The sequence below is a fragment of the Streptomyces rubrogriseus genome (assembly GCF_027947575.1).
In the GTDB taxonomy this organism is placed as follows: domain Bacteria; phylum Actinomycetota; class Actinomycetes; order Streptomycetales; family Streptomycetaceae; genus Streptomyces; species Streptomyces rubrogriseus.
Genome location: NZ_CP116256.1, coordinates 3232843 through 4143607 on the forward strand (window position 1 = coordinate 3232843; position 910765 = coordinate 4143607).

A 910765-nucleotide genomic window follows, 5' to 3' on the forward strand; every position below is an offset into this window, starting at 1 on the left:
ACCGGCAACCCGCTGCCGCCGTACGGACGGCTCCTCCTCACCGCCTACCGGGGCCAGGCCGACGAGGCGGAGCGCCTGGCCGAGCGGCTCCGGGCCGACGGGCTCGCCCGCGGCGAGGGACAGGCGCTGAGCGCGGCCAACTTCTCCGAGGCGGTCCTGTACAACGGCCTGGGCCGCTTCACCGAGGCGGTGGCCAGCGGCCGACGCGAGCTGCCGTACACCCACGAACTGAACCTCGCGATGCGCACGCTGCTCGAACTGGTGGAAGCGGCCGCGCACACCGGTGAGCGCGCGCTCGCCGAGCAGGCACTCGAGCAGTTGGCCGACGTCACCCGGCCGGTGGGCACCAGCTACGCGCTGGCCGTACTGGCCATGGCCGAGGCGCAGCTCAGTGCGAAGGACGACGCCGAGAAGCTCTTCCTGGACGCGATCAAGCGCTTCGAGCACGAGCGGATCCCTATCTGGGTGGGGCGTTGCCGCCTGCTGTACGGCGAGGCGCTCAACCGCCAGGGGCGGTCCGACGAGGCGCGCGAACAGCTCCGCACCGCGCACCGGTTGCTGACAGCCTGCGGAGTGAACGGATTCGCCCAGCGCGCCGCGGATGAACTGCGCGCGAGCGGTGAGACCTTGCGGGCCCACCCCCGAGGGTCGGCGGCGCGGCTCACCGAGCAGGAACTGAACGTGGCGCGCCTGGCCCGCGAGGGGCTGACGAACCGGGAGATCGGTGCCCGCCTGTTCATCAGCGCGCACACCGTCGAGTACCACCTGCGCAAGGTCTTCGTGAAGCTCGGCATCAAGCGGCGCACCGAGCTGAAGCCCGCCCTCGCCGGACTCACCGCGACCGCGTCGAGCCCATGAACCTCCGGGCCCGGGCGCCGGACTCCTCCTCCGTTCCCGCACGCGGGCGACGGCCGGCGCCCCGCGCAGCCCACCGACGCCCGCCTGCTCACTGTCCGGCGGTCGGCGTTGCTACTTGCTGAGCCAGAGGTCGGGGCCGAACACCTCGTAGTGGATGGCCCTGGGGCTCAGCCCGTGGGCGAGCAGGTCGGTGCGGACGGCCTTCATGAAGGACAGCGGCCCGCACAGGAACGCGGTGGTGCCGGGGTCCGGGGACAGGACGGTGAGGTCCGCCCAGCCCTCGTTGACGTGGTCCGCCGACGCGTCCGGGTGGTTCGCGGTGTCCTCGTACCACAGGTGCAGCGAGGCGTTGGGCAGCCGCTCGACGAGAGCGGTGAGTTCCAGCCGGTGAGCGTGGTGGGCGGGGGAGCGGTCGGCGTGGACGACGGTCACCGGACGGTCGGGCGCCGAGGTGGCCAGATGCTCCAGCATGGCGAGCATGGGGGTGACACCGATGCCCGCGGAGGCCAGCAGGAGCGGACCGTCACCCTCGGGCAGCAGGAGGTCGCCGAAGGGAAGGGACACCCGCAGGACGTCACCGGGGCGGGCGTGGGTGTGCAGCCACGTGGAGACCTCCCCGTCCGGCACGTGCTCGTCCAGGGAGCGCTCGCGCTTCACGGTGAAGCGCCAGGTCCCGGCGCCGGGGGCGCTGGAGAGGCTGTACTGCCGTATCTGGTGTGCTCCGTCCGGCAGTTCGGCCCGCACGCTGACGTACTGGCCGGGGACGAAGGGGCGGGTGGGCGTGCCGTCGGCGGGGCGCAGGACGAAGGAGGCCGTGTCAGGGGTCTCCTCTTGGCGTCCGACGATCTCCATGTTCTGCCAGACGGAGCCGTCCTCGACGTCGGCCCGGGCGTAAAGACGCGCCTCCATGGCGATGAGGGCGTTCGCCATGAGCCAGTACACCTCGTCCCAGGCGGCCGCCACCGCCGGGGTCACGGCGTCGCCCAGCACCTCCGCGACGGCCGCAAGGAGGTGGCGTCCGACGAGGGTGTACTGGTCGGACGTGATGCCCAGGGACGCGTGCTTGTTCGCGATGCGGCCGAGTACGGCGTCGGGGCGCTCGTCCGGGTGTTTCACGAGTGCGGTCGCGAAGGCGGCGACGGCACCGGCCAGCGCCTCGCGCTGGACGCCGCTGGCCTGGTTCGCGCGGTTGAACAGGTCGCGCAGAAGTTCGGGCCGCTCCTCGAACATGCGGCGGTAGAACAGGTCGGTGATCGTGCCGAGGGAGGCTCCGACGGCGGGGAGCGTGTCGCGGACGATCAGGGCCGACTGACTGGAGAGCATGTCAACTCCAAACTGGGATCTCAGATGCTTGTTATCCGACGTGTCGCGGACCGGCTGTGCGGCCCGTCTTCTCAGTGAGAGACCGGACAGCGGCCGGACTTGTGACGCCTTGTCAGAAACCGGCCGCTGACGGACGACGGGAAAGCGGGAAGACCGGGCGCCGGAGCTACGAGTTCCGAGGCCCGCGGACGACTCCGTGGGCATGGAGGAACGCGAGGACGGAGGCGTCGAACCGTGCGGGCTGCTCGAGGTGCACGAGGTGTCCGGCCTCTTCCAGGACCGCCAACTCGGCTTTGTCCAAGCCCTCGTGCAGCAGGGTGGCCCATCGCGGCCCGCAGATGAAGTCGTGGCGGCCCGCCAGGACCAGGGCCGGTGGGGTGAGGAGGGGCAGTTCGTCCCGGACGTCGAAGGGGGACTCCTCCCCCAGGGAGGGGGCCGCGTACATGCGCAGAGTCCGACGAGCCGGCGCGAACTCGGCTTCTCTGCCCCAGTAGTCGTAGAGATAGGCCGGCATCAGTGTGCGCAGGACGGCGGTGGCGCCGTCGTCGTCCAGCAGGCCGAGACGCGTGGTGAGGGTGGCGGTGTAGTCCGCGACCTCCGGATGGTCCTCGACGTGGTTCTTCACGAACCGCTCCATGGCGGTGACTGCCGCAGACCAGAACTCCTCGTCCGCGACCGGTGAGGTGTCGTAGAGAACGAGGGCAGTGACCTGTGCGGGATGGTCGAGGGCGTACCGCTGGGCCACGAAACCACCGTGGGAGTGACCGAGCAGGGCGAACCGCGGCACGTTCAGGTGCTGGACCACGGCGTGCAGGAAGTGCGCGTACGTGGCCACCGTGTAGTCGCGCGGATCGGGGAGCCGACCGGAGTCGCCCGTGCCGACCGGTTCGACGTAGACCATGGTCAAGGAGTCCTCGAGACCGGGCATGCGCAGGTACTCCCAGCCGATGCCCGGCCCGCCCGAATGAGCGAGACACACGGGGCCCGAGCCTGCAACGTGGTAGCGCAGTTCGACGCGGGCGAGACCATGTGGAACGGTGATCGTGTGCGTGCCGGGAGACAGGGGGGCGGACGGATCTTCGGGTGTGCGCGGGAGAACCCCCGGCCGATGCATGTGCTTCACGTCGTCCCATGATCCGTGAGGGGCGACTACCTCGCAAGGCACAACACAACGAGTGATCACACTGTTATGCACTGCGTCGTGGTCGAGTGGTGCCTCGCTGTCCCCTCTCTCGCGAGCGAGAGATACGATGCTGTGACACGATCTGCCGCACGCCCGGGCGCCACCACGGTGGCCTCCCGCGAGGCGGTGGCCGCGGCGTCGTGGGCATGAGGCGGCACACCAATGGCTGGAGCACTCCATGGATGCGAAGGACGAGGCCGAGCGCGGCCTGACGGTCATTCAGGACTACCTGTACTGGGACTCCCACCGCCGAGCCGCTCACCGCCGCGCGGTGGAGTTCGCCGCACATGTGCCCGGACTCAGCGAAGAACAGAAGACCGACCTGGAGTGGTGGTACGTCGAGGAGCAGATCAGGGTCTCCCGCGCCATCGCCCATCACCTCACCGAGCAGATCACGACGGTGGAAGCGCGGCACACCAGACGCTACGCCCGGCTGCGCCGGATGTCCCGCGTGGCCCTGGCCGTGCTCGCGGCGACCGTGATCGTCCTGCTCGTCTCCCTCGTCCTGGTGGCGGCGGGCTGAGCGGCTCGGCCCCACCGCACCCGCCCGCTCACTCCGACGCCTCCAGGACGAGCAGCAGTTTGCGCAACGCGTCGACGACGACGCCCCGCTCCCGCGCGTCGAGCACGGACAGCAGCTCACGCTCCACAGCCAGGTGGCCCTCCAGCCGGCGGTCGAACTCCTCCCGCCCCTGCACCGTCAGACTGACCAGCGAGCGCCGCCGATCGTCGGGTGACGCGGTCCGGACGATCCAGCCGTCACGCTCCAGCCGGTTGAGGCGGCCGCTGAGACCGGCGGACGAGACCACGAGGTGCCGCATCAGTTGCCCCGGCGTCAGGGCGTGCCCGGGAGCCGCCCGGCGCAGGGTCTGCAGCAGATCGAAGTCCCCGACATTGGTGATGGTCCTGCCGGGCTGACGGCGCAGCCGCTCCTCGAACAGTTCCTCGGCCAGGCGAGCCGCGCGCAGCAGTCGCGCGACCACCTCGCTGGAGGAGACGTCCACGCTCGGTCGGTGTTCCGCCCACTGGCGCAGCACGGCATCCACACTGTCCCCACGATCCGGAAACGGTTCGACCGCGGACCGCGGCGCGGGCTCCTCCGCCGAGGGGGAGGGGTACGGAGACACGCACGGGTCGTTCACGACTACCAGTATGGAGCGACGGGTGCGGCTTTTCGTCCAGCCGGTGAGCCACTCGCTCTCACACCGTTATGGAGGACGACGGAGACGGCTACAACGGTGTCTTGGGAGCGTGTGAAAATGAGGTAGACTGTGCACAGTGTTCGCGGCGTTGGGTCGGACAACCCCACACACGGCGCCGGGAACGCTCCTCTGCCACTTAGAGCCTGGCAGGGGTACTGTGCCCCGGGCGCCCACCGATCCCCCGCGAGTCGGCGTCCGGGGCCGGTCTCGTTGGCCGGAGGGACGGCCGGGATCATCCGGCGCGGTAGAGACCTCGACCGCTGCGCCGGACCCGTGAGGTGCCGACGAGCCGGTCGAGCGTGCTGCGGACGGCGTTGATGCTGCCGCTGTCAGTGGCCCGTCCCAAGGCCACCGCCACGTCCCGGGCGCGTACGTCGGCGTCGCCGACCTGCGCGAAGTACTCCAGGATCTGTTCGGTCAGCCTGCCGTACGTGCGCTCCGTGCCGGCTCTCCTCCGGGTCGCGGCCCGCGCCGGACCTGTGACACGGCGCCGAGCAGCGCTGCCGGCGGTCTCGGGCGCGGCCTCGGAGGCGGTTGCCGCCGCGGGGGACGCCATGACGACTTCCAGAGCCCCCAGTGCCCGTTGCACGGTGTCGAGATGAGCGACGACGGCAGCCAGCTCCCTTTCCAGTGCCCGCCTCTGCAGCTCCAGACGGCTGAGATCGGCCTGCAGGCTCTCAGCCGTGACTTCGATGTCGCGTGTCGAGCGAGATGCCGGAACCATGTTTTCCTTCAAGGAGTGCTGGAACGTGGCCGTCGGAAGGATCCCAATGTCACCGTGATGAAGATGTGGTGGCGATTCGATGGAAGCCCACCCCGGCAATTGTTGCCACTGACACGTGGAAAGCGCAACGGGTGAGCGCACCTTGGGCACCGAGTCCCCCGGCGATGGCACCTTCCGGCCGCCTCCTCAGACGTGCCGGACCGCTCCGTGTCCGTCGGCGGGCGGCTGGGGGCGGTTCCACCCGCGCAGCTTGTCGGGGTTCAGGACGGCCCACACGTGTGTGACGCGCTGGTCGGAGATGTCGAAGCTGATGACGGCGGCGACCTGGTCGTGGTGGCGCACGACGATCGCGGTGCGACCGTTGGCCGCCTGGAGGTGGAGGACGGTGCGGGGGCGGGGGGCGAGGAGCGTGAGGAGGGTCCGGGCGACGTGCTGGTCGCCGTGCACCGGCCTGGTCAGAGCACGGATCTTGCCTCCGCCGTCGAAGAACGCGATGGCGCGCCGAGACAGCAGGGACACCAGAGGCCGCGCGTCGTTGAGTACGCAGGCCTGCCGGACGGCGCGGACGATTCGGTCGTGCTGGTCCGACGGGGTGGGACGCGCGCCGTCGGCACGCAGGCTGCGGCGGGCGCTCTCGGCCAGCTCGGCGCACTCGTGCGGGGTCCGCCCGACGATGTCGGCGACCGTCCGAGGGGGCATGGCGAAGACGTCGTTGAGCACGAAGGCAGCCCGTTCGGACGGGGAGAGGGCGTCCAGCGCGTTGAGCAGGACGTCGCTGACCTCCTCCGACAGAGCCCGGCAGGGCTCGATGCCGATGCCCCCGCCCGTCTCGCCCGATCCCGGCAGTCGGCGTGCGGGTGCGGACAGGCGCGCCAGACAGATGGCGCCCGTGCTCTTGGTCAGCCAGACACGCGGATCGCCGATGCCCGACCGCTCGGCGTCGGTCAGGCCGTACCACCGCCGATAGGTCTCGGTGACCGCTTCTTCGGCCGTCGGCCCGGTGCCCAGCATCCAGCGAGCCACGTCGATCAGATGCTGTCGCTCGTCCAGCAGCTCCGCGAGCGGTGTCGTGTCACCGGTCCCACCCATGAGGTGTCCTTCCTCTGCCGGCACCACAACGCCACCACCGCGGTCGGCTGGCCGTGCCCTCGGCAGAGCAGACCGCGCAAGCACGGATCATGTGACACCTGGAGACGGCGGCAGAGACGAAAGGTCGATTAAACCGTGTGACACCATGAGATGTCGCCGACCGCACGCGACCTCGCCCCGCCGACGAAAGGGTTCACCATGCCCGCGATCCTGATCCACGGAGTCCCCGACACCCACCATGTGTGGGACGGTGTGCGCCGTCATCTGACCAGATCCGACGTGGAAGCCTGGGACCTGCCCGGCTTCGGCGCCGAGCGCCCCGCCGGCTTCGGTTCCACCAAGGAGGAGTACGTCGACTGGCTCGTGCGGCGACTGGAGCGGGTCGGTGAGCCGGTGGACCTGGTCGGGCACGACTGGGGTTGCATCCTCACCCTCCGCGTCGCCTCCCTGCGTCCCGACCTCGTCCGTACCTGGGCCGGGGGCAACGGGCCGGTCAACGCCGGATACGTCTGGCATCCGCTGGCCAGGATCTGGCAGGACCGGGTCCAGGGAGACCGGTACATGGCCGAACTGCGTGCCGAGCCCTTCGCGGAGGAGGTGGCGGCCGGCTTCGAGGTACCCCTCCGTCTTGCCAGGGAGATGGCGAGCCGCGTGGACGAGCCGATGAAGGACGCGGTGCTCAGGCTGTACAGGTCGGCGCTCACCATGGGAGCGGAGTGGGAGCCGGAGCTGTCCGCGGTGTCTGCGCCGTGCGTCGTCTTCTGGGGAGCCCGGGATCCCGCCTGCCAGATCGAGTTCGGACGCCGGCTGGGTGACTCCCTGCACTCCAGTGAGGTGGTCGAGATGGACTGCAACCACTGGCCGGTGCTCCAGCGCCCGGCGGAGGTCGCGGAGATCCTGGAGAAGCACTGGAGCGCGCACGCCGCCGCCTGAGGTGCGGGCGGGCCCGCCAGGACCGGACCCGGTGCTGTCACACGGAGCGGTGCCGACCGGTCTTGAAGGGTGAAACCAAGAGAAACAGAGGACACCGTGCGTGAGATCCTGATCGTGGGCGGCGGTTACGCGGGCTTCTACACCGCGTGGGGCTTGGAGAAGAAGTTGCGGCGGGACGAAGCGCGGGTCACCGTCGTCGACCCGCGCCCCTACATGACGTACCAACCGTTCCTGCCCGAGGTGGTCGCCGGGTCGGTGGAGGCCCGTCATGCCGCGGTGTCACTCCGGCGGCACCTGCACCGCACCCGGCTGATCGCGGGTTCGGTCACCGAGGTCCGCAACAGCGCGCACACGGTGACGGTCCGGCCGGTGTCCGGGCCGGAGTTCGACCTCCACTACGACATCCTGGTGATGACCGCGGGAGCCGTCACACGCACCTTCCCGATCCCGGGACTGAGCGACCAGGCGTACGGGCTCAAACACGTCGAGGAGGCCGTGGCGATCCGCGACCGGCTGCTCACCTCCTTCGACCGCGCGGCGACCCTGCCCCACGGGCCCGAACGCCGTCGACTGCTCACCGCCACCGTCGTCGGTGGTGGCTTCTCCGGGGTCGAGGGCTTCGGCGAACTGCTGAGCCTGGCATCCGCGTTGCTCAAGCACTATCCCGAGATCGGGGCGGACGAACTCGCCTTCCACCTGGTCGAGGCACGGGGGCGCATCCTGCCCGAGGTCACCGACAAGCCGGGGGAGTGGGTGGTGCGCTCGCTGGAGAAGCGGGGTGCGCGGGTGCATCTGAACACCCAGCTCGTCTCCGCGAAGGACGGTCGTGTGGTCCTGTCGGACGGATCGGAGTACGACTCGGAGCTGCTCGTGTGGACGGCGGGCAACGCCGCCAACCCGGTCGTGCACAACCACACCGACCTCCCCGTCGACGCACGGGGTCTGCTGACGGTGCGCGCGGATCTCCGGGTCGGTACGGAGAGCGAGGAAGTGGCCGACGTGTGGGCGGCCGGTGACGACGCCTCCGTGCCCGATCTCGCCGCCGACCGGCCGGACGCCCGCACGGTGCCCAACGCCCAGCACGCCGTCCGTCAGGGCAAGCGGCTGGCGAAGAACATCCTGGCAACACTGCGCGGCCGGCCCACCAAGGAGTACGTGCACCACAGTCTCGGTGTGGTGGCCACCCTCGGGCTGGGCCGTGGCATCTTCCAGTACCGGCGTCTGGTCGTCAAGGGGTTCCCGGCCTGGCTGATGCACCGCGGCTACCACGTGTTGGCCGTACCGAGCTGGGAGCGCAAGGCACGGGTGTTCGCCGTCTGGGTGACCGCCGCCTTCTTCGGCCGCGACGTCATCTCCCTCGCCTCGGTCCAGCACCCGCGGGAGGCCTTCGTCTCCAGCGGCGACCCACGGCGGAGCGGGAAGTCCGCCGACGCCGACGCCGACGCGGACGCCGTCGCCGGATGAGCCCCCGCGGACCCCGGGGGCACGGCAGGTCGGCTCAGCGCTTGGCGGCGCGGTACAGACCGCGGCCCACCCGGCGGACACGGGACTGGCCGACCAGACGGTCGAGCGTGCTCCGGACCGCGTTGATGCTGCCGCTGTCGGTGTCGCGGCCCAGCGCGGACGCCACGTCCCTGGCACGGACGTCGGTGTTTCCGGCGTCCGCGAAGTAGGCCAGGATCTGTTCGGTCAGCTTGCCGTACGCCTTCGAGCCGTCGGCGTCACCGGAGACGGAGCCGTCCTCCGCACGGTCCGCGTCACCGGCACCGGCACCGTCCTCGACCTCGTCCGCGGACGGCACGGGTGCGGGCGCCGCCGTCGCAGGCACCTCCGCGACCACGTCCGCCGGACGGGCCGCCGGGGCCGGGGGAACGGACTCCGGCATGAGGGCTTGCAGAGCACTGAGGGCCCGTTGTACGGAGCCGAGGTGAGCGGTGACCGCGGCCAGTTCCCGCTCCAGTGCCTGCTTCTGGATCTCCAGCCGCGCCAGGTCCTCCTGGAGGCCCTCGGCGGTGATCTCGATGTTGCGAGCCTTGGGGGTCACGGAGACCATGCGTTCCTCTCGTTCTCACCCCTCGTTCTGGCGGGGCCGCCCGATGCGGGCTCCGTCACTCGGCCCGGCACCGGGGGCAGGATACCCGTACTGCCGGGAAACGGCTCACGTCGGGCGGCGAGCGAGGCGGACCGGCGACGCGACGAACACGATGTGCGTCGCGACGCGCCACCGGGCCCGCGCGTCCGCTGTGTCAGGCACGGCCCCGCTTCGACCGGTCGGGCCCGGTGCGGCTCGCCCGCTCCTCGGGCGGCTCGGGCGTCTCGCCGTCGGTGGGCCCGGTCGCCGGGCGCTGCAGTCGCCGCAGGGTCTCGGAGACCGCGTCGATGCGTGCGTCCACCGAGTCGATCGCCTCTCGGAGCAGGCTCAACCGCCCTTCGAGCAGGGCGGCCTCCGCCGCCAGTGACGCGGTGGCGGCGGCGGGATCGATCTGCCGGTCAGTGCTTCGGGACATCCCTGGTCCTTCCTCAGCTCGTGCCGTTCGGCTCGTGAACCGTCGACATCGCATTGACCGGACAGTGACGAGCGCTGTGACAGCCCTGGGCGAGGCCCGCGCGGCCGATGACGCAGGCTCTGCGGCACGCGACATGTGGGGCGTGCTGGTTCCTTCGGGAACCGGGTGTGTGAAAGGCCGCTACGGGTAGGAGGACCGCATGGCTTGCCCGTACGGCACAACACGCTGTATTCCCTGGACGTAACGTCGGGCGGTGTGACCGTGTGAAGGTGTGTGGTGTTGTGTGGGGAGGGGAATTCCGCGCAGTGCGGGACATGGATGCCGCCGTCGTGGTGCCGCGGGTAACGTGGCGATGCACGCGATGCGGAGACCGCATGCAGGAGGACGAGTCGTCACAAGGACGGGTCGTTCAGAAGGAGGAGACGGTATGGAGCCAGTGGTTGACACCATGCCGATCGGGGAGCTGCTCGACGAGCGGCGGCACCTGCTGGACGTCGCGCACTGGATGCTGGGCAGCGTCGCCGTCGCCGAGCACGTCACCGACGAGGCGTACCGGGAGTGGTACGCGCTCTCCGAGCACCAGCGGGACCGCATAGGCGCGCCGCGGGCCTGGCTGACCCGTGTCGTGGGCAGCATCTCCCTGGCACGGCTGGCCCTGTCCGAAGGGGAGGGGGGTCTACCGGGCTCCGTGGACATGGGTGGCCGTGGAGCGTCCGATCCGGCTCTGGAGGACACTCTCGGCGCGCTGTGGGCCGGGGCGTTGGACGCGCTCACACCCGCCGAGCGAGCGGCTCTCGTACTCAACGACGCCTTCGGCAGCGCGGGCGCCGAACCCGTGACCACCGCGGGACCGGCAGGCCGGGACCGGCCGGGACGGGCGGACATCGAACCGTTGGACAGAGCCCGGCACAGCCTCCGCGCCAGGGCCGCACGCCCCACGCCACCGCACGTCGAGGACGAACTGGTCGACGCCGTGCGGCAGGCGTGCGCCGACGAGGACGCGGACCGTCTGGCCACCCTGCTGGACCCCGACGCCGTCGCGTTCTACGACGGCGGAGGCAAGGTCCGCACACTGACACGGCCCGTCGTCGGCGGCCCACGGGTCGCCCGGAGTCTCCTGACCCTGCTGGCCCGGCACCCGCGCACCACTGTGCACACCCGTCCCGTCAACGGGCGTACGGGTCTCGTCGCACGCTACGACGGCCAGGTCGCCGCCGTGGTCTGCCTCGACCTGGCCGGCACACGCGTCGTACAGATATGGGTGGTCCTCAATCCCGACAAGTTGCGCTCCTGGAACCGCCCTCGCGCCTGACCCGCCCGTCCCGCGCCTCACACACCGCGTCCCTGGCCCGCTCAGACGCAGAGGGCGGACGCGGAACGGTGACGGGTGCGGGAGCCCAGGAAGGCGGCGATCTTGGCCGGGTTGAAGACCCACATCACCTGGTGAATGCCACGGGACGTGGCCGCGACCGTCATGAAGGTGGCGGGCCGGCCGTCCCGGTGGATCAGGATGCCGCCGCGGCCGTTGGCCTCGACCGGTTCGGCCTCGACCGTCGGCCAGAACCGCGGGTGCGCGGTGGACAGGTTCGCCACGCGGGCACGCCCCAGGACGGGCACCCGCGCCGCTCCCCGGATTCCGTTGCCGTCGGACAGACTGACCGCGTCCGGGGTGAGCAGTGCCTCCAGGCCTGCGACGTCACCCTGCCGGGCGGCGGCGACGAACGTCTGGAGCAGCGTCCGGTGCTCGGCGGCGTCGACGCTGTCCCGCTGGTCTTCGGTGAGGTGTTTGCGGGCCCGGCTCACGATCTTGCGGACGTTGACGGGGCTGAGACCCAGGATGCGCGCGATGTCGGGGTAGGCGTAGTCGAAGGCCTCCCGCAGGACGTAGGCGGCGCGCTCGGTCGGGGAGAGCCTCTGCAGCACCAGGAGCAGGGCGAGTTCCAGTGCCTCCGCCCGCTCGGCACCGACCTCGGGGTCGTTGCTGGTGTCGACGGGCTCCGGCAGCCACGGGCCGATGTAGGTCTCGCGGCGGACGCGGGCGGACTGGGCCACGTTGATGGCCAGCCGGGTGGTGGTGCTCGACAGGAACGCCACGGGGCTGATCACGAGGGTGCGGTCGGTGCGCTGCCAGCGCAGCCACACCTCCTGGACGACGTCCTCGGCCTCCACCGCGCTGCCCAGCACGCGGTAGGCGATGCCGAAGAGGCGGGGCCGGAGTTCGACGAAGACGGAAACGGCCTCGCTCAGGTCGCCTTCCACGGGGGACGCCTCTGGGTGCATGATCCCGGGTCTCCGTTTCTCTGTTGCCGGTGTGTGCGGAGGCGGTCGGACGACTCTTCGTCGTGACCGCCGGAGCGCTGGCCCGGCGTACTGAGGGATCGGCAGGGCGCGGTGCTCACCTTCGCTCCGGACGACCGGCGGCGCCGACGTTTCGTTACACCTTCGCGCGGGCTCTTTCTGCGGATCTTGCGGACCGGCGCACGGCCCTGCCCGGATGCGGTCTCGCCGCGCTGACACGCGGCACGGCGGGATGTCACATTCGCACCGACCGCCCGGTCTTCCAGAGAAAGCGATGCTGTGCGACCTGAATTACTCCCGCAATACCTTTGTTCGACGAGCCACCCCCGAACCGGTACCCGTTTTTCATACAGGAGACAATTCATGGACTGGCGTGTAAGGGGCCTCTGCTTGACCGAGGACCCCGATCTCTTCTTCCCGATCGGCGGTCTCAACAGTGGGCCGGCCGCGATACAGACGGATGAGGCGAAGGCGGTCTGCCGCCATTGCCCCGTCACCCGGCAGTGCCTGGCCTGGGCCGTCGATGTCGGGCCGGTCGAGGGGATCTGGGGAGGCACCACGGAAGGGGAGCGCCGCGCCCTGCGACGGCGCGCGGTGCGCGCGTCGCGTCCCACGGAGCGCGCCGCCTGAGCGGCCGGACGACGCGCGGGCGTCGCCCGGACACCGATGCGGGCGGGCGGGGACGGTCCACAGCCGGGACCACCACCGCCCACCCGCATCGGTGTCCCGTCAGGCCGCCGCCTCCTGCACTGTCCGTATGGCCGAGATGTCCAGGGTCAGCGTCACCTTGTCGCTGATGAGCACACCCCCCGTGTCGAGCGGTGTGTTCCAGGCCAGCCCCCAGTCCGAACGCCGCAGGGTGGCGGAGCCCGCGAAGCCGACTCGGTGGTTGCCGAAGGCGTCGTCACCGGCCCCGCCGAAGACGACGTCGATGTCCAGGGGCAGTTCGATGTCCTTGATGCGCAGGCTGCCCGCGAGGCGGAACTCGTCGTCGCCGAGCGGGACGATGCCGGTGGAGTGAAAGGTCATCAGGGGAAACGTCGCGGAGTCGAAGAAGTCTGGACCCGCGAGGTGGGCGTCGCGGTCCGCCGCGCCCGTGTCCAAGCTGTCGGTCTGGACGCTCACGTACGCCCTGGAACGGGACGGGGCGGAGCCGTCGAGCACGAGAAGACCTTCGAAGCGGTCGAACCGGCCGCGCACATTGGTGATCATGGCGTGCCGGACGGAGAAACCGATCGTGCTGTGGACCGGGTCGATGGTGTAGGCACCGGTCACGGCCGGGTGCGCACCGAGAGCCGGGGTGGTGGCGTTGTCGCGTTGAATCATGAGGGAGGGTCGGCTTTCTGTGACGAGAGGGGCCTGCCGCGCCGCGGTGCGGACGACAGGCCCCCCTGTGGTGGGTGCGGACCCCTCGCGCGGGATCCGCACCCGACGACTCAGCGCTGCTGCGCGAGCCAGTCGGCGAACCGGGTCTCGGCGATGTGCGCCTCCGGACCGGGGAGCAGCGTGGTCTCCTTCAGCTCCGCGCCGAAGTACCGGGCGTGCACGTCGGTCACGACCTGGCGCGGGTCCTTCTTGGCGGCCAGCCCCTTGCGGATCAGCTCGTCGAGCTGGAACTCCTCGGGGCCGGCGACCTCCACCACACCGCCCACGGGGGTGCCGACCGCGGTACGGCCGACGGCGGCGGCCACGTCGTCGGAGAAGATGGGCCGGATCTTGACCGGGGCCAGCCGGACGGTGTCGCCGTCGGTCGCCGACTCGGCGATGCCCTTCATGAACTCGAAGAACTGCGTGGCGTGCACGATCGAGTACGGGATGCCCGAGTCCTTGATCAGGCCCTCCTGCACCTGCTTGGCGCGGAAGTAGCCGCTCTCCTGGAGCCGCTCCGTGCCGACCACGGAGAGCGCCACATGGTGGGTCACACCGGCGTTCGCCTCCGCCTTGAGCAGGTTGGTGGTGGAGGTGCGGAAGAACTCCATGACGGCGTCGTCCGCGAAGGAGGGCGAGTTGGAGACGTCGATCACGACGGAGGCGCCGGTCAGGACCTCGGCCAGGCCCTCGCCCGTGAGCGTGTTGACACCGGTGTTGGGAGCGGCCGGCACGGCCTCGTGACCGTGTTCGTTGAGCTTGGCGACCAGCTTGGAACCGATCAGTCCGGTACCGCCGATGACTACGACCTTCATGTGAATATCCTTTCGAGATGTGCGGTGTCGTCTGCACCAGACAAGACCGAATGCTCACTCGCTCTGTGACAAGGCGAACGGCCTTTTCGGTGTTCTGGCTTTTCCGATGATCGGGAGACTGTTACTCGACGAGCTTTCCCTCGGTGGACACGTCCGCCATAAGAGAAGCGATCTCGGCCGGGACGTCGGGAATGTGCTCGTGGGTGATTCCGGTCGTCGGCGACCAGACCAGGTTGACGCGGAAGGCGGGGTCCATGTCGGGGAAGTCGCTGCGGTTGTGGCAACCACGGGTCTCCCGGCGCTCCAGTGCCGCTTCGAGGGTGGCGCGGGCCGCCAGGGCGGCCGACTTGAGGTCGAAGGCATGGGCGAGGTCCTGGAAACCGGCGATGTCGGGATGGACGCCGACGTTCTGCATGCGCTTCTCGATGGCGTCCAGCTCCGCCAGTCCGGTGCGCAGGCCCTCTTCGTCCCGGACCACGCCGGCGTGCTCGGTCATCGTGTTGCGGATCGCGCGCTGGAGCGCCCGGACGTTCTCGGGGCCGTCCGCGGCCAGCAGCTCGTCGACCTCGGCGCGCGCCTCGGCCACGGCGGTCGCGGAACGGGGCTGCGCGGTGAGGGACGCCGAGTAGGCCGCCGCGGCCCGGCCGGTGATACGGCCGTAGACGAGGAGTTCGATCAGGCTGTTGCCGCCGAGGCGGTTGGCGCCGTGCAGACCGCTGGCGGCCTCACCGATGGCGTACAGACCGCGGACGTCGGTGCTGTGGTCCTCGGGACGGACCCAGACGCCGCCCATCGAGTAGTGGGCCGTCGGGGCCACCTCGATGGGTTCACGGGTGATGTCGAGCATCTGCAGGTCGAGGAGCGTCTGGTAGACCCGGGGCAGCCGGTTCATGATCGTCTGGCGGGGCAGGTGGGAGACGTCGAGCCAGACCCCGCCGTTCGCGGTGCCCCGGCCCTCCTTGATCTCGGTGTACGAGGCGAGGGCCACCCGGTCGCGCGTGGACAGTTCCATGCGCTCGGGGTCGTAGCGGTTCATGTACCGCTCGCCGAGGGCGTTGCGCAGGATGCCGCCCTCACCGCGGGCGGCCTCGCTGACCAGGGTGCCCGCGGCGTTCTCCGGTTCGATGATGCCGGACGGGTGGAACTGCACCAGCTCGGGGTCGCGCAGCCGGGCCCCGGCCTCGACGGCAAGGCGGAAGGAGTCGCCGGTGTTCTCGTCCCGGCGCGACGAGGTGCGGCGCCAGATGCGCGTGTGCCCGCCGGCCGCGAGGATCACGGCGTCCGCGTGGACGAGGTGGCGGGTGCCGTTGGTCAGGTCGAAGCCGTAGGCCCCGAAGACGGCACCGTCGTGGACCAGCAGGCGCGTGATGTAGACGCTGTCGAGTACCGGGATGTCCAACTGGACCGCGCGCCGGATCAGGGTGCGCTGGATCTCCAGGCCGGTGTAGTCGCCGGCGAAGGCGGTACGGCGGAACTTGTGGGCACCGAAGAAGCGCTGCGAGATACGGCCGTCCCCTTCGCGGGCGAAGGCCATGCCGTACCGCTCCAGGTCGTCGATGCCCAGGGCCGCGCCCTGGGTGACGATCTCCGCCGTACGGGGGTCGCCGAGCAGATAGCTCTCCTTGAGGGTGTCCGCGGCGTGCTGCTGCCAGGAGTCCTCGGGGTCCATCGTGGCCAGGGCCGCGTTGATGCCACCGGCCGCCAGGGACGTGTGGGTGTCCTCCTTGGGACGCTTGCCGACGGCGATGACGTCGACGCCGGCCTCGGCCAGCTCGATCGCCGCCCGCAGGCCGGAACCGCCGGTACCGATCACCAGCACAGTGGTGGAAAGACGTTGTTCGGTGAGAGGCACGCTTGCTCCCGTCGCTCTGGGTGGTCACTGACTAGGACCACGTCGGGCGGCGGTTTGTGACATCGGCAGCGCGCGCGTGTCACAACATTCCGGGGTCCCCGGTCATCTGGACGAACCCGACGACCGTGCGACAAGGCGCCGGGCGATGTCCGACGGCCGAAGAGGAGAGGACGGATGACGTACGTCATCGCACAGCCCTGCGTCGACATCAAGGACCGGGCGTGTGTCACCGAATGCCCCGTGGACTGCATCCACGAGGGCGCGCGCACGCTCTACATCAACCCGGCCGAGTGCGTCGACTGCCATGCGTGCGAGCCCGTCTGCCCCGTGGAGGCGATCTTCCACGAGGACGATCTGCCACGGCACTGGGCGCACTACCTCGCCGTCAACGCGGAGTACTTCGACGAGGCGGCCGCCCCGGCGCGCGCACGGCGTGACGCGGCCGGCGATCACCCGGTGGTCGAGGCACTGCCCCCGCAGAGCGGGCCGCACAAGAAGGAGATCTCCTTCTTCACCGCACGCAAGGAGGAGGCGGCCGACGCGGATCTGTGGTTCCCCTCCTGAACGGCCGCCGCCACCGAGCGTGCCCGGTCAGGAGGCGAGGGTGATCGTGGTGGGTGTTCCACTCCACGCCATGCGCGCGTAGGGGCACAACGCGTCGGCCTTCCGGATCAACTCGTCGGCCGTCGCGGGATCGACGCCGGGCCACCGCACCACCAGGTCGACGCGGAGCAGATAACCGCCGTCCTCCGGGGCCCGGCCGAAGGCGACGGTCGCCACGACGGAGATCGTCGCGGGGTCCAGCGCCTCCTGCCGGGCCAGCAGGCTGAGCGCGCCGTGGAAGCAGGCGGCGAAACCGGCCGCGAAGAGCTGCTCGGGGTTGGTCCCCCGGCCGTCACCGCCCAGCTCGGCCGGCATCCGCAGGTCGAGGTCCAGGGCCCCGTCGGACGAGCGTGCGTGGCCGGAGGCCCGCCCGTGCGAGGCCGTGCCACCGTGGACGGTCACCGCGGTGGTGTAGATGGGCGAGAACTCCTCCCCGTCGAAATCCTTCTCGGTCGACAGGGTGGGCAACTTGATCCGCTCGGTCACGGCATGGCTCCGGTGTCGTCGTGGTACGCGGCCCCGGCAGACGTCCGGGACGACTGGATGACCGACGAGCGACCGTTGTTGTGACTCCTGCCCCGTCGGCGGCCGAGGACCCGCACCGCAGGTCAGTCCCGCAGGGAGGCCACGTAGGGCGCCAGTTTGGCCGGGTTCATCACCCACATGAGCCGGTCGATGCCGTCCGCCGAGATGTCGGCGGTCAGCAGGGCGACGGCCTTCTCGCCGGAGAGGACCAGGACGGCCGGCCGGCCGTTCGCCTCGACCCACCGGACCTGCGACTGCGGCCAGAAGCGCGGAGCGAAGGCCACGAGGTAGCGCGAGACGTGGGGCAGCCCGACGACCGGGATCCTCGACGCGCCGCGCATCCCGTTGCCGTCCGTGTAGCTGACGACGTCGGCGGTGAGCACGTCCTCCAGGCCCGACAGGTCGCCCGTCCGCGCCGCGGAGAGGAAGACCTCCAGCAGCCGTCGATGGGCTGTCGGGGTAACGGCCTCCTTGCGTTCGGCGGCCAGGTGCTTGCGGCCCCGGCTCACCAGTTGGCGGGTGTTGGCCTCGGTGGTCTCCAGGATCTCGGCGATTCGCCCGTAGGGGTAGTCGAACGCCTCCCGGAGCACGTAGGCGGTGCGCTCCACGGGGTTCAGCTTCTCCAGGAGCAGCAGGACGGCCATCTCCACTGCCTCGGCCCGCTCCGCGCCCAGGTGCGGATCCTGCGTGGTGTCGACGGGCTCGGGGAGCCAGGGCCCGACGTAGGACTCCCGGCGCACCCGCGCGGACTGGGCCACGTTGATCGCCAGCCTCGTGGCGACCGTGGTCAGGAAGGCGGCGGGCTCGTGCACCTTCGAACGGTCGGTGCTCTGCCACCGCAGCCAGGTCTCCTGCACGATGTCCTCGGCCTCCGCCGCACTGCCCAGGACCCGGTACGCGATACCGAAGAGCTGCGGGCGCGCCGAGAGGAAGTCCTTCGTCGCCTGGTCGAGGGTGCCGGGTGGGGCGCCAGCGTGCATGGAACATCCCTTCTGGCTTCGTGCACCCCATGCTACAAGCGGGCGCGGGCGGGCGCGTCGGCGGAGGGGCGCACGCGTGCGCATGGATCCCACGGGTGGCACACCGTGGCAACGGGTCACCGTCGGACACGCACTGTCGTCGCGGACCAGGCGTCCTGCCGTCCCGCCCGCTCCCGCGGACGTGCCCTGTCACGGATCGATCGCGCACCCGGTCAGGACAGCGAACCGCCAGGGACCAGAAGGGGCACACCGTGTCGGACAGGACGCCGGCTCTCGACGCCGTGCACGGCATGCTGACGCTGTTGTTCGCCGTAGTGGCCCTGCACGTGCTGTGGCACGCCGTCCGGTCACCGGGTGCGGGCCGCCGTGACCGTGTGGACCTCGTCCTGCACTGTGCCATGGCGGCGGCCATGGCGGCGATGCCCTGGAGTTACGGCCCGCCCCTGTCCGGCCGGGCCGCGACGGTGTTCTTCACCGCCGCCGCGCTGTGGTTCCTGCTGACCGCCCGTACGGCGGTGGTGTTCGCCGACCGGCTGACGTCCGCCGTCGGCATGGCGGCGATGGCCTGGATGTCGCGGCCCCCGTCCGGCGCCGTCCCGGTCTCCGCCTCGGCCGCCGCCCAGGAGACCGTGGCCGCCGCGGGCGTCCCGGCCGCGCACCACACCGCGGCCCACGGCCACGCCGCCGACGCCTCGACGACGGCGACCCTGGTCACCGCCGTACTGACGGTGTATCTCCTCGGCTGCGCCCTGCGGTCGTTGACGCGCCCCATGCCCGCGCTGCGGACCGCCACGGACCCCGCGCACCGCGCCGCCGCCACGAACCCGTACGGGCACGTGCGCGACGGCGCGATGGCGTTGGGGACGGCCGTGATGCTGCTGCTGCCCCACTGACCGCCGTCACTCGATCCCGACCACGGCCTTGCCGCGCATCAGGAAGTCCGACAGGTAGCCGTCGTGGGGCACACCCGGAGCCATCCAGTACGTCGGGTGGTCACCGGCGTACACGTTGGCGATGGAGGGTTCCGCCACCAGCGCGTCCAGCAGTGCGCGATCGCGGGAGAGGACCGAGAGCACGAGTGTCCCGCGCAGCGGGGCGATGCCGTCCGAGCGACTCCAGGGCGCCACCCACACACAGGGGAAGGGGAGTTCGGTCCCCACCTGCGGGGCACCGGCGTCGGCGACCTGATGGACGGCGGGCCGCAGGACGGCACTTCCGTCCCCGAGGTCGTCGACGACGCCGTCACCGCCGAGCCAGGCGCGGGTCCCCGCCGCCACCGACCTCAGGTACGAGTCGAGGGCCAGGGCCCGGTCCAGCGGGCACACCGGGAGAACCGCCCGGGTGTCCTGAGGCGGCAGACCGGGCAGTTGGGACAGGCGCGCCGCGAGGGCCTCCGCGAGCGGTGCCGGGTCGCCCTCGACGAGGACGGCGGTGGCGTTGACGCACGCGGTGCCGGCCTCGTCGGCGACGGAGGCGACGATCGTGTCCAGGTGCTCCCGCCAGTCCGTGTCCGCCGTGACGAGGATCTTCGTCCGGCCGGGCCCCTGGGGCAGCACGCGGGCGTCGTGGGCGTAGCGGGCGACGACCTCGTCACCGCCGTACACCACCGCACGGTCGGCGCCGCGGATCAGCGTCCGCGCGGTCCGGTGGTCCGTGGGCAGCAGCGCCAGCCGGTCCTGGCCGATGCCCGCCCGGTGCAGCGCGCCGACCAGGCGGTACGGGGTGAACGGCTCGCGCCGCGACGGCCGTACGGCCACGCGGTAGCCGAGGGCCAGCGCCTCCAGCCACAGCCGGTGGACCCCCGGATGATTGCCGGAGGCGTTGACGGCGAACACCTCGCCCCGGCGCGCCCACACGGCGTGCCCGGCCCCGAGGGAGGGGTCCGGGCGCTCCCGGACCGTGCCGCGCGGCCTGCCCTGCTCGGCGGAGGCACGGGCGCGGCCGACGAACCTCGCCGTGCCGCGTGTCGCGTCGCGCACCACGGTCAGCGGGGTACCGGAGGTGCGGCTGACCAGGTACTCGTACTCGCGCACGCCCATCCCGCCGACGGTGCCGGTGGCGAACTCCTCGGCGGCCGCCGCCAGTAGCGTGTCCAGGCCGTCCGCCGGGACCGGCCCCGCCTTGCGCAGCGCGGCCAGCGCCCGGTCGACGTACACCGGCGGCACCAGACTCAGCCGCGCCACCTCGGCACCGGACACGTCCGTCACGGTCTCCGGGACACGGGTGCGGTAGGGACCGCGGGGGCCCAGGGCGTCCAGGTACACCGGCTCGGCGACATCGGCGGCGGCCATCAGTACACGCCCTCGATCACGGTCTCGCCCCGCACCGTGGGCACCGGCGCCACGTCCGCGACGGCGTCGCCCGCGTGACCGCCCGCGGGCCGGACGCGCACGGCCGTGTCGCGCTCGGCGTTGTGGGGGATGAGCATCGACTTGCTGACATGGCTGACGATCACCCGGCCGCGCTCGCCGAACCCGACGCGTTCCCCGGTGGCGGGGTCGACGACCGACAGGAACACGTACGGTGACACCGGGTCGAAGACGCAGGGCTGCGAGACGTCGAGACCGGCGCGTTCGAGCAGCGCCGTGAGCATCATGGTGTTGCCGTACATGCCGATCAGCGGCACTTCGGGGAAGACCTCCGTGGCCAGCAGGTGACGGGTGTCGGGGTCCATGTGGGTGCCGCCCCAGACGATCGCCCGGACCGAACCGTTGATCCGTTCCAGGAGGTCGTCCTCGCGGGCGAAGCGCTCCAGCAGGGGCGTGGTGGCGGCCAGGACACCGATGTCCTGGGTCAGCAGGATCCGTCGGCACTGTTCGACGAGGTGGTCGGTGTAGGACTCGACCTCGTCGGCGCGGCCCGTGGCGATCAGCTTCCGCACCCACCGGGGGTCCATGTCGATGCTCAGTCCCGGGCCGCCGAGCGAGGCCGCCGCCCGTTGCAGCACGTCCCCCACCAGATGCGGACCGGTCGGCGCCACGGTCAGCCACTGGGCACCGACGGGCAGGTTGTGCTCCCGCAGGCGACTGTCGACCTGTGCGGTGCTGTGCCGCATCCAGTCGTCGAGCTGGACGACCCGCTTGGGCGCCCCGGTCGTCCCGCCGCTGTCGAAGACGTTGAGCAGCCGGGCGTCGCCGCCGTAACCCCGGGGGATCAGGTCCGCCACCGGGACCTGGCGCAGTTCGTCGCTCAGGTCGGGGAAGAGCGCGAGGTCGTCCACGCCCCTGACGTCCCGGCGCGGATCGAAGGCGAGCCGTTCGGCCCGGTCCAGCCAGTAGCGGGAGCCGGTCTCCGGGTCGAAGTGCCAGCGCACGGCGGCGCGCACGAACTCGTCCGGATCCACACCGTCGGACGGTCCGGCGTCCAGGACGGCGGGGGAGTCGTACTTCATGAGGGGTCCTTCCTCGACACGGGCACCGGCCCGTGCGGATGGCGGGTGTCGCGACGGCGGCGAGCGGCGTAGGAGGCCCGTGGGCGCCCGGTCATCGGCTGAACAGTTCGAAGGCGACGGCGGGAGCGCCGTCGAACCGTGCGCGGTGGACGCCGGTGCTCTCGCCCAGGAAGCGGCGCGCGTACGTCTCGGGGTCCTCCCCGGTGAGGGCTTCGAGGTAGGTCCGGTGCCGCAGCAGGGACTGGACGCCCTGTTCGAAGCCAGGCTCGGCGGACACGGCGTGGGACGGTGCCGGTGAGTTGGCGACGGCCACCCAGCGGACGCCGTTCCAGGGCGACAGCCGCTGTTCGGCCAGTTCCGGGAAGATCCAGCGGTTGCCCGCGTCCGCCGCCGCGTCCAGCACCGCGCGCCCCACCGCCACGTGGTCCGGGGTGTTCCACGCCCCGGCGGCCCACGTGTCCCGGTGGTTCAGGGTGATCACCAGTTCCGGCCGGTGACGCCGAACGGCGGCGGCGATGTCGCGACGCAGGGAGACGCCGTACTCGATCACACCGTCCCGGTGGTCGAGGAACTCCACCGTGCGGACACCGACCGCCGCGGCGGCGGCCCGCTGTTCCGCCTCCCGCAGAGGGCCGGCCCGCCCGGGATCCAGGGTGTCGACGCCGGCCTCACCGCGGGTGGCGAGCAGGTACGTGACCTCCCTGCCGTCGGCCACCCAGGAGGCCACGGCCGCCGAGCACCCGTACTCGAGGTCGTCGGGGTGGGCCACCACGGCCAGGGCCCGCCGCCAGTCGTCCGGCATCGGGCGCAGCGGCGCGGGAGCGCTGCCGGTCACGCCCGGTCTCCCGTCGGCCGCTCGTGCGGGGGGAGCAGGCTCTCCAGCGGGACCGAGGGGTCGGCGAGGGCGGCGACGTCCGTCTCCGCGCCGGACTCGATCAGGGCGCGGATCGTCCCGATGACGTCCCACAGGTTGACGCTCATCCCCGCCAGCACCCGGTCGCCGGACATCCAGAACGCCAGGAACCGCCGCTCCTCGCGCGACCCGCGGAAGACGACGCGGTCGTAGCCGCCCGGTTCGGCGTACCCGGTGTACTCCATGCCGAGGTCGTACTGGTCGGTGTAGAAGTACGGCAGCCGGTCGTACACCGCGTCCTGGCCGAGCATGCTCAGCGCGGCGGTACGGGGCTGGTGCAGCGCGTTGGCCCAGTGCTCCACGCGCAGGTGCCGGCCGAGCCGGGGGTGGTAGGCGTTGGCGACGTCGCCGGCGGCGTGGACACCGGCGGCGGAGGTCCGCAGACGGGCGTCCGTCACGATGCCGTTGCGCACGTCGAGGCCCGCCTCCTCGGCCAGGCGGACGTTGGGCGTGATGCCCACCCCCACGACCACGGCGTCCGCGGGCAGGTGGGTGCCGTCGGCGAGCCGGACCCCGTCGACGCGGCCCCCGGTGCCGGTGACGGCCTCGATCCGGGCGTGGGGACGCAGGTCCACACCGTGGTCCCGGTGCAGAACGGCGAAGACCTCGGCCGCCTCCCGGCCCAGGACCTTCAGCAGGGGCAGCTCACCGCGCTCCAGCACGGTCACCTCCGCGCCGGCAGCCCGGGCCGCCGCCGCCGTCTCCAGCCCGATCCAGCCGCCGCCGACCACCACGATCCGGGCGCCTTCGGTGAACGCCTCCTTGAGGCGCTCGCTGTCGCCCACGCGCCGCAGGTACAGCACGCCCTCCAGGTCCGCGCCCGGCACCGACAGGCGGCGCGGCGAGGAACCGGTGGCCAGCAGCAGACCGGCGTAGGGCACACGACGGCCGTCGTCCAGCGTCACCGCCCGGCCACGCGCGTCGACGGACGTCACGCTCGTGCCCAGGACCAGATCGACGTCGTGGTCCCGGTACCAGCTCTCGGGGTGCACGTGGATGGACTCGCGGTCCTCCTTGCCCAGCAGGTAGCCCTTGGACAGCGGTGGCCGGATGTACGGGCGTTCCCGCTCGTCCCCGATCACGAGAAGCGGCCCGTCGTGGCCGTGCTCGCGCAGTTCCTCCGCGGCCTTGCCGGCGGCCAGGCCGCCCCCGACGATCACGAACGTCTTCGCACGCGGCATGAGATACCAGTCCCAGTCTGTGAGGCGCACACGGACCGAGTGGTCCGGTCACCCTTCAGACCGGGCGACCACACGCGTTGTGACACCGTGGCACGGTCCCACCCGGCCCCTGCTCCGGTTCACCGGTGGGCCGGCCTCGTCACGGCCAGAACACGCGGGTCGCCGTGCCCCGGCAGCGGGGCGAAGCCGTGCCGTGCCAGGTCGTCAATGAGGCGCGTGCGCGAGGCGGGCCACATCCAGAACGACTCCGTGTGCTCCCGCAGCACATGCCGTCCGCCGCGCACCCAGTAGTCGACCCGTGTGCGGATGCGGTATCCCGCCGCGGACATCGTCATGCGTCCGCCGTACACGTGCGCGCCCACCCGCTGCTCCGGCAGGCGGCGCACGACGTCGCGAGGGGGCAGCAGGGCGGGCGGCGGCTCCAGGAGGAGCGTGCCCCCGGGGGCCAGGGCCGCGTGGATCGCGGGCCACAGCGCGTCCCGCGCGGCCGGGGAGAGACAGGCGACGGTGTTGTGGCACACGGCCACGTCCGCCGCCGCGTACAGCGCCGCCTCGTCCAGGGCGTACGGGTGCACGGTCACGCGCTCGCGCTGACGCGCGGGCAGGGTGGCGAGGCGGGTCAGCAGGGACGTGCGCATGGCTCGCGCCGGCTCCACCGCGTGCACGCCGACCGCGGACTCGGCCAGGCTCATCAGCGTGACCCGGCCGGTCCCGGCGCCGATGTCCAGCACACCGAGACGGGCCCGCGCGACGTGCCGACCGTAGAGGTCGTGGACGCGTGCCGCGTCCCGGTCGGCCTGAAGGATGTCGTAGAACTCGGCGGTGACGGCGTAGGAGTCCGGGTCCGGCCGGGACACCGGTGCTCCGGTGATGACGGGGTGCATGTCCAGCTAGACAGCGTGTGAGCCGGGCCTGTGACAGCGGGTGCCCCGCGGGAGCCCGCCCGACGCGTCCGAGGTGATGCCCGTCACGGGGGTTGGACTGTCACAAGTGCGTGGCACACGCAGTCAGTTCTCTGGTTCCGACCTCGCGGAACCCGGAGGGAAAGCAGAGCACGCCGTCATGACCGTGAGAACCCCGCAGGTATGGCTGCCCGCCCAGTTCGCCGATCTCACCGACCTGCCACCAGGACTGGAGTACGCCCGCTGGGACGGCCGTTCGGCCTACCCGTCGGACCCGGCGGAGGTGGAGTTCTACGTCCCGCCGCTGACCAAGGACATCGATGTCATCGGCAGGCCCCTGCCCCGCATGACACGTCTGCGTGCGGTGCAGGCCCTGAGTTCCGGCACGGACGAACTGCGCGCGGAGCTGGACCGGCTCCCTCACCCGGTCACCTTGTGCAACGCGGGCGCGGCCCCCGCTCCGAGCACGGCCGAACTGGCCCTGACCCTGATCCTCGCCTCGCTGCGGGGCATACCGGAGTCGGTCCGCGCCCAGGACGGCGGGGCGTGGAGACCGGAGGTCTTCCGGTCCCTGTACGGGCGGTCCGTGCTCATCGTCGGCCACGGCGCCGTCGGCTCCGCGCTGGAGGAGCTCCTGGTGCCCTTCGGATGCGCGGTGACCCGTGTCGCCGGCGCGGACCGGGACGCACCCCGGGGTCCCGTCCGCTCCGCCGCACACCTGCCCGGCCTCGTGGCCGACGCCGACGTCGTCGTGCTGTCCGTCCCGCTGACCCCGCAGACCCGCCGGCTCTTCGACGCGGGCATGCTGGCCCGCATGAAGGACGGCGCCCTGCTCGTCAACGTGGCACGCGGGGCCGTGGTCGACACCGACGCCCTGCTCAAGGAGACCCACGAGGGCCGGCTGCGGGCCGCGCTCGACGTGACCGACCCCGAGCCGCTCCCGCCGGGGCATCCGCTGCGGGAGACACCCGGCGTGCTGATCACGCCGCACGTCGGCGCGTTCACGTCTTCCCTGTGGCCCCGCCTGGAACAGCTCGTCCGGCACCAGTTGAGCCGTTTCGCCGCAGGTGAGGAGCTGGAGAACGTCGTGCCCCGCTGACGCCCGGCCCGGGACGGGAGCCGCGCCGGGCCGTCCCGTCGCCGTCCCGTCCGGGGCGCCGCCGCATGTCACACCCGCACCGACTCGCCGGTCATGCTGACGACAGCAGTACGCGAATCATGTCGAACAGCACAGCGTCGGACGAGTCGGATTCGTCGCGCCAAACGTGTGTCGGACGGACTTCCCGGCCGGGCGATTCGCGGGGGCGTCCCCCCACCCCCGCCACGGCCGCACGGTGGCCGGAAGCCCTCGCGCCGCGCCAGTGCCGCGGATCCACGGCCGAGCCCGCCACCGAGGCGCCGGTGAGCTGCGGGTGACGCAGAAACGAAGGGTGAAGAGATGGGCCACGACAGCCGGCCGGTGGAGCCGGAGCAGAAGCGCGCGGGGGAGAGGCTCGCCCGATGGGCGGACAGCCGGCTGGGCCGGCGCCCTGTCGCGCGCTCCGTCCGGCGCCTGGTCTTCCCCGACCACTGGTCGTTCATGCTCGGCGAGATCGCGCTCTACAGTTTCGTGATCCTGCTGATCACCGGTGTCTATCTGAGCCTCTACTTCCACCCCTCCTCCGACCTCGTGATCTACCAGGGCGACTACGCCCCGTTGCGCGGGCAGTTGGTGTCGGAGGCCTTCGACTCGACCCTGCACATATCCTTCGACGTCCGCGGCGGCCTGCTCGTCCGCCAGGCCCACCACTGGGCGGCCCTGGTCTTCGTCGCCGCCGTCCTCGCCCACATGCTGCGGGTCTTCTTCACCGGCGCGTTCCGCAAGCCGCGGGAGCTGAACTGGGTGCTGGGGTTCGGAGTGCTCGTCCTGGCGATGTTCGCGGGCCTGACCGGCTACGACCTGCCGGGGGACCTGCTGTCCGGCACCGGCCTCCAGGTCGTGAACGGCACGATCCTGTCGATCCCCGTCGTCGGGACCTATCTGTCGTTCTTCCTCTTCGGCGGTGAGTTCCCCGGCGACGACCTGATCGCCCGCTTCAACGCCCTGCACGTCCTGGTCATCCCCGCACTCATGGTCGTCCTCATCGTCGGCTACGTGGTCCTGGCCCTGCGCCACCGGCCCGCTCAGTACCCCGGACCCGGCCGTACCCGCGACAACGTCGTCGGCCTTCCGGCCAAGGTGTACGCCGTGAAGGCCGTCGGATACTTCTTCCTCGTGACCGGCGTGATCTTCTTCATGGCCGCCGTCGCCGAGATCAACCCCGTCTGGGACTACGGCCCCTTCCGTCCCGACCAGGTCTCCGCCGGATCCCAGCCCGACTGGTACATGGGCGTCGCCGACGGACTGCTGCGCGTCATGCCCGGCTGGGAGATCGACTTCTGGGGCCACACCCTGGCGCTGGACAACCTGCTGCCGCTGCTGGCCGGGACGCTGCTCTTCCTGGCCATGGGCGCCTATCCGTTCCTGGAGGCCTGGGTGACGGACGACGACAGCGAGCACCACCTGCTGGACCGTCCCCGCAACCGCCCGGTACGCACCGCCCTCGGCGTGGCCTGGCTCAGCGTCTACGCGGTGGCCCTGATCGGTGCCGCCAACGACATCATCGCCACCCGCCTGCACGTGTCCGTCAACGACGTGACCTGGGCCGTGCGCGTCGGCCTCTTCGTCGTCCCGGTCCTGGCCTTCGTCGTCACCAAGCGGGTGGCACTGGGACTGCAGCGCAGGGACCGCGACCTGGTGCTGCACGGCCGCGAGACCGGCGTCGTCAAGCGCCTGCCGCACGGTGAGTACGTCGAGGTGCACGAGCCCCTCGACCCGGCGCGACTGCACACGCTGACCTCGCACGAGCAGAACCGGCCCCTGGACGCCGTACCCCCGCGCGACGGGGACGGTGCCGTGGCCCGCAGCACACAGCGCCTGCGCACCGGGCTCAGCGGCTTCCTCTACGGCCCCGGCACGCAGGTCCCCAAGCCCACGGCGACCGAGCACGAGGAGATCACCGGTCGGCACGGGTCCTGAACCGCGAGGCGACGCACACGGGCGGAGACCATCTTCACACCATGTCACGCATTTGATGGGTCTCCGGTCTAAAAGGTGAAAAGGCGACACAACGTGCCGCACACACCGATCACGATCCCGCCCGAAAGGCATGCGACATGAACCGCACCTCCCGCACCAGCCGGACCCGTACGACGATGACCGTCCTGGCCGGCGCCGGTGTCGCCGCCGGCCTGCTCGTCACCACGATCGCCCCGGCCTCCGCCGACAAGCGTCCGGCCGACCGCGGCGACAAGCCCACCGTCGTCCTGGTCCACGGTGCGTTCGCCGACTCCACGAGCTGGAACGGCGTCATCGACAAGCTCCGGCACGACGGCTACCCGGTGGTCGCCGTCGCCAACCCGCTGCGCTCCCTGAGCGGCGACTCCGCCTACCTCGAGGACGTCCTGGCCGGCATCGAGGGACCCGTCGTCCTGGCCGGTCACTCCTACGGCGGTTCGGTGATCAGCAACGCCGCCACCGGCAACAAGAACGTCAAGGCGCTGGTCTACCTCGCCGCCTTCCTCCCCGAGAAGGGCGAGAGCGCGGTCGACCTGTCCGGGCGGTTCCCCGGCAGCACCCTCGGCGAGGCACTCCGCCCCGTGCCGGTGACGAACGCCGACGGTTCCCAGGGCACCGACCTCTACATCCGAAACGACAAGTTCCGCCACCAGTTCGCCGCCGACGTCTCCCGTAACAAGACCGACCTGATGGCCGTCACCCAGCGACCGGTCACCGAGGCGGCCCTGGCCGAGGGAGCGGGCGAACCGGCCTGGAAGACCATCCCCTCCTGGGTCCTGGTCGCCACCAAGGATCTCAACATCCCCGCCCAGGCCCAGGAGTTCATGGCCCGTCGGGCCGGTGCCCACACCACCGAGGTGCGATCGTCCCACGCGGTCAGCGTCTCGCAGCCCGGAAAGGTCACCGGCGTCATCGAGGACGCCGCCCGCTCGGTGCGCTGAGAGCGCACCCGTGATCGAAGGGCCGGTGGTTCGCCACCGGCCCTTTCCCGACCCCGCGCCGTGTGCGTGTCGCGCACCGGTTCCCGGCCGCCCAAGGACGGACTCATGCGCCGCGAACCGCGGATCATCCCGATAGGTCCCGGCCAACTCGCCCGCACCGTGGCGATGCACCGCCGCTGCTCCCCGCAGACCCTGTGGAGCCGCTACCACCGGGCGATGGCCGACCCCCGCACGTATGTGCCCACTCTGCTGTCCCGCCCAGGATCGGTACACCTGGCCGCGGTGGGCGCCACCGGACGCATCGTCGCCGTGGGCCACCTGATGCCGGATCGGACTGCCGCCGAGGCGGCGCTGCTGGTCGAGGACTCCTGGCAGGGCCGGGGACTCGGGACCCGACTGCTCCAGCACCTGGCCGAGCACGCGTGGACCGGCGGCTGGACGACGCTCTACGGCCTCTTCCTGGCCGGCGACGAGCGGATCGACGCCATGCTGCGGCACGCGCCGGTTCCTGTGCGGCGCACGGAGGAGGGCGGCGCCGTCACCGCACGGGTACAGGTCCACGACTTGACGGCCCACGCGTCCGTCCCCCGTCAGTGACGCGTACGGAAGAGCCGGTGCGGGCATCGCCCGCACCGGCTCTCCCCGTTCACGCAGCGGCGTCGGGATACAGATCGTCCTCGAACGCCGCCGACTCCAGGAGCGCCTTGACCGACGTCAGGTAGCGGGCCGCGTCCGCCCCGTCCACCAGCCGGTGGTCGTACGACAGCGACAGGTGCACCAGATCCCGGACGCCGATCACCTCCTCGTCACCGACGCGCACGACCCCCGGCCTCCTGACCGTGGCGCCCACGCCGAGGATCGCGGCCTGGTTCGGCGGCACGATGACGGTGTCGAACAGTGCGCCGCGCGAACCCGTGTTGGAGATCGTGAAGGTCGCACCCGACACGTCGTCCGGGGTCAGGTGACCACCGCGGGCCCGGTCGGCGAGGTCGTGGACGGCCCGGGCGAGCCCGGCGACGGTGAGGTCACCGGCCGCCTTGACGACCGGGGTCATCAGACCGGCCTCGGTGTCGACCGCGATCCCGATGTTCTCGGTGTCGAAGTAGGTGATGGTCCCCTCGTCCTCGTTGATCCGGGCGTTGACGACCGGATGCGCCTTCAGCGCCTGGGCGGCTGCCTTGACGAAGAAGGGCATGGGGGAGAGCTTGAGGCCCTCCCGGGCGAGGAACCCGTCCTTCGCCCGGTTCCGCAGACGCATCAGCCGGGTGACGTCGGCCTCGACCGTCGAGGTGAGCTGAGCCTGCTCCAGCAGTGCCTTCTTGAGGTTGTTGCCGATGGCCCGGCGGATACGGGTCATCGGAACAGTGCGGCCGCGGAGCGAGGACGCGTCCTCCGCCGGGGCGGCGCGCACCGGCGCGGGCGAGGGCGCGGGGGGAGCCGGAACGGCGGACGCGGCAGGCGGCACGAAAGACTCGGCCGGAGCCGGAGCCGGAGCCGGAGCCGGAGCCGGAGGGGGAGTGGGAGCCGGTGCCGGAGGGGGAGCCGGTGCCGCAGGCGCGGGCGGGGCCGCGGGGGTCGTGTCCGGCGCGCCGATGATGCCGAGGCCGGCACCGACCTCGACGGTGTCGTCCTCGGCGGCGAGGATCTCCAGCAGGACGCCGGCGGCGGGGGAGGGGATCTCGGTGTCCACCTTGTCGGTCGACACCTCCAGCAGGGGCTCGTCGGCCTCGACACGGTCACCGACCTGCTTCAGCCAGCGGGTCACGGTGCCCTCGGTGACGGACTCGCCGAGAGCCGGCAGGGTCACGGAAACGGTCATGATGACGTTCAACTCCTCACGGAACGACGGGGCGCCTGGCCCGGCCGGACCTGTCGTGCACGGCCCGCGTCGGACGACGCGGGCGGTAGGGGGCGCCTCGTACGGGGGTTCAGCGGTCGAGGCCGTACTGCGCGCGGGCCCGCGCGACGGTCTCCGGCGGGACCTGCCCCGCCCGGGCCAGACGGTCCAGTGCGGTCACCACGATCGACTCGGCGTCGACCCGGAAGTAGCGGCGCACGTCCTCACGGGTGTCGGACAGCCCGAAACCGTCGGTGCCCAGGGAGTAGTAGTCCTGCTCGACCCACTGGCCGATCTGGTCGGGCACCTGCCGCATCCAGTCGCTGACGGCCAGCACCGGCCCCGGCGCCCCGGCCAGGGCACGAGTGACGAACGGGGCGCGTTCCTCGCCCCGCGTCCGGGCGTCGTCGGCACGCATCGCGTCCCGGCGCAGCTCCGTCCAGGACGTCACCGACCACACGTCGGCGTGCACGCCCCAGTCGGAGGCGAGCAGTTCCTGCGCGCGCAGGACCCAGTGGATCGCCGTACCGGAGGCGAGCAGCTGGAGCCGGGGCCCGGCCGCGGGCGCTTCGGCGGTCCGGTACCGGTAGATGCCCCGGACGATGCCCTCCTCGATGCCGGGGACCGGCGGCATGGCGGGCTGGTGCTTGGGCTCGTTGTACACGGTCAGGTAGTAGAAGACGTCCTCGGGCCGCTCGCCGTACATGCGGCGCAGACCGTCCCGGACGATGACCGCGATCTCGTAGGCGAACGCCGGGTCGTAGCTGACGGCCGCCGGATTGGTGGCGGCGAGCAGGTGCGAGTGGCCGTCCCCGTGCTGCAGGCCCTCGCCGGTCATCGTCGTGCGTCCGGCGGTGCCGCCGACCACGAAGCCGCGGCCCATCTGGTCGCCCAGCGCCCAGAACTGGTCGCCGGTGCGCTGGAAACCGAACATGGCGTAGAAGATGTAAAAGGGGATCATGGGTTCGCCGTGCGTGGCGTACGACGTGGCTGCGGCGGCGAACTCGGCGACGGAACCGGCCTCGGTGATGCCCTCGATGAGCAGCTGCCCGGTCGTGCTCTCCAGGTAGTGGAGCAGTTGGTCCGCGTCGACCGGGTCGTAGGTCTGGCCCTGCGGCGAGTAGATGCCGGCGGTGGGGAACATCGACTCCATGCCGAAGGTGCGCGCCTCGTCGGGGACGATCGGCACCCAGCGGGCCCCGCTGCGCGGGTCGCGCATCAGGTCCTTGACCAGCCGGACCAGTGCCATCGTGGTGGCCATCTCCTGGTGGCCGGACCCCTTCGCCAGGTCCTCGAAGGGCTTGGCGGGCGGTTCCGGCAGCGGCTTGGCGACCACCCGGCGCACGGGCGCGGGCCCGCCCAGCGCGGCCCGGCGTTCGCGCAGGTATCGCACCTCGGGCGAGTCCTCCCCGGGATGCCAGAACGGGACCTGGTCGCCGGCGAGCGCGCTGTCGGGGATGGGCAGCTCCAGCAGGTCGCGCATGGCGCGGAACTGCTCCATGGTGAGCTTCTTCATCTGGTGGTTGGCGTTGCGCGACTCGAACGCCGGGCCCAGCGTGTGGCCCTTCACCGTCTGGGCGAGGACCACCGTCGGGGCGCCCCGGTGTTCCACGGCGGCCCGGTAGGCGGCGTACACCTTCAACGGCTCGTGTCCGCCCCGCGAGTTCTCGAACAGCTCGACCACCCGCGCGTCGCTCAGGGAGGCGGAGAGCGCCGACAGGGCGTCACCCGTGAAGAAGTGCTTGCGTATGTAGGCCGCGTCCCGCGCGGCGAGCGTCTGCATCTGGGCGTCGGGCACCTCGCCGAGGCGCCGTACCAGGTCGCCGGTGGTGTCCTGCCCCAGCAACGGGTCCCAGGCCTCGCCCCAGAGCGTCTTGACCACGTTCCAGCCCGCGCCCCGGAACCGTGCCTCCAGTTCCTGGACGATCTTCGAGTTGGACCGTACCGGGCCGTCCAGGCGCTGGAGATTGCAGTTGATGACGAAGGTCAGGTTGTCCAGGTTCTCGCGGGAGGCCAGGGTCAGGGCGGCCGTCGACTCCGGCTCGTCCATCTCCCCGTCGCCCAGGAACGCCCACACCCGTGACGCGGAGGTGTCCTTGATGCCGCGGGCGTGCAGATAGCGGTTGAACCGGGCCTGGTAGACGGCGCTGAGGGGGCCCAGTCCCATGGAGACCGTCGGGAACTCCCACAGCCACGGCAGCCGCCGGGGGTGCGGATAGGACGGAAGCCCGTGGCCGCCTGCCTCCCGGCGGAAGGCGTCCAGTTGGCTCTCGCTCAGCCGTCCCTCCAGGAAGACCCGGGCGTAGATGCCGGGGGAGGCGTGGCCCTGGACGAAGAGCTGGTCGCCGGAGCCGTCCCCGTCCTTGCCCCGGAAGAAGTGGTGGAAGCCGATCTCGTAGAGCCAGGCCGCCGAGGCGTAGGTGGAGATGTGGCCGCCCAGCCCGAGGCGCGCGCCGCGGGTGACCATCGCCGCCGCGTTCCACCGGTTGAGCGCGGTGATCCTGGACTCCATCTCCAGGTCACCGTCGAACTCCGGCTGCGCGGCGGCGGGAACGGTGTTGATGTAGTCCGAGTGCAGCAGCCCCGGCAGGGACATGCCCGTGCTCGCGGCGAACTCGTGCACCCGCCGCAGCAGGTACACCGCCCGTTCCGGCCCCGCGTTGCGCACGACGGCGTCGAGGGAGGCCCGCCACTCGGCGGTCTCCTCGCGGTCGCGGTCGGGCAGCTGGTCGAGCTCACTGATCGCAGGTGTTCCGGTGGGCCGGGAGGGTTCACTCATGGCAGCCTTCTTGTCACGGCGTGGGTGTCGGCGGCACCGGCCGCGGACACGGTGGTTGTCGCGGGGCGACAGGTCTGAGGGGAGACCCGGGCGACGGGCAGCGCCGCCCGGCGGGGTCAGCGGCTCTTGAGCCACTCGGTGAACGTGTGATGGGCCAGCCGGGCGTCCGGCCCGGGAAGCAGGGCCCGCTCCTCGAGCACCGCGCCGAAGAACGGGGCCCGCGCGTCGGCGATCACCGGGCCGGGCCGGCCGAGGAGAGCGAGTACGTCGGCCGTCATGTCCTCCAGCCGGAGCTCCTCCGGCCCGGCTGTCTCGACCACGCCGAACTGCGGCAGTCCCACCGCGACATGGGCGAGGAGCGCGGCGACGTCGTCGGCCGAGACGGGGCGCAGCAGCAGCGGCGGCACATGGACGCCGTCGGGCCGGGTACCGGCCGCGGCGGCGGCCTCCACGGACTCGTGGAACGGCGTGGCGCGCACCACGGAGTACGGCACGGTGGTGTGCCGGACCAGGTCCTCCTGCGCCGCCTTGGCCTGGAAGTAGCCCGCCCCGATCCGGTCGGAGCCCACCACCGAGAGCGCCACGTAGTGCTCGACGTTCGCCGCGGCGGCCGCCTGGAGGAGGTTGCCCGTCGCGGTGGTGAAGAACGCCGTGCCGGCCTGCTGACGCCGGGAGGGCGCGTCGGTGACGTCCACGATCACCTCGGCGCCGCGCAGCGCCCGGTCCAGGCCCTGGCCGGTGCTGACGTCGACTCCTTCCCCGCGCGACACCGGCACGACCTCCACCCCGTGGTCCCGGAGCCGCACGACGGTCCGGGAACCGATCAGTCCGGTGGCACCTGCAACGACGACTCTCATCTGCGTCTCCTCCGTCGGGGGCCGATGACCCCGCTGGGTGTCGAGGGCGGATCGTGGCGGATGCGGAGTGCCACCGTGCCCGTCTCTCCTAGACAGATCGCAGGTCCTTCGTGTGACACCGTGCGGGACGGCCGCCGCCGACCGCCGTGGCGCGGTGTCACAGACCCGCCCGGTACCCGGTCAGGAGGGCGAGCGGTCATCACGACCGGAGACGACCCCGTGACGGCGGACGACGTGCCGCCCGGTCACGGCGGAACCACGGAAGGTGCGACTCGATGTCGGAGAATGCACAGCACGCCCACCACGGACACGGAACCGGCGACGCGGACGGCCCGAGCTGGACCCGCGCGGCGAAGATGATCCAGGACGCCTCGCCGATCGTCGTCCCCGAGGGCGCCTCGGCGATGACCATCCACGTCGAGTGGGAGCCCGGCGACCCCGGCACTCCGCCGCACCGCCACTCCGGACCGGCGTTCGGTTACGTCATCAAGGGCGCCGTCCGCTTCGAACTGGAGGGTGAGCCCGAGCGTGTGGTCGAGGCCGGCGGCACCTTCTGGGAGCCGGGCGGCGACGCCATCCACTACCAGGACGGCAACGCGCTCAGCGACGAGAAGACGGAGTTCGTCGTCACGATGATGTGCGCGCCCGGCAAACCCATGCTCGAACTGGTCGACGAGGCGGAGCTGAAGGAGCGCGCCCACCTGCGCGCACCCCGGCCCACCGCCTGACCCTCGGCCGGGGCACTCACGACGGGGCCCCGCACCCGTGACACCGGCCAGGCCGGGAGGTCACGGATGCGGGGCCCCGTCGCTGTGCGGTGTCAATGGCTCCCGCTCCTACCCGTGCTCCTACTCCACGAAGTACGAGTCGTGCCGGTCGAAGAACGCGGCACGCTCCTCCTCGGAAGCGTGCCCCAGCCGGGAGACCTGCTCGAAGTACTCCTCGCGCGGGGCGCCCGGGGTGAACAGCAGCAGCATGTCGGCCGGTGCGTCGGAGTCGTTGCGGAAGGCGTGCAGCCCGCCCTGGGGGACGTGCAGGAAGTCACCCTTGCGGGCGTCGACCCACTGCACACCGTCGAACACGCGCACGGTCCCGTCCAGGATGAAGAAGGACTCCGAGATCCGCTTGTGGAAATGGGTCTTGGGGCCGCCCGCCCGGGGCCGCATCTCGACCCGGTACAGCCCGAACTCGCCCCGTGTGGTGGCCGTGGTGGCCAGATAGTGGGTGGCGTCCTTTCCGGTACCGCTCTCACCCAGGTTCGGCGGTGTGGTGGCCGGCCGGAAGACGGCGCTGACCTCGCCGTCCTCACCCCAGTACTTCTGCTCCGGGTACGGGTACGACATGTCTGGTTCCTTTCGTACGGCAAGCGCTGCGCGCGGCGCCGGTTGTCATTCGACGGCCTGATGATGGGCGAAGCGGGACACCAGCGGGGGTTCCGTCAGCCAGCCGTGGGTGTGCCCGTGCGCCGGACGAGGGGCGGTGGCGGGTCGGCGCAGCGTGCCGAAAGCGACCCCCGCGCCGACGGCGAGGAGGACCGCGCACAGCGGCATGGCGCGGCCGAACGAGGCGTCGAAGGCCGTGTCCGACCGGTAGGCCTCCGGGCCCATCCCGACCAGCAGCGGGAGTGCCGCGACGGACACCAGCCCCGCCGCCCGGGCCGCGGCGTTGTTGATGCCGCTGGCCAGTCCGGCGTTCGAGGCGTCCACCGAGGCGAGCAGGGTCACGGTCAGGGGGGCGACCATGACGACCATGCCGGCGCCCATCACCAGGAGGGCCGGGAGGATGTCCTGGATGTAGGACGCGCCCGGACCGACCCGCAGCATCAGCAGCATCCCCGCTCCGCACACCAGCGGGCCGACGGTGAGCGGGGCCCGTGGCCCCAGCCGCTGGGCGAGCATCCCGGCGTGGGACGAGAACAGCAGCATCAGCACGGTGTTCGGCAGCATCGCCGCTCCGGCGGCCAACGCCGAGTACCCGACGACGATCTGCAACTGCAGCGCGGTCAGGAAGAAGAACCCGCCCGTCCCCGCGTAGACGCACAGGGTGATGACGTTGACGGCGGTGAACTGCCGGGAGGAGAAGATCGCCGGCGGCATCATGGGGTCGGCGCTGCGTCGTTCGACGCGGAGGAACGCGGCCCCCGCGACGACACCGCCGACGGCCGCGGCAACGGCCACGGTCCCGCCGTCGCGCGCCTCCGTCAGCGCATAGGTGACCAGCGCCAGGGCCAGGGCTCCCAGGACGGCGCCGGGAACGTCGAAGCCGACCCCGCGCCGGGCCCCCGCGCCGGCCGTGGACACTGCTTCCTTGCGCGGTGCGCCCATGGACTCCGGAACATGGCGCAGGGCGACGGGGACGCACAGCAGCGCCGGGACGGCACTCAGTACGAAGGTCCAGCGCCAGCCGGGCCCGTCCACCAGCCACCCGCCCAGGAACGGGCCCAGAGCGGCGCCGATGCCGCCGAATCCGGACCACAGGCCGATCGCGCGCGGCCGGTCGTCCGGATGGAAGGAGGCCTCGATGATCGCCAGTGACCCGGGCGTGAGCAGCGCGCCCCCGACGCCCTGCAGGGCCCGGGCGGCGATGAGCGTGGTGGTGTCCGGGGCCATGGAGCACAGCAGGGAGGCGACCGCGAACCACACCAGGCCCAGCACGAAGACACGACGCCGCCCGAACCGGTCGCCCAGGGAACCGCCCAGCAGGATGAGCCCCGCCAGGGTCAGCATGTAGGCGTTCACCGTCCACTGGAGGACGCCGAGACCGGCGTCGAAGTCCTGGCCGATGCGCGGGAGCGCGATGTTGGTGACGGTCGAGCCGAGCAGCACGACGCCGGAGCCGAGGACGGTGGCCAGTAGCGTCCACCGCCCACGGGCGCCGGCGATGCGGAGGGGGGCGGTGCTCTCGGGAGCGGGGGAGCGGTTCATGTCGAGTCCTGTGGTGGCGTGGCCCGAGCGGTCCGTCGCCTGCTCGGGGGTCGGGGTGAGCAGGCGACGGACGGTACGCGTCCGGCCGAGCTGCCGCGCGGCCGGAAAGGCCGCGTCAGCCGAACATGCCGGGCTGGTAACCGCCCGCGGGCTGCTGGTTGATGACGTTGATGCGGTTGTAGGCGTTGATGACGGCGATCAGCGAGATCAGCGCGGCGAGCTGGTCCTCGTCGTAGTGCTTCGCGGCCTCGGCCCACACCTCGTCCGAGACACCGCCGGAGGCGTCCGCGAGGCGGGTCCCCTGCTCGGTCACCGCCAGGGCCGCGCGCTCGGCGTCCGAGAAGACCGTGGCCTCGCGCCACACGGCGACCAGGTTCAGTCGCTGCTGGTCCTCGCCCGCCGCGGCGGCGTCCTTGGTGTGCATGTCCGTGCAGAAGCCGCAGCCGTTGATCTGGCTGGCCCGGATCTTCACCAGCTCCTGGGTGGCGACCGGAAGAGCCGACTGGACCGCCGCTCCCGCCGAGTTCAGGTGCTTCATGACCTTGCCCGCGAGGGCGTTGCCGAAGTAGTTGATGCGCGCGTCCATGACGTATCTCCTCAAGGGTGGAACGGTTACGGACCATTGACCGGGTGTCCGCGCGTTCTGTGACAACCGGATCGGTCCCCGTGCGCGCGTCCTTCCGTCTCCCCGGCCCCGGAGTCCGCAGACCTGACACACCTCAGGGCACACCGTGTGAAGAGAAGCGCCTCGCGGGTCGCATTCGGTGTGGTCGCCGACCACGGGCGTAGCATCGAACGAGTGGACCAGGCCCGTCGGCCCGAGTCGGCGCCGCCCCCCCCCCCGGGCCCCGGGTACGGCGGGCGCACCATCCCCCAGCGAACTCCAAGGTGATCACCATGGCTACCGAGAGCGTCCTGCACCCGAGTCTCATCGTCCCGATCGGACACGTCGAGCCCGTTCCCCGCCGCATCCGGGGGATGGTCGGGGGCCGTGTCGCCTTCGACACCCGCCGCGCGCTGTACGTGTGGGAGTGGCAGGCGTATCCGCAGTTCAGCATCCCGATCGAGGACTTGGTGGAGGGCGCGCTCGACGACGACAAGCACACCGAGCAGCTCGGTGCCGGGCCCGCTCACCGACACACCCTGCGGGTCGGTCCGGAGGTCCGCGCGGGAGCGGCGTGGGTCTGGGGGGAGGGCTCCCCCGAAGCCCTGCGCGACACGGTGCGCTTCGAATGGGAGGCGCTGGACGCCTGGTTCGAGGAGGACGAGCCGGTCTTCGTCCATCCGCGCAGCCCGTACTCGCGCGTGGACGCGCTGCGTTCGCGCAGCACCGTCCGGGTCGAGGTGGACGGCGTCGTACTGGCGGAAGCCGCCGGCTGCGTGAAGCTGTTCGAGACCGGCCTGCCGACCCGCTACTACCTCGACCCCATGAACATCGACTGGACCCGGCTGCGGCACTCCGACACCGTGACCCGGTGCCCCTACAAGGGAACGACGAGCGACTACTGGTCGTTCGACGGCGGCACCGGCGCCCACGAGGACATCGCCTGGACCTACGACTTCCCGACCATCCACGCCAACCGCATCGCCGGACTGACCGCGTTCTACAACGAGCACGTCGATCTGTACGTCGACGGCTTCCTGCTGCCGAAGCCGGTGGATCCCACCCGGGTGGCCTCCGACTAACCGGAGCATGGTGCGGGCCCGACGCGTCACACATCGACTCCTCACACGGTCTCATGAGGTGGAAAGCCATCCAAAAGCCTCAACACCGCAAGGAGTGACCATGAGCGACCTCGTTCTCGAGCCCGCCGCGCAGGACTTCGCCAACGCCACCGCCAAGCCGCCGTTGCTGTACGAACTCGGTGTCGAGGGAGCCCGCAAGCTGCTCGACGACGTCCAGTCCGGTCCGGTGGAGAAGCCGGACGTGGACGAGACGTGGATCACCGTGCCCGCCGAGGTCGGTGACGTGCGGGTGCGCATCGTCAAGCCCGTCGGCACCACCGGTGTGCTGCCCGTCATCCTCTACGTGCACGGCGGCGGCTGGATCCTCGGAAACGCCGGGACCCACGACCGTCTCGTGCGGGAACTGGCCGTGGGCGCGGAGGCGGCCGCGGTCTTCGTCGAGTACGACCGCTCCCCGGAGGCGAAGTATCCCGTCGCCATCGAGCAGGCCTACGCCACCGCCCAGTGGGTCACCACCAAGGGCGCCGACGAGGGCCTGGACGGCTCCCGCATGGTCGTCGCCGGCGACTCCGTCGGCGGCAACATGAGCGCCGCCCTCACCCACCTGGCCAAGCGGCGCGGCGACGTGACCTTCCTGCACCAGTCCCTCTACTACCCCGTCACCGACGCCGGGCAGGACACGGAGAGCTACCGCGTCTTCGCGCACGGACCGCACCTGACCGCGAAGGCCATGGAGTGGTTCTGGAACGCCTACGCCCCCGATCCGGCGGAGCGGGACCAGATCACGGCCTCGCCGCTGCGCGCCACCCTGGAGGACCTCCAGGGCCTGCCTCCGGCGTTCGTCGTGGTCGACGAGAACGACGTGCTGCGCGACGAGGGCGAGGCCTACGCCCGCAAGCTGATCCAGGCCGGGGTGCCGACCACGAGCGTCCGCTACAACGCCAGCCTGCACGATTTCATGATGCTGAACCCGGTCCGCGGAACGCAGGCCTCCACCGCGGCGATCGAGCAGGCGGTCCACGTTCTGCGCAAGGCCCTCGGCACCGACTGATCCGGAAGGCCCACTCTCATGAGCGCACAGAAACCGACCATCGTCCTCGTGCACGGCGCGTTCGCGGACTCGTCCAGTTGGAACGGCGTGGTCGCCAGGCTCCGGTCGCGCGACTACCCGGTGGTGGCCGCGAGCAATCCGCTGCGCGGGCTGACCGAGGACAGCGCGTACGTCAGACAGCTCCTGGAGTCCATCGACGGGCCCGTGGTTCTCGCCGGGCACTCCTACGGCGGCTCGGTCATCAGCAACGCCGCGACGGGACTCGACCACGTCAAGGCTCTCGTGTTCGTCGCGGCGTTCCTGCCGGACGAGGGTGAGAGCGCGGTCGACCTGTCCGGCAGGTTCCCGGGCAGCACCCTCGGGGAGACGCTCCGCCCGGTGCCGGTCACGCTCCCCGACGGCGGCCGGGCCGCGGACCTCTACATCGAGCAGAGCAGGTTCCACCAGCAGTTCGCCGCCGACGTCCCGGAGGAGACCACGGCGGTCATGGCGGCCACCCAGCGGCCCGTGGCCGACGCCGCGTTGGCGGAGGGTGCCTCGGCGCCGGCGTGGAAGGACATTCCGTCCTGGGTCCTCGTCGCCTCCGAGGACCGCAACATCCCGGCCCAGGTGCAGACATACATGGCCGAGCGCGCGAAGGCCACGGTGGTGCACGTCACCGCTTCCCACGCGGTCAGCGTTTCGCGTCCGGGCGACGTCGCCCGGCTGATCAACGAGGCGGCGCAGGCGACCGGCTGAGCGGACGGTGGGCCGCCGCCCCTGGGAAGACCGGCGGCGGCCCACCGGCACCGCGCCCGCCGCGGCGCCGCGTCACGTCCCACCGGAGTGACACGGGAGTACCTCATGAACACGAGCAGGCAGGCCGCTCGCGGGCTGGCCGACCTACAGGCGTTTCTGTACCGGGAGGCACACCTCAGTGCCGCTCGTCGGCGGGTGTCGGCCTTCACCGCGAAGGCCGACGGGCTGACCCAGGGGCAGCGGGTGGACCTGGAGCGGTGGTATCTGGAGGAACAGAAGTACGTCGCCCGCATGGTGACCGAGCACATCGCGGAGCGCATCGGCGCGGCTGAGGCGGCGCACCGCCTCCGGTTCGGCCGCTGGCTGCGAGGCACGCTGATCGCCATGACCGCGATCGGCCTGACGATCTTCGTGTGCACGGCGGTCGTCGTGGGCTCGATGGCCTGATCGACCGACGCCGCACCGGGTCGTCGCAGGATCCGTAGCGGCGGCTTCCGGCCAGTGGGCCCCGGCCGGAACACGATGCCGGGAAGACGGGCACGCAGCAGAAGGCAGAGGGGGGCGCAGGCGGGGGCATCAGGACCCCGGATCCCGAGCGCCTGCGCGCGAGCCTCGGCGATCAGTTTGAGACAGGTCTACGGAAAGTGAAACGCCGGGGTATCGTGACAGCCGGGAGGCTGCCATGGTGAGGGACGGCGCACGGACCGAGCTCATCGGGCGGCAGGACGAGTGCAAGGTCCTCGACGACCTCCTCGCGCAGGCCAGAGCGGGCCGCAGCGGAGTGCTGGTAGTGCGCGGCGAGGCGGGCATCGGCAAGACCGAGCTGCTGAATCACCTGCTCGACCGGGCCACCGGGTGCCGCGTCGTCAGAGCGGTCGGCGTGCAGTCCGAGATGGAGCTCTCCTACGCCGGACTGCACCAGCTCTGCGCACCTCTGCTCTCCCACCTGGACGGTCTCCCCGAGCCGCAGCGCAATGCCCTGCGCACGGCCTTCGGAATGCAGGTCGGTGACGCTCCCGACCGGTTCCTGGTCGGCCTGGCCACGTTGAGCCTGCTCGCCACCGCCGGCGACGAGCCGTTGCTGTGCCTGGTCGACGACGCGCAGTGGCTGGACCGCGTCTCGGCCCAGACGCTGGAGTTCGTCGCCCGACGGCTGCTCGCCGAACCCGTCCTGATGGTCCTGGCCGTCCGCGAGTCCGGCTCCCGCGAAGTGCTCGCGGACCTTCCGGAGCTGGCCGTGCGCGGACTCGGCGAGCGCGATTCCCGCCGGCTCCTCGACTCGGTCGTCACCGGCCCGCTCGACCAGCGGGTACGCGACCGTATCGTCGCCGAGACGCGCGGCAACCCGCTGGCCCTGGTGGAGCTGCCGCGCGGCCTGACCCTCCTCGAGATGGCCGGAGGATTCGGCGTACCGGCGAGCCGTCCCCTGTCCAGTCAGATCGAGGCGGGTTTCCTCCGCCGCATCCGCACCCTCTCCGCGCAGGCGCAGCAGTTGCTGCTCATCGCCGCCACCGAACCGGTCGGTGATGTGTCCCTGCTGCGGAGCGCCGCCGAACGCCTCGGCATCGACGTGGAGCGCGCCGCGACCGAAGCCGAGGCGTCGGGTCTGATGACCCTCGGCACCTGGGTCCGCTTCCGCCACCCACTGGTGCGCTCCGCTGCGTACCGCGCCGTCGGTTTCGAGGAACGCCGGAGCGTGCACGCGGCCCTGGCCGAGTCCATCGACGCCACGCTCTATCCCGAACGCCGTGTCTGGCACCTCGCCAGTGCCGCGACGGGTCCGGACGAGAACGTCGCCGCCGAACTGGAGGGCTCCGCCGGGCGAGCGCACGCGCGCGGTGGTGTCGCCGCGGCCGCGGCCTTCCTGGACCGAGCCGCCGAGCTGACTCCCGATCCGGTGCGCCGCGGAGCCAGGGCACTGGCCGCGGCGGAGGCGAAGTACCAGGCGGGCGCCTTCGACACCGCGCGGGAGTTGGTCGACGCGGCGGAGCTGGGCCCGCTCGGCGAGGTCGGAGCCGGACGCGCGACCTTGCTGCGCGGGCAGATCATGTCGGCGGCCAAGAGCGCCAGCGCCGGACTGCCGCTGCTGCTCGAAGCGGCGAAGCGACTCCAGCCGTTCGACTCCGCACTCGCCGACCAGACGTACCGGGACGCCATCTACGCGGCCCTGACCGCGGGCCGACTGGCCACTGGCGGGGTCCGTGACGTCGCCGAGGCGGTGCTCAGCACGCCGGGCCACACCGGCACCGAGAGCCGGGAGACCCGTCTCCTGACCGGTCTCGCGCGGGTGGTGACCGAGGGTTACGCGGCGGGCGCGCCGGTAGTCCTGGACGCCGTGGCGGCGTTCCGGGAAGGGGAACTCCCCCGCGAGGAGGCCCTGGGCTGGCTGCCGTTCGCGTGCCGCATGGCGCACAACACCTGGGACTTCGCAGCCTGGTCCGAGCTGTCGGCGCGGTTGGTCGACCTGGCCCGCGCCAACGGAGCGCTCGCCGTGCTGCCCTCGGCCCTTCTGCTGCGCCTGTCGAACCGGGTGTTCGCCGGCGACCTGCGCGGGGCCGCCTCCCTGACCGTGGAGGCGAGCGCGATCGGCGAAGCCACGGGCAGCAGCGTCCTCGCCCACTACGGCACCCTCGTCCTGGAGCCCTTCAGAGGGCGGGAGCCGGCCACCCGGCAGGCGATCGAGACCCTGACCCAGGACCGCCTCCTGCGCGGGGAGGGCAAGGTGGCGACGGCCACCCAATGGGCCGCCGCCGTCCTCTACAACGGCCTGGGCAGGTACGAGGAGGCCTACGCCGCGGCCGAGCGGGGCTGTGAGAACCCGCAGGAGCTGGGTCTGTCCCTCCAGTCCCGGGTCGAACTCGTCGAAGCGGCCGTGCGCCTCGGGCGTACCGAGCGGGCCGCCGAGGCCGTACGCACGATCGAGGAGATGGCGCAGGTCAGCGGGACACCCTGGGCGCTCGGCACCTCCGCCGCCGTGCGTGCCCTGGTGAGCGAGGGAGAGACGGCCGACGCCCTGCACCGGGAGGCGATCGAGCGGCTCGACACGGCCGGGGTCCGAATGGACAGCGCCCGCGCACGGCTTCGGCACGGTGAGTGGCTGCGCCTGGAACGGCGCCGAGCGCAGGCGCGTACCCGGCTGAGCGAGGCACACGAGGTGCTCGACGCCGCCGGGGCGGAGGCGTTCGCGGAACGCGCCCGACGTGAGTTGCAGGCCGTCGGCGTCAAGGTGCGCGGTCGCGCCACGACCAAGACCGCGGTCCTCACCGCGAAGGAGGTCGAGATCGCCCGGCTCGTGCAGGGAGGTTTCACCAACCCGGAGATCGGCGCGCGGCTCTTCCTCAGCCCGCACACCGTCGAGTGGCATCTGCGCAAGGTCTTCGCGAAACTCGGTGTCTCTTCCCGCAAGGAGATCGACTCGGTGCGGTTGGAGGCGATGGCGACCGCGCCCTGACCCGCCCGACGAAGGCCCGCTCAGACGTGCGACGCCTCGGGCTCCGCCAGCAGGGCGGGCACAGTGACGATCTTCGCCTCCCGGGCCAGCAGGCGGTGGACCGGACAGCGCCCGGCAGCCGCCAGCAACTGCTCCCGCTGAGCGGGCTCCAGGTCGCCGGTCAGCCCGACGTTCTTGACGATGTCACCCTGCTTCCCGAACCGCACGGCCACGTCGATCCGCTCCAGTGGCCATTCGTGCCGGTCCGCCAGAGCCCGCACGGCCATGGATGTGCAGGACCCCAGCGCGGCCAGCAGCAGCTCGCCCGGGGTGGGGCCCTCGTCGGCGCCGACGGGCTCGGGCTCGTCGGCGGTCAGGTGGTGCGTGCCGATCGAGACGGAACGGGTGAGCCGTGCGCCTTCGGCGACGGTCACGATGCGCGTGATCATGGGTCTTCCTCTCGGCCGAGGTAGCGGGACCGGGGCGGGGTCCGACAGGTCCCTCCTCCGCAGTGACCGAGCGGCGCGGGCGTGTGTGACACGTCGGCCGGTGAGGGGGTGTCACAGACGGGGCGCGGCCGCCGGACGTTCGAGGCCCGTCTCGCATCCCTTCGGGCGGCCTGACCCCCGGTCAGGCGGTGCCGCTCACAGGACCGCGCTCAGGTGGCGCCGGGAGGTGATGCCCAACTTGGCGTACACCTTGCGCAGATGCCATTCGACGGTGTGCGGGCTCAGGAACAACTGGGCGCCGATCTCGGAGTTGGTGAGCCCGTCCCGGGCCAGCCGCGCGATCTGGCTCTCCTGAGGCGTGAGCGCCGCCACGGCGGCGGCGTCGCGGCGGGACACCGTTTCCCCGGTGGCCCGCAGTTCGCGGACGGCGCGTTCGGCGAACGCCTGCGCGCCGAACCGGGTGAACAGGGCGTGGGCCGTCCGCAACTGCGCACGGGCGTCGGCGCGGCGGCCCGCCCGCCGCAGCCACTCCCCGTACAGCAGCCGTGCCCGGGCCGTCTCCATGGCCACCTGGGTGCGGCCGAGTCGTTCGATCGCCGCCCGGTACAGCTCGTCGGCCTCCGTTCCGTCACTGAGCAGGGCGCGGCAGCGCAGCTGGACGCCCAGTGCCCAGTCCGTGGCGGCGGCGTCCGTGTCGCGGGTCAGCCGGACCAGTGCCGCCTCGGCCACGTCGAGCCGGCCGCTGCGCGCCCCGGACTCCACCAGCTCGACCAGGCCCCAGCCGGCCGCGACCAGGTCCTGCGGGTGCGCGCTCGCCCGACGGGCGGCGTCCAGCGCCTCCTCGTACCTGCCCAGGCCGTTGAGGAGCACGGCCTGCGCCCGCCACGCGATGGTCACCCCGATGCCCTCACCGCGGCCGACGGCCTCCTCCGTGCCGGCCTTGATCAACGGTGCGGCTTCGCTCTCGCGCCCCTGCCAGGCGGCGAGCGTCATCGTGCCGTACGGCGAGAAGCCGCTGCCGACCGCCTCCTGGACCCGGCCGGTCTCCGCGATGAGCAGCGCCGCCGCGTCCAGCTCACCGGCGGTCGTGTGGACGACCACCCGCGAATTGAGCGCCAGCGGCAACTCGGTCAGCGCCCCGACGGCACGGGCGGTGCGCACATGGCGGGTGACCAGTTCCGTCCAGCCCTCGTGGTCCCACATCTCGGCCGCCAGTGCCGAAGCCGCCCACGACCAGCGCAGTACCTCGTCGGGCTCGGCCTCCCGGCGGAACGCGCGTACCGCGTCGCGCGAGACGGTGACCGCGTCGCGATACCCGTCGAGGAAACGGGTGGTGAGGGCGTCCAGCAGCAGATCGGCGTTGCGCGGCGGTCCCGTGCGGGGCGGGGTCGTCCCGCGCGCGGCCGCCGCCACCTCGCGTACGTGCGCCTCGGACGCGAGGCGCCCGGCGAACATGGCGGCCGACAGGGTGTCCAGGAAGGTCTCGCGGGCCAGGTCCACATCGAGCGGGACCAGGTGTCGCGCGGTGGCCAGCAGCCTGGGGAGCGCTTCGTCCACGCGGCTGGAGGCGAAGGAGATGCGGGCCTCGACCAGATCGGCACGGGCCCGGCCGAGTTCGTCGAGTGTGCCGGCCCGTGCCAGCTCCAGCAGGTCGCGCGCGGCGGTGGGCGCACCGGCGCGCAGCTTCGCCTGAGCCGCGGCGAGGGCACGCGTGGCCTTGCGCCGCGGGTGCGGCGTCAGGGCGGCAGCGTGGGCGAGGAACGCGGCGGCCGCGGCGGTGCCGCCCCGTGCCCGCGCCCGTCCGGCCGACGACTCCAGCTCCGCGGCGATGGCCTCGTCCGGCCGGACCGTGGCCCGCGCGAGGTGCCAGGCACGCCGGTCGGGGTCGAGGCCGGGGTCCGTCGTCTCGGCCAGCACGCGGTGCACCTCCCGCAGCTCCGCCAGCCCGGCCGACCGGTAGACCGCGGAGCGCAGCAGCGGATGCCGGAAACGCACCAGAGTGCCGACGTCGAGCAGCCCCGCCGAAACCGCCGGTTCCACCGCGTCCGGATCGATGCCCAGTCGCTCGACGGCGCTCTTGAGCAGCGACACGTCACCGACCGGCTCGGCGGCGGCCGCCAGCAGCAGGCGCTGCGTCGGCTCCGGGAGCGCGCGGACCCGCGCGAGGTAGCTCCGCTCGATACGGCCGGTCACCCTTCCGGGACCGTGCGGAGCGGACCACTCGACCGCTTCCGCGTCGACACGGCCGTGGGGGAGTTCCAGCAGTGCGAGCGGGTTGCCGCGAGCCTCGGCGAGGACGCGGTCGCGGATCCGCTCGTCCATCGGGCCTTCGGCGCCCGCGTCCAGCAGCGCGCGGGCGTCGGTGTCGTTCAGCCCGCGCAGCGTCAGCTCGGGCAGGCCGGCCAGGTCGTCGCGTCCCCGCTGCTCACGGGTGGCGAAGATCAGAGCCAGCGGTTCGGCGAGCATCCTTCGCGCCACGAACGCCAGCGTCTGCGCGGAAACCCGGTCGAGCCACTGGGCGTCGTCCACGAGACAGAACAGCGGTCGCCGGGCGGCCACGTCGGTCAGCAGCCCGAGCACGGCCAGACCCACCAGGAACCTGTCCGGGGGCGGCCCCGCGCTCACCCCGAACGCCGTGGCCAGCGCTTTTGCCTGCGGCGGCGGGAGGGAGTCGGCGTGCCCGAGGAAGGGCGCGCACAACTGGTGCAGTCCCGCGAACGGAAGCTCCATCTCGGACTCGGCGCCCGCTCCCCGGGCGATCCGGTGCGTGGTGACACGTGCCGCAAGATGATCCAGGAGGGCGGACTTCCCGATGCCGGCGTCGCCGCGCAGGACCAGCACCGCGCTGCGGCCTGCCTCCACCTCCGAGACCAGCCCGTCCAGCACGTCGAACTCACGGCGTCGGCCTCGCAGCCGCTCCGGACCGTCCCCGCTCACGCAGCTCCCCACACGCGGTGAGCTTAACAACACGGCGTGCGGCCGGGGCAGGGGGCGGGCTGCCGCGGCCGTCTTCGGCGGCGGCTGTCACAGAACGGAGAGCCGTCTCATCAGAGGAGCAGAACGCTTTCCCGCCCACTCGCTTTCCCCGAGCCGAGAGGAGACGACCTCACATGCTGACCGCGATGGACCGTTCCAGCCCTTCGGGCTCCACCGGGACAGGAGCCCACGGGCGTGCGCAGCCCGGCAAGTGGCTGATCGGCGTGCCGTTCCGCTCCACCGCTTCCCGCGTGGTCTGGATGTACTACGTGGTGGGCGAGGCGGGTGACGTCTCCCGAGCGGTGCGCGTCGCCCTGGCGCGCGCCAACAGTACTCAGGAGAAGCAGGCGCGGGGCGGCGGGTCCGTCACGGCGGAGGGACTGGAGGTCCGCAGGATCACGCTGGACGCCCTCGGGCACACACGTCTGGACGGCGCCGGCGACCGGTCGGCCGCGCCCTCGTGGTGAGGGCCGGGAGCGTCGGACGGCGCCTCGCGCCGCATCCGCGACGTGCCACGGCAGTGCCACGCGCGCACGGTCCTGTGACCCGGATCATGGGTCCGGGAGGGCATGGATGTCCCGCGCCGCGCGGTGTTCGCTGGGCGACATGAACGAAAGCCCCAAGATGCCCTTCCCGACTCCTTCCCACTGGATCGACGGCCGTGCCGTCACCGGCTCCGGACCGTTGATCGACGTGGTGAACCCCGCCGACGAATCGGTCATCGCCCACCTGCACGAGGCCACCGCCGCCGACGTGGACATGGCTGTCGACGCCGCGGTAGCCGCCTTCCCCGGATGGGCCGCGACGCCCCCGCGGCACCGGGCGGACGTCATGCGACGCCTGGCCGAAGGACTGCAGAAGCGGAGCGAGGAACTGGCGGCCACCATCACCATGGAGATGGGCGCCCCCATCGCCTTCTCCCGGCAGGCGCAGGTCGGATTCCCGGTCGCGTCCACCCTGGCCGCGATCGCCGCGGCCGAGCGGTTCGAGTGGAGCGAGACGGTCGAGAACTCGCTCGTCGTCCGCGAACCCATCGGAGTGGTGGGCGCCATCACCCCGTGGAACTTCCCGCTGCAGCAGCTGGTGACGAAGGTGGTCCCGGCGATGCTGGCGGGCAACACTGTCGTCCTCAAGCCCTCGGAGCTGTCTCCCCTCAGCGCCCGGATGTTCGCGGAGATCGCCACGGAGGCCGGGCTGCCGAACGGTGTGTTCAACGTGGTGCAGGGAACCGGCCCGGTCGTCGGCGAGGCCATGTCCCGCCACCCGAGGATCGACATGATCTCCTTCACCGGATCCACCCGCGCCGGCAAGAGCGTCTCCAGCGCCGCCTCCGTCACGGTGAAGCGGGTCGCACTCGAACTGGGCGGCAAGGCCGCCCACGTCATCCTCCCCGAGGCCGACCTCGACTCGGCCGCCGCCCGCGGACTCGCCTTTGCCTGGGCCAACGCCGGCCAGGCCTGCGGCGCCTACGTGCGCATGCTCGTGCCCGAGGACCTTCAGGCGACCGTGGTCGACAAGCTCCGGACCGCCGCCCAGGAGTACGTGGTCGGTGATCCGGCAGCCGAGGCCACTCGGATCGGACCACTCGCCTCGGAGACCCAGCGCCGGCGCGTCGACGACTACATCCGGCGCGGCATCGCCGACGGTGCCACCCTCGTGACGGGCGGCCCCGGCCGACCCGAGGGGTTCGAGACCGGCGCCTACGTCAGGCCCACGATCTTCTCCGACGTCGCACCCGAGTCGGTCATCGCCCAGGAGGAGATCTTCGGCCCCGTCCTCGTCGTCATCCCCTACACCGACGACGAACACGCCGTCGAGATCGCCAACGGCACGGTCTACGGCCTCAACGCCGCGGTGACCGGCGACGAGGACCATGCCATGGCGATCGCCATGCGCCTGCGTGTCGGCCAGGTCGATGTCAACGGCGGCCAGCACAACTTCCAGGCACCGTTCGGCGGATACAAGCAGTCCGGCAACGGCCGGGAGATGGGCCGTGCGGGCCTCGAGGAGTTCCTGGAGACCAAGGCGATCACACGCTGACGCACCACGCCACCGTGCCCGTGCACAACACACCGTTCACTGGGAATGACGCACCCCGGACACGGCGTTCACGTTGTTGATCCACCGAAGGGACGACCATGGCAGACCGCGCGGCGCTGGCCGCTTTCCTGCGGGCACGCCGCGAGGCTCTGCAGCCCGAGGACGTCGGACTGCCTCGCGGCCGCCGCAGGCGTACCGGAGGACTGCGCCGGGAGGAGGTCGCGGCCCTGTGCGACATGTCGGTGGACTACTACAGCCGGCTGGAGCAGCCGCGGGGCCCGCACCCCTCGGAGCAGATGCTCACCGCGATGGCCCGCGGCCTGCGCCTGTCACTGGAGGAGCGCGATCTTCTCTTCCAGCTCGCCGGTCACGCCCTGCCGCGCCGTGCGCGACGCGGCGATCACGTCGCCCCCGGGATGATGCGCATCCTGGACCGGCTGGAGGACACTCCCGCCCAGGTGATGAACCACCTGGGCGAGACACTGAGCCAGACTCGTCCCGCGGTGGCCCTGCTGGGTGACCAGAGGGCCCACACGGGGCTGGCTCGCAGTGCTCACTACCGCTGGTTCACGGACCCCGCCGCCCGTCTGGTCCACCCCCCGAGCGATCACGCCGAGCAGAGCCGCCTCATGGTGGCCGACCTCCACAGCGCATACTCCCGCGACGGAGGCGACTCCGGCGCCGCCGCGCTCGTGGACGCGCTGGACCGGGAGAGTCCGGAGTTCGCCGGCCTGTGGCGGCAACGCCCCGTGCTGGGCCCGTACTGCGCCTCCAAGCGCTTCGTGCACCCAGAGGTCGGAACACTCGAACTGCACTGTCAGACGCTGATCGATCCCGACCACGGCCAGCGGCTCGTCGTCTACACCGCGACACCCGGGACGGAGAGCCACACCAGCCTCCGACTGCTGTCCCTGCTGCCGGTCCTGTAACGGTGCGGCTCCCACGCCTGCCGGGGGCCAGGCCCAGTCGAGGGCGTGCTCGTGGGCCAGGCGGCATGCGGTCGAACGCCGGAGGTCCGGCCGGGTGGCCGATGTCGACGACGAGGAGGGAGTGCCAGTCGCTGTCGGCGAAGAACTCCTTGTCGATCCCGGCCGGGTCGAAGCCGGCCATCGGACCCGCGGCCAGGCCGAGGGCACGGACGGCGAGGACGAAGTATCCGGCCTGAAGCGGTCCGTTGAACGAGGTGATGGCCTCGCGCCGGGCGGGCTCGCCCTCGAAGTACTCCTTCATCTCCGGGCGGATGGGCAGGACGTGCGGGAGGTGCTCGTGGAAGCGGTGGTACACAGCGAGGACCGCGACGACGGGCGCCGAGGCCGACTTCGGCCGGTTTCCCTCGTCGAGGTGCGGCAGCAGGCGCTGCTTGCCCTCGGCCGTACGGACGTACAGAACGCGCAGCGGCTGGGTGCTCGCGGCGGTCGGTTGCCCAGCGGGCGAGCTCCCAGATGCTGGTCGGGGTCGGCTTTCCGAGCTGTCCGCCGCCGGTCTCGCACATCGCGAGGTGGAGCCCGGCCCGCCCGTCACGGTGCGCTACCGCCTCACTCCGGACGGGACGGCTCTCATGCCCCTCCTCACCGAGCTGGCCGGAAGGGCGGCCCGGCACCTTCCGGGCACGCCGGCCGCCCGGCGCCGGGGGCGTGGTTGGACAGTCGCCGCCCGGGTCGACGAGAGGACCGACCGGCTTGCGGGGTCCTGTGTGACAACCTTGGCATCATCTCTCATGTGGAGTGTGTCACAAGGTCTGGACACAAGGTGTGCTCTGTGCTGCGGGTATTGTGAAAGGGATTTTTCCCGGCATTCGATGCGGGAGTTCGTCGTCCCCGGAGCACCTGAGGAGCCACGCGCATGAACGCCAGCCCGCTTCCGGACCTGGTCGGCCGGCACCGCGAGTGCGAGGCACTCGACGCTCTGCTGGTAGGCCTGCGTGGAGACGGGTCCCGGGTGCTGGTGATCCGCGGCGAAGCGGGCATCGGGAAAACGGTGCTTCTGGAGTACCTGGCCGCGCAGGCGTCACGGACGAAGGTCACCCGGGCGCAGGGCATAGAGGCGGACATGGAGCTGCCCTACGCGAGCCTGCACCAACTGTGCGCGCCGTTCCTCGACGAGCTGGACGACCTGCCGGCACCCCAACGGGAAGCCCTGCGCGTGGCGTTCGGCATGGCGGCCGGTGATCCGCCCGACCGCTTCCTGGTCGGCCTCGCCGTGCTCACGCTGCTCACCCGTGCCTCGGAGGCGCGGCCGGTACTCGTCCTGATCGACGACGCGCAGTGGCTGGACCAGATCTCCCTGCAGACGCTGGAGTTCGTCGCGAGGAGACTGCTCGCCGAGGCGGTCGCGATGGTGTTCGCGGTGCGCGACCCCGAAGGACAGGACGCACTGACCGGTCTGCCGGCCCTGCGCATCGGCGGCCTCGACGCCACCGCCGCCGGGGAGCTCCTGGAAACCGCCGTCGGCGGGCGACTGGAGAAGCGTATCCGGGACCGGTTCGTGGCCGAGATGCACGGCAATCCGCTCGCTCTGCTGGAGTTCTCCCGAGGCCGCAGTGCCGCCGAACTGGCTTACGGCCTGGACTCGTCCGGCCACCCGATCGTCCAGGGCCCGGTCGCGAGCCGGATCGAGCGGGACTTCGCCCAACGGCTCGGGTCGCTGCCGGAGGCGACGCGGACGCTGCTGCTGATCGCCGCGGCGGAACCGGTCGGTGACGCCCGGCTGCTCGCCCGCGCGGCCGCCATGCTCAAGATCACCCCCTTCGCCGCCCCGGCCAAGGTCGCCGGTCTGATCGAGTTGGGCGAGTCCATCCGGTTCCGGCACCCACTGGTCCGTTCAGCGGTCTACCACCAAGCGGCGCCCGAAGCGCGCCGGTCGGTGCACCGGGCCCTGGCCGCCGCCACGGATCCGGTCCTGGACCCCGACCGGCGCGCCTGGCACGCCGCCCAGGCCGCGGACGGACCGGACGAGGAGGTCGCCGCGGGACTGGAACGCGCGGCCGGCCGCGCCCGGCAACGCGGCGGGATCGCGGCCGAGGCGGTACTGCTCGAACGCGCGGCCGAGGTGACGCCGGACCGCCGGCCACGTGGGCGCCGCGCCCTGGCGGCAGCGGAGGCGCACTTCTCGGCCGCGGCGCCCGACCGGGCCACGGAGCTGGCCACAGTGGCCGAACTGTGCCCCCTGAGCCCGCTGGACCGCGCTCGCCTGGCGCGGCTGCGAGCCAGGATCCTCTTCGCCCGCAGCCGCAGCGACGAGGCGGCGCCCCTGCTCCTCGACGCGGCGGCGCAGTTCACCGCCGCCGGTTCGCCGCTGGCGCGGGAGACGTATCTGGAGGCGATCAGCGCCACCATCTTCGCGGGCCGCGTACACGGCCCGGCGGGAGCCCGCGCCGCCGCCATCGCCGCCCGCGCGTCCGGCGCACCCCCTTCCGGCTCCGGGGCCGCCGACCTGCTGCTGGACGGTGTGGCCGCGCTCCTCACGGACGGTTACGAGACCGGTGTGCCGGCGCTGCGCGGCGCCCTGGAACTGCTGGCCGGCGAAGAACTGCGCACACGGGAGGCCACCGTGCGCTGGCTCCTGCTCGTACCGGTGGCGCTGGAGGCGTTCATCCACTACGCCTGGGACCTGCACGCGTGGGACACCTTGTCCAATCGCGCGGTGCGCCTGGCCCGTGACATCGGCGCGCTCGGCGCACTGCCGCCGGCGCTCATCTACGCCGGTGGAGTGCACATCCACTACGGGGACTTCGCCGAGGCGGACAGGATGATCGACGAGGCCGACGCCCTGGCGGCCGCGACCGGTCACGCGCCGCACAAGTACGCCACGCTGGTCCTGGCCGCCTGGCGGGGCGAGGCGGACGTCGCCTCCGGGATCATCGAGGAGGCCAGGCGGCGGGCCGACCAGCGGGGCGAGGTGTCCCTGCTGGGCGCCATGGGCTACATCCAGGGAGTGCTGTACAACGGCCTGGCACGGTACGAGGAGGCCCTGGAGGCCGCGCGTACCGGCATCGAGCACGACGGGTTCAACTTCGTCGGTCTGTCACTGATCGAGCACATCGAGGCCGCCACCCGGTGCGGCGAACTGGACCAGGCCAGGTCCTCACTGGCCCGGCTGGTCGATCTCACCCGCGCGGCCGACTCCGGCTGGGCCGGCGGCGCCACAGCCCGAAGTCAGGCCCTGCTCGCCGACGGCGAGGAGGCCGACCGTCTGTACCGTGCGGCGATCGTGGAGTTCGAGCGCGGCGGCGTCACCGTGGAGGTGGCCCGTAGCCACCTGCTGTACGGCGAGTGGCTGCGCCGTACCCACCAGCGATCGCTGGCCCGCGAGCACCTGCGCAAGGCTCACGGGATGTTCGACGGCATGCGGGCGCACGCCTTCGCGGAGCGGGCCCGCCGCGAGCTGCTCGCCACCGGGGAGCACGTCAGGGTGCGGGAGGCCGCGGTGACCAGCGCGCTCACTCCGCAGGAGTCACAGGTGGCCACGCTCGCCGCCGACGGCATGACGAACGCGAAGATCGGCGCGGAGCTGTTCATCAGCCCGCACACCGTGGAGTGGCACCTGCGGAAGGTGTACACGAAGCTCGGGATCAATTCCCGCCGCGCGCTGCCCGGTGCCCTGGCGAGCGCCCCGCCCACGGACCGGGACGACGAGGGCCTGGTGCGTGCCGGCTGAGTCCGTAGCCCCTGGCCCCCGGGGCCCCACGGACTGGACTACGGACAACAAGGGCGCGATGGGGGGTGTCGCGCACGGAGGGTGGACCCATCGCCCCTGAAGGGGCGTCCGTTCACCCGAAGGAGTCCCGATGTCCGCGCCCAGTCCGGAGACCACCACGCCGGCCGGCACCCCGGCCGCCCGGCCTGCCGAGGGTGACCTGGACACCGCCCTCCACGTTTTCCTGGCCCAACGGAACCGACTGTTCCGCATCGCCTACCGGATCGTCGGGGACGCCGCGGGAGCCGAGGACGTGGTCCAGGAGGCGTGGGTGCGCTGGCAGCTCACCGACCGCGCGGAGGTCAAGAACCCGGTCGCGTTCCTGACCACTACCACGACCCGCCTGTCCATCAACGTCATCCAGTCGGGGCGGCGCCGGCACGAGACGCCGTCCGAACCGCGTTTCGCCGACCTCGGTGACCTTGCCTCGTCCGACGACCCCATGCTCTGCGCCGAGCGGACCGCGGCGATCGAGTCGGCCCTGGCGCTCCTCATGGCCAGGCTGACGCCGGACCGGCTGGCCGCCTACGTGCTGCGCAAGGGCTTCGACTACACCTACACGGAGCTCGCGAAGCTGCTGCGGATCAGTGCCCCGAACGCACGCGTGGTGGTCCACCGCGCCCAGGCCCGTCTCGACAGCGAGCGCGAGCGGCCGATCCCCACCGAGTCGCACCGCCGTCTCGTCACCGCGTTCCGGACCGCCGCCGACACCGGCGACCTCGACGGTCTCCTACGACTGCTCGTCCCCGAGGAGCGGGTGCGCCGCCTGGCGCCGCCGTCCCGCAGACCGGCCGGCCCGGCACACGTCCCGGCGCGTCAGGCCGCGTGACGGCGAGCGCGGAAGCGGGGCTCGTTCCGGGCGGGGCGGGTGGGTTCGCGCCACCGGATCCCGCCCGGCCCCCGTTGTCACATCCGAGACCCCCGTCTTGTCTCCCTTGTGCGGGCAAGCGGGTGCTGCTCACCTGCCGCGCCCTCACGCCGCGAGACCGCCCCGCACCGAGCAGTCGGACGCCGGGGACAGCAGGAGGGCCACCACCCATGAGCGACGATGCCAGGCTGATCACACAGTGGAACAGGCTGACCCGAGTCCATCGCCGGATCGAAGCCCGTATGGAGCGACACCTCCACCGGCAGCTCGGCCTGGGCGTGAGCGAGTTCTACGCCCTTCGCACCTTGAGCGAGGGGGTGGCGGCCGGTACGGGTCTGCTCTATCTGAGCGACCTGGCCAACGGGACGGGCCTGAGCCAGTCCGCCACCAGCCGCCTGGTCACACGCTTGCAGGAACGCGGCCTGATCACCACGCACACCGCGTCCAACGACCGCCGGAGCATCGAGATCGAACTCACCGCCGTCGCGCACGACGTGCTGCGGCTGGGCTCTCCCCTGCTGAGCCAGGCGGTCGAGGAGGTCGTGCGCCAGCTCCACGTCGAGGAGACGGACAAGGACCTGCTCCGCTACCTGCGGGGAGGGGTGAGCGAGGGTGCGGGCTCCCATGTTCGACAGGCGCCGAACGTTCGCTAGCATGGCCGTATGCCGAACCACCACGCGGCACCCGCGGACAGTGAGATCTCCCTGCCTCGCCTCCTCGGGGTGCTCAGCGATCCGACGCGGTTGGGAATCGTCCGGATCCTGTCCGACGGCGCCGAGAGAGGGTGGGGGCAGTTCAGTGCTCCCGTCGCCAAGTCCACGCTCAGTCATCACCTCAAGATGCTGCGTGAGGCGGGCGTGACCCAGACTCGTCAGGAGGGCACGCGCTGCTTCGTGAAGCTGCGAGGGGACGCCCTGGAGACCCGCTTCCCCGGCCTGCTGCCGGCACTGCTCTCCGCCGCCGGCACCGACCACGTCGGGGAACACGTCATCGAGCGGGACGAGCAGGCGTGACCGCGTAGAGCACTCCGTGCCGCACGGGAACCGCTCGAGCTGCGGCCAAGAATTGGCATGAACATGATTTTTGTTAGTCCGGGATGCGGGTCGCGCGTCACGGGTTGCCACTGTCTGGCCGCTGTCGCCTCCCCATTTGACTACCTCGTCGACACTGTCACATAGTGTTCTATGTACATCGAACATCGAACATCGAACAAGGAGTCTTCATGTCCCCGAACCAGTCCCATGAGACGTTCTCCGGGCGCGTCGTGATCGTCACCGGCGCGGGAACCGGCATCGGCCGAGCCACCGCCGTGGCCTTCGCCGAGTCGGGTGCGTACGTCCTCGGGGTGGGCCGCCGCGAGGCGCCCCTGAAGGAGACCGCCGCGGCCCACGCCAACATCGACGTCCTGGCCATCGACATCTGCGGCGACGATGCGCCCGCCACGGTGGTGGGAGCCGCCGTGGAGCGGTGGGGGCGCCTCGACCACCTGATCAACAACGCCGGTGCGACAGCGGTCATGCCGCTGGCGGAGGCCGACAAGCAGGCGATCGTCGATCTGCTGGCGCTCAACGTCGTCGCGCCCAGTCTTCTGGCTCGCGAAGCCCTGCCGCACCTGCGCCGGACCTCGGGGTCGATCATCAACCTCTCCAGCACCTACGGGCACCGCCCGATGGCTGGGGGTGCGCACTACTCGGCCAGCAAGGCCGCCATCGAGCAGATGACGCGGAGCTGGGCACTGGAGCTGGCCGACGAGGGTGTCCGTGTCAACTCGGTCGCTCCCGGCCCCACCCGCACCGACGTCATGCTGCACGCCGGTCTGACACCGGAGGCGGCCAACGACATGTACGCCTATGAGCGCGACCGCATCCCGACCCACCACATCGCGCACGCGGACGAGGTGGCTCACTGGATCCTCCGCATGGCGGACCCGGCCGGACGCCATGCGACCGGTCAGGTGATCACCGTCGACGGCGGCCTGGAACTTATCTGACGAGCGGCGCGTCGGGACGACTGGTACTGGCGGAAGTTGGCGAACACGGCCCCCATAGCTGGGGAGGCCGCACCGCCTTCCTGGATCCGCGCCGTGTCGACGTACCGGCCGCGCTGGTCGAGTCCACCATTGACGCTGTTCCCTTCACACCGTGATGTCGTCCCACTCAGTGTGAGCCATCGCCGACCGGTGCGTTTGCCGTGTCACACATCGGCCGCCCGTCCGGTCAAACGCTCAGCCGATCGCCGATGGACGCACCGACACCGTCCCGCGACTGCTCGCACGGTCCGGTCGGTGGCACAGGACCAGGAGGGTCACGTATGAAGGTCGTGGTGGTCGACGGTGGAGGCCTGATGGGCGTCGAGACCGCGCTCTGGGTCAGGGACCACGGACACGAGGTCGAACTCGTCCAGGCCCCTGGCGGCCCGCACGCGCCCACCTACGACGAGATCGCCGAGGCACTGCGGGGCAGTTCCGTGGTCGTCGACCTCGCCCATCAGCCGTCCGCCGACATCGGCACCCTCTCGGAGGATCACGGTCTGGTCGTGGACGAGGCGGCCCTCGTGGACTCCTGGGCCCGATCCACCGGTGAACTCCTCCGGGCCGGGGCCGCCGCCGGCGTCCGTCATCATGTGTGCCTCTCCGTCGTCGGCGTGGACCGTATCGGCGGTGAGGGTGTCTTCCGGGCGCTCAGGAACCGGGAGGTCATGGTCCGGCGGGCCGGGATCCCGTACTCCATCCTTCGCGCCACACAGACCTTCGATGCGGCGGAAGACATCGCGACGGCGGCCACCGAGGACTGGATCGTGTGGGTTCCACCCGCCGAGGTGCGCCCGGTCTCCCTCACCGACGTGGCGACGCTGCTGGCGCACACCGCCGTGACACGGCCTCTGAACGGAGTCCGTGAGATCGCGGGTCCCGAGCAGTTCCGGCTGGACGCGTTCGTGCGCACGGCCCTGATGACGGAGGCGGAGTACCGGCAGGTCCGTACTGACGCCCTCAGCCCCTTCTACGGCGCGCGGCTCCGGCCCCGGGACCTGCTGCCGGGCCCCGACGCCTTCATCACGCGCACCACCTACGGGGAATGGTTCGCCGGTCGGCCCGCGCCGGACACCACCTCCTGACCTCGACGACACGAACGGCACGAGAGAGAACCGCTGATGACGACCCTCAACCTCACACTGCTCGGCGCGTTCCGCGAGATCACGGCCGCCGAACTGCCTCCCGTCACCTCCGCCCACAGCGGTCGGCCCCTGCGCCGGTACGCCCTGCAACTGCACGTACCCGACGAGCGGCACCAGGAGCTGGACGCCGAACTCAAGGCGGCTGCCACGCCGGACGGAGACCACCTGCAGGGAAGCGACGCGGCGTGGCGCGTGTCGGAGGGCTGGACCGCATCCTCCCAGGGCCGCCGGCCCGAGATCTACGTCTACCGGATCGAGATCCAGGAGGTCGAGGTCCTGTATGCCGAAGCTCTCGAGGTCGAGGGACTGCGTGTCGTCCCGGGCATGTACAGGGAACGGGCCGACGAGGACACCATCACGGTGACGGTCGTCGCGGAGCTGAGCGGTGAGGACGACGAGCGCCTGGAGGAACTCCTCAGGAAGCCCGGTGCCTGGTACGACGTTACCCGCCGGGGCATCAGTGACACACCGGTGCGCATGCGCTTCGGACGCTGTGTGTGGCAGTGGACCGAGGAGGGGGGCCGACGTCACCTCCTGGAACTCGTCGGCGACGAGGGCGGCCCCGAAACGGCACCCTCTGCGCTGGACCTCGCGGCCCGGCCGCGGCTGGACCGGACCCTGGAACAGGTCGCGGCGCACGCCGACGCCCTGTCCCGGCTCCTTGAGGAACTGCGCGCCGGGGGAGTACTGAGCGAGGGCGCGGTCAAGGCCGTCGAAGCGGCCGCCGCCCCGCGCCCGTTGAGCCCGTGGGAGCAGCGGGAACTGTCCCGTACCGATCGACTGAGCGATTACTGGAGCTGAGTCCGTCCTTCGGGAGACTGGCGCCGATACACTCCGGGCAAAGCGGATCATTTATGTCACATCGGTCGGGTGAAGACGGTCTTTAGGGACGAGAGTTCGCCCATACCGCCCCGGCAGCGTTGCCGGTAGCCCGAGGAGTACACGTGTCCCGCACACAGGCAGGTAGTTCAGGAGCCGGGACGGCTCATCCCGATCATCTCGGGCACGTCATCTTCATCGCGGCGGCGGCCGCGATGGGCGGCTTCCTGTTCGGTTACGACAGTTCCGTGATCAACGGTGCGGTCGAGGCCATCCGGGACCGCTACGACGTCGGCTCCGCGGTGCTGGCCCAGGTCATCGCCGTGGCTCTGATCGGCTGCGCCATCGGTGCCGCGACCGCCGGCCGCATCGCCGACCGCATCGGCCGTATCCGGTGCATGCAGATCGCGGCGGTCCTGTTCACTGTCAGTGCCGTGGGCTCCGCGCTGCCCTTCGCGCTGTGGGACCTCGCCATGTGGCGTGTCATCGGCGGCTTCGCCATCGGCATGGCCTCGGTGATCGGTCCCGCCTACATCGCCGAGGTGTCCCCGCCCGCCTACCGCGGCCGGCTCGGCTCCTTCCAGCAGGCCGCGATCGTCATCGGCATCGCCGTCTCCCAGCTGGTCAACTGGGGTCTGCTGAACGCCGCCGCAGCGGCGACCAGCGCGGCGAGCTGATGGGCCTGGAGGCCTGGCAGGTCATGCTCGGCGTCATGGTGATCCCGGCCGTCCTGTACGGCCTGCTGTCCTTCGCCATCCCCGAGTCCCCCCGCTTCCTGATCTCGGTGGGCAAGCGCGAGCGCGCCAAGAAGATCCTCGAAGAGGTCGAGGGCAAGGACGTGGACTTCGACGCCCGCGTCACCGAGATCGAGCACGCCATGCACCGCGAGGAGAAGTCCTCCTTCAAGGACCTGCTGGGCGGCAGCTTCTTCTTCAAACCGATCGTCTGGATCGGTATCGGCCTGTCGGTCTTCCAGCAGTTCGTCGGCATCAACGTCGCGTTCTACTACTCCTCGACGCTGTGGCAGTCGGTCGGCGTCAACCCCGCCGACTCGTTCTTCTACTCGTTCACGACGTCGATCATCAACATCATCGGCACCGTGATCGCGATGATCTTCGTGGACCGCGTCGGCCGCAAGCCGCTCGCCCTGATCGGCTCCGTCGGCATGGTGGTCGGGCTGGCGCTGGAGGCCTGGGCCTTCTCCTTCGACCTGGTCGACGGCAAGCTCCCGGCCACCCAGGGCTGGGTCGCGCTGATCGCCGCCCACCTCTTCGTCCTCTTCTTCGCCCTGTCGTGGGGTGTGGTCGTGTGGGTCTTCCTCGGCGAGATGTTCCCCAACCGGATCCGTGCCGCCGCCCTGGGCGTGGCCGCCTCCGCGCAGTGGATCGCCAACTGGGCCATCACCGCGAGCTTCCCGTCACTGGCCGACTGGAACCTCTCCGGCACCTACGTGATCTACACGATCTTCGCCGCCCTCTCCATCCCCTTCGTGCTCAAGTTCGTGAAGGAGACCAAGGGCAAGGCCCTGGAGGAAATGGGCTGACACGGGCTGACCGGGAGGCCATTGGGCGCGCCACGGCGGCGGGCCCGCCGGCCTCCCGGCACGTCACGCCTCTTCGTCGACCCAGCTCATGAGCTTGCGCAGCTCCTTGCCGGTGGTCTCCAGGAGGTGCTCGGAGTCCTGCTTCTTGTACTCGTTGTACTTCTTCAGACCGCCGTGGTACTCGTCCATCCAGTTCTTGGCGAAGGTGCCGTCCTGGATCTCGGCGAGGACCTTCTTCATCTCGGCCTTGGTGGCGTCGGTGATGATCCGCGGGCCGGTGACGTAGTCGCCCCACTCGGCGGTCTCGGAGATCGACCAGCGCATCTTCTCCAGGCCGCCCTCGTACATGAGGTCCACGATCAGCTTCAGCTCGTGCAGGCACTCGAAGTAGGCGATCTCCGGCTGGTAGCCGGCCTCGGTCAGCGTCTCGAAGCCCGCCTTCACCAGCGCGGTGACACCGCCGGCGAGGACGGCCTGCTCACCGAACAGGTCGGTCTCGGTCTCCTCGGTGAACGTCGTCCTGATGACGCCGGCGCGGGTGCCGCCGATGCCCTTCGCGTAGGACAGGGCCAACTGCAGGCCCTGGCCGGTCGCGTCCTGCTCCACGGCCACGAGACAGGGGACGCCGCGGCCCTCCTCGTACTGACGGCGCACCAGGTGGCCCGGGCCCTTGGGGGCGACCATGCAGACGTCCACGCCGGCCGGGGGCTTGATGAAGCCGTAGCGGATGTTCAGGCCGTGGCCGAAGAACAGCGCGTCGCCGTCCTTCAGGTTGTCCTTGATGTCCTTCTCGTAGACGTCACCCTGGATGGGATCCGGGATGAGCACCATGATGACGTCGGCCTCGGCGGCGGCCTCGGACGGGCTCACCACGCGCAGGCCCTGCTCCTCGGCCTTGGCCTTGGACTTGGAGCCCTCGTGCAGCCCGACGCGCACGTCGACACCGGAGTCGCGCAGCGACAGGGCGTGGGCGTGGCCCTGGCTGCCGTACCCGATGACCGCGACCTTGCGGCCCTGGATGATGGACAGGTCGGCGTCGGCGTCGTAGAACAACTCAGCCATGAGGCACACCTTTCGGAGAACTCCCCGAGTGGGGACGGAGGAACAGGCCCGGACGGGTCCGGGCAACAGATTCGACCCACGGAGCGGGGCCGGGAGCCGTGGCGCGGCCGTCCGTCGGCCGACGAGAACGACACTATCTCACGTGCACAGTGCATCGAAGTGAACATGTGGCGTTCGCCAACAGTGTGGAATACCTGCGAAGTTCGGGGTCCGTGTCACAGGTGTCCGACTTCGCCGGTCAGAGCGACGACACCAAGGGAACGCCGCCCGTTCCGTCGGTTCCGCGATGCCCGGCGGCCGGTGTCTCTCCTTGCGCTACGAGACCGAAGTGAGCCCCCCATGTCCCAGGACCAGACCGACATGCTCGACAACGAATCGGCGACCGGCATCACGACGCTGGACGACCTGCGCAGGCACCTGCAGTGGGCCATCGAAGTCGAACACTCCACGTTGCCTCCGTATCTGACCGCCCTCTATTCCCTGGACGCGGAGCGGAACGCGGACGCCGTGCAGCTCATCGGTGGCGTCTTCGTCGAGGAGATGATCCACCTCGCGCTGGCAGCCAACCTGCTCAACGCGGTCGGTGGCCGCCCCGTCCTGGACGCGCCCCACATGCTGCCGCCCCATCCACGAACGATGCCGCACGCCGACCCGTCCATCGAGTTGTCCCTCCTGCCGTTCGGCCGGGAGGCGCTCAGACTGTTCCTGCGTCTGGAACAGCCCGCCCATCCCGGAGACCCGGCCGAGGGCGACCACTACGAGACGATCGGCCAGTTCTACGCCGCGATCGAGAGGGGCCTGCGGTACCTGTGCGCCGAACTGGGCGAGGACCAGGTATTCATCGGGGACCCGGCCCGTCAGGTCGCCGGCGGCCCGTTCGTCCACACGGCGGGGCACCTCGCTCCGGTCACCGACCTCGGCTCGGCGCTCGCAGCCCTCGACGAGATCGTCGAGCAGGGCGAGGGGGCCTCCCGTGCCGAGGTCTGGGACGGCGACAAGGACATGTTCCACCCCGGGAACCAGGCGGTCTCCCACTACTACCGTTTCCAGGAAATCGCCCTGGGCCGGCGTTACCGGACCGGTGACACGCCCGACTCCGGCCCCACCGGCGAGCCGGTGGCCCTGGACGAGGCCGGCATCCGTCCCGTACGGCCCAACCCGCGGCTCGCGGACCACCCCGAGGGCAGCGGGATCCGAGCCGCACAGGAGGCGTTCAACCAGACCTACTGCAAGATCCTTCAGATGCTGGAGCAGGCGTTCAACGGCAATCCGGCGATGCTGGGTATGTCCGTGGGCGCCATGTACGCACTCAAGGCACAGGCACAGGGTCTGATGGCCCTTGAGGACGAGGACGGCCAGGCCGCCGGTCCGACGTTCGAGTACGTGGCACCCGGGGACCGGTCCTAGCGCCGCAATCCCTCTCGGTACGGCCCGGATCGCCCCTACGGCTCCAGGTGCACGGCCCCTCCTGTTTCGAGGGCGACCCGCAGCGCGCCTCGGTGCCGAGGGGCGATCTCGCGCGGATCCGGCGACGCGGGCGGTTGACGCGGCCGACGGCGTCCAGCCGGTGGCGCGAGCACGGGCACGGCCAGCGCCCCCGCCTCCCCATGCCCTGGGCGAAAGCCGGCAGTTGGGCCACGCCCGTGCTGGTCCTGGCCCGCAGGCTCACCTTCGTCAGTGCGAGGGGGAACGTGCAGTTGGCGACACCCAGGACGAGCCACCGTCGGTCGACGGCCCCGGCCACCGCGCGTTACCTGGCACGGGCGCCGGGGCTACGGGTTCGGCACCTCCTGGAGGACCCAGCCGTTGCCGTCCGGGTCGGTGAAGTCCGCGTACGTGCAGTAGTTGCGGCGCTGAGGGTCGGGGCCGCTGATCCACTTCTCGCCCGTGCAGCGGTGGAAGATGTCGCTGGTGTCGTGATAGATCTCGCCCACCTCCACACCCCGGCCGACCAACTCGTCCCGGGCCTCGTAGATGTCCGAGACGATGAGGTGGAGGCCCTTGGACGACCCCGGGACGGCCAGGGTGACGCCGGTGCCGAAGAGGACCGAGCAGGGCGAACCGGGGGGTGTCATGTGGACGACCCGGTACGTCTCGTCCGTGACGTGGTCGGCGTCCAGGCGGAACCCGACCGCCTCGTAGAAGGCCTTCGCCCGGTCGACGTCGGAGACGGGCAGTACCAGGACTTCCAGTTTGAGATCCACTTGTCGTCACTCTCTTACGTTCACCGCGGAACGGTGCCATCGGATCAGGCGGCATACGCCCGCCCCATCGAGTGAGTGGTTTCCATCGGTCACCATCACACGGTGTCGCAGGATACCGCCCTGACCCGCGACACACGAACTGACGTGAGATGAGGCCGGCCGACCTCTTGACCAGCATGACACGGTGTCACATGTCGTCAACGTGCGCTGTCGTGTCGCCGACTCGACACGGGCCGCGATTCCGTTGCCGCGATCAGAAGGCGCAGTGGAGGAGATCGGTCCGAGGCGGTCGTGGACAGAGAGTCATCAGGTAGTCATTCGACTGATGACTGAACCGAACGCACCTCAACGGAAGAGGTCAGAGACAGGTAAAATCCGGAAGCGTGGCCGATATCAGAGCTGTGCAGCAGACGCTGAGCCCGATACGAAGAGGAACCGGACCGGCATCGGTGCTCACGGCATGATCGGCCGGGACAAGGAACTGGAGGCGCTGCACGGCCTGCTCTCGAGCACGGTGGCAGGCAAGGGCGATGCGCTGCTGGTCCGCGGAGACCCCGGGGTCGGCAAATCCTCTCTGCTGCGCACGTTCGGTTCTCATGCCTCGGACCAGGGGGTCAGAGTCCTTCGCACCTCCGGCGTCGAGACCGAACAGTGGCTGCCGTTCGCCGCGCTGCACCTGCTGCTTCAGCCGGTACTCGGCGGTGCCGAGACGTTGCCGGCCCCCTATCAGAAGGCTCTGGGCGGCGCCTTCGGGGCCAGTGACGGGGAACCCGAGATCTACCGGGTCGGGATGGCGGTACTCGAGCTGCTCGCCGACGCCGCCGACAGCCGGCCCGTCCTGCTGCTCGTCGATGATCTCCAATGGGTCGACTCGTCGAGCCGTGACGTGCTCGGATTCGTGGCCCGGCGTACCCGGGACCTCCCCATCCTCATGATCGGCGCGGCAAGAACCTCGTCACCGGGCACGTACAGCCTGGGGACTCACGCCGAACTCGTCCTGGGGCCCCTCTCCCCGGCCGCGTCGGCCGAACTGCTCGATGCCGACGCCCCGGGCCTTGCGGACGCGGTGCGCGCCCGCATCCTGCAGCGCGCCGCCGGCAATCCCCTCGCGCTCGTCGAACTGCCGAGGGCGGCGCAGGGCATGTCGCCCCGGCTCGACGATCTGCCTCTGACCCAGCGACTGGAGTCCGCGTTCGCCTCGCGTACCGACTCGCTCACCCGCGAGTGCCGGACCTTCCTCCTGGTCCTGGCAGCGGAGCCCACCGCACCACTGAACCAGCTCCTCGACGTGGCAAGTCGTCTCGCGGGCTCGGAAGTCTCCGTGTACGCCCTCCAGGAGGCCGTCGACGCCGGACTGGTGGTTCTGACCGGCCGCACACCCGAGTTCCGGCATCCCCTGATGCGCTCCGCGATCTACACACGGGCCACCGTCGCCGACCGGTTGTCCACCCACCGGGCTCTGGCCGAGACGCTGGACGGATCACCTGGGCGGCGCCTCGTCCACCTCGCCGCGGCCACGCTCGGTCCGGACGACGAACTGGCCGGACAACTGGAGCGCTTCGCCGACGACGCCCAGAAGCGAGGACAACTGGCCGCGGCCGTACCCGCCCTGCGCCAGGCAGGCGAGCTGGTGCACGACGCACGTCGCCAGACCGGCCTCCTGGTCCGTGCGGCCGAGCTGGCCAGCGAGATCAACGACCGTGTCCAGGCCCAGATCCTGCTGGACAGAGCCGACCTGGCGGAGTTGGGCCCCACGGAGCGGGCCCGCCTCATGCTGGTCTCCGACAAGGCCGCGTTCGAGCCGGACGAGCCGCAACGCCGTATTCAGGACATGATCGACGCGGCAGCGGGGGCGTTCGACGTCGGCAGTACGAACGTCGCGGAGAACCTGTTGTGGCGTGCTGCCGCCCGATGCTTCTTCCAGGACGGCGACGCGCGCGTGCGTGCTCAGGCAGCCGCCGAACTGGACCGGTGGAAGCCGGACCCGGACGCCCCTCACGTCCTGACGGTTCGGGCCTACACGGAGCCGTACCGCCATGGGACCGACCTGATCGCACGGCTCGAAAAGCTCGAGCCGGACCGAGAGGACGGCCGACTGCTGCACTATCTGGGCAGCGGTTCGATGGTCGTCGGTGACGCGGGCCGTGCCACTCGCTACCTGGCCCAGGCGGCTTCCGTGTGGCGGTCCCAGGGCCGTCTCGGGCTGCTCGCTCGATCCCTGGCGGGATCCTGGCCACGTCTGTACCTGGGGCAGCTGGCCCAGGCCCGGGAAGAGGCGGCGGAAGGGATCGCGCTCGCCGAGGAGACCGGGGAGTGGATCGTCTGGCTCGGCCTCAAGGCCACGTCGGCGCTCGCGGCGGTGCTGCGGGGAGAACGCGAAGCCGCAGCTCGGAGCGTCCGGGAGTTGAGGGCGCACAGCCTCTTCCCCGTCATGCCCTTCGCGAGCGTCATGGCGCAACAGGTCGACGGTCTCCTCGCCCTCTTCGACAGCCGTGCCGTGGAGGCGTACGACGTCCTCGCGCGTGCGTTCGACAAGACGGACCCGCACTACCACTCGACCAGTCGCTGGCTGCTCGTCCCGGACGTGGTGGACGCGGCCGCGGCCGCGGGCCGAACCGAACAGGTGCGAGAGCTGTTGGCCGAGCTGCCGGAACTGGCAGACCGGCTGCCCTCAGAAATGATGGTCGTGGCCCGGGCCTACGGCGCGGCGGTCCTCGCTCCGGACGACACCGCCGAGGAGCACTACGACTCCGCTCTCTCCACTCTGCCGGACACCTGGCCGCTGTCGCGTGCCCGCCTTCATCTGCAGCACGGCAGGCGACTGCGCCGACAGCGTCGGAACGTGGATGCGCGCAAGCCTCTGCGGCTCGCCCGCGACGAGTTCGACCGAGTCGGTGCGCAACCCTGGGCCGACATGGCCCGTGAGCAATTGCGGGCCGCGGGGGAGTCGGACGGACGTCGGCGTCCGAGCAAGGGCGAGAGTCTGACGGTCCAGGAACGGCAGATCGCCGAATTGGCCTCGCAGGGGCTGAGCAATCGGGAAATCGGCCAGCGGCTGTTCATCTCGCACCGGACGGTCGGAGCCCACCTGTACCGGATCTATCCACGCCTGGGCATCACCAGCCGGGGCAGGCTCTCCGCGGCGCTGGCAGCGCTCGGAGACGAGCAGCCGGCCTCGGGTTCAGCCGACTCCGCCGGATGACGGTGCGCGGCGAGCCGATGCCCTCTCGGACCCGCCCGCGCCCGGGTGACCTTCGAGGAAGGTCGCCCGACCGCGGGCGGGAGCGTTGCCCGGATGGGGACGACGCCGGAGGAGGAGGTCACGTCGTCGCTGACGGCGGCGACGTGCCGACGGTCAGACGCCGCCGTTCTCCCAGTGGTGCGTCGCCGTGGTCGCGGTGACACCGTTCGCGTAGACGAGTGCGACGCGGTGGTTGTACTGCACGGTGTACATCTTCTTCCCGCCGATGACGACCGCACCGCTGGACGGGAAGTAGTCGTCGGTGGCCGCGGCGTCCTGGGTGGCCACGTACGCCTGTCCGACCGGGATGGAGTACATGCTCAGCGGGGCCTGCGTGGAGGCGCCGAGACCGGCCGGATACTCGGCCCTGTCGGGATAGCTGGAGCCGTAGAGCGCCACCGGTGCGCTCCCCGCGGGCTTGATGATCTTCACTCCGTACCGGATACGGGTGTTGGTGCCGCCGGGGTTGTGGAACCAGACCTTCGCCCCGCTGAACCAGACGGCGGTCCAGTCGTCCTGCACCTCTGCCACCACGAACTGCTGACCGGCCTGTGCCGTGCTGCCCCAGTCGTTCACCCGGTTGGTACCCGCAGCGGCGCCGTGGATCGCCGGGTCGCCGAAGAGCGGGGCGGTCTCGCCCGGGGCGGTGCGCAGGTAGACGGAGTTGGACTGCTGCTGCCGTTCGGTGCAGGTGGGTGTCTGCCCGGTGGGGTCGTCGGAGGGGCACACCTGGAAGGTCTGCACGTTGTCCGTGAACGAGGGCGTGATCGCCACGACCTCGCCCGGTTGGGGCACCTCGGGCAGACCGCTGACCGGCGCCCCGAGCAGGCTCATGAAGTGGTTCCAGTCCCACGCGTAGCCGGGGTCCCAGTGCATTCCGGCGACCAGCGAGGAGTTGGGCCCGGCAACGTTGTCATGGCCGATGACATGCTGCCGGTCCAGCGGTACTCCGAAGCGCGCGGCCAGGTACTTCACCAGGTCGGCCGTGGCTTGGTACTGCGACTCCGTGTACCAGGCGGCGCCGTGAGCGGCGTAGCCCTCGTGCTCGATCCCGATGGAGTGCAGGTTGGTCGAGTAGTTTCCGGCGTGGAAGGCGATGTCCTTGGTCGGGACCATCTGGGTGACCGCACCGGCCGATGACATGACGTAATGGGTCGAGGCGGGGTTGGTGGGGTTGGCCAGCCCCGCGACGCCCGCGTCGTAGGTGGACTCCAGGTCGTGAATGACGATCGTGTCGACGCGGATGCCGTTCGTGGGCCGGTCGGCCACCTGGCGGCCGACGGGAGAGCCGGCGACGAAGGTGCAGTCGACCGTCGTGGGGCATTCGGTGGCAACCGCCGTAGGAGCCGTCCTGAGGTGCAGGGCGTCGATCTGCTGCCGCTCAGGGATGACCGAGGGGCTGGCGGCCAGGCGCAGGCGCTGGCCGTCCTGGGTCGTGGCGGAGGCACCGCTCCGCATCGTGCGGAAGACGCGGTCGGCGAAGCTCGCCGCTGCCTTCTCCTGCTTGGCCTGGCTGTAGCGGGCCACGGCCCCGTACCACTCGGCGGGGTCCGCGGGCGTACCGCCGACCAGTTCCCGCTCGTACGAGGCCAGCAGCGCGGCGCCGCCCCGGATGTTCGCGGCGTCGTCCTCGCGCAAGTCCCGCGTCGACAGGCCGGTCAGCTGCGCGGCCTGGTCCAGTGTGTGGAGGGCGGGGGCGGCGGCAAGGGTCTCGAGGTCGGCTCGGCCCGCGGCACCGGCACCGCCGCCGGCCAGCATGGCGGGGGTGACGTCGGTGAGATTCATCGGTCCGTAACCGCCGTCGGTGCTCGGCAGGCCGCCGTGTCCGTCCCACCCCGACTCCTGGTGGGACAGGGCGAGCAGGACGGCGGGCGGGACGTGGTATTCGTCCGCCGTGGTGAGCAGGGCCTGCTGGCGCTTCCGCGTGGCGTCGCTCGCCGTGTCGGCCTGGGCGGCGCCCGACATGGCCAACAGGCCACCGGCGACGAGTGCGCCCACCGTGACACCGACGGGCAGAATGGCTGCCCTTCGTGACTTGTGCAAGGTGATGCTCCTTGTGGAGAAGTAACGGGCATCGAGACGCGCCGAGAAGCGGCCGTGGCAGGCCGTTGGCGCAAGGCGACTCGATGCGAGGACGACTATAGGGCGAAGCTGGTTGTAGGTGCCACGAGTATCCGCGTGGTTCGACACGGTGTGTTGTGACAGTGATGTGAAGCGGGGCCGCGTCAGGAAGGATGGAACTCGACGACGACGCGGTAGCCGGCGGGCTCCGACGTGATGTGGAGTTCGGGGTCGTCGAACAGGCGCTTGAGCGCGGCGTGCCATTCCTGATTGCCCGTGGCCCTGTCGAGTCGGGTGCCCGAGGACCACTCGGCGACATGAACGAACCGCGTCTCCGGGGCGTCGGTCAGGGGGCGGTGCAGCCGAGACCGGATGAATCCGGGTTGCGTCGACATGATCCGGGCGTTCTCCTGGTACGCCTCGGTGAAGTAGTCGGCCTCCTCCGACGGCACGGTGTAGGTCTTGATGAGGACGACCGGATCGGCGGTGTGCGTCCTCGAGTTCAGTGAGTCGGTCATGCCCACTCGACAAGCGACGGCTCGCCCCTGTGACGAGTGGTCGAAATCCCCCAACAGTGGCTTATCGCGTCGAGGTGTCACAACCACTGCGCGCCACGTTCGAGACCATCGGCTTCGACGGAGTGTCCGGCCCGATCCGGAACTCGGCGCAGGAGCACTTCGGTCTGCAGCCCGAGCCGTTCGGTGTGCTTGTGGTACGTGAGGCGACTGGCATCTGGCGAACCGACGGGCGGCCGAGGGCCACCCGTGGTTTTCGGCCTTCCTGGCGAAGGCGACGAGACGACGCCGGATGACGGGCAGACGAAGAGTCATGGTGGACACACAACTTCGGCACAGGGAACGGACTCAGCAGGAATCCCGTGCGCGAGGAACCATGGCGATCTGGCGGTGGGCCAGGTGGGCGGCACTCCTCCTCGCCGTCGGCTGGGCGCTGAACTCGGTCGTCAAGCTGGTCGAGGGTGCGCAGGGACGCGAGCTGTGGTGGCCGTTGCTCAGTACCGTCATCTGGGCAGTGGTGACCGCGCACGGTTTCGCGACCTACCGTCGGATCAGGACCAGGACGCTGCCGGCCCTCAGCCGCCGGACAGCGGCCTGACCACTGCCCGGCACACGGCCGAGTCATGACTCAGGGGCGGGACCGCGCGCAGGTCTGTCCTCCGGTGCCCCACCGAGCTTCCGGGAACATGTCCCGACGCGCCGGTCGCTCGTCGGACGCGGTACTGAGCAACGCGCACCCGCGTTCAGCGGGGTCACGACCAGGATCTCGTCCGAGGAATCCCAGACACGTCGTTCGCCTTGCCGGAAGCGAGACGTACGTCGACCGCCCGGCGCGCATCGTGCGCATCGTGCGCTCGGTACCCGGCCGCATACTCCCCACGTCTGAGGGCTGATGCCACCACGGTGGCGACGGACGCCACCGGACCGGGATGCGCGTAGTGCGAGGCCGGGCGCAGGGCCAGTGCCAGGCTGACGAGCGAGAAGACTCCCTCGCCGAGGGGCGTGCCGCCCTGGGACAGGGTCATGTGCTGCGTGGTCGTACCGGTGTCGTCCTGGCTGAGGCCGGACTACACCGGTGACGCCGCGTCCTGGGTGTTCGGCTACTGGAACCGCTGACCGCCCCTCATACGCAGCATTCGTCGCAGTCGCAGTCGCAGTCGCAGTCGCAGTGGCAGTCGCAGCCGCGGCCGGCCCGGGGCGGGACTAGCGCTGCCCTTCGGCCCACTCGTCGAAGTGGGTCTCCGCGATGCGGGCGTCGGCGCCGGGGAGCAGATCCGACTCCTGGAGGGCCGCACCCCAGTAGAGACCGTTCGGGTCCGTCACGACCGTACGGGTGTCCGCCCGCACGGCGAGGCCCTTGCGGATGAAGTCCTCCAGCCGGAACACGTCGGGGCCCGCGACCTCGACCGTGCCGTTGACGGGTGAACCGACGGCCGTGCGGCCCACAGCCGCGGCCACGTCGCCCGAGAAGATGGGCTGGATCTTGATGGGGGCGACGGTCACGGTGTCACCCTCCGTCGCCGAGTCCGCCAGGGTCTTCGCGAACTCGAAGAACTGCGTGGCGTGCACGATCGAGTACGGAATCCCGGAGCCCTTGATCATCTCCTCCTGGGCCTGCTTGGCCTGGAAGTAGCCGCTCGCCTGAAGCCGGTCGGTCCCCACGACGGAGAGCGCCACGTGGTGGGCGACACCGGCCTCCGCCTCGGCCTTCAGGAGGTTGGTCGTCGACACGCGGAAGAACTCCTTGACCGCGTCGTCCGCGAACGACGGAGAGTTCGATACGTCGACGACGACCGAGGTTCCTCGCAGCACCTCCGCCAGGCCCTCGCCGGTCATCGTGTTGACGCCGGTGTTCGGGGAGGCCGGGACCGCCTCGTGCCCGTGCTCGCCGAGCCTGGCGACGACCTGCGAGCCGATGAGCCCGGTGCCGCCGATTACCACAACCTTCATCGGAACGCCTTTCGGAGGGTTCTCTCGGAGCGGCGCCCACGGCCGCGACCGAGCTTTATTCACCTAACCAATGACCGAACAGAGGCGCCACCTGTGACAGAGAGGACGAGGCAGGGAGGGGCGGGGTGCTTCCCCACAGCGACTCCTTCAACCTCCATGTGCGGGTTCCTCCACCGGGGAATGACTGCGGAATGACTGTCGACCCGCTCAGGTGGTCCGATCGCCTCCGGCGGCGGCGTAGGTTCGGCCGTGAAGTACCACGACGTCTGAACGAGGCCCTTGTTCGGCTGCTCGTCTCGGGAAGGAAACGTGGAAGTGAAGTGTGCCAAGAGGGATGAGGATGACAACACTGGGGACGAGTGGGGCCGTGTGCATACCTCCGTGTCACCCCATGGGCCACCCGCCGGACCCCACGGCCGGCCCGAGGACACCTTCGCCCGGCAGCGGCCGCGACTGCTCGGAATCGCGTACGGCATGCTCGGGAGCATCACGCAGGCCGAGGGCGTCGTGCGTCATGTCCGGCTGCGCTGGCAGGCCACCGACCACGCGCTGGTGGCCGATCCGCAGGCCTACCTGACCAGAGCCACCACCCGGTTGTCGATCAGACTCGCGCAGTCCGTGCGGTCGCGGCGCGAGTCCTACATCGGCCCCTGGCTGCCCGAGCCCCTGGACACCGGTGATGCCGCGGGGACCGGCGCCGTGCACTCGGAGTCGGTCGAGTTCGGTGTCCTGCTCATGCTGGAGCGGCTGGACCTCGCGGAACGAGCGGCCCTCGTGCTGCGGGACGGGCTGGCCTCCCCCTACCCCGAGATCGCCGCCGTCCTCGGCGTCGACGAGACCCGTGCCCGGCACCTGGTGCACACTGCGCGACAGCACCTCGCCACGGATCGCGGCGCGGATCCGGAACGCCGCGAGGACACCGCCGGCCGGCCGCGCGAGGACGACGACGCCGAGGACTACGAGGCCGCATGACCGGGCCGACGTCTTCTTCGTCCCCTCGGCGCGACCGCCGAGGGGACGAAGGCGTCGGCGCGGTCCTCCCGTGCGAGGGTGCGCGGCACGGTGAACGGGTCCGTCCGGGGGCCCGGCATCACCGATCCACACTGCTGTGACATGGTGTGTGGAAATATGAGTAGGGAGAGGGTGTTCGTCCATGGGCGGAGAATTCGCGGAACCGGAGCCCCAGATGGTTCTGTCCCCGCTGACCAGTGCGGCGATCTTCCTCGTCGTCACGATCGACAGCGGCGGGGAGGACACCGTCCGGGACCTGCTGTCGGACGTCGCCTCGCTGGAACGGGCCGTCGGGTTCCGCGCGCAGCCCGACGGCAGGCTGAGCTGTGTCACCGGCATCGGTTCCGAGGCCTGGGACCGCCTGTTCTCAGGGGCGCGTCCAGCCCTGCTGCACCCCTTCCGGGAACTGGACGGGCCGGTGCACCGGGCAGTCGCCACCCCCGGCGACCTGCTCTTCCACATCAGGGCCGCACGGCTGGACCTGTGCTTCGCACTCGCCACGGAGATCATGGGCCGTCTGCGCGGGGCGGTCACCCCTCAGGACGAGGTGCACGGCTTCAAGTACTTCGACGAACGCGACATGCTCGGTTTCGTCGACGGCACGGAGAACCCGACGGGAGCCGCAGCACGCAGGGCCGTCCTCGTCGGTGACGAGGATCCGGCCTTCGCGGGCGGGAGCTACGTCGTCGTGCAGAAGTACCTGCACGACCTCGACGCGTGGGAGGGGCTCTCCGTCGAGGCCCAGGAGCGGGCGATCGGCCGCCGCAAGACGACCGACGTGGAGCTGTCCGACGACGTCAAGCCCGCCGACTCGCACGTCGCTCTCACCAGCGTCACCGGTCCGGACGGCAGCGATCTGGAGATCCTGCGGGACAACATGCCCTTCGGATCGGTGGGCCGCGAGGAGTTCGGCACGTACTTCATCGGGTACGCCCGTACCCCCGAGGTGACGGAGACGATGCTGGAGCGGATGTTCCTGGGCACCGCGTCGGCACCGCACGACCGCATCCTGGACTTCTCCACCGCCGTCACCGGCTCACTGTTCTTCACACCGGCGGCGGACTTCCTGGAGGACCTTCCCGCTCGGCCCTGAGCACCGAGCGGCGCGGCGTGCCGCGGACGCCGTGACCAGGCGTACCCAGCCGCCGGTGAGCGCCGGCAAGGCCGGGCCCGGCACTTCGGTCCGGGAGCAGGAGTGCGTTCCAGGTCCGCCAGAACATGGTGTGCACGCATGTGACAGTGGGTCAAGCCAACGTGAACTTGGCCATTCGTTGTCGGGACTGCCGTGGTTTTCCCCTAACATTGGTTCCCCGATGGGTCGTTCGTGTGCCGATCGGGTGGATTCCGCCTGTCCGACGGGCAGTTCCGCCGACGGGCTGTCGATTCCGGACCTCTCCCACCTGGCCGGTGCGTCGAGCGCCGGGCCATCGAATCGAGTTCAGGAAGGCGGGGCGTCATGGCGACACCCGACGGAGGGCAGGGCGGTTTCAGGGGCTCGGACGGTGTCCTGTACAAAACGACACCCGAGGATCTGAAGGCCAAGGCCCTGGACATCCGCACGACCGAACAGATCGTGCAGGCGGAACTCGACGCCCTCAAGAGCTACGTGGTCGCGATGGAGGCGAACTGGCAGGGCGTCGCCTCGAACACCTTCCAGGAACTGATGAGGGAGTGGGACGTGTACGCGGCACAGCTCCAGAACGCGTTGCTCGCCATCGCGGGCGGCCTGGACTCCAGCGCCGACAACTACCTCGGCTCCGAGCACTCGAACCTGGCGAACCTCAACAACGTGTCACTTCCGAAGGCCAACCTGTCCTGATGCCGGCCTGCGTCCGCACGTCCGCTCGCTGCTCACACCCTCCGAGGAAGGAATCGCGATGCCCGATATCGAAAGTGTGCCGATCTACGTCGGCCAGGGCCTGGAGACCGCCGGCCAGGACATCAACGCCGCGGCCCAGCACATCATGGGCGAACTGCACGCCCTGAAGAGCCGGATCCAGTCGCTGATCGACACATGGAACGCGCAGTCGGCGACCGACTACCAACTGCGCATGCACGAGTGGGACATGGCCGCGGTGGGCCTCTTCGGCAGCGAGGAGGACGACGGTGTGCTCGGCGAGATCGCCCACGTCATGCGGGTGAACTGGGGCAACTACGTCGGTGCCGAGGAGGCCAACATCAGGACCTGGAACTCGGTGCACTGACCCCCGCCCCTCGACAGGCCCGCTACGTGTGACAAGGAAGACATCCAGTGGAGAATGAACGCTGTCACGTGACCGTGGTGGGCGCACGGCGGCGGGTCGATCTCGCGGTGCCCGCGGACGCGGCGATCGCCGAGTACACCCCGACCCTGCTCACGCTCGTGGGGCAGGTGGAGCTGGACGAGACGTTCCCCCCGGTGTGGTCGCTGGCCCTGCCCGGCGCCCCGCCCCTCGCACCCGAAGCCTCGCTGCGGGAGGCGGGCGTGGCGGACGGCGCCACGCTCTACCTGCGGGACGTGGCCGCGGGCGAGTTCGACGAACCCGTGGTCACCGACCTGGAGGAGTCCGTCGAGAGCACCCGCGACGGTGTCACCGCCTGGGGCCGACGGGTCCGCGCCTGCACCACGCTGGTCCTGGCCGTGCTGGGCCTCGTCGCGGCCTTCGTGGTACTGGCGCGGTCGGGTTCCGCGGACTCCTACCGTCCCGGCACCGGGGTCGGCGCTATGGTCGTGGCGTTCGCGCTGGCCCTGCTGGCCTGGCACTCCACCCGACAGGGCTGGTCGCTGCCACTGGGCCTGAGGCTGATCATGGCGTGCGCGGCCGTACCCCTGCTCGCCACGTCCGCGGCCTGCCTGCCGGTGGCGAGCGCGAGCCTTGCCGGCCTGCTCCTGGCCCTGAGCGTGGGTGCCTTGGTCGGAGCCCTCGCCGCGCTGCTGGCGGTCCGTCACGTCACGACGCTGATGGCCGTGGCGATCACCGGCATCACCCTGGTGCTGACCGCCGCCCTCACCCTTGGCCGTACCTCGCTGCTGGAGTCGGCGGCCGTGGTGTCCGCCACCACCATGGGCGTGCTCGCCGCCGCACCCAAGGCGGCCGGGCACTTCGCGGTGCTGGCGGGTCCGCGGGCGGGCGGCACGGACCTCTACGCCGACGAGGCGGACGTCCTGCGGCTGGTGAAGCGGGGGCAGCGCGTGCTCATCGGCACGAACGTCCTCGGCTCGGCCGTCGCAGCCGCGTGCCTGGTGGTCCTGGGCGCGGCGGACCACGCCTTCGCGGTCGCGCTCACCGCCTGCCTCGGCCTCGCGCTGATCCTGCGGGCGGGGCGGCTGACGATGGCGCCCGCCGTCGTCCCGATGGTGGCCGCCGGGACCCTCGGCCTGGCCGTGGCACTGGTCCGGGCCCCGGGCAACTTCGGGGCACCGCCGTGGACCGGGCCGGTCACCCTGCTGGGCGCGGCCGTGCTGGCGCTGGCGTTCGGCCTCGGCCGCGCGTTCCGCGCCGACGCGGACGAGGAGCGGCCGACCTGGATCGACACACTCGCCGGGCTCTTCCTGCTGGCCTCCGTACCGGTCGCGGTGGGCGTCTTCGGTGTCTACACCTCGCTGCTGCAGTCGGGGCAGACGCCGTGAGGGGCCCGGAGGCCGAGGCGGTGCGGCGGTGAGACGCAACGCCGTCAGGGTGGCGGACCGGGGCTGGGGCACGCATCGCACCGTCACCGCCGCCGTTCGCGCGGCCGACGAGGGCGCGGTGATCCACGTCCAGCCCGGGGACTATCGCGAATCGGTGGTGCTGGACCGCGACATCACCCTGATCGCCGAGAAGGGTCCGGGCACGGTGCGCGTCGTCGCCGTCCACGGACCCGCGATCACGGTGCGGGGCGGAACCTGCGAGCTGCGCGACCTCACGGTCGAGGGCACCAACGACCGCGAGCCCGCCGTGTTCGTCAGCGGCGGCCGGGCCGTCCTCGACCACTGCGCCGTCTCCGGCGGGCGCGTCGAGATCGGCCGCGGCAGCGCCGAACTGCGCACCTGCACCGTCGAGAACGCCGAGGACTCGGGTGTCCTCGTCACCGGCACGGCCCAAGTCGTGGCGGAGGACTGCGTGATCCGCTCCACGGCGGGGCACGGGCTGACGCTCAGTGATGCCGCCCGCGCGGAGGTACGGCGCACCACGGTCGAACGCGTCACCGGCTGCGGCATCGTGCTGACCGGCGAGTCGCAGGGCACCTTCGACGCCTGCACGGTCCGGCACGTCGGCGACGCCGGCCTGCTGGCTCAGACCCGGTCGCGCCCGCTCCTGCGGGACTGCCGGCTGCACGACATCGGGACGCAAGGCGTACGCGCCGCCGACGGCGCCGTCGCCGCGGCCGTCACCCCCGCCGCCGACGAGGGGGAGAACGCCGCAGCGGCAGAGCGCGGGGCGCCCCGCACCAGGCTGGAGACGTGCGAGATCTTCCGCACCGGCAGCGAGGGCGTCCTGGCGGGCGACGCGTCCCGGCTCCGGATGGACGACTGCCAGATACGGGAGACCGGGGGCGCCGGCGTCATCGCCGCGGGCACCGGACGCGTCGAGATGGACCACGTCCGCGTCGTCGACGTACCCGGCAGCGGCCTGGCCGTCGTGGAGGACGCGGAACTACGGGTGCGCGGCGGCACGGTGGCCCGGACCGGGGCCAACGGCGTGCACGCCACCGACCGGTGCACCGTACGGCTCACCGAGTGCGAGATCTCCACCACGGCCTACACGGCACTGCACATCGCCGGCAACGTCCGCGCCGAACTGCGCTCCTGCACCGTCCGCGACAGCGCCCAGCACGCCGTGCGTGTCGAGGGGGCGGCCGACCTCACCGCCGAGGACACGCGTATCGAACGAGCCCGGATGACGGGCGTGGACGTCAAGGACGCCGACGCCGTACTGCGCGGACTCGTCGTCGCCGACACGGAGACCGGCATCCGGCTGGACAGCCGGCACCGGCCGCTGCTGGCCGACTGCGAGGTGCTGCGGCCCGCCAGGACCGGCGTCGAGATCGCGGCGGGCACCGGCGCCCTGCTGGTGGGCGGCCGGATCGAGGGATCGGGATCGGCCGGCGTCTTCCTCGACGAGCGCAGTGAGGCATGGATCGAGGACCTCACCATCTCGGACACCCAGGGCAGTGGCCTGGTGATCTGGGCCGATGCCCGGCCCCGCGTCCGCTCGGTCACGATCGCGGGCACCACCAAGAACGGTGTGTACGCGGGCGACGGGTCCGGGGGCCTGCTGGAGGACTGCACGATCTCCGCCACCGGCTATCCGGCGGTGTACGTGGGGTCCAGGGCGGCCCCCCTCCTGCGCCGCTGCCTGGTGCGGGACACGGACGAGGACCTGTCCCAGGCCGACGACGCGGCGGCCCGCTTCGAGCAGTGCCGCACCAGCGGTGTCACGGCCTCCACCCTGCCCACGGCGGACGCGGGAGAGGCCGCCGGACCGGCCCTCGTGGCGGGCACCGCGGGCATACCCCCGACCGGCCCCGGCGCGGCGGTCACCGTCCGGGAAGGGACGGGCGAGGACCGGCTGCCGGAGCTGCTGGCCGAACTGGACGACCTGGTGGGCCTGGAGAGCGTCAAGCGCGAGGTGGAGTCCATGGCCAAGCTGATGCAGCTGGTCAAGCGGCGTCAGGAGGCGGGTCTGCAGCCGCCGCCGCTGAGCCGCCACCTGGTCTTCGCGGGGAACCCGGGCACGGGGAAGACGACCGTGGCGCGACTCTACGGCCGGCTGCTGGCCGCTCTCGGACTGCTGACCGACGGGCACCTGGTGGAGGCCGACCGCGGCGCCCTGGTGGGGGAGTACGTCGGCCACACCGCTCCCCGGACCACCGCCGTCTTCAAGCGGGCGCTGGGCGGCGTGCTGTTCATCGACGAGGCCTACTCCCTGGTGCCGGCCGGGCAGAGCACGGACTTCGGGCAGGAGGCGATCTCCACCCTGGTGAAGCTGATGGAGGACCACCGCGACGACGTGGTGGTGATCGCGGCCGGATACCCGCAGGACATGGAGCGCCTCATCGACTCCAACCCCGGCCTGGCCTCGCGCTTCACCCGGACCCTGCGCTTCGACGACTACTCGTCCCAGGACCTCGTGAGGATCGTGGAGCACCAGGCGGCGCTGCACGAGTACCGGATCGGCGACGACACCGCCGCGGCGCTGCTGGACCACTTCGGCTCGATCGCCCGGACCGAGCGCTTCGGCAACGGACGCACCGCCCGCCAGGTCTTCCAGCAGATGACCGAACAGCACGCCATGCGGGTGGCCGACCTGTCCGCCCCGGACGCCGACGACCTCACGGTGCTGCTGCCGGTCGACGTCCCCGCGGTGGTGTCCTGATGGCGGGCCGTGGCGTGTCCGCCCGACACACCGGTGCCGGGCGGCACACCGTGTGCTGCTCAGCTCGTCACGGGACCCGGAGGCTCCGGGAAGCGCGAGGCGCGGTCGAGACGGGAGTAGGACTGGCCGGAGCTGTTGATGAGCGCGACGTAGTTGCCCAGCAGCGCGAGGGCGTTGGCCTGCAGGGCCAGTGCCTTCTGCATGGCCGGGTTGATGTGGGCGGCGAACTCCTCACCGATCTCGGCGACGATGCGGGCGTCGTTGTCGTTGGTCTCCTGCACCGTCGGGCTCCAGCCGGTGCCTCCGGGTGTCGTGGGGCCGTACGAGCCCGAGGAGATGGCCGGCTTCGGCTTGGCCAGCGCCCAGAACTGCGAGTGCACGGCGGTGTCGACCCTGGCCCGCAGGGTCTCGTAGTTGCCGACCGCGTTGCGCCCCTGGGCCAGCAGGGTGGTCTCGGTCGCCCGGACGGTGGTCGCGTCGAACAGGATCGGGCCGCTGTCGGCCACTTCGGTCGCCGATTCGCCGCCCGACCCGCCGCTCGGGTCCTGGTTGAAGCTGGGCGGTGTCTCCCAGCCCACCGACATGCCGGGGACGAGGTGACCGAACTCCTTCCCCTTGTCCGGATCTTCGACGGCTCCGCCGCCCTCGCCGCCCGGGGCGGGTTCATTCTGGGGATCGGGCATTCTCTGCTCCCATGTGAGCTTCCGCCGGCGACAGACAGCCGGCGTTTCGGTCGGACGATGCCGACCCTCGCAATGTTGTCACACCGAACTCCGGCGGTGAAAGCGCCGGAGCCCAAGTCGGTAGGCCGCCCGGCTTCCGTGTGCCGTGGACGGCGGTCAAGGCTCAAGGAGTGTCAGTCATGTCAACACCGGCCGGAAACAACAGTGGTTCGGACGGCGAGGGGTCGGGCGGTCACGGCGGCGGGATGTCTCCGGAGGAGTTCCGGGTCGCGCTCGGTGAACTCAGGCGGGCGATCGGCGCCGTGCGCGGCGAGAGTGAGCACATCGCGGGACTGATCGGCCAGGTGGAGGCCCGATTCGAGGCGGCGCAGGCCCACTGGCAGAGCCCCGCGGCCTCGACCGCCGAGGTGATGACCAGTTGGTTCGCCAGGGCCTCGCACGATCTGGAGGAACTGCTGCGCGAGATGGCGCACCGCATGCAGACCGCCTACGACAACTACGCCTCCGCCGAGCAGGCCAACACCACCAACTCCGGAGGCTGACGATGCCCGAGAGCACGAACTACGACGCCGTCACGATAAAGATCGATCCGCCGGCACTCGGCACGGAGGGCACCACACTCGTGTCGCTCGCCGGCGAGATCGGTGAGTCGATCATGCGTGTGAACAACATCGCCGCCGGGCTGAGACTCGGCTGGGTCGCCCCGAGCGCCACGGAGGCCCAGGAGTTCGGCGACCGGTGGACGCGCGTGATGACCGAGATGTTCGGCCAGGAGGGCGGCCAACTCGGCGTCCTTCCCGCCATCGCCGGAGGAATACTCGGCGCGGCCGTGGGCTTCAGCCATCTGGAGAACGAACTGTGGTGGGCCTTCACCAACTTCTCCAACGAAATGGCTGTCCCGACCGGTGACGGCGGCGGGCCGTCGGACCACCTCGGACCCGAATTCCCCTTCACTCAGGACTTCCCGAACTAAATGACCAGGACAAGCTTCCACCGCCCGGCCAGGACGTTCCCGCCCTCGGTCCCGGAGCAGCAGGTATCGCTGGCCGCGCCTCCGCAGAAGGCCGCGCAGAACCAGGCGCAGACCTGGCTCTACATGCTGCTTCCGCTGCTCAGCAGCATCAGCATGGCCGCCTACATGGTCACCTTCGGGCGACCCTGGATGATCATGCTGGGCATCGGCTTCGTCGTCGTCTCCATCGGAGTGACGGTCGTCGTCAGGACCCAGACCAAGAACGCCGGCCGGCGCACCCAGTACCGGCAGCGCGACCGGTACGTCGAGTACCTCGGGGACATCCGGAACCAGGCCCGCGAGTCGGCGGCGGCGCAGCGCGCGGTCGGCGCCTTCGTCCACCCGAGCCCTCAGCGCCTGTGGGCGATCGCCACCACCGGACCGCGCCGGGTGTGGGAACGCAGGCCCGCCGACGCCGACTTCCTGAAGCTACGGCTCGGCATCGGCCGAGGCGCTCCCGCGATGCGCATCGCACTGAGCCGGCACAGCGACCCCACGACGGAACACGACCAGGACGCCCGCCGCCGGGCCGAGAAGCTGTCCCGCGACTTCGAGACGGTCGGACTCCAGCCCGCCTGGGTCGACCTCGCGGGCACCGGTGTCCTGAGCCTGCTCGGGCCCGAGGAGCGCACCGCCGAGCTGACCGGATCGCTGCTGCTGCAACTCGCCGTGCTGCACGCCCCCGACGACGTGCAGATCGCGGCCCTCGTCCGGGACGGGGGCCGCTCCTGGGCCTGGGCGAAGTGGCTGCCGCACGCCCGTCGGTCCGGCCGGGGTGAATCGGTCCCCATGATCGCGCTGAGCATGGACGGTCTCGCCGACATCCTCCAGTCCCACGTCGACCGGGTGCGTGAGGAGCGTGCCGAGCGGGCCGGCTCGCTCGGGATACGCCGCGAGGCCAGGACCGTACGGCATCTGGTGGTCGTCCTCGACGGCTTCCGGCCGGACGCGGACTGGGCCGGGCTGCCCCTGGTGTCCGACCTGCTGGCGGAGGCCGGCCCGGACAGCGGCCTGCACGTGGTGTGCGTGGTCGCCAAGGAGAGCGAGGAGCCCAGCCGGGTCGACGCCCGCGCCCGGGTGGACGCCGAGGGCGCTCTGACCCTGGAGACGCGTCACCCCGCGCTGGTCCAGACGGCCGAGGACGCGGTCGCCGACGTGTGCCCGCCGCCGCTCGGCGAGCAGACGGCCCGCGCGCTGGCCCCGCTGAGGCTGTCCGGCGAACAGGAACAGGTCCTCGCGCGAACCGTCGCCCTGCCCGAGATGCTGGGCGTGTCGGACCTCGGCGCGTTCGACCCCACCGCGCTGTGGCGCGAGCCCGACGACGAGGCGCTGCTGCGGCTGCCGATCGGCTTCACCGGCGACGGCTCCCCGCTGGTGCTGGACCTCAAGGAGTCCGCGCAGGGCGGCATCGGCCCGCACGGCCTGGTCGTCGGCGCCACCGGCTCCGGCAAGAGCGAACTGCTGCGCACGCTGGTGACGGGTCTGACCATGACCCACGCGCCCGAGCACCTCAGCTTCGTCCTGGTCGACTTCAAGGGCGGCGCCACCTTCGCCGGCGTGACCGAACTCCCGCACGTGGCAGGTCTGATCACCAACCTCGCCGACGACCTGGCCATGGTCGACCGGGTCCGCACCGCCCTCCAGGGCGAGCAGCAGCGCCGTCAGCGGATGCTGCGCGCGGCCGGCAACGTGGACTCGGTGCGCGAGTACCAGATCCTGCGGGCGAACGGCGGCACCGACGAGGACGGCAGGCCGCTGGAGCCGATGCCGTACCTGATGATCGTCGTCGACGAGTTCGGTGAACTCCTCACCCAGCGGCCCGACTTCATCGAACTGTTCGTGCAGATAGGACGAGTCGGCCGAAGCCTCGGCATGCACCTGCTGCTGGCCACCCAGCGGCTGGACGAGGGAAGGCTGCGCGGGCTGGAGTCGCATCTGTCGTACCGCGTGTGCCTGCGCACCTTCAGCGCCCAGGAGAGCCGGGCCGTGATCGGGACCACCGACGCCTACCGGCTGCCCTCGATCCCGGGCTCCGCCTACCTCAAGGTCGACGAGTCCGTCTACGAACGCTTCCGCGTCGCCCACATATCAGGTGTCCACGAGGAGGCCGACGCACACGTGACGCAGACCGGACCGCCCCCGGTGCCCGTCCCGTTCGGCCTGCGCACCGCCGAGGACGCCCAGGAGGAGGACGGCGACGAGGCCGAGCCCTCGGTCTCCCCGCCCCGCACGCTGCCGGGTCGGCGCACCGAGATGCAGGTCGTCGTCGAACAGGTGAAGGCGCACGGCAGCCCCGTGCACCAGGTGTGGCTGCCGCCCCTGCCCCCGGTGATCGAACTCGAATCGGTACTCGCCCCACTGGAGAGCGACGACGAGCGGGGACACCACTCCCTGCTGTGGCCCCAGGGCGGCGGACTCACCTTCCCGGTCGGCGTGGTGGACCTCCCGGCCCGTCAGGAACAGCGCGCCCTGCTCCTCGACCTGTCCGGCCAGCAGGGGCACCTCATCCTGGTCGGCGCACCCCAGTCCGGCAAGAGCACCCTGCTGCGCTCCCTCATGCTCAGCGCCATGCTCACCCACACCCCGGACGAACTCCAGTTCACGGGCATCGACTTCGGCGGTGGCAGTCTCATCGGTCTGGAGAACGCCCCCCACGTGTCGGGCATCACCACCCGGCACGACGAGGCACGCACCCGGCGCGCCCTCGCGGTGGTCCGCCGACTGGTCGACGAACGCGAACGGCTCTACCAGGAACTGCGCGTCGACTCCGCGGCGGACTTCCGCCGGCTCCGCGACGAGAAGGCCCTGCCCCCCGGGGTCAACGCCGCCGACGTCGTCCTCGTCGTGGACAACTGGAGCGCGTTGCGCGCCACCGTGGAGGAGGCCGAGGCGATCGTCCCCGACATCGCCGTACGCGGCCTCAACGTGGGCGTGCACCTGGTACTCACCGCCAACCGCTGGGCGGAGCTGCGGGCCAACCTGCGCGACACCATCACCGGACGCCTCGAGCTGCGGCTGGCCGAGCCCGCCGAGTCGGAGATCTCCCGGCCGCTGGCCAAGCAGTTGCGTGCCTTCGTCCCGGGGCGCGGCCTCGCGGCACCGGGCAGCTTCTTCCAGGCGGCGCTGCCCCGCCTGGACGGCGCCGCGTCCGTCGACAACCTGACCAAGGCACAGGAGACCGTGGTCGCGGATCTCGCCACGGCCTGGAAGGGCGCCGTGGCCCCGCCGTTGCGCGTGCTGGCCGACGTGGTGACGCCGAAGGACCTGGCGCAGGCCGTGGAAACCCTCCCCGGAGGTGCCGAGGCGCTGCCCGCGGGTGCCGTGCCGATCGGCATCGGGGAGTTCGACCTGGCCCCCGCGGTCATCGACCTGGAGACGCACGGGCCGCACTTCCTGGTCTACGGCGACCCCGGATCGGGCAAGACGTCGTTCCTCCGGTCCTGGATGCGGCAGACGGCCGCTCGCCGGTCGCCCTGGGACGTGCGGTTCATCGTCGTCGACTACCGGCGCGGACTGCTGGGCGCGGTGCCCGACGACTACATGGGGGCGGTCGCCGGCGACCCGGACACCGCCACCGCGTACCTCGGACAGGTGGTGGAGAAGCTGAAGGAGCGCATGCCGCCACCCGGCATCACCCCGCGCCGGCTCAAGGAACGCGACTGGTGGGCCGGCCCCGAGCTGTACCTGGTCGTGGACGACTACGACCTCGTCGCCCCCGCCGGGGCGGGCGGACGCGGGCCGCTGGCCGCGATCGGCGACTATGTGACCCAGGCCGCCGAGATCGGCTTCCACGTGGTGCTGGCCCGCCGCGGCGGCGGACTGTCCCGCTCCCTCTCCGACCCGGTCGGCGGACGCATCCGTGAACTGGGAGCCGACGGGCTGCTGCTGTCGGGCGACCCCCGCGAGGGGTCCGTCCTGCACGACCAGCGGGCCCGGCGCCTGCCACCCGGCCGCGGCCTCCTCGTCTCCCGCCGCACCGGTGCCGCCCTGCTGCAGACCGTCTACGACCCGGCCGACGACTAGCCGGTGCGCGGGGCCGACGGCTCCGCGCACCACCGAGACCGACACGCGAACCTCTTGACCGGACCGCGGTCTTCCGCCCCGGCCCCCGCTTGTGAGGACACACCATGCCAGTCCACTACGACGACGCGCACATCCGAGAACTCGGCCAACTGTGGATCTCCACCGGCGAGATGCTGCAGGAAGCCGTCGGGGTCATGGACGGCGCCGTGAGTTCCATGGCCGGAGGCTGGACGGGCAAGGCGGGCCACGCGGCGGAACTCGTCTGGAACGGTGTCGCCGACCACAACATCCGGCACGCGCTGCTGGAGGCGGGCACGGTGGCGGTCGAGATCGGGCAGGCGATCATCAACTACGCCGACGAGTTGCAGAAGGCCATCGACGAGATCAACCGCGCGGCCCTCATCGGAGCGCTGACCACGATCTTCGGCATGGTCCTCGGCGTCGCCTCGTTCGGCATCGGCGCCGTCCTGGCGCGGCTCACCTCGCTCGTGGGCCAACTGGTGCAGAGCATCGCCTCCAGCATCTCCCGGATCGCCGCCGCGGCCGCGAACGTCGGACGGGCGGCGGCGTTCACGGCGGACTCGGTGCTCAACGCGGGCGTGACCCTCGGCACCGACCTGTTCGCGGGATGGCTGGGCTCCAAGGCGGGGCACGGGCCCATGCACATCGACTGGGAGTCCGAGGGCATCAACATGGGCCTGGGCGTGTGGACGGGCTGGGGGATGGGCGGAGTCGACATCCTCAAGGGCCCGAACACCGCCGCGGGCGGCAAGGGCCTGCCGAACGTCTCCACCCCCGGCCCCGCCCCCAGCCCCAGCAAGGCGTCCAGCCTCTCCGTGCCGCACGCGGGCAACAACATCCCGAACGTCGGGCTGCCGCACGTGGGAGACCTCGCCCCCTTCCCGAACTCGGTCGTCCAGACCAACCACGCACCGCCCACCGGCGCCGGCGTCACCAACCCCGTAAGCGCCGCGCCCGGACCGAACGCCGGTGCACCCGGCACCACCACCCCGCTACCGGGCACCGTGCGCCCCGGGCAGGAGCGGCCGGGCACTCGGACCCCCGGCACGGCCCGGACGGACTCCCCGGCACCACACCCCCTCCCCGCCCCCTCCGCGGACCGGACCGCGGGCGGCGGACAGCCGCCCCACACCGTCCGGCCCGGTCAGGTCCACCCCGAGGGGACGTCCCCGGCGGTGTCGGGTCCGACGGCGCCGACCGCGGTGCGGCCGGGGGAGGTCCGTACCGACGGGAGCACGCCTGCCGTCACAGGACCGAACGCGCCGGTCACCCCGCGGCCGGGGGAGGTCCGTGGCGGCGGAAGCACGCCCGCCGCCACGGCACCGAACGCGCCGGTCACTCCCCGGCCGGGCAACCAGCTTCCCCACACCGCGGGCAACGACCTCGCCACCGGCAGCGGCACCCCGCCCGCCCCCGTACGCAGTAGTCCCTCCACCCCCCAGACGCCGCACGCCTTCCTGGACGGTCCGCGCAGCGCCGGCCTCCCGGACGCCCCGGGGGTCTCCCCGAGCCCGCACGGCGGCGCCGGAGCGGTGCGCGAGACCACCCCCGCGGGCCCCGGCGGCGTGCCACGCACGAACAGTCCCCGGGGCGAACAGAACACCCCCACCGCGACGTCACACGCCCCGGGCTCGGGGGAGACGACCCCGCGCAACACCGTCACCTCGCACCCGGGCAACCTCCAGGCCCCCCTCGCCGAGAGTGCCGCGGGCGGGGGCACCACGGTCCACGACGCACCCCAGGGAGCCCCGCACCGCGGCGCGCGTCCGGTCGAGCCCGGCCACGAGGCCGCCGCCGTGCCCGCGCGCCGCGACCCTGCCGCACAGGACACGCCCGGCCCCCAGAGTCCGCACACCCCCGCTCCCGACGGCGGCGCGACGCCCGAGCGGCAGTGGCACACCTATCGGCAGGAGCACAACGAGCGGACCCTGCCCGTCGTCGAGGCCGAGGCCCGGCTGGAGTTCCGCGGGGAGGAACTCACCGCCTCGTGGAACAAGGCGTACGACACGTTCGCCGACAACAACGTGTTCGGCGGTACGCGCGTCGCCCGGGACGGGCACCAGATGCGCAACGCCCACTGGCAATGGCGCCATGACATCACCCAGCAGTTCCGGGCCGAGGTCGAGAGCACGGGACGCGTCTCCTCCGAGGCGTTCGACCGCATCGTCCACGACGCCAAGGCGAGCGCCCACAACTACATCGTGCGCGCCGACCAGAAGGAGAGGTTCGCCGCTGTCGTCAAGGAACGGATCGACTCCTACAAGGCGAACCGGTTCGGTGACGGGGAACTGCTGCCGGACTTTCAGCACGCGCCCACGAAATCCGTCTTCGACAAGGACCTCAACCGATTCGTCAAGGACGACAGCAAGCTGTACGGCCACCCCGACGACGGCACCGCCGCGCCCGGCGACCCCTTCCGTGACCGGTCGCACGACTACAACGTGCTGGAGCAGTACTACCTCGCCAAGGAGGCCCAGCTCGACGGGATCCTCGACCGGTACCTGCACCACGGGGAGACCGGCGGGGAACTGCCCGCCCGCACGGGCCGTGAGATCGACACCCTCGTGGAGGGCGTGTTCGACGACATCGGGGCCATCGCATCCCGGGAACGGGACATCCGGACCGCGACCGGCGAGCAGTTCGACGACGTCGTCCGGTGGAACTCGCGGGGCCGCGACGCGCTGTCCGAGGACTTCGTGGCCAAGGTGCGCCAGGACTTCGAGTACGACCTGCGCACCGACCACGACCTCGTGTTCCGCCACGGCGACGGAGCCGGCGCCCGCGCGCTGTGGGACCTGAGGACGAGCCGGGCGATCGACGAACTCCCCGGCCGCATCGCCAAGGAGCACTTCGTCCGGGGCCGAGTGGCCGAGGAGACCGCCTTCGCGCAGAACCACCTGTCCCAGTTGGGCGAGGACTTCCTCGGGCGCTTCGGCGAGGGCGGCCGCGAGCGCGTGGTCGCCGAGTACCTCGACGCCGTACGGGCCACCGCCCAGCGGCACTTCGACGAGCGGCTGGACGGCCCGGCGAGGGCCGGGGAGACCGCCGCGGAGTGGTCCGGCGCCCGTGACGACCTGCGTACCTCGCTGCCCGACCGCATCCGGCACGAGGGCGACCTCCAGGCCGTCGTCGGCGAGGCCGCCCACGCCTTCCACGAGATCGCGGGCCACCCCGGCAGCACCGAGGCCTTCCCCCTGCACGAGGACACCCTCGGCAGGCTGGGCAACGACTTCCGCACGGAGCGCGCCACCCGGTACGACGAACTTTTCGCCCCCGAGGGGCACCGGACCTCGGCCTGGCTGTCGCACGAGTCGCGCGCCGAGGACGGCTTCCAGGCCCGCCTCGACGACCTGCGCGACGGCGACTTCATGCCCGAGCTGCGGAGCTGGTCCTACCCGGTCTTCCAGGACTGGCGCGCGGCTTCGGCCCCGTCCGGCGAGGGACACCCGGCCGCCCGCCCGGGCACCCCGGACCGGCCCGTCTCCATGGACGGCGACGCCGCCCCCGGGCACCGGACATCCACCCCCGCACACGACGCGGCCTCCGAGGCACCGGCTCCCGCGCCCTCGCGGACACCGGCGCCCCCGCGGCCGGACCCGGCCGCGCACACGCAGGTGTCCGCGCAGCCACAGACCGAGCCATCCGCACCCGTACACACGCGGCTGGAGGCGCAGGCCCCACCACGCACCCGGACCGAGCCGCCGACGCAGACCGACGCCGCCCCGCAACCACTCGGTACGCGGGACCAGGCAGCGCCGGCACAGGTCACCCTGGACCGGGATGCGGCCGGCGCGCCCGGAACCGCGGTCCGCACACCCGACGTGAGCGCCCACACCTCGGAGCGGCAGCACCGAGCGCAGCAGCCGGCGCAGGCATTGCGCCAGGACGAGCCACGGCCCTTGGACGAGGGCTTCGGCAGGCCGACGGCGGTCCCGCACCACGCGGTCCCGTCCGTCGACCCGGCCGAGCTGGCGAAGACCATCCGGGGCGTGCTGGCGGAGCGCGGCATCGAGGACCTCCCGTCGGGCCGGCTCCACCGGGCCCACGAGGATCTGCTGAACGTCGGCATCCTCACCCCGCGGTCGACGCTCGCCGAACGGGCTTCGGTCGTAGCGGAGTTCGTGACCGAAAGCGAGCGTCTGACCGAGGCGGTCAACGACGAGCTGGGTGCGAGGGCAGGCCGGCCGGTGACCTACGAGGAGGTCGGCGACGCGGCGTGGCAGCTGGCGTCGGAGACCGGCGAGGGGTTCACGTCCCTGTCGGTCCCCGCGCAGGTGGAGGCCATCGCCGACCACATCCTGGGTACGCCCCGGCAGGACCGGGCCGAGACCACGGCAGCGCGCACGGTGGACAAGGGCAAAGCCGTGGACCGCGGCCGGGACGCCGACCCGCAGGAGCGCACCGGGGAGCCGGTGGACGGCTTCGACCAGGACCGGGCCCTGCGCGAGCTGCAGGCGCAGGACCCACTGCTGCGCGACCTGACCCCGGGCGAACTGCGCGACGCCTTCCGCATCCAGGAGCACACCGATCCCGCCGTCGCCGGGGCGGAGCGGCTCACCCGTCTGCACCACCTGGGCCGGATCGGCCGCGAGCTGCACCTGCACGGTGTCGAAGCCGCCTGGGACCTGGCCGGACGGCTGTCCGAGCACGGCGACCGGACGGGCCTGTTCGGCGGCAGCTCCGAGCCGGCGGCGACCTCGACCGCCGGTCAGCCCGCAGATCCTCCGGGCACGACGCAGACCGCTGCGCAGGCGCACTTCGCACATCCGGAGGCGCACCTGAGCGCCGACCCCAAGTCGTTCCTCGGAACGCACGTGCTGTCCCTGGACATGAAGACCGGTCTCGAGACGCACGCCCCGGGTCTGGGACCGAAGGACCTGGACGACTTCATCAACGCCCTGTCGATTCTGCCGGGCCACGCGGGGCACCTGTCGGAGCACCGCTTCGTACTGTCCCAGCGGGGCGTGGACACCGCGGGGAAGGCGGTGTTCGCGCTGGCCCCGGCGGTCGAGTGGTACGTCGGGCACTACGGCACCGACCGCTTCTCCTTCCACGAGGACACGGTCCTGCCCGCCCCGAGACCCGAGGGCGAGTACGTGAACGCCGTCTTCGTGCCCTACCTGACGCGCGGCTCGGAGGACTACGCGGAGAACGTCGGTCACGCGGACGTCCTGGCACACCCCGGCCTGTCGGACCCCCGCCTGGTGCTGACGCCGACGATGAACGGCTGCGCCTACGCCGTCACGCCCTCGACGCGGGAGGGCCGGATCACGGTGTGGCACTACCAGTCCCCGGACACCAAGATGCCTGCCCCGGTGGTGTTCCGCAGGGAGCAGCGGCCGACGGACTGGTACGGCGCGGGCGAGTACTACGGCGGCGTCGCGGAAGGGGAGCTGTTCGAGGTCGCCAACGTGATGGCGTACGGCAGGGACGGCTGGGAGATCGTCAGCCAGGAGACCCACACGGGCGCGACGGACACCACGACGACCCTGGCCCGCGTCCGCAGCCGCGCGGTGCACACGGAACCGGGCCACGAGCTGACGTACACGAAGACCGCCTACCAGAGCCTGGTCCACAGCGAACTGCACGACTGGGACCTGCCGCAGGCGCTCCGCAACATCGAGGGCGTGCGACCCCAAGGCCCGGACACCCAGATGCTGCGCGCACTGCACGACCGTATCGCCGCGCACATCCAGGGCGAGATCGACCGGCTCGGCGCGCCCACGACGTTCGACGAACTGCGCGGCCTCGCGGACACGTTCTCGAACGGGCGGGCAGCGCTGAAGACCGACCTGGAGGAACAGGTCGCGCGCGCCGCCGCCGAGGCCGCCTCGTGGGCCACCACGGAGAAGACCAAGGCGGCGGTCACGACGCGACGCGACCACGCCGAACGGATGGTCGACCAGTTCGTCAACCGGCCCGGCCAGGACTGGATCGAACAGTTGCGCGGCGAGTCGGCCCCGGAGCACCCGCGGACGACGGCCGCGTCCTACCAGCGCAAGGCGCGCACAGAGCTGAACAGCGCCCTGTCCACTGTGAACATCGAGATCAACCGCGCCCTGGGCGCCAAGCCGCAGGGCACGGTGGCGAAGACCGTCTCCGACCTCGCGACCTCGGTGCGCGGGCAGATCGGGCGCGAGATCGACCGGCTGGGCCGGGCGCAGGACTTCACCGTCCTACGGGGTCTGGCCGACCGGTTCGCGGCGGAGCGCGGCGACCTGCGCCTCACCGGAGAGGCGGAATACCACGCCAGGACTCGCCTGGAGAAGGACCGCAAACAGGTCGAGAGGTTCCTCCCGCTGGTCCGCAGCATCCTCGACGCTCTGGTCACCCCCCGGCTGGAAGACTGGATCAAGGGCCTGCGTGAGGAGACCACCGCCGTGACCCGCGCCAGCGCCTGGCAACGGCTGCCGCACGACGAGCAGACGGAACTGGGCAGGCAGGTCCAGAACCGGCTGCCCCGGGGCGTCAGGGAGGACGCGTTCTTCGATCTCCGGGTCCGGGACGCCTACGACGGGCTGGACGACGCCGTCCGCAACGGGCCGCCGGCCGGTCGGGCGGACCGGATCGCCGACACCCTCTACGGCGGGCCCCGGAACCCCGACGTGGACGATCTCTTCGTCCACTCGGTCAACGACCTGCTCACCGGCATGGGCAGGGAAGGGGTGTCGGCCTGGCGAGTGCACCAGACCCACCGCAGCCTCGAAACCTCGCGTGGAACGGCCTTCTCGCGGGGCAACAGCGTCTTCCGCGCGGAAGCGGTCGCCAACCACCTCGCGGGTCTGCCCCACACCGCTCGTCCGGGAGGTTCGCGCGACGACTTCGAGCAGCAGCAGCCGCAGGAGCCGCGGACGGACTACACCAGGGTCGTCGGCAAGGGCAAGGGTGTCGCACAGGACCAGGTGGACGAGGACCCGGAGTTCGTCCAGGGCTCGGCGAGTTCGGGCCGCCTACTGGAGGCCGACCGGGAACGGGTGACCCTCGACCAGGCCCTGCGGGAGGCCTACGAGGACGAGCCCCTGCTGCACGGACTGCCGCTGGACGCGACGCGCGAGGCCTTCCGCATCAGGCAGTCCGAGGGACCCTGGGTCCCCGGCGTGCGGCAGCGGGAGCGACTTCGGGAACTGGCCGACATCGGCCGGGAGTTGCACCGCAACGGTCCCGAGGCAGCCCGTGAACTGGCCGCCCGGCTGGCCCGGGACGGCGGCCGGGCCGACACGGACCGGCGGGCCCCGGTGTCGCAGCAGCCGCCGCAGGCCGTCGGCCCGACGGCCACTGAGAATTTCCATGTCCCGGTCACCGTGTGGAGGTACGACCGTACGGCCCTGCCGCACACCCACACCGGGCAGCAGGGCAGTGGCCTGTGGCGGGACGTCCGCAACCCGTCCCGTACCGCCACCTCGGAGCAACTGGGGCTCGGGCCCGGCCACCGGGAGCACGGCGACCAGTTCGACGAGGTGACGGACCGCGCCTACGGCAGCGGAAACGTCAACATCACGACGCTCGGTGAGATCGCGGCGCCCGACCGCTGGGCCAACACGGTGCGCCGGGTGCTGCCCGACGCCAAGCGGCGGGTCGAACTGGCCCTGCGGGAGCTGCGCGCCACGGACGGCGCTCCCCGGGGGGCGCTGCTCGACGCGCTGACGAGCAGCTTCCCGCTGTTCCAGCGGACGACACCGCAGGAGGCCGCACCCCTCCTCGCCCACCTCACCGAGGTGCTGGAGCGGGTGGCCGCCGGGCTCGACTCCGGCACGGCGACCGTCACCCTGGTGGGCAGGACCTCGTACCACCTGGCCGCGGCGCTGGCGGAGAAGGCCGGCGCGGTGGGCTGGGTCGATCCCGCCGCCCGGGACGTGACCGGCCGTCTCCTGGACCCCCACCGGATGAAGCGCGACGAGATCGCACCAGTCTTCGCACGCAAGGGCCCCATTCACCTCACCAAGGCGAACGACAAGGACTGGGACCTGGCGTGGACCCTCGTCCACGAGGCCACGCACCGGTACGCCGGAACGGACGACTACCAGTACAGCAGCTACGAGATGGAGCGGGTCGAGGATGCTCTCGGCGCCCCCAGGCCGGAGAACAGGCAGGCCCGCGATCCGATGACCTACACCGGGGCGGACGAGTCGGTCCTCCCGGCGAAGCAGCACAACTGGTACGCCATGGGAAGGCGTTCGCTGATGAACGCCGACTCCTTCGCGCAGTTCGTCATGACCCTCACCGGGGAGCGGCACGCCGGACTCGGCCGGTGGTACGCCGGACCCGGCGTCTCCCGCGTGCTGGGTCTGGACGCGGACCTGGCCCAGCGGGTCAACCGGAGGCTGACACGGCTCGGGCACGAGCCCGTCGACGCCGAGCGGGCCGTCGAGGCATACCGGGAGCTGGGATCGGGCGGGGACGCCTTCGCGCACCTGGACTTCCGGGCGCGGGTGGAGAGGACCGCGCGGCACATCGCGGGACTGGGGAGCGACCTCAGGCCAGGTGGTGCCAAGACGGACGGGCACGGCGCGGTGGGCACCGCCTCGGCCGGGACCCCGGAACGCCTGCTCGGCTCCGCGCCGTTGGAGACCGTCCCCGAGGTGGACGAGACTCCGGACGCCGTCACCGAGACCCTCGCGGCCACGACCCGTCCCGCGACCATCGGCGTGGACCTGGAAGAGCGCCGGCCGCCGCGCCTCGACCGCGAGCTGCCGCCCGCGCCGACGACCACGGGCCCGGTGAGGTTCAGCGACGGCACCCGGCTGCCCGTTCAGATGGCCGAGGGCGTCGGCACCCGGCTGACGGAACTGCCGCCGGACGTCGTACGCCGCTCGTTCGCCTTCGGCCAGAGCAACCCCCGACTGCGCGGCATCGACCAGGTCGTGGCCGAACTGGGCCGGGAGCTGGCGACCCGGGAGAGTACCCGTCCCGCGCCGCCCAGGGGACAGAAGCAGGGCGCCCCCCTCCTGTTGGAGCAGGTGAGCCGCGCCCTGCGCGACGACACACGTGGGTTCTTCGGCGACGGCAAGACGTTCGGCTACCGGACGGCGAACGGCAGGACCCGCGTCCTGCGGGTCACCGCCCGGCCCTACGGCACCTGGGAACGGTTCACCTTCGGCTTCGCCAACCCGGTCAAGAACGACGTCATGCGCCGGTCGACCACGACCGGTGGACAGGTCAAGGCCAACGGCACCTCCTTCGGCCTGTCCCCGAGTGTGCCCCTCGGCCCTCTCAAGTCGTTCCTGTCACCGTGGGCCCGGCTGCACGCGCAGGTCAACTTCGGCAAGCAGGTGAAGTACAACCAGCAGCGCCAGGTGATCAACCAGACCGAATCCCGCGCCTCGGACACCTCGAACCTCCATGTCGACGACGTCTGGTACGAGTTCTCGGTCCAGGACCGGCGCGGCCGGCCCGTCGACCTGAACGGCGAGGCGATCACCGAAGGGGACCCGAACCGGCAGGCGGCCGGGTTCGGCTTCGCCGTGCGCGACGGCCTCACGGTGCGCATCCCCGACTCGATGACCAGCGGCGCACCGCCCGCGGGCGAGCTGCCGGAACGCATGACCATGACGGGCGAGGCCCGCTACCGGCTGGTGATCACCGAGGACTTCGGCCCCGTGGGCCACATCCACGACTGGGTGGTCGAGCAGGCCGGTGTGGGCCCGGGCACCGTGGCCGCGGAGCGGATCGGCGCGTTCTTCTCCAGCAGCGGCTTCCACGCGATGTCCCGCGCGCTGAACTCCGGCCCCGTGTTCACCCCGCCGCTCCTCGGCGGCACGCACGGCGCCGACCCGCTCGGCGCGTTCTCCGTGCGGGTCGAGTCCGGCGAAGCGGTCCTGATCAGCGAGACCAAGGCGGCGGAGCTGCGCGACATCACGCAGAGCACCTCGCGCAACGAACGGCAGGTCGGCAAGGTGCGGGCCGTCGACGTCGGCGCCGTGCTCGGTCCCGCCTTCCAGCTGTTCGAGCTGGGCGGCGGGGCGCTCAACCTGCGGGCGCAGGCGGGACTGACCGCCCGCTACGCCGCCGCGCGCAACCGCGGCACCGTCTCGGGCGGGACCGCCGCCCTGAAGATCGCCGGGCAGGCCAAGACCACCGACACCGGCCTGTACCTGGTGCACAAGAGGATCACGGTGACCGCCCCGCCGAACAAGCGGGCCGCGCCGCTCAGGTCCGGGCCGGGCGAGGGAGGCCGTCCCGGCAGGCTGCGCAAACACTCGCCGCGGAACTGGAGCGAGGAACCGGCCACCCGGGTCTTCGACACCTACGCCATCGAACGGATCACCCGCACCGAGGCGCGCCGGCTGGCGGGGCTGGACAAGACGCCCGAGCGGACGACGCCGGAACCCCCGGCGCCGCGCTACCTGACGGAGAACGATCCGGCGACGCTCGGCATGAGCCGGGTCGAGGAGTTCACGTTCACCGACGGAAGTGTCAGCAGGGTCGTCGACGGCAGAACGGTGACGTTCCCCGAACACTTCGCCGACGCCGTGCTCAAGGAGGTCGGCAGGGCCTATCCGGACCTGGTCGCCCCCCTGCGCGAGCTGAACCCGGACAACCCCCGCTGGCGCGGCGCCGACCACTTCAAGACGGTGCTCAACAACACCCTGGAGATCTACAACCAGCTCGCCCACCACAGCCTGGCCACGAACGTCGAGACGATGCTGACCACCGGGCTCCGCATCGACCTGGTGGAGTCGGCCCCGCTCTCCCGCGGCCACCGCTACGTGTGGATCGACGCCAAGCTGACCGGACGGCGCTACGAGGGGGACCAGCAGGACCTGCGGGTGCGCTTCAGCGCTCCCGGCACCGAGGTCGTCGGCGGCCAGCGCAGCGGTTCCCGCGGCGGCCAGGCGGGGGTGGAGGGCCTGCTCTCGCTGAGCGACACCACCCCCGGCGAAGTGGGCGGCGTCCTCCAGACGGGCACCCTCTCAGCCGGTGTACGCGCGGGTGGGCGCACCGAATCCGAGAGCGGTTACGGCATGTCCGCGGCCAACGAGCAGATGTCGTACAACACCGGCGGCTCCCACCTCTACAGCTACGACCTGCGCCTCGACGCCAAGCGCGGCGGTTACTCCCGTCCCCGCCGGTGGATGCGGGGCCTGGTGCTCCTCAACGTGCTGGGCACCCAGCCGTTCGTGTTCGGCGAGCCGGAGAGCCCCCTGTTCACCCCCCGGCCGGGCACGGAGGCGGCGGGTCTGGGCAGGGTGCTGCTGAGCGTGCCGGTCGAGCACACTCCGGCCGTCACGTCCGCCCCCACGGCACGGACCGCATCCGGCCCGCGGACACAGAACGTCCCCGCGACGCAGAACGTCCCCGAGACGGCGCCGGAGATGACCCGGCAAGAGGCCCTCGACCTGGCGTTGGGGACGGGCAGGGCGCTGGAGGACGCGGCCGGCCGGGAGGCCTCCGTGCTGGCACCGCATCCGCACCAGACGGTCTCCGTCACGTCCGGCCCCGAGGTGACGCGGGCACTGGAGACGACGCTCGACAAGGCCACCGGGCGTTCCTGGACGGCCGGCCGCAAGGGCGCCCCGGTCCACGACGCGGCGATCCAGCTCACCGACAGCAAGACGCTGCGGGCCAACCACGACCAGGCCGACACCCCCATGGGCTGGCGGGCACCGGAGCTGTGGGCGGCGGCACCGTACCTGAACCGTTCGACGTGGCTCGCCCACCGCACGACCGTCCTGCCGGGCCTGACCGCGCTGACCCGGGCGGAGACGATCAACTCCGACTCCGTCGTCGGCGGCACCCTTCAGGCGTCCGGCCGCAGCGCCCGCACCAGCACCCTGTTCCTCGGCGGCCAGCTGGGCTTCCGCCGGACCCACGACGCGGGAACGGGCGTCACCGGCACCTACGGCCTGCTCGTCAGCCCCTACCGGCGGGACCTGTCCGCGTCGCTCACGGTGCAGCGCTCCGCGGTGACCGAGGTCACCCGCAGGGACGGCGGCCGCCACGTCCTGGTGGCCGCCTCGCTCCTGCACGAGTTCGCGGCCGCCTCCGACCGGCTGGGCACCTGGGCGCACCGCGTCCCCCACCTGCCGACGTCCCTGGCCTCGGCCGCGGGGAGCAGGGTCGTGGTCCCCGACGGCCTCCTGGTCCATGTCCCCGAGAAGCACGCCCACCGGCTCGGAGCCCTCGAGGACGCCTTCGGTGACGTGCCCCTCTACAAGCAGCGTTCGTGGTCGCCGTTCCCCTGGCTGCGCGGGGCGTTCGGCGGCTGGCCGGTCAACCCGCTCAACACGGCGGCGGCACTGAAGCGGTTCGAGGAGCAACTGGCGCCGCTCGGGCTCACCACACAGGACCGGGAGCAACTGCGCCGGCTCGTCTCCGGACGCGTGATGCGGGCCATGGGCAAGGAGATGAGCGGCGGCACCGGCGCCTCCGTGCCCGCCCGCATCGGCCGCTGGGGTGCGGAGTGGGCCGAGACCTGGGTCGGCCACCGGCAGGTGCGGTTGCGGGCCCAGCTCGTGCCCGTGCCCACCACCCGCGACGACTTCGGCGGCCTCGGCCACGGTGTGGAGCTGGAAGAGGCCCGCCACGCCGTGGAGTCCGTCCAGCGCGCCGAGGGGCGCAGCACGGGCCGGACGATCGGCATGGCCGTGACCGAGGGCGCCCGCACCGGCGACACCTCGGTCCCCATGGCGGGGCCCTCCTACACCCAGACCGGCTCCTCGACACAGACCCGCGCGCAGACGCGGAGCGAGGGCACCGTCGACATCTCGACGGTCGCGATCTCGCAGGCCCACGGCGAGTACGCCACGCAGTACGAGCTGAGGCTCGACCTGGAGATCACGGACTCCGCAGCCGCCACCCCGAAACCGGCGCGGCACGGCGGCGCGGAGCGGGCACAGGAGGCGGCCGGCGACTGGTGGCGGGCGTGGGCGGGGCGGCGCAAGCACAGCATCTCCGTCCAGCAGAACGTAGGACAGCTCATCGAGCACCTGCCGATGAGCCTGATGCGCCCCGATCCGCGGCTCACCGAGGAGGAGGCCGCCGCAGCGTCGACAGCCGACCGCTTTGATCCACTGGCGCCGCCTGAGCTGGACGAGCACGCGCAACCTCACCGGGCCGAGCTGCCACGGGCGTTCGGCGCGGGCGGCTGGCACGACGTCGCGCACCCGGGCAGCGACCCGCGGACCAGACCGTTCGAGATGCCCGAGCAGGGCTTCTCCGTACGCGGCATCGTCGGGCTGGAGGGGCTTCACGCCGCCGGCACGCTGGCGCTGGGCGCCGCCTACGACGCGTCCCTGCCGGTGCCCGAACACGGCCCGCTCGGCCCCGACCTGCTGGCGCGGGCACGGAACACGCCCCTGACCCGGGCCGGGTCCGGACCGGCCCAGAGCCTGGAGGACGGCACGTCCAACGGCGCGCTGGCCGCGTTCTACGGGCACACGCTGACGCCCGACGGCTACCAGGTCGCCGGGCTCACCGACCGCGGCTTCTGGGGCGGCGCGGACGGCAGCCTCACCCTGTACTCCAAGCCGGACCTGTCCGGGGCGCGGCTGCTGACCGTCACGGACGGCGCGAAGTTCGAGCACGCCCACCGCAGCACGCACGGCGCGGGAGCGTCCGCCGACCGGGCGGGCGCGGCCGAGCACGTCCTGCACGCCGGTCCGACGACCACCTCCCCGGCACTCGGCACCAACCAGATGGGCAGCGGTTCGGGGGCTCAGGGGCTGGACTCGGCGACCTCGGGCCAGACCGCCGAACATCTCGCCTCCGTGAACACCAAGCCGGACAAGGCCCGGACGTTCCTGTTCGCCATCCCCACCACGTGGATGTCCGTCGCCCATGTGCGGCACCACGTCAAGGACAGCGCCCCGGCCCGGTTCGTCCGCAGTGCCTTCGGCAACCCGCAGCGGCTGCCGCAGGCCGTGGAGACCGAGGCCAAGGTGCTTGCCTGGGTGCGCGAGGACGTCGCCCGGCAGCTCGGCCTGATCGACGACACCCTCTTCCCGGCCGAGGTGTCCGCGTCCTGGGACGCGGTGGCCGACGCGGAGCAGGCCTGGATCACCGCCGACGAGGACTACTGGGAGCTGCGCCGCGGCGACGGCTTCGAGCGCGAGACGGCACTGATCGCCGCCGAACGCGCGGTGTCCGAACTCAACGGCGGCGAACCGCTGCCCGCTCCGTCCGTCGAGGACGCCCGCGCGGCCCTCGACGCCGCGGAACGGGAGGACGCGTTCGCCGAACCCGCTCACGACGGCTGGGCCGAGGTGCGCGACCGGCGGATCGAGCTGGCCCGGGCCCAGGTGGCCCGGGCGGTGGCGGATCAGCGGCTGAACGAGGTCAAGGAGGACCTGGAGGCACTCCGGGCCCACGCCGAGGGTCTGGCGATCACCTACGCCGAGGTACGCGAGGCCACCGACCGCCTGACGAACTGGCACCAGCTCAACGCCACCCCCCAGGGGCGCGTCCAGCTCCAGGACAGCCCGGCACCGCCCCGGGCGGTCTTCACGAGACACGCGGCCCCGGAACCGGCGAGCCGCAAGCCCTCGGCAGCCGTGCCGCAGGCCCCGGACACGCAGTCCCCGAAGGTGAGGGCTCAGGAAAGGGAGCCGTCCTCGGCGGCGGCGACCGGCGAACAGGAAGGCGAGACGCGGCCCGCGTACTCCGCCGCGCCCTGGCAGCGAGGGCAGGACGGCGGAGGATCGCTTCAGGACCGACGGTTCGACGCCGCGTCCGATCACCGCGGCCTCACGGCCACCGGGCCCGACGGCCGACGCGTGTTCTTCGACCTGCACCGGCCCGAGGGCGACGGCAACGGGTTCTACGCGGCAGTCCTCGCGGCCGGAGGAAGCCGGACCGGCGACCCCGCGCGCCTGGCCGCACAGGTCGCCCGCAGTTCGCACATCCCGGACGGTCTCGGCCTCGACCCGCGGGCCGTCTTCCACACCAGGGAGGTGGCCGCGGCACTGGACCGGGCCTTCCGGGACGAGCCGGGCCTGCGGGAGCGGATCCGTGAGCGGATGTCCGCCGACGGCGGGCGACTGCCACGGGCGCTGCGCTCGCGGCTGACCCCGCAGGAGATCCGGGGACTGGTCCGCCGGAACCTGCTCACGGCGCGGGGCTGGGACGCGGAGACGGCGGCCGCGGCCGCCGGGGCGACCGCACGGACCCTGGCCGTCGACCTGACCGTCGTCGAGGAGAACGGCACCCACACGTCGTATCCCGGAGCCGTCGACGGCACCGCCGGCCCCCTCCCCGAGGTGACCGTCTACCGAAGGGGCGACGCCTACCTCGCGGCAGTGCCGCGCACCGCCCCGACCGCCGTGACGGAAGCCACGGCCGGACGGCGGGCGCTCCGGCGGGTGCGCCTCGCGCGGGCCGCCGCCATGCGCGACACGCTCACCCGCAGCGCACCGGCCGAACGGCTCGACGCCATGGCGGAGTTCGCCACGGCGGCGCAGGGTCTGGCCGAGGCGTTCACCCGCAGGGCCGCCTTCCAGGAGCGGATCGACGGCGCCGGTTCGTCGGCCGACCCGCACTCCGCCGCCGCACCCGCACAGGTGCTGGACAGCGCCCTGACCCGGTTCGACGCGGCCGAGCGCCGCATGGAGGAGGTGGGACTGGGAGACCTCTCCGGCCGGGACGACCCCCTGCTCCCGGCAGAGCTGAGCGAGCTGCCGGCCCCGCGGTTCCTGGCCCTCATGGAGCGGGCCGGGCAGGTGCTGGGTTCGCCGGCCGTGGTGGTCGGTGCCGAGCGGGAGGCGCGGGAGGCGGCGGACACGTACCGCGCGGCGACCATCGCCGTCGCGGCCGAGCTGCTGCAGGGCGACGAGTCCTCGGCCCGCGCCCTCGCGGCGGACCTCTCCGAACAGCTGGGTACCAGCCGGGAGAGACTTCCCGGCGGTGCGGTCGTCGTCGGCGGCCACGACTTGACCGTGGAGTTCTGGGAGACGGCGCGAGATCTGCAGGAGGGCCTCGAACGGGACCTGGAGCAGCTCCGTGCCCAGCTCGACCGGCGGATCCAGGAGGCGAACGCCCCGAAGACGGGGCGATCGGTCCGGAGCCGGGTCTCGGGCTGGTTCGGCACGCGCTCCCGCCCCGTGGGGCCGGTCCTCGACGCGGCCGAGGAGATCGAGGAGATCCGCGACGAGATAGCCGCGCTCCCCGCCGACGTGCTGCGCGAGCAGCGCAAACATCTCGCCGATGTCGTCAGGCACATCGAGCGACGCCTGGAGAACGAGTACCGCCAACAGCTGTTCGACGAGAGGGAGTGGCAGGACTTCCGGGCCGACCGGGACCGGATCCGCAGGAGACTGTCGCGCCTGATCGTGGAGCCCACCGGGCACCGGGGCCACCACGATCTGCTGAGCAGGAGTGTCGGCGGGCACCCGGACTTCGGTGCGAAGCGGCAGGACATCAAGGTCGACACCTACTCCGACCTGGCCCTCGGGGTGATGGGGTGGATCGCGGCGAAGCCCAACCGGCACGCGGAGAAGGAACTCGCCCTCCGGGTGCAGTCCGAGGGACGGGTCGAACCCCTCCTGGACGTCTTGCTGACCCGCGTCCACACGCACGTCCGGGGCCTTCGCGACGGGCCGCGGATGCTCGCCGAGATGGAAGCGGGCGTCTCGCACGCCGACGGCACGCCACTGGGCGCCTACCTCAGGCACTTCGACAGGCGGAACCTGCCGGAGGAGCTGACGCACCTGGCGACGACGGTGGGTGACCGCGGTGGCATGGCGGGCGTCCTGCGCGACCCCGCGGCGTTCGGATTCCGCGACAAGATGATGGTCCTGCACGACCTCATGGAGTACTTCAAGGCGAGTTCCCACTACCCGAAGACCTACGGCAGCGGCCAGCTGCCCGAGGACACCCTGCACGACCAGCAGGCCACGGTACTCGTCGACGCGGCCGGCCGACGCACCCATTCCTCGGCGCACCGCGCGCAGAACGTCCTCGGGGACGGCACGCGGCATCCCTCGACGCGGGACGAGCACGCTCCGTCCACGGTCCTGGCGCGCGAGTTGCGTATTCCGGTGTGGGCGGGACAGTCCAACACCGCCATGCGGATGTTCAATCTGGCCCGATGGGCGGGGGCGTCCCGGCACGAGATCGCCGCGGAGGCGTGGGGCATCTTCGCCTTCTGGCGCCTGCACTACGACCACCGGGAGAGGCTCGCCTATCACACGCTCCACGAGACGATGGACGTCGCCTCGAACTTCGGTGTCCCCTACTCGCTGGCCGACCGTGCGGCCGGGCTCGCCGACGTGAGCGTCGAGGCGGCCCTGACGGAGATGGAAACCAAGGCCGCGGACCTGGCGTTGCTGGCCACACAGGTGGGCAGAGCCGTCCGCGTTCTCTCCGACCGAGAGGTGTCGGAACGGGTCGGGCAAGCGCTGGACGAACTGGATCCCGCCATACGGACCATGTCCAGCAGCGCTGCGGAGATCGAGCGGGGCGTGCGCACGCTGCGGCCCCGCGCCGCCGAGCGGCTCACCGGGCCCGACGTCCGGACCTTGACGGAGCTGCTGGACAACGAACGGACGGGCCTCGCCGCACTGAGGACCGTCGAGCGGCACGCCCCCGTCGTCACCACCGCCCTCCAGGGCGGTTCTCGCGAGCACGGCCTGGATCCGCGGGCCGAGGGCTGGGAGACCGGGCGTGGCATCACGCTCATGGCGCCGCGATTCGGGCTGCTGGAGCGGGAGCAGGAGCAGGCGCTCACCGGGCCCGCGCCACGCGGCGGCAAGACGACGGAGGAGTTCCGTACCTTCAGCCGTCCGTATCCGCACGCCTCACGGTCGTACCGGTACGAAGTGGGCACCGCGGGCACGCTGGTGCTGCCGGACGGTTCCGTACTCACGGGGGACTGGACGCGGTTCGGGGACGACTTCCTGCACGGGCAGGGGTTCGTGCTGCGGGGCGACCACGGCTGGATCGGCCGGGTCCTGAACCGGGACGAACTGCGGGCCGTGCTGCCGGCCGACCCGGCCCGGTACCGCCTGACGGCGGACGAATCGCGGATGTACCTCGTCCCCGTCGGGCAGCCGGGCCGCGTGGTCGTCCTGCCGTTGGCCGAGAATCACACCGCGACCGACGTACCGGTGGCCGAAGAGGGGACCGAGCCCGCCGACGCATCGGTGCTCACCCCGGAACCGGCGCTCACCCCGGAACCGGCGCTCACCGAGGAGGCGGCGAGCGTCGAGCAGGCCGATCTCCTGGACCCGGAGCGGTTCCGTCAGCAGACCACGCATCCGGCGGCGTCCGGCCTCCGGTCGCTGTCGCGGGTGGCGGATCTCGACCGGTTGCTGAACGAGTACGGGCGGATCGACGCCGACGACCACGCCCTTCGCGCGCGGGCGCTCGACCGGCTGGCGGACCGAGCCCGCGCCTACGCGACCACCACGAAGGACGAGACGCGCCGCCGGGTCGTCGGGCGACTCGCCGAGCAGGCCGGGGCCCGGGCCACCCGGTACCGGCGGCAGGCCGAACAGGCGTCCCCCGATCCCATGGACACGGCGTCCACCGGACCGCTCGGCTACCGCGAACGCATCGCGCTGGCCAAGCGGACGTGGCAGGGGCCGGTGACCGAGGAGGTGGCACGACTGGAACGACTGCTGCTGGAGGCGGGCCCCGGCTCACGCTCGCTCGTCCTGGGAGCGGTCCCCGGCGACCAGGTGTGGGCGATGAACATCATGGGCGAGATCCGCTGGTTGGAGCAGTCCACGGCTCAGGTGACCCGGGCGCCGCAGACTGCACAGGGCATCGTGCAGTCGATCGACCTCGATCCGCAGGCGCGGGTGATCAGGCCGGACCCTCGGCTGCTGGCCGCCGAGGCAGGCGGCGGAGCGGCCCGCTTCTGCGAACTGGTGCTGGGCGGGAACCTGAAGCACGTCGTCTGAGGAAAGGCCCCCGGCGCGAAAACGCCGGGGCCGCCCGGACCGTGGGAGGTCCAAGGTGGCCCCGGCGCCGTGGTGACGCGCTGCCGTGCGAGGTCGCGGCCGATCAGCCGGGGAAGTTCCCGAGCTGGGAGTCGAGTGACTTCAGCAGCGGCACGAAGTGCTCCTCGTGCCGCACCGCCAGCGCCCGCTGGGCCTCCCGTACGGCGGCCAGGACCAGGTCGGCCAGGCCCTGGGCGTTGTCCGGGGCGGCCACGGCCGGGGTGATCCGAAGGTCGGTGAGTACACCGTTGCTGTCGACCGTGGCCTTCACCACGCCGCCCCCTGCCGTGCCCTGCACGGTCACCGAGCTGAACTCCTCCTGGGCACGGGCCAGGTCCTGCTGGAGCTGCCGGGTGTTGTCGAGGAGTTTCTCAAGGCCGGGGCCGCCGTCGAGGTTCACGTCTGCGTTCCGATCGTGTAAGGGCCGGTTCGGGGATGGGGCGCTGGCCCGGCGTCGGGTCAGCGCTTGCTCCACTTCTGGTTGTCGGTGCCGTAGCAGGTCCAGAGCTGGAGTTTCGTGCCGTTGGCGGTGTGCTTGTCGGTGATGTCGACGCACTTGCCGATCGCGGTGTTCACCAGGTCGTGGGCCTTGTTCACCTTGAACTTCTGGGCCCAGCCGCCGTTGCACCGGGCGAGCTGGACGGGGGTGCCGCTGCCGTCGGAGGCGCCCGCCAGGTCCATGCAGAGGCCGTACATCCGAGCCGTGCCGTCGGAACGGAAGTCGACCTTCTGGGAGGAGCTGCCGTCACAGTCCCAGATCTGCAGGCGGGTGCCGTCCTTGGCGGCCGGCGCGGAGATGCAGCGACCGCTGTCGTGGCTGTATACGGAGACGCCCGGCGCCGCGTCCGACTGAACCCGCTGGGTGCTGTCCTGCGTGGTCGTGCCGGGCGAATCGCCCGAGGACGAACCACCGTTGGATGCGCCCGAGGCCGAACCCGGTCCGGAGGCGGGACCGGTGCCTGCCGGGGCCGACGGGGGGTGCGCGGCTCCCGGCGGGTCCGCGACGTCGCCACCGATGCCACCGGATTCCTTCGTGACCGGCAGGCCGTGGGAGCCGCCGCCCGAACCGCCGCCCGAACCGCCGGTGCCGGGCGCGACAGCCCTGCCACCATCCGACTTGCCCCGCGCCGAAGCGGTGTTGTGCGGTGCGCGAGCCGAGGCGGCCGGTGAGACGACGTCGGCCGCCGCGGTCTTCTTCTTGTCGGCCGAGTCGGACGAGTCCGACGGGAGGTTGGCGACGGCGAAGACGACCAGGACCGCTACCGCGGTGAGGGCGCCTGCGGCGACCAGCCACTTCCATGGCCGGGGGCGTGGGTTGGTGCCTTGTGAGGACTTCGTCGTGCGCCGGACGAACGCATCGGCGAAGCGCGAGGAGGCCCCGTCCAGGAGCGAAGGGTCCTGCGAGTTGGATTGGGGAGGCACTCAGTCTCCTGTGAACTCGGAAACCACGGAGCGGTCATGGAAAGATGATGAGCCGACTGTCGCAGCGTAGCTTAGCGTTCGAGCGCCGTACGACGCACACGGTGTGATGGTGTCTTCGGTCCCTCCCTGACCGGCGATCACAACAGTGTTCACCCAGTGTTGTGCCCGACGCCAAGCCGGCCCTGGACGCCCCGGCGACCTGACGGGCCTGGCGGCCCTCGTCTGGGTGTTCAACCCGGCCTTCGGACTGGCCCTGGTGCTGCCCGGCCTCGTGCCGCACTTCCTCACCGGCGGCGCGGCCGATGTCTACGGCAACGCCACCGGCGGACGCCGAGGCGCCGCGTTCGGCTCCCTTCTCAACGGTCTGCTGATCACGTTCCTGCCGGCGATCCTGCTCAAGGCGCTCGGCTCGTTCGGAGAGGCCAACACGACTTTCGGCGACGCCGACTTCGGCTGGTTCGGTGCCGTGCTCGGCAGCATCGGCAAGCTCGACGGAACCGTGGGTCTGATCGGCCTGCTGATCTTCGGTCTGCTCATCCTGGCCGGTGCCTGGATCATGCAGACGAAGGTCGTCGACCCTGGCTGGAATCCGGGCGGTGGCGTCACCGCAGCGCCCGCGGAAGCGGACACAGTCGTTCCCGCACAGGCGGCGGGGGTGGCGACGTACGCGACGATCACCCCGCCGCGCGGCGCTCCCACACCACCGCCCGCTCCCTGAGCGGTCGTTGGTGGACGCCCGTGGGCTGCGTGCCGTGTCGGCGTGGTGATCGGGGCACGGTCCGAGCTGCGCGGGCAGACTGCGTTGTCCGCGCAGCCTGCCCGCATCCGCCCCGCCCCGCCCAGGCCCTGAGGCCGACGGAACCGGCAGCGATGTCGAGACTCAGTAGTCCCAGACCGTCGGCACGAAGCGGAAGGCATTGCCGGCGGCCGCCACGTGGCAGACGGACGGGAACGGGAGATGGCTGGCCATCAGGTGCTCGCCGCTCGCCGCCATTTCATTCAGCAGACGCATCCGGACCCGTGCCGACTCCTCGGGGTCGTGTTCGAAACCGTTGTACCAGCCGGGCTGATCGAACCCGCACTGGAACACAGCGTCACCGGCGAAGGTCAGCCGCTCCCCACCCGACTCCAGACGGACGATGCTGTGACCGGGAGTGTGACCGCCGGTGCGCTCAACCAGAACTCCGGGCGCCACCTCGAACTCGGTCTCGAAGGGGTGCAACTGGCCGCGGTAGACATCCAGGAACCGCGCGGCGGTCGTTACGAGCGTCTCGGGCACCGGCGCCGGCATGGCGGTGCGGGAGAAGTCGGGCGCCTGCCAGAACTCGGCTTCGGCGGCGGCCAAGTGGACCCGGAGGTCCTTGCGCAGACGGCCCCTCAGGCCCTCGACGAGCAGTCCCCCGATGTGGTCCATGTGCAAGTGGGTGAGCACCACGTCGGTCACGGACGCGGGATCGATCCCGGCGGCGTCCAACCGCATCGCCAACTGCCCTGCCCGGGGGAAGCCCGGGAACTCCGTACCCAGCCCGGAGTCGATGAGGATGGTTCGGTCCCCACTGCGGACCACGGACACGTTCAGCGGGTAGTCGATCACCTCGGGCGGGAGGAAGTTGTCACGGAGCCAGGCCGACAGCTTGGCTTTGTCGGCATTGGTGGCCAGCGTCGCAGGGTTGATCGACAGCACCCCGTCGCTGAACACTGTTACATCGATGTCGCCGACCTTGAGCGCGTAGCGCGACGGAACTGCCTCGTCCCTCATTGCGTCCGGGCGTGCGACGTTGATCTGGTTCATGTGATCGTCCTTTGGCAAGCGTCGACAGAAGTCACGACGAAGTGACGAGGCCACTGCGGCCCTACTCTCTCCGTGACAGTTCAAGAGCAGCGCTTGTGACGGTCCTTCACACAACCCACACGATCGTGGGGAAGTCACCTCCGCGGCCTCGCATCGTGACCACGTGGTCGCCGTGAGTATGGCCGTCAGGGAACGGCACGGCCTCGGGGCGTGACAGGGTGACCAGTCGCTCAGACGTCCGGCGTCTCGGGTGAGTGCCGCGTGGACGGCCTTCGGGTACTGATCGACGTCGTCCACGGCGTGGAAGGCCGCCGGATACCCAGGCAGACCGCCGCCCGTGGTGGACCACGACGCCGTGGATGGCGGCCTCTGGTAGAACCGGGCGGTGGGCCCTCGGAGTCGCCCCGAAGACCCCTTCGTCCGACCACGGCCCGTCCGCTGCCCGGACTACACCCTGGAGCCCGCTTTGGCCTTGCGAACAGCTCACACCCGGCCCGTATCCCTTCTCCTGGCGACCGTGCTGGCGGCCTCGGCGCTCACCGGCTGCACGCTGATGGACCTCGCCCAGGACTGCGAGGGGACCGACGCCCGGGTCGAGGAGCTGGCGGCGCTCCACATCCTTGACTCCCGGCCCGACGGGGCCACCGTCGCCCGGGGCTTCGAAGAGGTCGACGCCGGTTGCTGGTCCGACAGCGGCGACGCCACGGTGTACGCCGAGCGGACATACGCCTTCCCCGGCACGCGGGCCGACGTGGCAGCGCATTACCGGACGGCCGCGCGACAGGACGGATGGAGCCCAGACCCCGACGCCGCGCCCGACGTCCTGAGCTTCGTGAAGAAGACCATGAACCTGCGGATCGTCTTCCTCACCGCCGAACTGCTCGCGGAGCTCGCGCAAGAGGGCCATGGAAGCCGCCCCGACCTCAGCACCGGTGCCGGTTACTCGATCAACGTCGACTCGTACGCATAGCGGCACCAAGGCGGGCTGCTGGACGTCGGCATCGAAGAGAGGGCCGCGGCCGAGCTTCAGGTCAGGCCCCAGGTCCGGGTTCCCCGACGAACGCCCCGACAAGTTCGCGGACGTACGCCTCGTCCGTGCCCGGAATCGAGAAGACCACCCGGAAGTAGAGCGGCGCGACGATTCGGTCCAGCACCTGCTCCAGGGACGGGGGCGGGGGTGTGTCGCCCCGCTCCCGTGCTGTGTCGAGTACCGGGCGGAAGCGCTCGCCGACCCTGCGCAGACACTCACGCAGTCCCTCGTGCCGATCGTCGACGTCCGGCGCGACCTCGGCGCGGAAGAACGCGATGCCGCCGGGCCGGGAGAGTTCGGCCAGCGTCCAGGCCGCCTGGTTCTCCAGGTCGGTGCGCAGGTCTCCGACGAGCGGGGGTGCGCCTGACTCGCCGCGGTGCTGGGCGACGTCGGCCAGGAGTGCGGCGAGTGTCCCCCAGCGCCGGTAGACGGTACTGGAGTTGACCCCCGCGCGCTCGGCCACGGCCGGGAGGGTCACCTGATCGGCGCCGCGTTCGGCAACCAGCGCGATCGCGGCGCCGTGTACGGCGGCACGAACGCGGGCGCTGCGGCCGCCGGGCCGCTTCGTCGGTGCGTCAGTGTTCACCCCTCCACTCTAAAGCAAAGAGTTGCGCGTTAAACGCCGGTGAGCCTACAGTCACGCTAAAGCGGAAGTCATCGCTTTAACGCTACGAAGGGAACACCATGTCCAGCAACGAAGCCGCCCTCGCCCTCGGGCGCACCTTCCATCAGGCCCTCGTCTCGGCCGACTGGAGCGGCATCCGAGCCCTGCTGCACGACGACGCCACCTGGTCCCTGCCCGGCGACAACGCCATCTCAGGCACGGCCGACGGCGCCGACGCGGTGGTGGAGCGCGCTCAGCAAATCGCCTCGTACGGCCTCGACTTCAAGCTGCTGCACCTCCTGGTCAGCAGGGAGAACCTGGCGCTCTCCCTGCACAACACGGCCCGCCGGGAGGATGCGGTCCTGGACGAACACCTGGCCACCGTCTGCCGGCTCCGCGACGGAAAGATCGCGAGTATCGAGACCTATCTCTCCGACGTACCCGGGATGAACGCCTTCTTCGTCTGACGACTCCCGGCCGGGGCTGGGACCCGAGTCGGGACGCGTCCCGCGAGTCGGGGCAGTCTTCAGTCAGTGGTTCGCGACGGTGGCGCGGTGCGTGGGCGATGCGCCCGGACGTCCACGGGGCGTCCATCGGGATCGCGAGCCGTCATCGTCCACTGTGTGGGAAGTGTCGTGATCGGGCCGACCGGCCACCCCGAATCCAGGATTCGATCGCGAACCTCGCACAGCCGCGCGTAGGTGCCCACGCGAAGCCCCCATCCCGCGTTGCCGAGCGGATCGAGGTCGGTGGTGGGGGCGGTATCGGTTTCGACGATCATCAGGTGGTCGTCCCCGCCGACGTCGACGACTGCGATCCGAGGATCGGAACCGGTCGCGGCGCGCTCGAACGCGAGCGCTGCTCCGAGCAGTTCCGTGTAGTACCCCACGAGCCGGTCGAGGTCGGCCGTGGCCAGCGTCAGATGGTTGATTCCCAAGAGATCCGCCATGGTGCGCCCACTGTAGTCCGGCCGCTGGGACCGGGGGCAGCCTGCTGCTCAGGGCAGGTGCACGATGACGTCGCCGACGCCGCGGCGGGTCCGTGAGGGGGCAGCGTCAGTCCTGAAGAGCCCGGGGAACAGCTGTCCGGGCACGCGGCTCGTTGTAGGCTGTCGGCACAGCCCTTGACCTGCAAGTACGCAGGCAGGGAGCCTACCTTTGGGAGTACCCCGATGTTCCGTACAATGTTCAAGTCCAAGATCCACCGCGCCACCGTCACCCAGGCCGACCTGCACTACGTCGGCTCGGTGACCATCGACGCCGACCTGCTGGACGCCGCCGATCTGCTGCCCGGTGAGCTGGTGCACATCGTGGACATCACCAACGGGGCCCGGCTGGAGACGTACGTCATCGAGGGGGAGCGCGGGTCCGGGGTGATCGGGATCAACGGGGCCGCGGCCCACCTCGTGCACCCCGGTGACCTGGTGATCCTCATCAGCTACGCCCAGGTCACCGACGCCGAGGCGCGGTCGCTGCGGCCCCGGGTCGTGCACGTGGACGGGGACAACCGTATCGTCGGCCTGGGCGCCGACGCGTCGGAGCCGGTACCGGGCTCGGACCAGGAACGCAGCCCTCAGGCCGTGTCGGCCTGACGTACCGGTGTACTGACCTGCTGACCCCGCGGGGACGAGGAGCGTGTGGCCGTGAGTGACATCGAGATCCGTGACGACCGGGCGGCGGGACGGCTGGAGGCGGTCGCGGCCGGAGAGGTCGTCGGGCGCGTCGAGTACTTCGTCCTGGAGGCTCCCGCGAGGGCCCTCGTCCCCGTCCACACGATCGTCGAACCGGCCCACGAGGGCCGGGGCATCGCCGGTTCCCTGGCGCGTGAGCTGTACGGAATCGCACGACGGGAGGGCGTCACCGTCGCCCCGCTGTGCCCGTACGTCGTGAAGTGGGCCGAGCGGCATCCGGACGAGGCGCCCGCCGCCGATCCGGAGCTGCTGCGCGCGGCGAAGGAGTGGCTCGTGGCACATCCCGGGCTGTTCTGACCCGGACGAGGTGAAGAGAAGCGGAGGGGACGGCGTGCTGGCGCTCCTGCACACCTCGGCCGTTCACGTTCCGGTCTTCGACGCGCTGCGTGACGCGGGCCATCCGGGCCTTGAACTGCGGCATCACGTCGACGCGGAGCTGCTGGAGCGGGCGCGGCGCGAAGGACCCGAGTCGGTGGCCGACGCCGTCGCCGCCGTGCTGAGGCGGGCGGTGGCGGAAGGGGCACGCGCCGTACTGTGCACCTGCTCGACCATCGGGGCTGTCGCCGAGGCGGCGGCCGCCGGGGCCGGCGTGCCGGTACTGCGCGTCGACCGGCCCATGGCCGCCGCTGCGGTGGCCGTCGGTCCGCGTGTCCTCGTCCTCGCCGCCCTGGAGAGCACGCTCGCGCCGACGGCGGCACTGATCGCGGAGGAGGCGCGCCGCGCGGACCGGCCCGTGGAGGTGCGGACCCGGCTGGTGGAGGGCGCCTGGTCGCGGTTCGAGGCCGGCGACGGCGAAGGCTACCTGCGCCGGGTTGCCGAGGCGGCCGACTCCGTGACCGGCGCCGACGTGATCGTCCTGGCCCAGGCGTCCATGGCACCCGCCAGGAAGTCGACGACGGCCCGCGTTCCCGTGCTGGCCAGTCCCGAGCCCGGGCTGGCCGCCGGGGCGGCGGCGGCACGCAGGGACCGGCCGAGCACGCTGGCCCACCCGGACGCCGGGGTTCCTACCGGCGAGTGAGTGAGGAGGCGGCCGTCGGGTAGGCGGGGGACAAGTCCACAGAGCCGACGTCGACCGACTGGCCGGAGGACAGCGCCATGACGAACCCGTATCCGGATCCCGTCCCGCCCGGGCCCACTCCAGGACCCTCTCCCGGTCCGGACCCGGAGCCCCCGCATCCGCACCCGGACCCGGCCTCACCACCGGCCCCCGGCCCGGAACCGACCCCTCCGCCGCCGCCCCCAGGTCCCGGGCCGCAACCCACGCCCCAGCCTCCGGGTCCCGGCCCGCAGCCGACCCCGCCGCCCCCGGCCCCGGCCCGCAGCCGCCGCCCGACCCGCCCGGTCCTCCCGGGCCCGCGCCGTCCCCGATCCCGCCGGGGCCCGAGCCCGCGCCCAACCCCGAACCTGGGCCGCCCCTCACCTGAGCGAGGGGGCGCCGCACGCCGGGGGAGGGCACGGGTGAAGGGGTGGGGCTACGCGGTGACCTCCGACCGGTCACCGCCCCACAGTGTGTGGAAGGCGCCGCCCCGGTCCGTCCTGCGGTACGTGTGCGCCCCGAAGAAGTCCCGCTGTCCCTGGGTCAGCGCGGCGGGCAGCCGCTCGGCGCGCAGCGCGTCGTAGTAGGCGAGGGCGGCGGCGAAGCCCGGCGTCGGCACGCCCTGCCGGGTCGCGGCGACCAGGACCTCGCGCCAGTCGTCCTGCGCGGCGGCGATCTCCTGGGCGAACGTCTCGTCCGACAGCAGGCTCGGCAGGTCCGGCCGGGCGTCGTAGGCGGCCCGGATGCGGTCCAGGAAGGCCGCCCGGATGATGCAGCCGCCGCGCCAGATCGCCGAGACGGCGCCGAGATCGATGTCCCAGTCGTACTCCTCGCTGCCCGCGGCGATCTCGTGGAAGCCCTGCGTGTACGACACGATCTTCGAGGCGTACAGCGCCTGCTCGACGCGGTCGGCGAAGGCGGCCGCCTCCGACTCGCCGAGCGGGGACGCCTTCGGGCCGGCCAGGCCGCGCGAGGCGTCACGCAGTGCCGCGTGCCCGGACAGGGAGCGCGCGAAGACGGCCTCCGCGATGCCCGACACCGGCACGCCCAGGTCCAGCGCGATCTGCACCGTCCAGCGGCCGGTGCCCTTCTGCTCCGCCTGGTCGACCACCACGTCCACGAACGGCTTGCCCGTCGCCCCGTCCACGTGCGACAGGACCTCCGCCGTGATCTCGATCAGGTACGAGTCCAGGCGGCCAGTGTTCCAGGTCCGGAAGATCTCCGCGATCTGCGCGGGGGAGTACCCGGCGACGTCGCGCAGCAGCTGGTACGCCTCGCCGATCAACTGCATGTCGGCGTACTCGATGCCGTTGTGCACCATCTTGACGAAGTGACCGGCGCCGTCGGGCCCGACGTGCGTCACGCAGGGCGCCTCGTCCGCCGCCTTCGCCGAGATCTTCTCCAGCATCGGGCCCAGGGACTCGTACGACTCCTTCGAGCCGCCCGGCATGATGCTGGGCCCGTGCAGCGCGCCCTCCTCGCCGCCCGAGATGCCGGTGCCCACGAAATGGATGCCCTGCTCGCGCAGTTCGCGCTCCCGGCGCCGGGTGTCCGCGAAGTGCGCGTTGCCCCCGTCGATGATCATGTCCCCGGGCTCGAGGAGCGGGGCGAACTCCCGGATCACCGCGTCGGTCGGGTCACCGGCCTTCACCATGATCACCAGGCGTCGCGGGCGCTCCAGCGCGGCCACGAACTCCTTGGCGGTCTCGGTCGCCACGAAATCGCCCTCGCTCCCGAACTCCTCCACCAGCGCGTGCGTGCGCGACGCGGTCCGGTTGTGCACAGCGACGGTGTAGCCGTTGCGGGCGAAGTTGCGGGCGAGGTTGCGGCCCATGACCGCGAGACCCGTGACGCCGATCTGCGCTGTAGTGCTCATTGGGTTGGCTCCTAGTGACCTTGGTGTCCGTGGTGCCCTGTGTAGGTGGTGCCGGTGCCCGCCAGTATCGCCGGTTTCGGCGCTCGACCATGCTGACGTGCCGGGACGCACGTCGCACTTTCTGCTTCCCGTTCTCCCCCGCGACCTCAGTACGGGCGGAAGGGGCCGGGTACCTCAGCGGGGGCGACCTCGCATCCGGCCAACGGCCGCTCCTTCCCGGCCACTCGGGGTGACCAACCGGCCGGTTGCCGTCTTGTCATGGCCTGTTCGCGGCGCTTACTTTTGCCCCTCCTGACGCAATGCCGAGGGGGACCTCCATGGTCGTACGCGGCCGGCACCGCCGGTACCAGCCGAACAGGATCAACCGCGCCTCACTGACCGTCACCGCGGGGGGCGCGGGACTGGCGCTCCCCCTCGTCGGCACCGGCACGGCCCACGCGGCCGACGTGGCGACCTGGGACAAGGTCGCCGCCTGCGAGTCCACCGACGACTGGGACATCAACACCGGCAACGGCTACTACGGCGGGCTGCAGTTCACCCAGTCCACCTGGGAGGCCTTCGGCGGCACGCGGTACGCCCCGCGGGCCGACCTGGCCACCAGGGAGCAGCAGATCGCCGTCGCCGAGAAGGTGCTGGACACGCAGGGGCCCGGCGCCTGGCCGGTGTGCTCGGAGCGGGCCGGACTGACCCGGGGCGGCGACCCGCCCGACATCCGGCCGGCCGGGTCCGCGGCGCCGGCGCAGAAGACGTCGGACTCGGTGAAGGACGTCCAGCCGCAGACCACCCCGCAGTCCCGGGCGGGCAAGGCCAGGATGTACACGGTGGTCACCGGCGACACCCTCTCCGGCATCGCCGACACCCACGAGGTACGCGGCGGCTGGCAGCGGCTTTACGAGGCCAACCGCAGCGCGATCGGCACCGACCCCGACCTGATCCTGCCCGGCCAGCGCCTGTCGCTCCGCGGGCAGGGGACCACCAAGGCACCCGGAACCGAGGCGGGAAGACGGCAGGACAAGCAGCAGCCGCAGCAGGACGAGCAGCAGCAGAAACAGCAGGACAAGCAGCAGAAGCAGCAGCGGAAAGAGCCGAAGCAACAGCCGAAGCAACAGCCGAAGGAACAGAAGCGGCAGGAGCAGAAGCAACAGGAGCAGCGGAAGGCGCCGAAGGAGTCGTCCTCCGACAGCGGCAAGGCCAAGGCGGCCGGCAAGGCCACCGCCCACCGAGCCGTCGTGGCCCCCGTCGACGCCGCCACCGGTACGCCCTACCACCAAACGGGCTCCTCCTGGTCCAAGGGCTACCACACCGGCGTCGACTTCCCCGTCCCCACCGGGACCTCCGTCAAGTCGGTCGCGGACGGGCGGGTGGTCAGCGCGGGGTGGGGCGGTTCGTACGGCTACCAGGTGGTGGTCCGGCACGGGGACGGCCGCTACTCCCAGTACGCGCACCTCTCGGCGATCTCCGTGAAGAGCGGACAGTCGGTGGGCGTCGGTCAGCGCCTCGGCCGCTCCGGCTCCACGGGCAACGTCACGGGCCCGCATCTGCACTTCGAGGTGCGGACGGGGCCCGGCTTCGGTTCGGACGTCGACCCGGTGGCGTACCTGCGGGCCGGCGGCGTCAGGATCTGATCCGGACCCGTTGGGGGCCGAGCACGGACGGGACGAACGGGCCGCCGTAGAAGGGGCCGTAGAAGAGCGTCGTGGCGTCGCCCTCCTCCGGTGTCCGGGCTTCGTACGCCTCTTCGGCGGGGGCGGTGTCCGGGACCGGCGGTGCCACCGGTGACGGCACGAAGACCTTGTCGGACAACCGGGCCACCTGCGGTACCGGTGACACCGCGCTCGTCGGTGCCACCGCGGTCGCCGGAGCCACCGGCTCCCGGACCGGGACGCCCTCGACCGGCCCGGCGGCCTGCACCAGCCCGGCCGACTGCGCCTGCGCCGGTCCGGGTGCCGAGGTCCCGAGCGCTGCCGCCCCGGCCGCCACAAGGGCCACCGTCTCCTCGGCCAGGGCCGTGGACTCCTCGGTACCTGCGCCCTCCCGCGCGATGCGCTCCGTCGTCAGCATGATCAGTCCACCGGCGGCCACCACACCGCAGCTCAGGGCGAGCACGGTGCCGGTCGTGCCGTAGCGGAACGTCTCGCCGAACATCGTGATGCCGACGACGGCGGCCACCACCGGGTTCACGACCGTCAGCGTGGCCAGTGGGGCGGCGAGACCGGCGCCCCGGTAGGAGGCCTGCGACAGCACCATGCCGGCCGTGGCGAGTACGCCGATCACGGCCAGCGACGGCAGATCACCGGCCGACACCCCGCCGTTCCAGTCGACCGCGACGGTCTTGGTGAAGACCGAGGACATTCCGAACGCTATGCCGGACGCGGTCGCCAGCAGGATGCTGCGGACCGCCGGGTGCCGGTGCGCGGCCCGGCCGGCGATCATCAGCGCGACGATCGCGCCACCGGTGACCAGCGCCGCCCCGACCCGCTGCGCCGTGTCCAGCGACTGCGCGTCGGAGGCACCGACCAGGGACAGCAGACCGGCGAGACCCACCGTGGCCATCAGGGCGCCCCGCCAGGCCGTCGCACCGGCCCTGCGGCCCACGAAGAGCGCCGCCATGGGCAGCGCGAAGACGATGGTGAGCGCTCCCAGCGGCTGCACCAGACTCAGCGGACCGAGCGCCAGGGCGACCACGTGCAGCAGACCGCCCAGGCCGTTGAGCGAGACCGCCGCCCACCAGGCGGGCCGGCGCACGGGAGCGAACTGGGCACCCGGGGACGACGCCGCGACCTGCTCCTGCACGATCGCCCCGCCCGCGTAGGCCACGGCGGAGACGAGCGACAGCAGCACGGACAACGCGAGGGCGCTCATCGGCTGCTCCTCTGCGTGAGGCGGGGGCGCTGGGCCCGGCGCGGCGAACGGTCGTCATCCATGGACAACACGATGCCGTCTCAGGGTCTTCCCGTCGTCGTCCCTGAGCATTCTTTGGGTCCTACTACCGATGGAGTACGACGGCGCCGCCGTCCTCCCCAGGGTGGGCGACTTCCGGCCCCGACCCCTGGCCCAGTCCCCTGAGGGCCCTGATACTACTGCTCTCCGTGGACCTCGACCCCGCCCTCTCCGCCCTCCGCCCGCTCGGCGGCTTCTCGGTCCTGCGCGTCTCGCGGACCGCGCCGTCACGGCGGCCCGCCGCCCTCGCGCCCCTCGCGGACGTCTACGCACCCGAGTACGGAGACGGGGCGCCGGACGTTCAGGTTCCGCTCGAATGCTCCGATCCGCTGGGCCGTCGTGTCCGCAGGGTCGCCACCGCGCTCGGCGCCCCCGAGGCCCGCGTCGCCGCCTCGGTGGCCCAGCAGGGACTCGCGGCCCGTCTGTGGTCGGTGACCCTGGGCTGCGCCGTCCTATACGGGCAGGTCCCGGATCTCGACCCCCGGCTGCTGCACTGGGACCCCGAGGCCACCGCTCCCGACGACCTGTGGCTCACCGAGGTGCGCGCCCGGCCGGGGGACGGCGTCACCGTCGCGGACGTCGTCCTCACCACCCACCTGGCCCCCCTCGCCGAGGCCGTGCACACCCGCTACGGCGTCGCGAGCGGACTGCTGCGCGGCAACGCGGCCTCCGCCCTGGCCGGCGCCGGCCGGGAACTGGAGGGCTGGGCCCGCCGACACGGCCGTACGGACACCGCCGCCCGCGCCCGGTCGCTCACCGCCGGCCTGCTGGCCCACCCCTTGCTCGCCGGCACCGGGGCGCTCACCGGCACGTCCTTCCGGCGCCGCAGCTGCTGCCTGTACTACCGGGTGCCGGGCGGGGGCGTCTGCGGCGACTGCTGCTTCCCGAGCCCGCCGGGCCCCGCCCGTCCGCCGCGTCCGCCCGGCCCTGCCCGTTCCCTGCGCCCGCCGGAGTCCGCCCGTTCCCTGCGCCAGCCCGAGCCCGCCCGCTCCCTGCGCCCGCCGGAGCCCGACAGCCTCACGCGCCCGCCGGAGCCCTGAGGGCCACCGCCCCCTCCGCGTCCTCCGCGCTCTTCCCCAGGCGCCCGCTCTGGGTGACCATGAGGGAACCAGCCGCCGAGACGGGAGGTTCCGGGTGCGCGTGGGACTGCTGACCCGAGAGTTCCCGCCGGACGTCTACGGCGGCGCCGGAGTCCACGTCGAGTTCCTCGCCCGGGAGCTCGCCCGCCTCGTCGACCTGGACGTGCACAGCTGGGGCGAGGGCCGGACCGACGGCGTGCTGCGCCACCGCCCCTGGTCCGCGCTCGACGGCGCCAACGACGCGCTGCGCACCTTCTCCGTGGACCTCGCCATGACCGCCGCCCTCGAAGGGCGCGAACTGGTGCACTCCCACACCTGGTACGCCAACCTCGGCGGCCACCTCGCCAAGCTCCTGCACGGCGTCCCGCACGTGGTGACCGCCCACTCCCTGGAGCCCCTGCGCCCCTGGAAGGCAGAGCAGCTCGGCGGGGGCTACGCCCTGTCCGGCTGGGCCGAGCGCACCGCGTTCGAGGCGGCCGACGCGGTGATCGCCGTCTCCGGCGCCATGCGCGAGGACATCCTCGGCTGCTACCCGGACCTCGACGCCTCCCGGGTCCACGTCGTGCACAACGGCATCGACACCCGGCTCTACCGGCCCGACCACGGTACCGACGTGCTGGACAGGGTCGGCCTGGACCGCTCCCGCCCGTACGTCCTGTTCGTCGGCCGCATCACCCGTCAGAAGGGCGTGCCGCACCTGCTGCGCGCGGTCCGGGACATCGACCCCGCCGCGCAGGTCGTGCTGTGCGCGGGCGCCCCGGACACCCCCGAGATCGACCAGGAGTTCCGGGACCTCTTCGCCGGGCTGAGCCGCGCCCGCGAGGGCGTGCACTGGATCCCGCGCATGCTGCCGCGCACGGAAGTGATCCAGCTCCTGACGCACGCCGCCGTCTTCGTCTGCCCCTCCGTCTACGAGCCCCTCGGCATCGTCAACCTGGAGGCGATGGCCTGCGGCACCCCGGTGGTGGCCTCCCGGGTGGGCGGCATCCCCGAGGTCGTGGCCGACGGCGTGACGGGGGTACTCGTCCCGAGGGAGGACGGTGCGGACGACGCCTTCGAGACGGGTCTCGCGCGCGCCGTGGACTCCGTCCTCGGCGATTCGGCGGCCGCCCGGCGGATGGGCGAGGCGGGCCGGCGGCGCGCGGTGGAGGAGTTCGGCTGGGACGCGGTCGCGCGCCGCACGGTCCGGCTCTACGAGGAGATCCTCAAGCGGGCTTGAGCCGCCCCGCCCGGGGCGGCCGAGGGTGAACGAGGGTGAGGGGAGCGGCCATGCGTCGTGGAGGTCCTTCGGTGCTCGGCATCGTGCTGGCGGGCGGAGAGGGCAAACGCCTGATGCCCCTGACCGCGGACCGCGCCAAACCCGCGGTCACCTTCGGCGGCACCTACCGCCTGGTCGACTTCGTGCTGTCCAACCTGGTCAACGGCGACATCCTGCGGATCTGTGTGCTCACGCAGTACAAGTCGCACTCCCTGGACCGGCACATCACCACCACCTGGCGGATGTCCAGCCTGCTCGGCAACTACGTCACACCCGTCCCCGCCCAGCAGCGCCTCGGCCCGCGCTGGTTCCTCGGCAGCGCCGACGCGATCCTGCAGTCCCTGAACCTGGTGCACGACGAACAGCCCGAGTACGTCGCGGTGTTCGGCGCCGACCACGTGTACCGGATGGACCCGCGCCAGATGCTCGCCCAGCACATCGAGTCCGGGGCGGGTGTCACGGTCGCCGGGATACGGGTCCCGCGCGCCGAGTCGCCGTCCTTCGGCGTGATCACGCCGGGCTCGGACGGGCAGACCGTCACCGGATTCCTGGAGAAGCCCGCCGATCCTCCCGGTCTGGCCGACGACCCCGGGTGCGTCTTCGCCTCGATGGGCAACTACGTCTTCACCACCAAGGCCCTCGTCGAGGCGCTGCAGCGGGACGCCGAGGACGAGAACTCCGTGCACGACATGGGCGGTTCGATCCTGCCCCAGCTCACCGACCGGGGCGAGGCCGCGCTGTACGACTTCAGCGCCAACCACGTCCCGGGGGAGACCACCCGCGACCAGGGGTACTGGCGGGACGTGGGCACGCTGGACGCCTACTACGACGCCCACATGGACCTGATCGCCGAGCGGCCCGCGTTCAACCTCTACAACCGGGACTGGCCGGTCTACACCCACTCCACGCAGCTCTCGCCGGCCCGCTTCAACGCCGGGGGCATCGCCAGCGAGTCGATCATCAGCGCGGGCTGCCTGATCCGCGGGCAGGTCACCCGGTCCGTGCTCTCCCCGGGGGTGCTGGTCGACCCGGGCGCGGTCGTGCAGGGCTCGGTGCTGCACGACAACGTGCACATCGGCCGGGGCGCGGTGGTGCGCGGGGCGGTCCTCGACAAGAACGTGCAGGTGCCGCCGGGCGCGACGATCGGCGTCAACCCGCAGCGGGACGGGGAGTTGTACACCGTCTCCAAGGGCGGCGTGATCGCGCTGGGCAAGGGGCAGCGGGTGCCGTGACGGACACCCGCCCGGACGGGCGAGGGGACGGACGACGGCTCCGGGCGCGCGTGGTGCGCGCGTTGAGCCCGGGGCCGTTGTCATGTCCCTGGACGCCAAGCGGAATCCGTGTTGTCATGCCTCTGCACCGCTGCCGTTACATCGATGTATGACATCGATGTCCTGAGCCATCAGCCACCACCCGTTCTCGAGGAGAGGGTCCGTGCGCACCAAACGACTCAGAGACAAACTCGCCCTGTTGCTGGCCGCCGCGCTCGGCGTCGCGGGACTCGCCGCCGTGCCGGCCGCCAACGCGGCCGACACCGACGACGCCGCGGAGATCCACGGCCTGAAGGGCGAGTACTACACCCAGTCCGCCCCTGGCGCCTTCGACTTCCACGAGCTCAAGGCCACCGGCTTCGACCCGCAGGTCGACTTCAACACCCTCGAACCGCGACTCGCCTTCGCCACCGGGCAGTCGGACGACGTGAGCGTCCGCTGGACCGGCAAGCTCGTCCCGGAGGAGACCGGCGCCCACACCTTCTCGATCATCGGCGACAACGGCTTCCGCCTCTGGGTCGGCGGACAGCTCGCCATCGACCACTGGGTCGACGACTGGGACCGCGAACAGACCGCCCAGCCCATCGAGCTGACGGCCGGCCAGTCCTACGACATCAAGCTGGAGTACTTCGAGCACTACGGCGGCTCCAACCTCCATCTGCGCTGGACCGAGCCCGGCGGCAGCAAGGAGGCGATCCCGCAGTCGGCGTTCCGCCTGCCCGACGGCTTCGACTACAACGGCGCGACGGCGACCACCGTCCAATCCACCGGCCGCACCCTCAAGCTCGACTTCGCGAGCCCCCTCGCCGCACCCCCGGCCGGTCTCACCGACCACCTCGAAGCGGTGATCGGCGGCGCCACGTGGCCGCTCGGCGAGACCAAGCTGGACCCCGCCGACCCGAGCACCCTGCTCGTCGCCCTCGACCAGCCCGTCGTCGGCAACAAGAACGGCGACGCGCCCGGCACCGCCGACGTCCGCTACGACGGCGAAGGCGGCCTCACCGACACCGAAGGCAACGTTGTCAACGCCTTCTGGAGCAGCGGTGGCAACGAGTCCACCTACGAGCTGCGCACCGACTGGGCCGACGAGGTCGGGCCGGACAACGCCCTGCCTGAGTACCCGCGCCCGCAGCTCACGCGCGACGACTGGCAGAACCTCAACGGCCGCTGGCAGTTCGCCGCCGCCGAGGCGGGCGAGCAGCCGCCGGTCGGCAAGAACCTCAAGGAGCGCATCCTCGTCCCGTACCCGGTGGAGTCCCAGCTCTCCGGCATCCAGCGGCACGAGGACCGCATGTGGTACCGCCGCACCTTCACCGTGCCCCGCGACTGGCACATCGGCTCCGCCCAGCGGCTGAAGCTGAACTTCGGCGCCGTCGACTGGCAGTCCGAGGTGTACGTCAACGGCACCAAGGTCGCCGACCACAAGGGCGGTTACGACAAGTTCAGCGCCGACGTCACCGACGCCCTCAAGCCCGGCCGCACCCAGGAGCTGATCGTCGGCGTCTACGACCCGACCGACGCCGCGAACGGCGAGAACCCGCCGCTCGGCAAGCAGCGCCTGGACCCGAGCGGCATCTGGTACACGCCCAGTTCCGGCATCTGGCAGACCGTCTGGATGGAGCCGGTCGCCCGGGACCACGTGGACTCCCTCAAGCTCACCCCGCACGTCGACGGCGCGGCGAGCACCCTCACAGTCGAGCCCAAGGGCGTGCGCGACGGCGTACGCGTCAGGGCCACGGCGTACGCCGGGCACCGCAAGGTCGCCACGGTCAGCGGCCGCACCGGTGAGCCGCTGACCCTGAAGATCCGCGACCCGCGCCTGTGGTCGCCCGACGACCCGTTCCTGTACGACCTGAAGGTCACCGTCGGACACGACCGGGTCGAGAGCTACTTCGGGATGCGCTCCATCGCCGTCGAGAAGGTCAACGGCGTCCCGCGCACCATGCTCAACGGGAAACCGACCTTCCTGATGGCCACCCTCGACCAGGGCTTCTGGCCCGACGGACTGCACACCGCGCCCACCGACGAGGCCCTCGCGTACGACCTCAGGCTGCACAAGCAGCTCGGCTTCAACTCGGTGCGCAAACACATCAAGGTCGAGCCCGACCGCTGGTTCTACTGGGCCGACAGGCTGGGCCTGATGGTGTGGCAGGACATGCCCGCGATGACCGCCGGGAAGAACCCGTCCACCGCAGCCCGCGCCGAGTACGAGCGGGAGATGAAGGAGATGATCGACGAACACGTCAGCCACCCGTCGATCGTCATGTGGGTCACCTTCAACGAGGGCTGGGGCCAGTACGACATCGGCCGCGTCGCCGCGCAGGCCAAGGCCTGGGACCCGACCCGGCTCGTCAACAACCAGTCGGGCCTGAACCTCGGGGCCGACGGCGGCGCCGGCGACATCATGGACGAGCACGGCTACCCGAGCCCCGCCCTGCCGCCCTCCCCGGACGGCGAACGCGCCCTGGTCACCGGCGAGTACGGCGGCCTCGGCCTCGCGGTGCCCGGACACGCCTGGTCCGTGCAGCAGTCGTACGTCGACGTCGACCCGCAGACGTACACGGACGACTACCTCACCAAGCTCGACGAGGTGCGGGCCCTGGTCTGCCGGGGCAGCAACGGCGCCGTCTACACCCAGATCTCGGACGTCGAGGGCGAGCTGAACGGCCTGACGACGTACGACCGCAAGGTGCTCAAGCCGGACGTCGAACGGGTCAGGGCCGCCCAGGAGGCACTCATCCACGACGCGTCCCGGCCGACCCCGGCGGGCTGCACCGCCTGATCACCCTCCCCCGAGGAACAACCGCACGACACAGCAGACCTTCCGGAGGTCACCGCACATGAGAGGCACCCGGCGTCTGCGGCTGTGCGTGGCCGGGGTGGTGGCAGCGTCCGCGCTGCTCACCGCCCCGGCGGCGCAGGCCGCCCCGACGGCCGACCAGAACCTGACCGACCTCGTCAACCCGTTCATCGGGACGGAGAACGAGGGCAACACCTACCCCGGCGCCGCCGTGCCCTTCGGCATGGTGCAGTTCTCGCCGGACACCGGCCACAACACCGGCTACGACCACTCCGACACCCGCATCCGCGGCTTCTCCCTGGTCCACCTCTCGGGTGTCGGCTGCGGTCTCGGCGGCGACCTGCCGGTGCTGCCGACCACCGGGGACGTCACCGAGACGGACTACGCGAAGTACGCCGCCTCCTTCAGCCACGAGGACGAGGAGGCGAGCCCCGGCTACTACCGGGTCGGCCTCGACTCCGGCGTCGAGGCGGAGCTGACCGCCACCGAGCGCACCGGGGTGCAGCGCTACACCTTCCCGGCCACCGACAAGGCCAACGTCCTGCTCAACGCCGGCCAGTCGCTGCACAAGAACATCTCCACCAAGGTCGAGGTCCTCGACAGCCGCACCGTGCGCACCGCGATCACCGGCAGCGGCTTCTGCCAGGACACGAAGCCGTACACCGTCTACACGATCACCCGCTTCGACCGGCCCTTCGCCTCCCACGGCACCTGGGACGACGGCACCGTGACCGCGGGCGCGAAGAGCGGCGGCGACGGCGCCTACGTCCGCTTCGACACCACGAAGGACCGCACCGTCGAGGCCACCACCGCGCTGTCCTACGTGGACGCGCGCGGCGCCGCGCTCAACCTGCGCGCCGAGGGCGGGCACTCCTTCGACTCCGTGCGCCGCGGTGCCGACCGCACCTGGGAGAAGCGGCTGGACGACGTCCGGGTCCGGGGCGGCGACGACACCCTGCGCCGCACCTTCTACTCGTCCCTGTACCGGTCCTTCCTGGCGCCGAACGTCGGCAGCGACGTCGACGGCCGCTACACCGGCTGGGACCAGGAGATCCACCGCGCCAAGGGCTTCACGTACTACCAGAACTGGTCCCTGTGGGACACCTACCGCACCCAGTCCCAGCTCCTCGCCCTGCTCGCACCCCGCGAGGCCCGGGACATGGCGATCTCCGTCATCAAGATCGACGAGGAGAGCGGCTGGCTGCCCAAGTGGGGCTACGGCACCGTCGAGACCAACATCATGACGGGCGACCCGGTGACCCCCTTCCTCACCAACGCCTACCAGCAGGGCCTGCTGCACGGCTGGGAGGAGAAGGCCTACCGGGCGCTGAGGAAGAACGCGGACGGTGTCCCGCCCGCCGATTCGCCGGCCGTCGGACGGGAGGCCAACCGCGAGTACCTCGCCGACGGCTTCGCGCCGTACGTCAAGGGCCGCCCGCACGCCAAGCCGGGCGACTCCGACTACGACCACGGGGCCTCCGCGACCCTGGAGTACGCCCTGTCCGACGCCATGCTCTCCCGCATGGCCCGCGACCTCGGCCACGACGCGGACGCGAAGCGGTACGCCGAGCGCGCCCAGAGCTACCGCAACGTCTTCGACCCCTCGACCGGCTTCTTCCGCGCCCGCGACGCCGAGGGCGCCTTCACCGGACCGGCCGACCCGGCGCAGAGCGAGGGCTTCCACGAGGGGACGTCCTGGCAGTACCAGTGGCTGGTGCCGCAGGACCTGCCCGGCATGATCGACCTCATCGGCGGGACCGAGGCCGCGAACGAGCGGCTCGACTCCTTCTTCGCCTACGACCAGCTCCTCGCCGACCCGGCGAAGACCGCCCGCGAGGTGTGGGTCAACGGGCCGTACGACTACTACAACGCCGACAAGTACAACCCGCAGAACGAACCCGACCTCATCGCCCCGTACACCTACCTGTCGACCGGGCAGCCCTGGAAGACGACCGACGTGGTGCACGCGGCGCTCACCCTGTTCACGGACACGCCGACCGGCATGACCGGAAACGACGACCTCGGGACCATGTCCGCCTGGAACGTCCTGTCCTCGATCGGGATCTTCCCGATCCAGCCCGGCTACGACACCTGGGGCCTGTCCACCCCGGTCTTCGACCGCGTCGACCTCACCCTCGACCGCCGCTACTACCCGCGCGGCGCCCTGACGATCACCGCGCCCGGCACCTCGGACACCGACCGGTACGTCCAGTCGGCCCGCACCGACGGCTCGGCCTACGCCCGGACGTGGCTGACGACGGACGCACTGCGCTCCGTGCGGTCGCTCGCCTTCACGGTCGGCCCGCAGCCGTCCGGGTGGGGTACCGGGGCAGAGGCGGTGCCGCCGCCGCTGACCTGAGCCGACGCGAGCACAGGCGCCCCATGAGTCATGGCAGTCCCGCCCCTGTCCAAAGGGGCGGGACTTTAATCTCCTGTTAACTGTGCGTAGCTTGATCGTACTTGACCGTAATCGTCGGAGAGCGATTGACTGCTTGTCCACCCGTTGTCCATCCATCGCCCATGCGTCGTCCTTGCGAGGCAAGCCCTTGACTCCCGATCCGCTCGCTCCCCTCGACCTGGCGTTCTGGAACATCGAGTCCGCCGAGCACCCCATGCACCTGGGCGCGCTCGGCGTCTTCGAGGCCGACTCGCCCACCGCGGGCGCGCTCGCGGCGGACCTGCTCGCGGCCCGTGCCCCCGCGGTCCCCGGACTGCGGATGAGGATCCGGGACACCTGGCAGCCGCCGCTGGCCCTGCGCCGGCCGTTCGCGTTCGGCGGCGCGATGCGCGAGCCCGACCCCCGCTTCGACCCGCTCGACCACGTGCGGCTGCACGCCCCGGCCACCGACTTCCACGCCCGGGCCGGACGCCTCATGGAGCGCCCCCTGGAGCGCGGACGGCCCCCGTGGGAGGCGCACGTACTGCCGGGCGCGGACGGCGGGTCCTTCGCCGTGCTGTTCAAGTTCCACCACGCCCTGGCCGACGGTCTGCGCGCCCTGACCCTGGCCGCGGGCGTCCTGGACCCGATGGACCTGCCGGCGCCCCGGCCCCGCCCCGAGCAGCCGCCGCGCGGACTCCTGCCGGACGTGCGCGCCCTGCCCGACCGGCTGCGCGGCGCCCTGTCCGACGCCGGGCGCGCCCTGGACATCGGCGCCGCCGCGGCACTGTCCACCCTCGACGTGCGTTCCTCGCCCGCGCTCACCGCCGCGTCCTCCGGGACCCGCCGGACCGCGGGGGTGTCCGTCGACCTCGACGACGTGCACCACGTCCGCAAGACCACCGGCGGCACCGTCAACGACGTACTGATCGCGGTCGTCGCGGGCGCCCTGCGCCGCTGGCTGGACGAACGCGGCGACGGCAGCGAGGGCGTCGCGCCCCGCGCCCTGATCCCCGTCTCCAAGCGCCGCCCGCGCAGCGCCCACCCACAGGGCAACCGGCTCTCCGGGTACCTGATGAGGCTTCCGGTCGGCGACCCCGACCCGCTCGCCCGCCTCGGCACGGTCCGCGCCGCCATGGACCGCAACAAGGACGCCGGGCCCGGACGCGGCGCCGGAGCCGTCGCCCTGCTCGCCGACCACGTCCCGGCGCTCGGCCACCGGCTCGGCGGACCACTGGTCTCCGGGGCCGCCCGGCTCTGGTTCGACCTCCTGGTCACCAGCGTCCCCCTGCCCAGCCTCGGACTGCGGCTGGGCGGCCACCCGCTCACCGAGGTCTATCCACTGGCCCCGCTGGCCCGCGGCCACTCCCTGGCGGTGGCCGTCTCGACGTACCGCGGACGGGTCCACTACGGCCTGCTGGCCGACGCGAAGGCGGTGCCGGACCTCGACCGGCTCGCCGTGGCGGTGGCCGAGGAGGTGGAGACGTTGCTCACGGCGTGCCGTTCCTGACCCCGGCGGGTTTGGATCCAGGCCGTGCGCTGAATAAAATCCGCTGTTCGACAGCGGTCGCCTCCCGGAGCGCCGCGACGGTGACCAGGGAACGGCAGCGGCGATGACGGTGACACAGGACGGTGCGGCGACCACGGACGAGGTGGCGGCGTCCGCGTACGGCCCCGGCATCGACCCCGAACGGCTGGCGCTCTGCCTCGACGTACTGAAGGAACTCGACGAGCTGGACGTCGACCACCCCGACGCGATCGCGGTCCGCCGGGCCACCTCGCACATCTACCGCACGGTCAAGCAGCGCCGCCGCCAGGAGCGCCGCGCCGCCAAGACCGCCCACGACAAGGCGGTCACCGAGGCCACCGCCACCGGGTCCGCCGAGCGCATCGACGACGAGACCGAGGGACTGCTGCCCTCCTCGCGCACCGAGCAGGGCACGATCGCCGGAATACTCCAGCGGCCCCGCTCCTGCTACATCTGCAAGCAGCGCTACACCGAGGTCGACTACTTCTACCACCAGCTCTGCCAGGACTGCGCCGCCGAGAACCGGGCCCGCCGCGACGCCCGCGCCGACCTCACCGGCAAGCGCGCGCTGCTCACCGGCGGCCGCGCCAAGATCGGCATGTACATCGCGCTCAGGCTGCTGCGCGACGGCGCGCACACCACGATCACCACCCGTTTCCCCAAGGACGCCATCCGCCGCTTCAAGGCGATGGACGACTCCGCGGACTGGCTGCACCGCCTGGAGGTCGTCGGCATCGACCTGCGCGACCCCGCCCAGGCCGTGGCCCTCGCCGAGCAGGTCACCGCGGAGGGCCCGCTCGACATCCTGATCAACAACGCCACCCAGACCGTGCGCCGCCTGCCCTCCGCGTACGCCGCGCTGGTCGAGGGCGAGAGCGCCCCGCTGCCCGCCGGTGAACTGCCCGCGCACCAGGTCATCGGGGCCTTCAACTCCGGTGCGGTGGACGGCCTGGCCGCGCTGCCGCTGGGCGCCTCGGGGCTCGACGCGCAGCAGGTGGCCGACCTCGCCCTGGTCGCCGGCAACGCCAGCGTGGTCCGGCACCGCGAGGGCACCGCCATCGACGCGGGCGGGCTGGTGCCCGACGTCGTCGACTCCAACACCTGGGTCCAGACCATCGAGCAGATCTCCCCGGTGGAACTGCTGGAGACCCAGCTGTGCAACTACACGTCGCCGTTCATCCTCATCAGCGCGCTGCGCGCGGCCATGGCCGACGCCGCGCGCAAGGCGCCCGCCGGGCGGGCCTACGTCGTCAACGTCTCGGCGATGGAGGGCGTGTTCGCCCGCGGCTACAAGGGCGCCGGTCACCCGAACACCAACGCGGCCAAGGCCGCCATGAACATGGTGACCCGGACCAGCGCCCAGGAGATGTTCGACACCGACCGGATCCTGATGACCTCCGTCGACACCGGCTGGATCACCGACGAGCGTCCTCACTACGACAAGCTGCGCCTGGCCGACGAGGGCTTCCACGCCCCGCTCGACCTGATCGACGGCGCCGCCCGCGTCTACGACCCCATCGTGCGCGGCGAGGCGGGCGAGGACCTGTACGGCGTCTTCCTCAAGGACTACGCGCCCGGCAAGTGGTGACCGGGCACTCCGGGCACTCCGGGTACTCCTCGCGCTCCGGGCGGCCGGGGCCGGCCGGTCCGCACCGGACGGTGCCTCAGTCGACCGCGCCCAGCCGCGAGTTCCGTGCCGCCGTCAGCTCCAGCACCGTGCGCCAGTCCTCCAGGACCCCGGCGTCGAAGACGGCGGTGCGCGCCTCCTCCTCGGCCTGACGCAGGCTGGCCAGGTCGTCGTCGTGGTCCCAGGCCTCCGGGTGGGCCTGGCGGCGCACCAGGCGGGCGACGCGGGCGCCGAGCAGCGGCCCTACCGCGGCGGCCGTCCTGGCGGCCGGGCTGCCGGGCCACAGCAGCCGTCCCACCGGCGAGACCAGCCCCGCGACCTGGAGCTCCTTGTCCGCCGGGCGGCGCCGACGCAGCAGCGCGGCCGTGCGCAGCGCGTGCCCGTGCGGATCCCCGGGCCCGCCGCCGGCCCCGTCGGCGGGCCGTTCGCCCCGGCAGGCGTACAGCAGGTCCATCAGCTCCTCGACACTGCGCAGTTCCATGCCTCGGTCCTCCCACGAGACAGCCGTTGCCGACGGGCAGCAGACCATGGCGAGCTTGCGCCGCAGCCAACGGCAACTTAACTGCCCGACCCGGCGCCGCCGACATTCGAAGGCGCGGACGCCGATGTAGGCCGAACGGGTGAGTTGCGCACCGTGCGGAAGTGGGGAAACCGGGGCAGACTCGGGTCAACTGCGCGCGGAGCGAAGGGCAATGGTTCTCCCATCTTTTGAGCCCCATAGAGCGCACCCCCGCTCATTTGGTTAACCTGGTCCGGACGGACGGCAGCACAGGGCACTACCCACACCCAGGTCCGTCATGGGACAAGCCGGTTCACAACGGCCTGCTTCCGCACGAGTTACCGGCGCCACCGCGTCCGAACTGCATTCGACCCACACCCGAGCGGGCGCCGGGTGCCGGACAGGAGACCGGCGTCGGCAGGCCCCGAGGGTGACCCGACACATAAGGAGTGCGCGGTGACACCGGAAACGACGACGACCCCAGAACAACGCACCGAGGAACGCACCGGGCGGGCCGGCCGCCGGCCCGGCGAGATCGGCAGCCTCGACGTGTGGGCGCGCTCCGCCCCCATCCGTCTCGCGGGCTACGAGGAGGACCTCGCCGAGCCGCACATCCTGCCGAGCGTGGACTGACCCGCCCGCCACCCACCGAGGCCGACGCACGCATGGGCGTGCCAGACTCACGCCCATGCTGATCAGGGAAGCCACCGCCGACGACTGGCCGCTCATCTGGCCCTTCTGGCACCGCATCGTCGCCGCCGGCGAGACCTACGCCTGGGACCCGGACACCTCCGAGGAGGACGCCCGGGCCCTGTGGACGAGCCCCGCCAAACGCGTCTACGTCGCCGAGGACGACGCCGGTGCCGTCGTCGCCTCCGCCTACCTCACCCCCAACTACGGCGGCCCCGCCGCCCGCATCGCCAACGCCGGCTTCATGGTCGACCCCGACCGGGCCGGACGCGGCACCGGCCGGGCCCTCGCCGAGTACGTCCTGGACGCCGCCAGGGCCGACGGATACCGGGGCATGGTCTTCAACGCCGTCGTCGAGACCAACCCGGCCGTCCGGCTGTGGACCTCCCTCGGCTTCACGATCCTCGGCACGGTCCCGGACGCCTTCGACCACCCGCGGGACGGGCGGGTCGGCCTGCACATCATGTACCGCGCCCTGTAGGCCCCGGTTCGGTCCAGCGGCGCGGTCCGTCGCCGGGGCCGCAGCGCCCCGATCCGCTCCGCCGGCTCCAGCAGCGCCGCCTCCGCACCCGGACGCCCCGCCGGCGGCGAGAGTACGGGCCCGCCGTCGCGTGACCGGGGTCCGACGGACGCCCTCGGGCGCGGGCCGTCAGATGGACTTCCGTACCGCTCCCGTGCTGTCCCGCTCGATCAGTCGTGGCACCGGCACCCGCACCGTCCGGGCCGGGCCGCCGTCGAGGAGGGCGGTCAGCTCCGTGGCCGCCGTGCGGCCGAACTCCACGCTGTCCCGGGACAGCGCGGACAGCCACGGCTTGACCATGCGGCACAGAGCCGAGTCCTCCCAGGCCACCACGGACACGTCCGCCGGTACCGAGAAGCCGAGTCCGGCCGCGGCGGCGACCCCGGCGACGGCCATCACGTCGTTGTCGTAGATCAGGGCGGTCGGGGGAGTGGGCGCCTCCAGGACGCGGCGGGTGACGGCCGCGCCCTCGGCGTCCGAGTAGTCGGTGGTCACCGACTCGACCTCGCCCAGACCGCGCCGCCCGGCCTCCGCGCGCAGGGCGCGGATACGGCGTTCGGTGTGCGCGAGGTCCGGCAGCCCGGCGATGTGCACGATCCGCCGGTGCCCGAGCGCGTACAACCCGTCCACCAGCGCGGCCATCGCACCCGCGTCGTCCGCCCACACCGTCGACAGCCCCGGATGACGCTCGTCCGGGGCCCCGCCGATGACCACGGCGGGCAGGCCGAGTTCGTCGAGCAGGTCCGGGCGTGGATCGTCGGTGCGCGGGTCCACCACGAGGACGCCGTCCACCCGGTGTTCGGCCCACCAGCGCCGGTACACCGCGCACTCGTCCGCGACGTCCTGCGCCACCTGGAACAACAGCCCCAGGTGCCGCTTCGCCAGCACCTCCTGGATGCCCGAGACCAGTTGCAGGAAGAAGGAGTCCACGCCGAGGGTGTGCGCGGGCCGCGCCAGCACGAAGCCGACCGTCGCCGCGCCCTCGCCGGACAGCGCGCGGGCCGCCGTACTGGGACGCCAGCCGAGCTGCTCGGCCACCCGGCGCACCCGGTCCCGGGTGATCTCGGAGACCCCCGGCCGGTCGTTCAGCGCGAACGACACCGCGCTCTCGGAGACCCCGGCCCGGCGCGCGATGTCCTTCATCGTCGGCCGGCGCGCGGCGGGCCGCTTGGCGGGCATGCGCGTTCCTTTCCTCGGTGCGAGCCGTGCGAGACTACTCAGCTTCTCAGCTAAAGCGCTTGAGTGTGAAGATCCTAAAGCGCATTAGTAGTTTCTGGCAAGACTCTTCCCGCACCGCTCTGACCTGGGCTAATGCTATGCAGTCTGCTTTAGTTGGCGTGAATCCATTGACTTTCCGCGGAATCGCCGTGCATGGTCGCTGGCATCCCACCGCCGACGTCCTCCAGGGAGACGTGTCACCGTGCCCACCTCGCGCAGAACATTCGCCGTCGCCGCCATCGCCGCCCTCGTCCTGCCGCTCAGCGCCTGCGGTTCCGGGGGCGACGGCGGTTCCTCGACCGACGCCTCGGGCAAGGTCGAGGGCGACATCACCTTCCAGACCTGGAACCTGCGGGCCAACTTCAAGGACTACTTCGAGGGTCTGATCGCCGACTTCGAGAAGAAGTACCCCGACACCCACGTCAAGTGGGTGGACCAGCCCGGCGAGGGGTACGCCGACAAGATCAGCGCCGACGCCGCCGGCGGCACCCTGCCCGACGTCGTCAACGTCTCCCCGGACCTGGTCGCGCCGCTCGCCAAGGCGGGCCTCGCCCTGGACCTGGACAAGGCCGCCGGCCAGTACGAGAAGGAGTACCTGGACGGCGCCTGGGCCAGCCACCGGATACCGGGCATGGACGGCACGTACGCCTTCCCCTGGTACCTCAACACCGGCCCCCTCTTCTACAACAAGTCCCTCTTCGAGAAGGCCGGACTCGACCCCGAGCAGCCGCCGAAGACGTACGACGAGGTCTTCGACGCTGCCCTGAAGATCGCCGACAAGACCGACGGCGACGTCGCCACCCTCGCCAACGTGCCCACCATCGAGGACTTCGGCCGCTACGGCGTCCCGCTCATGAACAAGGAGGGCACCGCCTTCGCGTTCAACGACGCCAAGGGCGTCCAGCTCCTCGCCCGCTACAAGGAGCTGTACGACGCCAAGGCCCTCGACCCGCAGGCGCTGACCGCCACCCCCGAGTCCTCCGGGAAGAAGTTCCTCACCGGAGCCGTCGCCATGAACCCGGGCAGCGCGCTGGACCTCGCCAACTTCAAGAAGCAGGCGCCGAACCTGTACGAGAACATCGGCATCACCGACCAGATCACCAGCACCGGCCACGTCAACATGTACGTGATGGGCCTGATGGTCAACGCGCAGAGCCAGCGCAAGCCCGCGGCGGTCGCCTTCGCGCACTACGTCACCGACGCGGCCCACCAGATGTCGTTCGCCAAGCAGGTCGCCATCTTCCCGAGCACCGCCGGTTCGCTGGACGACCCGTACTTCACCAAGGAGGACGGCACCGACGAGACCCGGGTGCGGATCGCCGCCGCCAAGTCGTTGAAGACGGCCGTCAACTACACGCCCGTGCTGTTCAGCGAGCAGATGAAGACCGAGCTGCGCAACGAGGTCGCCAAGGCGCTCCAGGGCAAGCAGAGCCCGAAGGAAGCCCTCGACAACGCTGTCAAGGCGTGCGACCGGCTCCTCCAGCAGCAGGGCTGAGGCATCATGGCGAGTCCCACCCTCACCACCGGCACACCGGACGCCCGCAAGGGCGGCGGCGCCCGGCGCGTGCGACGGCAATTGCCCGCCAGTCCCTGGCTGTTCGCCGCACCCGGTCTGCTGATCACCGGCGCGTTCATCCTGTACCCGTTCGTCTCCACGCTCGTCAACTCCCTCACCGACCGCCGCACGCTGGTCCCGGGCGAGTTCGTGGGCCTCGCCAACTTCCGCGAGCTGCTCCACGACGACATGTTCTGGATCGGCCTGCGCAACAGCTCCCTCTACGTCCTCGGGGTCGTCCCCGCGCTGGTCCTGCTGCCGTTGCTGCTCGCGCTGCTGGTGCAGAAGAACATCCCCGGCATCACCTTCTTCCGCTCGGCCTTCTACACCCCGGTCGTCGCCTCGATCGTCGTCGTCGGGCTGATCTGGGTCTGGCTCCTCGACGAGCGCGGCCTGGTCAACTCCCTGCTGGAGACGCTCGGTGCCAGTCCGGTCGGCTTCCTCAGCGACCAGTGGCTGATCCTGCTCAGCGCGATGGGCGTCACGGTCTGGAAGGGCCTCGGCTACTACATGATCATTTACCTGGCGGCGCTCGCCAACGTGCCGCGCGAGCTGCACGAGGCCGCCGCCGTGGACGGCGCGGGCGCGGTCCGCCGCTTCCTCACCGTCACGGTGCCCGCGGTCCGCTCCACCATGGTCCTGGTCGCGGCGCTCTCCTCGGTCGCCGCCTTCAAGGTCTTCTCCGAGGTGTACCTGATGGCGGGCCCCAGCGGCGGACCGGCCGGCGAGGACACCACCCTCGTGATGCTGGTCCAGCGCACCGGCACCGGCCTCACCGGCCGGGTCGGCTACGCCTCCGCCATCTCCGTCGTCGTCTTCGCCGTCACCGTCGTCCTGATGCTGCTCGTCCTGCGCGCCGACCGGAAGGAGGAGGCGTGAGCACCGCCGAGAAGACCCGGCCCGCCGAACGGACCCGGGCCGTCGACCGGGAACGCAAGCGCGAACCGCGCATCACCGACGAGCACGGCCGCCGGGTACGCGGCTGGGAACTGGCCCTGCGCTACCTTCTGCTGCTCGGCGTCCTCGCCCTGACCATCGGGCCGTTCCTGTGGCAGCTGTCGACCTCGCTCAAGGGCCCCACCGAGGACATCTTCAGCTCCCCGCCGAAGTTCCTCCCCTCCGACCCCACCCTGCACAACTACGAGCGGGTCGCCGACACCATCCCGGTGTGGGACTACGCCCTGAACTCCCTGAAGGTCGCCGCGGCCAACGTCGTCACCAACTGCGTCGGCGCCGCCCTCGCCGGCTACGCCCTGGCCCGCCTGCGCTACCGCGGCCGGCGCGTCGCCACCCTGGTGTTCATCCTGGCCATGCTCGTGCCGGTGGAGGGCATCATCATCGCCCAGTTCACCACCATGCGGGAGCTGGGCCTCAACAACACCCTGATCGGCGTGGTGCTCCCGGGCTGCGTCAGCGCCCTGAACGTGCTGCTGATGCGCAACGCCTTCCTCAACCTCCCCTACGAGATCGAGGAGGCCGCCTTCGTCGACGGCGCCAACGTCTGGCAGCGGTTCTACCGGATCGCGCTGCCCGCGGTGAAGGGCACCCTGGCCGTCGTCGCGATCTTCGCTTTCATGGGCGCCTGGGACGACTTCCTGTGGCCCCTGATCGTGCTGAGCGACCCGTCCAAGTTCACCCTGACCATCGGCCTGAACTACCTGCACGGCACCTTCGCCAACGACGAACGCCTCGTCGCCGCCGGCACGATCATCGCCGTGGCGCCGCTCATCGTCCTCTTCGCCTGCCTCCAGCGGTACTTCTTCCGCGGCGTGGGCGAGGGCGCCGTCAAGGGCTGAACCACCCGCTTCCCCCTCTCAAGGACACCGCATGCCTTCTGCCGTGCGCTTCGGCGTCAACTACACCCCGAGCGTGGGGTGGTTCCACCACTGGCTCGACTTCGACCTCGACTCCGTACGCGCCGACCTGGACTCCATCGCCGCGCTGGACGTGGACCACGTCCGCGTCTTCCCGCTGTGGCCGTACTTCCAGCCCAACCGCACCCTGATCCGCGAGCGCGCGGTCGAGCACCTGGTGGCGCTGGTCGACGCGGCCGGCGAACGCGGCCTCGACGTCAACGTGGACGGCCTCCAGGGCCATCTGAGCAGCTTCGACTACGTGCCGGCCTGGACCCGCACCTGGCACCGGCGCAATCTGTTCACCGACCCCGACGTCGTCGAGGGCCAGGCCGCCTACCTGCGCACCCTCGCCGCCGCGCTGGCCGACCGCGCCAACTTCCTCGGCATGACCCTCGGCAACGAGGTCAACCAGTTCTCCGCCGGACCCCACCCCGACCCGGACCGCGCCACCAGCGTCCAGATCGACGCCTGGCTGGAGCGGATGCTGGCCGCCTGCGAGGAGGGCGCCCCGGGCCGCATGCACCTGCACGCCGAGTACGACGCCACCTGGTACCAGGACGACCAGCCCTTCACCCCGGCCCAGGCCGCCCGGCAGGGCGCCGTCACGGCGGTGCACTCCTGGGTCTTCAACGGCACCGCCCAGCGCCACGGCCGCACCTCCGTGCCCAGCGAGCACCACGCCGCCTACCTGATCGAGCTGAGCAAGGCCTGGGCCGACGACCCGCACCGCCCGGTGTGGCTCCAGGAAGTCGGCGCCCCCGCACCCCTGGTCCCCGCCGAGCACGCCGCCGCCTTCACCGAGGCGACCGTCGAGAACGCCCTGGACTGCCCCGACCTGTGGGGCGTCACCTGGTGGTGCTCGCACGACGTGTCCCGGGCGCTGGCCGACTTCCCGGAACTGGAGTACGGGCTCGGGCTCCTCACCAACGACCGGCGTCCCAAGGACACGGCCCGGGTGCTGGCGAGCGCGGCACGCGCGGCCCGGGACGGAGCCCGCCCCGCCCCCGCCCCGCGCACCACGGCCCTCGCCGTTCCCGCCGACCCCGCCGCGCGGTCGGCCTGCGCCCCCGGCGGCGCCGTCTTCGACGCCTTCTTCCGGCTGGTCGCCGACGGCGCCCGTCCCACCACCGTCCTCGACACCCGCGCCGCCGACACCGGACACCTCGCGGCCCGCGGCATCACCGAGGTCGTCGTCCCCGACCAGGTGACCGCCCCGTGACCCCCGCCGCGCCCGGTACGACGAGCGCGCCGCACGATTCGAAGCGCGTCCCGCTGGGGAGCTGTACCTGACGTCGGCCCCCGCCACCGCCCGCCCAACCCCAGGCAATCACCCGCCCCCGACCCCGGAGCACCCGCATGCATGACGACCGCAGCCTGGTCGAAGCCCGCCTCAAGCGCGTCCTCGACGAGCGTGTCCGCCCCGCCCTCTACCCCGAGTCCGTACCGCTGGACGTGGCGGTCTGGAACGCGCCCGGCGAGCCCGTCCCGGTCGAGGAGGGACTCGCGGCCGAACCGCGGCCCATCGAGGTCGGCGCCCGCTGGGGCGCGCCCTGGGGCACCAGCTGGTTCCGCGTCACCGGCACCGTGCCGAAGGAGTGGGCCGGGAAGACCGTCGAGGCGATCCTCGACCTCGGCTTCGACGAGAACATGCCCGGCTTCCAGTGCGAGGGCCTGGTCTACCGCCCCGACGGCACCCCGGTGAAGGGCCTCAACCCGCGCAACCAGTGGGTGCGGATCGGCGCCCCCGTCGAGGGCGGCGAGGAGGTGCGCCTGCACGTCGAGGCGGCCTCCAACCCGGTCATCCTCGACTACCACCCCTTCGTGCCGACCCGGCTCGGCGACAAGGACACCGCGGGCAGCGAACCGCAGTACACCCTCACCCGCATGGACCTCGCCGTCCTCGACGAGACCGTGTGGAACCTGGTGCTCGACCTGGAGGTCCTCGGCGAGCTGATGGCCGAGCTGCCGGTCGAGTCGCCGCGCCGCTGGGAGATCCTGCGCGCCGTCGACAAGGCGCTGGACGCCATCGACCTCCAGGACGTGGGCGGCACGGCCGAGCAGGCCCGTTCCCGCCTCACCGGGGTGCTGGCCGCCCCCGCCGTCCCCTCCGCGCACCGCGTCAGCGCGGTCGGGCACGCGCACATCGACTCGGCGTGGCTGTGGCCGCTGCGCGAGACCGTGCGCAAGGTGGCCCGCACCACCTCCAACATGACCGCCCTCCTGGAGGACGAGCCGGACTTCGTCTTCGCCATGTCGCAGGCCCAGCAGTGGGCGTGGGTGCGCGACCACCGGCCCGAGGTGTGGGCGCGGGTCAAGAAGGCGGTGGCCGACGGGCGGTTCGTGCCGACCGGCGGCATGTGGGTGGAGTCGGACACCAACATGCCCGGCTCGGAGGCGATGGCCCGGCAGTTCGTGCACGGCAAGCGCTTCTTCCTCGACGAGTTCGGCGTCGAGAACGACGAGGCGTGGCTGCCGGACACCTTCGGCTTCGCGGCGGGCCTCCCGCAGATCATCAAGGCGGCCGGCGCCAAGTACCTGCTGACCCAGAAGATCTCCTGGTCCCAGACGAACAAGTTCCCGCACCACACCTTCCGCTGGGAGGGCATCGACGGCACCCGGATCTTCACCCACTTCCCGCCCGTCGACACCTACAACTGCTCGATGAAGGGCAGCGAGATCGCCCACGCGGCGAAGAACTTCAAGGACAAGGGCGTCGCCCGGCACTCCCTGGCCCCCACCGGCTGGGGCGACGGGGGCGGCGGCACCACCCGCGAGATGGTCGCCAAGGCGGCCCGGCTGCGGAACCTCGAAGGCTCGGCGACGGTCGAGTGGGAGACCCCGCACGCCTTCTTCGAGAAGGCCGAGGCCGAGAACCCCGCGCCGCCCGTCTGGGTCGGCGAGCTGTACCTCGAACTGCACCGCGCCACCCTCACCAGCCAGGCCAAGACCAAGCAGGGCAACCGGCGCAGCGAACACCTGCTGCGCGAGGCCGAGCTGTGGGCGGCGACGGCGGCCGTGCGTGCCGGGTTCCCCTACCCGTACGACGACCTGGACCGGATCTGGAAGACGGTCCTGCTGCACCAGTTCCACGACATCCTGCCCGGCTCATCCATCGCCTGGGTGCACCGCGAGGCCCGCGCCACCTACGACCGCGTCGCCGAGGAGCTGAACGGCATCATCGACGCCGCCCAGCGCGCCCTGGCCGGCGAGGGCGACACCCCGCTGGTCTTCAACTCCGCCCCGCACGCGCGGGCCGGGGTCCCGGCGGGCGCCGCCACGTCCCCCGCGACCGAGGGACGCACCGACCTGGGCCCCCGCCCCGGCGGCGGCCACGTCCTGGACAACGGCCTGCTGCGGGTCGAGATCGACGAGCGGGGCCTGGTGGTTTCGGCGTACGACCTCGCCGCCGACCGCGAGACGATCGCGCCGGGCGGGGCGGGCAACCTGCTCCAGCTGCACCCGGACTTCCCGAACATGTGGGACGCCTGGGACGTCGACGAGTTCTACCGCAACACGGTCACCGACCTCACCGACGCCGACGAGGTCGCCCCCGGCGACGACGGCGCCTCGGTGCGGATCGTCCGCTCCTTCGGCTCCTCCCGCGTCACCCAGGTGCTGACCCTGGCGCCGGGGGAGCGGCGTCTCGAGGTGGACACCGAGGTGGACTGGCACGAGACGGAGAAGTTCCTCAAGCTCGCCTTCCCGCTCGACGTGCACGCCGAACGGTACGCGTCGGAGACCCAGTTCGGGCACTTCCACCGGCCCACCCACACCAACACCAGCTGGGAGGCGGCCAAGTTCGAGGCCTGCAACCACCGCTTCGTCCACCTGGAGGAGCCCGGCTGGGGCGTCGCCGTCGTCAACGACTCGACGTACGGCCACGACGTCACCCGTACCGTCCGCGGTGAGGGCGACCAGGGTACGACCACCACCGTCCGGGTCTCCCTCCTGCGCGCCCCGCGCTTCCCGGACCCCGAGACCGACCAGGGCGTGCACCGCTTCCGGCACGCGCTGGTGCCCGGCGCGGGCATCGGCGACGCCGTGCGCGAGGGCTGGCGGATCAACCTGCCCGAGCGGCACGTCACCGGCGGCGCCGCGGAGGTCGCGCCGCTCGTCACGGTGGACCGGGACGCGGTCGTCGTCACGGCGGTCAAGCTCGCCGACGACGGCAGCGGCGACGTCGTGGTCCGCTTCCACGAGGCCCACGGCGGCCGGGCCCGCGCCACCCTCACCGCCGGGTTCGCGGTCGCGGACGTGCAGGTCACCGACCTGCTGGAGCGCCCCCTCGCGGACGTGGAGGCGCCCCGGCCGGACGGCGACCGGATCGCCGTACGCCTGCGTCCGTTCGAGCTGGTGACCCTGCGGCTGAAGCGCGGCTAGCGCCCTTGACGGGCCCGGCTCACCGGGGAGCGGTGAGCCGGGTCGGCGGCAGGTACTCCCGCACGTACGTCCGCTCCCAGCACGCGCCCGTCTCCCGCAGCTCCCGCCAGGTCGTGTACCGGTAGCGGAACAGCCGGGCCCGTACGAAGCGCGGCGGCGCGTCGGGCGGGAACGGGGAGCTGCGCAGCAGCCGCAGCGTGGCGCGGTCGTTCTCCAGCAGCCGTTCCACGAAGGTGCCGAACCACGGCCCGGCGTACGAGGGCGACAGCGCGGCGAACCACATCAGCCAGTCCAGACGCAGGTGGTACGGCGCGAACTGGCGCGGCCAGCGGTGCGGATCACCGGGTTTGCCCTTGAACTCGTACTCCCGCCAGTCGCCGTCCTTCCTGGCGACCTCGTCGGCGGTGCCCTCGATCACCACCTCGTAGCGGACCCGGCTGACGGAACCGAAGGCGCCGTAGGTGTTCACCAGGTGGAGCGAGTCGAAGGAGCGGTTCATCACCTGGCGGCGGGAGATCATGTTGCGCACCGGCCGGTGGCTCAGGAACACCAGCAGCGCCGCCACCGCCAGGACCACGGCCTCGTACCAGAGCGGCGCCGCGGCCACGGACGGGGCGTCGGCCGGGAAGCGGATCACCGACAGGGCCAGCACGATGGTGATCCAGTTGAGCCAGGAGAAGTTGCCCGAGAGCACCAGCCACAGCTGGGTGGCGATCATCAGCGCGGCGGCGGCCGTCGACACGGGGTGCGGGGCGAACAGGAGGAAGGGCACCACCAGCTGCGTGACGTGGTTCGCGGCGACCTCGACGCGGTGCAGGGGCCCAGGGAGGTGGTGGAAGAACCAGCTCAGCGGGCCCGGCATCGGCTGGGTCTCGTGGTGGTGGTCCAGGCAGGTCAGCTTCCGCCAGCACTCGTCGCCGCGCATCTTGATCAGCCCCGCCCCGAACTCCACCCGGAACAGCAGCCAGCGCAGCAGGAACAGCACCACGACCGGCGGCGCCACCTCCTCGTTGCCCAGGAACACGGCGACGAAGCCGGTCTCCAGGAGCAGCGACTCCCAGCCGAAGGAGTACCAGGTCTGTCCGACGTTGACGATCGAGAGGTACAGCGCCCACGGCACCAGCCACAGCAGCATCGCGCCCCACAGCGGCAGCAGCGAGTCCACCCCGGCCGCCAGCGCCGCCGACACCGCGCAGCCCGCCCAGGCGCAGCCCGCGAAGAGCCGGTCCGAGTAGCGCCACTGGAACAGGCTCGGCGCCCGCCGGAACGGCACCCGCTCGACGAAGCGGGGCACCGGTGTCAGACCGCGCTCGCCGAGCAGCGCGCGGAACTGAAGGGCGGCCGTCAGGAAGGCGACCAGGTAGACGACGGCCAGCGCCCGCTGGAAGACCAGCCGGGCCAGCCAGTAGTCGGGTGCGGTGAACCACTCCACGGCCGGGCTCCTCTCGTACCCGCTCCGTGTACCCCCGCCCCGGCCGGGGCCCCCTCCGGGCCTTTCGCCCTGTTTCCCCTGTCCGGCGACCAGGAGTCGAAGATTCCGACAAATCCTGGCAAGGTGGGGTCCATGTCTGATCGGGGAGCGAGCGCCCCGTCACTCCCGGACGACTGGCCCGCCCACCCGGACCCGATCCTGGCGCTCAACCGCATGGGCAGCTTCGACTGGGACCTGGACGCCGGGCTGTTCCACATGGACGCCCAGGCCCACGAGGTGTTCGACCTGCGCCCGGAGGAGTACGACGGGCGCCCCGAGTCGCTGTCGCTGCGCGTGCCCACGGCGGAGAGCCGCCGGATGGACACGATCGTCGCGCAGGCCATGAAGGACGGCAGCGAGAACTACGGCACCTACTTCCGGCTGCGCCGCCGCGACGGCACCCTGCGCTGGACCCACACCCAGGGCTACATCCGCCGGGACGAGACCGGCCGCCCCCGGCGGATCATCGGCATCGTCCGCGACGCCACCCAGGAGATGGCCGACATCGCGGCCAACCGCGAGCAGGCCGCACTGGACGAGGCCCGCCGGCGGCTCACCAACGTCGTCCAGCTCGCCACGGCCGCCCTCGCGCACGCCCGCACCGTGGACGACGTGATCGACGTGCTGCGCGACACCCACGGACTCACCCGGCTGGGCGCCACCAGCCTGGTGATGGGCCTGGTCGAGGCCGGCCGCATCCGGCTGGTCGCCGACGGCCCCGAGAACAGCTTCATCCCCGGGACCCGGGTCACCCGGATCGACGAGCCGTACCCGATGAGCGAGGCCGTACGGACCCTCAGCCCCCGCTTCATCGAGTCGCCGGAGGAGTTCGCCGAGCGCTACCCCCGGCTGTGGCAGGACATCACCCACCTCGACATCACCGCGGCCGCCTACCTGCCCCTGATCGCCCAGGCCCGGCCCATCGGCGCCATCGGGCTGCTCTACAGCGACCGGCACGGCTTCTCCCCGGAGGACCGCAACGTCCTGGTCGCGCTCGGCAGCGGCATCGCGCAGAGCCTCCAGCGGGCCATGCTCTACGAGCAGGAGATGGACCTCGCCGAGGGCCTCCAGCAGGCCATGCTGCCGCGCACCATCCCCAGCGTGCCCGGCTGCGACGTCGCCGTCCGCTACCGCGCGGCCTCCATCGGCGGCGCGCTCGGCCGGGACATCGGCGGCGACTGGTACGACCTGATCCCGCTGCCCGGCGGCCGCGTCGGCGCCGTGATCGGCGACGTCCAGGGCCACGACACGCACGCCGCCGCCGTCATGGGCCAGCTGCGCATCGTGCTGCGCGCCTACGCCGCCGAGGGCCACCCGCCGGCCACGGTCATGGCGCGGGCCTCCGTCTTCCTGCACGAGCTGGACACCGACCGCTTCGCGACCTGCCTGTACGCGGAGGCCGACCTGGGCACCGGAGTGGTCCAGGTGGTCCGTGCCGGACACATCGACCCGCTGCTGCGCTTCGGCGACGGCACCTGCCGCCTGGTGCGCGTCGAGGGCGGGCTGCCGCTCGGCCTGTCCGCCGAGTTCGGGCGTCTCGCCTACCCGGTGGCCACCCTGGAGCTGGACCCGGGCAACACCCTGCTGCTGTGCACCGACGGTCTGGTCGAGCAGCCCGGCGCCGACCTCGACGAGGGCATGGACGTCCTCACCGCGCTGATCACCTCCGGGCCGCAGGACGTGCGGGACCTGGCCGACCGGCTGATCGACGTGGTCGACGAGCGGCGCGGCGACGACGACGTCGCGCTGCTGGTGCTGCGCCGGCACGGCCTGGGCGCCCCGCGGACCTTCGGCCGGGTCCAGCAGCACGTCTCCCCGGGCGACCCGGAGGGCCTCACCGAGGCCCGGCACATGATCCGCGCCGCCGTCCGCTCCTGGGGAGCCAAGGCGCAGAGCGACGAGATCGAGCTGGTCGCCGACGAGCTGATGACCAACGCCCTCATGCACACCGAGGGCTCGGCCGTCGTCACCCTGCGGCTGCTCACCGGAACCGACCGGCGGCTGCGGGTCGAGGTCGAGGACTCCTCCAGCGCCCTGCCGCGCCGCCGGGAGGCCGGGGACGACGGGGTGTCCGGACGGGGGCTGCTCCTGGTCGACACGCTCGCCGACGAGTGGGGCGTGGAGGCGCGCGGCGGCGGCAAGGTCGTCTGGGCGGAGTTCGTGGTGGCGCACGGGGCGGGCTGAACCCGCTGGCGCCGGCGGTGGCCGGTGGCACTCTGGACGTATGCCAGAACTGCCCGAGGTCGAGGCGCTCCGCGACTTCCTGACCGAACACCTCACCGGCCGCGAGATCGTCCGGGTGCTGCCCGTGGCGATCAGCGTCCTGAAGACGTACGACCCCCCGCTCACGGCGCTGGAGGGGCACCGCGTGGCGGCCGTGCACCGGCACGGCAAGTTCCTCGACGTGGAGACCGCCGGCGGCCCGCACCTGGTGACCCATCTGGCCCGGGCCGGCTGGCTGCACTGGAAGGACAGCCTCCCCAGCGGCCTGCCCAAGCCCGGAAAGGGCCCGCTCGCGCTGCGGGTCGCCCTGGAGACCGGCGCCGGCTTCGACCTGACGGAGGCGGGCACGCAGAAGCGGCTCGCGGTCTACGTCGTGGCCGACCCGCGGCAGGTGCCGGGCGTGGCACGGCTCGGGCCCGACCCGCTCGCCGACGACTTCGACCCGGCCCGCTTCGCCGCCCTCCTGGAGGGTGAGCGGCGGCAGCTCAAGGGTGCCCTGCGCGACCAGAGCCTGATCGCGGGCGTGGGGAACGCGTACAGCGACGAGATCCTGCACGCCGCGAAGATGTCCCCGTTCAAACTGGCCGCCTCCCTGACCGCCGAGGAGACCGCCCGGCTGTACGCGGCCCTGCGCGGCACGCTCACCGAGGCCGTGGAACGCTCCCGGGGCATCGCCGCCGGCCGCCTGAAGGCCGAGAAGAAGAGCGGGCTGCGGGTCCACGGCCGCACCGGAGAGCCCTGTCCGGTGTGCGGCGACACCATCCGCGAGGTCTCCTTCAGCGACTCCTCGCTCCAGTACTGCCCGACCTGCCAGACCGGCGGCAAGCCGCTGGCGGACCGCAGGATGTCCCGATTGCTGAAGTAGTGGTGCCCGCCGGGGACGGCGGTCGCCGGGCGGCGGTCATCCGGCCGGCAGTGTCACCAGGTGCTCGCCGTCCGCCGTCCGCACCTCGTAGCGGTCGATCTGGCCGGGATGCAGGGCGGCCCCGCCGCGCATGGTGTGCGGCCGGGTGCCCTGCCCGGGGACCATCCAGCTGGTGATCGTCTGCTCGGACCCGTCGCGGCCCACGGCGACGAGCCGGCAGGAGCGCGGACCGCCCCCGTCCCTGACCTCGAGCCGCACGTCCGTGCCCCAGGTCTCGTCCTCGGCCGTGATCCGCGCCCACACCCCGGACCGGGCGTCGGTCGCGGTGACCGGTGCCGCCGCATCATCCTGGCTCGCGTACAGCACCGCGCCGGGCCCGGCCACGGCGCAGACGACGGCGGCGGCCACGGCGTACAGCACCCGCCGCCGGCCGGCCCGGCGGCGGGTGGTCACCTCGGACAGCAGCCGGTCGAGCAGCCGGGGTCCCGGCCTGGTCAGGGGGTGGACGATACGGGGTGTCGCCTGCCGGAACAGCATCAACTGGCGGGTCGCGGGACCGAATTCGGTCACCTGGGCCGCGCACCGGGGGCATTCCATGAGGTGGTCCTCGAAACGGAAGGCTTCCGCTTCGTCCAGCACGCCGAGCGCGTAGGCGCCGACGTCACGATGCCTTTCCAGGGACCTCATGCCGAATCCTCGTACCGTTGGGTGCGGGTGGGGTTACTCCTTGCTCCCACCCGTACGCACCCGACAGCCGAATCACTCAAGCCGCCCCACAATCGCAACCAAGGTGTTCGGAGCGGCCAGGGGCGTGGATTGGTCCGTCCCGCGGGAAAGTTCGTGAGGCCGGCCGGGGAGGCCGGAAGGGGCCGGCCGAGGAGGCCCGAGGGGGCCGGCCGGGGAGGCTAGAAGAGGTGGATGGCGAGGTGTCCCAGCGGCAGCCCGAGCTGCCAGGCGGGTGTCCACACCTTCGGTCCCTCGTCCTCCCCGGTCACCGGCGCACCCCCGGGCACCGCGTTCAGGTCCGGGGCGAGCAGTTCGGTGTCCTGGAGCCAGCGCCAGGCCGCCCGGGCCAGCTCCAGGTCCGGCGAGTGGCGTCCGGCGGCGACGGCGTCGGCCGTGACCTCGGCCAGCCGCCCGTGCACCCACTCGTGCCAGGGCTGGTCGTAGGCCGTCAGGGACAGCCAGGTCTCCAGGTGGGTGACGACCCGGATGCCGCTCAGTTCGTTCTGCGTGTCGGACAGGAAGACGGTGAGCGCCAGCGCGTCGCGTCCGGCGCGGAACTCGAAGGACGTCGGCGGCATCAGGTCGCCGGTCCGCAGCAGCTCGTCGGCGATGTACTCGGCGTACAACCACGCCATGGGAACGCTCAGTTCGCCCCCACCGGTGCCGTCCGTGCTCTCTTGACCTCTGTGCAGCATCCCTTCCTGCCTTCCTCCGGTGCGTGCGCGTCGCCCGACCCGGGTCATGGACCCCCGTCCGGAACACGGATGAGGACAGCCGACTGCTCAACCGGGGTCCTGGGCAAGGCGCTTTACGGAGGCTTGACCAAAGGGTCGGTTTCACCGCAGGTCGGCGGCGTATCCCGGTAGCACCCTGCGCATGGCGCGCAGCGCGTAGTACGCACGGGACTTCACGGTACCGGGTGGGATGCCGAGGGCGGCCGCGGCTTCCGCCACACTCGCCCCCTGGAAGTACACCAGCACCAGGACTTCACGGTGCTCCGGAGTGAGTGTCTTCACAGCCTCCCGCACATCGAGGGCGGCGGCGGCCCGTTCGGCGTGATCCGCGCAGACGCGCGCGTTCTCCAGCACGGCGTCGCCGACCTCCGGGGGGCGGGCCTGGCGGGCGCGGCGGGCGTCGATCGCGAGCCGCCGGGCCACGGTGAGCAGCCACGGCCGTACGGAGTCGAAGTCGTCGGCGCGCAGGGCCTCGGGATGCTGCCAGGCGCGGACCAGGGTCTCCTGCACCAGGTCCTCGGCGCGCTGCCGGTCGCCGTCGCTGAGCCGCAGCAGCAGCGCGAAGAGCGGCCGGCCGTGCTCGCGCTGCAGTGCGGCGAGCTCGTGCTCGGCGGTCGTCCCGTTCGCTGTGTCCGTGAGGGTGATTCCGGCCGTCATGGCCGTATGGCACCGCAGCGGACCGTGCGGGGACAGGGCGTACGCACGGGCGTGCGGCGGACGGTCGATCGCGTCGACGAACGGTTCGACGAACGGTCGGCGTGCGGCGGGTGTGTGGTCCGGGCACCCCGTTCGCGCACGCCGGACGGGCTAATGGGCGTGTCGGAGCCGCGTGTGACGAACCGAGCCTCTTTACCTGTTTGTAAGTAAATGTGACTTTTCATTGGTGTGTGCGACCCAGCGGAGTGAACGGATGATCACACGCAGCCGGCAGGTGGCCCTGGCCCTGACCGCCCTCCTCACCGCGGGCGCGGCCTGCCAGGCCCGCGACCACGAACCGCCGAAGCCGCCGGCGCCGGCCCCGTCCGCCGCGGACACCGGTGCCTTCACCCTGGTCGCCTCCGGAGACGTGCTCCCGCACGACTCGATCATCGAGCGGGCCCGCTTCGACGCCGGCGGCACCGGCTACGACTTCCGCCCCATGCTCGCCGGTGCCCGGCCCGTCGTCGCGCGGGCCGACCTCGCCCTGTGCCACATGGAGACCGTCTACGGCGCGAACGGCGACTACAGCGGCTACCCGCTCTTCAAGTCCCCGCCGGAGGTGGCCAAGGCGCTGGCCGCCACCGGCTACGACGGCTGCTCCACCGCCTCCAACCACAGCGTCGACGACGGCGCGGACGGCATCCGCCGCACCTTGGACGCCCTCGACCGGGCGGGCGTACGGCACGCCGGGACGGCGCGCACCGAGGCCGAGGCCGACATCGCGACGGTGCTGCGCGCGGGCCGGGCCCAGGTGGCCCACCTCGCCTACACCCTCCACACCAACGGCCACCCGCTGCCCGCGGACCAGCCCTGGGCGGTCGGTCTGATCGACGAGGCGCGCATCGTCGAGGACGCCCGGGCCGCTCGGAAGGCCGGCGCCGACGTCGTCGTCGTGTCGATGCACTGGGGCACCGAATGGCAGGACGAGCCCGACCAGGACCAGTTGGCGCTCGCCCGGAGCCTGACCGCGGCCCGCACCGGCGACCGCCCCGACATCGACCTGGTCCTCGGCACCCACGCCCATGTCCCGCAGGCCTACGAGAAGGTCAACGGCACCTGGGTGGTGTACGGCATGGGGGACCAGATCGCGGGCGAGATGGTCAACAACGAGGGCGTCCGGGATCCGCGCGGCAACCAGTCGGCCATCGGCCGCTTCACCTTCGCCCCGCCCGGCCGGGCCGGCGAACGCTGGAAGGTGACGAAGGCCGAGTTCGTGCCGCAGCTGTTCGACGTGGACGCCGGCCGGGTGGTGAACCTCAACCGGGCAATCGACGAGGGCGCCGACCTGCGCGCCGTGCGCGACCGCATCCGCGACGTGGTGCTCAGCCGGGGCGCCGCCGAGGACGGGCTCGTGATGGGGAGGTAGGTCAGGCGTCCGCCACGTGGTCCAGGGCCGTCAGCATGGCGTCGAGCACCCGCAGGCAGGTGGTGACGTCGGCGTCCGTGAGGTCCGAGCCGACTTCGCGGAGCAGTCGGTGCTCCCGGTCGAGGACCGCGTCGATCGTGTCCCGGCCCCGGGCGGTCAGCCGGATCAGCGAGGACCGGCGGTGCGCCGGGTTCGGGGTGCTCTCCACCAGGTCCTGGGCCGCGGCGTCGTTGACCATCCGCTGGACGAACTGACGGCTGATCGCCTGGGCCCGGCCCATCTGCGGCACGGTCATCGGCCCGCCGCGCCGCAGCATCGTGAGCACGGCGCGGACGCCCACGGACAGGCCGTCGCCGTCCAGGCCCTGCTCGACACCGCGCTGCGCGCGCCGGTAGAGGGGGCCGACCAGGTCGTACACCTCGGTGAGGCGCCGGGCGAGCGCGTCCGGGGGGAGGGGTGCGTCGATGTCGTTCACCCCGCCATCATGACACCCAGGTTGCCAAAGTCGACCTCACATGACACCTTGGTTGTCATGACTGCTGCTTCGGACCTCCGTTTCTTCACTTCCGCCGACGGCGACCTCGCCTACCGCGACACCGGAGCGGGAGACCCGGTCGTCCTGCTGCACTCCGGGTTCACCGACCACCGTGTGTTCGACGCCCAGATCCCGGCCCTGGCCCGCGAGTACCGAGTGATCGCCCCCGACGTGCGCGGACACGGCGCCTCGGCCAACGCGAGCAGGCCGTTCCGCTGGGCGGACGACCTCGCCGCGCTGCTCCGCCACCTCGACACCGGCCCCGCGGTACTCGTCGGCGTGTCCATGGGCGGGGCCATCGCCACCGACACGGTCCTCGAGTACCCGGAGCTGGTCCGTGCGGTGGTCGCCTGCGGGGCGTCCACCAGCGAGTTCGAGTACACCGACCCGTGGGTGCGCCAGGTGCAGGCCGACCAGGCCCGCGCCCTGGGCGCGGGCGACGTCGAGGGCTGGCTCGCGGCGTTCCTGCGCTTCGTGCCGGGGGAGCACCGCACCCTCGACGACGTCGACCCGGACGTGCTGCGCCTGGTGCGCGAGATGGCGCTCGGCACCCTCTCGAAGCACACGCCGGACGAGGTGAACCACCACGTGCCCCTGACCGGCACCTGGGCCCGGGTCCCCAAGATCGACGTCCCGGTCCTCGCGATCAACGGCGCCCTGGACGGGCCCGATCTGATCGCGGACGCGGAACGGCTCGCCCGTACGGTCCCGGACGGCCGCTCCATCCTCGTCGAGGGAGTCGCGCACTACCCGAACATGGAGCGGCCCGAGGTCTTCACGGACATCGTCGCCGCGTTCCTGCGCACCCTCTAGCGGCGGGCCAGCTCCGACTTCCGGTACGAGTACGCGAAGTAGATCACCAGGCCGACCACGAACCACACGGCGAACCGCACCCAGGTCTGCCACTGCAGGAACGTGATCAGCCAGATCGAGAAGACGATGCCCAGCGCCGGCACGAACGGCATCCACGGGGTACGGAAGGTGCGCGGCAGGTCAGGCTGCCGGTAGCGCAGCACGATCACCGCCGCGCACACCACCACGAACGCCAGCAGGATGCCGATGTTGGTCAGCTCTGCCGCCTCGCCGATCGGCAGGAACCCGGCGATCACCGCGGACGCCACCCCGACGATCCAGGTGACCCGCGTCGGCACGTGCCGCGTCGGGTGCGTCTTGGCGAACCACTTCGGCAGCAGCCCGTCGCGCGACATGGAGAACCACACCCGGGTCACGCCCAGCATGAAGGTGAACATCACCGTGAGGATGCCGATGATGGCGCCCACCGCGATGATGTCGGCCAGCGAGCTGAGCCCCACCGACTTGAACGCCGTCGAGAAGCCGCTCTCCGGGTCGATGTCCTTGTAGTTCTGCATGCCGGTCAGCACCAGACAGGCCGCCACGTACAGCACCATCGAGATGATCAGCGAGTAGATGATCGCCTTCGGCATGTGCCGCTGGGCGTCCTTCGACTCCTCGGCCGCCGTCGACATGGCGTCGTAGCCGAAGACCGCGAAGAACACCGTGGCCGCACCGGTGAACGCCCCGCCGACCCCGAACGGGAAGAACGGGTGGTAGTTCGAGCTGTTGATGTGGAAGACGCCCACCCCGATCACCAGCAGCACCACCAGCACCTTCAGCACGACCACGATCATCTCGAAGCGGGCCGCGTTCCTGATGCCCAGCGTCAGCAGGTACGCGATCAGCAGGCACAGCACGGCAGCGAACAGGTCGACCTTGTGCCCGTCCCCGGTGCCCGGCGCCCCCAGCATCCAGTTCGGCAGGTCGGCGCCCATCTCGCCGACCAGGAAGCTGAAGTAGCCCGAGATGCCGATCGCGACCACCGCCACGATCGCCGTGTACTCGAGGAGCAGGTCCCACCCGATGAACCAGCCCACCAGCTCGCCCAGGACCGCGTAGCCGTAGGTGTAGGCCGAGCCCGCCTTCGGGATCAGCCCGGCGAACTCCGCGTAGGACAGGGCGGCCGCGGCGCTCGCCACACCGGCGATGAGGAAGGAGATCAGGACCGCCGGGCCCGCCGTGCCGTTGGCGACCGTGCCGGCCAGCGTGAAGATCCCGGCCCCGATGATGCCGCCGACGCCGATCGCGGTCAGCTGCCACAGCCCCAGCGAGCGCACCAGGCCCCCGCCGCTCTCCGTCTCCTCGATGTGTTCGATGGGTTTGCGGCGGAGAACACCCTCACCCATGCGGAACCGGGCCATGCGCCTCACCTCTTCGTGAACGGCAAACGGCTGACGGTGGATCATGATGACGCAGACACGTCCGTGACGGAAGTCACGACGCACAGGGGTCCTCGGACACACACACCGACACCCTCTAGGGCACCACCGTCACCGGCCAGCGCCCCGCCTTCACCAGCCGCACCGCGACCGAGCCGACGAACCGGTGACCGGCCTGCTCGGAGGCGCCGACCACCACCGCGTCCGCCTTCAGCTCGTCGGCCGTCTGCCTCAGACCGCTGTACGGGTCGCCGCGGAACGTGTGGAACTCCCAGCGGATGTCGAATATCCCCTTCACCCGCTCGGTCGCCTCCCGGATCTGGGCCACCAGCTCCTCGGCGATCTCGTCGGTCGTCTCCGCCACCGACGCCCCGAGCGCCGCACCACCCGCAAGCACCGGCTGCACGTACACCACGGCGAGCAGGGCACCCTGCCGCCGGGCCATCCCACCGGCGTAGGCCGCGGCCCGCAGTGAGGAGTCGGAGCCGTCCACACCGACGACGATGACCTTCGGCCCGTCCGTGCCGCGTTCGAACTGATGGGAGTGCTGTTCCGTCACGCGGCGAGGTTATCGGAGACTTGGGTGATCTTGAGCCGGGCGGGTGGTTTCATGCCGCCGCACCGGTGTTGCTCAGGTGCGGCGTGCCGTGGCCGGGCGACTGATGAGTCATGAAGAAGGACCAGTTGCTCACCCGCCGCACCCTGCTCACCGGCGTCGCGGCCCTGGGCGCGGCCGGCGCCGGCGGCGCACTCGCGGCAGGCCTGGGACACGGCCCGTCCCGGCCGCCGGCCCCCGTACCCGCCCCTGGCCCCGTGCAGCGCAGCCCGCTCAAGCCCTCCGCCTACCGGCTCCAGCCGCTGACCGGATACGGCGCACCGCGTGCCGCGCCCGGCCGGCCCCCGGTGCGCAGCGAGCCGATCCTGCGCATGACGGGCCGGGGCCGCACCATGATGCTCACCTTCGACGACGGGCCCCACCCCGAGTACACCCCGCGGATCCTGGACACCCTGGCGAAGTACGAGGTGCGGGCGACGTTCTTCGTGTGCGGGGAGATGGCGGACTACAACCGGGACCTGCTGACGCGGATGGCCGACGAGGGACACGTGGTGGGCAACCACACCTGGTCCCACCCGCTGCTGACCAAACTCACCCGGCGGCGCATCCGCTCCGAGATGGAGCGTACGAGCGAGGTCGTCGAGCAGGCCTACGGGGAGGCGCCCCGCTGGTTCCGGGCCCCGTACGGAGCGTGGAACCGGGCCGCCTTCCAGCTCGGCGCGGACCTCGGCATGGAGCCGCTCGCCTGGACCGTGGACACCCTGGACTGGACGACACCCGGCACCGGCACCATCGTCGACCGGGTCGAGGAAGGCGCGGCCCCCGGTGTCGTGGTGCTCTCGCACGACGCCGGGGGCGACCGTTCGCAGAGTGTCCGTGCCCTGCGGCGCTATCTGCCCGAACTGCTCGACTCCGGCTACCACCTCACCGTCCCCCGACGGCGCCTGATCTGACCGCCGCCGGGCCCGCCCGGCCGGGGCACGCTCAGCGGACCTCGGCCAGGCGGGCGAAGGCGACCACGTTCCCGTCGTAGCCGTTCTGCTTGGTGAAACCGCCGCCGCAGGTGATGACCCGCAATTCGGGACTGCCCTTCGAGCCGTAGACCCGGTCGCCGGGGAAATTGTTCTTCTCGAACACTTCGATGCCGTAGATCTCGAAAACCGCCGTCTTTCCGTCCTGGCGGTGCACTTCCACCTTGTTTCCCTTTTTCAGGGCCCCGAGTCCGTAGAAGACGGCGGGGCCCTGCTGGTTGTCGACATGGCCGACCACGACCGCGGTGCCCTTCTCCCCCGGGGAGACCGCGCCGGTGAACCAGCCGGCCAGGTTCGGGTCCTCGGGCGGCGGCGCGTCGACCCAGCCGTCCGCGTCGAGACCGACCCCCATGACCGGGGCGTCGACCTGGATGGCGGGGATGGAGACCCGGTCGGGCACCGAGTACGCCAGCGGGGTCACCCCGGCCGCGGCGCCGTCGCCGGCCGCCGAGCGGGTGTCCGACGCCGCGGCCGACGCGGGCTGCGGGGGGCCCGCGTCGAATTCCCCGGAGCCGTTGCGGATGAGCGCGAGACCGGTCAGCAGAACAAGCGCTATCACGCCCCAGGGAGCGCGCTTCCTCCGCCGCTCCTCCTCTTCGGCCAACTCGGAGTCGTACATTCGCCATCCCCTCTCGACCCGGCCGTCGCCGGATCATCCGCGCATACGAGCACGCTAAGCGCCGTGCGGGGGACCGGCGACGGGGCGGCGGCGAACGGGTGGTGCGCGCGCCCTTGCGTGCGCCATCCGGGAGGCGACCGGCAAGATTTTCTGACGGGGCGTGACCTGCGGCGATATCCATGCGCGCGGTTTCGCTCCGGCAAGCCGCTCACCAGGACGGACCATTCCCGAAATGCGGCTGCGGGCAGGGCAACTGAGGGTCTTTCTGGGAGGCGCTTTCTCGCCGATCGACCGGGGACGGGACCCGGGGCGTCTTCCGCGGAGGATCACATGCGCAACACTCGTGCCCTCGCGGCAGCCGGCGCCGCCGTCGCTGTCCTCGGACTGGCCGCCCCCACGGCCACCGCGGGCGGCGACCACAACCAGCCGAGCAACATCGTCGCGCTGCCCAGCGTGATCGCCCGCGGCGGCCAGATGACCGTCACGGTCGACGGCTGCCCCCAGGGCGGCACCATGACCTCGGACGCCTTCCGGACCACCCACCTGACGCCGGTCAGGGGAGCCAACGAGACGTCCAAGGGCACCGCCACCATCAAGCAGGACGCCAGGCCGGGCTCGTACGACATCACCGTCAACTGCTCGGGCCGCCGGCTGACCCGGCCGGCCGCCTTCACCGTCATCGGCGGTGTCCGAGGCGGCCTCGGCGGCAGCAGCTCCAGCGGGGCGACCCCGACCGACATCGCGATCGGCGGCGGGCTCGTCGCCGCGGCCGTGGCCGGCGGCGGACTGTTCTGGATGCGCCGCCGGTCCGAGCGGCGGATCTGAACGCACGGCGCAGGACGGCAGCGGCACTTCGCCCCGGATCCGGTGGGATCCGGGGCGAAGTGCCGCTGCGCGATGCTGACGGGTCAGGCCCGGTCCTCGCCGGAACGGCGGCGCGAGAGGTGGTAGGCGGTGCCCACCGCGCCCGCGATGAGCGCCGCGCCGAGCCCGATCTGCTTCAGGTCGAACCCCGCGACGCTGCCGCCCTGCCCAGCGTGCACGCCCTTGTCGTGCCAGGGCTCGTCGGTCGGGTGGTGCGAGCCGCCGCCCGCGATCGTCAGGTCCACCGTGCCGGTCTTGTCCCGGCAGGCGAACGTCACCCGGTACACCGCCCCTCGCCGGGCGTCCCGGTCGACCCGCGCCGTGGCGGACGACTCGTCCCGGGGGATGGTGACCGTGTCGAACACCGGCGAGGTCACCGTGACCCGCCCCCGGCAGCCCGCCTCGGTACGGCCCACCCCCAGCGTGACCTGGCCGCCGGGTGCCACGGTGGCGGGGCTGACGGTGAAGCCGAACGTGTTCGAGCCCACGGCCCCGGCCGGTACGCAGGCGGAGAGGACGGCGGCGCCCAGCAGTGCGACCGAGGCGACGGGTATCGCGCGCATGGTGAATCCTCCGGATCCCCGAGGAGCGGCGGCGGACCTGTTCCGCTCGCGCCAGGAATGCACCTCGATGTCCGAAACGCTAGGAAGCCGTGCACGTCACCGCGATCGCAGTCGCGCGAATGGGGCAAGAGTGTGGGCCGCCCAGGGGACGGTGACGGCGTGTCGCCCGTCACCGTCCCCGCTGCCGTGTCAGTGCCGAGTCAGTCCCCGGCGCCGGGGAACAGGCTCAGGAACGGGTCGGTCGACGCCGAGACGCCCCTGCTGAAGGGGGCGTCGAAGTCCCAGATCAGGAAGAGCAGGAAGGCGATCAGCGCGGAGAACAGCCCCGCGAGGACCAGTTCGCGGGTGGTGCGCCGGATCTGCAGGGCGAAGACCATCCCGATGGTGATGACGGCGCCGGCGATCAGCCCGAACCACACCACCCCCGGCATGGTTGCCCCGGTCGACTGCGCACGGGCGTTGCGGGCCTGGTCCGCGATGGCCACCTGGTCCACGAGGGGCTGGTACGCCTGCGCCTCGAAGTCCGACCTCGGTTCGTAGTCCGTGACGTCCGCGCGTACCCGGTCGAGCAGCTCGGTGCCGCGGTCGGTCACCTCGCCGTGGTCGGCCATGGCCTTCCACTCGGTGGTGACGACGTGTCCGACATAGGCGTTGACATCCGCCCGGATGCGGTCACGGACGTCGGCCGGGTAGACCCGGGCACGTTCCGAGACCTCGTGCAGCGCGACGGCCTCCGTCTGCACGTCGGCCTCGGCGGCGCTGCGTGCCTCCCAGACACCGGCGATGGCCAGGCCCAGGACGATGGCGTACACCACGCCGATCCACATCGTCATGTACTCGATGACGTCCGGGGTCTCGGTGATGTCCTCGTCGTCGGACGCGGCGCGGTGCCGCAGGAGGGTGATGATGACCACCACGACACAGGCGGCCAGCATCGCGAGGGTGAGAACAAGCCATTCCGGCAAGGGATGCCTCCAGGATCAGCGCGCACGGAGCGCGGCGACGGCGACCACCGCGGGCACCGTGATGAGCAGGACGAAGACGAGCGGTGACGTGGTCCCGCGCGAGGAACGCTGCGGCGCCCGGGCGGCGCGGTGGCGCGGATAGTGCACCGGGCTGAGCGACGGACGGGGCGTGGGCGTGACCGAGGGTGCGGGCGCGGGTTCCGCGGGGCGGACCGGCGGCGGGGTGGGAGCGGGCGTCGGCGTCGGGCTCGGCTCAGGGGCGGGCCGCGGTGGAGCTAGGCCGCGGGGCGGGAGGCGGCGGCGGTTCGGGCTCCGGCGCCGGTGGCTTCGGCGGGGGCGGCTTCGGGGCGGGCGGAGGAGTGGGCTCGGGCGGGGGAGGCGTCGGTTCGGGGTCCGGCGGGGGTGTCGGCGTTGGTGTCGGTGTCGGTGTCGGCTTGGGGCAGGGCGGAAAGGTGGGCCAGGAGGCGCTCCCGGCGACCGCCACCGCGTCGGTGCCGTCCGGTCCGGTCGACGCGTACGCACACGCGTCGGCCCGGGCCACGCCGACCGGTATGCCGACGAGGGTGAACGTCAACGTCACCAGGGCCAACACCCGTCCGGCAGCGGCGGATCGGGTCGGTTCGGGTCCATGCACGACGCAGATCATGAAGCCTGGCGCACCGTCCCACGCCCGAGTGCCCGGTGATTGCCCCGAAGGAGGGACATGGCCCCACCAGGGGTTTGACGACGGCGGACCGGCCCGCGCCGGGGCCCGTAAACCTGTACGAGGCGCCGCGCGCCGGTGCCGGACGGGAAGAAATCCCGCGACCGGTTGAACACAACGGGCTTCCCCGTGCGTACCCAGTGTCGTGCGGCGGCCCAGCAGGGCGCCCCAACACCTTCGTGACGATCGGGGATTGACGATGAAGACCTCCTGGCGGAGCGCCTCACTCGTGGCGGGCGCCGCGGCGCTGCTGGCGCTGACGACGGCGTGCGGCCAGGACGGCGGCGGCCCCACCGGCAGCCAGAACGTGGGCGCCACGGCCGCCCCCGGCAACGTCGGCGACCTGGGCACCGGCGCCGGTGACGGAGTGGGCACCGGCGCGGGTGCCGGTGCCGGACAGGCCTCGGCGAGCGCGCCGGAGCCGGCGGGCAAGCTGTCCGTCTCGGCGAACGCCGAGATCGGCGATCTGGTGACCGACGGAGCGGGCCGCACCCTCTACCGCTTCGACGCCGACACCGCCCAGCCGCCCAAGACGACCTGCGAGAACGACTGCGCCACCAAGTGGCCGCCGGTCGCCGCGGACGACGCCCTCGCCGGCGAGGGCATCGACAAGGAGCTGCTCGGCGAGGTCACCCGTCCCGACGGCACCAAGCAGCTCACGATCGGCGGCTGGCCCGCGTACCGCTACGCCAAGGACACCGCCGCCGGGGACGTCAAGGGCCAGGGCGTCGGCAAGAAGTGGTACGCGCTGGCCGCCGACGGCAAGAAGGCCAAGGCCGAGCCGGCCGCCGGGCTGTCCACCCGCGAGGACCCGAAGCTCGGCGAGATCGTCGTCGACAAGAACGGCATGACCGTCTACCGCTTCATGAAGGACGAGGCCTGGCCGAAGCCGGTGTCGGCCTGCACCGGCGCCTGCCTGGCGAAATGGCCGGTCGTGGCGCCCGTCGAGGCGAACGACACCGAGGGCGTCGAGAAGAAGGGGCTGATGAGCTTCACCCGGCCCGACGGCGCCGCCCAGCAGACGATCGACTGCTGGCCCATCTACACCTTCGCCGGCGACAAGAAGGCCGGGGACACCAACGGTCAGGGCGTCGGCGGCACCTGGTACGCCGTCAAGCCCGACGGAAAACCGGTCGGCGCGCCGAAGAAGTAGCGACCTCCCGCCCGCCGCCCTTCGGCGTCCGACCAGCGGACCGTCCCCTCCGTGCCCAGCGGAGGGGACGGTCCCGTTCGTGCGCTTTGGCATGCCTTCGCCCACGGCACGTGCCCCGGGCAGTGACCGGGAACGGACGGTCAATTTCCGTTTGGGCTCGCCCCTTTGGCGGGCGATCAGTAGCCTCAGCTCGAACACCGGATCGCCTATGCCTTGGAGAGCTAGATGGAGCGTCCCGCCTGGGCCCCTCGCAGCATCGACATCTCGGTGCCCAGCGTGTCCCGGATCTACGACTTCTACCTGGGCGGTTCGCACAACTTCGAGGTGGACCGCGAAGCGGCCCGCAGGGCCATGGAGTTCATGCCGGGACTCCCCAAGATCATGCAGGCGAACCGGGCGTTCATGCGCCGGGCCGTGCGCTTCGCGGCCGGTGAGGGCATCGACCAGTTCCTCGACATCGGCTCCGGCATCCCGACCTTCGGGAACGTCCACGAGGTGGCCGGACGCAGCCGCCCCGGCGCCCGCGTGGTGTACGTGGACCACGACCCGGTGGCGGTCGCGCACAGCGAGGCCGTCCTGGCGGGCCACGACGACGCGGACGTCGTGGCCGGCGACCTGCTCAAGCCGCGGGAGATCCTGGCCAGTCCCCAGGTGGAGCGGCTGATCGACCTGAATCGGCCGGTCGCCCTGCTGCTGGTTGCCATACTGCACTTCGTGGAAGACGAGGACGACCCGTACGCTGCGGTGGCCGAGCTGAGCGACGCGCTCGCGCCCGGCAGTCTGCTCGTCCTCACGCACGCCTCGTACGAGGGCATCCCGCTGCCCGCCGAGCGGGCCGGGGGCGCGGTGGACGTGTACAAGGACATCCGCAATCCGCTGATCATGCGTTCGCGCGACGACATCGCGCGGTTCTTCGAGGGGTACGACATGGTGGAACCCGGACTGGTTCCGATGCCGCGCTGGAGGCCGGAGGGGGAGCCGGAGGAAGAGGACCCGTACGCGTTCTCCGGGTTCGCCGGCGTGGGGCGTACGGCGTGAGCGCCGAGCCGGACGGACCGGAGGACAGGCTGCGGCGGTTCGCGACGATCTGGAGCCGGGCCGTGTTCCCGGTGACCTCGACGTCGTCCACCCGGCCCGAGTTCGAGGCGGAACTGCTGCCGTTGGCCCGCCGGCTGAGCGACGTGCTGCGCGCCCGCGGCTTCGACGCGGAGGAGGCCAGGGCGGTCGGTGCCGCCCTCGTCGACGCGCACTGCACCGACCCCGACGCGCTCTCCCGGACGCTGGACTGCGTCGACGCCTACCTGGTGCTCTACTGCGGCGAGGACGGCGACCCGGAGGACCTGCGAGCCCGTTCGGCGCGGCTCCAGCACGCCATGGCGGCCGGGTTCGCCGGGGCACTGCGCGCCCGTACCCTCGCCGAGCAGGAGGCCATCGCGCAGGCCGCCCTGAAGGCGCAGGGAGTGGTGGCCGAGGCGCTGCACGCCAGCGAGGCCCGCTTTCGCGCGGTCTTCGAGGGCGCCGCCATAGGCATCGGCATCGCCGACCTGGACGGCAACGTCCTCCAGGTCAACGAGGCGTTGATGCGCATGTTCGGCATCGCCGACCCCACGCTGGGCGGGCGCCGGGCCACCGAGTGGACGCACCCCGACGACGCGCCGCAGACCTGGCGGCTCTACGACGAGCTGGTGCGCGGCGAGCGCGAGCACTACCACGTGGAGAAGGCCTTCTACCGGCCGGACGGCACCGTCCTGTGGACCAACCTCACCGTCTCCCTGCTGCGCGACGCCGACGGCACCCCGCAGTACCAGCTCGCGCTGATGGAGGACACCACCGAGCGGCGGCTGCTCAACCTGCGACTGCGCTACGAGGCCACCCACGACGCGCTCACCGGTCTGCCCAACCGCAGCTTCTTCTTCGAACGCCTGGAGAAGGCCCTGAACGCGGGCCCGGGCCAGCGCTTCGGCCTGTGCTACCTCGACCTCGACGGCTTCAAGACCGTCAACGACAGCCTCGGCCACGCGGCCGGCGACCGGCTGCTCGTGGAGGTCGCCGACCGCCTCCAGGCCTGCGCCACCGCGCCCGGCGAGATGGTGGCCCGGCTGGGCGGCGACGAGTTCGTGGCACTGACCACGGGCCCCGACACCCGGGACGGGGTCGACGAGCTGGCCGGCCGCATCATGAACGCGCTGCTCGCGCCGGTCAGCGTCGACGGCCGGGAACTGACCGTGCGCGGCAGCATCGGCATCGTCGAGGGCCCGGCGGGGGAGCGCAGCCCGGCCGAGGTGCTGCGCAGCGCCGACATCACCATGTACCGGGCCAAGTCGGCGGGGGGCAACCGCTTCGAGCTGGCCGACCCGGAGGCCGACGCCCGTGTCATCACCCGGCACGGGCTGACCACCGCGCTGCCCGCCGCCCTGGAGCGCGGCGAGTTCTTCATCGAGTACCAGCCCCTGGTCCACCTCGGTGACGGCAGCGTGCGCGGCGCCGAGGCGCTGGTGCGCTGGCTGCACCCGCAGCACGGGGTGCTCGGCCCCGACCGCTTCATCCCGCTCGCCGAGCACACGGGGCTGATCGTGCCGCTGGGCCGCTGGGTCCTGGAGCAGTCGGTGCGGCAGGCCCGCGTCTGGCGGGAGCGGTACGGCGAGAGCGGCGCCGCGGGCCCGCTGCGCATCAACGTCAACCTCTCGCCCTGCCAGCTCACCCATCCCGGCCTGGTCCAGGACACCGTCGAAATCCTGGAGCGGGCCGGAGTCACGCCCGACGCGCTGTGCCTGGAGGTCACCGAGTCGGCGCTGATCGGCGCCGACGACGACCTGCTGAAGCCGCTGCGCCGGCTGGCCGAGATGGGCGTCGACATCGCCCTGGACGACTTCGGCACCGGCTACTCCAACCTCGCCAACCTGCGCCGGCTGCCGGTGAGCGTCCTCAAGCTGGACCGCTCGTTCACGCAGAGCATGCAGCAGTTCCCGGCGGACCCCGTCGACCTGAAGATCGTCGAAGGGATCGTCGCCCTGGCCCACAGCCTGGACCTCGCGGTCACCGTGGAGGGCGTGGAGACCGGCGCCCAGGCCGAGCAGCTGCGCATACTGGGCTGCGACACGGCCCAGGGCTGGTACTACGCGCGCCCGGGGCCGCCGGAGCGGCTGCACGAACTGGCCCTGGTCGACGCCACGGGCTGAGCGGGGGCGGCGCCCGGCTCACGACCTGTGACGGCGGCTCGAACGGCGGGGTTGTGCGGGCCCGCCGCCCGGCTCAAGCCCCGTTACGGGCCGTTTCGGCGACCTCCGTGGCCGCGCGGACCAGGGCCGCGGTCGCCGTCGAGCGGGAATGCCGGGGCCAGGCGAGGGCCAGGACGACCGGCGGCGCGTCCGGGACCGGGCGGTAGACGACGCCGGGCCTCGGGTAGCGGGCGGTCACCGACACGGGCAGCAGGGTGACGACCTTGCCGAGGGAAACCGCGGTGAGCACCTGGGCCAGGTCGTCGTGGCCGCGCCGCGCCTCGTCGATGTGCCGCTCCACGCTGCCCGCGTCGAGGCCCAGGTCGGCCAGCTCCAGCCGGTCGCGGGCGGCGAGCGGGTGGCCCGCGGCGAGGACGGCGACGCGCGGTTCGGCGGCCACTGTCTCGGTGTCGAGGCCGGTGCCGTCGAACGGGGCGTGGACCAGGGCGACGTCCGCCTCGCCGGCGCGCAGCAGCCGCGGTTGCTCCTGCCACCCGCACAGCCGGACGGCGACCGGCACGGACCCGGGTTCCGACGCGTAGCGGGCGAGGATCGGCTCCAGCAGCCCCGCGTCCCCGTCGGCCTTCACGGCCAGCACCAGCTTCGGTCCCCCGGCCGCGCGCCGGGCCCGCCGCCCGGCGGCTTCCAGCGCGTCCAGCGCGACCCGCGCCTCGGCGAGCAGCACGTCCCCGGCCGGGGTCCGGGTGACACTGTGGGTGGTCCGCTCGAACAGGGCGACACCCAGCTCGGCCTCCAGCCGGCGGATCGCCCTGGACAGCGGTGGCGGGGAGATGCCCAGCCGCTCGGCGGCCCGCGCGAAGTTCAACTCCTCGGCGACCGCCACGAAGTAGCGCAGGGAACGCGACTCCATGTCCCGCCTCCCTCCGGTCCGCCCGGTATCGCCGCCCGGTATTGCCCTCAGGGTAACAAGCGGGACCCGATCGATCCTTCAGTTCCGGCCGCCCGGCGAACAGGATGGGAGAGCGCCCAAGAGCGAACGGCAGCAGGCTCCCCGCCCGGCGCGCACCCCTCTCTTCTCCCTCCCTGAACCGGAGTTGTGCTCGTGATCGTCATCACCACCCCGACCGGCGGAATCGGCCGGCAGGTCCTCGACAACGTCCTGGACGCCCTCGGCGCCCGGGACGACGGGACCGCCCTGCGCGTCGTCGCCCGCGATCCGGGCCGTCTCACCGACCGGGCCCGGGAGCGGGCCGAGGTGTTCCGGGGCTCGCACGCCGACCCCGAGGTCCTGGACGCGGCCTGTGAGGGCGCCGACCAGGTGTTCTGGCTGGTGCCGCCCGCGCCCGGCGCCGACAGCGTCGAGGGCCACTTCCGGGACTTCACGCTGCCGCTGTGCGAGGTGATCGCGCGGCGGGGTGTGGCACGGGTCGTGGCCGTGTCCAGCCTGGGGCGCGGTGTGGCGAAGGACGCCGGACCGATCTCCGCCTCGCTCGTCATGGACGACCGGATCGCCGCCACCGGCGTCCACTACCGGGCGCTGTGCCCGCCCTTCCTGATGGAGAACCTGCTCGGGCAGGCGGCCGCGCTGCGCGACACCGGCGAGTTCCGCATGGCGTACGCCGCCGACCGCGTCCTGCGCACCTGCGCCACCGCCGACATCGCCGCCACGGCCGCCCGGCTGCTCCTCGACGACTCCTGGACCGGCCGCGCCGACGTCCCGCTCGTCGGCCCCGACGAACTCACCCCGCAGGGCATGGCCGGGGTGCTGACCGACGTACTGGGCCGTCCGGTGCGGGTACGGGAGACCACCCCGGAGGCCTACAAGGCGTCCGCCCTGCGGTTCGGGGCGAGCGAGAGCGGGGCCCAGGGGCTGGCCGACATGGCCTCGGCGATGGACGCCCAGGGCTTCTACGGCGCGGCCGAGCCCAGCACCCCGGACACCGCGCCCACGAGCTTCCGCCGCTGGTGCGAAGAGGTCCTGCGGCCGGCCACGCTCGCCTGACGGCGGCTCCGGGCCACTGAACCGGCGCGGTCCCTCACCGCTCCAGCAGCATCCGCTGCAGCTCCCGAGCCGCCCGCGGCGGAGCCACGTCGCTGCGGTGGGCCAGGGCGATGGTCCGGTGCAGACCGGGCCGGGCCAGCGGGGTCACCCGCAGTCCGCGTCCGGAGCGGGCGGCCACCATCCGCGGGACGACCGCCATGCCGAGCCCGGCCCGCACGAAACCCAGCACCGCGTCCATCTCCCCGCCCTCCACGGCGAAGTCCGGCTCGAACCCGGCCGAGCGGCACGCGGCCACGGTCAGTTCCCGCAGGTCGTAGCCGTGCCGGAACATCACCAGACGCTCGCCCTCCAGGTCGGTGATGCGCACGGCACGGCGCCCGCCGCCCGGCCGGGGCGACTCCGGGGAGGACACCACCACCAGGTCCTCCCGCAGCAGCTCCACCGTGGTCAGCGCCGGTGAGGCGGTGGGCAGCGGCAGCACGACCAGGGCGAGGTCGAGCGCACCGCGCGCCAGCTCCCGCACCAGGTCGTGCGAACCGCCCTCCTCGATCAGCAACTGGATGCCGGGATAGCGGTCGTGGAAGGCGCGCAGCACGTCCGGGAGCAGGCCGGTGCACAGGCTCGGGGTGGCGCCCAGCCGGACCCGGCCGCGGCGCAGCTGGGCCAGCTCCAGCACCTCGTGCCGGGCGGTGTCCGCGTCCGCCAGGATGCGCCGGGCCAGCGGCAGCAGCGCCTCCCCGGCGTCGGTGAGCGTGATGTTCCCGCGCGCCCGCAGGAAGAGGTCGGCGCCCAGCTCCCGCTCCAGCGCCTTGATCTGCTGCGACAGCGAGGGCTGCGCCACGTGGACCACCTCGGCGGCCCGGGTGAAGTGCCGGGTCTCGGCGACCGCCACGAAGTACTGGAGCTGTTGCAACTGCATATCGCGAGCATACGCGGTCGATAGGCAGGCCCTATGGAATCCAGGCGTTCCATGTCTTGGACCGATGAGGCACCCGACCCGTAACGTCCTGTGACATGGCTCTGGCAACGCGGACGGACCGACGGCCGTCCATGGCGCGCACCGTGTGGGACTCGACCGTCGGCAAGAAGACAGTGATGGCGGTCAGCGGTCTCGTCATGCTGCTCTACCTGGTCGCCCACATGATCGGGAACCTGAAGATCTACTTCGGGGTCGAGGAGTTCAACCACTACGCCCACTGGCTGCGCACGGTCGGCGAGCCGTTCATGCACTACGAGTGGACGCTCTGGCTGATCCGTGTCGTGCTGGTGGTCGCCGTCGTCGCCCACGCCGTCTCCGCGTACCAGCTCAGCCGCCGCGACATCAAGGCGCGGCCCAGCAAGTACGTGCACAAGAAGGCCCGTTCCAGCTACGCGACGCGCACCATGCGCTGGGGCGGGATCATCCTCGGCCTGTTCATCGTCTGGCACCTCCTCGACCTGACCACCGGCACCGTGCACTCCGGCGGCTTCGAGACGGGCAAGCCCTACCAGAACGTCGTGGACACCTTCTCCACCTGGTACGGCAACGTCATCTACATCGTCGCGATGCTCGCCCTCGGCCTGCACATCCGGCACGGCTTCTGGAGCGCCGCCCAGACCCTCGGCGCCGGCAGCCGCACCCGCGACCGGGCCCTGAAGACGACCGCGAACGTCCTCGCGCTGCTGCTCACGATCGGCTTCGTCGCCGTACCCGTGGGCGTCATGACCGGAGTGGTGAGCTGACATGACTACCTACGCCGACTACACGACCGGCGAGCCGGTCGCCGACACCAAGGCCCCCGCCGGACCCGTCAACGAGCGCTGGGACACCCGCCGTTTCGAGGCGAAGCTGGTCAACCCCGCCAACCGGCGCGGGAAGACCGTCATCGTCGTCGGCACCGGCCTCGCGGGCGGCTCCGCCGGCGCGACGCTGGCCGAACAGGGCTACCACGTCGTCCAGTTCTGCTACCAGGACTCCCCGCGCCGGGCCCACTCCATCGCCGCGCAGGGCGGCATCAACGCCGCCAAGAACTACCGCAACGACGGCGACTCGATCCACCGCCTCTTCTACGACACCGTCAAGGGCGGCGACTTCCGCTCCCGCGAGTCCAACGTGCACCGGCTCGCGCAGATCTCGGTCGAGATCATCGACCAGTGCGTCGCGCAGGGCGTGCCCTTCGCCCGCGAGTACGGCGGACTGCTCGACACCCGCTCCTTCGGCGGCGTGCAGGTCTCCCGTACCTTCTACGCCCGCGGCCAGACGGGCCAGCAGCTGCTGCTCGGCGCCTACCAGGCGCTCAGCAGGCAGATCGCGGCCGGGAACATCGAGATGCACGCGCGCACCGAGATGCTCGACCTGATCGTCGTGGACGGCCGGGCCCGCGGCATCGTCGCCCGGGACCTGATCACCGGGAAGATCGACACCTACTACGCGGACGCCGTCGTCCTGGCCAGCGGCGGCTACGGCAACGTGTTCTACCTCTCCACCAACGCCATGAACTCCAACGCGACCGCCGTCTGGCGGGCGCACCGGCGCGGCGCCTACTTCGCCAACCCCTGCTTCACGCAGATCCACCCCACCTGCATCCCGCGCACCGGCGACCACCAGTCCAAGCTGACGCTGATGAGCGAGTCGCTGCGCAACGACGGCCGGATCTGGGTGCCCAAGGCCAAGGGCGACGACCGTCCCGCCAACAAGATCCCCGAGGACGAGCGCGACTACTACCTGGAGCGCATCTACCCGTCCTTCGGCAACCTCGTCCCGCGCGACATCGCCTCCCGCGCCGCGAAGAACGTCTGCGACGAGGGCAGGGGAGTGGGCCCCGGCGGCCAGGGCGTCTACCTGGACTTCGCCGACGCGATCAAGCGCATGGGCCGCAAGGCGGTCGAGGCCAAGTACGGCAACCTCTTCGACATGTACCAGCGGATCACCGACGAGGACCCGTACGAGGTACCGATGCGGATCTACCCCGCCGTGCACTACACGATGGGCGGCCTGTGGGTCGACTACGACCTCCAGACCACCGTGCCCGGCCTGTTCGCGATCGGCGAGGCCAACTTCTCCGACCACGGCGCCAACCGGCTCGGCGCCTCCGCGCTGATGCAGGGCCTGGCCGACGGCTACTTCGTACTGCCGGCCACCATCAACGACTACCTCGCCCGCAACCCGCTGGGGGACGACGTCGACGACGACCACCCGGTGGTGCAGGAGGTGCTGGCCGAGACCGAGGACCGGCTGAACCTGCTGCTGTCGGTGGACGGCGACCGCACCCCGGACTCCTTCCACCGGGAACTGGGCGAGCTGATGTGGGAGTTCTGCGGCATGGCCCGCACCGACTCCGGCCTGCGCAAGGCCCTGGAGCGCATCCCGCAGATCCGCGAGGAGTTCTGGCGGCGCATCAAGGTCCCCGGCACCGGCGAGGAGTTCAACCAGTCGCTGGAGAAGGCCAACCGCATCGTCGACTACCTGGAGCTCGCCGAGCTGATGTGCCTCGACGCGCTGCACCGCGCCGAGTCCTGCGGCGGCCACTTCCGCGAGGAGTCCCAGACCCCGGACGGCGAGGCGGCCCGCAGGGACGAGGAGTTCGGCTACGCCGCCGCCTGGGAGTTCACCGGCACCGGCGAGGCCCCCACCCTGCACAAGGAAGACCTGGTCTTCGAGTACGTCCACCCCACCCAGCGGAGCTACGCATGAAGCTCACCCTGCGCGTCTGGCGGCAGAAGAACGCCGACGCCGACGGCGCCATGTCCACATACCAGGTGGACGGAATCTCCAGCGACATGTCCTTCCTGGAGATGCTCGACACCCTCAACGAGGAGCTCATCCTCAAGGGCGAGGACCCCGTCGCCTTCGACCACGACTGCCGCGAGGGCATCTGCGGCGCCTGCTCGCTGGTCATCAACGGCGACGCCCACGGCCCCGAGCGCACCACCACCTGCCAACTGCACATGCGGTCCTTCAAGGACGGCGACACCATCGACATCGAGCCGTGGCGGGCCTCCGCCTTCCCGGTCGTCAAGGACCTCGTCGTCGACCGCTCGGCCTTCGACCGGATCATCCAGGCCGGCGGCTACATCACCGCGCCCACCGGTGCCGCGCCGGAGGCGCACGCCACGCCGGTGCCGAAGCCGGACGCCGACCTCGCCTTCGAGCACGCGGAGTGCATCGGCTGCGGCGCGTGCGTCGCCGCGTGCCCGAACGGCGCGGCGATGCTGTTCACGTCCGCGAAGGTGAACCACCTGAACGTCCTGCCGCAGGGCGCGCCCGAGCGGGAGACGCGGGTGCTGGACATGGTCGGGCAGATGGACGCGGAGGGCTTCGGCGGCTGCACGCTCACCGGCGAGTGCGCGACGGCCTGCCCCAAGGGCATCCCGCTGGTCTCCATCACCAGCATGAACAAGGAATGGCTGCGGGCCACGCGCAAGGTGGCCAAGAAGTAGCCCCCACGACGTTCGCCGACAGGTGCGGACGGACGGGGCCGGGAGAGGTGCTCCTCCCGGCCCCGTTTCGCTTGCGCGCGCCCGGCGTCCGGAAGGCGCGAGCGGGAGCCCGGCATTCAGGAAGCCCACATCCGCGCTCCCGGCAGTCGTCATGTGCAGTACAGCCGGCGTCGGAAGAACTGGGTCGGAGCCGTCCCCACGACCACCGTTCTCACGACCAGGAGAGCACCCATGACCGGCGTACTGACCGCTGACCGTCCCCCGAAGCCCGCCGCTCCCCGCCGCTACACCGTCACCCTCGCCCGCGACGAGGACGACGTGCGGGCCGCCCAGCGGCTGCGGCACGACGTGTTCGCCGGGGAGATGGGCGCGCTGCTGGCGAGCCCGCAACCCGGCTACGACGTCGACGCCTTCGACGCGTACTGCGACCACCTGCTCGTGCGCGAGGAGACGACCGGGCAGGTCGTCGGGACCTACCGGCTGCTGCCGCCGGAGCGCGCCGCGGTCGCCGGACGGCTGTACGCGGAGAGCGAGTTCGACCTCACCTCCCTGGACCCGATCCGGCCCTCCCTGGTCGAGGTCGGCCGGTCCTGTGTGCACCCCGACCACCGCGACGGCGCCGTCATCGGACTCGTCTGGGCCGGCATAGCCCGCTACATGACCGACCGCGGCCACGCCTGGCTGGCGGGTTGCTGTTCCCTCCCGCTCGCCGACGGCGGCGCCCTCGCCGCCGGAGCCTGGGACCGGGTGCGGACCAAGCACCTGGCGCCCGAGGAGTACCGGGTACGGCCGCTGCTGCCGTGGGTCCCCCGCCCGGCGGCGCCCGCCGCCCGCACCGAGCTGCCGGCGCTGCTGCGCGGCTACCTCCGGCTGGGCGCCTGGGTCTGCGGCGAGCCCGCGCACGACGTGGACTTCGGTGTCGCGGACCTGTACGTGCTGCTGCCGATGAACCGGGTCGACCCGCGCTACCTGCGGCACTTCCTCTCGCTGGCACCGGCCTGATGAGCGGCTGGCTGCCCCTGGCGCCCTGCACGCCCGCCGCGTGCGTGGAACGGACCCGGGCCGCGGCGGCCGTACCGCGCGCCGTGCTGCGCCTCACCGCGGTCGCCGTGCTGCTCCTCGCCGGGATCGCCGTCGTGCTGGCCCCCTCCGGCCTGCGGCGCAGGCTGCCCGCGGTCCTGGTGCGGCGCTGGTGCCGGTGGGTGGTGCGGGCCGCGGGGGTCCGGGTCCGCGTCACGGGAGCCGCCGTCCCCCGGGGCGGGCTGCTCCTCGTCGCCAACCACGTCTCCTGGCTCGACATTCCGCTGCTGGCCGCCGTACGCCCCGCGAGGATGCTGGCCAAGAGCGAGATCCGGCACTGGCCCGTGGCGGGCGGGCCGACGGGGCGCGCCGGGGTGCTGTTCATCGAACGGGACCGGCCGCGGGCCCTGCCGGGCACGGTCGACGCCGTCGCGCGGGCCCTGCGCGCGGGCGCCGCCGTGGCTGCCTTCCCCGAGGGCAGCACGTGGTGCGGACGGGCCCACGGACCCTTCCGCCGGGCGGTGTTCCAGGCCGCCCTGGACGCCGGGGTCCCGGTCCAGCCGGTCCGCATCCGCTACCGGGCCGGGGAGCGGGCGGTGAGCACGACGCCCGCGTTCGTCGGCGTGGACACGCTGCTCGCCTCCCTGTGGCGGGTGGCGTCGGCGCGCGGACTGACCGCCGAGGTGGAGGTGCGGCCCGTCGTACCGCCCGGCCGCCACCGCGACCGGCGTGCCCTCGCCCGGGCCACCGAGTACGCGGTCCACGGTGACCAGGGGAAAGCACCGTCGAAAAGTATGTGTGCTTTGTGAGGTTTGTGCCGTTTCCATACCGCTGGATGCGGACAACCGGAAGGCAGGCACTCGAAAGGAGGGTGATGGCAGATGATCACCCGTGAAGAGATCGCCAACGTCCTGGACCAACCGGTCTACGACGGTGACGGCAACAAGATCGGCGACGCGAAGCACGTCTTCTTCGACGACATGACCGGGCGCCCCGAGTGGGTGAGCGTCAAGACGGGCATGTTCGGCTCCACCGAGTCCTTCGTGCCCATCCGGGACGCCGCACTGGTGCAGGACCACCTCGAGGTTCCCTACGGCAAGGACCAGGTCAAGGGCGCGCCCTCTGTCGACGTCGACGCGGGCGGCCATCTGTCGGAGACCGAGGAGCACCGGCTCTACGACTACTACGGCATCAACTGGGACAGCGTGCTGTCCGAGGCCGAGCGCACCGACGACGACCGCTTCGCGACGGGACCGGGCACCGCCGGAGCCGCCGGAGCCGCCGGAACGGCTGGTGCCGCGGGACTGGCCGGTACGGCCGGTACGGCCGGTGCCGCGGGAACGGCGGGCGGCAGGACCGGACGCGAGGACGCCATGCGGCGCGAGGGCATGCGCGGCGACGAGGCCATGACCCGCTCCGAGGAGCAGATGCACATCGGCGTCGAACGCCACGAGTCCGGCCGGGCCAGGCTCCGCAAGTACGTGGTCACGGAAGAGGTCCAGCAGACCGTCCCGGTCACCCACGAGGAAGTGCGGGTGGTGCGCGAGCCCATCACGGACGCCAACCGTGACGAGGCCCTGGCCGGACCGGAGATCAGCGAGGCCGAGCACGAGGTCACGCTGCACGCGGAACGTCCCGTCGTGGAGACGGAGACGGTACCGGTGGAGCGGGTCCGGATGACCACGGAGGAGCTCACGGAGAACGAGACGGTGCGCGGCCAGGTCCGCAAGGAGCGCATCGAGGCCGAGACCGAGTCGTTCACCGAGGGTGAGACGAAGAACGCCCGGGACGACAAGCGGCGGGGCGGCAAGTGACCGTTTCCCGCGGTCGCGGGACCGGGCGCCGGTGAAGCGACTTCACCGGCGCTCCCCGCCGTCCAGGGCCCGGGCCAGATAGGGCGCCGTGGCACTTCCGCCTGCGCCCGCCACCTGGGCGGGCGTCCCCTCGGCGACGATCCGGCCGCCCGCGTCGCCGCCGCCCGGACCCAGGTCGATCACGTGGTCGGCGCCCGCGACGACACTCATGTCGTGCTCGACCACGACGACCGTGTGCCCGGCGTCGACGAGACCGTGCAACTGGCTCATGAGCACCTCGACATCGGCCGGGTGCAGACCGGTGGTCGGCTCGTCGAGGAGGTACAGGGTGTGCCCGCGGCGCCCCCGCTGAAGCTCGCTCGCGAGCTTGATGCGCTGCGCCTCCCCGCCGGACAGCTCCGTCGCCGGCTGGCCGAGCCGCAGATAGCCGAGACCGACGTCCAGCAGCGCGGCCAGGCTGCGGGCCACCGCCGGAGTGTCCGTGAAGAACTCCGCCGCGCCCTCCACCGTCAGGTCCAGCACCTCGGCGATGTTCCGCCCCCGGTACGCGACTTCCAGCGTCTCGGGGTTGTAGCGCGCCCCGCCGCAGTCCGGGCACGGCGCGTACGTACTCGGCAGGAACAGCAGCTCGACGCTGACGAAACCCTCGCCCTGGCAGGTCTCGCAGCGCCCGCCCGGGACGTTGAAGGAGAACCGGCCCACGCCGTAACCGCGCTCCCGCGCCCGGTCGGTGGCGGCGAAGACCTTGCGTACGACGTCGAACAGGCCGGTGTAGGTGGCCAGGTTGGAACGCGGGGTGCGGCCGATGGGCCGCTGGTCCACGGAGACCAGCCGGTCCACCCCCGGCAGGTCCTCGGTGATCTCGCCGACCAGCGTCGACTTGCCGGAGCCGGACACGCCCGTCACCGCGGTGAGCACACCGAGTGGGACCCGCACGCTCACCCCGCGCAGGTTGTGCCGGGTCACCGGACCGACCGTCACCGCGCCCCGCGGGATACGTACCTCGCGCACGGGCGCGGGGGAGCGGTCGAAGAGGTGACGGGCGGTGGCGGACTCCGCGACGCGGGCCAGTCCGTCGACCGGGCCGCTGTACAGCACCCGCCCGCCGTGCTCCCCGGACAGCGGACCGACGTCCACGATCCAGTCGGCGCCGCGCATCACACCCAGGTGGTGCTCCACCACGAACACCGAGTTGCCGGCCGCCTTCAGCCGTTCGAGCACCGTCAGGAGCGCCTCCGTGTCCGCCGGATGCAGTCCCGCCGAGGGCTCGTCCAGGACGTACACGACGCCGAACAGCCCGGAGCGCAGCTGGGTCGCCAGGCGCAGCCGCTGCAACTCGCCCGCCGACAGGGTGGGGGTCGGCCGGTCCAGGCTCAGATAGCCGAGCCCCAGCTCCACGACGGGCGCGATCCGGGAGGTGAGGTCCTCGGCCAGCACCCTGGCCGTCTCGCCCTCGGTCGGCAGCAGGCCGGGCAGCTCGGCGAGCGGCAGCGCGGCCAGCTCGGCGACGGTACGGCCGCCGACGGTCACCGCGAGCGCCTCGGCCCGCAGCCTGCCGCCGCCGCACACCGGGCAGGGCGCGCTGGTCAGGAAGCGCTCCGCCTTCGCCCGCAGCGTGGCGCTCTTCGAGTCCGCGAACGTCTTCAGCACGTAGCGCCGGGCGCTCATGTACGTGCCCTGGTACGGCCGCTGGATGCGGCCCGCGTCCCGCACCGGGTGGACCGTGACCACCGGCTGCTCGTCGGTGAACAGGATCCACTCCCGCGCCTCGGCGGGCAGCTCCCGCCAGGGCCGGTCCACGTCGTACCCGAGGGCGTCCAGGACGTCCCGCAGGTTCTTGCCCTGCCAGGCGCCCGGCCACGCGGCGATCGCACCGTCCCGGATCGACAGCGAGGGATCCGGGACCAGCAACTCCTCGGTCGTGCGGTGCACCCGGCCCAGCCCGTGGCACTCCGGGCAGGCCCCCGCCGCCGTGTTCGGCGAGAACGCGTCGGAGTCCAGCCGCTCGGCGCCCGGCGGGTACGTGCCGGCCCGGGAGAAGAGCATCCGCAGGGAGTTGGAGAGGTTGGTGACCGTCCCCACCGAGGAGCGGGACGTCGGCGTCGCCCGCCGCTGCTGGAGCGAGACGGCGGGCGGCAGCCCGGTGATACCGCCGACCTTGGGTGCGCCGACCTGGTGGATCAGCCGCCGGGCGTAGGGCGCGACCGACTCGAAGTAGCGCCGCTGCGCCTCCGCGTAGACCGTCCCGAAGGCCAGTGACGACTTCCCCGATCCGGAGACGCCCGTGAACACCGCCAGCACGTCCCGGGGGACGTCCACGTCGACGCCCTTGAGGTTGTGCTCGCGGGCGTCGCGCACGCGGACGTACGGGTCGTGGGGGCTGTGCATCGCGGCGGGCTCCGTACCGTGGGTGGGACAAACCCCGCGATTCTACGCCGGGGCGTCGAGCGGCCCGGTACCGGTGACCCGGGCGAGCCGCCGGTAGGAGTCGAGCAGCGCGGCACGGTCGTACGTGCTGGTGGTGACCAGCACCTCCTGCGCGCCCGTCTCCTTCACGAGCGTCTCCAGCTCGTCGGCGACCTGCTCCTCGGTGCCGGTGAGGTGGCCGGCGAGACCGGCCTCGTACAGGTCGCGCTCCTTGCCGGTCATGGTCCGGGCCTCGACCTGCTCGGCCGTCGGCAGCGGCGGGAAGGCGCCCCGCGTGCGGGCCTCGGCCATGGACCAGGCCTCCGGGACCAGGAGCCGCCGGGCCGCCTCGGGCGTGGCGGCCACCGCGACGGTGCCGGAGACGACGACGTACGGCTCCGCGCTCCACTCGGAGGGGCGGAACGCGGCGCGGTAGCGGTCGATGCCGCGGCGCATCCGGTCCCGGTCGCGCAGGTCCCCGATGACCATCGGCAGCCCAGCACGGGCGGCGACGGCCGCGCCCTCGCCCATCGCCAGCACGAACGGCGGTACGGTCAGCCCCTCCGCGGGGCGCGCGTGCACGCCCGTGGGCGAGGTCCCCCGGAACCAGCCGAGCAGCTCGGCCAGTTGCGCGTCGAAGTCCTCGGCGTCGTCCTTCTCCCGGCCCAGCGCCCTGCGGACGCCGTCGGTGAAGCCGACCGAGCGGCCGAGCCCCATGTCGATCCGGCCGGGGAAGAGCGACTCCAGCACGCCGAACTGCTCGGCGACCACCAGCGGCCGGTGGTTGGGCAGCATCACGCCCCCGGTGCCGACCCGGATACGGCTCGTGGCCCCGGCCACGGCGGCCGCGAGCACGGTCGGCGCCGAGCCGGCCACTCCGGGCACACCGTGGTGCTCCGCCACCCAGAACCGGTGGTAGCCGAGCCGCTCCGCCTCCCGGGCCAGCCGCACGGTGTCGCGCAGTGCCTCCCCGGCAGTGCGGCCCGCCCGGATGCGGGAGCGGTCGAGGACGGAGAAGCGGGTGCCGGCGAGTGCAGAGGTCACACCCTCTTCAACACCCGCACGCCGCACAGATTCCCGGCGACGGGCCCTAGGGTGGACGGGTGAGCGACAGCAGCAGGCCTCCGGTGGCCGTGTTCGACCTGGACAACACCCTCGCCGACACCGCGCACCGGCAGCGGTTCCTGGAGCGCAGGCCCCGTGACTGGGACGCCTTCTTCGCCGCAGCGCCGCACGATCCGCCGCTCGCGGAGGGCATCGCGCTGGTGCGGGAGAGCGCCGAGGAGTGCGAGATCGTCTACCTCACCGGACGGCCCGAGCGCTGCCGGCGCGACACGCTGGACTGGCTGGCCGCGCACGGCCTGCCGGACGGGGACGTGCACATGCGCGGCAACGCCGACCGCAGGCCCGCCCGGCGCACCAAGCTGGAGATCCTGCGGCGGCTCGCGCGGACCCGTGAGGTCCGGGTGCTGGTGGACGACGACGAGTTGGTCTGCGACGACGCCGAACGGGCCGGATTCCCCGTACTCCGGGCACGCTGGGCGGCCCGGTCGGCCGAGCTGCGCGTGGCGCAGGAGCGCGAGGGCCGCACCTGAGGGAGGTGGTCGCCGGAGGGGACTTCGGGGGCGTCAGTCGGACTCCTCCAGGCGGAAGCCGAGCTTGAGCCCGACCTGCCAGTGCGCGACCTGCCCGTCCTCGATCTGGCCGCGCACCTGCGTCACCTCGAACCAGTCCAGCTTGCGCAGGGTCTGCGAGGCGCGCGTGATGGCGTTGCGGACGGCCTGGTCGACGCCGTCGGGCGAGGTGCCGACGACCTCGGTGACCCGGTAGGTGTGGTTCGACATGCGGGGCTCCCTTCCACGGGGCAGCGGTGTGCCCTGCGTCACTCCACCGTGCCCCAAGACGGGACGGAGCGCGAGGCATCGGCCTTCGCGGTGGAAACCCTCCGGTACCTCCCCTTGACCTTTGTAATGGTCCATACCAAAATCCCAGACACCCGTTCGAGCCTCGGGCTCGTCCCCCACGTCGGGTCTCCCTTCGCGTGTGCAGGACACACCTGCCCGCGCCCTCTGTTCGTCAGTCAGAAGGACCCCTCGTGAGACGTCGCCTGCTCGCCCTTGTCTGTGTGTCCGCCACCGTGCTCAGCGGCTGCGGCCTGATCTCGCAGGACGGCGGGAGCGAGCGGCACACCGTCACCGTGTGGCTGATGAAGGACAGTGCCTCGCAGGACTTCCTGAAGCGGTTCACCGAGGGCTTCGAGGCCGACCACCCCGACCTCGACCTGGACATCCGCATCCAGGAGTGGACCGGGATCGGCGACAAGGTGCAGGCCGCGCTGAAGGCCGACGGCACGGACGGACCCGACGTCGTCGAGGTCGGCAACACCCAGGTCCCGCAGTACGCGGAGGGCGGCCGGCTGCAGGACCTGACCCTGGAGTCGATGCGCGACTGGGGCATCCGCGACTGGCTGCCGGGTCTCGCCGAACCGGGGCAGTGGATGTCCCAGCAGTTCGGCATCCCCTGGTACGCCGCCAACCGCGTCGTCATCTACCGCAAGGACCTCTTCGAGCAGGCCGGCATCAACGAGCCGCCCCGCACCCGCGAGGAGTGGCTCACCGCCACGGAGAAGCTCGACAAGAACGGCGACCAGGGCATCTACCTGGCCGGACAGGACTGGTACACGCTCTCCGGATTCATCTGGGACGAGGGCGGCGAACTCGCCACCCAGGACGGCGAGGGCGGCGTCTGGACGGGCGCGCTGGACTCCGCGGCGGCCCTGCGCGGCATGGACTTCTACCGCGAACTGCAGGCCCTGGGCGACGGCCCGGTCGACGCCGACGAGGAACACCCGCCGCAGGCCGGGGTCTTCGCGAAGGGACAGGTCGCGCAGATCATCGCGGTGCCGGGCCAGGCCCAGTCCATCCTGCGCGAGAACCCCGAACTCAAGGGCAGGATCGGCTTCTTCCCCGTGCCCGGCAAGAGCGCCGACAAGCCCGGCGCCGTCTTCACCGGCGGCTCCGACCTCGTCGTCCCGAAGAACACCGACCAGGAGGACGGCGCCCGTGCCGTGGTCGAGGCGCTGGTGAGCACCAAGTGGAACACCGACCTGGCCCGCACCATGAACTACGTCCCCAACAAGAAGTCGCTCGCCAAGGACGTCTCCGGCGAGGAGGGCATCGAGGCCATGGCGGCCGGCGCCGCACAGGGCCGGGCGACCCCCGGTACGCCCCGCTGGGGCGCGGTCGAGGCGGACAACCCGATCAAGGAGTACATGACGAACGTGCTCAAGGGGGCGAAGGCGAAGTCGGAGGCCCGCAAGGCCTCCGACCGCATCACCGAACTGCTGGACGTCAACACGCGCTGACCGACGGGTGCCGGGGCGCGGGCCGGCGCCCCGGACTCAGCGCGCCACGCTCAGCGACAGGGCGAAACGCTCCTCGCCGTCCGTCCACCAGTGGGCCAGGTCGAGACCGGCCGCCGCCAGCTCGGCCCGCACACCCTCGCGCCGGAACTTCGCGGACACCTCGGTGCGCAACTCCTCCCCGTCCGCGAAGTCCACGGCCAGGTCGAGCGCCTGGATCTTCACGGTCTGCGCGGTGCGCGAGCGCAGCCGCATCTCGATCCACTCCCGTTCGGCGTTCCACAGCGCCACGTGATCGAAGGCCGCGGGCGCGAAGTCGGCCTCCAGCTCGCGGTTCACCACGGACAGCACGTTCTTGTTGAACTCGGCCGTCACCCCGGCCGCGTCGTCGTAGGCGCGGACCAGCACCCCTTCGTCCTTGACCAGGTCCGTGCCCAGCAGCAGGGTGTCGCCCGGGGACAGCAGGGAGCGCACGGAGGCCAGGAACCCGGCGCGTTCCCCGGGCAGCAGGTTGCCGATGGTGCCGCCGAGGAACGCCACCAGCCGGGGGCCCGGCGTGTCGGGCAGCGTCAGCCCACCCGTGAAGTCGGCGATCAGCGCGTGCACCTGGAGGCCGGGACGCTCGGCGACGAGCGCCTGCCCGGCCTGGGTGAGGGCGCTCTCGCTCACGTCGACCGGCACGTAGCCGCGCAGCCCGTTCCGCCCGGTCAGCGCGTCCAGCAGCACCCGCGTCTTCTCCGAGGAGCCGGAGCCCAGCTCCACCAGCGTGCGCGCACCGGTCGCCGCCGCGATCTCCCCGGCCCGGTCGACGAGGATCTCCCGCTCGGCCCGGGTCGGGTAGTACTCGGGCAGCGCGGTGATCGCCTCGAACAGCTCGCTGCCCCGCGCGTCGTAGAACCACTTCGGCGGCAGCCACTTGGGCGTGCTCGTCAGGCCCGCCAGGACGTCGGCGCGCAGGGCGGCGTCCGTGGCGTCCTCGGGCAGCGTCCGGGTCAGACGGAACTGGCTCACGTGCGGGGCTCCTTCGCAGAGACGAAAGCGTCGGTCGGGCCGAGGGCGGGGGCGGCGGTCCCGCCCGGGTCCTTGAGCGGGGTCAGTCGCACGTCCGTGCGGCTCGCCGCCAGCAGGGTGCGGTCGGGGACCTCCTGCCAGTGGGGGTCGTCGTCGTACGGCTCGGAGGCGACGACCGTGCCGCCATCCGGGTGGGACAGGTACCACAGGGTGTCGCCCCAGGTGGTGGCGGTGACGGTGGAGCCGTTGGTGAGGAGCAGGTTGAGCCGGGAGGCCGGGGCCGCCGCGGCGACCTCCAGCACCGTCTCGGCCAGCGCCCGGCCCTCGTCGTCCCCGGCCCGCAGCCGGGCCAGGACCAGCGCCCACACGAGCGCCGAGTCGTTGCGCGCCTCCAGCGACAGCAGCTCCCCGGGCGGCAGCGTCGCGGCCACCGGAGCCAGCGACCCCGGCCAGCCCGCCACCGCGCCGTTGTGGCTGAACAGCCAGGTCCCCGCGGCGAACGGCGCTGCGGCCGCCTCCGCGTCGGCACCGGCCAGCGTCGCGTCCCGCACCGCCGCGAGCAGCGCGCCGGTCCGCACCACCCGGGCGAGGTCGGCGAAGGACTGGTCCGCCCAGATCGGGCCGGCCCGCCGGTACCGGGCGGGCACCGGATCGCCGTCGGCGTACCAGCCGACGCCGAACCCGTCGGCGTTGACCGTGCCGTACCGCTGGTGCCGCGGCGCCCACGACTGGCGGTACAGACCGTGCGGCGGCGTCACGAGGAGTTCCCCGAGCGGCTCCGCGGGGCCCACATAGGCAAGGTGACGGCACATCAGGCGGCCTCCGCCGACCGGGCGGTGCGGAACCCGGAGAAGATCTGCCGGCGGACCGGATAGTCCCAGTTGCGGAACGTGCCCCGGCAGGCCACCGCGTCCACGGCGAAGGAACCGCCGCGCAGCACCTTGTACTCGGGGCCGAAGAAGACCTCCGAGTACTCCTTGTACGGGAACGCCCGGAAGCCCGGGTACGGGGCGAAGTCGCTCGACGTCCACTCCCAGACGTCGCCGATCAACTGACGTACACCGAGCGGCGACTCACCGGCCGGATAGCTGCCCGCGGGTGCCGGGCGCAGGTGCCGCTGCCCCAGGTTGGCGTGCTCGGGGCCCGGGTCGGCGTCGCCCCAGGGATAGCGCATGACGCGGTCCCCGGCCGGGTCGTACCGCGCCGCCTTCTCCCACTCGGCCTCGGTGGGCAGCCGGCGTCCGGCCCAGCGGGCGTACGCGTCGGCCTCGTACCAGCACACGTGCAGCACCGGCTCGTCGGCCGGTACCGCCTCGGTCACCCCGAAGCGGCGCCGCAGCCACTGCCCGCCGTCCCGGCGCCAGAACAGCGGGGCGGTGACGGCGTGCCGGCGGATGTGGTCCCAGCCCTCGGGGGTCCACCAGCGTGGGTCGTCGTAGCCGCCGTCGTCGATGAACGCCCGGTAGGCGCCGTTGGTCACCGGGACGGTGTCGATGAAGTAGGGCGCCACCTCGCGCCGGTGCGCGGGGCGTTCGTTGTCCAGGGCCCACGGCTCGGTCGAGGTGCCCATGGCGAACGGGCCGCCCGGCACCAGGACTTCGGCCGGCCCGGTGAACAGCCCCGCCGGATCCGGGTCGGGCGCGGTCAGCGCCTGCGGCCCCTTGCGCAGCTGGTGCGTGATCAGCATGGTCTCGTCGTGCTGCTGCTCGTGCTGGGCGATCATCCCGAAGGCGAAGCCCGCCTCGGTCAGCCGCGTCCCGTCGAACGCGGTGGCCTCCAGCACGTCCAGGGCCCGCCCGCGCACGTCCGAGGCGTACCTGCGGGCCTCGGCGGGCGACAGCAGGGGCAGGCTCGGCCGCTCGGAGCGCGGATGCTCGAAGGCGTCGTACAGGCTGTCGATCTCCGGGCGTATCGCCTCCTGCCCGGCGACCGCGCGCAGCAGCCACTGCTCCTCCTGGTTGCCGATGTGCGCCAGGTCCCACACCAGCGGGGACATCAGCGGCGACACCTGGGCGGTCAGGTCGGGACCCTCCACGCAGCTGGTCAGCAGCGTGGTGCGCTCGCGGGCGGTGACCAGCGTGGTCAGGGCCCGCTCCCGCAGGGCCTCGGCGGTGGTGGTCGCAGGCGCGTCGGTGGGGTCGGTCATGAGCGGGTCTCCCTCCCGTGCGGGCCACGGTCCGCGCCGCCCGGCATGTCCAGCAGATCGTCGGCGGGGCAGCGGCCCCTCAGGACGTAGCGCTCCCGGTACGCGGCGACGGCGTCCGTCACCTCGGTGCCCGCGCCGAGCCGGGGCAGCGCGGCGAGTGCCGCGGTGAAACACGTGACGGCTGCCTCGCGCAGCTCGGGATCGGTGAGGGCGTCACGGGCCGCGTCCTCGTACAGCGGATTGTGCGGCGCGGCCAGGCCCAGGGTGCGCTCCGCCAGGGGCTTGACGGCCCGGTAGGCGGTCTCGGTGGCCTCGGGGTCGTCGAACAGCGCGGCGGTCACCGCCAGCGGCACGATCCAGCCGTCGTCCCCGGGCTGCGCGTCGATCATGCGCAGCTCCAGGTGGCCGCGCGGCCTGACCGGCGGGAAGAGCGTGGTGAGGTGGTAGTCGAGGTCCTCCCGGGTCGGCGGCCGGGGCACCAGCTCGCGGGTCCACTCCCGCAGCGTCAGGCCCTCCGGCACGTCCCAGGGGCCGCCGTCGCGGCGCACGCACATCACCGGGGCGTCCAGCACGTGCCGCGCCCAGGTGCCGCGCGGGTCGCTGTCCAGCGGGGGACCGCCCGCCCGCCCGGCGCCGATCTGCGTCCACCGCAGCTGCCGGGTGGACCGCCAGCCGGTGGGGCGCCCGCCGGACAGCGGGGAGTTGGCGAACGCGGCCAGCAGGACCGCGCCCAGGTGATGGGCCAGCCACCACCGGCGCACATGCCCCAGCGGCCCCGGCTCCTCGTGCCCGGCGTCCACGCACACCTGCACCGAGGCGGAGGAGCACATCATGAAGCGGCCACCGGGGCCGGTGCGGTCGAGACAGGACTCCATGGCGTCGTAGCGCGGCTGCCGCAGGTACCGGCGCGGCGCCTGCCAGGGATCGTGGCCGAGGCCGACCAGGGCGAGGCCGTCCTCGCGCAGCACGGCGCGGACGGCTTCCAGGTCGGCGGAGACGGCGCGGACGCACTCCGTCAGCGAGGCGGCGGGGAGCGAACTCAGCTCCAGCTGGCCGCCGGGTTCGACGGTCAGCGCCGACCTCAGGGGAACGGCCCGCAGCGCGGTGTAGACCGCACGGAGCCGTTCGGGTGACACGGGGAGCCGCGGCGCGCGCAGCTCGTGGACGAGCCATTCCACCTCGACGCCGAGGAGCCTGGGCGGACCGGTCTTGAAGCAGATGCCGCGGACCAGCGCCTCGACCTCGGCCTCACTGACCGCGGTACGTGGCCGGATACAGCCACCAACCGAATCGGACATGTCGGGATCCTCCTGAGATTCCACCATGCCGCCGGCCCCTCTGCGGTGGGCCGGGCCGGCACACTCGTCCCACCCAAGACCCTCGTGCCGCTCCGCACAAGGATGCATTTCGGGACGTTCCCGCTCGGTAATCTCCGCGATCCGCCCGTTTCCGAGGGCTTTCCACGTCGTTCGCCGATCGGGAAACTCCGTTGCACCGCACCCTCAGCATCACCCAGGATTCCCGCATGAGCACGACGGAGGAGACCGCGCCGCGCGCGGTCACGGCGTCCACGGGGGTGGCGCCGTGAGCGCGCGCCTGCGGGGCATCGCACAGCAGACGGAGCAGATCGTCGCGGCCGGGTCCTACCTCACGCCCGACGGGCGTGAGGTGCCCCTCGCGGCCGCGGTCGGGGCGGCCCGGGACGGGACGCGGATGTACGGGCCGGGACCCGTCGAGGTGACCGTTCCGGCCGGGGCGCGCACGGTCTTCGAGGTCACCGGCGAGAGCAGCCTGGAGGCCGCCCGGCGGCTCGGCGGCGACGTCGCCGTGCTCAACTTCGCCTCCGCGCGCAATCCCGGCGGCGGCTACCTCAACGGCGCCCAGGCCCAGGAGGAGGCCCTGTGCCGGGCCTCCGCCCTCTACACCTGCCTGCTGCGGGCGCGTGAGTTCTACAACCACCACCGCGCCCACCGCGACCCGTTCTACACGGACCGAGTCGTCCACTCGCCCGGCGTCCCCGTCTTCCGGGACGACCGGGGCCGCCTGCTGGACGAGCCGTTCACGGCCGGGTTCCTCACCTCCGCCGCGCCCAACGCGGGCGTGGTGCTGCGCACGGCCCCGGAGCGCGCCGCCGGCCTGCCCGCCGCCCTCACCGGGCGCGCCGAGCGGGTCCTCGAGACGGCCGCGGCCCACGGGCACCGGCGGCTGGTCCTCGGCGCCTGGGGGTGCGGCGTGTTCCGCAACGACCCCGCCCGGGTGGCGGGCGCGTTCCGGACACTGCTCGGGCCCGGCGGGCGGTTCGCCGGTGCCTTCGAACGGGTGGCCTTCGGCATCCTGGACCGCACCCCGGGCGCCACCGTCCGGGCGGCCTTCGAGCGTGCCTTCCCGGAGGGCGCGGGCCGTCCCGGTCAGCTCCAGCCGTAGCGCTCCCGCAGCCGCTGCCGCACGAGGTCGAAGCGCATCCGGTCCAGGGCGCACGCCTCGCGGCGCATCCCCGCGTCGTGCAGCCGCAGCACCCGGTCCACGTCGACCCAGGAGTCCCGTCCGGAGCGGTCCCAGGGCCCGCTGCCGATCGGCACCCACTCCCGGTCCCCGTCGTGCCGCCTGCTGGACAGCTGCACGGCCAGCACCGTCCCGGCCGCCTCCCGGGCCACCACGAGCACGGGCCGGTCCTTGCCGCGGCCGTCCGCCTCCTCGTAGGGCACCCACGTCCAGACGATCTCGCCGGGATCGGGATCGCCGTCGTGCGCGGGGGAGTACTCGGTCCGCACCCGGCCCACCTCCCGCGGGTCGGCCTCGGTGGTGGCGGCGGGTCCGTAACGGCCCGGGGCGGTCTCGCCGTTGCTGTCGATGTCGTCGGTGAAGGCGTTCACGGCCGTACCGTACGGGACGGGTCCGCGCGGACGCGCGGGGACCCGCGTCCGGTGGCAGGCTGGCCCCCGGGCCCGGCTCGCAGGAGCCAGGCCACCGGCGACACGAGACAGTACGAGTCAGAAGGCGACGTCATGACCGACCAGCTCACCGTGAGCGTCCTGGGCACCGGCATCATGGGTGCCGCGATGGCCCGCAACCTCGCCCGCGCCGGACACGCCGTCCGCGTCTGGAACCGCAGCCGCGACAAGGCCGAGCCGCTGGCCGCCGACGGCGCGCACGTCGCGGGCAGCCCGGACGAGGCCGTACGCGGCGCCGACGTAGTCCTCACGATGCTGTACGACGGCCCGGCCGCCCTCGACGTCATGCGGCGGGCCGAGCCCGGCCTGCGGCCCGGCACCGTGTGGGCGCAGTCCACCACCGCGGGCGTCGACGCGGTCGCCGACCTGGCCGCCTACGCCCACGAGCGGGGCCTGGTCTTCTTCGACGCCCCCGTCCTCGGCACCCGGCAGCCCGCCGAGGCCGGTCAGCTGCTGGTGCTGGCGGCGGGGCCGGGCGAGGCGCGGGAGACCGTCGCGCCCGTGTTCGACGCCGTCGGCTCGCGCACCGTGTGGACCGGCGAGGACGGCGCGGCCGGCAGCGCCACCCGGCTGAAACTGGTGGCCAACAGCTGGGTCCTCGCCGTCACCAACGCCGGCGGCGAGACCCTCTCGCTCGCCAAGGCGCTGGGCGTCGACCCGGACACCTTCTTCGACGCCATCGCCGGTGGTCCGCTCGACATGGGCTACCTGCGGGCCAAGGCCGGCCTGATCCGCGACGGCGCGCTGACGCCGGCCCAGTTCGCCGTCGCCACCGCCGAGAAGGACGCCCGCCTGATCGTCGAGGCCGGCGAGGCGAACGGCGTCCGGCTGGACCTCGCCGCGGCGGGTGCGGAACGCTTCGCCCGGGCCGCCGCCCAGGGACACGGCGACGAGGACATGGCGGCGGCCTACTTCGCCAGTTTCGAGGAGAAGGCGAGCGACTGAGCCCACCCGGGGTACCGGGTGCACGAGACACCCCGACACCGACACCGACACCGACACCGACACCGGCGACCGGACTCGGACCCGGTGCCGGACCACACCACACCGCGAGGAGTCCGCATGTCGAAGCCGCCGCTGCCGCCCGAGGCCGTCGAACTGCTGCGCCGCCCCAACCCCTGCGTCATGGCCACCCTCCGCAAGGACGGCGCCCCCGTCTCCACGCCCACCTGGTACGCGTGGGACGACGACGGCCGGGTGCTGATCAACCTCGACGCGGGCCGCGTGCGCCTGGGACACCTGCGCCGCGACCCGCGCGTCACCCTCACCGTCCTCTCGGGCGACGACTGGTACACCCACGTCACCCTCATCGGCCGCGTCGCCGAGATGCGCGACGACGAGGACCTCTCCGGCATCGACCGTCTCTCCCGGCACTACACCGGCAACCCGTACCCGAACCGGGAGCGTCCCCGGGTCAGCGCCTGGATCGAGGTGGAGCGCTGGCACGGCTGGGGGGAGCTGAAGGACAGTTCCCAGTCGGGCTGACGGCCGGCGCCTCCTGCCGTGCCGGGCGCCGGAACAGCGCGCCCGGCCACCAGAACCGGCGGCCCAGGTCGAGCGCGCTGCGCCATGGACTGGTCGGGCCCTCCAGCACACCGCGGGTGGTGCGGCATCCGGCGATGTCGGGTGTGTTCCACCGTGGTACGGCCGGGAGTTGCAGCTCCCGGCCGTACGTGTGCGGCGGTGTCCGGTGGCGGTGTCTACTCGATCTCGCGCATCATCTTCTCCATCGAGCCGACCGCGAGCCGGGTCTGGGTCAGCTCGTCGAGGGTCTGCCGCTGCTCCTCCACCGTGCGGCGCTGCAACTCCACCGTGTCCTCCAGGAGTCGCGCGTACCGCGTGGCCAGCTCCTTGTACTGCTCCTCGCGTGCCGCCAGCATCCGGGCCCGCCAGGTGGCGGCGACCTGCCGGACGATCACGATCATCAGGCCGAAGAACCCGGCCGCGCCCACGGCGCCGACCAGGACCCCCAGCTCCTCGGCCCCTGCGGCGAGAGTCACCACGTCCTCGTTCACTTCGCTTCCTCTTTCGCACTCCGGCCGGCGGTCCGGTCGGTCTCGGTGGTGTCGGTGAGCGTCGCGGCCGCCTGCGCGACGACCCGCGGGGTGAGTTCGTAGAAGAACGGGGTGACGTCGTAGTACTTCACCGTCTTGCCGTCCTCCGCGACCTCGAGCGTGCCGGCGACCAGGCCCGCGGCCTCCAGTCGCTGCAGGTGCATGTGCAGCAGCGGACGGCCCATGCCGATCAGGCGGGCCAGTGCGCTGACGTAGTTCCGGCTCTCCAGGAGCGCCGCGACGATCCGCATGCGGTGCGGATTGCCCAGCGCGGAGAGCACCTTGAGCAACTCGTCACCGGTCGGTGCCGGAGGTGGGGCCCCGGGCATCGCACCCCTTTCCGTCGTACCTGTCAGGAAACGCTGACAGGGGCCGGAGACACCTGTCAAAGATTCCTGACACATCTCAGGGGCGGATCAGGGGTGGGTCAGGGACGGCTCGGGGGTGGACGCGGGGGCGGGTCAGGGGCGTATGATCATCGTGCGGCATCGCGTGTCGGTCACCGTCCGGGTGAGGCATGGAGGAGCCGCGGAGCTGCCCGTGGAGGCATTGCCCCGTGTCAGTCGAGTTCAACCACACCATCGTTCTCTCCCAGGACAGGGAGAAGTCCGCCCACTTCCTCGCCTCGATCCTCGGTCTCGAGGTCGGCGAACCGGCCGGAATGTTTTTGCCCGTGACGACCGCCAACGGCGTCACCCTCGATTTCGCCACCGTCGACATCGACATCCCCGTGCAGCACTACGCGTTCCTCGTGTCCGAGGACGAGTTCGACGGCATCCTCGCCCGGCTCGTCGAGGGCCGGATCCCCATCCAGGCCGACCCGCCCGGCCGGCACCCGCGCCGGATCAACCGCAACGACGGCGGCCGGGGCGTGTACTTCAGCGACCCGTCCGGGCACGGCATGGAGGCCTTCACCCGCCCCTACGGCAGCGACCCGGCCTCGCCGCTGAACGGCGTCACCGAGGACGTGCCCGGGGCCTGCTGACCGGCGTCCCCGAGGCCGTCACCGGCCAACGGCCGGGACCGTTGTCAGACCCCCTCCGCATACTGGTGACCTCGAAGTGCCGGATGCGAGGGGGACTGGCCGTGCGGATGCGGACGGTGTACAGGGGTGAACTACCGGTCGTCCACGGGCGGTTCCACGTGGACAGCCGTCGAGAGCCGTGGGCGCCGGTGCCTTCGGAGGCCTGCGCCGGGCAGACCAACGGTCTGTGCGGCGCGGCCGTCCCGGGCTGCCTCTTCCTCTGCACCGGCCTGAGCAGCGGCAAGGTCGCCCTGACCGTCGAGGTGCACGGCACCGCGCCGCCCCTCGAGGACCGCTGGGAGGACGTGGTGGAGGCGTCCTTCCGCCCGCTGACCGCCTCGACCGCCGTCCTCCCCTGCGGTCGCGGCGCACTGTGCGCATGGGCCCTGCCGGCCGCCGACCACCGGGTGCGCTACTGCGGACGCGGCATGGACGGCGGCGCGGGGGCCGGGCCCGCAACGGCCCGGGACGCGGGACCGGTCGGCCAGTATCTGCTGCAGTTCTGGCCGGCGCCGCCGACCGCGGACCGGGTGGTCCGGCAGACCTCGCGCAGCGCCGCACACCAACACCGCTACGCGCGCGCCTTGGAGCGGCCCGTTCCGGGGGCGCGGACCGAGCGGGAGCGCGCCGAGATCCGGTCCTGGGGCGGCCGGCTGCCCAGCCTGCGGGTGCGGGAGGCCGGTGCCGACGCGCGCGGGCTCGTACCGCTGGACCGGGAGCTGCTCGACGCCGTCGACACGGCGTGCCGGGCCACCCAGCGCGGCCTCGCCCGCTGGGCCGCCCGCCGGGCCCTCACCGCCGCCGGACTGGACGGCGTCGACTGGATCGCGCCCGCGCTGGCCGCGCTGGACCGGGGCGAGCCCCTGCCGGCCCCGTTCGACGATCCCCGGCGGGCCTGGGACCGCTTCTTCACCGACGCCCGCACCGCTCTCACCGCGCCCGACCCGCCCGGCGCGGGCCAGGGCGCCCCGCTGTGCCGCGCCCTGGCCCTGCCCGCCCTGCGCGCCGCCGCGGACCCGGACCCCCTGCGCGCCGCGCTCGGCGCCCTCTTCGCCGCCGCGGTCACCCACGGCACCGACTACCCGGCCCTGTTCGCCGAGGCCCGCCGACGCTTCCCCGACCTGCGCGCGGACGCGTCGCCGCAGGCCTGAGGGGCGGGCGTCCGGTCTTCCTTCGGGTTCGGCGGGCTGGCCCGGGGCCGGGTGTCCCGACGGGGCACGTGTGGCGCACCGACTGTCGCACCGGGTCCGCCGGGCCCTCGGCGCCCTCGACCTGGGTGTGGACGGGCCGCCGGGGCGTGAGGGCCGGGGCGACTGATGGCTTTCGCGCTCGGCGCGCCGGCCCGGGGCCGGGCAGGGACGGGTGTCCCGACGGGGTCGCGTGCGCGCCCGGGGTGCGGGCCCGGTTCGCCGGGGCCCTCGGTTGCTTGCCCGGCCCGGGGTGCGGACGGGTCGGCGCGGGCGTGCGGGGCGGGGGTCCGACGGGCCTTCGCGTCCGGTCGGCTGGTTCGGGGCGGGGCGCGACGGGCGTTGCGCCCGGTGGGGGTGGCGCGTGGGCTGTCGCGTCCGGTTCGCCGGGGGGCTCTCGGCGGTCGCCCGGCCTGTGTCGGGGCGGCGCCGGACGTGGGCGTGACCGTGGGACCTCAGTCGTCGGCGGCGGGCCGGGACGGGGAGGGAGCCGACGGGTGGGGCTGTCGCGGCAGCAGCAGCGGGGTCGCCAGGAGCAGCACGCCCGCGAGCGCGACGGCCGTACGCGTCCCGGTCAGGCCGGCCAGCAGTCCCCACAGCGCGGTCAGCGCGGCGGTCGTCAGTTTCCCGCTGACCGTCCAGGCCGACAGCGTGCGCGCCACCCGGTCCGCGGGCGTCAGCTCCAGCCGCCGGGTGGCGTACACCGGGTTGTACACGCCCACGGACGCGATCAGTCCGAACTCGACGGCCATCACCAGCACCAGCCCCCCGGGCCCCGGGCCGACGAAGGCCAGCCCCACGGGCCAGCACACGCGCAGCACGCCGCTGGTCACCAGCACCCGGTGCTCCCCGAAGCGGGCCACGAGCGGTCCGGCCATGCGCGAGCCGACCAGCCCGCCGAGGCACGGCACGGCGAAGGCGAGCGCGTACTGCCAGGGGGCGAAACCCAGGTCGCCCAGCATGAGCACGGCCAGCAGCGGTGCCGTCGCCATGATCAGACCGTTGACCAGGACCGTGTTGAGGAACAGCGGACGCAGGGCCGGTGAGGCGAGCACGTACCGCCAGCCGTCCAGCAGGTCACCGGCGCGCAGCCGGTTCGCCGCCGCGCGCCGCGGGTACGGCTCCCCGCCCCCGATCGCACGAATGCCCAGCGCCGAGAGGAGATAGCTGACCGCGTCGGCCGCCACCGTCACCACCGGGCCGAAGAGCCCGATCGCGGCCCCGCCGATCGGCGGTCCGAGCATGGCCGCGGTCCAGGTCGTCGCCTCGAACCGGCCGTTGGCCCGCAGCAGGTCCGGCCCTCGTACCAGCGCCTTGAGACAGGAACCGGCCGCGGCCCTGAAAGTGATGTCGGCCGCGGCGACGACGACCGACACGACCAGCAGCTGGGCGAAGCCGAGCCGGCCGAGGGCGTACGCGAGCGGCACGCTCAGCAGTACCGCGCACCGCAGCAGGTCCGTCGCGATCATCACCGGCCGCTTGCGCCGGAACTCCACCCACGGCCCGAGCGGCACGGCCACCACCGCGCCCACCGCGAGGCCGACCGCAGAGAGCGCCGCCACCCGTGCCGGACCGGCGTCCAGCACCATGACCGCGATCAACGGAAAGGCGTCGAAGGCGAGCCGGGTGCCGAACGTGCTGACCGTGTACGCACCCCACAGCCATCCGAACCTCCGCCCCAACGACCCGCCGCCCACCACGTCCGACTCGACCACACCCGACTCCGTCACGCCCGACATCCAAGCGAGCCGGGGCCGGGCGGATCAAACAACCGGCCGGGCGGCACGAACAACCGATCGTTGTGCGCATGCCCCGAGGCGAGTGCCGCAAGTGCTACCGGGTGAGCAGCTCGCGCAGCGCCCCGGCGACCTCGTCCGGCGCCTCCTCCGCCATGAAGTGCCCGCACCCGACGGTCTCGTGCCGCAGGTCCGGGGCCCACGCCCGCCACAGCGCGGCGGCGTCGTAGCCGAGAGCGGCGCCCCAGTCCTGCTGGAGCACGGTCACCGGCATCCGGAGCCGGTTGCCGTTCTCCCGGTCCGCCCGGTCGTGGTCCACGTCGACGCCGGCCGAGGCCCGGTAGTCGGCCACGATGGACGGCACCGCCTCGCGGGACGCCTTCAGGTAGGCGGCGCGGACGTCGGCGGGCAGGGCGTCCGGGTCCCGGGTCCAGACGTCGAGGAAGTGACCGAAGAACGCGTCCGGCGCGGCGCCGATCAGCTGCTCCGGCAGCCCCGGCGGCTGTGCCATCAGATACAGGTGGAAGCCGACCGCCGCCGTCGTGCCGTGCAGGACGTCCCACATGTCCAGCGTCGGCAGCACGTCCAGCGCGGCCAGGTGCGTCACCGCGTCGGGGTGGTCGAGCCCGGCGCGCACCGCGACCAGCGCGCCCCGGTCGTGACCGGCCAGCGCGAACCGCTCGTGACCCAGCTCCCGGGCCAGGGCGACCACGTCGGCGGCCATGGCCCGCTTGGCGTACGCGGTGCCGTCCGGGTCGGCGGGCTTGTCGCTGGCGCCGTAGCCGCGCAGGTCGGGGCAGATGACCGTGTGGTCGGCCGCCAGGTCGGCGGCGACGTGCCGCCACATCAGGTGGGTCTGGGGGAAGCCGTGCAGCAGCACGACCGGGCTGCCCGTGCCGCCGACGGCCACGTGCAGGCCGACGCCGTCGGCGACCGTCACGCGTTCGCGGGTGAAGCCGGGAATGGCCGGTTCCACGGTGGTCCGGGTGGTCTGGGTGGTCATGGTGGTCAGCGCCTCTCTGTTCCTGCTCGTGTCACACGTCCTGGCGACGCCTTCGACACTGCCGCGCCCGAATCAGCAACCGATCAGCAGCCGGCCGGCGACCGATCAGCAGTCGGCCGGCGACCGGCCCGCACGCGTACCGTGGTGATCGCACACGCGGTGGCGGATCGGAGCGGACGGAACACGGACATGGAAGCGGTCACGTTCGGTGTGCTCGGAGCGGTCACCGCCCGGCGCGGCCCCGATGCCCTCGCCCTCAAGGGCCCCCGGCACCGGGCCGTGCTCGCCCGGCTGATCCTGGCCCGGCGGCGGGTCGTCCCCGTCGCCCGCCTGGTCGAGGACCTGTGGGACGCCCCGCCGCCGCGGGCCGTCGGAGCGGTGCGCACCTTCGTCGGCGACCTGCGCCGCGCCCTGGAACCCGACCGCCCGCCGCGCGCCCCGCCCGGCTGCTGGTCACCGAGGGACCGGGCTACGCCCTGCGCGCGGCGCCGGACACCGTGGACGCGTGGCGCTTCGAGGCCGCCGTCGCCGAGGCGGACCGGCTGCCGGCCGCTCAGGCCCCGAGCGGCTGCGGGCGGCGCTGGGGGAGTGGCGGGGACCCGCCTACGCCGAGTTCGGCGCGGCGGACTGGGCCCGCGGCGAACGCTCCCGGCTCACCGAGCTGCGGCTGCGCGCCGTCGAGCGGCGCGCGGAGCTGCTCGTGGAACTCGGGCGCGCCGCCGAGGCCGTCCCCGACCTGGACGCGCACCTCACCGAGCACCCCTGGCGCGAGGAGTCCTGGCGCCTGCTCGCGCTCGCCCTGTACCGGACCGGACGGCAGGCGGACGCCCTCGCCGTGCTGCGCCGGGCCCGCGCCCTGCTGGCCGGGCGGCTCGGCATCGACCCCGGCCCGCGGCTGCGCCGCCTGGAGGCCGGCATCCTCGCCCAGGACCCGGACCTGGACCCGCCCGGCGAACCGGCGGACGCGGCGGCCCGGCTGTGGGCCCGCGCGACCGAGGCGTACGACCGTACGGTCGCCGCCGGTTCCCGCGCCCGCCTGGAATCCACCGTCGGCCTGCTGCGGAGCCTCGCGGTCACCGGCGGCGGTGGCCTGGAGGCCGCCCGGGAGCACCGGATGACGGCGGTCCAGGCGGCTGAGGAGACGGGCGACGCGGAGCTGACGGCCCGGGTGATCGGCGCCTACGACGTCCCCGCCAACTGGACCCGCAGCGACGACCCCGCCCTGGCCAGGCGCCTCGTCGACGCCGCCGAGCGCACCCTCGCCGCCCTGCCCGAGGGCCCCGGCACCGAGGCGGCACGCTGCCGTCTGCTGGCCACGGTCGCCCTGGAGTCGCGGGGCGTGCGCTCCCCGCGAGGCCCGCGGGCCGCCGCCGAGGCCGAGGGCATCGCCCGCCGCCTGGACGACCCCGCCCTGCTCGCGTTCGCCCTCAACGGCGTCTTCATGCAGTCCTGCACCCGCGCCGGGCTGGCGCCGCGCCGGGACAGCGTCGGCGCCGAACTCGTCGCCCTCGGCGCCCGGCACGGCCTGGTCAACTACGAGGTGCTCGGCCGTCTGATCCGGCTCCAGGCCCGCTCGGCCCGCGCGGACTTCACGGCCTCCGACGAACACGCGGCGGCCGTGGACCGCCTCGCCGAACGGCATGAACGGCCCCTCGTGGCCGTCTTCACCGCCTGGTACCTGGCCCTGCGCCGGGCCGCCACCGCCGGCCCGTCCGCCGGTTCCCACGACCGCGCCGAGGCCGCCTACCGGTCGGCCGCCGCTCGGCTCGACGGCGCGGGGATGCCCGGCCTGGAACGCGGGCTCCTGCCGCTCGCCCTGCTCGGCCTGCGCCTGGCCCACGGCCGGCCCCCGGAGGTGGACCCGGGCGCGGACTGGGGACCGTACCGGCCCTGGGCCGAGCCCTTCGCCCTGCTGGCCGAGGGCCGCGGCACCGAGGCCCGAAGCGCCCTGCGGGCCCTGGCCGAACCGCCGCCCGACCTCCTCTACGAGGCGCTGTGCTGCGCCGAGGCCGCGCTCGCCCTCGCCCTCGACGACCGCCCGGCGCTGCGGCGGACCCACGACCGGCTGCTGCCCGCGTCCGGTGAACTCGCGGGCGCGGGCAGCGGGCTGCTCACCTTCGGGCCGGTCGACGGCTGGCTCGGTGCGATCCGCCGGGCCCTGGAGGCGGACCCAGGGCCTGTCTGACAGTTCCCGTCTGCCGCGCGACGCCATGCACGCCCTCTCGCCGCCCCGGGCCCCGGGCCGGGACGCTGACCGGGGTTGCCCCGGCCCGCGCCGGGTACCCGCCGACCATGAAGTGGCAGCAGGTCCAGGAGGGTCCGTCCGCGGTGTACGTGGTGGTGCTCGACCAGGGCGAGGACGCGGTCGCCGAGCTGACCGCCTTCGCCCGCGACCGGTCCCTGGGGGCCTCCCAGGTGACCGCCGTGGGCGCCTTCTCCCAGGCGGTCGTCGGCTGGTTCGACCGGCAGGCCAAGGACTACCGGCACATCCCGGTGCGGGAGCAGTGCGAGGTGCTGTCCCTGCTCGGGGACATCGCCGTCGCCGACGACGGACCCACCCCGCACCTGCACGCCGTACTGGGCCTGTCCGACGGCTCCACCCGCGGCGGCCACCTGCTGTCCGGCCGCGTCTGGCCGACGCTGGAGGTCGTCGTCCGGGACAGCCCGGCGGAGCTGGCCAAGACCCACCGCCCCGACATCGGCCTGGCCCTGATCGACCTCGGCTGAGCCCGGCGCCGCGGAACGGTTTACCGGCCCGGGTGCGGGCTACGCGGCCCGCAGGCAGTCCCGTACCGACACGTACCGACCCCGGGAGGCGTGAGATGACACGGCGGATCCGAGACGTGATGTCACCGGCCGCGGTGGCCGTCGAGCCCATGACGACGGTGGCCCGGGCGGCCCGGCTGATGCGCGAGGAGGACGTCGGCGACGTCCTGGTGACCTACGACTGCGACCTGTTCGGCGTCCTCACCGACCGCGACATCGTGCTGCGCAGCGTCGCCGACGGACGGGACCCCGACGCCACCACGGTCGGCGCGGTGTGCACGCCCCCGCCGGTCGTCACCCTCGAACCCGACGACACCACCGACCGCGCGGCCGAGCTGATGGCCCGCCACGCCGTGCGCCGGCTCCCGGTCGTCGAGCACGGCGGTGTCCCGGTCGGCGTGGTCACCCTGGGCGACCTCGCGGCCACCGACGACCCGCACTCCGCGCTCGCGGACATCAGCCGGGCCGCACCCGGCCACTGACACAGGGCCGTCATGAGCGAGCCGATCCACGCACGGAGCGCCCTGCGGCTGAGACTGCTGCTGTCGGCGGTCTTCGTGCCGCTGTTCCTCGCGGGCGCCGTGTTCTTCGGCGTGTGGGCCGCGGACACCGCCCCCGGCGACAGCCCCGGCCGCGGCATGCTCGTGGTCGTCGCCGTGGTGTGCGCGGCGCTCACCATGCTGGCGGCCGCCGACCTGCTGGTGGTGGTCCGCCGGCTGACCAGCGGACGCGGGCCCCGGAGCCCGTGATCCGGAAGGGGACGGAGGAGAACGACATGGCGCCCACGGCACGCACACCGACGGCACGCACCCGGGACGACCGCCGCGCCACCACCCGCACCGCGCGGCTGCGCACCCGCATCCCCGAACCCGACGAGGAACCCGACCTGCTCGGCCAGTACCTGACCCAGATCGGGGCCACCCCCCTGCTGACCGCCGAGGACGAGGTACGGCTCGCCACCCGTATCGAGGCGGGAGTGCGGGCCAGGGAGGAACTGGAGGCCGTCGACACCGGCGAGCCCGCCCCCACGCCCGGGCGGCGGCGCGCACTGGAGGAGACCGTCCACGACGGCCAGGAGGCCAAGGACCACATGGTGCGGGCCAACCTGCGGCTCGTGGTGTCGATGGCCAAGCGCCACGCCCACCGGGGGCTGCCCCTCCTCGACGTCATCCAGGAGGGCAACCTCGGACTGATCCGGGCGGTGGAGAAGTTCGACCACACCAAGGGCTTCAAGTTCTCCACGTACGCCACCTGGTGGATCCGCCAGGCCATCGAACGGGGCCTGGCCACCCACGCCCGCACGGTACGGCTGCCGGTCCACGTCGTGGAGCAGCTCCAGAAGCTGGCCAAGGTGGAACGGAAGCTCCGCGCGGGCCTCGACCGGGAGCCGACCACCGAGGAGGTCTCAGCCGAGAGCGGCATCGACGTGGACAAGGTCGTCTGGCTGCGCAGGGTGGGCCGGGACGCGGTCAGCCTGGACACCCCCGTGGACGAGACCGGCGACACGGTCGTCGGCGACCTCATCCCCGACACCGAGGTGCTGCGCGCCCCGGAGGTCGCCGAGTTCCAGGCGCTCGCGGCGGAGTTGCGGGAGGCCGTCGGCACCCTCGCACCCCGCGAGTCCCTGATCCTCAGCCTGCGCTACGGGCTGCACGACGGCCGCCCCCGCACCCTGCAACAGGTCGCCCAGCACGTGGGCCTCACCCGCGAACGCGTCCGCCAGCTGGAGAAGGAGTCCCTGGCCCACCTGCGCGCCCCCGAGAACCGGGAACGCCTCCTCGACTGGGCGAGCTGACCCGCACCAGAGCACCGGACCGGACCTAGTGCGGCTCCGTCCGCAGCCGGGCCCCCTGCCGGAGCAGTTCCCGCTGCACCAGCCGGTAGGGCAGGCCGCGGGGCCCGCTGCCGTGCCGTACGGTCAGCGCCGCGCACACCCCGGCCGCGTGACCGGTGGCCATGGCGATGGGCATCACCCGGTACGAGGAGTGCGCCACGTGCGTCCCTGAGATGCACCGCCCCGCCACCAGCAGCCGGTCGGTGTCCCGGGGCAGCAGACAGCGCAGCGGGATGTCGTAGAAACTGCCCCGCGGCACGCGCTTGAGGACGGTGCCGGAGCCGCGCGGGTTGTGGATGTCGACCGGATAGGCGCCGTGCGCGATCACGTCCGGGAAGGTGCGCGCCGCCAGGATGTCGTGACCGGTCAGCTGGTAGTCGCCGAGCACCCGCCGGCTCTCCCGCACGCCGATGTGGGTGCCGCTCTGCACCACGTACGACTGCTCGAACCCGGGCACGCGGGTGCGCAGGAAGCGGTCGATCTCCGCCAGTTGGTGCCGGGCCGTGTACTCGGCGCGGGTGAGGTCCCAGACGCTGGTGCCGAGGACCCGGTTCACCCGCGTGCTGTTGACGGCGACCTCGTGCGGGTGCGGGGTCGCGAAGAAGAGGATGTCCTCGCGCGGCAGCCGCAGTTCGCCGTTCTGCCTGGCCTCCTCGATCAGGTCCCACAGTCCGTGCACACCCCGCCACTGGTCCGGGTGCTCGCGCACGTACGCGGCGAAGTCCGGCCGGGCGAAGTCGGCGACGCGGAACATCAGCGTCATGGGCTGCACCAGCCCGTCCTCCTGCCGCCCGATCTCGTACGGCGCCCCGCAGGCCGCCGCCACGTCGCCGTCGCCCGTGCCGTCCACGACGACCCCGGCGTCGATCACCACCGGCCCCGACTTGGTCTCGAACACCACCCGCCGGCCCGAGCCGTCGTCCAGCGGCAGCGCGCCGGAGGCGAAGGAGTGGAACAGCATCCGCACCCCCGACTCGTCCGCCATCTCGAGCAGACAGAACTTGAACAGCTCCGGATCGAAGGGGACCGTGTACCCGGTCTTCGGGGAGGGCGGCAGACAGCCACCGCGCCCCATCAGCCGGTCGAGCAACTGCCACAGGACGCCCGCGACCACCGGCTCGCCCTCGCCGTGGTCGGTGGGCAGCAGCCGCGAGGTGTCCCCGGCCTCGGTGAACGCGGCCTGCTTGTGCTCGTTGTGGAACGACATCAGCGGCATCACCAGCGCCGCGGTCGCGTTGCCGCCGAGGAAGCCGTACCGCTCCACCAGCACGGTGTCGGCCCCGGCGTCGGCCGCGCCGACCGCGGCCGCGAAGCCGGCCGGGCCGCCGCCCACCACCAGGACGTCGCAGCGGCCCCCGAGCCGGGCCGGGCGGGGCGGCAGGGTGACGGTGCGGGACTCGTGGGGCTCTTCCAGGATCGGCATCGCTCACCCTCCGGTCAGGCGTTCAACGGCCGCGGCTCGGCGCGGTACGGGCCCGCACCCGCCGCGGGGACGCCACCCGGCCCGCGTGCGGCAGCGATCCCGTCGAGCAGGGCCCCGCACCGCTCGCAGGTCTCCCGCGCAGCCGCGGACAGCTCGCCCATCCGGTCCCGCAGGTCGTCCCGGCGCCGCGGGTACTCGTCCCACAGCCGGTCCACCTCCGCCAGCAGCAGCCCGGCCTGCTCCCGCGCCACCCCCACCAGCGCCGGGGCGCCGAGCCGGCGCGCGAAGTCGAAGACCTTGCCGGAGTACGGCAGCGGCAGCACCGGTACGCCGGTGAGCGCGGCGAAGATCACGAAGTGCAGGCGCATGCCCACGGCCACGTCGAGATGGCGCATGAAGCCGAGGACCTGTCCCGGGCTGTAGTCGCCGTGCAGGATGCGGCCCTGGTCCGGGGCGGTCATGTGGGACAGCACGGCGTGCGCGTGCCGTACGTCGTGCCGTTCCGTCGGCAGGAACACCACGCGCGCGTCCAGCCGGCGGACCAGGAAGTCCGCGACGTCGGCGAGCAGCGCGTGGTAGTCGCCCTCGTCGAGCTTCTCGGCGGCCCGCCCCGGCTCGCGCACCGACATCCCCACCAGCCGGGTGCCGGACGGGATGCCCTCGTCGCGCATCATCGCCTCGGTGAACGGCTCCGGGGCCAGCAGGAGCGCCGGGTCGGCGGTCACCGCGACCTCCCGCTCCAGGCCGACCTCCTCCAGCACCAGCCGCGACTCCTCGTCCCGCACGACGACGTCGTCCATCTCCGCCAGCACCGTGCGCACCGCGTCCCGGTCCTCGGGGTCCGTGAGCGGCCCGGCGCCGACGGCGTAGGCGAACGTGGGCACGTGCCGGGTCTGCGCGGCCCGCACCAGCCGCAGATAGCGCCGCGCCTCGCCGTCGTAGAGGATGCCGCCGCCGCCCAGTACCAGCAGGTCCAGGCCGGGCAGCACGTCGAGGACGTGGTTGCGGCTCACCCCCTCCCAGGCCACCACCTCGTCGGCGTCGGGGTGGTGGGCGCGGGTGTGCTCCGCGTTCCGGCTCAGCACGACGAGGTGCGCGTCCGGCCGCCGGGCGCGCAGACAGCCCAGCACACAGGTCAGGATCGCCTCGTCGCCGGTGTTGAAGCCGCCGTAGGAACCCAGCACGCCGATGCGCGGGCCCCGGCGGTCGGGGCGGGGAGGCGAGGGCCGAAGGGTCATCGGGGGCTCCCGTCACGTCGGAATCGGCCGGCGCGCGCCGTTTTCGGCGCGTGGAGCCGCGCACCGTGCCGGGTTGCCTGCGCCGCATCCCGGAAACACCCTGATCAAGGACCGTCCGTACGCGACCCGTACCGCACGAGGAGCACCGGTGAACGTCACCCTCAGCGTCTGGCTGCTGACCGTCGCGGGCCTGTGCGTCCTCGTCGCCGCCGACTTCTTCATCGGGCGCAAGCCGCACGACGTGTCCCTCCGGGAGGCCGGGATCTGGACGGCCGTCTGGGTGGTCCTGGCCTGCCTGTTCGGCGTGGGTCTGCTGGTGTACGGCGGCGGTGGGCCGGGCGGGGAGTTCTTCGCCGGGTACCTCACCGAGAAGTCGCTGAGCGTCGACAACCTCTTCGTCTTCGTCCTGATCATGGCGAAGTTCGCGGTGCCCTCGCAGTACCAGCAGCGGGTGCTGATGGTCGGCGTCCTGGTGGCGCTGGTGCTGCGGGCCGCCTTCATCGCGGCCGGCGCGGCGATCATCTCCGCCTTCTCCTGGGTCTTCTACGTCTTCGGCGCCTTCCTGATCTGGACCGCCTGGAAGCTCATCCAGGACGCCCGCAAGGACGGGCACGAGCAGGAGTACGAGGAGAACAAGCTGCTGAAGACGATCGAGCGCCGTTTCGGCGTCGCCGACCGCTACCACGGCACCCGGCTGTGGGTGGAGGAGAACGGCAGGCGGGTGATGACCCCGATGCTGGTCGTGATGCTCGCCATCGGGTTCACCGACATCCTCTTCGCCCTGGACTCCATCCCCGCCATCTACGGGCTGACCCAGGACCCGTACATCGTGTTCACGGCCAACGCGTTCGCCCTGATGGGCCTCAGGCAGCTGTACTTCCTCATCGGCGGTCTGCTGAAGAAGCTGGTGCACCTCTCCTACGGTCTGTCGGTCATCCTGGGCTTCATCGGCGTCAAGCTGGTGCTGCACGCCCTGCACGAGTCCGGCGTCCACGTGCCCGAGATCGGCATCCCCTTCTCGCTCGGGTTCATCGTGCTGGTCCTCGCGGTCACCACGGCGACCAGCCTGTGGGCCACACGGCGGCAGGAGCGGGCATGACGGTGGGCACCGGCGCGGGCTACTCCACCAGCTCCTGGGTGCCCAGGACCGTGAGCAGCGCGAGCCGCTCCGCGTCGGCGGTGTCCGGTTCGGCCGTGTAGACCATGATCCGCAGATCGCTGCCCGCCACACCGAGCACGTCGCAGTCCAGCACGACCGGCCCCACCCGCGGATGGTCGATGGTCTTGCGCGCCGCCTCGTGCCGGCCGACCGCGTCCGCCCGCCACAGTTCGGCGAACCGCTCGCTGCGGGCGCGCAACTCCGCGACCAGCCGGCCGAGCCGCCGGTCGGCGGGATAGCGGGCGGCGGTGGCCCGCAGGTCCGCGACGAGCGCCGACTCCAGGGACCGGCGTTCCCCCGGCGTGTACCGGGCCCGGCTGCCCGGCCCGACGAAGTTGCGCCACACGCCGTTGCGCTCCGGGCCGTGCCACCCGGACGGATCACCCATCAGCGCCGCGTAGGGCGGGTTGGCCAGCAGCAGCGTCCACATCGCGTCGTACACGGCCACCGGCGTGCCGGCCAGCCGGTCCAGGAGCCGGTGGACACTCGGCGGGATGTACGCGGGAACGGTCTCGGGGCCCGGCGGCGCCAGCCCGGCCAGCCGGAACAGATGCGCGCGCTCCTCGGCCGGCAGCCGCAGTGCCCGTACGAGGGCCTCGACGACCTGGGCCGACGGGTTGGCCGCCCGGCCCTGTTCGAGGCGGGTGACGTAGTCGACGGAGACGCCGGCCAGCAGGGCCAGCTCCTCGCGCCGCAGCCCCGCCGCCCGCCGGTGCCCGCCCGCGGGCAGCCCGGCCGCCTCGGGGGAGACCCGGTCCCTGCGCAGCCGCAGCGCCCGTCCGAACTCCGTAGCCGTCATGCTCCCAGTGAACACCGCGGACGTCCGGTCTTCCTGGTACCCGTGGTCCCAGGAAGACCGGACGCCTGGCTGCCCGTACCGGCGCGCCGCAGGCTTGGCCGCATGACGACCACACTGATCACCGGAGCCAACAAGGGCCTCGGCTTCGAGACGGCCCGCCGCCTCCTCGCCGCGGGCCACACCGTCTACGCCGCCGCCCGCGACCCCGAGCGCGGCCGCCGCGCCGCCGAGGAACTGGGCGCGCGGCCCCTCGTCCTCGACGTCACCGACGACGCCTCCGTCGCCGCCGCCGTGCGGACCGTGACGGCCGGCGGCGGCCTCGACGTACTGGTCAACAACGCCGGCATCGAGCAGCGCGGCGAGCACAACTCCGTGACCGGGGCCGAGGGCACGACCGCGGACCTGCTGCGCACCGTCTTCGAGACCAACGTCTTCGGCGTGGTGCGGGTGACCCACGCGTTCCTGCCGCTGCTGCGCCGCTCCGCCGCGCCCGTCGTGGTCAACGTGAGCAGCGGCCTGGCCTCCCTGACGGGGCTCACGTCGCCGGGGAGCCCGGGGTACGGCTACCCGGGCCTCGCCTACCCGGCGTCCAAGACCGCGGTCAACGCGCTGACCGTGCAGTACGCGAAGGCGTTCCCCAAGATGCGGATCAACGCGGTCGAGCCGGGCTTCACCGCGACCGACCTGAACGGCAACACCGGTACGCAGACCGTGGCCGAGGGCGCCGAGGTGATCGTCCGGATGGCCCGGCTGGGCCCGGACGGACCGACCGGAGGCTACTTCGACGCGGCGGGCCCGCTGGCCTGGTAGGCGCCGTAGGCACTGTGGTCGCCCCAGGGTGGCCCGGTGGCCCGGTCGCCCGGTCGGCGCGGGTGGTCAGCAGCCGGCGGGAGTGGGCCTGCCGCGCGAGACCACGCGGGTGCCGTGGCCGTCCACGACACGGGCCTGGAGCGAACCGCAGGCGCACCGGGTCCACAGGGTGCCGCCCGCCGCGGTGCCGTGCGCGGACAGCACCTGGAAGGGCTCGGCGCCGTCGGGCCACCCGCAGTGCGGGCAGACGAGACCGGTCGTGCTGGGCATGGCGACTCCTCGTGCGTCAGTGGTACGTCGGGATGCGGGTGTGGGCTTCGGTCCCACCGTGGCGCCACTGACAGGGTGCGGCCACGGATCCGTTCACGTCCAGGTTGACTTTACGGACTCCACCGTGAAGCGTGCACTTCATGATTGATCTGCGCAGGCTGCACGTGCTTCGGGCCGTCTCCCACTACGGCACCGTCACCGCGGCGGCCCGCGCCCTGCATTTCACCACCTCGGCCGCCTCCCAGCAGATCCGGCAGCTCGCCCGGGACCTGGGCGTCGACCTGCTGGAGCCGCAGGGGCGCGGGGTGCGGCTCACCGCCGCCGCGGAGAGCCTGCTGGAACACGCCGACGCGATCGAGGCCCGCTGGGACGAGGCCGAACAGGATCTGCGGGCCGGGGAGGGGGCCCCGGCCGGACCGCTGCGGGTGACGGGGTTCCCGGTGGCCGTCTCCGTCCTGCTGGCCCCGATGGCGGCCCGGCTGCGCGAGCGGCACCCCCGGCTGTCGGTGCGGATCCGGGAGGTCGAGGTGGCGGAGAGCTTCGACCTGCTCTTCGAGGGGGAGAGCGATCTGGCGGTGGTGGAGGCGACTCCGGTCAGCCCGCCTTCGGCCGACACGCGCTTCGAACAGCGGCCGCTCCTGGACGAGCCGTTCGACCTGGTCGTCCCCCTGGACCATCCGCTGGCCGGACGGGCGGAGGCCGACCTCGCCGACGTGGCCCACGAGCCCTGGATCGCGCCGCTGCCGCAGAGTCCCTGCCGGACGCACATGGTGGCGGCCTGCGGTGCCGCCGGGTTCACCCCCGACGTGGTCCATCTCGCGGTGGACTGGAACGTCACGGCCCACCTGGTCGCGCACGGGCTCGGCGTCGCGCTGGTGCCCCGGCTCGCCCGGCTCACCCCCGAGCTGCCGATCGTCCGCGTGCCCTGCGCCGGCCGGCCGCACCGCAAACTGCTGACCTGCACGCGCGGCGGTGGGCACCGTCGCGCGGCGGTCGCGGCGGCGCTGGAGGAGCTGCGCACGCTGGCCGCCGCCGCGGTGGACCGGCACACGGCGTGACACACGGCGGGACCGGAGCTCGGCCGAGCTCCGGTCCCGTACGACGTGCTCTCGCGCCGGTCAGGCGGCGATGGCCTCGTCCGCGTGGCCGTGCAGCCGGGCCACGACCTCGGTCAGCTGGGCGGCCACCTCGGCGTCGTCGGCCGGGTGGGTCTCGGCGAAGCGGGTCACCGAGCCGGGGATGGACAGCTTGATGTCCTCGATCACCTTGCCGCCGGCGATGCCCACGGCCTTGCGGGCCTCGTCCTGCGCCCACACGCCGCCGTACTGGCCGAAGGCGGTGCCGACCACGGCGACGGGCTTGCCGGTGAAGGCGCCGGCGCCGTACGGGCGGGACAGCCAGTCGATGGCGTTCTTCAGGACGGCCGGGATGGTGCCGTTGTACTCGGGCGAGAAGAGCAGGAAGGCCTGCGCGCCCTGGGCGGCCTCGCGCAGCTTCGCGGCGGCGGCCGGGACGCTGCCCTCGACGTCGATGTCCTCGTTGTAGAAGGGGATCTCGGCGAGCCCCTCGAACAGCTGCACCTCGGCGCCCTCCGGTGCGAACCTGACGGCCGCCTCGGCGAGCTGGCGGTTGTGCGAACCGGCGCGAAGGCTGCCGACGAGCGCAAGGATGCGGACAGACATGAGTACTCCCACTGCTGGAACACGTGTCGGCAGGCGTGCCGAAACACTGCGGTAACAAATCCGGACCGGGGTCCGTTTAATTTCTAACATCTCAAACGGACCGCGGTCCAGTTCTCTTCCCGATGCTTTACGCTGGCTTCATGTCCGCCGCCCCGCCGCCCTTCCCGCAGCCCCAGGAGAACGCCGGTCCGCCCGAGCTGCTGCAACTCGGCACCGGGACCGCCGAGGACGAGCCCTGCCTGCGCGCCGACGCCGCGCGCAACCGCGCCCGGCTCCTGGAGGCCGCCGAGCGGCTGGTGGCCGAGCACGGCGCGGGCGCCCTCACCATGGAGGCGGTGGCCGCCGCGGCCTGCGTGGGCAAGGGCACGGTCTTCCGCCGCTTCGGCGACCGCACCGGACTCCTCGCGGCACTGCTCGACCACTCGGAGCGCAAGTTCCAGGCCGCGCTCCTGAGCGGTCCGCCGCCGCTGGGCCCGGGCGCACCTCCGGTCGAGCGGCTGCGGGCCTTCGGCTGCGCGCTGCTGCGCCGCTCCATCGACGAACTGGACCTCCTCCTGGCCGGGGAACCCAGCGCCGAACGCCGCCACACCTTCCCGCCGCGCCGCTTCCTGCGCCACCATGTGGCCCTGCTGCTGCGGGAGGCCGTGCCGGACGCCGACAGCGAACTGCTCTCGCACACCCTCATGGCCTACCTCGACGCCGCCCTGATCCACCACCTCACCCGGCAGTGCGGGCTGCCCGCCGAACGCGTGCGGGAGGGCTGGCTCGACCTGGTCGCGCGGGTCACCCGCACCGAGGCCCCGGCCCCCGGGGCCGTGCCCCCGGCCGTCGCGCCGTCGGCCTGAACTGAGTACGCCGCGGACGGCGTTGCCCCGCCCGACGCCTCCCGTCCGGCTTCTGCCAGGATGCCGTACGTCATGGTGCAGATACCGAATCCACCGCCCTCCGACCCCTCCGCACCGCGCTCCGTGCCCACGAGCGCCGATGTGGCCCGGCTGGCCGGTGTGTCGCGCGCGACCGTCTCCTACGTCCTCAACAACACCGGCGCCGTACGGATCAGCGAACCCACCCGCCGCCGCGTCCGCGAGGCCGCCCGGGAACTGGGCTACGTCCCGCACGCCGCGGCCCGCTCACTGCGCGCCGGGCACAGCCGCATGGTCCTGATGCCGGCGCCGTCCTTCCCCGCCGGCCCGCTCTACAGCCGGTTCCTCAGCGAACTCCAGTGGGCGCTCGGCCGCCTCGACTACACCGTCGTCCAGTACGGCACCGTCGGCCTGCGCGGCGACGAGGCCGCCCGCGCCTGGGCCGAACTCCGCCCGGTCGCCGTCCTCGCACCCGGCTCCGACCTCGGCCCCCAGGGCGTGGAGGTCCTCAAACGCTCCGGCGCCCGGGCGATCGTCACCCTCGGTCCCGAAGCCGTCGACGGAGCGCACGCGCTGCTCACGGACCAGGCGGGCGTCGGCCGCGGCGCGACCCGCCACCTGTACGACCGCGGACGCCGCAGAATCGGGGTCGTCGTGCCCGCGGAAGGCGGCCTCGACGTCTTCTCGGCGCCGCGCCTCGCGGGCGCCCGCGAGGCCGTGTCCGGGACCGGCGCCACCGTCACCGAGCTGCCCCTCGCCTACGACGAAGGGGACGCCGCCCGCCTCGCGGCGCGCTGGCGCCCCCTGGGGCTCGACGCGGTGTTCGCGTACAACGACGAGTACGCGATGCTGCTGATGCGGGCCCTCCAGGACGAGGGCCTCGACATCCCCGGCCACGCCGCCGTGATCGGCGCCGACGACCTGATGCTGGGCCGGCTGCTGCGGCCCCGGCTGAGCACCGTCCACCTGGAACTGCCCGCCGGCCGCGACCTGGCCGCACTCGTCGACCGGGCGGTGCACGACCCCGGCGCCGCGCCCGAACGCCACAAGGTGCTGGGCGCCACGGTGGTGCACCGGGAGTCGAGCTGACCGGCGGCCGAACCGCCCGCTACTGGCCTTCCTGGCCGTCCTGCCCGGCCTGGGCCTGCTGCTCGGCGACCGCCTTGCGGACCTCGTCCATGTCCAGCTTCCGGGCCTGGCCGATCACGTCGGTGAGGGCCGCCTCCGGCAGCGCGCCCGGCTGTGCGAACACGGCCACCTGGTCCCGCACGATCATCAGCGTCGGGATCGAACTGATGCCGAAGGCCTGCGCCAGCTCGGGCTGCGCCTCGGTGTCCACCTTGCCGAACACCAGGTCCGGGTTGGCCTCCGCCGCCTTCTCGTAGACCGGCCCGAACTGCTTGCACGGACCGCACCACTCCGCCCAGAAGTCGATCAACACGAACTCGTTGTCCGTGACCGTCTGGTCGAAGTTCTCCTTGGTGAGTTCCACGGTGCTGGTCATGAGGTGATCCCTCTTCCTGGTTTCGGGGGAGAAGCCGTCGGCACAACACTGCCGACCTGGTGGGTATTCCGCGCACGTACCCATGTGGCCACGTGGCACACCACCCACCAGACTGACCCCATGACGCAATCGGATTCCCTCACGTACGACGTCGTCGTGATCGGCGCGGGCCCCGTCGGCGAGAACGTCGCCGACCGCACCCGGGCGGCCGGACTGTCCACCGCGATCGTGGAGAGCGAACTGGTCGGCGGCGAATGCTCCTACTGGGCGTGCATGCCCAGCAAGGCCCTGCTGCGCCCGGTCCTGGCCCGCGCGGACGCCCGCCGCCTGCCCGGCCTCGCCCAGGCGGTCCAGGAACCCCTCGACGCCGCGGCCGTCCTCGCCCGCCGGGACGAGTTCACCTCGCACTGGAAGGACGACGGCCAGGTCCAGTGGGTCGAGGGCATCGGCGCCGACCTGTACCGCGGACAGGGACGGCTCGCCGGACCGCGCACCGTGGAGGTGGCCGGTCCCGACGGCGCCCGCCGGACCCTGACCGCCCGGCACGCCGTCGCCGTCTGCACCGGCAGCGCCGCCGCCCTGCCCCCGCTGCCCGGACTCGCCGAGGTACGCCCCTGGACCAGCCGCGAGGCCACCAGCGCCGAGCGCGCGCCCGGCCGGCTGATCGTGGTCGGCGGCGGAGTCGTCGCCGTCGAGATGGCCACCGCCTGGCAGGCCCTCGGCTCCCGGGTGACGATGCTGGTCCGCGGCGACGGCGGCCTGCTCGCCCGCATGGAGCCGTTCGCCGGGGAACTGGTCGCCGAGGCGCTCACCGAGGCCGGCGTGGACATCCGCAGCGGCGTCTCCGTCGAGTCCGTCACCCGCGAGAACGGCACCGTCGTCGCCGTCACCGACACCGGCGACCGCCTGGAGGCCGACGAGATCCTCTTCGCCACCGGCCGGACGCCGCGCACCGGCGACATCGGACTGGACACCGTCGGCCTGAAGCCGGGTTCCTGGCTGCCGGTCGACGACAGCCTCCGCGTGGAGGGCAGCGACTGGCTCTACGCCGTCGGCGACGTCAACCACCGCGCCCTCCTCACCCACCAGGGCAAGTACCAGGCCCGCATCGCCGGTGCCGCCATCGCCGCCCGCGCCTCCGGGGTGCCGATCCTGGAGTCCGACCCCTGGGGCGCGCACGCCGCGACCGCCGACCACGACGCCGTGCCCCAGGTGGTGTTCACCGACCCCGAGGCCGCGTCCGTCGGCCTGACCCTGGCCGAGGCCGAGCAGGCGGGACACCGGGTCCGCGCCGTCGACGTCCCCATCGCGGTGGCCGGGTCGAGCCTGTACGGCGACGGCTACAAGGGCCGCGCCCGCATGGTGGTCGACCTGGAGGAGGAGATCGTCCGCGGCGTCACCTTCGTCGGCCCGGGCGTCGGCGAGATGATCCACTCCGCGACGATCGCCGTCGCCGGCCGGGTACCGATCAGCCGCCTGTGGCACGCGGTCCCGTCGTACCCGACGATCAGCGAGGTGTGGCTGAGGCTGCTGGAGACCTACCGGGACAACTGACGGTCCGGCCGGCCCGGCCCGGACCCGGCGAGCGGAGCAGCCCGGCCCGTGCGGGCGGGCGGTCAGGCCGCCGGGCCGGGCAGCTCGAATCCCAGCGCCGACGCCGCCCGCCGCGGCGTCGGCTGGGACCAGAGCTCCGCCATCGCCGCGTTCGAGGCCAGCGAGCGCGGCTCGGCCCGGTCCAGGTACAGCGTGCCGTCGAGGTGGTCCGTCTCGTGCTGCACGATCCGGGCCGGCCAGCCCGCGAACACCTCGTCCACCGCCCGGCCGTGCTCGTCCCGTGCCCGCAGCCGCACCTCGGCGTGGCGCGCCACCACCGCCTGCCAGCCCGGCACGCTCAGGCACCCCTCGAAGAACGCGGCCCGCCCGGCGCCGACCGGCTCGTACGACGGGTTCACCAGCACCCGGAACGGCTGCGGCACCCGCCCCCGCGCCACCCGCACCTCGTCCGGCACCGGCGCCGGGTCCTCGATCACCGCGACCCTCAGCCCCACCCCGACCTGCGGCGCGGCCAGGCCGACGCCGGGCGCCGCGTGCATGGTCAGCCGCAGTGCCTCGACGAACCGCTCGAAGATCGCGGGCGCCAACTGCCCGTCGTACGGCTCGGCCGCACGGCGCAGCACCGGATCCCCGGCCGCGACGATCGGCAACGGGCCGCCGACGGCGAGCAGTTCCTCGACCCGCTCGGCCAGCGGGGCACGATCACTCGGAGTTCCCATCGCGGTTCCCATCGCGTCAGGATGCCACGCCACGAGTCACCGCTCAGAGTTCCGCGAAGTCGCCCGCGAGGGCCGAGGCGATCCGCAACTGGGCGTCGGCCTCCTCCTGCCGACCCTGTCGTTCCAGGGTGCGGCCCAGCATCAGCCGGGCGTAGTGCTCGACGGGATCGCGCTCGACGACGACCCGCAGCTCGGCCTCCGCCCGCCGCAGCTGGGCCGAGTGGTAGTACGAGCGCGCCAGCAGCAGCCGGGGGCCGGTCTGCTCGGGCACCTGCGCGACCAGTCCGTCCAGGACGCGCGCCGCGGCGGCGTAGTCCTTGGCGTCGAAGAACATCCGCGCGCGCTCCCAGCGCTCCGCCGGCGTTCCGTGGTCGTAGTACGTCATGTCCACTGGAAACCTCCTTCGCGCCCTCCAACCACGCCACACGGTTGAACATTCCACTACTGGTGGAGGTGCCCGGTGGTGCGCGCGGGGACGCCGTCGCCCGCCACGGTGACGGCCCGCGGTCCGTCTGACGCGAAGGCCCCGCCGGGTCTAGGTTGGGCGGCATGAGCAACCTTGATCGCGAGGCCGTACCCAGTCTCTGCGGCGGCCGCGGCTTCGTGGTGACGGAGCCCGTACGGGAACTTCTCAGCCCTCGCAACGTCAAGCTCGGCGAGTCCACCGAGGTCCGCCGACTGCTGCCCAACCTGGGCCGGCGCATGGTCGGCGCCTGGTGCTTCGTCGACCACTACGGCCCCGACGACATCGCCGACGAGCCCGGCATGCAGGTGCCACCGCATCCGCACATGGGCCTGCAGACGGTGAGCTGGCTGCACGAGGGCGAGGTACTGCACCGCGACTCCACCGGCAGCCTGCAGACCATCCGCCCGCGCCAGCTGGGCCTGATGACCTCCGGCCGCGCGATCAGCCACTCGGAGGAGAGCCCGCGCCCGCACGCGCGCCTCCTGCACGGCGCGCAGCTGTGGGTGGCCCTCCCGGACGCGCACCGCCACACCGACCCGCGCTTCGAGTTCCACGCCGAGCTGCCCCGGGTCACCGCCCCGGGCCTGGCCGCCACCGTGCTCCTCGGCACCCTCGACACCGCCACCTCGCCCGGCACCACGTACACCCCGCTCGTCGGCGCCGACCTGGCCCTCACCGGCGGCACGGACGTACGCCTGCCGCTGGAACGGGACTTCGAGTACGCCGTACTGGCCATGAGCGGCGAGGCCCACGTCGACGGCGTGCCCCTGGTGCCGGGCTCGATGCTCTACCTCGGCTGCGGCCGCGACGGGTTGCCCCTGCGGGCCGACTCGGACGCGGGGCTGATGCTCCTGGGCGGCGAGCCGTTCGACGAGGAGCTGATCATGTTCTGGAACTGGATCGGACGGTCCCAGGAGGAGATCGAGCAGGCCCGCCGGGACTGGACGGAAGGCTCCCGGTTCGGGGAGGTGAAGGGCTACGACGGTGCTCCGCTGCCCGCACCGGAACTGCCGGCGGTGCCGTTGAAGCCGCGGGGCAGGCTGCGCTGACCCGGTAGACGGCCGAGTGGTGCGACGCCGGCACCGACCGGTCGGCGTCGCCGGCCGTCCCGCACCGGTCCTGGGTCCAGTAAACTGTCGGCGGGTGCTCTTCGGCAGCAGGAGCCTGCCCGACGCAGGGGGCGGGAAGACGGGAGCATCGTGTCGGTGGCACAACCATGGGGCATACGTGTGCCCTCGTCCGGCGGGAGTGACGACTCGGGGACATCCTGGCAATGGCGGGAGACCTCGGTTCTGCTGGTCGAGGACGACCCGGGGGATGCCCTGCTGGTGGAGGAACTCGTCGCCGACAGCACGGTGAAGATGGACCTGCGCTGGGTCCGTTCGATGGCCGAGGCACGCGAGGCGCTCGCGGTCCAGAGACCCGACTGCGTCCTCCTGGATCTGAACCTGCCGGACACCCAGGGCCTGGAAGCGGTGTCCGGCATTCGAGTCCACGCCGATCAGGTCGCCGTCGTCGTGCTCACCGGCCTCGCGGAGGAGGAGACAGGACTGGCGGCGGTCGCGGCCGGGGCCCAGGACTACCTCGTCAAGGGGCGTGTCGAGCCCGAGCTGTTCGGGCGGGCGGTGCGCTACGCGATCCAGCGCAAGCAGGCCGAGCAGGCGGCCGTGGCCCTGCAGGCGAGTCAGATGCAGGCTCAGGAGAACGCCCGGCTGGAGCGCGGCCTGCTGCCCCGCCCCCTGCTGCACGACGCCACGGTGGACGTCGTGACCCGCTACCGGCCCGGCCGCGCGCACGCACTGCTCGGCGGCGACCTGTACGACATCGTGCAGAGCACCGACGGCGCCGTACACGCGCTCATCGGCGACGTCTCCGGACACGGGCCCGACGAGGCGGCCCTCGGTGTCGCACTGCGCATCGCCTGGCGCACCCTCGTGCTCAGCGGCGTCACCGGCGCCGAACAGATAGCCCGGCTGGAGGAGATCCTGGTGGCCGAGCGCGGCGGACCGCAGGTCTTCGCCACGCTGACGAGCCTCACCAGACGACCGGGGGAACCGCATGTGCGGATGATCCGTGCCGGGCACCCCGGACTGCTGCTGCGCACCGGCGACCGAGTGGAGTGGGTGGAGGTCGACGGCGGTCCCGCGCTGGGCGTCGTACCCGATGCCGCGCGCTGGCCGGTGCAGGAACTGAAGGTGCCGCAGGACGCGGCCCTGGTGCTGTTCACCGACGGGCTCTTCGAGGGACACATCGGCCGTGGCAGGGAGCGGCTGGGCGAGGAAAGGCTGCTGCACATGGCGCGGGAGGTGGCGACCCTGCCCCCGGACGCCTTCGTCGACGAGCTGATCGAGCGGGCCGAATCACTTGCGGAGAGCCAGGGCGGCCTGGCCGACGACGTGGCCGTGCTGCACCTGCGCTGGAAATGAGACGGGCGAACGAGAACGGTGTCGGAGAACACGGTGGGTGAGGAGACGGGCGGTCGGCGCATGGGCCGGCGGCTGACGGTGCAGGGCTGGTTCCAGGTGGTCCTGGCGCTGATGGTGCTCATGGTGGTGGGCGGCAGCGTCGTGGGTGCCCGGCTGCTGGAGGAGACGTCGGACGTCACCGACCGGCTGACCGACCGCTTGCAGCCGGCTCAGACGGAGACGTACAGACTGCAGGCGGCGCTGATCAACCAGGAGACCGGGGCGCGCGGTTACGCCATCGCCGGCGACCGCCAGTTCCTCGCCCCCTACACGCAGGGCAAGGCGGAGGAGACCCGGGCGGCGGCGCGGCTGCGTGAGCTGATCGGGGACCAGCCCCGGCTGCTCGCGGACCTGGAGGCGGTGGAGCGCCAGGCGGCCGACTGGCGGCGCACCTACGCCGAGCCGCTCGTGGCCGACGTGTCCTCCGGCGAGCCCCGAACGTCCGTCCGGGCCACGGTTGAGCGGGGGAAGAAGGTCTTCGACGAGATCCGCGACGCCTGGGAGACCCAGAACGCGGACCTTGCCGAGGCCGTGGCGGACGGCAAGGAGGACCTCGCCGGGGCACGTACCGATCGCAACGTGATCCTCGGTGCCATGGTGGTGGTCTTCCTGCTGGCCGGTGGGGTTCTGGCCGTCCTCATCAAGGTGCTGGTGGACCGTCCCGTCCAGGCCCTCGGCGAAGCCTCCCGCCGGGTGAGCGACGGTGACTTCGACCATGTGATCCTCGGTGGCGGGCCGGCCGACCTCGCCGCGGTGGCGGACGCGGTCGAGGGCATGCGGCAGCGGATCGTCGCCGAGCTCGACGCCTCCCACCGCCAGCAGGAGGTACTCACCCGGCAGACCGCCGACCTGGACGCTCAGGCAGTGGAACTGCGCCGTTCCAACGCCGAACTGGAGCAGTTCGCCTACGTCGCCTCCCACGACCTGCAGGAACCGCTGCGCAAGGTGGCCTCCTTCTGCCAGCTGCTGGAGAAGCGGTACGGCGACGAACTCGACGACCGCGGCCGGCAGTACATCGACTTCGCCGTCGACGGGGCCAAGCGCATGCAGGTACTCATCAACGACCTGCTCACCTTCTCGCGGGTCGGGCGCCTCAACGACGCCCGGGTCGAAGTCGACCTCGACCAGGTCCTCACCAAGGCCCTGGCCAACCTGGACACGGCCATCACGGAGACCGGCGCACACGTCGAACGACCGGAGCGGCTCCCCAAGGTGGTCGGCGATCCGATGCTGCTGGGCATGGTCTGGCAGAACCTGGTCGGCAACGCCGTCAAGTTCCGGCACCCCGACCGCGTCCCGAAGGTCGGGATCACCTGCGAAGAGGACGCGGACAGCCCCGGTACCTGGCGACTGTGCGTCACCGACAACGGCATCGGCATTCCCGAGGAGTTCGCGGAGAAGGTCTTCGTCATCTTCCAGCGGCTGCACGGCCGGGACGCCTACGGCGGCACCGGCATCGGACTGGCCCTGTGCAAGAAGATCGTCGAACACCACGGCGGTCACATCCGGCTCGACACCGGCCACACCGGCGGCACTCGCATCTGCTTCACCCTGCCCTCCGGCGGCGGCACCGCCGACGGCACCGACTCCCACACCGAGGACAAGACCCTGTCATGACCACCTATGACGCCACCCCCATCGACGTGCTCCTCGTCGAGGACGACCCGGGCGACGAGCTGATGACCCGCGAGGCGTTCGAGGACAACAAGATCGGCAACACCCTGCACGTCGTGCGGGACGGCGAGGAAGCCCTCGACTTCCTCTACCGACGTGGCCGGCACGCCGAGGCCCCGCGGCCCGACCTCATCCTGCTCGACCTCAACCTGCCCAAGTACGACGGGCGTCAGGTGCTGGAGAAGATCAAGTCCGATCAGGATCTGAGCGACATCCCCGTCGTGGTGCTCACCACCTCGTCGGCCGAGGAGGACATTCTCCGCAGCTACAAGCTGCACGCGAACGCCTACGTCACCAAGCCCGTCGATCTGGACCAGTTCATCGCCGCGGTCCGCCAGATCGACGACTTCTTCGTGCAGGTGGTACGCCTGCCCCGGCGCCCGGCCTGACACGGCGGTTTGCCTGTACGGTCGCGATGAGTACCCTCGGTGCTGGTACTTGGGAAGGCAGGTACGCCCGCGTCGGCCGGTTGTCGAAGCCGCCGCGGAAGGAAGCCGACCCGCGTCCTGAGGAGTCACTCGATTGAGTCCGACCGGCTCAGACAGTTCGTCGCGTATTCCGGAGCATGTGACCTCGTCCGTGGGCGCGTCGTGGATGCGGGCGCCCTGCCCGGTACTGGTCGCCGACGCCGTCGGCGTCGTGGTGGAGGCCAACGCGCGGGCCGCGGCCCTGTTCCCGGAGCCACTGCGCGGAGCCCGCCTGGCGGATGTGGCGCCCTCCTGGCTCGCCGAGGCGCACCAGCGGGTCGTCCTCACCGGTGAGGACTCGACAGAGCCGGTGCGCGGCCGTCACGCGCAGTGGTCGCTGGAGGGACACGCGACCCTGGGACCGGACGGCACCGTGGTGTGGTGGCTTGCCGACGACACCGAACGGGCACGGACCCAGGCGGCGCTGCGCAGTGAACAGGAGCGCAACGCCTTCCTGACGGAGGCGTCGACCCAGATGCTGGCCTCGTTGAATCTCGACCGGTGCACGGAGCTGGCCGTGACGCTGGCTGCCGAACATCTGGCCGACGCGGCCGTCCTGGTCGCCCCCGCGGCCGGCAAACGCCATCCGCTGGCCATCGGATTCGACGGAAGCGTCTCGCACCGCTCGCTGCAGATGGACCCGTCGACGGTGCCCGGTCTGGCCGAGGCCCTGCAGGGCTTCCCGCCCGTGCCGTCGCGGTGGATCGATCCGGCGGTGCTGCCCGACTGGGCGGTTCCGGACGGTTTCACCGGCCCGGTCGGATCAGTGGTCGTCACTCCACTGCCCGGCCCCGGTTTCCCGGCCGGGGCGCTGATCCTGCTGCGTCGCAGCGGCCGTGACGCGTTCGGCCCCGCTGAGGAAACGTTCGCCCGGGTGTTCGCCGCCCGGGCGGGAGCAGCGCTGTCCGCTGCCCGCCTCTACCAGGGCCAGGCCGACGTCACCGCCACACTCATGGCCGACCTGCTGCCTCCCCTGCTGCGACAGGCACAGGGAGTGGAGTTCGCGGGCGGCTACCGCACGGCGAAGGACACCGAACGCGTCGGAGGGGACTTCTACGACGTGCATCCCGGAGCCGGACCCGACGACGAGATCCTCGCGGTACTGGGCGACGTGTGCGGCAAGGGCCTCGATGCCGCCGTCCTGACCGGCAAGATCCGCAATACGCTCCAGGCGCTGCTGCCGATGGCCGACGATCACCAGAAACTGCTGGCACTGCTCAACGGGGCCCTCATCAACAGCCGGCACACCCGCTTCGCAACCCTGGTCCTGGCCTCGGTGCTGCGGCAGGGCAGCCTCACCCGGCTACGGCTGACCAGCGCCGGCCACCCCGCGCCGTTGATCCTCCGGCGCGACGGCACGGTGCGGGAAGCGGCGACCTCGGGCACGCTGATCGGCGTACTGCCCGACATCAGGTCCACCACCGTCGAGGCCAGCCTGGCGCCGGGCGAAACGTGTCTGCTGTTCACCGACGGTGTCACCGAGGCGAAGGGCGGACCACTGGGCGAGGCGATGTTCGGCGAGGAGCGCCTGCGTGCCGCGCTCGGAGAGTGCGCCGGCCTGCCCGCCGAAGCCGTCGTCGAACGTGTCCAGATGCTCGTGTCCGAGTGGATCGACGACAACCGGCACGACGACATCGCCGTCATGGCGATCACCGCGCCCCACACCACGCATCTGGCAGCCGTGGACGGACACACCCCGGGCAGGTACACCGCGTGACCCCCTCTCCCATCACCCGCACGGACAGGACCGGCTTGCTGGAGCGAGCCCGCGAGAACCTGTGGCAGGCCGTGAGCCAGCGGGACGAGTACGCCGCCGGTCAGGTGGTCTTCGCCGCCCTGGACGCCGGAGCCGACGCCGAGGACGTCCTGCTGGAAGTCATCGCTCGGGTACAGGGAAGGGTCGGCGCCGAGTGGGCCGCCGACCGGTTCAGCGTCGCCCAGGAGCACGCGGCCACCGCCATCCACGACCGGATCATCGCCGCCATGGCCCACCGCACACCCGTCGCGGCCACCCCGGGCGGGACCAGCCTGGTGACGGTCGCCTGTGTGGACGGCGAGTGGCATGCCCTGCCGGCCCGGATACTGGCCGAGGTCCTGCGGCTGCACGGCCACCGGGTGGACTTCCTCGGCGCGCAGGTCCCCACCCCGCACCTGATCGCCCACCTGCACCAGACCGCTCCCACCGCGCTCGCGCTGTCCTCCTCCCTCGCCACCCGCCTGCCCAGCGCCCACGCGGCGATCACCGCAGCCCAGGCCACCGGCGTGCCCGTCATCGCCGGGGGCGCGGCCTTCGCCACCGACGGCCGGTACGCCCGTCGGCTCGGTGCCGACGCATGGGCCCCCGACGCCCGCACCGCCGCCACCCTCCTCGACCGCGGACTGTCCCGCCCGGACACCGGCGCGATGCGGCAGCCGCTGGAGGACCTGCCTCACCTGGCCGACCAGGAGTACACCATGGTCGTGCGTGCGAAACGCCGGCTGGTGAAGAACACCCTGGCCGGGCTGGAAGAGCGGCTGCCCGCCATGGGCGCCTACACAGACGCCCAGCGCGAACGCACGGCCGAAGACGTCGCTCACATCCTGGACTTCCTCGCCACCGCCCTCTACCTCGACGACACCCGCCTGTTCACCGGCTTCCTCGACTGGACCGGCGACATCCTGCGGGCCCGCGGGGTACCCGCGCGGGTACTCGACCCCGCTCTGGCCCTGCTCCAGGACGAACTGCGGGACTTCCCCCGCGCCCTCGCCCTGCTCACCCGGGGCCGCGCAGCGCTCGACGGCAGCTCGCACCCCCACACGATCCCCCGGCTCCGTGACGACGCATGACCACGCACTACGACGACAGCTTCGGCCTGACCACGACCTGGGACGACAACGGGAACGCCCGTATCCGCATCACGGGCGATCTCGACTGGGACACCGCGGAGGAACTCACCAGGACCGCGGCGGACTGCCTGCGCACCGAGCCCGCTCCCCGCCGGCTCCGCCTGGACTGCGAGCACCTGACCCTGTGCGACTCCCTGGGCCTGGCCTCCCTGCTGATGATCCATCGACACGCCACCGAAGTCGGCACCCGGCTGCACCTGACGAATCGTCCCGCGGCCCTCCAACGGCTGTTCGAGACGACCGGCACCAGTCACGTCTTCGGCGACGCCGCGTCCGACGCGCACGACACCGACCGAGGAAACGGCGGCGAGCAGGGCCACGCCGCCGCGGCACGCGCCCCCCGTCCGCCGGCGCAGCCGTGAAGAACCGACGTCGCGTCCCGCCACCCTGCCCGTCCCGCCTCGACGCCACGCTCCCGCACGGCCGGCGAGTGGCAGGCTCACCCCCGGTCTCCCCAACCGTCCGGCGCCCAAGGAGAATGGCGGTATGAGCGTCGAAGCCGAAGTCACCGTCACCGTGGTCGATGACGTGCGGATCGTTCGGGTCGTCGGAGAATTCGACGCCGAGGGGGCCGAAGCTCTGGCGCATGCTCTCGCCCTCCCCGCCGAGAGCAGCACCTCCGGCACCGTGGTGGACCTCGCCGAGGTGACCTTCGCCGACTCCTCGTTCCTGCACACGCTGCTCGCTGCCCGGTCCCGGCACCAGAAGTCCGGCATCCCCCTGGTACTCGCCGAAGTCACACCGCTTCTCCAGCGCTTGCTGGATCTGACCGACGTCGCCCGTGCCTTCACCGTGACGCAGACGGTTCCGACCGCCACGGAAACGGTCCACGCCCGCAAGTCCAGCTCTCGCCGACAGTGAACGGTGTACATCGCACGGCCCCGGGCAGCCGCGAACCAGGCTTCGCGGGCGAGCGGGATGAAAGGCGTATATGAACACCACGGACACCGAATACGGTCGGCTGCAGCCGCCCTTCAGCGCCGCGACCGCCCGTGCTCACGTCCGGGAGCTCTTGCTGGCCCGTGCCCCCGACACCCTGCCCGTGACCATCGACGACGTCCTGCTCGTGGTCACTGAACTGATCACCAATGCCCACCGGCACGGAGGTGGCCTGACCGCCTTCGACGCCTGCCTCAAGGACGACACCATCACCATCAGCGTCACCGACGCCTCACCGGACCTGCCCCGCGCCGTACCGCACAGCCGCCCCTTGGCCCCGGGGGGCTTCGGCTGGTCGCTGATACGCCGGCTCAGTCGCCACGTGGCGATAACGCCGGTGGCGACGGGAAAGACGATCGAGGCCGTCATCGACACCGGCACCCGCACCGGTCTGGCCGAAGAACGACGTCAACGGGGCCCTGCCGGCCTTCACTAGCATCGGCCGGGCGGGTCCCCCGGTGCCGGTGCTCGTTCACCGGGTGTCAGGATGGGGCGCCATGTCGGTCGGAGGGTTTCTGCGTGTGCTGCGGGCCGCGGTGTTCGCCGCCGTCTGCGTGGTGCTCGCCGCCCTCGGACACGTGCTGATGTCGGGGGAGGGGCTGCCCTGGTGGGTACTCCTCTGTGGCGCCTCGGCCGTCGGGGCCGTCGGCTGGGCCATCGGGGCCCACGAGCGGCGTCGCCGTACGGTGGCCGGTCTGACCGTCGCCGTGCAGGCCTGCCTGCACCTCGCCTTCACGCTCGCGCAGTCCGGCGGCCGGCCGGCTGCGGCACCGGACGCTACGCAGTCCCTGCGGCAGTGGGCCGACCAGTTCCTCTGCGGCCCGGTCCCGACACCCGCCCAGGCTGTCCGGGCCCATGACATCGCGGTAGCCGCGGGTTTGCGCCACCCGGAACACGCGGGCACCCACGGGGCCGACAGCCTGGCGTCGGTCGGCCACGGCGTGGCATCCATGGCCGGAACGGGCGGCATGCATGACATGACGCACATGGCCGGCATGTCCTCCTGGGGCATGCTGGGCGCCCACTTGCTGGCCGCTCTGCTGTGCGGACTGTGGCTGGCCCAGGGCGAGAGCGCGATCTTCAAGACGGTCCGCGCCTGCGCCGACCGTGCGTTCGTGCCATTGCGGCTGGTCCTGGCCGTGCTCTGCCCCCCTCCCGCTCCGCCCTCGCTCCGGCCGGCTCCGCGGCCGAGGTGGCGGCTGCGGCAGCTCCTGCTCGTCCACGTCCTCACCACCCGGGGCCCTCCCGGGGAGACCGCTGTCGTCTGACAGCCGGAACACCGCCACCGCCCTCCGCGCGGCCGCGGTCTCCCGTCCGCGCCACCGCGCGGCGGGACTCTCCCCCTCACCCGTGCCTCCGCCGACGGTCACCGTGCCGTGCCCGGCCGGTGTGCGCGGGACCCAGGAAGGACCCACAGGACCATGACCCCTGCTCTGCCCACCGTGACCGACGAGACGGTCACCGCCTGGGCGCTCGCCGCCGCCGCGGGCGACAGCGAGGCGGTCGACCGCCTCGTCCGGGCGCTGCAACGCGATGTGCGCCGCTACGTGGCGTACCTCGCCGACGACGTGCAGACGGCGGACGACCTGACCCAGGACACGTTCCTGCGCGCCCTCACGGCACTGCCCCGGTTCGAGGGGCGTTCCTCGGCGCGCGTGTGGCTGCTGTCGATCGCCCGCCGGGCCGTCGTCGACAGTCTGCGCCGCGCCGCGTGCCGGCCCCGGACGGCGTGCACCGAGGACTGGCAGGCCGCTGCCGAACGCGCCCAGCCGACCGGGCTTCCCGGCTTCGACGAGGGCATCGCGCTGTGGGAGCTGGTCGACTCCCTGCCCGGTGAGCGCCGTGAGGCGTTCGTCCTGACCCAGCTCCTGGGGCTGCCGTACGCCGAGGCCGCCGAATTGAGCCGGTGCCCGGTCGGCACGGTGCGTTCCCGGGTGTCCCGTGCCCGGACCGCCCTGGCCGAGTGGGCCGCGGACGAGGCCGTCACCCGCCACCCGGTGGAGCCGGCCGCGGCCTGACGACCGATCAGAGCTCTCCGGCCGATGCCCGGCGCCCTCGATGCAACGGGCATCGGCCGGAACTCCCGGTCGGCACCGAGCCGTTGCGCGACGGGCGTCACATTCGACTCGGGGAACTCGCGGTGGCCTCCCTCCGACTCCTCCTGCGAGCACCACTTCGGTGGGTCGACCGGGAGAGAAGAGAGACGCACATGTCGGAGAGCCCACCGCTGCCGGACACACCGGTGACGCCACCGGCGAGCGCGGCGGCCGAAGTCCTGCCGGCCCGGTCGGACGGAGCCACCAAGCCCCTGACGGCGACCGGTGACGGCAGCGGTACGACCTGGGGAAGTCTGCGTCCCCTGCTGCTGCGCCTGCACTTCTACGCCGGCGTGGTCATCGGCCCGTTCCTCCTCGTCGCCGCGGTGACCGGACTCGCCTACACGGCCACACCGCAGATCGAGTCGATCCTCTACGAGCACGAGCTGAAGGTGACGCCGCGGGGCTCGGCGGAACCGCTCGCCGAGCAGGTGGCCGCGGCCGAACGCGCCGTCCCGGACGGCACGCTGCTGTCGGTGACCAAGGGGGCCGGGCCCTCCGACTCCACCCGCGTCGCCTTCAGCAAGGACGGGCTGGCCGAGGGCTACACGCTGACCGCGTTCGTCGACCCGTACGACCACGAGGTACTGGGCACCCTGGAAACGTTCGGGCAGTGGCTGCCGGCGCGAGCGTGGCTCGACGACCTTCACCGGAACCTGCACCTGGGCGAGTTCGGCCGCAACTACAGCGAACTCGCCGCCAGCTGGCTGTGGGTGGAGGTGCTCGGCGGGCTGGCCCTGTGGGCGGGCACTCCGCGCAACCGGCGGCGGTTGCGGCGTCTGGCGGTGCCGGGCGGTGGTGCCAAGGGGCGGCGGCGCACGATGTCGTGGCACGGTGCGGTGGGACTGTGGGCCTCGATCGGCCTGCTCGGTCTGTCGGCGACCGGCCTGACCTGGTCCGCTCACGCGGGCGCGAGCATCGGAGAGGTCCAGGACGCGCTGGGCGGCTCCACACCCGCGGTGTCCACCGCGCTTCCCGCCGTCGGCAGCGGAAAGGAAGACGCCGGGAGAACGGACGTCGGCATCGACGCGGCGGTGGCCTCCGCGCAGGACGCAGGCCTGCGCGGCGTGCTGGTCGTCACCCCGCCCGCCGAGGCCGGAACCGTGTACGTCGTGAAGGAGAACACCCGTTCCTGGCCCGTACGGCAGGACTCGGTGGCGGTCGCCCCGGCCACCGGCGAGGTGACCCAGGCCCTGCGTTTCGACGACTTCCCCGTACTGGCCAAGCTGACGAGATGGGGCATCGACGCCCACATGGGTCTGCTCTTCGGCCTGGTCAACCAGATCCTCCTGGCGCTGCTCGCGACCGGGCTGATCGCGATGATCCTGTGGGGGTACCGCATGTGGTGGCTGCGCCGTCCGACCCGCAGCGAGGGTTTCGCTCTCGGCCGTGCGCCCGCGCGCGGCGCCTGGCGGCGGATACCGGGACGCCTCCTGGCCCCCGCCGTGGTGCTCGCCGCCGTCATCGGCTACTACCTGCCCCTGTTCGGGCTGCCGTTGCTGGTGTTCCTCGTCGTGGACGTGACGGTGGGCGTGGTGCGGCGCCGCGGGACGGGGGCCGCCGCGTGATCGCCGCGAGCGGACTCCGCTGGATTCTGACGCTGATGTTCGCCGCACCCGCCCTGTACGGGCTGTGGCAGCTGGTCCGGCCGACGACGGACGTCACCGGACGGGTGGGCCACCTGCTGCACGCCGCGATGGGTGTCCTCATGATCGCGATGGCCTGGCCGTGGGGCATGGACCTGGCCGTGGCACCCCAGGTGGTCCTGTTCACCGCGGGTGCGTTGTGGTTCGTCGCGGCCTCCTTCGTCCGGCCCGGTGAGCACTCCAGGGCCGGAGCGGTGAAGGCCGCCTGGCCGCACGCCCTCATGATGGGCGCCATGGCCTGGATGGTCGCGGCGATGGGGAGTTCGGGTGCGACGGCGGGTCACGGGGGCGGTACGGGCCACGGCGGGCACGAGGGCCACGCCGCCTCCGGAGCGGGTCTCGCCTCCATGAGCCTCACCGGCACGGGACCGAGCGTGGCGTCCGCCCTGCTCGCCGTGGCCCTGACCGCGATCGGCCTGGTCTGGCTCGCCCGGGCCCTCGACCTCGCCCGGGGGCAGGCACCGTTGCCCGGGGGCGGTCCGGCACCGGCGGGTACGGACACCACCGCAGCACTCGACCCGGCCTGCCACGCGGTGATGGCGCTGGGCATGGCGGTGATGTTCGCCCTGTTCGCGTAGGGGGTGGCCGGGCGGCGTCCCCGCGGGACTTGGCGGGCACCTGCGAGTACGGTCCCGGCCCACCCGCGGTCCCGCCCGGTGACAGGCGTCACTTTCATCCCGGGGAACTCACGTGCCGACGCGTCCGACTCCTGTACCGGTGCGGCTCGGTCCAGTGGAAGCCGTACGACGCGCGAGCCGATCGGGAGAGTCGACAGATGGCGCAGACACGGCAATCCGCTTCCCGTGCGCAGCCCGGCCCGGTGCACCGCATCGTGCCGCCTCCCGCCCTGTTCGGGTTCCTCGTGCTGCTGGCACTGGCGTTCGCCGCCTCCTACGCCGTCGGCAGGGGCGTCGGCCCCGTCGCCCCCGGCATGCACGGCCCCGGGATCACCCAGGACGGTCAAGGGGACGGCGGCACGGACACGGAAGACGACGACATGGGCGGCATGAACCACGGGGGCGGGCACTGATGGCCGGCGAACCGACGTCCGTACAGGAGGTGACCGACCTCGCTGTCGGCGGCATGACCTGCGCGGCCTGCGTGACGCGGGTGGAGCGGAAGCTGGCCAAGCTGGACGGCGTCAGCGCGAGCGTGAACCTGGCCACCGGGCGGGCCCGGGTGCACCATCCGCCCGAGGTGCTCCCGGAGCGGCTCGTCGCCGCCGTCGAACAGGCCGGATACACCGCCGCGCTGCCCCAGCCCGTCGAAGAGCGGCGCCGCGGGAGCGATGTCGACGCCGGGACGGAGGCACGGCGGGAACGCGACCGGCTGACGGTCACGGCCCTGCTCGCCGTCCCCGTGCTGGTCCTGTCCATGGTCCCCGACTGGCAGTTCCGCAACTGGCAGTGGCTGTGCTTCGTGCTCGCCGCGCCCGTCGTGGCCTGGGGAGCCTGGCCCTTCCACCGGCGGGCGGCGCGGGCACTGCGGCACTCGACGTCGACCATGGACACCCTGGTGTCGCTGGGTGTCGTGGCCTCCTTCGCCTGGTCCTCCTACGCCCTGTTCCTCGGCGGCGCCGGCGACCCGGACATGCGGATGCCCTTCAGCCTGGTGCCGACGGCGTCGGACGGCGTCGCCCACGTCTACCTGGAGGCGGCCGTCGGCGTCCCCCTGTTCGTCCTGGCGGGCCGGTACCTGGAGGCGCGGGCCCGCCGTGGCACCGGAGCGGCCCTGCGCTCACTGGCGGAGCTGGCCGTCAAGGAGGTCGCCGTACGCGACGGCACGGGCGGGCGTCGCATCCCGGTCGAGGACCTCCGGGTGGGGCAGGTCTTCGTCGTGCGGCCCGGAGAACGCGTGGCCACCGACGGCACGGTCGTCGAAGGCAGTTCGGCCGTCGATCTCTCCCTGGTCACCGGGGAGAGCGAACCGGCCGAGGTCGCTCCCGGCACGGCCGTGATCGCCGGCAGCGTGAACGTCGGCGGCCTGCTGGCGGTGCGGGCCACCGCGGTCGGCGCCGACACCCGACTTGCCCGCATCACCCACCTGGTCACCGAGGCGCAGGCGGGCAAGGCGCGGGCACAGCGCCTCGCCGACAGGGTCGCCGGCGTCTTCGTCCCGGTCGTGCTCACCCTGGCCGCCACCGTCCTCGGCTTCTGGCTCGGCGCCGGTGCCGCTCCCCAGGCGGCGATCACCGCGTCCGTGGCCGTCCTGGTCGTCGCCTGCCCCTGCGCCCTCGGCCTCGCCACCCCGACCGCCCTGATGGCAGCCACCGGCCGTGGCGCCCAACTGGGCGTCCTGGTCAGCGGTCCGCAGGCCCTGGAAGGACTGCGGCACATCGACGTCGTGGTCCTCGACAAGACCGGCACCCTGACCTCCGGACACATGAGCGTCGTCCGGGTCACGGCGATGCCCCGGGGCATCGGCGAGGAGCAGGCGGTCAGGCTGGCCGGTGCGGTCGAAGAGGGCTCCGAACACCCCTTGGGCCAAGCCGTCACGGCGTACGCCCGGCGCACCATGCCGAAGGGGACGCTGCCGGAGGTGACCGACTTCGCCGCTCTGCCGGGACGGGGCGTGCGGGGCAAGGTCGAAGGACGCCTCGTGGAGGTCACGGCTCCGGACGACGAGCTGCCCGTACCGCTCGACGAGGCGATGTCCGGCGCGGAGTCGGCCGCCCACACGCCCGTCGTGGTCCGCGTCGACGGGGTGACCGAGGCGCTCGTCGAGGTCGGCGACGTACTGCGGCCGGGCAGCTACCGGGCCGTGGACCGGCTGCGGCGCCTGGGCGTACGGCCGGTACTGGCCACCGGAGACCGGGAGGCATCCGCCCGCGCCGTCGCCACCGCCCTGCGCATCGACGACGTACACGCCCGCCGCACCCCCGAGGACAAGGCCCGGCTCGTCCGCGAACTACGAGAACAGGGCTACCGGGTCGCCGTCGTCGGAGACGGAGTCAACGACGCCGCGGCCCTGGCCGGAGCCGACCTCGGCATCGCGATGGGCACCGGCACCGACGTGGCGATCGGAGCCGCCGACGTCACCCTGGTCCGGGGAGACATCGACGCCCTCGCCGACGCCGTCCGTCTCTCCCGCAGCACGCTGGCCACCATCCGAGTCAACCTGCTGTGGGCCTTCGGATACAACGTCGTGACCGTGCCGCCGGCCATGGTCGGCCTGCTCAACCCGATGCTGGCCGCCGCGGTGATGTCCGTCAGCTCACTCCTCGTGGTCGGCAACAGCCTGCGGCTGCGTGCCTGGCAGCCGTCACGGGTCCGCAGCCGTTTGTCCGACTCGACCGCCCGCGGGGAGAGCCTTCGATGACACCCTCCGCCTGGACCCCCACGCCGCGCCGACTCGCGGACACGGCCCTGGCCGCCCTGGCACCGATCTGCGCCTGCGTGTTGGCCCTGGGCGCGCTCGCGGTCTGGACCGTTACGGGCAACGCCGGTACCCCCGCACGCATCGGTGTCACCGACGCACGGCTCTTCCTCCCGTCCCGAGGAGTTCCGGAGACGGCGGCGTTCTTCGAGATCATCAACACCGGGGGCGCCCAGGACCGGCTGGTCGGGGTGACTTCGTCCGACGTGCCTGGGGGCATCTCGCTCAGCAGTCACCGGATGACCGCCGGCGGGGCCGCTTACCGCCGGCCCACGGAGTCGCTCCCCGTCCCCGCCGAAGGCACCCTCGACATGTCGCCGCTCGGCAGCGATGTGACCGTCCCGGTCGCGGCACGCTGGGAGGCGGGCGATCTGGTGCCCTTCACCCTTCACTTCGAACACAGTGGGCGCATGGAGGTGCTGGCGGTGGTCGTCCGGCCGGGATCCTGACGACGCCGCCGGCGAGTTCCTCGCGGTCGTCAGCGGTCAACGCACCGCGCGGACTTGCGATCTCGACGAGGAACACCCGTGGGGGCAGCGCACCCGAAACGGCTGGTATTACTGGGGCATGCAGGAAGAGACCGCACGCTCCGCGATCGACATGTTCATCTCCGCGTTCAACGCCTCGGACGACAGCTATGTGACAGCCCTGCTCTCCCAGGCCCTGACCTCGGACGTGGTCTTCTGGGGACCGTTGGGTCGCAGCGAGGGAATCGCGGAGGTCGAGCGGTTCGTGCTGGACATCCGGCGCCACCCGGCGGGGCCCGGCACCATGGTGCGCTGTTCCGCGGTGGACATGCCTGACGAATGGGCCCGGTACCAGTGGGTCTTCACCACACCCGACGGAGGCCCCCGCCTAGCGGGAACGGACATCGTCCATCTGCGACGGAGCCTCATCGACCAGGTCATCGTCTTCGCGGGGGACATCGAGCGGGCCGCCTCCTGAGCCATCCCGTGGAAGCCCTCACGGCGCAGGGTGGCTGCGAGCCACGGCTCGAGGCGCACGCCGGCGCCGTCAGTGCACCGGGGGAGTGGTGCGACGGTGCCCGCGCGTGACGGGTGGTCGCCGGTTCAGTCCGCCACGATCGCCTGAACAGCGCGGCCGTAGTGGCGGGCCACCGTGTCGGTGTCGGCCGAGGCGAGGGGTTCGAGATGCGCCACGTACCGCATCATGGCGAGCCCGACGAGCTGTGTGGCGACCATGCTCGTCCGGAGCATCGCGTCCTCGCCCGTGATCACCCCGCCGAGTGCGCGCGCCAGGATGCCGGTCGCGGTCTCGCGCAGCCGGGCGGCGGCGGCACGGTGAATGGCGGCCGAGCGCACCATGGTCATGAGTGCCGGACGTGACGACACGTCGTCCCACACCGACAGATGGGCGCGCACCACGCGTTCCCCGACCCCGTCCAGTCCGCCCTGCGCCGCGGCGGTGATGGCCTCCTCGATCTTCCCCGGCAGTTCCAGCGCCTGGAGGAACAGGTTCTCCTTCGTGCCGTAGAAGTGGTGCACCAGCGACTGGTCCACCCCCGCCGTCTCCGCGATGCGGCGCAGGCTGGTCGCGTCGAAACCGCGCTCGGCGAAACAGACCCGTGCCGCTGCGAGGATCGCCTCCCGCGTAAGGGTCTCCCCGGGCCGCCTGCCCCCGGCGTGCTTCGTCGCCCGACCGGCCGCCCGACCGGCCGCCGGACCAGTCGCTGGACCGGCCGCCGCGGCCGTGCCCGCCGTGTCCCCGGCCTGCTCGCGGCCGGAACCAGCCACCTCACGCGTATCGCTGACGCTCTCCATGCCCCCCATCATGCCCGCTCCGAACTCCGCCCCTCGAAACTCATCACGTGATGAACTCATTGCCCGATGAGTTATATAGTGAAGTCGTCGGCGTCACCGAGCGTGCCCGGCCACCGGTGTCCGTTCCGCCTGCCCCGACCCACGGGCCGAGTCGGACGCCTCCCGCACTTCGTCCGCCGTTCCGCCCCTCTGCCGGGGCGGAGCACCTTTACGGAACGGTTGCCATGACTGCCAACCTCGACGCATCCACCACCTCACAGCCGAGTGGCAACACCCCGGAAGCCGGTCCGCCCGGTGGCCGGGGGCTCGTCGCGAAACTCGCCGCCATCGTCGTCGGCCTGACCGCCGCGATCACCCTCATGCTGTGCGCCTTCGGTCTGCCGTCCGCCAACGGCGGCCCCCACCACGCTCCGCTCGGCGTCACGGGCCCGCAGTCCGCGGTGGCCGCCGTGCAGAAGCAGCTCCCCGGCGACGACTGGGAGGTGACCGCGTACGGCGACTCCCGTGCCCTGGTCCGTGCCGTCGAGGAACGTGACGCCGTGGGCGGCCTCGCCTTCGACGGGGACGGCCTGACCGTCTACACGGCGACGGCGGGCGGCCAGATGATCAGCAACGCGATCAGCGGGCTCGGCACCGCGCTCGCCGAACAGCAGCACGTCTCCGCGACCGTCCACGACGTGGTGCCCTTCCCGAAGGACGACCCGCGGGGCACCGGACTCGCCTCCGCCGCGCTGCCGATGATCTTCGGCGGCATGCTGCCCGCCATCGCCCTGCTCCAGTTCTTCCCCGGCCACGCCAATCTGCGGACCCGTCTCGCCGGGGTCGTCGCCTTCGCGCTGGCCGGTGGAGCCGCCGTGACCGCCGTCCTCCAGTTCGGTATCGGCACCCTCGACGGCGACTACTGGGTCACATCCCTCGGTCTCGGGCTGGGCATGGCCGCGCTCGCCGTTCCGTTCCTCGGGCTGGAGTCGCTGCTCGGCTACGCCGGGTTCGGTGTGGGCTCCGTCGTGATGATGTTCCTCGGCAACCCGCTCTCCGGGCTCACCACCGGCCCGTACTGGCTGCCCGACGGCTGGTCCACGCTCGGTCAGCTCCTGCCGCCCGGCGCCTCCGGCAGCCTGCTGCGCGCCAACGCCTTCTACGACGGGACCGGCGCGGGCGGGCCGGCACTCGTCCTGGGCCTGTGGACCCTCGCCGGTGTCGCCCTCATGTTCGCCGCGGACCGTCGTCGCAACGGGAAGGCCGGAAGCAAGGCCGGCGACACTCCGGCGGCGGTGTGAGGGGAGTACAACCCTGAGTCGCCCTGGACGTCACCACCGTGACGCCCGAGCCGACTATGGCCACGCCCCGGCCCTCACCCCGCTCGTTCCCTTCACCAGGCGTCCGTGACGGCCGCCCACGACCAAGCCCGCACCCTCGCCACGACCTCCGCCGCACGAGGCGCGCCACCATGGGAAATACTCTGCGTATGAGCCCTCGCACTTCCCCGGTCAGCCCGCCGATCACGATACGGAGGGCCGTCGCGCGGGATGCCAAACGGCTCACTCGGCTCGTGCGCGGCTCAGGCGCCTACGCGGGCCAGTACGCGGCCGCGGTCGCGGGCTACCGGGTCGGGCCCGACTACATCGAAGCCCACCGTGTCTTCGTGGCCGTCGGTGCCGACGGCGCCGACGGCCAGGGAGGCCGGGTCCTCGGGTTCTACTCGCTCGTCCTCGCTCCACCGGAGCTCGACCTGCTGTTCGTCGCCGACGAAGCGCAGGGACGGGGTATCGGACGGCTGCTCGTCGCGCACATGCGGGCGGAGGCCCGAGCCGCCGGGCTCGACCGGGTCAGGGTCGTGTCGCATCTCCCCGCCGAGGGCTTCTACCACCGCGCCGGTGCGGTGCGGACCGGGACCGCTCTCGCGAGTCCGCCCGCGGTGCCCTGGGACCGTCCCGAATTCGAGTTCCGCGTCGCCCCGGAATGACCCCCGGCGCCTCCAACGCATCTACCGGCCCGTCGGCGGAGCGCACACGGGAGGGGCCGACCGGTCCGGCGGGTGAGCCGGGCCGGTCGGCCCCTGTCCGGCCGGTCAGTGGTGGCCGTGCGGACGCAGCCACTGCGGTCGGTGCGCGGCGGGGCGCCGGTGTCCGGCCGGCTCGGCCGCGTCGTTCGTGCTGCCCCGGCCTTCCAGCCGTCCGGCCATCGCATCGCGCTCGGCGGCGGCCTGCTCGGCGGTCTCACGGTCCCGGCGGCGCTTCTTGCCGCGGTGGCGTGCCAGGACGGTCCCGGCCAGGAGCATCCACATGCCCAGGCCGAAGATCAGTGTCAGGGCGATGCCGCCGAGAAACGCCCCGAGCGTACTGATCGTGAATGGCTCGCTCCCGAGCAGGGTCACGGTGTAGTCCGGACCGCCGGACAGGTTGTACGCGATCAGCAGGCCTGCGAAGGCGGCGGCGCCCGCCATGAGCAGGAGACCCAGCACCAGCATGTTCCTCACCTCGTCGCACGTGGATGTCCTCCACTCGGGTCACCATGAGGAATGGCGCAAAACGCACAACCTGGACATCGCCTCGGGTTCGTGCCGGAAACACCCCGTACGTAACGGGATGTCACCCCGGCCTCCGGCCAGGTGCGGCGGCGTCCTACCCTGGCCGTCGACTGCCGCTGCGGGCCGGCCGGCCCGTGCCCCCGATGCCCCGGAGTAGGAGACCAGTCTGTGGATCTGCGAGCTGCCCTGGCCGCACACCGCCTCGTCGCCATCGTGCGCGGAGACGACGCCGACGCCGCGCTGCGCACGGTGCTGACGCTGGCGGAGGAGGGCGTGGAACTCATCGAGGTGTCGTTGACCGGCAAGGACGCCCTCCGGGTCATAGAACGCGCCAGAGCGGCCCTCGGCCCCGACCGGCCCCTGGGCGCCGGGACGATCCTCGGCGCGGACGACGCGGTGGCCGCCCACCGGGCCGGCGCCGACTTCGCGGTCACGCCGGGGCTGGGGGAGGGGGTCACGGCGGCCCGCGAACGGGGCCTGCCCGTCCTGGCCGGTGTCATGACGCCCACCGACGTCATCACCGCGCGCGCCCTCGGCGCCACCGCGCTGAAGATCTTCCCGGCGGCCCAGGCGGGTGGACCCGCCTACGTGAAGGCGTTGCGCGGCCCCTTCCCGCACGAGACCCTCGTGCCCGTCGGCGGTGTCGACGAGGCGGCGGCCCGTGCCCATCTGGCGGCGGGTGCCACCGCGGTCGGGGTCGGCTCCCCGCTGATCGGTGACGCCGCCGACGGAGGCAGCCTCGACGGCCTCCGCACCCGGGCCCGCGCCTTCCGCGCCGCCGTACGGGAGACCCGTCCGTGACCGCCGCACGGCCCGCGCCCGAGGAGCACGACGACACCCCGGTACGCGGGCCCGGGGATGACGCGGCCGGTCCGGCCACGGGGCACTGGCGGCCGCCGCGGGGACCGGTGGTGTGTCTGGGGGAGACCATGGCGGCCATGGCCCCGGCCCCGTCGGACTCGCTGGACGACACCGAGTCCCTGCGCCTGTCGGTGGCGGGCGCCGAGTCGAACGTGGCCATGTACCTCGCGGACCTGGGCCTGCCCGTCTCCTGGCTCTCGGCACTCGGCGACGACGCGCTCGGCCGGCGGGTGCGGGCGGCCGTCGCGCGGGCGGGCGTGGACGTCTCCGGAGTGCGCACCGACCCGGCACGGCCGACCGGCCTGCTCCTGAAGGAGCCGGGCGCCGCCGGGACCCGCGTGCACTACTACCGCCGGGGTTCGGCGGCTTCGGCGCTCGGCCCCGACGTCCTGGACGACGAACGGTTCGGCGGGGCCGCCCTCCTCCACCTGACCGGGGTGACCCCGGCGCTTTCCCCGTCCTGCCGGGCCCTGGTGGAACGGGCACTGCGCACTCCGCCTGCGCGGCGCACCCACGCCGTCAGCTTCGACGTCAACCACCGCCCCGCGCTGTGGCCGCCGGACACGGCCGCCGAGGTGCTCCGGGACCTGGCCGACCGCGCCGACATCGCCTTCGTCGGCCTGGACGAGGCCCAGGACCTGTGGGGCGCCGGCCTGACCGCGCCGGACGTCCGCCGGCTGCTGAGCGGCCCGCGCGTCCTCGTCGTCAAGGACGGCGGGCGGAGCGCCACCGCGTTCACCGGGCAGGGCGCGTGCACCGTGCCCGCGCCGGCCACCGAGGTCGTGGAACCGGTGGGCGCGGGCGACGCGTTCGCCGCCGGATTCCTCGCCGGACTGTGGCGCGGTACGGACCTCACCCGGGCCCTGCGCCTGGGACACATCACCGCGGCGTCGGCGCTGAAGGTGGTGGGGGACCACGGGCCCCTGCCCGACGAGGACACCGTCGCGGCCATGCTGTCCCTCACCGAGCAGGACTGGTGCCGGGCACCGGTGTCGTAGGGCGTCAGCAGCACGCCCTGCTGGTGGCTCCGTCGACGACGAAACCGATCCCGATGCCGAGCATCCAGGTGTCCTTCGCCAGGGCCGTCCCGTCCTGCGTCGGGCGCAGGCTGCCCTCCTCGCGCATGCCCGGGGTGCGCAGGTACAGACCCACCAGCCCGGCCGAGAAGGCGGTCAGACCGATGCCCGCGACAGCCGTCGGCACGACCGGCAGGAGCAGCGCCGCACCGAGCGTGATCTCACCGGCGGAGAGCAGGCGCAGGAAGGTCGCCGGCCGCAGTCTGCCGAGGAACGGATAGGTGTTCTTCGCCATCCCGTGCATCATGGCGGCGGTCTGCTCATCGGCCCCCCGCTTGGCCAGGCCGGAATTGAGAATGAAGGCCCCGGTGGCGAGTCGCGGGGCGACGTGCCTGAGCTCGATGGGCAGACGCATGGGAACTCCTAGCGGCGATTCCTCGAAGACACGCCCAGGCTAGGACGGGCGCCCGACCCGCGCAGTGCGGGCGTCCGAGGCCTGCGCCGATCGGGTCACGGCGCCCCCGCCGCGTACGCCCGGGCCAGTACGACCGGATACTCCCGCCGCGGGACGACTCGGCGGCCGCCGACCGGCAGCGTGGGTGACGTGAAACTTGGCCGCCCCGCACGCAGGGCCTTTCTGGTCGTCCATGTCGTCGCCTCCGCCGCCTGGCTCGGGCTCACCCTCGGGCTGCTCGCGCTCGGCGTCACCGCGGCGACCGCCACCTCCCCGGTGGCGGTGGAGGCCGCCGTCCGCGGCATGCGGCTGTTCGCCGACCGGCTGCTGCTCCCCCTCGCCCTGCTCACCCTGGTGAGCGGACTGGTGCTGGCCCTGGGCACGCCGTGGGGCCTCGCCCGGCACCGGTGGGTGTACACCAAGTTCTGGCTGACCCTGGGCACAACCGTCGCCACGTTCTTCGCCCTGCGGCCCGGGGTGAACGCGGCGGTCGCCGCCGTGGCCGCCGGCCGGCCGCTGCCCGACGCGGGGGACGTGCTCTTCGGGCCGGCGGTCTCCCTGTCCGCCTACGTGTTCATGACGGTCCTCTCGCTCCTCAAGCCCTGGGGACTCACCCGCCGCGGCCGCCGGCTGCGCGAGCGGCCCTCGGCTGCACCGCTTCCGGGCGGTTCGTAGCATGAGGCCATGAACGGCACAGTCCCGGAGACCATGCGGGCGGCGTACATCGACGCCGTCGGACCGGCCGACGCCATCCGGTACGGAGAACTCGCCGTGCCGCCGGTGGGCCCCACGGACGTGCTCGTGCGGGTGGCGGCCGTCGCCGCCGACCCCGTGGACACCTTCGTACGGTCCGGTGCGTACGCCACACCGCTGCCGCTGCCCTTCGTCGTCGGCCGTGACCTGGTGGGCGAGGTCGCGGCGGCCGGGCCCGGCGCCGCCGGCCCCACCGTCGGGCAGCGGGTGTGGTGCAACAGCCTCGGGCACGCGGGCCGGCAGGGCTCCTTCGCCCAGTACGCGACGGTCGCCGCCGAACGCCTCTACCCGGCGCCGTCCGGCATCGACCCGGAGCACCTGGTGGCGGCCGCCCACCCGGCGGCCTCCGCCTGGCTCGCGCTGTTCCGGCACGGCCGGCTGCGGGCGGGGGAGACCGTGTACGTCGGGGGCGGCGCGGGGAACGTGGGCGGCGCCGCCGTCGCCCTGGCCTCCCGGGCCGGGGCCCGCGTGGTCGCCACGGCGCGTGCCGAGGACGCGGCGGCGGTCCGTGAGCTGGGCGCCGCCGAGGTCCTCGACCACCACGCGCCCGACCTCGGCGCCCGCGTGCGCGGGGCCGCCCCCGACGGCTACGACGTGCACCTGGACACGTCCGGGCACGGGGTGCTCGCCGACGCCGTGGACTCGCTGGCGCGGGGCGGGCGGCTGGTCGCGATGGTGGGACTGGGCGCCGGGCCGGCCGCGCTGTCCGTGGGCGGGCTCTACACGAAGGACGCGAGCATCGTCGGGTTCGCCATCAGCAACGCCACGACCGCCGACCTGGCCGAGGCGGCGCGGGGCGTCGTGGGCGTCCTCACCGACACCCCGTGGCGCCCGCGCATCGCCGACCGGCTGCCGCTGTCGATGACGGCCGAGGCCCACCGCAGGCTGGAGGCCGGCGAGGTACGGGGGCGTCTGGTCCTCAGGCCCTCCTGACCTCTTGATCGTCTTTCCGGCCGGCCCCGAGCGGTCCATGATGGGCATGTCGAAGGAAACCCGAGACCGAAGACCGGAACCCGAAACCCGTGACCAGAGCGTGGGGGTCCAGGAATGCGCCGTGAAGACCTGCCGGCACCTGAGTCGGGACTGCTGCTCACCCACTTCCTCACCGTGGCCGACGTGCCGCGCTCGCGTGCCTTCTACTCCGAGGTGCTCGGCGGCGAGGTCGTGCTCGCGGAGAACCCGTGCATCGTCAAGCTCGCGAACAGCTGGATCATCATGAACCCGGGCGGGGGACCGACGCCGGACAAACCCGACGTCACCCTGCGCCCGCCGGACGACCCCGGGGGGACGGCGACGAGCTTCCTCAACATCCGGGTGGCCGACATCGAGCGCTGCCACCGTGAGTGGAGCGCGCTCGGCGCCGAGTTCCTCACCCCGCCGATCGACCGGAAGGCCGAGCTGCGGTGCTACCTGCGCGACCCCGACGGATACCTGATCGAGGTCGGCCAGGCCACCGGGCTGCTGGAGGGCATCCTCGCCGATCCGCCCGCGGGCGGGGGCTGACCCCTCCTGCGGCTCCGGCAGGGCTGCTCAGGGCTGCGGACGGACGGTCAGCATCTGCTGGGCGTGACCCACGGGGCCGTCCAGGTCGTGCAGCACGGTGCTGGTGACGCCCTGACCGGTGGGCCCGAAGACGACGGTGGTGTCCAGGCCGGTCCAGCGCCCCCGCGGCGCGCGGTGCAGGTGCAGGGCCAGATCGACGTTCGGGAACATCCATTCCCGCGGCGACTGCCGCACCGCGATGCCGTTGGCCGTGTCGACCAGCGTGACGTAGGAGGCCAGCGGGCTCGCGCTCTCCCCGGCGACCAGGTCGAGGCCGGTGGAGACCCAGGCGGTGGTGCGACCGGGCCGGGGCGGGGCGAGCGGGCGCACGTCCAGGGAGGCGATGTATCCGCCGGGCCACTCGGTGTCCATCGGCCAGCGGGCCAGCGTGTCCGGCGACGCGAGCCGGTCGGCACCGCCGCCGGCGACGGCGCTCGTGTCCCCGTCGGCCAGCAGCCACGCCCTGGCCCGTGCCACCGACCGGTCCGCTATCAGCACGGTCGCCTCGACCAGCTCGATGGTGCGTCCCGGCCGGACGGTCTCCACCCGTATCTCGCACTCGTCGAGCGCCGGGCGGCCCAGGATGTCGAAGCTGATCCGGCTCAGTGACATGCCCGCACCGGCACGACCCGCCAGATGGCGGTCCACGGCGTGGACGATCAGACCCCCGAGCGGACTGAAGTGCTGCTCGTCCGCACTCCACGCGCCGCCCGCGTGCGGGGTGGGCTTGTAGCGGTGCTCGTCGATCCGCTCGTAGTAGCTGTCCGGGGTCGCTGTGCTGGTGTTCAACGGGCTGCTCCTGAAACGACGGCGGGGCCGCGACCAGGATAGTTCGGCGGCGAATCACCGCCCCGGCCGAGTGGGACGCCCCCGGCTGGGAACCCAGGTGGCCCGAATGCCGAAGGCGGGGGCGCGCAGGCGAAGGAGTACCACGATGGCGAAGAACCGCGACGACCGCGAGCGCCTGAAGAAGGGCGACAAGGTCACCTGGAGCAGCCACGGCTCCCGCACCGAGGGGGAGGTGGAGAAGAAGATCACCAAGCGTACCGAGGCGGCCGGCCGCACCGTGGACGCCTCCTCCGACGACCCGCAGTACCAGGTCCGCAGCGACAAGTCGGGCAGGTCGGCGGTGCACAAGCCGTCCGCGCTGAAGAAGAAGTGAGGCGCCATGGACGGCAACGAGCAGGACCGGACCCGGGACGACTTCCACGAACTGGTGAACATGACACCGGCCCGACTGGACCGGTGGCTCGACACCGACGAGTCGCGCGACGCCGGGCACCACCAGGACGGCGGGGAGTCCGTCGGACACGCCTCCGGACGCCGGATCGTCGAGATCCTGCACAAGAACAAGGGCGACCTCTCCGACGACGACTACGAGCACATGCGCAAGGTCGTCGGCTACGTCCGCCGCCACCTGGCCCAGCGCCCGTCGGGCGACGTCGAGGACACCCGGTGGCGGTACTCGCTCATGAACTGGGGCCACGACCCCCTGGCTCACCATGGATGACGACCCGCACCGGCGCCCCGAGGGAGTCAGCGACGAGACCGTCGAGGCCCTCGGGTCCCTGTCCAAGGCCCTGGAGACCACCGAGTGCGCCCGCGGCCACCTGTTCGCCTTCCACCAGCACACCGGCTCGGCGGACTTCGAACTCGACCGCGCCGTCGAGCTGCTGCGCGCCGCGGGGCACCCGGAGCTGGCGGAACGGGTGCGCACCGAGATCCTGGGCCGCAACGTGATCCCCGGCCACTGGACGTTCCAGATCGTCGACGCCTACGACCGGACGTACTACCAGCCGTTCCGGGACCTGGAGCGGGACGCGGTGGCGCGTCTCGCCGAGGGCCGCCGCCACCTGTACGAGGCGGAGCTGAAGGAGGTCCGCCGGACCCGGAACCACCCGGACCACACCTCCCGGCCGGACGGCCCCCGCGGCTGACCGTTCCCCCGCCCCGGCCCGGGGCTCAGTCGCGTCCGCGGGCCCGCTTGAAGCGGTCCAGGCCCTCGGAGAGGTCGACGATCGGGTCGGGGTAGGCGTCGTACGCGGCACGCTCCCCCGCCGGCAGCCGCCACGGCTCGTGCACGGAGCGGCCCGCCAGCCCGGCCAGCTCGGGCACCCAGCGCCGGACGTACGCCCCGTCGGGGTCGAACCGCCGCGCCTGCGTGGTCGGGTTGAGGACCCGGTGCGGCCGGGTGTCGGTACCGGTGCCCGCGGCCCACTGCCAGTTCAGCTGGTTGTTGGCCACGTCGCCGTCCGCGAGCAGCCCCAGGAAGTGCCGGGCGCCGACCCGCCAGTCCACGTACAGCGTCTTGGTGAGGAAACTGGCGACCAGCAGTCGGCCCCGGTTGTGCATCCACCCCTCGTGCCGCAGCTGGCGCATCGCGGCGTCCACGACCGGGTAGCCCGTGCGCCCGTCCCGCCACGCGGCGGCGTCCGCCTCGGCGGCCGCGCCGGTGCGCCAGCGGTCGTGCCGGGTGCGGTAGTCGGCGGCCGACGCGTGCGGGCGGGCGGCCAGCACCTGGTGGTGGAAGTCCCGCCAGGCCAGCTGCCGCACGAACGCCTCGGCTCCGGGGCCGCCCGCACGCCGGGCCCGGTGGACCAGCTCGACGGGGGAGAGGGCGCCCAGGTGCAGGTCGGGGGAGAGTCGGGAGGTGGCGTCGCCGGCCAGGTCGTCGTGGTGGTCCGCGTAGCCGGCGATGCCGCCGCGCAGCCACGCCGTCAGGCGCTTCCTGGCGTCCCGTTCCCCGCCGGTCGCCAGCCCGGGGGACAGCCCCGTCAGGTCCCCGCGGGCGGGCAGCGGCTCCGAGCCGACGCCGTCCGGGACCCGGACCCCCCGCGGGGCGGCCAGCGGCTCGCGGACGGCTCGCTCGCTCCAGCGCCGGAAGTACGGCGTGAAGACCGCGAAGTGGTCGGAGGAGGCCGGGGTGACGGATCCCGGGGCCAGCACGGTGGTCACGGCGTCGTGCACGTGCAGTCGGCAGCCCCGCGCCGACAGGGCGGACCGCAGGAGCTCCTCGCGCCGGTGCGCGTGCGCGCTGACGTCGGCCGCCAGGTGCACCTCGTCGGCCTCCGCCTCCCCGGCCACCGCGCACACCTCCTCGACCAGGTCGCCGGAGCGGACGACCAGCCGCCCGCCCCGGTCCCGCAGCCCGGCGTTCAGGTCCCGCAGACAGTCGGCGAGGAGGGCGAGCCGGTTGGGTGCGGCGAAACCGGCGGCGTCCACGGCCCGGTCGCGGACGAACAGCGGCACCACGGCATCGGAGCGGTCCAGGGCCGCGCGCAGCGGCGGATGGTCGTGCAGCCGCAGATCGCGGGTGAACAGGACGACCGACGTGGCCATGGCGCTCCTCGCGGGGGGTGTCGGGCGGGCGACGGTACCGGACCGGCGGTCCCCCGGCGCGGGGACGCGCTGACCACCGGCGCGCCCGGGCGGTGCGCCCGCCCGCGCCGCCCGGCCGGGCTCAGGATCCGGTGACGTCGGGTACCGGGCGCGGCGGTCCGGCGGCGCGGGCGGCGGCGCGGGCGATGTTGCGGGCCATGCCGCCGAAGACCACGGCGTGGAAGGGCCACACGCTCCACCAGTAGGCATGGCCCGCCAGCCCGTGCGGATGGAACAGCGCCCGCTGGCGGTACCGCGTCCGCCCGGCGTCGTCCGTCTCGGCGTACATCTCCAGCCAGGCGAGTCCCGGCAGCCGCATCTCGGCGCGCAGCCGCAGCAGCCGCCCGGGGACGATCTCCTCCACCCGCCAGAAGTCGAGCGAGTCGCCGACCCGCAGCCGCGCGGCGTCCCGGCGCCCCCGGCGCAGGCCCACCCCGCCCACCAGCCGGTCCAGCCAGCCCCGTACCGCCCAGGCCAGGGGGAAGGAGTACCAGCCGTGGTCGCCGCCGATGCCCTCCACGACCCGCCACAGCGCGTCCGGCGGCGCGTCGACGGTCAGCGCGCGGTCGTCGGTGTAGAGGCTGCCGCCGGCCCAGTCGGGGTCGGTGGGCAGCGGGTCGCTGGGCGCCCCCGGCACGGACGCGGACGACCAGCGGGTGGTGACCCGGGCCTCGCGCACCCGTTGCAGGGCCAGCCGCAGCGCGTCGTCGAAGCCGAGGGGGTAGCCCGGCGGCGGCGGCACGTACCGCACGATGTCGTTCTCGCCGCACACCACCTCGTGCCGCAGCGACTCGGTGAGCGGGCGCGCGATGGCCGCCGGGACCGGTGTGACCAGCCCGACCCAGTGGCTGGACAGCCCGGGGGACAGCATCGGCACCGGCAGGATCAGCCGTCTGGGCAGCTCGGCGACCCTGGCGTAGCGCTCCATCATCTCCCGGTAGGTCAGGATGTCCGGGCCGCCGACGTCGAAGGTCCGGGACACCTCGTCCGGCATGGTCGCGCTGCCCACCAGGGCGCGCAGCACGTCCCGCACGGCGACCGGCTGGATGCGCGTGTGGACCCAGCTGGGCGTGACCATGACCGGCAGCCGCTCGGTGAGGTAGCGCAGCATCTCGAAGGACGCCGACCCGGAGCCGATGACGACGGCCGCGCGCAGCACCGTCGTGGGCACGCCGGAGGCCAGCAGGATCCGGCCCACCTCGGCGCGGGAACGCAGGTGCGCAGACAGCTCGCCCTCCGGCACCCCGGCCGGGGTCAGACCGCCCAGGTAGACGATGCGCCGCACGCCCGCCGCCTTGGCCCGCGTGGCGAAGGTGCGCGCCGCCCGCCGGTCGGTGGCCTCGAAGTCGTCGCCGGTACCGAGTGCGTGCACCAGGTAGTAGGCGACGTCGACGCCCTCCATCGCCCGCGCCACCGAGTCGGCGTCGGTCACGTCGCCGTGCACCACCTCCGCCCGTCCTGCCCACGGGTGGTCGCGGAGCTTGTGCGGGGAGCGGGCCAGGCACCGCACCCGGTGTCCGGCGTCCAGCAGCTCGGGCACGAGACGCCCCCCGACGTATCCCGTCGCCCCGGTGACCAGACAGCGCGGGCCCGCCCCGCTGCCCGCCCCACTCGTCCGGTCGGGTCCTTCGTCTGCCTGGCTCATGCGGCTCCGTCGCTCGCGGGACAGTCGTCACCGTGACCCCTTCCCCCGAAGGGGACGGGGTTGACGCGTCCGGGCCCAGGTCGACCCTTCTATACGCTGATCACGTGGCGACAGCGAACCAGCGCGGACAGCACGCGCACGAGCGGGGGGCCGGATCCGGCCCCGAGGCGAGCGACCTGCACGTCCTCGCCGTCCAGCTGCGGCGGATGAACGGCGAGATCAACCGCGTCGTGCACGGTTTCGCCGGTGCCCACACGCTGCACGCCACCGACATCCAGGCCCTCGCGGCGATCCTGGACGCGCCCGAACCCATGACGCCGGGACGGCTGCGCCGGCACCTGGGGCTGACCTCGGGCGCGGTGACGGCGTGCGTGGACCGGCTGGAGCGCGCCGGACACGTGCGCCGGGTCCGGGAGAGCGCCGACCGCCGGGTCGTCCACCTGCACTACGTGCCCGAGGCCCGGGAGGCGGCCCGACGGTACTTCCGTCCGCTGGCCGACGCCGCCGTAGCCGCCCGCGCGCACTTCGACGACGGCGAACTGGCCGTCGTGGCCCGTTTCCTGGCGGCGTTGAACGAGGAGCTGAGCCAGGTGGCGTCGGACGACCGCTGAGCCGGCCGCCGCCCCGGCGGACGGCGGCGTGTCGCGGCGCCCGGCGCCCGAGGGCACCCGAAAATAACTCGATGATTGAGATTGTTTATGATCGAGCTGCATTTGGTGCCAGCGCCCCCCGAGATTTGGAGACCCGACACCGATGTCCACCCCTCCCACCCGTCCCGAAGTGCCCGACGCGCCCGTTGGCTCGTCCCGGTGCTGCTCCTCCTGGTCTGGCTCGTCGTCGGCGGAGCGCTCGGCCCCTACGCCGGCAAGCTCGGCGAGGTCGCCACCAACGACCAGGCCTCCTTCCTGCCCCGTAGCGCGGAGTCCACGCGGGTCGTCGACGCGCAGCAGGCCTTCCAGCAGGACGAGACGCTCCCCGTGATCGTCGTCTGGACCGCAGACGGCGACGGCGACGCCGCGGTCACCGCGCACCAGCAGGCCGCCACCCGCTCGGTCGCGGGCCTCGAAGGCGACCCGGGGATCGTCGGACCCGCGAGCCCCGCGCTGCCCTCGGAGGACGGCCGGGCACTCCAGGCCGTCGTCCAGGTCGAGCCGGACCTCGGCGAACGGCTCCCGGACGTGCTGGCGGACATCGGTGACGCCGCCGGGCAGGTCCCCGGCACCCAGGCGCAGCTCGCCGGGCCCGCGGCCTCCCAGGCCGACCTCTCCGACGCCTTCGCGGGCATCGACGGACTGCTGCTCGCCGTCGCGCTGATCACGGTCCTGGTGATCCTGCTGCTCGTCTACCGCAGCGTGCTGCTGCCCCTGGTCATCATCCTGAGCGCGGTCTTCGCACTGGCCCTGTCGTGCGCCATCGTCTACGCCCTGGCCGACCGCGACGTCGTACGCGTCGACGGACAGGTCCAGGGCATCCTCTCCATCCTGGTCATCGGCGCCGCCACCGACTACGCGCTGCTGCTCACCGCCCGCTTCCGCGAGGAGCTCGCCCGCCACCCGGACCGCTTCGGCGCCGTGCGCGCCGCGCTGCGCGACTCCTGGGGCGCCGTCGTCGCCAGTGCGGCCACCGTCGCGCTCGGCCTGCTGGCCCTGCTGCTCAGCGACCTGACCAACAACCGCGCGCTCGGGCCCGTCGGTGCCATCGGCATCGTCTGCTCGGTGCTGAGCACGCTCACCTTCCTGCCCGCCGTCCTGGTGCTGCTCGGCAAGGTCGCCTACTGGCCGGCCAAGCCGGTGCGGACCGGCGACCCGGAGGCCGGACACCGGCTGTGGCACCGTGTCGCGGCGCTCGTGGACCGCGCTCCGCGCCGCATCTGGGCCGTCTCACTGGCCGCGCTGCTCGCCTGCGCCGCCTTCGCACCGACCCTCAGCTCCAAGGGCGTCCCGCTCGACGAGATCTTCGTGAACGACACGCCCTCGGTCGCCGCCCAGCAGACCCTCGCCGAACACTTCCCCGGCGGTTCCGGCAACCCCGCCGTCGTCATCGCCGAGGCCGACCGCCTCGACCCGGTCCTCCGGGCCGCCCGCGCCACCGACGGCGTCGCCTCGGCCGCCCCGGTGACCGACTCCGGCCGACCCGGCGCCGGTACGCCCCTGGTGGTCGACGGACGCGTACGCGTCGACGCGACGCTCGAGGCGCCCGCCGACAGCGACGCCGCCAAGAGCACGGTGGTCCTGCTGCGGGCCGCCGTCCACGAGGTCTCCGGGGCGGACGCCCTCGTCGGCGGCTACACCGCCCAGCAGTACGACACCCAGGAGACCGCGGCCGAGGACCGCACCCTCATCGTGCCGGTGGTCCTCGCCATCATCCTGGTCATCCTGGTCCTGCTGCTGCGCTCCCTGCTGATGCCCGTGCTGCTGGTGGCGACGGTGGCGCTGAACTTCCTGGCCACCCTGGGCGTCTCGGCGCTCGTCTTCACCCATGTGTTCGGCTTCAGCGGCACCGACGCCTCCGTCCCGCTGTACGGCTTCGTCTTCCTCGTGGCCCTGGGAGTGGACTACAACATCTTCCTCATGTCCCGGGTGCGGGAGGAAGCGCTGCGCCACGGCGTGCGCGAGGGCATCCTGCGCGGGCTGACCGCCACCGGCGGCGTGATCACCTCGGCCGGCGTCGTCCTCGCCGCCACCTTCGCCGCGCTCGGGGTGATCCCGCTCGCCTTCCTGCTGCAGATCGCCTTCATCGTGGCCTTCGGCGTCCTGCTGGACACGCTGGTGGTGCGCTCCCTGCTGGTCCCGGCACTCGCCCGCGACATCGGCGCCGTCGCCTGGTGGCCCGGGCGGCTCGGACACCGGACCCGGGCGGGACGGGACTGAGCCGCCGCGCCCCGGCCGTCACGCCCGCGGACGCCGCTCCGACGGGCGCACGGTGCCGAGGAAGCGCCGTACGTCGATCTCGATGACGACCCGCTCCGGGTTCGCCCGGGGCTGCCGGTAGCGGGCCGCGTAGCGGGTCTCCGCGTCGCGGACCGCCCCGGCGTCGTCGCGCACGCGGGCCACGCCCTCCAGCGTGGACCAGCGCCGGCCGTCCACCTGGCCCACGGCGACGACCGCCCCGGCGGCCCGTCGCACGTTGCGCGCCTTCGCGGTGTCCCGGCTCGTGATCACCCGCGCCGTGCGGGTGGCGTGGTCGTACGTCACCCCGACCGGGACCAGGTGCGGCGTGCCGTCGGCCCGCCGCGTCGACAGGAAGCACACCCGGCGTTCCTGCCAGAACCTGACGAACTCGTCGTCCGCCTCGTGCTGTTCCCCGGCGTCCATCCACTCTCCTCGGCCGTGCCACGTGTGTCCCGTGCGCACCAGCATCACCCGGCGGGCCGTCCGGCCGCTCGGCGGGGTGCGTGCGGTCCGCCGACCCGCCGGTTGGCCGACCCGCCGGTTCTCCGGCGTGCCGGAGAGCGGTGTCAGGCGGCGTCGCGGTCGGAGGCCCGGCCCGCGCCGGTCCTGCGGTCCGCGCCGCTCCCGCCGCCCGGGAGGAGACGCAGATGCCTGCGCCGGGCGTGCCGGGGCGGGTCCGGATCACCGAACAGCCGGTCCTCCAGATACGTCATGGTGAACAGCAGCAGGCCCAGTGCGGGCAGCAGCAGGACGGCAACGGTGACCACGCCGGGGGACCCCTTCCGCCGAGGGACGACGCCGGGCGGGTGCCCCGACGGGCGCCGGTGAAAGCCGTCATGTTCGCGCGGCGGTTGGGTAGGCGGCTCCGACGACGGACAAGACGCCCCCGAGGAACGGAGCAGCCGAGCCGATGTCGCACACCTCCCCGCCCGCCGAACCGGCCACGAACCCGCAACTGGCGGGCTCGTGGTCGGACTGGGTCGGCGAGCACACCACGGCACTGATCGGGATACCGCTGCGCATCGTGCTCATCGTCGTGATCCTGCTCGTGCTGCGCGCGGTGGCCAAGCGGGCCATCACCCGGGTCGTCCAGCGGGTCCTGGAACCGTCGGCGGGCGAGGCCGAACGCAGCCGCCCCCGCAGGACGTCCCGCGGAGCCGCGGTTTTGCACCGCGACCGGTCCCGGGCGCGGCAACGCCGGGAACAGCGGGCCCGCACCATCGGCTCGGTGCTCAGCAGCGCCGTCACCATCGTGCTGTTCATGGTCGGCGTGGCCATGGTGCTCGACCAGGTCGGCATCGCACTCGGCCCGCTGCTGGCCAGCGCCGGGGTGGTCGGCCTGGCCATCGGTTTCGGCGCCCAGAGCCTGGTCGCGGACTACCTGTCCGGGCTGCTCATCATGGTCGAGGACCAGTACGGCGTGGGCGACTCGGTCGACCTCGGCGAGGCCGTCGGCGAGGTGGAGCACGTCGGCCTGCGCCTCACCCACGTCCGCGACCTCAACGGCGGCCTGTGGCACATCCGCAACGGCGAGATCCTGCGGGTCCGCAACGACAGCCAGGAGTGGGCCCGCGCCGTCCTGGACGTCGCCGTGTCCCACGACGCGAACCTCGACACCGTCTACCGCGTGCTGGAGGACACCGGCCGCGCGCTGCGCGAGGAGCCGGACTTCGCGGACGTCCTGCTGGAGGACCCGGCGGTGTGGGGCGTGCAGTCCCTGGACGCCGACGGCGTGCTGGTGCGCCTCGCCGTCAAGACGGTGCCGCTCCAGCAGTGGGGCGTCACCCGCGAACTGCGCCGCCGGGCCAAGGAGGCGCTGGACGACGCGGGCGTCGAGATCCCCTTCCCGCGCCGGGCGGTGTGGGTGCGCACCGACGGCGCCGGCGGCGACGCGGAGGCGCTCACGCGCTGACGGAGTCGCCCGGCGACGCGGTTTTGCCGTTCCGGCAAACATCTTTGGCGCCTCCCGACCGGGCGGGGCAGCCTGCACACGGGGTGCGCGGTCCTCGCGCGCCCCGCCGAGCCGACCACCGCGCCCGCCCCAGGAGGCACCATGACCGACATCCCCGCGCCGGCTCCCGCCGCGGAATTCTGGGAAGCCCGCTACCGCGACACCGGCCGCGTCTGGAGCGGCCGCCCCAACGAGCTGCTGGTCCAGGAGGCGGCCGAACTCACCCCCGGCACCGCGCTCGACCTCGGCTGCGGCGAGGGGGCGGACGCCGTGTGGCTGGCCTCGCGCGGCTGGCGGGTCACCGGCGCGGACATCTCCGCCACCGCCCTCGAACGCGCCGCCGGGCACGCCGCCGAGGCCGGGGTCGGCGACCGCGTCGCCTGGGAACGCCACGAGCTGGGACCCTCGTTCCCCGAGGGCTCCTTCGACCTGGTGAGCGCCCACTACCTGCAGTCCCCGGTCGCCCTCGACCAGCAGACGGTGCTGCGCGCCGCCGCGCGGGCCGTGGCAGCGGGCGGCACCCTGCTGGTCGTCATGCACGCCGGCTGGCCCTCCTGGCAGACCGAACCGCCGTTCGACGCTGTCTTCCCCACCCTGGACGGCGTCCTCGCCGAACTCGCCCTGCCCGAGGGGGAGTGGAGCGTCGAGACGCGTCGGACCGCTCGTCGGCCGAGCGTCTCGCCCGACGGTGTCGAGGGTTTCCGCGAGGACCACGTGTGGCGGCTGCGGCGGGCCTGAGGTCGTTGAACGAGTTACCTCCCGAGAATTTTGTGAAGAAAGGCATGTTCTGGGACTTATCGGACACCCTTGGAGGTGAAGGCCATTTGGCTACCAGAGGGAGATGGTGAAATGCCTTCCAAGGACAAGGTGCTCGAGGAAGTCACCCGCACCGAGAACATCGACATCGACGCGGCACTCGACCCCGCCGAGCCTGACGGAGTCTTCCGCGACAGTCGCGAGTGCGCCGCGCTCGCCCTGCAGTCGGGAGGCACCAGCCTCCTGCTCTCGCCGCCGACCCCGCGCCCGAAGAAGGGCTGACGGACCGACGGGAGAATGAGATGGAGCAGTCGAGCACATCGGCCCTCCTGCAGGGAACGGTGCTGGACCTCGCTTCAGACGTGGTCTCCGCTCTTCGGAGCGGAGACCACGTGCGAGCGGGCAGCACCCTGACGGGAGGCGGCGCCGGTGAGGGCGTCGCCCGTGCGGCGGTACGCGTCCTGGGCGCCGACGCCCTGTTGCCCAGCGTCCTGCTGCGCGTCCCGCCGGACCCGGGACAACTCGCCGTGTTCGAGGAGGCCGTGGCGGCGCATCCGCCGCGCGGCGACGCGGCCCCCACCGTCGTGTGGAGCCACTGGGCCATGACCCGTGCCCTGCGCCGCACCGAACAGCCTCTGACCGGCCCGCCCGTCGACGAGCCCGGCGCCGAACCCGACGCCCGCTGGCTCGAGGACGCCGGCTGGCAGTTCCTCACCCACCAACTCGCCGTCCTCGCGCCGCTCGCGCTGCCCGGCGAGGAGTGCGCCGTGACCCGCGTGGCGCGCGGCCGCCCCGTGGACGTGGCCCGTGGTTTCGTCCGCGCGGTACGCCGCCGCGACTGGCAGCAGGCGGCCGGAGCCGGGCGCTGGCTCACCCTTCTGGACGGGGTGCCGGACACCCTCGGTCTGGAAGCGGGACTGGACTTCGTACGCCTCATGGGCGGCTCCGACCCGCGGGTGGCCCTGCAACTGGAGGCGGCACGGCTGATGCCGGCCGGGGTCCTGCTGTGAGCGTCCCGGACGGGCGCGTCCGCGACGTCGAGGCGGCCGCACTGGACTGGGTGTGGACCCATCGCGACCGCTTCGCGCTCGGCGACGACGCGCTGGCGGCCGACGGCCAGGTCAACCGGACCTGGAAGCCCCTGGGCGAGCTCACCCAGGTCTGCGCCTCCGTCTCCCGGTGCACCCCGCCCGGGGACCCGCTGCACACCCGCGTGTCCGAACTGCTGGACTTCGCCTGGCAGCAGACCCACCGCGGTGAACTCTTCCCGCTCATGCAGACGCTGGAGCCCTTCGCCACCTACCCGCTGGAGGTCTACGCGGCCTTCGCCTCGGCCGGACTGCGGCACCCCGGCTACGAGGAGTCCGCCGCGGTGCTGGCCCGTACCCGCGGCTGGCGGCTGACCGAGCAGTACCCCACCCGCCGCCTCGGCGTCCTGGAGGCAGAGCGGCGCAGCGGCATCGACCCCCACGGGGACGTGCCGCGGGCGCTGGGGCGCACCTGGCTGGGCGGCCTCCCGGAACCCTGGACCTTCGAACGCGCGGCCGGTTACGCGCTCACCCACGTCGTCTTCCACCTCACCGACTGGGGACGGGCGGCCCGGGGCGTCCCGGCGGACCTGGCCGAGTACCTCCTGCACTGGCTGCCGCCCTGGCTCGACACCTGCCTGGACGCCCGGATGTGGGACCTGAGCTGCGAACTGCTCGCCGTCGCGGCGAGCCTGCCGCGCCCGCCGGAACCCGCCGTCCTGGAGGACGCCTGGCAGCGGGTCGCCGCCGCCCAGTCCGGCTCCGGCGCGATCCCCGAGGAGGGCGCCGCCCAGGACGCCGCCGGTGCGGACCCGGGACCGGACCCCTACGACTTCACCGACTGCTACCACTCCACCCTGATGGCCGCGTTCGCGGCGGCCCTCGCAACGGCAGCCACGACACGCCCGCCGGACGCGCGGCACGCGGCGCGTCACGCCGGACAAGGAGCGCCGGGATGACGGACACCCGCCTGATCCACCGCGTCGGAGCCGGTGCCCTGGAGTGGCTGTGGGCCCACCGGGACGGCTTCCGCCTCGAATCGGACGTGGACCCCGAGGTCGGCTTCCTGGAACGCTTCAAGCCGATCGGTGAACTCGCCCTCATCTGCACGGTGCTCTTCCGCGAGGGCGTCGCCGGATCCCGGCAGGCCCAGCTCGCACGCCAACTGCTCGACCACACCTGGCGCGAGATCCTGGACGGCGGTCGCATGCTGGTGCGCGGCCAGCGCGTCGAACCCTTCTCGCCCGTCCCCTTCGAGGTGTACCTGCCGTTCAAGGAGCTGGGCTACAGCCAGCCCGAGATCGAACGCGCCACGGTCCTCAACCACCGGCTGGACAGCTGGACGCGTTTCCCGGTGACCGCGACCCGGCGCCTGGGCCTGTCCGCCTTCCAGCGCCGCTTCGGCCTGACCGCACGACCGCCCGAGGCCGAACTGGTCGCCGCCACCTGGCTGGCCGGGACCCCCGAGCCGTGGACGGTCGAGGGCCACACCGCCTACGACATCACCCACACCGTCTTCCACCTCACCGACTGGGGCGAGAACCCCGGCGGCCTGCCGCCCGACGTCGCCGACTACCTCGCGACCTGGCTCCCGGTGTGGATCGACGACTGGCTGGACCTCCAGCGCTGGGACCTGCTCGGCGAACTCCTGGTCGTGGACGCCTGCCTGCCCCGGCCCACCCTCGACGAGGCCGCCTGGCGGGGCTTCGCCGCCGCACAGCAGCCCGACGGCGCCATGCCCGCCGTACGCACGATGCCCGAGGGCGACCCCGACACGGTGTTCGACGTGGTCTACCACCCGACGCTGGTCGCCGCCTTCGCCTCCCTGCTGGCCACCTCCCGCGCCCTCACCGAGCTGGCGCACTCCGCGTCGTGACGGGCCGTCGTACGCCCTGGCCGGGCGAACCCGCCACCGAGGAGCACGCGGAGTACCCCCCGCCGGAGCCCGGGCCGCCCGACGATGCCGCGCTGCGCGAGCGGCTGGCCGACGCCGTGGACGCCTCCGACGCACCCGACGTCGTCTTCGCCGTCTCCCGGCGCGGCCGGCGCACCCTGCACGGCGGCGGCACCGCCCCGCCGCCCGGCGTCCCCCGGGAGGACCTGCGCTACGAGATCGGGTCGGCGTCCAAGACGTTCACCGCGCTGCTGCTCATGCGCCTGATCCGGCGCGGCGTGCTCACCGGCGGCGAGGCGGCGGCCACCTGCCTGGACCCCGGCAGGAACGCCGGCCCGCACCCCGTGACCCTCGCGCACCTGATCACCCACACGTCGGGGCTGTCCGCGCTGCCCGCCGACTTCGTGCGCCGGGGACTGCCCGCCTGGCGCACCAACCCCTACGCCCGCTACCCCGCCGGGCGGCTGACCGACACTTTCCTGCACCACGCGCCCAGGCACCGTCCGGGAACCCGCTGGCACTACTCCAACTACGGCGTCTCCGTCCTCGGTCACGCGATCGCCGCGGCCACCGGCACCGCATGGGAGGACCTGATCACCGGGCAGGTGCTGCGCGCCCTCGGCCTCAGCGGAACGGCCCTGCGCGCGGAGGGACCCGAGACCGACGCCGTGGGACACCGCAAGGACGGCCGCACCCCCGTCCCGCCCTTCGACGCGGGCGGCTTCCAGGCGGCAGGAGCCGTCCGGTCCACCCCCGACGACCTGCTCACCTTCCTGGAGGCCCACCTGGACCCGGCCCGCTCACCGGCCGCCGGCGCGCTGCGCGCGGTGCGGGTGCCGGTGCTCCGGCGGGGCCTCGGGCACCGGCACGTGCACACGGTCGCGTGGTTCCGGCACCCCACGGACGGCGGGCCCATGTACTTCCACAGCGGCGCCACCCTGGGCCAGCAGGCGTTCCTGGGCTACAGGCCCGACACGGACACCGCCCTGGCCGCCGTGTGCACCCGGCGGTTCCGCGCCCGGGACCCGTTCATCGCCACGGCGTACGCGCTCCTCGCCGAGGGATAGCGCCGGTACACGGGTCGGCGCGGGGCCGCGTCGAGCGACCCCGCGCCGGGCGTACGGTCCGTCAGACCCGCTGCCACAGGGCCGGCGTGCTCGCCGGTGACCCGGCGCCCTGTGCCTGGTGGCCCTGCAGGCACCGGTACCGCACACCGTCGAAGGACACGGTGGTGCCGACCTCGTAGACCCGGCCCGCGGCCCAGGCGTCCGCCGCCGCGTTGTCCTGCGGCGCGGGTGTCCCGGTCGCGGCGGAGGTGGTCTTCAGGGTGAGGCCGAAGTCGCTGAGCAGCGGATTGACCGGCTGGTAGAACGTGGTCCCGCCGTTGGTGCAGTCCCCGGAGCCGCCGGACGTGGTGCCCTGCGCCTGGACGCCCGACACGAAGGGCCCGCCGGAGTCGCCGGGTTCGGCGCACACCGTCGTCTCGGTCAGCCCGTTCACGGTGCCCTCCGGGTAGGTGACACTCGTGTCGTGCTGCTGGATCGTGCCGCAGTGCCACCCCGTGGTCGAGCCGGAACGGCACACCGACGCGCCCACGAGCGCCTCCACCGACCCGGCGAGCTGGATCTTCTCGCCGTCCTGCGCCTTGACGTCCGGCGTCGCGGTCCAGTCGGAGTTGACGCCCACCCAGGCCATGTCCTTGCCGGGGAACGTGGAGGCCTGGAAGGTGCCCTGGTCGGCCTCGTTGTACCCGGTGGTGGTGGCGCCCGGGTCGCCGCAGTGCCCGGCCGTGGCGAAGCCCTGCTGGTCGTCCTTGGTGACGGAGAAGCCGATGGAGCAGCGGGCCTGGTCGTTGATGTAGAAGGCGTCGCCGCCGACCAGGTCCTCCAGCACGCGCGGCTGGTCCGACGAGACGCGGACGCCCACCTCCTCGCCCGGCACCCCGGCGGTCGTGAGGAAGGCGGTCGCGGCCGACGCGCTGGTGGCCTGGACCGTCACCCGGTTGGTCCGCACGTCGACGTACCAGACCGGCGTCTGCCGGGTCCGGGTGCGGACGGCGGCGGTGTCCAGCTTCTCCTTGACCGCGCGCAGTTCCGCGAGGTTCTTGCCGACGACGGCCGCCTTGGCGCCATGCGCCTCGATGGCGGCGGTGTCCGCGGCGTCGGTGGTGGCGACGGTCAGCTCGGCGGAGGTGGCCCCGCTCACCCAGGCCCCCGCGAAGCGGTCGCCCAGCGTGTTGCGCAGCATGCCCGCGCGGGTGCCCGCCTCCGCCTCGTTGACCAGCCGGGCCTCAGCCTGTCCGGGCGCCAGCTTCAGGTCGCGCTCCATGGCGCTCAGCATGCGCGCCGGCGCGGCGGCGGCGTCCGGCGTGCGGGCCACGGCGGGCCGCGGTCCGGGGACGGGCGGCGGTGCGGCCGACGCGGCCGAGGGGAGTGCGGTCAGGACCAGGGCGCCGAGCGCGGTGAGGGCTGCGCGGCGGCTGCGCGCGGCATGTCTGCCGACCATGCGATGTGCCTCCTTCGGACGCTGTGCGAGACAGCGGGGTTCGGTGGGCGACCGTGGATCACGGTGCGCCTGCGGCGAAGTCACAGGCATTGCCGCAGAGATCCGCGGCGAAGCCCGACCCCGGGCTGTTTCGCGCGATGGGGGACGCCGTGGGTGCCATGTGCAGTACGCGGGCACCCTCCCGCCGCGGCCGGGCCCGATCAGGCGGGCTTCAGCCCCGGCTCGCCCGCCTCGGTGACGAAGGAGGCGGCCGTGGTCACGGCGGCGCCGGGCGTGCTGATGGCGGCGACCGTCCTGAAGTCGAGGTGGGTGGCCTGCCGGCCGAGTTCGGCCCGGACGTAGCCGCGCTTGCCGTTGTAGAACTTCATGTGCGGGTTGGCCTGCATGTACAGGTCCCAGTTGGCGGGCTTCTCCACGCCGTCCCGGCCGCTGGCCACCGAGGTGCAGGTGACCTCGGTGCCGACGGTGGCGGACGCCGGGTCGTCGAAGTCCTCCTTGACGTCGAGGGCGTAGCCCACGTGCACGTCGCCGGTGAGGATCAGCCAGTTGTCGACCCCGGCGGCCTTCGCGCCGGCGACCACCCTTCCGCGCGAGGCGCGGTAGCCGTCCCAGGCGTCCATGGACAGCGCGGCGTCGGCGGTCACGTCGAACTTGCGCTGGGAGAAGCACACCTGCTGGGGCATCACGTTCCACAGCGCCGTCGAGCCCTTCCAGCCGTCGAGCAGCCACTGCTCCTGCTCGGCGCCCGTGATGGTGCGCGCCGGATCGTCCGACTCGGCCCCGGGGGCGTGCGGCCGGTCGTCGTAGGCCTGGTCGGAGCGGTACTGGCGGGTGTCCAGGATGTCGAACTGCGCCAGCGTGCCCCAGTGCAGCCGGCGGTACAGCCGGGCATCCGGGCCCTGCGGCAGCTGGGCGGCGCGCAGCGGCTGGTTCTCCCAGTACGCCCGGTACGCGGCGGCCCGGCGCAGCAGGAACTCCGACGGCGGGATGTCGTTCTCCGGGGTGCTGCCCGCGTAGTTGTTCTCGGTCTCGTGATCGTCCCAGGCGACGACGAACGGATGCCGGGCGTGCGCGGCCCGCAGATCCTCGTCGGTCTTGTAGAGCGAGTAGCGCAGCCGGTAGTCCGCGAGGGTCATCGTCTCGCGGTTGAAGACGTCGGGCAGTGTGACGTCGGTGTACCGGCGCTCCCCGCCCTCCGAGTTCACCGCGTACTCGTACAGGTAGTCGCCGAGGTGGAACACCACGTCCACGTCGTCCTGGGCGACGTGGCGGAGCACGGTGTAGTAGCCGTCCATGTAGGCCTGGCAGGCGACCGCCGCGAGCTTCAGCGACGAGGTGGCGCTGCCCGCCGCCGGGGCGGTGCGGGTGCGGCCCGCCGGGCTGAGCCAGGCACCGGCGCGGAAGCGGTAGTAGTAGACGGTCCCGGGCGTCAGGCCCTTCACGTCGACGTGGACGCTGTGGTTGTACTCGGCGTGGGCGTCGGCGGTGCCCCGGAACAGGACACCGGCGAAGTACTCGTCGAGGGCCACCTCCCACTCGACCGTGACCCGCTCCGTGCCCATCCCGCCGTCCTCCAGGAACGGCTCGGGGGCCAGCCTGGTCCACAGCAGCACCGAGTCCGGCAGCGGGTCGCCGGAGGCGACACCCAGGGTGAAGGGGTCCTTGCTGATCCGGGCGGTGCGTTCGGGTGCGGCGACCGCCCCGCGGGCCGGGAGGTTGGTGGAGAAGGCGAGCGCGGCGGCGGCCGCGGTCACGGTGAGGAAGCGCCTTCGGCCGAGGTGCCGGGCGGCGGCGCCCAGCACGGCGTCGTGGGGGGAGAAGGCGTGCTCGGCCAGTGCGCTGGGTCGGCCCGTGGGCGCCATCTGGTGTCCTCTCGTACAACGGGGCGATGCGCGGACCCCGCATGTTAAGCAGACAAAACGCCCTAAACCGGAAGGGCTTGCGGAGTGATCACACAGGAGGAGGTACGCGCGTGTGGGCGCGGCCCCTCCGGGCACCCGGGGGCCATGGCCAGGACACGGCGCTACGAGGTGGCGGCCTCCGGCCGCTGGTGGGACGAGGACGACGGCCGCTGGCTGCCGGCCGGCGAGGTGCACGCCCGCGAGCCGGGCAGGAACGAGACCGTGTGCGGCCTGTCCCTCCACCGCTCGCGGCTCTCCCGGTTCTCCGCGGTCGCCTGGACCGACGTGCTGCCCGAGTCCGGGGGCGCCGCCGACGCCGTCCGCCGGGTCTGCCCGCGCTGCGCCGCCGCGGTAGGCCGCCGGGGCGCGGACTCGCGGCCCGCCTGGCGGCGGGTCAACCCGCGCCCGTAGGGGCCGGACGAACCGTCCGGCCCCCGGGCCACGGGAGCGGCCGCCTACGACGGCAGCGGTGAGCGGCTCACCCGGATCTTGGACTGGCCGTGCGGCCGCTTCTCCCAGTCCTCCATGAACCGCGCGTGCAGGTTGTGCTGGGCGGCCAGGGTGAGCAGCGTGTCCGTGCGGTAGTAGAAGTCCTCGCGGAGCACCTGGTGCTCGGTGCCCTCCGTCCGGTCGAAGGTGAAGTCGAAGAACCCGGTGTCCGTCAGGACGCGCCCGACGTGTGCCAGGCACTCGTCGATGACGTTCAGCGGCGAGTGGGAGAAGACGCTGTGCGCGTGGACGACGTCGAAGTGGTCGTCGGGCAGGAACTCCAGCCGCAGGTCCCCGGTGATGGTCAGGTGGGGCAGCTTGGCCTGGAGTCCGCGCTCGGTCAGGGTCCTCTTGGCGGCGATCAGGATGTCCGGCGAGATGTCGACGCCGTAGTAGTGGCCGCTGTCGAGGTGGTCGATGAACCGCCAGCCGCCGCGCAGGTTGCCGCAGCCGATGTCGAGCATCCGGTGCCCGGGACGCAGTCCGTGTTCGACCAGGTAGTCGAACTGCATCTGCCCGAGCGCCAGCCAGCGGTCGTGCGTCCGGCTGCCGACCGCGGCCTCGGGACTGCGCCGGGCGTCGGAGGCCATCACCGCCCGGTAGTAACCGACGTGGTCGGGGTGCCTGACCCGCAGCCACGCGTCCCGGCCGGCCCGGCGGACGTAGGGGCCGACGCGCTCGGGGTGGCGCAGCGCGTACCCGACCTTGTGCGTGAGCGCGGCGCGGTCGCTGCGCAGCTTCTTCGGGGACTTGGCGTCCTTGGGCATCGGGGGAACGACCTCCGTACGAATGACTCGGACAAGGAGAGTGCCGGGGGGGGGAGTCGCGGGCCGTGTCGGGCTCGTGGTAGCGGGACACATACCCGCGCCGGCCCGCGCGCTCCCGCGGTTCTCCGGCCAGCGCTCTGGACTTTCGGTCCAGGTGCTGGACATGTAGTCTGAGGGCCCGGAGCCGAGCAAGGAGGCCCAGAAGATGCCCGAGCCCGCACTGGACGCCGAACGCGACGCCGTCCTCGCCGCGCTGCGCCCCGTCGTCGAGGGGATCGCCGCGACGTTCGGACCGGTCTGCGAGGCGGTGCTGCACGACTACCGGCGCCCCGAGCGCTCGGTCGTGGCCGTCGCCGGGGCGGTGACCGGGCGGACGGTGGGCGGGGCGATGAGCGAGATCGGCATGCGCGTGCTGGCCCGCGGCGACGAGGCGCACGACGAGCTGAACTACGTCACCCGCACGGCCGACGGCACCCTGCTCAAGTCCTCCACCATGGTGCTGCGCGACTCCACGGGCGCCGTGTTCGGAGCCCTGTGCGTCAACCTGGACGTCACCGCCGTCGACCGGGCCCACGCCCTCCTCGGCGCCCTCGCCGGGACCGCCCGCGCCCCCGCCCAAGTACCGGCGACCACCTTCGGCGACGACATCGACGCCGTGGTCGACGCCATCGTGGACGCCCACCCGCTGCGCCGCGACACCAGTTGGGCGGCGCTGGACCGGGACCGGCGGCTCCAGCTGTTCCGCGACCTCGACGGGCGCGGAGTCTTCGCCGTACGCCGCTCGGTCGAGCACGTCGCCACCCGGCTCGGCATCTCCCGCGCCTCCGCCTACCACTACCTCTCCCAGGCCCGCGCCGACACCGGCCCGGCCGCCGACACCCCCTGAGGACACCCGTGACGACCACCACCCCGCCGGTCACCCTCGACGACGTCCGCTCCGCCGCGGCCCGCATCAAGGGCGTCGCGCACCGCACCCCGGTGCTGCGCTCGCGCACCCTGGACGCCCTCGTCGGCGCCGAGGTCTTCCTCAAGTGCGAGAACCAGCAGCGGGTCGGCGCCTTCAAGTTCCGCGGCGCCTACAACGCGGCCTCCCGCCTCACCCCGGAGCAGCTGACCCGGGGCATCGCCGCCTACTCCTCGGGCAACCACGCCCAGGCGGTCGCCCTGGCCGCCCGTGAACTGGGCACGACCGCGGTGATCGTCATGCCCGAGGACGCGCCGCCCTCCAAGCGGGACGCCACCGCGGGCTACGGTGCCGAGATCGTCACCTACGACCGCTACACCGGCGACCGGGTGGCCGTCGCCGAAGCGCTGGCCGCCGACCGCGGGCTGACCCTGATCCCGCCCTACGAACACCCGCACGTCATCGCGGGCCAGGGCACCGCCGCCCTCGAACTGGTCGAGGAGACGGGGGAGCTGGACGCGCTGGTCGCCCCGGTCGGCGGCGGCGGACTGATCGCCGGGAGCGCCACCGCGGTCAAGGCCCTGCACCCCGGCACCCGGGTGATCGGCGTCGAGCCGGAGGCCGGGGACGACACCAGGCGCTCCCTGGCCGCGGGCCGGCGGGTCACCGTGCCGGTCCCGCGCACCATCGCCGACGGCCAGGCCCTGCCCACCCCCGGCGAGCTGACGTTCTCCCTCAACCGGCGCCTGCTCGACGGGATCGTGACGGTGTCCGACGACGAGATCCGGGACGCGATGCGGTTCGCCTTCGAACGGCTGAAGACCGTCCTCGAACCGAGCGGTGCCACTCCACTGGCCGCCCTCATGAACGGCCGGATCGACGCCCTGCCGCGCCGCGTCGGCGTGATCCTCTCCGGCGGCAACGTGGACGCCGCCCGATTCGCCGAACTCTGCGGCGCGCCCCGCTGAGCCGCGCGCGTCCCCCGGATGGCGCCGCCGAGTTGACAGGCGGACGATGGAGTGGTGGGGACAGGGAAAGGAGGAGCGTCATGCTGGAGGCAAAGACGCTCGACAAGCCGGACGAGCGGCGCGATTTCCCCCGCGGGCACATCGAGGCCGTGCACATGGAAGGGCTCGACTTCGCCGTCGCCACCTTCGAACCGGGCTGGCGCTGGTCGGAGTCCGTGGCGCCGATCGCGGGCACCGACAGCTGCATGATCCACCACAACTGCTACGTGGTCGAGGGACGTATGCACGTCCGCATGGACGACGGCACCGAGAGCGAGGTGGGCCCGGGCGACGTCTTCGTCTGCTCACCGGGCCACGACGCCTGGGTCGTGGGCGACGCACAGTGCGTCGTGTACGACTTCGCGGGCAGCATGGCCAAGGAGTACGCCAAGGCCGACTAGCGCGCCGGCCGGCAACGGGGGAGGGGGCGACCGCCACGGCGGTCGCCCTCCCCTGCGTCCTCCCCGCTCAGGCGGCCGGGGTCACCGCGCCCACCGCGGGGGTGCGCAGCACCCGCCGGGCCGTGCCCAGGCCCGTACCCAGCGTCACCGCCGCGGCCAGCGCCACCATCGCGAGCCACACCCCGAGGAACTGGTCCGGCAGCACCGCGTCGGTGCGGACCACAGTGAACGGCACCACACCGGCCAGCGCGGCCACCGTGCCGAAGAACACCCCCGTGACCGTGAGGATCACGCCCTCGGCGCCGACCACGCCCAGCACCTGCCCCGGCGTCGCCCCCGCCAGCCGCTGCTGACCGAACTCTCGCGAGCGGTACGTCGTCGCCGCGTACAGCGAGTTGACCAGCATCACGCAGACGAACACCGCGATGATGCCGACGACCGTGAGGTTCAGCGTCTCCAGGTTCTTGGCGTCGACCGACTTCACCAGACCGGAGGCCTCGACCGCGTCGCTCTCCACCGACTGCATCGTGAGCGTCGCCGTCGACACCGCGGTGAACAGGATCAGCGAGACCAGGATCCCGGCCAGGTGACTCGCCCGCTCACGCAGGTTGCGCACCGCCAGCCAGCCGCTCGCGCCGCTCAGCGGCAGCCGGTCGAGCACGCCCTTCAGCAGCCGCGGCGACAGCAGCGCGAAACCGACCGACAGCAGGATCGCCCCGTAGGCCGGCGCCGCCATCAGCATCTCGTCGGTCGCGGAGAACAGGAAGGTGGCACCGGCCGCCGAGGCACCGGTGACCAGCGCCGCACCGGCCAGGAACCGCTTCGCCCGGGTCCGCTCCCGGCCACCGCGGGTCAGGCGCCGCACCGCCAGGAACGCGGCGCCCGCGGACGCCAGCAGGGTGATGCCCACGCCGCTCAGCAACGCGACGGGGCCGAACGAGTAGTCCACCGACCGCGCCACCTGGCCGCTGTCCTGGAACATGTCCAGCAGTGCCCGGCCGCCGAGCATCGCCGGGCCGATCGCCAGCGCCGCGCCCACCAGCGCCACCGCCACCGCCTCGCCCACGACCATCCGCTTGATCTGCGCCGGGGTCGCCCCCGAGCAGCGCAGCAGGTCCAGTTCGGCGGTGCGCTGACGCACGTTGACGGTCAGCGTCGAGGCCACCGCGAAGAACACCAGCAGAGTCCCGTAGCCGCCGACGACCCCCGCCGCCGTGCCCAGCGTCTCCGAGCTGACCGGGTCGACGCCGTCCTGCCCGGCCGTGTCGTGCATCGAGTTGAACGTCATGATGATCGCCGCCCCCAGGAAGGCGGACAGCAGCGTCGCCAGGAACCGCCCAGGGCGGCGCCGGATCGACCGGAGAGCCAGTACGAACATCGCTCACACCCCCGCCGGCACGTCGTCGCCCAGGTGCGCGAGGCGCTCCGCGACCGCGTCCGGGCTCGGCGCGTCCATCCGCCCCGCCAGCCGTCCGTCGGCGAGGAAGACCACCGAGTCGGCGTACGAGGCGGCGACCGGGTCGTGCGTCACCATCACCACGGTCCGCCCGTGCACCCGGACCGCCTCCTGGAGCAGCAGCAGCACCTGCCGGGCGCTGCGCGTGTCCAGGGCGCCCGTCGGCTCGTCCGCGAAGATCACCCGCGGTTCGGTGACCAGCGCCCGCGCGATCGCCACCCGCTGCCGCTGACCGCCGGAGAGCTGGGCGGGGCGGTGGCCGAGCCGGTCCCCGAGACCGACCGACGTCAGGACCTCCCGCGCCCGCTTCCGGTCGACGCGCCGCCCGGCCAGCTTGAGCGGCAGCACCGTGTTCTGCGCGACGGTCAGCGTCTCCAGCAGGTTGTACTGCTGGAAGACGAACCCGACCCGGCCGCGCCGGAACTTCGTCAGCTCCGCCTCGCCGCCACCCGTCAGCTCCTTGCCGTCCACGCACACGATGCCGCTGTCCGGCCGGTCGAGGCCCGCCGCGCACTGCAGCAGCGTGGACTTGCCCGAACCGGACGGTCCCATCACCGCGGTGAACGTGCCGCGTCCCAGGCTCAGCGTCACCCCGTCCAGGGCGGTCACGGCGTTGTCCGCCGAGCCGTACGTCCGGGTCACCTTGACGAGCCGGAGGGCCTCGGAGGCGGGGCCCGGGTCGTGGTTGCCTCGTGCGCCGGAGCGAAACATCCTCATCACCTTCCGTGTGGCACGCCCTGTGCGGTGCCTCGTGGAAGACGCTACGGAGAGTGGGGCCGCACCACACTGGGTGCAGAGCCCGTATCGGGGGGTGTACTCAGCGACACCCCGGCAGCGCTACGAGCCGCTCAGCAACACCACCTCCAGGGTGCGTGGGCCGTGCACCCCCTCGACGCGGTCCAGCTCGATGTCACTCGTCGCGGAGGGACCGGAGATCCACGTCAACGGGCGGGCCGGGTCGAGGCGCTCGAGCGCCTCGGGCACCGACGACACGACCTGGCCGGGCACCCGCACGACGCAGACGTGGTGGTCGGGGACCAGGGTGATGCGCCGCCGTCCCTGGTCGGGGGAGCCGTCCAGGACGATCGTGCCGGTCTCGGCGACGGCGACGGCGCAGCCGGTCACCACGCTGTCGACCCGGTCGAGTTCCGGTGCCGTACTCGCCGCCGAGTCCTGGACGAGCGTCGCGTCCACGGCCCTCAGCCACCCCGTCGGCAGCCCCGGCGGAACCACCACGCTGCCCGAACCGTGCGCAGCCAGGAGCCGGGCCACCAGCTCGGGCAACTCCCCGTCCGTGCACCGGTGCACGAGGGCCCGGTAGTCCGCCAGGTTCTCGGCGAGCAGGTCCACCGTCCGAGCGACGGACCGCTGCCCGTGCTCGCGCAGATAGTCCCGGGCGACGGCCTCCTCGTAGGGCCGCGCGTCGTCCGGCACGTCCGCCAGGGCCCGGCGCACCCGGCCCAGAATGCGTTCCCTGCTGTTCACTTCGCTCCGTCCTTCCCGCCGCGCGTGCGCTGCCACCAGTCCCGGAACGGCTCCGCGGGCACCGCCGGCAGGTCCCGGGTGCCGCTCCACGCCCGGCCGGGACCGGGCAGCGTGCGCGGATGCAGGCGGCGGGTGCGCGACGCCAGGCGCTGCCCGGTCCGCAGCGCGCCCGGGTGCGTGAACGCCCACTGCGCCGCCCGCATCGCCGCCCGCTCGGCGGCGTGCCCCTTGGCCGGCTTCAGCACCACCCGGTTGCCGCCCCGGACGGCCGGCCCGCCCTGCACCACCCGCTCCCGCAGGTGCACCAGCACCTCGGGGATGTCGATGGCGACCGGGCACACCTCGTAGCAGGCGCCGCAGAGCGAGGACGCGTACGGCAGTGAGGCGTCGATCTCGCTTTTGGTGCCCCGCAGTTGCGGGCTGAGGATCGCACCGATCGGGCCCGGGTACACCGAGCCGTAGGCGTGACCGCCCGCCCGCTCGTAGACCGGGCACACGTTCAGGCAGGCCGAGCAGCGGATGCAGCGCAGCGCCTGGCGGCCGACCTCGTCGGCGAGCGTGTCGGTGCGGCCGTTGTCCAGCAGGACCAGGTGGAAGGTGCGGGGGCCGTCCTCACCGGTGGTGCCGGTCCACATGGACGTGTACGGGTTCATGCGCTCGGCCGTCGAGGAGCGGGGGAGGGTCTGCAGGAAGACCTCCAGGTCCTGCCACCTCGGCACGATCTTCTCGATGCCGACGACCGAGATCAGCGTCTCGGGCAGGGTCAGGCACATCCGCCCGTTGCCCTCCGACTCCACGACCACCAGCGTCCCGGTCTCGGCCACCACGAAGTTGGCGCCGGAGATGCCGACCTTGGCCCGCAGGAACTTCTCCCGCAGGTGCAGCCGGGCCGCCTCCGCCAGTTCGGCGGGCGTGTCCGTCAGCCCCTCGGGCGCGGGTCGGCCCCACTCGCTCATCTCGGAGCGGAAGATGTCCCGGATCTCGCCGCGGTTGCGGTGGATGGCGGGCACCAGGATGTGCGAGGGCCGGTCCTTGCCCAACTGCACGATCAGCTCGGCGAGATCCGTTTCGTAGGCGTGGATGCCCCGCGCCTCCAGGGCCTCGTTGAGGGCGATCTCCTGCGTCGCCATCGACTTGACCTTGACCACCTCCGACTCGCCGGTCTCCTCGACGAGTCGGGCGACGATCTCGTTGGCCTCGTCCGCGTCGGCGGCCCAGTGCACGGTGCCGCCGGCCGCCGTGACCGCCTCCTCCACCTGCACCAGGTACCGGTCGAGGTGGCGCAGCGTGTGGTCCTTGATCTGCTTCCCGGCCTCCCGCAGCGCCGCCCAGTCGTCCAGCTCAGCCACCGCGCGGGCCCGCTTGTCCCGGATGGTGTGGGTGGCGTGGCGCAGGTTGCCGCGCAGTGTCTCGTTGCCCACGGCCTGCCGGGCCGCGACGGGAAAGGCCGGCATGCCCACGAACGTCCCGCTCATACGGCCGCCTCCCCGGTGCTCGCCAGGATCTCCGCGATGTGCACCGGCCGCATGCCCGTGCGCAGCCGCGTCATGGTCCCGCCGATGTGCATCAGGCAGGAGTTGTCGGCCGCGCACAGCACGTCCGCGCCGGTCGACTCGGCGTTGCGCACCTTGTCCGCCCCCATCGCCGCCGACACGTCGGAGTTCTTCACGGCGAAGGTGCCGCCGAAGCCGCAGCACTCCTCGGCGCCCGGCAGCTCCACCAGCTCCAGCCCCTTCACCGCCTCCAGCAGCCGCCGCGGCCGGTCGCCGAGGCCCAGGCTCCGCAGGCCGTGGCAGGTCGGGTGGTACGTCACCGTGTGCGGGTAGTACGCCCCCACGTCGGTCACCCCGAGCACGTCCACCAGGAACTCCGTCAGCTCGTACGTCTTCGGCACCACCGGCGCCAGCACGGCCGCGAGCGTGTCCCCGCGCCCCTCCGCCCGCGCCCGCTCACCCATCCGCGGATACAGCTCCCGGACCATCGCGCCGCAGGAGCCCGAGGGCGTCACGATCGCGTCGTAGTCCGTGAAGACGTCCGCGAAGTGCCGGGCCAGCGGCTCGGCCTCGTGCCGGTAACCCGTGTTGTAGTGCGCCTGCCCGCAACACGTCTGGGCCATCGGGAAGTCGACCTCGACACCGAGTCTGGTCAGCAGCCGCACCACGGCACGGCCGGTCTCCGGATAGAGCGTGTCGTTGACGCAGGTCAGGAACAGAGCGACACGCATCGCGGCTCCTCGTGTTCGATCATCGGATGAATGATGAGTGCAGACTAGTCGGCCGATCCGGCGCTGGGGAGCCCCGGCTCACCGGTCGGCGAGTCGGGCCGCGGCCGCCCGCCAGCGCGCCGGGTCGCCGCGCGGTTCGTACCGGGTCAGCGACTGGGTGCGGGCCAGCAGCCGGCGCATCCCGGCGAGGTCGCCGACCAGGCCGTGGGCGCGGGCCTGCACCAGCACGTTGCCCAGCGCGGCGGCCTCCGTCGGCCCCGCCACCACCGGCAGCCCGCAGGCGTCGGCGGTCAGCTGGCACAGCAGCGCGTTGCGGGTGCCGCCGCCCACCACGTGCACGACGTCGACCGGATGCCCGGCGAGCCGCTGCGCCTCCTCGACGGCCGCGCGGTGGGCCAGCGCCAGCGAGTCGAGGATGCACCGGGTCACCTCGGCGGGCGTCTCGGGCACCGGCTGCCCCGTGGCGCGGCACGCCTCGGCGATCCGCTCCGGCATCCGCCCCGGCGCCAGGAACCCCGCGTCACCCGCGTCCACCACCGACCGCAGCGCCGGCACGCGGGCCGCCGCGAGCAGCAGCTCACCCAGGTCCGGGTCGCCCCAGGCCCGCACGCACTCCTGGAGCAGCCACAGCCCCATGATGTTGCGCAGGTAGCGGACCGTGCCGTCCAGCCCCAGCTCGTTGGTGAAGTTGGCGGCCCGGCTCTCCTCCGTCAGCACGGGAGCGGACAGTTCGAGCCCGGCCAGCGACCAGGTGCCGGTGCAGATGTAGGCGAACCGTTCGCCCGATGCCGGTACGGCGGCGACCGCGGAGGCGGTGTCGTGCGAACCGACGGCCGTCACCGGCACGGGCCCCGCCAGCCCCGTCTCCTCCAGCACCTCCGGCCGCAGCAGCCCCGCCGCGTCCCCGGGCCGGCGCAGCGGCGCGAACAGGCCGAGGTCGATGCCCAGCCGGTCCGCGACCTCCCGCGACCAGTCCCGGGTGCGGGGGTCGATCAGCTGGGTGGTGGAGGCGTTGGTCAGCTCCGTGCCCTGCTCGCCGGTCAGCCAGTAGGTCAGCAGGTCGGGGATGAGCAACAGCCGCCGGGCCGCCGCGAACTGGGCCGTGCCCCGGGCGGCGACGAGCTGGTACAGGGTGTTGAAGGGCGCGTACTGCAACCCGGTCGCCGCGTACAGCTCCCCGGCCGGCAGCGTGGCCCACACCTTCTCCGGGACGCCCTCGGTGCGGGCGTCGCGGTAGTGCACGGGGTTGCCGAGCAGCGCCCCGTCCGCGTCCAGCAGGCCGTGGTCGACGGCCCAGCTGTCCACGCCGACCGAGTCCACCGGGCCCGCCGCCCGCAGACCGTCCAGCACGCCGGCGTACAGCGCGAGGACGTCCCAGCGCAGCCCGTCGGGCGTACGGACCGGGCGGTTGCGGAAGCGGTGCGCCTCGGTCAGCTCCAGCCGGTCGGCGCCGACGCGGCCGACCATGACGCGCCCGCTGGACGCGCCGAGGTCGACCGCGGCGAACGCCTTGACGTCCACGGCGGTGCTCATCGCAGGAACGCGGCGGCGACGCCCGCGTCGACCGGGACGTGCAGACCCGTGGTGTGCGTCAGGTCGCCGCCGGTCAGCGCGAACACGGCGTTGGCGACGTGCTCGGGCAGCACCTCGCGCTTGAGCAGGGTCCGCTGCGCGTAGAACTCGCCCAGCTTCTCCTCCGGCACCCCGTACACGGCGGCGCGCTTGGCGCCCCAGCCGCCCGCGAAGATGCCGGAGCCCCGGACCACGCCGTCCGGGTTGACGCCGTTGACCCGGATGCCGTGCTCGCCCAGCTCGGCGGCGAGCAGGCGCACCTGGTGGGCCTGGTCGGCCTTGGTGGCGGAGTAGGCGATGTTGTTCGGGCCGGCGAACACGGCGTTCTTCGACGCGATGTAGACGATGTCGCCGCCCAGTTCCTGCGCGGTCATCACCCGGGCCGCCTCGCGGGAGACGAGGAAGGAGCCGCGGGCCATGATGTCGTGCTGGAGGTCCCAGTCCTTCGCGGACGTCTCCAGCAGCGGCTTGGAGATGGAGATCCCCGCGTTGTTGACCACCAGGTCGACTCCGCCGAAGGCGAGCACGGCTGCCTGGAACGCCTCGGCGATCTGCTCCTCGGAGGTGACGTCGACGGTCACGGCGACGGCCTTGTCGGCCCCGCCCAGCTCCTCGGCGACCGCCGCCGCGTTCTGGGCGTTCAGGTCGGCCACGACCACACAGGCGCCCTCGTCCACCAGCCGCCGCGCGATCGCCTTCCCGATCCCGCTGCCCGCGCCGGTCACGAGCGCGACCCGGGTGGCCAGCGGCTTGGGCCTCGGCATCCGTCGGAGCTTGGCCTCCTCCAGCGCCCAGTACTCGATGCGGAACTTCTCCGACTCCTCGATCGGCGCGTACGTCGACACCGCCTCGGCCCCGCGCATCACGTTGATCGCGTTGACGTAGAACTCGCCGGCCACCCGGGCGGTCTGCTTGTCCTTGCCGAAGCTGAACATGCCCACACCCGGCACCAGCACGATCGCCGGGTCCGCGCCGCGCATGGCGGGGGAGTCGGGCTCGGCGTGCCGCTCGTAGTAGGCGGCGTACTCCTCGCGGTAGGCCGCGTGCAGCTCCCCCAGCCGGGCGACGGCCTCGTCCAGCGGCGTCGTCGGAGGCAGGTCCAGGACCAGCGGGCGCACCTTCGTGCGCAGGAAGTGGTCCGGGCAGGAGGTGCCGAGCGCGGCGAGCCGCGGGTGCTCCGTCCGCGCGAGGAAGTCGAGGACCACGTCCGCGTCGGTGAAGTGCCCGACCTGCGGCCGGTCCTGCGAGGCCAGACCGCGCACGTACGGCGCGAGCGCGGCCGCCCGCTCCCGCCGCGCGTCCTCGGGCAGCGCCGCGTACCCGTCGATCACCGCGCCGAACGGCTCGGCCCTGCCGCGCTCGGCGAGGAAGGCCTCGGCGGTGCGGATGATGTGCAGCGAGTTGCGCTCGCACTCCTCGGAGGTGTCGCCCCAGGCGGTGATGCCGTGCCCGCCGAGCACACATCCGATCGCCTGCGGGTTGGCCTCCTTGACGGCCGCGATGTCCAGCCCGAGCTGGAAACCGGGCCGCCGCCACGGCACCCACACCACGGTGTCGCCGAAGCACTCGGCGGTCAGCTTCTCCCCGTCCGCCGCGCAGGCCAGCGCGATCCCGGAGTCGGGGTGGAGGTGGTCGACGTGCGCGGCCTCGACCAGCCCGTGCATCGCCGTGTCGATCGAGGGCGCGGCACCGCCCTTGCCGTGCAGGCAGTAGTCGAAGGCGGCGACCATCTCGTCCTCGCGCTCTACGCCCGGGTAGACGTCCTTGAGCGCCCGCATCCGGTCCAGCCGCAGCACGGCGAGCCCGGCGCCGGTGAGCGTCCCGAGGTCCCCGCCGGACCCCTTGACCCACATCAGCTCCACATCACCCCCGGTGACGGGATCGGTCGCGGTGCCCTTGGCGGACGCGTTGCCACCGGCGTAGTTGGTGTTGCGCGGATCGGCACCGAGCCGATGGGAACGGGCGAGGAGGGCAGAGGCTGAGGGGTGGATCCCCATGACTGGCAGTCCTTTTCAACGAGGGCGGAGAACAGCGCCCCTGCAAGGGGCGCGGGGAACTGCGCGACCAGCCACAACGGGCCCGCAGTCCGCGAAGAACACAAACCCGGCAGACGCCTACGGCCTAGGCCCCCCACCCCGCCTGCTGCCCACCAACCCGCTCGGCAACGACCTTCTCGCCCCAACCGGACGCCCGGTACGCCTTGAGGGGCTCGGGGTCCAGCCCCGACTCCTCCCGCACCTCCCGAAGCAGCGGACGCACATCCGTGTTGTACGCGTCCATCAACACCGCGTTTGCCTCCAGCACATCCCCCGAGGCCTGCGCGGCGGCCAGCGCCGAACCGTCGACCAGCAGCGCCTTCGCCGTGGCCTCCTGCACGTTCATCACCGACCGGATGATGGCCGGAATCTTCGCCTCGATGTTGTGGCACTGGTCGAGCATGAACGCCACGTCGGAGGTGAACCCGCCCCCGCGTACCACCTCGTACATGATCCGGAACAGCTGGAACGGGTCGGCGGCACCCACCATCAGGTCGTCGTCGGCGTAGAACCGCGAGTTGAAGTCGAACCCGCCGAGCTTCCCCTCCCGCAGCAGCGTCGCCACGATGAACTCGATGTTCGTGCCCGGCGCGTGGTGCCCCGTGTCGACCACGACCTGCGCCTTCTCGCCCAGCTTGAGACAGTGCGCGTACGCCGTGCCCCAGTCCGGCACGTCCGTCGTGTAGAACGCGGGCTCGAAGAGCTTGTACTCCAGGAGCATCCGCTGACCCTCGCCGAGCCGCTCGTACACCTCGGCCAGGCCCTCGGCCAGCCGGTCCTGCCGGGACCGGATGTCGTCCTGTCCCGGGTAGTTCGTGCCGTCGGCGAACCACAGCTTCAGGTCGCGCGAGCCGGTGGCGTCCATGATGTCGACGCACTCCAGCAGGTGGTCGACGGCCTTCCGGCGCACCGCCGCGTCGGGGTGGCAGATGCTGCCCAGCTTGTAGTCGTCGTCCTGGAAGGTGTTGGAGTTGATCGCACCGATCCGCACGCCCCGCTTCTCGGCGTGCGCCGCCAGCGCGGCGTAGTCCTCGACCCGGTCCCACGGGATGTGCAGGGCGACGGTCGGGGCCGCGCCGGTGAACTCGTGCACCTTCGCCGCGTCGTCCAGCTTCTCGAAGGGGTCGCGCGGGACACCGGCCTGGGCGAACACCTTGAAGCGGGTGCCCGAGTTGCCGTACGCCCACGACGGCGTCTCGACGGCCTGGGTCTTGAGCGCGGCTTTCACCGCGGCGAGCTCGGTCACTTCGGCGCTCCTGTGGCATCGGGTCGTGGCCTGCTGTGAGTACGACCATGTGTGAAACGATTCAGAACGCGAAGCTATGAGCCGCCCGAAGGGGTGTCAACCCTTCTGGTCACTCCAACTGTTCGTGACTCGGTCGTGACCTTCGGCTATCGAAAGTTTTTGGACCCGGAACCATTGACGTGACATACCCTCGCTGCCTAACGTCCCCGGCAACCGAGTTGAAACCTTTCACGACGCCGTGAGGGCCGTCCCGCCGGCGTCGTCGAGGAGCCCCCAATGACCCACCCGTCCGACACGGGTTCGGCCCCGGTTCTGGCGCTCAGGGACGTCTCCAAGTCCTTCGGCGCGGTCCGTGCGCTGCGGGACGTCTCCCTGGAGCTGTTCCCCGGCGAGGTGCACGCCCTCGCCGGTGAGAACGGCGCCGGAAAGTCGACCCTCATCAAGACGCTGGCCGGAGTGCACCGGCCGGACGCCGGCCACGTGCTGCTCGACGGCGCACCGGTCGTGTTCCACGGTCCCGGCGACGCCCGCGACGCCGGCATCGCCGTGATCTACCAGGAGCCCACCCTCTTTCCCGACCTCTCGATCGCCGAGAACATCTTCATGGGCCGCCAGCCGCGGCGCGCCCTCGGCCGCATCGACCACAAGGCGACCCACGACGCCACCGCCGCACTCATGCTGCGCCTCGGGGTCGAACTCGACCCCGACCGGCCCGCGCGCGGTCTGTCCATCGCGGACCAGCAGATCGTGGAGATCGCCAAGGCTCTCTCCTTCGACGCCCGCGTCCTGATCATGGACGAGCCGACCGCCGCCCTCACCGGCAGCGAGGTGGCCCGGCTCTTCGGCGTGGTGCGCACCCTGCGCGACCAGGGTGCCGCGGTGCTGTTCATCTCCCACCGGCTGGAGGAGATCTTCCACATCTGCGCGCGGGTCACCACCCTGCGCGACGGCGCCTGGATCGCCAGCGAGCCCCTGGAGGGCATGACCGAGGACGACCTGGTGCGCCGCATGGTCGGCCGCGACCTCGACGAGCTGTACCCCAAGCAGGAGGTCACCCCCGGCGAGAGGGCCCTCAGCGTGCGCAGGCTGACCCGCGAGGGCGTCTTCACCGACGTCTCCTTCGAGGTGCGGCGCGGCGAGATCGTGGCGCTGGCCGGACTGGTCGGCGCCGGACGCACCGAGGTCGCCCGCGCCGTCTTCGGCGTCGACCGCTGGGACGCGGGGGAGGTCGAGGTCGACGGCAAGCCGCTCGTCAACGGCGCCCCGTCCACCGCGATGGCCGCCGGTCTCGCGCTGGTCCCGGAGGACCGCCGCGCCCAGGGGCTGGTGATGGACATGTCCATCGAACGCAACATCGGGCTCACCGGCCTGCGGACGACCGTGAGGGCCGGCCTCGTGGACCGCGGCGCCGAGCGCAGCCGCTCCCTCGACTGGGCGGTCAAGCTCCAGGTCAAGTACGCCCGCATCGCCGACACCGTCGCCACCCTGTCCGGCGGCAACCAGCAGAAGGTCGTCCTCGCCAAGTGGCTGGCCACCGGCCCCAAGGTGCTGATCGTCGACGAACCCACCCGCGGCATCGACGTCGGCACCAAGGCGGAGGTGCACCGGCTGCTTTCGCAGCTCGCCGCCGACGGCGTGGCCGTCCTGATGATCTCCTCCGACCTGCCCGAGGTGCTCGGCATGGCCGACCGCGTCCTGGTGATGCACGAGGGCCGACTGACCGCCGAGATATCCCGCACCGACGCCACCGAGGAGACCGTGATGGCCGCAGCCACGGGGAGGGCCGCCGCATGACGGTCACCGCACCGGAGACGGCCCCCGCGGCCGACGTGCCGAAGGCCGGCGCCACCAGGCTGGTGGACCGCATCTTCAAGATGCGCGAACTGGCCATCCTGCTCGTCTTCCTGGTGATGATCGGCGTCACCCAGGCCGGCAACAGCGAGTTCCTGTCCGAGCAGGGCATCAAGGACCTCCTGCTGAACGCGACCATCCTGGTCCTGGTCGCCACCGGACAGTCCCTGGTCGTCATCACCCGCAACGTCGACCTGTCCGTCGGCTCCACCCTCGGCATCAGCGCCTTCGCCGCCGGCGTCTACCTCCAGGACGGCGGCAACCCCGTCGTCGCCGTGCTGCTCGCGGTGCTGATGGGTATCGGCTTCGGCCTCCTCAACGGCCTGCTGGTCAGCCTCGGCCAGGTGCCCGCCCTGGTCGTCACCCTCGGCACCCTCTACATCATCCGCGGCATCGACTCCATCTGGGTCGGCTCCCGGCAGATCACCGCGGCCGACCTGCCCGGCGGCTTCGTCGACTTCGGCTCCGGCGGCATCTCCGCCGTGCCCTGGCTGGCCATGATCGCCCTGGCGGTGCTCGTCGCCACGGCGTACTACCTCAAGCACTTCGGCAGCGGACGCGAGCTGTACGCCCTCGGCTCCAACCCGGAGGCCGCCCGGCTGGCCGGCATCCCGGTCCGCAAGCGGATCCTGGCCGCCTACACCTTCTGCGGCGCCCTCGCCGGACTCGCCGGCGCCCTGTACCTCGCCCGCTTCGGCAACGTCGACTCGGGCACCGGCAACGGCTACGAACTGACCGTCGTCAGCGCCGTGGTGGTCGGCGGCGTCGTCTTCACCGGCGGCTCCGGCAGCGTCTACGGTGCGGCCCTCGGCGCACTGCTGCTGACCTCGATCAACAGCGTGCTGCCCGCCCTCGGCGTCAGCTCCGTGTGGGTGCTGGCCATCAACGGCATCCTGCTCATCCTCGCCATCGCCGTCGACCGGATCGTCGCGCTGCGCGTGGCCAACGCCCTGAAGAAGAGGAACGCCCGCCATGGCTGACACCTCCCTGACGCGCGCCGTCCGCTGGGACACGGTCGTCGGTGCCCTGCTCGTGGTCGTCCTGCTGCTCTCCTTCGGCTTCGTCGACGGGTTCGGCAACGCCCTCAACCTGTCCTTCCTGATCGGCAACACCCTGCCGATCGCGCTCATCGCCCTGCCGATGACCCTGCTGGTCGTCTCCGGCGAGATCGACCTGTCGGTGGCCTCCACCGCGGGTCTGTCCGGCGCGGTGATGGGCGCCCTGTGGAACCAGGGCATGACCATCGAGACGATCATCCCGATCTGCCTGCTGCTCGGCGTGGTCTGCGGTCTGGTCAACGGCCTGCTGGTCACCCGCCTCGGCCTGCCCTCCCTCGCCGTCACCATCGGCACCATGGCCGCCTACCGGGGCATCGCGCAGATCGTGCTCGGCTCCGACGCGGTCACCGACTTCCCCTCGCAGTACCTGGACTTCGCGGCCGGACGCATCGACGGCACCTTCGTCCCGTACGCCTTCCTGCCGTTCCTCGTGCTGCTGGCCGTCGCCGTCGTCGCCCTGCACGCCATGCCGTTCGGCCGGTCGCTGTTCGCCATCGGCGCCAGCGAGGAGGCCGCGCGCTTCGCCGGCATCCGGGTCAAGCGGCAGAAGCTGATCCTGTTCACGCTGACCGGCCTGATGTCGTCCCTCACCGGCGTCTTCTGGGCCCTGCACTACGCCAGCGCCCGCTACGACAACGCCACCGGCCTCGAACTGTCCGTCGTCGCCGCCGTGCTCCTGGGCGGCATCGACTTCGACGGCGGCAAGGGCACGCTCGGCGGGGCGGTCGCGGGCGTGTTCCTGCTCGGCGCGCTGCAGAACGTGATGAGCCTCCAGGACGTCTCCGCCCAGTCCCAGATCGTCGTCACCGGCGTCCTGCTCGTCCTCTCCGTGCTCGGCCCCCGGGTCGCACGGCAGATCTCCCTAGCGAGGGCCGGACGCAGGGCGGCACCGGCGCCCCCGTCCAAGGCGCCCGCCCCCACCCCGTAACCCCGTCCACCCTCGTAAGGAACCCACCATGCGCAAGTCGTCCATCCGCCGTACCTGCGCGGCCCTCGCCGCCGTCACCTCCCTCGCCCTGGCGGCCACCGCCTGCGGCGGCACCACGAAGGAGGACGTCAAGGACGAGGGCGGCAAGGCCGCCGCCGCGGGCAAGGCCGACCCGAACGCCGCGACGAAGAAGGGGCTGACCGTCGGCTTCCTGCCCAAGCAGGTCAACAACCCCTACTTCACCGTCGCCGACAAGGGCGGCGAGAAGGCCCTCAAGGAGCTGGGCTCCAGCTACAAGGAGGTCGGCACCTCCAGCGGCACCGACACCGCCGGCCAGGTCTCCTACGTCAACACGCTCACCCAGCAGCAGGTCGACGCCATCGCCGTCTCCGCGCAGGACCCGGGCGCCCTGTGCACCGCGCTCAAGCAGGCGATGAAGAACGACATCAAGGTCGTCACCTACGACTCGGACACCAACCCCGAGTGCCGCAACGCCTTCATCTCCCAGGCGTCCGCCGACGACATCGGCCGCACCCAGGTGCAGCAGCTGGCCGAGCAGATCGGCAACAAGGGCGAGATCGCGATCCTGTCCGCCGCGCAGACCGCGACGAACCAGAACGCCTGGATCGAGATCATGAAGGACGAGCTGAAGGACCCGAAGTACAAGGACATCAAGCTGGTCAAGGTCGCCTACGGCGACGACGACGCCCAGAAGTCCTTCCAGCAGACCCAGGGCCTGCTCCAGGAGCACCCGAACCTGAAGGGGATCATCTCGCCGACCACCGTCGGCATCAAGGCCGCCGCCCAGTACCTGTCCGGCTCCAAGTACAAGGGCAAGGTCAAGCTGACCGGCCTCGGCACCCCCAACGACATGCGCAAGTACGTCAAGAACGGCACCGTCGAGGCGTTCGAGCTGTGGGACCCGGCCAAGCTCGGCGAACTGGCCGCGCGCACCGCCGTCGCCCTGTCCTCCGGGCAGATCACCGGCAAGGAGGGCGAGACCTTCAAGGCCGGTGCCATGGGCGAGTACACCATCGGCAAGAACGGTGTGATCGACCTCGGCAAGCCGACCGTGTTCACCGCCGACAACGTCGACCAGTTCGACTTCTAGTCACGAACGTACGGGAGCGGCAGTCCATGCAGCGCGTCTGTTTCCTGCTCAAGGTCCGGAGGGACCGCATCGCGGAGTACCGCGAACGCCACGCCGCCGTGTGGCCGGAGATGTGCGAGGCGCTCTCCGCCACCGGCTGGCACAACTACTCGCTCTTCCTGCGCGACGACGGCCTGCTCGTCGGCTACCTGGAGACCGAGGACTTCGCCGCCGCCCGGTCCGGCATGGAGGCCACCGAGGTCAACGCCCGCTGGCAGGCGGAGATGGGCCCGCTGTTCGAGTCCCTCGACGGGGAACGCCCCGACGAGGCGATGAAACCCCTCACCGAGGTGTTCCACCTCGCCTGACTCAGGCCCCGAGGGGGGCGGCCCGGGTACTGTGTGAAGGTCCCGCGGCCGCCCCCCACACCCACTTCGACCTCGGAGGTCCCTGCCCGATGGCCCATTCCGTGGGTATCAAGGACGTCGCCCGCGCCGCCGGAGTTTCCGTGGGCACGGTCTCCAACGTCATCAACCGCCCCGACACCGTCGCGACCGAGACCCGTGCGCGGGTGCTGTCCGCGATCGACCGGCTGGGCTACGTCCGCAGCGAGTCCGCGCGCCAGTTGCGCGCCGGACGCAGCCGCATCATGGGGCTGCTCGTCCTGGACATGGGCAACCCGTTCTTCGTCGACGTGGCCCGCGGTGCCGAGCGGGCGGCCCGGGAGGCCGGGCTCGGCGTGATGGTCTGCAACAGCGCGCAGAACCCGGGCGAGGAGGCCGAGTACCTCTCGCTCTTCGCCGAGCAGCGGGTCCGCGGCGTCCTGCTCACCCCCGCCGACGCCACCGGCCGCAACATCGAGGGCTTCCGGCGCCACAACATCCCCTTCGTCCTCGTCGACCGCGTCGCCGAGGGCACCACCGAGTGCTCGGTCTCCGTCGACGACGTCGCGGGCGGCGCGCTGGCCGTGCGCCACCTCGTGGACGCCGGGCACCGCTCCATCGCCTACGTCAGCGGCCCGCCCGGCCTCAACCAGGTCCGCGACCGCCGCACCGGTGCCCTCGCCGCGCTCGCCGAGGCCGGGCTCGGCCCCGACGCGCTGCGTGAACTGCCCACCGAGCGTCTCGACGTCGCCGCGGGCCGCGACGCCGGCGCCCGCCTGCTGGGCCTCGCCGAGCGGCCGACCGCCGTCTTCTGCGCCAACGACCTGCTCGCCCTCGGCGTCCTGCAGGCCATGTACGCCGCCGGGGTCGGCGTCCCCGACGACCTCGCGATCGTGGGCTACGACGACATCGAGTTCGCCGCCGCCGCGGCCGTCCCGCTCACCTCCGTGCGCCAGCCCGCCGTCACCATGGGCGCCATGGCCGCCGAGCTGCTCCTGGAGGAGACCGAGCTGGAGGGCACGGACCGGCCCCACCCGCACCGGCGGGTCGTCCTCCAGCCGGAGCTGGTGGTGCGGCGCTCCAGCCTCGCCGCACGCTGATCGGCCGTTCAGTAGGTCCTTCCGTACGATTTCATGATCCCGGGGGTCGGCGGCCCCAGGACGGTGTGCTGAACTGGGACGCGGCCGAAAGCATCGGCCGCCAGATCCGTCCGCCCCGGGAGACCCCTTGAGCGTCAGCTACCGCCAGCCAGGCGTCGTCCTCACCGACCGCCGTTTCACCGTGCCCCTCGATCACGCCGACCCCACCGGGGAGACGATCGAGCTGTACGCCCGCGAAGCCGTCGCGAGCGACAAGGCCGACAAGGACCTGCCCTGGCTGGTCTACCTCCAGGGTGGGCCGGGCTTCGGGGCGAACCGTTTCATCGGCCGGCCCGCGTGGTTCGGCCGCGCCCTGAAGGAGTACCGCGTCCTGCTCCTGGACCAGCGCGGCACCGGCGCCTCCACCCCGGCCAACCGCCAGACGCTCCCGCTGCGCGGCGGCCCCGCCGAGCAGGCCGACTACCTCACCCACTTCCGCGCCGACGCCATCGTCCGCGACTGCGAGGCCATCCGCCCCCAGGTCACCGGCGGAGCCCCCTGGACCGTCCTCGGCCAGAGCTTCGGCGGCTTCTGCACCGTCGCCTACCTGTCGCTGGCCCCCGAGGGCCTGAGCGCCGCGCTGATCACCGGCGGCCTGCCCTCCCTGGACGCCCACGCGGACGACGTCTACCGGGCCGCCTACCCCCGCATCGAGCGCAAGGTCGTCGCGCACTACGCCCGCTACCCGCAGGACGTCGAGCGCGCCCGCCGCATCGCCGACCACCTCCTGACCCACGACGTGGTCCTGCCGAACGGGTACCGCCTCACCGTGGAGGCCTTCCAGTCCCTCGGCATCATGCTGGGCGGCAGCGAGGGCAGCCACCGGCTGCACTACCTGCTGGAGGACGCCTTCGTCCGCACCCCGAACGGGCACGAGCTGTCCGACGCCTTCCAGGAGCAGGCGCAGGGCCTGCTCTCCTACGCGGCCAACCCGCTGTACGCCCTGGTCCACGAGGCCATCTACGGCCAGGACGCCCGGCCCACCGACTGGTCCGCCGAGCGGGTCCGCGCCGAGTTCCCGCGCTTCGACGCCGCGAAGGCCCTCGCGGGCGACGAACCCCTGCTGTTCACCGGCGAGTCCGTCCACCCCTGGATGTTCGACTGCGACCCGGCGCTGCGCCCGCTGCGCGAGACGGCCGAGCTGCTCGCCGCCCGCGGCGACTGGACCCCGCTGTACGACGCCGCCCGCCTCGCCGCCAACGAGGTGCCGGCCGCCGCGGCCGTCTACCACGACGACATGTACGTCGACACCGCCCACGCGCTGAGCACCGCCCGGACGATCCGGGGCCTGCGCACCTGGGTCACCGACGAGTTCGAGCACGACGGCGTGCGGGCCGGCGGCCCCCGCGTCCTGGACCGGCTGCTCGCGCTCGCCCGCGACGAGGCCTGAGCGGCGCCGGGCGCGACGTCCGGGTGGAATCTCCGGGTGGCATGCCGGTGGCGCGGGTTAGTGTGCGGGCATGACGGAGCCGACGATCACGCAACTGGAGCCCATGCCCGGCGACTGGCGCCGCGCCCTCGCCGTCGTGGCCCACCCGGACGATCTGGAGTACGGCTGCTCGGCGGCGATCGCGGCCTGGACCGACGAGGGCCGCGAGGTCGCCTACGTGCTCGCGACCAGGGGCGAGGCCGGCATCGACACGCTGGCGCCCGCCGAGTGCGCCCCGCTGCGTGAGCGGGAGCAGCGGGCGAGCGCCGCCGTCGTCGGGGTGAGCGAGGTGGAGTTCCTCAACCACCGGGACGGTGTCGTCGAATACGGCCCCGCGCTGCGCCGCGACATCGCCGCCGCGATCCGCCGTCACCGGCCCGAACTGGTCATCACCATGAACCACCGGGACACCTGGGGCGGCGTCGCCTGGAACACCCCGGACCACGTCGCCGTCGGCCGCGCCACGCTCGACGCGGCGGCCGACGCCGGCAACCGGTGGATCTTCCCGGAACTGACCGACCGGGGCCTGGAGCCCTGGAACGGGGTGCGCTGGGTCGCGGTCGCCGGTTCCTCCTCGCCCACCCACGCCGTGGACGCCACCCCCGGTCTGGAGCGTGCGGTGCGCTCGCTGCTCGAACACCGCACCTACATCGAGGTGCTGACCGAGGAGGACCCGGAGACGTACGTGCGCGGGTTCCTCACCGGCTTCGCCGAGGCCGCGGGGGAGCGGTTCGGCGGCAGGCCGGCGGTGACCTTCGAAGTCTTCGCCCGCTAGCGGCATGACGGGGGAGCAGGACATGCGGGGAGAGGGCGACATGGGGGGAGAACGGGACATGCGGGGAGAGGGCGGCACGGGAGGAGAACGGGACGTGCGGGGGGAGCGGGAGGCGCGGGGACAGCAGCGTCTCGCGGAGCGCTTCGAGGAGCACCGCGGGCAGCTCAAGGCGGTGGCCTACCGCATGCTCGGCTCCCTGGCCGAGGCGGAGGACGCCGTGCAGGAGGCCTGGCTGCGGCTCGACCGCTCGGAGGCGGACGGCATCGACAACCTCGGCGCCTGGCTGACCACCGTGACCGGCCGGATCTGCCTCGACCTGCTCCGCTCCCGCACCGCGCGCCGCGAGGAGCCGATGACCGAGGGCTTCGACGCCTTCGTGCCCGACCCCGTGCTGCGGGCCCTGCCCCGGGCGGACCCGGAGGCGGAGGCGCTGCACACCGACTCGGTGGGCATCGCCCTGCTGGTGGTGCTGGAGCGGCTGGAACCGGCCGAGCGGCTGGCGTTCGTCCTGCACGACATGTTCGCCGTGCCCTTCGACGACATCGCGCCGGTCGTCGAGCGCAGCCCGGCCGCCACCAGGCAGCTCGCCAGCCGGGCCCGGCGCCGGGTGCGCGACGCCACCCCCGCCGCCGAACCGGACCTCGGCCGTCAGCGCCGGGTGGTGGAGGCGTTCCTCGCCGCCAGCCGCGCCGGTGACTTCGAGGCGCTGGTGTCCGTCCTCCACCCGGACGTGGTGCTGCGGGCCGACGCGGGCGCGCTGGCCCGGGGCGTCGCGGCGTCCAAGGTGGTGCGCGGAGCGCGGACGGTCGCCACCGGGGCCTTCCACTTCCGCCACCTCGCCCCTCTCGCCCACGTCGTCCTGGTCAACGACGCGGTCGGCACCGTCGCCCTGTCCGACGGACGTCCCGTGTCGGTCACCTACGTCACCGTCGCCGACGGCCTCATCACGGGCCTGTACATCCTGTCCGACCCGGAGCGGCTGGCCGGGCTGGACGTGTCTGCGCTGGGGGCCTGACCGGCCGCGCGGGGTCGCCCGCGACCCCGCGCGGCGGCGGCCCGTATCCTCGGCGTCATGCGAGAACACACGGCGGACCGGACGGAGACGCGGGCCGGGGCGGAACTGCGCGGCGACTGCGCGAGCTGCTTCGGCCTGTGCTGCGCCGCCCTGCCGTTCGCCCGCTCGGCGGACTTCGCGATCGACAAGGACGCCGGAACGCCCTGCCCGAACCTCCGCACCGACCACCGCTGCGGCATCCACGCGACGCTGCGGGAGCGCGGCTTCACCGGCTGCACGGTCTACGACTGCTTCGGCGCGGGGCAACGGGTCTCGCAGCTCACCTTCGGCGGCCGGGACTGGCGCGCGGGCCCGCCGGAGCAGAGCCGCCGCATGTTCGACGTGTTCCCGGTCGTCCGCCAACTGCACGAGCTGCTCTGGTACCTGACCGAGGCGCTGACCCTGCCCGCCGCCCGCCCGGTCCACGCCGACCTGCGCGGTGCCCTCGCCGACACCGAACGCCTCGCCGGGGGGACCCCGCAGGAGCTGGCCGCCCTCGACGTGGCCGCACACCGGCAGCGGGTCAACGTGCTCCTGCTGCGCACCAGCGAACTGGTCCGGGCCGGCACCCGCGGCCGGAAGAAGAACCGTCGCAACGCCGACCTGATGGGCGCCCGTCTCAAGGGCGCCGACCTCGCGGGTGCCGATCTGCGCGGGGCCTACCTCATCGCCGCCGACCTCACCGGCGCCGACCTGCGGGGCGCCGACCTGATCGGTGCGGACCTGCGCGACGCCGACCTCACCGACGCGGACCTGACGGGCGCCTTCTTCCTGACCCAGCCGCAGGTCAACGCGGCCAGGGGCGGCCCCGGCACCAGGCTGCCGGACTCAGTCACCCGCCCGGTGCACTGGACAGCCGGGCGCTGAGACGGTGTCCCCGGCAACGTCGGCCGCGCCCGCTCCGCCCGCGTCGGCCGTGCGGCCACCGGGCGCCGGCACGGCCGCGGTCCGCCGGGCCAGGTGCAGGCGCAGTCCCTCCGGCATCAGGGTCAGCCGCTCGGTCACCCGCAGCCGGTAGCCGGGCTCCGGCCGCAGCTCGTAGCGGCGCAGCAGCAGCCCGAGGACCAGCGTGGCCTCGTGCAGCGCGAACTGCCGCCCGATGCACGCCCTCGCCCCGGTCCCGAACGGCTTGAACGTGTGCGGGGCGCGCGACCGTACGGCCTTCGCGTCGAAGCGGTCCGGGTCGAACCGCTCGGCGTCCGCTCCCCACACCTCGGGGTCGCGGTGCAGCATGCCCGTGAGCACCAGCGCCCAGGCCCCGCGGCGCATCGGGTGGGCGCCGCCGAGCACCGTGTCCTCGCGGGCCTCGCGCGCGAATCCCGGCGCGGTCGGCCACAGCCGCAGCGACTCGTCCAGCACCCGGCGCACGTAGCGCAGTTTGGCCACCTGCTCGTAGCCGGGTGCCTCGGTGTCGCCCCACACCCGGTCCACCTCGGCGCGGGCCCGGGCCGCGACGTCGGGGTGCTGGGCGAGGTAGTGCAGGGCGAAGGAGAGCGCGCCCGAGGTGGTCTCGTGACCGGCGACCAGGAAGGTGATGACCTGCCGGCGGACGTTCTCCGGCGACAGCCGCTCACCGGTCTCGGGATGGGCCGTCTCCAGCATCCGGTCGAGCAGGTCGCCGTCGCCGCTGCCGGTTCCGCCGCTTCCGCTGGTCGCGCCGCCCGTGCCGCCGTTCGCCCGGCGTTCACGGACGAGGTCGTCGACCGTGCGGTTGAGGTGGGCGATGTCGGCGGCGTTGCGGCGGCTCGCGTCGCGCAGCAGCCAGGGGGCGAGCGGCGCGGGCACCGTGTTGAGGCGCTGCGCGTAGCCGAGCGTGCCCACCATCGCGGTGACGAAGGGATGGAGGCGGGAGCGTTCGAAGGAGCCGAAGTCGTGGCCGAAACCGGTGCGCGCGATGGTCTCCAGCGTCAGCTTGGTCATGTCGCCGGGCACGTCCACCGCCCGGCCCGACTTCTCGGCCAGGTCCCAGTGGCCGGTGAGCCGCGCGGCCACGTCCAGCATCATCACGTGGTACCCGGCCATGGCCTCGCGGCTGAAGCCGGGCGCCAGCACGTCGTGCGCGAGCTGCCAGTTGGGCTCGTGGTTGTACGCCGTGAACAGCCCGTCCCCGGCCACCGGCCGCAGGTTGGCCACCCCCAGGCCCACGTGCTTGGCGAACCGCGCCTCGTCCGCCAGGTCGGCGGCCAGGGCCGCGCCCCACACGAACACGAACTCCTTGCCGAAGGCCCGCCGCCGGAATATCGGCCCCAGCCGCCGTGCGTACCGCAGCGAGTCCTGCATCGGGGTGCGCCTGCTCGCTCCCACCACGTCTCCGAGCAGGGGCAGCCGGTACGGGGGGTGCGGGATGCGGTGCAGTTCGGGCCAGCCCAGATCGGCGCTGCGGAAGCCCTTCGGCAGTCCGTCCCGGGCCGGTTCCCTCGCTGTCTGGGCCATGACGCGATCTCCCTTGACGCAGCGGCGTGTTGCACGAGCCGAGGCGAGCGTGTTGTACATGGATTCAATAACGCGTCCCAGTCTCGACCCGTTGTTGAACCCGCGTCAAGTAAGGTGCGGGGCATGGCCGCGAACCAGGGCGAGCGCATCCGCCGCCGGCTCAGCACGGGTGAGCGCCGGGAGCAGTTGCTCTCGGTGGGCGCGCGGCTGTTCTCGGAGAGCCCCTACGACGAGGTCTGGATCGAGCAGGTCGCCGAGATCGCCGGCGTCTCCCGCGGGCTGCTGTACCACTACTTCCCGAACAAACGGGACTTCTTCGCGGCGGTCGTCGAGCGCGAGAGCGAGCGCATGCTGCGGATGACGGCGGCCGTGCCCGGCGTCCCGGTCCGTGAGCAGCTCACCGCGGGCCTCGACGCCTACCTGGAGTACGTCCGGGCCCACGCGCACGGCTACCGCGCCTTCCACCGCGCCGACGCGGCGGGGGACCGCGCGGTGCGCCGCGTCTACCAGAAGGCGCTCGCCGCGCAGGAGCGGCAGATCCTCGCCGCCCTCGCCGCCGACCCGGAGTTCGGCCCGGCCTTCGAGGAACGCGGCGACGTGCGGCTCGCGGTGCGCGGCTGGCTGGCCTTCACCACCGCGGTGTGCCTGGAGTGGCTGCGGGATCCGGAGCCCGCCCGCGAGCAGGTGCGGGACCTGTGCGCAAGGGCACTGCTGGGAGCCATCGCGCCCTGACGGCGCCGGTCCGGATGTCGGTTCGAGGGGATGTCATGGTTGGCGCACTCCCCGATCTCCGCTAGGTTAGGTGAGCCTTACCTAATGAACTGTGAACGGAGGTTGGGATGGGTGACAGCCACACCTGGACGGCAGCGCCCGGCGCGGCGGAACAGGCCCGTTCCGTGCTCGCCGCCGCCTGGTCCTGTGCGGTGACCGCGGAGGGCGGCCGCGAGGAGTTCGTCGGCGCGCACACCGTGGCCGACGACGGCCGGGTGCTCCTGCGCGTGCCCGAGGACAGCGCGCTGCTCGCCGCGGCGGTGTGCGCGCCCCGCGGAGAGCCGTCCGGGGTGCTGGAGTTCGCCGACGTGGCGCCCGTCCCGGTGCGGGGCCGGATCAGGGCCCGGCTCTGGCTCGCCGGCTGGTTCGCCGTGACGGACGGGCACCTGGCCTTCCGGCCCACCCGGGTGGTGCTGCGGCGGCCGTCCGGCGCCGTGGTGGTCGACGTCGAGGAGTTCACCGCCGCGAAGCCCGATCCGCTGGCCCTGGCCGAGGCGCGGCTGCTGACCCATCTCGCCGACTGCCACGACGACGCCGTGCAGCGGCTGACCCGGCTCGTCGATCCGGACAGCCTGCACGGAGCGGTCCGGGTGCGGCCGCTCGCCGTCGACCGGCACGGGCTGACCCTGCGCGTCGAACGCGTCCGTGACCACGGCGACGTACGCCTGCCGTTCCACGCGCCCGCCGACGAGATCGCGCAGCTCACGGAGCGGGTGCACGTGCTCCTCGCGCAGGCGGCCGCCGTCTCCTGCCCGCGGGCCCTACAGCGGCAGCGCACAGACGGCGGCGGGTGAGGCGAAGGGCTCTCCCGTGCGCCGCAGTCCGCCGTCGCCGGCGCCCACCCGGAACGTGCTGACGGTGCCCGACCGCTGGTTGGCCGCGAACAGCAGCCGGCCGTCCGGGGAGAAGGCGATCTGCCGGGGGAAGACGCCGCCCACCGGCACGGTGCCGAGGAGCCGGAGCCGGGCACCCTCCGCCTCCACCGCGTACCGCGTGACGCTGTCGTGCCCCCGGTTGGCGAGGAAGGCGTACGCGCCGTCGGAGGTCACCAGGATCTGCGCCGGGTAGTTGGCGCCGGTCCCCGGGGCCGACGGCGCGCCGGTGGACTGGGGCTCGCCGACGGCCAGCCGTCCCGTCCGCGGATCGTACGCGCAGACCGCGACGGTGTTGTCGACCTCGTTGGCCACGTAGGCGTGGCGTCCGGCGGGGTGGAAGGCGAGGTGCCGGGGACCGGAGCCCGGCCGGGTCCGGGCCCGCGAGACCTCCACGAGGGTCCCCGCGCCCTCGTCCAGACGGTAGGTGTACACGGTGTCCGTGCCGAGGTCCACGGCGAGGACATGGGCCCCGTCCGGGGCGGTGACGACCTGGTGGGCGTGCGGACCCCGCTGTCCCGGGCCCGGCGGGGGAGTGGAGTGCGTGACCAGGCCGGTGCGTTCTCCCAGCGCGCCGGAGGCGTCGACCGGGTGTACGGCGACGCTTCCGGAGCCGTAGTTGGCGCTGAACAGCCAGCGCCCGCTGGGGTGCACCGACAGGTGGCAGGGCGCCGCGCCGCCGGTGCTCCGGCTGCCCAGCACCCTGCGGTCCGACAGCCGGACGGCGGTCACCGCCCCCTCCTCGCGCTCGTTCACCGCGTACACGGTCCGGCCGTCGGGATGCACCGCCAGGTACGAGGGGTCGTCGACCTCGGCGAGGAGGCCGCTCTTGGTGATCCGGCCAGTCGCGGGGTCGTACGCCGCGAGTCCGACGCCCCGGCCGCCGCCCTCGGCGGAGGTGTAGGTGCCGAGGAGGAGCGGGCGCCGGCCGGAGGACCCCCGCTCCCTGCCGGACGCACCGCCGCTCGCCCGGGGCGCGGTGGGCGCCGCGGCCGGCGCCTGCGTCTCCGCCGGGCCGCCGCACGCCGCCGCGGGAGTGCCGCCGCCGCGGCGGCGGTCCGGGCGAGGAGCCCGACCAGCCGCCGCCTGCTCCAGCCGACCCCGTCCATGCCGCCCTCCCGTACCCGTACCGGCCCTCGCGCCGCTACCAGTCCCCGTCCTGCACCGGCTTGCCCGGCGCGTCCCCCAGCGGGTGGACCTGGCCGGGCGCGGGCGGCTGCCAGGACTCGTGGTCGTCGCCGATCCAGTCCCCGACCGGCTTCACGTCCTGCAACGGCCCGGTGGGCGCGAGGTCGTGGGCGTCCTGGTCGTAGTAGTCGTACCAGGGCAGGCCGGCCCGGGTGTACGCGGCCCGGTCCACGGGGGACGGCGGCGGCGCCTCGCCGGTGATGCGGCGCCACTCGGGCGGCGTCACCAGGTGCACGAAGACCCGGCCCGCCGGACGCTCGGCCCAGTCCGTCGGCGGCCGCTGGTCGCGGTACACCTCCTGGCGCATGGAGCCGCCGACGCCGAGGCCCATGGCGGGCGCCGACCGGGGCCGGGCCGCACCGCCGTACGCCGGGGCCGCGCCCGGCGCGGCCGGTGCCGACGCCGGTGCCGGAGCGCCGAGTGCCCCGCCCGGACGGGCCGCCCTGCGGGCCGTTTCCGCACGGCGCCGCTCCTCCTCGCGCCAGCGGGCCAGCTCGGTGTCGTTGAGGGTGAACGCCTGCAACTGGACGCCTCCCCAGACCTCCTCGCCGGTGACCTGGCCCTCGACACTCGCCCCCATGCCGAGCGGCACCGCCACGAACTGACGGACCGTGCCGGTCCCGGAGTTGATGCCGTCCAGCCAGGGCTGGCGGGGAAGCACCACGTAGTTCTGCGGGTCCCGGGACAGCCGGTCGCTCCAGGGCCTGCCCGAGACCGCGCACACCTTGCCCACCCCCACCTGGAGCGCGGCGGGCTCCCGAGTGCCCGCGAAACTCAGCCACATGGCCTCCCGCAGGTACACCGGCAGCATCACGCCGCCCCGCGCCCGCCACTCCTCGGGCACACTGCCGGCGTAGTCGGCGACCCGGCGGACCGGGAACTCGCCGAGCCCGGGCGGCAGCGGATGCGTGCCCGTCTCGGGCAGCCGCAGGGTGCGTATGAAGCGGACCGTCGCCCCGCCCGGCAGCGACAGCCGGTTCCCGTCGATCCGCACACTGGTGTCGGTCATCCGAACGCCCCCTCATTCGCCGTTGACGCGCCTTCGCCGGCCGCGCGCGCCTCGTCCTTCCTCAAGAGGAACGCCGCGCGGCGGTGTCGCGGTTCCGCCCGCGCGGGCCGGCCCGCAGCCGGTCGCGCGTCCGGTCCCGCAGCCGGGTCAGCCGCGGCATGCGCTCACGCTGCTCACGCGTGTGGCGGTCCAGCTCCTCCAGGAGCCGGCGGGAGCGGTGCTCGGTGTCCATCTCGTCGATGATCCGGTTCACCTCGGCCAGCACCGCGCCGCGCAGCTGCCACTGGGTGGCGTCGCGCCGGACCTCCTCCAGCAGCAGGTCGGCCAGCCTGTCCCGGGTGGCCGCGGCCTGGCGCAGCTCGGTGGCCAGACGCTCCTCCGCGGACTCGGCGTTCTCGCTGGCGTTGCTGGTGACCAGCACCGAGAAGCTGACCACGGCGTCGGCGATCTCGGACAGCAACTGCTGGACGGCGGCGCCCGTCTCCGGCGCGAACAGGGGCTCCGGCTCGCGCTCCTTGGCGAGGTCGGTGAAGCTGCGCGCGAGGACCCGCATGACCACCGTGCAGATCTCCAGGGTGTCCAGGCCGGTACGGAGCACGACCCGGTGCAGCAGCCCCTCGCGCACCCGGGGATTGAACCGCAGGCTGTCCTCGGCCTGGCGCAGGTCCTCGTCCACCTCGCCGATGTCGTGGTCGAGCCGGCGGGCCTCGTGCAGCCGGGCCGCCGCCTCGTGGAAGGGCGTGCTCCCCGCCGCCTCCTCGCCCATCCGCAGCAGCAGTTGGCGCACCTGCCGGGCCAGTCCCACGACGGACTCGCCGGCCTGCTCCACCCACACCGGAGGCGCGAGGATCAGGTTGAAGACCAGACCGACGATCGCCCCGATCAGGGTCTCCACCACCCGGGCCCAGGCCAGGCTCCCGTGCGAGGTGACGCCGAGCACCAGCATCGCGCTGATCGCCACCTCGGCGGTGAACTCCTCGGCGCGCACCAGGTGCCCGACGCCCAGCGCCGCCACGATGATCAGGGCCAGGCTCCACCAGCTGAGCCCGACCAGCTGACTGAAGGCGATCGCGACCAGGACACCCGCGACCACGGCGTTCACCCGGCGGAAGCTCATCTTCAGCGTGGCGTACAGGGTGACCTGGACGACCAGCAGCGCGGTCAGGGGCGCGGTGAGCGGTGCCGCCGACTTGTCGGGGGTCAGCCGCACCGCGATGACATAGGCGATCGACGCCGCGGCGGCGGAGCGCAGGGCCTGTACGACCATGGGGTCCCGCAGCCACTTCACCCGCCGCAGAGCCGTCCTCGCGGCCTCAAGCACATCCCGCATCCTCGGGCTGTTCCCTTCCGCAGGCGCCTCGAACGTGTCCGATCAGGACGGTAGCCGGACGCGGGCGGCCGGACCCCCTCTCACGCGCCGGGCGCCGCCGGACGGGTCAGCCGGTCACCTTGGCGACGAACGCGGACAGATTGCCCAGCGTGCGGGCGACCTGTTCCTCCAGGGTGAGGCTCTCCTCGAAGCGGGCGCCGCTCTGCGACACCTTCTTGCCCCGCAGATACAGGGAACAGGCGAGATCGGTGCACATGTACAGGCCGACCGAGTTGCCCTCACGGCCGGCCGCTCCGGCCTTGCGTGCCGTCATCAGGGCCACGCCGCCCCGGGGATGGGTGGTCAGGCACAGCGCGCACATACTGCGCTGGAAGAAGCCGCTCCGGGCCGGCTGGAAGCGCAGCGCCACACCGGTGGGGCGCCCGTCGAGGTCGGCGACCAGATAGCTGCGGTCGGGCGCCCCGGGGTCCCGCCAGCCGAGGAAGTCGAGATCGTCCCAGGGGCGCTCGTCCAGGTCGCGGGGGACGGCCAGCCGCTTGGCCTCGCCCTTCGAGCAGTTGATGAAGGAGGTGCGGACGTCCTGCTCGTCGAGTGCTCTCACGGGAGCCTCCCCTGGATCGAAGGAACCTAGGATCTCTAGGTTTTCGCCTAGCGTAGATAGCCTACGGACGGAGTCGCCACCGGATTTCGGGGAGGCGAGTTCATAGCATGAATTAAGAGCAAAGGGAAGTCGCGTGCGGTCGTCCGGCGGAGGTATCTTGCAGACCGGGCACGGGTACGGGAGGAGCCACATGGCGGGGCGGAACGGGCGCACGGTGCGCGACCTCAGGAGGGCCAACCGTACGGCCGTGCTGCAACGGCTCTACTTCGACGGACCGCTCAGCCGCTTCGAGCTGGGTCCGGCGACCGGCCTCAGTTCGGGTTCCGTCAGCAACGTGGTCGCCGATCTCGTCGCCGACGGACTGGTGGAGGAGGCCGGCAGCGTCGACTCCGACGGCGGCAGGCCCCGCACCCTGCTGCGGGTGGCCCCCGCCAGCGGACACATGATCGGCGTGGACGTCGGCGAGACCCGGGTGCGGGTCGAGCTGTTCGACCTCACGCTCACCGAACTCGCCCGTGCCGAACGCCCGCTGGCCCCGCAACGGCACGACGTCGACGTCATCGTCGGACACGTCCGCGACGGCATCGCCGAGGTGCTGGCCACGACCGGACTGCCGCCCGAGCGGCTGCTCGGCGCCGGGATCGGCGTCCCCGGCATCGTCGAGCACACCGCCGACCGCGGTGCCGTGGTGCACGGCCAGACCATCGGCTGGGACGCGGTCCCGCTGGAGGCCCTGCTCCGCGCCGGCTCGCCACTGCCCGACACCGTCCCGTGCCTCATCGACAACGGCGCCAAGACCCTCGGCCAGGCCGAGATGTGGTTCGGCGCGGGCCGCGGTGCCCGCAACGCGGTCGTGGTCCTCTTCGGCTCCGGTGTCGGCGCCAGCCTGGTCACCCCCGAGGCCGAGCAGGGCCGGGCGGTCGAATGGGGGCACCTGACGGTCCGGGTCAGGGGGCGCCGCTGCCGCTGCGGAGCACTCGGCTGCCTGGAGGCGTACGCCGGTGCGGAGTCGCTGCTGGCCCGCTGGCGGGAGGAGGGCGGCCGGGTGCCCGAGGGCACCGACGAGGAGACCGCCCTCACCGCGATGCTCGCCGCCGCCTACCCGGCCGACGGCGCGGCGGCCGACCCGGTGGCGCTCGCCGTCCTGGAGGAGGCCGCCGAGTACCTGGGTGCGGGCCTGTCCGACCTGATCAACCTCTTCCAGCCGGAGCGCATCCTCATCGGCGGCTGGGCCGGCCTCCAGCTCGGTGCCCGTTTCCTGCCCGCCGTACGGCGCCACGCCGTGTCGTACGCGCTGCGCCATCCCGCCCGGAAGGTGACGGTCGACCTGGGGCGGCTCGGCCCGGACGCCGTCACCGTCGGCGCCGCGATCCTGCCCCTGGCCGACTTCTTCGCCCGCGGCGGCAGACGCCCCGAACCGGCCCCCGAGTACCCGGTCCCGGCCTGGCGGACGGCGCTCGAGGAGCGGGCGCCGCACTGAGGTTTCGCCGGTCGCCGCGGAGGTACCCGACGTCGCTCCGAGGCCGTCGGCCGCTCCGAGGGCCCTCGGACGACCCCGGGCGGCCTCGTGCGGCCCGGGGGCCAGGAGACCCACGGGAAGGGAGCGCGCCGTGTCCGACCACCGCCACGAAGGGCCGGGTGAGAACGGTGCCCCCGTCCCGCGCGACATGCCCGACCAGCAGGCCGGTGACCACGACGACCCGTGGGAGGCCGCCTCGCCCACCCGCGAGCAGAGCGAGCACCGGCAGGCCCCGGACGGCGAACGGCCCGAGGACGACGCGGAGAGCGCCGGTGACGCGGAGACGGGACCCGTGCCCGACGTACCCGACACCGACGAGGCGGGCACGGGCCGGCAGGGTGCACCGCACTCGGCCGCCGTGCACCCCGAGCACCCGGTGCCCGACGAGTCCTCCGGCTGAGGCCCGGCGGCCCCGGTGGACCCGGGGCGAGGTCGGCCGGGGGCCGGCCCGCGCGGCTCAGCCGACCTTGCGTCCGCGCATCGGCTCCGTGTCCGCCCCCGCGCCCTGCCGCAGTCCCCGCAGGAACTCCTCCAGCACCTCCGTCGCGGTGCGCGTCGCGCGCCAGCCCAGCTCCACCCGCGCCCGTGTGCAGTCCATGACCGGCAGCCGCAGCACCGCGTCGAACAGGTGCGGCGAGGCGGGCAGCAGCCGCATCCCCCACGCGGCCGCTATCGCCGAGCGGGCCGCGGCGCGCGGCAGGCGCACCGGACGCACCCCGAGCAGTTCGCCGAGCAGTTCGGCGTCCACCGGCGGCTCGGCCGCGAGATTGAACGCGCCCCGGGCGTCCGCGGACCGCACCGCCAGCCGGTAGGCCCGGGCCGCGTCGTCCGTGTGCAGGGCCTGTACCCGCAGACCGGGGACGTCCGGCAGGAACGGGAGCAGCTCCGGACGAGCCGCCGGTCCCGGCAGGAACCGGCCGCCGAAGATCCGGCGCTGCTCGCTGGCCGACTCCCGCTTGAAGAGGAAGGCCGGCCGCATCCGCACCACCCGGATCCCCGGGTGATCGCGTTCGAAGGTGTCCAGGGCCCGTTCCAGATAGGCCTTCTCCCGGCAGTACGCGGCGTCCGGCCAGCCGTGCGTCGGCCAGGACTCGTCCACCGCGTGGTTCTTCGGTCCCGGCGAGTACGCGCCGACCGACGAGGCGTGCACCAGCGCCGGCACCCCGGCCGCGGCCACCGCCTCGAACACCCGGATCGAGCCGAGCACGTTCGTGCGCCAGGTCGTCGCCGGGTCGTGCGTCGGCTGGAACGCCCAGGCCAGATGGACCACCGCGTCGGCGCCCGCGAAGTGGCCCGTCAGGTCGCTCTGCTCCGAGGCCAGGTCGACCGCGGCCCACTCCGTCTTCGCGGGCGACCAGTCGGGGATCCGCCGGGCCAGCCCCAGCACGGTCCCCACCTCCGGATCCTCGGAGAGAAGCCGCACCACGCTGGTACCCACGTTGCCCGTGGCGCCCGTGACCACGATCCTGCTGCCCGTTGCGCTGCTCACCCTGTGCTCCTCTCGGCCACCTGCCCGTGCGGAGAGCACCGGGTACCCGCGGCCGGGGAAGGGCACGCAAGGAGAAGCCCCGACCGCGACGGGGGAATCACGATCGGGGCGGTGCGAGGTGGATACGGACGGCGGTCGCCTCGCGGCGAAAGGCTCCACAGGGCTTCAGCCGAACGATCGTCCCTGTGGGCAATAGGTGGGGCCCGGGGACACTGTCCCGTCCGTACCCACGTCCTGTTCAACGGTGAACCACCGGCCGGTGTTCCACCGTCTGTCGTGGTTTGGGGTGATGTGTGTCACTGCTCGGTGGACTCACGGGGCTCGGGCACGATCTCGGCCCACAGGTTCTCCGCCTGCAGCAGCAGCGTGCCGAGCACCGCGGTCCGGGCGGCGCCCTGCCCGGCGTGCTCCCGCAGTCCCTCCTGGAGCCGCCGGTGCAGCTCCTCCATCGTCTCCTCGGTGGCCGTCGTCGGATCGGCCTCGGTCCGCTCGCCCGCCCACCGGCCCGCCTCGGTGTGACAGGCGTCGCCGATCAGCCGCAGCAGGCGCGCGTACAGGTCCAGGACCGGACCCTCGGGCGGTGCGGGCGTCCGGTGCTCGTCGGCCGCCACCGCCAGGGTCCGGGTCAGCGCGCCGAGGTTCCCGGTGACCCGGCTCCACCGCCGGTCCTCGTCCTCCGGCGGCACGACGGTGGGCCCGCGGTGCAGCCGCCGCAGCCGGCCCGAGGTCAGCCGCAGGCTCTCCCGGCTCCACGACCGGGCGGAGTACAGCGCCTCCAGCCGCCGCTCGAGCCGTGCCGCGTCACTGGACCAGCCGGCCGCGCTCTGCGCGTCCCACTGGGTCTCCCGCAGGTCGGCGGCGACGGAGTGCAGGAGGTCGCCCGCCTCCCGGGCCAGCGCCGCGAGGTTCTCCCGCACGTCCCGCAGGTGGATCGGCGGCAGTACCAGGGCGTTGACCGCCACGCCGATGACCGCCCCGAGCGCCGCCTGCCCCACCCGGTGGCCGACCGCGGCGGCCGACACCGCCGTGCCGGAGGCCAGGACGAACACCGCCGTGGTGGCCGCGTAGATGCCCTGGCCGCCGAACCGCGACCAGTTCGCCACCAGCATCAGCACCGGCAGCGACAGCACCAGCGCCCCCGTGTTGTCGTCCGTGATCGCCTGCGCCGCCGACGCCAGCACCGCGCCGGCGCAGATCGCCGCGAACTGCTGCCCGGCCTGCCGCACCGAGCTGTAGACGGTGGCCTGCACCAGGACCAGCGCCACCCAGGGGGCCATCAGCGCCATCGGGTCGCCCAGCCACACGCCCGCCACGGTCCAGGCGATCAGCGCCGCGCCCGCGGCCTTGAGCGACTGCACGACCAGGTCGCGCTCCCGCCCCGGCCCCCGCCAGGCGGCGCGGACGGCCCGTCCGACGGCACACGCCTCCCACCACACCGCGGCCGCGGGCCGCCGTCCCCGGAGTGCCTCCCGGAGGGTGTGTGTCACAGCGCTCATGCGGTGCCGGACGTGCGATCGAGCGGCCGACCCGTCTCGGTGCCCGGGCGGCGGGGCGGGCGAGGGGATCGCGGCGGGGACGTGCGGGGCAGGGACCGGTGCCTCATGCCAGCGGGCTCCCGTGCAGCGAGGCCAGCAGGTCGGCCGGATCGGCGTAGACCGCCTCCGCTCCCGCCTCCTCCAGGTCGGCGCGGGGCAGACCGCCGCACAGCACGCCCACGCACCGCACTCCGGCGCGGCTGCCCGCCTGCATGTCCCAGACGGTGTCGCCGACGAAGACGGCCCGCTCGGCCGGTACCCCGGCCAGCTCCAGGGCGTGCTCGACCGGCTCCGGGGCGGGCTTGCCCGCGTCCACGTCGTCGGCGCTCGCGGTGGCGTCGATCGCGTCGTCCGCGTCGATCGCGCGCCGCAGTGCGCCCAGCTCCGACCCGCCCGCCGAGGTGGCGAGCACCACCTTCCAGCCGTCCGCGGCCAGGCGGCGCAGCAGGTCCCCGGCGCCCGGCAGCGCCGGCAACCGGTCGAAGTACTGTCCGTACAGGGCCTTGTGCGCGGCGCTCAGCGCCGCGTCCTGCTCCTTGTCCCGGTCCTCGCCGAGCAGCCGGGCGACCAGGTCGCCCGAGGCCAGGCCCACGGCCCGGTGCACGGCGTGCATCGGCACCCGGTGCCCCGCCTGCCGGAACGCCTCCCACCAGGTGGTCACGTGCAGGTGATTGGTGTCGACGAGGGTCCCGTCGACGTCGAACACGGCCGCCCGTTCCATGCGCTGTCCCCTTCCCGGCCCCTTCAGCCCGTTGATCGGCGGGCGGGTACCACGTCAGCGGCCCGTCACTCCGGACGGCGTACGGCCCTCACGCGTCCAGGCCAGCAGCTCGCCCAGGGACCAGGTGGTGACCACGCGCTCCGGGGGCACCCCGCACTCCTCGGCCCGGGCGCACCCGTGGATCTGCCAGTCCAGCTGACCCGGCGCGTGCGCGTCGGTGTCGATCGAGAACAGCACGCCGGCCGCCACCGCACGGCGCAGCAGCCGCCGCGGCGGGTCCAGCCGCTCCGGGCGGCTGTTGATCTCCACGGCCGTGCCGGACTCCGCGCACGCGGCGAACACCTCGTCCGCGTCGAACGCCGACTCCGGGCGCCCCCGCCCGGTCAGCAGCCGGCCGGTGCAGTGCCCGAGCACGTCCGCGTGCGGATCGCGGACGGCGGTCACCATCCGGCGGGTCATCGAGCGGGCGTCCATCCGCAGCTTGGAGTGCACGGACACGACCACCACGTCGAGCCGCTCCAGCAGCTCCGGCTCCTGGTCGAGCGAGCCGTCGTCGAGGATGTCGCACTCGATGCCGGTCAGCAGCCGGAACGGGGCCCAGGTGGCGTTCAGCTCCGCCACCACGTCCAGTTGCTCGCGCAGCCGCGCCGGGGAGAGCCCGCGGGCCACCGTCAGCCGCGGGGAGTGGTCGGTCAGAGCCGCCCACTCGTGCCCGAGCGCGGCCGCGGTCCGGCCCATCTCCTCGATCGGGCTGCCGCCGTCGGACCAGTCCGAGTGCAGATGGCAGTCGCCGCGCAGCCGCTCCCGCAGCCGTTCACCGCCCCGGGCGAGCGGGGAGTCCGCCTCGTCCTCCAGCTTCGCCAGGTAGCCGGGCATCTGGCCGTCCAGCGCCTCGCGCGCCACCTGCGCCGTCTTGGGGCCGACCCCCTTCAGGGACTCCAGTGAACCCGCCCGCTCGCGCAGCTCGGCCAAGGACAGCCCACCGAGCACCCCCGCGGCGGTACGGAAGGCCCGGACACGGTACGTCGGTGCCTGGGCCCGCTCCAGGAGGAACGCGATCCGCTCCAGTGCCTCGACGGGGTCCATCGCCACCTCCTCGTGCGCCCTCGACCGCTCCCCACCGGACTCCACCGGCATGTCCAGGGTTCCCCAGGGCACCGGGACCCGCACCACGAGCCGGGCGGCCCACCCGTCCCGGACCGCCCGGGTCCTCGCTCGCGCGGGTTGCGGCCTACCCTCTAGGCATGACCGAGATCGACAGCCCGCACATCGGCAGTCCGCGGATCCTCGTGCTCGGGGTGCAGGCGGGCCCGCCCCCGTTCCGGATCGTGGAGATCGACGGCCAGGTGGTCGGTGAGGCCAAGGCCGTCACCGACGTCCTGGAGGCCGCCGCCGCGTTCGGCATCACGGTCCACGACCTGGACGACCCGGACGTGGTCCGCTGGGTGGGTGGGGACAAGTTCACCTGGAAGCCGCGCTAGGCGGAGCGCCCGCAGGAGCCCCCGCCCCCGCCCGGCGCCTCAGCCGACCGTCCACTTCTGGTTGGCGCCGCCCGTGCAGGTCCAGATCTGCAGCCGGGTGCCGTTGGCCGAGTTGTTGCCGGCGACGTCGAGGCACTTGTCGGCCTGGGGATTGACGATGTCGCGCGCGGCGGTGACGACCCAGCGCTGGGCGGCGCTGCCGTTGCAGTCCCACAGCTGGACGACCGTGCCGTCCGCCGTGCCGCCGGCGTTGACGTCCAGGCACTTGCCGAGCGCCCGGACCGTGCCGTCGGAGCCCACCGTCCACCGCTGGGCCGCCGTGCCGTTGCAGTCGTAGAGCTGTACGGGCGTGCCGTTGGCGGTGTTCGCCGCGGCGACGTCCACACACTTGCCGGCCAGGCCCCGGATCGCGCCGCCGGTGGGGGAGTCGCCCGTCGTCACCGACACGTGGTCGACGACGAGGGTCTGCGGGAAGACCGTGGAGCCGTCCGGGTCGCCGGGCCAGTAGCCGCCGACCGCCAGGTTCAGGATCAGGAAGTACGGCCTGTTGAACACCCACTGCTTCCCGCCCAGGTCGGCCGGGGTGCGCCGCTGGTAGACGGTGCCGTCCACCGACCAGGTGATGGAGTCGGGCGCCCAGTCGACGGCGAAGGTGTGGAAGGCGTCCGCGAAGGCCTGGCCGCCCGGCAGGGTGTATCCGGCGCCGATGCCGCCCGAGCCGGAGTAGCCGGGGCCGTGGAGGGTGCCGTGCACGGTGGACGGCTCGAAGCCGACGTTCTCCATGATGTCGATCTCGCCGGAGTCCGGCCAGTTCACCGGGGTGCCCAGCATCCAGAACGCGGGCCACATGCCCTGGCCGCGCGGCACCTTCATCCGTGCCTCGACGTGGCCGTACTGCGCCGTGAACTTCCCCGAGGTGTTGAGCCGGGCGGAGGTGTACTGGCAGGTGCCGTACCAGCACTGGTAGTTGGCCGGGTTCTCCTTGCGGGCGGTGACGACCAGGTGCCCCTGGCCGTCCAGGGCCGCGTTCTTGTTGCCGGAGGTGTAGTACTGCCGTTCGTGGTTGTTGACGTTGTCGCCGGTCTCGATCTGCCACTTCGAGGAGTCGACGGCCGCCCCGGCCGGGCCGTCGAAGGTGTCGGAGAAGGCCACGGCGGCCGCCGCGGAGGACGAGGCGGGCCCGGCGGCCCGGGAGGTTTCCGGGTCCGCCTGGGCGGGGCCGGTCACGAGGGAAGCGGCCAGCCCGGCGGACAGGGCGGCGGCGAGGAGGCATCTGCGGAGCAGGCGTGGGCGGGCCACGGCTCTCCCTTCCGTACGGCGCCTCGCGCGAAGGCGCCGACCGAGGTGGGGGGTTGGGGGTGACGCCTCTTTATTCAAGTAGTGAGATAAGGGTCGGTCAATACCTTGGTACGGACCGGATGACCCGGTCTCAGGTACGTCCCCCGCGCGCGTGCACCGTACGGCTCATGCGCCGGCCGAGGAGCAGGTATCCGATCAGCGCCCCAGCGGTGTTGAGGATGACGTCGTCGACGTCGAAGGCCCGCCCGGTGACCAGGACGCCCTGCGCGGACTCCACCAGCAGCATCACGACGGCGGTCAGCGCCAGCACGCGCAGCACCCCGCGCGTGCGCGGGGCGACGACCGGGACCAGGACGCCGAACGGCACGCCGAGCAGGATGTTCCCGCCGATCTGTTTGACCGCGTCGCGCAGGGCCGGCTGGTCCAGATAAGCCTTCAGCGAGCGGCCCGGATGCAGGTTGGTGTGCGTCAGGGCCTCGGACGCGGGGGAGGGCTGCAGGGTCAGCCGCGCCAGCACCACCGCGAACGCCACCATGAAGACGAACGCGCACGCCGTCGCCAGCAGCCGCAACGGCAGGGCGAGGGTGTGCCGTTCGGGACGGTCGCCGTCCCGCGGCTTGCCGGCGCGGGGGTGCGGCCGCGAACGTGGTCGTGGGACGGCGCGAGCCATGTCGGTCCTCCAGTCGTCAACTTCCCCGCGTGGTAGCGCGGTTACCCGCCGAACCGCCGAGGATGCCCGGCGAACCGCGCGCCCCCGCGCACAGCTGTCCGGTTTTCCCTCCCCCGGCCGGGGCACTCCGGCCGGGGGTGCCGCCGCGCGCCGCCGTCGGCCGCCGCTCGCACGGTGCTTGGATGACGGCGAAGCCGGAACAACAGTGACAAAAGGGGTGCTTGTGCGCAGCCGTAGGACACTCCTCGCCGCTGCCGAGGTGGCCGCGTGGTGGGTACCGCTCACCGCGCTCTGGCTGGTCCTCGTCAGCACCGTCGACCCCCTGGAACTGGCCGTGGGCGCGGGCGCCTCGGCCCTGACGGCGCTCGTCGCACGGGCCGCGCGGCGGGCGGTGACCGGCCCGTGAACGGCTGGCTCCTCGCCGCGGCCTTGGTGCTCGCCGCAGGAGTCGGAGCCACCCTGTGGGGGGTGGTGACCGGCCCCCTGCGCCGTCGCGCCGCCGCTCAGAACCTGTCCAGCGCGCTGGCCTGCCCCGCCCTCCTGCTGTTGGCCCAGGGCTACGAACGGCCCGCGTACGTCGACCTCGCCCTCGTGCTCGCCGTCCTCGGGCCGGTGGGCACACTCGTCTTCGCCCGGCTGCTCGCCGACGAACTGGCCGACGACCCGCCGCACGCCCGGGGCCCGACCCTCACGGCGGCGGTCCTCGGCGCCGCGGTCGTGGTGGCGGTGGGCGTGGCCACCGGACCGGGCAGGGCCCTGGTCAAGCTGCTGGTCGTCGGGGCACTGCTGGTCGGCGGCAACCTGGTCGCCTCCCGGGCGCTCGCGGGCGGGATGCAGGAGGGCCGCCGTGACTGAGGCCGTGATCGTCCTCGCGCTGCTGCTGGTCGCCGTGTCCGCCACGGCGGCGGTGGCGGTCCGCGACCCCGTGCGCCAGTCGCTGGTGCTGGCCGTCCTCGGCGTCGTCCTCGCCGTGCTGTTCACCGTGCTCCAGGCACCCGACGTCGCCCTGTCGCAGCTGGCGGTGGGCTCCGCCCTGACACCCCTGTTGCTGCTGCTGACGGTCCGCAAGGTGCGCCGGCGCGGGCAGCGCGGACACGAGGACGGCGGGCACGGCGACGGCGGGCACGGCGGCCACGGCGGCCACGGCGGCCCTGCCGGGCGGCGCGGACGGGAGAGCGGCCGGTGAGCCCCCGTACGCGGCTGTGGCTGGTGGCCGTGGGCGGCGCCGGTCTCGCCGCGCTCCTCGTGGCCGCCTGCCTCGACCTGCCCCGTTTCGGCGGCGACCGGCACCCCTACGGCGACCGGGCCGTCGAGGCGTCCCTGAGCCGGCACACCGCCAACACCGTCGCCTCCGTCACCTTCGACCAGCGGGCCTTCGACACGCTCGGCGAGATGAGCATCCTGTTCGCGGCGGTCCTCGGCTGCGTGGTCCTGCTGCGCCAGACCCGCGACGAGCACCGGGCCCGCCCCGAACCGGCCGCCGTCTCCCGGCCGGTGCGCCGCTACGCCCTGCTCGTGCTGCCGGTCGCCCTGCTGACCGGCCTCTACGTCGTCGCCCACGGCCAGGTCAGCCCCGGCGGCGGCTTCCAGGGCGGCGTGGTCGCCGCCACCGCCCTGCACCTGCTCTACCTGGGCGCCGACTACCGCGCCCTCGAACGCGTACGGCCCCTCGTCCCGTACGAAACGGGGGACGCGCTCGCCGCCTCCGCCTACCTCGTCACCGGCCTGGCCGCCCTGCTCGGCGGCTCCGCCTTCCTCGCCAACACACTGCTCCCGTACGGCACGTTCAACACGCTCGCCTCCGCCGGTACCGTCCCGCTGCTGAACGCCGCGATCGGCATGGAGGTCGCCTGCGCGGTCGTCGTCCTGCTCGCCGGGTTCCTGGACCAGGCCGTGGAGATCGTGGACGAGGGCGAGAACGCCCAGGCACACGACGACCCCGACCAGCGCGGAAAGTGAGAGCCCCATGTCCGAGCCGACGCACGTGCTGCCCTACCTGGTGGCCGCCTGGGTCTTCCTGGCCGGCTGCTACGGCCTGGCCACCAGCCGCGACCTGGTCCACGCCGTGGGCTGCCTCTCCGTGTGCCAGGCCGCCACCTACGTCCTGCTGCTGGCCGTCGGCTACCGAGACGGCGCCACCGCACCGGTCTTCTCCGACCTCGCACCCGGCTCCCGGCCGGTGGTCGACCCCGTGGTCCAGGCCCTCGCCCTCACCGATGTCGTCGTCGGCGCCACCGTCACCGCCCTCCTGCTGGCCCTGGTCGTCCAGGTCGCCAAGCGGCACGGCACGGTCGACCCCGACGAACTGAGCGAGCTGCGCGGCTGATGCACCACCTGCTGCCGCTCCTCGTCGCCCTCCCACTGCTGGGCGCCGCCCTGCTCGCCGCCTGCGGCCGGCTCGTCCCGCGCCCCGTCGCGGAGGGCGCCGCCTGCGCCGTCGCGGCCGGTACCGCGGTGCTCGCGGTCCTCCTGCTGACGCACTCCTCGCCGCCACTGACCGAGTGGGTGGGCGGCTGGGAGCCCGTGGCGGGACACAGCGTCGGCATCGCCCTGACGGGTGACGGCCCCGGACTCGGCACGGCCGCGCTGGTGTCCGTGCTGACCCTCGCCGCCCTCGCCTACTCCTGGCGCTCCTTCGACGAGCCGCCGCACGGCCACGCCGGGGCGTTTCCGGCGCTCGTGCTGGTCTTCCAGGCCGGCATGTGCGGCTTCGTGATCGCGGGCGACCTGTTCAACGCGTTCGTCTGGTTCGAGCTGATGAGCGTCGTCGCCTACGCCCTGACCGGCCACCGGGTCGAGGAGGCCAGGGCCGTGCAGGGCGCGCTGACCTTCGCCGTGGTCAACTCCCTGGGCGCCTACGCCCTGCTCATGGGCATCGCGCTGCTCTACGCCCGAACCGGCGAACTCGCCCTGGCCCGGATCGGCGGCGCGCTGGACGCCCACGGCCCGCCCGACGCGCTGGTGCTGACCGGCTTCGTCCTCGTGCTGACCGGCCTGTTGGTCAAGGCGGCCGCCGTCCCCTTCCACTTCTGGCTGCCGGACGCGCACGCGGTCGCTCCCACCCCGGTGTGCATGCTGCTGTCCGGCGTCATGGTCGAGCTGGGCGTCTTGGGCGTCTGGCGTGTCTACGACACCGTGTTCTCGGGCCCCGGCGGACTGCCCGCCACCGACGCGGAGCGGGTGCTGACCGTGCTGGGCGCGCTGACGGCGGCGCTCGGCGCGCTGATGTGCTGGCACCAGCGGCACATCAAACGGCTCCTCGCGTACTCGACGGTCGCGCACACCGGCCTGTTCCTGCTCGGCATCGGCACCCTCACGCCCGAGGGCGACGACGGCGTCGCGCTGTACGTCGTCGGGCACGCCGGGGTGAAGGCCGCGCTGTTCGCCTGCGCCGGGATCCTCCTCGACCGGTACGGCAGCGTCGACGAACACGTCCTGCACGGCCGCGCCCGTCCGCTGCGCGGCGTCGGCGCGATGGTCGTCGTCGGCGCGCTGGGCCTCGCGGGACTGCCGCCGTTCGGCACGGCGCTCGGCAAGTCCGTCACCGAGGAGGCGGTGGGCGGCCCGCTCACCGTGCTCTACGTCCTGGCGAGCGCGGTCACCGCGGCCGCCGTGCTACGGGTCGCGGCCCGGGTGTTCTGGGGCCTGGGCCCCGCACCCGAGGACGCCGGCGCAGGGGGCGGGGCCGACGCGTACGAGACGACCGGCGCGGGGGAGGAGCCGGAGACCCGCCGGCCGCTCGGCCGGGTGCCCGACACCATGACGGCCGTTCCCGCCCTCCTGCTGGCCGGGGCCCTCGCGGCCGGTGCGGTCCCCGGCTTCGGCACCGCGGTGGCCCGCGCCATGAGCGAGGCCACCTCGGCCGGTCTGGTCCACACCTCCGTGCACTGGACGCCCCTGGGCGTCGGCCTGGGACTCCTGTCGACCGTCCTGGCCGTGGTGCTGGCCGCCGTCGCCGTCGGCCGTCCCGGGCTGCTCGCCGTACCGGACTGGGTGCTGCCGCTGCGGCGGCTGCAGTCCGGGCACGTCGGCGACTACGTGGCGTGGCTGCTGGTCGGCACCGCCCTGCTGGGGGCACTGGCCTTCCCCGGCGTGCTGTCCGGGTGAGCCGGGCGTCACCCCGGGCCGACGCCTCCTAGGTCCCGTACGTCACCCGTACCTCCTCGAAGCCGAGGGAGGTCAGCAGCCCCCGGAGCATGGCGGTGGTGTTGCTCTCGGCCCGCGCCTTCAGCTCGCTGTCCTTCGCCGCGTCGCCGATGTGCCGGGCGGCGAGCTTCTGCACGGCCTGCTCGCCGTTCGGGTTGTCCGAGAACAGGTCGCCGAGCCGGTCGAGCAGCCCGCGCTGCTTGGAGACCGCGTAGGAACGGTCGGGGTCGAGCGCCGGTTCGCCCAGCGCGGCGTGCGGCAGCCGGAGCGTGGCCGAGGTCCGCGCGTCGTCGACCGTCACGTCCTCCTCGCCCACCTTGCCGAGGTCGACGAAGGCGTCGACGGTGCCGGCCCCGACGTACAGCGTGCGGGTGCCGCGGATCGCGTCGGGCAGGAACTTGGTGTCCTTCTCCAGGTCCACGACGACCTGGAAGTTGCCGGATGCGGCGTCGTACCGGCTGATGTCCTGGACGGACTTCAGCAGGGCGGGACCCGAACGGTCCCGGGTCTCGGAGCCGAACAGGTCCTTCAGCCCCGGTACGACACTCAGGCGCAGCCCCGCGAACAGCACGACGAGCACCAGCACCAGCGCGGTCAGCGCCTTCGCCCAGCCGGGCATGCGCCGTGCGGGCGTCTCGACGGGGCTCGTGGGCTTCCTGACGGGAGTCGTCATGGCGACGGCCCTCCTTCCTACTCACCCGAATGCCCGCCAACTCCCTTGCCAGGCCCAGAGTTTCCGGGCTTCAGCGGCCGGTCCCCGCAGGGGCGGGAGGACCAGACCGCCTCCCCGCGCGTCAGTCCCGGCAGCCGCAGCTCGGCCTCCCGCACCCGCCGGGCCGGCAGCTCGCCGGTGACGATCCAGGCCGGGTCGCCCCCCGTCGTTCCGGTGAAGTCCGCGCCCAGCGAGGCCAGCAGGGCGGTCACGGCGGCCAGCGTGTCCGCCGGGACCTCCGCCTCGAAGGCCTGGTACGGCTCGTGGAGCACGGTCCCAGCCCGGGCGAGGGCACGGCGCAGCACGAGCGGTGTCAGCCCGCGGAAGTCGGCGGCCGTGCTGAGCGGCGAGCTGAAGCCGGAGCGGACCAGCGTGACCCGGTAGTCGGTGACCGCCGCCCCGGTGAGCCCGGTCATCAGCGTGGCGTGGACGGTCTCCTCGACGGCCTGGTGGAAGGCCCGGGGGAGCGCGCCGAGCTCCGTCTCGTACCCGAAGGCCCCGCCGGAGCCGCGCGGACCGGGTTCGACGCGCAGCCCGATCGTCGCGAAGTACCGGGTGTGGTCGAGCCACGGCATCTCCTCCGCGGCCTCACCGGTGCCCGCCGGACGCTCCAGGAACCGGACGCGGCCCGGCGTGAACTCCGCCTCGATCCCGAAGTCCTCGGCCAGTGTCGCCGCGAGCACCTCCATCTGGACCTCGCCGTACAGGAGCAGGGCGGTGGCGCCGGACGCCGCCGGACGGGCGTGCAGCAGCGGATCCTGGTCGGCCAGCGCCAGCAGGGCGGAGCGCAGCGGCGCCGCCTGCTCCGGGTACCGGGCCCGGACCAGCGTCTGCAGGGTCGGTGGCGCGAACTGCGGTGCGCGGTCGGTCGGTCCGCCGAGCCGGTCGCCGACGCGCAGGCCCCCGGGGACGGTGAGCGCGGCGATGTTCCCGGCGGTGAGCGTGGCGTCGCCGCCGACGACGTCGAGGCGGGTCACCCGGCCGGAGACCTCGGTGGTCCGCCCGTCGGCCTCGCGCCGCAGGAAGGTGAGCCGCCGGCGCGGGTGCACCTCGCCGCCGTACAGCCTGAGGTACGCGGTGCGCTCGCCGGCGGGTCCGGGGCGCACGGCGAAGACCGTGCCGTGCGGTTCCGTGCCGCCAGATGTGCCGCCGGACGTGCTGCCGGACGTGTCCGGCGTGGTGGCCGGGACCAGGCCGAGCAGGCCCTCGACCAGCTCCGCGACGCCCTGTCCGCCGAGCGCCGAGCCGTGGTACAGCGGGTGGAACGAGCCGTCGGCGGTACGGGCGGCGAGGGCGCGGGCCACGTCCTGCCCGGTCGGTTCGGGGCCGTCGACCAGTGCGGCCAGGATCCCCGTGTCGACCTCGGCGAGCGCCTCCGCGGTCCGCCCGTCCGGCGGGCGGCGGGCGACCCGGGCGCGCGGGGTACCGGCGTCCGTCACCTCGGTCAGCGGCGCGACGTGCGGCGTCAGCAGGCGCCGGACGTCACCGAGCAGGCCGTCGGTGCGCGCGCCGGCCCGGTCGATCTTGTTGACGAACACGAGCGTGGGCAGCCGCAGCCGCCGCAGCGCGCGCATCAGGACGCGGGTCCGGGCCTGCACGCCCTCGACGGCGGACAGCAGCAGCACCGCGCCGTCGAGCACCTCCAGGGCCCGCTCGACCTCCGCGACGAAGTCGGAGTGTCCGGGGGTGTCGATCAGGTTGACGCGCGTGTCGCCGACGGTGAAGGCGGCGACGGCGGAGCGGATGGTGATGCCGCGGCGGCGCTCGATGCCGCCGTCGTCCGTACGGGTGTCGCCGGCGTCGACGCTGCCGAGCCGGTCGACGGCGCCGTGGTCGAACAGGAGCCGTTCGGTGAGGCTGGTCTTACCCGCGTCGACGTGGGCCAGAATGCCGATGTTCAGGGTGCGCATGCGTGGAGGAGTCCTCGGGAGCCGTGGGCCGGAAGGGGCGCTGGGGGAATCCGAGGAGTCGGCGCATGCGGGGGATCCTGACGTGAGGAGGGCGGTGGGAGTTCGGACGGCGCCATCATGGCCCGGGGTCCGGGGCGCGGCGCAACAGGATTTCCGTAAGCTGGGGATCCCGGCCGGACAGGATCACGCGAGGAGCGGTCCGTGCGAGACATCGCCGTGTTCAGCGGTAGTGCCCACCCCGACCTGGCCGAGGAGGTCTGCGCACAGCTGGGCGTGCCGCTCAGCCCCACCCGGGTCAGCCGGTTCGCCAACGACTGCCTCGAGGTGCAGCTGATGGCCAACTGCCGCGAGCGGGACGTGTTCCTCGTCCAGCCGCTGGTCACACCGGTCCAGGAGCACCTCGTCGAGCTGCTGATGATGTGCGACGCGGCCCGCGGGGCGTCGGCCGGCCGCATCACGGTGGTCATGCCGCACTACTCCTACGCCCGCTCCGACAAGAAGGACGCCCCGCGCATCTCGCTGGGCGGGCGCCTGGTCGCCGACCTGCTGGTGGCGGCGGGGGCGAGCCGGGTCCTCGCCATGACCCTGCACTCGCCCCAGGTGCACGGCTTCTTCTCCGTCCCGGTCGACCACCTGCACGCGCTGCGGGAACTGGCCGCGCACTTCCGGCAGTACGACCTCTCCCGGGCGACCGTCGTCTCGCCGGACCTGGGCAACGCCAAGGAGGCCGCGGCGTTCGCCCGGATGCTCGGCGCCCGGGTGGCGGCCGGCGCGAAGCAGCGGTACGCCGACGACCGGGTCAGCATCAGCTCGGTGATCGGGGACGTCGCGGGCCGGGACGTCATCGTGCTCGACGACGAGATCGCCAAGGGCAGCACGGTTCTGGAACTCCTCGACCGGCTCCGGGAGTCGGGCCCGCGCACCATCCGCCTCGCCTGTACGCACGGGCTGTTCGCGGCCGGTGCGCTGGGCCGCCTCAGCGAGCAGCCGGACGTGCTGGAGATCGTGTGCACCAACACCGTGCCGGTGCCGGCGGACGACCACACGGACAAGCTGCGGATCCTGTCCATCGCCCCGGCGCTCGCCGAGGCGGTGCGCCGCATCCACAACGGCGAGTCGGTCAGCGCCCTGTTCGACGCCCGGCCGGCCGGCTGACGCCGAGGGCCTCGTCCAGGGTCGGCCACGGCGGCAGCAGCCGCGCCAGGCCGGTGATCCGCAGCATCCGCAGGGTCAGCGCGTGGGTGCACACCAGGTGCACCTGCCCGCCCCCGTCGAGCACCTGGCTGCGGGCCCGGTACAGCAGGCGCAGCCCGGAGCAGTCGAAGAACTCGACGCCGCCGAGGTCCAGGACGACCCGGGCACCGGGACTGCCGGTCTCCCGGTCCAGGTAGGGGGCGATCTCCGCCGCCGAGGCGATGTCGATCTCGCCCCGGAACTCCAGCACCGTGTGTCCCCGGTGGTGGCGCACGCGTAGGTGCCGGGTGGGCGACGCGGATTCCTGCCGCACGAACCTTGCCTCCAGCCTGTCGCGGCCTTTCCGGCCTGCTTCCGGGGGCTCAACTACCCAGTCCGCTCGGAAAGTTACCCCGATCGAGCGAGTTTGAGCATGTTCGATTGACATATGTCACCGAAATCTCAGAGCCGTGCCCGATCGTCCGCCGGTCAGGGGGACGACCGCCCTTCCGCCGACCGCTCAGTCGACCTCGAGGACGAGCTTGCCCGTGGTGCGGCCGGTCTCGCCCAGCGCGTGCGCCCGCGCCGCCTCGGCCAGCGGAAACGTCTGCGCGATCGTGGCGCGCAACCGCCCCGCCCCGACCAGGCGGGCGATCTCCTCCATACCGGCCCGGTCGGCGTCGACCAGCATCCGCACCGCCCGCACACCCAGCCGGCCGGCCTCCTCGTAGAAGTCGTCCGACCCGACCGGCAGGATCGAGACCACCACCCCGCCCGGCCGCAGCACCCGCAGGGACCGCAGTGACGTGTCGCCGCCGATCGTGTCCAGGACGACGTCGACGTCCTTCACGGCCTCGGCGAAATCCGTCTCCCGGTAGTCCACGGTCTCGTCCGCCCCCAGGGAGCGGAGGAACTCGTGCTTGGCGGCGCTGGCCGTGCCGATCACCCGGGCGCCCCGAGCCTTGGCGATCTGCACCGCCACATGGCCCACACCGCCGGCCGCCGCGTGGACGAGCACCCGCTGCCCCGGCTGCACCTCCGCGCGCTCCACCAGGGCCTGCCACGCCGTCAGCGAGACCAGGGGCAGGGCTCCCGCCTGGACGTGGTCGATCCCGGACGGCTTGCGCGTGAAGGTGCGCGCCGGGGCGGTGACGTACTCGGCGTGGGAACCGTGGCCGAACGGATAGGACAGCATGCCGAAGACCTCGTCACCGGGCCGGAACGCGGCGACGCCGATCCCCACCGACTCCACCACGCCCGACACGTCCCAGCCCAGTACGAAGGGCGGTTCGCCGAGGAAGCCGCCGGTCGCCCGGTGCTTCCAGTCGGTCGGGTTCACCCCGGCGGCACGCACCCGTACCAGCACCTCGTTCGGGCGCGGCTCGGGGCGTTCGCGCCGTACTTCCTTCAGGACCTCGGGACCGCCGAGGACGTCCTGTCCGATGGCGCGCATGGTGTTCATCGAGACCTCGCAACTCGGGAGGGGGGAGAGGGGAGGGAGCGGAGGGAGGAAAGGGGACGGGACGGCACGGGTGGCGCGGTCCGTGACCGTACCGGCCGGGGGCCGTCCGCCGACTGTTTCCGCCCGGCCGGGATATCCGCAAGGTACAGGGCAGGGGGCAGGACGCCCGCGCCCGGAATCCTTCGGAGGAGACATGGCACTGGTCAACGCGGGCGTCGTGGTGCTCGACTGCGCCGAACCCGAGCGGCTCGCCGAGTTCTACAAGGGGCTGCTGGGCGCGGAGGAGAGCGACGTGAGCGCCAACCGGATCGAGATCGAGGGACCCCGCGGCTTCCGCATGGCCTTCCGGCGGGACGTGAACGCCACCCCGCCCAGCTGGCCGCGCCCGGAGAACTCCCTCCAGGTCCACCTGGACTTCGTGGTGGCGGACCTGGACGAGGCGGAGCGCGCGATCGTGGGGCTCGGCGGACGCCCGGTGGAGGCGAAGGACCCGGCCGGCCCGCACGAGGAGCGCGGTTTCTCCGACCCGGCCGGCCACTCCTTCACCCTCCGCCGGGCCCTCGCCCCGACGGCACCCAAGCAGGGCTAGACGCTGCCGGGCGGTGCGGGTCAGTCCCGGCCCTTCGCGGGGACCGGCCAGGAACCGGTCGAGCGTTCGATGGCCTTGGCGCCCGTACGGTCCACGGCGCTGCGCACCGCGGCGAAGATGGCGCCCTGGATCGCGGCGGCCAGCAGGATCTCGCCCCAGCCGCGGTCCGGGTCGAGGGCGTCGGGCGCGTCGTCCTCGTGACGGATCACCTTCCAGGTCTTCTGGAAGGTCATTCCGGCCAGCGTGCCGCCCAGCCAGCCGAGTGCGAACCCGACGGGCTTGTAGGCGAGGGGGAGCTTCTTCTTCTTTTTCTTCGCCGTCTTCGCCATGGGAATCTCCTTGCCTGGTGTGCGCTGAATGGTCGTACCGATCTCGGATCCCGGATCAGGGCCTGCCCCGCGCCGGCACCTCCTCCTCGGCCCGGGCCGGCCCCGGCGGGGTGCCCTCGCCGAACGGCCGCCCGCCCAGCTCCTGCCGGTGGTGGGGCGTGAGCCAGCCGGCCAGGTCCGGGCCCAGGGGCACGATGCCGGTCGGGTTGATGCCGGTGTGCACCCGGTAGTAGTGGCGCTTGATGTGGTCGAAGTCGACGGTGTCCCCGAATCCGGGCGTCTGGAACAGATCCCGGACGTACGCCCACAGCACGGGGTTCTCCGTCAGCTTCCAGCGGTTGCACTTGAAGTGGCCGTGGTAGACGGCGTCGAAGCGGACCAGCGTGGTGAACAGCCGGATGTCCGCCTCCGTGATCGTGTCCCCGACCAGGTAGCGCTGCCGTTCCAGCCGGGGCGTCAACTGCTCCAGCCGCCGGAACACACCGGTGCACGCCGCCTCGTACTCCTCCTGGCCGGTGGCGAAGCCCGCCCGGTACACACCGTTGTTGACGTCCTCGTAGACGCCCGCCATCACCTCGTCGATCTCGTCGCGCAGGGCCCGCGGGTACAGGTCGGGCGCGCCCGGCCGGTGCAGCGCGGTCCACTCGGTCGCGAGATCGAGAGTGATCTGCTGGTAGTCGTTGGTGACGAGCGCCCCGCTGGGCACGTCCACGATCGCCGGCACGCTCACCCCGCCCGGGTAGCCGGTCTCCCGCCGGTCGTAGGCCTCGCTGAGGTAGCGGATGCCGAGGACCGGGTCGCGGCCGTCCGGGTCCAGTGTGAACCGCCAGCTGCGGTCGTCCTGGACCGGGTCGGCGACCGCCAGGGACAGGGCGTCCTCCAGACCGAGCAGTCGCCGGGAGACCAGGGCCCGGCTCGCCCACGGACAGGCCCGGCTCACCACCAGGCGGTAGCGGCCGGCCTCCACCGGCCAGCCGTCCCGGCCGTCCGCCGTGATCCGGTCCGCGAAGTGGCTCCGGGACCGTTTGAACGCCTTCTTCCCGTAGCCGCTGTTCCCGGGCGTCCCGTCGTCACCGCTCATGCCCCTGCCTTCCTTCCCGCCGTCCGAGTCCGTCCGAGTCCGTGGGTCCGTGGGTCCGTGCGTTCGTTTCCTCGACCGGCCCCGCGTCCTCGAACCGGCCCCTTGTAGAGGCGTTCCCCGATTTCGCCGGTCGGCACTGGCGGCCACCCGCAAGGCGGGGTGTGATCCGCGCCGGCCGGGGCAGTCGGGGCTTCGTGAGTGGGACAGGTGGGGAAGAGAAGACGGACCGGAAGGCCGACCGCAGGACGCGCGTCACCGTGCTGGTGGCCCTGGCGGCCAACCTGGTGATCGCCGCCGCCAAGGCGGTCGGCGGATTCGTCGCGGGATCGCCCGCGCTGCTGTCGGAGGCGGCACACTCCGTCGCGGACAGCATGAACGAGATCTTCCTCCTCGCCGCCCTGCGCCGAAGCCGCCGCCCCGCCGACCGCAGGCACCCCTTCGGCTACGGCAAGGAACGGTTCTTCTGGTCGCTCCTCGCGGCCGTCGGCATCTTCGTCATGGGCGGGTGCTTCTCCTTCTTCCAGGGCGTCGAGGCCCTGCGCACCGGCGCCGACGAGAAACTCGGCGGCTACGTGGCCGGACTGATCGTGCTGGGCGTCGCCCTGCTCGCGGAGGGCGGTTCCCTGCTGCGGGCCCTGCACCAGGTGCGGGGCCAGGGCGGGCTCGCCGACGGGATGCGGGACCCGGCGCTGCGCACGGTCGTCGCCGAGGACGGCACCGCGGTGCTCGGCGTCTGCCTCGCCATGACCGGCATGGCGCTGCACATGGTCACCGGGCAGGTGGTGTGGGAGGCCTGCGCCTCGCTCGCCATCGGCGCGCTGCTCGTCTACGTGGCCTACCGGCTGGGCCGCGAGGCCCGCGACCAGCTGATCGGCGAGGCCGCCGACCCGGAGGCCAGCGGCCGGATCCGGGCACTGCTGCGCGCCCAGCCGGAGATCGACAGTGTCGAGGCGCTGTTCACCATGAAGACCGGCCTGGACTCGACCCTGGTGGCGGCCCGCGTCGATCTCGTGCCGGGCCTGGACAGCGAGCGGGTGGAGGAGGTCGCCGTACGCATCAAGAAGTCGATCGCGCGCACCGTCAGCGAGGCGGACCAGGTCTTCCTCGACGTCACGGACCGGCCCGCGCGGGAGGCGGCGGAAAGCCCCGCCGCGACGGGGGAACGCGGCGGGGCCTGAACGACGTGTTCCCGAAACCGCCCGGCCCATGCACGCCGGTCCGGGAAACTCCCGCACGCCCGGTTCAGCCCGCGTGGGACGGCTCCAAGACGAAGACGGGGATCTCCCGTTCCGTCTTCTTCTGGTAGTCGGCGTACGACGGATACGCCGCGACCGCGCGCTCCCACCACCGGGCCTTCTCCGCGCCGGTGACCTCACGCGCCGTCATGTCCTGCTTCACCGGACCGTCCTGGAGCTCCACCCGGGGATCGGCCTTCACGTTGAAGTACCAGACGGGGTGCTTGGGCGCCCCGCCCAGGGAGGCGACCACGGCATAGCGGCCCTCGTGCTCGACGCGCATCAGCGGCGTCTTGCGCAGCTTGCCGCTGCGCGCACCCCGGGTGGTCAGCACGATCACGGGCAGACCGGTGTCCATCAGCGTCGTGCCCTCGGTGCCGCCCGAGCTCTCGTACCGTTCGACCTGATCGCGCACCCACTGCGTCGGGCTGGGTTCGTACTCGCCGTCAAGAGGCATGTGCATCCGTCCCTGTTCGTCGTGATGTGAGGCCGGCGGACCGGCGCGTTCCAGTCCTTACCGCCTCCCGCCCCCGAACCCGTGCCGCTCGGCCAGTCACGGGGCGCGATCGGGGCCGCGGGAGGCCGCGATCGCGCCACGCGCGTCGCGGCGGAGACCGGCACGGGAGGGTCCTACCACCTCCGGAGGGTTGTTCCCCGGCCAGTCTGCCTCCGCCACCGATCTGGCCGAACTTGCCGTCGCCCCATAGGTGCCCCAGGCATCTAATGAAGATCGATCCGACGCACTCCTCGTCTGCGAGGTCTTCCATGACGGACACCGACACGACGACGAACACCGACACGACGACGAACACCCACCCGGCACCCCCCGTCGCCTTCCCCCAGGACCGGACCTGTCCCTACCACCCGCCCGCCGCCTACGACCCGCTGCGCGCCGCGCGTCCGCTGGCCCGGATCACGCTCTTCGACGGCCGCCCGGCCTGGCTGGTGACCGGGCACGCCGCCGCGCGCCGGCTGCTGGCCGACCAGCGCCTGTCGACCGACCGCACCCGCGACGGCTTCCCCGCCACGTCGCCGCGCCTGGCCGCCGTACGCGAGCGCAGGACCGCCCTGCTCGGCGTGGACGACCCCGAGCACCGCGCCCAGCGCAGGATGGTGCTCCCGGAGTTCACCCTGAAACGCGCCGCCGCACTGCGCCCCAGCATCCGGCGGATCGTCGGCGAACGGCTCGACGCGATGATCGCGCAGGGGTCGCCCGCCGACCTGGTGACGGCCTTCGCGCTGCCCGTGCCCTCGATGGTGATCTGCGCGCTGCTCGGTGTCCCCTACGCCGACCACGAGTTCTTCGAGGAACAGTCCCGCCGGCTGCTGCGCGGCCCGCTGCCCGCCGACACCAGGGACGCCCGCGACCGACTGGAGGCGTACCTGGGGGAGTTGGTCGACCGCAAGCGGCGGTCGCCCGGCGAGGGCCTGCTGGACGACCTGGTCCGGCGACAGGCGAGCGAGGGTGCGACCGACCGCGAGCAGCTGATCGCCTTCGCGGTGATCCTGCTGGTCGCGGGACACGAGACCACCGCCAACATGATCTCGCTGGGCACCTACACCCTCCTGACCAACCCCGGGCGGCTGGCCGAACTGCGGGCGGATCCCGCGCTGCTGCCCGGCGCCGTGGAGGAGCTGATGCGCGTCCTGTCGATCGCCGACGGGCTGCTGCGGATGGCCACCGAGGACATCGACGTGGACGGGCAGACCATCCGGGCCGGCGACGGGGTCGTCTTCTCCACCTCCGTCATCAACCGCGACGAGAGCGTCTACCCCGAACCGGACGCCCTCGACTGGCACCGCCCCGCCCGCCACCACGTCGCCTTCGGGTTCGGCATCCACCAGTGCCTCGGTCAGAACCTGGCCCGCGCCGAACTGGAGATCGCCCTGGAGAGCCTCTTCGACCGGCTGCCCACGCTGCGCCTGGCCGCCCCGGCGGACGAGATCCCCTTCAAGCCCGGCGACACGATCCAGGGGATGCTGGAACTCCCCGTGGCCTGGTAGGAGGCTCCCGGCATGCGTATCGACATCGACAAGGACATCTGCATCGGCGCGGGCCAGTGCGCCCTGACCGCCCCCGGCGTCTTCACCCAGGACGACGACGGCTACAGCACGCTCAGGCCCGGCCGGGAGGACGGCGGCGGCAGCGCGCTGGTCCGGGAGGCGGCCCGCGCCTGCCCCGTCGGCGCGATCACCGTCTCGGAGCGGGTCGGCTGACCCCGGCCGCGCCCAGCAGCACCCGTGCCGCCTCCCGTGCCTGACGCGCGGGCTCGGCATCGCCCGTCACGCCCGCCGTCACCATGGCGCCCTCCGCCAGCAGGAACAGCTGCCCGCCCAGCGCGGCGGGCAGCCCCGCGCCGGCCGCCAGAGCGTCGAGGAAGGCGCGGAACGCCGCCTTGTGCGCCCGCACCCGCTCCGCCACGGCGGGTGAGGCGGGGCCGAGTTCGCCGTAGGCGTTGATCCAGGCACAGCCGCGGAAACCGGGCTCCGCGAACCATCCGCCGAGCCAGTCGAAGACGGCCAGGAGGCGCGCGCCGGGCTCCTCGTGCCGGCCGACGTACTCGGCCAGCCGTCCACGCCAGCGCACGTCGCGCCGGTCCAGACAGGCCACGACGAGCTGTTCCTTGGCCGGGAAGAGCTGGTAGAGGCGCTTGAGCGACACGCCGGAGGCACCGCGGACCTCGTCCATGCCCACCGCCCGCACGCCCCGCGCGTAGAAGAGCTCCTCCGCCGCGTCCAGCGCCCGCTCCCGGGCGACCTCGCTGTCCATGGGGACCTCTTCCTTGACCGGAGAACGTGCGTTCTCCTACGGTAGCAGTCCGGTGGAGAACGCTCGTTCTCCACTGCTGCCCCTGGAGGTTGAGCCATGACGACGACCGACCGGCCGCCCTTGCCGCCGTTCACCCGGGAGACCGCCGAACGCAAGGTGCGGGCCGCCGAGGACGCCTGGAACACCCGCGACCCGCACAAGGTCGCCCTCGCCTACTCCGAGGACTCGGTCTGGCGCAACCGCGACGCCTTCTTCACCGGCCGCGCCGCCATCGTCGAGTTCCTGACCGCCAAGTGGGAGCGCGAGCGGCGGTACGCGCTGCGCAAGGACCTGTGGGCCTTCGACGGCAACCGCATCGCCGTCCGCTTCCAGTACGAGTCCCAGGACGCGGACGGCCAGTGGTGGCGCTCCTACGGCAACGAGCTGTGGGAGTTCGACGAGCACGGCCTGATGACCCGGCGCGAGGCGAGCATCAACGACGTGCCCATCGAGGAGGAGGACCGGCGCATCCTCGGCCCGAGGCCCGCCCAGTAGGGTTCCGGGATGAGCGATCGGGCTGGAAGCGGCGAGGCCGCACGACCTTTCCTCTACGTCGTCGTCTGCGCCGCGGGCGTGGCCGAAGGCGTGGTCGGGCTGATCGACGCGGCGCGGGGACGCGGCTGGGAGGTCGGGGTCATAGCGACACCGGTCGCCATGGGCGGCTTCTTCGACACGGACGCCGTCGAGGCGCGGACCGGTCGCCCGATCCGCTCGGCCTGGCGCACCCCCGGCGAGCCGCGGCCCTTCCCGGCGCCCGACGCCGTCGTGGTCGCTCCCGCCACCTTCAACACGATCAACAAGTGGGCCGCGGGCCTGGCCGACACGCTCGCCGTGGCCACCCTGTGCGAGGCGAGCGGCCTCGGCGTCCCCGTCGCCGTCCTGCCGTGCGTGGGCGAGGCGCTGGCCTCCCACCCCGCCTACCGGGAGAGCCTGGCCCGGCTGCGCGGGATGGGGGTGCGCTTCGGCGACCCGCACGCCGGGAACACCGGGGACGCGGCGCAGGGCGGCGGCCGTCCGGAGTTCGGCTGGGAACGGGCCCTCGACCTGGTCCAACGGCGCTGACCCGGCCGGGGCCGGGCCCGCGCGAAGACGTACGCTCGCCCTGGTAGCGATGATCGGCGATCGACAGGAGCAGCAACGATGCAGTACGTGAAGCTCGGTTCGACGGGTCTGGACGTGTCGCGGATCTGCCTGGGCTGCATGACCTACGGCGTGCCCGACCGCGGCACGCACCAGTGGACCCTCGACGAGGCGGCCTCGCGTCCGCTGATCCGGCAGGCGCTGGAGGCCGGCGTCACCTTCTTCGACACCGCCAACGTGTACTCCGACGGCACCAGCGAGGAGATCGTCGGCAAGGCGCTGGCCGACTTCGCCCGCCGCGACGACATCGTGCTCGCGACCAAGGTGAACGGCCGGATGCGGCCCGGACCGAACGGCGCCGGACTCTCCCGCAAGGCGGTCATGACCGAGATCGACCACAGCCTGCGGCGCCTGGGCACCGACTACGTCGACCTCTACCAGATCCACCGCTTCGACCCGCACACCCCGGTCGAGGAGACGATGGAGGCGCTGCACGACCTGGTCAAGGCGGGCAAGGTCCGCTACATCGGGGCCAGTTCGATGTACGCCTGGCAGTTCTCCAAGATGCAGTACACCGCCGAGCGGCACGGCTGGACGAAGTTCGTGTCCATGCAGAACCACTACAACCTGGTCTACCGCGAGGAGGAGCGCGAGATGCTGCCCCTCTGCGCGGACCAGGGCGTCGGCGTGCTGCCCTGGAGTCCGCTCGCCCGCGGCCGCCTCACCCGCGACTGGGACACCGCCACCGGGCGCAGCGCCACCGACGACTTCGGCAGCACCCTGTACCAGGAGGGCGACCGCGCCGTGGTGGAGGCGGTCACCCGCATCGCGGGGGAGCGCGGCGTCCCGCGCGCCCGGGTGGCCCTGGCCTGGCTGCTGCACCAGGACACGGTGACCGCGCCGATCGTCGGCGCCTCCCGGCCGGGCCACCTCGAGGACGCCGCGGCGGCGGTCGAACTCACGCTGAGCGACAAGGAGATCGAGGAGCTGGAGCGGCCCTACGCGCCGCACCCGATCGCCGGTCACTGAGCGGGGGACCGGCGGCGTCGGGCCACCGGTGCGGTGGCTCAGGGGCCGGTGCCCGCTTCCAGCGCGGTGACGGACACCGACGACTCGTCGCCGCCGACCGGGACCTCGCCGGCCGTCCACGTCACCTTGAGGGGCTCCCGCTCGTCCGGCGGGGTGACGAGCAGCGCCGCCGGGGTGGCCGTGCGCGCGCCGCTGATCTGCGGACTGGAGAAGGACAGCCCGGCCCACGCGCTCTTGCCCGGCGTCAGCGTGACCGTCCCGGGGGAGCCCGGCGCGCGCTCGGGGTCCGGGCCCAGCTGCTTGCCGGACGCGTCCACGAAGGCGGCGCCCGGATAGCCGTACACCGTGCAGGTGCGGTCGGAGGTGTTGGTCAGCACGACCGGGAAGTTGCGCTGGCCGGCCCCCGGGTCCACGCGGCCGACGGTGGCCCGCAGTTCGGCGGTGTGGCAGCGGCCGTCGGTGCGGGCCGAGGCGGAGGCCGAGCCCGCGGTGTCGGTGGGTGCGGTGCCGACCGTCGGTGAGGTGTCGCCGGCCGTCGGGGTGCCGCTGCCCGGGTCCGCGCCGGCCGTGCGGGCGGCCTCGCTGGGCCGCGGGGTCCCGCTCGACGTGGCGCCCTCGGTGCCGCACGCGGTCAACAGGCCGAGCAGCGCGACCCCGCTCGCGAGCAGGGCCGTCCGGCGCAGCGGCCGGGACGTGTCAGTCATCGTTTCTCCACACTCCCGTCGGACTCGCCCGCGGCCCCGGGGCGACCGGTACCGCAGGCCCCCGTAGTGCGAGTGTCCCGCGGTACGGCCCGGGAAACGAGGGGGCGCACTCCGCATCGGGGCGACGGGGTCACGCCTCGTCGTCGAGCAGCCCCAGCTCCGCCCAGATCGTCTTGCCCTCGGCCGTGTGCCGGCTGCCCCAGCGCTGGGTGAGCTGCGCCACCAGGAGCAGACCGCGCCCGCCCTCGTCCCAGGTCCTGGCCCGGCGCAGGTGCGGCGCGGTGTGGCTGGTGTCGGAGACCTCGCAGATCAGGGTGGCGGTGTCGTGGATCAGCCGGAGCCGGATCGGCGGGGAGCCGTACCGGATGGCGTTGGTGACCAGCTCGCTCACCACCAGCTCGGCGGTGAAGGTCGCCTCCAGCAGGTTCCAGTCGGAGAGCTGGTCGAGGACCTGCTTGCGCACCGGGGCCACCAGCGCCGGGTCGGCGGGGATGTCCCAGGTGGCGACCTGCCCGGCGGGCAGTCCCCGGGTCCGGGCCAGCAGCAGCGCCACGTCGTCGGCGGCACTGCCCGACGGGAGGAGGCGGTGCAGCACCCGGTCGCAGGCGGTGTCCAGGGAGTCGGCGGGGGCGGCCAGCGCCTCGCGCAGCAGCGCCTGGCCGGCGTCGGTGTCCCGGTCCCGGCTCTCGACCAGTCCGTCGGTGTACAGCGCCAGCACGGTGCCCTCGCGCAGCTCCAACTCGGCCGACTCGAACGGGAGCCCGCCCACGCCCAGCGGTGGCCCGGAGGGCAGCTCCACCTGCTCGGGCGGACCGTCCGGCGGGACCAGCACGGGCGCCGGGTGTCCGGCCCGGGCCATCGAGCAGCGCCGGGACACCGGGTCGTACACCACGTACAGACACGTCGCACCGACCTCGCCCGCCCGGTCGTCGCCCGACTCCTCGGACAGCCGGACGACCAGGTCGTCGAGGTGGGTGAGCAGCTCCTCGGGTGTCAGGTCGATGTCGGCGAGGGTGCGCACGGCGGTGCGCAGCCGGCCCATCGTGGCCGAGGCCGGGATGCCGTGGCCGACGACGTCCCCGACGACCATGGCGACCCGCATCCCGGACAGCGGAATGACGTCGAACCAGTCGCCGCCGACGCCCGAGCGGGCCGCGGGAAGGTAGCGGGAGGCCGCCTGCACCGCGGCGGTGGGCGGCAGCCACCGGGGGAGCAGACTGCGCTGGAGGGTCAGCGTGGCCTCGCGCTCGCGGGAGTAGCGGCGGGCGTTGTCGATGCAGACGGCGGCACGGGCGCTGACCTCCTCGGCCAGCAGCACGTCGTCGTGCGTGAACGGGTCGGGACGCCGGAACCGGGTGAAGACCGCGACGCCGAGGGTGGTGCCGCGGGCCTGAAGCGGCACCGACATCGTGGAGTGGATGCCGTACTCCTTCACCCGCCGCAGCCGGGCCGGGTCCCACTGGAGCCAGCGTTCCAGGTCGCCGTAGGCCTCCGAGGCCACGATCACCTGCCCCGAGAGCAGGCACTCGGCCTGGGGGGAGCCGGCCGGATAGACGTCCAGCTGCCCGGTCTCGGCCACCGCCTGCGAGCGGCCCTCGCTGATCGACCGGTGCGCGGTGCGGCGCAGCCCGACCGGAGGTTCCACCAGGGTGGCGGGCTCACCGCCGTGCTCGTGCGGGTCCAGCAGGTCGACGCTGACGAAGTCGGCCAGCGGCGGGACGCACACGTCCGCCAGCTCCTCGGCCGTACGGGTGACGTCGAGGGTGGTGCCGATGCGCACGCTGGCCTCGTTGACCAGTTGCAGCCGCTCCCGGGCGCGGTGCTGCTCCGTGAAGTCGTGGGCGCTGACACACACGCCGAGCACCCGGCCGTCGGCGTCGGTGAGTGGCGCGATACGGGCGTTCCACGCGTGGGCGCGGCTCTCGCCGACGGCCCGGAGACGGGCCTGCATGTCGTGCCGGCGGCCGGTGGCCAGCACGCGCCGCATCTGCCGTTCCAGCTCCGCGTTCTGCGGCCGGCCGCTGAAGTCGGTGGCCCGCAGCCCGCGCACGCGGTCGGGCGGGAGCCCCAGCAGCCGCGACATGGCGTCGTTGACCCCGCGCAGCAGGAGCCGCTCGTCGAAGATCATCATGGCGCAGGGGGACTGGGTCAGGGCAGCTCTGACCAGCGGGTCGTCCTCCGGCTCCGGGCCGGATTCCAGGGGGGTGGCCGCGAGCCACGTGGGCGGGGCGCCGTCCGCCGCGGGTCTGCGGTGCGCGAGCACCCACACCGACACGGTGTGCCCGTCGCGGTGCCGCAGGGCCAGGGTGCCGCTCCACTGTTCGTCGTCGTGTCCCGGTGGCGTGCCGTCGTGGTCGTCGGCGAGCAGGTCGGCGGCGGGGTGCCCCACCACCTCGGCGGCCGGGTGGCCGAGCAGGAGGCGGGCGCCCTCGTTCCACTCCCGCAAGGTGCCGGAGCCGTCGACGACGGCGCGGGCCGTGGCGGCATCGTCGAACGGGTTGACCGGACTCATCGTCGCCACTCCATTGCGCACACTCACGGTGATCAGCGCGTCACCTTGTTTCCAGCCTAGTGGGTTCGGGCGCGGCGCGGACCCGTACGCATCGGGCGCCCGGTGCCGGACCGCCCCGCGGGTCACCGGTCCGCTCCGGGCGGCGCAGGGCAGAAAGTGCTTTCCGTGGCCTTGACGGGCGCGTATGGCTCGACGTCAGAATCTGTTTGTTCACGATCGCTTGTGAGTACTTCTGAGTTCTGATGAGCCTCGACGATGAGTTCTGATGAGGGAGATCCGTCATGACGGTCACGCGCAGATCGGTTCTGATCGCCACCGCCGCCACACCCGCGGCCGGGATGGCGCTCGCCGCCCCGTCGGCGTGGGCCGCGGACGCGACCGGCGGCTCCGCGGGCCGCAGCACCCTCGCCCTGCGGGACGGCTGGCGCTTCCGGCTGGTCGACCCCGACGGGGCGGCCGAGGACGTCACGGACGCCGCCGATCCCGCCCACGACGACTCGGCGTGGCGCGAGGTCGCCGTCCCGCACGACTGGAGCATCGAGCAGACGCCCACCACGGAGCACGGCACCACCAGCGGCACCGGCTTCCTGCCGGGCGGTCTCGGCTGGTACCGCCTCGCCTTCACGCTGCCGCCCGCCCTCGCCGGAAAGCGGATCTCGGTCGAGTTCGACGGCGTGTACATGGACTCCCGCGTCCACTGCAACGGCCGGGAGGTCGGCCACCACCCCTACGGCTACACCGGTTTCGCCCTCGACCTCACCGACCTGGTGCACACCGACGGCCGGACCGAGAACGTCCTCGCGGTGCGGGTGCGCAACCAACTGCCGAGCAGCCGCTGGTACTCCGGCAGCGGCATCTACCGCGAGGCCCGACTGGTCGTCACCGAGCCGGTGCACGTACGCCGCTGGGGCACGTACGTCACCACGCCGCGGGTGGACGGGGAGAGCGCCGTCGTCCGGGTGCGGACGTCGGTGGTGAACGCCACGGGCACCGCGCGCGAGGTCGAGATCCGGTCGGTGGTGCGGGACGCGGACGGCCGCACCGTGGCCCGCACCGCCTCCACGGTGGACGTCACCGACGCGGCGTCCGAGACCCACGAACTCACCGTCGCCCGCCCGCGGCTGTGGGACTTCGCGAGCCCGCACCGCTACACCCTGCACACCGAACTGCGCGTGGGCGGCCGGACCGTCGACACGTACCGCACCCCGTTCGGCATCCGCACCTTCCACGTCGACCCCGAGGAGGGCTTCCACCTCAACGGCAGGTACGCCAAGATCAGGGGCGTCGACCTGCACCACGACCTCGGCGCGCTGGGCGCCGCCGTCAGCATCGACGCGATCCGCCGCCAGATGACCCTGATGAAGTCGATGGGCGTCAACGCCTTCCGCACCTCCCACAACCCGCCCTCGCCCGAGATGATCGAGGTCTGCGAGGAGATGGGCATCATCATGCTGGTGGAGGCCTTCGACTGCTGGCGCACCGGCAAGAACCGCTACGACTACGGCCGGTTCTTCGACGAGTGGTGCGAGCGGGACGCCACCGAGATGGTGCTCGCGGCCCGCAACTCGCCCGCCGTCGTCATGTGGTCCATCGGCAACGAGGTCCCCGACTCCACCGCCACCGCCGGACTCGCCATGGCCGACCGGATCATCGAGGCGATCCGCGCCGCCGACGACACCCGCCCGCTGATCATCGGCTCCGACAAATACCGCCGGCTGCCCGCCAAGGGCTCCGCGGCCGACCTGATGCTGGCCAAGCTGGACGGGCTCGGCCTCAACTACAACACCGCCAAGTCGGTGGACGACCTGCACGCGGTCTACCCGCACCTGTTCCTCTTCGAGTCCGAGTCGTCCTCCGAGACCTCCACCCGCGGCACCTACCAGGAGCCCGAACACCTGAACACCGGCGAGAACCACACCCCGGGCGGGCGGGCCACCTCGTCCTACGACAACAACCTCGCCTCCTGGACGATGAGCGGCGAGTACGGCCACAAGAAGGACCGGGACCGCAAGTGGTTCGCCGGGCAGTTCCTGTGGTCCGGCATCGACTACATCGGGGAGCCCACGCCGTACGACGTCTTCCCGGTGAAGGCGTCCTTCTTCGGCGCGGTCGACACGGCCGGCTTCCCGAAGGACATGTACCACCTGTTCCGCAGCCAGTGGACGGACGAGCCGATGGTCCACCTGCTGCCGACGACGTGGAACCACCGCGAGGGCGACACCGTCGAGGTCTGGGCCTACACCAACGTCGACACCGTCGAGCTGTACCTGAACGGCAAGTCGCTCGGCACCCGCCGCTTCGACACCAAGAAGACCGTCGACGGCCGGACCTACCTGGAGACCACCGAGGCCACCGGCGACGACAAGACCTTCACCGACGGCCCCTACCCGGGCAGCTACACCAGTCCGAACGGCAGCGCGGGCAAACTGCACCTGACCTGGACGGTGCCCTTCGAGGCAGGAGAGCTGAAGGCCGTCGCCCGGCGCGGCGGCAGGACGGTGGCCACCGACGTCCTGCGCACCGCCCGGGCGCCGCACGCCCTGCGCCTCACCCCGGACCGCGAGTCCGTCGACGCGGACGGCCGCTCCCTGGTCTTCGTGACCGCCGAGGTGGTCGACCGGCACGGCGTGGTGGTGCCGGGCGCCGAGCACCTGATCTCCTTCGACGTCGCGGGCGGCTCGCTCGCCGGGCTCGACAACGGCCGCCAGGAGAGCGCCGAGCGCTACCAGGCGAGCACCCGCACCGCCTTCCACGGCAAGGCGCTGGCGATCGTCCGGTCCGGCACCCGGCCGGGCACGGTACGTGTGACGGCGCGTGCGGACGGCCTGCGCACGGACACGGCGGCGGTGCGTGCCCGGCGGTCCCCGGACCCGGCGACCACGCCGGCCCCGGAGTTCCGCCCCGAGCACCCGGCGCCGGTGGAGCACCCGCACGCGGACGCGAGCTACTCGGGCAGGCCGGACACCCTCCCCGCCGCCGTGCTCGACGGCGAGCCGGCCACCGGCTGGTCCAACGGCTTCCACAAGGCGGCCACCGCCCTGCTGCCCGCCTTCGACGGGGCCCGCGCCGAGGACTGGATATCGGTCGACCACGGGCGCACGCGCACCTACGACCGGGTCGAGGTCTCCTTCACCGTGGACGACGGGCACAGCCTGCCCGCGACCGTCGCGGTGGACGTCTGGGACGGCCGTGCCTGGCGTGCGGCCACGGAGGTGCGGACCGAGTGGGCCACCGCCTCCGACGAGCCCACGGTCATCGGCTTCCGGCCGCTGCGCGGGTCCCGGATCCGTCTCACGCTGACCAGTCGTCACCCCGGCGAGGCGCGGGGAGCGGTCCGGGTCAGCCGCCTGGAGGCGCCCGCCGCCTGAAGCGCCGTACCACGGTCCGGACGGGAGCCGGTCGGAAAACCGGTCCCGTCCGGACCGTTGACGGCGTGTCATGTCTGCCACAAGCATGTCCTGCGACCGCATTTGGGAGCGCTCCCATTCCCGGCGAGCGCCACCTCCCCCGAGGAGCCCGGACGTGAAAAGACGCAGAACCGCGCTCGTCTCCCTGACGGCCCTGCTGGCGGCGGCCGTCACCGCGCTGCCCGCCGCCCCGGCTGGCGCCGAGGAGACCGAGCAGGTCAGGAACGGCACCTTCGACAACGGCACGGACTCCTGGTGGACGAGCAGCAACGTCACCGCCGCCGTGACCGACGGCCGGCTGTGCGCCGACGCCCCCGGCGGCACCACCAACCGCTGGGACGCGGCCCTCGGCCAGAACGACGTCACCCTGGTCGCGGGGGAGTCGTACGAGTTCTCCTTCACCGCCACCGGTACGCCCGCCGACCACGTGGTCCGGGCGATCGTCGGCCTTTCGGTGTCCCCGTACGACACCTACTTCGAGGTCAGCCCGCAGCTGAGCGTCTCGGGCAACACCTACTCGTACACCTTCACCTCGCCCGTCGACACCGCCCAGGGCCAGGTCGGCTTCCAGCTCGGCGGCACGCCCGACGCGTGGCGGTTCTGCGTGGACGACGTGTCCCTGCTGGGCGGCGTGGCACCGGAGCCGTACGTGCCGGACACCGGGCCGCGGGTGCGGGTGAACCAGGTCGCCTACCTGCCGTCGGGACCGAAGAACGCCACCCTCGTCACCGACGCGACCTCGCGCCTGCGCTGGCAGCTGAGGAACGACGCCGGACGGACCGTCGCCCACGGCTGGAGCGTGCCGCGCGGCGTCGACGCCTCCTCCGGACAGAACGTCCACTCGATCGACTTCGGCCGCTACCGGAAGCGCGGCGAGGGCTACACCCTGGTCGCCGACGGCGAGACCAGCCGCCCCTTCGACATCGGCACGGCCGCCTACGAGCGGCTGCGCCTGGACTCCGCGAAGTACTACTACACGCAGCGCAGCGGCGTCGCCATCAGCGACGAACTCCGCCCGGGCTACGGCCGCCCCGCCGGACACGTCGGCACGGCACCCAACCAGGGCGACACCGAGGTGCCCTGCCGGCCCGGTGTGTGCGACTACACCCTCGACGTCTCCGGGGGCTGGTACGACGCGGGCGACCACGGCAAGTACGTGGTCAACGGCGGCATCTCCACCTGGGAACTGCTCAGCACCTACGAGCGTTCGCTGCACGCCCGCACCGGGGAGCCGAGCAGGCTCGGCGACGGTTCGCTCGACATCCCCGAGAGCGGCAACCGGGTGCCGGACATCCTCGACGAGGCCCGCTGGGAACTGGACTTCCTGCTGAAGATGCAGGTGCCGCAGGGGCAGCCACTGGCCGGGATGGCGCACCACAAGATCCACGACGAGCAGTGGACCGGGCTGCCGCTGCTGCCGAGCGACGACCCGCAAAAGCGCGAACTGCACCCGCCGACCACCGCGGCGACCCTCAACCTGGCGGCGACGGCCGCGCAGGCCGCGCGCCTGTACCGCCCCTACGACCGGGAGTTCGCCGCGAAGGCGCTCGACGCGGCCCGCACCGCCTGGGCCGCCGCACTCGCCCACCCGGACCTGCTCGCCGACGAGAGCGACGGCATCGGCGGCGGCGCCTACCCCGACAACGAGGTCGCCGACGAGTTCTACTGGGCCGCGGCCGAGCTGTACCTGACGACGGGGGAGCGGGACTTCAAGGAGTACGTGCTGGACTCCCCGGTGCACACGGCCGACATCTTCGGCCCGATCGGCTTCGACTGGGCGCGCACCGCGGCCGCCGCCCGCCTCGACCTGGCGACCGTCCCCAGCCGCCTGCCCGGCCGGGACCACGTCCGCCGCTCCGTCGTCCGGGGCGCCGACGGCTACCTGGCCACGCTGCAGGCCCATCCGTACGGCATGCCCTACGCGCCCGTCGGCAACGTGTACGACTGGGGCTCCAGTCACCAGATCCTGAACAACGCGGTCGTCCTCGCCACCGCCTACGACATCACCGGCGGCTCCAAGTACCGTGACGGCGCCGTCCAGAGCATGGACTACATCCTCGGCCGCAACGCCCTGAACATGTCGTACGTCACCGGATACGGCGAGGTCAACGCGCACAACCAGCACAGCCGCTGGTACGCCCACCAGCTCGACCCCGCCCTGCCCGCGCCGCCCGACGGCACCCTGTCCGGCGGTCCGAACTCGAGCATCCAGGACCCCTACGCGCAGAGCAAACTCCAGGGCTGCGTCGGCCAGTTCTGCTTCATCGACGACATCCAGTCCTGGTCGACCAACGAGCACACGATCAACTGGAACGCCGCGCTGGCCCGGATGGCCTCCTTCGTGGCGGACCAGGGATGACCGGCTGACCCCTGCGCACCGCGCCCGAGGGCCGCGCCGCTTCCGCGGGAGAATGCGGAAAGCCGGTGCGGCCCTCTCGGCATGTCGGGGATCATGGCATGCCGGGGATTCTGACCTTCTTTCAAAGGCGGCCGATGTTGCCCGGTCGCCTTGTTGACCATGAGTGGTTTGTGCGAGAGTGAAGCACCCGTGCGGGGGGTAAAGGCCGGGTCTCGCACGCGCTTTGACGGACCGGGTCCGATTTCGCCATGGCGAATTCACGCCTCCCGTGCTCCGCCCAAGAGGTACACACCAATCCGTGGGTCCTTTTCGGCGATCGGAACTTCTGAGTCGCCTGCGCGTGGGAAGGAAACATCTCAGTGCCCACCCCCCACCCCCCTCGGCCCGCCTACCCGCCCTCCGGCGGCGATCCCGGGGAGTCCGACGAGTTGCTGGCCGCGCGGCTCCGCGACGGCCCGGAGACCGAGGCCGCCCGGATCGCCGCGCTGCTGATGGCCCGCCACTGGCAGCCGGCACACGACTACGCGACCATCTGCCTGGCCACCTCGGCCCAGGTCACCGCCATGGTCACCGCCGCGGCCTGGCACCGGGTGCTGGCCCGCCTCGCCGAGGGGGAGCCGGCCACCGCGCTGCGCCCCCGGCTGCTGGTGGCCGTGCGCGACACGGTCCGCCAGTGGTCCGGCGACGACGCGATATCCGGCGCCCTGCCGCAGTTGCTCAAACCCGCCGGGGGGCGGGGTATGCGGGCGGCGAAGTCGCTGACTCCGGAAAACCGCACGTTGGCGGCCCGGGCATTCGCCTCTCTTCCCGGACCGGCCCGTTGTTTGCTGTGGCACACGGAGGTCGAAGGAGAGTCCATAAGTGTCCCGGCCGGTCTGCTGGGCATGGACACCGACACCGCGTCGGCCACTCTCGAACAGGCGCGTGAGAAATTCCGCGAGGGATGTCTGCACGCCCACCGGCAGCTCGCGCCGAGCCAGGAGTGCCGCTTCCACAGCCGACTGCTCGACGTCCCGATTCGCCGGGGCGGTGCCCTGCTGCCGGACGTCCGCAAGCACCTGGCCGACTGCCGGCACTGCCGGCACGCGGCCGACCAACTCGGTCACTTCGAGCGGGAGTTGGGCACGCTGATCGCCGAGGCCGTGCTCGGCTGGGGCGCCCGGCGCTATCTCGACTCCCGTCCGGCGCGCGCGACGCTGGGTGTGCTGGCCAAGGGCGCCGCCCGGCACCGCGGCTCACGCACCGGGCTGCTGGCCCGGATCCCCGTGCCCGTGCGCCGGGTGCCGGGCCGCCCGCGCTCCGGCCGGTCGGTGCTGCGACAGCTCGGCGCCGCCTCCGCCGGGGTGTTGGCCGTCGTGCTCGTGGTGAGCGTGTGGTCCTACGACGGCGGTGGCGCCGATCCGGCCGCCTCCACCAGCGCGGTCGACGGCGACGGCGAGACGTCCGCGACGAGCCGTCCGAAACCGCCCGACGCGGCCGGGATGCCCACGTCGGCGGACCGCACGCGGCTGCGCAACGTCGCCGCCGGCCTGTGCCTCGACGTCCGGGGCGAGCCGAAGGCCGGGGCGGGCGCCCGGCTGGCGGAGTGCTCCGAGGCGGGGACCCAGCAGTGGACCTACGAGGACGACGGGCTGCTGCGCAGCGTCGCCGACCCGGGACTGTGTCTGGACTCGCGGGCGGACGCCGGAGTCGTCATTCTCGGTACCTGCGCCGACGAGGGAACCGAGCGGGGCGAGGACGTGCGCTACGAGCTGACGGGCGAGGGCGAACTGGTGCCGCGCGGGCAGAAACTGCTCGCGCTCGCCACCACTACCCGTGCCCCGGACGCCGACGTCGTCGTCAAGGTGCACGACGGCTCCGAGGACCAGCGCTGGCGCACCGACCCGGTGCCGACGGCGGAGGGCTCCCTGTCGATCGCCCGTACTGACGCCCCGGGAGCACGGGCGGTGGACCTGTCCGGCGGCTGAGCGGGACGGTGCGCCTCCGGTGTGCCCACGACGGCGCCGTCAGCGGTGTGCGGGACGGTGCCGCCGTCCCTCACACCGGGTCCTCCACCAGGTCCGCGGGCCCGGGCGTGGCCGGTGAGGCGTGCCCGGACAGGGCCAGGGTGAGGTCCAGTTCGGCGAGCAGGCAGCGGATCACGTGCTCGACGCCGGCCTGGCCGTCCAGGCCGAGCCCGTAGGCGTAGGGACGGCCCAGGAGCACCGCACGGGCGCCGAGCGCGAGCGCCTTGAAGACGTCGTCGCCGGTGCGGACACCGCTGTCGAACAGCACGGTCAGCCGGTCGCCCACCGCCTCCACCACGCGCGGCAGGGCGTCGGCCGCCGCGACCGAACCGGCCACCTGACGGCCCCCGTGGTTGGAGACGACCACGCCGTCCATCCCGGCGTCGGCGGCGAGCCGGGCGTCGTCCGGGTGCAGGACGCCCTTGAGGACGATCGGACCGTCCCAGTTCTCCCGCAGGAACGCCAGATCGGGCCAGGACTTGGCCGGATCGGAGAACATGCCGACGAAATGCATCACCGCCGCGTTCGGGTCCTCGTGCACCGGCTTGGCCAGCCCGGCCCGGAAGGCCGGATCCGAGAAGTAGTTGGCGGTGCCGACGCCGTGCAGGAACGGCAGGTACGCCTGGTCGAGGTCGCGCGGGCGCCAGGACAGCAGCGGCGTGTCCAGCGTGACGAACAGCGCCGTGTACCCGGCCGCCCGGGCCCGGTCCAGGAAGCTGCGCGCCACCTCGCGGTCCTTCGGCCAGTACAGCTGGAACCAGCGCTCGGCGTCGCCCATCGCCTCGGCGACCTCCTCCATGGGCGTGCTGGAGGCGGAGGAGAGGATGAACGGCACACCCTGGGCCGCGGCGGCCCGGGCGGCGGCGGGCTCCGCCTCCGGGTGCATGATCGACAGGACACCGACCGGCGCGAGCGCCAGCGGGGCGGGCAGGGCACGGCCCAGCACCTCGACACGCAGGTCGCGTTCGTGCACGTCCCGCAGCATGCGCGGCACGATCCGGCGTCTGGCCAGCGCCGCCCGGTTGGCCCGGGCGGTGCTGCCGTCGCCCGCGCTGCCCGCGACGTATCCGAAGGGGCCGGGCCCGAGGCGCCGCTCGGTGAGCTCCTCGAGCCGGGTCAGGTCGGTGGGCAGCCGCGGGACCGCGCCCGTCATGCCGTTCAGATAGATCTCGTACTGGAAATCCGCCCAGTGCTTCGGCATCCCAGGTCCGCCTCTCGTCGTCGAGCTCGCGCTGCCCGGCACCATACCCGCGGGTATGCCGGGGGTCGCGGTCAGGGTCGACGGGCCTGTTCCGGGGGTGTTTCAGGCCTATTGACGAAGGTGTGGATCACGCCATTCGGCCAGTTCTGTTCTCAATAATCGATCAAGAAACGCCCAGTTCCGGACTTGGAACGTTCTAATTTTGTGACTTCACGCCACTGATTCAATACGCAAGGTTACCGAAACCCATGGGGTCGAGATGAGTTTCGGTGCCGGACTCGGCAGACTCGCGCTCGCCGCTCCGGCACCGACCGGGCCGGACCGGCACCACCCTCGAAACGAGCGGAAGGATGCACACAATGCGGAACACCGCGCGCTGGGCAGCGACTCTGGGCCTGACGGCCACCGCCGTCTGCGGGCCCCTCGCCGGGGCCTCCCTCGCCTCCCCGGCCACCGCCCCCGCGTCGCTCTACGCCCCCTCGGCCCTGGTGCTGACCGTGGGGCACGGAGAGAGCGCTGCCACCGCCGCACCCCTGCGCGCGGTCACCCTGACCTGCGCCCCGACCGCCTCCGGCACCCACCCGGCGGCCGGCGCGGCCTGTGCCGAACTGCGCGCCGCGCACGGCGACCCGGGTGCCCTGGCCGCCGAGGACTCGGTGATGTGCACCCGGGAGTACGCCCCCGTGGTCGTCACCGTCGACGGCGTCTGGCAGGGCCGGCGCCTCTCCTACGAACGCACCTTCGCCAACGAGTGCGTGAAGAACGCGGGCAGCGCGAGCGTCTTCACGTTCTGAGGGACCGGGACCGCAGGGACCGTGCGGCGTGATCGGCTGCTCGCCACTGGGGAGTGCGAGCGCCGCCGTACGGGTTCCGCGGGCCCGCACCGGGGACGGCGGACGGAGTGGGGCCGTCCGCCGTCCTCCCGGTTCACGGGCACGGTCAGTCGTTCGCGGCCGGGCCGTCCGCGGGCTTGGCGGACCGGGCACGGTGGCTGGTGTCGCACCACGGATAGCGCCGGCTGCGCCGGCACGTGCACAGCGCCACCCGGAAGCGGTCCGAGGACACCGTCGTCCCGTCCTCCAGCTCCACCTCCACCGGACCTTCCACCAGCAGCGGCCCCCGGCGCTGCACCTTGATCCGACGCCGGGCGTCGGACGGGCGCGGGGGGTCAGACGGGGAGTTCGGCACGGACGACCACCAGCTCTTCCTCGTAGTCCGCCAGGGACAGCAGCCCGCGCTGCCGCAGCCAGCGCTCCCGGCCGCGCACCACGGGACCGAACGCGATCCGCCGCCGCCGGATCACTGCCGCCTTCAGCCCCGCCTCGCGCAGCAGCGCCTCGGTCCTCGCGGGGTCGCTGAGCGCCGACTGCACGAGCAGCAGCACCCCGCCGGGGCGCAGCAGCCGGGGCACTTCCAGGCAGATCCGGTCCAGGACCATGCGGCCGTCGTGGCCCGCGTCCCAGGCCCGCGCGGCACCACGCGGCCGGCGGCCGGTGGCCGGCGCCGGCACATACGGCGGATTGGCCAGCACCAGGTCGAACGACTCGCCGCGCACGGGGGTGAAGAGGTTGCCGCGCCGGACGCGGATCCGCAGCCCGGCCCGGGCCGCGTTGAGCCGCGCGGCGCACACCGCGCGCCACGACACGTCCACCGCGGTCACCCGGCCGCCCCGCCGGGCCGCCGCCAGGGCGAGGGCGCCCGAGCCGGTCCCCACGTCGAGCACGGCGGCGCCCGGCGGGAGCGACTCGTCGGACAGCGCCCCGGCCAGCAGGGCGGTGTCCTCCTGAGGGGCGTAGACGCCCGGTAGCACCATGAAATTCACGGATCCCACGTACCCCGGCCGTCACGGAATATGAGAAATTTCCCCGTGAACGCGGCTCGGGGCGGAAAGCGGCGTACGCAGCGACGACCGCCCCGCCCGCCAGTCGGCGAGCAGCCGGGCGCCGAGGCGCTCCTCGAGGTACCCGGTGGCGTCGATGCCGAACGCGACGTCCGCCGCCAGGTGCGGTTCCTGTTCCAGCAGGCCCTCGATCACCTCGTGCCGCACGATCTGCTCGTGTACCGCGTCGGCCTCGACGTGCTCGTCGTAGAAGTGCTCGGCGGCCGGACCGGCGCCCGTGCGGCGCATCGCCTCGGCGAGCCGCCGGGAACCGGGTGACGAGGTGATCTCCACCGCCGCGAAGTGCCCCACCAGCGCCCCGCGCAGCGACCGGTGCAGGCCGAACAGGGACATCATGTTCACCGTGGCCAGGCACTCGGCCGAGGCCGCGTCCAGATGTGCCCCGTACCTGGTGTCCAGGTCCAGGTCCGTCATCAGGTCGGCGAACAGGCGGGCGTGCACCCGGTCGGCGCGCCCGCCGCCGTACTCGTCGAACTCCACCGCCGCCATCGCCGCCTTCGCGCGGCCCCACAGCCGGGGCAGCACCCAGGCGTGCGGGTCGGCCTCCTTGAGGTGGTACAGCGAGCGCTGGGCGGCGTACTCGCGCAGCTGCCACAACTCGCCCTCGTCCCGCAGGAAGTGGCTGACCCCCTCGCCGTGGACGGGTTCGACGAGCAGCGCCCCGACCGCGTCCGCGACGCCGTCGTGAACCGGGGTGTCGGCCCGCAGGGCGGCCAGGAAGCGCCGTTCGAGAGCGGCCCGGACGCCCAGCAGGCCGGGGTCCCACTCGAGGTCGGGGCGGACACCCGCGAAACCCCGGTAGTGCAGCTCGTAGCACTGGTACAGGGCGAGCTGCAGGTCGTCGCCGTACACCGGTGCGGCGGCGACGGTGTCGGGGGAGGGCAGTGGGCCCGTGCCGAGCAGATGTGCGCCGACGGCCTCGGAGACCGGTCCCCGGGCCGTCGGCAGGCGTGGTTCTTCGCGGTCGTACTCCATGCGCCGCGAGTACCCGGCCGGCGCCGTGGCACCCCCGGCCGCGCGGAGCGGCGCGTCACTCGCCCTCGACGTCCTCCTGGGCGCCGGTGTTCGGGGAGGTGGCGTCCCCCGCCTCGCCCCGGTGCTCGCCCTCGTCGGACTCCGCGTCGCGGGGCCTGGCCTCCTCGATCTCGCGCAGAACCTCCTCGACCGCGGTCTCGGGCTGCTTGTGGTCGTGCTCGCCGTCCTGGGACACGGGGTCCTCCTTCTCGCTTCTCGTCGTACGGCTCCTGCTCGCGGTCGTTCAGTTCGACGCGGACGCCAGGCGCAGGGGCACCGGCGCCGGGGGAGCGGCCTCGTCGCTGCGGCGCACCACCTCGGCCCACCAGGCCGGCCCGTCCTCGATGTGGCGCAGCAGGACCCCCTCGCGGATCGCCCAGGGGCAGAGCGCCACCGCCTCGAGACCGGTCAGCTTCATCGCGGTGTGACCCACGACGGCGCCCGCCAGGCTCTGGGCCGCGCGCGGCGCCGAGATGCCTGGCAGCCGGGCCCGCTCGGCCGCGGACAGGGCGGCCAGCCGGCCCACCGCGTCCCCCAGGTCCGAGCAGCGCATCCGCCGCTCCGTGAAGGGGCCGTACCGGCCGGGCGGGGCGCCGCACAGCCGCCCGAGCTGCTGGAAGGTCCGCGAGGTGGCCACGGCGGTCCGCGGCCCCTCCCAGCGGATCCGCGCCGCCGCGTCCCGCAGCTGGTGGCGGACCCTGCGCCGCAGTGCCTTGACCTGCTCCGGCGAGGCCGGGTCCCGGCCGCCCGCCAGGAACTCGTGGGTCAGCCGGGCGGCCCCCAGCGGCAGCGAGGCCACGAAGCCGGGCAGCCGGCCGCGCCCGAACGCGACCTCCAGCGAGCCGCCGCCGATGTCGAGCAGGGCGAGCGGGCCGGACCGCCAGCCCATCCAGCGCCGGGCCGCGAGGAACGTCAGCTCCGCCTCCACCTCGCCCGGCAGGGTGCACAGCGGCACACCGGTGCGGGCCTGGACGGTGCGCAGCACCTCACGCCGGTTCGGCGCGGCGCGCACCACCGCGGTCGCGAAGGCCAGCGGCCCCGACGCCCCCCACCGGTCCGCGGTCCTGCTCGCTTCGGCGACCGCCCCGACGAGCCGCTCCACGGCCTCCTCCGGGACCGGTCCGCCCGGCCTGACCTGCTCCGACAGCCGCAGCCGCCACTTCGCGGTGTGCACCGGCAGCGGAACGCCGCCCTCGGCGTCCGCCACCATGAGCCGGACCGTGTTCGACCCCACATCCACCACGCTGGTACGCATGAGGGCAACAGGTACCCATTCGAGCGCCGATCAGGCCAGCTGCCGCCGCACCAGCTCGTGCAGCCGGCCGCCGGTGTCCGCCAGCAGCCGGGCGGGCGGGCCCTGCTGGGCGACCCGGCCGTCCTCCATCACGATCACGCGGTCGGCGTCCAGGACCGTGGACAGGCGGTGCGCGATCACGATCCGGGTGGCGTTCAGCGCCTTGGTGGACTCGATCACCGTGCGCTGCGTCTCGTTGTCCAGGGCGCTGGTCGCCTCGTCGAAGAAGAGGATGCGCGGCCGGCGGATCAGGGCCTGCGCGATCATCAGCCGCTGCCGCTGGCCCCCGGAGACCGCCCCGCTGCCCGACACGATGGTGTGCAGCCCCATCGGCATCCGCTCGATGTCCTCCGCGAGCCCCGCCATCCGGGCCGCCGCCATCGCCTCCTCGGGCGTGTACGCCTCGGTGCCGCAGATGACGTCCAGGATCGAGCCGGTGAAGGGCTGGGCGTGCTGGAGCACCACCCCGCACTGTCTGCGCACCGCCGACTGGTCCAGCGCGGCCAGGTCCTGACCGTCGTACAGGACGCTGCCCGACAGCGGACGGTCGAAGCCGATCAGCAGCCGCAGCAGGGTCGACTTGCCGCAGCCGCTGGGGCCGACGACCGCCACGAACTCGCCCGGCCGCACCTCGAAGGACACGTCGTCCAGGACCAGCGGCCCGTCGTCGGTGTACCGGAACGACAGCCGGCGCGCCTCGATCGCCCCCGACAGCGGCCCCGGCCGGGTGCTCGCCGTCCGCACCTCGGGCGTGGCGTCCAGGACCGGCCGGATCTCCTCGAACAGCGGCAGCGCCGCCACCCCCGACACGAACGCGCCGGTCAGCTGGGTGACCGAGGTCAGCAGCATCGTCACCGAGGCGTTGAAGGTGAGGAACTCCGCCGCCGACATCGAGCCCCGCGCCGGGCCGGCCAGCAGCATGAACATCAACAGGGTGCACAGCGGCAGGTACACCGCGCCGAGCACCGCGTTCAGGTTCTTGATCCGGCCCGCCCGCTGCTGCAGCTCCCGGCTGTGCGCGAACCGCTCCGCCCACGCCGCGTAGGCGTAGTTCTCGGCCGCCGCCACCCGCAGCTTCGGCAGCCCGCGCAGCGTCTGGAACGCCTGGTTGTTCAGCTTGTTGGTGAGTTTGACCAGCCGCCGCTGCCAGCGCACCTGCCACAGCCCGAGCCCGAGGAACACCCCGGCGACGACCACCAGCATGCCGATCGCCGCGAACGCCATCGGCACGCTGTACCAGAGCAGCAGACCGAGGTTCATCGCCCCGACGGTCACCGACTGGGCCACCGTCGGGCCGACCCCCGCGAGCAGCCTGCGGATCGCACTGATGCCCATGGCCGCGCTCGCCAGTTCGCCGGTGGAGCGCTCGGTGAAGAACTTCGTCGGCAGCCGCAGCAGGCGGTCCCACACGGCGGGCTGGAGGGTGGCCTCGATGCGGCCCTCCAGACGCAGGATGGTGAGGTTCTGAAGCAGCATGAAGGCCGCCGCGACGACGCTGCTCAGCATCACCGCGAGACACACCTGCACGATCAGCCCGGTCTGCGCCTTCGGCACGAACTCGCCGAGCACCCGGCCCGTCGCGATCGGCACCAGAGCGCCGAGCGCCACCGTCACCAGTCCGGCGAGCAGCAGGGACGTCAGGTCCCGGCGGGTGCCCGCCAGACAGAACCGCAACAGGCGCAGCGGACTGAGCCGCCGCTCCGGCAGCGGCCGGTAGAACATCACCGCGCGCGGCTCGAACTCCCCGGCGTTCGCCCGCTCCACCGGCGTCTCGCGACCGGTCGCCGGATGCACGGCCACATAGCCGCCGCGCCGCCACAGCAGTGCCACCGGCGCCCCCGACAGGGTGCGGTGCCCGACCAGCGGCCCCACGTCCTCCCGCCACCAGCGGTCCGCCAGCCGCACCGACCTGGTCCGCACCCGCGAGGCGAGCGCGATCCGCTCCACCGGGTCGAGCCGGTCGCTCTCGGTGCCGCCGGAGGCCGGCTCGGCGAGCGGAATCCCGGCGGCGCGGGCGACCAGCCCGCAGGCCGCGTACGTGGCGTCGGCGTCGGCGGCCGTGGTGCGCTGCGCCGAGCGCTTGCCGATGGAGGCCAGCAGCGTCCGGTCGGCCCGCGCGCGCACCGCCTCACCGGCCTTGATACCGGCCGCCGTGCGGGTCTCGTGGGTACGCTCCAACTGCTCGATCCACCGGTCCAGGGTGGTCAGCAGCCGGTACTGCTGGTCGACCATGCTCTGCCACAGCGCCGGGTCCATCAGCAGGTCGGCGGCCGCCTCCTCGCCGTACACCGCCCCGTACTGCACGCTGCCCGGCGGCACCTGCATCCAGAACACGTCGTCGTCCGTGGGCGCGCCGGCCCGCTCCGTGGCCATCGGCGCCTGGAAGAGGACGGTCAGGCCGCGCCCCACGCCGAGGGCCAGGGCGTACTCCAGCGGACTCGTCGTCGGCGGCACGTACTGGGGGTTTCCGTACGCGTCGTACGACCACGTCTGGGTGGGCGCCGGCTGGTACAGCTCGCGCAGTCCGATGCGGTGCACCACGCAGTCCCGCAGCGGGCGTGCCACCAGCGTGTGCTGCGGCCCGGCGACCGGTCCCAGCAGCACCGAGCCCGCCTCCAGGCGCCCCAGGTGGTGCCAGTGGCCCTGCTCCCCGGCGTCGACCGCGAACAGGTCCACCGCGCCGGACACCACGAGCCACAGCACCTGCGGCCCCTCCAGGTCGAGGCGGTTGAACCCGGCGCAGTCGACGCGGGTGCCCAGCGAGCCGAGCGCCCCCAGGACCAGGTCGCCCTGCCCCTCGTGCACGGTTGTCATCTCACCGCTCCCCGACCAGTGCCGCGTACGCGCCACCGCGCGCCAGCAGCTCCTCGTGCCGCCCGCGCTCCACGACCGTGCCGTGGTCGAGGACGACGATCTCGTCGCTGTCCCGCACCGTGCTGAGCCGGTGCGCGATCACCACGCAGGCGCAGCCGCGCCGGCGCAGGTTGTCCATCACCACCAGCTCGGTCTCCGCGTCCAGCGCGCTGGTCACCTCGTCCAGGACGAGGATGCTGGGCCGGCGCACCAGGGCCCGCGCGATCTCCAGGCGCTGGCGCTGCCCGCCGGAGAAGTTGCGGCCGTCCTGCTCCACCGGGCTGTGCAGCCCGCCCGGCCTGCGCCTCACCACGTCGTACAGCGCGGCGTCCTTGAGCGCCTCCACCACGGCGTCGTCGGGGATCGACGGATCCCACAGCGCCACGTTGTCCCGCACCGAGCCCTCGAACAGGAACACGTCCTGGTCGACGAAGGAGACGGAGGACGCCAGCGCCCCGCGCGGGATGTCGTCGAGCCGCTGCCCGTCGATGCGGATCACGCCGTCCCACGGCGCGTACAGGCCCGAGATCAGCCGCGACACCGTCGACTTGCCGCTGCCCGAACCGCCGACCAGGGCCACCTGCTGCCCCGGTCCCACGGTCAGGTCGAAACCGGTCAGCAGCGGCTTGTCGAGCGGGTTGTAGCCGAAGGAGACGTTCTGCAGCTCCACGTGCCCGCGCAGCCGGCGGGTGGAGTCACCGCCACCGGGGCGGTCGTAGAGCGGATCCGCCCGGAAGTTCTCCACGTCCTTGAGGCGGGCCACGTCGGCCGCGAAGTCCTGGATGCGGCCCGCGACACCGTTCAGCCGGGTCAGCGGCGCCGTGAAGCGGACCACCAGCGCCTGGAAGGCGACCAGCAGGCCGACCGAGATGTGGCCCTCGACCGCGCGCATGCCGCCGATCCACAGGATCAGCCCGCTGTTCAGCGTCGCCAGCGTCGGCGCGACCACGCCCAGCCAGGCACTGGGCACCCCGAGCCGCTGCTGCTCCTCCAGCGTGGTGGCGTGCTGGCCGGCCCACTTGCGGAAGTAGCCGTCCTCGCCGCCGGTCGCCTTCATCGTCTCGATCAGCTGGAGACCGGTGTAGGCGGTGTTGGTCAGCCGCGCCGTGTCCGCCCGCAGCTTCGCCGTACGGGTCGCGCGCAGCCGGATGACGATCCGCATCGCCAGGATGTTGAGCAGCGCCACACCGATGCCGACGAAGGTGAGCTGCGGGTCGTACGTGTACAGCAGCACGGCGTACAGGACGACCACGATCGCGTCCACGCCCGCCGCGGCGAGGTCGCGGGCCAGCGTCTCGGCGACCGCGTCGTTGGACTGGAGCCGCTGCACCAGGTCGGCGGGGCTGCGCTGGGAGAAGAAGGTCACCGGCAGCTGCAGCAGGTGCCGCAGGAAGCGGGCGCTGGAGAGGGTGGAGGAGATGATGCGCCCGTGCAGCAGGTTGGCCTGCTGGAGCCAGGTCAGCACCACCGTGAGCAGGACGCAGGTCCCCATCGACGCGAACAGCACGCCGAGCAGCGAGGTCTGCCCCCCGATGAGGAACATGTCGATGTAGGTGCGGCTGAGCGCGGGCACCGCCGCGCCGACCGCCACCAGGAGCAGGCTCGCCAGCACCGCGGCGGGCAGCGTGCCCGCGGTTCCGCGCAGCCGGGCGGGCATCGCGCCGAGCACACCGGGCTTGCGGCCGCCGCGGGTGAAGCCGTCACCGGGCTCCATGGTCAGCACGACACCGGTGAAGGACCCGTCGAAGTCCTCCAGGGACACGAACCTGCGTCCCTTGCCCGGGTCGTTGATGAACACCCCGCGCCGCCCGAACCGGCGGCCCACGCCGTCGTAGACGACGTAGTGGTTGAACTCCCAGAAGAGGATGGCCGGTGCCGTCACCTCGGCGAGGGCGGCCAGGTCCATCTGCATGCCCTTGGCGGTGAACCCGTAACTCCGCGCGGCCTTCAGCAGATTGCTCGCCCGGGACCCGTCGCGGGAGACACCGCAGGCGATCCGCAGCTCCTCCAGGGGGACATGGCGGCCGTAGTGTCCCAGCACCATGGCGAGGGAGGCGGCACCGCACTCCACGGCCTCCATCTGGAGCACCGTGGGCGTGCGGACGGTCCTCGCACGGCTCTTCGGCACGCTGCGCCTCGGCGGGGCGGCGCGGCGCCTGCCCCGGGTCTCCTGTGCGGTGCTCACGGCAGCAGCCAATCGACGGGACGCTGGTCGGCCAGCCGGATCGAGCCCGAGGCCAGGGTCATGGAGGTCAGTTCGAACGGCGGTCCGTCGGCCGAGGACCACTCGTAGCCGCTCTTCGTGGACTTCGAGGTCGCCAGCCGCACCGTCACGGCCACCGGCCTGCCGTCCTCGGTGAACTGCTCGCCGAGCGCGCTGTCCCCGAGGAACGCGCCGATCGTCTGCGCCGACTGGGCCGAGCGGTCCACGGACTTCACCTCCCCGTGCAGGACGCCGTACTGCTGCGTCGGCACCGACTGAACGGTCAGGTCGACCGAGGCGTGGGCGGGGATGGCGGCGGCGTTCTCCGCGGGGACGTACACGGTGGCGTAGAGCGGGTCGTCGGCGTGGGCGACCTTCTCGACGGACGCGACGTTCGCGCCGGTACCGATGATCTGCCCGACGGTGGCGGCGAGTGCGCTGACCCGGCCGGCGTCCACCGTGCGGACCACCGTCTCGCCCTTCGCGGTGCGGACCTTCAGCACCGGGGCGTCGGCGGCCAGCCGCTGCCCCGGACGGGCCAGGACCGCGGTGACCTGCCCGGAGACGGGGCTCTGCAGGAGGTAACTGCCCTGGCCGTGAGTGAGGACGGCGGGCGCGGACACCGTGGAGGTCACCGAGCCGCCCACCGCCCACACGGACGCGGCGGCCATGGCGACCAGCGTCACGGACAGCACCAGCCAGCCCTGGGGACGGGCGAAACGCACCGGGAGATCGAGCTCCTCCGGTGACTGGAGTTTTGCGAGGGCCTGTTGGCGGAACTGCACGGCTGACGTATCCAGGGCTCGGTGAGAACGGCCGGGGGTCGAGAACGGCCAGGGGTCGAGAACGGCCGGGGGACGAGAACGGCCGAAGGGAGAACGGCCGAAAAGTCCCGGAGCCTGGACGGCTCCGGGACTCAGCGACGCAAGGGCGCGATCAGAGACCGGCGACCAGGCCCGTGACCGGGGCCGTGTTCAGACCGGTGACACCCTCGACGGTGCCGACGGCGGTGTTGAGCAGGCCGGAGACCGGGGCGATGCCGTCCACCAGGCCGGTGACGGTGCCGACGGCGTTCACGTTCAGGCCGCCGGAGACGTTGTCGAGGTCGGCGTCGGAGATCTCGACGGTCTCAACCTGGGGGGTGGAGTTCATGATGGAACTTCCCTTCGTATAGCCATTTCACAAGGGGGGAGCGGCCCCCTCTGGGGACAGATGACGGCCGCGACCGCGGGCGCCGGGCGCCCTTTTCCGGAGCCCTCCGCGGCCCCCGCGGTGCGATGGATCAAAGCACGCGGCCGGTCCGGGCTTCCAATCAAACACCCCTCTCACCAGCACACTTGCGAGGTCTGCGGGCCCAAGCGTGCAGGGGCGCGCACGCCTTCGCGGCCACTTCTTCACACGGTGCGCGAGATCGGCTCGTGCGGCCCCTTGCCCCTGCCGAGGCGATTGGGACACTCCGGCCCCAAAGGCGTACGGGCCGCCGCGGGCTTGTGCAGATGCTCCAACGGGAGTGACCGGGTTGGGCATTCGATGTGCAGATTCGCTGAAGCAGTCATTCCGCTCCGTGATCGCGACGGTGCGTCGCACTCCGGATGCGGAGGGTGTCGATCGTGCGTGGCGCGAGGGTCCGGCTGAACACCCCGCCCGGCCCGTGCGTACCAACAGCCGTCCAGGCGCCCCCAACAGCTGCCGGACCGGCGGGCACCAACCCCGGTCCCAGGAGGTCGAGTAGGTTGAGTCACAAGCGAATCCCGAAGCGCAGGGCCGCGATGGCGGCGGGCGGTGTGGTGGCGCTCGGCGCGGCCGCGATCCTGCTGCCGAACGCCAACGCCTCGCAGGACGGCGGCTCCTCGGACCATGCCGCCGCGGCACCCAGGACCCTCAAGGCGGCGGACGCGTCGGATCTCGCCGCACGGCTCGCCGGCCTGCTCGGCGACACCTTCGCCGGCTCCTACTACGACTCCGGCGCCCGGCAACTGGTCGTCAACGTCGTCCCCGGCGACGACAACCAGGTGGTCGCGCAGGCCGAGCAGGCGGGTGCGAAGGTCCGCCAGGTCGACAACAGCATGGGCGAGCTGCGCAGCGGCGCTCAGACCCTCAAGGCCGAGGCCGGCATCCCCGGGACCGCGTGGGCGATCGACCCGCGCACCAACAAGATCCTGGTGACCGCCGACAGCACCGTCACCGGCGACCGGTGGGACCGGCTGGAGTCCACCGTCGACGGCCTCGGCTCCGGCATGGCGACGGTCAGGAAGTCCGCCGGCACCTTCAAGACCTTCGCGTCGGGCGGCGACGCGATCTTCGGCGGCGGAGCGCGCTGCTCACTCGGCTTCAACGTCACCGCGGGCGACGGCTCGCCCGCCTTCCTGACGGCCGGTCACTGCGGGGTGGCGGCCGACCAGTGGTCCGACGCACAGGGCGGACAGCCGATCGCCACCGTCGACCAGGCGGTCTTCCCCGGCCAGGGCGACTTCGCGCTCGTCAAATACGACGACCCGGCGACCGAGGCGCCGAGCGAGGTCAACCTCGGCGACCAGACCCTGCCGATCAGCGGGGCCGCCGAGGCGGCGGTCGGCCAGGAGGTCTTCCGCATGGGCAGTACGACCGGACTGGCCGACGGGCAGGTGCTCGGCCTGGACGCCACCGTCAACTACCCCGAGGGCACGGTCACCGGCCTCATACAGACCGACGTCTGCGCCGAGCCAGGCGACAGCGGCGGCTCCCTCTTCACGCGGGACGGCCTCGCGATCGGCCTGACCTCCGGCGGGAGCGGTGACTGCACGGTCGGCGGCGAGACCTTCTTCCAGCCGGTCACCACGGCCCTGGCGGCGGTCGGCGCCACCCTCGGGGGCGAGGACGGCGGCGCGGGTGCCGGAGACGCGAGCGGTGCTGGTGCCGGTGCCGGCGAGGAGGGTGACGCAGGAGGTGCGGGCGACGCGGGCGACGGCGGCGCCGGTGCGGGTGACGGGGGTGGCGCAGGTGACGCGGGTGAGACGGGTGACGGTGCGGCCGTCGGCGGTGGGGACGGCTCGGGGCTGACGGGCTGACGGGCCGACGGGCTGACGGGCTGACGGGCCGACGGGCTGAGGCCACGTCGGCTCGGCGCGGCCGGTCTGCGCCCCTGCCGCGCCGCCCGACGCTCCGGTTCCTGCCCCGCGGGCGGCGGCGCGTGTCCGCCACCTCATCCTGGCCGCCGGCAGGTCCCGGCCCGCACCCGTCCGGAGGCGCGAAGCGCCCGTCCGCGAGCCCCGGAGTGCTCCTGATCGCCGCTCCCCGGCCCGCAGGGGCTGCGCGGATGCCTCACAAGCGCTGTAATGGCGAGGTGGCCGGAGAGGACGCTGCGGAACGCGGACCGAGGACGCTGCGTGCCGAGGGCGCCCTGAACGCGATCGTGGCCGGACCGGTGCCGCAGGACCGGCTGCGCGGAATCCTGGAGCAGGCGCTGGTCTTCGCGGGCGCCTCCTTCGCCGCGCTCTACACGCCGGGCGACGACCGCGAGCTGCTCTGCCTGGTCGAGTCGGCCGGAGTGCCCCGCTCCCTGTACGGCGTACGCGACAGCTACCCCGCGTCCGGCGGCTCCCCGGTCGCCGACGCCCACCGGGCCGGCGAGGCGGTGTGGATCGGGCCGGAGGAGTTCGCCGGATCGGCGGAGTCACGGCACGTGCCGTCGAGCGGCTTCTCACTCGCCGTCCTGCCCGTGCGCGGGGACGGCGGCGGCTGCTTCCTCGCCCTGACCGAGCGCCCGGACGGGTTCGACGCCGACGACCGTACGTGCCTGGAGGTGATCGCCGAGGCGATGACCTGCCCCGCCCCGGCCGGGAGCGCCGACCGTGTCGAGGCCGGTGACCTCCAGCCGGACGCCTTCACCCTGGCCATGGACACCGGTCGGGCGGAGGTCGGCGACGACATCCTGCGGCTGTTCGGACTGGCCCCCGGGGAGTTCGACGGCAAGGTGGAGACGCTGCTCGGCCTCACCGTGCCGGAGGACCTGCCGTCGCTGATGTCGGTGACCGAGTCCGACCACATGACCATCGGCGAGCGCGAGCTGGAGTTCCGGGTGCTGCAGCCCACCGGCCCGCCGAAGTGGCTGCGGCTCAGCGGGCGCCTGCTGCCCGGCGGCGACGGCCGGCCGGCCCTCCTGGTCGGCACCGTCGCCGACGCCTCCACCCTGCGCCCGGACGTGACCGACGTCGCCCGCGTCCAGCGGCTGGCCGCCGCGCTCGCCACCGCCGGGACCGTGCGCGACGTGAGCCAGGCCGTCGTCGCCGCCCTGCGCAGACCGCTCAGGGCCGACCGCATCGCGCTGGCCGAGCTGGAGAACGACCGGCTCGTCGTCACCGTCCTGGACCCGCCGGACCCCGAGTCCTGGCCCGAACTGTGGCGCCTGGAGTGGCGCACCGAGTGGCCGGACGCCCCGGTACGGGCCATGCCCACCCTGGCCGCCGCGCTGCGCGAGGGACGCGCCCGGATCTGGCCCGCCGGCACCGGCGACCTGGAGCCCGCCCTCGCCGACGTCGGCCCCGGCGGCCTCGCCGTGCTGCCGCTGCCCGCCGGCGGACGCATGGCCGGGGCCTGCCTGATCGGCTGGGACGCCCCGCACGACTTCGGCCCCGACGAACGGGCCCTGCTCACCGCCTCCGCGGGCCTGGCCGGGCAGGCCCTGATGCGCGCCCATGCCTTCGACGCCGAGCACGAGCTGGTCGGCATGCTCCAGCGCCAGCTGCTGCCGCGCCGACTGCCCAAGCTGCCCGGCGCGGTCGCCGTCGCCCGCTACCTGCCCAGCACGGCGGGCCTGGAGCTGGGCGGCGACTGGTACGACGTGATCCCGCTGCCCGACCACCACGTCGCCCTCGTCATCGGCGACGTCCAGGGACACAGCGCCGGGGCGGCCACCCTCATGGGCCAGATGCGCACCGCCCTGCGCGCCTACGCCGTCGAAGGTCACCCGCCGGACGTCGTCGTCTCCCACGCCAACCGGCTGCTTACCGGCATGGAGACCGACCTCTTCGCCACCTGCGTCTACGTCGACCTCGACATGGAGGAGGGCTCCGCCTGGTGCGTGCGCGCGGGGCACCTGCCACCGGTGCTGCGCCACCCCGACGGCAGCACCGAGATCGCGGAGGTGGAGGGCGGCCCACCGCTCGGCGTGGTGACCCAGGCCGACTTCCCGATGAGCCCGCTGCGGCTGCGTCCCGGCACGCTGATCGCCCTCACCACGGACGGCCTCGTGGAGACGCCGGAGTCCGACATCGACGAGGGCATGGACCGGTTCGCGCACGCGCTGGCCGTCTCCGCCCCCGGCCACCTCGGACTCGTCGCCGACGCCCTGCTCGGCAACGCGCGCCGCAACGACGACGTGGCCCTGCTGCTGGTGCGCTACGACGGCATGGCCCTGCGCCCGCTGCGCGAGAGCTGGTCGGTGTGGCGGCTGCCGGAGGCCGTACGGCACGCCCGCCGCTTCACCCGGCGCACCCTGCGCACCTGGGGCGTACCGGACGACGACATCGACGGAGTGCTCCTGATCGTCTCCGAGCTGGTCACCAACGCCCTGGTGCACACCGACGGCAAGGTACGGCTCGACCTCACCCTGATCGGCGCACGGCTGCGCGTGGCCGTCGCCGACGCCTCGCCGCGCACGCCGGTCAAGCCGACCAGCATCGGCTGGGAGGCCACCGGCGGACGCGGCATCCTCCTGGTCGAGGCGATGTCGGCGACCTGGGGCACGCTGCCGGTCAGCGGGGGCAAGCAGGTGTGGAGCGAGATCCCGGTGGGCGGCGGCTGAGCCGCGCCGCCCGCACGGCCCCCGGGTTTCACGGGTCCCCGCGCGGGGACCCGCAGGGGCGAGCGCACCACAAGCGGAACCAGAAGGAAGATGATGCCCCGTGACCACGGACACCGGCGGCAAACCCGCCGTCCGTCGGCTGGAGACAGGATGGTCGAAGGCCCGCCGCCTGCGGAGCAGGGGCGTGATGCGCACCTGCGTACCCGCCGTGGAGGACGGCAGCGCCGTCCGCGCACCGCAATCGGGCCAGGAGTCGAACATCGTCCGGGGCGAGGACTGACCGAGCCCCGAGGGTGGTGACACCGCCCAGCGCGCCGGCCTCGGTGCCGGCGCGGTGCGCGTTTCGGGGCGGTCGCGGACCGCGAGGGGCGCGCCGGTAGCGTCAGGGGTCCCGCACCACCCGCACGAGGGCACGGAGCCCGCGACAAGGCACGGATCCGCTCATGAACATCCTGGTCACCGGCGCCGCCGGATTCATCGGCTCCCGGTACGTCCGCGGGCTCCTCGCCTCCGACGCGCCCGGCGCCCCGCGGGTCACCGTGCTGGACGCCCTCACCTACGCCGGATCCACCGCGAACCTCGAACTCGGCCACCCCCGGCTGGAGTTCGTGCACGGCGACATCCGCGACGCGGCGCTCGTGGACCGGCTGACGGCCGGGGCCGACCAGGTGGTGCACTTCGCCGCCGAGTCCCACGTGGACCGCTCCATCCACGCCGCCTCCGACTTCGTCCTGACCAACGTCGTCGGCACCCAGAACCTGCTGGACGCCGCCCTGCGCCACGGTGTGGGGCCCTTCGTGCACGTCTCCACCGACGAGGTCTACGGCTCCGTCGGCGTCGGCTCGGCGACCGAGGAGCACCCTCTGCGGCCGAGTTCTCCGTACTCCGCCTCGAAGGCGTCGGGCGACCTGCTGGCCCTCTCCTACCACCGCACCCACGGCCTCGACGTACGGGTGACCCGGTGCTCCAACAACTACGGCCCGCACCAGTTCCCCGAGAAGCTCGTGCCGCTGTTCGTCACCCGTCTCCTGGACGGCCACCGGGTCCCGCTGTACGGGGACGGCCGCAACGTCCGCGACTGGCTGCACGTCGACGACCACTGCCGGGGCGTCGACCTGGTCCGCACCCGTGGCAGGGCCGGCGAGGTCTACAACATCGGCGGCGGCACCGAGCTGAGCAACCGCGACCTCACCGGCCTGCTCCTGGACGCCTGCGGCGCGGGGCCGGACCGCATCGTGCACGTCGAGGACCGAAAGGGCCACGACCTGCGCTACTCGGTCGACTGGAGCAAGGCCCGCGAGGAGCTGGGCTACCGCCCCCACCGCGACTTCGCGACCGGGCTGGCCGAGACCGTCGCCTGGTACCGGGACAACCGGGCCTGGTGGGAGTCGCTCGAGCGGTGCGCCGACGCGGGCTGACGGGCCGCTTCCGTACGGGTCAGCCGTGCGTCTTGGCCAGCAGCTCCAGGATCTCCCGCGTGGTGCCCGTCTCGCCCAGGCGCGGGAAGATCCGCTCGACGCTGCCCCGGTGCGCCTCGGCACTCATGTCGCTCATCGCGTCGGTCGCGAGCGTGACGTGATAGCCGTGTTCGTGGGCGGCCCGGGCGGTGGACTCCACACCGATGCTGGTGGCGATACCGGTCAGCACGATCTGGGTGACACCGCGGCGGCGCAGCTGGACATCGAGGCCGGTGCCGTGGAAGGCGCCCCAGTTGCGCTTGGTGACGGTGAGGTCGCCGGGGTGCCCGGCCAGTTCGTCGACGACGACGTCCCAGCCCTCGGGCCGCGGCCCGCCGGCGCCCCCGGCCTCCGTGCGACCGGGCACGGCGTCCGCCCCGTCGGCGGCGAACGAGACCCGGACCAGCACCACGGGCAGGTCGCGGGCCCGGAAGGCTTCGGCCAGTTCGGCGCTCCGGGCCACGACCTCGGCGCCGGAGTACGGCTCGGTGGGCGCGGCGACGATACCGGCCTGGAGGTCGATCACGACGAGGGCGGTACGGGGGTCCAGGGCGGTGACGGTCATGGGGCGGTGCCTTTCGGATGGTTCTCACACGGTTCGGCCGCGATCGACCCCACCGTAAGTTCGACAGGTAAAACTGTCCAGCTAAGCCTGCACAGTTTTACCTGTCGATTAAGCTGGAACACGTGCGTCTGCTGATCACGTCCGACACCCACCTGCCCAAGCGCGCGAAAGAACTGCCGGCGCCGCTGCTGGCGGAGATTCCGCGCGCGGACGTCGTCCTGCACGCGGGGGACTGGGTCGACACGGCCACCCTCGACCTGCTGGAGAGCCGCAGCCGCAGACTCGTCGGCGTCCACGGAAACAACGACGGACCCGCGCTGCGTGCCCGGCTGCCCGAGGTGGCGTACGCGGACCTCGGCGGCCTGCGCTTCGGCGTCGTCCACGAGACGGGCGCCGCACCGGGGCGCGAGGCCCGCTGCGCCGCCCGCTTCCCCGGCCTGGACGTCCTGGTCTTCGGGCACAGCCACATCCCCTGGGACACCACCGCCGCCACCGGCCTGCGGCTGCTCAACCCGGGGTCGCCGACGGACCGGCGCCGTCAGCCGTACCACACCTACATGACCGCCACGGTCGCCGACGGCCGGCTGCGGGACGTCGAGCTGCACCGGCTGCCGCCGCGGTGAGCGGCGGCCCGCACCGGGACGGGCGGCACCCGTGAGGGCGCCGCCCGGTGCGGACCGGGCCGCTCCGTGTCGCGGGAAGCGGCCCGGGCGCTTCTTCTGGAGTGCGCTGTCACGGACCTCCTTCCGGGGCAGTGGTGTCGAGGGCATGCATGCCTCGTCCGTTGCCGGGCGACTACCCGGGACGGGCCGGCTCACACATGCGTGCGGGGACGCCCCGCCGGGCCCGGACCGCGTGGTGACTCAGTCGGCCGACGGCCCCGTCCAGTCCGCCGCCACCTGGCCGATGCGGACCCGCTGCGGGTGATCGCCGACGGGGACGGAGACCGACTTCTCGCCGGTGGCGAAGTCGATGGCCGTCACCTGGTCGGCGCCGCTCTCGGAGACCACGCAGTGCGTCCCGTCGCCGCTGACCGTGGCCCAGTAGGGCTTGGCCGCGGGCACCAGCGGGCCCTCCTTGAGGGTGTCGCGGTCCACGACCGTCGCGTAGTCGTCCATCGTGCCGGCGACGCAGATCCTGGCGCCGTCCGGGCTCATCGAGAGACCGTGGTGGCGCGAGTCGTTGACCCAGGTGGTGCGGTCCTCGCTGGTGGCGGGGTTCTTCGGCAGGGTCTTCGTCCGGGTGATCCGGTCCCCGGCGACGTCGTACTCGAAGAAGCCGTTGAAGAACGAGACCTGGAAGTACAGCTTGGACTCGTCGGGCGAGAAGACGGCGGGCCGCACCGCGTCCGAGTGGTCGCCGAGGCCGATCGCGTCGAGCCGCTCGCGCATGTCGACCACCCTGACCCGCTCGTACGTCCGTGCGTCCACGATCGTGATGCGCCGGTCGCCCTTCGTCCAGTCGAGCCAGGGGGCGTCGAGCGCGGTGTTCACCTCACCGATCGACATGTTCCAGATGTACCGGCCGTCGCGGGTGAAGATGTTCTCGTGCGGCTTGTCGCCCGTGCCGAACGAGCCGACCTGTTCACCCGTCCCGATGTCGAGGACGTGCACGGTGTTCGAGGTCGACGCCGAGACCGCGACCCGGGTGCCGTCGGGGGAGATCGCCATGTGGTCGGAGCGGTAACCCGAGACGGGGAAGCGCCAGTTGATGTCGCCGGTGGCGAGGTCGACGGAGACCACGTCGGCGAAGCTCGGCCGGGAGACGACCACCGAGGCACCGTCCGGCGTCGAGTACATGTCGTCGACGAGCTGGTCGTGTCCCTCGCCGACGCCGTTGCGGATGGCCTGGAAGTAGATCCACTTGATCGGATCGGCGTTGATCTCCGCCATCCGCTCCGCCTTGTCCGGGACGACGTCGATCCGGCCGATCCGCGCGAAGTCGCCGGTGGACCGGATGACGTCCGCGGTGCCGTCCCAGTTGTTGCCGACGAACATCACCTCGCGCAGGCCGGCGGGGGCGTCCGGAGCGGCCGAGGCCGTGGCGGCGGGGGTGGCGACGGTGAGGGCGAGGGCGGCGGCTACGGCGCCGAGGTGCCTGGTCGAGAAGGCGGGCATGGTGCTCTCCTCCGGCAGGGGGCGTGGTGGGGGCGCTGGAGCATGGGGTGCTGGCGCGCGGACGCGCGCAGTCTGAACACAGCCGCTTTCAGAGTGAACTTACTGCAAAGTAAGGAAGGGTCGCCCTTCTCCACAAGGTCCCGGACCCGACAAAATCGGCCGGAGGACGAGGAGTTGGCGCGAGGGAGGGGGCAGCGGGTGGCGGGCAGGCTCAGGGCGCCGACGGGCCGCTACGGCGGCAAGTCGGCCGCGCAGCGCCAGGCCGAGCGCCGCCGGCGCTTCCTCGACGCCGCGCTCCAGCTGTTCGGCGACAGCCCCGGCTACCGCGCCACGACCGTCGCGGCCCTCAGCGAGGCCGCAGGTCTGTCCACCCGCCAGTTCTACGAGGAGTTCCGCACCCTGGAGGACGTGCTCGCCGCGCTCCACCTCCAGGTCAACTCCTGGGCCGAGGAGGCCGTCCGCGCCGCGGCCGAGGGTGCCCGCGGCCTGCACCTCGCCGACCGCGCCGCCGTGATCTTCCGCGCCTACGCCGCCAACGTCACCGCCGATCCGCGCCGCGTCCGCATCACCTTCGTGGAGATCGTCGGCGTCAGCCCGCGCCTGGAGGAACAGCGGCTGGCCCGCCGGGCCCGCTGGGTCGACCTCATCTGTGCCGAGGCCCGGTCGGCCGCCGTACGCGGAGAGGCGGCGGCCCGTGACTACCGGCTCGCCGCCACCGCGTTCATCGGCGGCGTCAACGGCCTGCTGCACGACTACAGCGCGGGCTGGGTGGACGCGACCCTCGACGAGGTCGTCGACGAACTGGTCCACCAGCTCCTGGCCGTCCTGCGCCCGCCCGGCCCGTTCCCGGAGGGCTGACAGGCCCGCCCGTCGCCCGAACGCCGGCTACTCGTCCCAGGCCTGGATCATGGTCTGCTCGACGATCTCACCGTCCCGCAGCGACAGCATCGACTCCGCGAGCACCCGCACGCCGTCCGGGTAGGTGCACTCCTCGGAGAACGCGACCTGGTCGCCCTGGACCACACAGCGTGCCATCCGGTGGGTCATGTCGCGGCTGTAGACGTCGTCGAGCATCTCGGCGATCTCGTCCCGGCCGTGCAGGACCTTGGGGCGGCTGGGCTGGTCGTACCGGTCGACGATGCGGACCTCCGCGTCCCGCGCGTACAGCGACAACAGGGGTGCCGCCGTCTCTCCTTCGATGCCCCGGCGCAGCGCTTCGGTGTCGAAGCCGGGGCCTGCCGTGGTACCCATGACGACCTCCTTCGGACGTCGAGGGCCGCGACCCGGAGCCCGAACGGGCCGCCTCGGCCCTCTCCCTTCGAGCTTCCTCCGTCCGGGCGGCCACGGCAACGGTGACCGTGACACTGGTCCTCATGGGTGAGCGGCGCCGCCCGCCCGTGTCCACGCCGTGCCCGTCCGCGTTGCTCAGCACATGATCTCAACACGACGTATCGTCGCCGTCGTCGGGCTCGCCGCCGGTGTCACCGGCCTCGCCGCGCCGATGGCGAGCGCGGCCGGCGGGGGTCCGCTGGGCACGGAGAAGCTCAGCGTGACGAACACCCTCGACTCGCTCGCGGTCGGTGACATGCCCGCCGAGGACCGGGCCCGGATGCCGCTCCCGTCCCAGCAGTTGCACCGGCTCCAGGACCTCCAGCAACTGCAGCAGGTCACCGGCCTGGTCTCGCCCGTCTTCGGCGTGGTCCCCGCCCTGGGCTGACGCCCGCGTCAGCCACCGGTTGCCAGGAACTGGGTGGCCGCCAGCTCCGCGTACAGCGGATCGGCGGTCACCAGCTCCCGGTGCGTGCCGACCGCACGCACGCGCCCCGCGTCCATCACCACGATCCGGTCCGCCATCGTCACCGTGGACAGCCGGTGCGCGACCACCAGCACCGTGGTCGTCCGGGCCACGTCCGCCACGGTGTCGCGCAGCGCCGCCTCGTTGACCGCGTCCAGCTGCGAGGTGGCCTCGTCGAGCAGCAGCAGACGCGGCCGGCGCAACAGCGCACGGGCGATGGCCACCCGCTGGCGCTCGCCCCCGGACAGTTTCGTGCCCCGATGCCCGACGAGCGTCTCCAGCCCGTGCGGCAGCCGTTCGACCAGGCCGTCCAGGCGGGTCGTCTTCAGCACGGCGGCCAGGGTCGCCTCGTCCCCCTCCGGATTGCCCAGCAGCAGGTTGTCCCGCAGCGAACCGGACAGCACCGGGGCGTCCTGCTCCACATAGCCGATCGAGGCCCGCAGCGAGGACAGTTCCCAGTCCCCGAGGCTCCGGCCGTCCAGCGTGATCTCACCGGAGTCCGGGTCGTAGAACCGCTCCAGGAGGGAGAAGACGGTGGTCTTGCCCGCACCGGACGGACCGACGAACGCCGTCATCCCCCGGGCCGGCACCTCGAAGCTCACCCCGTGGTGGATGTACGGAAGATCGTCGGCATAGCGGAAGCGGACCTCGCGGAAGGAGACGGACGCCGGCGGCGCGCCCGTCGACGGCAGCGGGACCGGCCGGGCCTGCGGCTCCGCGGGCAGGCCCAGCGCGTCCTGGATCCGGCCCAGCGCCGCCCGGCCCGTCTGGTACTGCGTGATCGCGCCGACGACCTGCTGGATCGGGGACATCAGATAGAAGACGAACAGCAGGAACGCGACCAGGGTCCCCACGTCGATCGCTCCCGTCGCCACCCGCGCCCCGCCCACCGCGAGCACCGTGATGAAGGCGATCTGCATCGCGAGCCCCGCCGTGTGGCCCGCGGCGGCCGACCACTTGGCGGCCCGCACGCTCTGCCGCCAGGACTCCTCGGCGGCCTCGTGCAGCACCCGCTCCTCCCGGGGCTCGGCGCCCGACGCCTTCACGGTGCGCAGCGCGCCGAGGATCCGCTCCAGCGCGGCGCCCATCACGCCCACCGCGTCCTGCGCCTGCCGGCTCGCCCGGTTGATGCGCGGCACGATCAGCCCCAGCACCGTGCCCGCGCCCAGCACCACCGCCAGCGTCACCCCGAGGAGCACCGGATCGACGACGCCCATCATCACCAGCGTCGCCACCAGCGTCAGCCCACCGGTGCCGAGGCCGATGAGGGAGTCGGTGGTCACCTCGCGCAGCAGCGTCGTGTCGGAGGTGATCCGGGCCATCAGGTCACCGGGCTCGGTGCGGTCCACCGCCGCGATCCGCAGTCGCAGCAGGTACGACGACAGGGTGCGCCGCGCCCCGAGCACCACCGACTCCGCGGTGCGCCGCAGCACGTACGAACCCAGCGCGCCCAGCGCCGTGTTGGCGACCACCAGACCCGACATGGCGAGCAGCGCACCGGTGATGGCCCGGTCCTGCGCCAGGTCGTCGATCAGCTCCCGCGCCACCAGTGGCAGCAACAGCCCCGTGGCGCCGGTGAGCAGGGAGAGCAGCGCGCCCGCGAACAGGGCCGTGCGGTGCGGTCGTACGTAGGACAGGAGCAGCCGCCAGGCGGGCGTACCGGTCCCAGGCTGTGCGGTGGTCACGTCGCTCCTTCGGCACACGGACGGGGCACTCAGGCTACGTCGGCGCCGAACGCCACGACGCGCCGGTCCCGCGAGACCACCCGCACTCCGCGAACCGCCCTGTCACCTGCCCCTTTCCGATCACTTGCGCGTAGGGTCTGGGGGAACGCTGAACGGCCGAGGAAGGGGTCAGGACCATGGCGCAGGAAGTACGCGGCGTGATCGCGCCGGGCAAGGACGAGCCGGTGCGGATCGAGACGATCGTCGTGCCGGACCCCGGCCCGGGCGAGGCCGTCGTCAAGATCCAGGCCTGCGGGGTGTGCCACACCGACCTGCACTACAAGCAGGGCGGCATCAACGACGAGTTCCCGTTCCTGCTCGGCCACGAGGCCGCGGGCGTGGTCGAGTCGGTCGGCGCCGGGGTCACCGACGTGGCCCCCGGCGACTTCGTGATCCTCAACTGGCGCGCCGTGTGCGGCACCTGCCGGGCCTGTCTGCGCGGACGGCCCTGGTACTGCTTCGACACCCACAACGCCGAGCAGAGGATGACCCTCGCGTCGACCGGCCAGGAGCTGTCCCCGGCGCTCGGCATCGGCGCCTTCGCCGAGAAGACCCTGGTCGCCGCCGGACAGTGCACCAAGGTCGACCCGGCGGTCTCGGCCGAGGTGGCCGGGCTCCTCGGCTGCGGGGTGATGGCCGGCATCGGCGCCGCCATCAACACCGGCAACGTCGGCCGCGGTGACACCGTCGCCGTCATCGGCTGCGGCGGCGTCGGCGACGCGGCGATCGCCGGGTCGTACCTGGCGGGCGCGTCGAAGGTCATCGCCGTGGACATCGACGACCGCAAGCTGGAGACCGCCCGTTCCATGGGCGCCACCCACACCGTCAACTCCCGCGGGACCGACCCCGTCGAGGCGATCCGTGAACTGACCGGCGGCTTCGGCGCCGACGTCGTCATCGAGGCCGTCGGCCGCCCGGAGACCTACCGCCAGGCCTTCTACGCCCGCGACCTGGCCGGCACCGTCGTCCTGGTCGGCGTGCCCACTCCCGAGATGAAGCTGGAGCTGCCGCTGCTCGACGTGTTCGGCCGCGGCGGCTCGCTCAAGTCCTCCTGGTACGGCGACTGCCTGCCCTCCCGCGACTTCCCGATGCTCGTCGACCTCCACCTCCAGGGCCGCCTGGACCTCGGCAAGTTCGTCACCGAGACCATCCGCCTCGACGAGGTGGAGCAGGCCTTCGACCGGATGCACGCCGGTGACGTGCTGCGCTCGGTGGTGGTGCTCTGATGGCTCCCCGCATCGAACGCCTCGTCACCTCCGGGCAGTTCAGCCTCGACGGCGGCACCTGGGACGTCGACAACAACGTCTGGCTGGTCGGCGACGACCACGAGGTGGTGGTCATCGACGCCGCCCACGACGCCGACGCCATCGCCGAGGCCGTCGGGGACCGGCGGCTCACCGCCATCGTGTGCACCCACGCCCACAACGACCACGTGGGCGCCGCGCCCGCGCTCGCCGAGCGCACCGGCGCCACCGTCTGGCTGCACCGCGACGACCTGCCCCTGTGGCAACAGACCCACCCCGACCGCGCCCCGGACGCGTGGCTGACCGACGGCCTGGTCATCGAGGCCGCCGGCGCCGACCTGACCGTCCTGCACACCCCGGGCCACGCGCCCGGCGCGGTCTGCCTCTACGACCCCGGTCTCGGCACCGTGTTCACCGGCGACACCCTCTTCCAGGGCGGACCGGGCGCCACCGGCCGCTCCTACTCCCACTTCCCGACCATCATCGACTCGATCCGGGACAAGCTGCTGGTCCTCCCGCCCGAGACCGAGGTTCGCACCGGGCACGGCGACTCCACGACCATCGGCGCCGAGGCCCCGCACCTGGAGGAGTGGATCAAGCGCGGGCACTGACCTGGACGGCAGCCGCCGAGACCGCCCCGGCAAGTGCCCAAACGCGTAAACGCGGGGACACGCGGTAAAGGTGACAGAAGATGTCCGGCTTCCCGGGCACTCTCGAACACGACATCGCTAGTGCGGGACGTGTGGGAGAGGAACGGAAGCCGGACATGACAGGGTCATCGAAAGGTCCGCTGGCGGGCAGGGTCGCACTGGTCGCCGGGGCGACCCGCGGCGCCGGCCGGGGCATCGCCGTCGAACTGGGCGCGGCCGGCGCCACCGTCTACGTCACCGGCCGCAGCACCCGCGCCCGGCGCTCGGAGTACGACCGCCCCGAGACCATCGAGGACACCGCCGACCTGGTCACCGAGGCGGGCGGCCACGGCGTCGCCGTACCCGCCGACCACCTGGACCCGGCCCAGGTCGCCGCCGTCGTCGACCGGATCGCCAGCGAACAGGCCCGCCTCGACATCCTGGTCAACGACATCTGGGGCGGCGAGACCCTCTTCGAGTGGGACAGCCCCGTCTGGGAGCACGACCTCGACAACGGCCTCAGACTGCTGCGGCTCGCCGTCGAGACCCACGCCATCACCAGCCACCACGCGCTGCCGCTGCTGCTGCGCCGCCCCGGCGGACTGGTCGTCGAGGTCACCGACGGCACCGACGCCTACAACCGCGACCACTACCGCAACTCGTTCTTCTACGACCTCGCCAAGACGTCCGTCCTGCGGATGGCCTTCTCCCTCGGGCACGAGGTGGGACCGCGGGGCGCCACCGCCGTCGCGGTGACCCCCGGCTGGCTGCGTTCGGAGATCATGCTCGACCACTTCGGCGTGCGCGAGGAGAACTGGCGCGACGCCCTCGACCGCGTCCCGCACTTCGCCATCTCCGAGACGCCCCGCTACGTCGGCCGCGCCGTGACCGCCCTCGCCGCCGACCCCGGTGTGGCGCGCTTCAACGGACGGTCCTTCTCCAGCGGCTCGCTCGCCCAGGAGTACGGCTTCACCGACCTCGACGGCAGCCGCCCGGACGCCTGGCGCTATCTCGTGGAGGTCCAGGACGCGGACAAGCCCGCCGACGTCACGGGGTATCGCTGAGTGTCGGCAGGGGCATACGGGCGGAATGACCGGTGGGCAGGCCCAGGTCGGCCCGTACTGCGGTGTAGTAGTCCGCCCGCGCGACGCGTTGCCGTTCGAGCAGCTCCCGCCACGCCGGACCGTCGCGTACCAGCCGCTCCATGTCCATGAGGACGACGACCCAGGCCCGCGCCTTCTCCACGACCTGGGGGCTGCCCAGCAGGAGCAGCGCCTCCCAGTAGGGGTCGCGGGCCGCCGTGGCCTCGGCCATCGACACGTCGGCCTCCCGGGGCGGCAGCGGATGCGGGTGCGGATCCAGGCCGAGCGCGGACGCTCCCCGGTAGGTCAGGGTCACGGACGTCTTCACCGCCCGCGCGTAGTCCGCATACGCAGTGAACCGCCGCTCCTGCCAGTGGGCCTCCCGATCCCGCCGGAACCGGGCCCGGTCACTGCGGACCACGGCGAGATAGGAACCGAGCGCGCCGATGACGACGCCCATGAGCGCGGGGAGTTGCTGCACAAACGCGGACATGGCCGCACGCTATCTGCCGCTGTGATCGTCGCGGTACTACCGTCTGGCCCATGACGGAGACCAGGCGATTCACCGACCACGCGGCACTCGTGACGGGCGCGGCCCGGGGCATCGGCGCGGCCACCGTACGCCGGCTCGCCACGGAGGGAGCCCGGGTACTGCTGACCGACGTGGACCTCGCGGCGGCGCGGCGGACGGCGGCGGAACTGGCGGACGACGGGCTCGACGTGACCGCGTTCGCCTGCGACGTGAGCGACCGGGCGTCCGTCGAGGCGGCCGTCGCCCACGCCGTGGAAACCTTCGGCGGTCTGGACGTGCTGGTCAACAACGCCTTCGCCTGTACGCCGGACGCCCCGCTCTTCGAGGACGAACCGGACGACGTCTGGGCCCGCGACCTCGATGTCACCCTCACCGGCGCCCAACGCTGCTGCCGGGCCGCGCTGCCCCACCTCGCGGCCGCCGGGCGCGGCGCGATCGTGAGCATCGGCTCGGTCAACGGGGTCCAGGACTTCGGCAACCACGCCTACAGCGCGGCCAAGGCGGGTCTCGCCTCGCTGACCCGCACCCTCGCCGGACACGCGGGCCCGCGCGGCGTCCGCGTCAACCTCGTCACGCCGGGCACGGTGCGCACCACGGCCTGGGAGGGCCGGGACGAGGAACTGGCGGCGGTGCGGGGGCTGTATCCGCTGGGGCGGGTCGGCGAGCCAGAGGACGTCGCGGCGGCCGTCGCCTTCCTCGCCTCGCGCGACGCCGCCTGGATCACCGGGACCACCCTGGCCGTCGACGGCGGTCTGACCGCGGTCAACACCGGCTTCCGGCGGGCGATCGCGCGGGCGGAGGGCTCGGACTGACGCGTCCGTGCGGTCCGGTGCGGTCAGATGCGGTGCGGTCAGGTGCGGTCCGGTGGCGTTTGTCACGGTTGCGTCGCGGCGGCGGGCGGCACGCAACCAAAGCCGCCGGACGGCGGTCTAGCATGCCGGGATCGCACGAAGGCGAACTTCCGCCCAGCGCACCGCCTCGACGCGAAAGGCATGACCGACCATGGGGGACATACGCAGACGGGGAGCCGTCGCACTCGGGGTCACCGCACTGGTGGCACCGCTCACACTCGCGCTCACGGCGGCACCGGCCCAGGCCGCGAGCTGCACCGCGAAGGCGGGTCCGTACCAGAAGAAGGTGGAGAAGTTCCTCGGCCGCAAGGCCGACGGAAAGCAGTCCACCGCCGACTGCAAGGCGATCCGCGCCTTCCAGACCAAGCACGGCATCCAGCCCAACGCCGGCTACGCGGGCCCCGTCACCTGGGGAGTGATGGACCTGATGACGAAGCAGAAGGCCGTCGGAAAGAACCCGAACAAAGCCGGCAAGTGCCCCACCAACAAGGGCCGTATCGCCTGCGTGAACCTCAGCCTCCAGCTGAGCTGGATCCAGGACGGCAAGAAGCTGGTGTACGGGCCGGTGCCGGTCCGCACCGGGCGCAACGGCTACGAGACCCGCACCGGTCTGAAGAAGGTCTACTGGCGCAACATCGACCACGTCTCGACCATCTACCACGTGCCGATGCCCTACAGCCAGTTCTTCGACGGCGGCCAGGCCTTCCACTCCGTCGGCGTCAGCATGTGGAACCCGCCGGGCTCGCACGGCTGCGTCAACATGACCAAGACCGCCGCCAAGAAGTACTGGTCACTGCTGAAGAAGGGCGACGACGTCTACGTGTACGGCCGCAAGCCGGGCACCTGACGGACACCGGCGCCCGGCTCGCGCCGCGGCGCCTCACCGCCCGGGGGCGTCCCCGAAGTCCGGGATCTCCAGCCGGACCCCACCCTGCCGTGCGGAGTCGTGCGCGACGATGCCCGGCAGGGTGTAACGGGCGGCCACCCAGGCGTTCACGGGCGGCAGCGTCCGGGAGTTGACCGCGGTCACGAAGTCGTCCGCCAGGAAGTGGTGGCTGCCCTCGTGCCCGTTGTGCATCCGGTCGTAGGCCCGCGGCAGCCGCGCCCGGTCGTGCACCGGCGCCGAACCCGAGGTGAAGGCGGCCCGCAGCTCCGGCGCGATGTGCCGGAGCGACGGGTCGTCGGGGGACGTGGTGGGCTTGGGCTCCAGCAGTTCGCCGATGTCCGCCACTCCGGCCTTGTCCTGCCACAACGCCACCGTGGCCAGCTGCTCCATGCTCGCCTCCGTGCCGAAGAACCGGAAGCGCGACTCCCTGATGTGCGAGGGATAGCCGACCCGGCGGAACTCGTTCGTGCGGAACGACCCGCCGCCGGCCACCTCGAACAGCGCGGTCGCGTTGGACACGTCGTTGTCGAACCGGCTGACCGACCGGTCGAAGACCCCGTCTCCGCGCTCGTCGACCACGCCGATCGCCGAGACGCTGACCGCGTGCGTCCGCCAGGCGCCCAGCACCCCGCCCACCGAGTGCGTGGGGTACAGCAGCGGCGGATAGCTCGCGGTGGCCTTCCAGTCCGCGCCGCCGCTGTACCGGTACGCGTCGTAGAACCCGAGGTCCATGTCGTGGACGTAGTCACCCTCGGCGTAGAAGAGCCTGCCGAAGGCGCCCTCGGCGATCTTGTTGCGGGCGTGCACGGTCGCCGGGTGGTACTGGCTGGTCTCACCCATCATGTACGTCAGGCCGGTCGCGCCGACCGCGTCGATGATGTCCGCGATCTCCTGCGCGCTGATCGCCATGGGGACCGCCGAGTACACGTGTTTGCCCGCACCCAGCCCCTGGAGCACGAGCGGGCCGTGCGTCCAGCGCTGGGTGAAGATCGCGACGGCGTCGACCGCCCGGGACTCCAGCATCGCCTCGTAGTCCGGGAAGGTGCCGGCCAGGCCTTCGTCGGTGGCGAGCCGCTCGGCCCGCTCCGGCAGCAGGTCGGTGACGTACACGTCACGTACGCCCGGGTGCGCCCGGAACAGCCTGGCGAACTGCCCGGAGAACTGGCCGGCACCGACGATGCCGATGGAGAACGTCATGATGGCGTTGCCCTTCACTGTCGCAGGCGGCGGCTCGGACTCCATTTACTTTCACTGCGGAACAATCGTGCCGTCAAGGGGTGCGCGGACATGCATTTTCGTCCCGTGGGGCGGATCCTCCGGACGTAGAGTCGCCTTGTTATTTCCGATGCGGAAGAAAGTGGGGCTGCGAGCCCATGCCCACACGTCCCGAAAGCTGGCCGCCCCTGAGCCCCGGGGAACGCTCCGTGGCGATCGAGGTCCTCCTGCACGGCCCGCTCTCCCGCAGCGAGATCGCCCGGCGGCTCGGCCTCTCGCCCGGCAGTCTGACCCGGCTGACCAAACCGCTCATCGAGTCGCGGCTGCTGGTCGAGGTCCCGGAGGCGGGCGGCGGCCCGGCCGGGGTGCGGCAGGGGCGTCCGTCCCGGCCGCTTGACGTGGTCGCGGACTCCCAGCACTTCCTCGGCTTCAAGATCACTCAGGACATGGTGTACGGCGTCGTCACCACCCTCAGGAGCGAGATCGTCGCCCGCCACGACCGCGCGCTCGCCACCCACGACCCCGCCGAGGTCGCCGACCTGCTGGCCGGCATGACCGCCGAACTGTCCCGCGGCCGGCCCCGGGTCGCCGGGATCGGCATCGGCGTCGGCGGGCTCGTCGAGGACCGGGCCGTCGTCGGCGAGTCACCCTTCCTGGGCTGGCACGGGGTGCCGCTGGCCGCGCTGGTGGAGGAGCGCACCGGGCTGCCCGTCGTCGTCGAGAACGACACCGCCGCCTTCGTGGAGGCGGAGACCTGGTTCGGGGCGGGGCGCGGACTGGACCGCTTCGTCGTCCTCACCATCGGCGCCGGCATCGGGTACGGGCTGGTACTGGGCGGCAGGCGGGTGCCGTACGCCGGGGACGAGGACCGCGGCTTCGGGCGGCACTGGATCCTCGACCCGCACGGGCCGCTCACCCCCGACGGGCGGCGCGGCAGCGCCGTCTCCCTGCTGACCATCCCCAACATGCGCTACCAGGTGCGGGCCGCGACCGGCCACGACCGGACCTACGAGGAGATCCTCGCGTCCGCCGCCGCCAGGGAGCCCATGGCCGCCCGGGTCGTGGCGGAGGCCGGGCGGGCGCTGGGCACCCTGGTGGCGCAGATCGCCAACTTCGTGATGCCGCAGAAGATCCTGCTCGCGGGGGAGGGGGTCGGGCTGATGGAGGTGGCGGGCGACGCGGTGGCGGAGGCCGTCCGGGACAACCGGCATCCGCGGGCCGCGCCGGTCGGCCTGGAGACCCGGGTGTCCGACTTCCACGACTGGGCCCGGGGCGCGGCCGTGCCGGCGATCCAGGTGCTGGTGCTGGGTGCCGCGCCGGTGTGACCGGCTCCGAGCGGACGGGGCGATCGGGCGGGCTGAACGGGCGGGCTGAACGGTCGGGCTGAACGGTCGGGGTGAACGGTCGGGCCGTGTGCGGCAGAACACATCTGATGCGAACGAACTCGCCGGTAGGTCTTGACAGATGAGAGCATGGACGTGATCAGTAACACGGTCCGATATGTCCGCTTGGCTCGCGATTACTCACATCGTCTTCACGCCAGGCGCCGTATGCTTCACAGCATGTCCACCACTGTTGAACCCTCCTCCGAGCGATCGGCTGCCGAGGTCAACGAGGAGATCCGGGCCCTGTGGCTCCGGTCGGGCGGGACACTGAGCGTCGAGCAGCGCGCGGAGTACCAGCGGCTCGTCATGGAGTGGGCCAACGCGGCCCCGGAGTCCGTGAAGGCCGCCTGACCGGCGCCGCCCAGGACTCCTCACCGTCCCGGCCCTCCGGCAGCCCCGAGGGCCGAGCCTCGTACCGGCCCGGTCAGCTCCACGTCGCCGAGTACCGCCGCCGATAGGCCTTGCGGTCCTGCTCCTCGCGGATCCACCGCGTGGCCACCAGTGCCACCAGGCTGCCCGCGACCACCAGCAGGCCCGGTCCTATGTTCCGGCGGTCGGTGAGCCGGGCGAGCAGGGTCGAGCCGTCGACGCCCGCCCCGGGGGCCGACGCCCCCGCCCCGGAGGCGCCCGGCGCCCCGGTGCCCGGTGTCTGGCCGGCCGGTGCCGAGGTGCCCGCGGCGGCACCCTGCCGCCCCGGGACGATCAGCCGGACCCCGAGCGACGCCATGGCCTCCGGCAGCGGCTGGAAGAACGTGGTGCCGCCCCTGGCGCAGTCGCCACTGCCGCCCGACGTCACCCCGAGCGCGACGCCCTCGGAGAACATCGGCCCACCGCTGTCCCCGGGTTCGGCGCACACGTCGGTCTCGATCAGACCGGTGACCGTGCCCTCCGGGTAGTTGACCGTCGCGTCCAGTGCCGTCACCCGGCCGTCGCGCAGCCCGCTGGTGCTTCCGCTGCGGAACACCCGCTGTCCCACCGCCGGTTCGCCCGCCCCCGTGATCCGCACCCCCTTGCCGTCGCCGACCGCCACCACGTCGGCGCCGTCGCCCGCCTTGCCGTCGGCGTACTCCACCAGGGAGAAGTCGTCCCCGGGGAAGCTCCCGGCGACCGTCCTGCCGACCTGCCCGTCACCCGCGCGGTCGCCGAACCAGACGGAGCCCGTCGGGCCGCAGTGCCCGGCGGTCAGGATGAAGTCGCTCGTGCCGTCGGTCACGTTGAATCCCGCCGAGCAGCGGCCCGCCGTGGACAGGATCGGTTCCGCCCCGTTCAGGCGGGTGGTGAACGTGCCCTCCGTACGCTCCATGCGGACGAACCCGCCGATGCCCTCCGCGATTCCCGTCAGCCGGGACCAGTCCGACCCGGAGACCGTGCGGTCGCCCCGGACCACCACCTCGTTGGAGCGGTAGTCCGGCGCCCACGCCGTACCGGCCACCCGGGGCGCCGAGCCCAGCGTCGAGGCCGCCGACCTCAGCTCGGACATGCTGTGCCGCACCCGCTTCGCCGTCGCACCCGCCCGCCGCACCGCCTCGGCCGCGCGCTCGTCCGTCACCGCCACGACCGGCCGCCCGTCGGAGTCGACCCAGTGACCCGCCGTACGATCGGTGCCGAGCCGGGACACGAGGTCGGCGCCGGCGCCGGACGGGGTCTCGGCGAAGGTCCGCGGCGCGGCGGACGCGTCGGGCGGCTCGCTCGCCACGGCCCGGGTGACCATCGTCCCCCCGAGCAGCAGTCCGCCGACGGCCGCCAGTCGCGCCACTCGCCGGACGATGCGTCGTCGTGCGTGCCTCATGCCTGCGCTCCCGAACCCGACCGCGCGGCGTCGCCGCCGCGGGGGCCTCCGGACGTCGAGCACCCTCCTCCCTTACGGCGCCGGGAACCTCGGTGTTCACCGGGCCGGCGTCTTGTTCCCCGGCCCCGTCACCGCGTCCTATCTTGGCCCCATGACCAGCAACCCGTGGGACCAGGCCGGTGAACCGAACCCGCTGCGCGCACTCACGCCGGACCAGCTGCGCCGACGTACCAGCATGAAGTGGCGCACCCACCCGGCGGACGTACTGCCGCTGTGGGTGGCCGAGATGGACGTGCCGCTCGCCGGACCCGTCGTGCGTGCCGTCACCGACGCCATGGAACTCGGCGACACCGGCTACCCCGTCGGCACCGCCTACGCCGAGGCCCTCGCCGCCTTCGCCGCCAAGCGGTGGGGCTGGGACGACCTGACCGTGGAGCGGACGGCGATCGTGCCCGACGTGATGCTGGGCGTCGTGGAGATGCTCAAGCTCGTCACCGGGCCCGGCGACCCGGTGATCGTCAATCCGCCGGTGTACCCGCCGTTCTACCAGTTCGTCACCCACCTGGACCGGCGCGTCGTCGAGGCGCCGCTCGGTCCTGACCTGCGGATCGACTTCGGCGTGCTGGAGGATGCCTTCCGGCGGGCCGTCGCGGGCGGCGGCCGGGCGGCCTTCCTGTTGTGCAGCCCGCACAACCCCACCGGCACGGTCCACACCGCCGACGAACTGGCGGCCCTCGCCACCCTCGCGGAGCGGTACGGCGTCCGGGTGGTCGCCGACGAGATCCACGCCCCGGTCGTCACCGCCCCCGACGCGCGGTTCGTGCCCTACCTGAGCGTGCCCGGCGCCGAGCGCGGCCTCTCCCTGATGTCGGCGTCCAAGGGCTGGAACCTCGCCGGGCTCAAGGCGGCCCTGGCCGTCGCGGGCTCCGGAGCCCGAGCGGACCTGGCGCGGATGCCCGAGGAGGTCGGTCACGGGCCGAGCCACATCGGCGTCCTCGCCCACACCGCCGCCCTGCGCGACGGAACCGCCTGGCTGGACGCCGTGCTCGCCGGGCTCGACGAGAACCGGCGGCTGCTCACCGGCCTGCTCGCCGAGCGGCTGCCCGGCGTCGTGCACCGCGCCGGGGAGGCGACCTACCTCGCCTGGCTCGACTGCCGCGCCCTCGGCCTCGGTGACGAACCGGCCGACGTCTTCCTCGACCGGGGCCGGGTGGCCCTCAGCTCCGGCGTTCCCTTCGGCAGCGGCGGGGCGGGGCACGTGCGGCTCAACCTGGCCACCTCGCCGGAGCTGCTCACGGAGGCGGTGCGCAGGATGGCGGCCGCCCTGGAGTGAGGCGGGGCGGCGCCGGGGCGCCGGGGTGGCAGGCCTAGACTTCCGGAGCATGGACGACGACGCGTCACTGGCCCGGCTCGGCGCCGGCAAGTACCTGCTGGTCACCACGTACCGGAAGAACGGCACGCCGGTCGCCACCCCGGTGTGGGTGGTGCGGGACGGCGACGCGCTCGGCGTCTGGACCGTGGCCGACTCCTGGAAGGTCAAACGCGTGCGCAACCGCGCCGACGTCCTGGTCGGCCCCTGCGACGTGCGCGGCAGGCCGACCGGTGAGCAGGTCCCGGGCACGGCGGAGATCTGCGACGCGGCCACCACGGCCCGCTACCGGCGGCTGCTCGCCCGCAAGTACGGCGTCGTCGGCCGGCTCACCCTGCTCGGCAGCAGGCTGCGCCGCGGGCTCGACGGCACCCTGGGAATCCGCGTCACGCTCACGTCCGGGCCACCGGCAGGGAACTGACCCGCTCTCAGGTCCAGGCCCGGTACGGCTCGTCGACCAGCTGGAAGACCGGCTCGCCGCGCACCGGGTCCTTGGCCGTGGACAGCCGCACCCGGTCCCCGCTGTGTATGCCGATCAGCGGACCCATGACCCGGCCGCGCAGCACGAACCCCTCGGCCATCTCGATGAGGGAGACATTGCGTGCGGCCGGTGTGTTGCGGTGCACCACCGTGGCATGACGCACCGTCCCCGTGCCCTCGCTCCGCTCCGTCCGCAGCTCGCTGCCGCGACAGACCGGGCACAGCACCCGGTGGTACACGGCGGTGCCGCACCAGGTGCAGCGCTGGTAGAAGACGGCCTCGGTGTCCTGGCCCCGGTCCGCGGTCCTCGGGTCGAGCAGGCCCGTCGCGGGGCCGGCCGCCTGCTGAGCGACGTTTCCTGAGTGGTACACGCTGGTCAACTCCCTGCGCTCGGGCCGGAATCCCGCGTGCGCGGTCGCCGGGCACGCGGGTGCGCGGCTCACCGTGCCGCCGTGCACGCACCACAGCGTATGGCACTGAGTGTCACGCGTAAAGGCACTCGGTACCCTTGATTACGAGTGAATGGACGCGTGAGGCCGTCGTGTCCGGCGGTCAGTCGTGCGCGAACGCCGTCTCGATCTCCCGCAGCACCTGCCACAGCGGTGTGCCGCGACGCGCGGCCACGACCACCACGTCCTCGGGCGAGGTGCCGCGGGGCGGCACCGGGACGTCGCCGAACGCGGACTGTGCGTACGCCAGTGCGTGGTCCACCGCGGCGCCCGCGTCGTCGCGCCCGTCCGAACGCAGCCAGGACCGCAGGGCGTTGTTGTGGGCCGCGACCACCGCGGCCGCGATCACGTCGGCGCGCAGGCTGCCGTCCGGGCGTCCGCCCAGCCGCCCGCGCAGGTACTCGGCGAGGGCCCGCTCGTAGCGCCACACCACCGACAACTCGTAGGCGCGCAGGCCGGGGACCTTCTTGGTGAGGCGGTAGCGCTGCACGGAGAACGCCGGGTTCTCGGCGTACATGCCGAGGACCAGCCGGGCCGCGTCGCAGACCCGCCGCACCGGGTCGGTGTCCTCGGGCGAGCGGGCCAGGAACGCCTGCATGTCGGCCAGGCACCGTTCGTGGTCGGGGAAGACCACGTCCTCCTTGGACGGGAAGTACCGGAAGAAGGAACGCCGTCCGACGCCGGCGAGGGCAACGATGTCGTCCACGGTGGTCTGTTCGTACCCCCGCTCCAGGAACAGCCGGAACGCCGCCGCGACCAGTGCCTCCCGCATCGGCGGCCGGACCTCCGCCGCGTCCGTCCCGTCGCCGCGGCGGGGCGCCGCACTGCTGGTGCTCATGAGGGGGAACGTAGCAGCCCGCCGAGCCGCATGGCACTCAGTGCAGGAGGCAGAGGGAACTGAGTGCACCTGCCGCCCCACCGTTCCGGTCGCATACGATCACTTCCGATCAGCCCCGGAGGAGTCCCGCATGCCGTTCACCCGCTCCCGCATCCTGTACGTCACCGACCTGGCCTACGAGGCGCGCGGGCGGCGCTACTGCGACGAGGACATCTACCTGACCTCGCGGCTGCGCGAGGAGTTCGACCTGGCCCTGTGCCATCCCCGGGACGCCGCCGCGCTGCTGGACGCCTTCGACGCCGTCGTCGTCCGCAACAGCGGCCCCGTGCAGGGGTACGAGGCGGCCCACGAGTCCTTCCGCGAGCGCGCCACCGAGCGCGGGACGCGTGTCTACAACCAGCTCACCGGCCGGGCGGACATGGTCGGCAAGCAGTACCTGCTCGACCTCACCGCCGCGGGGTACCCCGTCATCCCCACCGTGGACCGTGCCGAGGACCTGCACCGGCTGCCCGTCGCGGACGAGTACGTCGTCAAGCCGAGGCTCGGCGCGGACTCGGCGGGTCTCGGGATCGTCCCGGCCGGCCGGGTGGCCGAGGCGCTGGACGGCGCCGGGGACCTCCTCGTCCAGCCGCGCGTCGACTTCGCCTACGAGGTCTCCTTCTACTTCGTCGACCACGACTACCAGTACGCCCTGTACGCGCCGCACCCCGACCGCCGCTGGCAGCTGGAGCCGTACGACGCCACCGTGGCCGACCTCGACTTCGCGCGGCGGTTCATCGAGTGGAACGGCATCGACCACGGCATCCAGCGCGTCGACGCCTGCCGCGCGCCCGGCGGGGAACTGCTGCTGGTCGAGCTGGAGGACCTCAACCCCTACCTGTCCCTGGACGCCCTCGGCGAACCGGCCCGCGACGCGTTCGTCACCGCCCTGCGCACGGCCCTGCGACGCCTGCTCGCCGACTGAGCCGCCCCGCGCGGCCCGGCAGCACCTAGCATGGCGGCCATGGACGTGTTCCTGGACCGGCTCGACCCGGACATGTGCGTCGTCACGGCCGCCGCGGACGGAGAACGGGCCGGCTGCCTGGTCGCCTTCTCCTCGCAGTGCTCGCTGAAGCCCGTGCGGTACGTCGTGTGGATCTCCGACGTCAACCGGACCTTCCGCGTCGCACGGTCCGCCGACGTCCTGGCGGTCCACCTGCTGGCCCGCGACCAGCGCGCGACGGCCGAACTGTTCGGCGGGCTGACCGGCGACGACGTCGACAAGTTCGACCGGGTCCGCTGGCGCGAGGCGTACGGAGGGGCCGCCGTGCTGGAGGACGCCGAGGCGTGGTTCGTCGGGCGGATCCTGGAGCGGATGCAGGGAGGCGACCACGTCGGTTTCGTCCTCGATCCGGTCGAGTGGGGCGGGCGCGAGCGGGCCGCCGGACCGCTGCTGCGGCTCGCCGACGCGCGCACCGTCCGGCCCGGGCATCCGGTGGACTGACGCGGCCCCGCCGTCGGCACCGGTCGGTGCCCGTCCGGCGTCCGTTCCGTGCCCGTTCAGCGTCCGGCCGTGCCCCGCTCGGCCAGCGCCTCGGTGACGGCCCGCACGCTGCGCGCGATGTGCTGCAACTGAAGGACCTCCGCCGCGTACAGCTTGATGGTGTGCTCGATGGCCGCCTCGTGCAGGCCGAGCCGGGGCAGGTCCGCCCGGGCCGTCTGCAGCGCGGTGCGGGCCACCCGGATCTCGTGCTGGACCTGGATCTGCGCGTGCCGGGCGAGCAGCACCGGGTGCCGGATCAGGGCCGGATAGCCGGCGTAGCGCGCCGGGACCAGCTCGCGCAGCCACCTGGTGGCCGAGCGTTCCCAGTCGTAGCTGCCGGGGGTCTTCACCTGGCAGGGCCAGTCCGGGCTGATGCGCGTGGTCGTCAGGGGCATGATCATCGCTTCCGGGTGTGCGGCGTCGACGGGGTGGGCGACGGGTGGGGGCGGCCCCGGTCCAGGGGACGACCGGGACCGCCGCGGGCGCTCGCGCAGGCGATGCCCGACCGGAACACCCGGTGCGCCGGAGCGGGTAGGAGTCGGCGGGCCGAGGTGTTCGCGGCAGGTGCGGACGCGCTCCGGGGCGGCCGGGTCGCGATCCGTGAGCAGTATTTATATATGCCAACCGCTTTGCAAGACGTATGAAAACATTCATGTCTGCTTTGACGGGGGACGGCCCCGTCTGCGCCGACCAATCGCCGGGCGGGACCGTCCCGGCTCAGTCCCGCAGGAAGAACTGGTGCTGGTCCGCGACCTGCTCGTACTCCTCCAGCCGCGCCTGCGTCCGCTCCGGATCGGCGTCGGTCATGGCCTGGAGCAGCGCCGCGCACATCACGCCCGGCGCGGCGTAGGAGTCGAAGACCAGGCGGGACCCGGTGCCGGTGGCGAAGGTGACGTCGGCCTCGTCCACGACGGGGCCGAGCGCCAGGTCGGTGATCAGCGCCACCTTCAGCCCGGCCCCGCGGGCCACGCGGACGGCGCCCAGGGTCTCGTGCGCGTGCCGGGGCATGGAGAAGGCCAGCACCCAGGTGCCGCCCGCCTCCCGGGACTGGAGCAGGGCGTCGTAGGCGACGGTGCCGCCCCGGGTCACCAGGCGCACGTCGGGATGGACCCGGCGGGCCGCGTAGGCGAAGTACTCGGCGAGCGAGACGGAGATGCGCAGCCCGAGCACGGTCAGCGGCGCCGAGGCGGCCAGCTTGCGGCCGACGTCGATCACCCGGTCCGCGTCGGCGAAGTCCCGCCGCAGATTTTCCAGGTTCTCGATCTCGGCGTCCACGGCCGCCTGGAGCTCGTTGCCCCGGTACTCCTCGGCCGCGGACCCGCCCCGGCCGCCCAGTGCGATCGCCTGGAGTTGCTCCCGCAACGCCGGGTAACCGCTGAATCCGACCGCAGAGGCGAACCGCGTCACGGACGGCTGGCTCACGCCCACCCGGTCGGCCAGGTCGGTGATCGAGAGGAACGCCGCCTCGGTGAGGTGCTCGATGAGGTACTGAGCGATGCGGCGCTGTCCCGGGGAGAGGCGGGGCCGGTCGAAGAGCGTCCTGAGCCGGGAGGTGGGGGAGATCTCCGACTCGGGGGCCGCGCGGCCCGAGGTGATGGCCGACGCCTGCGCACGTGCCTGCTGCGGCGATGGCACGGGTGCGCCTCCTTCGTCTCCCATGTCTCCCACGGAGGTCAACATAGCCCACCCCCGCCGCCCGACGACCGGACCGCCCGGACCGGTGACGGGACCGACCCGTCGGGGATAGCACCGCGTCGCACGGGAACCCGCCGTCACGGAAGGACCCGCAGACACGGACGAGGAGCCGACGTCATGACCGTCCCGGAAGAGAACCGGCCGAAGACCGACACCACCGACGACGTCCTCGGCCGGCGTCGGCGCGAGCGCGAGGAGGACGGACCCCGCCCGCCCGGCGGTACCGGCCGTACCCTGCGCGAGGCCCTCGAGGAGGCGCACGTCCGCCCCGACGACTTCGACGAGGAGTGACCGGGTCGGGGAGGAGTGGCCGGGCTACGGAGGCGTGACCTACTTACGCAGGGGTTGAGGGCGCGGGCCCCGGTGCGCCGGGCGGCGGGCCCGGGACCACGCCGTCAGGTACCACCAGGTCGGCCCGGTGCCGGGTGGCCGCGACCAGGTCGGCGTTGCGCTGATCGGGGCCGAGCGCCCACGCGGCCGCCTGTGCGGCGGACTTGCCGAAGCGCTCGTGCCGCGCCACGAGCCGCCTGACCCGCTCCGGTTCCGCAGGCCCGCAGAACCACACCTCGTCGAGCCGGGCCCGCACCCGCGCCCAGGCCCCGGTCTCCAGCAGCAGGTAGTTGCCCTCCGTCACGACCAGCCGGACGGAGGGCGGCACCGGTACGGCCCCGGCGATCGGCTGCTCCAGCTCCCGCTCGAAGCCCGGCGCGTACACGGTCTCGCCGTCCGGCTCCGCGCGCAGCCGGTCGAGCAGCGCCGCGTACCCGGCCGCGTCGAAGGTGTCCGGCGCCCCCTTGCGGTCCCGGCGGCCCAGCCGGTCCAGTTCAACGTCGGCGAGGTGGAACCCGTCCATCGGCACCTGCGCCACCCACGGCTCGCCGCCGCCGTTCAGCTCCCGCACCAGGTGCCCGGCGAGCGTCGACTTCCCGGCGCCGGGGCTGCCCGCGACACCCAGGATCGCGCGCCGCCCGTCCCGCGGCAGCCGGCGGGCACGGGCGAGCAGGTCGTCGAAAGTCAGCGGCACACCGGACAGTGTGTCACCTGATCGGACCCGCCCCGGCGGGGAACTGTGGGGGTATGACGACGCAGCTCGGACTCCCCGACGACATCCAGGCCTGCCTCTTCGACCTCGACGGGGTCGTCACCAGGACGGCGGTGGTGCACGCCGCCGCCTGGAAGGCGACCTTCGACGCCTTCCTGCGCGAGCGGGACGGCGCGGACTTCCGGCCGTTCACCGACTCCGACTACGACCAGTACGTCGACGGCCGCCCCCGCGCCGACGGCGTCCGCTCCTTCCTCGCCTCCCGCGGCGTCGAACTGCCCGAGGGCACCCCTGACGATCCGCCGGACGCGCTGACCGTCAACGGCGTCGGCAACCGCAAGAACGAACTCCTCCTGGAGAAGATCCGCACCGACGGCGTGGAACCCTACGAGGGCACGCTGCGCTACATCGACGCTGTCCGCGCCGCGGGTCTCGCCACCGCGATCGTCTCCTCGAGCGCCAACACCCGGGACGTACTGCGCTCCATCGACGCCGAGCGGCTGTTCGACGTGCGGATCGACGGCGTGGTGGCCAGGGAACGGAAACTGCCCGGCAAACCACACCCCGACACCTTCCTCGCCGCCGCCCGCGACCTCGGCGTCGAGGCCTCCCGCGCCGCCGTCTTCGAGGACGCGCTGGCCGGCATGGACGCGGGACGCTCCGGACACTTCGGCTACGTCGTCGGAGTCGACCGCGTCGGCCAGACCGACGCCCTCTACGCCCACGGCGCCGACCGCGTAGTCAAGGACCTCGCCGAGCTGGGGAGCCGCGCGTGATCACCAACCGGACGTACACCGTGGAGCCCTGGCGGGTGCGCGAGACCGCCCTCAACCTCGACCTCCTCGCACAGAGCGAGTCCGTCTTCGCGCTGTCCAACGGGCACGTCGGCTGGCGCGGCAACCTCGACGAGGGCGAACCGCACGGCCTGCCCGGCAGCTACCTCAACGGCGTCTACGAACTCCACCCGCTGCCCTACGCCGAAGCGGGCTACGGCTACCCCGAGTCGGGCCAGACCGTCATCAACGTCACCAACGGCAAGCTGCTGCGGCTGCTGGTCGACGACGAGCCCTTCGACCTGCGCTACGGACGGCTCGGCAAGCACGAACGCACCCTGGACCTCAGGCGCGGCGTGCTGGAGCGCAGCTGCGAGTGGACCTCCCCGGCCGGTACGACCGTCCGGGTGCGCTCCACCCGCCTGGTCTCGCTCACCCAGCGCGCCATCGCCGCGGTGGAGTACGAGGTAGAGCCCGTCGACACCCGCACCCGGATCGTCATCCAGTCCGAACTGGTCGCCAACGAGAGCCTGCCCTCCTCCGACGGCGACCCGAGGGCGGCCCAGGCGCTGCAGTCCCCGCTGGAACCGGAGGAGGACCTCGCCATCGGCTCCCGGCTGCGGCTGGTCCACCGCACCCGGCGCAGCGGCCTCAGGGTCGCCGTGGCCGCCGACCACGTCGTCGACGCGCCCGGGGAGATCACCACCAGCAGCGAGAGCAACACGGACGTGTCCCGCCTGACCATCACCTCCGTGCTGGACCCGGGACAGCGGCTGCGGGTGCAGAAGACCGTCGCCCACGGCTGGTCGGGCGCCCGCTCCCGGCCCGCGATGAGCGACCAGGTCGAGGCCGCGCTGGCCGCCGCCGCACACGGCGGCTGGGACGGCCTGGTGGCCGAACAACGGGACTACCTCGACGACTTCTGGGCCCGCGCGGACGTCGAGGTGCACGGCGACGAGGAGATCCAGCAGGCCGTCCGGTTCGCCCTGTTCCACGTGCTGCAGGCCGGCGCCCGCGCCGAGCAGCGGGCGATTCCGGCCAAGGGACTGACCGGTTCCGGCTACGACGGCCACGCCTTCTGGGACACCGAGATGTTCGTGCTGCCGCTCCTCACCTACACCGCGCCCAAGGCGGTCGCCGAGGCGCTGCGCTGGCGGCAGGCCACCCTGCCCGCCGCCCGCGACCGCGCCACCCAGCTCGGGCTGCGCGGCGCCGCCTTCCCGTGGCGGACCATCGACGGCTCGGAGGGCTCCGCGTACTGGCCGGCCGGCACCGCGGCCTTCCACGTGGCCGCCGACATCGCGCACGCCGCGGTGCGCTACACGGCGGCGACCGGAGACCTCGACTTCGAACGCGAGACCGCCCTGGAACTCCTGGTGGAGACGGCCCGGCTGTGGCGCTCGCTGGGCCACCACGACCACCACGGCGTCTTCCACATCGACGGCATCACCGGGCCGGACGAGTACAGCGCCGTCGTCGACGACAACACGTACACCAACCTCATGGCGCGCTCCAACCTGCTCGCCGCCGCCGACGTGTGCGAACGCCACCCGGAGGAGGCGACCCGGCTCGGCGTCGACGAAGAGGAGAGCGCCGCCTGGCGGGACGCGGCCGAGGCCGTGCACATCCCTTACAACGAGGAGATCGGCGTCCACGAGCAGCACGCCGGCTTCACCCGCCACCAGCGCTGGGACTTCGCGAACACCGGCGCCGACCAGTACCCGCTGATGCTGCACTTCCCGTACTTCGACGTCTACCGCAAACAGGTCGTCAAGCAGTCCGACCTGGTGCTCGCCATGTACACCTGCGGCAGCTGGTTCGACGCCCACTGCGACGAGGACCAGATGGCCGCGAACTTCGCCTACTACGAGCCGCTGACCGTGCGGGACTCCTCCCTGTCCGCCTGCTGCCAGGCGGTCGTCGCCGCGCAGACCGGCCACCTGCGCCTCGCCTACGACTACGCCACCGAGGCCGCCCTGATGGACCTCGCGGACCTGGAGCACAACACCCGCGACGGACTGCACATCGCCTCGCTGGCCGGTACGTGGATGGCGCTGGTCGCCGGATTCGGCGGCACCCGCCGGGACGGCGACAGCCTGCGCTTCACACCCCGGCTGCCCGAGAAGTTCAGCCGCCTCGCCTTCCGGCTCCAGTTCCGCGGCCGGTGCCTCCAGGTGGAGATCGGACCCGACCGGGCGTCGTACTCGCTGCTGGGCGGACCGCCCCTGACGATCCATCACCACGGGTCCGAGGTCCACGTGGACGGGGCCGAGCCCGTCACCCTCGGCATCTCCGCGCCGAAGTGGCGGCCCACGCCCGAACAGCCCCCGCACCGCCGCCCGGGCGTCACCGAGCGGCCGGTCCCGAACGACGGATGAGTCCGGGTGACTGGCCGAGTTCCGCCCTGCGTGTCGGTGGTCCGCGGGTTAGTTTGACCATGTTTTCCGGACTTCCGCGCTCCCGCGGTCCCCGGGCTCCAGCCACTGACGGCAGGAGGTGAGCGACGAGCGACCCCGCGACGAGCGGGGGTGAGGGGTGCACCATGGCCGACGGCGCGAACGCAACCCTCGCCGGCAGACGTGTACGCGGGGGCGGGGAGGCGGGGACTTCCGGCGCCCCCCGACGGCTGCGCGCCGCCGCCCCGGCCGCGGCGGTGGCCGCCGTCTTCACCCTCGCCCAACTGGTCCTCGTCCCCCCGACGATGGGCCTGGGCTGGGACGAGATCGTCTACGTCAGCCAGGTCACCACCCACCACCCCGCGGCCTTCTTCAGCGCGCCCCGCGCCCGCGGCGTCTCCCTGCTGGTGGCACCCGTGGCCTCCTGGTCGGCGTCCACCGAACTCCTGCGCGTCTACCTCGCCCTCCTCTCGGGACTGGGCCTGTACCTCGGCCTGCGTGCCTGGAAGGGCCTCTTTCCGGCCCGGGTCCTCGCCACGGCCGGCGCGTTCTTCGCCACCCTGTGGGTGACCCTCTTCTACGGTCCGCAGGCCATGCCCAACTACTGGGTCGCGATCGGCGCCCTGATCACCGTGGGCTGCTCCCTGCGCGCCCTGCGAGCCGGGCGGGGGCGCTCCGGCCGGGGCGCGCTGTGGGGGGTGGCGGCCGGGGCGGTGCTGATGGCACTGATGCGGCCCACGGACGCGGTCTGGGTGACCCTGCCCCTGCTCGCCCTCGTCCTCGTGCGCCGTCACTGGCCGCTGCTGCTCGCCCTGGCCGGCGGCCTGGCGGCCGGGGGAGCGGAGTGGGTGATCGAGGCCCAGGCCTGGTACGGCGGCCTCGGTGAGCGGCTGTCCCGGGCCTCCGAGATCCAGGGCGGCCTCGGCTGGAACATCGCCGTCGACGACCAGATGCGCAGCCTGGGCGGCCGTGGCCTGTGCCGGCCGTGCACCGGAGCGATGCCGCACCCGGTCGTCACCCTGTGGTGGCTGCTGCTCCCGGTCGTCGCCGTCCTCGGCGTGGCCGTCGCGGTCCGGGCCCGCCGCGCCACCGCGACGCTGGTCCCCTTCGCCTGCGCCGTGACGGCCGCGGTGCCGTACCTGTTCATGATCGGTTACGCGGCACCCCGCTTCCTGCAGCCGGCCTACGCCCTGCTCGCCGTACCGGTCGCCGACGCGCTGTGGCACCTGGCCGGGGCCGGGCGCGACCGGTGGCGGCCGGTGGCCGCGACCCTGGTCGCGCTCGTGGTCGCCGGTCACCTGGCGGTCCAGTTCTCGGTGCTCGCGGGCACCGTGGACCGCAACGTCGAGAGCCGCGAGGACTGGGCCCGCGTCGCCGGTGAACTGCACCGGCTCGGGGTCCGGCCGCCCTGCCTGCTCACCGGGCACGAGTCCATCCCGGTCGGCTACTACACGGGCTGCTCCTCCGGCTCCACCAGCGGCAACAACGAGAACACCACCGCCGCCGAGATCGTCGGCACCGCCCGGCGGATCCCGGTCGCCGCGATCACCGGACCCGGCGGCACCCCGCCCGGATACGCCCGCGACTGGACCCCGCACCGCATCGCCGACCTGGAGATCCGCGTCGCACCCCCGGGTTAGGGATCGCGTATCGGGAAACGCGAACCGGACAGCGAGAGCACGATCCGACGCGAGCGCGAGAGGAAGGCAGCGATGGGCACGGACCCCATGGCCGACGACGCCTACCAGCCCACCGGTGGCAACGAGGAGCAGGAGGACGCCGCGCCCCTCGACCTCCAGGACGCCCTCGACGAGCGGACCTACGACGACACGCTCGACGAGGGCTACTCCCCGCCGGAGAAGCCCCTGGGCGTGACCAAGCACGGCACCACGGCCGCCGAGCAGCACGACGGCGAGACCCTCGACGAACGGCTGGCCGAAGAGGTGCCCGACGTGTCCGCGCCCGACGGCGACGGCGTGGGCGACGAGCCCGACGGGGAGGGCGAACCGGTCGATCCGGAGGCGGGCACCGACCGCGCGGGCCGGCTCGTCGCCCCCGACGAGGGCGTGCGCACCGACACCACGAAGGAGACGGTGGCCGAGGACGTCGGCATCGACGGCGGAGCCGCAGGCGCCGAGGAGGCCGCCGTGCACGTGGTGGAGGACGAGACGGAGCTGCCGGAGACCTAGGGCGGCCCGGGGAGCCGCGCCGGAGCCCCGGCCGGGACGCACGCGTCCGGCCGGGGCTCCGGCGCGGTCACGGCAGCAGTTTGTCGAGGGCCGCGGGGCCCTCGTCGGCCAGCTTGCGCCTGGCCCACTCCAGGTTCTGCGGAGTGACGTCCCGGCCGGCCGCCAGGACCAGATCCTCCGGGGACACCTCGGTGCCGGTGCGGGTGTGGAGCAGGTCGTCCGGAGTGGCGCGGTCGTCGCCCGCGCGGGCTTCGGAGGGCCGGGAGGCGTCGGGCTGTGACGTCGACATGATCAGTGCTCCTCGAGTCCGGATCGCTGCTTCGGTGCCGTGCTGTTGTCGGTCCCGAATATCCCGATATCACCATTCAATGCGGAATCGGACCGCGCATCCGCAGGGCGGGAGTGCGGACCGCGGCCCGAGGTGCCGTCCGGGGTGTCCCGGCGTGTAATGAGCTCGATCGAGCGTTTCGCCCGGGTAGAAGGATCACGGCCATGGCACGCAGGCGGACCGGCGCCGGGGAACAGGGGAAGGCGGGAGCGGGCGGCCTGCGCCGATGGGGCCTACGGCGTCGTCGTGGCCGTCTTCCGGTGGGGCTGGGGCGGGCCCGCGCTCGGGGTGTCCGGCGCCGTGCCCATCGAGAGCTACGTCCCGATGATGATGTTCGCGATCATCTTCGGACTGAGCATGGACTACGAGATCTTCCTGCTCTCCCGGGTGCACGAGGCCTGGCGGCGCAGGGGGGACGCCAAGGGATCGGTGGCCCACGCCCTGGAGATCACCGCACGGGTCATCACCTGTGCGGCCCTGATCACGGTGAGCGTCTTCGCCGCCTTCGTCGTCAGCGACAGCATCGTGGTCAAGATGCTCGGCCTCGGCCTCGCCGTGAGCGTGCTCGTCGACGCCACCGTCGTCCGCCTGCTCCTGGTGCCGGCCGTGATGACGCTGCTGGGGCGGCACGCCTGGTGGACGCCGCGGTGGCTCGACCGGATCCTGCCGCACATCGACGCGGAGGGGGGCGGGGGAGGAGGAGCGGCGGGTCACTCGCCGGCCGGGGGCGAAGGGGTGAGCACCAGCATCGTCACGTCGTCCTGCACGTCCGGGCAGAAGGCTGCGAGGTCCGCCCAGACCAGGTCGGGGAGGGCGGCGGAATCCTCTCCCGCGAGGCCGCTCAGCCGCTGTGCCAGCGGGTAGAAGGCGCCGCTGCCGTCCCTCGCCTCGACCACCCCGTCGGAGGCGAGGAAGAGCCGGTCGCCGGGGCGCAGCGACACCGTGCACGCCTCGATCGCCCCGGCGTCCGCGAGCCCCAGCCCGAGCGGCGTCCACGGCGAGACCTCCAGCTCCGCGGCGTCCGCGCCGCGCAGCAGCAGGGGCGGCGGGTTCCCGCACACGACGACCCGCACCTCGAGCGCGTCGGCGGAGAACTCCAGCAGCGCGGCCGTCGCGAACAGCTCGGCGTGCCGTGCGTCCGCCGAGTCCACCAGCAGCCTGCGGTCCAGCCGCCCCGCCACCGACGCCAGGTCCGCCTGGTCCAGTACCGCCTCCCGGAACGCCCCCAGCAGGGAGGCGACCGTCGACACCGCCGACAGGCCGTGCCCCTGCACGTCGCCCATCACCGCCCGTACGCCGAAGGGACCGTCCCGCACGTCGAAGAAGTCGCCCCCGACCAGCGTCCCGCGCTGTGCCGCCCGGTACAGCCCCGCACAGCGCACCGCCCCCACCCGCTCGGGCAGCGGCGGCACGACGGCGTGCTGAGCGGCCTCGGCGACCGTGCGCTCCAGGCCCAGCTGGGCGTCGCGGCGACTGCGCACGAAGGACACGAAGACGCTGAGCACGGCGACGAAGACGATCGTCAGCAGGTCGGCGTCGCCCGGCCGGTCGAGCTGGAGGGCCGGGATGTGCAGCAGCGCGATCACCACACCGCCCAGCACGGCGGTGGCCAGCGGACCGTAGGACAGTACGGCGAGCGGCGGGATGGCGCCCAGCAGGAACCCGATCTCCAGCGGCTCGTCGCTGAGCAGCGTCGCCGCGCAGATCGCCGCGACGAGGGCCGGCGGCAGCACCCGTACCCAGCGGGGCGGCGGCGCCCCGCTCAGCCAGCTCCGCCGGTCCTCGCCCCGGCGCGGCGGGGCGGACACCTTTCGCACACCCCCACGCTCCTACGCCGCCGCGCCGTCCGCACGCGGAACGGGCGGGGGCGGACGATCCCCGGACGGCTCCTAGAAGGCGCCGAGGGTCAGCCGGATGCCGGTGGGGGCGGTGTCCTGGATGTAGGAGGCGAAGTCGGCCACGTCGTCGAAGGCGAAGCCGTACGCCCGGCCGTCCTCGGTGGCCGCGTGCACCGCCTTCGCGTAGTGGTTGGTCAGCGCGGTCCCGTAGAACGTCGCGGGGTCGGTGGTGGGCTGTTCGGCGGAGGAGACCAGCGTGGAGCGGTTGAAACCGGCGCCGAGGACCGCGGCGACGGGACCGGTCGTACCGTCGTTGGGGGCGGCGAGGTTGCCGTCGCAGAAGAGCACGTCCCGGGTGGACGGCTTGGCGAAGGACACCTGGGCGGGACCGTCGAAGGTCAGCCGGTCCCCGCGCACCCGGCCGGTGAAGGTCCCGGCGTTGGTGGTGATCCTCAGGTCCCTGCCGGTGTAGGTGCTCCACACCTCGTCGATGTACGGGGCGAGGTAGTCCTTGGGGAACAGACCGGCGTCAAGACCGTGGCCGGGGGCGATCACCCGGGTGTCGTCCACGACCAGCGGCGCGAACTCCTCCACCTTCCGCACCGCCTCGAACACGGCCGCCCGGCCACCCGGCCGCACGGTGCCGGTGGTCCGGTCGCCGGCACCGGTGAGCCGGATGGCCAGCGGCACGCTGAACATGTCGACCATGGTGGTGTTGCAGAACATCCCGGCGGCGTTGTAGGTGAACTCCGCGCAGTCGTGCAGCACCGCGTAGTTGGGGTCGGACTCGACCCAGCCCGCCGGGTACTGCAGCGCGGCGTTCCCCGCGCCGTCCGCGACGACCTTGAACTTCAGCTTCTCGCCCAGGGACACGTAGATCCGGCCGGAGAGGTGGGGCAGGTTCAGCCTGGTCTCGCCGCTGCCGGCGAGGCCGATCGCGTAGTCCGTGTAGCCGTCGGCGCCGTTGTCGGAGAGGGACACGGGGGCGACGGTGCCCTCGGGGGTGACCCGCACCTGGCGGCCGTCCACGTTGCCGACGACGTAGACGTGCACGTCGGCGTTGCCGAAGGAGCCGGTGTCGTTGACGATCGTCAGCGGCAGGGCGCCGGCGGCCCCGGCAGCGGGGGCCGAGCCGTCCGAGCCGATGCCCGCGAGGGCGTGCGGGGCGACGGCGGCGGCGACCGGTGCGGCCACGACCACCCCGCCGAGGGCGACGAGCAGCTTGCGGCGGGCGAGCGGACGCTGGTGACGAGGAGTCATGTGGGGGGTCTCCAGAGATCGGGGCCTGACAGAGCCTGAGAGCGCTCTCACGCGGTGCGGCGATGGTACGCAGCACGTCCGGCCCGGCCAACCGTCCGCGTCCGGCTCCAAACCCGTTGTCCCAGCTGGGACTTGGGGTGCGTGACGTCGGGCGGGGAACGCTTAACCGGTGTTTAAGGCGCGCTTAATCGGCCAACCGGCGGCGGGTGGCGTCGGCGGCCGGTCGCCGGTGCCGGATGACATGCTGGCCCCCACGGTGACGGGCGACGCGGGTACGGCGGAGGCGGCATGGGATTCGAGGGCGAGGTCTGGCACGTGCGCCGGGCGCCGGACCCGGGCCGGACGGCCGACGCGGAGTCCGGCGACATCGGGGAGATCCGGATCGACGAGGCCGACTTCCCCTGGCTGTCGGGCCGGTTCAGCGCGGGTCCGGCCTACGGCGCCGTCCGTGACCTGTTCGCCCGCGAACTCGCCCTCGCACAAGCGGACGACGCCGGGCACCGGGCCCGGTGGGAGGCGGTCCACGACGAGATCGAGCGGCGGGTGCGGCTGGTGTCGCCCGACGGACCGGTCGCCGAGTTCCTGCTGCACATCAAGGGCGACCGGGCCTGGTTCCGGTGGAGCGACGAACCGTCCGGGCGGGCGCGGACCGAGGGCTGACGGCGCTCATTCCCGGCCGGTCAGCAGCCCCTCGGCCTCGGCGAGGATCTCGGTGACCCGCAGCCCGAACGCGGCGTCGCACGGATGCGGGCGCCCGCCACCGGCGGCGGCGAGCAGCGCGTCCGCGGCCCGCCGCAGGGCCGGCACCGGACCCTCCGTGGTCTCCGGAAGCAGCGTCACCCCGGCCCGGCCGCGCAGCTCCACCGTGGCGCCCGCCGCGGCGGGCGGCGCCGTGAGGCTGAGCGTGAGCGTGCTGGACGCCCCGCCCGTGTGGTCGAGGACCAGATGGACGGTGTCGCCGGGACCCGGCGCGGCCGCCGCCACGCGCCGGGCGTCACCGAGCACCGGCAGCAGCACGGACAGGGCGTGCGGCCCCACGTCCCACAGGGCGCCCTTCTCCCGCCGCCACGGCGAGTCGGCGAACGGACTGTCCCCGTCGCCGAACACGGCGCCCAGCCACTGCGCCCGGGCCGTGAACCAGCCGTCCCCGGCCGCCTGTTCGCTGATCCACGCCTCGGTCTCGGGCTGGAACCGGGCGGTGAAGAAGACCACCGAGGCGACGTCCGCCGTCCGCACCGCCTCCACCACCGCCCGCCCCTGCGCCACCGTCGCCGCGAGCGGCTTGTCGAGCAGCAGATGGCACCCGGCCCGCGCCGCGCGGACCGCGAGGTCGGCCTGTACGGCCGGGGGCAGCGCGACGGCCACGGCCTCCACGTCGGCCAGCAGGGCGTCGACGTCGGCGTAGGCCCGGGTGCCGTGCCGCTTGGCCAGCTCCTCGGCGGCGTCCGGGCGGCGGCCCCACACCCCCGCGAAGTCCAGGTCGTCGTGCCCGGCCAGGGCGGGGGCGTGCGCCATGTCCGCCCAGGGGCCGGTGCCGAGCAGTCCGATGCGCATCCCGTCGCCTCTCCACGGTGCCGACCCGATGACGGGCGGCCGACGATCCTCCATGACGACCGGCGTGCGACAGCCCGGCCGACGCCGAGCGTGTCACACCCAAGGGGCGTGCGGACAGTGCGGAGGGCACCGGGGGCTGGGGGAGTCGTGCCGGGCCCCGCGCCTTCGCCGTGCCGGACCCCCGCGCCTTCGCCGTCCCGGGTCCGGCGTCCGCGCCCCCGGAGGCCGTACCACCGGAGTCGTACGAGACCGGTGAAATTGCCGATCCCCCGGCCCGTTCCGCCCCTCGACAGTGGCAACGCCAACCCATCGGCGAGGTCCGTCCGGCGGACGGCCCGGACGCGACCCCACGCGTTTCGGGCCGTGTGCGTCGCCGGGCCGGGCCGGTCGCCACGACCGAGAGGACACCCCCTCGTGCAGCAGAACCCCCACACCCACGCCGCCCCAGGTGCCGCGCGCCCCGTCCTGCGGGGCGTCCGGCGGCGGCTGGCCGGCGTGACGGCGGCCGTGGCCGCGGCCCTCGTGCTCGGCACCCTCACCGGCCCGGGAGCCCAGGCCGCCGACAACCCGTACGAGCGCGGCCCGGCGCCCACCGAGTCCAGCATCGAGGCCCTGCGCGGCCCCTACTCCGTGGCCGACACCAGCGTCTCCTCCCTCGCGGTCACCGGATTCGGCGGCGGCACCATCTACTACCCGACCAGCACCAGCGACGGCACGTTCGGCGCCGTCGTCATCGCGCCCGGGTTCACCGCGTACCAGTCGTCCATCGCCTGGCTCGGTCCGCGACTGGCCTCCCAGGGCTTCGTGGTCTTCACCATCGACACCAACACCACGCTGGACCAGCCCGACTCCCGCGGGCGGCAACTGCTGGCCGCCCTGGACTACCTGACCGGGCGCAGCTCCGTCCGCGACCGGATCGACAGCGCCCGACTCGGCGTCATGGGCCACTCCATGGGCGGCGGCGGCACCCTGGAGGCCGCCAAGTCCCGGCCGTCGCTCCAGGCGGCGATCCCCCTCACCCCCTGGAACCTGGACAAGAGCTGGCCGGAGGTCAGCACGCCGACGCTGGTCGTCGGGGCCGACGGCGACACGATCGCCCCTGTGGCCTCGCACGCCGAACCGTTCTACTCCGGCCTGCCCTCGTCGACCGACCGGGCCTATCTGGAGCTGAACAACGCGACCCACTTCTCGCCCAACACGTCCAACACGACGATCGCGAAGTACAGCATCTCCTGGCTCAAGCGGTTCATCGACGACGACACCCGCTACGAGCAGTTCCTGTGCCCGCTGCCGCGGCCGAGCCTGACGATCGAGGAGTACCGGGGCAACTGCCCGCACGGTTCCTGACACCCTCCGCTGTGCCGGCGCACGACCGGGACCGGTGCCCGTTGGGCGCCGGCACAGTGCACGTGCCGCTCACCCGGGCGCACAATCGCAGGTGACAGCGACGATGCCCGGACGGGCACGGGCGGATCGACGCCTTCCGTGCCGGGTTACGCGCGCGTAACCTCCCGGGAATGACCGGACAGACGACCGTACGTACGGCCGTGCGGGTCCACGGCCGGAGCGCGCAACGCAGGGCGCTGCGCGCGATGCTGGACGCGCTGCCCACCCACGGCGGGCGGCTCCTCCTGGCAGGCGAACCGGGACTCGGCCGGACCACTCTGCTCCAGTGGGCCGCCCGCTCCTTCCGGGCCGGTCCCGTACTCCACCTCGGTCCCGGCCCCGACGTGAACGCGCACCTCACCGCCGGGCAACTGCTCGACACCCTGCGGGCGGCGGCCGTCGCGGCGCCGGTACTCGTGTGTGTGGACGACGCCCACCGGTGGGATGCGCCGGCCCGGACCGCGCTCGCCCGTGCGGCGCGGCGCCTGTCCACCGCCGGCCGGGTCGGCCTGCTGCTCACCGTCGCCTCGGACCGTGCCGTCGGCCCGGAGTTCGCCCGGCTGCCCGTCGTGCACCTGGACCCGCTGGCACCGGCGAGGGCCGCCGCCCTGCTCGACGACGTGACCGACGGCGCCGCCGCACCGGCGGTCCGCGAGCAACTCCTGGCCGAGGCGGAGGGGAACCCGGCCCTGCTCGTCGCCCTCGTGCGCCGCCTGTCACCCGCCGAGCTGCGCGGACACCGGCCGCTGCCGAGCCCGCTGGCCGACGCGGGTGCCCTCGCCGAGGCCGCGGGCGGGGTGCCGACCGGACCGTCCGCCCAAGCGCGGGACCTGCTGCTGACGGTGGCGGCGGCCGGAGAGGCCTCGGACGGGTCGGACGCCGACGCGGGCCTGGTCCGCGACGCGCTGCGACGCCTGCGGCCGGCACCGGGACCCGGCCCGGGACCCGGCCTCGGTCCGGGCCCCGGCCTCGGTCTCGGTGCCGGTCCGGGCCCCGGCCTCGGTCTCGGCCTCGGTCCCGGTCTCGGCCCCGGTCCCGGTCCCGGCCTCGGCCTCGGCCTCGGTATCGATGCCGATCCGGATGCGGAGCCCCTGCCCGAGCAGCTCGTCCTGGCCGGTGACCGGCTCCGCTTCCGCAGCCCGCTGGTCCGTCGGACGGTGCACGCCACCGCCGCCGCGGACCGGCGTCGCGCCGTGCACCGCGCGCTGGCCGAGGCGCTGGACGGCGGCGGCCACCGGCTCACGGCGCTGTTGCACCGCTCATGGTCCCTGGGCGGTACGGCGCCCGCACCGGCGTCGGCGGACCGGCTGGCGGCGACGGCGGCCGACGGCGCGGTGCCCGCCTCGCACCGGCTGCGCGCGATCGCGTACGCCCGTGCCGCCGAGCTGACGGCCGACGGGGCGCGGCGGGCGGAGCGCTACACCGCCGCGGCCGAACAGGCCCTGCTCGCCGGGCGGCCCGAACGGGCGCGCCCCCTGCTCGCCGCGGCCCGTGACCGCGCCGCCCCCGACGCCGTACGGGGACGGGCCGAGCTGCTGCGCGGTGTGACGGAACTGAGGGACGGTCCGGTCGGTGACGCCCACCAGTCCCTGCTGCTGGCCGCGTCCCTGCTCGCCGCGGACGATCCGGCCGAGGCCGCGACCGCCGCACTGGCCGCCGCCGACGCGGCCTGGGCGGCGGGCGACCTGCCGGCGTGCCTGGCCACGCTCGCCCCCGAGCCCCGCTCCGCGCCGAGCACCCGTCCCACGGGCCCGCCGCAGCCCCTGGCCCCGCGGCCCGCACGGCCGCCGCCGTCGTACACGACCACCGCGTGGGGATGCGGGCGCTGCTCGAAGGACGGCTCGACCGGGCCGGGGCACCGCTCGGGCAGGTGGTCCGGCGGGGCAGGACCGGGGACCGGCCGGAGACGCTGCTGCGGTCGGCGGCGGCGGCCCTGCTGCTCGGGGACGTGGACGCGGCCCGCAGCGGCGGGGCCCGGGCGCTGGCCGCGGCCCGGCAGCTCGGCTCGGACGCGCTGGTCCCGCAGGCCCTGGAGTACCTCGCCTACGCCGAACTGCGCGCCGGGCGGCACCCGCAGGCCCGTACCCACGCGGAGGAGGGGCTGCGCACCGCCCTGCGGGCCGGGCAGCGCAACACGGCGGCCCACCACCGGGCGGTACTGGCGCTCGCCGCTTCGATCGAGGAGGAGCCGGACGCCGTCGCCCGGCACGTCACGGCCGCCCTGGACACGGCCCGGCGGCACGGGCTCGCCCAGGCGGCCACCCTCGCCCAGTGGGCGACGGCCCGCGCCGACCTCGGGCGGGGGCGCCCCTTCGACGCGGCCGACCGGCTCGGGCTCCTGGTCCTGCCCGGGCCGGGGCGGGGCCACTTCGCGGTGTGGCGGCTGGCCGTGCCCTGCTTCGTGGAGGCCGCCGTGCTCGCCGGCCGCGACGAGGACGCCCGCCGGGTCCTCACGGACTTCGCCGACTGGGCGGCGTTCGGCGCCGACCCGCAGGCCGCCGCCCAACTCGCCCGCTGCCACGCCCTCCTCGCCAACGCGGAGCACGCCGACGCCCTCTACCGCCGTGCCCTGGACCGGCACGACGAGGCGGGCGGCGACTTCGAGCGGGCCCGTACCGCGCTGCTGTACGGCAAGTGGCTGCGCCGGCGCCGCAGACCCCGTGAGGCCCGCGGCCGCCTCGGTGCCGCGCTGGCTAGGCTTCGAGCGCTGCGGCGCCGGCGTCTGGGCCGCGCAGGCACGCGACGAACTCCGCGCCCTCGGGGCGGCCCCGCGGGACCCCGGCACCGGAGCCGGAACACCGGCCCGCCTCGGCCGCCTGACCCCGCAGCAACTGCGCATCGCGCGGCAGGTCGCCGAGGGCGCCACCAATCGCGAGGTCGCGCTGACCCTCGCGGTGAGCACCCGCACCGTCGACTACCACCTCCGCAAGGTCTTCGCCGCCCTCGGCGTACGGTCCCGCCTGGAGCTGGCCCGGATGGTCGGGCAGGCCGAGCGGGCCGAGGAGGCGCAGGCGGCCCAGGACGCGCGCGGAGCCGGACACCAGGAAAAGACCGGTGCACAACCCTAGGGACCGACCGGACGGTATGCCATCCTTCGGGGCAGGACGAGTCAGGGGGCAGGCCCGGCGCGGCGGGACGGCCCGTCGCGGGAAGGCGCCTCCGCAAGCCCTGCCCCGGGGAGGACCGCGATGCAGCACGCCGTACGGTCACGAGCAGCGATCCGCACCGGGCTGACGCCCGTTCCACGCCCGCGGACACCCGGAGTCACGTCGTTGATCGACGCCGACGCCCTGCGTGTCCTGCACCGGGCCGCCCGCGCCCTGCTCGACGACCTGCCCGACCTGACCGACCGGCTGATGGCGCTGCTGCGGGAGCAGGAGCCCGCCTACCGGGCCGCCCTCACCCAGGACCCCACCGCCACCTGGCAGGAGGCCCACCGCTCCCTGCGGCACAGCGTGGCCTCGCTGCTCGACCCGCGCGGCGCCCGGGACGCGGCCCGCCGCTGCTCCTGGCGGATCGGCGCCGCCCGCGCGGAGCAGGGACTCCCGCTGGACGCCCTGCTGCACGCCTTCCGCCTGGGCGGCTCGCTGGTGTGGCAGCGGCTGGTCGAGGAGACCTCCAGGGCCGCCCCGGAGGACGTGCGGCTCCTCGTGCACGTGGCCGCGGACGTGTGGAACTTCGTCGACGAGCACTGCACCCTCGTCGCGGACGCCTACCGGCAGACCGAGTGGCAGATCGGCCGCCGCCGCGAGAACCGGGTCCGGCAGCTGGCCGCCGGCCTGCTCGACGGCACCGGTCGCATCGCCGACCTGCCCGAGGCCGCCCGGGCCCTCGGCCTCCCGGAGCACGGCCGGTACGTCGTCGTCGCCGTCGCCGGCGGGCCACCGGCCCGGCCCGACGCCGCCCGCGCCGCCGTACCGCCCGGGAGCCGGGTCCACTGGCACGCCGGGGCGGAGGCCGACTACGGCATCGTCTCGCTCGGCGACCAGGACGGGCTCCCGGAACCGCACCGGCCGGAGGCCGCGCAGGACGTCCCCGCCCCCGTCCCGGTCCCCGGCCTCCGGATCGGTGTCGGCAGCCCGGTCGACGGACTCGCCGCCGTCGGGGACGCCCGTCGGCTCGCGGACACGGCCCTGACCATCTGCCCCCCGGCCGGGGGCACCGTACGACTGGCCGACCAGCTCCCCGCCGCCCTGGTCGTCTCCAGCCCCGAGCTGGGCCGGGCCCTCGCCGAGAAGGTGCTCGGCCCCCTGCTCCGCCTGGAGTCCGCCGACCGCGAGGTGCTCCTCGACACCCTCACCACCTGGCTCGACTGCGACGGTTCCGCCCAGCGCGCCGGCGAACGCCTCTACTGCCACCGCAACACGGTCCTCAACCGCCTCCGCCGCTGCGAGCAGCTCACCGGCCGGTCCCTGGCCCGCCCGGCCGACCTGGTCGAGTTCAGCCTGGCCCTGACGGCGCGACGCGTCCTGCCCGACTGAGGCACCCGGCGACCGACGCCTGAACCGACCGCAGCCACCGCCCGACTCAGGTACCGCGGCCCGGCGGCGTCGCCCCCGTCGTCCGGATCCGCCCTGCCCCCGTCCGGTACGCGGCGCTCGGCTGCCCCGGGCCGTTGCCGCGGCAGACGGTCTCCCGGCGTTCCCGCACCGCCCCCGGCTCCAGTGCCGCAGCCGGGCGGCGGTGTCCCCGGCCGTTCGGGGCCGCCCCGCGAGGCCTGCTTCTGGGCATCCGCACAGACTCTGCGCCCGCGGACTGGGACCCCGCAGCGACCCTGCCGGACCACCCTGTACGGCCCCCGGGGTCCGTGCTGTCGTGAGCTCCCCCCTTCACCCGTCACCGTGCCGTTCCGGCCCGGTCCCAAGGAGCCGCGATGCCCGCAGCACCACCGGACGGCGCGCCCGCGCTGCACGTCGAGAGCCTCGACGTCACGTACGGGCGCGCACTGTCCGCCCTCCGCTCCGTGTCCCTGACCGTCCCGCACGGCGCCGTCGTCGCCCTGCTCGGAGCCAACGGCGCCGGCAAGACGACGCTGCTGCGGGCCGTCTCGGGCACCCTGCGCCTGCACCGCGGCGCGATCACGGCCGGCCGGGTCCGCTACGGCGACACGGTCCTGGACGGCCGGGACCCGGTCGCCGCCGTACGCGCCGGAGTCGTCCAGGTGCCCGAGGGCAGGCGGGTGTTCGCCGGACTCACCGTCGACGAGAACCTCCGGGCCGGCGGGCTCGGCCTGAACCGTCGCGCCCCCGCCCAGGTCCGCGAGGCCAGGGAGCGCGTCTTCACCCTGTTCCCGAGGCTCGCCGAGCGCACCCGCCAGGCCGCCGGTCTGCTGTCCGGCGGGGAACAGCAGATGCTCGCCATCGGCCGGGCCCTGATGGCCGCGCCCCGCCTGCTCCTGCTCGACGAGCCCTCGCTCGGGCTCGCCCCGATGATGGTCGACCGCATCGCCGAGGTCGTCCGCGAGATCAACGCCCAGGGCACCGCCGTCCTCCTCGTCGAACAGAACGCCGGCATGGCCCTGTCGCTCGCCGAGCACGCCCACGTCCTGGAGGTCGGCGAGGTCCGGCTGTCCGGCGCCGCCGCCGACCTCGCGCGGACGGACGCCGTACGCCGCCTCTACCTCGGCGAGACCACCGAGGGCGCCGACGGCAAGGGGGCCGCGTGACCGCCTCCGCCGCCGCACCGCCCGCACTCGACGTGCGGGGCGTGACCGTGCGCTTCGCCGGTCTCCTCGCCCTCGACGACGTCTCCTTCACCGTCGCCCCCGGCACCGTGCACGCCGTCATCGGCCCCAACGGCGCCGGCAAGTCCACCTGCTTCAACGTCCTGTCGGGCCTGTACCGGCCCACCGCGGGCACCGTACGGCTCGGCGCCGCCGAACTGACCCGGCTCGCCCCGCACCGGATCGCCGCCCTGGGCGTCGCCCGCACCTTCCAGAACATCGTCACCACCCAGGGCACCGTCGCCGACAACCTGATGCTCGGCCGGCACGCCCTGTCCCGCGCCGGTTTCACCGCCAGCGCCCTGCGTCTGCCGCGCGCCCGGCGCGAACAGCGCGCCCATCTCGCCAAGGCCCGCGAGATCGCCGAACTCACCGGCCTCGGCGCCCACTTCGACTCACCCGTCGCGCTGCTGTCGTACGGCGACCGCAAACGCGTGGAACTCGCCCGCGCCCTGTGTCTGGAGCCCCGTGTCCTGCTGCTCGACGAACCCGTGGCCGGCATGAACGCCGCCGAACGCACCCGCATGACCGCAGTCGTCCGGGAGATCCGTGCCGAACTCGGCCTGTCCGTCGTGCTGGTCGAGCACGACATGGGCCTGGTCATGCGGCTCGCCGACGAGGTGACCGTCCTCGACTTCGGCCGGGTCGTCGCGCACGGCACCCCCGACGAGGTCCGCCGCGACCCCGAGGTGCTCCGCGCCTACCTCGGCACCGCCACGACGGGGGAGGACGCGGCATGACCGGCTTCCTGGACAGTCTGCTGGGCGGCCTCGCCCTGGGCTCCGTGTACGCCCTGATCGCCCTCGGCTTCGTCACCATCTTCAAGGCCTCCGGAGTCCTGAGCTTCACCCACGGCTCGCTGCTGCTGCTCGGCGGGTACCTCGTCGCCGTCCTCCACGACGACATCGGCTTCGCCGGAGCGCTGGCCGTCGCGGTGCTCGTGACGGCGGCCGTGGCCGGGGCGCTGGACCGGCTGGTGCTGCAACGCGTCGGCGGGACCGACCCGCACGCCGCCCACGTCCAGACCATCGTCACCATCGGCGTCGACATCGTCCTGGTCACCGACCTCGCCCGGCGCATCGGCGGCGACCTGCTGCCGCTCGGCGACCCCTGGGGCTCCGCCGTGACCGACCTCGGTCCGGTGACCGTGGCCGACAGCCGCATCGCCGCGATCCTGGTCTCCGCCGTCGCCATCGGCGGCGCCTTCGCCCTCTTCCGGTACACCCCCTGGGGCCTGTCGCTGCGCGCGGCGGCCGAGGACCGGGAGGCCGCCGCCCTCATGGGCGTACGGCTCACCCGCGTACGCACCGCCGCCTGGTGCCTGGCCGGCGCCCTCGCCGCCCTCGCCGCCGTCTTCCTGGTCGCCTTCCCGGCGCCCGGCCTCGAACGCACCACCGGGCAGATCGCGCTGAAGGCCTTCCCGGCCGCCATCCTCGGCGGCATGACCTCCCCGGTCGGCGCCCTGGTCGGCAGCATGCTGATCGGCCTCACCGAGGCGTTCGTCGCCGGTTACCAGTCCGACCTGCACGTCCTCGGCGAGGGCTTCGGCGACGTCGCGCCGTACGCCGTGATGGTGCTGGTCCTGCTGGTGCGTCCGGCCGGACTCTTCGCGGCGAAGGGAGCGGCCCGTGTCTGACCCGCGCCCCCTCCTCCTCAAGCGCGGCCCGCTGCTGCTGACCGCACTGCTCCTGTGCGCCCTGCCCTTCTACCTGGACGCCTTCTGGCTGCGCATCGGCCTGTTCTCCATGGCCGCGGCCATCGGCGCCGTCGGACTCGGTCTGCTCAGCGGCACCGCCGGGCAACTCTCCCTCGGGCACGCCTTCTTCCTGGCCGTCGGCGCCTACGGCTACGTCTGGCTGGCGGGCGAGCCCGGCCCCGGGCTGCCGCCCGCCGTCGCCGCCGTCCTCGCCGTCCTGCTCGCCGGGGCCGCGGGCGGGCTGTTCAGCCCCGTCGCCGGACGCGTGAAGGGCATCTACCTCGGCGTCGCCACCCTCGCCCTGGTCTTCCTCGGCCACCACGTCCTGCTCACCGCGGACTCCGTCACCGGCGGCTTCAACGGCCGCTCCGTGCCGCCGCTGGAACTGGGCGGCTTCACTTTCGCCGAGTCGGGCCCCGAACTCACCGTCCTGGGCGTGCCGTTCGGCGCCGAGGAAAGGCTCTGGTACCTGGGCCTGGCCCTGTTCGCCGTCACCTGGTTCACCGCGCGCGGACTGCTGCGCGGACGGCCCGGACGCGCCCTGACGGCGGTGCGCGACAGCGAGACCGCGGCCTCCGTGATGGGGGTGCACGTGGCCCGGTACCGCTCGGCCGCGTTCGTCGTCTCGTCGATGTACGCGGGCCTCGCCGGCGTCCTGCTCGCCCTCTCCTTCCGCCGCGTGGTGCCCGACTACTTCTCCCTCGCCCTCTCCGTCGACTACCTCGCCATGATCGTCATCGGCGGTCTCGGCTCGGTGGCCGGAGCCACCGCCGGAGCCGTCTTCGTCACCGCGCTGCCCCTGCTGATGACCCGCTACGCCGACCAGCTGCCCCTGGTCGCGGCGCCCGGGTCCGGCGGCGGCTCGATCGGCCCGACCGAGGCGTCCCGCTACCTCTACGGCGCGGCGATCGTCGTGATCCTCCTCTACGCCCCCGACGGCCTGCACGGACTGGCCCGCCGCATCCGCGCCCGCCTGCGCCGCCGTGCGCCCGTCACCGGCCCACCCGGCACCGGCCCCGCGTCCGGACCCGACCCCGACGCCCCTTCCGGCACCACAGGCACCACCGGCACCACCGGCACCGACGACACCTCCGCACGAGCCAAGGAGCACACCCCGTGAACGTCAAGCACCCCAGGCCCCGCACCACCCGGACCGCCGCCCTGGCCGCGGCCCTGGCCGCCGTGCTGCTCGCGGGCACCGCCTGCAGCTCCAAGGCCGACGGCGGGAGCACCGACGACGCCGCCGACGGCGTCAAGTCCGGCCCCGGAGTCAGCGAGAAGAGCATCAGACTCGGCGCCCTGACCGACCTCACCGGCCCCTACGCCACCCTGGGCAAGAGCATCGTGCAGGCCCAGCAGATGTGGGCCGACGAGACCAACGCCGCGGGCGGCATCTGCGGACGCAAGGTCGAGATCGTGGTCAAGGACCACGGCTACGACGTGCAGAAGGCGGTCACCGCCTACGCCGACATCGCCCCCGATGTCGTGGCGCTGCCCCAGGTCATCGGCTCCCCGGTGGTCGCCGCCCTGCTCGACGACATCGAGCGCGACCACATGCTGACCTTCCCGCAGGCCTGGGCGGCCTCCCTGCTCGGCCGGGACTCCGTCCAGGTCCTCGGCACCACCTACGACCTCGACATGATCGCCGCCGTCGACTTCCTCACCCGTACCAAGAAGCTCGCCAAGGGCGACACCATCGGCCACGTCTACTTCGAGGGGGACTACGGCGCCAACGCGCTGGAGGGCTCCGAGTGGGCCGCCGAACAGGCGGGGATGAAGGTCGCCGGGCAGAAGATCAAAGCCACGGACACCGACCTGACCGCGCAGGTGTCCGCCCTGAGCAAGGCCGGGGTGAAGGCGATCCTGATCAGCGCGGGCCCCGCCCAGACCGCCTCCCTGGCCGGCGTGGCCGCCGCCCGCGGTCTGCAGGTGCCGATCGTCAGCAGCGCGCCCGGCTACGCGCCGCAGCTGCTGAAGACGCCCGCGGCGCCGGCGCTGGAAGCCATGGTGCACGTGGTGAGTGCCGCGCCGGCGGTCAGCTCCGACCTGCCGGGCGTCAAGAAGATGGTCGCCTCCTACCAGAAGGCGTACCCGGGCGAGCCGGTCGACTCGGGGGTGCTCTCCGGATACAACGCCGCCCAACTGACCGGAGCCGACCTGAAGAAGGCCTGCGAGGGCGGCAGCCTCACCCGGCAGGACGTGGTCAAGGCGCACCGCTCGCAGAAGAACGCCGACACCGGCCTCGGCACCCCGCAGAACTTCACCTACGTGACCGCGCCGGCCAGCCGGTCGACGTACGTGCTGAAGCCCGACGCCAAGGCGCTCGGCGGCCTGGTCGGTGTGGAGGAGGCCCACAAGGCGCCCGAAGTGGACGCGTACCTGGCCGGTCGCGGCTGACCCGATCGAGTGGCCGTCAACTGGACCGGATGACAACGGGTTTGACGGCCACCCGGTCCGGCCTCTGGTTTGGCTGACCACTAGGTCTTTAGGATGTACTGTCTGTCATGCCAGTCCAGTTGGCGCCGGTACGGAGCTGGGGGAACGATGCAAGCCGACAAGCAGCTGTCCACGGAGATCGACGCCAACGTGCCGACAGCGGCACGTATGTACGACTTCTACCTGGGCGGCAAGGACAACTACGCGGCCGACCGGGCCGCCGTCGGCGAACTCGACAAGGTCGTCCCCAGCACGCGGCGGCTGGCGCTGAACAACCGGCGCTTCCTCCAGCGGGTCGTCCGCGTCCTCGCCGAGGACTACGGCATACGCCAGTTCCTCGACCACGGCTCCGGCCTGCCCACGCAGGACAACGTGCACCAGGTCGCCCAGCGCGTCGCCCCCGACTCCCGCGTCGTCTACGTCGACAACGACCCGATGGTGCTGGTCCACGGCCGGGCGCTGCTCGACCAGAACGACCAGACCGCCGTCATCCACGCCGACATGCGGGCGACGGAGGAGATCTTCTCCCACCCGGACACCCGGCGCCTGATCGACTTCTCGCAGCCGGTCGCCGTGCTGTTCAACTCGGTGTTCCACTGCATCCCGGACAGCGACACGGACGGTCCCCAGGCGGTCGTCCGCCGGGTGACCGAGCGGCTCGCGCCCGGCAGCTTCGCGGTGATGTGCCAGTTGGTCAGCGAGGACGCCGAGGTGCGGAAGTTCGTCACGGACTTCATGGACCAGGCGACGCAGGGCCACTGGGGCCGGGTGCGGGAGCCCAAGGACGTCGAGGCACTCTTCGAGGGCATGGACATCCTGGAGCCGGGGCTCGTGGAGGTCTCCACCTGGCGGCCCGACACCGAGGTGGCGCCTCGTCAGCTCACCGACGAGTGGATCGAGTTCGGCGGACTGGGGCGTCTGCGCTGACGACGGCCGGGCCGGTCGCCCGCACGAGAGCACCACGGACACGACGGAGGAGGGGCCACGCGCGCCGCGCGTGGCCCCTCCTCCGTCGTGTCCGTGCCGCTACTTGTCGGAGTAGCGCGTCGCCATCGTCTCGCGCAGCCGCTCCAGTGACTCCCGCGGAGTGAGCGCCTCGTCGGCCAGCCGGTCCAGCGCGACCCGGTACTCCTCCGTCTCGTCCTGGTCCTCCAGGAAGTTGGCGCTCCTGATGTGCTCCAGGTAGACCACGTCCGGCAGGCTGGTGCCACCGAAACGCAGATAGGGGACGGGGATCGCGGGCGCCGACGCGTTCGTCACGTCCAGCGGCACGATCTGCAGCGTCACATGGGGAAGCTTCGCCATCGCGGCCAGGTGGGCGAGCTGCTCCCGCATGACCTCGCGGCTGCCCAGCACACGCAGCAGCACGGACTCGTCGATGATCGCCCACAGCTGCGGCGCGTCCTTGCGGTCCAGCAACTGGGCCCGACGCTGGCGCAGTTCGACCCGGCGTCCGACCTCGCTCGCCGGTGCGTTCGGCAGGCCGCGCCTGACCACGGCATCGGTGTAGGCCTCGGTCTGCAGCAGACCGGGGACGTACTGGATCTCGAAGGTGCGGATGGTCGCCGCGGCCTCCTGGAGGCCGACCAGGCGGTCGAACCACTCGGGCATCAGGCGCTTGTCGTACCGCTGCCACCAGCCCGGTTCGCCCGCCCGCTGCAACAGCTTGAGCAGTACCGAGGCCTCGTACGGATCGGTGTCGTACTTCTCCAGCAGCGCCCGGACATCGGTCTCCGTGGGAGGCCTGCGGCCCTTGCCCGACTCGATGCGCGAGAGCTTCGCGGCGCTGAAGCCGAGCGCGCGTGCGGCCTGGTCCTGGGAGAGGCCGGCATCCTCCCGGAAGCCCGCCAGCTGCACGCCGACGAGCATCTTCAGCAGGGTCGGAGCCGGCTCGGCCCGATCCAGATAGGGTTCGAGACGGGAGATGCGATGCGACGCGGCGGACATCCTGGCTCCCAGCAGACCGGCAGACTTGAAGGAAAGACTATCTCATCCCTTCGGTGCCCACCGCATCCGCCCGCGGAAATCGGGTAGTTGGGCTCCGCTTCCGGGGTCGCCGCGCCACCCGCGCCCTACACCAGGTGGTCGAACTCGCCGTCCTTCGCCCCCGCCAGGAACGCCGCCACCTCGGCCGGGGTGTAGACGAGCGCGGGGCCGTCGGGGTCCCGGGAGTTGCGCATCGCGATGCCTCCGTCCACGAGGGCGACCTCGACGCAGTTGCCCTCGGCGTTGCTGTGCCGACTCTTCTTCCAGCAGGCGTCCAACAAGCTGGCCTGCACTCCGTTGCGCACTGGTGGCACCGCGGTCTCCTTGCTGTTCGGGGGAGCGGACCGAGTCGTACCGGTCCCCGAGCGCCCCCATCCGACTTTTTTCGCGCAATTTCTCGTGCAATTGCACGCGAGCGCTCTAAGCGTGGATAATAGCCGTGGCGTCAACCCCCCGGTCGACGCCCCGTTCTGACGTCGCATCAGGGAGATGCTGTGCCGTCACCTGCGCATCCAACGCTCCGGTCGCCCGGCGAACCCGTGTCGGAGGCAGGCGCGACGACCCGCTCCGGAGGGCTCCCGTACCCGGTGCGAGCCACCGCCGGCCGGGCCGTCCCGCCGTCGTCCGCCCCGCACGCGAGCCGTCCCGCCCGCGGCGGCCGCCCGACCGCCGCCGTACTGCGCGTCGCGTGCAGCGGGGAGGGGTTCGCCCGGGCCCGGGTCTTCACGCGGGACACCCTGCGCGGGTGGTCGCTCGACCACCTCGGTGACGACGCGGTCCTCGTGATCACCGAACTCGTCTCCAACGCACTGACGCACGCGGTGCCGCCGTCGGTGGCCGACGGGCCGGAGATCAGGCTCGGACTCGCCCTGGGCACCGGCCGGCTGACGCTGACCGTCTCCGATCACGGGGACAACGCGCCCCGGTTCGACCCGTCCGACGGCTCCGCACTCCGGGAGCACGGACGCGGCCTGTGCATCGTCGACGCCCTCGCCGAGGAGTGGGGCTGGACCCCGCGCCCGCCGGCGGGCAAGACGGTCTGGGCCGCGTTGTCGACCCGCCCCCTCACCTGACCCGACTGCCGCGGAAGGGCCCCACACCATGCGCAGCGCTCCGACACCCGAGCCGAGCATCCGGCGCACCGACCGTCAGACGCCGCCCGGCTCCCCCCGTGCCACCACCCTGCTCGCAGGCCTGGACGGCGTGCCCTGGAGCGACATCCAGGACTCCACCGGCTCGGCGGCGGCCATTCCGCGGCTGCTGCGCAAGGTCGCCCGGGGCGACGCCGAAACCGCCCGCGCCGCCCTCGGCGACCTGCGCAGGCGTATCTGCCAGTACGGCTTCGTCGTCGAGCAGGCGACCGCCGCGACCGTGCCCTTCCTGTGGGAGCTGGCGCAGCGGCCCCAGGTGAGCTGCCGGGCTCAGATCATCCAGCTGCTCAAGAACATCGCCGACGCCCGGCAGTGGGAGACCACCGCCACCGCCTACCCCAAGCTGCTCAACCACCGGGAGAACCCGGTGGCCTGGGAGCGCGCGGCGCGGCAGGCCGTCCGCGCCCGACGGGACGGACTGGAGCGGCTGCTGGCGGAGGACGACACCGAGATCATGCGCGCCACCAGCGAACTCGCCCGCACCCTCGGGGACTGAGACCGGCACCCACCCGGACCGGGACCCGCGCCCTCCACGGGGGAGAAGGCGCGGGTCCCTCCCAAGGCGCGGAACGGTGTGGCGTGCTCCCGGCCGACAGGGTAGGAAAGCGCGGGAAGCAAGCGCTTGCCCCACTCGGTCACCAGGAGGACCACGCCGATGGCGTCGTCGATGGAAAAGCCGCTCGATCACCGCTACCGGGGCGAACACCCGATACGCACGCTCGTCTACCTGTTCCGCGCCGACCGCCGCCGACTGGCCGGCGCGGTCGCCGTCTTCACCGTCAAGCACAGCCCGATCTGGCTGCTGCCCCTCGTCACCGCCACCATCGTCGACACCGTGGTCCAGCACGGTCCGATCACCGACCTGTGGACCAGCACCGGGCTCATCATGTTCATCCTGGTGGTCAACTACCCGCTGCACCTGTTCTACGTCCGCCTCCTGTACGGCAGCGTGCGCCGCATGGGCACCGCCCTGCGGTCCGCGCTGTGCACGCGCATGCAGCAGCTCTCCATCGGCTACCACTCGCGGGTCAGCGCGGGCGTGCTGCAGGCCAAGGTGGTCCGGGACGTGGAGACGGTGGAGCAGATGGTGCAGCAGACCGCCGAGACCGGGCTGGGCGCGTTCACCGTGCTCACCGGCGGCCTCGTCATCATCGCCGTGCGCACCCCGGAGTTCCTGCCCGTCTTCCTCGTCGTGGTCCCCGCGGCCTCCCTCCTGGTGGCCCGCCTCCGCGCCCGGCTGCGCACCCACAACGAACGCTTCCGCCACGAGGTGGAGGCCCTGTCCTCCCGGGTCACGGAGATGACCCGGCTCATCCCGGTCACCCGGGCCCACGGCCTGGAGGGCAAGGCGCTGCGCCGCATGGACGGCACCCTGGACCGGCTGCTGACCTCCGGGATGCGCCTGGACCTGGTCAACGGCCGTTTCGGTTCGCTGTCCTGGGTCGTGCTCAACGTGGTCGGCGTCCTGGTGCTGGCGGGTGCCGCGCTGATCTCGTACTACGACGTCTGGGGCGTCACCGCGGGTGACGTCGTCATGCTCAGCGCCTTCCTGACCACTCTCACCAACTCCACGACGACGCTGGCGGGCCTCGCCCCCGTCATCACCAAGGGCCTGGAGTCCGTCCGCTCGGTCGGCGAGGTGCTGCAGGCCCCCGAACTGGAGGACAACGAGGGCAAGAAGGAGCTGACCGCACTGCGCGGAGCCGTCGCCTTCGAGGGCGTCGGGCACCTCTACGACAGCGACGGACGGCCCGCCGTCAGCGACTTCACCCTCTCCGTCGAGCCCGGCGAGACCATCGCGCTGGTCGGCGCGTCCGGCGCCGGCAAGTCCACCGTCCTCAACCTGGTGATCGGCTTCCTGCGGCCGACCTCGGGGCGGCTGCTGCTCGACGGCCACGACATGAACACCCTCGACCTGCGCACCTACCGGCGTTTCGTCTCGGTGGTGCCGCAGGAGTCCATCCTGTTCGACGGCACCATCCGGGAGAACGTCGCCTACGGCATGGACGAGGCCGACGAGGAGACGGTGCGTGGCGCCCTGCGCGACGCCAACGCCCTGGAGTTCGTCGACCGGTTGCCGCGGGGCCTGGACACCCTGGTCGGGGAGCACGGGGCCCGGCTGTCCGGCGGGCAGCGCCAGCGGCTGGCCATCGCCCGCGCGCTGATCAGGGACCCCCGGGTGCTCGTCCTGGACGAGGCCACCTCGGCGCTGGACACCCGCTCGGAGGCGCTCGTCCAGCAGGCGCTGGCCCGGCTGCTGCGCGGCCGCACCACCTTCGTCGTGGCGCACCGGCTGTCGACGGTGCGGGGTGCGGACCGGATCGTGGTGATGGGCGAGGGGCGCATCCAGGAGATCGGCACGCACGAGGAACTGCTGGCCGGGGGAGGGGCGTACGCCGCACTCCACAGCGGTCAGGTCGCCTGAGCGCCTGCGAGTCCCTCCCTCACGCCCGCGCGGAGGGGCCGCCGAGGACCCGAGCGGTGTAGTCGGCGAGCTGGGCGCGCATCCGCTCGCGGGACACGCCCGGCCGGCCGGCCAGGTGCTCGACGAGGTCGGCGCGGACCGCGGCGAGGAGCGCGTGGGCGGCGAACTCCCCGTCGTCGAGGCCGGGCACCTCCTCCAGCACCGCACGGAGCAGGCCGTGCCAGCGCTCGTAGTGTCCGGCGCCGTAGGGGCTGTCGCGCCCCGCGGCCTCCAGCGCCAGCGCCAGGCCCCGGTTGTCGAGCTTGAAGCACAGGATCGCGTCGAGCAGGGCGGCGACCCGCTCCCGCGGCGGGGTGCCGGGGCCGAGCGGCGGTGGACCCGTCTCGACGGCCTCCTCGACCGGTTCGAGCCGCGCCGCGTACAGCGCCGCGACCAGTCCGACCCGGTCGCCGAAGGCCCGGAAGAGGGTTCCTTTGCCGACCCCGGCCGCGGTCGCGACGTCGGCCATGGTGACGTCGTCGGGGCTCTCGCAGCGTACGAAGAGCTCGTCGGCGGCGGCGAGGACGGCGGCCCGGTTGCGGGCCGCGTCCTTGCGGGGCTTGCGCTCGGTCACGGGGTCTCCTGCGTCGAAGGAGTGGGGGCTGTTGCAAAAGTGGACCGCCGGTCCGTATTGTTTGAAGCGGACCGACGGTCCGCATTCTATGCGACGAACGCGCCGGGAAGGCGCGATGCAGAGGAGCACACCCATGTCCACCCCCGTCCCCCACCCCTCCGAAGCGCCCGCCACCGCGTCGGACCTGTTCCGGCACGGGCTGCGCCTGCTGCTGGACAAGGACATCGACGCCTGGGTCGGCCTGTGGGCCGACGACGGTGTGGCGGAGTTCCCCTTCGCCCCCGACGGCTGGCCGCGGCGACTCGAAGGGCGGGAGGCGGTCGCCGCCTACATGCGCCACTACCCCGACCACATCGACCTGCACGACTTCCCCGAACTGCGGATCCACGAGACGACCGACGCACGCACCGTCGTGGTGGAGATGCGCGGCGTGGGCCGGCTGGTGCGGACGGACGCCCCCTTCGACATGACCTACATCGTCGTAGTGACCGTCGAGGACGGGCGGTTCACGTCCTACCGTGACTACTGGAACCCACTGGCAGTGCTGGAACCCGGCGCCGGCTTCGCCGCAGGCACCCGATGACCGGCATCGGCACGACACTGGTCGTCGGCGCCACCGGCACGACCGGGAGCCGCACCACCGCGCGGCTGGTCGGCGCCGGTCACCGGGTGAAGGCCGCCGGACGGCGCGCGGCCCCGGTGCCGGGCGCGGAGCCGGTCCGTTTCGACTGGTACGACGCCGCCACGCACGAAGCCGCCCTCGACGGAACGGACCGGGTCTACCTCGTCCCGCCGGTGGGCGACACGGATCCGGCCGCGGTCATGCTGCCCTTCCTGCGCCGCGCCCGCGCGGCCGGCGTGCGTCGCGCCGTGCTGCTCAGCTCCTCCGCCGTTCCCGAGGGCGGCCCGGCGGTCGGCGCGGTGCATCGCGAACTGCCCGGCCTGTTCGACCAGTGGGCCGTGCTCCGGCCCTCCTGGTTCATGCAGAACTTCACCGGCGCCCACGCCCACGCCGACGGCATCCGCCGGCACGGCACCATCTGGACCGCCGCCGGGAGCGGCCGGGTGGCCTTCGTCGACGCCGACGACATCGCCGCCGTCGCCGTGCACGCCCTCACCGACGACCGCGCACCCAACACCGATCTCGTCCTCACCGGCCCCGAGGCCCTCGACCACGACGAGATCGCCGCCGTCCTCACCCGGGCCGGCGGCAGGCCGGTCGTCCACCGCCGCCTGACCCCCGAGGAGTTGCGCGCCCGACTCGCGAGCGTGGTGCCACCGGACTTCGCCGCGCTCCTCGCCGACCTGGACCGGGCGATCGCCCAAGGGGCCGAGGACCGCACCACCGACACCGTCGAACGCGTCACCGGCCGCCCGCCGCGCGCTTTCCGGGAGGTGGTGGAAAGGGAGTCGGCAGAGCGTTGAACGCCCGGATCCGGTCAATTGCGGGCGGGGGTGGGCGCGGTGCGATTGTGACGGCGGGGGCCGGGCATACGCAGCGAAAGTCGAGAGAGGGGCGCTTCGTGCTCGAACCGGACCCGAAGGTCGTCAGGGAGTTGCTGACGCGGTACGCAACGCTGCGGATCGCTCAGGCCGAGCGGCCGCGGCCCGCGGTGACGCGGGAACTGACGGACGTCAGTTACACACTGTGCGTGATGCTGGCGACGAACAGTGTCCACGACGCGGTGGCGAAGGCGGACGCGCTGCTGCTCGCCAAGGGACGCGCGACACCGGAGGCGTGCCCGGCGGACGCCGACGGGGAGAGCGGCCTGTCACTGGCCGTGTGACACCCCGAGCGGGACCTCGGAGCCGTCCGGCGACGCGGAGGTCTTCGCCCGGAAGGCGGCGCGATAGGCGTAGGGCGTCGTGCCCACCACCCGGCGGAACCGCTCGCGGAAGGCCGTGGGGGAGCCGAAACCCGCCTGCCGGGCGATCCGTTCGACCGACTGGTCCCCGTTCTCCAGCAGGTACTGGGCGCGCCGCACCCGGGACCGCAGCAGCCACTGCAGGGGAGTGGTGCCCGTCTGCTCGCGGAACCGGCGGCTGAAGGTGCGCTCGCTCATGCCCGAACGCGCCGCCATCGCCCCGAGGGTGACCTCCCCGGCCAGATTGTCCTCGATCCACCGGAGAACCGGCTCCAACTCCGAACCCCGCGGCACCGGCGGATGCTCGTGCACGATGAACTGCGCCTGCCCGCCCTCCCGTTCCAGTGGTACGACACACATGCGGGCGGCGTGCGCGGCCACGGCCGACCCCAGGTCCCGGCGGATCATGTGCAGGCACATGTCCAGACCGGCGGCCGCGCCCGCCGAGGTGAGGATCTGCCCGTTGTCGACGTAGAGGACGTCCGGACGTACGTCCACCCGCGGATGACGGCGGGCCAGTTCCGCGGCCGCCATCCAGTGGGTGGTGGCCCGCAGCCCGTCCAGCAGCCCGGCCCGGGCGAGCACGAAGGCACCCACGCACACCGACGCGATCCGCGTCCCCGCGCCGGCCGCCCGGCGCAGCGCCTCGAGGACGCGGTCGGACGGCGGGCCGGACTCCTCGGAGCGTCCCGGCACGATGATCGTGTCCGCGGTCTCCAGCGCTTCCAGGCCCCGGTCGATCCGCAGGGCGAGTCCCTCGGTACGCACCTCGGCCGACTCCGCGCACAGGCTCACCCGGTAGGGACTGCGGCCGTCGGGCAGCCGTGTCCAGTCGAAGGCCTGCATGGGCGCCGCCATGTCGAACGGCACCACGTCGTCGAGGACCAGGATCGCGACCGAGTGCATGCGGAGCAGCTTAGGCGGGTTCCCGCCGGCCACAGAGGCCCAGATGGATCCCGGGTCTGCTCGCCGTCCCCTGGTGGAGGGCCTGGCGAGATCCCGTCGGAAGCTGTCGTTTCAGCCTCTGGGCGACCGCTCGCCGCCTTCCTACCGTGGTTCTCGATCACCGCATCGCCCGATCCCCCGGAGCCCGCCCCATGACCAAGATCCTGCTGTCCCTGCACGTCCTGGCGGCCATCGTCGCCGTCGGACCGGTCACCGTCGCGGCCAGCATGTTCCCGGCCGCCGCCCGGCGGGTGCCGGTGGCGGCCACCGTCGGGGGAGCGGACGGGGCGGCAGCCGGGGATGCCGGGGGCGTCGGCACCGTCCGGCTGCTGCACCGCATCTGCCGGGTCTACGCCGGTCTGGGCATCGCGGTGCCGGTCCTGGGCTTCGCCACCGCCGCCGCGATGGGCGTGCTGTCGGACGCCTGGCTCGTCGCGTCCATCACCCTCACGGCCGTCGCCGCGGGACTCCTGGCCGCCTTCGTGCTGCCGGGCCAGGAGGAACTGCTGGAGGAACTGGCCGACGGGCGGCCGGTCGAACGGGCCCGCACGGCCCGGCTCGCCATGTTCACCGGCGTGTTCAACCTGCTGTGGGCGACCGTGACCGTCCTCATGATCGTGCGGCCCGGCTCCACGACCGGCGCCTGAGCCCCCGTTCACATCCTGGCGGAATGCGCACCACCACGTGAACGGGCGCCTAGACTGCTCAGTCGCGCCTCCGTGCGGGGGCGGACGACACGAAAGGCACGTTGACGGGTGTTCCAGGATTCCCCCATCTACGACCGACTCGTCGCCGAACGCGGTGACGTCCCCGAGCAGGTGCGGCGGGACGCCGAGCGTGTGAGCAGGGAACTGGAGGTGGTCATGCGTCCGCTGCGCGCCCCCGGGCACCTGCCCGGCGCCGAGCGTCAGCCGTCCCCCGGCGCCGGCTGGCAGCGCACCGCCCTGCTGCCCGGCCCGCGCCCGCACTGACGGCCGCACCCCACCTCACCCGACCGCCGCCGCGTCGGGACCGCCCGGCTCCACCGCGTCCTCGGCGCCGGGCCGGGCCAGCCAGTCGGCGATGGTGCGGGCGATCGGCTGGCCGGTGTCCACCTCGACGAAGCCGAACTGCCCGGACTGGTTGCATTCGAGGAACCACCAGGTGCCGTCGCCGTCCTCGGCGAAGTCGAGGGCGCCGTAGGCCAGTCCGGCCGCCCGGAGGTAGCCGCGGACCGCCTCGGCGACGCGCGGGGGCACCTCGGCCGGCCGCCACGGCTCGCCCGACCCGGCGAAGCGGACGTCCACCTCGTCGGGGTCCAGGCTCGCCAGTGCCGTCTTGCGGGCGGCCAGCAGCTCCTCGCCGACGACGGTCAGCCGGATGTCGGCCCGCTTGGCGACCCGGCGTTGCAGCAGTGTCGGGCCGTGCGCGACGGCGGAGAAGTCGGCCTCGGGCGGGACCCGGCTGGTCGGCACCGCCAGCGGCGGATCCTGCGGGTGGGCGCCCGAGACGGGCTTGACCACCAGATCCGGGTAGCGCTCGGCGAACTCGCGCGCCGCCCGCGGAAACGTCGTGATCAGCGTCGCCGGCACGGGCAGCCCGCACCGCTGGGCGAGACGCAGCTGCCAGGGCTTGTACCTGGCCCGGTGCGCGGCGTCGGGCTGGTTCATCCAGCGTGCTCCCGAGCCGCGGAGCATGCCGTACAGCGCCTGACCGGCCTCCTCGGTCAGCCACGCGGACGGCTCGGCGGCCCGGGTGGCCGCACCCCCCGGCCTGCGCACCCAGACGGACCGCAGTCCCCCGATACTCACCAGGCGGCCCCCCGAGGACAGATGGCCCCGGAAGGAGCCGTGCACGAACTCGCCGGAGAGGGCGACGGAGTCGGTGAGGTCGGCGGGGTCCAGCCGGACCACCGGCACCCCCGACGCGTTCAGGTGCACCACCACCATGTCGGCGGTGACGTCCTCTTCACTGGTCAGGATCAACACGGTCATTCTCGACGACCCGTGTTCAGTCGTCGAAGTGAGTCTTCGACCCCGCGGTGGAGGTCGTGGTCCCCAGTTCTCTCAGCAGCGCGTGGTCGCAGGCGGCCACCCGCCCGTCGAGGAGCACGTTCAACTGCAGCCCGGAGTCGTAGACGTACGGAGTGGTGGCTTCCAACTCCACTGCCGGCCGTGCGTAGTTGAGCGCGAACGGTTGCATCGTCTCTCCCTAGTCGGTGCTGCGCCGATCAGAAGACGGTCCCTTTGCGCCGTCGTCTGGTCCGCCGACTTCCTTCGGCTTCCAGAGACTTATACGAATCGAACGGGTGATTGGTTTCCTTACGCTGCGTAATCACCGGGCGGGCCGGTGGTCCGCCGCCGTTCCGCCGGGCCGTGCCGGCCCCCGGTCGCGCCGCGCGCGGACCGCAGGGCGAGGAGCAGTACGCCGATGTCGTCGAGGTAGACCGGATCGGGCAACAGGTCGGCCGGGAGGACCAAGTAGAGGACCGCCCCCCAGAACACCCAGCGGGGACCCGTCGGAAGCCCGGCCCGCCTGAGGTCCCGTCGGGTGCGGACCAGGCGCACCAGGACGGCGACCGCCGCCGCGAGGACGAGCGCCGCGAGCAGCACCGCCACGACGATCACTGTGGTCGTATCCACGGCCCCCTCCTTCGGCGCGCGGCACGCGCCTCCCTACCCGGATGCCCGCCGGAGGCGTTGGCAAGACCGGGGGACGGGTTCTCTCATCCCTGTGGCCCACCCGGAGTGGCACGGCGCGGTGGACGTGCCTAGTAATGGCAGCACACAGCGCGGGTCGCATGTCGGGGACGCAGGGCGGCCGCACCCCCACCACACGGAGAGATCATGACCACCGGCTCTTCATCATCCCGCTCGCCCGAGTACGCCATATCCGCCCTGGACCTGCCCACCGGGGAGACGACCACGACCACCGGCACGGCGCGACCGCCGGGCGCGGAACCCGAGGCACGGGCCTCTTCCGCCCGGCCCTCGCCCGAGCAGGAGAGCGACATCTGGGACGTCGACTTCGACGATGCCGACCTGCCGGAACCGGAGCCCGACCCCGACCTCCCCGCCTCCGGCCTCCCCGCTCCCGACGGCCCCGGCCCCCGCACACCCGATGCCGCCGCCGGCCCGGCCCCTGCCGCCGGCGCGAACCCGGACGCCGACGCCGACGCCGATCACGGGTACGGCGATCCGGTCGGCGACCTCGTGCGCGCCGCCGTGGCCGACCGGCCGCTGGACGAGGTCGTCGACCTGATCACGACGCTGGAGCGGTCACCCCAGTACGCACAGGCCACGGTCGACGCGCTCCGCGCGGTCGGCGTGAACCGGTCCGTCGAGGACGTCACCCGGCTGGTCGGTCTGCTGACCCGGCCGCCGCGCCAGTCCGACAGCGCGGACGAGGCGATCCGGGCCGCCGCGGAGTGCCGCTCCGTGGAGGACGTGACCCGGCTGATGGCGCTGCTGCACCGCACGCCCCTGGAACCGCACTGCGGTCAGGCGGCCGTGCGCGCCGCCGCCACCGGCCGGCCCGTGGAGGAACTGGTCGAACTGATCGGCCGGCTCGCCGAGAGCGGCCACATGCGCCCGGAGCGTCCCGACGCCCGGCGGCTGCGGGCGGACCGGGAGGCTGCCGACGAGGAGGACGGAGACGGGCTCGTGCCCCGGTCGGCGGGGCTCGACGGCACCTCCGCCGGAGCGGACCGCCGCGGCCGTGAACGCCGCAGGCCGCCACGCCCGTTCCGCCGGGGACGTGACCGTGGCGAGACCCGCGCCGCGCGCGAGCGCGACCGGGCCCGTACCGCGCGCGACCGCGACCGGGCCCGGGCGGTGCGCGAGCGCGACAAGGCCAGGGCGGTGCGTGACCGCGCGGCACGGCGGGCCGCCCGCGGTCCGGCCTGGCCGGCCTGGCTCACCGTCGCGGTCCTGGCCGGGTGCGGCGTCGCCTACTTCCCACTGCACCGCGGTGACGCCTCCGCACCGGCCTACGGGGTGGCGCTCGGCCTGTCGGCGCTGTGCCTGGTGCTCGCCCTGCTGCTGACCGTGCGCCCGGCCGTGCCGGTACTCGCCGCCGCGGTGGTGGGACCGGCGGCGCTGGCCGCGGCCAAGCTCTACGGCAGCGCCACCCCCTCGGCGCGGGTGGCCCCGGTCACGGACCTCACGCTGGCACCGGTCTGGGTCGCGGTCGCCGTGGCCGTGGCGGCCTCGCTCGTCGCGCTCACGGCGCTGTGCGTGCGGGTGGCCTCGCAGGACTCCGCCCGACGCCGGCCGGCCCGTCCGGTGGCCGTGTCCAGCCGCACCGCCGCGGACTGACCGCCGCCGGGCCCCCGCACCGCGTGGTCCGCGCCGGACGGTGAACCGGCGCGGACCACCACCTGTCCGTCGTCAGACGCCCAGCATGCCCGAGGGGTGCTCGTGCGCGAGCAACTCGGTGAGCACCCGGTCCGGAGTGAGCGGCAGCTCCCGGAAGCGGATGCCGGTGGCGTGGTGGACGGCGTTGCCGACGGCCGCCGCCGAGCCCACGATTCCGATCTCGCCGATCCCCTTGCTGCCCATCGGGTTGAGGTGGTCGTCCGCCTCCTCGACCCAGTGCGCCTCCAGGTCGGTGACGTCGGCGTGCGCGGGCACGTGGTACGCCGCCAGGTCACGCTGCACGAAGTCGCCGAACACCGGATCCATCGTGCTGTCCTCGGTCAGCGCCATACCGAGCCCCATCGTCATGCCCCCGATGAACTGGGAACGGGCCGTGCGCGCGTTGAGGATGCGACCCGCGGCGAAGACACCCAGCAGCCGCGTCACCCGGACCTCACCGGAGACGGTGTCCACGCCCACCTCGGCGAAATGGGCGCCGAACGCGTGCCGGGCGAAGGGGCTTTCGGCGTCCGCCGTCCCGGAGGTGTCGGCCTCGGCCGCGATCCCCTCGTCCGGCAGCCGCCCCGAGTGCTCCGCCAGCCGGCCGTTCAGCCGCACGCACGCCTCGTGGACGGCCGACCCCCAGGACGCGGTGCCCGAGGAACCACCGGCCATCGGGGCGAACCCGATGCCGCTGTCGGCGACGTCGAGCCGCACCCGGTCCAGCGGGGTGCCGAGGGCGTCGGCCGCGATCTGCGCGAGCACCGTCCGGGCACCCGTGCCGATGTCGGTGGCGTTGACCCGCACCAGGAAACCGCCGTCGGGCAGGGCACGCGCCGAGGCGACGCACGGGGAGACCAGCACCGGATAGGTGGCCGAGGCCACGCCGCTGCCGATCAGCAGGGGCCCCTCCTCGCGGGACCGGGGCCGGGGGTCGCGGCCCTCCCAGCCGAAGCGCCGGGCGCCCTCGCGCAGACACTCCACCAGATGCCTGCTGCTGAAGGGCTTTCCGCTGTCCGGCTCGCTCTCCGGTTCGTTGCGGATCCTCAGCTCCACCGGGTCGACGCCCAGCTCGGCGGCCAGCTCGTCCATGGCGGACTCGAGGGCGTACATGCCGGGGCACTCGCCGGGGGCGCGCATCCAGGACGGCGTGGGAACGTCCAGCGCCGCCACGCGGTGGGCGGTGCGCAGGGCCGGTGTGCCGTACATGACGCGGGCCGGGACCGCGGCCTGCTCCACGAACTCCTTCACCCGGGAGGTGTGCGTCGTCACCTCGTGCACCAGCGACGTGAGCCGGCCGCCGGCGTCCGCGCCCAGACGCAGCCGGTGCAGGGTCGGCGCGCGGTGTCCGACGACGGCGGGCAGGTAGCGGCGCGGCAGCGCGACCGTGACCGGCCGTCCGGTCTCCCGCGCCGCCATCGCCGCCAGCACCACCTCGGGCCGCGGCGTGCCCTTCGAGCCGAAACCGCCGCCCACGTGCTCCGCGCGCACCGTGATCCGGTCCTCGGGCAGGGCGAAGAGGCGGGCCAGCTCTCCCCGCACCGCCGAGGTGCCCTGGCTGGAGGAGTGCACGGTCAGCCGCTCGCCGTCCCAGTGCGCCGTACTGGTGTGCGGCTCCATGGGGTGGTTGTGCAGCGGCGGCACCGTGTACGCGACGTCCACCCGGGTCGCCGAGGCGGCGAAGGCACCGTCCGGGTCGCCGTGCTCGGTGACGGCCGGGAAGCCGCCGTTGGCGGAATCCGGGACGTAGGCCCCGGAGTGCGAGGCGGTGAGCGTCACGTCGTGGGGCTCGGTCTCGTAGGTGATCCGCACCGCCGCGGCACCGGCCCGGGCCGCCTCCAGCGACTCGGCCACCACCAGGCCCACGAACCAGCCCCGGTGCGGGACGTGCGGGCCCTGCAGCACGGCCAGCGTCGGGTCGTCCGGGGCGCCGAGCCGGGGCGCGTTCTCGTGCGTGAGCACCGCGAGCACGCCGGGCAGCGCGAGCGCGGCCGCGGTGTCGACGCCGGTCACCCGGCCCCGTACGACCGTCGCGGGTATCGGCCAGGCCTGGGCGCGGCCCGGCGCCGGGTACTCGGCGGCGTACCGGGCGGTGCCGGTGACCTTCTCCCGCCCCTCCCGGCGCTCGACCGGAGCGCCCAGGACGGCATCGGTGGCGGTCATGGAGTCCTCCTCGTGGACGCCTCGGTCGTCAGGTAGTGGCGGGCGGGGCGAGCCGGCCCAGTACGTCCAGTGCCAGCCGCCGGGCCAGCGGCACCTTGTAGGCGTTGTCCCGCAGCGGTTCCGCCGCGGCCAGCTCCAGGTCGAGCGCGTGCTCGAACGCCGCCGTCGTGGGGGCCGCGCCCAGCAGCGCGTCCTCGGCCCGCCGGGCCCGCCAGGGCCGGTGCGCCAGCGCCCCGAACGCGATCCCGGCCCGCTCCACCACCCCGTCCGCGAGGTGCAGCACGACGGCGACGGAGGCCAGCGCGAAGGCGTACGACGCCCGGTCGCGTGCCTTGCGGTACGCCGAGGGCAGCCCGGCGGTGCCCGCGGGCAGGACCACGCCGGTGATCAGCTCGCCGGGGTGGATCTCCGTGTCCCGCTCCGGATGCAGCCCGGGGAGCCGGTGGAAGTCGGCGGCGGGCACGCTGCGGGCCCCCTCCGGGCCGTGCAGCTCCACGCGCGCGTCGAGGGCGGCCAGCGCCACCGCCATGTCCGAGGGGTGGGTGGCGATGCACTGGTCGGAGTGGCCGAGGACCGCGTGGTCCCGGTGCACGCCCTCCAGCGCGCCGCAGCCGGTGCCGGGCTCCCGCTTGTTGCAGGGTTTCGACACGTCCTGGAAGTAGGGGCAGCGGGTGCGCTGCAGCAGGTTGCCGCCGGTGGTGGCGGCGTTGCGCAACTGCCCGGAGGCGCCGGCCAGCAGCGCCTGGGACAGCGCGGGGTAACGGTCGCGGACGGCGGGGTGGGCCGCGAGGTCGCTGTTGCGGACCATCGCCCCGGCCCGCAGCGAGCCGTCGGGCAGCTCCTCCACCGTGTCCAGCGGCAGCCGGGTGACGTCGACGAGCGCGGCGGGCGTCTCCACTCCGAGCTTCATCAGGTCGACGAGGTTGGTGCCGCCGCCGAGGTAGCGGGCGCCGGGATGGGCCGCGAAGGCCTCGGTGGCCTCCTCGACGCTGCCCGCGCGAACGTAGGCGAAGGGCTTCACGGGATCACGTCCTCGACGGCGTCGGCGATGCGGGGATAGGCACCGCAGCGGCACAGGTTGCCGCTCAGCCGCTCCCGGATCTCCTCCCGGTCCAGCGCGACGGGCTCTCCGGAGGGCGCCGCCGGGTCGGTGACGTGCGAGGGGTGCCCGTTCGCGGCCTCGGCGAGCACGCCGACCGCGGAGCAGATCTGGCCCGGGGTGCAGTAGCCGCACTGGAAGGCGTCGCGGTCCAGGAAGGCGCGCTGGAGCGGGTGCAGCTCCTCGCCGTCCCCGGCGAGACCCTCGACGGTGGTGATCTCACAGCCGTCCAGGGCGACCGCGAACAGCAGGCAGCTGTTGACGCGCCGCCCGTCGACCAGGACGGTGCAGGCGCCGCACTGGCCGTGGTCGCAGCCCTTCTTGGCGCCCGCCAGTTCGAGGTCCTCCCGCAGGAGGTCCAGCAGGACGCGGCGGTGATCGACGGTGAGGGTGTGCGGTTTGCCGTTGACCCGGAGCGTGGTCTGGGAACGGGAGGACTCCGGTGGGCGGGAAGCGGGGGCGCTGTCGTGCTGGCTGTCCATGGCGTCGGTGACCTTCCGGGACGGGCCGGTGCTCCTGTGCCGTCCGCGTATCCACCTCCCGCCGGATGACACGTGAGGGTGCCCTCACCCGGGCGGCGGCCCGTCGTCGGTCGTAGGGCTCCCGGGAGGCTCCGCGGTGCCGCGGTCCGCGGGGTCCGGGCGGGGCGTCCGGGTGGAACCCCTGAACCGCTCCAGCGTGCGGGTAAGACCCCGCAGGGGAGAGGCCGACGGAGTCTGGGACGGCGGTGGTCCGGCCGGCGCCGCCGCGGCGGACTCCCGGTACACGGCGAGGGCCTCGGCCGCGCGTTCCGCCGCCTCCCGGTACAGGTCACGGGACTGCGTCATGGCCTCGAGCGCCTCGGCGTACATCGCCACCAGCTTGCGCTCCCGCTCCAGCTCCTCCTCCAGCGTCAGCAGCCGCCAGTCCTCCCGCAGCGAGGCGAGGGCCGCCACCGCGTCGTCGGGCAGCGGCCTGGGCAGCGCGGCGAAGGACGTCACCGCCGCGATCAGCGCGGTGGGCTCGGAGCCGTCCAGGAACACGGTGCGCACGGAGAAGTCACCGGCGGCGTAGTCGGCCGGGGCCGGTGTACCGGGCAGCACCACGGCGCCGCCGCGCGGCACCTGGACCCCGAAGTCCTCCAAGGCCCAGTTCACCACCCGCAGCTGCTGCGGCGCGGCGCGGTGCTCGACCACCCGGTGCCGCAGACCGGGTGGCAGCCGCTGCGCCAGCGGCACTCGGCCGCGGTGATCCGGGGTCATCGCCTCGTGCACCACCACGTGGATGTTCCACGGGCTGCGCCCCGCCTCCTTGAGCAGCCGGCGCACGGCCTTGTCGTCGTCGGGCAGGGTGTTGATGCCCCGCAGGCGCAGCCCCGTGGCGGCGTCCCGGTCCCAGGTGACGTCCGGGTCGTCCGGCCAGAACACGCCGGCGGGGGAGGGCCAGGCGAGGTCCCAGGCCTCCTCGGCCTCCGCGAGCAGCGTCCACTCCTGCCCGCCCGCCGACGCGGGCTCCAGGATCAGTCTGGCCCGTACGGTCACGGCCCCGGCGGCCTTCCAGCGCGCCTCGAGAACGCGGGGGCCGGGGGCCCCGGCGGCCGAGGGCTCCGCCGCCGGCTCGTCGGGCGGTTCCAGGAAGTCGTCGACGACGTGGTCGTCCTTGAGCCGCTGCAGCCGCTGCCGGACGGTGTCCTCGGCGGCGGAGCCGACATGGCGGCCGCGAGCGGCCCACAGCGTGGGCGGATGCGTGGGGCGGGCGGTGGAAGAGGTCGGCATGGGTCCATCGGGCAGCAGGGGCACGGACGTAGCAAGTATCGTCGCCGCAGGTCAACCGAGAGCACCGGGGGTCCGCCGACCGGGCGTGCCGGGGCGGGCGCGCGGTGCGGCCGGGTGCGTCGTGGGCGAGGGTGGGCAGGAGCAACCCGACCGACCGTACGGCAGGACAAGGAGCGACCTGATGAACCTCGACCTCGGCGGACGCACCGCGCTGGTGACGGGCTCCTCGCAGGGCATCGGTGCGGCGATCGCCGCCGGACTTGCGCGGGCCGGTGCCGCCGTGGGCGTCAACGGGCGCGACGCCGGCCGCCTGGCGGAGAGCGTCGACAAGCTGCGGGCCGAGGTCCCGGACGGCACGTTCGTGCCGGTCGCGGCCGACCTCGGTACCGAGGAGGGCGCCGAGCGCGCCCTGGAGACGCTGCCCGACGTGGACATCCTGGTGAACAACCTCGGTGTCTTCGGCGCCGCACCCGCGCTGGAGATCAGCGACGCCGAGTGGCGCCGCTACTTCGAGATCAACGTCCTCGCGGGCGTCAGGCTGACGCGCGCCCATCTCCCCCGGATGAGGGACCGCGGCTGGGGCCGGGTGCTGTACATCGCGAGTGACTCGGCCGTCGTGATCCCGGCCGAGATGATCCACTACGGAGTCTCCAAGACGGCCCTGCTCGGCGTCGGCCGCGGCTTCGCCAAGGAGGCCGCGGGCAGCGGTGTCACGGTGAACTGCGTCATCGCGGGACCCACCCACACCGAGGGCGTCGAGGACTTCGTGTACCAGCTGGTCGACCGTGACCTGCCCTGGGACGAGGCCCAGCGCGTCTTCATGCGCGAACACCGCCCGCAGTCCCTGCTCCAGCGGCTGATCGAGCCGGAGGAGATCGCCAACCTGGTGGTGTACCTCAGCTCCCCGCTCGCCTCCGCCACCACCGGCGCGGCCGTCCGGGTCGACGGCGGATACGTCGACTCGATCCTGCCGTAGCGTCCCTGGCGTCCCTGGCGTCCCTGGCGTCCCTGGCGTCCCTGGCGTTACTCGTCCGAGGCCGCGCGGCGCCGGTCCGCCTCGTTCCAGGCCCGGGTGTCGCGCGGTTCGACGTACGGCTCCTCCTCGGGCGGGTGGCCGCCGTCGATGACCCGTTGCCGGGCCAGCTCCGCGTCGAACTCCAGGCCGAGGAGGATGGCCAGGTTCGTCACCCATAGCCACACCAGGAAGATGATGACGCCGGCCAGGGTGCCGTACGTCTTGTTGTAGGAGCCGAAGTTGGCCACGTAGAAGGCGAATCCCGCGGAGGCCAGCAGCCAGATCAGCAGCGCGACCAGGCTGCCGGGGGAGACCCACTTGAAGACTTTGACCCGGGCGTTCGGCGCGGCCCAGTACAGGATCGCGATCATGAAGGTGACGAGCAGGACCAGCACCGGCCACTTGGCGATCGACCAGACGGTCAGCGCGGTGTCGCCGACACCGAGCGCGGTGCCCGCCTGCCGGGCCAGGCTTCCGGTGAACACCACGATGAGCGCGCTGACCACCGCGAGCACGAGCAGGACCACGGTCAGGGCGACGCGCAGCGGCAGCACCTTCCACACCGGGCGCCCCTCGGGCACGTCGTAGACCGCGTTGGCGGAGCGGATGAACGCCGCCACGTATCCGGACGCCGACCAGACGGCGCCCACCAGACCGACGACCGCCAGCACGGAGCCGAGGCCGGCCTTGGCCTGCAACTGCTCCACGGCGTTCGTGAGCACGTCCCGCGCGGAGCCGGGCGCGAGGTTCTTCAGGTTGTCCAGGACCTCCTGGGTGGCGGACTCCCCGGCGATGCCGAGCAGCGAGACCAGCACCAGCAGGGCCGGGAACAGCGCCAGGATCCCGTAGTAGGTCAGCGCGGCGGCCCGGTCGGTCAGCTCGTCGTCCTTGAACTCGGCGAACACCCGCCGCAACAGCGCGGACCAGGAACGGCCGGGCAGTTCGGCGGGGGAGTCGGGGGCGGCGTGCTCGGTGGCGGCGTCCGGACCGTAGTCCTCGCCGGTCCTCTCGCCGGTCCCGCCGGTCGTCTCGCCGGTCGGTACGTCCGCCGTCGCGTCCTTCGTGTGCTTCCCGCTGCGGGGGAAGTGGAGTCGGGCCATGCCCCCCGGGTTGCCAGTCTCGGCGTCCGCACGCTCGTCCGCCGTCCACTGGATCGGGCCGAACAGCGCAGTATGCCCGTCCGCGCGCACGTTCCTCTGGAAAATGCCAAAGCGCTCACCGGATGCGTGCACTTTCCGTAGTGTCGTCGTCACGTTCGCGGTACTGCCGTGCAGGGGAGGGGATCCGGCGTGCCCGGAATCGACGAGAGTCTGCTGGAAGCCATGCGGCTGCCGGGCGCGCGCGGCGCGTCCCTGGTCGACTGGATCAGCGGGCTCGCCCTCGGCGCCGTCGGCGAGGCGCCGGGCGGCGACTGGGAGGCGACGGCCGCGGAGACGGCGGAGCTGGGCCGGCACGTCGCGGAGAGCGGCTCCCTCGCGGCGGCCGGTACGGGTGGCACCGTGGAGCCCGGCAAGGAACCCCCGGTGGAGGACCTGATCGCCACCACCGGCGACGCCTACCACCTGCTCAGGTTCGTCAGCACCCCGTTCGACAGCACCGTCTTCCTCCACCTGTGGCTGGACCGCAACGACGGGAACCTCGCCCTGGCCCGCATCCGGCTGGCCGAGATGGCGGACCGGCTGGTGCTCGGATGACCCGGGTGAAGACCACCTGGACCACGCACGAGACGACGTCCGAGGCGCTCGGGGTCCTCGCGGCCGAAGGGGCGACCGGGGCGCTGTCGGGCGAGCGGGGCATCGTCTACCTCTCGGCGGGCCGCGTCGTGCACGTGGAATCGGCCTTCACCCCCGACCTCGGCGCGCTGCTCACCCGCAGCGGCGCGGTCCCGTCGGACGGCTGGTGGGACGCGGTCGACCGGGGCGGGGCCCAGCACCGGGTCGGCCACCGGCTCGTGGACAGCGGCCGGCTCACCGCGGGCGCGCTGGAGGTCTGCCACCTGGGCGCACTGTTCGACGCCGCGTACTTCGTGCTGGCCCACGACGCGCGCGCACAGCGCTTCAGGCCCGGCGCGGTGCACTGGCTCGGCGCGGTCCGCTCCGTCCCCGTGGACGTCGTCGTCCGCGAGTCCGGGCGCCGGCGCGCCCTGCTGGACCGGATCTGGCCCGACCCCGCCATCGACACCCTCCCCCTGACCCGGGTGCCGGGCACGGACACCGCCGAGCTGCCCGTGCGGCGCGGCCGCACCCTGACGCAGGTGGACGGCGTCCGCACCGCCGCTCAGATCGCGTCGGCGCTCGCCTGCCGCACCTACCACACCCTGGTCGAACTGCGCCGCCTCGCCGCCGACGGACTCGTCCGTGCCGCGCCGCCCGTCGTCCCCGGCCCGGAACCTCGCGCGGTCGTGTGGGACGACCCCGACACGGCGCTGCTGCGACGGCTCCGAGACGCCTTGGAGGCCCTGTGATCCGCGCGCGCCGCCGTCGCGACGAAAGGAGACTGCTCATGGCCGTCGAGAGCGACGTCCTGGACGAACTGCACCGACTGCGCAACCGCGTGCCCCAGCTGACCGGGTCGCTCGCGGCCACCGTGGACGGGCTCGTCCTGGCCCACGACGCGCCGGGCACCGAACCCGAGGGCCTCGCCGCGCTCACCGCGGCCGCCCTCGGCGTCGCGCACCGCATGGCCGAGGCCACCACACGCGGCGGCTTCCGCGAGCTGCTGCTGCGCGGGACCGACGGCTACGTCGCCACCTACGCCGCCGGTCCGGCCGCCGTGCTCACCCTGCTCGCCGACGGCCGGGTCAACGTGGGCCGCCTCCACCTGGAGGGCCGACGCAGCGGTGCGCGGATCGGGGAGCTGGTCGCCGCCGGGATCGGGGCGGAACGCGGTCGCGCCCCCGCCGCCGGGCACGGTGCGACGCTCCCCGCCCAGCCGCCCCGTCCCATCGGCACCCTGCCGGTGCGCACCCCGCAACGACCCGCACACCAGCCCACCCCCCAGGCCGGCGGCACCCACCGGCCGACCTGACCCACCGATCGCGTACGGATCACGTCCGGAAAGGAAACCACCATGGCCAACCTGGAGACCTCGCTCAAGGAATGCCTCAGCTCCATCGACGGAGCGACCGCCGCCGCGCTGGTCGACTACACCAGCGGGATGGCCCTCGGCACCCTGGGCGGCGGCAAGGAGTTCAACCTCGAGGTCGCAGCCGCGGGCAACACCGATGTCGTGCGGTCCAAACTGCGCACGATGGAGCACCTCGGTCTGAAGGAGGAGATCGAGGACATCCTGATCACCCTGAGCAGCCAGTACCACATGATCCGCCTGCTCAAGGGCCGCGGCGGCAACGGCCTGTTCCTCTACCTGGTGCTGGACGCGAGCCGGGCCAACCTGGCCATGGCCCGCCACCAACTGCGCCGGATCGAGGCCGAACTGGAGGTCTGATCCCGGCCGCGCGTTCACCCGCCGCGGGACCGGCGGACACACGACCGGCGCCGGTACCTCCGCGAGGAGGCCACCGGCGCCGGACGTGGTGGCTCAGGCGCCGCTCTCGCGGAGCATGTCCTCGCGCTCGACGTACTTCACGCGCTCACGTCCCTGCGGCTCGCCCTGCGCCTTCTCGGCGGCGTCGAGCCGGTACCAGCCGTCCCAGGTGGTGAAGCGGACGTTCCGCTCGGCGAGGAACGCGTCCACGGCCTCGGGAGCGGGGGAGGAGGGCGTCTGGAGACGGCCGTTCGCGTAGTCGTCCAGCAGGTTGGACACCGTCTCGTTGGCGTCGCCCTTGGTGTGGCCGATCAGGCCGATCGGGCCGCGCCGGATCCAGCCGGTGACGTACGTCGACTGAAGGTGCTCGCCGGACTCCTGGAGGACCCGGCCGCCCGCGTCCGGGACGGTGCCCGTCTCGAGGTCCCAGGGCAGCTTGGGCAGCTGGTCGGAGAGGTAGCCGACGGCCCGGTAGACCGCCTGGACGTCCCAGTCCTTGAACTCCCCGGTGCCCTTGACGTTGCCCGTGCCGTCCAGCTCCGTGCGCTCGGTGCGCAGGCCGGTCACCTTGCCGTCCTCGCCGAGGATCTCCGCGGGCGACTCGAAGAAGTGCAGGAAGAGCTTGTGCGGCCGGTCGCCGACGTCGCGGATCGCCCAGTTCTCCAGGGTCTTGGCGACCATGTCGGCCTGCTTGTTGCCGCGCCGGGTCGCGATCGAGCCCTCGTCGTAGTCGATGTCCTCGGGGTCGACGATCACCTCGATGTTGGGGGAGTGGTCCAGCTCCCGCAGCTCCATCGGGCTGAACTTCGCCTGCGCCGGGCCGCGGCGGCCGAAGACGTGGACCTCCAGCGCCTTGTTGGCCTTGAGGCCCTCGTGGACGTTCGGCGGGATCTCGGTCGGCAGCAGCTCGTCGGCCGTCTTGGCGAGGACGCGCGCGATGTCCAGGGCGACGTTGCCGACACCGAGGACGGCGACCTTCTCCGCCTCCAGCGGCCAGGTGCGCGGGAAGTCGGGGTGGCCGTCGTACCAGGCGACGAAGTCGGCCGCGCCGTACGAGCCGTCGAGGTCGATGCCGGGGAGGGACAGGGCCCGGTCCGCCGTGGCGCCGGTGGCGAAGATCACACCGTCGTAGAAGGCGCGCAGATCGTCCAGGCTGACGTCGGTCGGGTAGTTCACGTTGCCGAAGAGGCGGATCTGCGGCTTGTCGAGCACCTGGTGGAGGGCGGTGATGATGCCCTTGATCCGCGGGTGGTCGGGCGCGACGCCGTAACGGATGAGCCCGAACGGGGCGGGCATGCGCTCGAAGATGTCGATGGAAACACCGGGGTCGGCGGCCACTTCGGACTTGAGCAGGGCGTCGGCGGCGTAGATGCCGGCCGGGCCGGATCCGACGATGGCTACCCGCAGAGGGCGGGGCATGTTCAGGTTCCCTTCGAGCGGTGACAGATCGACTCTCCGGGAAGCCTAAGCTAAGGCAAGCCTAAGTCGGTACGTGGGTCCGGTCTATGAGGTCATAAGGACATCTTATGGGATCTCCCGGCTTGGCTTTGGGTGCGGGTTTGAAGGGCCGGTCACGGGTGACGCAGGCGTGGGACGCAATGGCGTCCCGTGCCGTCTCGCGAGGGGAGTCCGCGTGCAGCGTCCGGACGACAGCCTGGACCCCAACCGGTGGCGGGCCCTGTGGGTGACTCTGGTTGCCGGTTTCATGACCCTGCTGGACGTGACGATCGTCGCCGTCGCCCTGCCCTCCATGCAACAGGGGCTGCACACCTCGCCGGCGGCCGTGCAGTGGGTCGTCTCCGGATACGCGCTCGCGTTCGCCCTGACCCTGGTCACCGCGGGCCGGATCGGCGACGCGTTCGGCAGACGCCGCGTCTTCCTCGCCGCCCTGGCCGCCTTCGTGCTGTGCAGCGCCGCGGCGGGGGCCGCGCCCGGCATCGAACTGCTGGTCGCCGCCCGGCTCGCCCAGGGCGTCGCCGCGGGCAGCATCGCGCCGCAGAACTCGGCACTGATCCAGCAACTGTTCCGGGGCGCGGAACGCGGGCGGGCGTTCGGGCTGTTCGGCGCGACGGTGGGGGTCTCCAGCGCCGTGGGACCCGTCGTCGGCGGTCTGATCCTGGCGCTGGCGGGGCCCGAGGGCTGGCGGTGGATCTTCTACGTGAACGTGCCGGTCGGCCTGCTCGCCCTGCTCCTCGGCTTCCGCCTGCTGCCCCGGGTGGCGCCCGGCGGCCGGGGACACCTCGACCCCGTGGGCGTGACGCTCCTCGGCGCGGGCATCCTGGCGCTGATGCTGCCCCTGGTCCTCGCCGAGGGCGGCGGCCTGACCAAGGTGTGGTGGCTGTTCCCGGCGGGGGCGCTGGTCCTGCTCGCCTTCGCACGGTGGGAACGCCGGATCGCCCGGCGGGGCGGTCAGCCGCTGCTGGAACCCGGGCTGCTCACCGAGACCCGCGGCTACGCCACCGGAGCGGGCCTGGCCGCCCTGTACTTCGTCGGGTTCAGCGGGGTGTGGCTCGTCTTCGCGCTCTTCTTCCAGAACGGGCTGGGCTACTCACCGCTCATGTCGGGCCTGGCGGTGACCCCGTTCGCCGTCGGGTCGGCCGTCGCCGCCGCCGTGGCGGGCCGGCTGGTGGAACGGCTGGGCCGGCTGCTGACCGTCTGGGGACTGGTCGCCGTCATGGCGGGGCTCGGCACGACCGCGCTGCTGCTCTGGCTCGCCCCCTCCGACCTGGCCGCCTGGCTCGCCGCCCCGGCCCTGCTGGTCGGCGGACTCGGCAGCGGCTGCGTGATCTCCCCGAACATCACCATGACGCTCCGCGACGTACCGGTGCGGATGGCGGGAGCGGCCGGGGGCGCCCTCCAGACGGGCCAGCGGCTGGGCGGCGCCGTGGGCACCGCCGCGCTGCCGGGGCTCTTCTACCTGACGCTCAACGCCACCCACGACGACTACCACGAGGCCGTGGCCCTGTCGGTGGGCACCGGGGTCGCCGCCATGCTGTGCGCGCTGACCGTCGCGGTCCGCGACTGGCACCGGGACCGCCCCGGTGACGACCGGGGCTGTCCGCCGGAGACGTCCCACAGCCACACCCACGCCGGTCAGACCTGACCGCCCCGCCGGCTCCCGGGGACGGGCCGCTCAGCGGCGCTTGCCGAACCTGCGCAGCATCTCCTGGGCCTGCGCGCGGCGGCGCGGGTCCGAGGCGGCCCTGCGCACCTGCTCGGCCGCCCGCCGGCCCTGCGGGCTGCGCGCGAACCGCTTGATCCGGTCCAGTACTCCGGCCATGACGTTCCTCCGAGTCGACGGCGTGATGTTCTGCCCTGCCGTGCTCGTACCCACGGCCCCGCCGCACACCCCTGCCGGGCGTTCGCACGTTTGGGCGCGCCGCACCGGGCGACCCGCAGGGCAGGACATTCGCAAGCGAACGCCGAGAGGTGAGCCACTGTGGCCGGCAACCAGAAGTCCAAGGCCAAGATGGAGCAGGCCAAGGGGAAGGCCAAGGAAGCGGTCGGCCGGGCCGTCGGGAACGAGAGGATGACGGCCGAGGGCCGCGCCGCGCAGTCCAAGGGCGACGCCCGGCAGGCCAAGGAGAAGGGCAAGGACGCGTTCCGGCACTGACACGGAACGCGGAACCGGCGGCACACGGGCCGCGGAACCCGGCGTACGGCCGGTTCCGCGGCCCGTGTCCTGCCCGGGCACCCCGGCGGGGGTGAAGGCCGGGGTGCGGGTCAGCCGATGTGGTAGGCGTCCCCGTACACGTGCCAGTCCAGCGGCGGATCGAGGTCCAGGTTGCCCTCGTTCAGGAAGACGCGCTGCGCCGTGTCGACCCGGCTGGTGTCGCTGTGCGCCTCCTCCTGCTTCATGGCCCACACCCGCTCGTCGAGGAAGGCGTGCAGGTAGGCGACCTCGTCACCGCCCTGGGCCGGCGGGCGGGCCCGGCCGAGGGCCCGCTCGCGGATGCTGCCGAAGCCGAGCCCGCCGCCGTCGCCGTGCATCACCATCGCGTCGTAGTACGCGAACTGCCCCAGCGTCCGCAGCCCGTCCTCCTTGCCGCGCCGTACGGCCGGGTCGAAGTACACCCGGTCCCGCTCGTCGTCCTGGGCCCGGCGGAACTCCGGGTCCTGGTCGGCGGCCCGGCGCCAGTCGTCCGGGAAGCCGGGGTCGAGGCCCTCGTGCGAGTCGGAGCCGTCCACCCGGCGCAGCGCCGGCAGATAGGGCGCGAGGACGTTCCCGGGGCTGCGCTCGCCGTACAGCTCCACCAGGTCGAGCATGTCGCCGGTGCCGGAGCAGAAGCCGATGATGCCCGCGGTGTAGCCGCGGCCGTCACCGATGTCCTCGATGTACCGGTACTGGGCCTTCCAGTCGAGCGAGGAGTTCTCGGCGCTCGACACCAGTTGCATGGCGATCTCCTTCTTCGCCGGGTCGTCGAGTCCCGTCGCGCGCGCGGACGCCGCCGCGGCGCGCGAGGGGGTGAACAGGGGGACTGTCGCCAGGGACGCGCATGCCATGGCGAGCACGGTACGGCGCGAGGGACTTGCGGGGCGCGCCGGGTCGCGGAAGGGGTGCCTCACGGAATCTCCAGGTGTGGGGGAGTGGAGGAAGGGAGTGCCGGGCACTGATAGGAAAGTTTCCTACCAGAAGACGGGCGTGCGGGGCACCCGTCGTGCACGAAACTGGTACGGAGCGGGGGCCGGGGCCGCGTCCGTCAGGGTGCCGGCTGCTCCGCCCAGATGACCTTGCCGGCCGGCGTGTAGCGGGTGCCCCAGCGCTCGGCGAGCTGCGCGACCAGGAACAGCCCGCGCCCGCCCTCGTCCGTCATCGCCGCGTAGCGCAGGTGCGGGGACGTGCTGCTGCTGTCGAACACCTCGCAGATGAGGCTGCGGTCGCGCACCACCCGGACGTGGACGGTCTCGCCGCCGTACCGGATCGCGTTGGTGACCAGCTCGCTCAGGATCAGCTCGGTGGTGAACGCCAGCTCGTCCAGCCCCCAGTCGGCCAGCCGCCGGGTGACCTGGGAACGGACCTCGGCGACCGCCGCCGGATCGTTCGGGACGTCCCACTCGGCCACCTGGTCCGGGCCCAGCACCCGGGTCCGGGCCACCAGCAGGGCGATGTCGTCGCCCGGCCGGTCCGGGAGCCGGGCGTCCAGGACGGTCCGGCAGGTCTCCTCGGGAGTCTCGCCCGCTGTCTCCAGCGCCCGGCGCAGCTGCTCCAGACCGACGTCGATGTCGTGCACGCGGTCCTCGACCAGCCCGTCGGTGTACAGCACCAGACGGCTGCCCTCGGCCAGCCGCAGTTCCGTCGTCTCGAACGGGAGGCCGCCCAGGCCCAGCGGGGGCCCCGCGGGCACCTCCGGGAACTCCACGGTGCCGTCCGGCCGGATCAGGGCCGGCGGCGGATGGCCCGCCCGGGCGATCACGCAGGAACCGGCGACCGGGTCGTAGATCGCGTAGAGGCAGGTCGCGCCGGTCACCGGGGCGGTGCCGTCGTCGGCCACCTCGTCCTGGTCGATCCGGCCGACCAGCTCGTCCAGCAGCCCGAGCAGCTCGTCGGGGGGCAGGTCGAGGGCGGTGAAGTTGTGCACCGCCGTCCGCAGCCGGCCCATGGTGGCCGCGGCGTGCAGCCCGTGCCCGACGACGTCGCCGACCACGAGCGCGACCCGGGCCCCGGGCAGCGGCAGCACGTCGAACCAGTCCCCGCCCACCCCCGCCTGCGCGGGCAGGTAGCGGTAGGCGACGTCCAGGGCGTTCTGCTCGGGCAGCCTGCGCGGCAGCAGACTGCGCTGGAGGGTCACCGCCATGCTGTGCTCACGGGTGTAGCGGCGGGCGTTGTCGATGGAGACCGCGGCCCGCGCGACGAGTTCCTCGCCGAGCGCCAGCTCGTCCTCGTCGAACGGCTCGGGCTTGACCGAACGCCAGAAACTCACCACCCCGAGCACCAGGGTCCCGGCCCGTAGCGGGACGGTGATCAGCGAGTGGACCCCGTACTCCACCACCTGCGCGGAGCGCTCGAAGTCCTGTGCCTGCCAGCCCGGGGCCTCGTCGAGCCGGGGCTCCAGGACGGCCCGTCCGGTCCTCAGGGTGCGGCCCTGCGGGGACGAGTCCACGTAGCGGATCTGCCGGCCCACCGGATAGAGCGGGACCTCCTCGGTGATCCCGCTGAGCGCGGTGCGGCGCAGCGGCGTCACGCCGCCCGGCTGGCCGCCCGCCAGCACGGTGTCGAACAGGTCGACGCTGACGTAGTCCGCGAACCGCGGCACGGCCAGCTCGCCCAGCTCCTCGGCGGTGCGGGTGACGTCCAGGCTGGTCCCGATGCCCACCCCGGCCGCGTAGAGGATGTCCAGGCGCTCCCTGGCGGTCTCGGCCCGGCCGGACAGGGCCCGCAGCTCGGTGGAGTCGCGCAGCGTCGCGACGCTGCCGGCCGGACCGCCCCGTACGTCCGTGGGGCGCTGGTTGATGGCCAGCAGCCGGTTCTTGACCAGGTGCACCTCGTCGGTGGCGGCCTGGCCCGAGGCCAGCAGCTCCGCGAGGTCGGACGGCAGCCCCAGCGCGCCGACGTGCCGGCCCTCGGCGTCGGGGGACAGGGCGAGCAGCCGCCGCGCCTCGTCGTTGGCGAGCAGCAGCCGGCCCTCGCCGCCGACGATGAGCACGCCCTCGCGGACGCTGTGCAGGACGGCGTCGTGGTGTTCGTACATCCGGGTCATCTCGTGCGGCCCCAGGCCGTGCGTCTGCCGCAGCAGCCGGCGGCTCACCAGGGCCGTGCCCCCCGTCGCCAGGGCCAGTCCGACGGCCGCCGCGCTCAGCACCAGGGGCAGCTGGCGGTCGGCCACCCCGCCCACGTTCTCGGTCGTGATGCCCGCCGAGACCAGACCCACGACCCTGCCGTCGGGGTCCTTGACGGGCGCGATGGCCTGCACCAGCGGGCCGATCGTCCCCTCGATCTCCTCGGTCACCGTCCTCCCCGCCAGCGCGGGGGCGATGTTCCCGACGAACTTCTTGCCGATGCGGTCCGGCTTGGGATGGGTGTAGCGGACCCCCTCGTCGTTGGTGACCACCACGAAGTCCACGTCCGTCGCCCTGCGCACCGCCTCGGCGCGGGGCTGGAGCACCGCCGTGGGGTCGGGACTGCGCAGCGCCTGGAGGATGCCGGGGGAGTTGGCGAAGGTCTCGGCCACCGAGACGGAGCGGTTGCGGGCCTCCACGGTGCTGTCGTGCCGTACCTGGAGCACCAGCGCGACGGCCGCGGCCACCACCAGCAGCAGCACGATGACCACGTTCATCACGAAGACCTGGCCGGCCACACTGCGGCCGGACAGCGCCGAGCGCAGTGCCGAGGCAGGCCGCCTCGCGTCCCCTCCCCGCCGTGACCGGTCCGCGTCCTGCCGGTGTCGGGCGTGCGGGCCGCCGGGACGACGGGGTGACCGTTCTCCCGATCGACCCATCAGTCGGACCATGTGCCCATGTCTACACTGCCGGGCCCGCGGAGGCGAGGGGCACTCCCCGTGACGCGGGAGCCCGCCGGACCGGAACCGCGGGCGTTCGGGCCGGCCGGCACCGGGTCTCGTACGGCCGCCCTCACCGGGGGTTCCCGGGGCGGGCACGGCGGGTGGCGAGCAGCAGGGCGATGTCGTCGGGACGGTCCGCGGTGTGGCGGGCGGACACGACGATCCGGTCCGCGACGCCCGCGAGCGAACGGTTCCCGGGCCGCGCCGCGGGCGCCCCGGCCCTGGCCAGCGCCAGGCGCAGCGCGGTGATCCCCTCGTCGATGTCGGTGCCGGGCCGTTCCACGAGGCCGTCCGTGTACAGGGCGAGGACGGCGCCGGCCTCGACGGCGAACTCGGTCAGCGGGTAGGGCGCGCCCGGGTCCACCCCGAGCACCACCCCGCCCGGCAGGTCGAGCGTCTCGGTGCGTCCGTCCGGGTGGCGCAGCAACGGCGGCGGGTGCCCCGCGCGGGCCGCGCAGGCCCGTCCGGTGGCCGGGTCGAGCCGGATGTAGCAGCAACTGGCGAACAGACCCGGGTCCAGGTCGGCCAGCAGGTGGTTGACGCCGCTCATCACCTCGTCGGGCGGCCGGTCGCCGAGGGCGAAGGCGCGTACGGCGCTGCGCAGTTGCCCCATGGTCGCCGCGGCCTGCACGCCGTGGCCCTGCACGTCCCCGATGACCAGCGCCATGCCGTCCCCCGAGGCGACCACGTCGTACCAGTCCCCGCCCACGTCCAGGCCCTGGGTGCCGGGCAGATAGCGGCCCGCGGTCTCCAGCAGCGGGTGTGCGGGCAGCCGCCGGGGCAGCAGCACCTCCTGCAGTCCGCGGGCGAGCGCGGTCTCGGACTCGTAGCGCCGGGCCTTCTCCATGGCGTGCGCGATGAGCCCGGCGAGCGCGGTGAGCACCGTGCGCTCCTCGGTGCTGAAGCCCCGGGAACGTTCGAAGCCGAGGATGCAGGAGCCGACCGGGCGGCCGGAGGCGATCAGCGGCAGGAAGGCGCGGGCGCCCTCCGCGGCGTCCAGCGGGATGCCCGGGTACGCGGAGGCCAGCGCCCGCATCGAGTCGAAGAACAGCGGTCGGCCGCTGGTCAGCGTCTCCACCCCGGGCAGCCGGGCGTCCAGCGGCACCCCTTCGAAGGGCGCGAGGAAACCGGGCGGGAACCCGGTCTCCCACGCCAGGTGCAGATGGCGGTCCTGGAGCAGGTAGATGGCGAGCCGGCGGCCGCCGAACGCCGACAGCAGCTCCCGTACGACCACCTCGGACACCTGGCGGGCGGTGACCGCCTCGGTCAGGGCCACGGCCAGGACGATGGGGCGGTACTCCGGTGCCGTCGTGGTGACCGGCGGGGCCGGACCGCCGGCCTCGGGTCCTGGGGTGTCCTCGGGCGCGCCGTGCTCGGGCGTGAGACCGGCGGACGCGTCGGCCACCCGGTTGGCCGGGCGGAGCGTGACGGTGAGGAAGTCCGGCCCCGGATACACGCTGACGGCGAGCCAGTCGCCCTCGTAGGGCCGGGGTGCCGCGCGGCGGCTCGCGTCGGGAGGTCGCCGGACGTGGAAGCGGACCGGGTCCGGGGAGAGCAGGGCACCGCGCAGGTGGTCCTCGTAGGCGGCCTGGTCCAGCCAGGGGACGGCCTCCCACAGGGAACGGCCGAGGAGCCTCGCCCGCGGCCTGCCCAGCAGCCGGACGGCGCGGGGGTTGGCGTAGACGACGGTGCCCAGCCGGTCCACGCAGAAGACGCCCTCCGGCAGCAGGTCGGCCGCGGCGTCGGCCACGGTGCCGGCGAAGGGATCGCGCACGGCGCCGCGCACCGGCCCGCCACCGGGCGGTGCGGACCGCGGCCGCCACAGCTCCACCAGGCGCAGCGAACCCTCCGCCGTGCGCACGTGCAGGGGCAGCCGGGGCGGCCGGCCCGCGGCCGTGTCCCGCAGCGCCGCGGCGATCCGGTGGCCGTCGTCCGGGGCCAGTACCCCGGTGAGCCTCCCGAGGGCAGCCGGGGTCCCGGCCGCACTCGACGGGAGGCCGAGCAGGACGCACAGGGGCTCGTCGAGGGTGACGGCGCCGGTGTCCGGGTCCCAGCCGAAACTTCCGGCGTGCTGCGGGTGCCGCCCCGAGGCGGGCGGCCGTACGCACAGCGGCTCGCCCTCCCAGGCGACCGGCGGGGCGTCACGGTCGGCGTCCAGCCGCTCCAGGGCCGCGCCCAGTTCCTGGGCCAGTCCGGCCACGAGGTCCGCGCCCTCCAGCACGTCGGCGGCGTCCGGGGCGGGCAGGCGCAGGACGGTCAGCACGCCGTAGGTCCGGCTGGCCCCGGCGACGGGCACGTACAGGGACCCGAAGGGGAAGGGGAGACCGGCCGCGAACTGCGGGTAGCGGCGCATCGTCTCCGCGGCGTTGGGCAGCACCACGCGCACGCCCAGCCGGTAGGCGTCGGCGACCGGGAACGGACTGTCGGCGTGCAGGCGCCACCAGGGGCGGAAGAGCGGCCCGGGCAGTCCGGCGAGGACGGCCAGCCGCAGCAGGCCGGGCGTGGCAGAGCGCAGGTACACACCGCCCACCCGGCCGCCGGCCGCGTCGATCGCCCGGGTGGACGCGTCGATCAGCAGCGCGGTCAGCCGTCCCGGCATCCGGGCGGTGCTTTCGGTGTTCTCGGCGCCCGTACTCATCGGCCCCACCTCGTCCGTGCGCCGCCGCGCGGGCGACACAGCAAGAATGCGCCCCGGCCCGGCGTCGCGCACCCGGTCGGACCGCACGGGTGAGCGTGACCCGGCGGTGACGGGGCGTTGACCCGGCGGACCGGAGTCCGTAATCTCCTCCGCGACATTCGGAAATCGCTCCGAAACTTTCGACCTCCCCGGGTGAAGTTCGGTGGCTTCCGCCCTTCCGAACGGCCTCCGCACACCGATTCAAGGAACGGGATGACATGAGCATGATCGTCAGACGTCTGTCGAGAGCGGCCACCGCCGGTCTCGTGGCCGCCGCCGCGCTGACGGCCGCGGCCCACTCCGCCGAAGCCGCCGACACGCTCGGGTCCGCGGCCGCCGGACAGGGCCGCTACTTCGGCACCGCCGTCGCGGCGAGCCACCTCGGCGAGACCGACTACGCCGCCACGCTGGACCGGGAGTTCAGCTCGGTGACGCCAGAGAACGAGATGAAGTGGGACGCCACCGAGCCCAGCCGCGGCAGCTTCACCTTCACCTCCGCCGACCGGATCGTCGACCACGCGCAGAGCCAGGGCATGGACGTGCGCGGCCACACCCTGGTCTGGCACTCCCAACTGCCCTCCTGGGTGAGCCCGCTGGGCGCCTCCGACCTGCGCACCGCAATGAACGCCCATATCAACGGCCTGATGGGCCACTACAAGGGGGAGATCCACAGCTGGGACGTCGTCAACGAGGCGTTCCAGGACGGCGGCAGCGGCGCCCGGCGCAGCTCGCCCTTCCAGGACAAGCTGGGCGACGGCTTCATCGAGGAGGCGTTCCGCACCGCCCGCGCCGCCGACCCGGCCGCCAAGCTCTGCTACAACGACTACAACACCGACGGTGTCAACGCGAAGAGCAACGCCGTCTACAACATGGTCAAGGACTTCAAGTCCCGGGGCGTGCCCATCGACTGCGTCGGCTTCCAGTCCCACTTCAACAGCAACTCGCCCGTCCCGTCCGACTACCGGCAGAACCTCCAGCGCTTCGCCGACCTCGGCGTGGACGTGCAGATCACCGAGCTGGACATCGAGGGCTCCGGCTCCGCCCAGGCCGCCGACTACACCAAGGTGGTCGAGGCCTGCCTGGCGGTGAGCCGCTGCACCGGCATGACCGTGTGGGGCGTCACCGACAAGTACTCGTGGCGCAGCGGCGGCACCCCGCTGCTGTTCGACGGCGACTACAACGAGAAGCCGGCCTACGACGCCGTCCTGTCCGCCCTCGGCGGCGCGGGCGACCCCGGCGACCCGGGAGACCCCGGTGACGGCGCGAGCTGCACGGCCACCTACACCAGGACCGCGGACTGGAGCAGCGGCTACAACGGCCAGGTCACCATCACCGCGGGCGCCGAGCCGATCAGCTCCTGGACCGCGACGGTCACGCTGCCGGCCCAGCAGTCCGTCTCCTCGCTCTGGAACGGCACGCCCACCTGGAGCGGCAACGTGATGACGGTGCGGCCGAGCTGGAACGGCACCCTGGCGGCCGGCGCGTCGACCAGCTTCGGGTTCACCGCGGCGAAGAACGGCAGCGACGCCGCGCCCGCGGTCGGCAGCTGCACCGCTTCCTGACCCGGGCGTCCGCCCGACCTCACGCCCGAACTTCCGCCGGACATGGGCGCGGTCGGCCGGATCCGCGCAAAAGACGGCGCCTCCGGCGGAAGTTGGGGCAAAGGGTTCGTGAGCAGCGTCCTGGTGCGTATCGTGAGAGCCGGGGCCCCCGCTCCCGCCACTCGGCCCCGGACCGGACGGTGAGGCTCGGTATGACTCCGGCGCACGGACCCGACACCGCGGACGCCTCCGTCGTGTCCGCGGTGGTGGAGTTCAGCGGCGGATCGGCGATGATCCCCGCCTCCAGGGACGTCGTGCACGGCTTCGTCACGCGACTCTCCGAGCGGGGCCTGGACCTGACGGACGCCTTCCTGGACGCCGCCCGTCTGGTCGCGAGCGAGCTGGTGACGAACGCGCTGCGGCACGCCCCCGGCCCCTGCCGGCTGGAGCTGACCCTGGTGGACGACCGGGTGGAGATCGCGGTGTCGGACACGGCCGAGGCCTTCCCCACCTTCCTTCCCCGTGACCCCGTGCGGGTCGGCCGGCACGGGCTGGAGATAGTGACGCGGCTGTGCGGCGAGGTCATCACCAAGCCGCACGCGACCGGGAAGACGGTGTACGCGCGCCTGCCGCTGGTCTGACCCGCGCCTCAGGCGGTCAGGGCCTGCTCCACGCTCGGGTAGCAGGGGATGAGCGCGTCGACGCCCACCAGCCGCAGCACGCGTTCGACGGCGTCGCGCGGTGCGGCCAGCCGGAAGAAGACGCCGCGGGACTCGGCGGCCCGGTGCGCGGAGATGAGGACGTTGATGCCGCTGGAGTCCAGGAACCCCACCTCGCCGAAGTCCACCACCGTGCCCGGGGCGGACTCCACCGACGACAGCAGGACGTCGCGCAGATGGCCGCTGCCGTCGAGATCGACCTCTCCGGCGAGGACCACGAGGCAGACGCCGTCGCCCGTGGTGGTACGGGTGATCAGCAGCCGCTCCGGTACCGCCGCTCCCTCGATCTCCGCCACACTGCCCTCACTTCTCGCGTGCGCCGCATGTGCCCGGCCGTCGTCGGGTGGCTTGATGTTAAGGCCCTTCGCGGCCCGCGTGGCCCACTCGTGCGAACCGGAACGCATCGGCCGGACCCGGCCCCGCCGGGCTCGGCGCGCGCGACGGCGTTCCTCTGACTACGGTCGAAGGTGTGGTGGCACACACATTCGAGGAGCTCGTGCACAAGCGCCGCGCGGCGGACCTGGCTCAGCACCGGGTCGAGGAGCTGCGCGACTCGTACGGGCCTCCCACGCAGCATCAGTGGACCCCGAGGCAGTCGGAGACCTACGAGACCGCCGTACGGGCCTGGCGCGACCTGGACCGGGACGCGCGGACCGCGATGGCGGAGTATGTCAAGGAGGGAGGCCAGTCCCGGCACAAGATCGAGGCGAAGCTCCGCAAGGCCGTCCAGGACGACGACCGCAACACCTGACCGGCCGGGCCCCAGCCCTTGCGGTCACCTGCGGCACCGCCCGGCCGGACCCGGCCCGGGGCTCGGCCGGGCACCGCCCGCGCCGGGTCGCCGGGCCGGGCCACGACGCGTGGCCGACCGGCCGTACGGCGCTCGGCCGTCGTCGGGTGGGTCCGGTCCGCCCCGGGCCCCGGCCCGGACGTTTTCGCCCGCCCCGGCCCGGCCGGCGTGCGGTCTCCGTCGTCAGCGCAGGTCCGCCGTGACCTCGCCGACGAGGTCACGCACGGCGTCCAGGGCCGCCGCGCGGTCCTCGGGGACCAGGCCGATGCGGGTGCGCCGGTCGAGCAGGTCGGCCTCGTCGAGGGCGCCCTCGTGGCGCAGGGCCCACACCAGTTCCGCGCCGGTGACGGGATGGCCCGGCAGTACGCGCTCGGCGAGGCGGGGGTCCCGGGCGGCGAGGGCCTGGACCGCGGGGGCCTCGGTGCCGTAGTGCCGCACCAGGCGGCGCGGCGCCCGGACCCCGGCCAGGGCGTGCGGGGCGGCGGCGCCGACCAGGGGCAGCGCGGCGGTGGGGGACGGCCCCGCGGCAAGGCCCCGGGCGGCGACGGCGGCGTCCACGGCGTCCTCGGCCATCCGCCGGTACGTGGTGAGCTTGCCGCCGACCACGGTGATCACACCCTCGGACGAGGTCAGCACGGCGTGCCGGCGCGAGACGTCCGCCGTACGGGGCGCGGCGCCGGGCCGGTCCGACGGGGCGGTGTCGAGCAGGGGGCGCAGGCCCGCGAAGGCGCCCACCACGTCCTCGCGGTGGACCGGCAGGTCGAGCACCGAACCGAGCACGTCGAGCAGGAAGCCGACGTCGGTCTCCGGGACCTCCGGCACGTCCGGGACGCCCCCCTCCACCGGCTCGTCGGTGAGGCCGACGTAGACGCGGCCGTCGTCCTGGGGCAGCACGAGGACGAAGCGGTTGGTCTCGCCGGGGATCGGCACGTGCAGGCCGGCCGGGAGCGGGCCGAGGCGGTCGGAACGCAGGACGAGATGCGTGCCGCGGGAGGGGCGGATCCGGATGCCGTCCACGAGGTCGCCGGCCCACACCCCGGAGGCGTTGACCACCGCGCGGGCCCGGATCACCCCCTCCTCGCCGGTCGTCTCGTCGCGGACCCGGGCGCCGGACCCGGTCAGCTCCAGTGCCCTGACCCGGGTCAGGATCCGCGCGCCGCGGGCCGCCGCGGTCCGGGCGAGCGCGGTCACCAGCCGGGCGTCGTCGGTGAGCCTGCCGTCCCAGGAGAGCAGCCCGCCGCGCAGCCGGTCGGGGCGCAGCGCCGGTGCGAGGTGGCGGGTCTCCACCGCGGACAGCCGACGCGGCGCGGGCAGGGTGGCCCGTGCGGTGCGCGCCGCGAGACGCAGGGTGTCCCCGGCGCGGAACCCGGCCCACGCCAGCGCGCCCTGGCCGCGGGAGACCAGCGGCGTGAGCGGCAGGACGAACGGCTGGGCGCGCACCAGGTGGGGCGCCGTGCGCTCCATCAGCACCCCGCGTTCCACCGCGCTCTCGTGCGCGACGTCGAGCTGGCCGGAGGCGAGGTAGCGCAGTCCGCCGTGGATGAGCTTGGAGCTCCAGCGGGAGGTGCCGAAGGCCAGGTCGTGGGCGTCCACGGCGGCGACGCTCAGTCCCCGGGCGGCGGCGTCCAGCGCGGCACCGGCACCGGTCGCGCCGAGACCGACGACCAGGACGTCCACCACGGGGCCGCCGACGGTGTCGGCCACCTCGCGCGAGCGCCGTGCGGCGGACAGGGAGGCCCCGGTGGCGGGGCGGCTGGTGGGGCTCATGGTGCGAGGGTCCTCTCCAGGATGGTGCGCAGCTCCGCGAGCAGGGCGGCGGTGGTCAGCTCGGCGTCGTCCTCGTCGGCCATGGTCCGCAGCGACAGGGCGAAGGACTGCACCACCAGCAGCACCGACCGTGCCTGCCGCCCGGTGTGCGTCCGGCGGACCGAACCGTCGGCGTGGCCCTCCTCCAGGGATTCGGCCAGCAGCTCCAGCAGGGCCTCCTGGCTCGCCCCGCGCCGGTCGAGGACGTAGGGCAGGAGCAGCTCCGGGTCGACGTCGACGATCTTGCGGAAGAGGGGATGGGCGCGGAACGCCTCCACCCCCGCCACCAGGCCCTCGACCATCCGCGAGCGGATGTCGGTGTCCTGCGCGGGTTCCGGGACGGCGCCGGTGGCCACCGCGATCCACTCGCGGGTCATCAGGTCGCCGACCAGGGACCGCACGTCCGGCCAGCGCCGGTACAGCGTCATCCGGGAGACGCCGGCCCGGCGGGCGACATCGGTCATCGTCGTGCGCCGCACCCCGACGGCCAGCACACAGTCGCGCACGGCGTCCAGCACCGTGTCGCTGTCGGAGGGGGTCGGCCTGGTCGACTGGTTGTGACGGTTGGGCGTCATGTGTAACAGTGTAACGCCCAGTGGGGCGGTGCGGACGGCATCCCTCGAAGCGACCGTGAGGACGACAGGCAATGGACATGCTGTGGAACGGCTGGGGCGACCCGGCCAGGGCGACGCCGCTGCCCGACACGGTGACCGGGCTGCTGCGCGAGCTGCTCCGCGTCGCTCCCCGCGAGGCCGCGCCCCTCCCGCTGGAGGAGATCGACGTACCCGAGTCGCCGCTGGACCCGGACGCCCGCCGCGCGCTGGAGGCCGCCGTCGGGCAGCGCGCGCGGGACGTGCGCACGGACGCGGAGAGCCGCATCCGGCACACCCGCGGCAAGTCCACCCCCGACCTGCTGCGGATGCGCGCCGGCGACGTCACCGACACCCCGGCCGCCGTGGTCCTCCCGGACGGCCACGACGAGGTGCTCGCCGTGCTGGCCGCCTGCGCGGAACACGACCTGGCCCTCGTCCCCTTCGGCGGCGGCACCTCCGTCGTCGGCGGCCTCGCCCCCGGCCGCGAGGGCGCGTTCGTCGCCCTCGACCTGCGCCGCATGAACCGCCTGCTCGACCTCGACGAGGTCTCCCGCACCGCGACCCTCCAGCCCGGTCTGCGCGCCCCCGAGGCCGAGGCGCTGCTGGCCGAGCAGGGATACACGCTCGGCCACTTCCCCCAGTCCTACGAGTGGGCCACCGTCGGCGGCTTCGCCGCGACCCGCTCCAGCGGACAGGCCTCCGCCGGCTACGGCCGCTTCGACGAGATGGTCCTCGGCCTCACCCTCGCCACCCCCCGGGGCACGCTCGACACCGGCCGCGCCCCGCGCTCGGCCGCCGGACCCGACCTGCGCCAGCTCGTCCTGGGCTCGGAGGGCGCCTTCGGCGTCATCACCTCCGTCACCGTGCGCGTACGGCCCGTGCCGGAGGTCCGCCGCTACGAGGGCTGGCGCTTCGCCTCCTTCGACGAGGGCACCGCCGCCCTGCGCCGCCTCGCCCAGGACGGCCCGCGCCCCACGGTGCTGCGGCTGTCCGACGAGACCGAGACCCTGATCGGCCTCGCCCAGCCCGACGCCATCGGCGCCTCCCTGGAGCGCCAGGACACCGGCTGCCTGGCGGTCGTCGGCTTCGAGGGCACCGAGGAGGACACCGCGCACCGCCGCGAGGGCGCCGCCAAGCTGCTGCGCGAGAGCGGCGGCACCTTCGCCGGTGCGGAGCCGGGGGAGCGCTGGGCCCACGGCCGCTACTCGGCGCCGTACCTGCGCGACTCCCTGCTCGACGCCGGGGCGCTCGCCGAGACCCTGGAGACGGCGGCCCTCTGGTCCCGCCTCCCCGCCCTGTACGCCGCCGTCCGCGAGGCGCTCACCGCCACCCTCACCGAGTCCGGCACCCCGCCCCTGGTCATGTGCCACATCTCGCACGTCTACGAGAACGGCGCCTCGCTGTACTTCACGGTCGTCTCCGCGCAGGGCGCGGACGCCGTGGCGCACTGGACCCGGGCCAAGCACGCCGCCAACGACGCGATCCTCGCCGCGGGCGGCACCATCACCCACCACCACGCGGTGGGCACCGACCACCGCGACTGGTACGTCCGGGAGGCGGGCCCCCTCGGCGTCGAGGCCCTGCGCGCCGTCAAGCGGAGCCTGGACCCCGCCGGACTGCTCAGTCCGGGCGTCCTGCTGCCGGCGGACTGACCCCGCCGAACGGCACGCTCCCACCCCGTGAGACAACAGTCCGGCACCACCCGTCAGCCCGGAGGCACATCGATGCGACAGTTCACCGCCGTCGTCAACCCCACCGCGGGCGGCGCCACCTCGGCCGCCGCGCTCCTCGGGGTGGCCCGCCTGCTGCGGGAGGCGGGGGCCGGGCTGGAGACCGAGTACAGCCACAGCCTCGCCCACGCCCGCGAACTCGCCCGGCGGGCGGGGGAGCGGGGCCGGGTGGTGCTCGCGGTCGGCGGCGACGGCATGGCGGGCGGCATCGGCGGCGCCCTCAGCGGCACCGGTACCGTGCTCGGGCTGGTACCGGCCGGGCGCGGCAACGACTTCGCCCGTGCCCTGGAGCTGCCCACGGGAGGGGCCGAACTGGCCGAGGTGCTGCTGCACGGCGAACCCCGCCCCGTCGACACCGTCGAGGTCACCTCCGCCGTCCACGACCGCACCGTCGTCCTCGGCAGCGTGTACGCCGGTGTCGACGCGCTCGCCAACCGGCACGCCAACCACGCGCGGCTGCTGCGCGGAGCCGCCTCCTACTACGCGGGGGCGGTGCGGGCCGTGGCGGGCTGGCGTGCGGCGGGCTACCGGGTCACGGTCGACGGCGAGGAGCACGCCTTCAGCGGCTACACGGTGGTGGCGGCCAACTCCGGCTACTACGGCTTCAACCGCCTCGTCGCCCCCTCCGCCCGGGTGGACGACGGCCTGCTGGACGTGGTGATGATCGCCGACGCCCCGCGGCGGCTGTTCTTCGCCCTGATGAACGAACTCTCCACGGGCGCCCACGTCCACCGGCCCCAGGTACGCGTCCTGCGCGGCCGGGAGGTCCGCATCGAGGCGGACCGGGCGATACCCTACGGCGCCGACGGCGAGGTCGAGGCCGTCGTACCCGTCACCGCGAAGGTGCTGCCCGGAGCGCTGCGCGTCCTGTGCTGAACACACCGCGGGGCCGGGCGCCCGGATCGGCGCCCGGCCCCGCGGTCCGGTGGATCAGCCCCGCGGCGTGGTGAAGCGTTCCCACACCCGGTGCGAGCCCATCAGCTCGGTCACCTGTTCCAGGGCGGCGGTGCCGGAGTCGGCGACGATCACACCCGGAGCGTCGGCCGGGACACCCGACGCCTCCAACGCCGGCGTGCCACCGGCCCAGACGCCGATCGCCTTGCCGTGCCGGAACGCCTCCGACAGCAACAGGCTCACCCGCGGGTCGACCGTCCCCGGCCCGGCAGGCGCCGGCCCGGCCTTGTAGTCGCGCGGCGTGTACGCGTCGCCGCCCATGTCGGGCGTCCCCGCGATCAGCACCGCGTCGAACTCGACCGACCGCGCGGTGACATAGCTGCGCTGCACGGTCAGCGCGGCGTCGCCGGAGCCGAGGGTGCCGCCGGTCGGCGCCACGATCAGCGGCACCATCCCGGCGTTCAGCACCGCCTCCCGTACCGCGCCCACGCCCTCCAGGTCCGCCCCGCCGGTCACGATGCCGACGACCCTGCCGTCCAGCGGCCAGGTGCCGCCCACCTGGGACAGCGCCGGGCTGGGCTCGACCTCGGCCAGCGGCACCGTCGGTTCCGGGGCGGGCAGGCCGAGGCCCTCGGCGACGCCCGCGCACAGCTCGGGGTCGATGTTGGCCAGGACCTGGAGCGTCCGCTCCCGGATCGCCTGCTCGTAGCACTTGCCCAGCTCGAAGGTGTAGGCGCCGATGATGTGCTCGCGCTCCACCGGGCTCATGCTCAGCCAGAACCGGCGCGGCTGGCTGAAGTGGTCCGCGAACGACTCGGGGGCCTCGCGGACCTTGCGCCCCTCCGGCACCCGCACCGGAGCCTCGACGAACGCGTTCGTGTCCGCGCCCGCGGTGAACGGGCAGCCGCCGTCCAGGGAGTTGGGCCGGTAGGGAGCCACGCCCCGGTGCACGGCGCTCTGGTGCATGCCGTCGCGCAGCATGTCGTTGACCGGCGCCTGCGGCCGGTTGATCGGCAGCTGCGGGAAGTTGGGGCCGCCCAGCCGCGTGATCTGCGTGTCCAGGTACGAGAACAGCCGTCCCGCGAGCAGCGGGTCGTCGGTGACGTCGATACCGGGCACCAGGTGGCCGACGTGGAAGGCGACCTGCTCGGTCTCGGCGAAGAAGTTGGACGGGTTGCGGTTCAGGGTCAGCAGCCCGACCGGCTGCACCGGCGCCAGCTCCTCCGGCACGAAGTTGGTCGGGTCCAGCAGGTCGATGCCCTCGAAGGTCTGCTCCGGGTTGTCCGGGAAGGTCTGGATGCCCAGCTCCCACTGCGGGTACGCGCCCGCCTCGATGGCGTCCGCGAGGTCCCGGCGGTGGAAGTCCGGGTCGACGCCGTTGATCAGCTGCGCCTCGTCCCAGACCAGCGAGTGCACGCCCAGCTTCGGCTTCCAGTGGAACTTCACCAGCGTCGTGGCGCCCTCCGCGTTCACCAGCCGGAAGGTGTGGACGCCGAAGCCCTCCATCATCCGGAACGAGCGCGGGATGCCCCGGTCGCCCATGAAGAAGATGGTGTGGTTCGTCGCCTCGGTGTGCAGCGAGACGAAGTCCCAGAAGGTGTCGTGGGCGCTCTGCGCCTGCGGGATCTCCCGGTCCGGGTGCGGCTTCGCCGCGTGCACCACGTCGGGGAACTTGATGGCGTCCTGGATGAAGAAGACCGGGATGTTGTTGCCGACCAGGTCGAAGACGCCCTCACTGGTGTAGAACTTCGTCGCGAACCCGCGGGTGTCCCGCACGGTGTCCGACGAACCGCGCGAGCCGACCACCGTGGAGAACCGGGTGAACACCGGCGTCTCCACGTCCGCGGCCAGGAACCCGGCCTTGGTCACCGAGGCCGCCGTGCCGTAGCTCTGGAACACCCCGTGCGCGCCCGCGCCCCGCGCGTGGACCACGCGCTCCGGGATGCGCTCGTGGTCGAAGTGCATGACCTTCTCGCGCAGGTGGTGGTCCTGGAGCAGCACGGGACCGCGCGGCCCGGCCTTCAGCGAGTGGTCGGTGTCGTACAGCCGGGTCCCCTGGGCGTTCGTCAGGTAACTGCCGGACTGCGCCACCCGGGCCTGGTCGGCACCCGTGGGCTGACCGGTCGGGGACACGGTGTCCGGGCCGGTCTGGTCCGGCTTCGGGGGCAGCGGCTCGCGGGGCTCGGTGGGCTCGGCGACGGAGGGCGACTCGGGGCCGGGCCTGCCGGGGATCCCGTCCGGCGGCCCGCCGGCCTCGCCGTGCAGGCCCTCGGTCACCTTGCGGGCTACTCGCTTGAGGGGGTTGGCCTCGCTCATCGGCCTTTCTCCGTTTCTGGGCGGGCCGCTGCACGCGCCCGGTCGTGTTCGAGTACCGACTGCCGTGGTGGGCCGTGACCGCGTACCCAGCCTTCGGGACTCGAGGCATGGGCGCGGGAAACGGAGGGGGTTGGCTCAGGTGACGATCTGTCCGTCGTGGATGCCACCCCGGCAGAACGCCGTGAGGGCCCCGGCCCCGTCCGCGGTGACGACGATCCCCCCGCCGCCCTGGAGGCACTCGGTCGCCGTCACGTCGCTCGCCACGCTCGGCGCGCGCGGCGCCGAGGCCTCCGCTCCGGTGGCGCCCAGGACCGACAGGGCCAGGGCCGCGACGACGGTGCACGACGACTTGCGCATGGGGACGGCTCCTTCTCACCGGTGCCGTCCCAGCGTCACCGGCCCGGCCGTCGCACGCCACCGGGGGAGCGCGCACGGGGGAGCGCGCACGGCGAAGGGCCCCGGCCGCCGCCGCGGACCGGAGCCCTGCAAGCACCTGACGGGCCCTAACCCTCCCGGTGCGTCACCGCCACCGGCTCGAACGACACCCTGGTGCGGGCGCCGTCGGCCGTCCAGACGACCTCCACGCCGTCCTCACCGGGCACCACCTCGGCGACGGCCCCGTCGGCCGGGACGCCCACCTGCGCACCGGTCAGGGCGGCCAGGGAAACGTGCACCGAGGTGCCGCCCGCCGGAGCGGACAGCCGGGGCAGCTCCGCCCACGGCACGTACGCCGTGCCCTGCGGGGCGCGCACGGTCTCCGCCTCGGGCTCCCAGCCGCGCAGCCCGTGCAGCGTGGAGGTCAGCGGCTCCTCGGGACCGGTGGCCCACCCGGTGTGGGTGACCCGGGCCCCGGCCGGCGCCCCGACCACCCGGTGCACCCGCAGTTCGTACGGCCCCCGGGCCACCGTGACGCTCTCCACCCGCAGCCCCGGCACCATCGGCGGCCCGGACACGAAGACGGGCCGGTGCCAGGACGCCGCCCAGCCCCAGCCGTCGCCGCCTCCCGCCCCCAGCGGATGGACGCGGCGCCGCACACTCGGCCGGCCGTTCACCTCGACCGACAGGTGGTTGTCCGCGACGTTCTCCCGCGCCGTGGGACCCGTCCGGGTCGAGTAGGCCTGCCGGCCGTAGTACGGGTCGTCCTCGGCCGCCGACTCGCCCTCGTGCGGGCGGACGTGGTCGCTGCCGTGGTTGTGCAGCCGTACGATCCCGTCGGCGCGGGTCGACTGCACCAGCAGTCCCGGCGCGGACAGGGCCAGCACGCGGTCGGCCTCCTCCACCGGCGCGGGCTCCTCCGGCGCCGTCCACAGCGGGTGGTCCGCGGGAGCGAGCAGCGAGACGAACGCCTTCGACGCCCAGTACGGGGAGGCCGGACCCGAGTACGGTTGCAGGGTCGCCTCGTGCGGGCCGTACCAGCCGAGGCTCAGCAACCCCTCGTCGGTCAGCGCCCCGTGGTCCACGAAGTACCGCAGGCTGCCGCTGGCCAGCCGCCGCGAGGCACCCGGCGTCAGCGGGGTGTGCCCGGTCAGCGCGCCCAGGCCGACGGCCGCCGACGCGGCGAAACGGTAGGTGAGCGAGCGCCCGAAGTGCAGCGGCGCCCCGTCGGAGCCGAACATCAGGGCGAAGCCGTCCAGGTGGGTGCGCAACCGGTCCCCGTAGCGGGCGAGCGCGTCCGTGTCGCCGCCGAGGTGGGCGTCGAGCACCGGGTAGAGGTGCAGCGCCCAGCCGTTGTAGTGGTCGAAGGCGCGTCCGTCGCCGTCGGCGTACCAGCCCTCGCCCCGGTACCAGCCCTCCATCAGCTCCAGCGCCCGGTGCCGCGCGGCGGCCGTCTCGGCGTCGCCGCGGCCGACCGACTCCAGGAACCCCGCGACGGTGTACGGGAACAGGTACCAGTTGTTGGGCGCCGGGACGTGCCGCAGCGCCCCGCGCAGCCACTCCTCCACCCGGTCCTGGACGCCGGAGTCGAGGTGCTTCCACAGCCACGGCGCGGTCAGCCGCAGCCCGAGCGCCACCGAGGCGGACTCGACCATGGGCTGGCCCTGCACGTCGTGGTCGAGGATCAGCGGCCACGACTCGGCGTCGTCGCGGCCGGGAGTGCGGGTGCCCGAGGCGAGGCCCTCGGCGTAGCGGTCCAGCCAGCCGTGCGGGTCCGCGCCGTCCGCCCCCGCGACGCGGAAGCCCGCCGCGAGGAAGGTCCGCGCGAAGCCCTCCAGGCCGTCGGAGCGCACCCCCGAGCGCGAGGGCCGACCCGGCAGGTCGAGCAGGGCGCGGCCTGGGGTGCTCCAGCGCCACGCGGCCCACAGCAGCCCGTCCGCGACGGCCTCCCAGTGGGCCCGGGTGTAACCGGTGTACGGGCTCGACGCACGGTCCTCGGTGGGCAGTTCGAACGGGATGCTCATGCCAGGAACGCCAGCCTTTCGCGTCGTACGGGGTGGAGGAAGCCGGTGCCGGACGCCCAGCGGGTCGTCTCGGCGAGGGCGAGATCGGCGAGACGGCGCCACTCGTTGCCCTCCGAACCGGCGAGGTGCGGGGTGATCAGGGCGTGCTCGCAGTCCCACAGCGGGTGCTCCGGCGGCAGCGCCTCCGGGTCGGTGACGTCCAGGACGGCCCGGATGCGGCCCGCCAGCACGGCGTCGGTGAGCGCGTCCTGGTCGATCACCGCGCCCCGCGAGGTGTTGATCAGCACCGCGTCGGCCGGCATCGCCTCGATCAGCGGACGGCTCACCAGACCGCGGGTGGTGGGCAGCAGCGGGGTGTGCACGCTGACGGTGTCGCAGCGCGCGAACAGCTCCCGCAGCCCCACGTTCCCGACGCCCAGCTCGGCGGCCTCCGCGTCACTCACGTACGGGTCGTGCAGCAGGACCTCGACGTCGTGCGGCCGCAGCAGCTCCACGACCCGGCGCCCGATCAGCGAGGCGGACAGGATGCCCACCGTCCGCCGGTAGTTGCCGACGCCCCGCGAGGTGCGCAGCCAGTTCCCGCGCACCCGGGAGGCCCGGTAGTCGCGGGCCCGCTCCAGGACCCGCTTGCCGCTCAGCAGGATCATGCCGAGGGTGTACTCGGCCACCGGCAGCGCGTTGGCGGCGGCGGCCGAGGAGACCTCGACGCCCCGCTCCCAGCACGCGTCGGTGACATGCCCGCGGACACTGCCCGCCGTGTGCACCACGGCCCGCAGCCGGGGCGCCGACCGCAGCACCTCCGCGTCCAGCGGCGGACAGCCCCACCCGGTGATCAGCAGCTCCACGTCCGCCAGTACGGATCTCGCCCGCGCCGTGGACAGGTCGTCGAGCACCGGGAACGGCGCGAGGTCGCAGACCCGGCGGAAGGCCGCGAGGGACTGGGGGTCCAGGACGGCCGAGGCGGCGTCCGGGGACATGGCCACGGCGGCACGGGGCCGGTGGCCGGGTCCGGGGGCGTGCACGGTCACTTGACGGCTCCGGCGGTCAGGCCGCTGCGCCAGAATCGCTGGAGCAGCACGAAGGCGAGGATGAGCGGCAGTACGGCGAGCAGCGAGCCCATGATCACCACGGGGTAGTACTCGGGCGACACGGACGCCGAGCTGTTCCACTGGTACAGGCCGAGACTGACGGGATACAGGTCCTGGTCGGACAGCATCACCATGGGCAGGAAGAAGTTGTTCCAGATGGCGGTGAGCTGGAAGAGGAACACGGTGATCAGACCGGGCCCGAGCATCCTGAGCGCCACCCGGGCGTACGTGGTCAGCTCCCCGGCCCCGTCCACGCGCGCCGCCTCCAGCACCTCGTCGGGCACGTAGCCGCGCGCGAAGATCCGGCCGAGGTAGACGCCGAACGGATTGAACAGCACCGGGATGAAGACCGCCCAGAAGGTGTTGACCAGGCCGGCCTCGGAGGCCATCAGGTACAGCGGCAGCGCCAGCACGGTCTGCGGCACCATCACCGCCGCGAGGACCAGGCCGAACAGCTTCTCCTTGTGCCGGAAGCGGTACTTGTCGAAGGCGTAGCCGCAGGCCACGCTCACCAGCGCGCCGACCGCGGCGCCGATCACCGCGTACAGCAGGCTGTTGACGTACCAGCGGCCGTACAGCCCGCCGTCCATGGCGAAGACGTCCTTGAGGTTCTGCACGAGGGAGAAGTCGCTCAGGGACAGCAGGTCGCTGCTGAACAGCGCGTCGCGGTTCTTGGTCGAGGCCAGCACCAGCCACAGCACCGGCAGCAGGGTGTAGAGGACGGAGACGGCGACGACCACGTTGACGGTGGCACGGCCCAGCAGCTTCGGGCGGAGCAGGGAGCTGTCGGTGGCGCTCATCGGGCCTCCTCGGAGTCGGCGCGGCTGGTGAAGCGGGTGACGCCGTAGGACAGGGCGATGGTGCACACCAGCAGGACCACCGAGGCGGCCGCCGCGAGGCTGTAGTTGTTGCGGGTGAAGGCCGCGTCGTAGATGTACATGCTGGGCGAGAAGCGCGAGTTGATCATCGGGGAGGACTGGCTGAGCAGCATCGGCTCGGTGAACAGCTGGAGCGCCCAGATCAGAGTGAAGATCGAGACCATCACGATGGAGGCGCGTACCAGCGGCGTCTTGACCTGGAGCGCCGTGCGCACCGGTCCGGCGCCGTCGACGACGGACGCCTCGATCACCTCGCGCGGCACGGCCTGGAGGGCGGCGTAGAAGACCACCATGTTGTAGCCGAGGTTGCTCCACAGGGCGATGTTCACGATGGACGGGACCACGGTGTGCACGCCCAGGAAGTCGATCGTGATGTCGCCCTTGGCGAACAGTTCGATCACCGGGCTGATGCCGGGCGTGTACAGGTAGAGCCAGATCAGTGCCGCGATGATGCCGGGCACCGCGTGCGGCAGGAACAGGCCGAGTTGGGCGAGGCCGCGCAGCCGGACCACGCCCGAGTCGAGGAGCAGGGCGAGGACGAGCGCGCCCAGGACCATCAGGGGGATGTAGATCAGGCAGTACAGGGCGACCGTGCCGAGCCCGCCGAGGAAGGTGGGGTCGGTGAGCACGGCCGCGTACGAGCGCAGCCCGACGAAGACCTGGCGCTCCGGACCGAAGCCGAGACCGGGCTGGTCGTCGCTGAAGAAGCTGAGGTAGACGGCGGTGCCGACGGGGATCAGGAAGACGGTGACCAGCAGGGCGAAGAACGGCGTCATGAGGACGCCGGCTGCGGTCAGTTGACGGCGCTTGGCCGCTCTGCGGGCACGCGGGCCCGAGTCGGAGGGTGCCGGGGAGGCGGCGCGGGCGGCGCCGGCCGGCACCCGTGCGCGGGTGGTGGTGGTCATGGGTGTGTCACCTGCCTTTCGTCGGCTCAGGTGCTGTGCTGGGTGGTGGACAGGCCCAGGGCCTTGAGGTCGGGCATGGTGCCCTCCTGCGCGGTGCGCAGCGACTCGACGAGGCTGCCCTGTCCGCCGCCGACCCGGGCGAAGGAGTCCTGCATGACCTTCTGGGTGGCGCTCATCCGCGGGCCCCAGAGCCACTGGTCGCCGATCTTCTCGGCCTCCTGCTCGAACAGGGTGTAGATGTCCTGACCGCCGTAGTACGAGCGGTCGAAGGCCTCGCGGCCCACCGCGACCAGGCCGGGGGCGGCCGGGTACTGGCTGCTGGTGCCGCTGGAGAGCCGGGCGCGCAGGGAGTCGGGGTGGGAGACCTGCCACTCGATGAACTCCATGGCGGCCTCCGGGTGCTTGCTGTCCTGGGTGATCGCGAAGGTCGAGCCGCCGTGCGTGCCGGTCGAGGGGCTGCCGGTGTCCCACTGCGGCAGCGGCGCGATCCGCCACTGGCCCTTCTGCCCCGGCCGCGCGTTCATCTGGGCGCCCGCGTCCCAGGCGCCGGTGAGCCGGGTGAGGACCAGTCCGTTGCCGATCTGCGCGTCGGACTGCCTGCTCTCGACGGCGTTCATGAAGACGTCGTCCCGGTCGATCAGACCCTGCCAGTACTCGCCGACCCGCCGGGAGGGCGCGTCGGCGAGGGAGACGTTCCAGGCGCCCTTCGAGGTGTCGAACCACTGGGCGCCCGCCTGCCACGCGTAGCACGCGAACTGCGTCATCCCGTCGGTCGGGAAGAGCACCAGCCGGCGGTCCGGCGCCTTGCGGTGCACCGTCGCCGCCTGCTCGGCGAACTCGTCCCAGGTGCGGGCGACGTCGAGCCCGTAGCGGTCGAACAGGTCGGCGCGGTAGTGCATCACCATGGGTTCGACGTCCAGCGGCACGGCGAACACCCGGCGTTCGAAGGTGGTCAGGCCGAGCGCCTGCGGCAGCAGCTTGCGGCGCAGGCCGTCGCTCATCAGATCGGTGATGTCCCGGGCGACGCCGTCGATGGCGAACCCCGGGACCTGCGGGTACTCCAGGGTGGCGACGTCGGGCGCGTTCCCGGCCCGGGCGGCGTTGCTGAGCTTGGCGTAGCCGCCCTGGCCCCCGGAGGGGATCTGCTGGAACTCCACCTGGACGTTGCGGTGGGTGCGGTTGAACGCGTCGACCACTTCCTGGCTGCCGCGCAGGGCGGACCAGAAGGTGATGCGGGTGGTGGTGCCCGTGCGGGCCGACGATGCGCCGTTCCCCCCGCTGCAGGCGCTCGCGGCTCCTGCAAGGGGTAGGGCGGTCATCGCGGCGAGCACGGAGCGACGGCTGGGTCGTCCGGGCATGGCGCCTCCGCGGCTCCTGCGGGTCCGCGGGGGTGCGGACACGACTCTTCGAGACACCGGAATCCTGAACGCCCCGCGTCAAACGGTCAATAGATCGATCAGAAGAAAATGAAACGCTCAAACGCTCATTCGTCGAGCGGTTCGGCCGACCGGTCCGTCGAACCCCGCACCATCAGCCGCGGCAGCAGCTCGACCCGCCGGCCCGGCTGCCGGCCGCCGGGTGCCTCGGCCAGCCGCTGGAGCAGCAGTTCCGCCGCCGCGTGACCGACCTCGGTCTTGGGCGGCGACACGGCCGTCAGCGGGGGCGCGGCGAGACCGGCCACGACGTCGTCGTACGCGACCACCGAGCAGTCCTCCGGCACCCGCACCCCCTCCTCGGCGAGCCGCTGGACGACCATCAGCGCGTCCACGTCGCCGTGCAGCACCATCGCGGTCGCGCCCACCTTGCGCATCAGCGCCGGCGGCTCGGCCGTCTCGTCCGCCGAATACGGTCCGTCGGCCCCGGCCTCCGGCGCGACCAGCGTCCAGGCCCACCGCTCCACGAGGGGATGCGCCCCGGCGATCTCCGTGAAGGCGGCACGCAGTGAACGGGCGGTGGGGCTGTCGTGCCGGGTGGCGATCACGATCCGCCGGTGCCCGAGTCCCACCAGGTGCTCCACCGCCAGGTGTGCGCCGTACCAGTGGTCCGAGCAGACCGAGTCCAGGGCGTGCAGCGCGCTGCCGCGCCACGGGCGGCGCTCCATCAGCACCGTCGGCACCCCGGTCCCGGCCAGCCACTCGTGGTCGGCCTCCTCGTCGGCCCGGCCCCGCCAGCGCGGTGCGATCAGCAGCCCGTCCGCGCCGTCCGCCAGCGCCCGCTCCACCAGCGGGCGTTCGGCGCCGGACGCCTGCGGCGCGAGGTGCAGGGCCATGCGCACCCCGGCCCGCTCCAGGACCGTCCGGGCCCCGTGCAGGGTCTCGGTCAGGTAGGAGTGCCGTACGGGCACCACCACGGCCACCCGGTCCCCGCCCGCCGGGACCGGATCGTGGGCCGTCTCCCGGGCCGGCAGCGTCGACCGCACGACACCGTGCCCGCGGCTCAGCCTGCCCTCGCGCGTCAGCTCCTCGACGTCCCGGCGCACGGTGACCACCGAGACCTGCAACTCGTCGGCGAGGTCACGCACCCGCGCGGTACCGCGCGCCTGGACCGCCGCCAGTATCCGCTGGCGCCTGAGATCGACCGGCTCCCGCATCAGGTCTCCCCACCCGTGAATGTTCGTTTGAGCGATTCCGCGCCATCATAACGATCGCTCGCACCGGGTGCCGGTGTCCCTACGGTTCCGGGTCGGCGAGGAGGGGGCCCAGCGGGCCCAGGTCGAGGTTCAGGTCGGAGCGGCTCAGGCCGTGCTGGGCGCACAGGTCGTCCATGCGCTCGTCGAGCAGCATGAGCGCCGTGCCGAGCCGGTCCTCCTGCTCCGCGCTCAGCGTCCCCTCGTCGAAGCGGCGCACGGCCTGGCGTTCCATGAGCTGGCGCAGCAGTTCCACCACGGTGAGGACCAGCGCGGCCAGGTCGTTGGTCACCCGCTCGGGATCCAGGTCGAGGGCATGGGCGGCACGGTCGCGGGGCGCGGTCACAGCGGCCCGCTGTCCGGCCAGGGAGCGGGCACCCGCTCGTTCACGGACGACAGCAGCGCGTGCAGGGAGATCCGCACCAGGGGCACGTCCGCGATGGCCAGGACCAGGTCGCCGCTGACCACGACCCCGGTCGCCAGCACCCGGTCCAGCAGGTCGACCAGGGGCACACCGACCGGTGCGCAGGCCTCCGGTCCGCCCCAGGGCACGGGAGCGGGGCCCGGCGTACGGGTGTCCGGGACGGTCATGAAGGGGTCTCCTGGTCCGGGGCCGGCCGCGGGTCCTCGTCCCAGCGGGCGAAGGAGTACGGGATCCACGGGCCCGAGGCCTCCACCCGCACGCCCGGAAGCGGCCGGTCGGCGGTGAACCGCGCCAGGGCGGCGGTGAAGTCGGCGCGCCGAGCGTCCTCCACCAGGTAGGCGACGTTGAGCAGTTGCGGGTCTCGACGGCCCGTCAGCCGCTCGCTCTGCGGGCGGTGCCGCGTCGCGGCGACCGCGTGGGACCGCAGTGCCGCGTCGACGGCCTCCGCCTCGGCCAGCGCCCTGCCGTGCGCACCCTGCCGCTCCCGCCGCCGTGCGCTGGCCCGGCTGAGGTAGGCGCGGCCACCGCTGCCCGGCCCGGCGCGGGTACCGGCGTCCGCGGGGGCCTCGGGCGCGGCCTCGGAGGCGTGCACCTTCACCGCCCACTCCGTACGGTCCCGGAGACGCGCGAGCAGCGTGTCCAGCACCGGCCGCCGGGCGGCCACCGCCAGCTCCGCGGTCCGGTCGCCGCGGTACAGGGTCGCCATCGGCAGCGGCACGACGGGGCCCCGCCCGGCCGCGGCCTCGACGCCCCGGTGATGGGCGCGGGCGCAGCGCTCCAGGTCCTCGGGCCGGTTGAGACGCTCGGTCAGCGCCTCCTCGCCGAACAGGGCGGCGGGGACGTCCTGCACGACCAGGCACAGGTCGCCCGCGCGCAGCACGCGCAGCGCGCCGCCCTCCTCGTGCCCCCTCGCCGCGGCCAGCCCCGCGGGGTCCGGCGGGGTCCGGGTGACGGCGAACGCGCACACCAGTGCGGGGGCCGCCGGTCCGGCGGCGGACGCGCTCATCGCACCGCTCCCGTCGTCTCCCCGGCCGCCCCCTCCAGGGCGTCCAGACGCTCCCGCAGCCGCGCGTTCTCCTCGGCGAGCGCGTCCCGCGCGGCCCGGGACGACAGCGCGGGGTCGGTCTCCCACCAGTCGATGCCCGCCTTCTTCGCGGTGTCCACGGAGGCGATGAACAACCGCAGCCTGATCGTCAGCAGTTCGATGTCGAGCAGGTCGATCTTGATGTCGCCGGCGATGACGATGCCTTTGTCGAGGACGCGTTCGAGGAGGTCGGCCAGGCTCCCGGAGGGCGGCCCGTAGGGCTCGGTCTCCTGGCCCGGGTACCGGTGGTCGAGGTCGGTCACCGCGTACTCCCCGCGGCGGCGTCGTCAGCGACGCCGACGGGCACGTTCCTCGTCCTCGTCCTCGTCGTCATCCTCGTCCTGGTCCTCGTCGTCGTACTCGTCGCCGTCCTCGTCCGCATACGGCTCCTCCTCGTCCGGCTCCTCCTCGTCGTACTCACCAGCCTCGTCTTCCTCGTCGTCCTCGTACTCGTCCGCCGCGTCCTCGTCCTCCTCCAGCGCCTCCTCGTGGCTCTTGACGACCTCTCCGTCGCGGATCTCGCCGCGCCAGCCCTCGATCTCCTCGGCGTCCGCCATGGTCACGTGCCGCGCGAAGTGCTTCAGATCCAGCCGCAGCCGCCGGCCCTGGGCGCGCCAGAGGTTGCCGGTCTTCTCGAAGAAGCCCGCCGGGTAGTACTCGACGACCACGACGACACGGGTCAGCCGGGGCGCCAGCTCGTGGAAGGTGACGACTCCGTTGGTACTGCCCTTGGCGCCCTCGGAGGTCCAGACGATCCGCTGGTCGGGGATCTGCTCCTGGACGGTCGCCTTCCAACTGCGGGTCGAGAAGGCGATCTTGGCTGTCCAGTCCGTGGTCACCTCGTCGTGGGGGCTGACGCTCTGCACGCCCTTGGTGAAGTCGCTGAAGTCCTGGAGCTGCGTCCACTGGTCGTAGACGGTGCGCAGGGGGACGCCGATGTCCACGGTCTCCATGATGTGCGTCGCCTTGACGCTGCCGCCGCCCTTGGAGCTGCCGGATCCGCCCTTGGAGCCACCGGATCCGCCGTTGGAACCACCGGATCCGCTCTTGGAACCGTCGGACCCGTTCCGAGAACCACCGGAACCGCCCTTGGAACCACCGGTCCCACCCTTGGCGCCACCGCCGTCGGCCGACTCGGTCAGGCGGTCGGTCAGCGAGCCGAGCCGGTCCCCCGCCCTGCCGACGAGTCCGTGCCCCGCGGCGGACAGGTAGCCGCCCAGGGCGTCCTTGAGGTCGCCGAGCGGGGACGGTCCGCCGTCGCCCTTCCGGTCGGGGGTCATGCCCGCTCACCCCCGCGCCGGGCGGCCGGACCGGCCGTCCGCTTCCCCGGCGCCGCCTTCTTGGCGGCCGTCTTCTTCGCGGCCTTCTTCACGGGCGGTGCCGCCTTGCGCGGAGCGGCCTTCTTGGCCGTCTTCCGGGGCGCTGCCGGCGCGGGCCGCCGGTCTTCGGCCCGGTCCTCCTCGTCGAAGTAGGCGTCCTCGTCCCAGGTCTCGTCGCCGCCGTCGTCCCGTCGGCCCTCGCCGGTGAGTACGTCGGTACGGTCGCGGAGCGTGTCCGCGAGGGTGGTGAGCCGCCGGTTCGCCGCGGCGGTGACGGCCGCGCGTCCGGCGGTCAGCAGCTCGCCCCGGACCTGGTCGGTCAACTCCTGGAACTGCGGCGCACGTTGCAGACTGCCCAGCCCCTGGCCGAGTACCTGGCCGGGGGAGAGGCCGACACGTCGGCCCACCAGGTAGGAGCCGACCGCGAAGGCGAGTTTGGCCTTCTTGGTGCGCCCCAGGAGATAGCCGCCCGCCACGGCAGCCGCCATGGCCGTCCTGCTGTCGTTCATAGGTGTCGTCTCCGCGCTTGATTCGTAGGGGTCGTAGGACCGGTGGACCCGGCCGGGCGTTCGAGGAGGGTGAGGAGGCGCTCCTCCTCCCGTTCGAAGGCCGCCTCGTCGATGGCGCCGTCGTCCAGGGCCCGGTTGAGTGCGGCCAGCCGCGCCTGTACGGCGCGTGGGTCGTGGGCCTGGCGCCTGGCCTCCTGGAGCAGGTGGTCGGCGATCCACGCCGTGCCGCGCACCGGCGCGAGGGGCAGCAGGAGGAGACCGCTCACGATGCCCACGCCGTCACCGGCCGGCCGGTGCCGCGGGGCGCGGGTCGACGAAGCTGTAACAGGGCAGGGGACCGGTCACGCTGAGGGCCAGCCGGTCGCCGCGGTCCCGGGCCAGTGCCGCCACCGCCTCCCTGAACCGCGGTTCGTCGGCCGAGCGGAGCAGGAACGACGCGCTGAGCACCTGCTCGTCGTCGGTCGCGCCCTGGACCGTACGGACGGCGAGCGGGGACAGCCGGTCGACGACCTCCCGGGCCGCGCGCCGTGCCTCGCGGCGCACACCGAGGGCGATCGCCTCGCCCAGCCGGACGTTGGCCTCGTAGTCCGGCCGGCGCCGGGTCCGCAGCGCCAGGGTCCGCAGCCTGTCGTCCCGGCGCACCAGATCGGCGAAGTGGCCGGGGACCACCGTCCCCTTGACGTTGAGTTCCACGCACCCCCGTACGCCGTCGAGCTGCGCCGTCAGGTGGGCCGCGTCGGAACGCAGTTGGGAGAGCAGGGCGTCGGTGCGCGGGCTGAGGACCGCGAACCGCATGGGCAGCACCGGTCCCTGCGCCGCCAGTTCGTCCAGGACGGACTGGTGGGCCATCAGGTCACGGCGCCGGGGCCGCAGCCGCGGGGGCGCGGCCGACACCGCGGCGCTCAGCCCGGACTCCGTCAGCAGCCGTACCGGGGCGCCCTCGACGCCCGCGGAGCGCGGGGTGCGTACTCCGGCCGGGGTGATGCCGTAGACGTACAGGGCCTGCGGTACCGGGGCCGCCTCGGGAGCGGATCCGGGGGCCCTGGTGGTGGCGGGCGCGGTCATCGGTCCTCCTCCTCGGTGCGCCGGCGGGAGCGGGAACGGGGGCGGTCGTCCTCGTCGCGGGGGCGCGCGGCGGGCCGGCTGCGGGGCCGCCGCGTGCTCCGGCCGCGCTCGGTGCCCGAGCGGGGACGGTCCTCCGCCTCCTCCGGCTCCTCCTCGTGTTCGTGCTCGGGCGCGAGGACGTCGCGCACCTTGTCCGTCAGGGAGCGCGCCGTCCGCCTGGCACCGGCCCGGCCCACGGTCTTGGCCACCGGGCTGCCGAACATCTCGGGCACGGTCTTGGAACGCACGTCGTGCTCCAGGTCCAGCCGGTTGCAGGCCTCGGCGAACCGGAGGTAGGTGTCGACGCTCGCGACCACGATGCGTGCGTCCACCTTCAGGATCTCGATGCCGACGAGGGAGACGCGCACGAAGACGTCGATCACCATGCCGCGGTCGAGGATGAGTTCGAGGACGTCGTAGAGGGTTCCGGCGCGGGGCGCGCAGACGACCTCGTCGTCGTAGGTGATCATGGGGTGGTCCTTCCGGGTGCGGGCCTCACGGTCCGCTCACTGGTCCTGGGCCCCGCGCCGGTAGCGCGCGATCCTGCGGTACTGGAGCAGGTCGCCCGCCGGGTCCAGCTCGACCTCGTAGGTGGCGAGCAGACTGGTGGTGTCGGGGATGCGCGCCACCTCCAGCACGTCCACGTTGACGATCCAGCCGCCGTCCTCGCCCCGGCACACCGCGGAGACCCCTTCGAGGTGGTGCCGGATCAGCTCGGACAGCGCGTCGGCGGCGCGCCGGGCTGCGTCCCGGGCGTCGCGCACGCCGCGCTCGCGCGTGGCGGTGGAAGTGGAGCGGCGCCGTCGCTCGCCAGGTTCTGTCATGAGCCCACTGTGACCGTGGAACCCCGCTCCTGGCGTGCTCGGTTACCCCATCCGGGGCTGCCCCGGGCGCCGGCAGTGCAGGAAGAGGTGCGGCTCCGGCCGCGCGTCGGGGTGGGCCGGGGTGAACATCGACGCCTCCTGCGCCAGCACCTCCAGCCCGGCCTCCTCGGCCAGGGCGGTCAGCTCCTGCGCGGGGAAACTGGTCACACGCACCGGCTGACCCATGAAGGTGGCGTCGACGCCCTCCACGTCCAGCGGCACGGTGGCCAGGACCAGATGTCCCCCGGGCTTCAGCAGCCGCACCAGTCGCCGGACGAGGTCCTTCTGTTCCGCCCGGTCGAGCTGGAGCAGCGAGAAGTACACGCAGACGGCGTCGAACGACTCGTCCGCCAGCGGTACGTCACGGATGTCGGCGCACCGGAACGTGGCGGCGGGCACCTGCCGTGCGGCCAGCTCCACCATGACGGGGGAGATGTCGACGCCCAGCACCTCGTGCCCGGCGCCCGCGAGGATCTCGGCGGTGGGCCGTCCCGTGCCGCTGCCCACGTCCAGCACCCGGCTGCCCGGCGCGAGCCGTGCCAGCAGCCACTCCAGCGACCGGCGGTGCGTCTTCGACGCGGCGAACGCCTTCTCGTACTCGACGCCCAGCGCGTCGAACGCGGCGGCCGCCCGGGGGTGTTCCTGGTCGTCGGTCACGACGGTCGGTCCCTTCGGTGCGGTGAGCCGGTGCCCAGGCATCGTTCCACCGGGAGCGAGCCGCCGACAAGGGGCCCTTCGGGCGACGGCGCGAACCGTCGGACATCCCCTAGCCGCCCCCGTCCCCCGCCGTTCCCGGCTCGGCCGCCCGGCGGTGTACGGCGGCCTTGACGCGGTCGGGCAGCACCTTGGCAGCCACCCCCTGGGCCTTGGTCCTCGCCGAGCCGGTGACCAGCTTCCCGCGGCCCTTCATGACGGCGTCGAACGCCTGCCGGGCGACCTGCGCCGGGTCGTCCTTGGGCATGGCGCCGACCTTGGTGTCCAACATGCCGGCCCGCCGGAAGAAGTCGGTCTCGGTCGGCCCCGGCATGAAGGAGGTGACCGTGACACCGGTGTCCGCGACCTCCTCCTGGAGGGCCTGCGCGAAGGACTGCACGAACGACTTCGACGCGTTGTAGACCGACTGGAAGGAGCCCGGCATCGTCGCCGCGACCGAGGACGTGAACATGAGCCGGCCCACCCCGCGCGCCACCATGTCCCGCAGGAGCGGCTTGGTGAGCCGCACGGTGGAGGTCACGTCGAGGTCGATGACCGCCTGGTCGTCCGCGAGGTCGGTGTCGACGAAGGCGCCGCCCTGCCCGACCCCGGCGTTGAGGGCCGCCACGTCCACCGCGAGCCCGGTGAGGGCGGCGACCAGGTGGTCCACACCGTCGGGGTTCCTGAGGTCCGCGCGCACGGCCCGCACCTGGACGCCCGTCTCCCGCAGCCGCCGGGCGGCGTGCTCCAGCCGTTCGTCCTCGGCGTTGACCACGAGGTCGTAGCCGTGCTCCGCGAACAAGGCGGCCAGCTCGTACCCGATTCCGCTGGACGCCCCGGTGACCAGGGCGAGCGGCCTGCTGCCGTCCATGGTTCCTCCGTCCTCGGCGCACCCGCGCCCCTGAGGACCGCCGGGTGCCCCGATCCGGGCCGTCGCACCCGCACGGTCCACCACGGGGCGGACCGCTCACCGCGGACGGGCCCCGGCAAGGGCCAGGTCCACCAGCCCCCGTACGAGCACGTCGTCCAGCGGCGCCCCGCTGAGCAGCACCCGCACGAACAGCGGACCGCTGACCGCCTCGATCAGCAGCCCGGCGTCCGTCCCCGCGGCCAGCTCGCCGCGCTCGACGCCCCGCCGCACCATCACCACGGCGCGGTCCAGACGCTCGCTCCAGTACGGGCCGCGCCGGTCCTCCAGGGTGTCGTCGTGCTCGACGCTCAGCCGCAGCAGCGCCCGGCCCTGCGGGGTGCCCAGCAGGCGGGCCAGGGCGGAGAAGAACGCCAGCAGGTCGTCCCGGACCCACCCGGTGTCCGGGACCGGCAGCGCGGCGTCCAGCTCCGTCGTCAGCGCGTCCAGGATCAGGTTCTCCCGCGTGCCCCACCGCCGGTACACGGAGGTCTCGTGCACCCCGGCCGCGCGCGCCACGGCGCCGACCGTCGCGCCCGCCAGGCCCCGGCTCGACAGCAGCTCCACCGTGGCCGCCAGTACGGCCTGCCGCATGCGCTCCCCGCGGCGGCGCAGGGGCGGGGCGGGGGGTTCCGGTGAGCTCATCGGGCCAGCGTAAAGCAAGTGGGGTTGCATTGGGTGTACGGTTAACGCAAGTCGACCTGCGATGGACCGCTGGGGACCGTCCAGAGGTCGCCGCCGCACCGAGGAGGTCCTGTCATGGCGCAGATGCTCGCCGCCCGCCTGCACGTCCCGAGCCGCACGCTGCGGCTCGAAGAGGTGCCCCGCCCGCAGCCGGGCCCGGGGGAGGTGCTGGTCAAGGTCGAGGCGGCCGGCGTCTGCCTGTCCGACGTGCACCTCATCGACGGCACCCTCACCCCGCTCCTCCTGCGGGGCGACACGGTCACCCTCGGCCACGAGGTCTCCGGCACCGTCGCCGAGACCGGGGCGGGCGTCACCGCCTGGTCGCCGGGGCAGCGGGTGGTGCTGCACGCCGGTGAGCAGCGGGACGGCGTCACCTACACCCGCGGCGTCGACTACGACGGCGGCTGGGCCGAGTACGCCCTCTCCGCCGCCGACGCCATGACGCCGCTGCCGGACGCCATCCCCTTCGAACAGGGCGCGATCATCCCGGACGCCGTGTCCACCCCGTGGGGCGCGATCACCGAGACCGGGGAGGTCCGGCCCGCCGAGGCGGTCGGCGTGTGGGGCGTCGGCGGCCTCGGCGTCCACGCCGTGCAACTGCTCCGGGCGATCGGTGCCTGCCCGGTGGTGGCCGTCGACCCCAACCCCGTCGCCCGCGAACGGGCCCTGGCCGCGGGCGCCGACCTGGCCCTGGACGCCGCCGACCCGGAGCTGAGGCAGACGGTGCGTGCGGCGACGGGCGGCGCGGGGCTCGCCGCCGCCTTCGACTTCGCGGGCGTGCCGCCGGTGCGGGAGCAGGCGGTCTCCGTCCTCGCGCCCAAGGGGCGGCTGGTCCTGGCCGGTCTGACCGACAAGCCGCTCACCGTCACGGACGGGACCCGGTTCAGCTACCTCCAGCAGCGCATCCTCGGCCACTACGGCTCCGACATGCCGGTGGCCCTGCCGCAGCTCCTGCGGCTGATCCAGGGCGGACGGCTGGACTTCTCCGGGTCCGTCAGCGGAGTGCTGCCGCTGGCCGAGGCCGCCGAAGCGGTCGCCCGGCTGGAGAAGAAGGAGGGCGACCCGATCCGGCTGGTGCTGCGCCCGTGAGGTGAGGGAAAGCTGAGAATCCCAGCGGCGTTTGAACGCTCCGGCCCCCGGTTCCGTATGGAGCCGGGGGCATTTCACGTCCGAGTCCGTCACGACACAGGAGCACGCCTTGGGACACAACAGGCGCAGACGCCCGACCGGGGCGCGGCGCGCGACCTTCGGAGCGGTCGCGCTGATACTGGGGGGCAGCGGACTGGTGGCCGTGAACGTCTTCGCCTCCGCGACCGAGTCCGGCAACGCCGCCGTTCCGCTGGGCGGTTCCGGAGTCGCGGCCACCGTCGACTGCCCCGATCCGACCGAGCGGCTCACCGACGTTCCGGAGCAGGCCAGGCCGGCGGTGGACACCGAACTCGCCCAGCTCGACGAGCAGATCGCCGCCGCCTACCGCGGGCTTCAGGAAGCCGCCCGCACCGCGGACGACGGCACGCTCGACGAGGGTGCGATCCTCGACCCGCTCGAGAAGGAACGCGCGGCGACGATCGAGCGCATCGCCGCCGCCATCGACCAGGCGGGCCACCGCCCCGAGGGTCTGGACGACCTGGCCGAGTGCACCCTGCGCCGCACCGGGATCGCGCCGGCGGACGCGGGGACCGGCAGCCCGGACCGGCAGGGGCAGGAGCAGGGACAAGGCCAGGGCCCGGAGCAGGAAGAAGGCCAGGAGCAGGGGCAGCAGGACGGCAAGGGCGAGGCGCCCGGTGACGGGCAGCAGCAGCCCGGCAACGGCGGACAGGCCGGCAACGGCCCCGTGGCGGCGGACTACGTCGACATCGAATCCGTCCGGCCCAACGCCGTGCGAGCGCCCCGGCAGCAGAAGGCCTCGACCGGCTCCTTCGCCACCAGGTGCGGAGTCAACGCCGAGGGCCTGTTCAACTCGGACAACCTGATCGCCGCCCCCGGCGTCGGCAACGGCGCCCACCACTTCCACGACTACGTCGGCAACCAGGCCAACAACGCCCTGGCCAGTGACGAGGATTTGGCCGCGGGCGACACGAGCTGCGCCGACCAGGGCGACAAGTCCTCGTACTACTGGCCCGTGCTGCGGCTCCAGAACGGCACCGACGAACAGGACGCCCAGTCGCCGGGCGGCGGCATCGAGGGCAACGCGGGCGAGATCGTCACGCCCGCCGAGGTCACGCTGACGTTCCAGGGCAACGAGCGCGGCGAGGTCACGGAGATGCCGCGGCTGCTGCGCATCATCACCGGCGACGCCAAGGCGTTCGTCAACGGCAACACCAACGCGAACGCGTCCTGGAGCTGCACCGGCTTCGAGGACCGGCAGTTGAAGGACAAGTACCCGCTGTGCCCCTCGGGCAGCGACGTGGTGCGCACCTTCACCTTCCAGAGCTGCTGGGACGGACGCAACATCGACAGCGCCAACCACCGCACCCACATGGCCTTCGCCGCCGCCGACGGCAGTTGCCCGGAGGGATTCCGGGCCGTTCCGCGACTGGTGCAGCGGGTTGTCTACGACGTGGCCGCGCCCAGCCTGGAGGACGGCGGCCGGACCGTACCGCTGTTCGCCGTGGACTCCTTCCCCGAGCAGCTGCACAAGCCGGTCACCGATCACAGCGACTTCATCAACGTCTTCGACGAGAACCTGATGCGCGAGATGGTCGAGTGCATCAACTCCGGTCGTGAGTGCGGTCCGGACACACCTCCGGGGTCCGAGCCGGGCCAGGGCGGGGAACAGCCCGGCGGGAACGACGGAGAACAGCCCGGCGACGACGACGGGCAGACCGCCGAGCCCCCGGCCGAACAGACCGCCACGGCCTCGGCCCCCGCGGACACCGGCCAGGACGGCCAGGACGGCCAGGACGGGCAGGACGGGCAGACGGGCGGGAAGGACGCCGGGAAGGACGCCGGGAAGGCCCCGGGGCAGAACGCGAGGCACGACGAGCAGCAGAACGAGGGGCAGAACGAGGGGCAGAACGAGCAGCAGAACGACGGCCGCACCGGCGGGGACGAGCCCGCGCCCCCGGCCGAGGGCCAGGACGCCGGTGCATCCGCGAGCGCCGAGCCCAGGGCCGCGACGACACCCGCCGACGCCCCGAACGACGTGAGCGGCACCGGGTCCGCACCCGCACCCGCACCGCAGGCTCAGGGCGGGCTCGCCGAGACGGGTTCCGGACTCGGGCTCTGGCCCGCGGCGGTCGGCGGCGTGCTCTTCGCCGGGGGCTGCGTGCTGCTGCTCCGTTCCAGGCGGCGCACGCCGTAACGGTTCCGGAGCCGCATGAGCGCGGGTGGGCGGGGCCGTTCCCCGCCCACCCGCCGTTTGGCTCATTCGGGATGTTGCCAATTTCCGCACCCGGGCGCAGCCTGGTCTTCGAACAGACCTTGGGAGCGCTCCCATGCATGCTTGCGAGTCCCTGTTCTCCCCGTCCCCCCACGTGGAAGAAGGACGCCTCATGATTTGTCATGATCGCGCCAAGTGTGAACTCGCCGGCAGGACCCGACGGGCGACGACCCTCGTCGTCAGCACCTTGGCCGCGGTCCTGCTCACCCTGATCCCCTGGAGCGGCACCGCCGTCGCCCACGGCTCGGTCGTCGACCCCGCCTCCCGCAACTACGGCTGCTGGGAACGCTGGGGCGACGACTTCCAGAACCCGGCCATGGCCGACGAGGACCCCATGTGCTGGCAGGCGTGGCAGGACAACCCCAACGCCATGTGGAACTGGAACGGCCTGTACCGCAACGGCTCGGCCGGCGACTTCGAGGCGGTCGTCCCCGACGGCCAGCTCTGCAGCGGAGGCCGGACCGAGAGCGGACGCTACAACTCCCTCGACGCCGTGGGCCCGTGGCAGACCACGGACGTCACCGACGACTTCACCGTCAAGCTCCACGACCAGGCCAGCCACGGTGCCGACTACTTCCTGGTCTATGTCACCAAACAGGGCTTCGACCCCGCCACCCAGGCCCTGACCTGGGGAGACCTCCAGCAGGTCGCGCGCACGGGCAGCTACGGGCCCAGTCAGAACTACGAAATCCCGGTGAGCACCTCGGGACTGAGCGGCCGGCACGTCGTCTACACGATCTGGCAGGCCTCGCACATGGACCAGACCTACTTCCTGTGCAGCGACGTCGACTTCGGCTGACCCGCGCCACTCCCGTCCCCCCACCCCCGCCGGGCGCGCCCGCGTCCGGCGGGGACACCGGCCGTGACCGTCGGCCGAAGCGCTCCGCGACCGTCCCCGGTGCGGTATACGTCCCCCATGGACTACTACGACCTGGGCCGCCACGGGCGCCCGGTGACGACCTCGTCGCCCGAGGCCCAGCGGTGGTTCGACCGTGGGCTGGTGTGGACGTACGCCTTCCACCACGAGGAGGCGGTCGCCTGTTTCGAGGCCGCCGTCGCGGCGGACCCGGACTGCGCCATGGCCCACTGGGGCATCGCCCACGCACTCGGCCCCAACTACAACAAGCCGTGGGAGGCCTTCGACGCCGAGGAGCTGACCCGGACCGTCGACCGCACCCACGCCGCCGTCGAACGCGCCCACGCCATGGCCGGCCGGGCCACGGCGGTCGAGCGGGCCCTGATCGGCGCCCTGCGCGCCCGCTACCCGCAGGCGAGCGCCGTCGAGGACTGCTCGGTGTGGAACGCGCCGTACGCCGACGGCATGCGCGCCGTGTACGAACTGGCCCCCGACGACCTCGACGTGGCGACCCTCTACGCGGACGCCCTGATGAACCTGACCCCCTGGCAGCTGTGGGACCTGCGCACCGGGCTGCCGGCGGAGGGCGCGCGCACCATGGCGGCGAAGGAGGTGCTGGACCGTGCCCTGGCCGCGGAGGGGGGCCGAGACCACCCCGGCGTCGTGCACCTCTACATCCACCTGATGGAGATGTCGCCCACCCCCGAGGCGGCCCTCGCGGTCGCCGACCGGCTGCGCGGCCTGGTCCCGGACGCGGGGCACCTGCTGCACATGCCCTCCCACCTCGAAGTGCTGTGCGGCGACTACCGCCGCGTGGTGTCGGACAACGAGGCCGCGATCGCCGCCGACGAGAAGTGCCTCGCACGGTCGGGGGCGATGAACTTCTACACCCTCTACCGCGCGCACAACCACCACTTCAAGATCTACGGCGCGATGTTCCTCGGGCAGTACGAGGTCGCCCTGGACGCCGCGGCCCGCCTGGAGGCGTCCGTACCCGAGGAACTGCTGCGGGTGGAGAGCCCTCCCATGGCCGACTGGCTCGAGGCCTTCCTGGCCATGCGGGTGCACGTCCTGATCCGGTTCGGCCGCTGGGCGGACGTCCTCGCCCTGCCGCTGCCGGACGACCCGCGCCTGTACTGCGTGACGACCGCGATGCTGCACTACGCCCGCGGCGTCGCCCTCTCGGCGACCGGCCGGGTCGCGGAGGCGGAGACCGAACGCGATCTGTTCCGGGCGGCGGTCGACCGGGTGCCCGGGTCCCGCACGCTGTTCAACAACACCTGCGCCGACATCCTCGCCATCGCCTCCGCCATGCTCGACGGCGAGCTGGAGTACCGCAGGGGCGACCACACCGCCGCCTTCGCCGCCCTGGAGCGTTCCATCGAGCTGGACGACAACCTGCCCTACGACGAACCCTGGGGCTGGATGCAGCCCACCCGGCACGCCTACGGCGCCCTGCTCCTGGAACAGGGCCGGACCGCCGAGGCCGAGGCGGTCTACCGGGCCGACCTGGGCCTGGACGACACCCTGCCCCGCCCGCTCCAGCACCCCAACAACGTCTGGGCCCTGCACGGACTCCACGAGTGCCTGGTACGGCTCGGCAGGGCGGGGGAGGCGCGGATCGTGGCACAGCAGCTGCGGTTCGCCGCCGCCCTGGCGGACGTGCCGGTCGAGGCGTCCTGCTTCTGCCGCCTCGAGACCGCCCCGGCCGCCGGTGGCGACGCGGGCTGCTGTGCCACCGACCACTGACGCCGTCCGGCCGCTCCCCGGCCCAGGGCCGGAGGCGGAGCCGATGACGGAGACGGATCAGACGTTGACGCCGAAGTCCGCGGCGATCCCGGCCAGACCCGAGGCGTAGCCCTGCCCGACCGCGCGGAACTTCCACTCGGCGCCGTGCCGGTACAGCTCGCCGAAGACCATCGCGGTCTCGGTCGAGGCGTCCTCGGACAGGTCGTAGCGGGCGAGTTCCTGGTTGTTGGCCTGGTTGACGACCCGGATGAAGGCGTTGCGGACCTGGCCGAAGCTCTGGCCGCGGTTCTCCGCGTCGTGGATCGAGACGGGGAAGACGACCCGGTCCACCTCGGCCGGGACCCCGGCCAGGTTCACCTTGACCGCCTCGTCGTCGCCCTCGCCCTCGCCGGTGAGGTTGTCGCCGGTGTGCTCGACCGAGCCGTCGGGGCTGGTGAGGTTGTTGTAGAAGACGAAGTGCCGGTCCGAGAGCACCTTGCCCGACGTGTCCAGGAGCAGCGCGGAGGCGTCGAGGTCGTAGTCGGTGCCGGTCGTGGTGCGCACGTCCCAGCCCAGACCCACCAGCACGGCGGTCAGGCCGGGCGCCTCCTTGCTGAGCGAGACGTTGCCGCCCTTGGCCAGGGAAACTCCCACTGCGTTCTCCTTCGTCGCGTCCGTCGTGTTCCGTGTGTGCGTGCCAGCGTTCAATCTACAACACTGTAGAAGAAAGCTTTCTATACGATGTCGCTCCGGAAGACGATCGGCGGCGGAAGGAGGCGGGCCGTGACGGATGACCGGCGTCCGCGGCGACGGGGGCAGGGTGAGCTGGAGGCGCTGGTGCTGTCCGCGCTGCGCGAGGCGGACGGGCCCGCGACGGCCGGCTGGGTGCAGGAGCGCCTCGGCGGTGACCTCGCCTACACCACGGTGATCACGATCCTGACCCGGCTCCTGGAGAAGGGTGCCGTGAGCCGCGAGCGGGCCGGCCGGTCCTTCGCCTGGACGCCCGCCGCCGACCAGGCGGGACTGGCCGCCCGGAAGATGCGCAAGGTCCTGGACGCCGAGAGCGACCGGGAAGCCGTGCTGGCCAGCTTCGTCACCGGCCTCGACCCCGACGACGAACGGCTGCTGCGCGAAGTGCTGGGGCACGCGCGTGCCGCGGAGGACGGCTGACGCCGCATGGGAGTCTTCGTCTTCCTGCCCCTGGTCCTGCCGCTGACGGCGTGGCCGATCGCCAGGCTGGCCGAGCAGCACCTGCACCCGCGCACCGCGACCGGGCTGCTCACCGCCGTCGCCGTCGTGATGGCCCTGTGCAGCACGCTGTGCCTGGCCCTGGTGATGGTGGTCGGCACCGCGCAACTGCCGGGCAACCCGCTGCCCGACGGCTGGTCGGACCCGGAGGTGCGGGCGGCGGTGCCCTACGACGAGGTCGTCGGCAAGGCGGCGATCCCCGCGCTGTGCGCCGTGGTCGCGGCATCGGCGCGGACCCTGTGGCGGCACCGCAGGGTGCGCCGTGCCGCCCACCGCGCACTGGCCGGACTGCCGGACACCGGGGTGGCCGTGCTGCCGGACGACGTGCCCTACGCGTACGCGCTGCCCGGCGGACACCGCGACCGCGTGGTGGTGAGCACCGCCCTGCTCGACTGCCTCGAACCGGGGGAGCGGCGCGCGCTGTTCGCCCACGAACGCGCCCACCTCGCCGGCCGGCACCACCGCTTCCTGCTCGCCGTACGGCTGGCCGCGCTGGCCAACCCGTTCCTGCGCCCGCTCAGGACCGCCGTGTCCTACACGGCGGAGCGGTGGGCGGACGAGGCGGCCGCACGGACGGTCGGCGACCGGCGGACGGTCGCGACCGCGATCGGCAAGGCGGCCCTGGTCTCCCGCGGCACACCCGTCGCCACCCTCGCCGGTCTCGCGGCGCCCGGCCCGGTGCCGCGCCGGGTGGCGGCCCTGCTCGGGCCCGCCCCCGCGGTCCGCACCTGGCCCCCGGTCTTCACCTCGGTGGGTCTGGCGGCGTGGGCGGCGGCCGCCGGAACCGCCGTCTCGGCGATGTCGTCCGCGAATGCCGCCGTCACGATGTTCCTCATCCTGCGGGCCGCGACGCCGTTCTGACCGGTCCTCACTCCTTGACGGGTGTTGACGGGTGTTGACGGGCCGGAAGTCTCGCAGGCCACGGAAGTGCCGCCGCTTCTTCTTCACTCGATCGGGTGAGCGACCAATCCGGGCCGGGGCCCGCTCCGGATTCCCCGTGTGAGGGAAGAACCGAGACCGTGCCGGCAGCGAACCGGCGGCTGACCCCGGAACCGGGTCGGCCGGCCGCCACGTAACGGCACCGCGTACTCGGCGGCCCGCCGCACACCACTTCAGCTCCGCGTCACGACTTCGCGCCAACGCAGCCTTTGCGCTGCCCGTTTTCAGGGAGATCGTCCATGAACGCCCGTATCCGCCGCTCCGCCGTCGCCGTCGTCGCGGCCGCCGTCCTGCCCTTGTCCCTGGCCGCCTGTTCCGACGACGGCGACAGCGGTTCCTCGGACTCCGCGCAGGCGGCGTCGTCCGCCCCCGCGGCGACCGACGACCAGCCGGCCGACAGCTCCGGCGACATGGCGGGCTCCGACGAGCCGTTCGGCCCGGCCTGTTCCACGGTGCCGAAGGAGGGCGCCGGTTCCTTCGACGGCATGGCCAAGGACCCGGTCGCCACGGCCGCCTCGAACAATCCGGCCCTGTCCACGCTGGTGTCGGCGGTGAAGCAGGCCGGTCTCGTCGACACGCTCAACAACGCCGAGAACATCACCGTGTTCGCGCCCACCAACGACGCCTTCGCCAAGATTCCGAAGGCCGACCTGGACAAGGTCCTCAACGACAAGGAGATGCTCACCAACATCCTGACCTACCACGTCGTGGGCCAGAAGCTCGCGCCCGAGGACCTGGCGAACGGCTCCTTCGAGACCCTGCAGAAGTCCAAGCTCACCACCTCGGGCTCGGACGAGTCCTACCAGGTCAACGACTCCGCCAAGGTCGTCTGCGGCAACGTGAAGACCGCCAACGCCAACGTCTACATCATCGACACCGTCCTCATGCCGAAGAGCTGAGGCGCGAGCGGGCGTGGCGGCCCGAGGGCCGGGGGAGCGGGTCGGGCCATGGCCCGCCCCCCGGCGGGGTGAGGGGGCCGGGCGGAACCGGCCCCTGGGCGGCGTACGCCGTCCGAGAAGGCGTTCCGCCCGGTCGAACCCGGGTCCGTCCGCCGGGGCGACGGCGAGATCACGCGTACCGGCGCGGCCGGACCGCCCGCACGTGCGCTTCCCGGGAGCTGCCGGGCAAGCAGCCGGCCCGAGCGGCCGCCCGGGGCGTGCTCAGTCGTCCATCAGCCCGGCGGCGAGCGTGGCCCCCAGCTCCCAGCAGGCCTCCAGGTCGGCCTTGCCGGGCTCCCCCGTCGCGTTCACCGCGGGCGCCGCACGCTGCCAGCCGAGCCCGGTCGTGACCGACTCGATGCCGCGCACCGCGCCCGTGGTGTCGCTGCCCCCGTGCACGTAGTAGCCGAAGGGACGGCCGCGCGTTTCCTCCAGGCACGGGTAGTAGACCTGGTCGAAGAAGTGCTTGAGCGCACCGGACATGTAACCGAGGTTGGCCGGGGTGCCCAGCAGGTACCCGTCGGCCTCCAGCACGTCCACGGCCGTGGCCGCCAGCGCCGCCCGCCGGACCACCCGCACCCCTTCGATCTCGGGCGCGGTCGCCCCGGACACGACGGACTCCAGCATCGCCTGGCAGTTCGGCGACGGCGTGTGATGCACGATCAGCAAAGTGGCCACACCGGCAGCCTGCCGCCCGGCACCCCCCGACCGCAAACGGACACCATGGCGCCCGGGAGGTCCGCCGCCGACGGCCTACTCCTCCGGCGCCCCCGTCTCCGTCAGCTCTCCCTCGGTCAGCCGCAGCCAGCGGTCGACGCCGATCTCGCGCAGGAACCGCCGGTCGTGACTGACGACCACGAACGCACCCCGGTAGGAGTTCAGGGCGCTTTCCAACTGGCCCACGCCGACCAGGTCGAGGTTGTTCGTCGGCTCGTCCAGGAGCAGCAGGTGCGGCGCCGGTTCCGCGCACAGCACGCAGGCCAGCGTGGCCCGCAGCCGCTCGCCGCCGGAGAGCAGGCCGACCGGCAGGTGGGCGCGCGCACCCCGGAAGAGGAAGCGGGCGAGGAGGTTCATCCGCTCGGCCTCCGGCCGGCGCGGGGCGTAGGCGGCGAAGTTCTCGGCGACGGTGCGCTCGTCGTCCAGCAGGTCCAGCCGCTGGGAGAGGTAGGCGACCCGCCCGTCGGCGCGCCTGATGTCGCCGCCCTCCGGATCCAGGTCGCCGTCGACCAGGCGCAGCAGCGTGCTCTTGCCCGTGCCGTTGGCCCCGGTCAGCGCGATCCGCTCCGGGCCCCGGACCGTCAGGTCGACGCCCCGGTCCCCGAACACGTCCCTGTCGCCGAGCCGGATCCGCAGCCGCTCACCGAGGAAGAGGGTGCGTCCGGCGGGTACCCGGGTCTCGGGCAGGTCCAGCGTGATGCGCTGCTCCTCGCGCAGCGACCGCTCCGCCTCGTCCAGCCGTGCCTTCGCCTCACCGACCCGGTTGGCGTGGGTCTGCCCCGCCCGTCCCGCGGACTCCTGCGCCCCGCGCTTCATGTTGCCCGCGAAGATCCGGGGCAGCCCGGCGTTCTTGAGGTTGCGGGCGGCGTTGCTCGCCCGGCGGTCGGCGCGCTCGCGGGCCTGCTGCAACTCCCGCTTCTCCCGCTTCAGCTCCTGCTCGGCGTTGCGGACGTTCTTCTCGGCCACGTCCTGCTCGGCACGGACGGCCTCCTCGTACGCGGTGAAGTTGCCGCCGTGGAAGCGCAGCTCACCGCGGTCGAGCTCGGCGATGCGCTCCATGCGGTCGAGCAGCTCCCGGTCGTGGCTGACCAGCAGCAGGCAGCCGTTGTAGTCCATCAGGACGTCCTGGAGCCTGCCGCGGGCCGCCACGTCGAGGTTGTTGGTGGGCTCGTCGAGGAGGAGCACGTCGGGCCGCTTCAGCAGTTGGGCGGCGAGTCCGAGGGAGACGATCTGGCCACCGCTCAGCGTGCTCAGCCGCCGGTCCGGGGCGAGGGCGCCGAGACCGAGGCGGTCGAGCTGGGCGCGGGTGCGCTCCTCGATGTCCCAGTCGTCGCCGATGGTGGCGAAGTGCTCCTCGGACACGTCACCGGACTCCACGGCGTCGATGGCCCGGATCACGGCGTCGACGCCGAGGACCTCGGCCACGGTGAGGCCACCCGTCAGGGGCAGGGCCTGCGGCAGGTGGCCGAGGACGCCGGAGACCGTGACGGAGCCGCCGGTGGGCCGCAGCTCACCGGCGATCAGCTTGAGCAGGGTGGACTTCCCGGCACCGTTGGGGGCCACCAGGCCGGTGCGGCCCACGCCCACGGTGAACGACAGATTCTGGAAGACGGGGGTGTCGTCGGGCCAGGAGAAGGACAGGTCGGAGCAGCGGACAGCGGCGTCGGACATGAAGACGACCTCGTGGCGGTGAGGGGCAGCGAACAGAGCTCTGCCCGGAAAGGCGGAACGGGAAAAGGGGACGACGAAGGGGCCACTGCGACGGCGCTCGAACACGCCCGCTGCGGCCTACCGGAACCGGGTCTCACCCGGAGATGTCGTCGTCACCCACCATGTCCGCGACTCCCTCGCTGCGCGATCAACGTCGCCACCAGCCTAGCAGCCGGGCTCCCGCACCGGCCCGCGTGCCGCGTCGGACGAGGCGGGCGGCGCCGACCGCAGCACCGTCGGCCCGTCCGCCGAGAGGGCCCGGGCGAACAGCTCGCAGGGCGCCGCTTCCGGGGCGAGCAGGTGGGCCACCGCCGCGGTCGCGGTGCGGTGCCAGCGGGCGCGGTGACGCAGCATGGCGTGGTCGCCGTTCTCCAGCAGCAGCATGCCCGCCCGGGCCCCGGCGGCCCGGGCCCGGGCGACGTAGGCGGCCGACTCGCCGGGATCGGTGACGCGGTCCCGGCCGCCGTGCAGCACGAGAAGGGCCCGGTCCCGGAGCTGGGCGACGGGCTCCCCGGCGGGCACCAGGGCGCGAGCGCCACCACGCCGCGTACCGGGCCGGCGTCCGCCGCGCGCAGGGCCGCCCGGCCGCCCATGGAGTGACCGAGCAGCACCACCGGCACGTCGCCGACGAGGCCGTGCAGCTCGGCGAGGGCCCGCCGGGCGTCCCGCAGGGGGTCCTCGGCGGCGCCGTTCCAGCCTCGGTTGCGGTAGCGGACCTGGCCGAGGAGGACGTCGTCGCGGCCGGTGGCCGCCTCCAGCGCCCGCAGGAACGGGTGCATCCGCAGCGCCGCGAGCTGCCAGGGGCGCGCCGCGCTGCGGCTCTCCGCCCGGCCGCCGTGCAGCACCAGCACGGCCGCGCGCGTCCGGGGCGGCCGGCGCCTCACCCGCAGTGCCCCTGCCCTCGACGGATCGTCCTCCGCGCCCATGCCGGCCCCTTCCCTTCCGCTTCCTTCATCTCCCCGCAACCTGTGATCCGTTGCCGTGCCGCCCCGGGACCGGCGGTCGCCGAAACGGTCCTCGACGCCGTCCAATCCGCCCACCCCACGGCTCCGGATTACCCACGCAAGTGTCGATCACAGTGGGGTGGAGGTACAGCGAAATGCCGCGAGCGTCAGGCGAGGGAGCACGTCGCACGGCCGTCGTCGGCAGTGGAGTGGCGGGACTGACCGCCGCGTACGTACTGGGCCGCCAACACCGCGTCACCCTCTACGAGGCCGACGACCGCCTCGGCGGGCACGCCCACACCCACGACCTGACGGCGCCCGACGGCCGTGTCCACCGGGTCGACTCGGGCTTCATCGTGCACAACCACCGCACTTACCCGAACCTGTTGCGCCTCTTCGACGAACTCGGGGTCGCCACCCAGGAGTCGGAGATGAGCGTGTCGGTACGGTGCGAGGGCTGCGGCATGGAGTACGCCGGTGCTCGCGGCCCCGCCGGACTGCTCGCCCGCCCGCGCAACGCCCTGCACGGTCCCTACCTGCGCATGCTCGCCCAGGTGCCGCGGTTTCACCGCGCCGCCCGCAGGTTGCTCACCGAGGACGCCGACCGGGCCCTGACACTCGGCGGGTTCCTGGACCGCGAGGGCTTCTCGCCGTAATTCCGCGCCCACTTCATGACGCCCGTCGTCTCCGCCGCCTGGTCCTGCGACGCCGCCACGGCCCTGCGCTACCCGGCCGCCCACCTGTTCCGCTTCCTGCACCACCACGGCATGCTCGCCGTCGGCGGCTCCCCGGTCTTGCGCACGGTCACCGGCGGCTCCCGCTCCTACGTCGACCGGATCGCCGAGCGGCTGCCCGACGTGCGCACCGCCACCCCGGTCCGCACGGTGACCCGGCACGCGGACGGCGTGGACGTCACCGCCGCCGACGGCACCACCGACACCTACGACCACCTGGTGATCGCCGTCCACCCCGACCAGGCACTGGAACTGCTCGCCGATCCGACGCCCGGCGAGAAGGAGGTCCTCGGCGCCTTCCGGTAGCGGCGGCCGGGCAGGGCGACCCCGGACGCCGGACGCTGGTGGCGGCCCTGACCGGCGTATGGGGTCTGCGGCTGGCCGCGCACATCGCCCGGCGCGGCCGGGGCCACGGCGAGGACCCGCGCTACGACGCGATGCTGGCCAAGGCCCGCGGCAACCGGAACCTCTACGCCCTGCGCATGGTCTACCTGCTCCAGGGCGCCCTGGTGTGGCTGGTGTCGCTGCCGGTGCAGGCCGCCTCGTACGGGCCGGGGCCCCCGTCGGTCCTGGCCTGGGCCGGAGCGGTCGTGTGGACGGTCGGGCTGGCCTTCGAGGCCGTGGGGGACGCCCAGTTGGCCCGGTTCAAGGCCGACCCCGCCCACCGGGGTCGCGTCATGGACCGCGGACGGTGGAGCTGGACCCGGCACCCCAACTACTTCGGCGACTTCTGCGTCTGGTGGGGCCTGTTCCTGATCGCCTGCGACGCGGGCCCCGCGGCCGCCGCGGTGTCCGTCGTCTCCCCGCTGGTGATGAGCTTCCTGCTGATCGGCGGCAGCGGGAAGCGGCTGCTCGAGCGGCACATGGCGGACCGGCCGGGTTGGGCCGAGTACGCGGCGCGCACCAGTGGCTTCTTCCCACGGCCGCCGCGCCGGTCCCGGTCCGCGTAGGGCTCGGCCGGCGGGGGTGGGGGCCGCGGCCCCCACCCCGTCAGGCCGGCATGCCCAGCAGCGCGATCGGGTCGGAGGTCGGCTGCTTCGAACCGCCGGCCGGCTCGACCGTGATGCCCACACCCGCCGCACCGTCGACGGCGCCGTCCATCAGCACCGCCTGACTGGTGCTGCCGGGATCCATCAGGCCCGCCGAGCGCATCGTGCCGTGGTCGTCGAACCAGAGCTGGTACACCTTGCCCCGCGGCGGCTCGGCCATGCCGGAGGCCAGGAAGACCGCCCGGTCCTGGCGTTCGGAGACGACCAGCGTGCCGCTCGCCCCGTCCGCCAGCCGCGCCGTGCGGGACTCGGCGTCCGGCGCGGTCAGCACCCCGGCGAGGGTCTCGGCCCGCCGCTCGGCCTGCGCGGCCCGCTGCCCGGCGTCCTGGGCCCGCTCGTACTGCCACACCGCCGTGCCGCCGAGCCCCGCCGCGGCTGCCACGCAGGCCGCCAGCGCCCACCTGGCCAGGCCGCGTCCCCGGGACGCGACGCGGCGTGCCTTCTCCGCCGTGCCACCGCCCGGCGGGACCTGGCGCACCGTGGTGACGCGGTGCAGCACCCGGTCCCTGAGCGCGGGAGCGGGGGCGACCGTCGCGGCCAGCCCCAGCCGGGCCGTCGCGGCGGCGAACTCCAGGGCCTCCTGCTCGCAGGTGGCGCAGCCCGCCAGATGGCGTTCGAAGGCCGCCCGCTCGTAGTCGGGCAGCGCGTGCAGGGCGTAGGCGCCCGTCAGGCTGTGCAGGTCCTCGGTGCGCATCACGCGCTCACCCCCAGGCAGTCACGGAGCCGGATGAGACCGTCGCGCAGCCGCGTCTTGACCGTGCCGAGCGGCAGCGCGAGCGCCTCGGCCACCTGCCGGTAGGTCAGGCCGCGGTAGTAGGCGAGGGTCACGGACTGGCGCTGGATGTCGGTCAGGGTGCGCAGACAGCGCCGCACCTGCTCCCGCTCCAGACGGGACTCCACCTGCTCGGTCACCTCGTCGTACTCGGGTGTCCGGTCGAGCAGCGCCGCCCTGTGGTCACGGGCCGCGGCGGCCTCCACCGACCGCACCCGGTCCACGGCCCGCCGGTGGGCCAGGGTCAGGACCCAGTTGATCACCGTGCCGCGCTCCGGACGGTAGCGGGGCGCCGTGCGCCACACCTCCACCAGCACCTCCTGCGCGACCTCCTCCGACTGCGCCTGGTCGCGCAGCACCGCCCGGACGACCCCCAGCACGGACCCCGCCACCGCGTCGTACACGGCGGCGAAGGAGTCCTCATCGCCCAGGGCAACCTCCCGGATCAACTGCTGCAGATCGGGCTGGGACGATGGATTTCTGCCGATGTGTACGGCTTCCTTCACGACGGTTGCTCCAAAGAATGCGCGACGGGCGGGGGATGTCCCCGCGTAATCCGGAGCCGCGCGGCCTGCGGATTGGTCGCGGGCCGCGCGAAGTCGCGGTGATCTCGTCAAAAGCACACCCTCCCACGGGCCACAGGGGTACAGTGGCCGCGTTCGCGTTCGATCGTGCTCCACAGGAGCGGGAAGACAGGGAGGTGAGGTTGATGACCGTGCTCGACGCCGTCCTTCGCGATGCCCGGATGTCCCTCGTGGTCTCCCTCGCGTCCCGAGCGGCGGCCTGACCCCGCCTCCCACGAACGCAACCCGAGAAACGGATTCTCATTCCGCCATGTCCTCTTCCAGTTCTTCTTCCGGTTCTTCCTGGAACACCCGCGCCGAGACCGGCGCCGACGTCCCCGTCATCCGTGACATCGTCCGGGCCGCCTTCCCCACAGCGGAGGAAGCCGCCCTCGTCGACGCGCTGCGCGCCGACGCCGGGGCGTGGATCGTGGGTCTGTCCCTCGTCGCGGTGGACGGCACCGACCGGCCCGTGGGGCACGCCCTGATGACCCGCTGCCACATCGGGGACAGTCCGGCACTGTGCCTGGCGCCCGTCGCGGTCCGGCCCGAGCACCAGAACAGCGGTGCCGGCGCGGCCGCGGTCCGGGCCGCGCTCGTGGCTGCCGGGCGCCTCGGCGAGCACCACGTCGTCGTCCTCGGACACCCGGAGTACTACCCCCGCTTCGGCTTCGGCAGGGCCTCCGCCCACGGCATCCGGCTGAGCATCGACGTCCCGGACGAGGCCCTGATGGCCCTCACCCTGGACGCCGCCCACCCGCTGCCCGCCGGAACCGTCCGGTACGCGGCCCCGTTCGGCATCTGATCCGTCACGCCGGGTGGCGGCGGGAGCCTCTTCCGCCGCCACCCGGCATTTCCTCGACGCAACCCCTTGACCCGACGCCCGCGGTCCTTCACATTACTCGTTAATGCGCATTAGGTAATGCGCATTAACAGCTCCCGACAGAGCGACGGAGCAAGGAGAGGAGCGGTGGTGGCGAAGGAAGCCGCAGGGCGGGCGAGGCCGGGGAGGGCCCCCGCGCCGCCCGGTCGGCGGGCCCGGCCGAGGCAGGCCGAGGTGGCCAGGCTCGCCGGCGTCTCGCAGGCGACGGTGTCCCTGGTGCTGTCCGGGCGCGACCTCGCCACGGGCCGGCCGATCTCGGCGGAGACCCGGGCCAAGGTCCTGGACGCCGCCCACAGCCTCGGCTACGTCCCCGACCCGGCGGCCAGCCGGCTCGCCGCCGCCCGCAACAACCTGCTCGGCGTCTTCAGCTTCACCGCGACGTTCCCGACCGACGTCCGGCACTCGTACTACCCGTTCCTCGTCGGCGTGGAGCAGGAAGCCGCGGCGCAGGGCTACGACCTGGTGCTGTTCACCGGTTCGAGCACCGGGGGAGCGGGCGCCGGCGGTGCGGGCGCCCTCAACCGCGTACGGCTGGCGGACGGCTGCCTCTTCCTGGGCCGCCACGCCCCCTCGGACGAGCTGCGCCGACTGGTCGCCGACGACTTCCCCGTCGTCCACGTCGGCCGGCGCGACGAGCCGGAGGGCCTCGCCTGGGTGGGCGCCGACTACGTCAGCGCCAGCCGCGAGGTCGTCACCGCGCTCGCCGGGCTCGGTCACCGGCGCGTGCTCCTCGTCCGCGAGGACGACGACGCGCCCGCCTCCACCGACCGTGAACGCGGCTTCCTGGAGGGGCTCGCGGCGAGTGGTCTGCCCGCCGGACCCGAAGCCCTCTTCCGCTCCGGCGACCCGCGCGGCGACCTCACCGCCGACCGGGTCCGAGCCTGGGTGGCCGACGGCGTCACCGCCTTCGTCGCCGAGGAGACCGACACCGGCGCCGCCTGGCGGGCGCTGCGCGCCGCCGTCGACGCGGCGGGCCTCGACTGCCCCGGCCAGGTGTCGCTCGCGCTGCTCGGCAGCCCGCCCGCCGACCTCGCCGACGGACCGGAGCCGATGGGTTTCGACATCCCGCGCCCGGCGCTCGGCGCGGAGGCCGTACGGCTGCTCGCCACCCGCATCGCGGGCGGTCCCGCCGAGGGCACCCTCGTCGCCTGCGCCTTCAGGGCGGGCGCGACCGCCGGCCCACCGGCCGTCCCCTGAACCCACCCCACCCACAGAACCGACCGCACCACCCAAGGAGCAGCAGCGTGATACCGGAACCCGACATCCTCGTCGTCGGCGGCGGCCTCGGCGGCGTCGCCGCGGCCCTCGCAGCCTGCCGGGCCGGCCGCAGTGTCGTCCTGACCGAGGAGACGGACTGGATCGGCGGCCAGCTCACCAGCCAGGCCGTGCCGCCCGACGAGCACCCGTGGGTCGAACAGTTCGGCACCACCGCCACCTACCGACGACTGCGCGAGGGCATCCGGCAGTACTACCGCCAGTGGTACCCGCTGCGCGCCGAGGCCGCCGCCCTCACCGACCTCAACCCCGGCGCCGGCCGGGTCAGCAAGCTCTGCCACGAGCCGCGCGTCGCCCTCGCCGTCCTGGAGGGCATGCTCGCCCCGCACCGGGCGGCCGGACGCCTCACCGTCCTCACCGAGCACCGTCCGGTGGCCGCCGAGACCGACAACGATGTCGTACGGGCCGTCACCCTGGAGGACCTCCGCTACGGCACCCGCCGCACCGTCCCCGCCCGCTACGTCCTGGACGCCACCGAGACCGGCGAACTGCTGCACCTGGCCGGCGTCGAGCACGTCAACGGCGCCGAGTCGCGGGCCGAGTTCGACGAACCGCACGCCCCCGACCAGGCCCAGCCGGGCAACCAGCAGGGCATCACCGTCTGCTTCGCCCTCTCCCACCACGAGGGCGAGGACCACACCATCGACCGTCCCGCCGACTACGACTTCTGGCGCGACTACAAGCCCGACTTCTGGCCGGGACCGCTGCTCGGCTTCGAGGCCCCCGACCCGCGCACCCTGGAACCGGTGCCGCGCACCTTCGAACCCAACCCCGACCTCGACCCGCTGGCCGTCAGCGCCGACCAGAGCGCGGACGCGGGCGACAAGGAACTGTGGGGCTTCCGCCGCATCCTCGCCCGCAAGCTGCACACCGACGGCGCCTTCGACTCCGACATCACCCTCGTCAACTGGCCGCTCAACGACTACTGGCTCAAGCCCTACATCGGTCAGGAGGCCGAAGCCCTGCGCGAGGCACGGCAGTTGTCCCTGTCGGTGCTGTACTGGCTGCAGACCGAGGCGCCCCGCACCGACGGCGGCACCGGCTTCCCCGGACTGCGCCCGCGCCCCGACGTGACGGGCACCGCCGACGGCCTCGCCAAGGCGGCCTACGTCCGCGAGTCGCGCCGGATCAAGGCCGTCACCACCGTCACCGAGCACGACGTCTCCATCGACCTGCTCGGGCCCTACGGCCGCACCCGCCACCGCGACTCCGTGGGCGTCGGCAACTACCGCATCGACCTGCACCCCTCCACCGGCGGCGACGGCTACGTCGACATCGGCTCCGTCCCCTTCGAGATACCGCTCGGCGCGCTCGTGCCGCGCCGGGTGCGCAACCTGCTGCCGGCCGGCAAGAACCTGGGCACCACCCACATCACCAACGGCTGCTACCGCCTGCACCCGGTGGAGTGGAACGTCGGCGAGGTCGCCGGAGCCCTCGCCGCCCACTGCCTCGCCGAGGACGTCGAGCCGCACCAGGTGCAGGCCGAGGACAAGCGGTTCGAGGAGTTCGCCAGGGTGCTCGACCACGACGGCGTACAGCGTCACTGGCCCGACGTCAGGGGCTACTGAACGACCCCGCGCGGCGCGAGTTCGGGCGGGGCAGCACCACCTGCCCCGCCCGGTGACCGCCCGCGCGTGGACCGACCCAGCACAAGGAGGTGCCCGGACATGACCACCCACCGCATCCGCGTCGGCATCGACGTGGGCGGAACCTTCACCGACGCCGTGGCGGTCGACGCCACGACGCTCCGGCTCGTGGGCCAGGTGAAGGTCCCCACGAGCCACCATCACGAGGACGGTGTCGCACACGGCATCGTCGAAGCGCTCGACCGGCTGCTGACACAGACCGGACACGCACCCGCCGACGTGGCCTTCCTGGCACACGGCACGACCCAGGCTACCAACGCCCTGCTGGAGGGTGACGTCGCCACCGTCGGCCTGCTCGGCATCGGCACCGGTGGTGGGACGTACTTCACCCGCCGGCTCGCCACCCTCGCCAAGCTCGAACTCACCCCCGGCAAACGGCTCCCGCTGCACTACGCGCACGTGTCCGACCCCGAGGACGCCCCCGCCGTACGGGCCGCCGTCGAACAGCTCACGGCGGCGGGCGCCCAGGCCCTGGTCGCCAGCGAGCCCTTCGGCGTCGACCGGCCCGAGGGCGAGGAGGCGGTCGCCGACGCGGCCCGCGCCACCGGGCTGCCGACCACAGCCGCGCACGAGATCACCTCCCTGTACGGGCTGCGCAAGCGCACCCGCACCGCCGTCGTCAACGCGGCGATCCTGCCGCGCATGCTGGCCACCGCCGACCTCGTCGACGCCTCCATCACCAAGGCGGGCGTCACCGCCCCGCTGATGGTGATGCGCTGCGACGGGGGAGTGATGTCCCTGGACGAGATGCGGCGCAGGCCCCTGCTGACCGTGCTGTCCGGGCCGGCCGCCGGGGTGGCCGGCGCGCTCATGCAGGAACGCGTCAGCGAGGGCGTGTTCCTGGAGACCGGCGGCACCTCGACCGACATCAGCGTCGTCAAGCGCGGCAAGGTCGCGGTACGGCACGCCGTGCTGCTCGGCCGGACCTCCTACCTCAACGCCCTGGACGTCCGCACCGTCGGCGTCGGCGGCGGCTCCATGGTCCGGGTCTCCGGCGGCCGGGTCACCGGCACCGGACCGCGCAGCGCGCACATCGCCGGGCTGCCGTACGCCTGTTACGCCGACCCGGCCGACCTGCGGGACGCGAAGCTGACCACCATCAGTCCGCTGCCCGGCGACCCCGCCGACTACGCCGTCCTGGACGCGGCCGGCGGCCGGTTCGCCCTCACCATGACCTGCGCCGCCAACGCGCTCGGCCGAGTCCCCGAGGGCGACTTCGCCCACGCCGACCCCGACACCGCCCGCGCCGCGCTGGCCCCGCTCGCCGCCGCCCTCGGCACCGACGTGGACACCGCGGCCGCCCGGCTCCTGGACGCGGGCACCGACCAGGTGAAGTCCGTCGTGGACGACCTCGTACGCGAGTACCGGCTGGACACGGACACCGCCGTCCTGGTCGGCGGGGGCGGCGGCGCGGCGTCGGTCACCCCGCACCTGGCCGCCCGCACCGACATGACCGGCCGCATCGCGCAGCACAGCGAGGTCATCAGCCCCATCGGCGTCGCCCTCGCGCTGGTCCGCGAACAGGTCGAGCGGATCGTGCCGGGCGCCACCCAGGAGCAGATCCTCGCCGTCCGCGCCGAGGCCGAGCGCGCCGTGGTCGAACAGGGCGCCGCCGCTGACGGCGTCGAGGTCGAGGTCACCGTCGACCCGCAGACCAACGTCGTACGCGCCATCGCCACCGGCGCCACCGAACTGCGCACCCAGGACCGGGCCCACCGCGCCGACGACGCCGAACGCCTGCGACTGGCCGCCACCAGCCTCAAGACCGACCCGTCGAAGGTGCACGTCCTCGCGGGCACCCCGGCCCACACCGTGTACGGCACCGAGGTCCACCGACGCTTCCGGCCCGTCCGCCACCCGGTGCGGGTGGTCGACGCCGATGGGGTCGTCCGGCACCACGCGCCGGACGCCCGGGTCGAGGCGACCACCGTCGCCGCCGCCCCCGAGGTACTCGCCAAGCTGGTCACCGAGAACACCTCCTACGGCGACGGAGGCGTCCGTGCCCCCGCCGTACGGCTGCTGCTCGGCTCCCGGATCGCCGACCTCTCCGGCGTCCTGGACCCGCAGCCGCTGCTCGCCCTCGCCCGCAGCGAACTGCGCTCCCGCGCCGCCGACGAACCGGTGGTCGCCGTACTGGAGGTGCGCGAATGACCGTCAAGGACGCCCCCGCGCGGGCGGATCTCGCCGCCACCGACGACATCGGGTGGGCGGTGCGGCTGCTGGCCGCCACCCCGACCCACGAGCACCGCGACCCGGAGCTGCTGCGCCGGTGGGCGCGGGCGGCCGACGCGTTCGGCTCCGCCCTCGCACCCGTCGCGTGCGAGGCGCGGATCGTGGAGCGCGACGGCGGACTGGAACTCGGGCTGCTCGCCCGGTACACCTCCAGACCGCCCACCGTCGAGCTGTACACCGACACCATCGACCTCGCCGAACGGGTCGTCGACGCCCGCGGCTGGCGCGACTGGTACCCGCCCGGCTCCGTGCGGGCGGCCGCCCTCGCCCACGAGGCGGTGCACGTCCACCTCCACCACGGCCCCGCCAAGGCCGCACTGAAGCGCGCCCTGGGCCACAGCGCCCTGCGCCTGGGCCGGCTGCGCGTTTCCGGCCACGTCGCCGGGGCCGAGGAGGTGGCCGCGCACGCCTACGCCCGCACCGTCTGCGGACTCGGCCGCAGCCCCCTGCTGCTGACCGCCGCCCTGGCCGCCGAGGCCGAGGCCCGGTCCGGCTCCGCGAACGGGAGCAACCCACCACCCGCACGTGACGCAAGAAGAGAGAACTGACCCATGGGTGTCGTCATCCTCCTCGTCATGGCGGCCGGCGTCGCCGCGATGCTCACCCGCAAGCTCCCCACCGCCTTCGCGCTGGTGCTGCTGGCCGTGGTCATCGCCTTCCTCTCCGGCGCGCCCCTGACGGGCAAGAACAGCGTCCTGGACACGGTGCTCCAGGAGGGCGCCCCGGCGCTCGCGGCGACGATGGTCGCCATCATCCTCGGCTCCTGGCTCGGCAAGCTGCTCGACGAGACCGGCATCGCCGGCACCCTCGTCCGCAAGATCGTCGAGTTCGGCGGCGACCGGCCCACCGTCGTGGCCCTCGGTGTCCTCGCCGTCTCCGCACTCGTCGGCACCGTCACCGGATCGGCGCCGGCCGCGATGCTGGCCGGGATCATCGGCATCCCCGCGATGGTCGCGGTCGGCGTGCCCAAGGTGACCGCCGCGGGCACGGTGCTGATGGGCATCGCGGTCGGCGTCCCCTTCGAACTGCCGGTCTGGCAGTTCTTCTCCACCGCGCTCGACCTGCCGGTCGACACCGTCCGCGGCTTCATGGTGAAGCTCTTCCCGTTCGCCCTGGTCGCCGCCGTCGCCTACGTCGTGATCGAGAACCGGCGGCGCGGCACCGAGCACGCCTGGTCCCTCAAGTCGGTCTCCGCGCGCCCGGCCCCGCGCCGCGAACGCCTCGGCGACGCCCCCTGGTACGCGCTGCTCGCCCCGGTGATCCCGCTGGTCCTGGCCCTCGGCCTGGAAGTGGCCATCATCCCGTCGATGCTGGCCGGTGTGCTCTACGCGCTGGTCACCACCACCCGGCCCGGCGAGATGAACAAGCGGCTGCTGCGCACCCTGTACGGCGGCTTCGAGGTGGCCGCGCCGCCGCTCGCCCTGTTCGTGGCGATCGGCATCCTGCTCGCCGCCGTCAAACTCCCCGGCGCGGTGGACGCGCTGGAGCCGCTGATGAAGGCGGTCAGCCCGCAGAACCCGGTGCTGTTCGTCATCGTCTTCACCGTGCTGGTGCCGCTGTGCCTGTACCGCGGCCCGCTCAACGTGTTCGGGCTCGGCGCGGGCATCGCGGGCGTCCTCATCGCCACCGGCATCTACCCGGCCGTCGCCGTCCTCGGCATGGCCACCTCGTACAACCAGGTCTTCGGCGTCGCCGACCCGACCAGCACCCAGACCGTGTGGGCCGCGCAGTACGCGGGCGTCAGCCCGCAGCAGGTCATGGTCCGCACCCTGCCCTACGTGTGGCTGGTCGCCCTCGGCGGCATGTGCGTCACCGCCGCCCTGTACCTGTGACACATCCGTACGTGTGACACCCCCTCACCCAGGAGTCGACATGCACGAGCCGCACCTCGACCGCCGTCTCTTCCTGAAGGGCACGGCCGTCACCGGCGCCGCCCTCGCTCTGGGCGCCACCGCCGTGCCCACCGCCTCCGCCGCACCCGGCGGCTTCCCCGAGTACACCTACGTCCGCACCCTGCTGACGCCGTCCAAGCTCGCCTACAACCCCACCGGCGAGATCATCTTCCCGACCGTCCGAGGCGTCTACGACCGGCTGCCCGCGAGCGGCCGGCTGGGCCGCTACTACCTCTACTACGCCCCGCACGACGCCCCGGGCGGCATCTGCCTGGCCTACGGCGACTCGCTGGAGGGCCCCTTCACGGAGTACCCGGACAACCCGATCGTCTCCAACAAGTGGTCGCCGCACTACTCCGTCAGCCACGTCTCCTCGCCGCACGTGATGTGGCACGCCGGGCGGAAGGAGATGTGGCTGTACTTCCACGGCGAGAACACCACGACCAGGCTCGCCCGCTCCACCGACGGCATCCACTTCACCTACGACAAGGTCGTGCTGAACACCTCGATGCTGCCGTCCGGCACCACCGAGACCTCCTACGCGCGGGTCTTCCCGCACGAACTGACCTCGCGCGGCGCGCACTACGTCATGGTCTTCATGGTCAACAACACCACCAACCACCGTGACATCGGCTGGGGCTGGTCCGCCGACGGCCGCACCTGGACGTTCGCCCAGGAGCCCCTGGTGCGCCACGGCGACGTCGGCGCGGTCAACGTCGGCGGCCCGCACCTGCTGCACCGGAACAACAGCACGTACGTCGTCTACAACAAGGACAAGGAGAGCGGCGGCGACCTGATGATCACCGAGGTCGGCAACGACTTCTCCCGACGCGACCACCTCGGGGTCTTCTACAACTCCCGCTCCTCGGCACCGGAGAACGGCCGCGCGGCCTCCCCGTCCTTCGGCACCGACCGCGGCGTCCCGTACATGATCTACGAGGCGGGGGAGCGGCTGGCCGGTTCGATCGCGATGGCCCGCGGCTGACCCCGGTACGCCGCCGCACACGGCAGCGGGGCCGTACGTCCGGATCGGACGTACGGCCCCGCTGTCTTCCCGCCGGGTGCCTCAGGCGACGGGCGCCGGGTCCTTTTCGGTCGGCGCGGCGGGGCCCTCGCCGGACTCCTCGGCCAGGCGCTCCATGCCGCTGGTGGTCTTCAGCGGCTTCTCCTTGATGAACACGACGGCGACCAGCGCGAGCACCGCGAACGGCGTGGCGACGAGGAACAGGTCGGCCGTGGCGACGGCGTAGGCGTGCTCGATGATCGTCCGCAGCGGGCCGGGCAGCGTGGACATGTCCGGGACGCTGCCCTCGCCGGAGCCACCGCCACCGGGGGCGGTGATACCGGCGTCGCCGAGTCCCTTGGCCGTCTCGTCGGCGACCCGGTTGGCGAGGATCGCGCCGAGGACGCTGACGCCGATGGTGCCGCCCATGCTGCGGAAGAACGACAGCACGGAGGTCGCGGCGCCCAGGTCGGCGGCGGGCACGTCGTTCTGGGCGGCCAGCACCAGGTTCTGCATCAGCATGCCGACGCCGACACCCAGGATCGCCATGTAGAGGCTGAGCAGGCCGAAGTTGGTCTTCGCGTCGATCGTGGCCAGCAGGGCGAGGCCGACGGCCATGATGAACGCGCCCGCGACCAGGTACCGCTTCCACTTGCCGGTCCGGCTGATCACCTGTCCGGCGACGGTGGAGGACACCAGCAGGCCGAGGATCATGGGCAGGCTCATCAGACCCGCGACGGTCGGCGACTTGCCCAGGGAGATCTGGAAGTACTGCGAGAGGAAGACGGTCCCGCCGAACATGGCGACACCGACCAGGAGGCTGGCGACGGTGGTCAGGGTGACCGTGCGGTTCCTGAAGATGCCGAGCGGGATGACCGGCTCGGCGGTGCGGGCCTCGACGAACACCGCCGCGACCAGCAGCAGTACGCCGCCGCCCGTGAGGACACCGGTCTGCCAGGACGCCCAGTCGAACTCGTTGCCGGCCAGCGACACCCAGATGAGCAGGGCGCAGACACCGGCGACGATCAGGAAGGCGCCGAGCCAGTCGATGCGCACCTCGCGCTTGACCGTGGGCAGTCGCAGGGTGCGCTGGAGCAGGGCGATGGCGAGCAGCGCGAACGGCACGCCGATGAAGAAGCACCAGCGCCAGCCCAGCCACGAGGTGTCCACCAGGACACCGCCGACCAGCGGTCCGGCCACGGTGCCCACGGCGAAGACGGCACCGAAGATGCCGGCGTACTTGCCCAGCTGGCGGGGCGGGATGACGGAGGCCATCACGACCTGCGCGAGCGCGGTCAGACCGCCCGCGCCGATGCCCTGCACGACCCGGCTGAAGATCAGCAGCCCGACCCCGTGCGAGAAGCCGGCCAGCAGCGAGCCGACCACGAACATGCTCAGCGACAGCTGGAGCAGCAGCTTCTTGTTGAAGAGGTCGGACAGCTTGCCCCACAGGGGCACCGTCGCGGTCATCGCGAGCAGCTCGGAGGTGACGACCCACGTGTACGACGACTGGCTGGCGCCCAGGTCGGCGATGATCGTGGGCAGCGCGTTGGCCACGACGGTGCCGGCCAGGATCGCGACGAACATGCCGGCCATCAGGCCCGACATGGCCTGGAGTATCTGCCGGTGGGTCATCGAGGTGGGAGGCGCGTCGGCGGGCGCCTGGGTAGCGGTCACGGCATCTCTTTCGTGTGGTGGGGTCCTGAGGGGTCGCGAGCCCGGCGCGGAGGCTACGCGGAGGGTGCCGGGAGACCGGCGGCGAGGAGGGTGAACACCTCGTGGAAGACGTCGAGGAAGGCGGCTTCCTCCTGGTGGGCGGACCAGTGGTCCATGCTGGTGCGCACCGCGGCGCCCGCCACCGCGGCCAGCAGTCGCGGGTAGAGCCCCGGCCCGTCCCCGCCCGGGTCGCCGTCCCCGCGCAGGCGCAGGGCGATGGCGTCCGCCAGGTCGGCCTCGGCCGCCATGTGGGCCCCGACGCCGCGCGCCAGGAGGTGCGGTGAGGCGTGCAGGACCTCGGCGTGCAGCCGCCACAGCTCGTGCTGCTGTTCCGCCTCGGCCAGCTCCGCCGCCATGGCCTCGCGCAGGGCTGCCAGCGGGGAGAGATCGGCCGGTGCTTCCAGGACGGCGCGCCGCATGCGTGCGCCCGCGTCCGCGTCGATGACCACGAAGGCCTCGTCGCGGCTGTCGAAGTAGTTGAAGAAGGTGCGCACGGATACCCCGGCCGCGGCGCTGATCGCCTCGACGGTGACCTTCTCCGCCCCGTGTTCGGCGGCGAGACGCACCGCGGCTTCGGCCAGAGCGGCACGGGTGGCCCGCTTCTTCCGCTCCCGCAGACCGCCCCCCGCGGCACCCTTCTCCGACATAAGTTGCATGGTATGCAAAGATGCACGACATGCAAAATTGGCGGGCGCCGACCCCGTAAGGGATCGGCGCCCGCCGTCGTCGGTGCGGCTCAGGCGGCCAGTCGGGCCAGCGTCTCCTCGAAGGAGGCGACGTCCCCGGTGGGCCGGTTGTGGGGCAGCCGGGCCAGTGCCGCGGCCATGCCGCAGGTGTTGGTCACTCCGGAGAAGACCAGTCCCGCGCCTATCGCGCCGGACAGCCAGTGCGCGGGCCGCCAGAAGCGTCCGGCCACGAAGCCGGCGGCGACGAGCGACCCGGCCGCGAGGCGCACCTGCCGGTCCATGGGCCACGGTGTACGTGCCCCGGCCGGACGCTCGACGGGATGACCGGCCGCCGCCCAGGCGCTCGTGCCGCCGTCGAGCGTGGCCGCCGCCACGTTCCGCGCCGCCAGCCGGGCGCAGCCCTTGGCGGACCGGTTCCCGGAGGCGCACACGAGCAGCAGCGGCCCGCGCGCGGCGGCCGCAGCCAGGGTGTCGGCGGCCTCGTCGAGGCGCTCCAGCGGAACGTTGTGGGCGCCGGGCAGGTGGCCGCCGGAGAATTCGCCGGGGGAGCGGACGTCGACGACGGTGAACTCGGCCAGGCGGGCCGCCGCCTGCCCGGTGGTCAGCGCGGTGGCGGTTGCTGCGGGGGTGATCACGGAGCGAGACCTTTCTCGTTGTTCGTCCCCCCGCGAGGTAGGATACCCGCGGGGGTATGTGGGGTTCGGTGAGGTATCGGGTGGAGGAGAGGGAGAAGCGTGGAGCTCGACATGTCGGCCGACGAACTGAAGTCGGCGCTGAACCGGCTGCGGCGCGCCCAGGGGCAGCTCGCGGGAGTCATCCGGATGATCGAGGAGGGCCGGGACTGCGAGGACGTGGTCACCCAGCTCGCCGCCGTCTCGCGCGCCCTGGACCGGGCCGGGTTCTCGATCATCGCCACGGGACTGCAGCAGTGCATGACCAGTGACGACCCCGAGGTGCGCGACTCGGCACAGATGCGGGCCCGGCTGGAGAAGCTCTTCCTCTCCCTGGCCTGACGCCGGCGGGCTCGCCGGGCGGCCGGCGTCGGTGGGTCGGCGGGATCGGCGGGTCACAGTACCGCCGACACGCCCATCGCCACGGCCACGGCGAGCAGCACGGCGCCGAAGACGCGCCGCAGCGTCCCGGCGGAGACCTTCGCGGCCAGCCGCCTGCCGTCCCACGCGCCGAGGACCGCGGCCGCCAGGAACGGCAGGAGCAGCGTGAGGTCCAGGTGTACGGAGGAGTACGCCCGGGCGGCCAGGGCCACCAGCGCGTTCGCCCCGACCACCAGCAGACTCGTGCCCACCGCCGCGCTCATCGGCACCGCGAGGACGGTCACCAGCGCCGGTACCGCCAGGAAGCCGCCGCCGACCCCGAGGAACCCGGTCACCGCACCGAGACCGGCCCCGGCCCCGGCCGCGCGCGTGCCCGACACGGTGCCGTTCTCGCGCGGCGCGCGGCGGCCCAGCATGTGCAGGCCCGCCAGTGCGGCCAGGGCGGCGAACAGCAGTGTCAGCACCGTCGCCGGGACCCGTGAGGACAGGGCGCCAGCCCCGGCGGCGGGCAGCACACCCGCGGCCGCGAACAGCAGCCCGGCCCGCCACCGCACGGCCCCCGCCCTGGCGTGGGCCACCAGGGCGGTGACGGACGTGACGATCACGACGACGAGGCTCGCGGTGGTCGCCGCCGCCGGGGTGAAACCGAGCAGGTAGACGAGCGCGGGCACGGTGAGGATGCTGCCGCCCGCCCCCAGCGCGCCCAGGGACACGCCGGCCGCGGCGCCGGCGAGCAGCGCGAGGATCAGCGGCGTCATACGGCGGTGGCGTCCGAGGGCGTCACGAGCGGGAGGCCCGCCCCGGCCGCCGCGGCGAAGCCGTCGTCGATCGCGACCACCTCGCGCCCGGCGGCGTCCAGCACGGACGCGGCGACCGCCGCGCGCATCCCGCCCGCGCAGTGCACCCACACCGTGCCCGGCGGCACCTCGTCCAGGCGCCGGTGGATCTCGTGCACGGGCAGGTGCACGCTGCCCCGGACCCACCCGTGGGCGCGTTCCGCGGCCCGCCGTACGTCGAGGACCACCATGTCGTCCGCGCCGTCCCGCCGCGCCGCGGCCAGCTCGGCGAAGGTGGCGCGCCGGAACGAGGCCGGCCGCTCCCCCTCGGCGACCCAGTCGGCCGGGGAGCCCACCGCCGCCGCGGCCGGGCGGTCGATGCCCACCCGGGCCAGCTCGCGCTGGGCGCGGGCCAGGTCGTCGGCGCCGTGCGCGAGCAGCGTCACCGGCCTGCCCCAGGGGATCAGCCAGGCCAGGTAGGTCGCGAGCTGTCCGTCGGCCTCGAAGTTGAGCGACCCGGCGACGTGCCCGGCGGCGAAGGCCACCCGGGAGCGCAGGTCCACGACCCACTCGCCCGCGGCCAGGCGCCGGGCTATCTCGTCCGCGTCCGCGCGGCGGGGCTCGGTCAGGTCCAGGGGAGCGGGGCCGTCGCTGTTCACCGGCGCCATGTGGGCGTAGTAGGCGGGCACGTCGTCCAGCCCGGCCAGCAGCTCGCCGACGAAGGTCTCCACGTCCTGGACGAGCGCCGGGTTGGCGGCCCTCTCGGCACCGATCGTGCTGTGCTCGCCGCCTGCGGCGGTGGAGGAGCAGAAGCTGCCGAAGCCGTGCGTGGGCAGCACGCTCACCGCGTCCTCGAGCCGGTCCGCGAGACGGTGCGCGGAGGCGTGCTGCGCGCGGGCCAGCTCCTCGGTCAGCCGGGGCTCCACGAGGTCGGGCCGGCCCACGGTGCCGATCAGCAGCGAACCGCCGGTGAAGGCGGCCACGGCCCGCCCCGCCTCCTCGAGGACGTACGAAGTGTGGTGCGGGGTGTGGCCCGGGGTGGCCACCGCGCGCAGCTCCAGCCCCGCGTCGACCGGCTCCACGTCGCCGTCGGCCACCGCGACGCGCGCGTACGCCACCTCGGCCCCGGCCGGCACCAGATAGCGCGCGCCGGTGAGGCGGGCCAGCTCCAGACCGCCCGTGACGTAGTCGTTGTGGACGTGGGTCTCGGCGACGACGGCGATCCGCACCCCGCGCCGGGCGGCCGCGGCGATGACACGGTCGATGTCCCGCGGCGGGTCCACGACCACGGCCGCCTCGGGACCGCCCGCCAGATAGCTGCGGTTGCCCAGTGACTCGGTCTCCAGGACGTCGACAAAGAACACGGCACGCTCTCCTTCCGGAATTACCCCCTGGGGTATCTCTTCCGGCCACCGTAACAGATATACCCAGGGGGGTATCGAGGGGCCCTCTTGCCGTCTGCTCACGCCGTCCACCCGCGCGGTCGCGGGCCGAGTGCGCCGCCGCTGCGGGACCGTGCCGCAACGTTCGGGCAACTCCGGTGTACGTCGCCGAAGTTGGGGTATCCGGTGCGTCGGCACGGTCGACACCGGGGTCGGCGCCGGTGACGGCCGTGCTGTTCTCGTCACGCACCGCCGCCCGCCGCCCCGCGGCACCTCCTCTCCGTCGCCCGGCGGCCCCGGCGCTCCGTGACCCGTTCGGAACACCACGTGACCCGAACGGCCCTCTCGGGTACCCGCCCGGTCGGCGCAGGGTTGGGATGTGCACGGGCACCCCGTGCCCGCGCGCCCCGACCGGCTGTCCCGACACGGAAGGACCACCGATGTCCGTCGACACGCAGCAGGCGCCCCCCGAGCCCACGGACGAGGAGCTCGCCGGCCTGGACGCCCACTGGCGCGCCGCGAACTACCTCGCCGTCGGCCAGATCTACCTGATGGCCAACCCCCTGCTGGCCGAACCCCTGCGCCCCGAGCACGTCAAGCCGCGCCTGCTCGGCCACTGGGGCACCTCACCCGGCCTCAACATGGTCCACACCCACCTCAACCGGGTGATCAAGGCCCGCGACCTCGACGCCCTGTGCGTCTGGGGCCCCGGCCACGGAGGACCCGCCGTCCTGGCCAACGCGTGGCTGGAGGGCTCGTACACCGAGACCTACCCGGACATCACCAGGGACGCGGCCGGCATGGCCCGGCTGTTCAAGCAGTTCTCCTTCCCCGGCGGCGTACCGAGCCACGTCGCGCCCGAGACGCCGGGCTCCATCCACGAGGGCGGCGAGCTGGGCTACGCGCTCTCGCACGCCTACGGCGCCGCCTTCGACCACCCGGACCTGGTGGTCGCCTGCGTGATCGGCGACGGCGAGGCGGAGACCGGGCCGCTGGCGACGTCCTGGCACTCCAACAAGTTCCTCGACCCGGTGCACGACGGCGCCGTCCTGCCGATCCTGCACCTCAACGGCTACAAGATCGCCAACCCGACGGTGCTCGCCCGCCTCCCCGAGGGCGAGCTGGACGAACTCCTGCGCGGCTACGGCCACGACCCCGTCCACGTCACCGGCGACGACCCGGCCGCCGTGCACCGCGCGACGGCCCGCGCCATGGACACCGCCCTCGACCGCATCGCCGCGATCCAGCGGGCCGCCCGCGAGGAGGGGGCCACCGGCCGTCCCCGCTGGCCGATGATCGTCCTGCGCACCCCGAAGGGCTGGACCGGCCCCGCCGAGGTCGACGGACTGCCCGTGGAGAACACCTGGCGCGCCCATCAGGTGCCCCTGTCGGCCGTACGGACCAACCCCGAGCACCTCGCGCAGCTGGAGCGGTGGCTGCGCTCCTACCGCCCCGAGGAACTGTTCGACGACGCGGGAGCGCCGCGGCCCGCCGTCCTCGCCGCGATCCCCGAGGGGCCCCGCCGCCTCGGCGCCACCCCGTACGCCAACGGCGGCCTCCTGCTGCGCGAACTGCCCGTGCCCCCGCTGGAGAAGTACGCCGTGCCCGTCGAGGAGCCCGGCGCGAGCACGCACGAGCCCACCCGGGTCCTCGGCGACCTGCTCCGGGACGTCATGGACGCCACCACCGACCGGCGCGACTTCCGCCTCGTCGGCCCCGACGAGACCGCCTCCAACCGCCTCCAGGCCGTCTACGCCGCCAGCGGCAAGGCCTGGCAGGAGCGGACGCTGCCCGTCGACCAGGACCTGGACCGGCACGGCCGCGTGATGGAGATCCTGTCCGAACACACCTGCCAGGGCTGGCTGGAGGGCTACCTCCTCACCGGCAGGCACGGACTGTTCTCCTGCTACGAGGCCTTCGTCCACATCGTCGACTCGATGGTCAACCAGCACGTCAAATGGCTGCGCGTCACCCGCCGCCTGCCCTGGCGCGCGCCCATCGCCTCCCTCAACTACCTGCTCACCTCCCACGTGTGGCGCCAGGACCACAACGGCTTCTCCCACCAGGACCCCGGCTTCGTCGACCACATCCTCAACAAGAGCCCCGAAGCCGTACGGGTCTACCTGCCGCCGGACGCCAACACCCTGCTCTCCGTGGCCGACCACGCCCTGCGCAGCCGCGACTACGTCAACGTGATCGTGGCCGGCAAACAGCCCTGCTTCGACTGGCTGACCATGGACCAGGCCAAGGCGCACTGCGCGCGCGGCGCCGGCATCTGGGACTGGGCCGGCACCGAGGACGGCAGCCGCGAACCCGACGTGGTGCTCGCCTGCGCGGGCGACGTACCGACCCAGGAGATCCTGGCCGCCGCCCAGCTGATCCGCCACCACCTGCCGGAACTCGCCGTGCGCGTGGTCAACGTCGTCGACATCGCCCGCCTGCTGCCCAGCGGGGAACACCCGCACGGCATGAGCGACTTCGAGTACGACGGCCTGTTCACCGCCGACCGGCCGGTGATCTTCGCCTACCACGGCTACCCCTGGCTGATCCACCGGCTCGCCTACCGGCGCACCGGCCACGCCCATCTGCACGTGCGCGGCTACAAGGAGATCGGGACCACCACCACGCCGTTCGACATGGTGGTCGGCAACGACCTGGACCGCTACCGCCTCGTCATGGACGTCATCGACCGCGTGCCCGGCCTCGCGGTGCGCGCGGCGGCCCTGCGGCAGCGGATGGAGGACGTCCGGCAGCGGCACCACGACTGGATCCGCGAACACGGTGTGGACCTGCCCGAGGTCGCCGACTGGACCTGGGAGACGCCGCGGTGACCGCGACCCCGTCGACCTGGGACTACGACCACTACGACGCCGCCGAGGAACGGCTGCGCGAGTCCCTGTGCACCCTCGGCAACGGCTACTTCGCCACCCGCGGCGCGCTGCCCGAGTGCGCCGCGGACGACGTGCACTACCCGGGCACCTACGTGGCGGGCTGCTACAACCGGCTCACCTCCACCGTCGCGGGGCGCGAGGTCGAGAACGAGGACATGGTCAACCTCCCCAACTGGCTGCCGCTGCGCTTCAGGCCCGTCGGCGGGGACTGGCTCACACCGGACACCGCCGAGGTGCTCGACCACCGGCAGACCGTGCACCTGGACTCAGGCGTCCTGGAGCGCCTCACCCGCTTCGGCCTCGACGGGGAGCGCGTGCTGTCCGTGCGCCAGCTGCGGCTGGTGCACATGGCCGACCCCCACCTCGCCGCCCTGCGCACCGAGTTCACCGCCGAGGGCGGCCCGGTCGACCTGGAGGTGGAGGCGGCTCTCGACGGCGGCGTCACCAACTCCGGGGTGCCGCGCTACCGGGACCTCGACGGCCACCACCTCACGCACGTGCACACCGGCAGCGCCGACGACGACACGGTGTGGCTGCGCTGCCGGACCCGCACCTCGGACATCCGGACCGGCATGGCCGCCCGCACCACCGCGGACGCGCCGGTCACCGCGGCCCGCGAGCACCTGTGCGTCACCCAGCGCGTCACCCTGCGCGCCGAACCGGGCCGCACCGCCACCGTCGACAAGGTCGTCGCCCTGCACACCTCGCGCGACCCGGCGATCAGCGACCCGCTCCAGGCCGCCGTCGACCGGGTGGCCGAGGCTCCCGGCTTCGACGACCTGCTGGTGACGCACCGCACCGCCTGGGGCCAGCTGTGGCGCCGCGCCGAACTGGAGGTGCCCGGCGAGGCGGGCAGCATCCTGCGCCTGCACCTCTTCCACGTACTCCAGACCCTCTCGCCGCACACCGCCGACCTGGACGTGGGCGTACCGGCCCGCGGACTGCACGGCGAGGCCTACCGCGGCCACGTCTTCTGGGACGAGCTGTTCGTCCTGCCCTACCTGAACCTGCACTTCCCCGAGGTGTCCCGGGCCCTGCTGCACTACCGGCACCGCCGCCTGGAAAGGGCCCGCTCCGCGGCCCGCGCGATCGGCAGGCGCGGCGTGCTCTACCCCTGGCAGAGCGGCAGCGACGGCCGCGAGGAGACCCAGCAACTGCACCTCAACCCGCGCTCGGGGCGCTGGCTCCCCGACCACTCGCACCTCCAGCACCACGTGGGCTCCGCCATCGCGTACAACGTGTGGCAGTACTGCGAGGCCAGCGGCGACGCCGAGTTCCTGCACACCAAGGGCGCCGAGATGCTGCTGCAGATCGCGCGCTTCTGGGCCGACTCCGCCACCTGGGACGAACGCCTCGGGCGGCACCGCATCCGGGGCGTGGTCGGCCCCGACGAGTACCACGAGGCCTACCCCGGCGCCGACCGGCCGGGGCTCGACGACAACGCCTACACCAACGTCACCGCCGCCTGGGTCCTCTCCCGCACCCTCCGCGTCCTGGACGACCTGCCCGAGCCCCGCCGCCGCGAACTCGGCGAGCGCACCGCGCTGGACGACGCGGAGCTGGAACAGTGGGACAGCGTCTCCCGCACCCTGCACGTCCCCTTCCACGAGGGCGTCGTCAGCCAGTTCGAGGGGTACGGCGACCTCGCCGAACTGGACTGGGAGGGCTACCGCGACCGGTACGGCGACATCCGGCGCCTCGACCGACTCCTGGAGGCCGAGAACGACAGCGTCAACAACTACCAGGCCTCCAAACAGGCCGACGTCCTCATGCTCGGCTACCTGTTCTCCCCGGCCGAACTCCGGTCGCTGTTCCGGCGCCTGGGCTACACCCTCGACGAGCGGACCTGGCAGCGCACCGTCGACCACTACCTGGCCCGCACCAGCCACGGGTCCACCCTCAGTGGACTCGTCCACGGCTGGATCCTGGCCCGGGCCCGCCGCGCCGAGGCCTGGGACTACTTCCAGGAGGCGCTCAAGGGCGACGTCGCCGACCTCCAGGGCGGCACCACGGGCGAGGGCATCCACCTCGGCGCCATGGCCGGCACCCTCGACCTCGTCCAGCGGGGCCTGACCGGCCTGGAGACCCGCGCGGGCGCCCTGTGGCTGGACCCGGTGCCGCTGCCGGAGCTGTCGTCGTACGGGTTCTCCGTGCGCTACCAGGGCCACTGGGGCGTGCGGTTCCGGCTGGAGCACGGCCGGCTGGAGATCGCCGTGCCCGCGGCCGGACCGCTGCCGATCGACGTCCGGCTGCCGGACCGCGAGGTGCGTCTCCAGCCGGGGGACACCTGCCGGCTGGTGCTGCCGGACTGACCGGGCCCGCCCGTCGGCCGGTCAGCCGGGCAAGGGGTAGCTCACCGTGCGCGGGGACCCGTCCGGCCTGCCGTCGGTGTAGGTCAGGGTGATCCGGGTGAAGTGCGACTGGCCCGTGCCCTGTTCGCCGCCCGTCGGCATGTCGAGCCGCACGGTCACCGGGTAGGAGTGGAAGGCGCCCGCGGCACAGTAGGGGTCGCAGTCGTTGACGGCGTTGGTGCCCCGGCCCACAGCGGCCTGCGCGTCCCAGCGGAACCAGCGCAGGGAGACCAGTCGGCTGTTTCCGTCCCCGCAGGCGAGCACGTACGCCTCCGGCCCGATCTCCGGCTGCCCGGAGCAGTCCACCAGCACCGGATCCTGCGTCTGCCGGGTCTGTGCCGCGGGCTGCGCCGACGGCGCGGCGGAGGCCGTGCCCAGCGGTACTGCGAGCGCGGCGGCGGCACAGAGTGTGACCGCTGCCCTCATCGGGTTCCTGCCCATGTCTGCTCCCGCCGTCTCGGGGTCGCTTGTCTCCGCTTGCCCCTTTTCTCCGTTCCGACCGTACGACCGTGTTCGTGAACGCACCACTCGTACGGAGCAGCGGCCGGGCCCCCGAGGGCGCGGACCTGCGCGTCGGCCGGGCCGTCCGGTTCGTGCGACAAGACGCCGATTGCATCCCCCGTGTGGTCCTCCCGGCGGTCCGCAACCGTCGTCCGCGCCCCGGTGTCTCATGCCGTCAAGAACGGCGACCCGACCGGGCGCCCCCTCACGTGGAGGACCGCGGTATGCACCCGACGACTGTTCCGACCGCCGCCGCCCCGACGCACTCGCGCTCCCGGGACACGGGCGGCGACTTCCTGCTCCAGCCGCCCGACCCCGCCCGGCGCGTCACCTGCCGCGTCGACCCCGTCGACCTGCGCCGCCTCGACCTGCTCGCCCTGCTGACCGCCGCCGGGATCGCGCCCTCCGCCGGGGACCGGGCCGCCATCGAGCAGCTCAGTGTGCTCCCCGGAAGCGTGCACACGGCGCTGCACCGTTGGCTGGAGCAGGCGTACGGGTTCTGCCGCTGAGTGCGCGGAGGTCAGAAGTCGACGGGGTCGCGCACCAGCGGACACGTCATGCAGTGACCCCCGCCGCGCCCCCGGCCCAGTTCCGCGCCCACGATGGTGACGACCTCCACCCGGGCCTCGCGCAGCAGCGCGTTGGTGAGGGTGTTGCGGTCGTAGGTGAACACCACGCCGGGCTCCACCGCGACGGCGTTGTTGCCGCTGTCCCACTGCTGGCGCTCGGAGGCGTAGGCGTCGCCGCCCGTCTCCACCACCCGCAGCTTCGGCAGCCCGAGAGCCTTGGCGACGACGTCGACGAAGGGCGTCGACCCCTCGTCGACCACGTCGAACCCGGGGGCCCGGTCGCCGGGCCGCAGCGAGAAGGTGTGCACCGCGTCCATGATGCGGGGGTAGAGGGTCACCACGTCGCGGTCGGCGAAGGTGAAGACCGTGTCCAGGTGCATGGCGGACCGCAGCTTCGGCATCCCGGCGACGACGACGTGCTCGGCGGCCCCGCTGCGGAACAGCGCGGCGGCGACCTGGGTGACGGCCTGCCGGGAGGTGCGCTCGCTCATGCCCATGAGGACGACCCCGTTGCCCACCGGCATGATGTCGCCGCCCTCGAAGGTGGCCTGGCCCCAGTCCCGCTCGGGGTCGCCCCACCACACCTTCGAGCCCTTGAAGTCGGGGTGGAAGGTGTAGATCGCCTTCATCAGCAGCGTCTCGTCGTGCCGCGCGGACCAGTACAGCGGGTTGAGGGTGAGACCGCCGTACAGCCAGCAGGTGGTGTCGCGCGTGTACAGGGTGTTCGGCAGCGGCGGCATCAGGTACTCGCGGGCGCCGGTGGACTCGCGGGCCAGCGCGAGGTGCGGGGAGCGGAAGTCCTCGGGCAGGTCACTGGTGGCGAGCCCGCCGACGAGGTACTCGGCGAGTTCCCTCGGCGAGAGGGTCTCCAGGTAGGCGCGGGTGGCGTCGATGAGGCCGATGCCGACCTGGTTGGCGACGATCTTGCGGTCCAGGAGCCACGCCTTGGCCTCCGGGATCGCCATGATCTGCGCCAGCAGATCGTGCAGCTCCACCACCTCCACCCCGCGCCGGCGCAGTTCACCGACGAAGGCGGCATGGTCGCGCTGGGCGTTCTCCACCCACATGACGTCGTCGAAGAGCAGCTCGTCGGAGTTGGTCGGAGTCAGCCGCCGGTGCGCAAGACCGGGGGAGCACACCAGGACCTTGCGCAGCCTGCCGACCTCGGAATGGACGCCGAGCGCGGGACTCACGGCGCTCTCGTTGCTGGTCACACGGCCTCCTGGAGGGATGCGTACGAGCGGGGGAGGGGGACGGGGAAGGGGGTCAGGTCACAGGCTGATCCACCCGGCCACCAGGGCGAGGAGGCCGACCGCCGCGCCGGTCACGGACACGGCCAGGACGACCGGTTCCCCGGGCGAGAACAGCCTGCGGCCCTGCTCCCGGCGGGCCATCACGAACAGGCCCCTGGCGTACGCGTACACGCCCGCGTCGAGGTCGGGTCTGCGCACGGCGAGGGACTGGAAGACGAAGGCCAGCGTCAGCATGCCGGTGCCCGCGATCGCCCAGGCGATCGGCGCGCCCGCGACCCCGGTCTCCTCGGCGAAGCGCCCCGGCAGCGAGAACACCCCGGCGCCCACCATCGACCCGACGACCATGGAGGTCAGGGTGAACAGACCCACCTTCGCGGCGGGCGGGGCTGCGCTGTCGACGTCGGAAGCAGCGGCCTGCGACATGCCGTCCCTCCGGATGGCCGATCGATTGTGACCACTGTGCAACATGTGGTGGCTTGGGGCATCTTGTTCGCGGTCAGCCGTGCAGGGCGAGGTACGGGGCGAGCGCGAGCAACGTCGTGATCAGGGCGTACTTCAGATGGCGGGTGGGCAGCGCGTGCGCGATCCGCCAGCCCAGCAGCACCCCCGCCAGCTCGGGAACCCCGACCAGCACCGCCAGCGGCCAGTCGACGGCCCCCTGGGCCAGGTAACCCACGGTGCCCACACCGGCGATGACGACGGACTGCGCCTGCGCCGAGGCGAGGGACTCCAGCACGGGGACGCCCAGCGCCACCAGCAGGGGGACGGTGAGCATCGGTCCGCCGATGCCGACCACCCCGGCCGCGACGGCCACCGCGCAGCCCATCCCCGCCACCACCACCGTCGGCGGGTGGGCCCGCGAGGCGGCCGGACGGCGGTGCTCGCGGAACCACACCAGGCCCGCCACGCCCGCCACGAACACGCCGAGCACCAGCCCGAACATCCGCTTGGACACATACGAGTTGACCAGGACGCCGAGCGGGGTCCCGGCGACCGCGCTCACCGCGAGGACCAGCGCCGTGCGCCGGGTCCCGGGCTCGCGCAACTGCCCGGAGCGGGTGTAGGCGGCGGTCGCGAGGATCCCGGTGGCGACATGGGTGACGATGGCCGTCCCGGCCACTTGCGCCGGTGTCAGGCCGGTGAGGGCGAACAGACCGATCGTGGGCAGCACACCGCCCGGCCCGACGGCGGTGATACCCACCCCGCCGACCAGTCCCAGCAGCCCCAGGGCCACCAGTACGGGCACACTCGCACCGGCCATCACCGGCCTCCTCTCACGGGGTCCGCGGCCCACCACGACGCAGCGTGGCGCGCAGGGCCATCCGGTCCGCGCGGATCCGGATCGACTCCGCGTCCACCGGCCGGCCGTCCGCCAGCCGGGTCAGCCGCTCCAGGGCGAACACCGCCGCCCCGGGCTCGATCCCCAGCAGCCGTGCCGTACCGGGGTCCGCGTTGACCGCGTGCACGGCCACCTCGGCGCGCCCGAGCCGGGCGCCCGCGGCCTCCTCGATCAGGCCGAACACGTCCCGGTCCCGCAGGTCGCCGGCGAGCACGGCACGGCCGACGTCGGCGGTCAGATAGCTGGTGTCCAACGACAGCGGCAGCCCGTCCAGCCGGCGCAGCCGCTCCACGTACACACCGCCCGCCCCGGCCGGAAGCTCCAGCCGGGCGGCGATCGCGTCGGGCAGCGCGGGCACCTCCACCGCGACCCGCACCTCGTTGGTCACGGTGCCGCGGCCGGTCAGCTCCTCGGCCAGCCCCGTCAGCCGGTCGAGACCGTGCCCGTACTTCGGCAGCAGCACCGTCGTCCCGACCCCGCGCCGCCGGGTGATCAGGCCCTCCTCGCGCAGCAGGGCCAGGGCGTCCCGCACCGCGTTGCGCGAGGCCCCGAACCGGCGGCCAAGGTCCCGCTCGTCGGGCAGCACGCCGTCGGCGAAGGCATCGTCCGTGATCTGCTGCCGCAGCGCGTCGGCCAGTGCCCGGGCCCGCTCGGCACGCGGCCGTCCCCCGTGGTGGTCCATGCCGCTCACGGTAACCCGAGTCATGTTTCGCCGAAGTTACGCCACCCCCATTGACCTGCGGAAACGACTGACCTGCGGGTTCGCGGGGAGCGCGGCGCACTTCGCCACCCGGGCCACGGCGCGCTCACTGCGCGGTGCGCAGATCCGCCCCGCGCCTGGCCAGGCTGAGGACACCCACGACGACCAGTGCCACCCCGAGCAGTTGCGGCACGACCCACCAGTCGCCGCGCACGTCCTCGCGGTAGAGGACCACGCCGAGCAGCAGGCTCACCGTCGCGTCGCCCAGGGTGAGGGCGGGCTGGGAGGCGACGAGCGGGCCGCCCTGCATGGCGTGCTCCAGCAGCAGCACGGCACACACCCCGGCCACGGCGAATCCGTAGGTCTGCCAGGCGGTGAAGAAGCCGACCACACCGTCGGAGTCCAGGGCGCGCATGGAGTCCTTCATCAGACCGGCCGTCAGCGCGTAGCACACCGCCGTGGCCGCGCCGAGGCAACCGGCACGGGCCTTGCCGACGGGGCGTTTGAGGCCCGCGGCGGCCAGCAGCACGGCCGCCCCGGCGCAGGCCACCAGGGCCGGTACCCAGCGGTCCAGGGGCACTTCGGCCTCGCCGCCCCCGGGCGCGGCCGAGGCGAGCGCGACACCCAAGCCCACGACCACCCCGCCCACGGCGAGCCACAAGACCTCCGGCAGCCGGTTGCCGGTCAGGAGCGAGGCCAGCAGCAGGGCCAGCGGAAGTTCCAGCACGAACAGGGGCTGGACGAGTGACAGCGGCCCCGTCGCCAGGGCCACCGCCTGCCCCACGCCGGCCACCACGACGGCCAGCATTCCGCCCAGCCACACGGGCCGCCGCAACAGGTCGAGGACGAGCCCGGGGCGGAATCCCCGGGACTGCGGCACGCTCAGCGCGGCGCGCCGTTGGAGCACGGTGGCCAGCGCGTTGCTGAACGCGGCGAGGAGTGCGAAGAGCACCGGCAGGACAACACCCATCCACCGATACTCGCCCCGAATCCCCCCGGCCGCGCGCCCGCGGCCCGGCGGGAACGGTGGGGGCGGCGGGGCGGCGCAGCTCGCGCTCGGCTCGCGTTCAGTTGTCGCTCAGCTCTCGCTCAGCTGTCGTTCCGTGTGGACTGAGCCCCGGCCGCGGGCTCCTGCTTCGGCTCGGACGCGGGGGCCTCGGTGGCGGTGTAGTAGACCGAGGTGCCCTGCTTGGTGCGCTGCGCCTGGTTCTTGGCGACGAGACCCTCGAGCGTGGTGCGCACGACCGTGGTCTTGACGGTGCGTCCGGAGTGGGCCTCGCTCAGCGCCGTGGTGACCTCGGCGGCGGACCGCGGTTCCCGCTGCCCGACGAGGTGCTCGCGCACCAGCTCCACCAGGGTGGGCTGGGCGGTGGCCCGCGCCGCCGCCTTCTTCGCCGCGGGCTTGCCGGCGGGCTTGGCGGCCGACTTGGCCGGTGCCGTGCTGACCGCGTCGGGCGCCGCCTTCGTGCCGGTCTTCGTGCTCGGCTTCGGGTCCGCCTTCGGGTCCGTCTTCGCGGTGGCCTTCGTGGTGGCCTTCGTGGTGGCCGTGGCGGTGGACTTCGTGGCCTTCTTCGCCTTCGGCTTCGAGGCGGGCTTGGCACCGGGCTTCGGGGCCGCGGCGCGCCTGGGCGCGGTGGTGGTCTTCCTGCCCCGCGTACGCCCGGCCGTCTCCGACTGCGGGGCGGCACTGCCGCGCGGCGCCGGCACGGTGGCCGCCCCGGTCGAGGAGGCCGACTCGGGCGCGGGCGCGGTCTGGGCCGGCTGCGGGGTGATGCCGAGGGCCTGCTGCATGTTCACGAGCAGGGCGTGGTCGTGCTGCAGCGCGGCCAGTTGCTGCTGGAGAGCCGTGATCTCCGTGCTGACACGTTCCTGCTCCTTGACGTTGCGCTCCAGGTCGTCGGTCACCTGGACGCTGTACTGCGAGGCCAGTTCCGTGGCGGACTGCATCGTGCTCTCGGACATGGGGTTGACTCTCCTTGGTTCGCGGCCGTGAAGGCTGACGCGCAGCCCCCGGTTGTTGCCCTGTTCACTGCCGAGTCGGTATACCACGTATGGCCGCCCTCGTGGTATGTGCCGCCGCAACCCCGTGTGTGTGTTCGGGCCGCGGAGCGCCTCGTTCACCCGCCCTCGGGCACCTCCACGACCTTGCCCTGCTCGTCGACGGTGTGTGTCTGCCAGTAGGTGTCCCACTTGTCACCGACGTGTTCCGGGACCTTGCCCTCGGGGTAGCGGGTGTAACCCTCGGGCGGCTCCTCGCCGTTGGGCACACACGCGCTGCCGGTGCCCCCGACGGACAGCACCGGGTACTCACCGCCGCCGCAGGTGGCCTCCTCCATGGAGCAGCCGGTCAGGACGGCCGCGGCGGCGACACAGGCCAGGACGAGACCGGGAACGGACCGCCGCATGCGGACGGGGGGCGTGGCCGCCGGCCGGTGAACCGGGTTGCTGGTACGCACGGTTGACTCCCTGTGGGTGACTGGTGCGGCAAGCGTCCCCCGTCGGGGGGAAGCACCTCATGAGTACGGGTACTCAATCGGACGAGCCGTATGACCCGTCGCGGCCGGCCAACCGGTCCAGTCGGCGTGCGCTCGCCCGTGCCTCCCGCTCGGCCCCCGCGACGGCGTCCGCGGCCGTTCGGTGCCTCTCCCGCGCCGCCCGCCGTCCCCGCTCGGCCCGGTCGAGGTCGTCGCGGGTCTCGCGCAGCTTCTCTTCGGCGGCGGCCACCGTCTCGCGGATCCGGTCCAGTTCGTCGTCGGCCCGGTGGAGCGACTCCTGCGCGCCGGTCTGCTCGGCGCGTGCGTCCCGCAGGTGTCCCGCGGCCCGCTCCGCCTCCCGCTCGGCCCGCTCCAGTTCCTCCCGCCGTCTCCGGCGCCGCTCGGCGAGTTCGTCCTTCGCCCGGGTTCCGGAGGCGGTGCGGGGCGACTTCGGGCGAGGCGCCGGTTCGGGTTCCGCGGTCCGCGCCGGTTCCGCCGGAGCCGTGCCCGAGGGGAAGTCCGCGGGCGGGGTCAGGGAGACCTCCAGGCGTCCCCCGGCCCACTGGTCGGCCGCGTCCGGGTCGGCGAGGACGGCGCGCAGGGTCGACTCCACCTCCCGCTGCGCCGCCTGGGACAGCCGGTGCCCGGCCTCACCGGCGAGCTGTGCGGCCTGCCGGGAGAGGGCGGCGACGATGCGCCGGCGCTGTGCCGAGAGTTCCTTGAGTCCGGCGGCGTCCAGGGTGCGGTGTGCCTCGCGCAGTGCCTGCCCCAGTTCCAGGAAGCGCCGGGTCTCCTCCGGCCGGGAGCGGGTCAGGAGATTGGCCGCCCAGGCCGCGAGCGTGGGCCGGCGGGCGGCGTGGATACGACGGGCGTCCTCCTTCCGGCCGGCCGTTCTGGCGGCCGCGGCGCGTTCCTCACGGTGGGGGACGAAGGCGGACGGCGGCGTGCCGTAGAGCTCGTCCAGGATCTGCTCGACCCCTCCCGCGTCCGGTGCGCCGGTGTCCCGGCGACGCCCGCCCTTGCGCTGCATGACCTCGACCCTCCGTCGCCGCACACGACCATGCCCTCTGTCTACGTTCACGCGGTCCGCCCCGCGACCCGGGCGGGGCCCACCCGGGAACGGTGCCGGGCCGGCGGCGCGGTCAGCCGAAGGTGCGCCGGTAGGCGTGCGGGCTGACTCCGGTGGTGCGCTTGAAGCGGTCGCGGAAGGCGGTCGGCGAGCCGAAGCCGACCTGGGCGGCGATGCGTTCCACGGAGTGCTCCGTGGTCTCCAGCAGGTGCTGCGCCTGGCGGACCCGGGCGCGGTGCAGCCACTGCAGCGGGGTGCTGCCGGTCTGCTCCCGGAAGCGGCGGATCAGCGTCCGCGTGCTCATCCCCGCGTGCGCGGCGATGTCGGCGAGGGACAGGTCGCGGGCGAGGTTCTCCCGCAGCCAGGTGAGCAGGGGTTCGAAGGCGGAGCCGCGCGGCACGGGCGGATAGTCGTGAACGATGAACTGGGCCTGGCCGCCCTCGCGTTCCAGCGGCATCACCGACAGCCTGGCCGCGTGTGCGGCGACCGCCGAGCCGTAGTCCCGCCGGATCATGTGCAGGCACAGGTCGAGGCCCGCGGCGGCACCGGCCGAGGTGAGGATGCGGCCGTTGTCGACGTAGAGGACGTCCGGGTCGACGTCGACCTCCGGATGGGCGCGGGCCAGGGCCGCCGCGGCGGTCCAGTGGGTGGTGGCCCGCAGTCCGTCGAGCAGCCCGGTGGCCGCCAGCGGGAAGGTGCCGGAGCAGATGGAGGCGATCCGGGTGCCGTTCCCGGCCGCGGTGCGCAGCGCCTCGCGGACGGCCGGGGAGAGCGGGTCGGCGGCCGCCGTACCGGGCACGACGATGGTGTCCGCGTCCCGCAGTCCGTCCAGCCCCCAAGGGGCCCGCAGCGTGAACGCGCCGGCGTCGATCTCGGGGCGCTCGGCGCACACCCGGATCCGGTAGCCGGGACGGCCGTCGGGCAGCCGGGTACGGGAGAAGACCTCGATCGGGGTGGACAGGTCGAACGGGATCACCCGGTCCAGCGCGAGAACGGCGACGGTGTGCATGGCCGGAAAGTACCTCCTCGCGGGCCGGTGACCGGTGGGCGTGGCGTTTTCCCGTCGAAAGCTGTCACTCCCGCCACAGGCGGCCGACCGAACCACCCGTCTATCACGCTAAGCAATTTGCCTAATACAATTAGGCTAATGCACAATCGAAAAAGGAAGACGCTACGCAGCGAGACGCACCACCGCCGGAGGCGACATGCACACCACGGACGACTGGATCACCACGCCCCTCACCCGGGACCTGCTGCGGGGCGCCCTCGACGTGGAGCGCACCGAGCGCGGTCTGCTGCCCCACCGGCTGCCCGCCAGGGCCCGCGCGCAGAACAACGACGGCCAGCTGGCCATGGCCGAGTCCCAGCCCTCCGGCGTACGCCTGGCCCTGCGCACCCGCGCCACCGTCCTCGAACTGGACACCCTGCCCACCAAGCGGGTCTACGTCGGCGTCCCGCCACGTCCGGACGGCGTGTACGACCTGCTCGTCGACGGCCGTCCGGCGGGCCGCGGCACTGTCGTGGGCGGCAACACCCTGACCATCGACATGACCACCGGCGCCGCGGCCGTCGAACCCGGTGAGGTCGGCACCCTCCGCTTCGCGGACCTGCCCGAGGGCACCAAGGACATCGAGATCTGGCTGCCGCACAACGAGACCACCGAACTCGTCGCCCTGCGCACCGACGCCCCCGTCGAGCCCGCCCCCGACCCCGGCCGCCGGGTCTGGCTGCACCACGGCAGCTCGATCAGCCACGGCTCGGACGCCGCGAGCCCCACCACCACCTGGCCCGCCCTGGCGGCCTCCCTCGGCGGCGTCGAACTGATCAATCTGGGTCTGGGCGGCAGCGCCCTGCTCGACCCGTTCACCGCACGGGCGATGCGCGACACCCCGGCCGATCTGATCAGCGTGAAGATCGGCATCAACGTGGTCAACGCCGACCTCATGCGTCTGCGCGCCTTCGGCCCCGCCGTCCACGGCTTCCTCGACACCGTGCGGGAGGGCCACCCCACCGCCCCGCTGCTGGTCGTCTCGCCCATCCTGTGCCCCGTACAGGAGGACACCCCCGGTCCCCTCGCCCCCGACTTCTCGGGCCTCGCCGAGGGCCGGCTCCGGTTCGTCGCCACGGGTGACCCGGCGGAGCGCGCGAGCGGGAAACTGACCCTGAACGTCATCCGTGACGAGCTGTCCCGGATCGTGTCGGAGCGGGCCGCCGACGACGAGAACCTGTACTACCTCGACGGCCGCGAGCTCTACGGACAGGCCGACGCGGCGGACCTGCCCCTGCCGGACGACATCCACCCGGACGCCGCCACCCACCGCCTGATCGGCGAACGCTTCGCCGAGCTGGCCTTCGCCGACCGGGGCGCCTTCGCCGACCGGGGCGCCTTCGGCGACTGAGCCGCACGGCCCGGCCTGCGCAATCCGGCCCGGTCTTCACGGCCCGGTCCTCGTGCGCCGGGGCTCAGGACCCGGCGACGACCGCGGCGAAACGCCGGGCCACCTCGCGCCAGACCGCCGCTGCGGCGGGCTCGTCGAGTTCCGCCCGGCGGGAAAGCTCCACCGGGTCCAGCCCCAGGGCCTCGAGCCTGGCCGCGTCCCACGACCTGACCCGGTCCGCCGTCGCCTCAGGGTGGAACTGCACGCCCCACGCCCGCTCGCCGACCCGGAACGCCTGGTACGGGCACCCCTCGCTCGACACGAGCCACGCCGCGCCGGGCGGCAGTGCGGTGACGGCGTCCACATGGTGCTCGATCGCCGTCACCCGCTCCGGCAGCCCGCCGAAGAGCGGATCGGCACCGGCCTCGGCGCGCACCGTCAACGGGGTGCTGCCGAACTCCGGCCGGCCGTGCTCACCACGCACCGTGCCCCCGGCGACCCGGGCGAGGAGCTGCCCGCCGAGGCAGATCCCGAAGACCGGGGCACCCCGGTCCACCGCCTCGGCGACCAGGGCCCGGGTGGGCGCGAGCCAGGGGGCGCGCACGTCGTCGTCGGGCAGGTAGCCACCGCCGAGCACCATGACGCCGTCGTGCTCCGGACGCCGGGGGAGGGCCCCACCGGCGTACGCGTGCACCACGTCCAGGGACACCCCGTCCGCGGTCAGCCAGTCACCGAACCGGCCCGCCCCACCGCCTCGATGGTTCTGCACCACCAAGAGCCGCGCCATCTCCCCACCCCGCCCCACCTCGTCCGGACCCGGCGTCGCGCCGGCTCAGCGGCGCGCCAGGTACAGGGCCACGGCCTTGTGCAGCACCCTGTTCAGTGGATACTCCCACTCACCGAGGTACTCGACGGCCTGTCCGCCCGCGCCGACCTTGAACCGGAGCAGTCCCAGCAGGTGGTTGTCCTCGTCCAGGGTGTCGGTGATGCCGCGGAAGTCGTACACGGCCGCGCCCAGTTCACGGGCGTCGCACATCATCCGCCACTGGAGGGCGTTGTTGGGCTGCACCTCCCGCCGACGGACGGTGGAGGCGCCGTAGGAGTACCAGACGTGCTCGCCGACCGTCAGCATCGTGGCAGCGGCGAGCACCTCCCCGTCGTGATGGGCGAGGTACAGACGCATGCGGTCCGGGTCCTCGGCCGTCAGCGCCTGCCACATCCGCTGGAAGTAGGCGAGGGGACGCGGCGCGAACCGGTCCCGCCGGGCGGTCTCCACGTACAGCTCGTAGAAGGTGGGCAGGTCCTCCTGGTCACCCCGGACGACCTTGACACCGGCCTTGTCGGCCTTCTTGATGTTCCGCCGCCACTGCTGGTTGAAGCCGTTCTGGAGTTGCTCCAGGGACCGTCCGGCGAGCGGTACCTGGCAGACGTGGCGCGGCTGGCCCGCGGCGAAGCCGTCCGCGCCGCCCGGCTCGGTGCGCCGCCAGCCCATCCGCCGCAGCCGCTCGGCGAGGTCGTCGGCCCCGGGTTCGTGCTCGGTCGCCTCCACGTCGCCCAGCCGCCGGGCCCCGGGGTCGGCGATCGCCGCCTTGACCGCGTCGGCGCTCCAGCGGCGCGCCACCACCGGCGGCCCCATCCGCACCGTGAACGCGCCGCGTCCCCTCAGATGCGCGAGCATCGGCTCCAGCCACCGCTCCAGACCGTCCGCCGACCAGTCGATGACCGGCCCCTCGGGCAGATACGCCAGGTACCGCTTCAGGCGCGGCAGCGGCCGCAGCAGTACAAGACCGGCGCCGACCAGCTCGCCGCGCTCGTCGAACCATCCCAGGCTCTCCGCCCGCCAGTCCGGCTTCACGTCGCCCCAGGAGGGGACTTGGAGGTGGCTCACGGAAGGCCGGGCCGCGACGAAGCGCAGATGCTCCTCGCGGGTGATCGGCTGCAGACGACAGCTCATAAGGTGTCCCTCTGTTCGGCTTCGTTCGACGGTGCGACGGTGTGGCTGCTCAGCGGTGAGGCGGCCGGGACGCGGGCGCGCTCGCCGGCCCGCACACCTCACAGGGAACAACGACGGACGCCGATCCGCGCGCTGTCGTCCGCCCGGCCACCCGGGTGCTCCGTCCGGCGCGCGGGGCCGCCCACCGGATGGCAGCGTGGCGGGACCGGGCGGTGCGACGGGCACGGACGGGACGGACGGAGCGGAGGCCATGGCGCGGGCGATCTGGACGGGTGTGATCACCTTCGGGCTGGTCTCGGTGCCCGTGGGTCTGTTCACGGCGACCGAGGACCACACGGTCCACTTCCACCAGTTGCAGCGGGGCACCTCGGACCGGATCCGCAACCGGCGGGTCAACGAGCGCACCGGCAAGGAGGTCGGCGCCGAGGACATCGTCAAGGGCTACGAGGTGAGCGAGGGCGAATACGTCGTCGTGGAGCCCGAGGAACTCGACGAGATCGCGCCGGGCCGCTCCCGCACCCTCGAGATCACCGACTTCGTGGACCTGGACCGGATCGACCCGGTCTACTTCGGCCGCACCTACTACCTCGCCCCGCGCGGCAAGGAGTACCTCAAGGTCTACGAGCTGCTGCGCACCGCGCTCGCGGACACCGGCAAGGCGGGGGTCGCCACCTTCGTCCTGCGCAACCGGCAGTACCTGACCGCGCTGCGCGCCGAGGACAGGGTCCTGCTGCTCCAGACGCTGCACTGGGCCGACGAGGTCCGCGACCCCGTCGAGGAGCTTCCGGAACTGCCGTCCGACCGGGTGGGCCGCGGCAAGGAGCTGGACATGGCGCTGCGGCTCATCGACGCCCTCAGCGGCGACTGGGAACCCGCCCGCTATCGCGACACCTACCAGGACAAGGTCCGCGAGCTGGTCCGGGCCAAGGCCGAGGGCGAGGAGGTCGCCGTCGCCGAGGAGGCGCCCAAGGCCACCGACGTCGTCGACCTGATGGAGGTCCTGCGCGGCAGCCTGGAGCAGGCGAAGGGCGCGGGCACGGGCGGCAAGCGGTCCGCCGGGTCGCGGAAGAAGGCCACCGCGCCCTCCCGCCGGACCCCGCCCGAGCGGGACCGGTTGCGGGAGCTGAGCAAGGCCGAGCTGTACCGGCGGGCCACCGAACAGGACATCGCGGGCCGCTCGAGGATGAGCCGCCAGGAACTCGTCGACGCGCTCACCGACCGCGGCCACGGCCGCGGCAGGGAAAGCGGCAGCCGCGGCCGCCGGAAGAAGACGACGACCGCGGCCTGAGACCCGGGTCCTGCTCAGGTGGTGCTGAGCATGCCTTCGCGCAGTCGGGCGAGGAGTCGGGAGATGAGTCGGGAGACGTGCATCTGGGAGACGCCGAGGCGTTCGCCGATGTCCTTCTGGGTGAGTTCTTCGACGAACCGCCAGTGGATGATCTGCCGGTCGCGGTCGTCGAGTTCGGCGATCATGGGGGCGAGGGCGTGGAAGTCGTCGACCAGGGCGAGGGCGGCGTCGTCGGTGCCGATGAAGTCGGCGAGGGCGGATTCGCCGTCCTCGCTGCCGTTGATGGCCGCGTCCAGGGAGGCGGAGTTGTAGCCGTTGGCCGCGAGTCGGGCCTCGACGACCTCGTCCTCGGGCAGGCTCATGAGTTCCGAGAGTTCCTGGGTGGTGGGGGTGCGGCCGAGGCGGCTGCGCAGTTCCTCGGTGGCGCGGGCGAGCTGGACGCGTGCTTCCTGGAGGCGTCGGGGGACGTGTACGGCCCAGGAGGTGTCGCGGAAGAACCGCTTGATCTCTCCGACGATGTACGGCACGGCGAAGGAGGTGAACTCGACTTCGCGGGTGAGTTCGAACCGGTCGATGGCCTTGATGAGGCCGATCATGCCGACCTGGACGATGTCCTCCATCTCTTCGGGGCCGCGGCTGCGGAAGCGGCCGGCCGCGAAGCGGACCAGGGACATGTTCATCTCGATGAGCGTGTTGCGTGCGTACTGGTGCTCGGGGGTGCCTTCCTCCACCACGGTGAGCTGCTCGAAGAACAGCTTCGACAACTCCCGCGCGTCCCTGGGCGCCACCTTGGACGGGTCCGCGATCTCCGGCATGTCCGTCGTGGCATGGTCGGTGGCTCGCGCGGTCGTCGTCGTCATGATGTGCCCTCCCGGTGGATCGGTCGTCGTTGTCACCTTGTCGGCCGACGACCGATCGCCTACCCCGGGTCAGGCCTCGCACACCTGCCGGAGTACCGCAACTCTTGGCGCGGGGTCCGGACCGGTGCCTCAGACGCCCAGGTAGAAGCGGACCGCGGTGCCCTCGTCGGTCGTGTGAACCCGCACCAGATCGGCGACGTAGTGGACGAGCAGGAGGCCGCGGCCACCGATCTGCCCGTGCTCCGGGGGCCGTCGGCCGGCGAGCGGATCCGTGAGCCGTCCCGCGTCGCGGACCTCGCACACCACCTGCCCCGCCTCGGCCCAGACCGCCACCGTTCCGCTGCCGCCGCCGTGGACCACGCTGTTGGTGGTCAGCTCGGCCACCGCCAGTTCCGCGTCCTGCAGCCGCCGCCCGGACAGTCCGAGCGAGGCGGCCACGCCGACCGCGAAGCGGCGAGCCTCGGGCAGCTCCCCGGGCCCGAAGGCCAGGACGACGGCGTCGGGAGCGCCGCCGAGCGGCTCGTTGTAACGGGCCACGACCGCCGGCCAGTCGTAGCCCTCACTGACCCGCTCACTCCCCTCCGCGATGACCGTCGGGTGGGTGACCAGGGCGTCGGCCAGGACGTCCGCGGCCAGCCGGGTCTCGTCGTACGGGCACAGGATCGTCGCCCGGCGGCCCGCGAAGGCCGCGTTGATCAACGCCTCGTGCTGGGCGCACGCCGGATACTCGGCGGCGCTGCGCCCGGCCCAGACCGGCTCGCCGACGATCCGGACCCGTACCCGCGGGTGCGCGTCGGCGAACGCCCTCAGCACGCCCGGGATGATCCGCCCCGGATTGCGTCCGGCCTCGGTCATGTCCAGGAAGGTGACGTCCCGCGCGTCCGTGCCCAGTCCCGCCCGGACCAGCTCCAGGTTGGGGCCGGGCACGGCCACCGCCACCGGCTCGCCCGCGGCCAGCCCCTCCCGCACGAACGCCGCCGTCCGGTCGGTGTACTCGGCCTGCGAACGGTAGAACAGCGCCGGATGGATGAATGCCTCGTCGGCGGTCGCCGTGCTCATCGTGGCGCCACCTCGATCCGGTGCAGGGACGGCCAGAACAGCTCCAGTACCCGTGGCAGTTGCGGGGGCGGCCGCTCCACCACGACGCGGCCGACGGGCAGGTTCATGGCCGTGACGGCCAGTGCCGCCACCCCGGCCACGTCGACGAACCGCACCGCCGACAGTTCCACGTAGGACACGTCCGTGTGCTGCCGGGACAGCTCGGTCAGGGCGGTCTCCCAGGAGAGTCTGGTGCTCACGTTGATCTCACCACTGGCCCGGATGCCCGGACGGCCGGACAGCGGACCCACGTCCAGCAGGACACCGCCGCCCGTGCGGGCCGGGCCGCCCGCGGCGCCTGTGCCATCCACACTCGATCCCCTTCGGAACTCCGCCGGGCATACGTCGGCTGCCCGGGCACTTCTTCCGGCCAGGCAGCCTATCCCGATCGGGGCGTCGTACGCCGGTGAGGGGACAAACCGGCGACAGTCGGGCGGATCGGGGAACACGGCAGAGTGAGCGCGTCCTCGGAAGGTCGGAAGGGAAGACTGGGCATGTTTGAAGCCGAGAACATTCGTGACTGGCGTGGCCTCGACGTCGTCGACTACGACGGCCGCAAGATCGGGACCCTGGAGTCCATCTACTTCGACACCCTCACCGACCGGCCGGCTTTCGCCACGGTCACGATCGGTCTGCCGACCCGTCGGCGGCTCGTCTTCGTGCCGGTGGACAAGGCCACGGTCGGACCGTCCTACCTCAAGGTCACCTACGACAAATCCCTGGTCAAGGACGCCCCCGGGATCGACCCGGACGGTGAGCTGGCCGCCGAGGACGAGGGCGCGGTCTTCGCCCACTACCACCTGCCCCACGAGCCGGGCAGCCGCGGCGAACGCCGCCTCGGCCGCCGCTGAAGGCCGTGGGGGGTGCTCGGGCCGCGCGGCCCGAGCACCGTCACCGCGGGCTCGGGCGGTCCGGCTACGCGACTTCCGCGCCGCGTGCCGCCGCCTCCGTCTCGGATGTCGCGCTGCCCGTCGCGAGGGTGCCGCCGGCGCTCTCGAGGTGCGCCCGCACGAACCACTGGAACTGCTCCAGGTCCCTGAGCTGACCGATCAGGAGGTCCTCCGTGGCCGGGTCGATCTTGCCGGCCTCCTCGACCGCCGCGCGCATGCCCTCGACCACGCCGGTGTACACGACGTCGAGCGCGCCGAGATGGGCGATGGCGTCCGCCCGTCCGATGGAGTAGTCGTCCCACTTCCGCTCGGCCACCAGCGCCCCGGGCGTGCCCTGGGCCACCCCGCCGAGCGCGGCGATGCGCTCCGCGACGTCGTCGGCCATCTCGCGCACCTGGTCGACCTGGGGGTCGATCATCTCGTGGACCGCGATGAAGTGCGGACCCACGACGTTCCAGTGCACGTGCTTGAGGGTCAGGTGCAGGTCGTTGAGGGCGTGCAGGCGCAGCCGCAGCACACCGATCAGCCGTCCGGCGGCCTCGCGCTCGATGCCGGGGACCGTGTACTTCGGGGTCAGGTCGTGCGTCATGGCGGACCTCAGCTCCTCATGCGTTTCGTACGTCATTGCTCGTGCACGAATGCCCCGTATCGGCTCAGGCAGACATGCGCGGGCGGGGCCGGGATCAGGACGGCGGGGCCGGGAGCGGCATCGCGTCGAGGGCGCGCGCCGCGTGCACCAGGTTGGACGCCATGGCGCGGCCGGTGGAGACCGACCAGTCGTGCCCGCGCTCGTCGTCGAGGAAGTCCGGACCGGGTCCCGGGCCGAGGTGCCAATAGGTCCAGGCCTGGCCGGGAATGGTGTAGCCGATGTCCGCCAGGCCGCCGCCGATCTCGCTGATGACGTGGTGGGCACCGTCCTCGTTCCCGGTGACCAGGACACCGGCGACGCGGTTGTAGGCGACCGGACGGCCCTCGTCGTCGGTCTCACCGAGCATGGCGTCCATGCGTTCCAGGACCCGCTGGGCCACGGAGGAGGGGCGGCCGAGCCAGGTCGGCGACGCGATGACCAGGATCTGCGAGGCCAGCAGCTTCTCGTGCACGCCCGGCCAGTCGTCCCCGTCGCCCATGTCGGTCTCGACCCCCGGTCTGAGGTTCAGGTCGACGGCCCGTACGACGTCCACCTCCGCCCCGTGGCCCTTGAGCGCCGCGACGACCGTGGCGGCCAGCGCCTCGGTGTTCGACGGCTGGGGGGAGGGTTTGAGAGTGCAGTTGATCACGAGTGCGCGCATGCCTACCCGTGTTCCCCGGCGGGCCTGACGCTATCGTCGGCCGTATGGCTGACGAGTGCTTCCGGCATCCGCGGCTCGCCGCGCTCTACGACGTGCTCGAAACCGACCGCGGCGACCTCGTCCCGTATCTGCGCACGGCCGACGAGTTCGGCGCCCGGAGCGTGCTGGACATCGGCTGCGGAACCGGGGTGTTCGCCCTGCTGCTGGCCGACCGCGGCCTCGATGTCGTCGGCGTCGACCCGGCCGGGGCCAGTCTCGACGTGGCGCGAGGCCGCGCGGGCGCCGACCGGGTGCGCTGGATCGAGGGCGACGCCACCTCGCTGCCCGCGCTGCGCGTCGACCTCGCGACCATGACGGCGAACGTCGCCCAGGCGATCACCGGCCGGCCCGCCTGGCAGGGGACGCTGCGCGGCGCGTACGAGGCCCTGCGGCCCGGCGGGCACCTGGTGTTCGAGACCCGGGACCCGGCCCGGCGCGCCTGGGAGGAGTGGACCCGCGAGCGCACCCACCAGGTCGCGGAGGTCCCCGGTACGGGCACCGTCGAGAGCTGGTGCCGGCTGCTGGACGTGAGCGGCCCGCTGGTCACCTTCCGGTGGACCTACGTCTTCGGCGCGGACGGCGCGGTGCTGACCTCCGACTCGACGCTGCGCTTCCGGGAGCGGGACGAGGTCGCGGCCGATCTGGCCGAACAGGGGTACGTGCTACAGGAGGTGCGCGGGGCCCCCGACCGGGCGGGGCGGGAGTTCGTCTTCGTCGCGCGGCGTCCGGAGGAGGAGGGGGCCTGACGTCGCCCGCTCCGGGAGGACCTCCCGGTACCGGCAGCCGACGCCGCCCGCTCACTGCCCGGCCGCCCCCGTGACGCGGCATCCTCCGGGCGGCCATCCTCACCGCATGGCCCGTTTCCAGCACACCGTGACCCTCGCCCCCGTACCCCGCCGCTGGTTCGAGTCGTGCGTCGCCGCGCTGCACGACCTGGCGGAGGGCACGGACGCCGAAGGAGGGCGGCTGACGCTGCCCGACGGACGTCCGCTGCCCGGCCTGGTGCTGGCGGAGGGGCGGCATCCGGGGCCGGGCGCGCGGTACCGGCCCGTGAACGAGAAGGACGGGGAACCGGACGCGGACCAGTGCCTCACCGTCCTCGCCTGGGACCGCCGCGGGGAGACGGCGCTGGAGGTCGTCACCCTCGACGACGACCAGGACCACCCCGCGCGACTGGTCTGTGCCCTCGGGCTCACCAGTGTCGAACGGCCACGGGAGGCGTGGCTGACGGCGACGCTGCACTCGGCCAAAGGCAAGCGGGCGAAGTACCTCGGCGGTACCGGGCGCCTGCGCCTGGACCTCGGCCGGTGGTGGCAGGCGACGAGCCACGGCCGGCACCCTTCCCGCGCTCCCCTGGGCGGGTCCCTGACGCACGCGCTCGTCCGCGTCTCGGTGACCGTCGTTCCCCGCCCCGCCCCGGACGGACGCTGGCGGGTGACCGTTAAGGCACGGGTCAGGGGCCGCTCCTTCGCCCGTCCGCTGCTGCCCCTCGCCGCGGCGGTGCTGGGGCGCCGCGCCCGGCGGGCCGGTGCCGAGGCACTGGAGCGTGCCGCGGTGGCGTGGAACGCACAGGTCCCCGCACTGGTCCGCAAGGACGGCGAGCGACTGAGCGCCGCACTGGCCGACGCGTTGCTCGGTCCCTGAACCGGCGCCGGACGTTCGCCCGCGCGGCAGCGCGCAAAGGGCGCACACGAGAATCGAGTGAGCCCTGTACGCGCCCCCTTCGCGGTACGGACAATCCCAGTGACCGTGATCACCCGGCGGAAGACGCGGTGTCGTCCGGCCGCCGACTCCCGGGAAGCAGGTCGATCGTCATGCTCTTGCGTCAGCCCACCACCGTGACCGAAGCGCAGGAGTGCATGGCGCAGGGCGCGGTGCCCGTCGGCGGGGCCACGCTCGTGTGGGCCACCTGGCAACGCGACGGCTTCCCGGAACTGGCCATGTCGCTGCGCGGACTGCCGGAGGCGACCGCCGTCGAACCCGAGTCGCTGGGCGCGGCCGTGGTGCTGCACCGCATAGACGACCGGGTGCCCGAGGTGCTGCGCCGGGCGGCGGGCTCGGTCGGCACCGGAGCCGTACGCCGGACGGCGACGGTCGGCGGCAACCTCGTCGGCAGCAGCCTGCGCTGCCTGCTGCCCGCGGCCCTCGTGCTGGACGCCCGCGCCACGGTGCTGGGCCCGGACCGCCCCTACGAGACCGATCTGGCCGAGGTGATGGCGAAGCGTCACCTGCTGCTCGGCCTGCGCTGGCGCACGCCGCTGGCCAGCGGCTACCGCAAGGAGCCCGCCGAAGCCGGCGGTCCGCCGCCCCTGGTGGTGGCCACCGCCGTGCACGTCGACGGCGAGGGCGGGCTCCGGCTGCGCGTCGCCGTGCGCGACGGCTACGACGTGCTGAGCGGGACCACCGGATGCGGCACGGACGCCGAGGAGACCTTCGACGCCCTGGGGCAAACGGACATCGGCGCGCTGCCCGCCGGGGCCCGGGACGTGGTGCGCGAGCAGGTCGCCGGCGTCCTGGGCCCCCTCGCCGACCGCTGAACCGGCGGCCGGCTCCGTCCGTCCGCGTCAGCCGTTGGCCAGGGCCTTGACCCGGTCCAGCGCGCCGTTGAACTTGTCGTGGTCCCCGACGGTCGGCCCGGACGAGGTGTACTGCCACATCGTGTGGAAGCCCCAGCCGGCCGGGAGCGTCCCCGCGGTCGAGGCGTACCGGGCGATCCACAGCGGGTTGTCCGCGCCGAAGCCGCTGTAGTTCCCGGTGCACTGCGTCCACCAGTTGGTGGAGGTGTAGATGGCGGCGTGGCGGCCGGTGCGCTGCTTGTACCGGTCCAGGAAGGCCCGGATCCAGCTGACCATCTGACTGTGCGTCCGTCCGTAGCAGGTGGCCCCGTACGGGTTGTACTCGATGTCGAGGACACCCGGCAGCGTCTTGCCGTCCTTGGACCAGGCGCCGCCGTGATCGACGAAGTAGTCGGCCTGGGCGGCGCCGCCCGCGGTGTCCGGGGTCGCGAAGTGGTACGCGCCGCGGATCATCCCGGCGTCGTACGAACCGCCGTACTGCTGGGCGAAGTACGGGTTCCGGTAGGAGGTCCCCTCGGTGGCCTTCACATAGGCCCACTTCACGCCGCTGTTCCAGAGGGTCGACCAGGCGACGTTGCCCTGGTGGCTGGAGACGTCCACCCCCTCGGTCTGGGCGGCGCGGGTGCCGACGGGGCGGCCCTGGACACCTTCGTGGGCGAGGACGCCGGTGCCCATGTGGGCGGTGCCACGAGCGGGCGTCCTGGTGTCGTCGGCGGAGGCCGTGGCCGGTACGGCGGCCAGGGTCAGCAGGAGCGACTGGGCGGCGAGGATGACGCCTGAGGTGAGCAGGCGTGAGTGGCGTTGAGCCACGGCTATGGGTCTGCGCATGGCACCCATCCGAACCGCAGTCGGGCCGCACCGCATCCCACAGTCGCCCAGACGGTGTTGGGGGTGGTCTCAGACCGAGGCCCCGGAGACGGGCACGGCCTGTCCGGTGACCCGTGTGCGCGGATCGCGCGGACCCACCTCGATCAGCAGTTCGCTCGTCCGGCCCATGTCCTCGCCCTGGCGGACGGCGATCCTGGCCGGGCCGGTGACCAGGCCCAGTTCGCGCAGGTACCCGCCGAACGCCGCGGCCGCGGCACCCGTCGCCGGGTCCTCCACGACGCCGCCGACGGGGAACGGGTTGCGGGCGTGGTAGCGCTCGGCCGACTCGCGCCACACCAGGTCCACCGTCGTCCAGCCGTAGCGCCGCATGACCTCGGCGAGCGCGTCGAAGTCGTAGTCGAGGTCGGCCAGCCGGGCCCGGGACGCCGCGGCGAGCACCAGGTGGTCGTTCCCCCCGAACGCCACGTGGGCGGGCAGGGCGGGATCCAGGTCGGCCGCCGTCCAGCCGAGCGCTCCGAGCGCGGCGTCGCGTTCGGCGGGCAGCGCCGGGCGCGAACGCGTCGGCACGCTGGTGAGGGTGGCCCGCACCGCTCCGGTCCCGTCGACCGCGGTGGACACCGGGATCTCACCGGCGGGCGTGTCCAGCACGACCTCGCCGGGACCCAGCCGCTCGGCCAGGGCGACGGCCAGCGCCACCGTCGCGTGCCCGCAGAACGCCACCTCGGCCAGCGGACTGAAGTAGCGGACCCGGAACCGCCGTCGCTCCGGGTCGCCGCCGGTCACGAACGCGGTCTCCGAGTAGCCCACCTCGGCGGCGATCGCGAGCATCGCCGGGTCGTCCAGCCCGGACGCGTCGAGGACCACTCCGGCCGGGTTGCCGCCCGCCGGGTCGTGGGTGAAGGCCGAGTAGCGCAGGATCTCTGTCGTCATGGCGGACACGCTGCCAGCCGCCCGCCGATCGTGTCCAACGATCGTTCGTGATCTCCTCCATCGGCGAACCGCATACCCTGGCTCCGTGGACACCCGACTGCTGACGACCTTCACCGTCCTCGCCCGCACCGGCGGCTTCACCGCAGCCGCGGCCGAACTGCACCTGGCCCAGTCCACCGTCACCGTGCACATCCGCACCCTGGAACGGGACCTCGGCGTGCGGCTCTTCGACCGCCTGCCCACCGGAGCACTGCTCACCGACGCCGGCCGCCGCCTCCTGGAGCGGGCCGAGGAGGTGCTCGACGCCGTGGCGCGGCTGCGGGCCGGGAGTGCGGAGGCCGGCGCCGTGTCGGGGCGGGTGGTGATCGGCAGCCCGGAGTCCCTGTGCGCGAGCCGCCTGCCGGGACTGGTCGCCGCGCTGCGCACGAGCCACCCCGAGGTGGACGTCCACCTGTACGCGGCCGGGACCCGGGAGTGCGTCGAGGGGCTGCGGTCGGGACGCCTCGACCTCGCCCTGCTGCTGGAGGAGGAGACGGAGTTCCCGGACGTGACGTCGGAGCCGGTCGGCCGCGAGCCGCTCGCCCTCGTCGCCGCTCCCGGACACCCGCTGGCCGCCCGGGGGCGGGCGGCTAGCTGGCCGGAACTCGCCGAGGAGAGCTTCTTCCTGCTGGAGGAGGGCTGCTCCTACAGCGACGCGCTGGCCCGCCGGCTGCTCGAGGTGCCGGACACCAGGCCCCGGCTGACCAGGTTCGGCAGCGTCGACGCGGCGCGCAACTGCGTCGCGGCCGGGCTGGGGCTCACGCTGCTGCCGCTCACCACGGTGACGGAGGAACTCCGCCGCGGGCGCCTGGTACGGGTGGAGGGCCCCGGCTTCCCCGCCGCACCGGTACGGCTCGCCCGGCACCGCAGGCGCTGGACGGCACCCGCCGCGCAGGAGGTCGCCCGGGCACTCGTCCGTCATCTGGGCGACTGACCGCCGCTCACCCGGGGCCCGACCCGAGGCGCCGGCCCGGAACACCCGCCCCAGGCAGAACGCCAGTACCACATCGGTGAGTTCGATCGGTGAGATGTCGGGAAAGTTCGCTCCTCGGTGGGGTCTGCGGCCGGTCCGGCGTGCCCGGTCAACCCGCTGACTAGCATGAGCCGCAAGCCCGCCGGAGTGATCACCATTCGCCGGTGGCCCGGCTCCGGCCCGCGGTCGACCCAGGTCGACCGGCCCTTTCCCCGCTCTCAAGGACCCGAGGGACCGCGGAATGTCAGTGTCTGCACCCCCCACCCCGACCCGGACGCAGAAACCTCACCGCTCCACCCCAGCCGTCCCCCTGCTCGTGCTGCCGGCCGCCGCCGCTGCCGCCGGTGCCGCCTGGGCGGCCGCTCCCGAGACCGCCCGGAGCTGGACCGCGACCCTCGCCGTGACGTCCTGGCTGTGCGTCGCCGTCTCCGTCGTCCTCGGCTCCCACCTGGTCGGACGGGCGCGCCGGACCGCGGCGGCCCGGCGGACGGAGATCAGCGCCCTCAAGGCCCAGCTCGCACAGGAGAACGCCGGGCTGGTGCACCTGGTCAACGTCGCGTTACCGGGTATCGCGCAGCAAGTGCGCGACGGCACCGGCGCGGACGAGGCCGTCGCCAACACCGCTCCCTCCTCCGGGCCGCACCTGCGGCAGGTCGTCCAGAGCTTCGCCGTCCTGGTGGAGGACGCGGTGCGGCACGCCGCGGACGCCGAGTCCAGGCGGCAGCAGGCACTGGGGGAAACGCGCCGGGGCGTCGCCGAGCTGGAACACCTCACCAACAGCACCCTGCCCGCCGCCGTGGGGAAACTGCGGGACGGCACCTCGGCGGAGATCGTCCTCGCCGAACTGGACTGGCCGCGGGGAGCACAGGCCCGCGCCTGTGCCGAGCTGTTCGTCCGGGAACTGGCCCACAGCGAGCGGCGTACCGCCGCCGCGCAGGCCGCCTCCGCCAAGTCCCTCAGCCGAGTCCAGGCCAAGGCCGTCAGCATGCTCGCCGACCTGAGGGACATGCAGGATCGTCACGGTGAGGAGGTCCTCGGCGATCTGCTGCGCCTGGACCACAGCACCTCGCAGCTCGGTCTCATCACCGACCGGCTGGCCCTCCTGATGGGCGGCCGCTCCAGCCGGGCCTGGAACAGACCCATCGTGATGGAGAGCATCCTGCGCGGCGCCGTCGGCCGGATCGCCGCCTACCAGCGGGTCCGGATGCACTGCTCCACCGACGCCGCGATCTCCGGCTACGCGGCCGAGGGCGTCATGCACCTGCTGGCCGAACTCATGGACAACGCGGCCAACTTCTCGCCACCCATCGACGAGGTCCACGTCTACGTGGAGGAACGTACCGCCGGAATCGTCGTCACCATCGAGGACAGCGGGCTGAAGATGGCCGACGCCGCCATGCGCCACGCCGAACAGGCGGTGTCGGGGCGGACGAACGACCTGGCCTCGCTCCAGGGCACCCGCCTCGGTCTCGCCGTGGTGGGACGGCTGGCCGCCAAGTACGGCGTCGGCGTGAGCTACCGGCCCTCCTCGCGCGGCGGCACCGGTGTCGTCGTCCTGGTGCCGCCCCAGCTGCTGGCCCAGCAGCGCGACCCCGGGCCCGTCCTGACCGGCCGCACCTTCGGCGGCGGCGCCCCCACCGTCCCGGGCCCCGCCCCGGCCGCGGAGGCCCCGGCGTACACGCGGCGGGTCCCGGACGTCCGGCCGGTGGAGCGGACCGTCCTGCCCGAACAGGCGGTACGCCCCGGTCCCGCGACCGCCACGCCGGGCGGTCTGCCCATGCGCTCCCCGGGCCGCACGATGGCCGAGGCGGAGGCCGAGCGGGAACGCCGCGACCACCACCGGCCGCCCGTCGACCCGGCGGCGTCCGCCTCCCGCGACGCCGGGGCCAGCTTCGGCGCCTTCCACCGCGGGCGCCGGTCCGGGGCGGCCGGCGGGGCGTCGGAGTCCGAACCGCCCGCCCCGGGCTAGGAGGCGGGCAGGACCGCGCCCCAACGCACAGCACCCGCACCGCACCCGCAAGCACGCCCCCCGGCGCGCACCGGCGCCCCTCGCCCCACCGCTCGTGTCGCTCGTGAGATTGGAGGAACGGGCCGGTGACCGCAACACCAGGAACCACCGTCCCCGCACCCAACATGCAGACCACCGACAACAGCCTCACCTGGCTCCTGCAGAACCTCCTGGACCGCACCCCCGGTACCCGCCACGCCCTCGTCCTCTCCCGCGACGGCCTCAGGCTCTGCTGGACCGAACACCTCACCCTGGACCGCGCCGACCAGCTCGCCGCGATCTGCTCGGGCATCCAGGCCCTCGCCCAGGGCGCCTCCGTCGAGTTCGGCAACGGCACCGGCGGCGTGCGGCACTCCATGACCGAGTTCCACGGCGGGCTGCTGTTCATCGTGGAGGCGGGCGAGGGCGCGCACCTGGCCGTCGTCGCGGTGGAGGACGCCGACCCCGGCGTGGTCGGCCACCAGATGACCGAGCTGGTCGAGCAGATCGGTGAACACCTGAGGGCCGAGCCGCGCCACGCCGTCCCCGGGGGCAGCTCCTCGTGACGCGCAGGCCCGTGGACACCGGCGCACCCGACCGGCTCTACACGGTCACGGGCGGGCGCAGCCGTGCCGACGACTCCTTCGACCTCGTCACCCTGGTCGTCGCCGAGTGCGGGCCGTCGGCCGGCATGCAGTCGGAGCACGTCCGCATCCTCGACCTGTGCCGGCACCCCACGGCCGTGGTGGAACTCGCCGCCGAACTGGCCCTGCCGATCACGGTGGTGCGCATCCTGCTCGGCGACCTGCTCGCCACCGGAAGCATCACCGCGCGCCACCCGCGCCTGGGGCAGACCGCCGCGTCCCACCCCGATACCGCCCTTCTCCAGGAGGTGCTCCATGGGCTCCGCAACCTCTGACCCGGCCGCCTCCGGCTCCACCACGACCTCCGGCCGCAAGCCCCTGACCGACGCCGCGGAGACCGGGCTGAAGATCGTCGTCGTGGGCGGCTTCGGAGTCGGCAAGACCACCCTCGTCCGCTCCGTCAGCGAGATCCGGCCGCTCAACACCGAAGAGGTCATGACCCAGGCCGGGGTCGGCGTCGACGAGACCGGCGGGGTCACGTCGAAGACCACCACCACCGTGGCCTTCGACTTCGGCCGGATCAGCCTCAACGAACGCATGGTGCTGTACCTGTTCGGCGCCCCGGGCCAGGAACGCTTCTGGTTCCTGTGGGACCGGCTGTTCTCCGGCACCCTCGGCGCGGTCGTCCTGGTCGACACCCGCCGGATGGACGACTCCTGGTACGCGATAGACCGGCTGGAACACCACCGCACCCCGTTCGTGGTGGCCGTCAACCGCTTCGACGACGACACCGCCCGGCACTCCCTGGACGAGATCCGGCTGGCCCTCGCGCTGCCCGACCACGTGCCGCTGATCGACTGCGACGCGCGGGTGCGGACCTCCGGCAAGCACGTGCTGGTCAGCCTCGTGGACCACCTCTACCAACTGGCCCTGGCCCAGGAGAGCGCATCGTGACCGACATCGACCCGTCACCCCACCCCGTCGCCGCACCGGGCTGCCCCGCCCACCCGGACGCCGTGCCGTTGGCCGGACTGGAGTACCAGCAGACGCCGTCGGAGCTGTACCGAGGTCTGCGGGCCGAACACGGCGCCGTCGCGCCGGTGCTCCTGGACGGTGGCATCCCCGCCTGGCTGGTCCTCGGCTACCCCGAGGTCAGCTATGTGACCAGTCACGACGAGCTGTTCGCCCGGGACTCGCGCCGCTGGAACCAGTGGGGCAGCATCCCGCCCGACTGGCCCCTGCTGCCCTACGTCGGCCACCAGCCGTCCGTCCTGTTCACCGAGGGCGAGGAGCACCGGCGGCGGGCCGGCGTCATCACCCAGGCACTGGCCGGCATCGACCAGTTCGAACTGGCCCGGGACTGCAGGCACCTCGCCGACCGGCTCATCGCCGCCTTCGCCGGAAGCGGCCGGGCCGAGCTGATGAGCGGCTACGCGCACCCCCTGCCGATGCTCGCCGCCGTCCGGATGTGCGGGATGCCGCACACCGGCGCCGACACCCAGCAGCTCGTCGAGGACCTGCGCATCTCCCTGGACGCGGCCGAGGGCGACGACCCGGTCGCCGCCTACACACGCGTGGGCGAGCGCATCCACCAACTGGTCCGCCACAAGCGCGAGCGTCCGGGCCCCGACGTCACCTCCCGCATGCTCACCCACCCGGCGGGACTGACCGACGAGGAGATCGTCCAGGACCTCATCTCCGTCATCGCCGCCGCCCAGCAGCCCACCGCCAACTGGATCGGCAACACGCTGCGCCTGCTGCTCACCGACGAGCGCTTCGCCCTGAACGTCTCCGGCGGCCGCCTCAGCGTGGGGGAGGCCCTCAACGAGGTGCTGTGGCTGGACACGCCCACGCAGAACTTCATCGGACGCTGGGCCGTCAACGACACCCAGCTGGGCGGTCGGCACATCCGGGCCGGCGACTGCCTCGTGCTCGGCTTCGCCGCGGCCAACACCGATCCGCAGCTGTGGCCCGAGGCCCACGTCGGCGCCGAGAACTCCGCACACCTGTCGTTCAGCAACGGGGAACACCGGTGCCCGTACCCGGCACCCCTGCTCGCCGACGTCGTCGCCCGCACCGCGGTCGAGACGCTGCTGGAGCGCCTTCCCGACCTCGTACTCGCGGTCGAGCCCGAGGAGTTGACCTGGCGTCCGTCCATCTGGATGCGCGGCCTGACCGCCCTGCCCGCGCTCTTCACCCCCGTGGTGGCCTGAGCACCGGCGCGCGGTACCTCAGGCCACGGGTGTGAAGCGGACCGGCAGCGACTGCGGGCCCCGGGTGAACACGCCCTGCTCCACCACCTCGAAGCCGTCCTCGGTCCGCAGGCCGGGCAGCGCGTCCAGGAGCTGCCCGACCCCGATCTCTACCTCCGCCTTCGCCAGCAGGGCGCCGACGCAGAAGTGCCGGCCGAGCGCGAAGGCGAGGTGGTCGGCGGCGGCCGAGAAGGCGGTCGTCGTGGTCAGGTCGTCGCGCATGATGTCGAAGCGGTCCGGGTCCCGGTAGCGGCTCTCGTCCCGGTTGGCCGCCCCTATCAGGCAGGTGACGGTGGCACCGGCGGGTATCGTGCCGCCGCTGAGCGTGACGTCGGTCGCCGTCTGACGCATAATCATGTGGACCGGCGGGGTGTAGCGCAGCGTCTCGGCGAAGGCGCGGGGGATCAGGCTCCGGTCCTCGCGCACGGCCGCCAACTGCTCCGGATGGGCCAGCAGGTTGGCGAAGATGCCGGCGATCGCCTTGTCGGTGGTCTCGCCGCCAGCCGCGAGCAGCAGACTGCAGAACGCCTTGATGTCCTCGTCGCTCATCCGGACGCCGTCCACCTCGGCGGCGCACAGCGTGGACAGCAGGTCGTCGCCCGGGTTCTCGCGACGCTCCCGGATGACCGGGAACATGTACTCGGCGAACTCCGTCCGGGTGCGCGCACCGGCCGCCGCGACCTCCTGGTCGCCGGAGAGGTTGCCGAGGAAGGCGATGACCGACGTGTACCAGCCGTGGAAGCGGTCGTGGTCGGCCTTGTCCAGGCCCAGCATGTCCGCGATGACGTTGACGGGGAACCGGGTCGCGTAGTCGGCGACCAGGTCGGCGCGCCCGGTGTGCCGGAACGCGTCGATCAGCTCACGGGAGTTGCGCTCGATGACCGGCAGGAACCGTTCCTGGAGGTCGGCCCCGCGGAAGGCCGGGGCGACCAGGGCGCGCCGGACCGCGTGCTCCCGGCCGCTCAGCTGGAGGATCGTCCGGCCGTGCACGGGCTCGATCTGCCAGTCGTAGTTCTCCGTCGTGAACTGACCGGCGCGGTCCTTGAAGACGCGTTCCACGTCCTCGTAGCGCGAGACGATCCAGCTCTGGGTGGCCTCGTGCCGGATGAGCGGAGCGCTGTCCCGCATCGTCCGGTAGGCCGGGTACGGGTTCGCCGCGAACTCGGGGGAGAGGATGTCGGGGACCTGCTGCGCGGTGGACATGGGACTCCTCGGTCGACAACGCCATTGCCGCACCAGGCTATTGACGAGGCGCCGGCTCCGACAGACCGCGCGGCGGGGCGGTTGCCGCCGGGTCAGGCCTCGCCGTCCACCGAGGCGCGCAGCCGTGCGCCGGCCATCCGCATGTGCTCGGCCATCGCCCGGTCCGCGGCCTCCGGATCACGGGCCCGGATGGCCTGGAGCACCGCGTCGTGCTCGCACAACGTGCCGCTGACGGTGCCCTCGATGTCGCTGACGCGCTCCATCCAGACCTGGAGCAGCGCCCGGATGCTGTGCAGGATGTCGCTGAGCACGGTGTTGCGGGCGATGCGGGCCGTCTCCAGGTGGAAGGCGATGTCGGCGTCGATGAACGCCGTGACGTCCCCGCCCGCGTCGCGCATGTGCTGGAGGTGCTCCTCCAGCCTGGCCACGTCCGCGTCGGTGGCCCGCTCCGCCGCGAGCCGGGCCGACACGCCCTCCATGTGGGTGCGGACCTCGACCAGGTCCTGCGTGCGCCGCTGGCCCAGCATCAGGCCCCAGTTGATCGCCCGGGGCAGGAACTCCGAGGTGCCCTCGCGCACGTACGACCCCGAGCCGGGGCGGATCTCGATGATCCCGAGCACGTCCAGGGCCGACAGGGCACCGCGCACGCTGGACCGCGCCACGCCCAGGGCCTCGGCCAGCTGCCGCTCGGCGGGCAGCCGGGTGCCGGGCCGGATGTCCCCGGCCGAGAGGTGGTCGAGGAGCCGCTTGGCGACCTCGCTGACGGACGACTCGCGCACCACGGGGCGCAGCAGCCGTGCGAGGTCGGGCGCGCCGGCGGAGCTGTGCTGATCAGGCTGACTGGTCACGGTCACCAGTCAACCAGATGCCGTGCGCACCCCGCTGACCAGGCAGTTCATCCCCCTCTCGGTGGCAGTTTGTCAAGAGTTGGGTCCGCGGTGGATCTATGACTCTCACCACACTGGTAAATTGGTGACCAATTTGCATCGGAGGCTTAGCGTGAAGGCGAACCGGTCGGCCGCCCCCGTGGCGGACCACCCGGAGTGACCCAACCCGGACGGAGCTGTCCGGGCGAGCCGAGGAGTCGCCCATGGGTGCCCAAGCGCCATCCGCGGCAGTCGAGAGAACTGCCATCAAGAAGGTCTCAGTCCGCCTCGTGCCGTTCGTGGCGCTGATGTTCTTCGTGAACTACCTGGACCGCACGGCCGTCTCGTTCGCCGAACCGAACGGCATGGGACAGGACCTCGCCCTGACCGCCGCCCAGTTCGGCTTCGCGTCCGGGATCTTCTTCCTCGGCTACATCGTGCTCGAGGTCCCCAGCAACATGGCCCTGCACCGCTTCGGGGCCCGCCGCTGGCTGGCCAGGATCATGGTGACCTGGGGGATCGTCTCCCTCCTGTTCACCTGGGTCAGCAGCAGCGGCGAGCTCTACACGCTGCGCTTCCTGCTCGGCGTCGCCGAGGCCGGGTTCTTCCCCGGCGCGATCCTCTTCCTGAGCCAGTGGGTGCCCTCCCGCCACCGCACCAAGATCCTCGGCCTGTTCTACCTCGCCCAGCCGCTGACCACCGTCTTCGGCGCCCCGCTGGCGGGCTGGCTGATCGGCCGGCACGGGCTCTTCGGCCTGGAGGGCTGGCGGGTGATGTTCCTGTTCGTCTCGCTGCCCGCGATCGTCCTGGGTGTCGTCGCCTGGTTCTACCTGATCGACAAGCCCGCCGACGCCAAGTGGCTCACCCCCGCCGAGCGCGACTGGCTGACCACCGAACTGGCCGCCGAGAACGCCCAGAAGACCGGCCACGAGAGCAAGCACGCCAAGGGCGACCTCAGGAAGGCCTTCGGCAGCGGACGGGTCTGGACCCTCGCCGCCGTCTACTTCGGCTTCGTCTACGGCCTGTACGCCCTCGCCTTCTTCCTGCCGACGATCATCAACGGCTTCCAGGACCAGTACGACACCACGTTCAGCGTCATGGACAAGGCCTGGATCACCGCCATCCCGTACCTGCCCGCCGCGGTCGTCCTCTTCTTCTGGACCCGGCACGCCACCCGTCACGGCACCCGCACCTGGCACGTGGCAGGCCCGGCCGTAGTCGGCGGCGTGTCCATCCCCCTCGCGCTCTACATGGGTTCCCCGACCGCCACCGTCGCGGTGATCACCGTGACCGCCTGCGCCATCTTCGCCGCGCTGCCCGTCTTCTGGTCGGTGCCCTCCCGCTTCCTGACCGGAGCCGCCGCCGCGGCCGGCATCGCCCTGATCAACACCGCGGGCAACGTCGCCGGATTCGCCTCCAGCTACATCACCGGCTGGCTCAAGGACTGGAGCGGCGCCTACTACGTACCGCTCTACCTCGTCGGCTTCTTCATGCTGCTGTCCGCCGTGCTGATGATCCTGCTCGCCGCCCGCGACCGCACCGGCGAGCCCGCCACCGCCCCCGAACCCCAGGCCGAGGAGGCCCTGCGATGACCCGCCTGTTCAACGACCCGGCCGCCTTCGCCGACGAGGCGCTGGAGGGCTTCACCGCCGCGCACCGGCGCTGGGTCCGGCCGGTCACCGGCGGAGTCGTCCGGGCCACCGCCACCCCGGCCGGCCAGGTCGCCGTGGTGATCGGCGGCGGCTCCGGCCACTACCCCGCGTTCTCCGGCCTGGTCGGCCGCGGTCTGGCACACGGCGCTGCCGTCGGGAACGTCTTCGCCTCGCCCTCCGCCCGGCAGATCCACTCCGTGGCCACCGCCGCGCACGGGGGCGGGGGAGTCCTGCTGATGTACGGCAACTACGCCGGTGACGTCCTGCACTTCGGACAGGCCGCCGAGCGGCTCGCCGCCGACGGCGTCGAGACCCGCACGTTCGCCGTCGCCGACGACATCTCCAGCGCGGGCCCCGACGAATCCGCCAAGCGCCGTGGCATAGCCGGTGACCTGCCCGTCTTCAAGGCGGCGGCCGCCGCGGCCGAGCAGGGCCTGCCCCTGGAGGAGGTGCTGCGGGTCGCCGAACGGGCGGGTGCCCGCACCCGTTCCTTCGGGATCGCCTTCTCCGGCTGCACCCTGCCCGGCGCCGACCATCCCCTGTTCACCGTGCCCGAGGCCCGGATGGCCGTGGGCCTCGGTATCCACGGCGAGCCCGGCATCGGCGAGGAGGCCCTGCCCACCGCCGACGAGGCGGCCCGGCTGCTGGTCGACACCCTGCTGAAGGAGCTGCCCGAGGACGTCGCCGACCCGGCGGGACAGCGTGCCGCGGTGATCCTCAACGGCCTCGGCTCGGTCAAGTACGAGGAGCTGTTCGTCGTCTACCGCGAGGTCGCGGCCCTCCTCGGCGACGCCGGTGTGGAGATCGTCGATCCCGAGGTCGGCGAACTGGTCACCAGCTTCGACATGGCCGGCATCTCGCTGACGCTGACCTGGCTGGACGACCGGCTGGAGGAGTTGTGGCGGGCCCCGGCCGACACACCGGCCTACCGCAAGGGCGCCCTCGGCGGCCCGGAGCCCGACCAGGACCGGGCGGCCGCGACCGCCGCTGCCGAGGACACCGCCGTATCCGACGCGGCCGCCTCCGGCATCACGGCCGTACCCGCCGCCTCGGACGCCTCCCGCCGGGCCGCCGACACCGTCCTGGCCGCCCTGGACGCGGTGGCCCGGGTCGTCGACGCCCACGCCGACGAACTCGGCCGTATCGACGCCGTGGCCGGTGACGGCGACCACGGCATCGGCATGCAACGCGGCTCCACGGCCGCCCACCGGGCCGCCGCCGACGCCCACGGGCTCGGCGGGGGTGCCGGAACCGTCCTCACCCGCGCCGCCGACGCCTGGGCCGACAAGGCGGGCGGCACCTCCGGCGCGCTGTGGGGCACGATCCTGCGCGCCCTCGGCACGGCCCTCGGTGACCGGGACGCCCCCGACGCCGCCCGCGTCGCCGAAGGGGTCACCGAGGCCTCCGCCGCCGTACGCAGGCTGGGCGGGGCCGAGGTCGGCGACAAGACCATGGTCGACGTCCTGGTCCCCTTCGCCGACGCGCTGGCCGCCGCCACGGCCGAGGGCCTGCCCCTCGCCGAGGCCTGGGACCGCGCCGCCACCGCCGCCACCGCGGCCGCCGCCGGCACCGCCGACCTGCTGCCCCGCCGGGGCCGGGCCCGCCCGCACGCCGAGAAGTCCCTCGGCACCCCCGACGCGGGCGCCCACTCCCTCGCCCTGATCACCCGCGCCGTCCACGGCGCACTGCTCGACCACCACTGAGGAAAGCCGCCATGACCGACAAGCTCCGCATCGTCGTCGGCTCCGACGACGCCGGCCACCAGTACAAGGAAGCCCTCAAGCAGGACCTGCGCGGCAGCGCCCTGGTCGCCGAGGTCACCGACGTCGGCGTCGACGCCGACGGCCACACCGCCTACCCCAAGGTGGCCATCGCCGCCGCCGAGATGGTCGCCCGGGGCGAGGCCGACCGCGCCCTGCTGGTGTGCGGCACGGGCCTCGGCGTCGCCATCGCCGCCAACAAGGTCAGGGGCATCCGGGCCGTCACCGCGCACGACTCCTTCTCCGTCGAGCGGGCGGTCCTGTCCAACAACGCCCAGGTCCTCACCTTCGGCCAGCGCGTCGTGGGCCTCGAACTGGCCCGCCGCCTCGCCGCCGAATGGCTCACCTACCGCTTCGACGAGAGCTCGGCGTCGGCCGCCAAGGTCCAGCTGATGAGCGACTACGAGACCGCCGACGACGCCGGTGCGGCGAGCGGGAGCGCGGCCGACGGCGGGGCGGCCGCCTGATGCCCGCCCCCGCACCGTCCCCCGTGCTGCTGGGGGTGAGCCTCAAGATGTACTTCGGCCACCACCAGACGCTCAACTGGTCCCGCGGGATCGCGGCCCTGGCCGAACGGCACCCCGCCGTCACCTCCGGCGCCGCCCGCCTCTTCGTCCTGCCCACCTTCCCGGCCCTGGTCCCCGCCACCGGCATCCTCGCCCCCTACGGCGTGGCGCTGGGCGCCCAGGACATCGCCACCGAGGACAGCGGCCCCTACACCGGCGAGGTCGGCGGCCCGGTCCTCAAGGAGATCGGCTGCCGCTACGCCGAGGTCGGCCACGCCGAGCGCCGCCGCCTGTACGGCGAGGGCGACACCGTCGTCGCCGCCAAGACCGCCGCCGCCCTGCGCAACGGCCTCACCCCCGTCCTGTGCGTCGGCGAACGCGACGCGGCCGACCCGGCCGACGCAGCCTCCCGCACGGTCGCCGAGGCGGAACGGCTGCTCGGCGGCCTTTCGGGCGCGGTCGTCCTCGCCTACGAGCCGCAGTGGGCCATCGGCGCCCCCGAGCCCGCCTCCGCCGACCACATCGCCACCGTCTGCACCGCCCTGCGCGGCTGGCTCGACTCCCACCCCCGGCACGCCGGTTCCACCGTCATCTACGGCGGCAGCGCGGGCCCCGGCCTGCTGACCCGCCTGGCCGGCACCGCCGAGGGCCTGTTCCTCGGCCGCTTCGCCCACGACCCGGCCAACGTCGAGGCGATCCTCGACGAGATCCGGTCCCCGGCCACCACCTCGGCGGCGGTGGCGTGATGGCGTACGGCATCAGCACCTACGCCTACTTCTGGCGTCTCTCGGCCCGCGCCCCCCAGCCGATGGGCCTGCCGGACATGCTCCGCGACACGGCGGAGCTGGGCGGCCAGGTCTTCCAGATCTGCGACTACGCGCCGATCGAGTCCTACGACCGCGCGCGGCTCGCCGACCTCCGCGACACCGCCGCCGACCTCGGCCTGACCCTCGAACTCGGCACCCGCGGCATCCGTCCCGACCACCTGCTCACGTACCTCGACCTGGCGGGCGAGCTGGGCGTGACCCTGGTGCGCTCCATGCTCAACACGGCCGACCACCGCCCGGACACCGCCGAGGCCGTGACCCTCCTGAAGGAGGCCGTGCCCCGCTATGCCGCCGCGGGCGTCACCCTCGGCCTGGAGACCTACGAGCAGGTCGCCACCGACGACCTGGTGAGCGTCGTACGCGCCGTCGACGACCCGCACCTCGGCATCGTCCTCGACCCCGGCAACAGCGTCGCCCGGCTGGAACGCCCCGCCGACGTGGTGGTCGCCACCGCGCCGTACGTGGTCAACATCCACGTCAAGGACTTCGCCTTCACCCGCCGCGACGGCTGGGTCGGCTTCACCTACGCGGGCTGCCCGCTCGGCGAGGGCCTCCTGGACTACGACGCCATGATCGCCGCAGTGGGTCCGGGGGACCGCGGCATCAACCAGATCGTGGAGCACTGGCTCCCATGGCAGGACGAGGGCTACGACGCCACCGCCCGGCTCGAACACCAGTGGACGCAGCACAGCATCAACACCCTCCTGAGGAGCAAGTAATGGCCACCGAGATCCAGACCCGCGCCGACGTGCAGACCGTCGCCGTCATCGGGGCCGCCGGCAAGATGGGCCAGCGTGTCTCCAACAACCTGGTCGACAGCGACTTCCGGGTCCTCTTCAGCGAGGCGTCGCCCAAGGGGCAGGAGCTGATCCGCGACCTCGGCCGCGAACTGACCGAGTCCGCCGCCGCCGCGGCCGAGGCGGACGTCGTCGTCCTCGCCGTGCCCGACGTGGTCCTCGGCAAGGTCTCCGAGGAACTCGTGCCGCTCATGAAGCCGGGCACCGTCGTCCTCACCCTCGACCCGGCCGCCGCCTACGCCGGTCTGCTCTTCGCCCGCGAGGACATCCACTACGCCTGCGCCCACCCCTGCCACCCCTCGGTGTTCCTGGAGCGCACCACCAAGGAGGAGTGGCAGGACACCTTCGGCGGCATCGCCGCCCCGCAGGAGGTCGTCGCCGCCTACGAGGGCGGGGACGCGGCCAAGCAGGAACTCGCCGACTCCGTCATCCGCGTCATGTACGCCCCGGTCGTCGACGTCCACTGGGTCACCGTGAAGCAGCTCGCCGTGCTGGAGCCGACCCTCGTCGAGACCATCGCCTGCATGGTCGGCGCCCTGCTGACCGAGGCCCTGCACGAGACCGTCCACACCGTCGGCGTCCCCGAGAAGGCGGCCCGCGCGATGCTGCTCGGCCACACCCAGGTCGCCCTCGCCAACACCCTGAAGGGCTCCAACCCCTTCTCGGACGCCTGCCTGATCGCCATGGACTACGGCCGTGAGTCCATCGTGCGCGAGGACTGGAAGAAGGTCTTCGACGACGAGGAGCTGGACAAGGTCATCACACGCATGCTGAAGATCAAGGAGATCAAGCGCTGACCCAAAGCTACGGGCGACGCCGGAGACCCGCACGGGCCTCCGGCGTCGCCGCGTGCGCTCAGGAGCGGGTGCTGGTGTCGAACTCGCCCCGTACGTCGAGCAGTTCGGACAGGTCCGAGCCCACCGCCAACTCGCACGGGGCCGTACCCCGCCGGAACAGCCGGGCGTCGCGCTCGCCGCCGAGCACCGCCCGGTCGCCCTCGACCCGCAGCCAGGAACCCTCCCGCAGGCCCAGCACGGGCACGTCGTTCTCCTCCAGGAACTCCCGCAGTCGCTCCTCGCGGGTCTCGCCCTTGTGCGTCGAGCCGGGGTCCGGGTCCAGGTAGTGCGGGTTGATCTGGAACGGCACCAGGCCCAGCGTCTCGAAGGACGGCGGCTCGACGATCGGCATGTCGTTGGTGGTGCGCAGCGAGGGCGCCGCCATGTTGGTCCCGGCGCTGGCCCCCATGTACGGCAGACCGCCGCGCACGGCCTTGGTCAGCGCCTCCCGCAGCCCCGTCCGGTACAGCGCGGAGAGCAGCCGGAAGGAGTTGCCGCCGCCCACGAACACGGCGTCCGCCTCGTCGAGCCGGGCGAGCGGGTCGCCGCCCTCGTGCACGCCCCGCACGTCGATCCCGGCGTCGGCGAGCGCGCCCCGGACCCGCGCGGTGTAGGTGTCGTGGTCGGCCAGCGCGTACGGGACGAAGGCCAGCCGGGCACCGGCGGGCAGGAAGCCGGTCACGGTGTCGAGGGCGTGTTCCAGGTAGCCGCGGCCGTGCTGGGTGGAGTTGGACAGGAGCAGGAGGTTCACGGGTTCTTCCTCGTCGACGGGGTGGATCGGTGGTGCGTCAGGACGTACTACGGGGCGCGCGCGGGCGCCGGTGGTGCTGGGGCGGGTGGGTCAGGCGCTGCTCCAGCAGCCGGGCGGCGCGGCGCAGCACCTCCAGCCGGTCCTCGGGCCCCTCGGGGAAGCGCTCCTTGGCGGCGCCGAGGCTGAGGCTGCCGTAGGGCTCCGAGCCGAGGAACACCGGCATGGCGACCGTGCCGATGCCGGCGTCGTACTCGCCGACCGTCCACGCGTAGCCCTGAGCGCGGACGGTGCGGAACTCGCGCTCCAGCTGATCGGGGTCGGTGACCGTGCGCTCGGTGAAGCGCGCCATCGGACGCCCGCGGAAGAGCCGGTGGCGCTGCTCGTCGGGCAGGAAGGCGTAGAAGGACTTGCTGGTGGCGCCCGCGTGCGCCGGGTACAGCTCGCCGACCAGCGGGTAGTAGCGCAGCGGCCCCTCCTCGCCCTCGACGGCCGCGACACAGCGCATGTGGAAGCTGTCGGGCAGGCAGAAGAGCACCGTGTCGCCGGTCGCCGCCCGCAACTCCTGCAGCACCGGTTCCGCGAGCAGCTCCAGGGAGCCCGAACGCTCCCACAGGCGGCCCAGGCGCAGGGCGGCCGGGCCGATCCGGTAGCGGCGGGTCGCGGGGTCGGAGACCAGGAAACCGCGGCCCGCGAGGGTGGACAGCAGCCGCTGGGCGACCGAGGTGTCCCAGCCGAACTCGGCGGCGATCTCGGTGACGCCCCAGTCCGGGCGGGTGCGCTCGAACGCCAGCAGTACCAGCAGGGCGCGGTCGACGGTCTGCAGCGCCCCGGCCGGCGTCCTGCGGTCCACGGGTTCAACCGGGCGACCGGCCATGACGGCTCCTCTCAGCCACTTCTCACCCTCGCATCTCACCATGCAGACCCGTATTGCAGATAACGGGAAACAGTTGCGGACAACGCTAGTCCATCCCGAACCTGCTGGGAGCACCGCCCCCGGTGCGGATCAGGAGAACTGCCCATGTTGAAGTACGTCCTGGACCTCGTGGATCTGCTCGACGATCCCGACGTCGACGGCAAGCGCGTCGCCGCCCACCTCGACTCCGTGGCGGGCCCCGAGGGCTCCGGCGCCGAGGTCACCACCGTCACCGGCGAACGCGGCTCGACGGACTTCGTGCTCGTACGGATACCGGGCCGGGCCGGCCGTACCCGTGGCGGTTCCGCGCGGACGCTCGGCGTGGTGGGGCGGCTCGGCGGCGTCGGGGCGCGCCCGGAGGCCGTCGGCCTGGTCTCCGACGCGGACGGCGCCGTCGCGGCGCTCGCCACCGCCGCCAAGCTGCTCGACATGCGGCGCCGGGGCGACGTGCTCGACGGCGACGTGATCGTGGCCACGCACATCTGCCCGGACGCCCCGACCGCACCGCACGACCCGGTGCCCTTCATGGACTCGCCCGTCGACATCGCGACCATGAACCGGCACGAGGTCACCGGTGAGATGGAGGCCGTGCTCTCCGTCGACACCACCAAGGGCAACCGCATCATCAACCACAAGGGCCTCGCCCTGTCGCCCACCGTCAAGGAGGGCTGGGTGCTCAGGGTGAGCGAGCGGCTCGGCGAGCTGCTGGCCGTGGTGACCGGTGAGCCCTTGGTCACGTACCCCGTGACCACCCAGGACATCACCCCGTACGGTAACGGTGTACACCACATCAATTCGATCCTGCAGCCCGCCACGGCGACGGCCGCACCGGTGGTCGGTCTCGCGATCACCTCCGCGGCGGCGGTGCCCGGCTGCCAGACGGGCGCCAGCCACGAGACCGACATCGCGGCAGCCGCCCGGTTCGCCGTCGAGACCGCGAAGGCCTACGGCGGCGGACAGCTCGACTTCCACGACGACCAGGAGTTCGACGCCCTCGTGTCCCGCTACGGCTCGCTGACCCGGCTGCAGACCCTCGGCCGCGAACCCGGGGGGTCGTGATCATGGCCATGGACAAGAACACCGCCGCGGAATCGGCGCAGGCGACCACGGGAGCCGTGGGCAGCGACGACTACGCCCTCTCCCGCGTTCCGCGCGACAAACGGCTCGGCTTCTGGACGATGCTGCTGCAGTGGCTCGCCCAGTCCGGCTCCATCTCGCAGTTCACCCTCGGCGCCACCATCGGCGTCGGCATGACCTTCGGCGACGCCTTCCTCGCCTTCACCCTCGGCGCGGTGATCCTGGAAGTCGTGATCTTCGCGATCGGCCTCGCGGGCATGCGCGAGGGGCTGGCGACCCCGCTGCTCACCCGCTGGGCGGGCTTCGGCCGCAACGGCTCCGCGCTGGTCAGCCTGGTCATCTCGGTCAGCCTCGTCGGCTGGTTCGGCGTACAGAACACGATCTTCGGCGACAGCGTGTCCGCGCTCGTCGGCGGCCCGTCCTGGCTGTGGTGCACGGCCGCCGGCGTCGCCATCACCGTGCTGGTCATCTTCGGCTTCAAGTACATGGCCGTCTTCGCGAAGATCGTCACGCCGCTGTTCTTCGCCATGGTCGCCTGGTCGGTCACCGACGCGCTGAGCGACCACTCGTTCTCCGAGCTGATCCACTCCCCGGCGCCCGGCGAGACCATCCCGCTCGCCGTCGCCGCGACCGCCATCGCGGGCGGCTTCATGACCGGCGCGATCGTCTCCCCGGAGATGACCCGCTACAACCGCAAGGGCAGCCACGTCTTCCTGCAGAGCGCCTCGTCGATGATCCTCTCCGAGTACATCGTCGGCCTGACCGGCGTCCTGCTCGGCCACATGGTGGGCAGCGGCCAGGTCTCCCAGATCGTGCTCTCCACCTCCGGCGTCTTCGGCGTGCTGGTCGTCCTGATGTCCACCGCGAAGATCAACGACTGGAACCTGTACGGCTCCTCGCTCGGCGTCGTCAACTTCTTCCAGGTGGTCTTCGGCAAGCGCGTGCACCGCGGCGCGGTCACCATCGTCCTCGGCATCGCGGGCACCCTGCTCTCCGCCGTCGGCATCATGACCCACTTCACCGACTTCCTGTCCGTGCTGGGCGTCGCCATCCCGCCGGTGGGCGGCATCATCGTCGCCGAGTACTGGGTGGTGCGCCGCATGCGGGCACCCCTGGACGCCACCCGCGACGCGGAGACCCTGCCCGCCACGTCACCGACCTGGGTGCCCATGTCCCTGGTCATCTGGGCGGCCGCCTTCTGCGTCGGCAAGTTCTACGACGGCGGCATCCCCGCCCTGAACTCGCTGCTGACCGCCTTCGTCCTCTACTGCGTCCTCGGCCTCGCCGGCTGGATCAGGACGTACGGCACCACGGCCCTGGACGACACCACCGAACCCACCCCGGCCGCCTCCGGCACGGCCACCGTAGGAGCACCGTGAGCACCACCGCACCCGCAACCGTCCCGGCCTCCGAGGAGGCGCAGCGGGAGGTCGTCGACCTGTGCGCGGAGCTGATCCGCTTCGACACCTCCAACCCCACCAGCGACGAGCGGGCCTGCGCCGACTGGGTCGTGGCCCGCCTCGCCGAGGCCGGAATCCCCTCCGAGCTGGTGGAGAGCGCCCCGGGCCGCGCCAACGTCGTCGCCCGCATCCCCGGCGCCGACACCTCCCGCGGCGCCCTGCTGGTCCACGGCCACCTGGACGTCGTACCCGCCGACGCGGCCGAGTGGCGGGTGCCGCCGTTCTCCGGGGAGATCAGGGACGGGTACCTGTGGGGCCGCGGCGCGATCGACATGAAGGACACGGTGGCCGTCATGCTGGCCACCGCCAGGCACTTCGCCCGCACCGGCACCCGGCCCGCCCGCGAGATCGTCCTCGCCTTCCTCGCCGACGAGGAGGCCGGCGGCAGGTTCGGTGCCCACTGGCTGGTGGAGCACCGGCCCGAGCTGTTCGCGGGCGTCACCGAGGCGATCGGCGAGGGCGGCGGCTTCAGCTACGCGCTGGACGACACCCGGCGCCTCTACCCGATCGAGAACGCCCAGCGCGGCATGGCCTGGATGGAGCTGACGGCCGCCGGGCGCGCCGGGCACGGATCCTCCCCGAACGACGAGAACGCGGTCACCGACCTGGCCGAGTCGCTCACCCGCATCGGGCGCCACACCTTCCCCGTCCGGCTGATCGAGCCGGTGCGCGCCCTGCTCTCCGAGGCGGCCCGCCTCCAGGGGGTCGACCTCGACCTCGACGCCGAGGACCTGGACGCCGAACTGGCCAAGCTCGGACACGTGGCCGACTTCATGCAGGTCGTGCTGCGCAACTCGGCCAACCCGACCATGTTCACCGCGGGCTACCAGACCAACGTCATCCCTGGCCGGGCCACCGCCCGCGTCGACGGCCGCTTCCTGCCGGGGCACGAGCAGGAGCTGATCGACACCATCGACGCCCTGCTCCTGCCCTCGGTGTCCCGGGAGTGGGTCAACCACGACATCGCGATGGAGACCTCCTTCGACGGACCTCTCGTCGACGCCATGTGCGCCGCCGTCCGCGCCGAAGACCCCGACGGCCACCCGGTGCCGTACTGCAATCCGGGCGGCACCGACGCCAAGGCCTTCACCAAGCTCGACATCCGCTGCTTCGGCTTCAAGGGGCTCAAGCTGCCCCACGATCTCGACTACGGGCGGCTCTTCCACGGCGTCGACGAGCGGGTGCCGCTGGAGGGCCTGCGGTTCGGGGTGCGGGTGATGACCCGGCTCTGGCAGGACTGCTGACGCGCCACGGCCGACGGGAATGCCCCGGCGGCCGCCGGCGTTGTGCCGCGTGACTGACATGCGCGGGACAGAACGGCAGCCCGCGCCGCGGTCGGAAGGAGCACCATGGCACGCAGCACCGCACGCCCGGTCGTCAGACTGAAGTCGTCCGCCGGGACCGGCGTCACCTACGTCACCCGCAAGAACCGCCTCAACGACCCCGACCGGCTCGTCCTGCGCAAGTACGACCCGGTGGCGGGGGAGCACGTGCCGTTCCGCGAGGAGCGCTGAGCGGCACCGAGAAGTGCCGAGAAGTGAGGAGGCAGTCGTGAAGGTCCGCAACTCCCTGCGCGCCCTCAAGGCCAGGCCCGGCGCCCAGGTGGTGCGCCGCCGGGGCGTGACGTACGTGATCAACAAGAAGGACCCGCGCTTCAAGGCCCGTCAGGGCTGAGCACCCGCGCGCTCGACGGCCCGGCCCCGCGATCCACGGGGCCGGGCCGTGGCGTGTACGCCCGGGCACGCGGCCGGGATCAGTCGTCCACTTCGACGCCGTAGCCCCGGGCGAGGGCGCCCAGGCCGTGGTCGTAGCCCTGGCCGACGGCCCGCAGCCGCCAGCTCTGCCCGCGCCGGTAGATCTCCGCGAGCAGCATCGTGCGTTCCGTGGTGGCGGCGTCCAGCGTGGCCTGCGCCAGGGCCGCCGCACTCGTGCCCGGGCCGGAGACGATGTGCAGGGCGCCCACCTCCCCGAAGGCGGGGGAGCCGTCGATCGCGGCGGCGACGACGACCTTGCGGGCCGAGGGCGGCAGCGTGGCGAGCTCCACGCTCACGGTCTGCTCGGTCGGGCCGTCGCTCAGCAGCCGGACCGTGCCGCCCGGGTTCTCCGGGGCGCCGTAGAAGACGAAGTCCTCGTCGAAGGAGACCTGTCCGTCCTCGTCCAGCACGAACGCGACCACGTCGATCTCGCACGCCGTCTGCTGCGCCCAGGACGCGGTGACCGTCCAGCGGTGCTGCGCTCCGCGCCCCTTCGGCAGGGGCAGGTCGACGACGCCACCGCGCGGCAGCACGTGGGCGGCCGCCCGCCCGCCCGCGGCGCCGGGCGCCTCCGTGACCACCGGTGCCGCCAGCCACGCGGCGTCGTGGGTGGGCAGGAGCAGCGCGGTGATCCGGGGCAGCCGGCGGTCCGTGCGGCCGCCGTCGAGGACGACCACGTCGGTGACGCCGGCGGAGAGGTTGATGGCAGCGGCGCCGCCGAGTTCGACGACGCGGGTGCGGGCGGCGACCGCCTCGGGGTGGGTGCCGCCGAGGACGAGGACCCGCCGCCCGGTCAGCGGCCCGCGCGGCTTCGCGGTGCGCTTCCTGCCGGACTGCGCACCGGCGGCCTCGCCCTGCTCCGGTTCCGGCTCCGGCGCGCGTGGGGTCGGCACGGCCGGCAGCGCGGTGGCGGGCTCCGGGGCCGGTGCCGCTCCCGGAGGCGGTACCGGGGCGGCCGTCCCCTCGTGGGCCGTGCCGGGGCGGACGTCGCCGAGCAGCCGCAGGAAGGCCGACTCGTCGATCACCGGGACGCCCTCGGCGTGTGCCCGGCGTGCCTTGGCCGAGTTCGCGGCCGGCTCGTTGGTGACCAGGGCGCTGGTGTGCCTGCTGACCGAGCCCATCATGTTGAGTCCCGCCGCGACGCCCCGCAGCACCAGGTCCGCCCGGGCGGTCCGGGTCTCCCCGGTGACGGCGACCTTCATGCCCTGCACCAGCGGCCCGCCCGCGGTGAGCCGCCCCGGGTTGCGGAAGGCGCACGGCGTCTTCGGCGGCTTGGGCGCGAACTGCGCGTCCTGCCGCGGCGGGCACGCCACCAGGGGCAGCGGCAGACCGAGTTGGGCCGCCTCCCGCAGCGAGGCGCGCAGCACCCCCGCCAGCACCCGCGTGTCGTCCAGCGCGTCGTGCGCCTTGAGCTGGGGCACGCCGTAGTGCGCGGCGAGCGTGCCGAGCTTCAGGTCGTCGGTCGGCGGGTCGACGCGGCGGTTCAGCGCCAGGGTGCACAGCCGCCTGGCCACGGGCAGCCGGAGCCGCGCCCGGGTGAACTCGTGGGCGAGGAAGTCGTAGTCGAACTGGGCGTTGTGGGCGACCAGCACCCGGCCCTCCAGCAGGGCGCCGATCCGCCCGGCCACCTGCTCGAAGGCAGGCGCCCCGCGCAGCCGCTCGGCGGTCAGCCCGTGCACGTGCACCGGCCCCGGATCACAGCCGGGGTTCAGCAGGGTCGAGAACTCGCCGGTCTGCTCGCCGTCGGCGCCCAGGGTCACCACGGCCACGGACAGCACCCGGTCACGGCGCGGTACGAGACCCGAGGTCTCCACATCGACCAGCGCCCATTCGAAGGCGTAGTCGCGCAGGTCGGACAGATCGGAGGCGGCAGACGCGAGAGACATGGAGGAAGGATGGAGGTATCTCCACATCTCCTTCAACTCGAACGGCCATTGATCCCGTTTTATGGCTTACGCGACCCGTGTCCCCGGACAGGTCGCCGGACACTCCGGGCCTCCTGACACACTGCTGGGCGCGCCACCCGCCCAGGCCCCAGGAGGACTTCGTCATGACCGAGCAGCCGCTGGACCGTGCCGCCCGGATCGAGCACCGGTTCAACGCGCTCTTCGCCGAGTACTTCGACACGCTGGGCACGGCACTGGACGCCCCGGCCTTCAGCCGGTTCACCCCCGACTGCGTCGGACTGCTGCGCGACCTGTCGCTGCGCGGCGGCAAGCGGATGCGGGTCGTGCTGCTGCACGAGGCGGCGCGCCTGGTGACCGCCGAGCCGGTGGACGGGCTGGACGCCGCCGCGCTGAGCATCGAACTGCTGCAGACCCACGGCCTGGTGCACGACGACCTCATCGACGACAGCGCCACCCGCCGGGGCGGCCCCACCACTTATTACGCCTACCGGGAGCGGTTCCCCGGGCATCCGCGGGCGGCCCTCGGCCTCACCGTGCTCGCGGGCGACCTCGCCCTCGCCCTCTCCCTGCGCGTACTCCTGGAGGCCGAGCTGCCCGGCGCGGTGCGTCAGGCCATGGTCGAGGTCCAGACCCGGGCGGCGACCGACACCTTCGTGGGCCAGATCGCCGACCTGGAACGGGACTTCACCGCCGCGGCCCCGGACGCGGAGGTGCTGCACGACGTCGCCGACCACAAGACCGCCCGCTACTCGGTCCTCGCGCCGATGCGCCTGGGCCTCCTGGCGGCGGGTGCCGAACCGGGCGCCCACGACGACGAGCTGCGCCGGTACGCGCGGCTGGTCGGCATCTGCGGGCAGATGCGCGACGACTGGCTGGACCTGTTCGGCGACGAGCGGACCACGGGCAAGCCGACGGGCGGCGACATCCGCGAGGGCAGGCACACGTACACCGTCGTCCGCCTGCTGTCCGCCGTGAGCGGCGCCGAGCGGGACTTCGTCGACAGGGCCCTGGGCGATCCGGCCTGCACGCCGGAGACCATCGCCGAGATCCGTGCGATCGGCGAGCGCGCCGGCGTCGCCGACCGGATGCGTGCCGACATGCGGCAGTACGCCGAACGGGCCCGGCTGGTGGCTCGGGGCTGGCGTCCGCGGTGGCGCGAGGACGCCGTCGCCTTCTTCGAGCTGCTGCCGCGGTGGAGCGTCGAGCGGTCCGCCTGACACCTGTTCCCCACATCGCTCAAAGGGGTATTCGGGATCTTCCGCCCCCCTCGTCCGGTCATGCTCTGACCGGGCGCGCAGTCGACCGGGCGCGTCCGTGACCACGTGACCGACTGGGGCGGAAGCATGACGCATACGAGACGACAGGGGCCGGGCGGGGACGACCGGGCCCTGCTGCTGGTCGCCGGACTCGCCGACCTGGCGGTGAGCACGATCGGCTCGGCCGTGGGCGGGCTGCGCGGGCTCCTGGGCCGCTCGGACACCACCGACCTGGTACGGGAGGCGGAGCAGGACCTCCAGGCCCGGGGCAGGCTGGCCCTGGACCGGTGCGCCCATGTGCCGCCCGCCCACCTGGAGATTCTCGCCCAGCAGGTGGAGGCCCGCCGGGCAGCCGAAGACGGCGATGTCTGACCGCTGGGACCAGACGGGCCTCAAGACCCGCGTCGACCGCGTCCTGCGGAGCTTCCTGGACGAGGAGGCCGCCCACCTGGAGGCGGTCGACGCAGCCCTCGCGCCCGTGGCCGACCAGCTGCGGCAGGCGGCCGGACACGGCAAACGGCTGCGGGCGGCCTTCTGCTACTGGGGCTGGCGGGCGGCCGGACAGCCCGAGAGCGACGCGCTCGTACGGGCGGCGGCCTCCATGGAGCTGGTGCACGCCGCCGCGGTCGTCCACGACGACCTCATCGACGACAGCCGCCTGCGCCACGGCCTGCCCACCGTCCACGTCGCCCTGGAAGCCGTACTCGCCCGGGACGGCCGCCCCGACGCCCGCACGGCGGCGCGCTCCCTGGCCATGCTGGTGGGCGATCAGCTGATGGTTCTCGCCGGCCTCCTGTTCACCACCAGCGGTCTGCCGGCCGCCTATCTCGCCCGCGCCCGCGGCCTGTGGGCCGTGCTCGCCCGCGAACTCGTCGCCGGCGAGTGCCTGGAGATCCTGCACACCGGTGGCCCCCCGGACACCGGGACCTCCCTGAAGGTGGTCCGCTACAAGACCGCCAAGTACACCGTCGAGCACCCCCTGCTCATCGGCGGCCTGCTGGCCGGCGCCGCCCCCGCGCTGAGGGACACCTACCGGGCCTACGCCTTGCCGCTCGGCGAGGCCTTCCAGCTGCGCGACGACCTGCTCGGCCTGTTCGGGGACCCGGAACGCACCGGGAAGGCGAGTCTGGACGACCTGCGCGCCCACCGGCCCACCGCACTGCTGGCCGAGACCTGGAAGGCCGCCGACGGGCCCCAACGGCAGTGGCTGCGCCGCCTGCTGGGCCGCGGCGACCTGGACGCCACCCACCTGCACGACGTGCGCCGGCTCATGCGCGAGCTGAACGCGCCGCAACGGATCGAGCAGATGATCGCCGACCGCGTGGAGCGGGCCACCCGGGCCCTGGACGGCGCCGGGGCACCACCGCACGCGCGCCGGGCCCTGCGCGAACTCGCCCAGCAGGCTACCGACCGCACGCACTGACGAGGAGACCGCGATGCCCCACACCGAGAAGTCGATGGACGCCCTGCGCCGCAGCGGCGACGAACTGGCCGACGCGGTCGTCGCCACCCTGTTCGAGCGCGGCGAGGTCGGCACGTTCAACTCACTGATGCGCTACGTCTCCACCACCGGCCAGGACCTCCCGGACGGCCTCCCCGGCGTCGCCCGGGAGTACCTGCGGGTGACCGGCACCCCGCCCGACTGGGTGGACTGGGCCGAGATGGAGCGGGCCCGCCTGTTCTTCATCGACAACAACGTGCACATCTCCACCGCACTGTCTTTCGCGTCGATGCCCGCCTGCTACCTGGTCCCGCACGTGGCCCGGTTGCTGTCGGCCACCCACGGCCTGAACTATCCCTCCAAACGCATGGCGGAGACCGGCCAGTTCACCGTCTACCTCATGCGGCCCGACGCCTTCGAGTCCGGCGGACGCTTCATCCCGGCCGCCCAGAAGGTACGCCTGCTGCACGCCGCCATCCGCCACCACCTGAAGCGGGAGGACCGCTGGGACACCGACACCCTCGGCGTCCCCATCTGCCAGGAGGACATGATCGGCGGGCAGATGTTCTTCTCCCTGCTCGTCCTGGACAGCCTGCACCGACTCGGCATCCACATGTCCGCCGAGGGCGCGGACGCCTACTACTACGCCTGGCGCGTCGTCGGCGCCATGCTCGGCGTCGACCAGACGGCCGTCCCCGCCACGCTCGACGAGGCACGCCGGTTCCTCGACCTGTACATGCTGCGTCACATGGGCCCCTCCGAGGAGGGCGCCCACCTGACGAGGCAACTGATCGACCTCTACGAGGAAGTCGTCCCCGGCACCCTCTTCGACCCGGTCGTCTCCGCGTTGATCCGCCACCTCGTCGGCGACACGTGCGCCGACTGGCTGGACGTGCCCCGCACCACCTGGGACACCCTGGTCAAGGCCGCCCCGCACCTCCTCGGCGTCCTGGAGACGATCGAGGACCGCTCACCGCTGGGCGCGTGGGCCCTGGACCGGCTCGGCCACCTCACCACGGCCCTCGAACTGTCCTCCCTCACCCGCGGACGCGTCATGCACTACGCCATCCCCGAGCAGCTGAGGAAGGAGTACGGCGTCTCCGGCGCCGCCGCCCGCACCCGCCGCTGGACCCCGCCGCCCCCGACCGTCTCCTGAGCCTCCGCACCTGCCGCACCCGCCGGTCCGCCGGCACCGCCGAATGTCAGTGGGGCCTCGTACGGTGTGATCAGTGGAACCCGCGGAACACGCCGCGGGACCGACCGGGGAGAGGTCTGCCATGTCGAGGACGTACCTGGAGCTGTCGCAGGACGACGGGAGCGCGCACAAGTTCTACGAAGTCACCGTCCAGGGGCAGGTCGTGACGGTGCGCTACGGCCGGATCGGCGCGGCAGGACAGACCCAGACGTCGACCTTCCCCACCGCCCAGAAGGCCGAGGCGGCGGCCGCCAAGAAGATAGGCGAGAAGGTGCGCAAGGGCTACGAGGCCGCCGTGCAGGGACAGCGTGCGCCCCGCGCGGTCACCCGTCGGCAGGTGTCCTCCGCGCCGTCCACCGCCCGCGCGGTCGCACCGGTCCTGTGGCGGTTCCGCACCGGCTCCGCGGCCTTCGGCATCCACATCGACGAGGACCGGTGCTGGGTGGGCAACCAGGCGGGCGACGTCTACACCCTCGCCCACGGCGGCGAGGTCCTCGCCCGCTACCAGCTGCCGGACGGTGTCAAGTGCCTGGTCGCCGACGACTTCTGGATCTACGCCGGCTGCGACGACGGCCGGGTCTACGACCTGTCGTCCAAACTGCCGTTCGCCGCCTACGACATCGCGGCCGACGTGGACATCTTCTGGCTCGACATCCACGAGGGCGTGCTGAACGTCGCGGACCGCGCCGGACGGCTCACCGTGATCGACCACGAGGACGAACACCAGTGGTCCCGCGGCGGACGCGGTGAGCACGCCTGGATGGTGCGCGCCGACGACCGGGCCGTCTACCACGGGCACACCCGCGGCGTGACCGCCCACTCCCCGGACGGAGGCACCGAGTTGTGGCACACGCCCACCCAGGGAGCCGTGCTCTTCGGCTGGCAGGAGGACGACGCGGTCTACGCGGGAACGGCGCGGCACACGGTCCAGCGGCTGTCCAAGACCACCGGTGGCATCGAGGCGACGTACCACTGCGACAGCCCGGTGTACTCGTGCGCCACCTCTCCCGGCGGCCGGTTCGTCTTCGCCGGCGACTCCGCCTCCTCGGTGTACTGCTTCGACCGGGACGGCACCCGGTTGTGGAAGCTGGGCACGGGCGGCGGCTCCGCCCTGTCCATGCAGTACCGCGACGAGCGGCTGTTCCTCGTCACCACCGACGGCTCCCTGGTGTGCGTGGACGCGAGCGAGGCGGCGGTCACGGCGGCGCAGCAGGGCTCGGTGCCCGTCGCCCGGGACGTGAAGCTCGCCGCCACCCTGCCGACGTACGCGCCCGCCACCGCCGCCACCGCCGTCACGACCGTGACCGCGGCGCCCGCGGGCTCCGTCGTGGTCGAATGCGTCCAGGAGCACGGCCGTACCCGGATCCATGTGGTGACGGAAGGGTACGACCGATCGTGGAACGTCCAGTTCCCGAGGGCGATCCGGGAGCCGGGCGCGCGCTACGTGGTCGACGCGCTGCACGCCGCGTCGGGCGGCTTCTACCGGGTGCGCGGTGACATCAGGCGCCTGCGGTGACGGCGCAGGGCCGCCCCGGGCGATCGGGGCTACCCGTCATGAGGCGTCGCTCAGCGCGCGGTTGCGGCGCACCGAGGACCAGAAGGAGGCGCCGATGAGCACGACGCCGACGAGGCCGGTGACGATCTCGTTGATCTCGTACTGGATGGTGACGAGGAGGATCAGCGACAGGGCGCCGATGGCGTAGTGGGCGCCGTGCTCCAGGTAGACGTAGTCGTCGAGGGTGCCCTGGCGCACCAGGTAGACGGTCAGGGACCGGACGTACATGGCGCCGATGCCGAGGCCGAGGGCCATCAGGACGATGTCGTTGGTGATGGCGAAGGCGCCGATGACGCCGTCGAAGGAGAAGGACGCGTCCAGGACCTCCAGGTAGAGGAACATGAAGAACGCCGCCTTGCCCGCCAGCTTGACGGGGGACCCGGGCCGCCCCGCCCGTTCCGCCGTCTCCTCCGCCGCCTGTTCGCGCTCCTCCTCGTCCTCGAGGCGTTGCTCGAAGAAGCCGGAGAGACCGCCCACGACCATGTACGTGATCAGACCGGCGACGCCCGCGAGCAGGACCGTCTCCGCCTTGTCGGCGTGCGTGCCGCCGTGCTGGTGGGCGTGGGCGCCGAAGGTGGTCGCGGAGACGAGCAGCACGATCAGGGCGATGCAGACCGACAGCATGTCGATCCTGCCGAGCTTGGCCAGCGGACGCTCCAGCCAGGCCAGCCACTTGATGTCCCGGTCCTCGAAGATGAAGTCGAGGAAGATCATCAGAAGGAACATGCCACCGAAGGCCGCGATCGACGGATGGGCGTCCGTCACCAGCTCCTGATAGCGGTCCTTGTCGGTCAGCGCCAGGTGCACCGCGCTCCAGGGGCTCAGCCGGGCACTGACCGCCACGATCACCACCGGGAAGACCAGCCGCATCCCGAACACCGCGATCACGATGCCCACGGTGAGGAAGATCCGCTGCCAGAAGGCGTTCATCTTCTTCAGGATCCCGGCGTTGATCACCGCGTTGTCGAAGGACAGCGAGACCTCCAGGACGGACAGGATCGCCACGATACCGAGGGCGGTCCAGCCGTCGTAGAGCACGCCCGCGGCCAGGCCCAGGGCCGTGACGGCGAAAGCCCAGCGGAACGTCTTCACAAGCACCGGCCACTCATTCCTGTCGTCGTGCCGTACGGGGCGGCATCACCTGCCAGTGCCCGCCACGCACGTTGTTTACCACGCTGGAGTCGTTCGTTTCCTTGAGCCGTTCGTGTCCCAGGGAGTAGGTTCGCCGCCATGACGGCATCCCGGAACTCCCGGAAACCGGCCACCGCCGACGAGCTGCGCCGGGCGGGACTGCGGGTGACCGCCGCCCGTGTCGCGCTGCTCGAGACCGTCCGGGCGGGGGACCACCTCGACGCCGAGGCCCTCACGTCCGGGGTGCGCCGACGCGTGGGACACGTCTCCCTCCAGGCCGTGTACGACGCCCTGCACGCCCTCACCGCGGCACGGCTCGTGCGCCGTATCGAACCGCCCGGCAGCCCGGCGCGGTTCGAGGGACGGGTCGGTGACAACCACCACCACGTCCTGTGCCGGTCCTGCGGCGCCCTCGCCGACGTCGACTGCGCCGTCGGCGACGCGCCCTGTCTGACCGCCTCGGACGACCGCGGCTTCGTGATAGACGAGGCCGAGGTCATCTACCGGGGCCTGTGCCCCGACTGCTCCACCCCCGGCAGTTCCCCCGCACCCTGATCCGCCCCGTTCGGAAGGATTCCCCTCCCATGTCCGAGAACCACGACGCCATCGTGACCGACGCGAAGACCGAGGAGACGGACGGCTGCCCGGTCGCCCACGGACGCGCCCCGCACCCCACGCAGGGCGGCGGAAACCGTCAGTGGTGGCCGGAGCGGCTCAACCTGAAGATCCTCGCCAAGAACCCCGCCGTCGCCAACCCGCTGGGTGAGGAGTTCGACTACGCCGAGGCCTTCGCGGCCCTCGACCTCGCGGCCGTGAAAAGGGACATCGCCGAGGTGCTGACCACCTCGCAGGACTGGTGGCCCGCCGACTTCGGCAACTACGGCCCGCTGATGATCCGGATGGCCTGGCACAGCGCGGGCACCTACCGCATCAGCGACGGCCGCGGCGGCGCGGGCGCCGGCCAGCAGCGCTTCGCCCCGCTCAACAGCTGGCCCGACAACGGCAACCTGGACAAGGCCCGCCGCCTGCTGTGGCCGGTCAAGAAGAAGTACGGCCAGAACCTCTCCTGGGCCGACCTGCTGGTCCTCACCGGCAACGTCGCGCTGGAGACGATGGGCTTCGAGACCTTCGGCTTCGCCGGCGGCCGCGCCGACGTCTGGGAGGCCGAGGAGGACGTCTACTGGGGCCCCGAGACCACCTGGCTCGACGACCGGCGCTACACCGGCGACCGCGAGCTGGAGAACCCGCTCGGCGCCGTCCAGATGGGCCTGATCTACGTCAACCCGGAAGGCCCCAACGGCAACCCGGACCCGATCGCCGCCGCCCGCGACATCCGTGAGACCTTCCGCCGCATGGCGATGAACGACGAGGAAACCGTCGCGCTCATCGCCGGCGGACACACCTTCGGCAAGACCCACGGCGCCGGCCCGGCCGACGCCGTCGGCGACGACCCCGAGGCCGCCGCCATGGAGCAGCAGGGCCTCGGCTGGAAGAGCACCCACGGCACGGGCAAGGGCGGCGACGCCATCACCTCCGGCCTGGAGGTCACCTGGACCAGCACGCCCACCCAGTGGGGCAACGGCTTCTTCAAGAACCTCTTCGAGTTCGAGTACGAGCTGGAGCAGAGCCCGGCCGGCGCCAACCAGTGGGTCGCCAAGGAGGCACCGGAGATCATCCCCGACGCGCACGACCCGGCCAGGAAGCACCGCCCCAGGATGCTCACCACCGACCTGTCGCTGCGCCTCGACCCGGTCTACGGGCCGATCTCCCGCCGGTTCTACGAGAACCCGGAGGAATTCGCGGACGCCTTCGCCCGCGCCTGGTTCAAGCTGACCCACCGCGACATGGGCCCGAAGTCCCTGTACCTCGGCCCGGAGGTCCCCGAGGAGACCCTGGTCTGGCAGGACCCGCTGCCCGAGCCCGAGGGCGAGGTCATCGACGCCGAGGACGTCGCCACCCTCAAGACCAAGCTCCTCGAGTCCGGCCTGTCGGTGTCGCAGCTGGTGACCACCGCGTGGGCGTCGGCGTCCACCTTCCGCGGGAGCGACAAGCGCGGCGGCGCCAACGGCGCCCGCATCCGCCTCGAACCGCAGCGCGGCTGGGAGGTCAACGAGCCCGACGAGCTGGCGCAGGTGCTGCGCGTCCTGGAGGGCGTCCAGCGGGAGTTCAACTCCGGTTCCGGCGCCAAGAAGGTCTCCCTGGCCGACCTGATCGTCCTCGGCGGCTCGGCCGCGGTCGAGAAGGCCGCCAAGGAAGCCGGCTTCCCGGTGCAGGTCCCCTTCGCCGCGGGCCGCGTGGACGCGACGGAGGAGCACACCGACGCCGAGTCGTTCGAGGCCCTCGAACCGACCGCCGACGGGTTCCGCAACTACCTGGGCAAGGGAAACCGGCTGCCCGCCGAGTTCCTGCTCCTCGACCGGGCGAACCTGCTCACCCTGAGCGCGCCCGAGATGACCGTCCTGGTCGGCGGCCTGCGCGTGCTGGGCGCGGGACACCAGCAGTCCCAGCTCGGCGTCTTCACCCGCACGCCCGGCTCGCTGACCAACGACTTCTTCGTCAACCTGCTCGACCTGGGCACCACCTGGAAGTCGACCTCCGAGGACCAGACCACCTTCGAGGGCCGCGACGCCGCCACCGGCGAGGTCAAGTGGGCCGGCAGCCGCGCCGACCTGGTCTTCGGCTCCAACGCCGAGCTGCGGGCGCTCGCCGAGGTCTACGCGAGCGACGACGCGGGGGAGAAGTTCGTGCACGACTTCGTCGCCGCCTGGGTGAAGGTCATGAACCTCGACCGCTTCGACCTGGCCTGATCCACCCCGCCCCGCCCGGGACGCCCCGGGCGGGGCGAAATCCGGTGGCCGCACGCGGTGCACGGTGCTGGGATGGTCCGATGCTCAGTGACACGCCGGTGACCGTGGACCGGGGGCGGTACCACGACACCGTCACCCCCTGGGAGGAACCGGCCTGGCGTGCCGAGGCCATCGGCTGGATCGAGGCCCGGCTGGCCGCCCACGGCCTGCGGCCGACGGGGCGGTGGCGGGTGCGGCTGCGGCCGTGGTCCGTCCTGCTGCGGCTGTGCGTCGGGGGAGACGCCGCCGTCTGGTTCAAGGCCGGCCCGCCGGCCGGCGCCTTCGAGGGGGCGCTGACCGCCTCGCTGGCCCGCTGGGTCCCCGGGCACGTACTGGAGCCGCTGGCGGTGGACGCCACCCGGGGCTGGTCGCTGCTGCCCGACGGGGGGCCGCTGTTGCGGGACGTGCTCGCCCGCGAACCGGTAGGACCCGGCGACTGGGAGCAACTCCTGCGCCAGTACGCGGCCATGCAGCACGCCCTCACCTCGCGCGCGAGTGAGATCGAACGCCTGGGCGTGCCCGCCGTGCCCGCCGGTGCGGCGGCCGGCGTCCTGGACCGGCTCGACACCGCGCCGCTGTCCGCCCGGGACCGGGCCGCGCTGCGGGAACTGCGCCCCCGCCTGCTGGACTGGTGCGCGGAACTCACGGCCCTGGGTGTTCCCGACTCCCTCGACCACGCGGATCTGCACGACGGCCAGGTGTTCCGCCCCGCGCCCGGCAGGTTCACCTTCTTCGACTGGGGCGACGCCGTCGTCGCCCAGCCCTTCTCCAGCCTCGCCGTCCCCGCCCGCCGCGCCGCCGAACACTACGGGCCGCAGGTGCTGCCGCGCCTGCGCGACGCCTACCTCGAACCCTGGACCGGCCAGGGCCGTACGCCCGCGCAGCTGCGGCGCGCGGTGAGCCTCGCCTGGCGGCTCAGCGCCCTCAACCGCGCCGCCGCCTACGGCAGGCTCTTCCCCGGCGCGTCCGGCGCCGCGACGGCCGCGGCGGGCGCCCGCTGCCTCCTCGAACTGCTGGACGAACCACCGTTGTAGGGAGGGCTCGTCCGCAGGGCGTCCCCGGCGCTCGGGTGCCGTTGTCAGTGGCGGATGCGAGGCTTCGAGTCATGGATGAGGTGGAGTTCATGCGCGGCAGGGTCTACGGCGCCGACCACGACGACCCCGGGCCGCGCGCCGGACGCGTCTACGCGCATCTGGTGGGCGGCCCCCTGGACGGACTGCTGCTGGACGTCACGGACCTCACGGAACAGGAGCGCGCCCGCGGCGTGACCCTGGCGACGGAGATAGGCCGCTACGGCCCGGGCGGCCGCTCCGCCTACACGCCGAGGCCGGGCGACGTCCGCCGCTTGGACTGGCGGGGCGACGTGCCCTGATCCGGCACCACCCCCGTGCCGGCGGTCAGCGCCGCCAGCAGCCAGTCGTGCGCGGACCCGGGCGTCGGTTCCGGTCGCGCGCCCGGAGCGGTGGTCACTTCGGCCACCAGCTCCCAGTAGCCGTCCAGCCGGGGGTCGGCCGCGAGCTGCCCGGCCAGCCGGCGGCGGAAGCCGGGGGTGTCCCGCACCCCGTACGCGCTCGTGTACGAGGCGACGAACGCGTCCAGGGCCTCACCCGGGTGCGGTTCCCGGCCGCGGCGCAGCTGCACCCCGGCCAGCTCGTACGCCTCCGCGAGCCCCGTGTACAGCAGGGCGGCCCCCCGTGCCCCGGCGGCCCGGTGCGCCTCGGGCTGCGGCTGGACGGTGCCCGGACGGCACGGGGCGAGGGTGAGGGCGTTGAGGCGGGCGAAGGCCAGGACCTGGGCCGGGGCGGGCTCGTCCGGTGGCTGCGGGACCGCCACGTCCAGGAACGCGCCGGCCGAGCGGGCCGGCATCCTCGCCGGAAGCCAGCCCCGCCAGAACCGCACCAGCGGGGCCGTGCTCGGCGGGACGGACACGGCACCGATCAACCGCAGCCGGTCGGCCTGTTCGCCGGGCGGGGCCTCCTGCACCAGCCGCAGCGCGGCCTCGCGCCAGCGCAACGCCCTCAACTCCGAGCCGACCTCACGCAGCCGGCCCGCCACCGCGGCCTCCAGCGCCCCGCCCTCGCCGCCCGCCGTGCCGTGCGCGTGCCGCTCGTCGAGGATCCGGCGCACCTCGGGAACGGCCAGGCCGAGGGCACGCAGCGAACGGATCAGCCGCAGCCGGTCGAGCGCCTCCGGACCGTACCGCCGGTGCCCGCCGGCGCTGCGGGACGCCTCCGGCAGCAGCCCCCGGTCCGAGTAGAAACGGACGGTCTTGACCGTGACACCCGCGCCCTCGGCCAGCTCGCCGATGCCGCACAGACCGTCGTTCGAGGTGAACACTTGAACCTCCCTCAGGGGGAGTTCCTACCGTACCGGCGACAGCGGGCCGGTGATCGGGCCGGGCCGCGCCGTGGACGGAGGAGAGAAGACCATGACCGCGTTCATCCTGGTGTCGGGCATGTTCACCGGCACGCACATCTGGCAGGACACCGCCGCGCGCCTGACCGCCCGGGGCGCCGAGGCACACACGGTCGCTCTCACCGGTCTCGACGGACCGCGCGCGGCCGCCGCGCCCGGCGTGGACCTGGAGACCCACATCGCGGACGTGCTCGCGGTGATCGACTCGGTGGGCGCGGCCGGGGACCGGCGGATCGTGCTGGTCGGCCACGACTACGGAATCCACCCGGCGGTCGGCGCCGCCGACCGGCGTGCGGAGCGCGTCGACCGGATCGTCCACCTGGACTCGGGTCTGCCGCGGGACGGCGTCCCCGCCCTGGCCGCCGTGCCCGACCAGTCCCTGCGCGAGCGCCTCGCCGGGGCCGACGGGGCCGACGGGCAGCTGCCGCCCCGGCGCACGAGGAGTGGCCGCGCTGGGGCAGCACCGCGGGCGTACCGGACGCGGCCCTGGACCGGCTCACCGCCCTCGCCGCGCCGCAGCCGCTGGGGACCCTGCTCCAGCCGCTGCGGCTGACCGGCGCCGTCGACCCGGTGCCCACCACCGGCGTGCTGTGCACCGGCAACGGCACGAGCATCGAGCTGGTCCAGATGCTGGTGCGCCTCGGAGATCCCGCGCTGCGCCCCCTGACCGACCCCCGGGTGAGCTTCTTCGAACTCCCCACCGGGCACTGGCCCATGCTGTCCATGCCCGCCGAGCTGACGGACGTACTGCTGCGGGCCGCGGCGGGCGAGGGACACCGGCTGGAGCCGGTCGACGACACCGCGGGGCCCGGCCACCTGCGGCCGTTCCTGATGGACGTGCCCGACGTCCCGAGGGAGCGGCACGGGAACGTCGACCTCTACCTGCCCGACGCCGAGGAACCGCGGCCCGCCGTGGTGCTCGTGCACGGCGGGCCGGTCCCCGCCGACGCCCGGCCCACCCCGCGGGACTGGCCCGGGCTGACGGGGTACGCGCGCTGCGTGGCGGGGGACGGAGCCGTGGGCGTGCTCCTCGACCACCGCCTGCACGACCTCGGCGACTTCGAGCGTGCCGCCGCGGACGTGGCCGCCGCCGTCGAGGCGGTGCGGGCCGATCCACGGGTGGACGGGGACCGGGTCGCGCTGTGGTTCTTCTCCGGCGGCGGCCTGATCGCCGCCGACTGGCTGGACGCCCCGCCGACCTGGCTGCGCTGCCTGGCGGCCACCTACCCCGTCCTGGCGCCGCTGCCGAACTGGGGACTGTCCGAATCCCGCTTCCGACCGGTGCGCGCCGTGGCGAACGCCGGTGCCCTGCCCGTCGTCCTCACCCGGGTGGGACGGGAGATGCCCGAGATCGCCGCCACCGTGGAGGAGTTCCTGGCCGCGGCCAAGGACTGCGGGGCCGACGTGGAGGTGGTCGACGTGCCGCACGGCCACCACGGTTTCGAGACCATCGACTTGACCGACGAGTCGCGCACGGCGGTGCGGCACGCGCTGCGCACGGTGCTGGACCACGTCTTCGGCGGGCACGCACGATGACGGTGGGCGGCGCCCCACCAATCCGGCCTCCGTCCGGTGTCGGATTACCCGCGTGAGCGACCACGACAAGACACCACGGAATCCGTCGGCGAGGACCTGGACCCGCCTCGGGCTGGGCGCACTGAGCGGTCTTCTGGCCGGCGGCGCCGCCCTCGCCGTCGCCGAGTTGGCGGCTGCGGCGGTACGTCCCCGGTCCGGCCCGGTCGTCGCGGTCGGCGGGGCCGCCGTCGACCGTACGCCGACCGCCGTGAAGGACTGGGCGATCCGCACCTTCGGCACCAACGACAAGCTGGTGCTCCAGCTCGGCATCCTCGCCGTGCTGACCCTGTTCGCCCTGGCCCTCGGCGCGTTCGCCGTCCGCCACCGGCGCGCCGGCGCCGCGGGAGTCCTCGTCTTCGGCGTCGTCGGCGCCGCGGCGGCCCTGGGCAGGCCCGACTCCGCCGGTGTCACGGACGCCTTCCCCTCCGTCCTCGGGGCGATAGCGGGAGCGGTGCTCCTGTACCTCCTCGTGGGCCTCCTGCCGGCACCACGCAGAGAGGCGCCGGGGGAGCGGGGCGAGGGCTGGGACCGGCGCCGCTTCGTGATCGCGGCGACCGCCGTCGCGGCGGCCTCGGCCGGGGCTGGCGTCCTGGGCCGGGCCCTGAGCGGCGCGAGCGGGCGGGAGGCGGTCGCCTCCCGCGAGAACATCACCCTCCCGCCGCCCGACTCGGGTGCTCCGGCGGTGCCCCGGCGCGCGCGGGCCAGGGTGGAGGGGGTCAGTCCTTTCACGACTCCCAACAGCGACTTCTACCGGGTCGACACCGCCCTGGTGGTCCCCAAGGTGGACGCCACGGCCTGGCGGCTGCGCATCCACGGCGAGGGGGTGACCCGGGAGAAGACGCTGACCTTCGACGACCTGCTGAGGCGGGAGCTGATCGAGCGGGACATCACCCTCACTTGCGTGTCCAACGAGGTCGGCGGCCCGTACGTCGGCAACGCCCGTTGGATCGGTGTCCGGCTCGCCGACCTGTTGGAGGAGTGCGGCGTCCGGCCGCCGTCGGCGGGCGGTCCGGCGGATCAGCTCGTGGCCCGCTCCGTGGACGGCATGACCATCGGCAGCCCCGTCGAGGACGTCATGGACGGCCGCGACGCGATGCTCGCCGTCGGCATGAACGGCGAACCCCTGCCCTTCGACCACGGCTTCCCCGTCCGCATGGTCGTGCCCGGCCTCTACGGCTACGTGTCGGCCTGCAAGTGGATCGAGGACATCGAACTGACCACGTTCGACTCCTACGAGGCCTACTGGGTCAAGCGCGGCTGGGCCCGCGAGGCGCCGATCAAGACCCAGTCCCGGATCGACACGCCGAAGCCGTTCGCCCGGCCGAAGGCGGGCACGGTGATGGTCGCCGGTGTGGCCTGGGCCCAGCACCGCGGCATCGACAAGGTCGAGATCCGCGTCGACGACGGCCCCTGGGAGGAGGCCGTCCTGGCCGCCGAGGACTCGCGCGACACCTGGCGACAGTGGTCGTACGCCTGGCGGGCCACCAAGGGCGGTCACACCCTCACCGTGCGGGCCACCGACCGGACCGGCGAGGTGCAGACGGACAGGCGCACCCGCACCGTGCCCGACGGCGCCAGTGGGCGGCACTCGGTGGTGGTGACGGTGGACTGACGTCACACCGGACGGCAAGCGTTTTCTGTCCGTTGCCTTGACGTGTACGCGCCGTAGTGAGTTTCATGGGGCAGATGTGGGAGCGCTCCCACGCGTTCGCCGTTCCCCGGTTCCCCCTATCCGCACCACTCAGCCCTGGAGTCGCCGTGCGCCCAGCGAGACGCGATACACCGAGAACCCTCCCGGCCCGCCTGCTGACCGGACTGGCCGCGCTGATCGGGCTGGTCGTCGTCGGCGCCCTCTGTCCGGGCGCGGCCCTGGCCCAGTCGCCCGCGGCGCGGTCCGCCGCGGCCCCGTCGCCCGGCGCGCAGGCGGCGGGACTGCACATCAGTGACGGGCGGCTGCTGGAGGGCAACGGCAACGACTTCGTCATGCGCGGGGTCAACCACGCCCACACCTGGTACCCCGGCGAGACGCAGTCGCTGGCGGACGTCAAGGCGCTGGGCGCGAACAGCGTCCGCGTCGTCCTCTCCGACGGGCACCGCTGGAGCGAGAACGGCCCGGCGGACGTCGCCGCCGTCATCGAGCAGTGCAAGGCCAACCGGCTCATCTGCGTACTGGAGGTGCACGACACCACCGGCTACGGCGAGGACGCCGCGGCCGGCACGCTCGACCACGCGGCCGACTACTGGATCGGCCTCAAGGACGTCCTGGCCGGCCAGGAGGACTACGTCATCGTCAACATCGGCAACGAGCCCTGGGGCAACACCGACCCGGCCGGCTGGACCGAGCCGACGACGGCGGCCGTCAAGAAGCTGCGCGCCGCCGGGCTCCAGCACACGATCATGGTGGACGCCCCCAACTGGGGCCAGGACTGGCAGGGCGTCATGCGGGCCAACGCGCGGTCCGTCTACGACGCCGACCCCACCGGCAACCTGATCTTCTCCATCCACATGTACAGCGTCTTCGACACCGCCCAGGAGATCACCGACTACCTGAACGCGTTCGTCGACGCGGAACTGCCCATCCTCATCGGCGAGTTCGGCGGCCCCGCCGACCAGTACGGCGACCCGGACGAGGACACCATGATGGCCACCGCCGAGCAGCTCGGCCTCGGCTACCTCGCCTGGTCGTGGAGCGGCAACACCGACCCGGTCCTCGACCTGGCGCTCGACTTCGACCCGAGCAGGCTCAGCGGCTGGGGCGAACGCATCTTCCACGGCGTCAACGGCATCGCACAGACCTCCGAGGAGGCCACCGTCTACGGCGGCGGCGCCCCGGACGACACCGAGGCCCCCACGGCACCCGGCACCCCGAGCGCCACCGCGGTCACCGACACCTCCGTAACGCTCGGCTGGGCCGCCGCCACCGACGACACCGCGGTCACCGGATACGACGTCGTCCTGGTCGGCGACGGCGCCGGGACCACGGTCGCCTCCTCGACCACCACCACCGCCACCGTGACCGGACTCACCGCCGCCACCACCTACACCTTCGCCGTCCACGCCCGCGACGCGGCGGGCAACCGGTCCGCCCGCTCGGCGACGGTGGAGGTCACCACCGACGAGGGCGGCGGCACCCCCGACGGCACCTGCTCCGTCGGCTACCGCGTCGTGGGCGAGTGGCCCGGCGGCTTCCAGGGCGAGATCGCCGTCCGCAACACCGGGAGCGCCGCCGTCGGCCCCTGGACGCTCGCGTTCGCCTTCGCGGACGGGCAGAGCATCACCAACATGTGGGGAGGCACCGCCACCCAGAACGCGGGCGCGGTCAGCGTCGCCCCGGCCTCCTACACCGCCACCATCCCGGCCGGCGGCACGGTCACCCTCGGCTTCACGGCGCGCAAGGGCGACACCAACACCGCCCCGGCCGCGTTCACTCTCGACGGGGCCTCCTGCGTCACCACCTGACCGAGGGCGAGGGCAGGGCGCGGGTGAGGAACGTCACCACGACACCTCACGGACGTCGGCCCGGCTCTGCGGCTGTGTCGTCGCGGTGATCTCCGAGCGGTGGCGGCTCGCCGCGAACGTCACCTCCAGCGTCTGCGGCGCGCTCTGCTCCGTACTCACCGTGAAGCCCTGGTTCGGCACCGCCGAGATCAGGCACACCCCGCCGTCGCCGAACCGCACGGTCGCCTTGCCGCCCTCGGACGGCACCGTGTACACGCCCGCGCCGCCCTCCTCGCACCCCGGGGCACCCCCGCCCCCGGGAGACCGCGGGGAAGTGGTGCGGGCGCTCGGCGTCGGCGTGGGGGTCGGCGTCGGCTCGGGCGGCTCCTCGCTGGTGCGGGACGGCGTCGGGCTGGGCGCCCGGCTGGTGGGCGAGGGGCTGGGCGTGGCCGTCACGGTCCTGGAGACGGTCGGCCGGGGCGGGGCCGGGAGCTCCTCGGGTGCCGTCTGCGCGACCGGTGCGGTCGGCCGGGTCGATCCCACCACGAAGTGGATGGTGATGATGACGGCCGTCACACTGGCCGCCGTGCAGGACAGCCAGATGATCAGGTAGCGCAGGAGGCGGGACACGACACCATAGTGACGGACCGGCTAACGTGCCTGCCCATGGCCTCCGTACTTGTCGTCGAGGACGACCCTGTGATCCGGGCCGCGCTGATCGAGGTCCTCACCGGACACGGCTACGCGGTCAAGACCGCACACCAGGGTTTCGAGGCGCTGCGCGACATCACCCAGAGCCCGCCGGACATCGTCGTGCTCGACCTCGGGCTGCCCGACCTCGACGGACTCGACGTGCTCAGGATGATCCGGGGGATATCCCGCGGCCCGGTGCTGGTCGCCACCGCCCGCGACGACGAGACCGAGATCATCCGGCTGCTCAACGCGGGCGCCGACGACTACATGGTCAAGCCCTTCTCCGGCGGCCAGCTCGCGGCCCGGCTCGCCGCCGTGCTGCGCCGCTCCGCGCCCGCCGACCTCCCCGCCGCACGGCCGCCCGTCCTCCGGGTCGCCGACCTCCGCATCGACCCCACCGCGCGCACCGCCCACCTCGGCGGGCAGGAACTGGCCCTCACCCGGCGCGAGTTCGACCTGCTCGCCTACCTGGCCGCCAACGCCGACCAGGTCATCTCGAGGCAGCGCATCCTCACCGAGGTGTGGCAGCAGCCGTACGTCGAGGACCAGACGGTGGATGTCCACCTCTCCGCACTTCGCCGCAAAATGGGTGAGAAGGCGCGAAAGCCGCGCTACCTCCACACCGTGCGAGGGATCGGCATCAAGCTGGTCAGCGCGCCATGAGACGCGCCCTCGCCGGGATCGCCCTGGCCGTCACCTCCATGGTGGCGCTGTCGTTCCTCATCCCGCTCGCCCTCCTCGTGCGCGAACAGGCCCGTGACCGGGTCACCACCGCCGCCGAACAGCGCGCCGCGGCCCTCTCGCCGGTCCTCGCCCTCACCACCCGCCGCGCCGACGTCCAGCAGGCCGTCGCGGAACTCGGCTCCGCCGACCAACTGGTCGTCCGGCTGCCCGACGGCGGCTTCGTCGGCACCCCGCACGCGTCCGAGGAGGCCCTCGACCGGGCCGTACGGGGGCGGGAGACGCTCGCGGTGGACACCGCGGACGGCTGGGCCTACCTGCAGCCCGTCGTCCTGCGGGGCGACCGGGTCGCGGTCGTCGAGGCCTACGTGCCCGCCGCCGACCTCACGCGGGGGGTCACGGCCTCCTGGGGTGTGATGGCACTGCTCGCCGTGGGCCTGGTGGGCGGCTCGGTGCTGGTCGCCGACCGGCTGGGCGCCCGGGTGGTGCGCTCCTCCCGGGGCCTCAAGCGCGCCTCGCTCGCCCTCGGCTCCGGCGATCTCGGGGTCCGGGTGGAACCGGACGGCCCGCCCGAGCTCCAGGAGGCCGGAGCGGCGTTCAACACCATGGCCGACCGGGTCGTCGACCTGCTCGCCGTCGAGCGCGAGCTGGTCGCCGACCTCTCGCACCGGCTGCGCACCCCGCTGACCGCCCTGTACCTGGAGGCCGACCGGATGGGCACGACACCGAGCGCCCGGCGGGTCACGGAAGCCGCCGGGCAGCTCGAACGCGAGCTGGACTCGATCATCGCGGCGGCGCGCACACCCCTGGCGGCGGCACAGCTCGCCGGGACCGGGGCGGGCACGGCGAAACCGTGCGACGTCGCCGAGGTGGTCGCCATGCGCCTGGACTTCTGGTCGGTCCTCGCCGCCCAGCAGGACCGGCCGTTCGAGCGCTCCCTCACTCCGCGTCCGGCCCCCGTGGCCTTCCCCGAGGACGACCTCGCCGCCGTCGTCGACGCCCTGATCGGCAACGTCTTCCGGCACACCCCGCAGGGCACCCGCTTCGTCGTGCGCGTGGAACGCCGGGACCGGCACGTGCGCCTCACGGTCGACGACGCCGGGCCGGGCGTCGCGGACCCCGAGGCGGCCCTCACCCGCGGCGTCAGCGTGGGCGGTTCCACGGGGCTCGGCCTGGACATCGTGGCCCGGGCGGCCCGTACGGCGGACGGCGAACTGACGATCACCCGCGCGCCGCTGGGCGGCGCGCGGGTGACGGTGTCGTTCGCGCTGGCGGACGCGCGGGCGGCCGGGGGGCGGTGACCGGTGACGTCCCGGCGGCGGTGACCGGTGACGCGCCGGCCGCGGCGACCGGCGTCAGCGACCGGTACCGAAGTCCTGCGTCCACCAGGGGCCGCCGTCGCCGAAGTGGACGCCGACGCCCAGCTCCTTGAAGGAGCAGTTGAGTATGTTCTCGCGGTGGCCGGGGCTGTTCATCCAGGCCTCCATCACCGAGGCGGCGTCCGCCTGGCCCTGGGCTATGTTCTCGCCCAGCGCCGACCACTGGTAACCGGCGGCCTCGACCCGGCTCGCCATCGTGGAGCCGTCGGGACCGGTGTGGGACATCACACCGCTGCTCGCCATGACGTCGCTGTAGTCGTCGGCGGCCCGGGTCAGCCTGCTGTTCGCGGTGACCGGGGAGCAGCCCGCCGCGGACCGCTCCTCGTTGACCAGGGCGAGGACCTGTGCCTCGGCACCGCCCGTCGAGCCGGAACCCGAGCCGGAACCCGAACCCGAGCCGGAACCCGCGCCGCCGGACGACCCCGAACCGCTGCCTGACCCGCTGCCACCGGACCGGTCGACGCCGCTCCTCGCGGTGGCCCTGACGGGAGCCTTGGAAGCCGGCGGGGAAGCCTTGGGGGCACTGGTCGCCGGGCTCGCCGTCTTCGCCGGCGTCCTCTTCGGCTCGGCACTCGGGCTCGGCGAGCCGCCGGCCGTGGCGCTCGGACTCGCCGACGCGGAGGCGAGCGGTGCCGCACCGCCTGCCGCTTCCTCGGCGTTCGACGCCTGGTCGGCGGCGTTCGCGGTGACCCGGTCGGAGGCCCCGCCGTCGTCGCCGTCGCCGACGGCCAGGGTGATGCCGACGCCCGCGGTCAAGGTGACGGCACCGAGTGCCAGCGCGGTACCGCGGTTCCTGAGTCCGCCGCGCGGGCGGGCGTGGGAGCGGGACGGGCGAGCGGCTCGGCGGGAACCCATACGCAGGACACCTCGGCTTGTCGGTCGGCTGGCGGAGCCCCCGTACCCGGTGGACGCGACCGCGCCCACCGGGACTGTGGGGGGTGTGCGAGAGCCTAGGACGCCGGCGGCGTGGAAACGCCCGTTCGAAGGTCATCTTCAGAAAGCCTTAAAGGAGCCGCCAAAGTCCGTTGAGGATGCCCGGCGCCCCGTTTCGCCCCGTCCGGTCCCTTACGCGCCCGCCGCCCGCCACCCTCGGTCGGTCCCGGGGCGCTTCAAGGTGAAGGTGGGACACGGGTGCTCGCAGGAGCCCGTCCCGTGCTCCCGATGCTCCGCCGTCCCCCCGTCCCCGGCGCTTACCGTGCCGCACGGCCGGACAGCCTGTCGGCGTGCACCGGCAGGTCGCCGGACACCACCGGCGCGCCCGGGGAACGGGTCCTCCCGCCCACCGGCTCCGGGCGCGCCGTGCACCGACCGAGGAGGTACCGGACATGCCGTCCACCGCCGACGAACGACAGCTGCTCGACGAGCTGTGCGACCTGCTCGCCGCCACGGTCGAGGACCTGACCGCGGAGGAGATCGGTCCCGACTCCTCGCTCCAGGACGACCTGGGCGTCGACTCGCTGGCCCGGCTGGAACTGGTCGCCGCGATCGAGGACCGCTGGCAGATCGAGGTCCCCCAGGAGCAGGCGGACCGGCTCACGACGGTGCGGCAGATCGCCGCCCACCTCGCCGAGGCCGTCGCCGCCCCCGCGGGCGGCACCGCGTGAGTCCACGGCACGCGGCCGGCCCGGCCCCCGAGGAGCGGGCCGCCGTCGTCACGGGGCTGGGACTGACCACCGCGCTGGGCGGCGACGTCCCCACCACCTGGCGGGCCCTGCTGGACGGCGTGTGCGGCGTCGAACGCGTCGACTTCGGCGAGCCGGCCGGGCCCGCACAGGTGTACCTGGCGGCCCAGGTCGCGGTCGACCCCGGGACGGTCCTGTCGTCCGCCAAGGCGGCGCACTGCGACCGCTCGGCGCAGTTCGCCCTCGTGGCCGCCCGCGAGGCCGTTCGCGACGCGGGGTTCCCCGACCCGTCCGCGCTCGCCGGGGACGGCTCGCGGGTGGCCGTGGTCGTCGGGGTGGGGCTGGGCGGCCTCACCAGCGTCCTGGAGCAGAACCACCGCCTGCGGACGCAGGGCGCGGGGCGGGTGAGCCCGCGCACCATCCCGGTCATGCTGCCCAACCACCCGGCCGCCGAAGTGGGGCTCCTGGTGGGCGCGAAGGCCGGGGTGCACGCCCCCGTGAGTGCCTGCGCCGCCGGTGCCGAGGCCCTCGCCCAGGCCCTCGGCATGATCCGGGACGGGCGCGCGGACATCGTGGTCGCGGGCGGAACCGAGGCCGCGCTGCATCCGCTGGCCCTGGCCGGGTTCGCTCGCCTGAAGGCCCTCTCCCGGCGCCACGACGATCCGAAGGGGGCCTCCAGGCCCTTCGACGCCGACCGGGACGGCTTCGTGATGGGGGAGGGCGCCGGCATGCTCGTGGTCGAGAGCGCCGCGCACGCCGCCGCCCGCGGCGCCCGCGTCCACGGCCGGCTCACCGGGGCGGGCATCACCAACGACAGCCACCACGTGGCCCAGCCGGCGCCCGGCGGTACGGGCTGCGCGGCGGCCGTCGACGCCGCACTGCGCGACGCGGGGCTCGTGCCGGAGCAGATCCAGCACGTCAACGCCCACGCCACCGCCACACCGCTCGGCGACCTCGGCGAGGCGCAGGCGCTGCACAGTGTCTTCGCCAAGGGGGTGGACGACGTCACGGTCAGCGCCACCAAGGGGGCCTTCGGGCACACCCTCGGTGCCGCCGGAGCCATCGAGGCCGTCCTCACCGTCCTCGCCCTGCGGGACAGGACGGCACCGCCGGCCTGCAGCCTCGAACGGGTCGACCCCGAGATCGGCCTGAACGTCGTCGGCCGCGACCCGGCGGCACTGCCCTCCGGGCCCCTCGCGGCCGTCAGCACGAGCATGGGCTTCGGCGGGCACAACGTCGCGCTCGCCTTCGCCGACGCCTCATGACGGAGGACCGGCCGGCCCCCACCGGCGGCACACCGCGCACCGTGCTGATGTGCCCCGGCCAGGGGGCCTACCTCCCCGGCGCCCTGCGCCACCTGAGCGGCGTCCCGTCGGTCTCGCGGGTGCTGGGGACGGTCGACGCCCACAGCACCGCACTCGGCTCCGCCCGCACCCCCGTCGGCCGTCTCCTCACCGACAGCGCCGCGCCCGACCCCGACCTGCTCGTGCGTACCGACCCCCTCGCCTTCGACCTGGCCACGTACGCCGCCGTGGTCGCCTCCGCCGCCGTCCTGCTCGATCTCGCGACGCCGCCCGTCCACGCGGTGCTCGGCCACAGCGTGGGCGACCTCGCGGCGCTCACCGTGGCCGGGGTCATCACGATCGACCAGGGCGTGCGGCTGCTGCACGTCCGCGACCGGCTGCTGCGCGACGCCGCGCTGCCGGCGGCGGGCCTGCTGGCCACCGACCTGACCGCCGAGCTGGCGGCCGACCTGCTGCGCGCCGAGGGCCTGCCGCAGGTGCGGATCGCCGCCCGCAACGCCCCCGGCCAGACCGTCCTCGCCGGACCCGACGACCAGTTGGCCGCCGTCCGGAGCGCGGCCCTGGCGCTCGGCCGTCGCGCCACCCCGCTGACCAGCCGCACCGCCTACCACCACCCCCTGCTCGCCGAGGTGCAGCGGGCCTTCCGGCGCCTCCTGCGCGCCCAGCCCGTCGCCCCGCCCGCGCTCCCCGTGTACACGGCCGCCGCGCCGGGGCCCGCCCGCACCCCGGCCCAGCTGCGCACGGTGGCGGCCGCCCACCTCGCCGAGCCGCTGGCCTTCCACCGGACGCTGCGCGCGCTGCGCCTGGCCGGATTCACCACCTACCTCGACAGCGGCCCCCGGGCGCTGCTGAGCACCCTGGCCCGGGCCGGCCTGCCCGGCTGCACCACCGCCGCCCCCTCCCGCACACCGGCCGGCCTCGACCGCATCCGCCTGCGCCTGACTGCCGCCCTGCGGTGACGCGGCCGGGAGTGGCCCGGCTCACATGGCGTACGGAGGGCGGCGCCGACACCATGGTCTCGTCACCCGGCAGGCTGAAGGGATCAAGAATGTTCCGCAAGGTGCTGGTCGCCAACCGCGGTGAGATCGCGATCCGTGCGTTTCGGGCGGGCTACGAGCTCGGCGCGCGCACCGTCGCCGTCTTCCCGCACGAGGACCGCAATTCGCTGCACCGGCTCAAGGCCGACGAGGCCTACGAGATCGGGGAGCAGGGGCATCCGGTCCGCGCGTACCTCTCCGTGGAGGAGATCGTGCGCGCCGCCCGCCGTGCGGGGGCCGACGCCGTCTACCCGGGCTACGGCTTCCTTTCCGAGAACCCCGAACTCGCCCGCGCCTGCGAGGAGGCCGGGATCACCTTCGTCGGTCCCAGCGCCCAGATCCTGGAACTGACCGGCAACAAGGCGCGGGCGGTGGCCGCCGCCCGGGAGGCCGGAGTACCCGTGCTCGGCTCCTCGGCGCCCTCCACCGACGTGGACGAACTGGTGCGCGCCGCCGACGACGTCGGCTTCCCCGTGTTCGTCAAGGCGGTCGCGGGCGGCGGCGGGCGCGGCATGCGCCGCGTCGAGGAACCCGCCCAGCTGCGCGAGGCCATCGAGGCCGCCTCCCGCGAGGCCGCGTCCGCCTTCGGCGACTCCACCGTCTTCCTGGAGAAGGCGGTCGTCGAGCCCCGCCACATCGAGGTGCAGATCCTCGCCGACGGCGAGGGCGACGTCATCCACCTCTTCGAGCGGGACTGCTCGGTGCAGCGCCGCCACCAGAAGGTCATCGAGCTGGCGCCCGCGCCCAACCTCGACCCGGCCCTGCGGGAGCGGATCTGCGCCGACGCCGTGAACTTCGCCCGGCAGATCGGCTACCGCAACGCGGGCACCGTCGAGTTCCTCGTCGACCGGGACGGCAACCACGTCTTCATCGAGATGAACCCGCGCATCCAGGTCGAGCACACGGTCACCGAGGAGGTCACCGACGTCGACCTGGTCCAGTCCCAGCTGCGCATCGCCGCCGGCCAGACGCTGGCCGACCTCGGCCTCGCCCAGGAGAACATCACCCTGCGCGGTGCCGCACTCCAGTGCCGCATCACCACCGAGGACCCGGCCAACGGCTTCCGTCCGGACACCGGGCAGATCAGCGCCTACCGCTCGCCGGGCGGCTCCGGCATCCGGCTCGACGGCGGCACCACCCACGCCGGTACGGAGATCAGCGCGCACTTCGACTCGATGCTGGTCAAGCTCTCCTGCCGGGGACGGGACTTCACCACCGCGGTGAACCGGGCCCGGCGTGCGGTCGCCGAGTTCCGCATCCGCGGCGTCGCCACCAACATCCCCTTCCTCCAGGCGGTCCTGGACGACCCCGACTTCCAGGCCGGCCGGGTCACCACCTCGTTCATCGAACAGCGCCCGCACCTGCTGACCGCCCGCCACTCCGCCGACCGCGGCACCAAGCTGCTCACCTACCTCGCCGACGTCACGGTGAACAAGCCGCACGGCGAGCGCCCCGAGCTGATCGACCCGCTGACCAAGCTGCCGACGGTGCCCACCGGTGAACCCCCGGCCGGTTCCCGCCAGTTGCTGGCCGAGCTGGGGCCGGAGGGGTTCGCCCGCCGACTGCGCGAGTCGTCCACCATCGGCGTCACCGACACCACCTTCCGCGACGCCCACCAGTCGCTGCTCGCCACCCGGGTGCGCACCAAGGACATGCTCGCCGTGGCGCCCGTCGTCGCCCGCACCCTGCCCCAGCTGCTGTCCCTGGAGTGCTGGGGCGGCGCCACCTACGACGTCGCCCTGCGCTTCCTCGCCGAGGACCCCTGGGAGCGGCTGGCCGCGCTGCGCGAGGCGGTGCCCAACCTCTGCCTCCAGATGCTGCTGCGCGGCCGCAACACCGTGGGCTACACCCCGTACCCGACCGAGGTGACCGACGCCTTCGTGCAGGAGGCCGCCGCCACCGGCATCGACATCTTCCGCATCTTCGACGCCCTCAACGACGTCGAGCAGATGCGGCCCGCCATCGAGGCCGTACGGCAGACCGGCACCGCCGTCGCCGAGGTCGCGCTCTGCTACACCGCCGACCTGTCCGACCCCTCCGAGCGGCTCTACACCCTCGACTACTACCTGCGGCTCGCCGAGCAGATCGTGAACGCCGGAGCGCACGTGCTGGCGGTCAAGGACATGGCCGGTCTGCTGCGCGCACCGGCCGCCGCGACCCTGGTCTCCGCGCTGCGCCGGGAGTTCGACCTGCCGGTCCACCTGCACACCCACGACACCACCGGCGGCCAGCTCGCCACCTACCTGGCCGCGATCCAGGCGGGCGCCGACGCCGTCGACGGCGCGGTGGCGTCCATGGCCGGGACCACCTCGCAGCCGTCCCTCTCGGCGATCGTGGCCGCCACCGACCACACCGAGCGGCCCACCGGCCTCGACCTCCAGGCCGTCGGCGACCTGGAGCCGTACTGGGAGAGCGTCCGCAAGGTCTACGCCCCCTTCGAGGCGGGTCTGGCGTCCCCGACCGGCCGGGTCTACCACCACGAGATCCCCGGCGGCCAGCTCTCCAACCTGCGCACCCAGGCCGTCGCGCTCGGCCTCGGCGACCGCTTCGAGGACATCGAGGCGATGTACGCCGCCGCCGACCGGATGCTGGGCCGCCTGGTCAAGGTCACCCCGTCCTCCAAGGTGGTCGGCGACCTGGCCCTGCACCTGGTCGGCGCCGGTGTCTCCCCGGCCGACTTCGAGCAGGACCCCGACCGGTTCGACATCCCGGACTCGGTGGTCGGCTTCCTGCGGGGCGAGCTGGGCACCCCGCCCGGCGGCTGGCCCGAGCCGTTCCGCAGCAAGGCGCTGCGGGGCCGCGCCGAGGCCAAGCCGCTCGCCGAGCTGTCCGAGGACGACCGCGACGGCCTCGGCAAGGACCGCCGGGCGACGCTCAACCGGCTGCTGTTCCCGGGACCGGCCCGGGAGTTCGACACCCACCGCGCCTCGTACGGCGACACCAGCGTCCTCGACAGCAAGGACTTCTTCTACGGGCTGCGTCCGGGCAAGGAGTACACGGTCGACCTCGACCCCGGTGTCCGGCTGCTCATCGAGCTGCAGGCGGTCGGCGACGCCGACGAGCGGGGCATGCGCACCGTGATGTCCTCCCTGAACGGCCAGCTCCGCCCCATCCAGGTCCGCGACCGGTCGGCCGCCACCGACGTCCCGGTGACGGAGAAGGCCGACCGGGCGGACCCCGGCCACGTCGCGGCGCCGTTCGCCGGGGTGGTGACCCTCGCCGTCGCCGAGGGCGACGCGGTGGAGGCCGGTGCCACCGTGGCCACCATCGAGGCGATGAAGATGGAGGCCTCCATCACCGCCCCGAAGTCCGGCACGGTGGCCAGGCTCGCCATCAACCGCATCCAGCAGGTCGAGGGCGGCGACCTCCTCGTCCAACTCGCCTGAGCACGGTTCCCTTCACCCGGTGGGTGACGCGCCCCGCACCGCTGCGGGGCGCGTCGTCCCTCACGGGAACTGGACGACCTTGGACGGCACGGTGTCCGTCCCCGACGTGGCCGCGCCGGTGTCATTGACGACATGGCGGTACTGGCCCATGCCGCCCAGCGAGATCACCTGGAGGTTGCGCATCCTGACCCCCGGCTTGACCGGCACCTGGAACCCGTGGTGCTGGACGATGCCCGGGTCGGCGGTGAAGTTGCAGTAGCTGCCCAGCGCCACCGCGTCGTGCACGTTCACCGAGTCGGCGACCTTGTAGGCCGCGTAGCCGACGATGCCGTCGTGGGTGATGGCGGCCTCGTTCGGCGCGTCGTAGGCCTTCTCGTTCTGGAAGAAGATGGTCCGGCCGCGTTCGCCGCTCCAGTAGACGTCGTACTTGTTGAAGTGCTCGACGAACAGCCCCGTCGCGAGCACGTCGTCGCCGTTGACCCTGAGGCCGTAGTCGGCGCGGTTGGTCTCCCAGCCGACGCCCTCACCGTGGTCGGCCCGCCAGATCCAGGTGTGGTCGATGATCACGTCGTCGCTCTCGACCACGACGGAGTCGGTGGCCTTGCCGGGTCCCGCGCCGCCGACGCGGATGAACACGTCCTGCATGGTGGTGGGGTTGGCGGCGTGGTCGGCGTTCCCGCCCGGCGTCCCGATCCGCAGCAGCGTGTCGGAGTTCACCGGACCCGCGTCGATGAGGAAGCCCGCGAGCCGCACACCGTCGACGTCGGCCACGTGCATGGCGTCGACGCCGCCGTCCGGAATGATCGTGGCCAGACCGAGGCCGAGTACGACGGTGTTGGCGCGGTCGACCTCGATGGTCTGGTCGATGTGGTAGACCCCGGGCGTGAACAGCAGGTTGAGACCCTGGTCGAGCGCGGCGTTGATGGTCGCCGCGGTCGCGCCGGGCTTGACGACGTAGAACTGGCTGAGCGGCAGCGAGGTGCCACCGGCGTTGGCGGGCCAGGAGACGCCACGCGCGTTGGTGCGCTTGGCGGGGACCCGCACCTTGTACTCGTTGCCGTCCAGGTACAGGAACGGCTTCTCGCGCGAGACGGGCGTGGTGTCGAGCGTCGTGTACGGGCCGGTCTCGAAGTTACCCGCCGGGGCGCCCTCGACACCCGTGAACGTCATGTTCCAGACGCCGTTGGTCCAGCCGCCGACCGAGCTGTCCCGGGTGTACCACTGCTGCTGGGAGTAGGGGCCGACGGTGCCGTCGATCTTCGAGTCGGCGATGTAGCCGCCGGAGGCCCAGCCGTAGCCGTTGGGGGCGAGGTTGAGACCGCCCTTGACGTGGATGCGCCGGAACGGGGCGGCCTGGGCGACGGCCCACCGGTCGGTGCCGTTGGACGGCGTGATGGCCAGGTTCTCGGCCGAACGCCAGAAGTTCTGCGTCGCGTTGCCGTTGAACCAGCCGGCGTCCACGGTGATGTCACCGTTGATCTGCGTGTCGTCCGGGTTGAGGCCCAGACCGGAGACGGAGGTGTAGAAGCCCAGTTGGGCGTTGATGCCGTTGTAGGTGCCCGGCTTCAGCAGGAACTGGTAGCGCCCGCCGCCGAACTGGTTCGCCTCCTGCTGGGCGAAGACCTGGTCGAACTTCTGCTGGAGGTTCGGCGTGGACGGGTCCACGACGATGACGTTCGGTCCCAGGTCGCCGCCGCCCTCGACCGGGGGAGTGCCGGTGGTGCCGGTGTGCACGGCGACCTCCCACAGCGAGTAGCCGTAGCCCGTGGCGCGGGCCGTGCCGTGGACGCGGACGTAGCGGCCCGAACCGCTGACGTCGTAGGAGGCCTTGCCGCCGGTGGCGCCGGTGACGCTCTTCAGCGTCTGCCAGCTCTGCCCGTCCGCGGAGGCCTCGATGCGGAAGTCCTTGGCGTAGGCGGCCTCCCAGTTCAGGTCCACCTTGCACAGGTCCTTCACGGCGCCCAGGTCGACCCGCACCCACTGCGGGTCGGAGGCCTGGCTGGACCAGCGGGTGCCGGTGTCGCCGTCGAAGGCCGCGGCGGCCGGTGTCCCGGCGTTCTCCACGGAGGAGGCGGCGGCGGGCCTGCCCTGCGCGGCGTTGGCGGTGCCGCAGGAGCCGCCCGGGGCGGTGCCGCCGGTGGTGCCGAAGACCTGGAACTCCCACAGCGAGTAGCCCCAGGGGGTGGCCCGGTGGACGCCCTGCATACGGACGTAGCGGCCCTGGCCCGAGACGTCGAGGGCGTCGGTGCCGCCGTCGCCGCCGGTGACCGTCTTCGCGTCGGTCCAGGTGCTCCCGTCCTGGGAGAGCTGGATCTTGTAGTCCTTGCCGTAGGCGGCCTCCCAGTCGAGCACGACCCGGGTGACGGAGGCGGTGGCGCCGAGGTCGACCTGGAGCCACTGGTCGTCGCTCGCGGCCGACGACCACCGGGTGGCCGTGTCGCCGTCGACGGCGTTCTGCGACGGCGTGCCGGCGTTCTCGGCCGAGGACGACGTGGCCGTCCGGCCCTGGGAGAGGGGAGTGTCGGCCGCGGTGGCCGTCATCGGAGCGGGGAGGGTGACGAGCGCCGCCGTGGCGACGAGCGCGACACCCATGGATCTCAGTCTCATGCGTGAGCTTTCTGCGGGTGCGGACAGGACCGACCAACCGCTGTGTGCAGCGGCTTAGTTCAAGGTGTGATTTAAGTGGTGAGGCTTCGATCCGGCAAGAGTCCGCACAGGAGTTGTCGCCGTTCAGTGTTCGAGCGGGGCCCGCAGCGCGGGATCCGACGCGGCCCGCCACACCCCGGGCAGCTCCCGCTGCCGGGCTTCCGCGCCCGCCCGTTCCCGGCCATGCAGCACCCCCCAGGTGAACGCCGACTCGCCCGCCGCGTGGGCGGCCACCGCCAGCCGGCGCAGGGTGTCCTGGGCGACCACGGCGTCCTGGTGCTCGCCGAGCAACTGCTGCACCGCCTTGGCCTGCTTGCCGAGCCGGGCGACGGGCTTGCCGAGCGCGGGACGCGCGACCTCGGCCGCGTAGCGCAGCCTCTTGGCCGCCTTGCGCGCCTCGTGCAGCTCCGTCTCCCGGGACCGGCCGGACGGCTGCGCGAGCGCGAGGTCCATGCGCCCGGCGAGACGGCGGTACTCCTTGAGCACCGCCCGGGCCATCGTCCGGGCCGGTTTCCGCCCGGCCCCGGAGCGCAGGGGCGGGTGCCGGACCAGTGCGTCCAGAGCGTCCAGGAGGCGCAGATGACGCGGGCTGTCCAGGGCCTTCCGCGTCCGGGACCGCACGTCCTCGTCCCGGGACACGTCCCACACCCGCAGCCGGGCGGCGACGGGGCCGAGCACCAGCTCGTCGGGGAGCCCGTCCAGCGACGCTCCGATGCGTTCGCGCAGCACCTCCTGGTCCCGCGCGGCGCCCAGCTCGCCCGCCAGCCACCGGAGTTCCGCGGCCACGGGATCGGTGACCCGCCGGTCCAGCACCGACCGGTACGAACGCAGGCAACCGCGCAGCCGGCGGCACGTGACGCGCATCCGGTGCACCGCGTCGGGCAGCTCGCGGCGCACCGCCGGGTCCAGGTCCACCAGCACGCCGACCTGCTCGCGCAGGTAGGAGAGCACGTACGAACCGGAGGACCCGGCGACCCCTCCGGCGGGCGGCCGGCGCACGCCCGCCTCGCCCACGCCGGTGTCCCGCAGCGCCCGGGCGAGCTTCGACGGACTGTCGGCCCGGACGATCCCCTTCTTGCGGAGCTTCTTCTCCACGGTGTCGAGCAGTCCGGCAGGGACACCCTCGGCGAGTTCGACCTCCAACTCGCCCCACTCGGCACGCCCGCCGCCCGCCGCCGTCGCGTCCGCCCGCACCTCGTCGAGGCTCAGCTCGGCCAGCACCCCGCCCTCGGCGTCGAGCAGCCGCCGCACGGCCCGGGTGGACCGGATCCGCACCACCGGACGCAGCGGGGCGCCCCGCGTGCGGGACAGCACCAGCTCGCGCAGCGCCGCGGGCACGTCGTCCGACAGCGGGGCCCACACCTCTTCGCGGGTGTCCCCGGTGAGCGGCAGCTTCAGGTGCCAGCCCGCGTCGGGACCGCCCGTACGGCGGCGCAGGGTGGCCGAGGACCCGGCGAGCCGCAGATCCACCGTGTCGTGGTACACGGCGTCGAGCTCCTCGGGCCCGGCCGCGGTGACCGAGGCGACGGGTCCGACGCCGGTGAGGTCCGGCAGCCCGGCGAGGCCGTCGGAGGGCGGCTCGTACTTCCGTTCTGTCTCGCGCTTCGACTGGGTCATGTTGAGGTTCTCGACACGATCCGCCGGATCAAACCCCGTTCGCCACGACCCAGGGGCGCGGATCGGTGTAGTACCCGTCGAGGATGACTTCGAAATGCAGGTGCGGGCCGGTCGACAGGCCGGTGGAGCCGACCCGTCCGATCGGCGCCCCGGCCTCCACGGTCTGCCCCACCGACGCCCCCAGGGAGGAGAGGTGGCTGTAGGTCGTCTCCACCCGCTTGCCCTGGATGGTCCCGTGGTCGATCACGATGCGATTGCCGTACGCGCTGGTGAGCGCGGCGAACACGACGCGGCCCCGCCGTGCCGCCACGACCTGCGCGCCCTGCGGCGCGGCGAAGTCCACGCCGGTGTGCAGCTTGGTCACCCCGGTCAGCGGGTGCTCCCGCGACCCGAAGGGCGAGGTGATGGTGAGCGGGCTCACCGGCGCGGTCAGCAGGGCACCGGCCGGCCCGCCCGAGCCGTCGGCGGAGTCCTCCCGGTCCAGCGCCTCGTACCGCGGCACCAGGGCCTGGACCTCGGTGAGGTACGTCTTGGCCGCCGCGGGTACCCGCCCCGCCCCGGTCACGGCGTCGGGTCCCACGGCGTACGCGGCGAGGGTCAGCTCCACGAGGTCGCCGTTGACCCGCCCCTCGGTGCGCAGCCCGGTGACCTTCTCGGCCAGGGAACAGTCCCGCCGGCCCAGCGCCATGATGGCGTCCGCCGGATCGCGGGGCGAGGAGTGCCCGTTGCCGTCGTCGTCCTTGCCCCAGGTCCGCCACTCGCTGTCGGTGAACGCGGCGATGCCCTTCTGGCCCGAGAGGTCGTCCGAGTCGTCGCTCCAGCCCGAGAGCTGGTCGATCTGCGCGGCGAGCACCGACGGCTCCAGGACGGTGCACGCCGAGGCGGCCTTGCGCAGCCACGGGACGTAGGAGGGGTCGAGGTCGGCCGCGGCCGACGCCTTGGCGTCCGAGTCGTCGGGCCACGGGTCCGGCAGCCCGCCCAGCGCGACGAAGGCGGCCACACCGGTGACGGTCACGAGAGCCGGCAGCAGCAACAGGGTGACGGGGCCCGGTCCGCGGCGCTTTCGCCCGGGGCCGGGCTCGGGGCCTTCCGGCCGCTCCGGTTCCTGCCGTGGGTCGTCCGTGTCGTCGGCCGTCGGCGCCACGGTCAGCCGCTCGTCGTTCATCTGGCCGCTCGCCGGGACGTGTTGCTCACGAGGCGACGCTATCGCCACCCCTGTGCCGACGTCACGAGCCGCCGAGGCAGAAGGAGATGCCCGAACGGGCACCCGCGTCAGGGCGGCGAGGGCCGGACGGCGAGGACCGCGATGTCGTCCGCGCTGTCCGCCCCCAGGCCGATCAGCAGCTCGTCGCAGAACGTGTCGAGGGGCTCGCGGGCCAGGTCGGCGGCGTGCCGGCGCAGCCGGTCGAGGGCCTCGTCGAGGGCTTCGTCGCGGCGCTCGACGAGGCCGTCCGTGTACAGCAGCAGCGTCGAGTGGGCCGGCAGCGCGTCACGGGCCGTGCCGCGGGACGCGTGGGGGTCCATGCCGAGCAGCAGCCCGGCACCGCTGTCGAGGTAGCGGGTCCGGCCGTCCCGGGTGGTGAGCAGCGGCGGCAGATGGCCGGCCGAGGAGTGCGTCAGCTCCCAGGGGCCCTCGGGGGGACCCTTGATCAGGCCGTAGACGCAGGTGCCGGTCGCCTCCCGATGGAGACTGTGGTTCGCCAGGTCCAGCCGGCGCAGTACCTCCGCGGGCGGCTCCTCGCGGTCCACGGCGATGCCGCGCAGCATGCTGCGCAACTGGCTCATCGCGATGGCCGCGTCGAGGTCGTGCCCCGTGACGTCGCCGATGACCAGCGCGGTGTTCCCGCCGGGCAGGACGAAGCTGTCGTACCAGTCCCCGCCGACCTGCGCGGTGGTCGAGGAGGCGGCGTACCGGGCGGCCAGACGCAGGCCCTCGACCTTCGGCAGCACCGGCAGCAGCGAGCGCTGGAGCCGTTCGGCGATGGAGCGGGTGTCCTGGTACAGGCGGGCGTTGTCCACCCCGAGCGCGAGGCTGTGCACCAGGTCGTCGACCAGCGTCAGGTCCTCCTCGGTGAACGGCCGCCCGCGGGGCGCGCGGGCGAGGGTCAGGGCACCGAAGATCTTGCGGCGGGCCCGCAGCGGGGCGACGACGGCGCTGCCCGCCCCCAACTCCCGGAACAGGTCGGCATAGGCCCGGTCCAGCGCGCTCCCGGTCTGCCCCGGCTGCGGGGCGCCGGAGAGCAGGAGGGGCCCGGCGCCGCGCAGCACCCGGGCCAGCGGGCCGCGCGATTCCTCGGAGAGCCCGGGGAGCATGCCCTCGTACGCCCCCGGGCGCAGGGCCCGGGGATCGCGGTGGACGACACACGCCCGGTCCACCCGGGCGTCGGCGGTGAACAGGTCCACCACGCACCAGTCGGCCAGCCGCCGCGTCAGCAGCCGGCCGGCGCGCTGGAGGCCCTCGTCCAGCTCCAGGGTGTTGTTGAGCTGCGCCCCCAGCTCGGCCAGGAGGGTGAGCCGGTCCAGCGCCGACATACCGCCCCGGGCACCGGGCGTCCTGATCCCCGTCGGCGGCACGGTGGGCGACCGGCCCCCGTCCGGCTCCCCGACCGCCGCCTCCCGGATCCTGCCGGGAGTCCTCGGTCCGTCGAGGAACGTCGTCGCCCTCGGGACGAGCTGTGCGACGAAGACGGTGCGGCCGTCGGCCGTCTCCTGCGTCTGGATGTACAGCCGCACCGGGATGAGCCGGCCGTCACGGTGCAGCGCCGGAAGCGGCACCGAGCGCCCCACGATGCGGGTGCGGCCGGTGAGCAGCATCGAGGTGAACGCCGCCGTGTGCCGCTCGCGCAGGTGTTCGGGGATGAGGGTGGTGAGACGGCGTCCGACGAGCTGGTCCGGCTCCCAGCCCAGCAGGTCCGCCGCGGCCCCGTTGGTCGCCACGATCCGGTTGCCCTCGTCGGCGGCGACGGTCGGCATCCTGCTGGCCCGCACCTGGCCGACGTCCCACGGGACGAGTTCGGCGGAGCTGACCTCCGGCGCGCGGGGGACCACGGTCCACGCGGTGGGCCGGTCCCCGGCCAACTGCCCGGCGATCTCGTCGAAGAGCCAGTTCTGGAAGGCCCGGCCGCGGGGCAGGGCCGGAAGCGTGAGCAGCCGCTCCTCCCCGGCGCGCGCCTCGGCCAGGTCCAGTACGCGGCGCAGTGCCCGCACCGCCGGCAGGGCGTCGGCCGACAGCGGGAGGGGCAGGGCGCGCAGACCGGACTCGGGGGCCGGTGCCTCCAGCGCGGCCGACACACCGGCGCTGATCACGTTGTTGACGTCGTTGGCCGCGACGAGGTCCTCGGGCGGCACCCCGAGGAGGTCTCCCGCGGACGCGGCGAGGGTCAGCTCGCGCAGCACCGCGTGCCGGTGCTGGCGGCACGCGGACTCCAGGGCGGTCGGCATGTCGACCAGCGTCACGGTCCGTTCGGCGGGCCGCGGCGGCGCGGCGGTCTCCCACCCGGCCGACGGCGGCGCCGGACCGTCGTGCCACAGCTCGAACCACACCGTCTTGCCCCCGTCGCCACTGTCCGCCCCGAACCGCGAGGCCAGCTGCTCCACCAGTGCGAGACCCTGCCCCGTACCGGCGTACGGCGAGCAGCGCTGCGGTACGAGGCCACGGCCCGGCCGCCGGTCCCCGACCCGTACGCGCACCCGGCCCTCCAGACGCGCCACGCTCACCTCGACCTCGGTGCGCGCGTGCAGCACCGCGTTGGTGACCAGCTCGCTGACCAGGAGCTGGGCCGTGTCCACCAGGTCACGGGCGGCACCGTCCAGCGCGCCGCGCACGAACCGGCGGGCCGCCGCCACGCTTGCCGGCCCGTCGGAGAAACGCCGTGACACCGCCGCCGGCGGATCGGGGCAAACCATGACCCCAGTGTGTTGCCGCACGGCCCGTCCCGCAGCGCGCGCCGTCGCCGCGCTTCCCGCTCCCGGCGACGCTCCTGTCCGCCGGTCGGGTGACGGCACCCGGTGCGAGCCCGGGGCGGAGCCCGCCGGGACCGGCCGGGTACGGGAGTTCGTACCGGCCGGGGGACGCGCCGGGTCTGGCAGGCGGCCGATTACTCCGATAGCTTGCTGGTGCGGCCCCGCGTTCTCCCCCGTACGCGGGGCCGCACCAGCACGGCCGGGCACCGGCTCAGGGGGCGAGTACGCCTCGCAGCCCCGGCTGCAGCCGGTCCCCATGGGCCCGGACCATGTCGTCGCACAGCTGCCAGATCTCCTCGACCCGCAAGGTGGCCGCCGTCGCCGGGTCGGCCATCGCCGCGTGCCTGATGTGCCGCGGGTCGTCCTCCGTCGCCGCCCGCACCACCAGGTCGGTGGTGCTGAGGTAGGCCCGGTTGAGGGCGGCGAGCTGCGGGGGCAGCGCACCGACGCGGGTGGGCTGGAGGCCCGCGGAGTCGACCAGGCACGGCACCTCGACGGTGCCCCGGGCGGGCAGGTTCTCGATCAGACCGTGGTTCGGCACGTTGCCGTAGACCGTGCGGGGCGTGCCGGTCACCATGCTGTGGATGATCTGCGGCGCGTACTCCATGGTGCCCTCGACGGTGAGCGGCGCGCCGCACGCCAGCGCGTCGCGGGTCCGCTCGTACTCGGCCACGTTCTCGTCCACGATGCCCAGATAGGCACCGACGGGCAGCCGCAGCCGCTCGACCTCGCTGTCGTGGTGCAGGTACCAGGGCACGTACTCGGAGGAGTGCTCGCTGGTCTCCGTCGGGTAGTGACCGAGCCGCCGGTACATGTCCATGCGGACCCGGCGCCGCAGCTGCGGGTCCTCGGCGATCAGCGCGTCCAGGCGCGGGTGGAGATCCTCGCCCCCGTGCTCCAGACGCAGCACCCACGCCTGGTGGTTGACGCCCGCGGCTTGGTAGGTGACCTCCTCGTACGGGACCTTCAGCAGCTCGCACAGGCCCTGGACCGTCCAGTACACGGAGTGGCACAGTCCCACCACGCGCGTCAGGCCGGTCGCCTCGGCGAGGTACTGGACGTTCATCGCCATCGGGTTGGTGTAGTTGAGCAACCAGGCGTCCGGGCAGACCTCGGCGATGTCCTCGCCGAGCGCCTTGAGCAGCGGGAAGGTGCGCAGGGCCCGGAAGATGCCGCCGACGCCGAGGGTGTCGCCGATGGTCTGGCGCAGCCCGTACCGGGCCGGGACCTCGAAGTCGGTACGGGTCGCCTCGCCCATGCCGACCTGCACGATGTTGATGACGAAGTCGGCGCCGACCAGGGCCTCGCGGCGGTCGGCGTGCGCGGTGACCCGGGGCCGGGCGCCGCGTTCGGCGGCGATGTACTCGGCGGCGGCCCGCGCGGTGGCCAGGCGCTCCGCGTCGATGTCGTGCAGCGCGATGTGCGCGGACTTCAGCTCGTCGAAGGCGAAGAGGTCGGCGAGCAGACCCTGGGTGAAGACGACGCTGCCGGCTCCGACGAAGGTGATCTTGGGTGCGGACGGGTGGGCGGTGCTCATGCGGGGTTCTTTCCGTTGCGGGTGGCGGCGGACGGAGGGCGGGTGGTCAGCCCTTGAGTCCGCTGGAGGTGATCGACTGGATGAAGGTCTTCTGCGCGCCGAGGAAGGCGAGCAGGACCGGCAGCACGGTGATGACGTTGCCCGCCATCACGGCCGCCCACTGGGTGTGGTGCTGCCCCTGGAACGTGGTCAGGCCCAGTTGCAGCGTGTACTGCGTGTCGTGGTTGATGGCGATCAGCGGCCAGGTCAGGTCGTTCCACGTGGTCAGGAAGGTCAGCACGGCCACCGTGGCCAGCGCCGGACGGGACAGCGGCAGCACGATCCGCCACAGCACCCGCAGCCGGGAGCAGCCGTCGATCCAGGCGGCCTCCTCCAGCTCCCTGGGCAGTGAGAGGAAGAACTGCCGCAGCAGGAACACCGCGAACGGCGTGACCAGTGACGGCACGATCAGCGCGCCCAGGGTGTCGATGAGACCCAGCTTCTTCATCACCAGGAACGTCGGGATCATGGTCAGCTGGAACGGCACCGCCATGGTGGCCAGCATCAGCCCCATCAGCACCCTGGAGCCCGCGAACCGCATCCGGGCGAAGGCGTACCCGGCGAGCGACCCGAAGACCAGGTTCGCGGCGACGGTGACGGCGGAGACGATCAGCGAGTTGACGAACCAGCGGGGGAACATCGCGTTGCCCAGCACGTACCGGTAGCCGCCGAGGTCGACGCCGGACGGCCACAGGGCCGGCGGGAACCGGTTGATCTCCGCGTTGCTCATCACGGAGCTGAGCACCAGCCACACCAGCGGCACGGCGAAGACGAGGGCGAGCGGTGCCAGTAGCAGGTGCCAGGGACTGAACGGGAGCCGCGGGCGGCGCCGTACGGCGGCCGGGCGGGTCGCCACGGCGTTCGCGGTGGCCGGCCGGGTGGTGGTCGCCGTCATGATCGGGCCCCTTCGAGACGGTGGCGTCCCCGACGCCGGACGATGCGGACGGCCCCGGCGACCAGACCGAGCGCGACGGCCAGGACGTAGGCGGCCGAGGCCCCGTATCCCGCCGTGGCGTTCTTGAAGGCCTGCTCCCAGATGAAGTAGACGATCACCGTGGTCGAGCCGAGCGGACCGCCCTTGGTGGTGACGTACACCAGGTCGAAGACCTGGAGGGACTGGATGGCCTGCCACAGCACCAGGAAGACGGTGACCGGGGTGAGCGTGGGCATCGTGACGTGGCGCAGCAGGTGCCGGCGTCCGGCGCCGTCCAGGCGGGCCGCCTCGATCAGGGACTGCGGCACGTCCTGGAGGGCGGCGAGGTAGACCACGACACAGAACCCGGTGCCGCTCCACAGCGTGATCGCCACCAGCACCAGCAGCGCCTGGGAGGGGTCGGACAGGAAGCCCTGCGACGAGACGCCGAGGCGGTGCAGCACCGAGTTGGCGGCGCCGAACTCCGGGTCCAGGATGAACGAGAACAGCACCCCCTGCGCGGTCGCCGACAGCACGAACGGCACGAAGATCAGGGTGCGGTAGAGACCGACGAAGCGGATGCGCCGGTTCAGGACCATGGCGAGGGCCAGGCCGAACAGCAGGCTCAGCGGCACGTACAGCACCGTGTAGAGCAGGGTGTTGCGGACCGCCTGGCTGAAGTTCGGGTCCTGGGCGAGGGCGCGGTAGTTGTCCAGGCCCACCCAGCGGCTGGGCGTCACCAGGTCGCTGGCCTGGAAGGACAGCAGCAGCGACCAGATCACCGGGACGATGCTCAGGCCGAGGACGATCAGGACCGCCGGTGAGACGAACGCCCAGGCGGTGCCGGTCTCGCGGCGGCGCTTGCGGCGCAGTGGCCGTGGGTCCGGCGGCGGACCCACGACGGTGATGGGGCGGGGGAGGCGCGGCATGGCGGTGTGGCTCCTCAACGCGGAATGAGCAGGGCGGCGTTGGCTTCGTCGGCGCAGGCACGCAGCGCCTTCTTCGGACTGCTGCGCCCCAGGAGCACGGCGACGATCGCCTGCCCCAGCGCCTGCGAGACCTCCGGGTACGCCGGGTGGACGGGGCGCACCCGCGCCGTCTCCAACGCCGTGGTGAACACGTTCAGGCCCTCGGTGCGGGCGACCTTGTCCCGCCAGGCGGGCAGGGCCTCGGTGCGGCGGCTGAGCGGGAGGCTGCCGGCCTCGATGTCCCAGCGCACGTCCTGCTCGGGCCGGGCCAGCCAGGTCAGGAAGGTCCGGGCGGCCTTCGACCGGGCCTCGCCGTTGTCGAACACCGTCCAGGTGTCCGGCCCCGAGATGGTGACCGGGCGTCCGCTGAAGGAGGGCAGGGGAACGACGTGGTAGTCGATCCCGGCGGTCTCGATGTCGGGCAGCTGCCACGGCCCGGTGACCACCATGCCCATGCGGCCGGACTGGAACACCTGGTACATCTGCTCGCTGCCGGGCTTGGGGTCGACGTACACGCTCTTGTCCCGGGCCAGGTCGGCCACCACCTCCAGCGCCCGGGCGCCGGTGTCGGCGAAGCCGATGCCCTTGCCGTCGTCGTCGACGACGTCCCCGCCCAGGTCCCAGATCAGCGGCCACAGCCGCCACACGGTGTCCTCGTCGCCCGTGCCCGGCCAGCCGGTGCCGAACCGGCCCCGGCCCGACTCGGTGAGCGCGCGGGCCGAGGAGACGAAGTCCTGCCAGGTCCAGCCCGCCTTCGGCAGCGGCAGACCGGCCTCGCGGAACAGCTTCCGGTTGCAGACCACGGCGAGCGAGTCGAGCACCGCGGGGGCGGCCCTGACCCTGCCGTTGAGCGTGACGGCGTCTCTGGAGGCCGCCCAGTAGTTCTTCCACGGCACGGGTCCCGACCCGACCATGTCGGTCAGGTCCACCACCTGCGGGCTGCGGGCGACCCGGGCCAGGTCCGACCCGAAGATGTAGGCGATGTCGGGGTAGGAACCGGCGGCGAGGGCGGCCGTCACCTTCTGCAGCATCACGTCGGACAGCACACCGCCGCCCAGCTTCACCCTGATCTTCGGGTGGGCCCGCTCGAAGTCGGCGACGAGCCCTTCCAGGACCTTCTTCGCCGTGTCCGCCTGGCCGTGCCACATCTCGACGGTGACCGTGCCGTCGGCCGCGACGCCGTCGTCCGTACCCGCCCCGCAGCCGGTCACCGCGGTGCCCGCGGCCGCCGCGAGGGCGGCACCGCCGCCGGCCCGCAGCACACCCCGGCGCGAGGGGCGCGCGGCACGTCGGACCGCATCCATCTGTACCTCCAAGGACTTCACTGGCCGTCGGGCGGTGTCAGCAGGTCTCACGGACGTAGCCGCTGCTGCCCTTCGGCGACACGTCCAGGTCGCGCCGGACGATGCTCAGCTCGTCGCCGAAACCCGCGCACGCCTTCGACAGGCCCTTGGCGGTGTACTCGACGACGATCACCCGGTCGCCGAACTCGGCCGTGTAGTCGCCGCACTCGTCCCACTCGCCGCACTCCTCGGCGACCGCGAAGTCCAGCCCGTTCGCCTCCCGGTTCGGGGCCAGTTCGACGGTGTTCTTCTGCCCGATGGCCAGCCCGTCGGAGTGCGCGCGCTCGGCCAGCAGCTTGATCAGGCCCTGCGCGTCGGCGGCGTCCAGCAGGTCGCCCGCGCGGGTGTAGCTGTCGTAGTTGTCCGGCTCGACGGCCTGGAAGCCCTTGTCCGCGCAGCCGTCGATCCAGGTGCCGACCTGCTCGGCGATGCGCTCGCGCTTGTCGGCGGTGCGGATGTCGAGGAACGCCTCGTCCCAGTCGGTGTCGTAGACGACGTCGCCGTTCGCGTCGCGCAGCAGCAGGTCGTCGTCCCAGTCCTGCTCGGCGCCGGGCTGGGCCTGGAAGGCGTTGACGTAGCAGATGTTGTACACGCCCGGCGCGGGGGAGGCCGTGTGGTCGCGGCTGACCACCTCCACACCGGCCGGCGGGGTGTAGGCGCCGCCGATCTGGTAGTCGAAGCCCGCGTGGGCGGGTGGCGGGGTGTAGGTGGCCGCCTCGGCCGGGGTGCTGCCCGGCACGAGTGCCGCGGCGGTGACGAGGACGGCGGTGGCACCTATGCCGGCCAGTACCGGCTTCCTGGGGGTGTGCACCTGTGTACGGCTCATGGTTCGAGCTCCGGAGGATGGTGGGCACGTCCCCGCCTCGGAGGCGCGTGGCCGTCCTGGCGACTCAGTCCGGGCTCCTGGCGCGAAGCCAGCTACCGGCTGGGCGTACCTCTGCCGCCGATCACACGGCATCGGCGTTGATCGGGAGTAAATCGACCGGATATAGGCCCTGTCAAGGGTTCGAAACGAGAGAGGCGATGCATGAAGATGATCGAAAACGGCTCCAAGAGTGCAGAAACAATCAGCAGGCGTCGGTTCCCCGGTACCCGGGAACGATGGATGCGGGCCGGGCGGGAGCCGTGATCACGGCGCTGCCGCGCGGCTGGTAGCGTCGCGTGGTCGCGGCGGGCGGCGCGAGAGAGGTGTCGGTGCGTGGGAGAGCGGCAGGACCGTGACTGGGTGGCGATGACGCCGGGCGACTTCGACCGGGACGCCCCCCTGGTCCTCAACGTGGGCACCGGCCCCGCCACCGTCCCGGCCGAGCCCGACGAGTACGGCACCGCCCCCCTGTTCGGCGAGACGGCACCGGCACCCGGCACCCGGCCGCGCAGCCGGCGGGGACGGCCCGCGCCCGGTCAGGAGCCGCTGTTCTGACCGTCCCCGCCGGTGATCACGCGGCGGGCACCTCGTCCACGAACCCGGTACCGGCGGCGCGGTACCCGGCGACCTTGGCCGCGACCTCGGCCGGGGTGAGCACCTGGTCCTTGACGTGCAGGACGTAGTCGACCTGCTGGTCGTAGGAGCGCGGCGTCGTCGACGTCTGGCCGTTCAGGTCGATCAGCCACTGGTTGAAGTTGATCGACATCGGCCGCTCCGGCAGGTACTGCGCGTCATGCGTGCCGAACGGCTGCCCGTCCACGTAGTAGGTGATGGCGCCGGCGTCGATCGTCACCACCAGGTCGTGCCAGCCGGCGTAGCTGCTGCGCTGCTCGGAGTGCTGGTTGACGGCCTGCCAGGGATCGGGGTCGTAGGTCTCCCAGGAGGTCGTGTAGAGGATGTTCGACGGTTCGCCCCACCCTCCGTTCGGCAGGTACTCGAAGTCGTACTCGGCGTAGTCGTCGGCCATCGGCGCCTTGAGGTCGTTGATGGTGAAGAAGGTCTGCACCAGATGGTCCCCGTCGGGCCCGGACCTCGGCGTGTCGGCGAACTTGACCCGCGCCGCGTACGTGCCGTCCTTGAACTTCGTCGACTTGGTCAGGACCTCGGTCTGGGTGGTGGACGCGCCGGTGCCGGCCGTGGACGTCTCCAGGTTCATCACCGAGTTGCCTCCGGCGGAGACGAAGGTGACCTTCGACGGGTCCCACGTGGCGCCGGGGACGCCGGGTCCGCCCGAGTTGGAGCGCACGCTCCAGCCGTGGGCCGCGATCGCGGGATCCGTGTGCGAGCTGTAGTCGAAGTCGTCGAACAGGGTCTGGCCGCCGCCGGGCGGATCCGTCGGGTCGGTCGGATCGGTCGGGTCCGTGGGGTCGTTCCCCTCGGGAGCCGTTCCCCAGACGGTGGCGCCGGCCAGTTGGGCGGTGACCTTGTCCCAGGTCGCGTACGAGGTCTGGCCGCCGCCGAAGGAGTAGTCGTCGCTCTGCCGCAGCGGCTGCCAGTTGCCCTGGTAGAAGCGCAGTTGCAGGTCGCCGGTGTCAGCGCCGGGCGCCAGGGTGCCCGCCGCCGAGGTGAAGCCGATCTCCAGGTACCGATCGGCCGTCGCCGTCGGGTTGCCCAGGGTGCCGAACGTGCCGGTGACCGCGGCGCAGCCGCGCACCGCCCAGGAGCACGCGAAGCGGTAGGAGGCGTTCGGGGAGTCCGCCTTGAAGTAGTAGCGGATCCTCACCTGGCTCAGCCGCACGGTGGACGAGCCGGTGTTGCGGACCTTGAACCAGGGTTCCGTCTGGTCCGCGGTGGCTCCGCTCGCGCTGGTGCGGTACTGGACGGTGAGACCGTCGGCGGCCGGATCGGCCGGATCGGCCGGATCGGCCGGAGCGGCCGGAGCGGCCGGAGCGGCCGGAGCGGCCTGGGCGGGGAGGGCGGTCAGGGCACCGCCGCCCAGCAGAACGGACAGGGCGAGCGCCAGGCGGGCGCGGCCGGCGGTGGGTCGGTTTCTCATGCGGGATCCTTTCGGCGCGACTCCCGCCCGAGCGGGAGCGTCGACGGGTGGTGCGGGACGTGGGGGAACGACATGGGGGGACCCGGCGGCGGGGCGGCGTGCGGGACGTCCAGGGCGTCCAGCCGGGCCCGGTGTCCGGCCAGCCGGGCCGTGAAGTCCCGCCAGCCCGACGTGCCGTCCCAGACCCGCTCGGCGAGCGCGCACAGCCGCGGGAAGGTGAGGTACTCGATGTGCTCCGGGGTGCGCACGAACTCCGTCCACAACTGGCCCTGGGCGCCCAGCACCCGGGACGCCGCCTGCGGAGTCGGCGGCGCGAGGTCCACGTCGTGGACGGCGCGCAGGTCGATCACCACCCCGGGCTGCGCGGGCGGTTCCCCGGGACCGGCGCCGCGCGGGTAGTCGAAGTAGGTCGCGCGGTGGTCGGCGTGCACGACCTGGTGCCCGCGCAGTGCCGCCGCCCGGGCGTGCGCCGGATCGCGCCAGCTCATCACCGTGCAGTCGAGGGGCAGGGCGACGCCGCTCTCGGCCCAGACGACCGGCCTGCGGCCCGCGCGCACCAGGTGCTCGGACAGCCGGGCGATGAACCAGGGGTGCAGCGCTCGGGGCCCGGCCAGCCCCTCACGGGCAGCACGGGCCCGCGCCGCCGGGCTCAGCTCCCACTCCGTGGTGGGGACCTCGTCCCCGCCGATGTGCACGTACGGCGAGGGGAAGACGTCCATCACCTCGTCCAGGACGGTGCGGAAGAAGTCCAGGACGTGGCCGCCGGTGCCCAGGACGTTCTCGCACACGCCCCAGTGCGTCCACACGTCCAGTCGGCGGGTGGGGTCGGTGCCCAGCTCGGGGTAAGCGGCCAGGGCGGCGCGGACGTGCCCCGGTACACCGGTCTCCGGCAGTACGCTCACGCCGCGCTCCGCGGCGTACGCGACCAGGCCCCGCAGTTCCGCACGGGTGTAGGAACCGCCGTGCGGCACGCCGTCGAACCGGTCGCTGCCCGCGGGGCCCACCATCGACTCCGCACGCCGGCCGCCGACCTCGGTCAGCCGGGGGTGGGCCGCCACCGGCATCCGCCAGCCCTGGTCGTCGGTGAGGTGGAGGTGGAAGACGTTCAGCTTGTGCAGCGCCAGCAGGTCGACGTAGCGCCGCAGATAGGACACCGGCTGGAAGTGCCGGGCCACGTCGAGCATGGAGCCGCGCCAGGCATGGCGGGGTACGTCGGTGATCTCGACGGCCGGCAGCTCCCACGGCACCCCGCGCACCGGCCCGCCGGACAGGGCCTCGTAGGGCAGGAGCTGCCGCACCGTCTGCACCCCGCGCAGCAGTCCGGCCGGGCGGGCGGCCCGCAGCAGGACGCCCTGGGGGCTCACGGTCAGGCCGTACCCCTCGTCGCCGAGGCCGGCCAGGGCGGGGTCGAGGGCGATGACGAAGGCCCCGTCGGCGGCGGACTCCAGGGGCAGTCCGGTGGCCGGGGCGAGGAGGGTGCGCAGCAGGACCGCGGCGGGACCGGCCCCGGGGGCGACCCGCAGCCGGGTCGTGTCGTCGAGCCGGAATCGGCCGGAACGGGTGGAGAGGCGGCGGGGGCGGGGGACTAGGGCCAGTTCGGGGCGTGGCAGGTCCACGGGGCGGCTCCGGTGGTCGGCGGTGCGCGACGGGGCGGGGGAGGCGGAAGGGGGTGCGGAGGAGAGGACGGAAGGAGGGGCAGGGCGGGCGGTCCCGGTCAGCCCTTGACGCCTCCCGAGGCCAGCCCGGCCGTCACGTGCCGTTGCAGGGCGAGGAAGATGACCAGCGCGGGGAGCGCGAAGAGCGTGGCGGCCGCCATGGTGGCCCCCCAGTCGGTGCCGAAGGTCGACTGGAACGAGGAGAGCCACACCGGGAGCGTGCGGCTGTCCTGCTGCTTGATGATGAGGAAGTTGGCGTAGGTGAACTCGTTCCAGGCGGTGATGAAGCCGAACAGCGAGGTGGCCATGAGCCCGGGCGCCAGCAGCGGGAACGCCACCCTGCGGAACGCCCCGGCCCGGGTGCAGCCGTCGACCTGGGCCGCCTCCTCCAGCTCCGGCGGGATGCCCGCGATGAAGCCGCGCAGCACGACCACCGTGAACGGCAGCGTGATCATGAAGTAGATCAGCGTCAGCGTCGGCAGCCGGTCGAGCATCCCGGTGTCGCGGGAGATGATGTAGATCGGGATGATCAGTGACTCCCACGGCGCCATCTGGGCGACGAACACCGCCAGCATGAACTGCCGGCGCCCGCGCCAGCGCATGCGGGCCACGGCGTAGGCGGCGCCCAGGGCGACCAGCAGGGCCAGCAGGACGGCGCTCAGGGTGACCAGGAGGCTGTTGCGCCAGAACAGCGCGAAGCCGTCGGCGCCGACCGCCTTCCGGAAGTGCTCCAACGTCCAGGCGCCGGGCACCAGCCGGGGATCGTAGGACTGGATGTCCGTCGACGGCTTGAACGCGGTCGTGACCATCCAGTACACCGGGAACAGGCAGACCAGCACGGTGAGCGCGGCGGCGGCGTTCAGCGGGAGGCGGCGCAGGGCGCGGCGCACCCGGGGGCGGGGACGCGGGGTGCTCACGGCTGCTCGCCCTCCTGACGGAACAGTTGGCGGAAGTAGAAAACCAGGACGCCGCTCATCAGCAGGACCGTGAGCATCGAGGCGGCGGAGCCCAGGTCGTAGCGCTGCCCGGCCAGCGCGGTCTGCACGGCGTACACCGGCAGGATGGTGGTGGCCTCGCCCGGTCCGCCGCGGGTCATCACCCAGATCTGCACGAACGCCTTGAACGTCCAGATCACTTCGAGGGACAGCACCAGCATGAAGATCGGCCGGATCAGCGGGAAGGTGACCGACCGGAAGACGCGGCCGGCCCCCGCGCCGTCCATGCGGGCCGACTCGTACAGTTCGGCCGGCACCGTGACCAGCGCCGAGTAGAGGGTGATCGCGGCGAACGGCACGGACTGCCAGACGATCAGCACCACCACGATGCCGAACGCGGCCCCGCCGTGCGCGAACCAGGGATAGCCCTCGTACGACTCGAACCCGAGGCCGGTGAGGGTCTCGTTGACGATGCCGAATTCGGAGTGGAACAGCCACTGGAAGACGGTGGTGGCGGCGACCACCGGCACCGCCCAGACCAGGACCAGGGAGCTGAGCACCACGGTCCTGGCCGCCCGGCCCAGCCGCTCGGTCATCAGCGCGACCAGGATGGAGAGCACCATGATCGCGAAGACGTCGACCGCCATGAACACGAAGGTCCGGCGCACCACCTCCCAGAACTCCGGGTCGCCCAGCAGCGTCCGGTAGTTGCGCAGCCCGACGAAGTCGGCGTCCCCCAGGATGAGCTGACGCAGCCGGAAGTCCTGGAAGGAGATGAGCACGGCCCGGGCCAGCGGATAGAGCAGCAGGTACAGCATGCCCAGCACGGCGGGCGCGACCAGCAGGTACGGCCAGAGGGCCCCCCGGCCCGCCGCGCCGGGCGGCACGCTCCGCTCACGGACGGTCGACACGTGGCCTCCTGGTCTCGTGGTCGTGGGGTCGGGGACGGCAGGGGGTCAGGAGTCGCCGCCCAGCGTCTCGGTGATGGTCCGGGAGGCCTCGGCCGCGGCGGACTCGGCGTCCTCGCCGGTGAGCACGGCCGTCATGTACTCCTTGATCGGGTTCTTGGCCTCGACCGCCGCCCACTGGGGCGTGTTGGGCGTGGCGTGTCCGTTCACGGCGCCGGCCGCCATGGCCGCGGTGCCCGGGTCGTCGGCGACCGCGCCCGCCAGGGTGGTCTTGTTCGGTACGTAGCTCATGGCGACGGCGAGCTTCTTCTGCCAGGCGTCACCGGTCAGTTCGCGGATGAGGGTGAACGCCTCCTCCTGGTGCGCCGCGACAGCTGGGACGACCAGGTCGGAGCCGCCGGTGAAGACGGCGCCCGGACCGTCGGCGGTCTTGCCGGGCACCGGGAAGAAGCCGAGCTTTCCCTTGAGTTCCGGGTTCTTCTCCTCGATGACCTTGGCCCCGCCCGGAACGGCGATGATCTGGGCGACCTGCCCCTTCGCCATCACCTCCGCCTGCGGCGGCTGGGCCTCGTCCGAGTCCTTGGGGCCCTTGCCCAGGGCCTGGAGGCGCCGGTAGAAGTCCATGGCCCGCAGCGCCCCGGGGCTGTCGAGGCCGCCCTTCCAGCCGCCGCCGGACTTCACGGCCAGGTCGCCGCCCTCGTCCCAGACGAAACCGGACAGCACGTACCAGTTCTGCCCCGGCAGGTAGATGCCCTGGGTCCCGCCCGTGTTCAGCTTGCGGGTGGCGGCGATCCACTGGTCCCTGGTCCTGATCCGCGAGGGATCTATCCCGGCCTTCTCGAACAGGTCGGTGCGGTGGATGACCACCCGGTTGGCCGCGTAGTACGGGATGCCGTACTGCTTGCCCTCGTACGACCCGGGCTCCGCGAGCCCCTCCAGCCAGTCGCCGCCGCCCAGTTCCGCGACGCGGTCCGAGAAGTCGGTGAGGCCGCCGCTCTGGGCGTACTGGGCGACCTGGGTGTTGCCGACCTCGATGACGTCCGGGGCGTCGTTGCTGGCCAGGGCGGCGGTCACCTTCTCGCCTATGCCCTCCCACTCCTGGATCTGGATCTTCACGTCGATCTCGGGGTGGGCCTTCTCGAAGCCCGTCTCGAACTCCTTCTGGAACCCGGCCGAGACGCTGTCGCGCATGAGCCACACGTCGAGGGCGGTCCTGCCGTCCCCGGCGCCGTCGGAGGAGCCGCCGGACGAGGAGCAGGCGGCGAGCCCGGCGCCGAGCGCCAGCGTGGAGAGCAGGGCGAGCGAACGGTACTTCACGGTTCACCTCTGGGAGAGCTGGAAGGGACGACGCACCCGCACTTGACCAGTAAGGGGCGCAGGACTTACCAGTCGGCGTTGGTCGAAGGTGGCATGGACCAATGAGGGCGTCAACCCCTCACGTATGTACGGGATTTCGGCCCGTCGTTCGCGGAGAGTGGCTGGTTCGCGTCCTAGGTGGACAGGTAAGCTCGGCTGACCAGCAGACCAGTCACGGGAGTACTGCATGGAGATCGACGCCGCCGCTTCCGGTGCGGTGCTCAAGCGGGAGCGCGTCCGCGACGCCATCCTGGAACTCATCGAGGACCGGCGCCCCGGGGACGCGATTCCCTCGGAGCGCACCCTCTGCGCCGAACTCGGCGTTTCCCGCCCCACGTTGCGGGCGGCGGTCGACGAACTGGTGGTCGCCGGACTGCTGGTGCGCGAGCACGGCCGGGGCATGTTCGTCGCCGCCGAGAAGATCACCCAGGAACTGGTCTCCGACCGCCGGTCCCTCAGTCTCCCGCAGGCCGCCGGCGCCTGGACCAGCAGGCTCCTGGAGGTCCGCACCCTGCCCGCGGGCGCCCGGGTGGGGCGCAAGCTGCGCATGTCGCCGGCGGCGCAGATCCACTACGTGGCACGTCTTCGACTGGTCGACGGCTCGCCCATGGCCATCGAGTACCTGCACGTACCGGCCGACCTCGTCTCGGACCTGACCAGTGAGGAACTGGAGCAGGGCGACCTGTACGAGCACCTGGGCGAGCGACACGACGTCCGGGTCAGCGAGGCCGTGCAGTCCATCGAACCCACCGTGGTCACCCGCGCCGAGGCCGACCTGCTAGACGTGCCCGAGCTCTCCCCGGCGCTGCTCTTCGAGCGCCTGACCACCGACACCCGGGGCCGCCCCGTGGAGTACGTGCACTCCCTCTACCGGGGCGACCGCTACCGGATCGTCTCCCGGCTCACCCTGGGCCCCCGCGACCAGGCGCCACCCCCGGGCGAAGGCCACCACCCGGGCATCCCGCCCGGGGACTTCGCCACCAAGGATCCCGTCCCGCTCTCCACGCGCGGGGTCGTGCAGGACGGCATGTAGCGGCACCTCAGGTGCACGGAACGGCGTGAGACTGCGCGGAAATGCTCGGAACGGCTTTGTATCGAGCATGTATTGACATGTCACGGCTGACGTCGCAGAGTCATGCCCCGAAAGTGTTCGACAGCCCGACGTTGCCCGACCGCGCCCCGCCCGTGATGCGAACCGCCACGAGGAGTGTTGCCGTCATGTCCGAAACGCCCGCTGTCTCACGCCGACTGCTCCTGGGCTCCGCCGCCGCCACCGGCGCCCTCGCCACCGGTATCGGGGCCGCCGCCCCAACCGCGGCGGCGGCCGAGCAGACGCCCCGCCGCAGGCCCGGCCAGAAGTCGATGATCGGCGTGCCCTTCGCCGCCCACAGAACCGTCCGCGTCGCGGTCATCGGCCTCGGCAACCGGGGCGGCGGCATGATCACCGGCTGGGCGGCCGTGCCCGGCTGCACCGTGACCGCCGTCTGCGACATCCGCGCCGACCGGGCCGAGCGCGCCGCCGACCGACTGGAGAGCAAGGGCAACCCGCGCCCCGCCGAGTACGGCGGGGCGCGCGACTCCTACGCCCGCATGCTCCGCCGCGACGACATCGACCTCGTGTACGTCGCCACGCCCTGGGAGTTCCACTACGAGCACGGCCGGGCCGCGCTGCTCAGCGGCCGGCACGCCGTGGTGGAACTGCCCATCGCGACGGAGCTGCGCCAGCTGTGGGACCTCGTCGATACCTCCGAACGCACCCGCAGGCACCTGCTCCTGTCGGAGAACTGCAACTACGGGCGCAACGAACTGGCCATGCTGAAGGCGGCGCACGACGGCCTGTTCGGAGACCTCACCAACGGCCACGGCGGCTACCTGCACGACCTGCGCGAACTCCTCTTCTCGGACACCTACTACACCGACTCCTGGCGGCGGCTGTGGCACACCCGCAGCACCGCCTCCTTCTACCCGATGCACGGTCTCGCCCCGATCGCGGCGGCCATGGACGTCAACCGCGGCGACCGCATGACCACCCTGCGCGCCACCACGACGGCCCCGAAGGGGCTGGCCGACTACCGGGCCCGCTTCGTCCCCCGGGACCACCCGTCCTGGAAGGAGACCTACATCAACGGCGACCTGGTCACCTGCCTGATCGAGACGGCGCAGGGCAGGACCGTCCGGGCGGAGCACGACGTGAGTTCGCCCCGGCCCTACAGCCGGATCAACACCCTCGCGGGCAGCCGCGGCATCGTCGAGGACTACGCCGGTCCCGCCCCGACCGGCGCCCGCATCTACGTCGAACCCGACCACGGCGGCCACACCTGGCGCGACTTCGAGATTTACCGCAAGGAGTACGACCACTGGCTGTGGCGGAAGGTGGGCGACGACGCCGCGAACAACGGCGGCCACGGCGGCATGGACTACGTCCTGCAGTGGCGCACGGTCCAGCTGATGCGCGCGGGACTGGTACCGGACATCGACGTGTACGACTCGGCCGCCTGGTGCTCGCCCGTCCCGCTCAGCGTCACGTCGCTGGCCCGGGGCGGCCGCCCCGTCGAGATACCCGACTTCACCCGGGGTGCCTGGCGTGGGCGCAGGCCGGGTCTGGACTCGGCGCCCACCGACATGCCGCCGGTCGGCTGAGCACGGCCGTGCCGGACCCACCGGCCCCCGCTACCGCATCAGGACCTCCCGCGGGCCCATGACGACCACCGGTTCCTTGTCCGGGTCCAGGGCGGTCAGCAACGCGCGCATGTGTTCCTCGCTCAGGGACACGCAGGCGTTGGTCGGCCCGTCGTGGTCCACGTGGATCCAGACCCCGCCCCCCTTGTCCTCGCCCAGGGGGCGGGTCTTGTCCAGCGGGGTGGTGCCGGGCACCCGGTTGTAGTCGATGGCGACCACGTAGTCGAACGACCCCTCCAGGGGCTCGCCCAGGTACCCGGTGCCCGACACGGAGAACTCCGGGTCCTCGTCGTAGGGGAGCAGGGTGCCCGGGTCGGGCAGTCTGCCGCCGGCGTCACTGAGGCCGAAGACGCCGATGGGCGTGTGCAGGTCGCCCGCCTCGTGGTCGTCGGTCCAGCCGCGCAGGCCGTTGTGCGCGGGCCAGGGACCGGCGACCGCGCGCCAGCCCTCGGCCGGGTACTGCTCGTAGAGCACCACCCGCGCCTGAGAGGAGCTCTCGGTCTCGCCGGTGACCACGAGGGCCTGCCGGGTGCCGTCCGGGAGCCGGTCCCGCATGACCGGGCCGACCCCGGGCAGCGGGCGGGGGAAGGAGCGTGGGGGAGCCGGGCGCGGGGCGGTGGAACTCCCGGGTGCGTGCGCCTCCTGGGAAGAGGCGCCCGCGTGCTCCCGGGCGCAGCCGGTGGCCAGCACGCCGGTGCACATGACAGCGCCGATCACCAGGGCCAGCGCTTTCCTGACGGTCATATCGATCTCCGACTCCGTGTGTGGACTCTTCATAGCTAGACCACTTCCGGAACCGGGTTGTGCGGTCGCCTCGCCGTCTCCCCCGGATGGCGCAGCGGGGACCCGCACGGCGGTGGCCGAGGACTCGGGTCGGCAACAAGGTTCCCGCTCACACCCCTTACTCACTGGTGAGGCTCGGACATGCCGTGTAGCGTCAGCAGCAGATGTCGTGGTTCGCCCAGACCGCCCGCCCAGGAGTGCGGGCGGTTTGCTGTGCAATGCCGGAGGACCAGGACGACCACCTCCGGGTTCGCGCGGTGCGAATCCGATAACGGCTGAAAGGCAAAAGGCATGGCCAGCGGAACTGTCAAGTGGTTCAACTCTGAAAAGGGCTTCGGCTTCATCGCGCAGGACGGCGGCGGCCCCGACGTCTTCGCGCACTACTCCAACATCAACGCTCAGGGCTACCGCGAGCTGCAGGAAGGCCAGGCCGTGACCTTCGACATCACCCAGGGCCAGAAGGGCCCGCAGGCGGAGAACATCACCCCCGCCTGATCGGGAGATCGCCGAGCAGGGCGGGGCCGCGGGAACACTCGTTTCCCGGGGCCCCGCCCTGTGGCATGTCGTCCCGCCGGACGAGGACCCTCAGGGGAAGCGGCGGAAGAAGTCGAGCAGGGCGGCCGTCAGCTCGGCGGGCGCGTCCTCCTGGACCAGGTGCCCCGCATGGGCGATCGGCTCCCATCGGGAACCGGGGACGAGACCGGCCAGTTCGCGTCCCTTGGCCACGGGGATCCAGGCGTCGTCCTCACCCCAGCAGATCAGCGTCGGGACGTCGATGCCGGCGTACCGGTCCTGGATCTCGTCCGTGTACCGCTGGTCCGCCTGGGCGATCTGCCGGTAGAAGGCCGGCTGCCCCGTTTCGCCCAGCCAGGGCTCGACCAGCCGGTCCAGGACCGCCGGGTGCAGCCCAGGACCGCCGGTGGAACCGACGTACTCGCGCACCAGCGCCCGGTGCAGCGCTTCGGGCAGTTGCTCGAAGACCTCGGCGTGGTCGCGGACCAGCCGGAAGAACGGCGACCCCCAGGGCGCCAGCGCGACCGGGTCGACCAGGGCGAGCGCCCCGTACCGGGCACCGTGCAGCAGATGCGCCCGCAGGGCGACGGCACCCCCGAAGTCGTGGGCGGCCACCAGGGGCTCCTCGAGCCCCCAGTGCTCCAGCAACTCCGCGAAGACCCGGCCCTGCGCGGCCAGCGACACGTCCTGCCCGGCGCTCTGCTCCGACAGTCCGTAGCCGGGCATGTCCCAGACGAACACCTGGTGGTCGCGCCCCAGCGAGCGGGCCACCGCACGCCAGACGTACGACGAGAAGGGCGTGCCGTGCAGCAGGACCAGGGGGCGCCCGTCCGGGGCGCCCAGCCGGTTCCAGCGGACGGTGCCCGAACCGCCGGTGAACGATTCGGGCAACGGCCATGCGGACATGGTGCGGGTTCCTCTCGCTTCGGCGCGGGTCAGGAGGTCACGGCTTGCGGGCGAGTCCGCCGTGCTCGCCGATCAGCCCGGGGTCTTCGGCGTCCGGGTCCGGGCGCCACCGGGTCACCGGGACCACGCCGGGCTCCACCAGCTCCAGCCCGTCGAAGAACGCCGTGATCTGGTCGACGGTGCGCAGGATGTACGGCGCGGCACCGCTCTCGTTGTAGCCGTCCTGGGCCCGGTCGAACTCCGGGTCGATGCCGCGCGAGCCGTCGTTGATCGAGAGGTAGCTGCCGGACGGCAGGGCGTCGACGAGCCGGGCGGCGACGGAACGTGCCTGGTCGTAGTCGGGGATGTGCCCCAGGATGTTGCTGAGGATCAGCGCGATGGGCCGGTCGAAGTCCAGCGTCCGGGCGGCCGCCTCGAGGACGGTGTCGGGGTCGAGCACGTCGGAGTCGATGTACGCGGTCGCACCCTCGGGCGTGGAGTACAGCAGCGCGCGGGCGTGGGCGAGGACCATCGGGTCGTTGTCGACGTAGACGATCCGGCTCTCGGGCGCGATGCGCTGGGCGACCTCGTGGGTGTTGTCCGCGGTCGGCAGACCGGTGCCGATGTCGAGGAACTGCCGGATGCCCGCCTCGGCGACCAGGTGGGTGATGTTGCGGCGCAGGAAGGCGCGGCTGCTGCGGGCGACGGTGACGATGCCGGGGAAGACGGCGGTGTACGCGTCGCCGGCCTGCTCGTCGACCGGGTAGTTGTCCTTCCCGCCCAGCCAGTAGTTCCAGATCCGGGCCGAGTGCGGCACGGACGTGTCGATCTTCTGCTGCGCGGTGTGGCCGGGAGTCGTCGAGGGGTCGCTCATGGGTGCGGTCCGTCTTTCAGCCGAGGCGTGGGTGCTTGCCCACAACCTACGTCGCAACGGCCCCTTTCTGTACACCGGTTAACCGACGGGCCCGGATGCGACCGGGCCCGTCGGGACGGTGCCGGTCCTCAGACGCGCGGCGCCCCCGTCACCGACATCACCAGTGAGTACAGGGACGTGGTGGCCGTGATGAACAGGCGGTTGTTCTTGGGGCCGCCGAAGGCGATGTTGGAGACGGGCTCGGGCACGCGCAGACGGCCGATGAGGGTGCCGTCGGGGTCGTAGCAGTGGACACCGTCGTGCAGCGCGGCGGCCCACAGGCGGCCCTCGTCGTCGAAGCGGATGTTGTCGAAGTGCACGTCCCCCCGGCCCTCGGCGAAGACCTTCCCGTCGGACAGCGTGCCGTCCTCCCGGATGTCGAACGCGTGGATCCGGGCGGCCCGCGAGTCGGAGACGAACAGCCGCCGCTCGTCGGGGGAGAGGATCACGCCGTTGGGTCCGTCGAAACCGTCGGCGGCGAGCCGCACCTGCCCGGACACCGGGTCGATCCGGTACACGTGGCACGCGCCGATCTCGGACTCGGCGCGATGGCCCTCGTAGTCGCTGGTGATGCCGAAGTCCGGGTCGGAGAACCAGATGGTGCCGTCGGAGCGGACGACGGAGTCGTTCGGACTGTTGAGCCGCCTGCCGTCGAAGCGCTCGGCCAGGACGGTCACCGTCCCGTCGGGTTCGGTACGGGTGACGCGCCGGTTGCCCTGCTCGCAGGTGACCAGGCGGCCCTGCCGGTCGAGGGTGTTGCCGTTGCTGTGGCCCGCGGGAGTGCGGAAGACGCCGACCGAACCGGTGGCCTCGTCCCAGCGCAGGATGCGGTCGTTGGGGATGTCGCTCCAGACCAGCTGACGCCAGGCGGGGAGGTACAGCGGGCCCTCGGCCCAGCGGCAGCCGTCGTACAGGACCTCCAGCCTGTTGTCTCCGTTCGCACAGCGTCCGGTGCGGAAGCGGTCGTCCAGGATCTCGTACGGGCCGTCGGTGGACATGGTGTCCTCTCAGCGCGGTGATCAGTACCTCGTTCAACGTAGCACGCACATCACCGAACGAGATATGGTCCACGAATGAAGTCAGTGGATGAGATCGACCGGAGACTGATCGCGCTGCTCCAGCAGGACGCGACCCGGCCGTACGCCGAACTGGGCCGGGAGGTGGGTCTGTCGGCGGGCGCCGCCCACGAGCGCGTCCGCAAGCTGCGCGAACGGCGCGTCATCCGGTCGACCACGGTCGACGTCGACCCCGAGGCGCTCGACCGCGGTGTCCTCGCCTTCGTGCTGGTCGACTCGACGGCGTGGATGGGCGACCGGGCCGAGGACTTCGCTGCCGTGCCGGAGATCCAGGAGGCGCACGTCATCGCGGGCAGCGCGGCCGTCCTCGTGAAGGTGCGCACGGCCACCACCGAGCGGCTCCAGGACGTGCTGCGCCGCCTCTACGCGATCGACGGGGTGAGCGGGACCCAGGCGACGGTGGTCCTGGAGACCTTCTTCGAACGGCCGTTGGACGCCGGCTAGCGACGTGCCGGGTGGCACACAGGTCGCCTACTGCGCACTGGCGGCCGGGCGCACCACGATCTCGTTCACGTCCACCTCCGCGGGCCGGGAGACGGCGAAGGCGATGGCGTCGGCGATCGCGGACGCCGGAACGGCCACCGAGCGATAGGTCCTCATGTCCTCGCGCGCACGCGGGTCGGAGATGGAGTCGGCCAGCTCCGACTCGGTGACGCCCGGGGAGACCACACTGACCCGGATGTCCCCGGCCGACTCCTGGCGCAGCCCCTCGGACAGGGCGCGCACGGCGAACTTGGTCGCACAGTAGACGGCGGCGGTCGGCACCACCTCGTACGCGCCGACCGACGCGATGTTCACCACGTGCCCGCCGCCCTGCGCCCGCATGACCGGCAGGGCGGCCGCGATGCCGTGCAGCACCCCGCGGACGTTCACGTCGAGCATCCGGTCCCACTCGGCCACCTTCAGTTCCGAGAGCGGCGAGAGCGGCATCACGCCCGCGTTGTTGACGATGACGTCCAGCCGTCCCCAGCGCTCGACCGCGGCCGACACGAACGCCCGCACGTCGGCGGCGTCGGTGACGTCGAGCTGCCGGAAGCCCGCGGTGCCGCCGTCCTCGGCGATCCGCGCGGCCAGCTTCTCCAGGCGCTCGGTGCGGCGCGCGCCCAGGAACACCCGGTGGCCGTCGGCGGCCAGGCGCAGGGCCGTCGCCTCGCCGATCCCGCTGCTCGCGCCGGTCACCAGGACGACCTTGGAGGTCTGCGTCATGACGATGTCCTTCCGATGGATGGTCCCGCATCTGCTGCGCCGAGTCTGTACGGGACATCGGGGACGGACCAGGACGCTCCCCGCCTGGGTGCGGCACACCCCGGCAACGCGGGACGACGACTCCCGGACGGGGCTGTACCGCCCGGCCGGCGGGGTGCGGTGCGCGAGGAGGACGGTGCGCGCGGACTGCGGCGTGCGGGGAGCCCGGTGTGCGGGGAGCCCGGTGTGCGGGGAGCCCGGTGTGCGGGGAGCCCGGTGTGCGGGCGGCCCGGGTGGCTAACCGGCGCTCGCGGCGCCCCGTGCGGACAGGGCGCGGAGCACGTCGAAGCACTCGGCGAGCAAGGGCCGCAGCGGCCGCTCCCGGCCCCCGTCGATCCAGCGCCGGAAGGCCACCTTGAGCACGGCGATCGCCGACTCGGCGGTCAGCTCCGCCGCCGGTTCGGCCACGCCGCGTCCGCGCAGCGCGTCGGCGAGCGCGCCGGACAGGGCGGCGAGCTTGATCAGCTCCCGCTCCCGCAGCTCCGCGTTGGCGTCGATGACGCCCTGCCGCAGGCCGACCAGGTCACCGCGCTCCTCGAAGGCGCCCGCCGCGGCGTCGAGTGCGGCGGCCACCGCCTCCATCGGACTCGCCGTCGGGGGCGCCGCCGCGACGGCCCCCACGCACAGCTCCTCCAGCCTGCCGGACCCGGCGAAGAGGACCTCCCGCTTGTCGGCGAAGTGCCGGAAGAACGTCCGCTCCGTCAGCCCCGCACGCTTGGTGATCTCGGCCACCGGGGTCTGCTCGTAGCCGCGCTCCACGTACAGCTCCAGCGCCGCCTGCTCCAGGCGGCCGCGCGCGTTCGGCTCCCATCGACCCATGGCGCGGATTCTACGTGAGGGCAGGCACTGTCATGCGGGGCGCGGTGCCGTGGGGCGCAGGCCGTCCAGGACGAGGTCGAGGAGGCGTTCGGCCTGCTCGCGCTGGTCGGGTCGGGACGAGGTGAGGGCGATGCCCGCGAGGGCGGCGAACATGTCGGTCGACCTGGTGTCGGACCGGATCTCACCGGCCACCGCGGCGGCGTCCATGAGGGTCGTCAGGGCGGACTGGATCAGCTGCCGGCTGTCGCCGTAGGGGTCGCCGCCCGAGGCGACGACGGCCCGCAGGGCCTCCGCCATCCCGAGCTTCGCGGTGGCGTAGTCGATGAAGCGCCGGGTCCACGCGCGCAGCGCCTCGGCCGGGGGCAGCTGGGCCAGCAGTCCGGGCACGGAGTCGCACAGGCGCGCCACCTCGTTGCGGTACGCCGCCTCGATCAGGGCCTCGCGGGTGGGGAAGTTCCGGTAGAGGGTGCCGCTGCCGACGCCCGCCTCCCTGGCGATGCGCTCGAGGTGCGCGTCCAGCCCCTCCTCGCTGAACACCCGCACGGCCGCGGCCAGGATCTTGTCCCGGTTGCGCTGCGCGTCGGCCCTCAGTGGCCGTTTCGTGGCGTCGGACATGAGCGGCCTCTCCTCGTCGCCGGTTGCTAAGTGGAGGCGCCCCCGCTTACTGTGACGGAAGTGGCGGCGCCTCCACTTTCACTCTAGGGCACGACACAGCTCTGCCCATGTCCCCGTCCGGAAGGACTGCCCAACATGTCGGGAATCGAAGGCAAGGTCGTGGCGATCACGGGTGCCAGTGGCGGCATCGGCGAGGCGAGCGCACTCCTGCTCGCCGAGCGCGGAGCCAAGGTCGTGCTCGGGGCGCGCCGCCCGGAGCGTCTGGAGGACCTGGCCCTGCGCATCGGCAGGAGCGGAGGGGAGGCGGCCTGGATCCGCACGGACGTGACCCGCCGCGAGGACCTCGCCGCACTCGTCGCCCTGGCCCGCGAACGCTTCGGCCGGCTCGACGTCCTCGTCGGCAACGCCGGCGTCGGCCTGATCTCACCCCTGGACGAACTCCGCGTCGAGGACTGGGAGCGGATGATCGACGTCAACCTGAAGGGTGTCCTCTACGGCATCGCCGAGGCCCTGCCCGTCTTCCGGGAACAGGGCTCCGGCCACTTCGTCAACATCGTCTCCACCGCCGGACTGCGCATCAGCCCGCTCATGTCGGTCTACGCCGGGACGAAGAACGCGGTGCGCACCGTGTCGGAGGGGCTGCGCCAGGAGGCCGGTGACAGTCTGCGGGTCACCGTGGTCTCACCGGGATTCGTCCACACGGACTTCGCGGACGGCATCCCGGACGCCGGGGCCAGGGCCCGGACCCTCGACACCAGGGACCGGATCGCCATCCCGCCGCAGGCCGTGGCCCGCGCGGTCGCCTTCGCCGTCGAGCAGCCCGACGGCGTCGACGTGGGCGACATCGTGGTCCGTCCCACCGCACAGGACTAGCCCGTCGTCGTCGCCGGACTACCTCCCCGACGTCGAGCGGGTCCGTGAGACCCGTGCCGGGGCGGCGCGGCGGCGGTAGACCAGATAGGGGCGGACCAGGTATCCGACCGGTGCGCTCCAGACGTGCACCAGCCGGGTGAAGGGCCAGGCGGCGAAGAGCAGGCAGGCGCTCAGCGCGTGCAGCCGGAAGAGCAGCGGGGCGTCGGCGATCGCCTCCGGCCGGGGCCCGAGCGCGAACAGCCCGCGGAACCAGACCGACACCGTGCCCCGGTAGTCGTAGCCACCGCCGAGGACGTTGTGCGCGGCGGTCGCGGAGATGCCCAGCAGCACGGTCAGGGACAGCAGCGGGAACAGCACCTTGTCGCTGCGGTCGGTGCCCAGCCGGATCCGCCGGGACAGCAGCCGCCGGGCGCACAGCATGCCGAGCCCCGCGACCATCGCCACGCCCGCCACCGAACCGGCCCACACCGCACCCGCGTGGTAGAGGTGCTCGTCGACGCCCACGGCCTCGGTCCAGGAGGCGGGCACCGCCAGACCCACCACGTGACCGGCGATCACCATGAACGCCCCCAGGTGGAAGAGCGGGCTGCCCCAGCGGAGCCACCGGTGCTCGAGGAGCTGACTGGTGCGCGACGTCCAGCCGAACTGGTCCTGCCGGTAGCGCCACACGTGCCCGGCCACGAACACGGCGAGGCAGACGTAGGGGACGGCGACCCACAGGAGGAGATCGGCTCCGGACGACGACGCGGCGACGAGGGACGAGGAGGTGGCGTTCATGAACGTCCTTCGGGGCGGGGGCCGTCCGCGGTGCGCGGGGCCCGGGCGGGCGGGGCGGCCGTCGGCGGCACGAAGGCGGACGGCGGGGCGAACTCGCCGTCCCCGTAGGCCGGGTGGGCGTGACCCACCCCGTGACCTGCTCCGTGGGCGGCTCCGTAGGGATCGAGGCCCACTTCCTCCTCGGGCGGTCCCTCCGCGGCGAGCTTCGCCACCGCCGCCCGGTCCGCGTCGGTCGCCGGGGGCAACAGGCCGAGCAGCGCCGACAGCAGGTGCCGGTAGGGGGAGCCGGACTCGGTCAGCGCGTGCCGGATCAGCTCCAGCCCACGCCGGTGCATCCGCAGCGGCGCCTCGCCCGCGCCGGGACCGGCCAGCGCCGCGAACTCCAGCACGACCGGCAGGTGGTCGGGCAGCTCCCCGCCGTCGGTGTCCCACCCGGCGGCCCGGTAGCGCCGGGCCAGGGTGAGCAGGGCCATGCCCCGGCGCCGGGTGTCGCCGTGCAGGTAGTAGGTGAGGTACAGGCTGCTCCGGCGGCGCAGGTCGAAGGTCTCGACGTAGTGCCGGGCGAGCGCGTCGGGCTCCTGGACGCCGAACCAGTCCATGAAGGCGCTCAGTTCCGCGGCGGCCGACGACCGGGGCAGAGCCGCGACGGCGGACGCCAACCCCGGCCGGTGCGCAGCCAGTTCCTCGTCCGGGTACTGCGACAGCAGCGACAGCAGACGCAGCACCAGCGCACGCTCCCGAGCCTCCCGGGGGGACATCGGAGCCCGGCGCCGGACGGCCGCGCGGACCCGGGTGCGGACGATGGCGGGGACGGTGGTGGGCAGCGGGCTCATGCGGGGCCTTCCGACGGCGTACGGCGCAGGGTGGGCATGCCGAGGGCGACCCCGCCGCCGGCCGGAGCACCGGCCGACTCCACGGGGCAGCCGCTCTCCAGGGCACTGAGCGCGGCCGCGTCCTCCTTGTGCGCGGCCGGAACGACGTAGCGGTCGGCGTACTTCGCCACCGCCAGCAGCCGGTGCAGGTCCCGGGCCTCGGCGGTGTCCAGCCCGACCGCGCCGAGAGCCGCCTCGTCCCCTTCCTCGCCGAGGGACACGGCGCGCATGTACGAGCGCAGCGCGGTCAGTTTCATCAGCACCCCGCCCACCACGTCCGGGTCCCCGGCCGTGAACAGGCTCGCCAGGTATTCGAGGGGGATGCGCAGCCGGGTCACCGCCGCGAACACGTGGTCCGGGTCCTCCTGGTCGCCGCCCGCCACGGTGACGGCGTCCAGGACGGGGGAGAGCGGCGGCACGTACCAGACCATCGGCAGGGTGCGGTACTCCGGATGCAGGGGCAGCGCCACCCGGTACCGCGCGACCAGGTCGTACACCGGCGAGCGCCGGGCCGCCGCCAGCCAGTCCTCCGGGATGCCGGACGCCCGCGCCGCCGCGACCACCTCGGGATCGCGCGGGTCCAGGAAGACGCCGCGCTGTGCGTCCAGGAGGTCCTGCTCGTCCGGGGTCGCCGCCGCCTCGCCCACCCGGTCGGCGTCGTACAGCAGCAGTCCCAGGTAGCGCAGCCGGCCGACGCAGGTCTCCGAGCAGACGGTGGGCTGGCCCGCCTCGATGCGCGGGAAGCAGAACGTGCACTTCTCGGCCTTGCCGGTGGCGTGGTTGACGTACACCTTCTTGTACGGGCAGGCCGTCACGCACATCCGCCAGCCCCGGCAGCGGTCCTGGTCGACCAGGACGATGCCGTCCTCCACCCGCTTGTACATCGCGCCGGACGGACAGGCCGACACACAGGCCGGGTTGAGGCAGTGCTCGCACAGCCGCGGGAGGTGGAAGAGGAAGGTCTGCTCGAACTCGAAGCGGACCTTCTCGGCCCACTCCCCGCTCAGATTGGGGTCGCCGCCCGCGTGCTCCGGCGCACCGCCCAGGCCGTCCTCCCAGTTGGCGCCCCAGGTGATGGCGGCGGGCCGGCCGGTCAGCACCGAGCGCGGCCGGGCGACCGGCAGGTCGGGTCCGGCGGGCGCGCTCACCAGGTTGTCGTAGTCGTAGGTCACCGGCTCGTAGTAGTCCTCGATGACCGGCAGGTCCGGGTTGGAGAACAGGGACAGCAGCCGCCTGACCCGGCCGCCCGAGCGCAGCACCAGCCGCCCCCGGCGGTCCAGGGTCCAGCCGCCCCTCCACTTCTCCTGGTCCTCGTAGCGGCGCGGATAGCCGATGCCGGGCTTGGTCTCCACGTTGTTGAACCAGGCGTACTCGACGCCGGTGCGGTTGGTCCAGGTCTGCTTGCAGGTCACCGAACAGGTGTGGCACCCGATGCACTTGTCGAGGTTCATCACCATGGCGACCTGGGCCATCACCCGTCCGACGGTGGCTTCGCCACGGGGCATGTCAGTACTCCACTCGCTGGCTTCGGCGGCGGATCACGGTGACCTCGTCGCGCTGGTTGCCGGTCGGCCCGTAGTAGTTGAAGGCGTAGGTCAGCTGGGCGTGGCCGCCGGCCAGGTGCGTGGGCTTGAGCAGCAGCCGGGTCAGCGAGTTGTGCATGCCGCCGCGCCTGCCGCCGATCTCGGTCCTCGGCACGTTCACGGTCCGGTCCTGGGCGTGGTACATGTACACCGTGCCCTCGGGCATCCGGTGGGTGACCACCGCACGGGCCGCCACGACGCCGTTGCGGTTGTATGCCTCGACCCACTCGTTGTCCCGGACGCCGATCCGCTCCGCGTCGGCCGTGGACATCCAGATCGCCGGGCCGCCCCGGGACAGGTCGAGCATGTACTTGTTGTCCTGGTAGTTGGAGTGGATGGACCACTTCGAGTGCGGGGTCAGGTAGCGGACGGTGACCTCCGCCCGGCCGTCCTCGTGCAGGTGCCCGTCGCCGTAGTGCCCGATCGCGTTCAGTGGAGGCCGGTAGGCGGGCAGTTGCTCGCCCAGCTCGGCCATCCAGTCGTGCTGGACGAAGAAGTGCTGGCGGCCGGTGAGGGTGTGCCAGGGCTTCTTGTGCTCGACGTTGATGACGAACGGCGAGTAGCGGCGCCCGCCCGTCTCCGAGCCCGACCACTCGTACGAGGTGATCACCGAACGGGGCTGGGTGCGGGTGTCGGCGAACGTGATCCGCTCCGCCTCGCGCTCGGCGGACAGCTCCACCAACCCCTCGCTGCCGGTCTGCCGCTCCAGCTCCCGGAACCCCTCGGTCGCCAGGCGGCCGTTGGTGGTGCCGGACAGCGCGAGGATCGCCTCGCACATGTCGGAGGCGGTGGCCAGCGAGGGGCGCCCGGCGCCCGCCCCCTCGCGCACGGTGCCGCAGCGGTGCCGCAACTCCTCGACCTCCCGGCCGGGGTGGACGGTGACGCCCTTCGTGGTCGTGCCGAGGGTGTCCAGGAGCGGGCCGACGGCGCGGATCTTCTGCGCGACGGCCGCGTAGTCCCGCTCGACCACGACCAGCTTCGGCATCGTCCGCCCCGGCACCGGTTCGCACTCGCCGGCCCGCCAGTCGCGCACCACGCCGCCCGGCTGGGCGAGTTCGTCCGGGGTGTCGTGCTGCAACGGCACCGCGAGCACGTCGGTGCGGGTGCCCAGGTGCTCGGCCGCCAGCTCGCTGAAGCGGTCGGAGATGCCCAGGAAGGTGTCGTAGTCGGTGCGCGACTGCCACGGCGGTGCGATGGCCGGGGTGAAGGCGTGCACGAAGGGGTGCATGTCCGTACTGGACAGGTCGTCCTTCTCGTACCAGGTCGCCGCCGGCAGCACCACGTCGGACAACAGCCCCGTCGAGGTCATCCGGAAGTCCATGGTGACCAGCAGGTCCAGCTTTCCCTCCGGCGCCCGCTCGTGCCACACCACCTCCTCGGGCCGCTGCTCCGGCGGGGTCTCGGCCGAGCGGACGGCCGCGTCGGTGCCGAGGAGATGGCGCAGGAAGTACTCGTTGCCCTTGCCCGAGGAGCCCAGCAGGTTCGCCCGCCACACGGTGAGCACCCGCGGGAAGTTGGCCGGGTCGTCCGGGTCCTCGACCGCGAACCGCAGCCGTCCGGCCTTCAGCTCGTCCACGACGTGCTCGGCGACCGGGCGGCCCGCGGCGGCCGCCTCGTCGGCCAGGTCCAGCGGATTGCGGTCGAAGCCCGGGTGCCCCGGCGTCCAGCCCAGCCGCACCGCCTGCGCCAGGCAGTCCGCGAAGCCCTTGCCCCGGAACCGGCCCTCCCCGAGCGGGGACGCCAACTCCTCGGGCCCGAAGGCCTCGTAACGCCACTGGTCGGTGTTGAGGTACCAGTACGAGGTGCCCGCCATGTGCCGCGTCGGCCGCTGCCAGTCGAAGGCGAACGCCAGATGCTGGAAGCCGGTCAGCGGACGGACCTTCTCCTGGCCGACGTAGTGCGCCCAGCCGCCGCCGTTGACGCCCTGGCAGCCGGTCATGGTGGTCAGCGCCAGAAACGCGCGGTAGATGGTGTCGGAGTGGAACCAGTGGTTGGTGCCCGCACCCATGGCGATCATCGAACGGCCGCCGGTGCGCTCGGCGTTGCGGGCGAACTCGCGGGCGATGCGGGCCGCCTGCGCGGCCGGCACCGAGGTGATCGTCTCCTGCCAGGCGGGCGTGTACGGCTGGTCGGCGTCGTCGTACGAGGCGGGCCAGCTGCCCGGCAGGCCGGGCCGGGACACCCCGTACTGGGCCAGCATCAGGTCGAAGACGGTGGTGACCCGCCGGCCGCCGATCCGCCGTACCGGGACCCCGCGCACCATGACCGAGCCGCCCTCGGTGGCGCCCTCGTCGAACCGGGGCAGCGCCACCTCCGCCATCTCCTCGGCCGTCTCCAGCAGGCTCAGCTCGGGCTCGACGCCTTCGAGGTCGAGGTTCCAGCGGCCCCGCCCGGCCTCCCCCCACCGGAAGCCGAGCGAGCCGCCGGGGACCACCGTCTCTCCGGTGGCCCCGTCCAGGAGCACCGTCTTGAACCGCGCGTGCTCCTCCTCGCCGCCGAGGTCGGCCGCGGTGAGGAAGCCGTCCGGGACCAGCCCGTGACCGCTCTCGCGCAGGGTCACCAGGAACGGTGCGTCGGTGTAGGTGCTCAGGTAGTCCCAGAAGTACGGCACCTCGCGGTCGACGAGGAACTCCCGCAGGATCACGTGCCCCATGGCCATCGCCAGCGCCCCGTCCGTGCCCGGGTGCGGGGCCAGCCACTCGTCGGCGAACTTCACGTTGTCCGCGTAGTCGGGCGAGACCGCGACGACCTTCGTGCCGTTGTAGCGGGTCTCGGTGAGGAAGTGCGCGTCCGGGGTGCGGGTCACCGGGATGTTGGAGCCCCACATCACCAGATAGCCCGCGTTCCACCAGTCCGCCGCCTCCGGTACGTCCGTCTGGTCGCCGAAGACCTGCGGGGAGGCGGGCGGCAGGTCGGCGTACCAGTCGTAGAACGACAGCAGCGTGCCGCCGATCAGGGACATGAAGCGCGAACCGGCCGCGTACGACGCCATCGACATCGCCGGGATGGGGGAGAAGCCCGCCACCCGGTCCGGGCCGTACGCCTTGACGGTGTGCACGTGCGCGGCGGCGACCATCTCGTTGACCTCGTCCCAGTCCGCGCGCACCAGACCGCCCTTGCCGCGGGCCCGCTTGTACGCCCGGGCCTTCGCCGGGTCACCGGTGATCTCCGCCCAGGCCGCCACCGGATCGCCCAGCCGGCGCCGGGCCTCGCGCCACAACTTCAGCAGTACGCCCCGGACATACGGGTAGCGGACCCGGCTGGGGGAGTAGGTGTACCAGGAGAACGACGCCCCGCGCGGGCAGCCGCGCGGCTCGTACTCGGGGCAGTCGGCGCCGATGGAGGGGTAGTCCGTGGCCTGGTGCTCCCAGGTGATGAGGCCGTCCTTGACGTACACCATCCACGAGCAGGACCCGGTGCAGTTCACACCGTGCGTGGAGCGCACCACTCTGTCGTGCGACCAGCGGTCGCGGTAGAAGCCCTCCCAGCGTTCGTCGCCCTCGCCGAACACGGCGCGTCCGTCGGCCGACACCTCCCGGCGGGACAGCAGCCTGCGGGCGGCCAGCGGCCAGTTCTCCGCGACGCCCGACTGCCGGCGCCGCCCCTCGCGATCGTTCTCCATGGTCCGGAACGCTAGGCCGCGCCCGCCGGGCACACCCGGGGTCGCGCGGCCCCCGCCCGCCGGGCGACCGGCCCCCTTCCCAAGCCCCGTCCAGGGACCAACGGCCCCGCAAACAGGGCCGGTCGGCGCACGGCCCGGCCCGCCCCCCGGGTGCATGCTGGCGGTGATCGATCGGGCGCCGCCCATCGGACCGACGCACCCGCAGGCCGCCGGCCGCTGAAATCCCCCGTCCCCGGCCGGGGCACCCGGGTGCGTCGGGGCGCCCGCCCGGACGGTCACGCGTCCGGCCGTCCACCACGGCCGGACGCGATCAACACGGCGGGGGCTCGCCACCAGGACGGGCGCGCGATGAGCCCCCAACGCGTGGCACGGCCGGCGGGGCCACCCGGCCCGCCGCCGGGGGCCGTTCAACCCTCCCCCCGGGCACGGCGGCGACGCAGGGTGAACGGGAAACGGGCAGAGCTTTCGCCAAGGAGCCGCCATGCAGACCCGGGAAGTCGACGCCACCGCAGTCCAGACCCTGCTCGCCGCGGCCGTGGCGGCACCGTCCGTGCACAACACGCAGCCCTGGCGGTTCGGCCTGGACGTGGACAGCCGGACCATCGAGGTACACGCCGACCACGCACGGTGGCTCCCGGCCGCCGACCCCGGGCGGCGCGCCCAGCACCTGTCCGTGGGCGCCGCCGTCCTCAACCTCCGCCTGGCCGCCGACCACCTGGGCTGGGACCCGGTCGTCGAACTGCTGCCCCCGGTCGGCGCCCCGAGCCTGCTGGCGACCGTACGACTGGCCGAACGCCCGCCGAACGGTGCGCGGCGGTGGCCGGGCGAGCCGCCGCGGCCGGGCGCGCTGTACGAAGCCGTGGAGCGCCGGCACACCAGCCGGATGCCCTTCACCGGACGTCCGGTGCCCGACCCCGTCGTCACGGAGATGATCGCCGCCGCCCGCGCCGAGGGAGCGTACCTGGACGTTCCCGACATCGTCGCGACCCGCCGCCTGCTGCGGCTGACCGCTGCCGCCGAGGCCCGCAACGCCGCCGACGCCGAGCGCGTCGCCGAGACCCGCGCCTGGCTCACCGCGCCGGGTTCGGCCACCCCGTACGGCATCCCCGCGACCGCCCTGGGACCCCGCGACGGCTCGGGGCGCGTGCCGATGCGGGACTTCGCCGCCCCGCTGCCCGCGCTCGGCCGTCCGGCCCCGCGCTTCGAACGCCACGTCCAGGTGGCCCTGTTGTGGACCCCGCACGACCGGCGCCAGGACTGGCTGCGCGCCGGGCAGGCCCTGCAACGCGTGCTGCTCACCGCCACCGCGCACGGGGTGCGCACCTCGATGCTCCACCAGGCGATGGAATGGCCCGACCTGAGGGCGGCGATGAGCGGCACCCGGCAGCGCCACCACCCGCACCTGCTGATCCGCTTCGGCTACGGACCGGAGGGCGGCCGCACCCCGCGCGCCGCCGGGACCCCCGGCCCTCCCGCCGGGGGTCCTCCGACCGCCGGCCGGGACCCCCGGCCCATGCCGCCGCACCGCCGTACGCCGCGAGAGTGATCAAGGACGAACTCCGCGACGGATGACGGAAACGAGGACGGACGGCATGGTCCAGCAGGTGAGCGAAGAGCGGGACACGGCACCACCGGAACGCACGGACGGGCCCCGGCCCGCTCCCCGACGGGCCTGGCCGATGCTGGGCCTGGCCACGGCCGGGTTCGCGGTCAACTTCTGGGCCTGGGCGCTGCTCAGCCCGCTCGGCCCCCGCTTCAAGGAGAGCCTCGGGCTGACCTCGTTCGAGCAGTCGCTGCTGGTGGCGGTGCCCGTCGTGGTCGGCTCCCTCGGCCGGATCCCGGTCGGCGCCCTCACGGACCGGTACGGCGGGCGCGTCATGTTCCCGCTCGTGTCGGCGGCCACCATCGTGCCGGTGCTCTACGTGGGTCTGGCCGGGCACTCGTCCTTGGCCGCACTGCTGGCCGGCGGCTTCCTCCTCGGGATCGGCGGCACCTCCTTCGCCGTCGGCGTGCCCTTCGTCAACGCATGGTTCCCGCCCGAGCGGCGCGGCCTCGCCATCGGCGTCTTCGGCATGGGCATGGGCGGCACCGCGATCAGCGCCCTGTCGACGGTGCGGCTCGTGGACGCCTACGGCACGGCCGCCCCGTTCCTGATCACCGCGGCGGTGCTGGCGGTGTACGCGGTGGCGGCGGCGCTGCTGCTGAGGGACGCCCCCGGACGCGCCGTCCCCACCGAGCCGCTCGCCCGGCGGCTGGCCTCGACCCTGCGCCTGGGCACCACGTGGCAGGCGTCCGCGCTGTACGCGGTGGCCTTCGGCGGCTACGTCGCCTTCTCGGTCTACCTCCCCACCTACCTGAAGACCGGTTACGGGCTCACCCAGGCCGACGCGGCGAACCGCATGGCCGGGTTCGTGCTGCTCGCCGTGGCGATGCGCCCGGTCGGCGGCTGGCTCTCCGACCGGATCGGACCGGTACGGGTGGTGAGCGGCACGCTGGTGGTGGTGCTGGCCGCGTCGCTCGTCCAGTCCTCGGCGCCCGCGCTGACGCCGGTCGGCACCGCCGCCTTCCTGGCCCTGGCGGCCGCCCTCGGCGCGGGCAGCGGCGCGGTGTTCGCCCTGGTGGCCCTGCTGGCACCGGCGAACAGGCTCGGGTCGGTCACCGGAGTGGTGGGTGCCGCCGGCGGCCTCGGCGGCTTCGTGCCGCCCCTGGTGATGGGTTCCCTCTACGGCACCTACGGCTCGTACGCGCTCGGCCTGCTCCTCCTCGGGGCCGTCGCGGCCGCGGCACTGACCTACACCGCGACCCGGCTGCGCCGCACGGCTGTCGGTCGCTGACCCCGATCGCCGAACTCGCCCCCGAACACGACGTGGTGGTGTCCCCGATCAGCAGGGTGCGCACGGCCCGTGGCGCGGGCGGGCAGCGCCCTGCCCCCTCCGGCCGCGTGACCGGAGGGGGCAGGGCGCCGTCGTCAGACCCGCGGCTGCGCCGGGTCCGCGGCGTCCGCCAGCCACAGGTCGGGGCCGAACACCTCGTAGCGGATGCGGCGGGCCGGGACACCGGCGGCGAGCAGCCGGGTGCGCACCCCGCGCATGAACGGCAGCGAACCGCACATGAACACCGAAGCCCCGTCGGGCAGTTCGAGACCGGACAGGTCCATCAGGCCCTCGCGAGCCTCGGGCTCCTCCGGGCCGGGACGCTCGTACCAGAACACGGCACGGGCGTCCGGCAGCCGCTCGACCAGCTCCCGCGTCTCGGCGCGCAGGGCGTGCTCGGCGGGGGACCGGTCGGCGTGCAGGACCAGCACCCGGCGGGTGGACCCCAGTGCGGCGAGGTGCGACAGCATCCCGGTGAGGGGCGTGCAGCCGATGCCCGCCGAGACCAGCACGACGGGAGTCCGGTCATCGGCGTCGTCGAGGACGATGTCGCCGGACGGCGTCGACAGGGTCAGCTCGTCGCCGCGGCACACGTCGCCGAACAGCAGGTTGGAGACCTCGCCGTCCGGTGCCCCGTCCGTGCCGGCGACCCGTTTGACGGTGATCCGGCGCAGCTCGCCGCCGGGCTCCGCGGACAGGCTGTACTGGCGCAACTGCCGTACCCCGTCGGGCATCAGCACCCGCACACTGACGTACTGGCCCGCCCGGGCGCGCGGCGCGGGCCTGCCGTCGGACGGGCGGATCACGAAGGACACCACGTCCGCCGTCTCCGTGCGGCGCTCCACCACCGTCCACCGGCGCCAGACCTGACCGGGCCGCAGCCCCGCCGCGTGGTACAGACGCGCCTCCATGGCGATCAGCGCACCGGCCATCAGCCAGTACACCTCGTCCCAGGCCGCCGCCACCTCCGCGGTGACCGCGTCGCCCAGGACGTCGGCTATCGCCGCGAACAGGTACTTGTGCACGATCGTGTACTGGTCGTCGGTGATGCCGACGGAGACGTGCTTGTGCGCGATGCGCTCCAGCAGGGCGTCCGGACGGGTGTCCGGGTGGTCGAGCAGCGCGCCCGCGAACGCGGCGATCGAACCGGCCAGCGCCCTGCGCTGGGCGCCGCTGGCCTGGTTGCCCCGGTTGAACAGCCCGTCGAGCAGTTCCGGCCGGTCGTGGAACATCGTGGCGTAGAAGCGCGAGGCGATCTCGTCGAGCGCTCCGGTCACGGCGGGCAGCGTGGCCCGGACCACGGACGCGGACTCTGCGGACAGCATGGAACCTCCCGTAAGGGGATGGGGGAGTCGATGACCGCGGCACTGGATGCGGCGGCGACTTCCTGTGTACCAGCGGGCGGCCCGCCTTCTCGCCCCGTTGCGCCCCGGGCGGCGTACGCGGGACCAACGGACGCCGGAACAGGGCCGTTGGTCCCCATGGGGCCGCCTCGTGCCGGGGCTCAAGGTCCCTGGGACAGGCCTCCGTGCGGCCCTGCCTCCGCGCCGTCGGACGGTGTCACACCGTCGGCGAGGGCCGCGCCTCGATGAGCCGGACGCCGGTGATCAGGTCGGGGACGATCCGGATGGCGTAGTCCATCGACCGGTCGACCCAGGGGCGCAGCAGGGCCTGATAGCGGTTCAGTTCCCCGGGGTCGGTGACCGGTTGCGCGTAGCCGGTCACCACCACGCTCCAGCCCAGGTGCGTGTCCGGGTCGATGGAGTCGGCCTCGTAGGCGACCACGACCCCCTGATCACCGGCCTTGGGCGTGCGGGAGGTCAGGGCCGCCCCCTCGTGGGTGCGGATCACGATGTCGCCGTCGTCCAGGACGTGGTTGACCGGCCGGATCGTCGGCAGCGCCTGCCGCGTGAAGACGACCCGCCCCAGGGACACGCTGCCCAGCAGCGCGAGGGCCTCCTCGGGGCCCAGCTCGATGCTGCGCCGCGGCGCCACCGGGGCCGAGGGGACGTGCTCGCAGGTCATGGCATGCTTTCGGGTCGGTCAGAGGTACGGTCGCTTCATTGGAGCGCCGTCCGTGAGCCGTGCGCTAGGGCCGTTCGGCCCCCGGAACGGCTCCGCCCGGCCCGGCGCGACCCCGCGCGCGAGACGGGGCCGACCGGCCCTGGTCCTTCGGCCCCGGGCGCTGGAGGATCTCCGCAACAGGAGCCGCCGTCCCCACCAGGGAGCGGCTCGCCACGAGAACGCAGACGAGGAGCATGTCGATGGCGGACACCGAGCGGCCCGGCCCCGCGGACCCGGTCCGGGTCTTCCTGCTGGACGACCACGAGGTCGTGCGGCGCGGAGTGCGCGACCTGCTCGACGACGAGCCGGACATCAGCGTGGTGGGGGAGGCGGGCACCGTCGAGCAGGCCCTCGTCCGGGTCCCCGCGCTCCGCCCCCACGTGGCGGTGCTCGACGTGCGGCTGCCCGACGGCGACGGGGTGAGCGTGTGCCGGGAACTGCGCTCCCGCATGCCCGAGCTGGCCTGCCTGATGCTGACCTCCTTCGACGACGAGGAGGCCCTGCTGGACTCGATCATGGCGGGCGCGGCCGGGTACGTGCTCAAGCAGATCCAGGGCTCGGACCTCGTCACCGCCGTGCGCACCGTCGCCGCGGGCCAGTCCCTGCTCGACCCCAGCGCGGCGACCAGGCTGATGGCGCGGCTGCGCGGCGAACCGGCCAAGGAGGCGGAGCCGGACGCCCTGCCGGGCCTGACCGACCGCGAACGGGAGATCCTCGCCCTGATCGGCGAGGGCCTGACCAACCGCCAGATCGGACAGCGCCTGTACCTGGCCGAGAAGACGGTGAAGAACCACATCTCGCGGCTGCTGGCCAAGCTGGGCGTCGAGCGCCGCATCCAGGCCGCGGTGATCGCCACCCAGGCGCAGGACCGGCTCCGCCGGGAAGGACACTGACCCGGAACGGACGGCACCGGCCGGGGCCCGTTACCGTGGAACGAGACCGGGGCGGCCGGCTGCCGGCGCGTCGGAAGGACCTGGAGGATCACCCGTGGACAGCCCTGACCAGGCGGAAGCCCGGGTCCGCCTGCCACAGCTGCGGCTGGACGAGCTGCTGGAGGAACTCCAGGCCCGGCTCGACGCCGCCAGGGGCACGCGCGACCGGGTGCACAGCCTGCTCGAAGCGGTGCTCTCGGTGGGCCGCGAACTGGATCTCGAACACGTCCTGCACAGCATCGTCGAGGCCGCGGCCGCCCTCGTCGACGCGCGCTACGCCGCCCTCGGCGTGATCGGCCCCGACGGCAAGCGGCTCTCGGCCTTCCACACGGTCGGCGTGAGCGAGGAGCAGATCGCCAGGATCGGCCCCTACCCGGAGGGCCACGGCATCCTCGGCGAGCTGATCCGCCATCCCGAGCCCCTGCGGCTGCCCGACCTCTCCGAGCACGCCGCCTCGTACGGCTTCCCGGCGCACCACCCGCCGATGCGCACCTTCCTCGGTGTCCCCATCCGGGTCCGCGAGCAGGTCTTCGGCAACCTGTACCTGACCGAGAAGCGGGGCGGGGCGCAGTTCGACGAAGAGGACGAGTCGGTCCTGTCGACGCTGGCCGTGGCCGCGGGCGTCGCCATCGACAACGCGCGCCTGTACGAGCAGTCGCGGCTGCGGGAGCGCTGGCTGCAGGCGAACGCGGAGATCACCCACAGCCTGATGTCCGGCAGCGAGCGCGGCGCGGCACTCGGCCTGATCGCGGAGCGGGCCAGGGAGATCACCGGCGCGGCCCTCGCCGTGCTCACCATGCCCATGCCGGACACGGACTCCCTGGTGGTGGAACTGGCCACCGGACAGGGCGCCGAGGACCACTGCGGTCTGGTGCTGCCCATCGACGACAGCCTCACCGGCCTGGCCTTCGCCACCGCCGAGCCCGTCCGCAGCCCGGACATCACCCGGGACGCGCGGGTGTCCGCCGCGGCCCCCCGGTTCACCGGTCTCGGACCAGCGGTGGCCGTGCCCTTCGGTGCCGCGGACGAGGGCGTGCGGGGCGTGGTGCTGCTGGTGCGGCAGGCGGGCAAGGCGGTGTTCTCCGCGAAGGAGACCGAGCCGTTGCAGGGGTTCGCCGCGCAGGCCGCGCTCGCGATGGAGCTGGCGGAGCGGCGCCGGGACGCCGAGCAGATCGCCGTGCTCCAGGACCGGGACCGGATCGCCCGGGACCTGCACGACCTGGCGATCCAGCGGTTGTTCGCCACCGGGATGACGCTCCAGAGCGCCGGCCGCCTGATCGACAACGGCTCCGCCTCGGAGCGGGTGCTGCGGGCGGTGGACGACCTGGACGAGACCATCAAGATCATCAGGTCGACGATCTTCGGCCTCCGGTCGCGCGGCACCGCCGCCGGTGCCGGGCTGCGGGGCCGTACGGTGCGGGTGGTCGGCGAGGCGGCCCCGGTCCTGGGCTTCGCCCCCAGCCTCCGGATGGAGGGCCTGCTGGACACGGAGGTGCCCGGCCGGATCGCCGAGCACGTGGTCGCGGTGCTGTCCGAGGCCCTGACCAACGTGGCCCGGCACGCGCGGGCCGACCGGGTCGCCGTCGCCCTGGAGACCGACGGCCGCGAGGTGCGGCTGAGCGTCACGGACAACGGCGTGGGCATCCCGTCCGGCGGGCGCCGCAGCGGGCTGCGCAACCTGGCCGAACGCGCCGCTCAGCTGGGCGGCGAGCTGCGGCTCACCGAACCCGCCGACGGCGGCACCGTGCTGGAGTGGCGGGCACCGGTGCCGGACCAGGGCTGAACGCCGGGCCCGCCGGGTCAGAGCAGCCCGCCGCTGCCGTACGGCGCGTACAGGTCGAGCAGCCGGATCCGAGCGGCGTGCAGCCGGTGGGCGACCACCTTGCCGACCCAGACGGCGACCGTACGGCCGAACTCGGGATCGCGGCCGCACAACTCCCGCACGACGTCCGCGTCGAACTCCCAGGCGCGCACCGGAGTCGTGGCCTCGCCGCCCAGTTGCCACAGGTACGGCGGGAAGTGCCAGGACCAGCCGACGAGTTCCCCGTGCCCCAGCGTCTCGATGACCGGGGACCGGCGGCCGGGGACACGCAGGTCGAGGCTGACCGTCCCGGTCCGGACGATCCAGAACCGGTCGGCACGCCGGCCTTCCTCGAAGAGGCGGGTGCCCTCCGCGACGGAGACCTCCCGCGCGACACGCATGAGGCGCTCGCGGTGGTCGCCGTGGAGGGCCGCGGACAGGGTGGTGGCAGAGGTCATCGCTCCGGCTCCTTTCGTGCGGTCACCGCGGACGGACGGCGGGGGAACCGCTCGGCGGGACGGTCGGCCCGACGGTCCGGGACCGCCGCTCGTCCGGCCGCCTCTCGCCGTTCCCTTCGGGTGCACGCCGGGGGCTGTCGATCCGAGCGTCCCTCCGGCCGGCCCGGAACACCAGGGGCCGCTCGGCCCCGGCATGGGCCGTTCGGCCCTGGTTCGCCCCGCGCGGGCGCTCAGTCCGCGCCGGTCCCCCGCTCGCCGCCGAGGACCGCGACGGCCAGCGGCCGCTCACCGACCGGGAGCCGGGTCACGCGGCCGGTCGCGACGTCGACGACACTCAGGCCGTTCCAGTAGCCGTCGCGGGTGAAGCCGCCCGAGACGTAGGCGGTGCGGCCGTCGGCCGAGAGGGCGACGGTCTCGTGCGGGCCGTCCAGCGGGACGACCCGTTCGTCGCCGTCGGGCGAGCGGACGGTCAGGGACGGACCGTCGTCCTCGGACGGGTCGATCGGGCCGGTGCCCACCACGTAGAGCGTGCCGTCGGCGCCCGCCGTGACGCCGTGCTGGTGGGTGTTGGCGGTCATGTCCTCGATCCGGACCCGCCCGGTGCCGGGGTCGACCACCGCCAGACGCTCGCCCTCGAAGGGCAGCAGCAGGGCCCCGTCGGAGGGGCGTACGGCGGTGTAGTGCGGCTTGAGCCAGGAGCCGAGGCCGCCCTCGGTGCCGTACGGGGCGACCTCGATGCGGCGCGCCGTCCAGTCGTCCGTGTCGACGACGCTGACGTCGAACGAGTCGTGGTTGGTCGCGTAGACCTGCCGGCCGTCGCGCGAGACGTCGACGTCGAAGGGACGGCGACCGACCGGGACCACCCGCGTCACCTCCCGCCGTACGGTGTCGACGACCTCCAGGGTGCCCTTGCCGCCGGGGACGTTGACCCCGACGTAGACACGGCTGCCGTCGGGGGACAGGGCGATGCCCATGCCGCCGCCCCGGTACTCGCCGGTCGTCACCGGGCCCGTGTCCGTCCGGTAGCGGATGAGGGCGGTGCGCTCGCGCGTACGGGTGTCCACGGCGGCCACGCCCTCCGCGGTCGCCACCCACGCCGTGCCGTCCTCGCCCAGCGCGATCCCGTACGGCGCCGTCCCGACCCGTACCGAGCCCAGGTCGGCCGCCTCGCCCCGCCCGGCGGGGTCGACGAAGGTGACGGTGTCGGAGCCGAAGTCCGTGACCAGCAGGGTGCCTCGGGGTGTGCGTGCCGAGGTGCCGCCGGAGTCGGGGGTGCGCTGCGCCGTGGTGCCGGGCGGGGCGGACACCGGGGACGCGGCCCCGTCGTCGTCGCCGTCCGACGCGCATCCGCCGAGCGTCGCGGTGACGGCGGCCAGCGCGGCGAGGCGGCCCGCGAGGGAACGCCGCTTCACCGCCTGCCGCCCTCGGCGCGAGGGTCGTCGCCGCCCCGCGACTCGGCCCGCTGTAGCAGGTCCGCGATGGCCTCGAAGCCCCTGCGTTCGGCGTGGGCACGGGCCGTGACACCGTCGCCGTCCGGCAGCGAGGGGTCGGCGCCCGCGGCGAGCAGGGCCGCCACGACGTCCTGGTGCGCGCGGTCGCCGTCGCCGAGGACGACCGCTTCGAGGAGCGCCGTCCAGCCGAGCCGGTTGACGTGGTCGACGTCGATGTCCGTCTCGGCGAGCACGGCGCGTACGTAGGCCACGTGGCCGCGTTCGCTCGCCGGGATGACCGAGACGCCGCCGAAGCGGTTGGTCAGCGTGACGTCCGGACCGCCGGGCAGCAGCGCCCGCATCATCGCGACGCTGCCCGTGACCCCGGTGACCAGCCACGCGCTGTCCTCCCGCGCGTCCTGCGCGTCGACGTCCGCGCCGGCCGCCACCAGGACCTCGGCGACCGCGACCCGGTCGGCCAGGGCCGCCAGGAGCAGCGGCGTGCGGCCCTGTTCGTCGCGCAGTTCCAGGTCGGCGCCGGCCCGCAGCGCGGTCCGGGCGGCATCGGCGTCGCCGCGGCGAACGGCGTCCGACAGGGCGAGGTCGGCGGGGGTGGGTGGCTTGGCGGTCATGGTGGGACGGCTCCACGGTGTCGGGGACGTGTTCCTCCAGCCTGGACCCGCGGTGCGTCGGCAGGCGTCGCCGCACCGGCTGCTCCCCGCCCGCCGGACGGACGACGACCTCGTCGTCCGATCGGACGACCCGCCGGACGACTCCCGGGCCCCTTCGACGGCTGGGGCCCGGACATGCCGGTCAGCCGACCGGAAACGGGAGCCGCGCCGCCAACTCGCCCAGCGCGGCCGTCTCCGCCGGGGTCGGCGTCCGGCGTCCGGTGCCGATCAGCAGCGCGTCCCGGTCGGTGAACGCGGTGGGCAACGCCGTACCGACGACCCCCTCCAGCAGCTCCCGTGAGCGCCTGAGCCCCGCCGCGGGCGGTGGCGCCGCCTCCGGGAGGTGTGCGATCAGGTCGAGGTGGTGCAGGGACCACTCCAGTACGTACGCGGAGAGGTAGTCGCCCGCCTTGAGCACCTGGCCCTGCGTACCGACCCGGCCCGCGGGGTCCGCGAGCGCGGCGGCGCGCCCGGCGGCGGAACCGACGTCGTCCAGGTGGAACTTGAGCAGCCCCGGCTGCTCGTAGGCGGCGGCCAGGCGGACGATCAGCGCGTCGAGCGGGTCGTCCCCGGTCGGGGGCTCGACGACCTGCCAGTAGGTCACCGCGTCCCGGGTCGGCTCCTCGGCGGTCGGGGTGGCCAGGGTGATCAGGACGTCCTGGGCGTCGACGACCAGGTGGCACACCAGGTCCCGGACGAGCCAGCCGGCGCAGCCGGAGGGCCGTGCGAAGTCCTCGTCGGCGAGGTCGGCGACCGCGGCGAGCAGGGCCGACCAGGAGCGGGAGAAGAGATCCACGCCCGTCAGCCAACACCACCGCCCGCCCGGTCGCGACCCAATTCGCGCGAGGAGCCCGTCATTGACACGAGGGGCCCGTCGGTCGGGCTCAGCCGTCGGCGGTCGCGGCCGCCTCAGGCGGGTCGGTCAACTGGTCGGTCAACTGGTCGCGCACGTAGTTCCACACCACCGCGATCAGCGCGGCGAGGGGTACGGCGAGCAGGCTGCCCACGATCCCGGACAGGCTGCCGCCCAGCGTCACCGCCAGGAGGATCACCGCCGCGTGCAGACCGAGGCCCCGGCTCTGGAGGATGGGCTGGAAGACGTTGCCCTCCAGCTGCTGCACCACCACGATGATCGCGAGCACGATGAGCGCGTCCGTCAGGCCGTTCGACACCAGGGCGATCAGCACGGCCACGAAGCCGGCGAACAGCGCGCCCACGATGGGCACGAAGGCGGACACGAAGGTCAGGACCGCCAGCGGCAGCACCAGCGGCACGTCCAGGATCCACAGGCCGAGGCCGATGAACACGGCGTCGAGCAGCCCCACCAGGGCCTGCGACCGCACGAAGGAGCCCAGGGTCTCCCAGCCCCGCAGGGCGACGACCGGGACGTCGGTGGCCAGCCGGCCGGGCAACTGGCGTCCCAGCCAGGGCAGGAAGCGCGGGCCGTCCTTGAGGAAGAAGAACATCAGGAACACGCCCAGGACCGCGGTGATCAGGCCGTTGACCACCGCGCCCACCCCCGTCGCCACCGCGGTGGTGATGCTGCCGACGCTGTCCTGGATGCGTGCCACCGCCGAATCCATCGCACCGGTGATCTCGTCGTCACCGATGTTCAGCGGCGGCCCCGCGGCCCACTCGCGCAGCCGCTGGATGCCCTCGACCACGCCGTCGGTCAACTCGTCCGTCTGGGAGGACATCGGCACGGCGATCAGCGCCACGATGCCCAGGACGACCAGCAGGAAGGCCACCGTCACCACCGCGGCGGCCAGTGCCGGGCGCCACCCGTGCCGCCGCAGGAAGCGGGCCGGGGGCCACGTCAACGTGGTCAGCAGCAGGCCGACGAGCAGCGGCCACACCACCGACCACATACGGCCGAGGACCCACAGGGTCACTGCGAGCATGACAAGTATCAGCAGCAGCTCGCCCGAGACGCGCGCGCTGGTGCGCAGCGCGGCCCGGGTCCTCGCCGCGCTCAATCCGGCAGACATGTGATCACCCTAAGGGGACGTCCGTACGATGGACCCGCCAGTCCAATATTTTTCGAGGTGTGCGACGTGCGCGGTGAGTTGACGGCCAAGGGCAGGGCGACACGGCGCCGCATCGTGGAAGGCGCCGCGGCGGAGCTGCGGGAGCGGGGCGTCGCCTCGACGACCCTGGACGACATCATGGCGCGGACCGCCACCAGCAAGAGCCAGTTGTTCCACTACTTCCCCGCGGGCAAGGACGAACTGCTCGTCGAAGTGGCCAGGTTCGAGGCGGATCGGGTGCTGGAGGACCAGCAGCCCCAGCTCGGCCGCCTGGACTCGTGGGAGGCGTGGCAGGAATGGCGGGACGTCGTGATCGAGCGCTACGAGACGCAGGGTGACCAGTGCCCGCTCGGGTCGCTGTTCCTCCAGATCGGCCGCTCCACCCCGGGCACGCGTGCGATCGTGGTCGAGCTGCTGCGCCAGTGGCAGGAGAGCCTCGCGGCGGGCATCAGGTCGCTCCAGGGGTCCGGCGCGCTCCCCGCCGATCTCGACGTGGAGACCAGGGCGGCCGCCATGCTGACGGCCATTCAGGGCGGTGTGTCCATCCTGCTCTCGACGGGGCGGTCGACCCATCTGCGGGCCGCCCTCGACCAGGGGATCGCGGACCTCCGGCGTGCGGGTGCCGCCGCGCGGTGACGCGGCACCCGCCGCGAGTCAGGCGGCGATGACGGCCGCCGCGGTGCGCCCGCCGTCGACGTCGAGCACGGTGCCGTGCACGAACGAGGACTCCTCGCCGGCCAGGTAGACGGCAGCGCCCGCGATCGCCTCGGGCGTGCCCATCCGTCCCGCCGGGGTGCCCTTCATCATGACCTCGGCGGGGTGCACCTCGCCGGGCGGGGGCGTCTGCACCACACCCGGCGAGATGGCGTTCACCCGTACGCCTCGCGCGCCGAACTCCGCCGCCCAGGCCCGCGTCAGGGTCTCCACGGCACCCTTGGTGGAGCTGTAGAGGGCGCCGACCGGGACGCCCAGGCGCGCGATCCAGGAGCCCAGATTGATGATCGCCCCGCCCCCGGCCCGCGCCATGGCGGGTGCCAGGGCCGCGGTGAGGAAGAACGGGGCCTTGACGTTCACGGCGTAGACCCGGTCGAAGGTCTCCTCGTCGGTGTCGGTGGTGGTGCCGGGCGGATAGATCCCGGCGTTGTTGACCAGCACGTCCACGCGTCCGCCCCGCACGCGGGTCGCCTCGCGGGCCAGCGCCCGTGAGGCGGCCGCGCTGCCGTCCAGGTCGGCGTGGACGAAGTCGGCCCGGCCGCCGGCGGCGCGGATGCCGTCGACGACCTCCTCGCCCCGCTCGGCGCTGCGCCCGGAGACGACCACCTGGGCCCCCTCGGCCGCGAAGGCCTCCGCGATGGCCCGTCCGATGTTGCTGGTCGCCCCGGTCACCAGCGCGGTCCTGTCCGCAAGCCGCATCGACATGTCCTGCTCCTTGCCTGCCGTCTCAGCCGTGTGCTTCTCCGTCGCCCCCGGCCGGCGGCCGGGGCGCGGATGCCACTGTGCGGCGAATAAAATGGACTGGCAAGTCCAAAAATGGGAGTTCGGTCAGCCCGTACGGGATGCCAGGGGCCGCTCGACGTCCTCGTGGCCAACGCCGGCGTGATGGCGCTGCCCGAGCGCCGGATCACCGCCGAGGGCTGGGAACTCCAGCTGGCCACCAACCACCTGGGCCACTTGGCCCTCGCCCTCGGACTCCACGGGCAGCTGCGGGCGGCCGGTTCGGCCCGCGTCGTCGTGGTCAGCTCGGGCGCGCACCGCAGCGCGGCGTTCGACTTCGACGACCCGCACTTCGCGCGCCGTCCGTACGACCGCTGGGCCGCCTACGCCCAGTCCAAGACCGCCGACGTCCTGTTCGCCGTGGGCGCCCGCCGCTGGCTCACCGACGGCATCACCGCCAACGCGCTCAACCCCGGCTGGATCAGCACCAACCTCCAGCGGTACGTCGACGACGCGACGATGCGGGCCCTGGGAGCGATGGACGACGACGGGAACATCATCGAGCAGCCCTACTGCAAGACGCCCCTCCAGGGCGCCGCGACCTCCGTGCTGCTGGCCGCGTCCCCGCTGGTGGAGGGCGTCACGGGGCGCTACTTCGAGGACAACCGGGAAGCGCGGACGGTCGCCGACGGGGACGCGGAACAGAGCGGCGGCGTAGCTCCGCACGCGCTCGACCCGCACGCCGCGGACCGTCTGTGGGAGTACGCCGCCGGGACCGTCGGCCGGTGATCCGCCCCGGTGTCAGCTCTCCGGGACCTTGACCCAGTCGAGCGTGCGCTCCACCGCCATCTTCCAGCCCGCGTAACCCTCCGCGCGCCGCTCCTCGGACCACTGGGGCTCCCAGCGCCTGGACTCGCTCCAGTGGGTGCGCAGTTCGTCGGTGTCCCGCCAGAATCCCGTGGCCAGCCCCGCCGCGTAGGCCGCGCCGAGGGCGGTGGTCTCCGCGACGACGGGACGGCTCACGGGGACGCCCAGGACGTCCGCCTGGATCTGCATGCACAGGTCGTTCGCGGTCACCCCGCCGTCGACCCTGAGCACGTCCAGGTGGACCGAGGAGTCCTGCTCCATGGCCACGACGACGTCGCGGCTCTGGTAGCAGATGGCCTCCAGCGTCGCCCGGGCCAGGTGCGCGTTGTCGTTGTACCGGGCGAGGCCGACGATGGCGCCCCGCGCGTCGGAGCGCCAGTACGGGGCGAACAGGCCGGAGAAGGCGGGGACGAAGTACATCCCGCCGTTGTCCTCGACGGTGCGGGCGAGTTCCTCGCTCTCGGCCGCGGTCTTGATGATCTTCATCTGGTCGCGCAGCCACTGCACCGCGGACCCGGTCACCGCGATGGAGCCCTCCAGCGCGTAGACCGGCGGGTTGTCGCCGAACTGGTAGGCCACGGTGGTCAGGAGGCCGTGCTGGGAGCGGACCAGTTCCGTGCCGGTGTTGAGGACCAGGAAGTTGCCGGTGCCGTAGGTGTTCTTGGCCTCGCCGGGCGAGAAGCAGACCTGTCCGACGGTCGCCGCGTGTTGGTCGCCCAGCACTCCCGTGATGGGCACGGCGGCACGCAGCGGCCGGGAGGTCCGGGTCGTGCCGAACGCCTCGGGGTGCGAGGAGGGGTTGATCTTCGGCAGCATGCCGCGCGGGATGCCGAAGAAGCCCAGCAGCTCGTCGTCCCAGTCGAGCGTCTCCAGGTTCATCAGCATGGTGCGGCTCGCGTTGGTCACGTCGGTGGCGTGGATGCCGCCGTCGGGGCCGCCGGTGAGGTTCCACAGGACCCAGGAGTCGGTGTTGCCGAACACCGCGTGTCCCTGCTCCGCGGCCTCGCGGACGCCGTCGACGTTCTCCAGGATCCACTGGATCTTCCCGCCGGAGAAGTACGTCGCGGGTGGCAGCCCGGCCTTGCGGCGGATGACGTCGCCGCGGCCCGACCGCTCCAGGTTCGCCGCGATGGCGTCGGTGCGGGTGTCCTGCCACACGATGGCGTTGTAGTAGGGGCGGCCGGTGCGCGGGTCCCAGACCACCGTGGTCTCCCGCTGGTTGGTGATGCCGATGGCCGCCAGGTCCGTCCCCGACAGACCGCCGTTGCGCAGCGCGTTCTGCATCACCGAGTTGGTGCGCTCCCAGATCTCCACCGGGTCGTGCTCGACCCACCCGGAGCGCGGGAGGATCTGCTCGTGCTCCAGCTGGTGCTTCGCGACCTCGTTGCCACCGTGGTCGAAGATCATGAACCGGGTGCTGGTGGTTCCCTGGTCCACCGCGCCGATGAAGTCAGCCATGGAAGCTCACATTCCGCCGGCGTGACCGGCCGTCGACTGTTCGAGCACCCCCTCGGTCAGATTAAGGTGACTCGCGGCCGACCGCACATATAGGACATGTGCCGCTCAGGTCTGCCGGCCGGTGCCGTCGAGGGCCGGGGCGATGACGGCGAAAGCCTGTTCGGTCAGCGTCCCGGGGTCCGCCGTGCCGTCGCTGTCGCTCCAGTGGTGCAGCACCGTGTTGAACGCGGTCAGCGCCATCCCGGCGGCCAGCTCGGGGTACAGCTCGGGGCCGGGGCCGGGGCCGGGGCCGAGGTCCGGGCGGCGGGCCAGCTCCGCCGCGAGGCCCTCCCGCCACCGTCCCTGCCGCTCCAGGAAACGCGCGTGCAGGGCGGGAGTGCGCAGAATCAGCTGGACCACCCGCAGTGCTCTGTCGGAGTGATCCGCGCAGGCCGCGAGGGGGCCGGAGAGGGCGCTCCGCAGGGCCAGGGACGGTCGTTCCCCGGCGGGGCGGGCCGCGAGCTCCCGGTGGATGTCGGCGCCCATGTCCGTCAGGAACTGGACGACCACGTCCTCCTTCGAGGCGAAGTAGCGGAAGAACGTCCTCTTGGAGACTCCCGCGGCGGACGCGATCTCGTCGATGGTGACCGCGTCGAACCCCTTGGCGGCCAGCAACTGCAAGGCCGCTTCGGTCAGTTCGTCCGAGACGAGCTGGCGTTTGCGCTGGGCGAGGCTGACTTCGGGGCGAGTGCTCACGTCACCATCGTAACTCCATGCCTCCCATGGCATGAAGTATCACCGTTGACACTTGGTGTCATCTTCGGCATCGTGGGGCGCATGACACAGCAGCGACGTTGGACCGCCGAGCGGATCGGGGACCAGAGCACCCGGGTGTTCGTCGTCACCGGAGCCAACAGCGGCCTGGGCCTGGCGACCGTGCGGGCGCTCGCCGGGCGGGGCGGACACGTGATCCTCGCCGTGCGCGACGAGGAGAGGGGCCGGCGGGCCGTGCAGCTGGTCCTGGCCGGGCAGCCGGACGCCCGCCTGGAGGTGCGCCGGCTCGACCTGTCCGACCTCGACTCGGTGCGGTCCTTCGCCCGGGAGATGCGTGCCGCACATCGGCGCATCGACGTGCTCGTCAACAACGCGGGCATCATGGCGCCGCCGCGGAGGCTGAGCCCACAGGGGCACGAGTCGCAGTTCGCCTGCAACCACCTAGGCCACTTCGCGCTCACCGGGCTGCTGCTCGACCTGCTGGCGGTCGGCAAGGACCCCCGGGTGGTGACGGTGACGTCGACCAACCACCGGCAGGGACGCCTCTTCCTCGACGACCTCACCGGCGAGCGCCACTACTCACCCATGGCGTTCTACAACCAGTCGAAGTTCGCGAACGCCGTCTTCGGGCAGGAACTCCACCGACGGCTGGCCGAGACCGGCAGTCCGGTGCGCAGCGTGCTCGCACACCCCGGCTACAGCGCCACCCGCCTGCAGACGAGCGCACCGGTCGGCATGGTGCGGATGCTGTTCGGCCGCGTACTGCGGCCGCTCGCCCAGTCCGCCGAACGGGGAGCCCTGCCGCAGCTGTACGCGGCGACCGACCCCGGCGTGCGCGGCGGCGAGTTCATCGGCCCGGACGGCCCGGGCGAGCTGCGGGGCGGACCCAAGCGGGTCCGGCTGTCACCGGCGGCGGCCGACGCCGCCACCGGCCGCAGCCTGTGGGAGTTGTCGGAGCGGCTGACCGGCGTGGGGTTCCCGCCGGGGCCGGCGACCGACTGAGACCGCGCGACGGAGCGGATCAGGGAGCGATCGGCAGCCGTCGCTTGTGGTCGGTCTGCCGGTAGCGGGTGACGATCGTCTCGAACGCCTGCTCCGCCACCGGCTTCCCCTCCAGGAAGTCGTCGATCTCGTCGTAGGTGACTCCGAGGGCGTCCTCGTCGGCCTTGCCGGGGTCGAGGGTCTCCAGGTCGGCCGTCGGGACCTTCCGGACCAGCGCGGCGGGCGCGCCCAGCGCGTCCCCGACCGCGCGCACCCGGCGCTTGGTGAGGCCCGTCAGCGGTACGACGTCGGCGGCGCCGTCGCCGAACTTGGTGAAGAAGCCGGAGACCGCCTCGGCCGCGTGGTCGGTGCCGACCACCAGGCCGCCGTGCGCCCCGGCCACCGCGTACTGCGCGATCATGCGCTGCCGGGCCTTGATGTTGCCGTGCACGAAGTCCTGGTGGTGGGGGTCCCGGAAGGCCACGTCGGCGGCGAGCAGGGCGTCGAGCGCCGCGTCGCTCGCGGGCTTGATGTCCACCGTCAGCACCCGGTCGGGCCGGATGAAGGAGAGCGCCTCCTGGGCGTCGTCCTCGTCGGCCTGGACCCCGTGCGGCAGCCGCATCGCGTAGAAGAGCGCCTCGTGCCCCTCGGCGCGGGCCCGCTCCACGGCCAGCTGGCACAGCCTGCCCGCGGTGGTCGAGTCGACCCCGCCGCTGATCCCGAGCACGAGCGCGCGCAGACCCGTGGAGGTCAGCCGCTCGGCGAGGAAGGCCACCCGGCGCTCGATCTCCCGTTCGGCGTCGAAGGTCTCCGCGACCTCCAGTTCCCGGGCGATCTCCTTCTGCAGGGCGATGGACGCCGGCTCGCTCAATTCCGCTCCTTGTTCGACGGGCAGGGTGTTCCTCGATTCACCCTACCCAGAGGCGGCCGGAGCACCGGTCCGCCCATCGGATCCATGGAGCGGGAGGTGCGGGGCGGCCGTCAGGGACCGCCCCGCACGCCTGAGGGGTCAGTCCAGCGGTTCGACCCGGATGTCGCGGAACCGGACCTTGTTCCCGTGGTCCTGCAGCCGGATCGCCCCGGCGGCCTCAGTCTCGGCCCGGCCCGCCGCGGTGGGACCGTCGAGCGCGACGTCGTCGTGGACCGTCCTGCCGTTCCACACCACCGTCACCCGCGCGTCGGCGGTCTTGGCGCCGTTCTCGTCGAAGCGGGCGGCACGGAAGACGATGTCGTACGTCTGCCAGGTCTCCGGAGCCGTCGCCGCGTTGGTGTCGGGTGCCTTCTTCAGATAGATCGCCCCGGCCTCGTTGGTGTCCAGGGTGGTGTCGCCGTAGGAGTCGAGGATCTGCAGCTCGTAGCGGTCCTGGAGGTAGATGCCGCTGTTGCCGCGGTCCTGGCCGGTCACGTCGTCCGGCAGCAGTGGCACCCGGAACTCCACGTGCAGCTTGAAGTCCTGGTAGGCGTCCTTGGTGCGGATGTCGCCGCAGCACACCTCCATCGACCGCTCCTCGGCCAGCGGCCAGGCCACCTTCCTTCCGTCCGTGTGCTGCCACTGCTCCTGAGAGGCGGCGGTGCCGTCGAACAGGGCGACCCGCGCGCCGTGCGGGCGCACGGTGATCAGGTCGAGGTTGACGTGGCCGGTGTCGCCGGGGTCGTAGCGGTAGGAGACCGTGTTGTGGCCGGCGCGCAGCCGCACGCTCTCGGTGCGGGTGGACCAGGTGTCCCAGTCCCCGGTGGAGGGGAGCTGTGTCTGGCGGACCTTCTTCCCGCCCGCGTACAGGGAGAGCGACTTGGTGCCCTCGAAGGGGTTGGGGCCGTTGGAGTAGCGCAGGCCCACGTCGTAGGTGCCGGTCTTCGGGACGGTCACGTCGAACGTCGTGGTGACGTCGCCCTCGGTGGCGTAGCGGTCGACGAAGCCGCTGCCGGAGTAGCCGACGTGGTCGGTGTTGATGCCCGCCTTCCCCGTCAGCCGGGCCTCCTCGGCCTCGTACAGGGTGGCCGCGGGCGGCTGCCTGCCGGGCATCTCGTTGAGCGTGTACCAGGCCTCGGTGCTCCAGAGCGTCTCACCGGAGGCCGAGGTGAAGGGGCGCGGGGAGCGCACGTGCACGACGCGGTCCGGCTTCAGGCCGTCCAGCCGCAGCCGCACGGTGCGGCCGTCGTCCGAGAGCGTCGCGGACCGCACGGCCAGATCCTCCTCTGCGATCTTCGGGCCGCCGTAGGCGCCGGTCGGCGTGTAGCGCCACTGCTGGGCCTCGTAGCGGGCGGCCAGCTCCGCGGCCGTCTCCTCGGACACCGGCTGGGTGTACGTCAGGTCGAAGCCGCCGGGCACGGCCCGCATCCTCTGGACGTCGAAGGTGTTGCCGCCGTTGGGCGTCAGCTTCTGCAGGCCGAACTTGAGCTTGCCCTCCTGCCCCCAGTTGCCGTCGGCGCCCAGGCCGCCGGTGTAGATCGCGCCGTCGGGGCCCATGGAGACCCGGTTGACGCCCGCCTCCAGGCCCTGCGTGTAGCGGAAGACGGCACCCTGGTACTGGCCCTTGACCTTCTCCAGGTAGGCGCGCTGGAGGCCGCCGTAGGTGACGTCGCCGATCAGCATCTGGCCCGCGAACGTGCCCTTGGTGAGGTACAGCGGGGTGGACGGCGAGTTGCCGATCTCGTTCTGCGGCAGCCACAGCACCGGCTCGGTGACGGGGGAGTCCTCGAAGGGCCCGGTGGGCTCGGTGTAGTGGTTGAAGAAGCGGTCCTGCTTGATCTGGACGAGCTTCGAGGCGGGCAGCCAGCCGCCCTGGTTGTCGGTGGCGAACAGACTGCCGCCCGGTCCCCAGCCGATGCCGTTGGGCGTGCGCAGCCCGCCCGCGATCGGGCTGATCTTCCCGGTCCTCTTGCTGATCTTGTACGTCGTCCCGCGGTTCGGCGCGGGCTGCGGGTCGGTGGTCGCGCCGCCGAGGTCGATGGCGACGGAGAGGTTCACGTAGAAGTAGCCGTCCCGGTAGAGCAGGCCGAACGCGAACTCGTGGAAGTTGCCGCCGTAGGGCCAGGTGGCGACCGTGCGGTACTCGTCGGTCACGTCGTCGCCGTCGCTGTCGACCAGCCGGGTCAGCTCGTGCTTCTGCGAGACGTAGAGCGAGCCGTCCACGTACTTGATGCCCATCGGCTCGCGCAGCCCGCTCGCCACCTTCTCGACGGTGACCTTGTCGCGGCTGGTCTCACCGGTGACGTTGTCCAGGAGGTACACCTCCCCGGCAACGTTGTCGGTGCCGCCCCAGGTGCTGATCGCCAGGCGGCCGTCGGGCAGCCAGTCCATGCCGGTGACCTGCGGTTCGAAGCCCTCGGGGCGCAGATCGGTGAGGTCGAGGTCGGGGCGCACGGAGGTGAGCGGCAGACCGTCGCCGGGGGTGTCGCGCCCGGCCTCGCACTCCTTGCGGCCCGGCGCCGTGACCCGGACGACCCCGGCGTCGGTGCTCAGCGCCTCGGTGGGTACGACGGTGAACGCGCTCTCGCCCGGCGGCATCCAGGACAGCTGCAACTGCTGGCCGCCGCCGCGGTCGAAGTGGTCGATGCGCAACGGATGCGCCCCCGCGGTGAGTTCGACCGTGCCGTCCTTGGGCTCCGCGCCGTGCAGCCCGTCGTGGTCGATCACCGTGGAGCCGTCGAGGGTCAGCCGGGAGCCGTCGTCGCTGACGAGCCGGAACACATAGGTGCCGTCACGCGGCGCCACCAGGTAACCGGACGCCTGGGAGACGAAGTTGTCGGCGATGCCGCCGAAGTCGGCGGTGGTGGACCAGTCGACCGTCGGCATCAGCTTGTCGTGGTTGGGGGTCTGGCCCGGCTTGAGGGTGCACAGCTCGTTCAGCGGCGTCTGGACGTCGAACACGCGCAGCGTGACGCCGGGTTCCTGCGGCGGGATGTCGGCGGGGGCCGCCGAGGACGCCGGGGCGGCCCAGGCGCCGCCGAGCGCGACGGCCGAGGTCAGCAGGAGGATGAGGTGTCTTCGGGCACGCGAGAACAGCCGTGGGTGCATTGGTCCTCCGGGTGGTGGGGACCGGACCGTGCCGGATATCGCTCCGGTCTTGTGCGGTGTGACGGACGTTCCGCCGCCAAGGTAGGAGACTTCCGCTGGGCATGTCCATACTTTGTCATCGGTGTGTGCAAAGTTCCGGACGTCAAGTCCCCCGCCAGGACGGCGCGTTCGCCCGCCGGCTCAGCGGCCCCTGCGCACCCGGGCGGCCGCGCGTGCCTCCGCGGCCCTGCGTGCCTCGACGGCCTTGCGGGACCCCTTCGCGCCCCCGCCCGGACGGGTGCCCATCCCGCGGAAGGCGGCGTTGCCGCTCTCCTTGCCCCGTCCGGCCGGCGGGCGTTTCGCGCCGGTGAGGTCCGTCAGCTTCTGCTCGCCCGACCGCACCGGGGTCACCGTCGGCCGGATCCCGGCCTCGGACATCATCCGGTTCACCTCGCGCCGCTGGTCCGGGGTGACGAGCGTGACCACGCTTCCCGCCCGGCCGGCCCGCGCCGTACGCCCGCCGCGGTGCAGGTAGTCCTTGGCGTCGGCCGGCGGGTCGACGTTGACGACGAGGTCGAGGTCGTCGACGTGGATGCCCCGCGCCGCGACGTTGGTGGCCACCAGCACGGTGACCCCGCCCTCGACGAACTGGGCGAGGGTGTGGGTGCGCTGCGGCTGCGACTTCCCGCTGTGCAGGGCGCCCGCGGACACCCCGGCGGCCCGCAGCTGCCGGGTGAACCGGTCGACCCCGGCCTTGGTGTCGAGGAACATCAGCACCCGGCCGTCGCGGGCGGCGATCTCGGTCGCGGTCGCGTACTTGTCGGCCGGGTGGACGGTCAGTACGTGGTGCTCCATCGTGCTCACCGAGGCCGACGCCGGGTCGACCGACACCGGGACGGGGTCGTGGAGGTGGTCCCGCACCAGCTGGTCGACGTCGCCGTCGAGGGTGGCCGAGAACAGGAGCCGCTGCCCGTCGGCGGGGACCTGGTCCAGGATGCCGGAGACCTGCGGCAGGAACCCCAGGTCGCACATCTGGTCTGCCTCGTCCAGCACCGTGATCCGCACCTGGTTCAGGTGGCAGTCCCGGCGGGAGACCAGGTCGGTCAGGCGGCCCGGAGTGGCGACGACCACTTCGGCGCCGTCGCGCAGCGCCTGGGTCTGCCGGTTGATCGACAGCCCGCCGACGACCGTGGTCAGGCGCACGCCCAGCGCCCGCGCGTACGGCGCCAGCGCGTCGCTCACCTGCTGGGCCAGTTCCCGGGTCGACACCAGGACGAGGGCCAGCGGCCGCTTCGACTCCGCGCGCCGGCCGGCGGTCCCGGCGAGCAGGGCCAGCCCGAAGGCCAGCGTCTTGCCGGAGCCGGTCCGCGCCCGGCCGAGGACGTCGCGCCCGGCCAGCGCCTCGGGCAGGGTCGCCGCCTGGATCGGGAACGGCCGTGTCACCCCGAGGGAGGTCATCGTCTCCACCAGCACGGGCGGCAGTCCGAGGCCGTCGAAGGATGCGGTCGGCTTCGCGTTCATGGGAGACCTTTCTGATCAGGCGCCCGGAACGCGACCGGGTCCGTACCCCTCGGTACGGACCCGGGCGCCTCAAAGCGTGCGCCCATTTTACCAGCGGGCGCCGCCCCGCCTCACGGCCGAGGGCGCGGGGCCTGCTTGGACTCGACCCGGCCCTGCGGGTCGGGACCGGAGTCCAGCGCGTCCCGTGCCGCCTGCCAGGCGGGGTCCCCCGGATACAGCGTGGAACGCAGGTAGGCCCAGGTGAGCCGCTGCACCGCGGCGACTCGGCCGGGGTCCTCGTCGGTGGTCTCCGCGACGTCGTATCCGGCCACTCCGCCGAGCCCGTGCTCCGCGCCGAACAGGGTCAGCAGGGACTTGGGGCCGGGGGAGAGCGAGTAGGGGTCCGCGTGCCACTCGGGCCCGGACACCGTCAGGTGGGCCGAGTCGTCCCGGTCGCCGGCGACGACGAGCGCGGGCGTGGTCATGCGGGAGAAGTCGGTGCTCAGGAAGAAGGGCATGTTCTCGGCGGCGGACTCGCTGAGGGCGTCGCCGCCCCGGCCGGGAGCGGCCAGCAGGACGCCCGCCCCGATCCGGGGCTCGGTCAGGTCCACCTCCGTCCCGTCGTCCGGATCGGTGAGCCGGGCGCCGAGCAGCAGGCTCGCGGTGTGTCCGCCCATCGAGTGCCCGGCGACCGCGACCCTGCTCCGGTCCAGCCGGCCGGAGAGCTGTGGGACGGCCTTCTCCAGCAGGTCGAGCCCGTCGAGGACACGCGTCATGTCCTCGGCGCGCGACCGCCAGAACAGGGGCGCTCCGGGGGTCCCGGGATCGAGGGCCAGCGTCCGGGAGCTGAGGTGGGTCGGCTGGATCACGACGAAGCCGTGTGCCGCCCAGTAGGTGGCGAGCGGCGCGTAGCCGTTCAGGGAGGAGAGGTGGTTCGAGTAGCCCTGGCCGTGGGAGAGCAGGATCACCGGGAGGCCGGTCCCGGTCACCGGCGCGGAGACCCGCACCCGGAGGTCCACGGGGCGGCCCGGGGCCGGGAGCACGACCGGGGCTACGGAGAGGACGGGAGCGGCCGGGGGGACGAAGTCGGTCGGGTGGGTCTGTGCGCTCATGCTGCGGGTGTCCGTTCGATGTGTCGACGGCGGAGACGGCGAGGCCGTTCGGGAGTGGGCGCGTCGGCGCGGCAAAAGCGGGACGCTGTCCCGGTTAAATATACGGAACGCTGTCCCGTTTGGTCAACGCGTGCTTTCCGAATCCGGCGTCGACCCGCGCCGCGCCGCCCGCAGCCGGCGATGGCTCCACCCGAGCAGGGCGAACAGCACGAAGCCCGAGATGATCAGACTCGCCCCGGTGGCCCAACCGGAGTACGGCAGCTCGGGCACGAGACCCCAGGCCGCGCCGGCGGCGAGAAGGAACAGGCCCACGAGCACGGAGCCGGCGATGCGCCATCGGGAGGAGACGCTCTCCTCGGCGGCACGCATCGCCCGGACGCGGACCGGGGCGACGAACCGGTCCAGTGCCGGAACGGCGCGCGCCAGCAGCACCACTCCGGCGAAGACGAGCAGCAGGCCCGGCCCGGGCAGCACCAGCAGCGCGACGCCGATCAGCAGCAGGACGGCACCGAGGGCACCCAGGGCGGTGCGCCGGATCGACTCGACACCCCGCGCCATGGCGCCCCACTCTCCTGCGGTCGGCAAGGACTCCGGTTCCGTCGGCGTGCCCAGCCTAGGCAGGGATCGGGGCGCGGGCGATTCAGGAGCGGCCGCGGACGCGGAGCCGGACGCCCGGCCGGTGAGGGCCGGGTGCCGTCGTCCCGCGGGCCCGGCCGGAGGCGGACGGCCGGTCGCGTCCGTCAACGCCCGATGTGGCCGGGGAAGTTGCGATTGCGCCCCATCGACGGGCAGGAACTTCGCTGCTAGACCTGCACCACCCGTACCACCTGCACCCGCCTTCCAAGGAGGAGCATGTGAGACCCCGTCGCGCGGTCGTCCGGACCGCCTCGGCACTCGTCGCCGCCCTCGCCCTCACCGTCGGCCTCGGGGGCCCCGCCGTCGCGGCGCACGAGGCGGAGGCCGGGCCGGCCACCACCGGGACCGGTCCCGTCACCCACGAGGAGAACGACCGTGTCCCCGAAGGCTCGGTCTGGACCCAGCACTACTTCCCGTCCGCCGACCGCTCCGGCACCCGGCTGCACGCCGACGTCCTGCTGCCCGAAGGGCTGAAGCGGAAGGAGAAGGTGCCGGTCATCCTGTCGATCGGCCCGTACTTCGCCCACGCGGGCCAGACCGGCCCCGAGGGCTGGTCCCGCACCGGTCCCTCCGCCCGCTTCCAGGACTTCATCGAGGGCACCGACCTGTTCGACCAGGGGTACGCCTTCGTCATGGTGGACCTGCGCGGCTTCGGGGGCTCCACCGGCTGTCTGGACTGGGGCGGACCCGGCGAACAGGCGGACGTGAAGGCGGCGATCGACTGGGCGGCGAAGCAGCCGTGGTCCACCGGCGCGGTCGGCATGTACGGCAAGTCCTACGACGCCGTCACGGGCCTCATCGGCAACAACCTGGACCAGCGCGCGCTCAAGGCCGTGGTCGCCCAGGAGCCCGTGTGGGACATGTACCAGTACATCTACTCCAACGGAGTGCCCCGCCCGAACGTGACGGGCACCGCCGGCGCGTACAACTCCATCGCCTCGATGCCCCCGATGGCCGACGACGACCCGCGGTACCAGGCCGCCGCCCGTTACGAGGAGAGCCACCCGGAGTGCCTCACGGGGAACTCGGCCGGCTACCGGATATCCGACCAGCGGGACCCGCACTGGACCTCCCGTGACCTGGCGAGGATGGCCCGGGGCAGCGACACCCCGCTCTTCGTCACGCAGGGCTTCGTCGAGAACAACACCAAGCCCGAGGAGATGGAGGAGTACCTCGACAACCACCGTGGCCCCGAGCGCGGCTGGCTCGGCCAGTGGGACCACGTGCGCGGCGGCGACCGGGTCGAGGACGGACGCCTGGCGATGGGCCGGGCGGGCTGGTACGACGAGACCCTCTCCTTCTACGACCAGTACCTGAAGGGGACCAGGCCGACGGTGCGTTACCCGGCCTACGCGGTCGAGGACTCCACCGGTGCCTGGCGGGCCCAGCGCACCTGGCCCGTCACCGAACGGACGGTCACGCTGCCGCTCGGCGGCGGCTCCTACGTGGACGACGGCGGGGCGTCCGCCCGGGCGGCCCTGACCGCGTCCGGCAGCCCGGCGCCGAAGGCTCCGCCGCAGCCGGCCGGCAGGTGGGACATGGAGAACGCGCCCGCGACCGAGCAGCCCGCCCCGGCGGGGCTGGCCGCGGAACTGGCGAAGCGTCAGGGCACGGGTGAGGTCGCCTCCAGCTTCTTCGTGTGGTCGAAGCCGCTGAAGAGCACCACGCGCGTCACCGGCACCCCGCGGGTGTCCCTGACGGCCCGCGGCGAGGGCAACGTCATGCTCAAGCTGTACGACGTCGCGCCCGACGGCACCGCGGTCATGTTCGACGAGCAGGTCTCCCTGGTGAAGTCCGGGCGGATGAGCGTCGACCTGAAGGCGACGGACTGGACCCTCGCCGCCGGGCACGTCCTGGCGGTGGAGATCGGTTCCATCCAGACCGGCTCCTGGCGCGACACGCCTTCCGGCGAGACCGTCGAAATCAAGGGCGCCGGGCTCAGGCTGGCGCTGGACAACCCGGCGGAGGACGTCGCCACCGCCGGTGACCGGTCGCCGTACCTGGACACGTATCTGCGTCAGTACACGGTGAGCCTGCCGGCCGGGCCGGGAACATTCTCGGTGGTTCCGGGCGGCCGGTCGTGACAAGCTGGGCTCCTGTTGTCCGAGCCCAGGAGGTCGCCATGACTGAAGAGTCTTCATCGCAAGCAGGTTCGGAACCGGCGGAGGCCGAGAGCACCGCCCTGACACCCGATGCCGACGGTCAGTACAACCTGAAGGACAAATTCCGCGAGGCGCTGGAGCGCAAGCGCGGCAAACAGGCGGAGGCCGCCGCCCTCGCCGCCAACGCCGATGTGGCGAAGATCCGGGGCACCCACGGGCCGGCCGCCAGCCAGCGGTCGTTCCGGCGCAAGAGCGGCTGAGGCCGCGCAGGACCCGCAACCCGGCAGGGCCCGACCGTGACGGCACGGTCGGGCCCTGCCCGTCATGAGTGTCCGGCCGCGCCGATCAGGGGCGGGCGGTCAGGTAGCCGCCCATCGAGGTGAAGTACTCCGTCGCGGCCAACTCCCGCCCGTCCTCGGTCCGTACGCGTGTGACGGCGAGGCCGTGGTTGCGGCCCCGGCGCGCGTCGGCCCCGGCGACGATCACCACGCCCTCGCCCTCGCGGTAGAAGATCCGGCCGGGCGTGCCGCCGTAACGGCCCTCCGAGACCACGGCGGCGAGGATCTCCAGCCGCCTGCCCCGGTGGAAGGTGAAGGCGCTGGGGTACGGCTCGGACTGGGCCCGGACGAGTCGCTCCAGGTCCTCGGCAGGCCAGTTCCAGTCGATGCGGATGTCCTCGGCGGACCGCTTGTGGAAGAAGCTCGCCCGGGACCGGTCCTGCTTGGTGAACTCCGTCCGGCCCGACGCGATGAGCCCGAGGGCGCCGACGGTGACCGGGGCGATGAGGTCCACGGTCTTGTGGAACAGGTCCGTGGCGGTGTCCGCCGGGCCCACCGGCACGGCCTCCTGGCGGACGATGTCACCGGCGTCCAGCTCGTCGTTCATCATGTGCGCGGTGACGCCCACCTCGGTCTCGTCGTTGATCAGCGCCCAGATCAGCGGGGAGAACCCGGCGTACTTCGGCAGCAGCGAGTCGTGCACGTTGAGCGTGCCGTGGCGCGGGAGGCCGAAGATGCGCGGGGGGATCCAGGTCCGCCAGTTGTTGGCGACGATGATGTCCGGATCGGCGTCCTTGAGGCGCTCGAACAGCTCGTCGTCGTCCGGGCGGTTGCGGATCAGCACCGGGACGCCGTGCTCCTCGGCGAGGTCCGCGACGGAGTCGCTCCAGATCTTCTCGTACGCGTGCTCGCTCTTGGGATGCGTGACCACGAGGACCACGTCGTGTTCGGAGTCCAGCAGGGCTCGCAGGGTGCGGTGGCCCCAGGTCTGGTAGCCGAACATGACGACCCGCATGGGGTTCCTCCTCAAGGCAGGGACTGACCCGGGCAGTTAAGCAAGGCTTACCTTAGTGCGCAACACCGCCTCGAGGGTCCCGAGTTGGCTCGAATCGACCTCTGGTGCGCCCTGTCGACAGCCGTATCTCATTAGCTTAGGCTCACCTAAGTTTCCGGCGCACGATGGGAGTGACATGTCACAGGTTCTTCCTGCTGACTCAACGCTGGTCCACGACCTCATTGGTATCGGCTTCGGACCGTCCAATGTCGCCATGGCGATCGCGATCCGCGAACACAACGCACAGGCCGGCGGGCAGGAGGAGCTCGACGCCCGCTTCTTCGAGCAGCAGCCGCGCTTCGGCTGGCACCGCGGCATGCTGATCGACGACGCGACCATGCAGGTGTCCTTCCTCAAGGACCTGGTGACCCTGCGCAATCCGGCCAGTGAGTACAGCTTCCTCTGCTACCTGCAGAGCAGGGGGCGGCTGATCGACTTCATCAACCACAAGAACCTGTTCCCGCTCCGGGTCGAGTTCCACGACTACTTCGAGTGGGCGGCGGCCAAGGTCGACGACATGGTCTCCTACGGCCACGAGGTCGTCGGCGTCGCGCCCGTCGTGCGGGACGGCGTGGTGGACCACCTGGAGGTGACGGTGCGTTCGGGGGAGGGGCTCGAGGTCCACCGGGCGCGCAACCTCGTCGTCGGCACCGGGCTGCGCCCCCTGGTACCGGAGGGCGTGGAGCGCGGTGACCGCGTCTGGCACAACTCCGAACTGCTGGCCAGGGTCGACGCGTTGGAGGGCACCTCGCCCTCCCGGTTCGTCGTCGTCGGCGCCGGGCAGAGCGCCGCCGAGAACGTCGCCTACCTGCACCGCCGCTTCCCCTCGGCGGAGATCTGCGCGGTCTTCGCCCGCTACGGCTACAGCCCCGCCGACGACAGCGCGTTCGCCAACCGGATCTTCGACCCGGCGGCGGTCGACGACTACTTCACCGCGCCCGACGGCGTCAAACAGCGGCTGATGGACTACCACGGCAACACCAACTACTCCGTGGTGGACATCGACCTGATCGACGACCTGTACCGGCAGATGTACCGGGAGAAGGTCCTCGGCACCGAGCGGCTGCGCTTCCTCAACGTGTCCCGGCTCTCCGACGTCAAGGAGACGCCGGACCGGGCGCGCGCCACCGTGACGTCGCTGGTCACCGGCGAGGAGAGCCACCTGGACGCCGACGTCGTGGTCCTCGCCACCGGCTACGGACCCGCCGACCCCCTCGGCCTGCTCGGCGAGGTCGCGGACCGCTGCCTGCGCGACGACGAGGGCCGGGTGCGCGTCGAGCGCGACTACCGCGTCGCCACCGACCCCGCCCTGCGCTGCGGCATCTACCTTCAGGGCGGCACGGAGCACACGCACGGCATCACCTCGTCGCTGCTCTCCAACACCGCCGTCCGGGTCGGCGAGATCCTCGAGTCGCTCCTCGACCGGGGCCTCAAGTCCGCTTCCGACGAGGCCCGCACGGTCGCCGACGGGACCGGCACCGGCGCGCGTTAATGTACGGCGCTATGACCACGACCGAGGTGGAGCGTCCCGCGCCCACTCCCCGAGGCCCAACAGAGGCGCGTCGGCGCCGGGTTGCCGGTCTGGGACTGCTCGCGGCGCTCCTCCTCGTCGCCGCGGCGGCCTCACTGGCCGTCGGCGCGCGTGCGCTCAGCCCCGCCGAGGTCTGGCACGGACTGTTCGCGGCGCCCGAGTCCGACCAGCGGCTCACCGAGATCAGGCTCATCGTGCAGACCGTGCGGGTGCCCCGCACGGTCCTCGCCGTGGTGGCGGGCATCGCGCTCGGCGTCGGAGGGGCGCTGATCCAGGGGTACACCCGCAACCCCATCGCCGACACGGGGCTGCTGGGGGTCAACTCCGGTGCCTCGTTCGCCGTGGTGTCGGGGATCGCCGCCTTCGGGTTCAGCAGCCCGTTCCAGTACGTCTGGTTCGGCTTCGCGGGCGCGGCGGTCGCCGGTGCCGTCGTGTTCGGGCTGTCGAGCATCGGCCGGGGAGCGGGCAACCCGCTGACGCTCGCGCTGGCCGGGCAGGGGGTCACGGTGTTCCTGGCGGCCATGACCACGGCGGTCGCGTTGACGGACAAGGCCTCGCTGAACGCCCTGCGGTTCTGGAACGCGGGCTCGCTGACCGGGGTCGGCTTCGACGTCATCTGGCCCGTGTCGGCCTTCATCGCCGCCGGGCTGCTGCTGGCGCTGACCACACTGCCCTCGGTCAACCTGCTCAACCTGGGCGACGACGTGGCACGGGGACTCGGGGTGAACACCGCGCTGACCCGCACCGTCGGCATCGTCGCCATCACCCTGCTGGCCGGGGCGGCGACGGCGGCCTGCGGCCCCATCGCCTTCCTCGGGCTCATGGTGGCCCACGTGGCCCGCTACCTGACCGGCCCGGACTACCGCTGGCTGGTCCCGTACGCCGGTCTGCTCGGGGCCGTGGTGCTGCTGGTCTGCGACATCGTGGGGCGCCTGGTCGTACGGCCGGGGGAACTGGACGCCGGGGTCGTCGTCTCGCTCCTCGGCGCACCGTTCTTCGCCGTCCTGGTGTGGCGCGGGAAGTTCAAGAGCGCGTGAACGGCACGGACATGAGGGCGGACGGGACGGATGCGGCGGTGGACGTGAAGGCGGACGTGCGGACTTCGGTGGCGCCCGGCGTGCGGTTCGGCGGCCTGTCGTTCGTGTGGCGGCCCTGGATCGCGGGCGTCACCCTGCTTCTGGCGGTGGCGGGCTTCCTGGTGTTCTGCCTGTCCATCGGAGTCGGCGACTTCCCCATCGGCCTGCCCAGGGTCCTCGCCACCGTCCTCGGCCGGGGCGAGCAGGTCGACGAGTTCGTGATCATGGACCTGCGGATGCCCCGGGCCCTCGCCGGGCTCGTGGTGGGCGTCGCGCTCGGGGTGTCCGGCGCCCTCACCCAGTCGATCGCCCGCAATCCGCTGGCCAGCCCGGACGTCCTCGGCATCACCAGCGGCGCCGGCGCGGTCGCGGTGTTCCTGGTGACGGTGTCCGGCGGTGCCGCCACGGCCGTGGCCGACTCCGTGGGCCTGTCGGCGGCGGCGCTCGCGGGCGGTCTCGGCACGGGGCTGCTGGTGTACTTCATGGCGTGGCGCCGCGGGATCGACGGCTTCCGGCTCATCCTCATCGGCATCTCGGTGAACGCCGTGATGCAGGCGATCACGACATGGCTGCTGGTCACCGCCGACATCAGGGACGTGGCCCGGGCCCAGGCGTGGCTGGTGGGCTCGCTGGACAACCGGTCGTGGGGCGAGGTCCACGTAGCGCTGTGGTGCACGCTCGTCCTGCTGGTCGTCGTGACCACGGTCGCCTTCCAGTTCAAGCCGCTGCACTTCGGCGACGAGGTCGCCGCCGGACTCGGCGTCCGGTACGGGACGGTGCGCGCGGTCCTGCTGCTGTGCGCGGTACTGCTGGCCGGTGTGGCGGTGAGCGCGGCCGGACCGGTGCCGTTCGTCGCGCTGGTGGCGCCGCAGGTGGCGATGCGGCTGGCCAGGTGCCCGACCCCGCCGCTGGTGGCCTCCGGCCTGGTGGGGGCGCTGCTGCTGACCGGCTCCGACCTTCTCGCGCGCACCGCCCTGCCCGTCTCGCTGCCGGTCGGCGTGGTCACCGCCGCCATCGGCGGACCCTTCCTGGTCTATCTGCTGGTGCGGGCGAACCGCAGATAGCTGGTACAAAGTAAGGCGAGCCTAATCGAGGGGGCCTTGTGGTCGTTCAGTCCATCACCGGGACCGAGCCGGAAGTTGACGGCGCCTCACGCCTGGCGGCCCGGGCCGTCACCGTCGGGTACGGGTCCCGGTCCGTCATCGACGGCCTCGACGTGGCGATCCCGCCCGGGGTGATCACCACCATCATCGGACCGAACGGCTGCGGCAAGTCGACCCTGCTGCGCACCCTGTGCCGGCTGCTGAAGCCGACCGGCGGCACGGTCGTGCTGGACGGTGAGGACATCGCCGCGCTCCGGACCCGCGACGTGGCGAAGAAGCTCGGCCTGCTGCCCCAGGCGCCGGTGGCCCCGGAGGGACTGACGGTGTCCGACCTGGTCGCCCGGGGCCGTCACCCGCACCAGAGCTGGCTGCGGCAGTGGTCCTCGGACGACGCCGACGTCGTACGGCGGGCACTGGCCATGACCGGGGTGTCCGACCTCGCGGACCGCCCGGTCGACTCGCTGTCCGGTGGCCAGCGCCAGCGGGTGTGGATCTCGATGACCCTGGCCCAGGGCACCGACCTGCTGCTGCTGGACGAGCCGACCACCTATCTGGACCTCGCGCACGCGGTCGACGTGCTCGACCTCGTCGACGACCTGCACGAGTCCGGGCGCACCGTGGTCATGGTGCTGCACGACCTCAATCTGGCCGCGCGCTACAGCGACAACCTCGTCGTCATGCGGGAGGGCGCGATCCTGGCACAGGGACACCCGCGCGACGTCATCACCGCCGGCCTGCTGCACGAGGCGTTCGGACTGCGCGCCAAGGTGATCGACGACCCGGTCGGGGACCGCCCGCTCATCGTGCCGATCGGACGCACCCATGTCGAACTCGACCGATCGGCACCCGAGTTGGTGAAGTGAGGGTAGGCTTACCTCACACTGGTTGGCGCGACAGCAAAGGGATGCCCGGGATGCTCCTCAGAACGACGCGTATGAAGCCCTGGCGACGACTCGCGGCGGCCCTGTCCGCCGCAGCGCTCGGCGTCGGACTCCTCGCGGGCTGCGGTTCCGACTCGGACGACCCGGCGGACGAGGCGGGCGGCGGCACCCCGGCCGCAGCCGGCGCCTTCCCGGTCACCGTGGAGCACGCGTTCGGAACGACGAGGATCGACAAGGCGCCCGAGCGGGTCGTCTCCGTCGGCTACACCGACGACCAGACCGTCCTGGCCTTCGGTATCAAGCCCGTCGGCATGGTCGACCAGTACCCGAACCCGGCCGGCCAGAGCCCCGACATCAACACCCAGTGGCCCTGGGTGAAGGACAAGTGGGGCGACACCAAGCCCGAGGTCATCATGAAGAACGGTGACACGGGCCCCAACTACGAGAAGATCGCCGCCCTGCGCCCCGACCTGATCGTCGCGGTCTACTCCGAGATCGACCAGGCCGCCTACGACAAGCTCTCGAAGATCGCGCCCACGGTGGGCCGGACCAAGGGCGAGAAGGAGCCGTTCAGCGCTCCCTGGCAGGACAACGCGCTGCACATCGCCAAGGCGCTCGGCAAGGCCGAGGAGGGCGAGAAGATGGTGGCCGACATCCAGGGCAAGCTGGACGCGGCCAAGCAGGCGCACCCCGAGTTCGCGGACCGGACCGCGGTCGTGCTGTCCTGGTACAAGGACTCGGTGGCCCCGTTCACCTCCACCGACGTGCGCGGACGGCTCGTGACCGGCATCGGCTTCAAGTACCAGACGAAGATCGACGAGGTCGCCGGCGGCGACTTCTACACCACGCTCTCGCCCGAGCGCGTCGACCTGGTCGACGTGGACCGCGTCTTCGTCATCAACGACAAGGCGGACCAGGACGCGTTGAAGAAGTTCGAGCTGTTCACCAACCTGGACGCCGTCAAGAACGGCAAGGTGTCGTACCTGCTGGACAGCGAGGGACCGGCGGTCGGCGCGGCCATCTCCCAGGGCACCCTGCTGTCCATGCCGTACGCCGTCGACGAACTCGTCAAGTCGGCCGGGTAGGTGTGAGCGTCACCGACACCCGCGTCGCCACGGCACCGGCCGTCCTGCGCACGGCGACCGGAGGCGAGGCCGGCCGGTGGGTCGCGGCACACTGCCGAGAGGTGCCGTGGCTGACGGCCGCCACGGTGCTCACCACGGTGGCCGGAGCGGCACTCCAGGTGCTCCCCGTGCTGCTGCTCGGCCGGGTGGTCGACGCGGTGGCCGGGGGCGAGTCGCAGTCCGTCCTGGCCACGATCGGGGCCCTGATGGTCGCCGCGGCGCTGCTCGGCGCGGCGGCGACCGCGGTGTCGACCTATCTGATCGGGCGGCTGGGCGCCGACCTGCTCGCCCGGCTGCGGGAGGGCGCCGTCCGCGCCGTCCTGGCGATGCCCAGCGCCCGGGTCGAAGAGGTGGGCCGCGGCGACGTGCTGTCCCGGGTCGGCGACGACGTCGCCGTGATCTCCAAGGGAATCCGCACCGCCGTCCCCACGGTGTTCTCGGCCGGAGTCCTCGTCGCCATCGCCACCGCCGGCATGTTCGGGCTCGACTGGCGGCTCGGTCTGGCGGGCGCCGGCGCGCTGCCCGCGTACGCGCTGGCCCTGCGCTGGTACCTGCCGAGGTCCGCGCCGCTGTACCGGAAGCAGCGGGTGGCCCAGGCCGACCGGGCGCAGGCCCTGATCAGCGGCCTGAACGGCATCGACACCGTCCGGGCCTACCGGCTCGAGGGCGCCTTCCGCGAGCGGGTCACCCGGGAGTCGTGGCGGGTGCGCGAGCTGGGCATCGAGGTGTTCCGGTTCTTCGGCCGGTTCGTCGGCCGGGAGAACCGCGCCGAGTTCATCGGGCTGACCCTCATCATCGTGGTGGGCTACGCGCTGCTGGAGGCGGACGCGGCCACCTTGGGCGAGGTGTCCGCGGCACCGCTGCTCTTCCACCGGCTGTTCACCCCCCTGGGCGCCATCATGTTCACCTTCGACGAGGCGCAGAAGTCGGGCGCGAGCCTGACCCGGCTGGTCGGCGTGCTGGGGGAGGACGCGGCGGACCGGCTGGTCGGCGACGCCTCCGTCGGGACGGCGGCGGCCGGCGCGTACCCGGTGACCGTGCGGGGGCTGACCTTCACCTACCCCGGCGCCGACGAACCGGTCCTCAGGGACGTCGACCTGACGATCCCGGCAGGGGGCTCGCTCGCCCTCGTGGGGGCGACGGGCGCGGGCAAGACGACGCTGGCCGCGCTGGTCGCGGGCATCGGAACCCCGCAGGCGGGGTCGGTGCGGGTCGGGCAGGCCGACCTGGCGGAGCTGGACGAGGCCGGGGCGCGGGCCCTGGTGAGCATCCTGACCCAGGAGACGCACGTGTTCTCCGGCCCGCTCGCCGACGACCTGCGGCTGGCCGCGCCGGAGGCCACCGACGCCGAACTCCTGGACGCCCTGCGCACCGTCGGCGCCGGTCAGTGGGTGGACGCGCTGCCCGACGGGCTGGACACACCTGTCGGTGAGGGCGGCGAGCGCCTGGACGTGACCAAGGTCGCCCAGCTCGCGTTGGCCCGGCTGGTGCTCGGCCGGGCGCCCGTGGTGGTCCTCGACGAGTCGACCGCCGAGGCGGGCAGCGAGGGCGCCGCGGAGCTGGAACGGGCCGTGCTCGCCGCGTGCGCGGGACGCACCACGCTCTTCGTGGCGCACCGCCTGACCCAGGCGATGGCGGCGGACCGGATCGCCGTCCTGGACGCCGGCCGCGTCGTCGAGGAGGGCACGCACGCGGAGTTGGTGGCGTTGGGCGGCCGCTACGCACGGCTGTGGCGGGCCTGGCGGGAGGGTGGCCAGGCGGGGTGTTAGGCATGCCTAAGTTAGGTTAGCCTGCCTTCATTCCTTGGAAGGGGCGTTGAGTCTTCGATGATGGAACCGACCGCTTCTCTCGTACGGCTTTCTCCCGCGCGGCTGACCGGCCTGCGCCGCCGCACCGGCGACTTTTCCGACCGGGTCATCACCGAGGCGTGCGCCGTCGCACTGGCGTACTGGGCCGAGGGCCGCGGCCCCGCCGGACTCGACCTCACCCCGGGCACCCTGTTCACCGACGTGCTGGGCTGGGCCGACAACGGCGGTACCGCGCCCACCGGTTGGAGCGTCGACGCGGGGTCCATCACCATCCCGGACGACGTCGTGCCGAACGAGGCGCAGCTCGCGCTCGACGACCTGGCCGACTTCCCGGACCGCCCGCTCGGCACCATCGCCCCCTGTGGCCCGGCGGAGCGGCTGGAGCTTCTCGCCGGGTGGAACGACACCGACGCAGACCGGGTCCGCCCCGGCCTGGTGGAGATGTTCCGCGAACAGGCGTGCGCCAGGCCGGACGCCGTGGCCGTCGTCGACGAGCGCTGCACTCTGACCTACCGGCAGGCTGCCGAACTGTCGGCCCAGTTGGCCCATCACCTGCTCGCACGAGGGCTCGCCGCGGAAGACGTCGTCGGCATCTCGCTGGAACGCTCCGCCGAGATGGTGGTCGGACTGCTCGCCGTCCTCCAGGCGGGCGGCGCGTTCGTCCCGCTCGACCCGCACTGGCCCGCCGAGCGCCGGGCCGTCGTCATCGAGGACGCCGGGGTCGTCGTACAGCTCAACGCCTCGGGAGAGCCCGCCCCGGGCGAACCGGAAGCCGTGGCCGTCGACCTCCGCGACTGGCGGTTCGGCGACCGTCCCACCGAGGGAACCGGAGTCACCGTCCCCGGCGACGCCCTGGCCTACGTCATCTTCACCTCGGGCTCGACCGGGCGTCCCAAGGGCGCCATGATCCGGCACGAGGCGATCACCGAGCGCCTGCTCTGGCAGATCCACGAGATCCTGGGCTTCGGCCACGACGACGCGTCCCTGTTCAAGGCGCCGCTGTCCTTCGACATCTCCATCAACGAGATCTTCCTGCCCCTCGTCAGCGGCGGCAGACTCGTCGTCCTGCGGCCCGGCGGCGAACGCGACCCGCACCACCTGCTGAGCGTGATCGACGAACAACGCGTCACCTTCACCTACCTGGTCTCGTCCATGCTGGACGTGCTGCTGGAGATGGCCGGCGACTCGGGACGCCTCGACAGCCTCCGCCACGTCTGGTGCGGCGGCGAGGTGCTCACACCCGAACTCTACGAGCGCTTCCGCACCCGGCTCGACATCCCCCTCTACCACGGCTACGGACCCGCCGAGACGACGATCGGCGTGTCGCACGTCGTCTACCGGGGCGCGGCGGAGCGTCTGTCGACGTCGATCGGCCGGGCCAACCCCAACACCCGGCTGTACGTCCTGGACGACGAACTGCGCCCCGTCCCGGTCGGCGTCGGCGGCGAACTGTACGCCGGGGGACTGCTGCTGGGCCGCGGCTACGTGAACGCGCCGGGCCTGACCGCGTCCAGGTTCGTGGCGAACCCCTTCGCCGACGACGGCTCCAGGCTCTACCGGACCGGCGACCTCGCACGCTTCGCCCCCGACGGCTCGCTCGACTTCCTCGGCCGCGCGGACAACCAGGTCAAGATCCGGGGCATGCGCCTGGAGATCGAGGACGTAGAGGTCGGCCTCGCCGAGCACCCCCGGGTGCGCCACACCTGCGTCGTCGCGAGGAAGAACACGGCGGGCGGCACCTACCTGGTGGGATACGTCATCCCGGCCGCCAGACACGAGGGCCTGCGGCCGGACGAGGTCAAGGCCTGGGCCGGCCGGCACATGGTGGAGTACATGGTGCCCACCCACGTGGTCGTGATGACGGAGTTCCCGCTCACCGCGAACGGCAAGCTCGACCGGAACGCGCTCCCCGCGCCCGTGATCCCCGCAGGCTCGTCCGCCCCGCCCGCCACCGACGAGGAGCGGACGGTGTGCGCGGCGGTCGCGGCGCTGCTCCAACTCGACCGGGTCGGCGTCGACCAGGACTTCTTCCAGCTCGGCGGCGACAGCATCCTGGCCATCTCGCTGCTCGGCAGGCTGCGCGACGCGGGACTCTACGTCACGGCCCGGCAGATCTTCACCCACAGCACGGTGGGAGCGCTGGCGGCGGTGGCGAGCCGTGAGGACACCACCGTCGTGGACCACCGTGACGTGCCCACCGGAAGCGTCGTGGGGTCGCCCGTCGTGCAGTGGCTCGGCGAGACCACGGACGCCATCGACGGATTCGTCCAGTCGGTCGTGCTCAACACCCCGGCGGACCTGACCGCCGACGCCCTCGACCTGATCCTCGCCGCCGTGGTCCGCCGGCACCCCATGCTGCGGGCCAGCCTGGTGCGCGGCGAGCGCTGGGGATTCGACATCCCGGAGGCGGAGGCGGAGGCGGAGGCGGAGGCGGTACCGGCCGTGGCGCTCTGGCGGGAGAGCGACCAGCCGCTCGACGCGTGCCTCGCCCTCGCCACCGAGGAACTGGACCCGGTGGGCGGCGCGATGCTGCGCGCCGTCTGGCGCCGCGAGGCACGGCAACTGGCCCTCGTCGTCCACCACGTGGTGATCGACGGCGTGTCCTGGCGGGTGCTGATGGACGACCTGGCCACGGCGTGGCGGCAGTTCACCTCGGGCTCGGCGGTGGAACTCCCGTCGGCCGGAACGTCGTTCCGGCGCTGGACCCAGCTGCTGGAACGCGCGGCGTTCGACGCGGACAGCGCCTACTTCCGCCGCGCCCTGCCGGGGCCCGACGAGCCGTTGGGGCGGCGCCCCCTGAGCGCGGACGACACCGTGGCACGCGAGCGGATCCGGACCGTTTCGATCGACCCCGCGACAACGGCCGCGCTCCTGGGCGACACGCCCGCGAAGTTCCACGCGGGGATCAACGACGTCCTGGTGACCGCGCTCGCCGTCGCCCTCGCCCGACGGCGCCACGACCTCGGCCAGACCCAGACCTTCGCGCACATCGAACTCGAGGGCCACGGCCGCGAGGCCGCGTTCGTCGCCCCGTCCGCCGGCTTCGAGCCGGAACTCTCCAGGACCGTGGGCTGGTTCACCACCCTCTTCCCGGTGACCGTCGACCCCGGCACCGCACCGGACCCCACCGCACCCGCGTATCTGTCCGCCGCGCTCAAGGCGGTCAAGGAGGACCTCGCACGCGTACCCGACCACGGCGTCTCCTACGGCGCGCTGCGCCATCTGGCCCAGGCAGCCTTCGACGCCCCCGCCCCCCAGGTGCTCTTCAACTATCTGGGCCGCTTCGACGCCGGCTCGTCGGAGGACTGGCAACTCGCCAGCGTCAACGGTCAGTTGGGCGAAAGGCGCGACCCGCGCATGCGGCTGCCCCGCGCCCTGGAGTTCAACGCGATCGCCGAACCCGACGCCACCGGCGCGTACACGCTGGTCACCGCCGTCTCCTGGCCGGACGGCATGTTCACCGACACGGACATCGCCACCCTCGGCGCCTACTACGTGGAGGCGCTCAGGGGGCTGGCCGCCCTGGAGAACGGCGGCCACTCGCCCAGCGACTTCCATCCGCTGCCGCTCACCCAGGCAGACGTCGACGCCCTCGACGGCCCGGCGCTGCGGGACGTCCTCCCGCTGACCCCGCTCCAGGAGGGCCTGTACTTCCACTCGGTCTACGACGGCGACGCCACCGGCAGCTACGTCGAGCAGCAACTGCTCACGCTGGAGGGCGAGGTGGACCCCGGCAGACTGGCCGAGGCGGCCACCCGCCTGCTGACCCTGCACCCGAACCTGGCCGCGCGCTTCGTGCCCCTGGCCGACGGCCGTGTGGTCTCCGTACTGGAGAGCGGGCACGAGGCGCCCTTCACCGTGCTGGACCGCCCCGGCATCACCGACGACGAGATCCGCGCCCACGCGGAGCGCGACCGCCGCGCCGGATTCGACCTGGCCACCGGTCCGCCGATGCGGTACACCCTCGTCCGTGCGGGAGCCGGCAGACATGTCCTGGTGCAGACGGTGCACCACATCGTCGCCGACGGCTGGTCCGTGCCGCCCATGCTGCGTACCCTGCTCGCCGAATACCGGGCGCCTGGTTCCGGACTTGCGCTCGGCGGTTTCCCCGAGCACGTGCGCCGGCTCGCCGCACGCGACGACGCGGCGGGCGACCGGGTGTGGGACGAGCAACTGGCGGACCTCCCCGGCCCGTCGCTGATCGCCGAGGGGCACCCGCCCTCCGCGCACTTCGCCGACACCGCGACGACGGCGGACTTCGACGTCGACGCGGCCGCCCGGTCGGCCGGTGTGCCGCTGAGCGTCGCCGTGCACGGCGCCTGGGCCCTCACCCTGGGCGGCATCCTGCACCGCGACGACGTGGTGTTCGGCTCCACGGTGTCCGGGCGGGAGGCGGACGTGCCCGGCATCGAGGACATGGTCGGCCTGTTCATCAACACGATCCCGCTGCGCGCCCGCTGGACCGCCACCACGACCGCGCGAGAACTGCTGGCCGCCGTCAGGGCGCACCAGGCCGCGGTGCTGCCGCACCAGCACGTCTCGCTGGCGCGCATCGCCCGCCGGGCCGGTGCCGGAGCGCTCTTCGACACCCTGGTGGTGTTCGACGTGGCGACCGACGTGGCCGGACTGAAGCGCCCCGGCGACACCCTCGCCGTCACCGGCATCGTCAACGAGGGCGCCCCGCACTACCCGCTGACGTTGGTGGTGGAGCGCACACCGGACGGCCGCCCGCGCTTCAACCTGATCCACGACGCCGAGCTGCTGCGGGAACCCGAGGTCCGCGAGATCCTGCGCACCTTCACCCGGACCCTCACCGATCTGCTCACCCGGCCGGACGCGCCGGTCGGCGGCCTGGCGTCCGAGGGCACCGGGCGGGTCGAGCCGGTCTCGCCGACCACCCTGGGCGAACTGTTCGACGCCGCGGCGCGCCGCGACCCGGCCGCCACCGCCGTCACCCAGTGCGCCCTCGACGGCGCCACCCGCTCCCTCACCTACGACGAACTGACCCGGGCCAAGGACGAGTTGGCCGCCGTCCTACGGGCGGCCGGGGTCGGCCCCGGCAAGCGGGTCGCCGTCGCCGTGCCGCGCTCCGTCGAGCAGGTCGTCGCCCTGATCGCCGTGGTCGGCGCGGGCGGCGCCTACGTACCGCTGGACCTGGCGTACCCCGACGAGCGACTGGAGTACGTCCTCGCCGACTCCGCCCCGCAGGTCGTCCTCGTGGCCCCGGAGCAGCGCGACCGGTTCACGCGGCTGCTGGACCGCGCGAACGTGTCGGCCCGCCTGCTGGTACCGGGGGAGGAGCAGCCGCCCACCGCCGCGGAGGCCGGACCCGGAGCCGGCTGGCACGACCCCGCGTACGTGATCTACACCTCCGGATCGACCGGTCGACCCAAGGGCGTCGTCGTCCCCCACTCCAGCGTGGTGACGCTGCTCGCCAACACCCGGCCCGCCATGGCCTTCGGCCCGGAGGACGTGTGGGTCCAGTTCCACTCCTTCTCCTTCGACTTCGCCGTCTGGGAGCTGTGGGGCGCTCTCACGTACGGCGGTGAGCTGCTGGTGCCGGACTACGCTCTGACCCGTTCCCCGGTCGACTTCCACCGCCTGGTCCGCGAGCGCGGGGTCACGGTGCTCAACCAGACCCCGTCGGCCTTCCACCGGTTCGCCGAGGCCGACCGGCACGCGGGCGAACCGCTGCCAGCACTGCGCAGGATCATCTTCGGCGGCGAGGGACTGGACCTCGCACGGCTGCGCGACTGGGTGGCGCGGCACGGCACCGAGTCGCCGGAACTGGTCAACATGTACGGCATCACCGAGACCACCGTCCACGTCACCCACCGGGTGCTGACCGCCGCCGACTTCGCCCCCGGCGACCGGGCCGCCAGCCCGATCGGCGGCCCGCTCCCCGGCCTCGTCACCCACCTGCTCGACGACCGGCTCCGTCCGGTGCCGCCGGGCCGGGTGGGCGCCGTCTACGTCGCCGGCGACCAGGTGTCGCTCGGCTACCTCGGCAGGCCCGGGCTCACCGCCGGCCGGTTCGTGGCGAACCCGTTCACGGCCGACGGCTCCCGCATGTACCACACCGGCGACCTCGCCCGCCGCACCCTCGACGGGCAGCTGGAGTTCGCCGGCCGCGCCGACGACCAGGTGCAGCTCAAGGGTTTCCGCATCGAACCGGGCGAGGTGGAGTCCGCGATCCGCGACCTCGACGGCGTGGTGGACGCCGCCGTCACCGTGGCGGACACCGACGACCACCTGGTCGCGCACGTCGTGGGCCGGGTGCCTGCGGACCTCACCGGACTCCTGTCGGCGAAGCTGCCCGCCCACATGGTGCCGGGCCGGGTGCTGCCCGTGGACGCCCTGCCGCTGACGGTCAACGGCAAGCTCGACCGCAGGGCACTGACCGAGCGCGCGACACGCACGCCGGGCGCGGAGGCCGCACCGCACGGCGGGAACGACTCCGTACTCGCCATCCTCGTCGACCTCTTCGCCGAGACGCTGCCCGGCTCCGCACCGGACGCCGACACCGACTTCTTCGCCGCCGGAGGCGACAGCATCGTCGCCATCACCGTGATCAACCGGGCCAGGGCGGCCGGCCTGCCCGTCGCACCCCGCGACGTGTTCCTGCTCCGGACACCCCGCGCGCTCGCCGAGCACCTGGCGACGCGCACACCGCTGCCCGAGGCATCCCCCGCCCGCACCGGCCACCAGGACGGCCCGCTGCCACCCACACCGATCATGCTGCGCCAACGGGAACTGGGCGGCCCCCTCGCCCGGTTCGCCCAGGCCAGGACACTGTCCGCACCCGAAGGAACCGGATTCGCCGACGCGGAACGCGCCGCGCGCGCCGTCGTCGCCGCCCACCCGGCACTGCGGCTGCGGCTCCGCGCCGAGCACGGGGTGTGGTCCCTGAGCACCGAACCCGACCGCGAGGTCACGGTGACCCGCGGTGCCGGAACCGACGTGACGCGGACCGCGGACGAGGCGGCCGGCCGACTCGATCCCGAGAACGGCGACATCGTCGCGTTCACCTGGCTGGAGACCAGCCGCACCCTGGTGGTCGCCGTCCACCACCTCGCCGTCGACGCCGTGTCCTGGCTGATCCTGCTGGACGACCTGGCCGCCGCGATGCGCGGGGCGGCACCGGCACCGCCGACCACGTCCTACGCCGAGTACGCACAGGCACTCACGCACCGGTCCGCACAGGAGACCGACGGCCTGGACCACTGGATCAGCACGCTCCGGGCGCCCGCACCGCTGCCCGCCGCCGGGCAGCGGCGCGGGACGACGGTCGTCCTAGCCCCCCGGGTGAGCGACCGGGTGACCCGCACCGCACCCGCCGCACTGGGCCTCGGCCTCACCGAGCTGCTGTGCGGCGCGCTGCGCACCGCGCTGACCCGCGTCCAGCGGACGCCCACCGATCTCGCGATCGACCTGGAACGGCACGGCCGGGTCCCGGCTCTCGGCCACCACGACTACACCCGCACCGTCGGCTGGTTCACCGCCATCGCGCCCGTACGGCTCACCGCGCACACCGACCCCGTCGCCGCGGCGCGCGAGGTCACCGAACGCCGGCCGGACGAGCACGCGCACGTCGCCTACGGCGCCCTCAGGTACCTCAACCCGCAGACCGCGCCGCTGCTGGGCACCGCCCGGCCGCAAGTGCTGTTCAACTACCTGGGCCGCGGCGACGAGTCGGGCGCACCGCGCCTCACCGGCGGCGACACGGGCAGCCCGTACGCCGTCGAGGTGAACGCCTGGACCGACGCGGCCACCGGCAGCCTGCACGCGGCCTTCACCCTCGCCGAGGGCGTCCCGGACGAGATCACCGAGCACTGGCACCGCGCACTGGAACGGATCGCCGAAGCCGCCGCGACGGCCGAGCGCACGGCACCCGTCACCCCCCTCCAACGGGGCCTGTACTTCCAGGCCCAGCTGACGGGCCCGGCCGGACACTACGTAGCCCAGAGCTACTTCACCTTCGAACGGCGCCTGGACCCGGACGCGTTGTCCCGGGCGACGGCCTACGTGCTCGCCCGGCACCCGGCGGTCGGCGCGGGCTTCACCACGGACGAGGACGGCAACCCCGTCCAGGTCCTCGCCGCGGACCGCCGGGTCGACGTCCACACGGCCGAGGCGGCGACGGAAGCGGAGGCCGACGCCCTGCGCCTGCGGGACCGGGAACGCGGATTCGACCCCGCCGAACCACCGCTGATCCGCCTGACCGTGGTGCGCCTGCCCGACGACCGAGACGGCCTGCTGCTCAGCTACCACCTGCTGCTGTGGGACGGATGGTCGCGCGAGATCGTGCTGCGCGACCTGTTCGACGCCTACCGTGCCGTCCTGGCGGGCGAGCCCCTCGACCCCGGGCCGGCCGCGCCGGGCTTCGAGGACCACGCCCGGGCCCTGGCCGCCAAGGACCCGGCCGCCTCGGAACGCTTCTGGGCGCGGCACCTGGCCGGCCTGTCCGGCCCCACCCTGCTCGCCGGACCGGCGCCCGACCTCCCCGACGACCTGCCGCGCGCACTCGCGCACACGCTGACCGCCGAACGGTCGGACGCGCTGAGGGCGGCCGCCAGGACGTACGGCGTCACGCTGAACTCGGTGCTGACCGGCGCCCTCGGCCTCCTCCTCGGCGCCCGCACCGGCCGCGCCGACGCCGTCTTCGGCGTGACCGTCTCCGGCCGCGAGGGCGAAGGACTGGCCGACATCGTCGGCGTACTGCTCAACACCGTGCCCATGTGGACCCGGGCCCGGCCGCACGACACCGTCCGCGCCTACCTCACGGCCGTGCAGGAGGCCAGGGTCGACGCCATGGAGCACGAACACCTCGGGCTCGGCGAGATCCAGCGGGCCGGCGGCCACGACACGCTGTTCGACAACCTGTTCGTCCTCCAGAACTTCCTGGACCTGGACGCCTTCGCCGAGATGAACGCCCGGCACGGCATCACCTCGGTGCGGGCCGACGACTCCACCCACTATCCCTTCACCTGGGTGGTCACCCCCGGCGACCGGCTCACCGTCAAACTGGAGTACCGCGACCACGACACCGCCCACGCCCGGGCCCTCCTGGACGACTACCTCCGGGTGCTCGACGACCTGGCCGGACGCACCGGTGCCGCCGAGCCCCGGGCGCCGATCGGCGCCCTGCCCGGACTGGCCCCCGCCCCCGAGCCCGCGCCGCGCACCGAGATCGGCACGGACACCGTCGTGGACCGCTTCGACCGGGCGGCCGACCGGGAACCGGACCGGACGGCGCTGGTCGCCCACGGCTCCACCATGACCTTCGCGCACCTGCGGGACCGCAGCCGGGCCGTGGCGGGTGTGCTGGCCCGGCGCGGCATCGGCCCCGGGGCGACGGTGGGCCTCGCCCTCCCGCGCTCCCTGGACTCGATCGTGGCGCTCTTCGCCGTACTGCGCACCGGCGCCGCCTATGTGCCGCTGGAACTGGACCACCCGGACGAGCGGATCGCCGCCATCGTCGCGGACGCCCGCCCCGACGCCGTACTCACGGTGAGCACCGTGACGCCCCGGCTCACCGGCGGCCCGGACCTGATCGAGCTGGACCGGCCGCTGCCGGACGCCGAGCCGTGCGTGACCTTCGCGCCGGGCGACCCCAACCGGCTGCGGCACCCCGCGTACACGATCTACACCTCCGGCTCGACCGGCCGGCCCAAGGGGGTGGTGACCGAGTACGCCGGACTCACCAACATGCTCGTCAACCACCAGCGCCGGATCTTCGAACCGGTCCTGGCGCGGCACGGTCACCGCACCTTCCGCGTCGCCCACACCGTGTCCTTCGCCTTCGACATGTCGTGGGAGGAGCTGCTGTGGCTCGCCGACGGTCACGAAGTGCACGTCTGCGACGAGGAGTTGCGCCGCGACGCACCCCGGCTGGTCGCGTACTGCCTGGAGCACGGGATCGACGTCGTCAACGTCACCCCGACCTACGCGCAGCAACTGCTCGCCGAGGGCCTGCTCGACGACCCGGCCCGCCGGCCCGCGCTGGTGCTGCTGGGCGGCGAGGCGGTCACCCCGGCACTGTGGACGAGGCTGGCCGGGACCGAGGGCACCGTCGGCTACAACCTGTACGGCCCCACCGAATACACCATCAACACCCTCGGGGTCGGCACCTTCGAGTGCCCGGACCCGGTCGTCGGCGTCGCGATCGACAACACCGACGTGTACGTGCTGGACCCGTGGATGCGGCCGCTGCCCGACGGCGTGCCCGGCGAGCTGTACGTCGCGGGGGTGGGCATCGCGCGCGGTTATCTCGGGCAGCCCGCCCAGACCGCGCACCGCTTCGTCGCCTGCCCGTTCGGCGCGCCCGGCGAGCGTATGTACCGCACCGGTGACCTGGTGGTGCGACGCCCCGACGGCAACCTGATGTACCTCGGCCGCACCGACCAGCAGGTCAAGATCCGCGGCCACCGGGTCGAACCCGGCGAGGTCGAGGCCGCGTTCGCCGCCCACCCGGCGGTGCGGTTCGTGGCCGCCGTCGCCCAGCCCGACCCGCAGGTCGACGGTGCCCACCGGCTGGCCGCCTACCTCGTGCTGGACGGTGCCGATCTGGCCGAGGTCGCCGCCCAAGTGGGCGCCGCGCTGCCGGACTTCCTGCGTCCCACCCACTACGCCCAGGTCGACCGCATCCCGCTGACCGTGAACGGGAAGGCCGACACCAAGGCGCTCCCGGAGGCCAGGCCGCTGGGCGCGCTGACCACGGCCGGGGAGCGGGCGCCGGAGACGGAGACCGAGACGACGGTGTGCGAACTCTTCGCCGAGGCCCTGGACCTGGACGACGACGAGGTGAGCGCCGTGAGCGACTTCGTGGCCCTCGGCGGCCACTCCATGCTGGCGGTGCGGCTGACCGGGCTGCTCCGCCGGGAGTACGGTCCAGTGATCACCATCCGCGATCTGTTCACCCTGCGAACCCCGGAAGCGATTGCCCGCCACCTCGATGACCACTCCTGACACACAGCGGCCCCGAGCGGGGTCCGACATCCTGCGCACCGCCCTGCGGCGCAACGTCGGCGCGATGGCGTGGGGCACCCTCCTCATGGGCCTCTACCAGGCCGGTGAGACCGCCTTCCCCATCGCGCTCGGCCTGATCGTCGAGCACACCATGCGGGACCGGAGCCCGGAGGCGCTCGGCGTCTCCGTCGCCGCCCTCGCCGTGATCATCACGACGGTCTCCCTGTCCTGGCGGTTCGGGATGCGGATCCTGCAGAAGGCCAACACCACCGAGGCGCACCGCTGGCGGGTCCTGGTCGCGGGCCGCGGCCTCCAGCCGGTGGCCAGGGACGTCGACCTCAAGTCCGGCGAGGTGCTGACCATCGCCACCGAGGACGCCGACCAGACCGCCGACATCATCGAGGTGGTGCCGCTGCTGATCAGCTCGCTGGTGGCGGTGGTGATCGCGGCGGTGGCGCTGGGGCTGGCCGACCTCCGGCTCGGACTGCTGGTCATCGTGGGCACCGTCGCGATCCTGTCCGTCCTGAGCGTGATGTCCAGGCGCATCGGCTCCAGCACCCGCGAGCAGCAGGCCCGGGTGGCCCGGGCCGGCGCCAAGGTCGCCGACCTCATCATCGGCCTGCGCCCGCTGCACGGCTTCGGCGGCAACCACGCGGCGTTCCGCTCCTACCGCGAGATCAGCACGGAGGCGAAGCGCCAGTCCGTCACCGTCGCCCGGGTGAGCGGCGTCTACGCGGGCACGGCGCTGGCCCTCAACGCGGTGCTCGCCGCCGCGGTGACCCTCACGGCGGGCTGGCTGGCCTTCCGGGGCCGGATCACCATCGGTGAGCTGGTCATGGCCGTGGGCCTCGCGCAGTTCATCATGGAACCGCTGAAGCTCTTCTCGGAGATGCCGAAGTACGTGATGATCGCGCGTGCCTCGGCCGAACGGATGGCGCTCGTCCTCACCGCGCCGGCGGTGACGACACCGGGGACGGAGCGACCGGCCGCGGGCGGGGACCTGGAGGTCGACTGCGTGCGGCACGGGGCGCTGCGCAAGGTGCGGTTCCGGGTCCGCGCCGGCGAGTTCGTGGCCGTCGCGGCGTACCAGCCGCTCGCGGCGGCCGACCTCGCCGCGGTCCTGGCCCTGCACGTCCCGCCCGACGCGTACGAGGGGACGGTCCGGGTCGGCGGACGGGCCCTCGCGGAACTGGCGGTCGAGGAGGTACGCGCGCACCTGCTGGTCAACCCCTACGACGGTGAGATCTTCGCGGGCACCCTCCGTTCCAACATCGACCCCTCGGGCACCAGCCGGACCATCCCCGAAGCCGTCGAGGCCTCGATGCTCACCGACGTCGTCGCCCTGCACCGCGAGGGACTCGACTACGCCGTCCGCGACCGCGGCGCCAACCTCTCCGGCGGGCAGCGCCAACGGCTGTCCCTGGCCCGCGCCCTGGCCGCCGACACCGAGGTCCTGGTGCTGCGTGACCCGACGACGGCCGTGGACGCGGTCACCGAACAGCTCATCGCGCGGGGTGTCGCCAAGCTGCGCCGGGACCGCACCACCCTCGTGATCACCAGCAGCCCCGCCCTGCTGGACGCCGCCGACCGCGTCCTCGTCCTTGACGAGGGCGTCATCACCGCCGAGGACACGCACCGCAACCTCCTCGCCACCGACGATGCGTACTGTCTGGCGGTGACGAGGTGACGAGGTGACGAGGTGACGAGGTGACGAGGTGACCGGGCGGACCGGGGCCCGGCCGGCCGGTGGCGGCGGCCCCTAGGCGAGGGCCCAGGCCACGTCCCGGAGCAGCGCGTGCCGCCAGCCCGCGCGGTCGTGGCCCGAGGCCGACCTGGAGACCCGTACGGTCGCACCGGCCTGTTCCGTCAGGGACTCGACAAGGGCGCAGTGGGGGAGCATGCGCTGCTCGTGTTCCCCCACGTCGAACGCGATCCGCAGCCCGGACAGGTCGGGACGCGCACGCAGCCGCGCCGCGATCGTGCCGCCGACCGGGCCGCCCAGGGGGTCCGGCAGATCCGCGGCGCCGGGCGTCCACCACAGCGACGCCGACTGACAGGCGACCCGGGACACCAGCTCCGGGAACTCCAGCGCCGCGTACAGCGCGCTCAGACCGCCGAGGCTCTGCCCCGCGACCACCGTCCGGCCCGGGTCGGCCCGCACCCCGCTCCCGGCCACCAGGGGCAGCAACTCGTCCCGCACCGCCTCCCACAGCGCGGGCCGGCACCCGAACTCGGCGCCGCGGTCCCCGGCCGGGAGGAAGACCAGGGTGACCGGAGGCATCTCACCGCTCGCGACGGCCGAGTCGAAGGCGGACGTCGCCGGGTGCAGGTACAGCCAGTCGTCCCCGTCGAGCAGCAGGACCACCGGCCCGCCCCCGCCCACCGGATGGACCCGCACGGTACGCCGCCCGCCGAGCCGCTCGCTGGTCCAGCGCAGCCGGGTGCGGGGCAGCGGCAGGACGTCGCCGGCGTCGACCAGTGGCCAGTGCGGCTGGGCCGGGGCGTCCGGGGTCGCGGCGACGGACCGCTCGCCGCCCGCGCCCGCGGGGTTGTACGGGTCGGCGTACGCGTCCTCGCCCTCGACGAACCGGTACGTCACCCGCAGTCGCGCCGGCATGCGCACCTCGGCGTACCAGCAGTCCGTGTCGCGCCAGCGCCGCAAGGGCACCGGAGCCGACCAGCTCTCGAAGTCGATGCTCGCCGCCCGCGGCCCGCGCCGCAGGAACAGGGTCGTCCACCCGTCGCCGTCGGGTATCGACAGGGGCGTCGTCAGACCGTCCCAGAAGGCGTCGGTGCCGGGCACGGCGGTCAGCCCGAACGCGGCGAAGGTGTCCGGCCCCGCCCACCTCATGAACGTGTCCTTGTGGAGCGGAAATCCGGAAGGCTAAGCTCATCGCTCATTAGGCGAGCCTAACCTAATCCATTGGGAGGCACCGGGTATGAGCACCAACCCCTTCGACGACGCCGACGGCCGCTTTCTCGTCCTGGTGAACGACGAGGGCCAGCACTCGCTCTGGCCGTCCTTCGCGGCGGTGCCGGGCGGATGGACGACCGTGTTCGAGGAGAACTCCCGGGACGCCTGCCTGGCCTACGTCGAGGCCAACTGGACCGACCTGCGCCCGCGTTCCCTCGCCCGCTCCGCGGACGCCTGAGACCGGGCCCCGTCACACGTCGCCAGTGAGGGAAGGCCGGGCCGCCCACTCCTCCCTGGAACTGCCCGACTATCCGCGGCCCGCCTGAGGGGGGCGTGGGCCCGCCTGTGACCGCCAGCCGTGCAGAAGCAGGTCGAACACCGTTTCCACGGTCGCCCGGGGATCTTGCCGTCCCGTGGTCAGGGCGGGGATCTCCAGGACGAACCGGGCCAGCGCCGCGCATGCCGGGTCGTCCGGCTCCCGGTCGAGCTCCTCCGCGATCACGGTGCTCAGGGTGTCGGCGTGTCGCATCCACATGCGTTCCCCGTACTCGCGGAGCGCGGGCGTGTCGTTGACCAGGGCGGTGAAGCGTGCCCGGCGTGGATCGGTCACGATCGGCACCCAGGACTCCAGGGCGTGTGCCCGGAGTGCCTCGACCACGCCCTGGCCCTCGGGCCGTTCCCGCACGGCGGCGGCCAGCGCGGCGTCGACGTCCTGTTCGCGGTCGAAGACCAGCGACTCCTTGCTCGGAAAGTGCGCGAAGAGGGTCGTCGTCGAGACATCGGCCTGCTCGGCGACGTCGCGGACGCTGACCCGGTCGAAACCGTGCTCCAGGAACAGCCGCAGGGCGGCGTCGGCGATCGCCTGCCTGGTCGCCGCCTTCTTGCGCTCGCGGCGGCCTGGGGTCGGTGAGTCGGACATGGCGCCACTCTAGCGCATGGCTGGAACGACACAGAAACCGAACCGGATCTGGAAGTGTGGTGAGTAAGAAACTGGAACAGTTGCAGTTTCTCACTCGTTTCTGCTTTGGTGGTTTCCACGGGGGACCCACCAACGGAAGGAAGCCACCATGAACTCTCCGACGCCCGCCGCCGCGCGGATCAGCATCATCGGTGCGGGCCCGGGAGGGCTCACCTGCGCACGTGTGCTGCGACAGCACGGCATCGCGGTCACGGTGTACGACCGCGATCCGGACGCCGCCTCCCGCGACCAGGGAGGCTCGCTCGACCTGCACGAGGAGGACGGCCAGCTCGCGCTCCGCGAAGCGGGCCTGCTGGAGGAGTTCTTCGCGCTCGCCAGGTGCGAGAGCCAGGAGGAGCGCCGCTTCGACGCCGCGGGGCGGCTCCTCGGGCACCGGCTGCCGGACGAGGGCGAGACGGCCCGCCCGGAGATCGACCGCGGTCAGCTCCGGGAGCTCCTGCTGGGATCGCTCGACGCCGGGACGGTGCGGTGGGGACACGGCCTGGAATCGGTGGGCGGGCCGGCCGACGGACCGCGGACGCTGACGTTCACCGACGGGAGCACCGTGGAGACGGACCTCGTGATCGGAGCGGACGGCGCCTTCTCCCGCGTCCGCGCGGCGGTGTCCGACGCGGTACCGCGCTACACCGGGGTCGGCTTCCTCGAGGCCTGGTTCGACGACATGGAATCCGCGCACCCGGAGCTGTCCGAACTGGTCGGCCGGGGCAGCGCCCACGTGGCCGACGGACAGCGGGGCCTGTTCGCGCAGCGCAGCAGCGGTGGGCACATGCGCGTCTACCTCATGCGGAGGGTCGCCCTGGACTGGATGACGACGAGCGGGCTGCGTCCGGACGACACCGACGGCATCCGGGCCCGGCTCCTCGCCGAGTACGCCGGCTGGTCACCCCGGATACTCCGGATGATCACCGAGAACGACGGCCCGTACGTCGACCGTCCGCTCTTCGCCCTGCCGGTGCCGCACACCTGGCGGCCCACGCCGGGTGTGACCCTGCTGGGCGACGCCGCGCACCTCATGCCCCCGCTCGGGGTCGGGGTCAACCTCGCCATGCTCGACGCGGCGGAACTCGCGCTCGCCCTCGCGGCGTCCGCCACCGTCGACGATGCCGTGCGCACCTACGAGAAGACGATGCTTCCGCGCTCGGCCGAGATCGCCGGCATGCTCGAGGGCGGTGCCGGTTTCCTGCTGGAGGAGCCGGACGACGAAGACCTCGCGCGGCTCGGTGCGCCCGGAGCGGACGGTGGACCCCGGGAGTGAGGCGGGCCCGCCCGGGGAGGGGCCGGACGGCTCGCCGTGGTCCTCGCCGGACCCGACGCGGCCCGGGACGCCGGTTCCGGCGCCGACCCGGCCCCCTCGTGACCGGGCGCGCCGGTGGGCACGAGGGGGCGGGTGGGCCGGACGGGTGCTAACAGCTCAGGTTGCCGCCGGGCTCGACGCCGAGGAGCTGGGTGAAGCGCTCGTAGTTGTCGATCCGGCTCTGGACCTGCCCGGGATTGCCCCCGTCGCACTCCAGGCTGCCGTTGATGGACCGGATGGTCTCGCCGAACCCGGCGCCGTTGACCATGGCGTCGTGCGGGGTCATGGTGCCGGGCCCGGTCTGGGTGTTCCAGTACCACAGGCCCGTCTTCCAGGCCACGGCCGAGTCGTTCTGGACCAGGTCGGGGTTGTTGAGCAGATCGATGCCGAGGGCGTCTCCGGCGGCCTTGTAGTTGAAGTTCCAGCTCAGCTGGACCGGCCCGCGCCCGTAGTACTTGTCGTTGCCGGCCGGGCAGCCGTACGGCTGGGACGCGTCGCAGTAGTGCGGGTAGTTGGCGGTGTTCTGCTCCACCACGTACACCAGCCCGCCGGTCTCGTGGCTGACGTTGGCGAGGAAGGCGGCGGCCTCCTGCTTCTTGACCGTGTCACTGCCGGTGTTCGAGAACCCCGGGTAGGCGCTGAGCGCGGCGGTGAGGCCGCTGTAGGTGTAGAAGGAGTTCCGGCTCGGGAACATCTGGTCGAACTGGGCTTCGCTGACCACGAATTCGGCGGCGGCGGTCCGGGAGTCGGACTTCTCGGCGACGGCCGACGGCGCCATGGTCAGCGTGCACAGGGCGGCGGCCGCACCGGTGGCGGCCAGCAGTGCGAGCTTGCGGTGCTGCACGGTATCTGCTCCTGCTCGATGGGAGGGAGGGCCGGGGGAGGGGCGGAGAGGCGGGCGGAGGGGAGCGGCCGTGCACCCTCGAAGAGGGGTGCGACCGCTCCCGGACCGCTCCGACCGGCCCGTCAGCCGCCGACGTTGACGTCGATGCAGGCGTAGAACGCGTTGGACGTGTCGGCGACGTTCCACACGGCCAGGACCTTCTGCTGTCCGGTGAGTCCGCCGAAGTCGACCTGGTGGTTCACGACCGCGCCCGGCTTCGCGCCGCCGTCGTCGAACAGCGCGATCCGCTGACCACCGACGTAGTACTCCCAAGTGCTGGTGGCGTGCTGCGCGGTGAGCCGCCACGAGAACGTCGTGTTCTTCGAGACCGGGGTGACCTGCCAGCCCTTGCTGTCGTCGTCCAGCTCCGCGAAGCGGCTGTTGCCGCCACTGCAACTGGTCAGCCCCTTGGGGCCCTCGACGCTCTGGGGCTCGTACGTGATGTCGCCGCAGGACACCGTGCCCGCGGCGCACTGGGCCTGGCGGCTGGGCGGGTCGGAGATGTAGCCGTGCGCGCTCGCCGAGGAGGCGGGCAGGCTCACGGCCACGACAGGGGCGAGGACCGCGCCGATCAGGGCAGCGGTCTTCCTACGTGCGTGCATGGGAACTCCTTCACATCCGGCCGTCCCAGGGCACGCGCGGCCGTGTGTGGGGGGACCGCGCGCACGCCGAGTACGGCCTCTCGTGGGTGGGGCCAGGAGGCGCGAAGGTGACGCGCACTCACCGTCCCCACCGGGGCGTGGGACCCCGGCAGGGCTCAACTCCGTAAACGGAGCGGTGAGTTCTGTTGGACTAGACCATACAAGCGGTCGACGTGACCGTGTCAAGAGTGTGTCAACGCCGGTGTCCGGCGCGCGGGATGCCGGGCGATCTCGCGGATTGGGCTCACTTGGAATCGAGTCGGCCGAGGGGATGGGTCGTCCCGGCGAGGTCCCGTCGCGCCGCCGTCCAGTCGGTGCTGTCGACGCCGAGGGCGTGGCGGAGGTAGGCCAGGGTCACCCGTTGGACCAGGGCGACGTGGGCGGGGTTCTCGTCGGTGGTCTCCGCGGCCTCGTAGCCGGAGATCCCGCCGAGGAAGTGTTCCGCTCCGAAGAGGGTGAGGAGGCTCTTCCGGCCGGGACTCAGGACGTACGGATCGGCCGTCCAGTCCGCGCCGCGTACGGTGAACGGCAGGTCGTCCCGGTCGCCCGCGACCACGAGTGCCGGGGTGGTCATGTGCGTGAAGTCGGGGTGCCTCAGCCACGGGAGGTGCTGGGCCGCGAACGGCGTCAGATCGTCGCCGCCGTTGCCGGCCGTCGCGAGCAGCACGCCCGCCTTGACCCGGGGGTCGGACAGGTCCTCGGCCTCCCCGGTCGCGGGGTCGCGCACGCGCAGGCCCAGCAGGATGCCCGCGGTCTGGCCGCCGAAGGAGTGCCCGGCCGCCGCGACACGGCTTCGGTCCGGACGCCCCCGGAGGCCCGGAACGGCCGCCTCCACCAGGTCCAGGCCGTCCAGGACGCGCTTCATGTCCTCGACGCGCGAGCGCCACAACCCGGGCCGTCGCGGATCGTCCTCGGGGAGGGCCACGCTCTTCGAGTCGAGGTGGGTGGGCTGGATCACCACGAAGCCGTGGGCGGCCCAGTGGTCGGCGAGCGGGCCGTATCCGTCCAGCGACGAGCCGAAGCCGTGCGCGAGGAGCACGACGGGCAGGCCGTGCCCGGTCACCGGGGCGGACACCCGCAGGCGCAGGTCCCGGCCACGCTCGGGTGCGGGCAGCACCACGGGCTTGACCGAGACGACCGGAGCGGTGACCGTGGCGGTGGCGGTGGCGGTGGCGGTGGCGCCGGCCGCCGCGAGGGCTGGTGCGGTCATGAAAGGGCCTTCTTTCTGCTGGTCAACGAGGTTGGGAGCGGCACCCGGGACGAGTCGGGGGGCTCGGGGGTTACGCTAAAACCTGACGCCGACGTGAGAGGCAAGTCGTACGACCGCCTCACGAGAGGAGGCGCGGGATGCGCATCGGGGAGCTCGCCGCCAGGACGGGCGTCAGCGTGCGGGCGCTGCGCTACTACGAGGAACAGGGACTGCTCGTCCCGGAGCGCAGCCACAGCGGCCAGCGGCACTACCCCGGCGGCGCGGTCGACCACGTCCGGCTGATCCAACAGCTCTACGCCGCGGGCCTGTCGAGCAGGACCATCGTCGAACTCATGCCGTACGCGGCCGACGGCAGGGCCACGCCCGAGCTGCTCGACCGGTTGTCCGCCGAGCGGGAGCGGGTCGAGGGCCGGATCGCCGAACTGCTCGGCACTCGGGACCGGTTGGACTCCGTCATCACCGGCGCCACGGGGAACCTGCGCACCGGCCGGTCCTGCCGCGCCGGGACCTCCTGAAGCAGCCCCCCAAGGCCCCCTGCCGTCGCCGGAGAAGAGGCCCGGAGGACCGGAAAGCTTCGGCCGTTACCCTGCACACCGTGATCAACTTGCCTGTGCCCCACGACGACCACGGTGCGCGACATGACGACACCGAAGTCGCGATCGCCGCCGCGCGGGCCGGCGCCGAGACCGTGCGAGCCCGTTACGGACGGCGGCTGACCCGATTCGACAAGGGCGGCGGGGACTTCGCCACCGACGCCGACGTGGCCGCCGAGGAGGCGATCCTGGGCGTCATCCGTGCCGCGCGGCCCCACGACGCGATGTGCGGTGAGGAGGGCGGGCGGCGGGGAGCGGCCGACGCGGCACGCCAGTGGCTGGTGGATCCCCTGTGCGGCACGCTCAACTACGCCGCGGGCACCATGGCGGTGGCCGTCAACGTGGCGCTGCGCGGCGGCCCGGCGGCCGTGGCCGACCCGTTCGGCGGCGAGGTCCTCTTCACCGACGGCGAGACCGCCCGGGTCCGGCGCGACGGCCACGACACACCGCTGGTGCCCAGTGCGGCCACCCGGCTGGTCGACGTGAACCTGGACCCGCCCTTCCCGGGCGCGCCCGCGTTCAGGGCGGTCGACCTGCTCGCCCACCCCGGCTTCGTGCGGCGCCTGCGGCCGCGGGTCCTGTCCACGACGCTGGCCCTGGCCTGGGTCGCGGCCGGGAAGCGCGCCGCCTACGTCACCGACGGCACCGGCCTGGCCGAAAGCGTGCACTTCGCCGCCGGTATCGCGCTGTGCCGGGCGGCCGGCTGCGTCGTCACCGGAGTCGACGGCGAGCCCGTCGGCCCCGCGGGCCGCGGTCTCGTGGCGGCCGCCGACGCCGGGACGCACGCGCTGTTGCTGGCGCTGATACGTGAGGGCCGTCCCCGGTAGGGCCGACCGGGTAGAGGATGCCCCACTCGGTGCCGCCCGCCCGGGAAACCGCCCGGGAAACGGCCTCGCCGCTGCTAGTTTCGCCAGCCGTCGGACGAATGCGGACGTCCCGGTCGCATCCGGGCGCCGCCTGCGGAGGGAGTACGGGTGACTGGTGTGCGCGAGGAAGCGTCGGGGACGGGTGCCCCGTTCGGGCGGAGGACCTTCATGGCGTCGGCCGTCGTGGCGGCCGCCGCGTCCGTCCCGGCCGCCGCGCCCGCCCTCGCGGCCGGGCGGCCGGAGGGTGCCGCGTCGGGCTGCCGGTCCGTGGCGCACCTGCTCGCGGTCCCCGAGACCGGGCGCGGTGTCGACTGGCTCAGGGAGGCCCTTCAGGTCGCCGTAGCACTCGAACTCGCCACCATCCCGCCCTACCTGTGCGGATGGTGGTCCGTGGGCGACCGCACGAGCCACGTCGCACGGCTGATCCGGCGCATCATCGGCGACGAGATGTACCACATGGGCGTCGTCTGCAACCTGCTGGTGGCGGTGGGCGGCCGGCCGCGGATCACGGACGCCGCCGTCGCCTACCCCGGCCCGCTGCCCGGCGGCGTGCGCGGGGAGGTGAACGTCTATCTCTCCGGTCTCAACAGGCCCTTCGTGCGCGACGTGATGATGGCCATCGAAGCCCCGGAGGACCCCCTGGCCCGAGGCGTGCACAACTCGCCCGGCATCGGCCACTTCTACGACGGTCTGCTGCGCGCCTTCCGGGCCACGGCGCCGCCGCTGTCGGCCGACGGGCAGTTGTCCCAGCGCATCGGCTCCGACGTCCTGGAACCCGTGACCGACCTCGACGGCGTCGAGCGGGCGATCGAGATCATCAAGGAGCAGGGCGAGGGCACCGCCGGCTCTCCCGAGGACGCCTTCGGCGACGACTACCCGGCCCACTACTACGCCTTCGGCGAGATCTACCACGGCCGGCAACTGCGCCAGGAGGACGACGGCTGGCGGTTCACCGGCGCCCCCGTGCCCTTCCCCGACGCGCGCCCCATGGCCCGGGTCCCGGCCGGCGGCTGGCCCGGCCCCTCGCAGCGGGTCGGGGAGCTCCTCGACCGTTTCGACACCGCCTACGCCAAGGTGCTCAGCACCCTCGAGGCGGCCTGGGCCCACGGCGACGCGCGCACCCTGGGCTCGGCCGTCCGGACGATGCGCGGGCTGGAGGGCCCCGCCGTGGAGCTGATGGAAACCGGCATCCCGGGCGGCCGGAGTACCTACGGCCCCCAGTTCCGCCCGCCGGGCGCGTGACGCCGGACGACGCGAGCCGAGCCGGCACGCGCGGCAGGGCGCGCCCCACCGGCTACTGGACCTGCATGATCTGGATCAGGTTCCCGCAGGTGTCGTCGAGGACCGCCGTGGTGACCGCGCCCATCTCCACCGGCTCCTGCGTGAAGTGCACCCCGAGCGAGCGCAGCCGGTCGTGCTCCGCCCGTACGTCGTCCACGGCGAAGGAGGCGGCCGGGATGCCGTCCTGGGCCAGCGCCGTCCGGTACGGCCCCACCGCGGGGTGACCGGACGGTTCGAGCAGCAGCTCGGTCCCGTCGGGAGCCTCGGGCGAGACCACGGTCAGCCACCGGTCCCCACCCGCCCCCACCGGCACGTCGTGCTTCTTCAGGAAGCCCAGGGTCTCGGTGTAGAAGCGCAGCGCGTGCGCCTGATCGTCGACGAAGACGCTGGTGAGGTGGATCTTCATGGGGTCATCTCCGGTACGTGGGTTCCGGGCGGTCGGGTCATGAGGTGCTCGGGCGGGCCGGAACCCTGCTGACTCTCCGGACCCTCCGGGACATCACCTGCCTATCAAGGGCCCGCGTGTCCGGCAACGGCCCAGACCTCGGCCAGGGCCGAGGTGGTGAGCACCCGGCCGGGGCGGCCCTGTCCCGCCAGGGTGCCCGCGCGGAGCAGGAGGCAGGCCTCGGCCGAGCGCGCGGCCTCCAGGTCGTGGGTGGCGTGGACGACCGTCACGCCGTCGGCCACCAGGTCCGTCAGGAGGGCGGTGATGCGCTCTCTGGCCTCCGGGTCGAGGCCGGTGGTCGGTTCGTCCAGGAGGAGCAGGTCGGACTGCTGGGCGAGTCCCTGGGCGACGAGGGCGCGCTGCCGCTGCCCGCCCGACAGCTCCCCGAGCTGACGCGGGGCGAGGTCAGCGATGCCGAGCCGGTCCAGGGCCGAGTCCACGATCAGCCGGTCCCGGCGGTTCAGCCGGCGCCAGGGGCCGCGCTCGGCCCACCGCCCCATCTCCACGGTCTGCCGGACGGTCAGCGGCAGGGCGTCCGCGACGGCGCCGCGCTGCGGTACGAAGGCGGGCGGCCGCTCGCCGTCCCGGTGCAGGTCTCCCGATGTCGGGCGGATCACACCGGCCAGCACGCCCAGGAGCGTCGACTTGCCGCTGCCGTTCGGCCCGACCAGAGCCGTGACGGCCAATGCCGGTATCTCGCAGGTGAGTTGCCTCAGGACCGGTCGTCCCGGGTAGCCGGCGCTCAGCCCGGTCAGACGGACTCGTGCCGCCCGTCCGGGCGCGGCAGGGGGCGAGGGGCGGGATTTGTTGAACATGATTTTCATTGTAGTGTCCTCCGCATGGATTGGTTGACGGCCCCGTTCGAAGTGACGTTTGTGCAAAGAGCCTTGTGGGGCGGCATCCTGGTGTCCGCCATCTGCGCCCTGGCCGGCACCTGGGTCGTGCTCAGGGGGATGGCCTTCCTGGGCGACGCCATGTCCCACGGGCTGTTGCCCGGGGTGGCGCTGGCCGCCCTGCTCGGCGGCAACCTGCTGCTGGGAGCGGTGGCCAGCGCTGCCGTCATGGCCGCGGGCGTCACCGCGCTCGGGCGCACCCCGAGACTCTCCCAGGACACCGGCATCGGCCTGCTCTTCGTCGGCATGCTCTCGCTCGGCGTGATCATCGTGTCGCGTTCGCAGTCCTTCGCCGTGGACCTGACCGGCATCCTCTTCGGCGACGTCCTCGCCGTCCGCGAGCAGGACCTGCTCGTACTGGGCGGGGCCCTGCTGGTGGCGCTGCTCGTCTCCGTGCTCGGCCACCGGGCCTTCCTCGCCCTCGCGTTCGACCCGCGCAAGGCCCACACCCTCGGGCTGCGCCCGCGGCTCGCCCACGCGGTGCTCCTCGTCCTGCTGGGCCTCGCGATCGTGGCCTCCTTCCACATCGTCGGCACGCTCCTCGTCCTCGGCCTGCTCATCGCGCCGCCGGCCGCGGCCCTGCCCTGGGCGCGCGGCGTCCGCGGCGTCATGGCCCTCGCGGCACTCCTCGGCGTCGTCGCCACGTTCGGCGGGCTGCTCCTGTCCTGGCACCTGAGCACCGCCGCCGGCGCGACCGTCTCGGCCGTCGCGGTGGCCCTGTTCTTCCTCTCCCACACGGCGTCCGGCCTGCGGCACCTCCGTACGCGCCCCGCCACCCCCCACCCGACAGTCGACTGAAGGAATCCGAGGCGATGGAACCGACCGTCCGCAGAAACCCCACCCGCCGGCTCCCGACCGCACTCGTCCTCAGCGCCGCACTGCTCGCCACGGGCTGTTCGGAGCAGTCGGACGACGGGCGGGAGCCCGCGGCGACCGAGTCGTCCGCCACCCCGCACGGCTACGTCGAAGGAGCGCACGAAGCGGCCGAGGAGCAGTCCCGGCTGATCCTCGGCGCCCCCCGCACCGGCGCGAGCCGGGTGCTCGACCTCGTCACCGGCAAGGTGCACGAGAGCGCGCCGGTGACCGGCGCCGACGGGCTGAGCACGGACGGCCGCTTCGGCTTCTTCCACACCGACCACGGCACGCACGTGGTCGACGGCGGTTCCTGGACGGTGGACCACGGCGACCACGTGCACTACTACCGGGCGGCGATACGCGACGTCGGCGACCTGCCGGGCGGCCGCGGCGCCGAGATCCGCAGCGACGCCGCGGTGACCGCGGCGACCGACCCGGACGGCCGGACGACGCTGTACGACCGGACGGCGCTGGAGAAGGGCGAGGTGGGGCCCGCCCGGACGCTCGACGGTGTGCACGCCGGCGCCGTCGTCCCGTACGAGGAGCACCTGGTCGCGCTCGACGGGGACGACGAGTCCGCCAAGGTCGCCGTGTACGACCGCGCGGGCCGCCGGGTCGCCTCGCCCGACGCGACGTGCGAGCGGCCCAGCGGCGACGCCGTCACCCGCCGCGGCGTCGTCCTCGGGTGCGCCGACGGGGCCCTGCTCGTGAGCGCCGAGGACGGGACGTTCACGGCCGAGAGGATTCCGTACGGGCAGGACGTGCCCGAGAAGGAACGGGCCACGGCCTTCCGCCACCGGGCCGGCAGCGACACGCTGACCGCACCCGCCGGCGAGCGGGCCGTCTGGGTCCTGGACGTCACCGACCGCGAGTGGACCCGGGTGAGGACCGGCCCGGTCCTGGCGGCCAACACCGCCGGCGAGGGCTCACCGCTCCTCGTCCTGGAGACCGACGGCGCACTGCACGGCTACGACATCGCCACCGGCAGGCACACGGCTCGGACCGAGCCCCTCCTGACCGGGACCGCGAAGAGCCCCGCCGGCGCGGCAGCACCGGTCGTCGAGGTCGACCGCAGCCGCGCCTACGTCAACGACCGCACCGGTAAACGCGTGTACGAGATCGACTACAACGACGCCCTGCGCGTCGCGCGCTCCTTCGGCCTCGACATCGAACCGGTGCTGATGGCGGAGACCGGCCGATGAGGGGGACGGTACGCACCCGCATCCGGATGGCACGGCTGCGCCGCCTGCTGGTGGGACTGCTCGCCCTGGTCGCGGCCGCCACCGCCACCGCCTGCTCCGCCACGGACGAACAACCCCGCATCGTCGTGACCACCAACATCCTGGGCGACATCACCCGCCAGGTCGTGGGCGACCAGGCGGAGGTCACGGTCCTGATGAAGCCCAACGCGGACCCGCACTCCTTCGGACTGTCGGCCGTGCAGGCCGCCCAGCTGGAACGCGCGGACCTCGTCGTCTTCAACGGACTCGGTCTGGAGGAGAACGTCCTGCGGCACGTCGACGCCGCCCGCGAGGCGGGTGTGGCGACCTTCGAGGTCGGCAGGGCGGTCGACCCGCTCACCTTCCACTCCGGTGACGACGGCGGACCCGAGGGGGAGTCGGGCCGGCCCGACCCGCACTTCTGGACCGACCCCGACCGTGTGCGCACGGCCGCCGGACTCATCGCCGACCGCGTGAGCGAGCACGTGTCGGGCGTGGACCACGACGCGATCCGGGCCAACGCCGCCGAGTACGACGAGCAACTCGCCGACCTCACCGCCTTCATGGAGAAGTCCTTCGACCGGGTGCCCGAGGACCGGCGCAACCTGGTGACCAACCACCACGTCTTCGGCTACCTCGCCGACCGCTTCGGCTTCCGCGTCATCGGCGCGGTGATACCCAGCGGCACGACGCTGGCCTCCCCCAGCTCCTCCGACCTGCGCTCGCTCACCAGGGCCATGGAGCGGGCCGGGGTCCGGACGGTCTTCGCCGACTCCTCCCGGCCCAAGCGGCTCGCCGAGGTCCTGAGCGCCGAACTCGGCGACGGCGTACGGGTCGTGGAGCTGTACTCCGAGTCCCTCACCGCCGAGAACGAGGGCGCCGCCACCTACCTGCAGATGATGCGCGCCAACACCACCGCCATGACCGACGGACTGACCGTCGGCAGCCCGAAAGGAACGCACAGTTGAACACGTCCATACGCAACAGGGCCGTCACGGGGACGGCACTCGCCCTGGCGGTGTCCGCGGTCCTCACCGCTTGCGGCGGCGGCGACACCTCCTCGTCGGACGCCGCCTCCAAGGGCGACGGGAACCCCGCGTCGGCGACACCCGCGGCCTCGGTGCGGGATCCCCTGGTGGCCACCTTCGACGGCGGCCTGTACATCCTCGACGGCAAGAGCCTCGAACTCACCAGGACCATCGACCTGCCCGGCTTCAACCGCGTCAACCCCGCGGGGGACAAGGACCACGTGGTCGTCTCCACCGACAGCGGCTTCCGACTGCTGAACGCCACTCGGCAGGCCCTCACCGACATCGAGTACAAGGGCGCCAAGCCCGGCCACGTCGTGCGCCACGCCGGGAAGACCGTGCTCTTCACCGACGGCACCGGTGAGGTCAACGTCTTCGCGCCGGCCGACCTGGGCACCGGCGAGAAGCCGGACGGGCGCACCTACAGGTCGGCCGAGGCCCACCACGGCGTCGCCATCGAGCTGAGCGACGGCCGGCTCCTCACCACCCTGGGGGACGAGGAGAAGCGTACCGGCGCCCTGGTGCTGGACAAGAACGGCAAGGAGATCGCCCGCAGCGAGAACTGCCCGGGCGTCCACGGCGAGGCGGCCGCCCGCGGCGAGGCGATCGCCCTGGGCTGCGAGGACGGCGTCCTGATCTACAAGGAGGGCGGGTTCACCAAGGTCGACGCCCCCGACGACTACGGCCGCACCGGCAACCAGGCGGGCAGCGACGCGTCCCCCGTGCTCCTCGGCGACTACAAGACCGACCCGGACGCCGAGCTGGAACGGCCGACCCGCATTTCCCTGATCGACACCGAGACGGCGAAGCTCCGCCTGGTCGAGCTGGGCACCAGCTACTCCTTCCGCTCCCTCGCCCGCGGACCGCACGGCGAGGCGCTCGTCCTCGGGACCGACGGCGCCATCCACGTCGTCGATCCGGACAAGGGCACGGTCGAGAAGAAGATCCCCGCCGTGGGGGAGTGGCAGGAACCCCTGGACTGGCAGCAGGCCCGGCCCACCCTGTTCGTCCGCGACCACACCGCCTACGTGTCCGAACCGGGCAAGAAGGCCGTGCACGCCATCGACCTCGAATCCGGGAAGCGAACCTCGGTGACCCTGCCGCAGGGCACCAACGAGCTGTCCGGAACGGTCGCGGGCCACTGACGGGCGCGTCCCCCGGCACCGCGGGTGCCGGGGGGACGTACCGAACAGCCGCCCTAGGACTGGGGCCGCCGTCCGTGGTTGGCCGGGTGATTGCGGCGTGCCTTCTTCTTCCGGCGTCGCTTCGAGGACATGCGTGCCTCCTTCGGAAGACGTCCGATCGGTGCGCGTTCCGTGTCAGTGCGCATCCGTCCATGGCGTCCGTCCACGATTCCACGCACGGCCGGGCCGTGCCATTCGGCGCGGGGCGGACCCCGCGGACGCCGTGGCGCTCACGGACCGCGCCGGCGACGAGCCCGGCCAGGCGACGTCGTCGATCGCGAGCCACGGCGCGCCGGCCACGGCCGTGGGAGTGAGGCCGGTGAATTCCTTGACCTCCCGGTGCAGGTGGGACTGGTCGGCGTAGCCGCTCTCGAAGGCGACCGAGGCCGGGGCCAGGCCGGCCGCGAGCAGATGGGCGGCATGGTCGAACCGCACCAGCCGGGCGGCCCGCTTGGGCGTGATGCCGAGCTGGGCGTGGAAGCGGGCCGACAGCCGCTTGCGGCTCCAGCCCACCTCCTCGGCCAGACCCTCGACCCGTACGCGCCCCCGGCCCGCGAGCGTCCTGCCCCAGGTGTGGGCGACCTCCGGATCGACCGGAGGCCGGTCCGCCGTGCGGCGGCGGAGGACGTCCGCCGCGAGCGCGAACCGCTCGTCCCAGGACCCGGCGGCGCGCAGCTCGTCCTGGACCCGCCCCGCCTCACGGCCCCAGACGTCCTCGAACGACTCCACCCTCCCGCCGAGCCCCGCCGACGGACCGAGCACCGCGGCCGCCACCGCCGGTTCCAGCCGGATCTGCAGGCACGTGCCGACGCGGCCCGCCGCCCTGAGGCCGCCCGGAGCGAGCCCGACGACGAAGCTGCCGTGCCCGTGCCGGTCCCGGGCGCTGTACAGGATGCCGTCGCCGTCGCTCAGGTCGATGAGCAGGGTGACGGACGGATGCGCGACCATGGCCATGTCCACGAAGGCGGACACGTGCTGACTGAACCCGGCCATCCCGACCCCGGCGAGCCGGGCCGAGGGACGCGGGACCGCGACGTCCACGATCGACCAGTCCGGCGGCGCCCCGGTCGGTGCGTCGGCAGATGCGGGGGCCGACGCGCCGGTCGGTGTCCCGGTGGACAACACGCCGCCAGTCTAGGTCTCGGGGCCGACGGCCGGGAGGTCCGCGTCCCGGGCGGTGAAGCGGAGCAGCGACTCGCCGGTCGGGCCGGGCGCTTCCAGCGGCGGCAGGTGCCCGACGCCCGGCAGCAGCTCGAGCCGCGCGTTCGGTACGGCCTCGTACCGGTGCGCCGACGCCGGGTCCCAGCGCGGGTCGGCGGCACCGAAGAGCACCAGCACCGGGACGGTGAGGGCGGCGAGGCGTTCGGGTACGCCGCGCTCGGCGAGGTAGGCCGTGTTCCCGCGGGCCACCGTCCTGAAGGAGCGGTACGAGATGTCCCGCACGTCGTCGATCATCTCGGCCGGGACCTCCAGGGGACCGGCGGCCGTCGCGGCGATCGCCTTGCGGAGCATCGCGTCCGTGCGCCGCGGCCACAGGAGCGGGCCGAAGGGCGGGGCCAGCAGCAGCCGGAGGATCACCGGCTGCGGAAGAAGCGCGTCCAGATCCGGGCCCGTGCTCACCAGGGCGAGGCCGCCCACCAGGTCGGGTCGCCGCTCCGCGAGCGCCGTGGCGGCGTAGCCGCCGCTGGAGTGGCCGGCCACGGTCACCGAACGCAGGCCGAGGTCGTCCAGGAGCGCCGCCAACCGACCCGCCTGCAGCGGCACGTCGTACGACGGGGTGGGCGGCGACTTGCCGCAGCCGGGGAGGTCGACGCGCAGGACGCGACGGTGCTCGGCCAGCGCCGGGACCACCCGGTTCCACGACGCGCCGGAGGCGCCGGAACCGTGGATGAGCAGGACGGGCGGCGCCTGCGGCGGGCCGTCGTGGACCACGTGCATGCCGTGCGGGAGACGGTTGTCGTACTGACTCATGCCGCAAGGGTGCGCCCGGTGCCGGACACGGGTCTTGTACGAATGTCCCCGCTCCGGCCGCACCCGCCGCTCCGGCCGCCCCCCCCGCCGACGGTCAGGCGTGCGGGGTGCCGCGCACCGGATGCTTGCTCAGTACGGAGACCCGGTTGAAGGCGTTGATGCTGATCGCCACCCAGATCACGGCGGAGATCTCGTCGTCCGACAGGACACTCCGCGCCTCGGTGTACGCGGCGCTCTGCGCCCCCGCGTCGGCGGGATGCGTGGTGGCCTCCGCGAGGGCCAGCGCGGCGCGTTCCCTGGGCGAGAACAGCTCGGTGTCGCGCCAGGCCGGCAGCACGCCGAGCCGCTGGGTGGTCTCGCCGCCGCGCAGCGCGGCCCTGGTGTGCGCGTTGAGGCAGTAGGCACAGGCGTTGAGCTGCGAGACGCGGATGTTGACCAGTTCCACGAGGATCCGGTCGAGCCCGGCCGCCTCGGCGACGCCCCGGACCGCCTCCGCCGTGGCACGCAGCGCCGCGTAGGCCTCCGGGCTCTGCTTGTCGACGAACACACGTCGTTCGCCGGTGCCTCCAGGGGTGCCTGCGTCGGTGCGTACAGGCGTCTGTGTCATGTGGGGTGTCCTCCGTCGCGCGATACCGTTTCTCACGTCCTATCATCGAACCATAGAAGTTGAAATTGAAACTTTCAGGGGCGAGTGGGAGGACCGAGCGGTGAGCAACACGGAGACGCACCCCGCCGAAGTCAGGTGCGGGGCAGGGGAGGACGGGGCGCCCGCCGCCGGCGTGGAGATCCTCACGGCGCGGGACGTCCCGCTCGGCGGACCGCGCGCGATGACGGTGCGCCGCACCCTGCCGCAGCGGGCCCGGACGCTGATCGGAGCCTGGTGCTTCGCCGACCACTACGGTCCCGACGAGGTCTCGCGGTCCGGCGGCATGGACGTGGCCCCGCACCCGCACATCGGCCTCCAGACGGTCAGCTGGCTGTTCAGCGGGGAGATCGAGCACCGGGACAGCGTGGGCAGCCACGCGCTCGTCAGGCCGGGCGAGGTGAACCTCATGACGGGCGGTCACGGCATCAGCCACTCCGAGGTGTCCACGCCGGACACCGCGGTCCTGCACGGCGTCCAGCTCTGGGTGGCGCTGCCCTCGGAGCACCGCGACACCGCTCCGGCCTTCCAGCACCACGTCCCCGCCCCGGTGGCCCTGGACGGCGGCGAGGCACGCGTCTTCCTCGGCTCGCTCGCGGGGGACACCTCGCCGGTCGGCACCTTCACGCCCCTGCTCGGCGCCGAGGTGACCCTGGCCCCGGGCGCCACCGTGACCCTCGACGTCGACCCCGGCTTCGAGCACGGCGTCCTCGTCGACAGCGGCGACGTACGCCTCGACGGCACGGTCGTGCGCCCCGCCGAACTGGCGTACGCCGCCCCGGGACGACGGACCCTCACCCTGACGAACCAGGCACCGGCCGCCGCCCGACTGCTGGTGCTGGGCGGTCCTCCCTTCCCGGAGGAGATCATCATGTGGTGGAACTTCGTCGGCCGGTCCCACGACGAGATCGTGCGGGCCCGCGAGGACTGGACGAACGGCGACCGTTTCGGCGAGGTGCACGGCTACGACGGTTCCCCACTGCCCGCGCCGGAGCTGCCGAACGTACCCCTGAAGCCGCGGCGGAACAGGCGCTGACCGGGAGTGCCGCCCGACCGTACGTCGGGCCCGTCGAGGAGAACGGCGCAGGACGCCCGCCCAGCGCAGTCGCAGGGGAGCGGTGGCGGGAATGAGGGGGCGTCCGGCGTGTGCATGTGCCTGCGCAGGGAAGACGGCGGCTGGGTCGCGGGGCGACCGTCCCGCCGCCGGAAGGGCGGGGGAACCTGAGAAGGTGGATACATGGACGTGAAGCGCAGGAACAACGTCTCGGTCACGGGCAACCCGATGGGGCGTACGGTGCTGCTCGCGCACGGGTTCGGCTGTGACCAGAACATGTGGCGGCACACCGTGCCGGCTCTGGCCGACGACTACCGGGTGGTGCTCTTCGACTACGTGGGTTCGGGGCGTTCCGACCTGTCCGTCTTCTCCGAGCAGCGCTACGCGTCCTTGGACGGCTACGCCACGGACGTGGTGGAGATCTGCGAAGAGCTCGACCTGCGCAACGCGGTCTTCGTCGGTCACTCCGTGAGCGCGATGATCGGTGTGCTCGCCGCCGGGAGGGTGCCGTCGCGGATCGGAGCACTGGTGATGGTCGCGCCGTCTCCCTGCTACATCGACGACGAAGGCTACCGCGGCGGTTTCAGCGCCGAGGACATCGACGAGCTGCTTGCCTCCCTGGAGTCGAACTACCTGGGCTGGTCGGCGACGATGGCACCGGTCATCATGGGCAACGCCGACCGGCCGGAGCTGGGCGAGGAGCTGAAGAACAGCTTCTGCGCCACGGACCCGGACATCGCCCGGATCTTCGCCCGGACCACGTTCCTGTCGGACTCGCGGCAGGACCTCAAAGGGGTGGGGGTGCCGACGCTGGTGCTGGAGTGCGTCCAGGACGTCATCGCGCCCCGGGAGGTCGGCGCCTTCGTGCACCAGGCCATCGCCGGCTCGACCCTGGTCACACTGGACGCCACCGGGCACTGTCCGCAGCTGTCCGCGCCCGAGGCGACCAACGCGGCGATCACCGAATTCCTGGTGCGACTGCAGTGATGTGCCGCACCGGGCACGACGAGCCCGACCCCTCCGACCCGGACAACGGGGAGGCGAGCGCGGCGTTCGCCTCCCTGCTGGAGGACAGCGCGGAGGAACTCTACGAGCACGCGCCCTGTGGGTACCTGTCCACGCTGATGGACGGCACCATCGCCAAGATCAACCTCACCCTGCTGGGGTGGCTGGGCCTCGAGCGGGACCGGGTGGTCGGCAGGCTGCGCTTCACCGACCTGCTCACCGTGGGTGGCAAGCTCTACCACGAGACGCACTTCGCGCCGCTGCTGCGGATGCAGGGTGAGATCAGCGGGATCGCGCTGGAGGTGAAGCAGGCCGGCGGTGGCCGCATGCCGGTGCTGGTCTCCTCCGTCGTGAAGCACGGCAGTACCGGCGAACCTTTGCTGATCCGCACTACCGTCTTCGACGCCCGCGACCGCCGCTCCTACGAAGAGGAACTGCTCAGAGCCCGCAGGGCGGCGGAACAGGCGCGCGAGCAGGCGGAACGGGACCGGGCCAGGCTCCAGGACGCCCTGGCCGTTCTCCAGCAGTCGCTGCTGCCCGCGGATCTGCCGTCGGTGCCGGGGATGGAGGCGGCCGCGCACTACCGCACCGCTTCCCCCGACCGCCTCGGCGGCGACTTCTACGACCTCTTCCCCAGTCACGGGAAGAACTTCGCCTTCTTCCTCGGTGACGTGTGCGGCAAGGGTCCGCAGGCCGCGGCGATCACCTCGCTGACCCGTTACACCCTGCGCGCCGCGGCCCTGCACGACCCGGATCCGGTCGCCGCGCTGACAACCCTCAACCAGGTGCTCCACGAGCGCTACAACGGAGACGACCCGCGCTACTGCACCGTGATCTTCGGCACGCTGGAACCGGACACCGCCTCCGGAAAAGTCACCGTCCGCCTTGCCTCGGGCGGCCACCCCTCGGCCCTGATCCTGCGCGCGGACGGCACGGCCGACTTCCTGCCCACGCCGGGTGGGCTGCTCGTCGGCATCCTGCCCACGGCCTCCTTCGCCACCGCCACGACGGCCCTCGGGCCCGGGGACACCCTCCTCCTGTACACCGACGGCCTGACCGAAGCACGTACGGGAGAGGACAGCACCGCTCGGTACGGGGACGAGGCGCTGCGTGCGCTGGCCGCCTCACACGCCGGCGAGTCGCCCCAGGCCGTGATGGAAGCCCTGACCGCACTGCTGGACGGCTTCGGCGACGGCCTGGACGACGACACCGCTCTCCTCGCCCTCGGCGTCCCCGCCCCCGGCCCGAGGCGCGAAGCCGCCCCGTGACCTCCCGCGTGCGCAGGCCGCGCGGCCTGCCTATCGCGCGGTGCTGAACGGAGACGTGCGGGAGGCCGGACCGGCGGACCGTCCGTGGTCCGTCTCGTCCTGCACGAGCAGGGACAGCAGCGCGGCCACGGTCAGGCCCGCTTCCGCCGGGTGGCGCAGGACCTTGTCCGGTTCGATGCGGTAGGTGTTGCTGCGCCCGTCGCGGGTGTGCGAAAGGTAGCCGTCCTGCTCCAGGTCGGAGATGATCCGCTGGACGGCGCGTTCGGTGAGTCTGCAGTGGACGGCGATGTCGCGGATCCGCACGTTCGGATTGTCGGCGATGGCGGCCAGCACACGTGCGTGGTTGGTGACGAACGTCCATCCGGAGTGAGATCCAGGCACTTCAACCATGCGCATCATCCTAGAGAGTACTTTGGGAGACATTCTATACGTGACACATGTGTCGCACGACTGCCTGTCGGCGGTCGGTGCGGGCAGTCGTGGAACCGTCTTTGCGCGACGGTAAATACATGACATACTTTTCGCGCTACAGGTGACGTGTTCTGTCCAGGGGAGACGTAGGAGGGGCCGAGAGTGTCTTTGGATGAAGCGGTCGCAGGGTGCTCGCACACCGGCCGGAGCCGGCTCCCGGTCACGGACCAACCCACGCAGTCGCAGTACGAACTGCACGGTGCCCGGGTCGTCAGCGCTCGGGGCTCGTACGACATGTGCTCGGTCGAGCCGTTGGCCGTCGCGCTGAGAGCAGCGGCCGAGGAATGCCCGAAGGTGGTTCTGGACGCTTCCGGCATCGCCTTCGCCGACTCCTCGTTGCTGAACCTGCTGATCCTGACCCACCGGGCGACCGACTTCCGGATGGCCGCGCCGACGCAGCAAGTGCGGCGGCTCCTGCAGGTCACGGGCGTCGACGCCGTCCTGAAGGTACGGGCGACGGTGGAAGAGGCCGCTGCCGCCCTGTGACCACCGCATGCAAGCCCCGGCCGAACGCGAGGCGTGTCGCTCGGGGAAGCGGATACGAGGCTTGAGACGGGAGAGGAAAGACACCGATGATCCTGCCGGCGGAGAAGGAACTGCGCGCGGTGCTGGCCCGCTTCGCCCAGGCGCGCATCGACCACGACGTGCGTCCCACCGGCTGCACGAGCAGGCTCCTCGAGGACGCCACCTACACGCTGTGCGTGATGACCGGGGCCCGCACCGCCGAACAGGCCCTGCGCGCGGCGGACACGCTGCTCGAACGGTACGCCGAGCGCACCGACGTCTCCGTGGAGGGCGAGACCCTGGCCGCGTGAGCGGGTAACGGACATCCGGGGCGCCCGGCCCACGGGGGACGTTCCGCTTCGGCGGCGTTCCGAGGCGAGCAGCACGCCGCACGCCGGACCCCGGACGAGCCGGTCACCGGGCTAATCGAGGGCGATCCGCGCGGAGACGCGCTTGCCGGACGGCTCGCGGTGGATGTCTACGGCCTGACTCAATGCCGCCACGATCTCCAGTCCGTGCTGACCGACCCTTGCGGGGTCGGCGGGCCTGGGAGTCGGCAGGGTGGTGTCGCTGTCCCGCACGGTGACGGTCACCGCCTCCTCCGTGCACTCCAGGGTGAGTTCGATGGGGCCGGACCCGTACTTGACCGCGTTCGTCATCAACTCGCTCACCACCAGCTGGACGGCCTCCGCCGAGCTTTCCCTCAACGGGGTCCGTCGGCCACGCCGCGACATCGTGAGGTACTCGGTCGCGCAGTGCCGGGCGTCCGCGATGCACATGGCCTCGCGCCGGTACGTCACCGAGACCTTCCGCAGGCCGGTACCGTCCGGTGCCCGCTGTATCGACGAACCGTTCAGTCCGGTCTCACTCATTCCAACCGCCACGTTGCCCCCGAGCCGTGCACGGCGCGCCGACGCCTCCCGCGCCATGGAAACATTTGTCGTTCTTGTGATGGTCCCGCTTTCCGTCGCCACCGTACTCGTCGACCAGTGGGAGAGCGGGGTCCGAGGTCCCGGGTCCTGCTCAGGTGGTGCTGAGCATGCCTTCGCGCAGTCGGGCGAGGAGTCGGGAGATGAGTCGGGAGACGTGCATCTGGGAGACGCCGAGGCGTTCGCCGATGTCCTTCTGGGTGAGTTCTTCGACGAACCGCCAGTGGATGATCTGCCGGTCGCGGTCGTCGAGTTCGGCGATCATGGGGGCGAGGGCGTGGAAGTCGTCGACCAGGGCGAGGGCGGCGTCGTCGGTGCCGATGAAGTCGGCGAGGGCGGATTCGCCGTCCTCGCTGCCGTTGATGGCCGCGTCCAGGGAGGCGGAGTTGTAGCCGTTGGCCGCGAGTCGGGCCTCGACGACCTCGTCCTCGGGCAGGCTCATGAGTTCCGAGAGTTCCTGGGTGGTGGGGGTGCGGCCGAGGCGGCTGCGCAGTTCCTCGGTGGCGCGGGCGAGCTGGACGCGTGCTTCCTGGAGGCGTCGGGGGACGTGTACGGCCCAGGAGGTGTCGCGGAAGAACCGCTTGATCTCTCCGACGATGTACGGCACGGCGAAGGAGGTGAACTCGACTTCGCGGGTGAGTTCGAACCGGTCGATGGCCTTGATGAGGCCGATCATGCCGACCTGGACGATGTCCTCCATCTCTTCGGGGCCGCGGCTGCGGAAGCGGCCGGCCGCGAAGCGGACCAGGGACATGTTCATCTCGATGAGCGTGTTGCGTGCGTACTGGTGCTCGGGGGTGCCTTCCTCCACCACGGTGAGCTGCTCGAAGAACAGCTTCGACAACTCCCGCGCGTCCCTGGGCGCCACCTTGGACGGGTCCGCGATCTCCGGCATGTCCGTCGTGGCATGGTCGGTGGCTCGCGCGGTCGTCGTCGTCATGATGTGCCCTCCCGGTTCGCTGCCCACTCACAGACAGCCGAATCGGCGAATACCCCCTGCACGGGGGAGTATGCACGGAGGTGGACACCTCGGCCGAGCAGCGCACTGCCCGCGCCCGGACGCGGCCCAACGCCCGGGATGCGGGACGGGACCGCCGCCGAGCGACTGGTGGTGGAGCCCGGACGACGGTTCGCCGGCAGTAAGGCGTGCGGCACGGTCGGTCACTCCGGCCAGGCGGAGTTCTCGATCACCTCGACGAAGTCCGTGCGCCGGAAGCCCGGCAGGAAGTGTTCCAGGACGTCCGCGTTCACCGTGCCGAAGGTGGTCTGCGGACGGTGCCGGAATCCGTCGGTGAACGCCTGGAGGATCTGCTTCTTGAAGTCCGGGCGGGGGTGGGCGGCGGTGACCGCGTCGATCTCCGCCCGGGTGATGCGGGCCAGGTTCAGACCGAGCACGTCCGTCTCGACGCCCGCGGTGGTCGCCGCGATCTCCGGCGCCAGCCTGTAGGGGACCTCCGGGGTGGTGTGCAGCGCGACGGCCGTCCACACCGTGTCCGCGTCGGTCTCCGGCACGCCGTGGGCCAGCAGGAACGCCCGCGCCTGGTCCGCGCCGTCCATCTCGAAGCGCTGGTCGTCGCCTCGGTACGGCGGCACCAGGCCGGTGTCGTGGAAGAGCGCGGCGACGTACAGCAGCTCCGGATCCGGCCGCAGGCCCAGGGCGGCGGCCTGGAGACTGCCGAACAGGTAGACGCGCCGCGAGTGGTCGAAGATCAGCGGCGGTGTGGTGTCACGGACGAGTTCGGTCGCCTCCCGCGCCAGCGAGCTGTCGGGGATGTCGATTCCGGCGATGGTCTCCGTCATGGTGGTCCTCCCGGGACGATGCCTGTCGTGTCGGTTCCACCCTGCGCCGGACGGCCGGACCGCGTCCGCTGCCCGATGGCCACGAACCCCTCGGAACCGGTCATGACTTCCGCGCTTCAGGACTCCCGGGAGGTGGTGGCGAAGCGCTGCTGGTACCGGATGGGGGACAGCCCCAGGTGCCGGGCGAAGGCCCGGCGCAGACTCTCGTAGCTCGGGAAGCCCGATCGGGTGGCGGCCTCCGTGGCGTTGTGCCCGGCGTCGAGCAGGGCCTTGGCCATGTCGAAGCGGATCAGCTCCACGTACTTCATCGGCGTCGTGTCCAGCTCGGCCCGGAACATGCGCGTCAGATGCCGCGGGCTGACCCGCACCCGGGCCGCCAGCGCCTCCAGACCGTGGTCCGCCGTCGGATCGCCCTGCACCGCCTCCTGGACCAGCCGCAGCACCGGCGTGCGGGGAGCCGGGCCCTGGAGCGAGGCGGAGAACTGCGACTGGCCGCCGGCCCGCTGCATGTAGACCACCAGTGAGCGGGCGACCTGACGGGCCAGGCCGGGACCGTGGTCCTCCTCCAGCAGGGCGAGGGCGAGGTCGATGCCCGCGGTCACCCCGGCGGACGTGTACGTGCTGCCGTCCTTCACGAACAGCGCGTCGGCCTCGACCCGCGTCGACGGACACCGGCGGGCCAGCGTCGCGGTGTGCTGCCAGTGCGTCGTCGCCCGCCGCCCCTCCAGCAGGCCCGCGGCGCCGAGCACGAAGGCGCCGGTGCACACCGAGGCGATGCGCCCCGCCCGTTCCGCCAGCTCCTTCGCGGCCGCCCCGAGGACGGGGTCCACGGGGGAGTCGGGCAACGCGTCGCCGCCGACGACGACCAGCGTGTCGTGGGCGGCGGCGGCCCGGACGTCCGTGTCCGCCGGCACCCGCATGCCGATGGACGAGCGCACCGGCGACCCGTCCGCCGAGACGATGCTCAGCCGGTAGTCCGCCCCGAACCGGTTGGCCTCGCTGAAGACCTCCGCCGGACCGGACAGGTCGAGCAGCTTCATGCCGTCGAACACGAGGACGACCACCCTGTGCGGTCCCGCTGTCATTGCTGCCTCCGCCATCCGCTTCATCATGATCTGGTCATTATGGGTGAAAAATGAGGTATGCCGGTTATCGGCGTAAGGTGGCTGGCGCGGATCAGTCACCTACGCGGAAGGACCAGCCATGGGCACCGTCACGACCTCCGACGGCACGAACATCTTCTACAAGGACTGGGGCCCGCGCGACGGCCTGCCGATCGTCTTCCACCACGGCTGGCCGCTCAGTGCCGACGACTGGGACAACCAGATGCTGTTCTTCCTCTCCCACGGCTATCGCGTGATCGCCCACGACCGCCGTGGCCACGGCCGCTCGGACCAGCCCTCGACCGGCCACGACATGGACACCTACGCCGCCGACGTCGCGGCCCTGACCGAGGCCCTCGACCTGCGGGGCGCGGTGCACATCGGGCACTCCACCGGCGGCGGCGAGGTCGCGCGCTACGTGGCGCGCGCCGAGCCGGGCCGGGTCGCCAAGGCCGTACTCGTCAGCGCCGTCCCGCCGGTGATGGTGAAGTCCGACACCAACCCGGACGGTCTGCCGCTCGAGGTCTTCGACGAGTTCCGCGCCGCCCTCGCCGCCAATCGCGCGCAGTTCTACATCGACGTGCCGTCCGGTCCCTTCTACGGCTTCAACCGGGAGGGCGCGACGGTCTCCCAGGGGCTGATCGACCACTGGTGGCTCCAGGGCATGACGGGCGCGGCCAACGCCCACTACGAATGCATCGCGGCGTTCTCGGAGACCGACTTCACCGACGACCTCAAGCGGATCGACGTCCCCGTCCTGGTCGCGCACGGCACGGACGACCAGGTCGTGCCCTACGCGGACGCGGCGCCGAAGTCGGCCGAACTCCTGGCGAACGCCACCCTGAAGTCGTACGAAGGGCTTCCGCACGGCATGCTCTCGACCCACCCGGAGGTCCTCAACCCCGACCTCCTGGCCTTCGTGAAGTCGTAGCACCGGTGCGGTCGTGAGCGGGATCCCGGAGGGCGAGGCCGGTGCGGCCCTGCGTGCCCTGCTGACGGACTCGGTCGTCGGACTCGCCGTGTGGGACACCGACCTGCGGTGCGTCTGGGTCAACGACGCCCTCGAACGCTACGACGGAATCGCCCGCGAGCGGCGGCTGGGCCGCCGCCCGCGGGAGTCGCTGACCGGGGACACCGGCGAACTGGAGGCGCTCGTACGGCGGGTGCTGACCACCGGCCGGTGCGTCACCGGCCGTGAGTACCGGGTTCCGACGGCGCCGGACAGCCGCCACGACCGCGCCTTCTCGGCCTCCTTCGTGCGCCTGCACGACGACGGCGGCCACATCCTCGGGGTGTGCATGCTGATGCTGGTCGTCACCGACCGGCGGTGGGCCGGCGACCGGCTGGCCGTGGTCAGCGAGGCCGGCACCCGGGTCGGCACCACCCTGGACGTCATGCGCACGGCACAGGAACTGGCCGACTTCACCGTGCCGTTGATCGCCGACTACGTCACCGTCGACCTGACGGAGGCGGTGCGGCTCGGCGAGGAGCCGCTCGACCGGCTGGGCCGCTCCCAGGGACGCGTCCCCAAGTTCCGGCGCGCGGGCAGGGCCTCGGTCCACGCCGGATCACCGGAGTCCCTGTGGCTGAACGGCGAGGTCGTCTACGTCCCCGAGACCTCGCCGTTCATGCAGGTGCTGTCCTCGGGACGCCCCCTGCTGCAACCCGTGCTCGACCCCTCCCACGAGGCCTGGCTGGCCGACGACCCGGCGAGGGCCGCGAAGATCCGCGAGTTCGGCATGCACTCGCTGCTGATCCTGCCGATCCACGCCCGGGGCGTCCTGCTGGGCGTCGCGGTCTTCGTCCGCACCTCGAACCCGACGCCGTTCGACGACAACGACCGGCTGCTGGCCGAGGAGTTGGTGGCCCGGGCCGCGCTGAGCCTGGACAACGCCCGCCGCTACACCCGGGAGCACAACACCGCCCTCGCCCTCCAACGCAGTCTGCTGCCGCGCCGGGTGCACGGCGGAACGGCCATGGAGGTGGCCGCCCGCTATCTGCCGGCGGACGCGGAGGAAGGCGTCGGCGGCGACTGGTTCGACGTCATCGGGCTGCCGGGCGGCCGGCTCGCCCTCGTGGTGGGCGACGTGGTCGGGCACGGCGTGAACGCCGCTGCCACCATGGGGCGCCTGGGCATGGCCATCCGCACGCTCGCCGACCTCGACCTGCCGCCGGGCGAGGTGCTGACCAGGCTGGACCGCACCTTCATCCGGCTGACCGAGGACGAGGAGGAGGGCGGCGGGGAGGTCGCGGCCATGAGCGCCACCTGTGTCTACGCGGTCTACGACCCCGCGACCCGGACCTGCGCGCTGGCCCTGGCCGGGCATCCGCCGCCCGCCGTCGTGCACCGGGGCGGTGACTACTCGTTCCCCGACCTTCCGCACGGCCTGCCGCTCGGGGTCGGCCTGCTGCCCTTTCCCACCGCGGAGCTTGAACTGCCCGCGGGCAGCCTGCTCGCCCTGTTCACCGACGGGCTCGTCGAGGAGCGCGACCAGGACATCGAGGTCGGGCTGCGACGGGTGGGGCGCGCCCTGAGCCGCGGCGCCTCCTCCCTGGAGGACCTGGGAACGGCGGTGATCGGCACCCTGCCCGCCACGCCCCCGCCCGACGACGTCACCCTGCTGCTGGCCCGGGGCCTGTGAGTGAGTGCCCCCGCCCGGCCCCGTGGCGCCCTCGGGACCCCTCAGGGCGCCGACGCCCGCAGCCGGCGGCCGGCCGCCTTGGCCTGGTTGCCGCAGCGTCGCATGGAGCACCACTTGCGCGGTCGGCCGCCACCGGAGTCGAGGCAGAGCATCCGGCACACCTCGGAGGCACAGGCGGTCAGCCGGGACCGGCGTGCCTCGTCGGTCATGAGATCGATCAGGTCCCGTGCGACCAGCGACAGCAGGGCCCCCTTGCTCAGTGTCCGGCCCCCCGCCGCCACCCACGCACCATCGGCCGTCAACTCCAGCCGGGGAGCCGGGGGCGCGGTCCGCGCGAGGAGGTTGACCAGGTCCACCGACTCCTGCCGTGGCCGGTGCGCGTCAAGGGCACCGGAGGCGATGTCGTGGGCGGCCGCGCGCAGTGCGTGCAGCGACGACAGGACGTCCTGGGGGTCGTACCCGTCCTCCAGCGTCAACCCCACGCCCCGGCACCAGGCTTCGAGGCGTTCGGCGTCGCCCATCCGCTCGACGGGGACCCCGGGCCGGCGGCCCACGGTGGCCACCAGGTTCAGGCACAGCGTTCCGGCGTCGAAGCGGAGCGCCCGCAGTCGGGCGGTGACCCTGGTGCGGGGCGGCTCGTGCTGCTCGGCGTCCATGGTTCTATAGTAACCGTTCTGATGGTTACTAAGAGAGCGGGGGCGGAGTCATGCGTATCGCGGTGATCGGGGCGGGCGGCGTCGGAGGCTACTTCGGGGCGCGGTTGGCCGCCGCGGGGAACGAGGTCACCTTCGTGGCCCGCGGCGGGCACCTGGAGGCAATGCGCCGGTCCGGACTGGTCGTCCACAGCCCCCTGGGGGAGCTGCGCACCTCGCCCGACTCCGTCGTGGCGAGCATCTCGGAGCTGGGTCCCACGGATCTGGTCCTGGTCGCCGTGAAGCTGTGGGACACCGAGGCCGTGGCCGAGGAGCTGCGGACCTCGGCGGCGCACGGGGCGCCGGTGCTGTCCCTGCAGAACGGCGTCCACAAGGACGACGTCCTGCGTGCCCGGCTGACGGACGAACAGGTCCTGGGCGGGGTCTGCTTCATCTCCGCGTTCATCGAGGAACCGGGAGTGGTCCGGCACAACGGCCCCTTGCAGAAGGTCGTGCTCGGCCCGTACCGGTCCGGCTCGACGGAGACCGGCCGGGCGGTGCTGGCCGCGTTCCGCGACGCCGGGATCGACGCGGAGGGCAGCGACGACATCGAGCGGGCGATCTGGGAGAAGTTCGTGTTCCTGGTGGGTCTGTCGGCCACCACGGCGACCGTCCGGCAGCCCGTGGGAGTCGTCCGCGCCAACGAGCGGAGCAGGCGCCTGCTGTACGAGGTCATGGCCGAGACGGTGGCCGTGGCGCAGGCGTCCGGGGTGCGGCTGGACAGCGGCTTCGCCGAGGACCGGCTCGCCTTCTGCGACACCCTTCCCGCGGCCATGACCTCCTCCATGCACAACGACCTGGGGAAGGGCAACCGCCTCGAACTGCCCTGGCTCAGCGGGGGAGTGGTGGACCTCGCCGACCGGCTGGACGTGCCCGTACCGCGCAACCGGACGGTGGCCGACATCCTCGCTCCGTACGTCCTCGGCCGGCCGGCCGGGTCGTGACCGCGCGGAGGTCTACTTCCCGACCCGGGCGAGGAAGTCCCGCATGTGACCGGTGATCTCCTCCAGGTGGGTCTCCAGGGCGAAGTGCCCGGTGTCGAGGAGGTGGATCTCGGCGTCGGGCAGGTCGCGCCGGAAGGCGTGGGCGCCGTCGGGGCCGAAGATCTCGTCGTTCGCTCCCCACACGGCCAGCAGCGGCACCCGGGTGTCGCGGAAGTACTGCTGGAGCCGGGGGTAGAGGCCGACGTTGGTCGGATAGTCGCGGAACAGCGTGAGCTGGACGGCGTCGTTGCCCGGCCGGTCCAGCAGGGCCAGGTCCAGGGACCAGGTGTCGGGGCTGACCAGGCTCTGGTCGCGGACCCCGTTCAGGTACTGCCAGCGGACCATCTCGGGGCTCAGCGCGGCCCGGGCGGGAGCCTCGGTCTCGGGGGTCGGGTCGTCGGTGTAGGCGAACAGCCCGTCCCAGAAGTCCTTGACGAAGCCGTCGGTGTAGCCGTTGCCGTTCTGCGTGACGATCGCGGTGATGCGGTGCGGGGTCCGGGTGGCGATCCGCCACGCCACCGGGGCGCCGTAGTCCTGCACGTACACCGCGAAGCGCTCCACCCCGAGCTGGTCCAGCAGGCCGACGGTCACGTCCGTGAGGGAGTCGAAGCCGTAGTCGAACGCGTCGACCGCGGGCATGGCCGAGTACCCGAAGCCGATCATGTCGGGTGCGATCACGTGGTAGGTGTCCGCGAGCTTCGGGATCAGGCCGCGGAACATGTGGCTGCTGGTCGGGAAGCCGTGCAGCAGCACGACGGCCGGTGCCCGCGGGTCACCGGCCTCCCGGTAGAAGACGTCCAGGCCGTCGACGGTGGCGGTCCTGTGGTGCACGGCGACACTCATGGCAAACCCCTCTGGTCACTTTTAGCGGTTAGGTAGAGTCCAGCACTCCATGAGTAACCTGTCAAGCGCTCTTAAGGGGTTAGGTCAGGTTGTTGTAACCTGCCAATGTCGATGAAACGGTTAGAGGTGAGAGCGGTGACCGACAGGGCCGCGGAGGACGTCCTCCTGGAGCTGCTCAACACGACTCCCGTCGTACGGGGCTCGGTGAGCGACGCCCTGGGAACGCCCGCCGAAGGCCGCGCGTGGGCGCGTGGTCGCGGGGGCACCGGGTCGGACGAGGAGGTCGCCCTTCTGGTCGCCGTGCGCGACGCTCTCCAGGACGTCGTCCGGGGGCGGCGGGACCCCGCCTGCCTGGGCGGGTTCCTCCAGGGCGTCAGCAGGGTGCCGGTCATCGAGGACGGCGGGCTGCGATGGGTGCTTCAGGTCCCCGACGCGCACCGCCTGGCCGTCGAGCAGGTGCTGACCTGGGCGCACGTCGAGGAGGCCAGGCCGGGACGGCTCAAGCCGTGCGGCAACCCGGAGTGTCGGCGCTTCCTGCTGGACCGGAGCAAGCCCAACAGCGCCCGCTGGTGCTCCATGGCCGAGTGCGGGAACCGGATGAAGGCCCGGCGGCACTACCAGCGCGCCAAGGCGCCCCAGGCGTAGGGGGAACGGGGCCGGGCGTCAGGCCGCCGCCATCGCCTCGTGCTTCCAGAAGCCCGAGAAGGTGATGCGCTCCTTCGGCAGTCCCAGCCGGTGCAGGTGCCTGCGTCCCTCGGTGGCCAGGGTCGACTCGCCGACGACGAAGGCGTAACCCGACGCGTCGGCGCGGGTCAGCCGGCGCAGCTCACGGAGCGCGGCGGCACCCGGGACCGAGGTGCCTTCCCGCCGTACCACCCAGGAGACCGCCACCCCGGCCGGGGCGTTCAGCTCGCGGCGGTCGGCGTCGGTGGGGATCTCCTGGATGAGCCGTCCCACGGTGCCCTCGGGGAGCGAACGCATGATGCTCGCCGTGGCGGGCAGCCCGGTCTCGTCGGCCACCACGGTGACCTCGGAGGCGTCGTGCGGGCAGTCGAAGAGGATGCCCTGGTCGAGCAGGGCGAGTGCGTCCCCGGGACGGGCACCGCAGGCCCAGATCGCGGCCCTGCCCTCGACCTCGCCGGAGGGCCCGCGGTGGACGACGAAGTCGATGTCCAGCTCGGCCGCCGTGCGACGGTAGTCGGCCACCGAGTAGTTGGCGCAGTGCGGCCGCTCGTCCTCCGGGATGGCGAGGTACGGCTGCCACCACTGCGAGCCCGTGAACTCCGGCAGGCGCAGGTCGCGTTGGTGGGGGAGCTGGAGGAACAGGCGGAACCAGTGGTCGTATCCCAGCCACGGAAAGCCGCCGAGCCCCGGCCCGGTGACCGTGACGCGCTGCATGGACGGGGAGACCCGCCGGGTCCGCACGACGCGGGCGCGGAACATCTCCGGATGCTGGGGCGTGAGCCGCCGAACCTTCGCCATGAAGGCAAGGCTAGCCTAAGTTGGCTTCGATTCCGAGTCCGTGATCTCCAGCCGTGCGCCGCGGGTCCGGTCGGACGCCGGGCCCGTCTCCAGCTCGACCGACCCCGGCTCCACCACCGGGCGGAGGTCCCGCCCCAGCGAGGCCAGCGTGTCCGGGCCCACCTCGAAGACCGCGTCGGCCTGCGCACCGGGCGCGAGGCTCAGGCGGACGAAGCCCCGCAGCTCGCGCACGCGCGGCCAGGACGAGCTCCCGGACAGGCGACGCACGTAGAGCTGGACCGTCTCCTCGGCGGGCCGGGACCCCGTGTTGCGGACCGTGACCCGGCAGGTCAGGCGCGGCGCGCGGGTGCCGACCCGGGCGTGCGACAGGCGCGGTGCCCCGTACACGACGCTCGTGTACGACAGACCGTGCCCGAAGGCATACGACGGCCCGGCACTCTGGTCGACGTATCCGCGGTAGCGGTGGTCCTTCCCGTTGTAGTAGACGGGCAGTTGGGCGGCCGACCGGGGCACGGAGACCGGCAGCCGCCCGCGGGGTTCCGCGTCGCCGAACAGCACCTCGGCCACCGCACGCCCACCCCGCGGCCCGGGATACCAGGCACTCACCACCGCCGCCGCGGGCGCGTCCAGCTCGGGCAGGGCGTGCGGCCGGCCCTGGACCAGCACCACCACGACCGGGGTCCCGGTCGCCGACACCGCCGCCAGCAGGGCCCGTTGCCCGGCCGGCAGTGCCAGGTCCGCCAGGTCCACCCCCTCACCGCACGTCATGCCGGACGGCGTCCCGGAACCGGTGACGGCCGCCCCGTTCGCGTCGAAGACCGTGTCCGGGGAGCGGGCGCTGGAGCCCCCCAGCACCAGCACGGCCACGTCGCAGCCGGCCGCCAGCGCGACGGCCGCCGGGACGTCCGACACGTCGTCACCCACCAGACCGCACCCCCGGCCGTGCACCACCTCGGTGCCCGGCCCGACCGCCGCGCGGATGCCCGCCAGGACGGTGATCCCGCCACCGGGCCGCTGCGGCGCCGTGTAGTCGCCGATCTGCTGCGCCACGGAGTCGGCGCCCGGACCGAGCACGGCGATCCGCCGCACCGCACGGGACAGGGGGAGGACGCCGCCCCCATGGGCGAGCAGCGTGACCGACGCACGGGCCACCCGCTCGCCCAGCTCGGCGGGGTCCGGCAGATCCACCGCCTCGGACCTGGCCGGAGCCGACGGCTGTTCGAACAGGCCGAGACGGAACTTCAGCGTGAGGACTCGCGCCACCGAGGCGTCCAGCACCGACTCCGGCACCAGACCCCGCCGCACCGCCTCGCCCAGCTGGGCGAAGGAGTCGTCCCACAGGCTCAGGTCACACCCGGCGTTCAGGGCCAGCGCCCCGGCCCGCACCGGGTCGCCGGTCAGCCGCACCAGGCGGTCCACCGCGGTGCCGTCCGCCATGACGACGCCCTCGAAGCCCCACTCCGCACGGAGCAGATCGGTCAGCAGGTACCGGTTCGCGACGCAGGGCAGGCCGTCGAACTCGTTGTAGGCGGCCATCACCCCGGCCGCACCGGCGGCCACCCCGGCCCGGGCCGCCGCCAGGTGCACCTCGTGCAGCTCGCGCGCCCCCAGCTCGGTCGCCGCGCTGTTGCGGCCGCCGACCGTGGCGCCCTGCCCGGCGAAGTGCTTGAGGACCACCGCCACCCCCGCCCGCCGCGCACCCTCGACCAGCGCCTCGGTCATCCGCGCGGCGAGGTACGGATCCTCCGAGAAGCACTCCTCGCTGCGCCCCCAACGCGGGTCGCGCACCAGGTCGAGCGCCGAGACCAGCGCGATGTGCGCGCCGCGCGCCCGCAGTTCGGCGGCCGCCCCGGCCACCGCGTCGGCGTACAGGTCCGGATCCCAGGTGGCGCCGACCGCGAGGTTCACCGGCAGCACCGTCCCGTCCAGCGCCTGGTGGCCGTGCGGCATCTCCTCGACCAGCAGGACGGGGATGCCCAGCCGGCTGTGGTCCACGACGTACCGCTGCACGGCCGCCGCCGTCCGCGCCCCGTCCCGTGCGTCCAGGCCGTCCGCGAAGCCGACGCCGGACCAGGCGTCGGCCCGCTGCAACCCGTACAGCGCGCCCATGCCGTCGAAGGCGGCGACCTCGGCGCGGAAGGCATCGGTGAGGCGGTGCCCCTGCCCGGCGCGCTCGTAGGCGTCCCAGCCGTACATGCGCTGGTTGACCTGGCCGACCTTCTCCGCGAGCGTCATGCGGCCCAGCAGGTCACGGACCCGGTCCGGCACCGGCGCGGCCGGGTCGCGGTAGCGCGGGAGGGTCATCGCAGCTCCAGCACGGCCACGCCGTACGCGTCGAGTGCCACGTCCTCCACCGGGGCGCCGTCGGCCAGGCCGTGCAGCTTCCCCTCGGCGGCCGGACGGACCACCAGCGGGTCGGGACTCTGGCTGACCAGCCACACGAAACGGCGGCCGTCGGCGTGGACCAGGACGTCCGCCGACACGTGCGGGTCGGCGACCGTGACCGGTCGCCGCACCCCCGCCAGCTGTGCCAGCGCGCCGTAGAGCCGCTGCGTGACGTCGGGGTTGACACGCGCCGTGCGGGCCGCCATGTGCTCCAGCGGATAGGTGGACAGCACCGTCCGGCCCACCCCCGTCTCGTGGACGACCAGGGCAGGCCGCCCGTGGGCGTTCACCGCGACGACCCGGCCCGCACGCGGTACGACGGGCAGGTAGGCGCGGCTGTCCTCGTTCCCCGCCACCGGGAAACGCAGCACCTCGCCGGCCCGCAGGTCGCCGAAGTCCTCGGTGAACGTCAGCTCCAGCACGTCGTCCTCGATCGGCTCGGCGACGCCGTAGGACAACTGCAGCTCCACGCCGAAGAGCCCGTCGAGGTCGTCGAACCATGGACCGCGGGTGACCGGGTGTTCGCCGGAGCAGAACGACAGGTACACGGTGGCGCCCTCGGCGGCCCGGCGGGCCAGCTCCCTGCGGGTGCGGGTGGTGAGCTGCCGGGTGGCGGGCAGCAGGTAGAGCGACGCCTCGCCCGGCATCCCGTCGGCCTCGCGGGTGAGCGCCACCGGCAGGTCGGCGGCGCGCGCGGTGACGTAACCCTGGTGCAGGGACGTGAAGATGAGCGGTCGGTCGGCGGGACGGCTGTAGGGGTAGCCCCGTTCGAGGAAGGCGGGGACGACGAGGGCGGCGTCCGCGTCGCTCCGGGAGCAGCGGGGGAAGTCCACCGCCTTCAGCACTCCCGCGAAGGCGGCCAGTTCCCGCAGGGGCTCCTTGGGCGCCCCGGTGGAGTCGGTGATGCCGAAGTGCATCTCGAAGGGGTGGTGGTCGTAGGGGGACTGGTCCCACAGGCCGTCGTAGTCGGTGTTGTTCCAGGCGAGCCAGCCGGTCGCTCCGCCCAGCAGCGAGTTGTGCAGCGTCTGCCGGTAGAAGATTCCCGCGTTGGCGGCCGAGACCGTGTCGGTGGACAGCCCGAACTCCTCCAGCACGACGGGCTGTCCGGTCACCGAGGCCAGCTCGCACTCGAAGGCGGCCCGGTAGTGCTGCCGCGGCCGGTCGGTGTCCGAGCGGTACACGTGCGGGCCCACGAAGTCGACGTACTCGGCCGTCTCCCGCAGCGAGAAGCCGTTGTCGCGGCCGGTCACCTCGATGCCCCACGCCCCGTCGCCCAGCGACACCGGCTGTGTCGCGCCGGTCGCCCGGACCGCGTTGCACATGGCCTGGGCCCACGCGGTCACCACGTCGGTGGCGGGCGGGTCGACCTGGTAGATCCGCCCGTACCCGGGCATCTCGTTGGTGATCAGCCAGCCCGTGACCGCCGGGTGGTCCTTGAAGCGCCGCGCCATGCGGGAGACGAACCACGCCTGCCGGCCCACCATCCACACGTCCTCGTACAGGTCGCGGTTGCCGCGCCAGACGGGGTCCCAGTTCTCGCCGGACATGTGGCCGACGATGAACGTCGGTATGGACCCCATGCCCGTCTCCACGTGTGCGTCGAGGAAGTCCTCGAACCGCGCGCACAGTTCGTCGTCGACGCGGTCGGGCTCCGGGTGGAAGTCCGGCCAGTAGAAGAAGGAACGGGTCGTGTTCAGGCCGTGGTCGGCGAGCACCCGCAGTTCCTCGCGAACGACGGCGGGGTCGTAGTTCCGCCACATCAGCGGGCCGCCGGTGCGGGACCAGAAGTTGGCGCCGAGCCAGGGCAGGACGTCGGGCTGGTGGGTGAGCTGGGCGCTGTGGCGTCGCATGGTCCTTCTCGGGTGGTGGGGGTGCGGATGGTGCTTGGCCGCGGCGACGTGCCGCGGCCGGGTGGTGGTCAGGTGGGGGCGGGCCCCGTGGACTCGCGTACGACCAGGCGCGGCCGTTCGGCGAGAGCGGTGTCCTCGACCTCCTCGCCGCACAGGGCGAGCAGCATGCGCGCGGCCGCCGCGCCCACCCGCTGCACCTGCTGGTCGACCGTGGTCAGCCGGGGATGGAGCCAGGAACCGAGCGGCAGGTTGTCGTAGCCGACGACGGACACGTCCCGGGGAACGGCCAGTCCGGCGCGCTGCGCGGTGCCGATGCCGCAGACCGCCATCGAGTCGTTGGCGTACACGATCGCGGTGGGCCGGTCGGCGGAGTCCAGGAGCGCCTCGGTGGCACCGACGGCGCGCCGCTCGCTGAAGTCGGTGGGCAGCACCGCGAACGGGCGCAGGCCCGCCTCGCGCAGGGCGCCCTCGAAGGCCGCCCTGCGCACACGCGTGTGCTGGAGTTCGGGCGGCCCGCTGACGTAGGCGACGCGCCGGTGGCCGAGACCCAGCAGGTGCGCGACGGCCTCGGTGATCCCCGCGCCCTGGTCGCGCAGTCCGACGCGCGGGACGACGGCCGTGTCGTCGGGCGATCCGAGCAGCACCGCGGGAAGTCCGAGCCGGGCGAGCAGCGCGGGACGGGCGTCGTCGTCGCGGGCGTCGGTGAGCACGGCGCCGTCCACCCGGCCCTCGGCCGCGAGCCGCTCGTACAGCGCGTTCTCCTCGCGGTGACCGCTGACCAGGTGCAGCAGCAGTCCGTAGCCGCGCGGCGCCAACTCGCCCTCTATGCCGGTGATCAGCTCGCTGAAGTGCGGGTCGGAGCCCAGCACGTCCGTGGGGCGCCGGACCACCAGGGCGAGGCTGCGGGTGCGCGCGTTGCGCAGGGCCGCGGCGGAGGCACTGGGCGACCAGCCCAGCTCCAGCGCGGCGTCCAGGATCCGGCGGCGGGTCGCCTCGGAGAGCCGGCCCTTGTTGTTGAAGGCCTGGGACACGGCGGCCGTCGACACCCCGGCCGCCGCCGCGACCGCCTTGATCGTGGGCCGGCGTGCGGCCCGCTCGGTGGAGACGCTCACATCTTCACCGCCCCGCTGACCAGGGCCTGCTGCATGCGCTTCTGGAGCAGGGTGTAGACGAGCCACACCGGCACCAGTGTCAGTACCGTGCCCGCCGTCAGCACGCCGTAGTCCGTGCCGGTGATCGACTTCAGCGTGGGCAGGGCCACCTGGACCGTGCGCTGCGCCGGGTCCGGTCCGATGATGACCAGCGAGTACAGGTACTCGTTCCAGAAGGTCAGGAAGTTCAGCAGCAGCACCGTGGCGATGCCCGGCAGGCACATCGGCGTGTACACGTGCCGCAGCACCGCGAAGGTGGACGCCCCGTCCAGCCGGGCGGCCTCCTCCATCTCCGGCGGGATGGTGCGCATGAACTGCACCAGGATCACCACCGACAGCGGCAGCGCCGTCGCGGGCAGGAACAGCACCATGAAGATCCGGGTGTGGAACAGCCCCGTGGCCGCCGCGAGCAGGAAGGTGGGGAAGAGCGCCGCGAACGTCGGGATCAGGAAGCCCAGCGAGAAGACCTTCTCGACCACGCCCGCCAGCCGCCCGGTCGAACGCGCCAGCGCGAACGAGGCCGGGATCGCCAGCAGCAGGGTCAGCGCCAGCGAGAAGACCGTCACCAGCGCCGAGTTGACGACCGCGAGCCCGAGGTCGGCGCTCTCGAACGCGGTCCGGAAGTTGCCCAGCCCCAGGGAGGACGGCGGCGCGAAGGGGTGCGCGAAGATCTCGTCGTTCGACTTGAACGCCGAGGCGAGGAAGTAGTACAGCGGGACGACGAGCAGTACCGCGTACGTCCACACCAGGATGTGGGCCGGGAGCCAGCGCTTGCCGAGCTTCATCAGTGCTGCTCCGATCAGTAGTTCTGGCGGAAGACGCGGCGGATCGTCAGCAGCCCGACGAGTCCGGCGAGGAAGAGGAGGACGCCGACGGTCTGGCTGTAGCCGAGGTCGGCGGCGATGAACGCCTTCTGGTAGACGAGGAACGACAGCGTGGTGGACGACGTTCCGGGGCCGCCCTGCGTCAGCAGCAGCACGTGCTGCGCGGAGCCGAACAGCGTCCACAGGAACTGCAGCATCGTCACCACGCCCACGTAGTCGCGGATGACGGGGAAGTGGACCGACCACATCGTCCGCCAGTGCCCCGCCCCGTCCAGTTGCGCGGCCTCGCCCAACTCGTCCGGCACGCTGCCCAGCCGGGCGGCGAACAGTACGGCGGTGAAGCCGATGCCCGCCCAGATGTCCAGGGCGATCAGACACGCCAGGGCCGTCGACGGCGAGGCCAGCCAGGCGTCGGCGAGGGAACCGAGGCCGACGCTCTCCAGCCCGCCGTTGAGCAGGCCGTCCGGCGACAGCGCCGCGTAGAACACCATCGCCTTCGCGGGCGTCGAGATCAGCCCCGGGATGAAGAGCAGGTACCGGACGACCCGGTGACCGGGCGGGCGCTGGGCCACGTAGTACCCCAGCATGAACGCGCAGACGATCATCACCGGGACGGCGACGGCCAGTTGTGCGGCGGTGTTGCGGACCGCGTCCCAGAACACCGGGTCGTCCAGCACCACCCGGGCGTTGTCGAGACCGGCGAAGGACACCGGCTGGAGCATGCCGGGCCAGTGCAGGGCCGCGATCACGAAGATCGCGAGGAGCGGCCCGACCATGAAGACCAGGTACCAGACCAGCGCGGGCACCGCGAGCACGGTGCCGCCCTGCCGGCGCCGGCCCGCGGCCGGGGCGGGGAGGGCGGCGGGACGGACCTGCGGGCCGCGCTCCCGTCCGGCGTCGTCGTGAGCGTCGTCATGCGGTGACTCCCGGGGAACGGGTGGAACGGGGGAGGGGGAGAGGGAGGGTGAGGGGGGCGAGGGAGAGCCGGGCGGCGGAGCCGTCGGTGTCCGGGCGGGTCATGCGGACCGGTACGCGGACTCGAGGGCGGCGCGCACCCGGGCCGGGCTGGTGCCCCGGGTGAACGAGGTAGAGGTCGCGGTGATCAGCGGCTGCGCGGCCGCGGGCGGCACGTACACGTCGGGCAGCAGCACCTGGCTCACCTCGGAGCCCAGCCGCTGAGCCGCCCCGACCAGTGGGAAGCCGGTGGAGACGGCGTCCGTGCGCAGGGCCATGTCCCGGCCGCTCTCCGTCACGAACCGCGCCACGACGTCCGGGCGGTACATGAACCGCAGGAACTTCTCGACCTGCTCGATCTTGCGGACGCCGTTGGGGCTGATCCAGAAGCCGATGAGGGTGTAGGCGCGGATGACGGTGGGACCGTCGTGCGCCGCCCCGTCGGCCAGCGGCCAGCCGCCGACCTCCGTGTGCCCGGCCACCTTCTCGGGCACCTTGGCCAGCGCGGAGGACATCGCCGACTGGACGGCCGCCTCCTCGGTGTTGAACTGCGTGGTCATCGAGTCGGAGGTGAGGCCCTGGGCCTTGTCCGCGAACACACCGGCGTCGCGCAGGTGCGCGAAGTACTCGATGCCCAGGCGTGCGCCGCGCCCGCCGAAGTCACCCGTGGAGTAGACGTGCCGGGCCTCGTCCTGGGACAGGAACGTCTGGATGATCTGCGCCAGCAGCTTCTGGCCGGTCCAGTCGTTGCCGCCCACGGTCACCGGGGCGATGCCCTTGGCGCGGAGCTTGCGGGCCGCGGCGATCAGCTGGTCCCCCGTGCTGGGGATCGCGTCGACCCCGGCCCGGTCGAGCAGGGCGCGGTTGTAGGCGACGGGCCAGTTGGTGGCGAAGTAGGGGAAGGCCCGGACCCGGCCCTCGTCGTCCGTCCAGTCGGCCAGCGCGGCGGGCAGGACGCGCCCGCGCAGCCCCCAGTCGTCGAGATAGGGCCGGACGTCGACGGTCGCGCCGACGTCCGTCCAGGCCAGCGTCTTGTCGTACAGGTTGACCATCACGACGTCGGCCTCCTTGCGGGCCAGCCGTGAGGTCTCGTAGACCTGGGCGAGGTCGTCGCCGTTGACGAGGTTCTTGACCTTCACCCCCGGGTTCTCCTCGCGGAAGCGGTCCACGGCCGCGAGATACGTGGGGGAGCCCGGCGCGGTGGTGCCGAGCTGGGTGTGGACGACGAGGGTGTCCGGGTCGGAGTCCGCCGACGCCAGCGACGAGCAGCCGGACAGAGCGGGCAGGGCAGCGGCCGCGGCCAGACCGGAACCGGCGGCGAGCAGTTCGCGCCGTGTCAGCGATGAGCGCACAGGGGTGGTCTCCAACCAAGCGGTTAACGATTGGTTAATCGATGTACCTCGTGAGGTGCGAGGACTGTATGGAGTGGCGGGACCACGGTCAAGGGGGTGGCGCGGGGAGATTTCCGGAGCCGTGCGCGATGCGGGCTGCCTGGTCAGGCCGTCGCCGCGTCCTCCGCCGCGTCCTGCACGCCGAGACCGAGCCGGTCCGTCACGGTGGTCAGGGCCGGTCCCAGCGGGAGCGCGATCCTGGTGACGGCCAGCCGGTCGCCACGGGTGGCGTCGCGGTTGACGATCAGGACCGGCTTGCCCTCCTCGGCCGCCTGGCGGACGAAGCGGAGCCCGGACATCACCGTCAGCGAGGAGCCGAGGACCAGCAGCGAGGACGCTGTGCGCACCAGCTCGCGGCAGTGTTCGACGCGGCGCGGCGGTACGTTCTCGCCGAAGAACACCACGTCCGGTTTGAGGATGCCGCCGCACACCGTGCACGGCACCACCCGGAAGTCCCCGACCTGCTCGTCGGTGAGGTCGGCGTCGCCGTCCGGGTTGATCCCGGCGGCCACCGGCGAGAAGCCGACGTTGGCCTCCTCCAGGCGCCGGGCGAGTTCACGGCGCGGGCTGAGGACGCCGCACGACAGGCAGACGACCCGGTCCAGGCTGCCGTGCAGTTCCACGACGCCCTCGCTGCCCGCGGCCTGGTGCAGACCGTCGACGTTCTGGGTGATCACGCCGGTGAGCAGGCCGTGCCGCCCGAACGCCGCCACCGACCGGTGTCCCGCGTTGGGCCGGGCGCGGCCGAAGGTGCGCCAGCCGAGGTGACTGCGCGCCCAGTACCGGCGGCGGGCCTCGGGGTGGGCGGTGAAGTCCTGGTAGGTCATCGGGGTGTGCCGGCTCAGGCTGCCGCCCTCGCCCCGGTAGTCGGGGATGCCCGACTCCGTGGAGATGCCCGCCCCGCTGAGCACCAGCACCCCGCCGGCCCGCAGCGCGTCGGCGACGGGCGCCAGGTCCGTGGTGCCCGGCGGCAGGTCCGCTCCCGGGGTCCAGCTCAGAGTGGGCCGCATGCGCATGCGGCAAGGGTACGGAACGCGCCCCCGTCCCCGGCGTGGCGGGGCGCACACCGACGTCGCCCGCCTCCGGAGCGCCGCCGCCACCCGCCCGCCACCGCGCCCGGACTGCCCCGGCATGACCTTTTCCGTCCCGGGTGACAGACTTGCACTGTCCAGGGGGCCGTGAGGCTCCTGCCGGGAGAGGCGGCCTGGCCGGGAGTGGTCGATGTTCCGCAAGCGTCCCGCACCTGACGGTGAAGAGCTGCTCGCCCGGCTGGCCTCACTGACCACACGGGCGAAGGAGCTCGCCGAACTGCGGCGGTCGCAGGTGGAGCTGGCGATCGCCCTGCAGCGCGACATGCTCCCCGCGGACCTGCCCGCCGTCCCCGGCATCCACCTGGCCGCGTGCTATTCGCCCGCGTACGCCGGGCTCAACGTGGGCGGCGACTGGTACGACGCCTTCGCTCTCCCCGACGGCCGCATCGGCCTCTCCGTCGGCGACGTCCAGGGCCACGCCATCGACGCGGCCGCCTTCATGGGCCAGGTCCGGGTCGGCCTGCGGGCGCTGGCCTCCGTGACCAGCGAGCCCGGTGACCTGCTGGCCTGCACGAACGAGCTGGTCCTGTCCCTCAACAAGGACCTGTTCGCCACCTGCACCTTCATGCGCTACGACCCGGCGACCGGCCTTCTGGAGAGCGCCCGGGCCGGCCACATCCCCTGCGTGCGGGCCACGGCGGACGGCAGGGCGGAGGTCTGCCGGGACGAGGGCGGACCCCCGCTGGGCGTCCTGGAGGGCACCGAGTACCCGGTGACCCGGTACCGGCTCGCCACCGGCGGAGTGTTCGTCCTGGTCACGGACGGCGTGGTGGAGGGACCCTCGCTGAGCGTCGACGAGGGCCTGGAACGGGTGGTGCGACTGGCGAGCCTCGCCGCCGCCGTCGGCATGGAGGCGGACGCGCTGGCGGCCGCCGTGCTGAAGAACGCCGAGCTGATCGGTCACGAGGACGACGCGGCCGTGCTCGTCGTCGGCCATGACAGGCGCGGCGCTACGCGCGGCGTTACGCCGTAGGGCGTCACGGGGCACCCCTCGCCTCGCCGACCCGGCGGCACCGGTGTCTGATGGCTGCTGTGGTGGGTATCCGTGCGTGGCCTCGACCGGTCGTCCTCACCTGCGCGACGCTGCTGCTCGCCGGCTGCTACTACGCGGCGGGACGGCTGGGGCTGTCGCAGCAGCTGACCGCAGATGGTTCGACCGTCACGCCCATCTGGCCGCCCACCGGCCTCGCGGTCGCCTGCCTGCTCCTGTTCGGTCCGTGGTGCGTGCCGGGCATCGCCCTCGGCGCGCTGCTGGTCATCGTCTCCCTGGGAGCCCCCGGGCCCGAGGCCGCGGGCATCGTGGCGGGCAACACCGCCGCCCCCGTCTGCGCCTGGCTGCTGCTGCGCGCGGTCGGGTTCCGGTTGAGCCTGAGCCGGCTGCGCGACGGACTGGCCCTCGTCTTCCTGGGGGCGCTGACCGCGATGCTGATCAGTTCGGGCACCGGCATCGGCATGCTCCTGCTGTCGGGCAAACTCCCCACCGACCACCTCGGTATCGTCTGGCTGGCCTGGTGGGTCGGTGATGCCATGGGCGTCGTCCTCGTCACCCCGCTGCTGCTCCTGCTGTACCGCGCCCGCCTGCCGCCCCCGTCCGCGCGCTGGCCCGAGGCCGCCGCGCTCACCGCGGTCGTGTGCGTCCTGGTGCCGCTGATCATGTACAGCTCGGTCAGCGTGCTGTTCCTCGCCTACCCGATCCTGATCTGGTCGGCGCTGCGCTTCCAGCTCGCGGGCGGCATCCCGTGCGCCCTGTTCGTGTCGGTGACGGCCACCGTCGTGGCCCGGCAGGGGGCCGGCTCCTTCGGGAAGCTGACCGACGTCGAGACGATGATGAAGCTCCAGGCGTTCAACGGGACCCTGGGGCTGACCGCGCTCCTGCTCTCCGCGGTGATCAGCGAACAGCTCAACACCAGACGGTCGGTGGAGCGCGCCTGCCACGAGCTGGTCGAGGCGCTGCAGCACCTGAACGCCGGCGGCTCCGGGGCACCGGGTCAGCCCGGCGGAGACGGCCGGTGAGCGCGGTGCCGGGCTCGCTCCCGCCGGCGGCACCCGCCCGGACGGCACTCGTCCGGGCAAGTGCGCGCGGGCGTCAGAAGTCGTAGTCGTCGATGTTCCCGGCGTCGAAGACCGTCGGCTCGCCGAGGGTGATGACCCCGTTCCCGGTGAGCTGGAACCAGCCCATGTCCCCGGCCAGGAACATCTGCCCCTCCCGGCCGGTGATCTGCCCGGAGGCGAGGGCCACCGCGGCGTGACCGGCCAGCTCGCCGAGCTTGGCCGGGTCCCACAGCAGGAACGCCTCCACCGTGCCGTCCTTGATGTAGGGACGCATGTCGTTGGGGGCGCCGAGCCCGGTGAGCTTCACCTCGCCCTTGTACTCCGACTGGGACAGGTACTTCGCGGCCGCCTTGATCCCGTTGGTGGTGGGGGAGATGATCCCCTTCAGCTTCCCGTGCTCCCGGAGCAGTTCCTCGGCTTTCTGGTACGACTTCTCGGCCTCGTCGTCGCCGTAGACGACGTCCACCAGCCGCATCTCCTTGTACCGCGGATCCTCCAGCTCCCTCTTGATGCTGCTGATCCAGGCGTTCTGGTTGGTCGCCGTCTGGGCGGCGGACAGGATCGCGATGTCGCCCCGGTAGCCGGTCTGCTCGCCGAGCAGTTCCAGCTGCCGTACGGCGATGTCCTCGGCGCTCGCGGGGGAGACGAAGGCGTAGCGGCACTCCGGCTTCGTGTCGGAGTCGTACGTGACGACCTTGACGCCCTCTGCCATGGCCTTCTTGAGGGCGTCGCACAGCGCGTCGGGGTCCAGCGCCGAGACGGCGATCGCGTCGGCCTTCTGCTCGGTGAGGCCGTTGATGTGCGACACCTGCCCGGAGGCGTCGGCGCCCTGGTCCGTGCCCACCTCCTTGAAGGTCGACCCCAGTGACTTGACGGCGCGCTCCCCGCCCCGGTCGGCGACCGCGAAGTACGGGGTGTTGACCTGCTTGGGAAGGAAGCCGACGGTCAGACCCGTCTTGGTGGGCGCGTTGGGGGAGGCCTCGGCGTTCTTGGCGTTCGTCGCCGTGTCGTCGTCCGCGGGGCCGTCGCCGTCGCCGCATCCGGCGGTGAGCAGACTGAGGGAGGACACGGCGGCGACGAGTACGGAGGCACGGCGTGCGGGGGTCTTGTGCATGTGCTTCTTTCGACGAGTCGACATGCGGCGACCGCAGACCGTTCACCAGGTGCGTTCAGCCATGGCGGTCTTGCGGGTGCGCGGAGGTCGCGTGGGGGCCGCCCGAGCGTGGGGCCAGGGCGCTGAAAGGATTCAATGAAGCTTGACCGGGACGTTAGGCAGAAACACCTTTGTGGTCAATGCACTTGCGGGACACAGTTCTTGAGCCCGCGGCCGCTCAGGCCTGCCCCTGCGGGGGTTCTCAGAGCGAGGCCCGCGTGCCCGTCCCCGACGCTCGGCCGAGTGTGCGGTCGAAGAGGGTGAGCAGCAGGTAGAGCAGGCCGGCACCGAGCATGACCCAGGCCAGCCGGTGCAGGCCGCCGGTGTCGGCGTGCTGCCCGAAGGAGGCCGCGGTCGCGGAGGAGGCGACCATCGAGCCGATGTAGGCGAAGGTGCGCAGCAGCCCGGCGGAGGAGGCGGTGCGCTCCGGATCGGTCTGGAAGTAGACGGAGTTCTGCAGGGCCAGATTGTTCAGCCCCTGCGGGACGCCGAAGATCAGGGCGACCAGCAGCAGCATCCACAGCGGGCTGTCCCCGCCCAGCACCAGGATCACCAGGCACGCGGTGATCTGCCCGACCGCGCCGAGCAGCAGCTTCCCCCGGACGCTCGTGCTGCGCCCCGAGACGATGGACACCCCTATCGCCAGCAGGAACATGGGGATCTGCGCCAGGCCGGCGTGGAAGGGGCTCAGCCCGAAGCCCTCCTCGGTCCACTGGGTGAAGCCGTAGAGGAAGGAGTACGAGACGACGTAGGCGACGAGCGCCCGCCCGTAGGTGGCCAGGAGCGGGACGTTGCCGCCGAGCACCCGCAGGTCTATGAAGGGCGTGGCCGCCCGCAGTTCCCGTACCGCGAACGCCGCTCCCGCGGCGGCGGCGAGCGCGAGCAGGTACCAGTCGCGCAGGTGCGGGTTCATCAGGAAGAGCAGCAGCGCGACGAGCATCGCGGCGAACAGTCCCATGCCGGGCAGATCGAGCCGGGCGGCCAGGTTCCCGCGCGGTGTGGGTCCACCCGCGGCTTGCGCCATGGACTTCGCCATGGACTGCGCCGTGGGCTTCGCCTCGGGGCTCTTCGCCTTGGGCAGCCGCAGCAGCCCCAGCAGTACGGCCGCGAGGGCCAGGGGCACGTTCAGCGCGAAGGTGGCGCGCCAGCCGCCCACCGCGATCAGCAGGCCGCCCAGCAGCGGGCCGACGACTGCGACGGTCTGGTTGGCCACGGCCAGCGCGGTGAGCACCCCGCCGGGGCTGTCCCGTCCGGTGCGCTCGGCCTCGCTGCGCACCAGGGCCATCGCGGCGGGATAGCCGGCGCAGGTGCCGAACCCGAGCAGGACCCGCGCGCCGATCAGCACTCCCAGGCCGGGAGCCAGTGCGCCCACGACACCGGCGACGCCGACGAGGCCGGTACTGAGGAGGAAGAGCCGGCGCGGCCCGAAGACGTCGATGAGCCTGCCGACGACCGGCTGACCGAGCGACGTGGCCAGATAGAGCGCGGAGACGAGCCAGGCGGTCTGCGTGGCCGGTGCGCCGAGCGCTCTGCCGATCGGGACGAGGGCGACCGCGATGATCGTCGAGTTGATCGGGTTGAGCACCGAACCGAGCAGCATCGGCGGCAGCAGTCCGCGGTCGAAGCCGGGCTTGTCCGTGCCGACCTCGGAGCGGCCCGCCTTCGCGTCAGTCACGGTTCAATCGCTCCAGTACGGCCATGGCCGCGATCACGGTGCGCCGTTCCTCCTCGGTGCACCTGTCCTGCAACCGCTCGGCGAGCCATTCCGTGCGTACCTGCCGCCCTTCCTCCACGCGGCGGACGCCCTCGGGGGTCAGCGTGATCAGCAGGCGCCGCCCGTCGTCCGGGTCGGGGCGCCGCTCGACCAGCCCCATGGAGGCGAGTGCGGTGACCGTCGCCGTCATCGACTGGTGTCTGACCCCTTCGATCGCGGCGAGTTCGCTGGCCGTGACGCTCCCCTGGTCGGACAGCCGGGCCAGCACCGAGGACTGGCCGAGGGTGAGGTCCTCGACCTCGGAGGCCTTGAGGATGCGTCGGCGCAACCGGCTGATGACCGCGCGGACCTCCCGCGAGGCCTGGACCGCCGACGGTGAAGGACTCTCGTTCTCGCTCATGCCCCCAGGCTAATGTCCACAGCTCGGACTGTACAGCTTTAGCTGTATGTATGGTCCGTACGGGTGGCCGGGAGGACTCTTGCGCAGACTGCAATGACTTGCCCACGTCAAATCTGGCGGTCCATCATGTGACGACCGGTGCGCGGACGACTCCCGCCTTCCGCGGGCGAGACCGACGTGAGCGGCCGTCAGCAGCCGACGGCCGACTCCGCACGGGTGGCGAGTCTGCCCGGACCGACGTCCGTCCGCGTGGCCCGGCGGGTCCACGGCGGCCTCGTCGAGTACGACGGCTACAGCAACGACGCCTGGTCGTACCTGCCCGACCACGGCGGCTACGTGTCCGACCTCTTCATCCACGTCGACGACGCCCGGCTCCCAGGAGTGCCCACATGCCGACCCCCTCGTCCCGGCGCCGCGGATCCGCCCCGCGGCGCAGACCCCGTACCGCACGCGCCCTGACCGGCACGGTGTGCCTGCTCGCCCTCTCCGGTACGACGCTCGCCGCCGCGCCCGCCCCGGCCGCGGACCCCGTGCCGCCCGCTCCGGTGTCCTGGCGCGCGAACCTGTCCAGGACCGGCGCCGACGACGTCAACGTCCGGTACGACACGGGCGCCCTGCGGGTGCGGGACGGCTCCCTCGGCCCCGCCTCCCTCGGCCGGGACCGCGGCTACGCCTCCGCCGTACTGGACCCGCACCACGTCGACCGGCCCGTCGACCGGGTCGCCGTGGACCTCGACGCGACGGTGCCCGGCACGGCGGGCGTCGAGGTCGACGTGCGCGGGCGCGCGGCCGACGGCACCTGGACCGAGTGGCGGCGGGCGGCGCCCGGTGCCCCCGCCGAGCTGCCCCGCGACGTCGTAGACGTCCAGGCCCGGCTCACCCTGTGGAACGCCAGGGGCGGGCCCACCGCGGCCGTGCGCGCGGTGACCCTGACGGCCGACGACGCGGGCACCGCGCCCGCCGAGCCCGCCCCGGCCACCAGGGCCGCCGCCTTCTCCGCCCGCGTCTACGCCACCCGGGAGGGCCTCGTCGGGCACACCACCGCCAACGGTCACGTCATCCGGGCGAACGACCACTTCGTGGCACTCCCCTCCCGCCGCGCACTGTCGCCGAACGGCAGCGGCCAGTACTCGGTGCAGGTGTGCGGGCCGGCCCGCTGCGAGACCGCGCCGGTCTGGGACGTCGGTCCGTGGAACACGCACGACGACCACTGGAACCCCTCGGCGCAGCGGGAACAGTGGAAGGACCTGCCGCAGGGGCTGCCCCAGGCGCAGGCCGCCTACGAGGACGGGTACAACGGCGGCCGCGACGAGTTCGGCCGGCAGGTCGCCAACCCGGCCGGCATCGACCTGGCCGACGGCACCTTCTACAACGTCGGCCTGAACGACAACGGCTGGGTGACCGTCACCTACCTGTGGACCGAGGGCGGCGGCGACACCACGTCCTTCCCGACCTGGGGCACCGACGTGAGTGTGCGGCAGCAGGCGACGACCGACTCCACCCGCGTGGCGAGCCTTCCCGGGCCCACGACCGTACGGGTGCGCTGCCAGGTCCACGGCCAGCTCGTGAACTACGAGGGCTACAGCAACGACGCCTGGTCCTACCTGCCCGACTACGGCGGCTACGTCTCCAACATCTTCGTCGACGTGGCCGACTCCTGGCTCCCGGGCGTCCCCACCTGCTGAGCGTCGGGCGGGACCGCTGCCGCGCACAATGGGCGCATGGTTTCCTCTTCCCGGGCCCGCGTCACCGTGCGGGACGATCCGAGGCGGACACGGTCGGTGGCGGCGGCGTCCGCGGCGTCGATCGTCGGCGCCGGACTGGCGCTGAGGGCCGTGGCGGCGGGTGAGGTGGCCAAGTACGGCGGAGACGCGCTGTACACCCTGCTGCTGTTCGCCCTCGTGTTCGTGGCGGCGCCGAGGACGGCACCGGCGAAGGCCGCCGCCCTGGCCCTGGCGGTGAGTTGGGGGGTGGAGTTCCTCCAGCTCAGCGACGTGCCGGCGCACCTCGCCCGGGAGAGTACGGCGGCCCGTCTGGTGCTGGGTTCCACCTTCAACGCACCGGATCTGTTCTGGTACGCGGTGGGCGCGGTGACCGGCCTGCTGGCCGTCAGACGAGCGTGAAGCGCACCGGAGTTCCGGCCACGGCCTGGGCGGCCGCGGCCAGAGCCGATTCCGGGACGACCGCGACGACCGGGTAGCCCCCCGTCGTCGGGTGGTCGTGCAGGAAGATCACCGGGCGGCCGTCCGGCGGGACCTGCACGGCGCCCAGGACCATGCCCTCGCTGGGCAGTTCGCCCGTCGACAGGCGCTGGAGCGGCGGGCCCTCGGTGCGCAGGCCGATGCGGTTGCTGTGCGGGGAGACGCGGTAGGCGGCCGAGGTGAGCGTGCGCAGCGCGGCCGGCGTGAACCAGTCGGCGCGCGGGCCGGGGCGTACCGGCAGGACCAGCTCGGCCGGCGGTCCCGGCCAGGGAGCGGCGACCGGCGGCGGCGCGGGCCGCGCGGGGGCGCCGACCGCCAGGACGTCCCCGTCCCGCAGGGGCGCCGGGCCAAGCCCGGACAGCAGATCCGTCGAACGGCTGCCCAGGACGGGCTCGGCGGCGATGCCGCCCGCGACGGCCACGTACGAGCGGACGCCCCCGGTCACGGCCCCCACGTCCAGGACCGAGCTAGCTGGCACCCGCACCGGGGCGCCCCAGGCGGCCGGCCTGCCGTCGACCGTCACCGCGCAGGGCGCCCCGCCGACCACGGCGGCGACGTCCCGGTCGGGACGCAGGGCGCAGCCGGTGAGCGTCGTCTCCAGGACGGCCGTGTCCGGGTCGTTGCCGAGGAGGCGGTTGGCGAGCCGCATCGCGGGCGCGTCCAGCGCACCGGAGCGGGGCACGCCCAGGTGGGCGTGGCCGGGTCGGCCCGCGTCCTGCACCGTCGTGAGCGCCCCGGCGCGCACCGTCGTGAGTCTGGTGGTCATGCCCCGGCCTCCGGGCTCGTGCCGGCCGCCGGATCGTCGCCGGTCCCGGAACCGGGGCCCGGACCGGTGCCGTCCGCCGTGGCGCCGTCCGCCGTGACAAATCGCACACGAGTCCCCGGCGTGAGGAGCGCCGCCCGCTCCCGGGCCGGGTCCCACAGCGGCCGTGGGTCGGGCATGGTGCCGATCAGCTGCCACCCGCCCGGCGTGGCGCGGGGGTAGACCGCGCTGTAGGGACCGGCGAGGGCCACCGCGCCGGCCGGGACACGGGTCCTGGGCGTGGACCGGCGGGGGACGTGCAGCCGAGGGGGCAGTCCGGTGAGATAGCCGAACCCGGGGGCGAAGCCGCAGAACGCGACCCGGTAGGTGTACGAGCGGTGGAGGGCACCGACCTCGTCCGGCCCGACGCCCCACAGCGCCGCCACGTCGGCCAGGTCCGGCCCGTCGTAGCGCACGGGTATCTCCACCACGGCGCCCGTGTCGTCCGCGACCGGCGGCACCTGCCAGTCGGCGATCAGGCGGGCCAGCGCGTCCGGGTCCGGCACGCCGTCCAGCAGGACGGTCCGCGCCCCCGGCACGACCTCGGTGACCGGCGGCAGGGTCCCGGCGGCGCGACGGCGCAGCACCTCCGCGTGGAAGGCCGCGGTGTGCTCGGCGTCGCGCAACTCCACCAGGAGGGCGTGGCGGCCCGCCGGGCGCGCCGTGAGGGGCCGTCCGTCCGTCATGCGAACGCCCCGATCCCCACCCCGGCCGTCTCCAGCGCCTCGCGCACCCGGGCCGCGATCCGGGCGGCGTTCGGGGTGTCGCCGTGCACGCACAGGGAGCGGGCGGCGACCGCGACGGCCGTACCGTCCACGGCCTCGACGGAGCCCTCCACGGCGAACGCCAGCGCGCGGCGCACCACCGCGTCCTCGTCCGTCACCACCGAGCCCGCCTCGCTGCGGGGGACCAAGCTGCCCGCCGCGGTGTACGCACGGTCCGCGAAGGCCTCCGGGACGCCGGTGAGGCCCGCCTCCGCGGCGGCCGTGAGCAGCCGCGAGCCCGGGAGGCCGAGCACGGGCAGCGCGCCGCCGGCCAGCCGCACCCCGGCCACCACGGCACGGGCCTGGCCCTCGTCGTGGACGGTGCGGTTGTAGAGCGCGCCGTGCGGCTTCACGTAGGCGACCGGGGCGCCGGCGGCCTCGGCGAACACCCGGAGGGCGCCGATCTGGTACGCCACCTCGGCCGCCAGCTCGTCGGCGGGCACGTCCATGGCGCGCCGGCCGAAGCCCGCCAGGTCGCGGTAGGACACCTGCGCCCCGATCCGCACCCCGCGCTCCGCGGCGAGGTCGCAGACGCGGCGCATCACCGAGGGGTCGCCCGCGTGGAAGCCGCACGCGACGTTGGCGCTGGTGACGACGGAGAGCAGGGCGTCGTCGTCGGTGAGGGTCCAGCGGCCGAAGCCTTCACCGAGATCTGCGTTGAGGTCGATCACACCTTGAAAGTAGACGATCGTTGAACGATCCGACAAGAGAAGCCCCGCTCGACTCCCCGCGGACCCGGTGAGGATTCACCTCTTGTTAGATCGTTCAACGATCGCTAGTGTCCGTGCATCTGCCACACATCTGGAGCTATGGTCCCCGGGACCACATGAGTCACGTTCCGAAGCTCCGGATCCGTGCCCTGCCCCCTCATGCCTGAAGAAGGCCACCGAATGATCGTTCTCCTCGGTGTGGTCGTGGTGATCCTCGGATTCGTCACGCGCCGCAACCCCGTCCTCGTGGTGGGCGTCGCCGGTATCGTCACCGGACTGCTCGGCAAGATGAACCCGCTGGAGGTCCTCGCGGCCTTCGGCCGGTCCTTCGCCGACAGCCGCTCGGTCACCGTCTACGCCATCGTGCTCCCGGTGATCGGGCTGCTCGAGCGCTACGGCCTGCGCGAGCAGGCCCGCAACCTCATCGGCCGGCTGGGCAAGCTCAGCGCCGGCCGGTTCCTCACCGTCTACCTGCTGGTCCGGCAGGTCACCGCGGCCTTCGGCCTCAACAGCATCGGCGGCCCGGCACAGACCGTGCGGCCCCTGGTGGCACCGATGGCCGAGGCCGCCGCCGAACGCTCCACCGGGGCCAAGCTGCCCGACAAGCTGCGCGAGAAGGTGCGCTCCTACTCGGCCTCGGCCGACACCGTGGGCGTCTTCTTCGGCGAGGACTGCTTCATCGCGATCGGCTCCATCCTGCTGATCACCGGCTTCGTGAACTCCACGTACCACCAGGACATCGAGCCGACCCAGCTCGCCCTGTGGGCGATCCCGCTGGCCGTCTGCGCCTTCCTCATCCACGGCGCCCGGCTGCTGCTCATGGACAAGCAGCTCGAACGCGAGATGGCGCAGGCCGCCGCCGAACACGACCTGCCGCTTCCCGAGGGGGCCGACAAGTGATCAAGGTCGAATGGCTGTACTGGCTGATAGGCCTCGTCTTCGTCGTCATGGCCGTGCAGATGGCCACCGACCGCAGCAACCCCAAGCGGTGGACGTCCGCCGCCTTCTGGGGCCTGCTCGGACTCACCTTCCCCTACGGCACCGGCGTCGCCAACGCCACCGCGGGCAACGGCGGCTGGACCCTGCCCGCCGAACCGCTCGGTGTCGCCGTCCTCGCCCTGATCGTGCTGGCCGGCTTCAACTTCCTCGGCAAGGGCGTCCCGGTCACCACCACCGGCGAGCAGCGCGAGGCCGCCGCCGCCCGGCTCGGCAACAAGATCTTCGTCCCCGCGCTGACCATCCCGCTGGTCGCCATCGTCTGCGCCTCCGTGCTCGACGAGTCCGGGCTCTTCGAGACCGGCAAGGCCACCCTGCTCGGGCTCGGCCTCGGCTGTGTCGCCGCGCTCGTCGTCGGCATGCTCGTCACCGGCGAGAAGAAGCTCTCCGTCCCGATCCACTCCGGCCGCTCCATGCTGGAGGCGATGGGCTCCGCCCTGTTGCTGCCCCAGCTCCTCGCCGTGCTCGGCTCGATCTTCGCCGCCGCCGGGGTCGGCGACCAGGTCGGCGACATCATGAACAAGGTCCTTCCCGACGACTCGAAGTACTTCGCCGTACTCGCCTACTGCGTCGGCATGTTCCTGTTCACCGTCATCATGGGCAACGCCTTCGCCGCCTTCCCGGTGATGACGGCGGCGATCGGCTGGCCCGTACTCATCCAGCAGATGCACGGCAACGAGCCCGCCGTCCTCGCGATCGGCATGCTGGCCGGCTTCGCCGGCACCCTGTGCACCCCGATGGCCGCCAACTTCAACATCGTCCCGGCCACCCTGCTCGAACTGAAGGACCAGTACGGGCCGATCAAGGCACAGCTCCCGACGGGCATCGCACTGCTCGGCTGCTGCACGGTGATCATGGCGCTCTTCGCCTTCTGACTCCCGCCCCCGCGCCCGCCATCCGACCCGCACGGCAAGGAACGCCCATGACCCGTGTCCTCATCACCGGCTTCGCCCCCTTCGGCGGGGAGCGGGTGAACCCCTCCTGGCAGGCGGCCTCCCTGGTGGCCGCCGAACCGCCCGCCGGGCTCGCGGTCACCGCCGCCGAACTGCCCTGTGTCTTCGGCGAGTCCCTCGACGCCCTGCGCGACGCCATCCGGGCGGACAACCCCGACCTGGTGCTCTGCCTGGGGCAGGCGGGCGGACGCCCGGGGGTCACCGTCGAGCGCGTAGGCATCAACGTCGACGACGCGCGCATCCCCGACAACGCCGGCGGGCAGCCCATCGACGAACCCGTGGTCCCGGACGGCCCCGCCGCGTACTTCTCCACCCTCCCCGTCAAGGCGTGCGTCGCCGCGATGCGCGAGGCGGGGGTCCCGGCCGCCGTCTCCAACACGGCCGGCACCTTCGTCTGCAATCACGTGGCCTACGGCCTCGGCCACCTCATCGCCACCGAGTTCCCCCACATACGGGGCGGCTTCGCGCACGTGCCCTGGGCACCGGAACAGGTACCCGACGGCACCGCGCCCGCCCTCCCGCCCGCCACCGTCGCCCACGGCCTGCGCGCCCTGCTGGCCGCCGCCGCCCGCACCCCCGCCGAGCAGGACCTGAAGGTCACCGAAGGAGCCACCCACTGATGCCGCTCAGCACCCACGCGGCCCCCTTCGCCCAGCTCGCCCTGGCGAACATCACCCGCGAGTACCCCAACTTCCCCGCCCATCTGATCACTTCCGCCGACCAGCGGCTCGAACCCCGCTCGCTGCACCCCGCCTTCTACGGTGCCTACGACTGGCACTCCTCGGTGCACATGCACTGGCTGCTCGTCCGCCTGCTGCGCCGCCACGGCGGCACCCCCGCGCTGCCCGACACCGCGCCTGCCGTCGCCGTGCTCGACCGGCACCTCACCCCCGGCAACCTCGCCACCGAGGCCGCCTACCTGCGCGAGCGCCCGTCCTTCGAGCGCCCGTACGGCTGGGCGTGGCTGCTCGCGCTCGCCGCCGAGTGCCGGGCGCACGGGGGCCCGGAGGGGCAACGGTGGGCCGGAGCCCTGGAACCGGCCGTGGCCGCCGTCGACGCTCTGCTGGCCGACTGGCTGCCCAAGGCCACCTATCCCGTACGCCACGGCAACCACCCCAACAGCGCCTTCGCACTGGGCCTCGCCCTCGACTCGGGCGAACTGTCGGCCGGGACCGAACGGGCCGTACGGGAACGCCTGCTGAGCTGGTTCGCCGACGACCACGACGCGCCCGCGCACTGGGAACCGTCCGGGCAGGACTTCCTGTCCCCGGCGCTCACCGAGGCCGACGCGATGCGCAGGGTCCTCGCGCCGGACCGGCTCGCGCGATGGCTCGACCGCTTCCTGCCCGGGCTCGGGACCGGCGCCCGCTGCGCACTGCTGGAGGTGCCGGTCGTCTCCGACCACGCCGACCCGCAGATCGGCCATCTGCTCGGTCTGACACTCAGCAGGGCCGCCGCGCTGCGTGCCCTGGCCGACGCCCTGCCCGGCGGCCCGGTCCGCGCCCGCCTGGACGAGGCGGCCGGGGCGCATCTCACGGCCGGCCTGCCGGCGGTGGAACGCGGTGACTTCACCACCGACCACTGGCTGGCCACCTTCGCCGCACTGGCCCTCGACCCGGTGGCTCCGCCGGCTGCGCGACACTGACGTCGGGTCAGTCCTCCGGGCGCAGCAGGCCGCGTCGGTACGCGGGCACCAGGTGCCGCGGAACCCGCAGCGTCACCCCGTCCACCGTCACGGGCACCAGATCCGGCGTACTCGCCTTCCACCGGGCCCGGCGGTGGCGGGTGTTGCTGCGGGACATCCTGCGCTTGGGAACGGCCATGGTGAGGCTCCTTTCGGGCGTGGAACCCCGACCCTACATGAAAACGATGTTCATGTTGAATGTGTCTGTTCCCGGAGCACCCGTGCTCATCGCCGCTGTGCGCCGGTGAGCCGTCCCAGCGCCCGCACCAACGCCTCGACGCCCGCCTCCGCCTTCGACCGCGGACACCCGACGTTGAGCCGTACCCGTCCCGGGGAGCCGTAGGCGGCCCCGGGCATCACCGCCACCTTCTCGACCTCCACCAGTTCGCGTTGCAGCTCCTCGTCGTCGACGCCCAGCGGGCGCAGGTCGATCCACGCCAGGTAACCCGCCTGCGGCGGCCGCCAGTCGAGCCCCGGGAACGCCTCCCGGAGGCGGTCGGCGACCATCGCGAGGTTGCCCGCGAGATACGTCCGCAACGCGTCCAGCCAGGGCGCCCCCTCGCGGTATGCGGCGATGTGGCCGACCAGCGACAGCACCGCGGGGGAGGAGAGCCCGTCCGCGTCCTTGAGCTGCCGCAGGTAGGCGTCGCGCGAGGCCGGGTCGCCGATGATGCCGTAACTTCCGGTCAGCGCGGGAATGTTGAAGGACTTGGACGCCGAGGTGACCACGGCCCAGCGGCCGTCGCCGTCGTGCCGGACCCAGGGGCGGTGGAGGTGCGGAGCGTGGGCCAGGTCGGAGTGGATCTCGTCGCTGACGACCGCCACGCCGTGTCGTGCGCACAGCCGGGCCATCCGGTCCAGCTCCGCGGCCGACCACACCCTGCCCGTCGGGTTGTGCGGCGAACACAGCAGCAGCACGGCCGTGTCGGGGAGCGCCAGCAGCCGTTCCAGCTCCGCCCAGTCGTCCAGGGGACACTCCAGGAGCCGCCGACCGCTCGCCGCGACCGTCCTGGGGAACGCGTCGTACATCGGGGTGTGCGCGACCACCCCGTCACCGGGCCGCGACCACAGGTGCAGCAACCGTGAGACCTGGTAGACCACGGAGGGCGCGTAGACGATCGACCCGGGGTCCACGGCCGTGCCGTGCCGTGCCGCGTACCAGTGGACGATCGCGGACAGGAAGTCGTCCTGGCGCCAGCGGGAGTAGCCGAGCACCCCGTGGTCCAGACGGCCGCGCAGCGCCGCCAGCACCTCGGGGGCGGTCTCGAAGTCCATGTCGGAGATCGTGAACGGCAGCAGGTCCGGCACACCGAACCGGTCCTGTACGTAGTCCCACTGCGTGCACCAGGTGCCGTGCCGGTCCACCGGTGTGTCGAAGTCGTAGGGCGCGGACCCGGACGCGGGCCCCGGTGCGGCGGGAGACGAGTGCGCGGTCACGGTCGGCCCGCCGGGACCATCGTCGCGATGGCGTCCTTCACGGACTGCACCTGCGGACCGATGATGACCTGGACGTTGTGCCCGTCGAGCTTGATGACGCCCACGGCGCCCAGCTTCTTCAGCCGTGCCTCGTCCACCACTTCGGCGTCCGCCACCGTCATGCGCAGGCGGGTGATGCAGTTGTCCAGGGACCGGATGTTGCCGGCGCCGCCGATCGCGTCGAGCATGGCGGCCGCGTCGTACTTCCCGGCGACCAGCTCGCGCACCGGCTCGGGAGCCGCTCCGACCTGCTCGTCCTCGTGTTCCGCGCCGTGTGCTCCGTCGTGCTCGTCCTGCTCGTCCCGCTTCTCGTCCGCCGGCGGGTCCTCCCGGCCGGGCGTCCTGAGGTCGAAGCGGGTGATGGCCCAGCGGAACAGGAAGTAGTACGCGGCGAACCACACCGCCGCGATCACCGGCACCAGATACCACTTGGTCGTCGAGCCCTGGAGTACACCGAAGACGAGCCAGTCGATGACGTTGCCGTCCGTGTTGCCGATGAACACGCCGAGCACGGCCGCCGTGAGGAAGCCCAGTCCCACCAGGACCGCGTGGATGAGGTACAGCCACGGGGCGACGAACAGGAACAGGAACTCCAGCGGCTCCGTGATGCCGCCGACCACGCAGGCCACCACACCGGACACGAGCAGGGCCTTGATCTCCGGCCGCATACGGCGCTTCGCGCAGTGGTACATCGCGAGCGCGGCGCCCGGCAGGCCGCCCAGGTAGGCCGCCATCTTGCCCTGGGAGAGGAAGTGCGTGGCGTCGGTGACGGCGGAGCCCGGTGCCGCCGAGCAGTCCAGCTGGGCGTAGAACAGGTTCAGTGCGCCGGAGACGTGGTCGCCGCAGACGGTTCCCGAGCCGCCGACGTCCGTGAAGCGGAACATGGCGACGAGGATGTGGTGCAGGCCGATCGGGCGCAGCAGCACCTCGCCCATGCCGAAGAAGAACGGTCCGAAGACGCCCGTGTGCCCGATGCCGCGGCCGACCGCGCTGATCCAGCCGTTGAAGGTCGGCCACACCAGCGGGATGAGCAGACCGAGCACGCTCAGGACCAGGGCGGAGACGATCGGGACGAAGCGCAGCCCGCCGAAGAAGGCCAGCGCGTCGGGCATCCGCTGGGTGCGAAAGCGCCGGTGGAGCAGGCTGACAACGATGCCAACGGCCACGGCGCCGAGCAGTCCCGTGTCGATGGACTGCACGCCCAGCACGTCGGCTATGCCGTAGTGCTCGATCGCCTTCTCGTCCTCGAAGTCGACGCCCTTGGCGGTGAGGTAGAAGTTCACCGCGAGGTTCATGGCGACGAAGCCGACGAAACCGGAGAACGCGGCCACGCCCTTGTCCTCGCGGGCGAGGCCGAGCGGGATCGCCATGGCGAAGAGGACGGGCAGGAAGGTGAAGGCGACCAGGCCCGTGTTGGCCATCCAGGTGAAGACGAGGTGGAAGCCCTCGCCCTTCAGGAAGGCAACGTTGTCAGTGACCGCGTCACTCGACAGCGAGGAGCCGATGCCCAGCATGATGCCGCAGAACGCGAGCAGGGCCACCGGGAGCATGAACGTCTTGCCGAGCCCCTGGAGGAATTCCCAGAGCGCGGCCTTGGTCTTCTGCATGTGTACGGAACTTTCGGGCCTGGGGGACGGACCCGTCCGCTCGTCGTGACGACGCGGCGCGGGCCGGCGGGCGGAACGGGCGGCTGGGGGGAAGACGCCGCCGCAGGGATCACATCACAGCGGGTCGGTGACTGTCCACGGTGTCCCGTCGCCCGTGCCTCCGCCCGTCACAACCACCCCCGCCGCGCCGCCTGCCAGGCGAGCTGCATGCGGGTGGCGGCGTTGGCGCGTTCCATCATGCCCTGAATGCGGCGCTGGACCGTGCGGCGGCTGAGCTGCATCTGGGAGGCGATCGCCTTGTCGGCCACTCCCGCCACCAGCAGCGACAGCAGCCTGCGGTCGGTGGGGGCCAGCGCGTCGGGCGCCGCGGGTCCGTCGGTCCCGGAGAGTTCGCCCGAGTCGTCGACGTCCAGCGGTACGGCGTCCTCCCAGTACCGCTCGAACAGCGCGATCAGGGCCGCCAGCAGATTGCTGTCCCTGACCAGCGCCGTCGTGGGTTCCTCCGGACTCCCGTGCGGCCCCCCGGCGACGAGCGGGAAGACGGCCACCGCGCGGTCCGCGATCGCCAGGCGCAGCGGCAGCTGCGGCACGGCACGGGCGACCTCACCGGCCCGCACACCGGCCACGACGTTGTCGACCGCGCCCTCGTCGTCGAAGAACGCCTTCTCGTACAGCACCCGGTAGCGCACGCCGCGGGCCAGCGCCTCGAACTCCTCGGTGTTGCTGCCCGAGGGCATGGCCACGTACTGCGCCTTGCAGAACCAGAGCATCTCCTCGCGCACACTGGTCTGGATCTGCCGCAGGTGCTGGCGCAGCGCCTCGGCGCCGGTGATGACCTCCAGGAGCTGGCCCGCGTCCCGCCTGCGCATGGTGTCCCGGTAGGACTCGATCAGCCGGGCCGCCTCGTGCTGGGCGAGGTCCAGCGCCTCGGCACTGCGCTTGAGCCGGGGCAGCAGGGCGACATCGGGCGGCGCCGCCTGGTAGAGGCGGGGGACGCCGTCGGTGGGGCTGGCGAGTCCCTTCGCGGTGAGCGACTCCAGGACGCGGTCCATCCGCTCGACCGGCATGCCGTCACGCTCCGCCAGGTCGGCGGCGCCGGCCCGGCCGAAGGCCACGAGCAGCGCGTACACCGACTCCTCGTCGGGCGACAGCCCAGCGATCTCCAGCACCACGAACGCCCTCCCCGGATCCTGGGCCGTGACGGTTGAACACCGTACTGCACAGGTGGGGAGGGCGCGGCGGGGGTGTACGGCGTCAGCCGCCGCACACCCTTCGTGCCGGACGGGCCGCTACCGGCGTACCGCGTAGGCGCGTTGCACCGTCTGCCGAACCGAGTCGCCCGCCGCGTCGCGCGCCGTGACGCGGAGCGTGACCCACGACTCCCCGTGGGCGGGCGGCGTGAGCGAGGCCCGGAAGGCGTTGCGGCCGTGCGCGTGGGTGCGCGCCGCCGACCAGGTGCGCCCGTCGTCGTAGGACGCCTCGACCCGGACGCTCACACCCCGCGGAACGGGCAGCCCTTCCTGGGCGCGCACTCGCACGTCGACATGGTGCGAACGGGTGCCGCGGACGGAATTGCGCACGTCGACCGGTACGTCGTAGTCCAGTTGGAGCAGCGACAGCGGGGTGGCGGCGTCCGTGCGACCCGATTCGAAGGACCAGGACGTACTGGTGGCCACGCCCCGTGTCCAGGCCTCGGAGTCGCGGGAGGTCTCCATGTCCAGCCGGTAGCGCGCCCGTTCGGCCGGAACGGTCACGTTCTGCCAGGCGCTGCCGACCCCGTCGACCCGCTCGCCGTCCCGGTACAGCACGGCGCTCGCGGTGTCCCCGCCGGTGGTGGGCGACCAGTGCCCGGCCTGCGAGTCGGTGAACTCCGGGACCCTCAGCCGCAGTACGTTGCCGTCCCGCACGGTCGGCGCCGTGGTGCCGGCCGGGATCGACGGGCGGACGACCGCGCCCTGCCAGGTCTCCCGGGGCTGTCCGCCGGCCCGGTAGGTGCGCGGATCGTCCCGCATCCCGGCGATCAGCGGCTGGTCCACGTCGAAGGTCGTGGTGTGGTGCACCCGGTGCTGCCAGGCGGTGTCGCCCGCGCTCACGTACTCGGTGCGCTCGAAGCCGAGCGGCACGAACCGGGTGTACTGCAGCCAGGCGGTGTTCTGGTACGGCCGCCAGCCGAAGCGCTGCTCGCTCGCCCATCCCGTGACACCGTTGTCGGCGTAGGTGGTGCGGACCACCGCGCTGTTGCGGGCGGACACCGAGTGCACGACCTTGCGGGGCACCTGCTGCTCGGACACCTGCATGACGTCGTACAGGTACGGGCTGCGCGCGGTGCCGGTGAACCGCACCGAGGTCGAGCCGCGGGCGATGCGCGCGAGCAGTTCGGCGCCCGTGTCCTTGCCGATCCGCAGCGTGGGCAGGGCGTTGCGGTCGCCCGTCGGCCGCCAGCGGGTCCAGCCGGTGTCGTTGAAGTGGACGAGGATCACCGCACGGACCCCGGCCGCGGCCGCCCGTTCGACCAGGGTCCGCTCGCCGGCTCCCGTCGGGTTGTCCACCACCGCGACCTTGCCGCGGGCGCGGCCGAAGTCGGCGTCCGCCGCGTCACCGGCGTCGACCGCGGTCAGGGTCGCGCCGTGCTCGGGGAAGAGCGGCGACGCGGGCATGTAGTAGGCGCCCAGGTCGAACCGCGTGCGGGACACCTTCGCCTCGACGAGCGGGGCGACGAGCTGCCAGCGGGAGGCGAACTCGAAGGTGCCCTCGGTGACCTCGGCCGTCGGACTGATGTAGAGCCGCTTGGCGATGTCGAAGTACATCGTGCCCTGCGTCAGGCTGCGGCCCCCGATCTCACGGTAGGTCTGGTAGCTCATGATCCCGCGCTGCTCCGCGGGCCGGGGCGTGCGGATCTCCACCGGAACCGTCTTCCGGGCGTCCAGGGTGACGGTCATGTCCTTGGTGACCCTGACCTCGGGCAGGACCACGTGGCGCAGCTCCTCGCCGTCCTCGGCCGACGTGGTCCAGCTGGTGTTGAGCTGGTACACGCCCTCCTCGACCTCGGCGACGGCGGCCGCCGGGTCGCTGTAGCCGACGAAGCCCTCCGCGCCCCAGATGGTGGGGAGGTCGGCGACCTGCTCGCCGTCCTTGTCGATCGTCTTCACGGTGATCCGGTGCGTCGGCCCGTGCACCACCAGGCTCAGCGTGGTGTGCGCGGCCACCGAACCGTCGGCGGTCGTCGCGGTGACGTAGCCGTAGAACTTGCCCTGTCCGGCGCGGGCGGGATCGACGGTCAGCGGCACCTCGGCCGAGCTGCCGGCGGGCACGCGTACCGAGTCGGAGCCGAGCCGCGCCGATCCCTCGGCGGGCGCCTTGCCCCCTTCCGTGGCCAGCTCGACGGCGAGCGAGAGCGTGACGTCCTCGTCGGAGGAGTTGGTGTACCTGACCCTCGACGTCACGGGCTCGGTGTCCCGAGAGGTGAACGGCCCCATGACGAGGGTGCCGGTGGCGGTCACCGCGCCCAGTCCCGCGGTGCGCACGTCGATCCGCCCGCCGCCCTGTTCGGTGACCTTCTGGCCGTCCACCGTGACCGCCGTGCTGACCAGCGCGTCCTTCAACTGCGCGCCGGTCCAGTCCGGATGGCGCTGGGCCAGGAGCGCGGCCGCGCCCGCCACATGGGGGGTGGCCATCGAGGTGCCCGAGGCGCCGGTGTAGTGCTCGTCGACCGGGTCGCCCATCGCCGACCCGGTCGCGCGTGCCGCCACGATGCCCACACCGGGGGCCGTGACGTCCGGCTTCACCGCGTCGTCGCCGAGGCGCGGGCCGCGGCTGGAGAACGGGGCGAGGGAATCGTCCCGGTCGACGGCCCCGACGGTGAGCGCGGCGTCCGCGGCCCCGGGCGAACCGACCGTGCGGGGGCCCTGCTCGCCCTCGTTGCCGGCCGCGACCACGAACAGCGTGCCGGTGCGCCGGCTGAGGTCGTTGAGCGCCTGGCTCATGGGATCGGTGCCGTCGGTGGCCCCGGAGGAGCCGAGGCTCATGTTGACGACGTCGGCGCCCTGGTCCGCCGCCCACTCCATGCCCGCGATCACCTGCGACTCGCTGCCGAAGCCGTCGTCGCCGAGCACCTTGCCGACCAGCAACCGCGCCGCGGGCGCGACACCTTGACGGCTTCCGCCGGAGGCGGCGCCGCTGCCGCCGACGATGGAGGCGACGTGGGTGCCGTGCCCGAAGACGTCGTTGGTGCCGGAGCTGCCGGAGAAGTCCTTGGCCGCCGCGACCCGGCCGGCGAGGTCGGGATGGCTCTGGTCGGCACCGGTGTCCAGGACGGCGACCTTGACGCCGTCGCCCCGGTAGCCGGCCGACCACACGGCCGGAGCGCCGATCTGGGCCGTACTGCGGTCCAGGGACGCGGCCACCCGGCCGTCCAGCCACACGCGCGGAGTGGTGGCCGCGGCCTTCGCGCGCTGCCCGTCTGCCGGGACGAGCCGCTTCCAGAACCGGCCGAGGTCCGCCTCGTCGACCCGCACGGCACGCGCGTCGATGCTGTCGAGTTCGCGGACCGACGCGTCCCGCGCCAGGTCGGTCAACGCGTTCACGGAGGAGGCGGCCACGCCCTCGGCCCGCTCCACGATGAGCGGCAGCGCGTCGGTGTGCGCGGTGTCGTACCGCTGCGTGAGGAGCGCCGTCACGTCGAACAGGTCCCGGTCCAGGCGTCCGGCGGCGACCAGGGCGTCGGCGTCGGACGGGAGGACCGTCACATGGCCGTCCTGCTCGAGGGTGCGGAAGAGGACGCCCCGTCTCCCGGGCCCCGGCGTGACGGACGCCGCCTGGCGTCCGTCCGCGGCCCGGGTGACGGTCACACTGTCACCGGTGATCAGCTTGACCGTCGCGGTGCCGTGGTCCGTCGCGGTGCCGTGGTCCGTCGGAGGCGCGACGGCGTCCGGCCGCGGGGTGCCCGCGAGTGCGGGTACGGGGGCCACGGCGCCGGCGGCCAGCGCCAGACCGGCCGATATCGCGGCCAACAGGCGGATCCGTCTCATCAGTGCGCTGCCTTCCCATGCGTTCGATGCGAGGTGGTGCGTTGGCCAGAATGAGCTCGCCGAAGACGGGGTGTCATTCGATTCGGGTGGCACAGGTGGGACATGTCGCAAGGGCGACACCGGGGCACCGCCGGGGTGTACGGCGGATGCAACCCGGTGTCGGGGGCGTGGGGTTGGCGTGCCGGGCGATGCGCGGGACACAGCCGGGCCGCGAGTGGCGTGAGCCGGGGAACGGCCGGGGAGGATCCAGCCCTGCACCCCGTCACGTCGGAAAGGCAGGCACCCATGCGCCGTCTCCTCGCCCGAGTACCCGACCCCGTCCGTGCGCCCCTGGCCAGAGGCGTAGCGGCCGCCCTGGCCCTCACCCTGGCGTCCTCCGTCCTGGCCGCGTCCACGAGCACGGCCGCCGCTCCCGCCGGCACCGAGCGGGACGGACGGCCGGGAGGCGACGCCTGGTTCACGTCCTGGGCCGCCTCACAGCAGAACGCCGCGCCCACACCGCTGCGCGACCAGTCGATGCGCATGATCACCCACCTGAGCCAGGGAGGTGACGCGGTCCGGATACGCGTCCAGAACACCTTCGGCGACGCACCGCTCACCGTCGACGCGGCGACGGTGGCCCACAGCGACGGCAAGGACGCCGCGACGGAGGGACGCCCGCGTCCCGTGACGTTCGACGGCCGGCGCCGGGTCGTCGTCCCGCCCGGCGGTGAGGTGTGGAGCGACAGCACCGGGCTGCGCACCGCCGCCCAGGACGACATAGCGGTGTCGCTCTCCGTCTCCGGCACGGTGGCTCCGGGGCGCCACGACAGCGCCTTCCGCACCAACTACCTGACCCCGCCCGGCTCGGGCGACCACACCGCCGACCCGGACGGCACCGCGTTCACCGGGACGACCGGCTCCACGCTCCTGGTCAGCGCGGTCGACGTACGCAACCCGCGCCTGCGGGGGAGCCTGGTCGCCTACGGCAGTTCGGTCGTCGACGGAACCGGGTCGACGAACTGCGGACCGGACTGCAGCCGCCCGGGCGCCGATCTGAGGTGGACCGACGACCTCGCCCGGCGGATCACCGCGGAACTGCCTCCCAACCGGCAGTTCGCCGTCGCCAACGCGGGCATCGGCGGCACCACCAGCGCCGCCACCTGCCCGGGCATCGGTGAGCCCGTCCGCGGTCTGGACGCCGCCGCCCGGCTGGAGCGCGACGTGCTGTCCCTGCACGGGGTCACGGGAGTCCTCTACTACTACGGGACCAACGACCTCCCGGCCGGCTGCGACGCCGCCCGAATCGAGGCGAGTTACCGCGAGGTCTTCCAGCGACTGCGCGCCGCGGGCATCAAGGTGTACGTCACGCCCATCACCCCTCGTCCCGGCTACACCGACCAGCACAACCGCGACCGGCACGCCGTCGGCACGTTCGTCTCGAAGTGGAACAGCTGCGGCGGCACCTGCGACGGGATCCTCCCCTTCGACCAGGTGCTCGAGGACCCGGTACGGCCGAACAGCATCAACCCGCCCTACGACACCGGCGACGGCGTCCACGCGAACATCGCCGGCCAGCAGGCCCTCGCCGACATCGTTTCCCTCCCGATGCTGGCGGCGTCGGCCCGCCGGTGACCGGTGACCCGCCGGCGCGGGTCATGGATTCCCCGGCGGCCTGAGGGCGTCGACGACGAGATCGAGCAGCCGCTGGGTGCGCTCCGGCTCGTCGTCGGCGGCCGTCGAGAGGAACACGCCCAGCAGCATCGCGGTGACGTCGTCGGGTGCCACGTCCCCGCGCAGCGAGCCCGCCCGTGCGCCCCGCGCGAGCATGGTGCCGATCGCGGCCGTGATGCGCTCGCGGGTGGCGGGCGTGGCGAGGCGTCCCGAGGCCCAGCCGCTGTGGAGGGTGTTGAGCATGGAGCGCTTCGTCGCGACGAACGCCGCGTAGCGCTCCATCCACGCGCGCAGCGCCCGCTCGGGCGGCAGCGTGTCCAGCAGCGCGGAGGCACTGGCCGTGACGTCGTCCAGTTCGGCCGCGTAGACGGCCTCGACCAGCGCCTCGCGGGTGGGGAAGTGGCGGTAGAGCGTGCCGATGCCGACCCCCGCCTCGCGGGCGATGCCGTCCAGCGGGACGGTGTCGTCCGCGGCCGTGAACGCGGCCCGGGCGGCGGCCACGAGCTTCTCGCGGTTGCGTCGCGCGTGCGCGCGCAGCGGGCGTTCGGCGCCGACTAGCCGGTCGGGTCGGCCGGGGGCAGCGCTCGGTTCCTGGTCCGGACTCAAAGCGGAGGATCCTCCGGTAGTGCTACAGTCGTAGAAGCGGAGGGTCCTCCGCTTCTGTCATCATCGCACGAGGACGGACTTCCCATGACGTCGACCGGCACCCCCTCCTATTCCCGTGCCACGCACGGCGGCACCCCCCGCCCCGGCGGGGCCGGATCGCTCGCCGGCCGCACCGTCTCCCGGATCGGCTACGGCGCGATGCAGCTCGAACGCCTGCACGCCGACCGGGCCGCCGCCGTCGCCCTCGTGCGCCGGGCGGTGGAGCACGGCGTCGACCACCTCGACACCGCCCAGTTCTACGGCGACGGATTCGTCAACGAGGTCATCCGTGAGGCGCTCCGCCCCGCGGACGACGTCGTGGTGGTGAGCAAGGTAGGCGCCGACCCCGACCCCGGCGGCCCCCTCCCGCTGCGCCCCGCACAGCGGCCGGAGGAGCTGCGGGCGAGCGTCGAGGACAACCTCAGGAGCCTCGGCACCGACCGGATCCCGGTCGTGAACCTGCGCCGCCTCGACACCGGCCCCGGCCTGCGCGCGGAGGGCGACCAGGCGGTCGACCTCGACGACCAGCTCGCCGTGATGACGGCGCTGCGCGACGAGGGCAAGATCGGTGCGATCGGTCTGAGCAGCGTGACGCCGGACGGACTGCGCCGGGCCCTGACGGCGGGCATCGTCTGCGTGCAGAACGCCTACAGCGTCGTGAGCCGGGACGACGAGGAGATGCTCGCGCTGTGCTCCGCCGAGGGCGTCGCCTGGGTGCCGTACTTCCCGCTCGGCGGCGCGTTCCCCGCCATGCCCAAGGTCGCCGACGAGCCCGCGGTGCACACCGTGGCCGACAGGCTCGGCGTGACGCCGGCCCAGGTGGGTCTCGCCTGGCTGCTCCACCACGCCCCGAACGTGCTGCTCATCCCCGGCACCGCCGACGCCGGTCATCTGGACGCGAACCTCGCCGTGGGCGAGATCGCCCTGGACGCGTCGTCCCTCGCCGCGCTCGACGCCGTGCGCAGCCGCTCCGCGGACGTGCCGCTCGGCTGACACCGGCCCGGGGTGCCACCGCCCCGGCCGGAGTGCCCGGCGGGCGCTAGGGCCCGTCTGACAATTCCCGTCTGCCGGGCGACGCCATGCACGCACTCTCGCCGCACCGGCCCCAGACCCGAGTACGGCCAGTACGCGGGTCTGGGGCCGGCGCACCGAGAGCACGCACCTGACGCCGCGCGGCCGCCCTTCGGGCGACGACGCGAATTGTCAGACAGGCCCTAGCGCGGCGCCGGTGTTGTCACAGGGTGCGCAGGCCCCGGTCGGCGAAGGCGATGAGCCACTCGAAGCTGTCGTCGACGTCGGTGCTCCACTGGAAGCCGTCCGAGGCCTGCAGCGTGGCGAAGCCGTGGAAGAGGCTGCGCAGCAGGCGCAGTGCGTGGTTCACGTCGCGGTCCTCGATGTCGTAGCCGCGCAGGACCGCGGTGAACGCGCCGAGCAGCCGCTGCCCGGCGGCGGCCAGCGGATCGTCCGGCCCCGAGGGTTCCTGGCCGATCGTCGCGGCGTACCGGCCGGGGTGCTCCAGGACGAAGGCGCGGAACGCGCGCGCGGCGGCCGCCAGGGCGTCACGCCCCGCATATCCCTGGACCGCGCCGCCGACGGCGTCCGCGGCCTCGTCCAGGGCGCGGACCGCGATCCGCCGGGTGAGGTCGTCCTGGCCGCCCACGTGCTTGTACAGGGACGGGGTGCGTACGCCGACCCGCTCGGCCAGCAGGCCCATCGTCAGGTTGGCGAAGCCCACTTCGTCGGCCAGCGCGGCACCGGCCGCGACCACGGCCGCCGGATCCAGGCCCGCCCTAGGCACGGGCGGCGTCCGAGCGGAGGAAGGCGAGCACGAGCGCGGCCACCTCGTCGGGGAACTGGTCGTGCGGATAGTGGCCGGCGCCCTCGATCATCTCCAGGCGGCCGAGCCCGGAGGGCAGCTCCGCGACGACGGCCGAGCCCTCCGCGTGCGGGTCGGCCCAGTCCGGGTCGAGGGTGCCCATCACCACCAGAACCGGGCAGCGGACATTGCCGAGTTGGGCGCCGGCGTCCGTCGGCGCGCTGCGGCCCATGGCCTGCATGGCCTTCATCCGGCCCGGCTCGCGCAGCCGGGACTCGATGAGGCCGAGCCGCTCGCCCCAGTGGGCCGGCTTCACGCCCGGGTACGCGACGTCGAGGTACGAGCGCCACAGTGGCAGGCTGCCGAACGCGCCCGCGCCGAGCAGGCGGAGCATGCCCCGCCGGAACCGCTTCACCCGCAGGTCGCCGAGGCGCACCGACTGCTTGCGGGTGAACGGCGCCAGCTCGACGACCGCCGTGACCAGGGAGGGCTCCAGGGCCGCGGCGATGGTGGCGGCGCCACCCGAGACCGAGTGGCCGACCACTACGGCCGGGCCGCCCAGGTGACGGATCAGGGCGATCAGGTCGCCGGCGATGGCGGTGCGGCTCCACTCCGGCCAGTCGACGCTCGACTCGCCGCAGCCGCGCAGGTCCACCGCGGCGACCCGGTGACCGGCCGCCACCAGCTGGGGGACGACGGCGCGGTACGCGGCGCGGCTGTCTCCCATGCCGTGCGCGAGCACGATCAGCGGGCCGGACCCGGTCACTTCGTACGCGATCGTGCCGCCGTCGACGGCAAGGCGCTCGGTCATGTCACTCCCCAGTAGGGCTAATAGCTTTAGCTAAAAGCTACTGCCATTAGCCGCCACTGTCAACGGCCCGTCCGGAGCGTTCACCGCGCAGGGGTGTGCCGTCCCGTCGCGCGTTGCACGGCCAGCTCCACCTCGCGGTGCGGTACGCCGGTCTCGTCGGCGTAGGCGGCGATGCCCCGGGCGAGCGCGGCGGTCGCATCGGACCAGACCGCCAGGGCGACCGTGGCGTTCTCGCCCCTGTTGCTGCGGTAGCGGTTGTCCGCCGCCTCGACGGCGCGCCGGAGTTCGATGAGGTGTCTCGGGATTTCCATGGTCAAAAAGCCTAGGGCGGCACCGGGCGCGGCCCAGTGTCTCGCCGAGCGAGAGTGCTCTCGACGAGGGCACTCGTCCCTGCCCCCGCCGGTGCCCATGTGGCCAGGTCGCGCGGCGAGCCGCCTTGCGGCAAGCGCTTGCTATCGTGATCGCCCGACGGTGCCGCGGCATACGTCCGCCGCGAGGAGGAGGACCTCATGACGCTCTCACTCACCCACGTCCACGGCGACCGCGTCACGGTGGCCCACGGGGCGGCCGGAACCGAGCTGTTCTCCTACGTGTACCGCCCCGAGGCCGCGTGGGAGGCGCCCAAGCCGTACCTCCACCCGGTCCGGACCCTGTCCGGCGCAGTCGTCACGGACTACCGCCCCAACGACCACCGCTGGCACAAGGGGCTCCAACTGACCGCCTCCCACCTGTCCGGGCAGAACCTGTGGGGCGGCAACACCTATGTGCACGGCGAGGGTTACCGCGCGCTGCCGGAGCGGGTCGGTTCGATGGCCCACGTGTCCTTCGAGGAGATCGACGTCGAGGCGGACCGCGCCGTCATCGCCGAGCGGCTGACCTGGCACCCGCACGGCGGCGAGCTGTGGGCCGAGGAGGAGCGCCGCGTCGAGGTCCGCGACGTCGACCCGGACACCGGCAGCTGGACGCTCACCTGGACGTCCGCGGTGACCAACCGGCGTGCCGAACCACTGCGGTTCGGCAGCCCCACCACCCACGGACGCCCCGCCGCCGGTTACACCGGGCTGTTCTGGCGCGGGCCCCGCGCCTTCCGAGGCGGCCGGGTCTTCACGGCGGAGTCCGCCGCTTCCGCGGAGTCCGGCGAGCCCGGCGACGCCGACCCGATGGGCTCCAGCGCCCGCTGGCTGGCCTACGTGGGCGAGCACGACGGACGGGACGGCCACGCCACGCTCGTCTTCGAACACGCCCCCTCCAACGACCACTCGGGAGAGAAGGGCACCCACCCGGCCCACTGGTTCGTGCGCAGCGACCCCTTCGCCGCGGTGGCGCCCTCCTGGGCCTTCCACGAGGAACTCGTCCTGCCGCCCGGCGAGACCCTCGCCCGGGCCTACCGCGTGGTCGTCGCCGACGGCGCCTGGAACCGCGCGCGGGTCGCCGCGCACCTGGCGGGACTCGCGTGGTGAGCCAGACGTACGCCGGCTTCCCGGGGGCGGCCGGCATGTCCCGCCTGACCGTGTACGACTGGCCGACCGTCGGGGGACTGCCCGGCGGCGGTACCCGCACCTGCACCTGACGTGCAGCGAGGGTTACGTCGTCACGGCCGGCCTGCCGCGGCGCGGCGCAGACGCCCCAGGACCGTCTCGCCGACCCCGACCCCGACCCCGCCCCCCCCCGCACCCGCGCCGACGCGATCCGCGTCCTCGACGCACTGCGCGGCCGGGACGGCGGACACCCGAGGGTCGCCGCCCGGGTCTCCGCGACCGGCCCCGCGGCACGTGGACGCTTCGGCACGTGCGACAGGCCGGCCGTCCACCCGGGCGTCTGACCTCTGCCGCGGTACTCGAAAGTGAGTACACGCGACGGTCGATGCGGACGACGACGGGACGGTGGCCGCGCCGTGAGTCTGGAGAGGTTCCCCAGATCAGATGCGGAGACCTCTCCATGGCAACTTTGCTGTACCGGTTGGGCCGTGGCGCCTTCCGACGGCGCCGGTGGGTGACCCTGGCGTGGGCGGCCGTCCTCCTCGGCGTCGTGTTCGGCGCCATGAACGCCGGCGAGGCGGCCGACGACTCGGACTCGATGCCGGGGATCGAGTCCCAGCACGCCTTCGACCTCATCAACGAGCGGTTCCCGGGCGCCGAGGCGGAAGGCGCCGGTGCCCGGATCGTCCTCGTCGCACCGGACGGACGGCAGGTCACGGCGAGCGAGTACCGGGCGGCGATCGACACCCTGGTCGCCGAGGTGGCCGACGGACCGCAGGTCGCCGCCGTCTCCGACCCCCTCGACGCGTCGACGGTCAGCGAGGACGGATCCACGGCGTACGCCACCGTCACCTACGAAGTGACCGAGGACAACGTCACCGACGCCGGACGGGCGGACCTCACGGCGGCGGTGGAGCAGGCCCGGACCTCCGGTCTGACCGTCGAGGCCGGTGGCGGGGCCGTGGCCGGTGAGCCGCCGGCCGGGATCGGCGAGTTCCTGGGCATCGGCGTCGCCGCGGTGGTCCTGCTGATCACCTTCGGCTCGCTGGCGGCCGCCGGACTGCCGCTGATCACCGCCGTCGCCGGTGTGGCCCTCACGCTCGCCTCGATCGTCGCGCTGGGCAGCGCCCTCGGCATGTCGACGGCCACCGGTGACCTGGCCATGATGATCGGGATCGCGGTCGGCGTCGACTACGCCCTGCTCGTCGTCTCCCGCTACCGCGAGGAACGCGCCAAGGGGCACGACGCCCTGGAGGCGGCGGGGCTGGCCGTGGGCACGGCCGGATCCGCGGTCGTCTTCGCCGGACTCACCGTCGTCATCGCGCTGGCCGGCCTGTCGGTGATCGGAGTGCCGTCGCTGACGAAGATGGGCCTGGCCGCCGCGGGCGCGGTCGTCGTCGCGGTACTGATCACCCTCACCCTGGTCCCGGCGCTGTGCGGCTTCTGGCCCGACGCCCTGCTGGCCCGCCGGGTCCGCAAGGCACGGAGCGCCCCTCCCGCCCGCCGGGTCCGGTTCCGGTTCCGCAGGGGTCCGGGCCGCGGCGCCGCCCGGCGCGCCGGCGAGGCCGGGGCGTGGAGCGTCCGCTGGGCCCGGTTCGTACAGCGCCGCCCGGTGCCCGTACTGCTCGGCTCGGCGGTCCTCCTGGGCGCCCTCGCCGTACCGGCGCTCGACCTGCGGCTCGGCATGCCCGGCGACGAGGCCAAGCCCACCTCCACCACCGAACGCCGGGCGTACGACGCCCTCGCGGACGGCTTCGGGCCCGGGTTCAACGGCCCGCTCACGGTCGTCGTGGACGCCCGGCAGGCCGACGACCCGCGGTCGGCGGTCGCGGCCGTCTCCGACAGGCTCGCCGCCACCGCCGGAGTGGTCTCCGTGGCGCCGCCCCGCTTCAACGCGGCGAAGGACACCGCGGTGATCCAGGCCGTCCCGGCCACCGCGCCCACCAGCGAGCGGACCGAGGAACTCGTCCACACCATCCGCGCCGAGCGGCACGCCACCGAGTCCGCCACCGGCGCCACCTTCGAGGTGACCGGCACCACCGCGCTCAACATCGACGTCGCCCGCAAGATGACGGACGCCCTGATCCCCTACCTCCTCGTCGTGGTGGGCCTGGCCTTCCTCCTGCTGCTCGTCGTCTTCCGCTCCGTACTCGTCCCGCTCAAGGCAGCCCTCGGCTTCCTGCTGTCGGTCGGGGCGTCCTTCGGGGCACTGGTCACCATCTTCCAGAACGGCCACGGCGCCGGGCTGCTGGGCGTCGAGGAGACCGGACCGGTCATGAGCACCATGCCGCTCATGCTGGTGGGCATCGTCTTCGGCCTCGCCATGGACTACCAGGTGTTCCTGGTGTCGCGGATGCGGGAGGCCGTCGTCCACGGGGAACGGCCCGCCGAGGCCGTCGTCACCGGATTCCGCCACAGCGGCCGGGTCGTGACCGCCGCCGCCGTCATCATGACGTCCGTCTTCGCCGGCTTCATGACCGGCGGCGAAACCCTCCTCAAAATGGTGGGGTTCGGTCTGGCGATCGCCGTCCTGTTCGACGCCTTCGTCGTCCGCATGGCCTTCGTGCCCGCCGTCCTGGTCCTGCTCGGCGAGCGCGCCTGGTGGCTGCCGCGCCGACTGGACCGGCTGCTGCCGCGGGTCGACGTGGAGGGCGAGGCGCTCGGCCGGCGGACCCCGGCCCCCGCGCTCGCGGCCGTCCCCGACGCCGACCGGCAGGACACGGTACGCGCCTGACCCGCGCCGCAGGGAGGCCACCCGTGCCGGACACGGGCGGCCTCCCGCCGCGCGGCGGGCGCATCGGCGATCCTGGTCCCAGGAGGAAACCATGCTCAGCAGTTGGCGGCGGTACGCCGACAGCCACCCGCACCTCGTCGAGACGGCCTTCCTGCTGCTGGTGCTCGCCGTCACCAGCCGACAGTACGTGCACCAGGGTCCCGGCTGGTGGCAGGGCCAGCCCTTGGCGCTCGTGGCCACCGCGGGCCTGCTGCCGCGCCGCGGCCACCCGCGCGCCGCAGTCCTCGTCACGGCCGTCTGCGCCGCCGTCTCCGTCGCTCTCGGCTACCTGATCTCCCCACTCCTGCTGCTGCCCGTCCTGATCGCGCTCTACGAACTGGCCGTCCGCACCCCGCAGCGCACCGCGTTCGCCTGCTACGGCGCCACCGTCGCGCTGGTCGTCCCCGCCGCCCTGCTCTCCGGACGCGACGACCAGCCGTGGATGGACGAGAGCGTCGGCCCCGTGTTCTGGATCCTGCTGCCGGTCCTGGCCGGCACGGCGGTCCGCAGCCGTCGCGCCCACCTCGACGCCGTCCACACCCGGGCCGAGTACGCCGAACGCACCCGCGAGGAGGAGGCCCGCCACCGCGTCGCCGAGGAACGCATCCGCATCGCCCGCGAACTGCACGACGTCGTCGCCCACCACATGGCGCTGGCCAACGCCCAGGCCGGCACCGCCGCCCACCTCGCCCGCACCCACCCGGAGCAGGCCCACGAGATCCTCACACACCTCACCGGCATCACCGCGTCGGCGCTGCGCGAACTGAAGGCCACCGTGGGCCTCCTGCGCAGCCCCGGCGACACCGGCGGCTCCGACGACCTGCGACCGCCCCCGGGGCTCGGCCGACTCCCCGAACTGGTCTCCGCGTTCGGCTCCGCCGGGCTCCGCGTCACCGTCACCGTCCGGGGCACGCGGCGCCCCCTGCCGCCCGGAGTCGACCTGACCGCCTTCCGGATCGTGCAGGAGGCCCTCACCAACGTCACCAAACACACCGACGCCGGCACGGCCGACGTACACCTCGCCTACGCCCACGACCGCCTCACCCTCACGGTCACCGACGACGGCGGCGCCTCCCCGCGCCCGCCGGGCCCCGGCGGCGGCTTCGGCCTCGTCGGCATGCGGGAACGCGCCGAGACCTCCGGCGGACGACTGAGCGCGGGCGCCCTCGCGGACGGCGGCTTCGCCATCACCGCCGAACTCCCCGCCCCGCCACCAGCAAGGGAACAGCCCTCATGACGATCCGCGTGCTGCTCGCCGACGACCAGGCCCTGCTGCGGTCGACCTTCCGCATCCTGATCGACTACAGCGAGGACATGGACGTGGTCGCCGAAGCCGCCGACGGCCGGGACGCCGTCGCGCTGACCCGCACCCACCGACCCGACATCGTCCTCATGGACATCCGCATGCCCGGCACCGACGGCCTCGCCGCCACCGCCGAGATCTGCGCCGACCCCGCCCTCCGGGGCACCCGGGTCCTCATCCTCACCACCTTCGAGACCGACGAACACGTCGCCCGGGCGCTGCGCATCGGGGCGAGCGGATTCCTCGGCAAGGACGTCACGGCCGAGGAACTCCTGGACGGCATCCGCACGGTGGCCGCCGGAGACGCCCTGCTGTCCGCCGCGGCCACCCGCAGCCTCATCACCCGGTTCCTCGATTCCCCCGACCCCGGGGCGTCCCCGGTGCCGCCCGAGGACCTGGCCGCCCTCACCGCCCGCGAGCGAGAGGTGACCGCCCTGGTCGCGGACGGCAAGTCCGACAAGGAGATCGCGGCCGAACTGTTCCTCAGCCCGCTGACGGTACGCACCCACGTCCAGCGCGCCAAGACCAAGCTCGGCGCCCGGGACCGCGCCCAACTGGTCGCCCACGCCTACCGCTCCGGCCTCGCGCGGCCGCCCCGCTGACGGGCCTTCTCGCGGCCGGTGGTGTGAGAGGATCCCGGACCCATGAACGAACTGACCGGAGCGACCGGAGTGACCGGAGCGACCAGAACGACTGGAGCGACTGAGACGACCGGAGCGACGACGACCGCTGTGGTCCTCGCCGGGTACGGCCCGGTCGGGCAGGCCTTCGTCGACCGGCTGGCCCGGGACGGAGATGCGCTCGCCCGCCGTCACGGCGTACGACCGAGGGTGGCCGCCGTACGAGCGAGCGCGGCCCAGTGCCGGCCGGACGCGGACGGGTCGGTGCCGCCGCGCTCGCGGTGGGATCCCGCGAGACCGCTGGACGAGACCTTCGACCGCACCGGCGCGCGGGTGTTCGTCCAGGCCGTCCCGTCCTCGCCCGGACTGCGGGAGCGCGCCGCCGAGGAGGCCCTGGCGGCACTGCGCCGGGGCATCCACGTGGTGACGGCCACCAAGAGCCATCTGCTCACGCACTGGCGGGAGCTCGACGCGGCCGCCCGGGCGGGCGGCAGCATGATCCGGATCTCCGGGGCCACCGGGGCGGCGCTCCCGGCGGGCGACCTGTCGCGCACGTCCCTGCGCGGCCTGGACTGCCGGACGATCCGCGCCTGCCCCAACGGCACCGCCACCTTCGTGCTCGACCGACTGGCCGAGGGCGACACGCTGGGCGACGCGATCCGCGCCGCGCGGCTGCGGGGCATCGCGGAGGCGGATCCCTCGGCGGACCTGTCGGGCGACGACGCCGCCACCAAGGTGCGGCTGCTGGCCGCGCTGGCCTGGGGCTGGGACCCGGCCGAGGTGCGGGTGCGGGCGGAGCCGGTGGACGGCACCACGGCGGGGCGGGCCCTGGCCGCTGCCGCCCGGTCCCGTCGGCTGCGGGCGGTCGCCGGCGCGTCGGTGGCCGAGCCCGGCGTGGTGCGCGTACGGCTTGAGGAGACGGAGCCCGGGGACCCGCTGCACGCGCTGACCGGGCCCGAGAAGGCCGTGGTGTTCGGTTGTCCGGACGCGGGCGACGTGACCGTGAGCGGCGGGCGGTCGAGCCCGGTGGGAGCGGCGCTGGCCCTGGTGAAGGACACCGTCGAGGTCACGGCCGCGCGCACCGGCTTCCACTGACGCGGGCGGGGGTACGGCGACTCGGCCAAGGGCGCCTACGCCACGGTGACGACGGTCTTGCCGCGTGCGTGGCCCTCCTCGACGTGCCGCAGCGCCCGCGCGGTGTCGGCCAATGCGAAGGTGCGGCCGACCACGGGCGTGAGCTGCCCGGCGTCGACGAGCGCGGTGACGGCCGACAGGTCCTCGTGGACCGGCCCGTCCGGGGTCGCCGGCAGGATCGGACGCAGCCTCTGCCGTGTGACGGCGTTGGCCGCCGCCAGTCTCAGCATGGCGCCGATGGCCCCGAACACCCGGCCGGGGGAGCCGCCGCCGTTGGCCACCAGGACACCCGCCGGGGTGAGCGCCCGGCGCAACCGGCCCAGCGGGTGGTTGCCCACGTTGTCCAGCACGACGTCGTAGCGCCCGCGTCCGTCGGTGAAGTCCTCCCGGGCGTAGTCCAGGACGTGGGCGGCGCCCAGGGAACGCACCAGGTCGGTGTTGGCGGCGCTGCACACCCCGGTGACCTCCGCGTCCAGGACCGCCGCGATCTGCACCGCGAAGGTGCCCACGCCGCCGCCCGCCCCGTTGACCAGGACCCGCTGTCCGGACCGTACGCGACCGACGGTCCGGATGCCGCGCAGGGCGGTCACCGCTGCCATCGGCAGTGCCGCGGCCTGCTCGAAGGTCAGGCCCTCGGGCACGGGCACCAGCATCGGTGCGGTGGTGCACGCGTACTCGGCGAAGGCTCCCGGGCAGAACCCCAGGACCCGGTCGCCGGGACCGAGCCCCCGCACGTCCGCGCCGACCCGCTCCACCACCCCCGCCGCGTCGATGCCGGCCACCCGGCACTTCGGCCGGGTCAGCCCCATGCCGCCCAGCAGCCGTGCCGCGTACGGGTCTCCGCGCAGCATGTGCCAGTCGTAGGGGTTCACGGCGGCGGCGTGCACGCGCACCAGCACCTGGCCGGCACCGGCGTGCGGCGGGTCCACGTCCCGCAGCCGCAGGCTGTCCGGGGGACCGAACCGCTCCTGGACCACTGCCTTCATCGCCCTGCCACCATCCCCTCGGGGGACCCCCGGCACCGATAGCGGGTCGCGCGGTGAGGGCACCGTAGTGGCAGGGTCCGCACCCGTCAACAGGCCGCCCGGCCCGGGGTCGCGGGTGCGTCGCGGCGCACGTCAGAGGAGTTCGTAGAGCAGGTGCGTGGCGTTCGGTGTGGCGTACGCGCTCCGCCGGACGAGCGCGTGCGGTGTTCCCCCGGTGAACAGCGGCGTTCCGGAGCCCAGCACGACGGGAGCCAGGTGCAGGGACAGCACCTCGACCAGCCCGGCTTCGAGCGCGGAGCCGATCAGGGCCCCGCCGCCCATCAGGACGACGTCGAGGTCCCGGCCGAGGTCCGCCGAAGCCGCCTCGGCACGCTCGCGCGCCGCGGTGACGGCGTCGGGCAGACCGGTCGTGACGAACGTCCAGTCGAGGCCGGTGAGCCGGACCGACTCCGGTGGCGAGGCCGTCACGACGACGAACGGCGGTCTGCCGACCTCCGCGGCGCCGTAGCCGACGGTGTCGTCCCAGCCGCCCGGTCCGTCCACCAGGTCGAAGAGCCGGCGGCCGAGGACGACGGCGCCCGACCGGGCGGTCGTCTCGCGCACGATCCGGCGCTCCTCGGGATCGTCGGAGAACGCCCAGGTGTGCAGGGCCTCGCCGCCGGTGCCCAGACCGTTGCCCGGGCCGGGATCGGGCCCGGTGACGCAGCCGTCGAGGGAGATCGAGATGTCCGCGATGATGCGAGTCATACAGGGGAGACCCGCTCCGCCGCCCGAATTCATCGGGCGGGTCGCCCCGATTCCCGGCCGGCGGGGGCGGCGGTCGCGCAGAGTACGTCCCATGACGACACCCGCGCAGTCGCTCCGCTCCCTCGCCCGAACCCGGGCCTCCCTCGACGGCGAGGAGGTCACGTACTGGTGGTCCGGAAGTGTGTTCGCATGGGCGCCCGACGAGCCCTACGAGCGCCTCTTCGGCTTCGAAGGCGTCAACGTCGCCCGCCTCGTCCACGACGCGGAGGACGGCCCCGACTCCTACCGGCTGCTCACCCGTGAGGCCGCGTTCTACCTGGACCCCGTCACCGGCGACATCCTGGAGACCTGGCGGGACCTGCCGGTGGTGCACGTCTGGAACGACCCGGCGAACCAGAAGTGGCGCCCCTTCCCGGTCCCGACGACCGACCTGGGCGACCAGGTCTGCTTCAGCCTGGAGATCCCGCTCGCCTACCCCTCGCCCCTGCCGACGGCCCAGTACCCCCGTCACTCGGCCGGTGACACGTACCGGGCCCTGGAACTCTTCCAGTTCTTCGCCCGCCGCGAGGACCTGGCCGGACCGGACCCCAGCGTCCCGGCGACCATGTCGTGGACCCGGATGTCCCCGTGGGTCCCGTGGATGGCCCGCGGCGGGCGGCCCGGCGGCCTCACCTACCACTGCCGGGGCCGCAAGCTCGGCTCGTACACGGAGGTGCCCGAGCGCACCCGTGCCCACATCGCCGACCACCACCCGCGGTTCGCACGGGCCCCGCGGAAGTGGAGCGAGCCGAACGAGACCAGCTGGACGTACTTCCGCGCGCACAACCCGCCCGCGTGAGGTCCAGGAGCACGGCGGTGCGTGCGGTGCGTCCCGGTGCCGCCCGCTTTATGGTTGCCCGATGCGATTTGTTCCCAGATGGGTCCTGCTCTCGTCGGGATGTGCACCCGTACTGCTGATCGCAGGCTGGACCGGCGCCGCGTACGCCGAAGGGGCTTCCTACGATCCCGTAACGCAGACCATCAGCGTTCTGGGGTCCTACGGAGCCGCCGGATTCTGGGTGATGACGGCTGCGTTCCTGGCCCTGGGCGTCTGCCACCTGCTGACCGCCTGGGGGCTGCGGACCGCCGCCACCGCCGGACGCGTGGCGCTGGGCGGTGGCGGACTCGCCGCGCTGGTCCTGGTGGCGCTCCCCGCGCCCAGCAGCGGGGGCTCCCTGCGGCACGGCGCGGTGGTGGTGGTCGGGTTCACGCTGTTGGCGGTCTGGCCGGTGCTGGCCGTCAACGGAGATCCGGCCGGTCCCTGGGCGCTGCGTCTCGCGCCCTCGATCGCCGTGACGACCCTGATGGCCGCCGGTGGAGTGTGGTTCCTGATCGAGATGCGGCGACAGGGCGACGCCGGCGTCGCCGAACGCGTCGTGACCTCCCTCCAGTCGCTGTGGCCCTTCGTGGTGGCCGCCTCCTGCCTCCGCCACGCCCGGCGACCGGGGACGGCCCCGGAAGGGTGAGGGCGCTCAACGCCGCGCCAGCGCCAGCACGCTCAGGCCGAACATCAGGACCCCCAGGGGCAGATGGACCGACGGAACGTGCGCGATGCCGAGCACGACCTGGACCGAGGCGAGGACGAGGAAGCCGCAGGCGTGCCAGACGGGCCGCAGCGGACCGCCGCCCGGCTTCCACGCCAGCACCGCCGCGAGCACGTACAGCATCGACGCCCCGTACATCACCCGGGCACCGACGCTGTGCAGCGTCTCCCCGTAGGACGCGGTCAGCAGCAGTCCGGCGGAGACCGCCTGGAGGAAGATGGTGAGTGTCTGCAGGGCTATCGCGATCCGCAGGAACGAGAGTCGGTGCTGCGCCGTCGCCTGGGTTGCCATGCCGCGGTCCCCATTTCCGCCCCGGGGGGCAGTAGATCGGTAAGGTCTCACCAGCCCGACGACGCGGGCCGGTGAAAGGTAAGGCGAGGGGGCGGTCGGGGATGGGGACGGCTGGGACGAGTACCGACGCGACGGTCGGCGAGCGGCGTCAACTGATCAATGTCGCCTACCGGTTGCTCGGTTCGCTGGTCGAGGCCGAGGACGCCGTGCAGGAGGCCTACGCACGCTGGTACGCGCTGCCCCGGAGCCGGCAGGAGGAGATCGTCTCCCCGGGGGCCTGGCTGACGACCGTGACCGGCCGGGTCTGCCTGGACGCGCTCGGCTCGGCGCGAGCCCGGCGGGAACGCTACGTCGGCGCGTGGCTGCCGGATCCGCTCCCCGCCCACACCGAGCGGGGCCCCGGCCACGGCGCCGATCCCGCCGACCAGATGGTCCTGGACGAGTCGGTGACCATGGCCTTCCTCGTCGTCCTGGAGTCGATGACGCCGGCCGAGCGGGTCGCCTTCGTCCTCCACGACGTCTTCCGCTACCCCTTCGCCGACATCGCGGGCATCCTCCGCCGTACCCCAGCGGCCTGCAAGCAGCTCGCGGCCTCGGCCCGCCGCCGGGTGCGCGGCGCGCGGGCTCCGCAGACACCGGCCGCAGTGCGGGCCGACGTGGTGCGGCAGGTCAAGGAGGCGTGGCAGACCAAGGACATCGCCGCTCTCGTCGACCTCCTCGACCCGGCCGCGGTCATGACCGCCGACGGCGGCGGCATGGTCGGCACCGCCCTGCGCCCGATCGAGGGCGGCGCCCGCATCGCCCAGTACATGGCCGCCATCGCCGACAAGGCCCCGGGACTCGAACTCCTGGAGCGCTCGGTCAACGGGGTACCGGGCCTGGTGGCCCGGCGCGACGGCGCCGTCATGACCGTCGCGGCCCTCGACGTCGCCGACGGCCGCGTCACCCGCATCTGGGTGGTCCGCAACCCCGAGAAGCTGGGGCCGTGGGTAGGCTGAACGGGATCGCGGCCGGTGTGTCGCAGCAGATCTGACAGATGTGGAGATCCGCATGACCACGGCGCACGACCTGACGATCGTCTCTCTCGAAGTCCCCTCCGACTATCCGGTCGAGCGCGGCGACCTGTCGCTGGCCCTGGCCGGAGCGGAACTGATCGACCTGATGGAGGCGGGGACGGTCGCGCTGGACGGCGACCTGCTGCGGCCGGTGTCGCGGGCCGCGTCCGGTGACCGGCTCCTCGACGCGGCGGCGTCGCTGCTCGCCGGGGACCAGGCCGAGTCCGTGACGGACTGGCTGTGGCGCCGGGGCGACGGCCTGGCGGCGCAGTACCTCGCGGCCGCGGGAGCGGACGAGGGCGGCCGAAGGCGCCCGCGACGGAACGCACGCGGCGGTACCGGCCGTCCGGCCCCGGCCGATCCGGCGGCCCATCGGCGCGCCACCGACCGCTGGTCCGGTGCGGACCCCGTGCTCGCGGGGCTCGCGGCCGCGGTGGGCGTCCGGCACGAGTCGGCCGACCAGGTGGCGGATCCCGAGGACGACGGGGTCGCGACGGTGCTCGCCGCGGTGAACGACGCCGTGGTGGAACTGGCCGCGATCCGCCAGCGCCGCAGCATCGAGGAAGCGGCGTTCGACAACATCTGGCGCGGGATGTGACGACTCCGGCGGCTGGAGATCCGGAGGTCAAATGCGCCAGGAACGGAGCACGTCGGCGATGTCGTAGATGCTCAGCCGGGTCTCGCGGACCTTTCTGATCAGGTCGGACAGCGCCCCGTAGGGCGGGTCGATTCCCTCCCCGGACTGGTCCATGTACTGACCGGTGACGAAGGCCGCGAAGAGGCTGTTGCGGTGGGGGAGCGGTTCGAGCCGCACCACCGTGTGCAGGAGCGCGGCCGCGCGCCAGGCGCTGTCGGGGTTGGACGCGGCCAGGGTGGGCATCCGCGTCTTGTGGCGGGCCACCGCCGCGACCAGGGCCGAGTAGTCCGTGACCGACACGTCCTCGTTGTCCAGGGCGGCGTCCTGGACGTCCAGGAGCCAGGGGACATCGATGTACAGGGGCTCGCTCATCAGGCGGCGGTGACTCCCTCGCCGCGCTGGGACGGGGGGATCTCGTCCGGGAAGGCCTCGTCGAACTCGGCGCGCAGCCGGTCCGCCCACGACACGGCCCCGGCGACGAACCGCTTGCGCTGCATCTCGCGGACACCGAGGTCGTGCATGTACTGCTTCAGGCTCTTGCCCTCGGCTGCGGCGGCAGCGCGGACGCCTTCCATCTCTTCCTCGGTGAAGGTCACGTTCAGTGATGGCGTACCGGCATGGTACCTACTCGGTACCTGACGCGCGACTCGCCGGACGGGAGAGGGTGCCCCGGCATGTCGCGGCCCGCCCCGCCACGGGGGTCGGCGAGGATCTTGTCGCTCCTGGTTCCAGGAGCACGGCCCGGCGGCAGGAGGCAGTGGTGACGATCGAGCGGGTCGGACTCGTGGTCCACGGCGGTCGCGAGGGCGCCGCCGAAGCGGCCCGGGAGGTCCGGGAGTGGTGCGACGAGAACGCCGTCGCCTGCACGGACATCGACGTGTGGAGCGATGCCGGGCGGCACAGTGCCCGACAGGAGGTGGACGCGGCCGGCGACCCGGACCTCGTCGTGACCCTGGGCGGTGACGGCACCTTCCTGCGCGGCGCGCGGCTGGCGGCGGAGAACGACGCCCTCATCCTGGGCGTGGACCTGGGACGAGTGGGGTTCCTGACCGAGGTGCCCGCCGTGGCGGTGCGCTCCGCCCTCGACGCCGTCCGGGACGGCGGGCTGGAGCCGGAGAGCCGCATGCTGCTCACTCTGCGTGCCTCCCGGCTCCTGGAGATCCCCTCGGAGATGGAAGCGCTCCTGCGGTACGGGCGCGGACCCCTGCTGCCGCCCCCGAGGGTGCGGACCGACTGCGAGAGCGGCGACGAATGGGGCATCGCCCTGAACGTCACGGCCCTCAACGACGTCGTGCTCGAGAAGCTGTCGAGGGACCGGCAGATCTCCGTCGGCGTCTACATCGCGGGCCGGCTGCTCGCCTCGTACTCCGCCGACGCGCTGCTCGTCGCGACCCCGACGGGATCCACCGCCTACAGCTTCGCCGCGGGCGGCCCGGTCGTGTCGCCCCGCGCCGAAGCGCTCGTCTTCACCGCGGTGGCCCCGCACATGACGTTCGACCGCTCCGTGGTCACCGCACCGGACGAGCCCGTCGGGCTGCGGATCCTCGAACGGTCGGGCCGGGCCGCCGTGAGCATCGACGGACAGCTGCGGGGCGTGCTCGATCCCGGTGACTGGCTCGGCGTCTACGCCGCCCCGCGCCGGCTGCGGGCGGTGCGGCTGGGGCCCATGGACTTCTACGGCCGCCTGCGCGAGCGCATGCGGCTCACCGACGCCCCGGCCGCGGTCGCCGACGGTACGCCCGCCCCGCTGTGGCCGGTGAGCACGCCGCCACCGGGAGACCTCGCCCATCTGGCGCTGCCGGTGCCGGGCGCCGAAGGGGCCACCGGTGATCTTCTCCGCGAACAGTCGTAAACATCTGCCAACGACGTACAACCCCCGAAGGGGTGCAAAGGTCTCAACTGGTGGCTTCGGCAACACCAAGGGGAGGCCAGTCGTTTCACGGATCGAGGTGCCATGAAGCGTTCCATGCAAGCCGTAGGGGCGACGCTGACCGCCGTCGCGGCCATCGGGGCGGGGCTGTTGGTGTCGGCCCCCGCCGCCGGTGCGGCGACCGCGGGCGCGACCGCGTCGTACAACGGGGTCTGCGGCTCCGGCTACAAGGTGGTGAACTCCATGCCGATCGGCTCCACCGGCACGGTGTATCTCACCTACAACTCGGCCACGGGTAAGAACTGCACCGTGACCATCCGCAACAAGACGGGCACACCGACGTACATGGTGGCCTACGTGCGCAACATCGAGAGCGGCGCGGACCAGTACGACGAGGGTGACTACCGGTCGTACGCCGGGCCGGTGTACGTGTCCGCGCGCGGCGCCTGCGTCGAGTGGGGCGGCGTCATCGGCAATCTGCAGGCCTGGAACTACGGCTCCAACTGCGGCGCGCTGGCCGCCAAGGCCCCGCAGAAGGACTGGTTCGCCGGCGAACGCTGACGCGGGTGCCGGACCGGCCGGGGGCTCCACCGTACGGCGGAGCCCCCGTTCGAACTTCTCCGCTCCCGCAGGAGCACGTCGTGAGCGACTCAGGCCGGCTTGCGCCACACGGAGATGTGCTTCGCCGAGTCCTCGGTGAACGGAGCCCCGTCCCAGTCCGCGACGCGTCGCTCCAGCTCGAGTCCGGCGATCCGGGCCATCAGGTCGAGCTCCGCCGGCCAGGCGTACCGGTGCCGGGAGTTGTCCCGGCGGTAGGAGCCGTCGCCGGGGTCCCGCGTGAAGTGGTTGGAGACGAGGATCTGCTCGACCAGGTCGAAGGTGTCGAAGCCGAGGTGCCGCTCGGAGACGTCGAACGGCACCGCGACCTGCCCGGGCGGCAGGAACCGCAGCGGTGGCACGCCCAGCTCGATGACGAATCGGCCGCCGGGGCTCAGATGGCGGGCCGCGTTGCGGAAGCACTCGACCTGTTCGTCCTGCGTGAGCAGGTTGGTGATGGTGTTGTACACGAGATAGACCAGGGTGAACTCGCCGGGCACCACGGTCGTGGCCATGTCCCCGAGGGTCACCGGCAGCGTCTCCTCGGGGGTCTTGCGCCGCAGGACCGCCGCCATGTGCTCGGAAAGCTCGATGCCCGCCACCGGCACGCCGCGTTCCCGCAGCGGGACGCCCACGCGCCCGGTCCCGATGGCGAACTCCAGTGCCCGGCCCTCCCCGGCGAGCCCGGCGAGGAAGTCGACGGTCGGTCCCAGAACGGCGGCGGAGCCCATCCCGCTCTCCGCCTCCTCGGCGTCGTAGCGGTCGGCGGTCTCACGGGTCCACAGCTGGCTGCTCGTCACGGGCGGCCATGTTGCCCGGCGGGAGGCGAACTGTCGAAGCATTTACGGCTCCTCGCGCAGCCGCAGCAGATACGTCGCGGTGAGCGCGACGGCGCGGTCCTCGTCCCGGGACAGTTCCGCCAGGGCACCGGACGCCCGCGGGCCCGGGATGCCCGCAAGCGCCTGCGTCAGCCGGCCGCGCGCGGCCGCGTCGCTGGTGGCGTCGGCGAGACGGCCGACGAGCCCGGCGGCGATCCGGTCCGCCGTCGCGGTGTCGCTCGCCAGCACGCTCAGCGCGTCGGCCGCGTCGGTGTCGTTCCGTCCCGCCACGACCATGCCGATGAGCGTCGGCACCGCCTCGCCCACCCCGCGCGACCCGAGCGCCAGTGCCGCGTACCCGCGGACCACGGCGTCGGGTCCGTCGAGGGCGTGCCGCAGCCGCGCGGTGGCCTCCGCGCCGGACAGTTCGGCGAGCGCCCGCACGGCACGCGCCCGCACCTCCGCCACCGGTGAGTCCAGCCCCCGGGCCAGCAGTGCCGCGGCATCGTCGCCCGATCGTGCCAGCGCCCAGCGAAGGGCTCCGGCGACATTGGTGTCCGTCTCGCTCAGCACCGCGTCGACCAGGGCCTCCACCGGTACCGAGGCGTCCTGGACCGAGGAGAGGGCCGCGCGCTGGCGTGCGTCCGCGCTCTTCGAGCCCAGCGCCTGGAGGAGCGCGACGGCCTGGAGGACGTCCTCCCAGCCGGCCGGCCCCGCCGCGTCGATCCGGCGCAGCCGGGTGAGCAACTCCGTCTCCGCCGCGATCCGTTCGCGCGTGCGGTGGATGAGGTCGTCCACGAGTGCCGCGGGAGCGAACCCGGGTTCGTCGAGCGCGCGGCCGATCTCGCGCAGCGACAGCCCCAGCGACCGCAGGCTCTCGATGTGGAAGATCCGCCGGATGTCCGCACGGGAGTACTCCCGGTATCCCGAGCCCGTACGTCCCGAGGGCCGCACCAGGCCGAGCGACTCGTAGTGCCTGAGCATGCGGGCACTGACCCCGGACCGTCGCGCCACCTCACCGATCAACACGCTCTATCGTCCCTCGTGACCGGACCCGCCGAGGGCCACGACGCGCTTCGCCTCCTCGATCGCCGCCTCGAACCCGGAGTCCGGGTCGCGCAGCAGCCGCCGCGTCGCCAGGGCGTGCGCACGCACGTGCGGGGCGGGGGCGGTCGTCGCGGCCTCCAGAACCGCCCCGGCCGGCTCGCCCAGCGCCACCAGCGCCCGGCTGAGACTCAGCTGCGTCTCCCGGTCGCCGCGCCCCAACTGAGGGGCCAGCGCCCGGGCCAGGGCCTGCTCCTCGCCCTCGGGGACGAGGACGACCGCGGCCCGCCAGGCGCTGCGCGCCACCTCGTCGTCGGCGTCGGACAGCACCGCCCCGTTGACCGCCGGCCACGCCCGCCGGTCCCCGATCTTGGACAGCGTGTGCAGCGCCTGGCTGCGCGCCTGCGGGAGCCTCGAGCCCACCTCACGGACCAGCGGGGGAAGCGTCGCGGCCACCGGATGACGGGTGAGCGCCCAGGTCAGCATGTCGCGGACGAAGAACTCCGGCTCGACCGCGGACCGTTCGACGAGCCGTTCCACGAAGCGCGGGTCCGGTGCCGTACCTACGGCGAGGGCCGCCCGCAGTCGCACGGACGCACGTGGGTCGGCCAGGCTCTCGAACGCTCGCAGGGCATCCGTGTCCTGTCTCGTCATGGTCATCGGGACCACCTCCTGGGCAGCCAGTGAAGACCTTGTCACGGTGTCAAGGTCAAACAAGTGGTGGTCGGGGTGCCCCCGCGCGGGAGAGGATGGGTGCCATGACGGGAGAGAGTTCCTCCATCGACAGCACCAGGCCGACCATCGCCCGGGTCTACGACTACCTGCTCGGCGGCAAGGACAACTACGCGGCGGACCGCGAGATCGGCGACGTGTTCAAGCGCGACCTGCCGGGTTCGGTGGCGATCGCCTTCGCCAATCGCGCGGCGCTGACGCGGGCGGTGGGGGAGATCGTGACGAGGACCGGGGTGCGCCAGTTCATCGACCTCGGCAGCGGCCTGCCCACCGCCGACAACGTGCACCAGGTCGCGCAACGGCGGGCACCCGAGGCCCGGGTGGTGTACGTCGACACCGATCCGCAGGTCCTCGTCCACGGGCGGGCGCTGCTGGAGGAGAACGACCGGACCCGGTTCGTACCCGTCGATGTGCGCGACCCCGAGGGCATCCGCAGCCACCCGGACACCCGGGAGCTGATCGACTTCGACCGTCCCGTCGCCGTCATGTTCAGCGCCATCCTCCACCACGTCAACGACGACGAGGACCCGGCCGCGATCGTCCGCTACTGGCGCGACCAAGTGCCGTCCGGGAGCCTCTTCTTCGTCAGCCACTTCCGCTCCGGGAACAACCCGGAGACGGCTGAGGCCGAGAAGGTCCTCCAGGGGACGTTCGGCCGGGGCCGGTGGCGGACGGACGCGGAGATCGAGGCCCTGCTGGACGGGCTGGAGATCCTGGAGCCGGGGATAGTGCCGGCGTCCCTGTGGCGTCCCGAGGCGACCGCCGGAACGCACAACGGCGGCGGTGAACGGGAGTTGACCGTCTGGGAGCGTCTCATCGCCGCCGGGATGGCCCGCAAGCCGTAGCACCGGCCGCCCGGTTTTCACGGTCACGTGCTCAGAGGCGGAGCGCGTCGGCCAGTTCGGCCAGTGTCTCGAAGCGTCCGTCGAAGTCGTCGGAGCCCGTCGGCGGATCTCCGCCGGGGCGGTGCACGTACGCGGTCCGCATGCCTGCCGCCCGGGCGCCACGGAGGTCCCAGCCGTGGGCGGCCACCATGAGCACGCGGTCCGGCGGGCACCCCGCGGTGTCGACGGCCAGCCGGTAGACCTCCGGCGCCGGCTTGTAGGCGCGGACGGTCTCGCCCGACAGGGCCCCGTGCCAGCGCAGCCCGGCGTACGCGGCGATCCGCGGCAGAGCGGTGTGACCGGCGTTGGAGAGACCCAGCACCACGAGGCGCCGCGTCAGCCGGTCGAGTCCGGCGGCGGAGTCGCTCCAGGGCGGCAGGCGCCGACCCGCCCCGGCCAGCCGGTCGACGGCCGCCGGATCCCCGACGCCCGCACGGTCGGCCACCAGCCGAGCGGCCTCCGCGTCGATGATCCCGCTGTCGGCGTACGCGCGCTGCCCCCGCACGATGCGCAGCTGCTCCCGTTCCACGTGCCCCTGCCACCGGGCGAGCAACTCGTCGACGGACGCGTCGTCGGCCGCGGGCACCGACTCCCGGATCCCCGCCCGAAGCCCGCCGGGCTCGTCCACCAGTGTGCCGAGGACGTCGAAGACGACGACCTCGATGCCGCGGATCCCACCAGCCATGCCCGCCCTCACTCCTTCTCCCGGGCTCCGCACCCGCTCGCCGCCGAGTCACCACCTCAACAGGTGACGACGGGATCACCTTGCCCACCTAGCCGTCACCGGTCAAGATGGTGACGTGGACTTCGCCTTCGTGAGTGGCAACCCGGCCCTCGATCTGGCCGGCACCGTGCTGTCCCGCCGGGACGAGCCGGTCGATCTGCTGGCAGTGCCCGCGGACCTCGAGCGGTGGGTGGCCGCCTGCGAGGGGCTGCCCGACCGCGTCACCGCCACCCCCTCGGCCTTCGCCGCGGCACTGACCCTGCGGGAAGCCGTCTACCGTCTCGCGCTCGACCGCGTCCTCGACCGCCGTTTCCACCTCCCGAGCCTCGAGGTCGTCAACGACGCCGCCGCCGGGCCGCTGCCCACCGTCCGGCTCGGTGACGCGGGGGTGCGGATGTCCGGGGACCTGCCCGCCGTACTGACCCAGGTGGCCAGGGGCGGTATCGCCGTGCTCGCCGACCCCGGCGCCCGCCTCAAGGAGTGCGGCCGCGCCGACTGCACCCGCGTCTATACCGACCGTTCGCGCGGCGCCCGGCGCGCCTGGTGCGGGATGGAGGAGTGCGGCAACCGCGTCAAGGCCGCGGCCTACAGAGCCCGCAGACGCGCGTCGGCCGCACCGTCCGGCCGGACGGAACGGTGAGAACGCGCGCATGCGGACCGCGTCCGAACGATTCGCGGCACCCTTTGCGCAATGGCGCGAATCGGCTGTTATCCGGCCCGCTGGAGCGACTACGGTGGCCTGGACCGGAGGCTGACCGGCGCGACCGCCGCCGAGCCGGGCGAAGCGGGGGAGTGGACGAGGACGTGGGACAGTACCGCAGGCCGCCCGGGGCGGTGGGCGGGTGACCGGCCGGCCGGGGCCCGCGGTGCTGCCGTCGTGGCTGCGGGTGTGGTTCGTGCTGATCGCCTGCCTCGCAGCGCCGGTGGTCCTCGTCCTCGGTGTCGTGTACAGCGACGAGAGCGAGCCGCGCGAGTGGGACATCCGGATCTTCGCGGCGGTGGACGGGGTGGGGCCGCCGTGGCGGCACGTCGCCGTGGTCACGGACTTCCTGGGGGAGCCCGCGGGGGCGGTGCTGTTGGTCGCGGCCGTCGTGACCGGCTGCCTGCTGCTTCGGCACCCGCGCGCGGCGGTGTTCGTGGTGACCGGGGCAGGCCTGACCGTGGGTACGACGACGCTGCTCAAACCCGTGGTGGGGCGCACCATCCACGGCGACAACCTCTCCTACCCGAGCGGGCACACCGCCTTCCTCACCGCGATCGCCCTCATGGTGTCGCTGCTCGCGGCCGGACGCCTGGGCCTCGGCAGGGCGGCCGGCACGGCCTTCGTGTTCGCGGCGGGGCTGGTGGCGGGCGCGACCATGGGCTGGGCGCAGGTCGCCCTGGGCTCCCACTACGCGACCGACACCCTCGGCGGCTGGTGCACCGCGCTGACGGTGCTCCCGGTCACCGCGTGGCTGGTCGACCGGACGGCCGACCGGCTGACCGACCGGTGGGCCGGCCTCCCGGCCCACCCGCCGGACGAGTGGACGGCCGGCCCGCCCTCCGACCGGCGGGCCGAGCGGAGGGCCGACGCCGGCCGGCAGCAGGGCCGCTGACGTCACGTCGGCCCGCGTCGCCCCTCCACGGTTCGCCCGGCGTCACACCAAGCGGCGGAACACCGGCTTCACCGGCCGTCCGGCCATCCAGGGCGTGGGATCGGCGGCGTCCAGCGCCTTCCGGTACACCGCACACGCCTCGGCCACCACGTCCACGGTGTGGTCGAGGTCGGCGTCGCCGAGCGCGCTGCTCACCACGAAGGACGGGGCCAGCACCCCGCCCGCCAGGAGTTGACGCAGGAACAGGGTGCGGTACCGCTGCGACGGCCGCCCCTCCTCGTCGAGGGTGGCGAAGACCAGGTTGCTGGCCCGGCCCCGGACGACGACGTGGTCGCCGACGCCCATGCTCGCCGCGGCCTCCCGGACACCGGCGGCCAGCCGGTCGCCGAGGGCGTGCAGCCGTGCGGTGACGCCCTCCTCGACGTAGGTGCTCTGCACCGCCATCGCGGCCGCCAGCGCGTGCGTCTCCGCCCCGTGGGTGGTGGACAGCAAGAAGACCCGGTCGCCGGAGTGCCGCAGTCCGCCTAGCTCCATCAGCTCCCGGCGCCCGGCCAGCGCGGCGACGGCGAACCCGTTGCCCAGCGCCTTGCCGAACGTGGAGAGGTCGGGGACGACGCCGTACAGGCCCTGTGCGCCCGCCTCCGACCACCGGAACCCGGTGATCATCTCGTCGAAGACCAGGACGCACCCGTGCCGGTCGGCCAGCTCGCGCAGACCGGCGAGGTAGCCGGGCGGCGGCTCGGTGTGGGTGGCGGGCTCCAGGATCAGGCAGGCCACCTCGCCCTCGTGCCGGGCGAGCAGTTCCTCCGTGGCGGCCAGGTCGCCGTAGGGGAACGCCACGGTCAGCTCGTTCGTCGCCGCCGGAATCCCGGCGGACATCGGCGTGGTGCCGATGAACCAGTCGTCGACCGAGAAGAACGGATGGTCGGCGCAGACCGCCACCCGGGGCCGTCCGGTGGCGGCGCGGGCCAGGCGCACCGCTGCCGTGGTGGCGTCGGAGCCGTTCTTCGCGAACTTCACCATCTCCGCCGTCGGCACCGTGGCCAGGAAGCGTTCCGCGGCCTCGACCTCCACGATGGACGGCCGGACGAAGTTGCTGCCCCGGTCGAGCTCCCGTCGTACGGCCTCCGTCACGCGCGGGTGGGCGTGGCCGAGGCTGACCGACCGCAGGCCGGAGCCGTACTCGACGTAGCGGTTGCCGTCGACGTCCCACACGTGCGCGCCCCGGCCGTGACTGATCACCGGGGCCAGGTTCTCCGGGTACTGGTCGTCGCCCTTGGCGTAGGTGTGCGCGCCGCCGGGGACCATGGCGTGCAGCCGCTCGTTGGCCTGCCGCGACCGGGGCAGGCCGAGTTCTTCGGCGTTCACTTCGGGCTCATCCCTCCCTGTGCTTGAGGAAGTCGGCGAGGCCCGGCGCCTCCCGGTCCCGGGCGGACACCGAGGTGACCGGCAGCGGCCAGTCGATGGCGAGGTCCGGGTCGTCGAAGGCGATCGTCACGTCCTCGGCCGGGTCGTGCGGGCGGTCGATCCGGTACGAGACGTCGGAGGTCTCCGTCAGCGACTGGAAGCCGTGCGCGCACCCCGCCGGGATGTACAGCGTCGCCTGCGTCTCGCCGGACAGCTCGAAGAACGCCCGGCCCAGATAGGTCGGCGAGTCCGGCCGCAGGTCCACGACGACGTCGAAGATCCTCCCGTTCGAGCACCGCACCAGCTTGGCCTCACCGGCGCCGGAGCGCAGGTGCAGGCCGCGCAGCACGCCCCGGACCGAGCGCGACACGCTGTCCTGGACGAAGGTGGCCGGGTCGAGACCCACCGAGCGGACGACGTCGGCGTCGAAGGTGCGGCAGAAGAATCCGCGTTCGTCCGCGTGCGGCGTGGGGCGGAACAGGTACGCGCCGGAGATCTCCGGCACTTCGGTCGCCTTCATGGTGCCTCCCGCAGGGCCTGGGCGTGGTCGGACGCCGGGAACAGCGCCGTGGTCAGCGCGGCGAACTGGTCCTCGACGCGCCGGGCGACGACCAGGTTCCGCTCGGAGAGGGTGCGCCGCACCCGGCCCGACCGCCGTTCCAGCTCACGGAACTGTTCGAGCAGCCGGTCGGCGTCGGCCTCGCGGGCCGGATGGCAGTAGGCACCCATCCCCATCTCGGCCATCAGCGCGTCGCTCTTGCCCGAGTAGCTGAGAGCCAGGGTCGGTGTGCCGACCTTCAGGGCGCAGACCAGGTTGTGGTACCGGGTCGCCACCACGGTGTCGGCACTGGCCGTCTCCTTCATCAGGTCGGCCAGCGAGGCCGCCTCGGCGACGGTGACCAGCGGCGAGCCCACCGCGTCGACGATCGCGGCGGCCACCGGCCGGTCGAGTTCGTCGCCGGTGAGCAGCCGGACCGGCCTGCCCTCCTCGACCAGCGCACGGACGAACCGCGTCGTCCCGTCGAGGTAGCGCCGGTGGATCTCCTCGGCCACGTCCCGCTCGTCGTTGCTGCCGTGGAAGTCCATCACGCCGACGCAGACCGGGCCCCGCGTCTCCACGGGCTCGCTCGCGGTCGGCCCCGGCAGGGCGAAGACCAGGTCCGCGTAGACCTCGTCCCGTGCCGTGTCGACGCCCATCACCCGCATCGCCTCGCGCGACTGGGTGTCCCGGTACGACCGGTAGGCGGCCAGCCGTGTCGACCAGCGCGTCAGGACCCGGGTCGACCGGTTGCCGATCGGGCCGGCGCCGACGCTGACCAGCGCGATGCGGGCACCGGTCAACCGGCCCGTCAGGCAGAGCAGGAACAGCGAGTACGGGAAGCCCCAGGGCCTGAGCGGCAGCGTGGTCTCCAGGACCCCCGTGCCCGGCACGATCACCGCGTCGTGCCGGCGCACCCAGGCGGCGGTGCGGAAGACGTCGACGAGCTTGCCCAGGGCCTTGGCGGCGATCGCGCTCGCACGTGAGGCCGTCCGGTACTCCCCGCGGTACCAGTTGAGCCGCGTCGCGGGAACCCCGTACCTCGTCGCGACGGTTTCGGGTCCGCCGCACATCGCGTCCACGACCGCGTCGGGATGTGCGGCCCTCAGATGGTCGAGCACGGCTTCCAGCGACCCGTCGTTGCCGCTGTTGCCGGCACCGAACAGGCCGAACACGCCGATGCGTAAAGGCTTTTCGCGCATGGAGGTCATGCCTGCCTTCCCTCGCGGCCGGCGACCAGGTCGTCGACGGAGACGGTGAGCCGGTCAGGGTCGACGGGAGCGCGGTCCTCGACCCGCTCGCCGGCGCCCGGCCGGACCCGGCTGGTCAGCCACGCCGCCAGATGGCGGTGGCAGGCACGCCGGTCGGCCGAGGACAGCGGCGCCCGCCCGATCGCCGAGGCGAAGCCCCAGACGTACTCCGCGAGCAGCCGGGGGGTCGGGTGCAGCGGGCCCGCGCGGCGCGGGTCCAGGTTGACGCACCGGGAGCGCTTGGAGGGGTTCGCCCGCTCGGCGCGGGTGGGGTGGTCGCGGCGGAAGTACAGCAGCTCCGGCACCTGGTGGAAGGGGCCGTGCAGGGTGATCTCGGCGACGAAGGTGCGGTCCGCGTGGTGGTAGCTGTCGTGCGGCTTCACCCGGCGCAGCATCGCGGACCGCATCACCCCGTAGAAGTCGTCGCCCCCGGGCTCGAAGAGCAGGCTGCGGAAGCGCTCCGGAGCGCGCGGGGAATCGGTGGCGAGCCCGTACTCGTAGGGGACCTTCACCTTGCCGTCGCCGTCGATGACGGCCTGGCCCGCGTGCGCGAGGACCACCTCCGGCCGCTCGTCCAGCGCCGCCACGCAGCTGCGCAGCAGGTCCCGGGCGTAGAGGTCGTCGTGCGAGGCCCACTTGAACAGCTCGCCGCGGCACTCGGTGAACACGTAGTTGTGGTTCGGCGCGGCGCCGATGTTGCGGGGCAGCCGGATGTACCGGATGCGCGAGTCCTGCGCGGCGTACCGGCGGCAGATGTCCTGGGTGCCGTCGGTCGACGCGTTGTCGGAGATCACCAGTTCGAAGTCCTCGTAGGTCTGCCCCAGGAGGGCGTCCAGCGACTCGGCCAGATACTCCTCGCCGTTGTAGACGGGAAGGCCGATGCTCAGCCGGGGGTGGGGGGTCATGTGGTCCTCACTTCGGGAATGGGATGGTGGTCGCGCTCGCGCAGGGCGGCCCGCAACTGCAGCCACCACACGACCGAACCGCAGACGGACGCGGCGGCGGCGCCCCAGGCCGAACCGACCGTGCCGCCCGCGACCGCACCGCCGAGCCCGCCCGCGACGTAGCAGGCGGAGGCGAACAACTGGCAGCGCAGACTGCGCCGGGCCGCCGCCAGAGCGCGCAGCCCGGCCGCCGCGCCGGTGCCGAGCCCCGCGCCCGCGACGCTGAGGGTGACCGGCACGATGAGCTCCGAGGCGCCGCTCCAGACGTCGCCGAGGACGAGCTCGCCGAGCCGGTCCGGCACCAGCAGCAGCGCCCCGCCCCACAGCAGCGCGGCGACGGTCTGCCCGGCGCCCAGCAGGAAGCAGAACTTCCCGAGCCGCCGCGGGGCCTGTCTGAGGACCCGTGCCGCCTCCGCGACGGTGACCAGCGACAGCCCCATCAGCACGGCGAGGAACGGGCCGAGCAGCAGTTCGGCGCCCCGGATCACACCCACGGCGCCGACCCCGACGATCGCGCCGAGGCCGTACGCCCGTATCTGGCTCGCGCCGCTGACGCCGACGTTCTCGACCAGGTACCGGTAGCCGAGGTCGCGCTGGTCGCGATGCCACTCGCGGGCCCCGGCCGGCCTCGGCCGGATGCCGGACTGGAACCAGCCGTACACCCCGGCCACCGCGGCGGATCCGCCCCAGGCGAGGAGGAAGGCGGGCACGCTGCCCACGCGGGCCGCCACCACCATGGCCGGGACGAGCGCGACGGCCCACACGACGTCGTTGACGAACGCCTTGCGGCCGACGCCGGCGGCGAAGAACGAGTACCGCCAGGCGTCCTGGAGCAGCAGCCCCGGCAGTACGACGCCGAGCGCGGCGAACGCGACTCCCACCTGTCCGCCGATGGCCAGCCCGGCGACCAGGGACACCGTGCCGATCCCGGCGCCGACCAGCAGCGCGGCACCCGACGCCCGGGCCACCGCGCCGCGCCAGGACGACTCCGGCACGCCGCTGAAGCGCACCACCAGCGGGTCGGTGGCCAGCCCGCGGGAGACGTTGAGGACCACGCCGTAGGTCACCCAGGCCAGGCTGAACACGCCGAACGCGGTCAGCCCCAGCGAGCGTGCCACGTAGATGCCCACCACGAAGTTGGACAGGCTGGAGGCCGCCTGGTCGGCCAGCCCCCAGGACAGCCTGCCGACGACGCCCCGCCGGGCGGGTTCCGCCGGTGTCGTCGTCTTCTCCCCTTCGACGGTCATCGGCGTCACGCCTTGACGAGTCCGGCGCCGTGCAGGGCGTCGGCCGCTTCGACGACGGTCTCGAACGGCAGCCCGGACCGCTCGGCGACGTCGAGCAGGCTGTGCTCTCCGTCGGAGAGACTGAGCACCCAGAGCATGGCCATCTGGGCCTGCTTGGCGTCGCTGCGGCCGCCGACCGAGTCGTACAGCCCACGCCTTCCCAACTGCGGCTCCCCGTAAGGACTGAGGTTGACGTACCGCCGGTTGCGGTCGAGGACGGAGAACGCCTCGCGGCAGACCGCGAGCGTGTCCGCCATCGCCGCCGGGGAGACGAAGTCCAGGTTGTCCGCGGACGTGTGGTACTCCGGATAGCCCGCGTAGGGAGTCCGGGTGAGCGAGCCCACGCCGAGGTCGAAGCCGGGCGAGCAGTACTGCCGCTCGTCGTAGCCGTAGGGCGTGAACTCCACGACCCGGTGCGGCCGTTCGGAGTCGGCCAGCACATGCCGCAGCACCCGGTCGATCTCCGCGTCGCCACGCCGGCTCTGTTTGTACGTCACCTGCCCGGGGTCGCCCGCGCAGGCCAGCACCAGGCCGTGCTTGACCCGTTCCACCCGCTCCCGGTTGCGGGCCAGCCAGGTGATCGCCCCGATGGTGCCGGGCGCGAAGACGAACCGGTAGGTGTAGTACGGGTTCCGCTCCGCCAGCTCCCGGGCCAGGAACGTCGCCACCGCGATGCCGGCCAGGTTGTCGTTGGCCAGCGACGGGTGGCACGTGTGGCAGGAGACGAGCACCTCGTCGGACACCTGCCCGGGGACCACGTGCTCGGCGTAGGTGAGATGGCCGTCCGCCAGGGTGGAGTCGATGCGGACCTCGTAGTCGCCCTCCGGCAGCGCGTCGAGCGTCTCCTGGGCCAGGCAGAAGCCCCACTGGGGCCGGTAGTAACTCGTGCGGTACGGCACCCAGGCCGGGTGGTCCGGCAGGGTGTGCAGGTGCGGACGAAGCTCGGCCAGCGGCATCGTCGCCGACACCGGCACGCTGTAGCCGAGCACATGGAGGCTGGACGCGGCGAAGTCGACGACCCGGCGGCCGGTGGCGTCGGCGACGTACGCGTCCCGGATGTTCCACTCCTGCGGCACCGTCCAGTCCAGCACCTGTGTCCCGGTCGGCACCTCGTGCATGTGCAGGGGGATGTACTCGTCGACGATGTCCAGGGTCGCGCGCACACCGTCGCCCGTGATGCTCCGGCACAGCGGGTACAACCGCTCCACCAGCGCGTACATCTCCCCTCCGGCCTGGGTCATCGGCGCCACCGCAGGGTGTCGTCGACGGAGCCGGTCCCGGCGGCCGCGCGCAGCACGGCCAGGCGGGTGAAGCGTTGCTCGAAGTCCTCCCGGGTCAGCCCGTGCTTCCGGTAGGCCTCGGCGAGTTCGAGCGCGCCCTGCTTCACCGTCCACTCGCAGTCGAAGCCCGGGATCGCCGCACGGAAGCGGGAGAAGTCCACCCGGTACGAGCGCGGATCGGCACCCGTCTCCCCGGTGATGACCACCTTCGAGCCGGACACCGCCGCGGCCACCTCCTCGGCGATCTCGGCGACCGTGACGTTGTTGACCTCGCTGCCGATGTTGAACGCCCGGTCGTGCACCGCCTCCCGCGGCGCCACCAGCGCGGCGGCGAAGGCCCGGGCGATGTCGGCGGCGTGCACCAGCGGGCGCCACGGGGTGCCGTCCGAGAGCACCAGCACCTCGCCGGACAGCAGGGCGTGGCCCACCAGGTTGTTCAGCACGATGTCCGCGCGCAGCCGGGGCGAGAAGCCGAAGGCGGTGGCGTTGCGCATGTACACCGGGCTGAAGTCGCCGTCGGACAGGCCGTGCAGATCGTCCTCCACCCGCACCTTGGACTCCGCGTACGGCGTCACCGGGCGCAGCGGGGCGTCCTCGGTCACCAGGTCGCCCCCGCCCGCGGCGCCGTATACCGAGCAGGTGGACGCGTACAGGAAGCGCTGCACCCCGGCGTCGCGGGCCAGCCGGGCCAGCCGCACCGACGCGTGGTGGTTGATGTCGTAGGTCAGCTCCGGTGCCAGCGAGCCCAGCGGGTCGTTGGAGAGCGCGGCCAGGTGGATCACCGCGTCCACCCCCGCCACGTGCTCGGCCGTGAGGTCGCGCAGGTCGACCCGCTGACCCGGCGGGTCGTCGGGCGCCGGGCCCAGGACGCAGTCGGCGAACAGTCCGGAGTCGAGGCCGACGACCTCGTGTCCGGCGGCCGTGAGGACCGGGGCCATCACGGTGCCCAGGTAGCCCTGGTGTCCGGTGAGCAGTACGCGCAAGGTTCAACCCCCCAGGTTGAGAGTGAGTTTGGCGACGTCGAACGCCTCGGCATAGCGGGCGTGGCACTCGATGCCGCGGATCCGGGCGAGGCCGAGGAAGGCCTCCCGGTCGTACCAGGGGCGGTGCCGCTGCGAGGGGTAGTGCTCCTGCAGCAGCCGCACCTTCTCTTCGGCGACGTCCTCCGACAGCGGCTGGTACGCCGTCGGGCGGCCCAGGTCGCCGTCCCACTTGACGATCTCGTAGCGCAGCACCAGGTGGTCGCGGAACGCCGTGGTCATCAGCTTCGCCAGACCGCGGTGGTCCTGGTGCGCGTCGTCGGTGCGCGGGGACAGCACCAGCTCCGGCTCGGTCCGCCCGCGCAGCTCCTCGACCGCTGCCTTGGCCTCCTCCCAGTGCGCCGGCATCCGGCCGTCCGGCAGCTTGAGCACCGTCAGCCGCAGGTCGGCGCCTGGGCAGAAGGCGGCCAGCGCGGCCCGCTCCTCCCGCTCCCGCTCGCCGCCACCGCCGGAGAGCACCAGCGCGTCGACGCGCACCCCCGGCCGCGCCAGGCACACCGTCAGCAGCGTGCCGCCGGCGCCGATGGCGATGTCGTCGCAGTGCGCGCCCACCGCGACGATCCGTTCCGGGCCCCCGGCACCCAGGCGTATCACGCGGTCCTCACCCCGGCGGCCGACGTCGCGCCGTCCCGTTCCCACACGGCCCACGGGCGTTCCCCCCGGGCGTAGGCGGCGTCGAGCGCGGCGCGCTCCTTCACCGTGTCGGTCGGCTTCCAGAAGCCCCGGTGCTGGTGCGCCACCAGCCGCCCCCGCTTGGCCAGTTCGGTGCATCCGTCGGCCACCAGGTCCCCGTTCTCCGGGATGTGGTCGAAGACCTCCTGGCGGAGCACGAAGTAGCCGCCGTTCTCCCACAGCGGCAGGTCGCTCACCGCGGTGATGCCGCCGACCAGACCGTCCTCACCGAGGTCCACGCAGTGGAACGAGGACTGCGGCGGCACCACCATCATCGAGGCGCCCGCGTCCCGCCGCGCGAAGGAGTCGATCATCTCGGGCAGCGGCGCGTCGGTGAGCACGTCCGCGTAGTTGGCGAGGAACATCTCGTCGCCGTCCAGGTGGTGCCGCACCCGGCGCAGGCGCTCCCCGATGGGCGACTCGATACCGGTCTGCGCGAACGTGATCGTCCAGTCGGCGATGTCGGTGGAGAGCAGCTCGGTCCGTCCGCCCCGCAGCACGAAGTCGTTGGAGGTCGTCTCCTCGTAGTTGAGGAAGAAGTCCTTGATGTGGTGGGCCCCGTAGCCGAGGCAGAGGATGAACTCCTTGTGCCCGAAGTGCGCGTAGTAGCGCATGACGTGCCAGATCAGCGGCCGCGGGCCGACCATCGCCATCGGCTTGGGCACGTCGTCGGAGGCGCCCTCGCGCATCCGCATCCCGTAGCCCCCGCAGAACAGTACGACCTTCATGCTGTGCCCTTCTCGGACGCGGCCTCGACCACGCTCAGTTCCGGTATGGGGAAGACCAGGCGGCCGCCCCACTCGTGCACGAAGGAGAGCTGCTCGACCAGCTCCTCCCGCAGGTTCCACGGCAGGACGAGGACGTAGTCCGGCCGGTCGGCGGCGATCCGCTCGGGCGACAGGATCGGAATACGGGTGCCCGGGGTGAACCTGCCGTGCTTGTAGGGATTGCGGTCGACCGTGTACGCCAGCAGGTCGGGCCGGATGCCGCAGTGGTTGAGCAGCGTGTTGCCCTTGCCCGGGGCGCCGTAGCCGACCACCGTGTCGCCGCGCTCGGCCGCCTCGATCAGGAACCGCAGCAGGTCCCGGCGCACCTTGGCCACCCGGGAGGAGAACTCGGTGTACCCGGACAGCTCCCGCAGCCCGGCCGCCTTCTCCCGGTCCAGCACGTCACTCACCCGGCGGCTCGGCTCACCCGCCGCCTCGGCGGGCCGCGCCCACAGCCGGATGGAACCCCCGTGCGTGGGCAGCAGCTCGACGTCCACCAGCGCGAGGCCGCCGCTCGCCAGCGCCCGGATCGCGGACGCGACCGTGTAGTACTGGAAGTGCTCGTGGTAGATCGTGTCGTACTGGTTCTCCTCGATCAGGGTCAGCAGGTGCTGCACCTCGATCGAGACCCAGCCGTCGTCGGCGACCATGGCACGCAGTCCCTGGGTGAAGCCGACCACGTCCGGGATGTGCGCGTACACGTTGTTGGCCACCACCAGGTCCGCCGGGCCGTGCTCGGCGGACACGGCCGCGCCGGTGTCCGGGCTCAGGAACTCCGTGAGCGTGGGCACCCCCGCCTCCCGCGCCGCCGCACCGACGTTCACCGACGGCTCCACGCCCAGGCAGCGGATCCCGCGGTCCACCATGTGCCTGAGCAGATACCCGTCGTTGCTCGCCACCTCGACCACGAAGGAGTCCGGGCCGAGGCCCAGCCGCTCCACCGCGCCGGTGACGAACGTCCGCGCGTGCTCCACCCAGGAGCTCGAGTACGAGGAGAAGTACGCGTACTGCGTGAACGTCTCCTCGGGCGTGATCAGCGCGGGAATCTGCGCCAGCCAGCAGTCGGTGCACACCCGCAGGTGCAGCGGGTACGCCGGCTCCGGCCGGTCCAGTTGGTCCGCGGCGAGGAAACTCTCGCACGGCGGAGTCGCTCCCAGATCGACGACGCTCTCCATCGCCGCCGAACCGCAGAGTCGGCATCGTGTCATCTACTGCCCCCATCCCCCCTGCCCGCGCGGACGTCCCCGCCGCGAGCCAGTGCCGACCGCCCCGCGATCGCGGTGCGGTACCCCTCCAGCAGGCGCTCCAGGCCGACGGCCGGGCTGAAGCCCTGCTCGTACCGGCGCCGGGCCGCCCGGCCCATCTCCTGGTTGCGCTCCGGCTCCGCCGCGACCCGGCGGATGCGGGACGCGAGCGAGGCGGCCTCGCCCGGCCGGTGCAGCAGCCCGGTCACCCCGTCGTCGACGAGCTCGGCGAAGGCGCCGTGCCCGGCGGCGACGGCCGGTACCCCCGCCGCCATCGCCTCCACGACCACCAGGCCGAACGCCTCCAGCCACGTCGAGGGAGCCACCACGGCCACCGACCGGGCGAGGGCCTGCCTGCACTGCTCCGGGTCGTACAGGCCGACGTAGCGCACGTCGTCCCGGCCCGCCGCCCAGGCGGTCACCTCGCGTTCCAGCGGCCCCGTGCCGGCGACGACGAGCGGAACGCCCACCCCGCCGTCCGCGGCCAGCTCGTCCCACGCCTCCATGAGCAGCCGTACGCCCTTGGCCTCCGCGAGGCGGCCGAGGTACAGCAGGTGCTCGCCGGGGCCCGCACGGCGCGCCGCGGGGTCGGGCACGAAATTGTGCTTCACCGCCAGCCGTTCGGCCGGCAGGCCCGCCCCCACCAGGACCTCACGCTGCGCCGCCGAGATGCAGAAGAACCGCTCCACACCGGACCACCAGCGCCGCCGGTTCACCGACAGGCCGACCGCGAGCGGCACCGTCGCCAGCCGCGAGTTCCGGTAGCAGCCGTGCCGCACGGCGGGCAGCGGCGCCGCCCCGACGCACTCGGTGCACGGCCGGCCGTCGCGCTGGAGCGTGCCGGGCGGGCAGACCTGCGTGTAGTTGTGCAGCGTGGCGACGGCCGGGACCCCGGCGTCGGCGCAGGCCGCCAGCACCGCCGGGGACAGGAGCGGGAAGACGTTGTGCACGTGCACCACGTCCGGCCGCTCGGTGCGCAGCCGGTCGGCCAGCTCCCTGCGGACCGCCGGGTTCCACGGCACGAGGAGCGGCACGGCGACCTTGCCGAGCAGGGACCGCGAGGCGATGTCGTCACTGCGCCGCTCGAACAGGCCCACTCGGTGGCCGGCCGCGCGCAGCAGCTCCACCTCCTGGTCGACGACGTTGTTCTCGCCGCTCGGCTGGGCCGAGTTGTATCGGTTGTGCACCACGAGGACGTGCATGCTCAGGTCACCTCCGGGGTGCGGGCCCAGCGCGGGACGCGTCGGCGCGGGGGTTCGGGCGTGGCGAGGGGCGTGTCCGCGGCGGGCGAGGCCAGCAGCGAGGCGGCCACGGCGAGGTGCAGCAGGTACGGCGAGGCGTCGCCCAGACCCGCCTCCGTGTACGACGCGAGGGCGCAGTAGCTGATCAGGAAGATCGCACAGGCCCGCGCCGGGGACGGCGGCCGCAGCAACGCGACGCCGCCCAGCACGACGAGGACCGCCGCCACCAGGGCGATGCCGATCAGACCCTGCTCGTGGTAGACGGCCAGCCAGCTGTTGTCGATCGGCAGCCCGTCGAACGACTTGTCGCCCAGGCCGATGCCGAACACCTTCTCGCCGGCCGTCCTGGGGGCCGCCAGCAGGGCGTCCCAGACCTTGGCCCGGCCGGTGAGATTGCTGAAGTTCTCCTCGCTCTGGCCGCGCAGGAACCACGCGTGCAGTGCGGAGGCGAACGCCACCCCGGCCACCGCGGCGCACAGCACCGCCCAGGAGAAGAACCGGCGGGCGGCGGCGCTGGTGAGGGTGAGCGAGCCGATCGCGAGCGTCAGGCCGACGAGCAGACCGAGGGTGGCCGTGCGGGTATGGGTCAGCACCAGCAGGAGCAGGGACGGAACGATCACCAGGGCCGCGCTGCGCCGGTCGGTCTGGCGGCTCAGCACGAGCAGCAGGGCGAGGCCGATGATCACCGCGGCGTACTGGCCGATCTGGGGCGGGGTGAGCGGCCACAGAGCACCGACCAGCCGCCCGCCGTACAGGTCGGGCATGGCCGCACCCGGTGAGACGAGCGCGCCCGCGGCCACCGTGCAGAGCACCGCGAAGTACATCCGGATGTGGTGCCGGACGAACGTGGCGCCGCCGTCCCACCAGCGGCTGAGCAGCCACAGAGTGCCCACGAAGAGGGCCAGCCGGGCACAGCGGAACAGCGCGCCGACCCCGGACTCCAGGTCCGCGCTGGAGATCACGCTCGGCACCAGCAGCAGGGTGAGCAGGAACAGGAAGGCGCTGGCGCGCACCCGCAGCCGGAGATTGAGCGCGAGCGCCAGCGAGAACGCGACGGCCAGCGCGCCCATGGTGACCATCTGGATGAGCGAGCGGGGCAGCGGGACGACGGTCTCCGCCCCCGTGGAGCCGAGCGTGTTGAGGATCAGCAGCCCCCAGACCGTCCCGACCAGCTTCGGCGTGCGCCCGGTCTCCATCTCAATCACCGTCCCCGGCACGTAGGGAACTGTCCGCGTCCTGCCGGTAGGGCGCGCCCCGCCACTGCCCGAAGTCGAGCACCCGGCTCGGGTCGTGGGCGACGAACTTCCACGGTCCGACGTAGACGTTGTCGTGCCAGCGGTTGTCCTGGCGGAGCGTGACGGCCTCGGCCACCCGCTCGCCCTGGTACGGCGACCAGTCCGGATAGGTGCCGTAGTTGGCCAGCAGCGCCATGCGGTCGCAACCGTCCGTGCACTCGACGACGGACTTGTCCAGGGTGAAGCGGTTGTCGTGGATGTCCACCCGCTGGGTCTTCCACCGGCAGTCCGCGTACAGCGGCGCGCTCGCGATCGCCGGGCGGACACAGCGGTCGACGTCCTCCACCAGCAACGTGCAGTCGCCCGAGGAGGTGTTGGCCGGGCTGTTGCAGAACCGGTCCGCGTTCTCCCACAGGGTGATGCCCGACCAGTTGTCCTCCAGCACGTTCCGGTAGATCTCGATCCTGTCCGTGCGCGCCTCGACCCGGGGTTCGCCGCCCGACTCGGAGATGTACACGGTGGCGTACGGGAAGTCGTCGCCGCCGTCGGTGTTCTCGCGGCCCTCGACCCAGTTGTTGCGCCGGACGGTGTTCTCGCGGACGACGGCGTTGTAGCTGGTCTCGTAGATCAGCGCGGCACCGTCGTTGCCCTCCAGCACGTTGTCCTCGATGAGGAAGTCGTTGTTGTTGGTGTCCGCCCACAGGCCGGTCCCGCGGTTGTGGTGCACCCAGTTGCCGCGCACGTCGGCGCCCTGGACGGCCCAGAACTTGACGCCCCCCGTGCAGCCGCAGCCCGGCCGCTTGCGCTCCCAGTCGCCGGTGTTGTTGCCCGTGATCTCGTTGCCCTCGACCACGAGGTCGTTGATGACGCCGTTGCCCTTGTACGCGTTGATGCCGTACTGGCCGTTGTCGCGCAGACAACTGGCCCGGACCTGCTGGCGGTCACCGGCCATCAGTCCGGCGCCGGAGTTCCGCTGGATCGTGGCGTGCTCGATCACCCAGCCGTCGGCCGAGTCGTGGTTGACCACGCCCTCGTCGTGGGGCGCGTCGAAACCCTGCACGGTGAGATGGCTGATGGTGACGTCCCGCGCGGCGCCGCCGAACGCGTACTGGTTGGTCTTGCGGCCGTCGAGCACCGCGCCGGGCGCGCCGAGGTAGCGGTTCCCCTCCTTGGGGACGACCTGGGAGTACCGGTCGGACGCGAGCCGGTGCTTGCCCGGCCGGAGCCAGAAGGTCGTGCCGGCGGGGCTGTTCCGGGTCTTGTCGGCCAAGTCGCCGACGACCGCCGGATCGACGGTCACCGCACCCGCCGGCGCCTTCGCCGGACCGGCGGCGGGCTTCTCGCACACCCGGGCCACCTCCCGCGTCCCGGACGGGGAGGACGGCGCGGTCGGCTCAGGAGCCTTGGCGTCCGGCGTACCGGTACAGCCGGCCGCCAGCAGCGCCAGCGCCAGCGCCAGCGACGCCGCGGCCGGTACGGCCCCGCTCCGGCACCCGATCCTCATGCGTCCTCCCTCCTTCCCCGCCTAGCCGCGAAAGCCGAGTACGGTCGTGAACTCCCGCACGCCGTCGGTGACACCGGTGCCGACCAGGGTGGTGGCCGGTTCCTTGCGCCCGAAGCCGGGGGAGTACCAGCCCAGCGGCGGGTCGGTCTCCCCGCGATGCGCCCGCCAGGACAGTCCGCCGGGCAGGTCGAGCACCGCGGAGCGTTCCTCGCCGTCCCGGGTCCAGGTGAGCGCGGCGCGGCTGCCCACCAGGTCCGCGGCGACCGCCGGACCCAGGTGGAACGCCAGGCGCACGGACCGGCGCGGGCCGCGCACCTCGTCCACCACCCGCAGCTCCCGGCTCGCGGCCGTCAGCTCCACCCGGCGGCGGTGCACGGAGTCCCCGTACCCGTCGTGCTCGGCGCACCAGCGGGACACCTTCTCGTCGGACGTGTCCACGGCCAGGACCCGGGTGCGGGCGTGCCGGGTCCACAGGAACGGGCCGCCGGAGACGGACTGGTCGGCGCCGTCCAGCTCCAGGGTGTTGTGGCCGAGCGTCGAGCGGAAGTACCCCCGCCACGCGGGCTGCCCGTGGTAGCAGTACGTCCCCGGGTCACAGAGCACGTCGACCCCGTCGTGCCGGACCTCCACCGACAGCGCGTCCGCGTGGGCGTGCGCGGCGATGGACAGGAAGCCGTGCGGACCGCCGTCGCAGCGGCACCAGATCCCGCCGGGACCGCGCAGCACCGTGAGCCCCGCGTCCGCGAAGTGGGCCGGCCTGCGCGCCGGGCGGGCCACGGCCCGGCCCGCTCCGTCCCCGCCGTACGGCCGGACCAGCGCCGCCAGCAGCGGGGTGCGCACATCCGTGCCGGTCACCGTCGGCCACCAGGGGAGCGAACCGAACACGGCGTCCCCGGTGGCGAGCAGCGAGCCCCAGCGGTCGGTGCCCGCGCCGTCCACCACCAGGCCGTGGCCGTCGTCCGCGTCCCCCTGCCGCGGCGGCCGCAGCCGGTCGTCCACGACGGCGGCGAGCGCGTCGGTCATCCGCAGCAGCACCAGCCGGACCGTCGTCGGAACCGGCACACCGGCGGCGTCCGCCTCCGCCACCGCGGCCAGGCCGAGTTCCAGCACCAGCCCGTGGTACTCGGTGGCCAGCTCCCGGTTGAGGCCGGAGAGGAACGTGTTGCCGCGCAGATGCCGCTCCAGCGACCGCAGCGCGTCGTCCCGCCACCGTACCGACTCGGGGAACCACCCGAAGGCACAGGCCGCGGCCAACTGCCCCGCGGCCTCCGCCACGACGTGGTTGTTCGCCGACGAACCCCGGCTGGGGAAGGCGGCCAGCCAGCGCTGGTGGTGCCAGATCTGCTTCAGCGCCGCCGGGTTGCCCTCGAAGAGCGCGGCGGCGCCCGGCCAGCCGTCGAGCAGCCGGCGGATCCACACCCAGGACAGCAGCCGGATCCCCAGCTCGATGCCGCTGACCCAGTGCACCCCGCGCAGCGGCGCGTTGGACGCCCACCACGACCGCAGGTGCTCGGCCACGCGCTCGGCGTACCGCTCGTCGCCGGTGACGGCGTAGGCCGCGGCGAGCACGGTGAGGTACTGGTGCCGGGACGGCTCCCAGATCTGCTTGATGTCCCCTACCGCCTCCTCGTCGCGGTACGGCACGTCGAAGGCGTAGCCCCACGGCGCCCGGCGCCCGGTCTTCGAGTCGAAGCACCAGTCCGGATCGACCAGGTCGTCCCGGAGCACGCCGAAGTACTCGACGTGCCCGGCCAGCAGGCGGTCCGCCTCGGCGACGAGGCGCTTCGCGGCGTCCGGCGGCACCGCGGCGATCGTCCCGGCGGGCAGGACCGCGGTGAACCGGGCCCCGGTCACGTCCGGGGCGGCCGGCCGCACCGACCGCCACCGTCGCCTGCGGACCGTGTCGCCCACCCGGCCGCCCACCTCGCGCGGCCCCATCCGGGACAGCCGCCGCAGGTACCAGCCCGCACTCCCCGGGGTCACGGTCATCGCGCCTCCGCCAGATCCACCGGAGCACCGGCGGCCAGAGCGGTCCGCACGGCGAGGGTGGCCGCCGTGGTGGCGACCAGCGACTCGAGCGGCACCGGCATCGGCCCGCCGGTCCGCACCGCCCGGACGAACGCGGCCAGTTCGGCCGACTGGCCCTTGTCCCGGGCCTTGGGCAGCCGCGAACTGACCCACCGCTTGCGGCCGTCGTAGACCGAACTGCGGACGAAGTCGTCGAGCTGCAGCACCTTGCCGTCCGCGACCAGGTCCAGCGTCTCCTTGGGGAAGCCGGCCGCGCCGGTGGTGACGTAGCTGAGGGTGGCGGTGGACCCGTCCGGATAGCCCAGCACGACCTGGAGGTCCTCGTTGCCCGACGGGGCGAGCGCGTACACCGAGACCGGGTCGGCCCCGAGCAGCCAGCTCGCCGTGTCGACGAAGTGCCCGCCCTCACCGGCGAACCGCGAGCCCTCGGTGCCCTGCTGGAGGTACCAGCTGCCGTGGTCGAGCCGCCCCGCGTTGACGAGGTAGCGCAGGCTGGCCGGCCCGGTGCGGGCGCCGAACCGCTTCCTGGCCTCCTGGAGCAGCGGCGCGAACCGGCGGTTGAAGCCCACCTGCAACCGGTCGTTGCCGGACTCCTCCACCGCCGCGAGCACTCCGGTCAGCTCGTCCCCGGTCAGCGCCAGCGGCTTCTCCACGAAAACGGCCTTGCCGGCCAGCAGCGCCTTGCGGGTCAGTTCGGCGTGCGAGCTGTGCCGGGTGACCACGAACACCGCGTCCACGGACGCGTCGCCGAGCACGGCGTCCAGATCGGTGGTCGCCCGTCCGAACCCGAACTTCCGCTGCGCGTTGGCCGCGGACAGCGCCGTCGTGGTGACGACCGTGGACAGCTCGACGCCCTCGCGCCGGGCCAGATGCGGCAACAGCATCGACGTCGCGTAGTTGCCGGCGCCGACGAAGGCCAGGCGCACCGGTGTCCGGGCGGCCCGTGCCGGCGCGGACGCGTTGCCGCCGCGCCGCACCGCGGGCACCGTCACCGCCGGTGCCCCGGCCGGCGCCTCGCCGTCGGGCTGCCCGGGGTAGCGGAACAGCACGGCGACGGCCTTGAGGGCGCCGTCCTGCAGACTCCGGTACGTCTCGACCGCGTCGTCGAAGTCGGCGGTACGGGTGATCAGCGGCGCCACGTCGACCCGGCCCCGGGCGACGAGGTCGAGGAAGCAGGCCAGATTGCGCCGCTCGGTCCAGCGCACGTAGCCGATCGGGTAGTCCCGCCCCTCCAGCTCGTACTCCGGGTCGTAGCGACCGGGGCCGTAGGAGCGGGAGAACCGGACGTCCAGCTCCTTCTCGTAGTACGCGTTCCACGGCAGGTCCAGGCGGCACTTGCCGATGTCGACGACCCGGCCGCGGTCCCGGCACAGCCGCGCGGCCAGTTCGACGGGCTGGTTGCTGCCGCCGCCGGCCGCCAGGTACACCTGGTCCACGCCGTGGCCGTCGGTGAGTTCGGCGACGGCGCTCTCCACGGCCGGGGACGCGGGGTCGCCGCAGGCGGCGGCGCCCAGCCGCTCGGCCAGCTCGCAGCGTTCCGCGTCGGGGTCCGCACCGACCACCCGGACGCCGGAGGCGACGAGCAGCTGCACCACCAGCTGGCCGATCAGACCGAGCCCGATGACCAGAGCCGTCTCGCCGAGCCGCGACTCGCCCTGGCGGACGCCCTGCAGCGCGATCGAACCGACGGTGCCGAAGGCCGCGTCCCGCGGCGCGAGACCGTCCGGCACCGGGGCGTACAGGTTCCGCGGCACCCAGTTCAGCTCGGCGTGCAGGGCGTGCTCGTTGCCGGCGCAGGCCACGAGGTCGCCGGCCTTCACGTCGTCGATGCCCTCGCCGACCTGCTCGACCACCCCGCACAGCGAGTAGCCGAGGGGGGTGTAGGAGTCCAGCTTGCCCATCACCTTGCGGTAGGTGGCGGGCACCCCGTTGGTGGCCACGCTCTGCACGACCTTGGCCACCTGGTCCGGCCGGGACCTGGCCTTGCCGAGCATCGACATGCCGGCCTCGGACACCTTCATCAGCTCGGTGCCGGTGGAGATCAGGGAGTAGGCGGTCCGCACCAGCACACCGCCCGGCTTGCAGCCCGGCACCGGCACGTCGAGCAGCGCCAGCTCGCCGCTCTTGTAGTTCTGCACAACCTGTTTCACCGAAGGTCCTCTTGTCTCTCTGCCGGTCGTGGTGCGGGGGAGGTGCTGAGGTGTAGGGGGTGCCGAGGTGCAGTGGGAGTGCCGAGGTGCTAAGCCGTCGACGAGGAATGGTGGCCGGACCCGGAGGTCGCGCCGCGGTACCAGTACTCGAGGGTCAGCACGTGCCACAGGTGTTTGGAGAAGTCCCGCTGCCCGGCGGCGTCCTCGGCGACCAGCCGCCGCAGCGCGTCCCGGCGCAGGAAGCCGGACCTGACGAGTTCGCCGTCGTTCACCACCTCGCGCACCAGCGGCGCCAGGTCACGGCTCATCCAGGCCCGTAGCGGGGCGCTGAACAGGCCCTTGGGCCGGTACACGATCTCCCGGGGCAGTACCGAGGTGGCCGCCTCCTTCAGGACGGCCTTGCCCTGCCGCCCGACGATCTTGCGGTCACCGGGCACGGCGAACGCCGCCTTCACCACCTCGACGTCCACGTACGGCACCCGCACCTCGGTCGACGCGGCCATGCTGGAGCGGTCCGTGTAGGCGAGGTTCAGGCCCGGCAGGAACATCCGGGCGTCGGCCAGGCACATGCGGTTCACGAAGTCGTCGAGGTCGTTGTCCTCGTAGACGTCCGCGTGCTCGGTCAGCACGTCCTCGACCGTGCCCGCCAGATCCGGATCGATCAGGCCGAGCAGCTCCTCCCGGTCGTACATCGTGTAGCTGCGCCTGAAGGCGGTCTCCTGCGGCAGGTCGGCGAAGGACAGGAACCGCTTCGCGAAGCGCACCGACCGGTACCCCCGGCGGCTGGACGCGACCGGCAGCCGGCCCACGGCCGCGGACACCCCGCGCCGCAGCGGCCGCGGGACGCGCTGGTAGCGCAGCGCCAGCACGTTGGCCAGGTGCTTGCGGTAGCCGGCGAACAGCTCGTCGGCGCCCATCCCCGAGAGCATCACCTTGACCCCGGCCTCCCGGGCGGCCGAGCAGATCAGGAAGGTGTTGATCGCGGCGGGGTCGCCGATCGGCTCGTCCAGGTGGTACGTCATCCGCGGCAGCAGGTCGAGCACGTTCGGGGCGATCTCGATCTCGTGCAGATCGACGCCGAACCGCTCGGCCACCTGCCGGGCGTAGCGCAGGTCGTCGGGCATCGCCTCGAACCTGGCGTCCTCGGCGCGGAACCCGATCGTGTAGGCGGAGATCCCGGGCCGGTCGCGGGCCGCCAGCGCGGTCAGATAGCTGGAGTCCAGCCCGCCGGAGAGGAACGTCGCCACCGGCACGTCGGAGAGCAGGTGGCGCCGGGTCGACTCCTCGACGACGGCGGCGAGGTCCGGCCGCTCGCCGCTCCGGGCCCGCTCCCGGCCCGCGGCGGCGACGTCCCGCAGGTTCCAGAACCGGCCGCGCTCCACCCGGCCGTCGGGCCGGCACCGCAGCCAGCTGCCCGGCGGCAGCTTCTCCGCCTCGCGGAACGCGCAGCGCGAGTCCGGCACCCAGTAGTACAGCAGCGAGGCCACCAGCGCCGCGTGGTCCACCTCCAGCTTCCCGCCGGTCGCGGTGGCGAGCGCCTTGAGCTCGGAGGCGAACACCAGGCCCGTGCCGCGCCGGAGCAGGAACAGCGGCTTGATGCCGAGCTGGTCGCGGGCGAGCACCAGTTCACCGGTGCGCTCGTCGAAGACCGCGAACGCGAACATGCCGCGCAGCCGCGGCAGACAGTCCGTGCCCCAGCGCCGCCAGGCCTCCAGGACCACCTCCGTGTCCGAGGTGCCGCGGAAGCGGGCCCCGGCCGACTCCAGTTCGGTGCGCAGCTCGGGCGCGTTGTACAGCTCGCCGTTGTACGACAGGGCGAGCCCGTCCGAGACCATCGGCTGGGCCCCGGTCCCGGACAGGTCGATGATGGCCAGCCGGCGGTGCCCGAGGTGCACCTCGCCCACGCCGGCCGGATGGCTGTAGCGGCCCGCCCCGTCCGGACCGCGGTGGGCGAGGACGTCGGTGAGCCGGTCGGTCACGGCCTTGCCGTCCGGCCAGTGGTACGTGCCTGCGATGCCGCACATGTGCTACCGCGCCTCCTGATCGCTGTCCGGGACCGTCGCGGCCGGCATCGAAGGCCGTTCCGCCCGGAGCCGGCCTTCCCCCACTGCCTGGACGGCGTGGGAGGTCCCCCCACCGTTGTGCCGCTTCGGCCGTTCGCCGGGGACCCGCCGCGCGAGGTGCGGACCGTCCCACAGCGTGCCGTCGGTCCGGTCACGCGGATCGGGGTCGATCAGGACCACGCCGATCACCGCGATGCGCTGGTCGGCGAGCTGCCGCGCCACGGTGTGCAGCCACGCGGTGCTGCCGTGCCCGGCCCGCACGACGAGCACCGTCCGGCTGCCGAGGTACCGCAGGTCGGTCCAGGCCGTGCCGGGCGCCACCGAGCCGACGCCGAGCCTGCGCCCCTGGTGCCCCTCGGCCGTGGCCCCTTCGCCGCTCAGCACGGTCGGGCCGCCGGTCCCCCGGTGGGCGCCCGCGAGCCGCGTGCCGGGCAGACCGTCGACGACGACCACGGGCCCGTCCGCCTCCAGCGCCCCGGCGACGTCCAGGGCGATCAGACCGGTGCCGCGCGCACAGCCCAGTTCCAGCAGGGACACCGGTTCCGCGGAGCCGCGCACGAGGCGGGTCAGGGTGGTGGTGAGCCGTTCACGTGCCGCCCGGCTCCGCCGGCGCCGCCACGACCGGGCCGACCGGCGCGGCCCGCGGCGCAGCTCCGCCAGGACGGAGGCGCCCAGGTTCGCCGCTATCTCCCGGCGCAGCACCGGGCGGTCCGCGACCACGGCGCCCACCGCGGAGAGCGCGAGCCCGAGGACGAGGCCGAGGACGAGCCCGATGGCGGCGTCGGTACCCACGGCCCTGGGCAGCGACTGCTCCACCGCGTGCGGGGCGTCCACGATCTGCGTGCCGGCGACGACCTCGGGCGTGCCGGTGAGCGCTTCCGCGGCCCGCTGGTCGAATTCGGCGATCCGCGAGTCGAGCTCGGCCCGGCGGGCGAAGAGCGACTCGATGCTCGCCGACGCCTTCGGTTCGTCGTCCGGTGAGCGGTCCCCGATCGCGCTGTTGACCTCGGCCAGCTCCTTGCGCATACGGTCGCGCTGGTCCAGCAGGGACTTGGACTCGGCCTCGGCGGCCTCCCGCATCCGCCGCACGTGGTCCGCGACGAACGTGTCGGCCAGTGCCTTGGCCCGGGCGACCGCTTCCGCGTCGCTGTCGGCCGTCACGTCGATCCGCAGCAGGTTGTTGGTCAGCCCGGTGCCCCGGTAGTCCCGCATGAAGTCCTCCGGGTTCTCCCGGGAACCGAGGGACCGCAGCGCGGCGGCGGCGATCCGCGTGGTGTCCAGCAGCTCGACATCCGTGCGGATCAGCGTTCCGGTGTCGTTGGGCTGGTCGTCCTTGTGCGCGACCAGCACCTTGGTCACCGCGGTCGGCCGGGGCGGCAGCAGGACCGCCACCGCAGCGCCGAGCAGCAGACCCAGCAGGGCCAGACAGCCCCACACCCGCCGTCGTCTGCGCACCGCCACGACCAGTGCCTGCAGGTCCAGCAGGGGAGCGGAGGCCGACGGCTGCGAAGCCGTGCCCGTCGTCGTCATGCGGCACCTCCCGTCGCGTGGTCGTGCACCGCAGCCCCTGCGGCGGCGTCCCCCCGGGACGCGTCGGCCGACGCCGACGGACGGGCGGCCCGGACCGCGCCGGCGACGACGACGCCGACGACCTCGTGCCCGCCGTCCGCGCACGCCTCGGCGACACCGGCGAGTTCCTCGGCGGTACGGGCGCCCGCGCTGAGCACGACCAGCGCCCCCGACTCGGTGTCGCGGTCGGGCACCATCGGCCGGGCCACCGAGACCTCCACCACCCGCAGCCGCGGATCGTCCCCGGCGTCGGCGGCGAGCTGTCCGGCCGCCCGGCGGGCCACCTCGTCGTCGTCCGGCACGACGACCAGCAGCCGCCGGGCCGTGGGCACCCGTTCCCGCAGGCGGGCCCGGACCCGCCGGTAGCGGAGCCGCCGGCCGACCTCGTCGCCGGAGGACCGCGGGGCCGGCAGGTCCCACCGGACGTCGACGCCCAGCAGCCGCCGGAACCGGGCCCGCGCGCCGCGCGCCTTCGGGCGGTGGGCGCGCCGGTCACCGGGTACGTCCACGGTTCCCAGCAGCGCCGTGCCCAGCGCCGCGGCGATCTCGGATTCGGAGCGCAGCCGCCGGTTCACCCGCGCCGCGGTGAGATGAGCGATGACGGCGAGCACGAAGAACAGCAGCGCACCGCCGCCGATCAGCTGCAGCCGCGTCGGCGGAGCCTCGCCGGCCGGCCGGGCCGCCGGACCCATGACGACCATGCCGGCCCGGTTGTTCGCCGGATCGGCCTCCTCCAGCTTCTGCATGGCGTCCTGCAGCGCGCTGCGCAGCTTCTCCAGCTCGGTGCGGGCCTGGACGCTTTCTACGGTCTGCCCGGGATCGGCCGCGTTGGCCAGGTCGGTGATGCGGCGGTTGGTCCGTGTCACCTGCTCCCGCAGCGCCTCCGGCCCAGCGGCGGCCTCGTCGGTGCCGGTGGTGCCGCCGGCGATCCGCGCCGCGTACGTCACGAACTGCTGGGCCATCTCGTCGGAGAGCCGCTGCGCACGCTCCGGGGTTTCGGCCGTCCCCGAGATCTTGACGATGTTCCCGTCGGCGGTCTCGGCGCTCACCCTCTCGCGCAGCTCGCTCTTGCCCACCCCGTTCCAGCGCAGCTCGTCGGCCGTTCGGTCGACCACCGCCGAGCTGGTCGCGATCTCCACCTGTGTGACCAGCTCGCGCTGCTCCCACTGCCCCGGCAGCAGGACCGAGGCCGATGCCGTGTAGCGCGGCGGGAACAGCACCGAGACGCCGTAGCCGACGAGCGCGCCCACCACGACGAGGACGGCGAGCAGCCGCCGGCGCCGTCGGAGAATTCGCCCGACCGTGACCAGGCGTATCGTGTCATCGCTCAACTGCGCGGCCTTTTCCCTGCTTTGAACCCTGTTCGGACCGGGGCGCCCGCCGACACCGGAGTGTGGTCACGGCAGGCGGCGGCGTACGCGGCGAGCAGCGCCGCCTGCGAGTTGCGCCAGGAGAGCTGTCCGGTGACCCGCTCCTGGCCGATCTTGCCCATCCGGGCGCGCTCGTCCGGATCGTCCAGTAACCGTGCGACGAGCCGGGCGAACGCCGACTCGTCGTTGGCGGGTGCGTACAGGGCGGCCTCCCCGGCGGAGACCCGCGCCTCGCGGAGGTCGAACGAGACGATCGGCCGGCCCATCGCCATGTACTCCAGGACCTTGTTCATCGTCGACACGTCGTTGAGCGGATTGCGGGGGTCGGGGGAGAGGCACACGTCCGCGGTGGAGAGGTGGCGCACCAGGTCGGCGTCCGGAATGCGCCCGGTGAACCGCACCTGCTCGCCGAGCCCCAGCGACCGGGACAGCTCCACCATCGCGTCGAAGGCGTCGCCGGAGCCGACGAACACCGCGTGCCAGTCCGTCCGACCGAGCTCGTCGCGCAGTTTCGCGAGGGCCCGCAGGGCGTAGTCGACGCCGTCCTGGGGTCCCATGACGCCCAGGTAGCACAGCAGATGGGGCTTGCCCCGCTTCAACTCCGGTTCGGGCGGCACCGGCTGGAAGCGGTCGGTCGCGGGTGCGCTGCGCACCACGAAGACGTCGTCGGGGCGGCGGCCGCCCCGGCGTATCGCGACGTCCTTGTAGCTCTCGTTCGTGGCGAGCACGACGTCCGCGGCCCGGTAGGTCCACCGTTCCAGCGCGCACACGGCGCGGTAGAGCAGGTCCTTGCCGCGGCCGAACCGGGACAGGTACAGCTCGGGTATCAGGTCGTGCTGGTCGAAGACGAACCGCGCACCGCGCCTCTTCAGCCACAAGGCCGGCAGGAACAGCAGGTCCGGCGGGTTGCAGGCATGGACCACGTCGACCGGGCCGACCCGGCGGGCCAGCCGGGCCGTGTGCCAGAGCGCCGCCCCGTACTCACGCAGGTAGCCGGCCGGGCCTCCGGTGGCGGCGCGCAACGGGTAGCGGTGGATGTGCACCCCGTCGACGACCGCTTCCGGCTCCGTGTCCCGCTTGCTGCCCCGGGGGCAGATGACGTGCACGTCCCAGCCCGCGTCGCGCAGGGTCGTCGCCTCCTGCCAGACCCGCCGGTCGAAGGGCACCGACAGGTTCTCCACCAGGATCAGGGCGCGCCGACCCGGCCGGTCGCCGGCTGTGCCACCGAACGGCGCTTCACCAGACGTCGTGTCACCAAGCAAGGCCCATGTACCCCGGTTCGGTCCGGCGCGCGTCGGCGTCGGGAAGGTGGATGAGGTCGATCAGCAGCGGCCCGGCGCCGTGGGGCAGCGCCGACAGCACGGCCGGATCCCTGGTCCCGACCAGGCACACCTCGGCGTGGTCGAGGACCTCGTCGACGGAGTCCGCGAGCAGTTGGGCGAGGTGCGGCAGCCGGGTCTCGACGTACTCGCGGTTCGCGCCGAGCAGCCGGGACAGGCTCACGTTGGCGTCGTGGATTTTGAGGTCGTAGCCCTTGCCGAAGAGGCGCTCCGCCAGTTCTACGAGCGGACTCTCGCGGAGGTCGTCGGTGCCGGGTTTGAAGGACAGTCCGAACATCCCCACCCGGCGCTTCCCGGTGCGCTCCACCAGCTCGACCGCGCGCTCCAGGTGCGCGGAGTTGGAGGGCAGCACGTGGGAGAGGATGGGCACCGACACGTCGGCCCGCTGTGCCGCGTGGACCAGGCTCCGCAGGTCCTTGGGCAGGCAGGAGCCGCCGAAGGCGAAACCGGGCCGCAGGTAGGCGGGGCTGATGTTCAGCTTGCGGTCGGCCAGGAACACGTCCATCACCTGGTGCGAGTCCACCCCGAGTGCCTGGCACACCGCGCCCAGCTCGTTCGCGAAGCCGATCTTGAGGCCGTGGAAGGCGTTGTCGGCGTACTTGATCGCCTCGGCCGTCGCGACCGGCACCCGGAACACCTCGCCGGGCAAGCTGTCGTACAGGGCCAGCACCGCGTCGCCGCTGGCCGGGTCGAGTTCGCCGATGACGGTCTTGGGCGGGTCGAAGAAGTCCCGCACGCTCGTGCCCTCGCGCAGGAACTCCGGGTTGACCGCGACCCCGAAGTCCACCCCGGCGGTGCCGCCGACGTACTTCTCCAGGATCGGCACCAGCAGGTTCGTGCAGGTGCCGGGGAGCATGGTGCTGCGGAACACCACGGTGTGCCGCCCGCCGCCCCCGCCCCGTTCGGCCAGCGCGGCGCCGATCTCCTCGGTGACGCGTTCCAAGTACGTGGTGCACAGGCTGCCGTTGGGCTCCGACGGGGTGCCCACGCAGATCAGGGATATCTCGCTCTCCATGATCGCCTCGCGGACGTCGCCGGTGGCGCGCAGTGCTCCGCTGCCCACGACCTCGGCGATCAGCTCGCCGATCCGCTCCTCGACCACCGGGGCCTTGCCGTCGTTGACCAGGTCGACCTTCACCTGGTTCACATCCACCCCGACGACCTGGTGCCCCATGCCGGCCAGGCACGCGGCCGACACGCAGCCCACGTAGCCGAGGCCGAAAACGCTGACCCTCATGACCCGTTCCTCCCCCCAGGCAGGCCTTGACGGCCTGCGGTCCGCGCGACGGGCCGGCGGCCCCCGCGCATCAGTACGCCCCCTGTCCGTGGACCACCGCACGCAGCGTCTTCCACAGGATCACCGTGTCCAGGGCGAGCGACCAGTCCTCCACGTACCGCAGGTCCAGCCGGACGGCCTCCTCCCACGGCAGGTCGCTGCGTCCGCTGATCTGCCACAGACCGGTGAGGCCGGGCTTGACCAGCAGCCGTCTTCGGATGTCCGGGCCGTAGGCGGCGGACTCCTCGGGCAGCGGCGGCCGCGGTCCCACCAGCGACATCGATCCGGCGAGCACGTTGAAGAGCTGCGGCAGTTCGTCGACCGAGTAGCGGCGCAGCACCGCCCCGACCCGGGTGACCCGCGGGTCCCGGCGGAGCTTGAACAGCAGGCCCGCGCCCTCGTTGCGGTCGGCCAGCGCGGCACGTGCCCCGTCGGCCCCCGCGACCATGGTGCGGAACTTGAGAATGGTGAACTCGCGGCCGTCCTTGCCGACCCGGCGCTGGCGGTAGAACGCCCCGCCCCTGCTGTCCACCAGGACGAGCAGCGCGACGAACAGCATCAGGGGCGCGAACAGTGTCAGCAGGACAGCCGCGCCCAACCGGTCGACGACCGCCTTGACCGCGCGCCGGCCCCCGGTGAAGGTCGGCATGCTGACCCGCAGCAGCGGGATACCGAGCACCGCGTCGACGTGCAGCCGCGGGCCGGCCACCTCCATCAGGACGGGAGCGACGACCATCTCGGCGTCGCTGCCCTCCAGGTTCCAGGCCAGCCGTTGCAGGCGGTGCGGTGACCAGTGCGGGTCCGGGGTGACCGCGACCACCCGGTAGCCGTCGCGGCGGACGTGGTGGGCGACGTGCTCCAGCGGGCCGACGACCGGCACTCCGTCCAGTTGGTCGCCCTCGAGCCCGTCGTCCGTCGTGCACACCGCGTCCACCCGCCAGCCGAGGTGCGGGAACCGCCGGGTCCGGGCGATCAGATCGCGCACCGTGGCCGGACTTCCGGCGGCGAGCACGGGTCTGAGGCAGCGCCCCTGCTTGCGCTGTCTGTGCAGCCGGACGCGCAGCGCGTAGCGCGCGACCATGATGAAGATCGCGATCGCGGGAACGGCGACGAAGATCCAGAGTTTGATGTTGCGCGAGGTGAGGGCGATTCCGCCGAGCGCCAGCACGACGGTCGCCATGAACAGTGAGCGGCCGAGCCGACGGAATTCCTCGGCGCCCTGGCCGAGCACGGCCGGTGACCACGACCGGCTCACCGCGAGGGCGCCCAGCACCAGCAGCCAGGTGCCGAACGCGAGAATTCCCCATTTCTCGTGCCAGTTGGCCGCGTCCCGGACCCCGAAGAAATTGCCGATGCCCGCCACCACGACAGCGGTGGTCACGGTATCGCTGGTGATCACGGTACGGCGGTACCGGTGCTCCCAGTCGCTCGCGAGCCGGCTGGTTGCCCCGTCCGCCAACTGCCCGCGCGCAGACGGAAACGGGCTGACCAATCCCCCTTGCCGCACAGAACCCCCCAGGTTCCCAGTGGTTCGACGTGTTCGCCTAGCACTGTTCCTCCCCCTCGGGAGGCCCCCGCCTCCCGCGCCGCGCTGTTCCTCCCCACGGACGGCCCCCCGGCCTGTCCGCGCACAACGTTCCGGCTATGTCACATCAATACGAGCAATACACAGTGACAGCAGCAGACCCCCCTGCCCCCGACCTAAAGATCATTACCGGTCGCCTCGTGCCTGAACAGCTGAAGCACGGTCAATCTAGACCATCGGGGCCACTGTGTAGAGGGGATGTGTGTAATTCGTGCTCACGCTTTGGGAGTTGATCAAGCAACCTGTGAATGTCCACCGATGCCTTCGCGCCACCACGTAATGCGGGGTGTCGAGTTGGACGGCCATTCTTCCGCTTCCGGCGCGGGCCAGACCGATGGTTCACGCCATGCGGGGGGGTCGAGTGCCCGGTCCCCGGCTCCGCCTTTGACGCCACCGCCGGTTCAGGTCGCGAGCAGGTGTTCCCGGCCGAACATGGCCGCGGCGGCCCGCGCGGTCGGCGTTCCGGAGTCCAGGTCCGCGCCTGCCCGACGCAGTACCGCTACGACGTCGTCGGCGCCCTTGAACAGGGCGCCGGCAATGGGGGACTGGTCGCGGTCGTTGCGGAGGTCCGGGTCGGCGCCGTGCCGGATCAGGGTCCGCACAGTGTCGGCGTGACCGTGGTAGGCGGCGAGCATGAGGAGGGAGTTGCCCGCGGGGTCCCGTACGTCGACCGGCAGCCCGTGCTGTACGAACTCCACCAACTGGTCGGTGCCGCCCTCGCGGGCCAGATCCATGGCGATGGCGACCACGCGCTCCGTCTGCTCGGGAGTCAGTCCACCGCTGTTGTGCATGTCCATGAAGTAGTTCTCCGTGGCGGTACGCCCGTACCGGCGCGGGCACCTCTCGGGTGCCCGTGCCGGTACGGTGCGGATTACCGCGTGTGTCGCTGACCGGCCGGATCAGAGGTTGCCGGCGGCCAGGGCCTCGATCGCCTTGCGGACGCCCGCGCCGTAGGCCGGGTCGGCCTGGGTGCAGTTGCCGATGTGGCGCTCGATGGTCTGCGCCGAGGCACCGTCGATGGCGCGTGCCGTGTTCTCGAACAGAACCTGCTGCTGCTCCGGGCTCATCTGCCGGAACAGGTTGCCGGGCTGCTCGAAGTAGTTGTCGTCGTCCTCGCGGTAGTTGAACCGGTCGGCGACGGCGCCCACGGCCTGGGCCGGGTCGCGGTAGGCCGGCTGCTCCTGCCAGCGCCCGTAGGAGTTGGGCTCGATGCCCGGGGTGGCTCCCTGGTTGCCGTCGACGCGCATGGCGCCGTCGCGGTGGTAGGAGTTCACCGGGTTCTTCGGGGCGTTGACCGGGATCTGGTGGTGGTTGACGCCGAGGCGGTAGCGCTGGGCGTCGCCGTAGGAGAAGAGGCGGCCCTGCAGCATCCGGTCGGGGGAGAAGCTGATGCCCGGGACCACGTTGGCCGGGCTGAAGGCGGCCTGCTCCACGTCCGCGAAGTAGTTGTCGGGGTTGCGGTTGAGCTCCCACTCGCCGACCTCGATCAGCGGGTAGTCCTTCTTCGACCAGACCTTGGTGAGGTCGAAGGGGTGGAAGCGGTAGTTCTCGGCGTCGGCCTCCGGCATGACCTGGATGAACAGCTTCCACTTCGGGAAGTCGCCGTCCTCGATCGCGTCGAAGAGGTCACGCTGGTGGGATTCGCGGTCCCTGCCGACCAGGGCCTCGGCCTCGGCGTCGGTGAGGTTCTTGATGCCCTGCTGGGTGCGGTGGTGGAACTTGACCCAGAACCGCTCGCCCTCGGCGTTGATCAGGCTGTACGTGTGCGAGCCGAACCCGTGCATGTGCCGGTAGGAGGCCGGGATGCCGCGCTCCGACATCACGATCGTGACCTGGTGCAGGGCCTCGGGGAGGTTGGTCCAGAAGTCCCAGTTGTTCTCGGCGTTGCGCAGGTTGGTGCGCGGGTCGCGCTTCACCGCGTGGTTGAGGTCCGGGAACTTCAGCGGGTCGCGGAAGAAGAAGACCGGGGTGTTGTTCCCGACCAGGTCCCAGTTGCCCTCGTCCGTGTAGAACTTCACGGCGAAGCCGCGGATGTCGCGCTCGGCGTCGGCGGCACCGCGCTCACCGGCGACGGTGGAGAACCGGGTGAACAGCGGGGTCTTCTTGCCGATCTCGGAGAAGATCTTCGCGCTGGTGTACCGGGTGATGTCGTGGGTGACCGTGAAGGTGCCGAAGGCGCCCGAGCCCTTGGCGTGCATCCGGCGCTCCGGGATGACCTCCCGGTCGAAGTGCGCGAGCTTCTCCAGGAACCACACGTCCTGCAGGAGCATCGGGCCGCGCGGGCCGGAGGTCAGGGAGTTCTGGTTGTCGGGAACCGGTGCACCGGCGACCGTCGTCAGCGGCTTCTGGTTGTTCTCAGGCAAGGCTTGCTCCTCGGTGTGGTTCTTCGCAGCCACCACCCTACCTTGGACAGGATCTAAGGCAAGGCGACATCTAGAGCAATATTCGCTCTTGAATTGATGCCGAAGCCTGCTAGGGTGCCGCGCCCCGCCGGGACGGGGGCCGCCAGGCTCGGCCACTCCGGCCTTGCGGCACCCCCGAGCCGGTCCGTTCTCATCCCTTCGGGGCCTTCAGGGAGCCGTCCCCCGCGGACACCGACACAGTGGTTCCTGTGGTCCCGAGCCACCCGGCTCCGGAAGGAAGAGAGGCGTGCGCATGAAGATCGCGGTCATCGGCGGGACGGGGCTGATCGGCTCGCAGGTCGTCAAGGACCTGAACGCGGCCGGGCACCAGGCGGTGCCCCACTCCCAGTCCACCGGCGTCGACGTCGTCAGCGGCAAGGGAGTGGACGACGCGGTCGAGGGAGCCGAGGTCGTGGTCAACCTGACGAACTCCCCGACCTTCGACGACGCCTCACCGGCCTTCTTCCGGACGTCGATGGACAACCTGCTGGCCGCCGCGCGGCGGGCCGGGACGGGGCACTTCGTGATCCTCTCCATCGTCGGTGTCGACCGGGTGCCGGCGCTGGACTACTACCGTGCGAAGACGCTCCAGGAGGAGGTCCTCAGGGAGGGCCCCGTCCCGTACTCGATCGTGCGCGCCACCCAGTTCATGGAGTTCATGGAGGCGGTCCTGTCCTGGACCGCCTCCGACGACTCCGTCCGGCTGCCCGCGACGCCGATCCAGCCGATCGCCGCGAAGGACGTGGCGGCCGCGGTCGCGGACGTCGCCGTGGGCCCTCCGCTGAACGGCATCCGCAACATCGGCGGACCGGAGGTGTTCCCCCTGGACGAGCTGGGCCGCCTGACCCTGGCCCACAAGGGCGACGCGCGAACGGTCGTCACCGATCCGGGTGCCGGCATGTTCGGGGCGGTCGAGGGAGACGTCCTGACCGACCTGGACGCCCACCTGGCCCCCACCCGGTACGCCGACTGGCTCTCCTGAATGCCCGAGCGTGCCGGCCACGGCCCGACCGGCGACGCCGCGCCGAAAGGAATCCTGCGGCACCGGCCGGAGCGGTGGCTGTTCAAGGGAATCTACGGCCTGGTACTGGCCAGCGCGCTGGTCGCGGCGCTGGACGTGCCGGGCGAAGCGGCCAACCCCGGCCAGGACGCGCTGTGGGTACTGCTCACGGCGCTGACGTCGGGCGCCGCCCACGGGTACGCGCACGTCATCGCCCAGCGTGCGTCCGGCGACGGGACGGCCGGACCGAGCAGGCTGCGCGCGGTGCTCGCCGAGTGGCCGCTGGCCGTCGCCGTGCTGCCGACCGTGATGATGCTGCTCGCCGCCGAGGCCGGGTGGTGGGCGGAGGAAGCGGCCGCCGACACGGCCCTGGTGCTCAACACCGTCCTGCTCTTCGCCCTGGGCACCTCGGCGGCCCGCACCGCCGGGCTCGGCCGGCTGTCCTCCTGCCGGGCCGGGGCCCTGGACATGCTGATCGGCCTGGTGATCATCGCCGCGGACGCCCTGATCGAGTAGCGGGCGTGCCCCGCTCGCACACCACCGGCCCGGTGCGCAGCGCCGGCCCGTGCGGGCCGCGGCGCTGCCCCTCCTCGCGCACGCCCTTCCCGCCGGGCCCGACGCCCCCCGCCGTCACTCGGCCGTGTCCCGGGCCTCGCTGTCGCCGCCCTCGCGCTGGTGGCCGCGGCGGGCGTCGCGGTCGAAGATGCCCAGGATCTCGCAGGGGCCGCCGGCGGTGCCGATCGCGTGCGGCATCATCGTGGGGAACTCGGCTGCCTGGTGGGTCTCGACGCGGAAGCGGCGGTGGCCGAGCATGAGGACCGCCGTGCCGGACAGGACCACGAGCCATTCGCGCCCCGGGTGGGCACGCATGCGCGCCGGATTCTCGGGCGGCGGCTGGGTCATGCGCTGACGCACCACGGTCATGCCGGGATCGCCCTTCACCGGCCAGCGCATCAGGCCGTGGGTGCTGTCGATCATCGGACTGGTGATGACGTCGTCGTCGGCCGTCTCCACGAGCTGGTCCAACGTGGTGTCCAGGGCGCGGGCCAGAGTGACCAGCTGATCCAGGGCCAGGCGGCGCCGGCCGTTCTCGATGCGGCTCAGCGAGGACTGGCTGAGCTTGGCACGCCCGGCCAGCTCCTCCAGGGACCAGCCCTGCGCGACCCGCAGGGCGCGGATGCGTTTGCGTACGAGGCTGTCCAGATCTCCATCTTCTTGCGTCATGAGCAACATCGTATGCCTCGAACGCAACGCGGGCTTAGCTTCGGACGCAGTCGAGCCGCACTTCCCCGACACCCTCCACGCCCCGTCGGGCGGCGGCATGCCCTGCGAAAGGAACCCATGAGCACCAGCCCACCCGTACGGGCCCCCGAAGCCGACGGCGGAAACACCCCCGACGCGCGTCGACTGCGCACGATCCTGATCGCCGTCTCCGTCGCGCTGATGGCCGTCGTCGCCGCGGTGTCCGGTCTGAACGTCGCGCAGACCCACATGGCCGTCGAGTTCGACGCCTCCCAGAACACGGTCCTGTGGATCATCAACATCTACACGCTCGCCCTGGCCGCGCTGCTGCTCCCGCTCGGGGCCGTCGGCGACCGACTGGGCCGCAAGCCCATGCTCGTCGCCGGTCTGGGTGTCTTCGGTGCGGCGAGCGTCCTCGCCGCACTGGCCCCCTCGGCCGAGGTCATGCTGGCCGCCCGCGTGGCCGGCGGTGTCGGCGCCGCGATGATCATGCCCGTGACCCTTGCCGTGATCACCTCCACCTTCCCCGAGGAGCAGCGCGGCAAGGCGATCGGCGTGTGGACCGGTGTCGCCGGAGGCGGCGGCATCCTGGGCATGTTCCTCTCCGCCCTCCTCGTCGACGTCGCCGACTGGCGGCTGCTGTTCGTCCTCCCGGTGGTCCTGGTCCTCGTGGCCCTGGCCATGGCGCTGAAGTCGGTCCCCGACTCCCGCGAGACCGCTGCCCACCGGTTCGACACGGGCGGAGCGCTGATCTCCACCGTCGCCGTGACCGGCCTCATCTTCGTCCTCCAGGAAGGCCCCGAACGCGGCTGGACCAACCCGGTGACGCTGACCGGCCTCGTCGTCGGCATCACCGCCGCCGTCGGCTTCGTCGCCTGGGAACTGCGCCGCCGCACCGCCGCGCTGCTGGACGTGCGCCTGTTCCGGGAGCGCGGCCTGGCGGGCGGCTCGATCACGCTCCTGGTGGTCTTCGGCGTCCAGGCGGGCATCGCCGTGGTCCTCTTCCCGTACTTCCAGGCCGTGCTCGGCTGGTCGGGCCTGCTCTCCACGGTGGCGCTGATGCCCATGGCCGTCATGATGATGGCGACCTCCGGCCTCGCCCCCATGCTCGCCGCACGGGTCGGTTCCCGTACGACCATGGCGACGGGCATCGCCCTGGCCGGGGCCGGCCTCGCGCTCATGGCCCTGTTCGTCTCCGTGGACGACGGATACCTGACCATCCTGCCCGGCATGCTGGCCATGGGCATAGGCATGGGCCTGTCGATGACCCCGTCCACCGAGGCCATCACCGGCTCCCTGCCGCGCGGGAAGCAGGGCGTCGCGTCCGCGCTCAACGACGTCACCCGCGAGTTCGGCACCGCACTCGGTGTCGCCCTGCTGGGGGCGCTGCTCGCCACCGGCTACCGCAGCGCCGTCGACGGACGGCTGGACGGCATTCCCCAGGGGCCCGCGGACAGCGCCCGGGAGGGCGTGGCCAACGCCGTCGAGGCCGCGGGCAGCGCCGGTCCGTACGGCCCGCACCTGCTGCACGCCGCCCAGCAGTCCTTCGTCGACGGCTGGCAGCAGGCCATGTGGGCCGGTGTGGCCGTCATGGGCGTCCTGTTCGTCTACGTCGCGTTCCGCGGGCCCGGCAGAACGGCACCCGCGGACGCGGACGAACCGGAGGCGGCCGAGGCTCTCACCGGCCCGTGACACGGGCGAGTCAGCGGTCCCGGGAGAGTTCGAGGAGTTCGGCGAAGACGCCCCCGGCGTTGACCAGGTCGTCGTAACGGCCCTGCTCGGTGATCCGGCCGTGCTCCATGACGACGATGTGATCCGCGATCCTCGTGTTCTCCGGGCGGTGGGTGACCACGATGGTGATGCGCCTTCAGTCGCGGTCGCGACCCGACGTTCCGCGCGTGTCGGTGGGTGGCGGATGCCCGGACCCGTGTGGGGCAACAGCCGTGCGGAGCATGGAGGTTGGCCGAACCGCCGACGCCGTCGCACACGGCGGTGGCCGGGCCCGGAGAACGCCGCAGCGACTACGCTGCCTCCACCGGCGCAGCCGGCCATCGGTACGACAGGGGGAGGGGCCGTGGGGCGACCGCTACTGTTCCTGGACGTGGACGGGCCCCTCAACCCGTACGCGGCCAAGCCGCACAAGCGACCGCCCGGGTACACCACCGTCCGAGTGCCCTGGGACGGCCTGGACCGCGAGGGACACCGGTCTCCTCCGGTGCGCCGCCGCCCCCTGCGGGTCTGGCTCGATCCGCGGCACGGGGCACAACTGCTCCGGCTCGACTACGAACTGTGCTGGGCCACCACGTGGATGGCGGACGCCAACCGCTGGATCGCCCCCGTCGTCGGCCTCCCCGAACTCCCGTTCGTCGACTTCGCGGACGCCCTGCTCCAGGACCGCCCCGACGGGGTCCACTGGAAGACCGCCCCGCTCGTGGAGTACGCCGACGGACGCCCCTTCGCCTGGGTGGACGACGAACAGGGCGACCCCGACCGGGCCTACGTGACCACCCATCACCGAGCGCCTGGACTTCTGCATCACGTCAATCCCCGGATCGGGCTGCGCGACGACGACTTCCGGGCGCTCGCCGACTTCGCCCGCGGCTGCCCGACGCCGGAGCGAGGGATGCGCGAAGGGCAGTAGGAAGGCGGCCTCAGTCCTCGATCCAGCCGTGGCCCTCGCTGAACTTCAGGAGCGCGCCGCGGATGGTGAGGATCTGCTCCGCGGTCAACTGCGGACTGGCGGTCAGCAGCAGTTCCGTCACGTCACGCCGGTACTCGTCCGAACTCAGCACATCGCACAGCGGTTGGCCGTTCTCGTCGGACATCGCCACCCTCGGCGCCGGCTCCTGGTGGCGCCGCGCGGGCTTGTGCCGCTCTCCCTCGGGGAGCCGGATGCCCGAGGCCTTCAGCCCTCGCTCACCGCTCTCCACCTCGAACTCCACGACCAGCCCGGAGCGCACGTACTCCTCGGGGATGAGCAGATCGTTCACGTGCAGGAAGATGTCCTCGCCGCCGTCTTCCGGCGCGATGAACCCGTAGCCCCGCGTACTGTCGAAACGCACCACACGACCCGCGACCATGCGGACCCCCAACCTCTGAAAACCCCACCCGTCCGGAGCCCTTCCCCGGAACCGTGTGCATGCTATCGGGTGCCGTCCGCCAGGCGGTCGGCACACCGCACCGCGCCGGTGGAACGAACTGCCGGCGCCGCGGCGTACGGAAGTTACCGGCGCGACACGTCTTGACCCCCATGATCGCCTCGGCTTACCGTTCCCGCGTTTGAACCGGATTGAAACGATTCAATCGAGGAATTCCTCTCCGAACCCTGGGGCGCACTCATGCACGAACTCGTCTCGCAGCGTGGCGGGATGTCCCGGCGCGCGGTGCTGGCCGCCGCCGTGACCGCGGGGGTGACCGCCACCGCCGTCACCGCCTCGCCCGGCGCCGCCGCCCTCCCCACCGGCCCGGCCGCCGACCGGGCCTCCGGCCCGGCCCGGTGGTTCACCGACCCCGCCCGGTCGGTGCGCCCGAAGTTCCGCTGGTGGTGGCCGGACGGCATGGTCGACCCCGACGAGGTGGCCCGCGAGATCGACCAGATCGCGGACGCCGGTTTCGGCGGAGCCGAGATCGCCGCCGTCCACCACAGCATCCGGGACAAGTCGCTCCTGGACACCGCCCACCACGGCTGGGGCAGCAGACCCTGGCGCGACGGCGTCGAGGCCGCCCTGCGCCGGGCCGTGCGACGCGGCCTGACCGTCGACCTCACCCTGGGCCCGAGCTGGCCCGTGGCCGTCCCCGGAGTGACCCCCGACGACGAGGCCGCCGCCCAGGAACTCGCCCACGGGCACACCGCACTGGCCGCCGGGGCCACGTACCGCGGCCCCGTGCCCGCACCCGTCCACGAGGCCGCGACCGGCGTCCGCGCCCAGCGCCTCCTCGCGGTCCAGGCCGCCCGCGTCGACCCCGCCAACTCCACCCGCAAGGAGACCGGCCTCGACCCCGACAGCGTCCGCGACCTCACGGACACCGTCACCGACGGCGGCCTGACCTGGACGGCACCCGCGGACGGCGAGTGGATGCTGATCTCCTACTGGCAGCGGGGCTCGGGACAGCAGCCGGAATCGGGGCCGCACTCCGCACCGGCCGCCTTCGTGGTGGACCACTTGAGTGCGGCGGGCACCACGGCCGTCACCGACTACTGGGAACGGCACGTCCTCACCGGTTCACTGCGACGTCTGCTCAAGGCCGCGGGCGGCGCCTTCTTCGAGGACTCGGTGGAACTGGAGTCCGAGGGCCTGGTCTGGACGGCGCGCCTGCCCGAGGCCTTCGAACAGCGCACGGGCCGACCACTGCTGCCCTGGCTGCCCGCCCTCGTCCTCGACGACAGCAACCAGGTGTTCGCGTTCGAGGCCCAGCTGACCCGGCAGATCCGGCACGACTTCTGGGCCACGGTCTCCGACCTGTTCAACCGGCACCACGTGGGCGCGCTCAAGGGCTGGGCGCACTCCCTCGGCATGACCCTGCGCGCCCAGCCGTACGGCCTGCAGACCGACGCCATCGCCACCGCGGCGATCCTCGACATCGCGGAGGGGGAGTCCCTCGGCTTCAAGAACCTGGACGACTACCGGTGCCTGGCCGGCGGCCGCGACATGGCCGGGCACACCGTGCTCTCCTGCGAGGCGGGTGCCTACAACGGCTCGGCCTACGGCACCACGTGGGACCGCGTGCTGCGCACCATGGGCGGGGCCTACGCGGCGGGCGTCAACCAGACCGTGATGCACGGCTTCTCCTACGCGAGTGCCCCGGAGGCCCAGTGGCCCGGCTTCGCCGCGTTCAGCCCCTACAACGGAGCGCCGGGATACGGCGAGTCGTGGGGGCCGCGGCAGCCGACCTGGCGGCACGCCGGGGACATCGCCGGCTACCTCGGACGCGTCCACGCCGTCCTGCAGTCGGGCACCGCCCGCGCGGACGTCGCCGTCTTCCGGCAGACCGGCTACACGGCCACGGGCATCGGCGCGTCCTGGTTCACCTCGACCGGTGTCCCGCTCGGCTGGACGCACCAGTTCCTCAGCGGCCCGCTCCTCGACCTGCCGAACGCGACGGTCTCCGGCGGCCGGCTCGCCCCCGAAGGACCGGCCTACAAGGCGCTCTTCGTCGAGGGCGACTTCTTCTACGGCTCCACCCCGACCCTCGCCCTCGACGACGCCCGCAGGATCCTCGGATTCGCGCAGGCCGGGCTGCCCGTGGTGCTCCTCGGCGCCTTCGACCAGGCGCTGACCCCGGGCGTGCCGGCGACCGGTGAGACCGAGCGGCTGCGCGACGTCCTCGCCCGCCTGCTCGCGCTGCCGGGCGTCGTCCGGGTCACCGAGAAGACCGCGGTCGGCGACGCCCTCGCCGAGCTCGGTGTCACCCCGGACGTACGGCACTCCGTACCCTCGACGCTCCTGAACGCCCACCGGGCCACGGCGGACGCCGACTACTACTACCTGGTCAACGGCAAGCACGCCGAGACCGTCAAACCGCCCGTGGCCGCGATCGACCACGACGTCACACTGCGCCGCACGCGAGGCGGCGACGCGGTGCCGTACCTCCTCGACCCCTGGACGGGCCGGGTGGTACGGGTGGGCCGGTACACCCAGGACGGCCGGGACGTGACCCTCCGGGTCGCCCTGCGACCGGGCCAGACGCTCGTCGTCGCGCTGGGACGGCCGGGACTCCTCGGCGACCGGCACGGCAACCGCCCGCACGCCCTCTCCTCGGAGGCCGACGAGGTGCTGTTCACCGAACGCGGCCTCACCGTACGGGCCGCCGCGGCCGGCACCTACCGCACGCGGCTGTCCCGGGGGCGGACCGTCACCACCACCCTCCCCGCGGTCCCCGGCCCGATCGAACCGGGCCGCTGGCGCGTCGAGGTCGAGGACTGGCGTCCCGGTGACCGCCCGACCCGCACCGAGAAGGAACGCCGCACCCTGACGCTCGACACCCTGCTGCCCTGGTCGAGCATCCCGGAACTGGAGGACTGCGCGGGCATCGGCCGCTACCGCACCACGGTCACCCTCCCCGGCGACTGGAGCGCGGCCCACGGCGCACTCCTGGAGCTGGGGCAGGTGGCCGACACCTTCCGGGTGCGCGTCAACGGCCGCGACGCGGACCCGGTCGACCGGCTCGGCCCCGTCGTCGACGTGGGTCCGCTGCTGCGCAGGGGCGCGAACACCATCGAGATCGAGGTCGCGACGCCCCTCGTCAACCGGCTCCGGGTGAGCCGCCCGGAGGTCTTCGGCGGGCTCACCCGCCAGGAGTACGGGCTGGTGGGACCGGTCCGGCTGGTCCCGTACGCGCAGCGGACGGTCTGACTCCGACCGGATTGAACGATTCAAAATGACGCGGACGGTGCCCAGGCCCGTCCGCGTCGAGTCATGCCCGCTCAGCGTCCGCCGACTTGTGCTGCCAAGGGACTTATGAGGCGTCAGCCGGTTCTTGTGAGAACCCTTGACGCTCCTGGTGGTGCCACTTAGCGTCTCCGTCGAATCGAGTAAAACGATTCAATCGAAGGGAGCTGAGCCCCGCACCATGCCCGCACCGCACAGCAGACCCGTCCCCTCCCGACGCCAGGTCCTGTTCACCGCGTCGGCCGCCGCGGCCGCCACCGCGATCCCGACCGCACCCGCCGGGGCGGCCCCCACCGCACCCGCCGCGCCGAGCCCCGTCGAGCGCCGCCGCGGCACCCCGGCCGACGGACGGCACGCGGCGCCCACGCCCCGCGCTGGACGCCTTCCCGCTCTCGGCCGTCCGCCTCCTCGACAGCCCCTTCCGCGCCAACATGCGGCGCACCTGCGCGTACCTCCTCTTCGTGGACCCCGACCGGCTGCTGCACACCTTCCGGCTCAACGCCGGCCTGCCCTCCTCGGCCGAGCCCTGCGGCGGCTGGGAGGCCCCCGACGTCCAACTGCGCGGCCACACCACCGGACATCTCCTCAGCGCCCTGGCCCAGGCACACGCGAGCACCGGCGAGCGTGCCTATGCGGACCGGGCCCGGCTGCTCGTCTCGGCGCTGGCCGAGTGCCAGCGGGCGGCGCCCGCGGCCGGGTTCAGCCGCGGCTACCTCTCGGCGTTCCCGGAATCGGTCTTCGACCAGCTGGAGGCCGGGGGCAAGCCCTGGGCGCCGTACTACACCCTGCACAAGATCATGGCCGGTCTCCTCGACCAGTACCGGCTCAGCGGGAACCGGGAGGCGTTCGACGTCCTGCTGGAGATGGCCGCCTGGGTCGAGGCCCGTACGGCCCCGCTCTCGCGCGAGCGGATGCAGAGCGTGCTCAAGGTCGAGTTCGGCGGCATGAACGACGTCCTCGCCCGGCTCCACCTGGAGACCGGCGACCCGGTGCACCTGCGCACCGCACGCCGCTTCGACCACGACGAGCTGTACACACCGCTCGCCGCGGGCCGCGACGAACTCGCCGGGCGGCACGCCAACACCGAGATCGCCAAGGTGGTCGGTGCCGTACCGGCCTACGAGGCCACCGGCGACCGGCGCTACCTGGACATCGCCGACACCTTCTGGACCACCGTCGTACGCCACCACTCGTACGCCATCGGCGGCAACTCCAACCAGGAACTCTTCGGACCGCCGGACGAGATCGCGAGCCGGCTCTCGGAGGTCACCTGCGAGAACTGCAACAGCTACAACATGCTCAAGCTCGGCCGGGACCTCTTCCGCCACGACCCCGAACGCACCGAGTACCTGGACCACTACGAGTGGACGCTGTACAACCAGATGCTCGCCGAGCAGGACCCCGACTCGGCGCACGGCTTCGTCACCTACTACACGGGGCTGTGGGCGGGCTCGCGGCGCGAACCGAAGGGCGGCCTCGGCTCGGCCCCCGGCAGCTACAGCGCGGACTACGACAACTTCTCCTGCGACCACGGCACGGGCCTGGAGACGCACACCAAGTTCGCCGACACCGTCTACTTCCGCACACCCGGCACCCGCAGGCCCGCGCTCCACGTCAACCTGTTCATCCCCTCCGAAGTGCGCTGGGACGAACTGGGCGTGACGCTCCGCCAGGAGAGCGACATGCCCACCGGCGACCGCACCCGTCTGACCGTCACCGGGGGAGAGGCCCGGTTCTCGCTGCGGATCCGCGTGCCCGGCTGGCTGGCGGGGAGCGATCGCCACGCCGAGCTGACGGTGAACGGCCGACGCGCCGGCGGACGCCTCGAACCGGGCACCTACGCGACGGTGACACGTCGCTGGCGGACCGGGGACCGCGTCGAACTGGTCCTGCCCCGCACTCCCGTCTGGCGCCCGGCTCCCGACAATCCGCAGGTCAAGAGCGTGTCGTACGGCCCGCTCGTCCTGGCGGGCGGCTACGGGGACACGCCGCTCGCCACGCTGCCCGCCATCCGCCCCGAGACGCTGCGCCGCACATCGGGCGAGCCGACCCGGTTCACGGCCCTGGCGGACGGCCGGCAGGTCCCCCTACGCCCCTTCCACGAGATCCACCACCAGCGCTACAACGTGTACTGGTCCGTCGCACCGCCGCCCGCACCCCCCGGTGACGTGGCCCGCTACCCCCTCGACGAAGGGGGCGGCACCTCGGTGACCGACCGCACGGGGGCGTTCGCCGACGGCTCCCTGGCCGGTGGCGCCACCTGGAGCACCGACGGCGACACGACCGCGGTGACGCTCGACGGGCGCGGCGGGCACGTCGTCCTGCCCGCCGGACTGCCCGGCGGACTGGCGGAGTTGACCGTGTCCGCCCGGGTCCGCGTGGACACCCTCGTCCCCTCCGTCCGCGTCTTCGACCTGGGCTACAGCAAGGACACGTACCTCTTCCTCACCGCGACCACGGGCGCCGGGAAGGCCCGCGCCGCCCTGAAGATCGCCGGAATGGAGGCCGAGGACTTCGTCGACGCCGCAGGACCGCTGCCCCTCGGCCGATGGACGCACGTGGCGCTCACCCTCGCCGGGGGCACCGGTGTGCTCTACGTCGACGGAACGGAAGCCGGGCGGAACCCGGCGATGGTCGCCGGTCCCCTCCTGCTCGGCCGGACGAGCCGGAACTACCTGGGCCGGTCGCAGAACAGCACCCACCCGTACCTGCACGGCGCCGTCCGTGACTTCCGGCTGCACAACCGCGCCCTCACCGCCTACCAGGTACGGCAGCTGGCCCAGGGCTGACCACCACCACCGCGGCCCTCCGCACCACCCCACCACCCGGGAGCACAGCCATGCCCGAACACCCCCTGTCCAGACGCCGTTTCGTGGCCGCGGCCGGCGCCACCGGCGCCCTGGTCGCCGTCGGCCTGCCCGACGCCGCCCACGCCGCCGGTCTACCGGCCGACCCGGCCCGCCACGAGCGCGACGCCTGGTCCGCCCGGCACTTCGCCGACCCGCGCCACGACAGCCGCCCCACCGTCTACTGGTACTGGAACGGCCCGGTCACGCCCGAACTGGTGGACCGCCAGCTCGCGGACCTCAGGTCCAAGGGCATGTACGAGGTGATCCTCTTCTCCTTCGACAACGCCGAGATGACGCCGGTGTTCTTCACCGAGGAGTGGTTCGACATCGTCGGCCACGTCCTGCGCACCGCCGAACGCACCGGAATGCGCGTCTGGTTGTTCAACGACGACCACTTCCCCAGCGGGCGGGCCGGCGAGTTCATCGTCAAGGGCGGACAGGTCGGCACCCGCACCTACGCCCCCCGGCCCGAGCTGCGGCTGAAGGCGCTCGCCCGCTCCACCACCGTGGTGCGCGGGCCCGCGTCGATCGATCTCCGGCACAGCACCGGCCTCGGCGTGGACGCGGGACGGCTGGTCGCGGACGCCGCGGTGCTCGACGGTGCCGCCGTCCTGCGGGACAGCACGGGGTGGGGCGAGTGCACCGTCACCGGCAGCGCGAAGGCCGAGCACGGCGCGGCCGGACTCCTCGTACGGGCCTCGGCCGACGGGCGCACCGGATACGCCGTCGCCTTCGACCAGACCGGCGTGGTCACCGTGGAGCGGCTGACCGACGGTGCCGAACCGGCCGAACTGCTGCGCAGCACCCGCACCGACGGCTTCAACAAGACCAAGTTCCACACCCTCCATGTCGCCCTCCGCGCCGACGGCCTCTCCGTCACCCTCGACGGCAAGGACAAGGGCACCCTGGAGGACCTGACCGAGCGGACGGGCGGAGTCGGCGTGCGCGCCGTCGGCGACCAGCGCGCGGTGTGGGAGAGCCTCACCGTCGAGGCGGCCGACGGCACCAGCCTGTACACCGGCTCCTTCGACCGCTCCGCCGCCGCGGGCGACTTCCCCGAACGCGCGCTGCCGGCCGCGGGGTTCACCGTCGCGGCCGCCGCCGCCCGGCCCACGGCGGCCACCGCCGCCACCGACGTCGTGGACCTGACCGACCGCCTCACCGGCGGCCACACCTGGCAGGTCCCGGCGGGGGAGTGGCAGGTCGACCTCTTCGGCGGCGTGCTCCTCGCCGACGACAGCCAGGGCTACAGCCGCAGCTACGTCGACCTGCTCGACGACGAACCCGTCGAGCTGTTCCTGGACATCCTCCCCGGCGAGTACCACCGCCGGTTCGGGCGCTACTTCGGCACGGTCGTCCCCGGTTTCTGGGACGACGAGCCGTTCTTCGCCTCGGCCGAGGCCCACTTCAAGCGCCTGCCGTGGTCACCCGCCCTCGACCGCGCCCTGCGCACCGTCGGCGTCACCCCCGGCACCGCCTACGCCGCCGCGTTCGACGACCTCGGCCGCTCCGGCCGCATCGCCCGCGGAAACTACTGGAAGGCCGTCTCCGACCGCTTCGCCACCGCCTTCCGCAAGCAGGCCCAGTGGTACGAGAAGCGCGGCGTCGCCCTGATCACCAACCCCCTCTACGACGAGACCGCCCCCGCCAAGCGCATCGCCTCCACCGGCGACCTGCACAAGGTCAACCAGTGGGCCCAGGTGCCCGGCGGCGACATCATCACCGCCGAGTACGTGGCGGGCGAGCCCACCATGATCCCGCGCAACCCGGTGTCGGTGGCCCACCAGATGGGCCGCGAGCGGGCCCTGCTGGAGATGTTCGGCAACATGGGCTGGCAGGTCACCCCGGGCTTCGTGCACGCCACCGTCGGCGCGCAGGCCGCCCGCGGCGTCAATCTGACGGTGCTGCACGCCCTGTGGACCGACGAGAGCCGCGTGTACTTCCCGCCGCCCTTCGGCCCGCGCGCCCCCTGGTGGTGGGCCATGCGGCCGCTCGCCGAGTGGATCGGCCGGGTCATGGAGGCCGGCCGCGGCATCTCCGCCGCCCGCACCGCGCTGCTGCAGCCGCAGCGGGCCGCCGAGCAGTGGACCGGCACGGACCGGCAGCAGGACGTGGACGGCCCGCTCGCCGAGGCGGCCTACGCCCTGGAACGCGCCCAGGTGGACTTCGACCTGCTGCACGAGGGCGCCCTGACCCGGGACCCCGCGCTGCTGGCCCACGCCGAGGTGCGCAAGGGACGCCTGGCCGTCGGGGCGGCCGCCTACGACCTCGTCGTGATCCCGCGGACACCGGTCCTGGACGCCGACGGGGTGCGCGTGCTGCGCGAGTTCGTCCGGGCCGGCGGCACCGTGATCGCGGTGGGGGCGCTCGACACCGAGGAGGCCGACGGCGGCGACCGCACCCTCGCCCACGCACTCTCCGACCTGTTCGGCGACCGGGTTCCGGCGCGCCGCTCCCTGGGCCGCGGACACGCCGTCCGGGTCGCGGACACCGGGGCACTGGGAGCCGCCGCCGTCGAGTCCGGCACCGCGGCCGCCGTCCTGGACCCGGCCCAGGACGCCGTGCGGGTACTGCGGGTGCGCCGGGGCCCCGACACCGTCTTCCTGATCAACAACGAGAGCGGCGCGCAGGTGCGCACCGTCGCGGCGCTCCCGGCCACCGGCCTGCCCGAGACCTGGGATCCCGCGACCGGCACCGGCGGACCCGCGCCCGTGTACCGGGCCACGAAGGACGGCGTACGGGTGCCGCTGGACCTGGAGCCCTACCGGACCACCGTGGTCGTGGTCCGCGGCGGCCGGGGCGACCGGCCCCACCTCACCGAATCGACCGTGCCCGTCCGGTCCGTGGAGCGCCACGGGCCCGTGCTCCGCGCCACGGTGGAGGCCTCGGCGGCCGGAACCCACCGACTCTCCGGCGTCGACGGCGGCCACCGCTACCACGGCACCGTGCGCATCGACGACCCGCTCGCCCCGCTCCCGGTGGACGGCGACTGGACCCTCACCTTCGAACGCGAGGGCGCCGGACCCGTCACCGGACCGCTGGGGAGTTGGACGGAGCACGACGAGCTGTTCTCCGGCAGCGGCACGTACACCACCGACATCGATGTCGACGCCGCCCGGCTGCACGGCCGCCGCGTCCTGGTGGACCTCGGGGACGTCCGCGACGTCGCGGAGGTGTCCGTCAACGGCACCGCGCTGCCGCCGCTGCTGTGGGCGCCGTTCGTGGCCGACGTCACCGGGCACCTCGGGGCCGGGCGCAACACGCTGCGGGTCCGGGTCGCCAACACGCTGTCCAACGAACGCAAGAAGCCACTGCCGTCCGGCCTGCTCGGCCCCGTGACCCTGCGCTTCCGGCGCAGGACCACCGTCGAACTGCGCCGCGTCTGAACCAGCCCCCGGCCCCGTCCGCCCCTCTTCTCCCAGCCCTCCCTGCGCCCTGTCCGATTCCCCCGCGCCATGTGCGAACCACCTCACCCACCCCACCCCGTCCGTACCAGCCCGCCCGGCAAGGAGCCGCCATGCCCGGAACGAACCCGCTCGGCAGACACCGAACCGCCGCCGCCCTCGCCGGTGTCACCGCCTTCGTCACCCTGCTGGCCGGCGCGGTCACCGCCGACGCCGCGACCACCGGCGCCATAGCCCCGACCGAGCTGCGCACCCAGCACCTGACCGAGGCCCTCGGCATCGACGACACCACCCCCGAACTCGGCTGGCAGACCACCGCCGACGCCCCGAACACGCGCCAGACCGCCTACCGTGTCCAGGCCGCCAGCTCCCTCCAGCGGCTCCGCGCCTCCCGACCCGACCTGTGGGACTCCGGGAAGGTGGAGTCGGCGGTGCCCGGGACGACGTACGCCGGGAAGGACCCGGGCTCCCGGGCCAAGGTGTACTGGCGCGTCATGCTCTGGTCCGGCGACGGGAAGCGGCACAGCGGCTGGAGCACCACCGCCGCCTTCGAGACCGGCCTGACCCGTCAGTCGGACTGGGACGCGCAGTGGATCACCCACCCCGACTGGCGGCTGAGCGAGAGGACCGTCGAACCGGTCGTCGTCCGCCTGCCCCGCACCACCGCCCGCTTCGTACGACTGGACGTCACCCGGCTCGGCCTGCCGCTCGCCGAGTCCTTCCCGGACCGCACCTGGCGCCTCCAGCTCGGTGAGATCGACGTCCGCGACTCCGGCACCGCCACCACCGGCCTGGCCCGCGGGGCCGCGGTCACCGCGTCCGAGAGCAACACCGTGCGCAAGACCTGGGAACCCGCCCTCGCCGTCGACGGCCTGCCCAACAGCGCCCTGCAGACCGCGGCGGGCTACGCGAGCGCCGCGCACACCGGTCCGGACGTCTCCGACGCGCCGATCACCCTCACCCTCGACCTGAAGACCGCGAAGACCTTCGACGAGGTGGCGGTCTACCCCCGCGCCGACGTCCTGACCGACGACGGCCGGATCCCCGGCCTCCCCGTCGACTACACCGTCTCCTCCGCCGACAGCGCCGAAGGACCCGCCACACGGCTCGCCGAGGTCACCGGCCAACGGCAGCCCACCCCCTACCTGCCCGCCGGACTGCCCCTGCTCACCGACGACTTCACCCTGCCGAAGCGGGTCCGCAGCGCCCGCCTCTACATCGCGGGACTGGGCGTCTACGAGGCGACCGTCAACGGCGAACCGGTGGGCGACGCGGTCCTGGAGCCGGCCAACACGGACTACGCCGAACGTGTCCAGTACGCCACCTACGACGTCACCGACCAACTGCGCACCGGCGCCAACACCCTCGGCGTCGGCCTCGGCAACGGCATGTCCAACGTCGTCAGCACCGCCGACCGCTACCGCAAGCTCTACGGCAACCTCAGCGACCCCAAACTGATCGCCCGCCTGGAGGTGACCCTGGCCGACGGCCGGGTGCGCACGATCACCAGCGGCGACGACTGGCGCACCACGCTGGGCCCGACCACCGCCTCCAACTGGTACGGCGGCGAGGACTACGACGCCCGCCGCGAGATCGCGCGGTGGGACCAGCCCTCCGGCGACCGGCGCGGCTGGCGGCACACGGTTGAGGTGGCGGGCCCCGGCACCGCCGGCCGACCCGCCCTGCTCAGCGCCCGTGAGACCGAGCCGATCCGCGTCGTGGAGACCCTGAAGGGCAAGGAGGTCGACGGCGCCGAGGGCAGCCGCGTCTTCGACCTGGGCCGCAACATCGCGGGCTGGCCGGAGATCACCGTCAGCGCGCCGAAGGGCACCCCGATCCGCGTCTACCCGGCCGAGAGCCTCAAGGACGGCCACGCCTTCCAGTCCATCAGCAACGTCGGCGCCCCTCTGTGGGACAGCTACACCACCGGTGGCCGGGACGCCGAGACCTGGCACCCCCGCTTCAGCTACCACGGCTTCCGCTACCTGGAACTGCGGGGCGTGCCCGAGAACGCGACGGTGAGCGTCCGAGGACACGTACTGCGCACAGACAACACCTCGGCCGGCGACTTCACCAGCTCCGACCCGCTGATCAACGGCATCCACTCGCTGATCCGCCGCTCCATCGAGGGCAACATGATGAGCGTGCTCACCGACTGCCCGAGCCGCGAGAAGCTGGGCTGGCTCGAACAGAACCAGCTCGTCTTCCCCGCCCTCGCGGGCAACTACGACATGCGGTCCTACCTCCGCAAGATCGTCCGGGACATGGCCGACGCGCAGACCACCGACGGGCTGGTGCCGAGCACCGTCCCGGAGTACACCAGCCTCCCGGGCGCCTACCGCAACGACGCCAACTGGGGCGGCGCCTTCGTCCTCGTCCCCTGGCAGCTCTACCTCACCTACGGAGACCGCCAGACCCTGGAGACGTACTACCCGGACATGCGGCGCTACGCCGCCTTCCTGGAGACCCAGGTCGCCGACGGCATCCTCGACTACGGCCTGGGCGACTGGTTCACCCCGGACCGGACCTTCCCCCGCGCGGTGGCGGGCACGTACGGGTACTGGCGCGTGGTCGACACCCTCGGCCGCATCGCCTCGCTCCTCGGCGACACCGCCGAGGCCGACGCGTACCGCCACAAGGCCGCCGCGAGCGTCGAGGCACTGACGGCGAAGTACTACGACGCCACCACGGGCACCTTCGGCGGCGGCGGACACGGCGCCGAGGCACTCGCCCTCGACATGGGCGCCTATCCGGAAGGGGAGCGGGACCGTCTGCTCGCCCACTTCACCGGCGCCATCGAGGACGCCGGAAACCACCTGGTCCTGGGCGAGATCTCGCTGCCCGCCGCCTTCCGGGTGCTGAGCGGGGCGGACCGCGACGACCTCGTGCACGCCATCGCCACGCAGACGACCAGCCCCAGTTACGGCTACCAGGTACTCGCGGGCAACACCACCCTGGGCGAGTCCTGGGACGGCGGACCCGGCCAGTCCCAGAACCACTTCATGCTCGGCGCCATCGACTCCTGGTTCACCACCCGCGTCGCCGGCATTTCCCAGACCGAGGACTCGGTCGGCTACGCGAAACTCCTCGTCGACCCGGCGGTGGAGGGCGACATGACCTCCGCGGCGGGCTCCTACCGCACCCCCTACGGCGTCGCACGCACCGACTGGGAACGCTCGGACGACCGCTTCCGCCTCACCGTGGACGTCCCCGCCGGCAGCACCGCGGAGGTGCACGTACCGGTCGGCGGCAGCCGTGCGCAGGCACCCGACGGGGCACGGCTGCTGCGCCTGACGGGAGACGAGGCCGTGTACGAGGTCGGCTCGGGCCACTGGACCTTCCGGTCGACCATGGCCAGCGGGCGCTAGGACGCGGAGCCGGGCGGGGCGGGACGGCCGACCGTAGGTCGCGCTCGCCCCGCCCGGCATGTCGCGGTCCGGGCCGGCACGACGGTCGGCCAGGATTCGGTCCGGGGCCCGGACGAGGCGAGGAGAGGACCACGGAAGGCGATCGGTCTCGGGATCTCCCGCCGGGGTCACGGCAGTGCGCGGACACATGGGCCGCGCGGTTGCTGACCTTCTCAGCGGGGGCCGTCAACGCCTGGGGTTTCCTCTCCCTCGGCGGCGTCTTCACCAGCGTGGTCACCGCCAACTCGGCGTTGATCGGGGTGGGGCTGGGCGGCGCGGACCCGACCCTCGGCGGCCTGGCCGCCGTCGCGGTGCTCTGCTACGTGCTCGGCGCGGCGGCAGCCGGCCGGGCGGCCGGTCACGCGCAACGTGGCGGTCGCCCGCACCGGGCCGACTTCCTCCTGCTCGAACTCCTCCTGCTGTGGGCCGTCGTCGGGTGGTGGCTCGCCGTGGACGGGGACCCGTCGGGCGGGGAGCGCACGGCGATGCTGGGTACGGTGGCGGCCGCGATGGGCTGCCAGAACGCCGGTGTCCGCGTCGCGATGGGCGCACAGCTGCCGACCGCGTACCTGACGGGTCTGCTGACCGGGGCCGTCACCGACGCGGTGACGGACCGGCGCATCCAGTGGCGCGTCCTGGTCACGACGATCACCCTGATCCTGGGCGCGGCCGCCGCCACGCTGCTGGAGCGGCTGCTGCCCCAAGCCGCTCCGCTGCTCCCCGCGCTGCTGGTGACGGCGGCGTGGCTGACGGTGCACGCGCGTACGGGGGTGCGGCGCGCGTCCTGACGCGCCGCACCCCCCGTGTCGCCCGAGCCGCGGGTCCCGTGGTCAGTCCAGGTGACCCACCCGGAACGTCGTCGTGTACTCCCGCTCCTCGCCGGGTTCCAGGAAGGTCATGGAGCCGTCCTCCCGGGCCGCGGCCTCGCCCTGCACATGGTGCGTGGACGGTTCGAAGCCGACCGCGTAGGCGCCCTCGCGCAGGTGCAGCCACTGGAAGAAGGACGGGAACCGGACCGTGTCGAACTCCAGCTCGAAGTAGACGCCGAGGCGTTCGTTGACCAGGCGGGGCCGGGCCAGACCCGCCGCGTCGGCCTCCAGTTCGTGCTCGTACACCTGCTCGACGAAGCCCGGCAGCGGGGCGGGCATCCCGGTGTGCGAGACGCCCTGTTCGGCGACGCTGTCGCTGCGCCACAGGGTGCGGTGCGGCGGCAGCTCGTAGCGTGCGCCCTCGTCGAGGAAGGGCCAGCCGACGTTGACGTGGTACAGGTACATGTGCGGCGTCGGGTCGAAGCCGGCGTTGCGCACCCGGTCGGTCAGACGGATCTCGCTGCCGTCCAGGTCGGCCTCGATGCGGCGGGTGAGCCGCAGATGCTCCCCGAAGATCGCGGCCTGGCGCACCTCGCCCTCCGCCCAGAGCACGCAGCGGCCGTCGTCCTGCCACCGCTCGCCGTACCCGGTCAGCCGGGCCGGCAGGTTGGCGACCCGCCCGTGGAGGGCGTGCACGGCGGTGCGCCGTGGCGGGTAGCGGTACTGCGAGGCGTCCACCTCGGCGCCGAAGAGCGTGTGGTCCAGGCCCGCGGTGAGCAGCAGCCCCGAGAAGCTGCGCATCATGGACAGGCCGTCGTCGTCGCGGTACTCGTGCAGACCGGGGTGCCGGAAGCCCGTCGCCGAGCGCCAGCCGAAGCCCAGGCCTTCGAACTCGGCCCCGCCCAGGTCCATCGCCCGGTCCACCAGCACGTCGAACGACAGTCCGGCGCCGGTCCGGAACTCCAGCGTGCGGATGCCGCGTTCGGAGCCGTCGTCCAGGACGACGGACCGCACCCCGCCCGCCGCGCTCAGGTCGCCCGCGTGCCGGGCGAGGGACCGCCGGTCGTGGGAACGTCCGTACAGCTTCACGCCATCACCCACCCTCCGTTGACCTCGAGGCACTGACCCGTGACGAACGAGGCGTCCGGGCCGGTGAGGAAGGACACCACCGAGGCCAGTTCCTCGGGCCGCCCGCGCCGCTTCAGGGCCTGGTGGTCGAGTACGTGCCGCCGGTAGGCCGCGGGGTCCTCGTGGATGTCCTCGGCCGCGGTCGGAAAGGCGCCGGGGGAGACGCAGTTGACGCGGATCTCGGCAGGACCCAGCTCCCGGGCCAGCGCGCGGGTCAGGGCGACGGCGGCCCCCTTGGTGGAGACGTAGGCGGCCAGGGAGTCCCAGCCGCCGTGCATCGTGATCGAGGCGACGTTGACGATCGCCCCGCCGCCCGTCTCCGTCATGTGCCGGGCGGCGGCTTGCGCGGCGACCCAGTACGCACGCTGGTTGACCGCCACCACCTCCTCGTACTCGGCGAGCGGTACGTCGAGGAAGGCCCGGCTCGGGTACACGGCCGCGTTGTTGACCAGCACGTGCAGCGGACCCAGTTCGGACACGGTTCGCTCCACGGACGCCTCGACGGCCCGCGCGTCGCGCAGGTCGGTGGTGAGGGCGAGCGCGCGTGCGCCCGTCTTCTCGACCAGCGCGGCGGTGTTCCCCAGGGACTCGGCGTCGCGGTCGAGTACGGCGACGTCGAGTCCGTCGGCGGCCAGCCGGACGGCGGTGGCCCGTCCGAGGGCGCCACCGGCACCCGTCACGAGTGCGGCTCGGGGTTGCTTCATGACGTTCCTCTCAGCGCTTGTGGAAGACGGGGGTGCGCTTCTCGGCGAACGCGCGCCTGCCCTCGGCCGCGTCCTCGGTGGCGAAGCAGACGGTCTGCAGGTCGCGCTCGTAGGCGAGCGCTTGGTCCTCGGGCAGGTTGCCGGCGGCCCGCAGGTTGATCTTCGCGGTCTCGGCGGCCACCGGGGCCCGGGAGGCGATCACGGCGGCCAGGGCACGGGCCCGGTCGAGCAGCCCGGCGCGGGGCACGACCTCGCTCACCAGATGCCAGGCCAACGCCCGCTCGGCGTCGATGCGTTCGCCGGTGAGCAGCATCAGTGCCGCGTTGCTCGGGCCGGCCGCGCGGCTCAGGAAGGCGGCCATGCCGCCGCCCCCGATCCAGCCGAGCGTGATCTCCGGTGCGCCGAAGGACGCGGTGTCCGCGGCGAGGCGTATGTCGCAGGACAGGGCGGTCTCCAGTCCGCCGCCCAGGGCGTATCCCCCCACCGCGGCGACGGTCGGCGTGCGGGCCGCGCGGATGGCGTCGCAGTAGTCGACGCGGTTGCGGAAGTCCCACGGGGTGGCGTACTGGTCGAGTGCGCCGATGTCCGAGCCGACGCTGAAGGAGCGTTCGCCCGCCCCGGTGACGACGATGGCCCGTACGTCGTCAGTGGTGTCGCACCACTCGATCGCCCTTACGAGGGCGCGGGACATGCCGGGGGTGACGGCGTTGAGTTTGGCGGGCCGGTTCAGGGTGAGGGTGGCGACCCGGTCGGTGACGTCCAGCAGGACGAGGTCGGTGCCGAGGTCGGGCGGCGGGAGGGGGCCGGTGTCGCTCATGTCTGGCGTTCCTTCGGTGTCCGGCTCGTCCGGTACAGGGCGCGCATCCGGGCGAGTGCTTCACGGTGGTCGGTCTCGCCCGCGAGCGCGGCGCGTACGGCGGCCGACGCGGCGGTCTGGAAGCCGATGTATCCGGCATGCCGAGGACGTACCCAGGCCTGCTCGCAGGTGGCGGTGGTGCCTCGGTAGAAGTCGGCGGCGACTGTTTCGGAGCTGGTCCAGGCGGCGCGGGCACTGGGCTGTCCGCTGTGCCGGGGCAGGAAGTCGCCCTGCGCCTCGGGGGACATCAGCCAGCGCACGTGGGCGAGGAGTTCGGGGGAGGGGACGCAGCGGGTGCTGAGCGCGATGCCCGTGCCGCCGAGCGTGGAGCCCGGGCGCCCGCCCGCGGTCACGGCGGGGGCGTCGGTGAAGGTCAGGCGGTCGGCGTAGGTGACGTAGCCGTACACCAGCGGGCAGTGTGCCAGCCGGTCCGTGCCGGCCATGAGTTCCAGCAGCCCGATCGGGTTGAGCGCGCGGGTCCCGGGCGGGGCGAGGGCGTCGAGGTCGGCCATCAGGTCGAGGACCGCGAGCCCCGTGTCGTCGCCGATCAGCTGGTCGGGGTCGGCGGCCGCCGGTTCCTCGCCCATAGCGACCGCGACGGAGGCGAAGGTGAGGAAGGCGTGCGGTCCGGCGAGGGACAGGGCCACGGGGGCCCGGCGGGCCAGGCGGCGTACCTCGTCCCAGGTGCCGGGCGGCTCACCGGCGAGGTCGGTCCGGGTGCCCGCGACCTGGGTGGCGGCGTCCAGCGGCAGCGCCCACTGACGGCCGTCCATGGCGTACGACCGCATGGTGGGGCCGATGGAGCCGGCGCCCCAGCGGGCCAGTTCCGCCGGGGTGAACAGGTCGTCGAGCGGCCGCAGGCACCCGGTGACCCGCGCCTCGCCGAGGTGCGGGTGGTCGAGGACGACGAGGTCGTAGCGGGCGCACAGCTCGTCGACGGGGTGGGACTCGAAGCCCTCCAGCGGCTGTACGTCCCAGTGCACGAGGCCACCCGCGCACGCGGCCAGTGCGTCGTACCCGCGGGGGTGGTCCCAGGTGAGACCGCGGTAGGGCGGGCCGGTGTGCGTCATGAGGCCGTCTCCGTCACGGCGCCGGTGGCGAACAGTTCCTCGATCTCCCCTTCCGCGAGGCCCGCTTCGGTCAGCACCTCGCGGGTGTGCTCCCCGACGAGCGGGGCGCCGCGGTCGATGCGGGGCGGGGTGGCGGAGAACCTGTAGGGGAAGCCGGGCACGGTCACGGTGCCCTCGGTGGGGTGGTCGTAGGTGACGAAGGTGCCGTTGTGGCGGATCTGGGGGTCCTGGACCAGGTCGGCGTAGCCGTAGACGGGGCCCGCCCAGATGCCGGCGGCGGCGAAGGCGTCGAGCCAGTGCCGCGAGGGCCGGGTCAGCAGCCGGGCGGCGGTGCGGGCGAAGATCTCGTCCCGGTGGGTCCAGCCGTGCTCCTCGTCCTCCATGGAAAGGAAGGTGTCCTCGCCGAGGATCTCGCCGAGCTTCTGCAACGGCGGGAAGGCCAGGACGAGATAGCCGTCGGAGGTCTGGAAGGCGCCGTAGGGCGAGCGGATGTAGACGTGGGCATGCGGTTCGGCGGAGCGGGTCTGGGGCAGCCCGCCGACGGTGTGGACCGACAGTTCCTGCATCTGGAGCGTGGTGACGGCGTCCAGCATGTTCACCGTCACCAACTGGCCCTCGCCGGTGCGTTCGCGGTGCAGCAGTGCGGCGAGCACGCCCTCGAAGGCGGTGGAGGCGGTGACGGCGTCCACGAGGTACTGGCCCGCGGCCCGCGGTGCCTCGCCCGCGCGGCCGCTGGACAGCATGGCACCCGACATCGCCTGCAACAGCAGGTCCTGGCCCGGACGTTGGGCGTAGGGGCCGTCCTCGCCGTACCCGGAGATGGAGACGTAGACGAGGGAGGGGTTGATCGCGGCCAGGGAGGCGTAGTCGACGCCCAGTCGGTCGGCTACGCCGGGGCGGTAGTTCTGGAGGAAGACGTCGGCGCTCGCGACGAGACGGCGCAGGACCTCCTTGCCCGCCGGATCCTTGAGGTCGACGGCGAGGGATCGCTTGTTGCGGTTCAGGGAGAGGAAGGAGACGTTGATCCGGTTGCCGCCCGCCCCGCCGGCCGCGGCGTGGCGCTGCCACTCCCCGGTGACCGGTTCGACCTTGACGACGTCGGCGCCGAGGTCGCCCAGGCGCTGGGCGGCGAACGGGCCGGCCATGGCGATGGAACAGTCGAGGACCCGGTATCCGGCGAGGACGCCGGGTTTGTCGCGCGAAGCCATGGGACTCCTTAGCCTGTTGTTAGCGCTATCGATAGCGCTAACATGCACGCTAGGCGGGCGCCGCTCGCAGTGTCAACGTCCCCGCCCCGACCACCTCGCGCCGTTCGGGACGGGGCCGGGGCAGCAACGAAGGGAATCCGATGAACCAGTGGCCAGACGCCGCGACCACCCTGCCCGCCGACGGAACCGGGGGCGCGCTCGTCGGCCGCGTCTGGCGCCCCGGCCTCGGGCCGTCCGTGGTGGCCGTCCGCGAGGACGGCCTGCACGACATCACCGCGGCCTTCCCGACCGTGCGCGACCTGTGCGAGACGCCGGACCCCGCCGCCCGCCTGCGGGCCGCCCGCGGCGAGCGGATCGCCGCGCTCGACGAGGTACTGGCCAACACGCCCGTCGACACCCGGGACCCGCGCCGGCCGTGGCTGCTCGCGCCGGTCGACCTGCAGGCCGTCAAGGCCGCCGGGGTCACCTTCGTCGTCTCGATGCTGGAGCGGGTGATCGAGGAACGCGTCCGCGGGGACGCCGCGGGCGCCGCCGAGGCCCGGGAGCAGATTCGCCGGCTCGTCGGCGACGACCCGGCCGCCCTGCGACCCGGCTCGGACGAGGCCGCCGCGCTCAAGGAGCTCCTGGTCGCGCAGGGGGCGTGGAGCCAGTACCTGGAGGTCGGCATCGGCCCCGACGCCGAGATCTTCACCAAGGCGCCCGTGCTGGCCGCCGTGGGCAGCGGCGCCGACGCCGGAGTCCATGCCGCCTCGCGCTGGAACAACCCGGAGCCCGAGGTGGTGCTGGCCGTCTCCTCCACCGGGGCCGTGGTCGGCGCGACACTCGGCAACGACGTCAACCTCCGCGACGTCGAAGGCCGTTCCGCACTGCTGCTGCCCCAGGCCAAGGACAACAACGCCTCGGCCGCCCTCGGCCCGTTCCTGCGCCTGTTCGAGCCGGGCTTCCGCATGGACGACGTACGGCGGGCCACGGTGACCCTGACCGTCGAGGGCGCCGACGGCTACCGGCTGGACGCCGAGTCCTCGATGGCCGCCATCAGCCGCGACCCCCTGGACCTCGTGGCGCAGCTGCTGGGCCCGCACCACCAGTACCCCGACGGCGCCGTGCTCTACCTCGGCACCATGTTCGCGCCCGTCGAGGACCGCGACGTGCCCGGGCAGGGGTTCACGCATCACGACGGCGACCTCGTCGCCGTCGCCACGCCGAAGCTCGGCACGCTCGCCAACCGGATCCGGCCGAGCGACGCCTGCGTGCCGTGGACGTTCGGCATCGCGGACCTGATGCGGGCGCTGGTGGCGCGGGGAGCACTGTGACGCCCGATATCGTTTCCGGCGTGACCCAGCCGCCGCCCCGCCGTCCCCGCAAACGATCCGCGACCCGTTCGGTGACCCTCTCGGACGTCGCGGCCGCCGCCGGGGTGTCCGCCCAGACGGTCTCCCGGGTCGTCCGCGACCCCCTGTCGGTGTCCGACGAGACGCGCGCGAGGGTCCAGGCGGCCCTCAAGGCCACCGGCTACGTGCCCAACCTGGCCGCCAGCAACCTGGCCTCGAACCGCAGCCGCACGGTCGCCGCCCTGGTACCGCAGATCAACGCCTCGGTCTTCGCCGACACGGTGCACGCCTTCTCCACGGCGCTGGCGGCCCACGGCTACCAGATCTTCGTCGGGACCACCGACTACCGGCCCGAGCACGAGGAGGCGGTGCTGCGCAGCTTCCTGGGCCGGCGGCCGGACGGGCTGCTCATGGTCGGGACCCGCCACACCCCGGGCACGCTGACGCTGCTCAAGGCGGCCGGGGTGCCGGTCGTGGAGACCTGGGGCTGGTCGGGGGACCCGGTGGATCTGCTGGTCGGCTTCTCCAACGCGGCGGCGGCAGCGGCGATGGTGGGCCACCTCGTGGAGCGCGGCCGGCGGCGGATCACCTTCGCCGGGCGGCACACCTCGGGCGACCCCCGGGCCGCGGAACGCCTGGACGGCTACACCGGCGCCGTCCGGGACCTGCTGGGCGGCGAGGCGCGCACCGTGGACGCCGGTCCCGAACCGGTCACCATGGACACCGGTGTCGCCCTGCTGGACCTGGCGCTGGAGAGGTACCCGGACTCCGACGCCGTGATGTTCTCCAGCGACGTCTTCGCCGCCGGTGCCCTCCAGGCCTGCGTACGGCGCGGCATCGACGTGCCGGGCAGGCTCGCCGTGGCCGGCTTCGGCGACTTCGAACTGGCCCGGCACCTGGTTCCGGCGCTGACCACGGTGGCCGTACCCAGCGCGCGGATCGGGGAGTTGGGCGCCGAACTGCTGCTGGCGCGGATGCGCGGTGCCGCGGTCGACGTCCCGCACCGGGACGTGGGGTACCGGGTCGTCGCGCGCGAGAGCACCTGACACGGGCGGGGCGCCGGGCCGTCGCGGGCGGGAGCGCCGGGCGGCCCGGACGCCCCCGGGCCTCACGCGCGCGCCGCCCACACGAGTCCGCGGCCGACGATCGCCGCAGTCTGCGGCACCCGGAGGTCCGCGACGCGGTGCCCGAGAGTGCAGACGAAGACCCGCCCCGATCCCCACCGGCGCGTCCACACCACGGGGAACTCGACGGGTTCGTCCCACGGGTCGGCCGGGCCCGGGGTGAGCACGGACGTGGCCAGGACGGTGTTGAGGGAGTCCGTGAGCACCCAGTAGTGCTCGGTCTCCACGTCGTAGTCCGTGACCCCCTCGACGATCTTGCCCTCCCGGTCGGGGGTGGCGCGGATCCGCACGGTGAACTCCTGGAAGCCGTCCGGGTGCCACAGGAAGCGGCCTCCGACCATCCGCAGGTAGCGGGGATTGGCGACATTCGTGGCGACCACGCCCCCGTGCCAGCCGGCGAAGCCGGTGCCCGCCTCCACCGCGTCGACCAGGTTCGCCTCCTGGTCCGCCGTCAGCCCGCCCGCCGACCAGGAGTGCACGACGAGGTCGGTGGCGGCGAGCAGCCCCGGGTCCTCGTACACCGCCAGGTCCTCGGCGATCTCGATCTCGAACCCCGCGCGCTCCAGCGCGGGCATGACCGACTCGGTGCAGCCGACCGGGTCGTGGCCCTCCCACCCGCCGCGGACCACCAGGGCCTTCCGCATGCTCATCTGCTGCTCCCTCCACGCGCCCTCGACGCGCTCGACGTGTCCCCGATGCCGTCTCACCGCGCCTGTGGCGCGAGTCTGAGGCCGGCGTCGGCCGGACGGACGTGCGGTCCGGACGGGAGGGACCACCCGCCCGCCGCGGCCCGTGCGACGATCCGCTCCTCGTCCACCTCGATGCCCAGTCCCGGGGCGTCGCCGAGGACGATTCCGCCGTCGGCGATCTCCTGGTCCACCCGCAGCCCGACCGGGAAGGCCAGGTCCTGCACCTCGGTCACCAGGTGGTTGGGCACGGCGGCCGCCGCGTGCGCGACCGGGTTGGCGTTGTACCCGACGGGGCTCACCGGCAGGCCGTGCCCGAAGGCGAGCGTCGAGACGCGCAGGAAGTGGGTGATGCCCCACACGGCGCCGGTCTGCACGACCCCCACCGCGTCCGCGGCCAGCAGCGGGCGGAAGTGCTCGAGACCCGTCAGGTTCTCCCCGGTCGCGACGGCGGCACGGATGCCGGTCGCGACCGCGCGGTGTCCCGCGACGTCCCAGCGCCGGACCGGTTCCTCGATCCAGGTGAGTTCGACCCGCTCCTCGACCTGCCGGGCCAGCCGCACCGCCTGGTGCCGTCCCCAGGACTCGTTGACGTCGTACATGAGCGCGGGGCGCTCGCTGTTGACCCGGAACACGTCGCGGACCGCCGCCAGGCGCCGTACGTCCCGGTCCACGTCGAGGCCGCCCTTGACCTTGGCGCCGGTGAAGCCGCGCCGCGCCCACCGTTCGTGGAACGCGACGAGTTCGTCGTCGCTCAGCGCGTAGTCCAGGCCGGAGGCGTAGCCCGGAACGAAGCGGTCGGCGGCGCCCAGTGTCCGCCACAGCGGCTCCTGGGCGATCTTCGCCTTGAGGTCCCACAGCGCCATGTCGAGGGCGCCGATCGTGCCGAACACGTGCCCGCCGTGACCGGACTTGAAGACGTGGGCGAGCATCCGGTCGTAGAGCGAGGTGACCGCCCGGGGGTCCTGGCCATCCAGCGCCGGGAAGACCCGCGCCACGTCGGCGTGGCCGCCGAGGCCCACGCCGGTCAGGCCCTCGTCCGTCTCCAGCAGCAGCACCGGCACCTCGGTGACGCCGGTGGTGACGACGCCGTTCACGTCGCCCACCGGTCGTCCCCACTCGTGGACCGTGGCAAGGGACCGGTATCCGGTGATGCGCATCGCGTCTCCCACGGCCGAGTCGTAACTTGTGATACGAGTGATGACCTTAGCATGTTCGGCTAACCTGGGGTCATTGGACAGCGGGGGCCGGGCGAACCTGCACGAGCATTGGGAGTCTCTGACCAGATGATCAAGCCATCCGCGGACACCACCGCCGTGTCCCGCCCTCAACGACGCCGGCCGCCGCTCGCCGCGGCCGTCGTCCAGAGCCTCGCGACGGCCATCGTGCTCGGGGAGTACCCGCCGGGCACCGCGCTGCCGTCGGCGGGTGAGCTCTGCGAGGAGTACGAGGTGAGCCGGACCGTGATCCGGGAGGCGACGACGACGCTCGCCGAGAAGGGGCTGGTGGCGACCCGTCAGGGCTGGGGGACCGTCGTCCTGGGCCAGGACCAGTGGAGCCTGCTCGACCCGCTGGTCCTCGACGCGCTGTTCCAGCGCGAGGACCGCCTGGTCTATCTGGACAACCTGATCGAGATCAGGACCACCCTGGAGTGCGCGATGGCCGCCCGCGCCGCCGGGCGCATCGACGGGGAAGAGTCGGCGGCGCTCTCGGCCAAGCTCGACGAACTCGCGGGCCTGATCGACGATCCCGAGGCCTACTCGCGCGCGGACATCGAGTTCCACGAGATCATCCACCACGCCTCCCGGGACGCGTTCGGACGGGCCATCGTCGCCAGCATCCAGGGCAAGGCCGTGCGCTCCCCGCAGTACAGCGGGGACCCGACGCGCGAGGACATCGAGCTGACGCACGAGGCCCACGCCCGGGTCGCCGCCGCGGTGCTCGACGGGGACGGCGACGCGGCCGCGGAGGCGATGCGCGAGCACATCACGTCGTCGTGGGCCCGCCGCCGCCCGGCCGACGCGCCCGACGCCTAGGAAGCACCACGAAGCGGCCGAGGCACCCGTCCTCGGACGGGCGCCTCGGCCGCGCGGCGACGCGGGTTCGGCCGGTCACGGCCGTCCGCCCTGTCGCCGGTGCTCGTGCGACTGACGTGGGGGTGCGGTCCGGTGCGCCGTGCCCCGGTCAGTCGCCGTCGGGGCGCAACCGCAGGCCCTGCATGCCACCGTCCACGGCGAGGGCCGTGCCGGTGACGGACGCCGCCGCCGGGGACGCCAGGTAGGCGATGGCCGCGGCGACCTCCTCGGCGCTCACCAGACGGCCGGTCGGCTGGCGGGCGTTGAGCGCGGTGCGCTCGGCGGCCGGGTCGTCGGCGCTCGACAGCAGCCGGTCTATCCACGGGGTGTCCGCCGTACCGGGGTTGACGCAGTTCACCCGGATGCCCTCACGGATGTGGTCGGCGGCCATGGCGAGGGTCAGGGACTGCACGGCGCCCTTGCTCGCGCTGTACAGCGCCCGCCGGGGCAGCCCCGCGGTCGCCGCGACCGAGCAGGTGTTGACCACCGCCGCGTGCCGGGAGGCGCGCAGGTGGGGCAGTGCGGCCCGGGTGGTCCGCACGATGCCGAGGACGTTGACGTCCAGGACGTGCCGCCACTCGGCGTCGTCGTTGTCCGCGACCGTCCCCTGGGCGCCGATGCCCGCGTTGTTCACCAGGATGTCCAGGCCGCCCAGCAGATCCACCGCCCGGTCGAGACCGGCCCGGACGGAGGCGTCGTCGCTGACGTCGCACCGGACGGGGAGCAGGGCCTCGCGGTCGGTGGCCGGCACGGCGTCCGGGGCGAGGTCGAGGACGGCGACCCGGGCGCCGCGGCGGGCCAGGAGCCTGGCCGTGGCGAGCCCGATCCCCGACGCGCCGCCCGTGACGACGGCCGCGAGACCGTCGAGTTCGGGGGCCGGGGGAGTGGGGGTGTGCGGCATGACGGTGTTCCTTCGCATGGGTGGCGGTCAGTCCAGGTGGAAGAGTTCCTCGCCGGTCACCCACCGCTCCCCGGCCTGCGCCGAGTCCAGGGGCTGCTGGCAGGGATCGGTGAGCGTCCACCACTGCTGGGTCTCGGGGTCGGCGGCGATGGCGGCCATGTCGGCCTCGTAGTCGTCGCCGGTGTACTCGAAGTAGGCGAACAGGGTGTGGTCGCGCAGGAAGACGGAGTAGTTGGTGACGTGCGCACGGGAGAGGGTGTCCAGCACCGGCCGGGGCACCGCACGGTGCAACTTCCGGTACTTCTCGGCGTGTTCGGGGCGCAGCCGGATCACGGACGCCACCCGGCGGGGTGTGCGGGGTGCGGGCATGGCTGGTCACTCCTTCGCGAAACGGGTCGCTTCCGGGCGGGTGACGGGTGACGGGTGACGGGTGACGGGAGACGGGAGACGGGCCCGGCGCGGGCGGGCACGGGCCGGCTAGCCCTTGACCGCCCCCGCCGCGAGCCCGCTCATGATGTGTCGCTGCATCACGACGAAGATCACCAGGATCGGGATCACCGCGAGCAGCAGGGTCGGGAACACCTTGGTGTAGTCGGTGGAGTACTGGCCGACGGCCGCGTACACCCCCGTGGTGACGGTGTAGACGCCGCTGCCGGGACCGAGGATCATCTGCGGGCTGGCGAAGTCGTTCCAGACGCTGAGCGAGTTGAGGATGAAGACCGTGGCGACGATCGGCCGCATCAACGGCAGGATGATCCGCCACAGCGTGCGGTACCGGCCGGCCCCGTCGATGGCCGCGGCCTCGTCCAGCGATCTGGGCAGCACCCGGATGTAGCCGAAGAACACGAACAGTGTGAACGGGATGGTGGTCGCCGTCATGAACAGGATGAGCCCCGGCAGCGTCCCCATCAGGCCGATCCCCCGCAGTACGAAGATGACCGGCACCAGGATCACCTGGGTGGGGATGAACATGCCCGCGACGAAGAAGAACAACAGCAGCCGCGAGACCGGCTTCGGCGTGCGGGCCAGCACGTACGCCGCGGGCGCGCACACCGCCATGGCGAGCGCGTTCACACAGAGCACCAGCGCGATGGTGACGCCGTAGCCCTTGAGGATGCTGAAGTCGGGGTTGTTCCAGGCGTCGGCGAGGTACTGGAAGGTCGCCGTGCCGAAGCTCGGTGAGAACGGGTTGGCGAGGATCTCCTGCTGGCTCTTGAAGGCGTTGACCACCAGGAGGTACATCGGCACGAGCATGCCGAGGGACACCAGGGAGACGAACGCGACCCGGACGGTGGCGGCCGAGGTGAGTGTTTTCTTCATCCGATGGACTCCGCGTCGTCCTCGGCTCGCCTGCGCAGGACGAGGACTGTGATGGCCAGGACCGCGGCGGCGACGATCAGCAGCACGGCCTGGGCCGAGGCGAGGCCGATGTCCCGCTGCGGGAAGGAGACTGCGAGGATCGAGTAGGCGAGCGTCTTGGTGGAGCCCGCCGGGCCGCCCCCGGTCAGCGACACGACCACGTCGTACGTCTTCAGCAGGGAGATACCCGAGGTGATGACGGCGACCGTCACGGTGGACGCCAGCGAGGGCCAGGTGACGGCACGGAAGGTCTGCCACCTGCTCGCGCCGTCGATCCGGGCCGCCTCCAGCAGATCCGCCGGCACCGCCTGCAGACCCGCCAGGTAGAGGATCAGCTGGACGCCGAAGAGCGACCAGACGATGACGAGGATCATCGACCACAGGGCCCAGTCGGGGTCGCTGAGGAAGGGCAGGCTGTCGGTGCCGACCTTCTCCAGCATGGTGTTGACCACGCCCTGCGGGCCGAGGACGGCCTGCCACAGGAAGCCCACGACCAGCGCGCTGAGCACGTGCGGATAGAACATGACGACCCGGCCGAAGGTGTTGAACCGGTTGGTGCGCCGCAGCAGCAGCGCGAGGCCCAGCGCGGCCAGGTTGACCGCGACCGCGCCCACCACGGCCACCACGGCGGTGACCACCATGGTGCCGGTGATGTCGTCGGACCCGAACATGGTCCGGTAGTTGTCCAGACCGACGAACTCGGGGACCCGGTGCGGGAATCCGTTGTACTCGGTGAAGCTGTAGTAGATCGCGTAGATCACCGGTACGACCAGCAGGGCGACGTAGACGAGCACCGCGGGCACGACCATGCTGACGCGGGCGCCCAGGTCGCGCCAGGCCCGCGGCTTCGAGACAGATGTCCGTTCCATGGGTCAGCGGTTCTCGTCGACCCACTGGTCGATGCTCTTGGCGGCGTCCGCCGGGCCCGCCCCGGTGTACAGGCTCTGCGCGATCTCGGTGAACTTCGGGTTGAAGCCGGTGACGGGCAGCCGGACGTTGCCCTGCCCCTCGCCCACGGCGACCAGCGCGGGGGCGTCGTCGAGGATGCCCTGGATCTGCGCGTCGACCCCCGACCGCTTCGGCTCGGCGCCCTTGCGGAACACCCCGTCCGAGCCGAGCTGCGCCTCGACGGCCTCGGCGTCGGTGACCAGGTACTCCACCAGCTGCTTGGCGCCGTCCTCGTCCCCGGTGCCCTTGCGGATCATGTAGGGGTTGGCCATGGTGGCGCCCTGCGGGCCCGGGTACGCCTGACCGTCCGCGGCCGGCGGGGAGAACACGCCCACCTCGAAGGGGAGGTCCCCCGCCTTGTCCAGACTCGCCGCGAACCAGCTGCCGTTGGTGTAGAGACCCACCTTGCCCGCGGTGAAGTTGCCGTCCGCCTGGGAGGGGCTGAGCCCGACGTCGCTCTTGCCGATGTAGCCGGCCTTGATCCAGTCGGCGTACATCTGGAACGCGGGCTCGTACGCGTCGCCGACCGAGAGCTGGTCGTCGGCGACGGCGGTCTGCCACTTGGGGTGCAGCTGGTTCAGCGTGGGGTGGTAGATCTGCTGGAGCTGGAGGCCGGTCTGGAAGTCGCCGGCCGTCTGCATCGGCGTGTACCCGGCCTTCTTGAGGTCGCCGAGGTCCTTGGTCAGCTCGTCCCAGGTGGTGGGCGGCCTGCTGATCCCGGCCTTCTCGAAGGCGGTCTTGTTGTAGTAGACCAGCGACTGCGTCTGGGTGCCGACGCCGACCGCGTAGTGGGCGTCGCCCATGGCGTACTCGTCGAACATCGGCGTGCCCTTGGCCCAGGCCTCGCCGCCGAGGTCGATCAGTTCGGGCGCCGTGTCGTCGTCGGGGAAGATCGACTGGATGACGTCGGGCGCCGTGCCGGCGGCCAGTTGCTGCGGGAAGGACTCGGCGACGGACTTGCCGGTCGGGCCCTCTATCTTCACCTTCAGGCCGGTCTCGTCCTCGAAGGGCTTGACCAGCTTCTCCCAGTAGGCCTGGTTGAGGTTGTCGGTGAGGTTCACCATCATCCGGATCTCGCCGTCCTCGCCCTCCGCGGAGCCGGAGCCCGACGAGCAGGCCGCGACGAGGAGCAGCGGAACCACGGCGGCAAGCGCGGCACCGCGCGCCTTGCTCCCTCTGTTGGTCGACGTCATTGTCATCTCTCTTTTCCTCGGTGGGGAAAGCCGGCGATGTCGTTCGGTGGTCACAGCCGTCCCCGGTAGGGCAGGGGGCCGACGGCGGTGATGTCGGTGGGGGCCTCGCCGTGGTCGACGCGGTAGATGCCGTCGTCGGCGACGAAGAACTCGGGGACGTCCGGGTGGCGCAGCTCCTCGGGCAGCGGCTCGCGGTCCGTCCAGGCGAAGAACTCCCGGGCGAAGACGGCCCGGTCCTTGCGGCCGTACAGGTGCAGGTCGCCCGCGGTGAGCGGGCTGCGCACGGACCAGTGGACGCCGGACTCGGCCCAGTACGCGCGATCGCTGACCAGCACCGACCGTCGGTCGCGCGGCGCGGTCACCCGGTCCCAGAAGTCGTCCTCCGGACCGTACCGGGCCATCAGGAACAGCAGGTCGTGCGCGTGCCAGGCGGTGCTGGGCGCGATGTCGGCCTCGTTGTGCCAGCCGCTCGCGGAGGCGAAGTACCCGGCCGGCGTCTGGTAGTGGGCGTAGGTGGCGAGGCAGGCCTCGGTGAACGCCTCCAGCTCGGCGTCCGGGCCCTCGGCCAGCACCTCGTGGATGCCGTACAGGGTCAGTCCCATGCCCGCGATGAGCATCGGGGTGTCCGTCTTCAGGGCGCGCTCGCCCCGGACGTACCAGTAGCGGTGGTAGCGGGTGGCGCCGGTCTCGTCGGTCCAGGCCGAGCGGGCCACGTGGCGGCACAACCGCCGTGCTTCGGCGAGCAGTTCCAGATCGCCCTGGGCGCGGTACCCGAGCACCAGCGGCACGATCATGAGGCCGTAGTACTCGGCGGGCTCCAGGATGCCGCCCTCGGCGCGGTCGCGCACGGTGCGGAACGTGCCGGTGCTCTCCGGGTCCGGCACTCCCCGGTGGTGGAAGAGCCGGATCAGCTCCGCCAGGTCCTCGGGAATCTCGTCGGCGTAGGTCTTGTCGTCGCTCAGCTCCGTGTAGAGCTGCTTGACCCAGACCCGGGCGTACTCCTGGTTGCAGGTGCCGTCCTCGCCGGGGCGCCCGCCGCCGTAGACCTCGCAGGCGTCGAGGTTGCGCCGTACGGCGGCCAGTACGGCGGCCACCTCCTCGGCGGGCAGCAGGTGCCCGGCGTGGCGCACCGCGAGCAGCATGCCGAGGCTGCCGACGGCGTTGTGGATGAGGCCGCTGGTCGCCGACTCGCCGACCTGGAAGCCGATGTGCGCGTACTGTCCGTCGGGCTGCACCTCGGAGCACTGGTAACGCAGCAGCCGGCGCAGCAGGGCGACGCCCCGCTCGTCCGGCCGGGCGGCCAGGGCCCGGGCCCAGGCGCCGACGGCCGGACCGGCGAACGTGGTGTGTCCGCTGGTGAAGTCGAGGAAGGTGGCCGGGTTGGTGCCCCACACGCTGTGGTTGTGGAAGCCGTTGATCGCCCCTTCGGCCGTCACCCAGCTGTGCAGCCAGCCGGCCAGCGCGGCCGTGTCCGGCGTCGTGGTCTGGTGTTCCATGGTGTTGGCGTTCCTTCCGCAGCGGATCACACGGCCGCGTCGTGCGCGGTGTTCAGCAGGGCGGGGTCGAGGCGGTAGAAGCGGGTGGCCGTGGAGCCGAGGACGGCGGCGCGTTCGTCGGGGGCCAGCGGGGCGAGGAGTTCGCACATGGCCTCCCAGGTACGCGCGTAGCCTCCCGCCAGCAGGGAGATCGGCCAGTCGCCGCCGTACATCAGCCGCTCGGGCCCGAACAGCTCCAGCGCGTCCTCGACGAAGGGCCGCACCTCGTCGGTGGTCCACGCGTCCAGAGCGCCCGAGGCCGAGTAGAGGCCGGAGAGCTTCGCGTGGACGCCGGGGTGCTTCGCGGCGGCGGCGATCAGGCGGTGCCACTCGGCCCGGTCCTCGCGGCCGCCGCCGACGGGCGGCTTGCCGAGGTGGTCGACGACCAGGCGCAGCGCGGGGTGCCGGGCCGCCAGCCGGGGCAGATGGCGCAGCGCGGCGGGCGAGGAGGTGGAGTAGTCGAAGGCGAGACCGGCCCCGGCGAGCAGCGAGAGGCCCGCACCGGCCCCCGGGCCGAGGATCCACTCCGGGTCCGGCCGCTCGTGGAGCAGGGTGCGTACGCCCACCACGTGCGGGTCGCGGCCGAGCACGGTCAGGCGGGCCCGGGCCCGGTCCGGGTCGTCCAGCGGAACCCAGGCGACGACACCGGCGACCTCCGGGTGCGTGGCGGCGGTCGCCAGCATGAGGTCGGTGTCCGCGTCGTTGTCGGCCGCCTGGACCAGGACGACCGCGTCGACCCCGGCCGTGCGCAGGGCCGGACGGGCGTCGTGGAACCGCATGGCGCGGTCGACGGGCGACAGCGCCGGGCCCAGCCAGTCGTAGGCCGCCCGTCCGGGATCCCACACGTGCAGATGGGCGTCGACGACGGTCATGACGGCTCCCCGGGAGTGGACGGCGCGCCGACCTCAGGGAGCAGACCGAGGTCCGCCAGCTCCGTCCACAGGGCGTCCGGAACGCCGGCCGCGAGCCGCGCCGCGTTCGTGCGTGACTGCTCCGCGTCGCGGGCGCCGAGCACCACCGACACGACCGCGGGGTGCCGCAGCGGGTAGGCGATCGCGGCCTCGGGCAGTGTGACGCCGTGCCGCTCGCAGACGTCCGCGAGTGCGCCGGCCCGCGCGATCAGCTCGCGGGGCGCGGGCAGGTAGTCGTAGGTGGCGTCGGCCGGCGGACGGTCGGCCGCGAGCAGGCCGGAGTTGTAGACGGCGGCGGCCACGACGCCCACCCCGCGCTCCTGGGCGAGCGGCAGCAGCTCGTCCCGTGCGGACTGGTCGAGCAGGGTGTGCCGCCCGGCCACCATGACCAGGTCGACGTCCGAGCGGCGGACGAACTCGGCGAGCATCGCGGCCTGGTTCATGCCCACGCCGACCGCCTTCACCACCCCCTGGTCGCGCAGTCCGACGAGGGTGTCGACGCCGGTGGTGGAGGCCTGCTGCCAGTGCTCGTCGGGATCGTGCAGGTAGACGATGTCGACGTGGTCGAGCCCGAGCCGGGTCAGGCTGCCCTCCAGGGAGCGCAGGATGCCGTCCCTGGAGAAGTCCCAGTCGCGCCGGAAGGCGGCGGGCACGGCGAAGCCGCCGTCGTCCTGCCGGTGCGCGGTCCCGGGGCTGGGCACCAGCAGCCGGCCCACTTTGGTGGACACCGTGTACTCGTCCCGGGGGCGCCGGGCGAGGGCGGCGCCGAGGCGGCGTTCCGACAGCCCGAGTCCGTAGTGCGGTGCGGTGTCGAAGTAGCGGACACCACTGTCCCAGGCCGCGTCGACGGCGCCCCGTGCGTCCGTGTCGCTGGTCTCGCGGGCCAGGTTGCCCAACTGGGCGGCGCCCAGGCCCAGTGCGGTCAGCACCGGACCGCGGGGGAGGGTACGGGAACGCATCGCCCTCACCACACCCTCGTACGGGCGGAGGCCGCGAGGTCCTCCGGGTGGGCGAAGGGCCGGCCGGCCGCGAACCGCTCCACCTCGTCGGCCACGGCGTCACCGATGCGGTGCAGCTCCCCGCCGAGCGAACCCGCCAGGTGCGGGGTGAGCACGACGTTGTCCAGGGTCCACAGCTCGCTGCCCGGGTCCGGCGGCTCGGGGTCGGTGACGTCGAGGACGGCGTCGATGCGGCCGGTGCGCAGTTCGGCCAGCAGAGCCTCCTGGTCGACGACGGCACCCCGCGCGGTGTTGACGAGCGTCGCGCCGTCCGGCATCAGGGCGAGCCGTCCCGCGTCGATCCGGCCGCGGGTCGCGGGGGTCAGGGGCTGGTGCAGGGACACCACGCGGCTGTGCGCCATCAGTTCGTCGAGCGGCACCAGCCGCGCGCCGAGGGCGGCCGCCTGCTCCGCCGTGAGCGTCGGGTCGTACAGGAGGACGTCCAGGTCGAAGGGGCGCAACAGGCCGAGCACCGCGCGGCCGACGGTGGAGGCGCCCACGATGCCGACCGTCTGCCGGTAGTTGCCGCGTCCGGCGTACGCGCCGAAGTGGTCGGGCAGGGTCCGCGAGGCGCGGTAGCGGCGCTCCTCGGCCAGGACGCGCTTGTTGGCGAGCAGGATCATGGCGAGGGTGTACTCGGCCACCGGCCCGGAGTTGGCGGCGCGGGCGTTGGCCGCGACCACGCCGCGGGCGGCGAAGGCCGCCGGGTCCTCCAGACAGGTCGCGGCGACCCCGCCCGCGTAGACCACGGCCCGCAGCCGTTCGGTGCCGGGCAGGTGCTCGGCCGGTACGACGGGCGCGTCCCAGCCCGCGACGAGGATCTCGGCACCGGCCAGCGCGTCGCGGGAGCGGGCGGAGTCCAGTTCGGCGAGGACCTGGCCGGTGTCGATGTCGGCGGCGCGGCGCAGCCGGGCCAGGGCGGCGTCGTCGAAGACGGCGTGGACCAGCCGGGGGTTCATGGCGAGGACGGCGCGTGGTCGCGTCACGGCGTGTTCTCCCTCTCGGTGTGCTCGCTGCGCGCGGGACGGTGGGCGGGGCCGGGCACGCCCAGGGAAGGGGTGCCCGCCCGGACGCGGGTGGCCGGACCCGGAGGGCCGGGCTCGGGCACCAGCCGCAGGCCGGCGTCGCGGGGGCGTACGTGCGGGCCGTCGGGGCGGGCCCAGCCGGCGTTCTGCCGCGGGGCGGCGAGTGCGCTCTCGTCGACCGTGATGCCGAGCCCCGGCGCGTCGCCGAGGACGATGCCGCCGTTCTCGATCGCCTGGTCCACGGTCAGTCCGGCCGGTGTGCCGGTGTCCTGCACCTCGGTGACCAGGTGGTTGGGGACGGCGGCGGCCGCGTGCGCCAACGGGTTGGCGTGGTAGCCGACCGGGCTGACCGGGAGGTCGTGGCCGTGGGCGAGGGTCGCCACCCGCAGGAAGTGGGTGATGCCCCAGACGCCTGCGGTCTGTACGACCTGGAGCGCGTCGGCCGCCAGCAGGGGGCGGAACTGCTCCAGGCCGGTCAGGTTCTCACCGCTGGCGACGGCGGTGCGCGCGGCCCGGCCCACGGCCCGGTGTCCTCTCGCGTCCCAGCGGCGCACCGGTTCCTCGATCCAGGCGAGTTCGACGCGGTCCTCGATCCGGGCGAGCAGCCGCACGGCCTGGTGCCTGCCCCAGGACTCGTTGACGTCGAGCATCAGGGCGGGGGAGCGGGTGTTGGGGCGCAGCACCTCCGCGACCGCGCGCAGCCTGCCGATGTCGCGTTCGGTGTCCAGGCCGCCCTTGAGTTTGGCGCCGGTGAAGCCGCGTGCTGCCCAGCCGGAGTACAGCGCGACCAACTCCTCGTCGTCCAGCGCGATGTCGAGGCCGGACGCGTAGCCGGGCACGAAACGGTCCGCCGCGCCGAGGGTGCGCCACAGCGGCTCGCCGGCCATCTTCGCCTTGAGGTCCCACAGCGCCGTGTCGAAGGCGCCGATGGTGCCGAAGGCGGTGCCGGCGTGGCCGCTCTTGAAGGTGTGGGCCAGCATCCGGTCGTAGAGCGTGGTGACGGCCCGTGGGTCCTGACCGTCGAGGGCGGGGAAGACCCGCTCGGCGTCGCCGTGTGCGCCGAGGCCCACTCCGGTGAGGCCGCCGTCGGTCTCGACCAGCAGGACCGGGACCTCGGTGACGCCTTGTGCGACGAAGCCGTTGGCGTCTCCGACGGGGCGCCCCCAGCGGTGCACCGTCGTCAGGCTCCGGAATCCGGTGATCTTCAACTGCTCCCCCTCTTGTGCTCTCCTCGCCGTCCCGCCCGTCGGCCCACCCACCCCGCGCCAGGGAAGACCGAGGGGGCGTGGGAGGTGGGGGAGGTGCCGTCGGGCCTGGGGAACGGGCGTCGTGCGGCCGTCGGGAATCAGTCCCGCAACCGTGCCCTCATCGAGTCGTAACGTATCATACAAGTGATGACTGAGAAGAGGTCTGCGCGGCGACAAGTGCCTGGCGCTGGCGCCCCAGTCCCTCGATCTCGATCTCCATCACGTCCCCGGGCCGCAGGTAGGGGAAGCGCCCGGACAGGGCGACGCCCTCCGGGGTGCCGGTGTTGATGACGTCCCCCGGGTCCAGGACCAGGTACTGGCTCAGGTCGTACACGAGCTGCGCGACGGAGAAGATCATGTCGGCGGTGCGCGAGTCCTGCCGCGGTTCGCCGTTCACGAACGACCGCAGCCGCAGTGCCTGGACGTCGGGCACCTCGTCGGCCGGAACCAGGAAGGGGCCGAGCGGGTTGAACGTGGCGCACGACTTGCCCTTGGACCACTGGCCCCCGGAGTGCTCCAGCTGGAAGTCGCGCTCGGAGACGTCGTTGGAGACGGCGTAGCCGGCCACGTGCTCCAGGGCTTGCCCGGGGGAGTCCAGGTACCGCGCCGTCCGGCCGATGACGACGGCGAGTTCGACCTCCCAGTCCGTCCTGGCGGAGCCGCGCGGGATCTCCACCTCGTCGTTCGGGCCGACCACCGTGTTCGGCGGCTTGAAGAAGATCACCGGGCGGGTGGGCGGCTCGCTGCCGGACTCCGCCGCGTGGGCCGCGTAGTTCTGGCCGACACAGACCACCGCGCCGGGCCGCGCGACGGGCGGTCCGAAGCGCAGCCCCTCGGTCCGCAGCGGGGGCAGGGCGTCGTCGGCCAGGGCCCGACGGGTGCGGGCGATGCCGTCCGCCGCGAGGAAGGTGCCGTCGATGTCGGAGGTCAGGGAGGAGAGGTCCCGGGTGACGCCCCGGTCGTCGATGACGGCGGGGCGTTCCCGCCCGGGGTCTCCGAGCCGTACGAGTTTCATGGGTCGCTTTCCTTGGTCGGGAGCCGGGTCCGGCCGTGCCGCCGCTCGCGCCGGACACGTCCGTACCGGCCGGCCGGTGTGGAGATGGCGAAGACGGTCGGCACCGTGACGAGGGGGTGCCGACTTCCCGGTGCGCGCGGACGTCCGCCGTGATCGGCGCCGTGCCGGCGCCGCCGCTCCGGGGCTTGCGGGCCCAGTATCGGTGTACGGCACCGCTTGTTGTCAATTGACTGGTTTACTGTCAACAGGCTGACAACTAGGGTGTGACGCCATGACTACTCGGGACGGATCGGTATGGGCCAGTGCCGCACCGGCGCCGGCGGTGCTGCGGGCGGGCGCGATCCTCGACGCGCTGGCGGACGCCCGCGGCCGGGCGCTGTCGCCCGCCCAGCTGGCCGCCGCCGCGGGCGGCATACCGCGCGCGTCCGTCGTCAACATCTGCGCGGCCCTGCGCGAACAGGAACTGGTCCGCGCCGTGGACGGCGGCTTCGCCCTCGGACCGGGCCTGCTCCGGCTCGCCCAGTCCTATCTCGACGCCTTCGATCCCGTGCGCAGCTTCCGGGAGCAGGTGAGCCGCCTGGGCGACCGCGAGGAGACCCTCCAACTGGCCACCATGGACGGCGCGGACGTCGTCTATCTGGCGGTGCACGAGGGCACCGTCCTGATGCGCCTCACCAGCCGGGCGGGGGCGAGGCTGCCGGTCACCTGCACGGCGCTGGGCAAGGCCATGCTGGCCGGCCTGGACGACAGCGGGGTGCGTGAACTGCTGGCCGCCCGGGAGCCGTTCGAGGCGCGCACCCCCTGGTCCCTCACGACGCTGGACGCGCTGCTCGCGGAGGTGCGCGACGTGCGCACGGCCGGGCACGCCGTCGACGACCAGGAGGCCGCCGAGGGGATCGTGTGCGTCGCGGCGGCCGTTCCCGGACCGGCCGGGGGCGACCGGTCCTTCGCCGTCAGTTCCTCGCTGCTCAAGTCCCAGGCCAGCCCCGAGCGGGTGGCGGAGCTCGCCGCGCTCATCAAGGGTGTCGTGCGGAGGATGGGCGGAGCGGCGTGAGGCGAAACCGCCGGCGGCGCCCGGCTCACCGTCCGGGGCCGGTGGCGGGCCCGGACCCGTCGGGCAGGTAGCGGGCGGCCTCGCCCGCGGCGTGGTCGGCGAACATCGGCCCGGCGGCATCCGGGTCACCGGAGCGCAGGACGTCCAGCAGTTCGGCGTGGTGCTCGGCCATCGCGCCCCAGCTGCCCGCGTAGCGCGGGTCGCCCAGGACGTGCAGGTCCCACAGGCTGGACTCGATCATGCGCCACAGACGGATCAGGGCCGCGTTGCGGGCGGCTTCGCACACATGCCGGTGAAATGACATGTCGGCGTCGCGGAAGGCGCCGATGTCGTCCTCGGCGGCGGCCCGGCGCAGCCGGCTCACGTCCTCGGTGAGCAGCCGCGTGTGCTCGGCGTCCAGCCGTCCGGCCACCCGGCGGGCCGCGTACTCCTCGAACATCACCCGGATGTCCCGGATGTCCTGCGCCTGCCGTTCTGAGACCCGCGCGACATAAGTGCCGCGGTGCGGTTGGGAGATGACCAGGCCCTCGTAGGCGAGGCGTTTGATCGCCTCGCGGGGCGGGGCCTGACTGGTGCCGAAACCGCGTGCGATCTCCGACTCGACCAGGCGCTGCCCCGGTGCCAGCCGGCCGCTGACGATCCAGTCGCGCAGCAGCGTGTACACGTGGTCGGAGAGCAACTGCCGCGGCATGCGCGGCGTGCCCGGCACCGGACCGCCCCCGGTTCGGCTCGCTTCCCCGCCCTCCTGCCCGTCCGCCTCCCCGTGCGGCTCGCCCGGGCGTCCGTCCGGCCGTTCGGGCAGCCTGGCCTCCTGCTCCCGCCAGATCCGGGCGACGGTGGACTGCGACAGTCCGAGCGTGTCGGACAGCGAGCGGGTCGAGGGCACCGGGGCACCGGCGCGGGCCTGTTCGACCACGGCCGCGACCCGGGCCTCCGCCTCCTGCCGGTTGCTGCTGCGGGGGCGCCCCGAGCGAGGTGCGTCGTGCAGACCGGCGAGGCCCCGCCGGAGATAGCGCTCCCGCCACTTGGCCACCGTGGCGGGACTGACCATGAGCCGCTGCGCGACCTCCGCGTTGGTCAGTCCCTCGGCACAGGCCAGGACGATCCGGCCGCGCAGCCGGAGGCCGGCCTGCTGCCGCCGGGCGAGATCCGCGAGGGCCGCCCGCTCCTCAGCACCGAGCTGGGGAAACTCCGGCAGGACGGGATCGGTCATGGCACCGCGCTTCCTGGGATGCGTGAACTTATGACTCACGGGCCGCGAGTTCGTCGCCCCTCACGTCATCAATTTCAGGTTCAGCCACGCGTATTGACGACACCACGGCACGAACATATTAACTATCGTTGCTCGATCAGTGACCCACTAATCGTGTACGCGATGCCGTGCGGATGCTCCGCCGGAACGGGCATCCCCAGGGCCGCCGGAGGGCACGACGCCCCCGCACCCGGACCGCGATCCCGCGCGACACCGGTATCCGTGCCGACGGCTCCGGCGTCCGTGACGCCACGGAACACACACCCGTCCGGCCCACGTGGATCCGGACAACGACACCACGCACCCTCACGCACTCCGTGCGACAAGGAGACCTCGTGCCAACCACCCGGGTACGCCCCGTACGACGACGGACCAGAAGACTCCCCCTGCTGCTCGCGGCCGGCGCCCTGCTGGTCGGCGGCGCCACGTTGGACACGCCCGACGCGAGCGCCCAGTCGGCGGGCTGCAGGGCCACCGAGCTGTTCGTGTCCCCCGACGGGAACGACAAGGCCAAGGGTACGAAGGACAAGCCCTTCAAGACGATCGAGAAGGCCCGCGACCACATCCGCGACAAGGGTCTCAACCGGCCCGGCAAGATGCGCTGCGACATCCACGTCAACCTGAGGGCCGGCGACTACCCGGTGAGCCGGACCGTTGAACTCGACGACCGCGACTCGGGCGCCGGTGACCACCAGGTCGTCTACCGCTCCTACGACGGCCCCGGCAAGGCCCGCGTGACGGGCGCCGAGCCGGTGACCGGCTGGGAGGAGTACAAGGACGGCATCTACCGTGCCGACGTCGGCACGGACAACCCCTTCTACACCCTCTTCGAGGACGGCACCCGCGCCACCACCGCCCGCTACCCCAACCGCAAGTCCGAGGAGGAGTGGGCCCCGTACCTCACCTCCACCCTCCCGGAGCCGGAGAAGGAGGCCGTCCACCAGTGGCTGTACTCCAACCCCGGTGACTGGGACGCCACGTGGGACCTCGGCAACGCCCAGGCGGTGGTCTGGTCCGGCGGCAGCTGGAGCTGGTTCACCGACACGGTCCCGATCCGGGACTGGAACCCGGCCAAGAACCAGATGACGCTCAAGTACTGGACCCGGTACGCGCTCAACAACTCCGGCGGTGGCTCGCGCTACTTCCTCCAGAACTCCCTCGACTTCCTGGACCAGGCCGGCGAGTACTACCTGGACTTCAAGAAGGGGCAGCTCTACTACAAGCCCCGCGGCGACATCGACGACGTCACCGTGCTGCGGCCCACGGTCAAGACCCTGTTCGACCTGGCAGGCACCGCACCGGACCGACGGGTCCAGAACGTCACGCTGGACGGACTCGCCCTGCAGTACACCGACTTCGTCGACTGGTACCGCAACGGGTGGATCAGCGACGGCGACTCCGGCGAGGTGCACGAGTACCCGGAGTACGACCGGCAGATCGAGATGCCGCGCAACCGCTTCGGCGCCGTCTCCGTCACCAACAGCAAGGACGTCACCCTGTCCCGGCTGAAGATCTCGGACACCGGCTACCACGCCGTCTACGCACTCGCCGCCAACGACCACCTGACCGTCCGCGACAGCCTGCTGGAGAACATCGGCGCCGACGGAATCAAGGTGGAGGGCCCCTACCCGGGCGAGGGGAACACCTCCAACGGCCACCTGCTCACCAACAACTACATCACCCACTACGGTGAACTGAACCCCGGTGACGCCTCCGGCATCGAGCTGATGAACACCGGGCACAACACGGTCAGCCACAGTCACGTCAGGCACAGCGCCCGCTACGGCATCAGCCTCGAGGTCCGGCCGGAAGTGGCCCTCGAGGACAACTACGCCCGCGGCAACACCTTCGAGTACCTGCGCATCGACGAAGCCGGCCTGGACAGCGGCGACATGGGCGCCTTCTACACCTACGGCGTCAACAACGTCGAGCCGTACCCGATGGACAACCACGTGCGCCAGATGGTCGTCGGCGACGTGATTCCGGACGAGTCGATGCCCGACAGCGGCACCCGGGGCATCCACATGGACGCCGGCGGCTGCGGCTTCACCTTCGAGGACATCGAGGTGGGCAGGACCACCGACCAGTCCTACCAGAGCTACCAGTGCAACGACGTGAAGAACGCCAACTGGGAGGACGGGTACGACGCCTCCAAGATGGAGTACGACAAGATCGGCGTCACCGCCTCCTTCCCCTACCCGCTGCCCGACGGGGACACCCAGTGAGCGGTCGCTGACCGGCCCCCGTCCGACGAACGCCCCCGGGCAGCGTGCCGCACGAGCCGCTGCCCGGGGTGCGGTGGGCGCGGGCCCCGGACCGCCCGCGCCCGGCACAGAGCATTCGCACCGCCCTCGACACGTACCTGGAGGCTTTGCCATGCCCGAGTTCTCCCGACGAAACGTCCTGGCCGCGGCCGGAGCCTCCGCTGCGGCGACCGCGCTGAGCGCCGCTCCCGCACCGGCCGCGCCGCAGGCGGCGGACCCCGCCGCGTCGGCGGCGCCGGGCGAGGACCACGCCGCCGCCCCGATGCGGCTGTGGTACCGCGCACCGGCACAGGAGTGGCTCGAGGCCCTGCCGGTCGGCAACGGCCGGCTCGGCGCCATGGTCTTCGGCGGCACCGACACCGAACGGCTCCAGCTCAACGAGGACAGCCTGTGGGCCGGCGGTCCGGGCGACTACGCCCGTCCCGACGCCGTTCGGCACCTGGCGGAGATCCGCCGCCTGGTGGTCGAGGAGAAGTGGAACCAGGCACAGCGCCTCATCGACGCCGAGTTCCTGGGCAGCCCCTCGGAGCAGGCCGCCTACCAGGTGCTCGGCGACCTCGAACTCACCCTCGCCGGTGAGGGCGAGGTCGCCCACTACGAACGCGAGCTGGACCTGGAGACCGCCGTCGCCCGCACCACCTACACCCGGGGCGGGGTACGCCACGTCCGCGAGGTCTTCGCCAGCGCCCCCGACCAGGTCCTCGTCGTCCGGCTGAGCGCGGACACCCCGGGCGCCGTCGGCTTCACCGCCCGCTTCACCAGCCCCCAGCGCTCCGGCGACTCGGCCGTGGACGCGCACACCATCGCCCTCGACGGTGTCGGCGGCGACTGGTACGGCCGGCCCGGCTCGGTGCGCTTCCGGGGCCTGGCCCGCGCCGAGTCCGAGGGCGGCCGGGTGTCCACCGACGGCGGAACACTCACCGTCGAGGGCGCCGACGCCGCCACCCTCGTCATCTCCCTGGCGACCAGCTACCGCAACTACCTCGACGTCGGCGCCGACCCCGCCGCCCGGGCCCGCAACCACCTGGCACCGGCCGCGAGGAAGCCGTACGCACACCTGCGCGACCGGCACGTCGCCGACCACCGGCGTCTGTTCGGCCGGGTCGCCCTCGACCTGGGTCCCTCGGAGCGCGCCGAGCTGCCCACCGACGAACGCATCCCGCTGTTCGCCGACGGCAAGGACCCCCAACTGGCCGCGCTCTACTTCCAGTACGGCCGCTACCTGCTCGCCTCCTGCTCCCGCTCGCCCGGACAGCCCGCCAACCTCCAGGGCCTGTGGAACGACAGTCCGAACCCGGCCTGGGAGTCCAAGTACACCGTCAACATCAACTTCGAGATGAACTACTGGCCGGCCGGACCCGGCAACCTCGCCGAGTGCTGGGACCCGGCCGTGCGGATGGTGCACGAACTGGCCGAGTCGGGCGCCCGCACCGCCAAGGAGCTGTACGACGCCCCCGGCTGGGTGCTCCACCACAACACCGACGGCTGGCGCGGCACCGCGCCGGTGGACGCCGCCCAGTACGGCATGTGGCCGACCGGCGGTGCCTGGCTGTGCGTGATGCTGTGGGACCACTACCGGTTCACCGGGGACACGGGCGCGCTGAGCCGCAACTACCCGGTGATGAAGGGAGCGGTGGAGTTCTTCCTCGACACCCTCCAGGTGGACGCGGAGACCGGCTGGCTCGTCACCAACCCCTCCCAGTCGCCCGAGGTGACCCACCACCAGGACGAGGGCGAGAGCGTCAGCATCTGCGCCGGCCCCACCATGGACATGCAGCTGCTGCGGGACCTCTTCGACGCCTACCGTCAGGCCGCGGAGGTGCTGGACCGCGACAGCCGACTCGTCGGCCGGGTCACCGAGGTCCGTGACCGGCTCGCCCCCACCCGCGTCGGCTACCTGGGCCAGATCCAGGAGTGGCTGGTGGACTGGGAGGAGGCGGCCCTGGTCAGGAGCCGCCACGTGTCCCACCTGTACGGCGTGTTCCCCAGCGCCCAGATCACCCCGAGGGGCACCCCGGAACTCGCCGCGGCCGCCAAGAAGAGCCTGGAGCTGCGCGGCACCGCGGGACAGGGCTGGTCCCTCGCCTGGAAGATCAACATGTGGGCCAGGCTGCTGGAACCGGCGCGGGCCTACCAGCACCTGGCGGACCTGCTCACCCCGGCGCGCACCGCGCCGAACCTCTTCGACCTCCACCCGCCCTTCCAGATCGACGGCAACTTCGGCGGCGTCTCCGGCATCACCGAGATGCTGCTGCAGAGCCACGCGGGCGAGATCGAGCTGCTGCCCGCCCTGCCCGAGGCATGGCCCACCGGATCCTTCCGGGGCCTGCGGGCGCGCGGCGGGTTCGAGGTCGACCTGGAGTGGACCGGGGACGGCATCACGCGCGCGGAGGTGCGCTCGCTGCTCGGCGACCCGGTACGGATCCGCACCCCGCACCCGGTGCGCGTCGAGGGCGTCGACGCCGACCACCCCGAGCGGGGTGTGGTGTCCTTCGGCACCCGCCGCGGGGGCCGGTACCGCCTCGCACCGGTCACCCGGTAACGGCGCCACGCCCCCTCACCCGTCCACCGCGGTCGCCCCACCGGAACGGGACGACCGCGGTGCCGCGGCGGGCGGCGGACCGTGTTGGATGGGCGCATGAGCCAGACAGCTGCTGCCCTGCGCCTGCGGCGGGCGATCGCCCGGACCCGGGACGCGACGCGAGAACGGGCGCCCGAGGGGCGCCGCCCGGAGGAGGCCGACGACGTGCTGGGCACCTTCGCCACGGACGGGGCGCTCAACTTCGACCCCTTCCCCTTCCTCCGGGCACTCCACGACGCCGGCTCCCACGCGGTGGTCATCGGCCAGGTCGCCGGCATCATGCACGGCTCCACCGAACTGACCGGAGACCTGGACCTGTTGTGGGACGGCACCCCCGCCGAGGCGCGAGCCCTGCGTGCCGCCCTCGCGGCGTGCGGCTGCGCCGAACCGCCGGACCTGGGCCGTGAACAGGCGGCATACGAGGTCACCGGGGCCGCCGGGGACCTGTGCACCCCCGTGCTTCCCTGGGGGGACATGGATGTGTCGCCCTGCCTGGCCCGGGCCGAGACCACCCACGACCCGTCGGGATTCACCGTCCGCTACGCCGCACTCGACGACCTGATCCGCATGCGCCGTGCCCTCGGGCGGCCGAAGGACCACCGCCGCGCGGACGAACTCACCCGCCTGCTTCCCTGACCGGGGTGGCTCACGTCCCGGCGAGGGCGGCCCGCAGCCGGTCGGTCACCGTGTCCAGGCAGCTGTCGAAACCGATGCGTCCCCCGGCGTCGATCCAGCGTCGGAAGGCGACACCGAAGGCCACCGTGGCGAGCTGTGCGACGAGTTCGGCCGTGTCGGTCTCCACCCCCCGCCGGACGAGGGCGTCGCGGACCGCCCGGGTGATCGCGGCCGCCTTGGTCCGTTCGCGCTCCTGCAACTCGGGGCTGGCGTCGATGACCGTCCGCCGCTCCGCAGAGTCGTGCACCTGCGCCACCAGTTCGGTGCCGACACGGGACATCGCCTCGAGGACGGCGGTGAGCGGAGCCGCGTCGGGCTCCGCCGCCAGGACGGCCTCCGCCAGCGCCGGGGGCAGGAGTTCCGAGCCGCCGAACAGGACCTCCCGCTTGTCCGGGAAGTAACGGAAGTACGAGCGCCGGGTGAGTCCGGCCCGCTCGGCGATGTCGGTCACGGTCACGTCGTCGTAGCCGCGCTCCAGGTACAGCTCCAGAGCCGCCCGCTTCAGGCGCTGCTCCGCACCCGGGTCCCACCTTGCCATGGTCCGACTCTAACAGGTGATGTCTCGCTGTGTCGTCAGTGCTAGCCTGAAGTCATGGCACGGTGTGTCATCACCGGGGTGTGCGTCCCGGTGCCGCCCGGAGCAGACAGGGACAGGGCCATGACCGAGACCAGCGGGACCGGCGGAACGACCGGAGTGAACAGGACGGACGACGAGGTGTGGATCGTCGGGGCCACCGGCCGGGTGGGCCGGGGCGTGGCCGGGCGACTGGCCGCGCGGGGACTGGCGGTCGTACCGGTCGGGCGCAGCCGCGAGCGGATGGCCGCGGCAGGCGCCGAAGCCGGCCTCCCCGCCGACGCGAAGGTCGTCGTCGCCGACTCGGCGGAGCGGATCGCGCAGGAGGTGGTGCGCCGGCACCCCCGGGTCGTGGTGAACACGATGGGCGACTACGCCACCACGGCGCCGGTGATCGCCCGTGCCTGCATGTCCGGCGGCGGCCACTACGTCGACCAGGCCAACGACGTCGTCGCCGTCCGGGGACTCCTCGCCCTGCACGAGGAAGCGACCCGAGCGGGCAGCACCCTGGTCACCGGCGCCGGATTCGGGGTGCTGGCGACGGAGGCGGTCGTGCTGAAGCTGTGCGAGGGGCGACCCGCGCCGCACCGGGTGCGAGTCGACTCCGTGGCCTCGGTGGCCGTCGAGGCCGGTGCCCTCGGTGCCGCCCTGGCCTCGGGCATCGTGGACGCACTCACCGCCGGCGGGCGGCGCTACGCCGACGGAGAGCTGGTGCGCTCGCGCCTCGGCGCCGACCCGCGGCGACTCACCTTCCCCGACGGGACGTCGGCCAAGACGGCGGGTGTCGCCTCCGGCGAACTCGTCGCGGCGCGGGCGGCGGCCGAGGCACCGTTCGTCACCGCGACGTCCTCCCTCGCGCCGACCGCTCCGCTCCTGCGCGCCGTGGTACCGCTGCTCGGCCGCCTGCTGTCCGTCCCGGCACTGCGGCGCCTCGCCGTCGACCGGCTCGGCCGGGTCACCGTGAAGGCCGCGCCCCGTCCACGCGAGCACTCCTGGGGCCACGCCGTCGTGGAGTGGGCCGACGGCACCCGGCGCGAGGGCTGGCTCCGGGCCGGCGAGGGCATGGACTTCACGACCGACGTCACCGCCACCGTCACCGCACTGCTGGCCCGCGGCGCCGGCCGACCCGGGGCCTGGACACCGGCGGCCGCCCTCGGAGCCGACCTGGCGACCAGCGCCGGCGGAACCTTCGTACTGGACTGACGTCCACCGGCCGCCGCCGTCCCGGGTGGGGCCGGGCGGCGGCCGGTCGCGGTGCCCTCGCGCTCGTACGGCCGGACGCCACGCGGCGCGGGCGGCGGGGCTCAGCCCACCGAGAGCCGGACCAGCCCCTCGTGTGCGTGCGGCGCACCCTGCACCGTCACCGCGACGTACCGGGCCGAGCCCGCCCGGGTGAGCCGGCGCACGCGGCCACGGCCGTCCAGGGTGCCGGCCTGCTGGTAGCGCACCCCGTCGGTGCTGAACTCCACGCGGGCCGCCGGCGCCGCGCCGGTCCTCCACCGCGCCTCCACCCACCGCACCTCGGCGCGCGTCCCCAGGTCGACCACCATGCGACCGTCCCGACCGGGGCGCCAGGCCGTGTCCGGGTCGCCGTCCACGGCGGCGTCAGGACTGGACATCCCCGGCGGCAGGGGATTGGTCGGGAAGGTGTTCCGGCCCAGGGCGTGGTCGTGGTGCGGGAAGGCCTGCGCCCCGCGCAGCGTCACCCGCGTCTCCCGTCCGCCCCGCACGGTCGCCTCGGTGCCGCGGCCCTGGGCCTCGATCCGCAGCCGGCAGTGGGCGCCGGACAGGATCAGGGTCGCCCCGTCGGCCACCCGGACCCGCAGCCCGGAGGGCAGGGAGCGGCCGGACAGCGCACTGAGGGTGAAGCGCGGCGCGAGCAGCGAGGCCGATGCCGCGTCCAGCCGCGCACCGTAGTCGATGCCCTCCCGGGTCACCGTCTGCTCACCCTCGTAGACCTCCCGGCTGCCGCCCTGCTGCGGCACCGCGACCCGGGTCTCCACCTCGTTGGCCGACAGGTTGAACAGGCTCAGGTACCCGTCCACCCGCGCCGCGCGGACCCGGCCGTCCCCGGCGGTGGGCGCGGCGCGACGGGCCAGCGCGCTCAGCTCCCCGGCGGACACACCGCAGTGCCCCTCGATCACCAGCGGCTCCCGGGCCCCTTCGGCCGGGACGATCGTGTCGCCGTACACCGCCAGCGTGTGCTCGCTCCCGCCGCGGACGACGAGCCCGGCCCGGCCGTCGACGTCGAGCCAGCCGCCGCCGCTGCGCAGCGAGGGGGCCGGGCCGGTCGCCAGGTCGGTCCACCGCTCGCCGTCCGGCGAACCCTGCACCCGGTAGGAGCGGCCGGCGGCCGCCTCCCAGCGCAGCGTGACCCGGTCCAGCGCGCGCTCGGCGCCGAGGTCGACGGCCCACCAGCTGTCCGCCCGCTTGCGGTCCTCGCGCGAGACCGCCCAGCGGCTTGCGCCGTTGCCGTCCACGGCCAGCTCCGGCCCCATGCCGGCCGACTGGGAGGAGGCCGTCGCCGTGCCGCCCCGCGCGAGGTCGGGCCCCTCGGCCCCGTCCCGCGCCTCGACCGCGTACAGCGAGTACCCGTACGCCGGGTCGGGCTGGACGCCCAGCATGCGCAGGTGCCGCACCGTCGTGCCGGGGAAGGTCAGTTCGTCGACGCGCCCCGCGGCCGAGGGCGTGGCGTCCTGCGCGCGGACCGTGGCCGAGCCCTCCGCGAACCGGTAGGTGCGGCTGCCGTCGAGGCCCGCCACCCCGGGCATGGTCAGGTTGTGCACCTCAAGCCGCGAAGCCGCCGCACCCGGCCCCTCGCAGGCGTAGACGACGGCGCCCGTGGGGAGTGTCGCGTACCCGGCGAAGCCCTCGCCGAGGCGCAGCACCGTGGCGCTGCCGTCGAAGCCGTCCCGCAGCGCCGTGTGCACGCGCACCGTCCTGCCGGTGACCTCCGCGGCGGTCGAGGGCAGGAACATCGGGGTGGCGCCGCCGAGCCGGAACAGCCAGTCGTCGTGCGCCGGCTGCCAGGCGAACTTCACGAACCCGGGCTTCGTCACCGCACCCGCCCAGGCCGCGGGCGACTGGTGGGACACCAGACCCGGACCGGTCCCGAAGTCGGTGACCCCCGACGCGTACGCGAACAACTCCGCGCGGGACAGGGGACGTACCCGCGGCCCCGCCTGCGGCCACACGTGCAGCAGATAGCTGATGGCCAGCTCCGCCCGCGCCTCCGGCTCGTACTTGGGCTCGCCCGAGAACTTCGCCAGCCGGTACTCGGGCGGGTAGGCCTGGTACGCCTCCAGGCGTGCGGCCAGCTCCGTCTCGGCGCGGGCCGCCGCCCGGTCTCCCGCCACCCGCGACAGGAAGGCCAGCGGTATGACATCCCTGCCGTACAGGTGCTCGCGGTCGTCCACCATCGGCATCAGCGGCTCGCCCGCGTCCGACATGACGCCCAGCAGGGTCCGCCACAGCGGCTCCGCGTTGGGCTGTCTCGTCAGGACCTCGGGCAGCGGCTGCCCCGCGGCGAGGAAGTGTGCCGCGTTGCGCCCGGAGGTGCGCCACATCTCCTCCTGGTAGTGCGGACCGAAGGAGCCGTGGTTCTCCACGATGAAGGTGTCGTACGCGTTGTGCGCGGTGTTGTGCGAGACCGGTACCCCGTCCACCCGCGCGGGGTTGGCCAGGTCGGCGGGCGGCAGGCCGCCCTCGTTGCGCGACCAGGTGCCGTAGTCGGCCGCCCACTCGGAACGGCGCCGGTCGTCCGGGGCCCAGGCCAGCGCCGGAGCGAGGGTCTGCGCGTAGAGCCCCATCTCCTCCAGCTTGGTGTCGCCGACGTACCCGCCCGCGAGTCCGTTCGGGGTCCAGGAGCCGGAGTACGGGTCGTCGCCCGTGCCCAGGGAGTGCGTGTACGCCGCCTGTTCGCGGGTGATGGTGTCGACCGCGGAGCGGGTGGCGGCGTCGAGCTCGTCCCACAGCAGGTGTGCGGCGAGGACGAAGTACGACTGGAACGTGGTGTCGAAGAACAGGGTGCGGCCCCACTGGGTGCCGCCGGTCAGCCGGTTGGAGGCGGCGTAGTGGCGCAGCGTCGCCAGGGTGCGGCGCCTGAGCGTCTCCCGGTCGACGCCGGCCGCGTCCTCGTCGAAGGCCCCGTGCGTCAGCAGTACGGCATGCCCGAGGACGACGGCGAACCCGAAGTTCCGGTCGCTGTAGGCCCCCTTGGCCTCGTCCCACTGCGTCTCGGACCAGCGGGTGTGCCGCAGCAGCACGCGGTGGTAGGTGGCGGCGACGTCGTCCGGCGGGTCGACGCTACGGGCGGCTCCGGAAGGGGCCGCGGCGGCCGACGGGGACCCCAGGGCCGGCTGGAGGGCGGCCGCGGCGCCGGTCGCGCCGAGGAGTTGCAGGAGGAGCCTGCGGCCTACAGGGAGGGAAACGGGGCCCATGATGGTCCTTTTCACCAGGCGACAACGTTGTCAACGCGGTCATCCTCGAACGACCCGCACACCCGTGTCAATGGCCGTTCAGCGCAGGATGCGCCAGCGGTTGTCGGCCGTACCGTCGTCCGCGTCCTGTACGACGAAGGCGCCGACGGCGGTGGAGCCGTCCCGGACGGCGAGCAGTTTCCCGCTGTGGGAGTTGCGGATCGTGAAGGTGCCGTCGCCCTGGTCCAGGAGCGTCCAGCGGTGGTCCGCGGTGCCGTTGTCCGCCCACTGCAGCACGGTGGCGCCGTCGGCCGTGGACATGTCGAGCACGCCGAGCACCTTGCCGCTGTGGACGTTGCGCAGGCGGTGGGTGCCGCCGGTGTCGGGCACCAGCTCCCAGTCGTGGTCGGCGGTCCCGGAGTCGGTCCAGAGCAGGGCGCGGCCGCCGTCGGCGGTGGACATGTCCTGGATGCCCAGCACCAGGGCGCTCGCGGCGTTGGCGATGCGGGCGGAGGCGAGGCCGCTGGTGTGCCAGTAGACGGTGTAGTTGTGCCCGTGGGCGTCGTGGAACGGGCCGAGGTCCACGGTGGCACCGTTCGCGGTGGCGGTGAAGGCCAGCGCGGTGGAGCCGGTCCGCCTGATGGAGCCGACGTCCAGGGCGGGGAGGGCGGACAGGACGGTGTCCCCGTAGTTCCCGGACAGGGTGACCGGGCCGTGGGTGACGGCACCGACGGCCGGGTTGTCGTTGGCGGGCCGTACGACGGTGCGCATCGGCAGGCGGACGGTGACGGTGTCCCCGGAGGTCCAGGCGCGGTCGACGGTCGCGTAGGTGCCGGGGTCGGTGGCGATGTCCTGCGGGACGCCGTTGACCCGGATGCTGGCACCGGTGGTCCAGCCGGGGATGCGTACGCGCATGGCCCAGCTGCCGCCGGCGTCGCCGGTGACCCGCAGCGTCGTGGTGTCGCTCGCCGGGTACGAGGTGGTCTGCGTGACGGTGATGCCGCGTTCGGCCCAGGTGAGGACCGAGGGGACGAACAGGTTCACGGTCAGGGTGGTGCCGCCGTCGTGGAAGTAGACGGACTCCATCAGCCGTGTGTGCATCTCCAGGCCGGTGCCCTGGCAGCACCAGAAGGTCGTGTAGTCGGTGCTCCACGTGCCGCCGCCCCACGCCGGGCCCACACCGCGCCGACCGCCGGGCCTCAGCGGGGTGAAGTAGGTGACGTGGCCGTGCGGATCGGCCGGGTTCTGCTGGCCGATCACGTGGTTGAGCCACGCCCGCTCGTAGTAGTCGAACAACTCGGCCCGGTCCGGAGTCAGCGCGAACAACTCACGGGTGAGGCCGAGCATGTTGACGGTGTTGCAGCTCTCGCAGGTGTCGTTCGCCAGGTGCGCGGCGATCGCGTCCGGGGCGCGGAAGTGCTCCGCCTGGCTGTTGCCGCCGATGGCGTAGGTGTGGGTGGTGACGCACATGTTCCACGCGTTGGTGGCGATGTCCCGGTAGCGCGTCATGCCGGTGGCCTTGTACTCGCGCACGGCCCCGATCCACTTCGGTACCTGCGTGTTGGCGTGCAGCCCCGCCAGCCGGTCCTGGCCCGCCGCCAGCGGGTCGAACACCGCGGCGTGGTCGAACCGCTGGGCGACGGCGAGCCATCGGGTGTCGCCGGTCTGCTGGCAGAGGTCGGTCAGGACGGCGTTCATGCCGCCGAACTCGGTGCCCAGTACGGTCTGCATCCGCGTGCCGCTCAGCCGGGCGGTGCGCCGGTCGACCCACCCGGCCAGGGCGAGCAGTACGTCGCGGGCCTGGTCGCTGCCGAGGTGCCGCCACACGTCCAGCAGGCCGGTGAGGGTCTTGTGGATCGTGTAGTACGGCACGTTGCCGTTGGTCAGCGTTCCGGACTCCAGGGCGGCGAAGTCCGACTCGGGGTAGCCGGAGAGGTACCCGGCGCCGAAGCCCGCGGCTCCGTTGTTGGCCTGGCACTTGGCCAGCTCGGCCACCATGTACCGGGCCTTGTCCCGGCAGACGGTGTCCCCGGTCACGGCGTACACCTGCGCCCACGCGGTGAGGAAGTGGCCCTGCACGTGGCTGCGGAAGGGGAAGTCGGGCGCCTCCCAGCCGCCGGTTGCGGCCGCGCCGTTCGTGGACAGGCGGTGGTTGGCGCGGAAGTTGTACAGCAGCCGGTCGACGTCGACGAAACGCAGATAGCTCCGGGTGCGGTCCTGGTTGTCCAGCCACCTGCTCGCGGTCGGCCTGACCCGGCCGAGGTCGAAGGGGAACACCAGCGCCCCGATGTCGGCCCGGGCCGGAGGGAGGGCCGCTCCGTGGGCGGGGGAGCCGCCGGCGAGCGGACCGACGGCGGTCGCCGCGGCCGTCGTCCCGGCGATCTGGAGCATGCGCCTTCTGCTGAGGGGCTTGGACATGGAACCACCTCTTCGTTCGCCGTGCGGAGCCTGGATGTACGGGAGACGCGGGGTTCGCTATTTCGAACACTGTTCGTGAAATCGTCGAGACGATAGTTCCGGCGCCGACGGGCTGTCAACGTGCCCGCCGAAGGCACCTGGGGGGTGGTGCCGGCACCACCCGAGATCCGGAGTCTGGGCCAACTGCTTCCCGGGAGAAGGCGGGAGAGGGTTGATCCGTCACCACGCATCCGGCCGACGCGGCCGGACACCGACAACGGAGCGAGGGATCAAGATGGCCAGTCACACGCGGCGGAGACTCCTCAAGGGCGCCGCGGTCGCGGCAGCGGGCAGTGTGGTCGGCGGCGGACTCGGGCCCGGCTTCTTCTCGGCTCCGGCCGAGGCGGCGCCCGCGGCCCCGAAGCCCGGTGGGAGCGGGACGACCCCGTTCCTGGAGGGGGCCTTCGCCCCGGTCACCGAGGAGCTGACCGCCTTCGACCTCAACGTCGTCGGCCGCATCCCGCGGGACCTGGACGGCCGTTACCTGCGCAACGGCCCGAACGCGCTGGGCGTCGAGGACGTCCGGGCCCACCACTGGATGATCGGCGACGGGATGGTGCACGGGGTCCGGCTGCGCGGCGGACGCGCGGAGTGGTACCGCAACCGCTGGGTGCGGGCCTCACAGGTGACGGCGAAGCTGGGGGAGACCTACCCGGGCCAGGCACCGCCGGACGACTTCGCGTGCAACACGCACGTGATCCCGTACCGGGGCCGCATCCTCGCGCTGCAGGAGAGCGGGCCACTCCCGTACGAGCTGGACGGCGAACTCAACACCGTGCGCCCCCACGACTTCCGCGGCACGCTCCAGGGGGCGTTCGCCGCGCACACCAAGTACGACGCGGCGGCCGACGAGCTGCACGCGATCGCGTACTACCCCACCTGGGACCACGTACGTCACCTCGTGATCGACCGCACCGGCAGGGCGAGGCCGGCCACCCGGATCCCCGTCGCGGACGCGCCGATGATGCACGACTTCGCGCTCACCGAGAAGTACGTGGTGATCGTGGACGTCCCGATCACCTTCGACGGTGCCGCCGCGGAGGCCGGCGCCATCGTGCCGTACGTGTGGAACGACGGGCACCCCATGCGCATCGGGCTGCTGCCGCGCACCGGCGGTACCACGCGCTGGTTCGAGATCGACCCCGTGTACTACTCGCACACCCTCAACGCCTACGACCAGGGTGACACGGTCGTGCTGGAGTACATCGGCTTCCCGGCGCCGTTCCACGCCGCCGGGCGCGGCACGGGCGGCCCCTCCGCCACCGGGGCCCCGACGCTCGACCGGTGGACGATCGACCTGCGGGCGGACCGGGTCCGCAGCGCTCGACTGGACGACCGGCCGCAGGAGTTCCCGCGCATCAACGAATCCCTGGTCTCCCGACGGCACCGTTACGCCTACACCGCGAGCGCGGCCGAGATGTGGCGCGCGTACGAGGCCGTCGACGGGGCGTGCCCGGACGAGAAGCTGACCAACTACCTGGTGAAGCACGACATGTTGCGCGGCAGCAGGCAGTCCCACCGCTTCCCGCGGGGCGCGGCGGTCAGCGAGCCGGTGTTCGTCCCGCGGCGCGGGGCGCGGGACGAGGACGACGGTTACGTCCTGTCGTACGTGAACGACCCCGACCGCGGCGCGACCGACCTGGTGATCCTCTCGGCCCAGGACTTCGGCGGTCACCCGTTGGCCCGCGTTCAGCTGCCCGGCCGGGTGCCGCTGGGATTCCACGGCAGCTGGATCGCGGACGCCTGAGCCCGGGCTGCGTCCGGTCGGCGAACCCGGCCGCGGTCGGGTCCGCGTGGACGGCCGGGTGGTGGCCGTTCAGCCGCCGGCCCCACGGTTCGTCACCGTCCGGGTCGCCGAGCGGCCGCACCCGGTAGCGGTCCGGGCCCGAGTGCCCCACCCGGCCGCACCCGGTTGCGCTCCGGCCCCGAGTGCCCCACCCGGCCGCGACGGTGCCGTTCCACCTCGATCGCCCCGCGCGCCGGCTCCGCTCCCGCCGTGCCGTCAGTGCGGTGCCGGTGCCGGGTCCAGGGCGTTGGCCACGCTGCAGCCGCCCTCCCCGGGCATCCGCTGGATGCGGGGCGGCACCCAGACCTCGGTCGCGCCGGGGACGACGCGGGCGAGCAGACAGTCCTGCGGGTCGAAGCGGTTGCCCTTCACCGACAGCAGGACGCCGACCCGGCCGCCGTCCGCCTCCACTTCGGTCCGGATCCGCGGATCGAGGTCGAGCGCGGCGAGCGTGCGGCGAACCTCGGCCTCGTCCACCCGGCCGTCCGCCGGGATCCGGGGAAGCGTCGTCCGAAGCTCCTCGGCGGGCATCTCGGGCGGCTCGGGCGGCGGGGCGAAGGTCAGCGCGGGGCCTTCCGGGCAGTCCACGTCGTGAGGGTCCTCGCGCCACCGCGACCCGGGGGACACCCGTACCGTGAAACAGCTTCGCACGGTGACCTCCTCGAGATCGACCCACGAGTTGTACGCCGAGCCGGACGTGCGGACGACCACCTCGACGCCGTCCCCTTCGTGCGTGGAGGTACCGGTCACCCGCATCACCTCCACCCCGGCCATCTGCGAGGCGGCCCGCCCGACCTCCTCCGCCGTGCGGGGACGCCGGCCGTACAGTCGCTCGCCCACCGTCCTGGCGGCCTCCCGTGCGGCATCGGTCGCCTCGCTCCGGGAGGACCGGGCCGGTCCGCAGCCGGAGGCGAGCAGCAGCGGGGCGAGCAGCAGCAGCGGGACGAGCGGCAGTACTCGGCGCACGCGTGCGTCCTTCCTTGGCCCCCGCCTGCCGCGTCGGCGAGCGGGACCGGGTGACCGCGGCACTCGTCCGCTCCGTAGTGACGAGCGCCCCACTGTCCGAAGAGAGGCGCTCCGTACGACGTACGGTAGCGGCCGGCCGCCCACCACGGAGCCGTCGGCGGCCAGTTGGTCCCGGCCGGGGCGGCTCGGCCCGCGGCGCGTCGCGCACCGTACGAGCCGGAGCCGCGGCCCCCCCGGATTTCGCCCGTCGTTCACCGGCCGTCCCCGTGGCACTCGCCCTCGGCTGAAAACGTTCGGCGACGGAGTGGACCGGACCGGAGGAAAGATGTCCCCCAAGAGCAAGAGAACCCGCGCCGCGCTGGCCGCCCTGGTCGTGGCCGCCGGCAGCCTGGCGACCGCGGGAGCCGCGCGGGCGGAGCAGCCGCACCCCGGGCAGCAGCAGGGCGGTCGGCAGGCCCAACAGCACCAGCAGGGGCGGCCGAGCCTGTTCGAGCGCACCGCCACCTACCCGGTCTTCCACAACCGTCCGGCCGGCGAGGACGCGTCGGCCGGGACCGTCGCGGAGATCTCCTCGGTCAGCGAGGACGGCCGCACCCTCGTGCACACCGACGCGGTGGCCCGGCGGATCGGCTTCCTGGACATCTCCGACCCCGGCCACCCGCGCGGCCTCGGCACCCTGTCGCTGGCCCGACTCGGCGACGCCGAGGACGAGCCCACCTCGGTGACCGTGGTCGGCCAGTACGTGCTGGTGGTCGTCAACACCAGCGCGAGCCACGCACGGCCCTCCGGACGGCTCGACGTCGTCTCGCTGCGCGACCGCGAGCGGGTGGCGAGCTTCGACCTCGGTGGGCAGCCCGACTCCGTCGCCGTCAGCGAGGACAAGCGCTATGCCGCCGTCGCGGTCGAGAACGAACGCGACGAGGAGGCGACACCGCCCGGCCGCGACGAGGGCGACCTGCCGCAGGCACCGGCCGGCTTCGTGCAGATCGTCGACCTGGGCCGGGGCACCGCCCCCGCACACTGGCGGACCCGGGCGGTTCCGCTGACCCGGGCCGACGGCCGGGCGCTGCCCGTGCTGGCCGAGGCCGAAATCGCCGAACCGACGGACCCGGAGCCGGAGTACGTCTCGATCAACAGCCGCAACCAGCTCGCGGTGACGCTCCAGGAGAACAACGGTGTCGTCCTGATCGACCTGCCGACCGGCCGGATCGCCAAGGCGTTCGGCGCCGGCACTGCCTCGGTGCGCGGCATCGACACCGAATCCGACGGCAGGATCGACCAGAGCGGGTCCATCGAGGACCTCCCGCGCGAGCCCGACGCCGTCGGCTGGATCGACGACCGCTACCTCGCCACCGCCAACGAGGGCGACTGGCGCGGCGGCACCCGCGGCTGGTCCGTGTTCGACAGCCGCACCGGCAAGCCGGTGTGGGACGCGGGCAACAGCTTCGAGCGGCTCGCCGTGCGCCACGGCCTGCACGACGAGGGCCGGTCGGGGAAGAAGGGCGCCGAGCCGGAAGGCATCGCGATCGCCGAGTACGACGGCGTGCCCTACGCCTTCGTCGGCTCGGAGCGCGACAACTTCGTCGCGGTCTACGACGTCAGCCGCCCCACCAGGCCGGTCTTCCGCCAGCTGCTGCCCGCCACCAACGGCCCCGAGGGCCTGCTGCCGATCCCGTCGCGCGGACTGCTCGCGGTCTCCAGCGAGGTGGACGACGCCGAGGCGGGCGTGCGCGCGTCCGTGAGCCTGTTCCGGCTGGGCCGGTCCACCGGGCACGCCCCCTCGTTCCCGGGCATCGTCTCGGCCGACGACGACCGCGGCGCCCCGATCGGCTGGGGAGCGCTCGGCGCGCTGTCCGCGGCACCGGGCAAGCCCCACCAGCTCTACACGGTCACCGACGCGGCGTACTCCACCACCCGCATCCTCACCGTCGACACGGCCCGCCGCCCCGCCGTCATCACCCGGGAACTGACCGTCAAGGACGCCGACGGGCGGCCCGTGGGTTATGACGCGGAGGGCATCCACGCCCGGCCGCGGGGCGGCTTCTGGCTCGCCGTCGAGGGCGGGACGGGCGCGGGCAACAAGCTCGTCCGGCTCGACGCGCGGGGCGTGACCCGGCAGGTCGTTCCGCTGCCGGCCGACGTCGCCGCGGGCCTCGGCAAGCAGGGCTTCGAGGGGGTCACCGCCACCACCGACCGGCGCGGGCACGAGGTCGTGTGGGCCGCGCTCCAGCGCGAGGCCGAGGGCGACCCGGCGGGTGTCGTACGGCTGGGACGCTACGACGTGACGGCCGGCACCTGGAGCTGGTACGGCTACCGGCTCGAATCCACCGGCACGGCCGGTGACTGGATGGGGCTGTCCGAGATCACCGCGGTCGGAGACCGGCTCGCGGTGATCGAGCGCGACAAGCTGAACGGGCCCGCCGCCAGGGTCAAGCGGATCTACACCGTGGACCTGCCGAAGTCGGCGGCGCCCTCGGGAGCCCTGCGGGTCCTGCCGAAGAGGCTCGCCCGGGACGTGCTGCCGGACCTGCGGGCCACCAACGGCTGGACGCAGGAGAAGCTCGAGGGCCTGACCGTGGGCGGTGACGGCCGCGTCTACGCCGTCACCGACAACGACGCCCTGGACGACGCCACCGGGGAGACCGTCTTCCTGGACCTCGGCACGGCCCGACAGGTCTTCGGCCGCCGGGGCTGACGGACGAGCGTCAGCCCCGGCCGAGGACGCAGAACTCGTTGCCCGCGGGGTCGGTCAGGACGACCCAGGAGACATCGCCCTGACCGACATCGGTCCGTGTCGCGCCGAGGGCTTCGAGCCGAGCGACCTCCCTGGCCTGATCGTCGACCGGGTCGGACATCACGTCGAGGTGGATGTGGTTCCACCCGGTCTCGTCGTCGGGTGTGCGGCGGAACTCCAGGTACGGTCCCACGTCCTTGGCGGAGCGCAGCAGAGCATGGTCGTCGGTCAGTTCGTGGACGGTCCAGTCGATCGCCTCGCCCCAGAAGCCGGCCAGGTCCCGTGGGTCGGTGCAGGAGACAACCACGCGGGCTATCGGCCCGGTGTCCCGGTAGCGCTCGCTGGGCTCCAGGACGCCGAACCTGTTGCCCTCCGGGTCGGCCAGTACCGTCCACGGTGCGTCGCTCCGGCCCACGCCGGCGTGTGTGGCGCCCAGTTCCTCGAGGCGGGTGACCAACTCCGTCCGGTGGGCCTCGGAGGTGGTGGCGAGCTCGAGGTGGACTCGGTACTTCACCGTCTCCGGGTCCGGGACGCGGACGAGATCGATGCAGACGGCGGACGGGTCCGGCCAGTCGAAGCCCACGGGTTCCAGGTTGGTGACGCCCGGCCCCTCGCTCGACGCGCTCCAGCCGAGCGCCTCCGCCCAGAAGCGGCCGAGCGCCGAGTCGTCCCGGGCCTTGAAGTTCACCTGTACGAGTTCCAACGTCATCCCGGAACCCTAGCCTTGCGGAAGCCCCGGGCAGCCCGGCCGTCCCCGAGAGGGCCGGGCTGCACCGGTTCTGGCCGTCCCCGCCGCGGGTCTCAGCAGGTGCGGCCGGTGTACCAGGCGCCGTCGATGTCGGAGCTGGAGCCGATCCAGGTCACGCCGGGCACCACACACCGCTCGCTGTTGGGCCCCCAGTCGTCGATCTCGATGACGATGTGCGAGCCGTCCGAGGTGCAGTGGTTGTAGTAGGCGTCGGAGGCGGTCTCGTAGAAGCCGCAGGGATTCGCTGCGGCCGGACCGGCGCTCAGGGTGATGGCGCCGACGGAGGCGAGTGCCAGGGCGAGGGAGGCGAGGGCGCTGGTCACGATACGACGAAGGGGCAAGGAGAGCTCCAAACGTAGGGGATCGCCAGGCGGGACTGCCGCTGTCTGCCGATCCGTTGTCGATGCGACGCCCAGACTCACAGCATCGGCGCGGGCGCTCTCAGCGATGGCGGCGCTGTTCACCCGGCGTAACGATTCACTGCTGCGCCGATCAGTTGATCTTCACCGGTTCACGGTGCACCGCGCTCGGGGCCGCGCCGGCGAACAAGGCGAGACGTATCGTCTTGCCAAGGCGCGCGCTGTGGCGTACCGTCCTTCGCATGGGTTCCCTGTGAGATCACCGGCGCCGACGGCGTAGAGCACCGCTCCGCCGTCGCCGCGCCTCGCCGTGCCGTCCATCCACCCCGATCCGGCCCGGGCTGATCCCGTGCGGCCAGGAGGGACCCGATCTTGCACACCTCACAACTCACCCTGTCCCATGTCACCAAGCGCTACCCCGGCCGCACCGTTCTCGACCAGGTCTCCCTCACGCTGAAGCCGGGCGAGAAGGCCGGACTGATCGGTGACAACGGCGCCGGCAAGTCCACCCTCCTCAGGATCGTCGCAGGCCAGGAGCGCCCGGACAGCGGCGAAGCGACCGTGACCGCCGACGGCGGCATCGGCTTTCTTCCGCAGTCCCTCCCCCTGCCCCCGACCGCCACCGTCCAGGACGCCGTCGACCTGTCCCTCGCGGACCTGCGTGCCCTGGAGGCCGAGCTGCGCCGGGCCGAGCAGGCGCTCGGTGCCGGCCGGGATCCGGACGTGCTCGCCGCGTACACCGTGCTCGTCGAGCGCTACGAGGCCCGAGACGGCCACGACGCCGACCGCCGGGTGGACATCGCGCTGCACCACCTCGGCCTGCCGGCGCTCCGCCGTGAGCGCCGGCTCGGCACCCTCTCCGGGGGCGAGCGCTCCCGTCTTGCCCTGGCCGGCGTCCTCGCGGGCCGCCCGGAAGTTCTTCTGCTGGACGAGCCGACCAACGACCTGGACGATCAGGCCGTGGAGTGGCTGGAGACGCAGCTGCGGGCACACCGCGGCACGGTGCTCGCGGTCACCCACGACCGCGTCTTCCTGGAGCGTCTCACCAGCACGATTCTGGAGGCAGAGGGGGGTAGGGTCGCCCGCTACGGCGACGGCTACACCGGCTACCGTACGGCGAAGGCCGCGGAGCGCCGCCGCCGGCTCCAGGAACACGAGGAGTGGCGGTCGGAGCTGGCTCGCAACGAGCGGCTGGCCACCGGCCACGCCGCCCGCCTCGGCGCCATTCCGCGCAAGGCGTCCCTGGCCAACTTCGGCCACGGTGGCTTCCGGGCCCGCGGCCGTGCCCACGGCGCCATGTCCCGTATCCGCAACGCCCGCGAGCGGGTCGCGCGGCTGACCGAGAAACCGGTGGCGCCACCGCCGGACGCGCTGGCGTTCACCGCTCGCATGGCCACGGCAGCGGAGGAAACGACGGCCACCGGGACCGCTGACGCGACGCTCCCCGCCGTACAGCTGTCGGACGTGCGCGTGGGCGACCGCCTGTACCTGGGCTGCCTCGGCCTCGGCCGCCGCGACCGGCTTCTCGTCACCGGCCCCAACGGCGCGGGAAAGACCACCCTGTTGAAGGTGCTCGCCGGTGAACTGCGGCCGGACGAGGGCTCGGTGCGAGTACCGGGCCGGGTAGGGCATCTGCGCCAGGAGGAGACGCCGTGGCCGCCGGAGCTGACGGTCGCCGAGGCGTTCGGGCTGGGCCGAGCGGGTGCCGCCGACGAGCACGCCGACGCCCTGCTCGCCCTCGGCCTCTTCCGCCCGGCGGAACTGAGCCTGCGCATGGGCGAGTTGTCCTACGGCCAGCGCCGCCGCGTGGAACTGGCCCGCCTGGTCTCGGAGCCCGCCGACCTCCTTCTGCTCGACGAGCCGACGAACCACCTGTCACCGGCGCTGGTCGAGGAAGTGGAAGAGGCGCTGACCGGGTTCTCGGGGGCGATCGTGCTGGTCACACACGATCGCGCGCTGCGCGGGCGGTTCCGGGGCAGGCGTCTGACACTGCCGGCGGCACCGGGGGCCCGGACGGGACAGCCCGCGGTCGTGGCACACCGGCCGCGCCCCGGTTCAGGGGCGTAGGACCGGGAAGTCGGCCTCGGCCCAGAGGGCTCGGAGGGCGGCGGCCCGGTCGCCGGTGCGGGCGGCGTGATGGTCGGCAGTCCACACCCTTACCGCGGTTGCCGCGGTGGCCTCGGTCGTCCCGGTGACCTCGGTGGAGGAGTCCCGGGCAGGTGGCCAGCCCGGGCTTCCGGTGGCGGCGAAGTCGGCCCAGGCGCGCACCATTCGGCGTGCCAGTTCCTGGTCGGCGGCGGTGGGTGCGCCGCCGATGAGGAAGGCCAGCCGCTCGTCGTCCAGGTTGCCGAAGGCGAAGGGAACGTCCGCACAGTGCCAGGCGCGTACCACCCCACCCGGATCGGCGCGGCGCCGGTCGAAGCGGGACAGGAACGCCCGGCCGCCGGCCCGGGCGTGGACTTCGGCGAGTCGGTCGGCGTACTCACCGAACAGCAGGTCGCCGAAGACGGCGAGGTAGACGTCCAGCACCGGGGCCTGGGGGAGCGCGGCGCGGTAGCCGGCCACCAGGCCGTCGGGGAGGCCGAAGTCCTCGGCGAAGCGGGCTAGTTGCTCGTCGGTGGTGACCTTCGCGCTGCTGCCGACGGCGTCGAGCAGCCAGTACTCCTCCGTGGTGTGGCAGACCAGCAGGTCCACGTCCCGGGCCGCACCGGCCGCCATCCCCGTGAGGGGGTCGGTGGGCAGGACGTCGTCGTCGAGGACCGGGGCGTACAGCGAGGGGTCGTAGTGGCGGGACCCGGAGGCGGGGTCGTGCCGGTAGTCGTCGACCACCTGGTCGGCGGCGGCGACCAGGGCCTGCGGAGTCGTGGAGAGGAGACCCGCCGACGTGGCCGGGCAGCCCGCCGCGGCGGCGATCTCGCGCGTGGTCGCGGCCGCGGTGTCGCGCGTGTAACAGGGGCTGGCGGGGCTGTGCGCGATGGCGCGGTGGAACAGGCCGCGGGCGCGGTCCATCACCATGAGGCAGGCGACCGAGGCGGCTCCGGAGGACTGGCCGGCGACGGTGACGTTGTCGGGATCGCCACCGAAGGCGGCGATGTTCTCGCGCACCCACCGCAGGGCGGCGACCTGGTCGAGCAGCCCCCGGTTGTCGGGGTGAACGATCGGCCCGTCCGGCGGGACGTGGCCGAACCCCTCGAAACCGATGCGGTAGTTGAGAGTCACCACGACCAGTCCGGCACGGGCCAGTACGGTGCCGTCGAAGTCGGGCTGGGCCGACGAGCCGAAGGCGTAGGCACCGCCGTGGATCCAGACGAGCACCGGCAGGGGGCCACCGTCCGGGGCCGGCGTCCACAGGTTGACGGTGAGGACGTCCTCGTCGCCGGGAGACCACACGGGCGCCCCGGGCAGCCGCGCGGACTGCGGGGCGACCGGACCGAATCTCCTGCCGTCCCGCACCCCGGTCCAGGCGGGTGCCGGAGCCGGCTCCCGGAACCGGTGGACGCCGAACGGCGCGGCGGCATACGGAACACCGAGGACGGCGACGACGTCGCCGGAGACCCGGAACCCCCGGACCGAACCGTGCCGGGTCTTGAACACGTCCACCGGGACCGCCTCTCGCCGCACGCCTGTGGGACGGGGCACAGCATGGCATCGCCCGGCCGGCCGGGACCAACACCAAGATCGTCAGGATTGACGCTCCGGTGTTGTCAATCTTGGTTCCGCCGGTCGGAGCGGGCCTACTCACCGTCCATCAGGAGCAGTGACTTGCCCACCGTCGTACGCGCGGCCAGAGCGCGGTGGGCGTCGGCGGCCCGCGCCAGCGGGTAGGTGGCGCCGATGGCCGGGCGCAGGCGTCCCTCGGCGGCGCTCTCCAGTGCCAGGCCCAGCAGTTCCCGGGCGGTCTCCCGGTCCGGAGGGCCGTCCATGAGCGGCATGAGCAGCCGGACGCCCCGGCGCGCGGCGGATTCCCGGTCCGGGGCGGCGAATCCGCCGGCGGTCCCGTAGGTGACGAAGCGCCCACCGTCCGCGACCGCGTCGACGCTGGTCGCACCGAGCGCCCCGCCCGCACCGTCGTAGACGAGCGCGGCACCGCCACCGGTCGCCTCGCGCACCCGCTCGACCCAGTCCGCCCGCGTGTAGTCGACGACGGCCTCGGCGCCCAGGTCCCGGGCCATGGCCAGCTTGGCTTCGCTGGACGCGGCGGCCACCACCCGGGCCCCCGCGTCGACCGCCAACTGCACCAGTAGTGTGCCCGCCCCACCGGCCGCCGCCGAGACCAGTACCCATTCCCCCTTCCGCGGCGCCCCCAGCCGGTGGAAGCCGAGAGCGGTCACGCCGTCGTGCACCAGCGCGGCCGCCGTCACGGCGGCCAGCCCGTCCGGAACCGGCATGATCTCTTCCGCATCCGCGACGACCCGTTCGGCGTATCCGGTGCCGGTTCGCACGACCACGCTCCGGCCGATCCAGCCCGGGTCCACCCCGTCACCGACTGCCAGCACCTCGCCCGCTCCGCCACCACCCGGCACGTACGGCAGCGTTCGCGGGAAGAAGTCCTGACCCCAGCCGCCGCGCAGCAGCGTGTCCAGGAAGATGACGTCGGCCGCGACCATGCCGACGACCACCTGGCCGGGGCCGGGCACGGGGTCGGGCAGGTCGACCAGGGTCAGCACGTCCGGAGCACCGAACGAGGTCACGTGGATCGCATGCATGAGCAGCACCCTTCGCTGGAGGCGACATCCCGCCCACCCTCCAACCTCAAGTCCGATCGAGGTCAAGGCTCGTTCGTCGTCCGCGGTGGAGTCGGGCCGGTCGGCAAGGGGTGACGGACGGAGGGACGTATGGAGGGACGTATGGAGGGACGTATGGAGAACAGACGACTGCACGGGTGTCTCGGGGCGGTGGTCGGACTTCCTCCCGGCTCCGGGTTTCTGAGGGGTGTGTCGGTCGTCTGTCGGCGGTGCGGGGTCAGCCGGGCCGGGTGTCGCGGAAGTCCAGGGCGTCCGACTGCAGGGCGACGAGTCCGGAGTACGTCCCTCCCTTGGCGAGGAGCTCCCCGTGCGTGCCGGTCTCCGCCGTGCGGCCCTCGTCGAGGACGGCGATGACATCGGCGTTCCTGACGGAGTCCAGCCGGTGGGAGATCAGGAGGGTGGTGCGGCCCTGGCGCAGTGAGCGCAGCAGGGCCCGCAGCCGGTGGTCGGCGGCGGGATCGAGCCGGGAGCTGGGCTCGTCCAGCAGGAGCAGGTCGGCGTCGTCCTGCAGGATCGCCCGTGCCAGCGCGAGGCGCTGCCACTGGCCGCCGGACAGGGTGTGGCCGCTGTGGCTGCCGGCCTGGGGGTCGTCCTGGCGGAACACGAGACTCAGCAGCGTGTCGTAACCACCGGACAGCCGGGTGATCTCCTCGTGGATGCCCGCGCGGCGGGCGGCGCGCTCGATCCCCGCGGTGTCGCCCAGCGCCTCCAGCCGGCCGATGCCTATGTTCTCCCCGGCGGTCAGGTCGTACTCCATGAAGTCCTGGAACACGGCGCTGAGCCGGGCCCGGTACACCTCGGGCGCGAAGTCGCGGATGTCGACGCCGTCCCAAAGGATGCGGCCCTTGCAGGGGTCGTAGAAGCGGCAGAGGAGTTTGATCAGCGTGGACTTGCCCGCGCCGTTGACCCCGACGAGCGCGGTGGTGAGGCCCACCGGGATGTGCAGGGTCACGCCGCGCAGGATCCAGTCCTGATCGTCGTGGTGGCGGAACCAGACGTCCTCGACGCTGATGCCTTCCCGCAAAGGGCTCAGGAGGGCCGGTGCCTCGCACCGGGGCAGGTCGTCGGGGGTGTCGCACAGGTCCAGGAACGCCTCGAAGTGCAGAAGTGCGCCGTAGCATCGCGTACTGTCGTTGACCAGGCCCGACAGTGCCCCCTGGGCAGCGGTGATCGCCGCCAGCAGCAGCGTGAGGTCGCCCACGCTGAGTCTGCCGTGCCACACGTCCGTCGCGGCCCAGGCCAGGCCGGTGGTCGTGATGACAGCGGCGATCGATTCGGCGACCAGTTCGTATCGCAGGACCCTGCCGTCCAGCCGCCGGGCCACGGCGTTGGCGCCGGCCATCTCCCGGGCGGCACGACCGGCTACGAAGTGGCCGGCGCGAAACAGCCGGATCTCCTTGGCCGCACGATGCCCGGTCAACAGCTCGGAGTAGAAGGACTCCTTGCGGTGGACCGGGCTGAGCAGCCACATGGTGCGCACCTGCTGGCGGTGGATCCGCGTCTCCATGACGACGGCGGGCAGTGCGCCGAGGAGTACCAGAGCGGCGAGCGGGGGCCGCAGGGCCAGGAGCGATGCGGCGAACCCCGCCGAGATGACCAGCGATCTGATCGCGGTCGTCCCCGACTCGACGAGCTCCAGGGAAGCCGATCCCGCCGAGTCGCGCGCCATGCGAATCCGGTCGGCCATGCGCGGGGACTCGAAGTAGGTGAGGCCGGAGAAGGAGTTCATCACCTCGGCCACACGTCGGTGCGCCGCCAGCCGGGTGCTCCGCTGCAATTCCTTGACACAGTAGGCTGAGAAGCCTGGCAGCACCGCCAGCGCCACCCCGGTGGCGGCCATCACCGCTCCCCAGGTGAGCAGGTACCCGGCCGGCCGCCGGTCGATCAGCCCGTCCACAAGGAACTTGGTGGCCCAGGCGCTGGTCAGCGGAACAGCGGCGAGCAGCAGGCTGACGGCGATGTAGCCGGCGAAGGAGCCGGGCGCCGAGCCGACGACGAGCGCGGCCGCGGTCCGCACGCCGCGGACGATCCGAGCGCGCCGACGCCGGGTCCGCGCGGATTCGCCAGGCACGGTCACACCGACTCCATGAGGCGGAAGTGACGTGTGGTGGGAGCCTCGGCAACGACGACGTGCCGTCGGCCCTCACGACGGACCCGGTAGAACAGCGGGTAGGCGGTGACGCCGAACGCGGTGATGATGCTGCCGTCGCCCTCCTCGTGCACGACGACGGCGGTCCGGCTCAGCCGTTCCGTCTCGGCGTCCAACTCGTGGCGGGCCGCCGGCCGGTCCAGCTCGTGGGGTTCGTGCCGGATGACGGCGATCGCCGGAATTCCGCTGTCCGCCAGCCGGCCGGCCAGGGCCGCGTAGTCGTCCACAGCCGCCTGGCAAGGCGGGCATCCGATCATGAAGAACCCCACGACATACTCGTCCATCGCCGCGGCACCGACCGGCAGGCCTTCGAACGACTTGGCCTCGAACGAGGGCAGCTCATGTCCGACGGGCAGCGAGACCGTGTCAGGGCCTTCCAGCTCCGCCGATGGGCGCGTGGGGTCCCGTCGGACGGCGCGGGCGAGGCGGGTGGTCAGGACGAGATTCGCGCACACCGCGACGGCCAGGGCGCCGCAGACGACGTAAAGGGTGGTCATCGCTTCCTCGGGGTCAGGGCCGCGGCCACGGCCTCGTGCAGGACGACGGCGATGCCGATCCCGGCGCCGGTCGCCGTGAGCAGGACGCGCTCGGCGGTGCCCGGCAGCGTCGGGCCGGTTGGTGCCAGGGCAAGGAACAGGGCGAGCGCCGACAGGGTGGTGTTGCGCCACAGGTGACGGCTGCCCAGCGTCTCGCGAGCCGTCCCGAAGCAGGCGCAGCGCAGGCCGAGTTGCCGCCGTGTACTCATCAGGACACCTCCGGCGAGCACGGCGAGCAGCAGCGCGGCAAGGCCCAGCCCTGCCGACGCCGGGCCCAGGAGCAGCACGGTCGCGACGGTGGCCTCGGCGACGATCAGCGTCGCGGCACAGAATCGGCCGAAACGCGTACCGGTCGGGCCGAGCGCGGCGAGAGAGGCGGACAGGTCGGCGAAGGCGGGGGCCCGCAGCTTACTGACCGCCGCCACGGCGAACAGAGCTGTGAACGCACCGCGCCCCACCTCGATGAGGGCTTCCAGCACGTGGGTACCTTCTGGAGGGAAGGGGGCCGCCCGCCCACCGGAGACCGGCACGGGCGGGCGGCCCCGTCAGGGAACGGACCTGCGGATCAGCAGCCGCAGCGGATGAACTTGCGGTCGCCGGACACCTCGACCGGGTACCCGTCGTAGCAGGCGTAGGTGCGGCGCTGGGTGTACTTGCGCCGGGTCGTCTCACAACTGCCCGCGGACGCCGTGATGCACGCGTACTCGTACCACGTTTGACCGGGTGAACAGGACGCAGCCATTGCCTTGACCTTTCTGAGAGACGAACGCGGACCCGGACACGGCGTTCGTACCGCCGCTGGTCCGCGGTGACCCCGGACTCGAACGCGGCGAGCCGGGTGTCACCGAGATTGCCGACCACCGCCGGGCCGGAGCAACGGCGACCGCCTGTCCCGGACAGCGTCGGGCTGTCCGGGCTGGTCAGAGCCTTGTCCGGATCGCGTTCCGGACAGCGGGGCATGGCGGAATTCCGGTGTTGCTCCTTTGACGTGGTCGCAGCAAGATGAGGTTCATGGGGAACCTGGGGGGCGATGTGTCGCCGCATGCGGCCCGAGACGCCGCGGGCCTTGTCGAGTCGATGCAGCGTCTCAAGGACCGCTCGGGACTGACCTACCGCGCGTTGGAGGAGCGGGCCGCCCGGAACGGCGACGTGCTGGCGCGCAGCACACTGTCCGACATCCTGCGGCGCACGAGCCTGCCGCACCCCGACGTGCTGGCCGCCTTCGTCCGCGCCTGCGGGGACGAGCAGCGGGTCGGTGTCTGGCTGGACGCCAGGGACCGGATCGCCGCGGGTATCGCCGCCGTGCCGTCCGTGGCCCCCGGCTCGGGGCCCAGCACCGCGGCCGAGCAATCTGGGGCCGAAGAGGCCGCAGCCGGGCCGCGACGCCGGTCCAGAGGCCGCGCGCTCACGCTCGTGGCCTCGCTCATGGTTCCGCCGCTCGCCCTGGGCGCCTGGGGACTGCTGCCCGACGGCTCCGAAGCTCCGGCCGCTTCCCAGGCCCCCGCCGAGGGCTGGGTCACCATCCGTCCCGCCCGGACGCCCGACCTCTGTCTGACCGACGGACGCGACCGTGAGGGCGCCTACGCCAGCGCCGTAGCCGCCCAGCTCCCCTGCGCCCGGGCCACGGTCCCGCGTACCTACCTCGAACCGGCCGGTGACGGCCTCTACCGCATTCAGTGGCACCACCCCGAGGAGGGGAAGGGATGCCTGACGGTCATGAGCACCGGCCCGGTGAAGGGCATGCTCGAGCCCTGGGACGACTGTTCCGAGGCCACACTGTTCCGGGTGGCAGCCGCCGCTGACGACGGCGGAGGCTTCCGGCTGCGCCCGGTCGGCAGCAGCAGGTGCATCGGCATCGCCGACGACGACACCACCGTGGGAGCCGAGGCGGTCGAGGAACGCTGTACCGACGCGGCCGACCAGCGCTTCCTCATCCGGACGGGGTGAACGTGCAGTGGTGGCACCGCCCCCGCCGGGGCGTGGGTGTGGGGGTGTCGGTCCTCTGTCGGCGGTGCGGGTGATCTGTCGGCGATCTGTCGGCCGGGGGAGCGACCTTGGGCGAGTCGGTGCTCCTCACGAGCACGCCGCCCGAGCACAAGGAGTCTGTCATCGTGTCCTCCGCACCCCAGAGCCGACCGTGGGACGTACACCGGCTGCCGTCCGCCGAGGGACGGAACTTCCTCGTCACCGGGGGGAACGCCGGGATCGGCTACTTCACCGCGGAGCAGCTCGCCGCCACCGGCGCCCTCGTCGTCGTCGGCAGCAGGAACCCCGCGAAGGCCGACGCCGCCCTTGCCTCGATCCGCTCGCGCGTCCCGGGCGCGCGGGTGCGGCACCTGCACCTGGACCTCGCCGACCTGTCCACCCTGAAATCCGCGGTGGACGGCCTGACGCTGGACGTCGGTCGTCTTGACGCGGTGGTCCACAACGCCGGGGTCGCGCTCGACGACCCGCCCCGTCGGGAGACCGAGGACGGCCACGAGCTGATGTTCGGCACCAACCACCTCGGCCACTACGCGCTGACGCGGTGGCTGGCCCCCCTTCTGTCCGCGGCGCCGGCGGGCCGCGTCGTGACGGTGGGAAGCTTCGCGGCGCGATCCGAGCGGCTGGACCTCGACGACCTCCAGTCCACCCGGGACTACCGGCCCAAGCGCACCTACGGCCGGTCGAAGCTCGCGCAGATGTGCTTCGGCTTCGAACTCGACCGCAGGCTGCGTGCCGTCGGCAGTACGGTGCTCAGTGTGGTGGCCCACCCCGGCGGCGCCCTGGACTCCCTCACCCCCTCCCGCCCGCCGGTCAGCACGTCGACCCCCGGCGAGCGACTGCGCGGTCTGCCCGCGGCGCTCATGGTGCAGGGCAAGGACGCCGGGGCGTGGCCGGTCGTCCGTGCCGTCCTCGACTCCGACGTACAAGGAGGGCAGCTGTGGGGGCCGAGGGTCTTCGGCCTGCGTGGCCGACCGCGACGTGAGCCGGTCCCGGCACACATGGCGGACCCGGCGGTCGCCGCTCACCTGTGGGCCGCCAGCGCGGAACTGACCGGGACCACCGATCCGCACCTCGGCTTCCGGTAGGCGGACCGCTTCCCCGAAGCATCCGGCACCTGGGACCGTGCCGTGCGGACAGCAGCAGGATGCAGGCGCTGCTGTGCAACGGTCCCGGAGTGTCCGCCATCGGGTTCTCTCCCAGCGCCCGTACCGGTCGGTCACTGGAACGACCGCTCGGAGATCAAGGACAATCGGCAACCATGTCTGAAAGAGCGACGGAATCCGTCCTGCGGTCCCCGGGCATACCCCACCTCCTCACGGTGGGGGCCTTCTGCTTCGCGGGACTGGCCCTGCTGCTCCCCGTCTCACCGGCGTGGGCCGTCGCCGGAGGCGCCGACGAGTTCGGTGCCGGACTCGTCACGGCCGTCCTGATGGCCGCCACCGTCCTGGCCCAGCTGTGTGTCAGAACGGCGCTGCGCACCATCGGCTGGCCCCGCACGCTGGCCCTCGGTGCTCTCCTGCTCGGCCTGCCCGCCCTCCTGCAGAGCCTCAGCGACCACCTGGTGCCCATCCTGGTGACGACCGCCCTGCGCGGAGCGGGCTTCGGCATCGTCACCGTCTGCGGAGCCACCGCCGCGGCCGCCCTGGCCCCCCGCGGTCGCCAAGGGGCGGCCATCGGCCTGTACGGCCTCGCCGTGGCGCTGCCCCAGGTCGTCCTCACCCCGGCGGCACCCTGGCTGATGGGCACCTTCGCCCTCCCCGCGATCGTCGCCTGCGGTGTTCTCCCCGTCCTCGCGCTGCCCTGGACCCGGGCCCTCGGCCGCGCGGTCGAGGCCCGCACGGACGGCCCGCCCACCCAGGACGGCCGTGCCGGGCACCCCGCCCCCGCCGCCACGGTGCTCCGGCGCATCCTGCTCCCGCTCACCGTCCTGCTCCTGGTCACGGCGGCAGGCGGTGCCGTGCTCACCTTCGCCCCGCAGTTCACGAGCACCCCCGCGCTCGCCGCCACGGGTCTGCTCGCCCTCACCGCCACGGCCGCCTTGGCCCGCTGGGGCTGCGGAGAACTGGCCGACAGGATCGCCCTGCGCCCGATCACCGCCCTCCTCGCCTCGACCGCGTGCGCGGGACTGGCCCTGATCGCCCTGGCCGTCGGCTCGGACGGCGAGACCGTGCTCCCCCTGCTCGCCGGACTGCTCCTGCTGGGAACCGCGTACGGCGGACTCCAGAGCCTCACGCTGGTGCAGGCCTTCGACCTGGCCGGCACGGAGGACCGGCACGTGACCTCCGTCGCCTGGAACATCGGCTACGACGCCGGTACCGGGCTCGGATCCCTCGCGCTGGGCCTGGCGGCGCAGGCGGCCACCTTCTCCACCGGTTTCGCCGTCATGTCCGCGGTGATGGCAGCGGTGGTCCTGGCGGTGATCCTCACCCCTGGCCGACCGGGCGGGCGTACCACGGGAGACCGGCCGCGCACGCGACAGGACCCGTCGCTCACCCGCCCGGCCCCGGAAGCGGCCGTAGCGACCTGCCCCTCCGCCGAGGTGGGGAGAACCCTGCGGGCCGGCGAGCAGCCGGGCCGACCATGATGGAGGCATGGCAGCAAGGGAACCGGACCGGCGCGACGACAGGCCGTCGCTCGAGCAGATCCTCCGGCTGATCGCCCCCGGCATGCTGGATGTCGTCGTGGCGCCGCGCGGATCCGGTGTGCCGGTGGCCGACGTGGTGCTGTACGACCCGGGTGAGGAGCGGGACGACGGCACCTGGGCGGCGTCCGGACTGATCCTGCTCGCGGTCGGGGTGGATGCCGCCTCGCCGGAGGCGATCGATGTGCTGCGTGGCGCGGAGCGGGCCGGGGCCGCGGCCGTGGTGCTGAGGCGGGGAGCCCGCGGGCCCCGGGCGGCGCTGCTGGAGGCGGCCGCCTCTGGGCGCACCGCGCTGCTCACCCGGCGGCCGGGGCAGGGGTGGACGGAGGTGCTCGGGCAGCTGCGCACCGCTGTGGCCCACAGCGCCCCGACCGGAGGGACCGGGGTGGAGGGGCTGCGGCTCGGCGACCTCCCGGAACTCGCCAACACGGTGGCGGCCCTGGTCGGGGGCGCGATCACGATCGAGGACCCGCAGTCGCGGGTGCTCGCCTACTCGCGGATGGACCACGAGCCCGACCCGATGCGCAGGCTGACGATCCTCGGGCAGGAGGTGCCGCGCTGGCGGGTGGACGAACTGCGTGAGAGCGGCTTCTTCCAGGCCCTGTGGAACACCGACGGCGTCGTACGCCTGCCCGCCGACGACCGGTACGCGGAACGGCTGGCCGTCGCGGTGCGGCACGGGTCGGAGATCCTCGGGTCCCTCTGGGCCGCCGCCGACGGCCGGCCGCTGGCCGAGGACGCGGCGGCGGCGCTGCACACGGCGGCGCGGGCCGCCGTGCCGCACCTCGCCCACCACCAGACGTGGGGCCGGGCCGCGGCCCGGGCACGGGAGGGCGCGGTGCACGCACTTCTCGACGGCAGCGGCCCGGCGGCCCGCGTCGCGCACGACGCCGGGGTCGCGCCGGACCGGCCGTACACGGTGCTGGTCGCGGAGGCGTACGACAGCCGGGACCTGACGGCCGTGCCCGCCCCGGCCACGGGGGGCGCCGCCGGGCAGCGGATGCTGGACGTGCTCGCGCTGCAGGCCGAGGCCTACCGGCCGGGCTGCGTGACCGCGCGGTCGGGGCGGCGGCTGTACGTCCTGCTTCCGGCGGAGGACGGCGAGACGGACCCGGCACGTGCCCTGGCGGCGACGGCGCGGTCGGTGCCGCGCGGTGTGCTGTTCGCCGGCGTCGGTCCGGTCGCGTCGGACCTGTCGGGGCTGCCCGCGTCGCGCGAGGCCGCGGAGCTGGTGGTGCGGGTGCTGCGCGAGCGGGCCGCACGGCGGCCGGCCGCGGACGTGGTCTCCGCGGTGGCCGCGTTCGGCGAAGTCGTTCCCGAGGTGTCCGCGCTGCGCGTGCTCGACCTGATCGCACCGTTGTGGGAGAGCCTGTCGGGCCCCGTGCACGCGATGGTCGAGCACGACCGCGCGCACGGCTCGGAGTACGGGGCGTCCGTCGGCGCCTACATCGACGCCTTCGGCGACACGGGCACGGCCGCTCAACGTCTCAACGTGCATCCGAACACCCTGCGGTACCGGCTGCGGCGGGCTCGGGAGCTGTTCGGCGTCGACCTGGCCGACCCCACCCTGCGACTCCTGGCGGACCTCGGACTGCGGCTGGCGCGGCACACGGAGTGAGGCTTGGTTCTTTGGAGCCGGGGCGGTTACCCGATCACCTTGATCGTTCAGCTGTCCTGCCGCACAGGCAACCGCCCCGACCGTGGTCGCGTGGCACGGAGACGCGCCGGGCTCGGCGGAGCGAAGCTGTACGAGGCAGAACGGCCGGCCGCTCCCACGAGCGCCGTGCACGACGACACCTCTGGAGTGTGGTGCAGTGACTTCCGGTTCCCTCCACCAACGCGGCAGCGCCCGTGAGGCCGCGCTCGCACGGGCGGTCGAGGACGGCCTGCTGGGCCCGCGAACGCCCCTGGTCGGTCTCCTCGACGTCGACGGCGTGCTCGCCGCCGTCGACGCGCTGAACGAGGCGTTCGAGGGACCCGCCCCGGTGCAGCACACGTTCGCGGCGAAGGCGTGCGGGCTGGTGCCGGTGCTGCGGCTGCTCGCGGCGGCGGGCATGGGCTGCGAAGTGGCCTCGCCCGGCGAGCTGGAGCAGGCGCTGGCGGCCGGATTCACCTACGACCGGCTGGTGTTCGACAGCCCCGCCAAGACCGTCGAGGAGCTGGAGTTCGCCCTGGCCCACGGCATCGCGATCAACCTGGACAACTTCCAGGAGATGGCCCGCGTCGACGGCCTGCTGGCCGGCCGGGAGGCCTCCGGACCCATCGGACTGCGGGTGAACCCGCAGGTCGGTGCGGGAGCCATCGGCGCGATGAGTACCGCCACCGCGACCTCCAAGTTCGGCGTCGCGCTGCGCGACGAGGGCGCCGTCGACGCGGTGATCGAGGCCTTCGCGCGCCGGCCCTGGCTCAACCGGCTGCACGCCCACGTCGGCTCCCAGGGCTGCCCGCTGCCGCTCATCGCCCAAGGGGTGCGGGCGGCGTACGAACTGGCCGAGCGCATCAACAAGGAGCTGGGACGCGCCCAGATCACCGGGCTCGACATCGGCGGCGGCCTGCCCGTCAACTTCGACGGCGAGGACGACCGTCCGACGTACGCCGACCACGTCGCCGAGCTACGCTCCGCCGCACCCGGGCTGTTCGACGGCCGCTACGCTCTGATCACCGAGTTCGGCCGTTCCCTGCTCGCCAAGAGCGGCACCATCGCCTCGGTCGTCGAGTACACCAAGTCGGCCGGCGGCCGCCGGATCGCTGTCACGCACGCCGGTGCGCAGGTGGCCACCCGCACGGTCTTCATGCCGGACGCCTGGCCGCTGCGCGTCGGGGTGTTCGACGCCGCGGGCCGGCCCAAGCAGGGCCCGGCCGAGGTCGTCGACATCGCGGGCCCGTGCTGTTTCGCCGGTGACCTGACCGCGACGGGGCGCGAGCTGCCGGCCGTCGAACCGGGCGACGTGGTGGCCCTGTACGACACCGGGGCGTACTACTTCTCCTCGCACTTCTCCTACAATTCCCTGCCGCGTCCCGCTGTCTACGGGTACCGGACGGATTCCCGCGGGCAGATCGCCTTCGCGCTCGTGCGCGAGGCCCAGAGTGTGCGCTCCGTCGTCGAGGAGAGCGGACTCGCCCAGGCGGACGCCCTGGTGGCACTGGGCACGGGCCGGGCCGCGGAGCGGTAGTCCACCGGCGGGGGTCCGGACATCGGGCATCGGCTCAGGGAGTGACCACCGGGAAGCGGCGGTCCGGAGTGTCCAGGACCGACAGGAGCCGCACCAGCTGCGTGCCGTCGCCCGTCATGGTGACGCCGTCGGTGCCCCTGCCGGCGAGCACCGCGAGGAGCTGCGCCCTGGTCATCGTCATGGTCAGCCCCGCGTCGGGGTCGGGGCTCGCGTCGCTGGTCCAGGTGAGGACGCCGTTGGCGAGCCGAAGGTGCCAGTAGGTGTCGCCGATGTGCCAGTCGACGGCCAGCCGCAGCGACCACGCCTCGGGCCCGTTGACGCGTACGGCCAGGCCGTCGATGAGCTGTCCGACCGTCAGTGCCCGGTGCAGATCCGGTCCCGAGGTGGGCTTGGGAGCCGGCTCGGCTCCGTGCACGAGCTCCCGGGCGCCGGTGAGGAAGAAGTTGCGCCACACCGCGTTCTCCGCGGCCCGGCCCAGGCGGATGTAGAGCGTGGCGAGCTGCTGCTTCGCCCTGGTGTCGGACGGGTCGTTGAAGACGGCGTGGTTGAGGAGCGTCACGGCGAAGCGCAGGTCGCCGCGCTCGCTGTAGTGCCGCGCGCGGGCACGTACGGCGGCCTGTCCGCCGAGCGACTCGACCCACCGCCGTGCCTCCTCGGCCGGCGGGTGTTCCCACAGGTGCGCGGGGTTGGCGTCGAACCAGCCCATGTAACGCTGGTAGACGGCCTTGACGTTGTGGCTGAGGGAGCCGTAGTAGCCGCGGTTGGCCCACACCTGCTCCAGCTGCGGCGGAAGGCGCAGGCTTTCCGCGATCTCGGTGCCGTTGAGGCCCATGTTGATCAGGCGGACGGTCTGGTCGTGCAGATAGCCGTAGAGGTCCCGCTGCCGGGTGAGCAGGGCGACGATGTCGTCGTTGCCCCAGGTGGGCCAGTGGTGGGAGGCGAACGCCACGTCGGCCGTGCCCGTGCAGAGGCCGATCGACTCCGTCAGGTATCCCGCCCAGGCGTGCGCGTCGCGGACCTGTGCGCCGCGCAGCGTCAGGATGTTGTGCATCGTGTGGGTGGCGTTCTCGGCCATGCACACGGCTCGCAGGTCGGGAAGGAGGAAGTTCATCTCCTCCTGGCACTCCGTACCGGGAGTCAGCTGGAAACGGAACCTCACCCCGTCGAGGGTGACCTCCTGCCCGGTGACCTCGATGTACCGGGTGGGCGGGATCAGGCCGATGGTGCCGGTGGAGACCGCCAGCCCGAGTCCGCAGCCGACCTGGCCGGCGGCGTCGGTGGGCAGGTTGGTGCCGTACATGTAGCCCGCGCGGCGGGACATGGCGGGACCGGCGTAGACGTTCTCGCTCACCGCGTGCTCCATGAAGCCCTTCGGCGCGAGTACGGGAACGCCCTCGGTGTCGTCGGGCAGGACGCCCCGGCAGCCGCCGAAGTGGTCGACGTGTGGATGGGTGTAGATCATGGCCTCGACCGGGCGGTCCCCGCGGTGCGCACGGTAGAGCCGGAGCGCCGCGGCCGCGGTCTCCGCGGAGGTCAGCGGGTCTATGACGATGATGCCGGTGTCGCCCTCGACGACGGTCATGTTGGCCAGGTCCAGGCCACGGACCTGGTAGATCCGGTGCGTGACCTCGTAGAGCCCCTGGCGGGACAGGAGCCTGGCCTGGCGCCAGAGGCTCGGATCGACCGTCGTGGGTGAGGTCTCGGCGGCGTCCGTGAGGAAGCGGTAGGCGTCGGTGTCCCAGGCGGTGCCGCCGGAGGGCGTGGTGATGGGTCCACCGGTGTACGCGGCGACGAAGCCACGGTCGGCGTCGGCGAAGTCGGTTCGGTCGTCGTAGCGGAGATCGCCGGTGTGGGTGGGAGTCGGTGTCCCGGAGGGACCTGGGCCGGGCGACGCCTCGGCCGTTTGCGCGTTCAGGGGCACGGTCGCCGCGGCGGCGCCCGCGGCAGCGGCGACGAAGCCGCGCCGGTTCATCGGATTCATGCGTGTACACCCTTCTCGGGGTCGGTCGCGGGGTGGAGCAGGCCGAGGCGTCGCGCGTCGTGTTCCGGCCGGATGGCGATGACGGCCGCGGCGCCGGCGAGGAGCATCACCGCGGCCGCGATGAGGAACCCGGTCGTGTAGCCGGAGGACGCCGTGTCCGCCGTGTCGATGAGGCGACCGGTGACGAAGGGGGCGATCAGTCCGGGGAGGGTGCCCGTCGCGGCGACGATGCCGAAGACAGCGCCGCGCCGGGCCCCCGGGACGACCTCGGCGGCGGTCACGTAGTGCAGGGGGATCGCGACGGCGACCGTGCCGAAGGCCACTGCGACCAGGAGCAGGCGGACGACGGCGCCGTCGGTGAAGGGGAAGGCGGCCATGGCACAGCCGGCGACACATACCGACGTTCCCTGTACGGCACCGCTGGACCAACGGCTGGACACCCCGCGCGCCTTGAGGGCGTCCACGAGCGGCGTGACGGTCAGCAGCAGTACGAGGCTGAGGGCGGAGATGGCGCTGATGGTGGTCGCCACCGCGTGGGGACTCATGTCGAGCTGGGTCCTGAGGTAGGCGGGCAGCCAGGCATGGGCCAGAGCGAGCGCCCAGGCGGCTCCGAAGGCGCTGGCGATGCTGCCGAGCACGGTTCCGGTGAGCAGCAGTCTGCGGTAGGGCAGGTGTCTCACGGGCCGTGGGACGTCGGCCCGAGGCGGGCGTGTCTCGTCGAACGGCCCGTCATGACCCGTCCGCCGCCACACCAGCGCCCACAGCAGGCTGACCACCGCCAGGACGGCGTACGCCGATCGCCATCCGAAATCCGTGATCAGCCAGGTGAGTACCGGCGCGGAGACCAGGGTGCCGATCGCGGCGCCACCGATCTGCAGGGCCGAGGGCAGCCCGCGCCGCTCGGGCGGGAACCACTTGTACAGCGCGTGCATGGACATCGAGGCCGCCGGGCCTTCCGCGACCCCCAGCAGGACGCGGCCCGCGATCAGCGTCGGGACCGCCGCCACGGCCAGCACGGGCAGCTGGGCGACCGCCCACAGCAGCGCCATGACGAACAGCATGGTCCGGCTGGAGACGCGCGAGGAGAAGAATCCGACGACGAGTCCGGAGAGACTGAAGAACAGGTAGAAGGAGCTCGAGATCAGCCCGTAGGTGCTGTTGCTGATGTTCAGCTCGTCCATGATCGGGACGGCGGCGAGGCCGAGTACCGACTTGTCGGCGAAGTTGATGACCATGAAGGTGACGATCATGGCCGTCACCAGCCAGGCGCGGCGGCGGTCGTACGGACGGCCGGCGGGCCGCCGGGCGGAGCGGTCGGCGGGGGGCGCGGAGGATCGGGCTGCCATGGGTGACTCCTGCGGATGCGGGGCGGCCACCGGCGGGCGCGGACCGCCGGTGGCGCCGGGGTCAGACGAGTGCCTTGACGATGGCGTTCTTGTGGATCTCGGTCGTGCCGGTGACGATCCGGAACATGCGCAGGGACCGGAAGATCTGCTCCACCTCGTGACCGCGTGTCAGGCCGTCCTTGCCGTGGATCTGCACGGCCTGGTCCGCCGTGCGGAAGCAGGCTTCGGCGGTGAACAGCTTGCACATGTTCGCCTCCACCGCGATGTTCTCGCCGCGGTCGGCCTTCGCGGCGGTGGCCAGGACCATCGACCGCGCCGCGTAGAGGTCCGTGGCCATGTCGGCGAGTTTGTGCTGGATGGCCTGGAGCGCGAGCAGCGGCTGCCCGAAGGCGACGCGGGTCTTCGCGTGGTGGACGGACAGGTCCCAGGCCCGTCGCGCGGCACCGATCAGGGAGGGACAGTGGAGCAGCCGGTTGAGCGTGATGCGGCCGATGCCGATGCGCAGCCCCTGGCCGATCTCCCCGAGCAGGTTCGCGACCGGGACGCGGCAGTCCTCGAAGACGAGGTCGCCCTCCATCTGCTGGCCCGACATGGGCACGGCGCCGTCCAGGACACGGCAGCCCGGGGTGTCCAGATCGACGAGGAAGGCGCTGTACGTCTCCTCGCTGTCCGCCATCCGGGCGACGACGACCGCGAAGTCGGCGAACGGCGCGGCGGAGCTGAACACCTTGTGCCCGTTCAGTACGTAGCTGTCGCCGTCCCGCGTCGCGGTGGTCCGCATACGCCGTACGTCCGAACCCGCGTCCTGTTCGGTGAGGGAGAAGCAGCAGGCGCGCTCGCCCCGGACCACCGGGAGGAGGTAGCGCTCCCGCTGCTCGTCGGTGGCGTACTTCACGATCGCGCCGACCCGCAGCGGTCCGCCCATGTCGCCCAGGACCGAGTGGGACAACGCCGCCCCGGAGGCGGTGAGTTCCTCCTTCAGGGCGCACAGTTCGGTGAAGCTCAGCCCCTGGCCGCCGAGTTCCGGCGGCAGGCTGATGCCGTAGAAGCCGAGCTCGGCGCTGCGTTTCCAGACGCTCTCCAGCGTGGCCCGGTCCAGTTTGCTCTCGGGGGTGATGCCGTGTGCCCGCTCGTACGGGAGGAGTTCGTCGGTCAGGTAGGTGCGCAGCCGGCCGACCAGATCCTCCAGGCGGGGGTTGTCGTCGTAGCGGGGCGTGAGGGTGAAGGGCATGGCGTGGTTCCCTGTTCAGTGGACGCGGCGCTCGGCGCCGGACCAGTAGGTGTCGCGTATGGCGCGGCGGTCGATCTTGCCGTTGGGGTTGTGGGGAAGCGCGGCGACGACGTCGACGGAGCGGGGCTTCTTCATGCGCGCCAGGTGCTCGGCGCAGAAGGCGATCAGTTCCTGCGCGTCGAGCGTGACCCCCGCCCGCGGGACGACGACGGCCTTGACCGCCTCGCCCCACTGCTCGTCGGGTACGCCCACGACCGCGGCCTCGAAGACGCCCGGATGCTGGTGGAGGACGGACTCGACCTCGACGGCGTAGATGTTGAAACCGCCGGAGATGATCATGTCCTTCTTGCGGTCGACGATGAAGACGTAACCGTCGCGGCGCCGCCGCGCCAGGTCGCCGGTGAGGAACCAGCCGTCGCGAAAGCTCCGCGCGGTCAGTTCCGGCTCGTTGTGGTAGCCGGGAACGACGTCGGGCCCGCGGACCGCGATCTCGCCGATCTCGCCGTCCGCCACCGGATCGCCGCCGTCGTCGACGATCCGTACCTCGGCCTCGGCCAGCGGGCGGCCGCAGGACAGCAGCAGTTCCTCGTCGTCGCCCTCGACGGCGCGGCGGTGGTCCTCCGTGGAGAGGAACAGCACCCCGGAGGTCGTCTCGCCGCATCCGTAGCCCTGGCTGAGCACGGGGCCGAAGAGGTCCCAGGCCGCCCGGACCCGGGCCGGTGACATGGGCGCGGCGCCGTAGAGCAGGTGGCGGAGGCTGGAGAGGTCGTGGTCGCGGGCGTTCTCCAGCGCGAGGACCGTGTTGACCATGGTGGGGACGAGGAAAGCGTGGGTGGCACGCTCCCGTTCCACGGTGGCGAGGAACTCCGCGGCGTCCCAGCGCGGCAGCACGACGGCGCATCCGCCGGCGAAGAAGATGCCCATCAGCGGCATGCCGGAGGCGTGGGTGACGGGTCCGGCGAGGATCTGCCGGTCGCCCGGCCCGACCCGAGTGGCCTGGTTCATCACCGACTTGCGCAGCAGGGCCAGCCGATTGCCGTAGGTCTGCACGGCCGCCTTGAGCTTCCCGGTGGAGCCGGAGGTGAAGTGCAGGACGGCGATGTCGTCCTCGGTGCACTCCACGTCGACGGCCTCGCGGGGGGTGGCCGCGAGGAGCTCCGGGTAGCCGGGCCCGAGGTCGGCGGGACCGTCGTAGCCGATGACGGCCTTCACGCCCGAACCGGGCACCGCCCGCCGCGCCGTGTCCAGGTGGGCGGCGTCGGCGAGCAGGACACGGGCGTCCGACTCCCGCAGCAGATGGGCGACTTCGCCGTCGCCGAGGCGGGCGTTGACCGGCGCCCGGGTCAGGCCCGCCTTGTAGAGGGCGACCTCCGTGACGACCAGCTCCGCGCGGTTGGCCGCGAGCGTCGCCACGCGCTCGCCCCGGCTCAGGCCCAGCCCGGTGAGCGCGGCCGCCAGCCGGTCGCTGTGGTCGTCGAGTTCCGCATACGTCAACCGGACGTGGCCGCAGACCACCGCCTCCGCGTCCGGGTGGTGCTCCGCCGTCCGGCGTACGTAACGCCCGAGGTTCATCGCCGCCTCCAGAGTTTCGAAACAATGTGTTCAGTATCAATCGGGTTGTCGGGCAAGGTACGGGCAGCGCTAGGGTCAGGTCAACGGTCCTGACGAGAAGGAATCGAAGTGGACATGAAGCCCGAAGACCGCCGCGTCCGGCGGACCCGCGCCGCGCTCCGCAAGGCCTTGGTCGAACTGGTGCTGGCCAAGGGGTTCCAGGCCATCACCGTCGAGGAGATCACCGAGCGGGCCGACATCGGCCGGGCCACCTTCTACGCGCACTACCGGGACAAGGAGGATCTCCTGGTCGGCATCGTCCGCGACCTCGCGCAGGACCGTGAGCGTCTGCTGCCGGCCGTTCGGCAGGCGCACGCCCAGGGCTTCACCGGTCTGCCGGTCAAGTACATCTTCGAACACGCCGCCCAGGAACGGGGCGTCTACCAGGTGATTCTGCGGGGAGAGGGTGACGGGCGGGCGCTGCGGGAGTTCACCGAACTCATCCGCTCGCACGCCGAGATGGCCTTCCGCGACCGGGCGCGGCAACTCGGCGTGGAGCCGAGGATCCCGCTCGGCATCGTCGCGCGCGCGTGGACCGGAGAACTCATCTCGGTGCTGGGCTGGTGGGTCGAGAACGACACGGGTTACACCGCCGAGCAGATCACCGCCCACCTGCGGGATCTCTCCGTCTACGGCAGGGTCTGGGCCACCGGGCTGACCCCGGTGGACGCGCCCGGAGCCGTCGACCTCCCCGGGGGGCGGGGTGCCGAACCCCGGTAGTCACGCTCTGGCGATCGACCCCTTCCTCCGTTTCCGAACAGCGTGTACGGTATCGATCTCGTGATGAGCTGATACCGAACGAGCGGAGCGAGATGTGACCGGCACGGACTCACTGGCGGACCTCGTCTGGGCGCGCGGCTTCACGGACCCGGCCTGGGCGCGACGACACACGACGGCAGGCCGGGAGATCCTGCCCAGCCGTCGCGTCTGGCGCGGCCGGGGCGGCCCCGGTGACCTGCCGGCGTCGCCGCCGGGCGCCCTCGACGGCCTCCGCGTCACCGGCTCGTACGGACGTACTCTCACCCTCGCCGAACTTCTCGCAGAGGCCGAGACCGACGCCCTCCTCGTCCTGCACCGGGGCAGGCTCGTCCACGAGGAGTACCGGCACGGCTACGAGGCCCACGTCCCGCACTTCAACGCCTCGGCCGCCAAGTCCTACCTCGGTCTCGTGGCCGCGACCCTCGCCCACGAAGGACACCTCGACCGGGACGCCCGGGTCACCCGGTACGTGCCCGAACTCTCCGGCACCGCCTTCGGAGACGCCCGGGTCGACCACCTGATGCACATGGGCACGCGGATGAGCTACGCCGGCCGCCCGTACGACAAGGCCCTGGAGGCGCAGCGCTACTTCGCCGTCCTCGCCCCGCGGCTGCGCCCCTACGGCTACTCGGGGCCCGCGACCATCCGGGAACATCTCGCCACCGCCAGGGCCACGGGCGAGCCCGGCACGGAGTTCCGCTACGAGAACGGCAACGTCGAGGCGCTCGCCGAGGTACTGCGACGGATCACCGGGCTCAGCACCTCGGCGCTGATGTCCGAGATGATCTGGTCCCGGATCGGGGCGGAGGAGGACGCCTACTACCTCGTCGACGCGGACGGCGCCGAGGCGGCCTGCGGCGGCTTCAGTGCCACCGCGCGCGACGTGGCCCGCCTCGGCGAACTCGTCCGCCGCGGCGGGGCCGTGGGCGACCGCCAGATCGTGCCGGAAGCGGTGACCGCCCTGGCCGGGAGCGTCCCCGACGGCTATCCGCGGCGCGTTCGCTTCCCCGCGGCGCCGGCCGACTCGCCGGCCACCCTCTCGTACCACGACCTGTGGTGGATCCTGAACGACCCGTACGGATCCTTCATGGCCAGCGGCATCCACGGTCAGCGCCTGTTCGTCTCACCCGCCCTGGACCTGGTCGTCGTCCACTACGCCTCCCAGGTGGTCTCCCCGGCGGTCCCTCAGGTCCCCCTGGTCCAGGCCTTCCTGTCGATCGGTGTGCACCTCAACGCGTGAGGCGGGACAGGGCCGGCAGCTGCCGTTCGCTCCGTCGGCGGTGTGCCCGGTCACCACCGGCGAAGTCGCCCGTGACCTGCGAGAGCACCGGGCAGCTTCCAGGCGGCGTCACCGCCCGGGCCGTCGCGACCGGCCGAACCAGGGACGCAAGGAACGCAAGGAACGCCAGAAACGCCGGGATCGTCGCTCGGACGTGGCGGCGTCCCGGGCGGGCAACCGCAGCGATATCCGGCGGCGGGCGAGCAGACCGACCAGGATCAGCAGCAGGAACGGCGACCAGGCGATCGCGTACGCGACACCGTAATGCCGGAAGTCCAGGATCGACCGGCTCGGGTCCACGTCGCTGCTGTTGACGCCGAAGTACGCGAGGAGCAGCGCGGGCGGGAGCGCGATGAGCGAGCCGACGGCGATCACCGCCGCCAGTACCCGGTCACGGTCCTCGGCGTACTGCTGGGCCGCCGTCTCGAGGCCGACGCGGCGCGTGGCGAGGACGGCGTTCACGCGCTCGACGATGCGGGAGGTGTTGGCCAGTGCGTCCGCCAGTGACGAGACGTCGCGCAGTGACGCGTGGAAGCTCTCGACCAGCAGCTCCGGTACGAGGATCGTGTCGGCGTACACCTCGACGCTGAAGCTCAGGTCGAGCTGGAGATCGTTGAGCCGGTGCGAGAGCTGCGCGACCAGGGCACGGGCGTCGTCCGTCGTCTCGACCGCGGCCGCCCGGTCCAGTTCCAGTGCCTCGAACGCCTGGCGTCGGATGCGGTGCACGGCCGCGACCGCGGTGAGGATGCCGGCGGCGGCCAGCCCGAACGCGTTCTCCACCGGCGGTGCGTAGCCGACGATCAACGACACGCCTCTGCCGTGCGCGACCATGGTCTGGCCGGCGTTGTTCAGCGTCTCGGGCCGTCGAATGCCCAGGGTGGCGCCGGTACCGCTGTCCAGCGTGCCGCGCAGCACTATGGTCACCACGTCCTGGCCGACCGCGTCGCCGGGCACGTGCTCCGCCAACAGCCTTCCCGCCAGGGCCGCTCCGGGAAAGACGCTCTGGTGGACGTTCCGGCCGAACTCGAGCGGTTGCCGGTCCGCGGTCCGGTCCGTGAGGCCGTACGCCCGTAAGCGCTCGTCGAGCCATGCGGTCAGCGGCACCCCGCCGACGCGGGTGGCGGAGCGGTCCTGCCAGGTGGCATAGAGGGTTTCGGCGATCGTGTCCGAGTCGCCCGCCTCGTCCGGGACTTCGACGTCCACGAAGAGCAGCGGGTCCTGGCGAGGGGTGACGGCCAGGGTGATGCCCGCACCGTCGACCCGGGCCGCGTTCGGCGGCAGCGTGATCTCGGAGACGCGCTCGTGCAGCACCAGCCGGGGCAGCAGCAGTCCGGCGGCTTCGACGTGGGCGGTGAACCGGCCGAGACCGAGCGCCTCGGACAGTGGACGGAGCCTGTCGTCGGGAACGTGCACCTGCGGCGTGAGGTGGTACATCAGAAGCAGGCGGGTACGAACCCTGACCGCTGCGTCGGACCGTGGCACAAGGCCCCCCTCCGGCTGACACCCGTGTGGGGCAGCAGCCTAGGGCCTGTCTGACAATTCCCGTCTGCCGCGCTTCGGGCGACGACGCGAATTGTCAGACAGGCCCTGGGGGCCGCGGATCACCGCGCCGAGACCCCGGCGATTTCGCCACCGCCACCGGGCACGCCGGGACCGGTCGGCCCCGACGTGACGGCGCCCAGGTCGCGCAGGGCGCGCAGGCCGTCATGGGAGGGAGTGCCGGGCGCGGCGGTCAGGGCGATGAGCTGCTGGTCCGGGTCGGCCGTGTCGGTGAGCGCGGACCAGTCGAGGGTGAGTTCGCCGACCACCGGGTGGCGCAGGTCTTTGGTCCCCGCGCTGCGGACGGCCACGCGATGGTCCTGCCACCAGGTCCGGAAGTCCGGGTCCTGCGCGGACAGTTCTGCCACCAGCGCCGACAGACGCGGATCGTGCGGATCCTGGGCCGCCTCCATGCGCAGCTGCGCCACGCAGGCCCGCGCCATGTAGGGCCAGTCCGTGTACAGGGCCCGCACCGCCGGGTCGCGGAAGACCAGACGGACGAAGTTGCGTTCGTCCCGCGGCAGCAGCGCGAAGTCGGTGAACAGCGCGGCGGCCGGTGGATTCCACGCCAGGATGTCGGTGCGCCGGCCGAGGACGAGGGCCGGAGTGTGGGTGAGATCGTCGAGCAGACGCCGCAACTGGGGACGGACCTGCTGTCCGGGCCGCCGCGGCGGTCGGCCGGCGTCCTTGCCCGAGAGGTCGAAGAGGTAGGCACGCTCGTCCGCGCTGAGCCGCAGCGCGCGGGCAAGCGCGTCCAGCACCGGTTCGGAGGCCCGGCGCCGTCCCTGTTCCAGACGGGTGTAGTGACCGGGGCTGATCGACGCGAGCACGGCGACCTCCTCCCGGCGCAGGCCCGGGACCCGTCGGCGCCCGTCGTCGGGGAGCCCGGCCGTCGGGGGGCTCAGCTCCCTGCGCCGTGCCTTGAGGAAGTCACCCAGTTCGCTGCTCATGTGATCGAGTCTCGCACCGCGGGCCGGCCCGGTGAGGGGGCCGACCCTGGCCCATTGTCCCGGCGTGCGGCACCCGCCAGGGTCGAGGGCATGAAGACCGACGTCACCTTCCGCAGCAGTCGTCTCACGCTCGCCGGCACCCTCTTCCTGCCCGGCACACCGACCGCCGGCCGGCTCCCGGCCGTCGTCATCGGCCACCCCGGCGGCGGGGTCAAGGAGCAGACCGCGAGCGTCTACGCCGAGCGCCTGGCCCGGGAAGGCTTCGCCGCACTGGTCTTCGACGCCGCCCACCAGGGCGAGAGCGAAGGGGAGCCGCGCGGCCTGGAGAACCCCTTCCAACGCGCGGAGGACATCAAGTCGGCCGTGAGCTTCCTGGTCACCCGCGACGAGATCGATCCGGACCGGATCGGCGCCGTGGGCATCTGCGCCTCCGGCGGCTACGTCCCCTACGCCGCCCAGACCGACGTGCGCATCAAGGCGGTCGCCACGGTCAGCGCGGTGGACCTGGGTTCGGTGATGCGCGACAGCTCCGGCCCCGCCCGGGATCCACGGGCCCTGCGTTCCATGCTCGAACGCGCGAGCGCCGCACGCACCGCGGAGGCACGCGGCGAGCCCGTCCCCCGGCAGGAGTGGATCACCGAGGCCGTGGACGCCGAGACCCGCGAGTACTACCGCACCCCACGCGGCCACCACCCCGGCGCGGTCCAGCCCTGGCCGGTCCGCAGTCTCGACCAGATCATCCAGTACGACTCCTACGCCCTGATCCACCTCATCGCGCCCCGCCCGCTCCTGATGATCGTCGGTTCCGAGGCCGTCACGGCGCACTTCAGCCGCGATGCCATCGAGAAGGCAGCCGAGCCCAAGGAACTCTTCGTGATCGACGGCGGCACCCACGTCTCCCTCTACGACCGGGACGAGCACGTCACCCCGGCCGTCGCCAAGCTCACCGCCTTCCTCACCACCCACCTGCGGCAGGGCGCTCCTCGCGTCCCTCAGCGACAGGGATCCGCCACGTCCAGGTCCTTCAGATAGCGGTCCCGTTCCCGGGCAGGCAGGGGCTGGCTCACCAGGCCGCACAACAGGTCGTGCCAGGCCGCCACACCGACCGTGCGGCGCACGACCCTGTGGTCGGGGCCGAGCGTGAGGATGTCGTCGCCGGGGCCGGGGACGACCTGCATGCCCTCGTTGGGCTGCACGGAGCCGGCCGGGGGGTCGGTGGTCCAGATGTCGAGCTGATCGCCGCTGCCGGCGTCCAGGACGCGTACCCCCCGGGTGCTGTCGGTCATGAACCCCTGGAAGAGCAGACGGCCGTCCCGGCTGAACGCCACGACGTCGCTGTCGTCGGGCAGGTACCCGGTGGCGCGCACGCGCTCGCCGGAGTCGAGCCGTACGACGTACACATGGCTCTCCATGTCCGCGAAGGCCGCCTGCCTGCCCTCGTGGTCGACACTCATGTCCACGGGCTGGGCCTCGCTCGGCAGGGTGGTGTGGGCCACCTGCGCGAAGGCGTGATCGCCGTCCCAGCGGAAGGTGTCGACACCGTCGTCGTTCAGGAGAACCAGCGTCCTGCGATCCCCGCTCAGGGCGAACCTGCCGGAGTCCTCCGCCACCGTGCTGCGGGTGCAGGTGCGGGTGTCGAGCAGTTCCACGCCGCCGTTCCATTCGCCGACCACGTACCGGTCGCCCGGGAGGAAGGACAGGCCGGGGCGGCGGATCAGCGAGAAGGAGGATCCGCCGACGGCCGTCCCGCAGTCCGTGCGCCTTCCGGTACGCAGGTCCCAGATGTCGAACCGCCCTTCGTCCTCGAAGCCCTCCACGCTCTGCATGCCGACGTATCGCTTGTCGCCGCTGAGCGTGTAGGCCGTGTCCTCCAGGTTCACCGACAGGTTGGCGTACGGAATCACGCCGAGCCTGCGGCCCGTCCCCGGATCCCAGAACTCGGTGCGCCCCTCGGACCGGTGCACCGCCATCCGACCGTCGTGGGTCAGATCCCCGTAGGTGAACTCTTTCTCGTCGAAAGCCACTTGCTGCCCCCGTCGGACCCCGGTGGTGAAGAGGTTGAGCTCTCCGCCGTACGAGGCGACGACCACCTGGGTGCCGTCGGCCGACATGGCGATGGTGCTGGCCGGCCGGGTCAGCCGGCCCAGTGTCGTACCGGGCCGCAGCGCGGCGTCGTAGAGCCGGACCGTGCCGTCCTGCCCGCCCAGCAGGAAGGTCCCCTTGTCGTCGGCGACCGTCATGTCCTCGTACGGCCCCAAGGACCGGACGGCGGTGCGGCGGCGCTGTTCCAGGTCCCACACCTCGGCACGCCTGGACGTCCGGGTCAGGGCCTTGCGCGCCCCGTCGAACAGGAGAACCTCGCTGTACTGCAGGGCTTCCGCCGTGCTGCCCGGCATTCCGGGCAGGGACCGGGCCGCCTCCCAGCGCGTCGAGTCCGTCCGGAACTCCCGGACCTCCCGACGGTCCCTGTCGACCAGGGTCAGCCGGGACCCGTCCGCGGAGAAGCCGAGGCCCACCCTGGCGTCGCCCACCGGAACGCGGGTGATCTCGCGCCCGTCGGACGCGCGCCACACGACCGCGAACGCCTCACCCTCCGGGGTGTAGTGCGAGGCCGCCACCCACCGTCCGTCGGATGAGAGTGCCAGGGCGTGGAGCCCGTGACCGGCGCGGGGGAGGTTCTCCGTGTGCCCGGTGGCCATCGTGCTCAGGAGTCTGCCGGACCGGGTGTCCCACAGTTGGACCCGGTTGAGGTAGACCTCCATGGCCAGGATCCGGCCGTCACGGCTCAGCGCCCTGGGCGTGCCCTCGGCGCGCACCACGCCCGACTGCCGGGCGGAACGCACGTCGTAGAGGCGCACGACCCGGTCCTCGTCGAACACCGAGCGGTATGCCGCAGTCGTACCGTCCCCGCTGAGGACGACGTCCGTGGCGGCCGGACGCGAGGCACCCCGCATGTCCGTCACGGAGTCGGCGTCCGCCCGCAGCCGCCGTCTGGCGTACGGCGCGGCGGTCACGGCCTGGGCCAGAGCGCGTCGGGACTCCGGGGTGGACCTGGTCTCCTCGGCGTACAGGGCGTACTGCGCGGCCTGGTTGGGGCTGGTCCCGAGCAGTTGCCCGGAGCGGGCGGCGAGCGCCTGGGAAGCGGAGGTACGGGCCTGGGACAGGGCCTCTTCGCGCTGTCTGCTGGCGTCGAAGAAGCCGTAGACCGCAAGGACGAGCAGCGCCACGAGCAGGGCGACGCCCGACCAGCTCAGCCGTTTGACGAACCGGAGCTGCCGGAAGTCGTCGTGCTCCAGCTCTTCCTTGGGACGGCCGTGCAACGGCGATGCCAGGGTGGCGACCGCGGCACGGAACGGTGGGTAGCGCATGGAGTGATGGGACCGTTCCCCGATCTCCCGGAGGTCCACCCAGAGCGGCGCGGCCGTGAAGTGGCCCGCCAGGTTTCGCGGCAGGGAGGTGGTCTTCTGCCAGTCGAAGTCGCCGGCCCTGTCGTCCCACACGATCTCACCGCTCGCGACGGCGATGAGCAGGTGCTCCGTGTCGCGCTCGCGCAGCCAGTAGTCGACTTCCCTGGCCACCCAGGGCGAGGCGGCGGCCTCCGGGGAGGCGAGCAGGATGAGATAGCGGGAGCGTGCCAGTTCGAGCTGGATCGACTGCCACAGGTCGTGGTTGGCCGGCAGGCTGGTGACATCACGGAACACGCTCATCCGCATGGGCCTGAAGCGCGAGACGGCCAGCCGCTCCAGGCCGCGCTGGAGTTTTTTCGCGAGCGGCGCGTTCTTGCTCTGGCTGTACGAGATGAAGGCGTCGCGCTGCTTCGCACCGACCGGCTCCACCGCTCGCGCCTCGGTCTCTTCCACGGCATCGCTCATGGCGTCCCCCGTGCCCCCTCCGCAGGTACCTGTTGCCTCTGACGTGCGGCATCAACTCCTGTGCCTATCATGCCCGTTGTTGCTCCGCTGGCTCACCCGCACCGCCACGCCCCGACCGCTACCGCGCCGACGGTCGCCGGCCGTCGGCCGTCGGCGTCGTCGGGCCCCTGAGCGGCCCGTGCACGGCAGGGCGAAGGGCCGCTACTGGTCGGGGGTGGCCGGCGGGGTGAACGGGGCCCGGAGGATGCGGATGGCTGTCTCGCGCAGCCAGGTGTGGGCGGGGTCGTTGTCGTGGCGCCGGTGCCAGAGCAGGCAGAGGGGTACTTCGGGCAGTTCGATCGGCAGCGGGAGTGTGATCAGGCCGAGCTGGTGGCGGATCGAGCGGGTGACGGCGTCGGGCAGGGTGACCACGAGGTCGGTGTCACGGGCGAGTTGCAGCGCGGTGGCCGTGGTGGGGGCGGAGGCGATGACGCGGCGCTCGTGGCCGCGTTCGGCCAGGACGCCGTCGATCCGGTCGCGCAGGCGCCCGCGCCGGGAGACGGTCAGATGAGGGACCGCCGCGTACCTCTCGGCGGTCACGGGCTGTTCGGTGAGCGGGTGGCCCGGGCGGACGGCGAGGACGAGCCGGTCGTGCCCGACGAGGCGGTGACGGATGTCGGGCAGGGACGGCGGGCCGGCACTGGAGGCGAGGTCGACCTCGCCGCGACGCAACTCGGGGGTGTCGTCGCCGGGTTCGGCGGTGAGCCGCAGTTGCACCCCCGGGGCCTCGCGGTGCACCGCGACGATCAGTGCGGTCCCGCAGGTGGTGGTGAGGGCATCGTGCCAGCGGACGGTGAACACCCGCTCCAGGGCCGCCAGGTCGAGTTCGGACTGGGCGGACAGCAGGTGGTGGGCCTGCTGCACGAGCGCGTGGACCTCGGTGCGCATGGCAAGCGCACGGGTGGTGGGCGTCATGTGACGTCCGGTACGGACCAGGATCTGGTCCCCGGTGGCCTTGCGGATACGGCCCAGAGAGCGGCTCATCGCCGGGGCGGTCACGTGGAGGCGGGCAGCGGCCCCGGCCACACTGCCCTCTTCCAGCAGGGCGTCCAGAGCGGTGAGCAGATTCAAATCCAGTTGCATGACAGTAACTGTACGAGTGAGAACCATGCACTTGTTGTTAACGGTCCAGGCTTCTACCTTCGAGGTGCGGGGCCCGGGGGAAAGCGCCCGAGGTCGCCCCGCTTCCACCAAGACCAGGGAGTACGCCATGAGCACAGCCATGCCTTCCGGCCTCGACACCACGCTCCTGCCCGCGGTGACCGCCGCGGTGCGGGCCGCCGGAGTCACCCTGCGGGAGCGCCGCACGACCCACGCCCGAGGCGTGAGCCTGGAGGAGGTCGTCGGCGAGATCCACGCCAATGACGAGGCGGTCCTCGCTGTGCTGCGCGAGCCGCTGCTGAAGGCCCGTCCCGGGGCGCGCTGGGTGGAGGACGAGCTGGCGGGCGGGGCGCTCCCGCCGGGCGAGTGGTGGGTCTGCGACCCGGCGGAGGGCAACATCAACCACGTCCACGGCCTGCCCGACTGGGCCGTCACCGCCACCCTGGTGCGCGACAACCAGCCGGTCCTGACGGTCGTTCACCTCCCGCTGACCGGCGACACCTACACCGCCACCGCCGGCGGCGGCGCCCATCTCAACGGCCGTCCCCTGACCGTGTCGGCCAAGAGCGACCTGGGCGCCGCGCTGGTCGGCACCGGACAGGCCCGGCCCGGCGAGAGCACCGACACCTTCCGCCGGATCGGCGAATCGGTCACCGCCATGCTCACCGCCGGCCTCGTGGTCCGCGTGTCGGTCCCGGCCACGCTGCAGCTCATCCACGTCGCCGCCGGACGCATGGACGCCTTCTGGCAGTTCTCCGACGTCCGCTCCGGCCTGGTCGCCGGCGCCCTCCTGGTCACCGAGGCCGGAGGGACCGTCACCGACCTGGACGGCAGGCCCTGGACCGCGGCCGGCCGCGACTTCCTGGCCGCCGCACCCCGCATTCACGCCACCGCGCTCGACGTCCTCTCCGCGATCCGGCCGACAGGCCGACCGTCGATCTGACCTCCTCCGTCCACCCGAACCAGTCAGTCCGCAAGGAGCAAACCACCATGACCAGCATCGGGATCCTGGGCGCCGGCCGCGTCGGCACCACCCTCGCCCGCACCCTCACCGAGGCGGGACACCGCGTCACCCTCGGCCGCCGCGAACACGGCGCCGAGACGGGCACGCCGCCTTTGGCGGGATCCGCCGTCCGCTACGCCGACCACGCCACCACGGCCCGCACCGCTGACGTCGTCATCAACGCCACCCCCGGCGACAGCACCCTCGACCGGCTCACCGCCCTGCGGGCCGAACTCGCCGGCAAGATCCTCATCGATGTCTCCAACGCCACCCACGACGCCGCCGACGGCCTGCCCGGCGACCTGTGCCACCCCGGCGGCAGCCTCGCCGAACGGCTCCAGGACGCTCTGCCCGACACCCGCGTCGTCAAGACCCTCAACACCATGCTGTTCATGGTCATGACCGCCCCGGGAACGCTGGCCACCCCGCCCACCGCCTATCTCTCGGGAAACGACGAGCAGGCCAAGCAGACCGTCACCGGTCTTCTCGGCGACCTGGGCTGGCAGCCCGGGTGGATCGAGGACCTCGGCGACATCACCACGGCCCGCGCCACCGAAGCCATGATCCTCGTCGTCCCCCACATCATCCGCCGCAACGGCTTCACGCCCTTCGCCGTCTCCGTTGCCCGCTGACCCGCACGGAGGTGGGTGCGGCGTTGTCCGGGCCGAGCAGACGGTGTCGCCGATGAGTTCCGCCTCCTCGAACGGTCTCACCCAACGACACGACCGTTCCCGACAGGAGTGCCATGTCCACCATTCAGCCAGTGATCCTTACCGCCGACCACGACGTCCTGCTCGACTTCTACACGCAACTGTTCGGCGCCGAGGAGATCTTCCGGGTACCGGAGAAGGGTCCGGTCTTCTACCTCGGCCTGCGCATCGGCGACACCGACCTCGGGCTGGTGGCCAAGCCGGACCCGGGGGACCGAGAGGCGCCGCGGATCCTGCTCAGCATCGGTGTCGACGACGTCGACGAGACACTCGGCCGGGTGGCGGCGCTGGGCGGCACGGTCCGTCGCGGCCCCAACGACATGCCGTGGGGCCAGCGCGTCGCCCACATCCAGGACCCCGACGGCAACCCGGTGAACCTCACCCAGCCCGTTGCGGCCTGGTGAGGCGCCTGGACCGGCGGAGCGCGCAGCCGCTCACTCCAGCGGCTCGTGGTTGACCCAGATCGCCTTGTAGGGGTGGCGGCCCTGCCGGCGCTCGATGAGGCCGACGGCCCCGGGCAGGGCGAAGATCGCGTCGAGGGCGTCCAGGTCGGCCAGGCGCAGTCGCACGATGGCGCTGGCGACGGCCACCGGGGCGTGGTCGTCGCCCGGGACGCCGATGTGGTGCGGCCTGGCGATCGCGCAGCCGGCCCTGTCCAAGGCGATCCGGCGGCTGGAATCCCGGCTCGGAGTGCGGCTGCTGGATCGCTCCAGCAGGCACGTCACCCTCACCACCGCCGGCGAAGCGCTTCTGCACCATGGCCGGCACGCGCTCAACGCGGTCGGCGCGGCTGCCGAGAAGACCCGCCGGGCCGGTGACCGGCAAGCCCACCTGCGCCTGGTGATCAAACCCGGCGGGGACGGAAACCTGCTGTCCGGCATCCTCGCCGGCTACGCCGGCCGGCCCGACGCCCGCCAGGTCGACATCATCTTCGGCGGAGCCACCGACCGCGCCGATCACGTCCGCGACGGCCGTGCCGACGTCGCCCTGTTGTACGCGCCGTTCGACGACATGACCGGCCTGGACCACGTAACCCTGGCAGTCGAAGGACGGGTCGCGATCCTGCCTCCGGACCACCGGCTCGCCGCTCGCCCGGAGGTCACCCTCGCCGACCTCGCCCAGGAGACACTGCCACGCTGGAAAGGCGTGCGCTGGACCGGAGCACCCGAGGCCAGGCCGGGTCCCGAGGTCACGGACGCGGCCGAAGTCATGCAGATGATCAGGCTGGGGCGCACCGTCGCGATCCTTCCCCGCTCACTGGCCCGGCCTCTGCACCCCGACCTCGTCTACCGTCCCGTGACCGACGCCCCCGACAGCGAGCTCGTCGTCGCGTGGTCGCAGGACGACCGCCGTCGCCTGGTCGCCTCCTTCGTCGCCGCCGCCGTGGATGCCGCGGGTCAGTCGTCGCCCGATGCCGACGGGCCCCGGCCAACGGCCGGGCCGGCCCGCCCGCGTCGTCGCTGACCGCGTCAGCCCGCGGGCGCTTCGGCCGGCCGTCCTCAGGCCGCGTCCGGGGGAGTGGGCCGCTCCCGTCCGGCTTCCTCCAGGGGATCGGCCAGCACCACCGCGATCCCGCGAGCGGTGAACGGCGCCACGTCGGCCTCCGTCGCCGCCGACGTGGTCCACCTCCAGCAGATCGCCGCCACCCACCTGGCGGCCGCCCGGGGGGAGCGGGCATGAGCACGCCGGGCCACACCACGCTCATCACCACCCCCACCTTCGCCCGCCACTCGGCCGACCCCTGGACCCTGCTCGCCGAGGGCGGCGCCGGTCCGGTCCGTCCCCGCGAGGACGGCGCACTGCCGCACGACGAAGTGCTGCGGTGGATGGCCGGCGCCGACGCGCTCGTCGCCGGCATGGACGCGGTCACCGCCGAGGTCATGGACGCCGCCCCGAAGCTGAAGGTCATCGCCAAGCACGGCGTCGGCACCGACACCATCGACCTCGCGGCCGCCCGCGACCGCGGCATCCCCGTCGTCTGCGCGCCCGGCTCCAACTCCCGGGCCGTCGCCGAGTACACCTTCGGGCTCGTGCTCGACGCCGCCCGCCGGATCAGCGCCTCCCACACCGCCGTCACCGAGGGCGGCTGGCCCAAGCTCTTCGGTCCGGAACTGCACGGCCGGACCATCGGCGTCGTCGGCTTCGGCCGGATCGGGCGGCTCGTGGCCGGCTACGCGCGCGCCTTCGGCATGCGGGTACTCGCCCACGACCCGTACGTCCCCGACGACGCGGTGACGGCCGCACAGGCCGAGCCCGCCACGCTCGACGCGCTCCTCGCCCACGCCGACGTCGTCACCCTCCACCTGCCGCCCGCGGCGGAACCACTGCTGAACGCCGCCCGGCTGCAGGCCATGAAACCCGGAGCGATCCTCGTCAATGCGGCCCGCGGCGACCTCGTCGACGAGACCGCGCTGGCCGCCGCGCTGCACTCCGGCCACCTGTCCGCCGCCGCCCTCGACGCCTTCACCGCCGAGCCCCTCCCCGAATCCCACGTCCTGCGCACCGCTCCCCGCCTCACCCTCACCTCGCACATGGCCGCCTGCACCCCGCAGGCCAACCGCGCGATGGGCCTGATGGTCGCCGAGGACGTCCTGCGCGTCCTGGCCGGCGAACCCCCGCACCACCCGGCCGGCTGATCCGTCCCCCTCCCCGCCACGTCACCCCCCATTGCTCGCCCCGTCCTGTTTGCCTTCCGCTCCGGCGACGGCGCCGGAACCAGCAAAGGAACACCGTCATGTCGACCACCGCCCCCGCCCGTGCGGCGGAGCACGCGCAGACCGATCCGTACGCCCTGCGCCCCGAGGACGCCCGTCCGGCTCCCGAGACCTTCCGCGACCGGCTCCGCCATCTCGGCCCGGGCTTCGTGCTGTCGGCCGCCGTCGTCGGCTCCGGCGAGCTGATCACGACCACCGCGCTCGGCGCCAAGGCCGGCTTCGCGCTGCTGTGGCTGGTGGTCCTGTCGACCGCGGTCAAGGTCTGGGTCCAGATGGAACTGGCCCGCTGGACCATCCTCAACGGGCGCACCGCGCTGGAGGGCTACCGCGAGGTCGGCCCGCGCATCGGTCGGCTGAGCTGGATCAACTGGCTCTGGATCGGCATGGACTTCGCCAAGATGTTCCAGCGCGGCGGCATCATCGGCGGTACGGCGGCCGCCTGTTCGGTGCTGTGGCCGGTCGTCGGCGACCCCCTGAGCTGGGGCTCGCTGGCCCTGTGGGCGGTCGTCGTCACGCTCGCCGCGATCTGCCTGCTCCAGTCCGGCAAGTACAGCCTGGTGGAACGGGCCTGCCTCGTCTCCGTCGTCGTCTTTCGGCGGCATCGGCGGCGGGATCTTCCTGCTGGCCGTGGTCGTCGCTGTCTGGCGACTGCGCCACACCGGAGTGCCGGCACGCTTCCGCACCAATCCGTGGCTGACCGCGGCGCTCGTCGTCAGCAGCGCCGCGATCCTGTGCGTCGGCGTGTACGGAGTCCTGAAGACCGTGGGAGTCGTCGCGGACTAGCGGGTGGAGCGGCGGCCCGCGACACCGGGTACTCCCTCGACGAGCTCCTGATCCCCAGGGGGCCCGAGCGGGCGGGGCTAATGCCCGATCCTGTCCAACTCGGCGAGTTCCTCGTCGGAGAGTGAGAGCCCCGCGCCGGCCACATTCTCGCGCAAGTGCGCCACCGACGAGGTGCCGGGAATGAGCAGGATGTTCGGCGACCGCCGCAGCAGCCAGGCCAGGGCGACGGACATCGGTGTCGCGCCCAGCCGGGTGGCCACGGCGGACAGGGCCGTGGACTGCAGCGGGGTGAAGCCGCCCAGCGGGAAGAAGGGCACGTAGGCGATGCCCTTGTCGGCGAGTTCGTCGATCAGCTCGTCGTCCTGGCGGTGGACGAGGTTGTACATGTTCTGGACGCACACGATCGGTGCGATCGCCTGTGCCTCGGCGACCTGTTCCGCGGTGGCGTTACTCACCCCGAGGTGCCGGATCAGACCCTGATCCTGAAGTTCGACCAGGGTTTCGAAGGGCTCGGCGAGCGAGCCGGGCCGGGGGCCCTGAGCGTCGCCGAGCCGGAGGTTGACCACGTCGAGCGAATCGAGTCCGAGGTCCTCGAGGTTCTCGCGGACGGCCCGGCGCAGATCCTCGGGCCGACGGGCAGGGGGCCAGCCGCCCTGCTGATCGCGGACCGCGCCGACCTTGGTCACGATGTGCGCCGACGCGGGCCCAGGGCGCAGCGCTTCACGGATCAGCCGGTTGGTGACACGAGGTCCGTATGCGCCGGCCGTGTCGATGTGGGTGATCCCCAGGGCGGCGGCCTCGCGCAGGACGGCGAGTGCGCCCTCGCGGTCGGCGGGCGGGCCCATCACCCCGGGGCCGGCGAGTTGCATGGCGCCGTAGCCGAAGCGGGTGACGGTCAGGTCGCCCAGGGTCCAGGTGCCGCCCGGCAGTGACGTGGAGGGGGTGTTCACGGTTTCGCTCATGCCGAAGATGTTCGCTCGCGCACCGGCTGCGCATCCAATACCGATGCGGTGCTCTGTCATACCCGGTAGGTATCACCGAGGTACGCTGTGGCCATGGACGCCTTGGAGACCCGCGAGCTGCGGTACTTCGTGGCCGTCGCGGAGGAACTGCACTTCGGTCGTGCCGCCGAGCGCCTCGGCATGGCCCAGCCACCGCTGTCCCGGGCGATCCAGCAGCTCGAACGGCGTCTTGGCGTACGTCTGCTGAAGCGCGACCGCCGCGGCGTCGCCCTGACCGGCGCCGGAGAAATGCTGCTGCACGAGGGCCGCGCGGCCCTCGACGCGACCACCGCGGCCGCTCGCCGCACCCGTCGCGCAGGTGGCGCCGACAGCCCGGGCGGCCCCCGCAACCGCCTGGTGCTGGCGGTGAAGGCCGGTGCGTCCCACGAGCTGCTGCACAAGCTCCTCGACGCCTACGCGGCCGAGCCCGACGCCGCCGACATCGAGGTGCTGCCGAGCGGCACTTGTGAGCAGGAAGGCATGCTGCGCGACGGCCGCGCCGATGTGGCGCTCATGCACGCGCCGTTCAACTCCCTCGCCGGGTTCGACAGCGAGGAGCTGATGACCGAGGGGCAGATCGCCGTGCTGCCCGCCGGGCACCCTCTCACCGCGCGGAGGGCCCTGTCACTGGCCGACGTCAGCGACATCCCCGGTCTCCCGCTCGCCCGCTGGTCCCGCCACGGCACGTACCCACCCGGCCCGGGCCCGGAGATCCACGACCAGACACAGCTGGCCCAGCTGATCGCCCTCGGACGCACCGTGGCCGTCTACCCCGACTCGGCCCGCGCCTGGCTGTGGGCCGAGCACGCCGCCGTCCCGCTGACCGACGCGCCCCCCGTCGTCACCCACATCGCCTGGCCCGCGCACAGCAGTTCCCCCGCCCTCGCCGGGCTCATCCGCACGGCCACACGGCTGTGACCGCCCGGCGCGGACGGCTGTGACCGCCCGCGCCGGGAGCCCGTCGGCCGCACCCCGGACCGTCAGACTCCGATCAGGTCGAACGTCCCCGTACCGTCCTGCCTGCCGCTGGAGTACTGACGTATGAACTCCCCGTCCGCGTACCGGTCGTAGCCCATCATGGAACCGGTGTACTTGTTCTGCACACCGATCTTCGAGCTGCCCGGGACGTCGCGGTAGATGTAGAACCGCTGGAGGTCGTCCTCCGCGCAGGGGGCCGTCATCAGGACCGCCCGATCGGTGGCCGCGTTCTCCTCGGCGACGGTCGCGCAGCCACCGTTACCCCAGTTCCACAGGGACGCCTCGAGGACGCCGTTCTGCTCCGTCACGTTGCACAGGCGCCAGTTGTCCAGGTGAGCGCTGAAGATCGACGAGGGCCGCAGCCGGACACCGTCGTCCGCCAGCAGCGGTGCGCCCCAGGACAGGGGCTTGCCGGGTACGGCGATCTTGTAGGCCTCGGCCGAGCAGTCGAGAGCGGCCCGCGCGCTGTGCCCGGTGGGCCCGGACTGTTCGGCGGAGGCGCCGCTCGTCACCACACCCGCCGGGTCGTCGGCCTTCGCGGCGGCCGAGCCGCAGTCGAGGAGGGCTTGTGCCTTGGCCATGATGCTGTCGGCGGGCACGCTGTCCTGGCAGCGCACCGCGCCTTCCTCAAGGGTGGTGAAGGTGGTGAAGCTGCCGCTGCCGGGCCCTTCGGTCCACTCCAACGCCCAGCTCCCGTCGTCCTGTTGGGCGCGGTTGCAGTTGAGGCTTCCGTACGTACCGGTGACCTTCTTGGTGCCCTTGTAGAAGCCGTAGTAGCCCGGCTGGGTGAGGTTCCAGGTGACCGAGTTCGACTCCTTGCTGGTGGAGGTGTACTCGAGCTTCACGTCCAGACCGACGGTCGCCTTGACGTTGCTGAGCGCCTCGACCGCGAAACTGGTCTCGATCGTGTCGTTGAGGCCGACGGAGACCGCGATGACCGTCGTGGTGTCGGTGCTGACGGTCTGCTGGCCGGTGGTGCCCTCGGTGACGTACCAGCCCTTGAAGTGGGTGATCGCCGGCGACACCTCGATGGTCTTGATGTACGGGTGGCGGGTGCCGAGGTCGGCCGCCGTACAGGTGTCGCCGGGCCGGGGCGCCGTCGTGTCGGTGGGCGCCGCGGCGGCCGGTGGGGCGGCAAGACTGAGGGCGGCGACCGCCCCTGCGGCCGCCGTGGCGGTCATCGCCACGAGTGATCTGCCGATGCGGCTGACGGGTCCTGTGGAGCGCATCGTTGCCTGTTCCCCCCTGGTCGAGTGGGTTCGGTCCGGGTGAATGTAGCGGCCACACGGGGTGGTGGTGTGAGGCCCGAACTAGCCACAAATGATCACGGAGGGGCCTGTTCCGCCCCTGCCGCAGACCGCCGGGGGGCGCACGGGCTAAGTCTCCGTGTCCCCCAGCAGTCGGTCGACCAGCCCGTCGGTGTAGTCGGGGGTGAGGGGCACCATGCCGAACAGGACGCGGATGTACATCGGGGCCAGGACGTGGTCCAGCACGTCCAGCGCGTCGGGTGCGGGCTCGCCGCGGTCGCGGGCACGATCGAGCATGGACTGGAGTTGCCGGGTGCGTTCGGCCCTCAGGTCGGTCCCCGCCTGCCGGCCCTGCGGGCCGCTGCTCGACAGGGCGACCGCCAGGTGCAGCACCGCGGGACCGTCGGGCCCGGTGATCTCGCGGGCCACTTGGGCGGCGTACGTACGGAGGTCGCCGGCGAGGCTCCCGGTGTCGGGCATCGGGGACTGCGCGTTGAGGCGGGTGAGTGCCACGTCGGTGAGCAGAGTCTCGAGGCTGCCCCACCGGCGGTAGATGCTGCTGTCGGCCACGCCCGAGCGGTCCGCGACATCGCCGACGGTGAACCTGCCGTAGCCGCGCTCACTGATCAGTTCGGTGACGGCCTGGTGTACCTGCGCGCCGACACGGGCACTGCGCCCGCCGGGTCGCCGGGCTCGCTGTTGCTCGTTCATGTCCCCACCTTAACGCAGTCAGGACTTGCGTTTGTGGGGGGAGCCTCCCTATAGTCGCCTAACGCAGTCACTGACTGCTTTAGGGGTGCCCGGATGGCCGGGCGCAGCCAATGACGGAGGGGGATCCCATGGCCGCACCGCATGCGACCGTAGGCAGTCGGCCGGACCGGGCCGTGCTGCTCACGGTGACCTGCCTGGGGCAGTTCATGGTGCTGCTCGACAACACGATCGTCGGAGCGGCACTGCCCGATATGCGGGAGAGCCTGCACACGCAGCTGACCGGACTGCAATGGATCGTGGACGCCTACGTACTGCTGGTCGCCATGCTGCTGCTGTCCGGCGGGGTCTTCGCCGACCGGTTCGGCCGCAAGCGGGTGTACCTGACCGGTGTGGCCGTGTTCACCGTCGCGTCGCTGCTGTGCAGCCTCGCGCCCTCACTGGGCTGGCTGGTCGCCGGCCGGATGCTGCAGGGCATCGGGGCCGCGGCGCTGAGCCCGGCCTCGCTGGCGCTGCTCGCCGCCGCCCACCCCGTGCCGCAGGAACGGGTCCGGGCGATCGGACTGTGGGCGGGAATCAGTGGAATCGGTCTGGCCGCAGGCCCCGTCGCCGGGGGCGTACTGACGGACGCCTTCGGCTGGCCCGCCGTCTTCCTCGTCAATCTGCCCATCGGCGTGGTCCTGGTGCTGGTCGGCCTGCGCCACCTCGATGAGTCCCGCAACCCCGGCGCGCCCGCGATCGACGTCCCGGGCACGGTGCTGTCCGTGCCGGCAGTGGGGGTACTGACCTACGGGCTGATCGAGGGAGGTGCCCGCGGCTGGACCTCGCCGGTCATCCTGGGCAGCTTCGCCACCGCGGTGATCCTCCTCGCCGCCTTCGTCGCCGTCGAAGCCCGTCGCGACGCTCCGATGCTGCCGCTGCGGCTGTTGCGGCAGCGCCTGTTCACGGTGTCCAACACCGCCATGGTCGTGGTGGGGTTCGCGCTCATGGGTTCGTCGTTCTTCTTCTCCCAGTTCTTCGTGTACGTCCAGGGCAGCTCGGTCCTGCGCGCCGGCCTGCAGACCCTGCCGATGTCCGTGGCCATGGTGATCGTCAGCCCGTACGCGGGCCGGCTCGCCGCCCGGTGCGGCTTCCGTATCGTGGTCACCGCCGGCCTCGCCCTGGCCGCCCTGGGACTGCTGGCGCTCGGCACGGTGCACGCCGACACCGGCTACGGAAACGTGTGGTGGCGGCTGGGACTCGCCGGCGCCGGCTTCGCCCTGGCCATGTCCCCGCTGACGGGCGCCGCCATCCAGGCGGTCAGCCCGCAGGAGGGCGGCCTCGCGTCAGGCATCAGCAGCACCACACGCCAGATCGGCGCGGTGCTCGGCGTCGCGGTGCTCGGAGCCGTCGTACGCACCCGGCAGTCGGGCGGCGCCTCCTTCGAGACCGGCCTCAACAGCGCCTTCCTCGTGGCCGGCACCGTCACCGCGGCCACCGCCGTGTTCACCGGCCTGTGGCTGACGAGGTCCAGGCCCGCGAAGGACTCCACACCCGCCGCACCCTCCACCGGCGCCGACCCGTTCACCTCCGCGAACCAGGCTTCCACGCACAGCCGTTGACCACGACAATCGCCTCCACCGGCAAGACGCGACCTCCCGCCCGGGGCGGTGCACACCGCCCCGCGACCACGCAAAGGACCCCGACCTTGTCCCCTGACCCGACCACTCTGCACCCGCTGCCCGCCCACGAACGCGTGGTGTTCCTCAACCCGCTGGTCACCTCTGCGAACATCACCGTGGGCGAGTACACCTACTACGACGACCCCGAGGGCGCCACGGACTTCGAGCACCGCAACGTCCTCTACGCCTACGGGCCGGAGCGCCTCACCATCGGCAAGTACTGCGCGATCGCCACCGGCACCACCTTCCTGATGGCCGGCGCCGAGCACCCGACGATGGGGGTGTCGACGTACCCGTTCACCATGTTCGGCGGCCGGTGGGCCGAGCAGACGCTGGACATCGTCACCGCCATGCCCAGCCGCGGCGACACCGTCGTCGGCAACGACGTCTGGTTCGGCTACCGGGCGACCGTCATGCCGGGCGTACGGATCGGCGACGGCGCCATCATCGCGGCCGGTGCCGTGGTGACCGCCGACGTTCCCCCGTACACGATCGTCGGCGGCAACCCGGCCAGACCGATCAGGCAGCGCTTCGACGACGCGGACATCGAGCGGCTGCGGCTCGCGGCCTGGTGGGACTGGCCCGTCGACCTGGTCACCGAACACGCCCGCACCATCATGGCCGGAACCCCGGCGGACATCGCGCGCATAGCCACCGAGCTGCGACGGACGGCCTCTTGAACCACGCGTGAGCCGATCACCACGGCCGTCCGGGATCTCACGAGGTGAGGACCAGCCACCGGCGTCCGTCGATCAACTCTCGGGCGGCGTCGAGGTGACCGGCGTGGCACGCGGTCTCGGTGATGACATGCAGCAGGACGTCGCGCAGGGTGTGCAGGTGCGGTTCACCGAACAGGTCGTGGGGCCACCAGGCCAACGGGGCGTCGGCAGGCGTGGCGGTGATGACGGCATCGGCGAGTTCCGCCTCCCGCCGGTACCGGTCGAGCACGTCGACGGCCGGCGTCTCCGAAGCCACCTGCCACGCTTCGTCGCCGCTTGTCAGAGCGTGGATGACCTCCTCGTCCCCCGCGACGACCGCTCGGAACCAGAACCGCTCCACATCGAGCGCCAAGTGCTGGACCAGTCCCAGGCAGTGCCATCCGGAGGGCAGTACGGGCCGTCGAAGATCCTTCGCGTCGAGCCCGTCGAGGATGCCGAGAACATGCCGTCGCTGCCCGTCCAGGACCCGAAGAAGCGCCTTTGCCTCACTGCCCGAAGTGGTACCGCCCAAAGGTTCTGTCACGGTCACCCATGATCCCCGAATCTCCCCGGTCGCGCAGGGAGTTGTCCAGGGCGTCGGGCCGGTGCGCGTGGCGGGGGCGTCCCTCACCCGGTGGGGTGGGAGTGGTTCTGGTCGCGCCAGGCCCGGGGCGAGAGCCCGTACGCCTGTTTGAACACCTTGCTGAAGTGGGTCGCGTTCACGAAGCCCCACCTTCGTCCTATCGCTGCGATGGTCCGCAGCCGGCTGTTCGGACCGGACAACTCTCGCCTGCACTCCGCCAAGCGGTGTGTACGGATCCAGTCTCCGAGGCTGATGCCCAAGCCGGACAGCACTGCGTAGAGATGACGTACGGAGATGTCGTGTGCGGCGGCGATCCGCGCCGCCGACAGATCGGGGTCGGCCAGGTGCGCCCGGATGTACTGAGTGATCCGCAGGCCGAGCGTTGACTCCAACGGGCCCCTGGCAAGGTCCGAGTTGCCGTGCTGGGTCGTCAGGACGGCGCGAAGGAGTTCGACGCTGGGCTCCACGACGGCGTCCGCGTGCACGCCCTGGTGCAATGCGTCGTCGGCGGCCAGTTGGGAGAAGTAGCTGAAGGCGAGACGCGCAGTGGGGTTGCCGGGTCCCAGGGTGACCGAGCTGGTGTCTCGCAGGAGCCGGTCGGGGAGGGCGAGTGCCGCGCGGGGGAAGCGCAGGAAGTGGTGGTCGACTCCCTCGTCGAAGAGAAGCGTATAGGGAGCGATCGATTCGTAGACGGCGAATTCCCCCGGCCCCAGTACACACTCGCGTCCGTTCTGCGCCACGAGACTGGTGCCCGTCACCTGCAGACCGACGAAGACGGCCGGCTCCTCGTCCTCCCGGGCCAGGCGTTCCGTACGACGGATCGTGACCGCGGTCGCCCGTGCCGAACAGATCCGGAGAGGTCCGACGGTGCCGAGCCCGATACGAACGGACAGGTCCTCAGCGGGAGGACGGTGATCGATGTCGACCGCCACCACGGAGTCCCACACGGCGTTACGGACCACTTCCTCCCGGTCGCGCGGCGGAATGAACGCCGTGTCCAGAACCGGGCTCATGAGTCGGACCCTCGTCTGCGCCGCTCGTACAGCCGGCCCGACCGTCCCTCGGTCCGTTCCCTCACCAGCGCCCTCCCCGACCCGGACAGCTCCCGCCGTCAGCTTGTCAGGACTCGAACTCGCCACGCAACGGCCCGACACGGCGTCAGCGAGCGGCTGTGCGCGACTGACACATTCCCCTGCACGGACGACAAAGTCCGAGGATCACGGTGAATCTAAGGTCCATGGACGAGGCCGTCACCGAGACGCCATCACCGAACGGGAGGACTGCATCGTGCAACGAGTACCGACCACGCTCCGCACGCGGACCGGAGTGCTGGGGGCTTTGGCTCTCCTCTTCGCCGCCGGCCTGACGGCCAGCCCGATGATGACCGCGCCCGCCCATGCCGCCTACGGTCCGTGCAACACGACGGTGAAGCGCACCGACGGGCTGGGAAGTGGCGGCGTCCCCGGCAACCACTACAAGATCCCCGCCCGTACCGGTAACGGCCTGAACTGCTACATGGAGTATCAGACGGGCAGTGACGACGCCGTGACGGCGCTGCAGAACGCCATCGTTCTGTGCTACGACGACACCTACGCCGCCAGGCGGATCATCGGCACCGGCGGGGCGGACGGTGCCTACGGCACCGGCACAGAAGATGCCGTCCGGTGGCTGCAGGCCAACCGGCTCGGCGTGAGCGCCGACGGCGACTACGGGCCGGCGACCCGGGGAAAGATGCGGTGGCCGCTGTACACCGCGGGCGGCACGTACATCTCCTGCCTCAACCCTCCTTTCTAGTCACCACGACGTCTGCCGACGCCGACCTCTGGCCCTGAGGTCGGCGTCCGGCGTCCGCCCCGCAGGCCAACAGCGTCGGTGGGCCGGTCCGGGCCGTTCATCCGGCCCGGACCGGGTCACCCGGTCAGCGCACGCTGCCGGGCCAGCTCCACGGCCCGCGTGAGCGCGTCGATGTCATAGGCGCCGTGATGGCGGCGCCCGTTGATGAAGAACGTGGGCGTGCCGGACACCCTGCTCAGATCCGCGGAGTCGACGTCCTCCGCCACCCGCCGGGCACCGAGATGGTCCTTGAGGTCCTGCCGGAATCGCTCGACGTTCAGACCGAGCTCACCGGCGTAGCGCAGCAGGTCCGGTGCGGCGAGGGCGTTCTGCCGGGCCAGCAGCAGGTCGTGCATCTCCCAGAAGCGGCCCTGCCGGGCAGCGGCCTCGGACGCCTCCGCGGCCAGCTGGGCCCTGGGATGAACGTCCCTCAGCGGCAAGTGCCGCCACACGTAGCGGACGTCGCTCTCCTGGCCGAGGAGGTTCCGCACCACGGGTTCGGCCTGCCCACAGTACGGACACTCGAAGTCCCCGTACTCCACCACCGTCACCACCGCGCTCTCGGGCCCACGGATGCGGTCGTGTCGCCGGTCGACGGGCACGGCCAGGTCCGTCAGCGGGTCCACGTCGCCCAGCAGCGCCCGCGCCCTGCGTCTCTCCGGCAGCAGACCGATCACCGCGGTCACCGCCCAACTGGTCAGGAACGCGGCGACCAACGTGACCAGGATGCCGATCCGCGCCTCTTCGAGTTCCTCGCCGTCGAACGCCAGGGACGCGATGAGCAGCGACACGGTGAACGCCGCCCCGGCGATCGCGCCGCCGACGGTCACCGATCCCCAGCCCACGTTCGGCCGCAGCCGCCCACCCGAGAGCAGGCGGGCGGCCGCCATCGACCCGACCGTGCCGATCACCTTGCCCACCACGCAGCCGAAGACGATGCCCAGGGTGACGGGCGAGGTGAAGGCGTCGGCGAGGGCGGAGCCGGAGAGTTCGATACCGGCGTTGGCCAGGGCGAACAGCGGGACGATGCCGAAACTCACCCACGGCAGGAACCGCTGCTCCAGCCGCTCGTTCGGCGAGATCGCCGCATCCAGCCCCTGGACGGCGCTGCGGTGCAGCTCGGGCGTCGGCTGTTCGCGAAAGAGCCGGAACTGCCGGCTCGCCTGCTCCAGATCCCCGCGGGGCGCGGGGTAGGCCGCCACCAGGGCACCCACGGCCAGACCCGCGACGACCGGGTCGACCCCCGCCTCGTGCAGCGCCACCCACACCACCACCGACAGCACCGCGCAGTACGGGGTTCCGCGCACGCCGGCCAGGCGCAGCAGGGCGATCGCCAGCAGCGCGCAGACGGCGACCACCAGGGCCGGCAGACGGATCTCGTCGCTGTAGAAGACGGCGATCACCAGCAGTGCGACCAGATCGTCGACGACGGAGACCGACAGCAGGAACGCGCGCAACGACGCGGGCAGCCGAGACCCGAACACCGCCAGGATGCCCAGCGCGAACGCGGTGTCGGTGGACATGGCGGTGCCCCAGCCGTGCACCGAGTCCCGCCCCGCGTTGAGGAGGACGAAGATCAGGGCCGGGACGATCATGCTGCTCAGACCGGCGATCGCGCTGAGCAGCAGCCAGCGGCGGTCGCGCAGCTCTCCCATGTCGAAGTCCCGCCGCGCCTCCAGGCCCACCACGAAGAAGAAGAGGCTCATCAGCCCCGAGTTGATCCACTCGTGCACGGTGAGCGAAAGGTGGCGCGTGTCGAACCCCACGGTGAACCTGGCCTGCCACACCGCCTCGTAGGAGTGCGGACCCACGTTGGCCCAGACCAGGGCGGCAGCGACCGCGGCCAGCAGGAACACCGCGCTGCTCGTCTCGGTCCGCACGAAGGTCCGCCATCGCGCCGTGCTCCGAGCAGAGAGGCTCGGCGTCGCCTCCTCGGGCTCCTGACCACTCACGACGCCGATTATCACTGCTCGGGCCCCGTTTGCCCGGAGCCCTCTCCCGCCCGACACGGAAGACCGCTGAGTGGCACCAACCGGAACGGTCCCACCGTGCGACTTCCTGCTCGGGGCGCCGGCGACCGGACCGGCGCGTCATGTGCCTCAGGCGCAGGTGACCCGCAGGTCCGCCCAGTCCGCGTGGTCGTATCCGCTGCCGTCTCCGGCGTCCGTGACCACCAGTCGGACGACGTCCGCGCCGGAGACGTCGGCGGACACCGCGCGGGCGGGGTCGGCGTTGGTCAGCGTGCCCGTCGACGCGGCCCGGGTCTCGTCGGCCCAGACCTCGAAGGCCACGGTGCCCTTGTCACCCGACTCGTCGTCGACACCGACCTGCGCGGTCACCTTGTCGCACGCGCCGCCGAGGTAGTACTCGACGCTGCTGGACGCGTGGACGCCGAGTCCCTTGGCGAAGGTCGTGCCGCCGATGGTGAGCGGATTGCCGTCGTTGGCGTCGCGCTCGCCCACGCTCTGGTCCCGCTCGACGGGGCCCCAGCCGTTGGTGGCGCTCAGCGGATCGGCGTCCGACAGAGCGGACTCGCCCGCGGGCAGGGGAACGCCGACGCGCACGGTGAAGGGTGCCGTGGAGGTGAGCCAGGAGCCGGAGTGCGTGCGGTGCCTGGCAGTGAGCGTCAGGATCTGGTCGCCCGTGGACGTGCCCGCGGGGACGGCGACGTCCCAGTCCGTCGCCAGGGTCGCGCCCGGCTTCAGGGCCCGGGCCGACGTGGCGGACCTGGGGGTGACGCGCCAGCCGTCGGGGCCGGTCAGGGCGACGCTCACCGAGTGGGCCGCGGTGCCGCCCAGGTCGGTGGCCTCGGAGGTGATCCGCACGGTCCGCCCGGCCTCGGTCACCGTGTCGCCGCCCGCGTGCACGTCCACGGCGGGCGGGTACTGGGCCCACTTCTTGTCGGCGTGCACCCGCACCAGCACGGTGCCGTGTGCCGGCACCGTCGCGGCGATCCTGCCCGTCGTGTTGGTGTCACTGTGCTTCCAGAGGTCCCGCATGGTGTAGCCGCGCGACTTCGGCAGACCGACGGCCTTCGCGGTGGTCTCGATCCGCTGGGCCCGCGAGCCCTCGTTGAACAGCGCGACCGCCCGGCTGCCGTCGGCCAGCTCCTTCGACACGACCCACCGGCCGCCCTCCGAGGAGACGACCTCGCCCTGCTTGCCCAAGGGGTCCTGGTCGACGGCGATGACCTCGTCGTTGGTGAGGATCTCGAACGCCGACTCGGGCGCCGTGCGCAGGTCGGTGCCGATCAGCAGCGGGGCAGCCATGATCGACCACATGGAGAAGTGCGTACGGTACTCGGTGTCCGTCATGCCGCCGTTGCCGACCTCCAGCATGTCGGGGTCGTTCCACCCGCCGGGACGCGCGTACTCGGCGAGCTCGAGGTTGCTCTTCATGATCGACGACATCGAGCCCCAGGAGTCGTTGATGTCCCCGGTGGTGCGCCAGAGCTGGCCCAGGTCGCCCGCCCACTCCCAGGGCTTGTTCTCGCCCCACTCACAGATGCTGTACACGATCGGCCGGCCGGTCGCCGCGAGCGCGTCGCGCATGGTGGTGTAGCGCTGCTTCGCGTCGATGCCCTGGTTGTTGCAGTTGTCGTACTTGAGGTAGTCGACACCCCAGTCGGCGAACTGCCGGGCATCGCTGTACTCGTGGCCCAGCGCGCCGGGGAAGCCGATGCTGCTGCACGTCTTCGTGCCGGCGCTGGTGTAGATGCCGAACTTCAGGCCCTTGGAGTGGACGTAGTCGGCGACGGCCTCGATGCCGTTCGGGAAGCGCTTGGGGTCCGGCACCAGTTGGCCGTCGGCGTCGCGCTCCGGCAGCGCCCAGCAGTCGTCGAGGTTGACGTACTCGTAGCCGGCGTCCTTGAGACCGCGCTCGACGAAGAGGTCGGCGATGCCCTTGACCATCGACTCGTCGAACTCGTCCCTGCAGTGCGTGGAGTTCCAGTTGTTGAAGCCCATCGGCGGGGTGAGGGCCAGTGGCTCGTGGCCGGACGACGCCGGAGCCGGGCCCGGCGCGGCGGCCGGGGCGGCCTGTGCGCTCACCGCCAGGCCTCCGGTGGTGAGCAGTGCGGCGGTGATGGCGCCCAGGGCTCTGCGCCCGATGACGCGCGGTACACGCATGGGAAGGTGACGCATTGTCATGTTCCTCCGCGGCTCGTCGGCAGCGGGTGCGTGCGGGGGCACGCACCGTCAGCGCGCGCTCACAGTAGAGGCGCTGAGGGCTGATGGAAAGAGTGCAGTCGTGATTGATTCTGCTCGCCGTTTCGAACTGTGTTCCACAAAAGCGCAGACCGGCCTCTCGGGTCCGGACGACAGGCGGCGGGGATGTGGAAACTTTGGTTTACGTGAACCTTTTCGTGAACTAAAGTTGTCGCATGACGGTCTTCGAGATCACCCCGGCAGAGCAGGCAGAGCTCGACGAGGCCCTGTACGACGCCTTGAACCCGCTGGCCATGGCCATCCGCTCCCGGGAGACCGGGTTGCCCACCGACCGGATGTGGGACGCGAGTCCGGTCGAAGTGGCGCTGTCCGTCCTGGCCGCGTGGAAGGTGCTGGACGGCGAGGTCAAGCGGCTCACGGAACGGGCGGCAGTGACCGCCGGCTCCTACGGCGCGAGCTATGAGCAGTTGGGAGCCGTCTGGGGCATCACCCGGCAGGGTGCCCGCAAGAAATGGCCCGATGCCGTCAGCCGCCCGGCATCCGTGACGGCGGGCAGGCGCACGTTGGCGCTCTTCGGAGGCACTGCTGAGCTGGTGCGGTCGTCTTCCGGTGGTTGGAGCTGGACCGGTCGGGGTGCCGATGGAGCGTCCGGCGCGGCCGCCGACGGGGCACCGTACGCGACCGCGGAGGAAGCGGCGGCCCACGCGGGCGTGTTCCTCCAAAAGCACGCCCGTGGCATCGGCGATCCCGCCTGATTTGCCTGCGGAGAGAACGCTGTGCGAGCCTTTTCCTCCCTCCTCCGAAAGGGCTGGTCGTGACGCTAGGCATGGTTCTCGGCGACTCCTCCTCTCGCGCTTCGACGCGGGAACGGCAGCCCTTCCTGCCCTGAGACGCGCGCCCGTGCCGCGGCACGGGCCGTTTCCCCCTGCTCCTCGTCGAAGTGCGCTTCGTGCCCCCGCACGTTCGATCACGAGGAGTACGTGGTGTCCACGATCCACTGGACCGAGACGAACACCCCCCGATCCGCCCGCTGGCATTCCGAGAGCTCGACACCGCCTCCCAGCCGGGTCGTCGGCGCGGACGACCGTATGAAAGCCGACGCTGCTCACCGTCTGGCCTGCGAAGGCACCGCCTTGCTGTGGCAGGGCGACTTCCACAACGCACGTCAGCTGCTCCACGCGATGGGCCGCCGCATCGACCGGAAACCTCCCCGGCCAGGCGACGGCCCGGCAGACTCCTTCCACCTGCACCGCAGGGCCCGCAGCCACCGCGCCCGCGTGCTGGGCAGGCTCCTCGTCCTGCTGGAGGACGACTACCGCCTGAACCTGCGCAGAGCTCCCGATGCCCGCCAGGCATGCACGGAGGCGTACGGCCCGCCGTCCGGGCCGACGGCCGTCTCGCTCACGGAACTGCTGGGCGTGATCGGAGCGCACCAGTGGCGCACGAAGGGCGTGGAGGTACCGGCCCTCGACGCCCGCATCCACCCGCACTACGGCGTGTTCTCCCCGGTCAGGGGCGAGTACGTCGACCTCGTCGCTCACGCACCGCTCCCCGCACCGGCGGCCCGCCGCGCTGGTCGCCGTACCGCATTCGACCTCGGGACGGGGACGGGAGTCCTCGCCGCCGTCCTGGCCCGCCGGGGGATCGACCACGTCGTGGCCACCGACATCAACCCGCGTGCCCTGGCCTGCGCACGCGAGAACGTCCGCCGGCTGCACCTCACCGAGCGCATCGACATCGCGCCGCCCGGTCTGTTCCCCGAAGGGCGCGCGGAACTCGTCGTCTGCAATCCGCCCTGGATTCCGGCCCGGCCCACCTCCACCGTGGAGCAAGGCGTCTACGACCCCGGCGGCAGCATGCTCCGCGACTTCCTGGACGGACTCGCCGCGCACCTCGAGCCGGGAGGCGAAGGATGGCTCATCCTGTCGGACTTGGCCGAACACCTCGGTCTCAGGACGCGTGCTGAACTTCTGGCCGGCATCAAGGCGGCGGGCCTGCGCGTGGTGGACAGGACCGGCACCCGGCCGCGGCACCCACGGGCGAGGGACACCGCTGACCCCCTCCACGCCGCTCGAACCGCGGAAGTCACTTCACTGTGGCGTCTCGCCGGCACCTGACGACCGACGTCGGCCGTCGCCTCCGGGAAGATCGTGAATTCCGTGCCCCGCGGAATTGAGGCGAGACGCCTCGTCTTGTTATCGTGGGGGCATGGCTTTCCTCTTCTTCGTCTGAGTCCGGGCGCGGCCCCGCCGCCGCTTCTGCCGCCCGTAGACCCTTCGCATGCCCAGGGAAAGCTTCATGCGCCATCGCGCCAGTACCGCCCTGCCCACCACTGCCACCGCTGTGGCACAGCTGTCCGTCAGGTCCGTCACCAAGTCGTACGGCACCCGGACCGTCCTCGACCAGGTCTCCTTCACCATCCGGCCGGGCGAGAAGGCCGCCGTCATCGGTGAGAACGGCTCCGGCAAGTCCACCTTGCTGCGGCTGCTCGCCGCGGTCGAGGCGCCGGACGCCGGGGAGGTCACCGTCCGCTTCCCCGGCGGAACGGGTCACCTCGCCCAGACCCTCGGCCTCGAGGCGGACCGCACCGTACAGGACGCCGTCGACCTTGCGCTGAGTGAACTGCGCGACATGGAGCGAGCGCTCCGTGCGGCAGAGCAGTCCCTCGCCGGCGCGTCCGAAGCAGAACTCGCCGCATACGGCGAGCTGTTGACCGCTTTCGAGGAACGTGGCGGATACGAGGCGGACGCCCGGGTGGATGCCGCCGCACACGGTCTCGGGCTGGCCGGGATCGCCCGGGAGCGTCCGCTCGGCTCCCTGTCCGGTGGCGAGCAGTCGCGCCTCGCCCTCGCCTGCACCCTGGCGGCCGCCCCCGAACTGCTGCTCCTCGACGAGCCGACGAACCACCTCGACGGGGCGGCCGTGCGCTGGCTGGAGGAACACCTGCGCGCACACCGCGGCACCGTCGTCGCCGTCACGCACGACCGCGGCTTCCTGGAGCGCATCGCCACCACGATCCTCGAGGTCGACCGGGACGAGCGCACCGTGCGCCGGTACGGCGACGGGTGGGCCGGTTACCGCGCCGCGAGGGCCGCCGCCCGGCGCGGGGCGGAGCAGCGGTACGCGGACTGGACCGAGGAGGTGGCCGCGGCGGAGGAGCTGCTGGCGGCCGCCGCCCGACGGCTGAACACCACCGGCCGCGACCCGAAGCAGGGCTTCGGCAAGCACCGCCGCTCCAGCGAGGCGAAGCTCGGCGGGCAGGTGCGCTCGGTGCGCGAGCGCCTGGACCGGCTGCGGCGCGACCCGGTGGCGAAGCCGCCGGTACCGCTCCGGTTCACGACGGCACTGCAGCCGGCAGCCGGCGGTCCGGCGCAGGGCACACTCGCCGAGCTCACCGACGTACGGGTCGGACGACGGCTGTGCCTGGAAGGGCTCCTGGCGATCGAGCCCGCAGGGCGCCTCCTGGTCACGGGCGAGAACGGCGCGGGAAAGACGACGCTGCTTCGCGTGCTGGCGGGCGACCTGCGGCCGGACGCGGGCTCGGCACGGCGCCCCGCCCGGATCGGCTACCTCGCCCAGGAACTGCCCGAGCACGCCACCCGGCTGCCGCTGCTGGCCGCGTTCGCCGCCGGGCGGCCCGGGCTGCCGGACGAGTACGCCGAACAGCTCCTGTCCCTGGGCCTGTTCCGCGAGCAGGATCTGCGCGTTCCGGTCGCCGCCCTGTCCGTGGGGCAGCGGCGGCGGCTGCAGATCGCGACCCTGGTGACCCGGCCCGCAGACCTCCTCGTCCTCGACGAGCCGACCAACCACATCGCACTCGACCTGGTCGAGGACCTCCAGGCGGCGCTCGCGGCCTACCCGGGAGCGGTCGTCGCGGTCTCGCACGACCGCGCCTTCCGCGCGAGCTTCGAAGCCGAGCAGCTGGAACTGCACGCCGGCCGCAGACGCTGACCCGGCCCGGGTCGCCCGCCCGACACCGACTGACACGGCACCGCGCCCTCAGTCCGCCGCCAGTACTTCGACGCCGCCTGCCGTGAGCCGCTCGATCACCGGATCGTTCGCCGGCGTGTCCGTGATCAGTCCGCTGATCTCCTCCCAGGGCAGGACGCGGTACCGGGAAGCGGTGCCGATCTTCTCGGACGAGGCGAGGACGTAGGTCTCCGCGGCGCGCGCGGCGAGGGCGCGCTTCATCGCGGCGTCCTCGGCGTCCCCGGTGGTGAGTCCCGCCTCGGGGTGCACGCCGGTCACGCCGAGGAGGAAGAGGTCGGCGGAGACGTTCTGCGCGGCCTCGACCGCCGCCGCGCCGCAGGCGACCGCCGAGTGCTTGAACAGCCGGCCACCGAGTACGAACACCTCGGCGCGCGGATGGTCGAGCAGGGCGGCGGCGATCGTCGGGCTGTGAGTGATCACGGTGCAGTCCAGGTCCTCGGGGAGCGCGTGGACGACGGCCAGGGCGGTCGTGCCGCCGTCGAGAATCACCACCCCGCCGGGCCGCACCAGCCCGGCGGCCGCCGAGGCGACCCTCCGTTTGCCGTCCGGGGCCACGGTCTGCCGGGCGCCGTAGTCCGCCACGGCGGGCGAAACGGGGAGCGCCCCGCCGTAGACCCGCTGGCACAGCCCCTCGCTCGCCAGGTCACGCAGGTCGCGCCGCACGGTGTCCTCGGAAATCCGCAGCTCGGCGGCGACGTCCTTGGCGACGATCTTGCCCTGCCGGGCAAGCAGACCCAGCAGATGGTCCCGCCGTTCAGCAGCCAGCATCCGTGTTCTCTCCTGTTCTTGCACGTTTCTGCATGTATCGTAGCGCCCGTGACCGACAAACCCATGCTCATCCTCATCGCCGGGCCCTATCGCTCCGGCACCGACGGGGACCCCCAGGCCATGGCCGCCAACCTCGCACGCCTCGAAGCGGCCGCGTGGCCCGTGTTCGCCGCAGGCCACCTCCCCGTCATCGGGGAATGGATCGCCCTGCCCGTGCTGCACTCGGCCGGCGCGGGCCCCACCGACCCCCTCGCCGACCAGGTGCTGTACCCGACCGCGGAGCGCCTCCTGGCCCGCTGCGACGCCGTACTGCGGCTGCCCGGCGACTCCACGGGAGCCGACCGGGACGTCGCCCACGCGCGCCGTCGCGGCCTGCCCGTCTACCACGACGTCGCGCAGATACCCGTCCTCGACCGGCAGGCGGAGCGGTGAGGGCCCGCCCGGGTGTGGACGTCCCGGACCACCGCGGCCGGACCGGCCTCGACCGAGCGGGACGCGAGCTCGACCGGAACCCCGGCGTCGTGGTCCGCGACGTCGAGCTCACCTCGCGGGGCTGGCACGTCCTGCGGCGCACCACCTTCGACTACCGCCGCCGGGACGGACGCTGGGAGACCCAGGCGAGGGAGACCTACGACCGCGGCAACGGCGCCGTCGTCCTGCCCTACGACACCGGACGCGGCCGGGTCCTGCTCACCCGCCAGTTCCGCTACCCGGCGTACGTCAACGACCACCCGGACGGGATGCTCGTCGAGGCGGCCGCGGGGCTGCTCGACGCGGACGACCCGCCCGCCGCCATCCGCCGGGAGGCGGCCGAAGAGCTCGGCGTCCACCTCGGCCCGCTCACCCACGTCCTCGACGCCTACATGAGCCCCGGCTCCGTCACCGAGCGCCTGCATTTCTTCGCCGCTCCGTACACCCCCGCCGACCGAACCGGAACCGGCGGCGGCGTCGAAGAGGAGGGCGAGGACATCGAGGTGCTCGAAGTGCCCTTCACCGAAGCCCTCGCCATGACCCGCGACGGGCGCATCGCCGACGGCAAGACCATCCTTCTCCTGCAGTGGGCGGCCCTGCACGGCCCCTTCGCACCGCATCCGGCGGACACCGACGGCACCACCCCGCCCAGCCGGCGCCGCTCACCCGCGCCGGCCGACGCGGCGACGTGACGCCCCATCGGTGCCCGTGTCACACGCGGCCCGGACCGGTGTACAGCTCCAGCTCGCCGTCGAGTTCGAGGGCGAGGACACTGCCGTGCGGGGCGAGGTCCGCCGGTGCGGGCGCCTCGATCCACAGGTCTCCGGGGACGTCGTGCAGGCCGCCGGTGCGCCGGTGGGGGAGTTCCGTCCCGGTGCCCAGGACGCTGACCCGGCGTACGGCGTTGCGCAGGCCACGGACGCAGACGGTCTCGCTCGGCGGGTCGAAGCAGACGAGGTAGAGCGTACGGCGGTCGGGGGAGAGGGTGCTCGGACCGTAGTGGTGTCCCGGCGGCAGGCCTCCCACGGTGCCGTGGACGGCCGCCGAGTGGCGCCGTATCCAGTCGCCCAGCCCTTCGAGCCGTTCAGCCTGTTCCGGAGCTATGGTGCCGTCCGCGCGCGGGCCGACGTTGAGCAGGAGGTTTCCTCCCATGCCGATCGTCTGCGCGAAGTACCGCACGAGTTGCCCCACCGTCTTGTGGTTCACATCCTGCGGCCGGTGTCCCCAGGAGTCGTTGACGGTCAGGCACAACTCCCAGTCGGTCTCCGGCGCCGAGATCGGCAGACCCTGTTCGGGTGTGGCGTAGTCGCCGTGGCCGAGCAGCCGGGAGTTGCACACCGTGTCCGGTGCCAGATCACGGATCAACCGCGCCAGTTCGGACATCCGCCACTGCTGGGCCGAGCGCTCCCACTCGCCGTCGAACCAGAGCAGATCCGGTCCGAACCGGGTGAGCAGCTCGCGCACCTGGCCGTCCCGGTAGTCGAGGTAGCGCTCCCAGGCAAGCGGGTCCTCGGCACCCGGGGCGGGGGAGACGTAGGGGCTGTCGACCAGTTCCGGATGCGGCGGCCGGGGGTGCCGCACCGATGCGTAGTCCGGATGGTTCCAGTCGGAGTGCGAGTAGTACAGGCCGGCCCTGAGGCCCCGGGCGCGCATCGCGCTCACGAACTCGGCAACCAGATCGCGTCCCGCGGGGGTGCGCCCGACCACGCTCAGGTCGCTCAACCGCGTGTCCCACAGGGCCACTCCGTCGTGGTGCCTTGCCGTCAGCACGGCGTAGCCCGCCCCGGCACGCGCGAAGAGCCCGGCCCAAGCGGTGGGATCGAAGGCGGAGGCGGTGAAGCCGTCGAGTTGGCGCATGTACTGCTCGTGCGGCACCACCTGGTCGAAAAGGGCCCAGGACTCGGGCACTCCGTCGACCGAGTAGATTCCGTAGTGCACGAATATGCCCAGCTTGGCCTCGTTGAACCAGGGTTGCATGGTCATGGTGGACCGTCCTCGCGGGACTCGTGGTGGACACGTGCCGACAAACAGCCGCCGCTCTCGAGCAGGTGACCGCCGCAATTCTCACCCACCCCGACCCGCCCGCGCCCACGCCAGCTTCCGTGTGAAGCGGTGCATGTGAGGGTCGAGCAGTTCGGCCGGCTCGGCGAGAACCTGCTCGTGAGTCAGCCAGCGAACGGCGCTGAACTCGCCCCGGTCGTAGTCGGTGACGGCGCGGGCGTCGGCGTCGAGGAGGTACCACAGCGAGACGTCGGTGTGCGCGCCCTGCCCCCGGGTTCCGGTGACGGTCAGGAAGAACGGAAGCTCGCCCGCGACGGGCGACGCCACCGCCTCGATGCCCAGCTCCTCACGGCACTCGCGGACCACCGCGGCCCACGGGTCCTCACCCGGCTCGACGTGGCCTCCGGCAGGCAGCCACAGACCCGCCTTGCGGTGCGCCACGAGCAGCAGTTGCCCGCGCGTGTCGTCGAGGACGGCGAAGTAGCTCACCAGGTGCATGGGCGGAACATCCGGCTTGCGCACCCGATGGATCGGGGCGCCGCCGGCGATCCAGTGCCTGGCGGACTCCAGGTGGGCACGCTCCAGGTCGTCCCACGGCTCGACAGCACCGATCAGATCGAGGAGGTGGGCCCGCGGCTCGTCGAGGGCCGCCTTGAGCGGGTGGTCGCTTGAGGTCATCGGCGCATCCTGGCAGGCGCCACTGACAACCGCCCGTCGGGTCACCCCCGGTCGGGACGTCTTCGGCCCCGACGTCCGGAGCCGCGTCGACCCGGCCCGGGGATGGTTTGCGTGCCGTCCGTCGGACGTGCTTGGCTCGCCCGATGAACTTCCTGTTGACGGCGAGCGGCCTGCGCAACGAGACGCTGCGGGATGCGCTGCGGGACATGCTGGGCAAACCGTTCGGATCGGCGAACGTCGTGTTCGTTCCCACGGCATCCGTCGCGGGCCCCGGGGACCACGGGTGGCTCGTCGCGGACATGAACCGCCTGCACGGCCTCGGCTGGAAGGAGTTCGACATCCTTGAGCTGAACGGCCTGCCCCAGCAGCTGGTGCTCGACCGGCTGCTCCACGCCGACGTCGTCTACGTCGAAGGCGGCAACCACTATCACCTCGCGCGCAGCATCACCGGCAACGGCCTGGCCGACGGCTTCCTGGACGCGCTGCGGAGCCGTGTCTACGTGGGGGTCAGCGCCGGGTCGATGATCTTCAGCCGCAATCTCACCGGACACTCCGCCGACGTCATCGGGGACGCCGCGGACCTCCACGTGCTCGGTGCGACGAGCGTGGAGCCGCCGTTCGGTCTCTTCGACTGGTACCTCAAGCCCCACCTCTACTCGCCCGACTTCCCCGAGCGGGACGACGCCTGGGCTGATCGGATCACCGCGCGGGCGGACTTCCCGATCTACTTCATCGACGACGAGACGGCGGTTCGCGTCAGGGACGGCGAGGTGGACGTCGTTACCGAGGGCCGGTGGCGCTTCCACCCGTGAGCGGCCGGCATCCGGCCCTCGACCCGACCGGTGGTCGGTCAGATCCCGCCGACACCTTCACCGGGGCTGCGGACCGCTCCCGTCGGCCCCCCGGCGGGCTGGTGCTCCGCGAAGTGGCGGACGATCGCCGGGTCGAGCGGGGGAACGTCGACCGGTGTGCTGCCGGAACGCAGTGAGGTCGTGGCGGCCACCGCGGCGGCGACCGCCTCGCGGGCGGCCACGGGCGAGGTCTCGGTCGGCCCTCCGGCGGCGGCGAAGCGCAGGAACTCCTCGACGAGGGCCCGGTCAGCGCCGCCGTGCGTCTCCTCGTCGGACGCCACGACCGCAACGGAGAGGTCGGCGTCGGCACGGTAGCCGGAGCGGCGCCGGTTCCACACGTCGACCCGTGCGGAATCGCCGTCGATGCCGTCGCCGAAGTTCTCCAGGCGGCCCTCGTCGCCGATGACGGTGTAGTTGCGCCAGTAGTCGGGGGTGAAGTGGCACTGCTGATAGCTGGCGAGCACGCCGTTGTCCAGGCGGGCCAGCATCATGCTGATGTCCTCGACGTCGACGACGGGGTTGAGGTCGCGCAGGGCGGACGGCGGCCAGATCTCCGGGTCGAACCAGTCGGGCATGCGCTGACCGGGCGGCGCGGTCTCCTGCGTGGTCCGGCGCGGGTTGTCGCCGTAGACGGCCAGTGCCCCCTGGGCGACCACGTTGCGGGAGAAGCCCCCGGCGAGCCAGTGGACGACGTCGAGGTCGTGGGCGCCCTTCTGCAGCAGCAGGCCGGTGGTGTTGGCCCGCTGCGCGTGCCAGTCCTTGAAGTAGAAGTCCCCGCCGTGGCCGACGAAGTGGCGGCACCACACCGCGCGGACGCGGCCGACCACGCCGTCGTCGATCAGCTCGCGCATCCGCCGCACTACGGGAAGGTGACGCAGGTTGTGGCCCACGTAGAGCCGGGTGCGGGAGTGGAACGCGGCTTGGAGCAGCGCGTCGCAGTCGGCGACGGTGATGGTCAGCGGCTTCTCCACGAACACCGCCACGCCCGCCGCGAGGAAGAACAGCGCGGGTTCGGTGTGCAGGTGGTCGGGGGTGAGGACGAACACGGCGTCCAGCTCGTCGTCGAGCATCCGCTCGTACCGGTCGTGCACCACGACGTCCGCGCCGAACAGACGCCTGGCGTCCTCCCGGCCCCGCGGGTCCGGGTCGGCGCAGGACACGATCCGGGCAGCGCCGGAACGGTTCACCAGAGCGGCCATGTCCGCGCGCTGTCCGACGCCGACGACGCCGACGCGCAGGTGCCGATCGGGTATCTGGTCACGGGTGCTCACTGGGCTGTCCCTTCGTTCCTGTCGGGTGTTGCGTACGGGCGCCGGGTGGGTGCCCGGCCACGCTGTCAGCGTCGGGGTGCGCTGGGCGCCGCAAGACCGTCGCTCAGCAGCCGGCTGTCGACCTCGTCCAGGGCCAGCCGCACCGCCCCCAGCGCCACGCTCTCGTCGCCGAGCGTGGAGGCGCGCAGCTCGGGCATCCGCAGACAGTGCTTGGTCAGTTCGCGGTGCAGGGGACCGAGGACCACGTCGGCGGAGCGGGAGAACCCGCCGCCGTAGACGACGACCTGCGGGTCCAGGGCGAGGACCAGGGCGGCCACCCCCACCGCGAGGTCGCGGGTGTAGCGCCGGACGGCCGTCCGGGCGTCCCGGTCGCCGTCCCGGGCGGCCTGGAAGACCCAGGCCGCCGCCTCGCCCTCCGCGGCGGTGGCCGGCATTCCGGGGCAGGTCTGCAGGTGGTCGGGCGCGGTGAGCCACCGTACGGCCTTGAGCGCGCCGATCTCTCCCGCGGCGCCGCCGTGGCCCCGGCGCAGGGTGCCGTCGAGGATGAGACCGGCGCCGGTGCGCAGCCCGGCGAGGAGGTACACGATGTCGTCGGCGTCCTGCGCGGCGCCCCGCCACCGTTCGGCGACGGCGGCCAGCTTGCAGTCGTTCTCCACCTGCACGGGGCAGGAGAACCGGGCACCGAGGTGGGCGGCCGGGTCGGCCTCGCTCCAGCCGGGCAGCGGGCTGGACAGCGTCGTCCGGCCGCTGCGGTCTACCGGACCGGTCACCCCGACGGTCACCGCCCAGATGTCGCCCGGCGCCATGCCCGCGCTTGCCAGCACCTCGTCGACGACCCGGTCCACCGCCGCCAGCCGCTCGGCGGGCGCCGCCTCCGGGGCGGCCGGGTGGCGCACCGTGCGCACCAGGTTCCCCTCCAGGTCGCTGAGGACTACGAGGATCTTGTGCACGCCGATGTCGATGCCCAGCACGTGCCCGGCGGTGGCCCGGAACCGGTAACGGCGCGCGGGACGACCCACCACACTGCTGGCCCCCGGCTCCTCCACCTCCGCCCAGCCGTCGGCGACCAGGGACTGCACCAGCACGTCCACCGCGGGACGGGACAGGCCGGAGCGGGACGCCAGCTCGGTGACCGTGGACGGCGGGTTGCCGCGCAGTGCTCCCACGATGGACAGCTGGTTCATCTCGCGCATCCGGGACATGTCCGTTCCGGTCGTCGCCATGTTGGTGCTCCCTGGAGGCGTTGCGGTGGCCACCGCCGAATATTGCTGAAGAGTTTACTAATTCATGGCGGTGGCCGCGTGCGGGTACGGGGTCAGGCGATGGGATAGCGCTGCTCGTCGCCGGGTGCCACGGCCGCGCCGAAGTCCACCTCCCGGCCGTCGAGCGCGAAGCGGTAGCGCCCGAGCCGGCGCACCTCCGGGCGGCCGGTCAAGTACGCCTCCATCGCCTGCAGTTCCTCCGGGCGCAGCCATCCCGGCGGGTCGGAGACGGCCCGGAACCCGCAGACGTCGGCCAGGTCGCGCAGCAGCCCCTGCTGCTGGTCGGTCAGCAGGTTCAGGCGGCTGCGGAAGTACACGACGTCCGGGTCGACCTCCAGCAGCGCTGACTGCCACAACCGGTGCACCGTGTTGACGACGGCATTGCGGGCCAGCGCGTCGGACGGGTCCTGCGTGGCGTAGTGCTCCCACATCGGTGCGACGTCGGGACCGCTGCGGATGGCGTCGACCAGCCCCAGCGAGGGCAGCAGCGGGGCACCGCTGCCGAGGAGGTAGGCGTCCGGGCCCGCCGTCTCGCGGACGATCGAGAGGCCGGTGCGGTAGGCCTCCTCGCGGCCCACGTCGGCGAAACGCACGCCGGGCACGGCGCCGGCGCCGACGAAGTCGAGCTTGAGGTAGCTGAACCCCCACTCCCGGACGACCCGGTGGATCGTCTCGCGCAGGTGCTCCTGCGCCGCGGGCAGCGTGAGGTCGAGCGCCCAGTAGCCGACGCCCCAGTTGTGCCCGGCGACCACCGGCTCGCCGCGCCCGTCGCGCAGCAGCAGCTCGGGCCGCTGCCGGGCGGTGCGGGAGCCGGGCAGGACGATGAACGGGGCGATCCACAGTCCGGGCCGCAGCCCGGCGTCCGTGATCCGGTCGGCCAGCGCGCGCATCCCGGACGGGAACTTGTCGTTGGCCTCCCAGTCGCCCACCGCCCGCTCCCAGCCGTCGTCGACCTGGACGACGTCGAAGGGCAGGCCGCGCAGCGCCGTGACGTCCTTGGTGAGCTGCTCCTCGGTGATGCTCTCGTAGTACGCGTACCAGCTGCACCACACGTTGCCGGCCCGCTTGTCGCTGCGCCCGAGCCGGTCGCCGAGGTGCCGGGCGTAGGCGGCGAACACCTCCTCCTCGCTGCCGAGGGCGAGGAACCAGGGGGCACCGTCGCGCTCGCACCACCCGGCGAGGGTGTCCCGGTCGGCGGTCAGGCGGGGGACGTCGAGGCCGAGCGCGCCGAGCAGCAGCACCCGCCCGTCCGGCCCCTCCAGGGCGGCGACGGCGGACGAGTGGTGGCGGGCGGGATCGTCCCACACGGTGTCGTCGGCGGTCAGACGGCGTTCGGCGCTCTCGATCCGCAGCGGCGCCTCGGAGAGCCGGCGCCAGCCGCACGGGCTCCACGAGTTGTGTCCGTGACGGTAGAAGAGCGCGTCCCCGAGACCGTGGAGCACGGCGATCCGGCCGGGTGGCAGCAGCAGGCCGCCTTCCACGGCTCGGGGCGGCGCGTCGCCTGCGAGCTCGACGGCGAGGGTGCGCCCGCCGAGTTCTACGAGCTGGGCCATGGGTCTCCTTGCGTTGCGGTACCTGCGGTACGGGTGGGGCTTGCGGTACGGATGGACTTCGCGGTGCGGACGGGGGCGCGTGCGGTACGGGGAGGCCCGGGGGTACGGGGGCCGGGGCCCGCGCCTAGTCGAAGAGGTCGTTCACCTTGCCGTTGACCGACTCCAGGGCATCGGCGGCGTCCTCCTGGCCGAGGATCGCCGACTGGATGGCGTCCTGCACGAGGGGGCTGATCTCGGTGCCGTGCTCGGTGACGGGAAGCTGGAAGGCGACGCCCTTCGTCCCGACGGCGTCGGTGAAGGCGCGCACGTCGTCACCGTCGGCCTCGTGGGCGGCGAGGGCCTTCTCGGTGGAACTCCTCAGGGCGGGAAAGACGACACCGTGCGCGGCGACCCGGTCCTGGCAGTCGGCCGACGCGAGGTACTTGACCCACTTCCACGCCTCCTCCTTGTGGTCCGTGCCGGCCCATACGGAGTCCGCGAGACCGTTCAGGGCGCTCTTGCGGCCGGCCGGGCCGACCGGCATCGCCGCGAACCCGAAGTCCTGCTCGACCTTGGGGCCGGTGAAGCTGGAGACGGTGAAGGAGCCCGCGAGCGACATGGCGCCCTTCCCGGCGATGAGCAGTTCGGTCCTGGCCACGCTCGACTGCTGGTCGAGGCGGGGTGCGTAGCCCTTGTCGATCAGGTGCCGGAACCACGAGACGGTCTCGGCGAGTCTGGGGTCGTCGAACTTGTAGTGCGTGCCCCAGGGGTTCTTGTCGAGGTACTCGAACCCGTTGGCGGCGGCGAAGTTGCCCCAGCCGTTCTGGCCCTGGGCACCGTCGGCCCATTCGGGCAGGAAGCCGTAGACCTCCACGTGGTCCTTGTCGAAGGCGGGGTCGAGACCGTTGCGGCCCTCGCTGTCCACCGTGGCCCTGGCGATCACCTGCTCCAGGGTGCCGCCGTCCGCCGGGTTCCACGTCAGGTCGTTCAGGGCGGCGGGGTCCACGCCCTGCTTCTTCAGCATGCCGGTGTTGTAGACGACGGCCATGGTGTCCCAGTCCTTGGGCAGGCCGTAGCGCTTGTCGTCCTTCACCCAGGTGTCGGCGAGGCCCGCCTGGTAGGCGGAGACGTCGAGCCCGTCCCGCTCCACGTAGGGCTGGAGGTCCAGGAGCTGGTTGCCGGCGGCGAACTGCGGATAGTAGGTGGCCTGGTTGGTCCACACGTCCGGCGCCTCGCCGGAGACCAGTTGCGTGGTGAGGTTCTGCCAGTACTGGTTCCAGGCGGTCTGCGTGATCCTGACGGCGATGTCCGGGTTGGCCTTCTCGAAGGCGGTCGCGCACTCCTGGTAGGCGGGGAGCTGGAGGTCGTCCCACAGCCAGTAGTCGACGGTGGTCCGCCCGTCGCCCGCCTCGTCCGAGCTGCCGCAGGAGACGAGGGTGGTGAGGGCGGCCAGACACAGCAGGGCCGCGCCGGCGCGCAGGTGTCGGGGTCTCATCGCGAGGGGCCTTCCTGGCTCGTACGGGATCGGTGGGGGCGGTGGGGGACAGGCGGTGGCTCCGCGGGGGCGGGTCACTTCATGCCGGTGAAGTTCAGGGACTCGACGAGCCGGCGGCCGAGGAGGATCAGGAGGACGAGCACGGGCAGCACGGAGAGGGCGGACCCCGCCATCAGCCCGGTCCAGTCGGGCTGGGTGTTGGGCGACTGCTGCTGGAAGATGCCGAGGGCGACGGTGAGTACCCGCGTCTCCTCGTCCCGGCCGGACAGCAGCGGCCACAGATAGTCCTTCCAGGCCCACACCGTGGTGGTGAGTCCGACGGTGAGCAGCGGGCCGCGGGTCATGGGCATCACCACCCGCCAGAAGATCCCCCAGGGACCCACGCCGTCCAGGATTGCGGCCTCCTCCACCTCGCGGGGGACCGACAGGAAGAACTGCCGCAGGAAGAAGACCGCGAACGGCGTCATCAGCACGCTCGGCGCGACCATGCCGACGAAGGTGTTCAGCCAGCCCAGGTCCTTCACCAGCACGAAGTTGGGCAGCACGGTGAAGATCGGGGGCACCATCAGCGCGCCGACGAGCACCCCGAAGACCACGTCGCGGCCGGGGAAGCGCAGCCGGGCGAAGGCGTAGCCGGCCATCGCGCAGAACAGCGTCTGCAGCACCGCGATCAGCCCGCTGTAGACCACCGAGTTGAGCAGGTACCGCAGGAAGTCGACCTGTGCGCCGGAGCCGCCTGCCGCCACGGCTTCCTCCTGGCTGGTCAGTCCCAGCACCCGCAGGAAGTTGATCATCGTGGGGTGGTCCGGGACCAGCCCGGTGGAGTCGGTGTACAGGTCGGCCGCCGGGGTCAGCGCGGTGCGGACCATCCAGTAGAAGGGGAAGACGGTCGCGAACAGCGCGACGACGAGCACGGCCCACGCGGCGATCCGGCCGGGGGAGACTCTGGTCCTGATGCGTGTCATGGTCTGCTCCTCAGGCCAGGTCCGAGCGGGAAGCGCGCAGCAGGCGCATCTGTACGGCCGTCAGCACGCCGAGGATGAGCGCGAGCACCACGGCCACGGCGGAGGCGTAGCCCATGTGGAAGTTGGTGAAGGCCTGTTCGTAGATGTAGTAGTAGATGACCCGGGTGGCGCTGACCGGCCCGCCCTTGGTGGTCACGGCGATCGTGTCGAAGATCTGGAACGAGCCGATGAGCGACACCACCAGCACCAGCGAGAGCACCGGCCGCAGCAACGGCAGCGTGATCCTCGTGAACATCCGCCACTCACCGGCCCCGTCCAGCGAGGCGCTCTCGTAGAGGTACTGCGGGACCTGAAGCATGCCGGCGTAGAGCAGCAATGCGGTGTAGCCGGTGTAGGCCCAGGTGTTGACCGCCGCCACGCTCGGCATCGCCCAGTCGGGGGAGGTGAAGAAGCCCGTGGTGCCCACGCCCAGGGAGTTCAGTACATGGTTGACCAGGCCGAGGTTGGTGTCGAGCAGCCACATCCACAGCAGTCCCACGGTCACGTTGGGCACCAGCCAGGGGACCAGCAGCATCGCCCGCAGTGCCACCGACCTGGTCAGACGGTGCATCAGCGTCGCCAGGACCAGTGCCAGCAGGGTCTGCGACACGATGTTCACCAGGACGTAGTAGCCGGTGACCTGCAGCGCGTTCCAGAACTGCTCGTCGCCGATCAGCCGGCTGTAGTTGTCCCCGCCGACGAAGTCGGGCGTGGCGATGAGGCTGTAGTCGGTGAGCGAGTAGTAGATGCCCCGCACGGTCGGATACGCGTAGAAGAGCGCGAAGCCGAGCAGGGCCGGCGCCAGGAACAGCCACGCCGCCTTCCGGTCGTCGCGGGGCCGGCGAGGCCGGTGCGGCGCCGGGGCCCCGCCCGGCGACGTACCGGCACCTGGATGCGGTGGCGCCACCGCCGTGTGTGCGCCCATGGTTCCCCTCCGAAGGGATTCGCGCCGCACCTCTTGCCAGTGGGGCACCGTGGACAACATATTGATGAGCAAGAGCGAAACTTTGTCAATGCTCACGCATAATGGCGAGGTCGGCCGACAGGCCAGGCGCCGTCGGAGGGCTGACTCCCCATCCGTTCCCGGAGGGCTGATTCCATGCGGACATGCAGACCGCGACGCGGCAGACGGCCGCCTTCCGCCATCGCGGAGGCAGCCCGGACCTCCGTGGACGGGCGGTCGCACGATCGCCCCCGGCCCCGCGGGTCAGGCCAGCAGCAAGGGCATGTCCCAGTCGGCCGGTGTGCCGGCCGCCGCGTACGAGTCCAGGGCGAGTGCGACACCGGCGGCCCCGTCGAGGTAGCCGGAGACATCGGAGCCGAACGGCACCTTCGTCATCGTGAAGCGCAGTCCGAACGGCACTTCCGGGTCGAAGGCGGAGACGAGTCCGGCGGCGATGTCGTCCCGCAGTTCGGCCAGCCGAGGGTCCTGCCACGCTTCGTTGAGCCGGCCGAGCTGGTGCAGGGCCCCGGCCCAACCGTGGCACAGGGCGTGGTCGTCGATGCCCCAGGCCGACCGGGGGAGGACCAGCAGCCGCTCCACCGAGGCGCGGGCGAGGTCGGAGAAGTCCGCCCGGCCGAGCGCCCGTCCGGCCAGTTGCAGGGCCCGGGAAACCCCGGGAGCCCCGTAGCACCAGGCCGGCCACTTCGCGGCGCCGTCGTAGGCGGCGGGCCCCCGTTGCCACTGGGCGAAGGAGAGGTAGCCGGGCCAGAAGACGCCGTATCGGTCCGCGACCGCCCAGGTCCGCAGCAGCGCGGCCGTCGCCTCCACGGCCTCCCGCTGCCGCGGCACCCGCACACCCTTCTCCCAGGCCAGGGCCAGCAGGGCGAGCGGCCCGGCGACGCCGTGCGAGAGGCCCAGGTTGAGGTGGCCGCCGGGGAACGCCGCCTCGGAGCCGATCCGGGGCGCGTCCAGGGCCCACCAGCGCGGCACGTCCGCACCCTGGTGCTCCACGGTGCCGAGCGACAGGCGCACGAGGTAGTCGAGCACCGCCGTCAGCGGCTCCTCGCAGCTCTCCGCGCGGGCCAGCAGATAGCGGCCCACGCCGGTCAGACCACGGACCACCTCGTAGTGACCGATGGTGGGCAGCGGCCGGTCCTCCACGGGCGGCAGGACGGTCCGCACGAGGTCGCGCTGGTAGGCGTCGAAGCGCTGGAGCGCGGAGACGTAGCCCCCGGTGGTGCGGTGGGCGAGCAGCACGGCGAACGCCAGGGCCCCCGGCCCCTTGAAGACCCCGCCCGCGGTGCCGGGCCGCCCCGAGACGGCGCGGGTTCCCGCCGTGAGATACGCGTGAGCCCGCGGCACCTGCCGCGCAGCGTCCCGGGAGGCGCCCGCGAACGCCAGTGCCAGTCCGGGGCTGCCGCTGCCGAGGGTGAGCTCGGCCCAGATCGGCTCGGCCACCCCGTCGTCCGCCGCCCGGGCGGGGATACGCGTGGCCGCCATCGTGGCGGCGGGATCGGCGAGCCGGTCCAGGATCTCGGCGGAGACGGCTCCGGCCCGTTCCCGGAGGGACCGGGGGGACTCGACGGCCGAATCCTCGCGCGTCCCGCTCCTCCCGGACCCGTCCGTCGCGTGCTCCCGTGACCCGCCCTCGGTGGTGCCGCTCATCGTCCGCTCCCGCTCCCGCTCACGTGCCGCCGGCGGCCGGCATGGGTGCGTACCGCGCCACGCAGCACCGCGTACCCCCGCGCCTCGGCCGCCCGGTCGATGCCGAACAGCCGGTTGTGCCGCATGTGCAGGAGCGACAGGAGGGCCTCGTCGCGGTCGGCCTCCGGGGCGGACAGGATCAACTCCCCGTAGGCACGTGGTTCGGGCGACTCGGACCACAGCGCGCCGAGCGACGGCACCCCGAGGACCGCCGCGGCCGACGACACCGCACGGCCCGGCCCGATCAGCCGGTCCGCGACGGCCCGGTGTCGCTGGTAGACCTCGTGCTCCACGGTCTTCGTGAACATCCGGTCGACCCAGCCGCGCCAGTCCCAGTCCCCGAGGGATTCCAGCAGCACCGCGTGGCCGAGCCCGGCGAGCACGGCACCGGGGACCGCCCGCGCGGGACCCTGCAGCGCGCGCAACTGGACGAGCGCCGACAGGCTGTCGGTGCGGAAGAAGCGCTCGGCGGCCTCCTGCACGGCCTCGCCCCCGTACCGGTCGCTCTCGGGCCGGTACGCGTCGAGGGTCATCGTCCGCAGGGCTCCGCTGTCAACGAGAGCCCGTGACACCCGGCTGATCGCGGGCAGCACCCGGCCGTTCAATGCCTCGGGATCGCCGTGGAACCGCAGTCGCAGATGCGGCTCGGGGTCCTGGTAGCGCAGGAAGAACCAGCGGTCGACCTCGTCCTCCACCTCGGAGAGCAAGGCAGGAAGACGCTCGGTGAGCAGAGCGTCGTGGGCCGACGGTTCGGCGTACCACTTGACGAACAGCCAGTCCTCGCCCGGCAGATGGATCCGGACCGGAGCAGGCCGGACGGGTACGGGCGGGGCGGGCGGGGCGGTCCGTCCCCGCGCCGGCTCGGCACTCTCCGGCGCCGTGCGCCCGGCGGCGCGTCGCGCCCCCGCGAGGGGCACCACGATCTCCGTGCTGTGCCCGCCGTTCCAGCCGAGCCCGGCGCCGTCGGCCGTCAGGTCCTCGTACAGGACGAACCGAGGATGTGCGGCGGTCAGTTCGGCGCGCAACAGGTCCCGGTCCCACCGCTCACGCAGGTCGACGGGGTACATCTGGTCGTTGCGCGCGATCTGCAGCCGGTCCGGTACGGCCAGCCGCCGGCGCCAGGCGTCGAGGCCCTGCTCCCATGCCCCGGCGCCCTGTGCCCGGGCCGCGTCGCGCAGCCGCCGGCCCGGCAGCCAGCGCCCGGGCACGGCCACCACCCGTCCGTACCGGACCCGCGGCAGATACGGCAGCGCGTCGTGCCCCGCCCAGTTCCAGCCCGACCACACGCGGGGCCGGGCGGTCGCGAGATCCACGAGGAACCGGGCCACCGGCGGGGCCTGGGTGTCCAGGGCCAGCATGTGCGGCAGCACGGGACGGACCGGACGGCCGCTCCGCGGATCCAGCAGCCGCAGTCCGTCGGAGCCGGCGGCGACCAGCAGCGAGCGCCAGTCCAGACAGCGGGGGTCGCGCCGGTCGTCGGGTACGCCGATCGGGATGCGGTACGGCAGCAGCCGGGGCACTTGGACGATGTTGAGCCCGCGCGGCTCGTGGGGCATCAACTCGACCTGCGCCGTGATCACCGTGTCGTCGGCGCTCTCGGCGGCCAGCCGGGCGAGTTCGTCGGTGAGGCCGGCCGCCGCCGCGAACCGGCCCGCGGTGGCGCCCGCGGTCCAGGCGCCGATGTGCGGGCTGCCGAGCAGCCGGAACTCACCGCGGTCCAGCGCCGCGGTGCTCTCGGAGAGCACCTGGAAGCAGAGTTCGAGGCTGCGCGGCGGCGCGGCTGCGGGATCGTGCCCGGCGACCTCGCCGAGACGCCCTACGACCTCGTCGGTCAGCACCAGGTCACGGCCGGACAGGACGGCCTCCTGCAACAACTCGCCGATCATCGCGCGCCTGGGCCCGTCCGCCTCGTCGCCGGGGCCGCTGCGCGCGTACACCGGCTCCGCGCCGTACTCGGAGGGCAGACCGAGACCGCGGTGCGGGTCGACCAGCTCGCCCAACGGCACGGCACAGGCGGTGCCGTAGCGCTCGATGAAACGCTCGCGGTAGTCCCGCATGTACGCCAGCGTCGTCCACTGCGGGGTGATCTCCCAGATCGCGGCCGCGTACCGGCACACCTCCCGGCCGACCGCCTCGGGGACGACGAACTCGCCGGGCACGTGCAGATCCACGTGCAGAGGTGGCCGGGCGTGCGCGTCGTCGCCCGTGCCGGGGACATCGAGTCGGCGGACCGCGTCCAGGGCGTCCTGCCAGGAGCCGCCGCCCAGCCCCGGAGGATCGTCCTGATGCCGGGCGCAGGCCGCCCGTATGTTCCGCAGCGCCCGCGCGTCGTCGGGAAGCACCCCGCCCAGGACCGTCTCGATGCCGTCGAGCAGCGGGGCGTCGATGCGGTGCGGGGTGATCGAGGTGAGCAGGAAGCCGTGTTGCAGGAGCCCGGCCAGCTGACCGTCGAGCCGCTCGGCGTCCAGCGCCGGGAAGCGTTCCGTCAGCGACCCGAGGAGATCCGCGTACGGCACCGGATTGCGCGCCCGCTCGCGCACGGCGCCGACCAGCGCGTTGTCGCGCACCGACTGCTCCTGCGCGCCGGTACGCAGATACAGCCGCCCGTCCCGGACGAAACACAGGTCGTTGAGTACGACGTCCACGCGTCGGCGGACGGCGGGCTCCCCGAGCCAGGCCAGGACCCGTCGGCGCAGCCACGCCCCGTCGAGCCGGACCGCGACCTCACCGGTTCCCGGCTCGGCCTTGGCCACGGAACCGAACCGGGCCGTGCCGACACCCGCGAACAGGCCGAACGGGGTGGGGCGCGCTGCGGCGCGGCGGGCGTACCGGGTCAGGGTTCGCGCGGCGCTCAGGGTCCGCTTGCGTCCCAGGGTGGAGGCGCCCTCGTCAGTGGTCAGACGGGCCAGGCTGTGGGCCAGCGAACCGCTGGCGACCCGGACCGCCTGGCCGAGCAGGGGATCGGCGGCGAGCTGCCGCGCTCCGGATACCGGCTCGGCCGCGTCGACCGTGGCCGGAGCGGCTCCGCGCGGCCGGCTCGCCATCCGGACCAGTACGGGCTCCCGTACCTCGAAGACCGCTGCTGCTCGGTGGGCTTCGGACTCCGCCGCCACGTGTGTGCTCCTCGCCGTCGTGCGGAAAGCGGGGCGGACTCGGGGCCGCCCCGCTCGGAAGAGCCCCGAGGGGGCCTCAGTCCGTCAGCAACAGATGGGGCAGCGCGTGCCGATCGCGTAGCTGCTCGGCGACGTGAAGGTGCCCTCGCCGAACTGCGCGGCCTGCTCCGGGAGATCGGAGACGCGGAGGTCCAGGTCGAGGTCGAGCTCGGGGGCTTCGTGGGACAGAACGATCTCGGTACGCATGCTTCTCCCTTGGGTGTTGGGGTGCACGGACTCGAAACGCAGGGCCCCGGTCGGGGCCCGGACATGCGCAACCATTGCCCACGCCACTGACAGTCGGTAGACGAAAACGAGCCATTGATCAAGAGTCGGCCGTTCCCGAGGACTGGGGAGTGTCGGTTCCCGCGCCCGGCCCGCCCGGACCCATGGGGACGGTCAGACCGCCGTGGCGAACGCGGTGACGGCGTCGGCCAGGTCGGCCGGAGCCTCCAGCGGGATCAGGTGTCCGGTGCGGGGGACCACCACGAAGTCGGCTCGGGCGAGGTAGGGCACCAGGTTGTCGCGGAGTACACCGGCCGGTTCCACCTGGTCGTGTTCCCCGGCGACCACGAGCGCGGGCACGTCGATCCTGCGGGTGTGCTCGGTGATGTCCTGCGCGATGCCGCGCAAGGGCCACTCGATGCGGGCGGCGTCGCCGACGTTCCGCGAATCGGTCACGATCCGCGCCCTGAGCGCGGCGGGCAGCTCGGTCGCCGTGAGGACGTGATCCCGTGCCCCGGCCACGGACTCGGCCGAGTCGTAGGCGTGGGACAGGGCTTCCCGGTACTCGGGAGTGACCTGGGCGGCGGGCTTGGCGGGTCCGGAGGCGACGAGAACGATTCCGCGCAGGCCCGCGGGCCGGGTGGCCGCCACCAGCTGGGCGACCTTGCCCCCCATCGAATGTCCGACCAGCACGTAGTCGGTGACCCCCGCGTCCGCGAGCACGGCGAGCGTGTCGTCGGCGAGGCGACCGAGGGTATAAGGGCCGGGGAGCGCCCTTGACCGGCCCCATCCGCGGAAGTCGACCGCGACCACGGCACGGCCCGGCAGGCGGTCGACGACGAGGTCCCAGGTGCGGGCGGAGCCACCCCAGTAGTGCAGGAACACAAGGGTCGGCCCGGTCCCGGTCCGATGGTCGTAAACGGGCGGAAGCGTGTGCTGCGTGGTGCTCATGATGGCTCTTCTCGTTCGATGCCCGGGGGTGGTTGCCCCCTGTGTTCATCGAACCCCTCGCACCCCGGGCCGGGCATCGGCGCGACCGGTCGCCCGATGGTGAAAACTGGACACGTGAGCACGATCCGGCAGATGACCTACCAGCCCCCCGGCCGTGGCGCCGCCTCGGTCGAGACGATGACGTTCGGCCGCCTCCGCGAGCTGAACGACGGCGGCACGCAGCGCGCCGACTTCCACGTCCTCGCCGTCATCGACGCCGGACGGGGCGCCGTCACGGTCGACTTCCACCTCCACCCCCTCCAGGACCGGTCCGCGGTGTGGATTCCCCCCGGGGCGGTGCACCGGTGGGACGACGTCGCCGAGGTGGAGGGGCACCTCGTACTGTTCGTGCCGACCGCTCCCGTCACCCGCGCCACCCGCGAACTCGTCGTCGCTCCCGACCCGGCAGCGCACTGGACCGTCCCCGCCGCCGACTGGCCCTTCGTCGACGCGGCGCGCGGCCATCTCCGCCTCGAAGCGTCCGCCCCGCCGAGTGACTCCTCGACGGAGCTGCCCGCGATCCTGCTCTCCGCACTCGTCGCGCGGCTGCACCCGCCGCACGCCGAAGCGCGACTCGCCCATCCGGTGTTCCGCCTGTTCCGCGCCAGCGTCGAGGCGCACTTCCGGCAGCACCACGACGCCGGCTACTACGCCCGCACGCTGGGATACGCGCCCCGCACCCTCTCACGTGCGGTGCGGCAGGCCACCGGCCGTACGGCGAAGGCATACGTCGTGGAACGGCTGGTGCTGGAAGCCAAGCGGCTCCTCGCGCACGACCGCCTCACCGCCGCCCGCTGCGCCGGCGTCCTGGGCTTCCCCGACGCGTCCAACTTCTCGGTGTTCTTCCACAGGGCCACGGGCGCGCGCCCGGGCGCGTGGCAGGCGGCGGCGACCGGCACCGGGGTCCCGAACACCTCGACGCCGCCGGAACCGGTCACGTGATCAGCCACCGCGGGGGCTGCCCGGCCGCCGCGTCCAGGTGGTCACCCCGAGGTCGGAGCCAGCACCACGAAGTCCGCCTTCGACGGATCGAGGCACACGGCCAGACGTCCGACGCCCTCCGCGTCGGCCGGCCCCATCTGCACGCTGCCGCCGTGCGCCGTGACCGCGGAGACCGCGGCGTCGCAGTCGGTGACGGCGAACACCGGGTGCCAGTACGCCCGGCCGCCGGTCAGGGTGAGATCCCGCTCGTCGAGCTGCATCAGGCCGCCGTGCATCCGGTCCTCGGACAGGCCGGAAGGAGTGATGAGGGAGTACGTGCCTTCGCCGCCCGGCACCGCCATGTCGCCGAACCGCCAGCCGAGGACCTCGCCGTAGAACTCCTTGGCCGCCGCGGCGTCGCTCGTGTACAGCTCCGTCCAGCACAGCGTCCCGGGCTGGTCCACGAGCTCGACGCCCTTGGTCCGGCCCGGCTGCCACACGGCGAACTGACCGCCGGACGGGTCGCTGTACTGAGCCATCCGGCCCCAGTCGTCCAGGTCCGTCGGCGCCACCCGCACCGTGCCGCCGGCGCGCTGCACCGCCTGAGTGGTGGCGTCCGCGTCGGCGACGGAGTAGTAGATCATCCAGGCCGAGCGCGCGCCCTCTTCGGTGAGCTTGCCGAGACCGGCGACGATCTTGCCGTCCTTGCGGAACATGCCGCCTTCCGCGTCTTCCCCCATGGCCTCGTACGTCCACCCGAACACACCGCCGTAGAAGGCCGCCGTCCCGGCGACGTCCGGGGACCCGAGGTCGAGCCAGCAGGGGGAGCCGGGGACGAAGTCGTTGGTGATCACGGACGTTCCCTTTCGCAGTTCCTGTGTGATCCAGCGTGACACCCCGTGGCGACTCTCGCCCGTCGCGCCGGCGCACCGTGCGGTGGCGCGGGCCGGGACGGCTACAGCCGGTCAAGGACGGCGGTCAGTGTTTCGACCTCCTGCGCGGAGAGCTTGTCGGTGAAGTGGCGGCGTACTGCGGCGTCCAGGCCGGGGTACACGGCCGTAATGGCCTGGTGCCCGGCGTCCGTGAGGGTGACGATCACGCCGTTGGCGCGCCGGCGGGTGACGAGTTCGCGCTTGCTCATGCGGGTGAGCTGGTGCGAGACGCGGGTGCGGTCCCAGCCGAGCGACGCGGCGAGTTCGCTCTGACGCAAGGCGCCTCCCGCCTTGTTGAGGTCGGCGAGGATGGTCAGGTCCGGCTCGGAGAGGCCCGCCGCCTCCGCGGCGTCGGCTATCACGCGGGTTCGGACGACCTCGTGGGCGCGCTTGAAGGCGGACCACAGGCCGACGGGATCCAGTGCTGCCTCGCTCGTGCCCTCCTGCGGTTCGGGAACCCCGCCGTGTGTTGACATATCAACGCGCCCTTCCTTAGTGTTGAGATGTCAACGCTAGCAGTTCCGCCGGAAAGGTGACGAATCATGAACACACCCGGGTCATCGCTTGCCGACCTGGCCCGCTCCGGCAGGCCCATCGGCGTGGGGGTCATAGGACTCGGGGCGCGTGCGCGGGAGCTGGGCCGAACGCTCTCACCTCCCCGCCTTGCGTGCCGTCCCGGGATTCGAGCTGCGGGCCCTGAGCACGAGTTCGAAGCAGTCGGCGGAGCGCTCCGGACACAAGCACGGTGTGCGCCGTGCCTTCGGTACGGCCGCCGAACTGGCGGCCTGCGACGAGGTGGACCTCGTGGTCGTGGCGGTGAAGGTGCCGCACCACCGGGAACTCGTACGGACGGTGCTGACCGCCGGCAAGAGCGTGCTGTGCGAGTGGCCGCTGGGCAACGGGCTCGCCGAGGCGGAGGACATGGCGCGGTTGGCGCGCGCTCATGCCGTGCCGACCGTCGTCGGACTCCAGGCACGGTCCCACCCCGCGTTCGCCTACACCCGGCATCTCGTGGCCGACGGTTACGTGGGGGAGGTACTGTCCACGACGGTCGTCGGCTCCGGCGGCGCTTGGGGCGCCACGGTCGGCCCCGCCGACCACCATGTGCTCGACGCCGCGAACGGCGCGACGCTGCTGACCGTTCCCTTCGGGCACGCCCTCGACGGAGTCGCGTCGGTCCTCGGAGAGCCCGAGGAACTGCGGATCCGGGCGGCGTCCCGGCGTACGTCGGCCGTGGACACCGAGACCGGGCGGCCCGTGCCGATGACCGCCGCGGACCAGGTGGTGGCCTCGGGACGGCTGCCGGGCGGAGCGGTCGCCACCTTCCACTACCGCGGAGGAACGTCCCGGGGCACCAATTTCCGCTGGGAGATCAACGGCACCGAGGGCGACCTCGTCCTCACCGCCCCGGTCGGCCACCCGCAGCTCAGCCCGCTCACCCTGGAGGGCGGCCGCGGAACGTCCACCGCCCTCGCGCCCCTGACGGTGCCGGAAGCGCACGCCCGTGTCCCGCGGCTGGACCCCCGAGCCGACGCGCCGGCCTACGCGGTCGCCCACGCCTACCAACGCCTCCTGGACGACCTGCGGGAGGGCACCGCACACGTACCCGACTTCGCGCACGGCGTCGTCCGCCACCGCAGCATTGAGCAGTACGTGCTCTGAATGCCGGTCCGGGAGACGCACGGTCAGTGCACTGTCACTGTCCAGTCCGGCGTCCACGCGTCGTGCGGGGTGCGCGGGGCCGTGGTGCGCAGGTGGTCACGTAGCGCGGTCAGCACGGGGTGCCGGTCTCCGGTGCGGAAAAGCAGCACGTGCGGGTAGACCGGGGTCGGGTCGTGCAACGGGATGCGCCGCAGGTCGTGGGTCCGGGGCCAGAGGTAACGGTCGCCCCGCCCGACGAGGGTGGCCAGTGAGGCCGAGTCGGCGAGCGCGTCCATCAGGGCCTCGTCGCCGAAGTTGGGGCCGAGCGCGTCGATGCTCAGGCCGAAGGCCTCGGACAGCGCCTGGTAGAACGCGGCCCACTCCGTGCCCGGCCTGATCCCGGGGATCCAGATGCGGTGGCCGCCCAGGTCCACCGGGCTGATCCGGGGCGCGTCGGCCAGCGGGTGGCCGGGGCCGACGAGCAGTTCCAGGGGTTCGTCCAGGAGTCGTTCGGCGCTGATCCCGGTCGGGACCCGGTCCGCCGGCAAGGCGCGGAAGGACGCGTCGACCATCCCTTCGAGCACCGCCCGGGCGGCCTGTGCGGCGTTCTCCTGGTCCAGCGTGACCGCGTCCAGGTCCGTCTCGGGGCGGGAGCGGTAGAACCGGTAGACGGCCTGGGCCGGGGAGATGCGCCGATTGAGGACATCGACGCGCAACGGGCGGCTTCCCGCGTTGACGGCCCGCTCGGCCTGCTCGATGGCGGCCAGGACCTTCTTGGCGTGCGGCAGGAAGACCTGCCCGTCCAGGCTCAGCCGGGAGCCTCGGGGACTTCGCACCAGAAGCGTGACCGCGACATGCCTTTCCAGGGCCGCGATCCGCTTGGAGACCGCCTGCTGGCTGATCCCCAGCTCGTCGGCGGCGGCCTGGAACTGACCGGTCCCGGCGACGACCACGAACGTCCGCAGCGCTTCCACATCCACACCGTCAGCCTACTTCCACAACTGTGGGTTGTGTCTGATGTGGTGAGGGTTGTTTGATCGAAGGTTCCGTGCGGTGGTGGGATCGGCGCATGTCCACCCGCACAGAGCAGATCATGTATGTCCATACGCCCGAGTTCGCGCGTCATGCGGAGCGGATCGTGGAGGTGACCGATGCGACGTCTCGACTGAACGTGCTTCCGTTCAGCGACAGTGAAGGTCGTGCGGAACTACTTTCCGTTGTGTTCGGTGGTGCGCTGCCGGAATCGGTGACGATCTACCCGCCGTTCTTCACCGAGTACGGGCTGAACACGACGTTCGGGGAGAACGTCTTCGTCAATCAGGGCTGCACCTTCATGGACAAGGGAGGCATCCGCATCGGGAACCGAGTCATGATCGGCCCGAAGGCCGGCCTCATCACCGGGGGCCATCCGCTGCCCCTGGCCGAGCGCCGCTCACACCTCTCCTTCGCCCCGATCGTCGTCGAGGACGACGTCTGGATCGGCACGGCCGCCGTGATCACGCAGGGGGTGACCATCGGTGCGGGCGCGGTAGTGGCCGCCGGTGCGGTGGTCACCCGTGATGTCCCTGCGGGCACCGTCGTCGCGGGAGTGCCCGCCCGCGTGATCAAGCAGATCGGCTGACCTCGGCCGGGCTGCCGGACCGGCCGCGGGGGCGGCAGCCGTACCACCGGCTGCCGCCCCCCTGCCGCGCTCGCCGGCGTCAGCCCGCGTCGACCGCCATCTCGCCGAGCAGCGACCAGTCGTCCTGGGGCACGTTGGCGTTGACGATCCTGGGGGTCGTCGCGAGGTGGGGCGGCAGCGTCCGCTGGGCCGCCTTGAAGTGCGCCGAGCCCACGTGCGCCGCACCGGCCTCGTCGTCCCGGAAGGCTTCCACGAGGACGTACTCGGTCGGGTCGTCGAGGCTGCGGGACCAGTCGAACCACAGGCAACCCGGTTCGGCCCGCGTGGCGCGGGTGAACTCCTCCACCACCTGCGGCCATTGGTCGGCATGCTCGGGGAGGACACGGAACTTCGCGGTGATGAAGATCAAGGCCTTGCTTCCTTCGTTGTTCGTGCTCGGGGCTCCGTCACCCGGGGCCGGGTCACGGGACAAGGATCGCGCGGCCCCGGATGCGGCCGCCGTCCAGGTCGTCCAGGGCGTCCTGGAAACGGTCGAGAGAGTACTTGGCGGTGTGCAGGCGCACGCGGCCCCGCGCCGCGAGGACCATCAGCTCGCACAGGTCGTTGTAGGAACCGACGAGGTTGCCGATGAAGTTGATCTCGGCGGAGATGACGTCGATGGTCGGGACGTCGATGTTCTCGCCGTAGCCGACCACGTGGTAGTCGCCGGCCTGCCGCAGCATGCCGATGCCGTCCCCGGTCGAGCCGCCCTCACCGACGAAGTCGATCACCGCCTCCGCCCCGTGCCCGCCGGTCAGCTCGCGCACCCGGTCCACGTGGCCGCCGTCGGCGAGGACACCGTGGTCGGCCCCGACGGAGACGGCCAGGTCGACCGCGTCGGGGTTGCGGTCGACGACGACGATCTCGGCGGCGGTGAGGGCGCCCAGCACCTGGATGCCGATGTGACCGAGACCGCCCGCGCCGATCACGACGCAGCGGTCGCCCGGCCGTAGTCTCCGGGCCGCCTTGGCCGCCGCGTGGTACGCCGTGAGGCCCGCGTCGGCGAGAGCGGCGACGTCCGCCGGTTCGAGGGAGTCGTCGAGCCGAACGACACTGCGCGCGGAGGTCTTCAGGTACTCGGCGTAACCGCCCGCGGTGTCGATGCCCGGGAACCGGTTGTTCTCGCAGTGCACATCGTCACCGGCCCGGCACGCCCGGCACAGCCCGCAGGTGATCAGCGGGTGCACGATGACCTTGTCGCCCTCGGACACGTTGGTGACGGCGCTGCCGACCGCGTGGACCCACCCGGCGTTCTCGTGACCGATCGTGTACGGCAGCTCCACCCCCGACTTCCCGGCCCACTGCCCCTCCAGGATGTGGATGTCGGTACGGCACACCCCGGCGCCGCCGATCCTGACGATCACGTCGTACGGGCCGGTGACCTCGGGGGCCGGGACCTCGGCCAGCTCGAGGTTCTTGCCGTAGCCCACCACCTGGACTGCTTTCACGAGACGTTCTCCTTCGCTGGAGCGGAGCGCCGGAAGAGCTCGGCCGCGGGTACGGGTTCCCCGGCCCCTACGGGTTTCCCGCCCGCGGGGAACTCCTCCGGGCGCATGGACTGGTCGGCCGCGGACTGCGGGTACCGGGTGCGCAGCAGGCCCCGGCAGAAGTGGGCGTTGCCGTCGACGGAGATGCGCACGGAGCGGGCGAACCGCAGCCGCAACGGGATCTCCCCCCGCGGGCAGGGCCGGCCGTCGTCGTCCACGAGCGCCGGGTCGGCAGGGGCGGTGCCGAGCCCGAGGGCGGCGCGGCGGCGCAGCAGTGCCCGGGTGGCGGAGGTGTCCGGCAGGTCGCCGAGGACGACGTCGCCGAGCTGTTCCTCGGCCAGGTCGGGCCGGGCGCGCAGCAGCGCGGTGAGCGCCCGTTCCATCGCGGCGGTGTGCGCCTTGCGCCGGAAGATGCCCCGCAGCTCCTCCAGGTCCTGCTCCGCCTCGTGGCCGAAGGTGCCGCGGTACCCGGCGTCGGCGGCCAGCCCCCGGTTGATGAGATCGGAGTCGTGGTGGTCGTCGAGCAGGACCGTGACCTCCCGGGCACCGGGCAGGGCGCTGAGCGCGTCCTTGGCGTCGGAGGCCATGAGGTAGGCGAAGTTCGGTGAGCAGAACGAGGTCGGCAGCCGCAGGTGCACGGTGACGCGGCCGTCATCGGCGGTCAGCGAGCGCACGAAGCCGAGGTCGGTGACGGGCTCGTCCAGCTCGGGGTCGTACACCGTGTCGAGCGCGGCGCGCGCCGCCACCTCGAGTTGCGCGGCCCACATGTCAGACCACCGCCGGCTCGGCGAGGCCCAGGCCCGCCGGGACCTCGATGTCGTACATGGCGGCCGCGTTCAGTCCGAGGATCTTCTTCTTCTGGGCGACGGTGAGCTGCGGGTACTCGCCCGTCATGTCGTCGGGGATCCGGAAGTCGACGAACTGCTCGACGATCCACTTGGGCGTCCACAGCGCGTAGTCGCTGGAGAACTGGATGCGGTCCTCGTCCAGCCAGTACAGCAACTCGCCGATGATCTGCGCGAAGTAGCGGGGCCGGGTGTGCATGAACGGGATCGCGACGGCGAGCCCCGCGTGCACGTTGGGCTCCTGGGTGGCGATCCAGCAGAAGTCCTCGAGGCGGGGCAGACCGCAGTGCTCGACCACGAAGTTCAGGTCGGTGAAGTCGCTGGCTGCCGCGTCGACGTCGGCCACGTCGAAGGCGTCCCGGTCCAGCGGCCGGATGGTGGGGCCCTTGTGGATGTGGATGTTCTTGATGCCCAGCTCCCGGCAGGCCTCCAGGTAGCGGTAGGTCCACGGGTCGCTGAGCTTGTAGCCGCGGGAGTCGCCCTTCCACTCGGCGGTGTAGAGCTTGACGCCCTTCAGGCCGAAGCGGGCGGCGTCCTCGCGCAGTTGCCTCAGGCCCGCCTCCTCGAAGCGCGGGTCGAAGCAGTGGTTGTAGGTGAGCATGCCGGGGTGCTTCCGCGTGAGCGCGAAGGCCTCCTCGGTCTGCCCGAAGCCGGTGTTGTAGAACGCCCCGAGATGCGCCGGCTGGAAGATCGCGTGGTCCACGTACCCGTCGGTGAACAGGTCCTTCATCAGCCGCTCGCCGCCCTGGTACAAGAAGTCCTCGTACGGCCAGAGCTCCGACGCCGGACTCAGGTTGCGGTGGTAGTCGTAGAAGCAGTCGATGAACTGCTTGCCGTGGATGTTGCGCTGGTTCTCGCGGCGCGCGTCCCAGAGGGCGACGTGCGCGTCCACGATGAAGTAGTTCTCGCCGTCCTTGGAATACATCGGTCACTCCTCGTTCGCGGTGGGTGGTCGGCCGAGTGGGCGCTCGGCGGTGCCGGGCAGGAGGGATGGACGGCGCGGGTCAGGCGAACTGGATGCCGCCGTCGATCATCACCGACTGGCCGGTCATGTAGTCCGAGTCCCGTGAGGCCAGGTAGGAGACGAAGGACGCGACGTCGGCGGGTTCCTCGACCCGGCCGAGGGCGATCGCCTCCGCGTGCTTCTTGATGGCCTGGCCCTTCTGGATGCCCGCCTCCTCGGCCAGCCGCTCGTCGATCAGGTCCCACATGTCGGTGCCGACGATGCCCGGGCAGTACGCGTTGACGGTGATGCCGTGGCGCGCCCACTCCATCGCCGCGGCCTGGGTCAGCCCGCGTACGCCCCACTTCGACGCCGAGTAGGCGCCGAGCAGTGCGAAGGGGCGGTGCGCGACGATCGAGGCGGCGCCGATGATCTTGCCGCCGCCGCCCTGGGCGATCATCTGCCGCGCGGCGGCCTGGTAGGAGAGGAAGACGCCGCGCAGGTTCACGGCCATGACCTGCTCGAACTCGTCGAGGTCGGTCTCCAGCAGCGGGGTCACCCGGGCGATACCGGCGTTGGCCACGTAGACGTCGACCCGGCCGAAGCGGTCCGCCGCCGCGGCGACGAGCGCGTCGGTCTGTTCCTTGCTGGTCACGTCGGCGTGCACGGCGAGGGCCCGGCGGCCGGTCTTCTCGATGCCGGCCGCCACCGCGCTCAACTCCTCGGCCATGCCGGGGAGGTCGGCGACGACCACGTCGAGACCGTCCTCGGCCAGCCGCTCGGCGATGCCGCGGCCGATGCCCCGGGCCGCGCCGGTGACGACGGCGATACGGGGGGTGGCGTTGTCGACGGAAGTCATGGGTCCTCCAGGGTTCGACTGCTCGGCGGGGAGCCTCCGCGCTCTCGTGCGGTGCTGTCCAACAGCGTGCGGGCGGGGAGCGCCGTCGACTTTTTCAATGTGGAACACACCCGGCCCGCCCCGGATCAGGGCACGGCGAAGGCGGGGAAAAGCCGTACCGAAGCACCCGTTGACAGGTGCAAACGCGTTCGTAATATGGCGGAAACACGCTCACCGGAGGAGCGCCATGCTCAGTGACAGCACAGCGCGCGACCGAACCATCGCGCGAGCACGCCTGAGGTTCCTGCAGAACGCGGAACTGCCTGCGGCGGTCGTCCCCGAGGGCATCCTCAACTCCTGGCAGCGTTCCAAGTACCTGGGGATCGGCACGGACGAGGTGGTCGTCCCCTACCAGCCGGACTACGACCGGGAGAGCCGCCTGGTACGTGCCGCCACACCGGTCCTGGACCGGCTGGAGCAGGCGCTGACGGGCTCGGACGCCAGCGTGATCGTGACGGACCGCAACGGCTGGGTGCGCGACCGCCGCGTCGGCGAGAAGCGGCTCTCGGCGCACCTGGACCGGGTCCACCTGGCACCCGGCTTCAACTACGCCGAACAGTTCGTCGGCACGAACGGCATCGGGGTCGCGCTGGAGGAACGCCGGCCCAACGTGGTCCTGGGCACCGAGCACTTCAACGAACGCCTGCAGAGCGTCTCCTGCGCTGCCGCCCCGATCCGCAACACGGTCACCGGGCGGGTCGAGGGAGCCATGAACCTGACCTGCTGGAACGGTCCGGCGCGCCCTCTCATGGCAGCCCTCGTGCAGGAAGCCGTCGAAGACATCGAACGCGTGATGTACGAGTTCAGCAGCGCGCACCAGCGCGCTCTGCTGGAGGCGTTCCAGCAGGTCACCCACTACGGTGACCGGCCGGTGCTCTGCCTCGGCCAGGACCTCGTGCTCGCCAACACCGCCGCCTCGGCGAGGCTCACCGGCGACGACCACCGGCTGCTGCACGAGGCCGCCGCCGAGTTCGGGCACGCGCCCCGCACCCGCAGGGAGGTGCGGCTGACCGGCGGGGCGAGCGTCATGATGCGCTGCCGGCAGGTCGACAGCTCCGCGGGCGCGGCCGGATACCTGCTGGAGCTGGCCTTCACGGACCGGCCCGCCGACGCCCCGGGCCTCGACACGGGATCACGTACCGGAACCCGCCATGGCTCCCGCGCGGAGAGCGGCGCGGCCGTGCCCTGGCCGCTGCCGGGCCTGGCCGGCACGGACCCGGCCTGGAACTCGGTCTCCCGCACGGTCACGCGCTGCGCACGGGAGCGCACCCCGCTGCTGCTCCACGGCGAGACCGGCACCGGCAAGGCCACCCTGGTCCGTGCCGCGCACGCGCTGACGGGGGCGCCCTGGGCGCCCGTCGTCGTGGACGCCGCCGCCCCCGGCACCCCGCACGCCGGGCCCGGTCCGGCAGCCGCCCTGCGCGCGGCGCCCGCCGGACCGGGCCGCGCCCTGATCCTGCGCAACGTCGACGACGTCCGCCCCGAGGACGAAGCCGCCGTCGCCGAAGCACTGGACACGGCGGCGGCCCGGGGCACCTGGGTGGTCGGCACCCTGCAGCGCGCACCGGGCGTACCGGAGCCGCTCAGACACTGCTTCCTCGAAGCCGCGGCGGTGCCCGCGCTGCGGCACCGCCTCACCGACCTCCCGGCGCTGGTCGACTGCCTGCTGCGGCGCATCGGCGGCGGCGTGGAATGCGCACCGGAGGTGCTACCGCCGCTGCGCCGGCACGACTGGCCCGGCAACGTCCGCGAACTGAGCCTCGTACTGAGCAAGGCCGCCGCGGCCCGCCGTACGTACCGGATCGAGGCCGGCGACCTGCCGCCTTCCCTGCACAGCGCGGGCAGCCGGTCCCTGAGCGTCTGGGAGGCGTCCGAGCGCGACACCCTGGTCCAGGCGCTGCTGGAGGCGGACGGCAACAAACTGCTCGCGGCCCAGCGGCTCGGCATCTCCCGTACGACGATCTACCGCAAGATGCGGGCCTACGGCATCACCCTCCCCGCCCGGGGCTGAGGCGGGCGCGGGCCACCGGTGGCACCGGCGGTGGTCGCGATGCCGGTGGCATCCAGATCCTCCGCGGACGATCCGCGAACGCATCCGCGATGCCCGCGTCAACGGCCGGCCCGGCGAGGCCGAGTTCTGCCGGCGGCAGAACACCGGCCGAACCGGGCTCGACGATCACTACAGTCCGGTCCCATGACGACGATCACGACGCGTACGGTCGAGTATCCGGCCGACGGTTTGACGATGATCGGGCACCTCGCGCTCCCGCCTGGCGCCGACCGCCGGCCCGCGGTGCTGCTCGGACCGGAGGGCATGGGGCTCAGCGACGTCGAGCGCGGTCGGGCCGATGCCCTCGCCGAGCTGGGGTATGCGGCGCTCGCCTTCGACCTGCACGGCGGGCGCTATTTGGGTGACCCCGAGGAGATGCTGGCCCGTTGCCTGCCGTTGCTCGCCGATCCCGACCGGATGCGGGGCATCGGCCATGCGGCGCTGGACGTGTTGCGCACCGAGCAGCGGACCGACCCCGCCCGGATCGCCGCCGTCGGCTACGGCACCGGGGGTGCCGTCGGGCTGGAACTCGGGCGTGATGGCGTCGACCTGCGGGCGATCGGGACAGTCAACGCACTGACCACGGGCCGGCCCGGCGAGGCGGAGCGCATCCGCTGCCCGGTGTGGGCCGGCGTCGGGTCGGAGGACCCGATCATGCCGCCCGCGCAACGCAACGCGTTCACCGCTGAGATGGAGGCCGCGGGCGTCGACTGGCGCCTCACGGTCTACGGCGGAGCCCTGCACGCCTTCCACCACCCGCCCGTCGACCACCCCACGGTCCCCGGCGTCGGCTACCACCCACGGCACGCGCGGCGCGCCTGGCGCGACGTCGTCGACCTGCTCGCCGAATGCTTGCCCGTGACAGAGGACCCGGGGGCACGCCCCGGGTAGGCCTGCCGGGACTCGTGGGGACATGCTGGTCGTACACACTTCCGCGTCATGCCCGGAAAGTCGTCGGCACCCTGCTCACCGCGAGGGCCTGCGCAGTACGTAGCTGGTGTACGAGGCGAGGTGGGCACGCCTACCTCGCGTCCACATGCCGGGCCAGCCCGTCCGTGATGAGGGCCAGCCCGGCCTCGAACGCCGACTCGTGACCGATCTCCGGTACGTCGACCGGGAGGTCCGCCGTGTCACCGGCGCCGGTCTCCGCCTGCTCCTCCAGGACGCAGCCGACGGTGAAGCGGCCGGCCGCGAGCAGCGCCATCTGCGCATGGCGCTCGGGCACACCGGACGCGACGAGGAAGTCCATCTTGCGGCGGACCCGGTCGAGGTCGGTGGTGGGTCTGCTGCCGGCGTGGAGGCGTGCACCGTCACGGCGGGCGAGCAGAGTGCGTCTGAAACTGCGCGTGTTCCGCAGGAACCAGCCGTGCCAGTCCTCGTCGGGCTCCGGCAGCGGTTCGGCCGCGTGCGGGGCCATGGCGGCCTGCGCCATGGCCGTCAGGAGATCCCTCTTCGTGCGGAAGTACCAGTACAGCGACGGTTGTTCGACGCCCAGGCGCTTCGCCAGCCGCCGGGTGCTGACGCCGTCCAGTCCCACCTCGTCGAGCAGGTCGAGCGCCTCGGTGATCACCGTCTCCCGGTTCATCTTGGTCACGTTGACAACCTATCGCTGATAGATGACTCTGGGAAGGAATCATTCACCGATAGATTCTGGGGTGAGGGCGATGGCACAGCGGTCAGGGACGACCTCCCTGCGGGTTCTCGTGGGCGGCGGCGGGATCGCCGGACACGCCCTGGCGTACTGGCTGGTCAGAGGGGGGCACCGGGTGACCGTGAGGGAGCGGTACCCGGATCTGCGGGCCACCGGCGCCCAGGTCGACCTCCGGGGCCAGGGCATCGAGGCCGTCCGGCGCATGGGGCTGCTCGACACCGTCCGCGGCAAGCTCGTCGACGAGGCGGGTGTCGCCTTCCTCGACGCCCGCGGCAGGCCGAGGGCGACCCTCATGGCCAACACCTCCGGCCGGGGCCGGCAGAGCCTGACGTCCGAGTACGAGATCATGCGCGGCGACCTGGTGCGCATCCTTCACGAGGCGACCGGAAACGACGTGGAGTACGTCTACGGCACGAGCGTGGACGGCTTCGACCAGGACGAGCGCGAGGTCGTCGCCCACTGCTCCGACGGATCGTCGGAGACCTACGACCTCCTGGTCGCCGCGGACGGACAGGGCTCCCGGCTGCGGCGGGCGATCCTCCCGGACGGCACTGACCCGTACTGGCGGGTCGGCATCCACATGGCCTACTGGTTCGTCCCGCGGATCGCCTCCGACAGCAACATCCGCGACACCTGTATGGTCCCGGGCGGCCGCCAGATCATGCGCCGCAGCCACAACCCGACCGAGACACAGGTGTACTTCGTCCTGCGCGAGGACTCCGCGCAGGCATCCGCGATCCACCGCGAACCCGTCGAGAAGCAGCGGGAGTTCTGGGCCGACAGGTTCCGCGACGCCGGATGGCAGACCAAGCGCTTCGTCGACGGCATGAGGACGAGCCCGTTCTTCTACTCCCAGGAGATCGTCCAGGTGCGCACCGGCACCTGGTCCAGGGGCCGCGTGGTCCTCGCCGGCGACGCCGCGCACTGCGCATCCCCCTACAGCGGCATGGGAACCTCCGGCGGCCTGGTCGGCGCCCACGTCCTGGCCGGCGAGATCAACCGGCGCCCGGACGATCTCCCGACCGCGCTGGCGCACTACGACACCACGCTGCGGCCCTTCACCGACGAGATCCAGGGCGAGGTCAACCCGCGTCTCCTGAAACTCGCCATGCCCATGACCCAGCGGGCGATCGACGCCTTCCTCACCGTCACCGGCATGGCCACCAGGCTGCGGGTGCCCGACCTGGCCACCCGCTTCTCGAAGGGGGACCGGGGCGGCGCCTGGCGGCTCCCGCACTACCCGGAACTCCGGACCGCCTGACCGCGCCGCATCCACCGACGGCGGCGCACGCGGCGACGAGCGCGCCCGGGCACCGACGGGGCGCAGCACAAAGCCGCCGACGGCCACACCGTCCGATACGAAGGAAGGGGTTCGTACTTACTCGCCTTCCTCGCCTTCCTCGCCGTCCCCGGCTTGACCGCTGCACTGGTCCGGCATCGGTGGTCGCTTGTGCGCGACGCCGTTCAGAACCTGTGCTCCTGGGGCGGGCGCAGGCGCTCAGCCCTCGTCTTCCTCCTCGTCGTCGCCTTCGAAGAAGTCGCCGACCTCGTCGACGACTTCCGCGGCCACCATGCCGCCGACCACGCCGACCGCGAGCCCGGCCGCTCCGGCCGCGACGGCCGTGCCCACGCCCGGGCCTGAGCGATGGTCGTCGTGGTGATGACCACCGTTGCCGTGGGCGTCGTGGTGTCCGTGGTCGGCGTACGGCGTGCCGTGCCCATAAGTACCTTGCGCCCCGTACGTCGTGTGGTGCTCGACGAGCTGCCGGACCCAGCCCTCCACCTCGGTCGCCCAGTCGCGGGCGTCGTGGTGGCCGACGGCGAAGCGGGTGACGGCGTCATGGCCCGAGGAGAAGAGCCCGCCGCGCTTGTCCGCCTCCAGGACCACCTCGAGCCCGCCGGGTCCGGCCAGGAAGGTCAGCTCGATCTCGTTGAGCCGGTGGGCGTACTGCGGGGCGGGGACGAGTTCGATCTCCTGGTAGAAGGGCAGCTGCTGGCCCGTCCCGCCGATGTGCCCGTACTCCAGGTCGGCGGACTTGAAGCCGAAACCGAGCTGCCCGAAGGCTTCCAGGACGGCCTCCTGGACCGGCAGGGCCGTGACGGTGAGCTGGTCCAGGTCGCCCTTGTCCTTGGCGCCGGCGACGGCCAGCTCGGTGCGCACGCCGAGCACGATGCCCAGCGGCTGCCCGTACAGTTCGGTGATCGGCGTCTCCCAGGGCAGCGTGACCCGGAAGGGCACGCTGCGCGGTTCCTCCGCCCCGAGCCGGAAGCCGCCGCCGACGGTGAACCGGTCGAAGACGACGACGCCCTCGCTCTCCCCGTCCTCGTGCTCCGCCTCGACCCGGGCCACGAGCTCGAGGGTGATGTGCTCGATGTCGAAGTCGGCCTGCCCGCCCTGCAGGTGAACCTGACCGGTGAGCGTGCCGCCGGGCAGGACGGGAGCCGGATCGAGAACCGTGTCGACCGTGGGGGCGCCCACGCCGAGCGAGCCGAGAAGTCGCTTGAACACCATCGTGGCGTCCACTCCTTATGCGTACTTGTGTTCCATGAATTGGTGCCGTCCGATCGGAAGGGGGGCGCGCGGACGGCACGGAGCCCACCTGCCGGATGACTACTTGGCGGCTTCGAGAGCGGCGAGTGCCCGGGCCCGGCGGACGAGCTTCGATTCCGCCAGGTCCGCCACCGTCACCTTGTCGAGCTCGATCGAAACCACGTGTCGTCTCCATCGGTGTGCGGCCCGGGTTGTGCCCGGCCCTGTTTCTACAAACGAGTAGAAGCATAGAGTTGACCCGACGGGCAGGGAGCGCGTCCCGGCGTGCCGCGTCCGGAAAGGCCGAAAGACGTTCCTGACCTGGCCAAAGAGGCCCCTCCCGAGGGTGTCGGCCTGCGGTGATCTGCCAGGACGGAGCAGGCAGCGGTCCCGACACAGGGCCGAGGCGTGCCGGTGTCGGGAACGCGTTTTCGGCCACAATCGTTCTCTGTCCGCACATCTACCGAGGGAGCCAGAGCTTGTCCGCCAGACCGACGGACCCCGCGGGGCACAGTCCTCGACCATTGCGCCCAGTACTTCCTGAGCACGGCAGGCAGTGGGGTGATGTGGGATGAGCGCCGTGGAAGCCTGGCTGGGTGTACTGGCCGTCTTCGTACTGACCGCGGGTACCGGGTATTTCGTCGCCCAGGAGTTCGCCTACGTCTCGGCCGACCGGCTCGCTCTCGCCCGCCAGGCCGAGGAGGGGGACAAGAAGGCCGCGCGCGCCCTGAGGGTGCTGGAGCGGCTGTCGTTCATGCTCTCGGGCGCCCAGCTCGGCATCACGGTGACCGGTCTGGTGGTCGGCTTCATCGCCGAGCCGTCCGTCTCCGCGCTGCTGCGGCCCGTACTGTCCGGCGTCGGCATCCCCGACGGCGCCGTCACCGGCATCTCCGTCGTCCTCGCCTTCGTCCTCGCCACGGTCGTGCAGATGGTGCTGGGCGAGCTGGCCCCGAAGAACCTCGCCATCGCCGTCCCGGAAAGGCTGGCCAAGGCACTGGCCGGTTCCACACTGGGCTACCTGAAGGTGGTCGGCCCGGTCGTCCGGATCTTCGACGGGGCGGCCAACAGGCTGCTGCGCGGGGTCGGTATCGAACCGGTCGAGGAACTGCACCACGGGGCCACCCTGGAGGAGCTGGGCCACCTGATCGGCGAGTCCCACGAACAGGGGGAGCTGCCGCGGGGAACGGCCCGGCTGCTCGACCACGCGCTGGAGTTCTCCGAGCGGACGCTGCACGAGGTGATGGTGCCGCGCGCCGACGCGGTCTTCGTCCGCAAGGACGCCACGGCCGCCGAGGCCGTCACCCTCATCGCCAAGCACGGCCACTCCAACTACCCCGTACTCGGCGACCATCCGGACGACGTCGCGGGCGTACTGGGTGTGCGGGAGCTGATGGGACTGCCCGCCGGGCAGGTCACCGTCACCACGGCCGGGGCAGCGGCCCGGCGGCCCCTGCTGCTGCCCGACACCCTGCCACTGCCGGATGCCGTGGAGCGGATGCGCGAGGACGACGACGAGTTCGCCGTCGTCCTGGACGAGCACGGAGGCGTGGCCGGCGTCGTCACCTACGAGGACATCGCCGAGGAACTGGTGGGTGACATCGCCGACGAGTCGGACACCGTCACCGAGGTGGCCGTCGCGGACGGCGAGGGCTGGCTGGTGGACGCCGGGCGCCGCCTGGACGAGGTGGCCGAGGCCACCGGCGTCGAGCTGCCCGAGGAGGACGACTACGAAACCGTGGCCGGGCTCATCGTCGACCGGCTCGGCCGTTTCCCGGCGATCGGGGACCGGCTCACCGTGGACCTGCGTGGAGGCGGCAGCGCCGTGATCGACGTACGCACGCTGGACCGGCACGTGCCCGAGCGGATCCGGATCGAGTGGCTGGCCGAGAAGGCGGAGGAGCAGGCATGAGTTTCCCGTTGGCTCTTTTCGTCACCGTCCTGCTGCTCGTCGGCAGTGGGTTCTTCGTCGCGGCCGAGTTCGCGCTGGTCGCCGCCAAACGGCACCGCATGGAGAAGGCCGTGGCCGACGGGCAGCGTGGCGCCAAGGCCGCACTGGCCGGCATGCGGGAACTCTCGCTGATGCTGGCCGGCGCCCAGCTCGGCATCACCGTGTGCACGCTGGGACTCGGCTCGGTGTCCAAGCCCGCGATCTCCCACGAACTCGATCCCCTGCTGCACGAGCTGGGCCTGCCCACCGCGCTCAGCTACGGCGTGGCCTTCGCCGTGGCGATGATCGTCGTGGTGTTCCTCCACATGGTCCTCGGCGAGATGGCGCCCAAGTCCTGGGCGATCGCCCACCCCGAGCGCTCCGCGATGCTGCTGGCCCCGCCCTTCCGCGCCGTCGCGACCGCCGTACGGCCGCTGATCTGGGTCCTCAACCGCATCAGCAACGCCCTGGTCCGCCTCTGCCGGGTCGCCCCGCGCGACGAACTGGCCTCCGTCCACAACCGGGACCAGCTCACCCACCTGGTGGAGGAGTCCGAACGGCTCGGTCTGATCAGCGAGACCGACTCCGACCTGCTGACCCGGTCACTGACCGAGCCCGAGACGCCCGTGCGCGACCTGATGACCCCGGCCGCCGGCATCGTCGCGGTCGACGCCGGTGCCGAGGCGGAGGAGATCCTCGGCCTGGCCGCCGCGCACGACCGCACCCGGCTGCTGGTCCGCCAGGAGGACGCGATTCTCGGTTCCGTGCACGCCCGCGACGTCCTGGTGGCGCGAGCGCAAGGGCGAGCGACCGGCGCCCGCGCGCTGGCACGCCCCGTGCCCGAACTGGCGGAGGACGCCACGGTCGCCGAGGCCATCGAGGTCCTGCGCCGACGGCGGGCGTCGCTCGCCGTGGTCCGCGACGGCGCGGGGCGGCTCACCGGCATCGTGAGCCTGGACGACCTGCTGGCCCGCTACCTCCAGCCCCCGCAGGCCGCATAGCGACCCGGCTCATTCGGTCCGAGCGCCCCGTCACCCGGAGGGCGCTCTGTGCGCGGGCCGAGCGGGCCGACCAGCCATGTGAAGGAGGCGTGCATCGGCGGGCCGGGGCCACTCCGGAATCTCGCCGTCGACCCCTGCTCGACACCTGCGTGCGCGCTGTGGTCAGTCCAGGGACTTCCAGAAGTCGTACTGGTGGTCCTTGGCGAAGTCGACCGGGTGCACGCCGTCCGGTCCCGAGGCGAGGGACTGCGCGTTAGGGGAGGCGGTGGTGGTGGGCTTCCACGGGGCCTTGCCGGTGCGGGCGAAGTTCGACCAGATGCGGATCATCGCGTCGGAGAGAGCCTGCTGGGGCTCGGTGAGCGGGTCGAACTCGGTGAGTTCGAAAAGGTAGGGCAGCTCGAACGTGTGCGTGGCTGCCATCGGGAACGACGGCTTGGGGTACGTCGCGGCATCCGCGTACCAAGGAGTCTCGTGGTCGGCGAACTCGTACGTGTAGGTACGGACACCCCGAGCAAGCGTCCGACCGGTGTCGACTGTGCGCCGGGCCTGGTCGGCGTCGGTGAGTACCGCTCCCAGTGCCAGGGCCGGGCTGCCGTCGTAGGCGCTGACGGGGTAGCGGGCGGCGATGGCGACGGCCTTGCGCGGGCCGAACTCCTGTTCCAGACGGGCGCGGTAGTCGGCCTGGTCGAGCACCGCTTCCGGGTCCCCGGTGGCTCCCTTCTTGCCCATCTCCGCCGCATACGCTCCCGCCCGGCCTTCGTGGCGGTTGATGCCCTGGAGTACGGGCACCTTGTTGTACTGCCCGGTGCGAAAGCCTCTTGCGGCGTGCGCGGCAGCAGGGTGCCGCCGTAGACCGGCCCGTAGGGTTAGGGGCTCTGGCCGAAGCCGTACACCAGGTGCTCGGGCCCGGCCGAGGACGGGGCGACCATGTGAGCGCAGGTGCTGTGGGCGCCGGCGGACTGGCCGAAGAGCGTGACGTTGTCCGGGTCACCGCCGAAGGCGGCGGCGTTGCGCCGCACCCAGCGCAGGGCTGCCTGCTGGTCGAGGAAGCCGTAGTTGCCGGACTCGCCGCGCGCCTCCAGGGCCGGATGGGCGCGATATCCGAGGGCACTGAGGCGGTAGTTGACCGTCACCACGATCACATCGCCCCGGGCGGCCAGCTGCTGGGCGCCGTGCATGGCGCCGGAACCGTCGGTGTGGTCGCCGCCGTGCAGGTAGACCATGACGGCTCTGGGCTCGGCGGCGGGGGTGCGCGGGGTGGTGACGTTCAGATAGAGGCAGTCCTCGTTGGATGAGCGGGACCTGCCGGCCGGACGGAGCCGGTCTGCGGACAGGCGCTGCCCGGCCGGGTGGCATCGCGGACGCCGGACCAGCGGGCCGCGGGTGCGGGAGGCGTCCAGCGCCGATCGCCGGTGGGCGCGGCGGCGTAGGGAATGCCCCGGAAGGCGCGCACCGGGCCGGTCGTCGTGCCACGTACGGCGCCCTTGTCGGTCCGTACCACCGAGTTGTCACCGTGTTCCGCGGCGGCGACGGTGCCCGTCGCGGCCACGGTTGCCGCAGTGAGACCGAGGGTGACGGCCATGTGTGCTGTCCGCTTCAACATGATGCTCAATGTATGGAGTTGGAGATCTTGCCAGGAGCCGGTCAGCCACCGTCCCCGGGGTGGGGACAGCCACAGGGCCGAGCTCCGTCGAACCGGACGACGGCCCCTCCGACGCAGACAGCGAACGCGCCGGGAGAGCCCCCGCTACACCCGACCGAAGTACCCGGCCGCTCGGGTGCGGACGGGGCGTTCCGGCCCTTGACGAATGGCTGGGCGGACGCGGCGTCGGGGTCATGTCTTGACGTGGTCTTTTGGCATCCTCGTTCCTATGATCGGTATTGGTCGAAAGGGGGCCGGATGGACCGGACCGTACGCACCGTCGAGGACGTTCTCGCGCTCTTGGACGGGCTCTTCGTATCCGAATCCGAGGCCAGTCGCTCGGCGACAGGCGACGGCAGGGGCTTCTGGGACCGTTTCTATGCCGACCGGTCAAGGCCCGTCCCCTTCTTCGTGTCGAAGCCGGACGAGAACCTGGCTGCCTACCTCGACCAGGGCCTGATCGCACCCGGCCGGGTCCTGGACCTGGGATGCGGGCCGGGGCGCAATGCCGTGTACCTCGCTGAACGCGGCTTCGAGGTGGACGCAGTCGACCTCTCCCCGGTGGCCGTCGCCTGGGGGGAGGACCGGGCTCACGAGGCGGGAGTCGACGTCCGCTTCCTGTGCGGCGATGCTTTCGCACTCCCCGCTGCCGAGTTGAGCGGCCCGTACGACCTGGTCGTCGACTCGGGTTGCTTCCACCACCTGCCGCCGCACCGCCGGGTCAGCTACCTGGCCCTCCTCGACCGGGTCCTCGCCCCTGGCGGCCATCTCGCACTGACCTGCTTCGCCGCCGGCGAGGGGGGAATGGGGTCGGAACTCACGGACGCTGACCTCTACTGCGAACGCGAGTTGCAGGGCGGCCTCGCCTACACCCCCGAATCACTGCGCTGGATCTTCTCGGACCTGGTGGAGGTGGAACTGCGCCGCATGCGGGAGGAGCCCCCAGAGTCAGCGCTGTTTGGCGTGACCTTCCTGTGGACCGCGTTGTTCCGCCGGATGATGTAGCGGCGGACACGCTGCCCTGCTTCTCGTGGCTGGCGTGATCGGCGCCGTCGGGGGTGAGGTAGCGCAAGGCAGTGAGCCTGCCCTATCGAGCCGGCTTTCCGGTCGACGGGGCCATAAGCGATGTTGAACGTGTCCAGCCAGCAGACGACCCGGTACAACGCCCCCTCCGTGGACGGCACCAAGACTTTCAAGGTCAGCCGGGCGGCCGAACCGCGCGCGAAACGGTTCGAGAAGGCGGTTCTGCCCTGCTCCGGGCATCAAGTAGTGGGATTCTCCTTGAGCTTTCGGGAGAACGCCGTCGCGGACGCGCGTGTTGCCTGCTCCACGATGCTGATGCCGACCTCCTGGGTGCTGCAGTTGTTGAGGAGTACCGCCATCAGATAGACGCGACCGTCATGCTGTATCCGACCGATGCTGTTGACGTCCCACTTCTTGGTCTGAGTCCGCTTGAGCCAACCGTTCTTCAGTGCGGTCGTGCCCGAGTCGGCTGCTGCGGACACGCCCCACGTCTGGCTTCCCACGACGTGCTGCATCAGGTCCTGGATGTAGGCACGCGACGCCTCGCTCAGGGGCGACTTGTCGCCGAACACGGACTGGAGCAGACGTATCTGATCTTCCGCCGTGGTCTGGGTGATGCCCCAGACGGTTCCTTCACCGCCCTGTGTCTGGATCAGGCCGAGCCGTTCGTTGGCAGCGTCGAGCCCGGGGGCACTGCCTATCCGGGTCCACAGCGCACTGGTGGAGTCGTTGTCGCTCTTCTGGATCATGGCAGCGGACTGGGCGCGCTCCTCGGTGGTCAACCGCCGCCCCTCGTCCTGGGCCTGGAGCAGCAGGGTCGCCAGGATGTCCACCTTCACGATGCTGGCGGTGTCGAAAGCGTCGTGTCCGTACGTCGCCATGGCACCGCTCTCGACGTCCAGCATCGCCACCGACATCCGGTTGTCGCCGAAGAGCGCGGTCACGGGGGCCAGAGCCGGTTCGAGGTCGAACGGCTTCAGCGTCGAGGTGGGCGACGGCACCGGTTCCGGCGTGTCCGCAGGCGCCTCACCTGCCTTCGCCCGCGCCGAGACGGCCGGTGAGGACGGAGCCTTCGCCGGGGCGGGCGCGGACGACTCACCGGAGTCGGTCCCGGTGATGGCATAGGTGGCGGCGCCACTGATCAGGACCACCGAGGTCACAGTCCACGTGATGCGGCGTCGCCTGGCCCTGCGGCGACGCCGTTGCTCCCGGCGGGAGCGGCCACGTCGCCGAGCAGGTGGGTTCTCATGCACGGGTGCGATGATAATCGAATCAAGGTTCGAGGTTGCGCGGCGCCTCGGGCTTCGCAGACACGGCGTACGGCGTCGTCGGTGTTCGCCGTCGCCGTCTCGGTCGCCTGGAGGACGACGCCGCTGCCTGATGGTCGAGCACATGGACGAACGACTTTCCTGCGTACTGCCGCATGTAGAGCAGGCGAGGCATCCTCCAGCAGGGCGGCACGATCACTTACCTGCAGGTCATGGCGGTGTTCACCGAGGCCGACCATCCGCTGCGTGCGCGGCCCCAGCCTCGGCGTCGTAGTCGACCGGCATCACCACCACCTGTGGGCGCACGCGTTCGCACGCCGGAACAACTGGCGCGTCATCAGCAAGCAGCGCATGCACGCGCGTCACGCAGCCGCGCCCGTTGGCGCCCTGCTCGTGCTGACCAACATCGAAGTCGGACATCGAAGTCGGACGCTGACCGACGGACTTCGCCGCAGACAGCCGCCTACGAGGAGCCTCTGTAGGCGAGTCGATCACCGGCGCCCATTGGACAGGTGCCGATTGTCCCGGCCGGGATCGTTCATGCGGGGAGGGCGTCTCCGGGGAAGCCGTGGCACGGGTGAACCTCGCAACTCATCATCCCTGCTCGCACGCAGGGGTCTCCGGCCATGATCTCCGCGGCTTCCTCGGCCGGCACAGTCATGATCGCGACGCCGGCCACGGTGTCGGAGGCGACCGGGCACAGGATCGCGATCACCCCCTCAGCACGCAGCGACACCATGCGCCGCTGGTGTTCGAGTTCGATCGCGTCCGCCCCGTCCATGGTCCGCTCCGGCCCCCACCGAAGGAACGCCAGGCTGTACGGCTTCGCGGTCGCGGCCAGAGCCCGAACCTGTTCGTCAGTCACGGTGGTGCTCATGATGTCCCCTCACTTCTCGATGCGCTCGGCCAGCGAGACGATGATTCCCTCTGGCCCGCGGACGTAGGCCATCCGCCACACGCCTTCGTATTCGCCGATGCCCCCCACCAGGCCGTAGCCGTCGACGACTGCATGGTCAACCGCGGCCTGGAGGTCGTGCACCTCGAAGGCGATGTTGCGCAGGCCGAGCTCGTTCGCCGGCGCGGCAGGCGAACCCGGAAGGTGGTCCGGCCGCGTGAAGCTCGACAGCTCCAGCGTCGTACCTCCGCCGGGCGGACGCAGCATGACGATCTCGGTGCGGGCGTCGGTCATGCCGATCACCGTGTCCAGGAACTCGCCTTCGACGGCCATCTTCCGATCGGCCTCCAGACCGAGACTGACGAAGAACGCCGTCACGGCGTCGAGGTCGGAGACCGTGATGCCGACGTGGTCGAAGCGTCTGATGAATGTCATCGAATCCCCTCCGGGACTTCTTCGGAAGACGTGATCGGCGAGCCCTGGTCGCTGCTGATCCTGCGCGACGTGTGGGCCGGGGTGTGCCGCTTCGACCATATCCAGGCCGACCTCGGCATTTCGCGCAAGGTACTCACCGAACGGCTCAGCGACGAGTGTGACGCGGCGGCGCGGGGGAGTCCTGGATGGAGCGGTCTCCGGTGGGCCGGAAGTCGCAGCCGGGGCGGGGACCGCTCCCGGTCCCGGTGCCACCACCGCCGCCGTCACCGTCGGCTGGGCCCAGCGGGTGCTGCCTGGACGGGCTCAGGCGGAGGCGCGGGCGATGGTGCCTGCGGTGAGCGTGGCCAGCATCTCCTGCAGGGTGGTCACGAAGTCCAGCTTGAACGCGGTGAGCGAGGGGTCGGCTTCGTAGGCGGCGAGCATCGCGGGGGAGGGCCGCGCGTGTGTCCATACGGCCCCGACCGCCATGATCATGGCTGCGGTCAACTGTGGTGCTCTGTCGCCCAGCTCAGGGAGGTGCTGGTGGGCCAACGCCGCGATGTCGGCGACGTTGGCGACGGCTGCGCGCTTGTAACGGGCGGCCACCTGCGGAGAAACGTTGTGCTCCAGCACGCCCGCCTGCGCGCTGAGCAAGTCACACAGGACCTGGCGCCGGGCGAGGGAGGCCGCGATGACGGCGGCGAACTGCTCTGCCCGCCGGCTCACCGGAGCTGCCCGGTCGACGCCGGCGTGCACAAGGGCAGGCAGGTCGGCCACCCACTGCTGCCAGGCACGGTCGAGCAGCTCCAGCAGGATGGCCTCGCGCGATTCGAAGTAGCGCAGCACATTGGATTTCGCCAGCCCGACGCGGCGGCTCAGCTCGTTCAGGCTGACCTCTCCGATGGGCATCTCCTCGAGCATGGCGGCGGTGGTGTCGAGGATGGCCTGGCGCCGTACCTCACGCTGCTCCTCACTGCGCGCGCGCTGGAAGTTCGTCATGCCCCCAGGCTACAGACTGCCGGTCTTTTGACATCAGACCGGCGGTCTTCTACGTTTGGCTCCAGCCGAACAGACCGCCGGTCTGAAAAGAGGGGGCAGGTCTTGGGCTGCGCACGAGGACCCCAGGACCGACGCGCCCTTCATCGAGGAAGTCGTCTACAGGGACTGTCTCGACGTTGTCGACCAGTTCTGGGCGGACGACACGACCTGGCGCGGCGGCAGCCCGGGAGAACTCCGGCTACAGCGACGCATGACCGAGCACAAGTCAAACCATCCGAGGAGCGTGACGACAGTGAACCACTGGACCCCCGGTGACATCCCCGACCAGGCCGGCCGCACCGCGCTGATCACCGGCGGGAACAGCGGGATCGGACTCGAGACCGCCCACGCGCTCGCCCGGCACGGGGCCCGCGTCATCCTGGCCGGCCGCAGTCAGACCAGGCTGGACCAGGCCGCGGAGGCTGTGCGCGCCGCGACCCCAGAGGCCCGGACGGACACCCTCGTGCTCGACCTCTCCGACCTCTCCTCCGTCCGCGACACCGCCACTCGGATCGCCGAGACCGAGACGGTCGACCTGCTCTTCAACAACGCGGGCGTGATGAACCTGCCCGAGCGGCGAACCACCCACGACGGCCTCGAGATGACGGTCGGCACCAATCACCTCGGCCACTTCGCCTTCAACGCCCAGGTCTGGCCGGCCGTGCGCCGCTCGACCGCAGCGCGCGTGATCACCGTCAGTGCCATCGCGGCGCGGTGGCCGATGGGCAGGCTGGAGGACCTGATGAGTGAAAAGAGCTACCGCGCCATGGGCGCCTACGCCAAGTCCAAGCGCGCCAACATCGTCTACACCCTCGAACTCGCGCGCCGCACTGCGAGCAGCCCCGTCGAGGCACTCGTCGTGCACCCGGGGTCGGCGATGACCAATCTCCAGCAGCACGGCACCGGCAGCCTGAGCCGCCTGGTGACCCCGATCGCCGCACGCCTGCTCATGGGCTCTGCCGAGGGCGCCGCTTGGCCTTCTCTGTATGCGGCGACCAGTCCGCACGTCCAGTCGGGCTGGTTCATCGGCCCCGCCGGACGCGACCAGACTTCCGGCACCCCCAGGCCCGCCAAGCTCCCCACAGACGCCGACGACCCCGCGGCGGGCAGGCGGCTCTGGGCGGCGAGCGAACAGCTCACGGGTGTCCCTTTCGACATCGAAGCAGGGGCCGCCATCTAAGTGTCCCCAACGGCGTTCCGGCTCCAGCACTACACTGGGTTCGTGACAGATGCAGACCGTCGAATCGGCGCGGAAATCAGTCCCTTTCCACCTTTTCTGAAGATCACCACCACCGATGTGGGTGCGATCTTCCGGCGGCGTCGACGCAGCGTCACACAGACGGGCCCGTTCCTCATCATATCCGTGGATTCCGGCCTTGCGATGGACACGGCCTTCCGGACCGAGGACAGTTCACATCCGCATCTGTGGACAGCGCACGGTCAGGTCCATCAGTTGTGGCGGCTCATTCCCTCGGGGCATGAAGGCGAAGTGCGCATCGTCTCCCTCAGCAACAACCTGTTTCTCGACGGCCGCGGCAGTCACGAGGGGGATCATCCGCAGATGTGCGCCGAGACCAATGGGCCGCGGCAGCGGTGGCGCCTCAAGCCGGCTCCCGGCCATCGCGCGCACTATCTTGAGAACGCCGCAACCGGTCTGGTGCTCGACAGGCCGCATGAAGCGGAGCGTGGCACCTGGCCGGTGCTGTGGAGCGAACACTCTGGTGTCAATCAACACTGGTTGCTCGTCATGCCCTTCGCCGCACCGCCTACTGCCTGACCGGTCGGCCTGCGGAGAAGCAGACCGGCGGTGGAGGTTCCTTGAGGAGTCGTCTGGCGTCGGCACGGGGTCATTTGACGTCGGCTTCGGGAGTCGCTTTCAAGGCTCTGGCCTGATCAACAGAATCCGGGTTTTGACGTCAGTCTGGAGCCGCCGATGGATGTGACCGAGTCAGGGCATGCCGCGCGAGTGTCCGCCTACGCGGCCGTGGGATCACGGCTGTCCCTGTTGAGTGACCGTCGGCTTGGGGATGCGGTGTCCGCGGCGCCGAGTCTCGGCCGCGGTATCGGCGGTAGGGCGGCGGAGTTGGACGTCGAGGGGATGCGCGTCTTCGTCAAGCGGGTCCCGCTGACAGACATCGAGTTGCGGCCGGAGCACGTGCGGTCGACAGCCAATGTGTTCGATCTCCCTCTCTTCTACCAGTACGGCGTGGGGTCGACGGGGTTCGGTGCCTGGCGTGAGCTGGCCGCGCACATCTTGACGACGGGATGGGCACTGAAGAACGAGTACGCGGGTTTCCCGCTGCTGTATCACTGGCGGGTATTGCCGGACAGTCCTCCTGCCGGCTTCGTTGACGGGTTCGGCGGAGTGGAGGGCGCCGTGGCACATTGGGAGGGATCGTCGGCCGTGCGTCGTCGGCTGGAGGCCATCGGTAGCTCCTCCTTCAGCCTGGTGCTCTTCCTGGAGCACGTGCCACAGACGCTCGCCGAGTGGCTGGTCGACAGCCGAGACGCGACCCCACGGCAGTCGGGCGAGTCGCCCTATCCGTGGGTCGAGAATGCGCTGTCCCGGGGGACGGAGTTGATGAGCGCGCGCGGACTGGTCCACTTCGACGCGCACTTCGCCAATCTGCTCACCGACGGACAGCGGGTGTACTTCGCGGACTTCGGGCTCGCGTTGAGCCGCGATTTCGAACTCTCGTCGGAGGAGCGTGATTTCCTCGATGATCACCTCGTGTACGACCGCTCCTACGCACCGAACCACCTGCTTCGCCACCACCTGCCACACCACGTGCGCGGTGGCACCGAACACGGAGCCTTCCTGCGCGAATGGGTCGACGGCTGCCAACCCGCCGACATTGCGCCCGACATCGGCGCGATCATCGACCGTCACGCTCCGCACGCAATCGTGCTGGACGACTTCCATCACCGACTGCTTACCCAGAGCAAGCGCACTCCCTTCCCCGCAGCTGAGGTCGAGCGGGCGTTGGCTGGTGGTCCAGGTGAGCAGGGCAGCAGCCTCTGAGCTGGACATAGCTCACTCACGGCAGCTAATACAACGACCCGCCGAGGCACCAACTACAGGCACCCCGGATCGCCGTCGGTGACGAACCGTGTCAGGGAACTTTCCAGCAGTTCGAGAAACTGCCGCAGGTCATCAGCTACCCGGTCGAGTT

Annotated in this window: 807 protein-coding genes and 19 pseudogenes (2 of these 826 running past the window's edge); 411 read left to right on the plus strand and 415 right to left on the minus strand. The window is 72.8% G+C overall.

The genetic code is table 11. The features are described from left to right. Positions 1-858 carry the final stretch of an AAA family ATPase gene (locus Sru02f_RS14785; protein ID WP_244941760.1) on the plus strand. 1953 nt of this gene lie to the left of the window's left edge, so the window shows 858 of its 2811 coding nt (coding positions 1954-2811); its start codon lies beyond the left edge, outside the window; its stop codon occupies positions 856-858. A gap of 111 nt (positions 859-969) precedes the next feature. On the opposite strand, the gene Sru02f_RS14790 is transcribed toward Sru02f_RS14785, so the two are convergent. Then, the gene (locus tag Sru02f_RS14790) at positions 970-2181 is read right to left on the minus strand and encodes a globin domain-containing protein (protein WP_109030482.1); all 1212 of its coding nucleotides are present in this window, start codon (positions 2179-2181) and stop codon (positions 970-972) included. Positions 2182-2347: 166 nt separating this feature from the next. After that, positions 2348-3295, minus strand: coding sequence for an alpha/beta fold hydrolase (locus tag Sru02f_RS14795; protein ID WP_280524882.1), 948 nt, complete (start codon positions 3293-3295; stop codon positions 2348-2350). Between the two features lie 247 nt (positions 3296-3542). On the opposite strand from Sru02f_RS14795, the gene Sru02f_RS14800 reads away from it, so the two are divergent. Next, positions 3543-3887 carry a hypothetical protein gene (locus Sru02f_RS14800; RefSeq protein WP_109030484.1) on the plus strand — a complete coding sequence of 115 codons (345 nt, stop codon included), beginning with the start codon at positions 3543-3545 and terminating at the stop codon, positions 3885-3887. A gap of 28 nt (positions 3888-3915) precedes the next feature. Here Sru02f_RS14800 and Sru02f_RS14805 read toward each other — a convergent pair whose 3' ends face one another. The 3 genes from Sru02f_RS14805 to Sru02f_RS14815 form a co-directional block, all read right to left on the minus strand. Then, positions 3916-4368, minus strand: a complete 453-nt coding sequence (locus tag Sru02f_RS14805; RefSeq protein WP_244941762.1) for a MarR family winged helix-turn-helix transcriptional regulator — start codon at positions 4366-4368, stop codon at positions 3916-3918. Positions 4369-4798: 430 nt separating this feature from the next. Continuing rightward, entirely contained in the window at positions 4799-5290 is a 492-nt protein-coding gene (locus Sru02f_RS14810) for a hypothetical protein (protein ID WP_109030486.1), read from the minus strand. Positions 5291-5476: 186 nt separating this feature from the next. Further along, the gene (locus tag Sru02f_RS14815; RefSeq protein ID WP_109030487.1) at positions 5477-6379 is read right to left on the minus strand and encodes a sigma-70 family RNA polymerase sigma factor family protein; all 903 of its coding nucleotides are present in this window, start codon (positions 6377-6379) and stop codon (positions 5477-5479) included. A 150-nt stretch (positions 6380-6529) separates the two neighbouring features. On the opposite strand from Sru02f_RS14815, the gene Sru02f_RS14820 reads away from it, so the two are divergent. Both Sru02f_RS14820 and Sru02f_RS14825 read left to right on the plus strand, forming a co-directional pair. Continuing rightward, positions 6530-7312, plus strand: a complete 783-nt coding sequence (locus Sru02f_RS14820) for an alpha/beta fold hydrolase (protein ID WP_109030488.1) — start codon at positions 6530-6532, stop codon at positions 7310-7312. A gap of 96 nt (positions 7313-7408) precedes the next feature. Next, the gene (locus Sru02f_RS14825) at positions 7409-8776 is read left to right on the plus strand and encodes an NAD(P)/FAD-dependent oxidoreductase (protein WP_109030489.1); all 1368 of its coding nucleotides are present in this window, start codon (positions 7409-7411) and stop codon (positions 8774-8776) included. A gap of 34 nt (positions 8777-8810) precedes the next feature. Here the strand turns inward: Sru02f_RS14825 and Sru02f_RS14830 are convergent, their stop codons facing one another. Both Sru02f_RS14830 and Sru02f_RS14835 read right to left on the minus strand, forming a co-directional pair. Beyond that, entirely contained in the window at positions 8811-9365 is a 555-nt protein-coding gene (locus tag Sru02f_RS14830; protein ID WP_109030490.1) for a hypothetical protein, read from the minus strand. A 193-nt stretch (positions 9366-9558) separates the two neighbouring features. Beyond that, positions 9559-9819: a hypothetical protein gene (locus Sru02f_RS14835; RefSeq protein ID WP_109030491.1), complete on the minus strand. Its 261-nt coding sequence runs from the start codon at positions 9817-9819 to the stop codon at positions 9559-9561. Between the two features lie 427 nt (positions 9820-10246). Between Sru02f_RS14835 and Sru02f_RS14840 the strand changes: the two genes are divergently transcribed. Continuing rightward, positions 10247-11131: a sigma-70 family RNA polymerase sigma factor family protein gene (locus tag Sru02f_RS14840; RefSeq protein WP_109030492.1), complete on the plus strand. Its 885-nt coding sequence runs from the start codon at positions 10247-10249 to the stop codon at positions 11129-11131. Positions 11132-11172: 41 nt separating this feature from the next. Here Sru02f_RS14840 and Sru02f_RS14845 read toward each other — a convergent pair whose 3' ends face one another. Continuing rightward, positions 11173-12099: an RNA polymerase sigma-70 factor gene (locus tag Sru02f_RS14845; RefSeq protein WP_244941763.1), complete on the minus strand. Its 927-nt coding sequence runs from the start codon at positions 12097-12099 to the stop codon at positions 11173-11175. A gap of 381 nt (positions 12100-12480) precedes the next feature. Between Sru02f_RS14845 and Sru02f_RS14850 the strand changes: the two genes are divergently transcribed. Then, entirely contained in the window at positions 12481-12747 is a 267-nt protein-coding gene (locus Sru02f_RS14850; protein ID WP_109030494.1) for a WhiB family transcriptional regulator, read from the plus strand. A gap of 99 nt (positions 12748-12846) precedes the next feature. Here the strand turns inward: Sru02f_RS14850 and Sru02f_RS14855 are convergent, their stop codons facing one another. The 3 genes from Sru02f_RS14855 to Sru02f_RS14865 all read right to left on the minus strand — a co-directional run bounded on the left by Sru02f_RS14855 (position 12847) and on the right by Sru02f_RS14865 (position 16152). Then, a complete protein-coding gene (locus Sru02f_RS14855) occupies positions 12847-13443 on the minus strand; it encodes a YceI family protein (protein WP_109030495.1) in 597 nt (198 codons plus the stop codon). A 110-nt stretch (positions 13444-13553) separates the two neighbouring features. Then, positions 13554-14300, minus strand: coding sequence for an SDR family oxidoreductase (locus Sru02f_RS14860; RefSeq protein WP_109030496.1), 747 nt, complete (start codon positions 14298-14300; stop codon positions 13554-13556). A 121-nt stretch (positions 14301-14421) separates the two neighbouring features. Further along, on the minus strand, positions 14422-16152 hold the full coding sequence (locus Sru02f_RS14865; protein WP_109030497.1) for an L-aspartate oxidase: 1731 nt from the start codon (positions 16150-16152) through the stop codon (positions 14422-14424). 174 nt (positions 16153-16326) lie between these two features. Between Sru02f_RS14865 and fdxA the strand changes: the two are divergent. Further along, a pseudogene (gene fdxA / locus Sru02f_RS14870) lies at positions 16327-16638 on the plus strand (ferredoxin); the annotation flags it as partial. A gap of 105 nt (positions 16639-16743) precedes the next feature. On the opposite strand, the gene Sru02f_RS14875 reads toward fdxA, so the two are convergent. Together Sru02f_RS14875 and Sru02f_RS14880 are read right to left on the minus strand one after the other, a co-directional pair. Beyond that, positions 16744-17241, minus strand: coding sequence for an Ohr family peroxiredoxin (locus Sru02f_RS14875; RefSeq protein WP_109030499.1), 498 nt, complete (start codon positions 17239-17241; stop codon positions 16744-16746). 122 nt (positions 17242-17363) lie between these two features. Then, the gene (locus tag Sru02f_RS14880) at positions 17364-18260 is read right to left on the minus strand and encodes an RNA polymerase sigma-70 factor (RefSeq protein WP_109030500.1); all 897 of its coding nucleotides are present in this window, start codon (positions 18258-18260) and stop codon (positions 17364-17366) included. A gap of 251 nt (positions 18261-18511) precedes the next feature. Here Sru02f_RS14880 and Sru02f_RS14885 point away from each other — a divergent pair, with 251 nt between their 5' ends. Continuing rightward, a complete protein-coding gene (locus Sru02f_RS14885) occupies positions 18512-19153 on the plus strand; it encodes a DUF5134 domain-containing protein (protein ID WP_109030501.1) in 642 nt (213 codons plus the stop codon). 6 nt (positions 19154-19159) lie between these two features. Here Sru02f_RS14885 and Sru02f_RS14890 read toward each other — a convergent pair whose 3' ends face one another. The 5 genes from Sru02f_RS14890 to Sru02f_RS14910 form a co-directional block, all read right to left on the minus strand. Beyond that, positions 19160-20551 (minus strand): aldehyde dehydrogenase family protein, encoded by a 1392-nt coding sequence (locus Sru02f_RS14890; protein WP_109030502.1) that lies wholly within the window; start codon positions 20549-20551, stop codon positions 19160-19162. Continuing rightward, positions 20551-21651, minus strand: a complete 1101-nt coding sequence (locus Sru02f_RS14895) for an acyl-CoA synthetase family protein (RefSeq protein WP_109030503.1) — start codon at positions 21649-21651, stop codon at positions 20551-20553. Before Sru02f_RS14895 ends, Sru02f_RS14890 begins: the two co-directional genes overlap by 1 nt. A 91-nt stretch (positions 21652-21742) precedes the next feature. Continuing rightward, positions 21743-22486, minus strand: coding sequence for a PIG-L deacetylase family protein (locus tag Sru02f_RS14900; RefSeq protein ID WP_109030504.1), 744 nt, complete (start codon positions 22484-22486; stop codon positions 21743-21745). Continuing rightward, positions 22483-23745 carry an NAD(P)/FAD-dependent oxidoreductase gene (locus Sru02f_RS14905; protein ID WP_109030505.1) on the minus strand — a complete coding sequence of 421 codons (1263 nt, stop codon included), beginning with the start codon at positions 23743-23745 and terminating at the stop codon, positions 22483-22485. The genes Sru02f_RS14900 and Sru02f_RS14905 overlap by 4 nt, the downstream gene beginning before the upstream one ends. Before the next feature lie 119 nt (positions 23746-23864). Continuing rightward, positions 23865-24629 carry a class I SAM-dependent methyltransferase gene (locus Sru02f_RS14910; RefSeq protein WP_109030506.1) on the minus strand — a complete coding sequence of 255 codons (765 nt, stop codon included), beginning with the start codon at positions 24627-24629 and terminating at the stop codon, positions 23865-23867. Positions 24630-24807: 178 nt separating this feature from the next. Here Sru02f_RS14910 and Sru02f_RS14915 point away from each other — a divergent pair, with 178 nt between their 5' ends. The 4 genes from Sru02f_RS14915 (at position 24808) to Sru02f_RS14930 (ending at position 29282) form a co-directional block, all read left to right on the plus strand. Then, positions 24808-25746 (plus strand): 2-hydroxyacid dehydrogenase, encoded by a 939-nt coding sequence (locus tag Sru02f_RS14915; protein WP_109030507.1) that lies wholly within the window; start codon positions 24808-24810, stop codon positions 25744-25746. Between the two features lie 339 nt (positions 25747-26085). Further along, the gene (gene qcrB / locus Sru02f_RS14920) at positions 26086-27705 is read left to right on the plus strand and encodes a cytochrome bc1 complex cytochrome b subunit (RefSeq protein ID WP_109030508.1); all 1620 of its coding nucleotides are present in this window, start codon (positions 26086-26088) and stop codon (positions 27703-27705) included. Positions 27706-27842: 137 nt separating this feature from the next. After that, on the plus strand, positions 27843-28685 hold the full coding sequence (locus Sru02f_RS14925) for an alpha/beta fold hydrolase (RefSeq protein ID WP_109030509.1): 843 nt from the start codon (positions 27843-27845) through the stop codon (positions 28683-28685). Positions 28686-28790: 105 nt separating this feature from the next. Beyond that, on the plus strand, positions 28791-29282 hold the full coding sequence (locus Sru02f_RS14930; RefSeq protein ID WP_109030510.1) for a GNAT family N-acetyltransferase: 492 nt from the start codon (positions 28791-28793) through the stop codon (positions 29280-29282). Positions 29283-29331: 49 nt separating this feature from the next. Here the strand turns inward: Sru02f_RS14930 and Sru02f_RS14935 are convergent. The 3 genes and pseudogenes from Sru02f_RS14935 to Sru02f_RS14945 all read right to left on the minus strand — a co-directional run. Next, a pseudogene (locus tag Sru02f_RS14935) lies at positions 29332-30492 on the minus strand (2-oxo acid dehydrogenase subunit E2); the annotation flags it as partial. 121 nt (positions 30493-30613) lie between these two features. Then, on the minus strand, positions 30614-33301 hold the full coding sequence (gene aceE, locus Sru02f_RS14940) for a pyruvate dehydrogenase (acetyl-transferring), homodimeric type (protein WP_109030512.1): 2688 nt from the start codon (positions 33299-33301) through the stop codon (positions 30614-30616). Between the two features lie 116 nt (positions 33302-33417). Next, complete coding sequence (locus tag Sru02f_RS14945) at positions 33418-34158, minus strand: SDR family oxidoreductase (RefSeq protein WP_109030513.1); 741 nt, start codon at positions 34156-34158, stop codon at positions 33418-33420. 275 nt (positions 34159-34433) lie between these two features. On the opposite strand from Sru02f_RS14945, the gene Sru02f_RS14950 reads away from it, so the two are divergent. Further along, entirely contained in the window at positions 34434-34886 is a 453-nt protein-coding gene (locus Sru02f_RS14950; RefSeq protein ID WP_059296913.1) for a cupin domain-containing protein, read from the plus strand. 120 nt (positions 34887-35006) lie between these two features. Here the strand turns inward: Sru02f_RS14950 and Sru02f_RS14955 are convergent, their stop codons facing one another. The 3 genes from Sru02f_RS14955 to Sru02f_RS14965 all read right to left on the minus strand — a co-directional run bounded on the left by Sru02f_RS14955 (position 35007) and on the right by Sru02f_RS14965 (position 37668). Continuing rightward, positions 35007-35501: a cupin domain-containing protein gene (locus Sru02f_RS14955; RefSeq protein WP_104635888.1), complete on the minus strand. Its 495-nt coding sequence runs from the start codon at positions 35499-35501 to the stop codon at positions 35007-35009. Positions 35502-35546: 45 nt separating this feature from the next. Next, positions 35547-37082, minus strand: a complete 1536-nt coding sequence (locus Sru02f_RS14960) for an MFS transporter (protein WP_109030514.1) — start codon at positions 37080-37082, stop codon at positions 35547-35549. 115 nt (positions 37083-37197) lie between these two features. Then, positions 37198-37668, minus strand: a complete 471-nt coding sequence (locus tag Sru02f_RS14965) for a carboxymuconolactone decarboxylase family protein (protein ID WP_109030515.1) — start codon at positions 37666-37668, stop codon at positions 37198-37200. Between the two features lie 311 nt (positions 37669-37979). On the opposite strand from Sru02f_RS14965, the gene Sru02f_RS14970 reads away from it, so the two are divergent. The 5 genes from Sru02f_RS14970 (at position 37980) to Sru02f_RS14990 (ending at position 44008) form a co-directional block, all read left to right on the plus strand. After that, entirely contained in the window at positions 37980-38768 is a 789-nt protein-coding gene (locus tag Sru02f_RS14970) for a DUF427 domain-containing protein (RefSeq protein WP_109030516.1), read from the plus strand. A 100-nt stretch (positions 38769-38868) separates the two neighbouring features. Further along, positions 38869-39819 (plus strand): alpha/beta hydrolase, encoded by a 951-nt coding sequence (locus Sru02f_RS14975; RefSeq protein WP_109030517.1) that lies wholly within the window; start codon positions 38869-38871, stop codon positions 39817-39819. 18 nt (positions 39820-39837) lie between these two features. Beyond that, positions 39838-40557, plus strand: a complete 720-nt coding sequence (locus Sru02f_RS14980; RefSeq protein ID WP_109030518.1) for an alpha/beta fold hydrolase — start codon at positions 39838-39840, stop codon at positions 40555-40557. 105 nt (positions 40558-40662) lie between these two features. Then, positions 40663-41004 (plus strand): hypothetical protein, encoded by a 342-nt coding sequence (locus Sru02f_RS14985; RefSeq protein ID WP_109030519.1) that lies wholly within the window; start codon positions 40663-40665, stop codon positions 41002-41004. A gap of 235 nt (positions 41005-41239) precedes the next feature. Further along, the gene (locus Sru02f_RS14990; RefSeq protein ID WP_109030520.1) at positions 41240-44008 is read left to right on the plus strand and encodes an ATP-binding protein; all 2769 of its coding nucleotides are present in this window, start codon (positions 41240-41242) and stop codon (positions 44006-44008) included. A 20-nt stretch (positions 44009-44028) separates the two neighbouring features. Here the strand turns inward: Sru02f_RS14990 and Sru02f_RS14995 are convergent, their stop codons facing one another. After that, the gene (locus tag Sru02f_RS14995; protein ID WP_109030521.1) at positions 44029-44436 is read right to left on the minus strand and encodes an OsmC family protein; all 408 of its coding nucleotides are present in this window, start codon (positions 44434-44436) and stop codon (positions 44029-44031) included. A 195-nt stretch (positions 44437-44631) separates the two neighbouring features. Further along, the gene (locus tag Sru02f_RS15000) at positions 44632-47373 is read right to left on the minus strand and encodes a helix-turn-helix transcriptional regulator (RefSeq protein ID WP_167469375.1); all 2742 of its coding nucleotides are present in this window, start codon (positions 47371-47373) and stop codon (positions 44632-44634) included. Between the two features lie 173 nt (positions 47374-47546). Here Sru02f_RS15000 and Sru02f_RS15005 point away from each other — a divergent pair, with 173 nt between their 5' ends. From Sru02f_RS15005 to Sru02f_RS15015, 3 genes are all read left to right on the plus strand, one after another. Then, complete coding sequence (locus Sru02f_RS15005) at positions 47547-47879, plus strand: hypothetical protein (RefSeq protein WP_109030523.1); 333 nt, start codon at positions 47547-47549, stop codon at positions 47877-47879. Positions 47880-48018: 139 nt separating this feature from the next. Then, entirely contained in the window at positions 48019-49452 is a 1434-nt protein-coding gene (locus tag Sru02f_RS15010) for an aldehyde dehydrogenase family protein (RefSeq protein WP_239105893.1), read from the plus strand. A 98-nt stretch (positions 49453-49550) separates the two neighbouring features. Beyond that, positions 49551-50381, plus strand: a complete 831-nt coding sequence (locus Sru02f_RS15015; RefSeq protein ID WP_109030525.1) for a helix-turn-helix transcriptional regulator — start codon at positions 49551-49553, stop codon at positions 50379-50381. A gap of 121 nt (positions 50382-50502) precedes the next feature. On the opposite strand, the pseudogene Sru02f_RS15020 reads toward Sru02f_RS15015, so the two are convergent. Next, positions 50503-50973 (minus strand): annotated as a pseudogene (locus Sru02f_RS15020) (malonic semialdehyde reductase); the annotation flags it as partial. On the opposite strand from Sru02f_RS15020, the gene Sru02f_RS15025 reads away from it, so the two are divergent. The 9 genes and pseudogenes from Sru02f_RS15025 (at position 50855) to Sru02f_RS15065 (ending at position 60551) form a co-directional block, all read left to right on the plus strand. Continuing rightward, entirely contained in the window at positions 50855-51298 is a 444-nt protein-coding gene (locus Sru02f_RS15025) for a winged helix-turn-helix transcriptional regulator (protein ID WP_373103720.1), read from the plus strand. The pseudogene Sru02f_RS15020 and the gene Sru02f_RS15025 sit on opposite strands and share 119 nt — an antisense overlap. After that, positions 51295-54108: a helix-turn-helix transcriptional regulator gene (locus Sru02f_RS15030; RefSeq protein WP_109030526.1), complete on the plus strand. Its 2814-nt coding sequence runs from the start codon at positions 51295-51297 to the stop codon at positions 54106-54108. The genes Sru02f_RS15025 and Sru02f_RS15030 overlap by 4 nt, the downstream gene beginning before the upstream one ends. Before the next feature lie 130 nt (positions 54109-54238). Then, positions 54239-54976, plus strand: coding sequence for a sigma-70 family RNA polymerase sigma factor (locus Sru02f_RS15035; protein ID WP_109030527.1), 738 nt, complete (start codon positions 54239-54241; stop codon positions 54974-54976). A gap of 281 nt (positions 54977-55257) precedes the next feature. Then, positions 55258-55668, plus strand: a complete 411-nt coding sequence (locus Sru02f_RS15040; RefSeq protein WP_244941764.1) for a MarR family winged helix-turn-helix transcriptional regulator — start codon at positions 55258-55260, stop codon at positions 55666-55668. A 9-nt stretch (positions 55669-55677) separates the two neighbouring features. Beyond that, positions 55678-56028, plus strand: coding sequence for an ArsR/SmtB family transcription factor (locus tag Sru02f_RS15045; protein ID WP_109030529.1), 351 nt, complete (start codon positions 55678-55680; stop codon positions 56026-56028). A 209-nt stretch (positions 56029-56237) separates the two neighbouring features. Beyond that, positions 56238-57005, plus strand: coding sequence for an SDR family NAD(P)-dependent oxidoreductase (locus tag Sru02f_RS15050; RefSeq protein ID WP_109030530.1), 768 nt, complete (start codon positions 56238-56240; stop codon positions 57003-57005). 320 nt (positions 57006-57325) lie between these two features. Further along, the gene (locus Sru02f_RS15055) at positions 57326-58129 is read left to right on the plus strand and encodes an SDR family oxidoreductase (protein WP_109030531.1); all 804 of its coding nucleotides are present in this window, start codon (positions 57326-57328) and stop codon (positions 58127-58129) included. Positions 58130-58165: 36 nt separating this feature from the next. Then, on the plus strand, positions 58166-58990 hold the full coding sequence (locus Sru02f_RS15060; RefSeq protein WP_109030532.1) for a hypothetical protein: 825 nt from the start codon (positions 58166-58168) through the stop codon (positions 58988-58990). A gap of 233 nt (positions 58991-59223) precedes the next feature. Beyond that, a pseudogene (locus tag Sru02f_RS15065) lies at positions 59224-60551 on the plus strand (sugar porter family MFS transporter). A 63-nt stretch (positions 60552-60614) separates the two neighbouring features. Here the strand turns inward: Sru02f_RS15065 and ilvC are convergent. Then, complete coding sequence (gene ilvC, locus Sru02f_RS15070) at positions 60615-61613, minus strand: ketol-acid reductoisomerase (protein WP_109030534.1); 999 nt, start codon at positions 61611-61613, stop codon at positions 60615-60617. Positions 61614-61952: 339 nt separating this feature from the next. On the opposite strand from ilvC, the gene Sru02f_RS15075 reads away from it, so the two are divergent. Continuing rightward, positions 61953-63020, plus strand: a complete 1068-nt coding sequence (locus tag Sru02f_RS15075) for a ferritin-like domain-containing protein (protein ID WP_109030535.1) — start codon at positions 61953-61955, stop codon at positions 63018-63020. Positions 63021-63385: 365 nt separating this feature from the next. Here Sru02f_RS15075 and Sru02f_RS15080 read toward each other — a convergent pair whose 3' ends face one another. Next, entirely contained in the window at positions 63386-63817 is a 432-nt protein-coding gene (locus Sru02f_RS15080) for a VOC family protein (RefSeq protein WP_109030537.1), read from the minus strand. A 460-nt stretch (positions 63818-64277) separates the two neighbouring features. Between Sru02f_RS15080 and Sru02f_RS15085 the strand changes: the two genes are divergently transcribed. Then, entirely contained in the window at positions 64278-67019 is a 2742-nt protein-coding gene (locus Sru02f_RS15085) for an ATP-binding protein (protein ID WP_109030538.1), read from the plus strand. Between the two features lie 153 nt (positions 67020-67172). On the opposite strand, the gene Sru02f_RS15090 is transcribed toward Sru02f_RS15085, so the two are convergent. Together Sru02f_RS15090 and Sru02f_RS15095 are read right to left on the minus strand one after the other, a co-directional pair. Then, positions 67173-69101, minus strand: coding sequence for an N-acetylmuramoyl-L-alanine amidase (locus tag Sru02f_RS15090; RefSeq protein WP_109030539.1), 1929 nt, complete (start codon positions 69099-69101; stop codon positions 67173-67175). Positions 69102-69283: 182 nt separating this feature from the next. Beyond that, complete coding sequence (locus Sru02f_RS15095) at positions 69284-69637, minus strand: antibiotic biosynthesis monooxygenase family protein (RefSeq protein WP_109030540.1); 354 nt, start codon at positions 69635-69637, stop codon at positions 69284-69286. A 373-nt stretch (positions 69638-70010) separates the two neighbouring features. On the opposite strand from Sru02f_RS15095, the gene Sru02f_RS15100 reads away from it, so the two are divergent. Further along, positions 70011-70232, plus strand: a complete 222-nt coding sequence (locus Sru02f_RS15100; RefSeq protein WP_244941765.1) for a hypothetical protein — start codon at positions 70011-70013, stop codon at positions 70230-70232. 605 nt (positions 70233-70837) lie between these two features. Here the strand turns inward: Sru02f_RS15100 and Sru02f_RS15105 are convergent. Then, positions 70838-71584 carry an SDR family oxidoreductase gene (locus Sru02f_RS15105; RefSeq protein ID WP_164274266.1) on the minus strand — a complete coding sequence of 249 codons (747 nt, stop codon included), beginning with the start codon at positions 71582-71584 and terminating at the stop codon, positions 70838-70840. Positions 71585-71965: 381 nt separating this feature from the next. On the opposite strand from Sru02f_RS15105, the gene Sru02f_RS15110 reads away from it, so the two are divergent. The 6 genes from Sru02f_RS15110 to Sru02f_RS15135 all read left to right on the plus strand — a co-directional run bounded on the left by Sru02f_RS15110 (position 71966) and on the right by Sru02f_RS15135 (position 78933). Beyond that, positions 71966-72556 (plus strand): sigma factor-like helix-turn-helix DNA-binding protein, encoded by a 591-nt coding sequence (locus Sru02f_RS15110; RefSeq protein WP_109031424.1) that lies wholly within the window; start codon positions 71966-71968, stop codon positions 72554-72556. A gap of 181 nt (positions 72557-72737) precedes the next feature. Next, positions 72738-73688 (plus strand): Dyp-type peroxidase, encoded by a 951-nt coding sequence (locus Sru02f_RS15115; protein ID WP_109030542.1) that lies wholly within the window; start codon positions 72738-72740, stop codon positions 73686-73688. Between the two features lie 363 nt (positions 73689-74051). Continuing rightward, positions 74052-74414 (plus strand): WXG100 family type VII secretion target, encoded by a 363-nt coding sequence (locus tag Sru02f_RS15120; RefSeq protein ID WP_104630818.1) that lies wholly within the window; start codon positions 74052-74054, stop codon positions 74412-74414. 58 nt (positions 74415-74472) lie between these two features. Continuing rightward, positions 74473-74799 carry a WXG100 family type VII secretion target gene (locus tag Sru02f_RS15125; RefSeq protein ID WP_109030543.1) on the plus strand — a complete coding sequence of 109 codons (327 nt, stop codon included), beginning with the start codon at positions 74473-74475 and terminating at the stop codon, positions 74797-74799. 47 nt (positions 74800-74846) lie between these two features. Continuing rightward, entirely contained in the window at positions 74847-76205 is a 1359-nt protein-coding gene (gene eccD / locus Sru02f_RS15130; protein WP_109030544.1) for a type VII secretion integral membrane protein EccD, read from the plus strand. 28 nt (positions 76206-76233) lie between these two features. Then, positions 76234-78933, plus strand: a complete 2700-nt coding sequence (locus Sru02f_RS15135) for a right-handed parallel beta-helix repeat-containing protein (protein ID WP_109030545.1) — start codon at positions 76234-76236, stop codon at positions 78931-78933. Positions 78934-78992: 59 nt separating this feature from the next. On the opposite strand, the gene Sru02f_RS15140 is transcribed toward Sru02f_RS15135, so the two are convergent. After that, entirely contained in the window at positions 78993-79616 is a 624-nt protein-coding gene (locus Sru02f_RS15140; RefSeq protein ID WP_109030546.1) for a hypothetical protein, read from the minus strand. Positions 79617-79795: 179 nt separating this feature from the next. On the opposite strand from Sru02f_RS15140, the gene Sru02f_RS15145 reads away from it, so the two are divergent. The 4 genes from Sru02f_RS15145 to Sru02f_RS15160 all read left to right on the plus strand — a co-directional run bounded on the left by Sru02f_RS15145 (position 79796) and on the right by Sru02f_RS15160 (position 103508). Beyond that, a complete protein-coding gene (locus tag Sru02f_RS15145) occupies positions 79796-80158 on the plus strand; it encodes a WXG100 family type VII secretion target (RefSeq protein ID WP_109030547.1) in 363 nt (120 codons plus the stop codon). 2 nt (positions 80159-80160) lie between these two features. Continuing rightward, positions 80161-80589 carry a hypothetical protein gene (locus Sru02f_RS15150; protein ID WP_109030548.1) on the plus strand — a complete coding sequence of 143 codons (429 nt, stop codon included), beginning with the start codon at positions 80161-80163 and terminating at the stop codon, positions 80587-80589. After that, positions 80590-84651, plus strand: coding sequence for a type VII secretion protein EccCa (eccCa, locus tag Sru02f_RS15155; protein ID WP_109030549.1), 4062 nt, complete (start codon positions 80590-80592; stop codon positions 84649-84651). Positions 84652-84755: 104 nt separating this feature from the next. Beyond that, positions 84756-103508 (plus strand): hypothetical protein, encoded by an 18753-nt coding sequence (locus Sru02f_RS15160; RefSeq protein WP_109030550.1) that lies wholly within the window; start codon positions 84756-84758, stop codon positions 103506-103508. Positions 103509-103611: 103 nt separating this feature from the next. Here the strand turns inward: Sru02f_RS15160 and Sru02f_RS15165 are convergent, their stop codons facing one another. Both Sru02f_RS15165 and Sru02f_RS15170 read right to left on the minus strand, forming a co-directional pair. Continuing rightward, a complete protein-coding gene (locus Sru02f_RS15165; protein ID WP_159107506.1) occupies positions 103612-103947 on the minus strand; it encodes a YbaB/EbfC family nucleoid-associated protein in 336 nt (111 codons plus the stop codon). Positions 103948-104006: 59 nt separating this feature from the next. Then, complete coding sequence (locus tag Sru02f_RS15170; RefSeq protein ID WP_109030552.1) at positions 104007-104969, minus strand: ricin-type beta-trefoil lectin domain protein; 963 nt, start codon at positions 104967-104969, stop codon at positions 104007-104009. A gap of 193 nt (positions 104970-105162) precedes the next feature. Here Sru02f_RS15170 and Sru02f_RS15175 point away from each other — a divergent pair. After that, a pseudogene (locus Sru02f_RS15175) lies at positions 105163-105687 on the plus strand (PTS transporter subunit IIC); the annotation flags it as partial. Between the two features lie 162 nt (positions 105688-105849). On the opposite strand, the gene Sru02f_RS15180 reads toward Sru02f_RS15175, so the two are convergent. Beyond that, the gene (locus Sru02f_RS15180) at positions 105850-106761 is read right to left on the minus strand and encodes an MBL fold metallo-hydrolase (RefSeq protein WP_109030553.1); all 912 of its coding nucleotides are present in this window, start codon (positions 106759-106761) and stop codon (positions 105850-105852) included. A 517-nt stretch (positions 106762-107278) separates the two neighbouring features. Here Sru02f_RS15180 and Sru02f_RS15185 point away from each other — a divergent pair. Beyond that, the gene (locus Sru02f_RS15185; protein WP_244941766.1) at positions 107279-107731 is read left to right on the plus strand and encodes a hypothetical protein; all 453 of its coding nucleotides are present in this window, start codon (positions 107279-107281) and stop codon (positions 107729-107731) included. 61 nt (positions 107732-107792) lie between these two features. Here the strand turns inward: Sru02f_RS15185 and Sru02f_RS15190 are convergent, their stop codons facing one another. Then, entirely contained in the window at positions 107793-108377 is a 585-nt protein-coding gene (locus tag Sru02f_RS15190; protein ID WP_109030555.1) for a TetR/AcrR family transcriptional regulator, read from the minus strand. 98 nt (positions 108378-108475) lie between these two features. Here Sru02f_RS15190 and Sru02f_RS15195 point away from each other — a divergent pair, with 98 nt between their 5' ends. Then, positions 108476-108862: a nuclear transport factor 2 family protein gene (locus Sru02f_RS15195; protein ID WP_109030556.1), complete on the plus strand. Its 387-nt coding sequence runs from the start codon at positions 108476-108478 to the stop codon at positions 108860-108862. A gap of 59 nt (positions 108863-108921) precedes the next feature. Here Sru02f_RS15195 and Sru02f_RS15200 read toward each other — a convergent pair whose 3' ends face one another. Beyond that, positions 108922-109344 (minus strand): VOC family protein, encoded by a 423-nt coding sequence (locus Sru02f_RS15200; RefSeq protein ID WP_109030557.1) that lies wholly within the window; start codon positions 109342-109344, stop codon positions 108922-108924. A 222-nt stretch (positions 109345-109566) separates the two neighbouring features. Here Sru02f_RS15200 and panD point away from each other — a divergent pair, with 222 nt between their 5' ends. Genes panD through Sru02f_RS15215 form a run of 3 tightly spaced genes read left to right on the plus strand, consistent with a single transcriptional unit; the run spans position 109567 to position 111103 of the window. Next, positions 109567-109986 carry an aspartate 1-decarboxylase gene (gene panD / locus Sru02f_RS15205; protein WP_109030558.1) on the plus strand — a complete coding sequence of 140 codons (420 nt, stop codon included), beginning with the start codon at positions 109567-109569 and terminating at the stop codon, positions 109984-109986. Positions 109987-110037: 51 nt separating this feature from the next. After that, complete coding sequence (locus Sru02f_RS15210) at positions 110038-110382, plus strand: GNAT family N-acetyltransferase (protein ID WP_164277021.1); 345 nt, start codon at positions 110038-110040, stop codon at positions 110380-110382. 34 nt (positions 110383-110416) lie between these two features. Continuing rightward, entirely contained in the window at positions 110417-111103 is a 687-nt protein-coding gene (locus tag Sru02f_RS15215; protein WP_109030560.1) for an aspartate/glutamate racemase family protein, read from the plus strand. 454 nt (positions 111104-111557) lie between these two features. Here Sru02f_RS15215 and gndA read toward each other — a convergent pair whose 3' ends face one another. Then, complete coding sequence (gene gndA / locus Sru02f_RS15220; protein WP_109030561.1) at positions 111558-112997, minus strand: NADP-dependent phosphogluconate dehydrogenase; 1440 nt, start codon at positions 112995-112997, stop codon at positions 111558-111560. A gap of 317 nt (positions 112998-113314) precedes the next feature. On the opposite strand from gndA, the gene rpfD reads away from it, so the two are divergent. Next, positions 113315-114622, plus strand: a complete 1308-nt coding sequence (gene rpfD / locus Sru02f_RS15225; RefSeq protein WP_109030562.1) for a resuscitation-promoting factor protein RpfD — start codon at positions 113315-113317, stop codon at positions 114620-114622. Here the strand turns inward: rpfD and Sru02f_RS15230 are convergent. Further along, positions 114612-115859, minus strand: coding sequence for a DMT family transporter (locus Sru02f_RS15230; RefSeq protein ID WP_109030563.1), 1248 nt, complete (start codon positions 115857-115859; stop codon positions 114612-114614). The two genes, rpfD and Sru02f_RS15230, sit on opposite strands and share 11 nt — an antisense overlap. A 227-nt stretch (positions 115860-116086) precedes the next feature. Between Sru02f_RS15230 and Sru02f_RS15235 the strand changes: the two genes are divergently transcribed. From Sru02f_RS15235 to Sru02f_RS15265, 7 genes are all read left to right on the plus strand, one after another. Then, complete coding sequence (locus Sru02f_RS15235) at positions 116087-116977, plus strand: (2Fe-2S)-binding protein (RefSeq protein ID WP_109030565.1); 891 nt, start codon at positions 116087-116089, stop codon at positions 116975-116977. 94 nt (positions 116978-117071) lie between these two features. After that, positions 117072-118235: a glycogen synthase gene (glgA, locus tag Sru02f_RS15240; protein ID WP_109030566.1), complete on the plus strand. Its 1164-nt coding sequence runs from the start codon at positions 117072-117074 to the stop codon at positions 118233-118235. A gap of 50 nt (positions 118236-118285) precedes the next feature. Beyond that, entirely contained in the window at positions 118286-119506 is a 1221-nt protein-coding gene (glgC, locus tag Sru02f_RS15245) for a glucose-1-phosphate adenylyltransferase (RefSeq protein WP_109030567.1), read from the plus strand. Positions 119507-119708: 202 nt separating this feature from the next. Continuing rightward, positions 119709-122327 carry a PA14 domain-containing protein gene (locus Sru02f_RS15250; protein ID WP_109030568.1) on the plus strand — a complete coding sequence of 873 codons (2619 nt, stop codon included), beginning with the start codon at positions 119709-119711 and terminating at the stop codon, positions 122325-122327. 58 nt (positions 122328-122385) lie between these two features. Then, entirely contained in the window at positions 122386-124704 is a 2319-nt protein-coding gene (locus Sru02f_RS15255; protein ID WP_109030569.1) for a GH92 family glycosyl hydrolase, read from the plus strand. Between the two features lie 187 nt (positions 124705-124891). Beyond that, positions 124892-126232 carry a WS/DGAT/MGAT family O-acyltransferase gene (locus Sru02f_RS15260; protein WP_109030570.1) on the plus strand — a complete coding sequence of 447 codons (1341 nt, stop codon included), beginning with the start codon at positions 124892-124894 and terminating at the stop codon, positions 126230-126232. Positions 126233-126335: 103 nt separating this feature from the next. Then, positions 126336-127838: an SDR family NAD(P)-dependent oxidoreductase gene (locus Sru02f_RS15265; protein ID WP_109030571.1), complete on the plus strand. Its 1503-nt coding sequence runs from the start codon at positions 126336-126338 to the stop codon at positions 127836-127838. A gap of 76 nt (positions 127839-127914) precedes the next feature. On the opposite strand, the gene Sru02f_RS15270 is transcribed toward Sru02f_RS15265, so the two are convergent. Further along, positions 127915-128358 (minus strand): hypothetical protein, encoded by a 444-nt coding sequence (locus Sru02f_RS15270; protein WP_109030572.1) that lies wholly within the window; start codon positions 128356-128358, stop codon positions 127915-127917. A 474-nt stretch (positions 128359-128832) separates the two neighbouring features. On the opposite strand from Sru02f_RS15270, the gene Sru02f_RS15275 reads away from it, so the two are divergent. Both Sru02f_RS15275 and Sru02f_RS15280 read left to right on the plus strand, forming a co-directional pair. After that, positions 128833-129009 (plus strand): hypothetical protein, encoded by a 177-nt coding sequence (locus tag Sru02f_RS15275; RefSeq protein ID WP_087805276.1) that lies wholly within the window; start codon positions 128833-128835, stop codon positions 129007-129009. 55 nt (positions 129010-129064) lie between these two features. After that, positions 129065-129547 (plus strand): GNAT family N-acetyltransferase, encoded by a 483-nt coding sequence (locus Sru02f_RS15280; RefSeq protein WP_109030573.1) that lies wholly within the window; start codon positions 129065-129067, stop codon positions 129545-129547. 168 nt (positions 129548-129715) lie between these two features. Here the strand turns inward: Sru02f_RS15280 and Sru02f_RS15285 are convergent, their stop codons facing one another. After that, the gene (locus Sru02f_RS15285; protein ID WP_109030574.1) at positions 129716-130765 is read right to left on the minus strand and encodes a LacI family DNA-binding transcriptional regulator; all 1050 of its coding nucleotides are present in this window, start codon (positions 130763-130765) and stop codon (positions 129716-129718) included. Positions 130766-131006: 241 nt separating this feature from the next. Between Sru02f_RS15285 and Sru02f_RS15290 the strand changes: the two genes are divergently transcribed. From Sru02f_RS15290 to Sru02f_RS15310, 5 genes are all read left to right on the plus strand, one after another. Next, complete coding sequence (locus tag Sru02f_RS15290) at positions 131007-132299, plus strand: ABC transporter substrate-binding protein (protein ID WP_109030575.1); 1293 nt, start codon at positions 131007-131009, stop codon at positions 132297-132299. Between the two features lie 6 nt (positions 132300-132305). Then, positions 132306-133238 carry a carbohydrate ABC transporter permease gene (locus tag Sru02f_RS15295; protein ID WP_109030576.1) on the plus strand — a complete coding sequence of 311 codons (933 nt, stop codon included), beginning with the start codon at positions 132306-132308 and terminating at the stop codon, positions 133236-133238. Further along, positions 133235-134155 carry a carbohydrate ABC transporter permease gene (locus Sru02f_RS15300; protein WP_109030577.1) on the plus strand — a complete coding sequence of 307 codons (921 nt, stop codon included), beginning with the start codon at positions 133235-133237 and terminating at the stop codon, positions 134153-134155. Before Sru02f_RS15295 ends, Sru02f_RS15300 begins: the two co-directional genes overlap by 4 nt. 31 nt (positions 134156-134186) lie before the next feature. Then, on the plus strand, positions 134187-135434 hold the full coding sequence (locus Sru02f_RS15305) for a glycoside hydrolase 5 family protein (RefSeq protein WP_109030578.1): 1248 nt from the start codon (positions 134187-134189) through the stop codon (positions 135432-135434). Between the two features lie 137 nt (positions 135435-135571). After that, positions 135572-138595 carry an alpha-mannosidase gene (locus tag Sru02f_RS15310; RefSeq protein WP_109030579.1) on the plus strand — a complete coding sequence of 1008 codons (3024 nt, stop codon included), beginning with the start codon at positions 135572-135574 and terminating at the stop codon, positions 138593-138595. 19 nt (positions 138596-138614) lie between these two features. Here Sru02f_RS15310 and Sru02f_RS15315 read toward each other — a convergent pair whose 3' ends face one another. Then, positions 138615-140027 (minus strand): lipase maturation factor family protein, encoded by a 1413-nt coding sequence (locus tag Sru02f_RS15315; protein WP_109030580.1) that lies wholly within the window; start codon positions 140025-140027, stop codon positions 138615-138617. Between the two features lie 132 nt (positions 140028-140159). On the opposite strand from Sru02f_RS15315, the gene Sru02f_RS15320 reads away from it, so the two are divergent. Together Sru02f_RS15320 and Sru02f_RS15325 are read left to right on the plus strand one after the other, a co-directional pair. Beyond that, positions 140160-142250: a SpoIIE family protein phosphatase gene (locus Sru02f_RS15320; RefSeq protein ID WP_109030581.1), complete on the plus strand. Its 2091-nt coding sequence runs from the start codon at positions 140160-140162 to the stop codon at positions 142248-142250. A gap of 40 nt (positions 142251-142290) precedes the next feature. After that, positions 142291-143154 carry an Fpg/Nei family DNA glycosylase gene (locus tag Sru02f_RS15325; RefSeq protein WP_109030582.1) on the plus strand — a complete coding sequence of 288 codons (864 nt, stop codon included), beginning with the start codon at positions 142291-142293 and terminating at the stop codon, positions 143152-143154. Between the two features lie 36 nt (positions 143155-143190). On the opposite strand, the gene Sru02f_RS15330 is transcribed toward Sru02f_RS15325, so the two are convergent. From Sru02f_RS15330 to Sru02f_RS15340, 3 genes are all read right to left on the minus strand, one after another. Then, complete coding sequence (locus tag Sru02f_RS15330; RefSeq protein ID WP_109030583.1) at positions 143191-143841, minus strand: zf-HC2 domain-containing protein; 651 nt, start codon at positions 143839-143841, stop codon at positions 143191-143193. A gap of 218 nt (positions 143842-144059) precedes the next feature. After that, the gene (locus Sru02f_RS15335) at positions 144060-144575 is read right to left on the minus strand and encodes a hypothetical protein (protein WP_109030584.1); all 516 of its coding nucleotides are present in this window, start codon (positions 144573-144575) and stop codon (positions 144060-144062) included. A gap of 141 nt (positions 144576-144716) precedes the next feature. Continuing rightward, positions 144717-145271, minus strand: a complete 555-nt coding sequence (locus Sru02f_RS15340; RefSeq protein ID WP_003977918.1) for a sigma-70 family RNA polymerase sigma factor — start codon at positions 145269-145271, stop codon at positions 144717-144719. 253 nt (positions 145272-145524) lie between these two features. On the opposite strand from Sru02f_RS15340, the gene Sru02f_RS15345 reads away from it, so the two are divergent. Next, the gene (locus Sru02f_RS15345; protein ID WP_109030585.1) at positions 145525-146679 is read left to right on the plus strand and encodes a CapA family protein; all 1155 of its coding nucleotides are present in this window, start codon (positions 145525-145527) and stop codon (positions 146677-146679) included. 1 nt (position 146680) lies between these two features. On the opposite strand, the gene Sru02f_RS15350 is transcribed toward Sru02f_RS15345, so the two are convergent. Next, positions 146681-147154 carry a MarR family winged helix-turn-helix transcriptional regulator gene (locus Sru02f_RS15350; RefSeq protein WP_011027459.1) on the minus strand — a complete coding sequence of 158 codons (474 nt, stop codon included), beginning with the start codon at positions 147152-147154 and terminating at the stop codon, positions 146681-146683. A 57-nt stretch (positions 147155-147211) separates the two neighbouring features. Here Sru02f_RS15350 and Sru02f_RS15355 point away from each other — a divergent pair, with 57 nt between their 5' ends. After that, positions 147212-148027, plus strand: coding sequence for an alpha/beta fold hydrolase (locus Sru02f_RS15355; protein ID WP_174855026.1), 816 nt, complete (start codon positions 147212-147214; stop codon positions 148025-148027). Here the strand turns inward: Sru02f_RS15355 and Sru02f_RS15360 are convergent. Together Sru02f_RS15360 and Sru02f_RS15365 are read right to left on the minus strand one after the other, a co-directional pair. Next, positions 148024-149430, minus strand: coding sequence for an amino acid permease (locus Sru02f_RS15360; protein WP_109030587.1), 1407 nt, complete (start codon positions 149428-149430; stop codon positions 148024-148026). The two genes, Sru02f_RS15355 and Sru02f_RS15360, sit on opposite strands and share 4 nt — an antisense overlap. 115 nt (positions 149431-149545) lie before the next feature. Beyond that, positions 149546-150007 (minus strand): universal stress protein, encoded by a 462-nt coding sequence (locus Sru02f_RS15365; protein WP_003977923.1) that lies wholly within the window; start codon positions 150005-150007, stop codon positions 149546-149548. A gap of 110 nt (positions 150008-150117) precedes the next feature. On the opposite strand from Sru02f_RS15365, the gene Sru02f_RS15370 reads away from it, so the two are divergent. Further along, positions 150118-150957: a polysaccharide deacetylase family protein gene (locus Sru02f_RS15370; protein ID WP_109030588.1), complete on the plus strand. Its 840-nt coding sequence runs from the start codon at positions 150118-150120 to the stop codon at positions 150955-150957. A 31-nt stretch (positions 150958-150988) separates the two neighbouring features. On the opposite strand, the gene Sru02f_RS15375 is transcribed toward Sru02f_RS15370, so the two are convergent. After that, complete coding sequence (locus tag Sru02f_RS15375; RefSeq protein ID WP_109030589.1) at positions 150989-151654, minus strand: class F sortase; 666 nt, start codon at positions 151652-151654, stop codon at positions 150989-150991. 330 nt (positions 151655-151984) lie between these two features. On the opposite strand from Sru02f_RS15375, the gene Sru02f_RS15380 reads away from it, so the two are divergent. Further along, complete coding sequence (locus tag Sru02f_RS15380) at positions 151985-152479, plus strand: hypothetical protein (RefSeq protein WP_016325544.1); 495 nt, start codon at positions 151985-151987, stop codon at positions 152477-152479. 83 nt (positions 152480-152562) lie between these two features. Here Sru02f_RS15380 and Sru02f_RS15385 read toward each other — a convergent pair whose 3' ends face one another. From Sru02f_RS15385 to Sru02f_RS15395, 3 genes are all read right to left on the minus strand, one after another. Continuing rightward, positions 152563-153081 carry a hypothetical protein gene (locus tag Sru02f_RS15385; RefSeq protein WP_109030590.1) on the minus strand — a complete coding sequence of 173 codons (519 nt, stop codon included), beginning with the start codon at positions 153079-153081 and terminating at the stop codon, positions 152563-152565. A gap of 200 nt (positions 153082-153281) precedes the next feature. Continuing rightward, positions 153282-154046 (minus strand): bestrophin-like domain, encoded by a 765-nt coding sequence (locus tag Sru02f_RS15390; RefSeq protein WP_109030591.1) that lies wholly within the window; start codon positions 154044-154046, stop codon positions 153282-153284. Positions 154047-154061: 15 nt separating this feature from the next. Then, a complete protein-coding gene (locus tag Sru02f_RS15395; protein ID WP_016325543.1) occupies positions 154062-154193 on the minus strand; it encodes a hypothetical protein in 132 nt (43 codons plus the stop codon). A 755-nt stretch (positions 154194-154948) separates the two neighbouring features. On the opposite strand from Sru02f_RS15395, the gene Sru02f_RS15400 reads away from it, so the two are divergent. The 3 genes from Sru02f_RS15400 to rmdA all read left to right on the plus strand — a co-directional run bounded on the left by Sru02f_RS15400 (position 154949) and on the right by rmdA (position 159081). Next, positions 154949-155902: an SCO0930 family lipoprotein gene (locus Sru02f_RS15400; protein ID WP_109030592.1), complete on the plus strand. Its 954-nt coding sequence runs from the start codon at positions 154949-154951 to the stop codon at positions 155900-155902. Positions 155903-156127: 225 nt separating this feature from the next. Next, a complete protein-coding gene (locus Sru02f_RS15405; RefSeq protein WP_109030593.1) occupies positions 156128-156940 on the plus strand; it encodes an SAM-dependent methyltransferase in 813 nt (270 codons plus the stop codon). Continuing rightward, on the plus strand, positions 156937-159081 hold the full coding sequence (gene rmdA, locus Sru02f_RS15410; RefSeq protein WP_109030594.1) for a cyclic Di-GMP phosphodiesterase RmdA: 2145 nt from the start codon (positions 156937-156939) through the stop codon (positions 159079-159081). Before Sru02f_RS15405 ends, rmdA begins: the two co-directional genes overlap by 4 nt. 73 nt (positions 159082-159154) lie before the next feature. Here the strand turns inward: rmdA and Sru02f_RS15415 are convergent, their stop codons facing one another. Beyond that, entirely contained in the window at positions 159155-159991 is an 837-nt protein-coding gene (locus Sru02f_RS15415) for a LysR family transcriptional regulator (protein WP_109030595.1), read from the minus strand. A 192-nt stretch (positions 159992-160183) separates the two neighbouring features. On the opposite strand from Sru02f_RS15415, the gene Sru02f_RS15420 reads away from it, so the two are divergent. After that, on the plus strand, positions 160184-161083 hold the full coding sequence (locus tag Sru02f_RS15420; RefSeq protein WP_109031427.1) for an NAD(P)H-binding protein: 900 nt from the start codon (positions 160184-160186) through the stop codon (positions 161081-161083). A 34-nt stretch (positions 161084-161117) separates the two neighbouring features. Here Sru02f_RS15420 and Sru02f_RS15425 read toward each other — a convergent pair whose 3' ends face one another. Then, positions 161118-162002, minus strand: coding sequence for a LysR family transcriptional regulator (locus tag Sru02f_RS15425; protein ID WP_052842528.1), 885 nt, complete (start codon positions 162000-162002; stop codon positions 161118-161120). Positions 162003-162133: 131 nt separating this feature from the next. Between Sru02f_RS15425 and Sru02f_RS15430 the strand changes: the two genes are divergently transcribed. From Sru02f_RS15430 to Sru02f_RS15455, 6 genes are all read left to right on the plus strand, one after another. Further along, positions 162134-162805 carry a succinate dehydrogenase gene (locus Sru02f_RS15430; RefSeq protein ID WP_109030596.1) on the plus strand — a complete coding sequence of 224 codons (672 nt, stop codon included), beginning with the start codon at positions 162134-162136 and terminating at the stop codon, positions 162803-162805. A 1-nt stretch (position 162806) separates the two neighbouring features. Continuing rightward, entirely contained in the window at positions 162807-164756 is a 1950-nt protein-coding gene (locus Sru02f_RS15435) for a fumarate reductase/succinate dehydrogenase flavoprotein subunit (protein WP_109030597.1), read from the plus strand. Continuing rightward, the gene (locus Sru02f_RS15440; protein WP_109030598.1) at positions 164753-165502 is read left to right on the plus strand and encodes a succinate dehydrogenase/fumarate reductase iron-sulfur subunit; all 750 of its coding nucleotides are present in this window, start codon (positions 164753-164755) and stop codon (positions 165500-165502) included. Before Sru02f_RS15435 ends, Sru02f_RS15440 begins: the two co-directional genes overlap by 4 nt. Positions 165503-165733: 231 nt before the next feature. Continuing rightward, positions 165734-166504, plus strand: coding sequence for a GNAT family N-acetyltransferase (locus Sru02f_RS15445; RefSeq protein WP_109030599.1), 771 nt, complete (start codon positions 165734-165736; stop codon positions 166502-166504). Beyond that, on the plus strand, positions 166504-167331 hold the full coding sequence (locus tag Sru02f_RS15450) for a lysophospholipid acyltransferase family protein (protein ID WP_109030600.1): 828 nt from the start codon (positions 166504-166506) through the stop codon (positions 167329-167331). Before Sru02f_RS15445 ends, Sru02f_RS15450 begins: the two co-directional genes overlap by 1 nt. A 72-nt stretch (positions 167332-167403) precedes the next feature. Beyond that, positions 167404-168336: a DUF2382 domain-containing protein gene (locus Sru02f_RS15455; RefSeq protein WP_109030601.1), complete on the plus strand. Its 933-nt coding sequence runs from the start codon at positions 167404-167406 to the stop codon at positions 168334-168336. A gap of 42 nt (positions 168337-168378) precedes the next feature. On the opposite strand, the gene Sru02f_RS15460 is transcribed toward Sru02f_RS15455, so the two are convergent. Further along, entirely contained in the window at positions 168379-170724 is a 2346-nt protein-coding gene (locus Sru02f_RS15460) for an ATP-binding cassette domain-containing protein (RefSeq protein WP_109030602.1), read from the minus strand. Positions 170725-170766: 42 nt separating this feature from the next. Then, positions 170767-171786 carry an LLM class flavin-dependent oxidoreductase gene (locus tag Sru02f_RS15465; protein ID WP_109030603.1) on the minus strand — a complete coding sequence of 340 codons (1020 nt, stop codon included), beginning with the start codon at positions 171784-171786 and terminating at the stop codon, positions 170767-170769. Between the two features lie 59 nt (positions 171787-171845). On the opposite strand from Sru02f_RS15465, the gene Sru02f_RS15470 reads away from it, so the two are divergent. Next, positions 171846-172337, plus strand: coding sequence for a phosphatase domain-containing protein (locus tag Sru02f_RS15470; protein WP_109030604.1), 492 nt, complete (start codon positions 171846-171848; stop codon positions 172335-172337). A gap of 33 nt (positions 172338-172370) precedes the next feature. Here Sru02f_RS15470 and Sru02f_RS15475 read toward each other — a convergent pair whose 3' ends face one another. After that, positions 172371-172586, minus strand: coding sequence for a dodecin (locus tag Sru02f_RS15475; protein WP_030399431.1), 216 nt, complete (start codon positions 172584-172586; stop codon positions 172371-172373). 251 nt (positions 172587-172837) lie between these two features. Between Sru02f_RS15475 and Sru02f_RS15480 the strand changes: the two genes are divergently transcribed. Beyond that, a complete protein-coding gene (locus Sru02f_RS15480) occupies positions 172838-174106 on the plus strand; it encodes an extracellular solute-binding protein (RefSeq protein ID WP_109030606.1) in 1269 nt (422 codons plus the stop codon). A 36-nt stretch (positions 174107-174142) separates the two neighbouring features. Here Sru02f_RS15480 and egtD read toward each other — a convergent pair whose 3' ends face one another. The 4 genes from egtD to egtA are packed head-to-tail and all read right to left on the minus strand — an operon-like array spanning position 174143 to position 178558. Beyond that, positions 174143-175114 (minus strand): L-histidine N(alpha)-methyltransferase, encoded by a 972-nt coding sequence (gene egtD, locus Sru02f_RS15485; RefSeq protein WP_109030607.1) that lies wholly within the window; start codon positions 175112-175114, stop codon positions 174143-174145. After that, entirely contained in the window at positions 175111-175926 is an 816-nt protein-coding gene (egtC, locus tag Sru02f_RS15490) for an ergothioneine biosynthesis protein EgtC (protein ID WP_109030608.1), read from the minus strand. The genes egtD and egtC overlap by 4 nt, the downstream gene beginning before the upstream one ends. Then, positions 175926-177260, minus strand: a complete 1335-nt coding sequence (egtB, locus tag Sru02f_RS15495; protein ID WP_109030609.1) for an ergothioneine biosynthesis protein EgtB — start codon at positions 177258-177260, stop codon at positions 175926-175928. Before egtB ends, egtC begins: the two co-directional genes overlap by 1 nt. Next, complete coding sequence (gene egtA / locus Sru02f_RS15500; RefSeq protein WP_109030610.1) at positions 177257-178558, minus strand: ergothioneine biosynthesis glutamate--cysteine ligase EgtA; 1302 nt, start codon at positions 178556-178558, stop codon at positions 177257-177259. Before egtA ends, egtB begins: the two co-directional genes overlap by 4 nt. Before the next feature lie 286 nt (positions 178559-178844). Between egtA and Sru02f_RS15505 the strand changes: the two genes are divergently transcribed. Then, on the plus strand, positions 178845-179684 hold the full coding sequence (locus tag Sru02f_RS15505; protein WP_174855028.1) for a TIGR02452 family protein: 840 nt from the start codon (positions 178845-178847) through the stop codon (positions 179682-179684). On the opposite strand, the gene Sru02f_RS15510 is transcribed toward Sru02f_RS15505, so the two are convergent. Beyond that, a complete protein-coding gene (locus tag Sru02f_RS15510; RefSeq protein WP_003977950.1) occupies positions 179669-180133 on the minus strand; it encodes a type II toxin-antitoxin system PemK/MazF family toxin in 465 nt (154 codons plus the stop codon). The two genes, Sru02f_RS15505 and Sru02f_RS15510, sit on opposite strands and share 16 nt — an antisense overlap. A 51-nt stretch (positions 180134-180184) precedes the next feature. Between Sru02f_RS15510 and Sru02f_RS15515 the strand changes: the two genes are divergently transcribed. Together Sru02f_RS15515 and Sru02f_RS15520 are read left to right on the plus strand one after the other, a co-directional pair. Next, positions 180185-181156: an NAD(P)-dependent oxidoreductase gene (locus Sru02f_RS15515; protein ID WP_331478586.1), complete on the plus strand. Its 972-nt coding sequence runs from the start codon at positions 180185-180187 to the stop codon at positions 181154-181156. A gap of 117 nt (positions 181157-181273) precedes the next feature. Continuing rightward, positions 181274-181696, plus strand: a complete 423-nt coding sequence (locus Sru02f_RS15520; RefSeq protein WP_164274174.1) for a PPOX class F420-dependent oxidoreductase — start codon at positions 181274-181276, stop codon at positions 181694-181696. Between the two features lie 215 nt (positions 181697-181911). On the opposite strand, the gene Sru02f_RS15525 is transcribed toward Sru02f_RS15520, so the two are convergent. Both Sru02f_RS15525 and Sru02f_RS15530 read right to left on the minus strand, forming a co-directional pair. Next, a complete protein-coding gene (locus Sru02f_RS15525) occupies positions 181912-182226 on the minus strand; it encodes a hypothetical protein (protein WP_164274177.1) in 315 nt (104 codons plus the stop codon). Beyond that, entirely contained in the window at positions 182223-182594 is a 372-nt protein-coding gene (locus tag Sru02f_RS15530) for an ArsR/SmtB family transcription factor (protein ID WP_109030614.1), read from the minus strand. The genes Sru02f_RS15525 and Sru02f_RS15530 overlap by 4 nt, the downstream gene beginning before the upstream one ends. Positions 182595-182821: 227 nt before the next feature. Here Sru02f_RS15530 and Sru02f_RS15535 point away from each other — a divergent pair, with 227 nt between their 5' ends. Together Sru02f_RS15535 and Sru02f_RS15540 are read left to right on the plus strand one after the other, a co-directional pair. Beyond that, a complete protein-coding gene (locus tag Sru02f_RS15535) occupies positions 182822-183250 on the plus strand; it encodes a VOC family protein (RefSeq protein ID WP_109030615.1) in 429 nt (142 codons plus the stop codon). Between the two features lie 158 nt (positions 183251-183408). After that, complete coding sequence (locus Sru02f_RS15540; protein WP_244941767.1) at positions 183409-184440, plus strand: hypothetical protein; 1032 nt, start codon at positions 183409-183411, stop codon at positions 184438-184440. Positions 184441-184931: 491 nt separating this feature from the next. Here the strand turns inward: Sru02f_RS15540 and Sru02f_RS15545 are convergent, their stop codons facing one another. Beyond that, positions 184932-186215 carry an MFS transporter gene (locus tag Sru02f_RS15545; RefSeq protein WP_109030617.1) on the minus strand — a complete coding sequence of 428 codons (1284 nt, stop codon included), beginning with the start codon at positions 186213-186215 and terminating at the stop codon, positions 184932-184934. Between the two features lie 94 nt (positions 186216-186309). Continuing rightward, on the minus strand, positions 186310-187188 hold the full coding sequence (locus Sru02f_RS15550; RefSeq protein WP_164275907.1) for an alpha/beta fold hydrolase: 879 nt from the start codon (positions 187186-187188) through the stop codon (positions 186310-186312). A 216-nt stretch (positions 187189-187404) separates the two neighbouring features. On the opposite strand from Sru02f_RS15550, the pseudogene Sru02f_RS15555 reads away from it, so the two are divergent. The 5 genes and pseudogenes from Sru02f_RS15555 to Sru02f_RS15575 all read left to right on the plus strand — a co-directional run bounded on the left by Sru02f_RS15555 (position 187405) and on the right by Sru02f_RS15575 (position 191776). After that, positions 187405-189400, plus strand: a pseudogene (locus tag Sru02f_RS15555) (BTAD domain-containing putative transcriptional regulator). A 107-nt stretch (positions 189401-189507) separates the two neighbouring features. Then, entirely contained in the window at positions 189508-189942 is a 435-nt protein-coding gene (locus Sru02f_RS15560; RefSeq protein ID WP_109030620.1) for a PPC domain-containing DNA-binding protein, read from the plus strand. Between the two features lie 95 nt (positions 189943-190037). Continuing rightward, positions 190038-190463, plus strand: coding sequence for a CBS domain-containing protein (locus tag Sru02f_RS15565; protein ID WP_109030621.1), 426 nt, complete (start codon positions 190038-190040; stop codon positions 190461-190463). 12 nt (positions 190464-190475) lie between these two features. Next, on the plus strand, positions 190476-190730 hold the full coding sequence (locus Sru02f_RS15570) for a DUF6343 family protein (RefSeq protein ID WP_109030622.1): 255 nt from the start codon (positions 190476-190478) through the stop codon (positions 190728-190730). Positions 190731-190756: 26 nt separating this feature from the next. Beyond that, positions 190757-191776: a sigma-70 family RNA polymerase sigma factor gene (locus Sru02f_RS15575; RefSeq protein ID WP_109031430.1), complete on the plus strand. Its 1020-nt coding sequence runs from the start codon at positions 190757-190759 to the stop codon at positions 191774-191776. A gap of 25 nt (positions 191777-191801) precedes the next feature. Here Sru02f_RS15575 and Sru02f_RS15580 read toward each other — a convergent pair whose 3' ends face one another. Continuing rightward, complete coding sequence (locus tag Sru02f_RS15580) at positions 191802-193238, minus strand: FAD-dependent oxidoreductase (protein ID WP_109030623.1); 1437 nt, start codon at positions 193236-193238, stop codon at positions 191802-191804. A 14-nt stretch (positions 193239-193252) separates the two neighbouring features. Beyond that, positions 193253-194476 (minus strand): polysaccharide pyruvyl transferase family protein, encoded by a 1224-nt coding sequence (locus Sru02f_RS15585; RefSeq protein ID WP_109030624.1) that lies wholly within the window; start codon positions 194474-194476, stop codon positions 193253-193255. 148 nt (positions 194477-194624) lie between these two features. Here Sru02f_RS15585 and Sru02f_RS15590 point away from each other — a divergent pair, with 148 nt between their 5' ends. Next, positions 194625-195575: a TerC family protein gene (locus Sru02f_RS15590; protein ID WP_109030625.1), complete on the plus strand. Its 951-nt coding sequence runs from the start codon at positions 194625-194627 to the stop codon at positions 195573-195575. A gap of 19 nt (positions 195576-195594) precedes the next feature. Here Sru02f_RS15590 and Sru02f_RS15595 read toward each other — a convergent pair whose 3' ends face one another. Continuing rightward, the gene (locus Sru02f_RS15595; protein WP_109030626.1) at positions 195595-196434 is read right to left on the minus strand and encodes a helix-turn-helix transcriptional regulator; all 840 of its coding nucleotides are present in this window, start codon (positions 196432-196434) and stop codon (positions 195595-195597) included. Between the two features lie 102 nt (positions 196435-196536). Here Sru02f_RS15595 and Sru02f_RS15600 point away from each other — a divergent pair, with 102 nt between their 5' ends. Further along, positions 196537-197244, plus strand: coding sequence for an SDR family NAD(P)-dependent oxidoreductase (locus Sru02f_RS15600; protein WP_109030627.1), 708 nt, complete (start codon positions 196537-196539; stop codon positions 197242-197244). Between the two features lie 66 nt (positions 197245-197310). Here Sru02f_RS15600 and Sru02f_RS15605 read toward each other — a convergent pair whose 3' ends face one another. Then, positions 197311-197514 (minus strand): hypothetical protein, encoded by a 204-nt coding sequence (locus tag Sru02f_RS15605; protein WP_109030628.1) that lies wholly within the window; start codon positions 197512-197514, stop codon positions 197311-197313. A gap of 140 nt (positions 197515-197654) precedes the next feature. On the opposite strand from Sru02f_RS15605, the gene Sru02f_RS15610 reads away from it, so the two are divergent. Beyond that, positions 197655-198572 carry a LysR family transcriptional regulator gene (locus Sru02f_RS15610; RefSeq protein ID WP_109031431.1) on the plus strand — a complete coding sequence of 306 codons (918 nt, stop codon included), beginning with the start codon at positions 197655-197657 and terminating at the stop codon, positions 198570-198572. 60 nt (positions 198573-198632) lie between these two features. Here Sru02f_RS15610 and Sru02f_RS15615 read toward each other — a convergent pair whose 3' ends face one another. Continuing rightward, positions 198633-199196, minus strand: a complete 564-nt coding sequence (locus Sru02f_RS15615) for an NAD(P)H-dependent oxidoreductase (RefSeq protein WP_003977971.1) — start codon at positions 199194-199196, stop codon at positions 198633-198635. A 140-nt stretch (positions 199197-199336) separates the two neighbouring features. Between Sru02f_RS15615 and Sru02f_RS15620 the strand changes: the two genes are divergently transcribed. Both Sru02f_RS15620 and Sru02f_RS15625 read left to right on the plus strand, forming a co-directional pair. Continuing rightward, positions 199337-200041, plus strand: coding sequence for a TetR/AcrR family transcriptional regulator (locus tag Sru02f_RS15620; RefSeq protein WP_109031432.1), 705 nt, complete (start codon positions 199337-199339; stop codon positions 200039-200041). Positions 200042-200113: 72 nt separating this feature from the next. Continuing rightward, positions 200114-201148, plus strand: a complete 1035-nt coding sequence (locus Sru02f_RS15625) for a LacI family DNA-binding transcriptional regulator (protein ID WP_109030629.1) — start codon at positions 200114-200116, stop codon at positions 201146-201148. 19 nt (positions 201149-201167) lie between these two features. Here Sru02f_RS15625 and trxA read toward each other — a convergent pair whose 3' ends face one another. Further along, positions 201168-201563, minus strand: coding sequence for a thioredoxin (gene trxA, locus Sru02f_RS15630; protein ID WP_109030630.1), 396 nt, complete (start codon positions 201561-201563; stop codon positions 201168-201170). Between the two features lie 120 nt (positions 201564-201683). Here trxA and Sru02f_RS15635 point away from each other — a divergent pair, with 120 nt between their 5' ends. Then, positions 201684-203117, plus strand: coding sequence for a dihydrolipoyl dehydrogenase family protein (locus tag Sru02f_RS15635; protein ID WP_109030631.1), 1434 nt, complete (start codon positions 201684-201686; stop codon positions 203115-203117). A gap of 62 nt (positions 203118-203179) precedes the next feature. Here Sru02f_RS15635 and Sru02f_RS15640 read toward each other — a convergent pair whose 3' ends face one another. Then, positions 203180-203836, minus strand: a complete 657-nt coding sequence (locus Sru02f_RS15640; protein ID WP_109030632.1) for a peptide deformylase — start codon at positions 203834-203836, stop codon at positions 203180-203182. Between the two features lie 43 nt (positions 203837-203879). Beyond that, positions 203880-204227 carry a tetratricopeptide repeat protein gene (locus tag Sru02f_RS15645; protein ID WP_003977977.1) on the minus strand — a complete coding sequence of 116 codons (348 nt, stop codon included), beginning with the start codon at positions 204225-204227 and terminating at the stop codon, positions 203880-203882. Between the two features lie 158 nt (positions 204228-204385). Between Sru02f_RS15645 and Sru02f_RS15650 the strand changes: the two genes are divergently transcribed. The 17 genes from Sru02f_RS15650 (at position 204386) to Sru02f_RS15730 (ending at position 220795) form a co-directional block, all read left to right on the plus strand. Continuing rightward, a complete protein-coding gene (locus tag Sru02f_RS15650; RefSeq protein ID WP_109030633.1) occupies positions 204386-205351 on the plus strand; it encodes a pirin family protein in 966 nt (321 codons plus the stop codon). Between the two features lie 180 nt (positions 205352-205531). Continuing rightward, positions 205532-206728 carry a PP2C family protein-serine/threonine phosphatase gene (locus tag Sru02f_RS15655; protein WP_244941820.1) on the plus strand — a complete coding sequence of 399 codons (1197 nt, stop codon included), beginning with the start codon at positions 205532-205534 and terminating at the stop codon, positions 206726-206728. 60 nt (positions 206729-206788) lie between these two features. Then, a complete protein-coding gene (locus tag Sru02f_RS15660; protein WP_109031433.1) occupies positions 206789-208384 on the plus strand; it encodes a sensor histidine kinase in 1596 nt (531 codons plus the stop codon). Then, positions 208381-208830 (plus strand): response regulator, encoded by a 450-nt coding sequence (locus Sru02f_RS15665; RefSeq protein WP_109030635.1) that lies wholly within the window; start codon positions 208381-208383, stop codon positions 208828-208830. Before Sru02f_RS15660 ends, Sru02f_RS15665 begins: the two co-directional genes overlap by 4 nt. A 205-nt stretch (positions 208831-209035) precedes the next feature. Continuing rightward, a complete protein-coding gene (locus Sru02f_RS15670) occupies positions 209036-210625 on the plus strand; it encodes a SpoIIE family protein phosphatase (protein ID WP_109031434.1) in 1590 nt (529 codons plus the stop codon). Then, positions 210622-211734: a cobalamin B12-binding domain-containing protein gene (locus tag Sru02f_RS15675; protein WP_373103463.1), complete on the plus strand. Its 1113-nt coding sequence runs from the start codon at positions 210622-210624 to the stop codon at positions 211732-211734. Before Sru02f_RS15670 ends, Sru02f_RS15675 begins: the two co-directional genes overlap by 4 nt. Continuing rightward, positions 211731-212156, plus strand: a complete 426-nt coding sequence (locus Sru02f_RS15680; protein ID WP_109030636.1) for an STAS domain-containing protein — start codon at positions 211731-211733, stop codon at positions 212154-212156. The genes Sru02f_RS15675 and Sru02f_RS15680 overlap by 4 nt, the downstream gene beginning before the upstream one ends. 124 nt (positions 212157-212280) lie before the next feature. Then, on the plus strand, positions 212281-212655 hold the full coding sequence (locus Sru02f_RS15685; RefSeq protein ID WP_109030637.1) for an STAS domain-containing protein: 375 nt from the start codon (positions 212281-212283) through the stop codon (positions 212653-212655). 70 nt (positions 212656-212725) lie between these two features. Further along, positions 212726-213169, plus strand: a complete 444-nt coding sequence (locus Sru02f_RS15690) for an ATP-binding protein (RefSeq protein ID WP_109030638.1) — start codon at positions 212726-212728, stop codon at positions 213167-213169. Between the two features lie 61 nt (positions 213170-213230). Then, positions 213231-214001, plus strand: a complete 771-nt coding sequence (locus Sru02f_RS15695) for a hypothetical protein (RefSeq protein ID WP_109030639.1) — start codon at positions 213231-213233, stop codon at positions 213999-214001. A gap of 153 nt (positions 214002-214154) precedes the next feature. Further along, complete coding sequence (locus tag Sru02f_RS15700; RefSeq protein ID WP_109030640.1) at positions 214155-214751, plus strand: sigma-70 family RNA polymerase sigma factor; 597 nt, start codon at positions 214155-214157, stop codon at positions 214749-214751. Positions 214752-214942: 191 nt separating this feature from the next. Continuing rightward, positions 214943-216397: a PepSY-associated TM helix domain-containing protein gene (locus tag Sru02f_RS15705; RefSeq protein ID WP_109030641.1), complete on the plus strand. Its 1455-nt coding sequence runs from the start codon at positions 214943-214945 to the stop codon at positions 216395-216397. Beyond that, a complete protein-coding gene (locus Sru02f_RS15710) occupies positions 216394-217053 on the plus strand; it encodes a DUF5134 domain-containing protein (protein ID WP_109030642.1) in 660 nt (219 codons plus the stop codon). Before Sru02f_RS15705 ends, Sru02f_RS15710 begins: the two co-directional genes overlap by 4 nt. A 197-nt stretch (positions 217054-217250) precedes the next feature. Further along, positions 217251-217505, plus strand: coding sequence for a hypothetical protein (locus Sru02f_RS15715; protein ID WP_164277046.1), 255 nt, complete (start codon positions 217251-217253; stop codon positions 217503-217505). Next, the gene (locus Sru02f_RS15720) at positions 217505-219793 is read left to right on the plus strand and encodes a heavy metal translocating P-type ATPase (RefSeq protein WP_109030643.1); all 2289 of its coding nucleotides are present in this window, start codon (positions 217505-217507) and stop codon (positions 219791-219793) included. The genes Sru02f_RS15715 and Sru02f_RS15720 overlap by 1 nt, the downstream gene beginning before the upstream one ends. Then, on the plus strand, positions 219790-220299 hold the full coding sequence (locus Sru02f_RS15725) for a copper chaperone PCu(A)C (protein WP_109030644.1): 510 nt from the start codon (positions 219790-219792) through the stop codon (positions 220297-220299). The genes Sru02f_RS15720 and Sru02f_RS15725 overlap by 4 nt, the downstream gene beginning before the upstream one ends. A gap of 118 nt (positions 220300-220417) precedes the next feature. Continuing rightward, positions 220418-220795, plus strand: a complete 378-nt coding sequence (locus Sru02f_RS15730; protein WP_109030645.1) for a hypothetical protein — start codon at positions 220418-220420, stop codon at positions 220793-220795. Positions 220796-220920: 125 nt separating this feature from the next. On the opposite strand, the gene Sru02f_RS15735 is transcribed toward Sru02f_RS15730, so the two are convergent. Beyond that, complete coding sequence (locus Sru02f_RS15735) at positions 220921-221631, minus strand: TetR/AcrR family transcriptional regulator (RefSeq protein ID WP_109031437.1); 711 nt, start codon at positions 221629-221631, stop codon at positions 220921-220923. A gap of 224 nt (positions 221632-221855) precedes the next feature. Between Sru02f_RS15735 and Sru02f_RS15740 the strand changes: the two genes are divergently transcribed. Both Sru02f_RS15740 and Sru02f_RS15745 read left to right on the plus strand, forming a co-directional pair. Further along, positions 221856-222911, plus strand: a complete 1056-nt coding sequence (locus Sru02f_RS15740) for a hypothetical protein (RefSeq protein ID WP_167469380.1) — start codon at positions 221856-221858, stop codon at positions 222909-222911. Between the two features lie 188 nt (positions 222912-223099). After that, entirely contained in the window at positions 223100-223597 is a 498-nt protein-coding gene (locus Sru02f_RS15745; protein WP_167469381.1) for a GNAT family N-acetyltransferase, read from the plus strand. A 105-nt stretch (positions 223598-223702) separates the two neighbouring features. On the opposite strand, the gene Sru02f_RS15750 is transcribed toward Sru02f_RS15745, so the two are convergent. After that, on the minus strand, positions 223703-224101 hold the full coding sequence (locus tag Sru02f_RS15750) for a hypothetical protein (protein ID WP_011027392.1): 399 nt from the start codon (positions 224099-224101) through the stop codon (positions 223703-223705). A gap of 228 nt (positions 224102-224329) precedes the next feature. Here Sru02f_RS15750 and Sru02f_RS15755 point away from each other — a divergent pair, with 228 nt between their 5' ends. Together Sru02f_RS15755 and Sru02f_RS15760 are read left to right on the plus strand one after the other, a co-directional pair. Further along, positions 224330-224962, plus strand: a complete 633-nt coding sequence (locus Sru02f_RS15755; protein ID WP_109030648.1) for a bifunctional 4-hydroxy-2-oxoglutarate aldolase/2-dehydro-3-deoxy-phosphogluconate aldolase — start codon at positions 224330-224332, stop codon at positions 224960-224962. Beyond that, complete coding sequence (locus Sru02f_RS15760) at positions 224959-226020, plus strand: sugar kinase (RefSeq protein ID WP_109030649.1); 1062 nt, start codon at positions 224959-224961, stop codon at positions 226018-226020. The genes Sru02f_RS15755 and Sru02f_RS15760 overlap by 4 nt, the downstream gene beginning before the upstream one ends. 4 nt (positions 226021-226024) lie before the next feature. Here Sru02f_RS15760 and Sru02f_RS15765 read toward each other — a convergent pair whose 3' ends face one another. Continuing rightward, positions 226025-226453, minus strand: a complete 429-nt coding sequence (locus Sru02f_RS15765) for a hypothetical protein (RefSeq protein WP_109030650.1) — start codon at positions 226451-226453, stop codon at positions 226025-226027. A 189-nt stretch (positions 226454-226642) separates the two neighbouring features. Here Sru02f_RS15765 and Sru02f_RS15770 point away from each other — a divergent pair, with 189 nt between their 5' ends. From Sru02f_RS15770 to Sru02f_RS15780, 3 genes are all read left to right on the plus strand, one after another. After that, on the plus strand, positions 226643-227167 hold the full coding sequence (locus Sru02f_RS15770; RefSeq protein ID WP_109030651.1) for a DUF2269 domain-containing protein: 525 nt from the start codon (positions 226643-226645) through the stop codon (positions 227165-227167). Between the two features lie 9 nt (positions 227168-227176). Further along, a complete protein-coding gene (locus Sru02f_RS15775; RefSeq protein ID WP_109030652.1) occupies positions 227177-228178 on the plus strand; it encodes an NADPH:quinone reductase in 1002 nt (333 codons plus the stop codon). A gap of 114 nt (positions 228179-228292) precedes the next feature. Continuing rightward, positions 228293-228748: a VOC family protein gene (locus tag Sru02f_RS15780; RefSeq protein ID WP_109030653.1), complete on the plus strand. Its 456-nt coding sequence runs from the start codon at positions 228293-228295 to the stop codon at positions 228746-228748. Between the two features lie 27 nt (positions 228749-228775). On the opposite strand, the gene Sru02f_RS15785 is transcribed toward Sru02f_RS15780, so the two are convergent. Continuing rightward, positions 228776-229576, minus strand: a complete 801-nt coding sequence (locus Sru02f_RS15785; protein ID WP_109030654.1) for a thioesterase family protein — start codon at positions 229574-229576, stop codon at positions 228776-228778. 145 nt (positions 229577-229721) lie between these two features. Between Sru02f_RS15785 and Sru02f_RS15790 the strand changes: the two genes are divergently transcribed. From Sru02f_RS15790 to Sru02f_RS15800, 3 genes are read left to right on the plus strand one after another with little or no spacing between them, the layout of a single operon-like run. Continuing rightward, complete coding sequence (locus Sru02f_RS15790; RefSeq protein ID WP_159107507.1) at positions 229722-229949, plus strand: hypervirulence associated TUDOR domain-containing protein; 228 nt, start codon at positions 229722-229724, stop codon at positions 229947-229949. Positions 229950-229955: 6 nt separating this feature from the next. After that, complete coding sequence (locus Sru02f_RS15795; RefSeq protein ID WP_109030656.1) at positions 229956-230297, plus strand: DUF3140 domain-containing protein; 342 nt, start codon at positions 229956-229958, stop codon at positions 230295-230297. Continuing rightward, positions 230290-230724, plus strand: coding sequence for a hypothetical protein (locus Sru02f_RS15800; protein WP_011027385.1), 435 nt, complete (start codon positions 230290-230292; stop codon positions 230722-230724). The genes Sru02f_RS15795 and Sru02f_RS15800 overlap by 8 nt, the downstream gene beginning before the upstream one ends. A 25-nt stretch (positions 230725-230749) precedes the next feature. Here the strand turns inward: Sru02f_RS15800 and Sru02f_RS15805 are convergent, their stop codons facing one another. Together Sru02f_RS15805 and Sru02f_RS15810 are read right to left on the minus strand one after the other, a co-directional pair. Then, on the minus strand, positions 230750-232126 hold the full coding sequence (locus Sru02f_RS15805) for a cryptochrome/photolyase family protein (protein WP_109030657.1): 1377 nt from the start codon (positions 232124-232126) through the stop codon (positions 230750-230752). Positions 232127-232247: 121 nt separating this feature from the next. Beyond that, positions 232248-233810 (minus strand): SDR family oxidoreductase, encoded by a 1563-nt coding sequence (locus Sru02f_RS15810; RefSeq protein WP_109030658.1) that lies wholly within the window; start codon positions 233808-233810, stop codon positions 232248-232250. Positions 233811-233914: 104 nt separating this feature from the next. Between Sru02f_RS15810 and Sru02f_RS15815 the strand changes: the two genes are divergently transcribed. Both Sru02f_RS15815 and Sru02f_RS15820 read left to right on the plus strand, forming a co-directional pair. Next, on the plus strand, positions 233915-234421 hold the full coding sequence (locus tag Sru02f_RS15815; RefSeq protein WP_109030659.1) for a MarR family winged helix-turn-helix transcriptional regulator: 507 nt from the start codon (positions 233915-233917) through the stop codon (positions 234419-234421). 198 nt (positions 234422-234619) lie between these two features. Further along, complete coding sequence (locus Sru02f_RS15820) at positions 234620-236680, plus strand: MMPL family transporter (RefSeq protein WP_373103465.1); 2061 nt, start codon at positions 234620-234622, stop codon at positions 236678-236680. An 18-nt stretch (positions 236681-236698) separates the two neighbouring features. On the opposite strand, the gene Sru02f_RS15825 is transcribed toward Sru02f_RS15820, so the two are convergent. Together Sru02f_RS15825 and Sru02f_RS15830 are read right to left on the minus strand one after the other, a co-directional pair. After that, on the minus strand, positions 236699-237124 hold the full coding sequence (locus tag Sru02f_RS15825; protein WP_109030661.1) for a PPOX class F420-dependent oxidoreductase: 426 nt from the start codon (positions 237122-237124) through the stop codon (positions 236699-236701). A gap of 143 nt (positions 237125-237267) precedes the next feature. Continuing rightward, a complete protein-coding gene (locus Sru02f_RS15830; protein ID WP_016325263.1) occupies positions 237268-237468 on the minus strand; it encodes a hypothetical protein in 201 nt (66 codons plus the stop codon). A gap of 143 nt (positions 237469-237611) precedes the next feature. Between Sru02f_RS15830 and Sru02f_RS15835 the strand changes: the two genes are divergently transcribed. The 7 genes from Sru02f_RS15835 to Sru02f_RS15865 all read left to right on the plus strand — a co-directional run bounded on the left by Sru02f_RS15835 (position 237612) and on the right by Sru02f_RS15865 (position 243397). Then, positions 237612-238613: a mechanosensitive ion channel family protein gene (locus Sru02f_RS15835; RefSeq protein WP_109030662.1), complete on the plus strand. Its 1002-nt coding sequence runs from the start codon at positions 237612-237614 to the stop codon at positions 238611-238613. A 141-nt stretch (positions 238614-238754) separates the two neighbouring features. After that, a complete protein-coding gene (locus tag Sru02f_RS15840) occupies positions 238755-239390 on the plus strand; it encodes a class I SAM-dependent methyltransferase (protein WP_109030663.1) in 636 nt (211 codons plus the stop codon). A gap of 111 nt (positions 239391-239501) precedes the next feature. After that, entirely contained in the window at positions 239502-239690 is a 189-nt protein-coding gene (locus Sru02f_RS15845; protein WP_003978025.1) for a hypothetical protein, read from the plus strand. A gap of 20 nt (positions 239691-239710) precedes the next feature. Beyond that, on the plus strand, positions 239711-240418 hold the full coding sequence (locus Sru02f_RS15850) for a hypothetical protein (RefSeq protein ID WP_109030664.1): 708 nt from the start codon (positions 239711-239713) through the stop codon (positions 240416-240418). Further along, a complete protein-coding gene (locus tag Sru02f_RS15855) occupies positions 240415-241395 on the plus strand; it encodes a DUF6895 family protein (RefSeq protein WP_109030665.1) in 981 nt (326 codons plus the stop codon). The genes Sru02f_RS15850 and Sru02f_RS15855 overlap by 4 nt, the downstream gene beginning before the upstream one ends. Continuing rightward, positions 241392-242312 (plus strand): DUF6895 family protein, encoded by a 921-nt coding sequence (locus Sru02f_RS15860; RefSeq protein WP_109030666.1) that lies wholly within the window; start codon positions 241392-241394, stop codon positions 242310-242312. The genes Sru02f_RS15855 and Sru02f_RS15860 overlap by 4 nt, the downstream gene beginning before the upstream one ends. Next, entirely contained in the window at positions 242309-243397 is a 1089-nt protein-coding gene (locus Sru02f_RS15865) for a serine hydrolase domain-containing protein (RefSeq protein ID WP_109030667.1), read from the plus strand. The genes Sru02f_RS15860 and Sru02f_RS15865 overlap by 4 nt, the downstream gene beginning before the upstream one ends. A 61-nt stretch (positions 243398-243458) precedes the next feature. Here the strand turns inward: Sru02f_RS15865 and Sru02f_RS15870 are convergent, their stop codons facing one another. Continuing rightward, on the minus strand, positions 243459-244835 hold the full coding sequence (locus Sru02f_RS15870) for a trypsin-like serine protease (protein ID WP_109030668.1): 1377 nt from the start codon (positions 244833-244835) through the stop codon (positions 243459-243461). A 200-nt stretch (positions 244836-245035) separates the two neighbouring features. After that, on the minus strand, positions 245036-246697 hold the full coding sequence (locus Sru02f_RS15875; protein ID WP_109030669.1) for an alkaline phosphatase D family protein: 1662 nt from the start codon (positions 246695-246697) through the stop codon (positions 245036-245038). 144 nt (positions 246698-246841) lie between these two features. Between Sru02f_RS15875 and Sru02f_RS15880 the strand changes: the two genes are divergently transcribed. After that, positions 246842-247147: a hypothetical protein gene (locus Sru02f_RS15880; RefSeq protein ID WP_373103468.1), complete on the plus strand. Its 306-nt coding sequence runs from the start codon at positions 246842-246844 to the stop codon at positions 247145-247147. Positions 247148-247191: 44 nt separating this feature from the next. Here the strand turns inward: Sru02f_RS15880 and Sru02f_RS15885 are convergent, their stop codons facing one another. After that, entirely contained in the window at positions 247192-247992 is an 801-nt protein-coding gene (locus tag Sru02f_RS15885) for a class I SAM-dependent methyltransferase (protein WP_109030671.1), read from the minus strand. Between the two features lie 205 nt (positions 247993-248197). Between Sru02f_RS15885 and Sru02f_RS15890 the strand changes: the two genes are divergently transcribed. The 3 genes from Sru02f_RS15890 to Sru02f_RS15900 all read left to right on the plus strand — a co-directional run bounded on the left by Sru02f_RS15890 (position 248198) and on the right by Sru02f_RS15900 (position 250304). Continuing rightward, positions 248198-248878, plus strand: a complete 681-nt coding sequence (locus Sru02f_RS15890; RefSeq protein ID WP_109030672.1) for a helix-turn-helix transcriptional regulator — start codon at positions 248198-248200, stop codon at positions 248876-248878. An 8-nt stretch (positions 248879-248886) separates the two neighbouring features. Further along, complete coding sequence (locus Sru02f_RS15895; protein WP_109030673.1) at positions 248887-249864, plus strand: threo-3-hydroxy-L-aspartate ammonia-lyase; 978 nt, start codon at positions 248887-248889, stop codon at positions 249862-249864. Between the two features lie 80 nt (positions 249865-249944). Further along, on the plus strand, positions 249945-250304 hold the full coding sequence (locus Sru02f_RS15900; protein WP_003978039.1) for a cupin domain-containing protein: 360 nt from the start codon (positions 249945-249947) through the stop codon (positions 250302-250304). Positions 250305-250371: 67 nt separating this feature from the next. Here the strand turns inward: Sru02f_RS15900 and Sru02f_RS15905 are convergent, their stop codons facing one another. The 8 genes from Sru02f_RS15905 to rhaI form a co-directional block, all read right to left on the minus strand. Next, the gene (locus Sru02f_RS15905; RefSeq protein WP_109030674.1) at positions 250372-251682 is read right to left on the minus strand and encodes an ABC transporter permease; all 1311 of its coding nucleotides are present in this window, start codon (positions 251680-251682) and stop codon (positions 250372-250374) included. Between the two features lie 3 nt (positions 251683-251685). Continuing rightward, the gene (locus Sru02f_RS15910; protein WP_164271752.1) at positions 251686-252477 is read right to left on the minus strand and encodes an ABC transporter ATP-binding protein; all 792 of its coding nucleotides are present in this window, start codon (positions 252475-252477) and stop codon (positions 251686-251688) included. 120 nt (positions 252478-252597) lie between these two features. Next, complete coding sequence (locus Sru02f_RS15915) at positions 252598-253245, minus strand: LutC/YkgG family protein (RefSeq protein ID WP_109030676.1); 648 nt, start codon at positions 253243-253245, stop codon at positions 252598-252600. Further along, complete coding sequence (locus Sru02f_RS15920) at positions 253242-254720, minus strand: LutB/LldF family L-lactate oxidation iron-sulfur protein (protein WP_109030677.1); 1479 nt, start codon at positions 254718-254720, stop codon at positions 253242-253244. Before Sru02f_RS15920 ends, Sru02f_RS15915 begins: the two co-directional genes overlap by 4 nt. Next, positions 254717-255469, minus strand: coding sequence for a (Fe-S)-binding protein (locus Sru02f_RS15925; RefSeq protein WP_109030678.1), 753 nt, complete (start codon positions 255467-255469; stop codon positions 254717-254719). The genes Sru02f_RS15920 and Sru02f_RS15925 overlap by 4 nt, the downstream gene beginning before the upstream one ends. Positions 255470-255547: 78 nt before the next feature. Next, positions 255548-257002: a rhamnulokinase gene (locus Sru02f_RS15930; protein WP_109030679.1), complete on the minus strand. Its 1455-nt coding sequence runs from the start codon at positions 257000-257002 to the stop codon at positions 255548-255550. Then, a complete protein-coding gene (locus Sru02f_RS15935) occupies positions 256999-259038 on the minus strand; it encodes a bifunctional aldolase/short-chain dehydrogenase (RefSeq protein ID WP_109030680.1) in 2040 nt (679 codons plus the stop codon). Before Sru02f_RS15935 ends, Sru02f_RS15930 begins: the two co-directional genes overlap by 4 nt. 124 nt (positions 259039-259162) lie before the next feature. Next, positions 259163-260323 carry an L-rhamnose isomerase gene (rhaI, locus tag Sru02f_RS15940; RefSeq protein ID WP_109030681.1) on the minus strand — a complete coding sequence of 387 codons (1161 nt, stop codon included), beginning with the start codon at positions 260321-260323 and terminating at the stop codon, positions 259163-259165. 276 nt (positions 260324-260599) lie between these two features. Here rhaI and Sru02f_RS15945 point away from each other — a divergent pair, with 276 nt between their 5' ends. The 10 genes from Sru02f_RS15945 to Sru02f_RS15990 all read left to right on the plus strand — a co-directional run bounded on the left by Sru02f_RS15945 (position 260600) and on the right by Sru02f_RS15990 (position 270897). Next, positions 260600-262117, plus strand: a complete 1518-nt coding sequence (locus Sru02f_RS15945; protein WP_109030682.1) for a sugar ABC transporter ATP-binding protein — start codon at positions 260600-260602, stop codon at positions 262115-262117. After that, complete coding sequence (locus tag Sru02f_RS15950; protein ID WP_109030683.1) at positions 262114-263154, plus strand: ABC transporter permease; 1041 nt, start codon at positions 262114-262116, stop codon at positions 263152-263154. Before Sru02f_RS15945 ends, Sru02f_RS15950 begins: the two co-directional genes overlap by 4 nt. After that, the gene (locus Sru02f_RS15955) at positions 263147-264160 is read left to right on the plus strand and encodes an ABC transporter permease (RefSeq protein ID WP_109030684.1); all 1014 of its coding nucleotides are present in this window, start codon (positions 263147-263149) and stop codon (positions 264158-264160) included. Before Sru02f_RS15950 ends, Sru02f_RS15955 begins: the two co-directional genes overlap by 8 nt. 28 nt (positions 264161-264188) lie before the next feature. Then, positions 264189-265271 carry a rhamnose ABC transporter substrate-binding protein gene (rhaS, locus tag Sru02f_RS15960; RefSeq protein WP_109030685.1) on the plus strand — a complete coding sequence of 361 codons (1083 nt, stop codon included), beginning with the start codon at positions 264189-264191 and terminating at the stop codon, positions 265269-265271. Positions 265272-265297: 26 nt separating this feature from the next. Next, entirely contained in the window at positions 265298-265618 is a 321-nt protein-coding gene (locus Sru02f_RS15965; protein WP_109030686.1) for an L-rhamnose mutarotase, read from the plus strand. 89 nt (positions 265619-265707) lie between these two features. Beyond that, positions 265708-266733: a LacI family DNA-binding transcriptional regulator gene (locus Sru02f_RS15970; RefSeq protein WP_059296846.1), complete on the plus strand. Its 1026-nt coding sequence runs from the start codon at positions 265708-265710 to the stop codon at positions 266731-266733. Positions 266734-266860: 127 nt separating this feature from the next. Continuing rightward, the gene (locus Sru02f_RS15975) at positions 266861-268162 is read left to right on the plus strand and encodes an alpha/beta fold hydrolase (protein WP_109030687.1); all 1302 of its coding nucleotides are present in this window, start codon (positions 266861-266863) and stop codon (positions 268160-268162) included. A 70-nt stretch (positions 268163-268232) separates the two neighbouring features. After that, entirely contained in the window at positions 268233-268976 is a 744-nt protein-coding gene (locus Sru02f_RS15980; RefSeq protein WP_109030688.1) for a PIG-L deacetylase family protein, read from the plus strand. Between the two features lie 22 nt (positions 268977-268998). Beyond that, positions 268999-269991 carry an RNA polymerase sigma factor SigJ gene (sigJ, locus tag Sru02f_RS15985; RefSeq protein WP_109030689.1) on the plus strand — a complete coding sequence of 331 codons (993 nt, stop codon included), beginning with the start codon at positions 268999-269001 and terminating at the stop codon, positions 269989-269991. Positions 269992-270048: 57 nt separating this feature from the next. Further along, a complete protein-coding gene (locus Sru02f_RS15990) occupies positions 270049-270897 on the plus strand; it encodes a pentapeptide repeat-containing protein (RefSeq protein WP_109030690.1) in 849 nt (282 codons plus the stop codon). Here the strand turns inward: Sru02f_RS15990 and Sru02f_RS15995 are convergent. Continuing rightward, entirely contained in the window at positions 270859-272463 is a 1605-nt protein-coding gene (locus Sru02f_RS15995; protein ID WP_109030691.1) for a cytochrome P450, read from the minus strand. The two genes, Sru02f_RS15990 and Sru02f_RS15995, sit on opposite strands and share 39 nt — an antisense overlap. A gap of 123 nt (positions 272464-272586) precedes the next feature. On the opposite strand from Sru02f_RS15995, the gene Sru02f_RS16000 reads away from it, so the two are divergent. After that, positions 272587-273195, plus strand: a complete 609-nt coding sequence (locus Sru02f_RS16000; protein WP_164275233.1) for a TetR/AcrR family transcriptional regulator — start codon at positions 272587-272589, stop codon at positions 273193-273195. A 107-nt stretch (positions 273196-273302) separates the two neighbouring features. Further along, the gene (locus Sru02f_RS16005; RefSeq protein ID WP_109030693.1) at positions 273303-274028 is read left to right on the plus strand and encodes a DUF2470 domain-containing protein; all 726 of its coding nucleotides are present in this window, start codon (positions 273303-273305) and stop codon (positions 274026-274028) included. Here Sru02f_RS16005 and Sru02f_RS16010 read toward each other — a convergent pair. From Sru02f_RS16010 to Sru02f_RS16025, 4 genes are all read right to left on the minus strand, one after another. Further along, a complete protein-coding gene (locus Sru02f_RS16010) occupies positions 273996-275201 on the minus strand; it encodes a lactonase family protein (protein WP_373103722.1) in 1206 nt (401 codons plus the stop codon). The two genes, Sru02f_RS16005 and Sru02f_RS16010, sit on opposite strands and share 33 nt — an antisense overlap. A gap of 49 nt (positions 275202-275250) precedes the next feature. Next, positions 275251-276303, minus strand: coding sequence for a hypothetical protein (locus Sru02f_RS16015; RefSeq protein WP_109030695.1), 1053 nt, complete (start codon positions 276301-276303; stop codon positions 275251-275253). A gap of 61 nt (positions 276304-276364) precedes the next feature. Beyond that, complete coding sequence (locus tag Sru02f_RS16020; protein ID WP_174855030.1) at positions 276365-277633, minus strand: FUSC family protein; 1269 nt, start codon at positions 277631-277633, stop codon at positions 276365-276367. A 106-nt stretch (positions 277634-277739) separates the two neighbouring features. Next, entirely contained in the window at positions 277740-278234 is a 495-nt protein-coding gene (locus Sru02f_RS16025) for an FBP domain-containing protein (protein ID WP_109030696.1), read from the minus strand. 190 nt (positions 278235-278424) lie between these two features. Here Sru02f_RS16025 and Sru02f_RS16030 point away from each other — a divergent pair, with 190 nt between their 5' ends. Together Sru02f_RS16030 and Sru02f_RS16035 are read left to right on the plus strand one after the other, a co-directional pair. Next, positions 278425-279714: an ROK family transcriptional regulator gene (locus Sru02f_RS16030; protein ID WP_109030697.1), complete on the plus strand. Its 1290-nt coding sequence runs from the start codon at positions 278425-278427 to the stop codon at positions 279712-279714. Positions 279715-279844: 130 nt separating this feature from the next. After that, positions 279845-280153, plus strand: coding sequence for a hypothetical protein (locus Sru02f_RS16035; RefSeq protein ID WP_109030698.1), 309 nt, complete (start codon positions 279845-279847; stop codon positions 280151-280153). Between the two features lie 57 nt (positions 280154-280210). Here the strand turns inward: Sru02f_RS16035 and Sru02f_RS16040 are convergent, their stop codons facing one another. From Sru02f_RS16040 to Sru02f_RS16055, 4 genes are all read right to left on the minus strand, one after another. Continuing rightward, complete coding sequence (locus Sru02f_RS16040; protein WP_109030699.1) at positions 280211-281242, minus strand: SDR family oxidoreductase; 1032 nt, start codon at positions 281240-281242, stop codon at positions 280211-280213. Between the two features lie 296 nt (positions 281243-281538). Then, complete coding sequence (locus Sru02f_RS16045) at positions 281539-282738, minus strand: FUSC family protein (RefSeq protein ID WP_174855031.1); 1200 nt, start codon at positions 282736-282738, stop codon at positions 281539-281541. Between the two features lie 103 nt (positions 282739-282841). Next, complete coding sequence (locus Sru02f_RS16050; RefSeq protein WP_109030700.1) at positions 282842-283498, minus strand: HAD family hydrolase; 657 nt, start codon at positions 283496-283498, stop codon at positions 282842-282844. A 54-nt stretch (positions 283499-283552) separates the two neighbouring features. Continuing rightward, on the minus strand, positions 283553-284584 hold the full coding sequence (locus Sru02f_RS16055; RefSeq protein ID WP_174855050.1) for a PHP domain-containing protein: 1032 nt from the start codon (positions 284582-284584) through the stop codon (positions 283553-283555). Positions 284585-284742: 158 nt separating this feature from the next. On the opposite strand from Sru02f_RS16055, the gene Sru02f_RS16060 reads away from it, so the two are divergent. After that, complete coding sequence (locus Sru02f_RS16060) at positions 284743-284979, plus strand: hypothetical protein (protein WP_109030702.1); 237 nt, start codon at positions 284743-284745, stop codon at positions 284977-284979. A 39-nt stretch (positions 284980-285018) separates the two neighbouring features. On the opposite strand, the gene Sru02f_RS16065 is transcribed toward Sru02f_RS16060, so the two are convergent. Continuing rightward, the gene (locus Sru02f_RS16065; protein WP_109030703.1) at positions 285019-286278 is read right to left on the minus strand and encodes a glycoside hydrolase family 16 protein; all 1260 of its coding nucleotides are present in this window, start codon (positions 286276-286278) and stop codon (positions 285019-285021) included. Positions 286279-286408: 130 nt separating this feature from the next. Then, complete coding sequence (locus tag Sru02f_RS16070) at positions 286409-286948, minus strand: VanZ family protein (RefSeq protein WP_109030704.1); 540 nt, start codon at positions 286946-286948, stop codon at positions 286409-286411. 223 nt (positions 286949-287171) lie between these two features. Here Sru02f_RS16070 and Sru02f_RS16075 point away from each other — a divergent pair, with 223 nt between their 5' ends. The 6 genes and pseudogenes from Sru02f_RS16075 to Sru02f_RS16100 all read left to right on the plus strand — a co-directional run bounded on the left by Sru02f_RS16075 (position 287172) and on the right by Sru02f_RS16100 (position 291055). Continuing rightward, positions 287172-287354: a hypothetical protein gene (locus Sru02f_RS16075; RefSeq protein ID WP_109030705.1), complete on the plus strand. Its 183-nt coding sequence runs from the start codon at positions 287172-287174 to the stop codon at positions 287352-287354. Then, positions 287351-287803 carry an MrpF/PhaF family protein gene (locus Sru02f_RS16080; RefSeq protein ID WP_109030706.1) on the plus strand — a complete coding sequence of 151 codons (453 nt, stop codon included), beginning with the start codon at positions 287351-287353 and terminating at the stop codon, positions 287801-287803. The genes Sru02f_RS16075 and Sru02f_RS16080 overlap by 4 nt, the downstream gene beginning before the upstream one ends. After that, positions 287796-288044: pseudogene (locus Sru02f_RS16085) on the plus strand (hydrogenase subunit MbhD domain-containing protein); the annotation flags it as partial. The gene Sru02f_RS16080 and the pseudogene Sru02f_RS16085, both read left to right, overlap by 8 nt. A gap of 86 nt (positions 288045-288130) precedes the next feature. Further along, complete coding sequence (locus Sru02f_RS16090; protein WP_109030708.1) at positions 288131-288907, plus strand: MnhB domain-containing protein; 777 nt, start codon at positions 288131-288133, stop codon at positions 288905-288907. A 7-nt stretch (positions 288908-288914) separates the two neighbouring features. Continuing rightward, positions 288915-289274 (plus strand): sodium:proton antiporter, encoded by a 360-nt coding sequence (locus tag Sru02f_RS16095; RefSeq protein WP_109030709.1) that lies wholly within the window; start codon positions 288915-288917, stop codon positions 289272-289274. Further along, on the plus strand, positions 289274-291055 hold the full coding sequence (locus Sru02f_RS16100) for a complex I subunit 5 family protein (RefSeq protein ID WP_109030710.1): 1782 nt from the start codon (positions 289274-289276) through the stop codon (positions 291053-291055). Before Sru02f_RS16095 ends, Sru02f_RS16100 begins: the two co-directional genes overlap by 1 nt. A gap of 28 nt (positions 291056-291083) precedes the next feature. Here Sru02f_RS16100 and Sru02f_RS16105 read toward each other — a convergent pair whose 3' ends face one another. Together Sru02f_RS16105 and otr(A) are read right to left on the minus strand one after the other, a co-directional pair. Then, positions 291084-291767 (minus strand): DUF4230 domain-containing protein, encoded by a 684-nt coding sequence (locus Sru02f_RS16105; RefSeq protein ID WP_109030711.1) that lies wholly within the window; start codon positions 291765-291767, stop codon positions 291084-291086. Positions 291768-291784: 17 nt separating this feature from the next. Beyond that, positions 291785-293716, minus strand: a complete 1932-nt coding sequence (otr(A), locus tag Sru02f_RS16110) for a tetracycline resistance ribosomal protection protein Otr(A) (RefSeq protein ID WP_109030712.1) — start codon at positions 293714-293716, stop codon at positions 291785-291787. A 201-nt stretch (positions 293717-293917) separates the two neighbouring features. Between otr(A) and Sru02f_RS16115 the strand changes: the two genes are divergently transcribed. Continuing rightward, positions 293918-294871, plus strand: a complete 954-nt coding sequence (locus Sru02f_RS16115) for a ribose-phosphate diphosphokinase (RefSeq protein ID WP_109030713.1) — start codon at positions 293918-293920, stop codon at positions 294869-294871. Here Sru02f_RS16115 and Sru02f_RS16120 read toward each other — a convergent pair. Both Sru02f_RS16120 and Sru02f_RS16125 read right to left on the minus strand, forming a co-directional pair. Continuing rightward, the gene (locus Sru02f_RS16120; RefSeq protein ID WP_164272696.1) at positions 294837-295223 is read right to left on the minus strand and encodes an anti-sigma factor antagonist; all 387 of its coding nucleotides are present in this window, start codon (positions 295221-295223) and stop codon (positions 294837-294839) included. The genes Sru02f_RS16115 and Sru02f_RS16120 overlap by 35 nt on opposite strands. 186 nt (positions 295224-295409) lie before the next feature. After that, on the minus strand, positions 295410-296351 hold the full coding sequence (locus tag Sru02f_RS16125; protein ID WP_109030715.1) for an NADP-dependent oxidoreductase: 942 nt from the start codon (positions 296349-296351) through the stop codon (positions 295410-295412). A gap of 193 nt (positions 296352-296544) precedes the next feature. On the opposite strand from Sru02f_RS16125, the gene Sru02f_RS16130 reads away from it, so the two are divergent. Then, positions 296545-296940 (plus strand): VOC family protein, encoded by a 396-nt coding sequence (locus tag Sru02f_RS16130; RefSeq protein ID WP_087804956.1) that lies wholly within the window; start codon positions 296545-296547, stop codon positions 296938-296940. Between the two features lie 20 nt (positions 296941-296960). On the opposite strand, the gene Sru02f_RS16135 is transcribed toward Sru02f_RS16130, so the two are convergent. Both Sru02f_RS16135 and Sru02f_RS16140 read right to left on the minus strand, forming a co-directional pair. Continuing rightward, positions 296961-297269 (minus strand): DUF4235 domain-containing protein, encoded by a 309-nt coding sequence (locus Sru02f_RS16135; RefSeq protein ID WP_003978083.1) that lies wholly within the window; start codon positions 297267-297269, stop codon positions 296961-296963. Positions 297270-297324: 55 nt separating this feature from the next. After that, a complete protein-coding gene (locus Sru02f_RS16140; RefSeq protein ID WP_109030717.1) occupies positions 297325-298350 on the minus strand; it encodes a glutathione S-transferase family protein in 1026 nt (341 codons plus the stop codon). A gap of 257 nt (positions 298351-298607) precedes the next feature. On the opposite strand from Sru02f_RS16140, the gene Sru02f_RS16145 reads away from it, so the two are divergent. Beyond that, a complete protein-coding gene (locus Sru02f_RS16145; protein WP_167469473.1) occupies positions 298608-299528 on the plus strand; it encodes a cation diffusion facilitator family transporter in 921 nt (306 codons plus the stop codon). Positions 299529-299592: 64 nt separating this feature from the next. Here Sru02f_RS16145 and Sru02f_RS16150 read toward each other — a convergent pair whose 3' ends face one another. Beyond that, positions 299593-300042 (minus strand): nitroreductase family deazaflavin-dependent oxidoreductase, encoded by a 450-nt coding sequence (locus Sru02f_RS16150; RefSeq protein ID WP_109031440.1) that lies wholly within the window; start codon positions 300040-300042, stop codon positions 299593-299595. 308 nt (positions 300043-300350) lie between these two features. Here Sru02f_RS16150 and Sru02f_RS16155 point away from each other — a divergent pair, with 308 nt between their 5' ends. Beyond that, on the plus strand, positions 300351-301589 hold the full coding sequence (locus Sru02f_RS16155) for a cytochrome P450 (RefSeq protein WP_109030719.1): 1239 nt from the start codon (positions 300351-300353) through the stop codon (positions 301587-301589). A gap of 12 nt (positions 301590-301601) precedes the next feature. Then, positions 301602-301802, plus strand: a complete 201-nt coding sequence (locus Sru02f_RS16160) for a ferredoxin (RefSeq protein ID WP_109030720.1) — start codon at positions 301602-301604, stop codon at positions 301800-301802. Here Sru02f_RS16160 and Sru02f_RS16165 read toward each other — a convergent pair. Then, positions 301777-302355, minus strand: a complete 579-nt coding sequence (locus Sru02f_RS16165; RefSeq protein WP_109030721.1) for a TetR/AcrR family transcriptional regulator — start codon at positions 302353-302355, stop codon at positions 301777-301779. The genes Sru02f_RS16160 and Sru02f_RS16165 overlap by 26 nt on opposite strands. 96 nt (positions 302356-302451) lie before the next feature. Between Sru02f_RS16165 and Sru02f_RS16170 the strand changes: the two genes are divergently transcribed. The 3 genes from Sru02f_RS16170 to Sru02f_RS16180 all read left to right on the plus strand — a co-directional run bounded on the left by Sru02f_RS16170 (position 302452) and on the right by Sru02f_RS16180 (position 304503). Continuing rightward, positions 302452-302889, plus strand: a complete 438-nt coding sequence (locus tag Sru02f_RS16170; RefSeq protein WP_109030722.1) for a nuclear transport factor 2 family protein — start codon at positions 302452-302454, stop codon at positions 302887-302889. A gap of 9 nt (positions 302890-302898) precedes the next feature. Continuing rightward, entirely contained in the window at positions 302899-303456 is a 558-nt protein-coding gene (locus tag Sru02f_RS16175; RefSeq protein WP_109030723.1) for a flavoprotein, read from the plus strand. 78 nt (positions 303457-303534) lie between these two features. Further along, on the plus strand, positions 303535-304503 hold the full coding sequence (locus tag Sru02f_RS16180) for an aldo/keto reductase (RefSeq protein ID WP_109030724.1): 969 nt from the start codon (positions 303535-303537) through the stop codon (positions 304501-304503). Positions 304504-304541: 38 nt separating this feature from the next. On the opposite strand, the gene Sru02f_RS16185 is transcribed toward Sru02f_RS16180, so the two are convergent. Continuing rightward, the gene (locus tag Sru02f_RS16185) at positions 304542-305207 is read right to left on the minus strand and encodes a DUF4232 domain-containing protein (protein ID WP_109030725.1); all 666 of its coding nucleotides are present in this window, start codon (positions 305205-305207) and stop codon (positions 304542-304544) included. A gap of 130 nt (positions 305208-305337) precedes the next feature. Next, positions 305338-307719: a SpoIIE family protein phosphatase gene (locus Sru02f_RS16190; protein WP_167469383.1), complete on the minus strand. Its 2382-nt coding sequence runs from the start codon at positions 307717-307719 to the stop codon at positions 305338-305340. Positions 307720-308000: 281 nt separating this feature from the next. On the opposite strand from Sru02f_RS16190, the gene Sru02f_RS16195 reads away from it, so the two are divergent. The 3 genes from Sru02f_RS16195 (at position 308001) to Sru02f_RS16205 (ending at position 315452) form a co-directional block, all read left to right on the plus strand. Further along, positions 308001-311087, plus strand: a complete 3087-nt coding sequence (locus Sru02f_RS16195) for a glycoside hydrolase family 2 TIM barrel-domain containing protein (protein WP_109030727.1) — start codon at positions 308001-308003, stop codon at positions 311085-311087. Positions 311088-311241: 154 nt separating this feature from the next. Then, positions 311242-313485, plus strand: a complete 2244-nt coding sequence (locus Sru02f_RS16200) for a cellulase (RefSeq protein ID WP_109030728.1) — start codon at positions 311242-311244, stop codon at positions 313483-313485. Between the two features lie 359 nt (positions 313486-313844). Then, positions 313845-315452: an RICIN domain-containing protein gene (locus Sru02f_RS16205; RefSeq protein ID WP_109030729.1), complete on the plus strand. Its 1608-nt coding sequence runs from the start codon at positions 313845-313847 to the stop codon at positions 315450-315452. Positions 315453-315522: 70 nt separating this feature from the next. On the opposite strand, the gene Sru02f_RS16210 is transcribed toward Sru02f_RS16205, so the two are convergent. Next, a complete protein-coding gene (locus Sru02f_RS16210) occupies positions 315523-316692 on the minus strand; it encodes a lactate 2-monooxygenase (RefSeq protein ID WP_109030730.1) in 1170 nt (389 codons plus the stop codon). 359 nt (positions 316693-317051) lie between these two features. Between Sru02f_RS16210 and Sru02f_RS16215 the strand changes: the two genes are divergently transcribed. Continuing rightward, the gene (locus tag Sru02f_RS16215; protein ID WP_087788454.1) at positions 317052-317486 is read left to right on the plus strand and encodes a protease inhibitor; all 435 of its coding nucleotides are present in this window, start codon (positions 317052-317054) and stop codon (positions 317484-317486) included. A 145-nt stretch (positions 317487-317631) separates the two neighbouring features. Here the strand turns inward: Sru02f_RS16215 and Sru02f_RS16220 are convergent, their stop codons facing one another. The 9 genes from Sru02f_RS16220 to Sru02f_RS16260 all read right to left on the minus strand — a co-directional run bounded on the left by Sru02f_RS16220 (position 317632) and on the right by Sru02f_RS16260 (position 327108). Further along, the gene (locus tag Sru02f_RS16220; RefSeq protein WP_167469384.1) at positions 317632-317880 is read right to left on the minus strand and encodes a CDGSH iron-sulfur domain-containing protein; all 249 of its coding nucleotides are present in this window, start codon (positions 317878-317880) and stop codon (positions 317632-317634) included. Beyond that, positions 317861-318505, minus strand: coding sequence for a HemK2/MTQ2 family protein methyltransferase (locus Sru02f_RS16225; RefSeq protein ID WP_174855032.1), 645 nt, complete (start codon positions 318503-318505; stop codon positions 317861-317863). Before Sru02f_RS16225 ends, Sru02f_RS16220 begins: the two co-directional genes overlap by 20 nt. A 30-nt stretch (positions 318506-318535) precedes the next feature. Then, complete coding sequence (locus Sru02f_RS16230; protein ID WP_109030732.1) at positions 318536-319567, minus strand: iron-containing redox enzyme family protein; 1032 nt, start codon at positions 319565-319567, stop codon at positions 318536-318538. Positions 319568-319622: 55 nt separating this feature from the next. Then, positions 319623-319802 carry a hypothetical protein gene (locus Sru02f_RS16235; RefSeq protein ID WP_109030733.1) on the minus strand — a complete coding sequence of 60 codons (180 nt, stop codon included), beginning with the start codon at positions 319800-319802 and terminating at the stop codon, positions 319623-319625. Positions 319803-319850: 48 nt separating this feature from the next. Next, on the minus strand, positions 319851-320861 hold the full coding sequence (locus Sru02f_RS16240; protein WP_109030734.1) for a Ppx/GppA family phosphatase: 1011 nt from the start codon (positions 320859-320861) through the stop codon (positions 319851-319853). Between the two features lie 30 nt (positions 320862-320891). Next, entirely contained in the window at positions 320892-323714 is a 2823-nt protein-coding gene (locus Sru02f_RS16245; RefSeq protein ID WP_109030735.1) for an NHLP bacteriocin export ABC transporter permease/ATPase subunit, read from the minus strand. Position 323715: 1 nt separating this feature from the next. Continuing rightward, the gene (locus Sru02f_RS16250; RefSeq protein ID WP_109030736.1) at positions 323716-325938 is read right to left on the minus strand and encodes an NHLP family bacteriocin export ABC transporter peptidase/permease/ATPase subunit; all 2223 of its coding nucleotides are present in this window, start codon (positions 325936-325938) and stop codon (positions 323716-323718) included. Continuing rightward, positions 325935-326741, minus strand: a complete 807-nt coding sequence (locus Sru02f_RS16255) for an HlyD family efflux transporter periplasmic adaptor subunit (protein ID WP_164270402.1) — start codon at positions 326739-326741, stop codon at positions 325935-325937. The genes Sru02f_RS16250 and Sru02f_RS16255 overlap by 4 nt, the downstream gene beginning before the upstream one ends. Before the next feature lie 151 nt (positions 326742-326892). Further along, a complete protein-coding gene (locus Sru02f_RS16260) occupies positions 326893-327108 on the minus strand; it encodes a hypothetical protein (RefSeq protein ID WP_003978108.1) in 216 nt (71 codons plus the stop codon). A gap of 581 nt (positions 327109-327689) precedes the next feature. Here Sru02f_RS16260 and Sru02f_RS16265 point away from each other — a divergent pair. From Sru02f_RS16265 to rfbB, 4 genes are all read left to right on the plus strand, one after another. Further along, on the plus strand, positions 327690-329003 hold the full coding sequence (locus Sru02f_RS16265; RefSeq protein WP_109030738.1) for a S1 family peptidase: 1314 nt from the start codon (positions 327690-327692) through the stop codon (positions 329001-329003). Between the two features lie 248 nt (positions 329004-329251). Next, entirely contained in the window at positions 329252-331738 is a 2487-nt protein-coding gene (locus tag Sru02f_RS16270; RefSeq protein ID WP_109030739.1) for a SpoIIE family protein phosphatase, read from the plus strand. A gap of 100 nt (positions 331739-331838) precedes the next feature. Further along, positions 331839-332018 (plus strand): hypothetical protein, encoded by a 180-nt coding sequence (locus tag Sru02f_RS16275; RefSeq protein ID WP_109030740.1) that lies wholly within the window; start codon positions 331839-331841, stop codon positions 332016-332018. A gap of 163 nt (positions 332019-332181) precedes the next feature. Further along, on the plus strand, positions 332182-333156 hold the full coding sequence (rfbB, locus tag Sru02f_RS16280) for a dTDP-glucose 4,6-dehydratase (RefSeq protein WP_109030741.1): 975 nt from the start codon (positions 332182-332184) through the stop codon (positions 333154-333156). 19 nt (positions 333157-333175) lie between these two features. Here rfbB and Sru02f_RS16285 read toward each other — a convergent pair whose 3' ends face one another. Next, on the minus strand, positions 333176-333760 hold the full coding sequence (locus Sru02f_RS16285) for a hydrolase (protein ID WP_109030742.1): 585 nt from the start codon (positions 333758-333760) through the stop codon (positions 333176-333178). A gap of 122 nt (positions 333761-333882) precedes the next feature. On the opposite strand from Sru02f_RS16285, the gene Sru02f_RS16290 reads away from it, so the two are divergent. Continuing rightward, on the plus strand, positions 333883-334383 hold the full coding sequence (locus tag Sru02f_RS16290; RefSeq protein WP_109030743.1) for a metallophosphoesterase family protein: 501 nt from the start codon (positions 333883-333885) through the stop codon (positions 334381-334383). A 240-nt stretch (positions 334384-334623) separates the two neighbouring features. Here Sru02f_RS16290 and Sru02f_RS16295 read toward each other — a convergent pair whose 3' ends face one another. Then, positions 334624-335877, minus strand: coding sequence for a YncE family protein (locus Sru02f_RS16295; protein ID WP_109030744.1), 1254 nt, complete (start codon positions 335875-335877; stop codon positions 334624-334626). Positions 335878-336075: 198 nt separating this feature from the next. Between Sru02f_RS16295 and Sru02f_RS16300 the strand changes: the two genes are divergently transcribed. Continuing rightward, the gene (locus Sru02f_RS16300) at positions 336076-336735 is read left to right on the plus strand and encodes a TetR/AcrR family transcriptional regulator (protein ID WP_109030745.1); all 660 of its coding nucleotides are present in this window, start codon (positions 336076-336078) and stop codon (positions 336733-336735) included. A gap of 27 nt (positions 336736-336762) precedes the next feature. Here the strand turns inward: Sru02f_RS16300 and Sru02f_RS16305 are convergent, their stop codons facing one another. Next, the gene (locus tag Sru02f_RS16305; protein ID WP_109030746.1) at positions 336763-337128 is read right to left on the minus strand and encodes a nuclear transport factor 2 family protein; all 366 of its coding nucleotides are present in this window, start codon (positions 337126-337128) and stop codon (positions 336763-336765) included. A gap of 181 nt (positions 337129-337309) precedes the next feature. Here Sru02f_RS16305 and Sru02f_RS16310 point away from each other — a divergent pair, with 181 nt between their 5' ends. Beyond that, the gene (locus Sru02f_RS16310) at positions 337310-337594 is read left to right on the plus strand and encodes a hypothetical protein (protein WP_109030747.1); all 285 of its coding nucleotides are present in this window, start codon (positions 337310-337312) and stop codon (positions 337592-337594) included. An 8-nt stretch (positions 337595-337602) separates the two neighbouring features. On the opposite strand, the gene Sru02f_RS16315 is transcribed toward Sru02f_RS16310, so the two are convergent. Beyond that, the gene (locus Sru02f_RS16315; protein WP_109030748.1) at positions 337603-339357 is read right to left on the minus strand and encodes an ABC transporter ATP-binding protein; all 1755 of its coding nucleotides are present in this window, start codon (positions 339355-339357) and stop codon (positions 337603-337605) included. 176 nt (positions 339358-339533) lie between these two features. Between Sru02f_RS16315 and Sru02f_RS16320 the strand changes: the two genes are divergently transcribed. The 3 genes from Sru02f_RS16320 (at position 339534) to Sru02f_RS16330 (ending at position 342333) form a co-directional block, all read left to right on the plus strand. Then, a complete protein-coding gene (locus tag Sru02f_RS16320) occupies positions 339534-340622 on the plus strand; it encodes an S-(hydroxymethyl)mycothiol dehydrogenase (RefSeq protein ID WP_109030749.1) in 1089 nt (362 codons plus the stop codon). Next, positions 340622-341251, plus strand: a complete 630-nt coding sequence (locus Sru02f_RS16325) for an MBL fold metallo-hydrolase (protein WP_109030750.1) — start codon at positions 340622-340624, stop codon at positions 341249-341251. Before Sru02f_RS16320 ends, Sru02f_RS16325 begins: the two co-directional genes overlap by 1 nt. Positions 341252-341406: 155 nt before the next feature. Further along, positions 341407-342333: an SDR family oxidoreductase gene (locus Sru02f_RS16330; protein WP_109030751.1), complete on the plus strand. Its 927-nt coding sequence runs from the start codon at positions 341407-341409 to the stop codon at positions 342331-342333. Here Sru02f_RS16330 and Sru02f_RS16335 read toward each other — a convergent pair. Further along, positions 342317-342844: a hypothetical protein gene (locus Sru02f_RS16335; RefSeq protein WP_109030752.1), complete on the minus strand. Its 528-nt coding sequence runs from the start codon at positions 342842-342844 to the stop codon at positions 342317-342319. The genes Sru02f_RS16330 and Sru02f_RS16335 overlap by 17 nt on opposite strands. Before the next feature lie 50 nt (positions 342845-342894). Between Sru02f_RS16335 and Sru02f_RS16340 the strand changes: the two genes are divergently transcribed. Beyond that, positions 342895-343695 (plus strand): SDR family NAD(P)-dependent oxidoreductase, encoded by an 801-nt coding sequence (locus Sru02f_RS16340; protein WP_109030753.1) that lies wholly within the window; start codon positions 342895-342897, stop codon positions 343693-343695. 190 nt (positions 343696-343885) lie between these two features. Then, a complete protein-coding gene (locus Sru02f_RS16345) occupies positions 343886-344581 on the plus strand; it encodes a L,D-transpeptidase family protein (RefSeq protein ID WP_109030754.1) in 696 nt (231 codons plus the stop codon). A 33-nt stretch (positions 344582-344614) separates the two neighbouring features. Here Sru02f_RS16345 and Sru02f_RS16350 read toward each other — a convergent pair whose 3' ends face one another. Beyond that, positions 344615-345817 (minus strand): Gfo/Idh/MocA family protein, encoded by a 1203-nt coding sequence (locus Sru02f_RS16350; protein ID WP_109031442.1) that lies wholly within the window; start codon positions 345815-345817, stop codon positions 344615-344617. 176 nt (positions 345818-345993) lie between these two features. On the opposite strand from Sru02f_RS16350, the gene Sru02f_RS16355 reads away from it, so the two are divergent. Together Sru02f_RS16355 and Sru02f_RS16360 are read left to right on the plus strand one after the other, a co-directional pair. Further along, complete coding sequence (locus tag Sru02f_RS16355; RefSeq protein WP_109030755.1) at positions 345994-347160, plus strand: ROK family transcriptional regulator; 1167 nt, start codon at positions 345994-345996, stop codon at positions 347158-347160. 225 nt (positions 347161-347385) lie between these two features. Continuing rightward, complete coding sequence (locus tag Sru02f_RS16360) at positions 347386-347571, plus strand: hypothetical protein (protein WP_003978128.1); 186 nt, start codon at positions 347386-347388, stop codon at positions 347569-347571. Positions 347572-347644: 73 nt separating this feature from the next. On the opposite strand, the gene Sru02f_RS16365 is transcribed toward Sru02f_RS16360, so the two are convergent. After that, positions 347645-349009 (minus strand): S1 family peptidase, encoded by a 1365-nt coding sequence (locus Sru02f_RS16365; protein WP_109030756.1) that lies wholly within the window; start codon positions 349007-349009, stop codon positions 347645-347647. Between the two features lie 151 nt (positions 349010-349160). Between Sru02f_RS16365 and Sru02f_RS16370 the strand changes: the two genes are divergently transcribed. Together Sru02f_RS16370 and Sru02f_RS16375 are read left to right on the plus strand one after the other, a co-directional pair. Then, positions 349161-350342, plus strand: coding sequence for a MalY/PatB family protein (locus Sru02f_RS16370; RefSeq protein ID WP_109030757.1), 1182 nt, complete (start codon positions 349161-349163; stop codon positions 350340-350342). Positions 350343-350391: 49 nt separating this feature from the next. Continuing rightward, positions 350392-350799, plus strand: coding sequence for a PPOX class F420-dependent oxidoreductase (locus Sru02f_RS16375; protein WP_109030758.1), 408 nt, complete (start codon positions 350392-350394; stop codon positions 350797-350799). 7 nt (positions 350800-350806) lie between these two features. Here Sru02f_RS16375 and Sru02f_RS16380 read toward each other — a convergent pair whose 3' ends face one another. After that, positions 350807-351229, minus strand: coding sequence for a Zn-ribbon domain-containing OB-fold protein (locus Sru02f_RS16380; protein ID WP_109030759.1), 423 nt, complete (start codon positions 351227-351229; stop codon positions 350807-350809). A gap of 181 nt (positions 351230-351410) precedes the next feature. Continuing rightward, positions 351411-352145 carry a TetR family transcriptional regulator gene (locus Sru02f_RS16385; protein WP_109030760.1) on the minus strand — a complete coding sequence of 245 codons (735 nt, stop codon included), beginning with the start codon at positions 352143-352145 and terminating at the stop codon, positions 351411-351413. 130 nt (positions 352146-352275) lie between these two features. Here Sru02f_RS16385 and Sru02f_RS16390 point away from each other — a divergent pair, with 130 nt between their 5' ends. Both Sru02f_RS16390 and Sru02f_RS16395 read left to right on the plus strand, forming a co-directional pair. After that, positions 352276-353109, plus strand: a complete 834-nt coding sequence (locus Sru02f_RS16390; protein WP_174855033.1) for an ATP-grasp domain-containing protein — start codon at positions 352276-352278, stop codon at positions 353107-353109. 30 nt (positions 353110-353139) lie between these two features. Next, entirely contained in the window at positions 353140-353628 is a 489-nt protein-coding gene (locus Sru02f_RS16395; RefSeq protein WP_109030762.1) for a flavin reductase family protein, read from the plus strand. A gap of 56 nt (positions 353629-353684) precedes the next feature. Here Sru02f_RS16395 and Sru02f_RS16400 read toward each other — a convergent pair whose 3' ends face one another. Then, entirely contained in the window at positions 353685-354068 is a 384-nt protein-coding gene (locus tag Sru02f_RS16400) for a hypothetical protein (RefSeq protein ID WP_016325234.1), read from the minus strand. 316 nt (positions 354069-354384) lie between these two features. Beyond that, a complete protein-coding gene (locus Sru02f_RS16405) occupies positions 354385-355302 on the minus strand; it encodes a MurR/RpiR family transcriptional regulator (protein WP_030872221.1) in 918 nt (305 codons plus the stop codon). 177 nt (positions 355303-355479) lie between these two features. On the opposite strand from Sru02f_RS16405, the gene Sru02f_RS16410 reads away from it, so the two are divergent. After that, complete coding sequence (locus tag Sru02f_RS16410) at positions 355480-355653, plus strand: hypothetical protein (protein ID WP_166680897.1); 174 nt, start codon at positions 355480-355482, stop codon at positions 355651-355653. A 43-nt stretch (positions 355654-355696) separates the two neighbouring features. On the opposite strand, the gene Sru02f_RS16415 is transcribed toward Sru02f_RS16410, so the two are convergent. Continuing rightward, positions 355697-356386, minus strand: a complete 690-nt coding sequence (locus Sru02f_RS16415) for a nucleoside/nucleotide kinase family protein (protein ID WP_109030763.1) — start codon at positions 356384-356386, stop codon at positions 355697-355699. 53 nt (positions 356387-356439) lie between these two features. On the opposite strand from Sru02f_RS16415, the gene Sru02f_RS16420 reads away from it, so the two are divergent. The 4 genes from Sru02f_RS16420 to Sru02f_RS16435 all read left to right on the plus strand — a co-directional run bounded on the left by Sru02f_RS16420 (position 356440) and on the right by Sru02f_RS16435 (position 361762). Next, positions 356440-357180 (plus strand): beta-phosphoglucomutase family hydrolase, encoded by a 741-nt coding sequence (locus Sru02f_RS16420; protein WP_109030764.1) that lies wholly within the window; start codon positions 356440-356442, stop codon positions 357178-357180. Further along, positions 357177-359555 carry a glycoside hydrolase family 65 protein gene (locus tag Sru02f_RS16425; protein ID WP_109030765.1) on the plus strand — a complete coding sequence of 793 codons (2379 nt, stop codon included), beginning with the start codon at positions 357177-357179 and terminating at the stop codon, positions 359553-359555. The genes Sru02f_RS16420 and Sru02f_RS16425 overlap by 4 nt, the downstream gene beginning before the upstream one ends. Positions 359556-359719: 164 nt before the next feature. Next, positions 359720-361213 (plus strand): hypothetical protein, encoded by a 1494-nt coding sequence (locus Sru02f_RS16430; RefSeq protein ID WP_109030766.1) that lies wholly within the window; start codon positions 359720-359722, stop codon positions 361211-361213. Positions 361214-361285: 72 nt separating this feature from the next. Beyond that, the gene (locus Sru02f_RS16435; RefSeq protein WP_109030767.1) at positions 361286-361762 is read left to right on the plus strand and encodes a DUF5709 domain-containing protein; all 477 of its coding nucleotides are present in this window, start codon (positions 361286-361288) and stop codon (positions 361760-361762) included. A gap of 67 nt (positions 361763-361829) precedes the next feature. On the opposite strand, the gene Sru02f_RS16440 is transcribed toward Sru02f_RS16435, so the two are convergent. Further along, a complete protein-coding gene (locus Sru02f_RS16440; protein ID WP_109030768.1) occupies positions 361830-362051 on the minus strand; it encodes a hypothetical protein in 222 nt (73 codons plus the stop codon). A gap of 270 nt (positions 362052-362321) precedes the next feature. Between Sru02f_RS16440 and Sru02f_RS16445 the strand changes: the two are divergent. After that, positions 362322-362780 (plus strand): annotated as a pseudogene (locus Sru02f_RS16445) (MMPL family transporter); the annotation flags it as partial. A gap of 20 nt (positions 362781-362800) precedes the next feature. On the opposite strand, the gene Sru02f_RS16450 reads toward Sru02f_RS16445, so the two are convergent. Beyond that, complete coding sequence (locus Sru02f_RS16450) at positions 362801-363907, minus strand: PP2C family protein-serine/threonine phosphatase (protein WP_109030769.1); 1107 nt, start codon at positions 363905-363907, stop codon at positions 362801-362803. Positions 363908-363979: 72 nt separating this feature from the next. Beyond that, positions 363980-365188 carry a beta-1,3-glucanase family protein gene (locus Sru02f_RS16455; RefSeq protein ID WP_109030770.1) on the minus strand — a complete coding sequence of 403 codons (1209 nt, stop codon included), beginning with the start codon at positions 365186-365188 and terminating at the stop codon, positions 363980-363982. Positions 365189-365476: 288 nt separating this feature from the next. On the opposite strand from Sru02f_RS16455, the gene Sru02f_RS16460 reads away from it, so the two are divergent. Then, positions 365477-365848, plus strand: coding sequence for a hypothetical protein (locus tag Sru02f_RS16460; RefSeq protein ID WP_109030771.1), 372 nt, complete (start codon positions 365477-365479; stop codon positions 365846-365848). Positions 365849-365854: 6 nt separating this feature from the next. Here Sru02f_RS16460 and Sru02f_RS16465 read toward each other — a convergent pair whose 3' ends face one another. Then, complete coding sequence (locus tag Sru02f_RS16465; protein WP_109030772.1) at positions 365855-366742, minus strand: Gfo/Idh/MocA family protein; 888 nt, start codon at positions 366740-366742, stop codon at positions 365855-365857. A 414-nt stretch (positions 366743-367156) separates the two neighbouring features. On the opposite strand from Sru02f_RS16465, the gene bdeA reads away from it, so the two are divergent. From bdeA to Sru02f_RS16510, 9 genes and pseudogenes are all read left to right on the plus strand, one after another. Continuing rightward, on the plus strand, positions 367157-368089 hold the full coding sequence (bdeA, locus tag Sru02f_RS16470) for a bis(hydroxyethyl) terephthalate hydrolase (RefSeq protein ID WP_109030773.1): 933 nt from the start codon (positions 367157-367159) through the stop codon (positions 368087-368089). 170 nt (positions 368090-368259) lie between these two features. Next, positions 368260-371196, plus strand: a pseudogene (locus tag Sru02f_RS16475) (LuxR C-terminal-related transcriptional regulator). Positions 371197-371316: 120 nt separating this feature from the next. Then, positions 371317-372609, plus strand: coding sequence for a PucR family transcriptional regulator (locus Sru02f_RS16480; RefSeq protein ID WP_109030775.1), 1293 nt, complete (start codon positions 371317-371319; stop codon positions 372607-372609). 392 nt (positions 372610-373001) lie between these two features. Next, positions 373002-373793 carry an ABC transporter ATP-binding protein gene (locus Sru02f_RS16485; RefSeq protein WP_003978152.1) on the plus strand — a complete coding sequence of 264 codons (792 nt, stop codon included), beginning with the start codon at positions 373002-373004 and terminating at the stop codon, positions 373791-373793. Next, complete coding sequence (locus tag Sru02f_RS16490; protein WP_109030776.1) at positions 373790-374590, plus strand: ABC transporter ATP-binding protein; 801 nt, start codon at positions 373790-373792, stop codon at positions 374588-374590. The genes Sru02f_RS16485 and Sru02f_RS16490 overlap by 4 nt, the downstream gene beginning before the upstream one ends. Next, positions 374587-375486 (plus strand): branched-chain amino acid ABC transporter permease, encoded by a 900-nt coding sequence (locus Sru02f_RS16495; protein ID WP_109030777.1) that lies wholly within the window; start codon positions 374587-374589, stop codon positions 375484-375486. The genes Sru02f_RS16490 and Sru02f_RS16495 overlap by 4 nt, the downstream gene beginning before the upstream one ends. After that, positions 375479-376666, plus strand: coding sequence for a branched-chain amino acid ABC transporter permease (locus Sru02f_RS16500; RefSeq protein WP_109030778.1), 1188 nt, complete (start codon positions 375479-375481; stop codon positions 376664-376666). Before Sru02f_RS16495 ends, Sru02f_RS16500 begins: the two co-directional genes overlap by 8 nt. Then, a complete protein-coding gene (locus tag Sru02f_RS16505) occupies positions 376663-377943 on the plus strand; it encodes an ABC transporter substrate-binding protein (protein WP_109030779.1) in 1281 nt (426 codons plus the stop codon). Before Sru02f_RS16500 ends, Sru02f_RS16505 begins: the two co-directional genes overlap by 4 nt. A gap of 147 nt (positions 377944-378090) precedes the next feature. Continuing rightward, positions 378091-378909, plus strand: coding sequence for an SAM-dependent methyltransferase (locus tag Sru02f_RS16510; protein WP_109030780.1), 819 nt, complete (start codon positions 378091-378093; stop codon positions 378907-378909). Positions 378910-379008: 99 nt separating this feature from the next. Here the strand turns inward: Sru02f_RS16510 and Sru02f_RS16515 are convergent, their stop codons facing one another. Together Sru02f_RS16515 and Sru02f_RS16520 are read right to left on the minus strand one after the other, a co-directional pair. Beyond that, positions 379009-379929: a helix-turn-helix domain-containing protein gene (locus Sru02f_RS16515; protein WP_109030781.1), complete on the minus strand. Its 921-nt coding sequence runs from the start codon at positions 379927-379929 to the stop codon at positions 379009-379011. 125 nt (positions 379930-380054) lie between these two features. Next, the gene (locus Sru02f_RS16520; protein ID WP_003978159.1) at positions 380055-380282 is read right to left on the minus strand and encodes a DUF397 domain-containing protein; all 228 of its coding nucleotides are present in this window, start codon (positions 380280-380282) and stop codon (positions 380055-380057) included. A gap of 180 nt (positions 380283-380462) precedes the next feature. Here Sru02f_RS16520 and Sru02f_RS16525 point away from each other — a divergent pair, with 180 nt between their 5' ends. The 3 genes from Sru02f_RS16525 to Sru02f_RS16535 all read left to right on the plus strand — a co-directional run bounded on the left by Sru02f_RS16525 (position 380463) and on the right by Sru02f_RS16535 (position 383544). After that, a complete protein-coding gene (locus Sru02f_RS16525; RefSeq protein WP_109030782.1) occupies positions 380463-381041 on the plus strand; it encodes an ATP-binding protein in 579 nt (192 codons plus the stop codon). Between the two features lie 28 nt (positions 381042-381069). Next, positions 381070-381615 carry a hypothetical protein gene (locus tag Sru02f_RS16530; RefSeq protein ID WP_167469385.1) on the plus strand — a complete coding sequence of 182 codons (546 nt, stop codon included), beginning with the start codon at positions 381070-381072 and terminating at the stop codon, positions 381613-381615. A gap of 159 nt (positions 381616-381774) precedes the next feature. After that, the gene (locus tag Sru02f_RS16535) at positions 381775-383544 is read left to right on the plus strand and encodes an ABC transporter ATP-binding protein (protein ID WP_109030783.1); all 1770 of its coding nucleotides are present in this window, start codon (positions 381775-381777) and stop codon (positions 383542-383544) included. A 19-nt stretch (positions 383545-383563) separates the two neighbouring features. On the opposite strand, the gene Sru02f_RS16540 is transcribed toward Sru02f_RS16535, so the two are convergent. Further along, the gene (locus Sru02f_RS16540; protein WP_109030784.1) at positions 383564-384157 is read right to left on the minus strand and encodes a TetR/AcrR family transcriptional regulator; all 594 of its coding nucleotides are present in this window, start codon (positions 384155-384157) and stop codon (positions 383564-383566) included. Between the two features lie 133 nt (positions 384158-384290). Here Sru02f_RS16540 and Sru02f_RS16545 point away from each other — a divergent pair, with 133 nt between their 5' ends. From Sru02f_RS16545 to Sru02f_RS16555, 3 genes are all read left to right on the plus strand, one after another. After that, entirely contained in the window at positions 384291-384740 is a 450-nt protein-coding gene (locus tag Sru02f_RS16545) for a nuclear transport factor 2 family protein (protein WP_109030785.1), read from the plus strand. Continuing rightward, positions 384737-385582: an NAD(P)H-binding protein gene (locus tag Sru02f_RS16550; protein ID WP_109030786.1), complete on the plus strand. Its 846-nt coding sequence runs from the start codon at positions 384737-384739 to the stop codon at positions 385580-385582. Before Sru02f_RS16545 ends, Sru02f_RS16550 begins: the two co-directional genes overlap by 4 nt. A gap of 98 nt (positions 385583-385680) precedes the next feature. Further along, the gene (locus tag Sru02f_RS16555; protein WP_164277177.1) at positions 385681-385944 is read left to right on the plus strand and encodes a DUF5133 domain-containing protein; all 264 of its coding nucleotides are present in this window, start codon (positions 385681-385683) and stop codon (positions 385942-385944) included. Here Sru02f_RS16555 and Sru02f_RS16560 read toward each other — a convergent pair. Continuing rightward, positions 385930-386928, minus strand: a complete 999-nt coding sequence (locus Sru02f_RS16560; RefSeq protein ID WP_109030788.1) for a GlxA family transcriptional regulator — start codon at positions 386926-386928, stop codon at positions 385930-385932. The two genes, Sru02f_RS16555 and Sru02f_RS16560, sit on opposite strands and share 15 nt — an antisense overlap. Positions 386929-387119: 191 nt before the next feature. Between Sru02f_RS16560 and Sru02f_RS16565 the strand changes: the two genes are divergently transcribed. Next, positions 387120-387614, plus strand: a complete 495-nt coding sequence (locus Sru02f_RS16565) for a hypothetical protein (protein ID WP_109030789.1) — start codon at positions 387120-387122, stop codon at positions 387612-387614. 108 nt (positions 387615-387722) lie between these two features. Continuing rightward, positions 387723-387938 (plus strand): hypothetical protein, encoded by a 216-nt coding sequence (locus tag Sru02f_RS16570; RefSeq protein ID WP_003978167.1) that lies wholly within the window; start codon positions 387723-387725, stop codon positions 387936-387938. 15 nt (positions 387939-387953) lie between these two features. On the opposite strand, the gene tgmB is transcribed toward Sru02f_RS16570, so the two are convergent. The 3 genes from tgmB to Sru02f_RS16585 form a co-directional block, all read right to left on the minus strand. Further along, on the minus strand, positions 387954-388940 hold the full coding sequence (tgmB, locus tag Sru02f_RS16575) for an ATP-grasp ribosomal peptide maturase (RefSeq protein ID WP_109030790.1): 987 nt from the start codon (positions 388938-388940) through the stop codon (positions 387954-387956). 16 nt (positions 388941-388956) lie between these two features. Then, on the minus strand, positions 388957-389148 hold the full coding sequence (gene tgmA / locus Sru02f_RS16580; protein WP_003978169.1) for a putative ATP-grasp-modified RiPP: 192 nt from the start codon (positions 389146-389148) through the stop codon (positions 388957-388959). A 119-nt stretch (positions 389149-389267) separates the two neighbouring features. After that, positions 389268-389588, minus strand: a complete 321-nt coding sequence (locus tag Sru02f_RS16585) for a YkvA family protein (protein WP_016325219.1) — start codon at positions 389586-389588, stop codon at positions 389268-389270. A 204-nt stretch (positions 389589-389792) separates the two neighbouring features. Here Sru02f_RS16585 and Sru02f_RS16590 point away from each other — a divergent pair, with 204 nt between their 5' ends. Next, entirely contained in the window at positions 389793-391262 is a 1470-nt protein-coding gene (locus Sru02f_RS16590; protein WP_109030791.1) for a hypothetical protein, read from the plus strand. Between the two features lie 72 nt (positions 391263-391334). On the opposite strand, the gene Sru02f_RS16595 is transcribed toward Sru02f_RS16590, so the two are convergent. The 4 genes from Sru02f_RS16595 to Sru02f_RS16610 form a co-directional block, all read right to left on the minus strand. Continuing rightward, entirely contained in the window at positions 391335-393464 is a 2130-nt protein-coding gene (locus Sru02f_RS16595) for a xanthine dehydrogenase family protein molybdopterin-binding subunit (protein WP_109030792.1), read from the minus strand. 28 nt (positions 393465-393492) lie between these two features. Next, positions 393493-394485 (minus strand): FAD binding domain-containing protein, encoded by a 993-nt coding sequence (locus tag Sru02f_RS16600; RefSeq protein WP_109030793.1) that lies wholly within the window; start codon positions 394483-394485, stop codon positions 393493-393495. Further along, positions 394482-395045, minus strand: coding sequence for a (2Fe-2S)-binding protein (locus Sru02f_RS16605; protein WP_164271696.1), 564 nt, complete (start codon positions 395043-395045; stop codon positions 394482-394484). Before Sru02f_RS16605 ends, Sru02f_RS16600 begins: the two co-directional genes overlap by 4 nt. An 84-nt stretch (positions 395046-395129) precedes the next feature. Then, on the minus strand, positions 395130-396317 hold the full coding sequence (locus tag Sru02f_RS16610) for a hypothetical protein (RefSeq protein ID WP_109030795.1): 1188 nt from the start codon (positions 396315-396317) through the stop codon (positions 395130-395132). A gap of 181 nt (positions 396318-396498) precedes the next feature. Between Sru02f_RS16610 and Sru02f_RS16615 the strand changes: the two genes are divergently transcribed. Further along, the gene (locus Sru02f_RS16615; RefSeq protein WP_109030796.1) at positions 396499-397293 is read left to right on the plus strand and encodes an SDR family NAD(P)-dependent oxidoreductase; all 795 of its coding nucleotides are present in this window, start codon (positions 396499-396501) and stop codon (positions 397291-397293) included. Between the two features lie 47 nt (positions 397294-397340). Here the strand turns inward: Sru02f_RS16615 and Sru02f_RS16620 are convergent, their stop codons facing one another. Continuing rightward, positions 397341-398432, minus strand: a complete 1092-nt coding sequence (locus Sru02f_RS16620) for a YihY/virulence factor BrkB family protein (RefSeq protein ID WP_174855034.1) — start codon at positions 398430-398432, stop codon at positions 397341-397343. A gap of 189 nt (positions 398433-398621) precedes the next feature. Here Sru02f_RS16620 and Sru02f_RS16625 point away from each other — a divergent pair, with 189 nt between their 5' ends. The 4 genes from Sru02f_RS16625 to Sru02f_RS16640 are packed head-to-tail and all read left to right on the plus strand — an operon-like array spanning position 398622 to position 400776. Then, positions 398622-399026 (plus strand): hypothetical protein, encoded by a 405-nt coding sequence (locus Sru02f_RS16625; RefSeq protein WP_109030798.1) that lies wholly within the window; start codon positions 398622-398624, stop codon positions 399024-399026. After that, a complete protein-coding gene (locus Sru02f_RS16630; RefSeq protein ID WP_167469387.1) occupies positions 399023-399796 on the plus strand; it encodes a hypothetical protein in 774 nt (257 codons plus the stop codon). The genes Sru02f_RS16625 and Sru02f_RS16630 overlap by 4 nt, the downstream gene beginning before the upstream one ends. Positions 399797-399834: 38 nt before the next feature. Next, positions 399835-400359 (plus strand): roadblock/LC7 domain-containing protein, encoded by a 525-nt coding sequence (locus Sru02f_RS16635; protein ID WP_109030799.1) that lies wholly within the window; start codon positions 399835-399837, stop codon positions 400357-400359. Positions 400360-400401: 42 nt separating this feature from the next. Then, the gene (locus Sru02f_RS16640) at positions 400402-400776 is read left to right on the plus strand and encodes a roadblock/LC7 domain-containing protein (RefSeq protein ID WP_109030800.1); all 375 of its coding nucleotides are present in this window, start codon (positions 400402-400404) and stop codon (positions 400774-400776) included. A gap of 93 nt (positions 400777-400869) precedes the next feature. Here Sru02f_RS16640 and Sru02f_RS16645 read toward each other — a convergent pair whose 3' ends face one another. Then, positions 400870-402234: an FAD-dependent oxidoreductase gene (locus Sru02f_RS16645; protein WP_109030801.1), complete on the minus strand. Its 1365-nt coding sequence runs from the start codon at positions 402232-402234 to the stop codon at positions 400870-400872. A 214-nt stretch (positions 402235-402448) separates the two neighbouring features. Here Sru02f_RS16645 and Sru02f_RS16650 point away from each other — a divergent pair, with 214 nt between their 5' ends. After that, positions 402449-403918, plus strand: a complete 1470-nt coding sequence (locus tag Sru02f_RS16650) for an MFS transporter (protein ID WP_109030802.1) — start codon at positions 402449-402451, stop codon at positions 403916-403918. A gap of 30 nt (positions 403919-403948) precedes the next feature. Here Sru02f_RS16650 and Sru02f_RS16655 read toward each other — a convergent pair whose 3' ends face one another. After that, positions 403949-404095 carry a hypothetical protein gene (locus Sru02f_RS16655; RefSeq protein ID WP_167469388.1) on the minus strand — a complete coding sequence of 49 codons (147 nt, stop codon included), beginning with the start codon at positions 404093-404095 and terminating at the stop codon, positions 403949-403951. Positions 404096-404254: 159 nt separating this feature from the next. Here Sru02f_RS16655 and Sru02f_RS16660 point away from each other — a divergent pair, with 159 nt between their 5' ends. Continuing rightward, entirely contained in the window at positions 404255-404428 is a 174-nt protein-coding gene (locus tag Sru02f_RS16660; RefSeq protein ID WP_037799605.1) for a CsbD family protein, read from the plus strand. 110 nt (positions 404429-404538) lie between these two features. Here Sru02f_RS16660 and csnA read toward each other — a convergent pair whose 3' ends face one another. The 3 genes from csnA to Sru02f_RS16675 form a co-directional block, all read right to left on the minus strand. Beyond that, complete coding sequence (gene csnA, locus Sru02f_RS16665) at positions 404539-405381, minus strand: chitosanase CsnA (RefSeq protein ID WP_109030804.1); 843 nt, start codon at positions 405379-405381, stop codon at positions 404539-404541. 134 nt (positions 405382-405515) lie between these two features. After that, positions 405516-408263, minus strand: coding sequence for a SpoIIE family protein phosphatase/ATP-binding protein (locus tag Sru02f_RS16670; protein WP_174855035.1), 2748 nt, complete (start codon positions 408261-408263; stop codon positions 405516-405518). Positions 408264-408384: 121 nt separating this feature from the next. Next, the gene (locus Sru02f_RS16675) at positions 408385-410952 is read right to left on the minus strand and encodes a SpoIIE family protein phosphatase (RefSeq protein ID WP_167469390.1); all 2568 of its coding nucleotides are present in this window, start codon (positions 410950-410952) and stop codon (positions 408385-408387) included. Positions 410953-411209: 257 nt separating this feature from the next. Here Sru02f_RS16675 and Sru02f_RS16680 point away from each other — a divergent pair, with 257 nt between their 5' ends. Continuing rightward, positions 411210-412553 carry an endo-1,4-beta-xylanase gene (locus Sru02f_RS16680; protein WP_109030807.1) on the plus strand — a complete coding sequence of 448 codons (1344 nt, stop codon included), beginning with the start codon at positions 411210-411212 and terminating at the stop codon, positions 412551-412553. A gap of 191 nt (positions 412554-412744) precedes the next feature. Beyond that, entirely contained in the window at positions 412745-413173 is a 429-nt protein-coding gene (locus Sru02f_RS16685; RefSeq protein ID WP_164278868.1) for an ATP-binding protein, read from the plus strand. Between the two features lie 8 nt (positions 413174-413181). On the opposite strand, the gene Sru02f_RS16690 is transcribed toward Sru02f_RS16685, so the two are convergent. Further along, positions 413182-413547, minus strand: a complete 366-nt coding sequence (locus Sru02f_RS16690; RefSeq protein WP_109030809.1) for an STAS domain-containing protein — start codon at positions 413545-413547, stop codon at positions 413182-413184. Positions 413548-413723: 176 nt separating this feature from the next. On the opposite strand from Sru02f_RS16690, the gene Sru02f_RS16695 reads away from it, so the two are divergent. Next, positions 413724-414002, plus strand: a complete 279-nt coding sequence (locus Sru02f_RS16695) for a hypothetical protein (protein WP_244941822.1) — start codon at positions 413724-413726, stop codon at positions 414000-414002. Between the two features lie 222 nt (positions 414003-414224). Here the strand turns inward: Sru02f_RS16695 and Sru02f_RS16700 are convergent, their stop codons facing one another. After that, positions 414225-415808, minus strand: a complete 1584-nt coding sequence (locus Sru02f_RS16700; protein ID WP_109030810.1) for a glycerol-3-phosphate dehydrogenase/oxidase — start codon at positions 415806-415808, stop codon at positions 414225-414227. After that, positions 415805-416422 (minus strand): TetR/AcrR family transcriptional regulator, encoded by a 618-nt coding sequence (locus Sru02f_RS16705; RefSeq protein WP_109030811.1) that lies wholly within the window; start codon positions 416420-416422, stop codon positions 415805-415807. Before Sru02f_RS16705 ends, Sru02f_RS16700 begins: the two co-directional genes overlap by 4 nt. 71 nt (positions 416423-416493) lie before the next feature. On the opposite strand from Sru02f_RS16705, the gene Sru02f_RS16710 reads away from it, so the two are divergent. Next, positions 416494-418092: an FAD-binding oxidoreductase gene (locus Sru02f_RS16710; protein WP_167469391.1), complete on the plus strand. Its 1599-nt coding sequence runs from the start codon at positions 416494-416496 to the stop codon at positions 418090-418092. 72 nt (positions 418093-418164) lie between these two features. Further along, the gene (locus Sru02f_RS16715; protein WP_109030812.1) at positions 418165-419046 is read left to right on the plus strand and encodes a diacylglycerol kinase family protein; all 882 of its coding nucleotides are present in this window, start codon (positions 418165-418167) and stop codon (positions 419044-419046) included. Between the two features lie 54 nt (positions 419047-419100). Here Sru02f_RS16715 and catB read toward each other — a convergent pair whose 3' ends face one another. The 21 genes from catB to Sru02f_RS16820 form a co-directional block, all read right to left on the minus strand. After that, the gene (gene catB, locus Sru02f_RS16720; RefSeq protein WP_109030813.1) at positions 419101-421380 is read right to left on the minus strand and encodes a catalase CatB; all 2280 of its coding nucleotides are present in this window, start codon (positions 421378-421380) and stop codon (positions 419101-419103) included. 135 nt (positions 421381-421515) lie between these two features. Continuing rightward, positions 421516-421737: a hypothetical protein gene (locus tag Sru02f_RS16725; protein ID WP_109030814.1), complete on the minus strand. Its 222-nt coding sequence runs from the start codon at positions 421735-421737 to the stop codon at positions 421516-421518. A gap of 146 nt (positions 421738-421883) precedes the next feature. Then, positions 421884-423779, minus strand: a complete 1896-nt coding sequence (locus Sru02f_RS16730; RefSeq protein ID WP_109030815.1) for a DUF2264 domain-containing protein — start codon at positions 423777-423779, stop codon at positions 421884-421886. Further along, positions 423776-424807, minus strand: a complete 1032-nt coding sequence (locus Sru02f_RS16735; RefSeq protein ID WP_109030816.1) for a hydroxyacid dehydrogenase — start codon at positions 424805-424807, stop codon at positions 423776-423778. Before Sru02f_RS16735 ends, Sru02f_RS16730 begins: the two co-directional genes overlap by 4 nt. Then, positions 424804-425667 carry a carbohydrate ABC transporter permease gene (locus Sru02f_RS16740; RefSeq protein ID WP_109030817.1) on the minus strand — a complete coding sequence of 288 codons (864 nt, stop codon included), beginning with the start codon at positions 425665-425667 and terminating at the stop codon, positions 424804-424806. Before Sru02f_RS16740 ends, Sru02f_RS16735 begins: the two co-directional genes overlap by 4 nt. Then, the gene (locus tag Sru02f_RS16745; RefSeq protein WP_109030818.1) at positions 425664-426650 is read right to left on the minus strand and encodes a carbohydrate ABC transporter permease; all 987 of its coding nucleotides are present in this window, start codon (positions 426648-426650) and stop codon (positions 425664-425666) included. The genes Sru02f_RS16740 and Sru02f_RS16745 overlap by 4 nt, the downstream gene beginning before the upstream one ends. Before the next feature lie 26 nt (positions 426651-426676). Beyond that, positions 426677-428008, minus strand: a complete 1332-nt coding sequence (locus Sru02f_RS16750; protein ID WP_109030819.1) for an ABC transporter substrate-binding protein — start codon at positions 428006-428008, stop codon at positions 426677-426679. 125 nt (positions 428009-428133) lie between these two features. Continuing rightward, a complete protein-coding gene (locus Sru02f_RS16755) occupies positions 428134-429240 on the minus strand; it encodes a substrate-binding domain-containing protein (protein ID WP_109030820.1) in 1107 nt (368 codons plus the stop codon). Positions 429241-429319: 79 nt separating this feature from the next. Continuing rightward, positions 429320-429622 (minus strand): gas vesicle protein K, encoded by a 303-nt coding sequence (locus tag Sru02f_RS16760; RefSeq protein WP_030185284.1) that lies wholly within the window; start codon positions 429620-429622, stop codon positions 429320-429322. After that, positions 429619-429867, minus strand: coding sequence for a gas vesicle protein (locus tag Sru02f_RS16765; protein ID WP_203696599.1), 249 nt, complete (start codon positions 429865-429867; stop codon positions 429619-429621). The genes Sru02f_RS16760 and Sru02f_RS16765 overlap by 4 nt, the downstream gene beginning before the upstream one ends. Next, positions 429864-430706: a GvpL/GvpF family gas vesicle protein gene (locus Sru02f_RS16770; protein WP_109030821.1), complete on the minus strand. Its 843-nt coding sequence runs from the start codon at positions 430704-430706 to the stop codon at positions 429864-429866. The genes Sru02f_RS16765 and Sru02f_RS16770 overlap by 4 nt, the downstream gene beginning before the upstream one ends. After that, a complete protein-coding gene (locus Sru02f_RS16775; protein ID WP_109030822.1) occupies positions 430703-431047 on the minus strand; it encodes a gas vesicle protein in 345 nt (114 codons plus the stop codon). The genes Sru02f_RS16770 and Sru02f_RS16775 overlap by 4 nt, the downstream gene beginning before the upstream one ends. Positions 431048-431071: 24 nt before the next feature. Further along, complete coding sequence (locus Sru02f_RS16780; RefSeq protein ID WP_109030823.1) at positions 431072-432064, minus strand: SRPBCC family protein; 993 nt, start codon at positions 432062-432064, stop codon at positions 431072-431074. Beyond that, on the minus strand, positions 432061-432612 hold the full coding sequence (locus Sru02f_RS16785; protein WP_109030824.1) for a hypothetical protein: 552 nt from the start codon (positions 432610-432612) through the stop codon (positions 432061-432063). The genes Sru02f_RS16780 and Sru02f_RS16785 overlap by 4 nt, the downstream gene beginning before the upstream one ends. Then, complete coding sequence (locus Sru02f_RS16790; protein ID WP_003978210.1) at positions 432609-432887, minus strand: gas vesicle protein GvpG; 279 nt, start codon at positions 432885-432887, stop codon at positions 432609-432611. Before Sru02f_RS16790 ends, Sru02f_RS16785 begins: the two co-directional genes overlap by 4 nt. 4 nt (positions 432888-432891) lie before the next feature. Next, a complete protein-coding gene (locus tag Sru02f_RS16795) occupies positions 432892-433677 on the minus strand; it encodes a GvpL/GvpF family gas vesicle protein (RefSeq protein WP_109030825.1) in 786 nt (261 codons plus the stop codon). Beyond that, entirely contained in the window at positions 433674-434186 is a 513-nt protein-coding gene (locus Sru02f_RS16800) for a gas vesicle structural protein GvpA (protein WP_109030826.1), read from the minus strand. Before Sru02f_RS16800 ends, Sru02f_RS16795 begins: the two co-directional genes overlap by 4 nt. 36 nt (positions 434187-434222) lie before the next feature. Next, positions 434223-434540, minus strand: coding sequence for a gas vesicle protein GvpO (locus tag Sru02f_RS16805; RefSeq protein ID WP_109030827.1), 318 nt, complete (start codon positions 434538-434540; stop codon positions 434223-434225). A gap of 42 nt (positions 434541-434582) precedes the next feature. Beyond that, complete coding sequence (locus Sru02f_RS16810; protein WP_109030828.1) at positions 434583-435278, minus strand: class I SAM-dependent methyltransferase; 696 nt, start codon at positions 435276-435278, stop codon at positions 434583-434585. A gap of 67 nt (positions 435279-435345) precedes the next feature. After that, the gene (locus tag Sru02f_RS16815) at positions 435346-436143 is read right to left on the minus strand and encodes an SDR family NAD(P)-dependent oxidoreductase (protein WP_109030829.1); all 798 of its coding nucleotides are present in this window, start codon (positions 436141-436143) and stop codon (positions 435346-435348) included. Between the two features lie 96 nt (positions 436144-436239). Further along, a complete protein-coding gene (locus Sru02f_RS16820; protein ID WP_109030830.1) occupies positions 436240-436824 on the minus strand; it encodes a TetR/AcrR family transcriptional regulator in 585 nt (194 codons plus the stop codon). 114 nt (positions 436825-436938) lie between these two features. Here Sru02f_RS16820 and Sru02f_RS16825 point away from each other — a divergent pair, with 114 nt between their 5' ends. From Sru02f_RS16825 to Sru02f_RS16840, 4 genes are all read left to right on the plus strand, one after another. Further along, the gene (locus tag Sru02f_RS16825; RefSeq protein ID WP_109030831.1) at positions 436939-437952 is read left to right on the plus strand and encodes a zinc-binding dehydrogenase; all 1014 of its coding nucleotides are present in this window, start codon (positions 436939-436941) and stop codon (positions 437950-437952) included. 109 nt (positions 437953-438061) lie between these two features. Continuing rightward, complete coding sequence (locus Sru02f_RS16830) at positions 438062-440167, plus strand: DUF1996 domain-containing protein (RefSeq protein WP_109030832.1); 2106 nt, start codon at positions 438062-438064, stop codon at positions 440165-440167. Between the two features lie 190 nt (positions 440168-440357). Then, entirely contained in the window at positions 440358-441044 is a 687-nt protein-coding gene (locus Sru02f_RS16835) for a lytic polysaccharide monooxygenase auxiliary activity family 9 protein (protein ID WP_109030833.1), read from the plus strand. Between the two features lie 117 nt (positions 441045-441161). Next, positions 441162-442850: a tetratricopeptide repeat protein gene (locus Sru02f_RS16840; protein WP_109030834.1), complete on the plus strand. Its 1689-nt coding sequence runs from the start codon at positions 441162-441164 to the stop codon at positions 442848-442850. A gap of 57 nt (positions 442851-442907) precedes the next feature. Here the strand turns inward: Sru02f_RS16840 and Sru02f_RS16845 are convergent, their stop codons facing one another. Further along, positions 442908-443483 carry a TerD family protein gene (locus tag Sru02f_RS16845; RefSeq protein WP_109030835.1) on the minus strand — a complete coding sequence of 192 codons (576 nt, stop codon included), beginning with the start codon at positions 443481-443483 and terminating at the stop codon, positions 442908-442910. 87 nt (positions 443484-443570) lie between these two features. On the opposite strand from Sru02f_RS16845, the gene Sru02f_RS16850 reads away from it, so the two are divergent. The 3 genes from Sru02f_RS16850 to Sru02f_RS16860 all read left to right on the plus strand — a co-directional run bounded on the left by Sru02f_RS16850 (position 443571) and on the right by Sru02f_RS16860 (position 445915). Beyond that, complete coding sequence (locus tag Sru02f_RS16850) at positions 443571-443999, plus strand: BlaI/MecI/CopY family transcriptional regulator (RefSeq protein ID WP_011027265.1); 429 nt, start codon at positions 443571-443573, stop codon at positions 443997-443999. A gap of 6 nt (positions 444000-444005) precedes the next feature. Continuing rightward, complete coding sequence (locus Sru02f_RS16855; RefSeq protein WP_109030836.1) at positions 444006-444938, plus strand: M56 family metallopeptidase; 933 nt, start codon at positions 444006-444008, stop codon at positions 444936-444938. Positions 444939-445255: 317 nt separating this feature from the next. Beyond that, the gene (locus Sru02f_RS16860) at positions 445256-445915 is read left to right on the plus strand and encodes a fasciclin domain-containing protein (protein WP_109030837.1); all 660 of its coding nucleotides are present in this window, start codon (positions 445256-445258) and stop codon (positions 445913-445915) included. Positions 445916-446176: 261 nt separating this feature from the next. Here the strand turns inward: Sru02f_RS16860 and Sru02f_RS16865 are convergent, their stop codons facing one another. The 3 genes and pseudogenes from Sru02f_RS16865 to Sru02f_RS16875 form a co-directional block, all read right to left on the minus strand. Continuing rightward, positions 446177-446632, minus strand: a complete 456-nt coding sequence (locus tag Sru02f_RS16865) for a flavodoxin family protein (RefSeq protein WP_109030838.1) — start codon at positions 446630-446632, stop codon at positions 446177-446179. Positions 446633-446707: 75 nt separating this feature from the next. Next, the gene (locus tag Sru02f_RS16870; RefSeq protein WP_109030839.1) at positions 446708-448342 is read right to left on the minus strand and encodes an ABC-F family ATP-binding cassette domain-containing protein; all 1635 of its coding nucleotides are present in this window, start codon (positions 448340-448342) and stop codon (positions 446708-446710) included. Between the two features lie 204 nt (positions 448343-448546). Beyond that, a pseudogene (locus tag Sru02f_RS16875) lies at positions 448547-449307 on the minus strand (alpha/beta hydrolase). Positions 449308-449480: 173 nt separating this feature from the next. Here Sru02f_RS16875 and Sru02f_RS16880 point away from each other — a divergent pair. Both Sru02f_RS16880 and Sru02f_RS16885 read left to right on the plus strand, forming a co-directional pair. Beyond that, positions 449481-450362, plus strand: a pseudogene (locus Sru02f_RS16880) (NAD(P)/FAD-dependent oxidoreductase); the annotation flags it as partial. A gap of 2 nt (positions 450363-450364) precedes the next feature. Then, positions 450365-451009 (plus strand): annotated as a pseudogene (locus Sru02f_RS16885) (DUF1295 domain-containing protein); the annotation flags it as partial. 40 nt (positions 451010-451049) lie between these two features. On the opposite strand, the gene Sru02f_RS16890 reads toward Sru02f_RS16885, so the two are convergent. Both Sru02f_RS16890 and Sru02f_RS16895 read right to left on the minus strand, forming a co-directional pair. Continuing rightward, positions 451050-451802 carry an anti-sigma factor gene (locus Sru02f_RS16890; RefSeq protein WP_109030841.1) on the minus strand — a complete coding sequence of 251 codons (753 nt, stop codon included), beginning with the start codon at positions 451800-451802 and terminating at the stop codon, positions 451050-451052. Further along, entirely contained in the window at positions 451802-452386 is a 585-nt protein-coding gene (locus tag Sru02f_RS16895; protein ID WP_109030842.1) for a sigma-70 family RNA polymerase sigma factor, read from the minus strand. Before Sru02f_RS16895 ends, Sru02f_RS16890 begins: the two co-directional genes overlap by 1 nt. Before the next feature lie 328 nt (positions 452387-452714). Between Sru02f_RS16895 and Sru02f_RS16900 the strand changes: the two genes are divergently transcribed. From Sru02f_RS16900 to Sru02f_RS16930, 7 genes are all read left to right on the plus strand, one after another. Beyond that, the gene (locus Sru02f_RS16900) at positions 452715-453248 is read left to right on the plus strand and encodes a GNAT family N-acetyltransferase (RefSeq protein ID WP_109030844.1); all 534 of its coding nucleotides are present in this window, start codon (positions 452715-452717) and stop codon (positions 453246-453248) included. A 117-nt stretch (positions 453249-453365) separates the two neighbouring features. Further along, positions 453366-454523, plus strand: a complete 1158-nt coding sequence (locus tag Sru02f_RS16905) for a LacI family DNA-binding transcriptional regulator (protein WP_244941769.1) — start codon at positions 453366-453368, stop codon at positions 454521-454523. A gap of 47 nt (positions 454524-454570) precedes the next feature. After that, positions 454571-456169 carry an FAD-dependent oxidoreductase gene (locus tag Sru02f_RS16910; RefSeq protein WP_109030846.1) on the plus strand — a complete coding sequence of 533 codons (1599 nt, stop codon included), beginning with the start codon at positions 454571-454573 and terminating at the stop codon, positions 456167-456169. 99 nt (positions 456170-456268) lie between these two features. After that, positions 456269-458398 (plus strand): hydantoinase/oxoprolinase family protein, encoded by a 2130-nt coding sequence (locus tag Sru02f_RS16915; protein WP_109030847.1) that lies wholly within the window; start codon positions 456269-456271, stop codon positions 458396-458398. Continuing rightward, positions 458395-459027 carry a hypothetical protein gene (locus Sru02f_RS16920; protein ID WP_109030848.1) on the plus strand — a complete coding sequence of 211 codons (633 nt, stop codon included), beginning with the start codon at positions 458395-458397 and terminating at the stop codon, positions 459025-459027. The genes Sru02f_RS16915 and Sru02f_RS16920 overlap by 4 nt, the downstream gene beginning before the upstream one ends. Before the next feature lie 3 nt (positions 459028-459030). Next, the gene (locus Sru02f_RS16925) at positions 459031-460311 is read left to right on the plus strand and encodes a TRAP transporter large permease subunit (protein WP_109030849.1); all 1281 of its coding nucleotides are present in this window, start codon (positions 459031-459033) and stop codon (positions 460309-460311) included. 40 nt (positions 460312-460351) lie between these two features. Continuing rightward, positions 460352-461356 (plus strand): twin-arginine translocation signal domain-containing protein, encoded by a 1005-nt coding sequence (locus Sru02f_RS16930; protein WP_109030850.1) that lies wholly within the window; start codon positions 460352-460354, stop codon positions 461354-461356. A gap of 81 nt (positions 461357-461437) precedes the next feature. Here the strand turns inward: Sru02f_RS16930 and Sru02f_RS16935 are convergent, their stop codons facing one another. The 3 genes from Sru02f_RS16935 to Sru02f_RS16945 form a co-directional block, all read right to left on the minus strand. Continuing rightward, the gene (locus Sru02f_RS16935) at positions 461438-463009 is read right to left on the minus strand and encodes an MDR family MFS transporter (protein WP_244941823.1); all 1572 of its coding nucleotides are present in this window, start codon (positions 463007-463009) and stop codon (positions 461438-461440) included. A gap of 95 nt (positions 463010-463104) precedes the next feature. After that, on the minus strand, positions 463105-463746 hold the full coding sequence (locus tag Sru02f_RS16940) for a TetR/AcrR family transcriptional regulator (RefSeq protein WP_109030852.1): 642 nt from the start codon (positions 463744-463746) through the stop codon (positions 463105-463107). Positions 463747-463826: 80 nt separating this feature from the next. Beyond that, positions 463827-464411 carry a rhodanese-like domain-containing protein gene (locus tag Sru02f_RS16945; protein WP_109030853.1) on the minus strand — a complete coding sequence of 195 codons (585 nt, stop codon included), beginning with the start codon at positions 464409-464411 and terminating at the stop codon, positions 463827-463829. A 99-nt stretch (positions 464412-464510) separates the two neighbouring features. Between Sru02f_RS16945 and Sru02f_RS16950 the strand changes: the two genes are divergently transcribed. Next, complete coding sequence (locus tag Sru02f_RS16950; RefSeq protein WP_003978241.1) at positions 464511-464789, plus strand: metal-sensitive transcriptional regulator; 279 nt, start codon at positions 464511-464513, stop codon at positions 464787-464789. A gap of 53 nt (positions 464790-464842) precedes the next feature. On the opposite strand, the gene Sru02f_RS16955 is transcribed toward Sru02f_RS16950, so the two are convergent. Together Sru02f_RS16955 and Sru02f_RS16960 are read right to left on the minus strand one after the other, a co-directional pair. Continuing rightward, complete coding sequence (locus Sru02f_RS16955; protein ID WP_109030854.1) at positions 464843-465586, minus strand: sulfite exporter TauE/SafE family protein; 744 nt, start codon at positions 465584-465586, stop codon at positions 464843-464845. Further along, positions 465583-466968, minus strand: a complete 1386-nt coding sequence (locus tag Sru02f_RS16960) for an MBL fold metallo-hydrolase (RefSeq protein ID WP_109030855.1) — start codon at positions 466966-466968, stop codon at positions 465583-465585. Before Sru02f_RS16960 ends, Sru02f_RS16955 begins: the two co-directional genes overlap by 4 nt. A 458-nt stretch (positions 466969-467426) precedes the next feature. Here Sru02f_RS16960 and Sru02f_RS16965 point away from each other — a divergent pair, with 458 nt between their 5' ends. After that, entirely contained in the window at positions 467427-469817 is a 2391-nt protein-coding gene (locus Sru02f_RS16965; protein ID WP_109030856.1) for a phosphoketolase family protein, read from the plus strand. Then, on the plus strand, positions 469814-472189 hold the full coding sequence (locus tag Sru02f_RS16970; RefSeq protein ID WP_109030857.1) for a glycoside hydrolase family 65 protein: 2376 nt from the start codon (positions 469814-469816) through the stop codon (positions 472187-472189). The genes Sru02f_RS16965 and Sru02f_RS16970 overlap by 4 nt, the downstream gene beginning before the upstream one ends. Before the next feature lie 21 nt (positions 472190-472210). Here the strand turns inward: Sru02f_RS16970 and Sru02f_RS16975 are convergent, their stop codons facing one another. Next, the gene (locus tag Sru02f_RS16975) at positions 472211-472669 is read right to left on the minus strand and encodes a hypothetical protein (protein WP_109030858.1); all 459 of its coding nucleotides are present in this window, start codon (positions 472667-472669) and stop codon (positions 472211-472213) included. A 284-nt stretch (positions 472670-472953) separates the two neighbouring features. Here Sru02f_RS16975 and Sru02f_RS16980 point away from each other — a divergent pair, with 284 nt between their 5' ends. Further along, positions 472954-473238, plus strand: coding sequence for a hypothetical protein (locus tag Sru02f_RS16980; protein WP_109030859.1), 285 nt, complete (start codon positions 472954-472956; stop codon positions 473236-473238). Between the two features lie 11 nt (positions 473239-473249). Here Sru02f_RS16980 and Sru02f_RS16985 read toward each other — a convergent pair whose 3' ends face one another. The 9 genes and pseudogenes from Sru02f_RS16985 to Sru02f_RS17025 form a co-directional block, all read right to left on the minus strand. Beyond that, entirely contained in the window at positions 473250-474512 is a 1263-nt protein-coding gene (locus Sru02f_RS16985) for an arginine deiminase (protein WP_109030860.1), read from the minus strand. Positions 474513-474695: 183 nt separating this feature from the next. Then, positions 474696-474974, minus strand: a pseudogene (locus tag Sru02f_RS16990) (amino acid permease); the annotation flags it as partial. A gap of 73 nt (positions 474975-475047) precedes the next feature. Further along, positions 475048-475812, minus strand: coding sequence for a sulfite exporter TauE/SafE family protein (locus Sru02f_RS16995; RefSeq protein ID WP_109030861.1), 765 nt, complete (start codon positions 475810-475812; stop codon positions 475048-475050). Between the two features lie 13 nt (positions 475813-475825). Continuing rightward, positions 475826-476596: a GntR family transcriptional regulator gene (locus Sru02f_RS17000; RefSeq protein ID WP_109030862.1), complete on the minus strand. Its 771-nt coding sequence runs from the start codon at positions 476594-476596 to the stop codon at positions 475826-475828. Positions 476597-476696: 100 nt separating this feature from the next. Next, positions 476697-477560: a DMT family transporter gene (locus tag Sru02f_RS17005; RefSeq protein WP_109030863.1), complete on the minus strand. Its 864-nt coding sequence runs from the start codon at positions 477558-477560 to the stop codon at positions 476697-476699. Positions 477561-477679: 119 nt separating this feature from the next. Further along, complete coding sequence (locus Sru02f_RS17010) at positions 477680-478552, minus strand: hypothetical protein (protein WP_109030864.1); 873 nt, start codon at positions 478550-478552, stop codon at positions 477680-477682. 155 nt (positions 478553-478707) lie between these two features. After that, positions 478708-478995: an SCO0607 family lipoprotein gene (locus Sru02f_RS17015; protein WP_109031448.1), complete on the minus strand. Its 288-nt coding sequence runs from the start codon at positions 478993-478995 to the stop codon at positions 478708-478710. Between the two features lie 124 nt (positions 478996-479119). Then, positions 479120-480094, minus strand: a complete 975-nt coding sequence (locus Sru02f_RS17020; RefSeq protein ID WP_109030865.1) for a hypothetical protein — start codon at positions 480092-480094, stop codon at positions 479120-479122. A gap of 112 nt (positions 480095-480206) precedes the next feature. Then, positions 480207-481142 carry a GlxA family transcriptional regulator gene (locus Sru02f_RS17025; protein ID WP_109030866.1) on the minus strand — a complete coding sequence of 312 codons (936 nt, stop codon included), beginning with the start codon at positions 481140-481142 and terminating at the stop codon, positions 480207-480209. Between the two features lie 196 nt (positions 481143-481338). Here Sru02f_RS17025 and Sru02f_RS17030 point away from each other — a divergent pair, with 196 nt between their 5' ends. Further along, positions 481339-482532: a GDSL-type esterase/lipase family protein gene (locus tag Sru02f_RS17030; protein WP_109030867.1), complete on the plus strand. Its 1194-nt coding sequence runs from the start codon at positions 481339-481341 to the stop codon at positions 482530-482532. Between the two features lie 64 nt (positions 482533-482596). Here the strand turns inward: Sru02f_RS17030 and Sru02f_RS17035 are convergent, their stop codons facing one another. Then, positions 482597-483298, minus strand: coding sequence for a type 1 glutamine amidotransferase (locus Sru02f_RS17035; RefSeq protein WP_109030868.1), 702 nt, complete (start codon positions 483296-483298; stop codon positions 482597-482599). 45 nt (positions 483299-483343) lie between these two features. After that, a complete protein-coding gene (gene femY / locus Sru02f_RS17040) occupies positions 483344-484465 on the minus strand; it encodes a peptidoglycan bridge formation glycyltransferase FemY (RefSeq protein WP_109030869.1) in 1122 nt (373 codons plus the stop codon). 250 nt (positions 484466-484715) lie between these two features. Between femY and ku the strand changes: the two genes are divergently transcribed. Then, entirely contained in the window at positions 484716-485753 is a 1038-nt protein-coding gene (ku, locus tag Sru02f_RS17045) for a non-homologous end joining protein Ku (protein ID WP_109030870.1), read from the plus strand. Positions 485754-485767: 14 nt separating this feature from the next. Here ku and Sru02f_RS17050 read toward each other — a convergent pair whose 3' ends face one another. The 3 genes from Sru02f_RS17050 to Sru02f_RS17060 form a co-directional block, all read right to left on the minus strand. Further along, a complete protein-coding gene (locus tag Sru02f_RS17050; RefSeq protein WP_109030871.1) occupies positions 485768-486613 on the minus strand; it encodes an RNA polymerase sigma factor SigF in 846 nt (281 codons plus the stop codon). Between the two features lie 129 nt (positions 486614-486742). Continuing rightward, on the minus strand, positions 486743-487672 hold the full coding sequence (locus tag Sru02f_RS17055) for an anti-sigma factor RsbA family regulatory protein (protein WP_109030872.1): 930 nt from the start codon (positions 487670-487672) through the stop codon (positions 486743-486745). Next, positions 487669-488022 (minus strand): STAS domain-containing protein, encoded by a 354-nt coding sequence (locus Sru02f_RS17060; RefSeq protein ID WP_109030873.1) that lies wholly within the window; start codon positions 488020-488022, stop codon positions 487669-487671. The genes Sru02f_RS17055 and Sru02f_RS17060 overlap by 4 nt, the downstream gene beginning before the upstream one ends. A 183-nt stretch (positions 488023-488205) precedes the next feature. Here Sru02f_RS17060 and Sru02f_RS17065 point away from each other — a divergent pair, with 183 nt between their 5' ends. Continuing rightward, positions 488206-488562: a PRC-barrel domain-containing protein gene (locus Sru02f_RS17065; RefSeq protein WP_003978264.1), complete on the plus strand. Its 357-nt coding sequence runs from the start codon at positions 488206-488208 to the stop codon at positions 488560-488562. Positions 488563-488626: 64 nt separating this feature from the next. Here Sru02f_RS17065 and Sru02f_RS17070 read toward each other — a convergent pair whose 3' ends face one another. Together Sru02f_RS17070 and Sru02f_RS17075 are read right to left on the minus strand one after the other, a co-directional pair. Continuing rightward, positions 488627-489190 carry a Dps family protein gene (locus tag Sru02f_RS17070; RefSeq protein WP_087804625.1) on the minus strand — a complete coding sequence of 188 codons (564 nt, stop codon included), beginning with the start codon at positions 489188-489190 and terminating at the stop codon, positions 488627-488629. Positions 489191-489284: 94 nt separating this feature from the next. After that, the gene (locus Sru02f_RS17075) at positions 489285-489890 is read right to left on the minus strand and encodes a flavodoxin family protein (RefSeq protein ID WP_164278530.1); all 606 of its coding nucleotides are present in this window, start codon (positions 489888-489890) and stop codon (positions 489285-489287) included. A 44-nt stretch (positions 489891-489934) separates the two neighbouring features. Between Sru02f_RS17075 and Sru02f_RS17080 the strand changes: the two genes are divergently transcribed. The 3 genes from Sru02f_RS17080 (at position 489935) to Sru02f_RS17090 (ending at position 492466) form a co-directional block, all read left to right on the plus strand. After that, positions 489935-490675: a class I SAM-dependent methyltransferase gene (locus tag Sru02f_RS17080; protein WP_109030874.1), complete on the plus strand. Its 741-nt coding sequence runs from the start codon at positions 489935-489937 to the stop codon at positions 490673-490675. Positions 490676-490781: 106 nt separating this feature from the next. Then, positions 490782-491573: a hypothetical protein gene (locus Sru02f_RS17085; protein ID WP_244941770.1), complete on the plus strand. Its 792-nt coding sequence runs from the start codon at positions 490782-490784 to the stop codon at positions 491571-491573. Positions 491574-491743: 170 nt separating this feature from the next. After that, positions 491744-492466, plus strand: a complete 723-nt coding sequence (locus Sru02f_RS17090; RefSeq protein ID WP_109030876.1) for an FAD binding domain-containing protein — start codon at positions 491744-491746, stop codon at positions 492464-492466. Positions 492467-492493: 27 nt separating this feature from the next. Here Sru02f_RS17090 and Sru02f_RS17095 read toward each other — a convergent pair whose 3' ends face one another. Both Sru02f_RS17095 and Sru02f_RS17100 read right to left on the minus strand, forming a co-directional pair. Beyond that, positions 492494-493333, minus strand: coding sequence for a lysozyme (locus Sru02f_RS17095; RefSeq protein WP_109030877.1), 840 nt, complete (start codon positions 493331-493333; stop codon positions 492494-492496). A gap of 69 nt (positions 493334-493402) precedes the next feature. Beyond that, a complete protein-coding gene (locus Sru02f_RS17100; protein ID WP_174855036.1) occupies positions 493403-494263 on the minus strand; it encodes a PhzF family phenazine biosynthesis isomerase in 861 nt (286 codons plus the stop codon). An 85-nt stretch (positions 494264-494348) separates the two neighbouring features. Between Sru02f_RS17100 and Sru02f_RS17105 the strand changes: the two genes are divergently transcribed. The 6 genes from Sru02f_RS17105 to Sru02f_RS17130 all read left to right on the plus strand — a co-directional run bounded on the left by Sru02f_RS17105 (position 494349) and on the right by Sru02f_RS17130 (position 500059). Continuing rightward, entirely contained in the window at positions 494349-495236 is an 888-nt protein-coding gene (locus tag Sru02f_RS17105) for a LysR family transcriptional regulator (RefSeq protein ID WP_109030879.1), read from the plus strand. Between the two features lie 280 nt (positions 495237-495516). After that, complete coding sequence (locus tag Sru02f_RS17110) at positions 495517-497244, plus strand: sensor histidine kinase (protein ID WP_109030880.1); 1728 nt, start codon at positions 495517-495519, stop codon at positions 497242-497244. Between the two features lie 164 nt (positions 497245-497408). Then, positions 497409-497828 (plus strand): roadblock/LC7 domain-containing protein, encoded by a 420-nt coding sequence (locus Sru02f_RS17115; protein WP_003978274.1) that lies wholly within the window; start codon positions 497409-497411, stop codon positions 497826-497828. Beyond that, positions 497825-498181: a DUF742 domain-containing protein gene (locus Sru02f_RS17120; RefSeq protein WP_003978275.1), complete on the plus strand. Its 357-nt coding sequence runs from the start codon at positions 497825-497827 to the stop codon at positions 498179-498181. The genes Sru02f_RS17115 and Sru02f_RS17120 overlap by 4 nt, the downstream gene beginning before the upstream one ends. Continuing rightward, on the plus strand, positions 498162-498800 hold the full coding sequence (locus tag Sru02f_RS17125) for a GTP-binding protein (RefSeq protein ID WP_109030882.1): 639 nt from the start codon (positions 498162-498164) through the stop codon (positions 498798-498800). Before Sru02f_RS17120 ends, Sru02f_RS17125 begins: the two co-directional genes overlap by 20 nt. Further along, positions 498797-500059: a cytochrome P450 gene (locus Sru02f_RS17130; protein ID WP_109030883.1), complete on the plus strand. Its 1263-nt coding sequence runs from the start codon at positions 498797-498799 to the stop codon at positions 500057-500059. Before Sru02f_RS17125 ends, Sru02f_RS17130 begins: the two co-directional genes overlap by 4 nt. Positions 500060-500077: 18 nt before the next feature. Here Sru02f_RS17130 and Sru02f_RS17135 read toward each other — a convergent pair whose 3' ends face one another. Beyond that, a complete protein-coding gene (locus tag Sru02f_RS17135; RefSeq protein WP_109030884.1) occupies positions 500078-501301 on the minus strand; it encodes a cytochrome P450 in 1224 nt (407 codons plus the stop codon). Between the two features lie 92 nt (positions 501302-501393). Further along, complete coding sequence (locus tag Sru02f_RS17140; RefSeq protein WP_109030885.1) at positions 501394-502155, minus strand: FadR/GntR family transcriptional regulator; 762 nt, start codon at positions 502153-502155, stop codon at positions 501394-501396. Positions 502156-502391: 236 nt separating this feature from the next. On the opposite strand from Sru02f_RS17140, the gene Sru02f_RS17145 reads away from it, so the two are divergent. From Sru02f_RS17145 to Sru02f_RS17170, 6 genes are read left to right on the plus strand one after another with little or no spacing between them, the layout of a single operon-like run. Beyond that, the gene (locus Sru02f_RS17145) at positions 502392-503759 is read left to right on the plus strand and encodes an MFS transporter (RefSeq protein WP_109030886.1); all 1368 of its coding nucleotides are present in this window, start codon (positions 502392-502394) and stop codon (positions 503757-503759) included. Beyond that, positions 503756-505522, plus strand: coding sequence for a dihydroxyacetone kinase family protein (locus Sru02f_RS17150; protein WP_109030887.1), 1767 nt, complete (start codon positions 503756-503758; stop codon positions 505520-505522). Before Sru02f_RS17145 ends, Sru02f_RS17150 begins: the two co-directional genes overlap by 4 nt. 11 nt (positions 505523-505533) lie before the next feature. Beyond that, on the plus strand, positions 505534-506046 hold the full coding sequence (locus tag Sru02f_RS17155; protein WP_109030888.1) for a ribose-5-phosphate isomerase: 513 nt from the start codon (positions 505534-505536) through the stop codon (positions 506044-506046). Continuing rightward, entirely contained in the window at positions 506046-506831 is a 786-nt protein-coding gene (locus Sru02f_RS17160; RefSeq protein WP_109030889.1) for a triose-phosphate isomerase family protein, read from the plus strand. Before Sru02f_RS17155 ends, Sru02f_RS17160 begins: the two co-directional genes overlap by 1 nt. Then, positions 506831-507631, plus strand: a complete 801-nt coding sequence (locus tag Sru02f_RS17165; protein WP_109030890.1) for a sugar phosphate isomerase/epimerase family protein — start codon at positions 506831-506833, stop codon at positions 507629-507631. The genes Sru02f_RS17160 and Sru02f_RS17165 overlap by 1 nt, the downstream gene beginning before the upstream one ends. Then, positions 507631-508506, plus strand: coding sequence for a phosphogluconate dehydrogenase C-terminal domain-containing protein (locus Sru02f_RS17170; RefSeq protein WP_109030891.1), 876 nt, complete (start codon positions 507631-507633; stop codon positions 508504-508506). The genes Sru02f_RS17165 and Sru02f_RS17170 overlap by 1 nt, the downstream gene beginning before the upstream one ends. A gap of 58 nt (positions 508507-508564) precedes the next feature. Here the strand turns inward: Sru02f_RS17170 and pepE are convergent, their stop codons facing one another. Then, a complete protein-coding gene (gene pepE, locus Sru02f_RS17175; protein WP_109030892.1) occupies positions 508565-509296 on the minus strand; it encodes a dipeptidase PepE in 732 nt (243 codons plus the stop codon). 37 nt (positions 509297-509333) lie between these two features. Further along, positions 509334-510170, minus strand: a complete 837-nt coding sequence (locus Sru02f_RS17180; RefSeq protein ID WP_109030893.1) for an IclR family transcriptional regulator — start codon at positions 510168-510170, stop codon at positions 509334-509336. 144 nt (positions 510171-510314) lie between these two features. Here Sru02f_RS17180 and Sru02f_RS17185 point away from each other — a divergent pair, with 144 nt between their 5' ends. The 5 genes from Sru02f_RS17185 to ykgO all read left to right on the plus strand — a co-directional run bounded on the left by Sru02f_RS17185 (position 510315) and on the right by ykgO (position 514420). Beyond that, positions 510315-511268, plus strand: a complete 954-nt coding sequence (locus tag Sru02f_RS17185; protein WP_109030894.1) for a DUF1177 domain-containing protein — start codon at positions 510315-510317, stop codon at positions 511266-511268. A 2-nt stretch (positions 511269-511270) separates the two neighbouring features. Beyond that, positions 511271-512665, plus strand: a complete 1395-nt coding sequence (locus tag Sru02f_RS17190; RefSeq protein WP_109031450.1) for a cytosine permease — start codon at positions 511271-511273, stop codon at positions 512663-512665. Further along, the gene (locus tag Sru02f_RS17195; RefSeq protein ID WP_109030895.1) at positions 512662-513990 is read left to right on the plus strand and encodes a M20/M25/M40 family metallo-hydrolase; all 1329 of its coding nucleotides are present in this window, start codon (positions 512662-512664) and stop codon (positions 513988-513990) included. Before Sru02f_RS17190 ends, Sru02f_RS17195 begins: the two co-directional genes overlap by 4 nt. 105 nt (positions 513991-514095) lie before the next feature. Then, positions 514096-514260, plus strand: a complete 165-nt coding sequence (gene rpmG / locus Sru02f_RS17200) for a 50S ribosomal protein L33 (RefSeq protein ID WP_007389579.1) — start codon at positions 514096-514098, stop codon at positions 514258-514260. 37 nt (positions 514261-514297) lie between these two features. Continuing rightward, positions 514298-514420 carry a type B 50S ribosomal protein L36 gene (ykgO, locus tag Sru02f_RS17205; protein ID WP_003978293.1) on the plus strand — a complete coding sequence of 41 codons (123 nt, stop codon included), beginning with the start codon at positions 514298-514300 and terminating at the stop codon, positions 514418-514420. A gap of 79 nt (positions 514421-514499) precedes the next feature. Here the strand turns inward: ykgO and Sru02f_RS17210 are convergent, their stop codons facing one another. After that, the gene (locus Sru02f_RS17210) at positions 514500-516386 is read right to left on the minus strand and encodes a TerD family protein (RefSeq protein WP_109030896.1); all 1887 of its coding nucleotides are present in this window, start codon (positions 516384-516386) and stop codon (positions 514500-514502) included. Between the two features lie 164 nt (positions 516387-516550). Between Sru02f_RS17210 and Sru02f_RS17215 the strand changes: the two genes are divergently transcribed. The 5 genes from Sru02f_RS17215 (at position 516551) to Sru02f_RS17235 (ending at position 521815) form a co-directional block, all read left to right on the plus strand. After that, complete coding sequence (locus Sru02f_RS17215; protein WP_109030897.1) at positions 516551-517624, plus strand: polyprenyl synthetase family protein; 1074 nt, start codon at positions 516551-516553, stop codon at positions 517622-517624. 126 nt (positions 517625-517750) lie between these two features. Continuing rightward, complete coding sequence (locus Sru02f_RS17220) at positions 517751-518035, plus strand: polyprenyl synthetase (protein WP_109030898.1); 285 nt, start codon at positions 517751-517753, stop codon at positions 518033-518035. Beyond that, complete coding sequence (locus Sru02f_RS17225; protein WP_109030899.1) at positions 518028-519086, plus strand: polyprenyl synthetase family protein; 1059 nt, start codon at positions 518028-518030, stop codon at positions 519084-519086. Before Sru02f_RS17220 ends, Sru02f_RS17225 begins: the two co-directional genes overlap by 8 nt. A gap of 13 nt (positions 519087-519099) precedes the next feature. Continuing rightward, on the plus strand, positions 519100-520260 hold the full coding sequence (locus tag Sru02f_RS17230) for an oxygenase MpaB family protein (protein ID WP_109030900.1): 1161 nt from the start codon (positions 519100-519102) through the stop codon (positions 520258-520260). A gap of 121 nt (positions 520261-520381) precedes the next feature. Then, positions 520382-521815: a WGR domain-containing protein gene (locus tag Sru02f_RS17235; protein ID WP_109030901.1), complete on the plus strand. Its 1434-nt coding sequence runs from the start codon at positions 520382-520384 to the stop codon at positions 521813-521815. 36 nt (positions 521816-521851) lie between these two features. On the opposite strand, the gene Sru02f_RS17240 is transcribed toward Sru02f_RS17235, so the two are convergent. Further along, positions 521852-522952 (minus strand): DUF475 domain-containing protein, encoded by a 1101-nt coding sequence (locus tag Sru02f_RS17240; RefSeq protein WP_109030902.1) that lies wholly within the window; start codon positions 522950-522952, stop codon positions 521852-521854. Between the two features lie 132 nt (positions 522953-523084). Between Sru02f_RS17240 and Sru02f_RS17245 the strand changes: the two genes are divergently transcribed. The 4 genes from Sru02f_RS17245 (at position 523085) to Sru02f_RS17260 (ending at position 527203) form a co-directional block, all read left to right on the plus strand. Continuing rightward, complete coding sequence (locus Sru02f_RS17245; RefSeq protein ID WP_003978301.1) at positions 523085-523540, plus strand: Fur family transcriptional regulator; 456 nt, start codon at positions 523085-523087, stop codon at positions 523538-523540. A gap of 29 nt (positions 523541-523569) precedes the next feature. After that, entirely contained in the window at positions 523570-525792 is a 2223-nt protein-coding gene (gene katG, locus Sru02f_RS17250) for a catalase/peroxidase HPI (protein ID WP_109030903.1), read from the plus strand. Positions 525793-525872: 80 nt separating this feature from the next. Further along, a complete protein-coding gene (locus Sru02f_RS17255) occupies positions 525873-526865 on the plus strand; it encodes an aminoglycoside phosphotransferase family protein (protein ID WP_109030904.1) in 993 nt (330 codons plus the stop codon). A gap of 71 nt (positions 526866-526936) precedes the next feature. Next, positions 526937-527203 (plus strand): hypothetical protein, encoded by a 267-nt coding sequence (locus tag Sru02f_RS17260; protein ID WP_109030905.1) that lies wholly within the window; start codon positions 526937-526939, stop codon positions 527201-527203. Here Sru02f_RS17260 and Sru02f_RS17265 read toward each other — a convergent pair. Beyond that, the gene (locus tag Sru02f_RS17265) at positions 527146-528168 is read right to left on the minus strand and encodes a MerR family transcriptional regulator (RefSeq protein ID WP_109030906.1); all 1023 of its coding nucleotides are present in this window, start codon (positions 528166-528168) and stop codon (positions 527146-527148) included. The two genes, Sru02f_RS17260 and Sru02f_RS17265, sit on opposite strands and share 58 nt — an antisense overlap. A 91-nt stretch (positions 528169-528259) precedes the next feature. Here Sru02f_RS17265 and Sru02f_RS17270 point away from each other — a divergent pair. The 3 genes and pseudogenes from Sru02f_RS17270 to Sru02f_RS17280 all read left to right on the plus strand — a co-directional run bounded on the left by Sru02f_RS17270 (position 528260) and on the right by Sru02f_RS17280 (position 533280). Continuing rightward, positions 528260-529782, plus strand: a pseudogene (locus Sru02f_RS17270) (alpha/beta hydrolase). A gap of 52 nt (positions 529783-529834) precedes the next feature. Then, positions 529835-531433: a sulfite oxidase gene (locus tag Sru02f_RS17275; RefSeq protein WP_109030907.1), complete on the plus strand. Its 1599-nt coding sequence runs from the start codon at positions 529835-529837 to the stop codon at positions 531431-531433. A 146-nt stretch (positions 531434-531579) separates the two neighbouring features. Beyond that, the gene (locus tag Sru02f_RS17280) at positions 531580-533280 is read left to right on the plus strand and encodes a cellulase family glycosylhydrolase (RefSeq protein WP_109030908.1); all 1701 of its coding nucleotides are present in this window, start codon (positions 531580-531582) and stop codon (positions 533278-533280) included. Positions 533281-533313: 33 nt separating this feature from the next. On the opposite strand, the gene Sru02f_RS17285 is transcribed toward Sru02f_RS17280, so the two are convergent. After that, the gene (locus tag Sru02f_RS17285) at positions 533314-533535 is read right to left on the minus strand and encodes a hypothetical protein (protein ID WP_109031453.1); all 222 of its coding nucleotides are present in this window, start codon (positions 533533-533535) and stop codon (positions 533314-533316) included. Positions 533536-533593: 58 nt separating this feature from the next. Between Sru02f_RS17285 and Sru02f_RS17290 the strand changes: the two genes are divergently transcribed. Genes Sru02f_RS17290 through Sru02f_RS17300 form a run of 3 tightly spaced genes read left to right on the plus strand, consistent with a single transcriptional unit; the run spans position 533594 to position 535934 of the window. Continuing rightward, the gene (locus Sru02f_RS17290) at positions 533594-533872 is read left to right on the plus strand and encodes a hypothetical protein (RefSeq protein WP_239106513.1); all 279 of its coding nucleotides are present in this window, start codon (positions 533594-533596) and stop codon (positions 533870-533872) included. A 53-nt stretch (positions 533873-533925) separates the two neighbouring features. Next, entirely contained in the window at positions 533926-534615 is a 690-nt protein-coding gene (locus tag Sru02f_RS17295; protein WP_167469395.1) for a response regulator transcription factor, read from the plus strand. Then, positions 534612-535934 (plus strand): sensor histidine kinase, encoded by a 1323-nt coding sequence (locus tag Sru02f_RS17300; RefSeq protein WP_109030910.1) that lies wholly within the window; start codon positions 534612-534614, stop codon positions 535932-535934. The genes Sru02f_RS17295 and Sru02f_RS17300 overlap by 4 nt, the downstream gene beginning before the upstream one ends. 54 nt (positions 535935-535988) lie before the next feature. Here Sru02f_RS17300 and Sru02f_RS17305 read toward each other — a convergent pair whose 3' ends face one another. Further along, positions 535989-536867 carry a CAP domain-containing protein gene (locus Sru02f_RS17305; protein ID WP_109030911.1) on the minus strand — a complete coding sequence of 293 codons (879 nt, stop codon included), beginning with the start codon at positions 536865-536867 and terminating at the stop codon, positions 535989-535991. Positions 536868-537337: 470 nt separating this feature from the next. Between Sru02f_RS17305 and Sru02f_RS17310 the strand changes: the two genes are divergently transcribed. The 4 genes from Sru02f_RS17310 (at position 537338) to Sru02f_RS17325 (ending at position 543361) form a co-directional block, all read left to right on the plus strand. Continuing rightward, a complete protein-coding gene (locus Sru02f_RS17310; RefSeq protein WP_109030912.1) occupies positions 537338-537616 on the plus strand; it encodes an acyl carrier protein in 279 nt (92 codons plus the stop codon). After that, positions 537613-538899 (plus strand): beta-ketoacyl-[acyl-carrier-protein] synthase family protein, encoded by a 1287-nt coding sequence (locus Sru02f_RS17315; RefSeq protein ID WP_109030913.1) that lies wholly within the window; start codon positions 537613-537615, stop codon positions 538897-538899. The genes Sru02f_RS17310 and Sru02f_RS17315 overlap by 4 nt, the downstream gene beginning before the upstream one ends. Continuing rightward, the gene (locus tag Sru02f_RS17320) at positions 538896-539897 is read left to right on the plus strand and encodes an ACP S-malonyltransferase (protein ID WP_109030914.1); all 1002 of its coding nucleotides are present in this window, start codon (positions 538896-538898) and stop codon (positions 539895-539897) included. Before Sru02f_RS17315 ends, Sru02f_RS17320 begins: the two co-directional genes overlap by 4 nt. Before the next feature lie 89 nt (positions 539898-539986). Further along, positions 539987-543361, plus strand: coding sequence for a pyruvate carboxylase (locus tag Sru02f_RS17325; protein WP_109030915.1), 3375 nt, complete (start codon positions 539987-539989; stop codon positions 543359-543361). Positions 543362-543421: 60 nt separating this feature from the next. Here the strand turns inward: Sru02f_RS17325 and Sru02f_RS17330 are convergent, their stop codons facing one another. The 9 genes from Sru02f_RS17330 to Sru02f_RS17370 form a co-directional block, all read right to left on the minus strand. Beyond that, positions 543422-545968, minus strand: a complete 2547-nt coding sequence (locus tag Sru02f_RS17330) for a discoidin domain-containing protein (protein WP_109030916.1) — start codon at positions 545966-545968, stop codon at positions 543422-543424. Between the two features lie 123 nt (positions 545969-546091). Next, positions 546092-547624 (minus strand): CYTH and CHAD domain-containing protein, encoded by a 1533-nt coding sequence (locus Sru02f_RS17335; RefSeq protein WP_109030917.1) that lies wholly within the window; start codon positions 547622-547624, stop codon positions 546092-546094. 28 nt (positions 547625-547652) lie between these two features. After that, a complete protein-coding gene (locus Sru02f_RS17340) occupies positions 547653-548789 on the minus strand; it encodes a M23 family metallopeptidase (RefSeq protein WP_109030918.1) in 1137 nt (378 codons plus the stop codon). A 107-nt stretch (positions 548790-548896) separates the two neighbouring features. Further along, the gene (locus Sru02f_RS17345) at positions 548897-551530 is read right to left on the minus strand and encodes a SpoIIE family protein phosphatase (RefSeq protein WP_109030919.1); all 2634 of its coding nucleotides are present in this window, start codon (positions 551528-551530) and stop codon (positions 548897-548899) included. Positions 551531-551798: 268 nt separating this feature from the next. Then, on the minus strand, positions 551799-553124 hold the full coding sequence (gene melA, locus Sru02f_RS17350; protein WP_109030920.1) for an alpha-glucosidase/alpha-galactosidase: 1326 nt from the start codon (positions 553122-553124) through the stop codon (positions 551799-551801). Between the two features lie 46 nt (positions 553125-553170). After that, positions 553171-554058 carry a carbohydrate ABC transporter permease gene (locus Sru02f_RS17355; RefSeq protein WP_109030921.1) on the minus strand — a complete coding sequence of 296 codons (888 nt, stop codon included), beginning with the start codon at positions 554056-554058 and terminating at the stop codon, positions 553171-553173. After that, positions 554055-555005, minus strand: coding sequence for a carbohydrate ABC transporter permease (locus tag Sru02f_RS17360; RefSeq protein WP_109030922.1), 951 nt, complete (start codon positions 555003-555005; stop codon positions 554055-554057). Before Sru02f_RS17360 ends, Sru02f_RS17355 begins: the two co-directional genes overlap by 4 nt. A gap of 14 nt (positions 555006-555019) precedes the next feature. Beyond that, positions 555020-556348, minus strand: a complete 1329-nt coding sequence (locus Sru02f_RS17365; protein WP_109030923.1) for an extracellular solute-binding protein — start codon at positions 556346-556348, stop codon at positions 555020-555022. A gap of 37 nt (positions 556349-556385) precedes the next feature. Further along, positions 556386-557213 carry an endo alpha-1,4 polygalactosaminidase gene (locus Sru02f_RS17370; protein ID WP_109030924.1) on the minus strand — a complete coding sequence of 276 codons (828 nt, stop codon included), beginning with the start codon at positions 557211-557213 and terminating at the stop codon, positions 556386-556388. A gap of 372 nt (positions 557214-557585) precedes the next feature. Here Sru02f_RS17370 and Sru02f_RS17375 point away from each other — a divergent pair, with 372 nt between their 5' ends. Next, a complete protein-coding gene (locus tag Sru02f_RS17375; RefSeq protein ID WP_003978327.1) occupies positions 557586-557807 on the plus strand; it encodes a hypothetical protein in 222 nt (73 codons plus the stop codon). 16 nt (positions 557808-557823) lie between these two features. On the opposite strand, the gene Sru02f_RS17380 is transcribed toward Sru02f_RS17375, so the two are convergent. The 5 genes from Sru02f_RS17380 to Sru02f_RS17400 all read right to left on the minus strand — a co-directional run bounded on the left by Sru02f_RS17380 (position 557824) and on the right by Sru02f_RS17400 (position 564123). Next, complete coding sequence (locus tag Sru02f_RS17380; RefSeq protein WP_109030925.1) at positions 557824-559308, minus strand: cellulose binding domain-containing protein; 1485 nt, start codon at positions 559306-559308, stop codon at positions 557824-557826. Further along, positions 559305-560924 (minus strand): beta-N-acetylhexosaminidase, encoded by a 1620-nt coding sequence (locus Sru02f_RS17385; protein WP_109030926.1) that lies wholly within the window; start codon positions 560922-560924, stop codon positions 559305-559307. Before Sru02f_RS17385 ends, Sru02f_RS17380 begins: the two co-directional genes overlap by 4 nt. Positions 560925-561022: 98 nt before the next feature. After that, positions 561023-561880 carry a carbohydrate ABC transporter permease gene (locus tag Sru02f_RS17390; protein ID WP_109030927.1) on the minus strand — a complete coding sequence of 286 codons (858 nt, stop codon included), beginning with the start codon at positions 561878-561880 and terminating at the stop codon, positions 561023-561025. Next, complete coding sequence (locus Sru02f_RS17395; protein WP_167469396.1) at positions 561877-562809, minus strand: carbohydrate ABC transporter permease; 933 nt, start codon at positions 562807-562809, stop codon at positions 561877-561879. The genes Sru02f_RS17390 and Sru02f_RS17395 overlap by 4 nt, the downstream gene beginning before the upstream one ends. A 45-nt stretch (positions 562810-562854) precedes the next feature. Further along, a complete protein-coding gene (locus tag Sru02f_RS17400; RefSeq protein WP_109030928.1) occupies positions 562855-564123 on the minus strand; it encodes an extracellular solute-binding protein in 1269 nt (422 codons plus the stop codon). 226 nt (positions 564124-564349) lie between these two features. Here Sru02f_RS17400 and Sru02f_RS17405 point away from each other — a divergent pair, with 226 nt between their 5' ends. Beyond that, positions 564350-565195, plus strand: coding sequence for a GntR family transcriptional regulator (locus tag Sru02f_RS17405; protein ID WP_109030929.1), 846 nt, complete (start codon positions 564350-564352; stop codon positions 565193-565195). Between the two features lie 185 nt (positions 565196-565380). Beyond that, entirely contained in the window at positions 565381-566802 is a 1422-nt protein-coding gene (locus tag Sru02f_RS17410) for a Gfo/Idh/MocA family protein (protein ID WP_109030930.1), read from the plus strand. A gap of 30 nt (positions 566803-566832) precedes the next feature. On the opposite strand, the gene Sru02f_RS17415 is transcribed toward Sru02f_RS17410, so the two are convergent. After that, positions 566833-567585, minus strand: a complete 753-nt coding sequence (locus Sru02f_RS17415; RefSeq protein WP_109030931.1) for a hypothetical protein — start codon at positions 567583-567585, stop codon at positions 566833-566835. A 330-nt stretch (positions 567586-567915) separates the two neighbouring features. Here Sru02f_RS17415 and Sru02f_RS17420 point away from each other — a divergent pair, with 330 nt between their 5' ends. Continuing rightward, positions 567916-568119, plus strand: coding sequence for a cold-shock protein (locus Sru02f_RS17420; RefSeq protein WP_003978336.1), 204 nt, complete (start codon positions 567916-567918; stop codon positions 568117-568119). Positions 568120-568209: 90 nt separating this feature from the next. On the opposite strand, the gene Sru02f_RS17425 is transcribed toward Sru02f_RS17420, so the two are convergent. From Sru02f_RS17425 to Sru02f_RS17435, 3 genes are all read right to left on the minus strand, one after another. Further along, positions 568210-569043, minus strand: a complete 834-nt coding sequence (locus tag Sru02f_RS17425) for an alpha/beta fold hydrolase (RefSeq protein ID WP_109030932.1) — start codon at positions 569041-569043, stop codon at positions 568210-568212. 37 nt (positions 569044-569080) lie between these two features. Beyond that, positions 569081-569896 carry an SAM-dependent methyltransferase gene (locus Sru02f_RS17430; RefSeq protein WP_109030933.1) on the minus strand — a complete coding sequence of 272 codons (816 nt, stop codon included), beginning with the start codon at positions 569894-569896 and terminating at the stop codon, positions 569081-569083. A 128-nt stretch (positions 569897-570024) separates the two neighbouring features. After that, positions 570025-570933 carry an SMP-30/gluconolactonase/LRE family protein gene (locus tag Sru02f_RS17435; RefSeq protein WP_109030934.1) on the minus strand — a complete coding sequence of 303 codons (909 nt, stop codon included), beginning with the start codon at positions 570931-570933 and terminating at the stop codon, positions 570025-570027. A gap of 84 nt (positions 570934-571017) precedes the next feature. Between Sru02f_RS17435 and Sru02f_RS17440 the strand changes: the two genes are divergently transcribed. Next, positions 571018-571455 (plus strand): Lrp/AsnC family transcriptional regulator, encoded by a 438-nt coding sequence (locus Sru02f_RS17440; RefSeq protein ID WP_109030935.1) that lies wholly within the window; start codon positions 571018-571020, stop codon positions 571453-571455. Between the two features lie 27 nt (positions 571456-571482). Here Sru02f_RS17440 and Sru02f_RS17445 read toward each other — a convergent pair whose 3' ends face one another. The 3 genes from Sru02f_RS17445 to Sru02f_RS17455 all read right to left on the minus strand — a co-directional run bounded on the left by Sru02f_RS17445 (position 571483) and on the right by Sru02f_RS17455 (position 573690). Further along, positions 571483-572217: an SDR family oxidoreductase gene (locus Sru02f_RS17445; RefSeq protein ID WP_109030936.1), complete on the minus strand. Its 735-nt coding sequence runs from the start codon at positions 572215-572217 to the stop codon at positions 571483-571485. Between the two features lie 276 nt (positions 572218-572493). Beyond that, positions 572494-573075 carry a TetR/AcrR family transcriptional regulator gene (locus tag Sru02f_RS17450; protein ID WP_109030937.1) on the minus strand — a complete coding sequence of 194 codons (582 nt, stop codon included), beginning with the start codon at positions 573073-573075 and terminating at the stop codon, positions 572494-572496. Positions 573076-573105: 30 nt separating this feature from the next. Then, positions 573106-573690: a TetR/AcrR family transcriptional regulator gene (locus Sru02f_RS17455; protein ID WP_109030938.1), complete on the minus strand. Its 585-nt coding sequence runs from the start codon at positions 573688-573690 to the stop codon at positions 573106-573108. 135 nt (positions 573691-573825) lie between these two features. On the opposite strand from Sru02f_RS17455, the gene Sru02f_RS17460 reads away from it, so the two are divergent. Next, positions 573826-574563, plus strand: coding sequence for an SDR family oxidoreductase (locus tag Sru02f_RS17460; RefSeq protein WP_109030939.1), 738 nt, complete (start codon positions 573826-573828; stop codon positions 574561-574563). A gap of 18 nt (positions 574564-574581) precedes the next feature. Here Sru02f_RS17460 and narI read toward each other — a convergent pair whose 3' ends face one another. Genes narI through Sru02f_RS17480 form a run of 4 tightly spaced genes read right to left on the minus strand, consistent with a single transcriptional unit; the run spans position 574582 to position 581417 of the window. Continuing rightward, a complete protein-coding gene (gene narI / locus Sru02f_RS17465) occupies positions 574582-575340 on the minus strand; it encodes a respiratory nitrate reductase subunit gamma (protein WP_109030940.1) in 759 nt (252 codons plus the stop codon). Then, the gene (gene narJ, locus Sru02f_RS17470; RefSeq protein ID WP_109030941.1) at positions 575337-576173 is read right to left on the minus strand and encodes a nitrate reductase molybdenum cofactor assembly chaperone; all 837 of its coding nucleotides are present in this window, start codon (positions 576171-576173) and stop codon (positions 575337-575339) included. The genes narI and narJ overlap by 4 nt, the downstream gene beginning before the upstream one ends. Next, complete coding sequence (gene narH / locus Sru02f_RS17475) at positions 576170-577717, minus strand: nitrate reductase subunit beta (protein WP_109030942.1); 1548 nt, start codon at positions 577715-577717, stop codon at positions 576170-576172. The genes narJ and narH overlap by 4 nt, the downstream gene beginning before the upstream one ends. Position 577718: 1 nt before the next feature. Continuing rightward, positions 577719-581417: a nitrate reductase subunit alpha gene (locus Sru02f_RS17480; RefSeq protein WP_109030943.1), complete on the minus strand. Its 3699-nt coding sequence runs from the start codon at positions 581415-581417 to the stop codon at positions 577719-577721. A gap of 481 nt (positions 581418-581898) precedes the next feature. On the opposite strand from Sru02f_RS17480, the gene Sru02f_RS17485 reads away from it, so the two are divergent. Together Sru02f_RS17485 and Sru02f_RS17490 are read left to right on the plus strand one after the other, a co-directional pair. Further along, positions 581899-582963 carry an Acg family FMN-binding oxidoreductase gene (locus Sru02f_RS17485; protein WP_109030944.1) on the plus strand — a complete coding sequence of 355 codons (1065 nt, stop codon included), beginning with the start codon at positions 581899-581901 and terminating at the stop codon, positions 582961-582963. Positions 582964-583096: 133 nt separating this feature from the next. Beyond that, positions 583097-584251 (plus strand): MFS transporter, encoded by a 1155-nt coding sequence (locus Sru02f_RS17490; RefSeq protein ID WP_167469477.1) that lies wholly within the window; start codon positions 583097-583099, stop codon positions 584249-584251. 134 nt (positions 584252-584385) lie between these two features. Here the strand turns inward: Sru02f_RS17490 and Sru02f_RS17495 are convergent, their stop codons facing one another. Both Sru02f_RS17495 and Sru02f_RS17500 read right to left on the minus strand, forming a co-directional pair. After that, positions 584386-585615, minus strand: coding sequence for a globin domain-containing protein (locus tag Sru02f_RS17495; protein ID WP_109030946.1), 1230 nt, complete (start codon positions 585613-585615; stop codon positions 584386-584388). 235 nt (positions 585616-585850) lie between these two features. After that, positions 585851-586315, minus strand: coding sequence for a pyridoxamine 5'-phosphate oxidase family protein (locus Sru02f_RS17500; protein WP_109030947.1), 465 nt, complete (start codon positions 586313-586315; stop codon positions 585851-585853). Between the two features lie 239 nt (positions 586316-586554). Between Sru02f_RS17500 and Sru02f_RS17505 the strand changes: the two genes are divergently transcribed. Together Sru02f_RS17505 and Sru02f_RS17510 are read left to right on the plus strand one after the other, a co-directional pair. Beyond that, positions 586555-587247, plus strand: a complete 693-nt coding sequence (locus tag Sru02f_RS17505; protein WP_109030948.1) for a response regulator — start codon at positions 586555-586557, stop codon at positions 587245-587247. A gap of 94 nt (positions 587248-587341) precedes the next feature. Next, complete coding sequence (locus Sru02f_RS17510) at positions 587342-589069, plus strand: GAF domain-containing sensor histidine kinase (RefSeq protein WP_109030949.1); 1728 nt, start codon at positions 587342-587344, stop codon at positions 589067-589069. Positions 589070-589086: 17 nt separating this feature from the next. On the opposite strand, the gene Sru02f_RS17515 is transcribed toward Sru02f_RS17510, so the two are convergent. The 5 genes from Sru02f_RS17515 to Sru02f_RS17535 all read right to left on the minus strand — a co-directional run bounded on the left by Sru02f_RS17515 (position 589087) and on the right by Sru02f_RS17535 (position 593634). Continuing rightward, positions 589087-589545 (minus strand): cyclic nucleotide-binding domain-containing protein, encoded by a 459-nt coding sequence (locus tag Sru02f_RS17515; RefSeq protein ID WP_109030950.1) that lies wholly within the window; start codon positions 589543-589545, stop codon positions 589087-589089. A gap of 230 nt (positions 589546-589775) precedes the next feature. Next, the gene (locus Sru02f_RS17520; RefSeq protein WP_109030951.1) at positions 589776-590957 is read right to left on the minus strand and encodes a YncE family protein; all 1182 of its coding nucleotides are present in this window, start codon (positions 590955-590957) and stop codon (positions 589776-589778) included. Next, positions 590954-591607: an ankyrin repeat domain-containing protein gene (locus Sru02f_RS17525; protein WP_109030952.1), complete on the minus strand. Its 654-nt coding sequence runs from the start codon at positions 591605-591607 to the stop codon at positions 590954-590956. Before Sru02f_RS17525 ends, Sru02f_RS17520 begins: the two co-directional genes overlap by 4 nt. Before the next feature lie 181 nt (positions 591608-591788). After that, complete coding sequence (locus tag Sru02f_RS17530) at positions 591789-592442, minus strand: maleylpyruvate isomerase N-terminal domain-containing protein (protein ID WP_109030953.1); 654 nt, start codon at positions 592440-592442, stop codon at positions 591789-591791. Positions 592443-592530: 88 nt separating this feature from the next. Continuing rightward, entirely contained in the window at positions 592531-593634 is a 1104-nt protein-coding gene (locus Sru02f_RS17535; protein WP_109030954.1) for an AI-2E family transporter, read from the minus strand. A gap of 66 nt (positions 593635-593700) precedes the next feature. Between Sru02f_RS17535 and Sru02f_RS17540 the strand changes: the two genes are divergently transcribed. Further along, positions 593701-594309: a TetR/AcrR family transcriptional regulator gene (locus Sru02f_RS17540; protein WP_109030955.1), complete on the plus strand. Its 609-nt coding sequence runs from the start codon at positions 593701-593703 to the stop codon at positions 594307-594309. A gap of 18 nt (positions 594310-594327) precedes the next feature. On the opposite strand, the gene Sru02f_RS17545 is transcribed toward Sru02f_RS17540, so the two are convergent. Then, positions 594328-595092: an SDR family NAD(P)-dependent oxidoreductase gene (locus Sru02f_RS17545; protein ID WP_167469397.1), complete on the minus strand. Its 765-nt coding sequence runs from the start codon at positions 595090-595092 to the stop codon at positions 594328-594330. Positions 595093-595233: 141 nt separating this feature from the next. Between Sru02f_RS17545 and Sru02f_RS17550 the strand changes: the two are divergent. Continuing rightward, positions 595234-595896 (plus strand): annotated as a pseudogene (locus tag Sru02f_RS17550) (SDR family NAD(P)-dependent oxidoreductase); the annotation flags it as partial. A 12-nt stretch (positions 595897-595908) separates the two neighbouring features. On the opposite strand, the gene glpK reads toward Sru02f_RS17550, so the two are convergent. Both glpK and Sru02f_RS17560 read right to left on the minus strand, forming a co-directional pair. Beyond that, positions 595909-597432, minus strand: a complete 1524-nt coding sequence (gene glpK / locus Sru02f_RS17555) for a glycerol kinase GlpK (RefSeq protein ID WP_109030957.1) — start codon at positions 597430-597432, stop codon at positions 595909-595911. A gap of 105 nt (positions 597433-597537) precedes the next feature. Then, positions 597538-598200 (minus strand): TetR family transcriptional regulator, encoded by a 663-nt coding sequence (locus Sru02f_RS17560; protein ID WP_174855038.1) that lies wholly within the window; start codon positions 598198-598200, stop codon positions 597538-597540. A gap of 48 nt (positions 598201-598248) precedes the next feature. Here Sru02f_RS17560 and Sru02f_RS17565 point away from each other — a divergent pair, with 48 nt between their 5' ends. Further along, positions 598249-599187, plus strand: a complete 939-nt coding sequence (locus tag Sru02f_RS17565) for an oxidoreductase (protein WP_109031457.1) — start codon at positions 598249-598251, stop codon at positions 599185-599187. Between the two features lie 19 nt (positions 599188-599206). Here the strand turns inward: Sru02f_RS17565 and nadE are convergent, their stop codons facing one another. The 5 genes from nadE to Sru02f_RS17590 all read right to left on the minus strand — a co-directional run bounded on the left by nadE (position 599207) and on the right by Sru02f_RS17590 (position 606333). Further along, positions 599207-600037, minus strand: coding sequence for an ammonia-dependent NAD(+) synthetase (gene nadE / locus Sru02f_RS17570; protein ID WP_109030958.1), 831 nt, complete (start codon positions 600035-600037; stop codon positions 599207-599209). Positions 600038-600175: 138 nt separating this feature from the next. Then, on the minus strand, positions 600176-603184 hold the full coding sequence (locus tag Sru02f_RS17575; protein WP_109030959.1) for a family 16 glycoside hydrolase: 3009 nt from the start codon (positions 603182-603184) through the stop codon (positions 600176-600178). Positions 603185-603364: 180 nt separating this feature from the next. After that, entirely contained in the window at positions 603365-604684 is a 1320-nt protein-coding gene (locus tag Sru02f_RS17580; RefSeq protein WP_109030960.1) for a DEAD/DEAH box helicase, read from the minus strand. Between the two features lie 110 nt (positions 604685-604794). Next, positions 604795-605775, minus strand: a complete 981-nt coding sequence (locus tag Sru02f_RS17585) for an alpha/beta hydrolase family protein (RefSeq protein ID WP_109030961.1) — start codon at positions 605773-605775, stop codon at positions 604795-604797. Positions 605776-605898: 123 nt separating this feature from the next. Then, positions 605899-606333, minus strand: a complete 435-nt coding sequence (locus Sru02f_RS17590; protein ID WP_109030962.1) for a PGPGW domain-containing protein — start codon at positions 606331-606333, stop codon at positions 605899-605901. A gap of 296 nt (positions 606334-606629) precedes the next feature. Between Sru02f_RS17590 and Sru02f_RS17595 the strand changes: the two genes are divergently transcribed. Both Sru02f_RS17595 and Sru02f_RS17600 read left to right on the plus strand, forming a co-directional pair. Beyond that, positions 606630-608495, plus strand: coding sequence for a CocE/NonD family hydrolase (locus tag Sru02f_RS17595; RefSeq protein WP_167469398.1), 1866 nt, complete (start codon positions 606630-606632; stop codon positions 608493-608495). 38 nt (positions 608496-608533) lie between these two features. Continuing rightward, entirely contained in the window at positions 608534-608773 is a 240-nt protein-coding gene (locus Sru02f_RS17600) for a DUF5302 domain-containing protein (protein ID WP_109030963.1), read from the plus strand. Between the two features lie 85 nt (positions 608774-608858). Here Sru02f_RS17600 and Sru02f_RS17605 read toward each other — a convergent pair whose 3' ends face one another. Next, positions 608859-609806: a methionyl-tRNA formyltransferase gene (locus tag Sru02f_RS17605; RefSeq protein WP_109030964.1), complete on the minus strand. Its 948-nt coding sequence runs from the start codon at positions 609804-609806 to the stop codon at positions 608859-608861. Between the two features lie 175 nt (positions 609807-609981). Between Sru02f_RS17605 and Sru02f_RS17610 the strand changes: the two genes are divergently transcribed. Genes Sru02f_RS17610 through Sru02f_RS17645 form a run of 8 tightly spaced genes read left to right on the plus strand, consistent with a single transcriptional unit; the run spans position 609982 to position 630023 of the window. Then, complete coding sequence (locus Sru02f_RS17610; RefSeq protein WP_109030965.1) at positions 609982-611337, plus strand: lysine N(6)-hydroxylase/L-ornithine N(5)-oxygenase family protein; 1356 nt, start codon at positions 609982-609984, stop codon at positions 611335-611337. Positions 611338-611348: 11 nt separating this feature from the next. After that, complete coding sequence (locus Sru02f_RS17615) at positions 611349-612413, plus strand: FecCD family ABC transporter permease (RefSeq protein WP_164273171.1); 1065 nt, start codon at positions 611349-611351, stop codon at positions 612411-612413. 11 nt (positions 612414-612424) lie between these two features. Next, entirely contained in the window at positions 612425-613516 is a 1092-nt protein-coding gene (locus Sru02f_RS17620) for a FecCD family ABC transporter permease (protein WP_174855052.1), read from the plus strand. A gap of 38 nt (positions 613517-613554) precedes the next feature. Beyond that, complete coding sequence (locus Sru02f_RS17625; RefSeq protein ID WP_109030968.1) at positions 613555-614418, plus strand: ABC transporter ATP-binding protein; 864 nt, start codon at positions 613555-613557, stop codon at positions 614416-614418. Positions 614419-614468: 50 nt separating this feature from the next. Beyond that, positions 614469-615521, plus strand: coding sequence for an iron-siderophore ABC transporter substrate-binding protein (locus Sru02f_RS17630; RefSeq protein WP_109030969.1), 1053 nt, complete (start codon positions 614469-614471; stop codon positions 615519-615521). A gap of 2 nt (positions 615522-615523) precedes the next feature. Beyond that, entirely contained in the window at positions 615524-617329 is a 1806-nt protein-coding gene (locus tag Sru02f_RS17635) for an ABC transporter ATP-binding protein (protein WP_109030970.1), read from the plus strand. 57 nt (positions 617330-617386) lie between these two features. Continuing rightward, positions 617387-628336, plus strand: coding sequence for a non-ribosomal peptide synthetase (locus Sru02f_RS17640; RefSeq protein WP_109030971.1), 10950 nt, complete (start codon positions 617387-617389; stop codon positions 628334-628336). Then, the gene (locus Sru02f_RS17645) at positions 628323-630023 is read left to right on the plus strand and encodes an ABC transporter ATP-binding protein (protein ID WP_167469399.1); all 1701 of its coding nucleotides are present in this window, start codon (positions 628323-628325) and stop codon (positions 630021-630023) included. Before Sru02f_RS17640 ends, Sru02f_RS17645 begins: the two co-directional genes overlap by 14 nt. A gap of 72 nt (positions 630024-630095) precedes the next feature. Here the strand turns inward: Sru02f_RS17645 and Sru02f_RS17650 are convergent, their stop codons facing one another. Next, positions 630096-631187: an alpha/beta fold hydrolase gene (locus Sru02f_RS17650; protein ID WP_109030972.1), complete on the minus strand. Its 1092-nt coding sequence runs from the start codon at positions 631185-631187 to the stop codon at positions 630096-630098. Between the two features lie 88 nt (positions 631188-631275). Between Sru02f_RS17650 and Sru02f_RS17655 the strand changes: the two genes are divergently transcribed. Next, the gene (locus Sru02f_RS17655) at positions 631276-631488 is read left to right on the plus strand and encodes an MbtH family protein (protein ID WP_109030973.1); all 213 of its coding nucleotides are present in this window, start codon (positions 631276-631278) and stop codon (positions 631486-631488) included. Positions 631489-631557: 69 nt separating this feature from the next. Here Sru02f_RS17655 and Sru02f_RS17660 read toward each other — a convergent pair whose 3' ends face one another. Then, positions 631558-632169 (minus strand): TetR/AcrR family transcriptional regulator, encoded by a 612-nt coding sequence (locus Sru02f_RS17660; protein WP_109030974.1) that lies wholly within the window; start codon positions 632167-632169, stop codon positions 631558-631560. A 148-nt stretch (positions 632170-632317) separates the two neighbouring features. Here Sru02f_RS17660 and Sru02f_RS17665 point away from each other — a divergent pair, with 148 nt between their 5' ends. Further along, a complete protein-coding gene (locus Sru02f_RS17665) occupies positions 632318-633484 on the plus strand; it encodes an FAD-dependent oxidoreductase (RefSeq protein WP_109030975.1) in 1167 nt (388 codons plus the stop codon). A gap of 148 nt (positions 633485-633632) precedes the next feature. Here the strand turns inward: Sru02f_RS17665 and Sru02f_RS17670 are convergent, their stop codons facing one another. From Sru02f_RS17670 to Sru02f_RS17680, 3 genes are all read right to left on the minus strand, one after another. After that, positions 633633-634367, minus strand: coding sequence for a chitinase (locus Sru02f_RS17670; RefSeq protein WP_109030976.1), 735 nt, complete (start codon positions 634365-634367; stop codon positions 633633-633635). A gap of 122 nt (positions 634368-634489) precedes the next feature. Then, positions 634490-635008 (minus strand): lytic polysaccharide monooxygenase auxiliary activity family 9 protein, encoded by a 519-nt coding sequence (locus Sru02f_RS17675; RefSeq protein ID WP_109030977.1) that lies wholly within the window; start codon positions 635006-635008, stop codon positions 634490-634492. A gap of 283 nt (positions 635009-635291) precedes the next feature. Then, a complete protein-coding gene (locus tag Sru02f_RS17680) occupies positions 635292-636257 on the minus strand; it encodes an alpha/beta hydrolase family protein (RefSeq protein WP_109030978.1) in 966 nt (321 codons plus the stop codon). Between the two features lie 137 nt (positions 636258-636394). Between Sru02f_RS17680 and Sru02f_RS17685 the strand changes: the two genes are divergently transcribed. The 3 genes from Sru02f_RS17685 (at position 636395) to Sru02f_RS17695 (ending at position 638958) form a co-directional block, all read left to right on the plus strand. Further along, positions 636395-636772, plus strand: a complete 378-nt coding sequence (locus tag Sru02f_RS17685; RefSeq protein WP_109030979.1) for a MerR family transcriptional regulator — start codon at positions 636395-636397, stop codon at positions 636770-636772. 80 nt (positions 636773-636852) lie between these two features. Beyond that, a complete protein-coding gene (locus Sru02f_RS17690) occupies positions 636853-637677 on the plus strand; it encodes an inositol monophosphatase family protein (protein WP_109030980.1) in 825 nt (274 codons plus the stop codon). A gap of 207 nt (positions 637678-637884) precedes the next feature. After that, entirely contained in the window at positions 637885-638958 is a 1074-nt protein-coding gene (locus Sru02f_RS17695; protein WP_167469400.1) for a ferritin-like domain-containing protein, read from the plus strand. A gap of 52 nt (positions 638959-639010) precedes the next feature. Here Sru02f_RS17695 and Sru02f_RS17700 read toward each other — a convergent pair whose 3' ends face one another. Both Sru02f_RS17700 and aztA read right to left on the minus strand, forming a co-directional pair. Then, a complete protein-coding gene (locus Sru02f_RS17700) occupies positions 639011-639403 on the minus strand; it encodes a VOC family protein (RefSeq protein WP_109030982.1) in 393 nt (130 codons plus the stop codon). Between the two features lie 104 nt (positions 639404-639507). Next, complete coding sequence (aztA, locus tag Sru02f_RS17705) at positions 639508-640266, minus strand: zinc ABC transporter ATP-binding protein AztA (RefSeq protein ID WP_109030983.1); 759 nt, start codon at positions 640264-640266, stop codon at positions 639508-639510. Positions 640267-640281: 15 nt separating this feature from the next. On the opposite strand from aztA, the gene aztB reads away from it, so the two are divergent. The 4 genes from aztB to aztD are packed head-to-tail and all read left to right on the plus strand — an operon-like array spanning position 640282 to position 644583. Next, positions 640282-641133, plus strand: a complete 852-nt coding sequence (gene aztB / locus Sru02f_RS17710; RefSeq protein WP_109030984.1) for a zinc ABC transporter permease AztB — start codon at positions 640282-640284, stop codon at positions 641131-641133. 14 nt (positions 641134-641147) lie between these two features. Further along, on the plus strand, positions 641148-642392 hold the full coding sequence (locus Sru02f_RS17715; protein WP_109030985.1) for a hypothetical protein: 1245 nt from the start codon (positions 641148-641150) through the stop codon (positions 642390-642392). Then, positions 642389-643378, plus strand: a complete 990-nt coding sequence (gene aztC, locus Sru02f_RS17720; protein ID WP_109030986.1) for a zinc ABC transporter substrate-binding protein AztC — start codon at positions 642389-642391, stop codon at positions 643376-643378. Before Sru02f_RS17715 ends, aztC begins: the two co-directional genes overlap by 4 nt. Beyond that, positions 643375-644583, plus strand: coding sequence for a zinc metallochaperone AztD (gene aztD, locus Sru02f_RS17725; protein WP_109030987.1), 1209 nt, complete (start codon positions 643375-643377; stop codon positions 644581-644583). Before aztC ends, aztD begins: the two co-directional genes overlap by 4 nt. 174 nt (positions 644584-644757) lie before the next feature. Here the strand turns inward: aztD and Sru02f_RS17730 are convergent, their stop codons facing one another. The 3 genes from Sru02f_RS17730 to Sru02f_RS17740 form a co-directional block, all read right to left on the minus strand. Beyond that, complete coding sequence (locus tag Sru02f_RS17730) at positions 644758-645747, minus strand: helix-turn-helix domain-containing protein (RefSeq protein ID WP_109030988.1); 990 nt, start codon at positions 645745-645747, stop codon at positions 644758-644760. 9 nt (positions 645748-645756) lie between these two features. Next, positions 645757-646593, minus strand: a complete 837-nt coding sequence (locus Sru02f_RS17735; protein WP_373103473.1) for an alpha/beta fold hydrolase — start codon at positions 646591-646593, stop codon at positions 645757-645759. Positions 646594-646687: 94 nt separating this feature from the next. After that, positions 646688-647200 (minus strand): carboxymuconolactone decarboxylase family protein, encoded by a 513-nt coding sequence (locus Sru02f_RS17740; RefSeq protein WP_109030990.1) that lies wholly within the window; start codon positions 647198-647200, stop codon positions 646688-646690. 100 nt (positions 647201-647300) lie between these two features. On the opposite strand from Sru02f_RS17740, the gene Sru02f_RS17745 reads away from it, so the two are divergent. The 3 genes from Sru02f_RS17745 (at position 647301) to Sru02f_RS17755 (ending at position 650563) form a co-directional block, all read left to right on the plus strand. Further along, positions 647301-648272, plus strand: coding sequence for a pirin family protein (locus tag Sru02f_RS17745; protein WP_109030991.1), 972 nt, complete (start codon positions 647301-647303; stop codon positions 648270-648272). Positions 648273-648473: 201 nt separating this feature from the next. Beyond that, positions 648474-649277, plus strand: coding sequence for an alpha/beta fold hydrolase (locus Sru02f_RS17750; protein WP_109030992.1), 804 nt, complete (start codon positions 648474-648476; stop codon positions 649275-649277). Beyond that, on the plus strand, positions 649277-650563 hold the full coding sequence (locus Sru02f_RS17755; protein ID WP_109030993.1) for a PP2C family protein-serine/threonine phosphatase: 1287 nt from the start codon (positions 649277-649279) through the stop codon (positions 650561-650563). Before Sru02f_RS17750 ends, Sru02f_RS17755 begins: the two co-directional genes overlap by 1 nt. Before the next feature lie 30 nt (positions 650564-650593). Here Sru02f_RS17755 and Sru02f_RS17760 read toward each other — a convergent pair whose 3' ends face one another. After that, the gene (locus Sru02f_RS17760; RefSeq protein WP_164278989.1) at positions 650594-650953 is read right to left on the minus strand and encodes a helix-turn-helix transcriptional regulator; all 360 of its coding nucleotides are present in this window, start codon (positions 650951-650953) and stop codon (positions 650594-650596) included. A 183-nt stretch (positions 650954-651136) separates the two neighbouring features. Here Sru02f_RS17760 and Sru02f_RS17765 point away from each other — a divergent pair, with 183 nt between their 5' ends. Next, entirely contained in the window at positions 651137-651520 is a 384-nt protein-coding gene (locus Sru02f_RS17765; protein ID WP_109030995.1) for an STAS domain-containing protein, read from the plus strand. A gap of 86 nt (positions 651521-651606) precedes the next feature. Beyond that, positions 651607-651849, plus strand: a complete 243-nt coding sequence (locus Sru02f_RS17770; RefSeq protein WP_109030996.1) for a DUF5133 domain-containing protein — start codon at positions 651607-651609, stop codon at positions 651847-651849. A 111-nt stretch (positions 651850-651960) separates the two neighbouring features. Here Sru02f_RS17770 and Sru02f_RS17775 read toward each other — a convergent pair whose 3' ends face one another. The 4 genes from Sru02f_RS17775 to Sru02f_RS17790 all read right to left on the minus strand — a co-directional run bounded on the left by Sru02f_RS17775 (position 651961) and on the right by Sru02f_RS17790 (position 655367). Continuing rightward, entirely contained in the window at positions 651961-652410 is a 450-nt protein-coding gene (locus tag Sru02f_RS17775; RefSeq protein WP_167469401.1) for an ATP-binding protein, read from the minus strand. A gap of 151 nt (positions 652411-652561) precedes the next feature. Next, positions 652562-653407: an RNA polymerase sigma factor SigF gene (locus Sru02f_RS17780; protein ID WP_109030871.1), complete on the minus strand. Its 846-nt coding sequence runs from the start codon at positions 653405-653407 to the stop codon at positions 652562-652564. Positions 653408-653628: 221 nt separating this feature from the next. Then, on the minus strand, positions 653629-654267 hold the full coding sequence (locus Sru02f_RS17785; protein ID WP_109030997.1) for an HD domain-containing protein: 639 nt from the start codon (positions 654265-654267) through the stop codon (positions 653629-653631). Positions 654268-654383: 116 nt separating this feature from the next. After that, complete coding sequence (locus Sru02f_RS17790; protein WP_109031461.1) at positions 654384-655367, minus strand: GlxA family transcriptional regulator; 984 nt, start codon at positions 655365-655367, stop codon at positions 654384-654386. Between the two features lie 103 nt (positions 655368-655470). Between Sru02f_RS17790 and Sru02f_RS17795 the strand changes: the two genes are divergently transcribed. Both Sru02f_RS17795 and Sru02f_RS17800 read left to right on the plus strand, forming a co-directional pair. Then, positions 655471-656301, plus strand: coding sequence for an alpha/beta fold hydrolase (locus Sru02f_RS17795; RefSeq protein ID WP_109030998.1), 831 nt, complete (start codon positions 655471-655473; stop codon positions 656299-656301). A gap of 13 nt (positions 656302-656314) precedes the next feature. Continuing rightward, on the plus strand, positions 656315-658012 hold the full coding sequence (locus Sru02f_RS17800) for a SpoIIE family protein phosphatase (protein ID WP_109030999.1): 1698 nt from the start codon (positions 656315-656317) through the stop codon (positions 658010-658012). A gap of 41 nt (positions 658013-658053) precedes the next feature. Here the strand turns inward: Sru02f_RS17800 and Sru02f_RS17805 are convergent, their stop codons facing one another. Further along, positions 658054-658668, minus strand: a complete 615-nt coding sequence (locus tag Sru02f_RS17805) for a CGNR zinc finger domain-containing protein (RefSeq protein WP_109031000.1) — start codon at positions 658666-658668, stop codon at positions 658054-658056. A gap of 50 nt (positions 658669-658718) precedes the next feature. On the opposite strand from Sru02f_RS17805, the gene Sru02f_RS17810 reads away from it, so the two are divergent. Then, the gene (locus tag Sru02f_RS17810) at positions 658719-659648 is read left to right on the plus strand and encodes a ketopantoate reductase family protein (protein ID WP_109031001.1); all 930 of its coding nucleotides are present in this window, start codon (positions 658719-658721) and stop codon (positions 659646-659648) included. Between the two features lie 12 nt (positions 659649-659660). Here Sru02f_RS17810 and Sru02f_RS17815 read toward each other — a convergent pair whose 3' ends face one another. After that, positions 659661-660530 carry an alpha/beta fold hydrolase gene (locus Sru02f_RS17815; protein ID WP_109031002.1) on the minus strand — a complete coding sequence of 290 codons (870 nt, stop codon included), beginning with the start codon at positions 660528-660530 and terminating at the stop codon, positions 659661-659663. 135 nt (positions 660531-660665) lie between these two features. Between Sru02f_RS17815 and Sru02f_RS17820 the strand changes: the two genes are divergently transcribed. After that, complete coding sequence (locus Sru02f_RS17820) at positions 660666-661175, plus strand: CGNR zinc finger domain-containing protein (protein ID WP_109031003.1); 510 nt, start codon at positions 660666-660668, stop codon at positions 661173-661175. Between the two features lie 18 nt (positions 661176-661193). Here the strand turns inward: Sru02f_RS17820 and Sru02f_RS17825 are convergent, their stop codons facing one another. From Sru02f_RS17825 to Sru02f_RS17860, 8 genes and pseudogenes are all read right to left on the minus strand, one after another. Beyond that, a complete protein-coding gene (locus tag Sru02f_RS17825) occupies positions 661194-662012 on the minus strand; it encodes a siderophore-interacting protein (RefSeq protein WP_164276820.1) in 819 nt (272 codons plus the stop codon). A gap of 15 nt (positions 662013-662027) precedes the next feature. After that, positions 662028-664316 (minus strand): glycoside hydrolase family 3 N-terminal domain-containing protein, encoded by a 2289-nt coding sequence (locus tag Sru02f_RS17830; protein WP_109031004.1) that lies wholly within the window; start codon positions 664314-664316, stop codon positions 662028-662030. Further along, positions 664313-666247, minus strand: coding sequence for a glycoside hydrolase 5 family protein (locus tag Sru02f_RS17835; protein ID WP_109031005.1), 1935 nt, complete (start codon positions 666245-666247; stop codon positions 664313-664315). The genes Sru02f_RS17830 and Sru02f_RS17835 overlap by 4 nt, the downstream gene beginning before the upstream one ends. 68 nt (positions 666248-666315) lie before the next feature. Then, positions 666316-667359, minus strand: coding sequence for a LacI family DNA-binding transcriptional regulator (locus Sru02f_RS17840; RefSeq protein WP_109031006.1), 1044 nt, complete (start codon positions 667357-667359; stop codon positions 666316-666318). Next, positions 667356-668183, minus strand: coding sequence for a carbohydrate ABC transporter permease (locus Sru02f_RS17845; protein ID WP_003978411.1), 828 nt, complete (start codon positions 668181-668183; stop codon positions 667356-667358). Before Sru02f_RS17845 ends, Sru02f_RS17840 begins: the two co-directional genes overlap by 4 nt. A 14-nt stretch (positions 668184-668197) precedes the next feature. Next, positions 668198-669138 (minus strand): annotated as a pseudogene (locus Sru02f_RS17850) (carbohydrate ABC transporter permease). A gap of 100 nt (positions 669139-669238) precedes the next feature. After that, a complete protein-coding gene (locus tag Sru02f_RS17855) occupies positions 669239-670528 on the minus strand; it encodes an ABC transporter substrate-binding protein (RefSeq protein ID WP_109031008.1) in 1290 nt (429 codons plus the stop codon). Between the two features lie 143 nt (positions 670529-670671). Beyond that, positions 670672-671583 (minus strand): NAD-dependent protein deacetylase, encoded by a 912-nt coding sequence (locus Sru02f_RS17860; protein ID WP_109031009.1) that lies wholly within the window; start codon positions 671581-671583, stop codon positions 670672-670674. Positions 671584-671788: 205 nt separating this feature from the next. Between Sru02f_RS17860 and Sru02f_RS17865 the strand changes: the two genes are divergently transcribed. Then, the gene (locus tag Sru02f_RS17865; protein ID WP_109031010.1) at positions 671789-672631 is read left to right on the plus strand and encodes a PP2C family protein-serine/threonine phosphatase; all 843 of its coding nucleotides are present in this window, start codon (positions 671789-671791) and stop codon (positions 672629-672631) included. Between the two features lie 50 nt (positions 672632-672681). Next, positions 672682-673671, plus strand: coding sequence for an MASE1 domain-containing protein (locus Sru02f_RS17870; RefSeq protein WP_109031011.1), 990 nt, complete (start codon positions 672682-672684; stop codon positions 673669-673671). Between the two features lie 73 nt (positions 673672-673744). Here Sru02f_RS17870 and rhaS (Sru02f_RS17875) read toward each other — a convergent pair whose 3' ends face one another. The 3 genes from rhaS (Sru02f_RS17875) to Sru02f_RS17885 form a co-directional block, all read right to left on the minus strand. Then, positions 673745-674824 carry a rhamnose ABC transporter substrate-binding protein gene (rhaS, locus tag Sru02f_RS17875; protein ID WP_109031012.1) on the minus strand — a complete coding sequence of 360 codons (1080 nt, stop codon included), beginning with the start codon at positions 674822-674824 and terminating at the stop codon, positions 673745-673747. Positions 674825-675065: 241 nt separating this feature from the next. After that, complete coding sequence (locus Sru02f_RS17880) at positions 675066-676463, minus strand: MFS transporter (protein ID WP_373103724.1); 1398 nt, start codon at positions 676461-676463, stop codon at positions 675066-675068. Between the two features lie 67 nt (positions 676464-676530). Next, a complete protein-coding gene (locus Sru02f_RS17885; RefSeq protein ID WP_109031014.1) occupies positions 676531-676977 on the minus strand; it encodes a MarR family winged helix-turn-helix transcriptional regulator in 447 nt (148 codons plus the stop codon). Between the two features lie 138 nt (positions 676978-677115). Between Sru02f_RS17885 and Sru02f_RS17890 the strand changes: the two genes are divergently transcribed. Genes Sru02f_RS17890 through Sru02f_RS17900 form a run of 3 tightly spaced genes read left to right on the plus strand, consistent with a single transcriptional unit; the run spans position 677116 to position 679100 of the window. Then, the gene (locus Sru02f_RS17890; protein ID WP_244941772.1) at positions 677116-677436 is read left to right on the plus strand and encodes a hypothetical protein; all 321 of its coding nucleotides are present in this window, start codon (positions 677116-677118) and stop codon (positions 677434-677436) included. Then, the gene (locus tag Sru02f_RS17895) at positions 677367-678662 is read left to right on the plus strand and encodes a hypothetical protein (protein ID WP_109031015.1); all 1296 of its coding nucleotides are present in this window, start codon (positions 677367-677369) and stop codon (positions 678660-678662) included. Before Sru02f_RS17890 ends, Sru02f_RS17895 begins: the two co-directional genes overlap by 70 nt. 36 nt (positions 678663-678698) lie before the next feature. Beyond that, positions 678699-679100, plus strand: a complete 402-nt coding sequence (locus tag Sru02f_RS17900) for a ribosomal maturation YjgA family protein (protein ID WP_109031016.1) — start codon at positions 678699-678701, stop codon at positions 679098-679100. Here the strand turns inward: Sru02f_RS17900 and Sru02f_RS17905 are convergent. From Sru02f_RS17905 to Sru02f_RS17915, 3 genes are read right to left on the minus strand one after another with little or no spacing between them, the layout of a single operon-like run. Beyond that, complete coding sequence (locus Sru02f_RS17905; RefSeq protein ID WP_373103475.1) at positions 679087-679944, minus strand: 5-oxoprolinase subunit C family protein; 858 nt, start codon at positions 679942-679944, stop codon at positions 679087-679089. The genes Sru02f_RS17900 and Sru02f_RS17905 overlap by 14 nt on opposite strands. Then, complete coding sequence (locus Sru02f_RS17910) at positions 679941-680666, minus strand: 5-oxoprolinase subunit B family protein (RefSeq protein ID WP_109031018.1); 726 nt, start codon at positions 680664-680666, stop codon at positions 679941-679943. The genes Sru02f_RS17905 and Sru02f_RS17910 overlap by 4 nt, the downstream gene beginning before the upstream one ends. Further along, positions 680663-681415, minus strand: a complete 753-nt coding sequence (locus Sru02f_RS17915) for a LamB/YcsF family protein (protein WP_109031019.1) — start codon at positions 681413-681415, stop codon at positions 680663-680665. Before Sru02f_RS17915 ends, Sru02f_RS17910 begins: the two co-directional genes overlap by 4 nt. 219 nt (positions 681416-681634) lie before the next feature. Here Sru02f_RS17915 and Sru02f_RS17920 point away from each other — a divergent pair, with 219 nt between their 5' ends. Genes Sru02f_RS17920 through Sru02f_RS17935 form a run of 4 tightly spaced genes read left to right on the plus strand, consistent with a single transcriptional unit; the run spans position 681635 to position 685048 of the window. Then, the gene (locus Sru02f_RS17920; RefSeq protein ID WP_052841386.1) at positions 681635-682354 is read left to right on the plus strand and encodes a DUF969 domain-containing protein; all 720 of its coding nucleotides are present in this window, start codon (positions 681635-681637) and stop codon (positions 682352-682354) included. Further along, positions 682351-683325 carry a DUF979 domain-containing protein gene (locus Sru02f_RS17925; protein ID WP_109031020.1) on the plus strand — a complete coding sequence of 325 codons (975 nt, stop codon included), beginning with the start codon at positions 682351-682353 and terminating at the stop codon, positions 683323-683325. The genes Sru02f_RS17920 and Sru02f_RS17925 overlap by 4 nt, the downstream gene beginning before the upstream one ends. 47 nt (positions 683326-683372) lie before the next feature. Continuing rightward, entirely contained in the window at positions 683373-684023 is a 651-nt protein-coding gene (gene pcp / locus Sru02f_RS17930) for a pyroglutamyl-peptidase I (RefSeq protein WP_109031021.1), read from the plus strand. Next, on the plus strand, positions 684023-685048 hold the full coding sequence (locus tag Sru02f_RS17935) for a DUF2891 domain-containing protein (RefSeq protein WP_109031022.1): 1026 nt from the start codon (positions 684023-684025) through the stop codon (positions 685046-685048). The genes pcp and Sru02f_RS17935 overlap by 1 nt, the downstream gene beginning before the upstream one ends. A 7-nt stretch (positions 685049-685055) precedes the next feature. Here Sru02f_RS17935 and rpmF read toward each other — a convergent pair whose 3' ends face one another. The 5 genes from rpmF to Sru02f_RS17960 all read right to left on the minus strand — a co-directional run bounded on the left by rpmF (position 685056) and on the right by Sru02f_RS17960 (position 693197). Next, a complete protein-coding gene (gene rpmF, locus Sru02f_RS17940; RefSeq protein WP_109031023.1) occupies positions 685056-685226 on the minus strand; it encodes a 50S ribosomal protein L32 in 171 nt (56 codons plus the stop codon). A gap of 86 nt (positions 685227-685312) precedes the next feature. Beyond that, positions 685313-686524 carry a MalY/PatB family protein gene (locus Sru02f_RS17945; RefSeq protein ID WP_109031024.1) on the minus strand — a complete coding sequence of 404 codons (1212 nt, stop codon included), beginning with the start codon at positions 686522-686524 and terminating at the stop codon, positions 685313-685315. Then, entirely contained in the window at positions 686521-688170 is a 1650-nt protein-coding gene (malX, locus tag Sru02f_RS17950) for a maltose/glucose-specific PTS transporter subunit IIBC (RefSeq protein ID WP_109031025.1), read from the minus strand. Before malX ends, Sru02f_RS17945 begins: the two co-directional genes overlap by 4 nt. Positions 688171-688337: 167 nt before the next feature. Next, positions 688338-689342: a helix-turn-helix domain-containing protein gene (locus Sru02f_RS17955; RefSeq protein WP_109031026.1), complete on the minus strand. Its 1005-nt coding sequence runs from the start codon at positions 689340-689342 to the stop codon at positions 688338-688340. Between the two features lie 117 nt (positions 689343-689459). Continuing rightward, positions 689460-693197 (minus strand): S8 family serine peptidase, encoded by a 3738-nt coding sequence (locus tag Sru02f_RS17960; protein WP_109031027.1) that lies wholly within the window; start codon positions 693195-693197, stop codon positions 689460-689462. A gap of 285 nt (positions 693198-693482) precedes the next feature. Between Sru02f_RS17960 and Sru02f_RS17965 the strand changes: the two genes are divergently transcribed. Continuing rightward, positions 693483-694811 carry an SGNH/GDSL hydrolase family protein gene (locus tag Sru02f_RS17965; protein WP_109031028.1) on the plus strand — a complete coding sequence of 443 codons (1329 nt, stop codon included), beginning with the start codon at positions 693483-693485 and terminating at the stop codon, positions 694809-694811. 21 nt (positions 694812-694832) lie between these two features. Here the strand turns inward: Sru02f_RS17965 and Sru02f_RS17970 are convergent, their stop codons facing one another. Continuing rightward, a complete protein-coding gene (locus tag Sru02f_RS17970; RefSeq protein ID WP_373103477.1) occupies positions 694833-695456 on the minus strand; it encodes a TetR/AcrR family transcriptional regulator in 624 nt (207 codons plus the stop codon). A gap of 84 nt (positions 695457-695540) precedes the next feature. Between Sru02f_RS17970 and Sru02f_RS17975 the strand changes: the two genes are divergently transcribed. Then, a complete protein-coding gene (locus Sru02f_RS17975; RefSeq protein ID WP_109031030.1) occupies positions 695541-696488 on the plus strand; it encodes an aldo/keto reductase in 948 nt (315 codons plus the stop codon). Positions 696489-696729: 241 nt separating this feature from the next. Here the strand turns inward: Sru02f_RS17975 and Sru02f_RS17980 are convergent, their stop codons facing one another. From Sru02f_RS17980 to Sru02f_RS17990, 3 genes are all read right to left on the minus strand, one after another. After that, a complete protein-coding gene (locus Sru02f_RS17980) occupies positions 696730-697263 on the minus strand; it encodes a TetR/AcrR family transcriptional regulator (RefSeq protein WP_109031031.1) in 534 nt (177 codons plus the stop codon). Between the two features lie 22 nt (positions 697264-697285). Then, the gene (locus Sru02f_RS17985) at positions 697286-698122 is read right to left on the minus strand and encodes an alpha/beta fold hydrolase (RefSeq protein WP_109031032.1); all 837 of its coding nucleotides are present in this window, start codon (positions 698120-698122) and stop codon (positions 697286-697288) included. A gap of 80 nt (positions 698123-698202) precedes the next feature. Beyond that, positions 698203-698433, minus strand: a complete 231-nt coding sequence (locus Sru02f_RS17990; RefSeq protein ID WP_003978440.1) for a hypothetical protein — start codon at positions 698431-698433, stop codon at positions 698203-698205. A gap of 198 nt (positions 698434-698631) precedes the next feature. Between Sru02f_RS17990 and Sru02f_RS17995 the strand changes: the two genes are divergently transcribed. From Sru02f_RS17995 to Sru02f_RS18015, 5 genes are all read left to right on the plus strand, one after another. Next, positions 698632-699582, plus strand: coding sequence for a DUF6807 domain-containing protein (locus tag Sru02f_RS17995; protein ID WP_109031033.1), 951 nt, complete (start codon positions 698632-698634; stop codon positions 699580-699582). A gap of 478 nt (positions 699583-700060) precedes the next feature. Next, on the plus strand, positions 700061-702334 hold the full coding sequence (locus Sru02f_RS18000; protein WP_109031034.1) for an MMPL family transporter: 2274 nt from the start codon (positions 700061-700063) through the stop codon (positions 702332-702334). Positions 702335-702425: 91 nt separating this feature from the next. Continuing rightward, positions 702426-703610, plus strand: coding sequence for a sensor histidine kinase (locus Sru02f_RS18005; protein WP_109031035.1), 1185 nt, complete (start codon positions 702426-702428; stop codon positions 703608-703610). Continuing rightward, entirely contained in the window at positions 703607-704278 is a 672-nt protein-coding gene (locus tag Sru02f_RS18010; RefSeq protein WP_164272185.1) for a response regulator transcription factor, read from the plus strand. Before Sru02f_RS18005 ends, Sru02f_RS18010 begins: the two co-directional genes overlap by 4 nt. Positions 704279-704320: 42 nt before the next feature. Next, positions 704321-705391, plus strand: coding sequence for a homoserine dehydrogenase (locus tag Sru02f_RS18015; RefSeq protein WP_109031036.1), 1071 nt, complete (start codon positions 704321-704323; stop codon positions 705389-705391). A gap of 35 nt (positions 705392-705426) precedes the next feature. On the opposite strand, the gene Sru02f_RS18020 is transcribed toward Sru02f_RS18015, so the two are convergent. Both Sru02f_RS18020 and Sru02f_RS18025 read right to left on the minus strand, forming a co-directional pair. Continuing rightward, positions 705427-706416: an NAD(P)-dependent alcohol dehydrogenase gene (locus Sru02f_RS18020; RefSeq protein WP_109031037.1), complete on the minus strand. Its 990-nt coding sequence runs from the start codon at positions 706414-706416 to the stop codon at positions 705427-705429. Between the two features lie 132 nt (positions 706417-706548). After that, the gene (locus Sru02f_RS18025) at positions 706549-707163 is read right to left on the minus strand and encodes a dihydrofolate reductase family protein (protein ID WP_167469402.1); all 615 of its coding nucleotides are present in this window, start codon (positions 707161-707163) and stop codon (positions 706549-706551) included. Between the two features lie 91 nt (positions 707164-707254). Between Sru02f_RS18025 and Sru02f_RS18030 the strand changes: the two genes are divergently transcribed. Both Sru02f_RS18030 and Sru02f_RS18035 read left to right on the plus strand, forming a co-directional pair. Next, positions 707255-708001, plus strand: a complete 747-nt coding sequence (locus Sru02f_RS18030) for a DUF1838 domain-containing protein (RefSeq protein ID WP_109031039.1) — start codon at positions 707255-707257, stop codon at positions 707999-708001. 61 nt (positions 708002-708062) lie between these two features. Then, positions 708063-708668, plus strand: a complete 606-nt coding sequence (locus Sru02f_RS18035; protein WP_109031040.1) for a DUF998 domain-containing protein — start codon at positions 708063-708065, stop codon at positions 708666-708668. Positions 708669-708674: 6 nt separating this feature from the next. Here the strand turns inward: Sru02f_RS18035 and Sru02f_RS18040 are convergent, their stop codons facing one another. After that, positions 708675-709037: a hypothetical protein gene (locus Sru02f_RS18040; RefSeq protein WP_109031041.1), complete on the minus strand. Its 363-nt coding sequence runs from the start codon at positions 709035-709037 to the stop codon at positions 708675-708677. A gap of 101 nt (positions 709038-709138) precedes the next feature. Between Sru02f_RS18040 and sigJ (Sru02f_RS18045) the strand changes: the two genes are divergently transcribed. Continuing rightward, positions 709139-710035, plus strand: a complete 897-nt coding sequence (sigJ, locus tag Sru02f_RS18045) for an RNA polymerase sigma factor SigJ (RefSeq protein WP_109031042.1) — start codon at positions 709139-709141, stop codon at positions 710033-710035. Positions 710036-710087: 52 nt separating this feature from the next. Continuing rightward, positions 710088-710690, plus strand: coding sequence for a GPP34 family phosphoprotein (locus Sru02f_RS18050; protein WP_109031043.1), 603 nt, complete (start codon positions 710088-710090; stop codon positions 710688-710690). A 27-nt stretch (positions 710691-710717) separates the two neighbouring features. On the opposite strand, the gene Sru02f_RS18055 is transcribed toward Sru02f_RS18050, so the two are convergent. Both Sru02f_RS18055 and Sru02f_RS18060 read right to left on the minus strand, forming a co-directional pair. Further along, complete coding sequence (locus Sru02f_RS18055; protein ID WP_003978453.1) at positions 710718-711101, minus strand: hypothetical protein; 384 nt, start codon at positions 711099-711101, stop codon at positions 710718-710720. After that, positions 711101-711304 (minus strand): hypothetical protein, encoded by a 204-nt coding sequence (locus Sru02f_RS18060; RefSeq protein WP_167469480.1) that lies wholly within the window; start codon positions 711302-711304, stop codon positions 711101-711103. The genes Sru02f_RS18055 and Sru02f_RS18060 overlap by 1 nt, the downstream gene beginning before the upstream one ends. Positions 711305-711489: 185 nt before the next feature. Here Sru02f_RS18060 and Sru02f_RS18065 point away from each other — a divergent pair, with 185 nt between their 5' ends. Then, positions 711490-712581, plus strand: coding sequence for an NAD(+)/NADH kinase (locus tag Sru02f_RS18065; RefSeq protein ID WP_167469403.1), 1092 nt, complete (start codon positions 711490-711492; stop codon positions 712579-712581). A gap of 114 nt (positions 712582-712695) precedes the next feature. Further along, positions 712696-713160, plus strand: coding sequence for a spore-associated protein A (locus Sru02f_RS18070; RefSeq protein WP_109031464.1), 465 nt, complete (start codon positions 712696-712698; stop codon positions 713158-713160). 89 nt (positions 713161-713249) lie between these two features. Here the strand turns inward: Sru02f_RS18070 and Sru02f_RS18075 are convergent, their stop codons facing one another. Genes Sru02f_RS18075 through Sru02f_RS18085 form a run of 3 tightly spaced genes read right to left on the minus strand, consistent with a single transcriptional unit; the run spans position 713250 to position 715718 of the window. Next, a complete protein-coding gene (locus Sru02f_RS18075; RefSeq protein ID WP_164277786.1) occupies positions 713250-713996 on the minus strand; it encodes a class I SAM-dependent DNA methyltransferase in 747 nt (248 codons plus the stop codon). A 42-nt stretch (positions 713997-714038) separates the two neighbouring features. Then, positions 714039-715043 (minus strand): MerR family transcriptional regulator, encoded by a 1005-nt coding sequence (locus Sru02f_RS18080; protein WP_109031046.1) that lies wholly within the window; start codon positions 715041-715043, stop codon positions 714039-714041. A 3-nt stretch (positions 715044-715046) separates the two neighbouring features. Beyond that, positions 715047-715718, minus strand: coding sequence for a HEAT repeat domain-containing protein (locus tag Sru02f_RS18085; protein WP_174855039.1), 672 nt, complete (start codon positions 715716-715718; stop codon positions 715047-715049). Positions 715719-715816: 98 nt separating this feature from the next. Between Sru02f_RS18085 and Sru02f_RS18090 the strand changes: the two genes are divergently transcribed. Further along, positions 715817-716635, plus strand: a complete 819-nt coding sequence (locus tag Sru02f_RS18090; RefSeq protein WP_109031048.1) for an SAM-dependent methyltransferase — start codon at positions 715817-715819, stop codon at positions 716633-716635. 31 nt (positions 716636-716666) lie between these two features. On the opposite strand, the gene Sru02f_RS18095 is transcribed toward Sru02f_RS18090, so the two are convergent. Next, positions 716667-717359: a haloacid dehalogenase type II gene (locus Sru02f_RS18095; RefSeq protein WP_109031049.1), complete on the minus strand. Its 693-nt coding sequence runs from the start codon at positions 717357-717359 to the stop codon at positions 716667-716669. A 115-nt stretch (positions 717360-717474) separates the two neighbouring features. Between Sru02f_RS18095 and Sru02f_RS18100 the strand changes: the two genes are divergently transcribed. Beyond that, positions 717475-718038, plus strand: a complete 564-nt coding sequence (locus tag Sru02f_RS18100; RefSeq protein ID WP_109031050.1) for a CGNR zinc finger domain-containing protein — start codon at positions 717475-717477, stop codon at positions 718036-718038. Between the two features lie 202 nt (positions 718039-718240). Next, positions 718241-718993 (plus strand): phosphatase PAP2 family protein, encoded by a 753-nt coding sequence (locus Sru02f_RS18105; RefSeq protein ID WP_109031051.1) that lies wholly within the window; start codon positions 718241-718243, stop codon positions 718991-718993. A 42-nt stretch (positions 718994-719035) separates the two neighbouring features. Here Sru02f_RS18105 and Sru02f_RS18110 read toward each other — a convergent pair whose 3' ends face one another. The 23 genes from Sru02f_RS18110 to Sru02f_RS18220 all read right to left on the minus strand — a co-directional run bounded on the left by Sru02f_RS18110 (position 719036) and on the right by Sru02f_RS18220 (position 749145). Next, complete coding sequence (locus tag Sru02f_RS18110; protein WP_109031052.1) at positions 719036-720361, minus strand: glutamate-1-semialdehyde 2,1-aminomutase; 1326 nt, start codon at positions 720359-720361, stop codon at positions 719036-719038. A gap of 7 nt (positions 720362-720368) precedes the next feature. Beyond that, on the minus strand, positions 720369-720920 hold the full coding sequence (locus Sru02f_RS18115; protein ID WP_109031053.1) for a dTDP-4-dehydrorhamnose 3,5-epimerase family protein: 552 nt from the start codon (positions 720918-720920) through the stop codon (positions 720369-720371). After that, complete coding sequence (locus Sru02f_RS18120; protein WP_167469406.1) at positions 720917-722149, minus strand: polysaccharide pyruvyl transferase family protein; 1233 nt, start codon at positions 722147-722149, stop codon at positions 720917-720919. The genes Sru02f_RS18115 and Sru02f_RS18120 overlap by 4 nt, the downstream gene beginning before the upstream one ends. Further along, positions 722146-723093, minus strand: a complete 948-nt coding sequence (locus Sru02f_RS18125; protein ID WP_109031054.1) for a glycosyltransferase family 2 protein — start codon at positions 723091-723093, stop codon at positions 722146-722148. Before Sru02f_RS18125 ends, Sru02f_RS18120 begins: the two co-directional genes overlap by 4 nt. Next, on the minus strand, positions 723090-724379 hold the full coding sequence (locus Sru02f_RS18130) for an MATE family efflux transporter (RefSeq protein ID WP_109031466.1): 1290 nt from the start codon (positions 724377-724379) through the stop codon (positions 723090-723092). The genes Sru02f_RS18125 and Sru02f_RS18130 overlap by 4 nt, the downstream gene beginning before the upstream one ends. Positions 724380-724384: 5 nt before the next feature. Continuing rightward, on the minus strand, positions 724385-725668 hold the full coding sequence (locus Sru02f_RS18135) for a DUF4910 domain-containing protein (protein WP_167469407.1): 1284 nt from the start codon (positions 725666-725668) through the stop codon (positions 724385-724387). Then, positions 725656-726681, minus strand: a complete 1026-nt coding sequence (locus Sru02f_RS18140) for an NAD-dependent epimerase/dehydratase family protein (RefSeq protein ID WP_109031055.1) — start codon at positions 726679-726681, stop codon at positions 725656-725658. The genes Sru02f_RS18135 and Sru02f_RS18140 overlap by 13 nt, the downstream gene beginning before the upstream one ends. 3 nt (positions 726682-726684) lie before the next feature. Further along, positions 726685-727332: a PIG-L deacetylase family protein gene (locus Sru02f_RS18145; protein ID WP_109031468.1), complete on the minus strand. Its 648-nt coding sequence runs from the start codon at positions 727330-727332 to the stop codon at positions 726685-726687. Further along, positions 727329-728138: a glycosyltransferase family protein gene (locus tag Sru02f_RS18150; protein ID WP_109031056.1), complete on the minus strand. Its 810-nt coding sequence runs from the start codon at positions 728136-728138 to the stop codon at positions 727329-727331. The genes Sru02f_RS18145 and Sru02f_RS18150 overlap by 4 nt, the downstream gene beginning before the upstream one ends. Continuing rightward, entirely contained in the window at positions 728135-729385 is a 1251-nt protein-coding gene (locus Sru02f_RS18155) for a class I SAM-dependent methyltransferase (protein ID WP_109031057.1), read from the minus strand. The genes Sru02f_RS18150 and Sru02f_RS18155 overlap by 4 nt, the downstream gene beginning before the upstream one ends. Continuing rightward, entirely contained in the window at positions 729382-730623 is a 1242-nt protein-coding gene (locus Sru02f_RS18160; protein ID WP_109031058.1) for a glycosyltransferase, read from the minus strand. Before Sru02f_RS18160 ends, Sru02f_RS18155 begins: the two co-directional genes overlap by 4 nt. A 2-nt stretch (positions 730624-730625) precedes the next feature. Beyond that, on the minus strand, positions 730626-731858 hold the full coding sequence (locus Sru02f_RS18165; RefSeq protein WP_109031059.1) for a hypothetical protein: 1233 nt from the start codon (positions 731856-731858) through the stop codon (positions 730626-730628). A gap of 1 nt (position 731859) precedes the next feature. Beyond that, positions 731860-733401, minus strand: coding sequence for a right-handed parallel beta-helix repeat-containing protein (locus Sru02f_RS18170; RefSeq protein ID WP_109031060.1), 1542 nt, complete (start codon positions 733399-733401; stop codon positions 731860-731862). Positions 733402-733422: 21 nt separating this feature from the next. After that, positions 733423-735390 (minus strand): heparinase II/III family protein, encoded by a 1968-nt coding sequence (locus Sru02f_RS18175; RefSeq protein WP_167469408.1) that lies wholly within the window; start codon positions 735388-735390, stop codon positions 733423-733425. Beyond that, positions 735387-737579 (minus strand): bi-domain-containing oxidoreductase, encoded by a 2193-nt coding sequence (locus Sru02f_RS18180; RefSeq protein WP_174855040.1) that lies wholly within the window; start codon positions 737577-737579, stop codon positions 735387-735389. Before Sru02f_RS18180 ends, Sru02f_RS18175 begins: the two co-directional genes overlap by 4 nt. Positions 737580-737668: 89 nt before the next feature. Further along, positions 737669-739603: an asparagine synthase (glutamine-hydrolyzing) gene (gene asnB, locus Sru02f_RS18185; protein WP_109031062.1), complete on the minus strand. Its 1935-nt coding sequence runs from the start codon at positions 739601-739603 to the stop codon at positions 737669-737671. Between the two features lie 3 nt (positions 739604-739606). After that, on the minus strand, positions 739607-741172 hold the full coding sequence (locus Sru02f_RS18190) for a Wzz/FepE/Etk N-terminal domain-containing protein (protein ID WP_109031063.1): 1566 nt from the start codon (positions 741170-741172) through the stop codon (positions 739607-739609). Further along, positions 741169-742542, minus strand: a complete 1374-nt coding sequence (locus Sru02f_RS18195; protein WP_373103479.1) for a Wzz/FepE/Etk N-terminal domain-containing protein — start codon at positions 742540-742542, stop codon at positions 741169-741171. Before Sru02f_RS18195 ends, Sru02f_RS18190 begins: the two co-directional genes overlap by 4 nt. Beyond that, positions 742539-743843, minus strand: coding sequence for a glycosyltransferase family 4 protein (locus tag Sru02f_RS18200; RefSeq protein ID WP_167469409.1), 1305 nt, complete (start codon positions 743841-743843; stop codon positions 742539-742541). Before Sru02f_RS18200 ends, Sru02f_RS18195 begins: the two co-directional genes overlap by 4 nt. Next, a complete protein-coding gene (locus Sru02f_RS18205; RefSeq protein ID WP_109031066.1) occupies positions 743833-745158 on the minus strand; it encodes a nucleotide sugar dehydrogenase in 1326 nt (441 codons plus the stop codon). Before Sru02f_RS18205 ends, Sru02f_RS18200 begins: the two co-directional genes overlap by 11 nt. 70 nt (positions 745159-745228) lie before the next feature. Next, complete coding sequence (locus tag Sru02f_RS18210) at positions 745229-746704, minus strand: sugar transferase (protein WP_109031067.1); 1476 nt, start codon at positions 746702-746704, stop codon at positions 745229-745231. A gap of 479 nt (positions 746705-747183) precedes the next feature. Then, on the minus strand, positions 747184-747579 hold the full coding sequence (locus Sru02f_RS18215) for an ankyrin repeat domain-containing protein (RefSeq protein WP_109031068.1): 396 nt from the start codon (positions 747577-747579) through the stop codon (positions 747184-747186). 102 nt (positions 747580-747681) lie between these two features. Then, positions 747682-749145: a catalase gene (locus Sru02f_RS18220; RefSeq protein ID WP_109031069.1), complete on the minus strand. Its 1464-nt coding sequence runs from the start codon at positions 749143-749145 to the stop codon at positions 747682-747684. Between the two features lie 292 nt (positions 749146-749437). Here Sru02f_RS18220 and Sru02f_RS18225 point away from each other — a divergent pair, with 292 nt between their 5' ends. Continuing rightward, complete coding sequence (locus Sru02f_RS18225) at positions 749438-750166, plus strand: SDR family oxidoreductase (RefSeq protein ID WP_109031470.1); 729 nt, start codon at positions 749438-749440, stop codon at positions 750164-750166. Beyond that, complete coding sequence (locus Sru02f_RS18230) at positions 750167-750700, plus strand: hypothetical protein (protein WP_109031070.1); 534 nt, start codon at positions 750167-750169, stop codon at positions 750698-750700. A gap of 114 nt (positions 750701-750814) precedes the next feature. Here Sru02f_RS18230 and Sru02f_RS18235 read toward each other — a convergent pair whose 3' ends face one another. Then, the gene (locus Sru02f_RS18235) at positions 750815-751417 is read right to left on the minus strand and encodes a helix-turn-helix domain-containing protein (RefSeq protein ID WP_109031071.1); all 603 of its coding nucleotides are present in this window, start codon (positions 751415-751417) and stop codon (positions 750815-750817) included. Between the two features lie 108 nt (positions 751418-751525). On the opposite strand from Sru02f_RS18235, the gene Sru02f_RS18240 reads away from it, so the two are divergent. Further along, complete coding sequence (locus Sru02f_RS18240) at positions 751526-753118, plus strand: MFS transporter (protein ID WP_109031072.1); 1593 nt, start codon at positions 751526-751528, stop codon at positions 753116-753118. A 10-nt stretch (positions 753119-753128) separates the two neighbouring features. Here the strand turns inward: Sru02f_RS18240 and Sru02f_RS18245 are convergent, their stop codons facing one another. Beyond that, positions 753129-753278 carry a hypothetical protein gene (locus tag Sru02f_RS18245; RefSeq protein WP_159107508.1) on the minus strand — a complete coding sequence of 50 codons (150 nt, stop codon included), beginning with the start codon at positions 753276-753278 and terminating at the stop codon, positions 753129-753131. A 222-nt stretch (positions 753279-753500) separates the two neighbouring features. On the opposite strand from Sru02f_RS18245, the gene Sru02f_RS18250 reads away from it, so the two are divergent. Beyond that, positions 753501-754067 (plus strand): hypothetical protein, encoded by a 567-nt coding sequence (locus tag Sru02f_RS18250; protein ID WP_174855041.1) that lies wholly within the window; start codon positions 753501-753503, stop codon positions 754065-754067. A gap of 10 nt (positions 754068-754077) precedes the next feature. Here the strand turns inward: Sru02f_RS18250 and Sru02f_RS18255 are convergent, their stop codons facing one another. After that, a complete protein-coding gene (locus Sru02f_RS18255; protein ID WP_109031073.1) occupies positions 754078-754506 on the minus strand; it encodes a cold-shock protein in 429 nt (142 codons plus the stop codon). A gap of 258 nt (positions 754507-754764) precedes the next feature. Between Sru02f_RS18255 and Sru02f_RS18260 the strand changes: the two genes are divergently transcribed. The 5 genes from Sru02f_RS18260 to Sru02f_RS18280 all read left to right on the plus strand — a co-directional run bounded on the left by Sru02f_RS18260 (position 754765) and on the right by Sru02f_RS18280 (position 768263). Continuing rightward, entirely contained in the window at positions 754765-757779 is a 3015-nt protein-coding gene (locus tag Sru02f_RS18260) for a glycosyl hydrolase (RefSeq protein WP_109031074.1), read from the plus strand. Positions 757780-758246: 467 nt separating this feature from the next. Beyond that, positions 758247-760604: a glycoside hydrolase family 127 protein gene (locus tag Sru02f_RS18265; RefSeq protein ID WP_373103482.1), complete on the plus strand. Its 2358-nt coding sequence runs from the start codon at positions 758247-758249 to the stop codon at positions 760602-760604. Positions 760605-760654: 50 nt separating this feature from the next. Next, the gene (locus tag Sru02f_RS18270) at positions 760655-764050 is read left to right on the plus strand and encodes a glycosylhydrolase-like jelly roll fold domain-containing protein (RefSeq protein WP_109031076.1); all 3396 of its coding nucleotides are present in this window, start codon (positions 760655-760657) and stop codon (positions 764048-764050) included. Positions 764051-764181: 131 nt separating this feature from the next. Then, positions 764182-767436: a family 78 glycoside hydrolase catalytic domain gene (locus Sru02f_RS18275; RefSeq protein ID WP_109031077.1), complete on the plus strand. Its 3255-nt coding sequence runs from the start codon at positions 764182-764184 to the stop codon at positions 767434-767436. A 200-nt stretch (positions 767437-767636) separates the two neighbouring features. Beyond that, entirely contained in the window at positions 767637-768263 is a 627-nt protein-coding gene (locus tag Sru02f_RS18280; protein WP_174855042.1) for a YoaK family protein, read from the plus strand. 42 nt (positions 768264-768305) lie between these two features. Here the strand turns inward: Sru02f_RS18280 and Sru02f_RS18285 are convergent, their stop codons facing one another. The 5 genes from Sru02f_RS18285 to Sru02f_RS18305 are packed head-to-tail and all read right to left on the minus strand — an operon-like array spanning position 768306 to position 773250. Next, the gene (locus Sru02f_RS18285; RefSeq protein WP_109031078.1) at positions 768306-769373 is read right to left on the minus strand and encodes an aldose 1-epimerase family protein; all 1068 of its coding nucleotides are present in this window, start codon (positions 769371-769373) and stop codon (positions 768306-768308) included. Next, complete coding sequence (locus Sru02f_RS18290) at positions 769370-770116, minus strand: SDR family NAD(P)-dependent oxidoreductase (RefSeq protein ID WP_109031079.1); 747 nt, start codon at positions 770114-770116, stop codon at positions 769370-769372. Before Sru02f_RS18290 ends, Sru02f_RS18285 begins: the two co-directional genes overlap by 4 nt. A 10-nt stretch (positions 770117-770126) precedes the next feature. After that, positions 770127-770933: an enoyl-CoA hydratase/isomerase family protein gene (locus Sru02f_RS18295; RefSeq protein ID WP_109031080.1), complete on the minus strand. Its 807-nt coding sequence runs from the start codon at positions 770931-770933 to the stop codon at positions 770127-770129. Then, positions 770930-772042 carry an ABC transporter substrate-binding protein gene (locus Sru02f_RS18300; RefSeq protein ID WP_109031081.1) on the minus strand — a complete coding sequence of 371 codons (1113 nt, stop codon included), beginning with the start codon at positions 772040-772042 and terminating at the stop codon, positions 770930-770932. The genes Sru02f_RS18295 and Sru02f_RS18300 overlap by 4 nt, the downstream gene beginning before the upstream one ends. After that, positions 772039-773250 carry a CaiB/BaiF CoA transferase family protein gene (locus Sru02f_RS18305; RefSeq protein ID WP_109031082.1) on the minus strand — a complete coding sequence of 404 codons (1212 nt, stop codon included), beginning with the start codon at positions 773248-773250 and terminating at the stop codon, positions 772039-772041. Before Sru02f_RS18305 ends, Sru02f_RS18300 begins: the two co-directional genes overlap by 4 nt. A 140-nt stretch (positions 773251-773390) precedes the next feature. Here Sru02f_RS18305 and Sru02f_RS18310 point away from each other — a divergent pair, with 140 nt between their 5' ends. Both Sru02f_RS18310 and Sru02f_RS18315 read left to right on the plus strand, forming a co-directional pair. After that, positions 773391-774563, plus strand: a complete 1173-nt coding sequence (locus Sru02f_RS18310) for a fumarylacetoacetate hydrolase family protein (RefSeq protein ID WP_109031083.1) — start codon at positions 773391-773393, stop codon at positions 774561-774563. A 20-nt stretch (positions 774564-774583) separates the two neighbouring features. Further along, entirely contained in the window at positions 774584-775627 is a 1044-nt protein-coding gene (locus Sru02f_RS18315) for a LacI family DNA-binding transcriptional regulator (RefSeq protein WP_244941773.1), read from the plus strand. 62 nt (positions 775628-775689) lie between these two features. Here the strand turns inward: Sru02f_RS18315 and Sru02f_RS18320 are convergent, their stop codons facing one another. Both Sru02f_RS18320 and Sru02f_RS18325 read right to left on the minus strand, forming a co-directional pair. Then, a complete protein-coding gene (locus Sru02f_RS18320) occupies positions 775690-776355 on the minus strand; it encodes a ThuA domain-containing protein (protein WP_167469411.1) in 666 nt (221 codons plus the stop codon). Positions 776356-776408: 53 nt separating this feature from the next. Then, positions 776409-777551 (minus strand): mandelate racemase/muconate lactonizing enzyme family protein, encoded by a 1143-nt coding sequence (locus Sru02f_RS18325; RefSeq protein WP_109031086.1) that lies wholly within the window; start codon positions 777549-777551, stop codon positions 776409-776411. 126 nt (positions 777552-777677) lie between these two features. Here Sru02f_RS18325 and Sru02f_RS18330 point away from each other — a divergent pair, with 126 nt between their 5' ends. Continuing rightward, positions 777678-778427 (plus strand): FadR/GntR family transcriptional regulator, encoded by a 750-nt coding sequence (locus Sru02f_RS18330; protein ID WP_164278663.1) that lies wholly within the window; start codon positions 777678-777680, stop codon positions 778425-778427. Between the two features lie 148 nt (positions 778428-778575). On the opposite strand, the gene Sru02f_RS18335 is transcribed toward Sru02f_RS18330, so the two are convergent. The 11 genes from Sru02f_RS18335 to Sru02f_RS18385 form a co-directional block, all read right to left on the minus strand. After that, positions 778576-779367, minus strand: coding sequence for an SDR family NAD(P)-dependent oxidoreductase (locus Sru02f_RS18335; RefSeq protein ID WP_109031087.1), 792 nt, complete (start codon positions 779365-779367; stop codon positions 778576-778578). A 27-nt stretch (positions 779368-779394) separates the two neighbouring features. Beyond that, positions 779395-779736: an L-rhamnose mutarotase gene (locus tag Sru02f_RS18340; RefSeq protein ID WP_109031088.1), complete on the minus strand. Its 342-nt coding sequence runs from the start codon at positions 779734-779736 to the stop codon at positions 779395-779397. Between the two features lie 108 nt (positions 779737-779844). Further along, complete coding sequence (locus tag Sru02f_RS18345) at positions 779845-780687, minus strand: carbohydrate ABC transporter permease (RefSeq protein WP_109031089.1); 843 nt, start codon at positions 780685-780687, stop codon at positions 779845-779847. Continuing rightward, complete coding sequence (locus tag Sru02f_RS18350; RefSeq protein WP_109031090.1) at positions 780684-781595, minus strand: carbohydrate ABC transporter permease; 912 nt, start codon at positions 781593-781595, stop codon at positions 780684-780686. The genes Sru02f_RS18345 and Sru02f_RS18350 overlap by 4 nt, the downstream gene beginning before the upstream one ends. Before the next feature lie 3 nt (positions 781596-781598). After that, positions 781599-782873, minus strand: coding sequence for an ABC transporter substrate-binding protein (locus tag Sru02f_RS18355; protein WP_244941774.1), 1275 nt, complete (start codon positions 782871-782873; stop codon positions 781599-781601). Positions 782874-782917: 44 nt separating this feature from the next. Beyond that, a complete protein-coding gene (locus Sru02f_RS18360; RefSeq protein ID WP_244941775.1) occupies positions 782918-784363 on the minus strand; it encodes a hypothetical protein in 1446 nt (481 codons plus the stop codon). 26 nt (positions 784364-784389) lie between these two features. Beyond that, entirely contained in the window at positions 784390-785274 is an 885-nt protein-coding gene (locus tag Sru02f_RS18365) for an amidohydrolase family protein (protein ID WP_109031093.1), read from the minus strand. Beyond that, entirely contained in the window at positions 785271-786272 is a 1002-nt protein-coding gene (locus Sru02f_RS18370; protein ID WP_109031094.1) for an aldo/keto reductase, read from the minus strand. The genes Sru02f_RS18365 and Sru02f_RS18370 overlap by 4 nt, the downstream gene beginning before the upstream one ends. Before the next feature lie 5 nt (positions 786273-786277). After that, on the minus strand, positions 786278-787297 hold the full coding sequence (locus Sru02f_RS18375; protein ID WP_109031095.1) for a hydroxyacid dehydrogenase: 1020 nt from the start codon (positions 787295-787297) through the stop codon (positions 786278-786280). Next, complete coding sequence (locus Sru02f_RS18380) at positions 787294-788544, minus strand: mandelate racemase/muconate lactonizing enzyme family protein (RefSeq protein WP_109031096.1); 1251 nt, start codon at positions 788542-788544, stop codon at positions 787294-787296. Before Sru02f_RS18380 ends, Sru02f_RS18375 begins: the two co-directional genes overlap by 4 nt. Before the next feature lie 175 nt (positions 788545-788719). Continuing rightward, positions 788720-789598, minus strand: a complete 879-nt coding sequence (locus Sru02f_RS18385; RefSeq protein ID WP_109031097.1) for a fumarylacetoacetate hydrolase family protein — start codon at positions 789596-789598, stop codon at positions 788720-788722. 271 nt (positions 789599-789869) lie between these two features. On the opposite strand from Sru02f_RS18385, the gene Sru02f_RS18390 reads away from it, so the two are divergent. Beyond that, positions 789870-790652: an IclR family transcriptional regulator gene (locus Sru02f_RS18390; protein ID WP_109031098.1), complete on the plus strand. Its 783-nt coding sequence runs from the start codon at positions 789870-789872 to the stop codon at positions 790650-790652. Between the two features lie 25 nt (positions 790653-790677). Here the strand turns inward: Sru02f_RS18390 and Sru02f_RS18395 are convergent, their stop codons facing one another. Next, positions 790678-791865, minus strand: coding sequence for a GntR family transcriptional regulator (locus tag Sru02f_RS18395; protein ID WP_167469412.1), 1188 nt, complete (start codon positions 791863-791865; stop codon positions 790678-790680). A gap of 374 nt (positions 791866-792239) precedes the next feature. On the opposite strand from Sru02f_RS18395, the gene Sru02f_RS18400 reads away from it, so the two are divergent. The 3 genes from Sru02f_RS18400 to Sru02f_RS18410 all read left to right on the plus strand — a co-directional run bounded on the left by Sru02f_RS18400 (position 792240) and on the right by Sru02f_RS18410 (position 797385). After that, positions 792240-794129, plus strand: coding sequence for a right-handed parallel beta-helix repeat-containing protein (locus tag Sru02f_RS18400; protein WP_109031099.1), 1890 nt, complete (start codon positions 792240-792242; stop codon positions 794127-794129). Positions 794130-794280: 151 nt separating this feature from the next. Further along, entirely contained in the window at positions 794281-796710 is a 2430-nt protein-coding gene (locus tag Sru02f_RS18405) for a glycoside hydrolase family 95 protein (protein WP_109031100.1), read from the plus strand. Between the two features lie 96 nt (positions 796711-796806). Continuing rightward, entirely contained in the window at positions 796807-797385 is a 579-nt protein-coding gene (locus tag Sru02f_RS18410; protein WP_109031101.1) for a hypothetical protein, read from the plus strand. Positions 797386-797395: 10 nt separating this feature from the next. On the opposite strand, the gene Sru02f_RS18415 is transcribed toward Sru02f_RS18410, so the two are convergent. Continuing rightward, the gene (locus Sru02f_RS18415; protein ID WP_109031102.1) at positions 797396-797962 is read right to left on the minus strand and encodes a TetR/AcrR family transcriptional regulator; all 567 of its coding nucleotides are present in this window, start codon (positions 797960-797962) and stop codon (positions 797396-797398) included. Between the two features lie 120 nt (positions 797963-798082). Here Sru02f_RS18415 and Sru02f_RS18420 point away from each other — a divergent pair, with 120 nt between their 5' ends. Continuing rightward, the gene (locus Sru02f_RS18420; protein ID WP_109031103.1) at positions 798083-799201 is read left to right on the plus strand and encodes a saccharopine dehydrogenase NADP-binding domain-containing protein; all 1119 of its coding nucleotides are present in this window, start codon (positions 798083-798085) and stop codon (positions 799199-799201) included. A 101-nt stretch (positions 799202-799302) separates the two neighbouring features. On the opposite strand, the gene Sru02f_RS18425 is transcribed toward Sru02f_RS18420, so the two are convergent. After that, complete coding sequence (locus tag Sru02f_RS18425; RefSeq protein ID WP_109031104.1) at positions 799303-802437, minus strand: discoidin domain-containing protein; 3135 nt, start codon at positions 802435-802437, stop codon at positions 799303-799305. A gap of 78 nt (positions 802438-802515) precedes the next feature. Beyond that, complete coding sequence (locus Sru02f_RS18430) at positions 802516-804834, minus strand: beta-L-arabinofuranosidase domain-containing protein (RefSeq protein ID WP_167469413.1); 2319 nt, start codon at positions 804832-804834, stop codon at positions 802516-802518. 274 nt (positions 804835-805108) lie between these two features. Between Sru02f_RS18430 and Sru02f_RS18435 the strand changes: the two genes are divergently transcribed. Continuing rightward, complete coding sequence (locus Sru02f_RS18435; RefSeq protein ID WP_109031106.1) at positions 805109-806620, plus strand: carotenoid oxygenase family protein; 1512 nt, start codon at positions 805109-805111, stop codon at positions 806618-806620. 255 nt (positions 806621-806875) lie between these two features. On the opposite strand, the gene Sru02f_RS18440 is transcribed toward Sru02f_RS18435, so the two are convergent. Further along, positions 806876-807625 carry a translation initiation factor IF-2 gene (locus Sru02f_RS18440; RefSeq protein ID WP_167469414.1) on the minus strand — a complete coding sequence of 250 codons (750 nt, stop codon included), beginning with the start codon at positions 807623-807625 and terminating at the stop codon, positions 806876-806878. A gap of 325 nt (positions 807626-807950) precedes the next feature. Here Sru02f_RS18440 and Sru02f_RS18445 point away from each other — a divergent pair, with 325 nt between their 5' ends. Further along, a complete protein-coding gene (locus tag Sru02f_RS18445; RefSeq protein WP_109031107.1) occupies positions 807951-810320 on the plus strand; it encodes an esterase-like activity of phytase family protein in 2370 nt (789 codons plus the stop codon). Positions 810321-810330: 10 nt separating this feature from the next. Here Sru02f_RS18445 and Sru02f_RS18450 read toward each other — a convergent pair whose 3' ends face one another. Together Sru02f_RS18450 and Sru02f_RS18455 are read right to left on the minus strand one after the other, a co-directional pair. Beyond that, on the minus strand, positions 810331-811068 hold the full coding sequence (locus Sru02f_RS18450) for a VOC family protein (protein WP_159107509.1): 738 nt from the start codon (positions 811066-811068) through the stop codon (positions 810331-810333). A gap of 92 nt (positions 811069-811160) precedes the next feature. After that, a complete protein-coding gene (locus Sru02f_RS18455) occupies positions 811161-811448 on the minus strand; it encodes a DUF6355 family natural product biosynthesis protein (protein WP_159107510.1) in 288 nt (95 codons plus the stop codon). A 390-nt stretch (positions 811449-811838) separates the two neighbouring features. On the opposite strand from Sru02f_RS18455, the gene Sru02f_RS18460 reads away from it, so the two are divergent. Next, the gene (locus tag Sru02f_RS18460; RefSeq protein WP_109031109.1) at positions 811839-813533 is read left to right on the plus strand and encodes a TlrC/CarA/OleB/SrmB family ABC-F type ribosomal protection protein; all 1695 of its coding nucleotides are present in this window, start codon (positions 811839-811841) and stop codon (positions 813531-813533) included. Here Sru02f_RS18460 and Sru02f_RS18465 read toward each other — a convergent pair. The 6 genes from Sru02f_RS18465 to Sru02f_RS18490 form a co-directional block, all read right to left on the minus strand. Then, positions 813522-815066 (minus strand): carboxylesterase/lipase family protein, encoded by a 1545-nt coding sequence (locus tag Sru02f_RS18465; protein ID WP_167469415.1) that lies wholly within the window; start codon positions 815064-815066, stop codon positions 813522-813524. The genes Sru02f_RS18460 and Sru02f_RS18465 overlap by 12 nt on opposite strands. A gap of 134 nt (positions 815067-815200) precedes the next feature. Then, positions 815201-816172, minus strand: a complete 972-nt coding sequence (locus Sru02f_RS18470) for a zinc-binding dehydrogenase (protein ID WP_174855043.1) — start codon at positions 816170-816172, stop codon at positions 815201-815203. A 256-nt stretch (positions 816173-816428) separates the two neighbouring features. Beyond that, positions 816429-818228, minus strand: a complete 1800-nt coding sequence (locus Sru02f_RS18475) for an ABC transporter ATP-binding protein (RefSeq protein WP_109031113.1) — start codon at positions 818226-818228, stop codon at positions 816429-816431. Between the two features lie 56 nt (positions 818229-818284). Next, the gene (locus tag Sru02f_RS18480; RefSeq protein ID WP_109031114.1) at positions 818285-818857 is read right to left on the minus strand and encodes a peroxiredoxin family protein; all 573 of its coding nucleotides are present in this window, start codon (positions 818855-818857) and stop codon (positions 818285-818287) included. Then, positions 818854-819375, minus strand: coding sequence for a MauE/DoxX family redox-associated membrane protein (locus Sru02f_RS18485; RefSeq protein WP_109031115.1), 522 nt, complete (start codon positions 819373-819375; stop codon positions 818854-818856). Before Sru02f_RS18485 ends, Sru02f_RS18480 begins: the two co-directional genes overlap by 4 nt. A gap of 86 nt (positions 819376-819461) precedes the next feature. Further along, positions 819462-819638, minus strand: coding sequence for a hypothetical protein (locus Sru02f_RS18490; RefSeq protein ID WP_159107512.1), 177 nt, complete (start codon positions 819636-819638; stop codon positions 819462-819464). A gap of 335 nt (positions 819639-819973) precedes the next feature. Here Sru02f_RS18490 and Sru02f_RS18495 point away from each other — a divergent pair, with 335 nt between their 5' ends. The 5 genes from Sru02f_RS18495 (at position 819974) to Sru02f_RS18515 (ending at position 826696) form a co-directional block, all read left to right on the plus strand. Further along, positions 819974-820843 (plus strand): RICIN domain-containing protein, encoded by an 870-nt coding sequence (locus Sru02f_RS18495; RefSeq protein WP_244941776.1) that lies wholly within the window; start codon positions 819974-819976, stop codon positions 820841-820843. A 164-nt stretch (positions 820844-821007) separates the two neighbouring features. Then, a complete protein-coding gene (locus tag Sru02f_RS18500; protein WP_167469417.1) occupies positions 821008-821967 on the plus strand; it encodes an SDR family NAD(P)-dependent oxidoreductase in 960 nt (319 codons plus the stop codon). 173 nt (positions 821968-822140) lie between these two features. Then, positions 822141-823466 (plus strand): MFS transporter, encoded by a 1326-nt coding sequence (locus Sru02f_RS18505; RefSeq protein ID WP_244941777.1) that lies wholly within the window; start codon positions 822141-822143, stop codon positions 823464-823466. 7 nt (positions 823467-823473) lie between these two features. Next, positions 823474-825141 carry a PucR family transcriptional regulator gene (locus tag Sru02f_RS18510; RefSeq protein WP_109031117.1) on the plus strand — a complete coding sequence of 556 codons (1668 nt, stop codon included), beginning with the start codon at positions 823474-823476 and terminating at the stop codon, positions 825139-825141. 196 nt (positions 825142-825337) lie between these two features. After that, the gene (locus Sru02f_RS18515) at positions 825338-826696 is read left to right on the plus strand and encodes a type III PLP-dependent enzyme domain-containing protein (protein WP_109031118.1); all 1359 of its coding nucleotides are present in this window, start codon (positions 825338-825340) and stop codon (positions 826694-826696) included. Between the two features lie 34 nt (positions 826697-826730). Here the strand turns inward: Sru02f_RS18515 and Sru02f_RS18520 are convergent, their stop codons facing one another. From Sru02f_RS18520 to Sru02f_RS18535, 4 genes are all read right to left on the minus strand, one after another. Then, positions 826731-828677, minus strand: coding sequence for an alkyl/aryl-sulfatase (locus tag Sru02f_RS18520; protein WP_109031119.1), 1947 nt, complete (start codon positions 828675-828677; stop codon positions 826731-826733). Beyond that, positions 828674-830023: an MFS transporter gene (locus Sru02f_RS18525; protein ID WP_109031120.1), complete on the minus strand. Its 1350-nt coding sequence runs from the start codon at positions 830021-830023 to the stop codon at positions 828674-828676. The genes Sru02f_RS18520 and Sru02f_RS18525 overlap by 4 nt, the downstream gene beginning before the upstream one ends. A gap of 61 nt (positions 830024-830084) precedes the next feature. Then, entirely contained in the window at positions 830085-831254 is a 1170-nt protein-coding gene (locus tag Sru02f_RS18530) for an acyl-CoA dehydrogenase family protein (protein ID WP_109031121.1), read from the minus strand. Between the two features lie 15 nt (positions 831255-831269). Next, on the minus strand, positions 831270-832826 hold the full coding sequence (locus Sru02f_RS18535; RefSeq protein WP_109031122.1) for an acyl-CoA synthetase: 1557 nt from the start codon (positions 832824-832826) through the stop codon (positions 831270-831272). Positions 832827-832940: 114 nt separating this feature from the next. On the opposite strand from Sru02f_RS18535, the gene Sru02f_RS18540 reads away from it, so the two are divergent. Both Sru02f_RS18540 and Sru02f_RS18545 read left to right on the plus strand, forming a co-directional pair. Beyond that, complete coding sequence (locus Sru02f_RS18540; RefSeq protein ID WP_174855044.1) at positions 832941-833585, plus strand: TetR/AcrR family transcriptional regulator; 645 nt, start codon at positions 832941-832943, stop codon at positions 833583-833585. A 94-nt stretch (positions 833586-833679) separates the two neighbouring features. Continuing rightward, the gene (locus tag Sru02f_RS18545; protein ID WP_167469418.1) at positions 833680-834864 is read left to right on the plus strand and encodes a serine hydrolase domain-containing protein; all 1185 of its coding nucleotides are present in this window, start codon (positions 833680-833682) and stop codon (positions 834862-834864) included. A gap of 108 nt (positions 834865-834972) precedes the next feature. Here the strand turns inward: Sru02f_RS18545 and Sru02f_RS18550 are convergent, their stop codons facing one another. Continuing rightward, a complete protein-coding gene (locus Sru02f_RS18550) occupies positions 834973-836337 on the minus strand; it encodes a hypothetical protein (RefSeq protein ID WP_167469419.1) in 1365 nt (454 codons plus the stop codon). A 167-nt stretch (positions 836338-836504) separates the two neighbouring features. Then, the gene (locus Sru02f_RS18555) at positions 836505-837392 is read right to left on the minus strand and encodes a helix-turn-helix domain-containing protein (protein WP_109031125.1); all 888 of its coding nucleotides are present in this window, start codon (positions 837390-837392) and stop codon (positions 836505-836507) included. A gap of 90 nt (positions 837393-837482) precedes the next feature. Here Sru02f_RS18555 and Sru02f_RS18560 point away from each other — a divergent pair, with 90 nt between their 5' ends. Continuing rightward, a complete protein-coding gene (locus Sru02f_RS18560; protein ID WP_109031126.1) occupies positions 837483-838424 on the plus strand; it encodes an alpha/beta hydrolase in 942 nt (313 codons plus the stop codon). On the opposite strand, the gene Sru02f_RS18565 is transcribed toward Sru02f_RS18560, so the two are convergent. Together Sru02f_RS18565 and Sru02f_RS18570 are read right to left on the minus strand one after the other, a co-directional pair. Continuing rightward, positions 838385-841264, minus strand: coding sequence for a toll/interleukin-1 receptor domain-containing protein (locus Sru02f_RS18565; RefSeq protein WP_109031127.1), 2880 nt, complete (start codon positions 841262-841264; stop codon positions 838385-838387). The two genes, Sru02f_RS18560 and Sru02f_RS18565, sit on opposite strands and share 40 nt — an antisense overlap. Positions 841265-841465: 201 nt before the next feature. Continuing rightward, positions 841466-842386 carry a LysR family transcriptional regulator gene (locus tag Sru02f_RS18570; RefSeq protein WP_109031128.1) on the minus strand — a complete coding sequence of 307 codons (921 nt, stop codon included), beginning with the start codon at positions 842384-842386 and terminating at the stop codon, positions 841466-841468. A 127-nt stretch (positions 842387-842513) separates the two neighbouring features. Here Sru02f_RS18570 and Sru02f_RS18575 point away from each other — a divergent pair, with 127 nt between their 5' ends. The 3 genes from Sru02f_RS18575 (at position 842514) to Sru02f_RS18585 (ending at position 844521) form a co-directional block, all read left to right on the plus strand. Next, positions 842514-843347: an inositol monophosphatase family protein gene (locus Sru02f_RS18575; RefSeq protein WP_109031129.1), complete on the plus strand. Its 834-nt coding sequence runs from the start codon at positions 842514-842516 to the stop codon at positions 843345-843347. 47 nt (positions 843348-843394) lie between these two features. Further along, positions 843395-844039 (plus strand): NADPH-dependent F420 reductase, encoded by a 645-nt coding sequence (locus tag Sru02f_RS18580; RefSeq protein ID WP_109031130.1) that lies wholly within the window; start codon positions 843395-843397, stop codon positions 844037-844039. Positions 844040-844152: 113 nt separating this feature from the next. Then, on the plus strand, positions 844153-844521 hold the full coding sequence (locus Sru02f_RS18585) for a VOC family protein (protein WP_109031131.1): 369 nt from the start codon (positions 844153-844155) through the stop codon (positions 844519-844521). A gap of 30 nt (positions 844522-844551) precedes the next feature. Here the strand turns inward: Sru02f_RS18585 and Sru02f_RS18590 are convergent, their stop codons facing one another. Beyond that, a complete protein-coding gene (locus Sru02f_RS18590; protein WP_244941778.1) occupies positions 844552-844707 on the minus strand; it encodes a hypothetical protein in 156 nt (51 codons plus the stop codon). Here Sru02f_RS18590 and Sru02f_RS18595 point away from each other — a divergent pair. The 3 genes from Sru02f_RS18595 to Sru02f_RS18605 all read left to right on the plus strand — a co-directional run bounded on the left by Sru02f_RS18595 (position 844688) and on the right by Sru02f_RS18605 (position 847739). After that, positions 844688-845581: a LysR family transcriptional regulator gene (locus Sru02f_RS18595; protein ID WP_109031132.1), complete on the plus strand. Its 894-nt coding sequence runs from the start codon at positions 844688-844690 to the stop codon at positions 845579-845581. The two genes, Sru02f_RS18590 and Sru02f_RS18595, sit on opposite strands and share 20 nt — an antisense overlap. A 392-nt stretch (positions 845582-845973) precedes the next feature. After that, complete coding sequence (locus Sru02f_RS18600) at positions 845974-846753, plus strand: phosphoglycerate dehydrogenase (protein WP_373103727.1); 780 nt, start codon at positions 845974-845976, stop codon at positions 846751-846753. 98 nt (positions 846754-846851) lie between these two features. After that, complete coding sequence (locus Sru02f_RS18605; RefSeq protein ID WP_244941779.1) at positions 846852-847739, plus strand: Nramp family divalent metal transporter; 888 nt, start codon at positions 846852-846854, stop codon at positions 847737-847739. On the opposite strand, the gene Sru02f_RS18610 is transcribed toward Sru02f_RS18605, so the two are convergent. Then, entirely contained in the window at positions 847692-848576 is an 885-nt protein-coding gene (locus Sru02f_RS18610) for an aldo/keto reductase family oxidoreductase (RefSeq protein ID WP_109031134.1), read from the minus strand. The two genes, Sru02f_RS18605 and Sru02f_RS18610, sit on opposite strands and share 48 nt — an antisense overlap. A gap of 93 nt (positions 848577-848669) precedes the next feature. On the opposite strand from Sru02f_RS18610, the gene Sru02f_RS18615 reads away from it, so the two are divergent. Then, on the plus strand, positions 848670-849533 hold the full coding sequence (locus Sru02f_RS18615) for a LysR family transcriptional regulator (protein ID WP_109031135.1): 864 nt from the start codon (positions 848670-848672) through the stop codon (positions 849531-849533). A gap of 62 nt (positions 849534-849595) precedes the next feature. Here the strand turns inward: Sru02f_RS18615 and Sru02f_RS18620 are convergent, their stop codons facing one another. Together Sru02f_RS18620 and Sru02f_RS18625 are read right to left on the minus strand one after the other, a co-directional pair. After that, positions 849596-850822 (minus strand): hypothetical protein, encoded by a 1227-nt coding sequence (locus tag Sru02f_RS18620; RefSeq protein ID WP_109031136.1) that lies wholly within the window; start codon positions 850820-850822, stop codon positions 849596-849598. 147 nt (positions 850823-850969) lie between these two features. Beyond that, entirely contained in the window at positions 850970-851551 is a 582-nt protein-coding gene (locus Sru02f_RS18625) for a TetR/AcrR family transcriptional regulator (protein ID WP_109031137.1), read from the minus strand. 128 nt (positions 851552-851679) lie between these two features. On the opposite strand from Sru02f_RS18625, the gene Sru02f_RS18630 reads away from it, so the two are divergent. Together Sru02f_RS18630 and Sru02f_RS18635 are read left to right on the plus strand one after the other, a co-directional pair. Continuing rightward, the gene (locus Sru02f_RS18630) at positions 851680-853149 is read left to right on the plus strand and encodes an MFS transporter (RefSeq protein WP_109031138.1); all 1470 of its coding nucleotides are present in this window, start codon (positions 851680-851682) and stop codon (positions 853147-853149) included. Between the two features lie 86 nt (positions 853150-853235). Further along, the gene (locus tag Sru02f_RS18635; protein ID WP_109031139.1) at positions 853236-853889 is read left to right on the plus strand and encodes a CatB-related O-acetyltransferase; all 654 of its coding nucleotides are present in this window, start codon (positions 853236-853238) and stop codon (positions 853887-853889) included. A 37-nt stretch (positions 853890-853926) separates the two neighbouring features. Here Sru02f_RS18635 and Sru02f_RS18640 read toward each other — a convergent pair whose 3' ends face one another. Next, positions 853927-854451: a DinB family protein gene (locus Sru02f_RS18640; protein WP_244941780.1), complete on the minus strand. Its 525-nt coding sequence runs from the start codon at positions 854449-854451 to the stop codon at positions 853927-853929. An 83-nt stretch (positions 854452-854534) separates the two neighbouring features. Then, positions 854535-855503 (minus strand): AraC-like ligand-binding domain-containing protein, encoded by a 969-nt coding sequence (locus Sru02f_RS18645; RefSeq protein ID WP_109031141.1) that lies wholly within the window; start codon positions 855501-855503, stop codon positions 854535-854537. Positions 855504-855777: 274 nt separating this feature from the next. Here Sru02f_RS18645 and Sru02f_RS18650 point away from each other — a divergent pair, with 274 nt between their 5' ends. Beyond that, positions 855778-856284 carry a peptidoglycan-binding domain-containing protein gene (locus Sru02f_RS18650; RefSeq protein WP_109031142.1) on the plus strand — a complete coding sequence of 169 codons (507 nt, stop codon included), beginning with the start codon at positions 855778-855780 and terminating at the stop codon, positions 856282-856284. A gap of 116 nt (positions 856285-856400) precedes the next feature. On the opposite strand, the gene nhaA is transcribed toward Sru02f_RS18650, so the two are convergent. Together nhaA and Sru02f_RS18660 are read right to left on the minus strand one after the other, a co-directional pair. Then, positions 856401-858275 carry a Na+/H+ antiporter NhaA gene (gene nhaA, locus Sru02f_RS18655; protein WP_244941781.1) on the minus strand — a complete coding sequence of 625 codons (1875 nt, stop codon included), beginning with the start codon at positions 858273-858275 and terminating at the stop codon, positions 856401-856403. A 147-nt stretch (positions 858276-858422) separates the two neighbouring features. Further along, entirely contained in the window at positions 858423-860465 is a 2043-nt protein-coding gene (locus tag Sru02f_RS18660; RefSeq protein WP_109031144.1) for an NPCBM/NEW2 domain-containing protein, read from the minus strand. 239 nt (positions 860466-860704) lie between these two features. Between Sru02f_RS18660 and Sru02f_RS18665 the strand changes: the two genes are divergently transcribed. From Sru02f_RS18665 to abc-f, 3 genes are all read left to right on the plus strand, one after another. Then, positions 860705-861244 carry a hypothetical protein gene (locus tag Sru02f_RS18665; RefSeq protein WP_244941782.1) on the plus strand — a complete coding sequence of 180 codons (540 nt, stop codon included), beginning with the start codon at positions 860705-860707 and terminating at the stop codon, positions 861242-861244. 228 nt (positions 861245-861472) lie between these two features. Next, a complete protein-coding gene (locus Sru02f_RS18670; protein WP_109031145.1) occupies positions 861473-862606 on the plus strand; it encodes a methyltransferase in 1134 nt (377 codons plus the stop codon). Between the two features lie 181 nt (positions 862607-862787). Then, complete coding sequence (gene abc-f, locus Sru02f_RS18675; RefSeq protein ID WP_109031146.1) at positions 862788-864440, plus strand: ribosomal protection-like ABC-F family protein; 1653 nt, start codon at positions 862788-862790, stop codon at positions 864438-864440. Positions 864441-864488: 48 nt separating this feature from the next. Here abc-f and Sru02f_RS18680 read toward each other — a convergent pair whose 3' ends face one another. Then, positions 864489-865247: a DeoR/GlpR family DNA-binding transcription regulator gene (locus tag Sru02f_RS18680; protein ID WP_109031147.1), complete on the minus strand. Its 759-nt coding sequence runs from the start codon at positions 865245-865247 to the stop codon at positions 864489-864491. 48 nt (positions 865248-865295) lie between these two features. Here Sru02f_RS18680 and Sru02f_RS18685 point away from each other — a divergent pair, with 48 nt between their 5' ends. After that, positions 865296-865679 (plus strand): DUF4406 domain-containing protein, encoded by a 384-nt coding sequence (locus Sru02f_RS18685; protein WP_167469420.1) that lies wholly within the window; start codon positions 865296-865298, stop codon positions 865677-865679. After that, positions 865676-866410, plus strand: coding sequence for an NUDIX domain-containing protein (locus Sru02f_RS18690; protein ID WP_244941783.1), 735 nt, complete (start codon positions 865676-865678; stop codon positions 866408-866410). The genes Sru02f_RS18685 and Sru02f_RS18690 overlap by 4 nt, the downstream gene beginning before the upstream one ends. A gap of 19 nt (positions 866411-866429) precedes the next feature. On the opposite strand, the gene Sru02f_RS18695 is transcribed toward Sru02f_RS18690, so the two are convergent. Beyond that, on the minus strand, positions 866430-867701 hold the full coding sequence (locus Sru02f_RS18695; RefSeq protein ID WP_109031148.1) for an alpha-L-fucosidase: 1272 nt from the start codon (positions 867699-867701) through the stop codon (positions 866430-866432). A gap of 81 nt (positions 867702-867782) precedes the next feature. After that, a complete protein-coding gene (locus Sru02f_RS18700; RefSeq protein WP_109031149.1) occupies positions 867783-868397 on the minus strand; it encodes an NUDIX hydrolase in 615 nt (204 codons plus the stop codon). 143 nt (positions 868398-868540) lie between these two features. On the opposite strand from Sru02f_RS18700, the gene Sru02f_RS18705 reads away from it, so the two are divergent. Then, positions 868541-869209: a Type 1 glutamine amidotransferase-like domain-containing protein gene (locus Sru02f_RS18705; protein ID WP_109031150.1), complete on the plus strand. Its 669-nt coding sequence runs from the start codon at positions 868541-868543 to the stop codon at positions 869207-869209. A 38-nt stretch (positions 869210-869247) separates the two neighbouring features. On the opposite strand, the gene Sru02f_RS18710 is transcribed toward Sru02f_RS18705, so the two are convergent. The 10 genes from Sru02f_RS18710 to Sru02f_RS18755 form a co-directional block, all read right to left on the minus strand. Continuing rightward, a complete protein-coding gene (locus Sru02f_RS18710; protein ID WP_109031478.1) occupies positions 869248-870447 on the minus strand; it encodes a Gfo/Idh/MocA family protein in 1200 nt (399 codons plus the stop codon). A gap of 137 nt (positions 870448-870584) precedes the next feature. After that, entirely contained in the window at positions 870585-871742 is a 1158-nt protein-coding gene (locus Sru02f_RS18715; protein WP_109031151.1) for an ROK family transcriptional regulator, read from the minus strand. Between the two features lie 92 nt (positions 871743-871834). Next, the gene (locus Sru02f_RS18720) at positions 871835-873334 is read right to left on the minus strand and encodes a glycoside hydrolase family 36 protein (RefSeq protein ID WP_109031152.1); all 1500 of its coding nucleotides are present in this window, start codon (positions 873332-873334) and stop codon (positions 871835-871837) included. A gap of 124 nt (positions 873335-873458) precedes the next feature. Next, positions 873459-874808 carry an ABC transporter substrate-binding protein gene (locus Sru02f_RS18725; RefSeq protein ID WP_109031153.1) on the minus strand — a complete coding sequence of 450 codons (1350 nt, stop codon included), beginning with the start codon at positions 874806-874808 and terminating at the stop codon, positions 873459-873461. Positions 874809-874882: 74 nt separating this feature from the next. After that, positions 874883-875773 carry a carbohydrate ABC transporter permease gene (locus Sru02f_RS18730; RefSeq protein WP_109031154.1) on the minus strand — a complete coding sequence of 297 codons (891 nt, stop codon included), beginning with the start codon at positions 875771-875773 and terminating at the stop codon, positions 874883-874885. Positions 875774-875783: 10 nt separating this feature from the next. Continuing rightward, positions 875784-876737 (minus strand): carbohydrate ABC transporter permease, encoded by a 954-nt coding sequence (locus Sru02f_RS18735; protein ID WP_109031155.1) that lies wholly within the window; start codon positions 876735-876737, stop codon positions 875784-875786. Between the two features lie 282 nt (positions 876738-877019). Further along, positions 877020-878420 carry a lanthionine synthetase C family protein gene (locus Sru02f_RS18740; RefSeq protein ID WP_109031156.1) on the minus strand — a complete coding sequence of 467 codons (1401 nt, stop codon included), beginning with the start codon at positions 878418-878420 and terminating at the stop codon, positions 877020-877022. Beyond that, positions 878417-881572 (minus strand): lantibiotic dehydratase, encoded by a 3156-nt coding sequence (locus Sru02f_RS18745; RefSeq protein WP_109031157.1) that lies wholly within the window; start codon positions 881570-881572, stop codon positions 878417-878419. Before Sru02f_RS18745 ends, Sru02f_RS18740 begins: the two co-directional genes overlap by 4 nt. Positions 881573-881656: 84 nt before the next feature. Further along, complete coding sequence (gene lanA / locus Sru02f_RS18750; protein WP_109031158.1) at positions 881657-881818, minus strand: SCO0268 family class II lanthipeptide; 162 nt, start codon at positions 881816-881818, stop codon at positions 881657-881659. 192 nt (positions 881819-882010) lie between these two features. Then, positions 882011-882787, minus strand: a complete 777-nt coding sequence (locus Sru02f_RS18755) for an alpha/beta fold hydrolase (protein WP_109031159.1) — start codon at positions 882785-882787, stop codon at positions 882011-882013. A 114-nt stretch (positions 882788-882901) separates the two neighbouring features. Here Sru02f_RS18755 and Sru02f_RS18760 point away from each other — a divergent pair, with 114 nt between their 5' ends. Beyond that, the gene (locus Sru02f_RS18760) at positions 882902-883768 is read left to right on the plus strand and encodes a helix-turn-helix domain-containing protein (protein ID WP_109031160.1); all 867 of its coding nucleotides are present in this window, start codon (positions 882902-882904) and stop codon (positions 883766-883768) included. 41 nt (positions 883769-883809) lie between these two features. Here the strand turns inward: Sru02f_RS18760 and Sru02f_RS18765 are convergent, their stop codons facing one another. Both Sru02f_RS18765 and Sru02f_RS18770 read right to left on the minus strand, forming a co-directional pair. Beyond that, positions 883810-884601 carry a VOC family protein gene (locus tag Sru02f_RS18765; protein ID WP_109031161.1) on the minus strand — a complete coding sequence of 264 codons (792 nt, stop codon included), beginning with the start codon at positions 884599-884601 and terminating at the stop codon, positions 883810-883812. Positions 884602-884702: 101 nt separating this feature from the next. Continuing rightward, positions 884703-885155 carry a MarR family winged helix-turn-helix transcriptional regulator gene (locus Sru02f_RS18770; RefSeq protein WP_109031162.1) on the minus strand — a complete coding sequence of 151 codons (453 nt, stop codon included), beginning with the start codon at positions 885153-885155 and terminating at the stop codon, positions 884703-884705. A gap of 66 nt (positions 885156-885221) precedes the next feature. Between Sru02f_RS18770 and Sru02f_RS18775 the strand changes: the two are divergent. Further along, positions 885222-886341, plus strand: a pseudogene (locus Sru02f_RS18775) (Gfo/Idh/MocA family protein). A gap of 23 nt (positions 886342-886364) precedes the next feature. Here Sru02f_RS18775 and Sru02f_RS18780 read toward each other — a convergent pair. Next, positions 886365-887300 (minus strand): LysR family transcriptional regulator, encoded by a 936-nt coding sequence (locus Sru02f_RS18780; protein WP_109031163.1) that lies wholly within the window; start codon positions 887298-887300, stop codon positions 886365-886367. A gap of 113 nt (positions 887301-887413) precedes the next feature. On the opposite strand from Sru02f_RS18780, the gene Sru02f_RS18785 reads away from it, so the two are divergent. After that, positions 887414-887941: a sugar O-acetyltransferase gene (locus Sru02f_RS18785; protein WP_109031479.1), complete on the plus strand. Its 528-nt coding sequence runs from the start codon at positions 887414-887416 to the stop codon at positions 887939-887941. Positions 887942-888020: 79 nt separating this feature from the next. Here the strand turns inward: Sru02f_RS18785 and Sru02f_RS18790 are convergent, their stop codons facing one another. From Sru02f_RS18790 to Sru02f_RS18810, 5 genes are all read right to left on the minus strand, one after another. Further along, positions 888021-888350, minus strand: coding sequence for a putative quinol monooxygenase (locus Sru02f_RS18790; RefSeq protein WP_109031164.1), 330 nt, complete (start codon positions 888348-888350; stop codon positions 888021-888023). A gap of 52 nt (positions 888351-888402) precedes the next feature. Then, on the minus strand, positions 888403-889428 hold the full coding sequence (locus Sru02f_RS18795) for an NAD(P)-dependent alcohol dehydrogenase (RefSeq protein WP_109031165.1): 1026 nt from the start codon (positions 889426-889428) through the stop codon (positions 888403-888405). Further along, positions 889425-890234: an iron-sulfur cluster assembly protein gene (locus Sru02f_RS18800; protein ID WP_109031166.1), complete on the minus strand. Its 810-nt coding sequence runs from the start codon at positions 890232-890234 to the stop codon at positions 889425-889427. The genes Sru02f_RS18795 and Sru02f_RS18800 overlap by 4 nt, the downstream gene beginning before the upstream one ends. Position 890235: 1 nt before the next feature. Continuing rightward, entirely contained in the window at positions 890236-891237 is a 1002-nt protein-coding gene (locus Sru02f_RS18805; RefSeq protein ID WP_109031167.1) for an amidohydrolase family protein, read from the minus strand. A gap of 79 nt (positions 891238-891316) precedes the next feature. Further along, the gene (locus tag Sru02f_RS18810; protein WP_109031168.1) at positions 891317-892114 is read right to left on the minus strand and encodes an acetoin reductase; all 798 of its coding nucleotides are present in this window, start codon (positions 892112-892114) and stop codon (positions 891317-891319) included. 226 nt (positions 892115-892340) lie between these two features. Between Sru02f_RS18810 and Sru02f_RS18815 the strand changes: the two genes are divergently transcribed. Further along, the gene (locus Sru02f_RS18815) at positions 892341-894164 is read left to right on the plus strand and encodes a sigma-54-dependent Fis family transcriptional regulator (RefSeq protein WP_244941784.1); all 1824 of its coding nucleotides are present in this window, start codon (positions 892341-892343) and stop codon (positions 894162-894164) included. A 183-nt stretch (positions 894165-894347) separates the two neighbouring features. Continuing rightward, positions 894348-895094, plus strand: a complete 747-nt coding sequence (locus Sru02f_RS18820; protein ID WP_109031169.1) for a dienelactone hydrolase family protein — start codon at positions 894348-894350, stop codon at positions 895092-895094. 130 nt (positions 895095-895224) lie between these two features. Here the strand turns inward: Sru02f_RS18820 and Sru02f_RS18825 are convergent, their stop codons facing one another. Then, positions 895225-895788 (minus strand): TetR/AcrR family transcriptional regulator C-terminal domain-containing protein, encoded by a 564-nt coding sequence (locus Sru02f_RS18825; RefSeq protein WP_244941824.1) that lies wholly within the window; start codon positions 895786-895788, stop codon positions 895225-895227. Positions 895789-895867: 79 nt separating this feature from the next. Here Sru02f_RS18825 and Sru02f_RS18830 point away from each other — a divergent pair, with 79 nt between their 5' ends. Then, on the plus strand, positions 895868-897115 hold the full coding sequence (locus tag Sru02f_RS18830) for an FAD-dependent monooxygenase (RefSeq protein WP_109031171.1): 1248 nt from the start codon (positions 895868-895870) through the stop codon (positions 897113-897115). Between the two features lie 237 nt (positions 897116-897352). On the opposite strand, the gene Sru02f_RS18835 is transcribed toward Sru02f_RS18830, so the two are convergent. Further along, complete coding sequence (locus Sru02f_RS18835; RefSeq protein ID WP_174855045.1) at positions 897353-898366, minus strand: sporulation protein; 1014 nt, start codon at positions 898364-898366, stop codon at positions 897353-897355. 589 nt (positions 898367-898955) lie between these two features. On the opposite strand from Sru02f_RS18835, the gene Sru02f_RS18840 reads away from it, so the two are divergent. Then, entirely contained in the window at positions 898956-900293 is a 1338-nt protein-coding gene (locus Sru02f_RS18840) for a hemolysin family protein (RefSeq protein ID WP_109031173.1), read from the plus strand. Continuing rightward, the gene (locus Sru02f_RS18845) at positions 900290-901312 is read left to right on the plus strand and encodes a hemolysin family protein (protein WP_109031174.1); all 1023 of its coding nucleotides are present in this window, start codon (positions 900290-900292) and stop codon (positions 901310-901312) included. Before Sru02f_RS18840 ends, Sru02f_RS18845 begins: the two co-directional genes overlap by 4 nt. 162 nt (positions 901313-901474) lie before the next feature. On the opposite strand, the gene Sru02f_RS18850 is transcribed toward Sru02f_RS18845, so the two are convergent. Together Sru02f_RS18850 and Sru02f_RS18855 are read right to left on the minus strand one after the other, a co-directional pair. Continuing rightward, on the minus strand, positions 901475-902251 hold the full coding sequence (locus tag Sru02f_RS18850) for a carboxylesterase family protein (RefSeq protein ID WP_109031175.1): 777 nt from the start codon (positions 902249-902251) through the stop codon (positions 901475-901477). After that, positions 902179-902915: pseudogene (locus tag Sru02f_RS18855) on the minus strand (carboxylesterase family protein). Before Sru02f_RS18855 ends, Sru02f_RS18850 begins: the two are co-directional and overlap by 73 nt. Positions 902916-903212: 297 nt before the next feature. Between Sru02f_RS18855 and Sru02f_RS18860 the strand changes: the two are divergent. Further along, a complete protein-coding gene (locus tag Sru02f_RS18860) occupies positions 903213-903959 on the plus strand; it encodes a class I SAM-dependent methyltransferase (protein WP_109031176.1) in 747 nt (248 codons plus the stop codon). Positions 903960-904216: 257 nt separating this feature from the next. Here Sru02f_RS18860 and Sru02f_RS18865 read toward each other — a convergent pair whose 3' ends face one another. The 4 genes from Sru02f_RS18865 to Sru02f_RS18880 form a co-directional block, all read right to left on the minus strand. Further along, a complete protein-coding gene (locus Sru02f_RS18865; RefSeq protein WP_109031177.1) occupies positions 904217-905230 on the minus strand; it encodes a serine hydrolase in 1014 nt (337 codons plus the stop codon). 237 nt (positions 905231-905467) lie between these two features. Next, positions 905468-905665, minus strand: a complete 198-nt coding sequence (locus tag Sru02f_RS18870) for a hypothetical protein (RefSeq protein ID WP_159107514.1) — start codon at positions 905663-905665, stop codon at positions 905468-905470. A 118-nt stretch (positions 905666-905783) separates the two neighbouring features. Then, entirely contained in the window at positions 905784-906122 is a 339-nt protein-coding gene (locus Sru02f_RS18875; RefSeq protein WP_109031178.1) for a YciI family protein, read from the minus strand. Between the two features lie 9 nt (positions 906123-906131). Next, the gene (locus Sru02f_RS18880; protein WP_109031179.1) at positions 906132-906575 is read right to left on the minus strand and encodes a VOC family protein; all 444 of its coding nucleotides are present in this window, start codon (positions 906573-906575) and stop codon (positions 906132-906134) included. Between Sru02f_RS18880 and Sru02f_RS38090 the strand changes: the two are divergent. Then, positions 906549-906740 (plus strand): annotated as a pseudogene (locus Sru02f_RS38090) (winged helix-turn-helix transcriptional regulator); the annotation flags it as partial. The gene Sru02f_RS18880 and the pseudogene Sru02f_RS38090 sit on opposite strands and share 27 nt — an antisense overlap. A gap of 138 nt (positions 906741-906878) precedes the next feature. On the opposite strand, the gene Sru02f_RS18885 reads toward Sru02f_RS38090, so the two are convergent. Further along, positions 906879-907553, minus strand: a complete 675-nt coding sequence (locus Sru02f_RS18885) for a TetR/AcrR family transcriptional regulator (protein ID WP_109031180.1) — start codon at positions 907551-907553, stop codon at positions 906879-906881. Positions 907554-907836: 283 nt separating this feature from the next. Between Sru02f_RS18885 and Sru02f_RS18890 the strand changes: the two genes are divergently transcribed. The 3 genes from Sru02f_RS18890 (at position 907837) to Sru02f_RS18900 (ending at position 910614) form a co-directional block, all read left to right on the plus strand. Next, a complete protein-coding gene (locus Sru02f_RS18890) occupies positions 907837-908772 on the plus strand; it encodes an oxidoreductase (RefSeq protein WP_109031181.1) in 936 nt (311 codons plus the stop codon). A gap of 42 nt (positions 908773-908814) precedes the next feature. Next, a complete protein-coding gene (locus Sru02f_RS18895; RefSeq protein WP_159107515.1) occupies positions 908815-909369 on the plus strand; it encodes an RICIN domain-containing protein in 555 nt (184 codons plus the stop codon). A gap of 156 nt (positions 909370-909525) precedes the next feature. Then, positions 909526-910614 (plus strand): protein kinase family protein, encoded by a 1089-nt coding sequence (locus Sru02f_RS18900; RefSeq protein WP_109031183.1) that lies wholly within the window; start codon positions 909526-909528, stop codon positions 910612-910614. A 53-nt stretch (positions 910615-910667) separates the two neighbouring features. On the opposite strand, the gene Sru02f_RS18905 is transcribed toward Sru02f_RS18900, so the two are convergent. Beyond that, positions 910668-910765, minus strand: the final stretch of a protein-coding gene (locus Sru02f_RS18905) for an SMI1/KNR4 family protein (RefSeq protein ID WP_174855046.1). 361 nt of this gene lie beyond the right edge of the window; 98 of the gene's 459 nt are visible here — the last part of the coding sequence; its start codon lies beyond the right edge, outside the window — the gene reads right to left on this strand; the stop codon is at positions 910668-910670.

Excerpts from the sequence above, each read along its gene's own strand:
- Sru02f_RS15685 (WP_109030637.1), top strand. The coding sequence starts at position 212,281 with ATGAGCGTCGAAGCCGAAGTCACCGTCACCGTGGTCGATGACGTGCGG.
- Sru02f_RS16305 (WP_109030746.1), bottom strand. The coding sequence starts at position 337,128 with ATGGGTACCACGGCAGGCCCCGGCTTCGACACCGAAGCGCTGCGCCGG.
- malX (WP_109031025.1), bottom strand. The coding sequence starts at position 688,170 with ATGCAGAAGACCAAGGCCGCGCTCTGGGAATTCCTCCAGGGGCTCGGC.
- Sru02f_RS16740 (WP_109030817.1), bottom strand. The coding sequence starts at position 425,667 with ATGAGCGCCACCGACAGCTCCCTGCTCCGCCCGAAGCTGCTGGGCCGT.
- Sru02f_RS16620 (WP_174855034.1), bottom strand. The coding sequence starts at position 398,432 with ATGGCCCGACTCCACTTCCCCCGCAGCGGGAAGCACACGAAGGACGCG.
- Sru02f_RS18665 (WP_244941782.1), top strand. The coding sequence starts at position 860,705 with ATGACGGTCTTCGAGATCACCCCGGCAGAGCAGGCAGAGCTCGACGAG.
- Sru02f_RS18015 (WP_109031036.1), top strand. The coding sequence starts at position 704,321 with ATGAACGAACTGACCGGAGCGACCGGAGTGACCGGAGCGACCAGAACG.
- Sru02f_RS17835 (WP_109031005.1), bottom strand. The coding sequence starts at position 666,247 with ATGCGACGCCACAGCGCCCAGCTCACCCACCAGCCCGACGTCCTGCCC.
- Sru02f_RS16355 (WP_109030755.1), top strand. The coding sequence starts at position 345,994 with ATGCCCACACGTCCCGAAAGCTGGCCGCCCCTGAGCCCCGGGGAACGC.
- Sru02f_RS17415 (WP_109030931.1), bottom strand. The coding sequence starts at position 567,585 with ATGACCGTCAGGAAAGCGCTGGCCCTGGTGATCGGCGCTGTCATGTGC.
- Sru02f_RS16375 (WP_109030758.1), top strand. The coding sequence starts at position 350,392 with ATGGACGACGACGCGTCACTGGCCCGGCTCGGCGCCGGCAAGTACCTG.
- Sru02f_RS14850 (WP_109030494.1), top strand. The coding sequence starts at position 12,481 with ATGGACTGGCGTGTAAGGGGCCTCTGCTTGACCGAGGACCCCGATCTC.
- Sru02f_RS16635 (WP_109030799.1), top strand. The coding sequence starts at position 399,835 with ATGGCCGTCGAGAGCGACGTCCTGGACGAACTGCACCGACTGCGCAAC.
- Sru02f_RS15150 (WP_109030548.1), top strand. The coding sequence starts at position 80,161 with ATGCCCGAGAGCACGAACTACGACGCCGTCACGATAAAGATCGATCCG.
- Sru02f_RS17445 (WP_109030936.1), bottom strand. The coding sequence starts at position 572,217 with ATGACGCAGACCTCCAAGGTCGTCCTGGTGACCGGCGCGAGCAGCGGG.
- Sru02f_RS16495 (WP_109030777.1), top strand. The coding sequence starts at position 374,587 with ATGACCGGCTTCCTGGACAGTCTGCTGGGCGGCCTCGCCCTGGGCTCC.
- Sru02f_RS15665 (WP_109030635.1), top strand. The coding sequence starts at position 208,381 with ATGACCACCTATGACGCCACCCCCATCGACGTGCTCCTCGTCGAGGAC.
- Sru02f_RS17305 (WP_109030911.1), bottom strand. The coding sequence starts at position 536,867 with ATGGGTTCCCGCCGAGCCGCTCGCCCGTCCCGCTCCCACGCCCGCCCG.
- Sru02f_RS16360 (WP_003978128.1), top strand. The coding sequence starts at position 347,386 with ATGCTTCACAGCATGTCCACCACTGTTGAACCCTCCTCCGAGCGATCG.
- Sru02f_RS18005 (WP_109031035.1), top strand. The coding sequence starts at position 702,426 with ATGCTCAGCAGTTGGCGGCGGTACGCCGACAGCCACCCGCACCTCGTC.
- Sru02f_RS16175 (WP_109030723.1), top strand. The coding sequence starts at position 302,899 with ATGAGCGATCGGGCTGGAAGCGGCGAGGCCGCACGACCTTTCCTCTAC.
- Sru02f_RS15310 (WP_109030579.1), top strand. The coding sequence starts at position 135,572 with ATGCATGACGACCGCAGCCTGGTCGAAGCCCGCCTCAAGCGCGTCCTC.
- Sru02f_RS15945 (WP_109030682.1), top strand. The coding sequence starts at position 260,600 with ATGACCCACCCGTCCGACACGGGTTCGGCCCCGGTTCTGGCGCTCAGG.
- Sru02f_RS18360 (WP_244941775.1), bottom strand. The coding sequence starts at position 784,363 with ATGGAACACCAGACCACGACGCCGGACACGGCCGCGCTGGCCGGCTGG.
- Sru02f_RS16410 (WP_166680897.1), top strand. The coding sequence starts at position 355,480 with ATGACCGTCCCGGAAGAGAACCGGCCGAAGACCGACACCACCGACGAC.
- Sru02f_RS16530 (WP_167469385.1), top strand. The coding sequence starts at position 381,070 with ATGCGCAGCGCTCCGACACCCGAGCCGAGCATCCGGCGCACCGACCGT.
- Sru02f_RS17775 (WP_167469401.1), bottom strand. The coding sequence starts at position 652,410 with ATGAGTGAGACCGGACTGAACGGTTCGTCGATACAGCGGGCACCGGAC.
- pcp (WP_109031021.1), top strand. The coding sequence starts at position 683,373 with ATGACCCGTGTCCTCATCACCGGCTTCGCCCCCTTCGGCGGGGAGCGG.
- Sru02f_RS15750 (WP_011027392.1), bottom strand. The coding sequence starts at position 224,101 with ATGCTGGTGCTGGGTCTCCTGCTCATGGCGGGCGCCGCCGCCTTCGCA.
- Sru02f_RS18010 (WP_164272185.1), top strand. The coding sequence starts at position 703,607 with ATGACGATCCGCGTGCTGCTCGCCGACGACCAGGCCCTGCTGCGGTCG.
- Sru02f_RS18860 (WP_109031176.1), top strand. The coding sequence starts at position 903,213 with ATGGACCGGACCGTACGCACCGTCGAGGACGTTCTCGCGCTCTTGGAC.
- Sru02f_RS18300 (WP_109031081.1), bottom strand. The coding sequence starts at position 772,042 with ATGACGCACACCGGCCCGCCCTACCGCGGTCTCACCTGGGACCACCCC.
- Sru02f_RS17160 (WP_109030889.1), top strand. The coding sequence starts at position 506,046 with ATGCCCGCCCCCGCACCGTCCCCCGTGCTGCTGGGGGTGAGCCTCAAG.
- Sru02f_RS17865 (WP_109031010.1), top strand. The coding sequence starts at position 671,789 with ATGTTCCGCAAGCGTCCCGCACCTGACGGTGAAGAGCTGCTCGCCCGG.
- Sru02f_RS17755 (WP_109030993.1), top strand. The coding sequence starts at position 649,277 with ATGTGCCGCACCGGGCACGACGAGCCCGACCCCTCCGACCCGGACAAC.
- Sru02f_RS18405 (WP_109031100.1), top strand. The coding sequence starts at position 794,281 with ATGCCCGAGTTCTCCCGACGAAACGTCCTGGCCGCGGCCGGAGCCTCC.
- Sru02f_RS15455 (WP_109030601.1), top strand. The coding sequence starts at position 167,404 with ATGATCACCCGTGAAGAGATCGCCAACGTCCTGGACCAACCGGTCTAC.
- Sru02f_RS16710 (WP_167469391.1), top strand. The coding sequence starts at position 416,494 with ATGGACATGCTGTGGAACGGCTGGGGCGACCCGGCCAGGGCGACGCCG.
- Sru02f_RS18535 (WP_109031122.1), bottom strand. The coding sequence starts at position 832,826 with ATGAACCTCGGGCGTTACGTACGCCGGACGGCGGAGCACCACCCGGAC.
- ilvC (WP_109030534.1), bottom strand. The coding sequence starts at position 61,613 with ATGGCTGAGTTGTTCTACGACGCCGACGCCGACCTGTCCATCATCCAG.
- Sru02f_RS16995 (WP_109030861.1), bottom strand. The coding sequence starts at position 475,812 with ATGGCCGGTGCGAGTGTGCCCGTACTGGTGGCCCTGGGGCTGCTGGGA.
- Sru02f_RS17740 (WP_109030990.1), bottom strand. The coding sequence starts at position 647,200 with ATGACACAGACGCCTGTACGCACCGACGCAGGCACCCCTGGAGGCACC.
- Sru02f_RS16060 (WP_109030702.1), top strand. The coding sequence starts at position 284,743 with ATGACCGAGATCGACAGCCCGCACATCGGCAGTCCGCGGATCCTCGTG.
- Sru02f_RS15880 (WP_373103468.1), top strand. The coding sequence starts at position 246,842 with ATGGCCAGGACACGGCGCTACGAGGTGGCGGCCTCCGGCCGCTGGTGG.
- Sru02f_RS17900 (WP_109031016.1), top strand. The coding sequence starts at position 678,699 with ATGGTTTCCTCTTCCCGGGCCCGCGTCACCGTGCGGGACGATCCGAGG.
- Sru02f_RS14930 (WP_109030510.1), top strand. The coding sequence starts at position 28,791 with ATGCGCCGCGAACCGCGGATCATCCCGATAGGTCCCGGCCAACTCGCC.
- Sru02f_RS16700 (WP_109030810.1), bottom strand. The coding sequence starts at position 415,808 with ATGAGCCCCACCAGCCGCCCCGCCACCGGGGCCTCCCTGTCCGCCGCA.
- Sru02f_RS16975 (WP_109030858.1), bottom strand. The coding sequence starts at position 472,669 with ATGGGCAGGAACCCGATGAGGGCAGCGGTCACACTCTGTGCCGCCGCC.
- Sru02f_RS14890 (WP_109030502.1), bottom strand. The coding sequence starts at position 20,551 with ATGGCCGCCGCCGATGTCGCCGAGCCGGTGTACCTGGACGCCCTGGGC.
- Sru02f_RS16930 (WP_109030850.1), top strand. The coding sequence starts at position 460,352 with ATGCACGAGCCGCACCTCGACCGCCGTCTCTTCCTGAAGGGCACGGCC.
- Sru02f_RS18645 (WP_109031141.1), bottom strand. The coding sequence starts at position 855,503 with ATGAGCCCGGTTCTGGACACGGCGTTCATTCCGCCGCGCGACCGGGAG.
- Sru02f_RS18610 (WP_109031134.1), bottom strand. The coding sequence starts at position 848,576 with ATGAGCGAAACCGTGAACACCCCCTCCACGTCACTGCCGGGCGGCACC.
- Sru02f_RS16430 (WP_109030766.1), top strand. The coding sequence starts at position 359,720 with ATGGCCGACGGCGCGAACGCAACCCTCGCCGGCAGACGTGTACGCGGG.
- Sru02f_RS16225 (WP_174855032.1), bottom strand. The coding sequence starts at position 318,505 with ATGGTGCTACCGGGCGTCTACGCCCCTCAGGAGGACACCGCCCTGCTG.
- Sru02f_RS18205 (WP_109031066.1), bottom strand. The coding sequence starts at position 745,158 with ATGAGGGTCAGCGTTTTCGGCCTCGGCTACGTGGGCTGCGTGTCGGCC.
- asnB (WP_109031062.1), bottom strand. The coding sequence starts at position 739,603 with ATGTGCGGCATCGCAGGCACGTACCACTGGCCGGACGGCAAGGCCGTG.
- Sru02f_RS17515 (WP_109030950.1), bottom strand. The coding sequence starts at position 589,545 with ATGACCTCTGCCACCACCCTGTCCGCGGCCCTCCACGGCGACCACCGC.
- Sru02f_RS16285 (WP_109030742.1), bottom strand. The coding sequence starts at position 333,760 with ATGACCGTCACCGCCCTGGACCCCCGTACCGCCCTCGTCGTGATCGAC.
- Sru02f_RS17145 (WP_109030886.1), top strand. The coding sequence starts at position 502,392 with ATGGGTGCCCAAGCGCCATCCGCGGCAGTCGAGAGAACTGCCATCAAG.
- Sru02f_RS14955 (WP_104635888.1), bottom strand. The coding sequence starts at position 35,501 with ATGTCGTACCCGTACCCGGAGCAGAAGTACTGGGGTGAGGACGGCGAG.
- Sru02f_RS17380 (WP_109030925.1), bottom strand. The coding sequence starts at position 559,308 with ATGAGAAACCGACCCACCGCCGGCCGCGCCCGCCTGGCGCTCGCCCTG.
- Sru02f_RS17815 (WP_109031002.1), bottom strand. The coding sequence starts at position 660,530 with ATGAGTGTCGCCGTGCACCACAGGACCGCCACCGTCGACGGCCTGGAC.
- Sru02f_RS18785 (WP_109031479.1), top strand. The coding sequence starts at position 887,414 with ATGTATGTCCATACGCCCGAGTTCGCGCGTCATGCGGAGCGGATCGTG.
- Sru02f_RS18040 (WP_109031041.1), bottom strand. The coding sequence starts at position 709,037 with ATGGCAACCCAGGCGACGGCGCAGCACCGACTCTCGTTCCTGCGGATC.
- Sru02f_RS18715 (WP_109031151.1), bottom strand. The coding sequence starts at position 871,742 with ATGGCGACGACCGGAACGGACATGTCCCGGATGCGCGAGATGAACCAG.
- eccCa (WP_109030549.1), top strand. The coding sequence starts at position 80,590 with ATGACCAGGACAAGCTTCCACCGCCCGGCCAGGACGTTCCCGCCCTCG.
- Sru02f_RS18735 (WP_109031155.1), bottom strand. The coding sequence starts at position 876,737 with ATGGGCGCACACACGGCGGTGGCGCCACCGCATCCAGGTGCCGGTACG.
- Sru02f_RS16240 (WP_109030734.1), bottom strand. The coding sequence starts at position 320,861 with ATGCGTACCAGCGTGGTGGATGTGGGGTCGAACACGGTCCGGCTCATG.
- Sru02f_RS16340 (WP_109030753.1), top strand. The coding sequence starts at position 342,895 with ATGACGGAGACCAGGCGATTCACCGACCACGCGGCACTCGTGACGGGC.
- Sru02f_RS15435 (WP_109030597.1), top strand. The coding sequence starts at position 162,807 with ATGACTACCTACGCCGACTACACGACCGGCGAGCCGGTCGCCGACACC.
- Sru02f_RS17435 (WP_109030934.1), bottom strand. The coding sequence starts at position 570,933 with ATGTCCACCGACGGCCCGTACGAGATCCTGGACGACCGCTTCCGCACC.
- Sru02f_RS16675 (WP_167469390.1), bottom strand. The coding sequence starts at position 410,952 with ATGAGTACGGGCGCCGAGAACACCGAAAGCACCGCCCGGATGCCGGGA.
- Sru02f_RS18885 (WP_109031180.1), bottom strand. The coding sequence starts at position 907,553 with ATGACGAACTTCCAGCGCGCGCGCAGTGAGGAGCAGCGTGAGGTACGG.
- katG (WP_109030903.1), top strand. The coding sequence starts at position 523,570 with ATGTCCGAGAACCACGACGCCATCGTGACCGACGCGAAGACCGAGGAG.
- Sru02f_RS16015 (WP_109030695.1), bottom strand. The coding sequence starts at position 276,303 with ATGACCGACACCAGTGTGCGGATCGACGGGAACCGGCTGTCGCTGCCG.
- Sru02f_RS16195 (WP_109030727.1), top strand. The coding sequence starts at position 308,001 with ATGACGGTCACGCGCAGATCGGTTCTGATCGCCACCGCCGCCACACCC.
- Sru02f_RS17885 (WP_109031014.1), bottom strand. The coding sequence starts at position 676,977 with ATGAGCGAGAACGAGAGTCCTTCACCGTCGGCGGTCCAGGCCTCGCGG.
- Sru02f_RS15055 (WP_109030531.1), top strand. The coding sequence starts at position 57,326 with ATGAAGGTCGTGGTGGTCGACGGTGGAGGCCTGATGGGCGTCGAGACC.
- Sru02f_RS15445 (WP_109030599.1), top strand. The coding sequence starts at position 165,734 with ATGACCGGCGTACTGACCGCTGACCGTCCCCCGAAGCCCGCCGCTCCC.
- Sru02f_RS16765 (WP_203696599.1), bottom strand. The coding sequence starts at position 429,867 with ATGACCGTCCCGGACACCCGTACGCCGGGCCCCGCTCCCGTGCCCTGG.
- Sru02f_RS17680 (WP_109030978.1), bottom strand. The coding sequence starts at position 636,257 with ATGACCGCACCAGCCCTCGCGGCGGCCGGCGCCACCGCCACCGCCACC.
- Sru02f_RS18115 (WP_109031053.1), bottom strand. The coding sequence starts at position 720,920 with ATGAAGGCGACCGAAGTGCCGGAGATCTCCGGCGCGTACCTGTTCCGC.
- Sru02f_RS15995 (WP_109030691.1), bottom strand. The coding sequence starts at position 272,463 with ATGGCCCAGACAGCGAGGGAACCGGCCCGGGACGGACTGCCGAAGGGC.
- Sru02f_RS17325 (WP_109030915.1), top strand. The coding sequence starts at position 539,987 with ATGTTCCGCAAGGTGCTGGTCGCCAACCGCGGTGAGATCGCGATCCGT.
- glgC (WP_109030567.1), top strand. The coding sequence starts at position 118,286 with ATGCGTCGTGGAGGTCCTTCGGTGCTCGGCATCGTGCTGGCGGGCGGA.
- Sru02f_RS18270 (WP_109031076.1), top strand. The coding sequence starts at position 760,655 with ATGCCCGAACACCCCCTGTCCAGACGCCGTTTCGTGGCCGCGGCCGGC.
- Sru02f_RS18165 (WP_109031059.1), bottom strand. The coding sequence starts at position 731,858 with ATGGAGACCGGGCGCACGCCGAAGCTGGTCGGGACGGTCTGGGGGCTG.
- Sru02f_RS15040 (WP_244941764.1), top strand. The coding sequence starts at position 55,258 with ATGGAGCGACACCTCCACCGGCAGCTCGGCCTGGGCGTGAGCGAGTTC.
- Sru02f_RS15925 (WP_109030678.1), bottom strand. The coding sequence starts at position 255,469 with ATGCGTGTCGCTCTGTTCCTGACCTGCGTCAACGACACGCTCTATCCG.
- Sru02f_RS18395 (WP_167469412.1), bottom strand. The coding sequence starts at position 791,865 with ATGACCGATCCCGTCCTGCCGGAGTTTCCCCAGCTCGGTGCTGAGGAG.
- Sru02f_RS15605 (WP_109030628.1), bottom strand. The coding sequence starts at position 197,514 with ATGCCCAGCACGACCGGTCTCGTCTGCCCGCACTGCGGGTGGCCCGAC.
- Sru02f_RS15780 (WP_109030653.1), top strand. The coding sequence starts at position 228,293 with ATGCGCCGTGAAGACCTGCCGGCACCTGAGTCGGGACTGCTGCTCACC.
- Sru02f_RS14855 (WP_109030495.1), bottom strand. The coding sequence starts at position 13,443 with ATGATTCAACGCGACAACGCCACCACCCCGGCTCTCGGTGCGCACCCG.
- Sru02f_RS16860 (WP_109030837.1), top strand. The coding sequence starts at position 445,256 with ATGAACGCCCGTATCCGCCGCTCCGCCGTCGCCGTCGTCGCGGCCGCC.
- Sru02f_RS15805 (WP_109030657.1), bottom strand. The coding sequence starts at position 232,126 with ATGGCCACGTCGGTCGTCCTGTTCACCCGCGATCTGCGGCTGCACGAC.
- Sru02f_RS17320 (WP_109030914.1), top strand. The coding sequence starts at position 538,896 with ATGACGGAGGACCGGCCGGCCCCCACCGGCGGCACACCGCGCACCGTG.
- Sru02f_RS16920 (WP_109030848.1), top strand. The coding sequence starts at position 458,395 with ATGACCGTCAAGGACGCCCCCGCGCGGGCGGATCTCGCCGCCACCGAC.
- Sru02f_RS15085 (WP_109030538.1), top strand. The coding sequence starts at position 64,278 with ATGATCGGCCGGGACAAGGAACTGGAGGCGCTGCACGGCCTGCTCTCG.
- Sru02f_RS16750 (WP_109030819.1), bottom strand. The coding sequence starts at position 428,008 with ATGCCCGGACGACCCAGCCGTCGCTCCGTGCTCGCCGCGATGACCGCC.
- Sru02f_RS18445 (WP_109031107.1), top strand. The coding sequence starts at position 807,951 with ATGTCCCCCAAGAGCAAGAGAACCCGCGCCGCGCTGGCCGCCCTGGTC.
- Sru02f_RS15800 (WP_011027385.1), top strand. The coding sequence starts at position 230,290 with ATGGATGACGACCCGCACCGGCGCCCCGAGGGAGTCAGCGACGAGACC.
- Sru02f_RS16215 (WP_087788454.1), top strand. The coding sequence starts at position 317,052 with ATGCGGAACACCGCGCGCTGGGCAGCGACTCTGGGCCTGACGGCCACC.
- Sru02f_RS16210 (WP_109030730.1), bottom strand. The coding sequence starts at position 316,692 with ATGCCGAAGCACTGGGCGGATTTCCAGTACGAGATCTATCTGAACGGC.
- Sru02f_RS17225 (WP_109030899.1), top strand. The coding sequence starts at position 518,028 with ATGTCTGACCGCTGGGACCAGACGGGCCTCAAGACCCGCGTCGACCGC.
- Sru02f_RS17455 (WP_109030938.1), bottom strand. The coding sequence starts at position 573,690 with ATGTCCGACGCCACGAAACGGCCACTGAGGGCCGACGCGCAGCGCAAC.
- Sru02f_RS14945 (WP_109030513.1), bottom strand. The coding sequence starts at position 34,158 with ATGAGAGTCGTCGTTGCAGGTGCCACCGGACTGATCGGTTCCCGGACC.
- Sru02f_RS14860 (WP_109030496.1), bottom strand. The coding sequence starts at position 14,300 with ATGAAGGTCGTAGTCATCGGCGGTACCGGACTGATCGGTTCCAAGCTG.
- Sru02f_RS17035 (WP_109030868.1), bottom strand. The coding sequence starts at position 483,298 with ATGGCGCGGCTCTTGGTGGTGCAGAACCATCGAGGCGGTGGGGCGGGC.
- Sru02f_RS16715 (WP_109030812.1), top strand. The coding sequence starts at position 418,165 with ATGCGACAGTTCACCGCCGTCGTCAACCCCACCGCGGGCGGCGCCACC.
- Sru02f_RS17095 (WP_109030877.1), bottom strand. The coding sequence starts at position 493,333 with ATGCGCAGACCCATAGCCGTGGCTCAACGCCACTCACGCCTGCTCACC.
- Sru02f_RS16030 (WP_109030697.1), top strand. The coding sequence starts at position 278,425 with ATGGCGGGGCGGAACGGGCGCACGGTGCGCGACCTCAGGAGGGCCAAC.
- Sru02f_RS18680 (WP_109031147.1), bottom strand. The coding sequence starts at position 865,247 with ATGCTGGCTGCTGAACGGCGGGACCATCTGCTGGGTCTGCTTGCCCGG.
- Sru02f_RS18085 (WP_174855039.1), bottom strand. The coding sequence starts at position 715,718 with ATGACCATGACGAGACAGGACACGGATGCCCTGCGAGCGTTCGAGAGC.
- Sru02f_RS18350 (WP_109031090.1), bottom strand. The coding sequence starts at position 781,595 with ATGGAACGGACATCTGTCTCGAAGCCGCGGGCCTGGCGCGACCTGGGC.
- Sru02f_RS16045 (WP_174855031.1), bottom strand. The coding sequence starts at position 282,738 with ATGAGCGCTGTGACACACACCCTCCGGGAGGCACTCCGGGGACGGCGG.
- Sru02f_RS18595 (WP_109031132.1), top strand. The coding sequence starts at position 844,688 with ATGGCGCTGGCGACGGCCACCGGGGCGTGGTCGTCGCCCGGGACGCCG.
- Sru02f_RS15295 (WP_109030576.1), top strand. The coding sequence starts at position 132,306 with ATGGCGAGTCCCACCCTCACCACCGGCACACCGGACGCCCGCAAGGGC.
- Sru02f_RS17085 (WP_244941770.1), top strand. The coding sequence starts at position 490,782 with ATGGCCCGTTTCCAGCACACCGTGACCCTCGCCCCCGTACCCCGCCGC.
- tgmB (WP_109030790.1), bottom strand. The coding sequence starts at position 388,940 with ATGACCGTGTTGATCCTGACCAGTGAAGAGGACGTCACCGCCGACATG.
- Sru02f_RS17610 (WP_109030965.1), top strand. The coding sequence starts at position 609,982 with ATGTCACAGGTTCTTCCTGCTGACTCAACGCTGGTCCACGACCTCATT.
- rpmF (WP_109031023.1), bottom strand. The coding sequence starts at position 685,226 with ATGGCCGTTCCCAAGCGCAGGATGTCCCGCAGCAACACCCGCCACCGC.
- Sru02f_RS17295 (WP_167469395.1), top strand. The coding sequence starts at position 533,926 with ATGGCCTCCGTACTTGTCGTCGAGGACGACCCTGTGATCCGGGCCGCG.
- Sru02f_RS15810 (WP_109030658.1), bottom strand. The coding sequence starts at position 233,810 with ATGAGCCAGGCAGACGAAGGACCCGACCGGACGAGTGGGGCGGGCAGC.
- Sru02f_RS17545 (WP_167469397.1), bottom strand. The coding sequence starts at position 595,092 with ATGTCGATGCGGCTTGCGGACAGGACCGCGCTGGTGACCGGGGCGACC.
- Sru02f_RS17735 (WP_373103473.1), bottom strand. The coding sequence starts at position 646,593 with ATGAGTCAGTACGACAACCGTCTCCCGCACGGCATGCACGTGGTCCAC.
- Sru02f_RS17155 (WP_109030888.1), top strand. The coding sequence starts at position 505,534 with ATGACCGACAAGCTCCGCATCGTCGTCGGCTCCGACGACGCCGGCCAC.
- Sru02f_RS15575 (WP_109031430.1), top strand. The coding sequence starts at position 190,757 with ATGGCGCCCACGGCACGCACACCGACGGCACGCACCCGGGACGACCGC.
- Sru02f_RS17760 (WP_164278989.1), bottom strand. The coding sequence starts at position 650,953 with ATGGTTGAAGTGCCTGGATCTCACTCCGGATGGACGTTCGTCACCAAC.
- Sru02f_RS15265 (WP_109030571.1), top strand. The coding sequence starts at position 126,336 with ATGACGGTGACACAGGACGGTGCGGCGACCACGGACGAGGTGGCGGCG.
- Sru02f_RS18710 (WP_109031478.1), bottom strand. The coding sequence starts at position 870,447 with ATGGCCGCTCTGGTGAACCGTTCCGGCGCTGCCCGGATCGTGTCCTGC.
- Sru02f_RS18160 (WP_109031058.1), bottom strand. The coding sequence starts at position 730,623 with ATGCACGTCCTCGTGGTGCACAACCGATACAACTCGGCCCAGCCGAGC.
- Sru02f_RS17485 (WP_109030944.1), top strand. The coding sequence starts at position 581,899 with ATGCAGACCCGGGAAGTCGACGCCACCGCAGTCCAGACCCTGCTCGCC.
- Sru02f_RS16725 (WP_109030814.1), bottom strand. The coding sequence starts at position 421,737 with ATGCGCAAGTCGTCGTGCACCGTCGTCGCGGCCCTGGCCCTGTCGGTC.
- trxA (WP_109030630.1), bottom strand. The coding sequence starts at position 201,563 with ATGACCAGCACCGTGGAACTCACCAAGGAGAACTTCGACCAGACGGTC.
- Sru02f_RS16270 (WP_109030739.1), top strand. The coding sequence starts at position 329,252 with ATGCCTCACAAGCGCTGTAATGGCGAGGTGGCCGGAGAGGACGCTGCG.
- Sru02f_RS14790 (WP_109030482.1), bottom strand. The coding sequence starts at position 2,181 with ATGCTCTCCAGTCAGTCGGCCCTGATCGTCCGCGACACGCTCCCCGCC.
- Sru02f_RS16245 (WP_109030735.1), bottom strand. The coding sequence starts at position 323,714 with ATGACAACCGTGCACGAGGGGCAGGGCGACCTGGTCCTGGGGGCGCTC.
- Sru02f_RS16460 (WP_109030771.1), top strand. The coding sequence starts at position 365,477 with ATGGGATTCGAGGGCGAGGTCTGGCACGTGCGCCGGGCGCCGGACCCG.
- Sru02f_RS17935 (WP_109031022.1), top strand. The coding sequence starts at position 684,023 with ATGCCGCTCAGCACCCACGCGGCCCCCTTCGCCCAGCTCGCCCTGGCG.
- Sru02f_RS17590 (WP_109030962.1), bottom strand. The coding sequence starts at position 606,333 with ATGGCGCGGGGTGTCGAGTCGATCCGGCGCACCGCCCTGGGTGCCCTC.
- Sru02f_RS15375 (WP_109030589.1), bottom strand. The coding sequence starts at position 151,654 with ATGTACGACTCCGAGTTGGCCGAAGAGGAGGAGCGGCGGAGGAAGCGC.
- Sru02f_RS18070 (WP_109031464.1), top strand. The coding sequence starts at position 712,696 with ATGCAAGCCGTAGGGGCGACGCTGACCGCCGTCGCGGCCATCGGGGCG.
- Sru02f_RS15585 (WP_109030624.1), bottom strand. The coding sequence starts at position 194,476 with ATGACCCTTCGGCCCTCGCCTCCCCGCCCCGACCGCCGGGGCCCGCGC.
- Sru02f_RS15905 (WP_109030674.1), bottom strand. The coding sequence starts at position 251,682 with ATGTTCGTACTGGCTCTCCGGTCGATCCGGCGCCGCCCTGGGCGGTTC.
- Sru02f_RS16980 (WP_109030859.1), top strand. The coding sequence starts at position 472,954 with ATGCACCCGACGACTGTTCCGACCGCCGCCGCCCCGACGCACTCGCGC.
- Sru02f_RS17185 (WP_109030894.1), top strand. The coding sequence starts at position 510,315 with ATGTTGAAGTACGTCCTGGACCTCGTGGATCTGCTCGACGATCCCGAC.
- sigJ (WP_109031042.1), top strand. The coding sequence starts at position 709,139 with ATGGGGACGGCTGGGACGAGTACCGACGCGACGGTCGGCGAGCGGCGT.
- Sru02f_RS17170 (WP_109030891.1), top strand. The coding sequence starts at position 507,631 with ATGGCCACCGAGATCCAGACCCGCGCCGACGTGCAGACCGTCGCCGTC.
- Sru02f_RS14820 (WP_109030488.1), top strand. The coding sequence starts at position 6,530 with ATGTCGCCGACCGCACGCGACCTCGCCCCGCCGACGAAAGGGTTCACC.
- Sru02f_RS16535 (WP_109030783.1), top strand. The coding sequence starts at position 381,775 with ATGGCGTCGTCGATGGAAAAGCCGCTCGATCACCGCTACCGGGGCGAA.
- Sru02f_RS15980 (WP_109030688.1), top strand. The coding sequence starts at position 268,233 with ATGACGGAGCCGACGATCACGCAACTGGAGCCCATGCCCGGCGACTGG.
- narH (WP_109030942.1), bottom strand. The coding sequence starts at position 577,717 with ATGCCCCGTGGCGAAGCCACCGTCGGACGGGTGATGGCCCAGGTCGCC.
- Sru02f_RS18510 (WP_109031117.1), top strand. The coding sequence starts at position 823,474 with ATGGCAGCAAGGGAACCGGACCGGCGCGACGACAGGCCGTCGCTCGAG.
- Sru02f_RS18415 (WP_109031102.1), bottom strand. The coding sequence starts at position 797,962 with ATGGCAAGGTGGGACCCGGGTGCGGAGCAGCGCCTGAAGCGGGCGGCT.
- Sru02f_RS16605 (WP_164271696.1), bottom strand. The coding sequence starts at position 395,045 with ATGGACAGCCAGCACGACAGCGCCCCCGCTTCCCGCCCACCGGAGTCC.
- femY (WP_109030869.1), bottom strand. The coding sequence starts at position 484,465 with ATGAGCTGTCGTCTGCAGCCGATCACCCGCGAGGAGCATCTGCGCTTC.
- Sru02f_RS18600 (WP_373103727.1), top strand. The coding sequence starts at position 845,974 with ATGGACGCGGTCACCGCCGAGGTCATGGACGCCGCCCCGAAGCTGAAG.
- Sru02f_RS18810 (WP_109031168.1), bottom strand. The coding sequence starts at position 892,114 with ATGACTTCCGTCGACAACGCCACCCCCCGTATCGCCGTCGTCACCGGC.
- Sru02f_RS18560 (WP_109031126.1), top strand. The coding sequence starts at position 837,483 with ATGAAGACCGACGTCACCTTCCGCAGCAGTCGTCTCACGCTCGCCGGC.
- Sru02f_RS17895 (WP_109031015.1), top strand. The coding sequence starts at position 677,367 with ATGCCGACCCCCTCGTCCCGGCGCCGCGGATCCGCCCCGCGGCGCAGA.
- Sru02f_RS15580 (WP_109030623.1), bottom strand. The coding sequence starts at position 193,238 with ATGCCGATCCTGGAAGAGCCCCACGAGTCCCGCACCGTCACCCTGCCG.
- Sru02f_RS15890 (WP_109030672.1), top strand. The coding sequence starts at position 248,198 with ATGCCCGAGCCCGCACTGGACGCCGAACGCGACGCCGTCCTCGCCGCG.
- Sru02f_RS17065 (WP_003978264.1), top strand. The coding sequence starts at position 488,206 with ATGTTTGAAGCCGAGAACATTCGTGACTGGCGTGGCCTCGACGTCGTC.
- Sru02f_RS16870 (WP_109030839.1), bottom strand. The coding sequence starts at position 448,342 with ATGTCCGACGCCGCTGTCCGCTGCTCCGACCTGTCCTTCTCCTGGCCC.
- Sru02f_RS16345 (WP_109030754.1), top strand. The coding sequence starts at position 343,886 with ATGGGGGACATACGCAGACGGGGAGCCGTCGCACTCGGGGTCACCGCA.
- Sru02f_RS16755 (WP_109030820.1), bottom strand. The coding sequence starts at position 429,240 with ATGCGGGAGCCGGTCGATCTCAGGCGCCAGCGGATACTGGCGGCGGTC.
- Sru02f_RS17330 (WP_109030916.1), bottom strand. The coding sequence starts at position 545,968 with ATGAGACTGAGATCCATGGGTGTCGCGCTCGTCGCCACGGCGGCGCTC.
- Sru02f_RS15700 (WP_109030640.1), top strand. The coding sequence starts at position 214,155 with ATGACCCCTGCTCTGCCCACCGTGACCGACGAGACGGTCACCGCCTGG.
- Sru02f_RS18470 (WP_174855043.1), bottom strand. The coding sequence starts at position 816,172 with ATGCATGCGATCCACGTGACCTCGTTCGGTGCTCCGGACGTGCTGACC.
- Sru02f_RS18320 (WP_167469411.1), bottom strand. The coding sequence starts at position 776,355 with ATGAGCATGCGGAAGGCCCTGGTGGTCCGCGGCGGGTGGGAGGGCCAC.
- Sru02f_RS14975 (WP_109030517.1), top strand. The coding sequence starts at position 38,869 with ATGAGCGACCTCGTTCTCGAGCCCGCCGCGCAGGACTTCGCCAACGCC.
- catB (WP_109030813.1), bottom strand. The coding sequence starts at position 421,380 with ATGAGCGAGGCCAACCCCCTCAAGCGAGTAGCCCGCAAGGTGACCGAG.
- Sru02f_RS16890 (WP_109030841.1), bottom strand. The coding sequence starts at position 451,802 with ATGCGCACCGAGGACCTGCACAGCCTGACGGGCGCCTACGCCCTGCAC.
- aztC (WP_109030986.1), top strand. The coding sequence starts at position 642,389 with ATGAGGGGGACGGTACGCACCCGCATCCGGATGGCACGGCTGCGCCGC.
- Sru02f_RS15650 (WP_109030633.1), top strand. The coding sequence starts at position 204,386 with ATGAGCAACCTTGATCGCGAGGCCGTACCCAGTCTCTGCGGCGGCCGC.
- Sru02f_RS18525 (WP_109031120.1), bottom strand. The coding sequence starts at position 830,023 with ATGGCAGCCCGATCCTCCGCGCCCCCCGCCGACCGCTCCGCCCGGCGG.
- Sru02f_RS15160 (WP_109030550.1), top strand. The coding sequence starts at position 84,756 with ATGCCAGTCCACTACGACGACGCGCACATCCGAGAACTCGGCCAACTG.
- Sru02f_RS17450 (WP_109030937.1), bottom strand. The coding sequence starts at position 573,075 with ATGGGTCGATGGGAGCCGAACGCGCGCGGCCGCCTGGAGCAGGCGGCG.
- Sru02f_RS14800 (WP_109030484.1), top strand. The coding sequence starts at position 3,543 with ATGGATGCGAAGGACGAGGCCGAGCGCGGCCTGACGGTCATTCAGGAC.
- Sru02f_RS17050 (WP_109030871.1), bottom strand. The coding sequence starts at position 486,613 with ATGACGACGACGACCGCGCGAGCCACCGACCATGCCACGACGGACATG.
- Sru02f_RS17845 (WP_003978411.1), bottom strand. The coding sequence starts at position 668,183 with ATGAAGCTCGGCAAGCGCTGGCTCCCGGCCCACATCCTGGTGTGGACG.
- Sru02f_RS16595 (WP_109030792.1), bottom strand. The coding sequence starts at position 393,464 with ATGACCGCCACCGATGCCGTCCTGGGCGCTCCGGTCGAGCGCCGGGAG.
- Sru02f_RS16955 (WP_109030854.1), bottom strand. The coding sequence starts at position 465,586 with ATGACGCCGCTGATCCTCGCGCTGCTCGCCGGCGCCGCGGCCGGCGTG.
- Sru02f_RS15845 (WP_003978025.1), top strand. The coding sequence starts at position 239,502 with ATGCCTTCCAAGGACAAGGTGCTCGAGGAAGTCACCCGCACCGAGAAC.
- Sru02f_RS17810 (WP_109031001.1), top strand. The coding sequence starts at position 658,719 with ATGCGTATCGCGGTGATCGGGGCGGGCGGCGTCGGAGGCTACTTCGGG.
- Sru02f_RS18825 (WP_244941824.1), bottom strand. The coding sequence starts at position 895,788 with ATGAACCGGGAGACGGTGATCACCGAGGCGCTCGACCTGCTCGACGAG.
- Sru02f_RS15450 (WP_109030600.1), top strand. The coding sequence starts at position 166,504 with ATGAGCGGCTGGCTGCCCCTGGCGCCCTGCACGCCCGCCGCGTGCGTG.
- Sru02f_RS15105 (WP_164274266.1), bottom strand. The coding sequence starts at position 71,584 with ATGAAGGTTGTGGTAATCGGCGGCACCGGGCTCATCGGCTCGCAGGTC.
- Sru02f_RS15460 (WP_109030602.1), bottom strand. The coding sequence starts at position 170,724 with ATGCACAGCCCCCACGACCCGTACGTCCGCGTGCGCGACGCCCGCGAG.
- Sru02f_RS18815 (WP_244941784.1), top strand. The coding sequence starts at position 892,341 with ATGCTCAGTGACAGCACAGCGCGCGACCGAACCATCGCGCGAGCACGC.
- Sru02f_RS15380 (WP_016325544.1), top strand. The coding sequence starts at position 151,985 with ATGCGCAACACTCGTGCCCTCGCGGCAGCCGGCGCCGCCGTCGCTGTC.
- Sru02f_RS17345 (WP_109030919.1), bottom strand. The coding sequence starts at position 551,530 with ATGGTTTGCCCCGATCCGCCGGCGGCGGTGTCACGGCGTTTCTCCGAC.
- Sru02f_RS16780 (WP_109030823.1), bottom strand. The coding sequence starts at position 432,064 with ATGACCCCCGACCGGAAGGGCGACGGCGGACCGTCCCCGCTCGGCGAC.
- Sru02f_RS16485 (WP_003978152.1), top strand. The coding sequence starts at position 373,002 with ATGCCCGCAGCACCACCGGACGGCGCGCCCGCGCTGCACGTCGAGAGC.
- Sru02f_RS17805 (WP_109031000.1), bottom strand. The coding sequence starts at position 658,668 with ATGGACGCCGAGCAGCACGAGCCGCCCCGCACCAGGGTCACCGCCCGA.
- Sru02f_RS18290 (WP_109031079.1), bottom strand. The coding sequence starts at position 770,116 with ATGAAGCAACCCCGAGCCGCACTCGTGACGGGTGCCGGTGGCGCCCTC.
- Sru02f_RS16125 (WP_109030715.1), bottom strand. The coding sequence starts at position 296,351 with ATGAACACCATGCGCGCCATCGGACAGGACGTCCTCGGCGGTCCCGAG.
- Sru02f_RS15415 (WP_109030595.1), bottom strand. The coding sequence starts at position 159,991 with ATGGAGTCGCGTTCCCTGCGCTACTTCGTGGCGGTCGCCGAGGAGTTG.
- Sru02f_RS15325 (WP_109030582.1), top strand. The coding sequence starts at position 142,291 with ATGCCAGAACTGCCCGAGGTCGAGGCGCTCCGCGACTTCCTGACCGAA.
- Sru02f_RS17585 (WP_109030961.1), bottom strand. The coding sequence starts at position 605,775 with ATGAGCGCACAGACCCACCCGACCGACTTCGTCCCCCCGGCCGCTCCC.
- Sru02f_RS16705 (WP_109030811.1), bottom strand. The coding sequence starts at position 416,422 with ATGACGCCCAACCGTCACAACCAGTCGACCAGGCCGACCCCCTCCGAC.
- Sru02f_RS17620 (WP_174855052.1), top strand. The coding sequence starts at position 612,425 with ATGAGGGCGGACGGGACGGATGCGGCGGTGGACGTGAAGGCGGACGTG.
- Sru02f_RS16050 (WP_109030700.1), bottom strand. The coding sequence starts at position 283,498 with ATGGAACGGGCGGCCGTGTTCGACGTCGACGGGACCCTCGTCGACACC.
- Sru02f_RS17340 (WP_109030918.1), bottom strand. The coding sequence starts at position 548,789 with ATGAACGACGAGCGGCTGACCGTGGCGCCGACGGCCGACGACACGGAC.
- Sru02f_RS17655 (WP_109030973.1), top strand. The coding sequence starts at position 631,276 with ATGAGCACCAACCCCTTCGACGACGCCGACGGCCGCTTTCTCGTCCTG.
- Sru02f_RS15720 (WP_109030643.1), top strand. The coding sequence starts at position 217,505 with ATGGCCGGCGAACCGACGTCCGTACAGGAGGTGACCGACCTCGCTGTC.
- Sru02f_RS15270 (WP_109030572.1), bottom strand. The coding sequence starts at position 128,358 with ATGGAACTGCGCAGTGTCGAGGAGCTGATGGACCTGCTGTACGCCTGC.
- Sru02f_RS15595 (WP_109030626.1), bottom strand. The coding sequence starts at position 196,434 with ATGACGGCTACGGAGTTCGGACGGGCGCTGCGGCTGCGCAGGGACCGG.
- Sru02f_RS15635 (WP_109030631.1), top strand. The coding sequence starts at position 201,684 with ATGACGCAATCGGATTCCCTCACGTACGACGTCGTCGTGATCGGCGCG.
- Sru02f_RS18260 (WP_109031074.1), top strand. The coding sequence starts at position 754,765 with ATGCACGAACTCGTCTCGCAGCGTGGCGGGATGTCCCGGCGCGCGGTG.
- Sru02f_RS17015 (WP_109031448.1), bottom strand. The coding sequence starts at position 478,995 with ATGCGGCGGTCCGTTCCCGGTCTCGTCCTGGCCTGTGTCGCCGCCGCG.
- Sru02f_RS15680 (WP_109030636.1), top strand. The coding sequence starts at position 211,731 with ATGACCACGCACTACGACGACAGCTTCGGCCTGACCACGACCTGGGAC.
- Sru02f_RS18705 (WP_109031150.1), top strand. The coding sequence starts at position 868,541 with ATGAACTTCCTGTTGACGGCGAGCGGCCTGCGCAACGAGACGCTGCGG.
- Sru02f_RS18830 (WP_109031171.1), top strand. The coding sequence starts at position 895,868 with ATGGCACAGCGGTCAGGGACGACCTCCCTGCGGGTTCTCGTGGGCGGC.
- Sru02f_RS18255 (WP_109031073.1), bottom strand. The coding sequence starts at position 754,506 with ATGGTCGCGGGTCGTGTGGTGCGTTTCGACAGTACGCGGGGCTACGGG.
- Sru02f_RS16055 (WP_174855050.1), bottom strand. The coding sequence starts at position 284,584 with ATGGACCCCGTCGAGGCACTGGAGCGGATCGCGTTCCTCCTGGAGCGG.
- Sru02f_RS17370 (WP_109030924.1), bottom strand. The coding sequence starts at position 557,213 with ATGAGCCGTACACAGGTGCACACCCCCAGGAAGCCGGTACTGGCCGGC.
- Sru02f_RS14795 (WP_280524882.1), bottom strand. The coding sequence starts at position 3,295 with ATGCATCGGCCGGGGGTTCTCCCGCGCACACCCGAAGATCCGTCCGCC.
- Sru02f_RS17500 (WP_109030947.1), bottom strand. The coding sequence starts at position 586,315 with ATGACCTGCGAGCACGTCCCCTCGGCCCCGGTGGCGCCGCGGCGCAGC.
- Sru02f_RS17505 (WP_109030948.1), top strand. The coding sequence starts at position 586,555 with ATGGCGGACACCGAGCGGCCCGGCCCCGCGGACCCGGTCCGGGTCTTC.
- Sru02f_RS18030 (WP_109031039.1), top strand. The coding sequence starts at position 707,255 with ATGACGACACCCGCGCAGTCGCTCCGCTCCCTCGCCCGAACCCGGGCC.
- Sru02f_RS16905 (WP_244941769.1), top strand. The coding sequence starts at position 453,366 with ATGCGCATTAACAGCTCCCGACAGAGCGACGGAGCAAGGAGAGGAGCG.
- Sru02f_RS17420 (WP_003978336.1), top strand. The coding sequence starts at position 567,916 with ATGGCCAGCGGAACTGTCAAGTGGTTCAACTCTGAAAAGGGCTTCGGC.
- Sru02f_RS18770 (WP_109031162.1), bottom strand. The coding sequence starts at position 885,155 with ATGTCAACACACGGCGGGGTTCCCGAACCGCAGGAGGGCACGAGCGAG.
- Sru02f_RS17575 (WP_109030959.1), bottom strand. The coding sequence starts at position 603,184 with ATGCACCCACGGCTGTTCTCGCGTGCCCGAAGACACCTCATCCTCCTG.
- Sru02f_RS16800 (WP_109030826.1), bottom strand. The coding sequence starts at position 434,186 with ATGATCACCTACGACGACGAGGTCGTCTGCGCGCCCCGCGCCGGAACC.
- Sru02f_RS15625 (WP_109030629.1), top strand. The coding sequence starts at position 200,114 with ATGGTGCAGATACCGAATCCACCGCCCTCCGACCCCTCCGCACCGCGC.
- Sru02f_RS18430 (WP_167469413.1), bottom strand. The coding sequence starts at position 804,834 with ATGTCCAAGCCCCTCAGCAGAAGGCGCATGCTCCAGATCGCCGGGACG.
- Sru02f_RS18870 (WP_159107514.1), bottom strand. The coding sequence starts at position 905,665 with ATGTCCGACTTCGATGTTGGTCAGCACGAGCAGGGCGCCAACGGGCGC.
- Sru02f_RS18740 (WP_109031156.1), bottom strand. The coding sequence starts at position 878,420 with ATGAGCGGCACCACCGAGGGCGGGTCACGGGAGCACGCGACGGACGGG.
- Sru02f_RS17965 (WP_109031028.1), top strand. The coding sequence starts at position 693,483 with ATGCGCCGTCTCCTCGCCCGAGTACCCGACCCCGTCCGTGCGCCCCTG.
- Sru02f_RS17560 (WP_174855038.1), bottom strand. The coding sequence starts at position 598,200 with ATGCCATGGGAGGCATGGAGTTACGATGGTGACGTGAGCACTCGCCCC.
- Sru02f_RS18730 (WP_109031154.1), bottom strand. The coding sequence starts at position 875,773 with ATGACACGCATCAGGACCAGAGTCTCCCCCGGCCGGATCGCCGCGTGG.
- Sru02f_RS17660 (WP_109030974.1), bottom strand. The coding sequence starts at position 632,169 with ATGTCCGACTCACCGACCCCAGGCCGCCGCGAGCGCAAGAAGGCGGCG.
- Sru02f_RS18540 (WP_174855044.1), top strand. The coding sequence starts at position 832,941 with ATGAAGCCCGAAGACCGCCGCGTCCGGCGGACCCGCGCCGCGCTCCGC.
- Sru02f_RS17880 (WP_373103724.1), bottom strand. The coding sequence starts at position 676,463 with ATGCTGCTCGGTTCGGTGCTCAACCCGATCAACTCGACGATCATCGCG.
- Sru02f_RS17715 (WP_109030985.1), top strand. The coding sequence starts at position 641,148 with ATGGAACCGACCGTCCGCAGAAACCCCACCCGCCGGCTCCCGACCGCA.
- Sru02f_RS16810 (WP_109030828.1), bottom strand. The coding sequence starts at position 435,278 with ATGCCTGGGCACCGGCTCACCGCACCGAAGGGACCGACCGTCGTGACC.
- Sru02f_RS15600 (WP_109030627.1), top strand. The coding sequence starts at position 196,537 with ATGACGACCACACTGATCACCGGAGCCAACAAGGGCCTCGGCTTCGAG.
- Sru02f_RS17080 (WP_109030874.1), top strand. The coding sequence starts at position 489,935 with ATGGCTGACGAGTGCTTCCGGCATCCGCGGCTCGCCGCGCTCTACGAC.
- Sru02f_RS15715 (WP_164277046.1), top strand. The coding sequence starts at position 217,251 with ATGGCGCAGACACGGCAATCCGCTTCCCGTGCGCAGCCCGGCCCGGTG.
- Sru02f_RS17215 (WP_109030897.1), top strand. The coding sequence starts at position 516,551 with ATGACCGAGCAGCCGCTGGACCGTGCCGCCCGGATCGAGCACCGGTTC.
- Sru02f_RS17360 (WP_109030922.1), bottom strand. The coding sequence starts at position 555,005 with ATGCCGCGCCTCCCCCGCCCCATCACCGTCGTGGGTCCGCCGCCGGAC.
- Sru02f_RS15745 (WP_167469381.1), top strand. The coding sequence starts at position 223,100 with ATGAGCCCTCGCACTTCCCCGGTCAGCCCGCCGATCACGATACGGAGG.
- Sru02f_RS18805 (WP_109031167.1), bottom strand. The coding sequence starts at position 891,237 with ATGTATTCCAAGGACGGCGAGAACTACTTCATCGTGGACGCGCACGTC.
- Sru02f_RS15520 (WP_164274174.1), top strand. The coding sequence starts at position 181,274 with ATGTCGAAGCCGCCGCTGCCGCCCGAGGCCGTCGAACTGCTGCGCCGC.
- Sru02f_RS15730 (WP_109030645.1), top strand. The coding sequence starts at position 220,418 with ATGCAGGAAGAGACCGCACGCTCCGCGATCGACATGTTCATCTCCGCG.
- rhaS (WP_109031012.1), bottom strand. The coding sequence starts at position 674,824 with ATGCACAAGACCCCCGCACGCCGTGCCTCCGTACTCGTCGCCGCCGTG.
- Sru02f_RS17150 (WP_109030887.1), top strand. The coding sequence starts at position 503,756 with ATGACCCGCCTGTTCAACGACCCGGCCGCCTTCGCCGACGAGGCGCTG.
- Sru02f_RS17630 (WP_109030969.1), top strand. The coding sequence starts at position 614,469 with ATGCTCCTCAGAACGACGCGTATGAAGCCCTGGCGACGACTCGCGGCG.
- Sru02f_RS17020 (WP_109030865.1), bottom strand. The coding sequence starts at position 480,094 with ATGCAGCGCAAGGGCGGGCGTCGCCGGGACACCGGCGCACCGGACGCG.
- Sru02f_RS18585 (WP_109031131.1), top strand. The coding sequence starts at position 844,153 with ATGTCCACCATTCAGCCAGTGATCCTTACCGCCGACCACGACGTCCTG.
- Sru02f_RS16180 (WP_109030724.1), top strand. The coding sequence starts at position 303,535 with ATGCAGTACGTGAAGCTCGGTTCGACGGGTCTGGACGTGTCGCGGATC.
- Sru02f_RS15950 (WP_109030683.1), top strand. The coding sequence starts at position 262,114 with ATGACGGTCACCGCACCGGAGACGGCCCCCGCGGCCGACGTGCCGAAG.
- Sru02f_RS14840 (WP_109030492.1), top strand. The coding sequence starts at position 10,247 with ATGGAGCCAGTGGTTGACACCATGCCGATCGGGGAGCTGCTCGACGAG.
- Sru02f_RS18020 (WP_109031037.1), bottom strand. The coding sequence starts at position 706,416 with ATGAAGGCAGTGGTCCAGGAGCGGTTCGGTCCCCCGGACAGCCTGCGG.
- Sru02f_RS15530 (WP_109030614.1), bottom strand. The coding sequence starts at position 182,594 with ATGCCCGGGGCCCCACCTCCGGCACCGACCGGTGACGAGTTGCTCAAG.
- Sru02f_RS18000 (WP_109031034.1), top strand. The coding sequence starts at position 700,061 with ATGGCAACTTTGCTGTACCGGTTGGGCCGTGGCGCCTTCCGACGGCGC.
- Sru02f_RS17365 (WP_109030923.1), bottom strand. The coding sequence starts at position 556,348 with ATGGATGCGGTCCGACGTGCCGCGCGCCCCTCGCGCCGGGGTGTGCTG.
- Sru02f_RS17260 (WP_109030905.1), top strand. The coding sequence starts at position 526,937 with ATGGATGAGGTGGAGTTCATGCGCGGCAGGGTCTACGGCGCCGACCAC.
- panD (WP_109030558.1), top strand. The coding sequence starts at position 109,567 with ATGTTCCGTACAATGTTCAAGTCCAAGATCCACCGCGCCACCGTCACC.
- egtA (WP_109030610.1), bottom strand. The coding sequence starts at position 178,558 with ATGTCCGATTCGGTTGGTGGCTGTATCCGGCCACGTACCGCGGTCAGT.
- Sru02f_RS16150 (WP_109031440.1), bottom strand. The coding sequence starts at position 300,042 with ATGCCTCTTGACGGCGAGTACGAACCCAGCCCGACGCAGTGGGTGCGC.
- Sru02f_RS18435 (WP_109031106.1), top strand. The coding sequence starts at position 805,109 with ATGGCCAGTCACACGCGGCGGAGACTCCTCAAGGGCGCCGCGGTCGCG.
- Sru02f_RS17405 (WP_109030929.1), top strand. The coding sequence starts at position 564,350 with ATGGAGATCGACGCCGCCGCTTCCGGTGCGGTGCTCAAGCGGGAGCGC.
- Sru02f_RS15965 (WP_109030686.1), top strand. The coding sequence starts at position 265,298 with ATGCAGCGCGTCTGTTTCCTGCTCAAGGTCCGGAGGGACCGCATCGCG.
- Sru02f_RS15330 (WP_109030583.1), bottom strand. The coding sequence starts at position 143,841 with ATGAGGTCCCTGGAAAGGCATCGTGACGTCGGCGCCTACGCGCTCGGC.
- Sru02f_RS18800 (WP_109031166.1), bottom strand. The coding sequence starts at position 890,234 with ATGTGGGCCGCGCAACTCGAGGTGGCGGCGCGCGCCGCGCTCGACACG.
- Sru02f_RS18355 (WP_244941774.1), bottom strand. The coding sequence starts at position 782,873 with ATGACAATGACGTCGACCAACAGAGGGAGCAAGGCGCGCGGTGCCGCG.
- Sru02f_RS15370 (WP_109030588.1), top strand. The coding sequence starts at position 150,118 with ATGAAGAAGGACCAGTTGCTCACCCGCCGCACCCTGCTCACCGGCGTC.
- Sru02f_RS18835 (WP_174855045.1), bottom strand. The coding sequence starts at position 898,366 with ATGGTGTTCAAGCGACTTCTCGGCTCGCTCGGCGTGGGCGCCCCCACG.
- Sru02f_RS15695 (WP_109030639.1), top strand. The coding sequence starts at position 213,231 with ATGTCGGTCGGAGGGTTTCTGCGTGTGCTGCGGGCCGCGGTGTTCGCC.
- Sru02f_RS18900 (WP_109031183.1), top strand. The coding sequence starts at position 909,526 with ATGGATGTGACCGAGTCAGGGCATGCCGCGCGAGTGTCCGCCTACGCG.
- Sru02f_RS18720 (WP_109031152.1), bottom strand. The coding sequence starts at position 873,334 with ATGGCCCAGCTCGTAGAACTCGGCGGGCGCACCCTCGCCGTCGAGCTC.
- Sru02f_RS15200 (WP_109030557.1), bottom strand. The coding sequence starts at position 109,344 with ATGGCGGATCTCTTGGGAATCAACCATCTGACGCTGGCCACGGCCGAC.
- Sru02f_RS15120 (WP_104630818.1), top strand. The coding sequence starts at position 74,052 with ATGGCGACACCCGACGGAGGGCAGGGCGGTTTCAGGGGCTCGGACGGT.
- Sru02f_RS15195 (WP_109030556.1), top strand. The coding sequence starts at position 108,476 with ATGTCCAGCAACGAAGCCGCCCTCGCCCTCGGGCGCACCTTCCATCAG.
- Sru02f_RS17245 (WP_003978301.1), top strand. The coding sequence starts at position 523,085 with ATGACGGCATCCCGGAACTCCCGGAAACCGGCCACCGCCGACGAGCTG.
- Sru02f_RS17795 (WP_109030998.1), top strand. The coding sequence starts at position 655,471 with ATGGGCACCGTCACGACCTCCGACGGCACGAACATCTTCTACAAGGAC.
- Sru02f_RS15765 (WP_109030650.1), bottom strand. The coding sequence starts at position 226,453 with ATGCGTCTGCCCATCGAGCTCAGGCACGTCGCCCCGCGACTCGCCACC.
- Sru02f_RS17220 (WP_109030898.1), top strand. The coding sequence starts at position 517,751 with ATGACGCATACGAGACGACAGGGGCCGGGCGGGGACGACCGGGCCCTG.
- Sru02f_RS16850 (WP_011027265.1), top strand. The coding sequence starts at position 443,571 with ATGTCGCTCCGGAAGACGATCGGCGGCGGAAGGAGGCGGGCCGTGACG.
- Sru02f_RS18060 (WP_167469480.1), bottom strand. The coding sequence starts at position 711,304 with ATGGAAGGCGTCCGCGCTGCCGCCGCAGCCGAGGGCAAGAGCCTGAAG.
- aztA (WP_109030983.1), bottom strand. The coding sequence starts at position 640,266 with ATGAAAATCATGTTCAACAAATCCCGCCCCTCGCCCCCTGCCGCGCCC.
- Sru02f_RS18555 (WP_109031125.1), bottom strand. The coding sequence starts at position 837,392 with ATGAGCAGCGAACTGGGTGACTTCCTCAAGGCACGGCGCAGGGAGCTG.
- Sru02f_RS17695 (WP_167469400.1), top strand. The coding sequence starts at position 637,885 with ATGGCGTCGGCCGTCGTGGCGGCCGCCGCGTCCGTCCCGGCCGCCGCG.
- Sru02f_RS15970 (WP_059296846.1), top strand. The coding sequence starts at position 265,708 with ATGGCCCATTCCGTGGGTATCAAGGACGTCGCCCGCGCCGCCGGAGTT.
- ku (WP_109030870.1), top strand. The coding sequence starts at position 484,716 with ATGGCGCGGGCGATCTGGACGGGTGTGATCACCTTCGGGCTGGTCTCG.
- Sru02f_RS17785 (WP_109030997.1), bottom strand. The coding sequence starts at position 654,267 with ATGACGGAGACCATCGCCGGAATCGACATCCCCGACAGCTCGCTGGCG.
- Sru02f_RS18090 (WP_109031048.1), top strand. The coding sequence starts at position 715,817 with ATGACGGGAGAGAGTTCCTCCATCGACAGCACCAGGCCGACCATCGCC.
- Sru02f_RS15060 (WP_109030532.1), top strand. The coding sequence starts at position 58,166 with ATGACGACCCTCAACCTCACACTGCTCGGCGCGTTCCGCGAGATCACG.
- Sru02f_RS17665 (WP_109030975.1), top strand. The coding sequence starts at position 632,318 with ATGAACTCTCCGACGCCCGCCGCCGCGCGGATCAGCATCATCGGTGCG.
- Sru02f_RS15660 (WP_109031433.1), top strand. The coding sequence starts at position 206,789 with ATGGGCCGGCGGCTGACGGTGCAGGGCTGGTTCCAGGTGGTCCTGGCG.
- Sru02f_RS17010 (WP_109030864.1), bottom strand. The coding sequence starts at position 478,552 with ATGTCCGAGAGCACGATGCAGTCCGCCACGGAACTGGCCTCGCAGTAC.
- Sru02f_RS15725 (WP_109030644.1), top strand. The coding sequence starts at position 219,790 with ATGACACCCTCCGCCTGGACCCCCACGCCGCGCCGACTCGCGGACACG.
- Sru02f_RS15035 (WP_109030527.1), top strand. The coding sequence starts at position 54,239 with ATGTCCGCGCCCAGTCCGGAGACCACCACGCCGGCCGGCACCCCGGCC.
- Sru02f_RS17235 (WP_109030901.1), top strand. The coding sequence starts at position 520,382 with ATGTCGAGGACGTACCTGGAGCTGTCGCAGGACGACGGGAGCGCGCAC.
- sigJ (WP_109030689.1), top strand. The coding sequence starts at position 268,999 with ATGCGGGGAGAGGGCGACATGGGGGGAGAACGGGACATGCGGGGAGAG.
- Sru02f_RS15860 (WP_109030666.1), top strand. The coding sequence starts at position 241,392 with ATGACGGACACCCGCCTGATCCACCGCGTCGGAGCCGGTGCCCTGGAG.
- Sru02f_RS18725 (WP_109031153.1), bottom strand. The coding sequence starts at position 874,808 with ATGAGACCCCGACACCTGCGCGCCGGCGCGGCCCTGCTGTGTCTGGCC.
- Sru02f_RS16855 (WP_109030836.1), top strand. The coding sequence starts at position 444,006 with ATGGGAGTCTTCGTCTTCCTGCCCCTGGTCCTGCCGCTGACGGCGTGG.
- Sru02f_RS18095 (WP_109031049.1), bottom strand. The coding sequence starts at position 717,359 with ATGGCTGGTGGGATCCGCGGCATCGAGGTCGTCGTCTTCGACGTCCTC.
- Sru02f_RS15955 (WP_109030684.1), top strand. The coding sequence starts at position 263,147 with ATGGCTGACACCTCCCTGACGCGCGCCGTCCGCTGGGACACGGTCGTC.
- Sru02f_RS16160 (WP_109030720.1), top strand. The coding sequence starts at position 301,602 with ATGCGTATCGACATCGACAAGGACATCTGCATCGGCGCGGGCCAGTGC.
- Sru02f_RS15840 (WP_109030663.1), top strand. The coding sequence starts at position 238,755 with ATGACCGACATCCCCGCGCCGGCTCCCGCCGCGGAATTCTGGGAAGCC.
- Sru02f_RS14980 (WP_109030518.1), top strand. The coding sequence starts at position 39,838 with ATGAGCGCACAGAAACCGACCATCGTCCTCGTGCACGGCGCGTTCGCG.
- Sru02f_RS17870 (WP_109031011.1), top strand. The coding sequence starts at position 672,682 with ATGGCTGCTGTGGTGGGTATCCGTGCGTGGCCTCGACCGGTCGTCCTC.
- Sru02f_RS17460 (WP_109030939.1), top strand. The coding sequence starts at position 573,826 with ATGTCGGGAATCGAAGGCAAGGTCGTGGCGATCACGGGTGCCAGTGGC.
- Sru02f_RS15305 (WP_109030578.1), top strand. The coding sequence starts at position 134,187 with ATGCCTTCTGCCGTGCGCTTCGGCGTCAACTACACCCCGAGCGTGGGG.
- Sru02f_RS18615 (WP_109031135.1), top strand. The coding sequence starts at position 848,670 with ATGGACGCCTTGGAGACCCGCGAGCTGCGGTACTTCGTGGCCGTCGCG.
- Sru02f_RS15320 (WP_109030581.1), top strand. The coding sequence starts at position 140,160 with ATGTCTGATCGGGGAGCGAGCGCCCCGTCACTCCCGGACGACTGGCCC.
- Sru02f_RS18125 (WP_109031054.1), bottom strand. The coding sequence starts at position 723,093 with ATGACCCCCCACCCCCGGCTGAGCATCGGCCTTCCCGTCTACAACGGC.
- Sru02f_RS17165 (WP_109030890.1), top strand. The coding sequence starts at position 506,831 with ATGGCGTACGGCATCAGCACCTACGCCTACTTCTGGCGTCTCTCGGCC.
- Sru02f_RS17135 (WP_109030884.1), bottom strand. The coding sequence starts at position 501,301 with ATGTCCACCGCGCAGCAGGTCCCCGACATCCTCTCCCCCGAGTTCGCG.
- Sru02f_RS18025 (WP_167469402.1), bottom strand. The coding sequence starts at position 707,163 with ATGACTCGCATCATCGCGGACATCTCGATCTCCCTCGACGGCTGCGTC.
- Sru02f_RS16545 (WP_109030785.1), top strand. The coding sequence starts at position 384,291 with ATGTCCACCCCCGTCCCCCACCCCTCCGAAGCGCCCGCCACCGCGTCG.
- Sru02f_RS18530 (WP_109031121.1), bottom strand. The coding sequence starts at position 831,254 with ATGCCCTTCACCCTCACGCCCCGCTACGACGACAACCCCCGCCTGGAG.
- Sru02f_RS16365 (WP_109030756.1), bottom strand. The coding sequence starts at position 349,009 with ATGAGGCACGCACGACGACGCATCGTCCGGCGAGTGGCGCGACTGGCG.
- Sru02f_RS17605 (WP_109030964.1), bottom strand. The coding sequence starts at position 609,806 with ATGCGGGTCGTCATGTTCGGCTACCAGACCTGGGGCCACCGCACCCTG.
- Sru02f_RS18495 (WP_244941776.1), top strand. The coding sequence starts at position 819,974 with ATGCAGCGTCTCAAGGACCGCTCGGGACTGACCTACCGCGCGTTGGAG.
- Sru02f_RS15280 (WP_109030573.1), top strand. The coding sequence starts at position 129,065 with ATGCTGATCAGGGAAGCCACCGCCGACGACTGGCCGCTCATCTGGCCC.
- melA (WP_109030920.1), bottom strand. The coding sequence starts at position 553,124 with ATGAGCACCGCCCACCCGTCCGCACCCAAGATCACCTTCGTCGGAGCC.
- Sru02f_RS15125 (WP_109030543.1), top strand. The coding sequence starts at position 74,473 with ATGCCCGATATCGAAAGTGTGCCGATCTACGTCGGCCAGGGCCTGGAG.
- Sru02f_RS18755 (WP_109031159.1), bottom strand. The coding sequence starts at position 882,787 with ATGAGCACCACGCAGCACACGCTTCCGCCCGTTTACGACCATCGGACC.
- Sru02f_RS15100 (WP_244941765.1), top strand. The coding sequence starts at position 70,011 with ATGGCGATCTGGCGGTGGGCCAGGTGGGCGGCACTCCTCCTCGCCGTC.
- Sru02f_RS15430 (WP_109030596.1), top strand. The coding sequence starts at position 162,134 with ATGGCGCGCACCGTGTGGGACTCGACCGTCGGCAAGAAGACAGTGATG.
- Sru02f_RS16135 (WP_003978083.1), bottom strand. The coding sequence starts at position 297,269 with ATGGCGAAGACGGCGAAGAAAAAGAAGAAGAAGCTCCCCCTCGCCTAC.
- Sru02f_RS16465 (WP_109030772.1), bottom strand. The coding sequence starts at position 366,742 with ATGCGCATCGGACTGCTCGGCACCGGCCCCTGGGCGGACATGGCGCAC.
- Sru02f_RS17115 (WP_003978274.1), top strand. The coding sequence starts at position 497,409 with ATGCAGACCACCGACAACAGCCTCACCTGGCTCCTGCAGAACCTCCTG.
- Sru02f_RS16400 (WP_016325234.1), bottom strand. The coding sequence starts at position 354,068 with ATGATCATGCCCCTGACGACCACGCGCATCAGCCCGGACTGGCCCTGC.
- Sru02f_RS18480 (WP_109031114.1), bottom strand. The coding sequence starts at position 818,857 with ATGACCACCCTTTACGTCGTCTGCGGCGCCCTGGCCGTCGCGGTGTGC.
- Sru02f_RS16655 (WP_167469388.1), bottom strand. The coding sequence starts at position 404,095 with ATGGCCGGAGTACTGGACCGGATCAAGCGGTTCGCGCGCAGCCCGCAG.
- Sru02f_RS17425 (WP_109030932.1), bottom strand. The coding sequence starts at position 569,043 with ATGTCCGCATGGCCGTTGCCCGAATCGTTCACCGGCGGTTCGGGCACC.
- Sru02f_RS15030 (WP_109030526.1), top strand. The coding sequence starts at position 51,295 with ATGAACGCCAGCCCGCTTCCGGACCTGGTCGGCCGGCACCGCGAGTGC.
- Sru02f_RS15870 (WP_109030668.1), bottom strand. The coding sequence starts at position 244,835 with ATGGTCGGCAGACATGCCGCGCGCAGCCGCCGCGCAGCCCTCACCGCG.
- aceE (WP_109030512.1), bottom strand. The coding sequence starts at position 33,301 with ATGAGTGAACCCTCCCGGCCCACCGGAACACCTGCGATCAGTGAGCTC.
- Sru02f_RS17430 (WP_109030933.1), bottom strand. The coding sequence starts at position 569,896 with ATGAGCGACCCCTCGACGACTCCCGGCCACACCGCGCAGCAGAAGATC.
- Sru02f_RS17410 (WP_109030930.1), top strand. The coding sequence starts at position 565,381 with ATGTCCGAAACGCCCGCTGTCTCACGCCGACTGCTCCTGGGCTCCGCC.
- Sru02f_RS16455 (WP_109030770.1), bottom strand. The coding sequence starts at position 365,188 with ATGACTCCTCGTCACCAGCGTCCGCTCGCCCGCCGCAAGCTGCTCGTC.
- Sru02f_RS14990 (WP_109030520.1), top strand. The coding sequence starts at position 41,240 with ATGGTGAGGGACGGCGCACGGACCGAGCTCATCGGGCGGCAGGACGAG.
- Sru02f_RS15360 (WP_109030587.1), bottom strand. The coding sequence starts at position 149,430 with ATGGCCCGGTTCCGCATGGGTGAGGGTGTTCTCCGCCGCAAACCCATC.
- Sru02f_RS16155 (WP_109030719.1), top strand. The coding sequence starts at position 300,351 with ATGACGGACACCGACACGACGACGAACACCGACACGACGACGAACACC.
- Sru02f_RS17075 (WP_164278530.1), bottom strand. The coding sequence starts at position 489,890 with ATGCGCGCACTCGTGATCAACTGCACTCTCAAACCCTCCCCCCAGCCG.
- Sru02f_RS18565 (WP_109031127.1), bottom strand. The coding sequence starts at position 841,264 with ATGAGCGATGCCGTGGAAGAGACCGAGGCGCGAGCGGTGGAGCCGGTC.
- Sru02f_RS17335 (WP_109030917.1), bottom strand. The coding sequence starts at position 547,624 with ATGACCCAGTCGAAGCGCGAGACAGAACGGAAGTACGAGCCGCCCTCC.
- Sru02f_RS18170 (WP_109031060.1), bottom strand. The coding sequence starts at position 733,401 with ATGAGGATCGGGTGCCGGAGCGGGGCCGTACCGGCCGCGGCGTCGCTG.
- Sru02f_RS17490 (WP_167469477.1), top strand. The coding sequence starts at position 583,097 with ATGCTGGGCCTGGCCACGGCCGGGTTCGCGGTCAACTTCTGGGCCTGG.
- Sru02f_RS15045 (WP_109030529.1), top strand. The coding sequence starts at position 55,678 with ATGCCGAACCACCACGCGGCACCCGCGGACAGTGAGATCTCCCTGCCT.
- Sru02f_RS17825 (WP_164276820.1), bottom strand. The coding sequence starts at position 662,012 with ATGGCGAAGGTTCGGCGGCTCACGCCCCAGCATCCGGAGATGTTCCGC.
- Sru02f_RS18310 (WP_109031083.1), top strand. The coding sequence starts at position 773,391 with ATGAACCAGTGGCCAGACGCCGCGACCACCCTGCCCGCCGACGGAACC.
- Sru02f_RS15670 (WP_109031434.1), top strand. The coding sequence starts at position 209,036 with ATGCGGGCGCCCTGCCCGGTACTGGTCGCCGACGCCGTCGGCGTCGTG.
- Sru02f_RS16630 (WP_167469387.1), top strand. The coding sequence starts at position 399,023 with ATGACCCGGGTGAAGACCACCTGGACCACGCACGAGACGACGTCCGAG.
- Sru02f_RS16730 (WP_109030815.1), bottom strand. The coding sequence starts at position 423,779 with ATGAGCATCCCGTTCGAACTGCCCACCGAGGACCGTGCGTCGAGCCCG.
- Sru02f_RS18820 (WP_109031169.1), top strand. The coding sequence starts at position 894,348 with ATGACGACGATCACGACGCGTACGGTCGAGTATCCGGCCGACGGTTTG.
- Sru02f_RS18330 (WP_164278663.1), top strand. The coding sequence starts at position 777,678 with ATGATCAAGCCATCCGCGGACACCACCGCCGTGTCCCGCCCTCAACGA.
- Sru02f_RS17905 (WP_373103475.1), bottom strand. The coding sequence starts at position 679,944 with ATGACCACCAGACTCACGACGGTGCGCGCCGGGGCGCTCACGACGGTG.
- Sru02f_RS16565 (WP_109030789.1), top strand. The coding sequence starts at position 387,120 with ATGACCAAGATCCTGCTGTCCCTGCACGTCCTGGCGGCCATCGTCGCC.
- Sru02f_RS15620 (WP_109031432.1), top strand. The coding sequence starts at position 199,337 with ATGTCCGCCGCCCCGCCGCCCTTCCCGCAGCCCCAGGAGAACGCCGGT.
- Sru02f_RS16100 (WP_109030710.1), top strand. The coding sequence starts at position 289,274 with ATGCACCACCTGCTGCCGCTCCTCGTCGCCCTCCCACTGCTGGGCGCC.
- Sru02f_RS15355 (WP_174855026.1), top strand. The coding sequence starts at position 147,212 with ATGACTGCTGCTTCGGACCTCCGTTTCTTCACTTCCGCCGACGGCGAC.
- Sru02f_RS16820 (WP_109030830.1), bottom strand. The coding sequence starts at position 436,824 with ATGAGCTCACCGGAACCCCCCGCCCCGCCCCTGCGCCGCCGCGGGGAG.
- Sru02f_RS16070 (WP_109030704.1), bottom strand. The coding sequence starts at position 286,948 with ATGGCTCGCGCCGTCCCACGACCACGTTCGCGGCCGCACCCCCGCGCC.
- Sru02f_RS15740 (WP_167469380.1), top strand. The coding sequence starts at position 221,856 with ATGACTGCCAACCTCGACGCATCCACCACCTCACAGCCGAGTGGCAAC.
- Sru02f_RS17780 (WP_109030871.1), bottom strand. The coding sequence starts at position 653,407 with ATGACGACGACGACCGCGCGAGCCACCGACCATGCCACGACGGACATG.
- Sru02f_RS16310 (WP_109030747.1), top strand. The coding sequence starts at position 337,310 with ATGATCTCAACACGACGTATCGTCGCCGTCGTCGGGCTCGCCGCCGGT.
- Sru02f_RS17650 (WP_109030972.1), bottom strand. The coding sequence starts at position 631,187 with ATGAGGTGGGCGGGGCCGGACACCTTCGCCGCGTTCGGGCTGACCGCC.
- Sru02f_RS15825 (WP_109030661.1), bottom strand. The coding sequence starts at position 237,124 with ATGGACGCCGGGGAACAGCACGAGGCGGACGACGAGTTCGTCAGGTTC.
- Sru02f_RS15560 (WP_109030620.1), top strand. The coding sequence starts at position 189,508 with ATGAAGTGGCAGCAGGTCCAGGAGGGTCCGTCCGCGGTGTACGTGGTG.
- Sru02f_RS17790 (WP_109031461.1), bottom strand. The coding sequence starts at position 655,367 with ATGGCGGAGGCAGCAATGACAGCGGGACCGCACAGGGTGGTCGTCCTC.
- Sru02f_RS15705 (WP_109030641.1), top strand. The coding sequence starts at position 214,943 with ATGTCGGAGAGCCCACCGCTGCCGGACACACCGGTGACGCCACCGGCG.
- Sru02f_RS17985 (WP_109031032.1), bottom strand. The coding sequence starts at position 698,122 with ATGACCGAGCGCCTTGCCGTCGACGGCGGCACGATCGCGTACGAAGTG.
- Sru02f_RS17125 (WP_109030882.1), top strand. The coding sequence starts at position 498,162 with ATGGGCTCCGCAACCTCTGACCCGGCCGCCTCCGGCTCCACCACGACC.
- Sru02f_RS18055 (WP_003978453.1), bottom strand. The coding sequence starts at position 711,101 with ATGAGCGAGCCCCTGTACATCGATGTCCCCTGGCTCCTGGACGTCCAG.
- Sru02f_RS18630 (WP_109031138.1), top strand. The coding sequence starts at position 851,680 with ATGGCCGCACCGCATGCGACCGTAGGCAGTCGGCCGGACCGGGCCGTG.
- rfbB (WP_109030741.1), top strand. The coding sequence starts at position 332,182 with ATGAACATCCTGGTCACCGGCGCCGCCGGATTCATCGGCTCCCGGTAC.
- Sru02f_RS16165 (WP_109030721.1), bottom strand. The coding sequence starts at position 302,355 with ATGGACAGCGAGGTCGCCCGGGAGCGGGCGCTGGACGCGGCGGAGGAG.
- Sru02f_RS15050 (WP_109030530.1), top strand. The coding sequence starts at position 56,238 with ATGTCCCCGAACCAGTCCCATGAGACGTTCTCCGGGCGCGTCGTGATC.
- Sru02f_RS18520 (WP_109031119.1), bottom strand. The coding sequence starts at position 828,677 with ATGAATCCGATGAACCGGCGCGGCTTCGTCGCCGCTGCCGCGGGCGCC.
- lanA (WP_109031158.1), bottom strand. The coding sequence starts at position 881,818 with ATGCGTACCGAGATCGTTCTGTCCCACGAAGCCCCCGAGCTCGACCTC.
- Sru02f_RS17990 (WP_003978440.1), bottom strand. The coding sequence starts at position 698,433 with ATGGAAATCCCGAGACACCTCATCGAACTCCGGCGCGCCGTCGAGGCG.
- Sru02f_RS18230 (WP_109031070.1), top strand. The coding sequence starts at position 750,167 with ATGCCCGAGCGTGCCGGCCACGGCCCGACCGGCGACGCCGCGCCGAAA.
- Sru02f_RS16440 (WP_109030768.1), bottom strand. The coding sequence starts at position 362,051 with ATGTCGACGTCACAGCCCGACGCCTCCCGGCCCTCCGAAGCCCGCGCG.
- Sru02f_RS16645 (WP_109030801.1), bottom strand. The coding sequence starts at position 402,234 with ATGCCCCGCCCTCTGCGGGTAGCCATCGTCGGATCCGGCCCGGCCGGC.
- Sru02f_RS18035 (WP_109031040.1), top strand. The coding sequence starts at position 708,063 with ATGCGATTTGTTCCCAGATGGGTCCTGCTCTCGTCGGGATGTGCACCC.
- Sru02f_RS15075 (WP_109030535.1), top strand. The coding sequence starts at position 61,953 with ATGTCCCAGGACCAGACCGACATGCTCGACAACGAATCGGCGACCGGC.
- Sru02f_RS16815 (WP_109030829.1), bottom strand. The coding sequence starts at position 436,143 with ATGGACGGCAGCAGGCCGCTCGCCCTGGTCACCGGGGCGTCCAGCGGA.
- Sru02f_RS15140 (WP_109030546.1), bottom strand. The coding sequence starts at position 79,616 with ATGCCCGATCCCCAGAATGAACCCGCCCCGGGCGGCGAGGGCGGCGGA.
- Sru02f_RS17255 (WP_109030904.1), top strand. The coding sequence starts at position 525,873 with ATGCTCAGTGACACGCCGGTGACCGTGGACCGGGGGCGGTACCACGAC.
- Sru02f_RS15850 (WP_109030664.1), top strand. The coding sequence starts at position 239,711 with ATGGAGCAGTCGAGCACATCGGCCCTCCTGCAGGGAACGGTGCTGGAC.
- narI (WP_109030940.1), bottom strand. The coding sequence starts at position 575,340 with ATGAACGCCACCTCCTCGTCCCTCGTCGCCGCGTCGTCGTCCGGAGCC.
- Sru02f_RS15115 (WP_109030542.1), top strand. The coding sequence starts at position 72,738 with ATGGGCGGAGAATTCGCGGAACCGGAGCCCCAGATGGTTCTGTCCCCG.
- Sru02f_RS16835 (WP_109030833.1), top strand. The coding sequence starts at position 440,358 with ATGATTTGTCATGATCGCGCCAAGTGTGAACTCGCCGGCAGGACCCGA.
- Sru02f_RS15570 (WP_109030622.1), top strand. The coding sequence starts at position 190,476 with ATGAGCGAGCCGATCCACGCACGGAGCGCCCTGCGGCTGAGACTGCTG.
- Sru02f_RS16020 (WP_174855030.1), bottom strand. The coding sequence starts at position 277,633 with ATGCGGGATGTGCTTGAGGCCGCGAGGACGGCTCTGCGGCGGGTGAAG.
- Sru02f_RS16325 (WP_109030750.1), top strand. The coding sequence starts at position 340,622 with ATGGCTCCCCGCATCGAACGCCTCGTCACCTCCGGGCAGTTCAGCCTC.
- Sru02f_RS14960 (WP_109030514.1), bottom strand. The coding sequence starts at position 37,082 with ATGAACCGCTCCCCCGCTCCCGAGAGCACCGCCCCCCTCCGCATCGCC.
- Sru02f_RS17995 (WP_109031033.1), top strand. The coding sequence starts at position 698,632 with ATGACGCTCTCACTCACCCACGTCCACGGCGACCGCGTCACGGTGGCC.
- Sru02f_RS16335 (WP_109030752.1), bottom strand. The coding sequence starts at position 342,844 with ATGTCCGCGTTTGTGCAGCAACTCCCCGCGCTCATGGGCGTCGTCATC.
- aztB (WP_109030984.1), top strand. The coding sequence starts at position 640,282 with ATGGATTGGTTGACGGCCCCGTTCGAAGTGACGTTTGTGCAAAGAGCC.
- Sru02f_RS18695 (WP_109031148.1), bottom strand. The coding sequence starts at position 867,701 with ATGACCATGCAACCCTGGTTCAACGAGGCCAAGCTGGGCATATTCGTG.
- Sru02f_RS16515 (WP_109030781.1), bottom strand. The coding sequence starts at position 379,929 with ATGTCCGCCGCGTCGCATCGCATCTCCCGTCTCGAACCCTATCTGGAT.
- Sru02f_RS18625 (WP_109031137.1), bottom strand. The coding sequence starts at position 851,551 with ATGAACGAGCAACAGCGAGCCCGGCGACCCGGCGGGCGCAGTGCCCGT.
- Sru02f_RS15405 (WP_109030593.1), top strand. The coding sequence starts at position 156,128 with ATGGAGCGTCCCGCCTGGGCCCCTCGCAGCATCGACATCTCGGTGCCC.
- Sru02f_RS18620 (WP_109031136.1), bottom strand. The coding sequence starts at position 850,822 with ATGCGCTCCACAGGACCCGTCAGCCGCATCGGCAGATCACTCGTGGCG.
- Sru02f_RS16480 (WP_109030775.1), top strand. The coding sequence starts at position 371,317 with ATGCAGCACGCCGTACGGTCACGAGCAGCGATCCGCACCGGGCTGACG.
- Sru02f_RS16795 (WP_109030825.1), bottom strand. The coding sequence starts at position 433,677 with ATGACCGCGCCCGCCACCACCAGGGCCCCCGGATCCGCTCCCGAGGCG.
- Sru02f_RS18335 (WP_109031087.1), bottom strand. The coding sequence starts at position 779,367 with ATGCCGCACACCCCCACTCCCCCGGCCCCCGAACTCGACGGTCTCGCG.
- Sru02f_RS14950 (WP_059296913.1), top strand. The coding sequence starts at position 34,434 with ATGTCGGAGAATGCACAGCACGCCCACCACGGACACGGAACCGGCGAC.
- Sru02f_RS14810 (WP_109030486.1), bottom strand. The coding sequence starts at position 5,290 with ATGGTTCCGGCATCTCGCTCGACACGCGACATCGAAGTCACGGCTGAG.
- Sru02f_RS18225 (WP_109031470.1), top strand. The coding sequence starts at position 749,438 with ATGAAGATCGCGGTCATCGGCGGGACGGGGCTGATCGGCTCGCAGGTC.
- Sru02f_RS15885 (WP_109030671.1), bottom strand. The coding sequence starts at position 247,992 with ATGCCCAAGGACGCCAAGTCCCCGAAGAAGCTGCGCAGCGACCGCGCC.
- Sru02f_RS15990 (WP_109030690.1), top strand. The coding sequence starts at position 270,049 with ATGCGAGAACACACGGCGGACCGGACGGAGACGCGGGCCGGGGCGGAA.
- Sru02f_RS15180 (WP_109030553.1), bottom strand. The coding sequence starts at position 106,761 with ATGAACCAGATCAACGTCGCACGCCCGGACGCAATGAGGGACGAGGCA.
- Sru02f_RS17640 (WP_109030971.1), top strand. The coding sequence starts at position 617,387 with ATGATGGAACCGACCGCTTCTCTCGTACGGCTTTCTCCCGCGCGGCTG.
- Sru02f_RS16295 (WP_109030744.1), bottom strand. The coding sequence starts at position 335,877 with ATGCCCGCCTTCTCGACCAGGCACCTCGGCGCCGTAGCCGCCGCCCTC.
- Sru02f_RS15385 (WP_109030590.1), bottom strand. The coding sequence starts at position 153,081 with ATGCGCGCGATACCCGTCGCCTCGGTCGCACTGCTGGGCGCCGCCGTC.
- Sru02f_RS17830 (WP_109031004.1), bottom strand. The coding sequence starts at position 664,316 with ATGACCCTCCCGCGCTACCGCGACCCGGCCGCGCCGGTGCCGGACCGG.
- Sru02f_RS15565 (WP_109030621.1), top strand. The coding sequence starts at position 190,038 with ATGACACGGCGGATCCGAGACGTGATGTCACCGGCCGCGGTGGCCGTC.
- Sru02f_RS16095 (WP_109030709.1), top strand. The coding sequence starts at position 288,915 with ATGTCCGAGCCGACGCACGTGCTGCCCTACCTGGTGGCCGCCTGGGTC.
- Sru02f_RS17580 (WP_109030960.1), bottom strand. The coding sequence starts at position 604,684 with ATGAACGCGAAGCCGACCGCATCCTTCGACGGCCTCGGACTGCCGCCC.
- Sru02f_RS16320 (WP_109030749.1), top strand. The coding sequence starts at position 339,534 with ATGGCGCAGGAAGTACGCGGCGTGATCGCGCCGGGCAAGGACGAGCCG.
- Sru02f_RS16395 (WP_109030762.1), top strand. The coding sequence starts at position 353,140 with ATGGCGGCCATGGACGTGTTCCTGGACCGGCTCGACCCGGACATGTGC.
- Sru02f_RS16940 (WP_109030852.1), bottom strand. The coding sequence starts at position 463,746 with ATGCAACTTATGTCGGAGAAGGGTGCCGCGGGGGGCGGTCTGCGGGAG.
- Sru02f_RS16385 (WP_109030760.1), bottom strand. The coding sequence starts at position 352,145 with ATGAGCACCAGCAGTGCGGCGCCCCGCCGCGGCGACGGGACGGACGCG.
- Sru02f_RS17920 (WP_052841386.1), top strand. The coding sequence starts at position 681,635 with ATGATCGTTCTCCTCGGTGTGGTCGTGGTGATCCTCGGATTCGTCACG.
- egtC (WP_109030608.1), bottom strand. The coding sequence starts at position 175,926 with ATGTGCCGTCACCTTGCCTATGTGGGCCCCGCGGAGCCGCTCGGGGAA.
- Sru02f_RS16900 (WP_109030844.1), top strand. The coding sequence starts at position 452,715 with ATGTCCTCTTCCAGTTCTTCTTCCGGTTCTTCCTGGAACACCCGCGCC.
- Sru02f_RS15010 (WP_239105893.1), top strand. The coding sequence starts at position 48,019 with ATGAACGAAAGCCCCAAGATGCCCTTCCCGACTCCTTCCCACTGGATC.
- Sru02f_RS15005 (WP_109030523.1), top strand. The coding sequence starts at position 47,547 with ATGCTGACCGCGATGGACCGTTCCAGCCCTTCGGGCTCCACCGGGACA.
- Sru02f_RS16190 (WP_167469383.1), bottom strand. The coding sequence starts at position 307,719 with ATGAGTCCGGTCAACCCGTTCGACGATGCCGCCACGGCCCGCGCCGTC.
- Sru02f_RS18700 (WP_109031149.1), bottom strand. The coding sequence starts at position 868,397 with ATGACCTCAAGCGACCACCCGCTCAAGGCGGCCCTCGACGAGCCGCGG.
- Sru02f_RS17770 (WP_109030996.1), top strand. The coding sequence starts at position 651,607 with ATGATCCTGCCGGCGGAGAAGGAACTGCGCGCGGTGCTGGCCCGCTTC.
- Sru02f_RS16230 (WP_109030732.1), bottom strand. The coding sequence starts at position 319,567 with ATGGAGTACGACCGCGAAGAACCACGCCTGCCGACGGCCCGGGGACCG.
- Sru02f_RS15610 (WP_109031431.1), top strand. The coding sequence starts at position 197,655 with ATGATTGATCTGCGCAGGCTGCACGTGCTTCGGGCCGTCTCCCACTAC.
- Sru02f_RS17600 (WP_109030963.1), top strand. The coding sequence starts at position 608,534 with ATGACTGAAGAGTCTTCATCGCAAGCAGGTTCGGAACCGGCGGAGGCC.
- Sru02f_RS14830 (WP_109030490.1), bottom strand. The coding sequence starts at position 9,365 with ATGGTCTCCGTGACCCCCAAGGCTCGCAACATCGAGATCACCGCCGAG.
- Sru02f_RS18880 (WP_109031179.1), bottom strand. The coding sequence starts at position 906,575 with ATGACATTCATCAGACGCTTCGACCACGTCGGCATCACGGTCTCCGAC.
- Sru02f_RS17535 (WP_109030954.1), bottom strand. The coding sequence starts at position 593,634 with ATGTCTGCCGGATTGAGCGCGGCGAGGACCCGGGCCGCGCTGCGCACC.
- Sru02f_RS18295 (WP_109031080.1), bottom strand. The coding sequence starts at position 770,933 with ATGAGCGACACCGGCCCCCTCCCGCCGCCCGACCTCGGCACCGACCTC.
- Sru02f_RS17190 (WP_109031450.1), top strand. The coding sequence starts at position 511,271 with ATGGCCATGGACAAGAACACCGCCGCGGAATCGGCGCAGGCGACCACG.
- Sru02f_RS16560 (WP_109030788.1), bottom strand. The coding sequence starts at position 386,928 with ATGCACTCGGTCGCGATCCTGGTCCTCGACGACGTGGTGCCGTTCGAC.
- Sru02f_RS18340 (WP_109031088.1), bottom strand. The coding sequence starts at position 779,736 with ATGCCCGCACCCCGCACACCCCGCCGGGTGGCGTCCGTGATCCGGCTG.
- Sru02f_RS15285 (WP_109030574.1), bottom strand. The coding sequence starts at position 130,765 with ATGCCCGCCAAGCGGCCCGCCGCGCGCCGGCCGACGATGAAGGACATC.
- Sru02f_RS15795 (WP_109030656.1), top strand. The coding sequence starts at position 229,956 with ATGGACGGCAACGAGCAGGACCGGACCCGGGACGACTTCCACGAACTG.
- Sru02f_RS15875 (WP_109030669.1), bottom strand. The coding sequence starts at position 246,697 with ATGGCGCCCACGGGCCGACCCAGCGCACTGGCCGAGCACGCCTTCTCC.
- Sru02f_RS14985 (WP_109030519.1), top strand. The coding sequence starts at position 40,663 with ATGAACACGAGCAGGCAGGCCGCTCGCGGGCTGGCCGACCTACAGGCG.
- Sru02f_RS17495 (WP_109030946.1), bottom strand. The coding sequence starts at position 585,615 with ATGCTGTCCGCAGAGTCCGCGTCCGTGGTCCGGGCCACGCTGCCCGCC.
- Sru02f_RS17025 (WP_109030866.1), bottom strand. The coding sequence starts at position 481,142 with ATGCACACCGTCGCCGTTCTCGCGCTGGACCGGGTGATCCCGTTCGAC.
- Sru02f_RS18235 (WP_109031071.1), bottom strand. The coding sequence starts at position 751,417 with ATGTTGCTCATGACGCAAGAAGATGGAGATCTGGACAGCCTCGTACGC.
- Sru02f_RS17310 (WP_109030912.1), top strand. The coding sequence starts at position 537,338 with ATGCCGTCCACCGCCGACGAACGACAGCTGCTCGACGAGCTGTGCGAC.
- Sru02f_RS16590 (WP_109030791.1), top strand. The coding sequence starts at position 389,793 with ATGACCACCGGCTCTTCATCATCCCGCTCGCCCGAGTACGCCATATCC.
- Sru02f_RS16260 (WP_003978108.1), bottom strand. The coding sequence starts at position 327,108 with ATGAACTCCACCCCCCAGGTTGAGACCGTCGAGATCTCCGACGCCGAC.
- Sru02f_RS14815 (WP_109030487.1), bottom strand. The coding sequence starts at position 6,379 with ATGGGTGGGACCGGTGACACGACACCGCTCGCGGAGCTGCTGGACGAG.
- Sru02f_RS17210 (WP_109030896.1), bottom strand. The coding sequence starts at position 516,386 with ATGTCTCTCGCGTCTGCCGCCTCCGATCTGTCCGACCTGCGCGACTAC.
- Sru02f_RS16550 (WP_109030786.1), top strand. The coding sequence starts at position 384,737 with ATGACCGGCATCGGCACGACACTGGTCGTCGGCGCCACCGGCACGACC.
- Sru02f_RS16350 (WP_109031442.1), bottom strand. The coding sequence starts at position 345,817 with ATGACGTTCTCCATCGGCATCGTCGGTGCCGGCCAGTTCTCCGGGCAG.
- Sru02f_RS16330 (WP_109030751.1), top strand. The coding sequence starts at position 341,407 with ATGACAGGGTCATCGAAAGGTCCGCTGGCGGGCAGGGTCGCACTGGTC.
- Sru02f_RS15255 (WP_109030569.1), top strand. The coding sequence starts at position 122,386 with ATGAGAGGCACCCGGCGTCTGCGGCTGTGCGTGGCCGGGGTGGTGGCA.
- Sru02f_RS15935 (WP_109030680.1), bottom strand. The coding sequence starts at position 259,038 with ATGGGGATCCACCCCTCAGCCTCTGCCCTCCTCGCCCGTTCCCATCGG.
- Sru02f_RS18345 (WP_109031089.1), bottom strand. The coding sequence starts at position 780,687 with ATGAAGAAAACACTCACCTCGGCCGCCACCGTCCGGGTCGCGTTCGTC.
- Sru02f_RS15475 (WP_030399431.1), bottom strand. The coding sequence starts at position 172,586 with ATGTCGAACCACACCTACCGGGTCACCGAGGTCGTCGGCACCTCGCCC.
- Sru02f_RS14925 (WP_109030509.1), top strand. The coding sequence starts at position 27,843 with ATGAACCGCACCTCCCGCACCAGCCGGACCCGTACGACGATGACCGTC.
- Sru02f_RS16685 (WP_164278868.1), top strand. The coding sequence starts at position 412,745 with ATGACTCCGGCGCACGGACCCGACACCGCGGACGCCTCCGTCGTGTCC.
- Sru02f_RS16805 (WP_109030827.1), bottom strand. The coding sequence starts at position 434,540 with ATGACAGAACCTGGCGAGCGACGGCGCCGCTCCACTTCCACCGCCACG.
- Sru02f_RS18575 (WP_109031129.1), top strand. The coding sequence starts at position 842,514 with ATGAGCACAGCCATGCCTTCCGGCCTCGACACCACGCTCCTGCCCGCG.
- Sru02f_RS15230 (WP_109030563.1), bottom strand. The coding sequence starts at position 115,859 with ATGAGCGCCCTCGCGTTGTCCGTGCTGCTGTCGCTCGTCTCCGCCGTG.
- gndA (WP_109030561.1), bottom strand. The coding sequence starts at position 112,997 with ATGAGCACTACAGCGCAGATCGGCGTCACGGGTCTCGCGGTCATGGGC.
- Sru02f_RS18150 (WP_109031056.1), bottom strand. The coding sequence starts at position 728,138 with ATGAAGGTCGTACTGTTCTGCGGGGGCTACGGGATGCGGATGCGCGAG.
- Sru02f_RS16140 (WP_109030717.1), bottom strand. The coding sequence starts at position 298,350 with ATGAGCGGTGACGACGGGACGCCCGGGAACAGCGGCTACGGGAAGAAG.
- Sru02f_RS15735 (WP_109031437.1), bottom strand. The coding sequence starts at position 221,631 with ATGGAGAGCGTCAGCGATACGCGTGAGGTGGCTGGTTCCGGCCGCGAG.
- Sru02f_RS15775 (WP_109030652.1), top strand. The coding sequence starts at position 227,177 with ATGAACGGCACAGTCCCGGAGACCATGCGGGCGGCGTACATCGACGCC.
- Sru02f_RS18050 (WP_109031043.1), top strand. The coding sequence starts at position 710,088 with ATGACCACGGCGCACGACCTGACGATCGTCTCTCTCGAAGTCCCCTCC.
- Sru02f_RS14995 (WP_109030521.1), bottom strand. The coding sequence starts at position 44,436 with ATGATCACGCGCATCGTGACCGTCGCCGAAGGCGCACGGCTCACCCGT.
- Sru02f_RS18490 (WP_159107512.1), bottom strand. The coding sequence starts at position 819,638 with ATGGCTGCGTCCTGTTCACCCGGTCAAACGTGGTACGAGTACGCGTGC.
- Sru02f_RS15930 (WP_109030679.1), bottom strand. The coding sequence starts at position 257,002 with ATGAGCACCGCCGTGGACGTCAAGGCGTTCGCCGCGGTCGACCTCGGC.
- rpmG (WP_007389579.1), top strand. The coding sequence starts at position 514,096 with ATGGCACGCAGCACCGCACGCCCGGTCGTCAGACTGAAGTCGTCCGCC.
- Sru02f_RS15345 (WP_109030585.1), top strand. The coding sequence starts at position 145,525 with ATGATCACACGCAGCCGGCAGGTGGCCCTGGCCCTGACCGCCCTCCTC.
- Sru02f_RS16615 (WP_109030796.1), top strand. The coding sequence starts at position 396,499 with ATGAACCTCGACCTCGGCGGACGCACCGCGCTGGTGACGGGCTCCTCG.
- Sru02f_RS17615 (WP_164273171.1), top strand. The coding sequence starts at position 611,349 with ATGACCACGACCGAGGTGGAGCGTCCCGCGCCCACTCCCCGAGGCCCA.
- Sru02f_RS14905 (WP_109030505.1), bottom strand. The coding sequence starts at position 23,745 with ATGCCGCGTGCGAAGACGTTCGTGATCGTCGGGGGCGGCCTGGCCGCC.
- Sru02f_RS17675 (WP_109030977.1), bottom strand. The coding sequence starts at position 635,008 with ATGCACGCACGTAGGAAGACCGCTGCCCTGATCGGCGCGGTCCTCGCC.
- Sru02f_RS16680 (WP_109030807.1), top strand. The coding sequence starts at position 411,210 with ATGAGCATGATCGTCAGACGTCTGTCGAGAGCGGCCACCGCCGGTCTC.
- Sru02f_RS15690 (WP_109030638.1), top strand. The coding sequence starts at position 212,726 with ATGAACACCACGGACACCGAATACGGTCGGCTGCAGCCGCCCTTCAGC.
- Sru02f_RS16785 (WP_109030824.1), bottom strand. The coding sequence starts at position 432,612 with ATGAACGACAGCAGGACGGCCATGGCGGCTGCCGTGGCGGGCGGCTAT.
- qcrB (WP_109030508.1), top strand. The coding sequence starts at position 26,086 with ATGGGCCACGACAGCCGGCCGGTGGAGCCGGAGCAGAAGCGCGCGGGG.
- Sru02f_RS18240 (WP_109031072.1), top strand. The coding sequence starts at position 751,526 with ATGAGCACCAGCCCACCCGTACGGGCCCCCGAAGCCGACGGCGGAAAC.
- Sru02f_RS18875 (WP_109031178.1), bottom strand. The coding sequence starts at position 906,122 with ATGAGCACCACCGTGACTGACGAACAGGTTCGGGCTCTGGCCGCGACC.
- Sru02f_RS17005 (WP_109030863.1), bottom strand. The coding sequence starts at position 477,560 with ATGGGTGTTGTCCTGCCGGTGCTCTTCGCACTCCTCGCCGCGTTCAGC.
- tgmA (WP_003978169.1), bottom strand. The coding sequence starts at position 389,148 with ATGCAACCGTTCGCGCTCAACTACGCACGGCCGGCAGTGGAGTTGGAA.
- Sru02f_RS17910 (WP_109031018.1), bottom strand. The coding sequence starts at position 680,666 with ATGACGGACGGACGGCCCCTCACGGCGCGCCCGGCGGGCCGCCACGCC.
- Sru02f_RS18120 (WP_167469406.1), bottom strand. The coding sequence starts at position 722,149 with ATGACCTCCATGCGCGAAAAGCCTTTACGCATCGGCGTGTTCGGCCTG.
- Sru02f_RS17000 (WP_109030862.1), bottom strand. The coding sequence starts at position 476,596 with ATGACTCGGGTTACCGTGAGCGGCATGGACCACCACGGGGGACGGCCG.
- Sru02f_RS18570 (WP_109031128.1), bottom strand. The coding sequence starts at position 842,386 with ATGCAACTGGATTTGAATCTGCTCACCGCTCTGGACGCCCTGCTGGAA.
- Sru02f_RS18605 (WP_244941779.1), top strand. The coding sequence starts at position 846,852 with ATGTCGACCACCGCCCCCGCCCGTGCGGCGGAGCACGCGCAGACCGAT.
- Sru02f_RS15015 (WP_109030525.1), top strand. The coding sequence starts at position 49,551 with ATGGCAGACCGCGCGGCGCTGGCCGCTTTCCTGCGGGCACGCCGCGAG.
- Sru02f_RS15910 (WP_164271752.1), bottom strand. The coding sequence starts at position 252,477 with ATGAGGATGTTTCGCTCCGGCGCACGAGGCAACCACGACCCGGGCCCC.
- Sru02f_RS17700 (WP_109030982.1), bottom strand. The coding sequence starts at position 639,403 with ATGAAGATCCACCTCACCAGCGTCTTCGTCGACGATCAGGCGCACGCG.
- Sru02f_RS17860 (WP_109031009.1), bottom strand. The coding sequence starts at position 671,583 with ATGCGCATGCGGCCCACTCTGAGCTGGACCCCGGGAGCGGACCTGCCG.
- Sru02f_RS17975 (WP_109031030.1), top strand. The coding sequence starts at position 695,541 with ATGACGTCGACCGGCACCCCCTCCTATTCCCGTGCCACGCACGGCGGC.
- Sru02f_RS18660 (WP_109031144.1), bottom strand. The coding sequence starts at position 860,465 with ATGCGTCACCTTCCCATGCGTGTACCGCGCGTCATCGGGCGCAGAGCC.
- Sru02f_RS15900 (WP_003978039.1), top strand. The coding sequence starts at position 249,945 with ATGCTGGAGGCAAAGACGCTCGACAAGCCGGACGAGCGGCGCGATTTC.
- Sru02f_RS17300 (WP_109030910.1), top strand. The coding sequence starts at position 534,612 with ATGAGACGCGCCCTCGCCGGGATCGCCCTGGCCGTCACCTCCATGGTG.
- Sru02f_RS16935 (WP_244941823.1), bottom strand. The coding sequence starts at position 463,009 with ATGACCCACCGGCAGATACTCCAGGCCATGTCGGGCCTGATGGCCGGC.
- Sru02f_RS16170 (WP_109030722.1), top strand. The coding sequence starts at position 302,452 with ATGACGACGACCGACCGGCCGCCCTTGCCGCCGTTCACCCGGGAGACC.
- Sru02f_RS17685 (WP_109030979.1), top strand. The coding sequence starts at position 636,395 with ATGCGCATCGGGGAGCTCGCCGCCAGGACGGGCGTCAGCGTGCGGGCG.
- Sru02f_RS16435 (WP_109030767.1), top strand. The coding sequence starts at position 361,286 with ATGGGCACGGACCCCATGGCCGACGACGCCTACCAGCCCACCGGTGGC.
- Sru02f_RS18365 (WP_109031093.1), bottom strand. The coding sequence starts at position 785,274 with ATGACCGTCGTCGACGCCCATCTGCACGTGTGGGATCCCGGACGGGCG.
- Sru02f_RS17180 (WP_109030893.1), bottom strand. The coding sequence starts at position 510,170 with ATGGCCGGTCGCCCGGTTGAACCCGTGGACCGCAGGACGCCGGCCGGG.
- Sru02f_RS18840 (WP_109031173.1), top strand. The coding sequence starts at position 898,956 with ATGAGCGCCGTGGAAGCCTGGCTGGGTGTACTGGCCGTCTTCGTACTG.
- Sru02f_RS18265 (WP_373103482.1), top strand. The coding sequence starts at position 758,247 with ATGCGGCGCACCTGCGCGTACCTCCTCTTCGTGGACCCCGACCGGCTG.
- egtB (WP_109030609.1), bottom strand. The coding sequence starts at position 177,260 with ATGACCGACCCCACCGACGCGCCTGCGACCACCACCGCCGAGGCCCTG.
- Sru02f_RS16965 (WP_109030856.1), top strand. The coding sequence starts at position 467,427 with ATGTCCGTCGACACGCAGCAGGCGCCCCCCGAGCCCACGGACGAGGAG.
- Sru02f_RS17480 (WP_109030943.1), bottom strand. The coding sequence starts at position 581,417 with ATGGAGAACGATCGCGAGGGGCGGCGCCGGCAGTCGGGCGTCGCGGAG.
- Sru02f_RS15340 (WP_003977918.1), bottom strand. The coding sequence starts at position 145,271 with ATGACGGCCGGAATCACCCTCACGGACACAGCGAACGGGACGACCGCC.
- Sru02f_RS16005 (WP_109030693.1), top strand. The coding sequence starts at position 273,303 with ATGGGTGACAGCCACACCTGGACGGCAGCGCCCGGCGCGGCGGAACAG.
- Sru02f_RS17230 (WP_109030900.1), top strand. The coding sequence starts at position 519,100 with ATGCCCCACACCGAGAAGTCGATGGACGCCCTGCGCCGCAGCGGCGAC.
- Sru02f_RS14880 (WP_109030500.1), bottom strand. The coding sequence starts at position 18,260 with ATGCACGCTGGCGCCCCACCCGGCACCCTCGACCAGGCGACGAAGGAC.
- Sru02f_RS16915 (WP_109030847.1), top strand. The coding sequence starts at position 456,269 with ATGACCACCCACCGCATCCGCGTCGGCATCGACGTGGGCGGAACCTTC.
- glpK (WP_109030957.1), bottom strand. The coding sequence starts at position 597,432 with ATGGCTGACTTCATCGGCGCGGTGGACCAGGGAACCACCAGCACCCGG.
- Sru02f_RS18325 (WP_109031086.1), bottom strand. The coding sequence starts at position 777,551 with ATGCGCATCACCGGATACCGGTCCCTTGCCACGGTCCACGAGTGGGGA.
- Sru02f_RS18425 (WP_109031104.1), bottom strand. The coding sequence starts at position 802,437 with ATGGGCCCCGTTTCCCTCCCTGTAGGCCGCAGGCTCCTCCTGCAACTC.
- Sru02f_RS18130 (WP_109031466.1), bottom strand. The coding sequence starts at position 724,379 with ATGACCGTCGAAGGGGAGAAGACGACGACACCGGCGGAACCCGCCCGG.
- Sru02f_RS16640 (WP_109030800.1), top strand. The coding sequence starts at position 400,402 with ATGGCCAACCTGGAGACCTCGCTCAAGGAATGCCTCAGCTCCATCGAC.
- Sru02f_RS16390 (WP_174855033.1), top strand. The coding sequence starts at position 352,276 with ATGCCGTTCACCCGCTCCCGCATCCTGTACGTCACCGACCTGGCCTAC.
- Sru02f_RS14915 (WP_109030507.1), top strand. The coding sequence starts at position 24,808 with ATGACCGTGAGAACCCCGCAGGTATGGCTGCCCGCCCAGTTCGCCGAT.
- Sru02f_RS18155 (WP_109031057.1), bottom strand. The coding sequence starts at position 729,385 with ATGACACGATGCCGACTCTGCGGTTCGGCGGCGATGGAGAGCGTCGTC.
- Sru02f_RS16770 (WP_109030821.1), bottom strand. The coding sequence starts at position 430,706 with ATGAGCGCGTCCGCCGCCGGACCGGCGGCCCCCGCACTGGTGTGCGCG.
- Sru02f_RS18420 (WP_109031103.1), top strand. The coding sequence starts at position 798,083 with ATGACCGAGACCAGCGGGACCGGCGGAACGACCGGAGTGAACAGGACG.
- Sru02f_RS14895 (WP_109030503.1), bottom strand. The coding sequence starts at position 21,651 with ATGAAGTACGACTCCCCCGCCGTCCTGGACGCCGGACCGTCCGACGGT.
- Sru02f_RS14845 (WP_244941763.1), bottom strand. The coding sequence starts at position 12,099 with ATGCACCCAGAGGCGTCCCCCGTGGAAGGCGACCTGAGCGAGGCCGTT.
- Sru02f_RS16105 (WP_109030711.1), bottom strand. The coding sequence starts at position 291,767 with ATGACGACTCCCGTCAGGAAGCCCACGAGCCCCGTCGAGACGCCCGCA.
- Sru02f_RS15615 (WP_003977971.1), bottom strand. The coding sequence starts at position 199,196 with ATGTCTGTCCGCATCCTTGCGCTCGTCGGCAGCCTTCGCGCCGGTTCG.
- Sru02f_RS17090 (WP_109030876.1), top strand. The coding sequence starts at position 491,744 with ATGCTCTTGCGTCAGCCCACCACCGTGACCGAAGCGCAGGAGTGCATG.
- Sru02f_RS14965 (WP_109030515.1), bottom strand. The coding sequence starts at position 37,668 with ATGGACGCGCGCATCAACTACTTCGGCAACGCCCTCGCGGGCAAGGTC.
- Sru02f_RS16825 (WP_109030831.1), top strand. The coding sequence starts at position 436,939 with ATGGCGCAGATGCTCGCCGCCCGCCTGCACGTCCCGAGCCGCACGCTG.
- Sru02f_RS17110 (WP_109030880.1), top strand. The coding sequence starts at position 495,517 with ATGTCAGTGTCTGCACCCCCCACCCCGACCCGGACGCAGAAACCTCAC.
- Sru02f_RS17525 (WP_109030952.1), bottom strand. The coding sequence starts at position 591,607 with ATGACCGCCAAGCCACCCACCCCCGCCGACCTCGCCCTGTCGGACGCC.
- Sru02f_RS14835 (WP_109030491.1), bottom strand. The coding sequence starts at position 9,819 with ATGTCCCGAAGCACTGACCGGCAGATCGATCCCGCCGCCGCCACCGCG.
- Sru02f_RS18190 (WP_109031063.1), bottom strand. The coding sequence starts at position 741,172 with ATGACGACGACGGGCACGGCTTCGCAGCCGTCGGCCTCCGCTCCCCTG.
- Sru02f_RS17750 (WP_109030992.1), top strand. The coding sequence starts at position 648,474 with ATGGACGTGAAGCGCAGGAACAACGTCTCGGTCACGGGCAACCCGATG.
- Sru02f_RS16000 (WP_164275233.1), top strand. The coding sequence starts at position 272,587 with ATGGCCGCGAACCAGGGCGAGCGCATCCGCCGCCGGCTCAGCACGGGT.
- Sru02f_RS18370 (WP_109031094.1), bottom strand. The coding sequence starts at position 786,272 with ATGCGTTCCCGTACCCTCCCCCGCGGTCCGGTGCTGACCGCACTGGGC.
- Sru02f_RS18215 (WP_109031068.1), bottom strand. The coding sequence starts at position 747,579 with ATGGACATGCACAACAGCGGTGGACTGACTCCCGAGCAGACGGAGCGC.
- Sru02f_RS15640 (WP_109030632.1), bottom strand. The coding sequence starts at position 203,836 with ATGGGAACTCCGAGTGATCGTGCCCCGCTGGCCGAGCGGGTCGAGGAA.
- Sru02f_RS18305 (WP_109031082.1), bottom strand. The coding sequence starts at position 773,250 with ATGGCTTCGCGCGACAAACCCGGCGTCCTCGCCGGATACCGGGTCCTC.
- Sru02f_RS16745 (WP_109030818.1), bottom strand. The coding sequence starts at position 426,650 with ATGACCACCACCACCCGCGCACGGGTGCCGGCCGGCGCCGCCCGCGCC.
- Sru02f_RS17055 (WP_109030872.1), bottom strand. The coding sequence starts at position 487,672 with ATGAGCACGGCGACCGCCGACGAGGCATTCATCCATCCGGCGCTGTTC.
- Sru02f_RS18390 (WP_109031098.1), top strand. The coding sequence starts at position 789,870 with ATGACTACTCGGGACGGATCGGTATGGGCCAGTGCCGCACCGGCGCCG.
- Sru02f_RS18410 (WP_109031101.1), top strand. The coding sequence starts at position 796,807 with ATGAGCCAGACAGCTGCTGCCCTGCGCCTGCGGCGGGCGATCGCCCGG.
- Sru02f_RS15335 (WP_109030584.1), bottom strand. The coding sequence starts at position 144,575 with ATGCTGCACAGAGGTCAAGAGAGCACGGACGGCACCGGTGGGGGCGAA.
- Sru02f_RS16925 (WP_109030849.1), top strand. The coding sequence starts at position 459,031 with ATGGGTGTCGTCATCCTCCTCGTCATGGCGGCCGGCGTCGCCGCGATG.
- abc-f (WP_109031146.1), top strand. The coding sequence starts at position 862,788 with ATGCGCCATCGCGCCAGTACCGCCCTGCCCACCACTGCCACCGCTGTG.
- Sru02f_RS15425 (WP_052842528.1), bottom strand. The coding sequence starts at position 162,002 with ATGCAGTTGCAACAGCTCCAGTACTTCGTGGCGGTCGCCGAGACCCGG.
- narJ (WP_109030941.1), bottom strand. The coding sequence starts at position 576,173 with ATGAGCCCGCTGCCCACCACCGTCCCCGCCATCGTCCGCACCCGGGTC.
- Sru02f_RS17355 (WP_109030921.1), bottom strand. The coding sequence starts at position 554,058 with ATGACGGCGACCACCACCCGGCCGGCCACCGCGAACGCCGTGGCGACC.
- rpfD (WP_109030562.1), top strand. The coding sequence starts at position 113,315 with ATGGTCGTACGCGGCCGGCACCGCCGGTACCAGCCGAACAGGATCAAC.
- Sru02f_RS18275 (WP_109031077.1), top strand. The coding sequence starts at position 764,182 with ATGCCCGGAACGAACCCGCTCGGCAGACACCGAACCGCCGCCGCCCTC.
- Sru02f_RS15095 (WP_109030540.1), bottom strand. The coding sequence starts at position 69,637 with ATGACCGACTCACTGAACTCGAGGACGCACACCGCCGATCCGGTCGTC.
- Sru02f_RS18550 (WP_167469419.1), bottom strand. The coding sequence starts at position 836,337 with ATGTACCACCTCACGCCGCAGGTGCACGTTCCCGACGACAGGCTCCGT.
- Sru02f_RS18385 (WP_109031097.1), bottom strand. The coding sequence starts at position 789,598 with ATGAAACTCGTACGGCTCGGAGACCCCGGGCGGGAACGCCCCGCCGTC.
- Sru02f_RS17030 (WP_109030867.1), top strand. The coding sequence starts at position 481,339 with ATGCACACCACGGACGACTGGATCACCACGCCCCTCACCCGGGACCTG.
- Sru02f_RS15145 (WP_109030547.1), top strand. The coding sequence starts at position 79,796 with ATGTCAACACCGGCCGGAAACAACAGTGGTTCGGACGGCGAGGGGTCG.
- Sru02f_RS16185 (WP_109030725.1), bottom strand. The coding sequence starts at position 305,207 with ATGACTGACACGTCCCGGCCGCTGCGCCGGACGGCCCTGCTCGCGAGC.
- Sru02f_RS15545 (WP_109030617.1), bottom strand. The coding sequence starts at position 186,215 with ATGTCGGGCGTGACGGAGTCGGGTGTGGTCGAGTCGGACGTGGTGGGC.
- Sru02f_RS15440 (WP_109030598.1), top strand. The coding sequence starts at position 164,753 with ATGAAGCTCACCCTGCGCGTCTGGCGGCAGAAGAACGCCGACGCCGAC.
- Sru02f_RS14970 (WP_109030516.1), top strand. The coding sequence starts at position 37,980 with ATGGCTACCGAGAGCGTCCTGCACCCGAGTCTCATCGTCCCGATCGGA.
- Sru02f_RS16510 (WP_109030780.1), top strand. The coding sequence starts at position 378,091 with ATGCAAGCCGACAAGCAGCTGTCCACGGAGATCGACGCCAACGTGCCG.
- Sru02f_RS18505 (WP_244941777.1), top strand. The coding sequence starts at position 822,141 with ATGTCTGAAAGAGCGACGGAATCCGTCCTGCGGTCCCCGGGCATACCC.
- Sru02f_RS17100 (WP_174855036.1), bottom strand. The coding sequence starts at position 494,263 with ATGACGACAGAGATCCTGCGCTACTCGGCCTTCACCCACGACCCGGCG.
- Sru02f_RS16370 (WP_109030757.1), top strand. The coding sequence starts at position 349,161 with ATGACCAGCAACCCGTGGGACCAGGCCGGTGAACCGAACCCGCTGCGC.
- Sru02f_RS16670 (WP_174855035.1), bottom strand. The coding sequence starts at position 408,263 with ATGGTCCGACTGATGGGTCGATCGGGAGAACGGTCACCCCGTCGTCCC.
- Sru02f_RS16130 (WP_087804956.1), top strand. The coding sequence starts at position 296,545 with ATGGCACTGGTCAACGCGGGCGTCGTGGTGCTCGACTGCGCCGAACCC.
- Sru02f_RS15835 (WP_109030662.1), top strand. The coding sequence starts at position 237,612 with ATGTCGCACACCTCCCCGCCCGCCGAACCGGCCACGAACCCGCAACTG.
- Sru02f_RS18175 (WP_167469408.1), bottom strand. The coding sequence starts at position 735,390 with ATGACCGTGACCCCGGGGAGTGCGGGCTGGTACCTGCGGCGGCTGTCC.
- Sru02f_RS15920 (WP_109030677.1), bottom strand. The coding sequence starts at position 254,720 with ATGAGCGGGACGTTCGTGGGCATGCCGGCCTTTCCCGTCGCGGCCCGG.
- Sru02f_RS16610 (WP_109030795.1), bottom strand. The coding sequence starts at position 396,317 with ATGCCGACCTCTTCCACCGCCCGCCCCACGCATCCGCCCACGCTGTGG.
- Sru02f_RS18450 (WP_159107509.1), bottom strand. The coding sequence starts at position 811,068 with ATGACGTTGGAACTCGTACAGGTGAACTTCAAGGCCCGGGACGACTCG.
- Sru02f_RS17565 (WP_109031457.1), top strand. The coding sequence starts at position 598,249 with ATGACACAGCAGCGACGTTGGACCGCCGAGCGGATCGGGGACCAGAGC.
- Sru02f_RS16840 (WP_109030834.1), top strand. The coding sequence starts at position 441,162 with ATGGACTACTACGACCTGGGCCGCCACGGGCGCCCGGTGACGACCTCG.
- Sru02f_RS16420 (WP_109030764.1), top strand. The coding sequence starts at position 356,440 with ATGACGACGCAGCTCGGACTCCCCGACGACATCCAGGCCTGCCTCTTC.
- Sru02f_RS17070 (WP_087804625.1), bottom strand. The coding sequence starts at position 489,190 with ATGACGCACGACCTGACCCCGAAGTACACGGTCCCCGGCATCGAGCGC.
- Sru02f_RS14910 (WP_109030506.1), bottom strand. The coding sequence starts at position 24,629 with ATGCACCCCGTCATCACCGGAGCACCGGTGTCCCGGCCGGACCCGGAC.
- rhaS (WP_109030685.1), top strand. The coding sequence starts at position 264,189 with ATGCGCAAGTCGTCCATCCGCCGTACCTGCGCGGCCCTCGCCGCCGTC.
- Sru02f_RS17645 (WP_167469399.1), top strand. The coding sequence starts at position 628,323 with ATGACCACTCCTGACACACAGCGGCCCCGAGCGGGGTCCGACATCCTG.
- Sru02f_RS18845 (WP_109031174.1), top strand. The coding sequence starts at position 900,290 with ATGAGTTTCCCGTTGGCTCTTTTCGTCACCGTCCTGCTGCTCGTCGGC.
- Sru02f_RS18580 (WP_109031130.1), top strand. The coding sequence starts at position 843,395 with ATGACCAGCATCGGGATCCTGGGCGCCGGCCGCGTCGGCACCACCCTC.
- Sru02f_RS17960 (WP_109031027.1), bottom strand. The coding sequence starts at position 693,197 with ATGAGACGGATCCGCCTGTTGGCCGCGATATCGGCCGGTCTGGCGCTG.
- Sru02f_RS15400 (WP_109030592.1), top strand. The coding sequence starts at position 154,949 with ATGAAGACCTCCTGGCGGAGCGCCTCACTCGTGGCGGGCGCCGCGGCG.
- Sru02f_RS15790 (WP_159107507.1), top strand. The coding sequence starts at position 229,722 with ATGGCGAAGAACCGCGACGACCGCGAGCGCCTGAAGAAGGGCGACAAG.